957 protein-coding genes, 2 tRNA genes, 2 other RNA genes, 6 pseudogenes, 5 riboswitches and 2 other annotated features (2 of these 974 only partly in view) are annotated in these 922,746 nt (G+C 34.8%); of the genes and pseudogenes, 626 read left to right on the top strand and 341 right to left on the bottom strand.

Translation table 11 applies throughout. From position 1 onward, the window contains the following. Positions 1–19, top strand: partial view of a ComZ family protein gene (locus CDZ92_RS10280; protein ID WP_096155153.1) — the end only. It extends 167 nt beyond the left edge of the window; 19 of the gene's 186 nt are visible here — the last part of the coding sequence; the start codon falls outside the window, past its left edge; its stop codon occupies positions 17–19. Positions 20–51: 32 nt separating this feature from the next. Here the strand turns inward: CDZ92_RS10280 and CDZ92_RS10275 are convergent, their stop codons facing one another. Next, complete coding sequence (locus CDZ92_RS10275; protein ID WP_096155152.1) at positions 52–294, bottom strand: hypothetical protein; 243 nt, start codon at positions 292–294, stop codon at positions 52–54. Between the two features lie 190 nt (positions 295–484). Between CDZ92_RS10275 and CDZ92_RS10270 the strand changes: the two genes are divergently transcribed. The 10 genes from CDZ92_RS10270 (at position 485) to CDZ92_RS10225 (ending at position 11,128) form a co-directional block, all read left to right on the top strand. Beyond that, complete coding sequence (locus tag CDZ92_RS10270) at positions 485–1,417, top strand: beta-ketoacyl-ACP synthase III (protein ID WP_096155151.1); 933 nt, start codon at positions 485–487, stop codon at positions 1,415–1,417. Between the two features lie 31 nt (positions 1,418–1,448). After that, positions 1,449–2,687 carry a beta-ketoacyl-ACP synthase II gene (gene fabF / locus CDZ92_RS10265; protein ID WP_441296493.1) on the top strand — a complete coding sequence of 413 codons (1,239 nt, stop codon included), beginning with the start codon at positions 1,449–1,451 and terminating at the stop codon, positions 2,685–2,687. A gap of 134 nt (positions 2,688–2,821) precedes the next feature. After that, positions 2,822–3,604, top strand: coding sequence for a DUF2268 domain-containing protein (locus tag CDZ92_RS10260; RefSeq protein ID WP_096155150.1), 783 nt, complete (start codon positions 2,822–2,824; stop codon positions 3,602–3,604). A gap of 423 nt (positions 3,605–4,027) precedes the next feature. Next, a complete protein-coding gene (locus tag CDZ92_RS10255) occupies positions 4,028–5,008 on the top strand; it encodes an ABC transporter ATP-binding protein (RefSeq protein ID WP_096155149.1) in 981 nt (326 codons plus the stop codon). Continuing rightward, positions 5,008–6,030: an ABC transporter ATP-binding protein gene (locus CDZ92_RS10250; RefSeq protein WP_096155148.1), complete on the top strand. Its 1,023-nt coding sequence runs from the start codon at positions 5,008–5,010 to the stop codon at positions 6,028–6,030. The genes CDZ92_RS10255 and CDZ92_RS10250 overlap by 1 nt, the downstream gene beginning before the upstream one ends. 120 nt (positions 6,031–6,150) lie before the next feature. Continuing rightward, positions 6,151–7,830, top strand: coding sequence for a peptide-binding protein (locus tag CDZ92_RS10245; protein WP_096155147.1), 1,680 nt, complete (start codon positions 6,151–6,153; stop codon positions 7,828–7,830). A 210-nt stretch (positions 7,831–8,040) separates the two neighbouring features. Continuing rightward, positions 8,041–8,991, top strand: coding sequence for an ABC transporter permease (locus tag CDZ92_RS10240; protein WP_096155146.1), 951 nt, complete (start codon positions 8,041–8,043; stop codon positions 8,989–8,991). Positions 8,992–9,005: 14 nt separating this feature from the next. Continuing rightward, positions 9,006–9,914 (top strand): oligopeptide ABC transporter permease, encoded by a 909-nt coding sequence (gene opp4C, locus CDZ92_RS10235; RefSeq protein ID WP_096155145.1) that lies wholly within the window; start codon positions 9,006–9,008, stop codon positions 9,912–9,914. Between the two features lie 146 nt (positions 9,915–10,060). Continuing rightward, the gene (locus CDZ92_RS10230; RefSeq protein ID WP_096155144.1) at positions 10,061–10,285 is read left to right on the top strand and encodes a hypothetical protein; all 225 of its coding nucleotides are present in this window, start codon (positions 10,061–10,063) and stop codon (positions 10,283–10,285) included. Between the two features lie 93 nt (positions 10,286–10,378). After that, positions 10,379–11,128, top strand: a complete 750-nt coding sequence (locus tag CDZ92_RS10225) for a YjbA family protein (RefSeq protein WP_096155143.1) — start codon at positions 10,379–10,381, stop codon at positions 11,126–11,128. Between the two features lie 287 nt (positions 11,129–11,415). On the opposite strand, the gene trpS is transcribed toward CDZ92_RS10225, so the two are convergent. Continuing rightward, positions 11,416–12,405 carry a tryptophan--tRNA ligase gene (trpS, locus tag CDZ92_RS10220; protein WP_096155142.1) on the bottom strand — a complete coding sequence of 330 codons (990 nt, stop codon included), beginning with the start codon at positions 12,403–12,405 and terminating at the stop codon, positions 11,416–11,418. Between the two features lie 55 nt (positions 12,406–12,460). After that, positions 12,461–12,671: a binding site (T-box leader), on the bottom strand. A gap of 40 nt (positions 12,672–12,711) precedes the next feature. After that, positions 12,712–13,077, bottom strand: coding sequence for a DUF3899 domain-containing protein (locus CDZ92_RS10215; RefSeq protein ID WP_157842746.1), 366 nt, complete (start codon positions 13,075–13,077; stop codon positions 12,712–12,714). Positions 13,078–13,415: 338 nt separating this feature from the next. Between CDZ92_RS10215 and CDZ92_RS10210 the strand changes: the two genes are divergently transcribed. The 6 genes from CDZ92_RS10210 (at position 13,416) to CDZ92_RS10185 (ending at position 20,680) form a co-directional block, all read left to right on the top strand. Beyond that, positions 13,416–15,104: a peptide ABC transporter substrate-binding protein gene (locus CDZ92_RS10210; protein ID WP_096155140.1), complete on the top strand. Its 1,689-nt coding sequence runs from the start codon at positions 13,416–13,418 to the stop codon at positions 15,102–15,104. A 176-nt stretch (positions 15,105–15,280) separates the two neighbouring features. Then, positions 15,281–16,210: an oligopeptide ABC transporter permease gene (gene opp3b / locus CDZ92_RS10205; RefSeq protein WP_096155139.1), complete on the top strand. Its 930-nt coding sequence runs from the start codon at positions 15,281–15,283 to the stop codon at positions 16,208–16,210. After that, positions 16,210–17,217 carry an oligopeptide ABC transporter permease gene (gene opp3C / locus CDZ92_RS10200; RefSeq protein ID WP_096155138.1) on the top strand — a complete coding sequence of 336 codons (1,008 nt, stop codon included), beginning with the start codon at positions 16,210–16,212 and terminating at the stop codon, positions 17,215–17,217. The genes opp3b and opp3C overlap by 1 nt, the downstream gene beginning before the upstream one ends. A 16-nt stretch (positions 17,218–17,233) precedes the next feature. Beyond that, positions 17,234–18,307, top strand: a complete 1,074-nt coding sequence (locus tag CDZ92_RS10195; protein WP_096155137.1) for an ABC transporter ATP-binding protein — start codon at positions 17,234–17,236, stop codon at positions 18,305–18,307. Continuing rightward, positions 18,300–19,241 (top strand): ABC transporter ATP-binding protein, encoded by a 942-nt coding sequence (locus CDZ92_RS10190; RefSeq protein ID WP_096155136.1) that lies wholly within the window; start codon positions 18,300–18,302, stop codon positions 19,239–19,241. The genes CDZ92_RS10195 and CDZ92_RS10190 overlap by 8 nt, the downstream gene beginning before the upstream one ends. Positions 19,242–19,477: 236 nt before the next feature. Beyond that, positions 19,478–20,680, top strand: a complete 1,203-nt coding sequence (locus CDZ92_RS10185; protein ID WP_096155135.1) for a putative glycoside hydrolase — start codon at positions 19,478–19,480, stop codon at positions 20,678–20,680. A gap of 45 nt (positions 20,681–20,725) precedes the next feature. On the opposite strand, the gene CDZ92_RS10180 is transcribed toward CDZ92_RS10185, so the two are convergent. Beyond that, on the bottom strand, positions 20,726–20,911 hold the full coding sequence (locus tag CDZ92_RS10180; RefSeq protein ID WP_096155134.1) for a hypothetical protein: 186 nt from the start codon (positions 20,909–20,911) through the stop codon (positions 20,726–20,728). 153 nt (positions 20,912–21,064) lie between these two features. Between CDZ92_RS10180 and CDZ92_RS10175 the strand changes: the two genes are divergently transcribed. After that, positions 21,065–21,643, top strand: a complete 579-nt coding sequence (locus CDZ92_RS10175; RefSeq protein WP_096155133.1) for a GNAT family N-acetyltransferase — start codon at positions 21,065–21,067, stop codon at positions 21,641–21,643. Between the two features lie 1,074 nt (positions 21,644–22,717). Here the strand turns inward: CDZ92_RS10175 and CDZ92_RS10170 are convergent. The 3 genes from CDZ92_RS10170 to CDZ92_RS10160 all read right to left on the bottom strand — a co-directional run bounded on the left by CDZ92_RS10170 (position 22,718) and on the right by CDZ92_RS10160 (position 27,823). After that, positions 22,718–23,455: an SGNH/GDSL hydrolase family protein gene (locus tag CDZ92_RS10170; RefSeq protein WP_096155132.1), complete on the bottom strand. Its 738-nt coding sequence runs from the start codon at positions 23,453–23,455 to the stop codon at positions 22,718–22,720. Between the two features lie 70 nt (positions 23,456–23,525). Further along, entirely contained in the window at positions 23,526–26,594 is a 3,069-nt protein-coding gene (locus CDZ92_RS10165) for an efflux RND transporter permease subunit (RefSeq protein WP_096155131.1), read from the bottom strand. Further along, positions 26,594–27,823, bottom strand: a complete 1,230-nt coding sequence (locus tag CDZ92_RS10160) for an efflux RND transporter periplasmic adaptor subunit (protein WP_096155130.1) — start codon at positions 27,821–27,823, stop codon at positions 26,594–26,596. Before CDZ92_RS10160 ends, CDZ92_RS10165 begins: the two co-directional genes overlap by 1 nt. A gap of 529 nt (positions 27,824–28,352) precedes the next feature. On the opposite strand from CDZ92_RS10160, the gene spxA reads away from it, so the two are divergent. Then, positions 28,353–28,751, top strand: a complete 399-nt coding sequence (gene spxA, locus CDZ92_RS10155) for a transcriptional regulator SpxA (RefSeq protein ID WP_096155129.1) — start codon at positions 28,353–28,355, stop codon at positions 28,749–28,751. A gap of 388 nt (positions 28,752–29,139) precedes the next feature. On the opposite strand, the gene CDZ92_RS10150 is transcribed toward spxA, so the two are convergent. After that, entirely contained in the window at positions 29,140–29,811 is a 672-nt protein-coding gene (locus CDZ92_RS10150) for a TerC family protein (RefSeq protein WP_096155128.1), read from the bottom strand. Positions 29,812–30,688: 877 nt separating this feature from the next. Between CDZ92_RS10150 and mecA the strand changes: the two genes are divergently transcribed. The 4 genes from mecA (at position 30,689) to pepF (ending at position 36,275) form a co-directional block, all read left to right on the top strand. Further along, on the top strand, positions 30,689–31,375 hold the full coding sequence (mecA, locus tag CDZ92_RS10145; RefSeq protein WP_096156966.1) for an adaptor protein MecA: 687 nt from the start codon (positions 30,689–30,691) through the stop codon (positions 31,373–31,375). A 145-nt stretch (positions 31,376–31,520) separates the two neighbouring features. Further along, positions 31,521–33,032, top strand: a complete 1,512-nt coding sequence (gene cls, locus CDZ92_RS10140; protein ID WP_096155127.1) for a cardiolipin synthase — start codon at positions 31,521–31,523, stop codon at positions 33,030–33,032. Between the two features lie 84 nt (positions 33,033–33,116). Next, the gene (locus CDZ92_RS10135; RefSeq protein WP_096155126.1) at positions 33,117–34,283 is read left to right on the top strand and encodes a competence protein CoiA; all 1,167 of its coding nucleotides are present in this window, start codon (positions 33,117–33,119) and stop codon (positions 34,281–34,283) included. Between the two features lie 180 nt (positions 34,284–34,463). Beyond that, positions 34,464–36,275 carry an oligoendopeptidase F gene (gene pepF, locus CDZ92_RS10130; RefSeq protein ID WP_096155125.1) on the top strand — a complete coding sequence of 604 codons (1,812 nt, stop codon included), beginning with the start codon at positions 34,464–34,466 and terminating at the stop codon, positions 36,273–36,275. A gap of 38 nt (positions 36,276–36,313) precedes the next feature. Here the strand turns inward: pepF and CDZ92_RS10125 are convergent, their stop codons facing one another. From CDZ92_RS10125 to CDZ92_RS10105, 5 genes are all read right to left on the bottom strand, one after another. Further along, on the bottom strand, positions 36,314–36,499 hold the full coding sequence (locus CDZ92_RS10125; RefSeq protein WP_096155124.1) for a hypothetical protein: 186 nt from the start codon (positions 36,497–36,499) through the stop codon (positions 36,314–36,316). 670 nt (positions 36,500–37,169) lie between these two features. After that, on the bottom strand, positions 37,170–38,042 hold the full coding sequence (locus CDZ92_RS10120) for a ClpXP adapter SpxH family protein (protein ID WP_096155123.1): 873 nt from the start codon (positions 38,040–38,042) through the stop codon (positions 37,170–37,172). Further along, positions 38,032–38,448 carry a globin domain-containing protein gene (locus CDZ92_RS10115; RefSeq protein WP_096155122.1) on the bottom strand — a complete coding sequence of 139 codons (417 nt, stop codon included), beginning with the start codon at positions 38,446–38,448 and terminating at the stop codon, positions 38,032–38,034. The genes CDZ92_RS10120 and CDZ92_RS10115 overlap by 11 nt, the downstream gene beginning before the upstream one ends. Before the next feature lie 369 nt (positions 38,449–38,817). Beyond that, positions 38,818–39,471, bottom strand: a complete 654-nt coding sequence (locus CDZ92_RS10110) for a lytic transglycosylase domain-containing protein (protein ID WP_096155121.1) — start codon at positions 39,469–39,471, stop codon at positions 38,818–38,820. Between the two features lie 21 nt (positions 39,472–39,492). Then, complete coding sequence (locus CDZ92_RS10105; protein ID WP_096155120.1) at positions 39,493–40,074, bottom strand: CYTH domain-containing protein; 582 nt, start codon at positions 40,072–40,074, stop codon at positions 39,493–39,495. 181 nt (positions 40,075–40,255) lie between these two features. Here CDZ92_RS10105 and CDZ92_RS10100 point away from each other — a divergent pair, with 181 nt between their 5' ends. From CDZ92_RS10100 to CDZ92_RS10085, 4 genes are all read left to right on the top strand, one after another. Next, the gene (locus CDZ92_RS10100) at positions 40,256–40,630 is read left to right on the top strand and encodes a hypothetical protein (RefSeq protein ID WP_096155119.1); all 375 of its coding nucleotides are present in this window, start codon (positions 40,256–40,258) and stop codon (positions 40,628–40,630) included. Between the two features lie 74 nt (positions 40,631–40,704). Next, a complete protein-coding gene (locus CDZ92_RS10095) occupies positions 40,705–41,340 on the top strand; it encodes a GTP pyrophosphokinase (protein ID WP_096155118.1) in 636 nt (211 codons plus the stop codon). Positions 41,341–41,355: 15 nt separating this feature from the next. Continuing rightward, a complete protein-coding gene (locus CDZ92_RS10090) occupies positions 41,356–42,150 on the top strand; it encodes an NAD kinase (RefSeq protein WP_096155117.1) in 795 nt (264 codons plus the stop codon). A 9-nt stretch (positions 42,151–42,159) separates the two neighbouring features. After that, entirely contained in the window at positions 42,160–43,074 is a 915-nt protein-coding gene (locus CDZ92_RS10085; protein WP_096155116.1) for an RluA family pseudouridine synthase, read from the top strand. A gap of 19 nt (positions 43,075–43,093) precedes the next feature. Here the strand turns inward: CDZ92_RS10085 and prpE are convergent, their stop codons facing one another. Together prpE and CDZ92_RS10075 are read right to left on the bottom strand one after the other, a co-directional pair. Then, the gene (gene prpE / locus CDZ92_RS10080) at positions 43,094–43,834 is read right to left on the bottom strand and encodes a bis(5'-nucleosyl)-tetraphosphatase PrpE (protein ID WP_255249805.1); all 741 of its coding nucleotides are present in this window, start codon (positions 43,832–43,834) and stop codon (positions 43,094–43,096) included. A 15-nt stretch (positions 43,835–43,849) separates the two neighbouring features. Then, entirely contained in the window at positions 43,850–45,037 is a 1,188-nt protein-coding gene (locus CDZ92_RS10075; RefSeq protein WP_096155115.1) for an FtsW/RodA/SpoVE family cell cycle protein, read from the bottom strand. A 150-nt stretch (positions 45,038–45,187) separates the two neighbouring features. Here CDZ92_RS10075 and CDZ92_RS10070 point away from each other — a divergent pair, with 150 nt between their 5' ends. Beyond that, positions 45,188–47,251 (top strand): cation:proton antiporter domain-containing protein, encoded by a 2,064-nt coding sequence (locus CDZ92_RS10070; RefSeq protein ID WP_176483749.1) that lies wholly within the window; start codon positions 45,188–45,190, stop codon positions 47,249–47,251. A gap of 536 nt (positions 47,252–47,787) precedes the next feature. Next, positions 47,788–48,804, top strand: a pseudogene (locus CDZ92_RS10055) (NERD domain-containing protein). On the opposite strand, the gene CDZ92_RS20495 reads toward CDZ92_RS10055, so the two are convergent. Beyond that, positions 48,766–49,026, bottom strand: coding sequence for a deaminase (locus tag CDZ92_RS20495; RefSeq protein WP_096155111.1), 261 nt, complete (start codon positions 49,024–49,026; stop codon positions 48,766–48,768). The pseudogene CDZ92_RS10055 and the gene CDZ92_RS20495 sit on opposite strands and share 39 nt — an antisense overlap. Before the next feature lie 60 nt (positions 49,027–49,086). Here CDZ92_RS20495 and fabI point away from each other — a divergent pair, with 60 nt between their 5' ends. The 3 genes from fabI to CDZ92_RS10035 all read left to right on the top strand — a co-directional run bounded on the left by fabI (position 49,087) and on the right by CDZ92_RS10035 (position 51,797). Then, positions 49,087–49,857 carry an enoyl-ACP reductase FabI gene (gene fabI / locus CDZ92_RS10045; RefSeq protein ID WP_096155110.1) on the top strand — a complete coding sequence of 257 codons (771 nt, stop codon included), beginning with the start codon at positions 49,087–49,089 and terminating at the stop codon, positions 49,855–49,857. Between the two features lie 131 nt (positions 49,858–49,988). Continuing rightward, entirely contained in the window at positions 49,989–50,474 is a 486-nt protein-coding gene (locus tag CDZ92_RS10040) for a CotO family spore coat protein (protein WP_096155109.1), read from the top strand. Positions 50,475–51,311: 837 nt separating this feature from the next. After that, entirely contained in the window at positions 51,312–51,797 is a 486-nt protein-coding gene (locus CDZ92_RS10035) for a hypothetical protein (RefSeq protein WP_096155108.1), read from the top strand. A gap of 2 nt (positions 51,798–51,799) precedes the next feature. On the opposite strand, the gene CDZ92_RS10030 is transcribed toward CDZ92_RS10035, so the two are convergent. Next, positions 51,800–52,201: a CotY/CotZ family spore coat protein gene (locus CDZ92_RS10030; protein WP_096155107.1), complete on the bottom strand. Its 402-nt coding sequence runs from the start codon at positions 52,199–52,201 to the stop codon at positions 51,800–51,802. Between the two features lie 138 nt (positions 52,202–52,339). Then, the gene (locus CDZ92_RS10025; protein ID WP_096155106.1) at positions 52,340–52,849 is read right to left on the bottom strand and encodes a CotY/CotZ family spore coat protein; all 510 of its coding nucleotides are present in this window, start codon (positions 52,847–52,849) and stop codon (positions 52,340–52,342) included. Between the two features lie 298 nt (positions 52,850–53,147). On the opposite strand from CDZ92_RS10025, the gene CDZ92_RS10020 reads away from it, so the two are divergent. The 12 genes and pseudogenes from CDZ92_RS10020 to CDZ92_RS09970 all read left to right on the top strand — a co-directional run bounded on the left by CDZ92_RS10020 (position 53,148) and on the right by CDZ92_RS09970 (position 59,042). Then, on the top strand, positions 53,148–53,522 hold the full coding sequence (locus CDZ92_RS10020; protein WP_096155105.1) for an SET domain-containing protein: 375 nt from the start codon (positions 53,148–53,150) through the stop codon (positions 53,520–53,522). Between the two features lie 282 nt (positions 53,523–53,804). After that, positions 53,805–53,945 carry a hypothetical protein gene (locus CDZ92_RS19980; protein ID WP_157842744.1) on the top strand — a complete coding sequence of 47 codons (141 nt, stop codon included), beginning with the start codon at positions 53,805–53,807 and terminating at the stop codon, positions 53,943–53,945. Positions 53,946–54,007: 62 nt separating this feature from the next. Further along, the gene (locus CDZ92_RS10015) at positions 54,008–54,361 is read left to right on the top strand and encodes a DUF1360 domain-containing protein (protein ID WP_096155104.1); all 354 of its coding nucleotides are present in this window, start codon (positions 54,008–54,010) and stop codon (positions 54,359–54,361) included. A 117-nt stretch (positions 54,362–54,478) separates the two neighbouring features. Then, the gene (locus tag CDZ92_RS10010; protein ID WP_096155103.1) at positions 54,479–54,934 is read left to right on the top strand and encodes a YhcN/YlaJ family sporulation lipoprotein; all 456 of its coding nucleotides are present in this window, start codon (positions 54,479–54,481) and stop codon (positions 54,932–54,934) included. Positions 54,935–54,950: 16 nt separating this feature from the next. Next, positions 54,951–55,427, top strand: coding sequence for a stage V sporulation protein AC (gene spoVAC, locus CDZ92_RS10005; RefSeq protein ID WP_096155102.1), 477 nt, complete (start codon positions 54,951–54,953; stop codon positions 55,425–55,427). After that, on the top strand, positions 55,427–56,434 hold the full coding sequence (gene spoVAD / locus CDZ92_RS10000) for a stage V sporulation protein AD (RefSeq protein ID WP_096155101.1): 1,008 nt from the start codon (positions 55,427–55,429) through the stop codon (positions 56,432–56,434). Before spoVAC ends, spoVAD begins: the two co-directional genes overlap by 1 nt. A 3-nt stretch (positions 56,435–56,437) precedes the next feature. Then, positions 56,438–56,794 carry a stage V sporulation protein AE gene (gene spoVAE / locus CDZ92_RS09995; RefSeq protein ID WP_096155100.1) on the top strand — a complete coding sequence of 119 codons (357 nt, stop codon included), beginning with the start codon at positions 56,438–56,440 and terminating at the stop codon, positions 56,792–56,794. A gap of 3 nt (positions 56,795–56,797) precedes the next feature. Beyond that, positions 56,798–56,974, top strand: a complete 177-nt coding sequence (locus tag CDZ92_RS09990) for a DUF1657 domain-containing protein (protein WP_096155099.1) — start codon at positions 56,798–56,800, stop codon at positions 56,972–56,974. A 40-nt stretch (positions 56,975–57,014) separates the two neighbouring features. Then, a complete protein-coding gene (locus tag CDZ92_RS09985; protein ID WP_096155098.1) occupies positions 57,015–57,872 on the top strand; it encodes a DUF421 domain-containing protein in 858 nt (285 codons plus the stop codon). 77 nt (positions 57,873–57,949) lie between these two features. Beyond that, a complete protein-coding gene (locus tag CDZ92_RS09980) occupies positions 57,950–58,150 on the top strand; it encodes a hypothetical protein (RefSeq protein ID WP_096155097.1) in 201 nt (66 codons plus the stop codon). Between the two features lie 193 nt (positions 58,151–58,343). Beyond that, positions 58,344–58,451, top strand: a pseudogene (locus CDZ92_RS09975) (YjcZ family sporulation protein); the annotation flags it as partial. Between the two features lie 330 nt (positions 58,452–58,781). Continuing rightward, positions 58,782–59,042, top strand: coding sequence for a stage VI sporulation protein F (locus tag CDZ92_RS09970; RefSeq protein WP_096155095.1), 261 nt, complete (start codon positions 58,782–58,784; stop codon positions 59,040–59,042). A gap of 62 nt (positions 59,043–59,104) precedes the next feature. On the opposite strand, the gene sda is transcribed toward CDZ92_RS09970, so the two are convergent. Then, positions 59,105–59,302: a sporulation histidine kinase inhibitor Sda gene (gene sda / locus CDZ92_RS09965; protein ID WP_096155094.1), complete on the bottom strand. Its 198-nt coding sequence runs from the start codon at positions 59,300–59,302 to the stop codon at positions 59,105–59,107. 337 nt (positions 59,303–59,639) lie between these two features. Here sda and CDZ92_RS09960 point away from each other — a divergent pair, with 337 nt between their 5' ends. Together CDZ92_RS09960 and CDZ92_RS09955 are read left to right on the top strand one after the other, a co-directional pair. After that, entirely contained in the window at positions 59,640–61,211 is a 1,572-nt protein-coding gene (locus CDZ92_RS09960; RefSeq protein WP_176483748.1) for an ATP-binding protein, read from the top strand. Positions 61,212–61,453: 242 nt separating this feature from the next. Next, entirely contained in the window at positions 61,454–62,197 is a 744-nt protein-coding gene (locus CDZ92_RS09955) for a LytR/AlgR family response regulator transcription factor (protein ID WP_096155092.1), read from the top strand. Between the two features lie 15 nt (positions 62,198–62,212). On the opposite strand, the gene CDZ92_RS09950 is transcribed toward CDZ92_RS09955, so the two are convergent. Continuing rightward, positions 62,213–62,389: an aspartyl-phosphate phosphatase Spo0E family protein gene (locus CDZ92_RS09950; RefSeq protein ID WP_227521511.1), complete on the bottom strand. Its 177-nt coding sequence runs from the start codon at positions 62,387–62,389 to the stop codon at positions 62,213–62,215. Between the two features lie 243 nt (positions 62,390–62,632). Between CDZ92_RS09950 and CDZ92_RS09945 the strand changes: the two genes are divergently transcribed. The 4 genes from CDZ92_RS09945 (at position 62,633) to CDZ92_RS19975 (ending at position 68,504) form a co-directional block, all read left to right on the top strand. After that, positions 62,633–66,061, top strand: a complete 3,429-nt coding sequence (locus tag CDZ92_RS09945; protein WP_096155091.1) for an ATP-binding protein — start codon at positions 62,633–62,635, stop codon at positions 66,059–66,061. A 233-nt stretch (positions 66,062–66,294) separates the two neighbouring features. After that, on the top strand, positions 66,295–67,053 hold the full coding sequence (locus tag CDZ92_RS09940) for an EAL domain-containing protein (protein WP_157842743.1): 759 nt from the start codon (positions 66,295–66,297) through the stop codon (positions 67,051–67,053). Positions 67,054–67,186: 133 nt separating this feature from the next. Beyond that, positions 67,187–67,918: a LytR/AlgR family response regulator transcription factor gene (locus CDZ92_RS09935; RefSeq protein ID WP_096155089.1), complete on the top strand. Its 732-nt coding sequence runs from the start codon at positions 67,187–67,189 to the stop codon at positions 67,916–67,918. Between the two features lie 415 nt (positions 67,919–68,333). Continuing rightward, positions 68,334–68,504 (top strand): hypothetical protein, encoded by a 171-nt coding sequence (locus CDZ92_RS19975; RefSeq protein WP_157842742.1) that lies wholly within the window; start codon positions 68,334–68,336, stop codon positions 68,502–68,504. 204 nt (positions 68,505–68,708) lie between these two features. Here the strand turns inward: CDZ92_RS19975 and CDZ92_RS09930 are convergent, their stop codons facing one another. Further along, complete coding sequence (locus CDZ92_RS09930) at positions 68,709–71,009, bottom strand: ATP-dependent helicase (RefSeq protein WP_096155088.1); 2,301 nt, start codon at positions 71,007–71,009, stop codon at positions 68,709–68,711. Positions 71,010–71,139: 130 nt separating this feature from the next. Between CDZ92_RS09930 and CDZ92_RS09925 the strand changes: the two genes are divergently transcribed. Together CDZ92_RS09925 and CDZ92_RS09920 are read left to right on the top strand one after the other, a co-directional pair. Beyond that, positions 71,140–71,409, top strand: a complete 270-nt coding sequence (locus CDZ92_RS09925; protein WP_096155087.1) for a hypothetical protein — start codon at positions 71,140–71,142, stop codon at positions 71,407–71,409. Between the two features lie 28 nt (positions 71,410–71,437). Further along, positions 71,438–72,349, top strand: coding sequence for an MBL fold metallo-hydrolase (locus CDZ92_RS09920; RefSeq protein WP_096155086.1), 912 nt, complete (start codon positions 71,438–71,440; stop codon positions 72,347–72,349). Here CDZ92_RS09920 and CDZ92_RS09915 read toward each other — a convergent pair. From CDZ92_RS09915 to CDZ92_RS09900, 4 genes are all read right to left on the bottom strand, one after another. Then, positions 72,322–73,020: a DUF421 domain-containing protein gene (locus tag CDZ92_RS09915; protein WP_096155085.1), complete on the bottom strand. Its 699-nt coding sequence runs from the start codon at positions 73,018–73,020 to the stop codon at positions 72,322–72,324. The two genes, CDZ92_RS09920 and CDZ92_RS09915, sit on opposite strands and share 28 nt — an antisense overlap. Before the next feature lie 267 nt (positions 73,021–73,287). After that, positions 73,288–73,749: a GNAT family N-acetyltransferase gene (locus CDZ92_RS09910; RefSeq protein ID WP_096155084.1), complete on the bottom strand. Its 462-nt coding sequence runs from the start codon at positions 73,747–73,749 to the stop codon at positions 73,288–73,290. Beyond that, positions 73,718–74,239, bottom strand: a complete 522-nt coding sequence (locus CDZ92_RS09905) for a YjcG family protein (protein ID WP_096155083.1) — start codon at positions 74,237–74,239, stop codon at positions 73,718–73,720. The genes CDZ92_RS09910 and CDZ92_RS09905 overlap by 32 nt, the downstream gene beginning before the upstream one ends. 184 nt (positions 74,240–74,423) lie before the next feature. Continuing rightward, positions 74,424–75,149 carry an alpha/beta hydrolase gene (locus tag CDZ92_RS09900; RefSeq protein WP_096155082.1) on the bottom strand — a complete coding sequence of 242 codons (726 nt, stop codon included), beginning with the start codon at positions 75,147–75,149 and terminating at the stop codon, positions 74,424–74,426. Positions 75,150–75,621: 472 nt separating this feature from the next. Between CDZ92_RS09900 and CDZ92_RS09895 the strand changes: the two genes are divergently transcribed. The 6 genes from CDZ92_RS09895 to CDZ92_RS09870 all read left to right on the top strand — a co-directional run bounded on the left by CDZ92_RS09895 (position 75,622) and on the right by CDZ92_RS09870 (position 80,221). Next, positions 75,622–76,395 (top strand): ABC transporter ATP-binding protein, encoded by a 774-nt coding sequence (locus tag CDZ92_RS09895; protein WP_096155081.1) that lies wholly within the window; start codon positions 75,622–75,624, stop codon positions 76,393–76,395. Continuing rightward, complete coding sequence (locus tag CDZ92_RS09890; protein ID WP_096155080.1) at positions 76,392–77,147, top strand: ABC transporter permease; 756 nt, start codon at positions 76,392–76,394, stop codon at positions 77,145–77,147. The genes CDZ92_RS09895 and CDZ92_RS09890 overlap by 4 nt, the downstream gene beginning before the upstream one ends. A 21-nt stretch (positions 77,148–77,168) precedes the next feature. Continuing rightward, complete coding sequence (locus tag CDZ92_RS09885) at positions 77,169–78,158, top strand: aliphatic sulfonate ABC transporter substrate-binding protein (protein ID WP_096155079.1); 990 nt, start codon at positions 77,169–77,171, stop codon at positions 78,156–78,158. A gap of 61 nt (positions 78,159–78,219) precedes the next feature. Further along, positions 78,220–78,810, top strand: coding sequence for an SCO family protein (locus CDZ92_RS09880; protein WP_096155078.1), 591 nt, complete (start codon positions 78,220–78,222; stop codon positions 78,808–78,810). Positions 78,811–78,876: 66 nt separating this feature from the next. After that, complete coding sequence (locus tag CDZ92_RS09875; protein ID WP_096155077.1) at positions 78,877–79,341, top strand: DinB family protein; 465 nt, start codon at positions 78,877–78,879, stop codon at positions 79,339–79,341. A gap of 1 nt (position 79,342) precedes the next feature. Then, on the top strand, positions 79,343–80,221 hold the full coding sequence (locus CDZ92_RS09870) for a GNAT family N-acetyltransferase (protein WP_096155076.1): 879 nt from the start codon (positions 79,343–79,345) through the stop codon (positions 80,219–80,221). Between the two features lie 61 nt (positions 80,222–80,282). On the opposite strand, the gene CDZ92_RS09865 is transcribed toward CDZ92_RS09870, so the two are convergent. The 4 genes from CDZ92_RS09865 to CDZ92_RS09850 all read right to left on the bottom strand — a co-directional run bounded on the left by CDZ92_RS09865 (position 80,283) and on the right by CDZ92_RS09850 (position 82,733). Beyond that, entirely contained in the window at positions 80,283–80,831 is a 549-nt protein-coding gene (locus tag CDZ92_RS09865) for an HD domain-containing protein (protein ID WP_096155075.1), read from the bottom strand. Between the two features lie 75 nt (positions 80,832–80,906). Continuing rightward, positions 80,907–81,146, bottom strand: a complete 240-nt coding sequence (locus CDZ92_RS09860; RefSeq protein ID WP_227521510.1) for a hypothetical protein — start codon at positions 81,144–81,146, stop codon at positions 80,907–80,909. A gap of 302 nt (positions 81,147–81,448) precedes the next feature. Next, positions 81,449–82,258 (bottom strand): cytochrome c oxidase assembly protein, encoded by an 810-nt coding sequence (locus CDZ92_RS09855; RefSeq protein ID WP_096155073.1) that lies wholly within the window; start codon positions 82,256–82,258, stop codon positions 81,449–81,451. Continuing rightward, the gene (locus CDZ92_RS09850) at positions 82,248–82,733 is read right to left on the bottom strand and encodes a DUF2243 domain-containing protein (protein WP_096155072.1); all 486 of its coding nucleotides are present in this window, start codon (positions 82,731–82,733) and stop codon (positions 82,248–82,250) included. The genes CDZ92_RS09855 and CDZ92_RS09850 overlap by 11 nt, the downstream gene beginning before the upstream one ends. Before the next feature lie 136 nt (positions 82,734–82,869). Between CDZ92_RS09850 and CDZ92_RS09845 the strand changes: the two genes are divergently transcribed. The 13 genes and pseudogenes from CDZ92_RS09845 (at position 82,870) to CDZ92_RS09785 (ending at position 93,332) form a co-directional block, all read left to right on the top strand. Then, positions 82,870–82,941, top strand: a tRNA-Val gene (locus tag CDZ92_RS09845). Between the two features lie 56 nt (positions 82,942–82,997). Beyond that, positions 82,998–83,122 (top strand): annotated as a pseudogene (locus CDZ92_RS09840) (LUD domain-containing protein); the annotation flags it as partial. Positions 83,123–83,282: 160 nt separating this feature from the next. Further along, entirely contained in the window at positions 83,283–83,558 is a 276-nt protein-coding gene (locus CDZ92_RS09835; RefSeq protein WP_096155071.1) for a hypothetical protein, read from the top strand. Between the two features lie 139 nt (positions 83,559–83,697). Beyond that, positions 83,698–84,222 carry an RNA polymerase sigma factor gene (locus CDZ92_RS09830; RefSeq protein ID WP_096155070.1) on the top strand — a complete coding sequence of 175 codons (525 nt, stop codon included), beginning with the start codon at positions 83,698–83,700 and terminating at the stop codon, positions 84,220–84,222. Next, the gene (locus tag CDZ92_RS09825) at positions 84,212–84,979 is read left to right on the top strand and encodes a hypothetical protein (protein WP_096155069.1); all 768 of its coding nucleotides are present in this window, start codon (positions 84,212–84,214) and stop codon (positions 84,977–84,979) included. The genes CDZ92_RS09830 and CDZ92_RS09825 overlap by 11 nt, the downstream gene beginning before the upstream one ends. 218 nt (positions 84,980–85,197) lie before the next feature. Continuing rightward, entirely contained in the window at positions 85,198–85,554 is a 357-nt protein-coding gene (locus CDZ92_RS09820) for a lmo0954 family membrane protein (RefSeq protein ID WP_096155068.1), read from the top strand. A 208-nt stretch (positions 85,555–85,762) separates the two neighbouring features. Further along, entirely contained in the window at positions 85,763–86,410 is a 648-nt protein-coding gene (locus CDZ92_RS09815; RefSeq protein WP_096155067.1) for a PspA/IM30 family protein, read from the top strand. A gap of 77 nt (positions 86,411–86,487) precedes the next feature. Continuing rightward, the gene (gene liaF / locus CDZ92_RS09810; RefSeq protein WP_096155066.1) at positions 86,488–87,210 is read left to right on the top strand and encodes a cell wall-active antibiotics response protein LiaF; all 723 of its coding nucleotides are present in this window, start codon (positions 86,488–86,490) and stop codon (positions 87,208–87,210) included. Continuing rightward, positions 87,207–88,259, top strand: a complete 1,053-nt coding sequence (locus CDZ92_RS09805) for a sensor histidine kinase (protein ID WP_096155065.1) — start codon at positions 87,207–87,209, stop codon at positions 88,257–88,259. The genes liaF and CDZ92_RS09805 overlap by 4 nt, the downstream gene beginning before the upstream one ends. After that, positions 88,252–88,884 carry a response regulator transcription factor gene (locus CDZ92_RS09800; protein WP_096155064.1) on the top strand — a complete coding sequence of 211 codons (633 nt, stop codon included), beginning with the start codon at positions 88,252–88,254 and terminating at the stop codon, positions 88,882–88,884. Before CDZ92_RS09805 ends, CDZ92_RS09800 begins: the two co-directional genes overlap by 8 nt. A gap of 76 nt (positions 88,885–88,960) precedes the next feature. After that, positions 88,961–89,065: riboswitch (SAM riboswitch) on the top strand. Positions 89,066–89,408: 343 nt separating this feature from the next. Further along, positions 89,409–89,521, top strand: a riboswitch (SAM riboswitch). 66 nt (positions 89,522–89,587) lie between these two features. Continuing rightward, positions 89,588–90,919: an O-acetylhomoserine aminocarboxypropyltransferase/cysteine synthase family protein gene (locus CDZ92_RS09795; RefSeq protein WP_096155063.1), complete on the top strand. Its 1,332-nt coding sequence runs from the start codon at positions 89,588–89,590 to the stop codon at positions 90,917–90,919. Next, complete coding sequence (metX, locus tag CDZ92_RS09790) at positions 90,903–91,967, top strand: homoserine O-acetyltransferase MetX (RefSeq protein WP_096155062.1); 1,065 nt, start codon at positions 90,903–90,905, stop codon at positions 91,965–91,967. The genes CDZ92_RS09795 and metX overlap by 17 nt, the downstream gene beginning before the upstream one ends. A 144-nt stretch (positions 91,968–92,111) precedes the next feature. Then, positions 92,112–93,332 carry a homoserine dehydrogenase gene (locus tag CDZ92_RS09785; RefSeq protein WP_096155061.1) on the top strand — a complete coding sequence of 407 codons (1,221 nt, stop codon included), beginning with the start codon at positions 92,112–92,114 and terminating at the stop codon, positions 93,330–93,332. Between the two features lie 286 nt (positions 93,333–93,618). Here the strand turns inward: CDZ92_RS09785 and CDZ92_RS09780 are convergent, their stop codons facing one another. Next, entirely contained in the window at positions 93,619–94,005 is a 387-nt protein-coding gene (locus CDZ92_RS09780) for a hypothetical protein (RefSeq protein ID WP_096155060.1), read from the bottom strand. 331 nt (positions 94,006–94,336) lie between these two features. Here CDZ92_RS09780 and CDZ92_RS09775 point away from each other — a divergent pair, with 331 nt between their 5' ends. From CDZ92_RS09775 to CDZ92_RS09715, 14 genes are all read left to right on the top strand, one after another. Further along, positions 94,337–95,677, top strand: a complete 1,341-nt coding sequence (locus CDZ92_RS09775; protein WP_096155059.1) for a cytochrome ubiquinol oxidase subunit I — start codon at positions 94,337–94,339, stop codon at positions 95,675–95,677. Continuing rightward, positions 95,674–96,684: a cytochrome d ubiquinol oxidase subunit II gene (locus CDZ92_RS09770; RefSeq protein ID WP_096155058.1), complete on the top strand. Its 1,011-nt coding sequence runs from the start codon at positions 95,674–95,676 to the stop codon at positions 96,682–96,684. The genes CDZ92_RS09775 and CDZ92_RS09770 overlap by 4 nt, the downstream gene beginning before the upstream one ends. Before the next feature lie 19 nt (positions 96,685–96,703). Next, positions 96,704–96,805, top strand: coding sequence for a cytochrome bd oxidase small subunit CydS (cydS, locus tag CDZ92_RS20600; protein WP_406564898.1), 102 nt, complete (start codon positions 96,704–96,706; stop codon positions 96,803–96,805). Between the two features lie 2 nt (positions 96,806–96,807). Further along, the gene (gene cydD / locus CDZ92_RS09765) at positions 96,808–98,502 is read left to right on the top strand and encodes a thiol reductant ABC exporter subunit CydD (protein WP_096155057.1); all 1,695 of its coding nucleotides are present in this window, start codon (positions 96,808–96,810) and stop codon (positions 98,500–98,502) included. A 13-nt stretch (positions 98,503–98,515) separates the two neighbouring features. Then, on the top strand, positions 98,516–100,234 hold the full coding sequence (cydC, locus tag CDZ92_RS09760) for a thiol reductant ABC exporter subunit CydC (protein WP_096155056.1): 1,719 nt from the start codon (positions 98,516–98,518) through the stop codon (positions 100,232–100,234). A gap of 92 nt (positions 100,235–100,326) precedes the next feature. Continuing rightward, positions 100,327–100,947, top strand: a complete 621-nt coding sequence (locus CDZ92_RS09755) for a YitT family protein (RefSeq protein WP_096155055.1) — start codon at positions 100,327–100,329, stop codon at positions 100,945–100,947. A gap of 822 nt (positions 100,948–101,769) precedes the next feature. After that, positions 101,770–102,519 (top strand): DeoR/GlpR family DNA-binding transcription regulator, encoded by a 750-nt coding sequence (locus tag CDZ92_RS09750; RefSeq protein ID WP_096155054.1) that lies wholly within the window; start codon positions 101,770–101,772, stop codon positions 102,517–102,519. Then, the gene (gene pfkB, locus CDZ92_RS09745; protein WP_096155053.1) at positions 102,516–103,427 is read left to right on the top strand and encodes a 1-phosphofructokinase; all 912 of its coding nucleotides are present in this window, start codon (positions 102,516–102,518) and stop codon (positions 103,425–103,427) included. Before CDZ92_RS09750 ends, pfkB begins: the two co-directional genes overlap by 4 nt. A gap of 15 nt (positions 103,428–103,442) precedes the next feature. Continuing rightward, on the top strand, positions 103,443–105,311 hold the full coding sequence (locus CDZ92_RS09740) for a PTS fructose transporter subunit IIABC (RefSeq protein ID WP_096155052.1): 1,869 nt from the start codon (positions 103,443–103,445) through the stop codon (positions 105,309–105,311). Positions 105,312–105,520: 209 nt separating this feature from the next. After that, positions 105,521–106,444 carry a hypothetical protein gene (locus CDZ92_RS09735; protein WP_096155051.1) on the top strand — a complete coding sequence of 308 codons (924 nt, stop codon included), beginning with the start codon at positions 105,521–105,523 and terminating at the stop codon, positions 106,442–106,444. A gap of 133 nt (positions 106,445–106,577) precedes the next feature. Continuing rightward, positions 106,578–107,225 (top strand): DUF4129 domain-containing protein, encoded by a 648-nt coding sequence (locus tag CDZ92_RS09730; RefSeq protein ID WP_096155050.1) that lies wholly within the window; start codon positions 106,578–106,580, stop codon positions 107,223–107,225. Positions 107,226–107,230: 5 nt separating this feature from the next. Continuing rightward, positions 107,231–108,364, top strand: a complete 1,134-nt coding sequence (locus CDZ92_RS09725; RefSeq protein ID WP_096155049.1) for a DUF4350 domain-containing protein — start codon at positions 107,231–107,233, stop codon at positions 108,362–108,364. After that, on the top strand, positions 108,361–109,290 hold the full coding sequence (locus tag CDZ92_RS09720; protein ID WP_096155048.1) for an AAA family ATPase: 930 nt from the start codon (positions 108,361–108,363) through the stop codon (positions 109,288–109,290). Before CDZ92_RS09725 ends, CDZ92_RS09720 begins: the two co-directional genes overlap by 4 nt. Then, a complete protein-coding gene (locus CDZ92_RS09715; RefSeq protein WP_096155047.1) occupies positions 109,241–110,599 on the top strand; it encodes a DUF58 domain-containing protein in 1,359 nt (452 codons plus the stop codon). Before CDZ92_RS09720 ends, CDZ92_RS09715 begins: the two co-directional genes overlap by 50 nt. 257 nt (positions 110,600–110,856) lie before the next feature. On the opposite strand, the gene CDZ92_RS09710 is transcribed toward CDZ92_RS09715, so the two are convergent. Then, complete coding sequence (locus CDZ92_RS09710; protein ID WP_096155046.1) at positions 110,857–111,834, bottom strand: stage II sporulation protein M; 978 nt, start codon at positions 111,832–111,834, stop codon at positions 110,857–110,859. Positions 111,835–111,989: 155 nt separating this feature from the next. Between CDZ92_RS09710 and CDZ92_RS09705 the strand changes: the two genes are divergently transcribed. The 13 genes from CDZ92_RS09705 (at position 111,990) to CDZ92_RS09650 (ending at position 123,252) form a co-directional block, all read left to right on the top strand. Further along, positions 111,990–112,775, top strand: a complete 786-nt coding sequence (locus CDZ92_RS09705) for an RDD family protein (protein WP_096155045.1) — start codon at positions 111,990–111,992, stop codon at positions 112,773–112,775. Positions 112,776–112,905: 130 nt separating this feature from the next. Beyond that, on the top strand, positions 112,906–113,625 hold the full coding sequence (locus tag CDZ92_RS09700) for a YebC/PmpR family DNA-binding transcriptional regulator (RefSeq protein WP_096155044.1): 720 nt from the start codon (positions 112,906–112,908) through the stop codon (positions 113,623–113,625). Positions 113,626–113,930: 305 nt separating this feature from the next. Further along, positions 113,931–116,969, top strand: coding sequence for an efflux RND transporter permease subunit (locus CDZ92_RS09695; RefSeq protein ID WP_096155043.1), 3,039 nt, complete (start codon positions 113,931–113,933; stop codon positions 116,967–116,969). 299 nt (positions 116,970–117,268) lie between these two features. After that, the gene (locus CDZ92_RS09690) at positions 117,269–117,796 is read left to right on the top strand and encodes an RNA polymerase sigma factor (protein WP_255249804.1); all 528 of its coding nucleotides are present in this window, start codon (positions 117,269–117,271) and stop codon (positions 117,794–117,796) included. After that, positions 117,783–119,072 (top strand): hypothetical protein, encoded by a 1,290-nt coding sequence (locus CDZ92_RS09685; protein WP_096155042.1) that lies wholly within the window; start codon positions 117,783–117,785, stop codon positions 119,070–119,072. Before CDZ92_RS09690 ends, CDZ92_RS09685 begins: the two co-directional genes overlap by 14 nt. A 271-nt stretch (positions 119,073–119,343) precedes the next feature. Further along, positions 119,344–119,865 (top strand): type 1 glutamine amidotransferase domain-containing protein, encoded by a 522-nt coding sequence (locus tag CDZ92_RS09680; protein ID WP_096155041.1) that lies wholly within the window; start codon positions 119,344–119,346, stop codon positions 119,863–119,865. Positions 119,866–120,135: 270 nt separating this feature from the next. Further along, positions 120,136–120,420 (top strand): hypothetical protein, encoded by a 285-nt coding sequence (locus CDZ92_RS20170; protein WP_217990660.1) that lies wholly within the window; start codon positions 120,136–120,138, stop codon positions 120,418–120,420. A 77-nt stretch (positions 120,421–120,497) separates the two neighbouring features. Beyond that, positions 120,498–120,746, top strand: coding sequence for a hypothetical protein (locus CDZ92_RS09670; RefSeq protein ID WP_096155040.1), 249 nt, complete (start codon positions 120,498–120,500; stop codon positions 120,744–120,746). A 7-nt stretch (positions 120,747–120,753) separates the two neighbouring features. Next, a complete protein-coding gene (locus CDZ92_RS19970) occupies positions 120,754–120,906 on the top strand; it encodes a hypothetical protein (RefSeq protein WP_157842741.1) in 153 nt (50 codons plus the stop codon). 143 nt (positions 120,907–121,049) lie between these two features. After that, positions 121,050–121,898 (top strand): M55 family metallopeptidase, encoded by an 849-nt coding sequence (locus tag CDZ92_RS09665; RefSeq protein ID WP_096155039.1) that lies wholly within the window; start codon positions 121,050–121,052, stop codon positions 121,896–121,898. Between the two features lie 40 nt (positions 121,899–121,938). Continuing rightward, the gene (locus CDZ92_RS09660) at positions 121,939–122,253 is read left to right on the top strand and encodes an Mpo1-like protein (RefSeq protein WP_096155038.1); all 315 of its coding nucleotides are present in this window, start codon (positions 121,939–121,941) and stop codon (positions 122,251–122,253) included. 61 nt (positions 122,254–122,314) lie between these two features. Then, positions 122,315–122,662: a DUF4260 domain-containing protein gene (locus tag CDZ92_RS09655; protein WP_096155037.1), complete on the top strand. Its 348-nt coding sequence runs from the start codon at positions 122,315–122,317 to the stop codon at positions 122,660–122,662. A 389-nt stretch (positions 122,663–123,051) separates the two neighbouring features. Beyond that, entirely contained in the window at positions 123,052–123,252 is a 201-nt protein-coding gene (locus CDZ92_RS09650; protein ID WP_096155036.1) for a cold-shock protein, read from the top strand. A gap of 33 nt (positions 123,253–123,285) precedes the next feature. On the opposite strand, the gene CDZ92_RS09645 is transcribed toward CDZ92_RS09650, so the two are convergent. The 3 genes from CDZ92_RS09645 to CDZ92_RS09635 form a co-directional block, all read right to left on the bottom strand. Further along, positions 123,286–124,209, bottom strand: a complete 924-nt coding sequence (locus tag CDZ92_RS09645; protein WP_096155035.1) for a S66 peptidase family protein — start codon at positions 124,207–124,209, stop codon at positions 123,286–123,288. Between the two features lie 190 nt (positions 124,210–124,399). Then, a complete protein-coding gene (yfbR, locus tag CDZ92_RS09640; RefSeq protein ID WP_096155034.1) occupies positions 124,400–124,981 on the bottom strand; it encodes a 5'-deoxynucleotidase in 582 nt (193 codons plus the stop codon). Between the two features lie 114 nt (positions 124,982–125,095). Next, positions 125,096–125,947 carry a VOC family protein gene (locus CDZ92_RS09635; protein ID WP_096155033.1) on the bottom strand — a complete coding sequence of 284 codons (852 nt, stop codon included), beginning with the start codon at positions 125,945–125,947 and terminating at the stop codon, positions 125,096–125,098. Positions 125,948–126,068: 121 nt separating this feature from the next. On the opposite strand from CDZ92_RS09635, the gene CDZ92_RS09630 reads away from it, so the two are divergent. Beyond that, positions 126,069–127,436, top strand: coding sequence for an amidohydrolase family protein (locus CDZ92_RS09630; protein ID WP_227521508.1), 1,368 nt, complete (start codon positions 126,069–126,071; stop codon positions 127,434–127,436). Positions 127,437–127,532: 96 nt separating this feature from the next. On the opposite strand, the gene CDZ92_RS09625 is transcribed toward CDZ92_RS09630, so the two are convergent. Continuing rightward, positions 127,533–127,712 (bottom strand): hypothetical protein, encoded by a 180-nt coding sequence (locus tag CDZ92_RS09625; protein ID WP_096155032.1) that lies wholly within the window; start codon positions 127,710–127,712, stop codon positions 127,533–127,535. Positions 127,713–127,724: 12 nt separating this feature from the next. Further along, positions 127,725–128,084 carry a hypothetical protein gene (locus CDZ92_RS09620; protein ID WP_096155031.1) on the bottom strand — a complete coding sequence of 120 codons (360 nt, stop codon included), beginning with the start codon at positions 128,082–128,084 and terminating at the stop codon, positions 127,725–127,727. A gap of 185 nt (positions 128,085–128,269) precedes the next feature. Here CDZ92_RS09620 and CDZ92_RS09615 point away from each other — a divergent pair, with 185 nt between their 5' ends. Together CDZ92_RS09615 and CDZ92_RS09610 are read left to right on the top strand one after the other, a co-directional pair. Next, positions 128,270–128,833, top strand: a complete 564-nt coding sequence (locus CDZ92_RS09615; RefSeq protein WP_096155030.1) for a tyrosine-type recombinase/integrase — start codon at positions 128,270–128,272, stop codon at positions 128,831–128,833. A gap of 52 nt (positions 128,834–128,885) precedes the next feature. Next, entirely contained in the window at positions 128,886–130,409 is a 1,524-nt protein-coding gene (locus tag CDZ92_RS09610) for a potassium/proton antiporter (RefSeq protein ID WP_096155029.1), read from the top strand. A gap of 52 nt (positions 130,410–130,461) precedes the next feature. On the opposite strand, the gene CDZ92_RS09605 is transcribed toward CDZ92_RS09610, so the two are convergent. After that, complete coding sequence (locus tag CDZ92_RS09605; RefSeq protein WP_096155028.1) at positions 130,462–131,025, bottom strand: CBO0543 family protein; 564 nt, start codon at positions 131,023–131,025, stop codon at positions 130,462–130,464. Positions 131,026–131,143: 118 nt separating this feature from the next. After that, the gene (locus CDZ92_RS09600) at positions 131,144–131,899 is read right to left on the bottom strand and encodes an SDR family oxidoreductase (RefSeq protein WP_096155027.1); all 756 of its coding nucleotides are present in this window, start codon (positions 131,897–131,899) and stop codon (positions 131,144–131,146) included. A gap of 185 nt (positions 131,900–132,084) precedes the next feature. Between CDZ92_RS09600 and CDZ92_RS09595 the strand changes: the two genes are divergently transcribed. The 10 genes from CDZ92_RS09595 (at position 132,085) to CDZ92_RS09560 (ending at position 139,549) form a co-directional block, all read left to right on the top strand. After that, a complete protein-coding gene (locus CDZ92_RS09595) occupies positions 132,085–133,050 on the top strand; it encodes an MFS transporter (RefSeq protein ID WP_255249803.1) in 966 nt (321 codons plus the stop codon). Beyond that, positions 133,047–133,268, top strand: a complete 222-nt coding sequence (locus CDZ92_RS20310; RefSeq protein WP_255249802.1) for a hypothetical protein — start codon at positions 133,047–133,049, stop codon at positions 133,266–133,268. The genes CDZ92_RS09595 and CDZ92_RS20310 overlap by 4 nt, the downstream gene beginning before the upstream one ends. A 127-nt stretch (positions 133,269–133,395) precedes the next feature. Beyond that, positions 133,396–134,085, top strand: coding sequence for a response regulator transcription factor (locus CDZ92_RS09590; RefSeq protein ID WP_096155026.1), 690 nt, complete (start codon positions 133,396–133,398; stop codon positions 134,083–134,085). Further along, positions 134,085–135,479 (top strand): HAMP domain-containing sensor histidine kinase, encoded by a 1,395-nt coding sequence (locus CDZ92_RS09585; RefSeq protein ID WP_096155025.1) that lies wholly within the window; start codon positions 134,085–134,087, stop codon positions 135,477–135,479. Before CDZ92_RS09590 ends, CDZ92_RS09585 begins: the two co-directional genes overlap by 1 nt. A 94-nt stretch (positions 135,480–135,573) precedes the next feature. Further along, positions 135,574–137,787, top strand: coding sequence for an MMPL family transporter (locus CDZ92_RS09580; protein WP_096155024.1), 2,214 nt, complete (start codon positions 135,574–135,576; stop codon positions 137,785–137,787). Continuing rightward, positions 137,780–138,181 carry a hypothetical protein gene (locus CDZ92_RS09575; RefSeq protein ID WP_096155023.1) on the top strand — a complete coding sequence of 134 codons (402 nt, stop codon included), beginning with the start codon at positions 137,780–137,782 and terminating at the stop codon, positions 138,179–138,181. The genes CDZ92_RS09580 and CDZ92_RS09575 overlap by 8 nt, the downstream gene beginning before the upstream one ends. A 4-nt stretch (positions 138,182–138,185) precedes the next feature. Next, a complete protein-coding gene (locus tag CDZ92_RS20305) occupies positions 138,186–138,308 on the top strand; it encodes a hypothetical protein (protein ID WP_255249801.1) in 123 nt (40 codons plus the stop codon). Continuing rightward, a complete protein-coding gene (locus CDZ92_RS09570) occupies positions 138,289–138,852 on the top strand; it encodes an energy-converting hydrogenase B subunit EhbP (RefSeq protein ID WP_096155022.1) in 564 nt (187 codons plus the stop codon). The genes CDZ92_RS20305 and CDZ92_RS09570 overlap by 20 nt, the downstream gene beginning before the upstream one ends. Positions 138,853–138,875: 23 nt before the next feature. Next, positions 138,876–139,331, top strand: a complete 456-nt coding sequence (locus tag CDZ92_RS09565) for a GNAT family N-acetyltransferase (RefSeq protein ID WP_096155021.1) — start codon at positions 138,876–138,878, stop codon at positions 139,329–139,331. A 14-nt stretch (positions 139,332–139,345) separates the two neighbouring features. Continuing rightward, positions 139,346–139,549 (top strand): DUF4083 family protein, encoded by a 204-nt coding sequence (locus CDZ92_RS09560; protein ID WP_096155020.1) that lies wholly within the window; start codon positions 139,346–139,348, stop codon positions 139,547–139,549. A 29-nt stretch (positions 139,550–139,578) separates the two neighbouring features. Here CDZ92_RS09560 and CDZ92_RS20300 read toward each other — a convergent pair whose 3' ends face one another. From CDZ92_RS20300 to CDZ92_RS09545, 3 genes are read right to left on the bottom strand one after another with little or no spacing between them, the layout of a single operon-like run. Beyond that, positions 139,579–139,776 (bottom strand): DUF6176 family protein, encoded by a 198-nt coding sequence (locus tag CDZ92_RS20300; protein WP_096155019.1) that lies wholly within the window; start codon positions 139,774–139,776, stop codon positions 139,579–139,581. Further along, positions 139,730–140,053, bottom strand: coding sequence for a hypothetical protein (locus tag CDZ92_RS19965; RefSeq protein WP_176483747.1), 324 nt, complete (start codon positions 140,051–140,053; stop codon positions 139,730–139,732). Before CDZ92_RS19965 ends, CDZ92_RS20300 begins: the two co-directional genes overlap by 47 nt. Positions 140,054–140,108: 55 nt before the next feature. Continuing rightward, complete coding sequence (locus tag CDZ92_RS09545; protein ID WP_096155017.1) at positions 140,109–141,248, bottom strand: glycosyltransferase; 1,140 nt, start codon at positions 141,246–141,248, stop codon at positions 140,109–140,111. 165 nt (positions 141,249–141,413) lie between these two features. Between CDZ92_RS09545 and CDZ92_RS09540 the strand changes: the two genes are divergently transcribed. The 20 genes and pseudogenes from CDZ92_RS09540 to CDZ92_RS09445 all read left to right on the top strand — a co-directional run bounded on the left by CDZ92_RS09540 (position 141,414) and on the right by CDZ92_RS09445 (position 155,942). Beyond that, on the top strand, positions 141,414–141,986 hold the full coding sequence (locus CDZ92_RS09540; protein WP_096155016.1) for a sulfurtransferase TusA family protein: 573 nt from the start codon (positions 141,414–141,416) through the stop codon (positions 141,984–141,986). Between the two features lie 12 nt (positions 141,987–141,998). Further along, on the top strand, positions 141,999–142,388 hold the full coding sequence (locus tag CDZ92_RS09535; RefSeq protein WP_096155015.1) for a DsrE/DsrF/DrsH-like family protein: 390 nt from the start codon (positions 141,999–142,001) through the stop codon (positions 142,386–142,388). Positions 142,389–142,523: 135 nt separating this feature from the next. Then, positions 142,524–143,099 (top strand): annotated as a pseudogene (locus CDZ92_RS09530) (peptide-methionine (S)-S-oxide reductase MsrA); the annotation flags it as partial. Between the two features lie 126 nt (positions 143,100–143,225). After that, on the top strand, positions 143,226–145,520 hold the full coding sequence (locus CDZ92_RS09525) for a helicase C-terminal domain-containing protein (protein ID WP_096155013.1): 2,295 nt from the start codon (positions 143,226–143,228) through the stop codon (positions 145,518–145,520). Between the two features lie 360 nt (positions 145,521–145,880). Next, positions 145,881–147,761: a molecular chaperone HtpG gene (gene htpG / locus CDZ92_RS09520; RefSeq protein WP_096155012.1), complete on the top strand. Its 1,881-nt coding sequence runs from the start codon at positions 145,881–145,883 to the stop codon at positions 147,759–147,761. A 517-nt stretch (positions 147,762–148,278) separates the two neighbouring features. Next, entirely contained in the window at positions 148,279–148,533 is a 255-nt protein-coding gene (gene gvpJ / locus CDZ92_RS09515; protein WP_096155011.1) for a gas vesicle protein GvpJ, read from the top strand. Between the two features lie 32 nt (positions 148,534–148,565). Next, positions 148,566–149,009 carry a GvpT/GvpP family gas vesicle accessory protein gene (gvpT, locus tag CDZ92_RS09510; RefSeq protein ID WP_096155010.1) on the top strand — a complete coding sequence of 148 codons (444 nt, stop codon included), beginning with the start codon at positions 148,566–148,568 and terminating at the stop codon, positions 149,007–149,009. A gap of 32 nt (positions 149,010–149,041) precedes the next feature. Then, the gene (gene gvpQ / locus CDZ92_RS09505; protein ID WP_096155009.1) at positions 149,042–149,485 is read left to right on the top strand and encodes a gas vesicle protein GvpQ; all 444 of its coding nucleotides are present in this window, start codon (positions 149,042–149,044) and stop codon (positions 149,483–149,485) included. A 177-nt stretch (positions 149,486–149,662) separates the two neighbouring features. Beyond that, on the top strand, positions 149,663–149,923 hold the full coding sequence (gvpJ, locus tag CDZ92_RS09500; RefSeq protein ID WP_096155008.1) for a gas vesicle protein GvpJ: 261 nt from the start codon (positions 149,663–149,665) through the stop codon (positions 149,921–149,923). 41 nt (positions 149,924–149,964) lie between these two features. Then, positions 149,965–150,231, top strand: coding sequence for a gas vesicle protein GvpO (gvpO, locus tag CDZ92_RS09495; RefSeq protein WP_096155007.1), 267 nt, complete (start codon positions 149,965–149,967; stop codon positions 150,229–150,231). A gap of 23 nt (positions 150,232–150,254) precedes the next feature. Next, positions 150,255–151,175, top strand: coding sequence for a gas vesicle protein GvpN (gene gvpN / locus CDZ92_RS09490; protein WP_096155006.1), 921 nt, complete (start codon positions 150,255–150,257; stop codon positions 151,173–151,175). A 14-nt stretch (positions 151,176–151,189) separates the two neighbouring features. Beyond that, positions 151,190–151,957, top strand: a complete 768-nt coding sequence (locus CDZ92_RS09485) for a GvpL/GvpF family gas vesicle protein (RefSeq protein ID WP_096155005.1) — start codon at positions 151,190–151,192, stop codon at positions 151,955–151,957. Next, entirely contained in the window at positions 151,958–152,212 is a 255-nt protein-coding gene (locus CDZ92_RS09480) for a gas vesicle protein GvpG (protein ID WP_096155004.1), read from the top strand. A gap of 10 nt (positions 152,213–152,222) precedes the next feature. Beyond that, positions 152,223–153,029: a GvpL/GvpF family gas vesicle protein gene (locus CDZ92_RS09475; RefSeq protein ID WP_096155003.1), complete on the top strand. Its 807-nt coding sequence runs from the start codon at positions 152,223–152,225 to the stop codon at positions 153,027–153,029. A gap of 16 nt (positions 153,030–153,045) precedes the next feature. Continuing rightward, positions 153,046–153,306 (top strand): gas vesicle protein, encoded by a 261-nt coding sequence (locus tag CDZ92_RS09470; RefSeq protein WP_096155002.1) that lies wholly within the window; start codon positions 153,046–153,048, stop codon positions 153,304–153,306. Continuing rightward, the gene (locus CDZ92_RS09465; RefSeq protein ID WP_096155001.1) at positions 153,287–153,556 is read left to right on the top strand and encodes a gas vesicle protein K; all 270 of its coding nucleotides are present in this window, start codon (positions 153,287–153,289) and stop codon (positions 153,554–153,556) included. Before CDZ92_RS09470 ends, CDZ92_RS09465 begins: the two co-directional genes overlap by 20 nt. 20 nt (positions 153,557–153,576) lie before the next feature. Further along, positions 153,577–153,885, top strand: a complete 309-nt coding sequence (gvpJ, locus tag CDZ92_RS09460) for a gas vesicle protein (RefSeq protein WP_096155000.1) — start codon at positions 153,577–153,579, stop codon at positions 153,883–153,885. A gap of 66 nt (positions 153,886–153,951) precedes the next feature. Then, complete coding sequence (gvpT, locus tag CDZ92_RS19960) at positions 153,952–154,794, top strand: YtxH domain-containing protein (RefSeq protein ID WP_157842740.1); 843 nt, start codon at positions 153,952–153,954, stop codon at positions 154,792–154,794. A gap of 102 nt (positions 154,795–154,896) precedes the next feature. Continuing rightward, positions 154,897–155,280, top strand: a complete 384-nt coding sequence (gene gvpU, locus CDZ92_RS09450; RefSeq protein ID WP_096154999.1) for a gas vesicle accessory protein GvpU — start codon at positions 154,897–154,899, stop codon at positions 155,278–155,280. 218 nt (positions 155,281–155,498) lie between these two features. Next, complete coding sequence (locus CDZ92_RS09445; protein WP_096156959.1) at positions 155,499–155,942, top strand: 8-oxo-dGTP diphosphatase; 444 nt, start codon at positions 155,499–155,501, stop codon at positions 155,940–155,942. A 63-nt stretch (positions 155,943–156,005) separates the two neighbouring features. On the opposite strand, the gene CDZ92_RS09440 is transcribed toward CDZ92_RS09445, so the two are convergent. Further along, on the bottom strand, positions 156,006–156,335 hold the full coding sequence (locus CDZ92_RS09440; RefSeq protein WP_096154998.1) for a cyclic-phosphate processing receiver domain-containing protein: 330 nt from the start codon (positions 156,333–156,335) through the stop codon (positions 156,006–156,008). A 240-nt stretch (positions 156,336–156,575) separates the two neighbouring features. On the opposite strand from CDZ92_RS09440, the gene CDZ92_RS09435 reads away from it, so the two are divergent. The 3 genes from CDZ92_RS09435 to CDZ92_RS09425 all read left to right on the top strand — a co-directional run bounded on the left by CDZ92_RS09435 (position 156,576) and on the right by CDZ92_RS09425 (position 159,446). Further along, positions 156,576–157,115, top strand: coding sequence for a histidine phosphatase family protein (locus CDZ92_RS09435; RefSeq protein ID WP_096154997.1), 540 nt, complete (start codon positions 156,576–156,578; stop codon positions 157,113–157,115). 250 nt (positions 157,116–157,365) lie between these two features. Next, on the top strand, positions 157,366–158,598 hold the full coding sequence (locus CDZ92_RS09430; protein WP_096154996.1) for an aminopeptidase: 1,233 nt from the start codon (positions 157,366–157,368) through the stop codon (positions 158,596–158,598). 128 nt (positions 158,599–158,726) lie between these two features. Continuing rightward, the gene (locus CDZ92_RS09425) at positions 158,727–159,446 is read left to right on the top strand and encodes an N-acetylmuramoyl-L-alanine amidase (RefSeq protein ID WP_096154995.1); all 720 of its coding nucleotides are present in this window, start codon (positions 158,727–158,729) and stop codon (positions 159,444–159,446) included. Between the two features lie 260 nt (positions 159,447–159,706). Here the strand turns inward: CDZ92_RS09425 and CDZ92_RS09420 are convergent, their stop codons facing one another. The 3 genes from CDZ92_RS09420 to CDZ92_RS09410 all read right to left on the bottom strand — a co-directional run bounded on the left by CDZ92_RS09420 (position 159,707) and on the right by CDZ92_RS09410 (position 163,339). Next, positions 159,707–160,531, bottom strand: a complete 825-nt coding sequence (locus CDZ92_RS09420) for a DUF2935 domain-containing protein (RefSeq protein ID WP_096154994.1) — start codon at positions 160,529–160,531, stop codon at positions 159,707–159,709. Positions 160,532–160,660: 129 nt separating this feature from the next. After that, positions 160,661–162,217, bottom strand: coding sequence for an alkaline phosphatase family protein (locus CDZ92_RS09415; RefSeq protein ID WP_096154993.1), 1,557 nt, complete (start codon positions 162,215–162,217; stop codon positions 160,661–160,663). A gap of 9 nt (positions 162,218–162,226) precedes the next feature. Next, positions 162,227–163,339 carry an MGDG synthase family glycosyltransferase gene (locus tag CDZ92_RS09410; RefSeq protein ID WP_141395211.1) on the bottom strand — a complete coding sequence of 371 codons (1,113 nt, stop codon included), beginning with the start codon at positions 163,337–163,339 and terminating at the stop codon, positions 162,227–162,229. A 148-nt stretch (positions 163,340–163,487) separates the two neighbouring features. Between CDZ92_RS09410 and CDZ92_RS09405 the strand changes: the two genes are divergently transcribed. After that, entirely contained in the window at positions 163,488–164,495 is a 1,008-nt protein-coding gene (locus CDZ92_RS09405; RefSeq protein ID WP_096154991.1) for a DUF3231 family protein, read from the top strand. A 473-nt stretch (positions 164,496–164,968) separates the two neighbouring features. Here the strand turns inward: CDZ92_RS09405 and CDZ92_RS19625 are convergent, their stop codons facing one another. Then, positions 164,969–165,301 carry a hypothetical protein gene (locus tag CDZ92_RS19625; RefSeq protein WP_141395210.1) on the bottom strand — a complete coding sequence of 111 codons (333 nt, stop codon included), beginning with the start codon at positions 165,299–165,301 and terminating at the stop codon, positions 164,969–164,971. A 303-nt stretch (positions 165,302–165,604) separates the two neighbouring features. Between CDZ92_RS19625 and CDZ92_RS09395 the strand changes: the two genes are divergently transcribed. Next, positions 165,605–165,814, top strand: coding sequence for a hypothetical protein (locus CDZ92_RS09395; RefSeq protein WP_096154989.1), 210 nt, complete (start codon positions 165,605–165,607; stop codon positions 165,812–165,814). A gap of 54 nt (positions 165,815–165,868) precedes the next feature. After that, a complete protein-coding gene (locus CDZ92_RS09390; RefSeq protein WP_096154988.1) occupies positions 165,869–166,213 on the top strand; it encodes an SCP2 sterol-binding domain-containing protein in 345 nt (114 codons plus the stop codon). A 279-nt stretch (positions 166,214–166,492) separates the two neighbouring features. On the opposite strand, the gene CDZ92_RS09385 is transcribed toward CDZ92_RS09390, so the two are convergent. After that, positions 166,493–167,023: a GNAT family N-acetyltransferase gene (locus tag CDZ92_RS09385; protein WP_096154987.1), complete on the bottom strand. Its 531-nt coding sequence runs from the start codon at positions 167,021–167,023 to the stop codon at positions 166,493–166,495. An 898-nt stretch (positions 167,024–167,921) separates the two neighbouring features. On the opposite strand from CDZ92_RS09385, the gene CDZ92_RS09380 reads away from it, so the two are divergent. Together CDZ92_RS09380 and CDZ92_RS09375 are read left to right on the top strand one after the other, a co-directional pair. Further along, complete coding sequence (locus CDZ92_RS09380; RefSeq protein WP_096154986.1) at positions 167,922–168,977, top strand: M42 family metallopeptidase; 1,056 nt, start codon at positions 167,922–167,924, stop codon at positions 168,975–168,977. Positions 168,978–169,192: 215 nt separating this feature from the next. After that, positions 169,193–169,687, top strand: coding sequence for a CBO0543 family protein (locus tag CDZ92_RS09375; RefSeq protein WP_096154985.1), 495 nt, complete (start codon positions 169,193–169,195; stop codon positions 169,685–169,687). A 341-nt stretch (positions 169,688–170,028) separates the two neighbouring features. Here CDZ92_RS09375 and splB read toward each other — a convergent pair whose 3' ends face one another. Beyond that, positions 170,029–171,057: a spore photoproduct lyase gene (gene splB / locus CDZ92_RS09370; RefSeq protein WP_096154984.1), complete on the bottom strand. Its 1,029-nt coding sequence runs from the start codon at positions 171,055–171,057 to the stop codon at positions 170,029–170,031. Positions 171,058–171,072: 15 nt separating this feature from the next. Beyond that, positions 171,073–171,321: a transcriptional regulator SplA domain-containing protein gene (locus CDZ92_RS09365; RefSeq protein WP_096154983.1), complete on the bottom strand. Its 249-nt coding sequence runs from the start codon at positions 171,319–171,321 to the stop codon at positions 171,073–171,075. Positions 171,322–171,489: 168 nt separating this feature from the next. Between CDZ92_RS09365 and CDZ92_RS09360 the strand changes: the two genes are divergently transcribed. The 6 genes from CDZ92_RS09360 to CDZ92_RS09335 all read left to right on the top strand — a co-directional run bounded on the left by CDZ92_RS09360 (position 171,490) and on the right by CDZ92_RS09335 (position 177,489). Continuing rightward, on the top strand, positions 171,490–172,701 hold the full coding sequence (locus tag CDZ92_RS09360) for an NAD(P)/FAD-dependent oxidoreductase (RefSeq protein WP_096154982.1): 1,212 nt from the start codon (positions 171,490–171,492) through the stop codon (positions 172,699–172,701). Between the two features lie 50 nt (positions 172,702–172,751). Beyond that, positions 172,752–173,474, top strand: a complete 723-nt coding sequence (locus tag CDZ92_RS09355; RefSeq protein ID WP_096154981.1) for a hypothetical protein — start codon at positions 172,752–172,754, stop codon at positions 173,472–173,474. Then, a complete protein-coding gene (locus tag CDZ92_RS09350; protein ID WP_096154980.1) occupies positions 173,467–174,213 on the top strand; it encodes a hypothetical protein in 747 nt (248 codons plus the stop codon). The genes CDZ92_RS09355 and CDZ92_RS09350 overlap by 8 nt, the downstream gene beginning before the upstream one ends. Positions 174,214–174,341: 128 nt before the next feature. After that, positions 174,342–175,568 (top strand): MFS transporter, encoded by a 1,227-nt coding sequence (locus tag CDZ92_RS09345; RefSeq protein ID WP_096154979.1) that lies wholly within the window; start codon positions 174,342–174,344, stop codon positions 175,566–175,568. Between the two features lie 277 nt (positions 175,569–175,845). After that, on the top strand, positions 175,846–176,751 hold the full coding sequence (locus tag CDZ92_RS09340; RefSeq protein WP_096154978.1) for a 3D domain-containing protein: 906 nt from the start codon (positions 175,846–175,848) through the stop codon (positions 176,749–176,751). 159 nt (positions 176,752–176,910) lie between these two features. Beyond that, a complete protein-coding gene (locus tag CDZ92_RS09335; protein WP_096154977.1) occupies positions 176,911–177,489 on the top strand; it encodes a hypothetical protein in 579 nt (192 codons plus the stop codon). A gap of 468 nt (positions 177,490–177,957) precedes the next feature. Here CDZ92_RS09335 and CDZ92_RS09330 read toward each other — a convergent pair whose 3' ends face one another. Both CDZ92_RS09330 and CDZ92_RS09325 read right to left on the bottom strand, forming a co-directional pair. Further along, a complete protein-coding gene (locus tag CDZ92_RS09330) occupies positions 177,958–178,434 on the bottom strand; it encodes a spore coat protein (RefSeq protein WP_096154976.1) in 477 nt (158 codons plus the stop codon). Between the two features lie 19 nt (positions 178,435–178,453). After that, entirely contained in the window at positions 178,454–178,666 is a 213-nt protein-coding gene (locus tag CDZ92_RS09325) for a hypothetical protein (RefSeq protein ID WP_096154975.1), read from the bottom strand. A gap of 196 nt (positions 178,667–178,862) precedes the next feature. On the opposite strand from CDZ92_RS09325, the gene CDZ92_RS09320 reads away from it, so the two are divergent. The 5 genes from CDZ92_RS09320 to CDZ92_RS09300 all read left to right on the top strand — a co-directional run bounded on the left by CDZ92_RS09320 (position 178,863) and on the right by CDZ92_RS09300 (position 181,943). Continuing rightward, positions 178,863–179,102, top strand: a complete 240-nt coding sequence (locus CDZ92_RS09320) for a hypothetical protein (protein WP_096154974.1) — start codon at positions 178,863–178,865, stop codon at positions 179,100–179,102. Positions 179,103–179,224: 122 nt separating this feature from the next. Continuing rightward, positions 179,225–179,383 carry a DUF2639 domain-containing protein gene (locus CDZ92_RS09315; RefSeq protein WP_096154973.1) on the top strand — a complete coding sequence of 53 codons (159 nt, stop codon included), beginning with the start codon at positions 179,225–179,227 and terminating at the stop codon, positions 179,381–179,383. Between the two features lie 151 nt (positions 179,384–179,534). Then, positions 179,535–180,806, top strand: coding sequence for a kynureninase (kynU, locus tag CDZ92_RS09310; RefSeq protein ID WP_096154972.1), 1,272 nt, complete (start codon positions 179,535–179,537; stop codon positions 180,804–180,806). Positions 180,807–180,824: 18 nt separating this feature from the next. Continuing rightward, positions 180,825–181,460, top strand: a complete 636-nt coding sequence (kynB, locus tag CDZ92_RS09305) for an arylformamidase (RefSeq protein ID WP_096154971.1) — start codon at positions 180,825–180,827, stop codon at positions 181,458–181,460. A 288-nt stretch (positions 181,461–181,748) separates the two neighbouring features. Then, positions 181,749–181,943 (top strand): stress protein, encoded by a 195-nt coding sequence (locus CDZ92_RS09300; protein ID WP_096154970.1) that lies wholly within the window; start codon positions 181,749–181,751, stop codon positions 181,941–181,943. A gap of 776 nt (positions 181,944–182,719) precedes the next feature. Here the strand turns inward: CDZ92_RS09300 and CDZ92_RS09295 are convergent. Next, on the bottom strand, positions 182,720–183,850 hold the full coding sequence (locus CDZ92_RS09295; RefSeq protein ID WP_096154969.1) for a mechanosensitive ion channel family protein: 1,131 nt from the start codon (positions 183,848–183,850) through the stop codon (positions 182,720–182,722). Positions 183,851–184,264: 414 nt separating this feature from the next. Between CDZ92_RS09295 and CDZ92_RS09290 the strand changes: the two genes are divergently transcribed. The 3 genes from CDZ92_RS09290 to CDZ92_RS09280 all read left to right on the top strand — a co-directional run bounded on the left by CDZ92_RS09290 (position 184,265) and on the right by CDZ92_RS09280 (position 187,282). Further along, on the top strand, positions 184,265–185,182 hold the full coding sequence (locus CDZ92_RS09290) for an ABC transporter permease subunit (protein ID WP_096154968.1): 918 nt from the start codon (positions 184,265–184,267) through the stop codon (positions 185,180–185,182). A 12-nt stretch (positions 185,183–185,194) separates the two neighbouring features. Further along, positions 185,195–186,088, top strand: a complete 894-nt coding sequence (locus tag CDZ92_RS09285) for an ABC transporter permease (RefSeq protein WP_096154967.1) — start codon at positions 185,195–185,197, stop codon at positions 186,086–186,088. A gap of 195 nt (positions 186,089–186,283) precedes the next feature. After that, positions 186,284–187,282 (top strand): YeiH family protein, encoded by a 999-nt coding sequence (locus CDZ92_RS09280; RefSeq protein ID WP_096154966.1) that lies wholly within the window; start codon positions 186,284–186,286, stop codon positions 187,280–187,282. Between the two features lie 240 nt (positions 187,283–187,522). On the opposite strand, the gene CDZ92_RS09275 is transcribed toward CDZ92_RS09280, so the two are convergent. From CDZ92_RS09275 to ku, 3 genes are all read right to left on the bottom strand, one after another. Then, a complete protein-coding gene (locus CDZ92_RS09275) occupies positions 187,523–187,792 on the bottom strand; it encodes a hypothetical protein (RefSeq protein ID WP_096154965.1) in 270 nt (89 codons plus the stop codon). A gap of 54 nt (positions 187,793–187,846) precedes the next feature. Continuing rightward, on the bottom strand, positions 187,847–189,649 hold the full coding sequence (locus CDZ92_RS09270) for a DNA ligase D (protein WP_176483746.1): 1,803 nt from the start codon (positions 189,647–189,649) through the stop codon (positions 187,847–187,849). Positions 189,650–189,721: 72 nt separating this feature from the next. Further along, positions 189,722–190,603, bottom strand: coding sequence for a non-homologous end joining protein Ku (gene ku, locus CDZ92_RS09265; RefSeq protein ID WP_096154964.1), 882 nt, complete (start codon positions 190,601–190,603; stop codon positions 189,722–189,724). A gap of 144 nt (positions 190,604–190,747) precedes the next feature. Between ku and CDZ92_RS09260 the strand changes: the two genes are divergently transcribed. The 4 genes from CDZ92_RS09260 (at position 190,748) to CDZ92_RS09245 (ending at position 195,179) form a co-directional block, all read left to right on the top strand. Then, complete coding sequence (locus tag CDZ92_RS09260; protein ID WP_096154963.1) at positions 190,748–191,827, top strand: SDR family oxidoreductase; 1,080 nt, start codon at positions 190,748–190,750, stop codon at positions 191,825–191,827. A gap of 175 nt (positions 191,828–192,002) precedes the next feature. Further along, positions 192,003–193,160 carry a DUF5667 domain-containing protein gene (locus CDZ92_RS09255; protein WP_096154962.1) on the top strand — a complete coding sequence of 386 codons (1,158 nt, stop codon included), beginning with the start codon at positions 192,003–192,005 and terminating at the stop codon, positions 193,158–193,160. 197 nt (positions 193,161–193,357) lie between these two features. Beyond that, positions 193,358–194,134 carry an RNA polymerase sigma factor SigI gene (sigI, locus tag CDZ92_RS09250; protein ID WP_096154961.1) on the top strand — a complete coding sequence of 259 codons (777 nt, stop codon included), beginning with the start codon at positions 193,358–193,360 and terminating at the stop codon, positions 194,132–194,134. Continuing rightward, positions 194,100–195,179, top strand: coding sequence for an anti-sigma factor domain-containing protein (locus tag CDZ92_RS09245; protein WP_096154960.1), 1,080 nt, complete (start codon positions 194,100–194,102; stop codon positions 195,177–195,179). The genes sigI and CDZ92_RS09245 overlap by 35 nt, the downstream gene beginning before the upstream one ends. 69 nt (positions 195,180–195,248) lie before the next feature. Here CDZ92_RS09245 and CDZ92_RS09240 read toward each other — a convergent pair whose 3' ends face one another. Then, positions 195,249–195,440, bottom strand: a complete 192-nt coding sequence (locus tag CDZ92_RS09240) for an alpha/beta-type small acid-soluble spore protein (RefSeq protein WP_096154959.1) — start codon at positions 195,438–195,440, stop codon at positions 195,249–195,251. A 225-nt stretch (positions 195,441–195,665) separates the two neighbouring features. Between CDZ92_RS09240 and CDZ92_RS09235 the strand changes: the two genes are divergently transcribed. Beyond that, on the top strand, positions 195,666–197,021 hold the full coding sequence (locus CDZ92_RS09235; protein ID WP_406564929.1) for a TrkH family potassium uptake protein: 1,356 nt from the start codon (positions 195,666–195,668) through the stop codon (positions 197,019–197,021). Positions 197,022–197,123: 102 nt separating this feature from the next. Here CDZ92_RS09235 and CDZ92_RS09230 read toward each other — a convergent pair whose 3' ends face one another. Further along, positions 197,124–197,468: a DUF3905 domain-containing protein gene (locus CDZ92_RS09230; protein WP_096154957.1), complete on the bottom strand. Its 345-nt coding sequence runs from the start codon at positions 197,466–197,468 to the stop codon at positions 197,124–197,126. Positions 197,469–197,629: 161 nt separating this feature from the next. Here CDZ92_RS09230 and CDZ92_RS19955 point away from each other — a divergent pair, with 161 nt between their 5' ends. Both CDZ92_RS19955 and CDZ92_RS19950 read left to right on the top strand, forming a co-directional pair. Beyond that, complete coding sequence (locus tag CDZ92_RS19955) at positions 197,630–197,785, top strand: hypothetical protein (RefSeq protein ID WP_096154956.1); 156 nt, start codon at positions 197,630–197,632, stop codon at positions 197,783–197,785. Positions 197,786–197,794: 9 nt separating this feature from the next. Continuing rightward, positions 197,795–197,962 (top strand): hypothetical protein, encoded by a 168-nt coding sequence (locus CDZ92_RS19950; RefSeq protein WP_176483745.1) that lies wholly within the window; start codon positions 197,795–197,797, stop codon positions 197,960–197,962. A 24-nt stretch (positions 197,963–197,986) separates the two neighbouring features. Here the strand turns inward: CDZ92_RS19950 and CDZ92_RS09220 are convergent, their stop codons facing one another. Then, positions 197,987–199,732 (bottom strand): B12-binding domain-containing radical SAM protein, encoded by a 1,746-nt coding sequence (locus tag CDZ92_RS09220; protein ID WP_096154955.1) that lies wholly within the window; start codon positions 199,730–199,732, stop codon positions 197,987–197,989. A gap of 216 nt (positions 199,733–199,948) precedes the next feature. Between CDZ92_RS09220 and CDZ92_RS09215 the strand changes: the two genes are divergently transcribed. The 3 genes from CDZ92_RS09215 (at position 199,949) to CDZ92_RS09205 (ending at position 203,721) form a co-directional block, all read left to right on the top strand. Further along, complete coding sequence (locus CDZ92_RS09215; protein WP_096154954.1) at positions 199,949–201,853, top strand: PAS domain-containing sensor histidine kinase; 1,905 nt, start codon at positions 199,949–199,951, stop codon at positions 201,851–201,853. Positions 201,854–201,857: 4 nt separating this feature from the next. Then, positions 201,858–202,343: a methylated-DNA--[protein]-cysteine S-methyltransferase gene (locus CDZ92_RS09210; protein WP_096154953.1), complete on the top strand. Its 486-nt coding sequence runs from the start codon at positions 201,858–201,860 to the stop codon at positions 202,341–202,343. A 790-nt stretch (positions 202,344–203,133) separates the two neighbouring features. Then, a complete protein-coding gene (locus CDZ92_RS09205) occupies positions 203,134–203,721 on the top strand; it encodes a DUF2087 domain-containing protein (protein ID WP_096154952.1) in 588 nt (195 codons plus the stop codon). Between the two features lie 51 nt (positions 203,722–203,772). On the opposite strand, the gene mtnA is transcribed toward CDZ92_RS09205, so the two are convergent. Together mtnA and mtnK are read right to left on the bottom strand one after the other, a co-directional pair. Further along, positions 203,773–204,819 (bottom strand): S-methyl-5-thioribose-1-phosphate isomerase, encoded by a 1,047-nt coding sequence (gene mtnA, locus CDZ92_RS09200; protein WP_096154951.1) that lies wholly within the window; start codon positions 204,817–204,819, stop codon positions 203,773–203,775. Position 204,820: 1 nt separating this feature from the next. Further along, complete coding sequence (gene mtnK / locus CDZ92_RS09195) at positions 204,821–206,029, bottom strand: S-methyl-5-thioribose kinase (protein WP_096154950.1); 1,209 nt, start codon at positions 206,027–206,029, stop codon at positions 204,821–204,823. 132 nt (positions 206,030–206,161) lie between these two features. Further along, a riboswitch (SAM riboswitch) is annotated at positions 206,162–206,321 on the bottom strand. A gap of 337 nt (positions 206,322–206,658) precedes the next feature. Here mtnK and cspD (CDZ92_RS09190) point away from each other — a divergent pair. After that, positions 206,659–206,856, top strand: a complete 198-nt coding sequence (cspD, locus tag CDZ92_RS09190) for a cold-shock protein CspD (protein WP_096154949.1) — start codon at positions 206,659–206,661, stop codon at positions 206,854–206,856. Positions 206,857–206,914: 58 nt separating this feature from the next. On the opposite strand, the gene CDZ92_RS09185 is transcribed toward cspD (CDZ92_RS09190), so the two are convergent. Next, positions 206,915–207,697: a carbon-nitrogen family hydrolase gene (locus CDZ92_RS09185; protein ID WP_096154948.1), complete on the bottom strand. Its 783-nt coding sequence runs from the start codon at positions 207,695–207,697 to the stop codon at positions 206,915–206,917. Between the two features lie 99 nt (positions 207,698–207,796). Between CDZ92_RS09185 and CDZ92_RS09180 the strand changes: the two genes are divergently transcribed. The 11 genes from CDZ92_RS09180 (at position 207,797) to cbpA (ending at position 219,185) form a co-directional block, all read left to right on the top strand. After that, positions 207,797–208,969, top strand: coding sequence for a pyridoxal phosphate-dependent aminotransferase (locus tag CDZ92_RS09180; RefSeq protein WP_096154947.1), 1,173 nt, complete (start codon positions 207,797–207,799; stop codon positions 208,967–208,969). Positions 208,970–209,063: 94 nt separating this feature from the next. Continuing rightward, positions 209,064–209,170, top strand: a riboswitch (SAM riboswitch). A gap of 440 nt (positions 209,171–209,610) precedes the next feature. Then, on the top strand, positions 209,611–210,846 hold the full coding sequence (gene mtnW, locus CDZ92_RS09175) for a 2,3-diketo-5-methylthiopentyl-1-phosphate enolase (protein WP_096154946.1): 1,236 nt from the start codon (positions 209,611–209,613) through the stop codon (positions 210,844–210,846). Next, the gene (locus CDZ92_RS09170; RefSeq protein WP_096154945.1) at positions 210,843–211,502 is read left to right on the top strand and encodes a 2-hydroxy-3-keto-5-methylthiopentenyl-1-phosphate phosphatase; all 660 of its coding nucleotides are present in this window, start codon (positions 210,843–210,845) and stop codon (positions 211,500–211,502) included. Before mtnW ends, CDZ92_RS09170 begins: the two co-directional genes overlap by 4 nt. After that, positions 211,499–212,131 carry a methylthioribulose 1-phosphate dehydratase gene (locus CDZ92_RS09165; protein ID WP_096154944.1) on the top strand — a complete coding sequence of 211 codons (633 nt, stop codon included), beginning with the start codon at positions 211,499–211,501 and terminating at the stop codon, positions 212,129–212,131. Before CDZ92_RS09170 ends, CDZ92_RS09165 begins: the two co-directional genes overlap by 4 nt. A 13-nt stretch (positions 212,132–212,144) precedes the next feature. Beyond that, positions 212,145–212,687, top strand: a complete 543-nt coding sequence (locus CDZ92_RS09160) for a 1,2-dihydroxy-3-keto-5-methylthiopentene dioxygenase (protein ID WP_096154943.1) — start codon at positions 212,145–212,147, stop codon at positions 212,685–212,687. A gap of 220 nt (positions 212,688–212,907) precedes the next feature. Further along, positions 212,908–214,425: a spore germination protein gene (locus tag CDZ92_RS09155; RefSeq protein ID WP_096154942.1), complete on the top strand. Its 1,518-nt coding sequence runs from the start codon at positions 212,908–212,910 to the stop codon at positions 214,423–214,425. Further along, on the top strand, positions 214,418–215,515 hold the full coding sequence (locus CDZ92_RS09150) for a GerAB/ArcD/ProY family transporter (protein ID WP_096154941.1): 1,098 nt from the start codon (positions 214,418–214,420) through the stop codon (positions 215,513–215,515). Before CDZ92_RS09155 ends, CDZ92_RS09150 begins: the two co-directional genes overlap by 8 nt. Next, positions 215,515–216,726: a Ger(x)C family spore germination protein gene (locus CDZ92_RS09145; RefSeq protein ID WP_157842739.1), complete on the top strand. Its 1,212-nt coding sequence runs from the start codon at positions 215,515–215,517 to the stop codon at positions 216,724–216,726. Before CDZ92_RS09150 ends, CDZ92_RS09145 begins: the two co-directional genes overlap by 1 nt. A gap of 16 nt (positions 216,727–216,742) precedes the next feature. Next, the gene (locus CDZ92_RS19945) at positions 216,743–216,901 is read left to right on the top strand and encodes a hypothetical protein (protein ID WP_176483744.1); all 159 of its coding nucleotides are present in this window, start codon (positions 216,743–216,745) and stop codon (positions 216,899–216,901) included. Positions 216,902–216,995: 94 nt separating this feature from the next. Beyond that, positions 216,996–218,333 (top strand): CoA-disulfide reductase, encoded by a 1,338-nt coding sequence (locus tag CDZ92_RS09140; RefSeq protein WP_096154939.1) that lies wholly within the window; start codon positions 216,996–216,998, stop codon positions 218,331–218,333. 210 nt (positions 218,334–218,543) lie between these two features. Beyond that, positions 218,544–219,185 (top strand): cyclic di-AMP binding protein CbpA, encoded by a 642-nt coding sequence (cbpA, locus tag CDZ92_RS09135; protein ID WP_096154938.1) that lies wholly within the window; start codon positions 218,544–218,546, stop codon positions 219,183–219,185. Between the two features lie 366 nt (positions 219,186–219,551). On the opposite strand, the gene CDZ92_RS09125 is transcribed toward cbpA, so the two are convergent. After that, positions 219,552–220,352, bottom strand: a complete 801-nt coding sequence (locus tag CDZ92_RS09125) for a divergent polysaccharide deacetylase family protein (protein ID WP_096154936.1) — start codon at positions 220,350–220,352, stop codon at positions 219,552–219,554. Continuing rightward, positions 220,342–220,653 (bottom strand): YkvA family protein, encoded by a 312-nt coding sequence (locus CDZ92_RS09120; protein ID WP_096154935.1) that lies wholly within the window; start codon positions 220,651–220,653, stop codon positions 220,342–220,344. The genes CDZ92_RS09125 and CDZ92_RS09120 overlap by 11 nt, the downstream gene beginning before the upstream one ends. Before the next feature lie 156 nt (positions 220,654–220,809). Between CDZ92_RS09120 and CDZ92_RS09115 the strand changes: the two genes are divergently transcribed. Continuing rightward, positions 220,810–221,010: an aspartyl-phosphate phosphatase Spo0E family protein gene (locus tag CDZ92_RS09115; protein WP_096154934.1), complete on the top strand. Its 201-nt coding sequence runs from the start codon at positions 220,810–220,812 to the stop codon at positions 221,008–221,010. Here the strand turns inward: CDZ92_RS09115 and CDZ92_RS09110 are convergent. Together CDZ92_RS09110 and CDZ92_RS09105 are read right to left on the bottom strand one after the other, a co-directional pair. Beyond that, positions 221,007–221,738, bottom strand: coding sequence for a ZIP family metal transporter (locus CDZ92_RS09110; protein WP_096154933.1), 732 nt, complete (start codon positions 221,736–221,738; stop codon positions 221,007–221,009). The genes CDZ92_RS09115 and CDZ92_RS09110 overlap by 4 nt on opposite strands. 33 nt (positions 221,739–221,771) lie before the next feature. Next, entirely contained in the window at positions 221,772–223,271 is a 1,500-nt protein-coding gene (locus CDZ92_RS09105; RefSeq protein ID WP_176483743.1) for an ATP-binding protein, read from the bottom strand. A 224-nt stretch (positions 223,272–223,495) separates the two neighbouring features. Between CDZ92_RS09105 and CDZ92_RS20595 the strand changes: the two are divergent. From CDZ92_RS20595 to CDZ92_RS09055, 11 genes and pseudogenes are all read left to right on the top strand, one after another. Further along, positions 223,496–224,170 (top strand): annotated as a pseudogene (locus tag CDZ92_RS20595) (HAMP domain-containing protein); the annotation flags it as partial. After that, positions 224,168–225,136 (top strand): methyl-accepting chemotaxis protein, encoded by a 969-nt coding sequence (locus CDZ92_RS20590; protein ID WP_441296497.1) that lies wholly within the window; start codon positions 224,168–224,170, stop codon positions 225,134–225,136. The pseudogene CDZ92_RS20595 and the gene CDZ92_RS20590, both read left to right, overlap by 3 nt. A gap of 177 nt (positions 225,137–225,313) precedes the next feature. Next, the gene (gene phnD / locus CDZ92_RS09095; protein ID WP_096154930.1) at positions 225,314–226,264 is read left to right on the top strand and encodes a phosphate/phosphite/phosphonate ABC transporter substrate-binding protein; all 951 of its coding nucleotides are present in this window, start codon (positions 225,314–225,316) and stop codon (positions 226,262–226,264) included. A 105-nt stretch (positions 226,265–226,369) separates the two neighbouring features. Next, positions 226,370–227,140 carry a phosphonate ABC transporter ATP-binding protein gene (gene phnC / locus CDZ92_RS09090; RefSeq protein ID WP_096154929.1) on the top strand — a complete coding sequence of 257 codons (771 nt, stop codon included), beginning with the start codon at positions 226,370–226,372 and terminating at the stop codon, positions 227,138–227,140. Beyond that, the gene (phnE, locus tag CDZ92_RS09085; protein ID WP_096154928.1) at positions 227,140–227,958 is read left to right on the top strand and encodes a phosphonate ABC transporter, permease protein PhnE; all 819 of its coding nucleotides are present in this window, start codon (positions 227,140–227,142) and stop codon (positions 227,956–227,958) included. Before phnC ends, phnE (CDZ92_RS09085) begins: the two co-directional genes overlap by 1 nt. Next, the gene (gene phnE / locus CDZ92_RS09080) at positions 227,958–228,758 is read left to right on the top strand and encodes a phosphonate ABC transporter, permease protein PhnE (RefSeq protein WP_096154927.1); all 801 of its coding nucleotides are present in this window, start codon (positions 227,958–227,960) and stop codon (positions 228,756–228,758) included. The genes phnE (CDZ92_RS09085) and phnE (CDZ92_RS09080) overlap by 1 nt, the downstream gene beginning before the upstream one ends. A 175-nt stretch (positions 228,759–228,933) precedes the next feature. Continuing rightward, entirely contained in the window at positions 228,934–230,508 is a 1,575-nt protein-coding gene (locus CDZ92_RS09075) for a bifunctional metallophosphatase/5'-nucleotidase (protein WP_096154926.1), read from the top strand. A gap of 243 nt (positions 230,509–230,751) precedes the next feature. Then, entirely contained in the window at positions 230,752–231,198 is a 447-nt protein-coding gene (locus CDZ92_RS09070; RefSeq protein ID WP_096154925.1) for a MarR family winged helix-turn-helix transcriptional regulator, read from the top strand. 285 nt (positions 231,199–231,483) lie between these two features. Continuing rightward, positions 231,484–233,178 (top strand): M3 family oligoendopeptidase, encoded by a 1,695-nt coding sequence (locus tag CDZ92_RS09065; protein WP_096154924.1) that lies wholly within the window; start codon positions 231,484–231,486, stop codon positions 233,176–233,178. Positions 233,179–233,279: 101 nt separating this feature from the next. Continuing rightward, positions 233,280–234,074 (top strand): hypothetical protein, encoded by a 795-nt coding sequence (locus CDZ92_RS09060; RefSeq protein WP_096154923.1) that lies wholly within the window; start codon positions 233,280–233,282, stop codon positions 234,072–234,074. Between the two features lie 112 nt (positions 234,075–234,186). Next, positions 234,187–235,218 carry a YkvI family membrane protein gene (locus tag CDZ92_RS09055; protein ID WP_096154922.1) on the top strand — a complete coding sequence of 344 codons (1,032 nt, stop codon included), beginning with the start codon at positions 234,187–234,189 and terminating at the stop codon, positions 235,216–235,218. Between the two features lie 239 nt (positions 235,219–235,457). Here the strand turns inward: CDZ92_RS09055 and CDZ92_RS09050 are convergent, their stop codons facing one another. Then, complete coding sequence (locus CDZ92_RS09050) at positions 235,458–235,859, bottom strand: hypothetical protein (protein WP_096154921.1); 402 nt, start codon at positions 235,857–235,859, stop codon at positions 235,458–235,460. 55 nt (positions 235,860–235,914) lie between these two features. Further along, positions 235,915–236,526: a CPBP family intramembrane glutamic endopeptidase gene (locus CDZ92_RS09045; RefSeq protein WP_096154920.1), complete on the bottom strand. Its 612-nt coding sequence runs from the start codon at positions 236,524–236,526 to the stop codon at positions 235,915–235,917. Positions 236,527–236,597: 71 nt separating this feature from the next. On the opposite strand from CDZ92_RS09045, the gene CDZ92_RS20295 reads away from it, so the two are divergent. The 13 genes from CDZ92_RS20295 to CDZ92_RS08985 all read left to right on the top strand — a co-directional run bounded on the left by CDZ92_RS20295 (position 236,598) and on the right by CDZ92_RS08985 (position 249,255). Continuing rightward, positions 236,598–236,714 (top strand): DUF6254 family protein, encoded by a 117-nt coding sequence (locus CDZ92_RS20295; RefSeq protein WP_227521506.1) that lies wholly within the window; start codon positions 236,598–236,600, stop codon positions 236,712–236,714. Between the two features lie 107 nt (positions 236,715–236,821). Next, on the top strand, positions 236,822–237,583 hold the full coding sequence (locus tag CDZ92_RS09040; protein ID WP_096154919.1) for a hypothetical protein: 762 nt from the start codon (positions 236,822–236,824) through the stop codon (positions 237,581–237,583). 56 nt (positions 237,584–237,639) lie between these two features. Beyond that, positions 237,640–238,053, top strand: coding sequence for a hypothetical protein (locus CDZ92_RS09035; RefSeq protein ID WP_096154918.1), 414 nt, complete (start codon positions 237,640–237,642; stop codon positions 238,051–238,053). A 250-nt stretch (positions 238,054–238,303) separates the two neighbouring features. Further along, the gene (locus CDZ92_RS09030) at positions 238,304–239,581 is read left to right on the top strand and encodes a metallophosphoesterase family protein (RefSeq protein ID WP_096154917.1); all 1,278 of its coding nucleotides are present in this window, start codon (positions 238,304–238,306) and stop codon (positions 239,579–239,581) included. Next, the gene (locus tag CDZ92_RS09025) at positions 239,578–243,096 is read left to right on the top strand and encodes a YhaN family protein (protein ID WP_176483742.1); all 3,519 of its coding nucleotides are present in this window, start codon (positions 239,578–239,580) and stop codon (positions 243,094–243,096) included. The genes CDZ92_RS09030 and CDZ92_RS09025 overlap by 4 nt, the downstream gene beginning before the upstream one ends. A gap of 591 nt (positions 243,097–243,687) precedes the next feature. Next, positions 243,688–244,641 (top strand): PD-(D/E)XK nuclease family protein, encoded by a 954-nt coding sequence (locus CDZ92_RS09020; RefSeq protein ID WP_096154915.1) that lies wholly within the window; start codon positions 243,688–243,690, stop codon positions 244,639–244,641. After that, positions 244,628–245,533: a DMT family transporter gene (locus CDZ92_RS09015; protein ID WP_096154914.1), complete on the top strand. Its 906-nt coding sequence runs from the start codon at positions 244,628–244,630 to the stop codon at positions 245,531–245,533. Before CDZ92_RS09020 ends, CDZ92_RS09015 begins: the two co-directional genes overlap by 14 nt. A 167-nt stretch (positions 245,534–245,700) precedes the next feature. Then, positions 245,701–245,745, top strand: a riboswitch (PreQ1 riboswitch). Between the two features lie 130 nt (positions 245,746–245,875). After that, positions 245,876–246,541, top strand: a complete 666-nt coding sequence (gene queC / locus CDZ92_RS09010) for a 7-cyano-7-deazaguanine synthase QueC (protein WP_096154913.1) — start codon at positions 245,876–245,878, stop codon at positions 246,539–246,541. Further along, positions 246,538–246,981: a 6-carboxytetrahydropterin synthase QueD gene (queD, locus tag CDZ92_RS09005; protein WP_096154912.1), complete on the top strand. Its 444-nt coding sequence runs from the start codon at positions 246,538–246,540 to the stop codon at positions 246,979–246,981. Before queC ends, queD begins: the two co-directional genes overlap by 4 nt. Beyond that, positions 246,971–247,693, top strand: a complete 723-nt coding sequence (queE, locus tag CDZ92_RS09000) for a 7-carboxy-7-deazaguanine synthase QueE (protein WP_096154911.1) — start codon at positions 246,971–246,973, stop codon at positions 247,691–247,693. The genes queD and queE overlap by 11 nt, the downstream gene beginning before the upstream one ends. Positions 247,694–247,707: 14 nt before the next feature. Next, positions 247,708–248,205, top strand: a complete 498-nt coding sequence (queF, locus tag CDZ92_RS08995; protein WP_096154910.1) for a preQ(1) synthase — start codon at positions 247,708–247,710, stop codon at positions 248,203–248,205. 5 nt (positions 248,206–248,210) lie between these two features. Continuing rightward, positions 248,211–248,870 carry an oxidoreductase gene (locus tag CDZ92_RS08990; protein ID WP_096154909.1) on the top strand — a complete coding sequence of 220 codons (660 nt, stop codon included), beginning with the start codon at positions 248,211–248,213 and terminating at the stop codon, positions 248,868–248,870. An 85-nt stretch (positions 248,871–248,955) separates the two neighbouring features. Beyond that, positions 248,956–249,255 carry an AbrB/MazE/SpoVT family DNA-binding domain-containing protein gene (locus CDZ92_RS08985; RefSeq protein ID WP_096154908.1) on the top strand — a complete coding sequence of 100 codons (300 nt, stop codon included), beginning with the start codon at positions 248,956–248,958 and terminating at the stop codon, positions 249,253–249,255. 104 nt (positions 249,256–249,359) lie between these two features. Here CDZ92_RS08985 and CDZ92_RS08980 read toward each other — a convergent pair whose 3' ends face one another. Next, positions 249,360–249,545 carry a YkvS family protein gene (locus CDZ92_RS08980; protein WP_096154907.1) on the bottom strand — a complete coding sequence of 62 codons (186 nt, stop codon included), beginning with the start codon at positions 249,543–249,545 and terminating at the stop codon, positions 249,360–249,362. Positions 249,546–249,794: 249 nt separating this feature from the next. On the opposite strand from CDZ92_RS08980, the gene CDZ92_RS08975 reads away from it, so the two are divergent. The 8 genes from CDZ92_RS08975 (at position 249,795) to CDZ92_RS08940 (ending at position 256,958) form a co-directional block, all read left to right on the top strand. Further along, positions 249,795–249,989, top strand: a complete 195-nt coding sequence (locus CDZ92_RS08975; protein ID WP_096154906.1) for a hypothetical protein — start codon at positions 249,795–249,797, stop codon at positions 249,987–249,989. 128 nt (positions 249,990–250,117) lie between these two features. Further along, entirely contained in the window at positions 250,118–250,450 is a 333-nt protein-coding gene (locus CDZ92_RS08970; protein WP_096154905.1) for a YolD-like family protein, read from the top strand. Positions 250,451–250,737: 287 nt separating this feature from the next. Continuing rightward, positions 250,738–252,249 carry a spore germination protein gene (locus CDZ92_RS08965; protein WP_096154904.1) on the top strand — a complete coding sequence of 504 codons (1,512 nt, stop codon included), beginning with the start codon at positions 250,738–250,740 and terminating at the stop codon, positions 252,247–252,249. A gap of 57 nt (positions 252,250–252,306) precedes the next feature. Further along, entirely contained in the window at positions 252,307–253,413 is a 1,107-nt protein-coding gene (locus CDZ92_RS08960; RefSeq protein ID WP_096154903.1) for a GerAB/ArcD/ProY family transporter, read from the top strand. Beyond that, complete coding sequence (locus CDZ92_RS08955) at positions 253,400–254,479, top strand: Ger(x)C family spore germination protein (protein ID WP_096154902.1); 1,080 nt, start codon at positions 253,400–253,402, stop codon at positions 254,477–254,479. The genes CDZ92_RS08960 and CDZ92_RS08955 overlap by 14 nt, the downstream gene beginning before the upstream one ends. Positions 254,480–254,526: 47 nt before the next feature. Continuing rightward, on the top strand, positions 254,527–255,486 hold the full coding sequence (locus CDZ92_RS08950) for a nucleoside hydrolase (RefSeq protein ID WP_096154901.1): 960 nt from the start codon (positions 254,527–254,529) through the stop codon (positions 255,484–255,486). A gap of 303 nt (positions 255,487–255,789) precedes the next feature. Next, entirely contained in the window at positions 255,790–256,608 is an 819-nt protein-coding gene (locus CDZ92_RS08945; RefSeq protein ID WP_096154900.1) for an aminoglycoside N(3)-acetyltransferase, read from the top strand. 2 nt (positions 256,609–256,610) lie between these two features. Continuing rightward, positions 256,611–256,958, top strand: a complete 348-nt coding sequence (locus CDZ92_RS08940) for a TIGR04104 family putative zinc finger protein (protein WP_096154899.1) — start codon at positions 256,611–256,613, stop codon at positions 256,956–256,958. Positions 256,959–257,014: 56 nt separating this feature from the next. Here CDZ92_RS08940 and CDZ92_RS19940 read toward each other — a convergent pair whose 3' ends face one another. Next, positions 257,015–257,170, bottom strand: coding sequence for a hypothetical protein (locus tag CDZ92_RS19940; protein ID WP_157842737.1), 156 nt, complete (start codon positions 257,168–257,170; stop codon positions 257,015–257,017). A 242-nt stretch (positions 257,171–257,412) separates the two neighbouring features. On the opposite strand from CDZ92_RS19940, the gene CDZ92_RS08935 reads away from it, so the two are divergent. From CDZ92_RS08935 to CDZ92_RS08890, 10 genes are all read left to right on the top strand, one after another. Beyond that, positions 257,413–258,198, top strand: a complete 786-nt coding sequence (locus tag CDZ92_RS08935; protein WP_096154898.1) for a hypothetical protein — start codon at positions 257,413–257,415, stop codon at positions 258,196–258,198. After that, the gene (locus CDZ92_RS08930; RefSeq protein ID WP_096154897.1) at positions 258,195–258,572 is read left to right on the top strand and encodes a GntR family transcriptional regulator; all 378 of its coding nucleotides are present in this window, start codon (positions 258,195–258,197) and stop codon (positions 258,570–258,572) included. Before CDZ92_RS08935 ends, CDZ92_RS08930 begins: the two co-directional genes overlap by 4 nt. Next, positions 258,562–259,257 carry an ABC transporter ATP-binding protein gene (locus CDZ92_RS08925; RefSeq protein WP_255249800.1) on the top strand — a complete coding sequence of 232 codons (696 nt, stop codon included), beginning with the start codon at positions 258,562–258,564 and terminating at the stop codon, positions 259,255–259,257. Before CDZ92_RS08930 ends, CDZ92_RS08925 begins: the two co-directional genes overlap by 11 nt. 12 nt (positions 259,258–259,269) lie before the next feature. Beyond that, a complete protein-coding gene (locus tag CDZ92_RS08920) occupies positions 259,270–260,031 on the top strand; it encodes a hypothetical protein (RefSeq protein WP_096154895.1) in 762 nt (253 codons plus the stop codon). Between the two features lie 14 nt (positions 260,032–260,045). Further along, complete coding sequence (locus CDZ92_RS08915; protein ID WP_406564897.1) at positions 260,046–260,960, top strand: ABC transporter ATP-binding protein; 915 nt, start codon at positions 260,046–260,048, stop codon at positions 260,958–260,960. A 3-nt stretch (positions 260,961–260,963) separates the two neighbouring features. Beyond that, the gene (locus tag CDZ92_RS08910; RefSeq protein WP_096154893.1) at positions 260,964–261,923 is read left to right on the top strand and encodes an ABC transporter permease; all 960 of its coding nucleotides are present in this window, start codon (positions 260,964–260,966) and stop codon (positions 261,921–261,923) included. Between the two features lie 169 nt (positions 261,924–262,092). Continuing rightward, positions 262,093–262,797 carry an ABC transporter ATP-binding protein gene (locus CDZ92_RS08905; protein ID WP_096154892.1) on the top strand — a complete coding sequence of 235 codons (705 nt, stop codon included), beginning with the start codon at positions 262,093–262,095 and terminating at the stop codon, positions 262,795–262,797. Then, the gene (locus CDZ92_RS08900) at positions 262,781–264,124 is read left to right on the top strand and encodes an ABC transporter permease (RefSeq protein WP_096154891.1); all 1,344 of its coding nucleotides are present in this window, start codon (positions 262,781–262,783) and stop codon (positions 264,122–264,124) included. The genes CDZ92_RS08905 and CDZ92_RS08900 overlap by 17 nt, the downstream gene beginning before the upstream one ends. A 93-nt stretch (positions 264,125–264,217) precedes the next feature. Continuing rightward, a complete protein-coding gene (locus tag CDZ92_RS19935) occupies positions 264,218–264,520 on the top strand; it encodes a hypothetical protein (RefSeq protein ID WP_176483741.1) in 303 nt (100 codons plus the stop codon). A gap of 97 nt (positions 264,521–264,617) precedes the next feature. Further along, positions 264,618–265,577 carry a polysaccharide deacetylase family protein gene (locus tag CDZ92_RS08890; protein WP_157842736.1) on the top strand — a complete coding sequence of 320 codons (960 nt, stop codon included), beginning with the start codon at positions 264,618–264,620 and terminating at the stop codon, positions 265,575–265,577. A gap of 249 nt (positions 265,578–265,826) precedes the next feature. On the opposite strand, the gene CDZ92_RS08885 is transcribed toward CDZ92_RS08890, so the two are convergent. Further along, entirely contained in the window at positions 265,827–266,282 is a 456-nt protein-coding gene (locus CDZ92_RS08885; protein ID WP_096154889.1) for a DUF2269 family protein, read from the bottom strand. 258 nt (positions 266,283–266,540) lie between these two features. Between CDZ92_RS08885 and CDZ92_RS08880 the strand changes: the two genes are divergently transcribed. Beyond that, on the top strand, positions 266,541–266,810 hold the full coding sequence (locus tag CDZ92_RS08880; RefSeq protein WP_096154888.1) for a hypothetical protein: 270 nt from the start codon (positions 266,541–266,543) through the stop codon (positions 266,808–266,810). Between the two features lie 170 nt (positions 266,811–266,980). Here the strand turns inward: CDZ92_RS08880 and CDZ92_RS08875 are convergent, their stop codons facing one another. The 3 genes from CDZ92_RS08875 to CDZ92_RS08865 form a co-directional block, all read right to left on the bottom strand. Next, positions 266,981–267,766: an alpha/beta fold hydrolase gene (locus CDZ92_RS08875; RefSeq protein ID WP_096154887.1), complete on the bottom strand. Its 786-nt coding sequence runs from the start codon at positions 267,764–267,766 to the stop codon at positions 266,981–266,983. Between the two features lie 15 nt (positions 267,767–267,781). Continuing rightward, positions 267,782–268,255: a hypothetical protein gene (locus CDZ92_RS08870; RefSeq protein WP_096154886.1), complete on the bottom strand. Its 474-nt coding sequence runs from the start codon at positions 268,253–268,255 to the stop codon at positions 267,782–267,784. A gap of 559 nt (positions 268,256–268,814) precedes the next feature. Beyond that, positions 268,815–268,925: a YjcZ family sporulation protein gene (locus CDZ92_RS08865; protein WP_096154885.1), complete on the bottom strand. Its 111-nt coding sequence runs from the start codon at positions 268,923–268,925 to the stop codon at positions 268,815–268,817. A gap of 481 nt (positions 268,926–269,406) precedes the next feature. Between CDZ92_RS08865 and CDZ92_RS08860 the strand changes: the two genes are divergently transcribed. The 12 genes from CDZ92_RS08860 (at position 269,407) to hutG (ending at position 287,017) form a co-directional block, all read left to right on the top strand. Continuing rightward, positions 269,407–270,303: a manganese catalase family protein gene (locus CDZ92_RS08860; protein WP_096154884.1), complete on the top strand. Its 897-nt coding sequence runs from the start codon at positions 269,407–269,409 to the stop codon at positions 270,301–270,303. A 195-nt stretch (positions 270,304–270,498) separates the two neighbouring features. Beyond that, positions 270,499–271,458 (top strand): C40 family peptidase, encoded by a 960-nt coding sequence (locus CDZ92_RS08855; protein ID WP_096154883.1) that lies wholly within the window; start codon positions 270,499–270,501, stop codon positions 271,456–271,458. 734 nt (positions 271,459–272,192) lie between these two features. Next, positions 272,193–274,289, top strand: coding sequence for a hypothetical protein (locus tag CDZ92_RS08850; protein WP_096154882.1), 2,097 nt, complete (start codon positions 272,193–272,195; stop codon positions 274,287–274,289). A gap of 133 nt (positions 274,290–274,422) precedes the next feature. Beyond that, positions 274,423–276,513, top strand: coding sequence for a hypothetical protein (locus tag CDZ92_RS08845; RefSeq protein ID WP_096154881.1), 2,091 nt, complete (start codon positions 274,423–274,425; stop codon positions 276,511–276,513). A 126-nt stretch (positions 276,514–276,639) separates the two neighbouring features. After that, positions 276,640–278,655 (top strand): DUF4179 domain-containing protein, encoded by a 2,016-nt coding sequence (locus tag CDZ92_RS08840; protein ID WP_096154880.1) that lies wholly within the window; start codon positions 276,640–276,642, stop codon positions 278,653–278,655. 11 nt (positions 278,656–278,666) lie between these two features. Further along, the gene (locus CDZ92_RS08835; protein WP_096154879.1) at positions 278,667–279,287 is read left to right on the top strand and encodes a class I SAM-dependent methyltransferase; all 621 of its coding nucleotides are present in this window, start codon (positions 278,667–278,669) and stop codon (positions 279,285–279,287) included. A 66-nt stretch (positions 279,288–279,353) separates the two neighbouring features. Further along, complete coding sequence (locus CDZ92_RS08830) at positions 279,354–279,971, top strand: hypothetical protein (protein ID WP_096154878.1); 618 nt, start codon at positions 279,354–279,356, stop codon at positions 279,969–279,971. Between the two features lie 311 nt (positions 279,972–280,282). Beyond that, positions 280,283–280,717 carry a hut operon transcriptional regulator HutP gene (gene hutP, locus CDZ92_RS08825; protein ID WP_096154877.1) on the top strand — a complete coding sequence of 145 codons (435 nt, stop codon included), beginning with the start codon at positions 280,283–280,285 and terminating at the stop codon, positions 280,715–280,717. Positions 280,718–280,999: 282 nt separating this feature from the next. After that, positions 281,000–282,508 (top strand): histidine ammonia-lyase, encoded by a 1,509-nt coding sequence (hutH, locus tag CDZ92_RS08820; protein ID WP_096154876.1) that lies wholly within the window; start codon positions 281,000–281,002, stop codon positions 282,506–282,508. Positions 282,509–283,143: 635 nt separating this feature from the next. Then, positions 283,144–284,811 (top strand): urocanate hydratase, encoded by a 1,668-nt coding sequence (gene hutU / locus CDZ92_RS08810; protein WP_096154874.1) that lies wholly within the window; start codon positions 283,144–283,146, stop codon positions 284,809–284,811. After that, a complete protein-coding gene (gene hutI, locus CDZ92_RS08805; protein ID WP_096154873.1) occupies positions 284,812–286,074 on the top strand; it encodes an imidazolonepropionase in 1,263 nt (420 codons plus the stop codon). Further along, positions 286,064–287,017: a formimidoylglutamase gene (gene hutG / locus CDZ92_RS08800; RefSeq protein WP_096154872.1), complete on the top strand. Its 954-nt coding sequence runs from the start codon at positions 286,064–286,066 to the stop codon at positions 287,015–287,017. The genes hutI and hutG overlap by 11 nt, the downstream gene beginning before the upstream one ends. Before the next feature lie 331 nt (positions 287,018–287,348). Here hutG and CDZ92_RS08795 read toward each other — a convergent pair whose 3' ends face one another. Then, positions 287,349–288,218 (bottom strand): NAD(P)-dependent oxidoreductase, encoded by an 870-nt coding sequence (locus CDZ92_RS08795; protein WP_096154871.1) that lies wholly within the window; start codon positions 288,216–288,218, stop codon positions 287,349–287,351. Positions 288,219–288,363: 145 nt separating this feature from the next. On the opposite strand from CDZ92_RS08795, the gene CDZ92_RS19930 reads away from it, so the two are divergent. The 4 genes from CDZ92_RS19930 (at position 288,364) to CDZ92_RS08780 (ending at position 293,841) form a co-directional block, all read left to right on the top strand. Next, positions 288,364–288,540 carry a hypothetical protein gene (locus tag CDZ92_RS19930; RefSeq protein WP_176483740.1) on the top strand — a complete coding sequence of 59 codons (177 nt, stop codon included), beginning with the start codon at positions 288,364–288,366 and terminating at the stop codon, positions 288,538–288,540. Positions 288,541–288,886: 346 nt separating this feature from the next. Beyond that, positions 288,887–290,713 (top strand): ATP-binding protein, encoded by a 1,827-nt coding sequence (locus CDZ92_RS08790; protein WP_096154870.1) that lies wholly within the window; start codon positions 288,887–288,889, stop codon positions 290,711–290,713. A gap of 265 nt (positions 290,714–290,978) precedes the next feature. Beyond that, positions 290,979–292,328, top strand: a complete 1,350-nt coding sequence (locus CDZ92_RS08785) for a sodium-dependent transporter (RefSeq protein WP_096154869.1) — start codon at positions 290,979–290,981, stop codon at positions 292,326–292,328. Positions 292,329–292,722: 394 nt separating this feature from the next. Next, a complete protein-coding gene (locus tag CDZ92_RS08780; protein ID WP_096156957.1) occupies positions 292,723–293,841 on the top strand; it encodes a S8 family peptidase in 1,119 nt (372 codons plus the stop codon). Between the two features lie 54 nt (positions 293,842–293,895). On the opposite strand, the gene CDZ92_RS08775 is transcribed toward CDZ92_RS08780, so the two are convergent. Next, positions 293,896–295,050, bottom strand: coding sequence for an aminotransferase A (locus tag CDZ92_RS08775; protein WP_096154868.1), 1,155 nt, complete (start codon positions 295,048–295,050; stop codon positions 293,896–293,898). 388 nt (positions 295,051–295,438) lie between these two features. Between CDZ92_RS08775 and CDZ92_RS08770 the strand changes: the two genes are divergently transcribed. Next, positions 295,439–295,654: a hypothetical protein gene (locus tag CDZ92_RS08770; protein WP_096154867.1), complete on the top strand. Its 216-nt coding sequence runs from the start codon at positions 295,439–295,441 to the stop codon at positions 295,652–295,654. 70 nt (positions 295,655–295,724) lie between these two features. On the opposite strand, the gene CDZ92_RS08765 is transcribed toward CDZ92_RS08770, so the two are convergent. After that, positions 295,725–295,955, bottom strand: a complete 231-nt coding sequence (locus CDZ92_RS08765; protein WP_096154866.1) for an IDEAL domain-containing protein — start codon at positions 295,953–295,955, stop codon at positions 295,725–295,727. Between the two features lie 273 nt (positions 295,956–296,228). Between CDZ92_RS08765 and CDZ92_RS08760 the strand changes: the two genes are divergently transcribed. Next, on the top strand, positions 296,229–297,527 hold the full coding sequence (locus CDZ92_RS08760) for an NCS2 family permease (protein WP_096154865.1): 1,299 nt from the start codon (positions 296,229–296,231) through the stop codon (positions 297,525–297,527). A 131-nt stretch (positions 297,528–297,658) separates the two neighbouring features. Next, on the top strand, positions 297,659–298,900 hold the full coding sequence (locus CDZ92_RS08755) for a DUF346 domain-containing protein (RefSeq protein WP_096154864.1): 1,242 nt from the start codon (positions 297,659–297,661) through the stop codon (positions 298,898–298,900). A 374-nt stretch (positions 298,901–299,274) separates the two neighbouring features. On the opposite strand, the gene CDZ92_RS08750 is transcribed toward CDZ92_RS08755, so the two are convergent. Further along, on the bottom strand, positions 299,275–299,703 hold the full coding sequence (locus CDZ92_RS08750) for a hypothetical protein (protein ID WP_096154863.1): 429 nt from the start codon (positions 299,701–299,703) through the stop codon (positions 299,275–299,277). 296 nt (positions 299,704–299,999) lie between these two features. Here CDZ92_RS08750 and CDZ92_RS08745 point away from each other — a divergent pair, with 296 nt between their 5' ends. The 3 genes from CDZ92_RS08745 (at position 300,000) to CDZ92_RS08735 (ending at position 302,069) form a co-directional block, all read left to right on the top strand. Beyond that, positions 300,000–300,446, top strand: a complete 447-nt coding sequence (locus CDZ92_RS08745) for a TlpA family protein disulfide reductase (protein WP_096154862.1) — start codon at positions 300,000–300,002, stop codon at positions 300,444–300,446. 210 nt (positions 300,447–300,656) lie between these two features. Beyond that, a complete protein-coding gene (locus CDZ92_RS08740) occupies positions 300,657–300,923 on the top strand; it encodes an HPr family phosphocarrier protein (protein ID WP_096154861.1) in 267 nt (88 codons plus the stop codon). A 168-nt stretch (positions 300,924–301,091) separates the two neighbouring features. Continuing rightward, positions 301,092–302,069 carry an acyltransferase family protein gene (locus CDZ92_RS08735; protein WP_096154860.1) on the top strand — a complete coding sequence of 326 codons (978 nt, stop codon included), beginning with the start codon at positions 301,092–301,094 and terminating at the stop codon, positions 302,067–302,069. A 51-nt stretch (positions 302,070–302,120) separates the two neighbouring features. On the opposite strand, the gene CDZ92_RS08730 is transcribed toward CDZ92_RS08735, so the two are convergent. Beyond that, on the bottom strand, positions 302,121–303,551 hold the full coding sequence (locus CDZ92_RS08730) for a sodium/glutamate symporter (protein ID WP_096154859.1): 1,431 nt from the start codon (positions 303,549–303,551) through the stop codon (positions 302,121–302,123). 123 nt (positions 303,552–303,674) lie between these two features. Between CDZ92_RS08730 and CDZ92_RS08725 the strand changes: the two genes are divergently transcribed. Continuing rightward, complete coding sequence (locus CDZ92_RS08725; RefSeq protein WP_141395209.1) at positions 303,675–304,112, top strand: hypothetical protein; 438 nt, start codon at positions 303,675–303,677, stop codon at positions 304,110–304,112. A gap of 322 nt (positions 304,113–304,434) precedes the next feature. Here CDZ92_RS08725 and CDZ92_RS08720 read toward each other — a convergent pair whose 3' ends face one another. Further along, positions 304,435–304,701 carry a hypothetical protein gene (locus CDZ92_RS08720; RefSeq protein ID WP_096154857.1) on the bottom strand — a complete coding sequence of 89 codons (267 nt, stop codon included), beginning with the start codon at positions 304,699–304,701 and terminating at the stop codon, positions 304,435–304,437. Positions 304,702–305,054: 353 nt separating this feature from the next. Here CDZ92_RS08720 and CDZ92_RS08715 point away from each other — a divergent pair, with 353 nt between their 5' ends. Then, positions 305,055–305,420 (top strand): hypothetical protein, encoded by a 366-nt coding sequence (locus tag CDZ92_RS08715; protein ID WP_096154856.1) that lies wholly within the window; start codon positions 305,055–305,057, stop codon positions 305,418–305,420. Between the two features lie 47 nt (positions 305,421–305,467). Here the strand turns inward: CDZ92_RS08715 and CDZ92_RS08710 are convergent, their stop codons facing one another. Continuing rightward, positions 305,468–306,262 (bottom strand): alpha/beta fold hydrolase, encoded by a 795-nt coding sequence (locus CDZ92_RS08710; RefSeq protein ID WP_157842735.1) that lies wholly within the window; start codon positions 306,260–306,262, stop codon positions 305,468–305,470. 259 nt (positions 306,263–306,521) lie between these two features. Between CDZ92_RS08710 and CDZ92_RS08705 the strand changes: the two genes are divergently transcribed. The 6 genes from CDZ92_RS08705 to mug all read left to right on the top strand — a co-directional run bounded on the left by CDZ92_RS08705 (position 306,522) and on the right by mug (position 310,162). Then, positions 306,522–307,091 carry a hypothetical protein gene (locus tag CDZ92_RS08705; RefSeq protein WP_096154854.1) on the top strand — a complete coding sequence of 190 codons (570 nt, stop codon included), beginning with the start codon at positions 306,522–306,524 and terminating at the stop codon, positions 307,089–307,091. 216 nt (positions 307,092–307,307) lie between these two features. Beyond that, positions 307,308–307,697 (top strand): thiol-disulfide oxidoreductase DCC family protein, encoded by a 390-nt coding sequence (locus CDZ92_RS08700; protein WP_096154853.1) that lies wholly within the window; start codon positions 307,308–307,310, stop codon positions 307,695–307,697. Between the two features lie 25 nt (positions 307,698–307,722). Continuing rightward, positions 307,723–308,460 (top strand): YwaF family protein, encoded by a 738-nt coding sequence (locus tag CDZ92_RS08695; RefSeq protein ID WP_096154852.1) that lies wholly within the window; start codon positions 307,723–307,725, stop codon positions 308,458–308,460. Between the two features lie 531 nt (positions 308,461–308,991). After that, on the top strand, positions 308,992–309,270 hold the full coding sequence (locus CDZ92_RS08690; protein ID WP_096154851.1) for a hypothetical protein: 279 nt from the start codon (positions 308,992–308,994) through the stop codon (positions 309,268–309,270). A 79-nt stretch (positions 309,271–309,349) separates the two neighbouring features. Continuing rightward, entirely contained in the window at positions 309,350–309,631 is a 282-nt protein-coding gene (locus CDZ92_RS08685) for a hypothetical protein (RefSeq protein WP_096154850.1), read from the top strand. 27 nt (positions 309,632–309,658) lie between these two features. Further along, positions 309,659–310,162 carry a G/U mismatch-specific DNA glycosylase gene (gene mug / locus CDZ92_RS08680; protein WP_096154849.1) on the top strand — a complete coding sequence of 168 codons (504 nt, stop codon included), beginning with the start codon at positions 309,659–309,661 and terminating at the stop codon, positions 310,160–310,162. A gap of 38 nt (positions 310,163–310,200) precedes the next feature. On the opposite strand, the gene CDZ92_RS08675 is transcribed toward mug, so the two are convergent. After that, entirely contained in the window at positions 310,201–310,599 is a 399-nt protein-coding gene (locus CDZ92_RS08675; protein WP_096154848.1) for a VOC family protein, read from the bottom strand. Between the two features lie 123 nt (positions 310,600–310,722). On the opposite strand from CDZ92_RS08675, the gene CDZ92_RS08670 reads away from it, so the two are divergent. The 14 genes from CDZ92_RS08670 to CDZ92_RS08605 all read left to right on the top strand — a co-directional run bounded on the left by CDZ92_RS08670 (position 310,723) and on the right by CDZ92_RS08605 (position 324,743). Next, complete coding sequence (locus tag CDZ92_RS08670; protein ID WP_096154847.1) at positions 310,723–311,304, top strand: YdcF family protein; 582 nt, start codon at positions 310,723–310,725, stop codon at positions 311,302–311,304. 64 nt (positions 311,305–311,368) lie between these two features. Continuing rightward, positions 311,369–311,965 carry a hypothetical protein gene (locus tag CDZ92_RS08665; protein ID WP_096154846.1) on the top strand — a complete coding sequence of 199 codons (597 nt, stop codon included), beginning with the start codon at positions 311,369–311,371 and terminating at the stop codon, positions 311,963–311,965. A gap of 186 nt (positions 311,966–312,151) precedes the next feature. Beyond that, the gene (locus CDZ92_RS08660; protein WP_096154845.1) at positions 312,152–312,547 is read left to right on the top strand and encodes a hypothetical protein; all 396 of its coding nucleotides are present in this window, start codon (positions 312,152–312,154) and stop codon (positions 312,545–312,547) included. A gap of 75 nt (positions 312,548–312,622) precedes the next feature. Next, the gene (locus CDZ92_RS08655) at positions 312,623–312,964 is read left to right on the top strand and encodes a hypothetical protein (RefSeq protein ID WP_096154844.1); all 342 of its coding nucleotides are present in this window, start codon (positions 312,623–312,625) and stop codon (positions 312,962–312,964) included. Between the two features lie 4 nt (positions 312,965–312,968). After that, a complete protein-coding gene (locus tag CDZ92_RS08650; protein ID WP_096154843.1) occupies positions 312,969–313,502 on the top strand; it encodes a GNAT family N-acetyltransferase in 534 nt (177 codons plus the stop codon). Between the two features lie 118 nt (positions 313,503–313,620). Further along, positions 313,621–314,373 (top strand): polymer-forming cytoskeletal protein, encoded by a 753-nt coding sequence (locus tag CDZ92_RS08645; protein ID WP_096154842.1) that lies wholly within the window; start codon positions 313,621–313,623, stop codon positions 314,371–314,373. Positions 314,374–314,533: 160 nt separating this feature from the next. Beyond that, a complete protein-coding gene (locus CDZ92_RS08640; protein ID WP_096154841.1) occupies positions 314,534–314,980 on the top strand; it encodes a pyridoxamine 5'-phosphate oxidase family protein in 447 nt (148 codons plus the stop codon). A gap of 197 nt (positions 314,981–315,177) precedes the next feature. Then, on the top strand, positions 315,178–316,380 hold the full coding sequence (locus tag CDZ92_RS08635) for an EAL domain-containing protein (RefSeq protein WP_096154840.1): 1,203 nt from the start codon (positions 315,178–315,180) through the stop codon (positions 316,378–316,380). Positions 316,381–316,564: 184 nt separating this feature from the next. Further along, positions 316,565–318,766 carry an alpha/beta hydrolase family protein gene (locus CDZ92_RS08630; protein ID WP_096154839.1) on the top strand — a complete coding sequence of 734 codons (2,202 nt, stop codon included), beginning with the start codon at positions 316,565–316,567 and terminating at the stop codon, positions 318,764–318,766. Between the two features lie 248 nt (positions 318,767–319,014). After that, a complete protein-coding gene (locus tag CDZ92_RS08625) occupies positions 319,015–319,524 on the top strand; it encodes a PTS sugar transporter subunit IIA (RefSeq protein ID WP_096154838.1) in 510 nt (169 codons plus the stop codon). Between the two features lie 19 nt (positions 319,525–319,543). Next, the gene (treP, locus tag CDZ92_RS08620) at positions 319,544–320,959 is read left to right on the top strand and encodes a PTS system trehalose-specific EIIBC component (protein ID WP_096154837.1); all 1,416 of its coding nucleotides are present in this window, start codon (positions 319,544–319,546) and stop codon (positions 320,957–320,959) included. 267 nt (positions 320,960–321,226) lie between these two features. Further along, on the top strand, positions 321,227–322,927 hold the full coding sequence (gene treC / locus CDZ92_RS08615; RefSeq protein ID WP_096154836.1) for an alpha,alpha-phosphotrehalase: 1,701 nt from the start codon (positions 321,227–321,229) through the stop codon (positions 322,925–322,927). A 55-nt stretch (positions 322,928–322,982) separates the two neighbouring features. Further along, positions 322,983–323,699 (top strand): trehalose operon repressor, encoded by a 717-nt coding sequence (gene treR / locus CDZ92_RS08610; RefSeq protein WP_176483843.1) that lies wholly within the window; start codon positions 322,983–322,985, stop codon positions 323,697–323,699. A 150-nt stretch (positions 323,700–323,849) separates the two neighbouring features. Continuing rightward, on the top strand, positions 323,850–324,743 hold the full coding sequence (locus CDZ92_RS08605; protein WP_096154834.1) for a chemotaxis protein: 894 nt from the start codon (positions 323,850–323,852) through the stop codon (positions 324,741–324,743). Positions 324,744–325,014: 271 nt separating this feature from the next. On the opposite strand, the gene CDZ92_RS08600 is transcribed toward CDZ92_RS08605, so the two are convergent. The 5 genes from CDZ92_RS08600 to CDZ92_RS08585 all read right to left on the bottom strand — a co-directional run bounded on the left by CDZ92_RS08600 (position 325,015) and on the right by CDZ92_RS08585 (position 329,079). After that, entirely contained in the window at positions 325,015–325,497 is a 483-nt protein-coding gene (locus tag CDZ92_RS08600) for a YkyB family protein (protein ID WP_096154833.1), read from the bottom strand. A 77-nt stretch (positions 325,498–325,574) separates the two neighbouring features. Further along, the gene (locus tag CDZ92_RS08595; RefSeq protein WP_096154832.1) at positions 325,575–327,071 is read right to left on the bottom strand and encodes an HD-GYP domain-containing protein; all 1,497 of its coding nucleotides are present in this window, start codon (positions 327,069–327,071) and stop codon (positions 325,575–325,577) included. Between the two features lie 217 nt (positions 327,072–327,288). Next, on the bottom strand, positions 327,289–327,795 hold the full coding sequence (locus CDZ92_RS08590; protein ID WP_406564927.1) for a L,D-transpeptidase family protein: 507 nt from the start codon (positions 327,793–327,795) through the stop codon (positions 327,289–327,291). A gap of 144 nt (positions 327,796–327,939) precedes the next feature. Next, on the bottom strand, positions 327,940–328,113 hold the full coding sequence (locus tag CDZ92_RS19620) for a hypothetical protein (RefSeq protein WP_176483738.1): 174 nt from the start codon (positions 328,111–328,113) through the stop codon (positions 327,940–327,942). 96 nt (positions 328,114–328,209) lie between these two features. Further along, a complete protein-coding gene (locus CDZ92_RS08585; RefSeq protein ID WP_096154830.1) occupies positions 328,210–329,079 on the bottom strand; it encodes a metallophosphoesterase in 870 nt (289 codons plus the stop codon). A gap of 155 nt (positions 329,080–329,234) precedes the next feature. Between CDZ92_RS08585 and fadH the strand changes: the two genes are divergently transcribed. From fadH to CDZ92_RS08560, 5 genes are all read left to right on the top strand, one after another. Continuing rightward, positions 329,235–329,999 carry a 2,4-dienoyl-CoA reductase gene (fadH, locus tag CDZ92_RS08580; protein WP_096154829.1) on the top strand — a complete coding sequence of 255 codons (765 nt, stop codon included), beginning with the start codon at positions 329,235–329,237 and terminating at the stop codon, positions 329,997–329,999. Between the two features lie 90 nt (positions 330,000–330,089). Beyond that, positions 330,090–330,659: a LysM peptidoglycan-binding domain-containing protein gene (locus CDZ92_RS08575; RefSeq protein ID WP_096154828.1), complete on the top strand. Its 570-nt coding sequence runs from the start codon at positions 330,090–330,092 to the stop codon at positions 330,657–330,659. Positions 330,660–330,762: 103 nt separating this feature from the next. Next, complete coding sequence (locus CDZ92_RS08570) at positions 330,763–331,995, top strand: EAL domain-containing protein (RefSeq protein WP_096154827.1); 1,233 nt, start codon at positions 330,763–330,765, stop codon at positions 331,993–331,995. Between the two features lie 90 nt (positions 331,996–332,085). Then, a complete protein-coding gene (locus tag CDZ92_RS08565) occupies positions 332,086–332,325 on the top strand; it encodes a hypothetical protein (RefSeq protein WP_096154826.1) in 240 nt (79 codons plus the stop codon). 188 nt (positions 332,326–332,513) lie between these two features. Beyond that, positions 332,514–333,050, top strand: coding sequence for a DUF3993 domain-containing protein (locus tag CDZ92_RS08560; RefSeq protein WP_157842732.1), 537 nt, complete (start codon positions 332,514–332,516; stop codon positions 333,048–333,050). A 396-nt stretch (positions 333,051–333,446) separates the two neighbouring features. Here CDZ92_RS08560 and CDZ92_RS08550 read toward each other — a convergent pair whose 3' ends face one another. Then, complete coding sequence (locus tag CDZ92_RS08550) at positions 333,447–333,686, bottom strand: glutaredoxin domain-containing protein (protein ID WP_096154823.1); 240 nt, start codon at positions 333,684–333,686, stop codon at positions 333,447–333,449. 369 nt (positions 333,687–334,055) lie between these two features. Here CDZ92_RS08550 and CDZ92_RS08545 point away from each other — a divergent pair, with 369 nt between their 5' ends. The 5 genes from CDZ92_RS08545 (at position 334,056) to CDZ92_RS08520 (ending at position 337,738) form a co-directional block, all read left to right on the top strand. Then, positions 334,056–334,295, top strand: coding sequence for a YkuJ family protein (locus tag CDZ92_RS08545; RefSeq protein ID WP_096154822.1), 240 nt, complete (start codon positions 334,056–334,058; stop codon positions 334,293–334,295). A gap of 29 nt (positions 334,296–334,324) precedes the next feature. Continuing rightward, complete coding sequence (locus CDZ92_RS08540; RefSeq protein WP_096154821.1) at positions 334,325–334,711, top strand: YueI family protein; 387 nt, start codon at positions 334,325–334,327, stop codon at positions 334,709–334,711. Positions 334,712–335,066: 355 nt separating this feature from the next. Next, positions 335,067–335,585, top strand: coding sequence for a ribonuclease H-like YkuK family protein (locus tag CDZ92_RS08530; RefSeq protein ID WP_096154819.1), 519 nt, complete (start codon positions 335,067–335,069; stop codon positions 335,583–335,585). 122 nt (positions 335,586–335,707) lie between these two features. Continuing rightward, entirely contained in the window at positions 335,708–336,151 is a 444-nt protein-coding gene (gene cbpB, locus CDZ92_RS08525) for a cyclic-di-AMP-binding protein CbpB (RefSeq protein WP_096154818.1), read from the top strand. An 84-nt stretch (positions 336,152–336,235) separates the two neighbouring features. Next, positions 336,236–337,738, top strand: coding sequence for an MDR family MFS transporter (locus CDZ92_RS08520; RefSeq protein WP_096154817.1), 1,503 nt, complete (start codon positions 336,236–336,238; stop codon positions 337,736–337,738). 334 nt (positions 337,739–338,072) lie between these two features. Here CDZ92_RS08520 and CDZ92_RS08515 read toward each other — a convergent pair whose 3' ends face one another. Together CDZ92_RS08515 and CDZ92_RS08510 are read right to left on the bottom strand one after the other, a co-directional pair. Then, the gene (locus tag CDZ92_RS08515) at positions 338,073–338,438 is read right to left on the bottom strand and encodes a VOC family protein (RefSeq protein ID WP_096154816.1); all 366 of its coding nucleotides are present in this window, start codon (positions 338,436–338,438) and stop codon (positions 338,073–338,075) included. A gap of 11 nt (positions 338,439–338,449) precedes the next feature. Continuing rightward, positions 338,450–339,175, bottom strand: coding sequence for a sulfite exporter TauE/SafE family protein (locus CDZ92_RS08510; protein WP_157842731.1), 726 nt, complete (start codon positions 339,173–339,175; stop codon positions 338,450–338,452). Between the two features lie 122 nt (positions 339,176–339,297). Here CDZ92_RS08510 and CDZ92_RS08505 point away from each other — a divergent pair, with 122 nt between their 5' ends. From CDZ92_RS08505 to CDZ92_RS08485, 5 genes are all read left to right on the top strand, one after another. Continuing rightward, positions 339,298–340,170: a LysR family transcriptional regulator gene (locus tag CDZ92_RS08505; protein ID WP_096154814.1), complete on the top strand. Its 873-nt coding sequence runs from the start codon at positions 339,298–339,300 to the stop codon at positions 340,168–340,170. Between the two features lie 86 nt (positions 340,171–340,256). Beyond that, positions 340,257–341,078, top strand: coding sequence for a DUF368 domain-containing protein (locus CDZ92_RS08500; protein ID WP_096156956.1), 822 nt, complete (start codon positions 340,257–340,259; stop codon positions 341,076–341,078). A gap of 132 nt (positions 341,079–341,210) precedes the next feature. Next, positions 341,211–341,921, top strand: a complete 711-nt coding sequence (gene dapD / locus CDZ92_RS08495) for a 2,3,4,5-tetrahydropyridine-2,6-dicarboxylate N-acetyltransferase (RefSeq protein WP_096154813.1) — start codon at positions 341,211–341,213, stop codon at positions 341,919–341,921. A gap of 81 nt (positions 341,922–342,002) precedes the next feature. Beyond that, positions 342,003–343,118 carry an N-acetyldiaminopimelate deacetylase gene (locus CDZ92_RS08490; protein ID WP_096154812.1) on the top strand — a complete coding sequence of 372 codons (1,116 nt, stop codon included), beginning with the start codon at positions 342,003–342,005 and terminating at the stop codon, positions 343,116–343,118. Positions 343,119–343,184: 66 nt separating this feature from the next. After that, a complete protein-coding gene (locus tag CDZ92_RS08485; protein ID WP_096154811.1) occupies positions 343,185–343,430 on the top strand; it encodes a YkuS family protein in 246 nt (81 codons plus the stop codon). Between the two features lie 30 nt (positions 343,431–343,460). On the opposite strand, the gene CDZ92_RS08480 is transcribed toward CDZ92_RS08485, so the two are convergent. Continuing rightward, positions 343,461–344,300 carry a mechanosensitive ion channel family protein gene (locus CDZ92_RS08480; RefSeq protein ID WP_096156955.1) on the bottom strand — a complete coding sequence of 280 codons (840 nt, stop codon included), beginning with the start codon at positions 344,298–344,300 and terminating at the stop codon, positions 343,461–343,463. Between the two features lie 417 nt (positions 344,301–344,717). On the opposite strand from CDZ92_RS08480, the gene CDZ92_RS08475 reads away from it, so the two are divergent. From CDZ92_RS08475 to CDZ92_RS08455, 5 genes are all read left to right on the top strand, one after another. Then, complete coding sequence (locus tag CDZ92_RS08475) at positions 344,718–345,260, top strand: peroxiredoxin (protein WP_096154810.1); 543 nt, start codon at positions 344,718–344,720, stop codon at positions 345,258–345,260. 86 nt (positions 345,261–345,346) lie between these two features. Continuing rightward, the gene (locus CDZ92_RS08470; protein ID WP_096154809.1) at positions 345,347–345,796 is read left to right on the top strand and encodes a TlpA family protein disulfide reductase; all 450 of its coding nucleotides are present in this window, start codon (positions 345,347–345,349) and stop codon (positions 345,794–345,796) included. 459 nt (positions 345,797–346,255) lie between these two features. Beyond that, a complete protein-coding gene (locus tag CDZ92_RS08465) occupies positions 346,256–348,010 on the top strand; it encodes an ABC transporter ATP-binding protein (protein ID WP_096154808.1) in 1,755 nt (584 codons plus the stop codon). A 16-nt stretch (positions 348,011–348,026) separates the two neighbouring features. Next, positions 348,027–349,862, top strand: coding sequence for an ABC transporter ATP-binding protein (locus CDZ92_RS08460; protein ID WP_096154807.1), 1,836 nt, complete (start codon positions 348,027–348,029; stop codon positions 349,860–349,862). A gap of 144 nt (positions 349,863–350,006) precedes the next feature. Further along, positions 350,007–350,672, top strand: a complete 666-nt coding sequence (locus CDZ92_RS08455; RefSeq protein WP_096154806.1) for a potassium channel family protein — start codon at positions 350,007–350,009, stop codon at positions 350,670–350,672. A 40-nt stretch (positions 350,673–350,712) separates the two neighbouring features. On the opposite strand, the gene rnjA is transcribed toward CDZ92_RS08455, so the two are convergent. Both rnjA and CDZ92_RS08445 read right to left on the bottom strand, forming a co-directional pair. Then, positions 350,713–352,380, bottom strand: coding sequence for a ribonuclease J1 (rnjA, locus tag CDZ92_RS08450; RefSeq protein WP_096154805.1), 1,668 nt, complete (start codon positions 352,378–352,380; stop codon positions 350,713–350,715). Between the two features lie 3 nt (positions 352,381–352,383). Beyond that, positions 352,384–352,593, bottom strand: a complete 210-nt coding sequence (locus CDZ92_RS08445) for a DNA-dependent RNA polymerase subunit epsilon (protein ID WP_096154804.1) — start codon at positions 352,591–352,593, stop codon at positions 352,384–352,386. A 569-nt stretch (positions 352,594–353,162) separates the two neighbouring features. Between CDZ92_RS08445 and CDZ92_RS08440 the strand changes: the two genes are divergently transcribed. Next, positions 353,163–353,939: a Cof-type HAD-IIB family hydrolase gene (locus CDZ92_RS08440; protein ID WP_096154803.1), complete on the top strand. Its 777-nt coding sequence runs from the start codon at positions 353,163–353,165 to the stop codon at positions 353,937–353,939. Between the two features lie 325 nt (positions 353,940–354,264). Here the strand turns inward: CDZ92_RS08440 and def (CDZ92_RS08435) are convergent, their stop codons facing one another. Beyond that, on the bottom strand, positions 354,265–354,819 hold the full coding sequence (gene def / locus CDZ92_RS08435) for a peptide deformylase (protein ID WP_096154802.1): 555 nt from the start codon (positions 354,817–354,819) through the stop codon (positions 354,265–354,267). 218 nt (positions 354,820–355,037) lie between these two features. On the opposite strand from def (CDZ92_RS08435), the gene CDZ92_RS08430 reads away from it, so the two are divergent. From CDZ92_RS08430 to lpdA (CDZ92_RS08410), 5 genes are all read left to right on the top strand, one after another. Beyond that, a complete protein-coding gene (locus CDZ92_RS08430) occupies positions 355,038–355,706 on the top strand; it encodes a YkyA family protein (RefSeq protein ID WP_096154801.1) in 669 nt (222 codons plus the stop codon). A 483-nt stretch (positions 355,707–356,189) separates the two neighbouring features. Then, positions 356,190–357,305: a pyruvate dehydrogenase (acetyl-transferring) E1 component subunit alpha gene (pdhA, locus tag CDZ92_RS08425; protein WP_096154800.1), complete on the top strand. Its 1,116-nt coding sequence runs from the start codon at positions 356,190–356,192 to the stop codon at positions 357,303–357,305. Positions 357,306–357,308: 3 nt separating this feature from the next. Continuing rightward, on the top strand, positions 357,309–358,286 hold the full coding sequence (locus CDZ92_RS08420) for an alpha-ketoacid dehydrogenase subunit beta (RefSeq protein ID WP_096154799.1): 978 nt from the start codon (positions 357,309–357,311) through the stop codon (positions 358,284–358,286). Positions 358,287–358,374: 88 nt separating this feature from the next. Further along, positions 358,375–359,724: a dihydrolipoamide acetyltransferase family protein gene (locus tag CDZ92_RS08415; protein WP_096154798.1), complete on the top strand. Its 1,350-nt coding sequence runs from the start codon at positions 358,375–358,377 to the stop codon at positions 359,722–359,724. 5 nt (positions 359,725–359,729) lie between these two features. After that, complete coding sequence (gene lpdA, locus CDZ92_RS08410; RefSeq protein ID WP_096154797.1) at positions 359,730–361,142, top strand: dihydrolipoyl dehydrogenase; 1,413 nt, start codon at positions 359,730–359,732, stop codon at positions 361,140–361,142. Positions 361,143–361,181: 39 nt separating this feature from the next. Here lpdA (CDZ92_RS08410) and CDZ92_RS08405 read toward each other — a convergent pair whose 3' ends face one another. Then, positions 361,182–361,580, bottom strand: a complete 399-nt coding sequence (locus CDZ92_RS08405) for a hypothetical protein (RefSeq protein WP_096154796.1) — start codon at positions 361,578–361,580, stop codon at positions 361,182–361,184. 392 nt (positions 361,581–361,972) lie between these two features. Here CDZ92_RS08405 and CDZ92_RS08400 point away from each other — a divergent pair, with 392 nt between their 5' ends. Beyond that, positions 361,973–362,851 carry a polysaccharide deacetylase family protein gene (locus tag CDZ92_RS08400; protein WP_096154795.1) on the top strand — a complete coding sequence of 293 codons (879 nt, stop codon included), beginning with the start codon at positions 361,973–361,975 and terminating at the stop codon, positions 362,849–362,851. A gap of 28 nt (positions 362,852–362,879) precedes the next feature. Here the strand turns inward: CDZ92_RS08400 and CDZ92_RS08395 are convergent, their stop codons facing one another. Further along, entirely contained in the window at positions 362,880–363,305 is a 426-nt protein-coding gene (locus CDZ92_RS08395) for a DUF1885 family protein (protein ID WP_096154794.1), read from the bottom strand. 149 nt (positions 363,306–363,454) lie between these two features. Here CDZ92_RS08395 and CDZ92_RS08390 point away from each other — a divergent pair, with 149 nt between their 5' ends. Continuing rightward, positions 363,455–363,754 carry a DUF3055 domain-containing protein gene (locus CDZ92_RS08390; RefSeq protein ID WP_096154793.1) on the top strand — a complete coding sequence of 100 codons (300 nt, stop codon included), beginning with the start codon at positions 363,455–363,457 and terminating at the stop codon, positions 363,752–363,754. Between the two features lie 239 nt (positions 363,755–363,993). Continuing rightward, complete coding sequence (locus CDZ92_RS08385) at positions 363,994–364,113, top strand: GapA-binding peptide SR1P (protein ID WP_096154792.1); 120 nt, start codon at positions 363,994–363,996, stop codon at positions 364,111–364,113. 82 nt (positions 364,114–364,195) lie between these two features. Here the strand turns inward: CDZ92_RS08385 and CDZ92_RS08380 are convergent, their stop codons facing one another. Further along, complete coding sequence (locus CDZ92_RS08380) at positions 364,196–365,677, bottom strand: aminotransferase class I/II-fold pyridoxal phosphate-dependent enzyme (protein ID WP_096154791.1); 1,482 nt, start codon at positions 365,675–365,677, stop codon at positions 364,196–364,198. Positions 365,678–365,878: 201 nt separating this feature from the next. Here CDZ92_RS08380 and CDZ92_RS08375 point away from each other — a divergent pair, with 201 nt between their 5' ends. Then, positions 365,879–366,835, top strand: a complete 957-nt coding sequence (locus tag CDZ92_RS08375) for an NAD(P)H-dependent flavin oxidoreductase (protein ID WP_096154790.1) — start codon at positions 365,879–365,881, stop codon at positions 366,833–366,835. Positions 366,836–366,887: 52 nt separating this feature from the next. Continuing rightward, a complete protein-coding gene (locus tag CDZ92_RS08370; RefSeq protein WP_096154789.1) occupies positions 366,888–367,169 on the top strand; it encodes a UPF0223 family protein in 282 nt (93 codons plus the stop codon). 28 nt (positions 367,170–367,197) lie between these two features. Here the strand turns inward: CDZ92_RS08370 and CDZ92_RS08365 are convergent, their stop codons facing one another. Continuing rightward, a complete protein-coding gene (locus tag CDZ92_RS08365; RefSeq protein ID WP_096154788.1) occupies positions 367,198–367,836 on the bottom strand; it encodes a YktB family protein in 639 nt (212 codons plus the stop codon). Between the two features lie 232 nt (positions 367,837–368,068). On the opposite strand from CDZ92_RS08365, the gene CDZ92_RS08360 reads away from it, so the two are divergent. After that, the gene (locus CDZ92_RS08360; RefSeq protein ID WP_096154787.1) at positions 368,069–368,257 is read left to right on the top strand and encodes a hypothetical protein; all 189 of its coding nucleotides are present in this window, start codon (positions 368,069–368,071) and stop codon (positions 368,255–368,257) included. A 135-nt stretch (positions 368,258–368,392) separates the two neighbouring features. After that, on the top strand, positions 368,393–369,199 hold the full coding sequence (locus CDZ92_RS08355; protein WP_096154786.1) for an inositol monophosphatase family protein: 807 nt from the start codon (positions 368,393–368,395) through the stop codon (positions 369,197–369,199). A 30-nt stretch (positions 369,200–369,229) separates the two neighbouring features. Here the strand turns inward: CDZ92_RS08355 and CDZ92_RS20490 are convergent, their stop codons facing one another. After that, a complete protein-coding gene (locus tag CDZ92_RS20490) occupies positions 369,230–369,403 on the bottom strand; it encodes a DUF5325 family protein (RefSeq protein WP_406564896.1) in 174 nt (57 codons plus the stop codon). A 168-nt stretch (positions 369,404–369,571) separates the two neighbouring features. Between CDZ92_RS20490 and typA the strand changes: the two genes are divergently transcribed. The 3 genes from typA (at position 369,572) to CDZ92_RS08335 (ending at position 372,132) form a co-directional block, all read left to right on the top strand. Further along, positions 369,572–371,413 carry a translational GTPase TypA gene (gene typA, locus CDZ92_RS08345; protein WP_096154785.1) on the top strand — a complete coding sequence of 614 codons (1,842 nt, stop codon included), beginning with the start codon at positions 369,572–369,574 and terminating at the stop codon, positions 371,411–371,413. Positions 371,414–371,515: 102 nt separating this feature from the next. After that, positions 371,516–371,833 carry a YlaH-like family protein gene (locus CDZ92_RS08340; RefSeq protein WP_176483737.1) on the top strand — a complete coding sequence of 106 codons (318 nt, stop codon included), beginning with the start codon at positions 371,516–371,518 and terminating at the stop codon, positions 371,831–371,833. Positions 371,834–371,835: 2 nt separating this feature from the next. Further along, entirely contained in the window at positions 371,836–372,132 is a 297-nt protein-coding gene (locus tag CDZ92_RS08335) for a hypothetical protein (RefSeq protein ID WP_096154784.1), read from the top strand. 45 nt (positions 372,133–372,177) lie between these two features. Here the strand turns inward: CDZ92_RS08335 and CDZ92_RS08330 are convergent, their stop codons facing one another. Both CDZ92_RS08330 and CDZ92_RS08325 read right to left on the bottom strand, forming a co-directional pair. Next, complete coding sequence (locus tag CDZ92_RS08330) at positions 372,178–372,606, bottom strand: hypothetical protein (RefSeq protein ID WP_096154783.1); 429 nt, start codon at positions 372,604–372,606, stop codon at positions 372,178–372,180. Then, complete coding sequence (locus CDZ92_RS08325; protein ID WP_096154782.1) at positions 372,600–372,800, bottom strand: YlaI family protein; 201 nt, start codon at positions 372,798–372,800, stop codon at positions 372,600–372,602. The genes CDZ92_RS08330 and CDZ92_RS08325 overlap by 7 nt, the downstream gene beginning before the upstream one ends. A 100-nt stretch (positions 372,801–372,900) precedes the next feature. Between CDZ92_RS08325 and CDZ92_RS08320 the strand changes: the two genes are divergently transcribed. Then, positions 372,901–373,359, top strand: coding sequence for a pyridoxamine 5'-phosphate oxidase family protein (locus CDZ92_RS08320; protein ID WP_096154781.1), 459 nt, complete (start codon positions 372,901–372,903; stop codon positions 373,357–373,359). 370 nt (positions 373,360–373,729) lie between these two features. Here CDZ92_RS08320 and CDZ92_RS08315 read toward each other — a convergent pair whose 3' ends face one another. Further along, positions 373,730–374,356 carry a YhcN/YlaJ family sporulation lipoprotein gene (locus CDZ92_RS08315; RefSeq protein WP_096154780.1) on the bottom strand — a complete coding sequence of 209 codons (627 nt, stop codon included), beginning with the start codon at positions 374,354–374,356 and terminating at the stop codon, positions 373,730–373,732. Between the two features lie 206 nt (positions 374,357–374,562). On the opposite strand from CDZ92_RS08315, the gene CDZ92_RS08310 reads away from it, so the two are divergent. Continuing rightward, the gene (locus CDZ92_RS08310; protein ID WP_096154779.1) at positions 374,563–375,891 is read left to right on the top strand and encodes a PhoH family protein; all 1,329 of its coding nucleotides are present in this window, start codon (positions 374,563–374,565) and stop codon (positions 375,889–375,891) included. Positions 375,892–375,982: 91 nt separating this feature from the next. Here CDZ92_RS08310 and CDZ92_RS08305 read toward each other — a convergent pair whose 3' ends face one another. Then, entirely contained in the window at positions 375,983–376,483 is a 501-nt protein-coding gene (locus CDZ92_RS08305) for a hypothetical protein (RefSeq protein WP_096154778.1), read from the bottom strand. Positions 376,484–376,655: 172 nt separating this feature from the next. On the opposite strand from CDZ92_RS08305, the gene glsA reads away from it, so the two are divergent. From glsA to pyc, 3 genes are all read left to right on the top strand, one after another. Then, complete coding sequence (gene glsA / locus CDZ92_RS08300) at positions 376,656–377,585, top strand: glutaminase A (RefSeq protein WP_096154777.1); 930 nt, start codon at positions 376,656–376,658, stop codon at positions 377,583–377,585. 105 nt (positions 377,586–377,690) lie between these two features. Beyond that, positions 377,691–377,972: a YlaN family protein gene (locus CDZ92_RS08295; RefSeq protein WP_096154776.1), complete on the top strand. Its 282-nt coding sequence runs from the start codon at positions 377,691–377,693 to the stop codon at positions 377,970–377,972. Between the two features lie 869 nt (positions 377,973–378,841). Then, positions 378,842–382,279, top strand: coding sequence for a pyruvate carboxylase (gene pyc / locus CDZ92_RS08290; protein WP_096154775.1), 3,438 nt, complete (start codon positions 378,842–378,844; stop codon positions 382,277–382,279). 58 nt (positions 382,280–382,337) lie between these two features. Here the strand turns inward: pyc and CDZ92_RS08285 are convergent, their stop codons facing one another. Further along, complete coding sequence (locus tag CDZ92_RS08285; protein ID WP_141395208.1) at positions 382,338–383,276, bottom strand: COX15/CtaA family protein; 939 nt, start codon at positions 383,274–383,276, stop codon at positions 382,338–382,340. A gap of 541 nt (positions 383,277–383,817) precedes the next feature. Here CDZ92_RS08285 and cyoE point away from each other — a divergent pair. From cyoE to CDZ92_RS08250, 7 genes are all read left to right on the top strand, one after another. Beyond that, entirely contained in the window at positions 383,818–384,756 is a 939-nt protein-coding gene (gene cyoE, locus CDZ92_RS08280) for a heme o synthase (protein ID WP_096154773.1), read from the top strand. A 170-nt stretch (positions 384,757–384,926) separates the two neighbouring features. Beyond that, positions 384,927–385,973 (top strand): cytochrome c oxidase subunit II, encoded by a 1,047-nt coding sequence (coxB, locus tag CDZ92_RS08275; RefSeq protein WP_096154772.1) that lies wholly within the window; start codon positions 384,927–384,929, stop codon positions 385,971–385,973. A 23-nt stretch (positions 385,974–385,996) separates the two neighbouring features. Next, positions 385,997–387,868: a cytochrome c oxidase subunit I gene (ctaD, locus tag CDZ92_RS08270; RefSeq protein ID WP_176483840.1), complete on the top strand. Its 1,872-nt coding sequence runs from the start codon at positions 385,997–385,999 to the stop codon at positions 387,866–387,868. Next, positions 387,868–388,488: a cytochrome (ubi)quinol oxidase subunit III gene (locus CDZ92_RS08265; protein WP_096154770.1), complete on the top strand. Its 621-nt coding sequence runs from the start codon at positions 387,868–387,870 to the stop codon at positions 388,486–388,488. Before ctaD ends, CDZ92_RS08265 begins: the two co-directional genes overlap by 1 nt. Before the next feature lie 4 nt (positions 388,489–388,492). Next, positions 388,493–388,825 carry a cytochrome c oxidase subunit IVB gene (gene ctaF / locus CDZ92_RS08260; protein WP_096154769.1) on the top strand — a complete coding sequence of 111 codons (333 nt, stop codon included), beginning with the start codon at positions 388,493–388,495 and terminating at the stop codon, positions 388,823–388,825. A 178-nt stretch (positions 388,826–389,003) separates the two neighbouring features. After that, a complete protein-coding gene (gene ctaG / locus CDZ92_RS08255; protein ID WP_096154768.1) occupies positions 389,004–389,912 on the top strand; it encodes a cytochrome c oxidase assembly factor CtaG in 909 nt (302 codons plus the stop codon). A 312-nt stretch (positions 389,913–390,224) separates the two neighbouring features. Beyond that, positions 390,225–390,695, top strand: a complete 471-nt coding sequence (locus tag CDZ92_RS08250; RefSeq protein ID WP_096154767.1) for a DUF420 domain-containing protein — start codon at positions 390,225–390,227, stop codon at positions 390,693–390,695. 40 nt (positions 390,696–390,735) lie between these two features. On the opposite strand, the gene ytvI is transcribed toward CDZ92_RS08250, so the two are convergent. Further along, the gene (gene ytvI / locus CDZ92_RS08245; protein ID WP_096154766.1) at positions 390,736–391,794 is read right to left on the bottom strand and encodes a sporulation integral membrane protein YtvI; all 1,059 of its coding nucleotides are present in this window, start codon (positions 391,792–391,794) and stop codon (positions 390,736–390,738) included. A 287-nt stretch (positions 391,795–392,081) separates the two neighbouring features. Here ytvI and CDZ92_RS08240 point away from each other — a divergent pair, with 287 nt between their 5' ends. Continuing rightward, entirely contained in the window at positions 392,082–392,429 is a 348-nt protein-coding gene (locus tag CDZ92_RS08240; protein WP_096154765.1) for an Asp23/Gls24 family envelope stress response protein, read from the top strand. Between the two features lie 19 nt (positions 392,430–392,448). On the opposite strand, the gene CDZ92_RS08235 is transcribed toward CDZ92_RS08240, so the two are convergent. Beyond that, positions 392,449–392,805 (bottom strand): YugN family protein, encoded by a 357-nt coding sequence (locus CDZ92_RS08235; protein ID WP_096154764.1) that lies wholly within the window; start codon positions 392,803–392,805, stop codon positions 392,449–392,451. 233 nt (positions 392,806–393,038) lie between these two features. On the opposite strand from CDZ92_RS08235, the gene safA reads away from it, so the two are divergent. The 3 genes from safA (at position 393,039) to CDZ92_RS08220 (ending at position 395,497) form a co-directional block, all read left to right on the top strand. Further along, entirely contained in the window at positions 393,039–393,659 is a 621-nt protein-coding gene (gene safA / locus CDZ92_RS08230) for a SafA/ExsA family spore coat assembly protein (protein WP_100333754.1), read from the top strand. Positions 393,660–393,671: 12 nt separating this feature from the next. Then, positions 393,672–394,088, top strand: coding sequence for a CBS domain-containing protein (locus tag CDZ92_RS08225; protein ID WP_096154762.1), 417 nt, complete (start codon positions 393,672–393,674; stop codon positions 394,086–394,088). A gap of 350 nt (positions 394,089–394,438) precedes the next feature. Then, entirely contained in the window at positions 394,439–395,497 is a 1,059-nt protein-coding gene (locus tag CDZ92_RS08220; protein ID WP_096154761.1) for a CAP domain-containing protein, read from the top strand. A gap of 22 nt (positions 395,498–395,519) precedes the next feature. Here CDZ92_RS08220 and CDZ92_RS08215 read toward each other — a convergent pair whose 3' ends face one another. Both CDZ92_RS08215 and CDZ92_RS08210 read right to left on the bottom strand, forming a co-directional pair. Continuing rightward, complete coding sequence (locus CDZ92_RS08215) at positions 395,520–395,879, bottom strand: hypothetical protein (protein ID WP_096154760.1); 360 nt, start codon at positions 395,877–395,879, stop codon at positions 395,520–395,522. A 41-nt stretch (positions 395,880–395,920) separates the two neighbouring features. Next, positions 395,921–396,409, bottom strand: coding sequence for a PaaI family thioesterase (locus tag CDZ92_RS08210; RefSeq protein ID WP_096154759.1), 489 nt, complete (start codon positions 396,407–396,409; stop codon positions 395,921–395,923). A 135-nt stretch (positions 396,410–396,544) separates the two neighbouring features. Between CDZ92_RS08210 and CDZ92_RS08205 the strand changes: the two genes are divergently transcribed. The 4 genes from CDZ92_RS08205 (at position 396,545) to CDZ92_RS08190 (ending at position 398,280) form a co-directional block, all read left to right on the top strand. After that, on the top strand, positions 396,545–396,958 hold the full coding sequence (locus CDZ92_RS08205; RefSeq protein ID WP_096154758.1) for a YlbD family protein: 414 nt from the start codon (positions 396,545–396,547) through the stop codon (positions 396,956–396,958). A 16-nt stretch (positions 396,959–396,974) separates the two neighbouring features. Further along, entirely contained in the window at positions 396,975–397,214 is a 240-nt protein-coding gene (locus CDZ92_RS08200) for a YlbE-like family protein (protein ID WP_096154757.1), read from the top strand. Between the two features lie 94 nt (positions 397,215–397,308). Next, on the top strand, positions 397,309–397,746 hold the full coding sequence (locus tag CDZ92_RS08195; RefSeq protein WP_096154756.1) for a hypothetical protein: 438 nt from the start codon (positions 397,309–397,311) through the stop codon (positions 397,744–397,746). Positions 397,747–397,836: 90 nt separating this feature from the next. Further along, positions 397,837–398,280: a YlbF family regulator gene (locus CDZ92_RS08190; RefSeq protein ID WP_096154755.1), complete on the top strand. Its 444-nt coding sequence runs from the start codon at positions 397,837–397,839 to the stop codon at positions 398,278–398,280. 40 nt (positions 398,281–398,320) lie between these two features. On the opposite strand, the gene CDZ92_RS08185 is transcribed toward CDZ92_RS08190, so the two are convergent. After that, a complete protein-coding gene (locus tag CDZ92_RS08185; RefSeq protein ID WP_096154754.1) occupies positions 398,321–398,653 on the bottom strand; it encodes a hypothetical protein in 333 nt (110 codons plus the stop codon). Positions 398,654–398,914: 261 nt separating this feature from the next. On the opposite strand from CDZ92_RS08185, the gene CDZ92_RS08180 reads away from it, so the two are divergent. Further along, entirely contained in the window at positions 398,915–399,190 is a 276-nt protein-coding gene (locus tag CDZ92_RS08180) for a YlbG family protein (protein WP_096154753.1), read from the top strand. A gap of 47 nt (positions 399,191–399,237) precedes the next feature. On the opposite strand, the gene CDZ92_RS08175 is transcribed toward CDZ92_RS08180, so the two are convergent. Further along, complete coding sequence (locus tag CDZ92_RS08175) at positions 399,238–399,627, bottom strand: DUF7147 family protein (RefSeq protein ID WP_096154752.1); 390 nt, start codon at positions 399,625–399,627, stop codon at positions 399,238–399,240. Positions 399,628–400,152: 525 nt separating this feature from the next. Here CDZ92_RS08175 and rsmD point away from each other — a divergent pair. Then, positions 400,153–400,707, top strand: coding sequence for a 16S rRNA (guanine(966)-N(2))-methyltransferase RsmD (gene rsmD, locus CDZ92_RS08170; protein WP_096154751.1), 555 nt, complete (start codon positions 400,153–400,155; stop codon positions 400,705–400,707). 19 nt (positions 400,708–400,726) lie between these two features. Then, a complete protein-coding gene (coaD, locus tag CDZ92_RS08165; RefSeq protein WP_096154750.1) occupies positions 400,727–401,209 on the top strand; it encodes a pantetheine-phosphate adenylyltransferase in 483 nt (160 codons plus the stop codon). A 22-nt stretch (positions 401,210–401,231) separates the two neighbouring features. On the opposite strand, the gene ylbJ is transcribed toward coaD, so the two are convergent. Next, positions 401,232–402,476, bottom strand: coding sequence for a sporulation integral membrane protein YlbJ (ylbJ, locus tag CDZ92_RS08160; RefSeq protein WP_096154749.1), 1,245 nt, complete (start codon positions 402,474–402,476; stop codon positions 401,232–401,234). 384 nt (positions 402,477–402,860) lie between these two features. Here ylbJ and CDZ92_RS08155 point away from each other — a divergent pair, with 384 nt between their 5' ends. After that, complete coding sequence (locus CDZ92_RS08155) at positions 402,861–403,658, top strand: patatin-like phospholipase family protein (RefSeq protein WP_096154748.1); 798 nt, start codon at positions 402,861–402,863, stop codon at positions 403,656–403,658. Continuing rightward, positions 403,648–404,667, top strand: coding sequence for a SepM family pheromone-processing serine protease (locus tag CDZ92_RS08150; RefSeq protein WP_096154747.1), 1,020 nt, complete (start codon positions 403,648–403,650; stop codon positions 404,665–404,667). Before CDZ92_RS08155 ends, CDZ92_RS08150 begins: the two co-directional genes overlap by 11 nt. Positions 404,668–404,969: 302 nt before the next feature. Here CDZ92_RS08150 and CDZ92_RS08145 read toward each other — a convergent pair whose 3' ends face one another. Then, positions 404,970–406,208, bottom strand: coding sequence for a nucleotidyltransferase (locus CDZ92_RS08145; protein WP_096154746.1), 1,239 nt, complete (start codon positions 406,206–406,208; stop codon positions 404,970–404,972). Between the two features lie 212 nt (positions 406,209–406,420). Here CDZ92_RS08145 and CDZ92_RS08140 point away from each other — a divergent pair, with 212 nt between their 5' ends. From CDZ92_RS08140 to CDZ92_RS08125, 4 genes are all read left to right on the top strand, one after another. Continuing rightward, complete coding sequence (locus tag CDZ92_RS08140; protein ID WP_096154745.1) at positions 406,421–406,945, top strand: YceD family protein; 525 nt, start codon at positions 406,421–406,423, stop codon at positions 406,943–406,945. A 59-nt stretch (positions 406,946–407,004) separates the two neighbouring features. After that, a complete protein-coding gene (gene rpmF, locus CDZ92_RS08135) occupies positions 407,005–407,178 on the top strand; it encodes a 50S ribosomal protein L32 (RefSeq protein WP_096154744.1) in 174 nt (57 codons plus the stop codon). 494 nt (positions 407,179–407,672) lie between these two features. Beyond that, positions 407,673–408,446 (top strand): enoyl-CoA hydratase/isomerase family protein, encoded by a 774-nt coding sequence (locus CDZ92_RS08130; RefSeq protein WP_096154743.1) that lies wholly within the window; start codon positions 407,673–407,675, stop codon positions 408,444–408,446. A gap of 95 nt (positions 408,447–408,541) precedes the next feature. Continuing rightward, complete coding sequence (locus CDZ92_RS08125; RefSeq protein WP_096154742.1) at positions 408,542–409,150, top strand: RsfA family transcriptional regulator; 609 nt, start codon at positions 408,542–408,544, stop codon at positions 409,148–409,150. Positions 409,151–409,205: 55 nt separating this feature from the next. Here CDZ92_RS08125 and CDZ92_RS08120 read toward each other — a convergent pair whose 3' ends face one another. Continuing rightward, entirely contained in the window at positions 409,206–409,667 is a 462-nt protein-coding gene (locus tag CDZ92_RS08120; RefSeq protein ID WP_176483736.1) for an N-acetyltransferase, read from the bottom strand. A 496-nt stretch (positions 409,668–410,163) separates the two neighbouring features. Here CDZ92_RS08120 and CDZ92_RS08115 point away from each other — a divergent pair, with 496 nt between their 5' ends. The 46 genes from CDZ92_RS08115 to CDZ92_RS07890 all read left to right on the top strand — a co-directional run bounded on the left by CDZ92_RS08115 (position 410,164) and on the right by CDZ92_RS07890 (position 461,046). Next, positions 410,164–411,504 carry an acetyl-CoA carboxylase biotin carboxylase subunit gene (locus CDZ92_RS08115; RefSeq protein ID WP_096154740.1) on the top strand — a complete coding sequence of 447 codons (1,341 nt, stop codon included), beginning with the start codon at positions 410,164–410,166 and terminating at the stop codon, positions 411,502–411,504. 37 nt (positions 411,505–411,541) lie between these two features. Then, positions 411,542–411,754, top strand: coding sequence for a biotin/lipoyl-containing protein (locus CDZ92_RS08110; protein ID WP_096154739.1), 213 nt, complete (start codon positions 411,542–411,544; stop codon positions 411,752–411,754). A gap of 287 nt (positions 411,755–412,041) precedes the next feature. Beyond that, positions 412,042–413,583 (top strand): acyl-CoA carboxylase subunit beta, encoded by a 1,542-nt coding sequence (locus CDZ92_RS08105; RefSeq protein WP_096154738.1) that lies wholly within the window; start codon positions 412,042–412,044, stop codon positions 413,581–413,583. A 351-nt stretch (positions 413,584–413,934) separates the two neighbouring features. Further along, on the top strand, positions 413,935–414,825 hold the full coding sequence (locus CDZ92_RS08100; protein WP_096154737.1) for a 2-dehydropantoate 2-reductase: 891 nt from the start codon (positions 413,935–413,937) through the stop codon (positions 414,823–414,825). Positions 414,826–414,855: 30 nt separating this feature from the next. Continuing rightward, complete coding sequence (locus CDZ92_RS08095; protein WP_096154736.1) at positions 414,856–415,248, top strand: DUF3397 domain-containing protein; 393 nt, start codon at positions 414,856–414,858, stop codon at positions 415,246–415,248. Between the two features lie 104 nt (positions 415,249–415,352). Continuing rightward, complete coding sequence (gene bshC, locus CDZ92_RS08090) at positions 415,353–416,981, top strand: bacillithiol biosynthesis cysteine-adding enzyme BshC (protein WP_096154735.1); 1,629 nt, start codon at positions 415,353–415,355, stop codon at positions 416,979–416,981. Positions 416,982–417,292: 311 nt separating this feature from the next. After that, entirely contained in the window at positions 417,293–417,724 is a 432-nt protein-coding gene (mraZ, locus tag CDZ92_RS08085; protein ID WP_096154734.1) for a division/cell wall cluster transcriptional repressor MraZ, read from the top strand. A gap of 83 nt (positions 417,725–417,807) precedes the next feature. Beyond that, positions 417,808–418,749, top strand: coding sequence for a 16S rRNA (cytosine(1402)-N(4))-methyltransferase RsmH (gene rsmH / locus CDZ92_RS08080; protein ID WP_096154733.1), 942 nt, complete (start codon positions 417,808–417,810; stop codon positions 418,747–418,749). A gap of 26 nt (positions 418,750–418,775) precedes the next feature. Next, positions 418,776–419,135 carry a cell division protein FtsL gene (gene ftsL / locus CDZ92_RS08075; protein ID WP_096154732.1) on the top strand — a complete coding sequence of 120 codons (360 nt, stop codon included), beginning with the start codon at positions 418,776–418,778 and terminating at the stop codon, positions 419,133–419,135. Positions 419,136–419,140: 5 nt separating this feature from the next. After that, positions 419,141–421,351, top strand: coding sequence for a penicillin-binding protein (locus CDZ92_RS08070; protein ID WP_096154731.1), 2,211 nt, complete (start codon positions 419,141–419,143; stop codon positions 421,349–421,351). Between the two features lie 637 nt (positions 421,352–421,988). Then, positions 421,989–423,923, top strand: coding sequence for a stage V sporulation protein D (locus CDZ92_RS08065; protein WP_096154730.1), 1,935 nt, complete (start codon positions 421,989–421,991; stop codon positions 423,921–423,923). Positions 423,924–424,196: 273 nt separating this feature from the next. Then, complete coding sequence (locus CDZ92_RS08060; protein WP_096154729.1) at positions 424,197–425,669, top strand: UDP-N-acetylmuramoyl-L-alanyl-D-glutamate--2,6-diaminopimelate ligase; 1,473 nt, start codon at positions 424,197–424,199, stop codon at positions 425,667–425,669. A 157-nt stretch (positions 425,670–425,826) separates the two neighbouring features. Beyond that, positions 425,827–426,801: a phospho-N-acetylmuramoyl-pentapeptide-transferase gene (gene mraY / locus CDZ92_RS08055; protein ID WP_096154728.1), complete on the top strand. Its 975-nt coding sequence runs from the start codon at positions 425,827–425,829 to the stop codon at positions 426,799–426,801. A gap of 1 nt (position 426,802) precedes the next feature. Continuing rightward, positions 426,803–428,155 (top strand): UDP-N-acetylmuramoyl-L-alanine--D-glutamate ligase, encoded by a 1,353-nt coding sequence (gene murD / locus CDZ92_RS08050; protein WP_096154727.1) that lies wholly within the window; start codon positions 426,803–426,805, stop codon positions 428,153–428,155. Positions 428,156–428,298: 143 nt separating this feature from the next. Then, complete coding sequence (gene spoVE, locus CDZ92_RS08045; RefSeq protein WP_096154726.1) at positions 428,299–429,399, top strand: stage V sporulation protein E; 1,101 nt, start codon at positions 428,299–428,301, stop codon at positions 429,397–429,399. Positions 429,400–429,759: 360 nt separating this feature from the next. Next, positions 429,760–430,668: a UDP-N-acetylmuramate dehydrogenase gene (gene murB, locus CDZ92_RS08040; protein WP_096154725.1), complete on the top strand. Its 909-nt coding sequence runs from the start codon at positions 429,760–429,762 to the stop codon at positions 430,666–430,668. A 124-nt stretch (positions 430,669–430,792) separates the two neighbouring features. Next, positions 430,793–431,596 (top strand): cell division protein FtsQ/DivIB, encoded by an 804-nt coding sequence (locus tag CDZ92_RS08035; RefSeq protein WP_096154724.1) that lies wholly within the window; start codon positions 430,793–430,795, stop codon positions 431,594–431,596. Next, entirely contained in the window at positions 431,580–432,272 is a 693-nt protein-coding gene (locus CDZ92_RS08030) for a DUF881 domain-containing protein (protein ID WP_096154723.1), read from the top strand. Before CDZ92_RS08035 ends, CDZ92_RS08030 begins: the two co-directional genes overlap by 17 nt. Before the next feature lie 11 nt (positions 432,273–432,283). Beyond that, positions 432,284–433,000, top strand: coding sequence for a DUF881 domain-containing protein (locus CDZ92_RS08025; RefSeq protein WP_176483735.1), 717 nt, complete (start codon positions 432,284–432,286; stop codon positions 432,998–433,000). 1 nt (position 433,001) lies between these two features. Then, the gene (locus CDZ92_RS08020; protein ID WP_096154722.1) at positions 433,002–433,352 is read left to right on the top strand and encodes a small basic family protein; all 351 of its coding nucleotides are present in this window, start codon (positions 433,002–433,004) and stop codon (positions 433,350–433,352) included. 125 nt (positions 433,353–433,477) lie between these two features. Next, complete coding sequence (gene ftsA, locus CDZ92_RS08015) at positions 433,478–434,764, top strand: cell division protein FtsA (RefSeq protein WP_096154721.1); 1,287 nt, start codon at positions 433,478–433,480, stop codon at positions 434,762–434,764. A gap of 44 nt (positions 434,765–434,808) precedes the next feature. Beyond that, positions 434,809–435,954 (top strand): cell division protein FtsZ, encoded by a 1,146-nt coding sequence (ftsZ, locus tag CDZ92_RS08010; RefSeq protein WP_096154720.1) that lies wholly within the window; start codon positions 434,809–434,811, stop codon positions 435,952–435,954. 529 nt (positions 435,955–436,483) lie between these two features. Beyond that, positions 436,484–437,413 (top strand): sigma-E processing peptidase SpoIIGA, encoded by a 930-nt coding sequence (spoIIGA, locus tag CDZ92_RS08005; protein WP_096154719.1) that lies wholly within the window; start codon positions 436,484–436,486, stop codon positions 437,411–437,413. Positions 437,414–437,477: 64 nt separating this feature from the next. Further along, complete coding sequence (sigE, locus tag CDZ92_RS08000; protein ID WP_096154718.1) at positions 437,478–438,197, top strand: RNA polymerase sporulation sigma factor SigE; 720 nt, start codon at positions 437,478–437,480, stop codon at positions 438,195–438,197. Positions 438,198–438,341: 144 nt separating this feature from the next. Further along, the gene (gene sigG / locus CDZ92_RS07995) at positions 438,342–439,121 is read left to right on the top strand and encodes an RNA polymerase sporulation sigma factor SigG (protein WP_096154717.1); all 780 of its coding nucleotides are present in this window, start codon (positions 438,342–438,344) and stop codon (positions 439,119–439,121) included. Positions 439,122–439,432: 311 nt separating this feature from the next. Beyond that, on the top strand, positions 439,433–439,696 hold the full coding sequence (locus CDZ92_RS07990; RefSeq protein WP_096154716.1) for a YlmC/YmxH family sporulation protein: 264 nt from the start codon (positions 439,433–439,435) through the stop codon (positions 439,694–439,696). A gap of 114 nt (positions 439,697–439,810) precedes the next feature. After that, a complete protein-coding gene (gene pgeF / locus CDZ92_RS07985) occupies positions 439,811–440,626 on the top strand; it encodes a peptidoglycan editing factor PgeF (protein WP_096154715.1) in 816 nt (271 codons plus the stop codon). 23 nt (positions 440,627–440,649) lie between these two features. Then, complete coding sequence (locus CDZ92_RS07980; RefSeq protein WP_096154714.1) at positions 440,650–441,324, top strand: YggS family pyridoxal phosphate-dependent enzyme; 675 nt, start codon at positions 440,650–440,652, stop codon at positions 441,322–441,324. A gap of 22 nt (positions 441,325–441,346) precedes the next feature. After that, entirely contained in the window at positions 441,347–441,814 is a 468-nt protein-coding gene (locus CDZ92_RS07975; protein WP_096154713.1) for a cell division protein SepF, read from the top strand. Positions 441,815–441,819: 5 nt separating this feature from the next. Beyond that, positions 441,820–442,092 carry a YggT family protein gene (locus CDZ92_RS07970; protein WP_096154712.1) on the top strand — a complete coding sequence of 91 codons (273 nt, stop codon included), beginning with the start codon at positions 441,820–441,822 and terminating at the stop codon, positions 442,090–442,092. Positions 442,093–442,094: 2 nt separating this feature from the next. Beyond that, positions 442,095–442,868 (top strand): YlmH family RNA-binding protein, encoded by a 774-nt coding sequence (locus CDZ92_RS07965; protein WP_096154711.1) that lies wholly within the window; start codon positions 442,095–442,097, stop codon positions 442,866–442,868. 82 nt (positions 442,869–442,950) lie between these two features. Continuing rightward, positions 442,951–443,451 carry a DivIVA domain-containing protein gene (locus CDZ92_RS07960; RefSeq protein ID WP_096154710.1) on the top strand — a complete coding sequence of 167 codons (501 nt, stop codon included), beginning with the start codon at positions 442,951–442,953 and terminating at the stop codon, positions 443,449–443,451. A gap of 64 nt (positions 443,452–443,515) precedes the next feature. Beyond that, positions 443,516–443,741, top strand: a binding site (T-box leader). A gap of 340 nt (positions 443,742–444,081) precedes the next feature. Then, on the top strand, positions 444,082–446,853 hold the full coding sequence (ileS, locus tag CDZ92_RS07955; protein ID WP_096154709.1) for an isoleucine--tRNA ligase: 2,772 nt from the start codon (positions 444,082–444,084) through the stop codon (positions 446,851–446,853). 100 nt (positions 446,854–446,953) lie between these two features. After that, complete coding sequence (gene lspA / locus CDZ92_RS07950) at positions 446,954–447,460, top strand: signal peptidase II (RefSeq protein WP_406564895.1); 507 nt, start codon at positions 446,954–446,956, stop codon at positions 447,458–447,460. After that, positions 447,460–448,374 carry an RluA family pseudouridine synthase gene (locus CDZ92_RS07945; protein WP_096154707.1) on the top strand — a complete coding sequence of 305 codons (915 nt, stop codon included), beginning with the start codon at positions 447,460–447,462 and terminating at the stop codon, positions 448,372–448,374. The genes lspA and CDZ92_RS07945 overlap by 1 nt, the downstream gene beginning before the upstream one ends. A 194-nt stretch (positions 448,375–448,568) precedes the next feature. Beyond that, complete coding sequence (gene pyrR / locus CDZ92_RS07940) at positions 448,569–449,123, top strand: bifunctional pyr operon transcriptional regulator/uracil phosphoribosyltransferase PyrR (protein WP_255249799.1); 555 nt, start codon at positions 448,569–448,571, stop codon at positions 449,121–449,123. A 133-nt stretch (positions 449,124–449,256) separates the two neighbouring features. Beyond that, positions 449,257–450,564, top strand: coding sequence for a solute carrier family 23 protein (locus tag CDZ92_RS07935; protein WP_096154705.1), 1,308 nt, complete (start codon positions 449,257–449,259; stop codon positions 450,562–450,564). 277 nt (positions 450,565–450,841) lie between these two features. Continuing rightward, entirely contained in the window at positions 450,842–451,717 is an 876-nt protein-coding gene (locus CDZ92_RS07930; RefSeq protein ID WP_141395207.1) for an aspartate carbamoyltransferase catalytic subunit, read from the top strand. A gap of 12 nt (positions 451,718–451,729) precedes the next feature. Then, positions 451,730–453,019 (top strand): dihydroorotase, encoded by a 1,290-nt coding sequence (locus tag CDZ92_RS07925; RefSeq protein ID WP_096154703.1) that lies wholly within the window; start codon positions 451,730–451,732, stop codon positions 453,017–453,019. Beyond that, positions 453,016–454,116: a carbamoyl phosphate synthase small subunit gene (locus CDZ92_RS07920; protein WP_096154702.1), complete on the top strand. Its 1,101-nt coding sequence runs from the start codon at positions 453,016–453,018 to the stop codon at positions 454,114–454,116. Before CDZ92_RS07925 ends, CDZ92_RS07920 begins: the two co-directional genes overlap by 4 nt. Beyond that, positions 454,101–457,316 (top strand): carbamoyl-phosphate synthase large subunit, encoded by a 3,216-nt coding sequence (gene carB / locus CDZ92_RS07915; RefSeq protein WP_096154701.1) that lies wholly within the window; start codon positions 454,101–454,103, stop codon positions 457,314–457,316. Before CDZ92_RS07920 ends, carB begins: the two co-directional genes overlap by 16 nt. Continuing rightward, entirely contained in the window at positions 457,313–458,089 is a 777-nt protein-coding gene (locus CDZ92_RS07910) for a dihydroorotate dehydrogenase electron transfer subunit (RefSeq protein WP_096154700.1), read from the top strand. Before carB ends, CDZ92_RS07910 begins: the two co-directional genes overlap by 4 nt. Further along, complete coding sequence (locus CDZ92_RS07905) at positions 458,086–459,027, top strand: dihydroorotate dehydrogenase (protein WP_096154699.1); 942 nt, start codon at positions 458,086–458,088, stop codon at positions 459,025–459,027. Before CDZ92_RS07910 ends, CDZ92_RS07905 begins: the two co-directional genes overlap by 4 nt. Continuing rightward, positions 458,999–459,715, top strand: coding sequence for an orotidine-5'-phosphate decarboxylase (gene pyrF / locus CDZ92_RS07900; RefSeq protein WP_096154698.1), 717 nt, complete (start codon positions 458,999–459,001; stop codon positions 459,713–459,715). The genes CDZ92_RS07905 and pyrF overlap by 29 nt, the downstream gene beginning before the upstream one ends. Next, positions 459,712–460,344 (top strand): orotate phosphoribosyltransferase, encoded by a 633-nt coding sequence (gene pyrE, locus CDZ92_RS07895; protein ID WP_096154697.1) that lies wholly within the window; start codon positions 459,712–459,714, stop codon positions 460,342–460,344. Before pyrF ends, pyrE begins: the two co-directional genes overlap by 4 nt. Before the next feature lie 432 nt (positions 460,345–460,776). Further along, on the top strand, positions 460,777–461,046 hold the full coding sequence (locus CDZ92_RS07890; RefSeq protein ID WP_096154696.1) for a hypothetical protein: 270 nt from the start codon (positions 460,777–460,779) through the stop codon (positions 461,044–461,046). Positions 461,047–461,093: 47 nt separating this feature from the next. Here CDZ92_RS07890 and CDZ92_RS07885 read toward each other — a convergent pair whose 3' ends face one another. Continuing rightward, positions 461,094–462,803, bottom strand: coding sequence for an Rqc2 family fibronectin-binding protein (locus CDZ92_RS07885; RefSeq protein ID WP_096154695.1), 1,710 nt, complete (start codon positions 462,801–462,803; stop codon positions 461,094–461,096). Positions 462,804–462,958: 155 nt separating this feature from the next. Between CDZ92_RS07885 and CDZ92_RS07880 the strand changes: the two genes are divergently transcribed. The 17 genes from CDZ92_RS07880 (at position 462,959) to spoVM (ending at position 480,854) form a co-directional block, all read left to right on the top strand. After that, complete coding sequence (locus CDZ92_RS07880; protein WP_096154694.1) at positions 462,959–465,643, top strand: calcium-translocating P-type ATPase, SERCA-type; 2,685 nt, start codon at positions 462,959–462,961, stop codon at positions 465,641–465,643. Positions 465,644–465,781: 138 nt separating this feature from the next. Beyond that, positions 465,782–466,663 carry a YicC/YloC family endoribonuclease gene (locus tag CDZ92_RS07875; protein WP_096154693.1) on the top strand — a complete coding sequence of 294 codons (882 nt, stop codon included), beginning with the start codon at positions 465,782–465,784 and terminating at the stop codon, positions 466,661–466,663. A gap of 58 nt (positions 466,664–466,721) precedes the next feature. Continuing rightward, the gene (remA, locus tag CDZ92_RS07870) at positions 466,722–466,985 is read left to right on the top strand and encodes an extracellular matrix/biofilm regulator RemA (protein ID WP_096154692.1); all 264 of its coding nucleotides are present in this window, start codon (positions 466,722–466,724) and stop codon (positions 466,983–466,985) included. Positions 466,986–466,999: 14 nt separating this feature from the next. Continuing rightward, a complete protein-coding gene (gmk, locus tag CDZ92_RS07865; protein WP_096154691.1) occupies positions 467,000–467,614 on the top strand; it encodes a guanylate kinase in 615 nt (204 codons plus the stop codon). Beyond that, entirely contained in the window at positions 467,615–467,848 is a 234-nt protein-coding gene (rpoZ, locus tag CDZ92_RS07860) for a DNA-directed RNA polymerase subunit omega (RefSeq protein ID WP_096154690.1), read from the top strand. It abuts the gene before it with no gap. Positions 467,849–467,979: 131 nt separating this feature from the next. Beyond that, positions 467,980–469,176 carry a bifunctional phosphopantothenoylcysteine decarboxylase/phosphopantothenate--cysteine ligase CoaBC gene (gene coaBC / locus CDZ92_RS07855; protein WP_096154689.1) on the top strand — a complete coding sequence of 399 codons (1,197 nt, stop codon included), beginning with the start codon at positions 467,980–467,982 and terminating at the stop codon, positions 469,174–469,176. Between the two features lie 11 nt (positions 469,177–469,187). After that, complete coding sequence (priA, locus tag CDZ92_RS07850) at positions 469,188–471,596, top strand: primosomal protein N' (protein WP_096154688.1); 2,409 nt, start codon at positions 469,188–469,190, stop codon at positions 471,594–471,596. Positions 471,597–471,614: 18 nt separating this feature from the next. After that, positions 471,615–472,088 carry a peptide deformylase gene (gene def, locus CDZ92_RS07845; RefSeq protein ID WP_096154687.1) on the top strand — a complete coding sequence of 158 codons (474 nt, stop codon included), beginning with the start codon at positions 471,615–471,617 and terminating at the stop codon, positions 472,086–472,088. A 5-nt stretch (positions 472,089–472,093) separates the two neighbouring features. Continuing rightward, positions 472,094–473,038, top strand: coding sequence for a methionyl-tRNA formyltransferase (fmt, locus tag CDZ92_RS07840; protein WP_096154686.1), 945 nt, complete (start codon positions 472,094–472,096; stop codon positions 473,036–473,038). 1 nt (position 473,039) lies between these two features. After that, a complete protein-coding gene (gene rsmB, locus CDZ92_RS07835) occupies positions 473,040–474,377 on the top strand; it encodes a 16S rRNA (cytosine(967)-C(5))-methyltransferase RsmB (RefSeq protein WP_096154685.1) in 1,338 nt (445 codons plus the stop codon). A 3-nt stretch (positions 474,378–474,380) separates the two neighbouring features. Next, positions 474,381–475,472 carry a 23S rRNA (adenine(2503)-C(2))-methyltransferase RlmN gene (rlmN, locus tag CDZ92_RS07830; protein WP_096154684.1) on the top strand — a complete coding sequence of 364 codons (1,092 nt, stop codon included), beginning with the start codon at positions 474,381–474,383 and terminating at the stop codon, positions 475,470–475,472. Between the two features lie 5 nt (positions 475,473–475,477). Then, positions 475,478–476,233 (top strand): Stp1/IreP family PP2C-type Ser/Thr phosphatase, encoded by a 756-nt coding sequence (locus CDZ92_RS07825; protein ID WP_096154683.1) that lies wholly within the window; start codon positions 475,478–475,480, stop codon positions 476,231–476,233. Between the two features lie 4 nt (positions 476,234–476,237). Beyond that, positions 476,238–478,199 (top strand): Stk1 family PASTA domain-containing Ser/Thr kinase, encoded by a 1,962-nt coding sequence (gene pknB / locus CDZ92_RS07820; RefSeq protein WP_096154682.1) that lies wholly within the window; start codon positions 476,238–476,240, stop codon positions 478,197–478,199. A gap of 20 nt (positions 478,200–478,219) precedes the next feature. Further along, entirely contained in the window at positions 478,220–479,098 is an 879-nt protein-coding gene (gene rsgA / locus CDZ92_RS07815; protein WP_096154681.1) for a ribosome small subunit-dependent GTPase A, read from the top strand. Positions 479,099–479,102: 4 nt separating this feature from the next. Continuing rightward, positions 479,103–479,756, top strand: a complete 654-nt coding sequence (rpe, locus tag CDZ92_RS07810) for a ribulose-phosphate 3-epimerase (RefSeq protein ID WP_096154680.1) — start codon at positions 479,103–479,105, stop codon at positions 479,754–479,756. Between the two features lie 305 nt (positions 479,757–480,061). After that, positions 480,062–480,721, top strand: coding sequence for a thiamine diphosphokinase (locus CDZ92_RS07805; protein ID WP_096154679.1), 660 nt, complete (start codon positions 480,062–480,064; stop codon positions 480,719–480,721). A 52-nt stretch (positions 480,722–480,773) separates the two neighbouring features. Continuing rightward, a complete protein-coding gene (gene spoVM / locus CDZ92_RS07800) occupies positions 480,774–480,854 on the top strand; it encodes a stage V sporulation protein SpoVM (protein ID WP_096154678.1) in 81 nt (26 codons plus the stop codon). Between the two features lie 313 nt (positions 480,855–481,167). Here the strand turns inward: spoVM and rpmB are convergent, their stop codons facing one another. Next, a complete protein-coding gene (gene rpmB / locus CDZ92_RS07795) occupies positions 481,168–481,356 on the bottom strand; it encodes a 50S ribosomal protein L28 (protein WP_096154677.1) in 189 nt (62 codons plus the stop codon). A gap of 338 nt (positions 481,357–481,694) precedes the next feature. Here rpmB and CDZ92_RS07790 point away from each other — a divergent pair, with 338 nt between their 5' ends. The 124 genes from CDZ92_RS07790 (at position 481,695) to spoVK (ending at position 611,756) form a co-directional block, all read left to right on the top strand. Then, positions 481,695–482,057, top strand: coding sequence for an Asp23/Gls24 family envelope stress response protein (locus CDZ92_RS07790; RefSeq protein ID WP_096154676.1), 363 nt, complete (start codon positions 481,695–481,697; stop codon positions 482,055–482,057). 16 nt (positions 482,058–482,073) lie between these two features. Beyond that, on the top strand, positions 482,074–483,747 hold the full coding sequence (locus CDZ92_RS07785) for a DAK2 domain-containing protein (protein WP_096154675.1): 1,674 nt from the start codon (positions 482,074–482,076) through the stop codon (positions 483,745–483,747). 134 nt (positions 483,748–483,881) lie between these two features. Further along, positions 483,882–484,544, top strand: a complete 663-nt coding sequence (sdaAB, locus tag CDZ92_RS07780) for an L-serine ammonia-lyase, iron-sulfur-dependent subunit beta (protein ID WP_096154674.1) — start codon at positions 483,882–483,884, stop codon at positions 484,542–484,544. 61 nt (positions 484,545–484,605) lie between these two features. After that, complete coding sequence (sdaAA, locus tag CDZ92_RS07775) at positions 484,606–485,490, top strand: L-serine ammonia-lyase, iron-sulfur-dependent, subunit alpha (protein ID WP_096154673.1); 885 nt, start codon at positions 484,606–484,608, stop codon at positions 485,488–485,490. Next, positions 485,483–487,531: an ATP-dependent DNA helicase RecG gene (recG, locus tag CDZ92_RS07770; protein ID WP_096156952.1), complete on the top strand. Its 2,049-nt coding sequence runs from the start codon at positions 485,483–485,485 to the stop codon at positions 487,529–487,531. The genes sdaAA and recG overlap by 8 nt, the downstream gene beginning before the upstream one ends. A gap of 268 nt (positions 487,532–487,799) precedes the next feature. Next, the gene (gene fapR / locus CDZ92_RS07765) at positions 487,800–488,366 is read left to right on the top strand and encodes a transcription factor FapR (RefSeq protein WP_096154672.1); all 567 of its coding nucleotides are present in this window, start codon (positions 487,800–487,802) and stop codon (positions 488,364–488,366) included. Between the two features lie 17 nt (positions 488,367–488,383). Further along, positions 488,384–489,397 carry a phosphate acyltransferase PlsX gene (gene plsX, locus CDZ92_RS07760; protein ID WP_096154671.1) on the top strand — a complete coding sequence of 338 codons (1,014 nt, stop codon included), beginning with the start codon at positions 488,384–488,386 and terminating at the stop codon, positions 489,395–489,397. Beyond that, on the top strand, positions 489,397–490,344 hold the full coding sequence (fabD, locus tag CDZ92_RS07755; RefSeq protein WP_096154670.1) for an ACP S-malonyltransferase: 948 nt from the start codon (positions 489,397–489,399) through the stop codon (positions 490,342–490,344). The genes plsX and fabD overlap by 1 nt, the downstream gene beginning before the upstream one ends. Continuing rightward, complete coding sequence (gene fabG / locus CDZ92_RS07750) at positions 490,345–491,085, top strand: 3-oxoacyl-[acyl-carrier-protein] reductase (protein WP_096154669.1); 741 nt, start codon at positions 490,345–490,347, stop codon at positions 491,083–491,085. Positions 491,086–491,222: 137 nt separating this feature from the next. Continuing rightward, positions 491,223–491,456: an acyl carrier protein gene (gene acpP, locus CDZ92_RS07745; RefSeq protein ID WP_096154668.1), complete on the top strand. Its 234-nt coding sequence runs from the start codon at positions 491,223–491,225 to the stop codon at positions 491,454–491,456. A gap of 168 nt (positions 491,457–491,624) precedes the next feature. Beyond that, positions 491,625–492,362: a ribonuclease III gene (gene rnc, locus CDZ92_RS07740; RefSeq protein WP_096154667.1), complete on the top strand. Its 738-nt coding sequence runs from the start codon at positions 491,625–491,627 to the stop codon at positions 492,360–492,362. Between the two features lie 205 nt (positions 492,363–492,567). Then, positions 492,568–496,134: a chromosome segregation protein SMC gene (gene smc, locus CDZ92_RS07735; protein ID WP_096154666.1), complete on the top strand. Its 3,567-nt coding sequence runs from the start codon at positions 492,568–492,570 to the stop codon at positions 496,132–496,134. Between the two features lie 14 nt (positions 496,135–496,148). Further along, positions 496,149–497,147 carry a signal recognition particle-docking protein FtsY gene (ftsY, locus tag CDZ92_RS07730; RefSeq protein WP_096154665.1) on the top strand — a complete coding sequence of 333 codons (999 nt, stop codon included), beginning with the start codon at positions 496,149–496,151 and terminating at the stop codon, positions 497,145–497,147. A 370-nt stretch (positions 497,148–497,517) separates the two neighbouring features. Beyond that, on the top strand, positions 497,518–497,853 hold the full coding sequence (locus CDZ92_RS07725) for a putative DNA-binding protein (protein WP_096154664.1): 336 nt from the start codon (positions 497,518–497,520) through the stop codon (positions 497,851–497,853). 12 nt (positions 497,854–497,865) lie between these two features. Continuing rightward, positions 497,866–499,212 (top strand): signal recognition particle protein, encoded by a 1,347-nt coding sequence (gene ffh / locus CDZ92_RS07720; protein ID WP_096154663.1) that lies wholly within the window; start codon positions 497,866–497,868, stop codon positions 499,210–499,212. A 131-nt stretch (positions 499,213–499,343) separates the two neighbouring features. Then, entirely contained in the window at positions 499,344–499,616 is a 273-nt protein-coding gene (gene rpsP, locus CDZ92_RS07715) for a 30S ribosomal protein S16 (RefSeq protein ID WP_096154662.1), read from the top strand. A gap of 14 nt (positions 499,617–499,630) precedes the next feature. Further along, positions 499,631–499,861 (top strand): KH domain-containing protein, encoded by a 231-nt coding sequence (locus CDZ92_RS07710; protein ID WP_096154661.1) that lies wholly within the window; start codon positions 499,631–499,633, stop codon positions 499,859–499,861. 439 nt (positions 499,862–500,300) lie between these two features. After that, positions 500,301–500,819 carry a ribosome maturation factor RimM gene (rimM, locus tag CDZ92_RS07700; protein WP_096154659.1) on the top strand — a complete coding sequence of 173 codons (519 nt, stop codon included), beginning with the start codon at positions 500,301–500,303 and terminating at the stop codon, positions 500,817–500,819. Between the two features lies 1 nt (position 500,820). Continuing rightward, positions 500,821–501,552, top strand: coding sequence for a tRNA (guanosine(37)-N1)-methyltransferase TrmD (trmD, locus tag CDZ92_RS07695; RefSeq protein ID WP_096154658.1), 732 nt, complete (start codon positions 500,821–500,823; stop codon positions 501,550–501,552). Positions 501,553–501,676: 124 nt separating this feature from the next. Then, on the top strand, positions 501,677–502,021 hold the full coding sequence (gene rplS / locus CDZ92_RS07690) for a 50S ribosomal protein L19 (RefSeq protein ID WP_096154657.1): 345 nt from the start codon (positions 501,677–501,679) through the stop codon (positions 502,019–502,021). A gap of 537 nt (positions 502,022–502,558) precedes the next feature. Beyond that, positions 502,559–503,110, top strand: a complete 552-nt coding sequence (lepB, locus tag CDZ92_RS07685) for a signal peptidase I (protein ID WP_096154656.1) — start codon at positions 502,559–502,561, stop codon at positions 503,108–503,110. Between the two features lie 32 nt (positions 503,111–503,142). Next, positions 503,143–504,000, top strand: coding sequence for a ribosome biogenesis GTPase YlqF (ylqF, locus tag CDZ92_RS07680; protein ID WP_096154655.1), 858 nt, complete (start codon positions 503,143–503,145; stop codon positions 503,998–504,000). Between the two features lie 170 nt (positions 504,001–504,170). Beyond that, a complete protein-coding gene (locus tag CDZ92_RS07675; RefSeq protein ID WP_096154654.1) occupies positions 504,171–504,941 on the top strand; it encodes a ribonuclease HII in 771 nt (256 codons plus the stop codon). 10 nt (positions 504,942–504,951) lie between these two features. Beyond that, positions 504,952–506,256 carry a hypothetical protein gene (locus CDZ92_RS07670; protein ID WP_096154653.1) on the top strand — a complete coding sequence of 435 codons (1,305 nt, stop codon included), beginning with the start codon at positions 504,952–504,954 and terminating at the stop codon, positions 506,254–506,256. Further along, positions 506,256–506,540 (top strand): EscU/YscU/HrcU family type III secretion system export apparatus switch protein, encoded by a 285-nt coding sequence (locus tag CDZ92_RS07665; RefSeq protein WP_406564926.1) that lies wholly within the window; start codon positions 506,256–506,258, stop codon positions 506,538–506,540. The genes CDZ92_RS07670 and CDZ92_RS07665 overlap by 1 nt, the downstream gene beginning before the upstream one ends. A 213-nt stretch (positions 506,541–506,753) precedes the next feature. Next, positions 506,754–507,917 (top strand): ADP-forming succinate--CoA ligase subunit beta, encoded by a 1,164-nt coding sequence (gene sucC / locus CDZ92_RS07660; RefSeq protein WP_096154651.1) that lies wholly within the window; start codon positions 506,754–506,756, stop codon positions 507,915–507,917. Between the two features lie 19 nt (positions 507,918–507,936). Further along, positions 507,937–508,839: a succinate--CoA ligase subunit alpha gene (gene sucD / locus CDZ92_RS07655; RefSeq protein ID WP_096154650.1), complete on the top strand. Its 903-nt coding sequence runs from the start codon at positions 507,937–507,939 to the stop codon at positions 508,837–508,839. A gap of 92 nt (positions 508,840–508,931) precedes the next feature. After that, the gene (dprA, locus tag CDZ92_RS07650) at positions 508,932–509,798 is read left to right on the top strand and encodes a DNA-processing protein DprA (RefSeq protein WP_096154649.1); all 867 of its coding nucleotides are present in this window, start codon (positions 508,932–508,934) and stop codon (positions 509,796–509,798) included. A 482-nt stretch (positions 509,799–510,280) separates the two neighbouring features. Then, the gene (gene topA, locus CDZ92_RS07645) at positions 510,281–512,359 is read left to right on the top strand and encodes a type I DNA topoisomerase (protein ID WP_096154648.1); all 2,079 of its coding nucleotides are present in this window, start codon (positions 510,281–510,283) and stop codon (positions 512,357–512,359) included. A gap of 255 nt (positions 512,360–512,614) precedes the next feature. Continuing rightward, positions 512,615–513,922 (top strand): FADH(2)-oxidizing methylenetetrahydrofolate--tRNA-(uracil(54)-C(5))-methyltransferase TrmFO, encoded by a 1,308-nt coding sequence (trmFO, locus tag CDZ92_RS07640; protein ID WP_096154647.1) that lies wholly within the window; start codon positions 512,615–512,617, stop codon positions 513,920–513,922. A 60-nt stretch (positions 513,923–513,982) separates the two neighbouring features. Continuing rightward, entirely contained in the window at positions 513,983–514,897 is a 915-nt protein-coding gene (xerC, locus tag CDZ92_RS07635) for a tyrosine recombinase XerC (protein WP_096154646.1), read from the top strand. A gap of 19 nt (positions 514,898–514,916) precedes the next feature. Beyond that, entirely contained in the window at positions 514,917–515,459 is a 543-nt protein-coding gene (gene hslV / locus CDZ92_RS07630; RefSeq protein WP_096154645.1) for an ATP-dependent protease subunit HslV, read from the top strand. A gap of 15 nt (positions 515,460–515,474) precedes the next feature. Continuing rightward, a complete protein-coding gene (gene hslU / locus CDZ92_RS07625) occupies positions 515,475–516,881 on the top strand; it encodes an HslU--HslV peptidase ATPase subunit (RefSeq protein WP_096154644.1) in 1,407 nt (468 codons plus the stop codon). 27 nt (positions 516,882–516,908) lie between these two features. Next, positions 516,909–517,688 (top strand): GTP-sensing pleiotropic transcriptional regulator CodY, encoded by a 780-nt coding sequence (gene codY, locus CDZ92_RS07620; protein ID WP_096154643.1) that lies wholly within the window; start codon positions 516,909–516,911, stop codon positions 517,686–517,688. 210 nt (positions 517,689–517,898) lie between these two features. Further along, positions 517,899–518,291 (top strand): flagellar basal body rod protein FlgB, encoded by a 393-nt coding sequence (gene flgB / locus CDZ92_RS07615; RefSeq protein ID WP_096154642.1) that lies wholly within the window; start codon positions 517,899–517,901, stop codon positions 518,289–518,291. Further along, the gene (flgC, locus tag CDZ92_RS07610) at positions 518,291–518,749 is read left to right on the top strand and encodes a flagellar basal body rod protein FlgC (RefSeq protein WP_406564893.1); all 459 of its coding nucleotides are present in this window, start codon (positions 518,291–518,293) and stop codon (positions 518,747–518,749) included. Before flgB ends, flgC begins: the two co-directional genes overlap by 1 nt. A gap of 15 nt (positions 518,750–518,764) precedes the next feature. Beyond that, on the top strand, positions 518,765–519,061 hold the full coding sequence (gene fliE, locus CDZ92_RS07605; protein ID WP_096154641.1) for a flagellar hook-basal body complex protein FliE: 297 nt from the start codon (positions 518,765–518,767) through the stop codon (positions 519,059–519,061). 62 nt (positions 519,062–519,123) lie between these two features. Continuing rightward, entirely contained in the window at positions 519,124–520,701 is a 1,578-nt protein-coding gene (gene fliF / locus CDZ92_RS07600; protein ID WP_096154640.1) for a flagellar basal-body MS-ring/collar protein FliF, read from the top strand. Between the two features lie 11 nt (positions 520,702–520,712). Further along, the gene (fliG, locus tag CDZ92_RS07595; RefSeq protein WP_096154639.1) at positions 520,713–521,729 is read left to right on the top strand and encodes a flagellar motor switch protein FliG; all 1,017 of its coding nucleotides are present in this window, start codon (positions 520,713–520,715) and stop codon (positions 521,727–521,729) included. After that, on the top strand, positions 521,722–522,486 hold the full coding sequence (fliH, locus tag CDZ92_RS07590) for a flagellar assembly protein FliH (protein WP_157842729.1): 765 nt from the start codon (positions 521,722–521,724) through the stop codon (positions 522,484–522,486). The genes fliG and fliH overlap by 8 nt, the downstream gene beginning before the upstream one ends. A gap of 7 nt (positions 522,487–522,493) precedes the next feature. After that, positions 522,494–523,807, top strand: coding sequence for a flagellar protein export ATPase FliI (fliI, locus tag CDZ92_RS07585; RefSeq protein ID WP_096154637.1), 1,314 nt, complete (start codon positions 522,494–522,496; stop codon positions 523,805–523,807). Positions 523,808–523,820: 13 nt separating this feature from the next. Continuing rightward, positions 523,821–524,267, top strand: a complete 447-nt coding sequence (gene fliJ, locus CDZ92_RS07580; RefSeq protein WP_096154636.1) for a flagellar export protein FliJ — start codon at positions 523,821–523,823, stop codon at positions 524,265–524,267. Positions 524,268–524,272: 5 nt separating this feature from the next. Continuing rightward, entirely contained in the window at positions 524,273–524,854 is a 582-nt protein-coding gene (locus CDZ92_RS07575; RefSeq protein ID WP_096154635.1) for a MotE family protein, read from the top strand. 21 nt (positions 524,855–524,875) lie between these two features. Further along, positions 524,876–525,997: a flagellar hook-length control protein FliK gene (locus tag CDZ92_RS07570; RefSeq protein WP_096154634.1), complete on the top strand. Its 1,122-nt coding sequence runs from the start codon at positions 524,876–524,878 to the stop codon at positions 525,995–525,997. 7 nt (positions 525,998–526,004) lie between these two features. Further along, on the top strand, positions 526,005–526,649 hold the full coding sequence (flgD, locus tag CDZ92_RS07565) for a flagellar hook assembly protein FlgD (protein WP_096154633.1): 645 nt from the start codon (positions 526,005–526,007) through the stop codon (positions 526,647–526,649). Positions 526,650–526,667: 18 nt separating this feature from the next. Then, positions 526,668–528,146, top strand: coding sequence for a flagellar hook-basal body complex protein (locus tag CDZ92_RS07560; RefSeq protein WP_096154632.1), 1,479 nt, complete (start codon positions 526,668–526,670; stop codon positions 528,144–528,146). Positions 528,147–528,175: 29 nt separating this feature from the next. Next, entirely contained in the window at positions 528,176–528,382 is a 207-nt protein-coding gene (locus CDZ92_RS07555; protein ID WP_406564892.1) for a flagellar FlbD family protein, read from the top strand. Further along, positions 528,383–528,817: a flagellar basal body-associated protein FliL gene (fliL, locus tag CDZ92_RS07550; RefSeq protein ID WP_096154630.1), complete on the top strand. Its 435-nt coding sequence runs from the start codon at positions 528,383–528,385 to the stop codon at positions 528,815–528,817. A 30-nt stretch (positions 528,818–528,847) separates the two neighbouring features. Continuing rightward, positions 528,848–529,846: a flagellar motor switch protein FliM gene (gene fliM / locus CDZ92_RS07545; RefSeq protein WP_096154629.1), complete on the top strand. Its 999-nt coding sequence runs from the start codon at positions 528,848–528,850 to the stop codon at positions 529,844–529,846. After that, positions 529,836–531,035, top strand: a complete 1,200-nt coding sequence (gene fliY / locus CDZ92_RS07540; RefSeq protein WP_096154628.1) for a flagellar motor switch phosphatase FliY — start codon at positions 529,836–529,838, stop codon at positions 531,033–531,035. Before fliM ends, fliY begins: the two co-directional genes overlap by 11 nt. A 16-nt stretch (positions 531,036–531,051) precedes the next feature. Continuing rightward, positions 531,052–531,414 (top strand): response regulator, encoded by a 363-nt coding sequence (locus tag CDZ92_RS07535; RefSeq protein ID WP_096154627.1) that lies wholly within the window; start codon positions 531,052–531,054, stop codon positions 531,412–531,414. Between the two features lie 11 nt (positions 531,415–531,425). Beyond that, positions 531,426–532,055 (top strand): flagellar biosynthetic protein FliO, encoded by a 630-nt coding sequence (locus tag CDZ92_RS07530; RefSeq protein WP_096154626.1) that lies wholly within the window; start codon positions 531,426–531,428, stop codon positions 532,053–532,055. Between the two features lie 2 nt (positions 532,056–532,057). Further along, entirely contained in the window at positions 532,058–532,723 is a 666-nt protein-coding gene (fliP, locus tag CDZ92_RS07525; protein WP_096154625.1) for a flagellar type III secretion system pore protein FliP, read from the top strand. A 14-nt stretch (positions 532,724–532,737) separates the two neighbouring features. Continuing rightward, positions 532,738–533,007, top strand: a complete 270-nt coding sequence (gene fliQ / locus CDZ92_RS07520; protein ID WP_096154624.1) for a flagellar biosynthesis protein FliQ — start codon at positions 532,738–532,740, stop codon at positions 533,005–533,007. Between the two features lie 4 nt (positions 533,008–533,011). After that, positions 533,012–533,794, top strand: coding sequence for a flagellar biosynthetic protein FliR (fliR, locus tag CDZ92_RS07515; protein WP_096154623.1), 783 nt, complete (start codon positions 533,012–533,014; stop codon positions 533,792–533,794). Further along, positions 533,795–534,883 carry a flagellar biosynthesis protein FlhB gene (gene flhB / locus CDZ92_RS07510; protein WP_096154622.1) on the top strand — a complete coding sequence of 363 codons (1,089 nt, stop codon included), beginning with the start codon at positions 533,795–533,797 and terminating at the stop codon, positions 534,881–534,883. Between the two features lie 27 nt (positions 534,884–534,910). Beyond that, positions 534,911–536,950, top strand: a complete 2,040-nt coding sequence (gene flhA / locus CDZ92_RS07505) for a flagellar biosynthesis protein FlhA (protein WP_096154621.1) — start codon at positions 534,911–534,913, stop codon at positions 536,948–536,950. Continuing rightward, positions 536,947–538,089 carry a flagellar biosynthesis protein FlhF gene (flhF, locus tag CDZ92_RS07500; protein WP_096154620.1) on the top strand — a complete coding sequence of 381 codons (1,143 nt, stop codon included), beginning with the start codon at positions 536,947–536,949 and terminating at the stop codon, positions 538,087–538,089. The genes flhA and flhF overlap by 4 nt, the downstream gene beginning before the upstream one ends. Continuing rightward, the gene (locus CDZ92_RS07495) at positions 538,089–538,970 is read left to right on the top strand and encodes a MinD/ParA family protein (protein WP_227521502.1); all 882 of its coding nucleotides are present in this window, start codon (positions 538,089–538,091) and stop codon (positions 538,968–538,970) included. The genes flhF and CDZ92_RS07495 overlap by 1 nt, the downstream gene beginning before the upstream one ends. A 3-nt stretch (positions 538,971–538,973) precedes the next feature. Continuing rightward, the gene (locus CDZ92_RS07490) at positions 538,974–540,068 is read left to right on the top strand and encodes a protein-glutamate methylesterase/protein-glutamine glutaminase (protein WP_096154619.1); all 1,095 of its coding nucleotides are present in this window, start codon (positions 538,974–538,976) and stop codon (positions 540,066–540,068) included. 13 nt (positions 540,069–540,081) lie between these two features. Next, positions 540,082–542,109 carry a chemotaxis protein CheA gene (locus CDZ92_RS07485; protein ID WP_096154618.1) on the top strand — a complete coding sequence of 676 codons (2,028 nt, stop codon included), beginning with the start codon at positions 540,082–540,084 and terminating at the stop codon, positions 542,107–542,109. 17 nt (positions 542,110–542,126) lie between these two features. Beyond that, the gene (locus CDZ92_RS07480; protein ID WP_096154617.1) at positions 542,127–542,585 is read left to right on the top strand and encodes a chemotaxis protein CheW; all 459 of its coding nucleotides are present in this window, start codon (positions 542,127–542,129) and stop codon (positions 542,583–542,585) included. A gap of 3 nt (positions 542,586–542,588) precedes the next feature. Then, positions 542,589–543,218 carry a chemotaxis protein CheC gene (locus tag CDZ92_RS07475; protein WP_096154616.1) on the top strand — a complete coding sequence of 210 codons (630 nt, stop codon included), beginning with the start codon at positions 542,589–542,591 and terminating at the stop codon, positions 543,216–543,218. After that, complete coding sequence (locus CDZ92_RS07470; protein ID WP_096154615.1) at positions 543,219–543,716, top strand: chemotaxis protein CheD; 498 nt, start codon at positions 543,219–543,221, stop codon at positions 543,714–543,716. A gap of 54 nt (positions 543,717–543,770) precedes the next feature. Then, positions 543,771–544,532 carry a FliA/WhiG family RNA polymerase sigma factor gene (locus CDZ92_RS07465; RefSeq protein WP_096154614.1) on the top strand — a complete coding sequence of 254 codons (762 nt, stop codon included), beginning with the start codon at positions 543,771–543,773 and terminating at the stop codon, positions 544,530–544,532. Between the two features lie 210 nt (positions 544,533–544,742). Beyond that, positions 544,743–545,015, top strand: a complete 273-nt coding sequence (locus CDZ92_RS07460; protein ID WP_096154613.1) for a hypothetical protein — start codon at positions 544,743–544,745, stop codon at positions 545,013–545,015. Between the two features lie 6 nt (positions 545,016–545,021). Further along, positions 545,022–545,513 carry a DUF2802 domain-containing protein gene (locus tag CDZ92_RS19615; RefSeq protein WP_141395206.1) on the top strand — a complete coding sequence of 164 codons (492 nt, stop codon included), beginning with the start codon at positions 545,022–545,024 and terminating at the stop codon, positions 545,511–545,513. A gap of 161 nt (positions 545,514–545,674) precedes the next feature. Then, positions 545,675–546,382, top strand: a complete 708-nt coding sequence (gene rpsB, locus CDZ92_RS07450) for a 30S ribosomal protein S2 (protein WP_096154612.1) — start codon at positions 545,675–545,677, stop codon at positions 546,380–546,382. A 111-nt stretch (positions 546,383–546,493) separates the two neighbouring features. Next, a complete protein-coding gene (tsf, locus tag CDZ92_RS07445; RefSeq protein WP_096154611.1) occupies positions 546,494–547,375 on the top strand; it encodes a translation elongation factor Ts in 882 nt (293 codons plus the stop codon). A gap of 115 nt (positions 547,376–547,490) precedes the next feature. Next, positions 547,491–548,213: a UMP kinase gene (gene pyrH, locus CDZ92_RS07440; protein WP_096154610.1), complete on the top strand. Its 723-nt coding sequence runs from the start codon at positions 547,491–547,493 to the stop codon at positions 548,211–548,213. 38 nt (positions 548,214–548,251) lie between these two features. Beyond that, complete coding sequence (frr, locus tag CDZ92_RS07435; protein WP_406564925.1) at positions 548,252–548,773, top strand: ribosome recycling factor; 522 nt, start codon at positions 548,252–548,254, stop codon at positions 548,771–548,773. 120 nt (positions 548,774–548,893) lie between these two features. Then, positions 548,894–549,667, top strand: a complete 774-nt coding sequence (locus tag CDZ92_RS07430) for an isoprenyl transferase (RefSeq protein ID WP_096154608.1) — start codon at positions 548,894–548,896, stop codon at positions 549,665–549,667. 18 nt (positions 549,668–549,685) lie between these two features. Beyond that, positions 549,686–550,477 carry a phosphatidate cytidylyltransferase gene (locus tag CDZ92_RS07425; RefSeq protein WP_096154607.1) on the top strand — a complete coding sequence of 264 codons (792 nt, stop codon included), beginning with the start codon at positions 549,686–549,688 and terminating at the stop codon, positions 550,475–550,477. A 37-nt stretch (positions 550,478–550,514) separates the two neighbouring features. After that, on the top strand, positions 550,515–551,672 hold the full coding sequence (gene dxr, locus CDZ92_RS07420) for a 1-deoxy-D-xylulose-5-phosphate reductoisomerase (RefSeq protein ID WP_096154606.1): 1,158 nt from the start codon (positions 550,515–550,517) through the stop codon (positions 551,670–551,672). A gap of 4 nt (positions 551,673–551,676) precedes the next feature. Then, entirely contained in the window at positions 551,677–552,939 is a 1,263-nt protein-coding gene (rseP, locus tag CDZ92_RS07415; protein WP_096154605.1) for an RIP metalloprotease RseP, read from the top strand. 84 nt (positions 552,940–553,023) lie between these two features. Beyond that, a complete protein-coding gene (locus CDZ92_RS07410) occupies positions 553,024–554,721 on the top strand; it encodes a proline--tRNA ligase (protein ID WP_096154604.1) in 1,698 nt (565 codons plus the stop codon). 153 nt (positions 554,722–554,874) lie between these two features. Further along, positions 554,875–559,179, top strand: coding sequence for a PolC-type DNA polymerase III (locus tag CDZ92_RS07405; protein WP_096154603.1), 4,305 nt, complete (start codon positions 554,875–554,877; stop codon positions 559,177–559,179). Between the two features lie 453 nt (positions 559,180–559,632). Beyond that, complete coding sequence (rimP, locus tag CDZ92_RS07400) at positions 559,633–560,106, top strand: ribosome maturation factor RimP (RefSeq protein ID WP_096154602.1); 474 nt, start codon at positions 559,633–559,635, stop codon at positions 560,104–560,106. A gap of 66 nt (positions 560,107–560,172) precedes the next feature. After that, on the top strand, positions 560,173–561,285 hold the full coding sequence (nusA, locus tag CDZ92_RS07395; RefSeq protein WP_096154601.1) for a transcription termination factor NusA: 1,113 nt from the start codon (positions 560,173–560,175) through the stop codon (positions 561,283–561,285). Positions 561,286–561,322: 37 nt separating this feature from the next. Next, positions 561,323–561,595 carry an RNase P modulator RnpM gene (gene rnpM, locus CDZ92_RS07390; protein ID WP_096154600.1) on the top strand — a complete coding sequence of 91 codons (273 nt, stop codon included), beginning with the start codon at positions 561,323–561,325 and terminating at the stop codon, positions 561,593–561,595. Positions 561,596–561,604: 9 nt separating this feature from the next. Next, positions 561,605–561,904 carry a YlxQ family RNA-binding protein gene (locus tag CDZ92_RS07385; RefSeq protein ID WP_096156949.1) on the top strand — a complete coding sequence of 100 codons (300 nt, stop codon included), beginning with the start codon at positions 561,605–561,607 and terminating at the stop codon, positions 561,902–561,904. Between the two features lie 20 nt (positions 561,905–561,924). Then, positions 561,925–564,120, top strand: coding sequence for a translation initiation factor IF-2 (infB, locus tag CDZ92_RS07380; protein WP_096154599.1), 2,196 nt, complete (start codon positions 561,925–561,927; stop codon positions 564,118–564,120). Continuing rightward, complete coding sequence (locus tag CDZ92_RS07375) at positions 564,117–564,395, top strand: DUF503 domain-containing protein (protein ID WP_096154598.1); 279 nt, start codon at positions 564,117–564,119, stop codon at positions 564,393–564,395. Before infB ends, CDZ92_RS07375 begins: the two co-directional genes overlap by 4 nt. 16 nt (positions 564,396–564,411) lie before the next feature. Then, positions 564,412–564,777, top strand: coding sequence for a 30S ribosome-binding factor RbfA (gene rbfA / locus CDZ92_RS07370; RefSeq protein WP_096154597.1), 366 nt, complete (start codon positions 564,412–564,414; stop codon positions 564,775–564,777). Between the two features lie 56 nt (positions 564,778–564,833). Then, positions 564,834–565,736, top strand: a complete 903-nt coding sequence (gene truB, locus CDZ92_RS07365; RefSeq protein ID WP_096154596.1) for a tRNA pseudouridine(55) synthase TruB — start codon at positions 564,834–564,836, stop codon at positions 565,734–565,736. A gap of 54 nt (positions 565,737–565,790) precedes the next feature. Then, positions 565,791–566,744, top strand: coding sequence for a bifunctional riboflavin kinase/FAD synthetase (gene ribF, locus CDZ92_RS07360; RefSeq protein ID WP_096154595.1), 954 nt, complete (start codon positions 565,791–565,793; stop codon positions 566,742–566,744). A gap of 128 nt (positions 566,745–566,872) precedes the next feature. Further along, a complete protein-coding gene (gene rpsO, locus CDZ92_RS07355; protein WP_096154594.1) occupies positions 566,873–567,142 on the top strand; it encodes a 30S ribosomal protein S15 in 270 nt (89 codons plus the stop codon). A gap of 224 nt (positions 567,143–567,366) precedes the next feature. Beyond that, positions 567,367–569,484: a polyribonucleotide nucleotidyltransferase gene (pnp, locus tag CDZ92_RS07350; protein ID WP_096154593.1), complete on the top strand. Its 2,118-nt coding sequence runs from the start codon at positions 567,367–567,369 to the stop codon at positions 569,482–569,484. A gap of 113 nt (positions 569,485–569,597) precedes the next feature. Then, the gene (locus tag CDZ92_RS07345) at positions 569,598–570,554 is read left to right on the top strand and encodes a polysaccharide deacetylase family protein (protein ID WP_096154592.1); all 957 of its coding nucleotides are present in this window, start codon (positions 569,598–569,600) and stop codon (positions 570,552–570,554) included. 34 nt (positions 570,555–570,588) lie between these two features. Further along, positions 570,589–571,827, top strand: a complete 1,239-nt coding sequence (locus CDZ92_RS07340) for a M16 family metallopeptidase (RefSeq protein WP_096154591.1) — start codon at positions 570,589–570,591, stop codon at positions 571,825–571,827. Positions 571,828–572,181: 354 nt separating this feature from the next. Further along, positions 572,182–572,430 (top strand): YlmC/YmxH family sporulation protein, encoded by a 249-nt coding sequence (locus CDZ92_RS07335; protein WP_096154590.1) that lies wholly within the window; start codon positions 572,182–572,184, stop codon positions 572,428–572,430. A 287-nt stretch (positions 572,431–572,717) separates the two neighbouring features. Next, positions 572,718–573,611 carry a dipicolinic acid synthetase subunit A gene (gene dpaA, locus CDZ92_RS07330; protein ID WP_096154589.1) on the top strand — a complete coding sequence of 298 codons (894 nt, stop codon included), beginning with the start codon at positions 572,718–572,720 and terminating at the stop codon, positions 573,609–573,611. Then, a complete protein-coding gene (dpaB, locus tag CDZ92_RS07325) occupies positions 573,611–574,213 on the top strand; it encodes a dipicolinate synthase subunit B (RefSeq protein ID WP_176483839.1) in 603 nt (200 codons plus the stop codon). The genes dpaA and dpaB overlap by 1 nt, the downstream gene beginning before the upstream one ends. A 179-nt stretch (positions 574,214–574,392) precedes the next feature. Next, positions 574,393–575,433 (top strand): aspartate-semialdehyde dehydrogenase, encoded by a 1,041-nt coding sequence (gene asd, locus CDZ92_RS07320; protein WP_096154587.1) that lies wholly within the window; start codon positions 574,393–574,395, stop codon positions 575,431–575,433. A gap of 84 nt (positions 575,434–575,517) precedes the next feature. After that, positions 575,518–576,783 carry an aspartate kinase gene (gene dapG / locus CDZ92_RS07315; RefSeq protein ID WP_096154586.1) on the top strand — a complete coding sequence of 422 codons (1,266 nt, stop codon included), beginning with the start codon at positions 575,518–575,520 and terminating at the stop codon, positions 576,781–576,783. After that, the gene (dapA, locus tag CDZ92_RS07310) at positions 576,780–577,646 is read left to right on the top strand and encodes a 4-hydroxy-tetrahydrodipicolinate synthase (protein WP_096154585.1); all 867 of its coding nucleotides are present in this window, start codon (positions 576,780–576,782) and stop codon (positions 577,644–577,646) included. The genes dapG and dapA overlap by 4 nt, the downstream gene beginning before the upstream one ends. 433 nt (positions 577,647–578,079) lie before the next feature. After that, on the top strand, positions 578,080–579,753 hold the full coding sequence (locus CDZ92_RS07305) for a ribonuclease J (protein ID WP_406564891.1): 1,674 nt from the start codon (positions 578,080–578,082) through the stop codon (positions 579,751–579,753). A 187-nt stretch (positions 579,754–579,940) separates the two neighbouring features. Beyond that, the gene (locus tag CDZ92_RS07300; RefSeq protein WP_096154584.1) at positions 579,941–580,690 is read left to right on the top strand and encodes a ClpP family protease; all 750 of its coding nucleotides are present in this window, start codon (positions 579,941–579,943) and stop codon (positions 580,688–580,690) included. After that, complete coding sequence (locus CDZ92_RS07295; protein ID WP_096154583.1) at positions 580,687–580,902, top strand: YlzJ-like family protein; 216 nt, start codon at positions 580,687–580,689, stop codon at positions 580,900–580,902. The genes CDZ92_RS07300 and CDZ92_RS07295 overlap by 4 nt, the downstream gene beginning before the upstream one ends. 155 nt (positions 580,903–581,057) lie before the next feature. Next, a complete protein-coding gene (locus tag CDZ92_RS07290; RefSeq protein WP_096154582.1) occupies positions 581,058–583,397 on the top strand; it encodes a DNA translocase FtsK in 2,340 nt (779 codons plus the stop codon). A gap of 193 nt (positions 583,398–583,590) precedes the next feature. Continuing rightward, a complete protein-coding gene (locus CDZ92_RS07285) occupies positions 583,591–584,316 on the top strand; it encodes a GntR family transcriptional regulator (RefSeq protein WP_096154581.1) in 726 nt (241 codons plus the stop codon). A gap of 201 nt (positions 584,317–584,517) precedes the next feature. Then, positions 584,518–585,795 carry an EF-P 5-aminopentanol modification-associated protein YfmF gene (yfmF, locus tag CDZ92_RS07280; RefSeq protein ID WP_096154580.1) on the top strand — a complete coding sequence of 426 codons (1,278 nt, stop codon included), beginning with the start codon at positions 584,518–584,520 and terminating at the stop codon, positions 585,793–585,795. Positions 585,796–585,797: 2 nt separating this feature from the next. After that, positions 585,798–587,081 carry an EF-P 5-aminopentanol modification-associated protein YfmH gene (gene yfmH / locus CDZ92_RS07275; RefSeq protein ID WP_096154579.1) on the top strand — a complete coding sequence of 428 codons (1,284 nt, stop codon included), beginning with the start codon at positions 585,798–585,800 and terminating at the stop codon, positions 587,079–587,081. A 61-nt stretch (positions 587,082–587,142) separates the two neighbouring features. Further along, complete coding sequence (gene ymfI / locus CDZ92_RS07270; protein WP_096154578.1) at positions 587,143–587,859, top strand: elongation factor P 5-aminopentanone reductase; 717 nt, start codon at positions 587,143–587,145, stop codon at positions 587,857–587,859. Positions 587,860–587,922: 63 nt separating this feature from the next. Beyond that, the gene (locus tag CDZ92_RS07265) at positions 587,923–588,180 is read left to right on the top strand and encodes a DUF3243 domain-containing protein (RefSeq protein WP_096154577.1); all 258 of its coding nucleotides are present in this window, start codon (positions 587,923–587,925) and stop codon (positions 588,178–588,180) included. A 137-nt stretch (positions 588,181–588,317) separates the two neighbouring features. Next, positions 588,318–589,109, top strand: a complete 792-nt coding sequence (locus tag CDZ92_RS07260) for a DUF3388 domain-containing protein (protein ID WP_096154576.1) — start codon at positions 588,318–588,320, stop codon at positions 589,107–589,109. A gap of 74 nt (positions 589,110–589,183) precedes the next feature. Continuing rightward, complete coding sequence (locus CDZ92_RS07255; protein ID WP_157842728.1) at positions 589,184–590,050, top strand: helix-turn-helix domain-containing protein; 867 nt, start codon at positions 589,184–589,186, stop codon at positions 590,048–590,050. A gap of 337 nt (positions 590,051–590,387) precedes the next feature. Then, entirely contained in the window at positions 590,388–590,966 is a 579-nt protein-coding gene (gene pgsA / locus CDZ92_RS07250) for a CDP-diacylglycerol--glycerol-3-phosphate 3-phosphatidyltransferase (protein ID WP_096154574.1), read from the top strand. 59 nt (positions 590,967–591,025) lie between these two features. After that, complete coding sequence (locus CDZ92_RS07245; RefSeq protein WP_096156947.1) at positions 591,026–592,264, top strand: competence/damage-inducible protein A; 1,239 nt, start codon at positions 591,026–591,028, stop codon at positions 592,262–592,264. Positions 592,265–592,496: 232 nt separating this feature from the next. Beyond that, entirely contained in the window at positions 592,497–593,534 is a 1,038-nt protein-coding gene (gene recA / locus CDZ92_RS07240; RefSeq protein WP_096154573.1) for a recombinase RecA, read from the top strand. A gap of 407 nt (positions 593,535–593,941) precedes the next feature. After that, positions 593,942–595,504 carry a ribonuclease Y gene (gene rny / locus CDZ92_RS07235; protein WP_096154572.1) on the top strand — a complete coding sequence of 521 codons (1,563 nt, stop codon included), beginning with the start codon at positions 593,942–593,944 and terminating at the stop codon, positions 595,502–595,504. A 436-nt stretch (positions 595,505–595,940) separates the two neighbouring features. Next, positions 595,941–596,735: a TIGR00282 family metallophosphoesterase gene (locus CDZ92_RS07230; protein WP_096154571.1), complete on the top strand. Its 795-nt coding sequence runs from the start codon at positions 595,941–595,943 to the stop codon at positions 596,733–596,735. Between the two features lie 153 nt (positions 596,736–596,888). Next, positions 596,889–597,149 carry a stage V sporulation protein SpoVS gene (spoVS, locus tag CDZ92_RS07225; RefSeq protein ID WP_029281188.1) on the top strand — a complete coding sequence of 87 codons (261 nt, stop codon included), beginning with the start codon at positions 596,889–596,891 and terminating at the stop codon, positions 597,147–597,149. 127 nt (positions 597,150–597,276) lie between these two features. After that, the gene (locus CDZ92_RS07220) at positions 597,277–598,200 is read left to right on the top strand and encodes a dipeptidase (RefSeq protein WP_096154570.1); all 924 of its coding nucleotides are present in this window, start codon (positions 597,277–597,279) and stop codon (positions 598,198–598,200) included. 261 nt (positions 598,201–598,461) lie between these two features. Continuing rightward, the gene (locus CDZ92_RS07215; RefSeq protein WP_096154569.1) at positions 598,462–600,198 is read left to right on the top strand and encodes a 2-oxoacid:acceptor oxidoreductase subunit alpha; all 1,737 of its coding nucleotides are present in this window, start codon (positions 598,462–598,464) and stop codon (positions 600,196–600,198) included. 1 nt (position 600,199) lies between these two features. Then, entirely contained in the window at positions 600,200–601,066 is an 867-nt protein-coding gene (locus CDZ92_RS07210; RefSeq protein WP_096154568.1) for a 2-oxoacid:ferredoxin oxidoreductase subunit beta, read from the top strand. Between the two features lie 435 nt (positions 601,067–601,501). Then, positions 601,502–603,040 carry a tRNA (N6-isopentenyl adenosine(37)-C2)-methylthiotransferase MiaB gene (miaB, locus tag CDZ92_RS07205; protein ID WP_096154567.1) on the top strand — a complete coding sequence of 513 codons (1,539 nt, stop codon included), beginning with the start codon at positions 601,502–601,504 and terminating at the stop codon, positions 603,038–603,040. A 1-nt stretch (position 603,041) separates the two neighbouring features. Beyond that, positions 603,042–603,479: a RicAFT regulatory complex protein RicA family protein gene (locus CDZ92_RS07200; protein WP_096154566.1), complete on the top strand. Its 438-nt coding sequence runs from the start codon at positions 603,042–603,044 to the stop codon at positions 603,477–603,479. Between the two features lie 345 nt (positions 603,480–603,824). Beyond that, positions 603,825–604,364, top strand: a complete 540-nt coding sequence (locus tag CDZ92_RS07195) for an outer spore coat protein CotE (RefSeq protein ID WP_096154565.1) — start codon at positions 603,825–603,827, stop codon at positions 604,362–604,364. Positions 604,365–604,470: 106 nt separating this feature from the next. After that, positions 604,471–607,086: a DNA mismatch repair protein MutS gene (gene mutS, locus CDZ92_RS07190; protein WP_096154564.1), complete on the top strand. Its 2,616-nt coding sequence runs from the start codon at positions 604,471–604,473 to the stop codon at positions 607,084–607,086. 13 nt (positions 607,087–607,099) lie between these two features. Then, complete coding sequence (gene mutL / locus CDZ92_RS07185) at positions 607,100–608,980, top strand: DNA mismatch repair endonuclease MutL (protein WP_096154563.1); 1,881 nt, start codon at positions 607,100–607,102, stop codon at positions 608,978–608,980. 120 nt (positions 608,981–609,100) lie between these two features. Continuing rightward, the gene (miaA, locus tag CDZ92_RS07180) at positions 609,101–610,093 is read left to right on the top strand and encodes a tRNA (adenosine(37)-N6)-dimethylallyltransferase MiaA (RefSeq protein WP_096154562.1); all 993 of its coding nucleotides are present in this window, start codon (positions 609,101–609,103) and stop codon (positions 610,091–610,093) included. Then, positions 610,077–610,304: an RNA chaperone Hfq gene (hfq, locus tag CDZ92_RS07175; protein ID WP_096154561.1), complete on the top strand. Its 228-nt coding sequence runs from the start codon at positions 610,077–610,079 to the stop codon at positions 610,302–610,304. Before miaA ends, hfq begins: the two co-directional genes overlap by 17 nt. Positions 610,305–610,805: 501 nt before the next feature. Beyond that, positions 610,806–611,756 (top strand): stage V sporulation protein K, encoded by a 951-nt coding sequence (gene spoVK, locus CDZ92_RS07170; protein WP_406564890.1) that lies wholly within the window; start codon positions 610,806–610,808, stop codon positions 611,754–611,756. A 55-nt stretch (positions 611,757–611,811) separates the two neighbouring features. On the opposite strand, the gene CDZ92_RS07165 is transcribed toward spoVK, so the two are convergent. Further along, positions 611,812–613,317, bottom strand: coding sequence for a phytoene desaturase family protein (locus CDZ92_RS07165; protein WP_096154560.1), 1,506 nt, complete (start codon positions 613,315–613,317; stop codon positions 611,812–611,814). 184 nt (positions 613,318–613,501) lie between these two features. Here CDZ92_RS07165 and CDZ92_RS07160 point away from each other — a divergent pair, with 184 nt between their 5' ends. Together CDZ92_RS07160 and CDZ92_RS07155 are read left to right on the top strand one after the other, a co-directional pair. Continuing rightward, positions 613,502–614,602 carry a glycosyltransferase family 2 protein gene (locus CDZ92_RS07160; protein WP_096154559.1) on the top strand — a complete coding sequence of 367 codons (1,101 nt, stop codon included), beginning with the start codon at positions 613,502–613,504 and terminating at the stop codon, positions 614,600–614,602. Then, positions 614,599–615,132, top strand: a complete 534-nt coding sequence (locus tag CDZ92_RS07155) for a glycosyl-4,4'-diaponeurosporenoate acyltransferase (protein WP_096154558.1) — start codon at positions 614,599–614,601, stop codon at positions 615,130–615,132. The genes CDZ92_RS07160 and CDZ92_RS07155 overlap by 4 nt, the downstream gene beginning before the upstream one ends. Positions 615,133–615,279: 147 nt before the next feature. On the opposite strand, the gene CDZ92_RS07150 is transcribed toward CDZ92_RS07155, so the two are convergent. Further along, entirely contained in the window at positions 615,280–615,888 is a 609-nt protein-coding gene (locus CDZ92_RS07150) for a trimeric intracellular cation channel family protein (RefSeq protein WP_096154557.1), read from the bottom strand. Positions 615,889–616,112: 224 nt separating this feature from the next. Here CDZ92_RS07150 and hflX point away from each other — a divergent pair, with 224 nt between their 5' ends. The 6 genes from hflX to CDZ92_RS07120 all read left to right on the top strand — a co-directional run bounded on the left by hflX (position 616,113) and on the right by CDZ92_RS07120 (position 622,500). Further along, positions 616,113–617,381: a GTPase HflX gene (gene hflX, locus CDZ92_RS07145; RefSeq protein ID WP_227521501.1), complete on the top strand. Its 1,269-nt coding sequence runs from the start codon at positions 616,113–616,115 to the stop codon at positions 617,379–617,381. An 80-nt stretch (positions 617,382–617,461) separates the two neighbouring features. Then, positions 617,462–618,730, top strand: a complete 1,269-nt coding sequence (locus CDZ92_RS07140; RefSeq protein WP_096154556.1) for a methionine gamma-lyase family protein — start codon at positions 617,462–617,464, stop codon at positions 618,728–618,730. A gap of 480 nt (positions 618,731–619,210) precedes the next feature. Continuing rightward, positions 619,211–619,618, top strand: coding sequence for a MerR family transcriptional regulator (locus CDZ92_RS07135; RefSeq protein WP_096154555.1), 408 nt, complete (start codon positions 619,211–619,213; stop codon positions 619,616–619,618). A gap of 62 nt (positions 619,619–619,680) precedes the next feature. Further along, positions 619,681–621,015: a type I glutamate--ammonia ligase gene (gene glnA / locus CDZ92_RS07130; protein WP_096154554.1), complete on the top strand. Its 1,335-nt coding sequence runs from the start codon at positions 619,681–619,683 to the stop codon at positions 621,013–621,015. 480 nt (positions 621,016–621,495) lie between these two features. Beyond that, positions 621,496–622,122 (top strand): hypothetical protein, encoded by a 627-nt coding sequence (locus CDZ92_RS07125; protein ID WP_096154553.1) that lies wholly within the window; start codon positions 621,496–621,498, stop codon positions 622,120–622,122. 108 nt (positions 622,123–622,230) lie between these two features. Next, positions 622,231–622,500 (top strand): hypothetical protein, encoded by a 270-nt coding sequence (locus CDZ92_RS07120; RefSeq protein WP_096154552.1) that lies wholly within the window; start codon positions 622,231–622,233, stop codon positions 622,498–622,500. Positions 622,501–622,580: 80 nt separating this feature from the next. Here the strand turns inward: CDZ92_RS07120 and lexA are convergent, their stop codons facing one another. Next, positions 622,581–623,195 carry a transcriptional repressor LexA gene (lexA, locus tag CDZ92_RS07115; protein WP_096154551.1) on the bottom strand — a complete coding sequence of 205 codons (615 nt, stop codon included), beginning with the start codon at positions 623,193–623,195 and terminating at the stop codon, positions 622,581–622,583. A gap of 144 nt (positions 623,196–623,339) precedes the next feature. Here lexA and CDZ92_RS07110 point away from each other — a divergent pair, with 144 nt between their 5' ends. From CDZ92_RS07110 to CDZ92_RS07080, 7 genes are all read left to right on the top strand, one after another. After that, the gene (locus tag CDZ92_RS07110) at positions 623,340–624,011 is read left to right on the top strand and encodes a YneB family resolvase-like protein (protein ID WP_096154550.1); all 672 of its coding nucleotides are present in this window, start codon (positions 623,340–623,342) and stop codon (positions 624,009–624,011) included. Positions 624,012–624,052: 41 nt separating this feature from the next. Continuing rightward, the gene (locus CDZ92_RS07105) at positions 624,053–624,283 is read left to right on the top strand and encodes a DUF896 domain-containing protein (RefSeq protein ID WP_096154549.1); all 231 of its coding nucleotides are present in this window, start codon (positions 624,053–624,055) and stop codon (positions 624,281–624,283) included. Between the two features lie 67 nt (positions 624,284–624,350). Further along, positions 624,351–626,351 carry a transketolase gene (gene tkt / locus CDZ92_RS07100; protein ID WP_096154548.1) on the top strand — a complete coding sequence of 667 codons (2,001 nt, stop codon included), beginning with the start codon at positions 624,351–624,353 and terminating at the stop codon, positions 626,349–626,351. A gap of 162 nt (positions 626,352–626,513) precedes the next feature. After that, complete coding sequence (gene sirA / locus CDZ92_RS07095) at positions 626,514–626,951, top strand: sporulation inhibitor of replication protein SirA (protein WP_096154547.1); 438 nt, start codon at positions 626,514–626,516, stop codon at positions 626,949–626,951. A gap of 92 nt (positions 626,952–627,043) precedes the next feature. After that, entirely contained in the window at positions 627,044–627,262 is a 219-nt protein-coding gene (locus CDZ92_RS07090; RefSeq protein ID WP_096154546.1) for a YneF family protein, read from the top strand. A gap of 169 nt (positions 627,263–627,431) precedes the next feature. Then, on the top strand, positions 627,432–629,180 hold the full coding sequence (locus tag CDZ92_RS07085) for an ABC transporter transmembrane domain-containing protein (RefSeq protein WP_096154545.1): 1,749 nt from the start codon (positions 627,432–627,434) through the stop codon (positions 629,178–629,180). 4 nt (positions 629,181–629,184) lie between these two features. Beyond that, the gene (locus CDZ92_RS07080) at positions 629,185–630,987 is read left to right on the top strand and encodes an ABC transporter ATP-binding protein (protein ID WP_096154544.1); all 1,803 of its coding nucleotides are present in this window, start codon (positions 629,185–629,187) and stop codon (positions 630,985–630,987) included. Positions 630,988–631,296: 309 nt separating this feature from the next. Here the strand turns inward: CDZ92_RS07080 and CDZ92_RS07075 are convergent, their stop codons facing one another. Then, positions 631,297–631,464, bottom strand: a complete 168-nt coding sequence (locus CDZ92_RS07075; RefSeq protein ID WP_406564889.1) for an aspartyl-phosphate phosphatase Spo0E family protein — start codon at positions 631,462–631,464, stop codon at positions 631,297–631,299. A gap of 222 nt (positions 631,465–631,686) precedes the next feature. Here CDZ92_RS07075 and CDZ92_RS07070 point away from each other — a divergent pair, with 222 nt between their 5' ends. From CDZ92_RS07070 to CDZ92_RS07060, 3 genes are all read left to right on the top strand, one after another. After that, a complete protein-coding gene (locus CDZ92_RS07070; RefSeq protein WP_096154543.1) occupies positions 631,687–632,409 on the top strand; it encodes a cytochrome c biogenesis CcdA family protein in 723 nt (240 codons plus the stop codon). 102 nt (positions 632,410–632,511) lie between these two features. Then, positions 632,512–632,871: a response regulator gene (locus CDZ92_RS07065; RefSeq protein WP_096154542.1), complete on the top strand. Its 360-nt coding sequence runs from the start codon at positions 632,512–632,514 to the stop codon at positions 632,869–632,871. 98 nt (positions 632,872–632,969) lie between these two features. Further along, entirely contained in the window at positions 632,970–633,473 is a 504-nt protein-coding gene (locus CDZ92_RS07060; RefSeq protein ID WP_406564924.1) for a CcdC family protein, read from the top strand. A 42-nt stretch (positions 633,474–633,515) separates the two neighbouring features. Here the strand turns inward: CDZ92_RS07060 and CDZ92_RS07055 are convergent, their stop codons facing one another. Continuing rightward, on the bottom strand, positions 633,516–633,941 hold the full coding sequence (locus CDZ92_RS07055; protein ID WP_096156942.1) for a DUF2621 family protein: 426 nt from the start codon (positions 633,939–633,941) through the stop codon (positions 633,516–633,518). 192 nt (positions 633,942–634,133) lie between these two features. Between CDZ92_RS07055 and CDZ92_RS07050 the strand changes: the two genes are divergently transcribed. Further along, positions 634,134–634,928, top strand: coding sequence for an ATP-binding protein (locus tag CDZ92_RS07050; protein WP_096154541.1), 795 nt, complete (start codon positions 634,134–634,136; stop codon positions 634,926–634,928). Between the two features lie 51 nt (positions 634,929–634,979). On the opposite strand, the gene CDZ92_RS19925 is transcribed toward CDZ92_RS07050, so the two are convergent. Then, a tRNA-Sec gene (locus CDZ92_RS19925) sits at positions 634,980–635,076 on the bottom strand. A gap of 117 nt (positions 635,077–635,193) precedes the next feature. Here CDZ92_RS19925 and CDZ92_RS07045 point away from each other — a divergent pair. The 3 genes from CDZ92_RS07045 to selB all read left to right on the top strand — a co-directional run bounded on the left by CDZ92_RS07045 (position 635,194) and on the right by selB (position 637,879). After that, complete coding sequence (locus CDZ92_RS07045; protein WP_096154540.1) at positions 635,194–635,679, top strand: hypothetical protein; 486 nt, start codon at positions 635,194–635,196, stop codon at positions 635,677–635,679. Between the two features lie 69 nt (positions 635,680–635,748). Further along, positions 635,749–635,985 carry a spore germination protein gene (locus tag CDZ92_RS07040; protein ID WP_096154539.1) on the top strand — a complete coding sequence of 79 codons (237 nt, stop codon included), beginning with the start codon at positions 635,749–635,751 and terminating at the stop codon, positions 635,983–635,985. After that, positions 635,978–637,879: a selenocysteine-specific translation elongation factor gene (selB, locus tag CDZ92_RS07035; protein WP_176483734.1), complete on the top strand. Its 1,902-nt coding sequence runs from the start codon at positions 635,978–635,980 to the stop codon at positions 637,877–637,879. Before CDZ92_RS07040 ends, selB begins: the two co-directional genes overlap by 8 nt. Positions 637,880–638,034: 155 nt before the next feature. On the opposite strand, the gene selD is transcribed toward selB, so the two are convergent. Then, complete coding sequence (gene selD, locus CDZ92_RS07030) at positions 638,035–639,102, bottom strand: selenide, water dikinase SelD (RefSeq protein WP_096154537.1); 1,068 nt, start codon at positions 639,100–639,102, stop codon at positions 638,035–638,037. 172 nt (positions 639,103–639,274) lie between these two features. Here selD and CDZ92_RS20485 point away from each other — a divergent pair, with 172 nt between their 5' ends. Together CDZ92_RS20485 and selA are read left to right on the top strand one after the other, a co-directional pair. Next, positions 639,275–639,514, top strand: a complete 240-nt coding sequence (locus CDZ92_RS20485; protein WP_369679945.1) for an Rdx family protein — start codon at positions 639,275–639,277, stop codon at positions 639,512–639,514. Between the two features lie 81 nt (positions 639,515–639,595). Then, positions 639,596–640,999: an L-seryl-tRNA(Sec) selenium transferase gene (selA, locus tag CDZ92_RS07020; RefSeq protein ID WP_096154535.1), complete on the top strand. Its 1,404-nt coding sequence runs from the start codon at positions 639,596–639,598 to the stop codon at positions 640,997–640,999. Between the two features lie 29 nt (positions 641,000–641,028). Here selA and CDZ92_RS07015 read toward each other — a convergent pair whose 3' ends face one another. Further along, entirely contained in the window at positions 641,029–641,172 is a 144-nt protein-coding gene (locus CDZ92_RS07015) for a small acid-soluble spore protein P (RefSeq protein WP_096154534.1), read from the bottom strand. 131 nt (positions 641,173–641,303) lie between these two features. On the opposite strand from CDZ92_RS07015, the gene CDZ92_RS07010 reads away from it, so the two are divergent. Next, entirely contained in the window at positions 641,304–641,570 is a 267-nt protein-coding gene (locus CDZ92_RS07010) for a hypothetical protein (RefSeq protein WP_096154533.1), read from the top strand. A gap of 48 nt (positions 641,571–641,618) precedes the next feature. Here CDZ92_RS07010 and sspO read toward each other — a convergent pair whose 3' ends face one another. Beyond that, positions 641,619–641,768: a small acid-soluble spore protein O gene (sspO, locus tag CDZ92_RS07005; protein ID WP_096154532.1), complete on the bottom strand. Its 150-nt coding sequence runs from the start codon at positions 641,766–641,768 to the stop codon at positions 641,619–641,621. A 536-nt stretch (positions 641,769–642,304) separates the two neighbouring features. Between sspO and acnA the strand changes: the two genes are divergently transcribed. The 8 genes from acnA to CDZ92_RS06965 all read left to right on the top strand — a co-directional run bounded on the left by acnA (position 642,305) and on the right by CDZ92_RS06965 (position 648,643). Beyond that, on the top strand, positions 642,305–645,010 hold the full coding sequence (acnA, locus tag CDZ92_RS07000) for an aconitate hydratase AcnA (protein WP_096154531.1): 2,706 nt from the start codon (positions 642,305–642,307) through the stop codon (positions 645,008–645,010). 370 nt (positions 645,011–645,380) lie between these two features. Further along, complete coding sequence (locus tag CDZ92_RS06995; protein WP_096154530.1) at positions 645,381–645,788, top strand: hypothetical protein; 408 nt, start codon at positions 645,381–645,383, stop codon at positions 645,786–645,788. 6 nt (positions 645,789–645,794) lie between these two features. Then, entirely contained in the window at positions 645,795–646,316 is a 522-nt protein-coding gene (locus CDZ92_RS06990) for a TlpA disulfide reductase family protein (protein ID WP_406564888.1), read from the top strand. 406 nt (positions 646,317–646,722) lie between these two features. Continuing rightward, on the top strand, positions 646,723–646,854 hold the full coding sequence (locus CDZ92_RS06985) for an FbpB family small basic protein (protein WP_096154528.1): 132 nt from the start codon (positions 646,723–646,725) through the stop codon (positions 646,852–646,854). Positions 646,855–646,924: 70 nt separating this feature from the next. Beyond that, the gene (locus tag CDZ92_RS06980) at positions 646,925–647,068 is read left to right on the top strand and encodes an acid-soluble spore protein N (protein ID WP_096154527.1); all 144 of its coding nucleotides are present in this window, start codon (positions 646,925–646,927) and stop codon (positions 647,066–647,068) included. A gap of 142 nt (positions 647,069–647,210) precedes the next feature. Further along, positions 647,211–647,450, top strand: coding sequence for a small acid-soluble spore protein Tlp (tlp, locus tag CDZ92_RS06975; protein ID WP_096154526.1), 240 nt, complete (start codon positions 647,211–647,213; stop codon positions 647,448–647,450). Between the two features lie 460 nt (positions 647,451–647,910). Next, positions 647,911–648,336: an acyl-CoA thioesterase gene (locus tag CDZ92_RS06970; protein ID WP_096154525.1), complete on the top strand. Its 426-nt coding sequence runs from the start codon at positions 647,911–647,913 to the stop codon at positions 648,334–648,336. Position 648,337: 1 nt separating this feature from the next. Then, on the top strand, positions 648,338–648,643 hold the full coding sequence (locus tag CDZ92_RS06965) for a hypothetical protein (protein ID WP_096154524.1): 306 nt from the start codon (positions 648,338–648,340) through the stop codon (positions 648,641–648,643). Positions 648,644–648,659: 16 nt separating this feature from the next. Here CDZ92_RS06965 and CDZ92_RS06960 read toward each other — a convergent pair whose 3' ends face one another. Then, complete coding sequence (locus CDZ92_RS06960; RefSeq protein WP_096154523.1) at positions 648,660–648,947, bottom strand: HesB/YadR/YfhF family protein; 288 nt, start codon at positions 648,945–648,947, stop codon at positions 648,660–648,662. Positions 648,948–649,036: 89 nt separating this feature from the next. Here CDZ92_RS06960 and CDZ92_RS06955 point away from each other — a divergent pair, with 89 nt between their 5' ends. Further along, positions 649,037–649,531 carry an NUDIX hydrolase gene (locus tag CDZ92_RS06955; RefSeq protein WP_096154522.1) on the top strand — a complete coding sequence of 165 codons (495 nt, stop codon included), beginning with the start codon at positions 649,037–649,039 and terminating at the stop codon, positions 649,529–649,531. Positions 649,532–649,570: 39 nt separating this feature from the next. Here the strand turns inward: CDZ92_RS06955 and CDZ92_RS06950 are convergent, their stop codons facing one another. Beyond that, complete coding sequence (locus CDZ92_RS06950) at positions 649,571–650,746, bottom strand: CapA family protein (RefSeq protein ID WP_096154521.1); 1,176 nt, start codon at positions 650,744–650,746, stop codon at positions 649,571–649,573. Between the two features lie 169 nt (positions 650,747–650,915). Here CDZ92_RS06950 and CDZ92_RS06945 point away from each other — a divergent pair, with 169 nt between their 5' ends. Then, complete coding sequence (locus CDZ92_RS06945; protein WP_096154520.1) at positions 650,916–652,703, top strand: S9 family peptidase; 1,788 nt, start codon at positions 650,916–650,918, stop codon at positions 652,701–652,703. 279 nt (positions 652,704–652,982) lie between these two features. On the opposite strand, the gene plsY is transcribed toward CDZ92_RS06945, so the two are convergent. Then, on the bottom strand, positions 652,983–653,582 hold the full coding sequence (plsY, locus tag CDZ92_RS06940; RefSeq protein ID WP_096154519.1) for a glycerol-3-phosphate 1-O-acyltransferase PlsY: 600 nt from the start codon (positions 653,580–653,582) through the stop codon (positions 652,983–652,985). A 141-nt stretch (positions 653,583–653,723) separates the two neighbouring features. On the opposite strand from plsY, the gene CDZ92_RS06935 reads away from it, so the two are divergent. The 7 genes from CDZ92_RS06935 (at position 653,724) to CDZ92_RS06910 (ending at position 662,939) form a co-directional block, all read left to right on the top strand. Next, on the top strand, positions 653,724–655,283 hold the full coding sequence (locus tag CDZ92_RS06935) for a glycosyl hydrolase family 18 protein (protein ID WP_255249798.1): 1,560 nt from the start codon (positions 653,724–653,726) through the stop codon (positions 655,281–655,283). A gap of 63 nt (positions 655,284–655,346) precedes the next feature. After that, on the top strand, positions 655,347–655,478 hold the full coding sequence (locus CDZ92_RS20285; protein ID WP_255249797.1) for a hypothetical protein: 132 nt from the start codon (positions 655,347–655,349) through the stop codon (positions 655,476–655,478). Positions 655,479–655,549: 71 nt separating this feature from the next. Beyond that, positions 655,550–655,963, top strand: a complete 414-nt coding sequence (locus tag CDZ92_RS06930) for a CoA-binding protein (protein ID WP_096154518.1) — start codon at positions 655,550–655,552, stop codon at positions 655,961–655,963. Between the two features lie 502 nt (positions 655,964–656,465). After that, positions 656,466–658,430 (top strand): DNA topoisomerase IV subunit B, encoded by a 1,965-nt coding sequence (gene parE, locus CDZ92_RS06925; protein ID WP_096154517.1) that lies wholly within the window; start codon positions 656,466–656,468, stop codon positions 658,428–658,430. A 3-nt stretch (positions 658,431–658,433) separates the two neighbouring features. After that, positions 658,434–660,869: a DNA topoisomerase IV subunit A gene (parC, locus tag CDZ92_RS06920; RefSeq protein ID WP_096154516.1), complete on the top strand. Its 2,436-nt coding sequence runs from the start codon at positions 658,434–658,436 to the stop codon at positions 660,867–660,869. 1,285 nt (positions 660,870–662,154) lie between these two features. Next, positions 662,155–662,493: a hypothetical protein gene (locus CDZ92_RS06915; RefSeq protein ID WP_096154515.1), complete on the top strand. Its 339-nt coding sequence runs from the start codon at positions 662,155–662,157 to the stop codon at positions 662,491–662,493. Beyond that, positions 662,439–662,939: a hypothetical protein gene (locus CDZ92_RS06910; protein ID WP_096154514.1), complete on the top strand. Its 501-nt coding sequence runs from the start codon at positions 662,439–662,441 to the stop codon at positions 662,937–662,939. The genes CDZ92_RS06915 and CDZ92_RS06910 overlap by 55 nt, the downstream gene beginning before the upstream one ends. A gap of 342 nt (positions 662,940–663,281) precedes the next feature. Here the strand turns inward: CDZ92_RS06910 and CDZ92_RS06900 are convergent, their stop codons facing one another. The 6 genes from CDZ92_RS06900 to CDZ92_RS20280 all read right to left on the bottom strand — a co-directional run bounded on the left by CDZ92_RS06900 (position 663,282) and on the right by CDZ92_RS20280 (position 666,169). Continuing rightward, positions 663,282–663,686, bottom strand: coding sequence for a hypothetical protein (locus CDZ92_RS06900; protein ID WP_096154512.1), 405 nt, complete (start codon positions 663,684–663,686; stop codon positions 663,282–663,284). Positions 663,687–663,695: 9 nt separating this feature from the next. Beyond that, on the bottom strand, positions 663,696–664,115 hold the full coding sequence (locus tag CDZ92_RS06895; protein WP_255249796.1) for a tyrosine-type recombinase/integrase: 420 nt from the start codon (positions 664,113–664,115) through the stop codon (positions 663,696–663,698). A gap of 52 nt (positions 664,116–664,167) precedes the next feature. Next, positions 664,168–664,458: a site-specific integrase gene (locus tag CDZ92_RS06890; protein WP_096154510.1), complete on the bottom strand. Its 291-nt coding sequence runs from the start codon at positions 664,456–664,458 to the stop codon at positions 664,168–664,170. A gap of 297 nt (positions 664,459–664,755) precedes the next feature. Beyond that, positions 664,756–665,127 (bottom strand): rRNA methyltransferase, encoded by a 372-nt coding sequence (locus tag CDZ92_RS06885; protein ID WP_096154509.1) that lies wholly within the window; start codon positions 665,125–665,127, stop codon positions 664,756–664,758. Between the two features lie 15 nt (positions 665,128–665,142). Beyond that, on the bottom strand, positions 665,143–665,925 hold the full coding sequence (locus CDZ92_RS06880; RefSeq protein ID WP_096154508.1) for an LAGLIDADG family homing endonuclease: 783 nt from the start codon (positions 665,923–665,925) through the stop codon (positions 665,143–665,145). Between the two features lie 112 nt (positions 665,926–666,037). Further along, the gene (locus CDZ92_RS20280; protein ID WP_255249795.1) at positions 666,038–666,169 is read right to left on the bottom strand and encodes a hypothetical protein; all 132 of its coding nucleotides are present in this window, start codon (positions 666,167–666,169) and stop codon (positions 666,038–666,040) included. Between the two features lie 159 nt (positions 666,170–666,328). On the opposite strand from CDZ92_RS20280, the gene CDZ92_RS06875 reads away from it, so the two are divergent. Beyond that, complete coding sequence (locus CDZ92_RS06875; protein WP_096154507.1) at positions 666,329–666,673, top strand: YckD family protein; 345 nt, start codon at positions 666,329–666,331, stop codon at positions 666,671–666,673. 50 nt (positions 666,674–666,723) lie between these two features. Here the strand turns inward: CDZ92_RS06875 and CDZ92_RS06870 are convergent, their stop codons facing one another. Beyond that, the gene (locus CDZ92_RS06870) at positions 666,724–668,565 is read right to left on the bottom strand and encodes an SLC13 family permease (protein WP_255249853.1); all 1,842 of its coding nucleotides are present in this window, start codon (positions 668,563–668,565) and stop codon (positions 666,724–666,726) included. 182 nt (positions 668,566–668,747) lie between these two features. Here CDZ92_RS06870 and CDZ92_RS06865 point away from each other — a divergent pair, with 182 nt between their 5' ends. Continuing rightward, positions 668,748–669,680, top strand: coding sequence for a DMT family transporter (locus CDZ92_RS06865; protein WP_096154505.1), 933 nt, complete (start codon positions 668,748–668,750; stop codon positions 669,678–669,680). A gap of 17 nt (positions 669,681–669,697) precedes the next feature. Here CDZ92_RS06865 and CDZ92_RS06860 read toward each other — a convergent pair whose 3' ends face one another. Both CDZ92_RS06860 and CDZ92_RS06855 read right to left on the bottom strand, forming a co-directional pair. After that, positions 669,698–670,288: a branched-chain amino acid aminotransferase gene (locus CDZ92_RS06860; RefSeq protein ID WP_096154504.1), complete on the bottom strand. Its 591-nt coding sequence runs from the start codon at positions 670,286–670,288 to the stop codon at positions 669,698–669,700. A gap of 48 nt (positions 670,289–670,336) precedes the next feature. Beyond that, a complete protein-coding gene (locus tag CDZ92_RS06855; protein ID WP_096154503.1) occupies positions 670,337–670,612 on the bottom strand; it encodes a DUF1292 domain-containing protein in 276 nt (91 codons plus the stop codon). A 177-nt stretch (positions 670,613–670,789) separates the two neighbouring features. Between CDZ92_RS06855 and ssrS the strand changes: the two genes are divergently transcribed. Both ssrS and CDZ92_RS06845 read left to right on the top strand, forming a co-directional pair. Beyond that, a non-coding RNA gene (gene ssrS / locus CDZ92_RS06850) (6S RNA) lies at positions 670,790–670,987 on the top strand. Between the two features lie 158 nt (positions 670,988–671,145). Then, the gene (locus CDZ92_RS06845; RefSeq protein WP_096154502.1) at positions 671,146–672,348 is read left to right on the top strand and encodes an MFS transporter; all 1,203 of its coding nucleotides are present in this window, start codon (positions 671,146–671,148) and stop codon (positions 672,346–672,348) included. Between the two features lie 195 nt (positions 672,349–672,543). Here the strand turns inward: CDZ92_RS06845 and CDZ92_RS06840 are convergent, their stop codons facing one another. The 3 genes from CDZ92_RS06840 to CDZ92_RS06830 form a co-directional block, all read right to left on the bottom strand. Next, entirely contained in the window at positions 672,544–675,123 is a 2,580-nt protein-coding gene (locus CDZ92_RS06840) for a helicase-related protein (protein ID WP_096154501.1), read from the bottom strand. 436 nt (positions 675,124–675,559) lie between these two features. Further along, complete coding sequence (locus CDZ92_RS06835) at positions 675,560–676,429, bottom strand: polysaccharide deacetylase family protein (protein WP_096154500.1); 870 nt, start codon at positions 676,427–676,429, stop codon at positions 675,560–675,562. A 56-nt stretch (positions 676,430–676,485) separates the two neighbouring features. Then, a complete protein-coding gene (locus CDZ92_RS06830) occupies positions 676,486–677,394 on the bottom strand; it encodes a CBASS cGAMP-activated phospholipase (protein ID WP_096154499.1) in 909 nt (302 codons plus the stop codon). Between the two features lie 173 nt (positions 677,395–677,567). Between CDZ92_RS06830 and CDZ92_RS06825 the strand changes: the two genes are divergently transcribed. Further along, a complete protein-coding gene (locus tag CDZ92_RS06825) occupies positions 677,568–678,242 on the top strand; it encodes a hypothetical protein (RefSeq protein WP_096154498.1) in 675 nt (224 codons plus the stop codon). Positions 678,243–678,294: 52 nt separating this feature from the next. Here the strand turns inward: CDZ92_RS06825 and CDZ92_RS06820 are convergent, their stop codons facing one another. Both CDZ92_RS06820 and CDZ92_RS06815 read right to left on the bottom strand, forming a co-directional pair. Continuing rightward, positions 678,295–678,957, bottom strand: a complete 663-nt coding sequence (locus tag CDZ92_RS06820; protein WP_096154497.1) for a GNAT family N-acetyltransferase — start codon at positions 678,955–678,957, stop codon at positions 678,295–678,297. Positions 678,958–678,990: 33 nt separating this feature from the next. Then, entirely contained in the window at positions 678,991–679,944 is a 954-nt protein-coding gene (locus tag CDZ92_RS06815) for a DUF899 family protein (protein ID WP_255249794.1), read from the bottom strand. A 210-nt stretch (positions 679,945–680,154) separates the two neighbouring features. Between CDZ92_RS06815 and CDZ92_RS06810 the strand changes: the two genes are divergently transcribed. Continuing rightward, a complete protein-coding gene (locus tag CDZ92_RS06810; RefSeq protein ID WP_096154496.1) occupies positions 680,155–680,493 on the top strand; it encodes a hypothetical protein in 339 nt (112 codons plus the stop codon). 425 nt (positions 680,494–680,918) lie between these two features. On the opposite strand, the gene CDZ92_RS06805 is transcribed toward CDZ92_RS06810, so the two are convergent. The 6 genes from CDZ92_RS06805 to CDZ92_RS06780 form a co-directional block, all read right to left on the bottom strand. Next, complete coding sequence (locus CDZ92_RS06805; protein ID WP_096154495.1) at positions 680,919–681,233, bottom strand: ferredoxin family protein; 315 nt, start codon at positions 681,231–681,233, stop codon at positions 680,919–680,921. Then, entirely contained in the window at positions 681,215–682,510 is a 1,296-nt protein-coding gene (locus tag CDZ92_RS06800) for an FAD-dependent oxidoreductase (protein ID WP_096154494.1), read from the bottom strand. Before CDZ92_RS06800 ends, CDZ92_RS06805 begins: the two co-directional genes overlap by 19 nt. Then, on the bottom strand, positions 682,503–683,531 hold the full coding sequence (locus CDZ92_RS06795) for an electron transfer flavoprotein subunit alpha/FixB family protein (RefSeq protein ID WP_096154493.1): 1,029 nt from the start codon (positions 683,529–683,531) through the stop codon (positions 682,503–682,505). Before CDZ92_RS06795 ends, CDZ92_RS06800 begins: the two co-directional genes overlap by 8 nt. Then, complete coding sequence (locus CDZ92_RS06790) at positions 683,528–684,358, bottom strand: electron transfer flavoprotein subunit beta/FixA family protein (RefSeq protein ID WP_096154492.1); 831 nt, start codon at positions 684,356–684,358, stop codon at positions 683,528–683,530. Before CDZ92_RS06790 ends, CDZ92_RS06795 begins: the two co-directional genes overlap by 4 nt. Positions 684,359–684,600: 242 nt before the next feature. Then, entirely contained in the window at positions 684,601–685,416 is an 816-nt protein-coding gene (speD, locus tag CDZ92_RS06785) for an adenosylmethionine decarboxylase (RefSeq protein WP_096154491.1), read from the bottom strand. 266 nt (positions 685,417–685,682) lie between these two features. Further along, on the bottom strand, positions 685,683–686,573 hold the full coding sequence (locus tag CDZ92_RS06780) for a diacylglycerol/lipid kinase family protein (protein ID WP_157842725.1): 891 nt from the start codon (positions 686,571–686,573) through the stop codon (positions 685,683–685,685). A gap of 323 nt (positions 686,574–686,896) precedes the next feature. Between CDZ92_RS06780 and CDZ92_RS06775 the strand changes: the two genes are divergently transcribed. Further along, the gene (locus CDZ92_RS06775; protein ID WP_096154489.1) at positions 686,897–687,427 is read left to right on the top strand and encodes a YceI family protein; all 531 of its coding nucleotides are present in this window, start codon (positions 686,897–686,899) and stop codon (positions 687,425–687,427) included. Positions 687,428–687,528: 101 nt separating this feature from the next. Here CDZ92_RS06775 and CDZ92_RS06770 read toward each other — a convergent pair whose 3' ends face one another. The 16 genes from CDZ92_RS06770 to CDZ92_RS20275 form a co-directional block, all read right to left on the bottom strand. Next, positions 687,529–687,975 (bottom strand): VOC family protein, encoded by a 447-nt coding sequence (locus CDZ92_RS06770; RefSeq protein ID WP_096154488.1) that lies wholly within the window; start codon positions 687,973–687,975, stop codon positions 687,529–687,531. Between the two features lie 162 nt (positions 687,976–688,137). Beyond that, the gene (locus CDZ92_RS06765; RefSeq protein ID WP_096154487.1) at positions 688,138–688,854 is read right to left on the bottom strand and encodes a DsbA family oxidoreductase; all 717 of its coding nucleotides are present in this window, start codon (positions 688,852–688,854) and stop codon (positions 688,138–688,140) included. A gap of 73 nt (positions 688,855–688,927) precedes the next feature. Beyond that, a complete protein-coding gene (locus CDZ92_RS06760) occupies positions 688,928–689,599 on the bottom strand; it encodes an SOS response-associated peptidase (RefSeq protein ID WP_096154486.1) in 672 nt (223 codons plus the stop codon). Between the two features lie 21 nt (positions 689,600–689,620). Further along, positions 689,621–690,463, bottom strand: a complete 843-nt coding sequence (gene dat / locus CDZ92_RS06755) for a D-amino-acid transaminase (RefSeq protein ID WP_096154485.1) — start codon at positions 690,461–690,463, stop codon at positions 689,621–689,623. A 146-nt stretch (positions 690,464–690,609) separates the two neighbouring features. Then, positions 690,610–692,304 (bottom strand): M3 family oligoendopeptidase, encoded by a 1,695-nt coding sequence (locus tag CDZ92_RS06750; protein ID WP_096154484.1) that lies wholly within the window; start codon positions 692,302–692,304, stop codon positions 690,610–690,612. Positions 692,305–692,422: 118 nt separating this feature from the next. Then, positions 692,423–693,409, bottom strand: coding sequence for an LLM class flavin-dependent oxidoreductase (locus CDZ92_RS06745; RefSeq protein WP_096154483.1), 987 nt, complete (start codon positions 693,407–693,409; stop codon positions 692,423–692,425). 104 nt (positions 693,410–693,513) lie between these two features. Beyond that, on the bottom strand, positions 693,514–694,710 hold the full coding sequence (locus CDZ92_RS06740) for an alanyl-tRNA editing protein (protein ID WP_096154482.1): 1,197 nt from the start codon (positions 694,708–694,710) through the stop codon (positions 693,514–693,516). Between the two features lie 7 nt (positions 694,711–694,717). Next, complete coding sequence (locus CDZ92_RS06735; RefSeq protein WP_096154481.1) at positions 694,718–695,890, bottom strand: M20 family metallopeptidase; 1,173 nt, start codon at positions 695,888–695,890, stop codon at positions 694,718–694,720. A gap of 470 nt (positions 695,891–696,360) precedes the next feature. Further along, the gene (locus CDZ92_RS06730) at positions 696,361–696,813 is read right to left on the bottom strand and encodes a CoxG family protein (protein WP_096154480.1); all 453 of its coding nucleotides are present in this window, start codon (positions 696,811–696,813) and stop codon (positions 696,361–696,363) included. A 111-nt stretch (positions 696,814–696,924) separates the two neighbouring features. Then, positions 696,925–698,679, bottom strand: coding sequence for an SEC-C domain-containing protein (locus tag CDZ92_RS06725; RefSeq protein WP_217990659.1), 1,755 nt, complete (start codon positions 698,677–698,679; stop codon positions 696,925–696,927). 32 nt (positions 698,680–698,711) lie between these two features. Next, positions 698,712–700,949 carry an AAA domain-containing protein gene (locus tag CDZ92_RS06720; protein WP_096154478.1) on the bottom strand — a complete coding sequence of 746 codons (2,238 nt, stop codon included), beginning with the start codon at positions 700,947–700,949 and terminating at the stop codon, positions 698,712–698,714. Positions 700,950–701,081: 132 nt separating this feature from the next. After that, positions 701,082–702,143: a CAP domain-containing protein gene (locus tag CDZ92_RS06715; protein WP_227521498.1), complete on the bottom strand. Its 1,062-nt coding sequence runs from the start codon at positions 702,141–702,143 to the stop codon at positions 701,082–701,084. A gap of 134 nt (positions 702,144–702,277) precedes the next feature. Further along, a complete protein-coding gene (locus tag CDZ92_RS06710; protein ID WP_096154477.1) occupies positions 702,278–703,234 on the bottom strand; it encodes a Gfo/Idh/MocA family protein in 957 nt (318 codons plus the stop codon). Positions 703,235–703,330: 96 nt separating this feature from the next. Then, positions 703,331–703,516, bottom strand: a complete 186-nt coding sequence (locus CDZ92_RS06705) for a YozQ family protein (RefSeq protein WP_096154476.1) — start codon at positions 703,514–703,516, stop codon at positions 703,331–703,333. 70 nt (positions 703,517–703,586) lie between these two features. Next, positions 703,587–705,011 (bottom strand): phospholipase D-like domain-containing protein, encoded by a 1,425-nt coding sequence (locus CDZ92_RS06700; RefSeq protein WP_227521497.1) that lies wholly within the window; start codon positions 705,009–705,011, stop codon positions 703,587–703,589. Positions 705,012–705,097: 86 nt separating this feature from the next. Next, positions 705,098–705,223: a hypothetical protein gene (locus CDZ92_RS20275; protein ID WP_255249793.1), complete on the bottom strand. Its 126-nt coding sequence runs from the start codon at positions 705,221–705,223 to the stop codon at positions 705,098–705,100. Between the two features lie 36 nt (positions 705,224–705,259). Between CDZ92_RS20275 and CDZ92_RS06695 the strand changes: the two genes are divergently transcribed. From CDZ92_RS06695 to CDZ92_RS06690, 3 genes are all read left to right on the top strand, one after another. Beyond that, the gene (locus tag CDZ92_RS06695) at positions 705,260–705,979 is read left to right on the top strand and encodes a hypothetical protein (RefSeq protein WP_096154474.1); all 720 of its coding nucleotides are present in this window, start codon (positions 705,260–705,262) and stop codon (positions 705,977–705,979) included. Positions 705,980–706,069: 90 nt separating this feature from the next. Continuing rightward, on the top strand, positions 706,070–706,192 hold the full coding sequence (locus CDZ92_RS20270) for a hypothetical protein (RefSeq protein WP_255249792.1): 123 nt from the start codon (positions 706,070–706,072) through the stop codon (positions 706,190–706,192). A 94-nt stretch (positions 706,193–706,286) separates the two neighbouring features. After that, positions 706,287–706,778 (top strand): YqeG family HAD IIIA-type phosphatase, encoded by a 492-nt coding sequence (locus tag CDZ92_RS06690; protein WP_255249791.1) that lies wholly within the window; start codon positions 706,287–706,289, stop codon positions 706,776–706,778. Positions 706,779–707,012: 234 nt separating this feature from the next. Here the strand turns inward: CDZ92_RS06690 and CDZ92_RS06680 are convergent, their stop codons facing one another. Together CDZ92_RS06680 and msrA (CDZ92_RS06675) are read right to left on the bottom strand one after the other, a co-directional pair. Continuing rightward, positions 707,013–708,218 (bottom strand): DHH family phosphoesterase, encoded by a 1,206-nt coding sequence (locus tag CDZ92_RS06680; RefSeq protein ID WP_096154472.1) that lies wholly within the window; start codon positions 708,216–708,218, stop codon positions 707,013–707,015. A 102-nt stretch (positions 708,219–708,320) separates the two neighbouring features. Beyond that, complete coding sequence (gene msrA / locus CDZ92_RS06675; protein WP_096156938.1) at positions 708,321–708,863, bottom strand: peptide-methionine (S)-S-oxide reductase MsrA; 543 nt, start codon at positions 708,861–708,863, stop codon at positions 708,321–708,323. A gap of 414 nt (positions 708,864–709,277) precedes the next feature. Here msrA (CDZ92_RS06675) and CDZ92_RS06670 point away from each other — a divergent pair, with 414 nt between their 5' ends. Further along, positions 709,278–710,816, top strand: coding sequence for a hypothetical protein (locus tag CDZ92_RS06670; protein WP_096154471.1), 1,539 nt, complete (start codon positions 709,278–709,280; stop codon positions 710,814–710,816). Between the two features lie 21 nt (positions 710,817–710,837). On the opposite strand, the gene recQ is transcribed toward CDZ92_RS06670, so the two are convergent. The 7 genes from recQ to CDZ92_RS06640 all read right to left on the bottom strand — a co-directional run bounded on the left by recQ (position 710,838) and on the right by CDZ92_RS06640 (position 717,296). Next, positions 710,838–713,003, bottom strand: a complete 2,166-nt coding sequence (gene recQ / locus CDZ92_RS06665) for a DNA helicase RecQ (protein WP_319830041.1) — start codon at positions 713,001–713,003, stop codon at positions 710,838–710,840. A 127-nt stretch (positions 713,004–713,130) separates the two neighbouring features. Then, the gene (locus CDZ92_RS06660) at positions 713,131–713,670 is read right to left on the bottom strand and encodes a hypothetical protein (protein ID WP_096154469.1); all 540 of its coding nucleotides are present in this window, start codon (positions 713,668–713,670) and stop codon (positions 713,131–713,133) included. Positions 713,671–713,715: 45 nt separating this feature from the next. Then, positions 713,716–713,877 (bottom strand): hypothetical protein, encoded by a 162-nt coding sequence (locus CDZ92_RS19920; protein ID WP_176483733.1) that lies wholly within the window; start codon positions 713,875–713,877, stop codon positions 713,716–713,718. Positions 713,878–714,076: 199 nt separating this feature from the next. Further along, positions 714,077–715,471: an L-cystine transporter gene (locus CDZ92_RS06655; RefSeq protein ID WP_096154468.1), complete on the bottom strand. Its 1,395-nt coding sequence runs from the start codon at positions 715,469–715,471 to the stop codon at positions 714,077–714,079. A 141-nt stretch (positions 715,472–715,612) separates the two neighbouring features. Then, a complete protein-coding gene (locus CDZ92_RS06650; RefSeq protein WP_227521495.1) occupies positions 715,613–716,413 on the bottom strand; it encodes a DUF2935 domain-containing protein in 801 nt (266 codons plus the stop codon). A gap of 130 nt (positions 716,414–716,543) precedes the next feature. Further along, on the bottom strand, positions 716,544–716,936 hold the full coding sequence (locus tag CDZ92_RS06645; protein WP_096154467.1) for a rhodanese-like domain-containing protein: 393 nt from the start codon (positions 716,934–716,936) through the stop codon (positions 716,544–716,546). 12 nt (positions 716,937–716,948) lie between these two features. Next, positions 716,949–717,296, bottom strand: a complete 348-nt coding sequence (locus tag CDZ92_RS06640) for a rhodanese-like domain-containing protein (RefSeq protein WP_096154466.1) — start codon at positions 717,294–717,296, stop codon at positions 716,949–716,951. A gap of 313 nt (positions 717,297–717,609) precedes the next feature. Here CDZ92_RS06640 and CDZ92_RS06635 point away from each other — a divergent pair, with 313 nt between their 5' ends. The 4 genes from CDZ92_RS06635 (at position 717,610) to trhA (ending at position 722,208) form a co-directional block, all read left to right on the top strand. Further along, positions 717,610–718,053: a cupredoxin domain-containing protein gene (locus CDZ92_RS06635; protein ID WP_096154465.1), complete on the top strand. Its 444-nt coding sequence runs from the start codon at positions 717,610–717,612 to the stop codon at positions 718,051–718,053. 180 nt (positions 718,054–718,233) lie between these two features. Next, entirely contained in the window at positions 718,234–719,856 is a 1,623-nt protein-coding gene (locus tag CDZ92_RS06630) for an ABC-F family ATP-binding cassette domain-containing protein (protein ID WP_096154464.1), read from the top strand. A gap of 136 nt (positions 719,857–719,992) precedes the next feature. Further along, on the top strand, positions 719,993–721,093 hold the full coding sequence (locus CDZ92_RS06625; RefSeq protein ID WP_096154463.1) for an AI-2E family transporter: 1,101 nt from the start codon (positions 719,993–719,995) through the stop codon (positions 721,091–721,093). A gap of 467 nt (positions 721,094–721,560) precedes the next feature. Continuing rightward, positions 721,561–722,208, top strand: coding sequence for a PAQR family membrane homeostasis protein TrhA (trhA, locus tag CDZ92_RS06620; protein ID WP_096154462.1), 648 nt, complete (start codon positions 721,561–721,563; stop codon positions 722,206–722,208). A 29-nt stretch (positions 722,209–722,237) separates the two neighbouring features. On the opposite strand, the gene CDZ92_RS06615 is transcribed toward trhA, so the two are convergent. Beyond that, positions 722,238–723,020 carry a hypothetical protein gene (locus CDZ92_RS06615; protein ID WP_096154461.1) on the bottom strand — a complete coding sequence of 261 codons (783 nt, stop codon included), beginning with the start codon at positions 723,018–723,020 and terminating at the stop codon, positions 722,238–722,240. A gap of 384 nt (positions 723,021–723,404) precedes the next feature. Then, entirely contained in the window at positions 723,405–723,608 is a 204-nt protein-coding gene (locus tag CDZ92_RS06610; protein WP_096154460.1) for a DUF6501 family protein, read from the bottom strand. Positions 723,609–723,735: 127 nt separating this feature from the next. Between CDZ92_RS06610 and CDZ92_RS06605 the strand changes: the two genes are divergently transcribed. Continuing rightward, positions 723,736–724,434: a class I SAM-dependent methyltransferase gene (locus tag CDZ92_RS06605; protein WP_096154459.1), complete on the top strand. Its 699-nt coding sequence runs from the start codon at positions 723,736–723,738 to the stop codon at positions 724,432–724,434. 241 nt (positions 724,435–724,675) lie between these two features. Continuing rightward, entirely contained in the window at positions 724,676–725,260 is a 585-nt protein-coding gene (locus CDZ92_RS06600; protein ID WP_096154458.1) for a cell wall hydrolase, read from the top strand. 39 nt (positions 725,261–725,299) lie between these two features. Here the strand turns inward: CDZ92_RS06600 and CDZ92_RS06595 are convergent, their stop codons facing one another. After that, on the bottom strand, positions 725,300–725,533 hold the full coding sequence (locus tag CDZ92_RS06595) for a DUF2187 family protein (RefSeq protein WP_096154457.1): 234 nt from the start codon (positions 725,531–725,533) through the stop codon (positions 725,300–725,302). Positions 725,534–725,790: 257 nt separating this feature from the next. Between CDZ92_RS06595 and CDZ92_RS06590 the strand changes: the two genes are divergently transcribed. Next, positions 725,791–726,498: a YhcN/YlaJ family sporulation lipoprotein gene (locus CDZ92_RS06590; RefSeq protein WP_096154456.1), complete on the top strand. Its 708-nt coding sequence runs from the start codon at positions 725,791–725,793 to the stop codon at positions 726,496–726,498. A 42-nt stretch (positions 726,499–726,540) separates the two neighbouring features. On the opposite strand, the gene CDZ92_RS19915 is transcribed toward CDZ92_RS06590, so the two are convergent. The 9 genes from CDZ92_RS19915 to CDZ92_RS06545 form a co-directional block, all read right to left on the bottom strand. Continuing rightward, complete coding sequence (locus CDZ92_RS19915; protein WP_176483732.1) at positions 726,541–726,705, bottom strand: hypothetical protein; 165 nt, start codon at positions 726,703–726,705, stop codon at positions 726,541–726,543. Between the two features lie 78 nt (positions 726,706–726,783). Then, positions 726,784–727,989, bottom strand: coding sequence for a toxic anion resistance protein (locus CDZ92_RS06585; protein WP_096154455.1), 1,206 nt, complete (start codon positions 727,987–727,989; stop codon positions 726,784–726,786). Positions 727,990–728,004: 15 nt separating this feature from the next. Then, positions 728,005–728,646 carry a 5-bromo-4-chloroindolyl phosphate hydrolysis family protein gene (locus CDZ92_RS06580; RefSeq protein WP_096154454.1) on the bottom strand — a complete coding sequence of 214 codons (642 nt, stop codon included), beginning with the start codon at positions 728,644–728,646 and terminating at the stop codon, positions 728,005–728,007. Between the two features lie 143 nt (positions 728,647–728,789). Further along, the gene (locus CDZ92_RS06575; protein WP_096154453.1) at positions 728,790–730,001 is read right to left on the bottom strand and encodes an MFS transporter; all 1,212 of its coding nucleotides are present in this window, start codon (positions 729,999–730,001) and stop codon (positions 728,790–728,792) included. Positions 730,002–730,161: 160 nt separating this feature from the next. Beyond that, positions 730,162–730,692, bottom strand: a complete 531-nt coding sequence (locus CDZ92_RS06570; protein WP_176483731.1) for a YusW family protein — start codon at positions 730,690–730,692, stop codon at positions 730,162–730,164. A 758-nt stretch (positions 730,693–731,450) separates the two neighbouring features. Further along, entirely contained in the window at positions 731,451–733,373 is a 1,923-nt protein-coding gene (locus CDZ92_RS06565; protein WP_096154451.1) for a vWA domain-containing protein, read from the bottom strand. Between the two features lie 10 nt (positions 733,374–733,383). Continuing rightward, positions 733,384–734,265, bottom strand: a complete 882-nt coding sequence (locus CDZ92_RS06560; RefSeq protein ID WP_096154450.1) for an ATP-binding protein — start codon at positions 734,263–734,265, stop codon at positions 733,384–733,386. A 522-nt stretch (positions 734,266–734,787) separates the two neighbouring features. Then, positions 734,788–735,573: a TerC family protein gene (locus tag CDZ92_RS06550; protein WP_096154448.1), complete on the bottom strand. Its 786-nt coding sequence runs from the start codon at positions 735,571–735,573 to the stop codon at positions 734,788–734,790. 282 nt (positions 735,574–735,855) lie between these two features. Further along, entirely contained in the window at positions 735,856–736,782 is a 927-nt protein-coding gene (locus CDZ92_RS06545) for a YncE family protein (protein ID WP_096154447.1), read from the bottom strand. Between the two features lie 160 nt (positions 736,783–736,942). Between CDZ92_RS06545 and CDZ92_RS06540 the strand changes: the two genes are divergently transcribed. Beyond that, the gene (locus CDZ92_RS06540; RefSeq protein ID WP_096154446.1) at positions 736,943–738,298 is read left to right on the top strand and encodes an MATE family efflux transporter; all 1,356 of its coding nucleotides are present in this window, start codon (positions 736,943–736,945) and stop codon (positions 738,296–738,298) included. A gap of 41 nt (positions 738,299–738,339) precedes the next feature. On the opposite strand, the gene CDZ92_RS19910 is transcribed toward CDZ92_RS06540, so the two are convergent. The 18 genes from CDZ92_RS19910 to CDZ92_RS06455 all read right to left on the bottom strand — a co-directional run bounded on the left by CDZ92_RS19910 (position 738,340) and on the right by CDZ92_RS06455 (position 757,276). Further along, positions 738,340–738,498: a hypothetical protein gene (locus CDZ92_RS19910; protein ID WP_157842721.1), complete on the bottom strand. Its 159-nt coding sequence runs from the start codon at positions 738,496–738,498 to the stop codon at positions 738,340–738,342. 24 nt (positions 738,499–738,522) lie between these two features. Next, entirely contained in the window at positions 738,523–739,443 is a 921-nt protein-coding gene (locus CDZ92_RS06535; protein ID WP_176483730.1) for an aminoglycoside phosphotransferase family protein, read from the bottom strand. A 147-nt stretch (positions 739,444–739,590) separates the two neighbouring features. Next, positions 739,591–740,412, bottom strand: a complete 822-nt coding sequence (locus tag CDZ92_RS06530; protein WP_096154444.1) for a CAP domain-containing protein — start codon at positions 740,410–740,412, stop codon at positions 739,591–739,593. 462 nt (positions 740,413–740,874) lie between these two features. Further along, positions 740,875–742,032 carry a homogentisate 1,2-dioxygenase gene (locus CDZ92_RS06525; RefSeq protein WP_096154443.1) on the bottom strand — a complete coding sequence of 386 codons (1,158 nt, stop codon included), beginning with the start codon at positions 742,030–742,032 and terminating at the stop codon, positions 740,875–740,877. Positions 742,033–742,043: 11 nt separating this feature from the next. Then, positions 742,044–742,958: a fumarylacetoacetate hydrolase family protein gene (locus tag CDZ92_RS06520; RefSeq protein ID WP_096154442.1), complete on the bottom strand. Its 915-nt coding sequence runs from the start codon at positions 742,956–742,958 to the stop codon at positions 742,044–742,046. A 4-nt stretch (positions 742,959–742,962) separates the two neighbouring features. Then, entirely contained in the window at positions 742,963–743,583 is a 621-nt protein-coding gene (locus CDZ92_RS06515) for a flavin reductase family protein (protein ID WP_096154441.1), read from the bottom strand. Positions 743,584–743,585: 2 nt separating this feature from the next. Beyond that, on the bottom strand, positions 743,586–744,692 hold the full coding sequence (gene hisC / locus CDZ92_RS06510; RefSeq protein WP_096154440.1) for a histidinol-phosphate transaminase: 1,107 nt from the start codon (positions 744,690–744,692) through the stop codon (positions 743,586–743,588). A 70-nt stretch (positions 744,693–744,762) separates the two neighbouring features. After that, a complete protein-coding gene (gene hppD / locus CDZ92_RS06505; protein WP_096154439.1) occupies positions 744,763–745,881 on the bottom strand; it encodes a 4-hydroxyphenylpyruvate dioxygenase in 1,119 nt (372 codons plus the stop codon). Between the two features lie 369 nt (positions 745,882–746,250). Further along, entirely contained in the window at positions 746,251–747,693 is a 1,443-nt protein-coding gene (lpdA, locus tag CDZ92_RS06500; RefSeq protein WP_096154438.1) for a dihydrolipoyl dehydrogenase, read from the bottom strand. Continuing rightward, positions 747,694–748,929: a dihydrolipoamide acetyltransferase family protein gene (locus tag CDZ92_RS06495; protein WP_096154437.1), complete on the bottom strand. Its 1,236-nt coding sequence runs from the start codon at positions 748,927–748,929 to the stop codon at positions 747,694–747,696. Between the two features lie 19 nt (positions 748,930–748,948). After that, on the bottom strand, positions 748,949–749,944 hold the full coding sequence (locus CDZ92_RS06490; RefSeq protein ID WP_096154436.1) for an alpha-ketoacid dehydrogenase subunit beta: 996 nt from the start codon (positions 749,942–749,944) through the stop codon (positions 748,949–748,951). Continuing rightward, positions 749,944–751,011 (bottom strand): pyruvate dehydrogenase (acetyl-transferring) E1 component subunit alpha, encoded by a 1,068-nt coding sequence (gene pdhA, locus CDZ92_RS06485; protein WP_096154435.1) that lies wholly within the window; start codon positions 751,009–751,011, stop codon positions 749,944–749,946. The genes CDZ92_RS06490 and pdhA (CDZ92_RS06485) overlap by 1 nt, the downstream gene beginning before the upstream one ends. 14 nt (positions 751,012–751,025) lie before the next feature. Beyond that, positions 751,026–752,132 carry a Leu/Phe/Val dehydrogenase gene (locus tag CDZ92_RS06480; RefSeq protein ID WP_096156936.1) on the bottom strand — a complete coding sequence of 369 codons (1,107 nt, stop codon included), beginning with the start codon at positions 752,130–752,132 and terminating at the stop codon, positions 751,026–751,028. Positions 752,133–752,211: 79 nt separating this feature from the next. Beyond that, positions 752,212–752,598, bottom strand: coding sequence for a thioesterase family protein (locus tag CDZ92_RS06475; RefSeq protein WP_227521494.1), 387 nt, complete (start codon positions 752,596–752,598; stop codon positions 752,212–752,214). 556 nt (positions 752,599–753,154) lie between these two features. Then, positions 753,155–753,949 carry an ABC transporter ATP-binding protein gene (locus tag CDZ92_RS06470; RefSeq protein WP_096154434.1) on the bottom strand — a complete coding sequence of 265 codons (795 nt, stop codon included), beginning with the start codon at positions 753,947–753,949 and terminating at the stop codon, positions 753,155–753,157. After that, on the bottom strand, positions 753,927–754,946 hold the full coding sequence (locus CDZ92_RS06465) for an ABC transporter permease (RefSeq protein WP_096154433.1): 1,020 nt from the start codon (positions 754,944–754,946) through the stop codon (positions 753,927–753,929). The genes CDZ92_RS06470 and CDZ92_RS06465 overlap by 23 nt, the downstream gene beginning before the upstream one ends. Positions 754,947–755,037: 91 nt before the next feature. Further along, the gene (locus CDZ92_RS06460; RefSeq protein WP_096154432.1) at positions 755,038–756,045 is read right to left on the bottom strand and encodes an ABC transporter substrate-binding protein; all 1,008 of its coding nucleotides are present in this window, start codon (positions 756,043–756,045) and stop codon (positions 755,038–755,040) included. 283 nt (positions 756,046–756,328) lie between these two features. Continuing rightward, positions 756,329–757,276: an NAD(P)H-dependent flavin oxidoreductase gene (locus CDZ92_RS06455; protein ID WP_096154431.1), complete on the bottom strand. Its 948-nt coding sequence runs from the start codon at positions 757,274–757,276 to the stop codon at positions 756,329–756,331. 73 nt (positions 757,277–757,349) lie between these two features. On the opposite strand from CDZ92_RS06455, the gene CDZ92_RS06450 reads away from it, so the two are divergent. After that, positions 757,350–757,862 carry a gamma carbonic anhydrase family protein gene (locus CDZ92_RS06450; protein WP_096154430.1) on the top strand — a complete coding sequence of 171 codons (513 nt, stop codon included), beginning with the start codon at positions 757,350–757,352 and terminating at the stop codon, positions 757,860–757,862. Between the two features lie 28 nt (positions 757,863–757,890). Here CDZ92_RS06450 and paaX read toward each other — a convergent pair whose 3' ends face one another. The 17 genes from paaX to CDZ92_RS06365 all read right to left on the bottom strand — a co-directional run bounded on the left by paaX (position 757,891) and on the right by CDZ92_RS06365 (position 772,451). Beyond that, positions 757,891–758,766 (bottom strand): phenylacetic acid degradation operon negative regulatory protein PaaX, encoded by an 876-nt coding sequence (gene paaX, locus CDZ92_RS06445; protein ID WP_096154429.1) that lies wholly within the window; start codon positions 758,764–758,766, stop codon positions 757,891–757,893. 117 nt (positions 758,767–758,883) lie between these two features. Further along, complete coding sequence (locus CDZ92_RS06440) at positions 758,884–760,092, bottom strand: thiolase family protein (RefSeq protein ID WP_096154428.1); 1,209 nt, start codon at positions 760,090–760,092, stop codon at positions 758,884–758,886. 26 nt (positions 760,093–760,118) lie between these two features. Further along, positions 760,119–760,976: a 3-hydroxyacyl-CoA dehydrogenase gene (locus tag CDZ92_RS06435; protein WP_096154427.1), complete on the bottom strand. Its 858-nt coding sequence runs from the start codon at positions 760,974–760,976 to the stop codon at positions 760,119–760,121. A 487-nt stretch (positions 760,977–761,463) separates the two neighbouring features. Continuing rightward, complete coding sequence (locus CDZ92_RS06430; RefSeq protein ID WP_096154426.1) at positions 761,464–762,981, bottom strand: aldehyde dehydrogenase family protein; 1,518 nt, start codon at positions 762,979–762,981, stop codon at positions 761,464–761,466. Between the two features lie 233 nt (positions 762,982–763,214). After that, positions 763,215–763,988: an enoyl-CoA hydratase-related protein gene (locus CDZ92_RS06425; protein WP_096154425.1), complete on the bottom strand. Its 774-nt coding sequence runs from the start codon at positions 763,986–763,988 to the stop codon at positions 763,215–763,217. Positions 763,989–764,000: 12 nt separating this feature from the next. Continuing rightward, positions 764,001–764,780 carry an enoyl-CoA hydratase/isomerase family protein gene (locus CDZ92_RS06420; protein WP_096154424.1) on the bottom strand — a complete coding sequence of 260 codons (780 nt, stop codon included), beginning with the start codon at positions 764,778–764,780 and terminating at the stop codon, positions 764,001–764,003. Next, complete coding sequence (locus tag CDZ92_RS06415) at positions 764,773–765,081, bottom strand: EthD family reductase (RefSeq protein WP_096154423.1); 309 nt, start codon at positions 765,079–765,081, stop codon at positions 764,773–764,775. The genes CDZ92_RS06420 and CDZ92_RS06415 overlap by 8 nt, the downstream gene beginning before the upstream one ends. Positions 765,082–765,140: 59 nt before the next feature. Next, a complete protein-coding gene (gene paaD, locus CDZ92_RS06410; RefSeq protein ID WP_096154422.1) occupies positions 765,141–765,632 on the bottom strand; it encodes a 1,2-phenylacetyl-CoA epoxidase subunit PaaD in 492 nt (163 codons plus the stop codon). Positions 765,633–765,703: 71 nt separating this feature from the next. Then, positions 765,704–766,531 (bottom strand): 1,2-phenylacetyl-CoA epoxidase subunit PaaC, encoded by an 828-nt coding sequence (paaC, locus tag CDZ92_RS06405; RefSeq protein ID WP_096154421.1) that lies wholly within the window; start codon positions 766,529–766,531, stop codon positions 765,704–765,706. Then, positions 766,528–766,875 carry a 1,2-phenylacetyl-CoA epoxidase subunit PaaB gene (paaB, locus tag CDZ92_RS06400; protein WP_096154420.1) on the bottom strand — a complete coding sequence of 116 codons (348 nt, stop codon included), beginning with the start codon at positions 766,873–766,875 and terminating at the stop codon, positions 766,528–766,530. Before paaB ends, paaC begins: the two co-directional genes overlap by 4 nt. Positions 766,876–766,898: 23 nt before the next feature. Then, entirely contained in the window at positions 766,899–767,858 is a 960-nt protein-coding gene (gene paaA / locus CDZ92_RS06395) for a 1,2-phenylacetyl-CoA epoxidase subunit PaaA (protein WP_096154419.1), read from the bottom strand. A gap of 226 nt (positions 767,859–768,084) precedes the next feature. Further along, positions 768,085–768,639, bottom strand: a complete 555-nt coding sequence (locus tag CDZ92_RS06390; RefSeq protein WP_096154418.1) for a GNAT family N-acetyltransferase — start codon at positions 768,637–768,639, stop codon at positions 768,085–768,087. Positions 768,640–768,806: 167 nt separating this feature from the next. After that, positions 768,807–769,094, bottom strand: coding sequence for a hypothetical protein (locus CDZ92_RS06385; protein ID WP_141395202.1), 288 nt, complete (start codon positions 769,092–769,094; stop codon positions 768,807–768,809). A 483-nt stretch (positions 769,095–769,577) separates the two neighbouring features. After that, positions 769,578–770,243, bottom strand: a complete 666-nt coding sequence (gene bshB2, locus CDZ92_RS06380; protein WP_096154416.1) for a bacillithiol biosynthesis deacetylase BshB2 — start codon at positions 770,241–770,243, stop codon at positions 769,578–769,580. Between the two features lie 12 nt (positions 770,244–770,255). Next, on the bottom strand, positions 770,256–770,597 hold the full coding sequence (locus tag CDZ92_RS06375; protein ID WP_096154415.1) for a YojF family protein: 342 nt from the start codon (positions 770,595–770,597) through the stop codon (positions 770,256–770,258). A gap of 129 nt (positions 770,598–770,726) precedes the next feature. Next, the gene (locus tag CDZ92_RS06370) at positions 770,727–771,329 is read right to left on the bottom strand and encodes an alpha/beta hydrolase (RefSeq protein ID WP_096154414.1); all 603 of its coding nucleotides are present in this window, start codon (positions 771,327–771,329) and stop codon (positions 770,727–770,729) included. A gap of 78 nt (positions 771,330–771,407) precedes the next feature. Continuing rightward, a complete protein-coding gene (locus tag CDZ92_RS06365; RefSeq protein ID WP_157842719.1) occupies positions 771,408–772,451 on the bottom strand; it encodes an LCP family protein in 1,044 nt (347 codons plus the stop codon). A gap of 109 nt (positions 772,452–772,560) precedes the next feature. On the opposite strand from CDZ92_RS06365, the gene CDZ92_RS06360 reads away from it, so the two are divergent. After that, positions 772,561–773,073, top strand: coding sequence for a spore coat protein (locus CDZ92_RS06360; protein WP_096154412.1), 513 nt, complete (start codon positions 772,561–772,563; stop codon positions 773,071–773,073). A gap of 82 nt (positions 773,074–773,155) precedes the next feature. On the opposite strand, the gene CDZ92_RS06355 is transcribed toward CDZ92_RS06360, so the two are convergent. The 3 genes from CDZ92_RS06355 to deoD form a co-directional block, all read right to left on the bottom strand. After that, a complete protein-coding gene (locus CDZ92_RS06355; protein WP_096154411.1) occupies positions 773,156–774,280 on the bottom strand; it encodes a hypothetical protein in 1,125 nt (374 codons plus the stop codon). A gap of 116 nt (positions 774,281–774,396) precedes the next feature. Next, positions 774,397–775,212 (bottom strand): M15 family metallopeptidase, encoded by an 816-nt coding sequence (locus CDZ92_RS06350; protein WP_096154410.1) that lies wholly within the window; start codon positions 775,210–775,212, stop codon positions 774,397–774,399. Between the two features lie 134 nt (positions 775,213–775,346). Beyond that, positions 775,347–776,048, bottom strand: coding sequence for a purine-nucleoside phosphorylase (gene deoD / locus CDZ92_RS06345; RefSeq protein ID WP_096154409.1), 702 nt, complete (start codon positions 776,046–776,048; stop codon positions 775,347–775,349). 312 nt (positions 776,049–776,360) lie between these two features. Between deoD and CDZ92_RS19905 the strand changes: the two genes are divergently transcribed. Beyond that, positions 776,361–776,504, top strand: a complete 144-nt coding sequence (locus CDZ92_RS19905) for a hypothetical protein (RefSeq protein ID WP_176483728.1) — start codon at positions 776,361–776,363, stop codon at positions 776,502–776,504. Positions 776,505–776,828: 324 nt separating this feature from the next. On the opposite strand, the gene CDZ92_RS06340 is transcribed toward CDZ92_RS19905, so the two are convergent. Then, positions 776,829–777,143: a YodL domain-containing protein gene (locus tag CDZ92_RS06340; RefSeq protein WP_096154408.1), complete on the bottom strand. Its 315-nt coding sequence runs from the start codon at positions 777,141–777,143 to the stop codon at positions 776,829–776,831. A gap of 211 nt (positions 777,144–777,354) precedes the next feature. Next, the gene (locus CDZ92_RS19900; RefSeq protein WP_157842718.1) at positions 777,355–777,507 is read right to left on the bottom strand and encodes a hypothetical protein; all 153 of its coding nucleotides are present in this window, start codon (positions 777,505–777,507) and stop codon (positions 777,355–777,357) included. A 117-nt stretch (positions 777,508–777,624) separates the two neighbouring features. On the opposite strand from CDZ92_RS19900, the gene CDZ92_RS06335 reads away from it, so the two are divergent. After that, the gene (locus tag CDZ92_RS06335; protein ID WP_096154407.1) at positions 777,625–778,701 is read left to right on the top strand and encodes a DUF2515 family protein; all 1,077 of its coding nucleotides are present in this window, start codon (positions 777,625–777,627) and stop codon (positions 778,699–778,701) included. Positions 778,702–778,992: 291 nt separating this feature from the next. On the opposite strand, the gene CDZ92_RS06330 is transcribed toward CDZ92_RS06335, so the two are convergent. Further along, positions 778,993–779,160 (bottom strand): YozD family protein, encoded by a 168-nt coding sequence (locus CDZ92_RS06330; RefSeq protein ID WP_096154406.1) that lies wholly within the window; start codon positions 779,158–779,160, stop codon positions 778,993–778,995. Positions 779,161–779,386: 226 nt separating this feature from the next. On the opposite strand from CDZ92_RS06330, the gene CDZ92_RS19895 reads away from it, so the two are divergent. Further along, positions 779,387–779,548: a hypothetical protein gene (locus CDZ92_RS19895; RefSeq protein WP_157842717.1), complete on the top strand. Its 162-nt coding sequence runs from the start codon at positions 779,387–779,389 to the stop codon at positions 779,546–779,548. Here the strand turns inward: CDZ92_RS19895 and CDZ92_RS06325 are convergent. The 16 genes and pseudogenes from CDZ92_RS06325 to msrA (CDZ92_RS20575) all read right to left on the bottom strand — a co-directional run. Then, the gene (locus CDZ92_RS06325; RefSeq protein ID WP_096154405.1) at positions 779,534–780,244 is read right to left on the bottom strand and encodes a hypothetical protein; all 711 of its coding nucleotides are present in this window, start codon (positions 780,242–780,244) and stop codon (positions 779,534–779,536) included. The two genes, CDZ92_RS19895 and CDZ92_RS06325, sit on opposite strands and share 15 nt — an antisense overlap. Positions 780,245–780,467: 223 nt before the next feature. Beyond that, entirely contained in the window at positions 780,468–780,689 is a 222-nt protein-coding gene (locus tag CDZ92_RS06320; protein ID WP_406564886.1) for a YozE family protein, read from the bottom strand. Between the two features lie 61 nt (positions 780,690–780,750). Next, positions 780,751–781,023 (bottom strand): YokU family protein, encoded by a 273-nt coding sequence (locus tag CDZ92_RS06315; RefSeq protein ID WP_096154403.1) that lies wholly within the window; start codon positions 781,021–781,023, stop codon positions 780,751–780,753. Beyond that, a complete protein-coding gene (gene ablA, locus CDZ92_RS06310; protein WP_096154402.1) occupies positions 781,020–782,441 on the bottom strand; it encodes a lysine 2,3-aminomutase in 1,422 nt (473 codons plus the stop codon). Before ablA ends, CDZ92_RS06315 begins: the two co-directional genes overlap by 4 nt. Positions 782,442–782,563: 122 nt before the next feature. After that, the gene (locus CDZ92_RS06305; protein ID WP_096154401.1) at positions 782,564–783,958 is read right to left on the bottom strand and encodes a sigma-54 interaction domain-containing protein; all 1,395 of its coding nucleotides are present in this window, start codon (positions 783,956–783,958) and stop codon (positions 782,564–782,566) included. A gap of 13 nt (positions 783,959–783,971) precedes the next feature. After that, positions 783,972–784,850, bottom strand: a complete 879-nt coding sequence (gene ablB, locus CDZ92_RS06300) for a putative beta-lysine N-acetyltransferase (protein WP_096154400.1) — start codon at positions 784,848–784,850, stop codon at positions 783,972–783,974. 329 nt (positions 784,851–785,179) lie between these two features. Then, entirely contained in the window at positions 785,180–786,451 is a 1,272-nt protein-coding gene (locus tag CDZ92_RS06295) for a peptidase (protein ID WP_096154399.1), read from the bottom strand. A gap of 34 nt (positions 786,452–786,485) precedes the next feature. Then, on the bottom strand, positions 786,486–787,139 hold the full coding sequence (locus CDZ92_RS06290; protein WP_096154398.1) for a 3-oxoacid CoA-transferase subunit B: 654 nt from the start codon (positions 787,137–787,139) through the stop codon (positions 786,486–786,488). After that, on the bottom strand, positions 787,106–787,819 hold the full coding sequence (locus CDZ92_RS06285) for a CoA transferase subunit A (protein ID WP_096154397.1): 714 nt from the start codon (positions 787,817–787,819) through the stop codon (positions 787,106–787,108). Before CDZ92_RS06285 ends, CDZ92_RS06290 begins: the two co-directional genes overlap by 34 nt. After that, on the bottom strand, positions 787,812–789,167 hold the full coding sequence (locus tag CDZ92_RS06280; protein WP_096154396.1) for an aspartate aminotransferase family protein: 1,356 nt from the start codon (positions 789,165–789,167) through the stop codon (positions 787,812–787,814). The genes CDZ92_RS06285 and CDZ92_RS06280 overlap by 8 nt, the downstream gene beginning before the upstream one ends. A 145-nt stretch (positions 789,168–789,312) precedes the next feature. Further along, entirely contained in the window at positions 789,313–789,441 is a 129-nt protein-coding gene (locus CDZ92_RS20265) for a hypothetical protein (protein WP_255249790.1), read from the bottom strand. 53 nt (positions 789,442–789,494) lie between these two features. Beyond that, on the bottom strand, positions 789,495–790,964 hold the full coding sequence (locus CDZ92_RS06275) for an NAD(P)/FAD-dependent oxidoreductase (RefSeq protein ID WP_096154395.1): 1,470 nt from the start codon (positions 790,962–790,964) through the stop codon (positions 789,495–789,497). Positions 790,965–791,222: 258 nt separating this feature from the next. After that, entirely contained in the window at positions 791,223–791,363 is a 141-nt protein-coding gene (locus tag CDZ92_RS06270; RefSeq protein WP_096154394.1) for a YjcZ family sporulation protein, read from the bottom strand. A gap of 153 nt (positions 791,364–791,516) precedes the next feature. Beyond that, a complete protein-coding gene (locus CDZ92_RS20585) occupies positions 791,517–792,131 on the bottom strand; it encodes a methyl-accepting chemotaxis protein (protein WP_406564923.1) in 615 nt (204 codons plus the stop codon). A 1,018-nt stretch (positions 792,132–793,149) separates the two neighbouring features. Then, the gene (gene msrB, locus CDZ92_RS20580; protein ID WP_406564922.1) at positions 793,150–793,602 is read right to left on the bottom strand and encodes a peptide-methionine (R)-S-oxide reductase MsrB; all 453 of its coding nucleotides are present in this window, start codon (positions 793,600–793,602) and stop codon (positions 793,150–793,152) included. Then, a pseudogene (gene msrA / locus CDZ92_RS20575) lies at positions 793,588–794,109 on the bottom strand (peptide-methionine (S)-S-oxide reductase MsrA); the annotation flags it as partial. The pseudogene msrA (CDZ92_RS20575) and the gene msrB, both read right to left, overlap by 15 nt. 153 nt (positions 794,110–794,262) lie before the next feature. Between msrA (CDZ92_RS20575) and CDZ92_RS06255 the strand changes: the two are divergent. The 4 genes from CDZ92_RS06255 to CDZ92_RS06235 all read left to right on the top strand — a co-directional run bounded on the left by CDZ92_RS06255 (position 794,263) and on the right by CDZ92_RS06235 (position 797,131). Then, the gene (locus CDZ92_RS06255; protein WP_096154391.1) at positions 794,263–795,198 is read left to right on the top strand and encodes a CobW family GTP-binding protein; all 936 of its coding nucleotides are present in this window, start codon (positions 794,263–794,265) and stop codon (positions 795,196–795,198) included. A 437-nt stretch (positions 795,199–795,635) separates the two neighbouring features. Continuing rightward, positions 795,636–795,968: a MerR family transcriptional regulator gene (locus CDZ92_RS06245; RefSeq protein ID WP_096154389.1), complete on the top strand. Its 333-nt coding sequence runs from the start codon at positions 795,636–795,638 to the stop codon at positions 795,966–795,968. Positions 795,969–796,030: 62 nt separating this feature from the next. Further along, complete coding sequence (locus CDZ92_RS06240; protein WP_096154388.1) at positions 796,031–796,279, top strand: DNA alkylation repair protein; 249 nt, start codon at positions 796,031–796,033, stop codon at positions 796,277–796,279. A gap of 123 nt (positions 796,280–796,402) precedes the next feature. Next, positions 796,403–797,131 (top strand): DUF4397 domain-containing protein, encoded by a 729-nt coding sequence (locus tag CDZ92_RS06235; RefSeq protein ID WP_096154387.1) that lies wholly within the window; start codon positions 796,403–796,405, stop codon positions 797,129–797,131. Positions 797,132–797,176: 45 nt separating this feature from the next. Here the strand turns inward: CDZ92_RS06235 and CDZ92_RS06230 are convergent, their stop codons facing one another. The 4 genes from CDZ92_RS06230 to CDZ92_RS06215 form a co-directional block, all read right to left on the bottom strand. Beyond that, complete coding sequence (locus CDZ92_RS06230; protein WP_096154386.1) at positions 797,177–797,308, bottom strand: YjcZ family sporulation protein; 132 nt, start codon at positions 797,306–797,308, stop codon at positions 797,177–797,179. A gap of 112 nt (positions 797,309–797,420) precedes the next feature. After that, positions 797,421–797,510: a YjcZ family sporulation protein gene (locus CDZ92_RS06225; protein ID WP_096154385.1), complete on the bottom strand. Its 90-nt coding sequence runs from the start codon at positions 797,508–797,510 to the stop codon at positions 797,421–797,423. 162 nt (positions 797,511–797,672) lie between these two features. Further along, complete coding sequence (locus CDZ92_RS06220) at positions 797,673–798,257, bottom strand: YpmS family protein (RefSeq protein ID WP_096154384.1); 585 nt, start codon at positions 798,255–798,257, stop codon at positions 797,673–797,675. 5 nt (positions 798,258–798,262) lie between these two features. Next, positions 798,263–799,183 carry an SGNH/GDSL hydrolase family protein gene (locus CDZ92_RS06215; protein ID WP_096154383.1) on the bottom strand — a complete coding sequence of 307 codons (921 nt, stop codon included), beginning with the start codon at positions 799,181–799,183 and terminating at the stop codon, positions 798,263–798,265. 158 nt (positions 799,184–799,341) lie between these two features. Between CDZ92_RS06215 and CDZ92_RS19890 the strand changes: the two genes are divergently transcribed. Continuing rightward, entirely contained in the window at positions 799,342–799,491 is a 150-nt protein-coding gene (locus CDZ92_RS19890) for a hypothetical protein (RefSeq protein ID WP_157842716.1), read from the top strand. 81 nt (positions 799,492–799,572) lie between these two features. Here CDZ92_RS19890 and CDZ92_RS06210 read toward each other — a convergent pair whose 3' ends face one another. Beyond that, positions 799,573–800,154 (bottom strand): SCO family protein, encoded by a 582-nt coding sequence (locus CDZ92_RS06210; protein WP_255249789.1) that lies wholly within the window; start codon positions 800,152–800,154, stop codon positions 799,573–799,575. A gap of 519 nt (positions 800,155–800,673) precedes the next feature. Between CDZ92_RS06210 and CDZ92_RS06205 the strand changes: the two genes are divergently transcribed. After that, the gene (locus CDZ92_RS06205; protein ID WP_096154382.1) at positions 800,674–801,894 is read left to right on the top strand and encodes an MFS transporter; all 1,221 of its coding nucleotides are present in this window, start codon (positions 800,674–800,676) and stop codon (positions 801,892–801,894) included. Between the two features lie 184 nt (positions 801,895–802,078). On the opposite strand, the gene CDZ92_RS06200 is transcribed toward CDZ92_RS06205, so the two are convergent. The 7 genes from CDZ92_RS06200 to CDZ92_RS06170 all read right to left on the bottom strand — a co-directional run bounded on the left by CDZ92_RS06200 (position 802,079) and on the right by CDZ92_RS06170 (position 811,205). Next, positions 802,079–802,921, bottom strand: a complete 843-nt coding sequence (locus CDZ92_RS06200) for an ABC transporter permease (RefSeq protein ID WP_096154381.1) — start codon at positions 802,919–802,921, stop codon at positions 802,079–802,081. Beyond that, entirely contained in the window at positions 802,918–803,847 is a 930-nt protein-coding gene (locus CDZ92_RS06195; RefSeq protein ID WP_096154380.1) for an ABC transporter ATP-binding protein, read from the bottom strand. Before CDZ92_RS06195 ends, CDZ92_RS06200 begins: the two co-directional genes overlap by 4 nt. Continuing rightward, positions 803,840–806,236: a hypothetical protein gene (locus tag CDZ92_RS06190; protein WP_096154379.1), complete on the bottom strand. Its 2,397-nt coding sequence runs from the start codon at positions 806,234–806,236 to the stop codon at positions 803,840–803,842. Before CDZ92_RS06190 ends, CDZ92_RS06195 begins: the two co-directional genes overlap by 8 nt. Positions 806,237–806,385: 149 nt before the next feature. After that, entirely contained in the window at positions 806,386–807,525 is a 1,140-nt protein-coding gene (locus tag CDZ92_RS06185; protein WP_157842715.1) for a Ger(x)C family spore germination protein, read from the bottom strand. Then, positions 807,515–808,630: a GerAB/ArcD/ProY family transporter gene (locus CDZ92_RS06180; RefSeq protein ID WP_096154377.1), complete on the bottom strand. Its 1,116-nt coding sequence runs from the start codon at positions 808,628–808,630 to the stop codon at positions 807,515–807,517. Before CDZ92_RS06180 ends, CDZ92_RS06185 begins: the two co-directional genes overlap by 11 nt. A 12-nt stretch (positions 808,631–808,642) precedes the next feature. Further along, positions 808,643–810,130: a spore germination protein gene (locus tag CDZ92_RS06175; RefSeq protein WP_096154376.1), complete on the bottom strand. Its 1,488-nt coding sequence runs from the start codon at positions 810,128–810,130 to the stop codon at positions 808,643–808,645. Between the two features lie 91 nt (positions 810,131–810,221). Continuing rightward, positions 810,222–811,205: a nucleoside hydrolase gene (locus CDZ92_RS06170; RefSeq protein WP_096154375.1), complete on the bottom strand. Its 984-nt coding sequence runs from the start codon at positions 811,203–811,205 to the stop codon at positions 810,222–810,224. A gap of 202 nt (positions 811,206–811,407) precedes the next feature. On the opposite strand from CDZ92_RS06170, the gene CDZ92_RS06165 reads away from it, so the two are divergent. Together CDZ92_RS06165 and CDZ92_RS06160 are read left to right on the top strand one after the other, a co-directional pair. Beyond that, positions 811,408–811,665, top strand: coding sequence for a hypothetical protein (locus CDZ92_RS06165; protein ID WP_096154374.1), 258 nt, complete (start codon positions 811,408–811,410; stop codon positions 811,663–811,665). 108 nt (positions 811,666–811,773) lie between these two features. Further along, positions 811,774–812,277, top strand: coding sequence for a PCYCGC motif-containing (lipo)protein (locus tag CDZ92_RS06160; protein WP_096154373.1), 504 nt, complete (start codon positions 811,774–811,776; stop codon positions 812,275–812,277). 54 nt (positions 812,278–812,331) lie between these two features. Here the strand turns inward: CDZ92_RS06160 and CDZ92_RS06155 are convergent, their stop codons facing one another. Together CDZ92_RS06155 and CDZ92_RS06150 are read right to left on the bottom strand one after the other, a co-directional pair. After that, positions 812,332–813,174 (bottom strand): DegV family protein, encoded by an 843-nt coding sequence (locus CDZ92_RS06155; RefSeq protein WP_096154372.1) that lies wholly within the window; start codon positions 813,172–813,174, stop codon positions 812,332–812,334. Between the two features lie 217 nt (positions 813,175–813,391). Beyond that, complete coding sequence (locus CDZ92_RS06150) at positions 813,392–813,643, bottom strand: DUF2535 family protein (protein WP_096154371.1); 252 nt, start codon at positions 813,641–813,643, stop codon at positions 813,392–813,394. Positions 813,644–813,897: 254 nt separating this feature from the next. Between CDZ92_RS06150 and CDZ92_RS06145 the strand changes: the two genes are divergently transcribed. Then, on the top strand, positions 813,898–814,125 hold the full coding sequence (locus CDZ92_RS06145; RefSeq protein ID WP_096154370.1) for a hypothetical protein: 228 nt from the start codon (positions 813,898–813,900) through the stop codon (positions 814,123–814,125). A 14-nt stretch (positions 814,126–814,139) separates the two neighbouring features. On the opposite strand, the gene CDZ92_RS06140 is transcribed toward CDZ92_RS06145, so the two are convergent. The 11 genes from CDZ92_RS06140 to CDZ92_RS06090 form a co-directional block, all read right to left on the bottom strand. Next, the gene (locus CDZ92_RS06140) at positions 814,140–814,868 is read right to left on the bottom strand and encodes a lysophospholipid acyltransferase family protein (RefSeq protein WP_096154369.1); all 729 of its coding nucleotides are present in this window, start codon (positions 814,866–814,868) and stop codon (positions 814,140–814,142) included. A 226-nt stretch (positions 814,869–815,094) separates the two neighbouring features. Next, positions 815,095–815,586: a dihydrofolate reductase gene (locus CDZ92_RS06135; protein ID WP_096154368.1), complete on the bottom strand. Its 492-nt coding sequence runs from the start codon at positions 815,584–815,586 to the stop codon at positions 815,095–815,097. After that, the gene (locus CDZ92_RS06130) at positions 815,583–816,377 is read right to left on the bottom strand and encodes a thymidylate synthase (protein ID WP_096154367.1); all 795 of its coding nucleotides are present in this window, start codon (positions 816,375–816,377) and stop codon (positions 815,583–815,585) included. The genes CDZ92_RS06135 and CDZ92_RS06130 overlap by 4 nt, the downstream gene beginning before the upstream one ends. A gap of 114 nt (positions 816,378–816,491) precedes the next feature. Then, positions 816,492–817,250 carry an anthrax toxin lethal factor-related metalloendopeptidase gene (locus CDZ92_RS06125; protein WP_096154366.1) on the bottom strand — a complete coding sequence of 253 codons (759 nt, stop codon included), beginning with the start codon at positions 817,248–817,250 and terminating at the stop codon, positions 816,492–816,494. Positions 817,251–817,456: 206 nt separating this feature from the next. Then, complete coding sequence (locus CDZ92_RS06120) at positions 817,457–818,035, bottom strand: YpjP family protein (RefSeq protein ID WP_176483726.1); 579 nt, start codon at positions 818,033–818,035, stop codon at positions 817,457–817,459. A 347-nt stretch (positions 818,036–818,382) separates the two neighbouring features. Further along, positions 818,383–818,520: a YuzL family protein gene (locus CDZ92_RS06115; RefSeq protein ID WP_406564885.1), complete on the bottom strand. Its 138-nt coding sequence runs from the start codon at positions 818,518–818,520 to the stop codon at positions 818,383–818,385. Positions 818,521–818,556: 36 nt separating this feature from the next. Continuing rightward, positions 818,557–819,333, bottom strand: coding sequence for a class I SAM-dependent methyltransferase (locus tag CDZ92_RS06110; RefSeq protein ID WP_096154364.1), 777 nt, complete (start codon positions 819,331–819,333; stop codon positions 818,557–818,559). 275 nt (positions 819,334–819,608) lie between these two features. Beyond that, positions 819,609–820,043 (bottom strand): BrxA/BrxB family bacilliredoxin, encoded by a 435-nt coding sequence (locus tag CDZ92_RS06105; protein ID WP_096154363.1) that lies wholly within the window; start codon positions 820,041–820,043, stop codon positions 819,609–819,611. A 19-nt stretch (positions 820,044–820,062) separates the two neighbouring features. Further along, positions 820,063–821,181 (bottom strand): conserved virulence factor C family protein, encoded by a 1,119-nt coding sequence (locus tag CDZ92_RS06100; RefSeq protein WP_096154362.1) that lies wholly within the window; start codon positions 821,179–821,181, stop codon positions 820,063–820,065. Positions 821,182–821,446: 265 nt separating this feature from the next. Then, a complete protein-coding gene (locus tag CDZ92_RS06095) occupies positions 821,447–823,360 on the bottom strand; it encodes an ABC-F family ATP-binding cassette domain-containing protein (RefSeq protein ID WP_096154361.1) in 1,914 nt (637 codons plus the stop codon). Continuing rightward, positions 823,361–823,987, bottom strand: a complete 627-nt coding sequence (locus CDZ92_RS06090; RefSeq protein WP_406564884.1) for an HD domain-containing protein — start codon at positions 823,985–823,987, stop codon at positions 823,361–823,363. A gap of 160 nt (positions 823,988–824,147) precedes the next feature. Between CDZ92_RS06090 and CDZ92_RS06085 the strand changes: the two genes are divergently transcribed. Continuing rightward, positions 824,148–824,402, top strand: coding sequence for a hypothetical protein (locus tag CDZ92_RS06085; protein ID WP_096154359.1), 255 nt, complete (start codon positions 824,148–824,150; stop codon positions 824,400–824,402). Positions 824,403–824,681: 279 nt separating this feature from the next. On the opposite strand, the gene CDZ92_RS06080 is transcribed toward CDZ92_RS06085, so the two are convergent. From CDZ92_RS06080 to CDZ92_RS06060, 6 genes are all read right to left on the bottom strand, one after another. Then, complete coding sequence (locus tag CDZ92_RS06080) at positions 824,682–825,524, bottom strand: DegV family protein (RefSeq protein WP_096154358.1); 843 nt, start codon at positions 825,522–825,524, stop codon at positions 824,682–824,684. 42 nt (positions 825,525–825,566) lie between these two features. Next, the gene (locus CDZ92_RS06075; protein ID WP_096154357.1) at positions 825,567–826,424 is read right to left on the bottom strand and encodes an amidohydrolase family protein; all 858 of its coding nucleotides are present in this window, start codon (positions 826,422–826,424) and stop codon (positions 825,567–825,569) included. Between the two features lie 279 nt (positions 826,425–826,703). Then, on the bottom strand, positions 826,704–827,183 hold the full coding sequence (locus CDZ92_RS06070) for a glutathione peroxidase (protein WP_096154356.1): 480 nt from the start codon (positions 827,181–827,183) through the stop codon (positions 826,704–826,706). 79 nt (positions 827,184–827,262) lie between these two features. Beyond that, entirely contained in the window at positions 827,263–827,424 is a 162-nt protein-coding gene (locus CDZ92_RS19885; RefSeq protein WP_176483725.1) for a hypothetical protein, read from the bottom strand. A gap of 230 nt (positions 827,425–827,654) precedes the next feature. Then, complete coding sequence (locus CDZ92_RS06065) at positions 827,655–828,140, bottom strand: hypothetical protein (RefSeq protein ID WP_096154355.1); 486 nt, start codon at positions 828,138–828,140, stop codon at positions 827,655–827,657. Between the two features lies 1 nt (position 828,141). After that, positions 828,142–829,833 carry a formate--tetrahydrofolate ligase gene (locus CDZ92_RS06060; protein ID WP_096154354.1) on the bottom strand — a complete coding sequence of 564 codons (1,692 nt, stop codon included), beginning with the start codon at positions 829,831–829,833 and terminating at the stop codon, positions 828,142–828,144. 222 nt (positions 829,834–830,055) lie between these two features. On the opposite strand from CDZ92_RS06060, the gene CDZ92_RS06055 reads away from it, so the two are divergent. Next, on the top strand, positions 830,056–831,204 hold the full coding sequence (locus tag CDZ92_RS06055; protein ID WP_096154353.1) for a diglucosyl diacylglycerol synthase: 1,149 nt from the start codon (positions 830,056–830,058) through the stop codon (positions 831,202–831,204). A 14-nt stretch (positions 831,205–831,218) separates the two neighbouring features. Further along, entirely contained in the window at positions 831,219–832,202 is a 984-nt protein-coding gene (locus CDZ92_RS06050) for a metal-dependent hydrolase (protein ID WP_096154352.1), read from the top strand. Positions 832,203–832,261: 59 nt separating this feature from the next. Here the strand turns inward: CDZ92_RS06050 and CDZ92_RS06045 are convergent, their stop codons facing one another. Both CDZ92_RS06045 and CDZ92_RS06040 read right to left on the bottom strand, forming a co-directional pair. Further along, on the bottom strand, positions 832,262–832,954 hold the full coding sequence (locus CDZ92_RS06045) for an AIM24 family protein (protein WP_096154351.1): 693 nt from the start codon (positions 832,952–832,954) through the stop codon (positions 832,262–832,264). Beyond that, entirely contained in the window at positions 832,955–833,605 is a 651-nt protein-coding gene (locus tag CDZ92_RS06040; protein ID WP_406564921.1) for a class I SAM-dependent methyltransferase, read from the bottom strand. A 144-nt stretch (positions 833,606–833,749) separates the two neighbouring features. On the opposite strand from CDZ92_RS06040, the gene CDZ92_RS06035 reads away from it, so the two are divergent. From CDZ92_RS06035 to CDZ92_RS06030, 3 genes are read left to right on the top strand one after another with little or no spacing between them, the layout of a single operon-like run. Further along, complete coding sequence (locus tag CDZ92_RS06035; RefSeq protein ID WP_227521492.1) at positions 833,750–833,974, top strand: DUF3892 domain-containing protein; 225 nt, start codon at positions 833,750–833,752, stop codon at positions 833,972–833,974. 17 nt (positions 833,975–833,991) lie between these two features. Further along, the gene (locus CDZ92_RS19880; RefSeq protein ID WP_176483724.1) at positions 833,992–834,141 is read left to right on the top strand and encodes a hypothetical protein; all 150 of its coding nucleotides are present in this window, start codon (positions 833,992–833,994) and stop codon (positions 834,139–834,141) included. Positions 834,142–834,192: 51 nt separating this feature from the next. Then, a complete protein-coding gene (locus CDZ92_RS06030) occupies positions 834,193–834,525 on the top strand; it encodes a YqzG/YhdC family protein (RefSeq protein WP_227521491.1) in 333 nt (110 codons plus the stop codon). 60 nt (positions 834,526–834,585) lie between these two features. Here CDZ92_RS06030 and CDZ92_RS06025 read toward each other — a convergent pair whose 3' ends face one another. From CDZ92_RS06025 to CDZ92_RS06015, 3 genes are read right to left on the bottom strand one after another with little or no spacing between them, the layout of a single operon-like run. After that, entirely contained in the window at positions 834,586–835,161 is a 576-nt protein-coding gene (locus tag CDZ92_RS06025) for an MFS transporter (RefSeq protein WP_096154348.1), read from the bottom strand. Then, entirely contained in the window at positions 835,158–836,642 is a 1,485-nt protein-coding gene (locus CDZ92_RS06020) for an FAD-binding oxidoreductase (protein ID WP_096154347.1), read from the bottom strand. The genes CDZ92_RS06025 and CDZ92_RS06020 overlap by 4 nt, the downstream gene beginning before the upstream one ends. 20 nt (positions 836,643–836,662) lie before the next feature. Beyond that, positions 836,663–837,118 (bottom strand): helix-turn-helix transcriptional regulator, encoded by a 456-nt coding sequence (locus tag CDZ92_RS06015; protein ID WP_096154346.1) that lies wholly within the window; start codon positions 837,116–837,118, stop codon positions 836,663–836,665. Between the two features lie 182 nt (positions 837,119–837,300). On the opposite strand from CDZ92_RS06015, the gene CDZ92_RS06010 reads away from it, so the two are divergent. After that, positions 837,301–837,519 (top strand): hypothetical protein, encoded by a 219-nt coding sequence (locus CDZ92_RS06010; protein WP_096154345.1) that lies wholly within the window; start codon positions 837,301–837,303, stop codon positions 837,517–837,519. A gap of 236 nt (positions 837,520–837,755) precedes the next feature. On the opposite strand, the gene CDZ92_RS06005 is transcribed toward CDZ92_RS06010, so the two are convergent. The 5 genes from CDZ92_RS06005 to CDZ92_RS05985 all read right to left on the bottom strand — a co-directional run bounded on the left by CDZ92_RS06005 (position 837,756) and on the right by CDZ92_RS05985 (position 842,667). Beyond that, positions 837,756–839,924 (bottom strand): DNA topoisomerase III, encoded by a 2,169-nt coding sequence (locus tag CDZ92_RS06005; protein ID WP_096154344.1) that lies wholly within the window; start codon positions 839,922–839,924, stop codon positions 837,756–837,758. Between the two features lie 205 nt (positions 839,925–840,129). Further along, positions 840,130–840,414, bottom strand: a complete 285-nt coding sequence (locus CDZ92_RS06000; protein WP_096156931.1) for a DUF6509 family protein — start codon at positions 840,412–840,414, stop codon at positions 840,130–840,132. A 180-nt stretch (positions 840,415–840,594) separates the two neighbouring features. Then, positions 840,595–841,194 carry a response regulator transcription factor gene (locus CDZ92_RS05995; RefSeq protein ID WP_096154343.1) on the bottom strand — a complete coding sequence of 200 codons (600 nt, stop codon included), beginning with the start codon at positions 841,192–841,194 and terminating at the stop codon, positions 840,595–840,597. Continuing rightward, on the bottom strand, positions 841,191–842,321 hold the full coding sequence (locus tag CDZ92_RS05990) for a sensor histidine kinase (RefSeq protein WP_096154342.1): 1,131 nt from the start codon (positions 842,319–842,321) through the stop codon (positions 841,191–841,193). Before CDZ92_RS05990 ends, CDZ92_RS05995 begins: the two co-directional genes overlap by 4 nt. A 100-nt stretch (positions 842,322–842,421) precedes the next feature. Next, positions 842,422–842,667 carry a hypothetical protein gene (locus tag CDZ92_RS05985; RefSeq protein ID WP_096154341.1) on the bottom strand — a complete coding sequence of 82 codons (246 nt, stop codon included), beginning with the start codon at positions 842,665–842,667 and terminating at the stop codon, positions 842,422–842,424. A 164-nt stretch (positions 842,668–842,831) separates the two neighbouring features. On the opposite strand from CDZ92_RS05985, the gene cspD (CDZ92_RS05980) reads away from it, so the two are divergent. Together cspD (CDZ92_RS05980) and CDZ92_RS05975 are read left to right on the top strand one after the other, a co-directional pair. Further along, a complete protein-coding gene (gene cspD / locus CDZ92_RS05980) occupies positions 842,832–843,032 on the top strand; it encodes a cold-shock protein CspD (protein ID WP_096154340.1) in 201 nt (66 codons plus the stop codon). 310 nt (positions 843,033–843,342) lie between these two features. Continuing rightward, positions 843,343–843,615, top strand: a complete 273-nt coding sequence (locus CDZ92_RS05975) for a DUF2564 family protein (protein WP_096154339.1) — start codon at positions 843,343–843,345, stop codon at positions 843,613–843,615. 29 nt (positions 843,616–843,644) lie between these two features. Here the strand turns inward: CDZ92_RS05975 and CDZ92_RS05970 are convergent, their stop codons facing one another. Together CDZ92_RS05970 and CDZ92_RS05965 are read right to left on the bottom strand one after the other, a co-directional pair. Beyond that, complete coding sequence (locus tag CDZ92_RS05970) at positions 843,645–843,827, bottom strand: zinc-finger domain-containing protein (protein WP_096154338.1); 183 nt, start codon at positions 843,825–843,827, stop codon at positions 843,645–843,647. Positions 843,828–843,834: 7 nt separating this feature from the next. Continuing rightward, positions 843,835–844,503 (bottom strand): ribonuclease H family protein, encoded by a 669-nt coding sequence (locus tag CDZ92_RS05965; protein WP_319830040.1) that lies wholly within the window; start codon positions 844,501–844,503, stop codon positions 843,835–843,837. Positions 844,504–844,642: 139 nt separating this feature from the next. Here CDZ92_RS05965 and CDZ92_RS05960 point away from each other — a divergent pair, with 139 nt between their 5' ends. Beyond that, a complete protein-coding gene (locus CDZ92_RS05960; protein WP_096154336.1) occupies positions 844,643–845,044 on the top strand; it encodes a reverse transcriptase-like protein in 402 nt (133 codons plus the stop codon). Further along, positions 845,044–845,946 carry a DMT family transporter gene (locus tag CDZ92_RS05955; protein ID WP_096154335.1) on the top strand — a complete coding sequence of 301 codons (903 nt, stop codon included), beginning with the start codon at positions 845,044–845,046 and terminating at the stop codon, positions 845,944–845,946. The genes CDZ92_RS05960 and CDZ92_RS05955 overlap by 1 nt, the downstream gene beginning before the upstream one ends. Positions 845,947–845,984: 38 nt before the next feature. Here the strand turns inward: CDZ92_RS05955 and CDZ92_RS05950 are convergent, their stop codons facing one another. Both CDZ92_RS05950 and CDZ92_RS05945 read right to left on the bottom strand, forming a co-directional pair. Continuing rightward, entirely contained in the window at positions 845,985–846,257 is a 273-nt protein-coding gene (locus CDZ92_RS05950) for a DUF6123 family protein (protein ID WP_096154334.1), read from the bottom strand. 84 nt (positions 846,258–846,341) lie between these two features. Continuing rightward, complete coding sequence (locus tag CDZ92_RS05945) at positions 846,342–846,839, bottom strand: divergent PAP2 family protein (RefSeq protein WP_096154333.1); 498 nt, start codon at positions 846,837–846,839, stop codon at positions 846,342–846,344. 108 nt (positions 846,840–846,947) lie between these two features. On the opposite strand from CDZ92_RS05945, the gene sspL reads away from it, so the two are divergent. Next, positions 846,948–847,082, top strand: a complete 135-nt coding sequence (gene sspL, locus CDZ92_RS05940) for a small, acid-soluble spore protein L (RefSeq protein WP_096154332.1) — start codon at positions 846,948–846,950, stop codon at positions 847,080–847,082. Positions 847,083–847,169: 87 nt separating this feature from the next. Here sspL and CDZ92_RS05935 read toward each other — a convergent pair whose 3' ends face one another. From CDZ92_RS05935 to CDZ92_RS05890, 10 genes are all read right to left on the bottom strand, one after another. Beyond that, complete coding sequence (locus tag CDZ92_RS05935) at positions 847,170–848,042, bottom strand: 5'-3' exonuclease (RefSeq protein WP_176483723.1); 873 nt, start codon at positions 848,040–848,042, stop codon at positions 847,170–847,172. A gap of 100 nt (positions 848,043–848,142) precedes the next feature. Continuing rightward, positions 848,143–848,283, bottom strand: coding sequence for a hypothetical protein (locus tag CDZ92_RS19875; protein ID WP_096154331.1), 141 nt, complete (start codon positions 848,281–848,283; stop codon positions 848,143–848,145). 78 nt (positions 848,284–848,361) lie between these two features. Next, the gene (locus CDZ92_RS05925) at positions 848,362–849,144 is read right to left on the bottom strand and encodes a sulfurtransferase (RefSeq protein WP_096156929.1); all 783 of its coding nucleotides are present in this window, start codon (positions 849,142–849,144) and stop codon (positions 848,362–848,364) included. Positions 849,145–849,215: 71 nt separating this feature from the next. Continuing rightward, positions 849,216–849,473, bottom strand: coding sequence for a DUF2533 family protein (locus CDZ92_RS05920; protein ID WP_096154330.1), 258 nt, complete (start codon positions 849,471–849,473; stop codon positions 849,216–849,218). Further along, positions 849,470–849,667 (bottom strand): hypothetical protein, encoded by a 198-nt coding sequence (locus CDZ92_RS20260; protein ID WP_096154329.1) that lies wholly within the window; start codon positions 849,665–849,667, stop codon positions 849,470–849,472. The genes CDZ92_RS05920 and CDZ92_RS20260 overlap by 4 nt, the downstream gene beginning before the upstream one ends. A gap of 8 nt (positions 849,668–849,675) precedes the next feature. Next, positions 849,676–850,407 carry a nucleotidyltransferase domain-containing protein gene (locus CDZ92_RS05910; protein WP_096154328.1) on the bottom strand — a complete coding sequence of 244 codons (732 nt, stop codon included), beginning with the start codon at positions 850,405–850,407 and terminating at the stop codon, positions 849,676–849,678. 1 nt (position 850,408) lies between these two features. Continuing rightward, positions 850,409–854,068, bottom strand: coding sequence for a dynamin family protein (locus CDZ92_RS05905; protein WP_096154327.1), 3,660 nt, complete (start codon positions 854,066–854,068; stop codon positions 850,409–850,411). Between the two features lie 437 nt (positions 854,069–854,505). Further along, positions 854,506–855,075 (bottom strand): isoprenylcysteine carboxyl methyltransferase family protein, encoded by a 570-nt coding sequence (locus tag CDZ92_RS05900; protein WP_096154326.1) that lies wholly within the window; start codon positions 855,073–855,075, stop codon positions 854,506–854,508. A 4-nt stretch (positions 855,076–855,079) separates the two neighbouring features. Next, positions 855,080–856,162 carry a type III polyketide synthase gene (locus CDZ92_RS05895; protein WP_096154325.1) on the bottom strand — a complete coding sequence of 361 codons (1,083 nt, stop codon included), beginning with the start codon at positions 856,160–856,162 and terminating at the stop codon, positions 855,080–855,082. Between the two features lie 436 nt (positions 856,163–856,598). Beyond that, positions 856,599–857,165 (bottom strand): GNAT family N-acetyltransferase, encoded by a 567-nt coding sequence (locus CDZ92_RS05890; protein WP_096154324.1) that lies wholly within the window; start codon positions 857,163–857,165, stop codon positions 856,599–856,601. A gap of 64 nt (positions 857,166–857,229) precedes the next feature. On the opposite strand from CDZ92_RS05890, the gene CDZ92_RS05885 reads away from it, so the two are divergent. The 4 genes from CDZ92_RS05885 (at position 857,230) to CDZ92_RS05870 (ending at position 860,275) form a co-directional block, all read left to right on the top strand. Further along, a complete protein-coding gene (locus CDZ92_RS05885) occupies positions 857,230–857,718 on the top strand; it encodes a chemotaxis protein CheX (protein ID WP_096154323.1) in 489 nt (162 codons plus the stop codon). A 276-nt stretch (positions 857,719–857,994) separates the two neighbouring features. After that, a complete protein-coding gene (locus tag CDZ92_RS05880) occupies positions 857,995–858,144 on the top strand; it encodes a cytochrome c oxidase subunit 2A (RefSeq protein WP_096154322.1) in 150 nt (49 codons plus the stop codon). Between the two features lie 18 nt (positions 858,145–858,162). After that, positions 858,163–858,642, top strand: a complete 480-nt coding sequence (locus CDZ92_RS05875; RefSeq protein WP_096154321.1) for a cytochrome c oxidase subunit II — start codon at positions 858,163–858,165, stop codon at positions 858,640–858,642. Continuing rightward, positions 858,632–860,275: a b(o/a)3-type cytochrome-c oxidase subunit 1 gene (locus tag CDZ92_RS05870; protein ID WP_096154320.1), complete on the top strand. Its 1,644-nt coding sequence runs from the start codon at positions 858,632–858,634 to the stop codon at positions 860,273–860,275. The genes CDZ92_RS05875 and CDZ92_RS05870 overlap by 11 nt, the downstream gene beginning before the upstream one ends. 60 nt (positions 860,276–860,335) lie before the next feature. Here the strand turns inward: CDZ92_RS05870 and CDZ92_RS05865 are convergent, their stop codons facing one another. The 12 genes from CDZ92_RS05865 to CDZ92_RS05810 form a co-directional block, all read right to left on the bottom strand. Continuing rightward, positions 860,336–861,847: a carboxypeptidase M32 gene (locus tag CDZ92_RS05865; RefSeq protein ID WP_096154319.1), complete on the bottom strand. Its 1,512-nt coding sequence runs from the start codon at positions 861,845–861,847 to the stop codon at positions 860,336–860,338. A 309-nt stretch (positions 861,848–862,156) separates the two neighbouring features. Beyond that, positions 862,157–864,070, bottom strand: a complete 1,914-nt coding sequence (locus CDZ92_RS05860) for an ATP-dependent DNA helicase (protein WP_096156928.1) — start codon at positions 864,068–864,070, stop codon at positions 862,157–862,159. A 127-nt stretch (positions 864,071–864,197) separates the two neighbouring features. Next, the gene (locus CDZ92_RS05855; RefSeq protein WP_096154318.1) at positions 864,198–864,380 is read right to left on the bottom strand and encodes a hypothetical protein; all 183 of its coding nucleotides are present in this window, start codon (positions 864,378–864,380) and stop codon (positions 864,198–864,200) included. Between the two features lie 286 nt (positions 864,381–864,666). Further along, on the bottom strand, positions 864,667–865,809 hold the full coding sequence (locus CDZ92_RS05850) for a THUMP domain-containing class I SAM-dependent RNA methyltransferase (protein ID WP_096154317.1): 1,143 nt from the start codon (positions 865,807–865,809) through the stop codon (positions 864,667–864,669). A gap of 376 nt (positions 865,810–866,185) precedes the next feature. Next, positions 866,186–866,572, bottom strand: an RNA gene (gene rnpB, locus CDZ92_RS05845) — RNase P RNA component class B. A 70-nt stretch (positions 866,573–866,642) separates the two neighbouring features. Next, positions 866,643–866,945: a cell division regulator GpsB gene (gene gpsB, locus CDZ92_RS05840; protein ID WP_096154316.1), complete on the bottom strand. Its 303-nt coding sequence runs from the start codon at positions 866,943–866,945 to the stop codon at positions 866,643–866,645. A gap of 177 nt (positions 866,946–867,122) precedes the next feature. Then, positions 867,123–867,692 (bottom strand): SLOG family protein, encoded by a 570-nt coding sequence (locus CDZ92_RS05835; protein ID WP_096154315.1) that lies wholly within the window; start codon positions 867,690–867,692, stop codon positions 867,123–867,125. Positions 867,693–867,789: 97 nt separating this feature from the next. Continuing rightward, a complete protein-coding gene (locus CDZ92_RS05830; RefSeq protein ID WP_303621590.1) occupies positions 867,790–868,224 on the bottom strand; it encodes a spore coat protein in 435 nt (144 codons plus the stop codon). Positions 868,225–868,548: 324 nt separating this feature from the next. Next, the gene (locus CDZ92_RS05825; RefSeq protein ID WP_096154314.1) at positions 868,549–869,799 is read right to left on the bottom strand and encodes a ribonuclease H-like domain-containing protein; all 1,251 of its coding nucleotides are present in this window, start codon (positions 869,797–869,799) and stop codon (positions 868,549–868,551) included. Further along, a complete protein-coding gene (locus CDZ92_RS05820; protein WP_096154313.1) occupies positions 869,799–872,087 on the bottom strand; it encodes a DEAD/DEAH box helicase in 2,289 nt (762 codons plus the stop codon). Before CDZ92_RS05820 ends, CDZ92_RS05825 begins: the two co-directional genes overlap by 1 nt. 146 nt (positions 872,088–872,233) lie before the next feature. After that, on the bottom strand, positions 872,234–873,487 hold the full coding sequence (locus CDZ92_RS05815) for a diguanylate cyclase domain-containing protein (RefSeq protein ID WP_096154312.1): 1,254 nt from the start codon (positions 873,485–873,487) through the stop codon (positions 872,234–872,236). 87 nt (positions 873,488–873,574) lie between these two features. Beyond that, entirely contained in the window at positions 873,575–875,440 is a 1,866-nt protein-coding gene (locus CDZ92_RS05810) for a lysylphosphatidylglycerol synthase domain-containing protein (RefSeq protein ID WP_096154311.1), read from the bottom strand. Between the two features lie 378 nt (positions 875,441–875,818). Between CDZ92_RS05810 and CDZ92_RS05805 the strand changes: the two genes are divergently transcribed. Beyond that, positions 875,819–876,289, top strand: coding sequence for an Hsp20/alpha crystallin family protein (locus CDZ92_RS05805; protein ID WP_096154310.1), 471 nt, complete (start codon positions 875,819–875,821; stop codon positions 876,287–876,289). 44 nt (positions 876,290–876,333) lie between these two features. On the opposite strand, the gene CDZ92_RS19870 is transcribed toward CDZ92_RS05805, so the two are convergent. Next, a complete protein-coding gene (locus CDZ92_RS19870) occupies positions 876,334–876,480 on the bottom strand; it encodes a hypothetical protein (RefSeq protein ID WP_176483722.1) in 147 nt (48 codons plus the stop codon). A 523-nt stretch (positions 876,481–877,003) separates the two neighbouring features. Here CDZ92_RS19870 and CDZ92_RS05800 point away from each other — a divergent pair. The 3 genes from CDZ92_RS05800 to CDZ92_RS05790 are packed head-to-tail and all read left to right on the top strand — an operon-like array spanning position 877,004 to position 877,705. Next, positions 877,004–877,201 (top strand): hypothetical protein, encoded by a 198-nt coding sequence (locus CDZ92_RS05800; RefSeq protein ID WP_176483721.1) that lies wholly within the window; start codon positions 877,004–877,006, stop codon positions 877,199–877,201. Then, entirely contained in the window at positions 877,194–877,442 is a 249-nt protein-coding gene (locus CDZ92_RS05795) for a sporulation protein (RefSeq protein ID WP_096154308.1), read from the top strand. Before CDZ92_RS05800 ends, CDZ92_RS05795 begins: the two co-directional genes overlap by 8 nt. Before the next feature lie 14 nt (positions 877,443–877,456). Further along, entirely contained in the window at positions 877,457–877,705 is a 249-nt protein-coding gene (locus tag CDZ92_RS05790) for a hypothetical protein (RefSeq protein ID WP_096154307.1), read from the top strand. Between the two features lie 43 nt (positions 877,706–877,748). Here the strand turns inward: CDZ92_RS05790 and CDZ92_RS05785 are convergent, their stop codons facing one another. Continuing rightward, complete coding sequence (locus CDZ92_RS05785; protein ID WP_096154306.1) at positions 877,749–878,285, bottom strand: YppG family protein; 537 nt, start codon at positions 878,283–878,285, stop codon at positions 877,749–877,751. Between the two features lie 177 nt (positions 878,286–878,462). Between CDZ92_RS05785 and yppF the strand changes: the two genes are divergently transcribed. Both yppF and CDZ92_RS19865 read left to right on the top strand, forming a co-directional pair. Continuing rightward, positions 878,463–878,654, top strand: coding sequence for a YppF family protein (gene yppF, locus CDZ92_RS05780; RefSeq protein ID WP_096154305.1), 192 nt, complete (start codon positions 878,463–878,465; stop codon positions 878,652–878,654). A 285-nt stretch (positions 878,655–878,939) separates the two neighbouring features. After that, the gene (locus CDZ92_RS19865) at positions 878,940–879,101 is read left to right on the top strand and encodes a hypothetical protein (protein WP_176483720.1); all 162 of its coding nucleotides are present in this window, start codon (positions 878,940–878,942) and stop codon (positions 879,099–879,101) included. A 23-nt stretch (positions 879,102–879,124) separates the two neighbouring features. On the opposite strand, the gene CDZ92_RS05775 is transcribed toward CDZ92_RS19865, so the two are convergent. The 3 genes from CDZ92_RS05775 to CDZ92_RS05765 form a co-directional block, all read right to left on the bottom strand. After that, positions 879,125–879,490 (bottom strand): YppE family protein, encoded by a 366-nt coding sequence (locus CDZ92_RS05775; RefSeq protein ID WP_176483719.1) that lies wholly within the window; start codon positions 879,488–879,490, stop codon positions 879,125–879,127. 45 nt (positions 879,491–879,535) lie between these two features. Next, positions 879,536–879,784, bottom strand: a complete 249-nt coding sequence (locus CDZ92_RS05770; protein WP_096154303.1) for a hypothetical protein — start codon at positions 879,782–879,784, stop codon at positions 879,536–879,538. A 579-nt stretch (positions 879,785–880,363) separates the two neighbouring features. Continuing rightward, positions 880,364–881,398 (bottom strand): DUF2515 family protein, encoded by a 1,035-nt coding sequence (locus tag CDZ92_RS05765; protein ID WP_441296492.1) that lies wholly within the window; start codon positions 881,396–881,398, stop codon positions 880,364–880,366. Positions 881,399–881,475: 77 nt separating this feature from the next. On the opposite strand from CDZ92_RS05765, the gene recU reads away from it, so the two are divergent. Both recU and CDZ92_RS05755 read left to right on the top strand, forming a co-directional pair. Further along, positions 881,476–882,075: a Holliday junction resolvase RecU gene (gene recU, locus CDZ92_RS05760; RefSeq protein WP_096154302.1), complete on the top strand. Its 600-nt coding sequence runs from the start codon at positions 881,476–881,478 to the stop codon at positions 882,073–882,075. A gap of 41 nt (positions 882,076–882,116) precedes the next feature. Continuing rightward, on the top strand, positions 882,117–884,690 hold the full coding sequence (locus CDZ92_RS05755) for a transglycosylase domain-containing protein (protein WP_096154301.1): 2,574 nt from the start codon (positions 882,117–882,119) through the stop codon (positions 884,688–884,690). A gap of 70 nt (positions 884,691–884,760) precedes the next feature. On the opposite strand, the gene CDZ92_RS05750 is transcribed toward CDZ92_RS05755, so the two are convergent. From CDZ92_RS05750 to CDZ92_RS05695, 12 genes are all read right to left on the bottom strand, one after another. Beyond that, complete coding sequence (locus CDZ92_RS05750; RefSeq protein WP_096154300.1) at positions 884,761–885,513, bottom strand: threonine/serine exporter family protein; 753 nt, start codon at positions 885,511–885,513, stop codon at positions 884,761–884,763. After that, the gene (locus CDZ92_RS05745; RefSeq protein ID WP_096154299.1) at positions 885,514–885,984 is read right to left on the bottom strand and encodes a threonine/serine exporter family protein; all 471 of its coding nucleotides are present in this window, start codon (positions 885,982–885,984) and stop codon (positions 885,514–885,516) included. An 80-nt stretch (positions 885,985–886,064) separates the two neighbouring features. Beyond that, positions 886,065–886,733, bottom strand: coding sequence for a hypothetical protein (locus CDZ92_RS05740; protein ID WP_096154298.1), 669 nt, complete (start codon positions 886,731–886,733; stop codon positions 886,065–886,067). A 225-nt stretch (positions 886,734–886,958) separates the two neighbouring features. Beyond that, the gene (locus CDZ92_RS05735; RefSeq protein ID WP_096154297.1) at positions 886,959–887,141 is read right to left on the bottom strand and encodes a hypothetical protein; all 183 of its coding nucleotides are present in this window, start codon (positions 887,139–887,141) and stop codon (positions 886,959–886,961) included. A 5-nt stretch (positions 887,142–887,146) separates the two neighbouring features. After that, complete coding sequence (locus tag CDZ92_RS05730) at positions 887,147–888,283, bottom strand: DUF2812 domain-containing protein (protein WP_096154296.1); 1,137 nt, start codon at positions 888,281–888,283, stop codon at positions 887,147–887,149. Continuing rightward, the gene (locus tag CDZ92_RS05725) at positions 888,268–888,597 is read right to left on the bottom strand and encodes a PadR family transcriptional regulator (RefSeq protein ID WP_227521488.1); all 330 of its coding nucleotides are present in this window, start codon (positions 888,595–888,597) and stop codon (positions 888,268–888,270) included. The genes CDZ92_RS05730 and CDZ92_RS05725 overlap by 16 nt, the downstream gene beginning before the upstream one ends. Positions 888,598–888,782: 185 nt before the next feature. Beyond that, entirely contained in the window at positions 888,783–889,757 is a 975-nt protein-coding gene (dapF, locus tag CDZ92_RS05720) for a diaminopimelate epimerase (RefSeq protein ID WP_096154294.1), read from the bottom strand. A 552-nt stretch (positions 889,758–890,309) separates the two neighbouring features. Next, the gene (locus CDZ92_RS05715) at positions 890,310–891,380 is read right to left on the bottom strand and encodes a Ger(x)C family spore germination protein (protein WP_096154293.1); all 1,071 of its coding nucleotides are present in this window, start codon (positions 891,378–891,380) and stop codon (positions 890,310–890,312) included. Then, the gene (locus tag CDZ92_RS05710; RefSeq protein WP_096154292.1) at positions 891,377–892,468 is read right to left on the bottom strand and encodes a GerAB/ArcD/ProY family transporter; all 1,092 of its coding nucleotides are present in this window, start codon (positions 892,466–892,468) and stop codon (positions 891,377–891,379) included. Before CDZ92_RS05710 ends, CDZ92_RS05715 begins: the two co-directional genes overlap by 4 nt. Positions 892,469–892,480: 12 nt before the next feature. Next, the gene (locus CDZ92_RS05705; protein ID WP_227521487.1) at positions 892,481–894,010 is read right to left on the bottom strand and encodes a spore germination protein; all 1,530 of its coding nucleotides are present in this window, start codon (positions 894,008–894,010) and stop codon (positions 892,481–892,483) included. Between the two features lie 180 nt (positions 894,011–894,190). After that, positions 894,191–895,279 carry a PQQ-dependent sugar dehydrogenase gene (locus CDZ92_RS05700; protein WP_096154290.1) on the bottom strand — a complete coding sequence of 363 codons (1,089 nt, stop codon included), beginning with the start codon at positions 895,277–895,279 and terminating at the stop codon, positions 894,191–894,193. Between the two features lie 184 nt (positions 895,280–895,463). Next, the gene (locus CDZ92_RS05695; protein WP_096154289.1) at positions 895,464–896,957 is read right to left on the bottom strand and encodes an amidase; all 1,494 of its coding nucleotides are present in this window, start codon (positions 896,955–896,957) and stop codon (positions 895,464–895,466) included. A gap of 187 nt (positions 896,958–897,144) precedes the next feature. On the opposite strand from CDZ92_RS05695, the gene CDZ92_RS05690 reads away from it, so the two are divergent. Then, on the top strand, positions 897,145–898,119 hold the full coding sequence (locus CDZ92_RS05690) for a DMT family transporter (protein WP_096154288.1): 975 nt from the start codon (positions 897,145–897,147) through the stop codon (positions 898,117–898,119). Positions 898,120–898,123: 4 nt separating this feature from the next. Here CDZ92_RS05690 and CDZ92_RS05685 read toward each other — a convergent pair whose 3' ends face one another. Next, positions 898,124–899,131 carry a helix-turn-helix transcriptional regulator gene (locus CDZ92_RS05685; protein WP_096154287.1) on the bottom strand — a complete coding sequence of 336 codons (1,008 nt, stop codon included), beginning with the start codon at positions 899,129–899,131 and terminating at the stop codon, positions 898,124–898,126. Positions 899,132–899,473: 342 nt separating this feature from the next. On the opposite strand from CDZ92_RS05685, the gene CDZ92_RS05680 reads away from it, so the two are divergent. From CDZ92_RS05680 to CDZ92_RS05670, 3 genes are all read left to right on the top strand, one after another. Beyond that, positions 899,474–900,346 carry a transporter substrate-binding domain-containing protein gene (locus tag CDZ92_RS05680; RefSeq protein ID WP_096154286.1) on the top strand — a complete coding sequence of 291 codons (873 nt, stop codon included), beginning with the start codon at positions 899,474–899,476 and terminating at the stop codon, positions 900,344–900,346. An 82-nt stretch (positions 900,347–900,428) separates the two neighbouring features. Continuing rightward, on the top strand, positions 900,429–901,136 hold the full coding sequence (locus CDZ92_RS05675; protein ID WP_096154285.1) for an amino acid ABC transporter permease: 708 nt from the start codon (positions 900,429–900,431) through the stop codon (positions 901,134–901,136). 14 nt (positions 901,137–901,150) lie between these two features. Then, a complete protein-coding gene (locus CDZ92_RS05670) occupies positions 901,151–901,891 on the top strand; it encodes an amino acid ABC transporter ATP-binding protein (protein ID WP_096154284.1) in 741 nt (246 codons plus the stop codon). 357 nt (positions 901,892–902,248) lie between these two features. On the opposite strand, the gene CDZ92_RS05660 is transcribed toward CDZ92_RS05670, so the two are convergent. The 6 genes from CDZ92_RS05660 to CDZ92_RS05635 form a co-directional block, all read right to left on the bottom strand. Beyond that, positions 902,249–902,521, bottom strand: a complete 273-nt coding sequence (locus CDZ92_RS05660) for a hypothetical protein (RefSeq protein ID WP_096154282.1) — start codon at positions 902,519–902,521, stop codon at positions 902,249–902,251. 32 nt (positions 902,522–902,553) lie between these two features. Further along, complete coding sequence (locus CDZ92_RS05655) at positions 902,554–903,381, bottom strand: protein phosphatase 2C domain-containing protein (protein WP_096154281.1); 828 nt, start codon at positions 903,379–903,381, stop codon at positions 902,554–902,556. After that, a complete protein-coding gene (locus tag CDZ92_RS05650; protein WP_096154280.1) occupies positions 903,374–903,826 on the bottom strand; it encodes an HIT family protein in 453 nt (150 codons plus the stop codon). The genes CDZ92_RS05655 and CDZ92_RS05650 overlap by 8 nt, the downstream gene beginning before the upstream one ends. A gap of 123 nt (positions 903,827–903,949) precedes the next feature. Further along, on the bottom strand, positions 903,950–904,813 hold the full coding sequence (locus CDZ92_RS05645) for a pirin family protein (RefSeq protein WP_096154279.1): 864 nt from the start codon (positions 904,811–904,813) through the stop codon (positions 903,950–903,952). A gap of 267 nt (positions 904,814–905,080) precedes the next feature. After that, positions 905,081–905,587, bottom strand: coding sequence for a GNAT family N-acetyltransferase (locus CDZ92_RS05640; protein WP_096154278.1), 507 nt, complete (start codon positions 905,585–905,587; stop codon positions 905,081–905,083). A 14-nt stretch (positions 905,588–905,601) separates the two neighbouring features. Next, entirely contained in the window at positions 905,602–906,501 is a 900-nt protein-coding gene (locus tag CDZ92_RS05635) for an acetamidase/formamidase family protein (protein ID WP_096154277.1), read from the bottom strand. 182 nt (positions 906,502–906,683) lie between these two features. Here CDZ92_RS05635 and CDZ92_RS05630 point away from each other — a divergent pair, with 182 nt between their 5' ends. Next, positions 906,684–908,108: a hypothetical protein gene (locus tag CDZ92_RS05630; protein ID WP_096154275.1), complete on the top strand. Its 1,425-nt coding sequence runs from the start codon at positions 906,684–906,686 to the stop codon at positions 908,106–908,108. Positions 908,109–908,250: 142 nt separating this feature from the next. Then, positions 908,251–908,415 carry a hypothetical protein gene (locus CDZ92_RS19860; protein WP_157842712.1) on the top strand — a complete coding sequence of 55 codons (165 nt, stop codon included), beginning with the start codon at positions 908,251–908,253 and terminating at the stop codon, positions 908,413–908,415. A gap of 409 nt (positions 908,416–908,824) precedes the next feature. On the opposite strand, the gene CDZ92_RS05625 is transcribed toward CDZ92_RS19860, so the two are convergent. After that, entirely contained in the window at positions 908,825–909,817 is a 993-nt protein-coding gene (locus CDZ92_RS05625) for a DoxX family membrane protein (RefSeq protein ID WP_096154274.1), read from the bottom strand. A 337-nt stretch (positions 909,818–910,154) separates the two neighbouring features. Here CDZ92_RS05625 and CDZ92_RS05620 point away from each other — a divergent pair, with 337 nt between their 5' ends. From CDZ92_RS05620 to CDZ92_RS05605, 4 genes are all read left to right on the top strand, one after another. Next, positions 910,155–911,096 (top strand): hypothetical protein, encoded by a 942-nt coding sequence (locus CDZ92_RS05620; RefSeq protein ID WP_096154272.1) that lies wholly within the window; start codon positions 910,155–910,157, stop codon positions 911,094–911,096. Then, positions 911,093–911,644: a hypothetical protein gene (locus CDZ92_RS05615; protein WP_096154270.1), complete on the top strand. Its 552-nt coding sequence runs from the start codon at positions 911,093–911,095 to the stop codon at positions 911,642–911,644. The genes CDZ92_RS05620 and CDZ92_RS05615 overlap by 4 nt, the downstream gene beginning before the upstream one ends. Positions 911,645–911,772: 128 nt before the next feature. After that, positions 911,773–912,081, top strand: coding sequence for a hypothetical protein (locus CDZ92_RS05610; RefSeq protein ID WP_096154268.1), 309 nt, complete (start codon positions 911,773–911,775; stop codon positions 912,079–912,081). A gap of 209 nt (positions 912,082–912,290) precedes the next feature. Then, positions 912,291–912,593: a hypothetical protein gene (locus CDZ92_RS05605; RefSeq protein WP_096154266.1), complete on the top strand. Its 303-nt coding sequence runs from the start codon at positions 912,291–912,293 to the stop codon at positions 912,591–912,593. A gap of 133 nt (positions 912,594–912,726) precedes the next feature. On the opposite strand, the gene CDZ92_RS05600 is transcribed toward CDZ92_RS05605, so the two are convergent. From CDZ92_RS05600 to CDZ92_RS05580, 5 genes are all read right to left on the bottom strand, one after another. Then, positions 912,727–912,912, bottom strand: a complete 186-nt coding sequence (locus CDZ92_RS05600; RefSeq protein ID WP_096154264.1) for a hypothetical protein — start codon at positions 912,910–912,912, stop codon at positions 912,727–912,729. Between the two features lie 221 nt (positions 912,913–913,133). Next, on the bottom strand, positions 913,134–913,652 hold the full coding sequence (locus CDZ92_RS05595) for a hypothetical protein (RefSeq protein ID WP_096154262.1): 519 nt from the start codon (positions 913,650–913,652) through the stop codon (positions 913,134–913,136). 247 nt (positions 913,653–913,899) lie between these two features. Continuing rightward, positions 913,900–914,907, bottom strand: a complete 1,008-nt coding sequence (locus tag CDZ92_RS05590) for a sodium-dependent bicarbonate transport family permease (RefSeq protein WP_096154260.1) — start codon at positions 914,905–914,907, stop codon at positions 913,900–913,902. 106 nt (positions 914,908–915,013) lie between these two features. Continuing rightward, entirely contained in the window at positions 915,014–915,376 is a 363-nt protein-coding gene (locus CDZ92_RS05585; RefSeq protein WP_096154258.1) for a DUF2294 domain-containing protein, read from the bottom strand. 130 nt (positions 915,377–915,506) lie between these two features. After that, complete coding sequence (locus CDZ92_RS05580) at positions 915,507–916,670, bottom strand: iron-containing alcohol dehydrogenase (protein ID WP_096154257.1); 1,164 nt, start codon at positions 916,668–916,670, stop codon at positions 915,507–915,509. 201 nt (positions 916,671–916,871) lie between these two features. Here CDZ92_RS05580 and CDZ92_RS05575 point away from each other — a divergent pair, with 201 nt between their 5' ends. Further along, positions 916,872–918,533, top strand: coding sequence for a DUF2339 domain-containing protein (locus CDZ92_RS05575; RefSeq protein WP_096154255.1), 1,662 nt, complete (start codon positions 916,872–916,874; stop codon positions 918,531–918,533). Positions 918,534–918,804: 271 nt separating this feature from the next. Here the strand turns inward: CDZ92_RS05575 and CDZ92_RS05570 are convergent, their stop codons facing one another. Next, positions 918,805–919,110, bottom strand: coding sequence for a hypothetical protein (locus CDZ92_RS05570; RefSeq protein WP_096154253.1), 306 nt, complete (start codon positions 919,108–919,110; stop codon positions 918,805–918,807). A 519-nt stretch (positions 919,111–919,629) separates the two neighbouring features. Between CDZ92_RS05570 and CDZ92_RS05565 the strand changes: the two genes are divergently transcribed. Then, positions 919,630–921,069 carry an LVIVD repeat-containing protein gene (locus CDZ92_RS05565; protein ID WP_096154251.1) on the top strand — a complete coding sequence of 480 codons (1,440 nt, stop codon included), beginning with the start codon at positions 919,630–919,632 and terminating at the stop codon, positions 921,067–921,069. Positions 921,070–921,295: 226 nt separating this feature from the next. On the opposite strand, the gene CDZ92_RS05560 is transcribed toward CDZ92_RS05565, so the two are convergent. From CDZ92_RS05560 to CDZ92_RS05550, 3 genes are all read right to left on the bottom strand, one after another. Next, positions 921,296–921,958, bottom strand: a complete 663-nt coding sequence (locus tag CDZ92_RS05560) for a hypothetical protein (protein WP_096154250.1) — start codon at positions 921,956–921,958, stop codon at positions 921,296–921,298. 87 nt (positions 921,959–922,045) lie between these two features. Beyond that, positions 922,046–922,507 carry a GNAT family N-acetyltransferase gene (locus CDZ92_RS05555; protein WP_096154248.1) on the bottom strand — a complete coding sequence of 154 codons (462 nt, stop codon included), beginning with the start codon at positions 922,505–922,507 and terminating at the stop codon, positions 922,046–922,048. Positions 922,508–922,661: 154 nt separating this feature from the next. Beyond that, a protein-coding gene (locus tag CDZ92_RS05550; RefSeq protein ID WP_096154246.1) for a GNAT family N-acetyltransferase crosses the window boundary here: on the bottom strand, positions 922,662–922,746 show its 3' end. The gene runs 437 nt beyond the window's last position; only the last 85 of its 522 coding nucleotides appear in the window; its start codon lies beyond the right edge, outside the window; its stop codon occupies positions 922,662–922,664.

The raw sequence follows: 922,746 nt of genomic DNA, 5'->3' as shown, positions 1-922,746 counted from the left end.
GCAAGAAGGACAGAAGTAAATAATACAAAAAAAGGACAAAGTGAAATTCACCTAGTCCTTTTTCTTTTTTAAGAAATCTAATAATGGGGATAATTCATTTACTAACGGTTTTAACTTATTCACAGACTCCATTATGGAATCAACTTTCTCAAATAACTCCGTATAATTATAATTAGATACATTCAATTGAGTCATATCGAGAGGCTTTTTCTCTTCAGGTTGTTGTTGTTCTCGTTCCCCAAACATTAAGCGAGAAAATGGGTCACTATTAACTTCATGTTCTTTCTCATCCAAAATATCTCCACCTTTCCAAAGACTTCACTGTATCCTATGCATTACTAGTCAAACGTGCATAGGCAGAAGTCTAATTTTAATACTTAACTTTACATGTGCGGGGTTAACTATTGTAATATGTGACATTTTATTATAAAATTAGTACCAAGTCATAATATTTGATAATAAATTAGAGAGTTAGGTGTTGTGAATGAATGCGGGGATTATTGGTATTGGTCGATATTTACCTGAAAAAATAATGACAAACCTAGATATGGAAAAGATTGTAGATACATCGGATGAATGGATTAGAACGAGAACGGGGATTGAAGAACGAAGATTAGCAGAGGATAATATAGATACTTCAGATATGGCTTACTTTGCAGCGCAAAAAGCGTTGGAAGATGCAGGGGTAACGGCAGAAGATTTAGATATGATTATAGTTGCGACAGTGACACCAGACCGTCCATTTCCATCTGTTGCTTGTATGATTCAAGAACGCCTTGGAGCAAAAAAGGCTTGTGCATATGACTTAAGTGCTGCTTGCGCAGGTTTTATGTATGGAATCATTAACGGAAAACAATTTATTGAAAATGGTGATTATAAAAACGTATTAGTTGTCGGTGTAGAAAAGCTATCAAAAATTACGGATTGGAATGATCGAAATACAGCTGTACTTTTTGGTGATGGTGCAGGGGCTGTAGTACTTGGTCCAGTTTCTGAAAATAAGGGAATACTATCTTTTGAATTAGGAGCAGACGGTACAGGAGCAAAACACTTATTTCAAGATGAATACATTATAATGAATGGGCGAGAAGTTTTTAAATTTGCGGTTAGACAGATGGGAGAATCTGCTGTAAATGTCATTGAAAAAGCCGGTCTATCTAAGGAAGATGTAGACTTTTTAGTTCCTCATCAAGCAAATATTAGAATTATGGAAGCAGCAAGAGAAAGACTTGAATTACCAATTGAGAAAATGTCTATGACAATAAATAAATATGGAAATACATCTGCAGCATCTATCCCTATTTCTATTGTAGAAGAGGTAGAAAATGGTAGAATTAAAGATGGTGATGTAGTAGTAATGGTAGGTTTCGGAGGCGGGCTAACATGGGGAGCAATTGCCATCCGTTGGGGAAAATAAAACTTGGATGTCAGTTGAAAGGAGAATGAACATGAAAAAAAGAGTAGTAGTAACTGGAATAGGGGCAGTAACACCAATAGGTAACGATGCAAATACAACGTGGGAAAGCGCTATTAATGGGGTTTCAGGAGTTGGAGCTTTAACGAGGGTAGACTCCGGACAATTCCCAACAAAGGTAGCAGCAGAGTTAAAAGATTTTAATCCGGAAAATTTTATGGATAAAAAAGAGGCTCGTCGCATGGACCGTTTTACTCAATATGCGATGGCAGCTTCACTCATGGCAGTAAAAGATGCTAATCTTGATATAAACGAATCAAATGCACCACGTGTTGGTGTATGGATTGGTTCAGGTATTGGTGGAATGGAAACATTTGAAAACCAATATAAAACATTTTTGGAAAAAGGACCTCGTCGTGTAAGTCCGTTTTTCGTGCCAATGATGATACCGGATATGGCAACTGGACAAGTATCGATTGCTCTAGGCGCTAAAGGCGTAAACTCATGTACAGTAACTGCTTGTGCAACAGGTACAAACTGTATTGGTGATGCATTTAAAGTAATTCAACGTGGGGATGCGGATGTGATGGTTACTGGGGGGACTGAAGCACCGTTAACAGACATTTCGTTTGCTGGTTTTAGTTCAGCGAAGGCTTTGTCAACTAATCCCGATCCTAAAACAGCTAGTCGTCCGTTTGATGCAAACCGTGATGGATTCGTTATGGGTGAAGGATCTGGAATATTAATTTTAGAAGAACTGGAGTATGCTTTAGCACGCGGTGCGAAAATTTATGCAGAAATAGTTGGTTACGGATCTACAGGAGATGCTCATCATATCACGGCACCAGCACCAGCTGGAGAAGGTGGAGCACGAGCAATGAAAATGGCTATCGATGACGCTGGCCTTTCTCCAAATGAAATGGACTATGTTAATGCACATGGAACAAGTACAGAGTACAACGATAAGTACGAAACAATGGCAATTAAAGAAGTTTTAGGAGACCATGCATATAATGTTTCTATAAGTTCAACTAAATCAATGACAGGTCATTTACTTGGTGCAGCTGGTGGTGTGGAAGCGATTTTTACAATAAAAGCAATTGAAACAGGAATCATCCCACCAACAATCAACTTAGTAACTCCAGACCCAGAATGTGATTTAGATTATGTACCTAATATAGCAAAGACAAAAGAAGTACGCGTTGCAATGAGTAACTCACTAGGTTTTGGTGGTCACAATGCAACAATCGTGTTTAAGCGATTTGAACAATAATGGAATTAATGCACTCGATCCTCTTGGTCGGGTGTTTTTATTTTCTCCTCACGATGCCCAAAATAAAGGCTGACAAACACAAAATCATATCTCGAACATAGCATGACAAAAAGACAAAAAGGGATGTATAAAAGATGAGTGTTATACAAACCGATAGATGGTTAAGCAAAAATTACGATGAACCAGTAAAAGTATGTGAAAACCTCCTTCCTTACTTTGAAGACATTACACCGAGAGAATTATATGACTACCTTGGTAGTCACGGAATGTATCGACCAACAAAAAACGGTAAAGAAACTGTAACAATATTACAAAATAAAAATATTTGGAAAATTGTCCAGCTAGAATGGAAAATATTAAAAAGAATATGGGCCGGACCTGATATCCCCATCTTTATTTTTCCATCTGATGAAAATAATGTACAAATAGCAAGAGATTTTAATGGGAAATCTGGAGTAGCTTTCAAAGACAAATTGTTTATATTTCTACCTAAAAATATCGGGACAAACGAATTAAAAGCGCTTTTAACTCATGAATATAATCATATTTGCGTTTTAGCAAAAGAGAAACGAAAAGAAGAAGAAATGACATTACTAGATTCGATTACTATTGAAGGGCTGGCTGAAAGTGCTGTAAAAGAGCAAATTGGAAAAGAGTGGACAGCGAGTTGGGCCAACTACTATACGCAGGAACAATTAGAAGGCTTTTATAAAAAGATCATTTCTCCCCATAAAAACATAAAAAGAATAGAACGAGAACATAATAATATTTTATTTGGTAAAGGATACTATCCGAAAATGGTTGGTTACTGCGTTGGATATTATCTAGTACAAAAAGCTATGCAAAACAAGAACATAACGTATAAAGAATTATTTAATATGAGTTTAGAAGATATAAAACTAGCAATAACAATATAATTCTTGTAAGAATAAATAAAAAATTTTGAAAACTAGCGAAAAAAGGCTAGTATTTTTTTTGATTTTTTACTATAATCAGTCATTGTAGAAGGTTTTAAATAGTTCAAATCGAAAAAGTTTTAAGTTTATTTCAAAAATTCACTTGTATTTGTAAACGTTTTGTAATATTATACATACAGACGATAATTATTTTCGGATAATTTAGTAAATAAAGAATCCGAAGAAAATCAACACTGTAATATTGTTATAAATTATTAGAAAAATCTAAATCTACCTAAGAAATAGTTTACTAGTTTTATATTTTTGTAATAATTCCGTAAAGAATTGTTAAAATATTTATAACAATGAAAATTCACGTTACAAATGGACTACTTACACATCAAATTAGAACTAGCATCGAATGAGTAAAGGAAGGTGAAGCTCATGTCAGCTTTATTAGAAGTAAAAAACTTACAAACTCACTTTTTTAAGAAAAAGCAAGCTATTCCAGCAGTTGATGGGGTAGACATTTCAATTAAAAAAGGTGAAACTGTTGCATTAGTTGGAGAGTCCGGTTCAGGTAAATCCATTACGTCACTTTCCATCATGGGATTAATACCAAAACCAGGTGGAGCGATCGTGGGTGGAGAAATTAATTTCGAAGGTAGAGATTTAACGAAACTATCGGAGAACGAACTTTGTAAAGTCCGTGGTAATGACATTTCAATGATTTTCCAAGAACCAATGACATCTTTAAATCCAGTATTAACTATTGGAGAACAGATTACAGAAGTTTTAACATTACATCAAAAGATGACAAGATCACAAGCAATTAAAAAAGCAATTGAAATGTTAGAAGTTGTAGGATTCTCACGCGCAGATGAAATCATTAATGATTATCCTCACCGATTATCAGGTGGTATGAGACAAAGGGTAATGATAGCAATGGCAATGAGTTGTAACCCGAAGCTATTAATAGCTGACGAACCTACAACAGCGTTAGACGTTACAATCCAAGCGCAAATTTTAGACCTAATGAAAGATTTAAGCCATAAATTTGATACTTCCATACTTTTAATCACACATGACCTAGGCGTCGTATCAGAAGTAGCTGATAGAGTAGTAGTTATGTATTGTGGTCAAGTAGTTGAGGAAGCATCCGTGGAAGACTTATTTGAAGAGCCACTTCATCCTTATACAGAAGGGCTAATGGGTTCTATTCCTAACATTGAAAGTGACATTTCTAGATTAGAATCAATCCAAGGGAATGTACCACCACCAACGAACTTACCTGCAGGGTGTCGCTTTGCCCCTCGTTGTCCAAAAGCATTTGACCGTTGCTTAAGCGAAATTCCAACTTTACAAAAGAAAGAAGGCAACCGCTCGGTAAGATGCTTCTTATATGAAGGGGAGGAGGCAAAATAATGAACGCAACAGATACAAACTTAAAAGGTCAACAACAAGAAAACTCAACTGATAACCTCCTTGAAGTAAGAGGACTTAAAAAGTACTTCCCAATCAAGGCAGGCTTATTACAAAGAACGGTTGGGAATGTAAAAGCTGTTGACGACATTAACTTATTTGTCAAAAAAGGTGAAACTCTAGGTCTAGTTGGAGAATCTGGATGTGGTAAGTCAACTACTGGTAGAACGCTTATCCGACTGTATGAACCGACTGAAGGAGAAATAATCTTTAAAGGTCGTGACATTGCGAAGATGAGTGAGAGTGAGCTTAGAAACACAGTTCGCCGCGACATTCAAATGGTCTTCCAAGATCCATTCGCAACGTTAAATCCAAGGAAAACATTACGCTCTATTCTTGCAGAACCATTTAAAACTCATAATCTTTACCACGGTAAAGAGCGTGAAGATAAAATTCAAGAATTATTAGCAACAGTTGGATTAGATCCTTCATACATTGAACGTTACCCTCATGAATTTTCAGGTGGACAACGTCAACGTATTGGAATAGCAAGAGCTCTAGCGCTTAACCCTGATTTAATCATTGCCGATGAGGCAGTTTCAGCGCTAGATGTTTCGATACAAGCCCAAATCATTAACTTAATGCAAGACTTACAACGCGAAATGGGAATGGCATACATTTTCATCTCCCACGATTTAAGTGTTGTTCGTCACATTAGTGACAGAGTCGGGGTTATGTATTTAGGAAGAATGATGGAACTTGCTAACAAGCATGATTTATATAATGATCCATTACACCCTTATACGCAAGCATTGCTATCAGCAGTACCAACACCTCGTCGCAAAGGCCAAACAGCCAAGCGGGAGAGAATCGTATTAAAAGGTGAACTGCCAAGTGCAGCGAACCCACCAAAAGGCTGTGTATTCCATACACGTTGTCCTTTGGCGACTGACATTTGTAGAGAAGCAATTCCTGAATTCAAGGAAGTTAAACCTGATCATTTTGTTGCTTGTCATCTAGTTTAATCTAGATGATAAGCACGATGATATATATCCTGATTTGAAGGGTCTTAGGTAAAGTAAGAAACTTACGATATTTTTACCTTTCATTTTCAGAACATTTAAAATTTTAAGGGGGAAAAAGACGTGAAGCTAAAACAAAAAGGCTTACTGTTAATCGCATTATCACTAGTTTTAACGTTATTTTTAGCAGCGTGTGGCAGCAACAACACAACAACACCAACAACGCCAACAACACCTGGTAATAATAACAACAATAACACAGGTACTGAAGAGGCACCTGAAGAAGAAGGTCCACAAGTTGGTGGTAACTTAGTAATTGGTGCTTCTGGAAGCCCAACATTATTCAATGGTTACTATTCTGCAGATACTGCTTCTTCTGCAATCGAAGGATTTATCTTTGATGCATTAGTTGGAAGTGACACTTCTTTTGACACAACTTTATCTATGGCTGAAAGCTGGGATGCTTCAGAAGACAACATGGAGCACACGTTCAAATTACGTGAAGGCTTAAAGTTCCATGATGGTGAGCCTGTAACAGCTGATGACGTAGTATTCTCTTTAAGCATTCCTTTACATGAAGACTATGACGGTCCTCGTCGTGGTTACTTTGAAAGAATCGCTTCTGTTGAAAAAGTTGACGAGTTAACTGTAAAAATCACTTTAAGCGATATCGATCCAACTATCCATATTGCTTTTGGTTTCCCTATCTTACCTAAGCACATCTTAGGTGAAGTTGCAATCGCTGACTTAGGTGAATATACTGAGTTCAACGTAAAAAACCCAATCGGTTCAGGTCCATTCAAGTTTGACGTTTGGGAAGATGGTCAATATGTACGCGTAGTTGCAAACGATGATTATTGGGAAGGTCGTCCTTTCCTTGATTCTTTAACTTACCGTATTATTCCTGATGCTGATGCATTATTAACTGCTTTAGCAGCTGGAGACATTGATTATTACACAGTTCCTGCTTCTGATTACCAAACTGCTTTAGAGTGGGAAGAGCAAGGTAAACTTAAAATCGAATCTGGTTTAGCATTATCTTACACTTACTTAGGTTACAACCTACGTAACCCATTATTCGAAGACAAGACTGTTCGTCAAGCAATTACTCACGCTTTAGACCGTGAAACAATGGTTGCGACAATTTTAAATAACGATGGAGAAGTAGCTCACGTACCTGAGTCTCCATTAAGCTGGGCTTATAGCGAAGATGTTCCTAAATTCGAGTACAATGTAGAAAAAGCAAAAGCTATGTTAGAGGAAGCTGGTTGGACTCCAGGTGCTGACGGCACATTAGAGAAAGACGGCCAAAAATTCGAATTCACTTTAAAAACGAACCAAGGTAACAAAATCCGTGAAGACTTAGCGGTAGTAATTCAAGATCAATTAGCTGGTCTTGGTATCAAAGTTACTCCAGATATCATGGAATGGTCTGCATTCTTAGCGGATGTTAACCCTCCAGCATGGAACTTTGATGCAATCATCTTAGGATGGGCATTATCAACTGATCCAAATCCAAGTGGTATCTTCCACTCTAAAGAAATTGAAGAAGGTTTAAACTTTGTTGGGTTCTCTAATGAAGAAGCTGACAAATATATGGACTTAAACATGAGTACTATGGACCGCGAAGAGCGTGCTGAGTACATCCAAGCAGCAAACAGAATCATTGCTGAAGAACAACCATATACTTTCTTATACTATCCAAATGCACACCGTGCAATGCCTGCTAACTTAGAAGGCTTTGAGTTCCATGCAAGAGCGGAATTCTACAACATTCACAAATGGTGGTTAAAGCAAGACTAATCACTAAATGAATAGATAAAGGGGAAGGGACTCTCCCTTCCCCTTTTATCTTTCAAATTGATGGGAAAAATTAGATTTTTCATCGTAGATGTACAACTACTTATTGAACACACTACTGTATTTTGGAATTCAGTATTAAAATAAACGTTTTTAGTAAGCGTATTACGATTGGACCTCTTTCAAAGTAAAGACAGAAAAGGAGAATCAGCTATGATCTCATATATCATTAGACGTACACTAATGGCGATTCCATTATTATTCGGGATAACCATTCTTTCTTTTGCGATCATGCAGATGGCACCGGGTGGACCAAGTTCCTTAATGATGGACCCTAATATTAGTCAAAAAGATTTAGAGAAATTTAACGATCGTTACGGTTTAAATGACCCAGTTCATATTCAATATTATCGATGGGTTAGTAACATGGCAAAAGGTGACTTTGGTACATCTTTAATTCGCCGTGGTGTACCTGTAAGTGAAATGATTTGGAACCGACTACCTAACACGTTATTACTAATGGTTTCTTCAACTATTTTAGCTGTAATAATATCTATTCCGTTTGGAGTAATATCAGCAAGGAAGCAATACACATTAACGGACTATTCCGTTACAATTACATCATTCATTGGTTTAGCAACGCCAAACTTCTGGATTGGTTTAGTATTAATTATGTTCTTCTCTGTACATTTAGGTTGGTTCCCTACTGGTGGAATTAAAACGTTAAATACTGATTTTAGTTTACTAGATAGACTACACCATTTAATTTTACCTGCAATCGTTTTAGCAACAGCTGATATGGCTGGATTAACGCGTTATACACGTTCAAGTATGTTAGACGTATTAAAACAAGATTACATGCGTACAGCTCGTGCAAAAGGATTAAAAGAAAACAAAGTAGTTTACAAACACGGATTACGAAACGGTTTAATCCCAGTAATTACAATCTTTGGATTAATGTTACCTGGATTTATTGGTGGATCTGTAGTTGTAGAAAAAATCTTCGCTTGGCCAGGAATCGGATTACTATTCATTGATTCAGCGTTCCAACGTGATTATCCAGTTATTATGGCATTAACAGTAATTTCTGCGGTCTTTGTTGTAATCGGCAACTTAATTGCTGATATTTTATATGCAATTTTTGATCCGCGGATTGAATTCTAGAAGGGGGAACATCGATGCAAACTCAAACATCACCTGAAACTAATAGTGCGTTAAACCCCAATGCAATTGGAAAACATGAATCGATGACAAAGATAGTTGTTCGAAAGTTTTTTAAGAACAAACTTGCCGTTATTGGGGCAACATTATTAACGATTATCATATTAGCAGCAATTTTCGCACCAGTATTAACGCAACATTCATATAGTGACCAAAACTTAATGAACAGATTACAGTCACCTAGCTCTGAACATTGGTTAGGAACTGACAGATATGGTCGTGACGTGTTTGCTCGTATTTTATTCGGAGCAAGAGTTTCTCTAATGGTTGGATTTGTCTCTATCGCAGGATCTATTACAATTGGAACAATAGTTGGAGCAGTAGCTGGATACTTCGGTGGAAGAATTGACGCTTTCTTAATGCGTATAGTAGACGTAATTATCTCTATTCCAAGTATTTTCTTATTAATCACGTTAGTTACAATCTTCACACCTGGTGTGGACAAACTAATTTTAATCTTTGCATTACTAGGTTGGACTACAACTGCTCGTCTTGTTCGTGGAGAATTTTTATCACTTCGTACTCGTGAATTCGTTTTAGCATCTAAAACGATTGGAACACGTAGTCATACTATTATTTTCTCGCACATTTTACCGAATGCAATCGGTCCAATCATCGTAGCTGCTACTCTTGGAGTAGGGGGAGTAATCTTAGCTGAGTCTACATTAAGTTACTTAGGTTTAGGTATACAACCGCCAATTCCGAGTTGGGGTAACATGTTACAAGACGCTCAAAACTTTACAATTATGTTAAAACACCCTTGGTATCCAATGATTCCAGGAGTAATGATTTTAATAACAGTATTATCTTTCAACTTTGTTGGTGACGGACTTCGTGACGCACTAGATCCAAAGATGAACGATTAGAAAAGCCAAGATGCCATTCTTGGCTTTTCTCTTTTTTTTAAGCCCAATTTTTTTATTAATAGTCATTATTGAAATGCATTTTCATACTATATAGTAAGAAGGTGTGGACAAGTAGGCTATATTTAATGGGTGGTAGGTGATAATAGATGGTACGAGCTTTTTTATTTTTAGTTGGCTTTGGTATGGCAGTATCTGGTGGGGTAAGTTTGCTTGCGTACTTGAATTTAATACCTACTGGGGTAAATTTAATAGAATTTTTTGTTTTTATTAGTACAAGACCCGAATGTTATCTTCTTCCGATTGGAATTCTCCTAATTACCGCATCATTAACAATCCAAACTCCTGAAGTAACAATACGAAAAAAAGATTAAAGAAATTACAAAGAAATAGATAAAATGGAATAAATTTGTACATGCCTGCCTATACTGATTCTTAAATAGAGTTGATGAAGTGAGGGGTAATGTATGTTATATCTTCATGACGTATGGGTAAATTGGTTTGAAGGAGAAGAAAATGGCTATAACGTTTGTCATTTTCATGAATGGAGGAAAGATGATAGTGTGGAGCTATTAGATCAGGCGCCATTACTATATGTTGATACCATTTTATACAATTATATTGAAAATGATTTACAAGAATTACCTGCTTCTTTATTAGAAGAAGTATACCAAAAGAGTTATATAAGAAAGAATCATGAGCGTATACAACTAGAGTACTGTTTTGTCGTAACAGATGGGAAAGGTATTTTAGCCGTAGATACAATTGGTTATTCCATTCCTATTAGAAAAAGTCGTCTTATTCCGAGGCAAGAGCAGCTTGTATTTGATATGGTTGAAAATCATGATAGAACGAAATACCATTTTGATACTTTTAGTAAATCGCAGGGTGACTATCATATCTTATCCCCGTCACCTGATAGTATGAGAGGTTTGACTAGAAAAGAGCGACAACTTAAGCAACTATTGTTTATGGCACTTGACCAATTAAAAACTACTAATAACACCGCAGAAATTAGATATTGGTATACAGAATGGAATCCTATTTTTTATAATATGATTCAAGATAAGCCATTTGAAGAAGTATGGAATTTACTATTCGAAGATATACAAGTTGGATGGACAAGCAAACATGAAATATTTTGTGAGAATTTAATAAAAGGACAACCATTTTTCGAGAAACTATGGGAAATGGAGCAACAACCGAAAGTTAACTAAAATTATTTCCTATAAAATAAAAGGTGTAAAAAAGCTATATTTAGTAATATAAATAATAGTGCCGGTGATGTGGCCGACTCCTCGAAAATGCTTCCGAATTTTCTTAAGAAGGATGCATCGCTGCCGCAGCCTTCCTTGTCCTGCGGGAGAGTGTAGGCTGGTGAGACCCCACAGAGCCTAATGGATCGAGGAGGCTCACCGCCTCCCCCGCGGAATACCGGCACGGTTTTTATAACCAACATAGGGTATGTCCAGTAAGTAGTATTTTATGGACATACCCTTTATTTTTATCTTCTTTTTCTACCAAGACCCATAGCATTTTCAACTTTTTTCAACGTTTTCATCGCCATTTTATTAGCTTTTTCTGCACCTTCATCAAGAATACGGTCTAATTCATCAGAATTAACTAGCTCATTATAACGTTCTTGAATCGGAGTGAAGAAATCAACGACTACATCCGCTAAATCTTGCTTAAGTTGACCATAGCCGACACCTTCATACTTTTCTTCTAAGTCTTTTATAGTAACCTCACCTAAAATAGAATAAATGGATAATAGATTAGATACACCAGGTTTATTTTCCTTATCGTATTTTACAATTCCTTCACTATCCGTTACTGCACTTTTGATTTTTTTCTCCATCACTTTTGGATCGTCCAGTAAAGATAAAAATGCTTTTTGGTTCGCATCAGATTTGCTCATTTTCTTCGTTGGATCAGCTAATGACATAATACGAGCACCAACTTCAGCAATCTTTACCTCTGGAACAGTAAATACCTCACGATATTTCTTATTAAATCTTTCTGCTAAATCTCTTGTTAATTCTAAATGTTGTTTTTGGTCTTCACCGACTGGAACGACATCTGTTTTATATAATAAAATATCTGCTGCCATTAACGGTGGATAGGTTAAAAGCCCAGCTGATACAGCTTCTTTACCAGTGGATTTATCTTTAAATTGAGTCATTCTTTCTAATTCTCCGATATAAGAAACACATTGCATCATCCAGCCTAGTTGTGCGTGAGCTGGTACTTCAGATTGAATGAACAAAGTAACTTTCTTCGGATCTAATCCGATTGCTACATATAGTGCAGCTAAATTTCTAATAGCTTTTCTTAGTTGTTGTGGGTCTTGGTAAACCGTGATAGCATGTTGGTCAACAATACAGAAATAACAATTATAGTCATTTTGTAATTCTACAAATTGTTTCATTGCCCCGATATAGTTTCCTAACGTAACTGTCCCACTCGGTTGAATACCTGAAAAGATCGTTTTCATTTACAGCACACTCCTCTAAATTTTAGCATACAAAAAGGCCCATTCATCCCTTATAGAAAGGGACGAATGGACCGTGGTACCACCCTTATTATCTCAAAAATGAGATCACTTAAACCTTGTAACGTAAGGTGACGTTTAAGCATACTTTTAACATTTCAACTTAAAGCTCTAAAGTCCATTCCTAATAATTCGTTGTTTGTTTCCACCACCCACAAACTCTCTTGAAAACGAAACTTATTAGTACTACTCTTTATCAACGCTATTTTAATTTAATTATTTCTATATTACATCATTTAGTAAGAATTATCAAAGATAAAACATAAAAACTCCAATTAACATAAGCACAAAAAGTAGAAGGGAGCTATACATAACATTGGCTGCTTGAATTGGAGCGACCAACTCCGATGGAGGCCTTAATGTTGATATATCCCTTTCTAAATCTTTATCTGCTTGACTAGTGGCAAATATCTTCCTAAAGCCGTAACTAATGCCATCAAAAAAACCTTTTTGTGTTACAAACAGAAGCAAAGTTGTAAAAATAATAACACTAGAAAGAACGAAAGACGTGTTAATTAACGTAAGCAATGAAATCTCTTTATAATACAGCAAACTAATAAGTATAGTAAGTAACAATAAGATGAGAAACTGGATAATGATTTTTTTTACATTCACAATAACTACCTACCTCTTCAAAAAATTTTACTAAATGTATTGTAAAGAAATGTATAGAATAAGACAAATATTACATCCTAAAGGAAAGAAAGTAATTCGTTTTGAGGAGCGATTAAAAAGTAAAATCAATCCAGTAAATAGAAAAATTTTCAATAAAATGAGCTTAGTACCACATAGGTACAAAGTGCTATTTTTTAAGCTGTCATTATTGTAATATAAGGATTTCAAAAAAGTGTAAAGAATAAACGCTATGCACAATGTTTTGAAAACTTGTATAATAAACCTCGTTACCTCAAAACACAACAAAAATCGACATAATTTTCAAGGGGGTTAAGTAAATGAAAAAGTCAAAATTTTTACTACTTTTAGCTTTTTCTCTTGTACTAAGTGCATTTTTAGCTGCATGTGGTGCTGGTGGAAACACGAACAACGCACAACAAGGACAAGAAGATCAGCCACCTGCTGGTAGCGGTGAGCCATCAGGAGAACAAATACTTAATATTTTAGAATCTGCAGAGATTCCAACAATGGATTCCGTTTTAGGTACGGATGCAGTAGCTTTCAACGTTATGAACAACGTATTCGAAGGTTTATATCGTTTAGGAGAAAATGATGAAGTTGTTGAAGGTGTAGCAACTGGTCATGAAGTAAGTGAAGACGGATTAACTTATACTTTCGAACTTCGCGAAGATGCTGTATGGTCGAACGGTACGCCAGTAACTGCAAACGATTTCGTTTTTGCTTGGCAACGTGCTGTTAACCCAGAAACAGGATCTGAATACGGTCCTTACATGATGAGTGGTAAAATCGCTAATGCTTCTGAAGTTGCAAACGGGGAACTTCCTTTAGAAGAACTTGGTGTAAAAGCACTTGACGATTACACTCTTGAGGTAACATTAGAAGAACCAGTAGCATATTTTGAGTCTTTAATGACTTTCCCAACGTTCTTCCCACAAAACCAAGAGTTTGTTGAAGAACAAGGTAACAAATATGCTTTAGAACCAGAACACTTAATTTACAATGGTCCTTTCGTAATGGAAGACTGGCAACATGAAGTTAGTTGGAAACTTGTGAAAAACACAGATTACTGGGATGCTGACACAGTAGTATTGGAAGAAATTAATGTAGACGTAGTTAAAGAAGTATCTACAGGAATTAACCTTTACCAAGCTGGACAGATTGATATTTCTCCTGGTCTTACTTCGGAGTTTGTAACTAGATATCAAGATGATCCAAACTTAATTAGCTATTTACAACCAGTATTATTCTACTTTAAGTTTAATCAAACAAAAAATGAAGCATTAGCAAACGTTAATATCCGCAGAGCTCTTGCAAAAGGTTTTAATAAAGAAGCTATTACTTCTGTTATTTTAAACAACGGTTCTCTTCCAGCGAACTACTTAATTCCAGTTAACTTTGTTGAACATCCTGAAACTGGTGAAGATTTCCGTGCAACACATGGTAATTTCAACGAGTTTAATGTGGAAGAAGCACAAGAATTATTCGCAAAAGGTTTAGAAGAGCTAGGTCAAGAATCTATCACTGTTGAGCTTTTAGGTGGAGACACTGAAACATCTAGAAGAATGCATGAGTTTTTACAAGCTGAGTTAGCTAAGAACTTACCTGGATTAACGATCCGCGTTAAGGAAGTTCCATTTGCTCAACGTTTACAATTAGATGATAATCTTGATTACGACATGCAATTATCTGGTTGGGGACCTGACTATTTAGATGCTATTTCATTCGCTAACCTGTGGGTTACGGATGGTGGAAACAACAAAATGGGCTACTCTAATCCAGAATATGATCGACTAATCAATGATGTTATGACTACTTTAGCTAATAATCCAGCTGAACGTTTTGAGGCAATGCAAGAAGCTGAGAGAATCTTACTTGAAGAAGATGCAGCGATTGCACCAATTTACCAACGTGGTATGACACGTTTATGGCAGCCTTATGTACAAAACGTACACATGCACAACTTTGGACCTGACTTTAGCTATAAGTGGGCATACATTAGCAAATAATTTTCAATAGAATAACTTTTCGAAATTATTCTAATATAAGAATTAACCTTTAAATATTTAGAAAGAGAGAGTATATTAGTTGTATATACTCTCTCTTTCCCTGTAAAGGAATTGTCTAACTTTAATGAATTTTGAGAATGAATGCGTTCTCATTACATCTTACAGGAGGTGCAAATATGGCTAAGTATTTGTTACAACGTTTTATCTATATGTTTATCACACTATTTCTAATTGCTTCGCTTACTTTCTTCTTAATGAAACTTATGCCTGGTACTCCTTTTACGATGCAAGATAAGCTTACGGAAGCACAACGAACTATTCTTTTACAGAAGTATGGATTAGATGATCCAGTACCTGTTCAATATGCAAAGTACATGCTTAACCTTGCAAAAGGAGACTTAGGAATTTCCTTTCAATATGACAACCGAAGCGTGACGGAAATAATAAAAGCACGTATCGGCCCATCTGCTCAACTTGGTTTTCAAGCTATGTTAGTAGGTACAATAATAGGAATATTGCTCGGAATTGTCGCAGCACTAAATAAAAATACTTGGATAGATTATGGTGCAACCGTTATTGCTGTACTTGGTAAATCTATTCCATCATTCGTGTTTGCAGGGTTGTTGCAATATTACATTGCAGTTCAGTTAGGATGGTTTCCGGTTGCATTTTGGAGAGGGCCAGAGTATACCGTTTTACCAACCGTTGCATTAGCAATTTTTCCAATTGCGATTGCAGCGAGATTTATGAGAACAGAAATGATTGAAGTTTTAGGGTCTGATTACATTACACTTGCTAAAGCAAAAGGTGCTACGAAATTCGATATTGCCTTTAAGCATGCAACGAGAAATGCACTAATTCCGGTTGTAACCGTTTTAGGTCCATTAGCTGTAAGCTTAATGACAGGAACACTTGTGATAGAGAAGATATTCTCTGTACCAGGATTAGGGGAACAGTTCGTACGTTCTATTCAGGTAAATGATTACCCTGTTATTATGGGAACAACACTTTTGTTTGCAGCATTATTTATCTTTATCGTATTAGTAGTTGATATTCTATATGGAATTATTGACCCTCGTATTCGTTTAGCAGGAGGTAAGAAATAATGAAAAACAATTATGAAAAAATCAACAAAGACTTATTTCAACCAGCTGCTATCGATCCGAATAATAGTGAAAAAATATCTAAACCAAGCTTAACTTATTGGCAAACGGCATGGTTGCGTTTAAAGAAAAATATCGCCGCGATAACAGGTTTAATTATTATTGCTATCATTTTCTTACTAGCAATCTTTGGTCCATTTATGAATAGTTATGGATTTAATGACCAAGATGTTATGCGGGCAAATATGCCTCCTAAAATTCCTGTAATAGAGAATATGGGGATACTTGATGGGTCTAGAAACGGTGTAGATGTATATGAACAAAGAGGAGAAGAAGGTTACTTCTGGTTTGGTACAGATGGACTTGGACGTGATATTTGGACACGTGTTTGGACTGGTACTAGAATATCCCTTTACATCGCATTTTTAGCAGCTATTATTGATATGATTATTGGTGTTGCATATGGTGGAATTTCTGCTTACTATGGCGGAAGAGTGGATAACGTCATGCAACGTATTATTGAAGTATTAGTAGGTATACCAAACCTTGTTATTATCATCCTAATGTTACTGGTGATGGAACCCGGTATACTTGCCATAACCATAGCCCTTACGATAACCGGTTGGGTTGGTATGGCTCGTGTTGTACGTGGACAAACATTGAAACTGAAAAATCAAGAATTCGTACTTGCATCTAAAACTTTAGGTTCAGCCGATAGCAAAATTATTACAAAACATTTAATTCCAAATGTTGCTGGTGTTGTAATTATCAATACGATGTTTACTATTCCAAGTGCTATATTCTTTGAAGCATTTTTAAGTTTCATTGGTTTAGGATTACAAGCACCTCAAGTTTCTTTAGGTACACTAATTGAAGATGGATTCCAGTCGTTACAGATATTCCCGCACATTATGATTTTCCCAGCCATCATTATCAGTTTATTGATGATTGCGTTTAACTTATTAGCTGATGGAATGCGTGATGCACTAGATCCAAAAATGAAAGACTAAAGGTAGGTGAGAGAGTATGGAAAACATTTTAGAAGTTAAAAACTTGCATGTTTCTTTTGACACATTTGGTGGAGAAGTAAATGCAATTCGAGGAGTAAACTTTGAATTGCAAAAAGGTGAAACACTTGCCATTGTAGGAGAATCTGGTTCCGGAAAATCCGTAACGACGAAAACAATCATGAGGTTATTACCTGAAAACACTTCTAACATTAAAGAAGGTCAAATCTTATTCGATGGGAAAGATTTAGCTAAATTACCAGAATCACAAATGCAAAAGATACGTGGAAAAGATATATCAATGATCTTCCAAGATCCGATGACATCGTTAAATCCAACGATGACAGCGGGAAAGCAAATTATGGAAGGTATAATAAAACATCAAAATGCAAGTAAGTCTGCAGCAAAAGAAAAAGCAATCGACCTGCTTCGACTTGTTGGAATTCCAATGCCTGAGCAACGTTTCAAGCAATACCCTCATCAATTCTCTGGTGGAATGAGACAAAGGGTAGTTATCGCAATCGCTTTAGCATGTAACCCAAAAGTGTTAATTGCAGATGAACCAACAACTGCATTAGATGTGACAATTCAAGCTCAGATCTTAGATTTAATGAAAGATCTGCAGAAAAAAATTGAAACATCTATTATATTCATCACACATGATTTAGGTGTTGTAGCAAACGTTGCAGATCGTGTGGCTGTTATGTACGGTGGACAAATCATTGAAATGGGTACAGTGGACGAAATTTTCTATGACCCTCGTCACCCATATACATGGGGACTATTAAGTTCAATGCCGGATTTGGAACTAGCAGAAACGGAACTTTACGCAATTCCAGGTACACCACCTGATTTAACAAACCCACCAAAAGGAGATGCCTTCGCTCCACGTAACCAATTTGCAATGCAAATTGATTTAGAAATGGAGCCACCTATGTTCCAAGTTTCTAACACGCATTTTGCAAAAACGTGGTTACTACATGAAGATGCTCCTAAAGTGGAACCGCCGCTTGCAGTGCAAAAACGTCAAAGAAACATGCCTAATAACTTTGATAAGCCTGTGATGGTGAAGGACGGTGTTGTTAATGGCTAACCAAGAAAAGTTGTTAGAAATTCGCGATTTAAAGCAATATTTTAATGAGGGTAAACCAAATATGGTGAAAGCGGTTGATGGTCTTAACTTTGATATTTATCGTGGAGAAACATTAGGATTAGTTGGTGAATCTGGTTGTGGAAAATCAACAACCGGTAGAACAATTATCCGCCTTTATGACGCTACAGATGGCGAAGTGCTATATGAAGGTGAAAATGTTCATGGTAGAAAATCTAAAAAAGAATTGTTGAAATTCAACCGTAAAATGCAAATGATTTTCCAAGACCCTTATGCATCATTAAATCCTAGAATGTCTGTAACGGATATTATTGCTGAAGGTATCGACATTCATGGCTTAGCAAAAAATAAGCAAGAAAGACTACAAAGAGTTTATGACCTATTAGAGACAGTAGGTCTAAATAAAGAGCATGCTAATCGCTATCCACATGAATTTAGTGGTGGACAAAGGCAGCGTATTGGTATTGCACGTGCTCTAGCAGTTGAACCGGATTTCATTATTGCAGACGAGCCAATCTCTGCATTAGATGTTTCAATTCAAGCTCAAGTTGTTAACTTAATGAAAAAGTTACAAAAAGAAAAAGGTTTAACATACTTGTTTATCGCCCATGATCTCTCTATGGTTAAATACATTAGCGATCGAATCGGTGTTATGTATTTCGGTAAATTGGTGGAATTAACGACAAGTGAAGAGTTGTACAACAATCCAATACACCCGTACACTCAATCTTTATTATCAGCTATTCCACAACCAGATCCTGATACGGAAAGAAAGCGTAAACGTATTTCTTACGATCCGAATAGTCATGGTTACAGTAAAGACGATGCGGTGGAATTAAGAGAAGTGAAACCTGGACATTTTGTACTTTGTTCAGAAAGAGAATTCGAACTATACAAAGAGAAGTATACTAAATAATACATGACGATCTCATTTTATGGGGTCGTATTTTTTTTTGTAATATAATAATTATTTTACAATAAAATAGGAATATATACTATTATTAATTTAATATTAATTCTGAAAAGTAAATATATTAATTTACACTAATTGGTCATAAGATTTTTTGAAGAAATTTGATGAATTACATAAAATAATATCGAAATATGATTTATAATGAACATAAAGACAAGAATGGAATTGGGGGAAAAGAAATGAAAAAATGGTTATGGCTACTTGTGACGTCCTTATTAATTGCATCTTTCTTTAGTTCATCCGTTATGGCTAATGAAAAGAAGGAGATTGGAATACATTCAGTAAAAAAAGCATCTACAGTTCAAAAGGTACTACCAACAACTATCCCACGCTTTACATTCGAATCAGGATACAGTTTCGAATATCCAGATGCAGTAAGAGGAATATACGTAACAGGTCATTCAGCAGGTGGAGAAAGGTTTCAAACATTACTTCAATTGCTCGAAACTACTTCGTTAAATGCAATGGTAATTGATATTAAAGATGACCACGGCTATTTAACATATATACCAGATAGTGATTCCCCTTATATGGATATATCTAAACCATATATAAGAAATATCGAATCCATGATGAAAACGTTAGAGGAAAAACAAATCTATCCAATTGCACGTATTGTTGTATTTAAAGATACTGTATTAGCAAATAAAAGACCAGAACTCTCTTTTTTAGATAATGGAGAAGTATGGTTAAACAATAGAAAAGAAGCATTTGTTAGTCCATTTATGAAAGAAGTATGGGATTATAATATTGATATAGCAATCAAAGCCGCAAAATTAGGATTTCAGGAAATTCAATTTGACTATGTAAGGTTCCCAGAGGGCTTTGAAAGACGTGACGAACAACTTCAGTTCAGTTATGGAGATTACGAAAATTTAGATATGAATAACATTCAAAAAAGAGTGGAGTCTGTTACTAACTTTGTAGAGTACGCAAATCAAAGATTGGAGCCGTATGGTGTAGATGTATCTGTAGATATATTTGGCTATACTGCAACGTTACCAGAAGCACCTGGAATAGGACAAAACTTTACGAGAATCTCTGAACATGTAGATGTTATTTCTTCTATGATCTATCCTAGTCATTGGACTGCTTACTTCGGTATACCTAAACCGGATTTAGAACCGTATAGGCTTGTGGCTGAATATGCAAAATTCGAAAATCAGCGTCTCGATGAACTAGAAAACAGGCCAATCTCAAGGCCGTGGATTCAAGACTTTACAGCATCATGGTTAGGAAAAGGAAATTATATTCCATACGGTAAGAACGAAGTAGAAGCACAAATTCGAGCGTTAAATGAAAATGGTATCAATGAATTCTTATTATGGAATGCAGGTAACCGATACACAGAAGGTGTAAACTATAAGCCATTAGGTGATTAATTTTAAAAAGAGGTTGGCCAAATTTTAACGGCCAACCTCTTTTCATTATTTAGTTTTTCCACCAACACTGTTCCAGCCTTTTTGCATGTTAGCAGATTTATCAAAGCTTAATGTACGCGTTTTTCCGCCAAAAAACTTTTCTCCAATTCCGTTCGTTAAAACACCCATAAAAGCTGTTATTCCTATAATAAGTAATGCTACGATTGTAAAATCAATAAAATATTCAACCATTGGAACATCCCCTTTTCCTATGTAAAAGAAATTTCGTTACTTCTATTGTATGCTATGTTAAACAGAAAGGAAAGAGGGGATATTAACGATAAGTTTAGTACTTTTTTGTTATACTATTCATATACATATTGCGGAAAGGGTGTTGTACAAAAAATGAATTGGTATGAGAAACTAAATCAATATTTCCCTATTGAGGAAATGAAGTCAAAAGAACATATGGAATTGCTGCTAAAAGAAAAGGGTGAGATTTACCACAAAGATGAAGGTGAATATCATGTTCTTATGTATGCAGAATTAAATAATTTAATTTTTATCGATTACCTATTTGTCTCAAAAGATGCAAGAGGGCAAGGGCTAGGTCGCAAACTTATTGAAAAGCTAAAGAAAAAAGGTAAGCCGATTATATTGGAAGTGGAACCTGTTGATTATGAAGACACGGACACAGAGAAACGTTTGAAGTTTTATAAACGTGAGGGCTTTAAACATGCTTCTTCTATCGGTTACCAACGCCGCTCTCTAGCCACGAACGAAGTGAATCAAATGGAAATTCTTTATTGGTCACCAAACGATGAAGAGGAAGAAGTAATATATGAAGGTATGCGTAAAATGTACGAGCACATTCACACTTATAAAGATGTTGAGCTTTATGGCGAGCAGTATGATGATGTAGAGCAAGTGCTTTCCTTTGATGACTCGGAAAACAGTGGAGACAACATTTTAAAGAACATTTAAGAAGTGGCTATTTGCCTATACCATAAAGCCTTATCGTGATGGAAGGCGACTATTACAAATATAAAATAAGAAATAAGGAAATACTTTCATAGTCTTTATGAATGGGAATTTGGTCAGTATCTTTTATAGCCTCGATGAACGGTACTTTAATTAAAAAGCTAGTCAAAAGTACCTTTCGTTGACACGATGAACGTCACTTTGGTCAAGAAGTTAGTCAAAAGAACCTTTCATTGACACGATGAACGGCACTTTGGTCAAGAAGTTAGTCAAAAGAACCTTTCATTGACACGATGAACAGAACTTTGGTCAAGAAGTCTGCTAAAAGTACCTTTCATTGACACGATGAACGGCACTTTGGTCAAGAAGTTCGCTAAAAGTGCCTTTCATTTACATGATGAACGGCACTTTGGTCAAAAAGTTAGTCAAGAGTACCTTTCATAGCCTCGATGAACGGCACTTTGGTCAAGAAGTCTGCTAAAAGTACCTTTCATTTACACGATGAACGGCACTTTGGTCAAAAAGTTAGTCAAAAGAACCTTTCATTGACACTTTGAACGTCACTTTGGTCAAAAAGTTAGTCAAAAGAACCTTTCATAGCCTCGATGAACGTCACTTTGGTCAAAAAGTTAGTCAAAAGAACCTTTCATAGCCTCGATGAACGGCACTTTGGTCAAAAAGTTAGTCAAAAGAACCTTTCATAGCCTCGATGAACGGCACTTTGATCAAAAAGTTAGTCAAGAGTACCTTTCATTGACACGATGAACGGCACTTTGGTCAAAAAGTTAGTCAAGAGTACCTTTCATAGCCTCGATGAACGGCACTTTGGTCAAGAAGTCTGCTAAAAGAACCTTTCATTTTACATGATGAACGGCACTTTGGTCAGAAAGTTAGTCAAGAGTACCTTTCATAGCCACAATGAACGGCACTTTGGGAAAAGTGACTTTTAAAAGAATATTCATTTATCTTTAAATTGCATGATGAAAACACTTTGTATAGAAAAAATCACTTCATATAGTTATATGAAGTGATTTTTTCTTCAAATTCATTGAATTTATTGGAATTAAACGCTATTTCTTAATTATTTTTTAAGTACTCTTCATACTGTTCCACTAACAAGTTATGAATAACTAAGTACCCCTCATCATTCGGGTGAATATCGTCATCTGCAATGTGTGTTAGCTTTTTTTCTTTACCATTAAACCACTCATAAGGATTAACGATTATCGTATTTGAGTTAGCAAAAGTATTAATAAATTCATTAAACATAGGTGCAAACTTTTCGCCACTAGCTTTTAAATCGTGATTATCATAGTAAGGATTATACAAACCTAGTAAAATAACAACCGCATCACTATTTAATTCTTTTATTCTATTCATAATAGAACGATAGTTTTCCTCTAATAGAGACATTCTCAACGACAAAGCAACATCTCCAATGGTTGGATTCGCCCTTACCGTATTTATAAAGTCATTGCCGCCTATAGACATTGTAATAATATCAGCGTTTCTAATTCTGTTTTGTAGACCAATATCTGTCTCCAACATAAGTTGTAAACCAGCGGAAGACAATCCTGGAACACTATGATTTTCAACGTGAACCAATTGATCTTCTCGTAAATATTGCACAAACCTAGGCACAAAACCATGGATTCGTAAAAAGTTTATTTCAGAAGAACCATACCCTGCAGATAGAGAATCACCTAAAGCGATATATGTTACTGTAGTAGGTGTTTCAGCTTTTGCGGAAGGAAATAATAGAAAACTAGATAATATAAAAAAACAAATAACCATCCAATTTATGACTAATTTCATTGATAGAAGACCTCCCCTCGTCTCTTATAGAGAGGAAAACAAGCCTAACTGTTGCTTGTCTTCCTCGGTTCTAAATGGACGCATCCTCATGGTGTTTTGCTTTTCTTTTTTCTCTCCAGCTATCAAATAAGAAATAAACAACTGGTATAAATATTAATGTGATAACAGTAGCAAAACTTAAGCCAAACACGATAACTATTGCCATTGGTTGTTGAATTTCCATTCCTTCTCCAAACCCAAGAGTCAGTGGGATAAGCCCTAAAATTGTAGTTAAAGCGGTCATAAATATAGGTCTGATACGTGTTGGACCTGCAATTAAAATAGCTTCTAATGTGGATTTACCATCACGTTTTAATATATTTACATAATCTACAAAGACGATGGCATTATTAACGACTATCCCGGTTAGTATGAGCATTCCGACCAGTGATCCGACCCCTAACGGCTGTTGCGTAATTAATAACCCAGCCATAATGCCAATCACGGTTAGTGGAACAGCAAACATGATGATGAGTGGGTAAAAGTAAGATTCAAATTGTCCAGCCATAACCATATATACTAAAACAACCGCTAAAGCTAAAGCACCGCCAAGTTTGAAAAATGCATCGTTCATTTGCTCATCTTGACCGCCAAAAGAAATTTTATATTGGTTATTTGGTAAGTAAATGTTTTCACGAAGAGCCAGTTCAATATCATCAACGACGCTTCCTAAATCTCTCCCTACTATATCTGCATTTACCGTTATTTCACGTAAACGATTTGTACGAGTTATCTGTGTAGGACCTTGGCTTCTTTCAATGACAGCAACCGCTTTTAACGGTATGTTCTCACCAGTTGGTGTGCTAATTAATAAGTTCTCTAGTTGTTGAATAGAAGTGGTATACGTATCCTCTATCGCTAAACGGATATTTAATTCTTCACCATCACGCGCCATTCTACTTGCTACAATTCCACGAGTCGCATTAGAAACAGTAGAGGCAACTTGCGCCGTTCCAACACCAAATTGACTAGCCTTTACGCGATCAATTTGTACTGTGATTTCTGGATTACCTTCCGTAAAGTTGCTAGAAGGTTCCCGTACACCTTCTACTTCAGAAATTATTTCTATCGTATGGTCTGCTATATCCTTTAATGTAGTTAAATCCGGACCTGTAATACTTAATGAGACAGGGTTTTGTGAAAATCCACTATCACCAGAAGATATTCGGATCTCTGCACCAGGAATATTCGCTAGACGTTGTCTTATATCATCTGCAACTTGTGCATCTGACCGATTTCTATCATTAATAGGTACTAATAATATACTGTAATTAGCTCTGTTCGTTTGTGTACCAGCAGCAACAGAGAAGTTATCTGCACCACCAACAGTAACAAACGCTAAATCAATTTCAGCAATATCTCGAATGCGTTCGTCTATATCTTCCATTACACCATATGTTGCATCAACGGAACTGCCCTCTGGTAACCTAGCTGTTATAGATAAAAAGCTTTGGTCTTGTTGTGGCAAAAATTCTTTCCCAAGAAGCGGATAGCCGAGTAAGGAGATAGCAAAAAGTAATAACACTAAAGATGCTGTTTTCTTCGGATGTCTTAATACGCGTTCCAATACTCCCCGATACCATGAAGTAAAAACTCCAAACCTTTCTTCAAAACGCGAAGATTTATCATTTACTTTTAATAGTAAAGAAGAAAATAAAGGTACAATAATTAATGCTGTAAACAGTGAAGCAAATAATGAAAAGGATATTACTAATGCAAGTGGTTTAAACAATTGAGCAGCTAAACCATCAACAAAAACAATAGGTAAAAATACGATAATAGTTGTCAATGTCGATGCTACAATTGCAGGGCCAACTTCAGCTGTTCCTTTTATTGCCGCATCTTTTAGGGATTCCCCTTTTTGCCTTAGTCGGTAAATATTTTCTAAAATTACAATTGCATTATCGACCATCATACCAATTCCAAGTGCGAGACCACCAAGTGTTAACAAGTTTAACGTTTGCCCACTAAAATACATGAAAATGAATGTAGTAACGATGGAAATTGGAATGGAGAATCCAATAATTAATGTACTGCGGAAATTTCTTAAAAATAAATAAAGAACAAGAGCTGCAAGTATACTACCAACAATCATATTAGTCGTAACAGCTCGAATGGACTTTTCAATAAAGTCACTTTGATCAAAAATTGTTTTAATTTCTACCCCATCAGGGAGTGTCTTTTTAATTTCTTCTATTTTTCGATCAATATTGTTAGCAACCGTTACAGTATTACTACCAGACTGCTTTAAAATAGACATCCCAACAGCTGGCTCGCCATTTAAATAACTAAGCTGTGTTGTAGGTTCTAATGTTTCCCTAACATCTCCTAGTTGCTCTAAAGGCACAACACCGTTACGCGTTGGAATTGGTAAGCTTCTAATATCAAAGATAGATTCATATTCACCTGTGATTCGGATAGGTAGATTTTGATTCCTGTCCGTTAACGAACCGCCTGGTAAATTTAAATTTTCAGATGCGATAATTTGCTGAAGCTGATCTAACGAAATGCCATAAGAATTCAACGTTTTTGGGTCTAACGTAATTCTAATTTCATTCTCAGCGCCACCTTCAACTGTTATCGAAGCGATTCCATCTACACTATTTAATTGAGGTTGAATTTCTTGTTCTGCAAGTTGCTTCGCTTTTGTCATTTCTCCGGATGGATCTGTTATAGCTAATTGTACAATTGGTAAGTCGCTTGGATTAAAGCGTAATACTCTTGGCATATTAGCTCCTGGTGGTAAAAAATCTCTCACAGAATCTATCCGATCTCGAATATCAAGTGATGCAAAGTCCATGTTCGTACCCCATGTAAATGCGACAAGAACGAGGGAACCACCTGTTCTAGAAATAGAAGTAACGGATTCAACATTTGGCAAAGTTCCCATTGCATTTTCAATAGGACCTGAAATTAAATTTTCAATTTCTTCTGGACCAGCTCCCTCATATGTTGTCGTAACTGCAACAATAGGGAAGGTTAATTCAGGGAATAAATCTACGGGCATACCCCGCATACTTACAGCTCCAAGAATAAGCATCAATACGATAACCATTGACATAGCAATGGGACGTAATACAGATAATTTAGCGATATTCATTAGTCTCGATCACTTTCTTGAATTAATATTTCAACACCATCTTTTAATCTTTCTTTTCCATTCAAAGCTACAGTGTCATTTATAGATAAACCTTCAAGTACTTGAACTACTTCATCATCTCTAAAACCTAATAGTACGTTTTGGCGTACTGCTTTTTCACCTTCAATGAGAAATACATAAGGATCATTTTCTTCATATAAAATAGCTTCTACAGGAACGACTGTTTCCGATTCAAGCTCATCAATGTTTACAAAAGCTGTTGCTCTCATTCCGCCAAGTATATCCCTATCGGTATTGCTAATACGAATAGTAACGGTAAACATATTAGTTTGCATATCTACAGTTGGTGAAACAATATCAATTTCGGAAGAGAAAGGTTCACTTATACCTTCAAAAATTACAGTAGCTTTTTGGCCACTTTTTACTTTACTAACTTGATAACTATTCACAGCAAAAGTTGCATCAATCGTATTTAGTTGAATTATGGTCGCAACAGGTAATTGTGGTGTAGCAATCCCATCTTCTACTACATTTAAATCAGCAACAACTCCATCAATTGGACTCGTTATTTTTGTCAGATCTGCTAACTGTTCCGCTTGTTTTAATCCATTCCTTGCTTGTTGTAATTGTACTTCTAGTTCAGCTGTATTAAAGGAAGGGATTTGTTGCAGTTGGCTAGCGGCAGTTGCAAGTTGCGCTTGTTTTATCATGACATCGACAGTGCTTTGGATTAAATCTAAAGAAGTAACAGCACCTGTTTCGACACCTTCTAATAAACTTTGTGATTTTTGTAAAGAAAGGTTTAATTCCTCTTGTAATTTGGGTATATCAGCAATAGAAGCTTGATTTTGTGCCGCTTTTTCTACTTCTTTCATTTTAGAAAGAGCATTTTCTAACTCGTTTATTGCGTTTTTTGCTTGTTTCACTTGTTCGTCTGCAGCTTGTGAATCAAGCGTAACGATTAATTGACCTTTTGAAACAGTGTCGCCAATTCTTACATGGACTTTTTCTACGGTGAGGGGGGAAGTTGTAACAAGTGGTACTTGAACGCTAGGTAGAGCTGTACCAGTAAGCTCAATCGTATTACTTATCGTTTTTTCAGAAACAGTTGCTACTGTTATTGGAATTTTGTTATTTTCCGTACTTTGGCTTGTTATTTCTTTCTGAGAACAAGCAGTAAAAAACATAAGAATTATAAATAGGAGTGCAAGTTGCCAATACTTATTCAAAAAAATCACCTCTTCATTATCATGTCTAAATATTAAGCTATCATGTATTGATTATCGGTACAAATAGGAACTAGTTAAGAAGGTTCAAATTGTTACTAAATTGTGAACTTTTTATATGGATGAAACTTTTTTTGTAACAATTCGTCTATATGTATATGGAAGAGGCAATGGGTGTTAAGTGAGTTCAGATTGTTACGTATATCTTTAGTATTAAATTACTACTTAAACATAGGGTCTTAACTAGCTTGTAACAATGTTGACACATGTCTAACTTCTAAAATCCTATATTCAAGATGTTTATTTTCGTGTATAATAATTATAGGAATTACTTCTTTATAGTAATTTCAAACTGAAAGCCATTCACCATTAGATTAGTGGACAGCTAACAGCTAACAGCTGACAAAAGCAAATGGAACTGATTATTATTAAATTATAAATATAATATAACGATGTATGGCGAGCAGCCATCCTACATTCGAGTCACACCATTGCTTAAACATTTATACTAGTTAAAGGAGAGGAAAAGTTCATGGTAACGGTATATACATCTCCAAGTTGTACTTCATGTCGTAAGGCGAAAAATTGGTTAGAGGAAAATGATATTCCATACGTGGAAAGAAATATTTTCTCAGAGTCACTATCTATAGATGAAATTAAGGAAATCTTAAGAATGACAGAAGAGGGGACAGATGAGATTATCTCTACCCGATCAAAGATTTTCCAAAAATTAAATATTAATGTAGAGTCAATGCCTTTGCAAGAGCTTTACAAAGTGATAAAAGAACATCCTGGTTTATTAAGAAGACCAATTATTATAGACGAAAAAAGATTACAAGTTGGATACAACGAAGACGAAATCCGTCGCTTCTTACCAAGAAAAGTACGTACGTATCAACTACGTCAAGCACAGAAGTTAGTAAACGGATAATAATTTAATAGGTCAATTTCCATAGAGGCTAGTAGCTACTAGCCTAAGGAAATTGACCTGTTTTTGTTTTCTATCTATTAGCTGTGTTAATGGTTAGTGTTGATTTATAAACACTTTCCTGTTGATTTCCGTGCAAGGCTGAGACTCCTGCGGGAAAAGCGTGGAACGGGAGACCCCACAGGCGCTTGCGCCGAGGAGGCTCCCTGCGCCACGAAAAGTGATAGCGGCTCGTTCAGCTCCGATAGGTATAAGACAGGGACAGCTTGAGGGTGTTTTTGCCCTCGAGATGGCCATGACTTATACTCGAGGAGCTACTTGACCTAGACACGCCCACGGAAAGCGAAGACTTGCACGGAAATCAACGGTGATCTTTAACACAACCTATCTATTAAACCGATGAACTGGTTTTCGGACCCGAAAATTTTTGGACTAAAACAAACGATAATACGAATAGGATAGTCAAAAACGGAAATAGTTCTTTTAAACTAGGTAAGAATACAACATGTTGTATCATTGGCTCATTCATCATCATTTTCCCAGCAGTAAAAGCCAAAATGGCTGCACCAATATAAACAATAATAGGATACCTTTCCATTAAATAAAGGATGATTTTACTACCCCAAACGATAATCGGGATAGAAAATAGAAGACCAATCACAACTAATTTAAATTGACCGTGAGCAGCACCAGCAACCGCCATTACATTATCAACACCCATTATAATATCTGCAATGACAACTGTTTTAATTGCCGCCAATAGAGAAGTACTTCCTCTTATTTCTACGGAATCGGACTGTTTTTTTATCAACCCTATAGCAATATAAATTAGTAAAACTCCACCAACAAACTGTAAGAAAGGAATAGAAAGTAAATATACTGCGACTACAGTTAATAGGACGCGACAAACTACAGCCAGTAGCGTTCCTATAATAATCGCCTTATTTCGGTGCTTATCGGGTAAATTACGACAAGCCATGGCGATTAGTATTGCGTTATCCCCACCAAGAACAATATCAATGCCAATTATTATTAATATAGATGTAATTAATTCAAATTCCACACAATCGCTCCCTCTTGTCCCATTCTTAACTAAATATAGTGAGGGCTGTTCAATATTATGACTAGATTTTTATCAATAATAAAGAATTGGTACTAAGAAAATAAATTTATATTACTAATCGTTGTTGTTAGCACGAGGCGTGAGACTCCTCGAAAATGCTACCGCATTTCCTTCGTGCGATGATTCGCTGCCGAAGCCTTCCTTGTCCTGCGGGAGAAGTGTGTCAAGGGAGACCCCAAAGGCGCCACGCGCCGAGGATGCTCCCGAGAGCCAAGAAATGTGGAAGCGGCTCGTACATCTCCGACAAGCATAAGTCAGTGGTAGCTTGAGGGCGCTATTTGCCCTCTAGATGGCCATGGCTTATAACTCGAGGAGTTAGAGCGGCTAGAACTAGACAAACCCGCGGAAAGCGAGCGCCTCGTGCTGACAACAACAGTTAGAACTTTATAAAACACTTTCAGGTGAGGTTTATCATAAGAGTAAAAAAGATAAATACAATTTGTTAAAGTTTCAGTCATATTATGCTATAATAATAAATTAAACCAGTTTAAAACAAGCTGTATAAAGGGTAATTTTTAAGGTATAGTAGGCGAATGAGGTTTTTTTAAAAAATGAGTTTTTTTATTTCCATTCTTCTATCCTTTATCATAAAATAAGAGTACAAGGTTAGCTTCTGTGCATATGTTATAGGTTTATAGCGTTTGCTAATTGGATACATTGATAAGCATATATTTAATTAAATGGAGGTCCCTTCCTAAACAATAAATATGGAAATGAGAAGCAGTTAATTAGGAAGCAATAACGGCTTACTTACAAAACCTTAGGGGAACGCAACGCTAATCATTTACCTAATAAATATAGAAGGGAGTTGTTAATGATGGAGATAGAACGTATTAATGATCATACTGTAAAATTTTACATTTCGTATGGCGATATAGAAGAGCGTGGATTTGACCGGGAAGAAATTTGGTATAACCGGGAAAGAAGTGAAGAATTGTTTTGGGAAATGATGGATGAAGCTCATGATGAGGAGGATTTTACCATTGATGGGCCGCTTTGGATTCAAGTGCAAGCGTTAGATAAAGGGTTAGAAATAATCGTTACGCTCGCTCAACTTTCTAAAGATGGTAAAAACTTTGAGGTTCCAGTTTCAGACGATAAAAAAATTGATATACCAGTAGATGAAAGAATTGAATCTCTATTAGACCAGCATTTTAACCCTTCCAAGAATTCTTCACCTAAAGAAGAGACAGTCGAAACGGAAGAAGATATGCTTCAGTTTATGATTAAGTTCAAAGATTTAGAGGATGTTATTTCTGTTTCCCATCTTTTAAAAGCAAGAGAAAATATAACAAACTCACTCTATTTCTTCGAAAAAAAATATTACCTCTATGTTGATTTCTCTTCTGAACATTATTCAGATGAAGATATTGATAATGTGTTAAGCATATTATTAGAGCACGGGGAAGAAACGCAAATGACAATTCATCGTCTAGCTGAATATGGTGCGGCTGTAAGTGAAGATAACGCGATGGCAGAAATAGCTAGTCATTTCTCTTTATAATGACATATTCACGAATAATATGTCCTAAATGGTAAAGCCGATTTCATACTGGTGAAATCGGCTTTTATTTCGATTGTGCTTGTCATACTTATGCATCTCGTACTTATGGACCGTAATTTAAGATGTTTTAGGAGTTGAACTTCGTTTGAAAAATACAATACGCGTAGCCATGTTCTTATTAATACTATTAATTATTATCTATGTTACGAAAAGTTTTTGGGAAGGATGGATACTTGGTGTTGTATCCATGTTATTTACTCTTTCGGTCTTGTTTATTGCTTTTTTGATTTTTATGGAAAATCGACACCCAACAAGAACATTAACATGGCTTGTTGTTTTAGGTAGTTTTCCTGTCCTAGGGTTTATTTTTTATATGTTATTCGGGCGCAATGTACGGAAAAGACGTCTATTTTATAAAAAGGCTTTAATGGATAGACAAACGGCACAAAAAATTGAAGGTGAACGAAGCTACACAGAAGAAGAAATGCTGTCGTTAGGTGATGGGCATCGAACGATGTTTCAACTAGCAACAAATATTGGTAGAAGTCCAATCTCTTTTTCGACAGATACGGAAGTTTTGACAGATGGAGAAGAGACCTTCAGTAAAATTTTAGAAGAACTAGAAAAAGCGACTCATCATATACATCTCGTATACTACATCGTAAGACATGATGAAATTGGTACGAAGATAAAGGATGTATTAATAGAAAAAGCGAAGAGCGGGGTAAATGTAAGGTTTTTGTATGATGCTGTGGGAAGTTGGACCCTTTCTAAAAAATATATAAGAGATTTAAGGGATGCTGGTGTAGAAACTATACCTTTTTCTCCAGTTAGACTACCTTTTTTCAATAATAAAATAAACTTTCGTAATCACCGGAAAATTATTGTTATAGACGGTACAGTTGGTTTTGTTGGTGGGTTAAACGTCGGGGACGAGTATTTAGGTAAAAATGAGTATTTTGGATTTTGGAGGGACACCCACCTTTTAGTAAAGGGAGAGGCAGTAAGGACACTTCAGTTAATCTTTTTACAAGATTGGTATTACATGACAGAGCAATCGCTGTTAACACAAAGCTACTTATCCCCTAACTTATCTGAACATAGAAATTACGGCGGAGTACAGATGATTGCAGGTGGACCAGATCAAGAATGGGAAGTTATAAAAAGTTTATTTTTCTCAATGATTACATCTGCTCGTAAGTCTATTTGGATTGCTTCTCCATACTTTGTACCCGATGATGATATTTTTACTGCCTTAAAAGTGGCTGCCTTAAGCGGTGTCGACGTAAAAGTACTTATTCCTAACAGACCAGATAAAAAAATAGTATTTTACGCTTCCAGGTCTTACTTTCCAGAAATGTTAGCGGCAGGTGTGAAAATTTTTGAATATGAAAAAGGATTTTTACATGCAAAAATCGTAATAGTAGATGAAGAAGTGGCTTCGATTGGAACAGCTAACATGGATATGAGAAGTTTCCATTTGAACTTTGAAGTAAATGCGTTTCTTTACCATACAGAAAGTTTAAAGAAACTAGTATCAGACTATGAAAATGACTTGCTTACTTCCAAACCGTTAGTGAAGGAAGTTTTTGAAAACAGACCGTTTCACCATAAAGTGTTTGAGTCATTATCAAGACTACTTTCCCCTTTACTTTAGAAATTCCCCCTTTTTACATTATTAAATAATTCTAATGTAGAAAGGGGTTTTTCCTATATATTTAAAGCATGAAAGGAGATTGCTATGTTTGTAGCAAAAAGAAAGAATGGAGAGTTTGTTACATTGCTTTACGGAAAAAAAGAAGATGTTATGGAGTTAAAAAAAGTAGAAAGGTTCTATTGTCCAGCTTGCAACAGCGAAGTTATTCCGAAGCTTGGTGAGATAGTGAGATATCATTTTGCACATGTTCGCAAAGAATGTTCCACATCTTCAGAAAGTGAATCACTGTATCATTTAGAAGGAAAAAGAAAGTTGTACGAACTGTTACAAAATACTGGTGAGGTCTCCATTGAACATTACATAAAAGAAACGAATCAGCGAGTGGACCTATTGTTTAAAAAAGAGGAGAAAACATTTGCGATAGAATTTCAATGCTCTAACCTATCAATTGCTGACCTTCAGAAAAGAACATTATTATATGAATCCCAAAATTTAATTCCAGTATGGATACTCTCAAAAAAACGTTTTCGCTCTCTGTATACACTATCCTCGATTAATACTACAAATTGGCTTTTTCTACAAAAGAATAACTATCTAAAATTTCCTTATATTATTTGTTTTTGTCCAGTAGAAACTGTATTTTATTACCTTTTTCCTTTTTACCCGTTTTCGAGTCAAAAAACCTTTATTACTATTTATAAAAGTAAACAGTTGATTGTAGATAATTTCTCTAATACGCCTTCGTTACCAGATTGGAAAACAAAATGGCTACAATATAAAAGAAATTGGCGTTATGAATATTGTTTGTATCGTAATCTCATTCATTTGAAGAATTTTTGTTACGGAAAATATGGTGTCCCACTTTCTGAAATTCCGGCGGTCATTGGCATACCTGTAAGAGAACAGTATGTAATAGAAACCCCATTAATAGAATGGCAAACATATATATATTTTAGTTGCATTCATAGAACACCAGTAGGCTCTACGGTATCATTTACATCGATTTATAATCATTTCTTAAAGCTAATTCACTTCAAGAAAGTCAAGCTTCGATCCCTTCCATTAATAAAAGAGATGAACATATCAAACCCAATTAAAAGTTATTTGAATACTTTATGTGGTTTAGGAATTTTAGAGGAAGTAAGTACTGGTATTTACGAAAAGAAAGAAAACCCTATTACTCCTAGAACAATTGATCAAGCGATCAAAGAAGATAAAATGGTTTTAAGCAGAATAACACTCTCGTTTTAAAGCAAGTAAATTCATGATGGAAAAGAAAAAGGATATAATAGGTTTGTGACGAATAGAGTATAGTATGTTTTCTGTACTTAGGGACTTTCTGTTTCCCTAAGTACAATTCAAGTTCGTTCAATTTTTACTTTTAAGTAATTTAAGTTGAACGAAAAATGAAAATTTAATGGAGGGATCAACATGGCAGAAACAGCTGTAAAAAAACTACAAGAACGAAAAGATATTGCAGTAGATGATACATGGAGATTAGAAGATATTTTTTCATCTGACCAAGAGTGGGAAAAAGAATTTGAAGATGTAAAAAATATGATTGGAAAAATAAACGAATTCCAAGGAAAACTTTCTTCTTCAGCAAACGATTTATTTGAGGCATTACAATATCAAGATAGCATTTCGAGTCGCCTTGGAAAGTTATATACATATGCTCATATGCGCTACGATCAAGACACAACAAATTCCTTTTATCAAGGATTAAATGACAGAGCTTCTAACCTTTATACACAAGTGGCTAGTGCTTTATCATTTATCGTTCCTGAAATTCTTTCTATGGAAGAAGAAAAACTGTCTAGTTTTTTACAAGAAAAAGAAGAATTACAATTATACAAACATGCACTTGAAGAAATTAACTTGCAACGTCCACACGTTCTTTCTGCAAAAGAAGAAGCGTTATTAGCACAAGCATCAGAAGTGATGGCAGCTCCTTCTACGACATTTGGAATGTTAAACAATGCTGACTTAACATTCCCATCTGTTAAAGATGAGAATGGAGAGGAAACAGAAATTACGCACGGTCGTTACATTCGCTTTTTAGAAAGTGAAAATGGACAGGTAAGAGAAGATGCATTTAAAGCTGTATATGAAACATATGGTAAGTACAAAAATACTTTCTCTAGTACGCTTGGTGGTGCAGTGAAGAAAGATAATTTCAATGCAAAAGTTCGTAATTACAACTCTGCTCGCCATGCTGCATTAAGCAACAACAACATCCCTGAGTCTGTATATGACAACTTAGTAGAAACGGTAAATAAAAATTTACACTTGCTTCACCGTTATATAGATTTACGTAAAAAAGTTCTAGGCGTTGATGAGTTACACATGTATGACCTTTATACTCCACTGGTTAAAGATGCGAACATGAAAGTTTCCTATGAACAAGCTCAAGAATATTTATTAAAAGGGCTAGCACCACTTGGTCAAGAATATTTAGATATCGTAAAAGAAGGTTTCGACAATCGTTGGGTTGACGTGCATGAAAACAAAGGAAAACGTTCAGGTGCCTATTCATCTGGAACATTTGGAACAAATCCATATATCTTAATGAACTGGCAAGATAATGTAAATAATTTATTTACGTTAGCACATGAGTTTGGACACTCAGTACACAGTTACTATACGAGAAAAACTCAGCCATATCCTTACGGAAACTACTCTATTTTTGTAGCAGAAGTTGCGTCCACTTGTAATGAAGCGTTATTAAACGATTACTTATTAAAAACAATTGATGATGAGAAAAAACAACTATACTTGCTAAACCATTACTTAGAAGGTTTCCGAGGTACAGTATTCCGTCAAACAATGTTTGCTGAATTTGAACATAAGATTCACATGTTAGCTCAAGAAGGTCAAGCGTTGACAGCAGATTTATTAACGGAAACGTATTATGAGTTGAATAAAAAATACTTCGGTGAGAATATTCATATTGATAAAGAAATTGGTTTAGAGTGGGCAAGAATTCCTCATTTCTATTACAATTACTACGTATATCAATATGCAACAGGATATAGTGCAGCAACTGCATTAAGTAAGCAAATTCTTGAAGAAGGTACACCTGCAGTTGAAAGGTATTTAGAATTCTTAAAAGCAGGAAGCTCTGACTATCCAATCGAAGTATTGAAAAAAGCTGGAGTAGATATGACACAAAGTACACCGATTGAAGAAGCATGTAAAGTATTCGAAGAAAAACTAATCGAAATGGAAAACCTACTTTCATAAACAAACAAGAAGCTGGCTACATATGTAGTCAGCTTTTCTTATTTAAACCCCCTAAATTGCTGGCGGTAGTTCATATGGGCAATTAGAAGAAACAAGGAGATAAATAGTAAGGGAGACGTAAGGACCAATGGATAAACTTTCATTAGCCCTAAAATATTTACAATAAAAGATAAAATAATAAATCCAATAATGCTAGGGAAAATCCAGCTTCTCAAGTTATTCATTTTCACCTACTCCTTCATAAATCATGCTCTATTCTAAATTTATGCAAGTTGTCCTTATAACATTATAAAATCTTTTAATAGGAACTTTTTTGTGACAAAGTTGTGAAATGAAGAAAAAACCACTTGTCAAAGTTCGACAAAATCTGATATATTAATAACGTGAAACGATTCACATACAAACATATACCCCTTTGTTTGACCGTGAAAAATTTCTCCCATCCCCTTTGTTGTCTATAAGACAATAGAAAAAGCCTTAGGTCTATGACCTAAGGCTTTTTTAATTGTTTGGCTATGTTAAGTACCCTGTTGTTTTCCCGCGAGAAATAAGCCGCGGTCATCGATAAAGTTCATATCGGTTAAGGAAAAAGAAGAAAATGAACTTGATAAGGTAGATGAAGTTCATTTTGGTTAAGGAAAAAGAAGAAAATAAACTTGATAAGACTAATGAAGTGCATTTCTGTTAAAGAAAAGAAGAAAATGAACTCGATAAGGTCGATGAAGTTCATTTTGGTTAAGGAAAAAGAAGAAAATAAACTTGATAAGGCTAATGAAGTGCATTTCTGTTAAGGAAAAAGAAGAAAATAAACTTGATAAGGCTGATGAAGTTCATTTCGGTTAAGGAAAAGAAGAAAATGAACTTGATAAGGTCAATGAAGTTCAATTTCTTCTTTTAATTTCCAATATAACGCCAGAACGTACCATACTTTACTGGAACTTTTTCTACTTTTTGTTGAATTAATAATTTCTTCATTTCTTTTTCTACGATAGGTTCCGTTGTGTTGTATACAACAGCAATTTCTTTCGTAGCAACAAACGAAAATTGCATTAAAAACTCCTCAAGAGAAGGAAGGTCAGCTGGATTTAGTGAAGCACCTATCATATCTTGCAAAATTTCAACATACACGTCATAGGAATGATAGCCAGAAACTTTTATACCTTCCGCTTCAATATTTTCGTTAAAGAAAACTAAAGAAGGTATTTCACTAACATCCATTTCTTTTGTAATTTTCATATCACATTGCAACGCTTTTGTTGCACTTTCCGATTTAAGGTCTCTTGAAAATTCCTTTATATCTAATTTCACAGATTTCGCACACTCTTTAAGAACACTCACATTTGTAATGTCTTGTTTTTCTAAAAATAAAACTTCCTGCAGTTTTCGTAAATACTTTATCCCTGCACGTCTTCCTTGCAACTCTGCCGCTTTAATAGCTACAGAGGCAATATAAGGAGAAGCTATCGGATTTTCTATCCAAATAGTGCCATCACAAGACATTCCTGAACGGTTTGCGGTTGTTTCCCAAACTTTTGCCATGGAAGCCGCATGATGTTTTTTTGTTAAATTAATATTTGCGAGGCAACCACTTACAACATGTTTAATAGTAAAATATTGCCCGTACTCCATCTGTAATTTCTTTAAAGCAGGTTCTAATGCCCAACATTCTGGACATAACGGATCAATGAATAAGTAAATTTCAATCGGCTTATTTGTTGTATGCCTAATTGCATTTAAGTAAAAGAGTTGCTTATCATTACAATTCACGTTGATCTTCCTTTTCTTCTGGTTGATCCGGTGTATTTATCATATGCTGAGCAGTTAATACTAACCTCGCAAAAAATTCTTCGCGATGTGGCCCAGATAAATCTATTTCATCCATCGCTTCGTTCATACACTTTATCCAAGCCTGGGCTCTCTTCGGTGTAATGTCAAAAGGCATATGTCTTGCGCGTAACATTGGATGTCCATGCTCCGAAGTATATAGGCTTGGCCCACCTAAATATTGAGTAAGAAACTGCTTTTGTTTTCTAGCTGTTTCCGTCAAATCATCTGGGAAAATCGGAGCTAAATCAGGATGCTGACTAACTTTTGTGTAAAAAGCATCAACTAACTTATGAATAACGGGTTCTCCACCAATTGCGTCAAAAGGTGACGTTATATTATTGACCATAGTAAGAACTCCTTTAACAGAAAATATATTAGCACCATGAAAATGAATGCTGTCTAAACTTATCTAAACTTTATTTTATAATGACTATGTTTCTTATATTGTAGCAATGACGTTATTATATCTCAAATGATACGATTTAAACTTGGTTTCGTGGCACCATTTCCAAAATAAAAAGGCTGTCCAGATATACCTTCTGTACAAGCCCATTGTTGGTAAAAAAAGCGATGCCGGTGGTATGTTACGCTTAGCGAGACATCGCACGAAGAAAATGTGGAAGCATTTTCGAGGAGTCGTCCATACCACCGGCACTTTAAATCCGGTTTTTATAACTTTCAGTATTAGAAAATACTACTCAACTACTTTAACCAATTAGCTATAGTAACTTCCCATGACTTTTTGGACATAGTTAGTTGTTTCTTTAAAAGGAGGTATTCCATTATACTTGTCGACATTACCTGGCCCTGCATTATAAGCTGCCAGTGCCAGCGTGATGTTTCCGTCATAACGATTTAGCATTTGCTTAATATATTTAGTTCCACCCATAATGTTTTGCCACGGATCATATGCGTCTGTTACACCAAGACCTTTAGCTGTTCTCGGCATTAACTGCATTAACCCCATTGCACCAGCATGACTTGTTGCATTTTCTTTGAAGCTAGACTCATGTTGTATGATAGAACGGATAAGTTTTGCATCAACACCATATTTCATAGAAGCTTCCTCAATAATTTGATCAAAACTTGAACTAGTTAAAGGTTTTGTCGTTTGAGGAGAAGAAAGAACTTCAATATTTGTAAGAAAATTTGATGACATACTTGCAGAGTTCAAGGGAAAAGAATTCATTGATAATGGCAAACTATTATTTAATCCTTTTTGCTGAATAGTAGAGCCATTTCCGTCTAATACTTGTTGTAAAATAGTTGCAAAGGATGAGAATGGACTAGTCATACTCGACGAAGGTTGCTTTTGAAAGCTCTGCAAAGCTTGAATCTCCATCATAGTTCGGAGTTGGTCTGTCTTCATATTTCGTTCATCCTTCCATCACTAATTTTTTTTATCATAAAATCGAACAATTTTATTTTTTGTTTCTCGAGTCGGGATTTTTTGCTGTTCTAATAATTGCTTAAACTGACCTTGTCCAATTTCGTAATTAGAAACTTCGAACTCTAATTCATAATCCACAACATTTAAATACTCAGATTTGTCCAAAACTAACAATCCACTCTGATAATCTGTTTCAAATCGATGTGTCGTTAAGGAGCCAAAATATGTTATGGAGCTTCCGTTCACTTGCAGTTCATCTTTTAAAATAGAACTAATATACCCAACAGGAATACTATGGCCATTTATAACCGCTGTCATTTGCTCTGTGTTTATTTTTTGATGTGTTTCTAATAGGCCGTCACCTTTAGGCTGCTTTAGTGTTAATGTATACGCTCCCTTTTTTTCACGAATACGTAAGGCACATCCATGTGATTTTAACTGAAAATCGTCTGTATCTAAATAATGGTTTATTTGCTTAACAGGAGCTTCTTCATGTAAGTTAAAAGTGTGAAGTAACCGCTCATATTCTTCTTTGTTTAATAAATTTTTGAACTCTATTTCTATTTCTTGATTTCTCTCCATCAATACAATACCTCTTTCTAACTTAATACATGATTGTATTACTAGTTGTACACGATAAGTATAATTCTATTATTACTATATTTCTTTAAGATATCAATGGATTTTGAAAGGGAAATTTTTATGAGGTTGCTGTATATTATGTTAAAATAAAACTGGAATGAAAGGTTGGAAGGAGATACATATGCAAAAGAAAATTAATATTACACATACATCATGGAATGAACATCAACTATTGTTACATGCTGATCCTGTTACTTTTTCGTTAAAAGAAGTAGAAGCGAGCAACCAAATGCTTGTCGACTCCGATCATCTAGCGTTTATCTATAAGTTAGAAACTCCAACAGAATTTATTCATGTTAGCATTGGAGCAGATCACTGGACTGATTTGAAGAAAGCGTTGGATGAAAAAAAAGCAATCGTATTAGTTATTGAAAACATAGCATTACTATTAACAAACGTAGAAGAGGAACTCGGATATTTAATAGAGAATATTAAAGATAATGCCAACTATGGAGAAGAGATGGAGAAAAAAGTTACAGAAGTATTTGTCAATTAACAGTTATCCACCATTCCGAACAAATGTAGATAGAAAAAAGGATAGCTATAATACTTTAAGGGGTATGGACCAATATGATACAACATTGGGATTTATTTTTAGCGCCATATAAACAAGCAGTGAATGAAATGAAAGTTAAGTTAAAGGGAGTACGTTCACAATTTGAACAACAGTCTGAACACTCGCCAATTGAGTTTGTAACAGGGAGGGTTAAACCGATAGCAAGTATCTTGGACAAAGCAACGCGTAAAGGAATTTCTCTTGAGCGATTAGACGTAGAAATGCAAGATATTGCAGGTATGAGAATGATGTGCCAGTTTGTGGATGATATTCATACAGTGGTTGACCTTTTAAGAAAACGAAATGATATGAAGATTGTTGAAGAGAGAGACTACATTTCAGAAAAAAAGAATAGTGGATATCGTTCTTATCATGTTGTAGTAGAATATCCTGTTCAAACGATTGAAGGGGAAAAGGTTATTTTAGTAGAAATTCAAATAAGAACGCTTGCGATGAATTTTTGGGCAACCATTGAACACTCACTAAATTATAAATATAGTGGTCAATTTCCAGAAGAAATTCAGGAAAGGCTAGTTCGTGCCGCAGAAGCAGCATATTTATTAGATGAGGAAATGTCAAAAATTCGTGGGGAAATACAAGAAGCACAAGCTTTCTTTTTACGAAAAAAGGAAAGCAAAGATAACTTATAAAGCGGGTGAGAGAGAATGAAGTTTGCAGTCACTTCTAAAGGGGATCATAAATCCAATACATTAATGCAACGAATTAAAACATATTTGCAAGATTTTGACCTTACATATGATGAAGATCAACCAGACCTAGTCATCTCAGTAGGTGGTGACGGAACTCTTCTTTATGCTTTTCATAAATATAGAAGTAGGTTAGATAAAACTGCTTTCATAGGTGTTCATACAGGACATCTAGGTTTTTATGCAGACTGGGTACCTGAGGAAATTGAAAAGTTGGTCATTGCAGTCGCAAAAACTCCTTACCAAGTCATTGAGTATCCTTTGCTCGAAGTAATAATACGTTACAATAATGGATCACGTGAATCTACCAACTTAGCGCTAAATGAATGTACGGTAAAAAGTGTAGAAGGTACGTTAGTAATGGACGTAGAAATTAAAGGACAACTTTTTGAAACGTTTAGAGGAGACGGACTTTGTATTTCCACGCCTTCAGGGAGTACAGCTTACAACAAAGCACTTGGAGGAGCTATTTTGCATCCTTCCTTACCTGCAATTCAAATTGCAGAAATGGCTTCCATTAACAATCGAGTATTTCGTACGATTGGCTCGCCATTAGTGTTGCCGGACCATCATACTGCTTTATTAAAGCCAGTAAATGATGTCGATTTTCAAATAACCATTGACCATTTAACCCTTTTACATAAAGATGTAAAATCGATTCAATGTCGTGTGGCAAAAGAAAAAATTCGATTTGCTAGATTTAGACCTTTCCCATTTTGGAAAAGAGTGCGTGACTCGTTTATTTCCGGCTAAGCCAAGAGGATGAAATTCTTGAAAAATTATCAACTAACATTTCAAGCAACAACCGATGACGATGGTATGATCCTTCGAGAATACTTAAGAAAACAACATATTTCCAAAGCGGCCCTTACCGACATTAAATTTGGCGGTGGGGCTATCCGTGTGAATAGTGAAGAAGTAACGGTGCGCTATCGGTTGGAAAAAGACGACATAGTACAAGTTTTATTTCCAGAAGAATTACCGAGTGAAGAGATGGTAGCTGAAGATATACAACTTACGATACTTTATGAGGATGAAGAAGTCCTTTTAATCAATAAGCCTAGTCATATGAACTCCATACCATCACGTGAACATCCAACAGGCTCTGTTGCCAATGCACTTTTACACTATTATAAAAAGAATGGCATTCCTGCAACTGTTCATATTGTTACTCGTTTAGATCGTGATACTTCCGGTGTAATGCTTATTGCAAAAAATAGGTTTGTCCATCATTTGTTTTCTTTACAGCAGACGCAACATGAAATTAACAGGTCTTACTTTGCTATAGCTCATCGTCTTACCCAAGGAGATGCGGGTACAATTGATGCTCCAATCGGTAGAAAGCCTGATAGTATCATTGAAAGGGAAGTTAGGTCAGATGGACAGCTTGCGGTAACTCACTATGAAGTAATTAGTAAGAGTAGGGATTATACCGTTCTTCGACTACAACTTGAAACGGGAAGAACCCACCAAATTCGTGTGCACTTAGCTTTCTTAGGACACCCTTTAGTGGGGGATGATTTATACGGTGGGAAAAGAGACATTATAAATCGTCAAGCATTACATAGCGAGAAGATAACATTCTTTCATCCGATTTTGAAGAAAGAAATGACTTTTATGGCAGATTTGCCAGAGGATATGAAGGAACTAATAAAACAGCTTGGAGGCCACTATTAAAAGTTGGCCTCCAAGCTGTTTAATCAAACGATCTAAACTTTTCTTCTACAAAAGGCATGGAAGAAGCAACAGACACAACTTCCATTTCTGGGTATCGAATCGCACTTAAATGTCCGCCAAATACAGCCCCAGTATCAATGTTTACTGTTTTATTAATAGTCCTTACATCTTTAACAGGTGTGTGACCGTAAACAACCCAAGCCTCCCCGTCATAGTGACGAGCCCAATCACGTCGAACTGGCATGCCGCTTTCTTCAAATTCGCCAGTAATATCCCCATATAAAACAAATGTTTTCACTTTTTTAGATGCTGATCCGATATACTCTTTTTTAATTCCTGCATGACAAACAACAAGTTTTCCGCTATCTAATACTTCATATAAAGAGGCATTTTCATACAATTTCATAAACATTTCAGCTATGTTCTTTCGTTCATGAGGAGTCAAAAGCTCTAATTCCGCAACCGTTGTTTCTAATCCATGTGTTACTTGCACTTTATTTCCTAGAAGATAACGATATAGTTTATTGCAATGGTTTCCAGGTACGTAATGTGCTAAATCGTGTTGAACAAGCGAATAAACAAATGAAATGACCTTTAATGAATGTGGACCACGATCTGTTAAATCCCCAACAAACGCTAACTTCCGCCCTTTTGGATGAATGGCTTTTTGACCATCTATCCCATATCCAAGCTTTATAATAAGCTGTTTCATTTCATCGTAACACCCGTGAACATCGCCGATAATATCAAACTTTGTCACTTCTTTCTCTCTCCTTTATTTAAACATATAGTTTTTCGTCCGTGCGAATACGTTTAATACTAACCCAATACATATCATATAAGATACGAGAGAAGACCCTCCATAACTAACAAATGGCAATGGTAATCCTGTAATAGGAAGTAATCCAACAGTCATTCCTATATTTTGGAAAACCTGAAAACTTATCATACCAACAATTCCTGCACAAATGTAACTCCCAAAGTAATCATGACATTGCAAAGAAATAGAAACAATTCTAAAGATCAAGAAGAAAAATAGTGCAATAACAATACTTGCACCAATAAATCCGAACTGTTCGGCTATCATTGCAAAAATAAAGTCTGTATGTGCTTCTGGCAGGGAAACTTCCACATGACCTAACCCAGTCCCATATAATGTTCCAGCACCTATGGCTTTTAATGACTGAACTAATTGGAATCCATAAGCATCTTGATGTTGATACGGGTCTAACCAACCCCAAACTCTTCCTAGTTGATACTCATGGATGATGTATTTATTAAAAAAAGCAGGAAAGCGAAGATAGCTAAAAACTAAACTTGAAAAAGTCACAATTCCAACACCGAATATAGTTAGTAATATACTCCAGCGAACTTCTGAAATAAGTAAATAGGTTAAAAAAATAGCTCCGTACACCATTGTCATTCCTAAGTCAGGTTGTCTAATTAACAATAGTGTTGGCAGTATAAATAGTAAAGCCAATTGACCTAACAATATCCATTCGCTTCTTAATAACGCTTCTCCTTCTAGTTCTTTCTCCATAAGTTTCTTTTTATTTTTAGATAGTAAAATGCTACAAGCAATAATATAAGCCACTTTCATAAATTCAGAAGGTTGAATATTTCCGATGCCAGGTAGCCGATACCAACTTGTAGCTCCGTTTAAAGTTTGAACATAGGATGACAAAGGTAATTCTAACCCAATTAATAAAACTAATCCAAAACCATACAAGTACATACCAATCATTTGAAATCGATCATAATCGATAAATAAACATGCTCCACCTGCGAAAATACCTACTGAATACCAAAAAAATTGTTTATGTACGAAAGAAATGGGTTGAAGTTTAGTTGGAAGAGTAGGTTGTATGGAAAGTAACATAATAAAACTTATGATGGCTAACAGAAAGATTGTAAAAAGTAACGTATAATCAATCTTCCAACTTACGACAGAATCTTGTTCCATTTCTTCACCCTCTTTTTTTTCCATTTATTAAAATTTTTTTTCTAACGAGCAGTTGTTCATGGTATACTTTTTCATTAGTAAAGTATTTAACATACTAATTGTTTATACATAAAAGAATGTCTATTAGTAGAATAGATAGGAGGATTTTACTTGTTTGACTTACCAATCAAAGAACCTGTTCTAATCTTTGGTATCGCTATGATTATCTTTTTTATCTTTCCCTATTTGATGAAATTATTACGAATACCGGGTTTAATTGGGCCCATCCTAGCTGGAGTAATAATCGGGCCAAATGGCCTTGGAATTTTAGAAAGAACACAAACGATAGAATTATTAGGAACAGTAGGTTTATTATTTATTATTTTCATTGCTGGACTTGAAATGGATTTAGATGGATTTAAGAAATATCGGAGCAGAAGTATTGTGTACGGTTTTCTTTCTTTCTTTATTCCACTTGCTCTAGGAACAATAGTTACTTTGTTGTTAGGCTATAGTCTAGCCGCAGCTATATTAATAGGATCCATTTTAGGCTCCCATACTCTACTAGGCTATCCAATCGCAAGCCGACTTGGTATTGGCAAAAATAAAGCTGTTACAACTGCTGTCGGTGGAAGTATTTTAACAGACACTTTTGCCTTGTTGGTTCTAGCTGTAATAACTGGTGCAGCGGCAGGTCAGCTTGACATGTACTTTGGGGTTAAATTGACGATTTCACTCATTGTATTTGTAGCAATTATCTTTATTGGCACACCTTTTGTCTCGAGATGGTTTTTCCGAAATGTCACGACAGAAGGGCCGGTCGAATTCACGTTTGTTATGGTAATGTTATTTTTGGCTGGGTCACTTGCTCTTCTGGCAGGTCTTCAACCAATCATCGGAGCATTCTTAGTCGGCTTAGCACTAAATCGCTTTATTTTCGACCAAGGTGCTTTAATGAACAGAATTAGATTTACTGGAAATGCTCTATTCATTCCATTCTTTTTATTAAGTGTTGGAATGTTAATGGACCTAAGGGTGTTGTTTGGGAACCCAAAAGCTTGGATTTTAACGGGCTTAATTGTTGTAAGTATATTAACAGGTAAGTATGTAGCTTCCTTCATTACTTCCAAGTTATATAATTACACACCAACGGAAAGAATTGTTGTGTTCGGATTAACGACACCGCAAGCTGCCGCTACATTAGCGGCAACATTAGTAGGATTCAATGTTGGTTTACTGGACCAAGCTACAGTTAATGGTGTAATTATTATGATTTTAATTACATGTATAGTTGGCCCTTATATTGTAGAAAAATTTGGACGAAAACTTGCGCTATTAGAAGCACAAGAGCCATTTAAAAAATCGGATGCACCAGAGAGAATTTTAATTCCCGTTGCAAATCCAAACACAATGAATTCATTATTAGATTTAGCTTTCTTAATCCGAAAATCAAAAACGCAGGAAAACCCACTCTATGCCTTAAGTGTAGTACAACGTGACATGTTTTCAGCTGAAGGTGATGTAGCGAAGGCTGAAAAAATGTTAGAAAATGCTGTTTCCTACTCAAGTGGTGCGGACGTTCCGATGAGGGTGACAACTCGTGTTGATCGAAATATTGCAATTGGAATAAACAGAGCAATAGCGGAAGAGCGAATCACGACGCTAGTAGCAGGTTGGAACGGGGAAAGAACAACTCCTCAAAAGATTTTTGGTGGAGTTATAGACCAAGTGTTAGATCAAACAACTATTTCTGTATTGATATCTAAACTAGGTCATCCATTAAATACGACGAAACGAGTTGTCCTTATATTACCGATGGGAATAGACCATAAAACAGGATATTGGGATGCACTTTCTACAGTGAAGAATATTGCTGCTACATTAGGAGCAACGATGCATTGCTACGTGATTAAAGATTTTCCTGATACATATAAAGCACACATGAAGGAAGTAAAGCCTAATCCGCCAACTGTTGTAGAGTGGGTAGAAGGCTGGACAGCTTTATATGAAACGAAGTTAGATACATTTATGTCAGATGATTTAGTAGTGGTGTTAAGTGCGAGGAAAGGTACTGTAGCATGGCACCCTCAGCTAGAACGAGTACCAAATAAATTAGCAAAAATTAATCCAGAAAGCTTTATTATCCTTTATCCTGCAGAAGGTAAAGAAGACTTAAGAGGTACTCGCGGCACAGAGGTACCGAAAGAAGTAATGTTGTCGAAGGATTACGATTAATGAAATATTTTGACCCACGTTCGTTACTTTGAACGTGGGCTTCTTATATATTTGATTAAAATTAAGGCAATATAGTAATAGTAAAAGTGACCGAAGCGAGGTGTGAAGTGACCGAAGTGAGGTGCAAAGTGACCAAAGTAAGGTGCAAAGTGACCGAAGCGAGGTGCAAAGTGACCGAAGCAAGGTGCAAAGTGACCGAAGTAAAGTGCGAATGGACCGAAGCGAGGTGCAAAGTGACCGAAGTGAGGTGCGATGTGACCGAAGCGAGGCTCGAATTGACCGAAGCGAGGTGCAAAGTGACCGAAGCAAGGTGCAAAGTGACCGAAGTAAGTACAAAGTGACCGAAGTGAGGCTCAAATTGACCGAAGCGAGGCTCGAAATGACCGAAGCAAGTTACAAAATGACCCAAAAGTAAGAATAAAAAAACTCAAAATATATATCTTACAACAAATTAAATCTAGTACTTTTTAATAGAAAAATACAGAAAGAAAATATATAATATAATTGTAAAAACCAATTGGAAAAGGAGGTTGCCTATGATCTTAAAAGACGCAACAGTTACAACTTATCATGAGAGACTAATTGTTGGTGATAGGAGAATTTCTGACAAATGCAAGGCTAAATCGCAATTAACATCTGAGCTTGGTAAGAAAAATGCAGGCTTAAAAGGGGAGAAATCTCTAAATTACTATCTATCATTTCTTCCAAAAAACGAACATATAGTACTTCATAATTTAAGACTTCAAAACGAATCAGGATACTTCTACCAAATAGATGCTTTAGTTTTTTAAAAAAGCTACTTCATAATGGTTGATGCCAAACATCATACAGGGAAGATAATCTACGATGCAAATTTTAAGCAGCTTTTTCAAGAAAAAAATAGTTTAAGTGAAGTAATTAATGAACCTCTCCAACAAATAGACCGGCAATTAATGCAGTTAAAAATATTTTTAAACAAACAAATAAAAAATTCGCCTAAGATTTACCCATTTGTTGTATTTACCAATCCCTCTGTACAACTCGCAATGACTCCAGAACAAGCTACTAAACCTTCAAATCTTATCAGACTAGAAAGTTTACCATCTACATTAAAAAAACTAGAAATGCAATCTCAAAAAGAATTATTTACGATTAATGAATTAAAGCAATTAGCGAAAACATTAATTAAAAAAGACACTCCTTACGATGCTGATATTATTACTAAATTTAATATAACAAGACATGATATTTTAACAGGTGTACATTGCCCGGAATGTATGAGTTTAAAAATGAAAAGAGTTGTTTTTAAGGCTGTTTGGATATGTCCTTTTTGTCAACACCCTAGTAAAAACGCACACATGCAATCTTTAAGAGACTACTCCCTTTTATTTGGTTCAAAAATCACTAATAAAGAAGCTAGATGGTTCTTAGAGATTCAATCAGATACAGTAGTCAAAAAGATTTTAAAATCAGTTTGTAAAGAAAAAACAGGGAAAGGCAGTGCAACAGTTTATTACTTAGAGTTCAACAAAATTTCAAATGCTAAGAACGACAAAGAAGTCTTTAAAAATTAATATAATCAAAATCATACGTGATTGCACAATAGCCCTTGCGAATATTGGACAAGACTCTAATGTTACGTATAAAGTAGTATCCTCTTGTCGCCTGGAACCAATATCTTCACAAGCTTCCTCTATTGCCAAATCTTCATTATGCATTATAGAACGTTGGCTAGTTTCCCTTCTATTAAATCCGGTGTCGAAAGTATTACTAAAAAAATGATTTTTAATCTTCATTCTCTTATGCTATAATTAGCACTAGGTACTAATAACTTATATAAATAGGAGGATATAAAAGTGAATTTATCCTTAGATGGTAAAACATACGTAGTAATGGGTGTAGCAAACAAAAGAAGTATTGCTTGGGGAATTGCACGTTCTTTGCATGATGCAGGGGCACGTTTAGTTTTCACATATGCTGGCGAGCGTTTAGAAAAAAATGTACGTGAGCTTGCTGAATCATTAGATCGTAACGATTCTATCGTACTACCTTGTGATGTTACAAATGACGAAGAGGTACACACATGCTTCCAACAAATTAAAGAGCAAGTGGGTTCTATCCATGGTATCGCTCACTGTATCGCTTTTGCTAATAAAGAAGAGCTTCAAGGCGATTACATGAACACAACTCGCGAAGGATTCCTTTTAGCGCACAACATTAGTTCTTACTCTTTAACAGCTGTTGCTAAAGAAGCAAAAGATTTAATGACAGAAGGCGGAAGTATTGTAACGCTTACTTACCTTGGTGGAGAAAAAGTGGTGCCAAACTATAACGTAATGGGTGTGGCAAAAGCAAGCCTTGATGCGAGCGTAAAATATTTAGCAAACGACCTTGGAAAGCATGGAATTCGAGTTAACTCCATTTCAGCTGGACCAATCCGTACACTTTCTGCAAAAGGTGTTAGTGATTTTAACTCGATTCTTAAAGAAATCGAAGAAAACGCACCTCTTCGCCGTGTAACAACACAAGAGGAAGTTGGAGATACAGCTTTATTCTTAATGAGCAATCTATCACGTGGTATTACAGGGGAAAACATCCACGTTGATTCTGGATATCATATTTTATAAAAAAATGAAGGACTATATTTGTAGTCCTTTTTTTCATGAACAAAAACCACTATTTTTTGAAAAAATCCAACAATATAGGCACAAACCTAGTCACACTTTCATAAGATTGATTAGAGAAGGGAGATGGTATATTGAAAGAGAGTAAACATGTAACAACAAATCCTGTTATGTATATTGCTCAACCGAATTTAAATATTCCAAGTCCAAAAATGCAAAATAACTTTATTAGTGAAAAAATGAGTACAGATAAGCCAAAACCTGTATTAGTTGATGAAGATTTTGTAGAGTATAATCAAGAAAATGCTACGGATAAAGAGCAGGAAGAAGTGGTATTAGATAAAGGAAAACAGCTAATTGAAGGAAGTGAATCTAAAAAAAAAGTTGCTACAAAACCTTTAAAAGAAATGACAATTGATGAAAAAGTAATATACTTAACAAATTTGCCTAAATATATCACCCATATTCCTTGCTTAATTGTTGTAGAAAACGAAAACATAGTTGGGTATATAAAAGAAAGAGTGAACGACACTATACTTGTTGACTTATCAACGGATTTATCTCTTGCAGTTATTGATATTAAAGACATTAAAGAAATTCACCTATATGTAAGAAAATAAAGGAGAGTATACCTCCTTTATTTTCTTTTAACGAGATTAGTTGGAATTTGCTGCTGTCAAGCTAACAATTACACCTTTGAAGATTCATTTGCTTAGTAGCGGTTATAGTTTACAACACAGTATTTAGATTTAGCTTTCAATAATAAGACATGGTCCATGTTAGAAAGGGAGCTTATTCATTCTAACACCAAGGATAAGTATCTAGTAACAACAGATGCTCTTGAAACGCCTCATGTTGACATCATCAGAGATAATTGTGTCACTGTAACTAAAGAAAAGGAACAACAGTAATACCATTCCTTCCTAAAGAAGGCGAGCAAAGTCTTATCGTACAAATAAGAGTAAATAAAATATGTCTAGCTACATCTTTCAAAGATAACTAGCTAGTACATACTAGCATTTCATTTGCAATGTTAATTAGTAGCTAAACGAAATACTCTGTTGGACTATTACAATGTTTCCTATTAAAGTTTATTGTTAAACGACCTGTGCTAAAACCTGATAATTATTTCTAATTCTAATTCTTCTCCTTTTAAGAGTTTCATAAAGTGATTTGTTTATATTCTTTATAACTTGTTCAAAACTAGTTTTATTATGATTGTTTGCTAGATTAAAAAATTCTAACTAAAGAGTTTAGGGGTTCAAGTACCTCTAAAATCATTATTTAATGGTACATTCCGATTGTGTGGAATGTGTCTTTTTTTTATCTATAAATTAATACAGTAAAGGCCATTGAATGTGTGATAACGACTATGGGAAACAGAAGTGAATGGAAAAGTAGGTACCAAAGAGTAAGTCGTGCATAAATATAATGTAGTAATCATAGGAGGGATCTCTTTGATAAAAAAACAACAACAGATTAATCATGCACCATTAATGTACATTGTAAGTCAACCAATAGAAGTCACTTCAAGGAAAATGCAGGAGGAATACCGTTTCAAAGTAAAAGGGAAAAAGAAAGGAGAAGCGGGAACTTCGGAAGAGTCGAACATGCAAAATAGAGAAGCACATATCGTAAAGGCGGAAGGGGATATATCGATAGAAGAGACAACATACAAACCTTACAGAATCTACAAAAAAGAAATGACTTCTCAGGAATTTTATGATTATTCTATTGAAGAAAGGATAGAATATTTGTCATCCCTACCGCCTTATTTAAAACATATTGTACTGGAGTTTAAAATAAACAAACGTATCGTTATCGGCAAAATATATACCTATCAAAGGGAAGAAAAAACTTTAATGATTTTAAATACGAATAATTTAAATCTACTGCCAATTAAGATCGAGGATATTCAGTACTTGAAAATAATTAGTTTATAATTCTATTCCACTAAATCTGGGTTTAGTGTTTGTATTCCTCCCAGTATAGTAATGTCAACATCAATAAATTGGTTAGTTTTGCGCAGACTAGCAACTTCACAGATTTCTTTCGAACTATATGATTCTGAATATTCTGGCTTTAGGAGCTTAAGAACAACATAATCATTTTGTATATGGTCAACACGAAAAAAGGATGTAGTAAAAAATTCTTCGTTCCCTTTTGAGATATTTCCAAATACTGTAAAAGGTTGGCCGGTTTTTAAATACAGTAGAAGAGGAATCGTATCTTTAACCGGTTTAACTAGAAATAGCTTACTAAACCAAGCAGGTTCTTGTATATTTTTCTGTATAAAGAGAATCTGTTGAAGTTTAGATGTAAAATAACTTTCCTTGCCATGTTTCATGGTTCTCACCTCGTTTAAGAGAGTAATAACGTATTATATGTAAAAAAAACTAACTTATGAACAAAAAACCAGGCGCAGCAGATACTGTACCTGGTTTTTTGCTCATATCATTTTTTGGGAAATGTCCACATTGTTTTATTATGCTCTTGGTATGTTTACTGCTGGTAAGCAAACGATACCGCAGAAGCAAGTGCAGTCGATAGTGATGCAAATTCCTGTTCTTTCGAAGTCTTCTATATCGATCGTGTCTGATGAAGGGCAACCTTTTCCTTTTCCTTTAGGATTTTCTACGCCGCATAGTAATTCTAAGACAGCACAGCCGTTGTTATCAACAGATTTAACTCTGAAGAAAGTAGAAGTAGCAGATTCTAGTAGGGTTGCACTTCTGCGTCTATAACCTGTTGCCTGGAATACAGTTCCACATGTATCTTGGGCAGATGCACCTGGTCTTGTATTAGCAGTAGTACAGATTAACTGAACTGGAATTGTATTAAATCCATTTGTACGAGCCCCACCTACTAATTCTCTAAGAGATCTTTCACAGCTAGACTCACAACAATCACCTACATTATCGCTTTGTTCTGCTGCAATAGCTGCAAGAATATCACATACGCAACTGCCTGTGTTGAAATCCTTTCCACAACTCATTTATTTTTCCTCCTTATTAATGATCTTTGACCTTTCGTCTTTAACAGAATATGCATCGAAGAATGTTTAGTGAGGGTGTTCACCCATTATAGAAAAGAAAAAATAATTGTTTAAGATAGTAGTTTTAACAAATTGAAACTATAATTACCATTAAAAATCAGCATCGGAAGGCACCCATTTCAATACTTGACTCTAATGAGTCGGTAACATCATTTGCCGCCTGGAATATGATATTATATGCTGCGGAAAGTGGTTGTTTTAAGTTGTTTTCATTTGTTTAAAGTTAGGAGAGAATTGTATGCTCGAGGTAAAAAATAGTCCTGGAAAAGGAAGAGGCGTTTTTGCAACTTTACCGATTGAGGAAGGTGTATGTTTTGAAAGTTCACCAGTTTTAGAAATACCACAAGATCAAAAAAGACTAGTAAAAAAATCAGTAATAGCAGAATACTATTTCATTTGGGGTCCCAATGGCAAAGATAGGGCACTCGCTTTAGGGTTTGGTTCTCTATTTAACCATTCTTACCAGCCTAATGCATTTTTTGAATTAAATCATGAAAGCAACACGATTGACTTTTATGCATTACGACCAATTTCAATTGGAGAGGAAATTACTATAAATTATAATGGAGTACCGGATAGTACCGCTCCAGTATGGTTTACTATAGTAGATTAAAGAAAATCTAATTCTACTACTGCTTCCTATAACCAGTAATAAATGGATTAACCTCACAAATACAGTTTAGTAATCGTGATGGAGCCCTTTGCACAAATTATTATTCGCCATAAATAAATCAACTTACACTAAAGTATATAGCATGTATGATTACTTGGTGTATACAATACGTCCCTTTTCTTTAGAATAGGCGGTTGAAATAGGCAAAAATCTAAAACCTTTTTTATATTTAGAATATATTAAAATATCTTTATTTTAAAATATAGAGAGGGGGAAATGTCGATGTTTAAGCCCTTTAAGAAACATAAAATAAGAGGAGAGCAAATTCACCAAGAAGAATCGAAAGAAACCACACCACTACAAAGGAGAAAGCCTAAAGTGAGTGGGTGTGGTTGCGGTAAAAGAAAGAAACGTAATTATTGAAGGTAATATCAAGCGGTTTCGGCTGTTTTTCTTTTGTGTGAAAAATAACGGGAGAGTGGAAAATGGACTTTAATACATTTTGGTTTATATTACTGGTATTAGCGGTCTTTCGATTAACTCGTCTAATTGTTTACGATAAAATTAATAATTTCATCAGACGTCCTTTTCACGATGTGGTAGAAGAAGTAAATGAGGATGGGGAAGCAGAAGAATATATAGTGATCAAAGGTAAGGGAGTTCAATCTTTCATTGGAGAATTATTAAGTTGCCATTGGTGTGTAGGTGTATGGATTGCTATTCTGCTATTCATAGCTTTCACATACTTTCCTTTTATCGGAAAACCAATTCTTATAGTTTTCGGTGCGGCAGGTGTAGCTGGACTAATAGAAAGCCTTAATTTAAAACTGATGGATTAAAGGGGTAGATGTACTACTCCTTTTTTGTATTTTCCTAATGATTACGAAATTACGTACATAATTTCATACATCTGTTAAATATTAAAAGATAGAGAATGGTAAAGTGTGGTGTGAAAAATGAATAAGTTGTTTATTTCGGTTACTTGTTTGTGTACATTCCTTATAACCGGATGTGGATATAATCAGGCAGAAAGTGAACGAACGAATATGGAAGTTACAGCCACATCAAATACTTCTCAAACCCAACAGCAAAAAGAAGAAAAGGCAGAAAATATTGCTCTTCAATTTCCTGAAATGAAGCAAGCCAAAGCAATCTCCTCAAACGGGGAAATGATTGTAGCAATTCAAGTAAAACAAATGCAAAAATTTTTCACTGAATCTATAGAAAAAAAAGTTAAAGAGCAGTTGAAAAAAGAGTTTCCTGAAAAAGAGAAAATCTACGTTTCCCACGATTTGAAAATATGGTTTGAAGTACAAAAGTTAGACCGAGCTCGCCAAGAGAATAATCTTGATTCAAAAGAAATAGAAAAGAGATTTAAAAAGCTAAACAAATTGAGAAAAGAAAAAACATAAAGGAGTATTGTTTCTCATGGCTAGTAAACAAAGTAAAACAACACCAGAACAACAAGCATATCAACAATTTGAACAGCAGAGAGAAACAAAACGGCCAGTTTTACAAAACTGTATTCGAGCATTTTTGATTGGCGGGCTTTTTTGTATTGTAGGACAGGCTATTCAATTAAGTTACATATACTTTTTTGGCTTTACCGAACAAACAGCAGGAAATCCGACTGTTGCAACGATGATCTTCATCTCCATGTTGTTAACAGGTTTCGGAGTTTACGATCGCATTGCCCAAGTTGCTGGAGCAGGGAGTGCGGTACCAGTAACAGGTTTCGGAAATGCAGTTGTTTCTGCTTGTATCGAACATAAAACAGAAGGATTTGTATTAGGAGTTGGAGCTAATATGTTTAAATTAGCTGGCTCAGTAATTTTATTTGGTGTGTTTTCGGCATTTGTCGTTGGCTTGATTAAAACAATGCTTATTCAATGGGGCGGTTTGTAATGTTAAAAGGAAAACAATCATGGGAGTTTGCCAATAAGCCATATATCGTGTCTACGGGAACGGTAGGAGGACCATTTGAAGCAAATGGAAAGATTGCAGATGATTTCGATATTCTACATGAAGATTTATGGCTACAAGAAGATTCATACGAAAAAGCACATCGAAAACTTCTAGAAGAAGCAAGTGATCTTGCCATTAAAAAAGCCGGAATACAAAAGGGTAACGTACAATTCTTACTAGCTGGTGACCTCATTAATCAGATGACTCCTACCAACTTTGCTGCGGAAAAATTGTCCATTCCTTATTTAGGTTTATTTGGAGCCTGTTCAACTTCCATTGAAGGGTTAGCTTTAGCAAGTTTTTTAGTGAATTACGGTGGAGCAAAGCATGTACTAACAGGTGCATCTAGTCATAATGCAGCAGTTGAAAAACAATTTAGATATCCAACGGAATATGGCGGACAAAAACCACCCACTGCCCAGTGGACAGTAACAGGTGCTGGCGTAGCTTTAATTAGTAATGATGGCGTTGGCCCTCAAGTAACTTCTGCCACAATAGGAAAAGTAATCAATATGGGCCTTTCCGACCCATTCAACATGGGTGGTGCTATGGCACCTGCAGCAGTAGATACAATCAAAATGCACTTCCGAGATTTAAACCGAGAGCCTTCTTACTACGACCTTATTGTAACAGGGGATTTGGGGGAGGTTGGTAGAATGGTTTGTATGGATATGTTAAAAGAACAAGGTTTCTCTGTAACTCCTTCACAGTATCAAGATTGTGGTCTACTTATTTATAAAGAAAATCAACCCGTACTATCAGGAGGAAGTGGAGCCGGTTGTTCAGCAACTGTGTTTTACGGTCATTTGCTCAATCGAATGAAAAAAGGAGAATTTAAAAGGATATTGGTCGTTGCTACAGGTGCTTTACTCTCTCCGCTTTCCTTTCAACAAAAAGAATCTATTCCGTGTATTGCACATGCTGTTTCTGTAGAATTTGGAGGTTGACATATGTTTGAATCTTTTTTTTGGGCGTTTATTGTAGGTGGCACAATTTGTGTCATTGGCCAAATTATGTTTGATGTTTTTAAACTTACACCAGCTCATACGTTAAGTACGCTTGTAGTTGCTGGAGCTATTTTGGACGGATTTGGATTGTACGAACCACTCATTTCATTTGCTGGTGCAGGTGCTACCATTCCGATAACAAGCTTTGGAAATGCACTTGTGCACGGAGCATTAGAAGAAGGGCAAAAACATGGTGTAGTCGGAGTACTAACTGGAATGTTTGAAGTTACGAGCTCAGGTATTTCTGCTGCGATTGTGTTTGGATTTATTGGGGCTCTTCTTTTTAAACCAAAAGGTTAGCCTATGGAGGAAAAACAATTTCTACTACAAAATTTAGCAACACTTAAGATGATTCATGCTAACCTAGAATCATTTATAATGGAGACTTCCAATGTAGATGCACAAAAAGAATACCATGAAGCCATAATGAGTTTAGATAATACCATTAAAAGTACGGAACAAGTTTTGAAAGAGATGTAATTTTTTCTGAATTTTTTGCCTCTTCAAGGAGCTGTTAATAATGCCACAATGGATAGAGATAGTAATAAGATCATTCTCCATTATTATCGGTCTATTTCTCATTACTAAATTGTTAGGCAAAAAACAGCTATCCAAACTCTCCTTCTTTGAATACATTGTTGGAATTACAATCGGTGATATTGCAGGTACGTTGTCAATGGACCCAGATTTACAAATAAAAAATGGGGTAACGAGTATATTAATTTGGTCGTTATTTCCGCTTGTTACGTCGAGAATTGCTTTAAAAAGTAAGATGTTTCGTAATTGGATCGAAGGCAATCCGACCGTATTTGTGCAAGATGGTAAAATATTAGAAGACAATTTGCGTAAAGAAAAATATACAACTGATGAATTACTAGAACAATTTCGCAAGAAGAATGTATTTCATGTGGAACATGTACAATATGCAACGTTAGAAAGTAATGGGGAATTAAATATATTGTTAAAAAAAGAGCATCAGCCCGTTACGTATTGTGACTTATTTTCTCACTCTCTACAGTATCGAGAACCTCAAACGGTCATAATGGATGGAAATATTCTAAATGACCCGTTAGCCAAGATAGGTTTAAGTAAAAGTTGGTTAAAAGCGGAATTAGAAAAAAAGAATGTATTGCCTAAAAACGTTTTTCTAGCCCAAGTAGACTCGCTTGGGAAATTGTGGATTGATCTTTATGATGATGAAATGAAAGATACAATAATGGATGAAAAACAATTGATTTTAGCTGCACTGAATAAAAGTAAAGCGAACTTTGACTATTTAACAGTTTTAACGAATAACGTTGAAAGAAAAAATACATATATACAAATCTCAAAAGAACTTCAATATCTACAAAAGAAACTGGAACCACTATTAAAGTGAAAATCTTTAAAAGTGGTTTTTTATGTGGCTGAATCAATCGTCCATTCATAGTGTAAATGAAGGTGGTGGTCATTTATATGAGTAAATTCGACATAGGAGAAGAGCATATACGTTATATTTTTGAAAAGTTTAAAATGAATCAACTAACTTCAAATGCAGAACAATCGGAAAAGACGGTATTTCAGCAGTCGGAAGAGGTAATGGAATCTGTGGAACATTTAGAAAAAAAGTTAAACAATTATATGAAGCGATTGGAAAAGAGGATGGGGGAAAATTAGAAATAGTGCGAGCGACTGCTAAAGTAAAAGGTTAGTGCTAAGTATCTTTTGGCACTAACCTTTTTTTATGAAGAGCATATTTCCGCTTTTACCCAGGGCAAGTGCCTATACCTAACAGACATTCGTACATATAGTAATAGGGAATCTTAAATAGGAGGTGCTATATATGGGTTATTGTGGTGGAGGCTATCCTTATGGAGTGGCAGGTGCTGGTTATTCTGGTGGCTACGGTAATACATTCGTGTTAATCGTAGTATTGTTCATTCTTTTAATTATTGTTGGTTGTGCATGTAAATTTTAATTAAAAGAGATCTAACAGCGGCAAATACAGAAAAGTACGGGACTACACCGTACTTTTCTGCTTGAAGGTTGAAATGTATTGTAATGTTTTTTTACAAATCTAGCTGTTAATTGGAGCGCATGTCGAAGGTTCCTGCGGGAGAAGCCGGAAGTGGGAGACCCCAAAGGCGAAGCCGAGGCTCCCTCCCCGCCCGCGGAAAGAGGAGATATGCGCGAAAATTAACAGCGGTGTTTAACGAATCATATGATAAAAGGAGAATTTCACGCTGGAACCACTATGGGCGTTTACACATACAATACTATATATCTAATCTAAAAAGGAGGATGTTCGATGGAAAACCATTTCTTTAAGAACATTGAAAAAAAGACTGGTGTTAACATGAAAGATGTTTTTCAATTAGCTAACTCCATGCAAAATGCAAACTTTAAGGATGAAACAACAGTAAGAAATCTCGTCAAGCAAGTTTCTATGTTAGCTAACAAAAATGTACCGAAAGAATTAGAAGATAAAATAGTTAAAACGTTAGTGAGCGGAGACAAACCAGTGGATATGGGGACAATTTCAAAAATGATTAACGAAAAGAAGAAATAAACTCTATGCAATCCCCGTTTCTATTATTGAGAAACCGGGATTGTTTTATTGATACAAGTAAATTAATTTCGAGATGAACAGGTTTGATTAATATATTTTTCCCCATACAAATTTCGCTTTTTAATTTCATCTTCTAAAAGTTGAATAAATTCTTTATCTAGTTTTTTTTCCATAGCTTTATTATAAGAAGTGATCAATGAATTGTTGGATAAACTTTTTAACGAGGAATAATTGTTAATGTGTAAGATGTTTCGCATCATGCCATCTCCCCCCCCCTTTTTCTTATAAAATTAGTATTCAATTCCCAATTTATATAAGATGCAAACCTTGAAAATGTGAAAATAATCCCGTTTTCCTATTTTACAAATTTTTCATCTTTATAAAAACTACGTAAATGTTATACAATTGAGTAAGTTTCATAATGTACAATTACTAAATGAAAAACGAACAGTAAACCTATTCTTTAAAATAATTAACGTTTAAAATCGAACGTTATTTAATTAGAATAAAGAGAACATTCGTTTTTCACTAAACGAACAGTAATTATGAAATTGATTTAATTAATAGAGATTAACTATAAAGATGGGGGAAACATCAGTGAATACTATAAATTCTTCAGAAGCTCTGTTACCTTCTATTATAGATGGTATCTCAGATGGTGTTATGGAATTAAACGGTGATGGGAAAATAACATATACTAATAATTCTTTAATAGATATGTTTGACCTAAATAATATAAATTGTAAAGATAAATATATAGAAGAAGTTTTGCCATATAGGGTTAGTACAGTTATTAGAGATAGAATAAAAGAAGAAAACATACAAAAAGATAAGTCGGAATTTGTAACAACTCTATCTTCTGATTCGTCTAATAAACTGCTTGAAATAACCATATATCCCTCTAATGATACTAGTACCTTTATACTTGTTAAAGAAAAGGATTCTACTAATCTTTTAAAAGAACATAAGAAATTACAACTATTAACGGATGTAGCCAACCATATGATCGAATATGATGATTCTGGAAAGGTTATAGATGTATTGTTTCACGAGCTATCAGAGCTATTGAATCTTGATATATGTATTAATTATCGGTTTTCTAGTAAAACGAATAAATTGAAGTTATCACACTACATTGGAATTTCGCAAGAAGAAGCGGAAGATCTGCAATCTTTAAACTTAGGTGAAGCAGTTTGTGGATATGTTGCTCAACAAAAGGAAAAACATGTTGCAGAAAATATCCAAAAATCAACAAATTCAAAAGTGTATTTACTACAAAGCTTAGGTATGAAAGCGTACGTATGTTGTCCGCTTATTGCATACGGCAAATTAATTGGTACGCTATCTTTTGGCTCAAAAGAAAGAGAAAACTTTACAGAAAAAGAAATTGAATTAATAAGTAAACTATGTGAACGAATTTCTTTAATATTAGATCGTTCCTATTTATTAAAAGACCTGAAAGATCAACAAGTTCAACTGGAAGAACTAAATAGAGTAAAAATAGAATTTTTGAATATGATTAGTCATGAATTACGTACCCCTTTGAATTCTATTTTAGGCTACGCTCAAATTTTAGAGGAACAATTACAGTCTGAAAAAGAAGAACCTTTAGAAAAAATACAAAAAATCACTGCTGCTGGTACTTACTTATTACAAATGATAAATGATATAATATGTACTGTGAAAAATGATTCGGTTAGAGGTTTAGTTACTCAAGAAGAATTTGTGAACTTACATGAACTAATGTCACAAATTATTACGTTGTTATCTCCACAAGCAGAAAGGAAAAGTATCTTATTTGTAAATTATATAAATGACGATATAAATGTCTTTGGATATGAATTAAAACTAAAACAAATATTTATTAATCTACTAACAAACGCTATAAAATTTTCTCCCAAACAATCTGTTATTGTCACAAAAAGTATTAACTTAGAAACAGAGGTAGTTATACAAATAATAGATAATGGAATAGGAATTAGCGATGAGGAGAAACCGAAAATATTTGAACCTTTTTATCGTGTCTATAACATAGAGAATAATATAGAAGGTTCAGGTTTAGGACTTACAATCGCTAAAACTCTTGTTGAAGAATTGGCTGGTTCTATCGAAGTGGAAAGTCAACTTGAAAAAGGAAGTACTTTTTCAGTGTCATTTCCAAAAATTTAAAGTAATTGAGTAAGTTTCATAAAGTGAATCAATTTCATAATTACTGTTCGTTTAGTGAAAAACGAATGTTCAGTTTGTTATAATTAAATACTGTTCAATAATAAACGTTAATTATATTAAAGAATAGGTTTAATATTCGTTTTCGTTTAGTAATTGTACATTATGAAACTAACTCAAATAAATTAACGTTGATATTCTATCAACCTTTATCTTATAGTAACAAACAAAGGGGTTATAAATATATGAGTTTAAAAGTGTTAATTGTGGAAGATAACACTGATGCAGTAGAAATATTACAATATTTTCTAGATCAAATTGAAGATGTTGAGCTTTTAGGTGTGTGTGAAAATGGAGAATCTTTAGTAAACGAAGTTATCGTTCAAAAACCAAATTTAATATTAGCTGATATTAATATGCCTATAAAGAATGGAATAGAAGCGATAAAAGAATGTTTGTCCATCTATCCAGATTTAAAATTTATTTTTATTACTGGTTATGATGAATATGCAATCGAGGCTTTCCAACTATCAGCGATAGATTATATTGTAAAGCCGTTACAAAAAGAACGATTAACGAAGGCAATAAATAAAGCTAAGACTTTGATTGCTTACGAACAAAATGATTTTTCAAAAGATGTTAAAGAAAGGAAAATCAATAATATATCCATCAAAGATCAAACATCTACTATATACATCCCGTTACAGGACATTTGTTTTATCGAGAAACTAGGGAAAAAATGTATCATATACACGAAAGATGAAGCATTCGAAACAACAGAAACGATCGGGAGTGTTATGGAAAGGTTAGATGATTCCTTTATTTTGGCACATCGTTCTTTTATTATAAATACAAATAAAGTATCACAAATCGTACCTCAAGCGGAAACGTTTATCGCTTATTTTCATGACGTAAATAAACAGGCTAGCATTTCAAAATTAAAAATTAATGATGTGAAAGAAAGAATATCATTTGTTTTAAAAGAATAACTTAGTTGCTACAGTTTAAGGCTGTAGTTTTTTTATGGATAAATATTTTGTGTCTTTTAATAGATTTAAGAGATAATCTAAATGTTGGCTACATTTTACTGTTTTATCTGACGTGAAACCGTGAGTTTGAGCTAGCTTAACCATTTCTTTTCGATACTTTTCGATTTCATTCTCTAAGATAAATTGTCCCAATTTAACCCCTCCAACTATTTTTAACTTTATTTTACAGTATTTTTCTACAAAATATATGTAATTGTCGCAAAATGCCTTTTTTTATGTTTGAAATGCCATAAATGAAATCTAATATGTCGAAAGTCACAACTAATCAGGTAACAATTCCAGAATTTAGAGGTAAAAGTACGGAATACTACATTGCACCAGTACAAGAAGTAAGTTTAAATAGGTAGTAGAAAGTCATTATTAGGAGTGTAATAGATGTTCGTCATTTTTGATTATAACGTAAAACTCTTTATCTTATCCTTTGTCGTTTTGTTTCTAGCAAGTTTTGCATCTATAGATATATACACTAGATTTAAAAGAGGCCATAAAAATGTAATTTCATATATTTTTGCTTCCGGTGTAGTATTAGGTACAGGTATTTGGACGTTACATTTTCTTGGTATGCTTGCATATACTCATCATCGAATATTAACATTTGAAATTTTACCTACTTTATTATCTTTTACTATAGCAACAGTCGCTGCTTCGATCTTGTTTTTTGCCATTTCAAAAAATGATGGAATATTGAGAGTTAACTATATTACTACATTTGTTGTTGCAAGTGGTATTACTGGTCTTCATTATATTGGTATGGCTTCTATGTTAATAGAAAAAACAATGACATACGAGTTAGCTTTTATATTTTTAACTTTATTGATTTGTAATGTCGTTATCTATTCATTCGGTTACTTTTTTAAACGATTTGAAAGCAATCCTTTTCAATTAAAGCATAGGTTAATTTTGTCTGCCATATTCAGTTTGGGTATAGGTTTTATGCATTATATAGCCATGATCGGTACAAAAATGGACACATCTAACTTAACGAGTATGTTGATCATGGATACAAATAAAGGAATTCTTAGCAGAGATGAAATAGGATACATGATTGGGATTTCTACCATATTATTATTTACAATAGTAATTTTACTAGCACAAGAAGGTAGAGATCGTGCAGAAAAAATGCAAGAAAGTTTAGGAGTTCATTTTCAAGCGTTAATTGATAATAACCCATTTCCTATATTCCTATTAAATGAACATGCAAAAATAATAAAAGTAAATCCTAAAGCTGAAAGTAGTTTTAGATTTAACGATGAGGAATTGATAGATAGCTTGTTTCTTTCGTTGTTCTCAAAAGAAAATCAGCCTATCATAGAGGAGCACATACAAACTGGTCTACAAGGAAAGACAAGTGAAGTGCAAGTAAGTCTGTTAGATGGAAAACAGTCTACTTTGCATTACTCGTTAACGTTTGTACCTATCATACTTAGTAACAAATTCTCTGGTCTTTATGTTATAGCCTCGGACTTGACGGCCTTATCTATATCGACTCAAGAGAAAGAAAAAGCCCAGAAAGATCTTGTAGAGACAATAAAAAAACAACAAGGAATGACGGTTAAGTTTATAAAAAAGGAAGGTAAGTTCATCCATACAATGGCAGATGGAGAATTACTTTATAAAATGGGATTCACTTCAGAAATGGTCGTGAACTCATCGCTTAAAGAGGTAGTCCCAGAAGAAATATATACTATGAAGGAACAAGCATATGAAGAAGCATGGAATGGAAATGCTACAGGATACTATGGAGAAGTAAATGGGATACATTACACGGTACGTCTTAGCCCTATAATGGAGGATGGAAAAGTAGTAGAAGTGATCGGTTCCGGAGTAGAAATTACAGAAGCTGTTATGGCTAAGAAAAAGTTAGAGGAAGAAAGAAATTTATATAAAAACATCCTCCGTACAATGTCAGAAGCAATTATTATTTATGAAGAGGACGGAAATCAAGTAGATTTAAATGATAACGCGTACAAATTTGTCGGCTTAACGGATGAACAAATTAAGAATATTAAGGAATATGAAGGTCTATATTCTTTTATTAAGGAAGACGGAACGCTTTACGAACAACATGAATTTCCAATTACGCACACGTTTAAAACCGGTGATCCTACGTTTGATAATGTGATTGGTATAAAAAGAGATAAAAATATTACTTGGACTTCCGTGAATACTGTCTTACTAAATAATGAGAATGAACAAGAGAAAAAAAGAGTTTTAGTAACAGCTTCTAATATTACAACCCAGAAAAACCAAGAATTAAAACTAAAAGAGGCCTATAGTTTAAATAGAACAGTATTAAACAATTTACCAATTGGAATTATGATGGTAGATGATCAACGAGATATATTCTTCAGCAATAGTTATTTCTGTTCTATGTTTTCGTTGATTAATGAAACACCAACATCTCTTTTCGGCAAGAGTGCTATTCATTATCATCCAGTGTTGTTTAAAGAACAAGAAAAAGCGGAAGAAAGAATTAAAAATATTTTAAGAGATAAACAGATTATTGTGGAAGAGTTGGAAACAAAGGAAGGTTTAATGATTAAACGTACTTATATTCCTTTTTATATGGAAAATAATTTTAAAGGTCATCTTTGGATGTTTGAAGATATAACAGACCGTAAGAAAATGGAACAGAAAGCTTCCGAAGCAAAAGAAGAAGCAATAAAGGCAAGTATTGCTAAATCGGAATTTTTATCAAAGATGAGTCATGAACTAAGAACACCGTTAAATGGTGTGTTAGGGTTTTCGCAATTATTAGAATTAGACGATTCACTTACAATGCAACAAAAAGATTTTGTCCAGGAAATACTAAAAGGTGGAAGGCACTTGTTAAATCTAATTAATGAAGTGTTAGATTTATCCCGTATTGAATCTGGAAAGTTACAGTTTTCAGAAGAGCCGGTTGACATAGTATCTGTTACGAAAGATTGTATGAAAATGGTCGAACCGATTGCAGTTAAGAAAAACATCCACATGCAATATGTAATCCATACAAAAGAAACGAATGCTTTAAAAGTAATCGTATATACGGACCAATTAAGACTAAGACAAGTAATTTTAAACTTATTAGATAATGCAATAAAGTACAATAATGCTAATGGAAAAGTTCAAATTGTCATCTTGTTAGAGGAGAATCATGTTGAGTTTAAAGTGCTAGATAATGGTTATGGCATAAAAGAAGAAGAACAAGAGAAAATATTTGAACCGTTCTATAGAATAAAAGAATACAATGTAGAAGGTACTGGTATCGGTCTCTCATTAGTAAAACAATTAGTAACGATGATGAATGGAACTTATGGGGTAATAAGTAAGTATGGTCAAGGTAGTGAGTTTTACTTCACTATACCGTACGGACAAAATACTAGAAACTACTCTTCACCATTTGAAAAAATCAACATAAACTTATTAGATACAGAACAACAATATGAAGTACTATATATCGAAGATAATGAAGCAAACAAGCAATTAGTAGAACATATCTTCAGCAATTTAAATGGAATAAAATTAACAACTACTATGACTGGCAAAGACGGATTACATCTAGCGAATAAAAGTGTTTATGATTTAGTATTAGTGGATCTTAACTTACCAGACATATCAGGAATAGAAATTATCCAAGAATTAAAGAAAGAGGAAAGGTATATAAATGTGCCGTTAATTGTCGTTAGTGCAGATGCACTTACGGAACAGATGAACAGAGTTAAGGAACTTGGTGTAGAAGTTTACGTGACAAAGCCTATTAATATAGCGCACTTTACAAAAGTTATTTATACTAGTTTAAAAAATACAAAAACCACTCCTTAAAAAAAGAGAGTGGTTTTTTGTTCTTTTTAGTTCTAAAGTCACGAATTGATATACGATTTTGTAAAAAAAAGTTGCAAAAAGTAACGAATTATAATCGAAATGTCGAATTATCTAACTGATATGCGCGATATAATGTCTATTGTGCGTTTTGGGCATTAGACAATTAATGAGACTAAAGTTACATTATAAATACAATAATACAAGAAAAAAATTATAGTTAGGGGGGAATGGATATGGAAAGAAATTTAAAAAAATGGGTAAAGAAAAATTCATTTGAACACGTTTACCAACCTATTTGGAATATGGATAAATGGCAAATTATTGGCTACGAATCATTTATTCGATTTGATAACTACGAAGTAGGGTCCATAGAAAGAGTTTTTAGTGAAGCTAGAAAGCAAGACTTATTATTCGATCTCGACACCATTTCCATATTAGGTGCAATAAATAATTTTCCGACTCATTTACTAAATAACACTTTTCTTTTTGTAAACATTTATCCTTCTACTATTTTGCATCCGTTTTTTGAAACATTTTTGAAAAAACTAGTAAGAAGCAAGCAGGTAATTCAAGGGAAAGTCATATTCGAAATTAACGAAACAATGGAAGAAGCTAGTGTTTGGAGTAGCATGGGGTTTAAAAATAAATTGTCTATATTTAAAAAGTATAATGTGTTCTTTGCACTCGATGATGTAGGAAAAGGTGTAGCAACGATTGAAAAAATAAAAGAATTTCAACCTGATTACGTAAAATTATATCGAGAAATAGCAAATGACTTAAGCGTGTCCATTGAAAAGCAAAAATTTGTAAGTACATTAGAAGAGTATTGTAAAAAACAAAAGATTGGATTTGTAATGGAAGGTCTAGAGAAAGAAACAGACTTAGCATTTGCCAAACTTTTAAAGATTTCACTTGGACAAGGATTCTTAATTGGAAAGCCACAAATTTTAAGTGAAGAGACTATTATTCTAAATGATCGAGCATTAGTTTAACACCACAGGCATTTGGGTAAAAAACAGCATATCGTTTATAATAATATAGAACATAAAAACCACTAGATAAATCTGGTGGTACCTTTATTTTTTACTTTAACTTTTCATATAGATAGAAAAAGGAGTAGGATGAATGGAGAATTATAAAATCGTTATTGCAGATGATGACGATCTATCTAGGAAGATATTACATCATTTCGTATCCCTTTTTCCGAACTATGAAATCGTTGCAGAAGCTGAGCGTGGGGATCAACTAGTAGAACTAGTAAAAAAACAAAAGCCAGACATCATACTAGTTGATATAAATATGCCAGTAATGGACGGTGTAGAGGCTGTCAAAGAGTGTAGAAAGTTTGCAACAAACGTACAAGTAATATTTACGACGGGATATGATGAATTTGCAGTTGAGGCTTTTAATATTTCTGTAGCTGATTATTTGGTAAAGCCGATTGAGCGAATCCGTTTATATAAAGCACTTGAAAAAGCGAAAATCTCATTAACTGTACACGAAAGCATTCAACAAATAAAAAACAGAACACCTGTAGACAAGCTAACAATAAAATCTCAAAACTCTATAGCTTACGTACCTGTGGATGAAATATTATTCATTGAAAAGGTAGCAAGGAAGACGATTATTCATCTTAGGGAAAGTTCTCTGGAAACAACGGATTCGTTACAAGATTTAGAACAAAAGCTCCCGGAATACTTTTATAAGACACATCGTTCTTATATTGTTAATTTAAGGAAGATAATCCGAATCGAATCTTTAGGAGAAACTTTTGTCGCTAATTTCACTTCTTCAAAGAAAGTAGCTTATATTTCTAAGTTGAAAATAACAGAAGTGCAATCTTTAATATCTAATTGAGTGAGTTTCATCATGTATGATTGCAATACGAAAAACGGATAAGCACATTGTACTTGGCATTAAAAACACCTTAATAAACGAACATATTATTCAATTTTTTAAAAAATATGAGTTTTTCAATAAACCAACTATAATATAAATTTGACACATGAGTGAGTTTCATAATGTACAATTACTAAACGAAAAACGAATATTAAACCTATTCCTTAATATAATTTACGTTTTATATCGAACGTTATTTAATTATAACAAACGGAACATTCGTTTTTCACTAAACGAACGAACAGAAATTATGAAATTGATTCACATAAAAAAATATTCAAACTTTAGAGGATATTTCCAAATTAAGTTGAATAATAATGTTGTGCTTACTATATAAGTCTTTACATACTAAATTTATTAAGAGGTGTTCAAGTTGAAGTTAGCCAATCGGTATATGGAGTTGATTTTTCACTTGCAAACGAAATACGACCGTGACCTTAATTTAGAAGAAATTGAGAAAGTTAAATGTGTTGTAGCAAAAGAAATGCAAGAGAATAAAGAAGTATCGGAAGAGCAACTAGGGAGCATTTTATCAACTACATGAGTCCGTTTCATAATGTATGAATACAATATGAAAAACGAATGATAAATCGTATTCTGTATTTATACACCTAAATAAACGAACATTTTTTTTTGTGTTTTTCTAAGATATTCGTTTTTCATTAAACGAACCGTAATTATGCAATTGAGATACATATTAAATTCTTTATTATAAGAAGGCAGTGCTGTTTCTAGCGCTGCCTTTTCTTTATACAAACATTTTGCTATCTTTTAGAAATCTCGAAACATATACTTGCTTCCCGCGACGAGTGTCTAGTATGGATAAATACAACCCTACTTTTGCGCGAGTTACCGCTACATATAATAGTCTGCGCTCCTCCTCAAGTGGAGAAAGTTCGCCATTTCGAAATGACTCTAGAGCATAGTCATGAGGAAGCCCACCATCTACAACTCCTAGAAGGTATACGTAATTATACTCTAATCCCTTTGTCCGATGAATAGTAGATAACTGTATAGAGTTTTCATAATGCTTGCTTAATCTTTTCATTTCATCTGTCTTTGCAAGCATATCATCCACATGTTCAAGGAATGCATTTACCGTAGAAAATTTTTTAGCAACCACTTTTAAATCACTAATATCATCCGAACCTTTTTCCATCATATTTCCTTCACTGCCACGCTTTTTTACATAATCCGAAAATCCCATATCCTTTTCTATAATCTCTAGTGCAACTGTAGGTGAACAATTGCTCAATGAAAGGAATAATGGAACGATTTTTTTTATTTTTTTCACTTGAAACGGTTGTAAGTTTGGAAGTTTAGATAAAGTTTCAACCAAAGAACAATCTTCTAAAATGGAAGTTGCTTTTGCATCTTGCAAAGCAGACTGTTTTAAGAAAAGCGCTGGAAAAATGTTTGCAAACGCCTTGACGTCATTTGGATCTGTACTTAACTTAAGAAAAGCAATCATGCTTTTTACAATTCTACGATTATAAAAACTTTCATAGTCTTGATCAATCGAAAAAGGAAGCCCTGATTGTGATAGCCGTTCAAAAACTGCTCTAGCCATACTATGTGTACGATATAGGATTGCAAAATCATTTGGTGATGCACCTTGTTCAATTTTTTCCTTTAAGTCATGCACAATCATCGTTGCTTCTTCCTCTTCATTGAATGGAAAGAAATAGTGAGGAGAAGTTGTGTTATCAAACTGCGCTCCCATTCTCTTTGCTTTACGCTGCTTATTTTGCTCAATAATTTTATTAGCGAATGCAACAATAGTATGGGTGGAACGATAATTTTCCGATAGTGTTACAACATTTGTGTTTTTAAAATCATGATGAAAATTTAATATGAAAGACGGGTCACTCCCTCGAAAAGCATATATGGACTGATCATCATCTCCAACTACACAAATGTTCTTTTCTACAGCTAATAACTTCATCGTTTCGTATTGAACTTTATTTATGTCTTGAAACTCATCAATTAAAAAATAACGGAACCGGTTTTGATATTTTTTTAGTAGTGCTTCATTATTCTTTAGGAGTTCATAACAACCAATTAACATGTCATCAAAATCAAAATGATGACTATTCGCTTTCCACTGTTCATATTCTTTATATAAAGTAAGGATTTGTTCTTCTAACTTAGAAGTAGGGGTTATTGCTTCTGGTTGCTTCATACTATTTTTCCATAGGCCAATTAATTGAATGGCTTGATCAAAAGGAAAATCTTTTTCATCTAGGTCATACTTCCTGCCAGCTTGTTTTAAAAATTGCTCCTTTTGCCAATCCCATTTTAATAGATTGTTACTATTCCATCTAGCTGGATCCTGATGAGATAGTATTCGATAAAAAATGCTATGAAAAGTACCAGTAACAAAGGAATTTAATAAAGAAGATTGATACTTGAATATTTTTTTAAGTCTTTCTTTCATTTCTTGTGCAGCTTTTGCTGTAAAAGTAACGAGCATAATAGAACGTGGATCAATATTTTTTTCTTCAATCATATATGCTACTCGACTAGTCAATACTCGTGTTTTTCCACTACCCGCTCCAGCTAAAACTAATAGAGGGCCATCCACTGTTCGAACTGCCTCTTGCTGAGATATGTCTAAATGAATATTTTGCTTGGAAAGCTTTTCAAAGTACCCTTCCATTTTGTCCTTGTTATTCGAATATTCTTTTAAAAAGATAGGCAAGGAAGATACAGGTTTAGATAATTTCCAGTCGTTGCTGTCATGATCATTGTTATCGTGGATTGCTCTACTTTTAGGTATTTTAAATCCATCTCTGGCTGTATAAGTTGTGCTTTCTATGTTTTCGCGAGTTTCTCCCGTTGTAATAGCTAGCTCGTTACACTCGTCATCGATTTTATTAGCATGGTAAAAATATGGTGCTTTTTGTATTCCTAAATATAGCTTTACTTGTTTACTACATTTACCACAGGCTAATTCATTTCGAACGCCAGCGTCATATAAATGTTGATAGCGGTCACGTGCACTATTCTCAAGTGACACAAGTTTACCATTCCAAATTGCATTTTTCATTTATGTATACCCCTTTAAAACAGTCAATCTAACTCATCTTAACACATATACTAAAAGGAATATACTAACTCTGTATAAGTTTTTCTTTAGTAAAAATAGGGAACAATAATAAAAAGAGGAGGCGATTTATATGGGTTATGTATTACCTATTCAAATGGACACGTATCGTCAATATGCAAACAGAACGACGCTTCATGAAAAGGAAACGATTACACTAGATCCGGTCATGAAACCAGTTTTTCATCGCGTAGACTCCCAATACACATGGCAAGAAATGCAACGAAATAATATGTACGTACCGAAAAAAAGAAAACAAAATCAAAAAGAAAATCATACATGGGACGATAGTTTATTAGCTGAAATAACAGGAAAAGGAAGGCTGTTCAACGAATCTATTTAATAAGATTCTATTTGTGAGGAGTGCTTTTATGGAATGGATTAATGTAACCGGAAAAGTTGGATACTTTAAGGGCTCTGTTAACATCGGATATGCGAGAATATCTGATAAAACAGGGCTTATTTTCGATGCTGGCCTTGATGACCAAACGATGAAAAAAGTGATAAAACAATTGGAAAGTCTAGGAGCTCCTATTACCCATTTGTTTATTTCTCATGCACACGCAGATCATTACGGTGGAGCGGCACATTTGCAAAAAAAATACGATGTTTATACATATGCTCCAGTTTTTGAAGAAGCAATATTGCGTAATCCTATGCTTGAGCCACTGTACTTATTTCACGGTACATACCCAATGAATGAGTGGCGTAACAAGTTTATTGAGGGAAAACCTATTCGAGTAGATGAAGTTGTTTCCTTGGAGGGGGATGGAGTCCTTCAGATTGATGAAATTCCAGTTCAAGTACTTAGTTTACCAGGACATAGTTATAATCAATATGGGCTTATTTTTGATGGAATTTTTTTTGCATCAGATAGTTATTTTAGTGAAGAGACTTTAGAAAAACATAATATCCCTTACATAGTAGATGGAGGAGCAACGTTAGCAACTTTACATAAACTTCTTACCATAGAATGTGCTGGTGCTTTCCCAGGACATGGAGAATACGAAGAGAATTTTAATAAAACTGTAAAGGCTAATATACATTTCCATGAAAAGGTACTAGAAGAAATAACAGATATTATTTTTGGAAACAAGGTAGGAATGACATTAGAGAACCTTGTAGAAAATGCTTGTAAGTACCGAAAGATTGAAATTAAGTCTGTTCCATCTTTTATGTTGTTTAGAACTGCGATTACAGCATATGTAACCTTGTTAATTTCAAAGGATAGAGTGGAGTTAATCGTGAAAAATAATCAACTCTTCGTTTCTCCTTTAGCATAAGGCATCAAAAATATAGGCTCTCCTTCTTGCCATTCTGCATAAACAATGTCAGATGGGGTATGAAAGCCTTGTTTTTTTAATTCTAGCAGCAGCCATTGCTCTGTTAAATGAAATTCTTGAAGATTATCAACTAGAATTTCACCATCAGAAATAATAGAAACTGGTAGCCTAGTCTTTTTAGGAGCTATCTTTAACTCTTCGTTTGTAGGAGAAGCATAAGGTTGTTTCTTTAATACACTAACAGAGCCGTCCGTTTCAAGTATGGCGTATTCTACTTCTTTCATAGAAAAGGCCCCTTTTGAACGCAATAAATGTTGCAATTGATAAATGTCTAATTTTGATTTTTTTAACTCTTTCATATTTATGTTTCCTTTATGTATAACAATAGATGGCCTTCCCTCTAAAAAGCTTCGAGTGCTTTTCCACTTTTGAGTTATTGTTTCCATGACGAATATTAAAATACCCCATAAAGTAAGGGAAAAAACGATTTTATCTACTCCAACTTCTTGATCATATAAGGCATTCCCAACTAACTCGCCTAAAACGAGAGCAGATATGAAGTCGAAGGGAGTGATTTGGGTAATTTGTGTTTTACCTAACAATTGTGTCATTGCAAATAATGCTACAAATCCTATGAAGAGTTCGGTCGCAATTCGCACAAAGTCCATCATGATAAAACAGCCTACTTTCAAAGAGTTCTATCTAATTAGGATGTGCAATAAGCTCTTATTTATGAAAGTATCTGTTAAATACTACTGTTGGTTCTCTCGCAAGTCTTCGCTTCCCGCTTCTCCCGTAGTAGTCTTTGCCTTGCACGGAAATCAAGCTAGAAAGGTATACGAAATCAGATTTATAACACATCTTTATTAAAAAGAAGTCTTTAATCTCATGTAAAAAGAGACAAAGCCATTTTGACCTTGTCCCATTTTAGTAATATTTCAAACTTCTTTTACCATCGTTACGTGTGGGATGCCTGCATCCATGAATATATCTGATACCGTCTCATACCCTAGTTTAGCGTAAAACCCTTCGGCATGTGTCTGTGCATTAAGCTTTAATTTCTTCACACCTTGGTCCACAGCAAAATTCTCAATGGCACTCATAATTAGCCTTCCAGATCCTCGACTTGTTCGGTGAGTAGGAAGAACGCAAATCCGCTCCACTTTTCCATAACCATCAACAACGCGAAACCTTCCTGCTCCAACCGGTTCCTCACCATCATATAATACGAAGTGAGTAGCCGTATTTTCAAACTCATCAATTTCCTCTTCTAAAGGGACCTCTTGTTCTTCCACAAATACAATTTTCCTAACTTTATATGCATCTTCTAACTGCTCTTCGGTTGAAACTAATTGTACATTCAATGTATTAGCAGTCCTTTCCAAAGCGGAAAGTCTCATAAACTGTCCACATTCCGTCTTCTAATTGGTATAGAAGGTGAACTCTGTCTACCGTTTCTTCATGCTGAATATCTGACATTTTTAATGCACCTAATACATCGGAATGTTCATCATCTGATAACTTTTGGCCAATTGTAATGTGTGGAACGAACGCATACTCACGGTTGTCTGTGAAATACCCTTCACCCTCATGCAATTTTTCATGTAATTCTAACAACTCTACATGAGGCTCTACTTTTAAATAGATAACATTGTTTACCGGTGAAAAAGAACTAACTTTCGAGATAGACAAAGTAAATGGTGCAATATTCTTCGTAATAGCATGAAGTTGTTCCGTAACAGACTTCATGTCATCCTCCGCAATTTCAAACGTATTTTTAACCGTTACATGTGGTGGTATTAAAGCAAAATGAGGGTCATATCGCTTTCTGTATGAGTTGGCAAAATCTTGTAATTTTTTTGATGGAAAAATAGCGATTCCATATTTCATGTGTATCCCTCCTGATAATAAACTTAGTATTTGTTTTTCGTATTGTAATCGTACATTATGAAACTTGCTCTTTTAATAATTCGAAGGAAATAATTAATTTCCTACCTATTTAATATTATTTTAGCTTAATTAATGAAAAAAAGGTAGCGAAGATATCAGAACATTCGAAAATGATGCAGAGTAATCAGCGATATATTACTTTAAGTGCTTTACGCAAGTCAGGTTGCCAATATGTCCATGTATGGTCACCTTCAAATTCCTCATAGGATACTGTAAAGTTCTTTTCCTTCATTAACTTATGTAAATCTCTATTTGGAATGACAAAATCTTTCGTCTTTCCATCCGTGGTCTTAACGTCTGTTTCTTCTGTACCAATAACATGGTACATCGTTAAAAGATGTGTTTCGTTAAATTCCCCCACTTTATCTAACACGTAGTTATTCACGTAAGGCGATTGTAAAATGACATTTCCAAATGTATTAGGGTAGTGCAGTGCAGCTAATAAAGAAACAGTACCTGCTAAAGAGTCTCCAATTAAACCGCGTCCCATTCCCATTTGATAAGTAGGAAATTCTTTGTCTAAATAGGAAGTTAACTCATGACCTAAAAATCGTAAATATCCTTTATGTTTAGAGCCTTTAGGATGATACTTTTCTTTGCGGTCTTGCACATCTTTATAAGGAACGCCAATGATAATAATATTTTGTATTTCTTTATTTCCTAATAACTCATCAGCTAAACTTGCAATTCGCCCCATTGAAAAATAATCTTGGCCATCTTGAGCAATTAATACATGATATTTATATAAGGGTGAGTAGTTAGCTGGCTTATAGATCATTAAAGTCATGTCTTCTTTTAATGCATCGCTATATAAAATTCTTTCTTCGATTTGTCCTTTTATATTTTCCACTTTTTATTTCCTCCTAGCTGAAAAGTTAACTTTGGCAGCGCTTTACTGCTATCATATCATAATTAATTTCAAAATGAAGAGTAGGCGATTTTGTAAGAATATTAAGCAAATTTCTATGGGATTTAATTCTATTGTTAATAGTTGATGTTCACTGCAGATACTAGCTTTCTGAGGGCGGTTTCGTGCGTGCCTATGACAGTTTTACTTTGTGTATTAGGTGAGAAGGGTCTTGGCGGTATTGCTCAAGACCCTTTACCATTGAAATTGAGGGGAAGAGGGTCATGGGAAACGTTCTCAAGACCGTTTTCCTACTAAAAACTGAGGTGAAAAGGTCTTGGTGGCCTGTATCAAACTGAAAGAAAAAATAATCTGATTAATTGTCAATATATTGACGTATGCGACATATCGTATATAATATAATTTATAATTCCGATTAAACATATATGAATTAAATGAAGGGTGGGTGTTCCAGTTGTTTTTACAACTTTCTAATATAACGAAGCAATTTGAAAATCAAGGAAAAATACAAACCGTTCTTTCTCCGATTGATGTAACAATAGAAGAAGGGGAGTTTGTCTCTATATTAGGTCCTTCAGGATGTGGTAAATCAACGTTACTTTCTATAGTAGCAGGATTAACAAAACCAACTACTGGAGAAATCCGATTACAAGACTCGGTTATAACGAAACCAGGAAAAGATCGTGGAATGGTTTTCCAACAAGCAGCACTTTTCCCTTGGATGTCTGTAGAAGAAAACGTACTATTCGCTGTTCGAGATAGCAAAAACAAAGAGGAGAAAGTGGAGAGAGCACACCACTTTTTAAAAATGGTCCAGCTTAGCTCAAACTTAAATCAGTACCCTCATGAATTATCAGGAGGTATGCAACAAAGGGTATCAATTGCAAGAGCATTAGCAATGGACCCAACCGTCTTATTAATGGATGAACCTTTTGGAGCATTAGATGAACAAACAAGATTGCGAATGCAACAGGAATTAGAAACAATTTGGTTAGAAACGAAAAAAACAATTTTGTTTGTTACACATAGTATTTATGAATCTATTAAGCTATCCGATCGAATTTTAGTAATGGGTACTAGACCAGGTTCCATCATTGCAAATATTAAAGTAGATATAGATCGCCCACGCTTACGAACAAACGAACGTGTCGTGAATTTAGAAGGCGAGATTAGTAGTTTATTACAAAAAGAAATCGAAAAGGTTGTTCAAGAGGAGTTAAAAATATGAAAACATGGATGAAACGAGTCATTTTTTTCGTCTCGTTATTCGTAGTATGGGAAATCGCCGTGTTAATGATTGGTTGGCCACCTTACATTATGCCTAAGCCAACAGATGTTTTTCCTGCTATTTATATAGGTTTTAGAGACATGACATTAGTTCACGCTTTAGCAGCAAGTTTCCAACGGCTATTAATTGGATTGGGCCTTTCCATTTTGATTGGTACCGTTCTTGGTATTTGGTTTGCAAAGTCCAAAACGGCTGATGAAACAGTTGGTTCACTTGTTCTTGCCTTACAAAGTGTTCCGAGTATTGTTTGGTTACCACTTGCAATTACATGGTTTGGTTTTAGCGAAACAGCAATCACGTTTATCGTTACACTTGGTGGTACTTTAGTAATGACGATTAATATGAGAACAGGAATTAAAAACGTTCCTCCTCTCTATATAAAAGCAGCTTCGACAATGGGAGTATCTAGCTTTGAAATGTTTTGGAAAGTAATTTTACCTGCATCTGTCCCTTATGCAGTAACAGGTATTAGACTTGCTTGGGCATTTGCATGGCGTGCGTTAATGGCCGCTGAATTATTAAGTATGGGTCCTGGATTAGGGTATTCCCTTAAATATGCAGCTGAGTTTTCAAAAATGGACTTAGTATTCGGTATTATTATTATCATTTGTGTTATTGGTACAATTGTTGACTTTTTATTTTTCCAACGAATCGAGAAAAATGTTGCTCGTCGTTGGGGCTTAGACCAATAGAGTAGAAAAGGAGAATAAGAGATGAGAAAAAGGTTGATTCAGCTTAGTATTGTATTGTTAATTTCACTTGGGGTTTTAGCTGGTTGTGGCTCTAGTGGAGATGGAAAAGAAAAAATTATCATTGGGTACTTTCCTAATATAGATCACGTACCTGCAATGGTAGCAAAAGAAAAAGAAATGTATGAAAAGGCATTGGGGGAAGATGTAATTGTTGAATACAAAACATTCCCTGACGGTGGAGCATTTATGTCAGCGTTAAAAACTGGCGAAATTCATGGTGGATTAGTAGGACCAGGACCAGCGATGAACAACTATGCAAGTGGAGCAGACGTAAAAGTAATTGCAGGTGCTTCATCAGGTGGTACTGTTATAATTGCAAGTAAAGAAAGTGGAATTACTTCTATTGAAGGTTTAGATGGAGCTACATTTATTACACCTGGAATTGGGTGTACACATGATGTTCAGATGGAAACTTTCTTAAAAGATTTCGGCCTAACTTCTTCTCGTATTGGTGGTTCGATGCAACATGTAACTGGGAACCCTGCTCAATACGGTGGAATGTTTGAAACTGGTCGTGTTCAAGCAGCAGCGGTCCCTGAGCCATGGGCGTCTGTATTATCCATTGAATTTGGAGCTAACATCATTGTAGATAGTAATGAAATCTCTTACGGTGAAACATTACCGAACACGATTTTTGTTACAAGCGGAAAATTAATTAATGAAAAACAACATCTTGTAGAAAAGTTAATGGAAGCACATCTTCAATCTGTAAAATTCATTGAAGAAAATCCAGAAGAAGCAAAAGAAATTGCAATTAAATCTATTAAAGAAACGACAAATCATGAATTATCACGTGAAATCGTTGATAGTGCATGGGAACGTATTCGTTTCACATATGAAGTAGATGCAGAGGTTGTTCAAGAATTTGCAAACTCTTCATTCGACCTTAAGTTCTTAACAGAAAAACCAGATTTCGCAAACTTTATTGATACTAGTTTTGTGAATCGTTAACACAACAAAAAGGTGTCAGGCTATAATAGCCTTTGACACCTCTTTTGTGGGAGGATATGTAATGAAGAAAAAATGGGGACTATTTCTTTTACTAGTATTGTTAACAGCTTGCCAACAAAAAGAAGATATAAACTTAGATGATATTTTTAATATGAAGTTTGAAGTAAGAGAGCTTGAAGGTGTAAATGAACAGGGGACTACATTTCAAACAGGTGAACTTAAAGGGGAGGTTTGGTTAGCAAACTTTATCTTTACAAACTGTGATACGGTTTGTCCTCCGATGACTGCTAATATGGCACGAGTGCAACGTCATCTGAAAGAAGTTGGTTTGGAAGATGTGAGAATAGTATCTTTTAGTATTGATCCTGAGTATGATACGCCTGATAAGCTTATAGAGTATGGTAATTTATTTGATGCCGACTTTTCAAATTGGGATTTTGTTACTGGCTATACGCAACAAGAAATTGAACGATTTGCTAACATTTCTTTTTTAGTTCCAGCTGCAAAGATTGAAGGTAGTAATCAATTTACACATACTACCGCAATGTATCTTATAGACAAGGATGGATTTGCGCGAGAAAGTTATAGTGGAACTGATTTGGAAGTGGAGTTAATTGAAGAAGGTATTAAGAGAATAAAGGGAAACAAATAGAAGGAATATTATATTATTTGTAGAAACACTCATATTATTGAGTGTTTTTTATTTGGGGGAGAATTTATGGTAAGCGAAAAGGTATTATTTAATCAGCTAGTTTCATTTAGAGAAGATTTATTATTTGTATTAGAAGATGTAACAGAGGAAGAATCGGAATTAATACCAAAAGGATTTAGAAATAATATCCATTGGAATATGGGACATATTTTATTAGATCAATATATGTGGATATATTTCCAGTTAGAAGAAGAGATGCCTTACGATTACTTAGAGAAATATTTTGGCTATGGAACTACTCCTGATCACTTTTCAAATGAAACACCAACGTATTCTGAATTATTATCCTTATTAAAAGAACAGACAAACAAGATAAGAGAAACATTTTCAAATAGATTAAGTGAAAAACTTTTGAAGGTTACAGAGCTTGAAATGAGTACAGTAGGAGAAGTATTACCAAGAACTATGTATCATGAAGGATTACATATTGGAACTATTATCACAATGAAAAAGCTTATTAGAGGTATGTAACTTGAATATTCTATTTGAACAAACTCACAACTTAAATAATGAACAATTTAAAGATGTTATTCATTTACTCGAGCGATGTGAAAGCTTCGACAAAGTGGAGATTGCATCAAGTATAAACGTTTCGATGTTGGAAAATGCAGAAGAAAAACATTTATATTTTATTTTAGGATATGAGAATTTAAGATTGGTAAGTTTTCTAGGTTTGTACTCTTTTATTGATAGTGAAAAAATTGAAATCGCAGGAATGGTGCACCCTGATTTCAGACAAAAAAAGATTTTTTCAACCATGTTAAATTCAGGGCTAACTATTTGTAAAGAAAGAAACGCTAAAGAAATCTTATTTGTATGTCCTAGTAGATCAAATGCTGCAAAAGGGTTAATGAAAAAACTAGATGCACCTTACAGTTTTTCCGAATACACGATGGAACTAAAAGAATATGTTCCTATACTTGGAGAGTCTGAAATAACATTGTTGAAAGCTGAAGCGGAAGATATTGATATTGTCACGTCCTTATTGCTAGATGGCTTCGATTTTGGTGGGGACCCTGAAAGTGTAAAACCGTTAATAAGGCGTAACTTAAATAAAAGCGGATACGATTTATTTGTTGTTAAAGATGAAGAAAATGAAGTTTATGCAACTTTGACCGTTTCAGATGAAAAACAATCGTACTATATTAGTGCATTTACTGTGGCGAAGTCCAAAAGGGGACAAGGATTAGGGAGAAAAATATTACGAGAAACAGTAGAGCATATTAGAATGAGAAATAGTAAGTTAATCCGATTAGATGTAGATGTGAAAAATGAAAATGCGCTTGGTTTATATGAAGGTGTTGGATTTAGGAAAGTTAGTGGGTATGATTATTATAGTTATAAAATATAATCGTAAGCGATTTCATAAGTATGTAAATGAAAGAGGTTAATAGGACCTCTTTTATTTATGTTTAGAAAGATGATAAGTTTTGGGAATTTGCTTCTCGTGTTGGAAGATAAACATCAATGAGTTGATCTAATTTTTGAAGTTTTTCAAGGGCAGTAGATTTGTCCATCTTTTTATAGTGATGCATTCCGCCTTTTTGCTCATCAGCTTCATCAGCATGCTTCACTACTTTTTGTAATGGAGTTCGTTTAATTTGTGCTTCAGGCAAATACGAATCTGTATGCAAAAGTATGGCAACTGATATTTCTTTTGCTGCTTGTGAGTTTTCACCTAAGCGAATGAGCAATTTATGTGCACGCTCTGCACCTTTAATCGCATGAATATCATTTTCACGATATAAATCATAATCCCACTTCCCGTTACGATACCATTCATAATGACCGATATCATGTAAAAGAGCTGCTTTTGTTGCCAAATCTATATTTACGTTATATTTGAATGCTAAATGAAAGGCTTCCTCGGTCACTGCAACAGCATGTGCAATTCCTGAACGTTGCAAGTATTTTTGGGTAATTCCATGTAAAAAAATATCCGATAAAGTTACGTTTCTCACTTCAATCCCTCCTATGATGTAGTGTCATGTTCAAAAGTGTTTCTTTACAGGTTAACATATTGGAGAGGGATTTGGCTATAGGCAAAAGTTGTTATTACATAACGTGAAACTTTTTTCTTTCAAGCGTTGACAAGATAAAATATTTTCTATCTTAAATGTCCGTTTTGTTTTTCTTAGATAACAAAAGCCAATAAGGTGTGTGTCTCCAATATGAATAATACGTACTGCTCTTTGAGTTAATTCCCCATTACGAGCTTCGTAAATCATTTCAATAGGAATATTGTGATAAAAATATTTTTCTAATAACTTTTTCACGATCATCACCTCCTGCTATTATTATATGCGAACACGCGTTCTTTATGCAAGTGTCGAAAAATAAAATTATTGTCGAAAATATTAGAATATTGTTGAATTTGTGGATACATATAGAATATGATAAGTAAGTAAGGGATGACACAGATAATTTTGGAGGGAAATATGTCTGTTTTTTTATCAATGCTCCTTTTTTGGAAAAAAGGGAAAAAGCAATGCCTCTATTGCGGACAAACAACTACACATAAGCACATTTGTAAACCGTGTTCAGATAATAGGAAAGAAAAGCTAGGGTTTTAATGTAGTTAAACTCCTAGCTTATTATTTTGTATAATCGACCTTGGTCGTGTTGAATTGTACCATTGAAGACAGAGAATAAATATAATCATTGCATCAATAAGGTCACCTAAATAATACATAAGTATGGCACCGTTTTCTGTTTGAATTTGCGCTACGCCAACTGGTGGATGTGCATATATATGCTTGGATAAAATGCCATGACCAGCAAGAGCGAAAATGAACACAAGTGATCGATAATAAAATGATCTTCTATGCATAATCGGATCTATGTAAATCATGGATATGGTAAATAAATATCCAGCTAAAAATACGTGCAAATGGATTGCTACGTAAAGTACTACACTTTGATGCATCATGTAAAACAAATCTGTCGTGTAAAGGAACCATAGACCACCAACATTCAAAATACTCGTCACCACAGGGTCTGTATAAAACTTACAAATCCTACTTTTTAAGAAAGATGTGAGTTTTCGGGCCTTATCGACAGAAAGTGTTCGTAGCAACAGCTTTATTGGTGTAGAAAGAGCGATTAATAATGGTGCCAGCATACCTAGTAATAAGTGCCCGACCATGTGGTAGACAAAATCGGAGTGACTTCGTTGCGAGACTGGTCCAACAACTGCAACTAGAGCACTCAGAGATCCAAGAACAAAAAAAGTAAGTCGTTTGTAAGGCCACCGTTTATGTTTTGAATTAGAAATGATTACGGCAAGAAAATAGCCTATGAAAGCTAAGAAAAATGGAATAGCCAATATTACTTGAGTATAAGTCGTAAAAGTGTGATCTAAATGATGCAGATGTAAGTTACTGTTCATTGGCTATATTCTCACTATTTTTGTTGTAATTTGTACGATAAATAAGGATAGCACCAACGATTATCATAGCAATGGCGATTACATTCCATACGATATCGTATATAATTACGTTTTCTACGTATCGAATTTGATGGATGCGCATTATTTTATGTTGAATGATACCATCGTAAAGCTGGAATGCACCCGTTCCAAATATTACGGCACCCCACCAACGCTTTTTCCTAAAAGCATTTCTCCTTTTTAAGTCTGCGAGCATAAACAATCCCCCAATGGTGGCAAAAAAGCTAAATGCATGAAATAAGCCATCCGAAACTAATCCAATCTCCCGTGTGGATTTATCATAAAAGTGGTGCCAGTGTAGCAGTTGGTGGAATAATGTTTCATCAATAAATGCAACTAATCCTAATCCGAACAAAATTCCAGATATTACGTTACGTTTACTGTAAAGTAAGAGTGTATCGTGATTGTTTGTCATCTAAAATCTCCTTTCATATCCTTGTAAGTTTAGTTTTGCCAAAGTTTCACAAAAATAAAGGTAATGGATTAAATGACAGAATGTTGCTAATATGAGAAGTGTTGTACTATAATGAAGTTATAGTTAACAATATTGCGACTTGATAGTTCAGTGGGAGAACACTACCTTGACAGGGTAGGGGTCGGGGGTTCGAATCCCTCTCAGGTCATACCGAAACCAAGCTGTTTATAACTTGCTTGGTTTTTTAAAATTAAATAGAAAATTAAAGAAATTGCATTATGTATTAACTTTATTACGGTCCGAGTAATTCTGCAGATATTGAATTAAATTTAGTCGTAGGAGTTCATGGACCAATAAAAGCGACTTACAAAGTGGTAGATGAAATGTAAAAAATTAACTTCCTTGGTTATTTTGCCAAGATGTGGTATACTATAAAGAGAAAAAACTGACATTACTAAAGAGGACTATTTTCAAATGTGGAAAGTAGTACTCTTTTTTATTACTTATCCCTAAGCCTCTGGAAAAAAGAAGTACAGGAGGAAACACATCATGCTTGCAAAAATCAAAAAAGTTAAGCTCAGTAAGGAAGGAAAGAATCCTATCTACAAAGCGGTGTTAGAGTGCCCGGAAGGTCATCAACTCTATGTACATTTTGACTATACTCGCTCCACAAACAAGTTCTGGCCGTTAGAAGTAAATTATAATGGTGAGAACAAAGGAGTAAAACTTGCTTGGTATACAAGAAAAGTAGAAAAAACAACAGTTGAAGCTTTCTTAGAGGGCATCGCAAAGAAAATAAATAAAAAATATGCATATGATATGTAAATAGGAAAGAGAAGAGATGAAATGTCTCTTCTCTTTTTTTGCTGTTCAGGTAAAAAATTAATTAAATTATATAAAATGTGCGATAAAGGCAAGTGTTGTTCGTCTAAGTATATAAGGGAAAACGAAAGTGGTGGTTAAGATGTCTAACGAACAACAAATTTCAGATTGGTTTCAAGAATACAGTGACGACATCTATCAATTTTTATTATATAGATTAAGTTCAACAGACGTAGAAGATCATGTGCAAGAAGTTTTTATAAAAGCTTTTAGAGGAATTAAGCGATTTAAAGGAGATTCAAGCCCGAAAACGTGGCTATATTCTATAGCAAGAAATGTAGCCATCGATGAGTTAAGAAAGAAAAAACGAGAAAAGTGGAAGTATATGATTTTATTTGAGAGTAAAAGTAATGAGAAACAAAGTAGTACTGATTTAACCCCTGAGAAGCATTACTTTTTATCTGAGGAGCACAAAGAGGTAATTGCAGCAATACATACATTAAATGATGCCTATCAAGAAGTACTAATAATGAGAGGAGTGAAAGAGCTTTCGGTAGAAGAAACCGCCGAGGTATTAGGTTGGTCCGCTGCAAAAGTTCGCTCCACTCATTTTCGTGCCAAACAGGCTTTATTAGTAAGGTTAGGAGGAATTGAAGATGGAGAATAAGTTTAAAAAGTTAGATGAAAAATTAAAATCAATCCCTAAACCTACTATAAACAAAAAAAGAAAACAAAAAATGTATGAGAAAATAATTAGTACGAAAGAAGTAGTGACGGATAAAATATTAGTATTCTTGTTGTCAATTCTTTTCATCTATTTAGGGTTTAAACTGGTGAGCGGTACGTTTGATGGATATATTTTCTATCCATTGGGATTAATTTTATCTAAATTCGAGGGTCTATATACAATTTTGACTATTTTTATTTCCATACTAGCAATCATTGCTATTTTCGTCATATCCTATGTATTCGCTTATAAAGTGAGTGACTATCTATCAACTAAGAATAAAAGTTTTTCTATTAAAATAGTCTTAACTTTTCTCATTATGTTTTTTATAGCTCACAACCTAATGGCACCATATTTTTATACAGAAAATTTTTTGAAAAATCGTGCGGTACAACTTATTGAAATGCAACATGAATTGCATGATGAAGAGTTGACCGAAGAAGAATTTGAAAAAATAACCAAAAATGTATATGGTGAAAACAGATATACTAGCAAAAATAACTTAGAATTATTAGAAATAAAAGAAATCAAATTCGAGCGTCGCTATAGTAGGTTCATTTATACAGCCGAAATTACAGTAAAAGAAACACGTGACGGCCAAGAAAATATAGAAAAGTATACCTATAACTATGAGTTCTACTCAAAAAGAGGAAAGTTTTACATGAGTGGGTGGTTATATAAGGTATATAACGATTAAAAGTATGAAGCTGTTCAATCCAGATTGAAGAATTGAATAGCTTTTTTACGTTTGTGCTATAAAGACTTACCCTCCATAAGCCCCAAGTCCTATCATAAAATATAGCTCAGGCTCATTATTCCAATCATTTATAAAGGATAAGATAGAGACATGAAAAGGAAATGAAATAATCGTTTCCTTCACCCAACCCCAGAAAATAAATGAAAGGAGCAATAAAAATGAAAAAAATAGGTTTGTTTTTAATCGGCCTTATCGCCTTCTTTGTACTACTAGGAAACGTTGGTCCACTTATCGGTTTAGCAATTAGCTTAATTGTTGCGTACTACGCAGTAAAGGAATTCCTAAAAACAGAATCAACAGGCAGCAAAATAGCATGGGGAATCATCGCCTTTATCGCCATCGCCTTCACCATTTCAAACGTCCCAGCAGTGATCGCCTTAGTTGCAGCTTATGTCCTATACCTAGTCTACAAAAAGTGGAACCAAACAAAAGAAGAAACAAATCCCCCAAGTACAAAAGAAACTAGTGATCCATTCACAAACTTTGAAAAACAATGGAATTTAATGAATAAGTAGGTTTGATTTTGAGAATTGATGTTTTTTTACCTATCCAGCTGTTGATTTCCGTGCAAGGCGGAGACTCCTGCGGGAAAAGCGGGAGACGGGAGACCCCACAGACGCGAAGCGTCGAGGAGGCTCCCGACCCGCCCGCGGAAAGCGATGCCTTGCACGGAAATCAACAGCGGTCTATCACCTTACAAAAAAATAAAAGGAGAGAACACACATGACAACTTTATTTACAAGAATAAAAAACACAATAGCAGCTGATTTTCACGATGCACTGGATAAAAAGGAACAAAAAAATCCAATCGCCCTTTTAAATCAATACCTACGCGATTGCGAAAAAGAAGTAGAAAAAGTTCAAAAACTAGTCGAACGTCAACAAGTATTAAAAGATGAATTTCATAAAGAATTAAAAGAAGCAAACCACTTTGCGGAAAAAAGAAGCCATCAGGCGATGGTTGCTGAAAATGCCGGAGAAAGCGAACTAGCCGAATTTGCTACAAGGGAAAGCCTGCAATATAAAGACCGTGCTCTACAACTAGAACAATCATTACAAAATATAAAGAAAGATCTATCAGACTTAGAGCAAAAGTACGAAATGATGAAACATAAATTAAAAGATATGTACATTAAACGTATGGAGCTAATGGGCAGAGAAAACGTAGCTCGAGCAAATTACAAAATGAATAAAGTAGTAGAGTCAAATGATATAAACAGTGCGGATGCTCAATTTGACGATATGGATAACTATATGACAAGACTTGAGCACCAAGTCAACACATCTTATCTACAAAATACAATTGATGCGCGTATTGCTCAACTAGAAAAAGAACAAAAGCTAGTCAAAACAGATTCTCAAATTTCCTAAAAACTGCTATTCTAATAATAGACTATGGGGTGCTCCTGCCCCTTTTTTCGCATTTATAAAGTAAAGGAGGGGACATTATGCTGAATCGAGCAATTACAGATTACTTAAGTTACATCATTATCATCGGAGTTTTCCTATTTGTACTAGAAATTGCTTTCTTTGACAGCGGTCTTATTTTCACCCTTCTTTTTTCAGCAGCATTTATATACTTCGGTCGAATAAAATGGCACTGGTTAATCGGAAAAGTCATATTTATTATCGGTCTTATTTCTCTTATTTTAGCTATTGCTGGAATGATGACATTTAAGTTCTTAATTCTAGCTACTATTATTTATTTTATTTTTAAACTAGCACAATCTAAACAAGCACCAACGATTATTACACCGAATGTAGAAACATCAAAAGAGCAAATAGTGGAAGGTAAATTGAATCTTTTCCGTAACAAGTGGTTTGGAACCCAAAAGACACCAGATCATAGCTATACGTGGGAAGATATTAATATTCAATGTGGAGTTGGAGATACAACAATAGATTTAAGTAATACGGTATTCCCAAAGGGCGAAGCGGTCATTATTATTCGTAACATCGTAGGAAATGTCCAAGTCTCCCTTCCATATGATGTAGAAGTTAGTATTCAACACTCATCGATTGTTGGTACAACTACTATCTTTAACGAAGAAAAAAAGAGTCTGGTGAACGTTACAGCAAAATATCAAACCGAAAACTATCAAGTTGCAACAAGTAAAGTGAAAATTTTCACCTCCCTATATGTCGGAAATCTTGAGGTGAAACGTTCATGACCGTGTTGCAACGTCACATCTTTTTAGGCGCTCTTATTGCTTTTGATACGTTTATCATATTTGGTCTCATCTTTATTTTTGCATTTCCATCAATAGATTGGAGATCGTTATGGAATGTGAAAGTATTTGATCTTCCATTTATTCTATTTTCCTTATCAATTAGTATTTTACTAGGTCTTTTAGTTGGTTTAATTTCTGGTTTTTTTTGGAAAAAGCAGTTTGCAAATATACTAGAGCCTTTAACAGCATTTTCTAAAGGAAATACGTTGGAATTTAAAAAGGAGGATAGCGTTGTACAAGAAGTAGTAGCGATTCAATCCGCCCTGGAAACTGTACAAAAACAAATGAAAGAGCAAACAAAGCTATCGCAAAAATTAGCGAACGAAAAAGCAGTTGACTTTGAAAATAGAGTGCAAGAAATAGTATCACAAGAACGGAACAGACTAGCACGTGAATTACATGACTCAGTTAGTCAGCAATTATTCGGTGCATCCATGCTAATGTCTGCTATTACCGAATCAAAAGGAGAAACCAACGATAGAGAGGCAAAGCAATTAAAGTTAGTAGAGGAAATGATTCAACATTCACAACTTGAAATGCGTGCACTATTGTTACATCTTCGACCAGTTGCATTAAAAGGAAAAACACTTCAAGAAGGTACAGAAGAGTTACTGCTTGAATTAATGCAAAAAGTACCGATGAATATCACTAAAAAAATTGAAGATTTCAAAATTGATAAAGGGGTAGAAGATCACTTATTCCGTATATTACAAGAATCTTTATCCAATACTCTACGTCACTCTAAAGCTCAATCAGTAGAAGTTTTACTAATTCAACGAGATGATTGGATTATTCTTCGGGTAGTTGATGATGGTGTTGGATTTGATGTGGATACAACAAACGCAGGGTCATACGGACTTCAAAATATGCATGAACGCGCAGTGGAGATAGGCGGCACCATGAAAATAGTTAGTGTAAAAGGAAACGGTACTCGCTTGGAAGTAAAAGTACCAATGCTTGATTTAAAGGGGGAAGATGTTGGTGATTAAAGTTCTTTTTGTTGATGACCATGAAATGGTTCGAATCGGGGTATCCGCTTATTTATCAGCTCAGCAAGATATTGAAGTGATTGCAGAAGCAGACGACGGAACGGTAGCTGTAGATTTAGCACTCCAACATAAACCAGATATCATATTAATGGACCTTGTCATGAAAGAAATGGACGGCATCGAAGCGACACGTAGAATTATCGAAGCTTGGCCCGAAGCAAAAATAATCATAGTGACTAGTTTCATAGATGATGAAAAGGTGTATCCAGCCCTTGAAGCTGGTGCAACAAGCTATATGTTAAAAACGTCAAAAGCAAGTGAAATTGCCGAAGCAGTTCGCAAAACATATCACGGTCAGTCTATTCTAGAGCCTGAAGTAGCGGGAAAAATGATGAAAAAAATGCGTTCAAAGCAAGAGCACCATCCACACGAAGAACTAACAAATCGTGAAATGGAAATATTGCTACTAATGGCACAAGGAAAAACAAATCAAGAAATGGCCGACGAACTATTCATCGCCTTAAAAACAGTGAAAGTTCATGTTAGTAATATATTAGCTAAACTGCAAGTACAAGACCGTACCCAAGCTGTTATTTATGCTTTTAAGCATAAGATAGTAGAATGAATTTAGACTTTTCAGAAAATACAGTTGACATAAGTAGATTAACTTGTTAATATGAATCTTAATTTAATAGCCAAACTTCTTATTAAGAGCGGTGGAGGGACAGACCCTATGAAACCCGGCAACCTTCAGTATTGAAAAGGTGCTAAATTCTGCAGATGTATTTTCATCTGAAAGATAAGAAGAGGAAACGGTAACGTTAATCTAAACCTCTTCTTATTGAAGTGGTTTTTTGTTTTTAAGGAAAAAAATAGCGTAGTGTAGCATAAATTCGAGGAGGTGTAGCAAAAAAGTAGAGAAGTGTATCATAAGTCTGTGTAGGTGTAGCAAAAAAGTGCAAGGTGTAGCATAAGTTCGAGCAGCTGAAGCAAAAAAACTATGAAGTGTAGCATAAAATCGTATAGGTGTAGCAAAAAAGCAACAAAGTGTAGCATAAATATATTATCCAATTAGTTCTAAAACACAACAACCTTCCATACGCTATATTATTACAATCTAAAGCATTAACGAATTAAACAACTAAATAACTCTTATCAAGAGTGACGGAGGGATCAGGCCCGATGATGTCCGGCAACCTTCAAGTTATCTTTAACTTGAAAGGTGCTAATTCCTGCAGGCAATTGCGCCTGGAAGATAAGAGGAGGAAGCCCACAAACCTCTTCTTATGAAGCGGTTTTTTTATTTTATTTCTCAAGGAGGATAACTAATGACAAAAAATAATCAACCATTATCAAAAGAAACTTTATTATTACACGGAGGGCAACAACCTGATTCAACTACAGGTTCTCGTGCAGTACCTATCTACCAAACTACTTCTTATGTCTTTAACAATACAGAGCATGCACAAAACTTATTTGCTTTAAAAGAGTTCGGAAATATATACACCCGTATCGGCAATCCAACAGTAGATGTGTTAGAACAAAGGGTTGCTTTATTAGAAGGTGGAGTTGCAGCTGTAGCAACTAGTTCTGGAATGTCAGCCATTGCTTTTTCTATACTAAATATCGCACAAGCAGGAGACGAAATTATTGCCGATACAAACCTTTACGGAGGTACATATAATTTATTTGCCGTTACGCTTCCTAAATACGGAATTAACGTAAAATTTGTTGATGCAACAAATCCAGAAAACTTCCGAAGCGCTATTACGCCAAAAACGAAAGCCTTATTTGGAGAAATAATTGGGAATCCGAGCTTGAACGTTTTAGATGTAGAAGCGGTTGCAAAAATTGCTCATGAGAACAACATTCCACTCATTGTAGATAATACATTTGCGTCCCCATACAATTGTAATCCGATAAAACATGGAGCGGATATAGTTGTACACTCTGCAACAAAATGGATTGGTGGCCATGGAACAACAATTGGAGGCATTGTAGTGGATGGAGGAACATTTGATTGGAACAATTCGAAGTTTCCAGGTTTCACTGAGCCAGATGATAGTTATAACGGAATATGTTATGCCGAAACTTTTGGGAACGTAGCTTATGCAGTAAAACTGAGAGTGCAGTTACTTAGAGACATCGGTGCATGTTTAAGTCCACAAAACGCATTCTTATTATTACAAGGTCTTGAAACACTTCACTTAAGAGTGGAACGACATAATGAAAATGCAGAAAAACTAGCAAAATTTTTGAGTAGCCATTCTGGAGTTACTTGGGTCTCTTATCCGGGAATACAAAATCATCCATCACACCATTTAGCAAAAAAATACTTAACGAACGGCTATGGCTCCATTGTTATTTTTGGAATAAAAGGAGGACGTGAAGCGGGTCAAAAGCTAATTGATTCTATTAAACTATGGTCACATGTTGCAAACGTTGGGGACGCAAAGTCGTTAATTATTCATCCAGCATCCACCACACACCAACAGCTTAGCCAAGAAGATTTAAAGAAAACCGGAGTAACAGAAGACTTAATTCGTCTTTCTGTTGGAATTGAAGGAATTCACGATTTGGAAAATGATTTAGATCAAGCGCTTTTTGTTGCGACTAGTGAAACAGCGAGAGGAGCGGTTTCAGGTGACGTTACCGTATGAAAAACACTATGAAGTTAGTAAAGTCTCCATTGGAGATTTACAACTTGATTGCGGTGATATTTTGTCAAACGTCGAAGTTGCATACGAGCACGTTGGGAACTTAGAGGGAGAAGTTATTATTGTTTGCCATGCTTTATCAGGAAACCATTTATCAGTTGGATCAGAGAAAAAGCCTGGTTGGTGGAGTGGCTTTATTGGTGAAAACCTATATATCGATACAAATGAGTTTCAAATAATTACGATGAATGTCATTGGAGGTTGTGCTGGTTCTACTGGCCCAACTTCCATCAACTTAACTACGGGTGAAAAATTCAGAGCCACTTTCCCCAAAATTACGATTCGAGATATCGTTCGATCTCAATACAAGGCACTACAAAGGTTAGGTGTTTATAAAGTAAAAGCAATTGTAGGGGGCTCCCTCGGTGGAATGCAAGTTTTAGAATGGGGAATTTTGTATCCATATTTTGCTGAAAAACTTGTTCCAATGGCTGTTACTCCATTTTTTTCTGATTATGCTATTGCTTACAATCAAATTGCCCAAAAGACAATTAAGCTAGATCCTGCCTGGAAAAACGGAGAATATGAGGAAGAAGAAAGGTTACAAGGCTTAGAGATTGCAAGAATGGTTGGTCTTGTTACTTACCGTTCGGATGTTCTCTTTAATGAGCGATTTAGACGAGAGAAGAAAGAAAATACTCAATTCCAAGTAGATTCTTATTTGTCCTACCAAGGGAAAAAGTTTACGAGTAGGTTTGACGCAAACAGTTACTTAAGATTACTTGAAGTGATGAACGAGTTTGATATTGGAGAAGGAAGAAATGGCTGGAAAAATGCACTAAAAGAAATCAAATCGGAAGTATGCTTCGTTGCCTTTACAAACGACTTACTGTATACAAGTTCTGTGATAGAAGAGGCTGTAAATGAGGTTGAAAAAGGTCAATACACCTTAGTACAGACTACCTTTGGACACGATGGATTCTTAGTTGAATTCGAAAAATGGGCTGAGAAAATTAAAGAATTTGTGATAGAAAGATGCTATAAAGCTTAGTGATGAATTTTATTACAATTTTCTACTTTTTAGCTGTTGGTTGCCGTGCAAGACGGAGACTTTCGGCCCGCCCGCGGAAAGCGAAGACTTGCACGGCAATCAACAGCGGTCTATTACACAGCCAATAGGAAAGGAAGTGTTACATTGTCCACAATAAACGTGGCGTTACTCGGATTTGGAACAGTTGGAAAAGGTGTGTATAACACAATCGAGACACATCAGGTAAGGTTGCATCAAATTTATGGGAAACCAGTTAAAGTGGTTGCAATATTAGTAAAACATTTAAATAAGCATGTTTGTCCTTCTTCAGAAATCCTGCTAACTGACAATTTTAGTGAGATAGAACAAATCGATGACCTTCATATTGTAGTAGATGCAATCGTAGGAACAGAACCTGCTTTTTCGTATTGCAAAAGAGCTATTGAAAAAGGCTGCCATCTTGTTACTGCAAACAAAGAAATGTTTTCGCATTTCGGAGAAGAGTTAGTAAGACTTGCGACAAGTAAAAATGTTTCCGTTGGATTTGAAGCAACTGTTGCTGGGGGAGTTCCTGTCATTGGTGTCCTACGTCAACTATATCAAGTAAACAAGGTTGAACGGATTGAGGGTATATTAAATGGCACAACCAATTATATTTTGACAAAGATGAGAAAGGATAAAATATCTTTTGAGGAAGCTTTGAGGTTAGCGCAAGAAAAAGGATATGCAGAAGCAGATCCAACAAATGATGTGGAAGGCTATGATGCTTTTTATAAAGGAAAAATATTAAGTCAGCTAGTCTTTCATAAGAATCCTACAACGGTTGTTAGAAAAGGAATTTCTTCTATCACCTCGACTCAAATAGATATTGCAACTTCATTAAACTTGCGATTTAAACATGTTGTAACTTTGTTCCAAGAAAACAGTGAAGTTACACTTCTCGTAGAACCCATCTTAGTATCAGAATCGCACCCTTTTTATGCGACAGAAGGTGTACAAAATATAGTATCAATAGAATCAGATGTAACAGGGAAAGTACAATTTCAAGGACCGGGAGCTGGAATGTACCCTACAGCAAGTGCGGTTGTGGAAGATATAGCGAATATTAATAACGGGAAGTTTCAAACAATAAATACGTCTTTAATAGAAGAGACTAATTTTATAGAAGAGCGTTTTAGTTGGCTTGTTTTTTTCAATAAGAAGCCGAAAAATGTTCTTAATTTTGTAAATTATGTTCATCCTAATGCTCTATTAATAGAAGGGAATGAAGATGAAATAAAGTTGGCTTTTGGGAATCAAGAAGTTGTTTATTATAAGGCTGATGTGAAAGGATATGACAAAATTAAATTATTTAGTGGTGGAACGTTTAATAGTATTGTAGGGTGAAACTGCAGTAAAACCTAATATATTTCAATCTTTCCAAATAAATAAAGGAATTTGAGGATATATTACGTTTTATCAAGATATCTCAAAGATTTCACGGATATTTCAAAAAATTTCCTGATAACGTAAAGAAATCAGCTCAATAAATTCACTACCAACCATTTTTCCTCGTATATTTACACATTCCCTTGGCAACAATAGTAATACGACCATCTGACCCAAGATGAGGTAAGAGCAATCCCTAGTGCCAACCGTACTGATGACGGTAGCGGGATTGCTCTTTTCCTTTTTAATGAAGATTTAAGCGTATCGTAACTCCATAAAGTCCCTCGCTATTGTAATCCAAATACCTTCCAGATAACCCAATATTCATCACTTCTAAATAGTAACCAAGTTCATACAATTTAGTTTCTTGTTGAAAAAATAATAACTTATATTCTGGTGCAGCGATGTTCCGAGTAGCAATAGATAGTGTTTCTGCACTATCCAGTTCTCTGATAAGCTTTCTAATTAAGGCAAGATCATCCAAATACGCAACATGTTCCATAGTGTCCCATTTTACAATCTCAATCAATGTTACATCTGTTTCTGGAGAAATCAAACAAACTTGTTGTTGACATGCTACTAATGGAACAAAGAAAAGTAACAACAATAAACGTCTTGCCCATCTACGCATAAACTGACCTCCATTATATCTTCTCTATAGCATAAGTATATGACACAACTTCTGATTCTTTTCCTTAGAGACTTAGTAAATTAAGTTGGTTTTTTTATGTGTTTATTAAGGTATATGTATTAAGACGTTTCAACCATGAATTTGTTGCAGAAAGATTACTTTTTTCTAAAAATTCCATGAGAAATAGCACCTTTGTGCATTTATTCACAAAACCTTCACTTTTTTGTAACAGAATTGTTTTAAATGTGATGATTTTCACAAGCGAATAAGTTATACACTGTACATATAGTATTTTCATATGACTAAATGAGAAAGTATTGAGGTGGATTGAATGGAATCATCAGTTGAATTTAGCCGGTATTTAACAATGTTAACCCTCTCGGTACACGTGTTGTTTGCAACAGTTGGAGTAGGTGTGCCGATTTTGATCATGATTGCACATTGGCTCGGTTTAAAAAGAGATGATGAACATTATTTATTGATGGCAAAACGATGGGCGCGTGGATATGTCATAACTGTAGCGGTAGGGGTTGTAACTGGTACTGCTATAGCATTACAACTAGCGCTATTATGGCCACGTTTTATGGAATTTGCCGGTCAATTAGTTGCTCTACCATTATTTATGGAGACTTTTGCATTTTTCTTTGAAGCTATTTTCTTAGGAATTTATTTATACACATGGAACAGATTTAAAAACCCGAAGTATCACTTTTTCTTATTAGCTCCTGTTGTTTTAGGGGCAGCAATGTCAGCTCTGTTTATTACATCTGTAAATGCATTTATGAACACTCCGCAAGGATTTGTACTTGCTAATGGTGAGTTAACGAATATACAACCATTAGTGGCGATGTTTAATCCAGCAATGCCAACAAAGGTAGCGCACGTCTTAACGTCTGCGTATATGACATCCGCATTTGTCCTTGCTTCTATCGCAGCGTTCCACCTGTTACGTGGGAATAAACATGAGTACCACAGAAAAGGTCTTTCTCTTACGATGAAAGTGGGATTAATCTTTTGTATTGCGACAGCTTTAATTGGAGATTTGTCTGGAAAGTTTCTAGCAGAATATCAACCTGAAAAATTAGCAGCTGCAGAATGGCATTTTGAAACAGATGGAGAGGCACCGCTTGTTCTTTTTGGGATATTAACAGAAACAAATGAAGTAAAATATGCGATTAAAATCCCTTATGCATTAAGCTTCCTAGTACACAACAACTTTACTGGGGAAGTTATCGGGTTAAATGATATCCCTGAAGAATATCATCCACCATACGTTATCCATTATTTGTTTGATTTGATGGTATCGATAGGAATTGGGTTAACGCTTCTTTCCCTTTTATATGTAGTAGGTCTTAAACGTAATTGGAACCTGATAAAGTCGAAAGTATTTCGTATTATGTTAGTCGCATCAGGTCCATTGTCCATGTTAGCAATTCAAGCTGGTTGGTGGTTTACAGAAGTAGGTCGTCAACCGTGGATTATGAGAGGCTTTATGACAACGGCAGAAGGAGCAACAGACTCCCCATATGTTTGGGTAATGTTTATTGCCTTTGCCCTATTGTACTTTATTTTGTTGGTAGGTACAGCAGTTGTATTAACACGTATGTTTAGAAAAAATCCAGTGGAATTAGAGTTAGAAAAAGTACGTGAGAAAAGGAGTGTAGCCGTATGACAATTGAGATTCTAGGTATTTCCGTTTTATGGCTCTTTCTTTTCGGTTACGTTATCGTTGCATCAATTGATTTTGGAGCAGGCTTCTTTAATGCATCGACAATTGTAACGAAAAAAAATCATCTCGTTAACTCTGTTATTCAGCGTTACTTATCACCAGTTTGGGAGATTACGAATGTTTTTCTCGTGTTCTTTTTTGTGGGGATGATCGGATTTTTCCCAAAAACTGCTTATTACTTCGGTACAGTTTTATTAATACCGATTAGTATTTCTATCATACTTTTAGCGTTAAGAGGTAGCTATTATGCATTTGGCACGTATGGTACGAAGGGACATAAAGGATACACCCTTATGTATGGTGTGACTGGGGTTCTTATTCCGGCATCTTTAACAACTGCTTTAATTGTTTCACAAGGTGGATTTATCCGCGAAACAAGCTGGGGTGGGATTGAACTAGATTACGTCGCACTGTTCACAAGTCCGTTTGCCTGGTCTATTATTTTACTAAGTTTAGTAAGCGTCTTGTTTATTTCTGCAAGTTTCCTAGCTTACTATTCTTCCGTTGCAGAAGACGAAGGAGCACTTAAACTATTTAGAAAATACACATGGATATGGAGTTTCCCTACCATTATCACGGCATTAGGAATTATCATTGAGATGAGATGGCATAACTATTCACACTTTGAAGGCTTGCTTTCTTTATGGTGGGTATTTGCCTTATCGTTTGTATGTTTTGTCGCAAGTTTATGGTTATTGAAAAAAGCGTACTACGGAAGGTCGTTTATTTTCGTCGTATTGCAGTTTGCGTTTGCATTTTATGCGTATGGGGCTTCTCGCTACCCATATTTACTATATCCGTATTTAACAATCTATGATAGTTTTACAAACGAAACGATGGCGATGGCGCTAATAGTCGTCTTTATTTTAGGGCTTATGTTATTAATTCCTTCTTTGTATCTCGTATTTAAACTATTTATTATGAACAAACCTTATATTAAAAAAGGTTAAATTAAGGAGGAGAAGCACTATGCATAACTTTTTACTGTTTTATGCACCACTTCTTATTGTCGTGCTCGCGATGGCTCTTTCCTTTTTTGTCGCTACGAAAAGCACGAAGATTGAGGAATAGAAATGAAAAGATTACAAAGCTTGGCCCGTGCACAGAAGGGACTCTATTATAGTCTATTTGGCCTTGCCGTTGTTTTAGGAATAGTTATCATCACGCAAAGTTATTTCATTGTTTCCATTGTGGATGATCTATTTTTAAATAAGCTTAGCTTTCAGCATGTTACCCCATTGTTAATTGCTTTGCTTATCGTACTGCTTTTAAGAGCTGTCATTTCTTACTTTATCGGACGTATCGGTAATGTGATGGCAGCGTTAGTAAAAGCTTCTTATCGAAAAAAGTTGTTAGAAGCATATTCTAATCAGACAATTTTAACTTCTTATAAAGGTCAATCAGGAAAAAAGGTTAGTGTGATGCTGGATGCTGTAGATGAATTGGATGGTTTTTTCAGTAAATATATACCGCAACAAATGATTACTACGATTGTATCCGTCATTATATTAGTTGCGGTTTTTTCTCAGCATGTATATTCAGGACTCATCATTTTATTTACAGCCCCATTTATTCCGTTATTTATGATAATTATTGGAAAAGCCACACAGCAAAAGTCAGAAGAAAAACTAGATAGTTTGTCTTCTTTTTCAGGTAGATTTTTAGATACAATTCAAGGGTTAGTGAGTTTAAAGCTGTATGGGCGAACAAAGCACTATCGAGATGTTATTCAATCTAGTAGCATTCATTTTCGCGATTCTACAATGGGAATACTAAAAGTTGCCTTTACTTCTTCCTTAATGCTTGAGTTCATCTCGATGTTAAGTGTTGGGTTAGTAGCACTAGAACTTGGTTTGCGTCTAGTGGTCTTTAACTCTATCAATTTCTTCACTGCATTCTTTATTCTTCTATTAGTTCCTGAGTTTTTTCATTTATTAAAAGAACTTGGTAGTGCGTTTCACGCCGGTAGAAGTAGTAATGGAGCGGCTAATAAAATAGAAGAATCATTAGCAGAAGAAGATACTCGGGTTAGGTGGGGAGAAGAAAAGTTAGAAAAAGGGCCAATGTCTATTGAATTAGATAATGTTTCCTTTTCATACGAAAGTGAAAAATTCTCTTTACAACATATACAAGCAACTCTTCCAACTACTGGTCTTGTAACAATAGTAGGAAAGAGTGGTTCTGGAAAAACGACTTTGCTACATTGTTTAGCTGGGTTGCTAGACTGCCGAGAAGGAAGAGTTCTTCTAAATGGTGTAGATAGAAGTCTTTACAATGAAAAAGATTGGTTTGCTAATGTAAGTTACATTACACAGTCTCCATTTCTATTCTCTGGAACGGTAGCCGAAAATATCACACTAGGTCTGCAAGCAACAGGAGAAGAATTAGAAGAGGCTGCTAGGAAAGCGAATATATTAAACTTCATTCAATCCATGCCGAATGGATTTGAAACATATATTGGTGAAGGCGGAAGAGGATTATCTGGTGGGGAAAAACAAAGAATTGCTCTAGCACGTGCGTTCTTAAAGAAACCATCCATTGTTTTATTTGATGAGCCAACTTCAGGACTTGATTTAAAAACAGAGAAGATCTTACAAAAGGCGATAGAGGAGTTAGCTCAAAAAGCAATCGTTATTGCAGTTGCACATCGATTACCGACTATAGTTGAGGCAGATCACGTCTTGTTTTTAGAAAAAGGAGTTATACAAGGTCAAGGTAAACATGAAGAATTACTTCATTCATCCAAACCTTATCAGTTACTTTATTAGGAGGTGAAGTGTTTTGAAAGATTTAGGTAGTGTAGTAAAGGTAATGGTTAAAGAGAAAAGGGATATATATTTATCTATTGTCTTTGGTTTTTTAGCAGGAATAACTGCGGTAGGACTATTTGCGGCGAACGGCTACTTAATCTCCCAAGCAGCGCTTCAGCCTCCTTTATACGTATTAATTGCAATGGTTGCTGTCGTGAAGATAGGAAGCATCGTTAGAGCAACAAGTAGATATGCAGAACGATACTATTCCCATCGTGCAACATTCACTATGTTAAGTGACTTAAGAGTTTTCTTTTATGAAAAATTGGAGAAATTGCCACCAGCAGTTTTAGGAAAATATAGAAGTGGAGACCTATTAGCGCGTATAGTTGGTGACGTAGAAAACTTACAAAATTTTTTCTTGCGTGTAGTTTATCCACCAATCTTAATGGTCTTAGTGTTTTTTAGTACGATGTTATTTGTTAGCTTTTATTCTTGGCACGTCGTAGTTTTATTATTTGTAGGATTATTGTTAACTGGCTTTCTTATTCCAATCCTATTTGCTAGAAAGCAACGGACTATTAGTAATCATATTTTAGAAGAGAGAGCGAAGTTTTCTACAGAAGTAACGGAATGGTTTCAAGGGTTTAGGGAATTAACGATTCACCAAAACATAGAGATTAAAGGTGAAAAATTAACGGACCAATATAAAGGCTATATAAATGAGCAAAGAAAATCGAATGACCAAGCCAATCTAAACCATTCCATTAATTTAGCTACATCTTTTATTATATTTTGGGCTGTATTAGGATTAGGAGGATACTTGGTAGCAACTAGTCAACTTGACGGAGTCCTTTTAGCAATGATTGTCATGATTAGTTTAACGGTATTTGACCATTCGACTCCGATGGCTACTTTTCCTATATATTATGAAGAAAGTGAACGTGCTGCAGGACGATTACATTCCGTGATAAGTGAAGCTAAAGTAACTGGAGATGTTGTGGGGGAAAAACTTTCTTTCTTTAATAGTGCACCTTCTATTGAGTGGAAGAATGTGAGTGTACAATTTCCTGAACAATTTCGTGAAGTAGTGTCGGAAGTTAGTTTAACAATACGAGAGGGCACTAAAACAGCTATCGTTGGAGCGAGTGGTTCGGGGAAATCTACACTACTTCATGTGCTTTTAAAGCTACAGGAAACGAAAAGTGGCGAAGTTTGTATAGATGGAGTTCCCATTGCTGAGAAAGGTAATGATTTTATCTGGTCTAACAGTAGAGTAGTTTTGCAGGAAAACCATTTCTTTTATGGAACAATAAAGGAAAACTTGTTGTTAAAAGAAGATCTCTCAGATGATGAAGTTCAACGTGTATTAAAGGAAGTAGAATTACATCATTTCACTCCAAATGATATTGTCTTAGAAAAAGGAGAAAACTTATCTGGAGGAGAAAAGCAAAGGTTAGCTGGTGCGAGGGCTATTCTTAAACAAGGGAGACTTTGGTTATTAGATGAACCAACTTCCTCTTTAGATAGCTGGACGGAGCAGAAGTTGTATGATGCTTTATTACAATATGCTAAGGAAGATACGGTAGTGATAGTTAGCCATCGCTTAACAGGTCTCGAGAAAATGGATCAAATTGTTGTGATGGAAGAAGGAAAAGTAATCGAAGTGGGAACTTTTAAAGAACTAATGGACAAAAAAGGTTATTTTTATGAACTAAAGATGCTAGAAATGAATGTGCTAGAAATGTAAGAAAAAAGAGAAGGTAAGTTTGACTACCTTCTCTTTTTGATGTCTGTTATGCTATTTAATAGAAAATAGCTTGAATACTAGGAGATTCATGAATGAAAAAACTACATAAATTAATTATATTAACAATAGGAAGTACCGTTCAAGGCTTAGCGATGGCTTTCTTTTTGTTTCCTCATTTTATTCCATCTGGCGGTGCAGCAGGTTTTGCTGTTATCTTCAACCATGTATGGGAAGTTCCTTTTGCATGGACAATATGGTGTCTAAATGCAATTCTATTATTAATGGCAATAAAATGGTTAGGACTTGGAAGTGCGTCCTGGACAATGTTTTGTGTCTCTGTTACAGCAATCACAATTAACGTGGTTTCAATTGAAACTCTAAGTCCATTAAACTATGTGATAGTTGACCTAATTTTAGGTGCAGTATTCTTTGGAATAGGGCTAGGGATTTTATTTAGATTTGGGGCTTCTTCTGGTGGAATGGATATTTTAGCTTTAATTATATGCAAAATAAGAAATTCAAAGCCAGGTAAAACACTATTTTATATAAATGGTACAATCCTTCTAGCGACGGGGCTACTGATGGATTGGAAAATTATTTTATATGCGATTATTAGTCAATTTATAGCTACGAGAGTAGTAGATATCGTAGTACAATTTCGGTTCAAACTATATAACCGTGTTTTAGCTAAAAGGGTTGGGGCAAAAACCTAATGAAGTTCATCTAGTTTCAAAAATCTATCGAAGTTGAACTTCATAAGGTTGATAAAGTTCATCTGGCTTCAAAAATTTATCATAATTGAACTTCATAAGGTCGATGAAGTTCATCTGGCCTCAAAAATCTATCATAGTTGAACTTCATAAGGCCGATGAAGTTCATCTGGCATAAAAAATCTAACGTAGTTGAACTTCATAAGGCCGATGAAGTTCATCAGGCATAAAAAAATTATCGTAGTTGAACTTCATAAGGCCGATGAAGTTCATCTGGCATAAAAAAATTATCGTAGTTGAACTTCATAAGGTCGATGAAGTTCATCAGGCATAAAAAAATTATCGTAGTTGAACTTCATAAGGCCAATGAAGTTCATGTAGCCTCAAAAAATTATCGAGGTTGAACTTCATAAGGCTGATGAAGTTCAGCATGCCAAAAAAATTTGTTGAAGAAGTTACACTTCATCAACATTTAGTGAGTGTAAAGATTAAAAAGCTTTGAAACGTCCGGTTGTTTTAAATGGAAGAGGCCACTAGATCAATATTATTGATCTAGTGGCCTCTTTTTAGTTATTTTTCGTTTGTTTTTTCTTCATTGAACATTCTCCACTCAAACCAATTTTCAACTATGTAGAAATTCCAAGCAAAGTCTTCGTGTTATAACCTAAAAGTTACAAATAATCACTAAAAGTAAGAGTGATTAATGATAGTTTGTGATTGTTTTTGATTGAAAATGAAATATATTGATTGATTTTGATTGATTTTTGTAAAGGTTTACATTACAATAAAAGTAAGCACTACAAAACAATACAAAAAGGTGATTATATGCTAACGCCAGAAAGACAAAAAAAGATATTAGATTTAATTCAACATAAAAATGTTGTAAAAATACAAGAATTAACAGAAGAAACAGGCGCTTCTGAATCTACGATTAGAAGAGATCTAAGTCAATTAGAAGAAGAAAATAAACTAAAACGTGTTCATGGTGGTGCGGCGAAGCTTCATCAAAAAGGTGAAGAACCGACACTATTAGAAAAATCATCCCGGAATTTAGAGGCGAAACAACTTATTGCCAAAAAAGCGGCAGAGTTTGTAAGCGAAGGAGATTGTATTTTTCTTGACGCTGGATCCACGACATATCATATCATCCCACATTTAACACAAAAAAATATCACGGTTGTAACGAATGGGTATGACCATATTCAGTTATTAATGGATAAAGGTATCCCTACTTATATTGTCGGCGGTTTTATGAAAAATAAAACTGGAGCAATTATTGGAAGTAAAGCTAGTCAAAGTTTACAGCTGTACAATTTTGATAAGGCTTTCATCGGAGCAAATGGTGTGCATTTAAAGGCAGGGTACACAACCCCAGACCCAGAAGAAGCTCATTTGAAAAACTTAGCCATTAAATTGGCGCAACAGTCTTTCGTAGTGGCAGACGAAACGAAAATAAATGAAGTTACATTTGCTAAGATCATTAATTTGGAAGAAGCCACATTAATTACTAGCAATATAGAAGATGAAGTTTACAAAGCATTTTCAGAAAAAACAACATTGGTGGTGGCAACATGATATATACAGTAACGTTAAATCCATCCATTGACTATGTGATGAAGGTAGATTTATTTCAAGAGGGTACAGTGAACAGAGCACAAGAAGTAATGTACTATCCAGGTGGAAAAGGTATCAATGTATCTCGCGTATTAACACGTCTAGGTGTACCAAATACAGCATTAGGATTTACCGCTGGTTTTACAGGTGAATTTATTAAAGAAAAAATGATTGAAGAAGATATTAAAGAACGATTTGTAGAAGTGGCTGGCAAAACTCGCATTAACGTGAAGTTAAAAGCAGAAAGCGAAACAGAGATAAATGGAGCTGGTCCGATAGTAAATGAAGAAGGAATGGAACTGTTCCTACGTCAGTTTGCTAGGATTACAGAAGGTGATGTAGTTGTTTTAGCAGGTAGCATTCCTGAAACAATGAAATCCACAATGTATGTAGACTTAATAAAGAAGTGCGCATTAAAAAACGTAAAAGTTGTCGTTGATACTGGTGGAAAAACGCTAAAAAATATATTAGCTTATAAACCATTTTTAATTAAGCCAAACCATCATGAATTAGGAGATTTGTTTGGAGTAGAAATTAAAGATAGGAAAGAAGCAATAATGTACGCGGCGAAGATTCATGAGCAAGGTGTCGAGAACATTATCGTTTCCTTAGCTGGAGATGGTGCACTACTTTATTCAAGTGAAGGAGTGTACGTAGCAAAAGCACCAAAAGGAGAAGTGAAGAACTCTGTTGGCGCAGGTGATTCGTTAGTAGCAGGATTTTTAGCAGGATATTCTATTAGTGGAAATGTTAAAGAAGCATTACAGTATGGAGTTGCTGCAGGAAGCGCTACTGCTTTTTCAAATGATTTATGCCAAAAATTCCAAGTGCAAAGTTTACTAGAAAAAATAAATATAGAAGTTGTATAAAAAGGAGGATTATCAATGAAAATCACTGATTTATTAACAGAACAAACGGTCAAATTAGAACTAAGTTCAATTTCAAAAAGTAATGTGATTCAAGAGTTAGTGAATACGTTAGATTCTGCTGGGAAATTAGAAGATAAGCGAAAATTTGAAGAAGCAATTTTGGCTCGTGAGGCTCAAAGTACTACTGGTATTGGAGAAGGTATAGCTATTCCGCATGCTAAAACAAACGCTGTTAAAACTCCGGCAATTGCTTTTGGACGCTCCAAGCAGGGAGTAGACTATGAAGCGTTAGATGGCCAACCAAGTCACTTATTTTTTATGATAGCAGCGAGTGAAGGAGCTAATAATGCTCATTTAGAGACACTATCTAGACTATCATCTATGTTAATGGATGTAGATTTTCGCAACAAGTTAGTAAGAGCTACTTCTAAAAGCGAGATTATTAATTTAATAGATTATAAGGAAAAAGAATTATTCCAAGAAGAAGTTGTAGAGGTAAATGTAACCTCAACTGGAATAATCTTAGCTGTTACTGCTTGTCCTACAGGTATCGCTCATACTTATATGGCTGCAGATGCTCTGAAAAATAAAGCAAAAGAATTAGGATTTACTGTTAAGGTGGAAACAAATGGTTCAAGTGGTGTGAAAAATGAATTAACAGCAGAAGACATAGACTCAGCTGTAGGAATTATTGTGGCAGCAGATAAACATGTCGATATGGAACGTTTTCATGGAAAGAGAATTATTCAAGTTCCAGTAGCACAAGCCATTAGAAAACCAGAAGAACTTTTAGTCAAGGCTAGCAAGGGAGATGGTACAGTTTATACTGGTACTGATAAATCATCTGCAAAAACAGAAGGGGTAAAAGAACGTTCAGGATTTTATAAACATCTGATGAATGGTGTTTCGAACATGCTTCCATTTGTTGTTGGTGGAGGAATATTAATCGCGATATCTTTTATGTTTGGAATTGAAGCATTTGATCCAAGTCATCCTGATTATCATTGGTTTGCTGAAGCGTTAATGACCATTGGTGGTGGAAATGCGTTTGGGCTAATGATACCTGTGTTAGCAGGATTTATCGCTTTGAGTATTGCCGATCGCCCAGGACTTGCAGCAGGTATGGTTGGTGGATTAATTGCGGCAACTGGTGAAGCAGGATTTTTAGGTGGTATTATTGCTGGTTTCTTAGCAGGATATATTGTTCTTGGTTTGAAATATGCTTTAAAAGGACTTCCAGCATCATTAGAAGGAATAAAGCCCGTATTACTATATCCTTTATTTGGCATTTTTATTACAGGAATGATGATGCTATGGCTTGTTACACCATTAAAAGCATTTAATAATGGATTAACATCTTGGTTAGGTGGACTTGGTTCTGGTAACTTAGTGTTTTTAGGATTGCTTTTAGGAGCGATGATGGCAATTGATATGGGTGGACCAATTAATAAAGCAGCATTTACATTCGGAATCGCGATGATTGATGCAGGAAACTTCGCTCCACATGCAGCGATTATGGCAGCAGGTATGGTTCCACCACTAGGGTTAGCATTAGCAACGACATTATTTAAGAAGAAATTCAATAAACAAGAGCGTGAAGCAGGTAAAACATGTTACGTAATGGGGGCAACGTTTATAACAGAAGGTGCGATTCCGTTTGCAGCTGCAGATCCATTACGTGTTATACCTTCCCTTGTTGTAGGGTCAGCTGTTTCAGGTGCACTAGTTATGTTATTCGGTATTGGATTACCAGCACCTCACGGAGGAATATTCGTTATTCCAATCGTTACTGGTAGCATAGCACTATACGTGTTAGCAATCGCAATCGGTACAGTAATTACAGCATTATTGGTAGGTTTACTAAAAAAACAAGCAACAGCATAAACATCTTGGAGAAGAGTCTCTCACTTTGACTCTTCTCCTTTTTGTATTTCAATCATATTACAAGTGCCAGGCACCTGAAATGAATTTGTAATAATTTGAAAGTTTATGAAATTTTTACACTACTTTTTTCTATTTGATGGTACAATAATAGGATATTAATATAGCAATATATTACATATTTGAATTATGTGAAAAGGGGACGGTATATTGTGATTAGTAAGTTAAATAGGCCGAAGCGATTTGGTGAAATTTTGGATGTAACTTTTAAGTTAAGTAAAAGCCATTTTAAAGTATTTTTCTTTGTTTCTTTACTGTTCTTCGGACCATTCTTCTTGATTAAAGCTTTAGCAAGATTGTCTACTGGAACAAGCTTCATACGTGAAGTTGGTGTAGGGGAAGGTTGGCTAGACCGTATTTTATCTTCATTTGGAGAAAATATGATGTCGGATGAAGTAGTTCCGTTAACTGGAGCTGACGTATTAATAGGATTCGTTGATTTTATTTCATTAATCATTTATCCATTATTATATGCAGCTATACTTTTAGGAATAAATCACCTTCGTAAAAATGAGAACTTTACAATTGGAACAGTAGTAAAAGGAGCATTTTCACGCTTTTGGGCAATTCTTGGGAGTAGTATTCTTTATGGTCTTATAACAGGGGGGCTCATAACAGTTGCTGTTATTGGAATTTTTATGATTACATTCTCTGCATTTATGATGGGGCCAGTAGCTAGCATCATTTTTACATTTATTATTTTTCTAGCTGCAGCAATCCCAATCTTCTATCTATTAACTAGATGGAGTTTCTATATCGGATCCGTTGTTATTGATTATGAATCTCCTGGTTTAACGAGAAGCTGGAACTTAACTAGAGGTAGAGTTTGGAATATTATTGGTCTGTATATTATCTTTACCTTAATCATTCTTGCCATTGGATTTGCAGTAGAGATAGCGTTTGGCGCATTACTTGGTAACAGTGTGTTATTTACATTAATTCAAGATGTTCTAACTGCGTTTACGACGATGATATTCGGTATTGGATTTGCAGTAGTCTTCTTCGATTTAAAGATTCGTCATGATGGCGATGATTTAAAAGATATGATCGAAGAATATAATAGTAAAACTGTTTAAATTTCATCAAAACTAAGATCTTATTGAATGAAATAACATAAAAGCGGGCCCCTTCCAATAAGAAGGAAAGCCCGCTTCATTCCGTTAATTAACTAAGCAAAAAACAGTCCTACATAAAGTTAGGTGATATGAAATGAAACAAACAAATGAAGTGCGAAATGAACTAGAAAAAATAGTAAGCGAACAAGAATATCAAGCATACTATAACCAAACATTTCTTGAAAAAATGTGGGCGAGAATTCAAGAGTGGATAAATGAAATGCTAGCCTCTGTTTTTGGAAATATGGGGGCAACAGGTCTCTCCTCAACACTATTTATCTACTTCCTTATTATTATATTAATAATAGTAGCAATCATTGTGTTAGTTTATATGAATCCATCCTTTAGTAGAAGAAGTAAGGCAGGAAAAAATGCTCCAGTTTACTCTTCACACGAATTAGAATGGACGTCAGAAATGCATTTAGCAGAAGCAAAACGTCAAGAAGAAAATATGGACTATACAAAAGCGACTCGTCATTCCTTTTTAGCTATTCTATTATTTTTCCATGAGCAAGAATGGCTCAAGGCGAAAATTTGGAAAACAAACTGGGAGTATTATGAGGAGTTATTAAAAGTTAACCGTGATGCTGCGACATTTTTTAAGGAAATGGTCCTTCTGTTTGATGAAGCAACATACGGTGAACGAAGAATTAAGCCAGAAGAATATGAACCTTTTGCAAAAGAAGTGGCAAGTTGGCTAGAAAAAAATATGCACAATAAAGAAGACGGAAAGGAGTCATAACACTGATGCAAAAAAGAATCTTGAAACAATCATGGCTATGGCTCCTGCTACTTTTATTACTGTTTCTCTTCATTAGTTTTATGACATCCCCAACTAGTCGGGAACAATATCCACCATATGTATCGAACTCTCCATCACCTACAGGGGTAAAGGCCATTTATACATATTTGGAGAAAGAGTTTGAAGTGACAACCTGGAACCATTCACCAGAATTACTTCCTACCTCAGCTGGTAATCTATTAATAATGGTGGAACCGTTTTTCATGCCTAGTTCTGAAGAGTTCGTAAAATACGAACAATTTTTAGCCAATGGCAATTCTATTTTATTATTACAAAATAATCCAAAGGACATGTTTGATTTGTCAACAAAGATTATTCCAGGAGATATGAGTGAGGAAATGTTCACAACGGTAACCGACAATGATGGAAAAGAATTTATGGCGGATATTTATTCATTTGTAAGGTTAATGCCAGCAAATACAGATAAAGTCCTACTGAATGATCAAGTAGGAGTAATTGCCATTAAGCGACATGTTGGAAACGGTACGTTGATTATAGCAAATACTCCTCAATGGATGACGAACAAGTTGATTTTAAAAGACGACCATTTGCCTTTACTTCTATCTTTATTTAATGAACTTACTTTTGACAAGGTTTTGTTTGATGAGTACATTCATCAATCAAAGGGCTTTATGAACTACGTCCGTGCTTATCCACTTTGGTTTACTTTTCTGTTAATTCAAGGGATTTTACTAACTTCCTTTATATTGTGGAAAAGAGGTAAAAGGTTCGGTCCAATATTAGTGGCTAGAGAAGAATCAGTACGATTTAGTGACGAAAGCATTAAAGCATTATCCGCATGGAATTTACAGGGGCGTAGCTACCATGAATCATTACATGTACAAGTAGAATACGTGAAATTATTGCTACAAGAAAAATGGGGTATTCCTTTTTCTCAAAGTTGGAAAGATACAGAAGACCAACTTGAGCGAAAGTGTAAACGAATGACAAAAGAAGAACAACGTAATTTTATAAATGGAATGGAGAAAGTTTTAGACGATACTCATTTAAGTAAAAAAGATTATTTAAGCTGGTCTAAAAGAATAGATAATTTAAGAAAAGAGGTTGAAGGGGAATGAATCCGAAATTAGCATTGCTACTAGAAAGATATGAACATAGAATACTTGGACAAAGTACGAATATTAAACTATTGTTGTCTGCTGTTCTAGCGGGAGGACATGTTTTGTTAGAGGGTGTTCCCGGTACTGGGAAAACACAAATGGTGCGTACACTTGCTAGATTACTAGGCGGAGATTTCAAACGAATTCAATTTACGCCTGACTTGCTTCCTAGTGATATTACCGGAAGTGCTATCTACAACTTGAAGGATAATAATTTTGAAACGTTAAAAGGTCCAGTTTTTACAAACATTCTGTTAGCGGATGAAATCAACCGTACTCCAGCAAAAACACAAGCTGCTCTCCTAGAAGCGATGGAAGAAAAACAAGTAACCATTCAAGGCGAGACATATCCATTACCAGAAATTTTCTTTGTTGTTGCCACACAAAACCCGATTGAGTACGAAGGTACATATCCGTTACCAGAAGCTCAACAAGACCGTTTTTTATTCAAGTTGAAAATTAATTTTCCATCTTTTGAAGAAGAAAAGAATGTGCTAAAACAAGTGATGGAAAATAGAATGCAATTACATGAGGTAGAACAAACACTCGACTTAGAAACTTTCTTAACTATTAGAAAAGAGATTGAAAACGTTACGCTAAATGATAGTGTACTAGATTATATCATGCAAATTGTTCGTAAAACACGTGAAACTGAAATGATTACGGTTGGAGCTAGTACAAGGGCAGGAATTGCGATTGGCAAAGCTGCTCAATCTTGGGCGTATCTCTCAGGTCGTGATTACGTCACACCGGATGATGTGAAAATGGTGACACGACCAAGTTTAAGACACCGTATCCAATTATCTCCACATGTAGAATTGGAGGGGACGACTGTTGATCAAATTATGGAAGAACTTGTCGGGTCGATTCCTGTTCCGCGATAAAGGCATAGTTCCAACGAAGAAACTAGTAGTTTTGTATGGAATACTTTCGTCCATACTATTTCTTCTTACCTTTTTTGGGATAGGGTGGCTTGAGATTTTTATCTTAAATGTGTTGTTTATTTCTTTAACTTTAATTGATTTGCTACTGTCTCCCAAAAAAGAGAAATTAAAGTTTAAACGAGAAATGACTAGCGAACTTGAGCGTGGTATAAAGTATGACGTCCATATTTCCATACAAAATTTTTCGAATCATACAATAAAGTTTGAAATGTTTGACGATCTTCCACAATCATTTCAACGTCCATTTCCACTCAAAGGGATAGCAGAGAGGGAGAAAAGCACATCTTTAATCTATGAAACGCTTGCGACTATTCGCGGAAACTATTCTCTATCGAAACTGTATGTTCGATATTTTAGTAAGCTAGGCCTTTGGAAAAAGCAAACGGCAGTACAATTAGAGGGGAACATCAAAGTTATACCAGATCTAACAGAATCAAAAAGTTACTTAGAAAATGCGCAGAAATACTTACTTCATGAAGGTGCTAAAATTAGGAAACAAGTAAGTAATGGTGGTGAGTTTTCTAAAATAAGAACATATGCCATCGGTGATGATCCGCGGAAAATAAACTGGCGCCAAACAGCCAAGTTACGTGAAGTGATGACAAATGAATACGAACCTGAACATGGAAAAAACATTACGATATTAATAGATTGTGGACGAATGATGGGTGCTGAACTTAATACGGGTAACCGTTTGGAAAAGTCGTTAGAAGCGGCGGTAACAGTAGCGACAGCAGCATTGCGAAATGGGGATTATGTAAGTGTACTAGCATTTTCAAAAGAAGTAAAAGTATATGTTCCGCCTGCAAAAGGGATGCCACACCTACAAACGATTTTGAAGTCTATTTATCATTTAGAAGTGGATGCATATGAATCCAATTATGGTGCAGTCCTAAACTATTTACAAACTGTACAAAAAAAGAGAAGCCTTTTGTTACTATTTAGTGATGTGCGTACTTTTTTATTTGAAGAAAGCACTATGTACTACTTAGTTCGTCTAAGAAAAAGGCACTTATTTTTCATGGTAGGTGTAGAAGACGAAATGCTCGCAGCGAAATCTAAGGAAGAACCAGACACACTGCAAAAAGCGATGGAAAAAAGCATGGCTCAAAAGCAGTTGCTACGTAAAAAAAGAGAAAAGCTTCGATGGGAAAAACAAGGCTTACCAATGATAGAAACAAAAGAAGAAAACCTAGCCACCGTCGCCGTCTCTCACTACATCGACATGCTGAATAGAGGGTTGTTATAATGCTTAGTGTTGATATTTAAATATTATTACCTTGTTAATTTCCGTGCAAGGCTGAGACTCCACGGCGCCACGAAAAATGAAAGCGGCTCGTTCAGCTCCGACTAGCATAAGACAGGGGGAGCTTGAGGGCGTTCTTTGTCCTCGAGATGACCATGGCTTATGACTCGAGGAGCTAGCCGCTAGACCTAGACACGCCCGCAGAAAGCGAAGCCTTGCGCGGAAATCAACAGTAGTGTTTAAATTCATAAAAAACCGGCTCATTCCTCAGCCGGTTTCCATTTGTTTTTTCTTTTATTCAAATGCAATCCAATAACAGCATAAAGAATCAAACCAATAACCGTAACAAAAGCAACTAAATACTTAGCCTCAAATGATAGCTTTGCAGGCGTAATAAATCCTTCTATTATTCCTGCAATAATAAACAATGGAATAGTACCTATCAGCAATTGAACGGACCTTTTAGCTTGTACCTTTAATTGATAGCCTCTAGAATAGCGTCCAGGTACAAACAATTTGTATCCCATTAACAAGCCTGCACCACCAGCAATGAAAATAGCAGTTAGTTCAATCATCCCATGTGGAACAATGTAAGCCCAAAATTCATAAGTCATACCAGCGTGCCAAAAAATTGCAGCAATTGCACCAACAAGGACGCCGTTAAAGATAAGAATATAAGCTGTTAACAAACCAAATGTAACTCCGCCTGCAAAAGCAATAAATGCAACTTGGATATTATTCGTCATAATAGAGGCAGAGAAGAGGGAGGCTTCTACTGTTCCTTCTTTATCGGTAAGGCTACTAGGTTCAATGCTTTGTATCATATTGGCAGGTAATAACGTATAGGCAGTAAGTGGGTCATGCCAAACAGCAAAAAAACCTCCAATCCCACCTAACGTTAATAGAACCATGGCGATAAAAACAAACTTCCACTGCTCCGCTAACAAGCGAACAAATGTCGTACTAAAGAACTCTCTCACTTGCTTAAAACTAGAAACTTGATCTTTGTATAATAGATTATGAGCTTTAGAAACTAACTCATTCAAATATCTAGTGATGTCTTCATTAGGAAAAAAAGTTTGACTATAAGAAAGATGTTGTGCAGCTTTTTCGTACTGGCGATGGAACTGGTCAATGTCGTTAGCCGAATTTCGACGGTTTTTAGAAATAAGATTTATGGAGTTCTCTAAAAGACTCCATTCGTTTCTATGTTGCTTAATAAACTGATTAAGATTCATAAATGCACCTTCTAATTGTAGTATAGAATTAATATTGTTATTCCTTTTCGATTAATAGTTTTACATGATGAAACGCTCTCTATTATTATACTATTTCCATTATAGTAATTTTTTAGAAAAATAGAAACAGTAGCATCGAGAAAAGAGGTTAAAAAATGCATGAAGAGAATGTAAATATAAAAACCCCTGAGTTTGTGTCCATTCAGTTTGAGCCAGCTGGGCTAGGGAGTAGGGCATCAGCATTTATTTTAGATCAATTATTAATAATCATTGTATACTTACTTTTGTTTTTTGGCGTATTCATGATGATTTTAGGTTTTGACATTTCTAATTTTTCAGGAACATTTGTTGCGATAGTTATTGTCATTACTTTTGCCATTCAATGGGGCTACTTTTTTGCTTTTGAATACTTTACAGGTGGAAGAACAATTGGCAAAAAGATAGTAGGAATAAGAGTTATTCAAGAAAATGGCCATAGTATTACGTTGCTAGCAAGTGCCGTACGAAATTTATTAAGAATTATTGATAGTTTACCAGCTAATTATTTTCTTGGCATCATTATGATCTTTTTCCATTCTAAACATAAGAGAATTGGAGATATCGTTGCAGGAACAATTGTTGTTCATGAGCGTCCGGGGAAAAAAAGAAAGACGAAGATGGATGGAATATTAGAAGACCGTCGTATCACGAAAGAAAGCTTAATTTTAGACGATTGGACGATAAAAAGCTTTAAACAAAAAGATTGGAATTTGTTGAAAACGTATTACGAACGTTTTCTGTTTTTACCAGAATTAGAACGTGATAGAATGACTAGGAAAATTGCAGAGATATTGCTTCCTAAAGCTGGAATAGACCATTCCACAAAAAGGTATATGCAAATGGAAAATGATTTGTTGGCGTTGTATTTAATATTGAAGGAAGAATGGGAGTTTGAATTATAGAAAATTGGATAGGACTTAACAAACAACTACAAACAGGTATATAATAAGAAATAGTTGAGACTATCTCATCTAATATAAATTTAATTTTACTTTATTCATTTTTATAGAGTTTGAAAGAGAGTGGAACAGTATGGGTCGTAAATGGAACAATATTAAAGAAAAGAAAGCTGCAAAAGATACAAATACGAGTAGAGTGTATTCTAAGTTTGCGCTTGAAATATATGTAGCAGCAAAGCAAGGTGTGCCTGATCCAGAATCAAACCAAGCACTTAAATTTGTACTTGAACGTGCAAAAACATACAACGTACCTCGAAATATTATTGATCGTGCCATTGATAAAGCTAAAGGGTCATCTGATGAAAGATACGATGAGCTTCGTTATGAAGGGTTCGGACCAAATGGATCTATGATTATCGTCGATACATTAACTAACAACGTAAACCGCACTGCTTCTGAAGTTCGAGCTGCATTTGGTAAAAACGGTGGAAACATGGGTGTAAGTGGATCTGTAGCTTATATGTTTGATGCTACAGCTGTTATTGCAGTTGAAGGGAAAACGGCAGATGAAGTTTTAGAGCTTCTAATGGAAGCGGACGTTGATGCTCGCGATATTTTAGAAGAAGATGAAATGGTAATTGTTTATGGAGAGCCAGACCAATTCCACGCAATGCAAGAAGCTTTCAAGAACACTGGAATTACAGACTTCAAAGTTGCCGAATTAACTATGTTAGCTCAAAACGATGTAACAATACCAGAAGATGGTCAAGCACAATTTGAGAAGTTAATTGATGCATTAGAAGATTTAGATGATGTACAACGTGTGTACCATAACGTTGACTTAAGTGAATAAATATTAATGAACAAGACGCTAGGCTCGAATCATTCGACCTGGTGTCTTTTTATTTCAAGAATTTTACAGGTGCCTGGCGCCTGTAACCTCTTTGAAATATTTTCGTCTAAGTCTTTGGTCGGATATGAGGTTACGTCTCTGTTTGTATTTTTTGTAAAGGTACTATTTTTTTTAGGATTAACGTCATATAATCAATGTGGGGTTGGAAAAAATACTTAATTTTGGTAATTGAGTTAATTTCATATTTAAGGATCGATGAGTAGCCATACATTATGAAACGGACTCAAATGAGGGGAGAAACGAAGATGTCGATATTGGAGTTTATTTTAAAGAGAAAGATTGCAGTTGGACTTATGGTTATTTTTGTTTTGATGATTGGTCTTTATTCTATGAACAAGTTAGATCAAGAATTAATGCCGCCTATTTCGTTTGACATGACGATTGTGCAAGTGGACGCAGGTGAAATGGCAGTTCTTGATGTAGAGGATAAGATAACGAAGCCGATTGAACAAATATTAAGTGGTATAGAAGGAGTAGAATCACACTCCTCTCAATCACATATTGGAAGTTCTTCCATTACAGTTATGGTGGAAGAAGGTAGAGGGGATGAGATTCATAAAAATATTGAAGCAGCAATACTCCCTCTCAAAAATCAAATCCAAGGTATTCAAAACATCGGAACGTTCCAAATATCTATGAATCAACCTTTTGAGTTTTTTATGGAACTATCTAACGGAAATATGGATGAGATAACAAGCTTCTCTAAAAATGTTGTAAAACCTAGATTAGAAGCTTTACCAGAAGTTAGAGAAGTAAGATTCGATGGATTAGAAGAAAACGAAATTATTATTCAACTAAAAAGCGATGAATTACAAAAATACGGAGTAGACGCACAACAAATTATTGGAACAATTCAGCAGTCTAACTTAATCACTTCGCTCGGAGAATTAAAAGAAGAAACAAATGAACCTACTATCCGTTGGATTACTTCGTTACAATCCCTTAATGACATAAAAAATATATTAATACCAACAATGGACGGAGTTAAAACGTTAGAAGAACTTGCTACTATTAACTTACAAGTAAGAGAAATTTCTTCTGGTGTGTGGAAAAATGGTAGTAAAGAAGTTGTACTTGTTCAAATAGGTCGTGTAAATGGAGCAACACAGATTGAAATGGCAGAGGCTATACGTGCGGAAGTACAAAAGATTAAGGATGAGGGGCTTGTTACCGGTTTTCAATTTAATGAAATTGTAGCCCAAGCTGATTATGTAAAAGATGCAGTAGATGGAGTGACTAGTAATATTTTAATTGGTGGTTTATTGGCGATAGTCATACTCTTCTTGTTTTTAAGAAATATAAGAGCAACGATTATTATAGGAATTTCCATACCTCTATCTATTTTATTAACATTCTCTTGCATGTGGTTCCTAGGCTACAGTATCAACATGCTTAGTCTAATTGCATTAGGACTTGGAATAGGTATGATGGTCGATGCTTCTATCGTAATTTTAGAGTCGATTTATCGTAAAAAGGAACAAGGAATCCCAAATAAAGAAGCAGTACTTAAAGGTGTAAGTGAAGTTGCTTCTGCTGTTATAGCATCGATGTTAACGACGATAGTCGTATTTTTACCAATCGGATTACTAGGTGGAGAAGCAGGTAAGTTTATGATGATCTTATCTGTTGTCGTTATTGTAACACTAGTAAGTTCAGTAGTCGTTTCCTTTACGCTTATACCAACTTTATCCGAAAATTTCTTGAAACTTACGAAACGTCAACAGCAAAAGAAAGAAAGCCGGATCATTCAATCATATGGAAATATCATCACGTGGATGTCGGGTAAGAAGCGCCGTCGTTTAGGAGTAATTTTCGCCTTTTTCCTTATGTTCATCGGTTCTTTAGCATTAATTACGAAAGTTCCAATGACCATTATGCCTGATATGTACAATCGATATTCAGAAGTAATGATAACGCTTGAAAGTGGAATATCACCTCAAGAAAAAGATGAACTTGCTAAAGAAATTAATGTGCAATTAAATGACGTACCAGATCTAACAAGCCACTTTGTATTGGATCAGATCGAATTTATGTTTATTTTAATTAACATGACACCAGAAGAAGAGGCAACGTTAGGCCAAGACGAAATAAATGAAAGAATTATGTCCTCACTTCGTAGTCTAGAAGAGAATTTCCCAGTTGTAGGAGTAACTTCCGCAATGGGAATGGGAGCAAGTTATCCAGTTCAGCTTGAAGTAACAGGCGATAGTTTAGAAGAATTGGAGAAAATTTCATCTGAATTAGCGAACGAAATAAGTAAAGTTTATGGAATTGTTGGTACAACAACTTCCATGGACAAAATGTTAGAAGAACAATTAATCGTTCTAAAAGAAGATGAGATGAAAAAAGATGGTATTACACCATTACAACTATTTGGTCAATTAAATGCATTGTCTTCCACAATGCCAATTGGTTTACTACAAGATGAAAATTCTACACCAATTTTAATTGCACCAGACAAAACGATAACAAAGAAATCTGATTTGTTAAATGAAGAAATACTAACGCCTACAGGTAATCAAAAACTTTCAAAATATATTGAGTTAGAAACTGTTCAAGCACCAACACAAATTGATCGTAAAGAAGGAAAGCGTGTCGTGAAAATATTAGCAGATATAGAAGGGCGCGACCTCGGTTCCATCAATCGTGACGTTCAAAGTGTGGTGGATTCTTTTGAAACAACTGCTGGATACACAGTATCAGTAAGTGGAAATTTAGAAGAACAACAAGAGGCAATTCAAGATATGCTAGTCATTTTATCTATTGCTATCTTCTTAGTGTACGTTGTAATGGCTGTTCAGTTTAATCATCTATTACACCCAATCATTGTTATGACAATTATTCCAATGACAATTACAGGTGTTATCCTAGGGCTATTACTAACTCAACGTGAATTAAGTATTATGTCAGGTATGGGTGTTATCATGTTGATTGGGATTGTTTTAAATAATGCTATTCTTTTGATAGACCGTGCAAAGCAGTTAAGAGTGGAAGAAAAATCAGTTCACGAAGCAATTGTAGAGGCAGGTATGAATCGCATGCGTCCAATTTTTATGACAACCTTAACAACAATTGGTGGAATGCTTCCTCTTGCATTATCAGGAGGAGCTGCAAGCAGTTACCAAGCTCCATTAGCAACGGTTGTTATATCAGGGCTGCTGTTTGCTACACTTATTACGCTAGTATTAATTCCAGCAGTATATATGCTATTTCATGACTTAGGAAGAGGCGTAAGAAGACTGGTTAAAAGAAAACAACGCAATGAAAAGTCAATAGAAGCATAAAAAGATTAAAGAGTAGAACCCTCTGTTAAGGTAAAATGATACCTAGCAGAGGGTTTTATTATATGAAATTGATATTAATTATTGTTATATCCGTAGAAATTGGAGAATATCTGTAAATCTCCTTATATATCAGTAAAAAAGTAAATATATCCAGAAATCTATACATATATCCATAAATTTGAAAATACATCCACATTTATCATAATGCTAAAATATTATATAAGAAATGTAACCTTTTCCCTCTTCATCCGTCTTTAAGCCGACAACAAACTATACAAGCAAATGAGGTGCCATAACAATTGGATGATTCGTACCGTAAACAAAAAGTGAAAGAATGGTACCACGAGTACAGTGATGACATATACCGATTCATTCTGTACTTAACTGGTGACAATGAGCAAGCGAAAGATTTAATGCACGATACATTCTTAAAAGCGTATCAACACGCTTCAAGCTTTCAAGGGAAAACAAGCGTGAAAAATTGGCTGTATCGTATTGCTAGGAACGTAACGTTCGATTATATGAGAAAAATGAAGCCGATAAAATATATGTTAAACTCATTTGCTATTTTTCCATCGAATGATAAATGTCCAGCGCAAATATCTCAACTTGGAGAAAATGAAGAACAACTATACAAATCTATCAAAAAACTTAAATCACATTATCAAGAAGTAATTATATTAAGGAAAATTAAAGAGCTCTCGGTTCAAGAAACAGCAGAGATTTTAAATTGGTCGGAAAGTAAAGTGAAAACGACTTTGCACCGTGCACTCCAGTCTTTAAAAGAGGAAATGAAAAAGGAGGGATACACTCATGATGCAATCTGATAAAAGAAATGATTGGGATAAGAACTTTGCTCGACTTAAGGAAGTGGATTTAAAAGAGAGCGACAAAACGGAAGTATATGGCCAGTTATTGCACAGCATTGAACAACCTAAAGGGTTTATTCAATCAGTCAACAAGCTAGTACCAACTGTTTCCGTTATCGTTTTACTATTCATTGGAGGATTCATAGCAACATTATTCTATATAGAAGATCAGAATGGTAAAGGGACACATACGAAAAAGGAGTATGTTTTTCATGAGGCAGAATTTCCTACATTAATAAAGAATGAATTGAAAATAGAGAAAAACGAAGAGTCTTGGTACATCCAAAATAAATTCGGCTCTTCAGTAGGTAGCTTCATGGTTACACATTCAACTGAGGAATTTGCTAGAAGAAAAGCAATAGGTGCCATTCTCGAAACGAAAGAGATGACGTATGAACACTTTGATACGTTATTTTTGCGTGAACATATTAAACAACCTAATTTAGTTCAAAAACTTCATTACTACTTTTCCTACGGTGACGACCATTTTCACCTTCAAATACATCTAGGTTCTATCGGCTCAGTAATGGAACACGATGCACCTTTAATTCTTGAAGAATTTCAGAATCAAATCTTACTACAAAAAGAAACTATAGATAGTGGAGTTAACCCGAGCTTTCAAGCCATTCTCTCTTCACAATTAAAAGGTGATAATATGTACCTTGCAATCGTAAACGATAATAGAACGAATGAGTTGCAAATACCAAGTGAATGGGAAGCGTATAGGCTACAAATACAAGAGGAAACAGAGATCATCGATGAGAATGGAAATGAAAGTTCTCTAAATGATGTTAATTTATATGAATTTTATTTAAATGTGTGGACAAAAGAACCATTTATTTCGGAGTGGACGAAACTCGAAGTTAATCAACAAGATAGAGGGTATGAAAATCATCCATTATACACCGCTAAGAAAATACAAGTAGTAGAAATACCTAATGAAGATTATCTAGAAAGGTTATATGCGAAAGAAGAAGGAAAGTATGCACTTTACATTTATATAGGGGAAGATCTCGGAGGGGAGAAAGGTATTGAGATTCAAAAGGAAATTAACACTCTCCTTCATAAAGAAAAAAATAACATGTACATCGTTTCTTTCATAAGCGTCCCACCAGATCAAGAAAAACAACTTTTTAACATTGAACATTACCCAGCGTATGTGATACTTGATCATGAAAAAGTGTTAGTAAATACAGTTGAACTAGAAGATATTCTGCCATATCTGAATGAATAACATAAAAAAGACACCTGTAAACAGGTGTCTTTTTGCGTATTGCGGCGAGACATCAGCACTCCACATAGTGCCTTGCCAAAAAGGCGTGATGTTCGACTTATGCAACTCAGCTCATCGCTCTATAACTATAGCACGATAGAACAATAAGTACAATAGAGAATATTTTGGTAAGAGTATATTAAATACAATATGGGTATTAAATAGAGGAATACTTGCTATTAACAGTGGATAATGTCACGATAAAACCATACATATTAAAGGAGGAAGAAAAATGAAACTAGCTGGAAAAAAAGTTATTCAAATTGTAAGCAATGACTTTGAAGATCTAGAACTGTGGTATCCGGTTTTACGCCTTCGTGAAGAAGGAGCAACGGTTGACATCGTAGGGGAAAAAGCACAAGAAAAATATATGGGAAAATATGGAGTCCCAATCATGTCGGACTATGCATTTAAAGACGTAAACCCAAATGACTATGACGCTTTGCTAGTACCAGGAGGATGGTCTCCTGATCTATTAAGAAGGTTTGATGAAGTGTTAAACATGGTTCGAGTAATGGACGAACATCAAAAACCTATCGGGCAAATTTGCCATGCTGGTTGGGTTCTTATTTCTGCGAAGATACTTCAAGGAAAAAAGGTAACAAGCACTCCAGGGATTAAAGACGATATGATGAACGCAGGTGCTACATGGGTGGATGAGCCAGTAGTCGTAGATGGACATATCATCTCAAGTCGCCGCCCACCGGACTTACCTGATTATATGAGAGAGTTTATTAAGGTGTTGGAAAATTAAAAAATAGGGATTACGGTACAATTCCGTATCCCTTTTTTAGTGCGAAAGAACAAATATACTATTAGAACTTTCTAATCTGTTAATTATTACTATTACATAAAAATTATTTTAACCCTTATAAAGGATTTATCTTATTTTAGTATCTTAAAAAGGCTAAATTGCCCCTTCGACATTTTTCTTGTAATTTCTCGGGAAATATTTATTTGTAACTAGGTATTTATAGAGGGAATCCTCAGTATATGTAGAATAATGGTAAAAGGGGGGATAGTCATGGACCATCAGCACTACAACGTTCCTGTTAAAAATGATTCAAACTACAATAATTATGATAGGGATTATGACCGTAGCAGATATGTAGATAATGAAGTTGTCTCTATTGGAGTTTGGATTGTTGTTATTATTGTCTTAGCAATTCCGATTATCAATATAATTGCGTTGTTTGTTTTAGCATTTGGCAATCATAATAAAAATTTAAAGAATTTTGCCAAGGCAAGTCTTATCCTCGGAGGAATTGGCTTGTTGTTTGCAATACTGGTTAGTGGTTGTAGTTACTAATTTTTGTAAAAAATATGTATGCAAATCTCTTCCAACAGAAAGAATAGAACTAACAACCTTGTAAGGGAGAATGATGCATGCAAATCGAAAGTGGAACAGTCTTTGAAATTAATAATGGAAGTAATGGTTTTTTTAATTCATCCAAAAAATTAACGGTGTTACGCCATAGTGGTGAAACAGTGCAGTTTACACTAGGAAAAGGTAAAGGTCATGGCTCTATGCCAGTAAAACATTTACAATACCTACTAAGAAAAAATGAATTAACTCCATTAAACCCTAAAAGAGCACTGCTTAATGATAATGAAGAAGAGCAACTCTTGGGGTAATATGTAAATGTCAAGGAAGAAACATTTTTATCAAAAGTGGTGGTTTTGGACGATAGTACTATTCATTGGACTGAATTTACTCATTAATAATGTAATGCAAAATGATGAACCTAACGATGACCGTAATCAGCTTATTGAAAGTAAAATCCAAACCCATTAAAAATCCGCGAGTGCATATGTAACTCGCGGATTTATTTTTTTGAAAAGCCTATACCTTGTGTGTTGCCTCATAAGAAAAATAATTATATTATAAAAATAAAGAAAATTTTAAATAGTCATACAGAAAGAGGGTCCATACATAATATGAAAATATTTATTTCAGCTGACATTGAAGGTGTTTCAGGTGTTGCAACAAATCAACAATTAAAAACACCATCTGAGTATCAACGTTTTCGAAAGTTAATGACACAAGATGTAAATGCTGCGATTGAAGGAGCTTTTAAAGGTGGAGCAACAGAGGTTGTAGTTGCTGATGGACATGGTAACATGTCTAATATTTTTATAGAAGAGTTAGATTCAAGAGCAACTCTCGTACAAGGAAGCAATCGTGTTATGTGTCAATTAGAAGGATTAGACGAAACGTTTGATGCGATTATGTTCGTCGGACATCATGGGCGTGAGGGTGGTTCAGAAAGAGCCATTATTAGTCATACACTAGCTGGTATTTGTGTGAATGAAATGAAGATAAATGGAAAGGTAGTCGGGGAAACGGAAATGAATGCAATGGTAGCTGGTTCATTCGATGTACCAACTATATTTATTTCTGGCGATGATGCTTATGTAGCAGAAGTAAAAGAAACATTGCCAAACGTGGAAGCGGCGATTGTGAAAAGAGGAATTGATCGCTTTGCTTCTGAGCTCATTCATCCTGAAAAAGCACAGCAGATCATTCGAGAAAAAGCAGAACTAGCTACAAAAAACATAGCAAACTATAAACCTTTAAAAACAGAAGGGCCAGTAACATTTGAAATTGAATTTAAAGGGTCTAACCAAGCTCTTATGACAACAACGTTACCTACAGTAGAATTAATCAGTCCAAAGCGAATTACCTTTACTTGTGATGATATGGTAACAGCGTATAAACATATGTGGGGTTGCGTTATTATCGCTATCACAGCAACGAACGGTGTTCTAGGAAATGTAAACGTCTAAAGAAGAACTTTTAGAAAAACTTGTGAAAAGAGAGAAAACCATGTGGAGTAGAATCCAAAGAGATCTAGTAAATTATCAAAAAGCTCATAAACATAAAGCAAATCAAGTGCTTCATTATTTTGCTTTTTTGTTTGCCTTTTTAGGATGGATATTTTTATTTATTAATATATATGTAACAATTATATTAGCACTATTGCATTATACCTTTTCGTGGATTGGTCACTTTTACTATGAGAAAAACAAACCAGCTTCTTTTAAATATCCACTGTTAGGTTTCTATGCGGGCTTTTTATGGTTTTTTCTTTTGACGTTTCAACTATTATTTTCTAAAAGAGTCCTTCCTCCATTAGATTAAAATAATATATAGTTTAGCAATCAGCTGCAGGAAAGTTAATATAAAGGATGGTGAGTATAGAATGACTAAATTGCTATTACATTTAGAGGGATCTTTTGTACTTTTAGCTAGTATTTATTTTTATGCCCATGGTTCATATAGTTGGCTATTATTTTTCATTTTATTATTTACCCCAGACATTTCAATGGTAGGATATATAGTCAATAATAAGATAGGTGCACTATCGTATAATTTGTTTCATACTTATTTAGTTCCTATTATGTTAGTAATAATTGGAGTGATTTTCAAAAGTGAAATATTGATAGCTTTAAGTTTAATATGGTTTGCACATATTGGAATGGATAGAATGTTAGGATATGGTTTGAAATATCCAACGCATTTTAAAGATACTCATCTAAGTCGAGTATAATTGAAAAGGTACTTACCAATAATCGAAGGAAAGTAAGATAAAAGAAGGTTGAATTATGAATGAACAAATAAAAATCGATCTTTCTTTATCTAGATTCAGAGAATAAAAGTCTTTATGACTTAACTAGATGAGAAATTTTTTTAATAAATACACCACAGTATGGAAAGATGCCCAACTTAAGATAGTTTTAATACAAAAAATTAAAGATAATGTATGATTTTTTTAAAAAAATTTGCTTTTCTAGATATCTTATGTTATATTTAAGAAGAATTATTTTTGTTCGCTAGGTCAACATCAGAGATTAAGTTTTAAACTTTTCGCCTTTGATATCTAAATGAGCAATAATAGTAATAAACAGTGGGTTATCCACATATTGGGAGGCAACAAATATGCAACAAGGTACAGTAAAATGGTTTAACGCAGAAAAAGGATTCGGTTTCATCGAAGTAGAAGGTGGAGATGATGTATTCGTACATTTCTCAGCTATCCAAGGCGAAGGATTTAAATCTTTAGATGAAGGCCAAAAAGTTTCATTTGACACTGAGCAAGGTCAACGTGGACTTCAAGCTACAAACGTTACAAAAATGTAATGTTGGAAAGGACTCTTTTATAGAGTCCTTTTTTTATGTTTGCACGGTTGCTTCCAATACTGTTAATCTATTTTCATTCGTGTTTAAATTAACCTCCGCTCCTATCGGAATACTAGACTTATAATACCCATGCCCCGTTGCCACGTTAACCATAAGAGGTTTACCGAGTGGCACTATCCATTCATTTATTAACATTTCAAGCGTAGTTCCGTAAGATACAGGACAATTCGTACATTCTCCAATTATTATTCCTATACAATCATTGAATTTCCCTGACATAGATAACTGAGTGAAATAACGATAGATCATGTTAGTCGGTGTCTTTATATCTTCTAAAAATAAAATCTTTCCTTTTGTATCAATTTCATAAGGAGTAGCTAGTGTATTAATGATGGATGTTATGTTCCCTCCCACAATAGATCCAGTAACATTTCCACGTACTAAACTAACTTGCAACATGTTAGGTGGATTTAAAATAACTCTTGGTTGTGTAAGTGTGGAGACTGATTCAAAAAACTGATTGAAATTGTAAGTTGGTGTATCAGGCCTGAAATCCGGAAGCATTAAACTATGAAAGGTCGTTAAGTCACTTAATTGATATAGAGCATTTAGTAGTACAGTGATGTCACTATAACCTGTAATGATCTTTGGGTTTTGTTTAATAATATTGTAGTCTAAAAAAGGAAGTAAACTTTGGACACCTGTTCCTCCTCGACTTGGTAAAATCATTTTTACACCAGGGCTAGAAAACATAAACATTAAATCCTCCGCTCTTCTTTCTGGAGTAGTTGCTGTGATGCCGTCAAAAGAGTAAAGATACTTTCCGAAGATAATATTAAAACCCATGTTTCGAAGTGTTTCTATTCGAGCATTAATTATGTTTGCATCAAGAGGACTTCCTGGTGAAACTAGACCAATAGAGTCTCCGCTTTGTAGCATAGGTGGTTTTGTGGCCATGGACCTCACTTCCTTTGTAAAAAATTTCTTTTTACAATATATGAAAGTTAAGGTGTAATATAAGTGAAGTTTAGAATTAATGAAATAAATAAGGTGGTTTCATACTACTAATAAGAAAAAACAGTAAAGAAAGTGGTAATGGGATTGAAGAAGAAGGGATAACATTATCTATTTGGTATCCCTCGTTTTTTTACTCGGAAATTTCATCTAAAGTCTTTTCGAAACTTGGTGCTAAATGTTGTAAGAAATATTCGACCTCAGGCATACATAATGAATGTATTTTCTGTTCTATTTGATTTTTAGCTACCGCAAATTCCCGGTTGCCAGCAGCAAGCTCTGTCACACATTTTAAATATGCATCTAAAAGATCTGCAGCTTTTACATATTGATAAAGATCTTTTTCATTTTTTTCAGAAATGATACTTTTGTAAATATGCTTTAGTTCGTCTGGAGCTTGGTTTACTAATCGTTCTGCCGCTAAATCCTCTAGATCTCTAAAGTTCTTTAATATATCTTTGTTATGATGCTTTACGGGTGTTGGTATATCTCCAGTGAAAACTTCTGTCACATCATGAAACAAGGATAGAGTAACGGCACGATCTGTATTAATTTCCTTGTTATATACTTCATTCGCAATCGAACAAAGGCAATGAGTAAGTAACGAAACATGAAATGAATGTTCCGCAACGTTTTCTTTCATCGTATTCCGCATTAAACTCCAACGCTCAATATATTTCAAGCGATATAAATTAGCTAATAAATGACTTTCCATCGTTACACATCCCTATATATTAATACTGGATAAATAGTATCTCATTAGAAGAATAGCTGGCAAGTGGCAGGAGCTAAAAAGCACCTCTTTCAAGTGAGGTGCAAAGCAATTATCTTATATTGTTAATAAAAGTTTGTTCCCTGATGGATCTATTACTGTGTAGTTATCATCTTCAGTTTCAACTGATGCCCCTAACTTATGCAATCTCTCTATACTAGCCTGCCTATTTTCTTCACTTGGAAAACTAATAGTAAAATGTTCCAAACCAACACTATTATGGCTTGGAGGAGGTGCACCGACGCCGTTCCATGTATTTAACCCAATATGATGATGATAACCATTTGAAGAAACGAAAAGGGCTTGTGTTCCATAGCAACACACTACTTCAAAACCTAAACCGTTACAATAGAACGTTTCGGATTCCTTTAAATCCGAAACGTGTAAGTGAATATGCCCCATTACAGTGCCATTGGAAAGGCCAGACCATTCTTCTCCATTCCGTTCAGAGAGAATATCTTCTATATCTAAACGGTCCGTTGCCATTAACACTTCCCCGTGAGACCATTTCCATTCAGATGCTGATCGATCACAGTAAACTTCAACCCCATTTCCATCAGGATCTACTAAATACAGAGCTTCACTAACAATATGATCGGAAGCACCTTGTAGAGTATAGCGAGTATTCATTAAATGATGAATAAACTTAGCTAATTCTTTTCGACTCGGAAGTAGTATGGCAAAGTGATATAGTCCAGTTGTTCTTAATTGCTTTGGTTCTACTTCATCTAATTGTTCTATCGTTAAAATCGAAGTCTTACCGTTAGCCGATAGGTGAGCTATTTTCTTATCTTGTCTAATAACGTTAAAACCTACAATGTTTTTATAAAATTCTATAGATTTAGATAAGTTTGAAACTTTCAATTGTATATCACGTACATACATAGTAGGGTGAGTATGAAAATGCATGAAGGAATCCTCCTAACATAGATTAGATATATTATTTCCAACTTTAGCATATTCTTTTTAACTTATCTCTTTTTTTGCTTAACCGAAACATTAAACAGTTCTTAACTAGAGGTGATTTTTTTTGAAAGAAAAAACAATCTTACTGAAAAATGGATACGTTGTTGATGTTGAGTCTGGTAGTGTAAGAGAACAGGATATCTTAATGAAGCATGGAAAAATAGCTGCACTGTTGCCGGTTGGAACAACAATAGATAATTTTTCTGATATGAAAATATTTGATATTAGTGGAAAATGGATTATTCCAGGTTTGATTGACATGCATGTACATATTAAGGATGCTTTTGCTCCTATATTTACAGCAGCAGGGATTACAACTGTTCGAAACACTGGCGGTAACGTATTAGAGTTGAGGAGCTTAATAGAAGCACCTCGGGATGCTCCAACTCCAAAAATAGTTTCCGCGGATCGAATTATGGACGGCCCTCCAGGCTTATGGGGGGAAACAAGTCCGTGGAGTATTAACATTGATACAAAAGAAGAAGCCATAAAAGAAGTCAAACGACAAGTTGAGGCTGGGGCAGAATTTGTGAAAGTGTATGGTTGGTTAAGTAGAGAAGTGATGGAAGCTACTGTAGAAGAGGCGAAGAAACATGGGAAAGAAGTGAGCTGTGACTTGCTCTACTCCACAGATGTAAATGCAGTAGATGCTGCGAAGATTGGAGTAAAGTGGAATGAGCATGTATCTGGCGTGGTTCAAGCAATGTACCCAAGCTGGAACATGAGAGCAGAACAATCAGACTGGGATGAGATTAATTGGGAAAAACCAGATGAAGAATTAATTCGAAATATATGTTTAGAGCTTTTAAAATACGATGTCATTCTGTGCCCAACGATGATTTTATTTGACCAACAAGGTAGAGTCCCAGATGTATGGAAGCCTGACAATGAAGTAATAGAAAAAATACAGAAAAACGAAGGCTTAATCCAACAATGGTCTATGATCTCGCAATATGTGGATGCTTTAAAAAAGAATGCGTTATTAGGCACTATAAATAAACGGTTTGCAAAAACCTATGCTGAATTAGGAGGCAGAGTAGTTGCAGGCACAGATACCCCAGCAGGAGTGTGGACATATCCAGGAATGGCGTTACATCGAGAGTTAGAACTTTTTGTTAAAGCTGGATTTACGAAATTAGAAGCACTTAGAGCAGCAACAAGTATGGCAGCGGCAAGCTTGAATAAACCTGAATTAGGAATTATTCAAAAAGGAGCTATTGCAGATCTAGTAGTGCTTAATGCAAATCCTTTAGAGAATATTGAAAACACAAAAGAAATTAACCTAATCATAAAAGGTGGTAAAGTTTATACACAACTAGAACTATTAAATGCAGTGCCATCAGAAGAAGAAGTAAACAAAAAAGAAGAAGAGTTCCTAGCAGAGTTCAACGTAAAAGTTTTAAAAAAATACACTAACATAACGAAAGTGTAACAAGTGCCAGGTAACTGAAAGTCCCTTGTAATATAAGAAAAAGGTGCCTTTAATAGGCACCTTTTTTGATTGAAAAACCTTAGCAAATATAGATGTTTATTTAAAAATTTCATCGAATGTATTTATCATTTCCCATGAAAATTTCGGGAGCATAGATAGGACACTGTGGTTAGTAAGTTCTGCTGAAAAGATAATGGTAGTGAAGAATATGATAGAAAGCAGTGAAATAACTAAATAGCATTTTAGTGAGTCCTTTAGTTCTGAATTGTTTTTCATGATTACTCTCCTTTAATTTTTACTAGTAATTATATTAAAAGTTAAGGAGAGGTATCCACCTTCATAGTATATAGGAGTTAAACACATTCGATATAGCAGGTTATGTTCAACATTTTCAGTAATAATAAATGTAACAGGAGAAAATAAAACATAAAAGGAATGTACAGCATTTTTTACTTTAATACCTTCTTTTTTCTTTTGTTGTATTAAATTTAAACTATTAATCGGACTTTCCATGCTAATAACATAGTCAAAGTCGTATAAGTGGTTATATACTTTTTTGGTATTAACTCCAATATTAATATTACTAGTTTGAAAAATTAAAGAAAAAGAACTAAAAGTAAGGATGAGAATAAATGATATCTTTTTCATATCAATCCTCTTTTCACCATTTCAATAAATGATATTTCCTCCATATTAATTCAAGTTTTTATATTATTCAACAATCTAACAACTGTAATAGTTTAAAATGTTTTTTGAACTAGTTATTAACATTTATTATGTTACACAAATACATGATATAATTAAGTTATGTTACATAAGGAAGGTGATAATGGTTGGAATGTGTAGAGGCTATTAAAGAGTCAAAGCATATCACATTAATGAAAGAACATTTAAAAAAGCAGTCTTTAAGAGACTATTTATTTTTTGTTATGGGGATTAACACAGGAATTAGAATTAATGAATTGTTACATATAAAAGTTAGCGAAGTTATAGAAGATAACGGATGTGTAAAAGAGTTTTATATATCTATAGTAGACGAGCAGTCCATTTATATAAATAATATTGTTCAAAATGCAATTACTATATATGTTCAATCAGAAAAACTTGAATCGAGTGATTATCTTTTTAAATCACGAAAATGTGAAAAACCGATTTCTAGGCAACAAGCATATCGTATTGTCAATAATGCAGCAAACAATGTAGGTCTTTATGGGAAGATTGGGACTCATACGTTAAGAAAGACGTTTGGCTATCATGCATATAAAAAAGGTATAGCTGTTTCCATTTTACAAAGTTTATTTAATCATAATACACCATCCGAAACTTACCGCTATATCGGAATAAATAAAGATGACAAAAATGACAATAACACTTTAAAGATTGATGTTAATTTATAGTTTATTGAAATAAAAAATAGAGATCACATCGTACGGAGGGGAGGAAAATACTATGTTTAATAGTGGGTTTAATGTAGATTCAATTATTTTATTAGGCGCAATGCTATTGATAGTTGGTGTTATTACAACGAAATTTTCAAATAGATTAGGCGTACCAGCACTTGTACTTTTTATTATTGTTGGTATGTTATTTGGTAGTGACGGGCTAGGATTTATTTATTTTGACAATGCAAAATATGCGCAACTAATTGGAATATTTGCGCTTGTAATTATACTCTTTGAAGGTGGTCTTCAAACAAAATGGCCAACAGTAAGGTCTGTACTAATGCCGTCCTTATCTTTAGCCACTATCGGAGTTATCTTAACTTCAACCATTGTAGCATTCGCTGCAAAGCTAATTTTGGATGTCACCTGGCTAGAAGCTTTCTTATTTGGAGCGATTGTAGGTTCAACCGATGCTGCCGCTGTTTTTGCAGTACTGAAAGGTCAAAATATTAAAGCGAGAATGGGTGCGACATTAGAAGCAGAGTCTGGAACAAATGATCCGATGGCGGTATTTCTAACTTTATCCTTTATTCAATTGATTATTGCGTCTGATCCGAATTATTTCACACTAATCATAAATTTCGCTTGGCAAATGTCTACAGGTTTAATTTTAGGTCTTATACTAGGTAAACTCGGATCTATTTCTATTAACAAAATTAACTTGGATTCGAGTGGGTTGTACCCTGTGTTCGCACTAGCCTTCGCTCTATTGACATACAGTATAACAGCATTAATTGGCGGAAGTGGACTCCTTGCAGTATATACAGCCGCATTAATTATAGGGAATTCTGAATTGACTTATCGCCAGTCAATCTTCCGATTTAATGAAGGATTTGCTTGGATGATGCAAATCTTAATGTTTACTATACTTGGCTTATTAGTTTTTCCAGGACAACTTTTTCAATGGGATATTATTTGGAAAGGGCTAGTTTTATCTTTAGTTCTAATGGTTGTTGCTAGACCTATTGCAGTCTTCTTATCTACAATCGGGATGAAGTATAAATTTAATGAAAAAGTCTTTTTATCTTGGGCAGGTCTTCGTGGAGCTGTGCCAATTGTATTAGCTACTTTCCCTATGATTGCTGGGTTGCCAAATAGCCAATTATTCTTCAATGTAGTGTTCTTCGTAGTTCTTACATCTACATTAATACAAGGTTCAACTATTACGCTCCTTGCTGAAAAATTAAAATTAGTTGGAGTGAAAAAGGTGAGTTCTCCTCATTCGTTAGAGTTAGTATCGATAGGAAAAGCGAATGCGGAAATAATTGAATTTGAAGTAAATTCAGATGCAGAAATAGTAGGGAGAAAACTTGTAGATATAGATTTCCCTAAAGGTACATTAATAAATGCAATTATTCGGGAAGATAGATTAGTAACTCCTTCTGGAGATTCAACTATTAAAGAACAAGATATTCTTTACGTTTTAACTGATAGAAAAAGTAAAAAGCAATTAGAAAGTCTATTAAATGAAAAAAGAGAAGAAGAAAATAGAGAAATTAGCAAGGAACCTGTTACATCATCAAATAAGTAAACGAAACAAAATATTACAAGAGTGTAACCGTACCTGTTACACTCTTGTAATATTATAATTTTCCTTTTTGAAAACCATGGAATATTTTAACAACTGCGATCGAGGACGCAATTGCTGCAACATAGTACAAGGATAGATATAAGAATGTAAATCCTTCTCCCATATAGAAAAGACCGTGGGATTTTAATATCGGTTTTATAATAAAGGAAAATGCACATATTCCAATCAAAGTAACTAAATAGAAACGCTTTTTATTATGATATGTATATTGATAAATAAGCATAAAACTTATCGGAATAAGAGAAGCATCCAGAGCGATATTAGCGGCTACATAAGTTGAAATTTGATAAGGATATCCCCAAAACCCCATTCTTATCCCATAAATATCTAAGTAAGATGCAATAGTATGAACTGCAAAACCATAAAAGCCAATCTCAAATGCTTTTTTACGATCAAGTACTTTATACAGAATAAAGATTGGGAAAAGAAGCATAAAGACATTCGTCCAAAATTGCCAAGTATGGAAACTAGAATATTGTTCCCAGTATTTATCCATAAACTCATACAACTCCACACGCGTCTCCACAATTTTAAGAAACATTTCTTTTTGCTTCAATACCTCACCTCATTTCACTAATACTTACAGGTATTTTTGCCTATTTTGTAATTATTATTAGTGAAATCAATGAGATTTGAAAAGAGCTCGAAACTTATAATCTCAATAGGTTGTTATATTAACTTCTTAAAAATCCACCTTCCGAATGAATTATCTGACCCGTAATCCAACCACCTTCTTCATTCACCAGAAAATTTATTAAGTTCGCTACATCCTCTGGTTTTCCAATTCGTCCTAAGCCAAATTTTGGCCTTAAATAGTCTCTAATTTCATCATTCATCCAAGTAGAATCAGTTGGTCCAGGATTTATAGCGTTAACTGTAATACCAATAGGAGCCAATTCAGCAGAAAGAGATTTCGTAAATGCGGAAATAGCTCCTTTTGTTGCAACATAGGCCAGCTCTCCAGGCATAGGAGAAATATCTTGCCCAGAAGTCATATTGATAATTCTGCCAGAACTTAGATTACTCACTTTATATCTTTTAGCAAATTCGGTACAAAGTAAAAACGTAGTTCTCATGTTAACGGCATAATGAATATCAAGGGTTTCAGCATCTAACAATTCGTACCCATCATTTGTGGAATGCGCTGCATTATTGACTAAAATAGATGGAATCCCTAAGCTGCTTTCCACTGCTTTCATAACGTTACTGGCTGCATCTTTAGTGGAAAAGTCAATTTCAGCACAGTCAGTTTTGACTCCAAGAGCTTTAAGTTCATTTATAAATTGTTCTAGCCATCCAATTTCAGCTTTCCAATGAGTAAAAAATACATCCACACCATTGCTAGCCAGTTTCCTACAAATTGAGGTACCCATATCTACTTCACTACTAGCGCCAGTTACGACCGCAATTTTTCTATCTAATTTCTGCAATTTCTAATCCTCCTAATGTGAAAATAAAATCTTACCCCCAATTTTTATTTACTTATTCTATAATACATTTTTCTGAAAAAGATTGTATAATTTTTCTTTTTTTGAAATAATTTATATATTTTGTTCTAAAATACTTTGCAATTTTAAAAAAGGTATTCAATTATTTTTATTTGGGGGAATACTTTTTGTCTACACAAAAAAGGGTGGTAGGAATTGCTTTAGTAACAGCAGTAGCAGTTCTAGGGGAAGCATTGCTATTTATCGTTTTACCTTTATATTGGAGAGAGTTTGGATTAACTGCTATTTGGCAAATTGGTATTCTACTATCGATAAACCGTTTTGTGCGATTACCTATAAATCCACTAGTTGGATTGTTCTATAAACATTTTCAATTAAGAACTGGTGTATTTATAGCCTTATCACTTGCCGTAATTACAACCTTCTCTTACGGAACGATACAAAGCTTCTGGGTGTTAGTTTTTATGAGAGCGTTATGGGGAGTTGCCTGGTCCTTGCTGAGATTAGGTGGCTTTCTAACTGTAATAGATGTTACGAATGATCATAATCGCGGGAAATTTGTTGGACTTTATAATGGAATTTGGGGATTAGGGGGGTTAATAGGAATGCTTGCAGGAGGATTCCTTGTTGATCAAACTTCCATTTTCTTTGTCACAACAATATATGCGGATCTGGGATTAATTGCCATTCCTGCTGTAATTCTACTAGTTCCAGTTTCAAAAAGAACAAATCAAACAGAAAATTCACCTAAAGTTAAGAAAAAATGGTTAACCCCGTACGTAAGCATGGTATTTGTTACAGGAGCGACAATGGGCTTTATAGTTTTTGGGCTATTTGCTTCTACATTAAGCCCTTTAATTGAAATAGCATACTTAGAACATTGGACAGTAGCTCAATTTACTATTGGGGTTGCTAGTCTTGCAGGTATTTTACAAGCTATAAGATGGGGATGGGACCCATTTGTAGCACCGTGGATCGGAAAACAACTATATTCAAAACAAAGGATGTTAAAAGTATTACTCATTCCACTATTTTTTGGTGGCGCTATGTTAATTTTCCTAGGGATTATTCAATCCATTTATATACTTATTAGTGGATTATTGATTTTTCAGCACTTTCAACTATCTTTGTGACTACTACTGATACCATTGCAACGAATGCTGCCGCACACTTGGATAAAGTAAAAGTAATGACTGTTCACACAGTTGTAGTCGATATAGGTGCAGCGTTAGGGCCATTCGTAACATTTTCCTTACTTGGCATAATCGGATTATCATCTGTTTACATAGTTGCTGGTCTAATACTAATTATGTTAGGTTCGACGTGGGTGTTATTTTTAAAAAAATTCTAATTACTGGTTAAAGCAATACACCTACTCTTAAGGTCGTATTGCTTTTTTCGTTCATTTTCTGTTCATAATAATATGCTATTGTAAACAGTGACAAGTTAATTAAACAAGTGTTATTGAGGTGAAAATATTGAAAGAGCAGATAAAAGTATTAATAGTAGAAGATGATCCAAATATATGTGACCTCATTCAGTTATATATGGACAAACAAGGATACAACTCAAACATTGCTTTAGATGGCGAAGTAGGTTTAGCTAAATTTTACGATGAAAAACCGGATTTCGTTTTGCTAGACATCATGCTACCTGAAATGAATGGTTGGGAAGTATGTAAGATGATTCGTTTAGAAAATAAGCATATACCTATTATCATGCTAACTGGTAAAGGTGAAAGCTATGATAAAATACGCGGATTAGAATTAGGGGCAGATGACTATATTGTAAAACCATTTGACCCAAATGAATTAGTTGCGCGTATGAAAGCTGTTTTAAGAAGAAGTTCTAGAAAAGAAGAACGGAAAGAAAACATTAAGCTAGGTTCTATATTTATTGATGTGAATCAATTTAAAGTATTTCTTCGTGATACTGAAGTCTCCCTGCCTAAAAAAGAGCTAGAACTCATTTATTTTCTAGCCTCCAATCCTAATCAAGTTTTTACTAGACAACAACTATTAGATAGAATTTGGGGAGATAGTTTTGAAGGTGATTCGAGAACGGTGGATGTTCATATTAAGAGGTTGCGAGAAAAACTAAAAGAAAAAAACTTGTTGATTCAAACGATTAGAGGAATAGGATATAAACTAGAAATAGGTGAAAAATAATGATTAAAACTAGTATATTTCGAAAACTTTTTATTACCTATTCCTTTATCGTAATGTTTTCTTTCCTATTATTTAATTCTATCTTTCTTTATCTATTTCATATTCAACTTTATAGTAATTACGAAGATACGTACAATTTTCACCACGAGCAAATTAAAGAACAACTGGATCAATCCGAGATTAAAAAATGGGATGACTCTATCTTGAATTCATCCCTTCAAAGTAGTTTACAACAAAAAAACAGTAGTATTTTTCTTTTTGATAAAGAAGGGAAACTAGTGTACGAGCCAACAAGTAGTAAGATTACGTCCTATAAAATAGAAGAAAAAGTGAATGAAATGCTAACGTCTGGAGAGAAGTTAGCTGGTGGAATGAAAATTGAACAGGATTTTATTTATATATACTCAGATCAATCTCCATTAGATGAAAATGGTTTTTTCATGGTGATTGTCTATCATGATTTGTTACACGAATATGAACAAGTAATATGGATGGTATTATTCACTTTAATCATCACCATTTGTGTTGCTGGAATCATCCTTTGGTTTATTTCTAGGAAAATTACAACTCCGCTAAGGGAAATGAATAAGATTGCATTAAAAATGGCTAAAGGGGATTTCTCCGAAGAAGTGATTATCGCTACAAAAGATGAAATTGGCCAACTCGGAGAGAGCTTTAATTATATGGCAACGGAATTAGAAAGTTTAGAAGAGATGCGAAGAGAATTTTTAGCAAATGTGTCTCATGATTTACGTTCCCCACTAACATCTATCAAAGGTTTTCTAATCGCATTATTAGATGGAACAATACCTAATGAAAGAAAAAAACATTATTACTTACTTATGAAAGAAGAAACAGAACGATTAATAAAGTTGGTGAATGATTTATTAGAAGTGTCGCAGTTAGAGTCAGGTCAATTAAAACTCTATCCGAAAAACTACAACTTAACTGAACAATTACGTGTTATAACTGCAAAATTGGAACCACAATTAAAGGGGGCGAAAATGGATATTAAGTTTCAAACACCAAAAGAGGATCTATATGTATTCGCTGACCAAGATAGAATGGAACAAGTTTTTATCAATTTAATTGGCAATGCAATTCACTTTTCTCCTGCTCATAGCTCCACCTATTTGAAACTAGAAAAAGAAAAAGACAAAGTAAAGATAATAGTGCGTGACGAAGGAATAGGAATAAAAGAAGAGGAACTTCCTTTTATATGGGATAGATTTTATAAATCAGACAAAGCACGCTCGAAAAAAATTGGTACGGGGATTGGACTTTCCATTGTGAAATCTATTATTTTACTGCATGAATCAGATATAAAGGTAAAAAGTGAAGTAGGAATTGGAACTGAATTTACATTCTCTTTACAGATATCAAACAATCGATAAAAAATGTTTGTTCATATTCCATTCATATTCATAGGTTAATATAGATTTTGTTAATGACGAATAAATAGACAAGAATGTCAGAAATGAGGAAAAGATGATAAGGTTAGCTGAATTAACATCGAAAAGAAAATGGGTTTGGCTTATTGTTGGTATTTGGATAATACTTGCAGGTGCTTTAAGTGCTGCACCATCTGCCAATGACTATAAAGTAAACACGGGAGAAAATGATTTACCTAAAGATACCCAGTCAGTTGTAGCTAGCGAGAAGCTTGAAAACTATTTTCCTGATGACAGCGGATTACTAGGGTTGTTAGTTTTTTATAATGAAAAAGGTTGGAATAAAGATAACTATCAACAAATAGACAAAGTGAGTGAATGGATAACAGATAAAACGGACGAGTTTGCAATTGAATCCTCTGTTCCATTTCACCTCTTTCCAAATGAAACAAAAGAAGCGTTCCTATCAGAAAGTGGTACAACACTCGTTTTACCTCTTATGATGAAAGATAGTGTAGAGATGGCTGACATTAATACTGCAGTCAATGCTATTCAACAATTTGCAGATGAGTTATTAGTAGCGGGCTCTTTAAAAATTACAGGTCCTGCTGGAATTGCATCTGACACAATTGCTATTTTCTCTAATGCTGACTTAGTTTTACTATTTTCTACAATTGCACTAGTACTTGTATTATTAATCGTTATTTATCGCTCTCCGTTACTAGCAATTATTCCGTTAGTAGCAGTAGCAATTGTGTATCAAGTAGTAGATAGAGTGTTAGGAATGTTTGCTGCAAATGAAGTGTTTGCCATTGAAGCACAATCTTTATCGATTGTGATGATTTTGCTATTTGGGGCAACAACGGATTACTGTTTATTTGTTTTCTCTCGTTATCGTGAGGAACTACGTAAAACGGAAAATAAGTATGAAGCAATGCGTGAAGCTGTGAAAGAAGTGGCTGAGCCAATATTCTTTAGCGGTGGTACGGTATTTGCTGCTATGTTAGTTTTATTATTAGCAACCTACGGACCGTATCAAAATTTCGGCCCTGTTTTTGCGATTACAATCGTTATCGTATTATTAGCTGGTTTAACGCTAGTACCTGCATTGTTTACGATTTGTGGTCGTCGTGCGTTTTGGCCAGCGATCCCAAAGGTTGGAGAAAAAACGTTACAAAAAAACCGCTTTTGGAGTCGAATCGGTTCTTTTGTAACAAAGAAGCCATTTGTTGCTGGAGGAATTGTATTAGTATTTTTAATGATTAATGGATTAAACGCTTTATCCATCCAATATTCTTTTAATCTTATTAAATCTTTTCCAGAAGATATGAACTCAAGAGTTGGCTTTGAGCAATTAGAAGCAGAGTTTCCTGCTGGCGAACTCGCTCCGGTGACAGTTCTATTAGAAAAGAAATCAACCTATACATTTGATAATGAAGAACTAAGGGCATTAGAAAATTTAAGTGAGAACCTTTTATCATTAGAAGGAGTGCTTTCTACCACTTTTCCCGATATGGATGTGATTGAGACTGGTGGACGAATAGGTAGTCGTTGGTTGGATGATCAAGAAAAAGCATTAAAATTTGATATTGTTTTAGATATGAATCCATATGACAAAGAAGCACTAGACGCTCTGACTCAATGGAGCGAGCAAAAAGATGACCTATTAGTGGAAAGTGGGTTATCATTGGATGAGTATGCCATTCATTTTACTGGTCAAACTGCTAAACAAGCAGATATACGTGCAATAAATGATAGAGATACATTAATCGTAATTATCGTGGTTACATTGGTTATTTTTGGGATGTTAATATTCCATAGTCGTTCTCTTATTGCGCCTATTTATATGATGGCTACGATTTTACTTTCTTACGCTTCAGCATTAGGGTTAAGTTGGTTTATATTTGAAAACTTCTTCGGTTATGAAGGAATGAGCTATCGCATACCACTATATTCCTTTGTTTTCCTTGTGGCGCTTGGTGTAGACTATAATATAATGTTAATCTCTCGAATAAAAGAAGAGAATAGAAGATTCAGCATGCAAGAATCTGTCCGCCGTGGTGTTGCTTTAACAGGTGGAGTTATTTCTTCTGCAGGATTAATACTTGCTGCAACGTTCGGTGTATTAATGACTCAACCGATTTTAGAGTTATTCATGTTCGGCTTTATTGTAAGTATTGGTATTTTAATGGATGCTTTCTTAGTTCGCGGAATGCTCGTACCTGCGATTGTGTCAATACTTGGTCATTGGAATTGGTGGCCGTCAAAAATAAAAAAAGATTCAGGAGAAAAGGAGTTTACAAATGAATAGAACAAAAATGTTATTACGTTTTTCTGCAATATATGCAGCAATTGGTGTGTTTATCGGTTCACATATGGCTGGAGCGGGCTCACACCTTTTCCGAGCAATTCATGCTCATATTTTATTAGTTGGCTGGCTTTCACTTTTTGCCTTTGCAGTATTTTATGCTCTTTTTAAAATACCAAAACAATCTAAACTTGCGTCACTACACGTTTGGACAGCGATCATTGGTAGCTTTGGTTTAACGTTCGGGATGTATATGCAATACTTCCGACCAGAATGGGCACCAGAAACGTTTACATTAGTTTTCTATATAGTTGGTGGAACAATTTTAATGGTCAGTTTTTTCGTCTTTCTAGCAATGACTTTTGTTTTTGGAAACTTGTTTAAAGAAAAAGAATAATAGTATGATAGATAAAGAACCTATTCCAAATTCTGGAGTAGGTTCTTTTTTAAAAACGAAACCAGTTCCAACTTCTAAACGTCAAATTAAAAAGGGGGGCGGAAAAATTGAAAAAAATTTTAATTAAGCTAAAAGTTAGTTTGTTAACTTTACTTTTGTTGCTGTTGCTACCTTCAACTTTGGTATTAGCTGCATCTTATGACTTGCTCAAACCAGAAGAAGTAGAAAAAAGAGCACATTTCATTGTTAGAGGAACATATGATTTCAAAGCCGATAGTATCTCAGGTGGACATATGTATAGAGGATTTGAGTTTATGGTAAAAGAAGTTATTTATGGAGATGTTGAAACTGGAAGAATGATTATTGGTTTACAAGTTTATGATGATGGTTGGGTTAAAGAACACCAAGAACAAGGCGGGGAGTTTTTACTTTTTGCTGAAAAACATGATTTAAACGAATTTTATGTTCCTGTTCTTGGGACAAATGGACTTATTCCTATTTTAGATGGTAAGGTTTTGGATGAAGATAAGAAAAGAGCTACCTATTTTGAAAAATTCATGGATGGAAATAAAGGAGAAAATACACAATTATATGTTATTGTTGCTACGATAATAGTTTTTGTTCTTATTGTAGTAGTTAAAAAAAGGAAACCGCACCTTTCTAGAGAATAAGATAATCTGGGAGGTATGTTGAAATGTATCAATATTATAATGGATTTGTCATAAGAGAAGGTACGGAAGGTGTACCTTCTGAAAGTGTTGAGGAGCTATTTCAAGATGCTGGTTGGGCGAGAGAAACTCCGGAATGGCAAAAAGAAAAATACACGTTAATTTTTCAAAACTCAACCTGGGCTTTTACGATTTGGGACAGAGATCAGATGGTGGGTATGATAAGGGTTATTTCTGATAAGATAATGGCAGCAAATATTATGGACTTAGTAGTACACTCTAGATATAGGGGCCAAGGGCTAGGGCAGAAATTAGTTTCCTTATGTGTGCAAAAGCTTCCACATGGTGATTGGTTTGCACATACATCTGCTGACAACTTTTCGTTTTATAAAAAGTGTGGGTTTGAAGTGAAAGACTTAAAGAAAAATGGGACATGCGCGTATTATGGCTTTAGTCAAGCAAGAAAAGATGGACATCGGTAAGAGAGGAGAAAGAAATGAACTTAGTTATTGCAACAAGCGGGGGATTATCCATTTTAGATTCAGTAATTCAATTGATTGTGTTTCTAATTATAATAGCAATACCTATAATTATCATCGTAAGATTAACTAGGAAGAAGCATGATCGATTAAAGGGTGTTGAGAATAAACTGGACAAAGTAATTCAATTATTAGAAAAAGAAAAAAATAATTCAAAGTAATGCAGGAAGGGGAACAATCCCTTCCATTATTATTTCATATGTTGTTTAATATTTTCAGGTATCATGACAACCGTTGTCTCTAAATCTACTGGTTGGAAAATCGGATCAATACATTCATTCCAATATCTTAGGTGAATTTTATCAATTTCATGTGTAGAATCATTTACTTCGATTCCACGATTACCCTGAACAGAATACCAATATAAATACTCTTCTCCATTTAACACTTCTCGAAAAACCTAAGCCAGATGCAAAGTGACCGAAGCGAGAGGCGAAGTGACCGAAGCCAGATGCAAAGTGACCGAAGCGAGAGGCGAAGTGACCGAAGCCAGATGCAAAGTGACCGAAGCGAGAGGTGAATTGACCGAAGCGAGAGGTGAATTGACCGAAGGAAGAGGCGAAGTGACCGAAGCGAGAGGCAAAGTGACCGAAGCGAGATACAAATTGACTCAAACAACGTGCAAAGTGACCGAGGCAACGGGCAAAGAATGCCAATGTTAACAATTAAATAATTTCTAGTAGTACCCCTTAGCAATAAAAACTCTGCTAAAGGGGCAACTTATACTTTTCTTTTTAAGTCTTTAATCGAATAAAATGTACCTCTCCAAACGATACCACCTCTAATGGTAGTTAGGATAGTCGCCCTAATAATACTGTACATAAAAATAAGAGCCGTTATGGGAAATACAAAGAAATACTTATTCGCCCCTTTTGTCATTAAATTGGCAGTTTGATGATACGTGAAAAAAATGATCAAAATACTAATGATAAATAAATATCGAGTGATTCCTTCTGTAAAAAACATTGCCATAAATGGCCAAACTTGCGAAATAAATACACCGCATAAGGCGAAAGCTACCATTAAATAACTATAGAAAAGACCAGCAAATGTATTTTTCTCAAGTCCAATCAATGCTGACCTAAGTGATGGATACCACTCGACTTCTAATAAATTCTGCGCGAGAAGTAAATTCTGTCTTTTTCCTGCATTTTTAACTTTTAAACCTAACATCAGATCATCGTCTGGACGCATGCTAATTTCCTGATGTGTCCCGATTGCCTCGTATACATCACGTCTTAACAAATTAAAGGCACCTATTCCAATTGCAGCTTTACTTTTTTCATCGTTAGCCTTCCATGGCCTTTTAAAATAAGAGAACCCGAACAAAAAGAAAGAAATAAAAGCATTAGTCCAAAAGCTTCTACCTTTTAAGTTAGGTGCAACGGTTAAATGATCTAATTCTTTTTGTTGAAAATACGTAACAGCTCTTGAAATCATCGTTTTTTCATACATAATATCTGCATCTGTAAAAAGAAGATAATCGCCATTACTTTCTTTGTAACCTTTAAATAATGCATAATTCTTCCCAAGCCAAAATTCTGGAAGTTCTTGAATATGGATTGTTTTTATGCGAGGGTCATAATTAGATAGCTTATCTATAATATCTCCAGTTTTATCATCAGATCTATCATTTACAATTATCCATTCTACATTTTCATATGTTTGGTTTAGTTGAGAAAGGATGCTCTCTTTAATATCTTTTTCTTCATCCTTAGCGGCTACTATAATAGATACTAGTGGTCCTTTTGTGATATCAGGCTGAACAGATTCCAGTTTTATAATTTTCCTCATACCAATCTTGGCATCAACAAGTACAACCAACCAAAAGGAGCATGTAATTATAGCCAATATAAACATAAACATTCCTCCTGTTCTTAACATGATAGCAGAAGGGGAATATTATGCACGAATGTAAATGTGTAAAAGAGCTTAGAAACGTCACTAAGCTCTTTTTAATGTAGAAAAATAGGCATGAAATAGTTGTATTAACTTCATAATAAAAGTGTTAAAGGAGGAAGTGGCATGAATGTAACATCTAATAAAGTTTTAGACGCAAAAGATTTGGCTTGTCCAATGCCGATTGTGAAAACAAAGAAAGAAATGAATGCTTTAGAACCTGGTCAAGTGTTAGAAATCCAAGCTACTGATAAAGGGTCGACTGCTGATATTAAAGCATGGGCATCAACGACAGGAAATCAATATTTAGGTACTGTCGAAGAAGGGGATGTTTTAAAACACTATCTTCGAAAAGCAAGTGAATCAGAAGAAAAAAGCGAAACAAAACACCCAAACGTAACACGTTTAGATGAATTATTAAAAAAAATCGAAGGAAATGAAAAAGTTACGGTGCTCGATGTAAGAGAAACTGCAGAATATGCTTTTGGTCATATTCCAGGTGCCATTCATATTCCATTAGGGGAGTTGGAAGAAAGATTTTCTGAGCTCCAAACAGATGATGAAATTCATGTCATTTGTAGATCTGGGTCTCGAAGTGATATAGCTGCTCAAAAGTTATCCGAAAAAGGGTTTTCAAATGTGAAAAATGTAACTTCTGGAATGAGAGATTGGACAGGTTCTCTGGACAAAAAACTATAGGGAGTGAATCTAATGAAAGTAGCAATTATTGCAGCGAACGGTGGCATGTTTGATGCGTATAAAGTGTTTAATATCGCAACAGTAACAGCTGCATCAGAAGGGGAAGTTGGCATCTTTTTTACTTTTGAAGGCTTGAACTTAATTCATAAAGACGCACATAAAAACTTGTCCTTACCACCAGGTAAAGAGAGTATGCAACAAGGATTCCAACAAGCTAATGTACCATCCATACCAGAACTAGTGTCAATGGCTCAAGAAATGGGAGTTAAAATGATTGCCTGTCAAATGACAATGGATGTTATGCAGTTAGAAAAAGACCAGTTCGTTGATGGAATCGATGTTGGTGGAGCGGCAACTTTCTTAAGTTATGCAAAAGAAGCCGATATAACTTTGACCTTTTAAATGGAAGAGTCGTTTACTTGGATGGTGTCTGAGTAAACGGCTCTTTTTGATATAATAGAAATGAAAGGGTGAGAGAAGATGCGTACTAATGATTTACAAACCATTGTATTAGGCATGGGTTGATTCTGGGGAACAGACGCCCAGTTTGGGAGTTTAAAAGGTGTAATGCAGACGAGAGTTGGTTATGCAGGTGGTACTACGAACAATCCAACATACCGACAAATGGGAGATCATAGTGAATGTGTAGAAATTGTATTTGATCCTAAAATCATCTCGTTAGAAAAAATAGTTCATCATTTCTGGACCATTCATAAACCGAACCGATCAAATTACAAAGGTAGGCAATATTTGTCCATCATATTATGTGAAGACTCTAGCCAACTTCAATTAGTAAAAAAAATAAAGAATGAACTTGAAGTAAAATTAGGCGAACCAATCCAAACTGAAATTGCATCACTTAATAAATTTTCACTTGCTGAAGAAAAACATCAAAAATACTACTTAAAACGATATTCAAAAGCATTAGAATCACTTTTGGACTATTATAGTTCACATGACTCCTTCATGAATTCCACACTTGTCGCAAGATTAAATGGTTTTGTCAAAGGATATTGCTCGCTTTCTGACATCAAGAATGAAATAACTAGTTCCACGATGGCTGAAGAAAAAAAGGCTAAATTAACAAGCCTAATAAATTCTTTAAAATGGTAGTAATAATCATACATTTATAAGGCACTGAACACTTAACTAGGTGTAAGTGCTTTTTTCTTTTGTTAAAATGAAAGTACAAGTTTGAAATAGCACCGGTCAAGGTGAAAATAGAACGGATGAGCATGAATGGAAAAACAAATATCGGTATCAGTTCGGAAATTAGTAGAGTTCTCTATGATGAGTGGAAGTATTCACATTGGTTCTGTTTTTGGGAATGTTTTAGAGGAAGGTACTAAAACGCATCAACGTCTACAGGAGAACCGGGGAGATAACTATGAAAAAGAAGTATACGTTAGTTATACTTCTACCTTCCAAGAACTTGAATATAAAGTAGATGGCAGATGTGATGGAATCATTCGTGAGGAAAATCTAGTAATCGTAGAAGAAATAAAGTCAACAGGGCGTACAGTAAGTGAACTTTTAGAAACGGATTATCCTACATATTGGGCACAAGCAAAAGTATATGCTTATATCATTGGAAAGCAAGAAGGTCTAGAAGAAATCGGAGTACATCTAGTATATGCTAATAGAAAAAGTTTTGAGAAAAGATCTTTTCAAAAGATATTTTCTATAAACGAGCTTGAAACGTTTTATGAAGAAGTGATAGATACATATATAACATTTCACCTCATGATAACCCAACAACAACAATTGACCAAAGCTAGTATAGAAAAACTGGATTTTCCATTTCAAACATTTAGAAAAGGTCAACGTTCTTTAATGAACGCAACCTATAAAAGCATCTCAGAAAATAAGCGTCTGTTCGCAAAAGCATCTACAGGAATTGGAAAAACAATTTCAACGATTTTTCCTACACTAAAACAAATAAGCGTTGGTAAAGCAAAACGTATAATGTATGTAACAGCAAAAAATAGTACTAGAAAAGTAGCTGAAGATACATTTCACCTATTAATAAACAAAGGTTTAAGAGCAAAGGTTATCACCATAACAGCAAAAGAAAAAGTTTGTTTCCAAGAGGAAGTTAGATGTCAAAAAGATTATTGTCCGTTCGCTAATGGCTATTATGACCGGTTACAAGAGGGATTAATAGATATTTTAACAAATGAAAACTTAATGAATACTAATACGATAGAATTTTACGCTAGAAAACATCAATTATGTCCATTTGAATTTTCATTAGATGTTGCCCTTTACGCAGATGTTATAATTTGTGACTATAATTATTTCTTTAATCCTAAAGTGAAACTACAAAGATGGACTGAATATGAGAAAGAAACGGTGCTGTTAATAGATGAAGCACATAATTTAGTAGATAGAGCACGTAACATGTATTCTTCATCCATTCAGAAATCAAGCTTTTTGTCACTAAGTAGAGAGTTGAAAAATAAAAACAAAGAACTATACCAAGTTGCTAAATTAGTAAATAATGAATTACTGAAGTGGAAAAAAGAAATGTTGAATCAGAATGTTTCCACGCATAATGAAGTACCAGAGTCTCTTGTAGAAGTATTACAAAACTTTTATAACGAAGCGGAAATATATTTACAACAGTATGGAAAAGCTCAAGAATTTGAGTCAGTAAAAGAGGTATATTTTATGACCAACGCTTTCTTAAAAGCGACAGGCTGGTATAACGATCATTTCAAAACACTTACATCTATTTATAAAAGCGAAGTGGAAGTCAAAATACTATGTTTAGATCCATCGCTTATATTAAATAAAATGACCAAAAAACTTGTATCTTCTATTTTCTTTTCGGCCACACTCATGCCACTTGGATACTTTACAAAAGTATTAGGCGGAACGGATGATGATTATCACCTTTCATTGTCGTCACCATTTCCGATTGAAAATGTTGAGGTTAGTGTCGCACCGATTTCTACAAAGTATAAGGACCGTTCCGATTCAGTAAGTAAGATAGTAAATGTAATCTGTAGTGAGCTACATAAAAAAAATGGGAACTACTTAGTATTTTTTCCTTCTTATGAATACATGTCACAAGTATTGGAAGTTTACGAAAACTATCAAGTGGATGGAGTAAAAGTAATCATACAATCTCATGATATGACAGAGGAAGAAAGAAGTAAGTTTTTAAATGAATTTGAACCTAATGACCAAACAACGCTAATCGGGTTTTCCGTATTAGGAGGAGTGTTTGCAGAAGGTATTGATTTGGTTGGTGAAAAACTAAATGGTGTCATGATAATCGGAGTAGGGCTTCCGAGAATAAGCGATGAACAAAATATTATGAAAGATTACTATCAAAAACAAGGTGTTAATGGCTTTGATTTCGCGTATGTATATCCAGGGATGAATAAAGTTCACCAAGCGGGTGGCCGCTTAATACGGTCCGAAACGGATACAGGATTCATTTGGCTTGTTGACGACAGATTCTTAACTAACAAATACCTTTCCTTACTACCAGAAGAATGGCGCAACTTTAAAATATTAAAATACTAGATTATTTGGTGTTTTTTGTTTTGCTCTTTTCGTTAAGATTGTTGCTGTACGCAATATTTACATTCTAGAGTGGATTGGAGCGAAAGGAACCTGACTCCAGCGGGACATAGAGCGAAGCGTGAGACCCCACAGGCGGATCGCCGAGGAGTAGGTTTTTTCAAGATAGTGAAAATAACCTTCTCCTCCGATCCCCGCGGAAAGGAACAGGCAAAATATAAAAGATAAAATATTTTATTTTAAAAGTAAACCTATTGACAGTATTTATCCAAATATGATAATTAAATAGTGGAACTAGCACTCCCACGGATAGAGTGCTAAACTATAAACTTACATAAAAAATATCGGAAGGGGTTTTTACAAATGGAAAAGAAACAATTCCAAGCAGAATCAAAACGATTACTGGAAATGATGATCAATTCTATTTATTCACAAAGAGAAGTATTCTTACGTGAGTTAATCTCTAATGCAAGTGACGCAATTGACAAAATCTATTATAAAGCACTAACAGACGACTCTTTACAGTTTGATAAAGATAGCTATTATATCAAAGTAACACCAAATAAAGAGGCAAGAACTTTAACTATTACGGATACAGGAATTGGTATGACGAAAGAAGAACTAGAAACAAACCTTGGTGTGATAGCTAAAAGTGGATCTTTAGCATTCAAAAAAGAAAATGAATTGAAAGATGGTCACGACATTATAGGCCAATTTGGTGTAGGTTTCTATGCAGCATTTATGGTAGCTGATATTGTTACTGTAACAAGTAAAGCGCTAGGAAGTGACCAAGCATATAAGTGGGAATCTGAAGGTGCTGACGGATACACAATCGTCCCTGATGATAAAGCAGAAGTTGGAACTACTATTACTCTGCAATTAAAAGATAATACAGAAGATGATAATTACGATGAGTTTGTAGAAGAATATCAGTTAAAATCTATCATCAAAAAATACTCAGACTTTATACGCTATCCAATCAAAATGGATGTGAAAACGACAAAGCCTAGTGATGAAGAGGAAAAAGAACTACAAGAAGTAACAGAAGAGCAAACAATTAATAGTATGGTGCCAATTTGGCGTAAAAATAAAAACGAGTTAACAACAGAGGACTATGAAAACTTCTATGCAGAAAAACATTACGGTTTTGATAAGCCAGTAAAACACTTACACATTAGTGTAGATGGAACAATCCGTTACAATTCTATTCTTTACATCCCTGAGAGCATTCCATTTGATTATTACTCTAAGGAATTTGAAAAAGGACTTGAGCTATACTCAAGTGGCGTATTAATCATGAACAAGTGCTCTGATTTACTTCCAGACCACTTTAGTTTCGTAAAAGGCTTAGTCGACTCTGAAGATTTATCGTTAAATATTTCCCGTGAAATGTTACAACAAGATCGTCAATTAAAATTTATTGCGAAAAATTTATCTAAGAAGATTAAAAGCGCACTTCAAAGTATGTTAAAAGATGAAAGAGAAAATTACGAGAAGTTTTTCCAAGCATTTGGACGCCAACTAAAGTACGGTGTATATGCTGATTTCGGAGCAAACAAAGAAACGCTTCAAGACTTATTGCTATTCCACACATCGAAAGAGAAAAAGTTAGTTTCGCTAGATGAGTATATTTCCAATATGCCTGAGGACCAAAAGTATATCTACTATGCAACTGGTGAATCGATTGAACGTATTGAAAAACTACCACAAACAGAGGTAGTTTTAGATAAGGGATATGAAATTTTATATTTCACAGACGAAATTGATGAGTTTGCGATTAAAATGTTAATGTCTTATAAAGAAAAAGAGTTCAAATCTGTGTCAAGCGGTGACTTAGGTATTGAAGCAGATGAAAACGAAAAGAGTACCGAAAAAGAACAAGAAGAAAATAAAGATCTTTTCGAATCGATGAGTGGAATTTTAGGTGGAAAAGTAACAACTGTTAAAGTTTCCAAACGTTTAAGAACACACCCTGTATGTTTATCAACAGAAGGTGAAATTACAATTGAGATGGAAAAGGTGTTAAGTCAAATGCCAGATAATCAAGGAATTAAGGCTAATAAAGTGTTAGAAATTAACACAAACCATGAAGTGTTCCAATCTCTAAAAAATGCTCATGCTAATGATAAAGAAAAATTGTCCTTGTATACAAACTTATTGTATAACCAAGCATTATTAATCGAAGGATTATCCGTACAAGATCCAGTTGAATTTACAAATGATATTTGTAAAATAATGGTATGACGCCACTGCACCCCTGAAGAAAATTCAGGGGTGTTTTTTTGTACAATGTTTTATATATAGCAACAATGGAATGGATGTAGATACTAGATATTTCGTTTTTCAATTTTAAAAAATAGATAGAGATTGGATGGTAGTAGGAAAAGGGGCAATAGATAAAATAGGAGAATAAGAGTGTAGTTGGAATTAGATTAATCTGATGATATTACTAGAAATAAACATAAATTGGTAAAGAGAGAGGACAAGGTGGAATGTCCTCTCTTTTTTATTGGTGTAATATTTTTGTAATATAATTTTCAAAAAAATTACTGAAAATCATCCTAATCATTGAAAGCAAGGCTTTTGTTTTATTACAATTTCCAGCCGAATTGAAATAATGAAAGAATTATTTGGAATTTACTATCGCATTAGGTCTTAAGGGCTTGTTTTACAGTCAATTGAATCGGTTATATACCTATTAACTTTACATTATGTTGAGAAATTCAACGTAAATTTTCCCTTTGAAAGGAGCATAAGGAATATGAGTATTCAGAAAAGTACCGATAGTTCCAGTCTTGCAGAAGTTATTGATCGAATCCTTGATAAAGGAATTGTCATTGATGCTTTCGTAAGAGTTTCGTTAGTAGGGATTGAAATTATTACGGTTGAAGCTAGAGTAGTTATTGCTAGTGTGGATACTTGGCTACGTTATGCTGAAGCGGTTGGTTTATTAACAGATGAAGTCCAAGAAGATGGCCTTTCTAGTAGAGGAGAAAATGCACAGTTTAGTTTTTAAAGTGAAACAAATTAAAAAGTGAGGTTGATAGCATGACTGTCAAAGAAAAAGAAGAACAGAACGAGGATAAAAACAATAAAGATGATATGAATCAATCGTATAACTTAGCCATTATTGGAGGAGTAGTCGGTGCTGGAATTGGGTTACTATCTAGTCCCAATACGAGTAAAAAAGTATGGAAAAGCTTAAGTGAATCTGAAGTGATGAAAGTCTTCGGTAACCAATTAAAAAGATCAGCACAAGAGATTCTGGCAGAGCAGGCTCAAAAAAGCATCAAGCAATTTGCTTCTGGGTATGTAAGTAAAAACGTAAGTGAGTTATTAAATCCATCTAAAAAGGAAGAGAAAGACGAGTCAGATGACAAAAATGAATCATCTGAAATTCAAGAAATGAAGCAAGATAATGAAAAATTAAATGAACGTTTAGATAAGATTGAAAGCATGCTTAATAAGTTAGTAGATTCGAATAGTAAATAGTTCACTTTTCATGTCCCAGAGGGGGGATTCTAATGGGCAATACTGTGAAAGAAACAGTAAAAAAAGTTGCGAAAAAGGCAATAGAATCCACACCTGACTCGATTAAAGAAAATATTAAAGAAACAGTAAAAGAAAAGACAAAAAAAAATCTAGAAAGCAATGTAAGAGATATAGCGGATGAAACCAAAGAAGGTATAAAGGAAAAAACGGATGAAAAGGCAGATCAATTTCAAGATAAGGTAGAAAAAGGAAAAGAGAAAGCACAGGATGTATTACTGTCAGTACGTGAGAAGATCGGGCAAGTTGTGGAAGCTGGAGAAGAATTTCAAGAAAAGATGACATCTAATAATGAAGACTCACGAAAAATTAAAGGTGTTAAAAACCTGAAGAGCTATTCAAAAGTAAAAGGCGCAACAGATATAAAAAAATCTGAGCATATAAAGTCATCGAATAGTATTAAAACCATTGGATCTTAATTGAATCAATTTCATAATTACGGTTCGCTTAATGAAAAACGAATATTATGGTGATATACAATATGATATGTTCGTTTATTAAGGTGTATTAATACAGAATACGATGCTATTATTCGTTTTATTATAGTAGTCATACATTATTATGAAACGGACTCAATTAGAAAGGAGAAATGTAAAATGGCAATTCAAAAAAGTACAGATAGTTCTAGTTTAGCAGAAGTAATTGACCGTATTTTAGATAAAGGTATTGTAATTGATGCATTTGTAAGAGTGTCAGTTGTCGGAATTGAGATTCTTACTGTAGAAGCGAGAGTAGTAATTGCAAGTGTAGATACGTGGTTACGTTATGCAGAGGCAGTTGGATTACTAAGCGATGAAGTAGAAGAAAATGGACTTCCAAACCAAGAAAACGAACGAGGTGCCGCTTTTAGCATCTAAAAGTAATTATATTTTGAAGGTTTTTTAAACAGGAGGTCTATATGGAAATTAATAAAATAATGGGAAATGTTGCGAAATTCTTTAACGAATTTGTAGCACCCCTTCATAAGATTACTTCTGTTGAAGAAGGGGCAGATGAAGGTTGGAAGCTCACAGTAGAAGTTATCGAGGAAAAAGAATACATGAAAAAGTATGCGAAAGATGAAATGCTTGGAGTTTATGACGTGTACCTCAATAAAGAGAAAGAAGTTGTTTCATATAAGAGACGAGATATTCGATACCGAAGCTCTATCAAATATGAAGCTTAGGTTGGAGTGTAGGAGGGAAGACATTGACGGTAATAAAAGAAATGAGGAAACAGAACTCTAGAGCCATTGTACAAGATTCAGCTACAAAAGACATACTGTCTAGATCCTTACAATACTTGAAGGCAGGTTATCCTATTCATTTTACGGGGCCTTCAGGAGTAGGAAAAACATCATTAGCCTTAGCTCTAGCTAAAAAAAGAAAAAAACCCGTCATGCTCATACACGGAAACCATGAATTAAATAATAAAGATTTAATCGGTGACTTTACTGGGTACACAAGTCAAAAAGTAATAGATAATTATGTCCGGTCCGTATATAAAAAAGATGAAACCGTATCAGAAGTTTGGAAAGACGGCCGCTTATTAGAAGCAGTTAGAAAAGGATACACCCTTATCTATGATGAGTTTACTCGATCACAACCAACAACAAATAATATTTTCCTATCTATTCTAGAAGAAGGAATACTACCGCTCTATGGATCTAAGCAAACAGAACCATTTGTTAAGGTGCACCCGGATTTTTCTGTCATATTTACTAGCAATCCAATGGAATACGCAGGTGTATTTGATACACAAGATGCATTGTTGGATAGATTGATTACAATTCCTATTCGTTATAAAGAATTGGATCAAGAGGTAACAATCTTGTCGGAGAAATCAAATATGGAAAAGAAGAACGCAGTTGCTATTACAGAACTTGTTACCAATTTAAGAAAGTCGTGTACAAAGAATAACGGGCCTAGTCTTCGTGCCTCTTTAATGATTGCAAAAGTCGCTCTTGAGGAAGATATACCAATTGATGGTGAAAATGATGAATTTAAAAATTTATGTATGGATATTTTATTACATCCAATAAGCCGTTGCATAGAAGCTGAGGAACCCTTGAAAACAGCCGAAGAGTTACTTTTGAAAGCATTAAAAAAAGTGAAGGTAAGTGAGGAATAAAGGAGAGTCAATAAATGAATCACGAAGAACAAACAGGTGTTTATATTTTCTGTGGGATCCAAACAGAAGATCAAAAAGAATTTGGAGAAATTGAAATGAACGGCGAGGTAAGAAAGCTGTATCCAATTACTTATAAGGACGCCGCTTTCATCGCCACGGAAGTGCCAATGAAAATCTATCATCCTAATAAAGAAAATTTAATGATGCATCAGCAGGCTATTTCATTAGTGATGAAACAAAGTGATACGGCAATTCCAGTTAGCTTTGGAAATGTATTTCACTCAAAGGAAGATGTAAGAATGTTATTAGAAAAGTTATATCCACAGTTTCAACAACTCTTTCCAGTGATAAAAGGCAAAATAGAAGTAGGTTTAAAGCTAGTTGGAAAAAAGGCGTACTTAGATAAAAAGGTAAAGGAAAGTACGAGAATCGGAAATATGGCAGCAGCTACCAAAGGGAAATCAAAGGCGGCTGGCTATTACGAAAGAATAGAATTAGGTGGAGCAGTACAAAAATTATTTGCAAATCTTCAGCATGAAATGAAACAAGAAATATATGACCCTTTAACAGAGTTAGCGGAAGCTGCAAAGGCAAATGATCCAATTAGCGAAAAAATGCTCCTTAATGGATCGTTTTTAATTGAACGGGACAAGGAAAAAGCATTTGATCAAAAAGTAAATGAATTGCATGAGAAATGGAAGGATAAGCTTGAATTTCATTATAGTGGTCCATGGCCAGCTTATAATTTTGTCAATATAAGACTAAAAGTAGAGGAAGGTTAAATGATTCATAAACTAATAACTGCTCCTATTAATCTACTAATTAAAATTGGAGAGAAAGTAAAGGAAGAGTCAGATAAAGAGTTATATGACCTTCCTACCATTCAGAAGAAACTAATTCAGTTGCAAATGATGTATGAACTAGGTGATATTCCTGAACAATCTTATAAAGAAAAAGAAGAAGAGTTATTACATCGATATGAGGTTGCCAAACAACTAGAATTGGAGCAGTTAGAACAAATGATAAATAAAAAGTGAGGCTAAGAAGATGGGGGATTTGATTTACTTATATGGCTTAATCCCAACACAAGAAGTAATAACAAAAGAACTGCCACCTAAGATAGCATTTGATGGGATAGGAGATATATACACAATTCCTATTGAAAAGACGACAGCCGTGGTTTGTAAGCTTTCCTCTAAACAGTACACGGAAGAGAACATGAAAGAAAAAATCCACCACGATATAGACTGGCTACAAGAAAAGGCTTTTCATCATCATGAAACAGTAATGGAATTATCAAAAATGTACACTGTCATTCCTTTGAAATTTTGTACACTATATAAAAATGAAGAGAGTTTATTACAAACGGTTAAATCAAATGAAGAGAAAATGGAAAGAGTGTTCAGATTACTAAAAGGGAATGAGGAGTGGAATTTGAAGATTTTCTGCGATGATCATTTACTAAGAAATGTAGTGAACCAAAACAATTCTGCAATAGAAGAAAAAAAAGAAGAAATTAGCCATCTTTCTAAAGGAAAACAATTTTTTGAAAAAAAGAAATTAGATAGGTTAATAGATCAAGAAATGGAAGCGGAGAAGCAAAGGATTAGCGAGTTGATTCATTCACAATTAGAAGAATTTGTTATACATGGAAGTGTAAAACGGAATTGGAATAAAGATGTGACTGGAAGAAAAGAGAATATGAATTGGAATAGTGTTTACTTAATTTCCGCAGACAAAGTAGAAGCATTCTTAGAAAAAATTCAAAAATATGAAAAAGAAATGAGTAAGATGGGATGGCAGTTTGAGACAACAGGTCCATGGCCAGCTTACCATTTTTCTAGCTTTTCATAAGCGAGGAATACAATCTATGTCATTAAGAGAATCAATAGAAAATAAGGATATTGCTTTAATTGACATTTTAGATGTCATTCTAGATAAAGGTGTTGCAATAAAAGCGGACTTAGTTATTTCCATAGCTGGGGTAGATTTAGTGTATTTAGACTTACGTGTGTTAATAGCATCCGTTGAATCACTAGTTCAAGCTCAGCAAGAAAATAGTAGTATTCTATCTTCCGACAATTTTAATAAGCAAAAGGAGGAGTTAGTAGATGCAACCAGGCAGAATTAACTTAGACCCTGAAAAGGCGGAACATGGTTTGGCACAGCTTGTACTAACAGTGATAGAACTGTTAAGGCAAATTGTCGAAAGACATGCAATGAGACGTGTGGAAGGGGGTACATTGACAGATGAACAAATTGAAGACTTAGGTGAAGCATTAATGAACTTAGAAGAAAAAATGGAGGAGTTAAAAGATATATTCGGTCTTGATGCAGAAGACCTAAATATTGATCTTGGTCCTTTGGGTAACTTACTCTAAATAACCCTAGGAGGATTAAAATGGCAGTTCAACACAATATGCAATCTAATACGATTGTTGATGTTCTCGAAAAAGTTCTAGATAAAGGTGTAGTTATTGCTGGTGACATCACAGTCGGCATTGCAGATGTAGAACTATTAACAATTAAAATTAGACTTATCGTAGCATCTGTGGACAAAGCAAAAGAGATTGGAATGGATTGGTGGGAACATGATCCATACTTATCTTCGAAAGCAGCAAACAATCATTCAAAATCGCTAGAAGAAGAGAATAAAAAATTACTAGAACGATTGGAATCCTTGGAACAGAAGCTGGAAGCCAATCGCTAACGCAACATTTATAACATGAAACAATGAAAAAAGTTATCTAATCTTATATCAATGGAGGTTTTAAAAGTGGCGGAAACAAAAAAAGTAGACAATCAAACAGAAGATAAAGATACTAAAAATGTAAATGAATCTGTAGGAAGTCCAATCAAACGCTCTATCGCAGGAGGTCTTATAGGAGCAACTGTAGGATATTTAGCGACTCCTGAAAACGGAAAAAAATTATTGCAAAGTATTGATACGGAAATGTTGAAAAGCAAAGGTTCTGACTTAGGGGAAACAGCTAAGGAGAAATCAAAACAAGCATTAGACAAGCTAAAAGATTCAACAAAAAATATGTTTGGTAAAAATGACGAAGAATCAAAGGAAGAGGAATCGGATGACCAGGAACAAACAACAACTCAAGAAAGTAGTAATGAAAACAATATAGATGATGAAGAGTCATCTGAAGATTACGAGTCACTAAAAGAAGAAAATAAAACTCTTAGTGATCGTTTAGGACGTTTGGAAGAAATGTTAACAAAGCTAACACAAAATGACGATAATAAAGAAAATGATGATGAAGGTAATGAAGATGACGATACGGAGGAAGAGACAGAAGAAAAAGATGAGGAAGAAACAGAAGAAAAAGATGATTCTAAAGAGGAAGAGTCAGATGATGTAGAGGAAGAAAACGAAGAAGAAGATGAAGAAAACGAAGAAGAAGATGAAGAAAATGATGAAGATAAAGAAAATGGTGAAAATGAAAACAAAAGTAAGAAAAGTGGAAAGAATACTGGTAAAACAACAAAAAAGAAACAAGCACAATCTAAAAACACTTCTAAAACAAAAAAGTCAAAAAAGGAAGATAAGGATGATGACGATAAGGGGAAAGAAACAACTCTATCGAATGATGACGACACAAGTGCATAAAAATTACGTATGTTCAGTTGGAAATGGATCTGTCCGATATGTAATGCTAAAAACATGAGTAGATTATGTAGATAAATTAGCTTGCAGAAAGGAGGTTCAAAAATGAGTATGAATGCAACGAAGGACAGTATTTTAGAGTTCTTTGTTCGAGCCTCAAATAAGCACGAGTTCTCACTAGATATTACCTTAAATGTCAAAGGAGCTCTTATTACGGGAACTTTAGTATCCGCCAAAGAATATTTTGATACCCTTAGTGAAACCTTTGAAGAAGGTAATGAGATTGCACAAAAGGTAAGTAAGTTACTTGATAAGACTGGAAAAAAAGTTGAAAAAACGGATGGATCAGATGCCCATTTTATCCATTTGAAAAATACGAAGGTTTATTGTGGTGATAGTAAACCAACCCCTTCAAAGGGGAAGGTACTATGGAGAGGAAAGTTAAATGAAGTAGATGGTTTCTTTCTTGGAAGAATTTCTGAAAAGTAAACTTGATTCTAATAAAAAGGTTACACTTTATTCCAACATTATAGGAATGAAGTGTAACCTTTTTGGTTGTTTTTGGCCACCCTGAAAATAGAATGTAGGCGGTTCTTTTCTTTAGTTTTGTCTCAATAGCATTCAGAAAAAAGGAATTATTTTCTAAGTTATGTTTGATATAATAATAAGAAAGGAGGTTCTATATTTTGAAAGTAGATTTATATACAATGTGTCTTGTACTAGATGGGGACAAAGTGTTGTTATTAAATAGACCAAAAAGCAAAGGCTTTCCTGGTTACATTGGGCCAGGTGGTAAAGTGGATTTTCCTGAAAGCTTAACAGAAGCAGCGGTACGTGAAGTGTATGAAGAAACAGGACTGGTTGCTAATGAACTGATTTTTAAAGGAATCGATGAATTTGTAGAACCGAAAGAGAATTACCGATACATGGTCTTTAATTATTTAGCAACATCTTTTGTAGGAGAATTACATGAAAACCCACCTGAAGGAGAATTAAAGTGGGTTTCTATCTCTGAAGCTATGGATTTACCAATGCAACCCTGGTTTAAAAGAAGACTCCCAATGTTTTTTGAAGAAGGAACTTTTGAAATACATGTAGTATGGGATGGAGAAAACAAAGAGGTACTGAAAGAAACGATAAAAAGTCTTTAGGAGAAGACTTGAAGATGACGTATTAAGTAATGTTCTCCCTTGTAGAACGGGAGATTTCAAAGTTCAATAAATGATAGGTAAGGGACGAAGAATTACTTTTATGTTTTTAGGCATTATATCATCCTTTTGTGCTTGGAGTAAGTAATGGTACATAGCCTTTCCGCCAACTGAGTTTGCAGAATGAATCGTTATACGATTTGCAAAGAGCTTGTGTTTTACCATATGTTTCACTAATACATATCCGGTTCGGAATTTGCTCACTAGGTCATGATCTAAAGATAGATGATCCACATCATTATTGGATAAAAGGTCAATACATTCGTCGATGTTAAGTGCTAATACATAACCAGTGGGACATGTTCGATAATCGTCTAAGAAAACGCTAATCTCCATCTAAATCCCTCCATGTGTTATAGGATTATAGATAGTGTAACACAAAATAACATAGAGAGATTTAAATAATGTAAAAAACTGGCGCTTGAAAAAGCTTATATACAGGCTATCTAAACCGTATTTATAGGAATATCTTATCATTTTTATAACATAGTCATTATACTATTACCATTTATATTAAAATATGGAAATTGAAGAAAAATATAACAAAACCATACAAAAAAAGATAAGGAGGAAAGGATGAAAAAAGTAATCTATGTTGTTAGACATTGTAAAGCAGAAGGTCAGCCTGCTGAATCCGCACTAACTCCTGAAGGCCATCAACAAGCAATTCATTTAGTTGAACTTTTTAAAGGCTTAAAGATTGATAGAATTATTTCTAGTCCATTTAAAAGAGCGGTTCAATCCATTGAGCCTTTGAGTAAACAAAAACAGCTAGAGATAGAATTGGATACAAGGTTAGAAGAAAGGATTTTATGCTTATATGATATGCCAGATTGGTTAGAAGCATTAAAAGCTACATATAACGATATGGATTTAAAGTTTTTTGGTGGTGAATCTAGCAGAGAAGCTATGGAGAGAGTGATCAGTGTGATAAATGCTATTAAACAAGGTGAGAATGTTGTAATAGTTAGTCATGGGAATCTTATTTCATTGCTACTAAAAAGCTTCGATGATAACGTTGGCTATAATGAATGGTTACAATTGAGCAATCCAGATGTGTTTCAATTAAAGATAAGCAACAATTATTGTAAAATACAACGCTTATGGTCAAGTTAATAAGCCTGCCTGCTGAAAGAAAAGCCCTCCACGAAAATCAACAATAACTTTAACACAGCCTTTTTACTACACGTAGAATAAAAACTTTTGCAAAGTTCAAACTATCCCTTAACTTTGGTCCCTTGTTTTTGATACAATGTACCTTAGAGTGTAAATGTTTTCATAAATTGGGTTGAAACTTTGCATGATTTTTTACGTCTATCTAAATGATAAGGTAGTAAGTGTACAGTAAACATAAAGGAGAATACATATGACATCATTTCAAGAGAAATTAGAAAAATACGCTGCATTAGCAGTTGAAGTCGGAGTTAACGTACAACAAGGTCAAACACTAGTTATTTCTGCTCCTATCTCAGCTGCAGAGCTAGTACGTTTAATAGCAAAAAAAGCATACGAAGTTGGAGCGAGACATGTAACAGTAGATTGGTCGGATGATGAACTAACTCGCATGAGGTTTGAAAAAGCACCTGAAGATTCGTTCGGAGAATTTCCATATTGGATGACAAAAGGTAAAAATGAGCTAGCGGAAGAAGGAGCTGCTTTTTTACATATTGATTCTAAAAATCCTGACTTATTAAAAGGAATTAAGCAAGAGCGTATTCAAGAAGCTACTAAAGCTGCTTCTCAAGCGTTTAAGCCATACCGTAATCGCATGATGAGTGACAAAAATAGTTGGTCCATCATTGCGATGCCTACACACGCATGGGCAGATAAAGTGTTCCCTGAATTAGAAGAATCTAAGAGAATGGATGCACTATGGGATGCTATTTTCCAAGCGACTAGAATTAATACTGAAAACCCTGTAAAAGAGTGGAAAAACCATACAAATACGTTAGATACAAAGGCATCTCATTTAAATGAAAGAAAATATAAAGCCCTTCATTACACAGCCCAAGGTACTGACTTAACAGTTGAACTAGCGAAAGATCACATCTGGGTAAGTGCTGGTAGCGAAAATGAAAATGGTGCTATTTTTATTGCGAATATGCCGACAGAAGAAGTGTTCACAGCGAATGCGAAAACAGGAGTTAACGGGGTAGTAACAAGTACTAAGCCTCTTAGCTACTCTGGTAACCTTATTGAAAACTTTACGTTAACATTTAAAGACGGGAAAATTGTTGACTTAAAGGCAGAAAAAGGGGAAGAAACTCTTCGTAAGTTAATTGAAACAGACGAAGGTTCTGCGTACTTAGGTGAAGTAGCGTTAGTGCCACACGAATCACCAATTTCAAATACAAACTTAATCTTCTTCAACACGTTATTTGATGAAAATGCTTCCAACCACTTTGCAATTGGAAAGGCATATCCTTTCTGTGTAGAGGGCGGCAAAAATATGAACGAAGAACAAGTGATTGCTCATGGATTAAATGACAGTTTAACACATGTTGATTTCATGGTTGGTTCAAGCGACATGAACATTGACGGAATTACAGAAGACGGTAAAAGAGAACCAATTTTCCGCAATGGAAATTGGGCGTTTTAATGATAATTGGAAAGTGCTTACTCATGTTGAGTAGGCGCTTTTTTGTTTATTAACATCAACACTTAATGTATACATCTAAAGAATTATGTATTATTCTAATTATTAAGAAAAATTTTAAGGGGTATAAGATGTATAAAAGAAGTGTTGTTTTTGTTTGTATTCTATTAGTGCTAATTGGGTGTTCTAGAGTTGAAGAAGTATTTGAAGATATTAGTAGTGTAGAAGATGCTGATTTAGATAATAATAGAGAGGTTTCAGTTTTATTTACTCCTTCGTTTGAACCTTCTGATTTGTTACAAGTACAAGAAATGTTACTTCCTAAAGAAAACTCAAGAATGCGAACCGCAACAATTAGTCATGTAATGTTACACTTTACAAGTAATGTGCTAAATAACCATATAGAACCATATAAAATCGAAGATATTTATAACATTTTTGAGAAGTATAAAGTATCTGCTCATTACGTCATTGATAGAGAAGGTGCAATTTTTCAGTTCGTTGGAGAAAATCGAGTAGCCTATCATGCTGGGAAAGGGAATAACATAAGCGAATTTTTGCCCGTAGTTAGTATGAATGATAAATCAATTGGGATAGAACTGTTAGCGATAGGAACAAAAGAAGAAATGGTGCCATTAATTACGGAAGAAACGTATAATAGTTTAGACCCTTCCCTAATCGGTTATACAGATGAGCAATATAAATCACTGAATGAGTTACTAAATGACATATTAACAAGGCATAAAACAATTAATAGAGATCGAGAGCATATTATTGGTCATGATGAGTATGCGCCAGTTAGAAAGCCGGACCCAGGCAAGCTGTTTGATTGGTCTAAGGTACGATTTTAATTATAGGCTGTGTTAAAGGTTAGTGTTGATATTAAATACCTTTCGAGCTGTTGGTTTCCGAGCATATCAGAGACTCCTGCGGGAGAAGCGGGGAGCGTGAGACCCCGCAGGCAAAGCCGAGGAGGCTCACGGCCCACCCGCGGAAAGCGAAGATATGCTCGGAAATCAACAGCGGTCTTTAACAGAGCCTAATTATTAAAACCAGATTGCTAATATACTAGTAATCTGGTTTTTATTTGAAAATTATTTTGTGATCAAAATTAACAATCGTTCGGTATATCAAGATTACAACGAGGGTCTACTGCTATATCTTGAGCATAGAAATATAACTTGTGTAAAAAGTAACACGCTTCTGGGAAATGATGTTCTAGAAAAGTTAAAGTAGTGGAGTTAAATACTTCATTGTCCTTATACAATGTTACAACGTGCTCGACAAATTCGTTAAACCTTAGAACAGAAGCGGAGACTTCTCTAGCGAAAGCTAATTGAGCTGGAAAATTGGGAGGTATGCTACGTAAGTACCCTTTAATTGCCTCATTCTTAAGTAAGTGTGCTTGGAACAATTGCTTAATTGTATCTGCTTCTCTAAGTAAAAGAAGTTCTACTCCATCCAAACTCCTCACTAATAGCGCAGCATGACCAACTTGATCTGTTAACCATAAATCCAGTAAGTCGACTAATGGAAGTGGAGGGGCATCCTGGCCATTCACATAATGCTGTAGTAGCCGTAAATATTCACCATTTTCATCTAACGTACCGTTAAAATAAGAAGGAGGAATATTTATGTTTATACTATTTTGTATTCTAAGTGCTTGAATCTGACTTTCAAAATGATAATATCCTTGGGCGAATGGATACACTTCTCTTGAAAGATGGACCATTTCGGAAGATTCTACAGTTGAGTCTTTCCTTACCGTTTGAAGTTTTTCTCTTAACTTTGCAAAGCTATCCATATATTTTTGAGCGTTTTCTTGCCACTCTCTTTCCGTTGGTGATAAATAGTCTCTTACAAACAGTGCATGTTCTTCTAAAATACTTAGCCAAAAACAATGTTCTTCATGCGGGGTCATCTTTCGATAAACCAAAAACTCACCTCCAAACAAAACTATACTCTCTAATACATATGAAAAAAGTGCTCAAAGAATAGCATAAATCTAAAACAAAATATTAAAGGACTGTTAAAAGTGCCTCGCACCTGTAACAGTCCTTTAATGTTAGTTTTCGTTTAGGAGGTCTAGGATGTATGATTTTAGGTCTACGATACGTATAGAATCAGGCATTTTTTCTGTGCCTGCGATGATGAGACTAGCGTGTGTGTCGTTTTTGTGTAAGCCACCATGTTCTCCACCTCCGTTGTGAACAGGGGCTGTTTCGGAAAACACGACGTATCCGGGCTTTCCAGTGACTACAACTGAGTTTGGTTGGCTTTTTAATGCACTCATTAACTGATTGAAAGCGTCAGGATAATCCGTAAACTGAACTGTTTTTTCCTTAGCATTTTCTTTTACTTTCAAAAGATCGAAACTTCCTTTTACATCCCACTGCTGCCCATAGGAATCTGTCCAATCGTTACCTTGTCGGAACAATAAATTTTCATTATGGTCTGGACTCCATACTTTTACCCAATCATCTTCTAAGTAAGCGGTTAGAGCAATACGTTCATCTTCTATACCAGTTCTCGCTATATCGACTTTTGTAATACCATTTTTAAGGGGTTCAATATAAGCCATCCGATGATTATTGGAAATGACAATGTCACCTGAAGAAGGTTTCTCGGTAAATTTGGCAATTTTATAATCACCATACAATGAATGTAAATCAATTTTTGCTAATGTTTCATCTTCTGCAAGAGCATCTTGTCCGTGATCACCAAAGAGAATAAAAATGTTATCCTCTAGAGCATCATTCCAGTCTTCATACACATCCAATATACGTTTAATATGTTGTTCTACTTCCTTAAAACCATTTACATAAGGTGGTCCATTTCTATGTGTTTTCTTATCCATTTCTGGAAAGAATGCTAGCAAAAAATCTGGCTGTTTGCTATGTTGCATTAACTCTGTAATAACTTCTGCTGCATAGTTATCTGTAAAGCCAGCCCGTAAAATTAAAGCATCGGACAGTAATTCATTTTGAAGAATACTAGGACGATGAAAGGAGCCGTATGAAAATATGTCAGGACCATAAGTCTCTATCTTATCGTCTAAGCCAATCGTTTTTTCTAGAATAAAGGGTGCTTCGAGTTCATGTTTTGTTCTCCCACGGTGTACTAATAAATTTATTGATCCAGACGACTGATTATTATCATGCAATTCCTCAAAAATAGTCTTACTATCTTTGTTCAAGTGGCTGTTGTTTAAATGGTAAAATGCATCTTCTAAAGATTCTTTTACACCTAGTTTTCTTAATGTTTCAATGGATGTACCGTAATCAATAATTCTATCTTCTTTTGCATCGTACCAAGTTAAGCCAGGTACTTTATGTTCGTTTGGCATTTGACCAGTAATTAATGTCGCTTCAATGGTTACAGACATAGAAGGAAAGGGTGCAACTAAATTATCGTAAACTTGTCCATTTTCCATTAAAAAGCGCAAAGCTGGAAAAACACCTTCTTGTAAACTAATTTGTAGCAATTCATCCGTCATCGAATCAACCATTATCATGATTATCTTTTTGGAAGAAGAATTAGTTGGACTTGTAAATTGATCGGATTGACAACTTGTATTGAAAAGTAAAATTAGTATACAAATGATTAAGACTTTACGCATCATTCCCACTTCCTAATTCGTTTTTAGTAACTTAACAATATGTTTAGCACTCGCTAAAGGGTCAATACTTTGATTAAATTTAGTAATGCTTCTTAAAGCTTTTTTCTTCGATTTTTTAATGAATAACATTTCTTTTACAACTGGTACTAAGTCTGTTAGCTCTTCAATGTGTATAGCTAAATCATTGTTTGTTAAAAAAGAGCAATTTTGTTCTTCGTGACCTGAGATTGGATTCGTAATGATCATCGGTAAGCCTTTTACTAATGCTTCAAAACATGTTGACCCTCCTGGTTTTGTAATAAGCAAGTCAGACGCATCCATCCAATCATGTATAGAAGATTCATAACCTAAAATTTTTATATGTGGATGTCCTGATGAAATCATTTCTAGACCTTTCTTTAATTCAATGTTGTTACCTGTACATATAATTATTTGTATCTCTTCCTTTAAAGAAAACAACTCTATTGCAACCTTTTCCATTCCACCTAGTCCAAGACCTCCGCCCATAATGAGCACGGTCGGAATGTTTTTTAGTTTTAACTTAGCTCTTGCATTTCCTTTATCTTGTCTGTTCCAGAAACCTTTCCTTGTAGGTAACCCAGTTACTCGAATTCTTTCATTTTCTGTACCAAACTTTTGTAAGTCTTCGTTCATTTTGTCAGAGGAGACAAAATAAAAATCGATTTCAGGGTTTACCCAACATCCGTGTAAATGTAATTCAGTCACCAGAGTACATAAAATAAAAGTGCTGTTATTTTTGAATTTAGAGGCAAGCGTATTGGAAAAAGGATGAGTACATATGATGATATCTGGTTGATATTCTGTTAATAAGCTATGCATTTTTTTATAAAAGAATAGGTACAATACAAAACTATACCATCTAGAACAAAGTTTATTTTGGCTGGATGTGTATAAAAATCTCCAAAGGTTTGGGTAGTCATTAATTAGAGTTAGATACATTTTGTTAACAATTATGGATGTAAAGGGAAGATAGTTCTTACCTACTTCTACTACTCGAACATCAATGGTAGGATCAATATTCAAAATTCCTTCTTTTAGGGAATGCGCTGCAGTAGTATGACCAGCTCCATATGCTTCAGAAAGAATTAATACGCGTTTTTCCACTAGCCAACCTCCTACACTACATGAATTCGTCAAATGTAATATGATTAGTATTTATTTAACAGAATTAATTATGTGTTTGTTTTACTAGTGAATAAAATTATATATTCATTCAAATAATAGCAAGAAAAGATGCGAGTAGGTGTTTTACTTGAAGGACAAAACGAATATTCAATTAACAGTGGCGGAGATGTCGAGTTTGTGGACTCAATATATTAACGATACTGCATCTATTTGTGTACTTACATATTTCTTAGAAAAGGTAGAAGACGAAGAAATACGCCCTATTATAAAGGAAGGAGTTGTTAGGGCAAGAAAACATATAAAGTTGGCAAAAGATATATTTACAAAGATGGACTTTCCTATTCCAATTGGTTTTGGAAATAACGACGTAAATATTGGTGCACCTAGATTATTTTCTGATAGTTTTATGTTGATGTATATCAGACATATGTCCATTTTAGGAATTGGTGCTGGTAGCGTTGGGTTAGGTTTAGTTACTAGGCCAGATATTGTTGTTTTTCAAAAGCAATTAATTAAAGATTCCATTTTTCTGCAAGATACAACTAGGGAATTAATGTTGGCTCAAGGTACCTATGTTCGCCCACCTTTTATATCTACTCCTGATAGAGTGGACTTTGTTGAAAAACAGTCATTCTTAACCGGTTTTATCGGAACCCAAAGACCACTTACAACTATTGAAATTACTCATTTATTTATGAACATCCAGACAAATTCTATTGGTAAGGCACTTATTTTGGGATTTGCGCAATGTGCGAAAAGTGAAGAAATTACGGAATATTTTTTAAGAGGAAAAAAGATAGCACAAAAGCACATGGATTTATTTAGTGATATATTGAAAAAACAAGATATACCTGACCCTATGAGTTGGGACACATCTGTAACGGACTCAACAACATCACCTTTTTCAGATAAGCTAATGTTATTCCATATAGCAGCGATGATTGCAGCAGGAATCGGAAACTACGGTGCGGCTATGGCAGCTAGTCCGAGAAAAGACATTGGATTAAAATATGGATCACTAATACCTGAAATTGCACTATATGCTGAAGATGGTGCAAATTTAATGATAAACAGAGGGTGGTTAGAAGAACCTCCGCAAAACGATAACAGAGAAAAATTAGCAAAAGGAACATAATTGAGTCCGTTTCATAATGTATTTATACTATACGAAAAACGGATTTTTTTACACAGCACTTAGTATTAAAAACACCTTTTTAAACGCCAGATTATTCTTTGTTATAGCGAAATATTCGTTTTTCATTAAACGAACCGTTATAATAAAATTGGGTCAAATATCTTGTAATGTTTTATTGAAAAAAAGAAATAATATAAAGTAAAGGGGGCGTTAACATGGATAAGTTAATCGAAATAGTAAAGTACCTGCTTATTCCGATCATAAGACAAATTCTCGTGCGAATGCGTCATCCAGAAAAAGTCACCTTTGTACAACGATTAATATTTGCAATGTAACAAAAAGCTTACAGGTGCCATTGGCACCTGTAAGCTTTTTGTTACATTAATCTTTTACTTTTACTAAATCTGTTAAAACTCCATCTCTAAGCCTAACAACATGGTGATCGTTTTCGTTTGGAATAACAAAAAAGCCGTTTAGAAAATCTGTTGAAGTTTCTTTGAAAAACAGACAGCTACTTCTTTTTCGTTGTGCGTATCAAATGTTAATTCATAATCAGTTCCTTTAGGAGCAAGATGTGCATGAATACCTCGGTCATATGAAGATACTTGGTTAAAAATATCACGTGAGACTTCAACTAGATGAATATCAATTCCATCTAATTGCTGAAACAACTCATTAATCATGGAGTGACGTACCATTAACTCAAGTTTTGTTGTACACATTGACCTAAAATGATTGGGGTTACTTTCTTTTCGTTTGCAATCCGAGCTATGACCACAGATATCTTCTTTCCATCGCATATTCAAAGAATGTCTCAACTTTATATTTTTGTGCTAAAGCTTTAAATAACATCTTTGTTTGAATTTCATTAAATTCTAAGTCTTCTTGCTTTGTTTTATATACATATCAAACAAAACACTTCCCCCAAAATGTATCAGCAATCATTTTACCTCTTTGAATCAGTCTCTCTGCATGAGAAGGATTACTAACTGCTTCAGTGAAAAGGACTTAATATTGTCCAAAGTTAGAAAAATTATGATTAACAGTTGAATGAAACGTAATAAAACTGTAACGTAAGGATATAGTCAAAGTAAGTGGAGGTGAAACAATTGAATAAATATAAAGTTTTAGTTATTGCTGATGCGATACTAGCATTAGTAGTATTGGGAGTACTTGCATATTACGTTTCAACAGAAGGTATTGAATTAAGATTCTGGGTAACGTTAGCAATTTTTGCTTATGCGATTAGCTTACTAGTAAAAAATTGGAACAAGTATAAAGAGGAAAAACAAAAAACAGATACTAATGGGCAGGAATAAGATAAGTAAAACAGAATGAATATGTGTACACCTCAAAAGGGGGATGGGAAACATATGTCAGTAAAACAGCATTTAGTGGACTTACAAAAAAAGATGAACGCGAATCCTGAAGGAATAGAGCGATTAAATTCAGTTTATCAGTTTGATTTGACTGGAGATGTAGATGAGCAATATCAAGTGAAATTTGAAAACGGTAAAGCAGAATTAATAGAAACAACTCAATTAGAACCAGATTGTACACTACAACTTTCAGGAGAAAATTTGTTGAAATTGTTAAGAGGAAATTTTAATACAACAATGGCATTTATGACAGGTAAATTAAAGGTTAAAGGGGATATTACACTAGCTCTGAAATTACAAGCAGCTCTAGAAAAATATTCATTATACATAGTGTACTAATAAAAAGTGTGGGGCTGGAACAAAAAGTTTGATGAATTCGAATACCTCCCACATTCATTTTCACAAAAGAAAAACACAAAAATGAACATGGAGAGGTCTCCCGCATTCATTTTCACAAAAGAAAAACACAAAAATGAACATGGAGAGGTCTCCCGCATTCATTTTCACAAAAGAAAAACACAAAAATGAACATGGAGAGATCTCCCACATTCATTTTTACAAAAAAAAACACAAAAATGAACATGGAGAGGTCTCCCGCAAAAGAGAATCCTAACGTAATTAAGATTCTTCAAAAGGTCTACAAACAATCTCTCCACATTTATTATCTTTATCTAATTCCACTTCAAAATTATGCTTCTCATAAAAGTGAACTAATCGATCGACATGATTCCAATCTCTTTCGGCGATATCTCCAGTAATATATTGTATGTTTTGTTCTTTTGCTACTTCTTTTAAGTAGTTCATACAAATGGAGCCGTATCCCATATTTTGAGTTCCTTTAATATCCCCGATAAAGATGGTGTTGTTTTCTTCGTATTTCGCATGTATAGAGAAGTCCCAAGAGCCACGGTATGCCGATTGGCAATCATTTAGCATAATCTTACACGAGTGTTCATCTTGATCAGTATATACAATAACCCAATTATCGTCTTTTGTTTGGTCAATACCAATTACGTGCCATTGTTTGGCAATTTCTTTCATATTATCTTGCATTCTAAAAAGTTGAAATTCTGTTCTCTCTAAATCCTGTTTCAACTCTTCTTTATCTCTCGTCTCTTCCTCTGCTTCAAATACGCTTATGAAGGACATCAAACTCCCCCTTATTTAAATCAATCTATATTTTATTAATATATTTTTACATGTTCAAAAACAAACCGCCTACAATTATACTGACAATATGAAGATAATACAAGTGAATTTTAGGTCGTTCCTAGGGTGGTGCCAGGCACCACCCGAATTTTCTTGTTTCACAAATTGTTACACAAGAGGATTTTGTCGGAAAATAATGGAAAAGAGGATGAGCTACGTTCGCTCATCCTCTTATATAAGTGGCTATTATAAGCCATATGATTAGTAATTAGTAACTATAAGTCACATGAGTCGGTTTCATAATGTTTGACTACTAGTCGAAAAACGAACTATTTTTTGCAATCAAAGTGAAAGTACGTCTATAGATACGAACACTCCACATTAAAATAAAAATAATTACAAGGAATCGTTTTTCAATAAACGAAACGTAATTATGACATTAACTCACATAAATGAAAATTTAAATGTTTGCCGCGGTTAAAATTCCATGGTAGTTTTTATTTGAATAAATTTCACAATACCGGTTCCTTTAAAGAAAAACGGTGTTTTTCGTATAGTATTTATACTTTGTGAAACTTACTCACTTAAACAACGTATACCCTACCTCTAATACGTCCTTGCGGCTCCTAGTCCGCGCCAGTGTGATTAAGCTTTCGTGAAAAAACTAGATGGAACGCCAGTGCATCTATGTGACTGCAACTTGTTTACAAAAGATGTCATAACGTTCTTCCTTTCCAATTTAAAGTTACTAATTCGTTTTACTACAAAAGAAAATTGCAGTGAATCACTTATTATACTATAAATAAAAAATAAGTCAACTATGTGTCACATGCAGGCATCTTTTTCGTTTATTTGATAATATAAACATTAGAGTATATAGAAGAAAGTAGGGGTATTGATGGCATTTGAACCTAACACAAAAAGTACAATCGAAATTATTAAACAACTTGTATCCATTCCAAGTCCTTCTGGAAACACAACAAAAGTAATTGAATTTGTAGAAGACTTCCTGAAAGATTTTGATGTGGAAATGAAGCGAAATCGAAAAGGTGGTTTACTAGTAACATTACAAGGTGCAAGCAATTATGAACACCGCATGCTAACTGCTCACGTAGACACATTAGGTGCGATGGTAAAAGAAGTAAAATCTAACGGCCGCCTAAAACTGTCGATGATTGGTGGATTTCGATGGAACTCTGTAGAAGGTGAATATTGTGAAATAGAAACTTCTACTGGGAAAAAGTACACGGGTACCATCTTAATGCACCAAACTTCCGTACACGTATATATAAATGCAGGAGACGCGCCTAGAAATGAAAATAATATCGAAGTGCGGATTGATGAGAAAGTAACCTCTGCGGATGAAGTACGTGCTTTAGGAATTGAAGTAGGAGACTTTATATCATTCGACCCACGAGTACAAGTAACAGAAAGTGGCTACTTAAAATCACGTCATTTAGATGATAAAGCAAGCGTCGGCATTATACTTAACCTTATTGCTACAATTAAAAATGAAGGAATTACATTGCCATATACAACACATTTCCTTATTTCAAACAATGAAGAAATTGGATACGGCGGTAACTCCAACATCTCACCAGAAACGATTGAATATTTAGCAGTAGACATGGGAGCTTTAGGAGATGGACAGTCATCAGATGAATATACAGTCTCTATTTGTGTGAAAGACTCAAGTGGACCTTATCACTACGGTTTAAGAAAACATCTCGTACAAATTGCAGAAGAAAACGGTGTAGAATACAAACTAGATATTTATCCGTTTTACGGTTCAGATGCTTCTGCAGCAATCCGCTCAGGACACGATATCGTTCACGGATTGATTGGGCCTGGAATCGAATCATCGCACGCTTTCGAACGTACACATGAAACATCAATTGCTAACACAGAAAAACTACTATGGTATTACGTACAATCACCATTAGTAAGTTATTGATTATAAAAAGCAGTTCTCTAAATTGATGAGAACTGCTTTTTATATGATAATATTAGAATTTGTAGCTTCCGCATAAAAATCTTCAATATAATCTTTGGTATACCAAACCCATTTTGTCCAAATTTGATATCGAAGGAATTTCCCCTATTATTTTGTATTGTATCGGCTAGATTGAGCAAAATATGTAAAAAGCCAAAATAGATGGGGCGATTAGGTTGAAAAGTAGAAAACCTCTTTGGATGCTAACGGTGCTCGGTTTGTTATTAGTGATTGTCTCCTTTACGCTTGGTAGGAAGCGATTAAAAGACTGGTTGCTTGTCTATTTATTTATCTCCGTCACAGCAAGTCTAATTGGGAGTGCGGTGGCGGGTAAAAAATTAATTATTTATCCAGTTCGTCTTTTAAGCGAATTCTTTAAAAGTAGTGTTCTATTCGATTATTTACTATTACCAATCACTTGTGTTATTTACAACCAAATTACAAGTTATAAAGGTTTTTCACCATCTTTAATATTTGCTTTTATCTTTACTATTCCGATGTCGGCATTGGAGCTCTATATAGAAAGGAAGACAAAATATGTTGAATATATAAGGTGGAATATCTTTTATACTTTTACTTCTATGACCATAACATTTTGGATGTCTAAGTTTTTCACAATGATACTGAATCGCTTAAAAAATAACGATGCAATCGAAAAAACCACGCTTTGATTGTCAGGCGTGGTTTTTTATTTCTGTTAAAGGTTAATGTGATTTATGATACCTTTTTAGCGGTTGATTTCCGCGCAAGTCGGAGACTCCTCGAAAATGCCACCGGCATTTTCTTCGTGCGATGTACCGCTGCCGTAGCCCCCCTTGTCCTGCGGGAGAAGCGAGGGCGGCCGGGAGACACCACAGGCTCATATGCGCCGAGGAGTAGGTTTTTTCACGGTAGTGAAAATAACCTTCCTTTTTAACGCCCGCAAAAAGCGGAGACTTGCACGGAAATCAACAGCGGTGTTTAACAGAGCTTGTCTGAAAAAAGAAATAGTGTTAAACATTTTGAAGTGGACTTAAGTAAAATATTCAATTTTTGCTTGTGGAAAATAAGCATTTATATATTCTGATAACGTTTCTTTTATTTCTGTAGCTTCATCTTTTTGATAAACATACTTTCCAATTCCGTATTTCCCCCATTTATATTGCCTTTTAGCTTCGTCTAGTTCTAATTTTGTCATCGGATAATTTTGTTGGATAACACGCTTAGCGGGTTTTGTAAATCGATGCTGAATCAATTCAAAAGTTAAATTTTCTGTAGCTTTTTTAGGCAATTTTTCATATAGCTTTTGAAAAAGTACCTTATAACCTTCTTGCCATCCTTCATGAATATAAATAGGAGCTACTATAAACCCTAATGGATAGTCGGCATTTGCCACCTTCGCAGCTGCTTCGATGCGCAAATCTAAAGGCGAAGTACCAGGTTCGAAGTTTTTTATTACGTAATCTGCATTTATGCTAAAACGAAAACGTGTTTTTCCTTGATGATCCGCATCTAATAAATGATCAACATGATGGAATTTTGTTACAAAGCGAAGCAAACCATGATCCTTTGTACCAAAAAATTCAATAGCCCGTTTAAGAGTATGAGTTAAATGATCAATTCCAACAATATCGGATGTACAAGATGCTTCAAATCGTGTAATTTCAGGAGCTCGTTCTGCCATGTATTTATCTGCTTGATCAAATATATCCTCAACATTTACATACGTCCGAATATAGGGCTTGCTGCCCATAGTAGTTTGTAAATAGCAATAATGACAATGACCCATACAACCAGTAGCGAACGGAATGGCATATTCAGCTGAAGGTTTAGAAGTATCAAACTTTAACGTTTTTCTTATTCCTACTACAAGGGTAGATTTTGCGATACGATATTTTTGGAAATCATTATCCCCTGGTAAGTTTCGAATTTGATTATGGGAAGTTGTTTCTCGTATTTCTAGCCCCATCGTTTCAAATTTCTTTTTTAGTTCAGCCCCTAAAGGATACTCTAAAGCCTTAGGTTCAAAAAATACTAATTGGGGAACAAATGGTTTTATCATATAGTGTGGTTCCTCCTAACCATAAGTCGGCCCGAAATATTCATTATACAAACTTTCGGCCTCTTCTTCCGTCTTAAAAAGGACAAATTCATTCGATAAAGGATAATAAGTATCATATAAGAATAAAGCGAGCTCTCCATCATTATGTGGGTCATCCACTACTTGAGCTTGTTGGATAGACGCTACATTTTGAGTGTGTGGGTTTCGATAAAACAAATACACAACTTCACCAGCGCTATACGATGTACTTTCTGAATAATCCATTATTAAATCACCTGCTTTTTCGTAATTGTTGCTATGCTTATTCTTTTATTTTGAAAGTGAAATATTCTTTTTATTCACCTGAAAATATTTCTAGGGAATGATTTACTAATTTAATGGAAAAATACACGTTATGAGAGTATTGAGTATTGAAAAGGAGGGTAAAGTTATATGAATTTACAATCGGGGAAGCTTTACTGGAGTGAAACAGTTGAAAACACTCCAACCTATCCAAAGCTAGAAGAAAACATTGTGTGTGATGTGTTAATTATCGGTGCAGGAAGCTCAGGGGCTCAAGTTGCTTTTATGCTAAAAGATAGCGGATTAAACATTGTCGTAGTGGATAAAAGAAAAGTGGGTACTGGAAGCACTAGTACGAATACTTCTTTAATTCAATATTTAGGCGATAAAACCGTTACACAACTCGTAAATACGTTTGGAGAAAAGAAAACATTTCGCCATTTCAAGCTATGTGAACAAGCAATCCAGGATATCGAATCTATTTCAAACACATTGCCAATAAACCCTGACTATATTAGAAGAGACAGCTTATATTATGCAAGTTACGAAGAGGATATAAATGGATTAAAAAGTGATTATAATTATTTAAAAAAACATGATTTTAAAGTGGATTGGTTAGATGAGAATGATATTGCAGAAAAATATCCTTTTAAAAAACGTGCAGCAATATATTCATACAATGACGGAGAAATGAATCCTTTAAAATATGTGTATGGCTTACTAGAAGCTTGTAAAGAGAGTGGAGTTCGTGTATATGAACAAACAGTAATAAACAGCCGTTCTATTAAAAAGGAAGGTGCTGTTCTATATACAGAGGGGCATCATGAAATTCAAACTAAACATGTTGTATTTGCATGTGGTTATGAAAGCATAGATTTTAAGAAACAAAAAAATGCCGTTATCGAAAGCTCTTACGCAATGATTACGACACCAATATCGGATTTTTCAAGTTGGTACAACAAAACATTAATTTGGGAAACAGCTAGACCTTACATATATATGAGGACAACGCCAGATAACCGTGTCATTATTGGAGGGTTAGATGAATCAACAGACGATGCAGAGAAACGTGACAGTAAGATTATTCATAAACGAGATAAGCTTTTAAAGGAATTTAACAAGCTGTTTCCAGATTTTAATGTAGAAGCAGATTATTATTTGGGTGCATACTACGGCGGAACGCATGATGGGTTACCCATTATAGGAATACATCATGAAAATCCAAACTGTTACTACATTTACGGATATGGAGATAACGGAACGGTATACAATTATGTACTTGGAAAAATTGTAGTGGACTTAATAAAATATGGAAAAAGTGAAAATCTTGATTTATACTTACAATCAAGACAACAAAATTAAAATGCCTAATAATTTAGGCATTTTTTAATGTTTTTTAAGGGGATGGGATAATGGGGGATTATTTAACAATAAACGTAATTGATACAATTTTTACCATATTAACATGGGCAATTATTATTATTTTATTTTATAAAATTTTTTCCAAACAATTAGAAGAAAGACCAAAAATTTGGTTTGCTATTCTTGCCACATGGTTTGGGTTATTCTCTTTTTCTATCAATATCGAACTTTTAAGAATGCCTCTCAAGTTAGCAGTTTTACCATTAGGCGTTTGGATTATGTATTGGATATTAAAAAGAAAAGGTAGATGGGATGTTTACAAAAAATATGCATGGTTAGGATTTGGTGCGAATTTTCTTTTTATTGCTACAGTATTAACTTCTGCACTATTACATGACTATATTTATCCGAAAGATGATGTTACCACTTTTATAAGTAACATATCAGAAGATGTTGAAATTATAGTTATCCATCCTTCAGGAGAAATGCCGAGCTTAAACATAAAACAGTTCACATCAAACTTACAGTCTATGAAAAAAACGGAAATGTACAGTGAGAGATGGTATAGATCGACTTATATAAATGATGAAAAGATGGAAAGGTTTCCATACTTGTTAACTGGCACGCTAGCAAAATCAGGTAGTGGATTAACTCCTTTAATTTTTTTAGATGCGGACGGAAAAGGTTTATTAATTTCATATGGAACAGAGCAAGTTTATTTTCAGTCGAAAGAGCCAATCGCACTAGTGAAGGCGAGGGAAAACAATGATTAAACACCAAGTGAACAAAATTATCCCGTTTGTTACGGTAATTCTCGTTTTATCAGTAGTAATATATTATGTTTACTCTAACATTGCCCCTGCAAAGTCATTTTTTGAGGGTCAAGAGTTAACCGTGCAATTGAACAAAATATCGACGGAACGTTCAGTGAAAGAAATTTTAGAGGTTATATATCTTGATGACATAAGAGTATACATCCCATTTGTTACGAACAAGGATGAGTATGGAGCAAGTCTATGGGAATGGAAGAAAAATAAATGGAATGCAATTGGACATTACAATCATTCCACTCCGTTCGTTTGGAGTAATGAAAATGGAGAAGAAACCTATTTTGTATGGAATATTGACCCAAAAGATGAGATTCAATCTATGAATTTTTTCCTTATTAGAGACAGAGGGTATTATATTACCGACAATGGAAAAGAAAAAATCGAAAGGTATGATCCGAAAATTCAACTTTCTTATGAAGTTTCTGATATGAAACATACATATGGTGTGGTGCCAGTTCCGAAAGAATGGGAAACTATTAGTGAATATTATCGTAACACTGCCGATGGAGAAGGTTCATTGTTTTCTTACCCAACCAGTAAATACTTGAAATTTGGATGGATCCCATACGATGAAAGTGGTGAAGAAGCCTATGCCTTTCACTCCTCACACGGTGGCGGTTTCCGCTACGATAGTTACTATCTCCATTTTATGGAATACGTTTCAGAGTACGATATTGAATAAATTATGGAAATTAAAGTCTATTTTATAGGCTTTATTTTTTTTCAGCAATTAGAAAATTTCGTATTGCGAAATAGTTTGATTCTGATTACAATTAGTTCAGCAGATGAAAACGTAAGGGAGAACAAAAAATGAATAAGAAAGTTTTTTTATACTCAAAAGCCCTGTCTGACTTCGGTTCATTTATGGACTTACTTGTTTTAAATGTACTCGTATTAGTTGCAACAGGAAGTCCCGTTTGGCTTGCAGCAACAATGGCAGCAAGAACGATAGGTGGAGTAGTTGGGAGCTTAATGTCAGGGATTGTAGCCGATCGATACAATCGAAGAAAAGTTATGATAGTCACAGACTTTTTAAGAGCTGGAATAATCCTACTATTAATACCTTTTCATGATCCAATCATGATATTAATAGCTTCATTTTCCATAGGGTTAATAAGTAGTTTCTTTATGGTGAGCTTTAGTTCCGAAATTCCTCAAATTTTTGGTCAAAATAAAATAATTGAAACAAACTCCTTAATTTCTAGGTTAACTTCTATTAGTTTAGTACTTGGCTTTATCGGAGCTGGTGTAATATCAGAATTACTTGGATACAAGTTAACACTCGCTATTGATGCGGCCACATATGCGATTTCAGGTGTTGTATTAATGATGATGAAATGGGATACACAAACGACTACAAATACTGTAAATGCTGCAAAAGGTGTTGTGGAGAAAATACACTCGGTATTCGTTGATATGAAAGAAGTATATAAATATTTAAAAGTTGCACCGATGTTATTTATGGTAAATATCGTTTTTTTAATTGGTGCTTTTGCTGGAAGTTCTCATAATTTAGGGATTCCATTACTTGCTGAATCTTTGAATGAGGAAAGACAAACTTTTTATTATGGGATGATATGGGGAGTTTGGGGAATTGGTTCTGTACTTGCAACTTACACTCTCCCTAAGTTGACGATCGTACGTGACGATAGGATATTCTTTGTTTGCTTTATCTCAGCCATACTTATGTCAGTAGGATTTATCTCCTTTCTATCAACGACAATTATAGCAATTGTGTTCATATTTGCTTTCATCACAGGTGTGTTTGATGCTAGTTTTACAACACTTCATACAAGTATTTTACAAAAGGCAGATAATCATATAAGAGGTCGAGTGTTTGCTGTAGGAATGTTATTAAAATCACTTGGGTTTGCATCTGGTTTTATTGTAGCACCTATTGTTTTGAAAGAGCTAACAATGCCACAAATGGTGTGGATATTTCACGGTACACTAATTTCAGTAACACTTGTAATTTTTCTCATTTCTTACCGTTGGAATAAGCAAAATAGTTTATCGTTATCTACTAAAAGTGCATAATTTTTGTCTAGATATAATTTTTTCAAGTTTTGATAAAGGAATGAAGCTTGCAACTTATTCATATGCACTTCAAAATAATAGATTAATTAACATGTAACCTCCTATTATGGGAGGTTCTTCTTTTTTCTCTCATATTAAGGAAAAATCGTTACAAGACTATAAAACTACTGTTACTTCTGTAATGAAATTGTTATCCGACTGACCTTTAACAGCTATCGATTCGTGTTATGATATAAACCACTCGAGGCTAATACATAATGAAAAAACGGAGGTAATTATGAAAAAATCTATCTTATCATTCGTAACAGCAGCCGCTCTTAGTGGAACATTTGCTATTGGCGCAAGTGCATCTTCAGAGGAAGTAACAGTCAAAAAAGGAGATACTCTATGGGATATTTCCCAAAAACATAATATATCTGTAAATGACTTAAAAGAATGGAACAACTTATCTAGTAATCTTATACGACCAGATGAAAGAGTAAAAGTTGCATTAACGGAGCAATATCACATTCAAAAAGGCGACACTTTGTCAGAAATTGCCTTGGATATTAAAGGTATATCTTGGAAGACGCTGCAACAATGGAACAACATTGAAAATGCAGATTTAATTTATGCAGGAGATGTGTTAACAGTTTATTTAAAAGGTGTTCCAAATAACAACTCTACTTCAACTGTAGAAACAGAAAAGAAGGAAGAGAAGAAAGAAGTAGTAGAAAAAATAAAAACAGAAGAGAAAGAAGAACAATCAACTTCTGATCAAACAAAAAAGGAACAGCCCTCAAGTGAAAAAGAAGAAGTAGTGGAAGAAAAAAAGGCGGAAGAAAGTAATTCTGAGGAGAAAAATTCAGAACAAAGTAGTTCAGATACTGCCACGGCACCTGATAAAGAAGTAGCACAAGAATTAACGATGACTGCAACGGCTTATACAGCAACTTGTGAAGGTTGTTCTGGTATTACTTCAACAGGAATCAACTTACTAGAAAATCCAGACATGAAAGTAGTTTCGGTCGATCCGTCTGTTATTCCTCTTGGCTCTAAAGTATATGTAGAAGGATATGGAGAAGCAATTGCTGGAGACACTGGTGGTGCTATCATTGGCAACAAGATTGATATTTTTATTCCAAATTTAGAAGGTGCCATTAACTGGGGAGTAAAAGAAGTTAAGGTAAAAGTATATAAATAACCTAAAAAACCATCTTCAATCATGAAGGTGGTTTTTTAGTTAACCTTCTATTAGACTAAAAAAAATTAGAAATAATATTTCATTTTTTGTTCCTCAACATATTATAGAAAATGACGAAATATAGTATATATAACCTTTTTTATAAAGGGGGTAGTACTATTGCTAAAAGTACTAAAAATAATTTCTTTCAACATGTTGTTTATTAGTTTAATCGGTATTTTGGCTATTCATTTTTTGGATTATATAGAAGAGGGCCGTATATTTTCAACCACAATATTAGCTTCAAATGATGATATCGAACACCATTTGTATGAAGAGCCTATTGTTTTTGTTTCAGAACATGAAGAAAATGCGTTACAAATAATAAGTAATCAACATCAATTTTTAAACAATGTTACTGGTTGGGGTGGAGTAGAAGCTGTTAATTTAAGAAATTTAATTACATCTGATAATTGGATGGAATTAAAAAGTGCAGTAATCTGGTTGAAAAAAGAAGCATTTTTACCTTCAAGTGTGCTGAATGACATGGAAAATGCAAGAGTGTTAATCGTTATTACAGAAAGAGATGGTGATAAAACTGCACTCAGATATTTACACCGAATTTTTCATGATTTAGATTTGCATTTGAATGAAGTTACAGAAGAGGAGAGGGACTCTACTTTATGGGGAGTGACTCATTCTTTTGGGAATACTAGAGAAATTAGAAGGGTGAATAACTACGTTTTCCAAAACTATTAGTAACATCTATTTTATTGAAAGACTGAGTTAATGGTTATTGTTGTTTTTGATCCTTATCTAGCGGTTGATTTGCGCGTAAGTCGGAGACTCTTGCGAAAGTAGCGGGGAACAGGAGACCCCGCAGGCGAAGCCGAGGAGGCTCCAGCCACTACGAAAAGTTAAAGCGGCTCGCACAGCTCCGAGAAGGATAAGACAGGGGCAGCTTGAGGGCGGTTTTTGCCCTCAGGATGGCCATGGCTTATCATCGAGGAGCTAGTTGCTTGACCTAGACACGCCCGCGGAAAGCGAAGACTTGCGGGCAAATCAACCGCGGTCTTTAACAGAGCAAATGAAAAAACGGAAATGCAGCGGCTCATTTCCGTTTTTATAACTAGTATATTTGAAAAGAGGTGTACTCATGGGTCAGTGTAGTAAAAGGAGGTGACTTCTACTATCTAGAATACTGGTAGGCTTCAGTATCTTCTAGTATTACAAAATGTCTAGTCTAGCAATTAAAGCAACTAAAATTTGAATTAACAGTTGGATGTTTACTACTAAGTCAGTGTCAGTAGTGGTCACTCTTACACCACGAGAGTTTTCGATATACGTTTGTTGGCGGTTTACTTGAACTGTTTTGGAAGACTGAACTAATTCTTGAGCGATTCTTTCTGCGCGCGAGCTATCAGCGATAGAGATACTTAATACTAATACGATAGCTGCTTGGATTGCGGCTTGTAAAGAAACTGCTGCTTTCGTATCAGTTGTTACAACCTCAACGTCAGCAGAATCTTTAATAATAATTTGCTCGTAAGACTCTTGTATCACCTTATTAATTTGATCTGCCTCTTGTTTAACATCTTCGTTTGATAATGGGTGATAAGACTTAGGGTCTAAAGCACTCCATCTATTACCTTGACTTCCACATCGACGGTCACATCTGTTACCAAATAACCATGTGTCATTCATTCTAAATTCCTCCTAATTATTATTTTTTGTCGGCGTCATTATAATGACGTTGAATCTTCGAAAAAGCTTGTTGAACATCATTTACTAACTTTTTAAGTTCTTTCTTTTGAGCCGCAGTGATTTTCGACTTGTCTAAGGAAACGTTGTGTTTTCTTAAGATGTTGTCTACCATCATTTTTGTGCTAGACTCAGAGATTTTATTTAACTCATTTTGTAAATCTTTTTTGAACATTTGATCGTCACCTCCATTTACTAGTTATGTTAGTATCATATGTCGTTTCGCCTTAATGGTATGGACAAATCTACTGAATAAAATAACTATTTTTATAGTTTTATTAAAAAAAATAGAAAAATAGGTAAAAACAAGGAAAAGTTATAAATATGTCGAAAGGTTAGTAGAAGAAATCTTTTAAAGGGAGGTTTCATCTATGAAAATGACTGAATACATGGGGAACAAAGTATGTACGTTTCAAACGGTATTAGTAGGGCATAAGGTAACAATTGAGTTTATGTTTCTGAAAGATACGAAGGAAGTAGTAGATTATAGTATTCGAATTGATGGCAATCCTACCTTAGAAATTAGAAATAATATTAACAAGTTGGCAGAAGTAAAGATGTATGAAGTGTTAAAGGAATTTAATAGTACAAATTCAATTTCACAAAACTAAGTTATATTTGGAGTGAGGGTAATACCTTCACTCTATTTTTTATTTCTACTAGTCATATTCTTCTTTAATTCTAAATATATTGATAGAGATGTTAATAGTTTTAGAAAAGGAGAGAATGAAAAATGGCTTATTACGGTTCGAAGGGTTGGTTTGTGCAACAATTAAAGCAACAAGGAATTACCTATCATCCAGTAGATAAAAGAAAATTAGAGAAGTATAGAGCTTCTACACTTCGTCAATTGTATTGGAAGTTAGTAGAGGAAAAGTCAGTACAACAGTAATAATATTTATCTTAGTTTATAAATCATAAGAAGAAGCGCGCCAACATAACGGCGTGCTTCTCTTTTATTACAGGAATGTTTCAGGTGCCTGGCACCTTGTACTTTTCGTATTGACTGAAAAGTGAGATAATAGGGAGGGAGGGGATTTCAGATGAATGTAACAGTAAATAATTTAAAAGAGTTAGATAAGAAAGATGTATTTTCTACATATCGTAATGAATTTTATATAAATGAAGGAACAATCTATTTAGATGGCAATTCTTTAGGGCTAATGTCTAAAAGAGCGGAGAATTCACTATTAAAATTAATTGAATCATGGAAAACACTAGGCATTGAAGGATGGACGACAGGTGAGAATCCGTGGTTTTACTTTGCTGAAAATTTAGGTGAGCTTAGTTCAAACTTAGTTGGAGCAAAAAAAGAAGAAGTAATAATAACCGGATCTACTACAAGTAACCTACACCAATTGTTAGCAACTTTTTACAAACCAAATGGCAAAAAAACAAAGATATTAGCCGATGAATTGAATTTTCCTTCTGATATCTATGCCATTCAAAGTATTTTAAATTTAAAAGGTTATGACCCAGCAGAGCATTTAGTACAAGTGAAAAGTAAAGATGGAAGATTTATTAGAGAAGAAGATATTATAGCTGGGATGACTGACGATATTGCTTTGATCATTTTACCAACCGTATTATACAGAAGTGGTCAACTTTTCAATATGGAAAAAATCACAGCGGAAGCACATAAGCGAGGTATTGTTATCGGATGGGATGGTTGCCATTCTGTTGGTGCAATACCGCATAAATTCCATGAGTGGAAAGTAGATTTTGCCTATTGGTGTAATTATAAGTACTTAAATGGAGGGCCAGGAAGTATTGGTGCTTTATTTGTACATGAGAATCATTTTGGAAAAACACCTGGTCTAACAGGATGGTTCGGCTCTGATAAAAACAAACAATTCGATATGGAACATACTTTTACACAAGCCAACCATGCAGGAGCCTACCAAATCGGAACACCACCAATATTAAGTATGGCTCCATTACTAGGATCCTTACAAATGTATGAAGAAGTTGGTATAGACAAGGTTCGTGAAAAGTCATTGCATCAAACAAAGATCCTAATGGACTTAATTGAAAAAGAATTACAAGATTACGAATTTACAATTGGCAATCCTACAGATACTTTAGAAAGAGGAGGTCATGTGAGCCTTGAGCATGAAGATGCCGCTCGAATATGTAAAGCATTAAAGGAATTCGGAATTGTTCCTGATTTTCGCAAACCAAATATAATCCGACTAGCTCCAGTTGCCTGGTATACCTCTTATGAAGATTTAGGAAATGCAATTTCTAAACTAAAAATAATTATGGAAGACAAAGTATATGAAAAATATTCTAACGAGCGCGGAGTAGTCGCTTAAAGAAGAGAAGGTGAGTAGATGAAAATTCTAGATATATCAAGATCACTTCATGCAAAAACACCAACATGGCCAGGAGATACACCATTCCAATTCAATGTAAATTGGACAAAAGAAGAAACCGGCTCTGTAAATATCGGGAGTGTCACAATGAGTGTTCATACGGGCACTCATGTTGATTCACCATTTCATTTTGACTCAAATGGCCAAAAGGTTTCTGACATGAATCTAGTATCGTTTGTTGGTCCTGCATACGTAATAGATGTACAAAATATACAAAAAATTAAATTAGTTGACGTGAAAGAAAAGTTGGCTACTCATTCGAATAAACGTATACTATTTAAAACAAATGCTTGGTTAGAAGATGATACTTTTCCAACTAGCATACCAACGTTAAAATTAGAAGTAATAGAGTATTTACATCAATTACATGTACCACTTATCGGTCTAGATTTGCCAAGTGTAGACGAATTAGATAGTAAAGAGTTACCGATTCATAACAAATTACACGAATGTAACATTATGATATTAGAAGGATTAGACTTAAGCAGTATTTATGAGGGAGAATACGAACTAATTGCACTTCCGTTAAAATTAGACGGGGCAGATGGAAGTCCAGTAAGAGCAATATTGAAGAAGGAAAAGGATGTCGACTAAGACATCCTTTTTTCTATGTATAGATCCTCTGAATTCACAAAATGATTACGTAGTATTCGAGAATACTCTATTTAAAATATTTGAAAGAACTTTGGAAACACGCATTTAGCTTAGAAACCTCGTTTACCTTTCGTCATTACTTTCTATCTTCTTTATATTGGGTAATTATTCAAATAAAGGATTTCAGCCATATAGATTCATAAAAAAATTACAATTCCTTTAAATGCTCTCAATAATATTTTTTTATTATAATAATATGAAATTCTTTAGTAGGGTAGGGTGATGGGAATGTTTCAAAATAAATTAAGAAAAGCATTAGAAGAGCAGCGTGCCTATTATACAAAGCAACTTTTATCAATAGGCGTTTATGATAATTTGATTTTAAATAGAATGACAACAGCGGAGTTAAAAGAAGAATACACGTACTTTTATAGAGACACACCGAGCTTAAAAAAAGGAGAATTACGAAAACAGTCAAGTTGATTATTAAAAAAATAATAATATAAGAGTCTGGGACAAAAAGGCCAATAAAGTTCAACTGGCATTAAAAATTTGTTGTGGTTGAACTTGATAAGGCTGATGAAGTTCATCTGGCATAAAGAATTGGTTGGATTTGAACTTCATAAGGCTGATGAAGTTCATCTGGCCTTAAAAATTGGTTGTAGTTGAACTTCATAAGGCCGATGAAGTTCATCTGTCATAAAAAATTGGTTGTGGTTGAACTTCATAAGGCAGATGAAGTTCAACCGGCCTTAAAAATTGGTTGTAGTTGAACTTCATAAGGCCGATGAAGTTCATCTGGCCTTAAAAATTGGTTGTGTTTGAACTTCATAAGGCTGATGAAGTTCATCTGGCCTTAAAAATTGGTTGTAGTTGAACTTCATAAGGCTGATGAAGTTCTTTTGTAGAGAGTGCTTCAAGGACTTTCTTTCGTACCGTATAATACCTTAGTTGTATCAAAAAGTAGAGGCCCGCAAGAACAAAAAATGTTCTTACAGGCCTCATCCATATTATTCACTGGAGTTTGTCCTAGGCTTTTTTAAAAGGCTGTGTTAAAGTTCGTTGTTGATTTGCGTGCAAGGCTTCGCTTTCCGCGGGCGGTAATTCACTGTCGTGAAAAAACCTACTCCTCGGCGCATGCGCCTGTGGGGTCTCCCGCTCCCCGCTTCTCCCGCAGGAGTCTCAGCCTTGCACGCAAATCAACAGGTATTAGTATTAAATTATCAACACTAAGCTTTAACATAGCTTTTTTAAAAAAATTAGTTAGAGGACGAGAGTAGTCTCTTTCTTTCATCTTCAGGCATTGATTCAATATGAAGTGTTCGAGTAGGGAAGGCAACACTCACGCCTTCTTCTTCTAAAATCTCCATAATTTTAAAGTTAATATCTTCTTTTACCCTTAAAAACTCCGCCCACATAATCGTATTCGTAAAGAAATATAAGAAAATATTTAAACTGCTATCTCCAAAATTATCGAATCTTACCATTATAGTTTCGTTGTGAATTTCTTCGTGTTCATGTAACATCGATTCAATTCGTCTTACTACACGTTCTAATGATCTTTTTTTCGTATCATATTGAACACCAAGTTGGAATGTAATTTGACGTTTACCCATTTTAGACCAGTTGATAATAGGTTCATTTGCAAGAGTAGAGTTTGGAACAGTTACGACTGCTTGAGCAAATGTTCTTATTTTCGTGCTTCTAAAGGAAATATCCTCAACAACACCTTCAACACTTGGAGTTTTTACCCACTCGCCAATAGAAAATGGTCTTTCTGTAATTATAATAAACCCACCAAGTAAGTTTTTGAGTGACTCTTGAGCAGCAAGTGCAAATGCAAGCCCTCCAAGACCGAGACCAGCCACGAGTCCACTTACATTATATTCCCACTCTTCTAATACGATACTAATCGCCAATGCTACTACGATAAAGCGCAACACTTTTGTAAAAAAAGGCAGGATAATTTGATCAACTTCCAAATCAAGGCGATTACTTAATGTAGAAAATAGCCTTAATGAGTACGGAACAAAATTGAATAATCCCCATCCTATAAAGAAGATGACAAAAGACCTGAAAATTGATTTCACCGTTTCTTCACCTATTAATGTGAAAGGTGCTAAGTCTAAAGCAAAATAAATACCTATCACAACGAAAAACATTCTAAGAGGCTTCTCAAATGATAATACGATATAAGTAAATAAATCGGTAGGAGTACGTTTGGAAATTGCTAGAATGAGCTTAAAAACGTACTTTGTGAAGATATTTCTCCAAAGTAAAAATAATAATAATACCCCAATGGCTATACCTAACTGCTTTAGAAATTCATAGTCTGTCCAAAATGCATATGTAGGAGTGTTTGTGTAACTATTAATAATAAAATCCAACATGTTTTTTCAATACCTCCCCTTTTTATGCGAGAAGACGCAATAAAAGGATTTCGTTAATATATTTGAATTAGTTTCATAACTACGTTTCGTTTAATGATAAACGAATACTTTTCTATAATCTATTAAATATTTTCGTTTTCTAATGTGAAATTAATATCTAATACTGTGTGTTTATTCGTTTTTCGTTTTGTAGTTATACATTATGAAACTTACTCATTTATAGCTTATTATATTACATGGCATGTCCAAATATTTCAACGATTTATTGTTACAAAATATTTCAGAACATTAACAAAATTGTTGCAAATCTAATTTAACAAGTGGTAGAATTTTACCATCTATATCTTTCGAGTTTAGAAATAAATGAGTCCGTTTTAGTCTTAAGTTTATGAAGAAGTGGGGGTTTTTCAGTGTATGAACTTATTATGGAGTATTAGTAAATCTTTCTTGTTTTTTTGTTTAGTTGCATTACTACTAGTCTTAGCAGTACTTATTCCACGTACTCCAGACATTGCTGTTCAAGGTAGAGCCATGACAGTGGATTATACATATGAGTTTTCGGTGCAAGCATATAAACATAATATTTCTATGTTTATTAAGAGCGTTACAGAAGATAAGACGTTAGGTACAACAAGGTATAACAAAAATGCAGAAGAAGAAATAGTCCTGCATTTTTCTAGAAGTTTAAAAGTCATCGTGGCTGGATTTACCTTAACATTACTTTTTGGAATTTTAAAAGGTATATACGATTTTTATGACAAAGGTAGGAGGTTTAAACCTTTTGGGAAGGGATTTACATGGGTTATACAGTCGATACCGGACTTTTTCTTAATACTATTCTTGCAATATATCATTATATTTTATTTACCTATTATAAGAGTATTAGGTCACGAACATGATTATAGTTTCGTATTGCCTGCTATATTAGTTTCTCTTTATCCAATGATGTTTGTCGCTAGGATTACATCTACTTCTCTAGCAAACGAAGAAGGTAAAGCATATATACAAGTAGCAAGGTCAAAAGGGCTATCAAAAAGTAGAGTGTTACTAAAGCATATGTTTCGAAACAGTATCATTCCGATTTTCTCTAATTTACCGTCAATGATGATGTATTTATTATCGAACTTATTAATTGTTGAATTTTTACTAGACTATCGTGGAGCTGCATATAGGTTGTTCTATGCATTTGATGTGAAAACGTCTCTATCTGGTGGGTTAAATTACATTGATGAATCTGGATTAATTATTGGAATCGGATTATGTTTCATGGCAATTGTTTTATGCTCACAAATTATTTCACAGATTGTTATTAAAAAAGCAGAACCAAGATAGGGGGAGATTTCGTTGAATAGAAACTGGCCATTATGGATAGGATCTTTCCTTTTCATCTTATTATTAATTGTTACATTTATTGGACCGTATTTACCGATGATTGATAAAGAACTAACAGCAAACCGTGTTGTCATTACAGAGGAAGGATTTGATACGGCTCCACATAAGCCATCACTTGAGAGACCATTCGGATCAGACCGTGACGGAAGAGATATGCTAAGTATAGTTGTTATGGGAGCAAAAGAAACACTAGTATTAATCTTTACGATTACGGTGGTTCGTTATTTAATTGCTACAGTATTAGCATTATTGGCTGCAAATCGAAGGGGGCCAGCTAATATTATACTTCAAGGTTGGAACAATATTTTTGCTGCATTGCCTGTTATTTTTTCTGCTATTATTTTACTTAACATGCCTATCTTAGTCTTTAATGATCAGAGAACGTTATGGGCTGTACTAATAATTGCTCTTATAGAAGTAGGAAGAGTGGGGACGGTACTTCAACATCATTTCCACTCCATTAGTAAAACTCCATACGTAGAAGCAGGTATCACGGTTGGGATTTCACCGATTACCCTTTTTACAAGCTACTATATTCCGAATGCTTTGCCAGAGATGGCTGTTCAATTTTTCTTAGACTTAGGAAGAACTACATTGTTAATTGGACAACTAGGTATTTTCAGCATTTTCCTCTCTCAAGAATTTTTACAGTTGACTTGGGGAGCAGGAGAAATAGTAAACACTAGTGGAAATTGGGCTACGCTACTAGGTCAAGCCCGTGGAGATATAATTAGAAAAATATTTTGGATTCCATTTTTCCCAGCTTTGGCCATTGCATTTACAGTCCTTACGTTTAACGTTTTAGGAGAAGGTTTGAGAAAACATTTCCATCGATTGCAAGCATAGTGATAGGAGTGGTAAGTTGTTAGTGATTAGTGGTTAGGAGAGAATGAATTTTTAGTAGGAAGGTATCCATTGTCAACTTTGATAATTGGGTACTTTTTTTATACTATAAGTTTTTGTTGCCTATTTCCAAAATTCCATTAAAATAGAAAAGTACGTTTAATCACTAGTCACTAAAAGCTTCTCAAGGAGAATAAGATGAATTTTATTAATCGTTTTTATCAAGTGAATCCAGCTATCCCTGGAATTGGCCTAAGTTTTTTAATTGCGATAGTCGCATACTTTATAGGAATTGCTTTACCTGCAGTAGGTGGAGTTATTATAGCATTGTTAATAGGTATAATTGTTCGAAATACTGTTAGACTACCAAGTTCTTTTGAAACAGGAATATTATTTGTTGTTAAAATCTTATTAAAAGTAGCAATCATCTTACTAGGAGCGACTTTAAGTATTTCTAGTATGATTCAAGCTGGTACACAATCTATTATTCCAATCTTACTAGTAGTCGTTGGTGGTACTGTAATAGCTATTTTAATTGGAAAAATCTTTCGAATAAACAACACGTTAAGTTTATTAATTGGAGTTGGAACTAGTATTTGTGGTGCAACAGCAATTTCGGTTGTGAAAAGTGTTGTCCAAGCGAAAGAAGCAATTATTGCTTATGCTATTACAACCATTTTCTTATTTAATATTATCGCTACTATAACATATCCATTAATTGGTCAATGGTTGCAACTTTCAGCTGTTGAATTTGGTATTTGGATTGGTACATCCATACATGATACTTCTTCCGTTGTGGCAGTTGGATATTTAATTGGAGATGAAGTGGGGGAGGTCGCAACTACGGTGAAATTAGTGCGTACTCTTTTTATTCTGCCCCTTGTACTAATTCTCTCCATCATTTTTACTAGGAAAACTACAGCGCAAAAGTTTTCTTTTAAGCAAGCTTTTCCTATATTTATCGTTGGATTCCTGGTAATGAGCTTTTTATATTCTTTCGAAATTATCCCTGAACATGTCTCTATTACATTAGGGATGATTGCAAAATTCATTATTGTTATGGTTATGGCAGCAGTAGGCTTACAAGTAAATTGGAGTAAATTCAAAAGTTTAGGGGTAAAACCAATCCTTGTAGGGCTAATAGCAAGTGTTTTTGTGGCTTCGGTGAGCTTATGGTATGTATTAGTATTTATATAAAAGGCTCTGTTAAACACCGCTGTTGATTTCCGCGCATATCTTCGCTTTCCGCGGGCGGGCCGGGAGCCTCCTCGTCGTTAGCGCTCCTGCGGGGTCTCCCGTTTCCCGCTTTTCCCGCAGGAGTCTTCGATATACGCGGAAATCAACCGCTAGATTGACAATAATTCAACAACAAACTTTAACACAGCCATATAAAAAAGAAACAGCCACACCATCTGTTTAGGTGCGGCTGTTGTATTTTCATCCTAGTTTTTCTTCTGACGTAACTGGTAATTTTGCAAGTAGATCATTTTTTAAGGCGGCTAAATAAAATGGCGATAACATGGAAGTTATTTCTTGCCAAAGGTTTACGGTTGGTCTGTAAATAATAAGTTTTTGTACTTCCTTCGAATTTCTATCCAACGTTAGGCGTAATTTTCTACTTTCGATTGGCTCATGAGGATCGATGAATTCGATGATTAGTTCGTTTTCAGTTTCTATTACAGGATGAACAATAGTGAAGGCTTCCATCTACTCATCTCCTTCAATTTATCTATTGTCCATCTTTTCCTATTTTGGATACAGTTATACTTTATTTAGAAATTGTAATACTGGTTCAAATGGCTGTTTTTCTTTTTTTAGAAAAAAATCAGAAAAAGGACCTCCTTTGCTTACTAACCTCTCATGTATGTTATATAAAGTAAATTGGTCAGGTTGTAAGGAATCGTTTACCTCATTCCAGTAGAGTGGAGTGGCAACTCCTGCAAAGTCAGTTCCACGTGGTGAGTAAGGTGCGATGATGGTTTTTCCTTCCCAGTGCTGTAAATAGTCTATATATAATCTGTTTCCTCTATTTTTCTTTAACCTCTCCACAGTAAATAAGCTTGGTTCTTTAGAAATTAAGTATTCAGCAATAAATTGCGTGAATTTACGAGTCATTTCATAAGTGAATGTTCCATCTGGTAAAGGAATATACACTTGAAGCCCTTTTCGTCCTGAAGTTTTTAAGAAAGATTGAAGCTTTAGTTGATCGAATATTTCTTTCATCATTAATGCAGCTTGAATAGCTAATGAAAAATATTCGATGGAAGGAGGATCTAAGTCAAACACTATCTCACTCGGATGATCGTAATGAATAGATTGAAACGGAATGTGAAATTCAATTGCCAGCTGATTTCCTAACCAACATAGAGTATCAATATTATTACAAAGGATAAAATCGGTATCATTCTGCCTAGCTGTATGAACAAAAGTAGGAGCATAATCTGGGCAGTTTTTCTGATAAAAACTTTCTCCAGACATACCGTGCGGATAGCGAATAACTGTTAATAATCTGTCTTTTAAAAACGGTAACATGTATGGTGCAACAGTAACTAAGTATTGTAAATAATCTGCTTTCGAAATTCTCGGGTTATCCCATAATGGTTTATCCGGATTTGTTATAGTAACAGTTGCTGGAATCTCACTATTTTTTTTTGTTAGTTTTTCTAGGGTGCAATCTTCAGGCGCAAGGTCAAAACGAAACTGATGAAATTCAGGGTGTCGTAGTTGTCTGTCGTATAATTCCAAATAAAATATGTCTACACAAATGTTAGGTGGTACTTCAATAAAGTGTGTATCCTCCCTAGTCTTATTTTCTTTTATAACATGAAGTAGGGCGGTACGTTCCTCAGAATCTAACCCATGAGAGAAAAGTCCAACTGGTACTATACTGTTGTTTGAAAATACTCCTAAATGAAAATAGCCATTACTTTTTTCGTAACGGGTAATAAAACAACTAGCTGATTTAAAATTCTTTGTTTTAATCCAATTCGTCGTCCGTTTTCCATCCTCCCACTTACTGTTTTTTTTCTTCGCGATAATACCTTCACCATCTGCACTTTTTACTAAGTTCCAAATTTCTGTTAAGTTTTCGTAAGAAGGTACATAAATCATTTTTGCTGAACTAAAATCGGATAGTAGCTTATGTAAAGTAGTTTTTCGTTCCATATAAGGCTTGTTTTTGTAATCAACATGATCATATTCAAGTAAATCAAATACACACAAACTAGCTGGTAACTTCGTTAATAGCTTTGTGATTGTTTCTTTTGTTTTTGTTCTTCCTCTTTTTTGTATAGAAGAAAAATCTGCCTTTACTTCTGAAGAAAGAATAGATAGTTCAGCATCCAATTTTATCGGTAATTTGTTTTTGTATTTTTCTCTAAAAGAGAGTAGTTCGTCTACTATATCGGGAAATTGTTGATTCAACTCATTTCCGGCTCGACTTTGTAGTGTTATCTTATCTCCAATAATTACAATACAACGAAAGCCGTCGTATTTTACTTCATATACCCATTCATCGCCCTCTGGTGGGTCTTTAAATAGAGTTGGCAACATCGGTTTAATCATGTTAAACTCCCCCCTTTAAAAGTTTGTATTTATTATCATTTACAAAAAACAATAGAAAAAAGCGACAGTCTGTTAACTTGTCGCTTTTTTTCGAGTGGTACGCTTTTTTGGCTCTGTTTTTCCAACTGTTTTAAGTGGCTCTGTTTCTTTAGATGGTTTAGCAACTTTTTTTGGTTCCTCTTTCTTTGTCCGTTCTATACTAGCTTGAAGTGCACTCATTAAGTCGACTACGTTATTCTTTTCCCCCTCTTTTGGAGTGGTTGTCCCTTGTTCGTTCGTTATTTTAGATTCAATCAACGTTAAAATTGCTTCACGATAATCATCTTCATATTTGTCTGGTTCAAATTCTGTTGTTAATTGATCGATAAGCATAATGGCTGTCTTTAACTCTTGCTCATTAACATCGGTTTTTTCTGGGACGCTTGGAACATCTTTCACATTTCTAACTTCATCAGGATAATGGATGGTTTCCATGATTAAACAATCTTTGTAAACACGTACAACTGCTAATTGTTGTTTAGAGCGGATAGTAATTTCAGCAACCCCGATTTTACCTGAAGTTTGTAATGCTTCTCTTAATAAGGAGTATGCTTTACTACCATTTTCCCCAGGACCTAAGAAGTATGACCGATTAAAATAAATAGGGTCAATGTCATCTAGTTTAACGAAGTCAATGATCTTTACATTTTTATCTTCATGTTCTTTTTTTAACTGTTCTAACTCTTCATCTTCTAAAATGACGAATTTTCCTTTTACATATTCATATCCTTTAACAAGGTCTTCATTTTCCACTTCTTTTTCACAGTTAGGGCAAACTTTTTCGTACTTTATCGGGGTATGGCATTCCTTGTGTAGAGTACGCAGTTTCACATCTTTATCTTCAGTGGCTGAGAACATCTTTATAGGTATATTTACTAAACCAAAACTGATAGAACCTTTCCACATCGTATGCATGTTTATCACCATTTCGTTTGAAGTTTAATTTCATTTAATAAAGATTTTTAGAAGGATATTGTTTCTGTTACGCCTAATTACTTATTAATAGTTTGTACAAAAATTTATAAGAAAAATTAGTATAATGATGGAAGGAGAAAAGAGATGAAAACATATTTATTTACTGGATTTCCTGGTTTTTTATGTAATGAATTAGTAAAAGAATTATTATCCACCAGAACTGACATTGGAGAAATGATTTTCTTAGTTTTACCTTCCATGAAAGATAAAGCCTTACATGATCTTGAAAAATATAAAAAATTCTATCCTAATATTAACTACAGCGTAGTGGTAGGGGATATCACAAACTCATATCAGCAATGGGGAGATTTGAAAAACAAAAAAGACATTCAATTCGTTTTTCATTTAGCTGCCATTTACGATTTAGCAGTAAAAGAAAAAATAGCCTATTCTGTAAATGTTAATGGTACTAAAAACATCTTAGAATGGTTAAAAACATTACCCTCACTAGAAAGGTTTGTATACTTTAGTACTGCGTATGTTGCAGGTGAACGCGAAGGAATAATTTACGAACATGAGTTAAATAAAGAACAAACATTTAAAAATCATTATGAAAAAACAAAATATTTAGCTGAAGTAGCTGTTAAAGATTCTATGAGTGAAATTCCACAAACAATTATTCGTCCGGGAATAGTAATTGGTCACAGTGAAACTGGAGAGACAGCTAAATTTGATGGCCCATATATGATTCTAAATTGCTTCCATTCTTTAAGATATTTACCTTTCATTCCATATTTAGGGAAAGGTGATGCAGAACTAAATGTTGTACCTGTTGATTACGTTATAAAGGCAACAGCACACTTAGCACATGCAGAAAGTGGACTAAATAAAACGTTTCATCTAACTCATCCACAACCAATTTTAATTAAAGAGGCTTACGAGCTTCTGTTATACCAAACACTAAAGAAACGGCCAAAAGGGACGTTGCCATTAAGTATGGCGAAAGCTTGTCTATCTATTCCATTATTAAGAAAGTGGCTAAGAGTTGAAAAAGAATCATTAGACTATTTTACATGTAAAACCAGTTTCGATTGTTCAGAAACTCAAAAAGCTTTAAGTGATACAAACATTAAATGCAGGACATTTAAAACTACCGTTACAACTATGGTAGATTATTATATAGAAAATGAACATGACAAATCAAAACATATTGTCATAAATTAAGTATAGGTGGTATGAGCTGACTAGCTCATACTTCTTTTATTTTCCATAAGATAGTTGTTTCTTCCTTGTTTTTTTAGGTAAATTGTTACAATTATAAATTTATTTGTTTCCACCCCGTAAAATATTGAAACATTCTCGTAACATTATGGTGAACTAAAAAAAGGGGGAAACAAAGTTGAAAAAAACAGTAGTAAGTTGTTCATTAGTAGCATTATTAGTCACTGCTTCTCCATTGGCAGCAACCGTTACATACGGACAAGGTGTAGAGGGAGAGAAAAAAGAGGTAACAACTATTCAAGTTGAACAAAATCAAAAAGAATTAGAGCGTATAACATTAGATACAGTAGTATCAGCAGATGAAAACGCAGAAGAAGTAGAACAGCCATCATTACTTCCAGGAAATTTCTTTTACTTTGTAAAAACATTCTTTGAAAAACTACAATTAACTTTAGCGAATGGCGATATGGAAAAAGCAGAAAAGTTACTTGAAATTGCTCAAGAAAGATTATTAGAAGCTGAAGTTCTATTCACAGCAGGGAAAGATCAAAAAGCAGAAGAAACATTACAACGCGCATTAGAGGCTATTGAAAAGTTCCAAGACGTAATCGAAGAAGATACTGATGTAGAAGAAAACGAAGAAACGAACGAAGAGTCCGACGTTGTAGAAGAAGAGTTCGTTGAAGAGACTGATACTGCGGAAGAAGAAGTATTAGAAGAGGAAAATGAACTTGTAGAAGAGGACGAAAAGTTCGAACTAGAAGTAAAACTTACGCAAAATATGTATTCTTTAAGTAAGGCTCTAAATAAAGTTTCTAATCCTGTTGCAAAAGCTGCGTTAACTAGAAATATTGAAAGAGCGTATGATAGATTAGTTAATAAATATCCTGAACACGAGGAACAACTAGCTCAATTATTAGCAGAATTATTAAATAATGAGGAAGTTGTGGAGGAAACAGTTGAACCAATCGAAGAAACCGAAGTAGTTGAAGAGGGTACACAAGAAGTTGTAGAAGAAAATGCAACGGATGAAGTGAATGAAGAAGAAGACGTTTCAACAGAAGATGAAGTAGAAGAGGTAAAAGAAGAAGAAAAAGAAGAGAAAAATAAAGTAACAAAAGAAAAGAAAAATAAAGTAACAAAAGAAAAGAAAAACTATGAGCAAGAAAAGAAAAAAGAAGTAAAACAAAATCTACAAGCTAAAAAAGATAGCGTAAAAGCGAAACAACAAGAAAAGAAAGCACAAGTAAAAGAAAAAGTGCAAAAAAAACGTCAAAATGCCACAAAACAAAGTAATGGAAATGCAAAAGCGGAAGGTAAAGGTAAAAATAACTAATCCTATCTAAATCAACGTTTAGCATGTTTTTACATTGACATTTACACCGGAAAAAGTCACCTTTATAGGGAAGGTGACTTTTTCTAAGCAAAAAAAATGCTTATATAGGTAAAAAGTCTCCTGAAAATTATACGGAGTACCCCCATAATATACAAAGTGGTACGAAATATATAGATAGGGAGAGAGGTGAAGCCACAATGCTGAGCCTATTGTTTAAATTCGGCAGAAAAAAGAAATTATCTTTAGAAGATGAAGTATTAGAAATCCATAATGGGAATACAGAGCTTCACAATGAACTTATAAATAAATATAAACCATTTATCGCAAAATCGGTTTCAACCGTGTGTAAAAGGTATATTAGTGAATCTGATGACGAATTTAGTATCGGTTTAATAGCCTTTAACGAAGCAATAGAAAAATACTCTACTGACAAAGGGAGTTCATTGCTGTCGTTTGCTGACTTAATTATTAAACGAAGAGTAATTGATTTTATTAGAAAAGAAAGTAAAAACTTAACCGTTTCTTTATCGGATCAGGATACGAACAATGAAGAAGCAATACCTAATCTTATCGAAGCTTCTTTATCTGTAGTGGAATACGAAAAGCAATTAGATCAACAACAACGTAGAGAAGAAATTTTCTATTATCAAACAGTACTCAAAGATTTTGGACTATCATTTAATGACCTATTAGAATGTTCACCAAAGCATGTGGACGCCAGAGAAAGTGCGATTAATGTTGCCAATATCTTAGTAGAAAAAGAAGAGTTAAAAAAACATCTGTTTGATAAAAAAACATTGCCAATGAAACATTTAGAGGGTCTAGTGGATGTAAGTCGCAAAACGTTAGAGAGAAATAGAAAATACATTATAGCGATATCCATCATTTTAGCGGGGGATTATATATATTTAAAAGAATATTTAAAAGGGGCGATTACGAATGAGAAAAGGGATTGTGTTAGAAATTCATCGTGACTACATCACAATGATGACCCCTGATGGAGAATTTTTGAAGTCAAACAAACAACAAGATATGAAATACGACATCGGTGAAGAAGTGGCTTTTTTTCCCATTCAGGACGTTGCTACTAATAAAAAGTTTGGGTTTTCACTTTCTAAATTAAACATAGCTACAGCTGTTAGTGTACTAACTGCAATTATATTAGTATTATCCATTTATCCAAGAATGTTTACTAATCAAGTACATGCCTATGTTTCATTTGACGTGAATCCTAGCGTTGAGATTGCAGTAAATAAAGACTTAAAAGTTATTTCGTTAGAAGGATTAAATGCTGATGGTGAAAAAATAGTCACGGAGCTGAAAAACTGGAAACACGAAGACTTACAAGCGGTCTCCAGTAAACTTCTAATAATAGTAAAAGAACAAGGTTACATGTTAGAGGGAAAAACAGTCTTGATTGCTTCCGTATTAACGGACCTCGATAATCTAGCATTCAAATCTAAAATGGAAATTGAAATGATAGAGATTACAAAAGAAATTCAACAAGAAGAAGTAACAGTAACTGTTCTTGAAACAAACATGAAAAAAAGAGAAAATGCACGTCAAAAGGGAATCTCAGCAGGAGCTTTAGTTCAACAAGAACAAAAAGCGATTGCTGTAGAAGACGATATTGTAGAAGATGAAAACGAAGACGAAGTAAAAGGGACTTCTTCGGAAGATGTAGATAGCAAAGAAGAAAAAGTAGAGAATAAAAACGATAGTAGAAAAGAAGAAAAACGTGAGTCAAAAGAAGAAAAAAGAGAAGCGCAACAAGAAAGAAAACAAGAAAAGTTGAATAATCATGGTCAACAGCAAAAACAATTACGCCAACAGCAAAACAATGAACGCAAAATAGAAAGACATTCCCAAAAAAATAATGTGAAAAATAACAAACATTTAAACAAGGGCAACAACGGAAATAAACAAAACCAAGGTAACAAGAACAACGGAAATAAAGGCAATAGAGGTAATGGTAACAACGGAAATAAAGGCAATAACGGCAATAAAAAGAACAATTAATGTATACATTTTGTAAAAAAACAACCCAGAGTGTCGTAACTCTGGGTTTTTGCCATGTATATAAAAGTTTTAGTGACCCTTTAATTGAGATTGAGCTTGTTTCACAAGACGTTTTGTAATTTCGCCACCAACAGATCCGTTAGCACGTGCTACTGTATCAGAACCAAGCGTAACACCGAATTCTTGTGCGATTTCATATTTGATTTGATCTAAAGCTTGCTCAATACCAGGTACAAGAAGTTTGTTACTATTTCTTGCCATTTGTATCACTCCTTTGTATAATTTTACTTTTCAGGATATGAATCTGAAAAGTGTATATTTAGTATTAGAGTAACTTTCTCTTTCATGTGTGGAACTTTTTGTGAAAATAAGAAACTTTTTTGTATTGGGAAGCGTATTAATAGTGAAACCACTTTTAAAATGTACAGGCTTCAACTAGAATAGATATTAACTGAAGTAACAAAAGAAAGGATACATATGAAAAAGATTAACTTAAATTTTCGGCAAAAAATACACAGATTATCGCCGGCTCAACTTATTGTTAGTTTTTATTTAATCGCAGTATTAATAGCCGTTATTTTGCTTAGCTTACCTATTGCTAGAAATCCTGGAGTCGATTGGACATTTATTAATGCCCTATTTACAGCAGTGAGTGCCGTTAGTGTTACGGGACTAACAGTTGTTAATACAGCAGAAACATTCACAATTCCTGGCGTATTTATACTAGCATTTCTCCTTCAATTTGGTGGAGTAGGTGTAATGGCTCTAGGTACTTTTATATGGTTAATTCTTGGTAGGAAAATTGGTCTAAGAGAAAGAAAGCTTATGATGGTTGATCAAAACCAATCAAATCTTTCTGGGATTGTAAAGCTTATAAAGCAAATTCTAGTTCTTATATTAACAATTGAGTTTATTGGAGCAGTAATCCTTGGTACTTATTATTTAAATTACTTCGGTACGTGGCAAGAGGCATATTTACATGGTTTTTTCGCATCAGTTAGTGCTACTACAAACGGTGGATTCGATATTACTGGTGAATCACTCGTACCTTTCGCTGGCGATTACTTCGTACAGTTCATTACGATGTTACTCATTACAACTGGAGCAATCGGCTTTCCAGTGTTAATCGAAATTAAAGAATTTGTGATGAATAAAAAAGGGCGTTTTCGTTTTTCTTTGTTCACCAAAATTACGACCGTTATTTTTGGTATACTTGTGCTTTTTGGGACCGTAATGACTTTATTATTAGAATTTAATAACTTTTTCAAAGGAATGGCCTGGCACGAAGCTTTCTTTTATGCATTGTTTCAATCTGTCACAACGAGAAGTGGTGGTTTATCAACAATGGATGTAAGTGAGTTTACGATGCCTACTTTATTAGTAATGTGTGCCTTAATGTTTATCGGTGCATCACCAAGCTCAGTTGGTGGTGGAATACGTACAACGACATTCGCACTTAACTGCTTATTCTTATACCACTTTGCAAGAGGGAATAAAAATATTAAGGTGTTCAGACGAGAAATTCACGAGGAAGATATAATTAAATCGTTAGTTGTCCTATTTCTTGCCATCATTTTATGGTTCAGTTCTGTTACCTTTTTGACGTTTACTGAAAACGGTAAATTCGAACTCATTGAAATAATGTTCGAAGTAAGTTCTGCTTTCGGTACAACAGGCTTATCGATGGGCATTACGCCTGAATTATCTACTTTAGGAAAATCATTAATTATTTGTTTAATGTTTATAGGACGAGTAGGTCTTTTAACTTTCTTATTTATGATGGAAAGTAAAAGAAAACCTCCGAAATACCATTATCCTGTTGAACGAATTATTATAGGTTAATTATTTAGTGAAAACAAAAAAGAACTATCAAAAAGTCGTTAGACTTCTTGATAGTTCTTTTTGTTATCCTTAATGACTTCTTGATAGTTCTTTTTGTTATCCTTAATCCCTTCCATAACCCACGTCCTTATCAGGATGCATAAAGGGCACTCCCTCAGGCTTTTTCTGCTTCTCAATAAGTTCTCTATTCTCTGAAGAGTTCCATCCTATATCATTTGTAGGGTGAATCCATTCATCACCAGCCATTATTGCAGGATCAATATCATCAGACCAATTGTTTAACGGGGAATCAGGTGAATTGTATTTGCTGTCTCCAATTACAATACCGTGTTCATTTACAAATGGTTGTTGCATTTTCATATCCGTACCTTTAAAAGAAGGAGCACTAATTTGATGTGGCATCGTTTCATCAATAAAAGGGGTTTCTATATCTTTATCTTTTGTCATTTCCTTACCTCCTAAGCTGTTTCATATTTGCTTACTAATATCGTTTGTAACTAGACGATAACTATGTATTGTAAATTGAACTTCTATAGTTTTAAGGATAAAAAAACCTCAATTGCAAAAACTATTGTTGCAATAAAATTTACATCATGAGGTGACCCAAGATGGCGAAGCGAAAAGTTGCGTTTGATGCTGCTAATAACAACAATAAAACACCAAAAGAAAGCTTACCTGACACAGAATTCTCAGTGGAATACGAGGGAGAAGACAAAATAAAAGGTGCGAACAGAAATTCCAAAAAAGGTAGACAAGGGAAGTAGGGAACCAATATGCACAAAAAAGCGAAAGAAAGAAAACAAAAGCAAGCCCATAAACCTCAACACGGAGTACCTGAAAATATATTAAAAGAAGAGTTTGGTCCAGAGCTTGGAGATATGAATGCTGCAAAAGCTTTTGAAGGTGCTATCGCTTCAAAAAAGAATAAAAAAAAATGCTAACGCAATCGCGTTAGCATTTTTCGCTTAAATAGAGAAATTAAATAGCTCAGAACGGTTTTCAACTTGATTAAAGTATACTAATAAATATGAATCATTCTGTTTCAATTCATTTGTAGCTACATATTGTTGTAAGTCAAATGAAAAACTTTCAATCATCGTATGTTTATATAGTTCCTTCTCATTTAATTGTAAGCTTGCGAAATTTTCACCTAATAAGGACGGATTTGCAATTATCTTTTTGTAAATAGTACTTCTACTTTCTTTTGTTAGACGATCTTCCCACCAAGGTTTACGTGGCTTGAACTTTTGATTAGATAAATAATCATATTTCATAAAACTCTCTAATATTTTTAACTCATCTTCTTCTTTGATATTTTCTAAGAATTGGTACAAACGACGGAATAAATCTTCTAGTTGGTGACCAATTCTTGCCCATCCTTGTTCATCCCAGAATGAACCGAACTGTTGGAAAAAGTCAAACGGAGAGTCAAATACATTTGAAACTAAATATTCTACCGTTTCATCCATACGGTGATCGTTCCAATATTTCTCCAAAACATCTTCTACTTGTTTAATCCTTATAATGTCATTAAAAGGCAATACGTTATTTCCTAAGATTTCATATGGTGAATGATCCATATATACATAGTTATGTTCTTGGGCACGTAATCGTAATCCAGTCCCACGAAGCATCTTTAAGAACCCTAATTGCAGCTCTTCAGGTCTTAGGGCAAACACATCATTAAAAGTTTGTCTAAAGCTGTTGTAATCTTCTTCAGGCAATCCAGCGATTAAGTCTAAATGTTGATCAATTTTTTGCCCTTCTTTTACCATGGAAACCGTTCTTGTTAACTTAGCAAAGTTTTGTTTGCGCATAACAAGTTCGTTTGTCGCGTCATTTGTAGATTGAACGCCTATTTCGAATCGGAATAAACCACGAGGAGCATGGTCATTTAAAAATTGGATAACTTCAGGACGCATGATGTCTGCAGTAATTTCAAATTGAAAAACAGTACCAGGTTTATGTTCATCAATTAAGAACTGAAACATTTCCATGGCATAACTTCTACTGATATTAAATGTTCGGTCGACGAACTTAATTGTTTTTGCTCCATGATCCATTAAATATCGAATATCATCTTTAACCTTTTCGCGGTCAAAGTAACGGACTCCAACCTCTATGGATGAAAGACAAAATTGACAACTAAATGGACAACCTCGACTAGTTTCTATATACGTTACCCTTTTAGAAAAATGCGGAATATCTTCTTCAAAACGGAATGGCGACGGTAATTCTTTTAAGTCTACTTTATTCCGTTGCGGAACGATGAAGTTTTCTTCTCCTTTACGGAAAGCTAGACCAGGTATAGAAGAAAAATCTTTTGCACCATGTAATTGATGTAATAACTGCTTAAATGTAATTTCGCCTTCTCCAATTACAATAAAATCCACATTTGTCAGTCTTTCTATCCAGTAAGAAACATCATAAGTAACTTCAGGGCCACCTAAAACAATTATTAGTTCAGGATTGATTTTCTTTAACATGTTTATTACTTTAATCGTTTCTTCAATATTCCATATATAACAACTAAATCCGATAATGTCTGGATTACGTTGTATAAGGTCGGAAACGATATTCATTGCAGGGTCTTTAATAGTGTATTCTACAATTTCTACATCATATTCTGGTTTGGCATATGCCTTTAAATATCTTATAGCAATATTAGTATGGATGTATTTTGCATTTAATGTTGAAACGATTGTTTTCATTATTTAACTACTCCTACTTTTGAAGATTAACCTATATATTTTAACATATTTAATGATATATAAGAAAAAAACATATTCCCATTTCAACAGGTGTACCTAAAAAAATACAATAAACTAGTAAAAATATATCAAATTTTAGTTTATTAAAGGAATTTTTGTAATATTGAAGAATTTAATGTAGTAGGAGACCTAAAGTGAAGTGGGTGAAAAGGTAAAATGGTTCAGCAACTTTTTAAAGAGGATATGATACAATTACAAAATAGATTAGAAGTACTTGAAAAAGAGTTGGAAAAATCAAAACAGGAAAACATCATGCTAAAAAATGTGATTGATCATGCAAAATCAAAGCACATGTACCAAGATGTTTTCTATCGTGCCGTAGATTCCATCGCTGTTTTTGATCGAGACGGTAAATTTATTGATATGAATCCAGCATTTTGTTCTAGCTTTTCTTTAAATAAGCAAGATTTTCAAAAATATGAATTGGAGCAATTTGTAGAAGAGCAATACTTATATAAAATTGAAAAGATGTGGAAACTTCTTGATAGTAATGGAAAAGTAAGAGGAGAATTGCCAGTTTTATTGCAAAACGGAAATAGGAAAAGATTTGAGTTTACCATTACTGCGAATGTATATGATGATTATTATTTAGCTATTTTAAGAGACGTGACAGAAAAACGTTCAATGGAAAATCAATTGCAAAAAAGCGAAGAAAGGTTCCGTGCAATGTTTGAACATGCTCTTGATGCAATTGTATTAATAGATAATAAGTGTAATATTGTTCGAGCGAATCCTGCAGCTAGCAGAACGTTTGAACTACCGCTAAATTATCTTATTGAGGGAAACCTTAAAGGTTTTGTGCAACAAACATACGAGCAAAAAGTAAACAATATAATAGCAGAGTTTAAAAATAGAGGAGAAATTAGAGACGAGTTAGAGTTTTTAATGCCAAATGGTCAAAAGAAATTATTAGAGTTTACGGCAAACAAAGGAATTATTGATGGATACAATATGGTCATCTTCCGTAATGTTAGTGAACGTAGAAAAATGGAGAAAGATTTACGCGAAAAAGAGCAGAAATTCAGAAGAATATTTGATAACGCATTAGATGGGATCGTGTTGTGGGATAAAAATGCTAATATTATTGATGCTAACCCGAATGCAAGCAAAATAATCGGATTAACCAAAAAAGAAATTACGGAACTAAAATTAACAGACTATATTCCTATTGAACAACAACAAGAGATGAAAGAACAATGGGTGCAGAGTGGGAAATATGGAGCTTTAAGTGGAGAATTTATTTGTGAAAACGCACATGGAACTAGATTACTTGAATTTTCGGCAAAGAAAAATGTAATAGATGGACTAAACATGACATTTTTCCGTGATATTACGGATAAAAAAGAAATGGAAGAGCAGCTAAAGAAATCCGATACATTAACTGTAGTTGGAGAGTTAGCTGCTGGAATTGCCCATGAAATACGAAATCCAATGACAGCTTTAAAAGGGTTTATTCAATTGCTTCAAAGTAGCACTAAAGACGAAACGAATGCCATGTACTTTGATGTAATTACATCTGAGTTAAAGCGAATTGAATCTATCATTACGGAATTTTTAGTGTTGGCAAAACCACAAGCGACATCTTATCAAAGAAAAAATGTGGCAGTAATCATGAAAGAAACGTTAGATTTAATGAGTGCTCAAGCTACTTTAGAAGATGTCCAGTTTGCAACATACTATGAGGAAAACCTGCAAGAACTATATTGTGAGCCGAAACAATTAAAGCAAGTGTTTATTAATATATTAAAAAATGCTTTTGAAGTAATGCCAAAAGGCGGAACAATAACTGTAAATGTAGAAAGTAAAGATAACGAACATGTAGTTGTTTCGATTGAAGATCAAGGTATCGGAATACCTGAAGACAAAATTAAGAAATTAGGCGAGCCTTTTTATACGACAAAAGACCGAGGTACTGGACTTGGATTAATGGTTAGTTATAAAATTGTTGAAGAACATGAAGGTGCGATCGAGGTAACGAGCGAAGTTGGAAAAGGAACCATCTTCTACATTACGTTACCGATAAATCAGAAACTCATGAAAAATAAACAGCTGGAAGGTTAACATAATGTATTATCATCAAATGAAAGCCCCAATTTTTGAAAGATTATTTATTGTAATTGATGAAAATTCTTTGATGAGTATTCATTTTGATAAAGAAGAAATGTTAAATGAGTACGATAACGTAGTGGAAAATCCAGAACATAACTTAATAAAACAAGTGGAACGACAACTATTAGAATACTTCTCTGGAGTAAGAAAAGAATTTACTGTACCATTAACATTTAATGGTACAGAGTTTCAAGTTAATGTTTGGAAGGCATTAACACAAATTAACTACGGCGAAACAAAATCTTATAAAGATATTGCCGATGCTATTCAAAATCCTAAGGCAGTTAGAGCAGTAGGACAAGCAAACCGCCGAAATAAAATCCCGATTATCATTCCTTGCCATCGAGTGATCGGACAAAACAAAGCATTAATAGGTTACGCTGGTAGTCAGACGCATTTTAAAGAAAAGCTATTAAAGTTAGAAGGAATAGAGTTAGTGTAGGTGTGCGATATTGCATGCCTTTTTTTTATGCTTAAATTATGATACGCATGCGAGTATCGATTTTGATCTTTGATGCGTAGCATAAAGATTGCACGTAATTTTATTGAAGCACAGTATTGAAAAACAATTAGGGTAGATTGAAAAACAAGTAGGGAAAATCGTAACTGAAAAGATTGAAAAAAATTATAATGCTTTAGGATTGAAACACAAATAGAGAAATTGTAACACAACCTGATAAGATTGAAATACAAATAGGGCAAAATGAAACAGAAAAGATTGAAAGAATTATAATGCTCTAGGATTGAAACACAAATAGAGAAATTGTAACACAACCTGATAAGATAGAAATACAAATAGGGCAAAATGAAACAGAAAAGATTGAAAGAATTATAATGCTCTAGGATTGAAACACAAATAGAGAAATTGAATCACAAATTGGCATAAACAAAGTAGATGTACCAAAAAAATTAATAATGTATTGGCTTCTATCTTTTTTTATTGGACAAGTTTAATCTCTGAATATCCATCATATAATTTACTTAGAGAAAAAAAGTTGCCTTAAGGAAACAAAGCCTCAATATCAACATGATTACTATAAGAACGGAGGGGAATACGATGAGACGTGGAAAATTGGTCACCTTTTATGCTTCTATCTTTGCGAAAATTAATATCATAAACGAGCAAGAAAAAGCTGAAATTTTGAGGAAAATGAAAAGAAACTATTGAATTGTTCAAGTGATTAGATTATCATCTAATTAAATAGTTATCTAATTAGTTGGAGGTGTAAAAAGTGCAATTAGACAGAATGGTGAACTTTTATAAAACGATTGGGGACAAAACAAGAATCAAGCTATTAATCATGTTAGCAGCAAACAGAACTATGTCTGGTCAACAACTTGCAGAAAAATTAGGTGTGACACCACCGACTGTGTCGCATCATATAAGCAAGTTAAAGGAGTCTAGCTTAATTAGAGAGCGTCGAGATAAAAATACAATCTATTATTTCATTAATGAGAAAAGCTTGCTTCAATATAATGATGCATTGTTAAATGTGTTGAAAAGAAGTAAAGGGGAGGAAGAAGAAATGGCTAAAAAGAATGATAACGAACAAATCTTACAAAACTTCATATTACCAAATGGTAAGCTAAAGACAATACCTGCACAAAGGAAGAAAAAACTAATAATCTTTGAACATATTTTAGAAGAATTACAACTGGGGATTAAGTACACAGAAATTCAAATAAATGAACATATTAAGAAGTTTCATGATGACTATGCAACCATTCGTCGTGAGTTCATTATTAATCATTACATGAACCGTGAAAGTGGTATTTACGAATTAAATCCTAAAGAGATGTGGGCAAAAATTGAATCGTAAAATAGAGCTTCCAATATAGTCCAACTTGGAAGCTCCTTTACATATAAATGTTTATTTAATGAACTTTGGTATTTCCTCCATATAATCTCCAGAGATGATTCCGTTCTCCGTTATGATAGCAGTAATCAGTCCATTTGGCGTTACGTCAAATGCTGGGTTAAAGACGGGGATTCCTTCTGGAGCGATTTGAACATTTCCGACAAAGGTTACTTCGCGACTATCTCTCTCTTCGATAGGAATAAGTTCGCCTGATTTTTTAGACAAATCAAAAGTAGAGCTTGGAGCAGCCACGTAAAATGGAATGTCAAAAGCTTTGGCCAACAAGGCAAGGCCATATGTACCTATTTTGTTCGCAGTATCTCCATTAGCTGTAATACGATCTGCTCCGACAATAACAGCGTTTATCTTTTTCGTCTTAATTGTATGGGCAGCCATACTATCCGTAATTAATGTAACGTCAACACCGGCTTGTTGCAATTCCCAAGTAGTTAAACGAGCTCCTTGAAGCACTGGTCTTGTTTCACAAGCAAAAACACTTAATGGGAGATCTCTTTCCTTTGCAAGATAAAATGGAGCTAACGCTGTACCATAACGAGCTGTAGCGATAGTACCGGCATTACAAATGGTTAGTATTCGATCTCCTTTTTGGAAAAGCGACAAGCCATATTCACCTATTTGACGACAAACGGCTTCATCTTCTAGTTGAATGTTAATGGCTTCGTGTATTAGTTTCGTTTTTGCTTCATTTACAGAGACAGTATGTTTGATAGATTGTGATAAACGGTTAAGAGCCCAAGTTAGATTAACTGCAGTCGGACGGGAACTTGCTAAAAATTCACTGTTTTTTTCGACCTCAAGAAAAAAATCTGAGAGACTTTCTGTTTCTACTGTTTGGGCAGCTAAAGCTAATCCATATGCTGCTGTAATACCTATAGCTGGTGCACCTCGAACTTTCAGTGAAAAGATAGCCTCCCAAACATCTTGAATTGTAACTAGCTCTAAATACTCAGTTTCTAGCGGTAGTTTTTGCTGGTTTAATAAACGGATGTGATCTTCTTTCCACTCAACTGAAAGAGGGATTGCTGTAATACTACTCATACTATATTACTCCTTTGTGATGTGAATCTATATTTAAATAATGTGCAACTAGTTGCTCAATTGAGTTAATATTATTTCTATTTGTTACAAGAGACCTACCAACATAAATTGCAACTTTTTTTGCTGTAATTCGATTGTGTACGTTCTCTATTCCATCTAAATCAGCTACATGAGCTAATCCAATCGTTCTTCGAATTATTTCACAGCCGGCAAATCCGATAGAGTCAGTGAAAATTTGGTTTAAAACATGTTGGAAATAGCCTTCTGTTTTAGTGAAATGTTCGACACTATTCGTTATCCAAAGTTCTTCAAACGTTTTACAAAAAACATTCCAAGTTGTCTCGATATCGCGAAGTAACACTTGCTTATTTTCTAAATTTTGTTTTGATAGTGCATTTAAAAGTAAGTTTGCGAAAAACTGTCCAATATCAAAACCAAAAGGACCGAAAAATGCGAACTCAGGGTCAATTACTTTCGTTTCACTTGCACTAGCAAAGATACTGCCTGTATGTAAGTCACCATGAAGTAAACATTCTGTTCGAGTTAAGAAAATGTATTTTAACTTTGCAACCTCCAGTTGTAATGTTGTGTCACTCCAAAGACTTTCTACATCTTCCCTCAGGTCAATTTCAAAGTTGTTTGTTTCAGAAGGGAAAAATGGATCTGTTAACACTAGGTCTTCAGTAATTTTACAAAGCTCCGGGTTTACAAATTGTTTTTGCAATTCTTTTTTCTCTTGTTGATTCATTCCAAAATCAGAGGAGAAAAATAACGTTTTTGCTAAATATTCACCGATATGTTCGGCTAATAATGGAAAGCGGTCACCATGTATTAGTCCAGACCGAACAATTCTTAAATGGGACAAGTCCTCCATTACGGTAATTGCTAAATCTTCATCCGAATAAAAAACTTTGGGAACAAATTCGGAACAAACTTGAGCACTTTGATGTAGTGCATTTTTTTCAATTGTTGCTCGTTTAAGCGTTAATGGCCAACTTTCCCCAACAACTTTTGCGTATGGAAGTGCTTGTTTTATAATAATCCCTTTACCATGTTGATTTGTCACACGAAAAACTAAATTTAAATTGCCATCTCCAATCTCTCTGCATTGAAGTACTGATCCTTCAGGAAAAACACGCAGTTTAATCGCGAGTGTTACGGCACTACTTTCTGTTAATGGTTCATAGTTTTCTTTTGTTAAAATGGTCATAATATTTCCTCCTACACGTGTCTCTGTGTAAAGAAGAGGTTTACTTATAAAGTGAAATATCTACTTTCCCTTTACAAAAAATAAAACCTCTTTCCATTACGAAAAGAGGTTAGAAGAACAGAATCTTCACACCTCTTATCTTTCAAAATGCCAAATAAACATTTTGCTGGAAGTAGCACCGTGTCTTATGGAACATAAAGTTCCGGCGTGAAAACGCCCTATCTCACAATAGTATTACGATCGGTTGCTGGGTTTCATCGGGCCAATTCCCTCCACCTGCTCTTGATAAGAGACATATTCATATTTTTTAGTTTTTTGAAAATTAAAATTGCAACTGAGAAAATACTATCAAGTAGCTAAGTTAATTGTCAATATATTTTTTTGGAATTGAAATTAAAATATTTTAGTTATAGAAAGCTGATAGAAAAATAGAGAAATAAACTAATATTCTTTCTGTTCTAATCCTTGAATTTTTTAACTATTTCTGTTATTATTAATTTAATTATTTTTGTTCGGTTATAGATATATGGAAAGTCAAAAACACGGTTTTTCGTCTTGAAATGTTAGCATGAACGAGCAAGAATAGTAATACTTTATTCGTGGCAACAAAGCCGCAAGGAGGAACAAACATGTTACAAGGTAAAGTTAAATGGTTTAACGCAGAAAAAGGTTTCGGTTTCATCGAAGTTGAAGGTCAAGACGATGTATTCGTACACTTCTCCGCTATTCAAGGCGAAGGTTTCAAAAGTTTAGAAGAAGGTCAAGAAGTTTCTTTCGAAATCGTTGATGGAGCTCGTGGACCTCAAGCTGCTAACGTAACTAAATAATTAATGATCTAATCATAAAAAAGGACTCCTTTAAAGGAGTCCTTTTGCTTTATATAGATTAATAGTGAGTAGGTTTTCTATCTTCAAAAATTGGAATTTGAGCCCGTACTTCATCTACTTTTCTTAAGTCTATAGAACTGTAAATAATACCTTCTTCTTCCGTTCCTTCTGAAAGTATCTCTCCCCAAGGATCAATAATCATAGAATGGCCAGCAAAAACATTGTTAGGATCAGACCCAACACGATTACATGCGACTACATAACATTGATTTTCAATAGCACGAGCTAATAATAAAGTCCGCCAATGATGCAACCTTGCTAATGGCCATTGAGCTGAGACGAACAGAACTTTTGCACCTTTCAGTGTATGGGACCTAATCCATTCAGGAAATCTAATATCATAGCAGATCATACCTGCACAAAGTTCACTATCTAATTCGAATAACCCATCTGACTCTCCAGGTTGTAAAAATAAATGTTCATCCATCAATTTAAATAAGTGTAATTTACTATATTCTCCTACAAATTCTCCGTTTTCTTCAAAAATAAACATCGTGTTATAAACACCTTTTGTTGATCTTCTCGCTACAGAACCTCCAACAATCTTCACATGATATTGTTTTGCTAACTCTGACAAGAAACGTTTGCTTTCTATACCATCCTCGTCTGAAATATCATCAAGCCTAATCAAGTCGTAGGCAGTATTCCATAGTTCAGGTAAAACAATGATATCAGGTGTGAGTTTCGTAACGGCTTCTTTCACTTTTACTCTTATATTTTGCATATTTTGCTCTGGGCTTCCAAAAACAATATCAGTTTGAATACATGCGATTTTCCACAAAACATTTCATGCTCCTTTCAAAAAACACTTTACTTTTTGTTATTAACCTTATATTATTTGTGACTAGTATTTCAAGAATTTTTTAAGTAGGTGTGCAAAATGAAAAATTTCGAACAGTCAAAACTGTTGCAGGAACTTCCAAAGCAATTTTTTGCATCTTTAGTTCAAAAGGTAGGAAAAGTTGTTGAAGAAGGGCATGATGTTATTAATCTAGGACAAGGTAATCCTGATCAACCGACACCAAGTCATATAGTAAAATCGTTACAAAGCGCTACTGAAAATGTAAACTACCATAAATATTCCCCATTTCGTGGCCAAGCGTTTTTTAAAGAGGCAGTTGCTAAATTTTACAAAAGGGAATATAACGTGGATTTAGATCCTGAAAAAGAAGTAGCTATATTATTCGGCGGAAAAGCTGGACTGGTGGAAATTCCATCTTGTTTATTAAATGATGGGGATACTGTTATAGTCCCAGATCCAGGTTACCCTGACTATTGGTCAGGTGTGGCAATAGCGCGTGCAAAAATGGAATATATGCCGTTACTTGAAAAAAACAACTTTTTACCAGATTACTCTATTGTTAGTAAAGACGTACTACAAAAGGCAAAGCTAATGTTTTTAAACTATCCGAATAACCCGACAGGTGCTATTGCGACTCAAGAATTCTTTGATGAAACTGTCGCTTTAGCGAACGAGCATGATATTTGCGTTGTGCACGATTTCGCTTATGGTGCGATTGGCTTTGATGGGAAAAGACCGATAAGTTTTTTACAAACAAAAGGTGCAAAAGAGGTTGGGATTGAAATTTACACACTCTCTAAAACATTTAATATGGCAGGTTGGAGAGTTGGTTTTGCTGTTGGAAATCAAAGTGTCATTGAATCTATTAACTTATTACAAGACCATTTATACGTTAGTTTATTTAGTGCTATTCAAGAGGCTGCAACAACGGCCCTCTTAGAATCTCAACAATGTGTTGTAGATTTAGTGGATGTATATGAGACTCGTAGAAATGTTTTAGTAAGTGGGCTGACTGAAATCGGTTGGGAAGTTCGTTCACCTGAGGGTTCTTTTTTTGCGTGGTTAAAAGTACCTGACGGATATACTTCGCAACAATTTTCAGACCTTTTACTAGAAAAAGCACATGTCGTAGTGGCACCAGGAGTCGGCTTTGGTACGTATGGTGAAGGATACGTACGGGTTGGATTATTGACTGATGTTGAAAGATTGGAAGAGGCTGTTCAACGAATTAAAGCGTTAAATATTTTTTAAACAAAACTATTGACTATTAGAAAAAATGATGTAATAATCACATGTAGATTTTATAAATTCTGAATAATTAAATTGCACAATATATATTCATATTTTCTTATCAAGAGCAGGTGGAGGGACTAGCCCGATGAAACCCGGCAACCGACTTAATTCATTTTAAGCACGGTGCTAAATCTTGCAGCAGTAGCTGACAGATAAGAGGATGTTAGTTCCCTAACCTCTTCTTGTCCAGAAGAGGTTTTTTATATTTAAGTTGTGTTAAAGCTTTGTGTTGATATTTAAAAACTAATCTGTTGATTTCCGTGCAAGGCTGAGACGCCTCGAAAATGCATACGCATTTTCTTACGAAGGATGCACCGCTCAGGAGCCTTCCTTGTCCTGTGGGAGAAGCGAGGACCGGGAGACCCCACAGGCGCTTGCGCCGAGGAGGCTCCCGGCGCCAAGAAAAGTGATTGCGGCTCGTTCAGCTCCGACAAGCGTAAGACTGGGCCATCTTGAGGGAGCTCTTTGCCCTCGAGATGGCCAAGGCTAGACTTGCGGAGCTAGCCGCTAGACCTAGACACGCCCGCGGAAAGCGAAGACTTGCACGGAAATCAACAGTGGCCTTTAACATAGCCATTTAAAAAAAAGAGGTGTTTAACATGAGTTCAGTAGTTGCTACATATCTCATACATGATCATAAAGGTAATTTAGAGAAAAAAGCTGAATCCATCGCCCTTGGATTAACAGTTGGTTCTTGGACAAATCTACCACTAATTGAACAAGAACAATTAAAAAGACATAAAGGGAATGTTGTTGGCGTTGAATATTTACCTACAAGTGAATTAGTAGATAACTATTTTCAAAAAAAAATAACAAAGGGTATTGTGAAGATTGAATATCCAGCAGCTAATTTTAGCCCTGATCTCCCAGCGATACTAACAACAGTTTTTGGAAAACTTTCTCTGGATGGAGAAATTAAGCTGCTAGACTTAGAGTTTAGTAAGGGATTAAAAAAGTACTTTCCTGGTCCTAAATTCGGAGCAGATGGACTAAGAGAAATCACGGGAGTTTATAATAGACCATTTATCATGAGCATCTTCAAAGGAGTATTAGGAAAAGATTTAACTTTTGTCGCAAACCAACTAAGAGAACAAGCGTTAGGTGGGGTTGATTTCATTAAAGATGACGAAATTTTGTTTGAAAATGAGTTAACTCCATTTGTAAAACGAATTTCAGTCGGAAAAGAAGTGGTACAGCAAGTCTTCGAGGAGACAGGTCACCGAGCGCGTTATGCAGTAAATTTAACAGGAAGAACATTTGAGTTAAAAGAAAAAGCAAAAAGAGCAGCAGAAGACGGAGCAGATATTTTATTATTTAACGTATTTTCATATGGATTAGATGTATTACAAAGCTTAGCAGAAGATAAGGAAATCGGTATTCCAATAATGGCTCATCCAGCTGTTAGTGGTGCAGTAACACCATCAGAATTTTATGGGATATCAAATTCCTTACTATTAGGAAAATTACTTCGCTACGCAGGTGCTGATTTCTCTTTATTCCCATCACCGTATGGAAGTGTTGCATTAAAAAGAGAGGAAGCTCTTGGTATCTATGAATCATTGACAAATAGCGATATGTGGAAGAAAACAATTCCGGTACCTTCAGCAGGAATACATCCAGGTTTAGTACCAGTTTTAATGCAAGATTTCGGAATAGATTGTGTTATTAATGCAGGTGGTGGAGTTCACGGCCATCCAGATGGTGCCATAGGAGGAGGAAAGGCATTTCGTCAAGCTGTTGAAGCTGTTCAAAATGGTTTATCACTTCAACAAGCAGCTAAAGAAAACGAAGAATTACAGAAAGCGTTGCATCTTTGGGGGGAAGTAACAGTATGAGAAAGCCAGTCATTTTCTGTGACTTCGATGGCACGATAACGAGAAGCGATAATATTATCTCCATCATGAAACAATTTGCCCCACCTGAGTGGGAACAGGTAAAGGATAAAATATTAAGCCAACAAGTTTCTATTAAGGAAGGAGTAACTACATTATTCTCCCTTCTTCCTTCGAGTAAGAGAAACGAAATAACTGATTTTATATTACAAAATGCTGAAATACGTGAAGGTTTTGCTGAGTTTGTTGCTTATGTAAAAGAAGTTGGAATGGAGCTTTACATTGTTTCAGGTGGAATAGACTTTTTTGTCATACCTCTTCTAAATGGGTTCATAGAAGAGGACACGATCTATTGCAACGAATCAGACTTTACTGGTGAAAATATTAAGATTATTTGGCCGCATAGTTGTGATAATGCTTGTGGAAATAACTGTGGCTGTTGTAAACCGTCATTGATTCGTCGTTTAGCATCAGATGATAATGAAACAATTGTTATTGGGGATTCCATAACAGATTTACAAGCAGCTAAAATAGCAGATAAAGTGATTGCCCGTGACTTCTTGGTTGATAAATGTAAAGAATTAAATATACATTACGACTCATTTGAAACATTTTTTGATGTAATAAACATTTTAAAAGGATTTGAGGTGAAAGTATGAGCACTTACATTAAGAAATGGCATGAACTTGCAGATGTTAAAGATGAATTGGCCGCGAGAGATTGGTTTTTCGGAACGAGCGGTAACTTATCCATTAAAGTATCAAAAGCACCTTTAACCTTTTTAGTAACTGCAAGCGGTAAAGATAAGCGAAAACGTACATTGGATGACTTTTTACTAGTCGATCAACATGGACAAAAAATAGAAGATACGGATTTGAAACCGTCAGCTGAAACACTTCTTCATACCTATATATACCAAAAAACAAAAGCGGGATGTGTTCTGCACGTTCATACGGTCGATAATAATGTTGTTTCAGAGCTCTATAAGCAAACTGGGAAGGCGAGTTTTAAGGGGCAAGAAATTATTAAGGCGCTAGGTATCTGGGAAGAGAATGCGGAAGTTTCTATACCGATTATACGTAACCATGCTCATATCCCAACGTTAGCTAATGAATTTTCATCTTTTGTTAAGGATGACGCTGGAGCAGTATTAATTGAAAACCACGGAATAACTGCTTGGGGAAAAGACGCTGCAGAAGCAAAAAGGATCTTGGAAGCGTGGGAATTTTTATTTTCTTATCATTTGAGAGTTATAAAATTAAACCACCCTATAGCAGTATCTATATAAGGAGGATATGATAATGGCGAAAATTAGATTACATGAGACAAGTGAAAGACTAGAAGTATTAGAAGAAGTAGTGAAGTTTTTAGATGAGAACGAAGTAATTTATGAGAAATGGGATATTCAAAAGCTACCTGAAAATTTACAAGAAAACTTTGCTCTAACAGATGAAGATAAAAAACAAATTTTAGAGGTGTTCTCCAATGAGATCACAGACATTTCTTCAAGAAGAGGTTATCAAGCTAGTGATGTCATTTCTTTATCAGATGCGACGCCAAACTTAGAGCAACTACTGAAAAACTTTCAACAAGAGCATCACCATACAGACGATGAAGTTCGCTTTATCGTAAGCGGACACGGTATCTTTGTAATTCAAGGAAAAGATGGATCTTTCTTTGATGTAGAACTTGAGCCAGGAGATTTAATTTCAGTTCCAGAAAATGTTCGACACTACTTTACTTTAATGGAAGATAGAAAAGTTGTAGCCGTTCGTATCTTTGTAACAACAGAAGGATGGGTACCGATTTATGAGCAAGAGGTCGACTTAGTTGAAGGTAAATGAAAGTTGGACTGAAAATTGAAGCAAGCCGTTAGCACATATTATGTGTGGATGGCTTGCTTTTTTGTATCCTAAAAAATAAGGTCAAAAGCTCCTGGATATATAATTTAATACCCCGATAAATCTTCAATTTTTATTCAAAATATCACCATGAAAGAATATTTCCACCAATTAGGTGGAAAATAAGAAAAACTTTTAGCCGGGATGAAATAGAGGTGAGAATATGGAAAAGTCCAATCATACTGAAACAGTTACTAAGCTAACAGATGTTTTCGAGGAAAATGTATTCCTTATTAATAAATATTTCTTAGGTAATAAGAATGCAGATTTCGTTATGGAACATATTTATATTCCTTTTTTAGACAGGGATGCCGTCCTGTTTTATATTCGTGGCATGGCAAATGAGCAACAGATTTTTGAAAAAGTAATTCCAGCCTTTAATAGGGCTGTAACGTATACATTATATAGCCATACAACATTAGGTAAGTTAAAAGAGTTGGCTCCGGTGACTATTAGAAAAGAACTACACTCATTTCAAGAAATGGAGATTTGCTTAAATGGTGGACAATCTCTCCTTTTAATAGAAGGAGAACCTGTTATTTATCCAATTGATACGAAATCAATTGAAAGTCGATCTGTAGGAAACGCTGAAATTGAAACGGTACTTAAAGGACCAAAAGAAGCATTTGTAGAGTCTGAAATTATCAATACGTCTCTCATTAGAAAGCAACTTAGAACGTCACAACTTGTGAAAGAACATGTAAAAGTAGGTTACGGTCAAGAAAATACGGTTGCTCTCTTATATTTAAATGATGTAGCAAATGAAGAATTGGTGGAAAAAGTAAGAGAGAGAATAGCACAAATTGAAGTAGAAAATGTTCAAAATTTACCGATGCTAGAACAACATATTGAGGAAAGACCATATTCGTTAGTGCCTTCTATTTTAACAACAGAGAGACCTGATAGAGCTGCTGCTTTTCTCAAAGAAGGTCATGTTGTTTTATTAATGGATTCTTCTCCAGATTGTTTAGTAATGCCGGTAACTTTTTGGTCTTTTTTTCATACGGCAGAAGACTATTATCAAAGATGGGCATATGGGAATTTAATGCGTATTGTTAGATTATTAGCATTTTTTGCTGCACTTTTGGCACCGGCTACCTTTATTGCTGTAACAAATTATCATGTTGAAGCATTGCCGACAGATATGTTATTGACAGTATCGGCAACTAGAGATTTAGTTCCTTTTCCGGCGATATTTGAAATTATTCTTGTCGAAATAACCTTTGATATCATTCGGGAAGCAGGGACACGGTTTCCTTCTAAAAATGGTCCAATTGTTGCTCTTCTCGGGGCATTAATTATTAGTATTGCAGCGATTGAAGCAGGAATCATTAGCCCGATTGTAGTAACGGTGGTTGGGTTTTCAAGTTTAGCATCTTATACAATCGCAACGAATAGTTTCGTTTTTGCTGTTAGGATAGCTAGATTTGCCTTTATTGCTTTAGCAAGTTTTATCGGCTTTTTCGGGATAGCTATAGGTGTACAAGCTTGTGTGGCATACCTTGCATCTTTAAAATCGTTTGATGTTCCTTTTGTTTCACCGATGGCTCCACATTATCCTTCATCAAAAGATTTGATTGTTAGGCCACCTCTTTGGAAAATGTGGTTACGACCATTACACGTTTATCCTTTGAAAGAGGTAAGAGGCAAAAAGCCTGAAGGTGGTGGGGTAAATGATTAAGCATTCAGATGGGAAAATAGGCACGAGGGAGTTTGCTGCATTGATCCTTATTACCATCGGGTTAAAACAAACGGATATTACACCGTCGATTCTTTTCCCTGTTGGTAAAACAGCAACATGGCTGATGCCCATTATTTCTGGATTAATGATTACTTTCATTGTTTTAGTGTTAATAGCATTGTTGAAAAAGTATAAAGATAAAAATCTAATTGAAGTCTCCTACATCGTTACAGGGAAATTTTTTGGATTCTTAATTGGAGTTTGTTTATTTATTTTTATTCTTATGACTACTGTTATTTATTTTCGAAGTCATGCTGATATTATGGGAACACTATACTTTCCAAAAACACCAACACCTTTCCTTTTGTTTCTTTTCTTGCTAATTAGTTGGTTTATTGCAAATCGAGGCATAGAGGCCATTGGACGAACATCTTGGTTAACCGTACCATACATAAAACTTGCCTTTGCGGGGCTCATTTTATTAGTGTTCACTAGTTTACAATGGAGAAACATATTCCCTCTGGCGGGACCAGGGTTTTACCCATTAATGTTTAAGAGTACTAAATACAGTTATTTATTTGCAGAAGTAATCTTTTTTACCATTTTATACCCTTTCGTTCGAAGTCATAAAGAATTTAAGTTGGCAAGTTTGATTGGTATTGGAATTGCAACTGCAGAGTTAGTTGTTTTTTACATCGTATATTTAATGTTATATGACTTTCCTTCTATTGAATACATTGCCTTCCCTTTTCAACAACTTGCTCGAATTGTTGATTTAGGTCCTATTTTCGGAAATACAGAAGCCTTCTTTATTGGATTCTGGGCAATAGCAGCTATTACAAGATTAGCTATTTACTTATTTTTAACTACCGTTACGTTTACATCTACACTACGAATTAAAGAATTTGAGCCATTAATTTTGCCTTTTGCTGGAGTTGTATTCTTTCTTGCATTACTTCCGGTTGCCAATAGTGATTCTGTTTTGTTTTTGCAAAATAACGTCTTGTATCACTCGAATTGGCTATTACTATTAGGATTACCTCTTATATTATGGGTGGTAGATCAAGTGAAAAGCGGAGGAGAAGGTTAATGAAATTACTTAAAATAATCGTCGCTTTCCTATTTGTAATACCGATAGCAGGATGCTGGGACCGTGGAGAAGTAACAGAATTTGCATTTCCAATTTCCATAGGTTTGGATAGAGGGAAAAAAGGATTGTTAGAGGTTACGTTAGAAATGGCTAATGTGAGAGAAGGGTCTCCTATGACAATGGGTAAAGATGATGACTCAGCTGAAGTTATTACGTTAACAGCGCCAGATATATTAATAGCTAGAGAATTAGCGAATGTATCCGTAACAAAAGATATTCAGTATTCCCACTTAAAAGATATTATTATTAGCGAAGATTTAGCAAGAACGAAAGAATTCGAACATATATTAGAAGCATTTTTAAGAGACAGACAAGTAAGAAGAGATTTAAACATAATCGTCACGAGAGAAAAGGCTTCTGATTTTATTAAGTCAAACGATCCTAAATTAGAGCCAAGAACACATAAGTTTTATGAGAGAATGGTAAAACGATGGGAACAAACAGGATTAATGCCTGAAGCTACATTGAATAGATATTTACAATCTTCCGAAGGTGAAGGAGGATTGTTTTTATCCATTTATGCGACTTCCACGGTTTTTGAGCCAAAGCAAAAAGTTAGTGCAAATTATATTGCTGGTGAAGTAGAAAAAGAGGGTGGCAATCCAACACAAATGATAGGTTCTGCGATATTTCATCAGGGACATATGGTTGGTGTATTAGATGGTGAGGAAACAAGAATAGCCTTATTATTAAGGCCGTATGCTAAAGTGGATACAATGTTATCTAGTTTTCGAGACCCTCTAGCACCCTCGCACCAAGTAACAGTTCGAATCCTGAAAACAAAATCGCCTAAAGTTGAGCTTAACAAGGATTCAAAAGAATTGAACGTTGTTGTCCCACTAACGGTACAAGTATTACATATTCCAAGTGGGAAAAACTATGTAGAGAAAAAAGAGTATCAAAGAAAGCTAGTAGCTTCATTTGAAAATGAATTAGAATCCTCTACAAAGAAGTTAATTACAAAAACCCAACAAGCATATCAAGCAGAACCATTTTTGTGGGCGGCCATTGCAAGACAAAAATTTTGGACTTGGGATGAATATGAAAAACAAGACTGGTCAAAACTTTATAGCGAGTCAAATGTAAATGTGAAGTATGATGTTACGATTGATCGTTTCGGTAAACATTTAAACTCCGTTCATAATGAATAAAAAGTAGGTGATAAAGATGTTTTGGATGTCACTAATTGCTATTCTATTAATTGTCTATACATTTTTCTACAGTAGAAGAATCTGGAAAGAAGGATATAAATTTGCAAGTGTATGTATAGTAATGTTAATATGTGGGAGCTTAGCGGTTCTTCCATTTTATATCGAATGGAGATAAATGGTGCCTTCTAAAGGCACCATTTTTTTCGAACACCTATGCTTTTCTTGAAATTCGGGTATGGATATTCAATGAGATTACTGGAGGGGATTATTTGGAGCATGTTGTCATAATAGGTGGAGTAGCAGGTGGAATGAGTGCAGCATCCAAACTTAGAAGACTAAACGAAGACTTGAAAATAACTGTATTTGAAAAAGATGAACATGTTTCATATGGTGCGTGTGGATTACCATACTACATATCTGGTGTGACAGAAACACATGAGGAATTGTTAGCACGTTCAGTTGAAGATTTTGAAAAAAGAAATATACATGTACATTTGCACACAGAAGTAATTGAGGTTAATGCAGAACAAAAAAGCGTAACGGTCAAGAATTTAAAGACAATTGAAACAGAAAATATTCAGTACGATAAACTACTTATTGCGACAGGATCCAAGCCAGTCGTACCTCCGTTCGTACCAAAAGATGCGAACAATGTTTTTACATTAAAAACGTTACGTGATGGAATAAATATGAGAAAGTTTTTTCAACAAGAGAGTATCAAAAAAGTATTAATTATTGGCGTTGGCTATATAGGCATGGAGCTTTTAGAGACAATGGTTGAATTAAAAAAAGATGTTATCATGGTGGGATTAAATAATCAAGTTTTAGGAAACTTCGATTCTGAATTGGCGAATATAATAGAAAAGGGTGTTTCAGATGTAGCATCTTTTGCTCTAGGTGAAGAAGTAAGAGAACTAGTTTGCCTGGAAAATGCAGTAAAGAAAGTAATCACAAATAAAAGTGAGTATGAAGTAGATGCAGTAATCGTTAATATTGGCAATAAACCGAATACCGAATTTCTTAAAAATACTGGAATAGATATGCTTGATAATGGGGCAATTATAGTAAATAAACACCAAGAATCGAGCATTAAGGATATATTTGCTGCAGGTGATTGTGCTACAAGCAATCATCTAATTTTACAAAAACCAGTAAACATAGGTTTAGGTACAACTGCGAATAAACATGGAAGAATTGCAGCATATAATATTAATGGTATGAAAACAGAGTTTAACGGTATTTTAGGAACAAATGTATTGAAAATATTAGACTGGACTGCTGCGATGACAGGGATAACAGAGAAAGTAGCAAAAGAAGAGAACATTGATTTCGGAACAATTACAGTAGAGACAAATGGTCATGCTAGTTATTATCCGAATGCGGAAAAAATTCATGTAAAGTTATTGTGGGAGAAAAAGACGAAACGAGTTATTGGAGCACAATTGGTTGGTAAAGATAAAGGGATTGCAAAAAGAATAGACGTACTAGCTACTGCAATTACTTGTAAATTAACAACGGACGAAATTGGCATGCTAGATTTAAGTTATGCTCCGCCATATGCTACAGTTTGGGATGCAGTACAAGTTGCAGCAAATGCAGCAAAATAAATTTTTCATAAATATTTAACAATTGTTCACTATTTCACAAAGGAAATATACTATAATTAAATTGTACAAAAAGTATTACGTAACAAAAGTACAAATATTATGAATTTTCTTTACCTTTATGGATATTTATGATAATTTTAAAATAGGATTCATATTTTTTTTCATAATAAATATATTAACTATGCAGCATAATTTAGGGGAGTGAAAGCAATGAAAATTCGCTACAATTTCGTGCCAAAACACGATGTTAAGCATTGCGAACCAACATTTACAGTAAAACAAGCATACGACACAATTAAAGACACAGGCTATCGTTGTATACCGGTCTTATCAGACAACGGAAGAAAATTTGAAGGCTTTGTTTATAAAGTTCATTTATTAGACTATTTATATGAAAAGAAAGGAACGGAACAAGACTCCGTTTCGAGCTTAGTTATAAACAATGATGCATATATATATGAAGAAGATTCCTTCTTTAAAGCTTTTTTCACGATTAAACGTCTACCATTCATAGCAGTATTAAATGAAAATGAAGAGTTTATCGGAATTTTAACACACGCAAACGTAATGGACGTACTTGCCGACTCTTTCGGAATGAAAACAGGAGGCTATACATTAACAGTTGCGACGATCGAACATAAAGGTGCTATTAAAGATTTAGTATCTTTACTAAAAGATGTGAATATTGATGGAATGTTAACGTTAGATAACGGTGAAAAATACTTACGCCGTATTATTATTAACTTACCTGAAGAATTAACCGAAGAAAAAGTGAAGAATATTGTGAAGAAGTTAGAAGATAAAGGCGAATTTAGAGTAACGCATATCGATGAGATTGATCCACAGCAATAAAACAAAGATCTTGGTAGATAATTTGATTGTATTAAACAAGATTTTATTAAAGAGTATTATCTAATATACAAATACTTGGGTGAGTTTCATAATGTACAATTACTAAACGAAAAACGAATATTCAACCTATTATTTAATATAATTTACGTTTTATATCGAAACGTTATTTAATTATAATAAAATGAACATTCGTTTTTCACTAAACGAACCGTAATTATGAAATTGATTAAATTACTAAAAATAAGTGCCGGTTGTGTGGACGACTCCTGCGGGAGAGGGCAGGCTGGTGAGACCCCACAGAGCCCTTCGGCTTGAGGAGGCTCACCGCCTCCCCCGCGGAAAGCGTCCAAACAACCGGCACGGTTTTTAATTAGTTTTTTTATTGTGTGTAATTTCAAATATTGGCTCCATTTTATCAAGTAATAAATCGGACAATGGCACGGTTTTTGCTTTTCTTTTTAAAGTAGGAATGTATTGTTTTAACACGCTTGCCGTCTTTTCTCCAGCAACTCCGACATGCCCAATGGCGATAATGGAATCTTTTTCATCCATTCTTTTAAGCAATTGATTTGCTTGTCTTACAATATGTTTAGTTGTATATACTTCATCAAAAAACAGTTCATTTTCTAAATATGGTACACCTAATTCAGTGGCTATCTTTGCAACAACGCTTTTTCCACTAGTTTTACTATCTAAATAATATAAACCACGCTCTTTACATATTTGTAACACTATCCTCATTACTCGTTCATCTGAAGTGGCTTTCGAACCCATGTGATTATTAATTCCAACGATATGTGGTACCTCGTCCATTGCAGCGTTTACTCTTTTATGTATTTCTTCATCAGAAAGATCTGTCGTAATAGCCCCGGGCCCTAACCAACTTTTTTTTCCTTTCCTAGGTTCCATCGGCAAATGTAAAATTACTTCATGTCCCAGTTTATGTGCAAGTTCGGCATCTTCTTTTGTTGTTGATAAAAAGGGCATTACGGCAATGGTTAAGGTTGCAGGTAACGAAAGAATCTCATCCGTTCCTTTCATATTATTTCCAAAGTCATCAATAACGATAGCGACTTTCTTTTCAACTGTTGAGGCAAAAGTGTAACAAGGAACAAATACTAAAACTGAGAAGAGTAATATCAACAAAATATAAAGTTTATTTTTCATGTACATCCCTCTGACTATGTGTATTTTTCCAAGAGCGGTAACGCTTTATTTCATTTCTTAATAAATAAAAAATAAAACTAATAATGATAATGTCATCAAGAAATCCAATCCCTATCAAAAAATCAGGTATTATATCGAATGGCATGAAAAAGTAACCAGCTGCAACAAAAATAATAAAAATAGTGAAACGGGAAGCAGATGGATAATTTCCAGTTTTCCAATCTTTCGCTAATTGAAGTAATTCCTTCAATTCTCTCCAAATTACTCTCATAGACGGTAAGGAGTTAGTTTTATCAATCAATAGTAACACGCCTCTTTTTTCATTTTATTTTTACATTTTTCACCTTCGGGACAAAATTAATGCATGCAATAAATGTCTATTTTTGCGAATCTGTTTACAAATTTAGTATTTTTTGTAATAATTCGATAGTAAGTGTTTTAGAAGGAGAGGAGAAAATTGTCTCACGAACAGTACATGAAGTGTTTAATGAATAAAATTAGTAAAAAACGAGAATGTATGGTGACCATAGCAAACCGTTCTGGAATACAAAGTGAAGATACATTGAAAATTAGTCAAGACTTAGATAAGCTAATTGTTGAATACCAAAATCTCTTATATAAAAAGAAAAACCACCACATGACAAGTGGCGGAATTTAAAAAAGATCGATAATAAAAATCATAAACAGAACGCCAAAAATAAAAGAATAAGTAGCTACTCGTTCGTTACCGTCTCCATGGCTTTCTGGAATTAGTTCTTTGTAAATAATAAACAACATTGCTCCTGCAGCGAAAGCTAACCCGACTGGGACTAACCATGATACTAATGAAGTTAAATAAAACCCTAAAAATGCCATCGGAATTTCTACTATACCTGTCAAAGTTGCGACAAAAAAAGCTTTCCATCTACTAATTTTTTGATTAATTAAAAAAAGTGCTACTAGTAATCCTTCTGGTGCATTTTGTAGTCCAATTGCCACCGCAATCATATTACCTGTTTCTTGAGATTCAGAAGCATAACTAACGCCAACTGCCAATCCTTCTGGTATATTATGTAACGTAATAGCTGCAACAATTAATATTGCCTTTTGATCAAACGATATTCCAGATCGTTTATGTTCTAAATCGATATGAGGTATTCTTTTTTCAAGCTGATTTAAAGCAAGAACACCTAATAAAAGGCCAACTGCAAGCGGTGTGAAGCCACCGTACTCTAATGACTCAGGTATTAAGCCCATCATGGTAGCTGCCATCATAATACCTGCTGAAAAAGCTAGTAAAGTGTCTCTAGTTCTATGGCTTATTTTTTTATTTAAAAATAATATTACAAGTGCACCTAGTCCTGTCGACATTGCTGCTAAAGTGCTTCCGATAAAAACTTCTAACATTTCATTCCTCTCCGCTCATTTCTTATTATACGACTAATTAGCCAAAGGCAAACTAATCGTAACGAATGTACCTTGACCTTCTTTACTATCAATGGTTATCGTACCATTATGATATTCAACAATTCGCTTACAGATTACTAATCCGAGACCAGTTCCCATTTCTTTATTTGTAAAAAAGGGATCAAACACTTTCTTCAATGCCACATCTGAAATTCCAACACCATTATCTTTGAAAATTAGTAAGGCTTCTTTTTTTTGCTTCAAAACATCTATATGTAAGGTACCTTGAGTTTGCATCGCTTCAAAAGAATTTCTGCATAAATTCAATATAATTTGTTTTAATTGATCTTTAACGCAGAATAGATGAATTACATCCTGTGTAATATTTACATTTAGTTGAGCATTATGAAGATGGGCCTCCGATTCTATTAATGGTTTTAGTTCTAATACTATTTCGGAGAGGTTATGTAACTCATGCTTATCAGCAGTTGGCTTTCCTAAAACAAGAAACTCACTAACAATTAAATTAATCCTCGTAATTTCATCTTGAATAATAGAAAAATAATATTGATCTTCTTTGTCAAAATGCTTCTCACTTAATAATGTTACAAGCCCTTTTATTCCCGTAAGTGGATTTCTAATTTCATGAGCAGTACTTGCAGCTAGTTGTCCAATTAGTTGTAGCTTTTGTTTTTCTTGTTTTCTTTTTTCTTGTATAGATTTTCTACGGAGAAAAAAAGAAAGGAATGCAAGATAGATGACATGACTTAAGATAAAGGTAGCAAACATAGCTGGTAAAGAAGAATAAATTACGTCACTAGTGGAGGCAGGTAAACTATGTGCCTCAATGGTCCAATCAACATTTTGTAAAGAAGAAGATATCATTACTGAATCAACTGGAGAATCAACACTCGTCAAAAATACTATTTGGTCTTTATGATCTTTAACAATGATTAGTTGCTCTGATACAAGTTCGGATAAGCTTTGACCCATGTAGTACAAGTTCAATCCTGCCAAAATATATCCAACAACTTCATCACTTGTAGGATCTAACACAGGAGTACAAATAGTTACGATATACAACCCTGTTAATCTACCTTTAAAGCCAGAAGAAAATGTAGTAGTTTTGGTTTCCTTTGCTTTTTGGAAATAATCGCGCTCCGCAATACTAATCGTTTCAAATGGAGGAGAGGATGAATATTCAAGAATACCATCTGTGTTTACCCAGTATAAACCAGAAAACCGTGCATCCTTTTCTTCCATTTGAATAAGGACTTCTTGTATTTCATATTGTTCTTCTCTCTTAGTATTAATAACCATGCCAATTGCGTCAAGTGTTGTGACTGTATCATGGATAAAAGAGTCAATTCTACTTTTATGAAGGGATAAGTGTTCGTTTGCCTCTTTAATGTTGTTTCCTTTCACAATATGTAAATTTTGCTGAATGATGAAAACGGCTATTAAAATTGCAGGAATTAGTGCGATAAATAAGTATAGGAAGAATGGCGTCGTTTTTACATTAAATCTATTCAATATCAAAACTCCTTGTTGTAGCTAATTATTATCATAATATTATTTTTACCTAATTCTCGAAAATAAGTATAACTTAAAATTTACAAATAATTAATATGTCATTTGTTTATAAATACGATAAAGTTTAACTATAAAAGCTAGTCTTGGAGGTAAAAATAGTGATTTTTAATAAAGTAAACAAGAAAAAGAATACATGGACCTTTCAGCAAAAGCTACTGATTTTAATGGTAAGTATCACAGTCGTCCCACTTTTGCTAATAGGTTTAATCAGTACAATTATTTCTAACAAAAGTATGGAAGATATGACGAAGAAAAACTTATCTTACATTGTTTATCTAAAAGCTCAAGAACTTGAACCGTATACACAATCAATCATTTTATCGAAAGAACAATTCGTAGAAGTGGAAGCGCGAGTGAGAGATATTGAAGAAAGATACTATGTTCCAAACGGAATGGAAGGATATGGTTTTATTATTGATCGATTTGGGATAGTGAGATATCACCATGACGAAAGTAAGATTGAAGAAAACTGGTCTATCTATCCGTTTATTAGACAAATGAAAAAGGAAGAACGTGGCCAATTTGAATACGAATTTGACGGAGAGTTAAGACTAGTTGCTTTTGATTCACTTCCAAACGGCTGGAAAATAGCAGTTGGCAGTTCCATAAGTGATATTATGCAACCAGCAAAAACGATGACATTTTGGATAATGGGTTCCATTATACTTAGCCTCTTTTTTGTATTTTTTACATCTATTTTAGTTACAAAGTTATTAAGTAGACCGTTGGCACAATTAGTACAAGGGATTAAAAGATTTAAAGATGGAGACTTGACCTCTAGGATAGAAGTTAAGTCAAAAGATGAAATAGGAGAAGTTCAAGAAACTTTTAATGAGATGAGTGACCAATTTCAATCTTTAGTTGTTTCTATTAATAATTCAAGTTTACATATTAATGATACAGTAAACTATTTAAGAGAAATGATGATAGAAACAAATGAAGCAACAGAGCAAATATCTTCCTCCATTCAAGAAATTGCCTCTGGTTCAGAGCAACAAAGTAGTACCATACACGACTATGTTTTAAACGTTAAACAAATAGAAAATAAATTAAATGATATACAATTATCAGTTCAAAACATTCAGTCTCGATCAAATGTAGCGAGAGGTCAAGCTGTAGAAGGAGAACAATCTCTAAAAATACTTCAAGAAGAAATGGCTTCTATTATTGATCTAGTAGAATTAACCAATGATCGAATTAAAGGCTTGGCTACTCAATCAGAGAAGATAGCGTCTATAGTAATTTCTATCCAAAAGATAAGTGAGCAAACAAATCTTTTAGCCCTAAATGCGGCAATAGAAGCTGCCAGAGCAGGGGAACATGGAAAAGGTTTTGCAGTAGTAGCTAGTGAAGTAAGAAAATTAGCTGATGAATCAAAGGGATTATCAGTTCGTGTACAAACGGAATTAATGCAAATTATTAATAGTGTTGAATCATCAAATAAAAGTATCGCAAGTACATTGGAAAAAGCGCAAGATGGGAAAGACGTCCTTCGTCAATCGTCTAACCTTTTCTTAAAGCTAGCAGAGTTTGTTAATTCGTTAGATGAAATGGTAAAAGAAGTGGCAAACTCTACAATAGAAGTATCGGTGAAGTCAAATGATATAACAAAAGGTATGGAGAAAGTCTTATCGATTGCAACACAAAATAGTGCAGACACTGAAGAAGTAGCAGCAACTCATGAACAATTTTCTTCAACAGTAAGCATATTAAACAATAAAGCTGAGGATTTAGAACAGTTATCTCAAAAGCTTAAAAAGGAAATTTCAAATATGAAAATACAGGATAAATACGAACAATTGTAAATATAGTGTTAACACAATGTAAAGATAATCGACATAAAAGCCTATTTAAGTGTAATGAATCGTCTTAATTTTAAATTAAATGTAAAAAAACCGAAAAAAGTGTAGCATATTTAATCAATTACAGGTTATAATTTTAATCGTTGAGAAAACAAAATAAATTCTTAGGGGGATTTAAACATGAAAAAGTTTTTATCGATCATGTTAGTTGCTATTTTAGCTGTAGCTTTAGTAGCATGTGGAACTGGAAACAATGCTGCTAACACAGGAAACACAGGAAACAACGATACAACTGGTGGAGACGACACTGCTACAGTTGAAAAACCATCTAAAGTTGTAATGGGCTTCGTACCATCAACTGAGTCTGATAAAATTGCTGACACAGTAGCTCCTTTAGCTGAAAAATTATCTGAAATCTTAGGTGTTGAAGTAGAAGGTATTACAATGACTAACTACACTGCATTAGTAGAGGCTATGGGTAGTGGAAAAGTTCACATTGGTTTCGTACCAACGTTCGCTTACATACAAGCGAACGAGCGTTACAACATCGAAGTTATTTTAAAATCTATCCGTCACGGAAGCTCTACTTACAAAGCTCAATACGTAGTACGTGCTGACTCTGGAATTGAGACTTTCGCTGATTTAAAAGGTAAAGTTTGGGCAATGGCTGATGTAACTTCTACATCTGGTTTCTTATTCCCAGCTGCACAGTTAATGACTGAGTTTGACATCGCAACAACTGATGCTCTACAAACTGATTTCTTTTCAAACGTAGTATCTGTAGGTTCACATGACAACGCTTTATTAACTGTTCTTGACGGTGATGCAGACGTTGCAACTACATTTGACGATGCTCGTACTATATTAGAAGGCGACTACCCAACAATTATGGAAGACTTAAAAATCTTAGGTTACACAGACCCAATCCCTAACGATACTATTTCTGTAATTCCATCTTTAGACCCTGCATTTGTTGAAGAAATTAAAGCTGCTTTCTTAAGCTTTAACGATGACGAAGCAATGCTACAAATCATGAACGACGTTTACCGTTGGACTGCTATCGACGAAGCTAACGATGCTGAGTATGATATCGTTCGTGAAACTGCTAAATTAACTGGTTACGAAGGGTAAAATTTTACCTTAAAAAAATAAAATGGGGGGAAGCTTGCTTCTCCCTTTTTTTCAACTTATTAAATAAAAATTGGCAATTTTTCCAATATGGAGGGGCAAATCTACATGATTGAGTTTAAAGATGTTTCCCTTGTATACCCAAATGGTACTCAAGGTTTAAAAAATATTAACTTAACTATTAAAGAAGGCGAATTCGTTGTAATTGTAGGTCTTTCTGGTGCTGGTAAGTCTACATTTATCCGTAGTATTAACCGACTAGTTACTCCAACAGATGGAGAGCTTCTAGTTGATAACGATGACATCTTAAAATATAAAGCTGGAGATTTAAGAAAGCTTCGCACAAAAGTGGGGATGATCTTCCAAAACTACAACCTTGTAAAACGTTCTTCTGTTATGAAAAATGTTGTAGCTGGACGTTTAGGACATACTGGTACTTTAAGAAGTATTTTAAATCTTTACAAAAAAGATGATTTAGCTCTTGCTTACGAAAGTTTAAAGCGTGTTAATATTGAAGAAAAAATTTATAGCCGTGCTGACGAGCTAAGTGGTGGACAACAACAACGTGTAAGTATTGCTCGTGTTTTAACTCAAAAGCCGAAATATATTTTAGCGGATGAGCCGGTTTCAAGTCTTGACCCACCAACAGCTCAGCAAGTAATGAACTACTTGAAGCAAATTAATAAAGAAGACAAAATCACTACAATAGTTAACCTGCATTTCATTGACATGGCGATGGAATTTGCAGATCGTATTATCGGAATGAGAGCTGGAGAAGTAGTTTTTGATGGTCCAGCATCTACTGTAACGGAAAAAACGTTTGAAGAAATTTACGGTCGTGCAATTCGTGAAGATGATCTGGTGGGAGGTCAAGATTAATGAGTGCACAAGGTAAAACTAAGACACAGGAGAAAATTGTCCCTAAAGGCGTCGTCTCTCCTGAGCTAAAGAGAAAATCAACAATGATTTTCATTGCTGTAGCTGCGCTTTACTTTTGGAGTACTTATGAGACCGGTTCGACTCTTGGACAATTTTTTAGAAGTTTTCCAAATATGATTAACATGTTTGGTAATTTCTTTCCTCCAAATCTAGAATATGTTTCACGTGTTATTCCAGCTTTATTAGAAACGTTCTATATGGCAGTTATTGCGTCGACAATTTCAACTATATTAACAATTCCATTCTGTTTACTTGCAGCTAGAAACATTAGTACAAACAAGTACATATATCAATTTGTACGATTCTTTCTAAACATTATCCGTACAATTCCTGATATTATTTTAGCAGTAGTATTCGTTGGTATTTTTGGTATAGGTGCATTTCCTGGTATTGTAGCGTTAATTATTTTCTCTTTAGGTATTTTAGCAAAATTATTAAGTGATACCCTAGAAACAATTGATATGCAACCGTTGGATGCAATGCGTGCATCTGGTGCAAATTCTTTACAAACAATCTGGTATGGTGTTGTACCACAGATTTTACCGCAGTTTGTATCGTTCTCACTTTATGTATTTGAGATAAATATTCGTGCATCTGTTGTTTTAGGTTTAGTTGGTGCAGGTGGGATCGGTTTACTATTAGATCAACAAATTAAGTTCTTCCGTTACGATAATGCAATGATGTTAATTATTGTCGTATTTATTGCAGTTGTTATTATCGAATACATTAGTACGAAGATTAGGGAGGCGATTGTATAATGAAATATGAATTACCTCCAAAAAGAAAGATGCCTGTAATAAAAAAAGTTAGAAATATAGCTATTGCGATTGCATTATTAGCTATTTATGTTATTACATTTACTCAAATTAATGTTAACTGGACACGTGTTTTTAGTGAAAGAACAATAAATAACTTTAACCGTGTGATTCCACAATTACTTTCACCAGATTGGTCTAAGTTTGGAAAAGTAATTGAAAAGATGATTGAAACAGTTTTTATCGCTTACGCTGGTTCATTAATGGCAGCCCTTATCGCTGTACCACTAGCGTTTTTTGCAGCAAATAATATGAGTCGATTTCGTGCTGTTAGTACATTTGGTAAGTGGATTTTAGATGGTATTCGTGCTTTTCCAGAGCTTGTTTTCGCGATAATATTCGTTGCGACGGTTGGACCTGGTCCTTTTGCAGGGGTACTTGCTATTGCCATTAACTCAACAGGTATGTTAGGTAAACTTTACTCAGAAGTAATTGAGTCCATTGATATGAAAGTTGTAGAAGCAATGGAAGCAAATGGTGCCAATAAAATTCAAATTCTATTTTATGGTATTATTCCACAAGTAATTCCGGAGTTTTTATCATACGCTATCTATCGTTTCGAAATAGATGTACGTTCATCTTCCGTGTTGGGTATCGTTGGAGCGGGTGGTATCGGTTTATTAATCGTTATAGCCGTTGCTAACCGAAACTGGGATGAAGTTGGAATGATCTTACTTGTTATTATAGTAGTTGTTACAATAATTGATTATATTTCTTCTTACATTAGACGTAAAATCGTTTAATAAAGGTTCTTTGTTGGTTAATGTTGTAAAAAGAAGTCTGATGTGTGACGTGATATGGAAAAAGCACCAACACAAGCATATAATTATAGGTAACGAAGCGTAGGGAGCCTTTTCTCTACGCTTTCTGTTTAGTTATAATAAAGGTGGAATTTTAAATAGAAGAAGGTGTTGCTGAATGAATAAGCTAACTTTGACGATTTTAGAAACAAGTGATATACACGGTAGCGTTATGCCGATTAACTATGGTAACAATGAATATGCACATGTTGGTCTTGCTAAAGTAAGCACTCTTGTCGCTCGTGAAAGGAAGAATAATAAACATGTAGTGTTAATAGACAATGGAGATGTTATTCAAGGTACTCCTCTTACATATCATTATGCTAAAACTTCTGTTACAAAGTTAAATCCGATGATAAAAGTTTTAAATGAACTAAACTTCGATGCTGCTATTATTGGAAATCATGAATTTAATTATGGAATGGATTTATTAAATAATGCAGTGAAACAATCGAAATTTCCGTGGCTATCTTCCAATATTTTAGACGAAGTTAATGAAAAGCCTTATTTCGGAAAACCTTATTTGCTGAAAGATTACGATGGAGTTAAAGTGGCTATCCTTGGTGTAACAACACATTACATTCCAAACTGGGAAAACCCAAATAATATAGTTGGTCTTACTTTTGAAGATGCTCTTCAATCTACAAAGCAATGGGTAGAAAAAATCCGATTAGAAGAAGCACCGGATGTATTAATAGTTAGTTATCACGGTGGTTTTGAACGACATTTATCTACTGGTGAGCCAACAGAAGTTTTAACAGGTGAAAATCAAGCTTATGAACTGTGCCAACTAATTGAAGGAATTGACGTTCTATTAACTGGTCATCAACATCGAACAATTGCAGAGACAACTGTAAATGATGTCTTAGTTCTACAACCAGGAGTAAATGGTCAATTTTTAGGTAAAGCAACCATATCATTCGAAAAAGTAGAAGGCGCTTGGAAAATTTTATCGAAAAACGCAGAACTATTATCGATAGAGGGTGTACAAGAGGACCCAGCTGTCTTAGAAAGTGTGAAAGATTATGAACAAGCAACCCAAAGTTGGCTAGACCAACCAATGGGTACTATAAAAGGAAATATGTTAGTAAATGACGCCATGGAAATTAGAACGAAAGATAATCCGTTAATTGAATTTATTAATAAAGTTCAGATGGATATATCAGATACTACTATTTCTAATACTGCCCTATTCCATAACGGTTCACCTGGGTTCCCAGAAAACGTAACAATGCGTGATATTGTATCTAATTATATTTATCCAAATACACTTAAAGTGATTGAGATTACTGGACAAGAAATGAAAGACGCTTTAGAGCGTTGTGCATCCTATTTTCTTGTCGAAGGGAATGGAGAATTAACAGTGAACCCAGCATTTACTACTCCAAAGCCTCAACATTATAATTACGATATGTGGGAAGGCATTGAATATACGTTAGATATTAGAAAACCAATAGGTAGTAGAGTTGTTCAATTAGAAAAAGATGGTGCACCATTAAAGTTAAATGAAACGTTCCACGTAGTAATGAATAATTACCGAGCCGGTGGTGGTGGAGACTACCATATGTATAAAGGTAAAAAAGTTGTAAAAGACATAACGTTAGATATGTCAGAGTTAATCGCTAATTATATCTTAAAACATAAAGAGATAGAAGCAACAACGAATAACAATTGGATGGTTATTTGGAAGTAGAGATTTCTCGTATCTTAGTAGTGAAAAGAAGGTAAAACATTGACCAAAACACTTGTTTTTAATAAAATTAGTTTTAATTCGAAATATTTTAGTTTAAGCTATGTTAAAGTGTGTTGTTTTTATAAATACATTACTAGCGTTTGATTTCCGTGTATGGCGTAGACGCCCGCGGAAAGCGAAGACTTGCACGGAAATCAACAGCGGTGTCTAATAAAGCCAAAGTTTTAGAAAGTAGGTGTGAAAATGTCCAGAGAGGACCTTGATTTATCGCTAAAACTTTTTGTCGTATTGTCCCGTGCACATCGGACTATTACAGATAAAGCAAATCAATCTATTCAACGTTTTGGATTAAATCCTACAGAATTCGCTGTATTGGAACTTCTTTATCACAAAGGAACACAACCACTACAGCAAATTGGCGGAAAAATTCTACTTGCTAGTGGGAGTATAACGTATGTAGTGGATAAACTGGAAGGAAAAGGATTACTTGCTCGTAAAGCATGTGAAAAAGATAGAAGAGTAACGTATGCAGAACTAACCGATAGTGGCAAAGAACTACTAAACGAAATCTTTCCTCAGCATGAACAACGTATAGATGAATTGGTAGCTGGGTTAACGAAAGAAGAGAAACAAACTGCAATTGATTTATTGAAAAAGCTCGGATTATATACCTCTGAATTAACGTCTTAATTTTGATTAAGGCGTTTTTTTATATGGTTCTTTAAAAAAGATTGTTTCTTTTTTGAATTATAAATATACCAAGAGTGGATTGGAGCGGAAGACACTGGACAACCCGCGGAAAGTCAGTGTCTGCAGCGGAAAGGAACGGCAAGGTTTTATTGGTAAATATATTTAATAAAACAAAGAATGCAGTTAAACATCTATTTAGAGCAGGAGTCTATTACTCTCGTGTAGAATATAGTAACAGCGTACTATGCTTATTTTTCATACAATATAGAAAAGAGGTCAATCACTTTGAAATTTGAACAATTCACATATGTCCGTCCAAATATTGAAGAAATTAAAGTGAAATTCAACGAACAACTTACTGCATTTAGTAATGCTACTTCATCAACAGAACAAGAATCCGTAATGAAAGAAATAAACACTATTAGAAATGATGTTAGTACTATGTTTAATCTTGTTAGTATTCGTCATTCCATAGACACAAATGATGAGTTTTACAAGCAAGAACAAGATTACTTAGATGTATTAGAACCATTAGTAAAAGAACTAGAAACTAAATTTTATAAAGAGCTTGTTCAATCAAACTATAGACAAGAACTTGAATCTAAATTTGGAACACAGCTTTTTGCTTTAGCAGAGTGTGAACTAAAAACGTTTGATCCATCTATAATTGAAGACTTACAACAAGAAAATAAACTTTCCACAAAATACTCTAAGTTAATTGCTTCTGCAAAGATTCTATTTGAAGGAGAAGAAAGAACCCTAGCACAATTAGATCCTTTCACAGAGTCTACGGATAGAGAAATTCGTAAACAAGCAAGCGAGGCTAAGTTTACCTTTTTCAACGAAAACAAAGCTGAGTTCGATGCAATTTACGATGAGTTAGTAAAAGTTCGGGACAAAATGGCGAAAAAACTTGGATATATAAACTTTGTGGAATTAGGCTATGCTCGCATGGTGCGTACTGATTACAATGCAGAAATGGTAGCAACATTCCGTGACCAAGTTAAAGAATTAATCGTACCACTTGTTTCAAAATTAAAAGAGCGTCAACAAGAAAGAATTGGTTTAGATTCATTAAAGTTCTACGATGAAGGTTTCAAATTTTTATCTGGAAATGCAAAGCCAAAAGGTGATCCTGATTGGATTATTGATAATGGTAAGAAAATGTACGAAGAACTTTCAAAAGAAACGAATGAATTTTTCCAATTTATGATTGATAACAACTTAATGGATTTAGTAGCGAAAAAAGGGAAAGAAGCTGGTGGGTATTGTACATTTATCCCTAACTATAAATCTCCGTATATCTTCTCTAACTTTAACGGGACTAGTGGGGACATAGATGTCTTAACTCATGAAGCAGGACATGCTTTCCAAGTGTATATGAGTAGAGATTTTGATGTACCTGAATACAATTGGCCGACGTATGAAGCTTGTGAAATTCATTCCATGAGCATGGAATTTTTCACTTGGCCATGGATGGAATTATTTTTCCAAGAAGACACAGATAAATACAAATATGCTCATTTAAGCGGTGCGATTTCCTTCTTACCATATGGAGTGGCAGTCGACGAATTCCAACATTTTGTATATGAGAATCCTAATTGTACTCCGAAAGAAAGAAATGAAGCATGGTCTGCAATTGAGAAAAAATATTTGCCTGAAAGGGATTATGATGGATTAAGTTACTTAGAAGAAGGTGGTTTTTGGCAAAGACAAGGCCATATTTACCAATCACCATTTTATTATATCGACTATACATTAGCTCAAATTTGTGCACTGCAGTTTTGGAAGTTAGCTCAGGAAAACAAAGAGTCTGCATGGGCTGATTATTTAAACTTATGTAAACAGGGTGGAAGTAAATCGTTTACGAAGTTAGTAGAAGTAGCAAAATTACGTTCTCCGTTTGAAGAAGGCTGTGTTCAATCCGTTGTCGGTGAAATCGAGGATTATTTATTTAATATTGATGATAAGGCGTTATAATTTCACTCGAACATTTCAACTTTGTTACGTTTAAGTTACATTGGAATATTTTACACATATAGAATAGATAATTGGTGACGATAGGATATGGAGGTGTCGGTGTGAATCGATTTTTTCATATCCTATTTTGTATCGTCTTATCTTTTAATATTTTCACCTGTCAACTGAAAACAAAAATGCAAAAATTAAATGACAATGTTACAAAACCTGTATTTAGCGAACCTTTAACTCGTCCAATACGAGTGAATATAGACATGAACGAGAAACAACCCGAATCTATTCAGACGGAAACTGAATTAAGAAATTATTTAACGGATACATATCATTTACCTATTAATTGGGACAAACAAATATCTTTAGTGAGGGTGAAAATGGATAAAGAAGATCAAGTTATCGCCCTTGTTTTAACAGAGAATGAAAAGAAAGATATGTATGAAGAAGAAAAAGTGGTTTATTTAAAAAAGCAAGCAAAACATCCTTATTTGCTTGAAAGTATGTATAAGTTACCTGAGAAGAATGGTTCTGTATTACAACTGGTACATAAAAATAATAATCAAGACAAACTTAAGATGGTCGAAAAAAGCGTTAATAAAAAAATTGACGATTTAATTTTTCAACAAAAGAAGATAGAGAAAGTACAAAGTGATTCTGTTATTGTTAAAAATGAAGTTATTTTTAAAGAATTTGAAAAAAGTAAGGAGGAAGGTATGTCAAGTGCGTCACGTGAAGCTAATATTGAAAAACGCTTAAGAGATGTACTTCTACATGCCAAATCAGGTACGGTTGTTATTTTGCACATAAATCAACTGATAGGAAAGAAACCGAAACCATTAAAAGTGAAAATTCCTGAATTTAAAAGTAGAGGGTTTCGCTTTACCCGCACCATTTTAAATTAATTCACTAGTTCATTAATATCCATAATTCTAGTCTTTAATTAAAGCCTGTCTCATATAATGGACAAAGGCTTTTTTTGTTTTAGAAAGTGTACTTAGGTGGTGTGGTGGAGTAATGAAGCGGAGTTGGTTTAGCGCCATACAGGTGGCGGCAGTATATGTTGGAACCATTGTAGGAGCTGGTTTTGCTACTGGAAAAGAAATCGTTCAATTTTTCACACAATATGGATGGATTGGTTTTGTCACTATTTTAATAAGTGGTTGGCTTTTTATACATTTTGGAACAAAAATGATGTTAATCGCAAAAAATATTCAAGCTTCATCTTATAAAGAATTCAACGAGCACTTATTTGGTAAAAAAATAGGTACAATCGTGAATTTATTTATGCTAATCATTTTAATTTTCGTAGCTGCAGTTATGTTATCTGGGGCAGGTGCAGTATTTGAGGAACAATTAGGCTGGTCTTATCAATTCGGCTTATTGTTAACTATGGTGTTAGCTGTTGCTATTGTAATAGTCGGAATGAAAGGGCTTGTAGCTGTAAATATTGTAGTTGTGCCTGTAATGATTATTTTTAGCTTTTTGATTGCAAGTAATGCACTTAGTGAGAATGGCTTGGCTTTTTTATCGCTTACTTATGAAGGGGAGTATAGTTGGAAAGGCTGGATAGCGCCAATTTTATACGTAAGCTTCAATCTAGCGCTTGCCCAGCCAGTTCTAGTACCTTTAGCATCAGAAGTTAAGGATGAGTGGGTAATTAAAAGAGGAGGGATGTTAGGAGGACTTTTATTATGTTTTATTCTACTTACATGTCATATCTCCTTAGCCTCTTTACCCAATTTCGCTACATATGAGATACCGATGGCAGAAGTAGTAAAGTTTTCTTTAGCATCCTTTTTTGGAATTTATGTATTTGTCATTTACGGTGAAATATTCACTTCTGTTGTTAGTGATATTTTTGGATTACAGCGCCAATTAGAAAGAATGTTTCCGATACCTAAGCAGTATATTACTTTCTGTATGTTAGCTGTTATTTACCTAATAAGCCAAATCGGTTACGGTTCATTGATCGAGCACTTATACCCATTGTTTGGATACATTAGCTTATCATTACTTTTCTTACTTGCATTTAAAAAAGTGAAGTAAAAAGGGAACTTCAATGAGGATGGGTCAAAAAGCAAATGAAGTTCATCTGGCATAAGAAAGTGGTTGTAGATGAACTTCATAAGGCCAATGAAGTTCTTTTGTAGAGATCTCCAAGGACTTTCTTTCGTATCGGATAATACCTTTGTTCCATCAATAAGTAGAGACCCGCAAGAACAAAAATATTTTCTTAGGGGCCTCTCCAATAAATTCACTGGGTTTTGTCCCGGCCTTATTTACATTTACCTTATTAAAATCGCAACAATTGCAACAATCGGGAGTGCTGCCATTAAAGCTAAACCAATAAAGAATAAATTGTTAAGTGCACTCTGCACTTTCGGTTCATGAGATAATAATTCATTCTTTTTACTAAACAATAAAATAAAATTAACAAAAAGGCTTAATAAAACAACACCTAACGGTAAAATGGCATTAGCAGTTGAATTTTGAAGGTGCATAAAGCCAACAATAATTAGTAAAATAGGTATTGCTTCAATAGCAAATACTTGAATAAACAAACGTGTCTGAAATTCTTGTAACTTGCTTGGCTCAGCTACAAATTTATCCATAGATGAGCGAACCGCTATCGTAATTCCAAGACTTGCAATAAGTGCAGCTAAAACAAAATAAAAAATAGCATCCAAAACTTTTTCCTCCAATATGTTCGTATGAAATAATTGTACATTACTTACTCCAAGTTTAAAATGTTAATGGAAGTAAAAATAATAAAAATAGATTAAATGTGTAGTGCGATAGGATAACAACTCCGATATTATTATTCCATATGTACAAGCTTCCCCAAAACATCCCACCAATAAGAGCAGCAGCAATTAACATAGGATTTGCTGTCCAAATATGTGCAAACCCATAAATAACACTAGCAAAGAACACTCTACTCCAATCAGATTTCACATACATAGAAAGTTTATTCTGGACATATCCTCTCCAAAATAATTCTTCTCCCGGAATAATGATAGTAATAAGTAAAACATATTGCCAAAGCTGTGTTGGTCCGACTAATTTGTATAAATCGATAACGTAAGGAATAAAGAGTGGAAACCATTTTTTTATCATTAGGTAAGAAACAAAGAACACAATGTATAGGATTAAACCAGATAGAAATCCTATAAATATTTCTCTTATTGTAAATGGAGGACTGCTTTTTATTACATGCCAATTTTTTATTGCAATAAAAGATAGTACTGCCATCGTCAATGGAAAAAACATCCAAAAATAATGAGTTAAAAAGAAGCTAATACTAATTAAGCAATGAGCTAAAAGCAAAATGATTAGGAACTTGCTTTTGTTCAAATTAATTTCCCCCTAATTTTTCCTAATGTATATGATATAACATTTTAAGTCATCAAGAAAGGGTGTAGTACATGACACAATCTAAGAGCCAACAAGAACGCCAATGGAAAGTACGAAAACAATCTCAAAATGCTCATGGCAAAGTAAAGAGCTTTGACGAGTTAACACAAGAAGAAAAGAAAAAATAAAACAAATAGGAGGATTACTGTTCTACGCAGTATTCCTCTTTATTTTGTATATACTTCCAATTTTCATCACATACTAGGATAAGAAATTATAGAGATAGGTGTGGCCTATGGACCCAAGTTCAAAAGAACGCTTTGTTGCGATGATCAGCCCTTATACAACTAGCTTATTACATTATCGTAAGCCATCTGTTGTTGCTTGGTGGTCTGCTGCATTTCCAGGTTTTGGACATTTTATGTTATCCAAATACGTTACTGCATTAATTTTAATTGCTTGGGAAGTTGTCATAAATACATTAGCTCATTTGAACCATGCCATTTTTTTAAGTATGACAGGCCGTTTTAATGAAGCGATCGAAGTGTTGGACCCAAATTGGATTTTTATATATATTAGTATGTACATATTTTCAATATGGGATAGTTACCGACTTACAATAGAGATGAATAAACACTACACAATGGCATATAGAGACGACTACCCATCTCTTATAACGAATAGTTCCTCGATTGAAGTGAATTTAATTGATAAGAAAAACCCTGTATTAGCTGCATTTTGGTCTGCTGTCATACCTGGTTTAGGAAGTTTATATATGACTAGACTACTTTCAACTGTTTTATTAATGACATGGTGGTTATTCATTACATATCAAGCAAATGTTTATGAAGCGATACTATTAACATTTCTCGGAAGGTTTTCAGATGCAACAGAAATATTAGTGCCACATTGGTTGTTATTTATTCCGTCCATTTACTGCTTTTCTATCTATGACTCGTATGTTAACTCTGTACAGATTAACAGTTATATCGATAAATTTATTAGTAGAAAATTAAAAAAAGATTATCAAGATCCTTCTTTCAAAATGCCGCTATAGAAAGAGTGAGTTTTTTGTATATTTTTGCCACCTTTAAATATTCAATGGAGATTGAGATGACGTTACGTGATTTAGATGACCTTGGCTTATCAAAGGAACAAATTCTAGCAGTGCCACTTGACCAAGTGAATACAAACGCACAACTAATTGACTCACTCCACCGTTCAGACGGGAGAAGTTTAGTAGACCTAGCGGCTATTTTCGGTATAATATTTATGTTATTAGGTGTTATTTACGGTTACATTTTCTATTTAGGACCTGTCATATGGGGGGGAATAGGTCTTATATCTGGACTTTTACTAGGATTTATTATTGACTATTTACTTAGTAAAAAAAAGGATAAGAATAATAAGAAAAACAAAGACGACGCCGATTTTATTCTTATGATTAATTGCCCAGCTGACAAACAAGAGAAAGTAGAGGCTGTATTATGGAATAACATGGTCTTGGGTGTCGGAATCATAAAGTAATATTATAAATGCTATTATAAACATAAAAACAAAGTAATCTAACAAACTCCTCTCGAGAGTGAGTGAAAGGATTGCTTTTTTTATTTGTAAAAGATTATCATTTCCTATGACCTTGTCCGAAAATGGTATACCATATTGTATATAATAGTAACAAGCGGTCGAAACAACGGAGAAAAAGAAGGAAAGACTATGCATTTGTAGAATTATGGAAATGTATAAGAAGATAAAAATGCTATGAGGAGGGATTTCAATGGAGTTTACGTTTATCCATGCTGCAGACATCCATTTAGATAGTCCGTTAAGAGGGTTGGAAAAATATGAAGGAGCACCAATTGAAAAAATCCGAAATGCAACAAGGGAAGCATTCAAAAACTTAATCGACCTTACAATCGAGAAGAAAGTCGCTTTTCTCATTCTTGCGGGTGACTTATACGACGGTGATTGGAAAGATTATAATACAGGGTTGTTCTTTATAAACCAAATGGCCCGCTTGAGTAAAGAAAACATTAACGTTTACATTATCCGTGGTAACCATGATGCGGCCAACCTAATAACAAAAGAATTAAAACTACCTGATAATGTATTGGAGTTCTCAGTCGAAGAACCGAGTACATTTATTATAGAAAATTTACAAGTAGCACTACATGGACAAGGATTCGCATCAAGGGCTGTAACAGAAAATATCGTAAAATCATATCCAACGAAAAAAGAAGGATATGTAAATATCGGCCTATTACATACTAGCTTAACTGGCCGTGAAGGGCATGAAAATTACGCACCATGCTCGCTAGATGACTTAAAAGAAAAGGGTTACGACTATTGGGCATTAGGACATATCCATCTTAGAGAAGTGTTACATGAAAAAAATCCAGTTGTTCTTTTCCCAGGTAATATTCAAGGTCGACATGTGAAAGAAACTGGCAATAAAGGTTGTACGATAGTTTCCGTAAAGCAAGGTGAAATTGAAAAATACGAACATCATTCTCTTGATGTATTAAGATGGGGAGTTTGTGAAGTAAACGTATCAGAGTGTGAATCCGTACAAGAAGTAATTGAAACAGCACGTATACATTTAGAAAAACTTTATGAACTAGCAGAAGGGAAATTTTTAGCAGTTCGCTTTAAAATAATTGGTGTTACAAATGTGCACCAACAACTTGTAGTTGAAAAAGAACATGTGTTGAATAATTTGCGTTCAATGGCACTTGAAGTAGGATACGGAGACGTATGGATAGAAAAACTCAAGTTCGAAACAGCACGAAAGATAGATATAGAAGAATGGAAAGAAAAGAGCACTCCCATTGCGAGCATATTAGAATATATGGAGCAGCTTAGTAATAATGACGAAACCTTTTCATTATTAATAGATGAATTTAAAGATTTGCAATCAGCATTGCCACATGAACTAAAAAGCGGAGAAGAAGGTTTTGATTTTACAGATTCAGCGATTCTTGCTAATAGAATGAAAGAAGTAGAAGACTTAGTATTACATTATTTAACTACGAAAGTTGGGGAGGAAACGTCGTGAGAATAAATAATTTGCATTTGAAAGCGTTCGGACACTTTACTGATTTTCCTTTGAAGTTTGCTAATAACAAAAACTTCCATTTATTATACGGACCTAATGAAGCGGGTAAAAGTACGATTCTTCGCTCGGTAACCAATTATTTGTACGGTTTTCCTCAAACAACACAAGATGCTTTTTTACACAAGTATAGCCAGTTGCGAATTGAAGGAGAGTTGGAGAATCATACTGGGGAAAAGCTGAAATTTGGCCGTAGAAAAGGAAGAAGCAAAACAGCTTTAGACGAAAATAACAATCCAATAGATGAAAAGAAAATCCTTACCTTTCTAAACGGTCTTTCAGAAAGCCAATTTACTAATATGTTTGCACTAGATCATGTTCGTTTACGTACAGGTGGAGAGAGTTTAATTCAAAGTGAAGGAAATGTTGGTCAAAGTTTGTTTTCCGCTGCTTCAGGTATAAATGTACTCCGAGATGTATTAGGTGAATTAGATTCAAGGGCAAGTAATCTATATCAAAAAAATCGTAAAAACTCAAAATTAAATGTGGAATTAAAAGCGGAAAAAGAAATCTCCAAAACGATTGCAGATAATCAAATGAAAATCCAAGATTGGAAAGATATTGAAAGAAATTATAATGACGGAAAAAACGCAATAAATGAAATGAAGGAAAATATTAGTAATTTAAGATTGCAACAATTAAAATTGGAACGGTTAAAACAAACGTTACCGAAAATTGCTGTAAGAAATGAATTAATAGAAAAGTGTAATGAGTTCGCTAATGTTCCAGACTTGCCAGAGCAAGCAGAAGATCTTCGAAAAGAAACAGAACACAAAATTAACAGTGAAATAACGAAAAAGAAAGAAGCGGAAGAAGAGATTAATGAGATAAATAATCAATTAGAAAGAATAGTTATTCCTAATGGCATAATGGAACAAGCTTCTCTCATTGAAGATTTATATCGAAACATAGCTAGTTATCAACAACATGTTGAACAGGTACCTCAATTACAAGCAAAGTACGAACAACTCGAATATACAATTTCTACAATATTGAAAGAACTCGGCGGAGAGATTGATCAACTAGATGAAGTAGAAAAATATCGTATTACGGCGGAGAAAAAGAATACAATAAATGAGCTTTCAGAACTAAAACGTACGCTTGAACTAGACCTTAAAAATGTAAACAATGAAATTAATGTAATAACTAGAGAATTAGATAGATTAAACATAGAGCTTAAAAAATATACTGAAATTATGGATGCAGACAGATTAGAATCAGTAATTGATAAAGTTAAATCCGAAGGGAAAGTAGAAAGTGTATTAAGGGAAAAACAAAACGAGCTGGAACAAATAGAAAAACAATTGACTTCTGTACTCCATAGTATTCCACTATTCAATGGTACAAGTGAAGAGTTGTTAAGTATTAAAGTGCCGACCTTAAAAGAAACGATTAAGAAGTTTGATAAAGAATATCATCTTATCACCCATGCTATCCAAAGAATAAAGGAAAATATAGATGGTGAGAAGAATATGATTCAGGAAAATGAGAGAAAAATTCGAGAATTAGAATCATTGGCTGACATACCAACTATTACAGATTTGGAAAACTCACGTAAACATCGTGAGAAAGGTTGGTTAGTTATTCGAAAAAAGCTAACAACTGGTGACTATGATGATAATGAAGTTTCTACTTTTGCCGCTAGTTTGCCGATGGAGATGGCTTTTGAGAAAAGTATAAGTGAGTCTGATGCAATTTCAGATAAAATGAGAATGGAGGCAGAAAAAGTAGGAACGAAAAACAAGTTGCTTGCTGATATGGAATCTAGTAAACGAGCGATTGCAAGTTTTGAAATAGAACTAAAAGCAACAACGGAAAAGTTAGATAAGTGGGATGTGGAATGGAAAAGCCATTGGAAGCTGGCAAACATAAATCCACTATCACCAGAGGAAATGTTGGAATGGCTTGATAAATATGAATCATTTTTAGATCTTAATGAACAAAAAAATAAGGTATTATCACAAATGCAAATTCAAACTAATAGTGTCGATCATCTTAAAGCATTACTAATAGATACATTACGTACATTTGGACAAGTTACACTAGGTTCTACCTTAGAAGATTTATTGCAACAAGCAGAAGCTTTACGGAAAAATCTTTTAGATAAAAATAACAAGTTTACAAACTTTACAGAAGCAAAACAAAGATTAGAAGAAAAACTACGAGATTTAATTATTGAGCAAAAAGAATTGGATAAATCATTAAATGAATGGCAAGAGAATTGGCAGGAAGTGTTACAGGCGTTTACTATTTCTAATTTAACATCTCCAAATGTAGTCAAAGCTTTATTAGAGAAATATGAACTATGTGTAAATAGTTATGATGAATGGAAGGCAACAAAAAAGCAGTGGAGTATGGTGAAAGATCGTATTACTAACTTTGAAGAAAGCGTAAGAAGTATGGAGCAACATGTTGTAATAAATTTCGTTCCGAATGCATATGATCTTGCTGTTACAGAGCTATATCAAGTTCTAAAGCAAGCAAACAAAGATCAAGGAACAACAATCACATTACAAACTCAATTAGTACAAGCAAAAGAAAAAGTAAAAAAGGCTGAAAAGGAAATGGAGGAAGCTACTACTTCTCTATATCAATTGCTAAAGCAAGCGTGCTGTGAATCGTTAGAGGAATTACAAAAAGTGGAGTCGGACTATAAGCAAAAGTGTAATTTAACAACTAAAATCACAGCGCTTGAGGAACAGATTATTGAACTTGGTAACGGTCGTACGCTTGAAGAGTTATTAATAGAAGCAGAAGAAGCGGACAAAGATACACTAGATATTGAATTAGAGCAATTAAAGGATCAAATGGATCAGCTTGATTCCGAACGTTCGACTATGGAACAAGGTTATGGTGTAGTAAAAAATGATTATTTAGAAAAGATTAAAGGGACAAGTGACATATCAGTCAAAGCTACCGAAGAAAAACAAAGTAAATTGGCATCGATTGTGAATTATACGGACGAGTATATTACGTATAAATTAGCCTCTTTAATACTGCAAAAAGGGATTGAACATTATCGAGAAAACAATCAAAGTCCTATAATGAATCGGGCTAGTGAAATTTTTCACCAGTTAACGTTAGGAAAGTATGATAAATTAACAATCGAATATGATGAAAAAGACGAAGCGAAAATTATGGGAGTTCGTAATAAAGATGAACTTGTAGATGTATCAGGAATGAGTGATGGCACAACAGATCAGTTATTTTTATCGTTAAGAATAGCGGCGATCGAAAAGTACGCAAAAGAAAACGAGCCAATACCATTCATCGTCGATGATATTTTAGTTCATTTTGATGATGAGCGCTCAAAAGAAACGTTAAAGGTATTACTAGAACTGTCAAAGAAAACACAAATCATTTTCTTTACACACCACTATCGAATTGTAGAGTTGATGAAGCAAATCACATCAGATGTGACTTATGATTTGATTGAATTAAATACGGTGAGTGTGTAGGAGAACATCAGAAAAAGAGGTCGGGACAAAACTATATTGAACGAAGAAGAATCCGAACATTATCCCAATATATAGGGATAAGTCGGATTTTTCTCGCCTCTATAGCAGATGATTGGAGTGTAAGCCGAAGACTCCTGCGGGAAAGCGTGTTAAGTGAGACCCCACAGGCGCTTGCGCCGAGGAGTAGGTTTTTTCACGGCAGTGAAAATAACCTTCCTCTTTACCGCCCGCGGAAAGCGAAGGTTTGCACTCCAATCATCTGCGGTATGATAACCAGACACTAATTATTCGACTTTTAAGAAAAAAATTAGTTCTGTCCCAGCCTCTTTGTTTGAGGTATGTTTTCTAACCTTTTTTGTATAAGGTGTGTTTGCCTAGTATGAATGATAGGTGTTCTATTTTTTCTACTAATTTTTTTGTTCGATGTTTACGTAATCCTCGTGTTTTTTCTTTGTTTTTCTGGATGTTAAGAAAGAGAAAATTTGATATATTAACAGAAGTGAATGATAGAATGTAAAAAAGTTTGATAGAGAGTAATTTTTGTTTCGAAAGCTATTTTTCTGATTGGTTTATAAATAAGGGAGGAACAACATGTATATTGAGCGTGAGTACCCGAGTTTTTCTTGGTCTAATAGTAGACATAAGACACTATTAGATTGCAAGAGAAAATATTACTATCACTATTATGAATCTCATAATGGATGGTCATATGATGCACTAGAAGAGAATAAATCTTCTTACAGATTAAAGAATTTAACTAACCTCCCAATTATTTTAGGAGAAGAACTGCATAATGCAATCGACTACCAAATCAAAAGATTTATAGCAGGTAAAAGTTTGATTTCAAAAGAAGAGATGATTGAAAAGGTATCACGAGGTTTAAATAAGGCTTATATTGACTCTACTAAACATAAACAATATTGGTTTAACAGACCCAAACGTTATAAAATGTTGCATGAAATCTACTATGAACAAGGGATTAGTTCTGAAGAGATTGCGGTAACGAAAGAAAAGCTATATAAATGTGTGCAACATTTTTTCGAAAGTGAGACGTATCAAGGTATTTTAAACAACTTAGAATTGCAAGTGTTGGAATCAGAAGAATTTAAAATTTTTGAAGTAAATGGTGTAGATGTATATGTAGTGCTAGACTTCGTATACAAAGATGTGCATCAAGGTAAGTGGGTAGTAATTGATTGGAAAACTGGTAAAGAATCAGAAGAGGACAAAAAGCAGTTAGCATTTTATGCTCTATATTTATCGCAAGAGCATAACATAACAATTGAGGATATTGTTATTCGTAATGAGTATTTGCAGACAGGGATTAGTAGGGAGTACAAATTAACCCAACAAGACATCAATCATGCGGAACAAACGATGAATAATAGTATCTATTATATGTTGCAGCTCTTAGAAGACAAAGGGACAAATAAACCGTTAAGTATGGATTATTTTGAAATGAACCTATCACGTAGATGTGAGATGTGTAACTTCAAAGAAAAATGTCATAGCAAGGAATTAGGGGCTACAAATGAAATTATATAGCGCTTTAATAGGGTTAAGTTTAATATGGGGCCTATCGTTTGTATTTGTAGAAACGATAATAGGAACGGCTGGTGTATGGGGGACTGTATTTTTACGATGCGTCGCGGGAGCATCTATTTTGTTTCCACTTTTATTAATAAAGATTAAAAATAAAGAAATAAGAAAAAATCTACCGTGGAAAGCATTATTAATTGCTGGTGTTTTTAACGCTGGCTTACCTTGGGCATTAATAGCTCTAAGTCAGACACAAATAACGAGTAATACGGCAGCTGTATTAAATGCGTTAACCCCAATACTAACCGGTTTAATTGGATTTATTGCCTTTTCCATTTTTCTTAATAAACAACAATGGGGCGGGATCATCCTAGGGTTTCTTGGAATATTAATCTTGATGAATTTCAATATTAGTGAGCTGTTTTCGAATAGTTTCATAGGGATAGGCACGATGATTTTAGCGACAACTTGTTATGGTTTTGCAACACATTTCACAAAACGATATTTAAGTAGGGTGAACGTAGTCATTCTATCCTTTATTACACTTGTAGTTGGGGCTGCTATAGCAGGAATCGGTGTTATTTTTACAGAACCTATGGCATTAGTAAATGTGATGCAATCTAATGACTGGAAACTATTTGTATCTATTATCGGTTTAGGATGTGTTGGATCAGGTATTGCATACTTGTTGTACTATTATCTAATAAACACTGGCGGTGCAGCTTTTGCAAGTACAGTCACCTATATTATCCCGTTAACTGCCTTGTTCTGGGGAAATATACTACTTGGTGAGCCAGTTACAAAAAATTTACTATTTGGCTTAATCACTATATTCTTAGGGGTCTATTTTGCGAACAGAAAATCAAGAGTTACTAATAGACTAAAAGCAGCTGCGTAAATTTTATTAACGTAATATCGCCTCTTCTTACAAATTTGAAAAGAGGCGATTATATACTATTGACCTATAAATAAACCTTATGCTATATTTACATAGTTAATTCAATAAGGCATGATTACGTTTCGTTTAGTGACGTACTCAATCAAATATTAATTCTGTTCAAAGAAACAGGAGAGGTTCTAGCTAAACCCTCTATAAAAAACTAAGGACATGAAACTATATCCTATGGTATAGATTTTTTTGTTTATACGTTTTTTACATGACGCGCTAGCCCTCTAACTACAGAAGGCTAGCTCTTTTTTTGATAGAAAAAAAGAAAACTTCCTAATGGGGGATTATATAATGAAGAAGTTAGAAAAAGCGATGGTTGTTTTTAGCGGCGGTCAAGACAGCACAACTTGTCTGTTATGGGCTCAAAAACAATTCGACGAAGTAGAAGCTGTGACATTCAACTACGGACAACGTCATGAATTAGAAATAGACTGTGCAAAACAAATAGCCAAAGACTTAAACGTAAAACACCATATACTAGATATGTCCTTACTTGGCCAATTAACACCGAATGCGCTAACAAGATCAGATATTGAAATTGAAGAAAAAGAAGGCGAATTACCAAGTACATTTGTAGATGGAAGAAACCTTTTATTTCTTTCATTCGCAGCAGTTGCAGCAAAACAAATTGGAGCAAGACATATCGTGACAGGGGTTTGTGAAACAGACTTTAGTGGTTATCCAGATTGTCGAGATGTTTTTGTAAAGTCATTAAACGTAACGTTAAATCTTTCAATGGATTACCAATTTGTCATTCATACACCATTAATGTGGTTAAATAAAGCACAAACATGGGAGTTAGCGGACGAGTTGGAAGCATTAGATTACGTTCGGAATAAAACATTAACATGCTATAACGGAATCATTGCGGACGGATGTGGAGAATGTCCGGCATGTAAGTTAAGAAGCAATGGACTAAATGAATATTTATCACAAAAAGAAGGTGAACAACAGTGATTCAACAAATATATCCGCAAATTGCACATACCTATCAATATGAATTAAGTAAAGACATGCATATAGCAGCAGCACATTTTGTTCCAACTGAAAGTGCCGGAAAATGTCAGCAAATGCATGGTCATACGTACTTTGTTAATGTGACGGTTGCTGGTGATGATTTAGACGAAGCTGGTTTTTTAGTAAACTTCCAAGTGTTAAAATCGCTGATTCATAAGCGATTCGATCACACTGTTATGAATGATCATACTTCTCTTTTTAATGATTCGGACCCAAATTATTTTCCAACAACAGAAGTGGTAGCTCGAGTGATGTGGGAGCTTGTAGAAAATCATCTACAAACATTGCCAAACAAACCGACATGCCTTCAACTTTTTGTTAGAGAAACACCTACTAGCTATGTAGTGTACCGACCGAAGAGGGATAGGGATGGAAAATAAAACGATTCCCGTATTAGAAGTTTTTGGACCGACCATTCAAGGAGAAGGAATGGTAATCGGTCAAAAAACAATGTTTGTTCGAACTGCTGGTTGCGACTATCGTTGTAGTTGGTGCGACTCTGCTTTTACATGGGACGGATCTGCAAAAGATCAAATTCAGCATCTAACAGCAGAACAAATTATTAGAAGGCTCATAGAAATCGGAGAAGATAAATTTCAACATGTAACGATATCAGGTGGAAATCCTGCTCTTTTAAAAAATATTCATTTTTTAGTAGAAGAACTTCATAAGAGAAACATACGAGTTGCAATAGAAACACAAGGTAGTAAATGGCAAGAGTGGTTAAAGGATATTGATGATTTAACTATTTCTCCAAAACCACCAAGCTCAAAGATGGAAACAGATTTTGAGATGCTTGCAACAATTATTCAGAACGTTGCACTTAGTAACGTATCATTAAAAATTGTAGTTTTTGACAAAGAGGATTTGCAATATGCTAAAAAAATACATAGCATGTTTCCAAACGTACCATTTTATTTGCAAGTAGGGAATGCGGATGTACAAACAGCATCTATTCAAGATCTAAGACAAGAACTATTAAAAAAATACGAATGGTTAATTAACGAAGTAATGCAAGACAAAGAACTAAACAACGCAAGAGTCCTACCTCAACTACACACACTATTATGGGGAAATGCCCGCGGAGTATAGAAGGAGTGTTTCAAATGACAGGAAGAAAAGACGAAGAATTACAAGGCGTTACATTACTAGGAAATCAAGGTACAGGCTATTTATTTCATTATTCACCAAGCGTACTAGAATCATTCGATAATAAACATCCAAACCGAGACTACTTTGTAAAATTCAACTGCCCTGAATTTACAAGCTTATGCCCAAAAACAAACCAGCCAGATTTCGCTACTATTTACATTAGCTACATTCCAAATGAAAAAATGGTAGAAAGTAAATCTTTAAAACTGTACTTATTCAGCTTCCGTAACCATGGAGATTTCCACGAAGATTGCATGAACATCATCATGAATGATCTAATTGAACTAATGGACCCACGCTACATTGAAGTATGGGGTAAATTCACACCACGTGGTGGAATTTCCATTGACCCTTATACGAACTATGGAAAACCTGGCACGAAATATGAAGAAATGGCACAATACCGTTTAATGAACCACGACCTATATCCTGAAAAAGTAGACAACCGTTAATAGAGATGATGAGAAAAGCATTAGTTATCGGTGCTACTGGTTTAATTGGTAAAAGTGTCACCCAACAACTGTTACAACATAAACAATATGAATCTGCAACGGTGTTAGTTAGAAGACCTCTAAGTACATCAAGTGAAAAGCTATTTCAAATTAAAGTTGACTTTGACCGACTTACAGATTATGGTGCGAACTTTGAGGTGGACGACCTATATATCTGTTTAGGAACGACTATTAAAAAGGCAGGATCGAAAGAGCAGTTTGAAAAAGTTGATTTTCACTATGTTGTAAATGCAGTCAAGCTCGCAACATCTAAAGGTGTAAAGCGTATTGCGATAGTTTCAGCACTAGGTGCAAACAGCCGTTCTAACGTTTTTTACAATATGGTAAAAGGAGAAATGGAGGAAGCCGTTCAACAAGAGAACGTGGAATCCCTCTATATCATTAGACCTTCCTTGCTACTTGGAGAACGAGATGAATTCCGTTTTGGCGAAAAAGCAGCTGAAAAAATAAGCTTTTTATTAACTCCTTTCTTAAAAGGGAAATTAGCAAAATATCGCCCTGTACATGGAGAAGATGTTGCTCTTACCATGATAGAAAATATTATAAAAGGAGAAAAAGGGGTTCACATAATCGAATCAAACCTTATCTCTAGAAGCAAAAGGTAGCGTGTATAGCGTTACCTTTTTATAATGTGTGTTTATCAAATATTCATAAAGGGAATGAAATGAAAAAGCTGGAGGTGATGTTATCATGATCAGTTTAGCCGAACATCGAAGGATGAGAAAATCTGGACATGTAACTATTCCTAGTATTTTTCGAAAAGAACTGAACATAAAAGATGGTGACGTTTTAATGATAAAAGAAAGCCCGAAAGGTATTGTCATGAAACGAGCAGTCGATGAACATCCCTACAATGAATCTATTGTTTCCAATAATGGTAAAGTTAACATACCAGTAGAAATAAGGAGAAATTTAAAAATAGGAGAATCAACGGACTTTAAAATTAAAATTAGCAAAGAGAAAAAAGAAGTAATTTTTACGAAGTATTAATAGGGAGGAAACTATATAAATGAATATGTTAAAAAGTAAACAAAAAAGCATGGAAGAGTAAAAAATACTTTTCCATGCTTATGTTTGTCATATCTAATACTAATCTAACTACTTAAAGAGACAATTTTATAATTTTTATGATTAACTACAGTACGTTGTTCTAACTCTAAGTCACGGTAATTATCCATATAAGTTAAATCAACTATAACCGAGTTCTCGTTCACTTTTTCTACGATTCCTTTTAAGCCCTCTTTAAACTCAATTACATTTCCTACTTCTGCAATTTTCATTAATCTAACTCTCCCCTATCTTATCTTATCTAATAGCAATTCTATATATTTATATTTATTAAGTGAAGAATTGTTTAAATATTTTGTTAAAATAGTATAATTTTTATTTTGCCTTATTTTTGGTAAAAGGTAAATAGTTTAGGAGGATTTTTTATAAAAGTTTTGTATTATCGATTATTGGAACTTTTAATATGCTTACAAAATAGGATGAATTCATGTATTATATACAATAGTAGGATGGTGATTGACATGAATGAAAACTTAATTATGGAAATACTAGATAAATTAAAAAACGGTGAATTAAATGAATACACAGTCACAAACGATGTGTTTATGGAATTTAGAAAAGTATTAGTTGCTAGAGAAGATTTCAAACATTTTAGAGGAATAGCAAAGCATAACGGTGTTGTTATTTATAAATATACAGAATCTGCGAGAAGTTAGTTTTTAGATAAATACCTAAGGATTAGTTCCTAGGTATTTTTATTTTGTATCTGAATATGTATAATAAGAAATAGATTAATTGTTGAGTAACTTATCAATAACACTATCTGTGTTTTGGAGGGGTGGACATGGAATACAAAAAAGAGGAAAACCAATTAGTAAGCCAAGATATGTTTATTTGGAAAAATGAAGAGAAACGCACTGTACAAGGTTTTCTTTTATTTCCAGAAAACATTCCTGATATTAAATTTGTAAAAGACTTACTAATGTTAGTGTATAAGAATAAAGAAGTAATTAAACTGACCGTTTGGTATGAAGGTGAAATCGTTCAACTTGTCGGTAGGATATATAGTTTCAGATATTCAGCAAGTAAAATCACATTTAAAGATAAGTCAAAGCATACATATCATATTTCGATTTTAGATATTGTAGAAGTAGTGCGAAAAGTAGGAAACAACTAAATATTATTATGTAGACCGCTAAATTTTTGGCGGTTTTTTTTGTCCTTCTTTCTGCTTCCCTATAGAAAATCTTGTATATTCACAACATATATTGGAAAACTAATAAAAGTAATTTTGTTGAGTTCGTTTTATAAGGTACGACTACTAACCGAAAAACGAATTATTACTTTTACCGGTTTGGAACTTCTATTCAATAGAAAATATCTTGCATCATATCACTTACAGAAAATCGTTTTTCAATAAACGAAACGTAAATATGAAATAAAAAGGATGTAAGGGGTGAGGGAATGAAAAAGCTTCTTCGAAAGATTTTTGGACAAGATAAAAGTGAACAACAAGAAAAGATTACTGTTCCAGAATTATTGCAACAAATGAAGAAGTCAATGGATTTCCTAAGCTTTGAAAATAAAACAGCAGATGGAAGTAAGAAGTTTTGGGTGAACTACTACTATACTCTTTGTGACACTAACTATATTCACCGAGATATTTTACATTGCATTTCCACCAGACCATGGGAAACACTTAAAGATTTAGAAAATATCTTACCTATTGAAGCATTAGAAATTACTTCAGATGCAAAAACCGTTAAAGATAAAATGCTTTCTGGATTTTTATTTATCCAATTACACGAACAAGATTATAGTGGAATTTTAGTTCGGTCTGAATTTGTTCACTCACGTAATGTATCCTTACCTGAGGTTGAATTTAGTGTTGTAGGTCCAAAAGAGTCTTTTGTGGAGAATATAGATGCGAATATTAATATGATTCGAAGAAGATTAGGTTCTCCAATGTTAACAATTGAACAAATTGAACTTGGAACTATTTCAAGCACTAAGGTAGCAGTTATGTATTTAGATGATATTGTAAATGAAGATAATAAAAATACCGTTTTACAACGACTAAAAGAAGTAGATTTCGATCATATAAATGATAGTTCCTATGTAGCACAATTAATATCAGACAATGAAACATCCCCTTTTCCATTATTATTAGATACGGAAAGGCCTGATAGGGTAGCTGCAGGATTAACCGAAGGGAAAGTTATCATTATGGTAGATGGCTCTCCACATGCTTTAAGTGGTCCAACGACGTTAATTGAATTTTTCTCTTCTTTTGAAGATTACTATTTAAATTTTTATTTAGCTTCGTTTTTCCGTTTAGTACGTTTATTTTCGGTAGCATTCTCTATTTTAGTTACACCGCTTTATGTGGCAGTACTTACATATCATTATGAACTCATTCCAAAAGACTTATTGAGTACGTTAGTTGCGTCACGAAGAGAAGTGCCGTTACCACCTATATTAGAAGCTGTTTTTCTCGAGTTAACAATTGAATTATTAAGAGAGGCTGGAGCCAGACTACCGACAAAAGTAGGTCAGACAATCGGTATCGTAGGTGGGATTGTTATTGGAACAGCTTCTGTTGAAGCGGGTTTAACGAGCAACGTTTTGTTAATTATTGTGGCACTTGCTGCACTTGCCTCCTTTACAACACCTGTTTATAAAATGGGTAACACGATTCGTATTTTGCGCTTTCCTTTTTTATTTTTTGCAGAATTATGGGGATTGCTCGGAATTGTATTTTGTTTTTGTATTTTAGCTACTCACCTACTAAGGTTAACCTCACTTGGAAGACCTTATATGGAGCCTATATACCCACCTCGATTAACAGATATGAAGGACGCCCTATTACGATTACCTTTTTCGTTTCAAAGTAAAAGGCCAGAACAGTTAAGACCGAAAAATCCTTACCGCTTTGCCAAGAAAAAAAGTAAACGAAAGAAAGATATCGATGAATAGATAAAATTCTTTTCTATCCAGTTGATTTAGTTTCACATAGTGGAGGAGTGCTTTCCATTGCAAAAAATACCTGAACGGTTTCAAATATCGCCATTTTTAGTCTTTTTTTTACTACACGCTGCCCAGTTCGGGGTAGGTGTATTAGGATATCAGCGTATTATCGCAATGTCTGCTGGCCATGATGCGTGGATGGGGATCATCATAATAGGCATATATATACATATTATTGTTTGGTTAATCTATAGTTTGTTAGAAAAATCAGGAGGGGGGGACCTCGTTCAAGCACACCAATTTGCCTTTGGTAAGTGGTTTGGAAATGCACTCTCCCTCTTATTCGCTCTCTACTTTGTCGCGACAACTATTACTGTGCTAAGAACATACATCGAAGTTGTTCAGATTTGGCTATTCCCAGATATTAAGACTTGGTTATTCGTTTTATTATTTTTGTTTTTAGTCTATTATATCGTTTCCGGTGGTTTCCGAATTGTAACAGGTATTGCGTTTTTTGGAACTATCCTACCTTCTTATTTATTAATAACCTTCGTATTACCAGGTGAGTTCATGGAATTTAGAAATTTGCTTCCAATATACGATACTACTGTAAAAGATCTATTGTTATCAGCTAAAGATATGTCTTTGACTGTTATTGGTTTTGAAGCATTACTTGTATATTATCCATATCTTAAAGATCCAGGTAAGTCAAAAAGATGGGCACACCTATCAATTTTAACTACAAATGCAATTTATTTATTTATTGCTATCATTACGTTTGCTTATTTTAGTGAGAAAATGTTAGAAAAACAAATATGGGCAACATTAACCATTTGGAAAATTATCGAATTACCATTTGTTGAGCGTGTAGAGTATATCGGAATAGCCAACTGGTGCTTAATTATTTTACCGAATGTATGTATCTTCATTTGGGCTGGTAGTAGAGTAGCAAAACGAGTTGCTAATGTGAAACACCGCCTGACCTTAATAGTTTTGGTGCTATTAATATTTGGTATTAGTTTATTGTTTGAAGATAGAAAAAATATTCATATTTTAAATGATTATGTAGGTAAAGTAGGTTTTTATTTAGTATTTGCTTACATACCTTTTCTCTTTTTAGTAGTTAGTTTTGTCAAGTGGAGAAAGGAGAAGAAAAAGAATGTATCTTCATAAAATAATCGTTTGGATATGCATTTTGCTACTTTTAACAGGCTGTTTAGAAAAAAGAATATTGGATGATATAAATATTCAAACATTACAAGCTTTTGATGTGGGCGAGAAGGATGGAGATCTATTAGTAACAGCGGTAGTCCCAATTTATCAGGCGGATAAAACTATATCGAATGAAGCTTTTTCAGCTTATGCACAGTTAAATAAAGATGCTGTCCGTGAATTGCAAAAAAAATCTTCTGATCCAATCGTTACAGGTAGTCTAGAATTTGTCCTGTATTCAGAAGAAATTGCGAGGCAAGGTATAAAAGATTTGTTTGATGCACTACAACGTGATGCAAGCATTGGTACAGGATTGTATTTGGCAGTAAATGAAGGAAGAGCTCTTGATATGGTTAAGTTGGATTTTGGAAATAGAGGTACAGGCGCGTATTTTTACAACTTAGTCGAACATAATGTAGAGCAAAGAGATCTTCCTATAACGAATCTACATGTTTTTTTGAATGATTATTATAAAGATGGTAAGGATCCGACTCTGCCTTTATTAATGCATGAAGGAAACAAAATATTAATAAAAGGAGTAGCTATCTTTGATGGAGATAAAATGGTTTCCATGATACCGAGTGAGAAACTATTTTACTTAAAAATCTTAGTCGATGAATACGTAAATGGGATATATAGTACGTTGTTGCCAGGTGGTGAATATGTATCCATTTACAGCGTTAATTCAAATCGTACGTTTAGAGTTACCTGGGAAGGTGATACCCCCACTATTAATATTCATTTGGCTGTTGATGGAGTTCTAAAAGAGTATGGTGGTGAAGATATAGCTGATGATGAAAGAGCAAAAGAAATACAAGAGAACATTTCCGATAAATTGATAAGTGAATCAATGAATTTAATTAAGCAATTTCAAGAAATTGGTGTTGATCCACTTGGCTTAGGATATGAAGTTAAGACAAGAAAAAGAGGCTTTGATATAAAAAAATGGGAAGATCAAACTTATCCAAACGTAGAAGTAAATGTAACATCAAATGTAAGAATTATTGGAACAGGAATCGTTGAGTAATTTCTTAATATATATAATGTATTAATGTATTAGGGAGTTGGAGAAACGTGAAAAAAAATATTCTGTTATTTTGTGATCCTGGTATTGATGATTCACTTGCGATAATGTACGCACTGCTGAATCCAAAGTTAAATGTTGTAGGGTTAGTTACCGGTTATGGTAATATCGATCAAGAACAAGCAACTCAAAATGCAGCATATTTGTTGTCGTTAGCAGGTAGAGAAGATGTTGTATTGATTGGTGGAGCTAAAGGCCCTTTATCGGGCGAGTTTGTTCCATACTACCCAGAAATACATGGAGAGGAAGGGCTTGGTCCAATACAACCCCCTGATACAATTGTTGGAGAGTTGTTAAATTATGATTCGGTTTTCAAACTCATAGAACAGTATGAGGGTGACTTGATAATTGTAGATGTTGGGCGAGTAACTTCGCTTGCTGTCGGATTTATTTTAGGTGGCAATGAAGTAATGAATAGCGTAGAACAATTTTATCTAATGGGTGGAGCATTTTTTGTTCCTGGAAACGTAACACCTGCAGCTGAAGCGAATTTCTATGGAGATCCGATTGCCGCGGATTTAGTTTTAGAAAAAGCAACAGATATTGTCTTAGTTCCACTAAATGTATCAACTAAGGCAATAATAACTCCAGAAGTAATTAATACAATTGCAGAAACAGAAAATAATCCATTTCAACCATTAATGAAAGCTATCTTTGATTATTATAATAAAGCTTATAAAAAACTTGTCCCTTCCATACCTGGTAGTCCATTACATGACGTTTTAACTCTGTACGCTGTAGCTAATCCAGATAAGTTCGGATATACTAAACGTAGAGTAAGAGTAGAAACTGCTGACGGGCCATTAAAAGGTGCAACGATTGCGGATTTTAGACCAAAACCAGAAGAAGAGTTAGAAGAGAAAGAAGAATACATTGCATTAGAGTTTGATTATGAAGACTTTGTTCAAGATTTTATTAATGTTATGACTCGAAAGCTTCCAGGAGATTAGGTGAAAAATAATATAGTTAAATCAATTTCATAATTATGGTTCGTTTAGTGAAAAACGAATGTTAAGTTTATTATAATTAAATAACGTTCGAGATAAAACGTTAATTATATTAAAGAATAGGTTAAATATTCGTTTTTCGTTTAGTAATTGTACTTATGAAACTCACTCAATTAATAGAGTATAGATAGTATTCAATAAACAAGTTTTGAATGGAACAGGTGATAAGAGAAAGCTCTTAGTCACCTAGTTCCTTTTTTCTGTTAAAATAAAATTAGATTTGAATAAAGAAGCAGGTGTGGAATTATGAGTGAAGGAAATGTAATAAAAGAAAAGAACTTGTTAGTTACGAAATCGACTCTCATACAGGAATTTAGGAATTTAGGTGTTAAAGAAGGAATGACCTTAATTGTTCATTCTTCGCTAAGTTTAATTGGTTGGGTATGTGGTGGCGCACCGACTGTAATTATGGCATTGCAAGAAGTTTTAACAGAAGAAGGAACTTTAGTTATGCCGACTCACACTGGTAATAATAGTGATCCAGCTGATTGGGGGAATCCTCCAGTACCAAAAGAATGGTGGCAACCAATTAGAGATGAAATGCCAGGTTTTATGCCTGAAGTGACACCAACATTTTTCATGGGGGCAATTCCTGAAAGCTTTAGAAAATTTCCGAATGTATTAAGAAGCCATCATCCAACTGTTTCTTTCGCAGCATGGGGGAAATATGCAAACTACATAACAGAAAAGCACCCTTTAACAAAAGAGCTAGGGTACGAATCGCCGCTCGGAAAAATATATAGATTAGACGGGCATGTACTCCTTTTAGGTGTTGGATATGATAGCAATACATCTATGCATCTAGCTGAAGAAGGAATCGAAAACTATCCTACAAAACAATCAGGAAGTGCTATAATAAAAGACGGAAAAAGAAAATGGGTCACGTATACTAGTCTTGCTTATCAAGAAGAATTGTTCGAAGCTATTGGGGAAGAATTTGAGGCGAGTTGCCATGAAGACATTATAAATGGGAACATCGGAAAAGCACCAAGTAAACTTATGAGACAAATCCCATTAGTAGACTTCACCCAGCAATACTTATTAAACAATAAAGGAGATTTATAAATATGTCATTTCAACATTGTGTAGACTGCAAAGAGCCAGTAACATTTAAAACAAAATTTAAATCCGTATTTTTCGGGTACAAGCCAATAACATGCCCAAAATGCGGAACCGTCCATGAAGTGGATGAAAGATATCGTTTTCTATTCTCCTTATATACGGTAGTTATTCCTATCATGCTTGTATACTTCGTTAGTGCTGCGTGGATGATTGAATCAAGATTCCAACAAGTTTTATTAGTATTAATGTTTGGTATAGTCGGTGTGTTATTTGCAGCAAAAAAAATAAAATTTCATAAAGCAAAATTCCAACCAAAAGAACTAGAAGAATTAGAAAAGAAAAATAAAAAGTAAATACAAAAACCGTGAAGTGATTGCACTCCACGGTTTTTGTGTTTTTATGTATTGATTTACACTTGATTTAATGCCCATATTAAAAAGCCTGCAATAATAATTAACGAGAGGGCATGAAGAAATAATGTACCTAAAAAATCTTTTGCTTTTTCAAACATACTTAAACTTGACTCATATTTTACTCGGTGTAATCTTCTTCCTCTTGAATCCATTTTCTTCACTCCTAAAACGAACAAAAGGTTTATATGTTTATTATACAAAATATTCTAAAAAATAACAGGTCGAATTTTGCAAAATAGGCGTATATTTCATATATCGGATAATTTTACTTATTCTTTAATAAAATTTCAAAGAAAAAACTAGTCAATAGTTTATTGACTTTTTATTTTGTCTAGGTGTACTATTTAACTAGAACACTAAAACACTAATGTTAGAAATAGAGGTGTAAGTCACTATGTCATCTTTTCTTGGTTTAATGAAAAAAGAATGGATCTTACAAAGAAACTGGTTATTATACGGTTTACTTAGCATCATTGGAGTATTCATAGCAAGTTCATCAATAGCATTCTTCATGGGAAACGAAAATATCGCTATGGCACCAGTAGTTATCGTTTTATCATTTCTGATATTTTACAGCCCTCTTTTTTTACTAATTAGTTTGAACATGGAGGGGAAAAGCAATTTATGGCTTCATACGCCACAATCAAGCTTTAAACTATTAAGTAGCAAATTGGTTACGGCTTTTTATATGCATATTGCTTTAACACTTGTTGTTGGAACTATTTTATTTCTAATCAATAACTCATTACAGGATTCAGTAGGCAACGTTGCATCAAGTAATTTATTGTTAATGGATATTGCTATATTTGTGTTGGTTGTTATTTTCATATCGTTTTATTTCGGATTATATGTCGTTCTGTATTGGACATTAAATGCTAGCCTAAAAAGCATAAAGAAAATACAAAAATTTAGAGTACCGTTAATGCTCGTAATCATTATCGGAGTGAATACGTTGCTAAGTGCGTTTAAAAATGTGCCACTTTATCAAAAAATAATGAATTTTGGAGTGATTAAACATACTCCTGATGGTATGGGGAATTTGCAGTTTGATGGAGGGGATACTCAAGTTTATTTAGGAGGAGATTTCATTTCTTTAGGAGGTATCTTTTTGATACTTCTCTTTATAACCTCTGTGTTATTGGTATCATCTTGGCTACTAGAAAAGGTGGTGGAAGCGTGACAAAATATGAAGCGGATAAACCAATATACTTACAAATCATTGATAAATTAGCAAAACAAATTGTACGTGGAGAAATAAAACCAGGCGATAAATTACCTTCTGTACGCGAAATGGCCATTAAATCAGGAGTAAATCCAAATACGATTCAGCGCACGTATAGTGAGATGGAAAGGATGGATATGGTGGAAACAAAGAGGGGGCAAGGAACATTTGTAGTAGAAAGAGAATCGGTTGTAGAACAATTGAAAAGTAGTATGAAAGAAAAAGTAGTAGAAACATTTATTAAGAATATGCGTGAAATTGGAATAGATGACGAGCAAGTAGTAAAGAGTGTACAAAAATATTTGCAAGAAGGGGGACGATTTGATGATTAGTTTAGAGCATGTCACGAAGCAATACGGAAAAGGTTATGCAGTAAAAGATGGCAACATTAGATTCGAAACGGGAAAAATAACCGGTTTACTAGGACCTAATGGAAGCGGTAAGTCTACTACTTTAAAGATGATCGCTGGCTTAGTAAGACCGGATAAAGGAATGATTACCGTTAATGGAGAAAAAGCAACACGAAAGATTGCATCAGACGTTGCTTATTTGTCAGAGCTCGATTTTTACTATGATACATTTACCGTAAAAGACATGATTGAATTTTATGAATCACAGTTTCCGGACTTTCGGCTAGAAAAGGCAAGTGAATTGTTACAGTTTATGAAGTTAGAGCCTGAGAAGAAACTTAAACACCTTTCGAAAGGAAACCGCGGCAGGTTAAAGTTAGTTTTAGCTTTAGCGCGCGAAGCAAAATACATTTTGTTAGATGAGCCTTTTTCGGGTTTAGATCCGATGGTGCGAAATTCTATTGTAGAGAGCTTATTAGCTTATATAGATTTTGGAAAACAAACGGTCGTCATTGCAACACATGAAATTGATGAAATTGAATCACTATTAGATGACGTTGTCTTGATAAAAGATGGAGTTTACTTTGATAAACAAAATGTTGAACAGCTTCGTGAAGAGCAAGGTATTTCTGTGAAAGAGTGGATGATTCGTAAATTAGCAGACTAAGGGGGAAGAAATGTGCTAATAGGTCTTTTGCAAAAAGAATGGAAAATGTCTAAACCGAAGTTATATCAAGCCCTTATGATAGTGATCGGGCTCTGGATAATTAGTATAGGAATAGCGAAATACTTTAATGAAGTAGAGATAACGTTTGCTGTTCTATCTTTAATAATTGGTGCTCATTTTGTCATAATGTCTGTACATTTAATCAACAATTTAGTTACAGAGTCCAAATCTCATTTGTGGTTGCATAATCCGAGTTCCATGTACCTTTTACTTGGAAGTAAATTTATCTTGGGGTTATTCTTTACTTTAATAACAATCGTATGTACTTCGGTTCTTTTTTTAATAAACTTCCAAATATTTGGTGATGATCTTCAAAGTAGTGTGTTGGATTTTATGAAATTTATTGGGGGCATCGTATTAAATTCCGTTTATTTTAGTGTTTGGGCTGTTTTTGTATGGGCGTGTATTCAATGTTTAACACGAAGAGGGCTAGAATCTTTACGAAATAATATTGGTTTTGCGTTTTTAATTGTTGGCTTACTTTTTTCACATATTTATATAAGTACAACGGCATTTTTTCAAGACTACTTAGCTTCTTTTATCCCTAGTCCATTTACAACGTTTCATGTTTTTTATAGTAATGATGAAGAGGGTATTCTTTTTCAAACTGGGACAATGAGTATGTCTTTAGGTATTATTTTATTTTTCGGGTTTGTATGTGTAGTAGTTTTTTATGCAACGTGTTGGATGTTAGAAAATAAACGAAATGGTTAGAGAGGATGGAGGACGTGGAGAAAACAGCAGTTAAATTAGTAAACGTATGTAAAGTGATTAACGGAAAAGAAATCATAAGTAATGTTTCATATGAAGTTTACGAAGGGGAAGTATTCGGGTTTTTAGGTCCAAATGGGGCAGGTAAAACGACAACCATCCGTATGATCGTAGGTCTAATAAGTATTACATCAGGAGATATTTTTATCGATGGAACAAGCGTTAAAAGTAATTATGAAAAGGCGATACGACAAGTTGGAGCGATAGTAGAAAATCCTGAGATGTATAAGTTTTTAACTGGCTACCAAAATTTAATGCAATATAAACGAATGATACCTGGTGTAACGCATGAAAGATTGAATGAGGTTATTGAATTAGTTGGCTTGACTGATAGAATTCACGAAAAAGTGAACACGTATTCGTTAGGGATGAGACAAAGATTAGGAATTGCGCAAGCGTTACTTCATAAGCCGAAAGTACTTATACTAGATGAGCCGACGAACGGTCTTGATCCAGCAGGTATTCGTGAAATAAGAGATTATTTGCGTAACTTAGCTCAGAATGAACAAATGGCCATTATTGTTTCTAGTCATCTATTGTCTGAGATGGAATTAATGTGTGATCGCGTTGGGATTATTCAAAAGGGTGAGTTAATTGATATTCAAAGTATTCATGATTTTGTAAAAGAGGAGCAGTCAACTTTTCACATAAAGGTTAATCCTTTGGAAGTTGCATCAGAGGTTTTAAAGGAATTAGCAATAGAATGTACAGAAAAAGATGGTTTATTACACGTTTTAGTAGAAAAAGAGGACGTACCATCTCTTATTCGAAAACTTTTAGAGAAAGATGTACTCATCTATGAAGTGAAAGAAGTAGCCAAGACACTGGAAGATAAGTTTTTAGAAAAAACGGCATTTGTGAAAGGGGTGTAAGAGTTGTTGCTTAATTTAGTACAAAACGAAGTAATTAAATGGATAAAAAGAACAAGTTTTTACGTCATGTCAGGAATATTAGTATTATTGTCAGTTGTGAGCATTATTTTTATATTTATGATGGATAATGGCACACCTCAAGAACGTAATGGCTGGGCAACAAGTGATTGGCGTCAAGCATTAGAAAAGGAAAATGAGTCTTTAAGAGAAACTCTGTCAGCTGATATGCAATTTGGGCATGTGAATTATATGGAAAAACAACTAGCGCTTAATGAATATAGACTAGCAAATGACCTTGAGCCAAATAATGAAAATTCCGTTTGGACTTATATGGATTCAAATATTGGGTTAACGAGCGTTGTTACATTGTTTGTCATTATTATTGCAGGTGGTATTGTTGCGAGTGAATTTACGTGGGGGACAATTAAACTATTGATGATTCGCCCCATAAGTAGAGGGAAGATTTTACTCTCGAAGTATATGACTGTGTTAATATTTGGTTTGATTTTTTACGTTTTATTATTTGGTACTTCCTATATTGTAGGAGCAATAGGATTTGGATTTGCCAATCATCCAGAATTACTATATATAAATGGAACGGTCTATGCACTTTCATCATTCGTCTCCATTTTGTTTAAAATTTTGCTAAGTAGTTTTTCTGTCTTAATGTTTGCAACGTTTGCCTTTATGATCTCGACCGTATTCCGTAACAATTCTTTAGCTATTGGACTTTCCTTGTTTTTACTATTTACAGGAACACAAATTACACAGTTAGTAGGAACGAAATATGAATGGGCTAAATTTTCACCTTTCGCAAACATTCATTTTGATGCTTACTTTCATAGCTTCCCGATAGTAGAAGGTACAACACTAACATTCTCCATCATCATGTTTCTTTTATACTTCGGCGTGTTTATGTTTATCAGCTTCCTAACATTCAAAAAACGAGACATAGCGGCATAATATAAAAGAATTATTTCGTAAATATTGTGCTTTAGGCGTTTTAAAAAGTTACAATTAAGGAATTTTCCTTGGTTGTAACTTTTTTTCGTGAAAAATTAAACCTTTTTCATAGCAACATCGTTTTTACAATGTGTCGATACAAATCAAGATAAAAAGGTGAGATGAAAAGATGATTCGAATAAAAGGACTTTCTCATGAATTTGTTATTGGGAAACGAAACAATAAACAAACGGTTCCTGTTTTACATAATATTAATCTTTCTATTTATGAAGGAGAAATTGTGTCTGTTGTCGGAAAAAGTGGATCAGGAAAATCTACTTTATTAAACTTAATTAGCGGATTTATGAAACCGACAGAAGGAACAATCGAAATTGCCGGAACTGATGTTACTAGTTTTTCTGAGGCGAAATGGGCGAACTTTCGTTTAGAAAATATCGGTTTTATCTTTCAAAGCTTTCAACTTATCCCAAGTATGACCGCATTTCAAAATGTCGAATTACCTTTAAAATTAAAAGGGATGGAAGAAAAATTACGTAAGAAAAATGTTGAAGAAGTGTTAGAGAAGGTTGGTTTGTTAGATCACCAAGATTTCTATCCTAGTGAACTATCAGGTGGACAACAACAGCGTGTTGGTATCGCAAGAGCTCTAATAACAAAACCAAATCTAATTTTAGCAGATGAGCCCACAGGGAGTTTAGACAGTGATACGGAACAAGAATTTCTTTCCTTTATAAGAGAATTAAATAAAGAAGAAGGAATAACGTTTGTCATCATTACACATGACCATGATGTAGCTAAAGTGGCACATCGTACAATTGAAATTCAAAAAGGAACACTTGTAGAAAGAGGAGAACTTTATGAAGTTAAAAGATAAGTTTATATTTGTTCGTGATAATATGAAAAAAAATCGAAGTCGTGTATTTATGACCATTTTGGCGACGGCGATGGGTTGTGCTTTTTTAATGGTGCTAGCTTCTGTTGGATTTGGTTTACAAAAGACAATTGTTCAAGATATTACCGAAAGTAGAGTTGTAACAGAAGTAGAAGTGTACGGAAAGGACAAAGAATTACACCTAGATAAATCGAGCGAACTAACAGATAAAGATGTAGAGTATTTCGAGTCGTTGGAAAATGTTAAGACGGTTGTTAGAAGAAAGAGCTTAGAAAACTACGAATCTTATTACCGTTTTGGAGACTATCGTGGTCATGCAGGTACGAGAGTAGTACATTATCCATCCGAAATTACATCCGATTTTTCGTTGTCGGAAGGGCGGATGCCTGAAGCCCCAAATGAGGTAGTGGTGGGCTTTCATACAGGGATGAATTTTTGGTTAGATGGTGATGCTGCAACAGGTGATTCAGAAAAAGATCAATATAAAGGCAACTTATTAAATGAAGAAATTACAATTTTTGTAGCGCAAAATTTTGATGGTGAAAGAAAAGAGAAAGAATTTACGTTAAAAGTGGTTGGAATTGCTGAAGCTCCGTCTAAAGAGTGGATGACGGAAGGCTTCGTAAATATTTCGGATGAAATGCTATCCGAAATAGAAGCATTTACAGGTACTGCGCTTGGAAGATATATTGACGAAGGATTGCCAAAAGATTTACAGAATGAGATCAAAAATGCCTCTTCCAGTTATACGTACATTGGAGTCTTTACCCAAAATATGGAGCAAGTTCAAGGTGTTTTGGATGTGTTAAAAGACAAAGGCTATTATGTATGGTCCCCGATTCAGGAGTTGAAAGAAATTAATTTAGTTTTTTCCATTATGAAAATCGGTTTGCTGTTTGTGGGAACGATAGCGGTACTGATTGCTTCGATCGGAATTTTTAATACGATGTCTATGGCTGTTACGGAACGTACGCAAGATATTGGGATTATAAAAGCAATTGGAGGAAATCCGAGTACAATTAAAAGCTTATTTTTAATGGAAAGTGCCTATATTGGAATTATTGGTGCTTTTATTGGAACTGTTGCTGCGTATGTGATTAGTTTTTCTGTTAACTTAGCGGTTCCTTTTGTACTACAAGGATTTTTTGGTGAAGAGATTCATCGAGAAATTAAACTTTCCTATATTCCTTGGACACTTACGCTAATTAGTGTAAGCATAAGTACAATTGTTGCTATTTTATCAGGATTAAAACCAGCAAGTAAAGCTACAAAAATTGATGTATTAAAAGCTTTAAGAAGAGATATTTAACTGAATTGACGAAATGCTACTTTCTTAATATTAGAAAGTAGCATTTTTTTTGGTTGAATATACCAGGTTGCCTTTCTTCCAAAAGACAATATAATGGAAGTTGGTGATGATATGAAACTATTAAATATATCGTATAAAAAACGCGGACGAATAGTAGGATATTTTGATAAATTTCCAAACTCTCCAGTTCTTTTTGCTCCAATTAAAGACTATCATTTTACATATAGAGTAAACTGGGACAGTCAAGACCCAATAGTAGAAAAAGTCGACTTGGTTAAAATGGAGCTACTATTAAATCAATACTTAGAACAAGAACACGAATACATCACAAGAGAATCTCAAAAACAAATTCGACAAAACTCGGGCGGTGCCTGTAACTATTTTGTAACAAAATAGGGTGTTTTTTTATTGAAACGAAATGATACACTTATCGTCTAAGATAGTGTTTAGTGTTTATAGAGATAGAGAATATTGCAACTAGGGGATGACGTTATTGAATAAAGAAGTGGATGGAAGGTTAATTAAGCAAAAGGTAGCAATCTTATCACTATTAACAATAATAATGTTAGCGTTGCTAGCGTTGAATAATAATATGACGTTTGCGCTAATGAAAAATGAAGTGTTTAAACCTCTTATTGTGCAAGCGAAAACTAAATTAGGTCATCAAGAAAATGTAAAAATAGCATTACCTGATGAAATAGATGTTGAGAAACCTATACAAACGGAAGAACCTATAAATAAGGTGCAAACACCAATTAAAGAACAAGAAAAACCAGAAACTAGTGGAGAAAAAGAGAAAAGTGAAGAGGAAAAGGAAAAGACACCTCCTCCAATAAAGAAAGAAACACCACAGGATGGTGTGGTGGTATATTTAACATTTGATGATGGCCCAACGAAAGCAACAGATCATTTAATTACGATTTTAGCAGATTACAATGCTATTGCTACGTTCTTTATGTTAGAACCACAAGTTCAAGAATTTCCACAAGTTGTTCAAAGAATGACAGAAGAAGGTCACGCTCTTGCTTTACACGGTGTTACACATAGTAGACAACTATTCTATGCATCTTCTAATTCTGTTGTTGGAGAAATGAGAAAAACGCAAGATGCCGTTGAACACTATACGGGTATTCGTACAAACTTAATTCGCACACCATTTGGTTCTGCCCCTCATATGACACCAGCCTACAAAAAAGCTGTAGTTGAAGCAGGTTTTTTAATGTGGGATTGGAATGTAGATAGTAGAGATTGGGCTTTCCGAGGACCAGAATACATTGCTTATACATTGCAACAAGTAGACGAAGTAATTGCAAAGGGAGAAAACCCAGTCATTTTATTACATGACTTTGAATCAACCGTACAACATATCACTATTCTGCTAGACGAATTAGTAAAAAGAGGCGTAGATTTTCAACCGCTGACGGAAGAAATGACACCTATTCACCTTAAGTGATAAATACTTGAGTCCGTTTCATAAATTGTATGACTACTAAACGAAAAACGAATAATTGCATCGTATTCTGTATTTATACACTTAATAAACAAACATATTATTTTGTATATAACTAAAATATTCGTTTCTCATTAAACGAACCGTAATTTACCGTAATTTATGAAATTGGTTCACTTGTTAAAAAATGCTGACCGATTATGTATATTACCAGTTTCATAACTGGAATATCCACATAATTGGCCAGCATTTTTATGTTGGTTTTAAAATCATTAATACAAAAATAATAATGGCTAAAACAGATGTAATCATAAAAAGGTTACTTGCTATTTTTAACTGTACTAATTGTTTAGGTGGTAGTTGCGTTGTAGCTCGGTTGCTTGGATGGAAAAGCCAATGTTGAAGTCTATTTACAGTTGGAGAAATGAATCCTATAACTAAAATAATAATTGAGATATACAGTAGAAGGGAGCAAATTAACCAAATTTGCAAAATAGATCCGTAGCTGCCAAATAGTACGAGTAAAATTCCTGTAATAACGGACAAAGTTCCTCCTATTTTAGGGAACAACTCCAGTTTATGTAACAAAATTACATTATGGCGTAAATCGGATAATGTTTGTTGTTTTCTTAATAAAATATTCCCAAAAAGAAAAGGTCCTAATCCAAAAATCGAAAAGAGTACATGTGCTAATATTAGCCATTCCAAACACTATCCCTCCTATTCTTTTTTTCAATATATGTAAGTAAAATCGCAATCATGTGTAAATAACGAATAAAAAACGTACAAAAAACTCCAAACAAGAATGGAGTTTCTGATTAGATACAATAATTTTACAAAAAAAGAAAATAATGAAGTATTTTAGCGAATGATTCATAAAGGTAGTAGACAAATGAAATAGAATTATTAGATTAAGAATGGAAATTTGAATATCCTCATATTATAAAAAGTCGGGAGGGATGATCGATGACAAAACAGGAAGATCAATATGGAAAGATGAATAAGTATGCGAATGAAATTGTTCAGCTGCTCGTAAAGGATGGAAAAGCAATGGATGAGAAAGTTTTAGCCATGACATTAGAAAACATAGCTAGAGCGATGGTGGATATTACAAACGCGCAACTTAAAAACAAAGTAGCAGACGGCCCAACGACACAAGCGGCACTTAGTAAAATGAAAATTGCACACAACTGTCTAAACAAAATAAAAGAACAAAAAGAAGAAATGAAAGTTTAAATAGAGGAGCCAGGCTAACTATAATGCCTGGCTCTCCCTTTATTTCTTTATTTCTTTTTCATTTTTGTTCCTTCCGTTTCTTGAGCAAATACAGCATCTTGCTTTGACACTGTTGGATTGGCAATTTCTTTGCTCACCTTGTTTTGTTTTCCTTTTTTAGCCATGAACAATCAACCTCCTTTCATTAACTTACTCTCAATAAAAGAAGCGCAAATTGCATTAAACTCTTTTGCAAACTTTGTTGGCACTTGATGCTTTGCTTTGGATACGTACACAACATCTGTATCGTTGTGTAACGCCTTAAATTCTTTTTGATAATGATGAACATAGTAATCCTTTTGACCGTAAACAAGTAAGATTGAAACATTAATATTTCTTAGCTTGCTTGTACAGTCGTATTTTACCCCTTCGTTATACATTTGATGTAAAGTGGAAGCCTTCGTTTTCTTTATGTATTGTTCTAGTTCTCGTCCAAATTCTTTACTGTGTGCATGAGCATTTCCGATTACTTTAGCAATTAAAGAAATGCCGTTTAATTTTGTGGCAACAATTCCTAACATAAATTCAGCAAACAATAAAACCGAATTGACTTTTGGAAATGCACCTACTAATATTAGACCAACTGTTCTGTTTGGATAGTTATGTGCAAATTCTAAAGCGATAGAACCACCATTAGAATATCCACACAAAACAGCACTATCAATTTTTAAACCATCTAACACATCTGCTAAATCTTGTGCTAGTAAAGAAAAGCTTATCGGTTTACTATCTAAACCACTTTTCCCATTTCCTCTTAAATCAACTAATAAAATTCTAAATTTTTTTGAAAGATCTATTTGTTGCTTAAAAGTCACTAAACCCATACCAGGTGGATGAATAAACAACAGTGTAACAGGACCACTTCCATACATATGATAATGAATCGGAATGCTGTCCCTTGTTCTTACATATGGCACAAGTAACACCTCATTTTAAGTAGTATTACTGTTTCTACTTCCTACATAAAGAATTATTCTTCTCATAATTAGCCCAGCAACTATTCCTGGAATGACAAAAATCATCGGAGTGAAAATGGGCCCAACATTCAAACCGAATATCTTTACTTTAGCTGATAACATTAGGCCTACTGTTACAAAATAGGCGCAGCTAACAAAAGGTAAAAACTGATAAGAGTCGTGATTACCTCCTGCATCCTTGTACGCATCCCACATCGCGAAGAAATACAAACAAGGGTAAAACATAAGCCATAAGTAATTTATGGAATTGAACGCTGCTTGTATTTCTCCATTAAAGCTTAGTAAAATTGCCGTATTAAAATTAGCTTGTACATTAATTAAAATCTCCAAAATGATAAACGTAATCCCTTTAATATATTCCCTGTTTAACAACTGTCCGAATCCGGGTAAGGCAATGCTCCATAAAAGCCTTTCCATCGGTTTATTCATCATACCACCAACCATAAAGGTTCCTTACAAACAGAGGAATGTTATAAAGGTATTCTTTCGAACTAAGAATAATTAGGGAATTGTTTTTATAATAATAACAGGGCTTTAAATAGTTCACTGTATACTCCTCCAACACTTATCTACTGTTAGATTGACCTACTTGTACATAAAATATGACAAACAAAGTTAGAAATAAGTTAAGTTCGTTTCATAATGTATGATTACTTAACGAAAAACGATTTATTATTTCGAATTTAAAAATTTAATAACAACTCAATATTCGAAAATTCAATGTAATTTTATAAAGAAATAATCGTTTTTCACTAAGCGAACCAACTTATTAATTTGATTCTTAACATTTCAAGAATTAATAATAGCTTGTCCATAAAAAGCAATATTCGAAAGCATACTATAAATAATAGTTCTACTTAATTAGGAAAAAAATTCACAACTTGTGTTTTTAGAGATATTGTGCTGATTCGAATTATTCATTTGTGAAAAAGGATACAAAGAGGTGCCTTAGCTTGTTTGGGCCAGACACCTATTAACTAATAATGGTTTAGTATAAGAATGCGGAGCCGATGATTACTAACAAAATAAATAAAATAATGTAAAGTGTGTATCCTGTTGATGGACAATCAGGTGTTGGTGTTGGATGATGTTTACTCATGCTCGCAGCTCCTTTCAAAGATAAGATACTAATACAATATGTGTATTTCACCTAACTGGTATAGGCAATAGCCTATAAAAAGTGAATATATACTAGTTTGTTTTAATTAAAAAGCTATTAAAGGTTAGTGTTGATAATTAAATACTATCACCTGTTGATTTCCGTGCAAGGCTGAGACTTTTGCGGGAGAAGCGGGGAGCGGGAGACCCCACAGGCGCTAGCGACGAGAAGTAGGTTTTTTCACGACAGTGAAAATAACCTTCCTATTTACCGCCCGCGGAAAGCGAAGCCTTGCACGGAAATCAACAGCCAACTTTAACGCAGTAAATTAAAAAGTAATGAAAACTAGAGGAAAGCTTATCATTGCTACAAAGCTTCGATAAATTCTCTCCTTTATGTCATAGGACAATTCTTACGTTTCATACAACGTAATAGTGACGATTTTTATAACGAAGATTTATAAAAGGAGGGAGTACGTCCTATGATTAAACGAATAAATAAATTGCAAATTGATCTTCCAAGACCAAAAAATCCTGATCCAAATGGTGCAGCGGCTGTTCAAGAACTGTTAGGCGGGAAATTCGGGGAAATGTCTACATTGAACAATTACATGTTTCAATCATTCAACTTCCGTAATAAAAGAAAGTTGAAGCCTTTTTACGATTTAGTAGCAAGCATTACAGCTGAAGAATTTGGGCATGTTGAACTAGTGTCCAACACAATAAACTTAATGTTAGAAGGAACAACAAGGTATGCTCCGCCAGACGCTACACCACTCGGAAATACAAAGGATTTACGAAATTCATACCATTATATTGTGAATGCCCAAACATCACTACCTGGTGATTCAATGGGAAGACCGTGGACAGGAGATAATGTATTCAATAGTGGTAACTTAATATTAGATCTTCTTCACAACTTTTTCTTAGAATGTGGTGCACGAACACACAAAATGCGTGTTTATGAAATGACGGACAATCCAGTAGCCAGAGAATTGATTGGCTACCTGTTAGTGCGTGGTGGAGTTCACGTTGTTGCGTATGCGAAAGCTTTAGAAATCGCAACCGGTGCAGATGTGACAAAAATGGTGCCGATTCCGAATTTAGCTAATAGTGCTTTTGAAACAACTAGAAAGTTTGAAGCTGAAGGAGTACATCGTAAACTATATACATTTAGTGAAAATGATTATAAAGACGTAGCGTTAATTTGGAAAGGTAGTCATCCAGAAGATGGAGGGAAGTTAGAAGTTATTCAAGGTACTCCACAAGGAGGGCCAATTCCAGACTTAGAAGACTTACCGGAAGAGTTTGCACCAGGTATCTCACGTGAAGACTTCTTAGAAATTGCTAAAAGGTTACAAAGACAAGCGGGAATTTAAAATGTATAAAAACGGGAGTCAGCCCAATTGCTGGCTCTTTTTCTATTTATAGGTTTTATACCCATTATTTCACCAATTATTTATGGAGTTGAAAGTGCTATCATTAACTTGTAAGTTAATTGTCAGTCAACGTATAAAATACCAAAGTAGTAGATAGATTGAAAAATCTGCTCAACAAAGGGGAATTCCTAACATATGAAAAAAACCATTATTGCAGGTACATTTGTCGCAACGTTATTGTTCTCATCACATGCAATGGCAGCAGATTATACAGTTAAATCAGGTGATTCTCTATGGAAAATTGCGAATGACAACCAAGTGACAGTAAATGATATTAGAAACTGGAACAACTTAACGAACGATATAATATTTCCTGGGCAAACTTTAAAAGTAAGTGCTCAAGCTTCTACAACAACATACCGCGTTGTTTCAGGCGATTCTTTGTCGGTTATTGCAAGAAAGTATAATACTACTACCCAAAACTTATTAAACATAAACCCTACCATTCAAAATGCTAATCAAATTTTCGTAGGACAAGTGTTGAATGTACCTTCTACAGGTTCAAACACTGTAAGTACTCCAACTGCGACTACCACATATACAATTCGTAGTGGTGATTCACTATCAGTAGTTGCTCAAAGACATGGTGTAACATATACAGCATTATTAGCTGCAAACTCATCTATAACAGATCCAAATCGCATTTTTGTAGGACAAGTTATTAATATACCATCAGGTGGTGGACAAGTTGCTCCTGTTGTTGCAACACCTACTTGGGAGCAAAGAGCAGATGCTGTTATTAATGCAGGGAGAAAATATCTAGGTGCAACGTATTTATACGGTGCAGCAACGACGAGAACAGATGCTTTTGATTGCTCTTCGTATACAGTAAGAGTTTTTAGTGAGATTGGTATAAATTTACCAAGAACATCTGGCCAACAAGCGAATGTTGGAACAGAAATTCCTCTTTCACAAGTAAGAAAAGGTGACTTAGTGTTCTTTGACACGAGTGGAAACGGAGTAATTAATCACGTATCTATTATCGTAGATCAGAATACTTTATTACACTCTGCATCATCTACAGGAGTTGCATTTGCAAACTATAACACGTATTGGAAACCACGTGCAGTAAAAGCTGTCCGCGTTATTCAATAAGTTTTAACAAAAAGTTAATACTTTCTTTATAATAGCCTTACAATTACGATGTATTATGTGATTGTAAGGCTATTTTGTTATCTTACCCCCTTTAACAAATAGTATAAATATATGTAAACCTAAGCAGACAGCGTATTTTAAGCTGTCTGCATTTTTAGTTTTCCGTCTTAAGTATGAGTATCTTTCGAGTAAAAGTAGGAAATAAATGGAGGTGTAAGATGTAGAAAAGTTACTACTTCAAGCGGTTAAAGAAAAAAGGAGAAAATCGTACACTTACATTGTAAGCAAAACAAATAAGCCAAACTTAAAATAGATGGAGGGATGAACATGTTAGCCATTTTCTTCAAGAGAAAGTCATCCAAACAACAACCAAAACGTATGGAAGCCTCAATGGATGAAGTAAGAAGAGAAATATATCTAAAATACTTTTACACAAATAAGTTTTAATGAATTCACTTATATATGTAAAACAGAATTTAGTGAATTTAAAGCCTTGTCGGATATGTAGCCGCTTTCCGCGGGGGAGGCTCACCAGCCTGCCCACTCCCACAGGAGTCGGCTACATATCCGACACTTTTTTTGATTTATATAAATTTTAATATCACTAATAATCTTCTGACAACTCTTATTATCTAAACTTAATTTCCGCTAATCTCTTACAATTTTTTGAAATAAAATGGTATAATACGTTAAGATAATGAAATGAAAAAGATGAGCCATATGAGGTGAATAAGTTGTTAGATAACATCGAAGTACAAAAGGTCTTATTAGGTGAAAAGCAATTATTTTCTAAAGTTGTGGAAACATTTGAGCAAGATATATATATGTTTGTAAAGGCATTTAACATAGAAGAAGAAATTGTCATTTCTTTAGTAAAAGATAGTTTCATATATACATATAATCATCTGCATTTTTATAAAGAAACAGAAGTCTTTTCTGAATGGTTTGCAACTACAATATTTTCTTATTTATTTAAAGAATTAGAAAGACATTTCACTGACAAAGAGGCACCAATACAAAATGCTACATACAAGGAAACATTCGTCTTCTTATTACACGATTTACTCCAGGTTGGAATATACACAATTAGTAAGGTGTTAAATAATTCGGTACAGGATGTAGAAAAAGAATTAGTTCATGCACACAAACATTTTTTCAAAGAAGAATTAGAAGAAAGAATGGAAAAAGAAGGATGTTTGTCAGCTCTAGAACTATTTCAATATGTCAAAAACACAATAGAGGGTTCATCAAAAATAAAAGTGGAAGACCACTTGGAATTTTGTCCAAGCTGTAGAGAGTCTGTCTTTTCAATGAAATCGTTAAAAGCAACAAAGTTAAAAATCTGGCGACATCAGCAGTTAGAGGCAGATATTTCTCAAATCATTATAGACGAACTTATACCATACAAAAAGAAGAAACGATCATGGAAATATCAATATTTAGCAGCCGCTTCCGTTGTTGCACTCTTCTCCATCTTTATGTTTGTCGTACCAAACGTTGTCACGTGGGTATCAGCGGCTTCCAATTATGTTAAGTATGGGCAATTTTATAATGTTTGGGGATCTGGTACGTATGCAGTAGAAGACAGAAATATTAAATTGGAAGTGTTACATGTAGAAGTTTCTCCAAAATTTCTGTATGTACATTACGATGTTGATAATGAAACAAAAGAAAAATTTTTTGAACAAGAAAATTATTTTGGTTCCCTTATACAACCTTGGGGAAATAGTACTTTTCAAATGAAAACAAAAGATAATAAAACATATAATTTAGGCGTCTCGGATATGCCACCATTAAAAGATGGAGAAAATGTTATAATTCTATCTTTTAATTCTACAGATGTAATCCCAGATTCTTTTGATTTAAAACTAAATGTTCGAGAAATTGCTCATACTCAAGGAAATTGGGAACTAATCATTCCAATACAATATGCGCCTTTTAAGAATGACATTGAAATAGTTGATATTAACTTAAAAGAAACCTTTGCAGATAGTACTGAGTTATCGATTGAACAGATAATTAAAACACCTCTTGGAAGTGTCATAGAGTACAAGGTGAACTTAACTGATGAAGAAGTTAATAGAATTATGGATTCATTGTCTGAAGAGGCAAAAAGTAATGGTTATGATTCTAGTTATTTGAAAAATGATGTTAATCCGATGTTAACGATTGAAAGTGCCGACAACTTTCATCTAATTCCTATACATATTTATGACAACTACAGACATAATAACCCGGCACTTGAAACAACAACACAAAAAGCAGCATATAGCCAATTCTATTACGATCCAGATGAGTTACAAGCTTTATATGAGAAGGGCGAATATAATCCAAGAGATTCAATTGTGAAGGGAAGACTTACTAAAGAAGATACAATGTATATGGTATTAAGTGGTTTTCAATACCATGTCCCAATAGAATTTTCCATTCCAATTAAATTAGAAGAAGTAGATAATATGCCTTTGAATTTAGAAGTAAACGGCGACGTTTTTGAAACGATTACTATTAAGAAAATAACGTTAGAAAACGACCACCACAATCCAGAACGCTTTGAAATTACAATGAAAGGTTCTAGCCATAATAAACAAGTGAAAAATATTTATCATTGGGGTATCCATGAAGCTGATGATAACTCTTATGAACAAAGATATATCAATTATGAGTACGGAAACGAATATAATAACCCATACGAAGATGATGAGGTTGGTTTTCAGTTCTTAGTCTATATTGATGACAACACGCCAGAAGAAGCTGTTGTAAGAACTCACGGAGCCACAAGGATCATTCGCCTAGAAGAACCGTTACGAATACCGTTACATATTAACGAGTAAAATGAAACTAAAGGTGTCCTATTCACAAGTAGGACACTTTTTAATTTTCTGTTATTACTTACAATATTTTGAAAGAAAATGGTATGATAAATGAAAGAATTAATAGTAAGATGAAGTATTAGAGGTGAAATAATTGTTAGATAACATCGAAGTACAAAAAATCTTATTAGGTGAAAAGCAATTGTTTTCTAAAGTTGCTGAAGCATTTGAACAAGACTTATATGTATTTGTAAAGACATTTCACATAAACGAAGAAACAGCTATTACTTTAGTGAAAGATAGTTTCATATATACATATAATCAGTTACATAACTATAAAGAATCGGAAATATTTTCGGAGTGGTTTGCTACAACAAAGTTTGCTTACTTATTCAAAGTATTAGAGCAAAATATTAAAATGGAAGAAGCACCATTACTAAACGCTTCCTACAAAGAAACGTTCATATTCTTATTACACGAATTACTGCATGTTGGTAAATCAACTATTAGTAAAGCGTTAAACATTTCTAATCAAGATGTAGAATTAGCTTTAACTAACGCTAACAAATATTTTTATGTGGATGAGTTGACAGAAGGATTGCTGGCAGATGGTTGTTTATCAAGTGAAGAGTTACTTCAATACGTGGAGAAAATAAATGATGAGAAAATTAAATCAAAAGTAGAAGATCACTTAGAGTTTTGTCCAAGCTGTAGAGAATCAATCTTTTCTATGAAATCATTAAAAAAGGTAAAATTAAAAGCTTGGCGAAACCAGCATTTAGATGTAGAGATTGCAGAAACTATAATGGAAGAACTAATTCCATATAAAAAGAAGAAACAATCATGGAGATATCAATATTTAGCAGCACTTTCCGTTGTTGCACTTTTCTCCATCTTTATGTTCGTCGTACCAAACGTTGTCACGTGGGTATCAGCTGCTTCCAACTATGTGAAGTATGGCCAATTTTATAATGTTTGGGGATCTGGTACGTATGCGGTAGAGGATAGTAATGTTAAATTTGAAGTTTTGCATGTAGAAGTCTCCCCTTTATTTTTGTATGTTCATTATGATGTAGATAAGGAAACGAAAGATAGATTTTATAGAAATGAAAATAACTATTATGTAAACCTTGTGCAACCATGGGGAGATAGTGTCTTCAGAATGAAAACAGAAGATGATATCAGGTACGACTTAGCAATTTCTAATATACCCATGTTAAATGATGGTGAAAATGTTCTAATTTTTTCTCTTGATTCTATTGAAAAAATTCCAGATGAATTTGAATTAGAAATAACAATTAGAGAAATAGCTCATAGACGAGGGTTATGGGATCTAACCATTCCTATAAAGTTTTCTCCATTTAAAGATAATATTGAAATTGTTAATATGGATGTAAAAGAAACATTTGCTAACAGTATAGAATTTTCCATTGAGCAATTTTTGAAAACCTCTCTTGGAAATATTATAGAATATAAAGTGAGCTTAACGGACGAAGAAGTAGATCGAATCACGGCATCCACAAGTGAAGAATCAAAACAACAATATGGTTTTGACTCAAATTATTTAAAATACAATGTGTATCCAATGGTATCCATACAAAGTAGTAATGATTTACATTTAATCCCTATTGATATAATAGAATACAACCGGAATTGGGTATATGGCCAACCTCAAAAGTCAGCTTTTAGCGATTATTATTATGATATGGAAGAATTGCGTGCATTATATGAGAATGGTGAGCATAATCGGCGAGAGTCTATTGTAAAGGGAAGATTAGATACAGATGAAACAACGTATATGGTACTACAAGGCTTTCAATACCATATACCTGTAGACATCTCCATTCCAATAAAGTTAGAAGAAGTGGAAGATTATCCACTAAACATTGAAGTGAATGGCGACGTTTTTGAAACTATTACGATTAAAAAAATTACAGTAGATAAAGAAGAATATAATCCCGAACGCTTTGATATTGTGATGAAAGGATCCAAACAAAGTAAATACGTTAAAAACATATATCATTGGAACATTATGGAGGTAGAAATAAGAGATGGTTGGCAGCAATATGTTAACTATACATATGGAGAGAATAATCATTCTTATGAATCAGAAACAGTTGGCTTCCATCTTCAAGTATTTATTGATGAAAATACACCAGAAGAAGTGGAAATAAAGTCAACTGGAATGCAACGTATAATCCACTTAGAAGAGCCATTAAAAATCTCACTTGGCAAAAAAGAATAAGTATTTAGTGTAAGTGTCCTATGTATTTTAGGGCACATTTATTTATTGTGAAATATAAATATTTCGAAAACATATATTGGAAGAGTGATATAATAAAAGTAAAGCTTTTCAAAAGAGGTGAAATGTATGATTTCTGAACCAGAAGTTCAAAAGATATTGGCTGGGGACAAAGAATTATTTATTAAACTAATAGCCCCTTACATAGAAAAAGCTTATTTTATAACAAAAGCCTGCCCACTAAACACTGAAAAAGTGGATGAAATAATATTATTAACCTTTACGAATACATATAACAGTTTGTCTGAAAAAAAGAACATAGTGAGCCTTGTTTTTAAGGAACATTTTAGATTACTGTCGAACAGCATCCAAACTAATTCCCCGCTGTTTCCGAATTTTTTAGAAACGTATATTTTTCTTCTATCTGAAATCCAACACTTTAGTACAGAAGAGATATCTCATATTGTTGGTATTACTAAGGACGAAGTGGATAGCAACTATCAATCCGCTTTAATGAATATTTGCGGGGAAGTATTACAAAATATAAAGACTACAGAATCCTGTATTCCAATCGATAGATTACTAGCATTTTCCGGTAACAATAATGATGAAACTATCGAAGACCATCTCGAATTTTGCCCTAACTGCCGTGAAAAGGTTAAGAAAATCAAAAGTATGAAGAAGAAGTATGTTGCAGCAATGAACGAAAGGGTAATAGAAGATAATTTCGTATCAAAATTAATGAATCAGTTGCCATCTCAAACGAATAAAAAACGATCTTGGAAAAAACAAGCCATTTTAGCTAGTATTGTCGTAGCTGTGTTTGCTTCCTTTATTTTTTTGTTACCAAACTTATCAAACTGGAAAACAGCGGTCACAAACTATGTAAAATACGGTGAATTCTATAATGCATGGGGAGAAGATACGTTTTCCGTTTCGGATGCTGGTTTTACATTTACCGTTAACAAAGTAGATGTATCGCCAGAATATCTTATTGTTCATTATTCTTTACTAGATGAATTAGGGGAAGAAAGAGAAGTAAGGGGTAACTTAGATCGGAAACCACAATATTGGGGGAAGATAATAGATGGCGAAAAAGAGCATTTCCTCGGTGCTGTTAATATACCTTATTTAGACAAATCAGAGAAAGTTCTTGTTTATTCATTAACAAAAGTGGAAGATATACCTCAAGCTTTTGACTTGCAGGTTGCAATTAGGGAAATAGAAAATGTTATTGGTAATTGGGATGTTACGGTTCCCGTATCGTACGCTCCTTTTAAAGATAATAGAGAGGTAGTCTTAATAGACGAGACATACAACGTTTTAGATATAGTCGAACTAAAGTTGAATGAACTAGTTTATACGCCAACTGGCATTTTGTTAGACTTAGAAATGGATATTACAGATAGTGAAGTAAAAAGGTTATTGGGAGAGAAAATAGAAAATGGGGAAGATTTACGAGAATCCGTTATCCGCAGAAACTTAGTGCTTCAATCATTTATTTCAATGGTAGATTACAATGGACGCGGATTACTGCCGGTTTATATGACAGAACAGGGCAATATAAACAGTACACAAAAACGCTTTACCTTTAGCCCATTTTTAGCGGACATTAGTGGAATTAATTTAAACTTCTGGGGATTTGAAGAAGCTAGTTCAGGCGTGACTATAGAGGATAAAATTAACAAAGATTCGGAGCTAAATATTCAAATAAACGAGATATACTATTCCACTCAACTAATTAAATCGCTTGAAATACCATTACGAGAAGTGGAAGACTTGGCGCTATATAAAACGATGTATGGTGAAACGTTAGAGACGTTAACTGTTCGCAAGTTGGAACCGAACGGTAATCACTCTAGAGGGAGTTATGAAATTATTGTTAAAGATGCAGGAGTAGATGAAAATGTTTTTTCTGCTTATACTAATTGGACCGTTACAAATAACGAAATGAATAGATGGTTTCATAGTACTAACAAGCTAGATTTTGATCCACTAAAAAATGACCCTGGAATATTTTTGCACATCGAGTTAATTATTGAAGAAAATATGCCAGAAGAAATCGTACTAACAAATGCCAATATAACAAGGGTAATTCATTTAAAAGAACCAATAAAAGTACCATTAAAAAATTACGGGTTTTAGGAGAGAGTAGTTTGAGTGATTCATATAAAGACAGTCTTTTAGAAGCTTACAATAATAAAGCCAGTGAACGTAACACAACTGAAGTCGAGGGATGGAAAGCTATCGAGCGAAATGAGTTTTTAGCCAAACTTAATAAAAAGGGAAAGCTACTTGAGATTGGAGCGGGACCTGGGCATGATGGCAAATTTTTTCTTGAACAAGGGCTAGAAGTTACATGTATTGATCTATCTCCTGAGATGGTTCAAAAGTGTACAGAAAAAGGGTTAAATGCAAAAGTAATGTCTTTTGATGAAATGAGCTTTGAAGATAATAGCTTTGATTATGTGTGGGCCTTAAACTGCTTACTCCACGTTCCGAAAAACGAATTAGATAAAGTGTTGAAAGAGATTAAGCGCGTTTTAAAACCAGGTGGATTATTGTACTACGGAGTATACGGTGGTAAAAATTCCGAGGGTGTTTGGGAAAATGACTTTTACGAACCAAAGAGATTTTTCTCGTTTTTTGGAAATGAAGAAATAGTGGAGTTTGTTGGAGAATACTTTGAACTTGTCTCGTTTAAGGGTATTCCAAAAGAAGTAATTGGAAATAGTGATTTAAACTTTCAATCTATGGTTTGGAAGAAGAAATACTAGTGTTTTCAATTTGCTTATAGTTTGTTAAAGTAAAGGAAAGTGATTATTTGAATTGAGGTAGATGCTATGAACTTTCAAAAGCTAACAGCAATCATCATCGGTGGCTTTCTAATAGGAATTTTTCTTGGAATTATTAACGTACAATTTAGTTTTTGGTACTTTGTATTTTTGCTGATCATTGCGTTTATTCTTTTTTCTTATAAAGACATTCAGTACATGTTTTTATCAAAGGATGTAAAAAAAATTGAGAAGTACTTAGAAAAGAAAAAGAAAGAGCCTTATTATGACTTTGTTTTAAAGCTAGCAAACAAAGATATGAAAGGCGCAAAAATAGCATTGGAAAACATCGAAGCTAAGTGGAAAAATAAAAAGAAAACAGCCGTATTCATTGCTAACTATTACTTACTTATGAAAAACTTTTATAGAGTAAAAGATGAGTTAGAGTATATTAGTCAACCTGAGTTTCGTCATTATTTCTTAACAGCAATTGCCATTCATGAAAAAGATCAAGAAGCATATGAAGACAACAAAAAGCATCTGAAGAAAGAGTGGATGATTTATAGCTTAGAAGCTGAGTATGCGAAAAAGCAAAAGAATCATCAATTAGCTGAAGACCTTCAACAAAAAGCGTTAGATTCGGTGAAAGGGTTGCAATATTACATCCTTTCTAAAGAGTATGAATAAGTATTTTATTAAATAGTAATAAGAATTTAACTTGTTTGCTAACATTAAAAGTTCCAGTGGGTGTTGTCGACTCCTGCGGGAGAGGGCAGACTGGTGAAACCCCACAGAGCCTATGGGCTCAAGGAGGCTCACCGCCTCCCCCGCGGAAAGCGACAACACCACGGGAACGTATTTAGAAACAAAATAATCGGTTGTCTAGAACTTACTTTCTAGACAACCCTTTTTAATTCTTGACATAGTAGCATAACCACCTTTACACTTAAGTTAGACAATAGTTATTAGAAAATTTTTATTTTTTTGGAGAGTTTAAAATGCTGACTGTAGACAATAGAATTGGCAAACATGCGATTATGTTAGCCTTAACAACAGATGAAAACGAAATGGTTCAAATTCCGAACAACTGGAAACGGTGCGTTGGGAAAGTAGGATCCATGGATTCACAAAAAGTAGTAGCAGCAATCGAAACAGCGGCAAAACGAGAAGGTATCATTCGGGCAGAAGGGTACCGAGAAACGCATGCTTTATATCATGCCATTATGGATGCATTAAGTGGCGTAACGAGAGGGCAAGTGCAACTCGGATCACTTATGCGTACAGTAGGTTTAAGGTTTTCTGTAGTGAGGGGTAATCCCTATGATGATGAGCAAGAAGGAGATTGGATTGCTGTAGCACTATACGGAACAATTGGTGCACCAGTAAGGGGATCTGAACATGAAACAATCGGTTTAGGAATTAATCACATTTGAGTGCCTGTCATAATATATGATTACTAGACGAAAAACGAACTATAAAACATAATACTTATTAAATTACCTTTTAACATAATTGCAAAAGAGTAATTAAGTTTATTCATAAAAGGTCGTTTATCAATAAACTAATTGTATCATAGTAACAACCAAATTAATAAGTAAACGCCCATAGTAGCTGATAAATAGGGGGCTGTACTTTTGAAAGACGAACCATTTTCGTCTTCTTAAAGTATGGCCTCCTTTTGTTTGCTCTTTAGTCGGATGAGAGGGGAAAGAAACATGATTACGTTAAACGGTAGTAATTTAACGTTAGAAATGTTAGGGAAAATTATTTTTCAGGAAGAAAAGGTAATGGCATGTAAAGAAGCACTACAAAGAGTAGCTGCAAGCCGAAATGCAGTCGAACAAATTGTAGAACAAGGAAAAATCGTTTATGGCATTAATACAGGTTTCGGTAAATTTAGTGATGTAAAAATTGATAAAAGTGAAACGGAAGTATTACAAAAACATCTAATTTACTCTCATGCATGTGGTGTAGGCGAACCATTTTCACCTCACATTAGCAAAGCAATGTTAGTTCTACGCGCAAATGCATTGTTAAAAGGTTTTTCAGGCATTAGGCCAGTTGTTGTAGAACGGTTACTACAATATGTGAACGAAGGGATAATACCAGTTGTTCCACAACAAGGGTCACTTGGCGCAAGCGGTGATTTGGCACCATTATCTCATTTAGTATTACCGCTTCTTGGTGATGGAGAAGTTTTTTACAAAGGAAAACGCCGTGCATCAGCTGTAGTGTTACAAGAGTGTGGAATTACACCAATCGAGTTAAAGGCAAAAGAAGGGTTAGCATTAATAAATGGGACACAAGCAATGACCGCAACTGGTGCTATCGCTTATTTAGAAGCGGAAAGATTAGCGTATCAAGCTGACTATGTTGCTGCGTTAACGATGGAAGGACTTCAAGGAATTACAGATGCATTTGATGAAAGCATTCATACAGCAAGAGGATATAACGAGCAAGTGGATGTAGCTAGTAGATTAAGAGGTTTGTTAGATGGTAGTAAATTAGTGACAAAACAAGGTCAGTTGCGAGTTCAAGATGCATATTCGTTACGTTGTATTCCACAAGTACATGGTGCATCGTGGCAAGTGTTAGTATATGTAAAAGAAAAGCTACAAATTGAGATGAATGCAGCAACGGATAATCCACTTGTGTTCGATGATGGAGGGAAAATCATTTCTGGCGGTAATTTCCACGGTCAACCGATTGCTTTTGCAATGGACTTTTTGAAAATAGGAATGGCGGAACTGGCCAATATTTCTGAGCGTCGAGTGGAGAGATTAGTTAATCCACAGCTAAACGACTTACCACCATTTTTAAGTGCTAAGCCAGGATTGCAATCAGGTGCAATGATTATGCAGTATTGTGCTGCTTCGTTAGTTTCAGAAAATAAGACGTTAGCTCATCCAGCAAGTGTGGATTCTATCCCATCTTCAGCAAACCAAGAAGACCATGTAAGCATGGGAACAATTGGGGCAAGACATGCATACCAAATCATTGAAAACGTAAGAAGGGTTTTAGCGATTGAATGGATTTGTGGAATGCAAGCCTTAGAATATCGTGGGGTAAAGCTCGCATCACCTAAAATGCAAGAATGGTACCAAAAAGGTAGGTCAATCGTACCCAGCATTACCGAAGATAGAGTGTTCTCAACCGACATCGAAGCATTGGCTAAATGGATGAAAGAAGAGTACGGTACTGAACTTTTACATGCGAAAACTTAGAGCGAAAAATATATGAAGGATTAAGAGAAACAATAGTTGGGAAAGAGAGGGCTCTAGTATAAGCGACACCCTTTATGAAAAAGATTTCAAGGTCGGTACATCAAAAACAAGCGAAACCGTTCATGGGAAACGAACTCAAGGCCGGTACGCGGCAAAAAACAAGTGAAACCGTCCATGGGAAGTGAACTCAAGGCCAGTTCGCCCCAAAAAACAAGCGAAACCGTCAATGGGAAGCGAACTCAAAGCCGGTACGCGGCAAAAAACAAGCGAAACCGTCCATGGGAAGTGAACTCAAAGCCGGTACGCGCCAAAAAACAAGCGAAACCGTCAATGGGAAGCGAACTCAAAGCCGGTTCGCCCCAAAAAACAAACGAAACCGTCAATGGGAAGTGAACTCAAGGCCAGTTCGCCCCAAAAAACAAGCGAAACCGTCCATGGGAAGTGAACTCAAGGCCGGTACGCGCCAAAAAACAAGCGAAACCGTCCATGGAATGTTCTCTCAAAACCAAATTTACTATTATCAAAGAATAGTACACATAAGCAATAACATCTTAGACTTTTCTTTGTACTTAAACATAAACAACCTATCATATTTACATCAAAAATATAATTTTATAGAAAGAGAGTGACTAATTATGACAGAAAATCGAGTAATCCGTGCACCACGCGGTAGCGAACTTAATACAAAAGGATGGGTGCAAGAAGCAGCCCTTCGTATGTTAATGAACAATCTAGATCCAGAAGTAGCGGAGTACCCAGAAGACCTAGTTGTATATGGTGGAATTGGTAAGGCAGCTCGTAACTGGGAAAGCTTCGATGCTATTGTATCAACACTAAAGAATTTAGAAGAAGACGAAACACTACTCGTTCAATCAGGTAAACCTGTTGCAGTGTTTAAAAGCCATTCTGACGCACCAAGAGTGTTACTAGCAAACTCTAATCTAGTACCGAAGTGGGCAACTTGGGAACACTTTCATGAATTAGATAAAAAAGGACTTATGATGTATGGACAAATGACAGCAGGTAGCTGGATTTATATCGGCACACAAGGGATTTTACAAGGAACATATGAAACATTTGCAGAAGCGGCTAAACAACATTTTAACAACACGTTAAAAGGAACGATTACATTAACAGCTGGACTTGGTGGAATGGGGGGAGCTCAACCACTTGCTGTGACGATGAACGGTGGAGTTGTGATCGGTATTGATGTAGATGAAGAGCGTATTAAACGTCGTTTAGATACAAGGTATTGTGATTGTATCATTCATGATTTAGACGAAGCATTAACAAAAGCAGAAGAATATAAGGCAAAAGGTGAGCCGCTTGCAATAGGTCTTGTTGGCAATGCTGCAGAAATTTTACCATTGCTTGTCGAGCGAGGATTTACACCTGATCTATTAACAGACCAAACTTCTGCTCATGACCCATTAAACGGTTATGTGCCAGTTGGTTTAACGATAGAAAAAGCTAACCAATTAAGGAAAGAAAATCCAGAAGAATATGTAAAACTTTCTAAACAAAGTATGGCAATTCACGTACAAGCGATGTTAGATATGCAAGCAAAAGGTGCCATTACATTTGATTATGGAAATAACATTCGTCAAGTAGCTTTTGACGAAGGAGTGAAAGACGCGTTTAACTTCCCAGGCTTTGTACCAGCATTCATTCGTCCACAATTTTGCGAAGGAAAAGGACCTTTCCGCTGGGTAGCTTTGTCTGGAGATCCTGAAGATATTTACAAAACAGATGAAGTGATTTTAAGAGAATTTTCTTATAATACCCATTTATGTAATTGGATTAAAATGGCGCGTGAAAAAGTAGCATTTCAAGGATTGCCATCTCGAATTTGTTGGTTAGGATACGGTGAGCGTGCGCGTTTTGGAAAAATCATTAATGAAATGGTAGCAAAAGGTGAATTAAAAGCGCCAATCGTAATCGGACGTGATCACCTTGATTGTGGTTCGGTTGCTTCCCCTAACCGTGAAACAGAAGGAATGTTAGACGGTAGTGATGCTGTAGCCGACTGGCCAATTTTAAATGCATTAATCAACGGGGTAAACGGTGCAAGTTGGGTATCTGTTCACCATGGCGGTGGCGTAGGAATGGGTTACTCCTTACATGCAGGCATGGTAATTGTTGCAGATGGAACGGAAGCTGCCGCAAGAAGATTAGAGCGAGTGTTAACATCTGACCCTGGTATGGGTGTAGTACGCCACGCAGATGCAGGATATAAATTAGCGCAAGAAGTAGCGAAAGAAAAAGGAGTACACATTCCGATGCAAAAGGACGGTGTAGAATAAATGGAATTAGATGTATTACTTATAAACTGTAACGAACTTTTGACGATGGACCATGAGGAAGGTGTTTTAAAAGGGGAAGCGATGAACCAGCTTCCTCTAATCAAAAACGGAGCAGTTGGTTGGAAAGATGGGGTCATTCAATTTGTTGGTTCAACGGAAGAAGCAGAAGGATTCACTAGTACTCAAACGATTGATTGCACAGGGAAGATTGTTTCGCCAGGTTTAGTAGACCCACATACTCATTTAGTATTTGGCGGATCACGCGAACACGAAATTGCACTTAAACAACAAGGTGTACCATACTTAGATATTCTAAAACAAGGTGGCGGAATACACTCCACGGTAAGAGCGACAAGAGAATCTTCAGAAGAAGTCCTTTATGAAAAAGCAAAGTTCCATTTGCAACGTATTCTATCTTACGGAACGACAACGGTAGAAGCAAAAAGCGGGTATGGACTTCACGAGGAAGCAGAGTTAAAGCAATTACAAGTTGCTAAAAAGTTAGGCGAAGATACAAATATAGACATCGTTTCTACATTTTTAGGTGCCCATGCAATTCCAGAAGAATACAAAAGTAAACCAGAAGATTTCTTAGAAACAATGAAACATTTATTTAAAAAGATTAAAAAAGAGAATTTGTCCGAATTTGTGGATATTTTTTGCGAGGAAGGCGTGTTCTCCATTGAACAATCTAGAGAATATTTAAAAGCGGCAAAAGAAGCTGGCTTTGATGTGAAAATCCATGCGGATGAAATTATTACTCTAGGTGGAACGGAGTTAGCGATAGAGTTAGAAGCTACCTCTGCAGACCATTTAATTGCAGCGTCGGATGAAGCGGTAAACGAATTGGGTAGTTCGAACACGATTGCAGTATTATTACCAGGAACTACTTTTTATTTAAATAAAGATAGTTACGCTCGTGGGAGAGAAATGATTAATAATGGAGCAGCTGTAGCCCTTGCAACTGATTTTAACCCAGGTAGCTCTCCAACTGAAAACATCCAATTTATTATGAATCTTGCCATGTTAAAGTTAAAAATGACATGCGAAGAAATTTGGAATGCTGTAACCGTAAATTCTGCTTATGCTATTAATCGTGGAGATGTTGCAGGAAAACTCAAAGTAGGAAGAAAAGCAAATGTCGTAATTTGGAATGCCCCAAACTATCAGTATGTTCCATATCATTACGGAGTGAACCATACGAACAAAGTATACGTAAATGGAAAGTTAGTATCGGAAGGAGGGGCCTTAGGTGAAATCTAATTTTCTCCAAAAGGCAGGTAGCCCTTTGTTTACCGATCGCTACTTTCCAAAAGCTACAACTTTGTTTACAGATTGGAATGGTGAAGAAAGTGTTAGTGGTCCTGCACTAATTGGAGTGCCACTTTCTAAGCCATCCATTAGTCATTCTGGTGCTTGTTTTACTCCAGGAACGGTAAGGAAGCTGTTTCAGTCGTATTCCACTTATGTAATCGAAGAAGATGTTGATTTAAGTGAATCAAGCTACGTCGATTTTGGGGATATAGAGATGCATGTAACGGATGTGAACGAAAGTTATTTGCGTATAGAAGAAAGCCTATCAGACGTTGTAGGTAAACATCCAAAAAGTAAGCCAGTCATTATTGGTGGTGACCATTCCATCACCTACTCTACTTTAAAAGGAATTTCAGCTGCTAAGCCTGGAAAGTACGGTGTTATTCAGTTTGATGCACATCATGACTTAAGAAATGTGGAAGATGGTGGACCGACGAATGGAACGCCATTTAGAAGATTAATCGAACAAGGTGTCATTTCTGGTGAAAACATTGTCCAAATTGGTATTAGAAATTACTCTAATAGTAAATATTATTATGATTACGCCAAAGAACAAGGGATTACCGTGTTTACAATGGAAGATGTTCGTCAGTTAGGAATGGAAAATGTTATTTTTCAAGCGATAAATATTTTACAAGAAAATGTGGACTACATTTATATATCAGTAGATATGGATGTGTTAGATCAAGCATACGCACCTGGGTGTCCTGCCATTGGGCCAGGAGGATTAACCTCTGAACAACTACTTCAAGCTGTTCACATGCTAAGTGGTTTAGAAAATGTGCAAGCTATAGATATAGTGGAAATCGACCCTACAATCGATTTTAGAGATATGACCAGCCGAGTAGCAGTTCATGTTATCTTAGAGTTTTTACGAGGAATAAAAAAATAAAACCAAAAAGAGGCTGGGACAGAACTTTATTGAACGAAGAATAATCCTAACATTATCCCTGATTTATAAGGGTAAGTCGGATTTTTTTACACCTTTTTAGCAGATGATTGGAGTGCAAACCGAAGACTCCTGTGGGAAAGCGTGTTAAGTGAGACCCCACAGGCGCTTGCGCCGAGGAGTAGGTTTTTTCACGATAGTGAAAATAACCTTCCTTTTTACCGCCCGCGGAAAGTGAAGGTTTGCACTCCAATCATCTGCGGTATAAAATCCTGACACTAATAGTTCGGCTTTAAAGATTAATATTTAGTTATTTTCCAGCCTCATAAAAAAATCACCACAATTTATAAAGTGCTTGTGTACCACTATCTTCTTCTCCGAGTACAATTAGTTTTTCATACAGTTCTTTTGCTAATTGCAATCCAGGTACAGGTATGTCCATTTTTTCTGCTTCATCAATAGCTATTTTCATATCTTTTACAAAATGTTTAATATAAAAACCAGGCTCAAAGTTTCCGTTAATCATACGTGGTGCAAGGTTGCTTAATGACCAACTACCCGCAGCTCCTGCAGAAATACTTTTCAAAACGTTTTCTGGATTCAATCCTGCTGCTTTTGCATAGGCTAGTGCTTCACATACCCCAATCATATTTGTTGCAATAGCAATTTGGTTACACATCTTCGTATGTTGGCCACTTCCAGCAGGACCTTGATACACAATGTTAGTACCTAAATGCTTTAATAAAGATTCAACAGCATGAAAATCTCCTTCATCTCCGCCAGCCATAATTGTTAACTTCGCATCACGAGCACCGATATCACCACCAGAAACAGGAGCATCTAAACTTCTTAACCCTCTCTCTTTCGCCTTTTCAAAAATTTCCTTTGCCAAAGTAGGGGTGGAAGTAGTCATATCAATTAAAAAAGTATCTGTGTTTGCATGTTGAACAATTCCATCTTGTCCTAAGTATACTTGTTCAACATCAGATGGATAACCAACCATCGTAATAACTACATCAGCCTCTTGTACGGCTTCTTTCGGTGAATGAAACCATTTTGCACCTTTAAGAATTAAATTATTGGCTTTTTCTTTTGTGCGTGTATATATATGAACATTATACCCTGCAAGAAGTAAATGACTTGCCATGCTATTACCCATAACACCAGTTCCAATAAAGGTAATAGTGGAAAATACTTTATTCATTTTGAAATTCATCCCCTTAATTTTCATAATGGTTCTTTATCAATTATAGCTATGTTTCATTTAACTGTATATGTTCAACGATAGAGTATATGGATACATTTTTGTGAAAAACTATCTTAGACTACATTGTAAAGGAGGAATTCAAATGGTGAAAAAAGCACAAAAGAAAGATGCTGATCAAAAGAATAAAAAAGGTTTTGATTCAAGTGTAATGGACTCTGAGTTTTCCCATGAGTTTGGTAGTGCAAACGCTAATCAAAAGCATAAGGAAAAAGCCAAAAAAGAAAAAGCAGCAAAAAATAACGGGCAATTTAAAGGATAACGATAAAAAGCTCTCTCATCAAAAATGAGATGAGCTTTAATAAAAGAAATTTAATATTCTACTATTCTTATAGATTTTACAAAATATTTAGAAAAAACAACCAAATTCATGTATAATTAATTATAACTAGTTGAGTGAGTTTCATAATGTACAATTACTAAACGAAAAACGAATATTAAACCTATTCTTTATTCTAATTAACGTTTTATATTGAACGTTATTTAATTATAATAAACGGAACATTCGTTTTTCACTAAACGAACAGAAAATGAGAAATTGATTCAGTTAAATAGAAAAATAACCATCTAATGAATTACCACCTAATGATAGGAGGGGAGTAGAAGCAGTGGAAAACTATTTCGTGCAAACAAAAGATCGACAATTAGCAAATATGGTCAAACAATTAAATATTGTATTAGTTTTATCAAGAAACGGTAGTATCCAATATATTAGTTCTACTTCTGAAGCAATCCTAGGTTATAAAGTGAATGAAATAATCGGTTATCAGATTGAAAAGTTTATCCATCAAGAAGATTTATTTTTAATAGAAAGTTTAATTTATCAATCTTCACTTCAATCACAATGTTCTTTTCGTTTTAAAATAAAGAATCATCAATACATATGGTTAGACGCTGAAATAAAGAGTGTACATTCTCCTAAAGACAACCATTCAAAGGAAGTATTACTCCACTTAACTTTACCTACATATGAAAATGAAGTATCAGAAAAATTGCTAATAGGTGAAGACATTGAAATAGAAGAAACGAATGAAGACATTTTCTCACCATCTGTTTTGTTAGATACTTTACCTAATGGTGTACTAATAACGGTAGATGGTTGTATTAAATACATTAATGATACAGGAGTAAAGCTATTAGGTAGTACAAGCAAGTCAAAGGTATTAGGGCACTCTGTATTGCAATTTATCGATCGAAACTATCATGATATAGTTCAGCAACGTATACGCTCTATTCAAAATGGTAATAAGGTTGGTTTAATGGAGCAAAAATGGCATCGTTTTGATGGGAAATCAATCGATTTAGAAGTTGTCGCTAATCCTACAACTTTTCATGGGAAAGCTGCCTCATTTGTAGTATTAATTGACATTTCACACAGGAAAAATTTCCACCAAATCTTACAAAGAAGTAGAGAAAGATTCCGTACAATCGTACAAAACTCAATTGATACGATCGGAGTAATTTGTGAAGATGGATGGGTATTTATGAATGACTCTGGGTTAGAAATGTTTGAAGCAGACAATTATGGTGATATTGTTGGCAAAACAGTTTATAACAACATAGACATGGAGCAATTTTTAAACATATGGGTAAGTGCGAAAGACCAAACCCCCACCATAAAATTACCAGTTTTTGAACAAATTTGGAATACAAATAAAAGGAATATACTCCATACAGAGATGGTTGCAATTCCTACTACATATTTAGGAAAAAAGGCACTTCAAGTAATTATTCGTGATATATCAGAACGTAAAAAAGCAGAAGAGCTTGTTCTACAATCAGAGAAGCTTACTGTCGCTGGACAACTTGCTGCAGGAATAGCTCATGAAATTAGAAATCCGTTAACAGCAATTAAAGGGTTCTTTCAATTATTAGAGAAAGAAGCAGAAACTCAAAAAGAATATTATCCTATCATTGACTCTGAGCTTAATAGAATTGAACTAATTTTAAGTGAGCTTTTGTTATTAGCAAAACCTAATGCAGTAAAGTTTGAAGAAGTTTCTATTGAATCCATTTTAAAAGATGTAACAACACTATTAGAAACTCAATCTATATTAAGTAATATTTGGTTTGAGCTAGTAGTAGATGATGCTAGTAAATTAGCAAAAATCAAAGCCGATCCAAATCAATTAAAACAAGTGTTTATAAACCTTTTGAAAAATGGTATCGAAGCAATGGATAACGGTGGAATAATAAAAATAACTTCAAAGCTAGAAAATGAATGTATACTTGTTTCTGTAGTAGATCAAGGTGAAGGTATCCCAGAAGAAATGATTAATAGACTAGGAGAACCTTTTTTTACAACTAAAAATACCGGAACGGGTCTTGGGTTAATGATTACGTATAATATTATTAAAAACCATGGAGGTTCTGTGTCCGTTTCAAGTGAAAAAGGGATAGGGACCAAGTTTGATATTCACTTACCTATTAATTAAGTAAGAACTACATTACTTTAACACTTGAGTCCGTTTCATTAATGTACGACTACTAAACGAAAAACGAATAATAGCATCGTATTCTGTATTTATACACCTTAATAAACAAACATATTATTTTATATCACTAAACTATTCGTTTTTCATTAGACGAACCGTAATTATGAAATTGATTCACTTGCAAAAGATTTCCGCTGTACATTTGATAGATTAATAGGTAGAATGAAAAATTAAATATTCTAAAAAGATATAGGTGGGTATGTAGATGTCACAACAAGAGCAATGGACCTCAAAACTTGGATTTATTTTAGCTGCAGCAGGATCAGCTATTGGTTTAGGTGCAATATGGAAATTTCCATACATGGCTGGAACAAATGGAGGAGGTTTATTTCTTTTAATCTTTTTATTTTTCACCGTTGTTATAGGTGCCCCTATGCTATTAGCTGAGTTTATCATTGGTAGATCTTCGCAAAAAGATGCTGTATCGAGTTACAAGCAATTAACGAATAATAGAGGACACTGGCAATATATAGGTATTTTAGGAGTAGTAGCATCTTTTATTTTACTCTCTTTCTATAGTGTTGTTGGTGGGTGGATCATTACTTACTTAAGTAAAAGCGTTCAAGGTCACATGTCTAACTTAACGATGGAACAATACGGGAATTTATTTGATAATACAATTTCTAATCCGATAGAAGCGGTTGTGGCACAAGGGATTTTCTTGCTAATAACGATTTTAGTTGTTCAGCTAGGTGTTAAAAGCGGAATTGAGAAAGCAAGTAAAGTATTAATGCCATTATTATTCGTTTTATTTGTCATACTATTGTTTAGATCGTTAACATTAGAAGGAGCGTGGGAAGGGATTGTTTTCTTCTTGCATCCTGACTTCTCGGAAATAACATCCAATACAATATTAATGGCATTAGGGCAGTCTTTATTTGCTCTTAGTGTTGGTATTTCTACAATGGTTACATATAGTTCTTACTTATCGAAAAAAGAAGACTTAATTAAATCGACATCTTCTGTCGTTAGTTTGAATATTTTTATCTCTATATTAGCAGGATTAGTGATATTTCCATCTGTTTTTGCCCTAGGGCTTCAACCGGATGAAGGTCCAGGATTAGTGTTTGTTGTCTTGCCTGCAGTTTTTAATGAATTACCTTTTGGAGGGTTTTTCTTAGTTTTATTTTTAATCTTGTTACTTTTTGCAACTCTAACTTCTGCATTTTCCATATTAGAAATAATAGTTGCTGCTCTTATTAAAGGTAATAAAGAAAAAAGGAAAAGACTTTCATGGGTTAGTGGTTTTATCATATTTATAATAGGTATTCCATCTGCTTTATCTTTTGGTTTACTTTCAGATACAACGATATTAGGTTTAACGATTTTTGACCTTGCAGACTTTTTTGTAAGTAATATCGCGCTACCACTAGGGGCATTTCTTATTTCTATCTTTGTAGGCTTCAGGGTACCGAAAAACATTTTAGAAAATGAATTTTTTCAAGGATCTAATGCGAAAAAATCGTTATTTACTATCTGGTATATAACAATTAGATATATCGTACCAGTTGGTATATTAATAGTATTTATATATTCATTAAGGATAAATTCTTAACAAAAACACTGAAGCGCATTTGGCTTCAGTGTTTTTAAGTTTTTGTTATTTACGCATCGATTTGTTTTTATTCGTTCCATTCCGCGGGAGGAAGGTGAGCCTCCTCTTCGTACCGTCTAGGGGTCTCACTCCTTCCTCTATGTACCGCAAGGAGTCCAGTGCCTTCCGCTCCAATACACTCTTGGTTCTAAAGAGAAAATTCACTAATTTTTTCTTAATATTACATTATCTTCTATTGGGAAAGTGCAAGTCAAAAAGTGAAATGTTTACGCAATTTTTGACCTTACTTTCCCAATAGGTGAAATAGGTTTTCTATGTTAATATCTTGGGTAATAGTTCTAATGTTAAGAATTATTAAAAAATTTCAAGGAGTGGTGTAGTGTTGAAGAAGTGGATGAAAGTATTATCGGTAGTTTGTATCACAATTTTAGCTTTATCATTAGCAATCGGATCTGTTGAAGCTAGTGGGAAGAATGGTGTAACTAAGAAAGATTACTTAGTTGGTTTTAAAACGGAAGTAACGAATCAATCTAAAAATCTAGTAAACTCACTAGGTGGTAGTGTACATCATGAATATCAATATATGAACGTTTTGCATGTGTCACTGCCAGAAAAAGCAGCAGAAGCTTTAAAAAACAATCCGAACATTGAATTTGTAGATGAGGATAAACAAGTTCAAGCTTATGCACAAACTACTCCTTGGGGTATTACACATATTAATGCACATAAAGCACACAGTTCCAACATTACTGGCTCTGGTGTGAAAGTTGCAGTTCTTGATACTGGAATTGATGCTACTCACCCAGACTTAAATGTAAAAGGCGGAGCAAGTTTTGTATCTGGAGAGCCAAATGCACTTGTTGATACGAATGGCCATGGTACACATGTAGCTGGGACTGTAGCTGCACTAAACAATACAATCGGGGTTGTAGGAGTCGCATATAATGCGGATTTATATGCAGTTAAAGTATTAAGTGCTTCAGGAAGTGGAACGTTAAGTGGAATAGCACAAGGTGTTGAATGGGCAATTGCTAACAACATGGATGTTATTAATATGAGCCTTGGAGGTAGTTCTGGTTCTACAGCATTACAACAAGCGGTTGATAATGCTTATGCTAGCGGAATTGTTGTAGTTGCAGCTGCAGGTAATAGTGGAACGAGAGGAAGACAGAATACAATGGGCTACCCTGCAAGATATAGTTCAGTAATAGCTGTTGGTGCAGTAGATTCTAACAACAACCGTGCATCATTCTCTAGCGTAGGTGCTGAACTAGAAGTAATGGCTCCTGGTGTAAGTGTTTTAAGTACAGTACCAGGTGGAGGTTATGCTTCATATAATGGTACATCAATGGCATCTCCACATGTAGCAGGTGCCGCAGCGTTAATTAAAGCTAAATATCCGAACCTTTCTGCATCACAGATTCGTGATAGATTAAAAAACACAGCTACTTACTTAGGTGATCCATTCTATTACGGTAACGGTGTTATAAACGTAGAGAAAGCATTACAATAATAATAGTAAATGCCATGATTTTTTTAAAAAGAAAATCATGGCATTTTCGTTTGTTTATAGTTGCTTTATAAAGTTTTCCATTCTGTCCATTGCTGCTTCTAGAAGATCCATATGATAAGCGTAGGACAATCTTACATAACCTTCTCCGAATGAAGAGAAAGCACTTCCTGGAACGACCGCAACTTTTGCTTCTTCCACCATCTTTAACGCAAAATCAAAAGAACTCAATTCGTACTTTTCAATGTTAGGGAATAAATAAAATGCACCACTCGGCTTTATCACGTCGATTCCCATGTTTACTAGACGATTATAAACATACTCCATTCTTTCTTCATACACTTTTTTCATTGCATCCGCATCATTTATACCTACCGTAAGTGCTTCGATAGCAGCATACTGAGAAATAGAAGATGTACAAGAAACATTATATTGATGAACTTTTAACATTTGTTCCATTAAATATTCTGGACCTAAAACAAAACCAATTCTCCAACCAGTCATGGAGTGAGACTTAGAAACACCATTTATAATAATGGTTTTATTTCTCATGGAAGCGTAATTTGCAATTGAACAATGAGTTCCGTTAAATACTAGTTCGCTATAAATTTCGTCTGACAAAACAAATATATCTTTGTCCTCGAGTAATTGTATTATCTTTTCTAACTCTTCTTTCGGCAATGTTACTCCTGTAGGGTTAGAAGGATATGGAAGTACGATGCAACGAGTTTTTTCAGTTATGTATGACTTTAGTAGGGATGCTGTTAAAAGAAAATTTGTTTCTGTTGTATCTACATGAACGGGAGAGGCTCCGCATAATCGAATTAACGGCTCATAGCCAGGGTATACAGGTCCAGGTAAAATAACTTCCGTACCAGGCTCTAATATTGTTCGAAAGGTAATGTCAATTCCTTGGCTAGCCCCAACTGTCACAATAACTTCTTTGTTTGGATTGTATTTTTGTCTATATTTTTTTTGAACAAATGCAGAAATTGCTTCACGCAATTCAATAATTCCTGCGTTATGAGTATAAGTAGTTTTATTGGAATCAATTGCGTTTTTTGCTGCGTCTTTTACATGTTCAGGTGTATGAAAATCAGGTTGACCAATTGTAAGAGAAAGTACATCTTCATATTGGGAAACCAAATTGAAAAATTTTCGAATTCCAGAAATTTCAATGTTTTTAACATGGTGATTTAGTAAATGCTCCATAAGCTACTACTCCTTTAGTAAATTCAATCTATTACAGCGTCTAATCTAATAAATAAAAGTATAGATTAGTTTTTTTTAGATGTCCAAAGGATTCTGTTATTTTTATTTAGAGGTACGGCAACAGTAGAGTAATATAAACAGGTAGCCTGAGGGAATACAAATTACCTATTGCAGACGTATGTTCGATGAATTAATGAAAACTTACTATGTTAGTCCTATGAAAAATATGATACAAGTTGGATAGGAAAAATATTACAAGTGGTGTATGATAGAAATTAAATACAGAATATTCTAACTATTAAATGTAGCTCTTCGATTTAGAACTCCTTTCAACATGGGTATACAGTTGCTGTCTGTTGGAATCCGTTTTATGAAGGGGGAAGAGAAAATGGAGTTAATATTTGAAATTTGGATTCGCCTCTTTGAACATTACGCAGAAGATCTTATTTTACAAGACGGTGGAATTGTATCGTTCTTAGTCATAGGTGTACTTGCTTATCTAGTAAGAACAGATTTAAGTAAAAAGAAAAAGTGTGAATGTTGTTTGTATAGAGAGAGGGAATGGAAGGAACGCGAGCAGGAAAATGTTACTGATTCAGAATGAGTGTGTTTGGATTAGGGGGGAAATATTACACAAACAAAGAAGCGGGTATACAAACCGCTTCTTTGTTTTTTTACAGATGAGCATATTTTTCCGTTAATTCGTTATATTGCTTTGAAAGTTCAAGGAATATTGGTTTATTACCTTCAGTTAGGGCGTTATCAATTTCCTTCATTAGTCTAGCTTTGTGGAATGAAAATATGGATTGATCCACAACTAATTGGGCTGCCCTTTCTTCCTTCGTCATGTCAATGTCGTTATGAGTTGTTGTTTGCTCACGATAGAATGAAAAATGTTTATGCATTTGATTTGCCCCCTTTAAAGGTTATTTTTTTCTTACTCCTATTATCGTATAATAAAGCTTCTTTGTGAAGTGTTATTTTTAGAATATTTAGATTTTTCTAAAATAAGTACGAATTATTGTTTGTTTTCTGATATTTATTAATACCCGAAATAAAAAAAATAAAACTTAATGGATTAAAGAAGTTTTTTTACATATTCTATTGAATAATGCATAAAAAACGAATATTATAGATTGTGTTTGGTTTTTATATTCGGATTTTGGGGGATGTCATCATTGATAGAAAAATATTTTGATTTAAAAGGAAACGGAACGAACGTTAAGACAGAGATAATAGCCGGCTTCACTACCTTTTTGACTATGGTATATATCGTTATAGTAAATCCTGCTATTCTTTCAGCTGCAGGAGTTCCATTTGAGCAAGTATTTGTAGCAACAATCATCGCTGCTGCAATTGGAACATTAATGATGGGTCTTTTCGCAAAGTATCCGATAGCTATTGCACCTGGTATGGGTTTAAATGCTTATTTTACTAGTGTTGTAATTACGCAAGGTTTAACATATGAAGCAGTATTTGGTACAGTGTTTTTAGCTGGTATTATTATCATTATTTTAAGTCTAACGAAATTGAGAAGACTTTTAATTGAAGCAATACCAGATCCGCTAAAATACGGTATTACGGCTGGGATAGGGTTATTTATTGCATTTATTGGTTTGCAGATGGCTGGTATTGTACAACCTAGTACCGAAACATTAGTGACACTTGGAGACCTTACTAATCCAATTGCTGCATTGTCAATTGCTGGTTTATTAATTACGCTAGTGTTAATGGTTAAAAAAGTAACTGGTGCATTATTTTTAGGGATGTTAACAACTGCTATTATTGGCTTTGCATTTAATATGTTACAATTTGACGGTGTGTTTTCTTTACCCCCATCTTTAGAGTTTATCCCTATTGGAGTTGCAGTTGAAGGGGTTATTGCAAATGGATTGTATGCAGTAGTTTTTGCGTTTGTTCTTGTTACGATATTTGATTCGACGGGTACATTAGTTGGAGTATCCGAACAAGCTGGATTAATGAAAGATGGGAAACTTACTCGTACAAAACAAGCAACTTTATCGGATGCCGTAGCAACAACAGTTGGAGCGTCACTAGGGACAAGCCCATCTTGTGCGTACATTGAATCTTCTTCTGGTGTAGCAGCTGGAGGAAGAACAGGACTAACTTCTGTTGTCGTAGGGCTTTTATTTTTAGTGGCACTTTTCTTCTCACCTGCTATTATGGCTATTTCTTCTTTACCAGCAATTACTGCGCCAATTTTAATTATAGTAGGATGTTTTATGATGGAAGGTTTAGCGAAAATTAATTGGAAAAACTTTGACGAGTCGTTTCCTGCATTTGCAGTCATTTTAGCAATGCCATTAACGTACAGTATCGCTACAGGAATTGCTATCGGATTTATTACGTATCCAATCTTAAAAGTAGTGAATGGGAAAGGAAAAGAAGTACATCCGTTAATTTACGTATTCGGAGTAATCTTCCTAATTCAAATGATCTTTTTTCCTGCACATTAATAAATAAAACGAAGCCGTATGAGATAAATTCTCATGCGGTTTTTTAAATTCATTCATTTTTTGTTTATTCATATACATATGTTAATAGTGGAGAAGTTTAATTATTTATTAAAAAGAGGAGGGAAGTTGGGATGTATTATTATTATCCGTATTATCATTCCCCTCAATATTATCAGCAATATCCTACCAACCATAGAAATCAAAGTAGTTCGAATGCTGAACATGTACATTTTTACAGACAGTTTCAACCAGTTTTTCAAAAGGTGTGGGGAGTAATACAAGATGAACTAGAGCCAATTTATGCAAAGTTAATGGAATATAATATGATTCGATTAACTGCTAGAACAATCATTCAACAGATGGTCTTATTTACAGTAGTAAATGCAAAGAGTGTATCTGGATCAACCAATCAAAAAGTTAATCAGTTATGGGATAAATTTAAAAATCAAAATTCGTGGGTAGTTCAATTATTAGAATCTTATCGTGTACCAAGTACTGAAGTTGAACAAATAACAAAACGTGGGTTTAGATTAACATTAGAAAACTTAGACTATTCACCTGAGAAAGAATGGAACGATTGGGAGAGTTTAGGGGGACAGCTAACCTCAGGACCATCTGCAAGTTCATGGGAAGCAAATCGACTGGATGTATTTGCTCGTGGAACGAATAGAGAACTTATTCACAAGTGGTGGGATGGAGCGCAGTGGAACGACTGGGAAGTATTAGGTGGGCCAGTCACTTCTTCTCCTGCTGCAGTGTCTTGGGGGCCAAATCGAATAGATGTGTTTGCAAGAGGGGAGAATCAAGCTCTCCTTCATAAATGGTGGGATGGCGAAAAGTGGAATGATTGGGAAACACTTGGAGGTGTACTCACTTCATCCCCTGCTGTTAGTTCTTGGTCTACTAATAGATTAGATGTCTTTGGGAGAGGAACAGATCGAACGTTGTACCATAAATATTGGAACGGAACAAGATGGAGTGATTGGGAAAGTCTGGGTGGCACTTTAACTTCTGCTCCCGGCGCTGTATCATGGGGGCCAAATAGAATAGATGTATTTGCAAGAGGAAGTAATCAAAATTTAATTCATAGATCTTGGGACGGAAGCAGTTGGAGCGACTGGGAGAACCTTGGAGGTACTTTAAGCTCCAGTCCTAGTGTTGCTTCAAAAGGTGTAAATAGTTTAGATGTGTTTGCTCGTGGAGAAAACTTTGAGTTGATTTATAAAAATTGGAATGGAAAGCGTTGGAGTGAGTGGGAGCAAATAGGTGGCCAACTTTCCTCTGAGCCAACTGCCGTCTCCTGGGGCCAAAGTCGCTTAGATGTATTTGCTCGAGGAGAGAACAATGAACTTTTACACTTATGGAAAGACTAAGTTTCAAAAAATGATAAAAATTTCACCATATTCTGCATGCACAAGATAGTAAAAATGTAGTTGTCTTGACCTGAGCACAGTTCAAGTAGGTGAGTCCGTTTCATAATGTATGACTACTATACGAAAAACGAATGATAGCATCGAATTCTGTATTTATACACTTTAATAAACGAACATATTATTTTGTATTTCACTAAAATATTCGTTTTTCATTAAACGAACCGTAATTATGGACTTGATTGAGGTACTAATGTTTTTATTACACTACCGATAAAAAGAAAGCGGGAGAGTTAGAAATACATACTCTCCCGTTTGTTATGTGAGCAATTTTTATAAATGCGTTTGTTTAGTACTCATATATAAGGAAATGGAACTTACTCATTTCGATAATGTATTTTTACTTCTCCTTTATTTGGATTTACCGTATACCAACCTCTTGTAAGTTTATTTGTTTCATTGTTTATTGTAATCTCATCGTATACGTGGTAAACATAAAGTTTTCCATCCAAACCTTCAAATGTAATTTTAGAATCAGTTGTTGGTTGTAAATTAATATGTTTTCTAACAAGTTCTTTTCCTTCCTCTTTAGTATAAAAACTTTTAGGGTTTATTTTGTCTTCAAGATCAATTTTGGCATGATTTTTAGCTCCAATTATTACTTCATTATTAGTTGGTCTTTGACCATCATACATCGTATTCGTTACCGCATCTGGTCCCCCCCTATCTGCTCGAGGTGAACAGGAAGTGCTTATAATTAACATAAGTAAAATGCTAATGGTCATCATTAGTTTTTTTTCATTCATAATAAACATCCCTTTCGGTTCTATATATGGTTAGTATGAAATGACATATCGTCTTTCATACGAAAGAAATGTAGAATGTTTATTTTAATTATCAATAAGAATATTACGGAATGTTTTAGATGAAACTTTTAGTGAACCATGAATTCGTTCATGAGCATATTATTTTTATTATTTATTTAAAATTATTATAATCTAGTTGACAAGGAAGAAGGATGGATTTATAATAAAATCTATATTAAATAATAATTATTCTAATTTATAGGTGAACTAATAATTGTTGTAAGGAGATGTATGTAATGAAATTAAGAGAAGAAATGCCAGAATTAAATGCTGCTACAGAATGGATAAATGATGAGGTGACAAAGGACGAGCTATTGGGGAAAGCTACATTAATTCATTTTTGGTCGGTAAGCTGTTATATGTGTAAAGAAGCTATGCCAGAAATCAATGAACTACGTGATGACTATGACGATGAATTAAATGTGGTTGCTGTTCACATGCCAAGATCAGAAGATGATTTAAACATTGAAGTAATTCGTTCAATGGCTTTAGGACACGATATTACACAACCAATCTTTGTTGATAGTGAACATAAATTAACAGATGCTTTTGAAAATAAATACGTTCCAGCTTATTATGTATTTGATGAAGAAGGAAAACTTCGTCACTTCCAAGCTGGTGGAACAGGAATGCAAATGCTAAAGAAACGCTTAAACAGAGTATTAGGCAAAGAAGAAAAATAAACAAATATGCAACAAGGGAGAAAAAGCTAACTAGCTGCTTCTCCCTTTTTTATTACAGGAGTGTTAAAGGTGCCTGGCACCTTTAACACTCCTGTAATATTTCTGTTTTGTTTGTAATGATACTGTTTCCGCCCATTTTATTATTATTTGTTAAACAGTTGTCACAAATAACATACGATATAATAATTTAGAATGAAGGCGGAGAGGCGAATGGTATCTAAACAAATTACTATCACTTTGAATCAAGATTTGTTTCCAAACGTTGCTAATTTTTTTGTACAACAAGCTAGTAAGTTTCAATCAGACATAAAAGTCGTCAGGCATACTGCTACGATAGATGCAAAAAGTATTATGGGTTTGCTTTCCCTAGGTATTTCAAACGGTCATGTAATAACGATAAAAGCAGAAGGATTAGATGAAAAAGAAGCGGTAGAAGTTCTTTCATCTTTATTGAAAAATGAAATAAGTTTAAGTTAATAAAAAATCGGTTAAGGAAGAGAGGGGCATTTTGCTCCTCTTTTCCTTTTTTTCGTATATCGTTATTGTGGAATTTTCCAGTTACAATACAGTCATCTTTAATTACATCTCTTCGAATAGTTTTTCGTACTAGAATGGAACACACCTATTAAAAAGGGGAGGAAAAAGATGGTTAACAACCGAAACGCTTTTTTTGATAATGCAAAGTTTATCCTCATTTTCCTAGTTGTATTAGGACACGTAATATCCCCGTATCGAGGGAATGAGGAATGGTTAGGAGCTATTTATCATTTTATTTATATATTTCACATGCCAGCTTTTATTTTATTAGCTGGTTACTTTAGCCAAAACTTTCAAAAGAAAAAGTACTATACCAAAATAGTTACTCAATTACTTTTTCCGTATTTAATATTACAAACGGTTTACACAGTTTACTATAACAACTTGTATTCGAATACTGATTTTACTTTACAATATTTTACTCCACGATGGGCAATGTGGTTTTTACTTAGTATGATTGCATGGAAATTACTTTTACCTCTTTTCACTAAATTACGACCTGCATACGCAATAACACTCTCCATTATTATTGGTATTTCTGCAGGGTTTATCGAGGTACCTGACAGGTTCTTAAGCTTAGACCGAACGTTCAATTTTTTTCCGTTCTTTTTAATAGGTTATTATTTGTTTAATACTTCTGCTTTCGAGGAAATAAAAAAGAAGAAATGGTTAGTACCTGCAGTAGGAACATTAATTATTTCTTTTACTGTGGTGTATTTTATACTGGGTAATATAGTTGGAGCATCCATTCTATATGGCACATATACTTCAAGTTCGATGATCGATATCGTAATTCGGTTAGTTATGTATACAATTAGTTTACTTATAACTTTTTCTTTCTTTACAGTCGTGCCGATAAAAGAGAGGTTTTACACTGCTATCGGACAACGTTCGTTTTATGTTTATATACTACATGGATTTATCATTAAATGGGTTTTTGAAACGAACTTTGGCCAATCCATTCAGTCCGTTTTTGATTACCTTCTACTTTTCTTATTGAGTATTTTTGTTACTTGGTTTACAGGGAATAAGCTAATCGTATTTCTAGTTTCTAAACCATTTCAAGCACTAAGAAAATCGATGTGATTATAATAAAAGGGATGACGCCTAGTCATCCCTTTTACCATTCATAACACACTAGCCTTTATTTTGTACTGGCTTGCCTCCACCAAAGTAAAACAAACCGACTAGTAAGAAAATTGTCATAACGATTGTTGCGAAAATTAGAATGGCCACTGGTCCGAATTGATAAATTAGCGGCAATGATGCAGCGGTAAACAGCCCTCCGCCGACAAACGGCTCAAACAAAAGTTGTTTATATCCGAACCCTTCTAATGCAGGAGACTTATTTTCAGGATCGGCAATTTTCATTAATAATAGTCCAGTAGCTGTCATTCCCATCGCCTGCCCTAGGTCTCCAATTCCACGTTCGAACCAATATTGAGGAATCATTCGTGGAGCTAGCACAACAAAAGCGAAAACATTCCAAATAATTGCCGCAGTTGCTAAAATGAGAAACGGAGCAAGATTATCTCCTATTACGGCTAACGAAAGGGAAGCAAGAGCACTAACGATTAAAACATCTAATGAAAATCCAGAAATTCGATTAACAATTTCTCGATTAATGTAGCTTGCCTTACCAGTCTTATCTAAGTAAATCTGAATGAGCATTCCGCCAAACATTGCAAGTGGGAAAAGTGGGACGTACGGAAAGAGGTATGTTCCTGTCCAAGCTCCCCATGTTACTCTCTCTAATAATATTAATAGTTCAAGCAACACATATCCTAGAGCGATAGCAACACCAACTATTCCTAAATGAAAAGCTAGCGGTTCAATCGATTCGGTCCTTTTCGTTTCTTTTGCTGCCATTTCCCGCTCTTCTAGTTCAACTATTGCTTCTTGTTTTTCTTCTGAAAGAGAATCAGCATTTTTTACAAATTTAGCTCTACCAGTTCTTGCCCCCCAGTTAATTAAGATAATGCCAATAATGACACCAGAAATAATACCGATAGTAGCTAAACCTACCGCAAGATCAGCACCTTCTGCATAGCCTAAATCTTGAAAAGTCCCTGATAACCCTGCTGCTGTTCCATGCCCGCCCACGAAGCTAATTTCAATGAGAGCCCCAGCTAGCGGATTGACCCCGAAAAAAGGTGTTAAAACTAAAATTACTAATAGTAACCCTACAACGTATTGTCCCCAAGAAACGGTTTGTCCCATAATAACTTGAGGTCCAGCTATTAACCATATTTTCTTCAAATTAGGTACAACTTTCCCTAAGAAAAGTGCAGCAAAAACAATATTGATAAATAAACCAGGTAAAGTCCGCCATACATCTAAAATGAATAAAGGAAAAACGCCATCATAAAAAAACGAACTTTCATCAATAAAAGGATTTATTATTCTTCCTAAAACTTCTGGTCCAACTAGCAAAGCTACTATACCTGCAATAATAGAGCTAGGTAAAAATAATCTTTGCAAAAGTGGTGTTTTTACACGAATGATCTTTCCTAAAACTAATAATATTCCTAAAACGACAAAACTAAAACCGATCATATTTGCACTCAAAAAAATCCTCCTTTAAATATTTTTTTCTATGTATAATTCAGTTTTTCCATTCCCTCTCAAAACTTCTTTAAACATAAATACAATGGTAAAAGTGTGCATATGTTGTTATGAAAGGAAGGGATTATGATGACAAATAAAAAAATTACAACTGTTGGATATGTACTATATGCTTTCATGACATTTTTTGTATTATGGTTAGCTGTCAAGCTACAAAGAGACGTGTCTTTATATAGTATATCAAATTTTTCCTATTATCCTTATATTGTCTTTACTGTTATTTGTTCCTACGTATTAGGAATGTATTTTTCTATACCTCATCTATTAAAAGAAGTGTTATGGAAAGAGGGAGAGTGGTGTTTTAATCGAATGAAATTTCTCAGTTGGTCGTTACCATTATTGCTTCTATCTATCTTACCTCTAATCACATTTCGAAACTCTAATGCTTTAGAGTTAGTATTAACACAATCTAAAATGTTAATCTACTATGAAATGAATGGGTTGTTAATTGGTATTTTAGCTATTTATACATTTTTTACATGTATAAATAGAAGGCTATGTTAAAGTTCGTTGTTGATTTCCGTGCAAGGCTTCGCTTTCCGCGGGCGGTAAAAAGGAAGGTTATTTTCACTGTCGTGAAAAAACCTACTCCTCGGCACAAGCGCCTGTGGGTCTCCCGCTCCACGCTTTTCCCGCAGCACAAGGAAGGTTGCGAAGCGACACATCCTTCGTAAGAAAATGCGTATTCATTTTCGAGGAGTCTCAGCCTTGCACGGAAATCAACAGGATTAGTATTTAATTATCAACCATAAGCTTTATATAGCTAAAAAGAAAAGAAGAGTCCCCGTAAGAGGATGGCTCTTCTGATTAGAGAATCTGCACCTTTTCATCCTTGCTTCGTATCTTTTTTAGAAAGTGTTAGTTTATGAAAAGACCATTGACCAATAATGACAACTAAAGTAGCCATTGAAATAAGAGTAGGTAATATATGTGTTAATTTTGCTAATACACTAAAGAGTATCGTTAACGTAGCTGAAAAAAGAAGTAGTGTGAGGAAAGATACTTTTTGAAAGAGATGAGTTAAACAATAGCTTCCAAAAAAAATGAGGAAAGTTAAAAGTAGAAAAAACAGTACCGTTGAAAGAAAACCCATTCTTACATGCCTCCGTATTCTTCTAAAGTAAAAATAATGTTTTATTATTTTACACAATAATCGAGAGAGATATGTATGAAATCATAAAAAAACTTAGGATAGATTACTCCATCCTAAGTCAAAAAAAGGGATTAAAACATGACTTTGCATAAAGTGGAGGGGCAAACCTCGTGTGTCAAAAAAATGCAAAGTCTTTTAAGACATCCTCATTATAATTGGAATTTCTTACTATGACAAGTAATTGTATCTATATGACACAATTTTTTCGAAATTAAAATAATTTATTAATCTTCTTCAATATTTTGTAACTTTTTGTAAGTTCCTTCGTCTAATATTATGGGGGGACTGGTATAATGAAAAAATACATATTTTCTTTTGCATTTATCGTATTAATAGTAATTTCACTAAGTAGTTATAGTAAACAAGCTAATTCAGAAGCAAGAGATATTTTACGACTTTTTCCCGAAGCAAATATATTAATGTGGGAAGAAAAAATATATATTACGGATGTGGAATGGTTAGAAAACATTGATCTTGAGCAAGGTGAAAAGATTGGAAAAGTGACCAAACAAACAAAAAGAGCTAGGAACTTTAAAAATGGAACTTCTACTCACCTTCCCGTTGGCACTGAAATTTATCGTGCAGAAGGAAGAGATAGTTTTATCATTGTAATAGAGGGAGAGTCCAAAAAGAAATATGTGAATTTGCTAGATGGCTAGTTTACTATAGTTACTGAGGCAATCAAAAAAAGCAGCCATAGCATTAGCTAGACTGCTTTACTCGTCTCATTTAATTGAACCTTCTTTAAAAAGTTTAGACAAAGTTCATTAAAGACATCGCTTTGTTCAATGTTACAAACGTGTCCGCAATTAGGGATTATCTCCATAATGGAATTATCTTCATTTGCTACATAATTTACGGTATTATCTAAAAACATATGATCTTCCGAGCCAGAGATATAAATCTTTGGAATCGTATTTTTCGTTTTCATTAATTGTTCATAGGTCTTAAAGCATTTCAATCCTGAATGAATCCAACTGATATAAGCTTCTTTTGAAAGTTTATATGCTTCTTTCACAAATGCTTTTCGAGAATTAGAGTGATTTTTTTTAGGTAAAAGAACTCTAGCAAATACTTTATAAGGCACCATATGAGGTAAAATAGTTCGTACAGGATAAAGCATAGAAAGCTTAACGAGAACCTCTCCCCATTTTTTTAGCTTTGGTGTTGCACCACCAAGTATCATCGATTTAATTCTTTCCGGTGCAAGTATAGCTACCTCTTGCATGATAATTGTTCCTAAAGATATGCCGATAAAATGGGCAGACTTTATTTTAAGTTGATCCATCACTTTAACGGTTTGCTCTGAAGCATATTCAAATAGATTAGCACCGTCTATAAATGGTGATTTTCCATGCCCAGGTAAATCAAGTAATAATAAATTATAAGATTCTCTTAGTGGTTTTAATTGTTTATAAAAAATGGAGGCGTTTCCGCCGAAACCGTGTAAAAAGATAATCCATTCTTTTGAAGTTGCATGTTTTATTGTTTTATAGTGCATAGCGAACCTCACTGTCATTAAGTTTATATAAACGATATTTAATACCCTTACTGATAATTTTAAAACATTTAGTATACAGTATACACAAAATTGTATAGGTTTCTCAACCTATCATACTAGGAAAATATGAATATTTTCTTACAATCTATGAAAAAGAAACCACTTCTTACTAAATAATAGAAAAATAACTAAATATATACAAAAAGTTGTTGTGTTAATATTTGTTTTGGAAAAATCGTAAAATTTTGGAGGATTTAGCATGAAGAATTGGAAAAATATTGCCATCATTATATTGTCTTTAAGTGTTATTTTTTTGACCTTTAAACAATACGAAACAAATCAGTGGGAAAAAAGACAATTAAGCCTATATGTTAACCATTTGTACTATTCGATTGATGGTTTGCTATATTCAATAGAGCAAATAGTAAATGATCCAACTAATGAGTTAACAGAACAAAATGTTAAAATTATAGATCAGAAAGCTAGAGAGCTAGAACATATAACTAGGTCAGGTGTCTATGTTAATGAGGATCTATATAGAGGTTATGGGGCTAGTTATATTATACTCTTCGTTTTATACGGGGGGATAATTAATTCTAATGAGGTAGATGGCATTTGGAAAGATGGAAAGTATAACGAAGAAATGGGAGTAATGCTAGAGTATTTATATGAGGATATAAAGACTGTACATGCTATGTTATATTCAGAACAGACACGTCAAGAAAAAGAAAATGCTACAATAGATGATGTTAATAAAGTAGCAAAATATTTATCTTCAATAGAATCATTTCAATATTTATCAAAATATAAAAGACAACAAAATAGATAAGGTAGTTTTTATTATTAATACATTTCAAGCGGTTGATTTCCGCGCAAGTCGTAGACTCCTGCGGGAGTAGCGGGGGACTGGAGACCCCACAGGCGAAGCCGAGGAGGCTTGCGCGGAAATCAACAGCGTGTTTAAAAGAACCTACTTTGAAAAATTTGTACCAAATGGGATAAGATAAATTATAGAGAATATTATTAAAACAAGGGAAGTGGCAAAATGCCTTCGATTGTACTTTTTGATGGTGTTTGTAATATGTGTAATGGTGTTGTTAAATTTATTTTTAAAAGGGATAAAGATAGAGAGTTTTATTTTGCTTCTTTACAGAGTGATAGAGGACAACGAATACTTAAAGAACATCATGGAAAACAGGTGGATAGTGTTGTTTTACTTCGTGATGGCCAGCTGTATTATTTTTCAGATGCTGCCCTGCATATAGCTAAAAAGCTGGACGGTGGATGGAAGTTGTTTTTTATTTTTATCGTCATTCCAAGAAAACTTCGCGATTTAATTTATAAATTTATAGCCAGGAATAGATACAAATGGTTCGGAAAGAAGGAAGAATGTATGCTTCCAACGAAAGAAATGAGAGAGCGTTTTCTAGAATAGAATTTGTAAAAGTGGGGAGATAAAAATGAATCCTTTTTTTGATCCGAGTAATGCCTCTAATAGTTCTATCTTTTTTTCAACTTCACATATTGTTGTACTTGGTGTTATGTGCATACTTATCTCATTATTGTATATCTTTAGAAAACAAAAGTGGATGAAGTCGAAAATAAGGTGGGCGATTTTACTATTACTTATTATCACGGAGCTTGGATTGAATATTTGGTATTTCTCAACAGATTATTGGAACGTTATGTATACATTACCGTTTCAATTATGTTCCATTAGTATTTATTTATGCGTATGGATGCTCCTGTTCAAACAGAAACTTATTTTTGAAATGGTTTATTTTCTAGGGTTAGGTGGAGCAACTCAAGCGTTACTTACTCCAGAACTATTTTTTGACTTTCCTCATTTTAGATTTTTACATTTTTTTATTGCTCATATTTGTATTATTTTAGCAGTGTTATATATGGTTTGGGTGGAAAAGTATAAAATAACTTTTTCTTCCTTGTGGAAAGCGTTCTTATGTTTACAAATAGTCGCTGCCTTTGTATTTTTAATCAATAAGTGGACATTAGGAAACTACATGTTTTTAGCAAGAAAACCCGAAAACCCTAGTTTAATTGATTTGTTAGGTCCATACCCGTGGTATATCTTATCCTTACAAGCAGTTGTACTAGTAGTATTCTTCTTACTATATCTCCCTTTTTCCCCCATTTGGAAAAAGAGTATAAATGTTAAGAAACAACAAGAAAGCAACTAAAGAAAGGTGCCGGCAAGTTTAATTTGCCATCACCTTTCTTTTTTATTTGGCTATGTTAAAGGTTGCTGTTGATTTCCGTGCAAGGCTTCGCTTTCCGCGGGCGGTAAAAAGGAAGGTTATTTTCACTGTCGTGAAAAAACCTACTCCTCGGCGCAAGCGCCTGTGGGGTCTCCCGCTTCTCCCGCAGGAGTCTCAGCCTTGCACGGAAATCAACAGGTAAGTATATAAATATCAACACTAAGCTTTAACACAACCTTTTATTTAATAAGCTTACTCTTAATGAATTTATACGCTCCGAAAAAGATAAAGGCGAACGCTGTTACTATTACAATATCAATTAAAATTTGCATGTTTTCTTGTCCCTTCGGTTATATTCACTAACTCTTATTTTACTAATGAAACATAATAGAAACAAGGTTAAGTAAGTATTATGTTGTAATAATTGAAATATTTCTGTAAATATTTCGTAAAATATTCTGTCAAATGATCTCCTTCATACATAACTTGTATTAAGGAAGGAGGAGTTAATAAGTGGAAGAAATTCGTCATATGCTTTTGTTACTTTCGTTCATATTATTGTTTTTCTATGGACTATTAGCTGGTTTAACGTACACAAGTATCCAGACTCAAATAGATAAAATGGAAGTGTTAGAGGAACAGTATATCCAACTTGAAGAGTCTGGAAATACTCCATACGTTTTTAAGCAAAGCTATATAAGAGAATTTACAACGTACGAGAGATTGCAGTCAAGGATGCAATCGTTCTGGATGAAATGGATTTTCGATTTTCCTGATTTTAAAAGTCCATAATCAAATACCACCATTTCGGTGGTTTTCTATTTTTCTTTTCTTTATAATAAATATAATAAAAAGGTTGAGGGTGAAGGACTTGGAAACTTTTATACATGTAGTTTTATATGCAATTTTATTTGTAAGTATCATTTCTTCCATATACGGTTGGTTTAAGGTGAAAGTGTTTTTTTATAACAAAATTTATATAGTACCCTTTTTGTTTTTTCAAATTGGAACGTTTTTACTGACAATCGCAGTTTTCATTATTAGAGGATGGACTGGGTTAGATGTTGGAATTATTGGCTTTCTCTTTATGGGTATTGGACTCATTTCAGGTACATCTATATACATTATAAAAAAACTAAAAGGAAACATGTAAATAAATACGGTTAGTAGGAGGAACAAAATGTTTGATGAAATTCAAGACCATTTAAAACATAATTTGAATATCCTTTTTGTTGGATTCAACCCTAGCATTCGGTCAGGCGAAACAGGTCATCATTTCGCAAATCCAACTAATCGTTTTTGGAAAGTTTTATACAGGGCTAATATTACGCCAATCTTATTAGAAGGTGAAGAAGACTATAAGCTGCTCGAGTTTGAATGTGGGCTTACAAACATTGTGGCTAGGCCAACCAAAGCAGCAACTGACATTACGAAAGAAGAGTATGAGGTAGGAAGAGTTATCCTAAAGGAGAAAATAGAAAAGTACAAGCCGAAAGTAGTTTGTTTCGTTGGAAAAGGTGTTTATGAGCAATTTGCGCAAAAAAAATCTGTTCCATGGGGAAGACAAGATGTTTCCATCGTAAAAGGGACGATTGATTTTGTAGCACCTTCTTCAAGCGGATTAGTTAGAATGAGTATAGATGAGATTACCGATATATATAAGCAAATTCATAATTTATTCTAGTAAAGGGATGAATCTGCTAAATAGATTCATCCTTTGAGCTATTGAGAATCCTTTGGTGCCACTAACTCTACTTTCATTCGATCAGGGTCTTCAAAGAATACAGCATAATAATTTGGTCCACCAGCATATGGGTGCTTCTCTTTATATAGAACGGTGTAGCCTTTCATTTCCAATTTAGTTGTTAGCTCGTCAACCTGTTGTTTTGATTGTGCGTGAAAAGCAAGGTGATTTAATCCAACACGGCATCGGTGATATGGAATTCCTAAATGTTTTGCTTCAGCTTGAACAAACACAATATATGTTTCATTCTTCTTCCAACTAACACCTAATTCCCATTCTTGATATTTATCGTAGTTTAGTTCTTCTCCTAACAACCAATCCCAAAACAGTCGACTCTTTTTTAAGTCAGATACGTATATTTCAATATGATGAATCATGATCCTGCACTCCTTTTAAAAAAGAATATCATATTTTTGCATATTTTAGTAAGTTGATACATTACAGATTATGGGAACGTGATATATACTAGAATAGTAGAACGGTAGAGAAGAGGAGAACCATTGAAAAAGAAGTTATTAAAACTTATTAAAGTAATAGGAATCCCACTCGTAATCTTTTGTAGTATATATGTATTAACGATTCATTTAGTTATTAGCAACACAGCAAAAAAACAACCGCCAGAGGATTTAGATTACATCGTTGTGCTTGGTGCGAGGTTACATGGCGAAATAATGTCGCTTGCCTTGCTATATAGAGTAGAAGCAGCTTTGAAATATTTACAAGAAAATCCAAATACGTATGTCATTGCATCTGGTGGACAAGGTCCTGGCGAAACCATTACGGAAGCGGAAGCGATGAAAAGATATTTTGTGAAAAATGGGATAGCAGAAGAAAGAATAATAGAGGAGAAAAAATCTACTACCACCTTAGAAAATCTTTCGTACTCTAATGAATTTATAAGTGAAGGATCTTCAGTTGGTATTGTAAGTAATGATTTTCATCTATTTAGAGCAAGCTTTATTGCTAAACGGTTAGGTATACATCCATACACCATTCCAGCCAAAACCCCAACTGTCGCTAAACCTAAATCATGGAGTAGAGAATACATAGCTGTTATTAAATCATACCTTTATGATAGATAAACAATAGAAATGTAATTCACATTCCTGTAAACTATTAATAGAGAAATGAAAGGGAGTTATACATATGTTATTAAGGAAACTAATCATCTTAACTTTCATTACTTTATTACTTTCTGCTTGTGCAGAAATAAGTATGGAAGAGGAAGACAAAATTATTGTGGATGCTTTTCAAATCATGGACTATATAAAGGGCAGTAAATGGGAAGAGCTATCAGAGCATGTACATGAAGACGTAGGTTTACTTTTCTCTTTATATGCAAAAGTAGATGAAAACGACGTTGTCTTTTCAAAAGAGCAAGTAGCACATATTGAAAAAGACACTGAAGTATACAATTTCGGTCATCACTTTGCTACAGATCATACGTATGAAATGACCGCAAAAGAATTTATTCAAGAAGTATTATTACGTCATGAGTTTGGATTAAACAAAGGACAGGAAATTGAATACAGTGACACCGCCTTTAACACTTCTCAAGTGAAAAGTGCAGGCGTTATTAATAATATTCATGAAGTGTACCCTGAAGCTTTCTACGTTGAATTTTATAGTCCTTCAACAGGAGAAATGGTTGAAGAAGATTGGCAGGCCCTTCGGTTTGTATTCCAAAAAGAGCGAAGACATTGGTATTTAGTTGCTATCGTGAGAGATCTTCATTCTCCTTAATCTAGGAAAAATTTAAGCAAACTATCATTTTTTCTATGAATCACTGCATATAATGTAGTGATTCTTTTTATTTTTGGACAACTTGTTGAAAAAATAAGTTTAAATATGTGCGTTGTTTAAAAATCCCATTTATAAACAATTCAACTACTATTCTTACTAAGTAACTATTCTAGGGGGAAAAAATACATGATTAATGAGAAACCTACTATTTGGGACCATCCCATATGTCTTTTTGGAATACCGACTCTTATTATGACAGGTGGAGTATTTTTATTAGTGATGACAAATGCACGGAACGGAGCATTGCAGTTTATTCCTGCGATTTTTATTTTACTCGGTTTGGCTGAATTAGTTCGTTCTGTTGCTAGAATGCAATATGTGCTTACAAGAAGGCAACAAACGGAGATAAACCAAAAAAGTGGCTATGGAACTTACATATTAAGTTTTATCACGACTATTATTTCTATCCTGTTTTTTGTTATGGGAAAGATGACACTAGAAGCGGTTTTATATATTCAATTAAGTATCGCCATATTAATTTATCCTATCTTACAACTAGTATTTATTGTAAGAGACAGCTAAGTTGTAACGAGCAATCTACTTTAATAGTGTATCAAAGATAGACTAATAGAAAACATCATTAGGAGTGAATAGAAAATGAGAGGGAAATCTATTATTTTTACATTTATTGGTGTAATATTAGTAGCAAGTTTTCTGCTTTTATGGAACCCTCATGTTCGAGGTGTTGTTAAGATACACGCTACGAATTCTTCTTATGCATTACTTACGGATTCAGGTAATAAGGAAACATTAATGAGTAAATGGGATGATGGGGAAGGACTATTTACTATACTAAACGAATTAGAAACAAATGGGTGGCAATTAGAAGAGCAAACGGGCAATTTATTTTTATATGTTAAGTTAGAAGAAGTAAAAATAGTTACCATTAAAAAATGGACAAACCACTATGTAGTTGCAGAAATAGTCACAGGGGGATAAGAGGATGAAACAAACGCCAACTCTCGAGTCAGATAGATTGCTTTTAAGAAAATTGAAAATGAATGATGCTACAACAATATTTCGTTATTTCTCAAATCCGGAAATGACGAAATATTATGGAATGGAACCTTTTGTAACAATTATTGAAGCAGAAAAATTCATTAAAGACTTTTTAGATGAATATACGCTTATTTTAAGATGGGGAATAGTGGAGAAAAGCACAAATAAGTTAGTTGGAACATGTGGATACCATGCTATTTCAGAAAAACATATGCGTGCAGAAATTGGTTATGAAATTGACATAGCTAGTTGGGGGAATGGGTACGCAACAGAAGCTATTACAAAGTTAGTTGAATACGGGTTAAACGAAATGAAATTACATAGAATCGGTGCAAACGTGTTTCCAGAAAATAAGTCATCAAGAAGGGTATTAGAGAAAATAGGCTTTAAACATGAAGGGCTGCTCCGTAATTATTTATTCCAAGGTAGTAAATCTCACGATGCAAATGTCTTTTCTATCATTAACACTTCTTCTTAACTATAATCTCATTCTTCAGACGGATAAATATTCATTCTTGTATACGAAGAATTAATTCCAACGCTGTATTAAACTATACTTAATGTGTATTAGACGAGAATGAGGGAGGAAAAACATAATGCAAACTGAGCAAAAATATGATGATTTACGAATAAACGGTAGTATGGTTGTAACAGGTGGGACATTTAACACTGTAGCTGTAAATGGTAGTGCTACTTTGAACGGAGATATTCATTGTAAAGAATTTAAGATAAATGGTACATGTGAAGTAAAAGGAAGCCTTAAAACGGAAAAGGGTACTGTTCGTGGTAACGCTGAAATTAAAGAAGATTTGTATGTTGGCGATTTTAATATTTACGGAAACGCTTCCATGAAAGGGAATATGTTCGCCTCTAGTTTTAACGTGAAAGGGGCTTGTGATGTCGGAGAATCATTATCTGCTGAACATATTCCAACATATGGTAGGTTAAGAGTTGGAGAGAATTGCCAAGCAGAAGATTTTTATTCAGAAGGTTATTTTGAAATTGGTGATACTTTAAAAGCTAACTCAGTGGAATTAATTATTCGTAATCATTCAAAAAGTTCTGTAGAAAAAATATTTGCCGAGAAAGTACGTGTTAAAATGCAAGAGGACAACACGTTAGTAAAAGTGTTGAAATCAATATTTTCAAGTAGCACTTCTCGTGGAAGGTTAAAAATTGAAGAAATTCACGGTGAAACCATCACATTAGAAAATACTAAGGCAGAACTGGTAAAAGGTAACAATGTTACACTAGGAAAAAATTGTATAGTAGAACTAGTAGAATATAGTGACACGTTAAACATAGTAGCTAATGCAATAGTCAAAGAATCACGTAAGATCGAAAAATGAATTTTTAGAAGCGTAAGCATAGTTTATTGCTTTCTCTTTTTTTTATGGTATAAGGTTTTTTACGTTAGAAAAGGGTAAAATAAAGTAGTATATTTTGGATTAACAAGAAAAGGTTGTATATAATGTACCTATAGTACATGAAATAAAGGAGGAATTAGTTTTGCCTAAAGCTGAAGAAAAATTAAATCAATCATTAATAGACCTTTTACAAGGTGAGAAAATTGTTTCATTAATTACAACAGATAGTAAGTCAAATAAGCCAAACTTAAGTATCGTATCATGGTTAGTAGCTCATCAAGACGGAAAGACAATTAAATTTGCACTTGGCCATAAAGCAGAAAGCGCATTTAATATTGAGAAAAACCCTGACCTAATACTAGGTGTAATTGGGGCAGGGAGCTGCTACTCTATAAATGGTAAAGGAACGGTATCGGATACCATTGATAAAACGATGAAATACAAAATTGTAACCGTTGAAGTAGAATCAGTAGAAGATGTTATTTTTTATGGTGGAAAAATCACATCAGAACCAAACTATGAAAAAACATATGATGCAGAATTAGCGAAAAAACTCGATGATGAAGTTTATGAAATGTTAAAAAACTAATACTTTTGTGCGAGCCTTTACATAGAGGCTCGTTTTTTATATACACTATATAATCTTTATAAATAGTATTAAAGTAGTAATTATTTGAAAATTTCTTTGTTTTTTCTTTATATATTTTTTTTCTTTGATAAAATGAAAGGAGAAATGTCGAAAAAAGGCGAATTGATACATGGTATTTGTTTGTAGGAGTGATTATAGTGAGTAACTGTAATGGAGAAAAAATAGAGAAATCCATATCAAATTTAATTCAAAATCTAGGACAACTTTATGAGAATTGGTTTACGTTAAAATTTGTCCCACCAAATGAATTTATCGTCATGGAGAAAAAAGTAGGAATTGGTACATTTACAGAATGGTCTCCAACGGTAGGTAATGAAATTGTGGTAGAAAGTATATTTCCAAAGTTACAAAAAAAGCTACGAAATGTGATGTTTTCGTTACAAACATCTACATATCGTGAATCGATCATAAGTAATCAAAAATCACTCGTGATAGATATAAACATCGTTCCATTTCAAATAGAAAAAGAGTTTTTATTTGTTTTATTATGTAAGGATGTAACAAAAAAGGTTCAACAAGAGGCGGAAAACAAAGAAGGATTAAAAAGGTTACAACGCGCTTTACTTCTTGAGTATGAAATGAAAACAGCTATCCGCAAAAAAGAATTTGAAGTATATTACCAACCTAAGTTACATATGAAGGCCAATAAAGTAAACTTTGAAGCGTTAATTCGTTGGTTTAATCCGAGAATAGGGGAGATTGAGCCGTCAGAATTTATCCCATTAGCAGAGAAATATAAATTAATTGAACCAATTACTAGTTATGTTTTTGAAAGAATTGTATCTGAATATGCTGTATTATCAGGAACTTTCCCTAATGCAGTAGTAGCGATAAACCTTTCTCCAGATTTGTTAACAAAGAAAGAGTGGATAAACAGCCTTCCTTCCCTGCTAAATAATTTTGGAGTGCAACCTTCTTCTTTTGAATTAGAAATAACAGAAAAATTTGTACATGCTAATGAAAGTATAAAAGAAGGTATGGAAACGTTAATATCATATGGATTCACCATTACATTGGATGATTTTGGATCAAAATACTCTTCTTTACAATACTTACAAGAAATTCAGTGTCATAAAGTAAAAATAGATAAAGTGTTCACTAGAAATATGCAAACTGTCATAGAAGAAAGGAAAATATTTAGAAAAATAATTGATTTTTCTCATAGTTTAAATCTAGAGGTAGTAGCAGAAGGAATGGAAAGCGAACAACAATTTGATACGTTGTTTTCATATGGATGTGACGAATTGCAAGGCTTTTGGATTGATAAACCGATGGCCTTAACGTCTTTGTTAAAGAAGGCGACAAAATATTCAACGTTAATAGAACAAAGAAAAAAATGAACATTAAGAAACGCTAAGTGAGCCAATGACTTAGTGTTTTTGCTTTGTATACGAAATTTTATGATGATTAGAAAAGGAAGAACATTCTTTTTGACGAATTAGTAAAGAACGGGATACCATAGGTTGTAGTTAATAGTAGCAAACCTTGTATATAGACATAATCTGAAAAAAACGAGTGGTGTATATGAATTTTAATGAATTATCACAAAGATGGCACAATCGATTGCTTAGTAGAAAAAACAATATTAGAGCAATTATTCTCTTTTATATTTTCTTCTTTATTACGTTTATGAGTTTTTATTTAACAATAGGAGTAGGAAAGTGGTTTGATGTATTATTTATCGTTTTAACCGCATTACTTACAACCTTTGTTGCCTACTATGGATTTTATTTTATTATTTGGATATTTAAAAGCTTTCCCAATTACTTCTTAGCTTTACTAGCTGCAGTTACTCTAACTTCTTATGTAGTTAGCCTATTCTTAGGTCCGTTTTTTGCCTATATTGCATATGGAATTATAGGTATAAGTGGATTGACTGCAGTCATTTTCTATCTCTTAAGAAATATTCAATTGAACATTTTTGTCAAATGTGCTATTGGATTATTCGTTTTTTCCATTCACATATTAGGCATTTGGATCGTTGCCAACCCTGGTACAGAAGGACAATGGAACAATACAAACATAAAAGAAAAGGGAGAATATAATCAATTACTGGACAGTGGTCCATACAATGTACAGGCATTTACATATGGTAGTGGTGATGATAAACAGCGAAGCGAATATCAGGATGGTATTACATATCAGTCAGATAAAGTAAATATACGTTCTTTTACTGTTCAACCGAAAGGATTGAATAAAAAATTTCGAGAATGGTTTTGGGGTTTTGACTTTTCTAAAGTTCCGTTAAACGGACGAGTTTGGATGCCAGAATCACAAATCGAACGATTACCACTAGTGCTAATCGTTCATGGAAATCATAACATGGTGAAGTTTTCAGATGAAGGGTACCAATATCTTGCTGAACATTTAGCTAGCAATGGCTATATAGCAGTAAGTGTGGATGAAAATTTTTTAAATTCGAGTAAACTTGGCCATGTTGGTTGGGATAATGCTGCAAGAGCATTAGTGTTATTAAAGCATTTAGAACAGTGGGAAAAATGGAATAATGACAAGGACCATGAGCTGTATAATAAAGTGGACTTTGAAAAAATTGCGCTAATCGGGCATTCAAGAGGTGGGGAAGCTGTTAGCCTTGCTGCCTTGTTTAATGAATTAACTCTCTTTCCTAACAATGCAAGAGTATCGTTAGACTTTAACTTTAATATAAAGTCTATCATAGGCTTATCCCCTGGTGATAGACGATTTCAACCAGGAGGAAAGCCAACCGAACTACAGAATATAAATTACTTAACGTTGCAAGGATCAAATGATACAGACCATACAACGTTTAACGGGATGAGGCAATACGAGAAAGTAAGTTTTTCGGATGACTTTGACGGGTTTAAAAGTAGCATATATATATATGGTGGAAATCATGGACAGTTTAATACAAGTTGGGAAACAGACCGGACGGCTCCGTACTCATGGATAGTGAATAGAACAGAAGTAATTGACCCTAATATGCAAAGAAGAATTACACAATTTTATATACTTTCTTTTTTAGAAGCAACGTTAAATGATAAACAAGAGTTCCGGGGATATTTCTCTAATAAACAAAGTGCGTTATCAAACATTCCAACAGATATTTTACGTATACGCTATGAAGATAGTACGTTCCTACCTATTGCTACGTTTGAGGAAGATGTTGATGTTACAACGACAACTATCGATGGTGGGGAGATTATTGGAACAGGTATGCGTGTATGGAGAGAGGCTGCTATTTTACTGCGAAATAGTGAACCGCAAGAAAATCAAGCAGTGAAATTAGGATGGCAACAGTCCAATGCCAGGTATGTTGTAAAGCTTCCAATAGAAGCATTAGTAAATGCAAATAGCGATACTGTTTTACGTTTTGATGCCATTCAATTACATGAAGAGAAGTATAGACAGTTCGGGGTGCCATTGAAAGAAGAAGTGAAAAATGAAGCTATACCAATTACAGTTGCGTTAAGACCTTCTGGTGTTCAAAGACATGATAGTAGAATTGCTACAAATATATGGATTGAACCAACCTATTCATCCAACCTTTATAAATGGAACTGGTGGAATAACTTGTTAGGCAATAAGTATGAACATGTATTACAAACTTATGAAATACCTCTTTCGACGATAATAGACTCTTTTAAGTCTAAAAATTACGATGACATTGTAGAAATTGAGTTTCAGTTTAATCATGGAAATAATGGATTAATTTATCTTGATCAAATTGGTTTTTCGCAAAAATAATATACACATTAGCTCCCGAAAAAGTATGTTATAACATCATGCTTTTTCTGGGAGTTTTTTTGTGTGAGTTAGAAACTATCTTACATAGGGTATGGAATTTAGTATTTATTACAAACTATTATAGAAACAAAAGAGTTGACTATCTTGTATATACAAGATAATATTTATTTTGAGTTGTATATACAAGTTTCGTGTTTTTATTGTTGTAAATGTAAGCGGTTATTTACAAACTACTGGAGGTTTTATATATGTTTAAAAAACTATTCGGACTAAAAGAAGAAACAACACAAGTAAAAGAAGAAGGGATTTTTGCCCCGTTGTCTGGAAAGGTTGTGGAATTAGAAAATGTTCCTGACCCAACTTTTTCTCAAAAAATGATGGGCGACGGACTTGCCATTGAACCTACAGAAGGTAAGGTAGTTTCGCCGGTTGATGGTGTAATTGTTCAATTCTTTCATACAAAACATGCTATTGGAGTTAAATCAAGAGCGGGTGCTGAGATTTTAATTCATGTTGGTTTAGAAACAGTAGCTATGAATGGAGAAGGATTTAAAGGCCATGTGAAAGAAGGAGACAAAGTTAAGGTGGGAGATCTACTAATAACTTTTGATTTAGCCTTGATTAAAGAAAAAGCAGCAAGTACCATTACTCCAATCGTAATTACTAATGGAGAAATAATTGACCAAATGGAAAAGAAAACAACAAATGATGCAATAAAAGGTGAAACAGAAATAATTCATTTTTCTGTAAAGGGATAAATTACAGGGGGAGCTATTAATGGATATTAGAAAATCAACAGAGCAAATTATTGAAGCAATCGGAGGAAAGGAAAACATTAGCGCTGCAACACACTGTGTAACTAGACTTCGATTAGCTTTACATGATGAAGGTAAAGTAGATCAAGATGCATTAGAAAAAATTGATGTTGTAAAAGGTTCTTTTTCCACTAATGGACAATATCAAATTGTTATTGGTAATGGAACAGTTAATAAAGTTTACAAAGAAATGGTAACCCTTACTGGGATTGGTGAAGTTTCAAAAGATGAAGTGAAAAAGGCTGCTGAGAAAAATTTAAATCCAATACAGCGCGCAATAAAAGTATTGGCAGATATCTTTATTCCAATTTTGCCAGCAATCGTTACAGCTGGTCTATTAATGGGGATAAACAATTTATTAACGAATGCAGGTATTTTTTATGATAATGCTTCTGTGATACAAATGCATCCACAGTGGGCAGACTTAGCTAACATTATCGATCTCATTGCAAATACAGCATTCGTATTCTTACCAGGGCTAATAGGTTGGTCAGCTGCAAAACGATTTGGCGGAAGTGAGTTACTTGGTATCGTTTTAGGGCTAATGCTAGTTCATCCAGGTTTATTAAATGCTTGGGGTTACGCAGAAGCACAACTTGAAGGTGAGATGGAAGTTTGGAACTTGTTTGGATTCGAAATTGATAAGGTTGGTTATCAAGGACAAGTTTTACCCGTTTTATTTGCAGCCTTTGTATTGGCGAAAGTAGAAAGGTTTTTAGCTAAACGTGTGCCAGATAGTTTTCACTTGTTAGTTGTACCACCAATTACTTTATTGTTTACTGGATTTTTAACATTTATAGCAATCGGTCCTATTACGTTTACAGTTGGTAATTTCTTAACAGGAGGATTCGTTTCCTTATTCGAAGCTGTGCCGTTTTTAGGTGGTTTAATTTATGGAGGCTTTTATGCACCATTAGTAATTACAGGTATGCATCATACTTTCTTAGCAGTTGATTTCCAATTAATTGCAACGATTGGCGGAACTTTCTTATGGCCAATGGTAGCTTTGTCTAACATTGCGCAAGGATCTGCAGCATTTGCAATGATGTTTGCGACGAAAGACGAAAAGCTTAAAGGTTTAGCTTTAACATCTTCTATATCTGCATGGCTTGGAATAACAGAACCTGCTATGTTCGGAGTAAACTTGCGATATCGTTATCCGTTTATTGCAGCAATGATTGGTTCAGCAACAGCAGGTATTATCATTACAATTGCCGGTGTATTAGCACCAACAATCGGAGTAGGTGGACTACCAGCATTCTTCTCCATCCCGAATGAATTTTGGCCAATCTTCTTCTTAGGAATGGGGATTGTACTAGTAGTACCATTCACACTTACATTTATCATTGCAAAATTCAAAAAAGAAAAAGGCAGTTAAATTTGGCTATGTTATTGCTTAAGGTATATTTTAATTAATTATAAGCTGTTGATTTCCGGGCAGGCTGAGACTCCTGCGGGAGAAGCGGGAATCGGGAGACCCCACAGGCGCTTGCGCGCCGAGGAGGCTTCCGGCCCGCCCGCGGAAAGCGAAGTCTTGCCCGGAAATCAAAAGCGATCTTTAACCCAACATTAAAATAAAAAAACCAGACCCCTTGTGTACACATCGCGAGGGGTCTACTTCCTAAATTTAACTTGAGGTGAAAAAATGAACTTACAAAATAAACATAATCCATGGTGGAAAAAATCGGTCGTTTATCAAATTTATCCGAAAAGTTTCAACGACACATCCGGAAATGGTGTAGGAGATATTCAAGGCATTATAGAAAAATTAGACTATTTAAAAGAGCTCGGCGTAGATGTGATCTGGCTTACACCAGTCTATAAATCACCACAACGTGATAATGGATATGATATTAGTGACTATTTCTCGATTCACGAAGAGTACGGAACAATGGATGACTTTGAACAGTTATTACATGAAGCTCACAATCGTGAAATAAAAGTCATTATGGATATCGTAGTTAATCATACTTCTACTGAACACGAATGGTTTCAGCAAGCAAAGCAATCTCATGATAGCCCTTATAGAAATTACTACATATGGAAAGACAGTAAGACAGATGGAAGCGAGCCAACAAATTGGGAGTCAAAGTTTGGTGGAAATGCATGGGAATATGACGAAAAAACAGGTCAATGGTACTTGCACTTATTCGATGTAACACAAGCTGATTTAAATTGGGAAAACGAAGAACTGAGAGAAAAACTATATGAAATGATGACCTATTGGTTTGAAAAAGGGGTCGATGGGTTCCGATTGGATGTAATAAATTTAATCTCAAAGGACCAAAGCTTTCCTGATGATGACGGTTCCGTTCCACCAGGTGATGGAAGAAAGTTTTATACAGATGGACCACGTGTACACGAGTTTATGCAAGAAATGAACAAAAAGGTTTTCTCTAAATATGATAGTATGACTGTTGGGGAAATGAGTTCTACAACGATTGACCATTGTATTAAGTATACTAGACCTGACCGAAATGAGTTAAGTATGACGTTCAATTTCCACCATTTAAAAGTAGACTATCCAGGCGGAGATAAATGGACAGTGGCAGACTTTGATTTTCTACAGCTAAAAGATATATTATCAACCTGGCAGGAAGAAATGTACAAAGGAGACGGTTGGAATGCACTTTTTTGGTGTAATCATGATCAACCGAGAATTGTCTCAAGGTATGGAGATGATAAAAAGTACCATAACGAATCAGCTAAAATGCTTGCAACAAGTATGCACTTAATGAGAGGAACTCCTTATATTTATCAAGGTGAAGAGTTTGGGATGACAAATCCTGGTTATGTAAAACTCTCTGACTATCGCGATGTTGAATCATTAAATATTTTTAAAATGAAAACTGAAGCAGGTATGAGCGAAGAAGAAGTTTTAGAAATCCTTCGTCATAAATCAAGGGACAACTCACGTACGCCTGTACAATGGAATGGAGAAAAACATGCAGGGTTTACAACGCATGAACCATGGATTCCTGTTGCGTCTAATTATAAGGAGATTAATGCAGAAGAAGCATTAAAAAATCACGACTCCATCTTTTATCACTACAAAGAACTAATTAGGTTGAGGAAAGAGTACGATATTATTACGACAGGTGATTTCGAATTAATTTTAAAAGATCACCGAGAAATATTTGCTTATATTCGTAATGGAGAAAATGAAAAACTTATTGTCATAAACAATTACTACGGTAAAGAAACACAATTTACTTTGCCTAGTAATGTTGAAATAGGGTCCCATAAAGTAAACGTTTTACTTTCTAATTATAATGATAGCACTACGAACATAAACCAATTTACCTTACGACCTTACGAATCTGTTGTTTATCATTTAACGATGTAATGATAAGATACATTCAGATGCATCAATTATTATGATACGAACACAGGTGATTAAAATAATGAATAATAAGTACAGTTCCATTTATGAATATTTTGTAGATGAAATAGAAAATAAAAATTTGAAACCTGGTTTTAAACTGCCATCAGAACATAAGTTAATGGAGCAGTTTGATACATCAAGAGAAACAGTAAGAAAAGCATTAAGCTTATTAGCTCAAAATGGTTATATACAAAAAATACGTGGTAAAGGGTCAGTTGTATTAGAACTTAATAAATACAACTTTCCGATTTCAGGTTTAGTTAGTTTTAAAGAGCTTTCCTCTAAAATGGGTAGGAAGTGGGTAACAGAAGTTCATGCATTGGATATTATCCAATCAAACAACGTGTTACAAACCAATTTACAATGTAAAGAAAATGAAAAAGTATGGGGTGTTATAAGAACTAGAAGTGTGGATGGGGAAAAAATAATACTAGACAAAGATTTTTTCTTACAAACACACGTGGAACAGCTTACAAAAGAAATTTGTGAGACTTCTATTTATGAATATTTAGAAGAGGATCTGCAATTACAAATAAGCTTTGCGAAGAAAGAAGTTACAATTGAAGAAGTAACGGAAGAGGATAAACGTCTATTAGATTTAAATGGTCATACACATATCGTAGTCGTGAAAAATTTTGTTTATTTAGACGACGCTACACTTTTTCAGTATACAGAATCAAGGCATCGACTAGATAAATTTAAATTTGTAGACTTTGCAAGAAGAGTGAAGTGAAATAACAGCTCTACATCCCATTTGGTTGGATGTAGAGTTGTTTTTGTGTGAAAAGATATAATTATACTAAATAGTTTTCAAAACTTGAAAAATGACTATGTAAACCGATATATAATAAAGATAAACATCGAATGGGGAAGGGCGTACAGTATGAATAATAAACGAGAAATTTTATTAGATACAGGGACAAACGAAGTAGAATTTTTAGAATTTTATTTAGAGAATTCTAGCTTTGGTATAAATGTGTTAAAGGTAAGAGAGATAATTCAACCGATAGCTGTAACGAAAATTCCACATGCACATCCTTTTATAGAAGGAATTGTAGAATTACGAGGGGAAGTTCTTCCTGTAATTAAACTACGAACAGCATTAAATCTTCCTGATAATAGTGATGCAAAAAATGACAAATATATTATTACAGAATTTAACCAGATGAAAATTGTCTTGAGAGTAGATCACGTCACACAGATTCATCGTTTAACATGGGAGAAGATGGAGAAGCCAACAACAATTAATAGTGGTCTAAATCATTATGTTACTGGTGTTGTAAAATTAGAAGATAAGATGATGCTATTATTAGATGTAGAACAAGTAATGTATGAAATTTATCCTAATTTAACAAAAGTGAATATGACGAATGAACATAAACAAAAAAGAAATACTAAAAAAGTTGCACTAGCAGAAGACTCTCCTATGTTACGTCAGCTTTTGTTAGACACGTTGCAAGAAGCGGGGTATACACACGTTAAGTTATTTGAAAATGGTGCGGAGGCATGGCATTATTTCGAGGAAAAAGTGAAAGAGGGTAAAGAGAAATTGGATATCCTAATAACAGATATTGAAATGCCTCAGATGGATGGTCATAATTTAACAAGAAGAATAAAAGAAGATCAGGAATTAAAAGCAACTCCTGTGATTATTTTCTCTTCATTAATAAGTGAACAGCTTCGACATAAAGGTAATTATGTTGGTGCAGATGCACAAATAAGTAAACCAGAAGTTAGTTCATTAATACAGGTTATGGATGAAATATTAAAAATATAGCTTTGTTAAGTTTAGTATTGATAATTAAATACTAATACCTGTTGATTTCCGTCCAAGGCTGAGACTCCTGCGGGAGAAGCGGGGAATGCGAGACCCCACAGACGCTTGCGCCGAGGAGTAGGTTTTTTCACGACAGTGAAAATAACCTTCCTTTTTACCGCCCGCGGAAAGCGAAGCCTTGGACGGAAATCAACAGCGAACTTTAACACAGCCAAAAATATAAAAAAACTACCCCATTTCATTTGTTTACGAAATGGGGTAGTTTTTGTTTTTAACGATAACTTTCTCCTAAGCGTTTGAAGACAGGTTTTTGATAAGTAGTACGCTTATGGTTAGAAGCAAGATTATTGGTTTCGCTAGGTGGTGATATGCTTACATAGGATTGTAATAATTTTTTTGCTGTGGAAAGTGACATGGATGTCTTTGGGTTTCGATATTGTTCATCCAGCTCCCCTAGATGAGGTAATTCGGCGAAGTCATTTTTTGTAGAAGGAATGTGGAAAAAATAATCTCCTGCTTGAATTAATACATCTGATTGTTGATGACTTTTTTTCGGATTTCTTGAATAATGTAGTCCTTTTTTAATTGCTTTTCCTTCTAATAACAACTTTTCAATCGCTTTTCTTTTTAATAAGTATAAAAAAGAAGGGTCTGGCGCAGTTTTCGCATGTTTATTAACCGTAAATATCGCGCGAGAGAGGTTTTCAACAGAAGGTTGTATGGAGGAATCAGCCTTTTGGAAACTATTTGGCATAAAAGTGTTTGCTCCTTTCATTTTTGTAATTTATTATACTACTTTTGGCATGAAAAAGAAAGAAGCTTAAACCGTCACTAAAGTTTGCGTCCAAGCTCCTCGTTACAAATCACTTTCAAAAAGGCATTTACAAACTGTGGATCCCATTGAGAACCTTTTCCTTCAATAAGGATCGATAATGCTTTTTCCTTACTCATTCCTTTTCGATATGGTCGGTCTGAAGTCATGGCATCAAAAGCATCTGCTACTGCAATAATCCTACCGAAAAGAGGAATCTCATCACCAATTAATTTATCAGGGTATCCTTTTCCATCTAACCGTTCGTGGTGACTCCTTACCCCAGGGATTAATGGTGCCATTGCATCTTTCGGCATAACTTGTTCTAAAATTTTTGCACCTAATACAGGATGTCGTTTTATTTCGTTAAATTCTTCTTCTGTTAGTTTCCCATCTTTTAATAATATTTGATCTTTTACACCGATTTTGCCAATATCGTGTAGTAGGGCGGAAGTTTTTAGTTGCTTTAACGTTTCTTCATTTAACCCGATTTCTTGTCCTATTAATTCAGATAGTTTACTAACTCTTAAAGAATGCCCCGCCGTATACGGATCTCTTGCATCAAGAGTAGTAGTTAAAGTTTGATAAAAACTTTCAATAAGTAATTGATTGGTTTCATTTTGCTCTTTCAGACCTTCTACCATTGAATTAAAGCCGGAAATCACTCGAGAAAATTCGTCACCATATAGATCGGTAGAACGAGTAAGTTCTCCTTGCTTTACATTCTCCATACCTTCAATTAACTGGTTAATAGGCTGAATGATGTCTCTGAATAAAATATATGCACCCAAAAAAGAAAAGAATATGGCCATTATTAAAATAATGATTGCCCAGTCCCAAAAGTTTGCGTCAATCAGCATCATGTCAAATCTAACCTGAGTAGCTAAACTAAACAACATCAAAGGGAAAATAGCGATAAATAGTGTACTGAACAAAAATTTATTTTTTATTGAAACAAGTACTTCCCCTTCTAGTGAAAGGGACATATTATAATGTTTTTTTGATAAATCTTTAAAATGTAATAGTACAGTCTGAATAGCTTTTGTCGTCAAGAAAAACTCAATAAAAGCATGCATTCCTGCAATTAACATTGCTCCAGTAGTTGCAAGTAAAACATATCTGTAAGGCATCTCAAGCCATCCTATGTGAATAAATAAAACAGCTAAAATTATCGCTGGTAAGGTAATACCTAGAAAGTGCGGTCCTAAAATACGTTTAACTGTTAAGGTTGGAAATTGATGCGTATAGATAAATTTCTCCTTTAACTCTGAATAAGAAGGTAATTCAGATGTAAAGACGCTTTTTATCGGCTGAAGGTGTTTTTTAAACATTATTAGTTCTGCAATACACATGACAGAAAATGAAATAACTAGAATAAATGCCATAATATTAATTTCTATAAATGATAGATCTAACGTAGTAAAAATCATAACTCCACCAATGCCGATAACTGCAATGGATGAGCCGAATATATAGTTAAAGATTAATTGCTTAACGAATCGATTGTACGTTGCCATTTTCCCCTCTTTTCAAACTAATTAGGTACCCAAGATAATTTGTTTCTTGGTCACTACCAAAAAACAAGCAATTGTGATATTTCATCAGTTACGTTTTTAATATATTTATGATGATTATTATAATATTAATTGATACAAAGTGGGAGATTTTTGTGTTACTAATTTACTAGTAAAAATGTGATATTTAACAGTTTCGTAACATTATTATGATTTTTTGTTATGGACGTATATATACAGCAGTCCCGTTTGGAACAATCGAAGATAGTTTTAAAACATCTTCGTTATACATTCGGACGCAACCTCTTGAAACGGCTTTTCCGATCGAAGAAGGGTCATTCGTTCCGTGAATTCCATAAGATAGTTTCGAAAGAGATAACCACATAGCTCCAAAAGGTCCTCCAGGATTTGGGGCGCGATTAACGATTACGTAATCTCCTACGGGAGTATTAAATAACATTCTTCCGACTGCAATCGGAAAAGTTTGAATGACTCCACCGTCTTTTTTCAAAGTTAGTTTTCTACCATTTATGGAAACTTCGATAGAATATGGAATAGATTCTTTTGGTGGTAAATTTGGAATGATAATTTGTTGACCCGGATATATAAGATTTGGATTGGGAAGTGGATTAGCTTGTAGTAGCTGTTGGAAGGTTCTACGATAGTCTAGAGCGATTGAATTCAATGTCTCACCTGGTCTTACGATATGAATGGCCAAGAAGCTCATCTCCTTATGGAATAAATTAATCTTTAATAGATCGGGCTTGATTAGCAAGAAATCTGCTCACCTCAATACTTAGTAAACAGCCAAGTACAAGAAAAAATATAAAGAAACCGAAAGATGGATTAGCCATGCTTTCGGTACTATCTCCTATCTATAATAAAACGGATATGGCCGGTAATATGGATATGGCGGATAATAGTAAGGGAACGGTGGGTAGTAATATCTAGGTCTGAATAACAAAGGACTAACTGCTAATCCTGCCACAAATGGCAATAATGGGAAATAGCGCTGGTCGCTAGCCTGATAATTACGGTAATGCATAGACATACGCCTCCTTTTATATTTTCTATTTATCATATGGAGGTTTGTTGGGATTTGCGCATGTCTATGTGTATAACTATATAACAAAGAGAATGTCTAATTATCCAATGATTCTAACGTAAATACAGTTAATTCTGGTGGTGCAAAAAATCGATACGGCTCTCTAGTAGTACCTAACCCTCGATTCACGTAAAGAGTTAAATCGTTTAGTTCATAAAAACCTTCCACATATTTACTCCCAAGCGGAGGAGTTATAATGGGGCCAAAAAAAGGTATTTGAACTTGCCCAGCATGCGAGTGGCCAGATAGTTGTAAATTAACCGAAAATTCTTCTGATATTTCGTACGCTACATCTGGTTCATGCACTAATAAAATGGTGTATGCACCTTCTGGTATATTCTTTAAAGACTGCTTGAAATCTGGTCTACCTAACATTAAATCATCTACACCAGCAATAAAAATCTTGCTATTGTCTATCATTTCAATTGTTGTATTTTCGTTTTTTAGCAATGTAAAACCCGCCTCATTCATAACTTCCACATAAGTCTCTGTTCCGTATCCACCATGATCATGGTTTCCGAAAATCGAAAACTTTCCAAATGGAGCATCAATCGCCTTTAATATCGGTATCAATTTTTCAGCTTTTTCGAATTCAAGTGGGTCATCCATTAAATCTCCTGTAAAAAAAACTACATCAGGTTTTTCTTTATTAATTTTCTCTACAACGTTTTTTAAATCATTTATTTCAAATGTGTGCCCAACATGAGTATCAGAAAACTGTACAATTTTTAAGCCGTCAAAGCTGGTTGGGATATGCTTATTTTTTATGGAATAATGGTTTGTTGTAATCATCTTCGGTTCCAAATAGCGCGCGTAATAATATCCTAATCCAGTCGTAATGATACCTGTAAGGGATAAGCTGAAAATATATTTTAAAAAACTTCTACGAGTTAATTTATTTGTCATAATACCAAACCCAATCTTTTAAAATTCATCATGATTATATCATTACTAAGAGTTGTTTGCTCGCATATAAATAGAATAATAATCTTTATATTCGAAATAGTTTTATTTTTTATGTAAAATAAAAGATGCAATGAATTTGGTTAGGAGATGAGCTATTGGAAAAGAAGGTTGTTATCATAACTGGTGGATCAAGTGGTATGGGGTTGTTTATGGCAAAAAAATTCGCACATGAAAATTATCATGTCGTTATTACGGGTAGAAATTTAGAAAGACTTTTAGAAGCAAAGGAAGAAATAGAGACGGAAAGTAATTCAGTTTTAACTATTCAAATGGACGTAAGGTTACCAGAAGATGTAAACCTGATGGTAAAACAAACAAGTGAAAAGTTTGGGCGAATAGACGTGTTAATCAATAATGCAGCAGGGAATTTTATTTGCCCTGCGGAAAAATTGTCGGTAAACGGATGGAAGTCGGTTATAGATATCGTATTAAATGGAACATTTTATTGTTCATCAGAAGTTGGCAAGTTTTGGATGGAAAATGGTCATAAAGGAAGCATTATTAATATGGTTGCTACTTACGCTTGGAACGCTGGTGCTGGAGTGGCACATTCCGCAGCAGCTAAAGCTGGAGTTCTTTCTCTAACTAGAACATTGGCAGTTGAATGGGGAACTAAATATGGTATCCGTGTAAATGCAATTGCACCAGGGCCAATTGAAAGGACTGGTGGAGTGGCAAAGCTTCTTCAATCAGAAGAAGAAGCGAAGAAAATTGTCGAGAGTGTACCGCTAAAAAGGTTCGGAAAACCGGAAGAAATAGCAGAGTTAGCCTACTTTCTTAGTTCAGAAAAGGCGGCATATATAAATGGTGAATGTATTACAATGGACGGTGGGCAATGGCTCCAACCGTTTCCTTTTTAACATGTCTAGGAGATTTTCCACAAGTATAAGAATATATTTGCTTAAATTAATCAAATACTAACGGAAAATGCCGTTAGTGAGGTAGTGTAAATGAGCTTGTTTTACAAACATGAATGGGACGAAGAAAATAAAGAATTAACATTATTTATTAACCAAACTTTTGCATTTTATGAACTTGCCTCGGACTTAATACAAAATAAGAAAAATGAGTCACCTGTCAAACAAAATTTACTTGAAGCAGCAAGGGAATATGTTAATTCCCAGTTCGTTGATAAGAAAAAAGTAAAAACGTATCGAATTAAAATGCAAAATTTTTTAGTAAGTGTCTTTCAAGCAAAAGAATATGACGAAGGTCCGCTAGTAGATAATGATGTTACATATTACAAAACAAATAAAACAGTAAAAGTAAATGAGCTTGCGGAAGAATTATGTATTAATTGTAAAACATTACAATCAATAAACGATTTAACAGAGTCATTTGTTCCGAGTGGTACAAAACTTAAAATACCTATATACCATCATACTGTAGTCACGGCCGATAGCCTTAGAAGAATTGCTCAAAAATATGATGTAACAATGGAGTCGATAAGAGAAATCAATCAGTTGCAAACAGACTGTTTAAAAGCTGGTCAACATTTAGTCATTCCAAAACCTTGCTAATCTTTTTAGAACGTATCTAGGGATGCGTTCTTTTCCTATTTTTCAAAAGTTTTACCAAGTGATATACTTTTAGCATGAAGTGAGTGTGAAGGAGAATTATCAGATGTTAGATCCATTAGATATTATGTCAAATATTGAAGAGGTAGTTCCACATTTTCAGGCTATATTTAGTGCGGATGCCCATGCAGTGATTGGATATGAAGTGTTAGGACGCATTACATTAAAGGATGAAGTAAAAAGTCTAGGTTCTTTTTTTACTGATAAAAATGTTCCTGAAGAATATCAAATTGAGGTGGACCACCTTATTATTTACAAAGCCATTCAAAAGCTGATTTTGGACGATAGTACGGATGTGAAATTATTTATTAATCAAAACGCCTCGCTCTTATTGAAAGACCAAGGGGAACGACTGTTAGAGTTATTTTTGGAATATGAAAAAGCTGGATTAAACCTTTCAAGACTTGTCATAGAAATTGACGTGCCTAACTCTAATGATGACTTAGAGCTTTTACAACATTTAATACAATACTATAAAACATATGGTATACAAATAGCTCTTTCCCATATTGGCCATTCTAGTATGAATATGGACAAATTCTCTTTATTATCTCCAAGTATTTTAAAAATTGACTTAAAAATGTTGCGTAATTCTTATGATATTCAGACGCACCAAGACTTTTTACATTCTATTTCTATTTTTGCAAGGAAAATGGGGACAACGTTGTTATATGAAAACGTTGAAGCTTCTTTTCAATTACAATATGCATGGAGAAACGGTGGTAGGTATTATCAAGGGTACTACTTACATAAACCTGAACCGAACTTTATCAATTGTTATTATGGTAAAGAACTATTGACAGAGAAGTTTCAACATTTTGTCAGATATGAAAAAAGAAAATTGGAAGCTATTTTTCAGCTTGCCAACGAAATACAAGAGAAAGTGCAGCAATTTGCTTTGAAAAATAAATTGCCAGAAACTCGTGAATTAGTTGATCAGTGGTTACTGGAACTAGCAATCCCTTTGACTCCATACAGCTTTCGAATGTATCTATGTGATGAAAACGGCTACCAACAATCATCGAACATCAGTAGAAATGATGATGGAAAATGGACAATTCAAGAGAAGTATTATCTCAAAAATTGGAGCTGGAGACCTTACTTTTTAGAAAATGTAATGAAAATGAGAACAGGTAAAAAAGGGATACTGACTGACATTTATAGTGACATAGAAACACAAGAAACAATCCGGACGTTTTCTTACTCCATAAATCATTCTATTTTTTTATATGTTGATATTAGTTACAGTTACTTATATGAACATAATGATCTTTTGTAACGGTACCATTATTTGTATTCGACGTATTGGAATAGTTCCCCTGTCATTGTGAGAAGGTAATAATATATTGAAACAATGGGGTGAGCATGAATGGGACCGTTCGACTTAACTCTAGCTTTTTTAGCTTTAGCCTTAGTTGGAGTTGCGATAGTATATACGTACATGGTTGGAAGAAGAACAGACACGCAGCCTAGCGAGCGTGATTCGGAAATTAGTGAAGAAGTTCAAAAACATTATGTTCTACGTAATCCTGTATTTATCGCAATGTTCGTCGGAACAGTTTTAGTTTTGCTTTATATAGCTTATGCAGGTATGACAACTAGATGGTAATACTTAGAGTCCTTGAAAATGGGCTCTTTTTTGTGGAAATAAAAAGTTTGTCTTTTTTAAAAGAGGGAAAATGGTAAATACAAGCTTAATTTGTCAAAACAGACATTAATTTTACGAACGATTTGTAAACTTTTTAATGAATGAAGTTGTTACAATGGAAATATACAAGCAGGGGAGGAAAACAATTCATGAAAAACTTCAAAAGTTTGGCTTTAATTGCTTCTATATTTTGTCTATTCTTTTTAGGTAATATATATACAGTCGCTGATAATCAGTCTTCTAATGCGAATGAACCTACCCGCGAAGAAATTTTGGACATGCTTCAAGAAGCGTTTCATGCACAGTATATGCTAAGTGAAAAATACAGAGATTTGAATGAAATAGAAGAATTACTAAGTACTTATTTTACTACAGAATATATTAAAAAGTTTTCCACAGAACATTTATTTAAAGAAGAACAAGGCTACATAACTTATGGAACTGATTTTGCAATATTTTATGTCCCGTTTTATTCCTATGATGACAAAACAAAGGTAAAATTTGATGAAAAGAATAATGTGTATCATATATATGAGTTTTTCCGAAAAGAAACGGCTAGACCAAGTTTGTTCCCAGACCACTATCAATGGGTTTCTATAAAGAAAGGTCCAGAAGGCTGGCTAATTTATGATTACGGAATGCAACAAGAAACTCCTTCTTTTTTAAATGAATACGAAGAGTCTTAATAAAATGAATGCTTAATAAAACGAAAGAGAAGGAAACAGTTATTCTTGTTTCCTTCTCTTTTGTTGTGAAAGGCTATTATAAAGCTTAATGTAGAAAATTCAATATTAAAACCTGTTGATTTCCGTGCAAGGCTGAGACTCCTGCGGGAGAAGCGGGGAGCGGGAGACCCCCACAGGCGCTTGCGCCGAGGAGGCTCCGGCGCCTTGAAAAGTGAAAGCGGCTCGTTCAGCTCCGACAAGCATAAGAGAGGGGCAGCTTGAGGGCACACTTTGCCCTCGAGATTACCATGCTAGACTTGCGGAGCTACCCGCTAGACCTAGACACGCCCGCGGAAAGCGAAGCCTTGCGCGGAAATCAACAGCTACTTTAACACAGCATGGAAAAGAGTAGGGCTTTTATTCCTCAATATTTAAAATTTGAGCTAATGTTCTAATATCAAATCCTTTAATAACATCTTTTCCTACTACAACAGTAGGAGTAGAATAGGATTGTAAATCATTCATTAAATATTTTTTTGCATTTGTATCTTTTGAAATATCTATTTCTTTAAAAGAAATTTGATGGTAGGATAGAAATTCCTTCACAATTTTACAAGGTGGACAATCTGGTTGTGAATAAACAGTGACGTTCATAATAACCCCTTTCTAACGATAACTATGTAAAGTTTGAGCAATTACTTTATTTTTAGATTAAATTAGAATAAAATGATATAGTTGAGTTAACTTCATAAATATGGTTCGTTTATTGAAAAACGAATTATTATATTGTTATAATTTTGATGTGTTCGTTACTTTCGAGTAATTTACTTTTTATTATTACTTGTTATCATTCGTTTTTCGGTTAGTTGCAAAACATTATGAAACGAACTCAGTTAAATCGTAACTCAGCTATATTGAATTGGCAATAAAATTAAAAAAGTTAATGAGATTCTATTTCTTATAATACGAATAAGTGATTAACTATAAGGAATTATAAGGATAGGATGGAATAAAGGAGTGTTTTAAATGTCAGTACTTTCAGGAATTATTAAAAGACTAAACGATTTAAAAGAAACAGCAGTAGAAGGTCAAGAGCCGTCTCAACGTTTTTTTGAAGTGAACGGACACAGAGTTTGTAGCGTAAAGTATTTCCACAAAACAGAAATGTACGAATTAGAAGTTTATGGAGAAGGTAAAGGCACAGATACATACCAATTTGACAATATTGATATGATTGCGATTGAAATTTTTGATTTAATTTCTTAATGCTTATCTAATATAAGGAGAGAGAAACCTTGGGCAAAAACATCGATGATTATATAGACAGAGGGTTAAAAGGTGCTCCAGAACTTAAAGCAAGTGAAAGAAGAGAATATTTAACTCAGTTTAAAGAGAGAATTCTGCTTGCTTTAACTGATGGGCAGGTTATTAAGCCAAAAGTATATAAACCAATTGAAACATTGATGAAGCAAAATCGTAATTCTCATCTTTATTTAGATGGTAGGTTAAATTATCAATATTTATCTAAGTATATTCGATTAGCAAATGCTAATTCTATTCCTTTTACGATGATAGATGATTTAACTTCTACAACAAATATTGGTTTAGTACTTGCAAATCCTACGTATGTAGGAAAAGAAGACATTTTTGTTTCGAATGAAGAATTTATGAAGAATCTTTAATAGTATTTCAGGTATGACAAGTAACTTTACTCTTAAATAAAAAATGGAAAGAGTGGTTGATAAGATTTGTTTCCGTTAGTACATTGTCCTCAATGTAATAAAAAAGAGAAATTGGAATCTGTTTTAACAGCTCAATCTAATCAGAATGTTATATATAAGTGCCCTAACTGCTCTTATGTTCAACGTAACATTCAGACAAGTAAAGGTTAAAAATAAAAAACAAGCAGCGTAATCGTTGCTTGTTTTTTTGTGTTAAATGCTTTTATTCTATGAAGTTCTTCTAACGTGATAATCTATTAATTTCCTTGAACCCGCTCACATATAATGTAGTAGGATGTTACAAAGGGTGTGGGTTATGGGGAATCCTGATAAGTTTTATAACATTGTTTCAGGTTCGATTACATTTGAAGAAGTTTTTGAGAAAATTCACCATTTTATTTCACGTGATGTTAATGCGTCATATATTCTTTCCATTGGAACAGACTCACATGTTCATAACAAAGAAACAAGGTTTATAACAGCAATACACCTTCATCGAGTAGGTAAAGGCGCATGGGGGTGCATAAAATCACATGTAGTGAAACGGAAAATAAGTAATTTACACGAAAAGATCTCATTAGAAACAGCATTAAGTCAAGAAACAGCCTTTTTGTTTACTGCAGAGAAGCTTGAAAAGTTGCAAGAGTTACTATTACCAAACTTAGATGCTGGGGCTGATTTTCAATTTGAAATTCACATTGATATTGGTACAAAAGGTAAAACAAAAGATTATATTCAAGAAATGACAGGAAGAATTCAAGCAATGGGCATTGAGGCAAAAATAAAGCCAGACTCATATGCAGCATTCGGGTATGCGAACCGCTATACGAAATAAAAGTAGCTTGTTTGGAATGGGTAATAAAAGATAAAATAATAAATTTGTGCTACAATGGATATGGTCAAATTTATGTGAATGCATAATATGTTAGAGAGAAAACGTAGAGAGGAAGAACAACGATGATCAGCCTCCATAGTGGTGAATTTTTAGAAACAACAATGAAAGACCTTATTATCTCTGCTGAACGAGTAGCTCACGTACAATATAAAAACAACTTGGAACATGCATTGCTAGTACTTACAAAAACAGGCTATACTGCCGTGCCTGTATTAGACCCAACATATAAACTTAAGGGATTAATTAGTACTACTCAAATAATGGACGCAATATTGGGTCTTGAAAGAATAGAATTTGAACGATTAGATCAAATGGTTGTAGAAGATATCATGAGTAAAGATATCCCATTCTTAAATATAAATGATAAAGTGACGAAAGGATTGGAGTTAGTTGTAGACCATCCTTTTATATGCGTTGTAAACGATGATCATATATTAGAGGGGATATTAACGCGCAGAGCAATATTACTACGTTTAAACAGTCACATTAGACGTTTGAATAAGTAAACGGTAAACGAGGACCTTTCCTAAAGGTCTTCCTTTTTTAGGTTTAAAAACGTTTTTGTACATAGAGAGAGAGGAAGTAGAGAAATGGGACAAGCAGTCGAAGGGCAAAAGGGGAAGCCTGCAGTTAAAAAAACAAAGAAACCTCTCGTGCTAGCAGCTGTTATGTTAGCGATGTTTATGGCAGCAGTAGAGGCTACAATTATCTCAACAGCGATGCCAGCAATAGCAGCAGATCTTGGTGGGTTTTCTTATTATAGCTGGGTTTTTTCATCCTATTTATTAATGAACGCTGTTACTGTACTTATATATGGAAAGCTCTCCGATATTTTTGGCCGTAAGCCAATTATCACATTTGGAATTATCATATTTTTAATTGGTTCAGCTCTTTGTGGAGCGGCCACCTCGATAGAGATGCTTATTTTTTTTCGTTTTATTCAAGGATTTGGTGCAGGTGCAGTTATGCCTATAGCTTCAACAATTGTCGGAGATATGTATACGAAAGAAGAAAGAGCAAAAATCCAAGGGTATTTATCAAGTGTATGGGGTATTTCTGCTGTAATGGGCCCGGCAATTGGCGGATTACTTGTACAATTTGCCACTTGGAGGTATGTATTCTGGATTAACATTCCCCTTGGTATACTTTGTATTATCGTTTTATGGCTTTATTTACACGAAGAAGTAGAAAAGAAAAAGCCGTCTATAGATTATGGAGGAGCACTTCTACTTTTCGTTTCAGTTTGTACACTAATGTTTGTTCTTGTTGAAGGTGGAGTGAGCTTCGCGTGGAATTCAGCAATGATTATTGGCTTAATTTTATTATCTATTATTTCTTTTACGCTATTTATCATTCAAGAGAATCGTGCGAAAGATCCAATGATGCCATTTTCGATATGGAAAGAGCGGTCTATCTTAGTGGCAAATGTTGTATCGTTAACGACTGGGGTTATGTTAATAGGGATTTCTAGTTTTCTTCCTGCGTTTGTTCAAGGTGTTATGGAACGGCCACCAATTGTGGCAGGGTTCACATTAACAACGATGTCTATTGGCTGGCCGATTGCCGCCACTGTTGCAGGTCGCTTATTGTTGAGAATTGGCTTCAGAACAACTTCTATTATTGGTGGAGTAGCATTAATCGCAGGGAGTATTGTCTTTATGACTCTTTCTCCAGAAGACGGACCGCTATGGGCTGCGTTTGGTTCTTTCCTAATTGGAATAGGTATGGGCTTCTCTACTACAGCATTTATCGTTTCGATTCAGTCAACGGTTGAATGGAGCCAAAGAGGAGTAGCTACAGCCTCTAATATGTTTATGCGCACACTAGGTAGTACGATAGGTGCAGCGTTGTTAGGTGGTATTTTAAACTCTAGGCTTCAACAGCATTTATCAGAGAATGGTGTTGCTGATGAACTATCGATAGACTCTACGACTCTATTACTAGACGAAGAGCGACGTTCACAACTTTCCGATAGTCTTATTTCTATTTTACAAGCGGGATTAACCACTTCCTTACAAACTGTATATGCGGTAGTAGGTATATTCGCGGTAATTAGTTTCTTATTAATACTCTTGTTGCCGAAAAAAGAGTAGTAATGGAAAAAAGAGATTTGAAAAGTATTAGTAAATGAATCAATATCATAATTACGGTTCGTTTAATGAAAAACGAATAATTTAGTGTAATGCAAAATAATATGTTCGCGATGCTACCATTCGTTTTTCGTATGTAATCATACATTATGAAACGGACTCAAATAAACAAAAATTGTATTTAATTAAAACATAGTGCCGGTTGTGTAGACGACTCCTGCGAGAGCGGAAAGGCTGGTGAGACCCCGCAGAGCCTTTGGGTTCGAGGCACCGCCTCCCCCGTGGAAAGCGGCCACACAATCGGCACGACTTTTTACTGTTATTATAGTAGTAAAAGTTACTGCATTTCTAGAAACTCTATTCTATTTCCAAATGGATCTCTAAAGCTAAAACGGTCCATATTTGGGATTGGTTTTTCTTCGTTGATCTTAATACCTTTTTCTATAAAATAGTTTTTAATCTGTTTGAGATTTTGAACTTCAAATGCAGGATGCCTTTTACTCTCTGTTTTATTAGATTCTGTACCGATATGAAGCTCAATGTCACCAACTTTATACCATAAGCCACCGTTTGCTATTAAAGAATCAGGTTTCGCAATTTCTTTCATTTGAAGTATATCTGTGTAAAATTCTCTTGCTTTATCCTCTAATCCGTGATCAATACAAATTTGTACATGGTGAATTCTTTTATAATGAATATTCATTTCTATCTCTCCTATAGCTTGAAAATTAGATATACGACTATACAAATAGAACAAAACGTTAGTATATGTTTCCATGGTAAGTTTGATAGTTTTGGAGCTACTAAGACTGCTGTTAGTGCCCCTATGAAAGAACCTATTGCCAATGCCCCACCAACTCTCCAATCAAAATAACCAAAGGAAAAGTAAACAAGAAAGGACATAATGCAACTTGCGAATGTTTGAAGACGTGATAAACCGATAGAGGTAACATATGAATAGCCAGAAGATAAGAAGCTATGCATTAACATAATTGCTTGCCCTGGACCAAAAAAACCGTCATAAGCACCAATCATAAAATAAGTAGGGGAAAATAACTTCTTTTGCTTTCTAGAAATGAAACGGAACATATCTTTAGCGTTATTCAAGAAAATAGAAAAAATAAGTAAAAATAGCGCGATATATAAAAGAGTATGTTCTTCTAAAATGGATGCACCTATCGCACCTATGACACCTCCAGCCATTGTAAATGGTAATAAGGAAAAAGCTAGTTTTGCATTTACTTCTTTCTTTCTCCATAAGGCAAAAAAGCTACTAAATGAACTAAAAGTATTGGAGAATTTATTAGCGGCAATCGCACTATGAATAGGTACTCCTAAAAACAACATTGCGGGTAAACTTATAAGACCACCACCACCACCGAGCGTTCCAATAAATGTTGCTACAAAACCAATTAACGTAATGAAAAGGTACTGTTCCATTAATATCATCCTTTTCTCTCGACTTCTCTTTTATTTTATGTGTTATTAAGTCATAATGAAATTATAAAATAATTAACAAATAACATAAGATTTACTTATTGCGTATGAGGGAGGAGATAGTAATGAATACATCTGAATTTGAAATTTTGACCGTTCTAGCGAAAGAGAAAAATATGCGTAAAGCAGCAGAAAGGCTTTTTGTTTCTCAACCCGCTTTGTCCCAACGACTCCAATCTATTGAGAAAGGTTGGGGGACTAAAATTTTTATCAGAACTCAAAAAGGTTTATTAATTACACCTGCAGGGGAAAGGATTGTACAGTTTGCTGATGAAGTGTTACAAAGAGAAGGTAAAGTAAGAGAAGAAATTAATTCTTTGGATGATGAGAAAGTAAATGGAACGTTAAAGATTGCAGTAGCTACTATTATTGGGCAATATTGGTTGCCAAAAGTACTAAAAAGATTTATTAAACAATATCCACAAGCAAAAGTCTCACTTGTAACTGGATGGAGTAGTGATATATTAAAAAGTTTATATGAAGATGAAGTTCATGTCGGAATAATTCGAGGAAATCCTGAGTGGAAGGGTGTTAAGAAACATGTGTTGAGTGATACACTCTATTTAGTCGATACCGACATAACTACGATAGACGAGTTGGCTCATACAGAAAGACCTTTTATTCAGTTTAAAAGTGATTCAACATACTATCAAGAGATTCAAGTATGGTGGCGTCGACATTTTCCGAATGCACCAAAGCGAACAATCGTAGTAGATCAAATTGAAACGTGTAAGCAAATGGCATTGAACGGAATAGGTTATGCAATATTACCCTCCGTTACAATACAAGACAATGATACTCATATAAACAAAATACCCTTAGGAAACAATGAAACGGATGTATTAAAAAGGGATACTTGGTTAATTGGATACGAGTCAACTTTTCAATTAAAGCAAGTAGAAGCTTTCATGGATATATTAGAAGAATTCGCAGAATAGTTTTGGTAGATTAATCACAAGAAAAGTAGTAACATTATGAAATGTATAATTTAGATTAAGTGTAAGGGTGAGCATAGCATATGAAAATGGAATGGAAAAACCTCTATCGTGGGGTTATTATGGGAATCAGCGACTTAGTTCCGGGTGTAAGTGGGGGAACGATGGCGTTTATTTTAGGTATATATGAACAATTAATTAACTCTATCAACCGATTTTTTAGCCGAGATTGGTACAAACAAATACCTTTCTTACTACCTTTAGGTATTGGAATGGTAGCTGCAATATTTGCTTTTAGTAACCTAATGGAATTCTTAATGGAAAACTTTATTCAACCAACATCATTTTTGTTTATAGGTCTTATTTTTGGAATAATACCGATGTTAGTAAAAACAGCGGATATAAAGAATAACTTTACCAAGAGACATTTCGGTTTACTTTTTATTGCATTTCTATTAGTCGCCGCCATGGCACCATTTAAAAATAGTACAGAGGCAGTGATTATTAATGAATTAACATTTTCAACTTTTTTCCTTTTCTTTTTTTCTGGTTGGATAGCTAGTATGGCTCTATTATTACCTGGAATAAGTGGCTCTTTAGTGTTGTTAGTTATTGGCACGTACGCATCAGCTATTTCAGCTATTAGTAATTTCAACTTTCCAATAATATTTACATTTGCTGCAGGAATTATAATAGGTTTTATTCTTTGTAGCAAAATAGTTAGGTATTTGCTAAATCATTTTGCCGTTGGGACGTTTGCAGTCATTATAGGGTTAGTGCTGGGTTCTGCTGTTGTTGTATTTCCAGGAATATCATCAAACATAATAATGAATATTATTAGTATTCTTACTTTCATAATTGGATTTTTTATTGTTCGAATTATTGGAAGAAAGAATGATATGAAAATTTAAAATCTCAAAAAGAACTTAGAGTGTAAATTACTTGTCACACTATTTTTTGTTTGGTAGAGTAAAGGAATAATGAGCTTTCATAGTTAGTGAAAGCTCCTTCATTATGCAATACATACATAGGAGGACACAAAAATGAAAATGATGGATGCAAACGAAATTATCTCTTTTATTCAAAATAGTAAAAAATCTACACCTGTAAAAGTTTATGTACAAGGTGAATTAGAAGGAATTAACTTCGGCGAAGCTTCTAAAGTATTCGTCACTGGAAATACAGGAGTTGTATTCGGTGAATGGGCAGAGATCCAAGAAGTTTTACAACAAAACGAAGCAAAAATTGAAGATTATGTTGTAGAAAATGACCGCCGCAATTCGGCTATTCCTTTATTAGATATGAAGGGTATTAAAGCTCGTATCGAACCAGGTGCAATCATTCGCGACCAAGTTGAAATTGGTGACAATGCTGTTATTATGATGGGTGCGTCAATAAATATTGGAGCTGTTATCGGCGAAGGTACTATGATTGATATGAATGTAGTATTAGGTGGTCGTGCTACTGTTGGGAAGAACTGTCACATCGGAGCGGGAACTGTTCTTGCGGGTGTTATTGAGCCGCCGTCAGCTAAGCCCGTAGTAGTAGAAGACGATGTAGTAATTGGGGCAAATGCTGTAGTTTTAGAAGGTGTAACAGTTGGAAAAGGTGCAGTTGTTGCTGCTGGAGCGATTGTTATTGATGATGTAGCACCATATACAGTAGTCGCTGGTACTCCAGCAAGAAAAATTAAAGATATTGATGAAAAAACAAAGTCAAAAACAGAAATTAAACAAGAACTTCGTCAATTATAAAAAATAGGCAAAAGGCGTGGAGAAATTTCCGCGCCTTTGTTGTATGTGTATTTTGGATATGTAAGATGAGGAGAGAGAAGTATGACTGAAAAATCGTATGTTGAAATTAGGCGTGACCTTCACCTAATTCCTGAAAAAGGATTTGAAGAATATAAAACACAAAGCTATTTATTGAACTACCTATCACGATTACCAAATGATAATCTTGAAATAGAAACATGGAGAACTGGTATATTCGTATTTATAAAAGGATCTATTGGTAATAAAACGGTCGGTTATCGGGCGGATATGGACGGACTACCAATAACAGAAGAGACAGATTTACCTTTTATGTCAAAGCATGAAGGAATGATGCATGCCTGTGGACATGATTTCCATATGTCCATTGCATTAGGCATATTAACTCATTTCGCTCATAACCAGCCAAACGATCATATATTGTTCCTATTCCAACCTGCAGAAGAGGGGCCTGGTGGGGCTTTACCGATGATTCAAGCAGAATCTTTTCATAAGTGGAAACCTGATAACATTATAGCTCTTCATATTGCACCTGAATATCCAGTTGGGACAATTGCAACAAAGCAAGGATTACTTTTTGCAAATACATCTGAACTATTTATTGATTTACTCGGTAAAGGAGGACATGCTGCATTTCCTCATCATACAAATGATATGGTTGTGGCAGCAAGCTACCTTGTTACGCAGTTACAATCAATAGTAGCAAGAAATGTTAATCCATTAGATAGTGCAGTTATTACAGTCGGAAAAATAACTGGAGGAACAGTTCAAAATATTATAGCAGAGAAAGCAAGGCTAGAAGGAACCATTCGTACGCTGTCTGCTACATCTATGAAAAGCGTAAAAGACCGTATTGAATCGGTAGTGAAAGGAATTGAAGTTGGTTTTAATTGTCAAGCTACTATCGATTATGGTTGCATGTACCACCAAGTGTATAATGATCATACATTAACGGAAGAATTTATGAACTTTGTTCAAGATGAGACGGATATTAAGTTAATCGAATGTCAAGAAGCTATGACTGGTGAAGATTATGGATACATGATTGAAAACATACCTGGTTTTATGTTTTGGTTGGGTGTAGGTTCCCCGTTTGGGTTACACCATTCCAAACTTAACCCTAATGAAGATGCTATAGAAAAAGCAATTGCTCTCATTACGAAGTACATGTCACGATAAATCACCAAATTATTTTTGCATAAATTTTACTCTATGAGAGAAATTATCTTTGAGGAGGTGGAATTTATGCCAAAAGTTGGTGTAGAACAATCGTTAACAGCAGTACAAGAAGCGCTTCAACAAAAAGGGTACGATGTCGTACAACTTACAAATGAAGATGACGCAAAAGGCTGTGACTGCTGCGTTATTACTGGTATTGATAATAATGTAATGGGGATTACGAATAGTGTAACTGCAGGGTCCGTAATCGAAGCAAGTGGCCTTTCTGCAGATGAAGTTTGTCAGCAAGTGGAAAGTAAATTAAATCATTAAAAAAAAAGAGCGAAATCTCGCTCTTCTTTTTTAGTTCTTCTTTTCAATAAATACTTGATGTGGGAAAGGTATTTCAATTCCGTTCGCATCAAGCGCTTCTTTCATCGCTTTTCGTAGTTTACGCTCTACTGCCCATTGTTCCATATTTTCTGTTCTTGCAACAATTCGAATAACTACATCAGAATCCCCTAATGTTTGAACTCCCACAACATTTGGTCCTTCTTTTATAGCGGGTTCTTCTACGGCGAATTTATCGCATACATCTTGAAGTACCTTCATTGCTTTATCAATGTCATCGTCATAAGAAATACTCATATCAACAAGCGCACGCATAGTACCGCGAGAATGATTACTCATACTAGCTATTTCTCTGTTAGGGATAAAATGTAATGTACCGTCAAAATCGCGCAACTTTGTTGTGCGTAATCCAACTTCTTCTACTATACCTGACATGCCAGCTGTTGTAACAAAATCACCAACATCCAGTTGTTTTTCAAGCAAAAGAAAAAATCCTGTTACAACGTCACTTACAAGACCTTGTGCACCAAAACCAACCGCTAATCCTACAATACCAGCACCAGCTAAAATAGGAGTGGCGCGAATATTAAAAACGTTCTCCAAGACTAGGATGAATAGAAAGAAAATCAACGCATATGTAAAAATATTTACCGTGAGTTTTTCCAACGTCATTGCTCGTCCTCTTGTTAAGCCTTGGCGATCTTGTGCACGTTGAAATAGTTTGGAAATTAATTTATTGCCTAATGATTTAATAACTGAGTATGCAATTAATATCACGCAAAGTCTAATAAAAATAATTCCAAGCGCTGTTAGTACAGCATAGATATCAAAATTTGTAAGGTCAATATTCATCATTTATGTCCTTTCTACATGAAGTTACTTTTATTAATACTAAATATAGTAATGAATTATAACGAATTATTAATGGAAAACCAAACAAATTGACTTTTTTCGATAAATAATGCTAAATATTTTATTCCCGAATCAAACAATGTTACACTAGAATAGGAATACCATTATTGCCCACTTCGTTTTTCATGTAGTAGTCATACTTTATGAAACGTACTCAATTGACTAAAGTAATTTAAATGTGGGAATAACAAGTAATGGTGAAAAAATAGTTCATTATTATATAACCTAGATTAAATTTATTATTATTTAATATTGACTCAAAAATAGGTCTACTATATAATAATAACTGTTGATAAAATAATAAATGAGAATGTACAAGCTATTTTCTCGTGTAATTAATAATTGGAGGGATTTTAAATGGCAGAACGTATGGTAGGTAAACAAGCTCCTCGTTTTGAGATGGACGCTGTTATGCCAAACAAAGAATTTGGAAAAGTTAGTTTAGAAGAGAATATGAAAAATGGTAAATGGACAGTATTGTTCTTCTATCCAATGGACTTCACATTCGTTTGTCCAACTGAAATCACTGCAATGTCTGATCGTTACGATGAGTTCGAAGACTTAGATGCAGAAATCATTGGAGTATCAACGGATACAATTCACACTCACTTAGCGTGGATTAACACAGATCGTAAGGAAAATGGTCTTGGTGAGCTAAAATATCCATTAGCAGCTGATACAAACCATGTTGTATCTCGTGACTATGGAGTATTAATTGAAGACGAAGGTATTGCTTTACGCGGTCTTTACATTGTAAGCCCAGAAGGTGAATTACAATACCAAACTGTATTCCACAACAACATCGGTCGTGATGTAGAGGAAACTTTACGTGTTCTTCAAGCATTACAAACTGGTGGTCTTTGCCCAGCTAACTGGAAGCCAGGACAAGCTACTCTATAATTAATTAAATGTTCTATACGAAAGGTCTAACTATGATTGTTAGGCCTTTTCGTTTATTTAAATCAATCATAGTGGGGGGTTTTTGTATGAAATTACGTTCACCAATGCCTGAACTAACAGGTGCAACGGAATGGTTAAATGGAGAAGTGACAAAGTCAGAATTAGTAGGAGAAAAACCTACTCTATTCCATTTTTGGTCTATAAGCTGTCATTTATGTAAAGAAGCAATGCCTCAAGTTAACGAATTCCGTGATCAATTCAAAGATAAATTAAATGTCGTTGCGATACACATGCCACGATCTGAAGATGACTTGAATATGGAAGAAATTAAAAAAGTAGCAGCTGAACATGACATTACCCAGCCAATTTTCATAGACAATGAACATAAATTAACAGATGCATTCGAAAATCAATATGTACCAGCATATTACGTCTTTGACGCAGAAGGAAACTTACGTCACTTCCAAGCAGGCGGAAGTGGAATGAAAATGCTAGAAAAACGTGTAAACCGTGTATTAGGCGAAATGGAAAAATAATATATCTAAAAAAGAGGTGTGACTTGTAAAAAGTCCACCTCTTTTTATTGGTACTTAACGAAAATTTATCTAAAATAGGCGAGAAAACTCCCTCTTCAAGCGTGTGTATGGCGTAGCCTAATCCATAACTAATCGTTAGTTTGGTGTTCTTAGGAATCCCCCACTTCAAGCAGCCCCTAAGGGTGGTAAGTGGAGGGTAGTTCAAATTCAGTCTAAAGTTGTAAAAAAGAGTCATACTTCCTACTCGTTACTAATATGAATGTTCAGTTTAGAATAAAAATATAAAATATTTTAATTTTTTCAACAAAAAGCTGGAAAATTATTTCGAAACCCGATATATTAGTAACTATGTTAATAAAAAGAAGGTGAAATACTAAAAGGATTATTAACAGTTTCAACCAACTTGAAACTATTGAATGGTATTCGTTTCCAGCATCATGAATAAAGGGAGGGAAATGTATGGAAACTTTTAAGAAATTAAAAGAGTTTTACTGGCCTTATAGAAAGAATTTTTATTTGTCATTAATATTCCTAGTATTAGTTACAGGAATAACAGTTGTATATCCAATTATTCTACAAGTTACAATTGATGAAGTATTTTATGGGGGAAGTTACCACTTCGTACCTTACATTGCAGTAGGGTTTTTAATTCTCATGTCATTCAAAGGTCTATTTACGTATTATAATCAATACTTAGGTGACTTGTTCGGAATTAAATCTGTTTACCGTTTAAGAAATGAGCTTTATAAAAAGCTACAACTTTTACCTTATCGATATTATGATAATGCAAAAACAGGAGACTTAATGTCTCGTCTTACAGCTGATGTAGAAGGTTTCCGATTCTTTTTATCATTCGGTTTTGCCGAATTAATTCGTTTTACATTATTAGTCAGCATTAGTTTAGTGGTTATGTTTTATTACTCTGTACCATTAACATTAGTGACGTTAGCTGCATTACCATTTTTAGCTTTCGTAACGTACAAATTTGATAAAGAGGTTCATCCTGCATTTAGAGGAATTAGAAAATCTTTTGGAAAGCTAAATACGAACGTTCAAGAAAATATTAGTGGCATTAATACTGTTAAATCTTTATCTAGAGAAGACTATCAAACTGGTAAGTTTAATAACTCTAATGGAGATTATCGCCAAAAGTATATCGATACTTCTAATATTTGGGCAAAATACTTTCCGTTAATGGAATTTATCGGGAATGCGTGTGTAGTTGGATTATTAGGTTTCGGTGGATATTTAGTTATTAATGGAGATCTTAGCGCTGGTAAGCTAGTAGCATTCTTCAGTTTAATTTGGTATATTGTATGGCCAATTGCAAACTTAGGATTCGTAATCAATCAGTTCTCTCAAGCTAAAGCTTCTGGAGAACGTTTGTTAGAAATTTTAGAGGCAGAAGAAGATATTACAGATTTTCCGCATGCAACTGATATAAAAGATATGAAAGGTCATGTAACGTTTAAGGATGTGACATTTAAATATCCAAATGAAGATAAGTATGCCCTGCAAAATGTGTCTTTTGATGCACCACAAGGGAAGTTAATTGGACTTATTGGAGCGACTGGTTCTGGAAAAACGAGTATTACTCAGTTAATCACACGTTTTTATGAACCTCAAGAAGGAACAATCTTAGTTGATGGCAAAGAAGTGAAAGATTACACTTTATATTCACTTCGTAATCAGATTGGATTTGTACCACAAGAATCATTCTTATTTTCTACAACCATAAAATCTAACATCGCTTATGGTCGACCGGAAGCTACTATGGAAGAGATCATAAAAGCTGCGAAAATGGCTCAAGCACATGAATTCATTATGGAACTACCGAAGGGATACGACACGTTACTAGGTGAGCGTGGTATGGGATTATCTGGGGGACAAAAACAGCGTATTGCTATTGCACGGGCTTTGATATTAAATCCCGGTGTATTAATTTTAGACGATGCAACAAGTGCGGTTGATATGCAAACAGAATCGCAAATTCAACATGAGTTAAAATCGGCGCTACATGGAAGAACAACATTTATCATTGCTCACAGAATATCCTCACTGAAACATGCAGATGAAATTCTTGTATTAGAAGAAGGAAAAGTAGTAGAAAGAGGTACGCATGAACAGTTAATTGAAATCACTGGTACGTACAAACGGATTTATGATATTCAATATAAAGATCAAAAAATATTACTAGAAGCGCATGCGCGTTAAAAGGTAGGTGAAAAATGTGACTCCACAATCAAAAAAGTTACAATTAAACGAAAATGTTAGAAAACGATTCTTTTATTCGACAGATCAAGCAATTGAGAAGCCATTTAACTGGAAACAAATGTGGCGACTATTCTCATACATGACTCCATACGCTAAAACATTGCTACCACTTGCGATTATCACTATGTTAATTGCTACAGCTGTTAAGTTAGTGGTACCTATTTTAATCGGTGTTTATTTACTAGACCATGCAATTGCTCAAAAAGATTTCGATCTAGTCAAAGTACTAGTTGCTATTATTGCCGGGTTATATATAATTTCCTATATAGCAAATGCTTTAAGGATTAGATGGATGAACATGTTAGGGCAAAATGTCATCTATGATTTAAGGAAGCATTTGTTTACACATGTACAGGGGTTATCACATCGATTTTTTGACCAACGTTCTGCTGGCTCTATCTTGGTTCGAATAATGAATGATATAAACTCTTTACAAGAACTGTTTACGAACGGAGTAATTAACTTATTAATGGACTTTGTTCTTTTATTAGGAATAGTTATCATACTGTTTGCGCTTAGTCCTGAACTTGCTACTGCTATACTTATTATCTTGCCAATCATGTTCTTTATTTCTACAAGTCTTCGAAGAAAGATTAGAAGAGCTTGGCAAGATGTTCGTATTAAGCAATCAAAGTTGAACTCTCATTTAAATGAAAGTATACAAGGGATCCGCGTTACTCAATCATTCACACAAGAAAGAGAAAATATGTCTTTCTTTGATGGAATCAATACGGAAAACTACGAATCATGGAGAAATGCAACGCAACAAAATGCTATTTTCCGACCTTTCGTTGAAATGACAAATGCAGTTGGTACAGTTATCTTAATATGGTTAGGTGCCTATTTAATCCAATCTTCATCAAGTGGATTAACGATTGGTATATTTGTTTCTTTTGCATTTTATCTCGGAATGTTCTGGGAGCCTATTTCAAGACTTGGTCAATTATACAATCAATTACTTGTAGGTATGGCTTCCTCCGAACGAATTTTTGAATTTTTAGATGAAAAACCGATGGTGGATGAAAAAGAAAATTCAATTGAATTATCAGATATTCGTGGTGAAGTGGTATTTGAAAACGTTGAATTTTCTTATGATACTACTCGTAAAGCGTTAAACTCTATTTCTCTTAAAATGGAAGCGGGAACAACGGTAGCTTTAGTAGGTCATACTGGTTCAGGAAAAACAACCATCGCCAACTTAATCTCCCGTTTTTATGACGCTACTGGCGGTGTTGTAAAAATCGACGGACATAACATTAGAGATGTATCAGTTAAAAGCTTGCGATCTCAAATTAGTGTTGTGTTACAAGATACCTTTATCTTTTCTGGTACCATCATGGATAATATTCGATTTGGTCGTCCTGATGCAACCGATGAAGAAGTGAAAGTTGCTGCACGAGCAGTAGGAGCAGACCAATTTATTAGTAAATTGAAAAATGGATATGAAACGGAAGTAGAAGAACGCGGAAATGTTTTATCTGTTGGAGAAAGACAACTTATTTCTTTCGCAAGGTCACTACTTGCAGACCCTCGCATCATCATTTTAGATGAAGCAACAGCGAGCATAGACACAGAGACAGAAGTGCAAATCCAACATGCTTTAAAAACACTTTTAAAAGATCGTACGGCTGTCATCATTGCTCACCGTTTATCTACTATTAGAGAATCTGACAACATTATTGTTTTAGATCATGGAAACATAATGGAGCAGGGTAATCACGACGCCCTAATGAAACATGAAGGGATTTACTATAACTTAGTAAAAGCCCAGTTCAATATGATGGAAAAATAGAACGGAGAAGAGGCCATTGTGCGCCTCTTTTTCTTTTTTTATGATATAACTTTCTAAAAATATGCTAAAATAGCATTATGATATTTAAGATTATCCATTCATCAAAAATAGATATTTTAAATTGCTTTTTATGGAGGAATTTTCGTGAAGAGAAAAGAATTCGCAGTCATCGGTTTAGGGCGTTTCGGAGGGAGCATTTGTAAAGCGTTAAGTGAAGAAGGAGTAGAAGTTTTAGCAATTGATACTGATGAAGATAAAGTAAATGAATTTGCAAACATAGCCTCTCACGCTGTAGTCGGCGATGCAACAGATGAGTCGGTTCTTAAAGCTTTAGGAATTAGAAACTTTGACCATGTAATTGTAGCGATTGGAGATAACATACAAGCAAGTATATTAACTACATTAATACTAAAAGAACTTGGGGTTCAACATATTACAGTAAAAGCGACAAATGATTACCATGAAAAAGTATTAAGTCGTATTGGTGCTGATCAAATTGTTCATCCAGAGCGTGATATGGGTAAAAGAATTGCTCATAATATAGTTTCCAACAACGTATTAGATTACTTAGAGTTATCAGATGAGCATAGTATTGTGGAGATTGTTGCAAGTAGAAGGTTAGATGGTAATTCATTAATCGACTTAGATATTCGAGCAAAGTATGGCATAAATATCGTTGCTTTCAAACGTGGAAGAGATATAATTGTCTCTCCTCAGGCTACAGAAATAATAAAGCAAGGGGATATTTTAATCGTCATTGGTGCAGATACAGATATAAGCAGGTTTGAAAAAAACTTAGTGGAAGAATAAAAAGAGGAACATGCATGATGCATGTTCCTCTTTTCCTATTTTAAACTTCCATAATAATCGGTAAAATCATTGGACGACGCTTCGTTTTTTCATATAGGAAAGGAGAAAGCGTATCTGTAATTTCATTTTTAATTTCTGACCATTGAGTTGTACGACGTTCCATCGTTTTGTTTAAATGTTTAGCAATTAGTGATTGTGCATCATTAATTAAATCGCCGGACTCTCTCATATAGACGAATCCACGAGAAATAATATCTGGACCAGATGCAACCTTAAAGTCCTTCATATTGATACTTACGACAACAACTACTAATCCTTCTTCTGATAGGATTCTTCTATCACGAAGAACGATGTTTCCGATGTCACCAATACCGCTTCCATCAATATATACGTTGCCTGATGGAATCTTTCCAGCGACAGATGCTTCATCTTCACTTAAAGCTAAAACCTCTCCATTGTCCATAAGGAAACAATTTTCTTTTGGAACTCCACAGTCAACAGCTAAGTCTGTATGTGTTTTTTGCATTCGGAATTCACCGTGAATTGGCATGAAGTATTTTGGCTTTATTAGTCTTAACATTAACATTTGCTCTTGTTGTCCACCATGACCAGAAGTATGAATGTCACTTAATGATCCATGAATTACGTCAGCACCTGCTCTGAAAAGCAAATTAATTGTTCTATTTACACTTAACGTGTTTCCGGGAATCGGTGAAGATGAAAATACGACAGTATCTCCAGGAATGATAGATATTTGTCTATGAGTACCGTTAGCAATTCTAGATAAAGCTGCCATCGGCTCTCCTTGACTACCTGTGCAAAGAATGGTTATTTTGTTAGCTGGCATGCGGTTTATTTGGTTCGTTTCAATAAAAGTGTCTTTTGGACATCTAATATACCCTAACTCTTGACCGATATTAATAGCAGATTCCATACTACGACCGAAAACAGCAACTTTTCTCCCGTTTGCAACAGCTGCTTCAACAACTTGTTGTAGACGATGAATATTGGAAGCGAAAGTAGCGAAAATAAGACGGCCGTCTACTTTACGGAAAATATCGTGTATACTTTCTCCGACTTTTCTTTCTGACATTGTAAATTCAGGATTTTCACTGTTTGTACTATCTGAAAGTAAGCAGAGAACTCCTTCTTTACCGATTTCAGCCATTTTTGTTAAGTTTGCTGGTTCACCTACAGGCGTAAAGTCAAACTTGAAATCTCCAGTATGTACAATGTTACCTGGAGGTGTTTTCACTACAATACCATATGAATCAGGAATACTGTGTGTTGTACGGAAGAAAGAAACAGATGTCTTTCTGAATTTAATAACCTCATCTTCGCTAATTTCAATCATGGTTGTTTTGCGAAGTAGCCCGTGCTCTTCTAATTTATTACGAATTAAACCTAATGCAAGTTTTCCACCATATACTGGTACATTTATTTGACGTAATAAATAAGGAATACCACCAATATGGTCTTCATGTCCATGTGTTACGAATAATCCCTTTATTTTATCTTCGTTTTTTACTAAATAGGTGTAATCAGGAATAACGTAATCAATTCCTAATAGCTCGTCCTCTGGGAATTTAATACCTGCATCGATTAGTATAATTTCATCTTGAAATTGAACAGCATATGTATTTTTGCCAATCTCACCAAGTCCACCGAGGGCAAATACTGCTGCTTGATTATTTTTTACAAATTTCATTTATCATATCTCCAATACTTTGAAATGTTCTGATTGTTGTTCATACTGTAAATGTTCTTGACTAACAGGTAAAATGATTTCGATGTTGTAATGGAAATCCTTTAACTTTTGACGTACATCACGAACTAACTCAGCTTCAACAAAAACCGATTTTGTGTTTTCTCTTACTGGTGCTTGCTTACTATCCTCTTGAAAATAAACCTTATAAATCATTGTGTTACCTCTCCTTATCTATAATCTATTTATGACTATTTTTTCATTTATTCATACTTCTAAGGGAAGTATAAGTAAAAATGAAAATTAGTAGCGTATTAAAATAAAAACCCGACCTGACTTAATTATATTGCAGTTAATCTTAACCGAACATTGAATATCGTGCCATAGTTTTCTATATTATATCTAATTTTGAACAATAATGCATGTTTTGCTAACGTATTATGGAAAAATATTTGCTAAAAGATTATTTTTCTTGATTAATCAGAGTTAATCCATCTCAAGATTTCTTTATTAAAAACAATTTTTTCCATAAATACGTAACTACGCTATAGTTCTTCTTTTTAACAAATCATTCCATCTCCGAAGTAATTCTTTACGCAATCGTTTTAACATCGCAACCACCCTTGTAAAATATTACATATTGTTACCGTTAGTATGTGTATTATTAATTGAATTGTTGCAAGTTATTTAGTGGAAAAAAGAGGAGAGTGGTTGCTTTTTATTTTCTTTAATTTAAAGCTAGTGTATAATTTAGCACAATTGACTATTAAAAGTAGGTGGATATATTGGATAAAAAAGTGGTGTTTTTTGATATAGATGGGACGTTGCTAGATCATAATAAGGAACTGCCAAGTTCGACTAAAGAAAGTATAAAGCAATTACAAGAAAGTGGAGTTTACGTTGCAATAGCTACAGGTAGAGCACCTTTCATGTACGAAGATTTAAGGAAAGAGTTAGGTATTGAAACTTTTGTAAGTTTTAATGGTCAGTATGTAGTTTTTGAAGGAGAGGTTATTTATACCAATCCTCTAAGTAAAGAAAGGTTAATACACCTTACGGACTTTTCACGTAAAAAAGAACATCCATTAATATTTATGAATGAAGAGACAATGAAAGCGAATGTAAATGATCATTCCTATATACACGAAAGTTTAGGTAGTTTGAAATTTGTTCATCCTGAACAACATCCTCATTTTTACAATGAAAGTGAAATTTATCAAACTTTGCTGTTTTGTGAGGAACCACACGAAAATATATATCAAGAAAACTATAAAGAATTTCATTTCATTCGCTGGCATGAATATTCAACTGATATTTTACCTTTTGGTGGATCAAAAGCAATAGGGATTCAGCGTATGATGGAAAAGATGAATATACCAAAAGAACATGTTTATGCGTTTGGCGATGGTTTAAATGACTTGGAGATGTTAAGTTTTGTTGGTACTGGAGTTGCTATGGGGAATTCTCATCAAGAGTTAAAAAAAGTTGCAAACATCATAACAAAAGATGTTTCTGATAATGGAATTCAACATGGTTTAGAGCTTGTTGGACTAATTAAATAAAAAACTTTAAACAGAGATTGGAACATAAAGCCAATGAGGTTTAACTTGCCTTAGAAATTAGGTGAAGTTGAACTTCATGAAACAGATGAAGTTCATTTAGCCTTAAAGATTTATCGTAGTTGAACTTCATAAGGTTGATGAAGTTCATTTAGCGTTAAAAATTTAACATAGATGAACTTCACAAGACTGACTGAAGTTCACCTGGTCTCAGAAATTTATCGAACAAGATACATTTCTTCAACATTTAGTATGAAAAGGAGAGGCCCCAAAGGTCAATAATTTCGATCTAATGGCCTCTTCCATTTTAAATTTGTCCAGCTCTTCATTATCTTTCAATTGGAATAGCACCAGTAGGGGGAGTGAAAGGGTCTTCCTTGTTAATGTGGTCATAAAACATAATTCCATTTAAATGGTCAATTTCATGTTGGAAAACGATAGAAAGTAACCCTTTTACTCTTAGCTTTACTTCTTCTCCCTCTATATTTACTCCCTTAACAGTAATCCTTGCATATCTAGGAACTAGACCAGGGACTTCTCGTTCAACAGATAAACAGCCTTCTCCTGTAGTTAAATAACTTTTTTCAACAGAATGGCTAATAATTTTTGGATTTATTAAAGCGTAACTATGCAATTTATCCTGCTCGTCTCTCACATGAACGACTAACATTCTTTTTGTTACATTAATTTGAGGTGCAGCTAAACCAATCCCCGGTCTTAAGTTATACTTAGAAGCAAATTCATGATCTTGACTATTTTGTATATAATCTAACATGTAAATTAATATTTTCTTATTTTCTTCAGATAATGGCAATGATACTTCTTCGGCAACTTGACGAAGAGAAGGATGACCTTCTTTTATAATATCTTTATATGTTAACATCTTTTCACACTTCCTTATCTTGTTCCTTTTCTTAATTTTATCAAGAAACTTATAAAAAGTTAATAAAAATAAAAATAGCAGTCATTAAATTGGACAAGCTTAAGTATTATATTAATAGAAAAATTTCATCCTCAAATTTTCCAATTTATCTAAAAATGTTGTAATAAGTCGAAATAATATTTATAGTAAAAGATGTGATAACGATAGGGGGATTTATTGTGGTCAATTGGAAAAAAACAATTACTTTAATTTTATTTGTTTCATCCATATTACTAGTAGGGTGTACATCTAACAAAGAACAACCAGAACAAGTCATTTTTAATACATTAGAAAATGTGGTAGAACTCGAAGTTAGTTTTGAACAACAACAAGAGCCTTTGTTAGTGTTAGAACAAAAGGAACAAGAACTATATGAACAAATTATTCAATTAGGGATGAAAGAGTACGAACAAATTGTCGTTTTAGCAAAAGAGGCTCAGGAAGTAGTGAATGGGCGGAAAAACCACATAGTTGCTGAGCGTGAAAGTATCGAGAGTGCTAGAGAACAATTTTCGAGTGTGAAAGAGGTAATGGACCAGTTAGAAAATGAAGACTTGAAAAAAGAGGCTCTAGATTTATATTCAGTTATGGACAATAGATATAATGTTTATGATGAATTATACAATTATTATATGGAAGCAGTAGAATTAGACTTACAACTGTATGACCTTTTTCAACAGGAAGATTTAACAATAGAGCAATTAGAAACTCAAATCACACAAATTAATGAAACGTACAACAATGTAAAAGAACTAAACGATAAATTTAATGAATACACAGAACAATATAATGATAAAAAATTTGCGTTTTATCAAAACGCCGGTTTAGATGTAGAATATAGAAACTAAAACCTTGTTAAACGTCAGCTGTCTCAGCTGGCGTTTTTTTTTATAAAAATTATTATAATATAACATGTGTCTCTTATAATACAGGTTGTTACATTGTATTAATACAGGTTTTAAAATATTGTGTTTCATCATACATAAAACACTTTATGAAACAAAGTAATTGACTATTTCTATGCAAGTATTATACACTTGAAATTGTTGAAAAAGTGTATTAATATTACCGGTATAGTTATTAATACAGATTAATGATAGGGGATTGGTATTGTTAATATACTTTGTATAAAGGGAACTTTATTCTCGTATATCCATTCTTTATCGCTACTCTATTCAATTCCGATTCGTAAAATAGATTTAAGCGAGCAAATACTTTGTGGAGCTCATTTTTAGAAAAATGTCTTTTATACATCGTTTTTGGGTAATCTATTTTGTGTGTAATCAATTATTCAAATGAATTTCTCTAATAGAAAGGAAGAGGTGACGAACATGGCTGCAAAAACAAAAAATGCAAAGTTTGATCCACAGCAGCAGTTTAAAAAAGTGGAAGAACAATTCCAAACGTTCCAAATCTTAAATGAAGAAGGCGAAGTAGTAAATGAAGCTGCAATGCCAAATCTTTCAGACGAAAAATTACAAGAATTAATGCGTCGTATGGTTTATACACGTGTTTTAGATCAACGTTCCATTAGTTTAAATAGACAAGGTAGATTAGGTTTCTATGCTCCTACTGCTGGTCAAGAAGCATCTCAGTTAGCGTCACAATTTGCACTTGAAGCAGAAGATTTTATCTTACCAGGGTACCGTGATGTTCCTCAAATGATCTGGCACGGATTACCATTATACCAAGCATTCTTATTCTCTCGTGGACATTTCCATGGTAACCAAATGCCTGAAGGGGTAAACCTATTACCACCTCAAATCATCATCGGAGCTCAGATTATTCAAGCAGCTGGTGTTGCACTAGGGCTTAAGAAAAAAGGTAAAAAAGCTGTAGCTATTACATATACAGGAGACGGAGGAGCTTCTCAAGGTGACTTCTACGAAGGTATCAACTTCGCAGGTGCTTACAAAGCTCCAGCTATTTTCGTTGTTCAAAACAACCGTTTTGCAATCTCTACACCTGTTGAAAAGCAATCTGCAGCTGGAACGATTGCACAAAAAGCAGTAGCAGCTGGTATTCCAGGTGTTCAAGTAGACGGGATGGATCCATTAGCAGTTTATGTTGCTGTAAGTGAAGCTCGTGAACGTGCTATTAACGGTGAAGGGCCTACATTAATTGAAACGTTATGTTATCGTTATGGTCCACATACAATGGCTGGTGATGACCCGACTCGTTACCGTACTTCTGAATTGGACGATGAATGGGAAAAGAAAGATCCGATCGTTCGTTACCGTAAATTCTTAGAAGCAAAAGGTTTATGGAATGAAGCAATGGAAAACGAAGTAATGGATCAAGCCAAAGAAGAAATTAAAGAAGCGATTCAAAAAGCAGATAATCAACCAAAGCAAAAAGTAACGGACTTAATCTCCTTCATGTATGAGGAACTTCCGTACAACTTAAAAGAACAGAACGAAATCTACAAAGCGAAGGAGTCGAAATAAGCTATGGCGCAAATGACAATGATTCAAGCGATCACTGATGCGTTACGCACAGAATTAAAAAACGACGAAAACGTATTGCTTTTCGGAGAAGACGTAGGTAATAACGGAGGCGTATTCCGTGCTACTGAAGGTCTACAAGCTGAATTTGGAGAAGATAGAGTTTTTGATACACCTCTAGCAGAGTCTGGTATTGGTGGTCTTGCAGTAGGTTTAGGTGTAACTGGTTTCCGTCCAGTTATGGAAATCCAATTCTTCGGTTTCGTATACGAAGTAATGGACTCGGTAAGTGGACAGTTAGCGCGTATGCGTTACCGTACTGGCGGTCGTTGGACTTCTCCAGTTACAATCCGTTCTCCATTTGGTGGTGGAGTTCACACACCTGAGCTACACGCAGATAGTTTAGAAGGTCTTGTTGCTCAACAACCTGGTTTGAAAGTTGTTATTCCAGCAACTCCTTATGATGCAAAAGGTTTATTAATTGCGGCGATTCGTGATAATGACCCTGTTATATTCTTAGAGCATATGAAATTATATCGCTCATTCCGTCAAGAAGTACCGGAAGAAGAGTACACGATTGAAATTGGTAAAGCAGATGTAAAACGTGAAGGTACTGACATTACAATGGTAACTTACGGAGCGATGGTACATGAGTGCTTAAAAGCAGCTGACGAGTTAGAAAAAGAAGGAATTTCTGCTGAAGTAGTTGATCTTCGTACAGTTAGTCCTTTAGATATTGATACAATTATTGCTTCTGTTGAAAAAACAGGACGTGCAATTGTTGTACAAGAAGCTCAAAAACAAGCAGGTGTAGGTGCAAACGTAGTTGCAGAGATTAACGATCGTGCAATCCTTAGCCTTGAAGCTCCAGTATTACGTGTAGCTGCACCTGATACTGTGTTCCCATTCTCTCAAGCAGAGAGTGTATGGTTACCTAACTACAAGGATGTAATTGAAACTGCTAAAAAAGTTATTGAATTTTAATAATATATAGGGCCCTCTTTTTAAAGGGGTCCTACCATTGTTATAAAGAATCGAAAGATAATTCTTATATTGTAGGAGGCTGAGTACGGTGGCATTTGAATTTAAATTGCCTGATATCGGTGAAGGTATCCACGAAGGTGAAATTGTAAAGTGGTTCGTAAAACCTGGTGACGAAGTAAACGAAGACGACGTGTTAATGGAAGTACAAAATGATAAAGCGGTTGTTGAAATTCCTTCTCCTGTTAAAGGGAAAGTACTAGAACTAAAAGTAGAAGAAGGTACAGTAACAACTGTTGGACAAACTATCATTACATTTGATGCTCCAGGCTATGAAAACCTTAAGTTTAAAGGTGACCATGGAGATGAAGCGCCAAAAGAAGAAGCGCAAGTACAAGCAACTGCTGAAGCTGGTCAAGAAATAAAGAAAGAAGAAACACCAAAAGAAGAACCGAAAGCAGAAACAGGTGCAGCTGCTGTAGCTCAAGCTGAAGTTGACCCTAACCGTCGCGTTATAGCTATGCCGTCTGTACGTAAGTATGCTCGTGAAAAAGGTGTAGATATTAGACAAGTAGCGGGTTCTGCTAAAAATGGTCGTGTTGTAAAAGATGATATTGATGCATCTTTAGCTGGTCCAACAACTACTGAGGCACCTGTAGCACAAGAAACAACTACAACTACAGAAGCTGTAAAACAAGAAGAAAAACAACCTGCAAAACAACCTATCCCTGCAGGACAATATCCAGAAACTCGTGAGAAAATGAGCGGTATTCGTAAAGCTATTGCAAAAGCAATGGTTAACTCTAAACATACAGCACCTCACGTTACATTAATGGATGAAGTCGATGTAACAGAATTAGTTGCACACCGCAAAAAGTTCAAAAATGTTGCAGCAGATAAAGGTATTAAATTAACTTACTTACCATATGTAGTTAAAGCACTAACTTCTGCATTACGTGAGTTCCCAGCTTTAAACACATCTTTAGATGACGCTACGGATGAAATTATCCACAAGCATTATTACAACATCGGTATTGCAGCTGATACGGATAAAGGATTATTAGTTCCGGTAGTAAAAGATGCTGACCGTAAGTCTATCTTCACCATTTCTAATGAAATTAACGAATTAGCTGGAAAAGCTCGTGATGGGAAATTAGCTGGTGATGATATGAAAGGTGCATCTTGCACAATTACAAACATCGGTTCAGCTGGTGGACAATGGTTTACGCCTGTTATTAATCATCCTGAAGTAGCTATTTTAGGTATTGGTCGTATTGCTGAGAAACCAGTAGTTAAAAACGGTGAGATTGTAGTAGCTCCGGTATTAGCTTTATCATTAAGCTTTGATCATCGTATGATCGATGGTGCTACAGCACAAAATGCGCTTAACCATATTAAGCGTCTATTGAACGATCCACAATTATTATTAATGGAGGCGTAATATAAATGGTAGTAGGAGATTTTGCAATTGATGTAGATACGCTTGTCATTGGTGCAGGACCTGGTGGATATGTTGCGGCGATTCGAGCTGCACAACTAGGCCAAAAAGTAACGATTGTAGAAAGAGGAAACTTAGGTGGCGTATGTTTAAACGTAGGATGTATTCCTTCTAAAGCTCTAATCTCTGCAGGTCACCGTTACGAAACTGCATTACATTCTGAAGATATGGGAATCAAAGCAGAAAAAGTTTCTGTTGATTTCACAAAGGTTCAAGAGTGGAAGTCAAGTGTAGTAAATAAATTAACTGGTGGAGTAGAAGGTCTTCTAAAAGGAAATAAAGTTGACATCGTTAGTGGTGAGGCTTACTTCGTTGACTCTAATACAGTCCGTATTATGGATGACAACTCTGCACAAACATATAAGTTTAACAACTGTATTATTGCAACAGGTTCTCGTCCAATCGAGATTCCAACATTTAAATATACAAAGCGTGTAATTGATTCTACTGGTGCATTAGCTTTAGAAGAGATTCCTAAGAAGCTAATTGTTATAGGTGGAGGATACATTGGGACAGAGTTAGGTACTGCATATGCTAACTTTGGAACAGAAGTTACAATCGTAGAAGCAGCTGACGAAATCCTTTCAGGCTTTGAGAAACAAATGAGCTCCATTGTAAAACGTAACTTAAAGAAAAAAGGTAACGTTGAAATTTTCACTAAAGCGATGGCTAAAGGTGTAGAAGAAACTGCTGAAGGTGTAAAAGTTACAATTGAAGTAAAAGGTGAAGAAAAAGTAATCGAAGCAGATTATGTTTTAGTAACAGTTGGTCGTCGTCCAAACACGGATGAAATGGGTCTAGAGCAAGTTGGGGTGGAAATGACTGACCGTGGTGTTATTAAAATTGATAAGCAGTGTCGTACTAATATTTCTAACATCTATGCAATTGGTGATATTGTAGAAGGACCTCCACTTGCACATAAAGCTTCTTACGAAGGTAAAATTGCAGCTGAAGCAATTGCTGGACACCCAGCAGAGATTGATTATCATGGAATTCCGGCGGTAGTATTCTCTGAACCTGAATTAGCTTCTGTAGGGTATACAGAGGCTGAGGCAAAAGCAGAAGGAATCGAAATACTTGCTTCTAAGTTCCCATTCGCTGCAAACGGGCGTGCATTAGCATTAAACAACACAGATGGTTTCTTGAAATTAATAACACGTAAAGAAGATGGATTAATAATTGGTGCACAAATTGCGGGAGCAAGTGCATCAGATATGATCGCAGAACTTGGATTAGCAATTGAAGCTGGTATGACAGCTGAAGACATTGCAATGACAATTCATGCTCATCCAACTCTTGGAGAAATTACAATGGAAGCTGCAGAAGTAGCTATGGGAAATCCTATTCACATTGTAAAGTAAAGTATAAAAAATAAACCTCAGCCTTATTTTAGCTGAGGTTTATTCTTCGTTATTTGATACAACGGTTGAGTTTCCTAGTGCTTGCTGAATCGGTGTTATGATATCATCTTTATTTTTAACACCTTCAACAGAGGTTATTACTTCATTATGCTCTACTACAATTAACGAAGGTACCGATTTTATATTAAACTGTTTATATAATAGTCGTTCATCTGTTACTTTTATTACTTTTAAATTGGAAACTTCTGTAGGATGTGTTTTCTTTAAATCTAGTAATGCATCGTAGTAACTACTTTCATCCTGTATGTTTGATTCGTCAGAAAAAAAGACTAATGTTTTCGTATCTTCAGGAAATGGAACGTTACTTGTGGTATCTTTAGTTTCGCAAGATGACAATAAGAAAAAAGAAAAAGTCACCCATAATAAAGTTCCTTTCATTAACAATCCTCCGATTCCATTCTATAAGTAATCTATATTTAGTATGTAATGTTACGGTGTAATTTTATCATGAACACTTTTAAAAAAGTGACTTGTCATCTAAATGTTACATAAATGAAAAATAGAGATAAATAATTCATTTTGCCTGTGTTGATTCAATTAGTGTAGTATAATTAGTAATTTGTAATCAATAGTTTTGTGTGTTTTGTCGTGTTTTTTATGAAAAATATGAGAGTGTTATAGTTGTTTATGCCTATCTCGTTTTGTGATAATAAAAAGTATAAAAACATCAATTCCTAAAAAATCCGTTGCTTTTATCGTTAGCGTGCTTGTATCATAAATATATTGCTAGGAAAACCAAATTACTTAAAAACAAATATGGGGGAAAAACCATGCGAAAATGGATGCTGTCACTTCTTTTGCTCATCCTCCTTGCCGCTTGTTCTACAAATAATCTAGAAGATAATGTACAAGCTAATGAGAATGAAAATAATTTAGAAGAAAAAAAGGAAGAAGTAGATAAAGAGCCAAAAGAAGAAAATGTTAAAGAAGAAGATAGAAATGTTAAAGAAGAAGAAAGAAATGTTAAAGAAGAAGATAGAGTTATTAAAGATGAACCTATAGTCGAAATAGAGCCAGAATATTATCTAGACAAAGATTGGGGGCTTAAACCAATTGGAGATGCTAATCCAGATGTGGTTCTCCTAACGATTGATGATGCACCAGATCGCTATGCGCTCGAAATGGCAAACACATTAAAACAATTAAATGTGAAGGCTATTTTCTTTGTGAATGGTCACTTTATCGATACGGTAGAAGAACAACAAGTATTAAAGGAAATTTTTAATATGGGTTTTGAAATTGGTAATCATACAATGACACATAAATCATTACGTAATCTATCGGAGGAAGAACAATATACCGAGATAATAGGGCTTAATGATTTAATTGAAGAAGTATTAGGAGAAAGACCAAAATTCTTTCGTGCTCCTTTTGGACAGAACACGGAATATGCATCTCGGTTAGTGGAAGAAGAGGGCATGTTGTTAATGAATTGGACATATGGTTATGATTGGGAGATTGATTATAAAACTAAGGACACGTTAACGGATATCATGGTAAATACGCCATTGCTAACTAGTGGAGCAAACCTGTTAATGCATGACAGAGAATGGACATATGAAGCTCTAGAGGGTATTGTTATCGGTTTGCAAGAAAAAGGATATGAAATACTTGATCCAAAGTTAATTAGAATTTATGGAAACAATTAAAAAAGCGGCTATCATTAGCCGCTTTTTCTTATCTTTTATAAAAATACATAACACTGCCAGTGAATAGCTTGAGTTCAGCTTCTAGCTTCTTGGCAAGATACTTGCTAAACTCATTCGCCTTACCTTTGTCACCATGAGTAGATTGGTCATGTAGAGTAACTTGTATGTAAGAAAGTGATTCTTCTTCCTCATTCACCTTGTCTTGCGTTCCAACACCAACTAAAATCATCTTATATCGATCTTCTGTTCCTTTTAAATAAAACCAAGTGCCTTTTCCTTCAGGAGTTTCCTTTAATTCATATGGAAAAGCAGTTTCGGCATATTCCCAAGATAGTTGCTCACCAGTTTTTGACGTAATTTCTTTATAATAGTTAAATAATTCTTTTACATCTTCAATTGTAATCGTTTTCTTTGTAGACTTTTCAACTAAGTTAATATAAGCACTGCTAGCCATTTTATTCACTCCTAATTTCAATCCAATAATATTATCATTCTAGCATTTGTAAGAAGAATTTGACAATATATTAGTTGAATTAGTTGCTTTTTACAAGTTGTTTGAGTTATAATAATATTCTGAAAATATAAATTTAAAGGAGGCCTACTATGAATTTATTTGACAAATTGTATGATGAGTCAGAAAATGTGAATGTGCGTTTTGTTGGTTTCACGACGGAAGAAGTAAGGTATGATTTTGGAATAGTTTATACTAATTTATTTTTTGGTAAACCACTCGTTATTTGTATGCAAACTGGCCGCTCCACTCTCCTCGATCCAAAAGACATTAGTGATTTAGACCACTTACAGCAAGCATTCCGTATAGAATCTAAAGAAGAAGCAGAAGACTTAGCAGAGTTTTTCTTAAGTGCCATTCCTGCAGTACCGTTTCAAGAACAATATGAGTAAGGTAGATGGTAGAAGTAGCACTCAACTTTGAGTGCTACTTTTTTCGAGTTGTTCTTATTGAAAATGTAGTACATATAGTAAAATATGAACACGAAAAATGTAAATGTGTTATACAATTTAGTTATTGACATAACACATTTAATGTATTATTATTTAGTTAACAAAGGAAGCGCTTACAAAAATGTAGTCTTCTTAAATTAACAATCACTAATTTTACTTCAGAAAAGGGGAAATGAAGTATGGGAACAATTATTTGTCAAACTTGTAACAGCATGATTGGTCACTTCGAAGATGAGAAAGTAACGACACTTTACTCCAAATGTACAGACTGTGATTGTCCGAAATGTGAGGAAGAATAAGGGGTATATTTTAAATATAAAAAGAATGAACAAATAATAGAAGCAGCTATCTAATGGGGATGAGATAGCTGCTTTTTTTGTATTATTTTATAGCTCTATGTTCTTTAATAACACGAAGTGATTTAAGTTCGTGATCTTCTGGCCCTTGAACAGGAAGGCCAACTTCAATATTTTTCTTGATATAAGCTAAATTATCTTCTGAAATAATTTCACCAGGAGTGAAAATTGGAATTCCTGGTGGGTAAACCATAACAAATTCTGCAATAATTCGTCCAGCAGATTTTTCAAATGGTACTACCTCAGTTTCTGAGTAAAACGCTTCACGTGGAGCTAAAGCTAATACTGGAATATCAGGTAAAAGAACTTTAGCATCTAAATTATATTCTGTATTATTAATTAAGTTTTCTGTAGCTAATTCTTGTAAAGCTTTTACTAGTAAGTTCGTTTCCTTTTCTGTATCTCCAGGTGTAATAATACATAAAATATTGTATAAATCAGAGAGTTCAACTTCTATATTATATTTTTCACGTAGCCATTTTTCTACATCATAGCCAGTGATTCCTAACTTTTTAATACTAATAATAAGTTTTGTTGGGTCATAATCAAACGCTGCTTTTTGATCTAAGATTTCTTCTCCAACACAATAAAGTTCAGGTATGTTGTTTAATGCTTCGCGTGTTTTATTAGCAAGATCGATTGCTTTACCAATTAAATCATGCCCTTGTGTTGCCAAGCGTTTTCTAGCGACATCTAATGATGATAATAACAAATAAGATGTTGATGTAGTCGTTAACATACTTAAAATACCTTGAATTCTATGAACGTTTACAAGGCCCTCACGTACGTTTAGAACGGAGCTTTGAGTCATGGAACCCCCTAGTTTATGAACACTTGTAGCAGCCATGTCAGCGCCTGCTTGCATGGCGGATAAAGGTAGTTCTTCATGAAAATGTATATGAACACCATGTGCTTCATCCACTAATACTGGAACTTCGAATGAATGAGCGATCTCTACAATCTTACTTAAATCGGCAGAAACTCCAAAGTATGTTGGGTTAATAACCAAAACACCTTTTGCATCAGGGTGTTGATTTAATGCGCGTTCAACAGCTTCGGCAGTGATACCATGAGAAATACCTAATTCTCGGTCAATTTCTGGATGAATGAAAATAGGAACTGCTCCTGAGAACACAATAGCCGACATAACAGACTTGTGAACATTTCTCGGCACTATAATCTTTTCTCCAGGTCCACATACCGCCATAACCATTGTCATAATAGCTCCGCTAGTTCCTTGAACAGAGAAAAATGTATGATCAGCTCCAAAAGCTTTTGCAGCTAAGTCTTGTGCATCTTTAATTATTCCTTTAGGTTGATGAAGATCATCAAGCGGTCCAATATTTATTAAATCAATGGAAAATGCATTGTCTCCAATAAATTCTCTAAATTCTGGGTCCATTCCAGCACCTTTTTTATGACCAGGAATATGAAACTGTACTGGATTCTTTTTAGCATGTTTTAAAAGTCCTGTAAATAGGGGAGTGTCGTTTTGAGTATATTTCAATTATGTTAACACCTCTTTAGTTAGATTCCGTATTAATCGTAAGTATCTATATATTTTCTCATAAAACAAAAAGGATTATAGCATTTATCTATCTTTTTGCAAAGATATTTTTTCATACCCTTTGATGAGTGATAAAAACAGGAATTACTCGATAAAAATAGAACCATAATGGATAAGAGATTTTTTGTGGAGGTTTTGGAATTGAAATGGGAAACGAGAGTCACAAAATTATTAAATATTCAATATCCAATTATTCAAGGGGGGTTAGCTTATTTGGCTTATGCTGATTTGGCAGCTGCTGTCTCCAATGCTGGAGGGTTAGGACAAATAACTGCCATGAGTTTACAAACTCCAGAAGAGTTGAGAGAGGAGATTAGAAAAGTTAAGAGTTTTACTAATAAACCTTTTGGTGTGAATTATGCCATCGGACAACATGGAAGGCCATTTGAGTATATGTTGGAAGTAGCTATAGAAGAAAAAGTACCTGTCATTTCGATGACTGGTGGAAACCCAGCACCTATTTTTAAACGATTGGAAGGACAAGATATAAAAAAATTGGTTCTAGTAGCTGCAAATAGACAAGCTGAAAAAGCAGAACAGCTTGGGGCGGACGCTGTGATGGTAGTTGGACAAGAAGGGGGAGGGCATTTAGGCAAACAAGATCTCGGTACAATGGTGTTAATACCAAAAGTTGTTGACTCTGTAAAAATTCCAGTCATCGCTTCAGGTGGCATCGGTGATGGAAGAGGGTTAATGGCTGCCATGGCACTTGGGGCAGAAGGGATTGAAATGGGTACAAGGTTTATTGCAACAAAAGAATGTATTCATGCACACCATTTGTATAAAAAACTACTAGTAGAAGGAACAGAGAATGATACAGTTATCATAAAGAAAAGCATTGGTGCTCCTGCAAGAGCAATACGTAATGAACTAACGGAGCGCATATTAAAAATAGAGAAAGACGGCGGTGGATTTGAGGAACTGAAAGAATATATTAGCGGTAACACGAATAAGAAGTTTATTTATGATGGAAATGTAACAGAAGGGTTTGCTTGGGCAGGACAAGTTATGGGTTTAATAAAAGACTCACCTACAGTAAATGATTTAATAGAAAGAATGATAAAGGAAGCTGAAGACATTAGAGGAAATTGGATATAAGCATATACAAATGATATAATACGTTCGTTAAACGAATGTTGAGGTGATTAATATGGATTTTTCCTATCCGATTTCGCACGATTGGAGTACAGATGAAATTGTAGATGTTATAAAGTTTTATGAAATGATTGAACTTACATATGAAAAAGGAATAGATCGTGATGCTTTGCTAAGTCAATATCGTAGGTTTAAAGAAATTGTTCCTGGTAAGGCAGAAGAAAGAAAATTAACAGATGAATACGAAGAGTTGTCTGGTTTCTCTACATTTAAAGTAATAAAAAAAGCAAAAGACTTATCTTCTGGAGATAAAGTGAAAATGGAAAAAGCAAGGTAGTAACTGCTACACTTGCTTTTTTCTTTTTTTAAACTGCTTGATGAGCTAATGAATACAGAGGAGATAATTGTTTAAATGCTTGTTCCATTTTTTCAATCGTCTCTTTCCCTGAAAGAGTTACGGCTTCTTCTTTTGGTATTTGAATGCCACAGAGAATTTCCGCTTTTTTCACAGTAATTAATCTAGTAAACAGTTGATTCATATCTTCTTTATTTAAATCACCGTGTGTTAACACTTCTGGCTTCGTATGATCTTTTGACCACACAAAGTTTGTTGGTGTTTCCTTATATATTTTGTCCATGTTATTTAATAAAACCTCACCATATGCTTCTTTTATAGGTGATTCATATATTACTGCAAACCACACAAAAACATGCGTTTCCCAAAGACCTATTTGGAAGTGTGGCATCATTTTATAACCACGTTTATTATTGGCAAAAGCAACCCAAGAATCTTTAGGTGGATTAACGGTTCGGCGTGCATGTTTGGCTATATGTGTAAACATCTCATCACCTGTTTGTACACTTAACATCGGTTCAAAATGGTTGCTTAATTGTTCGAATTTAGGTCTAACGATTTGGGACAATGCTTCCATTCGTTCGTCTAGCCCATCTATAGTAAATACGTTAAAATCTTCCTCTTTAAAACCATTGAATTCTTTACTCATAATTCTCTTCCCCCCTATTGCCATTTATGAACGGTATTTTAGCATATAACGCTTATAAAACCAATTAAAGTGTTTTTAATAAAATGTGGTTCACCAATAGTTTAAGTAGATATCTCTTTTATAGTCATTTGCACATTTTTAGTTACCTTCTTTCCATATTTTCATATGATATATCAACTTACAAATTGTAAATGTAGTTCAGGAAATATAAATGGAAAAGGAGGTACGGAACATGAACCAAGTAGTAAAACCGTGGAAAAAGCGAACAAATGAAAATAGAAAAAAAGTATTAAAGTTAGAAATTGATTACGAACTAGTTACACTCTATGATGCCATTATTGCAAAAGATATAAAAATAATTGAAGAAACGAAAGTAAGATTAGAAAAACTTCGTAGTGAGATGCTAAGTTTAGAGGTTTAGTGGCTATTGCTACAAAACGAACCTTAAAATGGTTCGTTTTTCTGTGCGGGCAATTTGCTTGATTTTGTAGGAATGATTAAGTAAGCTAATAACCATACATATTACTGAAAGTTTATAGTGAAAGGTTGGAAGTAAATGAATTGGTCTGAAATTGATAAAGACGCTAAACAGTGGACACGTGAAGCTGGCGATAGAATTAAAGCATCCTTACATAAAGAATTAATGATTGAAACAAAAACATCTAGAGATGATTTAGTTACAAATATGGACAAAGAAACCGAAGAATTCTTCATCAAAAAAATTAATGAGAAATATCCTGAACATCAAATTTTAGGAGAAGAAGGATTTGGTAATACAGTTAAAGAATTAAAAGGTACTGTTTGGATTATCGATCCTATTGATGGAACAATGAACTTTGTTCATCAAAAACGAAACTTCGCTATCTCTGTTGCAGTGTATGAGGACGGAATTGGGAAGATAGGTTTAATTTATGATGTGATTAGAGATGAGTTATATCATGCATTTGAAGGACAGGGAGCATTTTTCAATGAAGACCCTATACCGGCCTTAAATGAGGTAAAAGTGGAAGATGCGGTAATAGGGATGAACGCAACATGGGTGACGGAAAATAAGCGAATTGATCCAACTATATTGGCCCCACTCGTAAAAGATGTAAGGGGTACTAGATCATACGGATCGGCAGCTCTAGAGTTTGCATACGTAGCTACAGGTAGAATTGATGCCTATATTACATTAAGACTTTCTCCATGGGATTTTGCGGCAGGCCTAATCATAATTAATGAGTTAGGTGGAAAAGTTACCACACTGTACGGTGAACCATTAAATTTATTAGAACAAAACAGCGTTTTTGTATGTAAACCAGGATTACACGAAGAAATTATGGAAAATTACTTATATAAGTTAAAGCAAAAAGAAGACTGAGTGTTAATACTCCGTCTTCTTTTCTGTCTTTTATTGTTCTAACCTTTTTGCTCTAAAGCCTAATCCCATTACAATAATCACTAAGATTGTGGATAGAATAATACCTGTTAAACTTCTGTATGCAACAGCAACACCAATTAGTCCCATAGAGAAGGCTGTAGCAATAGCAAAAGCGATAAACTTCCATTGAATATTTTTCATCATTCATACTCCCTTTTTTAAACAAAAGAATAATTTAACTTTTCAGAAAATAATCTTATATTTACATAATTTTTTATTCATTATTATTTTACATAAACAGAATCGTTTTTTCTACTATGTTTGTGGTATAATACTATTTGGTTTGATTTTTGACATTAGGGAGATGAAATTTTGAAAATTCGTAATGATATTCGAAATATAGCAATTATAGCTCACGTTGACCATGGTAAAACAACGTTAGTAGATAAATTATTACATCAAGCAGGAACGTTCCGTACAAATGAAACGGTTCAAGAACGTGCGATGGATTCAAATGATTTAGAAAGAGAACGTGGAATTACAATTTTAGCTAAGAATACAGCTATTAATTATAAAGACACAAGAATTAACATTATGGATACACCAGGACATGCTGACTTCGGTGGAGAAGTAGAGCGTATCATGAAAATGGTTGATGGTGTTCTTTTAGTTGTTGATGCATATGAAGGTTGTATGCCACAAACACGTTTCGTTTTAAAGAAAGCATTAGAGCAAAACTTAACGCCAATAGTAGTTGTAAATAAAATTGACCGTGATTTTGCACGTCCTTCTGAAGTAGTAGATGAAGTTATCGATTTGTTTATTGAACTTGATGCTTCTGAAGAACAATTAGAATTCCCAGTAGTCTATGCATCTGCAATTAATGGAACTGCTAGTACAGATCCAGAAAAGCAAGATGAAAACATGGAAGCAATTTATGAAGCGATTATTAAACATATTCCTGCTCCTTTCGATAACAGTGACGAACCATTACAATTCCAAGTATCTTTACTTGACTACAATGACTATGTAGGAAGAATTGGTATTGGTCGTATTTTCCGCGGTACGATGAAAGTTGGTCAACAAGTTTCTTTAATGAAACTAGATGGAAAAGTGAAACAATTCCGTGTTTCTAAGCTATTCGGTTTCATTGGCTTAAAGCGAGTAGAAATTGAAGAAGCAAAAGCTGGTGACCTCGTAGCTGTTTCAGGAATGGAAGATATTAACGTAGGAGAAACAGTTTGTCCTACGGAACACCAAGAAGCTCTTCCTATATTACGTATTGATGAGCCGACATTACAAATGACTTTCTTAGTAAATAACTCACCTTTTGCTGGTAAAGAAGGTAAGTTTGTAACTTCTCGTAAAATTGAAGAGCGTTTAACTGCTCAATTAGAAACAGATGTAAGTTTACGTGTAGACCCTACAGATTCACCAGATGCTTGGGTTATTTCAGGTCGTGGAGAATTACACTTATCTATCTTAATTGAAAACATGCGTCGTGAAGGATTTGAATTACAAGTGTCTAAACCAGAAGTCATCATTCGCACAGTTGATGGTGTAAAATGCGAACCAGTAGAGCGTGTACAAATTGATGTGCCTGAAGAGCATACTGGTGGGGTTATGGAATCAATCGGAGCACGTAAAGGTGAAATGGTTGATATGATTAACAATGGTAATGGACAAGTTCGCTTAATCTTTATGGTCCCTTCTCGTGGATTAATTGGTTACTCTACTGAGTTCCTATCATTAACACGTGGTTTCGGAATCATCAACCACACATTCGATAGTTACCAACCTATGGCTCAAGGGCAAGTTGGTGGACGTCGTCAAGGTGTACTAGTCTCAATGGAATCTGGTAAAGCTTCTTCTTACGGTATTATGGGAATTGAGGATCGTGGAGTAATCTTCGTTGAGCCTGGTACAGAAGTTTATGAAGGAATGATCGTAGGAGAGCATAACCGTGACAACGACTTAGTTGTAAACGTATGTAAAATGAAACAAGCGACAAACATTCGTTCAGCTAACAAAGACCAAACAGTTGGTATGAAAAAACCGCGTATTATGACGCTTGAAGAATCTCTAGAATATTTAAATGATGATGAGTACTGTGAAATCACACCTCAATCCATTCGTTTACGTAAAAAGGTTCTAGATAAAAATGAGCGTGAAAGAACAGCGAAGAAGAAAAAGCTTGCAGCGGCAGAAAAGTAAAAATTAAAACTGGAGTTGCTCGCAATACGGATATCTTAATTTAATTTAAGGTAAAAATATTGCGAGCTTCTTTAGAATTTTAACTATAAGGGGGAGTAGACAATGGTGGATGTTTCTGAGAGACTTTCTTTCTTTGCAAAATTATATCGAGTTGACGAAAACCCTGAATTAGGAATGTGGTTGTTATTTTTAACAATCTTTGCTTTATCCGTCCTAGTATATAAATTAGGCTTTGCGTTAAAGCTTCCAATTTTAAAGTCAGCAGTCATTTATTTATTTTTATTTTTTGGAACTTCTGTTCTAACGTTTTTAGGAGCGTTTCTACCGGTAGCGGAAGGGTTAGTTGTTGCAGCGTTAATTTTAATCATATATAAAATACGCTTACACAACTCGAATAAAATGGAACAAAAGGAGTCGTAACGATGCGCTCTTTACAAGATACAATTTATAATTGGTTAACAATTAAAGTAGTAGCAGATGTACGTAAAGATGATAGTGCAGCTCAAGAGACTGAGACTCTTTTTAAAAGTATGTTGATGGAAGATCATGAAATTACTTCCATTGAATTTGTAAAAGAAGAGCCAATGTACTATGTATCATATGAACAACATGGTGAAATGAAAAAAACACGATTCCCTATCGAGCTTATTGATGTCATGATAAATCAAATAAGTGAGGAGCCGGAGCGTTATAAAAATTATGAAAACGAAGAAGCCTAAATAGATTACTATTTAGGCTTCTTCTAGTTTTTATGCTTTTTCATCTTATATTCTATAGAAAATAGGTAGTAATAGCGCAAAGAACAGGTGTGCTACTGTCCATAAGGTTAATGCAAAGACATCGTTCATAGCTGGTGTTTCTTTCATCGCAAGAAAGGTCAATGGAAAATATAAAAATATAGTAGGGAACGTTAATATAATAGAAAGTAAAAATTGAGCTCTTTTTTTAACTAAATGATATTTTTGCACAATTAGAGAAAATAAAACACCTATACCTAATGCTATTATTAAATGGAATATAAATTCAACCGTTTCGCTAAAGCTAAAAGAACCTAAATAAGGTATAAAATCAATGTTTAATAAAAGAGTATAAACATCTTTTTGGAAAAATGTTTGAAACAATTTCATTAACAGCCCCATTAAAATCCCACTTACTAAGCCCGTCAATGCACCATTCCAAATGTTTTTTACCATTCATCTTGATCTCTTTTTGGTTCGTACAATCGAAAATTTCCAGTTGCAAATCTTTCATTTGTTCTCTTTTCAATTCTTTCGCTACATTCGTTACACATATATGTATGAATAGGTCTATTTCGTAGACGTTTTGCTATTAACAATTCATCGTCAATCGATTCAATTTTGTCACATAACACACATTTTACTCTCATATGTCCACCTCTTATGGTAAATATGGTATAAGTATAGCATAATATAGAAAAAACCGTTAAATCTAAAATGTATTTATTTTTCAATGTGGAGGGGTCAAGTATGCCAAATATAACGGAACCAGAATTGATTGAGCCTTTACTTAAAGCATTGCAAGAGGATAGACTTGTATCATTATGTACGATAGATTTTGAATCTAAAGGCCCTAGTGTTAGTGCTTTATCTTGGATTTACGCTGAGAATAGTACAACAATATTGTTAGCAGTAGATTTTTCATCAAGGATTATTAAAAACATACTACATAATGACAAAGTAGTTGTTACGGTACATGCTAACGAATCAGTATACTCCGTTCATGCTACAGCAAAGATTCAGAATGAATTAATTGAAAATGTACCTTTAAAGCTCTCGCTTGTTGAGTTAAAAGTGACAGCTGTTAGAGATGTTATGTTTTATGGTGCAAAGTTGAGTGTAGAACCACAGTATGAAAAAACTTACGATAAAAACGCAGCACAAAAACTAGATGAACAAATCTACACCGCTCTGATAAAATTCAAATAACAGTAATGTATTTCAAACGAAAAAAAGAGTCTGGGACAAAAAGTATGAAGTATATCTAGGCTTAAAAAATTGTTGTAGTTGAACTTCATATGGCCTATGAAGTTCATCTAGGCTTAAAAAATTGTTGTAGTTGAACTTCATAAGGTCTATGAAGTTGGTTTGTGGAAAGTGCTTTCGGACTTTCTTTCGCATTGGCATATTATTTTGTTCCACCAATAAGGAGAGGCCCTCAAGAACCAAAAATTGTTCTTGCGGGCCTCTTCAATATTATTAACCGCCTTTTATCCTAGTCTCTTTTCTTTTGCTTAAAATTAGTTAAATCAATATCATAACTAGGGTTCGTAAAGTAGTAAGTCATTATGAACAGTACTCAGTTTCCTACATTTTTATATCGTTCTTCTTTTTTATAATGATTGGATTGTTCTTGTTGTTTTTCTTCTAATTCTCTCGCTTCATTTTCAGGCATTTGAGGATTGTTCTGTTCTGTAGGGTTAGGTTCAGCTGGTTCTTTTAAGTCTATTGGTATTTCAGGCATTACTCTACCTACAATTTCAGCAAGCTCTTCTAATATGCCAGCAACTGGGCGACCTCTTTGGATATCTCTCCCCATTTCTTGTAGACGAACATACGTATCAGCATCCGCAATGATAATAGCATTGGCTCCATACGGATCTTTTTTTAAACTTTCTGCAACAGAATACTTTATGGTACTTACTCGAGAACGATCTAGTTTAGAATTCACATCAATTCCAACAACCGCATAAGGGCCAATTACAACAGCAGTTGCATCATTTACGTTTGGGATACGAAGGGCAATTTCTACTAAATGGCGAGATACTTCTTGTCCTGTTTTGTTATCAACTTGTTGGTTTGCAGAGTCCTTAACGTGAATAATTCGATTATCTTCTTCATTTCTAGCTACGTTATCAGGTTGATTCATACAACCAGTTAGTAACAAAATTATTAATAAAAGTGTAATGGTTATTTGTTTTTTCATGTTGTTTCACTCCTTTATTGAACAAATAGATAGTTCAATTTTTCTATTATTGTTTATTTGTTCTTCTATCTTTATTCATTTGGACATATATTTTATCAACGGTCCGTCCTTTCCCCTTTACAAGTCATCCATGTAAAGGATGGACGCCTTGTGACACTCCGAAATAGAGAAAAAATGAAAAAAGTGTAGAAGCAGGAGGCGGAAGGTTGAAAAAAATTTATGTATTAGACACAAATGTCTTATTACAAGACCCACATTCCATTTATCAATTTGGTGACAATGAAATTGTCATTCCAGCAGTTGTGTTAGAAGAGGTGGATTCTAAGAAACGTTATATGGATGAGATAGGTCGTAATGCAAGACAAGTTTCTAAAATAATCGATTCATTAAGGCAAACGGGAAAATTACACGAAAAAATACCAATCCATACTGGTGGTTCTATACGAATTGAACTAAATCACCGCAGTTTTCATGAGTTACAAGAAATCTTTGTTGAAAAAACAAATGATAATAGAATACTCGCAGTTGCAAAAAACTTATTTCTAGAAGAACAAACAAAAGAAGATGGAAAACCTGTTATTTTGGTTAGTAAAGATGCGTTGGTTCGGGTAAAAGCGGATGCAATTGGACTAACTTCTCAAGATTTTTTAAATGATCGTGTGGTGGAAATGGACCACATTTATAAGGGATTTTTAGAAATGTATGTTTCAACAGAGGTTTTAAGTTTGTTTTATGAACGTGGAGAAATTTCCGTATCGGAATTAGTTAATCATCCATTTTATCCTAATCAATTTATCATCATGAAAGATGCATTAGGGAGTTCTGCATCAGCCATTGGAGTTGCAGATTTAACAGGTAATAAAGTGAAAAAACTCATCTTTGACTTCGATCATATATGGGGTATACGCCCTAGGAATGCTCAACAAACGATGGCGTTGGAATTGTTGCTAAGAGATGATATACCTTTAATAACATTAACAGGTAAAGCAGGAACAGGTAAAACGCTAATTGCCCTTGCAGCGGGTTTAATGCAAACAGAAGACCTTAATAAGTTTAAAAAGCTATTAGTAGCAAGACCAATAGTGCCAGTTGGAAAAGACATAGGTTATTTACCAGGAGAAAAACAAGAGAAATTAAGACCTTGGATGCAGCCCATTTATGATAATTTAGAATATTTATTTAACACTAAAAAACCTGGAGAACTTGATGCGATCCTAGCAGGAATCGGATCAATTGAAGTAGAAGCGTTAACTTATATACGTGGTAGAAGCATTCCGGAGCAATTTATTATAATTGATGAGGCTCAAAACTTAACAAAACATGAAGTGAAAACGATTTTAACAAGAGTAGGGGAGCGCAGTAAAATTGTTTTAATGGGAGACCCTGAACAAATTGACCATCCGTACCTGGATGAATTTAATAATGGATTAACATACGTAGTGGAAAAGTTTAAAGATCAAGGGGTGGCAGGACATATAAGATTAGTAAAAGGTGAACGTTCCAAATTAGCTAAACTAGCTGCGGATATTTTATAAGGTTAAACTTAATAAAATATGTTGAACGGGAAAAAGATAGGGATGTGTCTATATTGGTAAAGACCATTATAGTAACACATCCCTATTAGTGTTAGGAGATTATTATTTTGTGCACGCCCTTTATCGGATTATCCAAATTAGAGCCATTATTATAAATAATATGTACGGGTCCGTCACTTTTTAAAGGTTTCCCTTTGTTTGAAAACTTCATAATCATTTCTTTTGCTTCTTTAATTGAAAAACATTGTTCATTATTATTGCTAACAAAAGTAACTGTACTAGAGTTCTCAAACGGCTCGGCATTTTCAATAAATGGTGCCAATTTAATTCCAAAAGTACTGGTTAATACTTTTTCTTTTTCAAACTTTTTTTCTGTTTTTAAAGTTGGAGGATGAATAGCTCCTTCTGTGATCTCTCTATCCCAATGTTTTGAAATATTTTTTGTGTATTTTTCAATTGCAGAGATTTCCTCTTCTTTTTCTTCCGTAAAATAACTTTCTAAGTCAATACGACGGTCGTCAAAAATCCATACACCTGGATCTAAAGTGATGGTAAACTTAACTTTACCTTCTATATGAATGATGTTCTCCATGTTGTCCCCCTGTTACATTTTTTCTTATTATATCGAAATTTCCATAACATTTCTATTATGACACAATAACCTTTTCATAATGACGTTTTAGAACGAAAAAAAAGGTTATTCTAACAATACATAACATTTCTACTCATGGATGTGAATATAAGAAGAATAGGAGAATAAATACATGCCTTGCAGGTCAAGTGAAGAACTTCAAGTATTAATAGATGAATCTAAAAAGGTAGCAATAGAAGGTAAAGTTGCGAACTATATCCCAGCTTTACAAAGAGAAAATCCAGAAGATCTTTCATGTGCTATTGTATTCCCAAATAAACCTTGTGTTTCAGCAGGGAATATTGAAAAGACATTTACTTTACAAAGTATATCTAAAATTATTTCTTTAGCTTTAGTATTAATGGATTATGGACCTGAGCATGTTTTTCATAAAGTTGGGAAGGAGCCAACTGGAGACCCTTTTAATTCAATCATTAAACTAGAAACAACATCAAAGTCTAAACCACTTAATCCGATGATTAATGCAGGAGCGTTAGTAGTAACATCGATGATTAAAGGGGATACGATAGATGATAGAGTAAATTATTTATTAGAATTTGTAAGGAAATTATGTGGATCTAAATCAGTCACATATTCGCAGGAAGTAGCTATTTCAGAATTTAACACGTCATTCCTTAATCGTTCCCTTTGTTTTTATATGAAAAATGGTGGTAGCATTTTAGGTGATGTTGAAGAAATTTTGGAAGTATATACGAAACAGTGCGCAATAAAAATGAACTGTTTAGATTTAGCGAAAATCGGTTCAATATTTGCTTTTGATGGAAAGAACATTGAAACAGGAGAGCAGATAATTCCGAAAGATGTTGCAAGAATATGTAAAACATTTATGGTTACATGTGGCATGTACAATGCATCAGGTGAGTTTGCTATTAAAATTGGAATACCCGCAAAAAGTGGTGTTTCTGGAGGGATAATGGGATCCGTACCAAAAAGATTCGGAATAGGGATTTTCGGTCCAGCATTAAACGAGATAGGGAATAGCCACACTGGACTAAAGCTATTGGAGCTCTTGAATGAACGATATGACCTTAGCATGTTTTGAAAATGTAATAAAATAAACAAATATATTGAGCCTAATCTTGCAATTTTGAGAAAAGAACGATAAAATTTAAGGATAGATATATGTTCTTAAACGGAGGGATCGATTTTGACATCCGAAATTATTGTCGATCATCGTGAAAAAGCGGTTACGCTATTGAAAGCTGATGCCGATAAAATATTAAAACTCATTCAAGTGCAAATGGATAACTTAACAATGCCTCAATGTCCTTTATATGAAGAAGTATTGGACACGCAAATGTTTGGATTGTCACGGGAAATCGATTTTGCAGTAAGATTAGGTCTTCTTTCAGGTAAAGAAGGTAAAGATATTCTCGGTAAATTAGAACGTGAATTATCTGCCTTACATGAAGCTTGGGAAAAAAAATAATAAAAAAATTCATCCATACATATGGATGAATTTTTTTTATTTATATGGCTCTTTTCGTAAACTTTGTTGTTTTTAATAGATTTCTCTATAGAAAAATGTTATCCGTTCATTTACATTGCAAAAGGTAAAGGTTTCTATCAAATGGCGGAAGTATCTATTATAAGGTGAATGAACTAAACTTTCGCTAAGGAAACAGAGAAAAGTATGCGTCATAAGGCAAATGGAAGGAACTTTCGCTAGGGAAACAGGAAAAAAGTAGGCTCATAAGGTGGATGAACGAAACTTTCTCTAGGAAAAAAGGGAAAATGTATCCATCATAAGGCGGATGAACGAAACTTTCGCTAAGAAAACAGGAAAAAGTATGCATGATAAGGCGAATGAACGAAACTTTCGCTAAGGAAACAGAAAAAAGTATCTATGATAAGTCTAGTGAAATAAATCCAATAACCATTTTTTTAAAACAACCTTGATAGTCTTGTTCGTTAGTATAAATAATTCAGTGGCCTCGCGTTTTGCCTGTGGGGTCTCACGCCGAGGGACAGGAAGGCACGGGATCCATGTGCATCGTGCGCTAGCATTTTCGAGGATTCCAGTGCCTGCAGCGAAGATACACCTTATTTCTAAAATAAAGATAAAAGCAACAATCCTTTACGAATAGAGCTATTTTTATAGAATATAACCGAAGGTATATGCAACATACTTGCCATATCACTAAATATTAGTTTAATATAATGATTATTATTTGAAAATTCCAATTTATTCACTTAACTTAGAAAAAAACGTTAAATTTAGCAGGAAATTAGTAAAGCGAATCGAATCATGTATTAAAGGTATACTTTAAGTGTAAATCAGCTAAGGGGGAAACAGGCGTGAAAAAGATAAACAAGGTGTTAGTTGCCAATCGTGGCGAAATCGCAATAAGAGTTTTTCGAGCGTGTACAGAATTAAATATTCGAACAGTAGCGATCTATTCTAAAGAAGATATGGGATCCTATCATAGATATAAGGCAGATGAAGCTTATTTAGTAGGCGAAGGTAAAAAACCGATAGACGCTTATTTAGACATTGAAGGAATCATTACTATTGCCAAAAACAACGCTGTAGATGCCATTCATCCTGGATACGGGTTCTTATCTGAAAATATTCAGTTTGCTAAAAGATGTGAAGAAGAAGGAATAATATTTATTGGTCCAACTTCTGAGCACTTGAACATGTTCGGTGATAAAGTAAAAGCTAGAACTCAAGCGCAACTTGCAGGAATACCAGTTATACCTGGAAGTGATGGTCCTGTTCATTCTTTAGAAGACATTATGGATTTTGCTAGTACATATGGTTATCCGCTAATGATTAAAGCTTCACTCGGTGGTGGCGGTAGAGGGATGCGTGTTGTCCGAACAAAATCTGAGTTAAAAGAAGCGTATGAACGTGCCAAATCAGAAGCTAAAGCAGCATTCGGTAACGATGAAATATATGTAGAAAAGCTTATTGAAAAGCCGAAACATATTGAAGTACAAATATTAGGTGATGATAGTGGCAATATTGTTCATTTGTATGAAAGAGATTGTTCGATTCAACGTCGTCATCAAAAAGTGGTTGAAATTGCTCCAAGTGTTTCATTATCAGAACAACTTAGAGATGATATTTGTCAAGCAGCCGTTAACTTGATGGAGAATGTAAACTATGTAAATGCTGGTACAGTAGAATTTTTAGTTTCAAATGGAAAATTCTACTTTATTGAAGTAAACCCTAGAATTCAAGTAGAGCACACTATTACAGAAATGATCACAGGTGTAGATATCGTACAATCCCAAATAATGATTGCCCAAGGGCATTGTTTATTTAGTGATGAAATAGGAATTCCATCACAAGATGAGATAGTAATAAACGGATTTGCTATTCAATCACGAGTTACAACAGAAGATCCATTAAATGGGTTTATGCCGGATACGGGCAAAATTAATGTTTATCGCTCAGGCGGAGGTTTTGGTGTTAGATTAGATGCCGGTAACGGTTATCAAGGAGCTGTTGTTACCCCTTACTATGATTCATTGTTAGTAAAGTTATCAACATGGGCTCTAACTTTTGAAAAGGCAGCATCAAAAATGGAAAGAAATCTAAAAGAATTCCGAATTCGTGGAATAAAAACCAATATTCCTTTCCTAGAAAACGTTGTTAAACATCCGAAGTTTATGAATGGAGAATATGACACTTCTTTTATTGATACAACTCCTGAATTATTTGTATTTCCTAAAAGGAAAGACCGTGGAACGAAAATGCTATCCTATATCGGCACAGTAACTGTAAATGGTTTTCCTGGTGTGGAAAAGAAGAAAAAACCAGTATTTGATGAACCTAGATTGCCAAATGTAGAAACAATCCCCAACTTTGCGAACGGAACAAAACAAATACTTGATGAGCAAGGGGCAGATGGACTTGTTAAATGGATAAAAGATCAAAAAGAAGTTCTTCTAACCGATACAACATTTAGAGATGCACACCAATCTTTATTAGCAACACGTATGCGTACTAATGATTTAATGAGAATAGCAGAACCAACTGCAAAGTTAGTGCCAAACCTATTTTCTATGGAAATGTGGGGTGGAGCAACTTATGATGTAGCGTACCGCTTTTTAAGTGAAGACCCATGGGAAAGATTATTAACATTACGTGAAAAAAGTCCGAATATTTTATTCCAAATGTTATTACGCGCTTCAAACGCGGTAGGATATAAAAACTATCCAGACAACTTAATTAAAGAATTTGTAGAAAAATCCGCGCATGCAGGAATCGATGTATTTAGAATTTTTGATAGTTTAAACTGGGTTAAAGGAATGACATTAGCAATTGATGCTGTAAGAGATTCTGGGAAAATCGCAGAAGCCTCTATTTGTTATACTGGTGATATTAACGATCCAACTCGTTCTAAATATGATTTAACATATTATAAAGATTTAGCTAAAGAGTTAGAACAATCTGGTGCACACATTTTAGCTATTAAAGATATGGCTGGATTATTAAAACCACAAGCTGCCTATAAGTTAATATCAACATTAAAAGACTCTATTGATATTCCAATTCATCTTCATACCCACGATACTAGTGGAAATGGAATTTATATGTATGCGAAAGCTATTGAAGCTGGTGTAGATATTGTCGACGTAGCAGCAAGCTCTATGTCTGGACTTACTTCGCAACCTAGCGCATCAACGTTATTTTATGCGTTAGAAGAAAATGAACGTCAGCCAAGGATTGATGTAGAGTCCTTAGAGAAAATTTCACAATACTGGGAAGATGTCAGGAAATATTATAAAGATTTTGAAAGTGGAATGATGAGTCCACACACAGAAATTTATCAACACGAAATGCCAGGAGGGCAATATAGCAACTTACAGCAGCAAGCAAAAGCAGTTGGACTCGGCGAGCGTTGGGAAGAAGTTAAAAACATGTATCGCACTGTTAATGACATGTTTGGTGATATTGTAAAAGTTACTCCTTCTTCTAAAGTAGTTGGTGATATGGCATTATTTATGGTTCAAAACGAATTAAAAGAGCATGATGTGTTAGAAAAGGGAGAAACATTAGATTTCCCTGATTCTGTTATTGAATTATTCGAAGGTTTTTTAGGTCAACCACACGGAGGGTTCCCAGAAAGATTACAGAAAGTAATTTTAAAAGGAAAAGTACCAATCTCGGTTAGACCTGGAGAATTATTAGATGATGTTAATTTTGAAGAAGTGAAAGAAAAACTATTTAACACACTTAACAGACAAGTAACAAGTCATGAAATGATTTCTTATGCTCTATATCCAAAAGTTTTCCTCGAATATCAAGAAAAGTATGATATGTTTGGAAATATTTCCGTTTTAGATACTCCAACTTTCTTGTATGGGATGCGATTTGGAGAAGAGATAGAGATAGAGATTGAAAAAGGGAAAACGTTAATTGTGAAATTAGTTTCAATCGGTCAAGCACAAGAGGATGGAACGAGAGTAGTTTACTTCGAGTTAAATGGTCAACCACGTGAAGTGATCATCAAAGACGAGAATGTAAAATCAATGGTTACAACAAAGCAAAAAATTGATCGTAATAATACAGGACATATAGGAGCAACAATGCCAGGTACTGTTATTAAAGTTTTAGTAGAAAAAGGAGAAAAAGTTACAAAAGGTGACCACTTAATGATTACCGAAGCTATGAAAATGGAAACGACTGTTCAAGCACCATATACAGGCACAGTTCAGGAAATTTTCGCTAACTCAGGTGACGCCATTTCTACTGGAGACTTATTAATAGAGTTAAGAAAATAAATAATGGCTTTAACTTAAAAGATAAGCGCGTAACCTGTTGATTGGTTACGCGCTTATCTTACATTTCTATACTTTTGTTATTATTTGCTTTCGTTCGATTCGACTTATTTCTAGATACAAGCATTAATAAATAACTTAGAACTCCAAATAAAAGAGAAATAATTAATGCATGTAATAAAGAAACAAAAAGATTTAACTTAGTGAAAATAATGATAGCTCCGCTTATTACTTGAAGAGAAACAAGAACCAAAGATATAATCCATCCCCACTTTATAACACTTTGGTGAGAATATTGTTTTATTGCAAGTACTGCAACATACAAAATCCAAATAAATATTAATCCTGCTGCGGCTCTGTGCCCCATTTGTATCCATTCATGCATTTGTGTAGGGATTCCAAGTCCGTTTCTTGTACACAGTGGCCAAGATGGACAAGCAAGACTTGCACCAACGTGACGCACTAATGCACCAGAATAGACGACGATATAACTATACGTAATGATACCAATGATATGAAAAGTCATTCTGCGATCAACAATGATAGACTCAGCGTTAAACTTTTTATCGGCTTCAAAAATCAAAAGCGTTAATAGAAAGACAGAAGCATAGGATACTAATGATATCCCGAAATGAAGAGCGAGAACAAATGATGACTGGCCCCACATAACTGCAGCTGCCCCAATTAAAGCTTGAATAATTAAGAAAATAAACGATAAAATGGCAAGAAACTTTGTTTCTCTTTTTTCTCCGATTGCTCTCCATGACCAAACCGCTAAGACTAATACCATTATAGCAGCCAAACCAGAAACAACACGGTGACTCAATTCAATCACTAATGCTAAATCTATTTCACTTGGTATTAGTTCACCGTGGCATAATGGCCAGGAATCTCCACAACCAGCTCCTGAATCTGTTTTTGTTACTAATGCTCCCCCGATTAAAACAAATAGCATGACAATTGACGTACAAACGGCGAACCATTTCAATTTACGATGCAATAGTTTCACCTCTTAAAAGTAATTTAAATCCTTTATACTAAAATAGCTGAAAAAATGTTAAAATAATAAACGTCCAACACAATACTACACAAAAACCTAATTAATGACAACATAATAAGTTGCGGCTTTATTATTATAATAAAAAAGGTTGATTGTTTGGAAGGAGTTTGCTAGAAATATATAAGGGACTTGTTGGTAATACTGTAAATTTATTATCCATCTTTACATATACGTGACTGTTAACTATTATACATCGAGTAGGCTTTTTCGAAACGGTTTTTACACTACGTGACACAAATTAGTCATATTTTCTACAAATAATTTTCACAAACTAAAACGTAAATATGATTTAATATACAGAGAGTAGGAAATAAAAACACTCTGCCTGATTTTCTAACAATTATTTGTAGTAAAGTAGTGGAAACGAATACAATTTAAAGAGATTAAGGCTCTTCGTGATATACTATTAAACAGGTGCACACCTTATATTCGCTACTATTAGAATTTAAGTAGTGAAGGTTAGGTTAAAGGAGGAATATAAATGGCTAATTTGAGGACAATGGAACATGCGGCAGATCAAATGACAGATGACCGTCCTCAAGATGAATTGCTAACAACTTCTGCTTGGAAAGATTTCTTAGCATTAATAAAGATTGGAATTGTTAATTCAAATTTCATTACTACATTTACTGGTCTTTGGCTAGCACTTCACTTTACGAATAAAGGTTTTTTAGACAATATACCTTTAATGTTATTAACAATGATTGGTTCATCATTAGTTGTGGCTGGTTCTTGTAGTTTAAATAACTACATTGATCGTGACATAGATCATTTAATGGAAAGAACGAAGAACCGACCTACTGTTACAGGTAGAATGAAGGTTAATAGGGCGTTATATTTAGGATTAATACTAACTGTAGTAGGTACAATCCTCTTAGCAATGACAACTATTACTGCAGCTGTAATCGGCCTTATTGGAGCTTTTACTTATGTTGTTTTATATAGCATGTGGTCTAAAAGAAAAAATACGTTAAATACAGTTATCGGTAGTGTGTCAGGTGCTGTTCCACCATTAATTGGTTGGGCTGCAGTGGACCCAAGTTTATCACTTGTAGCATGGATTTTATTCTTAATATTATTTGTTTGGCAAATCCCACACTTCTTAGCAATTGCTATTAGAAGGTGTGAAGAATATAGAAACGCAGGTATACCAATGTTACCTGTTGTTCATGGGTTTGAAGTTACTAGAAGGCAGATGGTAGTTTGGGTTTTATGTTTACTTCCTTTACCATTCTACTTATTTGATTTAGGGACTGTATTTCTAGTATTAGCTACACTCTTAAATGTTGGATGGGTAGCGCTAAGCTTCGCAGGTTTTAAAATGAAAGATAATAGAAAATGGGCAACATTAATGTTTGTTTATTCCTTAAACTATTTAACGATACTCTATGTATCCATGATAGTTGTAACAATCTTTTAATTTTTAAAATACCTTTTTACATTTTAACGATGGAATACTACAATGATATAAGTAGTAGTTCTATCATTTATTTATTTTGTGATTAGATTCTTTCTCATGAGATTAAGAAGGAATTTATCAATACATTACTACTTCACTCACTATACAAGAAAGAGGGGTTTGATTAGGCTATGAAGAAATGGTTACCAAATTGGCGTATATTTACACTGTTCAGTGTGTTAGCGCTATTTTTAGCAGGCTGTGGTGAACCATATTTATCTGCACTTAAGCCAGTTGGTGAAGTAGCAGATATGCAACTGTCACTAATTGTACTAAGTACAGTAATTATGACGTTGGTTGTTATAGTGGTTACAATCATCTTCATTTACGTTGTTGTGAAATTCCGTCAACGTGAAGGCGATGAAGAATTTATTCCTAAACAAGTAGAAGGAAGCCACAAATTAGAGATTATTTGGACTGTTATCCCTATTTTACTATTATTAATTTTGACAGTTCCAACAGTTTCCTACACCTTTAAATTAGCGGATGTAACACCAATGGAAGATGAAGAGCAAGATGCGTTAGTAGTTAACGTTACAGCTCATTTATACTGGTGGGAATTTGAATATCCAGACTATGGTGTAGTAACTGCTCAAGACTTAGTAGTACCAACAGATGAAAGAGTTTACTTCAACTTGAAAGCAAATGATGTTAAACACTCATTCTGGATTCCAGCAGCTGGTGGAAAAATGGACACAAACACAGATAACGTGAACCAAATGTGGTTATCATTTGACTCTGAACGTTCTGCTAATGCAGGAAACTTATTATATGGTAAGTGTGCAGAGCTTTGTGGACCATCACACGCATTAATGGACTTTAAAGTTCAAACAATGTCACGTACTGAGTTTGATCAATGGATTGAAAGAATGCAAAACGTTGAACACACAGCTACAACTGAATTAGCACAAGCTGGTGAAGAAATTTATGCACAAAGCTGTATAGGATGTCATGCAATTTCTGGTACTCAAGGTAGTATCGGACCTAACTTAGCTAACTTTGGAGAACGTTCTCGTATTGCAGGTGTGCTTGATCACACAGAAGAAGACTTATATAACTGGTTAGATGATCCAGAAACATATAAGCCTGCAAACAAAATGACGGATAAGTATCCAAAGTTAAATCCAAATGAATTAGACGCTCTTGTTGAGTATTTAATGGGATTAAAAACAGAATAGAATTACGGTAAAAAGGAGGTTACATTGTGAGTACGGTAGCTCAGAAAAAAGGTTTTGGCGCAACTGTATGGGATTACTTAACAACAGTAGACCATAAGAAGATTGCGATTATGTACTTAATTGCCGGTGGCTTCTTTTTCATCGTCGGTGGTTTGGAAGCGATGTTTATTCGTATTCAGTTAGCTAAACCTAACGGCGACTTCTTAAGTGCAGGTCTTTATAATGAAATATTAACAATGCACGGAACAACAATGATTTTCTTAGCGGCGATGCCACTATTATTTGCATTTATGAATGCAGTTGTACCTTTACAAATTGGTGCTCGTGACGTAGCATTCCCGTTCATTAATGCATTAGGTTTTTGGTTATTCTTATTTGGCGGGATTTTCTTAAACTTAAGTTGGTTTTTAGGCGGCGCACCTGATGCAGGTTGGACTTCTTATGCATCCTTATCCTTAGCATCAGAAACACATGGTATTGACTTTTACGCCCTCGGGCTTCAGATTTCCGGTATCGGTACATTAATTGGGGGTATTAACTTCCTTGTAACAATCATTAACATGCGTGCACCTGGTATGACTTACATGAGAATGCCTTTATTCACATGGTCAACATTTGTTGCATCTGCATTAATCTTATTTGCTTTCCCTCCATTAACAGTTGGATTAGCTTTACTAATGTTTGACCGTTTATTCGGTTCAGCATTCTTCGACCCAGCTCTTGGTGGAAACACAATTATTTGGGAACACTTATTCTGGATCTTCGGACACCCAGAAGTATACATTCTAATATTACCAGCATTTGGTGTTTTTTCAGAAGTATTCGCTACATTCTCTAAGAAACGTCTATTCGGATATTCTTCTATGGTATTCGCAACAGTATTAATCGGTTTCTTAGGATTCATGGTTTGGGCTCACCACATGTTTACAACTGGTCTTGGGCCAATCGCGAACTCCATTTTCGCAGTTGCAACAATGGCAATCGCGGTACCAACTGGTATTAAAATCTTTAACTGGTTATTTACAATGTGGGGCGGTCAGATTAAGATGACTGCAGCAATGTTATGGTCTGTAGCATTCATTCCAACATTTGTTATGGGTGGAGTTACAGGGATTATGTTAGCGGCAGCAGCGGCTGACTATCAATATCATGATACTTACTTTGTAGTAGCTCACTTCCACTACGTAATCGTAGGTGGGGTAGTATTTGGTCTATTTGCTGGTGCTCATTACTGGTGGCCGAAAATATTTGGTAAGATTTTAGATGAAACATTAGGAAAAATCACGTTTTGGTTATTCTTTATTGGATTCCATTTAACATTCTTAATCCAACATTTCTTAGGGTTAATGGGTATGCCACGTCGTATTTACACGTTCTTACCTGGACAAGGGTTAGATTTAGGTAACTTAATTAGTTCAGTTGGAGCATTCTTCATGGCTATTGCAACAATTGTATTACTTTGGAACATAATTAAAACAGCTATGAGCAAACAAAAAGTACTTGGCGATGCATGGGGTACTGGACGTACACTTGAGTGGGCAACAGCTTCACCGCCAGTAGAGTACAATTTTAAACAAACTCCACTTGTACGTGGGTTAGATCCATTATGGATTGAAAAAATGGATGGTAAAAAAGGTATGACTCCAGCTGAGCCAGTAGGGGATATTCATATGCCTAACGGTTCTATATTACCGTTTATTATTTCATTTGGGTTATTTATTTCAGCATTCGGTATTCTTTACAAAAATGACTATGGTTGGGGTATCCCAGTAATGATATTAGGACTTGTTGTTACATTCGGTGCAATGTTCTTCCGTTCTATTATTGAAGATCATGGTTACCATATTCATAAAGAAGACATTATGGATGATGACGATAAGGGGGTTAATCTATAATGCATGCAGAAGAAAAATTAACTGCTGAAACTTTTCCAGCTTCGCCTGAGAAAGCAACCCTCGAAGGAAAAAATAAGTTCCTAGGATTTTGGCTCTTCCTTGGAGGAGAAACTGTACTATTCGCATCATTATTTGCAACATATTTAGCACTTAAGGATTCAGTTGCTGGTACTAAGACTGGAGCGGAAATTTTCGACCTTGGACTAGTTTTCATAGCAACTATGATTCTTTTAACAAGTTCTTTAACAAGTGTATACGCTATGTACCATATGAAAAACTTCAACTTCGAAAAAATGAAGTTATGGATGTGGATCACTTGGTTCCTAGGATTATCTTTCTTAATCTTAGAAATTTACGAGTTTATGCACTATATAAATTATGGACACACTTTCACAAGTAGTGCATTCGGTTCAGCATTCTATACGCTTGTTGGAACACACGGAGCTCACGTTCTATTTGGTTTATTATGGATTGGTACTTTATTAATCCGTTACTCTAAGACTGGTCTTAACCTTTACAATGCACCGAAGTTCTATTTAGCTTCTTTATACTGGCACTTCATTGACGTTGTATGGTTATTTATCTTTACAGTCGTATATCTAATGGGAATGGTGGGATAATCTGATGGCGAATCAAACATCAAATTCAGGTAACCCGAAGGTAGATTTAGCTTATCGTCGTAAAAAGAGCGCAGAAGAAATGAAATACCAAGTAGTTTCTTTTGTACTAATGATCTTTTTAACAGTACTTGCCTTCGTTGCAGTAGGCACGGATATGTCTTCATACTTTGTAGTACCATTTATCATTTTACTTGCGGTAGTACAATGTATTTTCCAACTATATTACTTTATGCACATGAACCATAAAGGACATGAAGTACCTGCTTTATTCTTATATTCAGGTTTATTAGTTGGTTTAGTCACAGTATTAGCATTTGTAACAATTGTCTGGTGGTAATAAATCTAAACGCGATGGTCAATTTCTGTTGGCCGTCGCGTTTTTTTGTGCTAATCTATGTCGAATTTATGACAAATTTCGATAGGTACAAATAGGAAGTGATTGCTTCATTGAATAGGCTGTACACCGTGTAGTATAATGATTTTATGTTCCTAAAGTAGGATTAAGAGGTGATAGCATGTATAGCAACATAGAAATCTTTGGATTTCGAGCTTTATGGAGTCCATTGTTCTTCCTTTCCATATTAATTATCTCTGCTCTCTATATTTATTTTACTGGTAGGGGCAGGCATAAGATTAAAGACTCAGAACCTGTATCAACAAAGCAAAAAACTTTCTTTATTATCACTATGGTTTTATTATACTTAGTTAAAGGAAGCCCATTAGATTTATTAGGACACTTAATGTTAAGTGCACATATGACACAGATGGCTTTTTTATATTTAGTTATACCTCCACTATTAATATTAGGTATACCTAATTGGATGATTCGTAAGGTTGTATATGCACCTTTCTTAAAAGGCATTATTGGATTCTTAACGAAACCATTAATTGCTCTTATAACATTTAATGCCTTATTCTCGCTTTACCATATTCCAGTTGTATTTGACATTATTAAACAGGATATGATGATGCATTCTATATTCACAACTATTTTGTTTTTAGCGTCTATGATGATGTGGTTCCCTTTAATTGATCCACTTCCAGAACAAAAAGGTATGTCTGGAATAAAGAAACTTGGTTATATAATGGCTGATGGAGTATTACTAACCCCTGCATGTGCGCTTATCATCTTTGCAGAAACACCATTGTACTCAACGTATTCGGATATGACTGCATGGTTAAATGCACTTGCCTTATGTGTGCCAGCTGGTACGTTGGCAGGCTTAGATTTAGGTGGCCCAGAGATGTTTAGTATGATGCCGCTGTTGGAGGATCAACAACTCGGTGGAATTATTATGAAGATTATACAAGAGGTAATGTACGGAAGTATACTCGCTTTTGTTTTCTTTAAATGGGCTAGAAGAGAAAGAGAAAAAGATGAAGTAGATATTAACGATTTAATGCAGCCGAGAGTTGTTAAATAAGGCACCAACTAAATGGTGCTTTTTTTCTATGAATCAACAATTTTATGAACAAATCATAAAAACCATTGAATTATATCGCTACGTTGCCTACAATATTAATGTACTAAAATGTGATAAAGTTAATTGATTTTATGATTGAATTAATTTCATAATTACGGTTCGTATAATGAAAAACGAATGTTTTACTATAATACGAAATAATTTAGTCCATTTTAAAGTTTCTTTTTAAAAAAATATGCTGTAATTATTCGTTTTTCGTATAGTAGTAATACATTTGAAACGTACTTAAATACAAGAAAGGAGATTCATCTCTTGGATACTTACTCAATTCCAGTTTTACCAACTATCAGTACCTTTTTTATCGTATTAAGTGCTATTTTTGTTGCAATAGGTTGGTACTTAATTGCAAAGAGAAAAATTGAAGCTCATAAAAAGACAATGTACTTAGCTGCTATTTTTGCAATTATTTTCTTTATTATCTATTTATCTAGAACTGTCTTTATTGGAAACACAAGTTTTGGTGGACCAGACGATATAAAGACTTACTACACAATATTTTTACTCTTCCATATTGTATTAGCAACTGTTGGAGCGGTACTAGGTCTCACTACGTTATGGACAGGTTATAAAAATAAGTTAGAGCGTCATCGGAAACTTGGACCTATAACATCATTAGTTTGGTTTACTACAGCTATTACAGGTGTGGCTGTGTTTCTTTTACTATATGTTATTTATCAAGGCGGAGAGACAACTTCTGTTTTTAGAGCAATTTTAGGTTATTAAAATGAAAAACGTGTTAAGGAATTGACCTTAACACGTTTTTTTATATTTTGAAATTTGTTTTAATGATGCCTGCTTCTCTTGCAGAGTTAAATGCGATTAAGATCAGTGGGCCTACGATGAACCCAAGGATACCTAATAACTTTAAACCGATGTACATGGCAATCAGTGTGGCAAGTGGAGATAAGCCTATGTGAGAACCCATTACTTTAGGTTCAACAGTTCTTCTAATAATTAATAGGACCACAGCAAGGACGGCTAATTGTGTACCTAGACCAATATCTCCTGTAATTAGATGGAATAAAGCCCATGGCCCTAAAATAACGATCGAACCAATTATTGGAATAAAGTCTATAATCCAAATAACAAAAGCCATAATTAATGCCACTTCTGGAGCGATGAATAACAATCCAATAAACGTAACAACAAATATAATAATACTTACTAAAAATTGTGCTTTGAAAAACCCAAATACAACATACGAAAGTCTTGAACTCATAAACTTCACTTTATCAGCTGTAGATTCTTTTAGGTGGGAATAAAATCCTTCTTTTAATTTAGGCATATCAATTAAAAACAAAAATAATGCAATTAAGTAGACAATAAAGCTAACTAAATAATTAGGTATATTCGTAAAAATGTGTTTTATGTTTTGGATGTTTACCAAGTCGGTTAAGTATATGCGTAAATCATATAGGAATTTGTCTATTTGATCACTAATTTCAATAACAACCTCAGGTGGTAAATCTTCATATTGTTTATGTAAATCTGTTTCGAAGTCACGCCAAACTCTATTTACTTCGTTTATATAAGATGGTGCATTTTCCACTAAACTAATTACTTGAGTAATAACTTTAGTAGTTATAAAATATCCACCTACACCTATAGAAACAAGGAATAGTAAAAATACAATCAAAACAGATAAACTTCTTTTAATATTTACCCTTGTATATAAAAGGCGAACAATTGGTTCTAAAAATAAAGCAGTAATAAAAGCAATAATAATCGGTATAGATACAGGTAAAATAAATAAACCAATCGCAACAATCGCGGCAATTATAAGGACAGTAAAGACAGTGCGTTTTGTTAAAAATGTAGCCAATAGAGTGCTCCTTTCTAAAACCATACTTCTATACTATAGATTATAGTATGCTTTTTCACTAATGAACAGTATTGTAGAAGGAAAATAGTAAAAAAGTATTTTTTCTTTTCACCATTTTGCAGGAAGTGAATATACTAACCACGATATTGAAGTTACTATTTTCTCCACTTATTGTTTTTATAGATATTTCCATAAACCATTCGTTTATCAATTAGAACACATATTTTATGAAACGAACTAATTCATTACTTCTTCGAAAGAAATCTTCTTGAAAAGGAGTTTTTAACATGAGAAATAAACAAATTGGTCAAGTCGATACCATTATTTTGGATACAATCACTTCTGTTCGTTTATCAGAAATTGACGGTATTGAAGAAATGAAAAAAAGTGGACTTCAGAAACTGTTAGACATTTTAATAAGGAAATGTAATGACAATCAAAAGTATGAAAAACATCAAAATGTAATTAGTATTTCGATATGTGTAGAAGTAATGTTTGGTGAGAATATTATTGAAAAATGTTATTACTTGCAAAGATTTTTGAAAGAAGATGTAGAATCCCTTACCGGATTTAAAGTAGAAAGTATAAACGTTTATATAAGAAAAGTATTGTATAAAAAAGAAAAAAACGCATGAAAAACATGCGTTTAAAAGGTTACTTAATTTTCTCTATCTGTTCTTTAGCTTGCGCTAACAAAGATTTAGAAGTTGAAACAATATTGTTAGGGAATGTCTCACCCTCACCATATTCTACACCGTGTGGGTAGTAGTGTTTACCTAATAGTGGAGGAAGTAGTTGAATAACCGCGTGTTTTCCACCAATATCGCCTTCTTGAGCATAACCTTGAACACGTAAATAGAAAGTGTCGTCTTTACTTTCGAATTTTCTATCGAATGTTACGCGTTCATAATCCCACTGTCCTGCAAGAACAAATCCTAAATCCTCCATAATGACAATAAGACGATCTAATTCTAAAGATTCGTTTTCAATCCCTGTATTTTCTAATCTCATGTATGTAGACTCCTTTCAAAACTATACAGTAAAATAGATGTTCCTAATTAATAATAGTACGAATGGAGACAACTTTCAATGTTTGTCTTAAACTAATCTTCAATTCTCTATTCTTTTTTAAAAAATTGTCATGATTTTATCAATTATGGTGAAACTAAACAAGAAAAGCAGAAGGCATTTGCCTTGCTTCGAGTTTGATGTTGAGAATTTATATAAAGGAAAGGAGGGGTAGGTTGAAAAGGATTCTTTCCATTATTCTTATTGCTCTGGGAGTTTGTTGTGCTCTGCCAAATACATCAAGTGCGCAAAGTACAGATACATATACAGTAAGAACAGGAGATTCTCTGTGGAAAATTGCAGTCAAATATCAGGTTGGTATATCTGAAATAATAAGTGCTAACCCTCAGTTTTCTAATCCTAATCTTATTTATCCTGGACAAAGAGTAACAATACCATTAATTGATGAAGTAAAAGCGGTTGAACGAGAAGTTATTAGACTTACAAATGCCGAAAGAGCAAAACATGGCTTACCTGCGTTGAAAGAAGACTGGGAGCTTTCTCGTGTAGCAAGGTATAAATCTCAAGATATGAGAGATAGTAACTATTTTGCACACAATTCACCGAATTATGGTTCACCTTTTACGATGATGAGAAACTTCGGTATTAATTACCGTACAGCAGCTGAGAATATCGCTGCTGGGCAAAGGAGTGCACAGGAGGTAGTTCAACAATGGATGAACTCTCCAGGCCATAGAGCAAACATATTGAAAAATGACGTCACTCATATTGGTGTCGGGTATGTAGAAGGCGGTTCCTATCGAACATATTGGACACAAATGTTTATTTCAAAATAAGAAGGTGGAATAATGCGTTCTGTAAGAGAAGTAATGTCAACTAATGTGGATGTTTGTACACCACTAGATAATGTTTTTGAAGTAGCTACAAAAATGAAAGATTTAAATGTTGGGGCAATTCCAATTGTAGAAAACAACCAAATAATTGGAATGATTACAGACCGAGACTTAGTTGTAAGAGGAATAGCAGAAAAGCATCCTGGCTCTAATCCAGTAACTAACGTTATGAGTGAAAACTTAGTTACTATTTCTGCTGATGCTTCTTTAGATGAAGCTAGTAACTTAATGGCAGAGCACCAAATTAGAAGATTACCGGTTGTGGAAAATGGCCAATTAGTAGGAATTGTTTCATTAGGGGACTTAGCTACAAATCAATATTCAGACGATAGTGCTGGAGATGCTTTAAGTGAAATATCTGAAAATCATTAATAAATAGAACGTTAAAGGACTGCCTTTCTTGGCAGTCTTTTTGGATTATTCTTGATAAGATAGTGAATTTTTAGGTTTGTATGGTAAAGAAGTGGGTAAAAATTATATGGAGTAATTCTTGTTAATCGAGTCCGTTTCATAATGTATGACTGCTATACGAAAAACGAATGATAGCACCGTTTTTTGTATGTATACACCTTAATAAACCAACATATTATTATGCATTACACTAAAATATTCGTTTTTCAATAAACGAACCAAATATGAAATTGATTCAATCTATTAAATTTTTGAAAAATAGAATAAAAACAAATCTAGTAAATATAGTATTTATATAGGAGGGAGCAAATTTGAGAGGGGTATTATTTTTATTAACACTATCATTTGTCGCTATCATTTTTATTCAATATCAACCGAATATAACAGATGAAAATGTCCTAACAGATACTGAGATAGTGGAGGAACTTGTAGTTGTAAAAAAAGAAATAGATACTAATGAATCCGAAGTAAAAGATACTATAGAGTTAAATGGAATAGGACTATGGATTGGTAAAAGTGTATACGAGTTAAAGGAACATTTTGGGGAACCAAACAGGATTGATTTATCAGCGTACGACTATGATTGGTATATTTATAATGAAGATTTACATAAATACGTACAGTTTGGAATACAAAATGAAGAAATTGTCACTATTTTTGTAGTAGGCGATCAAATTAATAATCAGCCATTTATTATTGGAGAACAATATGAAGCCTTAAACGTAACACTCAACTTTGAGGAACAATTGCAACTAAGTTATGAGAGTGGTTCGTATAGATTTCAACTAAGTGAAGAGGAATTACAAGTAAGACCAATAATTGAACTTGAAAACATTTATGTTCAATTATACTTTGATTCTTTTGAAGGTACATTATCAAGTGTTAGATATTTAAATGCGGAGACTTTATTAAAACAGAGACCTTATGAGCTTGTTTATCGTGGTTCACTTATTGATGCTAAATCATTATCGCCAAAAGAATGGGAGCTCGTTGAGAAAGGGGCTAATGAACAAATATTAGATTTTACAAATATTATAAGGGAACGATTTAATCTTACTACAGTTCAATGGGACGAAGAAACAGCGAAAGTTGCATATAATCACAGTAAGGATATGAGTGTTAACGAGTATTTTTCACATACTTCGCCAACTACTGGTGGGTTATCAGAACGACTTACAGAAAGCCAAATCCTGTATAGGTTAGCTGGAGAGAATATTGCAGCAAAGTATGTCGATGGATTAGCGGCGGTTGAAGGCTGGTTAAATAGTGAAGGGCATAGAAATACATTGCTAAATGAACGTTTTACACATTTAGGGGTAGGTGTTTATGAAAAGTACTACACTCAAAACTTTATTCAATCGTGGCGATAGGAAAGCATTTTTTGCTTTCCTATTACTTTTTTATATGTTCCCATCTAGAGACAATAAAAACATTTTCATGCCACAATCCTATCAACCTTAACTGGTCGCCTACTTTTAAAGTAGGTTGTTGCCAATCTGGTGTATCTGGCATTTTTATTTGGGTGGATACGATTTTATTTTGGTGTGAAAGTTTTATTTCTGTAATCTTGATAAAGTAATGGTAATAAAATCTTTCTCTTTTATTGGAAATTCCTTTTATAACCCCATCTAAGATTGATTCCTCTTTCACCTCAGAAACAGATAACCATCTCTTCTTTTGCTTTTTTATTTCTTTTACGGATATCCACCAAAAGTAGATAATTAAAATTGGAATGACTACAGCAGTAACCATAAAATCACCTTTTCAATAACTTATTAGTACTAAAAGCAAAATTACTTTTTATCAATAACAAAAAAACTACCTGTAGCATGCGCAACGATTTTGTTTGCTTCGTTTGTCATTTTACCTTCTACAACAATTAGCTTGGATCCTTGATGAATAACATTGGCGGTACAAGTAAAATCTTTTGCAACTCCAGGTCTCAAGAAGTTAACTTTTATTTCCGACGTAACAGTTGTTTTCCCTTCTGGACAAATTTTTGATGCTAGTGTGCCCATAGCGGTATCAAGAAATGTTGCACTAAATCCTCCATGTAAAATGGACAAGGAATTATCTAACAAAGTACTGTTGGTCATTGTCATTTCTAATGTTTTCTTTTCTGAACAAAAGTTTATAGTTGTAAAGTTTAATAAAGCTGAAACAAAGGTACTGTGCTTTTTATTTCTTCTCGCCTCTAGCGCTTCTAAAATTAATGAAGCTTCTTCTCGTTCCGTCTCTGATGCTGTATGTAAAAACTGTTCCCATTTAGTTTGGTAATCCATTCTTAATTTTCCCTTCTTTCCATATTCTCTTCCTTATCTTATCAATCATCATTCATTGTGAAAAGAAAATAGGCGCACTATTTTCTTTATTCGTAATAAAATAAAATAGGCAAATGTAGTGAAAGAGGTGAGAGGATGGCTACTTCAAAACAAAAACATCCAAGTATTGAGAAATTCAAAGATTTTGTAAAAAGACATCCAAAACTAAGAGATCAAGTAAAAAGCGAGCAAAAAACATGGCAGGAATTATTTGAAGAATGGTATTTATTAGGGGAAGAAGATGAAATGTGGGTAAGTTTCCGCGATAAAACAGAGCCAACAATTAGTAGCGATAGTAATAAAAGCTCTGAAGATAAAACGGATATCATCCCACAAGTATTAAGTGCTCTAAAAAAAATGGATACAAATCAAATACAATATTATTTAACAAATGCTAATCATGCAATTGGTAATATCCAACAGCTAATTCAACAGTTTATTCCAACAAACAGTAAAGGCAACTCTACTTCACAAGGACCTAGAAATCCGTTTTCATTTAGAAAGGATTAAGAATGGATGAGTGATGATGCGTAAAGAAGTATTTGATTATATTCAAAAAAAGAAAACGTTACAAAATTTTATAAGAGAACAACCAATTTGGTATCGTAAGTTAAGTAGGAATCCAGAAATTCTTCAAGATTTTGAACTAGCATCAATGTATCATTACAAACAAACAATTCCACATAAAGTACAAAAATTCCAAGATTCTGTTCAAATGGCATCAATGATGGTGCATATGTTTCACACAATGAAGAATATGGATTGATGAATTTACCCGTATTTCATTGATAATAATTGAATAGAAAAGTAACTCTCTTCCAACAATAAGGGTAGAAGTAGTAGGAAGGGAGTTTACATAGATGAATAAAAAGTGTTTATTAGCTTTATTGAGTATTCAATTAATAATGCTAACAGGGTGTAGAGATAATCCAGAACCACCAGAAGCGGAAGTTTCTGCAATGTTACCTAGTACATTTACAGATATTAACATGAAAACAACTAAAAAGGAAAAAGCAGAATTAGGAATGTCAGTGCATCACTTTATAAAAAACGAAAAAATATATGTGGAGTGTATAGTAGAACCAAATTTTGAATTTTCATCTAAAACCGGAACAAACCAAGAAGGAAAAGGTTATATAGAATTACAAGTTGATGGTAAAAAAATGGATGAGTTTACTCAAGGAGCCTTTATTATTAAAAACTTGAGCAAAGGAAAACATACTATTACTTTAAAGTTAAAAAGGTTAGATGGAACAGAGTACGGTATCTCAAATAATTTCACAGTAACTTTACCTTAAACAGTTTATATAATTCCAGGGGCGGTATTGCTACTGCCTTTTACTTTTCTCTTATACATGATATGATACGTTTTGGAGGTGTGTTTTACTATGATAGCCACTCTTGAAAGACTACAATTAGTAGAAGGTGCAGAACAATTGGCAAAAATGGTGCTTCAATCTGATATTTATGAAGACTATTTACGCTGTTTATATAATTTACGAACAAATAAAGAAGCTATGGAAATAGTCTCTAAATTTGTTGCTATAAAAGAAAAACACGAAGAGGTACAACGATTTGGCAAGTACCACCCAGACTACCGTCTAATTACAAAAGAAACTCGTGATATAAAGAGAACATTAGATTTAAATGAAACAGTAGCAACTTTTAAAGAAGCGGAAAACGCTATCCAGAAATTATTGGATGAAATTAGCGTACTACTTGGAAGAGCTGTTTCAGAGCATATTAAAGTTCCAACTGGAAATCCATTCTTTGACTCGATGTCAAGTTGTGGTGGAGGATGTGGATCAGGAGGAAGTTGTGGTTGCGGTTAAAAGTAAGGACTGACATTTTGTCAGTCTTTTTTAGTATCATTCAATGTTTATTTCTTTTTAAAATACAATCTTCACAAAAGTTTCCGCAACAAAACATTTTTTCTTGTGGTACATAAAATCTATGTCTAAAAACACAAGTACCATCTTGTTTTCTAACGAATTTTGTTCTACTAGTAATTCTTTTTTTGTACATCGCTATTTTTGCACACTTTTCAATGATCGATAAAATATCCATACAATTTACATTCGGGTTTGTTTCAACATAAAGAAAAGGTATTCCAGTAATATCTTTTCGATAACAATGAACAATGGAGTTTTCATGTTCATGTTTTAACTCTCTTAAAAATATAGCCCACACTTCATGTAATGCCATAAGAGTTCTCCTTTATCGCTTAATTCTATTAGATTTACTTGCAGATTTTATGGAACATGCTAAAATTAAAATAATTGAATTAATTTTAAAATTTCGGTTCGTCTATCGAAAAACGATTTTTCTTTATGATACCGTATTAAGTGTTACATTAAAAATGTCACTATTATTAAATAGGGTATAATCATTCGTTTTTCGTTTAGTTGTCATGCATGATGAAGCGGACTCAACTAGTAACTTTTTCTATTCAAAGGGGATAAACTTATGTTGACTGGAAGACAAGGTGTCTTCGTTTGGTTGTATACATTAAAACAAGCGAAACAACTTAGAAGATATGGTAATGTTTTATATATATCAAAAAAATTAAAGTACGTTCATTTATATTGTAATATGGATGAAGCAGAGGGAATAGTAGAAAAACTACAAAAACTATCATTTGTAAAACGCGTGGATGTATCATATCGCCCTTTTCTTAAAACAGAATTCGAAAACTCACGTCCAGATAAAGCGAAAGAGTATGATTATAAAATGGGATTGTAAAAAGCAAAGCAGTCGATGTTAGAATCGATTACTTTGCTTTTTTGTTTTTATTGTAATGGTGGAATGAATCTGTTCATTCTTAATATTCCAATTAAGTATTGGAAAAATAGTGCTTTCTCTGCGAAGAAATTAGATGGTTTTACGTCAAATTCAATAATGTGTTTCCCTAATTCTTCTCCTAAGCTTGCGAAAAGTTCATGACGTTTATTCGGTAGATGATTAGGGTTAGGTATACCTTCTAAACAAATGTACATTGCTTGAAAGTCACCTGGTTTTGTAGGTTTCATAATGACGGAAAAAGAAGTAACTTCCTTTCCGTCTTTTTTTGTATGTAACATAAATAAATGTTCAACACGATTTTTATTATGACGAGCTAATTCAAACAGTTCGTATATGTCAGAATAACCTTCACCTAATTCAATAAAACGTTGGATCATAAATATCACCTCTAAAAAAATTTACCTTCCTTACTTTATCATTTTCTATGTACGTGAATCAATTTCAAATTTCGGTTCGTTTAATGAAAAACGATTATTTTAGTGTAGCACATATAAATATATGTTCGTTTATTAAGGTGTATAAACACAGAATACGATGCTATCATTCGTTTTTCGTATAGTAGTCATACATTTTGAACGGACTCACGTAATAAAGAAAAAAAAACCCTGCACTAAAAATAGTAGCAGGGTCCTTCTATCACTTAATTCACATTAAGTTTAGAAGGCAAAGGGAGAGGAGAAACCGGAGGAAGAACTTATGGGGAAACGTAAGTCTTCTCCGCGGTTGGCAACAACATCACACAAAGGATGTTGTTACCCTAAGTATGAACCAAAAGATGGAAGTATATACCCAAGAGGCTTTTTTTATTTATTAATATGAAATTCTTTTGAAAAGTTGTCGAATATGGTAGGATATTGGTGACTTAATTTAACAAACTAATAGAAAAATATGCGGTGATGATAATGAGAGTAATTTCAGGAGTATATAAAGGTAGACAGTTGAAAGCGGTTCCGGGGATGAACACTCGTCCAACAACAGATAAAGTGAAGGAATCCATCTTTAATATGATTGGACCATATTTTGAAGGTGGAATAGCACTGGATCTTTTTGGTGGCAGTGGAGGCTTAGGAATTGAGGCACTAAGTAGAGGTATAGACAAAGTAGTTTTTGTAGATAAAGACGGCAAAGCTATTCAAACAATAAAGAAAAATGTAGAAGAGCTAAAGTTAAACGATTCGGTAGAGATTTATAGAAATGATGCGATAAGAGCTCTAAATGCCATTAATAAAAGAGAAGATATACGTTTTGATTTAATATTATTAGATCCTCCCTATAAGCGTCATCAATTAGAATTACTACTTGAAACCATTGAGGAATATAAGCTTCTAAAACAAGATGGTATTATAATGGCTGAGCATAGTAATGAAGTAAAATTGCCAGACATCATCGGTTCATTACATATTAGTAAAAAAGAAACATACGGAACAACAGTAATCTCAGTGTATAAACAACAATAGGAATAAGGGGGTAGGGGAAATGACTAGCATTGCAGTTTGTCCAGGAAGCTTTGATCCAGTTACATTAGGACATTTAGATATTATTAAAAGGTCTGCAAAAGTTTTTGATACGGTGTATGTTTGTGTTTTAAATAATTCTTCTAAAAACTCGTTATTTTCAACAGAAGAAAGAGTAGACTTATTAAGAGAAGTAACGAAAGAATTGCCAAATATTAAGATTGATTCATTTTCTGGCTTATTGATCGATTATGCTAGAAGTAAAAAAGCAACATCTATTGTTAGAGGATTAAGAGCAGTTTCTGATTTTGAATATGAGATGCAAATAACTTCTGTAAATAGGGTGTTAGATGACAACATCGAAACGTTGTTTATGATGACAAACAATCAATATTCTTTTTTAAGTTCTAGCATCGTAAAAGAAGTTGCGAAGTATAATGGGGACGTTTCAGAGTTGGTTCCACCATTTGTGGAGCAGGCGCTAATTAATAAATATAAATCTTAGATGAAAAAGAAGAAGGGCTTTGTCACATACGAGTCCTTCTTCTTTTTTGGTCTGTAAATGTAATGAGAATATAAATCGTTAAAAACAGAAGAGTAAGTGGCGGTCCAATAGTAGCTAACGTATCCATAGTCTTTTCTATAAATCCCTTTTCTATAAAAGGGGAGAATACCGGAACGTCAACACTCGAATCGTGAAAGCCGCTAAGCTTTTTGTTTAAAGGCTCCCAAAGTATATAAGCTAACGTTGCAGCAAAAAAAGCGTGTAAAATACGGGCCAAGAAAAATGGGGTGAATCTTATATCCGTTTCAGCAAGTATGCTAGCCACTTGCGCCTGTACGCTAAACCCACAGAAAGCTAAGAAAAAGCTTGTAACGATAACCTGCTCCTTTAATCCTACTCCTGTTACTTCACTTGTTAATTTTGCTCCTAATGTTATTTCAAAGATCCCAGAAATAAGCGGTAAGCTAAAGTCCTTAGATAGATGAAAAATACTCAATAAGACACTAACTAAACCTGCGATAAGAGCTGTAACATTCACTAACGTAAGAATATTATTTAATACCGAAAATAAAATAATAAATCCGCCAATCATGAGTAATGTTTGTACAGAAGAAGAAACAGCATCCCCTAATAATTTACCGAATGGCTTATTATTTTTTATTCTCGTTCGGTGTAGTTGTCTAAACGCTTCTTTTAAAGAAGATTTAACTTGTTTTGACGATTTTCCTTCTTGTTGAAGACTTTCTTTTTCTTTCCCACCATGAAACCTCATTGCTACTCCAACAAGTATGTTACCTAAATAGTGTGCCATTGCTAAAATGATTCCTATTTTGGGATTATGGAAAAAACCAATGGAAATAGCCCCAAATATAAATAGAGGATTAGATGAATTTGTAAAAGAAACTAGTCGTTCTGCTTCTATCTTTGTTATTTGTTTTTCTTGTCTTAATCGAGCGGTTAGTTTAGCTCCTGACGGATAGCCAGATGCCATCCCCATTGCTAGAACAAAACCACCTACTCCTGGAACACGGAATATCGGTCTCATTAAAGGTTCGAATAATACTCCTATAAAAGCTACGACACCAAAAGCTATTAGCAATTCACTAATAATGAAAAAAGGAAGTAAAGAAGGAAAAACTACTTCCCACCACATCTTTAATCCACGAATCGATGCTTCTAATGCTACTTTGGGAAAGAGAATTAATGATACGGTTAAAAAAGTAATGATGAATGCAAAGATTATGGTCCTAAGTTTTGATAAATCCAATGGTTCTTCCTCCCAATCAACAAACTGAAAATAATTTTTGTGTTTTTTCACTTGACTAAGTTTTAGAACGCTGTTGATTGTAACACGAGTCTCCGCTCCCCGCTTCTCCCCCGCAGGAGTATCCAACTTGTGCTACAATCAACAGCTAGAATGTAAAAAAACGCAAAATCAGCCTTTATCTCAGCATTTTTCTAAAGTTCAAAAATTGATATTTCCTTTATTTGAGTTTATTTGTTCAAGAATGAACGGGTTTTTGTTAGAATAGTAATTATTAACTGTTAAAAATGGTAATTGTAAAAATAGTTGTCCATCTACATTTCAATATACGAGCATAGCTATCTTATTTAGAACAAATAATTCGAACTTCCTTTGGGGGTAATAAGGTTGAGTAAACCAAAAATTGCAATTGCACTAGGTTCTGGTGGAGCTAGAGGATTTGCCCATTTAGGTGTTTTGAAAGTATTAGAAGAAGAAAATATACAGGTAGACTATATTGCTGGAAGTAGTATGGGAGCGTTGATAGGTAGTTTTTATGCAACAGGTCATGACATGGATCGAATGTATAAGATAGCTACTGCCTTCCAACGTAAATATTATTTAGATTTTACCGTCCCGAAAATGGGTTTTGTAAGTGGAGATAGAGTGAAACAACTAATTTCCATGTTCACCCACGGGAAGAATATTGAAGACTTAAAGATTCCATTCGCCATCGTTGCAACTGATATTGAAAAGGCCGAAAAAGTAGTATTTACGAAGGGGTCAGTTGCTGAAGCAGTTAGAGCTAGTATTTCCATTCCGGGTATCTTTGTTCCGGTGCGAGTAGATGGCCGTCTATTGGTAGATGGTGGAGTCTTAGATAGAGTGCCTGCATCAGTTGCAAAAGAAATGGGAGCTGACATAGTCATAGCGGTTGATGTATCACAAGTAAAAAGTAATGACGGAATACACTCTATTTTTGATGTTATATTACAAACCATTGATATTATGCAAAATGAACTAGTAAAAAGAAGTGAATTAGAAGCGGATGTTATGATTCGTCCCCCTGTTGCTCATTTTAGCTCGAGGGCCTTCACAAATATCGATGAAATAATCCGTATTGGGGAAGAAGAGGCAAGAAAACAATTGCCTGTCATTAAAAAAGTTTTGCAAGACTGGAAGGAGCGGCACGAGGGTGAAGAATAGATTTTTAGTAAGGTCATTAGTATTAGGTATTATATTAGCACTCCTATTAAATTTTATAACGTTACCTTACTATGTAACGAGACCAGGATTTGCTCAAGACTTACAACCTATTGTGGTAGTTGAGGACGGGTATGATCATGATGGTAAATTTATGTTAACGACCGTTAAAATGGGTAAGGCGAACATTTTTACTTATTTGTATTCTAAATGGAACGATTATTATCTTACTTATCCAATAAAAGATATTTTGCAAGAAGGAGAAACGGACCAAGAATATACAAACCGTCAATTATATTACATGGAAAACTCTAAAGAAACAGCAATTAAGATTGCTTATGAAAAAGCCGAGAAAGAAGTAACGGTCGACTCACGTGGAGTTTATGTACTTCGAATTGTAGCAGGTATGCCTGCGGAGGACGTCCTGCAATTTGGAGATAAAATAATTTCAGTTAATGGAGTAGAAACAGCAACAGCAGAAGCTTTCATGGATCTAGTAGCCCAAAAGAGTGTGGGAGATACAATTAGCATAACTTTAGTTCGTGATGGTAATGAAGAAGGTGTTTCCGTTACATTACAGCCATTTCCTGATGATAAGGAAAGAGCTGGGGTTGGTATTCAGTTAGTAACAGACTTTGACGTAAAAACGAATCCTTCTATTGAGATTGACTCTGCCAAGATTGGTGGGCCATCCGCAGGTTTAATGTTTTCACTTGAAATTTATAATCAATTAACAGAAGAAGATGTTGCGAAAGGTTATAAAATTGCAGGTACTGGTACGATAAATGAAAACGGAACAGTAGGACGTATAGGTGGGATTTCACAGAAAATTGTGGCAGCTCATAAGTCAGGCGTCGACTTTTTCTTTGCACCAAACGAAAATGGAGCGAGCAATTCAAACTACTTAGAAGCAGTAGCAGTTGCGAAAGATATTGGCACCCCGATGCAAGTTGTACCGGTGGACACATTTGATGAGGCAATTAACTTTTTAAAAGACCAGCAACCAAAATAACGAAGAGGCCGGGACAAATCTGAATTCTTATCTTTAAAAACCGAATAATTAAAATTAGACTTTTAAGCCGCAGATGATTGGAGTGCAAGCCTTCGCTTTCCGCGGGCGGTCTCGTGAGCCTCCTCGGCGCAAGCGCCTGTGGGGTCTCACTTAACACGCTTTCCCGCAGGAGTCTTCGGCTTGCACTCCAATCATCGGCTAGAAAAGTTAAAAATCCGAACGTAATCCCTTTGATTTTTGGGGAATCATTCGGATTTTTCTTCAATTCAATATAGTTGTGTCCCAGCCTCTTTTTAGAATTATTATAAAAAGGTTTGGCTTTCCTCATCGAAGCGAATTGGTGGTTGAGAAAATTCTTTGTTTATAAAATTACTTCTTACAGGCTCAATTAAACTCATGGAATATGCAACGGTCGCTCGTTTATCAAGCTCTAACATATGGTCAGCATTGCGTCCAATCTTCGTTACTAGTGGCACTGTTAACTCCTTCTTTATAGAGTTTAAATAATCTTGTCCTGCTTTAGACATGCCTAATAATCGAATATAGTTACTTCTATTATCTTTAGAAACCATCTTCATTTCTTGTTTTTTTGTATTTGTTAGTATATGTGTACACATCCGTTGAAGCCTTGTCCATGTATACCTCTTTGTTTTTAATTTAGTCATAAATTCATGGTATGTAGTACTATTTTTAATTATTTCTTGTATTCTGTTTTCTAGACCTTCTTCTACCTCATAAATGTCTGCAAGTTCGGAAATACTACTACTTAATACCTTATATTTTAATAAGGAAAAATAGTCTTCCCAACGATGATAGGTAGAGTGGTGTTTCTTGTACTCTAATAGTTGCTCATATGTTTTGATGGGAACATAGTTTTTTATTTCTTCAATCGTATTCGTCTCAAATAGATGCTTTCTTATACTAGTTGCACTTGCAATAGGTGAGGAATGAAAATGTTCGTCATGGTAGCCAGCTACTGTTCTTTCTATAGTTGAGGGCACTACCTTGCTATTTTGTTCTTTAATAGCTTTCACATAATGAAATCCAAGTATATTGTTAGGTTTTGTTAAATCAAGTGGTACTTTTTCATTCGTAAATTGTAAAAATGCTAAATTAGAGGCTTTAGGAAAACTATTACCTTCCTTAACAAATTTTTGAACAAGTCTATCATATGTTTCTTTCTCACTCTTAAGAAGTTCATATGTAATCTCAAAATCTTGAATATTTCCTTGTTCACTTCCAAAGCAAACAAAATCACATTTTAAACTAGAAAGAATGGAAATGGCCCCATTTGCAAACATTTCTGCTTTTTGTGTAGCAAATGCATATGGTAGTTCTATGACGATATCAATTCCATTAAGTAGAGCCATTTTTGTTCTTGTCCATTTAGAAACGAGGGCTGGCTCGCCTCTTTGTAAAAATTGGCCACTCATAACAGCAATTACTATATCCGCATCAGTTTGTTTTTTTGATTGTTGCAAATGAAACAAATGCCCATTGTGAAATGGATTATACTCTACTATGACACCTAAAGTTTTCATAAGCACATCCCCTAATAAAATATTTTCATTATTATCTATTCATCATGTTGTAAATACATTATAATGTACTAGTTGTAAAAGTTTCGCTTTCCTTTAATAAGAAAAGCATATTTTGACAATAATTATACAGTAAACAAGTGTAAAGAAAAAATATTGACAAATATAACTATGAAAGCTATAATTACTTTTGTTGCCTTGAGGTGATTTGTTTGTTGAAATGGACATTATTCCAGTTAAATCAGTTACAACATAGAGGATTACTTATTGATGAAACAATAGATGTTACTGAAGAAGCAAGATCTATTGAAAAAAATATTCGATCTGTAAGACCTGTTCATGTGACTGGTCGAGCTGATTTAAGTTCTAAAAAAGCTACTTTTCATTTAAAAATTGAAGGTAGCATGATATTACCGTGTTCACGTACATTAGTGGATGTGGACTATCCAATTAATATTAATACTACTGAAACTTTTTTATTTGAGCCTGTTAGTTACGAAGGAGAAAACGAGGAATTGCATTACATTGAGGGTGATGTTGTTAACCTAATTCCGATTATTGCGGAAAGCATTGCACTTGAAGTACCTTTGCAAGTCTATAGTGAAAATCCTGATTCTTCTGAAGCAGCTCCACAATCAGGCAATGGTTGGGGTGTTATTACAGAAGAAGATCAATCTGAAAAAATTGATCCTCGTTTAGCAGGCTTAGCTAAATTCTTTGATAAAAACAAAGAAGAATAGTTTTACTGGTAGGAAAAAGCAGTAATGAAACTGCGACTCTCTTTAAGGAGGTGGGAAAAATGGCTGTACCTTTTAGAAGAACATCTAAAACTGCAAAAAGAAAACGCCGTACACATTTTAAACTACAAGTTCCTGGTATGGTAGAATGCCCAAGCTGCGGTGAAATGAAATTAGCTCACCGTGTGTGCCCAGCATGTGGAACATACAAAGGGAAAGAAGTAGTAAATAAATAGTAAATAAAGTGATCACTTTATTTAATAGACCAAAAGCCTGGTATCATATGATATCAGGCTTTTGGTTTTTTTCTGGAATAAATTTTTATATTCCCTATTTGTGTTAAAGCTTATTGATTACAATTTAATACAAATACCTGTTGATTTCCGTGCAATGCTTAGACTCCTGCGGGAGAAGCGGGGGGCGGGAGACCCCACAGGCGCTTACGCCGAGAAGTAGGTTTTTTCACGACAGTGAAAATAACCTTCCTTTTTACCGACCGAGGAAAGCGAAGCCTTGCGCGGAAATCAACAGTTTCCTGTTATACCGCCATTTCGTTATAGCGTAGATTTGTAAAAATATAATTTTATCTGGAAATTTGGGTTTAAATCCAAAAGAAAGAAATTTATCCATAATTTAAAGATATATCTCGAAAAAACATTATATATCCGTATTTCCATCTTGTAATCCTAATCTGATTTCCTTAAAGTCATAATAAAGGGGGAATTACAAAATGCAGCACCAATCAAACAAAACAATCAAAATAATAGATAATCAAAATATAATGTGGTTTACAATCAATAGACCTGAAAAACGTAATGCGATAGACTTCGATGTAATGGATTCTTTGAAAAATGCACTATTAGAAGTGAAGGGAAATAAAAAAATTAGAGGATTTGTGATTACAGGTAGTGGAGATAGAGCCTTTTGTTCAGGAGGGGATTTGTCTGTATTCCATTCATTACGTACTAAAGAGCAAGCCTACGATATGCTAAGTAAGATGGGTAGTATTTTATATGATTTAATGGTATTACCAGTACCTACATTTGCGTATCTTAACGGAACAGCTGTAGGAGGGGGCTGTGAAATTGCTAGTGCTTGTGACTTCCGTATTGCCAAACAAAATGTAAAGGTAGGTTTTATTCAAGGAAAGTTAGGTATTACAACTGGGTGGGGAGGAAGTAGCATGCTTCTTGAGAGAGTAAACTATCCGGAAGCTATGCAAATGCTGTACTCTAGTAAACTTTACGAAGCAACAGAAGCTAAAGAAATAGGGTTTATTCAACATGTTGTTACAAAAAATTCTTATGGAGAACTAATGGGAAAAATACATAGTCAAATTGCTCCATCTGCTAATGTGTTAAGAAGCTATAAGATGGTCGCTATTCAAAAGTGGGAAGCTTCAAATTTAAAACAAAGAATGTTAGATGAAATAGAACAATGTTCCATACTATGGGAGAAAGACGAACATCATGATGCGGTTGATCAATTTTTAATGAAAGAATAAAGTGTTGTCCTACATACTTTTGCTAGTATTATTAGTCTATCTTTTTTCCAATTCGCATATGTATAGGATAAAAGCGTGTTTGGAGGGAGAATGGTATGTCGACTATTCGTCAAGATGCTTGGTCACAAGATGAAGACTTATTACTGGCAGAAGTAGTGTTGAGGTATATTAGAGAAGGTGGAACACAACTTGCAGCATTTGAAGAAGTAGGAAAAAAACTATCTAGAACTTCTGCTGCGTGTGGATTTAGATGGAATTCGTTTGTTCGTAAACAATATAAATCTGGTATTGAGCTAGCAAAAAAGCAAAGAAAAGAGTCAAAAAAAGGTGTAACTCCTAATGTGAGCTACGAGACAAATGAAGTTCAATCTGTGCTTACAGAAGAACAAACGGATACTTTGTCCATTTCAAACATTATCACATTTTTAGGTCAACTGGAGGAAATGGAAGCCAGCTATGTAAAATTACAAACGGAGAATCAATACTTAAAACAAAAAATTATAAAGTTAGAAAATGATATCAATTTCCTCACAGAAAAAAAGCGCGAGCTAGAAAGATCAATGAACTTAGTAGAAGAAGATTATAAAGCACTAATAGAAATAATGGAAAGAGCACGAAAAATGGTTGTGTTACAAGAAGAAGAAAAAAGTAAAGTGAAGTTTCAGATGGATAGAAACGGGAATTTAGAAAGAGTTCAAAAATAAATAAAAAATAACAGCTACCGATATCGGTAGCTGTTATTTCGTGAATATAGTTATTTTATTGGGCACTTACACCTTCGGGATACCAAACTAAAGGATTTTCACCTAAGTCACGTTCTACATCATACGTCACAGGGGTGAAGCCCATTTTAGTCCAGAATTCTGCTGATTTAACTTTTGGATTTGTTTTAATTGGTAAGTCAAAGCTTTTTGCAAAATTTACTAACTCTTTTCCGAAACCTTTATTTTGGTAGTTTTGTAGCACTTCTAATTTCCAGAGCTCTAAATAGTCCTGTTTTGGATCGAAGTATTTATCAAACTTTTTGTCAACGCGATATAAACTCATACGAGCTACTAGTTTTTCCCCATAATAAATACCGTAAAAAGGGGATTCACTATCATTTTCAATCATGTTATCTTGTAAATCTTCTAACATAGATAACTCTTGCATACCGTATTCTCTAAATTGTTTAAACTCTTCTAATGTTTTGTAGTTAATATTTAGTTTCTTAACTCCCATTGCAATTCCCCCTTTTTTCTACATTGCCATGAAATTGGATGCTTGGTGTTAATTACATCTCAATTGTATTCTTTATTATCATATCAAATGATAATTGTAGAATGAATAATTCTGAAACAATTACTATCATTATATAACAAAATAACAAATAATTCTGCATTATTTTCGTAAGCGTTTGCAATTTGTAGAAGGAAAAACAATTTTTTTGTAGAACTTACATAGAGGTAGATGTCTTATTCTTAGGCTATGTTAAAGTTTGTTGTTGAATTATAGTCAATCTAGCGGTTGATTTCCGCGCATATCGAAGACTCCTGCGTGAAAAGCGGGAAACGGGAGACCCGCAGGAGCGCTAGCGACGAGGAGGCTCCCGGCCCGCCCGCGGAAAGCGAAGATATGCGCGGAAATCAACAGCGGTGTTTAACAGAGCCTATATCTTAAAAGAATTACAATTTTTAGAACCTTGCACACGCATTTCAGACAGAAAGGGGAAAACTCATTGCATAAAATTTTAATTGCTAATAGAGGGGAAATAGCGGAAAGAATTATTCGCACATGTGAGAAATTAGGAATAGAAACTGTAGCAATCTTTTCGGAAAGTGATAAAGATATGCCATATGTTCATCTAGCTACTAAGGCAAGGTATGTAGGAGAAGCACATCCGCAAAAATCTTATTTAAATGTAAGTAATATATTAAATATAGCAAAAGAAGAAAATGTGGATGCAATTCATCCAGGTTATGGTTTTTTATCTGAAAATGCTCCATTTGCGAATCTTGTGAGAGAAGCTGGAATAAAATTTATCGGTCCATCAAGCGAAATTATTCAACTTATGGGAGATAAATTACAAGCGAGAAAAGAAATGAGAGTTGCAGGTGTACCTGTTGTACCTGGAACAGACGAAGCGATAGCAACGGTTGAAGAAGCATGTGCTATCGCAGATGATATCGGCTATCCTGTCATGCTTAAAGCAAGTGGCGGTGGCGGTGGTATTGGTATGCAACGTTGCGAAAATAAAGAAGACATTTTGAAAGCTTTTGACCAAACAAGAACAAGAGCGAAGGCTTATTTTCAAAATGATGAAGTGTTCGTTGAAAAGTGTATCGACAATGCGAGGCATATAGAAGTACAAGTTTTCGGAGACAGCCACGGAAATGTAGTTCATCTTTTTGAACGAAATTGTTCCGTGCAAAGAAGAAATCAAAAAGTTGTAGAAGAAGCTGTTAGTCCGTGTATGCCTGAAGATATTCGTCAAAAGATATGCCAAGCAGCTGTATTAGCTGCTAAACATGTTAACTATGAAAATGCAGGTACCGTCGAGTTTATCATGGGTGAAAATGGAGAGTTTTACTTTTTAGAAATGAATACAAGACTGCAAGTGGAGCACCCAGTAACAGAATCGATAACTGGCTTAGACCTCGTTGAATGGCAGCTTAAAGTTACTTCGGGTTATCCACTTCCATTGAAACAAGAGGAAATTCAACAAAATGGTCACTCGATCGAATATCGTATTTATGCAGAAGACCCTAAAACGTTTTATCCATCACCTGGATTAATTAATGAATGGTCATTACCTGAAGAAGAAGGAATACGAATTGATAGTGGTTATGGACCTGGCCTAAAAGTCACTCCATTTTATGACCCGATGATTGCAAAATTAATTATTACAGCTCCATCGAGAGAAGAAGCTATTCAGTTATCAGCTACTTATTTTGAGAAAGTTGAAATTACAGGTATAAAGACCAATATACCTTTACTAAAAGAGGTTGTTCAAAACGATTCTTTTAAAGAAGGGTCTTATAACACTAGCTTTTTACAAAAAGCTTTTGTTGCCAAATAAAAATTGACATCACGAAAGAAATTAGGAGGAAATGAAAATGAAGAAAATCGAAGCCGCAATGGCAGGTACAATTTTAAATGTATTAGTACAACAAGGTGAGGAAGTTTCTGCTGGTCAAACAGTAATGGTACTTGAATCAATGAAAATGGAGATTCCTGTAGAAGCGTCAGTTGAAGGGAAAGTAGCTAGTGTTACAGTTTCAATTGGTGACTTCGTAAACGAAGGTGACACTTTACTAGAGTTAGAATAAGACTGATTTATAATAAATTTGCTGTGTTAAAGGTTAGTGTTGACAAATAAATACTTTCCTGTTGATTTCCGTGCAAGGCTGAGACTCCTGCGGGAGAAGCGGTAAACGGGAGACCCCACAGGCGCTTGCGCCGAGGAGTAGGTTTTTTCACGACAGTGAAAATAACCTTCCTTTTTACCGCCCGCGGAAAGCGAAGTCTTGCACGGAAATCAGCAGCGGTCTTTTACACAGGCATTAAATTACACATAATTCATAATCTACTCGAAATTGCAACAAGGGGGATAAGAATGATTAAAACGAATGAATTAGAACAAAGACTACAAGAAACAGTAGATAAAATTAAACAAGGCGGTCATGAAAAATATCATGCTAAGCTAAAAGAACAAAATAAAATGTTTGTTCGAGATCGTTTAGCTCTATTATTTGATAATGGTCAATATGAGGAAGATGGTTTTTTTGCTAACAACCAAGCAGAAGGATTACCAGCTGATGGCGTTGTAACGGCAATTGGAAAAATACATGGCCAAACAGTTTGTGTAATGGCAAATGATTCTACTGTTAAAGCTGGTTCATGGGGTGCACGCACAGTTGAAAAAATCATCCGTATTCAAGAAACTGCTGAAAAATTAAAAGTTCCAATCCTTTACTTAGTAGATTCAGCAGGGGCAAGAATTACAGATCAATTAGATATGTTCCCGAATCGTCGTGGTGCGGGGAAGATTTTCTACAACCAAGTAAAATTATCTGGCGTTGTACCTCAAGTATGTATTTTATTTGGACCATCTGCAGCTGGTGGAGCATACATCCCAGCTTTTTGTGATATCGTTATTATGGTGGACGGGAATGCATCAATGTACTTAGGCTCTCCTCGTATGGCTGAAAAAGTCATTGGCGAAAAAGTAACATTAGAAGAGATGGGCGGGGCAAAAATGCACTGTTCCATTAGCGGATGCGGTGATATGTTAGCTGCAAACGAAGAGGAAGCAATAGCTGAGGCCCGAAAATATTTAACTTATTTCCCAGCAAACTTTGAACATGTTACGGCGCCTGTAGAGGCAGTTAGCCCGAGAGAAGGAAGAAGTTTAGCGGAAATTATTCCTGAAAATCAAAATGCACCTTTTGATATGTATGAAGCGATCGATCAACTAATTGATGATGGTAGTTTCTTTGAGATGAAAAAGCTATTCGCATCAGAGTTAATTACTGGTTTTGCAAGAATGGATGGCAAGGTAGTAGGTATTATCGCTAATCAGCCGAAAGTAAAAGGCGGCGTCCTTTTTGTAGATTCAGCCGATAAAGCAGCAAAGTTTATTACATTATGTGATGCATTCCATATTCCATTATTATTCTTAGCAGATGTGCCGGGCTTTATGATTGGTACGAAAGTAGAAAGAGCTGGAATTATTCGCCATGGTGCTAAGTTAATTGCTGCAATGAGTTCTGCTACCGTTCCAAAAATTTCTGTTGTTGTAAGAAAAGCATATGGAGCTGGTTTATATGCGATGGCTGGTCCGGCATTTGAGCCAGACTGTTGTATTGCATTACCAACAGCACAAATAGCAGTTATGGGTCCAGAAGCAGCGGTTAACGCAGTGTATTCTAATAAAATTAATGAAATTACAGACCCGAAAGAACGTTTTGCATATGTGCAACAAAAACATCAAGAATATAAAGAAACGATCGATATATATAAATTAGCATCAGAACTTATTGTAGACGAAATTGTTTCTCCGTCTGATTTAAGAAAAGTATTAATCCAACGTTTTGCTTATTACTCTACAAAAAATGTAATATTCAGCACAAGAAAACACCCAGTTTATCCAGTGTAAAATTAAAGCACCTCGTCTAGGGGTGCTTTTTAATATAAGTTAATAAAGAACATCAATAGGGGTTTACAAGAGATATTTATGTAATATATTTTTAACCATTAAAAATAAAGAATTGAATTTTAAAAGTAATATAGTTGATTTCAGTTGCAGGTGCGAGACTCCTGCGGGAGTGCGTTTTAAGTGAGACCCCCGCAAAAGCGAACGCCTGCAGCTGAAATCAACTGTTATAACCTATATTTACATTTTTAATGTAGCTTTTTTATAAGTAAATTGTATACACAAGTTCCATATTGTGGACATTCTTGTTACAATATAAACTAGAAAATAGGTAGAAAGAATGAGGAGGTTATTATGAGAGTAGGAATCATTGGCGCTGGGGCAGTCGGTATGCTTTTTGCTCATTACTTATCTACTACATTTAAAGTTTCATTATATGTTAGAAGACATGAACAAGCATTGCTTTTAAAAAATGGATTATGTATTTTACAACAAGACGAATTCGTCCACATAAATAAATCTATTGAAATAAAAGTTTTCGGTGAATGTCCGTTAGAAGAAAATGTACAAGTTGTAACGGTAAAGCAGTATTCACTAGAACCTATTATTGAAATATTTCAAAACTCTAAAAATGTAGATACGGTTATCTTTTTACAAAATGGAATGGGCCATATTGAACAGTTACAAAAATTAGAAAAAGAAATTTGGCTAGGTGTAGTTGAACATGGCGTTCGAAAAGAATCAGATAACACAATCACCCTTACAGGAATGGGTGAAACGAAGCTAGCACCTTTTAATCATCAAAATTATTCGAATCCATTTATTCATGAATGGGAAAGAAATAGAAATGACGCCTTTAAAGTTACTATTAAAGATAACTGGAATGAAGTTCTTACAACAAAGTTGATAGTTAATGCAGTAATTAATCCACTTACTGCATTGTTTCAAGTGAAAAATGGAGAATTGCTAAATAATAAAAATTATAAAAAGACAATGAGGTTACTTTTTGAAGAAGTTTACTCCATTGTTCCTGTTTCGAACAAGCAAAAGTTATGGGAACATATTGTACAAATTTGTTTGAAAACAAAAGAAAATTACTCATCTATGTATCGGGATGTAGAAAAGCGACAAAAAACAGAAATTGATGCTATTTTGGGATATATCCTTAGGAGGAGTCAAGAACAAAAACAGAATGCTCCACTAACACAATTCCTGTTTGAGTGTATAAAGGGGAAAACAGAGTAAAAATCATGAAAGGAAGAAGGAGAAGGATAGATGTCTACTATTTTTGCAGGATTATTTGCTACATTAGTCACGTTGCCTTTATTAACAATGTTTGTTATTTATTTTATTTCAAGAAAAATCACAAGAAGTAACAAAAAGTCATTTCATTATGCGATTGATCTATCAACGGTTTTTTTTATTCTTGCTGTTCATTACTTAATAGTAACTATATGGGGAAAGTCATTATTCTTAATTCTTACTTCAATTCTTTTGTTAATAGGTATTCTGATAGTTATCGTACAGTATAAAATTAGGGAAGAACTAGATTTTTCGAGGGTAGCGAAAGGGTTTTGGAGATTGAACTTCTTATTGTTCTTTGTTACATACTTTTGTTTGTCTTTATATGGAATCATCAAAAGAACGATGGAGACATTTGCAGCTTAGAGCATTATTTTTTGAGATTAATCGTAAGAATGCTATACTTCAGATAGATATCACTAACAATAATTAATAAATGACCTAGCATCAACTTAGAAAGGAAGCAAAGTATGGACGTTTTAGATTTATCTCTTCCTCCCATCTATCCATTTGCATCAGATTATATGAAGGAAAAAAAAGAATTGTTAGATTTCTTTTCATATAATCCATTTTCTCCTAATGTTTACAGAGAAAGGTTTGAAGAATTATTAAATAGACAGTACAACAATCGTATGGAACTATCAACGTATTTACATAAATGGAACTCGAAATATAATGCGAGTTTAGAAACGTTACGCAATGTTGAGAGATTAAATGATGAACAATCGGTTGTAGTAATAGGTGGTCAACAAGCCGGACTACTAACAGGTCCATTTTACACGATTTCCAAAATTATAAGTATTATTCAACTAGCGAAAGAACAAGAGGAGAGCTTGCAGGTTCCGGTTATTCCAGTATTCTGGATTGCTGGCGAAGACCATGACTTTCAGGAAATAAATCATCTTTTCGTATCAGATCATCATAAGATAAGAAAAGCATCTTTTAAAGATAAAACTGCAGGTAAAAAAATGATTTCAGAATTATCCATAAACAAGGATGAACTTAATAATTGGGTGAGAGAAATCTTCGCTTATTATCAGGAAACAGAGCATACAAATGACTTATTAAAAATGGTAGAGAGAGCAGTTGAACAATCGAATACATATGTTGATTTTTTTGCCTATTTAATAACCGCTTTATTTGCAAATGAAGGACTAGTTCTTCTTAATGCAGCGGACCCTGAATTACGAGAATTGGAGAAGAAGCATTTTCATTTGTTGTTAGAAAATCATCAAAATATAACGAATGAAGTGTTACATGTTCAAGAAAAGCTTTTTGCTCTTTCATATAAACCGATGTTAGAAGTTCAAGGAGATTCCACTAACCTGTTCTTCCACGATAATGGAGAGCGTAACCTTTTGTACTGGAATGATGAGGATCGTAACTTCTTCACCGCTGACGGGAAAATATTTGAAGAGCAAGAGTTAAAGGGACTATTAGAACAATCATCTGCATTATTTTCTAACAATGTAGTAACAAGACCTTTAATGCAAGATTTACTTTTTCCAACCTTAGCTTTTATTGCAGGGCCTGGAGAAGTGGCGTATTGGGGTGAATTAAAAGGGGCATTCTCTTCGCTAGCTCTTACTATGCCACCTGTAGTTCCACGCTTGCATTTTACAATATTAGAAAGAAGTGTGCATTCAACTTTAAATGAGTTGGAGGTAAGTTTGCAAGAAGCGTTAGAACATGGTGTTAAAGAGAAGCAAAAAGCAATTTTAAATGAATTAGAACTTAAAGAAATGGAAAATCAATTACAGGAATTCTATTCTAAATATAAATTATTACATAAAGAGTTAGGTGAATTTGGTAGTAACTTCACTCCTAATTTACAATCTAGTTTTCATAAAAATTGGGCATATATAGATAAACAATTTAATTATATGACTAGGTTAATGGAAAAATCAGCGTACGAAAAACATGAGAATTTAATGAAAAAATATGAGCGAGTTCAAAATGCATTAAGACCAAATGGTACACCACAAGAACGTACGTGGAACGTATTTTACTTTTTGAACATATATGGGTTGGATTTTTTAAATGCAATTTGTTCTTTAACATTAAAACATGATGGAATGCATAAAGTTTTAAAACCGTAAATCAAATTTGAAAAGCAGCAGAGGCCTAATCAATAGGCTATCTGCTGTTTTTGTTTTGACAAAATTAGTGAGTAAAATGGAGAAAATCATCTATTTGTAATAGAAGTTACCTTTTGTAAGTCTAGCTGGAGCAGAAAGCTACAATTTATCTATCAATTCGATAGAATGTCAAAAAATGTTGTAAAAAGATGAAAAACGAAAAAATTTTACGTATAAAGGATTTCTTTTTTGGGTAGAGAATAGTACAATAAAGTAAGTGGTGAGAAGTGGGGGATTGTGGTACATAGTAGAGGGAAAGTGGGGGAAACGACATGTTCATGGGAGAATATCATCATACAGTAGATGCAAAAGGTAGAATGATAATCCCTGCTAAGTTTCGTGAAAACTTAGGTGAATCGTTCGTTATAACCCGTGGACTTGACCAATGTTTGTTTGGTTATCCGATGTCAGAATGGAAAACCGTTGAAGAAAAGTTAAAACAACTTCCACTTACGAAAAAAGATGCCCGTGCTTTTACTCGATTTTTCTTTTCTGGTGCAACAGAGTGTGAATTAGATAAACAAGGAAGAGTTAATATTTCATCTCCGTTGTTACAATATGCACAACTTGATAAAGAATGTGTTGTCATAGGAGTTTCAAATCGTATAGAAATATGGAGTAAAGACAAATGGGAAAGTTTTGTGGAAGATTCTGAAGAGTCTTTTGCAGAGATTGCAGAAAATTTAGTTGATTTTGATCTATAAAAGCTCCTTCATTTAAGGATAAAAGGAATTGTTCTTTGAAAAGATATATACAAAGAACGAACTAATGAAAGGCTGTGGAAATTTTGTTTCACCACGTTACTGTTTTATTGAATGAATCTGTAGAAGGTTTAAATATAAAAGAAGATGGAGTCTATGTTGATTGTACCCTTGGTGGAGCAGGACATAGTTCTGAAATAGTAAAAAAGCTTTCTAGCAAAGGTAAATTAATTGCTTTTGATCAAGATGACGTTGCCTTAAACAATGCGAAAAAAGTGTTAGAACCATACTTAGATCGAGTTATTCTAGTGAAAAGTAATTTTAAATATTTAAAAGAAAAGCTTCATGAACTTGGGTTTCAAAAAGTAGATGGAGTCCTATTTGATTTAGGAGTCTCTTCTCCTCAATTAGATACTCCTGAAAGAGGGTTTAGTTATCACCACGATGCACCACTTGATATGAGAATGGATCAATCAAGTGATGTAACAGCTTATCAGGTCGTAAATGAATGGCCATATGAAAAGTTAGTACGAATCTTCTTTCAATACGGAGAGGAAAAGTTTTCGAAGTCTATTGCTAGAAGAATTGAAGAAAATCGAAAAATAAAGAATATTGAAACAACCTCTGAACTTGTAGAAGTGATAAAGGAAGGGATTCCAGCTGCTGCTAGGAGAACTGGTGGTCATCCAGCAAAACGTGTATTCCAAGCAATCCGCATTGCAGTTAACGACGAGCTTGGAGTCTTTGAAGAAGCGATACACCAGGCGATAGATGTAATTAGACCTGGAGGAAGAGTGTGTGTCATCACTTTCCATTCGTTAGAAGATCGTATATGTAAAGTAGCGTTTAAAGAAAAAAGTGAACTTCCACCATTACCACCAGGTTTACCAATCATACCGGAAGAGTTTCAGCCAATGTTAAAGTTAGTAAAACGAAAGCCAATTACACCGTCCGAAGAAGAACTTGAAGTGAATAATAGAGCTAGAAGTGCGAAGTTGAGAATTGCAGAGAAAATAAAAGAAAAATAAATAATGTGAAATAAGGAGGAGAGGAAATGAGTAATTTAGCACATAAACTACAACAGGAACAACAACAAAGGCAGCAACAATCAAGTAAACAACAAGTTTTAGTTAAAAAGAAGGCAAAAATAACTTTAGGGGAGAAGTTATTATGTGTTATGTTTATTGGGATGGTAGCATTTGGAGCGATACATTTAATTTCAAGTCATGTTACACTTTATGAAGTAAATCGTGAAATTCATGCTCTTGAATTTGATTTACAAAAGCAAACAAACGCTAACCGTGACTTAGAATTAAAAGTTGCGGAGCTAAACAACTATGAGCATTTATTAAAAAAGGCAAACGAATTAGGGCTTTCTTTAAACACAAATAATGTGAGAAATGTACGGGACTGATTTAGATGAAAGTATTTATACACAAAAAAAGAATACATTACGGAGCAGCAATTCTTTCAGGATTATTCACGTTGCTCTTTTTTGTTTTTATCGGCAGATTTTTTGTTTTACAAGTAACTGGAGAAGTGAGAGGGGAAAACTTATCTGATTATGCAGAAGGTAAGTACAATGTTACATATAATATTAATGCAGAACGTGGATCAATCTTAGATCGTAACGGTAATCCAATTGCCGAAGATATGCGATCATTTAAAATGGTAGCTGTCCTAGATGAATCGTTGTCCAAAAATCAAAAAAAGTTAAGACATGTTGCTGACCCAATTACAACTGCCCAAAAGTTAGCGCCATTATTAAATGTAGAAGAGTCTGAACTTATTGAAAGACTATCTAGAGAAGGTGCCAAACAAGTAGAATTTGGTGCATACGGTCGGGATATCCCTATCTTAGTAAAAGAAGAAATTGAGGAATTAGATCTTCCTGGCATCAGTTTTATAGAAGGATCTAAACGATTTTATGCAAACGGGATATTTGCCAGCCATGTTATCGGCTTTGCTAGAGAAAGTGATTCCGGAGAAGTTTCGGGAGTATTAGGGATTGAGAAAATGTTAGAAGATCATTTAAAGGAAGAGAATGGGAAGTTAACGCAAAAAAGAGATATGTCTAGGTTAAGACTACCTTTCGTAAAAGACTCAGATACTGCATTTACTCCTAAAAAAGATGGTCAGGATGTATATTTAACGATAGATAAAACCATTCAAACATTCTTAGAAGAAGCGATGAGTAAAGTTCAAGATGCATATACGCCGGAAAGGATAATCGGTATCGTCGCAGAACCGAAAACTGGAAAAATATTAGCGATGAGTACAAGGCCAACCTTTGATTTGAATACAAGGGAAGGGCTTAATACGAATTGGAATAACGATGCAATATCTTATCGATTTGAACCAGGTTCTACCATGAAGGTGTTTTCGCTTGCAGCAGCTATTGAAGAAGGTGTTTACAATGGATCTGAACTTTTTAAATCAGGTTCATTCCCTATACCGTCTGCACCACCTATTTATGATCATAATCGTGCTGGTTGGGGGGAAATTACGTTTGATGAAGGTGTACAAAGATCATCTAACGTTGCCTTTGCACTTTTAACAGATAAAATGGGTACAGATACACTAATGAGTTATTTGTCATCATTTGGTTTAGATGCACCAACTGGGATTGACTTACCTGATGAAACTTCGAGTATATTAAATTTTCAATGGTATCGTGATAGAATATCAACTGCATTTGGACAAGGTTCAGCCTTTACACCCATACAATTAGTGCAAGCAGCAACTGCGATTGCAAATGATGGGAAAATGATGCAACCTTATATTATTGATAGAATTGTAGATGTCAATAACGGGGAGGTTGTATTAGATAATGTACCAAAAGTGAAAGGGGAACCTATTTCTGAACAGACTGCTAAAAAGGTTAGGGGAATTTTAGAAACGGTTGTTACATCAGATGTCGGAACAGGACGACCTTATCGTTTAGAAGGCTATAATATTGCGATGAAAACGGGTACTGCTCAAATTTCTTCCTCTACAGGTGGTTGGTTAACAGGTCATGGTGAACATATCTATTCAGCTTTAGGGATGGCACCAACAGAAAATCCTGAAATTATTGTTTATGTAGCTGTAGAACGTCCAACAATTGCAGAATATGAAAGTGGAGCTGTTCCAGTATCATCTATATTTAATGCTGTTATGTTGCGTAGTTTGCAATATTTAAGTATTAAAAGAACGGATGAAACCCCATCCGAAACTAGTATTAAAAACAATATCGGTTTTGAAACGGACGACTATATTGGCAAAAATATATCAGAAATCGAGAACAATGAAAATGGTAAACAGACGGAAATAGTTGTAATTGGAAATGGAAATCAAGTTATGAAGCAAGTACCATATCCAGGGAAACAAATTATTCAAGGTGAAAAAGTATTCTTATTAACAGAAGAAGATACAACGATGCTTGATATGACTGGATGGTCGTTGAGAGATGTTTTAAAATATGCAAGTTTAATTGGAGTTTCTCCTAGGGTTATTGGTAATGGATATGTTACTAGTCAAAGTGTAGAACCAGGAAAGAAATTCAAAAGTGGTACGCAGCTTGTGATTGAATTTTCATCTAACAGACCAATCCCACCATTAAATGAAGAAGAAAATAGCGGAGTGAACTAAAGAAAAGGCTGGAACAAAACTATATAGAACGAAGAAAAATCCGAACATTATCCCTAATTTATTAGGATAAGTCGGATTTTTTTTATACCTTTCTAGCAGATGGTTGGAGTGCAAATCGAAGACTCCTCGAAAATGCTACCGCATTTCCTTACGAAGGATGTATCGCTCCGTAGTCTTCCTTGTCCTGCGGGAAAGCGTTTTAAGTGAGACCCCACAGGCGCTTGCGCCAAGGAGTAGGTTTTTTCACGACAGTGAAAAAAACCTTCCTTTTTACCGCCCGCAGAAAGCGAAGGTTTGCACTCCAATCATTTGCGATATAAAAGTATGACACTAATTGTTCATCTTTGGCAATAAATATTTAGTTATGTCCCAGCCTCTTCTTTTTTTTGTTAGTTACTTCCTAACCCCCTATACGTTTTGGACAGGTTCTATTAAGAAGTGTACGAGCATATACTTTGAACGACCTATGTCGCATGAAACGATAGCAATATCGAAAACTATTAACATTTATCGTGTGCTTAAGTAATGGCTGTGTTAAAACGTAGTGTGGATTTTTATATACTAACTAGTTGTTGATTTGCGCGGAAATCAACAGCATATTTTAACAAAGCCTAAAGGATAAAGGGGGCAATGTTTAATGCGAGTTTCGCACGTAACAGTACGGAGAAGGTTAACGGTTGTTTTATTAGTCGGTATTTTATTGTTTAGTATTATCGACCTAAGATTAGGCTATGTTCAATTTGCACTTGGAGATGTATTGACAGATAGAGCAAAAGACTCTTGGAGTAGAAACATAACATTTGAACCAGGCAGAGGAGAAATCCTTGATCGAAATGGAGTACCGCTTGCAACGAACATGAGTGCTCCAACTGTCATGGTTGTACCAAGACAAATTGTAGATCCTAACGTAGTCTCTGAAGAGCTAGCAAAAGTTTTAAACGCTTCCAAACAAAACATTTATACACAAATAACACAAAATACATCGATGGTAAGGCTAAAAGAAGGTAGGAAGATTACTCATGACAAAGCAAAAGACATTCGTGGTCTTGATTTAAAAGGAGTCTATATTGCGGAAGATTCAAAGAGACATTATCCATTTGGTAGTTATTTATCACACGTATTAGGATTTGCGGGTATTGATAATCAAGGATTAATGGGTCTTGAATTATATTATGATAAAGAATTAAAAGGACAAAAAGGTTATGTGCAATTCTACTCTGACGCAAAAGGTAGAAGGATGCCTGATATTGCGGATGACTATGTTCCACCAGTAGATGGCCATGATTTAGTGTTAACAATTGATTCAAAAGTGCAAACTATTATGGAAAATTACTTAGATTTGGCTTATGAAACATATAATCCAGATGGAATTATTGCCATTGCAATGAATCCTAAAAATGGAGAAATTTTAGCTATGTCTAGTAGACCTGATTTTGATCCAGCTAATTTTCAAAATGTAGCACCAGAAATATATAATCGTAACTTGCCAGTATGGAGTACGTATGAACCAGGCTCTACGTTTAAGATTATTACGCTAGCCGCAGCGCTAGAAGAAAATAAAGTAAACTTAATGAAAGATACGTTTAATGATGATGGTGCGGCAGAAGTAGCTGGGGCAAGACTTAGATGTTGGAAAAAAGGTGGACATGGACACCAAACCTTTTTAGAAGTAGTACAAAACTCTTGTAACCCAGGATTCGTAGAACTAGGACAAAGATTAGGGACAGATAAATTATTTGAGTATATTAAAAGTTTTGGTTTTGGCGAGAAAACTGGAATAGATCTACAAGGTGAAGGGAAAGGGATACTATTTAAACCAGAAAGAGTTGGACCTGTAGAACTTGCTACAACAGCATTTGGTCAAGGTGTTTCCGTAACACCTATACAGCAAGTAGCAGCAGTGGCTGCCGCTGTTAATGGCGGGATATTATATCAACCATTCATCGCAAAAGAATTTGTAGATCCATTAACAGGTAAAGTAGTTTCTCGAACAAATCCGGTACAAAAGAGAAGAGTTATCTCAGAGGAAACATCTAAACAAGTACGATATGCTCTTGAAAGTGTCGTTGCACAAGGCACTGGTAAAAATGCTTTTGTAGATGGTTACCGTGTTGGTGGAAAGACTGGTACCGCTCAGAAAGCGAAAGATGGTCGTTATTTAGAAAATAACCATATCGTATCATTTATCGGATTTGCACCAGCAGATGACCCTCAAATCGTTGTTTATTTAGCTGTAGATAACCCAAAAGGAACAGTTCAATTCGGTGGTGTAGTTGCTGCGCCTATCGTAGGGAATATAATGGACGATAGTTTACGAGCGATGGGTGTGGAGAAAAGAAAAGGACAAATTGAGAAAGAATTGGCTTGGCCGGATGTTCCTTTAGTAGAAGTACCTAACTTGTTAGGGATGACGAAGAGAGAACTACAACAACAACTCGTCTTGTTACAACTTGATATTAGTGGAGATGGAGATACGGTTGTGCAACAATCTCCTGCTCCAGGGGAAAAAGTAAAAGAGGGATCTAAAATAAGGGTTTATATGTCAGGTAAAAAAGATGATAAAAAGAATTAGTAAAATATATATGAACCGATAGAAAAGCAAAGCTTTTTTCGAAATAATATAATTCAGTGATGAGATGGCTTCAGGTTTTCCTGAAGCCTATCTATTTCTTTTTCTAAATTTGAGGATTATTCCTAACCTAAATAGGGAAATTAAGATAAAAAGAAAAATAATTTTTAGAGTAAATTAGAAGTAATTTTGGTATTATTAGAGAAGGTGTGAAGAGATAGATAGTGTGTTATACATATGGCATAATATGTTTTTCAGCGAGGAAGGAGAAGTAAGATGAACTTACATGAATTAACTAAACATATACATAATGTTAGTATCTCAAACATAAACGATAATCCTAGTATTACATCAATAGAAATGGATTCTAGAAAAGTCAGCCAAGGATGCTTATTTATATGTATTAAAGGTTATACGGTGGATGGACATGATTTTGTAATTCAAGCGATTAAAAACGGTGCAGTGGCTATTCTCTCAGAGAAGGAACTAGATGTAGAAGTACCAGTTGTACTGGTTAAAGACACAAAAAGGGCAATGGCGATTTTAGCAGATGTATTCTATCAGCAGCCTTCTCAACAACTTCATTTAATTGGTGTTACAGGTACTAATGGAAAAACGACTACAACACATCTTATTGAGTCAGTATTCTATAAACACGAAGTTAATACAGGGATGATTGGAACAATAAATATGAAAATTAACGGTAAAACATATCCAACTTCCAATACAACTCCTGAAATTATTGTATTGCAACAAATGTTTAAAAAGATGTTAGAAGAAAATGTAAAAGCAGTTGTGATGGAAGTATCTTCACACGCTCTAGACTTAGGTAGAGTAAGAGGGTGTGATTTTGATGTGGCGGTTTTCACTAACTTGACACAAGACCATTTAGATTATCACAGTTCCATGGAAGAATATAAATTTGTCAAAGGAACGTTATTTTCTAGTCTTGGCAACTCATACAATTTATCAAAACCTAAATTTGCAGTCTTAAACGAAGATGACAATGCGAGTTCCCTTTATAAGAAATTAACAGCAGGGCAAGTTGTCACATACGGAATAGATAAGGAAAGTGACTATCAAGCGAAAAATATACAAATGTCCCCAAAGGGTACTACATTTGAACTACACTATAACGGTAATAAGGAAATTGTTCGAATTAAGTTAGTTGGTAAATTTAGTGTTTACAATGTATTGGCATGCATCGCAGCTTGTCATGTTTCTAATATTCCAATGGATACTATTTTAGAAGCAATGGGAGAAATTGCTGGTGTATCTGGTAGGTATGAATTAGTGAATGAAGGACAAGATTTTTCCGTTATTGTTGATTATGCACATACTCCTGATAGTTTAGAAAATGTACTAACTACTTCTAAGCAACTAGTGGAAGGTAAGTTGTTTTGTTTAATTGGTTGTGGGGGAGACAGGGACCGTACGAAAAGACCTTTGATGGCACAAGCGGCGGTAAAATATTCAGACATACCTATTTTTACATCTGACAACCCACGCACGGAAGATCCAGAACAAATTTTTTCTGATATGGAAAAGGGAGTAGAAGGGGAACAGTATTCCGTTATAAAAGAGAGGAAAGAAGCAATTGAATATGCAGTAAGTAAAGCAAAGACTGGTGACGTAATTATTATTGCGGGAAAAGGTCACGAAACATATCAACAAATAGGTAAAGAAACTTTACCATTCGATGATCGAGAAGTAGCTAGAAATGCGATAAAAATGTTGCTTAATAAGTAATTTCAAGCAACTCTAACAGATTTATTCTAACTGTAACTTCTTTTTCGATTAGTATTGAAATAATTTTAAAAGTATAAGTTAATTTTATGTATTTATATTTATCTAAAATCGTCTAATATGACGTACTTTACTAGCTTATAGGGAGGAGGGAATAACGATGCTAGAGCAAGTTATATTATTCACCATCGTTATGTCTTTTTTAATTACAGTATTATTATCACCATTATTCATTCCCTTCCTGCGAAGATTGAAATTCGGTCAAAGCATTCGAGAGGAAGGCCCTAAGTCACACCAAAAGAAAACCGGTACACCAACAATGGGAGGAATTATGATTCTTCTTTCCGTTGCTATTACAACACTTGTGATGACGGGTAAATTTACAGAACCTTCCGTTGAAACATATTTATTATTATTTGTATTAATTGGATATGGATTATTAGGTTTCCTAGATGATTTTATAAAAGTAGTATTAAAACGAAATCTTGGGTTAACTTCAAAACAAAAATTAGTAGGTCAAATATTGATCGCAGTAATATTTTATTTTGTGTTTAAACAATCTGATTTTTCGACAGTTGTTTCTATTCCAGGAACAGACTTTAGTTTTGATTTTGGATTTTTCTACATATTCCTTATTATTTTTTGGTTGGTAGGATTTTCAAATGCAGTTAACTTAACAGATGGTTTAGATGGATTGGTTTCTGGAACAGGTGCGATTGCTTTTGGAGCTTTTGCAGTTATTGCATGGAGTCAATCTCAATATGAAGTTTCATTGTTTTCTGTTGCAGTTGCAGGTGCATTATTGGGCTTCTTAGTTTTTAATGCTCATCCTGCAAAAGTGTTTATGGGCGATACTGGGTCACTTGCTCTTGGTGGTGCCATTGCAACAGTCGCGATTTTATTAAAGTTAGAAATATTATTGATTATAATTGGTGGTGTTTTTGTTATCGAAACACTCTCAGTTATAATTCAAGTTATATCTTTTAAAAGTACTGGAAGAAGAGTATTCAAGATGAGTCCATTGCATCACCATTATGAATTAGTCGGTTGGTCTGAATGGAGAGTTGTAGTAACATTCTGGTCAGTAGGTTTATTGTTTGCTATTCTAGGAATTTATTTAGAGGTGTGGATGTAAGTTGAAATCTATAAAAAAATATGAAAATAAAAATATTCTAGTTCTAGGTTTAGCTAAAAGTGGTACTTCAACGGCAAAACTTTTACATGAATTAAAAGCGAAAGTAATTGTAAATGATATGAAGCCTTTTGAAGAAAATGAATATGCTCAACAGTTAAGCGAGTTAGGAATGAAGGTTGTTTGTGGTGAACATCCGCTTAGTCTTTTTGACAACAACATTGATTATGTGTTTAAAAACCCTGGTATTCCATATTCCAATCTAATCGTAGAGGAAGCAAAGAAGCGTGGCATTCCTGTATTAACAGAAGTGGAGTTAGCTTATGAAATCTCTGAAGCTCCGTTTATAGGAATTACAGGATCGAATGGAAAAACTACAACAACAACATTGATTTTTAACATGCTACAAAATGATGATAAAAAGCCTTTAATTGCAGGGAATATCGGTGAAGTTGCGGTAGAAGTAGCTCAACGGGCAGTGAAAGATAATGTGATGGTAACAGAACTATCTTCCTTTCAATTAATGGGGATTAACACATTTAAACCGAAAGTATCAGTCCTATTAAATATTTTTGAAGCACACTTAGATTACCATGGTACAAAAGAAGAATATGTAAATGCAAAAGCTATGTTGTTGAAAAATCAAACGACTAGTGAATATTGCGTCTATAATGCAGATGATCCTATTGTAATCTCGATGATAGAAGATTCAAATGCTACAAAAGTTCCTTTTTCAACGAAGCGAAAAGTTGAAGATGGAACATATATTGAAGACAGTGCAGTATGGTTCAAAGGTGAAAAAATTATCGATATAAATGATATAGTTTTACCAGGTAAACATAACTTAGAAAATATTTTGGCATCCATTGCTGCGTGCAAACTGTTTCATGTTGAAAACAAAGCAATCGTAAATATACTTACAACATTTACAGGAGTTAAGCATAGATTACAATTTGTAGATACGATCAACGGAAGAAGATTTTATAATGATTCGAAAGCTACCAATATATTATCTACAGAAGCAGCGATTAATGCATTTGATCAAAATGTTATACTTTTGGCAGGTGGTCTTGACCGCGGAAATGAATTTCATGAACTTATTCCTTCACTAGGAAGAGTAAAATCCATGGTAGTTTTTGGTCAGACGGCAGGTAAGTTAGAACAAACGGCGAAAGAAGCAGGAATAAATAGCGTGATACGTGTCGATAATGTTGAAAAAGCCGTTACGGCTGCTTATGAAATGTCGGAAAGTGGTGATGTCATCTTGCTTTCACCAGCATGTGCTAGTTGGGATCAATATAAAACATTTGAACAACGTGGAGACATTTTTATAAACGCCGTGCATATGCTTAAATAAGGGCTTGGCCACGGATAAGGAGGCTATGTTCAACCAGTTTTGTCTAATTGTAGTCAAACAGTAGAACATAGTCTCTTTTTTCCTGAAGAGATTACTTCTCAAATGTAAACCTTGCCTTAATTTTAGTGCAGAGGTGTTTCGAATTGTCAACAAAGCGCTCTACTCCCGATATTATATTAATATTCACAACATTGACTCTATTAGCAGTAGGACTAATAATGGTATATAGTGCTAGTGCAGTCTGGGCGGACTATAAGTTTAATGATACGTTTTTCTTTGCCAAAAGGCAGTTGCTCTTTGCTGTCATTGGAGTAATTGCGATGTTTTTTATTATGAATGTTGATTATTGGACATGGCGTACTTGGGCAAAGGTAATCATTATCGTTTGTTTTGTACTATTAGTATTGGTGCTTATACCTGGAATTGGTATATGGAGAAATGGTTCTCGTAGTTGGATAGGTGTAGGTGCTTTTTCTATTCAGCCTTCTGAATTTATGAAAATAGCAATGATCTTTTTCTTAGCTAAATACTTGAGTGAAAATCAGAAAAAAATTACTTCGTTTAAAAAGGGATTACTTCCTAGCTTATCGTTAGTTTTTTTAGCTTTTGGAATGATTATGTTACAACCTGATTTAGGAACAGGTACGGTTATGGTAGGAACTTGTATTGTTATGATTTTTGTTGCTGGAGCGAGGATTAGTCATTTTGTTGGTTTAGGATTACTTGGCTTAGGTGGTTTTGTTGCGCTAGTTTTATCTGCTCCATATCGAATCAAGAGAATCACTTCCTTTTTAGACCCATGGGAAGACCCACTTGGAAGTGGATTTCAAATTATACAGTCTCTATATGCAATTGGGCCAGGAGGATTATTTGGATTAGGGCTAGGACAAAGCAGACAGAAATTCTTTTACTTGCCAGAACCTCAAACAGATTTTATTTTCGCTATCCTTTCAGAAGAACTTGGTTTTATAGGAGGTTCGTTCGTAGTATTACTCTTTGCACTTTTACTTTGGAGAGGAGTTCGAATTGCTCTAGGAGCTCCAGATTTATATGGTAGCTTTTTGGCAATTGGAATAATATCTATGATAGCGATTCAAGTTTTTATTAATATCGGAGTTGTTACAGGATTAATGCCTGTTACAGGAATAACGTTACCGTTTTTAAGTTACGGTGGTTCATCGTTGACACTAATGTTGGTGGCAGTAGGTGTATTATTAAATGTGAGTAGGTATTCAAGATATTGATTTAATAACAATACCAGCAACTTAACAATGAAGAGTGTTCTTCACTGTTAAGTGTTGCTGGTATTTTTTGTGGGATATTATTTTTTTAAGATAACAAATACATGTACATCTTATTACAATTTCAGTGTGGATATTGCGTAATTATTAAGTTACATATACTATAAGTAAAGGAGTAGTTTACCAATAAATATAGAAGCAACTTTTTAAACAAATGTGTTTCAAAAATAATGAAATAGGGTACTATTTTTAAGATTATAATTACATAATTGAATAGGCGAATCACCATATAAACATTGTTTCGCATATAATATTAATAAAAAACAATATCGTGTAAATATAGTTTTGTTTTGGGAGGTAAATATGGATAAAATCGCAAAGGAATTATTAGACAGTGAAGTAGGGAAAGTACTTCAAAACGAACCGCTAGCTAATCATACAACGATGAAAATTGGTGGTCCAGCAGACTTATTAGTAGAACCGACAAGTATGGATAAGTTACAAGAACTAATGAACATAATAAACAAATATAATTTAAAATGGACGGTTATTGGTAGGGGTTCTAACTTATTAGTTTCTGATAAAGGAATAGAAGGAATAGTTATTAAGTTAGGAGCAGGACTAGACCATATGGAACTTGATGGTGAAAAGTTAACAGTAGGAGGAGGCTTTTCATTAATTAAGTTAGTAACGTTAATTAGTAAACAAGGTCTTTCCGGTTTAGAATTTGCAGGAGGAATCCCTGGATCTGTCGGTGGTGCAGTTTTTATGAATGCCGGTGCACATGGATCAGACATTTCAAATGTGTTAATAAAGGCGAGAGTCTTATTCGAAGATGGGAAAATGGAATGGTTATCAAAAGATGACTTCCAATTTTCTTACAGAACTTCTATTTTACAAAAAGAAAGACCAGGAATTGTTTTGGAAGCGATTTTTCAATTATCACAAGGTGAGAGAGAAAAAGTAGTCGCTCAACTTCAAAAAAATAAAGATTATCGTAGAGACACACAACCGTGGAGTCACCCTTGTGCAGGGAGTATATTTAGAAATCCACTACCTAACTATGCAGGTCAATTAATAGAAGAATCAGGTTTGAAAGGTTTCTCTGTAGGTGGAGCGAAAATTTCAGAAATGCATGGAAACTTTATCGTGAATGCTAATAATGCAAAAGCACAAGATGTATTAGATTTAATACAACATGTTAAAGATACAATTAAAGAAAAATATGATATCACGATGGAAACGGAAGTAGAAATAATAGGAAGAAAATAGGTTATAAAATCACATTTTTCACTACTTATATGTTATAATTAACTGAATTTATTTGTTGAAAACGGCATAAATTTTTTATGTGCCGTTTCTTCCATTTATAACATTAAAGGGTGAATAGTAATAAATGACGAAAAATAAAGTGGTTACATTAGAAGACAGAATTCCGAAGTTAAAAGAACAAAGAAAACAAAAAGCTAACCGCCGACTTATTATTTATTTATCTTTTTTCTTTATCCTTATTATTTTTATTATTTATTTTCAGTCTCCATTGAGTAAAGTATCTGCTATTCAGGTTATTGGAAATGAACGTGTGTCGGAAGAAGAAGTAATAGAGCTTAGTACGATTGATAATAGTACAAGCTATTGGAGAGTTAATGAAAAGGAAGTTAGTGTTGCGATAAAGAGTCACCCTGAGATTAAAGGTGTGATATTAAAGAAGAAATTACCTAACACCGTGGAGATTATTGTTGAGGAACATTTAAGAATCGCTTACATATTTGATGATGGAGATTATCGACCAGTACTCGATAATGGAAAAATATTAATCCCGCAACCTGATAGTACCATACCGCATGATGCACCTATTATGTTTTATTGGAAAAAACATGAATTATTAGTTTCTTTTATAGATGAATTATTAAAGTTACCTGAATCCGTTATTTACGCAATTTCGGAAATTCATCATACGCCTGTAGAAAACAACAACCATTTGCTTACGTTGTACATGAATGATGGATTTGAAGTAAGAGCGAACATACGTGATTTCTCAAATAAATTAAAATCTTACCCGTCGATAGTATCACAGCTTGATCCATCGCAAAAAGGTGTCATAAATTTGGAAGTTGGAGCATTTTTTAAGCCTTATGAAACAATTGGATCTGAAGATGAAGAAGATGGAGTTGAACTAGACGATGAAAGTGAAGGGTAAACATGTTGTACTATCTTTTGTCTGTTTAGTGCTCGGTTTTATGGTCTCATTTTCTTACCAGCTAACAAAAGCTGAAGAAAAAAACATATCCGATAGACAATGGCAAAGAGATAATAATATTAGAAATACATTATTACAAACAGAGGAAAGAAATAGGCAACTTCAGCAAGAACTGTTTGAAAAACAAGACAAGCTTAGACGTTTTGAAGAAGAAATTGCCACAGGGGAACAAGTGCTATTCAACTTAGTTGAGGATGTTGAAAAATTAAGGATGTTTACAGGCAAAGTGAAAGTAAAAGGGCCAGGAGTAGAAGTTGCTCTTGCTGATGCGTCCTATGTTCCGTCTGAAGAAAATATTAATAATTATATTGTTCATGAAAGTCATGTTTTTAGAGTGTTAAACGAACTGCTAATTTCTGGAGCGGATGCAGTAAGTATAAATGGACAAAGAGTAACGAAAAACTCATATATTGTATGTAACGGTCCGGTGATAACGATTGATGGAAATCAATATCCTGCTCCTTTTGTTATTAGTGCAATTGGAGACCCAGATGTTCTTATACCAGCTTTAAATATAGTTGGAGGAGTAAAAGACCAACTTTTATATGATAATATTAACGTCAAAATCTCGAAAAAAGATGAAATTGTTTTAGATCCAGTTATGCGAAAAGGGTAAGGTGTATTTTATTGGCAAGTCAAAAATTTAGCTTTTCCATTATAACGATTATTATTGGTTTTATGATAGCTGTACAATTTCAATCTGTAAAAGAGCCAGTCGTAAGAGATACTCGTGATACTTGGCAATTACGGAGTGACTTGAAAAAGGAACAAGAAATTCAATCGCAAATTATTACAGAGATTAGAAAATATGAAGAACAAATTCGTTTATATGAAGAAGAGAAAAGTCAGAGTAAAGAGACAATCTTACGAAAAACGCTAGAAGAGTTAAAAAAAGAAGCTGGATTAACCATTCTAGGGGGTCCAGGAATTAAAATGACGATAAATCTACTTTTTGATGATGAAACATATGGGTTTATTGATGATAATGTTTCTGCTGAGCTTTTAAGAAGGTTTATTAACGAATTAAACTCATACGATGTGGAAGAAATTTCGATTGCTGGCCAAAGAATTGTTAATTCGACTGTACTTAGAGAAGTGAATGGTCGGACTAAAATTAATAATACATGGTTACCAAGTCCTCCATTCGATATTGTAGTTGTAACGGAAGACCCGTCAAGGTTATACAATAGGTTACAAGTTTCAAGAGCAATGGACGAATTTGCTATCGAGAATTTTCTCTTAGAAATATCCACCCCAATTAATTACGTTTCAGTTCCGGCTTATGAAGAGCAAATAAGATTGAAAAACTTAGAAACAGTAAAATTAGAAACGGAGGGGAATTAGTATGTGGCTCCCACTCCTAGCGTTAGTTGTTGGTGTTGTTTTAGGACTTTCCTCTGAGATAAAAATACCAGATGAATATTCTAATTATTTATCTATTGCAGTGCTTGCTGCTCTGGACACTTTGTTTGGTGGTATTAGAGCTCATCTGCAAAATAACTATGATGAAAAAGTATTTGTATCAGGTTTTTTCTTTAATATTATTTTAGCAGCAAGTTTAGCTTTTCTTGGTGTACATCTTGGTGTAGACTTATATTTAGCAGCAGTTTTTGCATTTGGAGTAAGGTTGTTCCAAAATATCGCTGTTATTAGGCGTATAATTATATCTAAATGGAATTTATCAAAAGAAAATTGAGAATTAAGTAAAATTTATAAAGGGAATTATTAATAGGTGTTGAATACATTCTAGTATAATATTTTTTTAGTTTGAGTTGTTGTTCCATAGAATTTTTTTTAGTCGTTTGAAGGAGGTGCCACAGAATGAACAGCAATGCTATTTACGTAAGTTTGGACATCGGTACATCTAGTGTGAAAGTGATCATTTCAGAAATGTTAAATGACTCACTAAACATAATTGGAGTCGGTAATGTTAAATCAACTGGTATTAGAAAAGGTTCTATAGTAGATATAGATGAGACAGTTCATTCCATTAAAAAAGCTGTAGAACAGGCAGAAAGAATGATAGGTATGCCTGTAAAAAGAGTGGTTGTCGGAGTAACTGGTAATCATGTTCAGCTACAACGTTGTCACGGTGTTGTAGCAGTATCAAGTGAAAATCGAGAAATTAGTAATGAAGATGTTTCACGAGTTATTGAAGCCGCACAAGTTTTTTCTGTACCACCTGAAAGAGAAATTATTGATTGTATACCAAAACAATTTATAGTGGATGATTTAGATGAAATTAATGACCCAAGAGGAATGATTGGTGTTCGACTTGAAATGGAAGGAACACTTATCACAGGCTCCAAAACAGTGTTACATAATTTATTAAGATGTGTGGAGAGAGCCGGGCTTGAAATAACGGACATATGTTTACAACCTTTAGCCCTTGGTACCATTGCTTTATCGAAGGATGAAAAAAACTTAGGTGTTTCGATAATCGATATAGGTGGAGGCTCGACTACTTTAGCTGTGTTTGAAAATGGAAACCTGACTTCTACAACAGTTATTCCAATTGGTGGAGATCACATCACTAAAGACTTATCTATTGGCCTCCGCACTTCTACGGAAGATGCTGAAAAGATAAAGTTAAAACATGGGCATGCCTATTATGACCTTGCATCTGAAGAAGAAGTTTTTAGCGTCCCTATTATCGGAAGCGATCAACATCAACAGTTTAACCAACTAGAAATCTCTGATATTATAGAAGCTAGAATGGAAGAGATTTTTGATATTGTACAAGAAGAGTTGAGAAGATTAGGAGTTAGAGAGTTGCCAGGTGGATTCGTTCTAACTGGTGGTGTTGCTACAATGCCAGGAGTTTTAGAACTAGCTCAAGTTATCTTGAAGAACAATGTGAGAAAAGCTGTCCCTGATTATATTGGGGTCCGTGAACCACAATATACAACGGCTGTTGGCTTAATTCAGTTTGCATATAAAAATGCAAAATTGCAGGGCAGAAAAATTGAAGCAATCCCTCCTACTGAACAAGTGGAAGCGAGAGCACCTCAAAAAAAGAAACAAAGCCAAATGCAACAACAAACAAAAGGTGAACAACAAAAAGCAGGTTCAAAAGTAAAGAAATTCTTTGGCCTCTTCTTTGAATAAACAAAAAACTTGCCACAACTTTTGGAAAATTAGGAGGATCAATCATGTTGGAGTTTGATACAAGTATCGATCAATTAGCTACCATAAAAGTAATCGGTGTAGGTGGAGGCGGAAATAACGCTGTAAACCGAATGATAGAGCATGGTGTACAAGGTGTAGAATTTATTGCTGTTAATACGGACGCACAAGCGCTTAACTTATCAAAAGCAGAAGTGAAAATGCAAATCGGTGGAAAATTGACAAGAGGATTAGGTGCAGGTGCTAACCCTGAAGTAGGTAAAAAAGCAGCAGAAGAAAGTAAAGAGCAATTAGAAGAAGTGTTAAAAGGGGCAGATATGGTTTTCGTCACTGCTGGAATGGGTGGAGGTACTGGTACTGGTGCCGCTCCGGTTATTGCACAAATTGCTCGTGACTTAGGTGCTTTAACAGTTGGTGTTGTTACGCGACCATTTTCATTTGAAGGAAAAAAGCGTTCTGGACAAGCAGCTGGTGGAATTCAAGCGATGAAAGAAGGCGTGGATACGCTAATTGTTATTCCTAATGACAGACTTCTAGAAATCGTAGATAAAAACACACCAATGCTAGAAGCATTCCGTGAAGCGGATAACGTTTTAAGACAAGGTGTACAAGGTATATCTGACTTAATTGCAACACCTGGATTAATCAACCTAGATTTTGCAGATGTTAAAACAATTATGTCGAATAAAGGTTCTGCATTAATGGGAATCGGTGTTGCTACTGGTGAAAATAGAGCAGCTGAAGCAGCTAAGAAGGCAGTTTCATCCCCACTACTTGAAACCTCTATTGATGGAGCTCAAGGTGTTCTTATGAACATTACAGGAGGAACAAACTTAAGTCTTTACGAAGTTCAAGAAGCTGCAGATATCGTTGCGTCAGCATCCGACCAAGAAGTAAATATGATTTTTGGTTCTGTTATTAATGATAACTTAAAAGAAGAAATCGTTGTAACAGTTATTGCAACTGGATTTAGTGAAAAAGAATTAAATAATGCAAAGCATGTTGCTCGACCAGTATTTGGGGCCCAGAAGCAACCTGTTCAAAAACGTGAAGTTCCAAGAGAAGAGCCTGTTCAAGAAACACGTCCTCCTCAACAAAGTCAAACTCAATACCAAACAGAAGATACACTTGATATCCCTGCATTCTTACGTAATAGAAACCGCAGAAGGTAATAAAATATAGATATGTTAAAGCTTAGTGTTGATAATTAAATACTAATACCTGTTGATTTTTGTGCAAGGCTGAGACTCTTCGAAAATGCATCCGCATTTTCTTACGAAGGATGTACCGCTCCGGAGCCTTCCTTGTCCTGCGGGAAAAGCGGGGAGCGGGAGACTCCACAGGCGCTTGCGCTGAGGAGTAGGTTTTTTCACGACAGTGAAAATAACCTTCCTTTTTACCGCCCGCTGAAAGCGAAGCCTTGCACGGAAATCAACAGCGAACTTTAACACAGCCAAAATTATTAAAAGCCAAAAAGGATGATTCAACTACTTAGTTGAATCATCCTTTTTTTATGTATAAAAAAGAATAGAATTAGTATTTTTCCTAAGGTTGACAAAATCCGTATAAAATCTCCAAAAAATGTTTTCTACTAACGTCAGAAACTGACAGACTTCCTAATAAGATGTACTATATACTAGTTTCAAATAGAAAAAATAAGACTATTCAAAATTAACTATACTATGTAAATGAGGGAATTTGTTGACATTATACTTAGATGTTATTTGGATACTGAACTTAGTATTTGATTTTTTACTATTAACGATTACTGGACTTGTATTAAAAAGAAAAAGTGCGACTTGGAGAAGGTGGACGGGTGCATTCATCGGATCATTAATTGTCGTTTTAATGTTTACTCCGTTAGAAAAGTTTGTAACTCATACGATAGTAAAATTATTATTTTCTGTTGCGATGGTTTATGTTAGTTTCGGATTTTTCCGTCTTCGTACTTTCATAGAAAACATTCTCGTTTTTTATATGATTACTTTCGGAGTAGGTGGCGGAATAATTGCAATGCATTTTTTCTTGCAAGTAGATAATTCCTTCATCAGAGAATCATTATTTCAAGCAACTTCAGGATTTGGTGACCCGATATCATGGATTTTTGTTATCATTGGCTTTCCATGTATTCTTTATTTATCTAAAAAGCAGTTTGCTAGTCTGCAAGATAGAAAATTTAAATATGAACAATTAGCAGACATTACAATTCATATAGGTGATGTTGAAATTACAACGAGAGGGTTAATAGATAGTGGAAATCAATTGCAAGACCCTATTACGAAAACACCAGTTATGATTTTGCAAACTAGTGCTTTTGTCCAAAAAATACCTGAGGAAGTTTTACTTGCACAAAAACAAATACAGAGTACACAAGGATGGCCAACTTTTTCAGATGAAAATACTTGGGCTCAAAGGATAAGAATAGTACCTTATCGAGCAGTAGGTAAAGAAACTACATTAATGCTAGCGATAAAAGCAGATAAAGCAATTATTGTTCATGGTAATGACCATTTTGAGTGTAACAAGTTTTTGATTGGTTTAACTGATACGGAGTTATCATCGGAAGGAGAGTACTACAGTATTATCCATCCGAAAATGATTACTGATGGCCAAGTGAAGTCGGCTTCTTGAAGTAACTACAATTTATATATATTCTATTATGATTTATTACAGAATAAAAAGGAGGAAAAGTGACTTGAAAAATCTTAAAATTAAATTTACATATTTGTGGTACAAATTATTAATAAAACTAAAGCTAAAAACAGACGAAGTTTTTTATATAGGAGGTAGTGAAGCTTTACCTCCACCATTATCAAAAGAAGAAGAAGCGCACTTACTTGTAAAACTTCCAAATGGTGATCAAGCTGCGAGATCTATCTTAATAGAACGCAACTTACGTCTTGTAGTATATATCGCAAGAAAATTTGAAAATACAGGAATTAATATAGAAGATTTAATCAGTATCGGAACAATTGGTCTTATTAAAGCAGTAAATACGTTTAACCCTGAAAAGAAAATTAAACTAGCAACATATGCCTCAAGATGTATTGAAAATGAAATTCTAATGTATTTAAGAAGAAATAATAAAATCCGTTCAGAAGTTTCGTTTGATGAACCGCTTAATATCGATTGGGATGGAAATGAATTATTGTTATCCGATGTTTTAGGTACAGAGGAAGATATAATTACAAAAGATTTAGAAGCAAACGTTGATCGTAAACTATTACTTAAAGCTCTAGACCAATTAAACGACCGTGAAAAACAAATCATGGAATTACGTTTTGGCTTAATTGGAGGAGAAGAAAAAACGCAAAAAGATGTGGCGGATATGCTTGGTATATCACAATCATATATTTCACGTTTAGAAAAAAGGATAATAAAACGACTTAGAAAAGAATTTAATAAAATGGTATAGAAAAAATATTTTTTTAACTAAAAACGTTAGTATATAAAGGTTTACAAAATATGTAAAAATGTTCCGAATTTTCGAAGTGCATAAATTTCCCTCTGAAGGAGATACTTAACTCTGAAGCAGCAACTCCTGTTAGGAGGGGAAAGAATGACACGTAATAAAGTTGAAATTTGCGGAGTAGACACATCTAAACTTCCTGTGTTAAAAAATGAAGAAATGCGAAAACTTTTTCGTGAAATGCAAGGCGGTGAAATATCAGCGAGAGAGAAGCTTGTAAATGGAAACTTACGGCTTGTTTTAAGTGTTATTCAACGTTTTAATAATCGCGGAGAGTTTGTAGATGATCTATTCCAAGTAGGTTGTATAGGTTTAATGAAGTCCATTGATAACTTTGATTTAGGGCAAAATGTGCGTTTTTCAACATATGCTGTCCCTATGATTATTGGTGAGATTAGACGCTATTTAAGAGATAATAATCCTATTCGGGTTTCAAGGTCTCTTCGTGATATTGCTTACAAAGCTTTGCAAGTAAGAGAGCGACTAATGAGCGAAACATCGAAAGAGCCTACAGCGGAGGAAATAGCAAAAGTACTAGAGGTACCACATGAAGAAATTGTTTTTGCATTAGATGCTATTCAAGATCCAGTATCTTTATTTGAGCCAATTTACAATGATGGTGGAGACCCTATTTTTGTAATGGACCAGTTAAGTGATGAGAAAAACAAAGATATTCAATGGATAGAAGAACTAGCACTAAAAGAAGGTATGAGAAGATTAAATGACAGAGAGAAGCTTATATTGAGAAAACGATTTTTCCAAGGAAAAACACAAATGGAAGTTGCTGAAGAAATTGGAATCTCCCAAGCTCAAGTGTCGCGTTTAGAAAAAGCAGCAATAAAGCAAATGAACAAAAATATTCAAAGTTAATCGCTGAGTAAGTTTCAAATTGTAAGAATACAATACGAAAACGAATAATTAAATTAAATTTCCTAATTGTAATACAAAATAAAAAGAACATATTATTATTGTTAACAAAAATGTTCGTTTTCATTAAACGAACCGTGTTTATGGAATTGAATCCGCACTAAAAAATAAAAACACCTTTCGGACAAGCGTCCGAAAGGTGTTTTTCATGTTTTAAAAATACATAGTTTTAAATAATTCTATGTTTTCTTTCATGAACATTCCTATCCTCGTCATATAATGAATTATTAGGGTGAGAATAGGAGGTAATCGTTATGGTAAAAATATCAGACTTTCAATTAAAAGATGTTGTTAGTGTTTCGGAAGGAAGAAAATTAGGTAACATAGGGGATATAGATATAAATTTAGCAACGGGAAAAATCGAAGCAATAATAATTACAGGTGGAGGAAAAATGTTAGGCTTCTTCGGTAAAGATGAAGAGGTTGTCATTCCTTGGAGAAATATTGTAAAGATTGGGTCCGATGTTATTCTAGTAAGGTATCAATCAAAAATAGAAACAAATTTTGAAGAAATGTAATAATTGAAGATAAAAACATGAATTTTGATGTCGAAATTATCATTAAAACTCTAATAAATAGAAAAAATATGGTACAATATGAAGTAATATGAAGCATGAAAAGTAGGTGTAAAAGTGACTGAACCATTTCAATTAATAAATGAGAGCTTTCTCACAATCTCAGAATGGCAAAACCAACAGCCTAATTTAACTGTAGGGTTTACAACTAAAAATGGTGGGGTTAGTCACGGCAATTTTTCTTCCTTGAATTTAGGTTTACACGTAAACGATGATGAACTGAGTGTACAGCAAAATAAAAAGTACTTAGCAAACCTTTTATCTTTATCTACTAACAAATGGGTAGGATGTAATCAAGTTCATGACAATAAGATCATGAAGGTAGAAAAGAAACATGCAGGTGCTGGTGTAATGGATGAAGAAACTTCTATTCAAAAAACGGATGGCATCTATACAAAAGAGAAAGACATTTTATTAACGTTATGTTTTGCTGACTGTGTTCCACTCTATTTCTGGACAGAAAATATGGTTGGATTAGCACACGCTGGATGGCAAGGCACTGTGAAACTAATTGGTCCAGAAATGATTAATAAGTTAGTGCGTGAGGAAGAAATAGACCCTAAAGAAGTGAAAGTTGCTATAGGTCCGTCTATTTCTTCTGAACACTATATTGTTGATGATAAAGTAATCAATGCAGTTACCCCATTAATACATAAAGAAGAAAAACATCTAGTTTATAAAGAAATTAGTGAAGGGCAATATTCATTGGATCTAAAGTTATTAAACAAACTTTTACTTCTAAAAGTTGGAGTAAAAGTAGAAAATATTTTAGTATCTAACTTTTGTACGAGTGAAAATAGTGACCTTTTCTTTTCTCATAGGAGAGATAAAGGAAAATCAGGAAGAATGATAAGTTTTATTGGAATGAAATAACGGTAAAGTAGGAGGCTTATGTCTTGTCGGTAAAACAGAACTTTGCTCATATTAAAGAGAATATTAAAAGAGCATCCATAAGCATTAGTCGTAATGCTGAAGAAATTCACATCATTGCTGTTACTAAGTATGTCTCTATTCAAAGGGCAAAAGAAGCAGTGGATGCTGGAGTACAACATTTAGGTGAAAACAGAGACGAAGGGTTTCTCCAAAAATGGGACGAGCTGAAAGACACTGTTTCCTGGCACTATATCGGTACGTTACAATCAAGAAAAGTGAAGAATGTTGTAGATAAGATAGATTACTTACATTCATTAGATAGAGTTAGCCTAGCCGAAGAAATTGAAAAGCGTGCCAACAAGGTAATTAATTGCTTTATCCAAGTGAACACTTCTGAAGAAAAAAGTAAGCATGGAATTCAACGTAGTGAAGTATTGCCTTTTATTAAACAACTCGAACAGTTTAAAAAGATTAAAGTAGTTGGGCTAATGACTATGGCTCCTTTTACGGATAATGAAGAAATAGTGCGGGATTGTTTTAGGGAACTTAGGAATCTACAGCAAAAAGTACAATCTTTACATCTAGAACATGCACCATGTAAGGAACTATCAATGGGAATGTCAAATGACTATATAATTGCAGTTGAAGAAGGCGCTACGTTTATTAGAATTGGTTCTGCACTTGTAGGTAACGAATAATAATTAGGAGGGTAGAAGAAAAATGAGTATTAGAACTAAAATAAAGAGCTTATTTGCATTAGAGGATGAATACGAATATAAAGAACAAGAGACTTTTGAAGAAGAAGTTGTTCAAGAACCTAAGAAAACTCGTTCCTCCTTTCATCAAACTCAACCAACAAAGAATACACAAAATGTTGTAAGTTTACAGAGTGTCCAAAAGTCTGCCAAACTAATATTAATGGAACCAAGAAGTTATTCTGAAGCACAAGAAGTAGCAGACCATTTGAAGAGCAGAAGAGCGGTTATTGTAAATTTACAACGTATTCAACCTAGTGAGGCAAGAAAGATTGTCGATTATTTAGGAGGAACGGTATACGCAATAGATGGCCGTCTTGAACCAATTGGAAAAGATATTATTATTTGTACTCCAGATAATGTTGATATTGCTGGATCTATCTCTGAATTTATGCAACATGAAGAAGACTATAATAGTAGTAAAAGGTGGTAGTTAACTTGGTATTTATATTGAATTTAATCCTACAACTAGTTGGAATATATACCATATTGTTAGTAATATATGTTTTAATGTCATGGTTTCCTAATGCAAGGGAATCTTCTATTGGGCGTATGATAGGAAAAGTTTGCGAGCCTTATTTAGATATGTTTCGAAAAATCATACCGCCACTTGGTATGATTGATATCTCGCCTATTGTTGCAATTTTGGCTTTACGTTTTGCATCAGATGGTTTACTTTATTTATTTAGAATCCTAGGCCTTTATCCTTAAAAATGTCCATATATCAGCATTTCAGGAAAGAGGAACATGAATTTATTGATAAGATAGTTAGTTGGAAAGAATATGTACAACGTGTATATACTTCTAAACTTACAGATTTCTTAGATCCAAGAGAACAAGAAATATTATCATCCATCATTGGTCAAAACGGCGAAGTGCAATTTATTTTAAACGGCGGGCATCCTAATGCTGAAAGAAAGAGAGCTTTTATTTTTCCACATTATATTGTTCCAAACGAAGAAGATTTTCAACTGAAAGCATTTGAAATTCAATATGCTCAAAAATTTGTAAAGATTGACCATAGACATGTTTTAGGAGCATTAATGAACATTGGTTTGAAAAGAAGTAAATATGGTGATATTTCCATAGCTGGAAAAGATGTTTTTATTGTTGTATCCACTGAAATAGCTGACTTTGTAAAAATGGAGTTAAATGAAGTAGGTAAAGCAACTGTTACCCTTAAAGATATTCCTACTAAGCAAGTAAAGCTGGATGTGGAGAAATGGGAAGAGGCTAGTACAACTGCTTCTTCTTTGCGAATTGATACGATCATCGCATCCGTATATAATATCTCTCGTCAAAAGGCTCAAATACTTATCGAAGGTCAAAAAGTAAAAGTGAATTGGAAGTTAATCGACCAAACATCTTTTGATTGTGAAGAAGGAGATGTTATATCTGTTAGAGGATTTGGTCGTAGTAAGCTTGTTTCTGTAGATGGTAAAACTAAAAAAGATAAATATCGAATTATTGTAGGAAAACAAAAATAATCGCAAAATAAGCAGGATTTATAATTTTTTTGTCGAAAATACTTATAACATCAGTAATGAGATCTTATTGGAGGTGGCCTAGATGCCGTTAACACCACTTGATATTCACAATAAAGAATTTAGTAAAGGATTTCGCGGATACGACGAAGACGAAGTGAATGAATTTCTAGATCAAGTAATCAAAGATTACGAAATGGTCATCCGTGAGAAGAAAGAATTAGAGGAAAAATCAAAAGACCTTAACGAACGCCTTTCTCATTTTAGTTCAATAGAGCAAACGCTTAATAAATCTATTTTAGTTGCACAAGAAACAGCTGAAGATGTGAAAAGGAATGCTCAAAAAGAAGCAAAACTTATCATTAAAGAAGCAGAGAAGAATGCAGACCGCATTATAAATGAATCATTAATCAAATCAAGAAAAATACAAGTTGAAATTGAAGAGTTGAAAAAAACGTCAAAAGTTTTCCGCAATCGTTTTAAAATGTTAATTGAAGCTCAATTAGATATGATTAGCAGTGACGATTGGGAGCATTTAATGGAGTATGAAAACAAAGAAGAAAAAACGGAAGAAAATCGAGTATAACCTTGATATCTTTTCTTGTTTTTTGTATAATACGTACACAATAACTGTTTAACTTTAATATTATATTAAAACGTTGATAGGGACAGTAATTTCTACATATTGTTTATTTAAGCGAGTCGAGGGTGGTGAAAGCTCGACAAAACAAGTGGAAATGAATATCACCCTAGAGTGCCAAGCTGAAATAACAGTAAGCTTCGCCGGTTTATTCACGTTACGAATACTAAGTGGGTAAAGATTTTTTAACCTTTACCAAACTAGGGTGGTACCACGGGAGTTCTCTCGTCCCTTTTAGGGATGAGAGAACTCTTTTTATTTATTTTTATCTTGATACAAGATTAATTATTTTATTTTTCTTGGGAATGCACATAATGCACCATGAAGTATAATTAGTTTAGCATTCTAAATACTAACCTAACCTAAGTTGTTGTTAGCACGAGTTGCGAGACGCCTGCGGGAGTGTGTGTCAAGGGAGACCCCGCAGGCGTAAGCGCCGAGGAGTAGGTTTTTTCACGATAGTGAAAATAACCTTCCTTTTTACCACCCGCGGAAAGCGAGCAAATCGTGTAACAACAACAATTAGTATCCAACGAATAACTTTTCATGGTAGCAATAGAAAATGGAGGAATTATCATGGAGTACAAAGACACATTACTTATGCCAAAAACAGATTTCCCAATGAGAGGAAACCTACCTAATAGAGAACCTCAAATGCAAGAAAAATGGTCCGAAATGGACATCTATAAAAAAGTACAAGAAAGAACAAAAGGCAGACCTTTCTTCATCCTACACGACGGACCACCATACGCAAATGGTGACATCCACATGGGTCACGCATTAAATAAAGTTTTAAAGGACTTCATCGTTCGTTATAAATCAATGAGTGGTTATCACTCTCCGTATGTGCCTGGTTGGGATACACATGGTTTACCAATCGAAACAGCATTAACGAAGAATAAAAAAGTAAACAGAAAAGAAATGTCAGTAGCTGAATTCCGTAAACTTTGTGAAGAATATGCATATGATCAAGTCGATAGGCAACGTGATCAGTTCATGCGTTTAGGAGTAACTGGTGATTGGTTCAACCCATACATCACATTAAAACCAGAATATGAAGCGCAACAAATTAAAGTATTTGGTGATATGGCAAGAAACGGTTTAATCTATAAAGGCTTAAAGCCTGTATATTGGTCTCCATCAAGTGAGTCAGCACTTGCTGAAGCGGAGATTGAATACCAAGATAAACGATCTGCTTCCATTTATGTTGCCTTCTCAGTAGTCGATGGCAAAGGCGTTTTAGAAGGAGACGAAAGTTTCATTATCTGGACAACAACTCCATGGACAATTCCTGCTAACTTAGGTATTTCTGTACACCCTGAATTAGATTACAGCATTGTAAAAGTAGAAGATAAGAAGTTTGTTATTGCAACTGAACTATTAGAAGCAGTAACTAAAGAACTTGAATGGGAAACTGCAGAAGTAGTGAAGACAGTAAAAGGAAAAGAATTAGAGCATGTTCTTGCTAAACATCCATTATACGATCGCACTTCACTTGTTATGTTAGGTGAACACGTTACAACTGACGCTGGTACTGGGTGTGTCCATACTGCACCAGGACATGGAGAAGATGACTTTGTAGTTGGTCAAAAATACGGCTTAGACGTTTTGTGTCCAGTTGATAGTCGTGGATATATGACAAATGAAGCAGCTGGATTTGAGGGGCTTTTCTATGATGAGGCAAACAAACCAATTACTGAAAAACTAACAGAAGTTGGTGCCCTGCTAAAACTAAGTTTTATCACACACTCTTACCCACACGACTGGAGAACGAAAAAACCTACAATTTTCCGTGCAACAGCTCAATGGTTTGCTTCCATTGATAAAATCCGTGACCAATTACTAGAAGCGGTTGCAGAAACAAAATGGGTTCCAGCATGGGGTGAAACACGTCTGCACAATATGGTTCGTGACCGTGGAGATTGGTGTATTTCTCGTCAACGTGCATGGGGTGTTCCAATTCCAGTATTTTATGCGGAAAATGGGGAAGCAATTATTACGGATGAAACGATTAACCATGTTTCAGCACTATTTAGAGAGCACGGTTCAAATATATGGTTTGAAAAAGAAGCGAAAGACTTATTACCTGAAGGATTTACTCATCTAGGAAGTCCAAACGGTCACTTCTCTAAAGAAACAGATATTATGGATGTTTGGTTTGACTCTGGATCTTCCCATCAATCTGTATTAGAAGAAAGATATGACCTACAACGTCCAGCCGATCTTTATTTAGAAGGTTCTGACCAATATCGTGGTTGGTTTAACTCTTCTTTAACAACTGGTGTGGCAGTAACTGGAAAAGCTCCTTATAAAGGAATTTTAAGCCACGGTTTTGCACTAGATGGACAAGGAAGAAAAATGAGTAAATCATTAGGAAATGTAGTACTTCCATCAAAAGTCATGAACCAACTAGGTGCTGATATTTTACGTTTATGGGTAGCTTCCGTTGACTATCAAGCGGATGTAAGAGTTTCCGATGATATTTTAAAACAAGTTGCTGAAGTTTATCGTAAAATAAGAAACACATTCCGTTTCTTATTAGGAAATCTTGCGGACTTTGATCCAAATCAGCATGCTGTTAATGTAGAAAACCTAAGAGATGTAGATAAATATATGTTAGTGAAATTAAATAATTTAATGTCAAAAGTGAAAAAGGGTTATGATGAGTATGAGTTTGCAACAATCTATCATGCTGTACACAACTTCTGTGCAATTGAATTAAGTTCATTCTATTTAGACTTTGCGAAAGATATTTTATATATTGAAGCAACGGATAATAGTGAAAGACGTGCCATTCAAACAGTGTTATATGAAACATTATTAGCATTAACAAAATTAGTAGCACCTATTTTGCCTCACACGGCAGATGAAGTGTGGTCTCACATTTCATTTGTACAAGAGGAAAGTGTTCAACTAGTAGATATGCCTGAAGCTTTATCTATTTCCAATTCCGATGAAATTGAAAAGAAATGGGATGCATTTATGGAGTTACGTGATGATGTATTAAAAGCATTAGAAGTTGCTCGTAACGAAAAAGTTATTGGAAAATCATTAACGGCGCACGTTACTTTGTATCCAAATGTATCAACAAAAGAGCTACTAGATTCAATTGAAGAAAATGTTCAACAATTATTTATCGTTTCCGGACTGACAGTTGAAACTTCGAAAGAAACTGCACCTGAAAATGCACACGTATTTGAGAACGTAGCCATTACGATTGAAAATGCAAAAGGCGAAACTTGTGAACGTTGCTGGGTTGTAACACCGACAGTTGGAGAAGATACAGATCACCCAACGCTTTGCCCACGTTGTGCATCTGTTGTGAAAAATAACTATACGACAAATTAACATATGAAAAGGGTGCTCGAAAAGGGTTGATTACCTTTATTCGGGCACTCTTTTTAAATGGATAATAATAAATTGTACGTTAGGATTTCATTTTGCTATAATGAAAGGTAGGAAATTTTCGAATCGTGGAGGAATTGTTGTGAGATACTATCTTATCGCACTTATTGTTATCTTATTAGACCAAGTCACAAAATGGCTAGTAGTACAGTATATGGAAATTGGTCAACATATTAAGATCATAGATAACTTCTTATATCTATCATCCCACCGAAATGCTGGAGCAGCGTGGGGAATTTTAGAAGGACAAATGTGGTTCTTTTACATCATTACAGTAGCAGTAGTTATTGGATTAATAATTTATATGCAAAAATTACCGTCAGACCAAAATTGGATGAAGTTAGCCTTAGCGTTAATGTTAGGTGGAGCAATAGGAAACTTTATTGATCGCTTATTCCGTAAAGAGGTTGTAGACTTTGTTAATACGTATATTTTCACTTACGACTTTCCTATTTTTAACGTTGCAGATTCTGCATTAGTTGTAGGAGTAGGTATCATATTAGTATTAACGATATTAGAAGGTAAAAAGGAAAAGGAGCAAATTAATTAATGAATGAAACTTTACAACATCATGTAGAAGAAATAGAAAAAGGGGACCGTATTGATAAAGTTATTTCTTCCCTTAATGAAGAATGGTCAAGAAATCAAGTTCAACAATGGATTAAAGATGGAAATGTATTAGTAAATGAACAAAAAACAAAACCTAACTACAAATGTAGTATCGGTGATAAATTAACAATTATGATTCCAGAACCAGAAGAATTAAATGTTACTCCAGAAGAAATGAATTTAGATGTCTACTACGAAGATGCGGACGTTATTGTAGTAAACAAACCAAAAGGAATGGTTGTACATCCAGCTGTAGGACATGCAAGTGGAACATTAGTAAACGGCTTAATGGCACACTGTAAAGACCTTTCTGGAATTAATGGTGTCCTTCGTCCAGGTATTGTGCATCGAATCGATAAAGATACATCTGGTTTATTAATGGTAGCAAAAAATGATTTTGCGCATGAAAAGCTAGTAAATCAACTAGTAGCAAAAACAGTAACAAGAAAATATCAAGCAATCGTACACGGAGTAATTAAACATGATGTTGGTACAATTGATGCTCCAATTGGTCGTGATAAAAAAGAACGTCAAAGTATGTCAGTTACAGATGAAAATAGTAAGCATGCAGTAACACATTTCCGTGTTATAGAAAGATTTAATGATTTTACACATGTAGAATGCCGCTTAGAAACGGGTAGAACACACCAAATCCGCGTGCATATGAAATATATTGGTTATCCTCTAGTTGGTGATCCAAAATATGGCCCAAGGAAAACATTACCAATTGAAGGTCAAGCATTACACGCTGGCGTATTAGGATTTGTGCACCCAAGGACAGAAGAATATTTAGAATTCTCAGCACCAATTCCAACAGAATTCGAAGAACTATTAAAATCGTTAAAAAGTGATTGACAGCTCGACATTATTCTGCGATAATCATTTTAACAAGATAGACCTTTAACAGGCAGTCCCGTGAGGCTGAGAAGGTAACGGATACAGTAGGAGAAATTGTAGGGATAAATGTATCTCTATGTTTCCTCATACTACCTAAACCTCTCATCCATATAGGGTGAGAGGTTTTTTCGTTACGTAAAACGAAAAAAGAGGTGAATAAAATGACGCAAAAAGCAATTGTACTAGACGAGCAAGCAATAAGAAGAGCATTAACAAGAATCGCACACGAAATAATTGAGAAAAATAAAGGAGTAGAAAACACAGTACTTGTAGGTATCAAAACTAGAGGAATCTACATCGCAAAGAGACTTGCGGAAAGAATTCATCAGATAGAAAATAAAGAAATCGCAGTAGGCGAAATCGATATAACTCTTTACCGAGACGACTTAACTACTAAAACAAGTGACAATGAACCGTTAGTAAAAGGCTCAAACTTGCCTGTAGACATAACAAACAAAAAAGTAATCTTAGTAGACGATGTGCTATTTACTGGTAGAACTGTTCGAGCAGGTTTAGATGCTTTAATGGATAACGGAAGACCATCTCAAATTCAACTAGCAGTATTAGTGGATAGAGGTCATCGTGAACTACCAATACGAGCTGATTATGTAGGAAAAAACATTCCAACTGCTAGCTCTGAAAAAATTGTCGTAGAACTCTCTGAAGTGGATGTATTAGATCAAGTTAGTATACATGAAAAAGAATAAGACCCTTTAATGAAGTCCAGAGAGGCTTGCAAAGGGGGAACAAGGAGCATACGTATGTATACGTCTACCTCCTTATGACCTCTTTGCGAAATTCGTAAAGAGTTTTTTTATGCAAATTATAGGAGGAACACATATGAATGAAAAACCAGTATTAGACGTACATGAAAGACCAGCATTGCCAACCTGGGTAATGTTAAGTTTACAACATTTATTTGCCATGTTTGGGGCAACTATTTTAGTACCAATGATTGTGGGACTTAGTCCTGCAGTAGCATTAGTATCAAGTGGTCTTGGTACTTTAGCATATCTACTAATAACTAGAGGACAAATTCCTGCTTACTTAGGGTCATCCTTTGCTTTCATTGCACCAATTTTAGCAGCAACAGCATTCGGTGGACCAGAAGCAGCCATGTTAGGAAGCTTTTTTGCAGGTATCGTATATGGCTTAGTAGCTTTACTAATAAAAAAACTTGGTCACGGTTGGATTATGAATGTGTTACCACCTGTAGTAGTAGGTCCAATCATTGTTGTAATCGGATTAGGATTATCTGGAGTAGCGATTAACAACTCTATGTATGTTAACCCAGGTGCAGAAGTGCTTGAATATAGTGGAGTACACTTTACAGTAGCGCTTCTAACGTTAGCATTAACAGTAGTTTGTGCAGTTTTCTTAAAAGGATTTTTCGGAGTAATTCCAATTTTAATAGGTGTAGTTGGTGGTTATACAATCGCTTACTTCTTTGGTCTAGTAGACTTTACTCCAATCCAAACAGCAGCTTGGCTACAAGCACCACAATTTTTAGTACCATTCGTAACGTACACACCAGACTTTAAATGGGCTATATTGTTGATTATGGTTCCAGTAGCAGTAGTAACAATTGCAGAACATATCGGAGATCAAATGGTATTAGGTAAAATTACAGGAAGAAACTTTGTAGAAAAACCAGGATTACACCGCTCAATTTTAGGAGACGGAGTTGCAACAATTATTGCTTCTTTCATCGGTGGACCCCCAAATACTACTTATGGCGAAAACATCGGTGTGTTAGCGATCACGAGAGTATTTAGTGTGTTCGTAGTAGGTGGAGCTGCAGTACTTGCTATACTGTTAGGGTTTGTTGGAAAGGTTGCGGCCTTTATTACAACGATTCCAACACCGGTAATGGGTGGAGTATCCATCCTACTTTTCGGAATAATCGCTTCAAGTGGATTCCGTGTACTAATTGATAATAAAGTAGACTTCGGAGTTAAAAGAAACTTAATCATTGCATCAGTAATCGGAGTAATCGGTGTAGGTGGAGCATTCATCCAAGTTGGTGAAAACATCAACATTCCTGCTATGGCATTAGCAGCTATCATTGGAGTAGTACTAAACCTAGTTTTACCTGGTAAAGATTCATATACACCAGAAGACGAAAAACAAAATAGTCAAGCAGGTTAAACCTTTTAAAGCTAGTCCAGAGAGACTAATAAGGGTGTGCAACTGCTAGTTTAATAGAGTTTATACGAAGGATATGCTAATACATGCTCCTTCCAATAAGCTTCTTTAAAACATGCTTTTAAACACCCTATTCAAGATGAATAGGGTGTTTTTTATAAGGATTCATTAGTAATACTACTTGATATATAAAACTTAGAGTGCAGCGGAAAGGAACAAACAAGTTATTGTATCTAAAAAAAGTATGAGAAAAGAGACTTAAAAAACAGGAGGGATGAACGTGAAGCATCTACGAACGATGAGTGACCTTACAGTCGATGAGATCTATGTATTAATTAAAGAAGCAATCCAATTCAAGAATGGCGAAACTTGGAATGTAGACGAACAAATTTTCGTATGCAACTTATTTCACGAGGCAAGTACAAGAACAAAAAGTAGCTTTGAAGTAGCCCAAAGAAGTTTAGGGATGGAAGTTATACCTTTTGAAGTATCTACATCAAGTGTACAAAAAGGCGAAACATTATACGACACCGTAAAAACACTTGAGATGATCGGAGTAAATGTATTCGTTATTCGCCATAGTGAAGAAAACTACTTTCATCAACTAGAAGGAATACAAGGAGCTATCATCAACGGTGGAGATGGTTGTGGAAATCATCCAACTCAATCATTACTTGATTTAATGACAATTTTTGAAGAATACGGAAAGTTTGAAGGCTTAAATATTACGATTTGCGGAGATATTTTACACAGTCGTGTTGCTAAGTCAAACGCGGAAATATTACAAAAGCTTGGCGCAAACGTTACATTTGTTGCACCAGAAAAATGGCAAGATCCAACTTATAACACAGAACAATATATATCAATAGATGAAGCAGTGAAAAATGCAGATGTCCTCATGTTGCTAAGAATTCAACATGAACGCCATACAGACCAAAATAATGAGGCAACAAATTATCATAAGGAATATGGGTTAACGATTGAAAGAGAATTAGTAATGAAAGAAGGAAGTATCATTATGCATCCTGCTCCAGTTAACAGGGGAGTTGAAATAGATAGCAGCTTAGTAGAATGTGAGCGTTCTAGAATTTTTGAACAAATGAGAAATGGAATGTTTATGAGAATGGCAGTTTTAAAAAGAGCGATGGAACAATAAGGGGGAAAAAACATGGCAATCTTAATTAAAAACGGCGCAATGGTAACAAACAATGGAGAATTGACAAAAGTAGATGTAAGAATAGAAGGCAACATTATTTCAGAAATAGGCATTAACTTACAGGTGAAGGAAGATAGTCAAGTAATAGACGCTATGAACAAACTAGTCGCTCCAGGTTTTATCGATGTACATGTTCATTTAAGAGAGCCGGGTGGAGAGAAAAAAGAAACAATTGAAACAGGAACATTGGCTGCTGCTCGTGGAGGTTTTACTACAATTGCTGCAATGCCAAACACTAGACCAACTCCTGATACGAAAGAACAATTAGAGTGGCTACATAAAAGGATAGAAGAAACGGCTCATGTCCGAGTTTTACCGTATGCTTCTATTACAACAAGACAGTTAGGGCAAGAACTTACGAATTTTGAAGAGTTAAAGAATGCAGGAGCATTTGCGTTTACAGATGATGGGGTAGGAGTACAAAGTGCTGCAATGATGCTTGAAGCGATGAAAAAAGCAGCAAAACTAAATATGGCAGTAGTAGCACATTGTGAAGAAAACACGTTAATAAACAAAGGTGCAGTTCACGAAGGTACTTTTTCTGAAAAATATAATTTAAACGGTATTCCATCCGTATGCGAATCTGTTCATATCGCAAGAGACGTATTATTAGCAGAAGCTGCCAACTGTCACTATCATGTTTGTCACATAAGTACAAAGGAGTCTGTTCGAGTAGTTAGGGATGCAAAAAGGGCTGGTATTCAAGTTACAGCGGAAGTTACACCACATCACCTTCTACTATGCGAGGATGACATCCCTGGTCTTGACACTAACTACAAAATGAACCCTCCTCTAAGGGGAAAAGAAGATAGAGATGCGTTAATTGAGGGGTTGTTAGATGGAACGATAGACTTCATCGCAACGGATCATGCACCACATACTGCAGAAGAAAAAGCGGAAAAGATAGAGTTAGCACCATTTGGAATTGTTGGATTAGAAACTGCATTTCCATTACTTTACACAAACTTTGTTCAAAAAGAAATTTTTACATTAAAACAGCTTATTGATTGGATAACGGTAAAACCTGCATCAACGTTCCGATTACCATATGGTTCAATAGAAGTTGGGAAATTTGCAGATATTACCATCTTGGATCTAAACCATAAGGAAAACATCGACACAGAAAATTTCTTATCAAAAGGAAAAAATACTCCGTTTGGAAACTGGAATTGCCAAGGATGGCCAGTTGTAACAATAGTAGATGGAAAAGTAGTGTGGGAGAAAGGGAGTGTTCTAGCGTGAATAGACAACTAGTATTAGAAGATGGAACTTTTTTCGTAGGAAAAGCATTCGGAAGTTTGGAAGACAGTATTGGTGAAGTAGTTTTTAATACAGGGATGACAGGTTATCAAGAAATATTGTCCGACCCATCGTATTGTGGTCAGATTGTAACACTGACTTATCCACTAGTAGGAAACTACGGAATAAACCGTGATGACTTTGAATCTATCCATCCTGCGATTAAAGGTTTTGTTGTAAAAGAAGTGTGTGATTACCCATCAAACTTCCGCAACCAGTGGACATTAGACGAGTTTTTTAAAGCAAAAAAAATACCAGGAATATCTGGGATTGATACAAGAAAATTAACTCGAATTATTCGCCAACATGGAACTTTAAAAGGTGCTTTTGTTTCGAGTAATGCGAATAGACAAGAGGTTATAGAAAAATTAAAGTCAATTCCATTACCTACTAACCAGGTGGAGCAAGTTTCTACAAAGACAGCATATCCTAGCCCAGGCCGAGGGTACCGAGTAGTACTAGTTGACTTTGGAATGAAGCACGGAATTTTAAGAGAATTAAATAAACGTGGTTGTGATGTAGTAGTTGTACCGTACAACATAACTGCGGAAGAAGTAATGCAATTAAGTCCAGATGGAATTATGCTTTCAAACGGACCTGGTGACCCAAAAGATGTACCGAAAGCGATTCAAATGATTAAAGAATTAATTGGTCAAGTGCCAATCTTCGGTATTTGCTTAGGGCATCAGTTATTTGCACTAGCATCTGGAGCAAACACAGAGAGACTAAAGTTCGGTCATCGCGGATCAAACCATCCTGTTAAAGATCTAAAATCAGGAAAAGTAGCAATAACTTCTCAAAACCATGGATATACAGTGGAAAAAGATTCGATAGAGAATACACGTTTAGAAGTGACCCATATCGCTTTAAATGACGATACAGTAGAAGGATTACGTCACAAAGATTATCCTGTGTTTACGGTACAATATCATCCAGAAGCAAGTCCTGGACCAGAAGATGCTAACTACTTATTCGATCAATTCATGGAATTAATTACTGAAACGAAGAAAGAAGGGGAACTTCTATGCCAAAACGTCTAGACATTCAAACAATCTTAGTAATTGGGTCAGGTCCAATTGTAATTGGGCAAGCAGCTGAGTTTGACTATGCTGGAACACAAGCATGTTTAGCCTTGAAAGAAGAAGGATATCGAGTGATTTTAGTTAACTCTAATCCAGCTACTATCATGACGGATACAGAGATTGCAGATAAAGTGTATATGGAACCTTTAACAGTTGATTTTTTAAGCAGAATTATCAGAAAAGAAAGACCAGATGCATTAGTTCCGACTTTAGGTGGCCAAACAGGCTTAAACTTAGCAGTAGAGTTAGCAGATTCAGGTGTTTTAGATGAGTGTAACGTGGAGATATTAGGTACAAAACTCTCCGCTATTAAAAAAGCCGAAGACAGAGAGCTTTTCCGTAATTTAATGAATGAATTAGGAGAACCGGTTCCTGAAAGTGAAATCATTCACTCTTTAGAGGAAGCACATGTGTTTGTTGAACAAGTTGGGTTACCAGTTATTGTTCGACCTGCTTACACATTAGGTGGAACGGGTGGAGGTATTTGTACAACAGAAGAGGAGCTTGTAGAAATTGTTACTAGCGGCATAAAGAATAGTCCTGTCAGTCAGTGCTTATTAGAAAAAAGTATAGCTGGGTTTAAAGAAATCGAATATGAAGTAATGCGAGACTCCAACGATAATGCAATCGTAGTTTGTAACATGGAAAACATTGATCCAGTTGGTATTCACACAGGTGACTCCATTGTTGTTGCACCAAGTCAAACATTAAGCGATCGAGAGTACCAGCTTTTACGTAATGTATCGTTGAAAATTATTCGCGCTTTAGGAATAGAAGGTGGTTGTAACGTCCAATTAGCGTTAGACCCTGATAGCTTTAACTATTATATTATCGAAGTTAATCCACGTGTAAGTCGCTCTTCAGCACTCGCATCAAAAGCAACAGGCTACCCTATTGCTAAATTAGCAGCGAAGATTGCAGTGGGACTTACTTTAGATGAAGTGAAAAACCCTGTGACAGGTAAAACGTATGCTTGCTTTGAGCCAGCACTTGATTATATCGTTACAAAAATCCCACGCTTCCCATTTGATAAGTTCGAATCAGCAAACCGTCGTTTAGGTACGCAAATGAAAGCAACAGGTGAAGTAATGGCAATTGGACGTACTTTTGAGGAGTCCATCTTAAAAGCAGTGCGCTCTTTAGAAGCTAATGTCTATCACTTGGACTTAGAAGGTGTATCAGATTTCACAGATGAAATGGTAGAAAAACGAATAAGAAAAGCTGGTGATGAGCGTTTATTCTATGTTGCAGAGGCAATGAGAAGAGGCGTGACTAATGAAACGATTCATGATTGGAGTAAAATAGATTTATTTTTCCTACAGAAAATAAAAAACATTTTAAACTTTGAAGTAGAAATAAAGGAAAATCCTTTTAACATAGCAACTTTATACGCAGCAAAACAAATGGGCTTTAGTGATATTGCAATCTCAAACTTATGGGATACAACAGAAAGAGATATTTATGAATTAAGAAAACAAGAAAACATCCAACCTGTTTATAAAATGGTAGATACGTGTGCAGCGGAGTTTGAATCTGAAACACCATACTTTTATGGGACATATGAAGAAGAAAATGAATCCATTGTTACGGAGAAAGAAAGTATTGTTGTATTAGGTTCAGGGCCAATTCGTATCGGCCAAGGAGTAGAATTTGACTATGCAACGGTGCACTCCGTATGGGCAATTAAAGAAGCGGGTTATGAAGCAATTATTATTAACAACAACCCAGAAACAGTGTCTACTGACTTTAGTATTTCCGATAAGCTATACTTCGAACCGCTAACAGTAGAAGACGTGATGAACATTATTGATCTTGAAAAACCCAAAGGTGTTGTTGTTCAGTTTGGTGGTCAAACAGCCATAAATCTTGCGAGCGAACTAGCCGCAAGAGGGGTAAAAATACTTGGAACTTCTCTTGAAGACTTAGATCGAGCAGAAAATAGAGATAAATTTGAACATACGATTACGACGCTTGGAATTCCACAACCTAAAGGTAAAACTGCCACTTCCATAGAAGAAGCTTTGTTAATTGCAGAAGATATCGGATATCCTGCACTAGTTAGACCTTCATACGTTCTAGGTGGAAGAGCAATGCAAATTGTATATAACACAGAAGATTTACTTTATTACATGAAGAGTGCTGTAAAAGTGAATCCAGAACACCCGGTATTAATTGATAAATACATGATTGGAAAAGAGATTGAAGTTGATGCCATTTCAGACGGTAAAGATGTATTTATTCCTGGAATCATGGAACATATAGAAAGAGCAGGAGTTCACTCTGGAGACTCCATAGCCGTGTATCCGCCACAAACATTATCTGATGAGATAAAAAATGAAATCATTGATTATACAATTAGACTTGCTAAAGGTTTAAACATTATCGGTCTATTAAACATTCAATTCATTATCTTTAAAGAAAAAGTATATGTAATCGAAGTTAATCCTAGGTCAAGTAGAACAGTACCGTTTTTAAGTAAAATTACAGACGTTCCAATGGCGAATATTGCAACTCGTGCCATTCTTGGAGAAAGCTTGGAAAGTCAAGGGTATTACACTGGTATACAGTCTGAAACGAAAGGTGTATTTGTAAAGGTTCCGGTTTTCTCCTTTGCAAAATTACGTAACGTGGACATTACGCTAGGCCCTGAAATGAAATCAACCGGTGAAGTAATGGGGAAAGACGTTACCCTCGAAAAAGCGTTATACAAAGGTTTAGTAGCTTCAGGAATGAATATTAAAACATATGGATCTGTATTGTTCACGGTAGCTGATAAAGACAAAGAAGAAGCATTAGTACTAGCGAAGCGATTCCATAAAATTGGTTATAAAATTTTAGGTACAGAAGGAACTGCTAGTCACTTCCAAGCAGCAAATATTCCTGTAACGGTTGTAAATAAAATTGGAGGAGAATCACCAAACTTAATAGACATTATTCGTAACGGTGAAGCGCAATTTGTTATTAATACATTAACAAAAGGAAAGCAACCAGCTAGAGATGGATTTAGAATTCGTCGTGAGTCAGTTGAGAATGGAATTCCATGTCTTACTTCATTAGATACTACAGACGCAATTTTACGAGTTTTAGAGTCAATGACATTCACAATTGATTCCATTGATACATTAGAAATTCCTAGCAAGAAGGTGGCTTTAACATGAAAAAAGCTTGGATGACGGTAGTTGGTCAAAAAAATATTGCAAAGAATATTTATGAAATGACTTTAGAAGGGGAACTTGTTTCTTTCATGAAACAACCTGGACAATTTGTTCATATTAAGGTCGGAGAAGGGATTGACCCTCTTCTCCGTCGTCCAATAAGCATTGCTAAGATAAATAAAGAGAATAGTAGATTTACGATAACGTATCGAGTAGAAGGTAAAGGAACAAAGGTCTTATCTAAGAAAGTAGTTGGGGATAGAGTAGACGTGTTAGGTCCACTTGGGAATGGATTTGATATCCATTCCATTCCAACTGGTGAAACAGCCCTTATTGTAGGTGGCGGCATTGGTGTACCACCACTATTAGAACTATCCAATCAGTTGAATACTCGTGGTGTCAAAACTATTCATGTTCTAGGATTTCAATCTGAAACTGATATTTTTTATGAACAAGAATTTCTTAACTTGGGAGAAACATATATAGCTACTGTCGATGGAACATTCGGTACGAAAGGGTTTGTGACTAATGTGTTGGAGGAGTTAAATCCAACGTTCCACACGCTACTATCTTGTGGTCCTACACCGATGTTAAAAGCATTAGAGATGAAATATGAAGATAGAAATGTATACTTGTCCCTTGAAGAACGAATGGGATGTGGTATTGGAGCGTGCTTTGCTTGTGTTTGTCACACACAGGAAGATCCAACTGGTTTCTCTTACAAAAAAGTATGTACGGATGGACCAGTATTTAAAGCAGGGGAGGTAGTTCTATGAATCGATTAAACATCCATTTACCAGGCTTGAACCTAAAAAATCCAATTATGCCTGCATCAGGTTGCTTTGGATTTGGTCGCGAGTATGCAAAATTATACGACTTAAGTAAACTTGGTGCGATTATGATTAAAGCTACGACAGAGTTACCGCGTTTTGGTAACCCAACTCCAAGAGTAGCAGAGACACCAGGTGGGATGTTAAATGCGATCGGACTTCAAAATCCTGGCTTACAAAAAGTAATGGAAGAAGAATTATCATTTTTAGAACAATTTGATGTTCCAATCATTGCGAATGTTGCTGGTTCCCAACTGGAAGATTATGTAGAAGTGGCTAAAACTATTTCAAAAGCTCGTAACGTACATGCATTAGAATTAAATATTTCTTGCCCGAACGTTAAAGAAGGTGGAATTGCTTTTGGTACTCAACCTGAAGTTGCTTATGCCGTAACAAAAGCAGTAAAGGAAGTTTCTGATGTTCCTGTTTACGTTAAACTTTCTCCTAACGTTACAAATATCGTGGAGATTGCAATGGCAATTGAGCGAGCAGGTGCAGATGGCTTAACGATGATTAACACATTACTAGGAATGAGACTAGACTTAAAGACAGGAAAGCCAATCTTAGCAAATGGAACTGGTGGATTATCCGGACCAGCGATAAAACCTGTAGCTATTCGAATGATTTACGAAGTAAGTCAAAAAGTAAACATTCCAATTATCGGTATGGGCGGAGTGGACTCGGTCGAAGATGTGTTGGAATTTTTCTATGCAGGTGCGAGTGCAGTGGCAATAGGAACAGCAAACTTTGTTGACCCATATATATGTCCTACTATCATTGAAGAACTACCTAACGCTCTTGACGAATTAGGAGTAAATCATATATCTGAATTAATCGGAAGGAGCTGGAAAACAGATGAACAAAGAACTTATAGTCGCGCTTGATTTCGCTTCCAAAGAAGAAGTAATGGAATTTCTAGAGTATTTCAAAGAAGAGAAGTTGTTTGTAAAAGTAGGAATGGAACTTTTTTATCAAGAAGGACCCACCATTATTAAAGATATTAAAGCGAAAGGTCATGCCATATTTTTAGATCTAAAACTACATGATATTCCTCACACTGTTTATAAAGCGATGAGAGGCATAGCTAAATTAGGTGTGGATTTAACAAATGTTCATGCTTCTGGTGGGAGCGACATGATGAAAGCAGCTCTTAAAGGGTTAGAAGAAGGATCTGTTAATGGAAAAAGGCCAGCTCTAATTGCTGTTACACAATTAACGAGTATGACAGAAGAACGTATGAAACAAGAACTATTAATTAATTCATCATTAGATGCTACAGTACTAGCCTATGCAAAAAATGCGAAAGAAAGCGGACTGGATGGAGTAGTCTGTTCCGCCAAAGAGGCTCCTCTTTTAGGAGAAGAACTAGGTGAAGGATTTTTGAAGGTTACACCTGGGATTAGATTAGCGGAAAACAATAATGACGATCAAGCAAGGGTTGTGACACCTATTCAAGCAAGTAAGCTTGGATCTACAGCAATAGTGGTTGGTAGAACGATTACGAAGGCAAATGACCCTAAAACTGCTTATGAAGAAGTATTAAGGCAATGGAGAGGGGTAGGAGTAAGATGAAAGAAATAGTGGCAGAACAATTATTGACGATCCGGGCAGTTTTCCTTCAACCAAATGATCCATTCACATGGTCATCTGGGATTAAATCACCAATATATTGTGATAACAGACTTACACTTTCCTACCCTGAAGTTCGTCAAACAATAGCTGACGGTTTAGCTCAACTTATAAAAGAGAATTACCATGATGTTGAAGTAATTGCTGGGACAGCTACTGCTGGTATACCACATGCAGCCTTTATCAGTGACCGTTTAAACATACCGATGTGCTACGTTAGAAGTAAAGCGAAAGAACACGGAAAAGGCAAACAAATTGAAGGTCTTGTACAACCTGGACAAAAAGTGGTCGTAGTAGAAGATCTAATATCTACTGGGGGAAGTGCAATCACTGCTGTAAAAGCGTTGAGAGAAGCTGGAGCTGAGGTACTAGGAGTGGTTTCGATTTTTACATACAACCTCCCAATAGGAAATGAAAACTTCCAGAAAAACGAAATAAAGTCTGTATCACTTTGTAATTTCGAAACACTTGTAAAAGTAGCAATTCAAAAAGGATATATTGAAGAAAGCGATAAAGAAAAATTAAACTTATGGGTACAAAATCCTTCTGATGAATCTTGGATAAATAATTAATTTTACAAAATGTTAAATATTTCTAATGGAATACGTTATACAATAAACTAAAAGTTAGCAATAGTCCTTGAGTTTATAAAACTAAGTAAGTTGATGATAGCACGAGGCGAGAGACTCCTCGAAAATGCTTCCGCATTTTCTTCGTGCGATGTAACACTCCGGAGCCTTCCTTGTTCTGCGGGAGAAGCGGATAAAGGGAGACCCCACAGGCGCCGTGCGCCGAGGAGGCTCCCGATACGCCGGCGGAAAGCGAGTGCCTCGTGCTATCATCAAAAGTTAGTACCTTTAAAACATGTAACCCATTTTTTCAATAAAGTAATTTTTTCACAAAAAGGCTGAAACATTCTTATGTCATTTTCGTCTTCTAGATTGGATATATTTAATATGTCGTAAATTATAATCGATGAAAAATAAGAATTGAGGTGATTCTTTATGTGGGAAATACCACTTTATTTAATAGTCCTGCCATTACTAACTATTTCATTTTCACTATTATGTGCAATCAAATATAGAAGATATTTTGTAGCACCTAGTATACTTTTTATTTCCTTTAACATTCCAACAATTATTATGCCTTTCATTACAAATGTAGGTTGGGCAGGTATTTTTGGCTGGGCAGTATTTTATACAGTCGTTTCATTATTAATTTCTTTAGTAATATGGAGCGTAAGAAAAACACAATATTCTCCTAATGTAGCTTAATATTTAAAGTGAAAAACCGCTCGTAATGAGAGAGCGGTTTTTTTGAATTATTTTTTCAGTCTAATAATTAATTCCTCATCAGGCGTTACATAAATGGTTTGTTGGTTGTCATATGTTACAAAACCTGGTTTTGATCCACTAGGTTTTTTTACATTTCTTATTTTTGTATAGTCTACAGGAACACTGCTTGATTGACGAGCTTTACTAAAGTAAGCGGCAATGGTTGCAGCCTCCATAATTGTTTTTTCACTAGGTTCTAAGTCTCGAATTACAACGTGTGAACCTGGAATATCTTTCGTATGAAACCATAGTTCATCACGGCGAGCAACCTTGTTTGTTAAATAGTCATTTTGTTTATTGTTTTTTCCTACTAAAATCTCCATACCATCGGTTGATTGATATTGTTCTAAAGTAGGCTTTTGAACTTTGTTCTTTTTGTTCCCCTTTTTTTGCTTTATCTTCAAGTACCCTTCTTCCATCAATTCTTCTCGGATTTCTTGAATGTCTTTTGGAGAGGAAGTTTCTAGTTGTTGACTTAATAATTCAAAGTAGTTTATCTCTTCTTTCGCTTTTTCTATTTGTACTATTACAATAGAAAGAGAGTTTTTTGCCTTTTGGTATTTTTGATAAAGTTTTTGTGCATTTTCAGAAGGAGTCAACCTTGGAGACAGCTCAATCGTAACAGTAGTTCCATTCTCATCATAATAATTAACTACTTCAACTTGTTTATCTCCACGTTTTACATTATGTAGATTCGCAGTAAGTAATTCACCTTGTCGTTGGTATTTATCTGCTTTTTTTGCATCCTCTAAAGTTTGTTCAAGCTTATTAATTTTTTTCTTGTTTTTTTGTATTTCATTTTGAACATATCGTTCAAGGTCATTTGCTTGTTGTTTAACTCTGTCTCTGGAGGCTTTACCAAAATAAAATCTGTCTAACAACTCACTTAATGAAGAAAATAATTTTGTTTCTCCTTTTAAATGCTTTAAATCTATTAAGTAAAATGTTTCTTTATCATCTTTTGTAATAATTTGAGGTGATATTTCCCCATTGTTGATGGAGCTCATTAACGAGATAAAACTTTTCGGTAAGGAATCTCGATTGGCAATACCTGCTCTATGAACTGCTTCTTTTGCGAGTAATGGCGAAATACCAGCAAACTGACTAACAAGTTGTTTGTCTAATTTACCTCCGAAAAAATCCAGTCTCTGTTGCACTAATTCTTCCGTCGCTTCAAAAGGATGTAACTTTTCTTGCTCTGGAGGTAGTGTATATGTTTGTCCTGGGGTGATGCTTCGATAACGATTAACTGCCATCGGCACATGTTTAATACTCTCTAGAATCATGTTACGTTCTTTATCAACGAAGATAATGTTAGAATGTCTCCCCATAATTTCCACGAATAATTGTTTATAGGAAATATCGCCTATTTCATTTCTTGTTTTAAATTCCAACACAATAATTCGATCCATTCCTATTTGTTTAATAGAAGTTATAATACTTCCTTCTAGATGTTTTCTCAAAAGCATGCAAAACATTGGTGGTTCACTAGGATTTTCGTATGCTTCTTCTGTTATGTGCATTCTTGCATAGCTTGGATGGGCGGAGATTAATAATTTTTGATTTTTTCCGTTTGCCCGAATTGTAAGAAGTAACTCATTTTTATAAGGTTGATATACTTTCGCTACTCTTCCGGTTTCTAGCTTTTCTTGTAACTCTTTTGTCATTCTATTTGTAAAAATTCCATCAAAGGACATCGATAAACTTCCTCTCTCATTGTACGGTAAGTAAATATTTATGTATTGTGATTGTCGTGGCAGAACGAGCCGCCTCTACTTTTTAATATTATATCATTTTTTTGGACGAGTCTGAATAAGCTTTGGTAGGTGGATTTTGTGAGGTGGGGGAGAATATGAAGTGGTATGAGTTAAAGGTAGATGAAGTAGAAGAAAGAATGAGCTCCAATGTCAAGGGTGGATTGAGTGAAAAAGAAGCAAAATCGAGACTAAAGCAATATGGACCGAACGAGCTTCAAGAAGCAGAAAAACAAAATGCGTTTCTTTTATTTTTAGAGCAGTTTAAAGATTTCATGGTTGTTGTTTTATTAGCAGCAACATTGATATCTGGACTTCTTGGTGAGTACATAGATGCCATTGCTATTATGGCGATTGTTTTAATTAATGGGTTTTTAGGTTTTTTTCAAGAACGAAAAGCGGAAAAATCACTCCAAGCATTAAAAGAACTTTCTGCGCCACAAGTAATAGTGCTCAGAGAAAGTGAATGGAGAAAAGTACCTTCAAAAGAGATTGTAGTTGGTGATATTGTAAAGTTTACAAGTGGAGACAGAATAGGTGCTGATATTCGAATTATTCAATCAAGCTCCCTGGAGATTGAAGAAAGTGCCCTAACTGGAGAATCTTTACCTGTAGTCAAAAAAGAAAATGCTATAAGTGGGGAAGATGTATCCATAGGCGATCAAGAAAATATGGCCTTTATGGGTACGCTTGTTACTCGTGGTAGTGGGGTAGGTATGGTCGTTGCAACAGGTATGCATACGGCAATGGGCCAAATTGCTGACCTAATTCAATCAGCTGAAACGATGATAACGCCATTACAAAGAAGATTAGAGCAATTAGGGAAAATTTTAATAACGGTTGCATTGCTTTTAACGTTATTAGTTGTTGTTGTAGGGGTTATTCAAGGTCAAGATTTATATGAAATGTTTTTAGCTGGTGTTTCATTGGCGGTAGCTGCTATTCCAGAAGGTTTACCTGCAATTGTAACTGTTGCACTATCTTTAGGTGTTACGAGAATGATAAAACAAAAATCCATCGTTCGAAAGTTACCAGCAGTGGAGACATTAGGATGCGCCTCTGTAATCTGTTCTGATAAGACTGGAACACTAACGCAAAATAAAATGAGTGTCACTAACATTTGGTCTGGTGGAAAAGCATGGACTGTATCAGGAATCGGTTATAATCCAGAAGGATCTTTTTGGATAAAAGATGATACGGTTGATGTGAAGAAAGAGAAAGAATTACAGCAACTGTTAACGTTCGGTATACTTTGTAATAATGCTAATATCGTAGAAAGAAATAATCAATACGTTCTAGATGGAGATCCGACGGAAGGAGCTCTAGTCGTTGCTGCAATGAAAGCAGGAATCACGAGACGAGTTATTGCCGACCAATTTGAGATCATAAAAGAGTTTCCTTTTGATTCTGACAGAAAAATGATGAGTGTAATCGTTAAAGATAAAGAGGGGAAATTGTTTGCGATAACTAAAGGTGCTCCTGACGTTGTCGCAAATATTAGTGAATCTATTTTATGGGAAGGAAGAAAAACATTTTTATCAGGAAAATATGAACAACTAGTAAAAGATGCTGTATATAATTTAGCGTCTGATGCATTAAGAAATATCGCCATCGCTTTCAAACCTTTACAACAATACAATGAAAATATTTCAGAGTTGGAAATAGAAAGAAATTTAACATTCATTGGAATACAAGGAATGATTGATCCACCTCGCCCTGAAGTATTTGATGCAGTTAAGGAGTGTAAAGAAGCTGGTATTAAGACGGTTATGATTACAGGAGACCACCTTGTTACAGCGAAGGCAATTGCTACCCAACTTGGTATTTTACCGATAGGTGGGAAAGTGTTAGATGGAAAATCGTTAACACAAATGACACAAGAAGAACTAGAAGAAGTGGTAGATGATGTGTATGTTTATGCGAGGGTATCTCCTCAACATAAATTGAAAATTGTGAAGGCTCTTCAGAAAAAAGGTCATATTGTAGCAATGACAGGTGATGGAGTTAATGATGCTCCTGCAATAAAAGCATCCGATATTGGAATTGCAATGGGTATTACAGGTACGGATGTAGCGAAAGAAGCATCTTCGTTAGTTCTTTTAGATGATAACTTTGCTACAATTAAATCTGCTATAAAAGAAGGCAGAAATATTTACGAAAATATTAGAAAGTTTATCCGATATTTATTAGCTTCTAATGTTGGGGAAATTTTAGTTATGTTATTTGCTATGTTGTTAGCACTTCCTTTACCATTAGTCCCTATTCAGATTTTATGGGTGAATTTAGTAACGGATGGACTTCCAGCGATGGCACTAGGGTTAGACCAACCGGAAGACGATGTAATGAAACGAAAACCTAGAAACCCAAAAGAGGGGGTTTTCGCTAGAGGTTTATGGTGGAAAGTTCTCAGTCGAGGCTTTTTAATAGGGTTAGTTACATTATTTGCCTTTATGATTTCTTACAGCCAAAATCCGGATAATTTACCGTACGCACAGACTGTAGCTTTTGCAACACTCGTTATGGCTCAACTTATCCATGTTTTTGATTGCCGAAGTGAAAAGTCGATTTTCCATCGTAATCCATTCCAAAATATATATTTAGTTTGGGCAGTAATCTCTTCAATTATCTTAATGTTAATTGTTATTTACTTCCCGCCGTTGCAGTCTATATTCCATACAGTATCTATTGATCCGAAAGAATGGTTATTAATTATGGGGATGGCATCTATTCCAACTTTCTTGTTAGTGGGTGCACTTTTCACGAAGAAAAATAAGATGAACTAAACAGGTTGTGTTATAATAAGAAAAGGTAGTAGAGTGGACTCTAGTGCCTTTTCTTTTTTGCTTTTAAAAAAAGGAAAACAATGCTATTATTAGGGTTGCTTTTAAAGTAGAATGATCGTTGGAAACGGATGTGAGTCTATGGTGAAAAGTATGACTGGATATGGTAGGGCTGTACACCGCAAAGATGAATACTTTGTGTCAGTAGAAATGAAGTCAGTAAACTCGCGTTTCTGTGAAGTTAGTTTAAAGATGCCTAAACAATTACTTTCAATGGAAGAAAAAATAAAAAAAGTAATTTATAATGATGTACATAGAGGAAGATTAGAAGTTTATATTACGTTAGAAGGACAACATATTACAGGTAAAGACCTTGAGGTTGATTGGGACTTACTAGATAAATACTTTCAAACGTTGCACAACGTTCAGTCAAAATATGGGTTGAACAATTCTATTGAAATATCGGACTTGTTACAAATAGAAGGTGTGTTTCAAGCTAAAGAAGTGGAAAAGATGGACGAACAAATAGAAAAACAGCTGTTAGATATGGTACATAAAGCAACTTATGAACTAGTCTCCATGAGAGAACAAGAAGGGTTACAACTTTCTAGAGATATAATGGCACAATTAAATGAAATGGAAAATTGCCTAATAGAAATCAAAAATCAAGCACCAATTGTTATTCAATCTTATCGTGAAAGACTAGAAAAGAAGCTTAAAGATTTTCTCGGTGATGATTATACGATAGAAGAGCAACGACTTTTAACAGAAGTAGCTATAATTACCGATAAAGCAGATATTAACGAAGAAGTGACAAGAATAAATAGTCATGTTCAACAAGTGAAAGAAACGTTAAATGCTGAGGGACCTGTTGGTAGGAAATTAGATTTCTTAGTGCAAGAATTAAATAGAGAAATAAATACTATTGGTTCTAAAGGGAACGACGCCATTATTTCTTCAAAAGTTGTAGAAATGAAAGCTTTACTAGAAAAAATGAAAGAACAAGTACAAAACATAGAATAATGTTGATTATCTTCGTTAATAAAGGATAGAATAGAGTTTGTGACTGAGGTGGGGGAAAATGAGTATTAAATTAATTAATATTGGGTTTGGAAATATCGTTTCAGCAAATAGAATTATTTCCATCGTTAGCCCAGAGTCTGCACCAATAAAAAGAATTATTCAAGATGCAAGAGACCAAGGGATGCTAATTGACGCTACATACGGCAGACGTACTAGGGCTGTTGTTATAATGGATAGTGACCATGTTATTTTATCCGCTGTACAACCAGAAACGGTTGCACAAAGGTTAGTAAATAAAGATGATATGAATGATGAAGGGTAGGTAGCAAAACTACTATGAGTGATCGCGGATTATTAATCGTCCTTTCTGGCCCATCAGGAGTAGGTAAAGGAACAGTAAGAAAAGCAATTTTTTCCCAAGATGATGTTCAATTTGAATACTCGATTTCAATGACTACACGTTCTCCGCGTGAAGGGGAAGTGGATGGTGTTGACTATTTCTTCCGTTCAAGAGAAGAATTCGAAAACTTGATTGAAGAAGATAAGTTTATTGAGTGGGCAGAGTACGTAGGTAACTTATATGGTACACCAGTCGATTACGTTGAAAAATGCCTTTCAGAAGGTAATGATGTGTTTTTAGAAATTGAAGTACAAGGCGCAATTCAAGTGAAGCGTAAGTTCCCTGAAGGTGTATTTATTTTCTTAATGCCACCGAGCTTGTCTGAGTTAAAGAACAGGATTGTAACTAGAGGTACTGAAACAGAAGATTTAATCAATAATCGAATGACCGTTGCAAAAGAAGAAATTGTCATGATGGATGAATACGACTATGTGGTAGAAAACGACCAAGTGGAACTTGCTTGTGAGCGTATCCAAGCGATTGTGAAAGCAGAACATTGTAAGCGTGAGCGATTAAGTGTGAAATATAAGAAAATGTTGGAGGCGAATTAAATGTTATACCCATCAATTGATTCATTAATGCAAAAGCTTGATTCTAAATATACACTAGTAACTGTGTCAGCAAAACGTGCGCGTCAAATGCAAATAGATAACGACCAAATGATTGCTAAAACGGTTTCATATAAGCCGGTAGGTAAAGCGTTAGAGGAAATAGATGCAAAATTATTAAAAGTTACTGCGGTGAAATCAACAGAGCGTAGCGAAGGAATCTTACACAACAAGTAAAATAACAACCTATTTTAGGTTGTTATTTTTTTCATAATTCAGTTGAAACAAAAAAGTAAAAAAGTAGCGTTTGTTCTAGATTGCGATTAAAATAATACATAGAAAATCATTATGGAAGATGGGGGATTAACATGTTGCAACATAAAAAAGTCCTTCTTTGTGTAACAGGAGGAATCGCAGTTTATAAGGCGGTTGATTTAACGAGTAAACTTGTTCAAGCAGGTGCAAGTGTTAAAGTTATCATGACACCATCTGCCCAAAAATTTGTAACTCCTTTAGCATTTCAGGCCCTTTCAAGAAATGACGTTTATATAGATACCTTCGATGAAAAAGATCCATCCGTTATTTCTCATATCGATTTAGCAGACTGGGCAGACGTAATCGTAGTTGCTCCAGCAACAGCAAATGTAATTGCAAAACTAGCGAACGGAATTGCAGATGACATGGTGACGACAACTTTGTTGGCTACCACTGCTCCTGTTTATATTGCACCTGCTATGAATGTACATATGTACGAACACGCAGCAGTACAGGCAAATATGAAAAAATTAATGACCTTTCATTACCAGTTTATCGAGCCAAATGAAGGATTTTTAGCTTGTGGATATGTTGGAAAAGGTAGATTAGAAGAACCGTTAACAATTGTAGAGAAGTTGAAAGAACATTTCTTAGATAAAGAAAAGTTATCTTCATTACAAGGGAAACTAGTATTAGTTACGGCAGGTCCGACAGTTGAAAAAATAGACCCAGTTCGTTTTTTAACGAATCACTCAACAGGTAAAATGGGTTATGCTGTTGCAGAGGCTGCGGCAAATTTCGGGGCGGAAGTAATACTAGTATCAGGCCCGACAACGCTACCTTTCCCAACTAATGTTAAAACAATACAAGTGCAGTCAGCTGAGGAAATGTATAAGGTCGTTCTATCTCATTACGACCGAGCAGACATAGTTATTAAATCTGCAGCGGTTGCTGATTATCGACCTAAAATAGTTCATTCACAGAAAGTGAAAAAGCAAAAAGGTGATATATCCATTGAAATGGAAAGAACAAAAGACATTTTAAAGACTCTTGGCGAAAACAAGCAACATCAAATATTAGTTGGATTTGCAGCAGAGACAAATGACCTTGAGACATATGCAAGACAAAAATTAACGAAGAAAAACCTAGACTTTATTGTTGCTAATAATGTCACGGAAAAAGGCGCAGGTTTTGGAGCAGACACTAATGTTGTGACCATTTTATCCAAAGATGGGGACGTAAAAAAACTTCCAATGTTAAGTAAAAAGGAAGTCGCTATAGAGATATTAAAAAGAATTACCGAAAAGTAGAGGGGATGTCTATGAGTTTTGCTAGTGTCATAGTGGATGTACCAACAAAACAAACGGACAGAACATTTGACTATGAAATTCCAGAAAAATGGGTAGATATTTTGCAGCCAGGAATGAGGGTTGTTGTTCCGTTTGGACCAAGATATGTACAAGGATTTGTTGTGCAAATTAAAGCGGAAACCTCTATCGATAAAACGAAGCCATTAAATGATGTGATTGACTTAAAGCCAGTTTTGACAAGGGAATTAATGCAGTTGGCTTTTTGGCTTAAAGATCAAACATTATGTTTTACAATAAGTGCCTTTCAAGTAATGCTTCCTGCAGCAATGAAAGCGAAATATGAAAAGTTATTATTAGCGAAAGATATTACGTTACTACCAATTGACATTCAGACAATATTTGAAAAGAAAAAGAGAATACCTTTTGATGAGTTGGAAAAAGAAATAGGCTTTTCGCTGTTAAAAAGTTTAGTGAAGGAAGATACACTAGAAGTTTATTATGGAGTAAAAGATAAAATATCCAAAAAAACGCAAAAAATTATTAGGGTTAATGTAGATAAAGAGGAGCTTAAACTTTTTATACAAACACTTTCTACTCAAGCGAAAGCTCAGCTAAAGTTAGTGTCCTTCCTTATCGAACAAGATAAAAGAGAATATTTGTTGAAAGAACTACTTCAAGATGCAAACGTGAATACACAAACTGTAAAAACGTTAGTTAATAAGGAACTATTATTAGAAGTAGACGAAGAAGTGTACCGAGATCCATATAAACATAAAACGTTTGAAAAATCGAACCCACTACCACTTACTGCTCAACAAGAAGATTCGATTAAGCCAATTTTGTCCTCTATAGAATCGGAACAGTATGCAAGTTATGTCATGTTTGGTGTAACTGGAAGTGGAAAAACTGAAGTATATATGCAATCGGTTGACGCAGTATTAAAAAAAGGGAAAGAAGCAATTATTTTAGTTCCAGAGATTTCATTAACTCCACAAATGGTTAATCGATTTAAATCCCGCTTTGGGAATGATGTAGCCGTTTTACATAGTGGATTAGGTACCGGTGAGAAGTATGATGAATGGAGAAAAATTCATCGAAAAGAAGTTAAAGTAGTAGTAGGAGCTCGCTCTGCTATCTTTGCACCTTTTGAAAATTTAGGCATTATTATTATAGATGAAGAACATGAAACGAGCTACAAACAAGAAGAAATGCCAAGGTATCATGCGAAAGACGTTGCTATGCGTCGTGGAGAGTATCATAACTGCCCAGTTGTGTTAGGAAGTGCTACACCTACATTAGAAACGTTTGCAAGAGCGAAAAAAGGTGTCTACCAATTACTCTCTATGGATAGAAGAATGAGTAATAAAGGGATGCCTGCAGTTGATATTGTTGATATGCGTGAGGAACTTAGGGAAGGAAATCGCTCTATGTTTTCACGAGCACTGTTAGAAAAACTTCAAGAGAGGCTAGACAGAAAAGAACAATCTGTCCTATTTCTAAATAAACGTGGCTATTCCTCCTTTGTTATGTGCCGTGAATGTGGGTATGTGGTGGAATGTCCACACTGTGATATTTCTTTAACGTACCACCGTAGTTCTAACCAGTTAAAATGTCATTACTGTGCTTACGAACAACCGGTTGTCTCCACCTGTCCTTCTTGTGAAAGTGATCATTTTCGGTTCTTTGGTACAGGCACACAAAAAGTAGAAGAAGAAATAAACAAATTATTACCTGAAGCAAGAGTTATTAGAATGGATGTTGATACAACTTCTAGAAAAGGTTCACATGAAAAGTTACTAGATAAGTTCGGAAATAAACAGGCAGATATATTACTTGGAACACAAATGATTGCAAAAGGATTAGATTTCCCTGACGTCACATTAGTAGGTGTGTTAACTGCAGATACAATGTTAAATCTCCCAGACTTTCGCGCCTCAGAGAAGACGTTTCAATTATTAACACAAGTAAGTGGTCGAGCTGGACGTCATGAATTACCAGGTGAAGTAATTATACAAACATACACACCAGAGCATTATGCTGTTCAATTAGCTAGTAATCATGATTATCTTTCTTTTTATATGAAAGAAATGATGATGAGAAAATTGCATCAATATCCTCCTTTCTATTTCACTGCCCTTGTTACGGTTTCTCATGAACAATTAACGAAAGTTGTTACAATAACGGAAAGAATAACGAATTATTTACAATTAAATTTATCTAGCAATGCCATTATTTTAGGACCTGTAGCCTCACCAATTTCAAGGATAAAAGATAAGTACAGGTATCAATGTATTATTAAATATAAAAAAGAACCAATGCTACAACAAACATTAAAAGGTATCTTAGAGAAATACCAACAACAAATGGGACAGGACAAACTTTCCATACAGATCGACCTTAACCCATATATGTTAATGTAAATAGAAAGAAGGAGAAAAATGATCCTGAAAATAGTTGAATATCCAAATGAAGTACTAGAAACAAAATGCGAACAAGTAGATGTGTTTGATAAAAAATTAAGTAAGCTCTTGGATAATATGTACGAAACGATGTTAGAAGCAGACGGAGTTGGACTAGCTGCCCCCCAAATTGGTATTACAAAACAAATTGCTATTGTAGACATAGACGATCACAACGGGAGAATGGACTTAATTAATCCTATTATCGTGTCAGCAGAAGGAGAACAAATAGGACCGGAAGGATGTCTAAGTTTTCCCGGATTATACGGTGAAGTAAAAAGAGCAGACTATGTAAAAGTAAAAGCTCAAAATAAGAAAGGTAAATTGTTTGAAATAGAAGCAAAAGGCTTTTTAGCTAGAGCAATTTTGCATGAAATTGATCACTTAAATGGCGTGCTTTTTACGAGTAAAGTGACAAAGTATTATGAAAAAGATGAATTACAAGAAGGGTGATCACAATGAAAAACATCGTTTTTATGGGAACGCCAGATTTTGCCGTACCAGTATTACAACAACTGTTGAAAGACAACTATAATGTTATTGCAGTCGTAACCCAACCAGATCGACCAAAAGGAAGAAAAAAAGAGTTAACACCTCCACCAGTTAAAGTAGAGGCGTTGAAGCAGGATATTCCGGTTTATCAACCTGAAAAAATTAGATTAGAAGAAGAGTATTCTAAAATTATTGATTTACAACCAGATTTAATTGTAACAGCAGCATTTGGGCAAATTTTACCAAAAGCTCTATTAGAAGCACCTAAATACGGTTGTATTAATGTACATGCATCCCTTTTACCGAAACTGCGTGGTGGTGCACCTATTCATTATTCTATTATTCAAGGTGAAAAGAAAACAGGCGTTACTATTATGTATATGGTAGAAAAATTGGACGCTGGTGATATTTTAACTCAAGTAGAAGTAGATATATTAGAAAAAGACCATGTAGGGACACTTCATGACAAATTAAGCGTCGTAGGTTCTCAATTATTATCAGAAACTCTTCCTAAACTATTCGCAGGAGAGTTAACGCCAATCAAGCAGGACGAATCAAAGGTAACATTTGCATATAACATAAAAAGAGAAGAAGAAAAAATTGACTGGTCCAATACGGGTGAGGAAATCTATAATCATATAAGAGGAATGCATCCTTGGCCTGTCGCTTACACATTACAGGATGAACAAGTCATGAAGATTTGGTGGGGCGAAAAAGTTCACTATGATAGCAAATTAGCTCCAGGTACAATTATCCAAATAGAAAATGATGGCTTTATCGTTAAAACTGGTAATAATATTGCTATTAAAGTTACCGAACTACAGCCTTCAGGGAAAAAACGTATGTCCGCTGAGCAATATTTAAATGGTGCAGGAGCATCACTTAAAGAGGGGACACAATTAGGAGAGTAAAATGAAAAACGTTAGAGAATTAGCATTAGAAGCACTTCTAAGTGTGGAAAAGAATCAAGCATATAGTAATCTACTGTTAAACAATTATCTCGATAAAAAGCAAATGTCAAAAAAAGATGCTGGGCTTTTTACTGAAATCGTTTATGGAACAATCCAACGAAAGTTAACGTTAGATTATTATTTACAACCATTTATTGAAAAACAAAAGAAAATGCAAGACTGGGTAAAAGTATTGTTACGGCTTTCCCTATACCAGATGCTTTATTTAGACAGAGTGCCTGAACGTGCGATTATTCATGAAGCGGTAGAAATTGCAAAATCCAGAGGGCATAAAGGAATTGCTGGAGTTGTAAATGGGGTATTACGTTCCATCCAACGAAATGGAGTAGCAAGTTTAGCAGAAATTACAGATCCGATAGAACGAATATCCATTTCTTCCAGTCACCCAAAGTGGCTTGTTGAAAAATGGGTGACCCAATATGGCGTTGAAAAAACGGAAGCAATGTGTTTATCCAATTTACAATCGCCATATCAAACTGCAAGGGTAAATGAAGTCAAAGGTACTGTTGATGAAGTTATCGTCAAATTAGAATCTGAAGGTTTTGAAGTTAGACGTGGTGACCTTTCTCCATTTTCAATTCTTTGTCTAAAGGGAAATTTAGCTCATTCAATCCTATTTAAAGAAGGTTATTTTACGATTCAAGACGAAAGTTCGATGTTAGTAGCTCCAACTTTAAATGTTTCTGAAAATGATTTTGTTTACGACAGTTGTGCAGCACCTGGAGGAAAGTCCACACATATTGCCGAATTATTAAAAGGTACAGGGAAAGTGATCGCTTCTGACCTTCATAAACATAAAATCGAGTTAATTAAAGAACAAACATTACGTCTTTCCTTAAACAATATTGAAACGAAAGTTTTAGATAGTAGAAAAGCTACTGAAAATTTCAAAGAAGAAAGTTTTGACAAAGTGTTAATTGATGCCCCATGTTCTGGTTTTGGAGTAATAAGAAGAAAACCAGACTTGAAATATACGAAGACGATGCAAGACGTGAACCAATTAGCGAAAATTCAACTAGATATATTATCCGAAGTTGCTCCATTAGTAAAAAAAGGTGGAACGTTAGTATATAGTACATGTACAATTGATAAAGAAGAAAACGAAGAAGTTGTACATGCGTTTTTAAAATTAAGAGAAGACTTTACGTTGGATGAAGATTTAAAACAATACATTCCACAAAAAGCTAAGGAATATGTAAACAATGGAATGTTGCAATTATTGCCACATTATTTCAATACAGATGGTTTCTTTATAGCTAGACTTAAAAGGCAGGTGTAAAAGATGGAACAAAATACAACAAGTGAAAAAACAAATGTAGAACTAAAGAAAAACCCGTCCATCTACTCTTTACAATTACACGAATTAGAAGAGTGGTTAGTCTCTCAAGGAGAGAAAAAATTTAGAGGTAAGCAAATTTTTGAATGGCTATATCAAAAACGTGTTACAACGTTTGAAGACATGACGAATTTATCTAAAACTTTACGTGATAAGCTAGCAGATCACTTTGTTTTAACAACATTAAAAACGATTATTCAACAAACTTCAGCTGATGGCACGATTAAATTTCTATTTGAGCTTCACGATGGGTATTCGATTGAAACGGTGCTAATGAGGCATGAATACGGCAATTCTGTTTGTGTAACGACTCAAGTCGGCTGTAGAATTGGTTGTACTTTCTGTGCTTCCACTCTTGGAGGACTAAAACGGAACTTAGAAGCAGGAGAAATTGTTGCTCAAGTTGTAAAAGTTCAACAAGCAGTAGACGAAATGAATGAACGTGTAAGTCATGTTGTTATTATGGGTATTGGTGAACCATTTGATAACTATGACGAAATGCTTAGCTTCTTGAAAATTATTAACCATGATGATGCTTTAAACATTGGTGCTCGTCATATTACTGTATCTACAAGCGGAATTATTCCGAAAATTTATAAGTTCGCAGATGAAAATATGCAAATTAACTTTGCAATTTCTTTACATGCGCCTAATAATGAAATTCGTTCAAGATTAATGCCTATTAACAAAGCGTATAAACTTCCTGAATTGATGGAAGCTGTACGATATTATATTAATAAAACAGGTCGTAGAATTAGTTTTGAATATGGTTTGTTCGGTGGAGTTAATGATCAAGTGGAACATGCAGAAGAACTGGCAAGACTTGTTAAAGGTGTAAAATGTCATATCAACTTAATTCCAGTTAACTATGTACCAGAGCGAGACTATGTAAGAACACCGAAAGAGCAAATTTTTGATTTCGAAAAGACATTAAAAAAATATGGTGTAAACGTAACGATTCGTCGTGAGCAAGGTCATGACATTGATGCTGCTTGTGGTCAGCTAAGGGCGAAGGAGCGTAAAGAAGAAACGAGGTGATCTAGATGAATAGTGTCTTTTTAACAGATATAGGGAGAATTCGTTCACACAATGAAGATAATGGGGGAATCTTTGTTAATAAAGACAATGAAGTGTTAGCAGTAGTATGTGATGGGATGGGGGGCCATCAAGCTGGTGATATTGCTAGTGCAAAGGCTGTAGAGCAAATAAAAACACTTTGGGAAGAAACATCCAACATCTCTTCACCAGATCATGCTGAAGTCTGGTTGACAGAAACAATTAGTCAAGTTAATAGTGAAATAAATTTATATGCCAATAAAAACGGTGACTGTTATGGAATGGGTACCACGGTTGTAGCGGCAGTTTGCGGAGATTCCTTTTTATCTATTGCTCATGTTGGAGATAGTAGAGGGTATATAACGATGAATGAAAACCTTAAACAGTTAACAGATGACCACTCTTTCGTATACGAACTTGTAAAGAGTGGTCAAATTACAAAAGAAGATGCAGAATTTCATCCTCGAAAAAATGTGTTATTACAAGCTTTAGGTACGGATAGTCATGTTAAAGTTGATGTCAAAACAATTGCAGTAGACGAAGATAGCACTCTGTTATTATGTTCGGATGGATTAACGAACAAGTTGAATGATAGGACAATATTTGAGGTCCTCCAGCATGCGGAAATGACATTAGGAGAAAAAGCAGAGAAATTAATTTCTATAGCAAATGAAAATGGTGGAGAGGACAACATTACTGTTGCAATTGTAGAACTATCTGTCACCGAAATAGAAAGAGGGTGATATTATGTTAATTGGAAAAAGATTGAACGGTCGCTATAAAATATTGGAAGTTATTGGTGGCGGTGGAATGGCCACGGTTTATTTAGCTCACGATATGATTTTAGCTAGAGACGTTGCTGTTAAAGTGTTAAGGTTAGATTTTGCTAATGATGATGAATTTATTCGTCGTTTTCGACGTGAAGCTCAGTCTGCTACAAGTCTTGATCATCCAAATATTGTTAGTATTTACGATATTGGAGAAGAAGATGACATTTATTATATTGTCATGGAGCATGTTTCAGGAAAAACATTAAAACAATACATACAACAACACCCAGTTATATCAATGGAAAAAATTGTTTCTATTATGAAGCAATTAACTTCAGCGATTGCGCATGCCCATGAGAACGGTATTATTCATAGAGATATTAAACCGCAAAATATATTGCTCGATCATTATGGGAATATTAAAGTAACAGACTTTGGTATTGCCATGGCTTTGAGTTCAACTACCATTACCCAAACGAATTCTTTACTTGGTTCTGTTCATTATCTATCTCCTGAACAGGCAAGAGGTGGACTAGCTACTAAAAAATCAGATGTATATGCACTAGGTATTGTTTTGTTCGAGTTGTTAACAGGAACATTACCATTCTCAGGAGAATCAGCCGTCTCGATTGCCCTGAAACATTTACAATCTGATACACCTTCACCGAGAAAATGGAACCGTGATATTCCGCAAAGCTTAGAAAATGTTGTTTTAAAGTCTATGGCAAAAGATGCCTTCCACCGTTATGATTCAGTGGAAGAAATGCATGAAGATATTACGACAGCATTAAATCCAGAACGATTTAATGAACCGAAGTTTGTAGTACCTATGGATGACGGTGAAGCAACAAAAGCAATTCCTATTTTAAAGGGGATTGGTGAAGTAGCACTAACAGAAAATACAATAACGAAAGTAACTCCTGCTCCAGTACAAAAAGCAGAGAAGGAACAGAACCCGAAGAAAAAAAAGGCTAAAAAATTCTTCATTATTTTAAGCACTATATTGATATTATTAGTTGCTGGTACCATTGCAGCATTTGCTTTTTTACCATCTTTACTATTACCAAAAGACGTTGAAATTCCTGACGTAGCGACACTGGAATATGAAGAAGCGGTTGAAGCTTTAAAAGATCATGGATTTATTATCGATGAAACGATAGATGAGCCTAATGACGAAATCGAAGAAAATCATGTAATTCGAACGAGACCTAGAGCTGGCCAATTAGTTAAAGAAGGTACTCCAGTAACTATCTTTAGAAGTGTTGGAAAAGAAAAAGCGGAAATGGAAGACTATAGAACATATTCCGAAGATGATGCGAGAAGGAGACTTGCATTAAGAGGTCTTACTCAGATTGAAGTGGATAGTGTATTTTCTGAAGATGTATCCGAAGGAATTGTTATGAATCAAGATCCATTACCAGGAACATTAATCATTCCAGATGACACCATTGTAACATTAACAATATCAAAGGGTTCCAGTCCAATTACGTTAAATAATTACGAAGGATCCACAATTGTTTTTGCCCAAAATCATTTAGCTGAATTGGATTTAGCTTTACATGTTAACGAAGAGTTTAGCGATGAATTTCCAGTTGGGAATATAATAAAACAAGACCCAGCTCCTAACTCACAAGTTAAAAAAGGCGATCTTATCACATTAACTGTTTCAAAAGGACCGGAAATGTTAGATAAGACGACTACTATTGATTTAGTTATTCCTTATGAAGCTGATGAAGAAGGCGTAGAGCAAACTGTACAGATTTTCATAGATGACTTAAACCATAATTCAGATCGTCCTTTTGAAACGTTTAAGATTACTGAAAATACTCCTCATACTATTTCTATTACAGTTGCTTACAAAGGATCGGCTAGGTATGCAGTATTAGTAGATGATAAAGAAGTAGATAAAGGTATAATTGAGTACGATGATTTGGAGTAAATTTATTAAGGAGGCTACTTATGCCTGAAGGCAAGATTGTCAAAGCTTTAAGTGGTTTTTATTATGTTTTAACTAGTGATGGAGAAGTTACACAATGCCGAGGAAGAGGGATTTTTCGTAAAAATAAAGTAACTCCTCTTGTGGGCGACATTGTGCGATTTCAAGCAGAAAATCAAAAAGAAGGCTACATCTTAGAAGTATCAGATCGGAAAAATGAACTTGTTAGACCTCCTATTGCTAATATAGATCAAGCGATTTTAGTGTTTTCAGCGGTAGAACCAAGTTTTAGTACAGTACTGTTGGATAGATTTTTAGTGTTAATTGAATCAAAAGGAATTGAGCCAATCATTTGTATTTCTAAAATGGACTTAATTGAAGACGAGGAAGAAATTTCGAAATTTGCAAAGTATTATAGAGAAATTGGATACAATGTAATTCTTACTTCCATTAAAGAACCAAATGAATTGGAAATAATACTACCATATTTAACAGACAGAGTTTCCGTTATTGCCGGTCAATCAGGTGTTGGAAAATCGTCACTACTAAACAGTCTTCGACCAGATTTAGACTTAAAAACAGATGATATTTCTACACACTTAGGTAGGGGAAAACATACAACAAGGCATGTAGAGCTACTAAAGATAAATAATGGATATGTTGCGGATACTCCAGGTTTTAGTTCTTTAGAATTTCAAGAAATCGAAGCGGAAGAACTAAAAGATTATTTTCCAGAGTTTGTAAAATTAAGTGATGATTGTAAGTTTAGAGGCTGTACACATATAAAAGAACCAAAGTGTGCCGTGAAAAATGCTTTGGAAAATGGTGAAATAGCAACCTTTAGATATGATCATTATGTAAGTTTTTTAGAAGAAATTAAAGATAGAAAGCCGAGGTACTGAAAACATGATAAAAATCGCACCTTCCATTCTCTCTGCTAATTTTGCTACATTAGGTGAAGAAATAAAAGATGTAGAATTAGGGGGAGCGGATTACATTCATGTTGATGTGATGGATGGGCATTTTGTTCCTAATATTACAATCGGCCCGTTAATTGTAGACGCAATAAAGCCAATAACTAACTTGCCGTTAGATGTGCATCTTATGATCGATAACCCGGATCAATTTATCCCAGCTTTCGCCAAAGCTGGGGCAGATATTATTTCTGTTCATGTAGAGGCATGTCGTCATCTTCATCGTACTATTCAACTAATAAAATCTCATGGAGTAAAAGCAGGAGTTGTACTGAACCCTGCAACACCTGTCTCTATGATAAAACATATTATTCATGAAGTGGATTTAGTTTTATTAATGACTGTAAATCCTGGGTTTGGTGGCCAAGCGTTTATTCCAGAAGTATTACCAAAAATTAAAGAAGTAGCTACATTAGTAAAAGAAAACGGTTTATCTGTTGAAATAGAAGTAGACGGTGGAGTGAACGAAGAAACGGGTAAGCTTTGTGTGGAAGCGGGAGCGAATGTATTAGTAGCAGGCTCAGCCGTTTACAATAAACAAGATCGTAAGGCTGCAATAGAAGCCATTAGACACTCTTCTTTATAGTCTGCAAACCAACGTAACATAGTGTTTTTCAAAGCTATCCAACTAGGATAGCTTTTTTTCTTCACTTTTGATAAAGTTACAGGATAAAAATGAAATAGTAAAATCAATTTCATAATTACGGTTCGTTTAATGAAAAACGAATATTTTAGTGGTATACAAAATAATATGTTCGTATATTAAGGTGTATAAATACAGATTACGATGATATTACTCGTTTCGTTTAGTAGTCATACATTGTGAAACGGACTCAGGTAAAAGTGGAAACAATTTATTGATATTACATAGATTAGTAAAGGGGAAACATAATGATTATCCATTTAGTTGCAGGAGGACCTACTGAATATATCCCAAATTTGAAGCAGTGGAAAGATGAAGAAAGTGTAACATGGGTTGGTATTGATAAAGGTGTACAATTTTTACTAGAGGCAGGTATAATTCCGAAAAAAGCTTTTGGTGATTTTGACTCTGTCACAAAAAAGGAATTAGCTCAATTGTCAAAAGAACTACCTGATCTTTCTATATTTCCTAGTGAAAAAAATGAAATTGACTCTGAGTTAGGGATGAATTGGGCATTAGAGCAAGGGCCAACGAAAATAAGGATGTTTGGTGTTACAGGGGGAAGGTTAGATCACTTCTTTGGAAATGTTCAACTACTTATTAATAGCTTAGAAAAGTTTCAATGCAAAGTAGAGATTATTGATAAACAAAATATCATTTATTTAGAGAGTCCGGGTACTTATCACATTTCTAAATTAGAGGCTTTTAGATACGTTTCATTTGTCCCAATAACGAAGGAAGTAAAAAAACTTACTTTAAAAGGATTCAAGTATGAATTATTAGAAAGAGATATCTCATGGGGGGAAACTCTTTGTATTAGTAATGAACTCATTTTGAATTCTAGTACTTTTTCCTTTATAGAAGGCATATTAATGGTGATAAGAAGTAGTGATAATAAACTGAATTAACGTAAAGTTAGAGTTAAATTATAGTAGGAAAATGTCATGAGGAGGGAAAGTAATGAAATTTTACACGATTAAACTTCCGAGGTTTCTAGGTGGACTAATAAAAGTAATGATTGGTTCGTTCAAGAAAGATTAAAGCACCTAGTAAAGGTGCTTTTTTAAATATTGGCTGTGATAAAGTAAAGTTCACTGTTGATTTCCGTGCTAGACTTCGCTTTTCCCGCAGGACAAGGAAGCATCCGGAGCGATACATCCTTCGTAAGAAAATGCGGATGCATTTTCGAGGAGTCTCAGCCTTGCATGGAAATCAACAGGTATTCGTATTTAATGATTAACACTGAGATTTACCATAGCTAAAACATTATTAATATTATTATATAAGCCATTGAAAATAATTAAAAGCGACAGATAACTGTCGCTTTTAATTATTCATATAAGTAGGAGCTATATTATACGCGCTCAACTTTACCTGATTTTAATGCTCTAGCAGATACATAAACACGTTTTGGTTTACCATCAACTAAGATGCGTACTTTTTGAAGGTTAGCACCCCAAGTACGTTTAGTAGCGTTCATCGCGTGAGAACGTGCATTACCAGAACTAGTTTTCTTTCCTGTGATTACACATTTGCGTGCCATAGTCATTTCCCTCCTTACTACCCATTAAAACATTCAGTTATTTTCATGTCGATTAAGAAAAGAATTTCTTAATTTTTGTAAGGAAAAAAGTCATGAATATGTTTGTAACATTTTCATACGCTTTTCCTTTTATACACTGATTGAAAATACTTATATAATTTAACATACAACCCTTGATAATGCAATAGTTCAATGATAAGCTTTCAAGAAAAAAACCTTGACATACATGTTTCTTCCATTCAGTATTATAATAGTATTAAGAAGATAGCATTCCTATCTTTTAAAAATAAGTTGATTCATGTAAAATAGTATGTAATCTTACTAAAGGGGGAACCTTTATGTCCATCGAACTAAAAACATCTTATGGTCAAATAGATATTTCGAATGATGTTATTGCTACAATTGCTGGAGGAGCTGCTGTTGATTGTTACGGTATTGTAGGGATGGCTTCAAAAAGTCAAATTAAAGATGGTTTATCTGAGATTTTACGAAAAGAGAATTTCACAAAAGGAGTAATCGTTCGACAAGAGGAAGATCACTTACATATTGATATGTACATTATAGTTAGCTATGGAACGAAAATTTCTGAAATTGCTCACAATGTACAAACAAAGGTCAAGTATACACTAAACCAAACACTTGGTTTATCTGTGGATTCACTAAACATTTATGTTCAAGGTGTTCGTGTAACGAACCCGTAATAAGGAGGAAAATTTAGTGTCAATTAAAGTTTTAGATGGGAAACGTTTTTCCCAGATGATTCTTCAAGGTGCAAATCAATTATCCAATAACGCAAAGCTTGTAGATTCGTTAAATGTATTCCCTGTACCGGATGGTGATACAGGTACGAATATGAACTTATCCATTACTTCTGGTGCGAAAGAAGTAAGAAATAACGTTTCAGAACATATTGGAAAAGTTGGTACTGCTCTTGCGAAAGGATTATTAATGGGTGCTAGAGGAAATTCTGGCGTAATTCTATCTCAGTTGTTCCGAGGCTTTTCTAAACATATCGAAGCGAAATCAACTATTAACTCTTTAGAATTCGCTCAAGCACTTGAAGCTGGTGTAGAAACTGCATACAAAGCAGTTATGAAGCCAGTTGAAGGTACAATTTTAACAGTTGCGAAAGACGCAGCGAAAAAAGCAGTACTAGTTGCAAAAGAAGAAGATGATATTATTCTTCTTATGCAAGCTGTATTAAAAGAAGCAAATGCATCCTTAAAAAGAACTCCAGATCTGTTACCAGTCTTAAAAGAGGTTGGTGTTGTAGATAGTGGAGGACAAGGATTAGTTTTCATTTATGAAGGATTTTTAGCGGAATTAACAGGAGAAGCACTTCCTGTATTCCAGGCAACATCTTCTATGAATGAATTAGTTAATGCAGAACATCATAAAGGTGTTCAAGCACATATGAATACAGAAGATATCGTTTTTGGATATTGTACAGAGTTTATGGTGCGCTTTGAAGAGTCGAAAACAAAAGATAACCCATTTAGTGAAGAGAAATTCAGAAATGATTTAGCACAATATGGTGATTCTTTATTAGTTATTGCTGATGAGGATGTAGTTAAAGTACATATTCACTCAGAACAACCTGGTAATTGTTTATCTTATGGACAAAACTATGGTAGTTTAATCAATATGAAGATTGAAAATATGCGTGAACAGCATAGTAACTTGTTATTTGAGGAAAATGAATACCCTGTAAGTACTCCTCCTGTTGCGAAAAAAGAAGAATTCGGTATCATTACTGTTGCAATGGGTGAGGGAGTGGCTGAACTTTTCAAGAGTGTCGGAGCTAAGTTTGTCATAGAAGGTGGACAAACAATGAATCCAAGTACAGAGGATATTGTGAGAGCTATTGAAGAAGTAAATGCAGAGAAAATCATTATTCTTCCGAACAATAGCAACATTATCATGGCTGCAAAACAAGCAGCTGAAGTGGTTGGAGATCGTGTAGTAGTTGTTCCTTCTAAAACAGTTCCACAAGGTATGGCAGCTATTTTAGCATTTAATCCTACAGCTGACTTAGTGGAAAATGCTGAGACAATGACTGATTCACTTCAATATGTGAAAACTGGTCAAGTAACTTATGCTGTACGTGATACAAGTATTGATGGAATTGAAATTCAAAAAGATGATTTCATGGGTATCGCGGAAAGCAAAATTGTTACAACAGGTAAGGATAAAACAACAGCAGCAAAACAATTACTAGAAGCCACATTAGATGAGGACTCAGAAATCTTAACTATCATTTATGGTGAAGATGTAACAGAAGAAGAATTAAATGCAGTAGTTTCTTTCGTAGAAGAACAATTTGAAGATGTAGAAATAGAAGTGCATAACGGAAAACAACCGTTATATTCCTTTATTTTCTCTATTGAATAAATTAGCAAACAAAAAAGGGAGATTAATTCTCCCTTTTTTGTTTTTTTAAAAGTTAAATTGTGATATGTTTATGATGGATTAGTTATGTTCAATTCAAAAGAACATTTTAGATACGGCAAAGGAGTGAACCTACTATGAAATATAGAAGTGTTTTTGATATTATTGGTCCCGTAATGATAGGGCCATCTAGTTCCCATACGGCAGGTGCAGCTAGAATTGGTAGGGTTGCTCGAAGCCTATTTGGCAAACAACCTTCATGGGCGCGAGTACATCTATATGGGTCTTTTGCAAAAACGTATAAAGGCCACGGAACAGATGTGGCGATTGTTGGAGGTATACTTGATTATGATACTTTTGATGAAAGAATAAAAACGTCATTGCAAATTGCAAAAGAGCAAGGGTTAGAGGTAACTTTTATCGAGGAAGAATCAATAACAGATCACCCAAATACAGCCAAAGTAATAATTGGTGACGAAGACAATGAGATGGAATTAGTAGGAATCTCAATTGGCGGTGGGAAGATAGAGATTACAGAATTAAACGGCTTTGAACTCAAATTATCAGGTAATCATCCAGCTATTCTAGTTGTTCATAATGATCGATTTGGAGCAATTGCTGGAGTTGCTAATGTTCTAGCAAAGTATGCAATAAATATAGGGCATATGGAAGTGTCAAGAAAAGAAAAAGGTAAACAAGCATTAATGACTATTGAAGTGGACCAAAATATAGATGAATCAGTTATAGAAGAACTATCTTCATTACCAAACATTATTCAAGTGACAAAAATCGTTGATTAAATGATTTAATGAAAATGTGAACGCTTACATCACCTAGAGAACGACCAAAGGGGGAATAATAATGTTTCGAAATGTTGCGGAACTAGTTGAACTTGCTGAAAGTAGAGGGGTTAAAATTTCTCAACTAATGATCGAGCAAGAGATTGAATTCACAGGTAAGTCCCGTGAGCAAATCATTGAACAAATGGAAAAGAACTTAGATATAATGGAACAAGCTGTAGAAAGAGGCTTAAAAGGTGTTAAATCTGTTACAGGTCTAACAGGTGGTGATGCTGTGCTTCTTCAAGAATACATGAAAAAAGGCAAAACACTTTCAGGAAACCTGCTGCTTGATGCAGTTAGTAAAGCAGTTGCAACTAATGAAGTGAATGCAGCCATGGGTACGATTTGTGCAACTCCAACTGCAGGTTCTGCTGGTGTAGTACCTGGAACATTATTTGCTGTTCAAAATATTTTAAACCCAACTCGCGAAGAAAAATTAAATTTCTTGTTTACATCTGGAGCTTTTGGTTTCGTTGTAGCAAATAATGCTTCTATATCGGGTGCAGCAGGTGGATGCCAAGCTGAGGTTGGTTCTGCTTCTGGAATGGCTGCTGCTGCAATCGTTGAAATGGCTGGTGGTACGCCATCTCAATGTGCGGAAGCGATGGCAATTACACTGAAAAATATGCTAGGATTAGTATGTGATCCAGTGGCAGGACTAGTAGAAGTTCCGTGTGTAAAGCGAAATGCAATGGGAGCTGCGAATGCAATGGTAGCAGCGGATATGGCTCTAGCGGGGATTACAAGTAGAATCCCGTGTGATGAAGTAATTGACGCAATGTATCGTATCGGACTAACAATGCCAACTGCGCTAAAAGAAACAGCACAAGGAGGATTAGCGGCTACGCCTACAGGACGCGAACTTGAAGCGAAAATATTTGGCGTATCGTTACAAAATGACTAATTTATCACATACACCAGTAACAATGATAAAAGGGATCGGGGAGGAAACAGCACAATCTCTACAGATGATGGGAATAACATCTGTCCATGATTTGCTATTGTATTTTCCTTACCGTTATGAAGATAATCGACTTCGAGATATTACGGAAGTGAAGCATGAAGAGAAAATAACTGTCGAAGGGAAGGTTCATGGAGAACCTTCTCTTATGTATTATGCCCGCAAAAAAAACCGACTTACTTTTCGTTTTTTTGTCGGACCAATATTAGTGAAAGCAGTTTGTTTTAATCGCCCTTATTACAAAGACAAACTCCACATAAACCAGACGGTAACAATTACTGGTAAATGGGATCAGCATCGTCAAACAATTACTGTTCAACATATACACTTTGGACCATTTAGTAGTGACAATGAAGTAGAGCCAGTCTATTCAGTTAAAGGTAACGTTAGTGTAAAACAAATGAGGAAGTTTATCGCAAATGCAATTTCTACATACATGGAACAAATGGAGGATTATATTCCTCGGCATCTCTCACAAAAATATAAATTACCTACAAAAGGAGATGCAGTCCAAATACTACACTTCCCAGAGACACATGAGCAGTTAAAAAATGCAAGGCGATATTTTGTGTATGAGGAGTTTCTCCTGTTCCAGCTTAAGATACAAGCATTAAGGAAATACACGCGTGAAAACTCAATAGGAATTGCACATAAACTTGATAAAGAAGAGATAAAAAGTTTTGTCGACTCTTTGCCGTTTCCTTTAACAGGGGCACAAAATAGAGTGATAAAAGAAATTATGAACGACTTAACTTCCCCATACAGAATGAATCGTCTTCTACAAGGGGATGTAGGTTCAGGTAAAACTGTAGTTGCTGCAATCGCCCTTTTTGCGGTTATTCAATCAGGATATCAAGGTGCATTAATGGTTCCTACTGAAATTTTAGCGGAACAACATGCCGAATCATTAGGAAAGCTTTTTGAAAAATCAGGTGTAAAAGTGAAATTACTAACAAGTTCCGTAAAAGGAAAAAAGAGAAAAGAACTACTAGAGGACCTGCGTAATGGAGAAATAGATGCTTTAGTAGGTACACATGCCTTAATTCAAGAAGAAGTTCAATTTCATAAACTAGGGCTCGTCATTACCGATGAGCAACATAGATTTGGAGTTCAGCAAAGAAGAATTTTACGAGAAAAAGGGGAAAGTCCGGATGTATTGTTTATGACGGCAACTCCAATCCCTAGAACTCTAGCTATTACAGCTTTTGGTGAAATGGATGTGTCTATTATTAATGAAATGCCAGCAGGTAGAAAAGTGATTGAAACTTATACTGCTAATCACCATATGATTGATAGAGTATTAAACTTTGTGGAAAAAGAGTTAAGTAAGGGTAGACAAGCTTATGTCATTTGTCCATTAATCGAGGAATCAGAAAAGATAGATGTACAGAACGCAATTGATGTGCACCAAATGCTTACTCACTATTATAGAGGGAAATGGAATATTGGACTTATGCATGGAAGACTCTCTTCAGATGAAAAAGATGAAGTGATGAAGGCCTTTAGTTTGAATGAGATACAAGTGCTAGTTTCCACGACAGTAGTAGAAGTCGGTGTGAATGTTCCAAACGCTACAATGATGGTTATTTACGATGCAGAAAGATTTGGATTGTCGCAACTACATCAGTTACGTGGGCGAGTTGGTCGTGGTTCAGAACAATCGTATTGTATTCTTTTGGCAGAACCGAAAACAGAAGAAGGCAAAGAAAGAATGCGTATTATGACAGAAACAAATGATGGATTTGTTCTCTCGGAAAAGGATCTTGAATTACGTGGACCTGGCGACTTTTTTGGTAAAAAACAAAGTGGTGTCCCTGAATTTAAAGTTGCTGATATGGTTCACGATTACAGAGCATTAGAAGTAGCAAGACAGGATGCATACGAGATGCTACATTCTGAAGAATTCTGGTCTAACGAAGAATACACAACACTAAGAAACTATATAAACGATACAGGTGTACTTGGGGGAGAGAAATTAGATTAGGAAAAATGTATAGCAGTTAATTGGATCGCAAGTTGTATGCTCCAGACTCACAGAAAAGTTATGGAGGCTCGTTCAGCTCGATGCGCTAGCCGCAAGACCTAGATAAGCCCGCGGAAAGCGAAGACTAGCGCTATAATCAACTGCGGTATTTAAAATAGTCTCTAAAAAGGCAGATTCTCTAAGACAATTTTGTCTTGCAATCTGCTTTTTTGTTATATATACTACTATTAGTACCTAGTCATAATAGTTCGGATGGAGTTAGATACATATGAAAAGAACAAAAAAAGAGCGGCAATCATTACTAAAAGAAAAAATCTTAGAGAATCCTTTTATTACAGACGAGGATTTAGCGGATTTTTTTAGTGTGAGTATACAAACAATAAGACTAGATAGATTAGAGTTAAGTATTCCAGAACTTCGCGAAAGAATAAAAAATGTAGCGGAACAAACGCTTGAAAAAGAAGTCAAATCTCTACCTATCGAAGAAGTTATAGGCGAAATAATAGATATTGAATTAGATAAAAGTGCTATATCCATCTTAGATGTGAAGGAAGAGCATGTTTTTAGTCGAAATAATATAACACGAGGACACCATTTGTTTGCACAAGCAAATTCGTTAGCGGTTGCTGTAATAAACGATGACCTAGCTTTAACAGCTAAGGCAACTATCAGGTTTACAAGGCCTGTTAAACTAGGAGAGCGCATAATTGCAAAAGCTTTGGTAACAAAGGTTGAACTTGAAAAAGGTCGAACTTCAGTGGAAGTGAAAAGCACAGTTGGCAACGAAACAGTTTTCCATGGAGAATTTGAAATGTTCCGTTCAACGAGCTTGTAAACAGAAAGGAGCATAACATGAGAATAGCAATAGACGCAATGGGCGGAGATCATGCACCTAAATCCATTATTGAAGGTGTTATGAAAGCAGTTGAATCCTTTACAGACGTAGAGTTTACTCTAGTTGGAAATGAAGAAGAAATTAAAAAATATTTACATAATGATAAAAACATAACGATATTGCATACGGATGAATATATATCAGGTGATGAAGAGCCTGTAAGAGCGGTAAGAAGAAAGAAGAATTCATCCTTAGTCTTAATGGCAAAAGAAGTAAAAGAAGGAAGAGCTGACGCGTGTATTTCTGCAGGAAACACAGGTGCACTAATGACGGCAGGCTTACTAGTGGTAGGACGAATTAAAGGGATTGAACGACCTGCACTTGCGCCAACATTCCCTACAATTGGTGGAGAAGGCTTTTTAATGCTAGATGTTGGGGCAAATGTGGACGCAAAACCAGAACACCTTCACAATTATGCTGTGATGGGTTCTATTTATGCTGAAAAAGTTAGAGGTATTTCTAACCCTAAAGTTGGCTTACTAAACGTTGGTACAGAAGAAAATAAAGGGAATGAATTAACAAAAGCTGCATTCGAATTAATTAAATCAACTCCTTCTATAAACTTTGTCGGTAATGTTGAAGCTAGAGACTTGTTAACAGGAGTATGTGACGTTGTTGTTACCGATGGATTTACAGGAAATATTGCTTTAAAAGCAATTGAGGGGACAGCTCTAAGTGTTTTTACGATGTTAAAAGATGCGCTAACAAGTGATTTGAAAAGCAAGTTAGCAGCGGCAGTTTTAAAACCAAAATTCAAATCTATTAAAAATAAAATGGATTATTCTGAGTATGGTGGGGCGGCTCTGTTTGGTTTGAAAGCACCAGTAGTAAAGGCTCATGGATCTTCTGATGCAAATGCGATATTTAATGCTATCAGACAAACACGATTTATGGTTCAATCAGAAATGGTATCCAACATACAAGAACAAATAGAAAAGATGGAGTTACATGTTGAGAACGGAGGAGAATAATGGGGAAGATTGCATTTGTTTTTCCAGGACAAGGTTCCCAAGCTGTAGGAATGGGACAAGAGTTAGCTAATATGCATGAAGAAGTATTGCAGTATTTTCAAACCGCGGACAAAACACTAGGTTACTCTTTGACTAATTATATGTTTGAAGGCCCACAAGAAACATTAACAGCTACTTACAATGCTCAACCTGCACTTTTAACTGCGAGCATTGCCATTTTACAGTTGTTAAAAAAAGAAGAAATTGTTCCTGATTATGTTGCAGGACACAGTTTAGGTGAATATTCAGCACTAGTTGCTGCGAACGCTATGAGTTTTGAAGAAGGAGTTCATACCGTTCATATGAGAGGGAAACTAATGGAAGAAGCAGTGCCTTCTGGAAAAGGTACCATGGCAGCTGTGTTAGGTTTAGAAGCACCAGAACTTGAATCTGTTACAAAAAAGGCTTCAGAAGAAGTTGGATCAGTTCAATTAGCGAATATTAATTGCCCTGGTCAAATTGTTATTTCAGGATCTGTTGAAGGTGTTTTGGCGGCGAGTGAAGGTGCAAAATCTGCAGGGGCAAAAAGAGTAATACCGTTAGTTGTAAGTGGTCCGTTTCATTCGGAGTTAATGAAACCAGCAGCTGAAAAGTTCCAAACAGTACTGGAGAACATTACAGTGCAAGAGCCTACTGTACCTGTTATTGGAAATGTGGATGCAAATGAATTAAAAGTGGAATCCATTAAACAAAAGCTTGTAGAACAACTATATTCACCTGTACGTTGGCAACAATCGGTAGAATACATGATTGAACAAGGTGTAGATACGTTTGTGGAAATTGGACCAGGTAAGGTTTTATCTGGATTAGTAAAGAAAATAAATCGAAAAGTAAATGTATTGTCTGTATATGATTCTGAGTCATTAGAAAATGCATTACAATTTTTCAAAGAGGCGGAGGAGAAGTAAATGCTACAAGGTAAAACGGCTGTAGTTACAGGTGCCTCTAGAGGTATCGGACGTGCTATTGCATTAGAGTTAGCTTCTAAAGGTGCGAATATTGTTGTAAATTACGCTGGAAGCGAAGGGAAAGCGCAAGAAGTGGTAGAAGAAATTCAACAATTAGGTGGAAATGCAATAGCTGTAAGAGCGAATGTAGGCAACATGGAAGATGTACAAGCTATGATGAAAGTAGCTATTGCGCAATTCGAAACGATTGATATTTTAGTAAATAACGCAGGAGTTACGAGAGATAATTTACTGATGCGTATGAAAGAAGAAGAATGGGATGAAGTTATAAACATCAATTTAAAAGGTGTGTTTAACTGTACAAAGGCAGTAACTCGTCAAATGATGAAGCAACGTTCTGGAAAAATCATTAATATTTCCTCCATCGTTGGAGTAAGTGGAAATCCTGGACAAGCAAACTATGTTGCAGCAAAAGCAGGCGTAATAGGTTTAACAAAATCTACTGCTCGTGAATTAGCTACTAGAAACATTAATGTAAACGCTGTTGCACCAGGTTTCATTACGACAGATATGACTGACAAATTACCAGAAGAGGTTAAAGGAGAAATGTTGAAACAAATTCCTTTAGCTAAATTTGGAGAAGCAAAGAATATCGCAACTGTTGTTTCTTTCTTAGCATCAGAACAAAGCGTCTATATGACTGGTCAAACACTACATGTTGACGGTGGAATGGTAATGTAATTAATAAACTAAGTCTTTATCATAATGAATGACAACTTAGGATGAAATTAACGGAAGCTATATAAAGATATAGACACTAGAACATTTTGAAAGTAAAATAAGTACGAGTTATCACTCTTTGAGGGGAGGTGAAAGTTATGGCAGAAGTTTTAGAGCGTGTAACGAAAATCATTGTTGATCGTTTAGGTGTTGATGAGGCTGAAGTAAAGTTAGAGTCTAAATTCAAAGATGATTTAGGTGCTGATTCTCTAGATGTAGTTGAATTAGTAATGGAACTTGAAGATGAGTTCGATATGGAAATCTCTGATGAAGATGCACAAAATATTGCAACGGTTGGCGATGCAGTGAACTACATACAGTCCAACAAGTAATTGATTCTATTTTAAAATCCCGCCTTCAGAGCGGGATTTTTCCTATTATTAGAATTATATTTAAATATAGCTATTTGTATCTACTAAATAATTTGTTAAAATAGATATGTTATACATAATATCATTGTCACATTCTTATAGTGATTGAGGTAATGTCGGAGGCTACCCATGTACAAAAATAGAAACAAAAGTACAGATAAACGCAATGAGCTTATACGGATTAAATTTCAACAATTGCAACAACAAATAGGTATAACGTTCGAAAATGAAAAAACGTTATATAAAGCATTTACACATTCATCATATGTGAATGAGCATCGTAAAAAAATGTACGAAGATAATGAGCGCCTGGAGTTTTTAGGAGATGCAGTATTAGAATTAACAATCTCTAAGTTTCTTTATGAAAAGTACCCATTAATGAGTGAGGGTCAATTAACGAAGCTACGTGCTTCTATCGTATGTGAACCTTCACTTGTAGCCTTTGCTAACGAGCTATCATTCGGTAATTATGTTTTACTAGGTAAAGGTGAAGAATTAACAGGGGGTAGAGAACGACCTGCTTTACTTGCAGATGTATTTGAAGCTTTTATCGGTGCGCTTTATCTAGACCAAGGGTTATCATCCGTAATTTCCTTTTTAGAAAAGTACGTTTACCCAAAAATTAACGATGGTGCTTTTTCTCATGTGATGGATTTTAAAAGCCAACTACAAGAGTTAGTGCAAAGAGATGCTTTAGGGCAAATTGAATATAAAGTATTACAAGAAAAAGGCCCTGCTCATAGTAGAGAGTTTGTTTCACAAGTGCTGTTAAACAGCGAAGAACTTGGAGTAGGTATTGGTAAGTCTAAAAAAGAAGCAGAACAACACGCAGCACAATATGCTCTAACGAAACTAAAGCAACATTAATTTTATTTATTACAACATTATATCCCCCTATCATAGGGGGATACTTCTTATTTAAAGACTGAGTTAAAGAATATAATTGTTTTAAAAAATATCTAGCTGTTGATTGGACCGCAAGTCGTAGACTCCTTCGAAAATAGCAGAGGTTTTTAACAGAGTGAATAGAAAAAAGGGATTAACTATGATAAACACAATGAGGTGAGGAAGAATGTACCTCAAACGATTAGAAGTTTTAGGTTTTAAGTCGTTTGCAGAAAGAATTAAAGTAGACTTCGTGCCTGGTGTTACAGCTGTTGTAGGACCTAACGGAAGTGGAAAAAGTAATATTACCGATTCCATTCGCTGGGTTTTAGGCGAGCAGTCAGCTAAATCACTACGTGGTACTAAAATGGAAGATATTATTTTTGCTGGTAGTGAATCGCGTAAACCATTAAATATTGCTGAAGTAACCTTAACATTAGATAATAGCAACCGTATTTTACCCATTGATTATATGGAAGTAAGCGTCACAAGAAGAGTATATCGATCTGGTGAGAGTGATTTTTTAATAAATAATCAGTCTTGTCGTTTAAAAGATATTGTAGATTTATTTATGGATTCTGGCTTAGGAAAAGAAGCTTTTTCAATTATCAGCCAAGGTAAAGTAGAAGAGATCTTAAGTAGTAAGGCGGAAGAACGAAGAAGTATATTTGAAGAAGCGGCTGGCGTACTAAAATACAAGACTAGAAAGAAAAAAGCGGAACATAAGCTTTTTGAAACACAAGAGAATTTGAATCGTGTTTCCGATATTTTACATGAATTAGAATCTCAAGTAGAACCGTTACAAATTCAAGCTTCTATCGCTAAAGACTTTTTAGAAAAAAAAGAAGAACTAGAAAAAATAGAAGTAGGCGTGACAGTATTTGAAATTGAAGAATTACACACTAAATGGGAACAACTTTCTGATCGTGTCAAAACGAATACGGAAAAGGAAGTAGACCTCTCTTCTTCCATACAACATAAAGAAGCCGATTTGGAAAAGTTGAAAAACAATGTACAAGCTTTAGATGAATCTATTAACTATTTACAAGATGCCCTTTTGATTGCTAGTTCTGAATTAGAAAAATTAGAAGGTAGAAAAGAAGTATTAAAAGAAAGAAAAAAGAATGCATCACAAAATAGAGCACAATTAGAAAAATCTGTTGTGGAATTAGACAATATAATTGCAGATTTAAAAGAGAATCTTACAAAAGATAGTTCAATATTAAAAGATTGGCAACAAACATTGAAAGTACTAGAGTTGGATCTAACAAGTAAACTCGAATTGCATGATACGTTCAATCAAAACATGGAAGAAACCATTGAACAACTAAAAAGTGATTATATTGAGCTTTTAAACAAACAAGCATCCATTCGAAATGAGTTAACGTATTTAAATCAACAAACGAAACAAGAAGAGGTAAAGACAAAGCGTCTAGAAGAAGTAAATGAAAAATATATTATAGAACGCCAGTCGCTCTCAAAGAAAAAAAGCGAAACATTAAAACAAAATATGGAACTTGAAACGAAAATTAATAGTACCGTTGATAGCTATCGAAAAAGCGTATCTCAATTACACACCTTACAAAACACGCTTCAAAAGAAAGAAAAATTATTGTATGATGCGTTTAAATTTTTACAACAAACAAAATCTCGTAAAGAAATGCTTGAAGCGATGCAAGGAGACTTTGCAGGCTTTTTCCAAGGAGTTAAAGAGATTTTAAAGGCTAGAGACGAACAAAGGCTTTTTGGTATTAAAGGAGCCGTTGTTGAGATAATTCAAGTGAAACAAGACTATGAAACAGCGATTGAAATTGCTCTCGGTAGTTCTACGCAACATATTGTTGTTTCAGAAGAACAGGATGCTAGAAATGCGATTCATTACTTAAAGAAAAATGGTTTTGGTAGGGCAACTTTTTTACCAATGACTGTAATGAAAGAACGTTCCATTCCTGATTATCATCATAAACAATTACAAGGGGATGATGCATTTGTAGGAATGGCATCAGAGTTAGTTCATTTTGATCAAAACTATCAAAATATCATTCTATATCTTCTAGGGAATGTAATTGTTGCAAAAGACTTAAAAGGTGCGAATAGGTTAGCGTCTATTGTTCAGCATCGTTACCGAATCGTAACGTTAGATGGTGATGTTGTTAATCCAGGAGGTTCCATGACTGGTGGAGCTGTGAAACAAAAAAATAATTCATTGTTAAGTCGCACAAGAGAATTAGAATTCGCTACAATTAAATTAGCAGAAATTGAAGAGCAAGCATCTTTAATGGAAGAGCAAGTAAAAGTGCTGAAAAGTAAATTGAAAGATGAAGAAATGGAAGTTGCTGCAATTAAAGAGCAAGGGGAAACATTACGCTATGAGGAACAGCAAGTTAGAGCGCTACTAAAAGAAATTGAACTAGAAGAGAAAAATATTAATGAACACCTTTCACTCTATGACTATGAAAAAGAGCAGTTTACAACAGCTAAAGCAAGTAATATTGCACGTGAAAGCGAATTGAATAAGCAATTAGCTGAGTTAACGATCGAGATAGAAGGGTTAGATAAAGAAATCCTTCATCTCACAAATCAAAAGAAAGAACAGCATGTAACGAAGGAAACGTTACAATCAGAGATTACTAACCTTAAAGTTGATGCAGCTAGCCATAAAGAACGAATTCAGAACCAAAAACATAAAGTACTTCAACAAAAGCAACAATTAGAAGAAGCAGAAAATAAATTTATTGAGATTCAAGAAGATTTATCTCTGTTAAATAGTGAAATGACGGATAGTTATTCTGGAGAAAAGCAATTAGAGTTTGCTGCACAAGAAAAATTACAAGATAAAAATGAAACAATTCAACTTATTTCTTCTAGAAGAGAAGAGAGGTTAAGACTACACGAAAAACTAGAAGCACAAGAGCTGGAATTAAAAGAACTAAAAAGACAATATAAGACTCTAACGCAAATCTTAAAAGATGAAGAAGTCCAATTGAATCGCCTAGATGTTGAACTTGATAATAGACTAATGCATTTAAGGGAAGAATATATGTTAACGTTTGAAGCGGCTAAAGAGCAATTTCCGCTACTAGATGACATCGAAATATCAAGAAAAAGACTAAAGCTAATCAAAATGGCGATGGAGGAACTCGGTACAGTAAACATAGCAGCAATTGATGAATATGAGCGTGTTTCGGAGCGTTATTATTTCCTAAAAGAGCAAAAAGAAGACTTACTTGAAGCCAAAGATACGTTATATCAAGTTATCAGTGAAATGGATGAAGAAATGACGAAGAGATTTGAAATAACCTTTACGAACATTCGATCTCACTTTAATGATGTGTTCCACTCCTTGTTTGGAGGAGGACGAGCTGACTTAGTATTAACGAACCCTGAAGATATGCTAAACACCGGGGTAGAAATTGTAGCACAACCACCTGGGAAGAAACTTCAAAATTTAGGGTTATTATCAGGTGGAGAAAGAGCTCTAACAGCAATTGCTCTATTGTTTAGTATCCTAAAAGTTAGACCAGTACCATTCTGTATATTAGATGAAGTGGAAGCTGCTTTGGATGAGGCGAATGTTCATCGTTTTGCAAACTATTTAAAGCACTATAGTAAAGAAACACAGTTTATTGTCATAACACATCGTAAAGGTACAATGGAACAATGTGATGTACTATATGGTGTAACGATGCAAGAATCTGGAGTTTCTAAACTTGTATCTGTTAGACTGGAAGAAACGAAAGAACTAGTAACATAGGAAGGAAGAGCGAGATGAGCTTTTTAAAAAAATTAAAAGAGAAAATTACAACACAAACAGAATCTGTAACAGAAAAGTTTAAAGAAGGTTTAACAAAAACAAGGGAATCGTTTTCTGGTAAAGTAAACGACTTAGTAGCAAGGTACCGTAAAGTAGATGAGGATTTCTTTGAAGAATTAGAAGAAATATTAATTGGTGCCGACGTTGGCGTAAATACAGTTATGGAATTAATTGATGAGTTAAAGATGGAAGTAAAGCGTCGTAATATCCAGGATACAAAAGACGTGCAAAGTGTTATCTCTGAAAAATTAGTAGAAATTTATGAATCTGCTGGTGAAACGAATCCGAGCCTTAACATCCAATCAGAAGGTTTAACAGTTATTCTTGTTGTTGGTGTAAATGGAGTAGGGAAAACGACTTCGATTGGAAAACTTGCTAATCGTTTAAAACAAGAAGGTAAAGAGGTACTATTAGCAGCTGGAGACACGTTCCGTGCAGGAGCAATCGAGCAATTAGAGGTGTGGGGAGAACGTGTCGGTGTCGACGTTATTAAACAATCTTCAGGCTCTGATCCAGCTGCAGTTATGTATGACGCAATTCAAGCAGCTAAAGCAAGAAAAGTCGACGTATTATTATGTGATACTGCAGGAAGATTACAAAATAAAGTCAACTTAATGAAAGAGCTAGAAAAAGTAAAAAAAGTAATTGAACGAGAAGTACCAGGGGCTCCACATGAAGTTTTATTAGTGTTAGATGGAACAACTGGCCAAAATGCGCTTAGCCAAGCTAAAATTTTCTCTGAGGCAACAAACGTAACTGGTATCGTCTTAACGAAATTAGACGGAACGGCAAAAGGTGGAATTGTCTTAGCGATTCGTAACGATTTACGAATCCCTGTTAAATTCGTAGGCCTAGGTGAAAAGGTAGACGATCTACAAGCCTTCGACGCAAACCAATACGTCTACGGCTTATTCGCTGGCTTAGTAGAAAAAGAAGAAGCAGAAGAAGTGTAAATACTGAATTTTGAAACAGGTTGTGAATAGTCACAACCTGTTTTTTAAATATTAAATTTCCAAATTATTTGATATAGTTAGAAATTGATAATTGTAATTTCAACCCAACATTAAGGAGTTGTTTGTGACAGTCAAGAGACTCCTCGAAAATGCATACGCATTTTCTTCGTGCGAAGCTTTGCTGCCGAGACCACACGCGGAAAGCGATTGACTGTCACGAACAACTAAAGTAAGTAATTATATTTTATTACGGATGTACTAACCTGTAGTATTGAAAAGTGGTCAAGAAGAAAACTTGACATACTTTGAACTTAATTGTAAACTAATTCAATGTAAAGGCATTTCACTTAACAAGGGAGAGTGAACAAACATGCTGGAAAAAACGACGAGAATGAACTATCTTTATGATTTTTATCAATCGTTGTTAACTCCAAAACAAAGAAACTATATGTCTTTGTATTATTTGGATGATTACTCCCTTGGTGAAATAGCAGAGGAATACAACATAAGTCGTCAAGCTGTTTACGACAACATTAAACGTACGGAACTAATGCTTGAAGAATATGAACTAAAACTTTTGTTATTTCAAAAGTTTCAAGAGCGTCAGCAACTTTTGTCAAAGATGAAACAATTAATGATGGAAAAAGAAAATGCTCCTACTAATGATATAGTACTGTTAGTAGAGGCGCTTGAGAAATTAGATTAGGGGGCGGCGTACATGGCATTTGAAGGTTTAGCCGACCGTTTGCAAAACACCATTCAAAAAATTCGCGGTAAAGGTAAAGTAACAGAACAAGACGTAAAAGAAATGATGCGTGAAGTTCGATTAGCTTTACTAGAAGCAGATGTTAACTTTAAAGTCGTAAAAGACTTCGTAAAACGAGTTAGTGAACGTGCTGTTGGACAAGAAGTAATGAAAAGCTTAACTCCAGGTCAGCAAGTAATTAAAGTCGTAAAAGAAGAACTAACGAACTTAATGGGTGGAGAGCAAAGTAAAATTGCTGTAAGTAACCGACCACCAACGGTCATAATGATGGTTGGTTTACAAGGCGCTGGTAAAACAACGACGACAGGTAAGCTTGCTAATTTATTGCGAAAAAAGAACAATAAAAAGCCTATGCTTGTTGCTGCTGATATTTATCGTCCTGCAGCAATTAAACAGCTTGAAACATTAGGTAAACAGTTAAACATGCCTGTTTTTTCACTTGGTGATCAAGTTAGTCCTGTTGAAATTGCTAAAAAAGCAATTGAAAAGGCAAAAGAAGAGCACCATGACTATGTTTTAATTGATACTGCGGGTCGATTACATGTTGACGAAGCATTAATGGATGAATTGAAACAAGTTAAAGAGATCTCCAAACCTGATGAAATCTTTCTAGTTGTTGATGCAATGACTGGACAAGATGCAGTTAATGTTGCTGAGAGCTTTAACGAACAACTTGGCTTAACAGGGGTTGTCTTAACAAAATTAGACGGAGATACTCGAGGTGGAGCTGCTTTATCTGTAAAAGCAGTAACAAACACACCAATCAAATTTGTAGGTTTAGGAGAAAAGCTTGATGCAATAGAGCCGTTTCATCCTGAACGTATGGCGTCAAGAATCCTTGGTATGGGCGATGTTTTAACTCTTATTGAAAAAGCGCAAGACAATGTAGATGAAGAAAAAGCAAAAGAGTTAGAACAAAAACTTCGTACAGCGAGCTTTACATTTGATGACTTTTTGGAGCAACTAGGACAAGTACGAAAAATGGGTCCTTTGGACGAAATTTTAGGCATGATACCTGGTGCAAACAAAATGAAAGGCTTAAAAAACGTTCAAGTCGATGATAAACAAATCGGTCATGTCGAAGCTATCATTCGATCTATGACGAAAAAAGAAAAAGAACAGCCTGATATCATTAATGCGAGCCGTAAAAAAAGGATAGCAAAAGGTAGCGGTCGACCAATTCAAGAAGTAAACCGTTTACTAAAGCAATTTGAAGAAATGAAAAAAATGATGAAACAAATGACAAGTATGACAAAAGGTAAAGGGAAGAAAGGTGGATTTAAACTTCCTTTTATGTAAGTCCGATTATCATAAGTTTTATACATTTTTCTCTATAAATTTTAAAGTGACAAGAAAAAACACTTTACAAACAATTAACTACTTGTTATCATACTATCTTGTGTGAAATATTTTCGGAGGTGCTATTAAAAATGGCAGTTAAAATTCGTTTAAAACGTATGGGTAGCAGAAAATCCCCATTCTATCGTATTGTTGTAGCAGATTCTCGTTCTCCTCGTGATGGACGTTTCATTGAAACAGTTGGAACTTACAATCCTGTAACTCAACCAGCTGAAGTAAAAATCAATGAAGAGTTAGCATTAAAATGGTTACAAGATGGAGCAAAACCATCTGACACAGTTCGTAACCTTTTCTCGAACGAAGGCATTATGGAAAAATTCCACAACGCTAAATTCAGCAAGTAATTGGTTAACTAACCATGACAAAACTAGTTGAAACGATTGTAACGGCGTTAGTAGATCATCCAGAACAAGTTGTTGTTACAGAAGTAGAAGCAAATAATGTAACTACGTATCAACTAACTGTGCACCCAGATGATTTAGGAAAAGTGATTGGTAAGCAAGGGAGAATCGCTAAAGCAATTAGAACGGTTCTTTTCGCAGCTGCCTCACACGATAATAAACGTGTACAACTAGAAATTAAGGAGTAGGGAGGCTTTCGAGCTTCCCTTTTTCTTATTCTTGAGCTGAGTTGAAAAATAGTGTTGATTTTTCACAACTATCTAGCTGTTGATTGTAGCGCAAGTCTGAGACTCCTCGAAAATGCTACCGCATTTTCTTCGTGCGATGAATCGATTCCGTAGCCTTCCTTGTCCTGGGGGAGACCCCGGAGGCTCCCGGCGCCACGAAAAGTTTGAAGCTACTCGTTCAGCCCCGAAAAGCATAAGACAGGGGCAACTAGAGGGTGCTTTTTCCCTCAAGATGACCATGGCTAGACTTGCGGAGCTTGCCGCTGAAACTAGACACGCCCTCGGAAAGCGAAGACTTGCGCTACAATCAACAGCGGTATATAACCGAGCTTTTTATGAGATATGAAAATAATTAGGTAATACTACTAAAATAAAATGATTATTTAGAGGTGAAAATAAAATGACAGAATGGTTTAACGTTGGAAAGATTGTAAACACGCACGGTATTAAAGGGGAAGTCCGAATTGTATCTAGAACTGATTTTGCTGATGAGCGATATAAGCCAGGCAATACACTTTTCCTTTTCATGAATGAAAACGATCAGCCAATTCCACTAGAAGTAGAATCAAGAAGAGTACATAAAACATTTGATTTACTTAAGTTTGTTGGTAAGGATAATGTTAACGAAGTCGAACAATATAAAGGGGCAATTGTGAAAGTCCCAGCAACTCAATTAGAAGACCTAAATGAAGGAGAATTTTACTTTCATGAAATAATCGGATGTAAAGTCATCAATTTAGAAACGAATGACGATATAGGTGTTATAAAAGAAATATTAACACCAGGTGCAAACGATGTATGGGTTATAAAAGGGAGTAAAGGAAAAGAAATTTTAATTCCTTATATAGATCAAATTGTAAAAGAAGTAAACATTGCAGATAAAGTTATATACATCGAGCCGATGGAAGGACTTCTATAAAATGAAAATAGACGTATTAACTCTTTTTCCTGAAATGTTTACGGGAGTATTAAATACTTCCATATTAAAAAAAGCAGCTGAGAAAGAAGTTGTCACTTATCGCGTCGAAAATTTTAGGGATTATTCTACAAATAAACATAGTAATGTTGATGATTATCCTTATGGTGGAGGTGCTGGTATGGTTTTAACTCCACAACCAATCTTTGACGCTGTAGATAAGCTTACAAGTGAGTCAAAGCCTCGAGTAATCTTAATGTGCCCGCAAGGAGAAAGATTCAACCAGCGTAAAGCAGAGGAGCTCTCGCGGGAAAAACATTTATTGTTTATTTGTGGACATTACGAAGGGTACGATGAAAGAATTAGAGAATCACTAGTTACAGATGAAATCTCAATTGGAGATTTTGTACTAACTGGTGGAGAACTTGCATCTATGGTAGTAATTGATAGTGTTGTGAGACTACTACCAGGAGTTCTAGGAAAAGAAGCCTCTCATGAGCAAGATTCTTTTAGTACTGGCCTTCTTGAGCATCCTCACTACACAAGACCGGCTGAATTTCGTGGAATGAAAGTGCCTGATGTATTGTTATCTGGTAATCATGAGAAAATAAAACATTGGCGCAGGAAAGAAACTCTAAGAAGAACGTGGAGTAGAAGACCGGATTTATTACAAGAATACGAATTAACGGATCAAGAAAAACAATGGTTACTAGAAATACAAAATGGCGAGAAGTAATATTGCCTTTTAATCTTAAATATGTTACTATACTAGTTGTGACTTAGCACAGCTATGTCGAAAAAACGGTGTTCCGCTGCATGAAATACATGGAATGAGCATCTGTGGAAAAGGAGAAAAGAACATGCAAAAATTAATCCAAGAGATTACACAAGCACAACTTAAATCAGACCTTCCTACATTTAAAGCTGGTGACACTGTACGTGTACACGTTAAGGTTGTAGAGGGTACGCGTGAGCGTATTCAGTTATTCGAAGGTGTAGTAATTAAACGTCGTGGTGGCGGAATTAGCGAAACTTTCACAGTTCGTAAGATTTCTTACGGTGTTGGTGTTGAGCGTGCATTCCCTGTACATTCACCAAAAATCGAACAAATCGATGTTATCCGTCGCGGTAAAGTACGTCGTGCGAAACTTTACTACTTACGTGCATTACGCGGTAAGAAAGCTCGTATTAAAGAAATTCGATAATCAAAAAGTAGCATAAACATCAATAGAATGTAATGTGTTCTATTTCGATGTGTAAGCTAAGTAGAAAGGAGCTTGCTAAAACAAGCTCCTTTTTTTCGCACTTTAATTAATAGCTATGTTAAAGCTTAGTGTTGATAATTTAGTACTAATACCTGTTGATTTGCGTGCAAGGCTGAGACTCCTGCGGGAGAAGCGGGGAGTGGGAGACCCCACAGGCGCATGCGCCGAGGAGTAGGTTTTTTCACGACAGTGAAAATAACACCTTCCTTTTTACCGCCCGCGGAAAGCGAAGCCTTGCACGCAAATCAACAACGAACTTTAACACAGCCTAATTAATAAATACACCTAAGTTTTTAAACTGATAAAAAAAGGTATATAATAATGATATTTACATACTAATAGGTCTGTTTAATCTAGAAAGAGATATATATAGGTAAGTTAAGTTGATAAATTACATTCCCATATTGAAAAACGAACTAAGTTTTTCAGATAGTAGTAATATATGATGAAACTTACTCAGGTAGTGGAGGAACAAAGATGACAAAATCTAAAAACGAGCTCTTTGAATGGATAAAGGCATTAGCGATTGCAATTGTATTAGCAGCTGTCATTCGTTATTTCTTTTTTGCCCCTATAGTTGTAGACGGAGATTCCATGATGCCGACATTACACAATCAAGATAGAATGATTGTAAATAAAATTGGCTATATGATAGGTAAACCTGATAGATTTGACATCGTTGTTTTCCATGCAACAGTAGATAAAGATTATATTAAACGTGTAATCGGTCTTCCAGGGGATGAAGTGGAATATAAAAATGACGTCTTATATATTAATGGTGATCCATACGAAGAGCCATACTTAGATGAATTTAAAGCTGAAATACCTAATGGTCCTTTAACAGAAAACTTTACGTTAGAGGATATAATTGGCCAAAAAACGGTGCCAGAAGGACATATTTTTGTATTAGGTGACAATAGAAGATTCAGCAGAGACGGAAGACACATTGGAACAGTCGCAATGGACCAAGTGCTTGGCAAAACAAAAGTAGTTTATTGGCCTCCATCTGATATGAGAATTGTCCATTAAAAAAGGACAAAAATAGAAAGGCGTGTAAGTTTATGACTATTCAATGGTTTCCTGGTCATATGGCGAAAGCTCGTAGGGAAGTTACTGAAAAATTAAAGCTAATTGACATCGTTTATGAACTTGTAGATGCTAGATTACCTATTTCTTCAAGGAACCCAATGATTGATGAAATCATTAAGCAAAAACCTCGAATTATTTTATTAAATAAAGCTGATCTGGCAGATCCAGCTGATACACAAAAATGGATTCAATATTTTCAAGAAACTACTGAAAATACTAGAGCTATAGCAATTGATTCTTTTCAAGGAAAAGGAATTAATAAAATACAATCATTATCAAAAGAATTGTTACAGGAAAAGTTCGATAAAATGATAGCCAGAGGGATTCGTCCTAGAGCTATTAGAGCTTTAATTGTCGGAATTCCAAATGTTGGTAAATCCACTTTAATTAATAGATTAGCGAAAAAGAATATTGCTAAAACTGGAGATCGACCTGGTGTAACGAAAGCACAACAGTGGGTTAAAGTTGGTAAAGAACTAGAATTGTTAGACACTCCAGGTATTTTATGGCCGAAATTTGAAGATCAAGAAGTAGGATTGAAACTTGCTACAACTGGAGCCATTAAAGACACAATTATCAACCTTCAAGAGGTAACTGTATTTGCCTTAAGGTTTTTAGGAACCTATTATCCTGAACGTTTAAAAGAAAGATATGGACTATCTGAAATTCACGAAGACGTTGTAGAACTTTTTGATACTATAGGTGAAAAAAGAGGTTGCAAAATGGCTGGTGGCTATATCGATTATGATAAAGTAGCAGAATTAGTAATTAGAGAAATAAGACAAGAAAAGTTAGGTAGAATAACGTTTGATAAAGACTTTTCAGCATAATTTCAAGCAAAAGAGGCAAGTTGTGAAATTTCACTTCCTGCCTTTTTTTAGTGGTTAGTTACTAGTGGATAGTGATTAGGCGGTGTGATCAACACTATTTAAAACTACTACTACAAAACACTTGAACCTAACAATTAATAGGTCGATAAAAAAGTAAGAGGTGAGAAAACATGGGAAATTTAACAATAAAAGAAATACAAGCCCTACTACAAAACGCAAAAGATGAATCAGATCCAACACTAACGACAATAAAAATAGATCCCCGAAAAGGTGTACAACAACTTTATAAAAAATGGGAAAAAGAAAAACTACGAGCAGAAGAGCTACATACGCAGTTTGAAAATATGCTGGCTTATGAAAAAGAACTGAGAAGAAATGGTATTAAATATATTGCTGGAATTGATGAAGTAGGCCGTGGTCCATTAGCTGGTCCTGTAGTAGCTGCTGCAGTTATTTTAAAAGAAGATTTTTATTTGCCAGGACTTACAGATTCAAAAAAATTATCTCCAGCTAAAAGAGAAACGTTCTATGAATATATTATAGATAATGCGCTTGCTTATGGTATAGGGGTAGTACCAGCGAAAGAAATCGACACTGTAAATATATACGAGGCAACTAAAATAGCAATGATTAAAGCGATAAAAGAACTTCCAATAGAGCCAGAACATTTGTTAATAGATGCGATGAAATTACCAATAGGTATTTCTCAAACTTCCATCATTAAAGGAGACGCAACGAGTATATCAATTGCTGCTAGCTCTGTGCTTGCTAAAGAAACAAGAGACCGCTATATGAAGAATCTTGGAGAAACGCACCCTTCATACGGTTTTGAAAATCATATGGGATATGGTACGAAAGAGCATCTTGAAGCGATAGAAACACACGGAATCATATCAGAACATAGAAAATCTTTTGCTCCAATCAAAAGCTATGTAAGTTAGGAGGAAAGCTATGGATGGTGACATCACTTTTTCAACTAGTCTATTAAACTCGCATAGAACTAGCACAAGCTTGAACTTGCCAAAAGTGTTCCAGGCAAGAGTTCTGGAAGAACTCCAAGAAAATGTCTCGTTAATTAGGATAGGTACAAGAGAAGTAGTTGTTAAAATAAATGAAAAAGTAATGATAGGTAATGAGTATTTATTCCGTTTTAATGGAAATTCAGAAAAATCACTTCCATTAGTAGAAGTTACAAAATTAGCTGATGTTGCTACACCTAAAGCAATCCAGACGGTGAATACTACTCACACGGCGTCGAATGAAACGATAGCTAATTTGAAGATTAATACTACCACTCAGCAGCAAATAGTAATGTCCCTGTATCAAAAAGTAGATAAGAGTGCTTATGACTCCATTTTAAAATGGGTAAACGAAAGCAATGGAATGACAAAAGAAACAAAATTTTTGTTCATTCAACATGTAATGACGAAAAATTACCCTATTCCACTTGAAAAGGCGATAATGAATGTGCAAGAGGCAATTAATAGGGAAAACAATATAGGACAGCTAGTCAAGGAATTAATATCGGAGGTAAAAAACTTACCTTTGAAAACTCATCCTGAACAGAAGTTAGAAGAGTTACTTAGAAACGTTACTTTGCAGGCAAATTTGTTACAAACTAGTAGTCAAGTAAAGAATGTTGTCGTTCAATCACTTGCTCAATTGGGATTTCAATATGAGAAGAATATTCTAACTTCCCATTTTTCACAAGTCCAAACGAAGAGTAAACTTGAGGCAGAATTAAAACCAATTCTTATTGCTTTACAACAACAACTTCCTACTGCAGAAATGAATAGGAAAATAGAAAAGATGGTCCAAATGCTGAATGGATTTCAGCTTCAATCTCGAGAAGATGGTCTTTTTCAACCGTTATTTTTCGCCATTCCTTATCTTAATAATGAACAATATAAAAATTGGTATATTCATATTCAAGCCCGAAATACAGAGAAAGAAAAGGTTGATCCATCTCATTGTCGTATTCTCTTTTTGCTTGACTTACCAGTACTATCAGAAACGATGGTTGATATATTAATTCAGGAAAAAGTGATATCCGTTTCTATTACTAACAACTTTACAAAACTTGATGAAATCGTTCAAAAATATAAGTCGATATTAATGAAAAAGCTCGAAGAAGATGGTTATATGCTTTTATCGTTGAAAGTAATAAAAAACGAAGACAAGCATCAAGATGTTTATAACGTCTTTTTACAAGAAGTGTTAAAGCCTCCTAACAAGGGAGTGGACATTAAATTATGATGAAGAAAGATCCAAAATTCACTCAAAAAAAAGCAGTAGCACTATATTATGACCAACAAAAAGACTATGCCCCAATTGTAACAGCAAAAGGCAAAGGTCTCATTGCAGAAAATATAATCCAAACAGCAAAAGACAATGGAGTTCCTATTCAAGAGGATGAAGCTTTAGTTCAACTATTATCTGAAATTGAACTACACGACAAAATTCCGGAATCTTTATATGAAGTAGTGGCAGAAATACTTTCTTTTGTGTATATTTTAAACGAAGAGGCAAAGAAAGAGTAAAAATGTTTTACTCCTATAGTTTATTGAAAATTCAGTAAAATAGGCTAGGTGGTTGATATGATAGGCATTTCATTAAATTTAAAGAATTGCTAATAATTAATTTTTTGAAAATAGTATAATATTTTTACAGAAAGGTAGACAAAGGGTGTCTCATTTTATAAAATGAAAGCGCAGTCTATTTTTATTGTGATACATAAGATTGGAGGATGGGAAATGAATATCCATGAATATCAAGGAAAAGAGATCCTCAGAAAATACGGGGTAGCTGTTCCGAATGGTCGCGTAGCATTCACTGTGGAAGAAGCAGTTGAAGCAGCAAAAGAATTAGGAACAGAAGTATGTGTGGTAAAAGCACAAATTCACGCAGGTGGTCGTGGAAAAGCTGGTGGCGTTAAAGTTGCTACAAAAGGCTTAGAACAAGTTCGTGAGTATGCGAGTGAAATTTTAGGTAAAACGTTAGTAACACATCAAACAGGTCCTGAAGGTAAAGAAGTTAAACGCTTACTTATCGAAGAGGGTTGCGATATTAAAAAAGAATACTACATCGGTTTAGTATTAGACCGTGATTCTTCAAAAGTTGTTTTAATGGCTTCTGAAGAAGGTGGAACGGAAATCGAAGAAGTTGCAGAAGCAACTCCAGAAAAAATCTTTAAAGAGTATATCGATCCTGTAGTAGGTTTAACAGGATTCCAAGCTCGTCGTATTGCTTTTAATATTAACATTCCAAAAGAGTTAGTAGGACAAGCTGTTAAGTTCATGATGAGCTTATACACTGCATTCGTAGAAAAAGATTGCTCTATCGCTGAAATTAACCCGTTAGTAGTTACTGGTGACGGAAAAGTAATGGCATTAGATGCAAAATTAAACTTTGATGCAAACGCATTATATCGTCATAAAGACATTTTAGAGTACCGTGATCTTGACGAAGAAGATGCAAAAGAAATTGAAGCTTCTAAGTACGACTTAAGTTATATCTCACTTAATGGAAACATCGGGTGTATGGTAAATGGTGCTGGTCTTGCTATGGCAACAATGGATATTATAAAACATTATGGTGGAGACCCTGCAAACTTCCTTGATGTTGGGGGCGGTGCTACTGCTGAGAAAGTAACAGAAGCATTCAAAATCATCCTTTCTGATGAAAATGTAAAAGGTATTTTTGTAAACATTTTCGGTGGAATTATGAAGTGTGACATTATTGCAACAGGTGTTGTAGAAGCTGCTAAACAAGTAGAGTTAAAAGTACCTTTAGTAGTACGTCTTGAAGGAACTAACGTTGAGTTAGGGAAGCAAATCCTTAAAGATTCTGGTCTAAACATCGTTGCTGCAGAATCTATGGCTGATGGCGCACAAAAAATCGTAGCACAAGTAGGATAAGAAAGGCAGGGGAACATACATGAGCGTATTTATTAATAAAGACACAAAAGTTATCGTACAAGGTATTACAGGTTCAACTGCTTTGTTCCATACAAAACAAATGCTTGAGTATGGTACAAACATCGTTGGTGGAGTTACGCCTGGTAAAGGTGGTACAGAAGTAGAAGGTGTTCCGGTATTCAACACAGTTGATGAGGCTGTTAAAGCTACTGGTGCAAATGCATCTGTTATCTACGTTCCAGCACCATTCGCAGCAGATGCAATTTTAGAAGCAGTTGATGCTGAACTTGACCTAGCAATCTGTATTACAGAACATATTCCAGTAATGGATATGGTAAAAGTAAAACGTTACATGGAAGGCAAAAAGACTCGTTTAGTTGGTCCTAACTGCCCAGGTGTAATTACTCCAGGTGAATGTAAAATTGGTATCATGCCAGGATATATTCATACAAAAGGTCATGTAGGAGTTGTTTCTCGTTCTGGAACACTTACATATGAAGCTGTACACCAACTATCAGAAGCTGGTATTGGCCAAACTACAGCTGTAGGTATCGGTGGAGACCCAGTTAACGGTACAGACTTCATTGACGTTTTAAAAGCATTTAATGAAGACCCTGAGACTTATGCAGTAATCATGATTGGTGAAATCGGTGGAACTGCAGAAGAAGAAGCGGCTCTTTGGGTAAAAGAAAACATGACTAAGCCTGTTGTAGGATTTATCGGCGGACGTACAGCCCCTCCAGGAAAGCGCATGGGCCATGCTGGTGCGATTATTTCTGGTGGTAAAGGTACAGCTGATGAGAAGATTCGTGTGATGAACGAGTGTGGTATCGAAGTAGCAGATACTCCATCTGTTATGGGAGAGACACTAATTAAAGTTATCACAGAGCAAGGCATACTAGAAAAGTGTAAAACTCACTAATCTAACTTCTAAAATATGCAGAGGTAGTAGAATGACTACCTCTGTGTATTTGTTATAAAATTTCAAATAATTTCATAGGAGCGAATGAATACATGGATAAATGGAAACAACGTTTACTACATTTACATCATTGTTCATCCATCACAAGAAATATCCTTTTTAAAATTCTTCGGTTTGACCCCGATTTAAAAAACATTTTTAATTTTTCTACCAACGATCTCACTCACCATTTACGAATAACAAAGTCATCTGCAGAAAAAATATACTCTCAAATAAGAACTGTAAATATAGAAAAGTTTTTATGTAACTATAATCTAGAACAAATAATTCCAATTACATTTAAAGACCCTCTGTATCCACTACTCCTTAAAGAAATATATGATCCACCTCTTGTTTTGTATTGTAAAGGTGATATCTCGCTATTTCATTCGAAAAAAGTTAGTATAGTTGGTACTAGAAACCCGACCATGTATGCAAATAAAGCACTAGAATTAATCCTCCCATCATTAATAAAAGAAGGGTTTACGATTGTTAGTGGTTTGGCTACTGGAGTAGATACTAATGCACATAAATTAACGATAGAAAATAACGGAAAAACGATAGCTATTCTTGGTAGTGGTTTATTTAACGTTTATCCAAAAGAAAACATAGCTTTGGCAAATACAATCGCTCGGGAACATCTACTTGTCTCAGAATATACTCCATACACCCCTCCACAGAGATGGCAGTTTCCTTTTAGAAATAGAATAATTAGCGGACTTTCAAGTGGTACAGTTATTGTGGAAGCAAAAGAAAGAAGTGGCTCATTGATTACTGCAGAACAAGCTTTAGAACAAGGAAGAGATGTGTTTGCTATACCAGGATCAATCTTTTCCCCGACGTCAATTGGAACAAACTTATTAATTCAACAAGGAGCTAAGCTTGTAATGAAAGCTGAAGACATTCTGGAGGAAATTTAAAAAAATAAATTGTTAAAAAAAATTCATAAATTGAATTTTAGTATGTATTAATTTACAAAAAAAATAGTTTCTATAGTATTATAATGGCGACAACAAAAAGTTGTCGCTTTCCTTAAGATAATATTTATAAAAGTTTATAAAGGAAACGTATAGAGTTGACTAGAATTTTTATACCATTACCTCCAGAATGTGTTTTAATATAAAAATTAGTGGAATAATTTCAAATAAAACGGGCTATCAATATAATTAAATAGATGCGTTTTTAAAAAATTCCGAAAACTTTTACACTTTCCTGTTTGACAAACAGGAAAAAAATATTTAATAATAATGAAGATTTAAAGAATCGTTTTAATATATACATAAATGTTTCAATTAAAACTTCATATCCTATTAGTTTAACTTAACTTATTATTAAAGGTGTATCCTTTTAAATAAAGTTTTAACTACATACAGGAAATTTACCCTCTAAGGAGGACATAGGAATGTCAGATTATTTAGTTATAGTAGAGTCGCCTGCAAAAGCAAAAACAATTGAAAAATATTTAGGGAAAAAATATAAAGTGAAAGCTTCAATGGGACATATACGTGATCTTCCTAAAAGTCAGATGGGAGTCGACGTTACAAACAATTTCGACCCGAAGTATATTACAATCCGTGGGAAAGGCCCAGTGTTGAAAGAATTAAAAACAGCTGCCAAAAAAGCTAAAAAAATCTATCTAGCGGCCGATCCGGATCGTGAAGGGGAAGCAATTGCATGGCATTTAGCTCATAGTTTAGGAATTGATACAGCATCCGATTGTCGTGTAGTGTTTAACGAAATTACAAAAGATGCTATAAAAGAATCTTTCAAACATCCAAGACCAATAGATATGGACGTTGTAGATGCTCAGCAAGCTCGCCGAGTACTTGATAGACTTGTTGGTTACAACATCAGTCCATTATTATGGAAAAAAGTAAAAAAAGGTTTAAGTGCGGGGCGTGTTCAATCAGTAGCTGTTAGGCTTGTAATTGAAAGAGAAAAAGAAATAAATGCTTTTATTCCGGAAGAATATTGGACAATAAAAGGATCATTCCTTACAAAAGATAAAAAAGAATTAGATGCAAGCTTTTATGGTTTGAACGGTAAGAGAGTGGAATTAAAATCAGAAGAAGAAGTTAATTCCATCATAAATAAATTAAATGACAATTCTTTCGAAATTAATAGCGTGACGAAAAAAGAAAGAAAACGTAATCCTGCACTACCATTCATCACATCTTCTTTACAGCAAGAAGCAGCTCGGAAATTAAATTTCCGAGCAAAAAAGACGATGATGTTAGCACAGCAATTATATGAAGGAATTGAGCTTGGAAAGCAAGGAACAGTTGGTTTAATTACTTATATGAGAACAGATTCTACTAGGATATCGGATACTGCTAAATTAGAAGCAGCACAATATATTGAAGATACGTATGGGAAAGAGTACTTAAGTAATGCACCAAAAAAAGAAACTAAAAATGCAAAAGCACAAGATGCTCATGAAGCAATTCGACCAACTGCAACCATGAATGATCCTCAATCGTTAAAGCAATTCCTAAGTAGAGATCAATTCCGTTTATATAAATTAATTTGGGAACGATTTGTTGCTAGTCAAATGGCACCTGCTATTTTAGATACAGTAAGTATCGATTTAAGTCACGATGATGTTGTTTTCCGAGCAACTGGTTCTACTGTTAAGTTTCAAGGATTTATGAAAGTATATGTGGAAGGAAGCGACGATGCAACAGATGAAAAAGAGAAAATTCTTCCTCCTTTAGAAAAAGGGGATAATGTTTTCTCAAAAGATATCGACCCTAAACAACATTTCACTCAACCACCTCCGAGATATACGGAAGCGAGACTAGTGAGAGAATTAGAAGAATTAGGAATTGGTAGACCTTCTACATATGCGCCAACTCTCGATACAATCCAAAAGAGAGGGTATGTAGCATTAGATAATAAGCGTTTCATTCCAACGGAACTTGGGGGAATTGTGTTTGAATTAGTTATGGAGTTCTTTCCAGAAATCATCGATGTAGAGTTTACGGCGAATCTAGAAACAAATCTAGATAATGTAGAAGAAGGAATAGTAAACTGGATTGACATAATTGATGGATTTTATCATGAGTTTGAAAAGAGATTAGAAAAAGCGGAACAAGAAATGAAAGAAGTAGAAATAAAAGATGAACCAGCTGGAGAAGATTGTGAGTTATGCGGAAATGAAATGGTATTCAAAATGGGTCGATACGGCAAATTTATGGCTTGTTCCAATTTCCCAGACTGCCGAAATACAAAAGCAATAGTAAAAGATATTGGCGTTAACTGTCCGAAGTGTGAAGAAGGAAATGTTGTAGAAAGAAAAAGTAAAAAGAAACGTATTTTTTACGGTTGCGATCATTTCCCTACTTGTGATTTCTTATCATGGGATAAACCTCTCGCTCGTAAATGTCCAAAGTGTGAAGCATTATTGGTAGAAAAGAAGTTGAAAAAAGGAATGCAAGTTCAGTGCGTAGAATGTGATTATAAAGAAGAAGTGCAGCAATAATTCATTCTTTGAAATGTCGAATTGAATCAAATAATGCAAAAATGTTGCACTTTATCTACTTTTCATGTATTTTATATAGTAATAGAGCTATAACTTGAACGTTAAATACCAACTAGGGGACTGACGATAAGCTACTTTGTCAGTTCCCTTTTCGTTCGACAAAGTATTATTCGCCTTTGTGAAAAGATAAATATTTTGATTATCGTACATAATTTTGGCAATAGTAAGGATAGATACTATTTGGAGGATAAGAAAATGACTGAAAAAGTTGTAAGTGTAATAGGGGCGGGTCTTGCTGGTAGTGAAGCAGCTTGGCAACTTGCAAGCCGTGGAATAAAGGTTAACTTATTTGAAATGCGTCCAGTAAAACAAACTCCTGCCCATCATACGGATAAGTTTGCAGAGTTAGTATGTTCTAACTCCTTAAGAGCAAATACATTAACAAATGCTGTTGGTGTTTTAAAAGAAGAAATGAGAATGTTAAATTCAGTAATTATAAAATCTGCAGATGAGTCTTCGGTACCAGCAGGAGGAGCATTAGCAGTTGATCGCCATGAATTTGCTGGATTAGTAACACAGCTAGTGAAAGAACATCCGAATGTTACAGTTTTCACAGAAGAAGTGGAATCCATACCAGAAGGACCCACTATTATTGCAACAGGACCTTTAACATCGAAAGCACTAGCAGATGATCTACGTTCATTAACAGGTGAAGAATATTTGTACTTTTATGATGCTGCAGCACCAATCATTGAAAAAGAAAGTATAAACATGGATATTGTTTATTTAAAGTCAAGGTATGATAAAGGGGAAGCTGCATACTTAAATTGTCCAATGACAGAGGAACAGTTTGATAAATTTTACGAGGCCCTTATTGCTGCTGAAACCGTTCCATTAAAAGACTTTGAGAAGGAGATCTTCTTTGAAGGATGCATGCCTATTGAAGTAATGGGTAGTAGAGGTAAAAGAACGATGCTGTTTGGTCCTTTAAAGCCAGTAGGACTAGAGGACCCAAGAACAGGAAAGCGTCCATACGCCGTTGTGCAGTTACGACAAGATGATGCGGCTGGAACACTTTATAATATTGTTGGATTCCAGACACATTTAAAGTGGGGGCCACAAAAAGAAGTAATTCAGTTAATTCCAGGTTTAGAAAATGCAGAAATTGTACGTTATGGAGTTATGCATCGAAATACTTTTATAAATTCACCTAATTTATTAAAAGCAACATATCAATATAAAGATAGGGAAAATTTATTTTTTGCAGGACAGATGACAGGCGTAGAAGGCTATGTGGAGTCAGCTGCTTCTGGACTAGTTGCTGGTATAAATGCTGCGCGTTACGTATTAGGTGAAGAGCCAGTGGAATTTCCACATGAAACAGCTATAGGTAGTATGGCAAGATATATTACTACAACGAACGCTAAAAACTTCCAACCTATGAATGCTAATTTTGGATTATTCCCGGACTTACCGAAGAAAATTAAAAGTAAACAAGAAAGAAATGAAGCACACGCTAATCGAGCACTAGAAACAATTCAGAATTTTGTAAAAAGTTTGTAAAGTCAATTGCAAGGGCTACTAAATTGTGATAAGATTTAGTAGCCTTTGTGAGGTGAAATGATGGAAACTTTGTCAAACGCATTACTTTCTTTTCTTGAATATTTAAAAATTGAACGAAACTATTCACCCAATACGATTGAACATTATGAAAGAGACATCCATAGCTTTTTTCTTTTTATGAAAGAAGAGGGTGTTACATCTTTAGAATCGATTACTTTTATTGAAGCTAGAGCATATTTAACGAAGCTCCATAAATTTAAATATGCAAGAAGAACTGTTGCAAGAAAAATTTCTAGTCTAAGAAGTTTCTTTAAGTTTTTACAAAAAGAAAATAAAATTGTAGAAGATCCTTTTAGTCTAATTTCCATCCCGAAACAAACAAAACAACTTCCTAGATTTCTTTATCAGGAAGAGATGGAAAAGCTATTTTTAGTATCCGATACTAGTACACCACTCGGACAACGGAATCAAGCGATATTAGAGTTATTATATGCAACAGGAATACGTGTTAGCGAGTGTTGTGATAGTAAGCTAGAGGATGTAGATTTTCACTTAGAAACAATTCTAGTTACAGGTAAGGGTAGAAAACAACGTTATGTTCCTTTTGGTAGTTTTGCCTCTGATGCTTTAAAATTATATATTGAAAAAGGTAGAGATGAGTTGCTGAAAAAAAAGTCTGAACCAAACAGTATTAGACATCTCTTTTTGAACTTCCGTGGGCAACCTTTATCAACGCGAGGTGTGCGAAATATTTTGAACTCAATAGTGAAAGAAGTCAGCTCTACGATGAAAATTACCCCACACATGTTACGTCATACTTTTGCAACACACATGTTGAATGAAGGTGCGGATTTAAGGGTTGTACAAGAACTTTTAGGTCACGCAAGCTTGTCTTCTACTCAAGTATATACACATGTTACGAAAGATCATCTTCGAAATACATATTTGCAATATCATCCTCGCTCTAAAGGGTGATGGTTAAGGAGGAGATATAATGGGTTCTTTTCATGCTACTACCATCTTTGCCGTTAAACATAATGGTGAGTCTGCGATGTCTGGTGATGGTCAAGTTACTTTTGGCAATGCAGTAGTAATGAAACATACTGCGAAAAAAGTCCGTAAGCTGTTTAATGGTAAAGTAATTGCTGGATTTGCCGGTTCTGTTGCAGATGCATTTACTCTATTCGAAATGTTTGAGGGAAAACTTGAGGAGTATAACGGTAATTTAAGTAGGGCTGCTGTTGAGCTTGCGAAAGAGTGGCGAAGTGACAAGGTTTTAAGAAGGCTAGAAGCGATGCTAATCGTTATGGATAGTGAGACATTGTTACTTGTCTCTGGTACTGGAGAAGTAATCGAACCTGATGATGGAATATTAGCCATCGGTTCAGGAGGTAATTATGCTCTTGCTGCTGGACGTGCATTAAAACGATTTGCAGGAGAACATATGACAGCAAAAGAAATTGCCCATGCAGCATTAACGATGGCTGGAGAAATATGTGTATATACAAACGACCACATTATTGTGGAAGAACTATAACAAAGGGTGGGTTTTATGAATACAAACTTAACTCCTAGACAAATAGTAGAGAAATTAGATCAATATATAATTGGTCAAACGAACGCAAAGAAGGCAGTTGCTGTAGCACTTCGAAATAGATATCGTAGAAGTTTACTTCCAGACAATTTACGTGACGAAGTTGTTCCTAAAAACATCTTAATGATCGGTCCTACAGGTGTAGGTAAAACAGAAATAGCAAGAAGAATTGCTAAATTAGTTGGTGCACCTTTTATTAAAGTTGAGGCAACAAAGTTTACAGAGGTGGGCTACGTAGGTCGTGATGTAGAGTCAATGGTTCGTGATTTAGTAGAAACCTCCGTTCGCTTAGTAAAAGAAGAAAAGATGTCAAAAGTAAAAGATAAAGCGGAAGAAAATGCTAACGCTAGGATTGTGGAACTTTTAGTACCTGGAAAACAAAAAGCTACATCTTATAAGAACCCGTTTGAAATGATTTTCGGTGGAAATAACCAGTCTGCTCAACCAAACAATGAGCAAGAAAATCAAGAAGAAATGAACATCCAAAGCGAGAGACGAAGAACGGCACATAAATTAGCTTTAGGTGAATTAGAAGACCATTATGTTAACGTAGAAATTGAAGAGCAGCAAGCTTCTATGTTTGACATGCTTCAAGGGTCGGGTATGGAACAAATGGGCATGAATATGCAAGATGCTTTCAGTAATTTAATGCCAAAGAAAAAGAAAAAACGAAAATTAACTGTAAGAGAAGCTAGAAAAGTATTAACCAATGAAGAAGCTCAAAAACTTATCGACATGGATGAGGTAACACAAGAAGCAATCAATCGAGCAGAACAAGCAGGAATTATATTTGTTGATGAAATAGATAAGATTGCTAAGAAAAGCGGAGCTAATACTTCAGCTGACGTATCAAGAGAAGGGGTACAACGTGATATTTTACCTATCGTAGAAGGGTCTACAGTTGTTACCAAATATGGTCAAGTAAAAACGGACCACGTATTATTTATAGCTGCTGGGGCGTTTCATATGGCTAAACCTTCTGATTTAATCCCTGAGCTACAAGGTCGTTTTCCGATTCGTGTAGAGTTAACGAAACTTTCTGTGGAAGACTTCGTCAATATTTTAGTGGAACCAGATAACGCATTAATTAAACAATATATAGCTTTAATGGAAACAGAAGGTATACAAGTTGAATTTTCTGACGATGCTATTCGTAAGATTGCAGAAGTAGCATTTGAAGTGAACCAAGAGACAGATAATATTGGTGCAAGGCGTCTACATACTATATTAGAACGTCTACTAGAGGATTTATCTTTTGAGGCACCAGATATTAATTTAGAGAAAATTATTATTACACCGCAATACGTAGAAGGAAAATTAGGTTCTATTGTTAAAAACAAAGACTTAAGCCAATATATACTATAAAACGAAGCAATGTAGGAGGAAATATTAATGCCATTATTACAAAAAACCAGAACAATTAACGCAATGCTACAAAAATTTGCAGGAAAGCCCGTAAACTTTAAAGAGATGTCTGAAACACTTCGTGACGTGATTGAATGTAACGTATTTATCGTTAGTCGTCGTGGGAAATTATTAGGTTTTGCAATTAACCAACAAATTGAAAATGAGCGTATGAAGAAAATGTTAGAAGACCGCCAATTCCCAGAAGGCTACACAAAAAGCTTATTTAATATTATGGAAACGTCTTCTAATTTAGATATTAACAGTGAATATACTGCATTCCCTGTTGAAAACAGAGATTTCTTCCAAAGTGGGTTAACGACTATTGTACCAATTATTGGTGGGGGAGAAAGATTAGGGACTTTAATCTTATCTCGCCTACAGGAACAATTTTTAGATGATGATTTAATTTTAGCTGAGTATGGTGCTACTGTAGTAGGCATGGAAATATTACGTGAGAAAGCAGAAGAAATTGAAGATGAAGCTAGAAGTAAAGCTGTTGTTCAAATGGCTATTAGCTCCTTATCTTACAGTGAACTGGAAGCTATTGAACATATTTTTGAAGAGTTAGATGGTAAAGAAGGACTATTAGTTGCAAGTAAAATTGCTGATCGTGTAGGAATCACACGTTCTGTTATCGTAAATGCACTGCGTAAATTAGAAAGTGCTGGTGTAATTGAATCAAGATCATTAGGAATGAAAGGTACGTATATTAAAGTATTAAACGACAAGTTCCTGAATGAACTAGAGAAATTAAAATCAAATTAAGTTGAATGACCCTAAAAGCCCACAAATGTGGGCTTTTTATTTTACACAAAATAGTCGAATTTACCTATAAATAAAATAAGTATTTATGACGAGGAAATTTAACATATATTACATAGACATTACGTTTCTTCTACTTTACAATAAGTGTATAAACAAATTTCGACATATACTTATATAATTCGTTTAAAAAAATATTTTCAGGGGGTAAAGATGAAACTTTTTTCGACATCTATTCACTCTTTAGAAAAAGGCTTACATTTTTCTACAGCTAAACATAAAGCAATTTCAAACAATATTTCGAATGTGGATACGCCTAATTTTAAAAGACAGGATGTAAAGCCGCCATTTCAACAAATATATCAGCAACAGCTACTAGCGAATAAAACAGATGCGAGACATGTGGAATTTACTAAAAAACAACCTAACATGCCTTATAAATTAGTATCTAGTAATAATTCTTATTCTCACAATGGAAATAGTGTAGATATTGATAAGGAAATGTCTGAACTCGCTCAAAACCAAATTTATTATTACACTTTAATTGATCAATTAAGTGGAAAATTCCAATCGATACAAAATGTAGTTAAAGGAGGTAGAGGATAATGTCCATGTTTAATAGTATGAATATTTCTGCTTCAGCATTAACTGCTCAAAGATTACGAATGGATGTAATATCATCTAATATGGCGAACGTTGACTCTACAAGAGGAAGGTATGTTGATGGACAGTGGGAGCCTTACAAAAGGAAAATGGTTTATTTAGAGCCAAATAACAATAACTCTTTTAAATCTTTTTTAAACAAAGCTACTAACGGAAATGGACTATCTAATCAACAAGGGGTAAAAGTTTCTAGAATTATAGAAGATAATTCTCCTTTTCGACTAGTTTATAACCCTGATCATCCTGATGCAAGTGACGAAGGATTTGTCCAGTTACCAAATGTTGATCCTTTAAAAGAAATGGTAGATTTAATGAGTGCAACTAGATCATATGAATCCAATGTAACGGTGTTTAATGCCTCTAAAGGAATCATGATGAAAACATTAGAACTAGGAAAATAAGTGAGGTAACCACAAATGAATAAAATAACAAATAATGCCCAAGTTTGGCTGCCGAATATTAATAAAAATAGTCCGACCCCGAAAGAAGCTCATGCACAATTCTCTTCATACTTAAATAACGCTTTAAGTGAAGTGAATAAAGCTCAACATCAATCAAATGAGGCTACTATAAGACTAGTAAACAATGATGGAATAGAACTTCATGAAGTTTTGATAACACAACAAAAAGCAAGTGTAATGCTACAAACAACTTTGGAAGTGCGTAACAAAGCGATTGAAGCATACCAAGAAGTAATGAGAATGCAAGTATAAGTTAGGTATGGTTATTAACTGCATTAATAGCCTGCTAGATAATAACCGGGGGAAATGACAAGATGAAAGAGAAATTTTTATTAATAAAAGGGAAATTTACAGACTGGTGGGGCAAAAGGTCTTCTGTAGAAAAAACAGCTATTACTAGTTCAATTGTAGTTGGAATTATTGCACTAGTTGCAATTTTTTATTTTTCCACAAAAACGAACATGGCTCCATTGTATTCCAATTTAAGTCCTCAAGAAACGGGACAGATTAAAGAAGTTCTTGACACAAGGGGGATTACCTCAGAAATCACCCAAAATGGAACAGCGATTCTTGTACCGGATAATTTAGTTGATTCGATAAAAGTGGATTTAGCTGCAGAAGGTATTCCGAAAAGCGGTAGTATTGATTATTCTTTTTTTGGAGAACGATCTGGATTCGGAATGACTGATAATGAGTTTCAAATATTAAAGCTTGATGCAACTCAAACGGAGTTATCCAATTTAATTAAAAGTATAGATGGAATAAATGATGCAAAAGTGATGATTTCTATGCCACAGGCAGGAATTTTTGTTCGGGATTCTGTTCAAGAAGCGTCGGCATCTATTGTGTTACATACGAAGCCGGGTTATCAATTTGAACAACATCAAATTAATACGTTGTATCATCTTGTATCTAAAAGTGTACCTAATTTACCTACTGATAATATTGTCATCATGAATCAGTTTTTTGAGTACTTTGATGTAAATAATACTCAAAATGTTAATAATGGTTTTAATATTGCTTCTCAATTGCAATTAAAACGAGAAATCGAGCGGGATATACAGCGACAAGTACAACAAATGCTTGGCGTGTTAATGGGACCAGAGAAAGTTGTCGTTTCTGTAACGACAGACATTGACTTTACTCAAGAAAATCGAGAAGAAAATATCGTAACACCTGTTGACCCTGATAATACAGAAGGAATAGCCATTAGCGTGGAGAGAATAACAGAAACTTATTCAGGTAATGATGATGGTGCTGGAGGAGTTCCTGTAGGACCAGAGGACATTCCAGGATACGTAGCTGGTGGGGCAACTGGTAGTGGTGATTACGAACGCATAGAAGAAAGAATAAATAATGAAGTAAATAGAATTCGTAAAGAAATTGTAGAAAGTCCTTACAAAATTAGAGACTTAGGGATTCAAGTCATGGTGGAGCCGCCTGCAAACCAAGATCCATTATTACAAGAAAACACTGTAAATGATATAAAACAAATCCTTTCCACAATTGTAAGAACATCTATTGATAAAACTTCCATCGGCGCAAATCCAACGGAAGAAGAAATTGAAAGTAGAATAGTTGTCTCCGTTCAAGAATTTAATGGAGTAATGGACTTTAATGCAGACACAACCTCGACAATTCCAACTTGGATTTATGCTGTTGCTGGAGTACTAGTCGCTACTATTTTACTATTAATCTTCTTATTATTTAGAAAACGTAAAGTAGAAGAGGAAGAAGAAGTGGAAGAAATAGAAGAGGCTTCCATTAACATTCCAGACATCAATATCGAAAAAGAATCAGAAGGAACTGCAAAAAGAAAACAATTAGAAAGAATGGCAAAAGAAAAACCAGACGAATTTGCGAAACTGTTAAGATCATGGTTATCAGAGTAGGAGGAGTGTAAATGGCAAGTACAAATAGTAAATCGTTTACAGGAAAACAAAAGGCAGCCATTCTATTAATCTCACTCGGCCCTGATGTATCAGCTTCCGTATATAAACATTTATCTGAAGAAGAAATAGAAAAATTAACCTTAGAGATCTCAAGTGTACGTACGGTTGATTCACATGTGAAAGAGAATGTGTTAGAAGAATTCCATCAAATAGCTCAAGCTCAAGATTATATCTCTCAAGGTGGTATTGCATACGCAAAAACAGTTCTGGAAAAAGCATTAGGAGCGGACCAAGCAGCAGCAATTATTAATAGATTAACATCGTCATTACAAGTAAAACCGTTTGACTTCGCTAGAAAAGCGGATGCTTCACAAATATTAAATTTTATTCAGAATGAACATCCGCAAACAATAGCTTTAATTTTATCGTACTTAGACGCAACTAAATCAGGTCAAATATTATCTGAGCTCCCACAAGAACTTCAAGCGGATATTGCGAAAAGAATCGCTATTATGGACAGTACCTCTCCTGAAATTATTAGTGAGGTAGAACAGATATTAGAAAGAAAATTATCCGCAACTGTCACAAGAGATTACACCAACACAGGTGGTGTCGATGCAGTTGTTCAAGTACTAAATCAAGTAGATAGAAGTACAGAAAGAACGATCTTAGATGCTTTAGAAATACAAGATCCGGAATTGGCAGAAGAAATTAAGAAAAGAATGTTTGTATTTGAAGATATTGTTACGCTTGATAATATGGCGATTCAACGAGTTATTCGAGATGCTGAGAACGAAGATTTACTGTTAGCATTAAAAGTAGCTAGTGAGGAAGTAAAAGATATTGTATTCAAAAATATGTCTAAGAGAATGATGGAAACAATGAAAGATGATATGGAATACATGGGACCAGTACGTTTAAAAGATGTGGAAGATGCCCAGTCAAGAATTGTTGGGACGATTCGAAAGCTAGAAGAAGCTGGAGAAATTGTCATTGCTCGTGGTGGAGGAGACGATATTATTGTCTAAATTAATTAAGTCAACACAATTGAGTGGCAATCCGTCAACTTCTGTTTCCATTAAAGTAGCTCCAGTTTTTAAGCAAAATGAAGGAATAGACTATAAAGATTATGCGTCTTTTACCATTGATGAAATTAATAAAAAGGTAATAGAAGCAGAACAACATGCTAAAAAAATAGTACAAGATGCACAAGTAGAAAAAGAAAGAGCACTAGAACAAATAGAAATAGAAAAAGAGAATTGGGTTGTAGAAAAAGAAGAACTGAGGAAACAAGCATTTATAGAAGGTAGAAAAGAAGGCTACGAACTAGGTAAAGCAGAAGGTAGAGAAACATATCAACAATTAATAGAAGAGGTAAATAAAACTATATTGCTTGCAAAAAAAGAATACAACGAAAAATTACAATCAACTGAAACAACAGTTCTTGAGTTAAGCATATTCGTAGCAGAAAAAATTATTGGCCTGAAATTAGAGAATGATCCAACAACTTTTATTGACTTAGTTAAAAATGCTATTAAAGAAGTAAAAGAAAAAACAGAAATTAAAATATTTGTTCACCCTACTAACTACCCATTATTAATAGAGAATAAACATCTGTTGCAAACTCTTACAAACAATAACCAAGATTTACTTATTTTTATGGATAGTGATTTATCGGAAGAGGCTTGTTGGATTGATTCTAGTGCAGGTCGTTTAGATGCCTCCATTGAAACACAACTTACGGAAATAAAAGAAAAGCTTTTACAATTGTCTATAGAGAGGTAATTCTACTATGTTTACAATCGAAGATATAAAAAAAGAGATTGAAAGTATTCATTCTTATAAGCTTTATGGAAAAGTGAACAGGGTTATCGGTCTAATGATTGAATCTAAAGGTCCTGAATCTTCGATAGGTGATTTGTGCAATATTATTATTGAAAAACCTCGCAGGATAGTTGTACAAGCAGAGGTAGTTGGTTTCAGGGATGGTTATGTAATCTTAATGCCTTTTTCTGATATACAACATATTGGACCAGGTGCCATTGTTGAATCGACCAACAATCCACTACAAGTATTTATCGGTGAAGAACTTAAAGGAATGGTACTCGACTCTTTAGGAAAACCTTTAAGTCCTAATGAAAAACTTCCAATTGGATTAGCGAAATACCCTACAGAACAATCACCACCAAACCCGATGACTAGACCTCCCGTTAGCGAAACACTTGAAGTAGGTGTAAAGGTAATTGATGGATTGTTAACAGTAGGTAAAGGCCAAAGGATTGGGATTTTCGCAGGAAGCGGTGTTGGTAAAAGTACGTTACTAGGAATGATTGCAAGAAATACATTCGCAGATATAAATGTAATAGCACTTATTGGGGAACGTGGACGCGAAGTTCGAGAGTTTATCGAAAGAGATTTAGGACCAGTTGGTTTAAAAAAGTCCATTGTCGTAGTAGCTACATCTGATTCTCCTGCACTAATGAGGATAAAAGGTGCTTACACTGCAACAGCTATAGCAGAGTACTTTAGAGACAAAGGAAATAATGTAATGTTAATGATGGATTCGGTAACACGAGTGGCAATGGCTCAGCGTGAAATAGGATTAGCTATTGGTGAACCACCAACTACGAAAGGTTATACTCCATCAGTATTTTCGATATTACCTAAGTTGTTAGAAAGAACAGGAACTAATGAATTTGGTAGTATTACTGCATTTTACACTGTATTGGTTGACGGTGATGATATGAATGAACCTATCGCAGATACAGTACGTGGAATATTGGATGGACATTTTGTTTTAGATAGAGATCTAGCTAATAAAGGACAATATCCTGCGATTAATGTCTTAAAAAGTGTAAGTAGGATAATGAATAATATCGTGAGTGATGAACATAGACAAGCTGCAGATACAATTAGAGAAAAACTATCAAAATACTATCAAACAGAAGACTTAATTAATATTGGCGCATATAAACGAGGTACTTCAAGGGAAGTAGATGAAGCGATAAAAGCTTACCCTGAAATCATTCGCTTTTTAAAACAAGATGTAACGAATAAGTATACATTCCAACAAACATTAGATGAATTACTTAACCTTTTGAGATAGGAGTAAACCAATAATGCAAACTCGGGGAAGGTTAAAAAAAATATTAGTAGTTAAAGAGGCAGAAAAAAACTTTGCCAAAAATGAATATGACCATGCTTTAAATGAATTTGAACAAGAAGGACAAGAGCTCTACGAATTGTTAAAGAAAAAAGAACATTTAGAAGGTAGCTTACGTTCGTCTCTCCAACATGGTATTTCTGTCGATTATATTAAACAACAACAATATTTTGTAAATAATTTAGAAAAGTCTTTACTAGTTCAGCAACGTAAGGTTAGTCATGCGAGAGCTTTTATGAATGTTAAAGCGGAAAAATTGAAAGAACATTCTATTGAATGTAAAAAATATGAACGGTTAGACGAGAAAGAACAGAAACTATTTCAACAAATAGAAACCAAACTAGAATCGAAGTTTATTGATGAGTTATCCATCCTGCAATATTCTCATCAAACATATAGGTGAAGCTTATGAAAAAAAATAAGTTAAATAAGAACGAAATGGAAGTTGAAGAGAAAGAATATACGTTTTTTGAAAAACTTACGTATTTATTCATTATTCCGGTTTTAGTTATTTTTACGATAGCGTTAGGAATATTAACTTATTTTGGAATAAATATTTTCGAACTTGCCAAAGAAATGCGGCCTAAAGTAGAAACAGTTACTTCTCACGAGGAGGAAAAGTTAGACAGCTCAAATGATGAGAAAAAAACTGATCAAAACAATGCTAATCAAACTATAGTTCAACTTGAAAGAGAACTACAAGATAAACAAAATGAAATACTCAAACTTCAAGAACAACTAAAAAATGCCACGCTAAAGATTGACGAGTTAGAAATGGAGTCAGTAGAAATTAGTAAGTCTATTAAAGAATTATCTAACATGTACGAGCGTATGCCAACTAGAAAAGCAGCACAGATTATGGTGGAGTTAGAAGAAGATTTGGCATTGAAAATATTAGCTAATTTAAGTGCCAATAAAGTTTCGGCGGTTTTAGCGCAACTAGAACCTGCTGTTGCAGCTAAGTTTACGAAAAAATTAGCAGATGAATAATGGTGGAGAGGAGATGTAAATGTGAACTTCTTACAAATAGAGTTTTCTAATAAGAAATTAGATAGTAATTTAATTTCAAGTAAAGCTGTTAGTAAAGAAGGCAGTGAGAGTTTTCATAAGTTTCTCCAACCACTAATGAATGTGGAAAACTTTAATGATGAAATGCTAATGCCAGCACTTGAGGGTAACTCACAGGAGGAAATGATATCAGCTATAACTGAAGTTGCTTTTGAACAACTTACTATATTAAATGATATCCCTGAAGAATTAAAAGACGACCGATACTATGAAGCAGTAAACTACTTGTTAGGTTTAATAGAAAAAGTTGGTCAATCCTCACAAAAAAATATAGATTTATCAACATTTAAAACATTTAAAAATACAACAGAATCTCCAACCACCTTTTTATCGAAAGAAATAGAACAACTAAATAAAATTATGGCATTACTTAAAGATAAGTTAAGTGTAGAAGAATTCTTTGGAATTAAAAAAGAAAACACAATCGAAAAAATATTAAAAATAGTGGAATCGAAATTAGATTGGGTTACTAGTGCACAAAAAAATCTTGATATACAAAAAAACATTGGCTTAAATGATTCAAACACTCAAAAGATAAATAATGAACACTTTGCTCCAACAAGTATCAAAGCAGAACATCTACATGTACCTAAACAAGTCATAGCACAACTTACGATAAATACAGCATCTGAACAAACAGCGAAATCTCAATTGCTAGAAAAAATGGAACAATTATTATTAAGAAGTAGAGTACAAACTGTAAGTGGAAAACAAAATATCATGATTCGTTTAACTCCCGAACATTTAGGTACCGTACATATTAAATTACAACAAATTGACGGTAGTTTAAATGCTAGGATCATAGCTCACTCTGCTACAGCTGCTAAACTATTAGAAGGTAGTTTATTTTCATTAAAAGCTAATCTACAAGCTTCAAATATTCAAATAGATAAAATTGAAATAGTTTTCCAAGATACAACTAAGACACTCCAACAAGAAAAAAACCACAGTAATCCAGAACAACAGCAACCAAATAAGCAGCAACAAAAAAAGGAAGATGATTCAAAAGAGTCGTCGTTTCATGAATTATTAGAAATTGAGATGGAAACAAGCGAAGTAGGGTGATGAACACATGACAAAGATTACAAGTGATTTATATATTGAAAATCGGCCAGCTCCTGAAAAAAACAATAATATTTTAGGGAAAGATGATTTTTTGAGGTTATTAATTGCACAATTACAAAATCAAGACCCTTTAAACCCAATGGAAGATAAAGAGTTTATTTCTCAAATGGCTAATTTCTCTACACTAGAGCAGATGACAAATTTAAACAAAACGATGGAGAAATTTTTAGATAATCAAACGAGGCAAAGTGCTTTATCCATGCAACAGTATTTAGGAGCACAAATTGAGTGGCAAGAGTTAGTAGAAACGGAAAATGGCTCAACAGTAAATTACCATAAAGATTTTGTAATTGCAGTGACAATGATTGATGGAAATTCTAAGCTTTCTTTGGCTTCTGGTAACGAAATTACAACAGATCAAATACGTAGTGTTGAACTGCCGTCTGATCCAACTTACACTAGCTATTCATTGATGAATGCAAGTGGCCTGATAGGGAAAAAGGTGTCAATTGTATGGGAAGATATAGAATATAACGATATGACAGTCTCTTCTGTAGGATCAAAAAACGGAATAACTTATATTACTTTTTCTGAAGGACCATTAGCAAACGAAAAAGTTCCATTGGATTATATTACAAAAATATCAAATTAAGAAACTGGAGGGGATTTTATGCTTAGATCCATGTATTCGAGTATTGGTGCTTTAAAGAACTTTCAAACGAAACTAGATGTTATTGGGAATAATATAGCGAATGTGAACACATTTGGTTTTAAAAAGGGACGGACAACTTTTCAGGAAATGATGTTGCAACAAGTATCAGGTGCAAGTGGACCTGCTGCTGGGCGTGGTGGTATAAACCCTATACAAGTTGGTCTAGGTTCAAGATTAGCATCTATCGACAGTATACAAACACAAGGCTCTTTGCAAACGACTGCTAGACCACTAGATTTAGCTTTATCAGGTGATGGGTTTTTTGTAGTTGGAAGTATTGCAGATATTACTAGGGTTAATGTAGATTCAGCCACTGTACCAGGTGATAATCGAATTTTAGGTGGAGCAATTGATAATTCTGTTTCATTGAATTATACTAGAGCAGGAAATTTCTACTTGGATAATAATGGATACATTGTAAATTCTAACGGTATGTATTTAATTGGAGAAACAGGAGAAAAACGCATTCCGTCTCAAGTAGAAGTTAATGCTGCAAATCTAGCTTTAAACGAGGCGACTCTTTTCTTTGATGTATTCACTGATTTTAGAAGTGATTCTACAAATCTACAACGTTTAGCTTCAAATTGGTTAGAAGCGCAAAGAACGTTTGAGGATGCAACGAAAGCTAGTGTAGATTCTGGTGGAACGGATCCAATATTAAATGCGGCTGCAACAGCAGCAGGAAATGCAAGAGACAAAGCTAGAGACGAATTCTTAAATGTATATAACAGCACATTTAATAATCCTAATGGAAGGATCGACCAATTAAACGAAGCAGGTGTAGAACTGAACACATCTATCGGTGACTTTATTAACGATACTGGGCAATTAGTGTATGAGTTATCCAATCCAATTGTAACTAGGTTTGCAGATGATCCAACAGACGATATTAATGTATTATCGAGACTAGTTTATCATTTCCAAACGATGAGAGATTCTGTTAATAACGCTTTTAATGCTTTTGAGAACTTTGTTGCTAATGCAGAGATGGTAAAGTTACCATCGTGGTCTGATCAGTTAAGTGGTAACCCTGGCTTAATTCAAATTCCACCTACTGCAAGAAGTTTTAGTATTTCTGGAGACGGAAAAGTTTCGTTTATCGATCAATTTGGTTCTCTTAAAGTTGCAGGACAATTAATGCTAGCAAAATTCCCTAACGCTGCAGGTTTGGAAAGGGTTGGTGAAAATTTATTTCAACAATCTACAAACTCTGGTAGCTTAGATAAAAATGGTGATGGGATTCAATTAGCTGAGATGTTTAGACCAGGTGCTAATGGATCAGGAACGATAGTCGCAGGTACGCTAGAAATGTCGAACGTAGATTTATCAGAAGAGTTTACAGAAATGATCACTGCTCAACGTGGATTCCAAGCGAATACTCGTATAATTACTACTTCAGATGAAATTTTACAAGAGCTTGTTAACTTAAAACGATAGGAGGTAGAGGCTACTTCTAGCCTCTTATAATGATGATAAAGTTAACTAAAACGAATGGAACAGTTTTTACAGTGAATGCTTGGATTATTGAACAAGTAGAAGAAGTACCAGATACCGTAATTACATTAACAAATGGAAAAAAGCTGTTTGTAAAAGAATCAATGGAGGAAGTAACTAAACAAAGTTTACAGTTCTTTCATCATATTTATAATGCAAGGGACATGGGGGAGAAATAAATGTTCCAAAATAAATTAGTTAATACGATGCTTATCATTCTATTATTTATTTTCTTATTAGGAATTGTCGTATTAGTAACAGTTAACATCTTTTACGGAGATTCTAATGGAACGAAAGAACCTTCAATTGATGAAGTGTTAAAGTACTCGGTCGATTTTAACGAAATAACAACGAACTTGCAGAGTGGTGGCTATGTTCGAGTGCAATATAAAATCCAAACAGATAGTAATAAAGCAAGGAACGAATTAGAAAAAAGAAATTTTCAATTAGAAAACATCGTTATTCATACGATTGCTAATAAAGTTGCAAGCGACTTTTCAGGTGGAGAAGGTATTGTAGAACTTGAAGAGGAAATTAGGTTCCAATTAAATTCGATTATGCAGGACGGGAAAGTTGTTCAAGTTTATACAACACGCTTTCTCCTTCAAAAATAATAAATTTTAATTTGGAGGAGGTGAGGGAAAATGTCTACAGATATTATGTCTCAAAGTGAAATTGATGCTTTGTTATCAGCACTATCTACAGGCGAAATGGACGCTGATATTTTAAAAAATGAGTCAAAAGAGAAGAAAGTGAAAGTTTATGATTTTAAAAGAGCACTTAGATTCTCTAAAGATCAAATTAGAAATTTATCACGCATCCATGAAAATTATGCGAGGCTCTTAACTACTTACTTCTCCGCACAACTAAGGACATACATTCAAATAAATGTTGCATCCGTAGATCAAGTACCATACGAGGAGTTCATACGTTCTATCCCAAAAATGACATTTTTAAATGTTATTGAATTCCCCCCTCTTGATGGTCGAGTGTTAATGGAATTTAACCCTAATATTGCTTATGCGATGTTAGATAGACAATTAGGTGGAAGAGGAACTAGCTTTAATAAAATTGATAGTTTAACAGAGATTGAAACGAAATTAATGACAAATTTATTCGAAGGTGCTGTTGAGAATTTTGGAGAGGCATGGGAAACTGTTGCACAAATTGAACCGTTCCTAGCTGATTTAGAAATTAATCCGCAATTTTTACAAATGGTTTCTCCGAATGAAACGGTAATTGTCATCTCTTTTAACATTACAATAGGAGAAATTAGTGGAATGATTAATGTTTGCATTCCACATGTAGTATTAGAGCCAATAATTCCTAAGTTATCGGTTCATTATTGGATGGAAGAAAAGAGCAAGCAAAGACAGCCACATGAAGAACAAGCATTAAAAAGAGCAATCAAAGGAACGTTTTTAACATTAACAGCAGAACTTGGTGAAACAGAGATAAGTTTTTCCGATTTACTTGATTTAGCTGTAGGTGATGTTATTCCAATTCATAAAAGTATTACAGATCCTATAAAGGTCAAAGTAGACGAAAAACCAACCTTTTTAGGACAAATAGGCAAAGCAAAAAATTATTTAGCTGTACAAATTTTGAGTGAACTCAAGGAGGGAGAGGAAGATGATGAATGACGGAATGTTATCACAAGATGAAATTGACGCACTATTGCGCGGCACTTCAACTGACAACAACGATTCATCCCTCTTTGCTGAACCAAGTGTGGAACATTCGTTAACGGAAATCGAAGAAGATACATTAGGGGAAGTAGGGAATATATCATTTGGGAGCTCGGCAACTGCGCTATCAACCTTACTTAACCAAAAGGTTGAAATTACTACTCCTAAAGTGACGGTAGTAGAAAAAAATAAAGTCGAAAGTGAGTTTCCTGAACCTTATGTAGCAATTAGTGTTAATTATACAGAAGGTTTTACGGGTTCAAATGTTTTAGTAATTGAACAAAAAGATGCCGCCATTATTGCTGATTTAATGTTAGGTGGAGATGGTCATACTCAATCTACTATTTTAGATGAAATTCAATTAAGCGCTGTTCAAGAAGCTATGAATCAAATGATGGGTTCAGCTGCAACTAGTATGTCAACGATATTTCAAAAAAAGATTGATATTTCTCCTCCTGCTGTAGTTTTGTTAGATTTAAAAGAAGGCGAAGGAAAAGATTATATAGCATCCGAAGAAAAGATTGTAAAAGTTGCTTTTAATATTAAAATCGGGGATTTAATCGATTCTCAAATAATGCAAGTTTTACCAATGGATTTTGCACTTACTCTAGTAAGCGAGTTGCACGGAGAAAGTAATAATAACGAAGTTAATATAGAAGAAGTTTATGAAACGACAAGTTCTACTAATAATGAAAATATTTATGGTTTAGACTTTAATGCAGAAAGTGAACAATCTTCTCATTACGCTTCTTCTATTGAAACAACTCAACAGAAGAATTATTCCAGTGGCTCTACAAGTACGAAAGTTATTGGGCAACCTACAGTTAACGTGCAACCAGCGGTCTTTTCATCGTTTGAAGAGGTACCAGCTATGGAACCTGAACAAAGAAATCTTAATATGTTATTAGATATTCCATTGCAAGTAACGGTAGAATTAGGAAGAACGAGAAAAACAGTAAAAGACATTTTAGATTTATCATCAGGTTCAATTATAGAGCTTGATAAGCTAGCTGGGGAACCAGTAGACATCTTAGTGAATAACAAACTAATTGCTCAAGGGGAAGTAGTTGTAATCGACGAAAGCTTTGGAGTAAGAGTAACAGATATTATTAGTCAAACGGATAGATTAAAAAGGTTAAAGTGATTTAGGGGGAATAATTATGAGTAACAAAATATTAATAGTTGATGATGCGGCATTTATGAGAATGATGATTAAAGATATATTAACGAAAAATGGTTATGATGTTGTTGCAGAGGCGGCGGATGGAGTACAAGCAATAGATAAATATAAAGAATTCCATCCAGACCTTGTAACAATGGATATTACAATGCCTGAAATGGATGGTATAACAGCTTTAAAAGAGATAAAAAAAATAAACCCGAATGCTAAAGTAATCATGTGTTCAGCGATGGGACAACAAGCGATGGTAATTGATGCGATTCAAGCTGGTGCGAAAGACTTTATTGTAAAACCATTCCAAGCTGACCGAGTTATCGAAGCTATTCATAAAACACTATCTTAGAGGTGTCTTCTTTGTATGTAAATATATCTCGATTATTCATTGTTCTATTTTTACTTATCACATTTTCCCCTACAGACATAAGTGCTGGAGGGGGAGTCCCTAACAATGCGAAAGAGTGTATGGAAAGCCCGCAACTTTGTAATGACAATGAGCAAAGCGTACCTAATTTTTCTGAACGAGAAAATGCGATCTCAGGATGGGACTTCATCAAGATGTTTTTAGCTCTAGGTTTTGTTTTATTTTTAATATACGGAGCTATGAAACTTGTAAACAAGAAGAATCAACTATTTGACACCCAGAAAACAATCTTAAATGTTGGTGGTACTACTTTAGGGAATAACAAATCTTTGCAAATAGTGAAGGTTGGTAATTCTATCCTTGTATTAGGGGTTAGTGACTCTATCCAATTATTGAAAGAAGTGTCAGATGAAGAGGAAAAAGAAGTAATTTTAAAGGCTTATCAAGATAGAATTGAAAGTTCCATAAACTCAGAACAAATTATTGGATTAATAGGTAAATGGAAAGAGAAAAAAGCAGTGAAGTCTAGTAATACGTTTTCGTCATTGTTAAAGGACCAATTAAATAACCTTTCAAATGAACGAAAAAATAAGCTAGAAAGAATAAAAAAGGAAGAGTTGTAGTTATGACAGAATTTTTACAATCATTTAATGGAAATGATCCATCTACAGTAACAACTTCCGTTCAACTTTTACTTTTGCTAACAGTACTTTCCATCGCTCCAGCAATTTTAATATTAATGACAAGCTTTACGAGAATTATTATTGTACTTTCTTTTGTTAGAACATCTCTAGCAACACAACAAATGCCTCCTAACCAAGTATTGATTGGGCTTGCACTATTTTTAACCTTTTTTATAATGGCTCCAACGTTTGCTGAGATTAATGAACAAGCATTAACGCCGTTATTTAATGAAGAAATATCATTAGATGAAGCTTATGACTTAGCATCGATGCCTTTAAAAGAGTTTATGAGTAAACATACTAGACAAAAAGATTTAGCTCTATTCTTAGATTATGCTGGTATGGATCGGCCAGAAACAATTCAAGATATTCCGCTTACAGTATTAGTTCCAGCCTTTGCAATTAGTGAATTGAAAACAGCATTCCAAATTGGATTTATGATATTTATCCCTTTTTTAGTCATTGATATGGTAGTAGCAAGTGTTTTAATGTCGATGGGGATGATGATGTTACCACCAGTAATGATTTCATTACCATTTAAAATACTTCTATTTGTTTTAGTTGATGGATGGTACTTAATAGTGAAATCTTTGTTGCAATCATTTTAAAGTAGGTGAGCCAAATGACTCCTGAATTCGTCATCTCCTTAGCTGAACGAGGGGTTTATACAATTCTTTTAATAAGTGCACCATTATTGTTGCTTGCCTTAATCGTCGGTTTAGCAGTTAGTATATTTCAAGCAACAACTCAAATACAAGAACAAACTTTAGCATTTATTCCGAAAATTGTTGCAGTGTTAATTGGTCTAATTGTTTTTGGGCCGTGGATGTTAACAAATATGTTAGCTTTCGCTATGGAGATTTTTGGTAATATTAATCGGTTTGTGAGTTAAAATAATGGAATTACTCAATCTAGTCAACTATTTTCCAGCATTTCTACTCATTTTCATTAGAGTTTCAGCTTTTTTTGTAACGTTGCCTCTCTTTTCTTATCGGAGTGTACCTGCACAATTTAAAGTAGGTTTTGCATTTTTTTTAGCAATAATTATGTCGATTAATTTTGACTTACCTATTTTGACTATTGATGGTACGTATATCTTGCTGATTTTAAAAGAAATGATGGTCGGGTTATTAATTGGATTAATAGCATATATGGTACTGGCCGCTATTCAAATTGCTGGTGGATTTATTGATTTTCAGATGGGGTTTGCGATGGCGAACGTAATCGATCCTCAAACTGGAGCTCAAAGTCCAATTGTTGGACAATTCTTTTATACATTTGCCTTATTATTGCTTTTAGCGGTAAACGGACATCATTTAATGTTAGACGGTATTTTTTATAGTTATCAATTAATCTCTCTAAATCAAATTTGGATTCCGCTAGCAGATGAAAATGTTTTAGAGTTTGTAGTAAAGACGATTAATATGATGTTCTTAGTAGCACTTCAACTATCCATTCCAATTGTTGGTACTTTGTTTTTAGTGGATGTTGCACTAGGAATTGTCGCAAGAACGGTTCCGCAATTAAATGTATTTGTGGTTGGATTGCCACTTAAAATTGGAGTGAGCTTTATTGCAATTTTATTATCTTTAACAATACTTTTCTCTCTTTTTTATAAGCTGTTTGAAATGATGCTTTATACGATGAGAGGATTAATGGATTTACTTGGAGGAATGTAAATGGCTCCCCAATTAACCCTTGATTTACAGTTTTTTGCGGGTGAAAAAACAGAAAAAGCCACTCCAAAGAAAAGGCAAGAAACAAGGAAAAAAGGACAAGTTGCCAAAAGTTCAGATGTGAATACTGCGTTTGTATTAATCGGAGTTTTTTTATGTTTCTTTGCCATTGGACCGTGGATGAAACAACATATTATGAACTTGTTTAAACAAACATTTCAAATTTATATGTTACAGGAATTAACTGCAGATAGTATTCACCTTATCTTTATCGATATATTATTACAATTAGTGCTAGTAGTTGGACCTATTATGTTAGTTGCTATGTTAAGTGCGTTTATTGCAAATTTTATGCAAGTTGGACCTTTGCTTTCACCTGAAGCAATAAAGATAAAGTTAAATAAATTAGATCCAATACAAGGTTTTAAAAGAATCTATTCTATTAGAGCAATTGTTGAATTAGTAAAATCCATGTTAAAGATTATATTTGTTGGGTTAATTACTTTTACCATACTATGGTTAAGCATGGATGAATTATTAGTTCTATCACAAAAAGATGTACACGCTGCTTTATCTTTTCTAGGTGGTTTGACTGTGAAAATGGGTTTAATTGCCGGTGCCGCCCTTTTGTTTCTTTCCGTTTTTGACTATATGTATCAACGGTATGATTATGAAAAGAATATTCGAATGTCTAAAAACGACGTAAAAGATGAATATAAAAAAACAGAAGGTGACCCACTTATTAAGTCGAAAATTAAACAAAAACAAAGAGAAATGGCGATGCAACGTATGATGTCAGATGTTCCAAATGCGGATGTTATTATTACAAATCCAACTCACTTTGCAGTAGCTTTAAAGTATGATGAAAATAAAATGGATGCGCCATACGTTGTAGCTAAGGGTGTTGATTTTGTTGCCTTAAAAATAAGAGGAGTTGCAAAAGAACACGAAATAGCTACGGTAGAAAACAGGCCATTAGCTAGAGCTTTATACTCGCAAGCAGAAATAGGTGATGCGGTTCCTGAAGAATTTTTTGCAGCTGTTGCAGAAATATTAGCTTATGTGTACCAATTGAAAAATAAAGTGAATTGATTGATAGATTGAGGGTGAAGTAGAAGTATGTCAGCAAGAGATTTGTCCGTATTACTTAGTGTTATATTAATAGTTGCGATGTTAATCGTACCATTTCCACCATGGATGCTAAGTATATTAATTATCGTAAATATTTCCCTTGCCTTAATAGTGTTATTAACGACAATGAATGTAAATGAGCCTTTACAGTTCTCTATCTTTCCGTCGTTACTATTGCTTCTTACCCTTTACCGTTTAGGACTAAACGTTTCTACTACAAGGTCCATTTTAAGTGAAGGGGATGCGGGTAGTGTAGTAGAAACGTTTGGAACGTTTGTTGTCAGTGGAAACGTAGTAGTTGGTTTAGTTGTTTTTATTATTTTAGTAGTTATCCAGTTTGTTGTTATAACAAAAGGTTCTGAACGTGTTTCGGAAGTTGCAGCAAGGTTTACATTAGATGCGATGCCTGGTAAACAAATGGCTATTGATGCAGATCTAAATGCTGGGTTAATCTCAGAAACACAGGCAAGAGAACGACGTGAGAAAATTTCGAAAGAAGCAGACTTTTACGGAGCAATGGATGGAGCTAGTAAATTTGTAAAAGGTGATGCCATAGCAGGGATCATCATTGTGTTAATAAACATGATTTTTGGAATAGTCGTAGGTATGGCACAACAAGGCTTAACAATTGCTGAATCGGCTCAAAAATTCACCTTATTAACAGTAGGGGATGGAATTGTTTCTCAAATCCCCGCTTTATTAATTGCAACTGCGACAGGTATAGTGGTAACAAGAGCAGCGTCAGAGGGTAACCTTGGTTCTGATATAACAGCACAACTTTTTGCTTATCCTAAAATGCTTTATGTAGCTGGTGGAGCAATTCTTTTATTAGGTATTGCAACCCCAATAGATTGGATGCTTACTACTCCAATAGCTGGTGTACTTATTGTTGGTGGATACTTTATTTCTAAAAATCATGAAAAAGAAGAAGTGATTTTGGAGGAAACGGAAGAAGAAGTTGTCACGGACGAATTAAAAAGTCCGGAAAGTGTTGTCAACTTATTATCCGTTGACCCCATTGAATTTGAGTTTGGATATGGACTAATACCGTTAGCAGACTCAAAGCAAGGTGGAGACCTCTTAGATAGAATTGTAATGATTAGGAGACAGTTAGCATTAGAACTTGGAATAGTGATTCCAGTTGTGCGTATAAGAGACAACATTCAGCTTCAACCTAATGAATACCGATTGAAAATTAAAGGTAGTGAAGTCGCAAAGGGTGAAATATTGTTAGATCATTATTTAGCAATGAGCCCAGGCGTGGAAGAAGGGTCGATAGAAGGTATAGATACTATTGAACCATCATTTGGATTACCAGCTAAGTGGATTTCAGAAACCGTTAAAGATGAAGCGGAAATGTACGGTTATACAGTAGTTGATCCTCCATCCGTAGTGTCCACTCATATTACGGAAAAAATTAAACAACATGCATATGAATTATTAGGTAGACAAGAAACAAAGCAACTAATAGAACATCTAAAAGAGTCCGCTCCTATTTTAGTAGAAGAGGTTACGCCAAACCCTCTTTCCATCGGAGACGTACAAAAAGTATTATCTAAGTTATTGAAAGAAAATGTTTCCATAAGAAACCTTCCAATCATCTTCGAAACGTTAGCGGATTATGGAAAACTATCATCTGATACTGACTTGTTAACAGAATATGTGAGACAAGCTTTAAACAAGCAAATTACTAATCAATATGCTGTTCCAAACGAAAGCTTTAAAGTTGTCACACTCTCAGGAAGAGTAGAAAAACTTTTTGCAGACCATATACAACAAACGGAACACGGAAACTATTTAGCGTTAGATCCTGATACGTCTATGCAAATTGTTCAAGCGCTTGCAGCACAACTAGAACAATTTTCATTATATGAACAAACGCCTATCGTATTATGTTCTCCTGCAATAAGAATGTATGTTAGACAATTAATTGAACGATATTTACCTCATGTTCCAGTATTATCTTACAATGAATTAGAAGCAAACGTAGAAGTACAAAGTATTGGGGTGGTGAATGTTGAATCATGAAAGTGAAGAAATATACCGCTGACACGATGAATGAAGCTATGAAGTTAGTACGAACGGAATTAGGCGAAGAAGCCGTCATTCTCAATTCAAAAGCTGTTTATTCTACTAAGTTTTTTGGTTTTATAAAAAAGAGACAAGTAGAAGTAATAGCAGCGATAGATGAATTAGAGAACGTGAAACAAGAAGAGTATAAAAGTAAGAACAACTATATAGAAAATAGGCCTAAACATTTTGATTATGATAAAGTACCCCCGATTAGTGATATAAACGAAAATGTTGACATTGCTAATAGCTTAAAAGAAATGAAAAGCCTAATACAAAAACTTGAACTAGACAAGCAAAAAAGTAACTGGTCAACTGAAATGGTTCAAATAGAAAAGAAATTATTACAATTTGATATTCCAGATGAGATGGTTACAGAAGCGATGGGGTATGTTTTAGAAGTAAGTTCATTAGATCAATTAAATAATAAGAATGTTATTAAAGAAAAAGTTATCGAACATTTTAATGCTTTAACGGTGAAGCTTGAATTTAGTGGGAAAAAGCTTCAAAAGAAATATATTAGTTTAGTCGGTCCTACAGGAGTAGGTAAGACTACAACATTAGCAAAACTTGCTGCACATGTATCATTAAAGGAAGGTAAAAAAATAGGTTTTATTACGACAGATACGTATCGAATTGCAGCGATTGACCAATTAAAAACGTATGCTAATATACTTGATGCACCATTAGAAGTGTGTTACAACGCCGAAGATTTTATAAAAGCAAAAAAAAGGTTAGAAAATGTTGATTTAATATTTATTGACACTGCTGGTCGAAACTACTTAGATGCTAAATATGTACAAGACTTAAAAAATATTATTAATTTTAATGACGATGTGGAAACATATTTAGTATTATCCTTAACCTCTAAACTGACGGATATGAAAAAAATTGCAAACCAATTTTCACACGTGAATTTTGAACAATTTATTTTCACAAAATTAGATGAGACATCAAGTAGTGGAGCAATGTTTGCCATGATGAAAGAATTTAATAAAGGTGTGGCATTTATTACAACCGGCCAAGGTGTACCAGAAGATATTCAACCAATGTCACAGTCAAAAGTAATGAATTTAATTGAAGAAGGTTTAAAATAATGAAAGACCAGGCGTTCTTATTAAGAGAAAATATGAACAAAAAGAAAAAAGAGAAAAAAGAAGATAGACTTCCTCATACAATTGCAGTTATAAGTGGAAAAGGTGGGGTCGGGAAGTCAAATGTTTCTTTAAACTTCGCCTTAACAATGCAAAAATACGGAAAATCTGTTTTACTTATTGATTTAGATATTGGCATGGCTAATATTGACGTCCTTCTAGGTTCTACTCAGAAGCTATCTATTGTGGATTTTTTTCTTCATAATTATGAACTAAAGCATTTGATTCAAAAAGGACCTCATAACTTATCTTTTATCGCTGGTGGCTCAGGGTTAACGAACGTTTTTCAAGTTGAAAAAGATAAAGTAATTTCATTTTTACTTCAATTACAAACTCTTACAAATCAATATGATTATATTATTTTTGATATGGGAGCCGGAATAACAGAAGAAAACTTGCAACTGTTACTATCAATGAATGAAATATTCTTAGTCACTACTGGTGAACCAACTTCTCTAACGGATGCATATTCAGCATTAAAAATAATTGCTGCACAAAGCATTAATGTTCCATTTCAAGTAATTATAAATAGAGCACTTAATGAAAAGAATGCTGTTCAAACTTTTCAACGTTTAAGCACGGTTTCCAAGCGTTTTATAAAAAAAGACTTAACCTTATTAGGGTTCGTACCTGATGATAAGTATGTCATGAGTGCTGTAATGGAACAAAAACCATTTACTATTATTTATCCATCATGTATTGCATCAAAAGCTATAAATGATATTACAAAAAGATATTTACAGTTAGTAGTTAGCTCGTCACAAAAAAACAATACAAATTTTGTCTCTAAGTTGTTTCAATTTTTCTTAGAGAGGAAGGCTTAATACATGCAACAAAAAATAAAAGTGTTAGTTACGGATGACTCATTTTTCATGAGAAAGTTAATTTCAGATATGCTAAATGATCATCCTTTAATAGAAGTCATTACTACAGCTAACAATGGAATGGACTTATTAGAAAAACTAACACAATACTCACCAGATGTAATTACATTAGATATAGAAATGCCAGTAATGGACGGACTAACGGCTCTAGAAAAAATGATAAGTAACTACCCTATTCCAACAATTATGCTTTCAAGTACAACAAAAGAAGGTGCTCACAATACAATTAAGGCGATGGAATTAGGGGCAATTGACTTTGTTCCAAAGCCTTCTGGAGCTATTTCATTAGATTTATATAAAGTAAAAGAGGAACTTATTTCAAAAATAATCCATGCTTCTAAAGTTTCTATGAAAAATAGAAAACTTCTAACATTGAAAACAAAAGCTTTTGACAGTATAGAAAAACAAAATTTGGAAAAGAAGCAAGAAATACAACAACCATTAAAACAGAAGCATGAAAATCATGAAAAAACCATTATTGCAATTGGAACTTCAACAGGAGGTCCAAGAGCTTTACAGCAAGTCTTAACTAGTTTACCAGGAAACATCAATGCCCCTATTTTTATTGTTCAGCATATGCCTCCTGGATTTACTAAATCATTATCAGATAGATTAAATACTCTTAGTAAACTAACTGTGGTAGAAGCGGAACACAATATGTATGTTTTGCAAAATACAGCTTACATTGCTCCTGGTGGATACCATATGGAAGTAGTAAAGGATAACGTAGATAAACTAATCATTCAGTTAAATCAATCCCCACCAATAAGGGGACATAGGCCTGCAGTAGATGTATTGTTTCAATCTATAAGTTTACTAGAAGAATGGAGAAAGGTAGTTACTGTTTTGACAGGAATGGGAAACGATGGAACTCTCGGTATTCAAGCAATTAAACAGAAAGATAATGCATATATTATTGCGGAGTCAGAAGTATCATCCATTGTTTATGGTATGCCCAAATCTGCAAAAGAAACAGGTTTAGTAGATGAAGTTGCCGAATTAAACGACATTGCTAATGTAATTTTGAATAATATATAGGGGTGCAAATTATATGGATCTTAACCAATATCTTGATATTTTTATCGAAGAAAGTAAAGAGCACTTACAAATAATAAATGACCAACTTCTAGTATTAGAGCGCAATCCTAATGAAACTTCTATTATTAATGAAATCTTCCGTTCAGCCCATACACTTAAAGGTATGTCAGCTACAATGGGGTATGAAGACTTAGCAAACTTAACACATCAAATGGAAAACGTTTTAGACGGAATTCGTAACGACAAGATAAGTGTTACTACCGAAATATTAGATATTTTATTGCAATCTGTTGAATATTTAGAGGAAATCGTTTTTTCGATTGCTGATGGTGGAGACGGTAAAAAAGACGTAACTTCCATAGTGAATTTATTAAACAAAGTCGAAGCAGGTGAACTTGACCTGTTGCAATCATATTCAGAATCTTCTGAGGTCCATATTGAGTCGTCCATTGATTATGATCAATATGAAGTTACAGTTTTAGAGCAGTCAGAGGAACAAGGATATACGCCATGTGAGTTAAGGGTTAAACTACGAAAAGATTGTCTACTTAAATCTGTACGAGTATATATGGTTTTTGAGACTATTGAAAAAATGGCTGAAGTAATTAAAGCCACTCCATCGGTGGAGATTTTAGAAGAGGAAAAGTTTGATGAGACTTTTACTGTAACAATTTTAACGAAAGAAGAGATAGAGTTTGTAAAGGAATCTATTCTTAAAGTTTCTGAAGTGGAAGAAGTGCAAATTGTTAAATTAGATGTTACGAAACTTAAGAGTGATGAACAAGCTACGGAAGCAGAACAAGTACAGAATTTGAACGAAGTGAAAAAAGAAGTTGCCGCTACTAAACAAGTTGTAGAAAATGAAGTAATACAACCGAAAACAAATCAACCTTCGAATAAAACGATTCGCGTTAACATAGATAGACTAGATGTTTTAATGAATTTGTTTGAAGAATTAGTTATAGATAGAGGAAGGTTAGAACAAATTTCGAATGAGTTAAACCATAACGAACTACATGAAACTGTGGAGAAAATGTCGAGAATCTCGAATGATTTACAAAACATCATTTTGAATATGCGAATGGTTCCGATTGATACAGTATTTAACCGTTTTCCGAGGATGGTTAGACAACTTGCGAAAGATTTAGGTAAACATGTAGAGCTGCAAATAATTGGTGCAGACACGGAGTTAGATAGAACGGTAATCGATGAAATTGGTGATCCTCTTGTACATTTAATTAGAAATGCCATTGATCACGGAATCGAAACACCTGGCGTTCGTACTGAACAAGGGAAAATAGAAGAAGGTATAATTACACTAAAGGCGTACCATAGTGGAAACCACGTATTTATCGAGATAGCAGATAACGGAGCAGGTATAAGTAAAGACAGAGTATTAAATAAAGCAATAGAAAGAGGAGTTATCTCCAAAGATGAATCGCTATCTCTTTCGGATAAAGAAGTGTATGAATTAATTTTATCATCTGGTTTTTCGACTGCAGAAACTATCTCTGATATTTCCGGCCGTGGTGTTGGACTAGATGTTGTGAAAAACACAATAGAATCTTTAGGAGGTTCCATCTCAATAGATTCCATAGAAGGTTCTGGTACTACATTCTCCATTCAATTACCGCTAACACTATCAATTATTTCTGTTCTATTAACAGAGATAGGGAACGAGAAGTATGCTATACCTTTATCCTCTATAATTGAGACGGCGATTATTAAGAGAGAAGATATTTTATCGCTTCATGGACAACAAGTAATAAATTTTAGAGATAAAATTGTCCCACTTGTGTTCTTAGAACGACTTTTTGAGATTCCGAAAGAAAGTATGTCAGAGAACTTATGCTCACTAGTATTAGTTAAAAAAGGCGAAAAGCTTGCAGGACTTGTAGTAGATTCATTTATTGGTCAACAAGAAGTCGTATTAAAATCACTTGGAAACTATTTAAGTTCTACATTTGCAATTTCAGGAGCAACAATTCTAGGTGATGGTCAAGTTGCATTAATTGTAGATTGTAACGCACTAATTAAATAGAAAAGAGGACAAGTGAAATGATAGAAGAAAAATATATCAAAATAATAGCCTTTGAGTTAAATAGCGAAGAATACGCAATACCTGTTGAACAAGTACGTTCTATCGAAAAACTACAACCAATAACTAGAGTCCCTAAAACACCTTCCTATGTTAAAGGAGTTATTAATTTACGAGGTGTGATCACTCCAATTATCGATTTACGCATACGATTTAATCTTGAAAAATTAGACTATAGTAGTTCTACTAGAATCTTAATGACTACAATTGATGATATGGAAGTAGGGTTTATCGTCGATGGTGCAAATGATGTTATTGATGTGAAAAATGAACAAATTGAAAACACACCAGAAGTCATTGATTCAGTAGAAAATAAATACGTTAATGGTGTGGTAAAAATTGACACTAGAATTTTAGTTTACTTAGATTTGAATAATATTCTTACCTCTGATAAAGAAATATCAAAGGTGTTGGCATAAAGTATGGATAATTGTAACAAGTCAATTAATCAGTTAGATATATTAAAAGAACTTGGTAACATAGGTGCTGGTATGGCCGCTACAGCCCTTTCGAAATTGGTAAATAAGAAAATAAATATGAGTGTCCCTTCAGCAAAACTAGTTAATATAAATGAAATGATGGATTTAGTTGGAGGGCCAGAACTTCCAGTCGCTGCTGTTTTTTTAAAAGTGGAAGGTGAATTAAGTGGTAGTTTATTTTTTGTTCTTTCTTTAAAAGATGGAACAAGCTTAGTAAAGCAACTTACACATGATATTAATACAAATTTTGAAACATATGAATTTGACGAATTAGCAATATCTGCTTTACAAGAATTAGGAAACATTATTTGTGCGCATTATTTAACTGCGCTATCTAATTTTACAAATTTACATGTTACACCTTCTGTTCCACAAGTAGGGATCGATATGGTTGGGGCAATTGTAACAGAAGGTATTTTAGAAATTTCTCAGGAGAGCGACAATGTCCTTTTTATTGATACTCAACTCGAACACTCAACACAATCAGAAATTCAAAAAGTAAAGGGGCATTTTTTCTTTATTCCACATCCTGAATCATTAAAAAAAATATCAAATTCTTTAGGTGTATTATAGATGATTACGTTAGAAAAGATTATTAAAGTAGGTATTGCTGAAGCAAATATTGTAACCCCACCTAAGATTATAAGAACGTCAGGATTAGGTTCGTGTGTTGGCTTAGTATTATTCGATATAAAAAAACAAGTTGCTGGAATGGTCCATGTAATGCTGCCAGAATCTAGTTTAGCTAGAACTGAAGGAATAAATAAATGTAAATATGCAGACACCGGAGTCGAGTTTTTATTAGAAACTTTACTAATGAATGGTGCAAGTAGAAGGAATCTCCAAGCAAAAATGGCAGGTGGAGCAGAAATGTTCCGTTTTTCCTCCACCAATGACACGTTGAGGATTGGTCCTAGAAATGTACAAGCTGTAAAAGAAAGGTTAAGATCCTTTCAAATTCCACTAGTTTCGGAAGATTGTGGAGGAAATAGTGGCCGTACTATTGAGTTCGACCCTAGTACAGGAAAACTTATGATAAAAACAGTGAATAAAGGAATTCATTATATATAATTTGTTTTATTATTTTGATGCCCACTCGTAATTTGGCATAGTAGGAGGTATAACATGGCGAGCATAACTTCAAGCAAAGATCAGCATAATTGGCATCTTTGGAAAACAAAAAGGGACCCTGAAGCTGGAAATTACTTAGTCAGAAAATATATGCCATTAGTCCAATACCATGTTCAACGAGTAGCGGTAGGACTACCAAAGAGTGTAAGTGCGGACGAGTTGAAAAGCCTAGCACTTTTTGGTCTTTACGATGCTATTGAAAAGTTTGATCAATCAAGAGAATTAAAGTTTGATACGTATGCTTCCTTTCGTATTCGTGGTTCCATTATAGATGGACTAAGAAAAGAAGACTGGTTACCACGTAGTGTGAGAGAAAAAGCAAAAAAAGTGGAAGCTGTAATAGAGGAAATAGAACAAACAGAGTATCGAAATGCTTCTTCAGAAGAAATAGCTATTAAATTGAACTTACCAGAAGATGAGGTCATCTCTATAATGAATGAAGCGTTTTTAGCAAATGTTCTATCAATAGATGAGCTGCCAAATGATCAAGACGATACACTGTCCAGCTTCTCATTAAGAGATAGTAAAACTCATACTCCTGAAGAAGAACTTTTAAAGGTAGAATCTCTAAAAGCTTTGGAAGAAAAAATATTACTTCTTAACGAAAATGAACAATTAGTAATTAGTCTTTTCTATCAGGATGAACTAACGTTAACAGAAATAGGACATGTATTAGGACTTACAACCTCAAGAATCTCGCAAATTCATTCTAAAGCAATTTTCAAATTAAAGAAGGAATTAACGAAGTTTATATAGTATTGTTTTAATAGAGCTAGTTTGTCGCTAGCTAAATAATTATTTTGATACGGGTCAGCTTTTCGTTGCTGTACTAGTAAAGGTAGATTGAAAAGGAAGTATTAGTGTTATAACGATTTATAGCTGATATCAACTTTTTTTAACCTAGTCAAAGAGTTTCATGATAGCCAATATCGAAAATATTAATACAATACTAAAGGTGTGAAGGGCATGAGTCTTAAGTTAATCGAACTTCAAATAGCTATACCTAGAACAGTAGATTTAGGTAAAATGCAAGAACAGTTCAATAATAAAGCTATGCTTTCTCAAGCGCAAATTGCCGAACAAGAGTTAAAAAAGGAAGAGTTAAAACGAAAGAAAGTAGCGAAAATAGAAAAGGAAGATAAAGAAACTATATTAGCTCATCACGAATCTCAACAAGAATCAAAAAGACAAACGGAAAAACACCCTTATAAAGGGAAAAATTTTGATATTACAGGGTAGTGGCTTATGTATTTTTTTCTTACAATTAACTTACTGTTAAGTTTGCTAGCGATATTTTTATTTCTAATTATGTATAAAAAGATTTCAAAAATACAGCAATTAGAAGAAGAATATAAGGCGTTATTAAAAGAAGCTGAAGATACAATTTCTAGTTATGTTTATGAATTAAAAGAAGAAAATGAACATTTCATAAAAGAATTTGAAAGAAGAAAACGAAGTGGAGACAGTATACCTAACGTTTCTTCTCAAAGTATTAACATAGTAGAAGAACCACTAGTAAAAGAAGATGTTAATGAACTTCTAAATGAACAGGAAGATATTAATGAACTTATTAGTGATCATAATGAAGAAGTCGTCCCAAATCTTGCTCAGGTAGAAAAGAGTCCATATGAACTAGCGTTAGTATTGCACGAAAGTGGTGTATCAACCGAACAGATAGCACAAAGGTTGAATTTAGGAAAAACGGAAGTGGAGTTATTATTGAAATTTCGACAATGAAATTCATTTTCGACTTGATTGTATAAACTCATTATGATATATTAGTTTTTGGTGTTATGAATACACACGTTTACTGATTTAAGCATTGGTGCTAGCTTTATGTTAGTTTTGCTTAGAAATGATGTGAACGGAGGATAAAAAACCATTAGGAGGAAAATAATATGTCAGTAATTTCTATGAAACAGCTTTTAGAAGCTGGTGTTCACTTCGGACATCAAACTCGCCGTTGGAACCCAAAAATGAAGAAATATATCTTCACGGAGCGTAACGGTATTTACATCATCGACCTACAAAAAACAGTTAAAAAGGTTGAAGAAGCTTACAACTTTGTTAAAGAGTTAGCTGGAAACGGCGGAACTGTTTTATTCGTTGGTACGAAAAAACAAGCACAAGATTCTGTTAAGGAAGAAGCAGAACGTGTTGGAATGTACTACATTAACCAACGCTGGTTAGGTGGTACTTTAACAAACTTCGAAACAATTCAAAAACGTATCACTCGTTTAAAAGATATCGAAAGAATGTCTGAAGACGGTACTTTTGAAGTACTTCCTAAAAAAGAAGTTGTAATGTTAAACAAAGAGTTAGACCGTCTTGAAAAGTTCTTAGGTGGAATTAAAGACATGAAAGAACTTCCTGATGCATTATTTATTATTGACCCACGTAAAGAGCGCATAGCTGTTGCAGAAGCGAAAAAATTAAACATTCCTATCGTTGGTATCGTTGATACAAACTGTGATCCAGACGAAATTGATGTTGTTATCCCTGCAAACGATGACGCAATTCGCGCTGTTAAATTATTAACTGCTAAAATGGCTGACGCTATTATAGAAGGTAGACAAGGCGAAGAGACTGCTACAACTACTGCTTAATTATTAAGCAAAAGGTGATAAGAGGGGATAGCCTTTTATCACCTTTTTTTGGAAAGAGAAAATCGAGGAAGACTTTGTCTCCTCTATACATATTTTAAGGAGGATTTTAAAATGGCTGTTACTGCACAAATGGTTAAAGAACTTCGTGAAAAAACTGGCGCTGGTATGATGGATTGTAAAAAAGCGTTAACTGAAACAAACGGTGATATGGACAAAGCAATCGATTACTTACGTGAAAAAGGTATCGCAAAAGCTGCTAAAAAAGCTGATCGTATTGCTGCTGAAGGTTCAACTGCTATCTTCACAAAAGGAAATGAAGCGGTTCTTTTAGAAGTTAACTCAGAAACAGATTTCGTTGCGAAAAACGAAGGTTTCAAAACATTAGTAAGTGAACTAGGTGAATTTTTACTTACAAACAAACCTGCAACTATTGAAGAAGCTTTAGCTGCTACAATGGATAACGGTTCAACTGTTGAGACTTATATAAACAGTGCTATTGCTAAAATTGGTGAAAAATTAACTCTACGTCGCTACACTATTGTAACAAAATCAGATGCAGATGCTTTCGGTGCATACTTACACATGGGTGGACGTATTGGAGTACTAACTTTATTAGAAGGCACGACTGAAGAGGCTGCTGCTAAAGATGTGGCAATGCATATCGCTGCTATTAACCCTAAATATATTTCTCGTGACGAAGTTTCTGCAGATGAAGCTGAGCGTGAGCGTGAAATCTTAACTCAACAAGCGTTAAACGAAGGTAAGCCTGAAAATATCGTTGCGAAAATGGTAGAAGGTCGCTTAACTAAGTACTTCCAAGACATCTGCTTACTTGATCAATCTTTTGTTAAAAACCCTGATCAAAAAGTACGTGACTTCGTTGCTAGCAAAGGCGCAACAGTTAAATCTTTCGTTCGTTATGAAGTAGGAGAAGGAATTGAAAAGCGTCAAGACAACTTCGCAGAAGAAGTAATGAGCCAAGTTAAAAAATAAGAGTAACAACTTTGCATATAGGGAGCACTTCATTGTGTTCCCTTTTTTAAAAGTTTTCTCAACATACAAAATTTAACTTTAAATAAAAAATATCCAATGATACATGGAGGTTATTATGGCTCAAGCGAAATATAAACGTGTAGTATTAAAATTAAGTGGCGAAGCATTAGCTGGAGAACAAGGATTTGGGATTAACCCGTCCGTTATTAACTCTGTAGCTAAGCAAGTAAAAGAACTTGCTGAACTAGGTGTGGAAGTGGCAGTAGTTGTAGGTGGAGGAAATATTTGGAGAGGTAAAATCGGTAGCGAAATGGGTATGGACCGTGCAACTGCTGATTACATGGGAATGTTAGCAACTGTAATGAATTCTCTTGCACTTCAAGATAGCCTTGAAACTTCTGGCGTGGAAACTCGAGTTCAAACTTCTATTGAAATGAGACAAGTCGCAGAACCTTATATTAGAAGAAAAGCAATACGTCATTTAGAAAAGAAACGTGTCGTTATTTTTGCTGCAGGTACTGGTAACCCATACTTCTCAACTGACACAACAGCAGCATTACGAGCTGCTGAAATTGAAGCAGATGTTATTTTAATGGCTAAAAATAATGTGGATGGAGTATATAGTGCAGATCCAACGAAAGATGCTTCTGCTACAAAGTACGACACATTATCATACTTAGACGTTTTACGTGAAGGTTTAGCTGTAATGGATTCTACCGCTTCTTCTTTATGTATGGATAATGACATCCCGATTATCGTCTTCTCTGTAATGGAAGAAGGTAATATTAAACGTGTAGTATTAGGTGAAAATATCGGAACAATTGTAAGGGGGAAATAACATTGAGTAAACAAGTAGTTTCTGCAACTCGTGAAAAGATGGATAAAGCAGTACAAGCTTACACTAGAGAGCTATCAACAGTTAGAGCTGGTAGAGCAAGTGCTAGTCTTTTAGATAAAATTACAGTAGATTATTACGGTGCTCCTACACCTGTTAATCAGTTAGCATCTATTAGTGTGCCGGAAGCTAGACTTTTAGTCATTCAACCTTATGACAAGACATCTTTAGGTGAAATTGAAAGAGCAATTATTAAGTCTGATTTAGGAATTAACCCTACTAACGATGGATCAGTAATTCGAATTGCGATTCCAGCATTAACAGAAGAGCGTCGTAAAGAGCTTGTTAAAGTAGTGAAAAAATATTCTGAAGAAGCAAAAGTAGCTATTCGTAACATTCGTCGTGACGGTAACGATGACTTGAAAAAGTTAGAAAAGAAGGGCGAAATTACAGAAGACGAATTACGTGGATTTACAGATGATATCCAAAAGGAAACGGATAGTCATATTGTTAAAATCGATCAAGTTACAAAAGAAAAAGAAAAAGAAATCATGGAAGTATAATCATTTTCCATGTAAAATAAGATGAAAAGACCCTCTTATGATTACAGGGGGTTTTTTTGTTAATACTGTAAATGTAAATAGAAAATGAATTTCTATTTATTTTTTCACTGGAGGATTTGTATGTTTAAAAAAATACAAAGATGGAGAGGGAAAGACAGCTCCGATAACCGTGATATAAAGGGAGAGATTTTACAACATTCGATTCCCAAACATATTGCTATCATTATGGACGGAAATGGAAGATGGGCGAAAAAACGAGCAATGCCTAGAATTGCAGGACATCATGAAGGTATGAAAACAGTAAGGAAAATTACTAAAGCTGCTAATTCTTTAGGTGTGGAAGCTCTTACTTTATATGCTTTTTCAACGGAAAATTGGAAACGCCCTAAGTTAGAAGTAGAATACTTAATGAAACTTCCTGAAGAGTTTTTATCAACTTTTCTACCAGAGTTAAAACAAGAGAATGTAAAAGTAATGATAATGGGCAATAAAGAAGAATTACCAAAGCATACTTTAGCAGCTGTAGAAAAAGCAATGGAAGAAACAAAAAATAACACTGGACTTATTCTTAATTTTGCATTGAATTATGGAAGTAGAGATGAAATTGTTCGTGCCGTTAAAAATATTGTAAACGATGTGCATTCAAATGATCTTGCAGACAGTAATATAACAGAGGAAACAGTTAATAAGTACTTGTTTAGTCATTCTTTACCAGATCCAGATCTTTTAATTCGTACAAGTGGAGAAATAAGATTGAGCAATTTTATGTTATGGCAACTAGCATATGCTGAGTTTTATTTTACAGATGTATTGTGGCCAGATTTTTCAGAAGAACATTTATATGAGGCTATTGCTACTTTCCAGGGACGAGGAAGAAGATTTGGTGGTATATAAGAAGGTGTGTGACATAAAATGAAACAACGGATAATAACAGCAGTTATAGCAGCAGCATTTTTTTTACCGATCGTTATTTATGGTAATTTACCATTTATTTCATTAGTGTATATATTAGGGTCTGTTGGATTATTTGAAGCGTTAAGAATGAAGCGAATTTCTATATTTAGTACTCCTGGAGTTATTGGCTTATTACTTTTATGGGCTATATTGTTGCCTAGTGAAGTAACAAAAGATTACTCTATTTTCCTTACAAAAGTGGAACTAGTATTAGTAGCCGTATTGTTATTTTTAACATATACAGTTGTAACTAAAAATAAATTTACATTCGATGATGTAGGCTTTATGTTAATATCCATTTTATATGTAGGTATGGGTTTTTATTATTTTATTGAAATTCGTGAAGCAGGACTTGCTTACATTTTCTTTGCTTTATTTGTTATTTGGTCAACAGATTCTGGTGCTTATTTTATCGGTCGATCTTTCGGAAAGAACAAGTTATGGCCTGAAATTAGTCCAAACAAAACGATTGAAGGCTCTTTAGGTGGCGTTCTTTGTGCAATTGTTGTAGGTTTAGCTTTTCATGTTTTAGTAGGCTTAGAATATGGTGTGTTATGGACTATAATCATTGCTATTTTACTTTCTATTTTTGGACAAATTGGTGACCTTGTTGAATCAGCGCTAAAACGTCATTACGAAATAAAGGATTCAGGTCAAATTTTACCTGGACACGGTGGTATTTTAGATAGATTTGATAGTTTACTTTTTGTATTGCCAATTTTGCATTTTATACATCTTTTTATCTTATAGAAAATAGTGCGATGAGCTTTATATGGGGAGTGACAGAATGAAACGTATTAGTCTATTAGGTGCTTCTGGCTCTATCGGCACCCAAACTCTCGATGTGATAAGGCAACATAGAGAACAGTTTCAACTAGTTGCTTTTAGTGTCGGGAAAAACATTCAATTTGCAGAAGAAGTTATTGGGGAGTTTAGTCCCAAACTAGTTTCTGTACAATCAAAAGAGGATATGGAAAGTTTAAAATCAACCGTATCCAATATAAATATACATTTTACATACGGTGAAGAAGGTAATATTGAAGTAGCAACATATAGTGAATCGGATACACTTGTTAACGCAGTTAGCGGAAGTGTTGGTTTGATACCAACTTTACAAGCAATTGAATGTGGGAAAACTATTGCATTAGCAAATAAAGAAACGCTTGTAACTGCAGGGCATTTAGTTATGGAGGCTGCCGAAAAACATGGAGTATCAATTATTCCTGTTGATAGTGAACATTCGGCTATTTATCAATGCCTACAAGGAGAAAATGATAAAAATATCGAATCTATTATCATTACTGCTTCAGGAGGTAGCTTTAGAGATAAAACACGCGATGAATTAAAGAATGTTACGGTAAAAGAAGCTTTAAACCATCCTAACTGGTCAATGGGAGCAACCATTACCATTGACTCTGCAACAATGATGAATAAAGGTTTAGAAGTAATTGAAGCACATTGGCTATTTCAATTACCTTATGAAAAGATAGAAGTTGTACTACATAGGGAAAGTATTATCCACTCTATGGTTGAATTTCAAGATACAAGTGTAATGGCTCAATTAGGAACTCCTGATATGAGAGTACCTATACAATATGCTTTAACTTTTCCAGACCGACTTCCACATAAAGGCGGAAAAAGATTAAACTTAGTTGAACTAGGTAAATTACATTTCGAAAAAGCAGATTTTGAAAGGTATCGTTCTTTACAGTTTGCATACGAAGCTGGTAAAGTTGGTGGAACGCTTACAACGGTATTAAATGCTGCTAATGAAGTGGCAAGGGTTGCATTTTTGCAAGGAGAAATCTCTTTTCTAATGATTGAGGATCTGATAGAACAAGCATTAGAAAAGCATAGTTCCATTAGTCACCCCAATTTAGATGTGATAAAAACTGTTGATTCAGAAACAAGACAATTTGTACGCTCATTAATTGAAAAGAGGTGAAAATATGGAAACAGCCATTTCTTTTATTATTATTTTTGGTGTTTTAGTATTTGTACACGAACTCGGCCATTTAGTTTTTGCAAAAAGAGCAGGTATTATGTGTCGTGAATTCGCTATTGGCTTTGGCCCAAAAGTATTTTCTTTTAAAAAGGAAGAAACAGTTTACACAATAAGACTATTGCCAATTGGAGGTTTCGTTCGAATGGCTGGTGAAGACCCAGAAATGATAGATGTAAAACCTGGGTATCACGTTGGCCTTTTATTTAATAAAGAAGGCTTAGTTGAAAAAGTAATAATGAACAACAAAGAGAAATTTCCAAATGCTAAAGTAATAGAAGTAGAAAAAGCAGATTTAGAACATGAAATGTTTATTAAAGGTTATGAACTAAATGATGAAGACGAATCATTAGTAGAATTCAAAGTTAGTGAGGAGTCTTATTTTGTTATAGACGGTCAAGATGTACAGATTGCGCCATTTAATCGTCAGTTCGCATCTAAAACATTGAGACAAAGAACGATGGCTATCTTTGCCGGACCGATGATGAACTTTATTTTGGCTTTTGTTATTTTCGCATTCTTAGGTGTAGCTCACGGTTATCCAGTGAATAAAGCTGAATTAGGTGAACTTACGCCTGACGGCGCAGCTATAACTGCAGGGCTCGAAAAAGGGGACAAAGTCGTTGCTATTAACAATGACTCCGTCACAACTTGGGAAGAAATCGTAGACATTATAAAAGTAAATGCAAACGAAGAATTGCTTTTCTTAGTAGAAAGAAATGGTCAGTCTATTAACATACCAGTAACACCAAAAGAAGATACGATTGAAGGGGTGTCTAGAGGTGTAATTGGGGTTTATATGCCAATGGAAAAATCAATTGTTTCCGCAATACCGAATGCAGCTAAGGAAACTTACGGATGGACTCGTGATATTATTATTGGCTTAGGAAAATTAATAACTGGTCAATTTTCCATTGATATGTTATCAGGACCAGTAGGGATTTATAAGTCAACGGAAGTTGTTGCTGAATCAGGTGTGTTTCTATTAATGAGATGGGCTGCTGTACTTAGCATTAACTTAGGTATCATAAACTTACTACCTATTCCCGCCCTTGATGGTGGACGTTTAATGTTCTTTGCAGTAGAAGCTGTAAGAGGAAAGCCAGTAGATCGCCATAAAGAAGGACTAGTTCACTTTATCGGATTCGCTCTATTAATGCTTTTAATGCTAGTAGTAACATGGAATGACATCCAACGATTCTTCTTGTAATCATAATAAAGTACTTGCATCTCATAGAGTTGCAAGTGCTATTTTTTACATAAAATACGTATTTAGAAAATAGAGGTGTTCTAGATGAAGCAAAGTATGACGTTAATTCCTACATTACGTGAAGTACCATCAGATGCTGAAGTGAAAAGCCACCAACTTCTACTTCGAGCAGGGTACATTCGCCAAAACACAAGTGGAATTTATAGCTTTTTACCTTTAGGAAAAAAGGTATTAAAGAAAATAGAAGATATCGTGCGCGAAGAAATGGATAATGCAGGTGCAGTGGAATTACTAATGCCTGCCATGCAAGCTGCGGAATTATGGCAAGAATCAGGTAGATGGTATTCATACGGTCCTGAATTAATGAGACTAAAAGATCGTCACGATCGTGAATTCGCATTAGGTGCTACACATGAAGAAGTTATTACAACGTTAGTTCGAGATGAAATAAAGTCTTATAAAAAACTTCCGTTAACTTTGTATCAAATTCAAACAAAATTCCGTGATGAAAAGCGTCCAAGATTTGGCTTATTACGTGGTCGTGAGTTCTTAATGAAAGACGCGTATTCTTTTCACTCTAATTCAGAAAGCTTAGACGAAGTGTACAACAAGATGTATGAAGCTTATTCAAACATTTTCACACGCTTAGGACTAAATTTCCGGGCGGTTATCGCAGATAGTGGTGCAATGGGTGGGAAAGATACGCATGAATTTATGGTACTATCTGAAATTGGTGAAGATACAATTGCTTATTCTGATAGCTCTAATTTTGCTGCAAACATTGAAATGGCTCCAGTTGCAGTGGAATACGCTAAAAGTAATGAAGCAATCATTGATATAGAAAAGATAGAAACACCAAATCAAAAAACAATTGCAGAAGTATCTTCGTTTTTACACGTTGAAGAACAAAAATGTATTAAGTCTTTGCTGTTTAAAGTCGATGAGAAATTTGTACTTGTGTTAGTTCGTGGTGATCACGAAGTCAACGATGTAAAAGTGAAAAACTTAATGGAAGCAACAGTTGTAGAATTAGCGACTGAAGCAGAAGTGAAAAAACTCTTTAATTGTTCTGTTGGTTCTGTAGGACCAGTTAACGTTCCAGACGCAATTGAAGTTATTGCGGATCATGCAGTAGCAGCAGTAGTTAATGGTGTTTGTGGTGCAAATGAAGAGGGCTATCATTATCGAAATGTGAACATAGAGAAAGACTTTAACGTTCAGTCGATTGCAGACCTTCGTTTTATTAAAGAAGGAGACACATCTCCGGATGGACAAGGTGTCATTAAGTTTGCAAAAGGTATTGAAGTTGGCCATATTTTTAAATTAGGTACTCGTTACAGTGAAGCTATGAGTGCCACGTACTTAGATGAAAATGGACGCACTAAACCTATGATCATGGGTTGTTATGGTATTGGAGTTTCTCGAGTACTAGCTGCAATGGTAGAACAAAATCATGATGAGAATGGAATTTTATGGCCAAGCGCTGTAACTCCATTTGATGTTCATGTAATTCCTGTAAATGTGAAAAATGATACACAAAGAGAACTTGCTGATAAAATTTATTCCATGTGTAAAGACGCAAGATTAGATACTTTGTTAGATGATCGTCAAGAGCGCCCTGGTGTAAAATTTGCTGACTCTGAACTAATTGGACTTCCTGTAAGAGTGACGGTTGGAAAAAGATCTGATGAAGGTATTGTCGAAGTAAAGTGGAGACATAACGGTGAATCAGTTGAAGTTTCCGTAGAAGAGCTACTATCAGTGATTCAAAAATCTGTCTAATCGTAGTATAATATGTAACATGGTGATTCGCGCTATAAACAAAAATGATGACTCACATAAAGTATGTCTTTCCGTAAAGTTTGGAGGATGACACTCTTGAGTCATCTTTTTTTTAGGTGCAAAGAAGCTAGTGTGAAAGGAGGACATGTCTTCATGCAGTCAGTAGATAGAAAAGAGAAATTCCGCCTACTTCTGCAACAATTGTCGTTAACAGATGATAATATAATGCCATATTTTCAGGAAGCTGGTATTAATAAACTTGTTGTAGAAAAAGGTAATAAACGTTGGCATTTTCATTTTACAATGACAAAAATATTGCCTGCAAATGTGTTCGATGTATTCTCTTCCAAAATTAGAAGTAGTTTCTCACACATTGCAGACGTATCGTTTCAAATAGAAGTTAACCAACCTGAATACGACAGTGAATTAGTTGGAGATTATTGGCCTTTTTGTATACAAGAAATAGATGGCTGCTCACCACCACTCATTTCTTTATTGCAAAGTCAAACACCTACTATTTCTGGGCAAAAGTTAACAATAACTGCTAGAAATGAAGCGGAGGCAATTGCTGTTAAACGGAAACTTGGTCCTACGATAACTAATAGCTATCTGAGTTATGGTTTTCCATCTTTTGCATTTGATACTACACTTTCTTTTTCAGAACAAGAATATAAACTGTTTGTAGAGCAAAAAGAATCCGAAGATAAAGAGCGAGCTTTCGCTGCTGTATCTGAAATGCAAAAGAAAGAAGAAGCTGATACTAGTGAAGAAATTACAGGTCCTATCGTTATCGGATATGAAATTAAAAATGATGTAGAAATTAAACTATTAGAAGAAATAATAGAAGAAGAACGAAAAGTTGCTATTCAAGGATATGTGTTTGACGCAGAAACGAAAGAATTAAAAAGCGGTCGAACTTTATTAACGTTTAAAATCACGGACTATACTAACTCAATTATGGTAAAGATGTTTTCTCGTGGGAAAGAAGATATTCCATTGCTACAAGGAATTAAAAAAGGCATGTGGTTAAGAGTTAGAGGTAATGTTCAAGTTGATACTTTTGTACGTGACCTTGTGATGATGGCAAATGACGTGAATGAAATTAGCGGTAAAGTACGTAAAGATACAGCTCCAGAAGATGAGAAAAGAGTAGAGTTACATTTACACACTCCAATGAGTCAAATGGATGCTGTTACGAGTGTTTCTAAACTTGTAGCTCAAGCAAAGAAATGGGGTCATCCTGCTATAGCCGTCACAGACCATGGTGTTGGACAATCTTTCCCAGAAGCATATTCTGCAGGTAAGAAAAATGATATAAAAATATTATATGGCCTTGAAGCAAACCTTGTGGATGATCGAGTGCCTATTGCTTATAATGAGACACATCGATTACTAGCCGAGGAAACGTATATCGTATTTGACGTTGAAACAACCGGCTTGTCAGCGATGTACGACACAATCATTGAACTTGCGGCTGTAAAAGTAAAAGAAGGGGAAATAATAGATCGATTTGAGTCTTTTGCAAATCCTCATCACCCGCTTTCAGCAACTACCATCGATTTAACAGGTATAACCGACGATATGGTAGAAAATGCACCAGAATTAGAAGATGTACTTAAGAAATTTCATGATTGGATTGAAAATGATACTTTAGTAGCTCATAATGCTAGCTTTGATATGGGCTTTCTTAACATCGGTTATCAAAGAATCGGTTTAGGTAAAGCGAAAAACCCTGTTATCGACACGTTAGAGTTAGGGAGATTTTTATATCCTGATTTAAAAAACCATCGTTTAAATACTCTCTGTAAAAAGTTTGATATTGAGTTAACTCAACACCATAGAGCTATCTATGATGCAGAAGCAACAGGCTATTTATTAGTAAAGATGATTAAAGAAACGATTGAAAAAGAAATTCTGTATCATGACGATTTAAATGAAAATGCTGGTAAATCTAATGCATACCAACGCGCACGTCCTTCTCACATCACCTTGTTGGCTCAAAATGACATTGGATTAAAGAACTTATTTAAACTTATTTCTATTTCTCATATGGAATATTTTTTCCGTGTACCACGAATTCCTAGGTCGGTACTTCAAAAATATCGAGAGGGTTTACTTGTTGGTACAGCTTGTGACAAAGGAGAAGTGTTCGAAGGAATGATGCAAAAGACACCTGATGAAGTGGAGTCTATTGCTGAGTTTTACGATTATATAGAAGTTCAGCCGCCAAGCAATTATCAACATTTAATTGAGCTTGAATTAGTTCGAAATGAAGTAAAGTTAAAAGAAATCATATCTAATATTGTCCAATTAGGAGAAAAATTAGAGATACCAGTAGTGGCTACAGGTAACGTACACTATTTGAATAAAGAGGATAAGGTTCATCGTGAAATCTTAGTGCGTTCACAAGGTGGAGCAAACCCGTTAAATAGACATACCCTACCAGATGTGCATTTTAAATCAACAGATGAAATGTTAGAGGCTTTTGCTTTCTTACCTAAAGAGAAAGCAAAAGAGATAGTTGTATTTAATACTCAAAAAATAGCCAATATGATAGATGTAATTAAACCTATTAAAGATGATCTGTATACACCAAAAATTGAAGGTGCAGATGATGAAATACGAAATATGAGTTATTCCATGGCTCGTCACATATATGGAGATGACTTGCCAGAAATTGTTGAAGCGCGTATTGAGAAAGAATTAAAAAGTATTATTGGACACGGTTTTGCAGTAATCTATTTAATCTCACACAAACTTGTAAAGAAATCATTAGATGATGGTTATCTAGTTGGTTCGCGTGGATCTGTAGGATCATCATTTGTGGCAACATTAACAGAAATAACAGAAGTTAACCCATTGGCACCACATTATGTTTGCCCAGAATGTAAACATTCAGAATTCTTTAATGATGGATCAGTAGGTTCTGGATTTGACTTGCCAGATAAAGATTGTGTCGATTGTGGTGCTCCTTATAGAAAAGATGGGCATGACATCCCATTTGAAACTTTCTTAGGATTCAAAGGAGATAAAGTGCCTGACATCGATTTAAACTTTTCCGGAGAATATCAACCTGTAGCCCACAATTATACGAAAGTATTGTTCGGAGAGGAATATGTCTATCGGGCAGGAACAATTGGTACAGTAGCGGACAAAACGGCTTACGGATATGTAAAAGGTTATGCTAACGATAATAATCTAATTTTACGTGGTGCAGAAATAGATAGGCTGTCAAGTGGATGTACAGGCGTAAAACGTACAACGGGACAACATCCAGGTGGAATTATTGTAGTTCCGGACTATATGGATATTTATGACTTTTCACCAATACAGTTCCCTGCAGACGATAAAACATCCGAATGGAAAACTACTCACTTTGATTTCCATTCTATACACGATAATCTATTAAAGCTTGATATATTAGGTCACGATGACCCTACCGTCATTCGTATGTTACAAGATTTAAGTGGAATAGATCCTAAAACGATTCCAACAGATGACCCTGAAGTAATGAAAATTTTCAGTGGGACTGAATCATTAGGTGTAACATCAGAACAAATAATGTGTAAAACAGGTACATTAGGAATTCCCGAGTTTGGTACAAGGTTTGTTCGTCAAATGTTAGAAGACACAAAACCTTCTACTTTTTCAGAGCTTGTCCAAATTTCTGGACTTTCACATGGGACAGACGTTTGGCTTGGAAATGCACAGGAATTGATTCATAACAAAACGTGTACATTAAGTGAAGTTATCGGATGTCGTGATGACATCATGGTTTATTTGATATACAAAGGATTAGATCCTTCCTTAGCATTTAAGATTATGGAATCTGTTCGTAAAGGTAAAGGGCTGACAGAAGAGTTCAAAGAGGAAATGGTCAAGAACAAAGTGCCTAAATGGTACATTGATTCTTGCTTGAAAATAAAATATATGTTCCCTAAAGCTCATGCTGCTGCCTATGTTTTAATGGCAGTAAGGATTGCTTACTTCAAAGTTCATTTTCCTCTTCTTTATTATGCAGCATACTTTACAGTTAGAGCAGATGACTTTGATATTGATACGATGGTAAAAGGATCAAACTCCATCAAGAGTAGAATTGAAGAGATAAATGCAAAAGGGTTAGAAGTCTCACCGAAGGAAAAGTCGTTATTAACCGTACTAGAACTTTCACTAGAAATGTGTGAAAGAGGTTTTTCTTTCAGTAAAGTAGATTTGTACAAATCAAGTGCAAGTGATTTTCTTATTGAAGGAAACTCTTTAATTCCACCGTTCAACTCTATTCCTGGACTTGGTACAAACGCAGCAATTAATATTGTTAAAGCAAGAGCAGAAGGTGAGTTTTTGTCTAAAGAAGATCTACAACAGCGTGGTCGTGTAAGTAAAACGCTAATTGAGTACTTAGATAAACACGGCTGTTTAGAATCATTACCTGATCAAAATCAACTTTCGCTTTTCTAGGGCTGACCGAGCCACCTACGCTTTTCTAATTATCTAGCTCTGGCGTCTAGCCCCTCGAGACATAAGCCATTGCCATCTCGAGGAAAAAAAGCGTCCTCGTGCTGGCCTTGTCTTATGCTTGTCGGGTCAACCAAGCCGCCTGCGCTTTTCTAATTTGCATTAAACATTAGCATATGTTATATTAGTATTGGAAATGCTATATACAGGTAATTGACGAAAGAGTGGGGAAACCCGCTCTTTCGTTATTATATGCGAGTAAAATGCCTTCATTTTACCAATGTGCTTAAATGGTTATACATAATATGGATTTATATCCTAAACTTACACAGAATATAAGCGGAGTGTTTTGTTTAACATCATTAAATGCAAAATAAGTTACCTTGTAATCGTTTTAGCGAGTAGTGTTAGACCTACTACAAATTTTTTTCCCGCTGAGTGGGAAGGAGGAATAAAATGAGTCAAAAGGTTACGGAAATAGTTGAACAGTTAGTGTCCCCAATAGTACAAGAAATGAATTTAGAACTAGTAGACATTGAGTATGTTAAAGAAGGTGCTTCATGGTTTTTACGTGTTTATGTTGACAAGTCTGAAGGAATAGACATTGAAGATTGTGGACTTGTTAGTGAAAAACTTAGCGAAAAGCTAGATGAAGTTGACCCTATTACACATAACTATTTCCTTGAAGTATCATCACCAGGTGCAGAACGCCCCTTAAAGAAAAAAGAAGACGTAGAAAAAGCAATTGGTAAACTAGTTAATGTTAAAACTTACGAGCCAATAGATGGTGTAAAAACATTTGAAGGAGAACTAGTCTCTTTTGAAGACGACATTTTAACCATTTCAGTAATGATTAAAACACGTAAAAAAGAAGTGGCTATTCCATACGGAAAGATAGCAAAAGCTAGACTTGCGGTTAGCTTCAGTTAAAAAATATAAAGCTTTTTAAAAAATGTATCTACAAAAAGATTATGTAATTAAGGGGGACAAAGTAAGATGAGCAGTGAGTTATTTGATGCCTTAACCATTATGGCGAAAGAAAAGGGCATTAGCCAAGACGTTATTATTGACGCAATTGAGGCTGCACTGATTTCCGCTTATAAAAGAAATTTTAACCAAGCACAAAACGTTCGAGTAGATTTAAATACGTCTAACGGTTCATTCCGAGTATTCGCTAGAAAAGATGTAGTACAAGAAGTGTTTGACCCAAGACTTGAAATTTCTATTGATGAAGCACGCCAAATGAATCCGAACTATCAAGAAAATGATGTGTTAGAAATTGAAGTTACTCCTAAGGATTTCGGTCGGATTGCTGCTCAAACAGCGAAACAAGTAGTAACTCAACGTGTGAGAGAAGCGGAACGTGGCGTTATTTATTCAGAATACATTGAGCGTGAAGAAGATATCATGACAGGAATCGTTCAACGTGTAGATTCAAAATTCATTTACGTTAGCTTAGGTAAAATTGAAGCGATATTACCAGCTGCAGAGCAAATGCCTAACGAACGTTATAAACCACATGATAGAATTAAAGTATTCTTAACAAAAGTGGAAAAAACAACTAAAGGGCCACAAATCTTTGTATCTCGTACTCACCCAGGCTTACTGAAAAGATTATTCGAGTTAGAAGTACCTGAAATCTATGATGGTACAGTTGAAATTAAATCTGTTGCACGAGAAGCAGGTGACCGTTCAAAGATTTCCGTACACTGTGATAACCCGGAAGTAGATCCAGTAGGTTCATGCGTTGGACCAAAAGGACAAAGAGTTCAAGCTATTGTGAATGAATTAAAAGGTGAGAAAATTGATATTGTAAAATGGTCTAATGATCCAGTTGAATTCGTTGCAAATGCATTAAGTCCTTCTAAAGTTTTAGAAGTTCAAGTAAGCGAAGAGGAAAAAGCGACAACTGTAGTTGTACCAGATTATCAATTATCACTTGCTATTGGAAAAAGAGGTCAAAATGCTCGTTTAGCAGCTAAACTTTCAGGATGGAAGATAGACATCAAAAGTGAATCGGAAGCCGAAGAACTTGGTATCTACCCTAGCCTTACTTTTAGTAATGATGTAATCGATGAAGATGATAATCTAGATGACACAAATGAATAATATGTAAAGTTTTATTCATAGAGAGAGGTGAACCTAGATGAATAATCGCAAAAAAATTCCAATGAGAAAATGTATTGCAACTCAGGAATTAAAACCGAAAAAAGAACTCATCCGCATCGTTCGTTCTAAAGAAGGAGAAGTTTCGATAGACATAACAGGTAAAAAGTCAGGACGAGGTGCATATCTGGCAAATAACCGTGAAGCAATTCTACTTGCTAAGAAAAAAAATATATTAGCTAGACATCTTGAAGTTGCTATCGATGAATCAATTTACGAACAACTCCTTGAGTTAATAGATAAGGGGAATTAAGTGAGAAACATGAAAAATAATTGGCTATCCACTCTAGGTTTGGCTGCTAAGGCTCGTAAATTAATATCAGGTGAAGAGTTGGTAATAAAAGAAGTACGGAACCAAAAGGCAAAAGTAGTATTACTAGCAAACGATGCATCTGCAAACACGAACAAAAAAGTTCATGATAAATGTTCGTTTTATAATGTACCAGTTAAAGTAGTATGTGATCGGTACGAATTAGGTCGAGCAATTGGAAAAGAATCGAGAGTTGTAGTAGCTATTCTTGATGCAGGATTTGCTAAAAAGATTTTATCAATGCTCGATTAAATCTTTGGGGGTGAATGTAAATGACGAAACTACGTGTTTATGAATACGCGAAACAAAATAATGTTTCAAGTAAAGATGTCATTACAAAATTAAAGCAAATGAATATTGAAGTATCTAATCATATGGCAACATTAGATGAAGATATGATTCAAAAGTTAGATGGTAAAAAGAATAAGAGTAATACTAATTCTCCAAAACCTTCTAACAATAAAAATGAAAATTCTACAAAAGATAAAGATGTAAAAACCGGAGTAGAAAAGAAAAATAACGCTCCAAAAAATAATGATGGTCGTAAAACAACATCAGAACCTCAGAAGCAGGAGAAAAAAGTGTTCAATAACAATAATAATAACAACCATAAAAATAAAAACAATAACCATAACAACAAAAAGAAGCAAGGCAATAACAAAAATTATAATAGCAATCCACAACCGACTCCTCAGCCTAAACAGCAAAAAGAGTTACCTTCTAAAATTACTTTTACAGGTTCGTTAACGGTTGCAGAATTAGCTAAAAAGTTACACAAAGAGCCGTCTGAAATTATTAAAAAGCTATTTATGCTTGGTGTTATGGCTACAATCAACCAAGACTTAGATAAAGATGCAATCGAACTTATTGCAGGCGAGTATGGAGTAGAAGTAGAAGAAGAAATTCTGTTTGAAGTAACAGACTTTGCTGGATATGATTCAGAAGATGAAGAAACAGATTTAAAAGAACGTCCACCAGTTGTTACGATTATGGGTCACGTTGACCATGGTAAGACAACATTACTTGATTCCATTCGGAACACGAAGGTAACAGCAGGCGAAGCTGGAGGGATTACTCAACATATCGGTGCATACCAAGTTACCGTTAATGAGAAAAAGATTACTTTCCTTGATACACCAGGACATGCTGCGTTCACAACTATGCGTGCACGTGGAGCAAAAGTAACGGATATTACTATTTTAGTTGTTGCTGCGGATGATGGAGTAATGCCACAAACAGTAGAAGCAATTAACCATGCGAAAGCTGCAGAAGTACCAATTATCGTAGCAGTGAACAAAATGGATAAGCCAACAGCTAACCCAGACCGTGTAATGCAAGAATTAACAGAACACGGATTAGTTCCTGAGGATTGGGGCGGAGATACTATTTTCGTACCACTATCTGCTCTAACTGGAGAAGGAATTGATACGCTACTTGAAATGATTTTACTTGTTTCAGAAGTGGAAGAATACAAAGCAAATGATACACGTGCTGCTGTTGGAACAGTTATTGAAGCGCAATTAGATAAGGGTAAAGGTTCTGTTGCAACATTGTTAGTACAAAAGGGTACATTACGAGTAGGAGATCCAATTGTTGTTGGTAATACATTCGGACGTGTACGTGCAATGGTAAATGACCTAGGTCGACGTGTTAAGGAAGTAGGACCATCTACTCCAGTAGAAATTACAGGTTTAAATGATGTTCCTCATGCTGGAGACAACTTTATGGTGTTCGGGGATGAGAAAACAGCTCGTCAAGTAGGCGAGGCTCGTGCTCAAAAGCAACTTCAAGAACAACGAAGTGAAAAAACGCGTGTAACATTAGATGATCTGTTTGAACAAATTAAGCAAGGTGAAGTGAAAGATATTAACTTAATTGTTAAAGCGGATGTTCAAGGTTCTGTTGAAGCTTTAGCGGCATCTCTTTATAAAATTGATGTAGAAGGTGTAAAAGTTAAAATAATTCACACTGGAGTAGGTGCTATTACAGAAAGTGATATCATTTTAGCTTCTGCTTCTAATGCGATTGTGATAGGATTTAATGTTCGTCCAGATGTAGGAGCAAAGCGTACAGCTGATGTGGAAAAAGTTGACATTCGTCTTCACCGTATTATTTACAAAGTAATCGAAGAAATCGAATCAGCGATGCAAGGTATGTTAGACCCTGAATTCGAAGAAAAAGTAATCGGTCAAGCAGAAGTTCGTACAACTTTCAAAGTATCTAAAATCGGAACAATTGCAGGTTCTTATATTACGGATGGTAAAATTACACGTGACAGTGGAGTTCGACTAATACGAAATGGCATTGTAATCTTCGAAGGTCAACTTGACGCTCTTAAACGTTTTAAAGATGACGTAAAAGAAGTTAGCCAAGGGTACGAGTGTGGTATAACACTTAAAAATTACAATGACCTTAAAGAAGGCGACGTAATTGAAGCTTACGTTATGGAAGAAATCATAAGAAAATGATTTGCTATGTAGAGTGTGAATGCATAATTTATGATGCTCAATCGTTGAAGGATAAACGCGCTGTCCTTCAACGAATTCTTACTCGCTTAAAGCAAAGATTTAACATCTCGATTGCGGAAGTGGACTATCAAGATGTATGGCAACGAACAAAAATAGCTATTGTTACAATTTCATCAAGCAAGCATATTTCAGAGAAAGAAATGCAAAAAGTTTTAGAATATCTGGATTCTTTCCCTGAAATCGAAAGAGCCTTGACAAATTTGGAATGGCTATAAGTACGAGGTGAAAAGTATGACAGTTAGGTCAACCCGTGTTGGAGAGCAAATGAAAAAAGAGCTTTCTGATATTATCGGTAGAAAAATAAAAGATCCACGTGTTGGTTTTGTTACGGTAACAGACGTTGAGGTTACAGGTGACTTACAACAAGCAAAAGTCTTTATTTCTGTTTTAGGTGACGAAGAAAAACGTCAAGATACATTAATGGGATTAGCAAAAGCAAAAGGTTTTATTCGAAGTGAAATCGGTAAGCGTATTCGCTTAAGAAAAACACCAGAGCTTTTCTTCGAATTTGATGAATCTGTTGATTATGGAAACAGAATTGAAAATTTACTCCAAGAAATAAATAAACAATCTTCTTCTGAAGATTCTAATGAATAAAAAGGATAGGCGTAAAAGTCTATCCTTTTCTAATGGTAGAGAAAGGATTGACTGACATGAACGGAGTTTTAGTGCTTAATAAACCTAAAGGATTAACATCCCATGATTGTGTTTTTAAAATAAGAAAGATTTTAAAAACAAAAAAAGTCGGTCATACCGGTACATTAGACCCTGAGGTAACTGGGGTGTTACCTATCTGTATAGGTAATGCAACGAAGCTAGTTGAATTTTTAACTGCAGAGAAAAAAACATATATAGCTGATATTACAATTGGTTTTTCCACCACAACGGAGGACCAAACTGGAGAAACTGTGGAGAAAAATGAAATATCTGAAGTGATAAAAGTGGCTAATATCCAAGATGTCCTTACAAAGCTAACAGGTGAAATCAAACAAACTCCACCAATGTACTCAGCGGTAAAAGTAAATGGGAAAAAGCTTTACGAATATGCAAGAGCTGGTGTCGAGGTAGAAAGACCGACAAGAACTGTAACAATACATGAAATAAAGTTACTACAAGCGGAAGAACTATATGAACCTCAAGATACCATCACTTTTACAATCCAAGTTACATGTAGTAAAGGTACTTACGTTCGAACTTTGGCAGTAGCTATTGGGGAATTGTTAGGGTATCCTGCTCATATGTCTAAGTTACAAAGAACAGCATCTGGAAAGTTTTCTCTTGAAGAATCTATAACATTGGAAAAACTACAACAATTATCGGAAGAAAATAGAGTGAATGAAATTCTTATTCCGATGGAAAATGCGTTAAGTGGATTGCCTACACTTGAAATTAATGATACATTAGCAGAGAAAGTGTTGAACGGTGCATTACTTCCACTACCCGAAATTCCTTTTGATGAATTATTAGCAGTAATGCATAATCACAAATGCATTGCTATTTATATGAAGCACCCTACTAAAAAAGGATTAATGAAACCGAAAAAAGTATTCAATTAAACTCTCTTGAATGATCTATAAATACAGTTGGTATATCGATATAAGGTGAAAAAAATGAAAACAGTTTATTTAGAACACCCACATCATTTATTAAAAACAGATTGTCCAAGTACTGTAATGGCACTTGGTTTCTTTGATGGCATCCATTTAGGTCATCAAAAAGTCATTAAAACAGCTATTAACCATGCGAATAAGACAAATAGAAAAAGTGCGGTTTTAACATTAGACCCACACCCTTCCGTTGTCTTAGGGCGTGACATCCAACACATTCGTTATATTACGCCTATTTCTGAAAAAAAACGTATATTAGAACAACTTGGTGTTGATATTTTGTATATTGTTAATTTTTCTCATCAATTTGCAAGTCTTGAACCACAACAATTTGTGGATCAATATATTATAGACTTACATGTTGAACATGTAGTGGCAGGTTTTGATTTTTCTTATGGTCGCCTTGGAAAAGGAACGATGCAAACATTGCCATTTCATTCTAGGCAAGTATTTTCTCAAACAATAGTGGATAAATTAGCTAATGGTGAAGAAAAAGTTAGTTCAACACTAGTTAGGAAGCAACTAATGGATGGAAAAGTGGATGAATTAACAGAAACATTAGGAAGAAATTATTCCATAAGTGGTACTGTCTCTCATGGTGATAAGCGTGGAAGGAAAATTGGGTTTCCTACAGCAAATGTTCAACTGAACGATGAATTTTTGTTACCGAAAACGGGTGTTTATGCTGTGAAATTAACCGTTTCTGGCTTAACATATAATGGTGTTTGTAATGTTGGCTACAAACCGACCTTTTATGAAAATCAACAAATCACACTCCCTTCTATTGAAGTAAATTTGTTTGAATTTCATCAAGAAATTTATGGAGAAACTGTCACGGTTGAATTTTTTCAGCGCATTCGAAATGAACAGAAATTTAATTCTATCGAAGAACTAATAAATCAAATCCAGCAAGATAAAGAAAAAGCAATTCACTTTTTTACTACAGAAAGAAATTAAAAGGTACACATACTTGCATTTTTTTGTTTAAAAGTGTATGATTATATTCGTAATCAACCATTGCTTGGCAATTCGAATCACCAACGATTGCTCGGTAATTGGGGTTTAACATAAGGAGGTGAACTAGGATGGCAATTACACAAGAACGTAAACAAGCGCTAATCAATGAGTACAAAACTCACGAATCTGACACTGGATCTCCAGAAGTACAGATCGCTGTCCTAACAGAGCAAATCAACAATCTTAACGATCACTTACGTACGCACAAGAAAGACCATCATTCACGTCGTGGATTATTAAAGATGGTTGGTAAGCGTCGTAACTTACTAACGTACTTACGTAACAAAGACGTAACTCGTTACCGTGAACTAATCACAAAATTAGGCTTACGTCGATAATGCTACCAAAGAAAGCGGGAGAACTCCCGCTTTTTTCTTAATGTTTGGAATTGGAAAAAACAACTAATATTAGTTTTACTTTCTATTTCACTTCCTTTCCTAGTATATTTACGATACAGAACATTACCATTACTTGTAATAAGAAATACTATTTGATATGTCGAGAGTATTTCGTTCATACTATACATATTAAAAGTTTAAGTTAGAGAGGGGTTACACGTTTCATGGGACAAGATAAACAAATCTTTTCTATTGATTGGGCAGGACGTCCTTTATCAGTAGAGGTTGGACAATTAGCGAAACAGGCTAATGGCGCTGTGTTAATTCGTTACGGCGATACGGCTGTTCTTAGTACAGCAACAGCTTCAAAGGAACCTAAAAATTTAGATTTCTTTCCATTAACTGTGAACTATGAAGAAAGACTATATGCAGTAGGTAAAATTCCTGGAGGTTTCATTAAACGTGAAGGCCGTCCGAGTGAAAAAGCAATTTTGGCTAGCCGATTAATTGATAGACCTATTCGTCCACTATTTGCTGATGGCTTTAGAAATGAAGTTCAAGTGATTAGTATTGTAATGAGTGTCGATCAAAATTGCTCTTCAGAAATGGCCGCTATGTTTGGATCTTCATTAGCACTTTCTGTTTCGGACATCCCGTTTGATGGACCGATTGCTGGTGTAACAGTTGGAAGAATTAATGATGAATTTATTGTTAACCCAACAGTTGAGCAACAAGAAAAAAGTGATATTCACTTAGTTGTAGCTGGAACAAAAGACGCAATCAACATGGTAGAAGCTGGGGCAGAGGAAGTTCCAGAAGAAACAATGTTAGAAGCTATTATGTTTGGTCATGAACAAATTAAGCAATTAATTCATTTCCAAGAAGAAATTGTACAAGCTGTTGGAAAAGAAAAACTAGAAATCAAACTTTATGAAGTAGATGCAGAATTAGAAGCGACTATTCGACAAATGGCTGAAAAAGATCTAACTTCAGCGGTTCAAGTTGTGGAAAAACATGCAAGAGAAGCTGCTATTAACGAAGTGAAAGCTACAGTAATCGCTCATTATGAAGGTCAAGAAGCAGATGCTGATACTTTAAAACAAGTAAAAGAAATATTATATAAACTTGTTAAAGAAGAAGTACGCCGTTTAATTACGGAAGAAAAAGTAAGACCTGACGGAAGAAAAATCGATGAAATTCGTTCATTGTCTTCTGAAACTGGAATTTTACCAAGAACACACGGATCTGGATTATTTACACGTGGACAAACACAAGCTTTAAGTATATGTACGCTTGGTGCACTTGGAGATGTTCAAATTCTTGACGGTCTAGGTATTGAGGAAGAGAAACGATTTATGCACCATTATAACTTCCCTCAATTTAGTGTTGGAGAAACTGGACCAATTAGAGGTCCTGGTCGTCGTGAAATTGGTCACGGAGCACTAGGAGAACGCGCCCTTGAGCCTGTTATTCCAAATGAGAAGGACTTCCCATATACTGTACGTCTAGTTTCAGAAGTTCTTGAGTCAAATGGTTCCACTTCACAAGCTAGTATTTGTGCTAGTACATTAGCGATGATGGATGCTGGGGTTCCAATTAAAGCACCAGTAGCTGGTATTGCGATGGGTCTTGTGAAAAAAGGGGAACATTATTCTGTTCTTTCGGACATTCAAGGAATGGAAGATCATCTAGGAGATATGGACTTTAAAGTTGCAGGGACTGCAAAAGGTGTAACTGCTCTTCAAATGGACATAAAGATTGATGGTCTTTCTAAAGAGATTTTAGAAGAAGCATTACAACAAGCTAAAATTGGTCGTATGCACATTCTAAACTCTATGTTAGAAGCAATTAGTGAACCACGTAAACAACTATCCGCTTATGCGCCGAAAATCCTAACAATGTCAATCAACCCTGATAAAATTAGAGATGTTATCGGACCGAGTGGTAAACAAATCAATAAGATCATCGAAGAAACAGGAGTTAAAATTGACATCGAACAAGATGGAACTGTATTTATCTCCTCTATCCATGAAGAAATGAACGCGAAAGCTAGAAAAATCATTGAAGATATCGTTCGCGAAGTAGAAGTTGGACAAATTTACTTAGGAAAAGTAAAGCGAATTGAAAAATTCGGTGCTTTCTTAGAAATCTTTAACGGTAAAGATGGTCTTGTTCACATTTCTGAACTTGCAGAAGAGCGAGTAAACAAAGTGGAAGATGTTCTGAAAATGGGTGAAGAAGTGTTAGTCAAAGTAACTGAAATTGACAAACAAGGTCGCGTTAACTTATCTAGAAAAGCAATTTTAAAAGAACAAAAAGAAAAAAACGAACAAATGTCATAATATGATGAAGGAGCCTTGATAATTGTATCAGGCTTCTTTTCACATACTTCATGTAAAAAGTTCTACCTTGTCCACTCTATACATAAATTGTTGTATAAAGGGGGAAGGATAGAATGAAAAGGACTACTGCGCACCTATTGGCATTTATTATAGTAGCATTCATTACATACAATAGTTTTCCTAATCCATTACAAGAGGAATATAGAGTTTTGTTTAACGATTCAGCTATCGAGGTAGTTAAAAAGCAAGATGCATTATATGCAGAAATCGAAAAACAAGCGCACCTTTACGAAAAACCACCTCAAGATGCCAAAATCGATAAAGTGTGGAAAGCGATTCCTGGGTTAAATGGTAAGAAAGTAAATACTGAAAAATCATATAATAACATGAAAAAAGATGGCCTATTTAACGAAAAGAAATTAATTTATGATGAGATTCCGCCAACATTGCATTTAGAAGACTTGCAAGCGTCGCCTATTTATCGTGGTCATCCAGATAAAAAAATGGTATCGTTTTTAATAAATGTTGCTTGGGGTAACGAATATATACCAGACATGCTGGAAACACTTGAAAAAAATAATGTACGAGCAACATTTTTTCTTGAAGGAAGATGGGTTAAAGAAAACCCTTCTATAGCAAAAATGATTTTTGATGCTGGACATGAACTAGGTAACCATTCTTATACACACCCTAACATGAAGACGTTAGGTAGTAATGCTGTTCGAGATCAGCTAATAAAAACTAGTGACGTAATTGAAGCTACTACAGGAATAAAACCAACATGGTTTGGTCCACCTAGCGGAAGCTATCGACAAGAAGTTGTCGAAATTGCGAAAGAACTAAATATGGGTACTATCATGTGGAGTGTAGATACGATTGACTGGCAAAGACCAGAACCGCATGTCATTGTGAACCGCGTAACAGAAAAAGTCCATCCAGGTGCATTAATATTAATGCATCCAACAGAACCTACATCTAAAGCGTTAGAAACAATGATAATATCCATTAAAGAAAAAGATCTAGAAATAGGCACAGTATCATCTTTATTAAGTGAAGAACGGCGAGATTAATCACTGTTTTACCGTTTGAATAGGAGGAACTTCTTTGTTAACAAAACATACGTGCAAAAATGGTGTAAGAGTTGTACTTGAGCATATTCCAACAGTTAGATCTGTTGCTATAGGAGTTTGGATAGGTACAGGGTCTAGGAATGAAACTAGTGAGAATAATGGAGTCTCGCATTTTTTAGAACATATGTTTTTTAAAGGAACAAAATCGAGAACGGCAAGAGAGATTGCCGAAAGTTTTGATGCTATAGGTGGTCAAGTAAATGCATTTACATCAAAAGAATACACTTGCTATTATGCAAAAGTATTAGATGAGCATGGAACATACGCCTTAGATGTGCTAGCAGATATGTTCTTTCACTCCATTTTTGATGAAGAAGAATTAAAAAAAGAAAAGAAAGTTGTGTATGAAGAAATAAAAATGTATGAAGATGCTCCAGATGACATTGTACATGATGTGTTAGCTAGAGCTTCTTACGGTGATCATGCATTAGGTTATCCAATTCTTGGTACAGAAGCAACATTATCTAAATTTAACCGTGATACATTAACACAATATATGAATGAGACATACACGCCGGATAATGTCGTAATCTCTATTGCAGGAAACATTCACGATAACTTTATTCAAGAAGTAGAAGAACTTTTCGGATCGTATGATACTGGACATTCTAAACGTGAATATGAAAAACCAAGTTTCTTTCATGAACATTTAACAAAGAAAAAGAGTACAGAGCAGGCCCATTTATGTATTGGTTACAATGGCCTACCTGTTGGGGATAAAGATATTTATAGCCTAATTGTACTTAACAACGTTCTTGGAGGAAGCATGAGTAGTCGCCTATTTCAGGATGTAAGGGAAGAAAAGGGATTAGCTTATTCCATCTATAGTTATCATTCTTCCTTTAAAGATAATGGAATGCTAACTATTTATGGAGGTACAGGAAGCAATCAATTAAATGAACTATTTGATACTATACAAAAAACGTTAGATCACTTCAAAGATAAAGGTATTACAGAGAAAGAATTAAAGAATAGTAAGGAGCAAATAAAAGGAAGCTTAATGTTAGGCTTAGAGAGTACAAATAGCAGAATGAGCCGTAACGGGAAAAACGAACTATTATTAGGAAAACATCGCTCCCTAGATGAAATTCTAGAAAACATTAACGAAATTTCAGAGGAATCTGTAAACAACCTAGCAACTAAATTATTCACAGAAGAGTTCTCTGTTGCTTTAATTAGCCCAGATGGAGAATTACCTAAGTCTATTAGTTAATAAGTTTTTCCATTCTAAATGCTTGTTAATGTAGGTTGCAGTGTTAGTGACTATCTAGCTGTTGATTGAAGCGAGAGTTGTAGCCTCTTTGAAAATACATACGTATTTTCTTCGTGCGATGCATCGCACCGTAGCCTTCCTTATCCTGTGGGAGAAGCGGGAAACGTGAGACCCCCCACAAGTGCGGATGCGCCGAAGAGGCTCACGACCCCGCCCGTGGAAAGCGGAGGCTTACGCGCGGAATTCAACAGCGGTGTTAAACATAAAAAATGCCTTGCAAGGATAACTTGCAGGCATTTTTTATTTGTTCAAGCTTATATATAGTAGTAGAAATAATAGATTGGAGGGGAAGACATGCGATTAAGTGAACTAAGCGGGAAAGAAATTGTAGATGTAAAAAGAGCAGAAAGACTAGGAGTCCTAGGCCAAACTGATTTAGAAATAAACGAAACGACTGGAGAAATACGCTCATTAATTATACCAAATGTAAAGTGGTTCGGTTTGAAGCGGGAAGGTGGCGATATTAGAGTACCTTGGAGCCATATCCAAAAAGTTGGTAACGACATGATTATTATAGACGTGCCAGATGAAATAAATGAATAATAAAACGATAACCAGGTAGATTAATCTATCTGGTTATTTTTATTTGGGGATAAATTTTTATTTTTCTGGAAATTTTTTGAAGATATATTTGCATAATTACAGATAATTCACTTTTTACGTATATAAGAAAATTCTCAGCTAACAAGTTGGCTAAATATATATTCCTTATGTTCTGTCGATTTAATTTTCGTATTCACATGTTCATTTGTCCATACATAGTATGTGGAAGTAAGTAATCAGTGGAGCATTACAAGAAATATAGTCAGAAATAAAGAAGGTGACAAAGTATGCTGACCGGTTTGCACATAGCTGTAATTGGCGGTGACGCAAGGCAGCTAGAAGTAATTCGAAAGTTAATTGAATTGGATGCAAAGCTGTCACTAATTGGCTTTGATCAATTAGACCATGGATTTACTGGAGCATCTAAAGAGCAAATTGATGGTGTTGACTTTTCAACAATAGATGCGATTATTTTACCAGTAGCTGGTACTAATTTGGAAGGTCAAGTAGATACAATCTTTTCTAATGAGAAAATCGTATTAACAGAAGAAATTCTGCAAGTGACACCAAAACATTGTACTATCTATTCAGGAATTTCCAATTCATATTTAGATAAAATTGTTACAAACACAAACCGTAAACTTGTGCAACTTTTTGAACGTGATGACGTTGCTATTTATAATGCAATACCAACAGTTGAAGGCACAATTATGATGGTAATTCAACATACAGATATAACTATTCATAATTCTAAAGTAGCTGTTCTCGGGTTCGGAAGAGTTGGATTAACAGTTGCTAGAACGTTTGCAGCACTTGGTGCCCATGTAAGTGTTGGAGCAAGAAGATCAGAACATATTGCTAGAATATTTGAACTCGGATTAAAACCGTTTCATTTGAATGAATTGGATAAAAACGTATCTGATATCGATGTATGTATTAATACAATTCCTCATCCCATTGTTACAGCAAATGTTATTTCCAAAATGCCTGCTCACACTTTAATTATAGATTTAGCATCTAAACCCGGTGGAACCGATTTCCGTTACGCAGAAAAAAGAGGGATAAAAGCTCTCCTTGCACCAGGACTTCCAGGAATAGTTGCTCCGAAAACTGCTGGGCAAATTGTAGCTCAAGTATTATGCCAATTGTTATTAGATGATTTAAAAGCGAGAGGAGAATGATGATGAGGTTAAAAGGAAAGCGAATCGGCTTCGGATTAACGGGATCACATTGTACGTATGAAGCGGTAGTACCTAAAATAGAACAATTAGTGAAAGAAGGAGCAGAGGTATTACCAGTAGTTACGTTTACTGTACAAAATACGACAACTAGGTTTGGTGAAGGGTTAGAATGGATAAAGAAAATAGAGGACATAACTGGTAAAAAAGTTATAGACTCTATTGTCAAAGCAGAGCCGTTAGGACCAAAAATACCTTTAGACTGTATGGTTATTGCACCATTAACTGGTAATTCTATGAGCAAACTAGCGAATGCATTAACAGATTCACCCGTATTAATGGCTGCAAAAGCAACTCTTCGAAATCATAAACCTGTAGTTTTAGGAATATCAACAAATGACGCATTAGGATTAAACGGTGTTAATCTTATGAGATTAATGGCTACTAAAAACATTTATTTTATTCCGTTTGGTCAAGATGCACCAGAAAAGAAGCCAAACTCTATGGTGGCAAGGATGGAACTGTTACTCCCAACAGTAGTTGATGCATTAGAGCATAAACAATTACAGCCTGTCGTAGTGGAAAGATTTAGATATGAGGAATAGTAGAAGCAAGTTCATGTAACTTGTTACTAGACAAACAGAGACTATTAAACTTATACTTTCTTTACAAATAAGAAATTAGAGAAGAAAATATCAATTTCTTCTCTTCTTTATTTGACCACTATGATAAAATATATCATTAGAATACAATTTTTATTTTAGGTATAGGGAGGACATTTTAAATGACAGGATTTCATGTAGCTGTTGTAGGTGCAACTGGTGCAGTTGGACAACAAATGCTTCAAACATTAGAACAAAGGAATTTTCCTATAAATAAATTAACACTATTATCTTCTGCTCGTTCAGCAGGTACAAAAATATCTTTTAAAGGTGAAGAGTTTGTTGTGCAAGAAGCTCAACCCTCAAGTTTTGAAGGAGTAGATATTGCTCTGTTCAGTGCTGGTGGATCTGTTTCTGAACTTTTGGCACCTGAAGCAGTAAAACGTGGTGCAATCGTTGTGGACAACACTAGTGCATTCCGAATGGACCCAAATGTTCCGCTTGTTGTTCCTGAAGTAAACGAAAACGATATTTTAGAACATAATGGAATCATTGCAAACCCAAACTGCTCTACTATTCAAATGGTTGTAGCATTAGAACCTATTAGAGAAAAGTACGGATTATCCAAAATTATTGTTTCTACTTATCAAGCAGTTTCTGGTGCAGGAGCAGCTGCAATAGATGAATTGCATAATCAAACCCAAGCTATTTTGGCTGGGGAAGAATTCACACCAGAAATTTTACCAGTAAAAGGTGATAAAAAGCATTATCAAATAGCTTTTAATGCTATTCCACAAATTGATAAATTTACAGAGAATGGTTTCACATATGAAGAAATGAAAATGATCAATGAAACGAAAAAAATAATGCATATGCCATCGTTACATGTTGCTGCTACTTGTGTACGCTTACCAGTTGTAACAGGACATTCTGAGAGCGTATATATTGAAGTAGAAAGAGAAGACGTAACAGTTAAGGAAATTCAGCAGTTATTAGCAGCTGCTCCTGGAGTTGTTTTACAAGATAATTTAGATGAGCAATTATATCCTATGCCCGCGGATTGTGTTGGAAAGAATGATGTGTTTGTAGGAAGAATCCGACAAGACATCGATAATAAGAAAGGATTTCATTTATGGATTGTTTCAGACAACTTATTAAAAGGTGCTGCTTGGAATTCTGTACAAATTGCGGAAAGTTTAATGAAATTAGAGGTTGTAAAATAATTTTGTTAATTAGCTGAATCATGAATACAACATATTAAAAGGCAACAAGAAACCAATTATGATTCAAAAATGAGGTGCCATACCATGAAAATTGTTGTGCAAAAGTTCGGAGGTACTTCCGTTAGAGATAGCGAGTCACGAGAACATGCATTAAGGCATATAAACAAAGCTGTAAAAAACGGATATAAAGTAGTCGTTGTCGTTTCTGCGATAGGCAGAAAAGGTGAGCCATATGCAACAGATTCGTTAATTAGCTTAATTGAACCAGCTAAATCTGTAACAAAGCGTGAAGTAGATATGCTAATGTCGTGTGGAGAAATAATCTCTTCGGTTGTCTTTAGTAACATGCTAAATAGCAACGGATTACACGCTTCTGCGTTGAATGGAGCTCAAGCAGGTTTTAAAACAAATAATGACCATACAAATGCCAAAATATTAGAAATGAAATGTGATCGATTATTAGAAGAACTAGAATCACACGACGTTGTAGTTGTAGCTGGATTCCAAGGAGTTTCTAAAACTGGAGATATAACTACGATAGGTAGAGGTGGAAGTGATACTTCTGCAGCTGCAATTGGAGCAGCATTAAGAGCAGAATGGATTGAGATTTTTACTGATGTGGATGGTGTAATGACAGCTGACCCAAGAATCGTTAAAGATGCGAAGTCACTGTCAGTAGTCACCTATAATGAGATTTGCAACATGGCTTACCAAGGAGCAAAAGTTATCCACCCTAGAGCTGTTGAAATAGCAATGAATGCAGGCATACCACTAAAGGTAAGGTCAACGTACAGTGATTCACCTGGGACACTTGTTACAAGTTTAGATAAAATGAATCGAAAAGTGGATGTAAAAGAAAGATTAATAACTGGAATCGCACATGTGTCAAACGTGACACAAATTAGAGTGTTTGCAAAAGAAGGGCAATATAACTTACAAACAGAAGTATTTAGAGCAATGGCGAATGAACAAATTAGCGTGGACTTTTTCAATATTTCACCTACTAGCGTTGTATATACGGTTGCAAATGATATGACGGAGAAAGCGATTTCCGTTTTAGAAAACCTTGGATATTCACCAAAAGTGACTCGCCACTGTGCGAAGGTTGCTACAGTAGGTGCGGGGATGACTGGTGTCCCTGGAGTTACTTCAAAAATTGTTACTGCATTATCAGAACTTGGTATTCAGATCTTACAATCTGCGGATAGCCATACTACGATCTGGGTACTAGTGAAAGAGGAAGATTTGAATAACGCTGTAAATGCACTGCATCAGGCTTTTAATCTAGGCAGTGATCATTCTACTAATTCCAATAAACCAATGCACGAAGGAGAGGTACCAAGCAAATGATTAACTTCGGAAAAGTAGCAACGGCGATGGTAACGCCGTTCGATAATAAAGGCAACATAGATTTTGAAAAAACAACACAACTAATTAATTATTTAATTGAAAATGGAACGGATTCGTTAGTTATTGCTGGTACAACAGGAGAATCACCAACACTAACAAAAGAAGAAAAGCTGGCACTATTTCGTCATGCTGTAGAAGTAGTTGGTGGTAGAGTGCCTGTAGTTGCAGGTACAGGAAGTAATAATACAAAAGAGTCTATCGCTCTTACGAAACAAGCAGAAGCTGCCGGTGTAGACGCGGTAATGCTTGTTACGCCTTATTACAATAAACCTTCACAAGAAGGTTTATTTCAGCACTTTAAAGCTATAGCAGAGGAAACGAAGCTACCAGTTATGCTGTATACAGTCCCTGGAAGAGCTGTAGTGAATATGACTGCCGAAACAGTGGTGCGTTTGTCTCATATTGAAAACATCGTCGCAGTTAAAGAAGCAAGCGGAAACTTAGATCAAATGACAGAAATAATCGCTAATACTAACGATGACTTTGCTTTATATAGTGGAGATGATGGCTTAACGATACCTGTGTTGGCAATTGGAGGTAATGGTATTGTTTCTGTTGCATCACATGTTGTAGGAAATGAAATGCAAGAGATGATACATGCTTTTGAAAACAGTGAGCTTCAAAAAGCAGCAAAGCTACATCAAAAGCTTTTACCATTAATGAATGGACTATTTAGCGCTCCAAGTCCAACACCTGTTAAAACGGCACTACAGATAAAAGGAATGGACGTTGGCGGTGTAAGACTACCACTTGTACCATTAACAGAATCAGAAAGAAACTTCGTAGCATCGTTATTAAAATAGTTATGTTAAAGCTTAGTGTTAATAATTAAATACTAATACCTGTTGATTTCCGTGAAAGGCTGAGACTCCTGCGGGATAAGCGGGGAACGGGAGACCCCACAGCCGCTAGACCTAGACCCGCCCGCGGAAAGCGAAGCCTTGCACGGAAATCAACAGCAAACTTTAACACAACCATTAAATTAAAATATTGTTTAAAGGTGTTGTACATTCGTACAACACCTTTCTTCATACATAATCTTAATAAGTTTTAATAGGTTAATTTTCTGTTTAACATTAAATTTCTTGTATTCCAATTCTTGCATAAGATATAATATGAACAAGTGACTGGAGCGGATTAATAAAAAAATATTTAACTTCTATTAATATGGTTATCGGTGTTTCTTTCACTACGGTAATTTATTTGTGTTGGGATTTTTTGTAGATTCAGGAGGAAATGAATATGATGATGAGTACACAAGAGAAAATAAAAGTTTTTTCCCTAGGCGGAGTTGGCGAAGTAGGGAAAAATATGTATGTACTAGAAGTAGGAGACAACATATATGTTGTAGACTCAGGAGTAATGATTCCAGAAGATAGTATGTTAGGTATTGATATGGTTATTCCTGATATATCTTATTTAGAAGACCATAAAGAAAAAGTGAAGGCAATCTTCTTAACACATGGTCACGAGGACCATATTGGTGGGTTAGGATATGTTTTAAGAAAAATACAAGCACCGGTTTATGGGACGAAATTAACAATAGCCCTTGCTAAAGAAGTTGTAAAACAGAGTGGTACAAGCTTAGGTAGCATTAAATTTATGGAAGTAAATCAAGATAGCCACTTATCTTTCAAAAATATAGAAGTTTCATTTTTTAGAACGAATCATAGTATCCCAGATTCAGTGGGAATATGTTTCCATACTAGTCAAGGCGCAATTGTACATACTGGTGATTTTAAATTTGATCAATCACAAGTTAGACACGCATCTGATTTAGGTACTATTGCAAACATCGGAAATAAGGGAGTTCTATGTTTATTATGCGATAGCACGAATGCAGAAAAGCCAGGGAATAATATTTCTGAATCAATTGTGAAACAAGAGATAGCGGATGTATTATATAATACAAAATCTCGCGTATTTGTAGCTTGCTTAGCAACAAATATTCAACGTATTCAACAAGTCGTTGAATCTACTGTACTAACAAATCGCAAGTTAGTTATTTTAAATCATCCTTCAAGCAAAATGTTAGACATCGCTATTGACTTAGGTTATTTAGATATTCCAGAAGAGGTAATAGTACCAATTCAACAAATTAATAAAATGAATGACGATGAAATTGTTGTTTTAACAGTTGGAACACATACTCAAATGTTAATGTCGTTACAAAAGATGGCAAGAGGCACACATAAATATGTTGAAATTAAAGAAAATGATACAGTAATGCTTGCGGCTTCTCCAATTCCTGGTACGGAACTGACAGTATCTAAAGTGGTAGATCAACTAGGGCGTGTTGGTGCAACAATTATTGGTAAGCATAAAAAAATACACGTATCTGGACATGCATACCAAGAAGAATTAAAATTAATGCTAAATTTAATAAAGCCAAAGTACCTTTTACCTATTCAAGGTGAATTTAAAATGCAAATCGCCCTATCAAAGCTTGCCGAAACTACTGGCATACAGGATGATGACATCTTCCTTGTTGATAAAGGTGATGTAATTGAATTTTCTAATGGTTTGGCTAAGTTTGGACCGAAAATTTATGCAGGAAATGTTTTAATTGATGGTCTTGGTGTTGGCGATGTAGGAAACATTGTGTTAAGAGATAGAAGATTATTATCTCAAGACGGCATCTTAATCGTTGTTGTGACAATTAGCAAAGCTCAAAAAGCAATCGTCGCAGGACCGGAAATTATTTCAAGAGGCTTTGTTTATGTAAGAGAATCGGAACAATTAATCGAAAAAGCGAATGAAATTGTTACAGATATAGTAGGAAAAAGTGTAACAGAAAAAGTAATTGAATGGTCTTCAATGAAATTAAGTATTAGAGAATCATTAAACCAGTACTTTTACGAAAAAACAAAACGCCGTCCGATGATTTTACCTATCATCATGGAAGTCTAATATGTTAAGAGGTTATCTTAAAGACATTAGTATTTAAGATAACCTCTTTTTTCTATTTTCTTAAGTTGAATTAATCTCATATTAGTCATACATGATGAAACTTACTCAGTTATAGAATGATTTTATTTAAGTGGTGGATAATAAAAAGAGCATGTAAAAGTAAAAGGCGAAAGGGGTTCATATAATTATGAGTAACGAACATACATACTCTTCCAATCAACCACAAGCAGAACCAAATAAACAAGACGCAGGTAAAGACTCAATTGTAAATAAAATTCAACAACTTGGACAAACAAATGTTGCATCATTACCTCAAGACTCAAAAATACACTGTTTAACGATTGTAGGCCAAATCGAAGGACATGTTCAATTACCTCCACAAAATAAAACAACAAAATATGAACATGTCATTCCACAAATTGTTGCGATTGAACAAAACCCTAAAATTGAAGGGCTTCTTGTTATTTTAAATACTGTGGGAGGAGATGTAGAGGCTGGATTAGCAATATCTGAGATGTTAGCGTCCTTATCAAAACCTACCGTTTCATTAGTATTAGGTGGGGGTCACTCCATCGGCGTCCCGATAGCGGTTTCTTGCGATTATTCCATTATTGCTGAATCAGCAACCATGACCATACACCCTGTTAGATTAACAGGACTTGTAATTGGCGTACCTCAAACATTTGAATATTTAGATAAAATGCAAGAAAGGGTAATAAATTTCGTCACGAAAAACTCTAATATAACAGAAGAAAAATTTAAAGAACTAATGTTATCAAAAGGAAACTTAACTCGCGATATAGGTACGAATGTAGTCGGAGCTGATGCAGTAGAATATGGATTAATTGATCATGTTGGTGGAGTGGGAGACGCTATTAGGAAATTAAATGAGATGATAGACGAAAGACAAGTACAAGAGGAGCAGATGATACAATGATACTTTATACAACAATGCCTCAAGAAATTGTTTTTCCAACAGATGAATCAGCGTTCGGTAAGCATATGGTAATTGACTATAATGGATGTTCGATGCTTGTTCAACAATCAGAAAGAAACAGTTATCAAATAGTTAGAAATATGAGTACAAATCCTTATCACTATTTACAAGAAGAATACTCTCCTGGACAAACGATTAACTATCAGGAATAGATAGGAAGAATAATTATAGTGTACCTTATCTCCATAAGTTAACATGTGCTATAATGAATAAAAGTAATACATGGGTGACCGCATGAGTCACCCTTCTTTATTCCTTAATAGGAGAGGTAAGTATTGCAAATTTCATGTTAGTTTAGGTGAGGAATATGTCAAAAAGAAAAAGAAGACAAAAGAAAAACCAAAGTGAATGGAAACGAACCGTTTCGTTTGAAGTAATCGGTTTATTAATATTAGCGTTCTCGATTATTGCAATTGCAAAACTTGGGATGGTTGGGAATACAATTGTACTCTTTTTCCGTTTTTTTAGTGGCGAATGGTACATGCTTTTATTACTTGGGATGGTCATTTTATCAGGATATATCATTTGGAAGAGGGACCTACCTCCTTTTTTTACTCGTCAATTAGTTGGTACATATATTATTGTGTTATCTATATTACTATTAACACACGTTTCCTTATTTAATTTACTTTCTAGAGGGGATGACTTTGTTAATCCTTCCGTTATTATTAATACTTGGGAATTATTTTGGTTCGATGTAAGAGGTGAAACAAGTACATCAGATTTAGGCGGGGGAATGATAGGCGCTATTCTATTTTCTATTTTCCACTTATTATTTGATGCAAAAGGAACTCGTTGGATTGCAACTATCTTTATTGTTATTGGTGTTATTTTAGTTACTGGTAGATCGTTGAATGATACAGTAATTAAAGTATTAAGTGCTCTGTTTAGCTTTGTCAAAGTTCAATGGATTGCTTTTATGGAAGATATGAAAACGTGGAAAGATGAAAGTAAAAAGAAAAAGAAACAAAAAGATTCCGAAACAAGAAAAGAAAAAGAGAAACAAAAAGAGAAAGAAAAAAATCAATCAGAAGTGATAGAGAATCCGGTTCAAATTGTTGAATTGGATGAGACACCACCACCTATTATTTCTTCTTTTACAGATAGAGCAGAAAGTAAGGAACAAACGGAAGTGAATGTGGTTGCAGCTGAAGAAAAAATCAATGCACCACAAGAAGATATTATTCAGACTCCTATGGCTTTTACAGAAGTTGAAAATAAAGACTATGCACTTCCATCTTTTGATTTATTAAATGATCCAAAACCGAATACGCAATCAACAGAGCATGAAAACATTTACGAAAATGCTCGTAAGTTAGAAAAAACATTTGCAAGTTTTGGAGTGAAAGCAAAAGTAACAAAGGTTCATCTAGGGCCGGCAGTTACAAAATATGAAGTGTATCCAGACGTTGGTGTAAAGGTTAGTAAAATAGTGAATTTAAGTGATGACTTAGCTTTAGCTTTAGCTGCCAAAGATATACGTATAGAAGCACCTATACCAGGAAAATCTGCAATCGGAATTGAAGTTCCAAATAATGAAGTTGCCATGGTTTCGTTAAGAGAAGTATTGGATACAAAAATTGCAGACAAGCCAGAGGCAAAATTACTTATTGGATTGGGACGAGATATTTCAGGAGAAGCAGTTTTAGCTGAGTTAAATAAAATGCCTCATTTACTTGTTGCTGGTGCGACAGGAAGTGGAAAAAGTGTTTGTATTAACGGTATTATTACGAGTATTTTAATGCGAGCGAAACCTCATGAAGTTAAAATGATGATGATTGACCCTAAAATGGTAGAGTTAAATGTTTATAATGGTGTTCCACATTTGCTTGCACCAGTAGTTACAAACCCTAAAAAAGCTGCTCAGGCTCTTAAGAAAGTGGTAAGTGAAATGGAAAGAAGGTATGAGTTGTTTTCTCATACTGGGACTAGAAATATTGAGGGGTACAATGATTATATAAAACGACATAATACAGATGCGGATTCTATTCAACCTTCTTTACCATATATTGTCGTAATCGTAGATGAGCTTGCAGACCTTATGATGGTTGCATCAAGCGAAGTAGAGGATTGTATCACTAGACTTGCGCAAATGGCACGTGCAGCAGGTATTCACTTAATTATTGCAACACAAAGACCATCTGTTGATGTTATTACCGGTGTCATTAAAGCTAATATTCCTTCACGTATTGCTTTTAGTGTTTCTTCCCAAACAGATTCACGAACTATTTTAGATATGGGTGGAGCAGAAAAGTTACTTGGACGTGGAGATATGTTGTTTTTACCAGTAGGAGCTTCAAAGCCAGTTCGAGTGCAAGGTGCATTTTTATCGGATGAAGAAGTCGAACGAATCGTCGAATTTGTTATTGATCAACAAAAAGCACAATACCAAGAGGAAATGATTCCACAAGATGTATCAGAAGAAATGGAAGAAGTGGAAGATGATCTTTACGATGAAGCAGTACAATTAATTATGGAAATGCAAACAGCATCTGTTTCAATGTTGCAACGTAGATTCAGAATTGGCTATACAAGGGCTGCTCGATTAATTGATGCGATGGAAGCTCGCGGTGTTGTAGGTCCATATGAAGGAAGTAAACCAAGAGCGGTATTAATAAATATGAAAAATGAAGATGTTGGTTCTTGATTGATGGAAAAAGACGTGTTTTCACGTCTTTTTTTGTTAATTCCGAATATTTAGTTATTAAAATTAGCTAAATATTCTTGTTTCGGTTTAAATATAAAGATTTTCTATTCCTTTTCAACTGGAAAAGTGTTATATTATTTTCAACATATAGGAAAACTACATAGTTTTGTAAACGTTTTATGGGGGAAAAGGGATGACTATTAGAGCAGATAGTAGACATTTGTATTTGTTAGTGGTAGATAGATTAAAAAAAGACATTGAAAACGAAGTATTTAAAGAGAAAGAAAAATTGCCTTCAGAATTTGAATTATCACGTCAGCTCGGTGTAAGTAGAGCGACGTTACGAGAAGCACTCAGAGTGTTAGAGGAAGATGGAATTGTTGTACGTAGGCATGGTGTGGGAACGTTTGTTAATCCTAAACCAGTCTTTTCTTCTGGTATAGAACAATTAAATAGTGTGACGGAAATGATTAATCAAGCTGGAATGATTCCTGGAACCGTTCATTTAACTTCTTCCGTTAAAAGTGCTACCGAAGAAGATCAACGGAAGTTCCATGGTTTATCATTTGATGAAGTTCATCAATTTGAACGTGTTCGAACAGCAAACGGTCAACCAGTAGTGTTCTGTATTGACAAAATTCCGACGACAATCGTAAAAGAATATCAATTGAATAAAAATGAGTCCTTACTAAATTTATTAGAAAATGAAGCTGGTAGATATGTATCATATGCTGTAACTCATATTGAACCAATAGGTTATCACGAGAAAATTTCTCCTATTTTAGAGTGTGAGCCAGAATCAGCTTTACTTGTTTTGAAACAAATGCATTATGACCAATTTGATGAACCAATTTTATATTCAATTAATTACTTCAGAGCTGATAAATTTAGCTTTCATGTATTAAGAAAACGATTATAATTGCGTCACTTTACTAATAATATAAGTAACAATAGGGTAACAGTCATTGTTACCCTATTTTATTTACCATAATCATGTTATGTAAACCAAATCGTCAAACTTGAAAAACTTTCATCTTTTTCGTTATATTGGTAATAAGACTAAAGTCAACTACTCTTTGAAATAATAAGCATAGTAACACATAAAAGGAGGAAACGGTCTTTGAAACTAATCACAGAACAAATACATTCGCTTTCTGGATTAAAGTTACATATTGTACAGACAAATAAGTTTAAAACAAACACGATAGTTCTAAAGTTGAAAGCACCTTTAGACGAAGATGATGTAACACTAAGGTCTCTTTTAGCACACGTACTTCAGAACGGCACAGAGAGCTATCCAACATCAACAAAACTACGTTCTCATCTAGATAATCTTTACGGGGCAACTTTAAATGTTGATTTAAGCAAAAAAGGGGAAGACCATATTATTACATTCCGAATGGATGTTGCTAATGAAAAGTATTTAAGTGATAGCACACCATTGTTAAGAGATGCAATTGGATTGTTAGGCGAAATGTTATTAAAACCAGCTTTAGAAGGTAATGCTTTTCAAAAGAATACAGTAGAAAAAGAAAAACGAGCTTTAAAACAAAGAATTCAATCTGTTTTTGACGATAAAATGCGCTATTCAAGTCATAGATTAATTGAAGAAATGTGTAAAGAGGAGCCTTACAGACTCCCTGCTAATGGAATGAAGGAAAAAGTAGATGAGATTACTGCCGAAGCTTTATATAAATTTTATAAAGAAAGCCTCCCTGCCAATAAAATACACTTATACATTGTTGGAGATATAAAAGAAGATGAAGTAGTAGACGCGGTTTCTTCCGTTTTTACGATGGAAAAAAGCGATGCTTCTATGCGAAATGCAAACAAAACCAATAAAGAACTAAAAGAAGAAAATGAAGTTATTGAAAAGCAAGATGTTAAACAAGGAAAGTTAAATATAGGTTTTCGTACGAATATTACATTCAATGACCCTTTGTATTACGCACTGCAAGTAGGTAACGGTATTTTTGGTGGCTTTTCACATTCCAAATTATTTATTAATGTCAGGGAAAAGGAAAGCTTAGCATATTACGCTGCTTCGAGAGTTGAAAGTCATAAAGGATTGTTGCTCGTCATGTCTGGAGTAGATTCGAGTAACTATGAAAAAGCTGTCACTATTATTAAAGAGCAAATGAGTGCTATGCAAAATGGTGTTTTTACAGAGGAGGAAATATCCCAAACAAAAGCTGTAATTAAAAACCAGTTACTTGAAACAATTGATACACCTAGAGGGCTTGTTGAAGTCTTATTTAATAATGATAGCAAAACAGAACATAAAGAATTAGAAGAAGTAATACATGGTATTGAAAAAGTAACTAAAGAAGAAATAGTGGAAGCGTGTAAAAAGTTTCAATTAGATACCATCTACTTCTTAACTGGGAAGGAGGCGTAAAAATGGAAAAACTTCAGTTTAGCCAACTAGCAGAGTCGCTATATTTCGAGAAATTAGATAATGGCCTTCACGTCTACTTATTACCAAAAGAGGGATTCCATAAGACGTATGCAACATTTACAACGAAGTACGGCTCCATTGATAATAAATTTGTACCACTCGGTAAAGATGAGTTTTTGACTGTACCTGATGGGATTGCACACTTTTTAGAACATAAGTTATTTGAAAAAGAACACGGTGATGTATTCCAAGACTTTAGTAAACAAGGTGCATCCGCAAATGCTTTTACTTCGTTTACTAGAACTGCTTATTTGTTTTCTAGTACTTCTAATGTGGATGGAAATTTAGAAACATTATTAAACTTTGTTCAAGAGCCATATTTCACAGAAAAAACGGTAGAAAAAGAAAAAGGAATTATTGGCCAAGAAATTACGATGTATGATGATAATCCTGATTGGAGAGCATATTTTGGTCTAATTGAAAATATGTTCCACGAACACCCAGTGAAAATTGATATTGCAGGTACGAAAGAATCTATAGCAAAAGTAACAGCTGAACTACTTTACACTTGTTATGAAACGTTCTATCATCCAAGTAATATGTTATTGTTTATCGTTGGTCCAATGGATCCAGAAAAAATGATGAAGTTTGTGAAAGGTAATCAAGCGAAGAAAACGTTCAAAACTCCTCAAGAAATAAAGAGAGAATACGGTGATGAGCCAAAGTCTGTTGCCGAAAAGAAAAAAGTGCTTAAAATGAATGTTCATACTTCTAAATGTTTAGTAGGTGTAAAAGAAACGAATGTCGATAAACAAGGCGTTGAGTTATTAAAACACGAACTAACGATTAATGTCATCCTAGACTTTTTGTTCGGAAAAAGCTCCATTCATCATGAGGAATTATATGATGAAGGTTTAATTGATGAAACGTTCTCTTATGATTATACAGGTGAGAATGGTTTTGGGTTTGCAATGCTTGGTGGAGATACATCAAACCCTGATCGGCTACAAGAAAAGCTGGAAAACATTTTACTGAATTTTGATTCTAAAACTTTGACAGAAGAAGACCTTGAAAGAACGAAAAAGAAAAAGATTGGTTCATTTTTAAGGGCATTAAATTCTCCAGAGTTTATTGCAAATCAATTCACTCGCTACGCATTTAATGAAATGGAACTATTTGAAGTAATTCCGCAATTAGAACAAATTTCTTTAAGTGATATTGAGGTAGCTGCGAGCGAGTTCTTTAAAGAAGAAGCTTTAACGGTTTGTCAAGTTGTGCCAAAATAACAGATGGAAAGCACTCGTATTCTTTCGAGTGCTTCTTTTAGGTAAAGGGAAGTGGAAAAAAGTGAAAAATAGAGCGTTAATAATAGGTGCTAGTGGTGGGATTGGAAAAGCAATTTCCGAACAACTCATCCATGATGGATATTTCACCTACTTGCATTACAACAATGACGAAAAAACAGTTAATCAAATGGTAAACCAATATGGACAAGAAAAAGTGCGTCCAGTACAAGCTGACCTCTCATCCTATGACGGTGTCGAAAAGTTAAAAGCACAGATTAACACACCTATTGATACGATTGTTTACAACGCAGGAACAACTTTTTATGGACTCATTACTGATATTAGTAAGGCCGATAGGGACAAAATGATTCAGCTTAACATAACATCATTATACGAAACCATACAAACGTTACTACCCTCTATGATACAAAAAAAATCAGGGAATATAGTTGTAGTCTCTTCTGTATGGGGGCAAGTTGGTGCTTCATGTGAAGTGCTATATTCTATGACAAAAGGTGGACAAATTGCATTTGTTAAAGCATTAGCAAAAGAAGTGGCATTAAGTGGTATACGTGTTAATGCCGTTGCTCCTGGAGCAGTTCATACAAAAATGGTTGAACATTTTACCCAAGAAGAACTATTACAGTTAGCTGAAGACATTCCGTTAGGAAGATTAGCCCAATCGAAGGAAATTGCTGATGCTGTGAGCTTCTTATTGTCAGATAGAGCTAGTTACATTACTGGAGAAATAATGAATGTAAATGGCGGATGGTTTTAATGCATAAATCCTTCCATGTGAATACATACTATTCTTGAAGTTATTTTGGAAGGAGGAACAAAGATGTCTGTATTAGAAAACTGGGAACAGTGGAAAAACTTTTTAGGTGATCGCCTTGATCATGCTCAACATGAAGGTGTGGACCAAAATACAATTAGTCAACTTGCTTACGAAATCGGTGACTACTTAGCAAAAGAAGTAGAAGCAAAAAATGAGCAAGAAAAAGTATTAGCGGATCTTTGGAAAGTAGCTTCTCCAGAAGAACAACATGCGATTGCAAATATGATGGTAAAATTAGTTAGGAACGACGGTACGTACTAAGAGAGGATAATAACCTCTCTTTTTTTTGTTCTTTATGTTTAATTTTTTTAATTAATTTATAATATCACTTTCTTATTCCTATCAATTTAGCTATTATAAAATTAAAGATGTCGGAAAATATAGATTGGAGAGGAAGTATGGAGAAAAAAGAATGGTACTTAGAATATGAAATCCATATAAACAGACCTGGACTACTTGGTGATATAGCTTCTCTACTCGGTATGTTATCTATCAACATTGTAACTATAAATGGTGTTGATGACATGAGACGTGGAATGTTACTATTAAGCGAAACAAATGAGCAGATAGCAAGGCTTGAATCTATTTTAAATACAATGGATAATATAACAGTAAAGAAATTAAGGGAACCGAAGTTAAGAGATCGTTTAGCGGTTCGGCACGGGCGTTATATTCAAAGAGATGCTGACGATAAAAAAACATTCCGATTTGTAAGAGATGAATTAGGTTTACTAGTTGACTTTTTGGCAGAATTATTTAAACAAGATGGTCATAAATTAATTGGAGTCAGAGGCATGCCACGAGTAGGGAAGACGGAATCCATTGTCGCTTCTAGTGTTTGCGCAAATAAACGCTGGTTATTTGTCTCGAGTACATTATTAAAGCAAACCATTAGAAGTCAACTCATTCAAGATGAATATGATGTAAATAATCTATTTATTATTGATGGAATTGTTTCCACAAAACGAGCGAACGAAAAACATTGGCAGTTAGTGAGAGAAATTATGAGACTACCTGCTGTGAAAGTAGTGGAACACCCAGATATTTTTGTTCAAAACACAGAATACAACTTAGAAGACTTCGACTACATAATAGAAATCAGAAACAATCCGGACGAAGAAATTACATTTGAACCTCCACAAGAAAACAAAATGTTTGATGAGAACCCATTCGGGGGATTTGACTTTTAACTGAGTCCGTTTTACTAAACGAACTTAAATTTAAAATATGATAGAGAGCCTAATTAAATGGAAGGTGTTTTATTTTGACTGAATTAGGAAATAAACTGAAAGTGGCTAGAGAAGCGAAAAGCTTGTCTTTAGAAGATTTACAAAGTATTACTAAAATACAAAAGCGATATTTAATCGGGATTGAAGAAGGCGATTATTCCAAAATGCCTGGTGCTTTTTACGCACGTGCTTTTATAAAACAATATGCAGAAGCAGTTGGACTAGATCCAGACATTTTATTTGAAGAACACAAATCAGATATTCCAACAAACTCAAAAAGTGAATTACCTGATCAACTATCTAGAGTAAAAACTAGAAGGCAAGTCCCGAGCGAAGATTCTAAAATTATTCAGCTACTTCCGAAAGTTTTAGGTGTGCTTGTCATCATTGCACTTTTTGTACTAATTTGGCTACTATTTTTGAGTAAAACAGGGGAAAACCCGAATACTCAACAAAATAATAATGAAGCGCCTTTAGATTATGAGGCACCAGCAATCGTAGATGAAGAAACAAATGAACCAGAAGAGCCGGTGGAAGAAGAACCGATAGAGGAAGAGCCAGAGCCTTCTACAGGGACGTTACAACTAATAAGTCAATCAGGTACTAATGCAACGTTTGAACTTACTGGAACGGATGTATTTACGGTAGAAATGTCTTCTACTGGTGGACCTTGGATTGGAGTAGAGAACAATGCCGGTCAGAAGTTTTTCTTCGATACGCTACCGAATGGTGAAACCGAAACCTTTGATTTCTCCAACGAAAGAGAAGTGATCTTTAACATCGGTAATACAATTGATACTATCCTAGTGATTAACGGTGAAACGTTTGAATACCCACTTGATCCGCAAGCTTCTGTTAGACAAGGTATCACGATTATATTCACTCCAGCTTCTGAAGAATAAAGTCATCAAAAGTATTTTGATGGCTTTTTCTCTTATTAATTTAAGGTTGAATTAACTTCATAATTACGGTCGTTTCATTAAAAAAAGATTATTTTATTATGTGAGTGAGTTTCATAATGTACAATTACTAAACGAAAAATTAATATTAAACCTATTCTTTCATATAATTAACGTTTTATATCGAAAGTTATTTAATTATAATAAACTTAACATTCGTTTTTCACTAAACGAACAGTAATTTTGAAATTGATTCATGTAATTGACTCGGCTGAAAATGGACAAAGTTAGTTAAATTTTGTATAGTTTAATGGCGCAACCAGTTATAGGAGGAAAAAAAGTGAATTTACCTAATAAAATTACCGTATCAAGAATATTGTTAATCCCACTGTTCTTATTTTTAATGCTTACAGACTTAAATTGGGGTTCGCTTATTATTAATGACCTTTCTTTACCGTACGCACATCTTATTGGAGCATTAGTATTTATTATTGCTTCCGTAACAGATTGGGTGGATGGCTATTATGCTAGGAAATTAAACCTAGTAACTAATTTAGGGAAATTTTTAGACCCACTTGCTGATAAGTTATTAGTTTCAGCTGCTTTAATTGCTCTTGTTGAGCTTGGTTTGGCACCTGCATGGATTGTAATCATTATTATTAGCCGTGAGTTTGCGGTTACAGGGCTTCGCCTAGTATTAGCTGGTGAAGGGGAAGTAGTGGCAGCAAACATGTTAGGGAAAATTAAAACATGGGCTCAAATTATTGCTGTTTCTGCACTACTATTACATAATGTTCCTTTTGGTTTAATCGGAATACCATTTGATATAATTGCGTTATGGGTAGCAATGATATTTACTGTAATTTCCGGCTGGGATTACTTTTACAAAAACCGTCAAGCTTTTATAAATTCTAAGTAAGCTTTTTACGAATTTACTAGAAATGAAATGCAATGTAAAAGGAGCTTTTTTACATGAAATTGAAGGCAGAAATAATTGCTGTTGGTTCAGAACTTTTGTTAGGGCAAATATGTAATACGAATGCACAGTTTCTGTCTGAACAGCTTGCAGAACTTGGTGTAGATGTTTATTTCCATACAGTAGTGGGAGATAACTCGGAAAGATTGACGAAAGCAATCGACCATGCCAAAACCCGCTCTAATTTTATTATTTTTTCAGGTGGACTTGGCCCTACAAAGGATGACTTAACTAAAGAAACAATTGCAAATTCTTTCAATAAAAAATTGGTGATGGATGAAGAAGCACTTCTTTCAATTGAAGATTATTTTGTTAAAACAAATCGATTAATGACGGAGAACAACAAGAAACAAGCCCTTGTATTAGAAGGTTGTACGGTCTTGAAAAATGATACAGGAATGGCACCTGGAATGGCTCTTTCGGAAAATGGTTATACGTATATGTTATTACCTGGTCCTCCAAAAGAATTAATTCCTATGTTTCTTAACTATGGTCGTGAATATATTACATCTGTACAAGGAGTAAAGGAGCGAATTTTTTCTAGAGTACTTCGCTTCTTTGGTATCGGGGAATCGCAACTAGAAACAGAGATAGAAGAGATTATTGATTCTCAAACAAACCCAACGATAGCTCCGCTTGCTGGTGATCACGAAGTAACTCTTCGCCTTACAGCAAAACACCATTCGGAAACAGAAGCTTCAAAACTATTGGATGATACAGAAAAGAAAATCCAATCAATTGTAGGAGATTTTTTCTACGGTTATGATGAAGATACAATTTTTTCTGTGTTATTTAACAGAATTGAAAAATCACAATACACAATCAGCAGTGCGGAAAGCTTAACAGGAGGGTTATTTAGCGAAAAAATGACTAGTTTTACTGGAGCATCTTCTGTACTCGAAGGTTGTATCGTTAGTTACACAAATGAAGTGAAACAAAATGTTTTACATGTTTCTTCGGAAACATTACAAAATTGTGGTGCTGTAAGTGAAGAGTGTGCAAAAGAGATGGCAGAAGGTGTGAAAGAGCTGTTAAACACTAGTATTGGTATTAGCTTTACAGGTGTTGCTGGACCTGGTACGATGGACGGAAAACCTATCGGTACAGTTTACATCGGTATTGCATTGCCGAGTGGCAAAACGGTTGTACATCACGTGAAACTAGCAGGTACTAGAGATACTATTAGACAAAGAACTGTAAAGTATGGATGTTATTATCTATTAAAAGAACTTAATATGTAGACAAAAACAAACTTGGAGTATATTAATGCTGCAAGTTTGTTTTTTTGAAAATTATTATTTTACGTTGATTTTTTGCAGGAAATTACTAATTTCACTAAGAGAATTATGAATTTACCAGTAGCATTTTAAAAAATAAACCGAATAGATGTTCGTTTTTTAGTTGCTAAATGACAAGAAAAATTGTATAGTAATAGTAGTTGTTAGATTGATAGATATTTAAGGGGGAACACTGATGAGCGATCGTAAGGCTGCATTAGATATGGCATTAAAACAAATAGAAAAGCAATTTGGTAAAGGCTCCATTATGAAACTAGGAGAACAAACGGACCGTAGAGTTTCAACGATACCAAGTGGTTCATTAGCATTAGACGTTGCGTTAGGAGCCGGAGGTTATCCACGCGGAAGGGTGGTAGAAATTTATGGACCGGAATCTTCTGGTAAAACAACAGTTGCTTTACATGCAATTGCAGAAGTGCAAAATCAAGGTGGACAAGCTGCATTTATCGATGCTGAGCATGCATTAGATCCAGTATATGCTCAAAGATTAGGTGTAAACATTGATGAACTATTACTTTCTCAACCAGATACTGGAGAGCAAGCATTAGAAATCGCAGAAGCACTAGTAAGAAGTGGTGCAGTAGACATTATCGTTGTAGACTCAGTAGCTGCACTTGTTCCAAAAGCAGAGATTGAAGGTGAGATGGGAGACTCTCACGTAGGTCTTCAAGCGAGATTAATGTCGCAAGCGATGCGTAAATTATCTGGAGCATTAAGTAAATCTAAAACAATCGCTCTATTCATTAACCAAATTCGTGAAAAAGTTGGAGTAATGTTTGGTAACCCTGAAACTACTCCTGGTGGACGTGCATTAAAGTTTTATAGCTCTGTCCGTCTAGAAGTTCGTCGTGCAGAACAATTAAAGCAAGGCAACGACGTGGTGGGTAACAAGACAAAAATTAAAGTAGTAAAAAATAAAATTGCCCCACCATTTAAAACGGCAGAAGTAGATATAATGTACGGACTAGGAATTTCTAGAGAAGGCGAAATAATTGATATGGGCTCTGATCTAGATATCGTTCAAAAGAGTGGTTCATGGTACTCATACAATGAAGAACGCCTTGGTCAAGGTCGTGAAAATGCGAAACAATTCTTAAAAGAAAACCCTGCACTTTTACAAGAAATCTATGTGAAAATCAGAAATCATTATGGATTAGATGAAGAAGTAGTTGCACCACCAGAATCCGATCAAGATGACTCTAATTTACTATAAATAAAAGCTATTAAAGCTGAGAATAAGGATGCAATTATCTTAAGCATCCTTTTTTCAGTTTTTTATTTAAGCTATTTACGAAAAAAAATTCCTATATAAAACATAAGTAAAAGAGGAAAATTGATGTGATTTTACTGTTTTATAAAAATTAGTAAAAAATATTTTGTAAATTTCGTCATTTTCTAGCTCATATTGACAAAAAACAAGAAATCTACGTACTGACTAGCTTGACAATAAATTTTTCCACATTTACAATTAAATATGTATATTTTATACTTTGTTAGAATTTTAGAGCTATAAAAAAGCTAAAAGCCTTTGAGCAGTATGTTGACAAACTATCATAACAATGTACATGCCGACAAATGAAATCTAGCAATAAAAAATTCATAGCAAGAGGAGGTGGAATAATGGATATTCTACAAATTATCATCTCCGCTTTGCTTGGTCTAGTCGTCGGTGCAGTTGTTGGCTTTTATGTTCGTAAAACCATTGCTGAACAAAGAATCCTTGGGGCTAAAAACGCAGCAGAACAAATAGTGGAAGAAGCTAAGAGAGAAGCTGAGTCTTTAAAGAAAGAAGCCCTTCTAGAAGCTAAGGATGAAATTCACAAACTTCGCACGGATGCTGAAAGAGACATTCGTGACCGTAGAAGCGAACTACAAAAACAAGAAAATCGTTTAATGCAGAAAGAAGAGAACCTTGATCGAAAAGATGACACGTTAGATAAACGTGAAATCTCTTTAGAAAAGCGTGAGGATTCTCTAAACGAGAGACAACAGCATATAGAAGAATTAGAGAGCAAAGCGGATGAGATGGTGCGAAAACAGCAAGAAGAGTTAGAACGTATTTCAGCTTTAACTCGTGATGAAGCGAAATCCATTATCTTAGACCGTGTTGAAAACGAACTATCCCACGACATTGCTCTAATGCTTAAAGAAAGTGAACTAAGAGCTAAAGAGGAAGCGGATAAAAAGGCGAAAGATATTTTATCATTAGCGATTCAACGTTGTGCTGCTGACCACGTTGCTGAGACAACCGTGTCGGTAGTAAACTTACCGAATGATGAAATGAAAGGTCGAATTATCGGTCGTGAAGGAAGAAACATTCGTACGTTAGAAACATTAACAGGTATTGATTTAATTATTGATGATACACCTGAGGCTGTAATTCTTTCTGGCTTTGATCCTATTCGTCGAGAAACAGCTCGTCTAGCGTTAGATAAACTTGTTCAAGATGGAAGGATTCACCCAGCGCGTATTGAAGAAATGGTTGAAAAATCAAGAAGAGAAGTGGATGAATACATTCGTGAAGTTGGAGAACAAACAACTTTTGAAGTAGGAGTTCATGGTTTACATCCTGACTTGATTAAAATCTTAGGACGTTTGAAATTCCGTACAAGCTATGGCCAAAATGTTTTAAAACATTCTATGGAAGTAGCGTTCCTTGCTGGTTTAATGGCATCTGAACTTGGTGAAGATGAAACATTAGCACGCAGAGCGGGCTTGTTACATGATATTGGAAAAGCTGTTGACCATGAAGTAGAAGGTAGCCACGTTGAAATAGGTGTGGAACTTGCTACGAAATATAAAGAGCATCCAGTTGTCATTAACAGTATTGCTTCTCATCACGGAGATAAAGAAGCAACTTCGATTATAGCAGTTCTAGTTGCTGCAGCTGATGCATTATCTGCTGCAAGACCGGGCGCACGTAGTGAAACATTAGAAAACTACATTCGTCGTCTTGAAAAGCTAGAAGAAATTTCAGAGTCTTATGATGGCGTTGAAAAATCTTTTGCTATTCAAGCTGGTAGAGAAGTGAGAATCATCGTTAAGCCTGATTCTATCGATGATTTGGAAGCGCATCGTCTAGCAAGAGATATTCGTAAACGAATTGAAGAAGAGCTTGATTACCCTGGACATATTAAAGTAACAGTAATCAGGGAAACAAGAGCAGTTGAATACGCAAAATAAAGTGGTGATCTCTCACCACTTTATTTTTTTTTTGAGAGCTATATTATTAGCTTAGTGTTGATAATTAAATACTAATACCTGTTGATTTCCGTGCAACGCTGAGACTCCTGCGGGAGAAGCGGGGAACGGGAGACCCCACAGGCGCTTGCGCAAGGGAGGCTCCCGGCGCCACGAAAAGTTTGAAGCGGCTTGTTCAGCTCCGACAAGCATAAGACAGGGAAAAATTGAGGATGCTTTTTGTCCTCAAGGCAATCATGGCTTATGTCTCGAGAAGCTAGCCGCTGAAACTAGACACGACCGCGGAAAGCGAAGCCTTGCACGGAAATCAACATCAAACGTTAACAAAGCCTTTTTGAGAAATAGAAGACTTATTTGAAAAAAAGCTGTTATTATGACAAACTAGTGAGAAAGAAAGAGTAAGAAAGGATTAATACATATGAAAATATTATTTATAGGAGACGTTGTAGGCTCTCCTGGTAGAGATATGGTAAAAGAATACTTACCAAAACTAAAAAGTAAATACAACCCAGCATTAACAATTGTTAATGGAGAAAACGCTGCAGGTGGTAAAGGAATTACAGAGAAGATATATCAAGGATTCCTAGCCGCTGGAGCACAGGTAGTAACATTAGGAAATCACACGTGGGACAATAGGGAAATTTTCGAATTTATAGACAAAGCAAAACAAATGATTCGACCAGCGAATTTTCATAAAGATACACCTGGTAAAGGGATTGTTTATTTTTCTGTAAGTGGTAAAGAAATTGCTGTAATCAACTTACAAGGAAGAACGTTTTTACAACCAATTGACTGTCCGTTTGAAAAAGCATCGGAATTAATAGAAGAAGCGAGAAAAAGAACAAAGATAATTTTTGTTGATTTTCATGCTGAAGCAACAAGTGAAAAACAAGCGATGGGTTGGTATTTAGACGGTAAAGTTTCTGCAGTTGTTGGTACACATACCCACGTGCAAACAAACGATTACCGAATATTACCCGAAGGTACAGCTTATATGACAGATGCCGGTATGACAGGCCCATATGACGGAATACTTGGTGTTGAAAGAGAAGCCGTATTAAAAAGATTTATAACATCATTACCTGTTAGGTTTGAAGTGACAACAGGTAGAGCACAATTAAATGGGGTAATCATTGATATAGATACGAACACTGGAATAGCAAAAACGATTAAACCAATTTTAATTAATGATGACCATCCATTTTTTGATTGATTGATAACTGCGTTTTTTTTAAATATTTAGATAAATAAAATGATACAAGCTGGAATATGTTTAAGTTCTCCTGAATATAGTAGCAGTGATAATAGTATACAGACTACCATCTGTCATTCACCATACACTGTAAACGTTAAGGAGGAACTAGAAATGGAAATATTAAAGGTTTCAGCCAAGTCCAACCCAAACTCTGTAGCAGGAGCGCTAGCAGGAGTGTTAAGAGAAAGAGGTGCAGCAGAAATTCAAGCAATTGGTGCAGGGGCTCTAAATCAGGCTGTAAAAGCTGTAGCGATTGCTAGAGGTTTTGTAGCGCCAAGTGGTGTAGATTTAATTTGTATTCCAGCCTTTACAGACATACTAATTGATGGCGAGGAAAGAACTGCGATTAAACTGATTATCGAACCTAGATGACATTTCATGCATAACTATAATAAAACCTGTATGCATTTTTTAATGCACTACAGGTTTTTTGTATTCAGTCGGTATTCTTAATTTGTATAATAAAACGTAATAATATATACAAAGGGGATGACACACTATGAAAATATTTGATGCGCACAGTGATGTGCTTTATAAAATGTACCTAGATAGAAAAATAAATTTTAAAGATAGTCCTAAACTTCATATTACATATGACCAGTTAAAACATTCAAAAGCCAAAGTTCAATCTTTTGCGCTTTATGTACCAGAAAATGAACTTAATCGAGCGTTTGAAGTAACAATTGAAATGATTGATATATTTTATCAAAAAATATTGAAGAACTTTCCAAAAATGAGATTGGTAACGTCTCAAGAAGATATTCAAAATTTAAAAGATGATGAGATTGGTGCCATGTTATCACTAGAAGGCTGTGAAGCGATTGGTATAAGTTTAGAGAAATTAAGAACCTTTTATAGACTTGGTGTTACATCAATTGGCTTAACATGGAATCATGCCAATCTAGTTGGAGATGGTGTGTTAGAGAAACGTAATGCAGGTTTAACTTCGTTTGGAAAAGAAGTTGTTATCCAAAACAACTTAGCAAATGTATGGACGGATGTATCACACTTATCCGAAACAGGATTTTGGGAGGTAATGGACATTGGTGAGATGGTAATAGCTTCACACTCTAACGTCAAATTATTATGCGATCACCCTCGAAATTTATCGGATGAACAAATAAATGCAATAATTAAAAAAGATGGTGTAATCGGAATTACATTTGTTCCACAGTTTTTAGTGCAACATGGAAAAGCAACTATAACAGATGCTCTTAAACATTTAGAACATATATGTTCATTAGGTGGAGAAAAACATGTTGGTTTTGGTTCGGATTTTGATGGAATCGATGAAACTGTAGTGGGATTAGAAAATTACAGTAAATATAGTGATTTGATTAATATGCTGCAAAAATATTATTCTGAAACACAAGTAAATAATTTTTTATTTAATAATTTTGTTCGGAAATACCATAAACAATAGGATTTTCTGTAAAATAATATCGCTTACATGTTTTACTGAAAAAATTTTTAGAATTTTTCTAAAGAAATTTAATCAAAGGGTTGTATTTTTAAATAAATAGGTCTAAAATGAAAGCGTTTAGTACATATCCAAAATCAATGCAAACTTAATTTTTTGAATTATCCGAGCGTAATTTATAGTTATTTGATTGGAAAAGTGCTACAATATTATTCGACTACAAATTGTGACATTGAGCGCATTTTTTAAAGGGGTGTAAGACACATGATCAATCAACTTTCATGGAAAGTTGGAGGGCAACAAGGAGAAGGTATCGAAAGTACAGGTGAAATTTTCTCCATCGCATTAAACCGTTTAGGATATTACTTATATGGTTACCGCCACTTCTCTTCACGTATTAAAGGTGGTCATACTAACAATAAGATTCGTGTTAGCACTACACAAGTTCGTTCTATTTCTGATGATCTTGATATATTAGTAGCTTTTGACCAAGAAACAATCGATGTAAACTATCATGAACTTCGTCAAGGTGGGGTTGTCATTGCTGACGCTAAATTTAACCCATCTGTACCTGAAGATGGAAAAGCTACTTTGTATGCGGTTCCATTTACAGAAATTGCTACTGAACTAGGAACTTCACTAATGAAAAACATGGTTGCAGTAGGTGCATCAAGTGCGATTTTAGATCTAGATATCGAAGCGTTTCGTGTAGTTGTACAAGAAATCTTCGGTAGAAAAGGTGCACAAATCGTAGAAAAGAACATGGAAGCAATTAAAGCTGGTTTTGATTTTGTAAAAGACAGCGACGAAAATGTACAAACCATGCAATTAGCAAAAGCGGATGGTCAAAATCGTTTATTCATGATTGGTAACGATGCAATCGCTTTCGGTGCTGTTGCTGCGGGTTCTCGTTTTATGCCTGCATACCCAATTACTCCAGCATCTGAAATTATGGAGTACTTAATTAAGAAACTTCCAAAATTCGGTGGGACAGTAATTCAAACAGAAGATGAAATTGCTGCATGTACAATGGCAATTGGTGCGAACTATGCTGGTGTTCGTACGTTAACAGCTTCTGCTGGACCTGGTTTATCTTTAATGATGGAAGCAATCGGTTTATCTGGTATGACGGAAACTCCTCTAGTTGTTGTAGACACTCAACGTGGAGGACCAAGTACTGGTTTACCAACGAAAATTGAGCAATCTGACTTAATGGCTATGATTTACGGTACACATGGTGAGATTCCTAAAGTAGTAATTGCACCAAGTACAGTACAAGAAGCTTTCTATGACACTATTGAAGCTTTTAACATTGCTGAGGAATATCAATGTCCAGTTATTCTTTTAACTGACTTACAATTATCTTTAGGTAAACAAACAGTTGATCCTTTAGATTACTCTAAAATTGAAGTTCGTCGTGGTAAATACAATCCAAATCAAGAGTTACCTGAAATCGAAAACAAAGGCTACTTCAAACGTTATGAAGTAACAGAAGATGGAGTTTCTCCTCGTGTTGTACCTGGTATGAAAAATGGTATCCACCATGTAACAGGAGTTGAACATGAAGAAACAGGTAAACCATCTGAAGCTACTGCTAACCGTCAAGCTCAAATGGATAAGCGTTTACGCAAACTAAATAACATTAAATTTGATACGCCTGTGTATGTTAATGCAAAGCATGAAGATCCAGATGTATTAATCGTTGGATTCAACTCTACAAGAGGTACAATTGAAGAAGCGATGGAAAGACTAGAACTTGATGGTGTGAAAGCAAACCACGCTCAAGTACGTCTAGTTCATCCATTCCCAACGGAAGAAATCCTTCCACATGTAAAAGCGGCTAAAAAAGTATTTGTTGTGGAATATAATGCTACAGGACAGCTTACTAGCATCTTGAAAATGAATGTTGGACATGCTGAAAAAATTAGTAGCATCTTGAAGTATGATGGAGATCCATTCTTACCGAAAGAAATTCACGCAAAGTGCAAGGAGCTGTTATAAGATGGCAACATTTAAAGATTTTAGAAATAATGTAAAACCTAACTGGTGCCCAGGTTGTGGAGATTTCTCAGTACAAGCTGCAATTCAACGTGCTGCCGCTAATGTTGGTTTAGAGCCAGAAAATTTAGCAGTAATCTCAGGAATCGGTTGTTCTGGACGTATTTCTGGTTATATTAACTCATACGGTTTCCATGGTATTCATGGTCGTTCCCTTCCAATTGCCCAAGGAGTGAAAATGGCTAACAAAGATTTAACTGTTATTGCTTCTGGTGGAGATGGAGATGGTTTTGCGATTGGTTTAGGACATACAATCCACGCTATCCGTCGTAATATCGACGTAACATATATTGTTATGGATAACCAAATTTACGGATTAACAAAAGGTCAAACTTCTCCACGTAGTGAACTTGGTTTTAAAACAAAGTCTACTCCGCTAGGTTCTATTGAGTCATCATTAAACGTTATGGAAATGGCGCTTACTGCTGGTGCAACATTCGTTGCGCAAAGTTTCTCAACAGATTTAAAAGACTTAACTTCATTAATCGAGCAAGGTATTAACCATAAAGGTTTCTCTCTAATCAACGTATTTAGTCCATGTGTTACTTACAACAAAGTAAATACGTATGACTGGTTTAAAGAGAACTTAACGAAGCTAAGTGACATTGAAGGTTACGACGCTCACAGTAAAGTGAAAGCAATGCAAACATTAATGGAGCATAACGGTCTAGTTACTGGTTTAATCTACCAAAACAAAGAACAAAAATCTTACCAAGAACTTGTTCCTAGCTATAGCGAATCTCCATTAGCAAAAGCTGATTTAAACTTAACTCAAGAAGACTTCGATCAATTAGTTAAAGAGTTCATGTAATAAATAATAAAGGCTTCTTCCACTATCGGAAGAAGCCTTTGTTTTAGTCCATAGAAAGTAATTTTCTGAATTGGAAACGAACGTATAGGATGTTACCCCTTTTTATAAAGCCTGTGTTAAAACTTAATTTTTATATTTTGTAAGTTCAAGCTATTGAATTCCTTGCAAGGTGGAGGCTCCCACCCCGCCCGTGGAAAGCGAAGCCTTGCACGTAAATCAACAGCGGTCTTTAACATAGCTATTTATAATTAACCTTTTGTATGAGCCAATCACCAGCGGTTATAAATGAATTTGTCCATATTTCTACAACTTTAGCTTATGTATTGTTTAAGATTCAATAAAATTATATACTATGTTAATGTGTAGTATATTATTCATTGGAAATTTATGAATATCTTTGTTTATTTACAAGTGTAATTGAAAGGAGTTTTTATATTGAACGAAAAGCAACGATTAGCATCTCAACAAGTAGTAACTGAAACTCCATCGGACAAAAAATCCGAGAAGGACTTTAGTAGATACTTTGAATCTGTATATGTACCACCTAGTTTAAAAGAAGCAAAGAAACGTGGTAAAGAAGAAGTGAAATATCAAAAAGATTTTGAGATTCCTGAAGAATTTCATGGTTTAGGACAAGGTAAAAAGTTCTATATCCGCACATATGGCTGTCAAATGAATGAGCATGATACAGAAGTTATGGCAGGTATCTTCCTTAACTTAGGTTATGAGCCAACAGATACGGTACAAGATGCAGATGTTATTCTTCTAAACACGTGTGCTATTCGTGAAAACGCTGAGAATAAAGTTTTTGGTGAGTTAGGTCATTTAAAACACCTAAAGAGAGAAAGACCAGACTTATTAATAGGTGTTTGTGGATGTATGTCTCAGGAAGAGTCTGTTGTAAATAAAATTTTAAAAACATACCAACAAGTTGATATGATATTCGGGACGCACAACATTCACCGTCTACCTCACATTTTAAAAGAAGCTTACATGTCCAAAGAAATGGTTGTGGAAGTTTGGTCAAAAGAAGGAGACGTTATTGAAAACCTACCTAAAGTACGTAAAGGTACTATTAAAGGTTGGGTAAACATTATGTACGGTTGCGATAAGTTCTGTACGTATTGCATTGTTCCTTATACTCGTGGTAAAGAGCGTAGCCGACGTCCTGAAGATATTATTCAAGAGGTACGTCAATTAGCTGCACAAGGTTATAAAGAAATCACTCTACTTGGCCAAAATGTAAATGCATATGGTAAAGACTTCGAAGATATGAAGTACGGATTAGGTGATTTAATGGAGGAGATTCGAAAAATCGATATCCCGCGTATCCGTTTCACTACAAGTCACCCACGTGATTTTGATGATAGATTAATTGATGTATTGGCTAAGGGTGGTAACCTTTTAGACCACATCCATTTACCAGTTCAATCTGGTAGTTCTGAAGTATTAAAATTAATGGCACGTAAATATAGCCGTGAGCAATATTTAGAGTTAGTTCGTAAAATTAAGGAAGCAATGCCTAACGCTTCGATGACAACTGATATTATAGTTGGCTTCCCTAATGAAACAGACGAGCAGTTTGAAGAGACAATGTCTCTTTACCGTGAAGTTGAGTTTGATTCTGCTTTTACATTCATTTATTCACCAAGAGAAGGTACACCAGCTGCTAAAATGCAAGACAATGTACCAATGGAAGTAAAGAAACAACGTTTACACAGATTAAATGAGCTTGTTAATGAAACTTCCGCAAAGAAATTAAAAGCTTATGAAGGTCAAGTAGTCGAAGTTCTAGTCGAAGGAGAAAGTAAAAATAACCCTGATGTACTAGCTGGATATACAGCAAAGAGCAAACTTGTTAACTTCAAAGGTCCAAAATCTGCTATTGGTCAAATTGTAAAAGTAAAAGTGACAAAAGCAAAAACATGGACACTTAATGGAGAAATGGTAGAAGAAAAGGTAGAGGTGAACTAAGATGACAACGAAATATACAAAAAAAGATATCATTGACCGTGCACGTGAGTTAGCTAAAATGATTTCTGAATCGGAAGAAGTAGACTTTTTTAAACGTGCTGAAGCTCAAATTAACGAAAATCAAAAAGTTAAAGAAATGGTAGCGAGTGTTAAGAGTCTTCAAAAACAAGCTGTTAACTTCCAAAACTATAATAAGCCTGAAGCACTTAAAAAGACGGAAGAAAAACTAGACAACATTTTACAAGAGCTTGATGAGATTCCGATTGTACAACAGTTTAAAGATTCACAACAAGATGTAAATGACTTACTACAATTAGTAGCTTCTACTATTACAAAAACGGTGACAGATGATATTATTGAAACTACTGGTGGAGACGTCCTACGCGGCGAAACTGGTTCTTATGTAAAAAATAGCCACGGCAGCAGCTGTAGCCACTAATGTAAAAAAGACGAGAGCTATCTCGTCTTTTTTTAGTCTTCAAATCAAGTAAAACATAAATATTTATTAAAAATCTTCTTGAAAAGGAACATCCAGCCCATTCTCCTCATATGATTTATAAGCCTATATTTTACTTAACTGTTATGAATGAACGAAACGGAAACATGTAACTTAACTTACTTGAAAAAATTAGGCACATATTTAGAAATCCATGCATAGAATGAACTATACGTAATTGTGTAAAGAAATTATTTCATTTGTTTATGATTTTAAATTTAAAGCACAATAGTCATTTGACCCGCATAGGATGAAATGAACATTGTAATGAGGAGGGTGTATGCTCGAATGTCTGAATACAGAGAAATAATTACAAGAGGTGTAACAGGGAAGGGCCGTAAGTTCACACAATCAACTCATACGATCAGTCCTACACATCGTCCTACGAGCATTTTAGGTTGTTGGGTAATTAACCACAAATATGATGCTAAAAAAGTAGGCGATACAGTAGAAGTAGTGGGGAAATATGATACGAACATTTGGTTTTCTTACAATGAGAATACGAAAACGCAAGTAGTGACAGAAACAGTTTCTTATACTGATGTTGTAAAGCTGAAGTATAGAGATGAAAACAGTTTCGGTGATGAACATGAAGTAATTGCTCGCGTACTTCAACAACCTAACTGTTTAGAAGCAACAATTGATCCAGATTCTCATAAAATCGCTGTTCAAGTAGAAAGAGAATTTTTATGTGAAGTAATCGGTGAAACAAAAGTATGTGTAGAAGTTCACCCTGATGCTCTTACTGATGAGACGGATTGGGATGTGGATGATGAAGAGTTTGAAGATTTAAACCCAGACTTCATTGTGGATGGCTATGAAGAATAAAGGTTGAACTAGGGAGATGTCTTCCTAGTTTTTTCTTTGTCTAGATAATTTCGATATATGTTATAATAAATTTGTACAAGATTTTTAGAAATGTTGGGGGATTAAGATGGCAACATACACGCCGATGATACAACAATATTTAAGAGTAAAGGCAGATTATTCAGATGCCTTTTTATTTTTTCGTTTAGGCGATTTTTATGAAATGTTTTTTGACGATGCAATTAAAGCTTCACAGGAGCTTGAGATAACATTAACAAGTAGAGATGGTGGAGGTTCAGAAAGAATCCCTATGTGTGGGGTTCCTCATCATTCCGCACCTAATTATATAGAGCAGTTAATAGAAAAAGGATATAAAGTGGCAATTTGTGAACAAGTGGAAGATCCGAAACAGGCGAAAGGTGTAGTGAAGAGGGAAGTTGTGCAACTCATTACACCTGGTACGGTAATGGAAGGAAAAGGTGTATTAGATGAACAAAACAATTTCCTTATTTCTGTTACCGAGTTTGAAGAAGGGTCCTTTGGGCTTGCCTATACGGACTTAACGACGGGAGAAGTATTTACAACATACATCTCCAATGGATCTACTTCTTTAGTGAACGAGTTATATTCTATTGGTGGGAAAGAATTAGTAGTTGCTGATACATTTTCTGAACAATTACTAAAAGAAATTCAAGACCGTATGTCATTAACTATCTCTTTTGAAAATGACGCTACTGCACCTATGAATCTACAATATGTTGTGGACGAGCTAGTACAAGAAAACTTACGCACAACCGTTAGTAGGTTGTTGCAATATTTAACAAAGACACAAAAACGTAGTCTTGATCATATACAGGCAGCTATTTTCTACACTTTAGATGAATATATGAAAATGGACATTTATTCAAAGCGGAATTTAGAGTTGACGGAAACAATTAGAGCGAAAGGGAAGAAAGGTTCTTTACTTTGGTTGTTAGATGAGACGGTTACTGCTATGGGTGCTAGGTTACTAAAGAAATGGATAGATAGGCCATTAATTACTCCATCACATATTGAAAAACGTCATCTGATGGTAGCAACACTTATGAATGAGTTTTTTGCTAGAGAAGATATTCGCATTTCATTAAAAGAAGTTTATGATTTGGAAAGATTAGCTGGAAGAGTCGCATTTGGAAATGTAAATGCAAAAGATTTAGTGCAATTACTAAAATCGATAAAACAAGTACCACAGTTAAAACAACTTGTTATGAATCTTCCTGTTGACACACGTTTTTTACATGAAAGATTGGATGAATGTGAAGAACTAGTCTTATTGCTAAATACCAGTTTATTAGAAAACCCATCTTTATCGATTAAAGAAGGAAATATGATGAAAGATGGATTTAACGAAGAACTTGATAAGTATCGGGATGCAAGAAAGAATGGAAAGACATGGATTGCGGAATTAGAAAAGCGTGAGCGTGTGTTAACTGGCATTAAGTCGTTAAAAATAGGGTACAACCGAATTTTTGGATACTTTATTGAAGTGACAAAGTCTAATATTGCTTCTTTAAAAGAAGGAAGATACGAAAGAAAACAAACATTAGCAAATGCTGAAAGATATATTACGGATGAGTTAAAAGAAAAAGAAACCTTAATTTTAGAAGCAGAAGAAAAAATTGTTCAATTAGAATATGAATTGTTTCTTCAATTGAGAGAGCAAGTAAAACAATATATCCCTAGACTTCAAAGCTTAGCCAAAGCGGTTAGTGAGCTAGATGTGCTTCAATGTTTTGCAACGGTTAGTGAAAAGCGTCAATACGTTCAACCAATCTTTACGAATGACAGAGTAATCTCTATCCGAAATGGTCGTCATCCGGTGGTAGAAAAAGTGTTAAACTCGAATGAATACGTTCCAAATGATTGTTTGATGAACAAAGAAAAAGAAGTTTTGCTTATAACAGGACCGAACATGTCCGGTAAAAGTACGTACATGAGGCAAATAGCATTAACATCCATTCTCGCGCAAATTGGCTGTTTCGTTCCTGCTGATGAAGCTGCCCTACCTATTTTTGATCAAATCTTTACGAGAATTGGTGCAGCGGATGATCTTATTTCTGGTCAAAGTACATTTATGGTTGAAATGTTAGAAGCTAGAAATGCAATTGTAAATGCTACAGAAAATAGTTTAATTCTATTTGATGAGATTGGAAGAGGTACGTCGACCTATGATGGAATGGCACTTGCACAAGCATTAATTGAGTATATTCATACCGAAATTGGAGCGAAAACGTTATTTTCTACACATTATCACGAGTTAACTTCCCTGCAAGAAGAGCTAAGTAAACTTCATAATATTCACGTAAGTGTGGTAGAACAAAATGGAAAAGTTGTTTTTCTTCATAAAATGAAAGAAGGGCCAGCTGATAAAAGTTACGGAATTCATGTGGCAGAGTTGGCAGAACTACCAAAAAAGGTTATAGAAAGAGCTCAATACATTTTAGAACAGTTGGAAAATGAAGGGAAGTCAAAGAAGCAATCGGACAAACTTGCAGCACCTTATCAACAAGCTAATAAAGTCGAAGAGCTTTCGCAACTATCATTCTTTGAAGAGGAACAGAAAGCTGCGAAGAAGGGCAAGCAAGAGTCTGTTTCAGCTGATGCTGTAGAAATTGTGGAACAAATAAAGAAGTTAGATTTATTGGATATGACTCCTATGGATGCAATGAATGTGCTTTATAAAATGCACAAAAAACTTAAGTAAGGAGGTGGAATAGATGGGGAAAATTCTTCAGTTAGACGAGCACTTATCTAATAAAATTGCTGCAGGTGAAGTAGTAGAACGCCCTGCATCCGTTGTAAAAGAGTTAGTGGAAAATGCGGTTGATGCCAATGCATCGATTATTCAAATTGAACTAGAAGAAGCTGGCCTTTCAAAGATACGTGTTCTTGACAATGGAGATGGTATGGACAATGAAGACTGTCTAACTGCTTTTCAACGACATGCAACAAGTAAAATTAAAGACGAGAATGATTTATTCCGAATTCGCACTCTTGGATTTCGTGGTGAAGCACTTCCGAGTATTGCTTCTGTGTCCATATTAGAATTGACTACAAGTACGGGTACAGATGCAGGTATGTATGTGAAATTACAAGGTGGGCATGTAGTGGAACAAAAAGCTTCAAATGCCCGAAAAGGAACGGATATTGTCGTTTCTCAATTGTTTTTTAATACGCCTGCCCGTTTAAAATACTTGAAAACAATCCACACAGAGCTTGGAAATGTAACAGATGTTGTTTATCGTTTAGCACTTGCCCATCCTTCCATCTCGTTTCGACTGAATCATAATGGCAAAACCATTTTCCAATCAAATGGTACAGGAAATAGTTTACATGTACTAGCTGCTATATACGGAATGAACGTAGCTAAAAAAATGATTCCTATACATTTAAATTCTTTAGACTTTAAAGTGACGGGTTATATTGGTCTACCAGAAATAACCAGGGCGTCCAAAAGCTATATATCTACGATTATTAATGGTAGGTTTGTAAAAAACTATACAGTATTACGAGCGATTCAAGCAGGCTATCATACACTATTACCGATAGGAAGATATCCTATAGCTTTTTTACAAGTTGAAATGGACCCTATATTAGTAGATGTAAACGTACATCCGACTAAATTAGAAGTAAGGTTAAGTAAGGAAGATGAACTGTATGATCTTATTACAGAAGGGGTTAAGAATGCTTTTCAGAAGCTTCAATTAATACCGGAAGCAAATGTAACACCTAAACATACAAAACAAACGTATGCGAAAGATGAGCAACAAGTTTTCTCTCTACAAAATCCTTCGACGACTCAAAAACAAGAACAAGCTCCAGTGTTGACTAGGGAGCCTTCTCCTAACTTTTTTGTGAAGGTGGAAGAAGATAATGAAGTAATAGAAGATCAAATCTTGCCTCATGTAGTAAATAATCCGAACGGATTTATAGCTGATGTAGACCATAATTCAGAAAGCATTACTCATGTAGAAGATGAGAGCGCAACGAAATGGAATGTTGCAAAAAGTGAACCAAGAATTCCAACATTATATCCTATTGGTCAAATGCATGGCACATATATTTTAGCTCAAAATGAAAGTGGATTATATTTAATTGACCAACATGCTGCACAGGAAAGAATTAATTACGAATACTTTTTCCAAAAGTTAGGTAATACAGAACGAGAAGTACAAGATTTATTAGTTCCGCTTACAATGGAGTTTTCGCCGGAGGAGTATTTGTTTTTAGAGGGAAATCTGGAAGAGTTTAAAAAGGTTGGTGTATTCCTCGAACCGTTTGGACATCAGACATATATTATTCGTTCACATCCAACTTGGTTTCCTCGTGGGGATGAGCATTCTATTATTGAAGAAATGATGGAGCAAATTACGACTTCTAAGTCGATTAATATTGCTAAGCTTAGAGAAGAAGCAGCAATCATGATGAGTTGTAAAGCTTCCATAAAAGCAAATCATCATTTAAGGCACGATGAAATGGTCTCATTGCTACAGCAGTTGCGCCAAGCAAACAATCCTTTCACATGTCCACATGGAAGGCCAATACTCATTCATTACTCTACGTATGAATTGGAAAAAATGTTTAAAAGAATAATGTAACTGTATTTTCACTAGCTTCTACTTTAAGAAGCTAGTGAAAAATTTTTACTTTACCTTATATTTTCTGCAAAATTGGGTATACTAATATCTTGTTATAGTAAATAGAAAGAGGGCTTTATTTTGGGAGAGAAAAAGAAACTAATTGTCTTAATTGGGCCTACAGCTGTGGGAAAAACAAAATTAAGCATAGAACTCGCTAAAAAAGTGAATGGTGAAATAATTAGTGGCGACTCCATGCAAATATATAAACAACTAGATATAGGTACGGCTAAAATACATAAAAATGAAATGGATGGAATTCCACATTACTTAATTGATATAAAAGAACCAACAGAATCTTTTTCAGTTGCAGATTTTCAGAGAGAAGTTAGAATGTTAATTGATGAGATAACCTCTAGAGGGAAAGTACCGATGATTGTTGGTGGTACAGGGCTTTACATTCAATCTGTATTATATGACTATCAGTTTTCTGAATCGGGTGGAAATGAAGAGATACGCAATCAACTAGAGGGACTTTTAGAAGCAAAAGGCGAAGAGCACTTATTCTCAATGTTACAAAAGGTAGATCAAAAAAGTGCTGAAACTATTCATCCTAACAATGTAAGAAGGGTAATGCGGGCTCTTGAAGTATTTGAATCTACTGGAAAAACCTTTTCTTCCTTTACCGAAAACCAACATAATGAACTTTTATACGAGGTTGCAATGGTAGGCTTAACGATGGACAGAAAGAAATTATACGAACGAATTAATAGAAGAGTCGACATGATGATGGATTCAGGTTTGATTAATGAAGTGAAAACATTGTATGATGGAAATATAAGAAATTGTCAGTCTGTTCAAGCTATCGGCTATAAAGAACTATTTGACTATTTTGAAGGGAAAACATCTTTAGAAACGGCAATCGAATTAATTAAACAAAACTCAAGGCGCTATGCGAAGAGGCAACTAACTTGGTTTCGAAATAAAATGGATGTTACTTGGTTTGATATGACCGAGCCATTAGACGAAAAGTTAGATCAAATATTTGATTTTGTTGCAGGAAAGCTAGAACTTGAGGCGAATAATAACCATTATAGAGATAAGAGGAGGAAGAAAAATGAAACAAACGATTAATATTCAAGATCAATTCCTTAATCAATTGAGAAAAGATAGTACGAGTGTAACAGTTTTTTTATTAAACGGCTTCCAATTACGTGGTTTAATAAAAGGCTTTGATAATTTTACAGTGTTACTTGAATCAGAAGGAAAGCAACAATTAATCTACAAGCATGCAATTTCGACTTTCTCTCCGCAAAAGAATGTACAATTTGATATGGAATCCTAAACCAGCGCTTGCTGGTTTTTTTATTATTCTTTTTCGCTCTAATCGTATGCTTTTTGTTTTATAATAACTAGAAATCAAACCATGCCCGTTCCTTTCCGATACAGGCACTCGCCGAGGAGTAGGTTTTTTCACGACAGTGAAAATAACCTTCCTTTTTACCGCCCGCGGAAAGCGAAGCCTTGCACGGAAATCAACAGCTCACTTTAACACATTATTCTTCTTTTTAAAAAAAGTTAACCTTTGTACATTAATTCTCCTACATATTATCATCCAATCCAAAAAGAATCAGACAAGCTTATCTTACATATAGTAGGTAATAATGGATAAAAATAATTTGAAAATTAAATTATTTCTCGGGAAAGCGCATAAAATGACACTTTCTTTCGTTTTTATTCAAATAATAATGTTTTTTGTAGAAATAAATGAGAATTCCACAAACTTTGTCAAATGTTGTAAAAACGGAAAGTTATTAGTATAACAGTCAAGAGAGGTGACACGTTCTTGGACCCATCCATGACTAATCATAACGGAAAAATTAATATTGTATTAAATAATAATAAGAAAAAACCTCTTAAAGTCACACACGTTAAAGTGGATAATGAACCATTAAGAAGCAGTGCTCCTACCGAGCAACATAAAGTGTTAAATGATATAGAGCGGGAATTAGGGGAGCTTGTAGGTTTAGGCGAGATGAAAAGAATAGTGAAAGAAATATATGCTTGGATATTTGTTAACAAAAAAAGAGAAGAAATAGGGTTGAAAGCGGAAAAACAAGTTCTTCACATGATGTTTAAAGGAAATCCAGGTACGGGTAAAACGACGGTAGCTAGGTTAATTGGAAAACTTTTTTTAGAAATGAACGTATTATCAAAAGGACACTTAATCGAAGCGGAAAGAGCAGACTTAGTTGGAGAATATATCGGACATACTGCGCAAAAAACGAGAGATTTAGTAAAAAAATCGCTCGGGGGAATTCTTTTTGTTGATGAAGCTTACTCTTTGGCACGTGGCGGGGAAAAGGACTTCGGTAAAGAAGCAATAGATACTTTAGTAAAACATATGGAAGATAAACAACATGAGTTTATTTTGATTCTTGCAGGTTACAAAAGGGAAATGGAAGAGTTTCTGAGAACAAATCCGGGTTTAGTTTCGAGGTTTCCTATTATAATTGATTTTCCAGATTACACGGTAGATGAATTGATGGAAATAACATATAGAATGTTGAAAGAAAGGCAATATGTTTTAAGTAAAGAAGCGGAATGGAAACTGCGAGATCATTTGTTACAGATGAAAGGTGTTTTACTTCCATCAGCATTTAGTAATGGTAGGTATGTCAGAAATATAATAGAAAAGTCTATTCGTGCACAAGCTATGAGGTTACTTTTAAGAGAAACATATGAAAGAAGCGATCTTATAACAATCGAAAGTAGAGATTTAATTTTAAAATGGTGAAATAATAGTAATAGCTCGGTAGTATGTTAGTGAAAACATTTCCGAGCTATCTTTATTATCCGATATCTTCACTAACACTAAAATTATTTTCCTTAATAGCATCAGCTGTAAGTTGTCCAGATAGAATTACCATTGGTACTCCTCCACCTGGATGTGTAGAACCTCCTGTAAAGTATAAATTAGATAAAATGTTGCTACGACAAGGAATTTTAAATCCTCCGTTTTTCTTTCTGTCCGTAACAACTCCGTAAATACTACCTCCATTAGAACCATACAAGTTTTGAATATCGTTTGGAGTAAAACGATATTCGAATTCAATAGACTTTTGTAAATCCTTTAATCCCATTCTTTCTAACTTTCTCAATATAATAGATCGATACGTGTCTCTATAGACATCCCAGTTCTCTCTTTCTTTTAAAGGTGGAACATGTGTTAATACGAATAAATTTTCTTTTCCATAAGGCGCTTGTGATGGATCTGATTTTGAAGACACACCAATATAGATTGTAGGATCTTCAGTAGGTTTACCTTCGTTAAAAATTTCATGAAATTCTTTTTCTGGATTTTCAGAGAAAAAGAAGTTATGGTGTGCTAATTGTTTAAATTCTTTGTTTACACCTAGTAATAATACAAGTCCAGATACAGTTGGACTATACTTTTGTAGATTGTTTGTAGACTCATGAGAGCGAGGGTGCTCAGCTAGTAAAGTTCGGTACGTTGGTATTGCCTCCAGGTTAGAAACAATTATATCGCTATGAATGATAGAGCTATCTTGGAGCATTACTCCTTTCGCTTTGTCACCTTCTGTTATTATCTTACTAACTTTGCAATTTAATTGATAATTAATTTCAAGTTCTTCTAACACTTGAGTTAATGCTTCAGCAATTTTGTACATGCCACCTTTTACATAGTAAATTCCTAGACCAAGTTGTACATAAGCAAGTTGCGTAAGGACAGCGGGTGCTTGGTAAGGAGAAGAGCCAATATACATAATGAGAAAATTGAAAAGTTGTTGTACATGTTTATTTTCAAAATGTTTTTTTGTAATTTGGTCCATTGATTTCATCGGATCCATCGTAAATAACTCTCTTATATTATGTAATGCTCTTAAATCATTTAAACCGGACAGACTTTTTTTATAAAAACTTTTTAAGCTATATTCATACATTTTACTGGCAAAATTCATATATTCGAAAAATTGGTTTGCATCTTTATCAGATAACTTTCTAATTTCTGAGAGCATCGTTGGTAATTCACTTGTCATATCTATTTTTGTTCCATCTTCAAAAAAGGTTCTCCATTGCGGTTCGATTTTCTGGATCGTTAAATAGTCATGAACATTTCTATTAACACATTTAAATAGTTGTTCTAGCACCCATGGCATTGTTAAGATGGAAGGCCCTGTATCAAAAGAAAAGCCACTACCAGTACGAATATTTAATTTACCACCTAATCTTTCTCCTTGCTCTAAAACAGTAACATGATAACCGTCTGCTTTTAATCTAATTGCTGCAGACAGACCTCCTAATCCACCACCGATTACAATAACTTTTTTACTCATTTTAAAAACTCCTTATGAAAAATTGTTTTTTTGACTATGATGATAAATACAGTTGAAAAGAAAGTGCATTTCAACTTTTTACCTTCTCAACTTTATAGTTTGTCCGATAAAATTTGTTTCAAACTTTAAAGAAAAACAAAAATGGGAATTTTTCTTGGATCATCACATCAAATGAGGTGAGAAAATGTTTGTTGTTATTGGAGTAGTTACAGTATTATTAGGTTGGTTTTTAATAGCTTCTATACCAACGTTTCAAGATGATAGGAAAAATAATGTTCATACTGCTTCCTTAGAGGAGTTAACCATTATTATTCCAGCTAGAAATGAGGAAACGAATATAAAAGTATTATTAGAATCGTTACTTCCATATAGAAATAAAATACGTGAAATTCTTGTAATGGATGATCATTCTAGCGATGGTACAGCTGAAGTTGCTAAAATGTTTCATGTAGACGTAATTTCTATTCCGCAATTACCTAAAGGATGGTTTGGTAAAGCTTGGGGGTTATGGAATGGAGCACAAGTTGCTAAAGGAAATTACTTCATGTTCTTAGATGCTGATACTTGGGTGCAAAAAGGCGGTTTGGAAAAAATACTAGCCGAATATAAAGGGAGCAAGAGTGTTATTTCTATACAACCTTACCATGTTATGAAATCGAATGTAGAGAAGTTATCTAGCTTCTTCCACCTAGTAATTATGAGTTCGCTTGGGTCATTTCATCTTTTTAGAAAACATGTTAAAACCTCTGGTGCATTTGGACAAGTGATGCTTATCGGAAGGAAAGACTATTTCGTTTTTGGCGGACATGAGAAAGTGAAAAGTGAACTAATGGAAAATTTATCTTTTGCTAAAATTATTCAACAAAGAGGTGGAAAAGTATACTGTTTTAGTGGAAAAGGTGCCATCGAAATGAGAATGTATACGAGCAAAATAGGATCATTAGTTGCTGGTTGGGGTAAAAGTTTTGCAACTGGGGCGGTAAAAACGAACCTGATTTACTTAGCTCTTGTGTCCATTTGGATAAGTGGATTGTTTACAGTTGTCACTAACTTTTCCTTTAACCTTTATATGAAGTTATTCTTTTACTTTATGATTGTTATTCATTTACGGTGGTCGTTGGCGAAGGTTGGTAATTTTGGTTGGGGGACTGCGTTTTTGTATCCAGTTCATTTAATGTTTTTTTTACTAGTATTTCTTTACTCTAGTTTTATTACCTTTGGAAAGAAAAAAGGAAAATGGAAGGGTAGAGAAATTGTTATCGAGGAAAAGGTAGACAAGTTTTGATTATTTCATTAACACCGATAACTGGTACGGCATTAAATATAGTTAGTATACTCTCTATTCATCTTATCGGATCGTGGGTTTGTTTAAGGATACCCAAAAAGTGGTTTTTGAAAAATAATAACTTGTTTTATCATTTTCAGTGGGAGGAAAATACCCAGCTTTACAGTATGCTTAAGATTAAAAGGTGGAAAGAATATTTGCCAGATGGATCAAAATTATTTAAACATGGGTTTCAAAAGAAAAGGCTTAAAGAAAAAAACGAAGCGTATTTTTATTCTTTCATTATGGAAACGAAAAGGGCGGAATTAACACACTTCGTGACGTTTTTCCCTTTATGTTTTTTCTTTATTTGGAACCCTGTTGAAGCTTACTTAGCCATTCTTTTATATGGTGTCCTAGCAAATCTTCCATGCATCTTAGTTCAGAGATACAACAGAATGCGCTTTAATAAAGTACTAGGTCGTTTTATACAAAAAAAGAAGAGATATAGAAATAACTCTCCTACTCGAAATACATCTAATTTTAATTGAGTCCGTTTCATAATGTATGAATACTATACGATAAACGTATGATAGCATCGTGTTCTATAATTATTCATCTTAATAAACTATCATATTATTATGCATTATACTAAAACGTTCGTTTTTCATTAAACGATCCGTAATTATGAAATTGATTCAATTATTAAAGTGAAAAGCTCTATTTGGTAACTGCCATTTATATGTGTAAGATAGCACTCTTAGAGTTACAATTGAAACGAATAACACTAATAACTCAATAGGAGTACTTACTAAACCAAAACCAATTGCAAGTCCGGCAATGATAGCCCATACTGCATAAATTTCTGACCTTAGTACAAGTGGCTTTCTTCCAGCGAGTAAATCACGGATTATTCCACCACCACTTCCAGTTAAGACAGCTGCAACGACGACTGCACTAATTGGGTGTCCCATACTAGTTGCGAAAAGAGCCCCTTGTATTGCAAAAGCGCCAAGTCCAATGGCGTCAAAGAAGTTACCCCATTTTCGCCAATGTTTTAAAAGGTTATTAGGGAATAAAAAAACGGCAGTCATTGCAACTAGTGCAATTTGAAAAAGCATACCTTGTTCCCAAAGGGCTGATACGGGTACCCCAATTAATAAATTTCGGATTGCCCCGCCACCAAAAGCGGTTACAATGCCTAAAATATATACGCCTAAAATATCGTATTCTTCTTCCATTGCAACAATAGCTCCACTGACAGCAAAAGCAATCGTGCCAATAATACTAAAAATTTCCCATGTCATGTTTGTCCCACTCCAAGATGTTATATAAAAAAGTTTATTTATGAGTACAATAATATCAAACCTTACTGATTTTAAAGCTAAAACGAAAATAATGCAATACAATTTTTAAGTAAATTAATAGTAGAAGTAACTATCTTTTGATATAGTATTAGCAAGGTATTAAAGAGCTTAAAATCTAATCTTAATGAATACTTAATATTATTTATGTAAAGGGGTAACCGCTTTTGAATGAAATCGTACATAATGAACGGGAACGAGCTATTGTAGTAGGGTGTCAACTTCCTAGACATACGGATGAACACTTCCACTATTCTTTAGAAGAATTATCATCCTTAACGAAAACGGCTAATGGTGAAGTGGTCATGTCTATCACTCAAAAACGTGATAGAGTTCATCCTGCCACTTATATAGGAAAAGGAAAAATAGAAGAATTAGTTTTATTAGAAGAAGAATATGACCCGGATGTCATTATTTTTAATGATGAGCTTTCGCCAAGTCAACACAGAAACTTAACTAAAATGTTGTCGGCACGTATCATTGACCGTACTCAATTAATTTTAGATATTTTTGCACAGCGAGCACAATCAAAAGAAGGAAAACTACAAGTAGAACTTGCTCAACTGAAATACATGCTCCCTAGACTAACAGGGAAAGGTGTAGAACTTTCTAGGCTTGGTGGCGGAATAGGAACTAGAGGCCCCGGTGAAACGAAACTTGAATCAGACCGACGTCACATTAATAGAAGACTTGTAGAAATTAAAGCGCAGTTACAATCTATTGTAAAACATCGAACACAATATCGTGAAAGAAGAAAGAAAAACTTAGCCTTTCAAATTGCACTTGTTGGTTACACGAATGCAGGTAAATCAACGATATTTAATCGTTTGACGGAAGCTGAAGCATTTGAGGAAAATTTATTATTTGCTACACTCGATCCGACAACAAGACAAATGACATTACCATCGGGCTATAAAGCGTTATTAACAGACACAGTTGGATTTATTCAAGATTTACCAACGAGTTTAATTGCAGCGTTTCGTTCTACATTAGAAGAAGTAGTAGAAGCTGACTTCATTTTACATGTAGTGGATAGTTCAAATGAAGATTACGAAAATCATGAAAAGACCGTAACTAATTTACTTCAAGATTTAGGGGTTAAAGGGATACCGATGTTAACAGTCTATAATAAGAAAGATCAACTAACGTCTACAAAACCTTTTATCTATAAAAAAGAAGCCATATTAATTAGTGCTCTAAATGATTCAGACAGGAAGGAACTTGTCTCTTCTATTGAAGAAATGATGAAAAAAGAGATGAAACCTTATCAGGTGAAAATACAGTCAAGTGAAGGACGATTGTTAAACCAATTAAAACAAGAGACAGTTTTAGAAAAAATTATTTTTGATGAAGATAAAGAAGTATATGATTGTAAAGGATACTTTTTTACCACTGCGAAAATGGCTCATTTTATCGAAGAATTAATGGTCAACTGAGAACATTTCATAAAAATATGATTACTGTACGAAAAACGTAACGTATTTATGGAATTAGTTCAACTAAAGGAGAAACTAGCATGTTTGATTTGTTACAAAATGGGGAAAGTATTAAACCGATCGTAAAGAAAGTAGAAGCCAAAATACAAGATACATTTAAAAAAATAGATGAAAATGCAGAAACAAATCAGTTTTCTGTCTTAAAAAGTTTTCAAGAATTTAGAATTAGTGATAGTCATTTCATTCCGTCGACGGGATATGGCTATGATGATATTGGCAGAGATACGTTAGAAAAAGTGTATGCAAAGGCTTTTGGCGGGGAAAGTGCGTTAGTTAGACCGCAAATAATTTCTGGCACGCATGCCATTTCTATTGCATTGTTTGGTGTGTTAAGACCCGGTGATGACTTATTATATATCACAGGTAAACCTTACGATACGTTAGAAGAAATAGTAGGGATTAGAGGAACTGGTGTTGGATCTTTAAAAGAATACAATATTGGCTATAAATCTATAGAGTTGAAAAACAACAAAGGGATTGACTGGGAAGCTGTCAATAATGCTATAAACGAAAATACAAAAATGATTGGTATCCAACGCTCGAAAGGATATGCTACTAGACCATCCTTTACTATTGAAGAAATAAAGGAAATGATACAATTTGTGAAAGAAATTAAAAGCGATGTTGTAGTTTTTGTAGATAATTGTTACGGTGAATTTGTGGAACTTCAAGAGCCGTGTCATGTTGGAGCAGACTTAATGGCAGGTTCATTAATAAAAAATCCAGGTGGAGGATTAGCTAAAACAGGTGGCTATATTGTTGGAAAGGCACATCTTGTAGAGGCTTGCTCTTATCGTATGACATCTCCTGGTATCGGAGCTGAAGCTGGTGCCTCTCTTTATTCATTACAAGAAATGTATCAAGGATTCTTTTTAGCTCCACATGTAGTTGCTCAAAGTTTAAAAGGAGCGGTGTTTACAGCTGCATTTTTAGAGGAATTAGGAATGAACACATCTCCTTCATGGGATAGTCAAAGAACGGATCTAATTCAATCGGTTCAATTTGACGATAAAGATAAGATGATAGCATTCTGTCAAGCGATTCAGTATGCATCTCCTGTTAATTCTCACGTAACGCCATATCCAAGCTATATGCCTGGATATGAAGATGACGTTATTATGGCAGCAGGAACGTTTATTCAAGGTGCAAGTATAGAACTTACCGCAGACGGTCCGATTAGACCACCTTACGTTGCGTATGTACAAGGTGGCTTGACATATAGCCATGTGAAAATAGCTGTCTGTTCTGCAGTGGACCATTTAATTACAAAAGAGTTAATAAGAATATAAATTTTAGTAGAGCCTGGATCAAAACTATATTGAACTTAGAAAAACCCGAACATTATCCCTAATATATAGGAATAAGTCGGGTTTTTATACCTTTCTAGCAGATGATTGGAGTGCAAACCGAAGACTCCTGCGGGAAAGCGTGTTAAGTGAGACCCCACAGGCGCTTGCGCCGAGGAGTAGGTTTTTTCACGATAGTTAAAATAACCTTCCTTTTTACCGCCCGCGGAAAGCAAAGGTTTGCACTCCAATCATCTGCGGTATGTTACCCTGACACTAATTATTCGACTTTAAGGAAATAGATTTAGTTTTGTTCCAGGCTGGTTCTTTTCTTATGTTTAAAACAGACAATTTAAAGGAAAATATAAAAAGGAAAATCAATATTGATTTCCATGTTAGAAAACCTTACATACGCTTGACATATTTCCTAACATCGAATATATTAGTATTATCTTCAAAAGATGTTAGGAAAGGAGAAATAATATGAATGATAACTTAAGACGTTCGATGCCGTTGTTTTCTATGAATATTGTGATGAAACTAACGGAGTTATCGGCCAGACAAATTCGTTACTACGAAGAAAATGGACTCATATTTCCTGCCCGAACAGAAGGTAATAGAAGATTATTTTCATTCAATGACGTTGATAAACTACTTGAAATTAAAAGTTTATTAGACCAAAAAGTAAATCTTGCAGGCATTAAACAAATATTGGCTGTGAAGGAAGCACATAAGTCAACCGTCATAACGGAAAATACTCGAGAAACAATTGAAAAACGAGACTTAACAAATGATGAACTACGTAAGTTACTGCGTGCCGAAATGATGCAAGCGGGACGATTTAACAAAACAAGTCTTCGTCAAGGAGACATGTCTCGATTTTTCCATTAATTTGTTAGTTAGTAAACTCATATTAAAATGTAAAGTGATAATTAAGAGGAGGAACTATTAAAATGTCAAAGTACAGCAGAGAAGATATTGTTCGCATTGTGGAAGAGGAAAATGTAAAGTATATTCGTTTACAATTTACGGATATTTTAGGAACAATTAAAAATGTTGAAATTCCTGTAAGTCAATTAGAAAAAGCGTTAGATAACAAAATGATGTTTGACGGATCTTCTATAGAAGGTTTCGTACGTATTGAAGAATCAGACATGTATTTATACCCTGACTTAAATACATTTGTAGTGTTCCCTTGGACATCAGAAAAAGGTAAAGTTGCTCGATTCATTTGTGACATCTACAATCCAGATGGAACTCCATTTGATGGAGACCCACGTGCAAACTTAAAACGTATGTTAAAAGAAATGGAAGACTTAGGTTTCACTGATTTCAATTTAGGACCTGAGCCAGAATTCTTCTTATTTAAATTAGACGAAAAAGGCGAACCAACATTAGAGCTAAACGATAAAGGTGGATATTTTGACTTAGCTCCGACTGATTTAGGTGAAAATTGTCGACGTGACATCGTATTAGAGCTTGAAGAAATGGGCTTTGAAATTGAAGCTTCTCACCATGAGGTTGCACCAGGTCAACATGAAATCGACTTTAAATATGCAGATGCTATTACAGCATGTGACTACATCCAAACATTTAAGTTAGTTGTAAAAACAATTGCGCGTAAGCATGGATTACATGCGACATTCATGCCGAAACCACTTTTCGGTGTTAACGGATCAGGTATGCACTGTAACGTTTCATTATTCAAAAATGGCGTAAATGCATTCTATGACGAACAAGCGGATCAAGGTTTAAGTGAAACAGCTCGTCAATTTATTGCTGGAATTATAAAGCACGCTCCAAACTTTACAGCAGTAACAAATCCGACAGTAAACTCATACAAGCGTCTAGTACCAGGTTACGAAGCACCTTGTTATGTTGCTTGGTCTGCTCGTAACCGTAGTCCATTAATTCGTATTCCAGCTTCTCGTGGAGTAAGTACTCGTGTTGAGATTCGTAGTGTAGATCCAGCAGCAAACCCATATTTAGCGATGGCAGTATTACTTGCTGCAGGACTTGATGGAGTGAAAAACGGTTTAACTCCTCCAAAACCAGTAGATCGTAACATTTATGTAATGAACAAAGAAGAGCGTTTAGCAGAAGGTATCGTTGACCTGCCAGCTACACTTGCTCAAGCATTAGACTTATTAAAGCAAGATGAAGTAATTCAAGGTGCATTAGGCGAACATTTACTAGAGCACTTTATTGAAGCAAAAGAAATTGAGTGGGATATGTTCCGCACGCAAGTTCACCCATGGGAGCGCGACCAATATATGACTCAGTACTAATAAATGCAACCCCTCGATACCGATTGGTGTCGAGGGGTTTTCTTTATTGGAACAACAGGTCTAGTTGTTTATGGAATTTCTTCTTTCTCTCTTTTACTCTTTTATTATGAAAATTTATAAGTTTGTCCTGAATTTATTATAAGTGTTATGTTAAATCTTTTTGCTAACATGGGATTTTTCCTATTCAAAATATATTAAAGTTTACTAATGAATATAGAAAATCCTAGCTGTTGCTTTCCGTGCAAGGTGCAGACTCCAGCGGGAGAAGCGGGAGACGGGAGCCTCCACAGACGCTATGCGTCGAGGAGGCTCCCGACCCGCCCGCGGAAAGCGGAGCCTTGCACGGAAAGCAACAGCGGCAATTAAGAGAGTTGATTATTCTACATTAAAATTTCATGTGAATTTCATCTTAATTCTACAAATTATCTCAAAATAATGTATAATCAGATTTATATATACGAAAAAGGGGATTACTTAACTATGAAAAAATGGTTCTTACTATTCATTATTAGTATGTTAGCTGCAATGACAGTTGCATGTTCGAATGACAATAACGAGAAAGCAACAGATAATGAGAAGCCGGATATCTCTGATGAAAACAAAAGTGACACAGAAGAAGAGGATGGTGATTGGGTAACTCCTATAGGTGAGCCAATCATTACAGATGGTGGTACATTTATCATCCATGCAAGAAATGGTAATGTGGAATCTGCTAAGACAGGAGATGTAGAAGTAGAATTTTATCAAGTAGCTGCAATGAGTGGAGAACTTGAAGGCGAATTTGCTGAATATGTAGGCGAAGAAGCAATTGAATATATCCAAGTAGACCTTATCGTTAATAATTTATCTGATGAGAAGCTATTATTTCTAGTAGATAATATGTCGATTGAGACAAGCGATGGACAAGTAATTGAAAACGCAAACCCAATTTTTAGTAATGAGTTTGGTGATACGCTTGACGGAAAAGAAGAGAAGAAAGGTTCTTTGTTTTTCTTCTTAGATACAAGTGCTAGTGAAGTAGAATGGGTAGAAATAAAAATCCCAGCTGTGCAAAATGAAAACAAAGATACAATTGGTGAAGAAATTAGAGTTCGTGCAAACTTTTAATAGAATCTATGTAAAAAGCTGTCCAATTTTAACTGTTGGATAGCTTTTTATGTTTAACATTTTTAGTAGGGGGTATATAGTATAGAAAGGTATAGGGAGGCGACGAATATGAAAATGAAGCCAGTAAAATCAATCATTGCAATAGGAGTCGGATTAGGAGCAACGAGTATTGGTATTTTGTCTAGTGAAAAAGCTAGAACAAGAGTAGCTAACTATACAACTTTCTTAAGAAATAAATTGTTACCATTAAAGTATAAGAAGACAACTTTCCCCTTAAAGAAAGCAGGCAATCCACATCCGGATGACTTTGCTGATAACAACATGGTAAGTGAAGGAGCTATGTACTCCGTTAAATATTACAATAAGAAAATGCAGTAATAAAAGTAGCCTCTAACAACGAGTGTTAGAGGCTTTTCCTTTGTATTAAAGTAAAAAAGCCTGCTATGCAGGCTGATGTATTAATGGACGTTTCTATAAACGCCAATAACTTTTCCTAGAATAGTTACATTTCTAACAATGATAGGTTCTAAAGAAGAATTTTCAGGTTGTAAACGAATATAATCTCGCTCTTTAAAAAAACGTTTTACAGTAGCTTCGTCTTCTTCTGTCATTGCAACCACAATATCACCATTATTTGCCGATTGTTGTTGGCGAACGATTACTAAGTCTCCATCAAGAATTCCTGCTTCGATCATACTGTCGCCCATGACTTCTAACATAAACACTAGTTCGTCAGGTGAAACGTAGCGTTCTGGTAGTGGAAAATAATCTTCTATATTTTCTACAGCAGTAATAGGTTGTCCAGCAGTTACTTTTCCGATTATAGGAACTTGTACTACATTTATTTTTGGAATATCTTGTTCGAAGCTTATAACCTCAATTGCTCTTGGTTTGGTTGGATCACGTCTAATTAACCCTTTGCTTTCAAGTCGAGCTAAATGACCGTGTACAGTTGAACTAGAAGCGAGGCCAACAGCTTCACCGATTTCTCGAACGGAAGGTGGATAGCCTTTTACTTGTACTTCGCTCTTAATGAAATCTAAAATATCTTGCTGTCTTTTTGATAGTTTCATAAGTATGCACCTCGTTTTCTCTCGTATTATTATGAATATTATACCATGTAGAAGAACAAAATACAAACATAAGTTCGAACATCTACTTGACAAGAATATACGTTCTACTCATAATGATTTAATAAAAAGTGGTTGGTGATTATCGTGAGAGGGATTATTTATTGTAGAGTTAGTACAAAAAAAGATACACAAGAAACATCGTTAATTCGTCAAAAGGAAGAATTAACTACATTGGCACAAAATTATAAAATTAACGTAGTTCATGTTATTGAAGAACAAGCAAGTGGGTATGAAATTGATAGAGATGGTATTTTTCAACTAATGGACTTTTTAGCGAAAGAAAAAATAGATGTATTACTTGTACAAGACGAGACACGACTTGGCAGAGGAAAAGCTAAAATAGCATTATTGCATTTACTTAATAAACATAATGTACATATATACTCTATTGTTGATAGTGGAAAATTAACTTTATCTGAATCGGATTCAATGGTATTAGATATTGTATCAATAGTAGAAGAATACCAACGAAAGCTTCACAACTTGAAAATTAAAAGAGGAATGAAAAAAGCAATAAAAGAAGGGTATAATCCTTTGGAGAACTTGAAAAATATTGATAAAAGCCCTGGGCGAGAAAGAACAGAAATACCTGTAGAAGAGATTGTTAGACTTCGAAGCAATAAATTAACGTTTGCTGAAATTGCTGCCACATTAAGGGGTCTTGGATTCAATGTTTCCAAAGCAACTGTTCACAGAAGGTACATAGAATATATGAAGGAAAAGGAGTCTTCACTTGTAAAAAATGATACGCTTTAGTAAGATAAATGCATATTCTTAGTATGAAAAGGAGTACCTCCATGCTTTCAAAAGAAAAAATTGCCCGCATTAATGCCCTATCAAATAAATCCAAGTCGGTAGGTTTAACAGATGCAGAAGCACAAGAACAAAAAAATCTAAGAGAAGAATACATAAAAACATTTCGTTCATCCATGGTAAATACCCTTCATTCTGTTAAAGTGGTTGATCCAAACGGAAATGATGTTACACCGAAAAAACTAAAAGATGAACAAAATAAACGACTACATTAACAACTGTTTTCTTGAAAAATGGAACATACTAAACAGTAGTTCTGAAAATATATAGGAGTTGAAATAAATGACAACAAATATTGATCAATTATCCATTAATACTATACGTAATCTTTCTATTGATGCAATCGAAAAAGCAAATTCAGGACACCCAGGTATGCCGATGGGCGCAGCACCAATGGGATATACGTTATTTACAAAATTTATGAACCACAACCCCAAAAACCCTACTTGGTTTAACCGTGACAGATTTGTTTTATCAGCAGGTCACGGATCTATGCTTTTATATAGCTTATTGCATTTAAGTGGTTATGACTTATCAATGGAAGATATAAAAGACTTCCGCCAATGGGGGAGTAAAACACCAGGTCACCCCGAATTTGGACATACAGCTGGGGTTGATGCGACAACTGGCCCACTTGGTCAAGGTATCGCTATGGCTGTAGGTATGGCAATGGCAGAAAGACATTTAGCAGATACATATAATAAAGATGGATTCAATGTTGTCGATCATTTTACATACAGTATTTGTGGAGATGGAGATTTAATGGAAGGTGTTTCTGCTGAGGCAGCATCATTAGCAGCGCACCTAAAATTAGGTCGTCTTGTTGTACTATATGATTCGAATGACATTTCTTTAGATGGTGACTTAGATCGTTCTTTCTCAGAAAGTGTAGAAGGGAGATTTAAAGCTTACGGATGGCAATACGCTCGTGTAGAAGATGGAAATAACATTGAAGAAATTTCCGCAGCTGTTGCAGAAGCACAGACAGATCTAAATCGCCCTACATTAATTGAAGTAAAGACGGTTATTGGATACGGATCACCAAATATGTCTGGTAAATCAGATGTTCACGGTAAGCCATTAGGAAAAGATGAAATTCATTTAACTAGAGAATACTACAAATGGGCTTATGAAAATGACTTCCATGTACCAGAAGAGGTATATACGAATTTCAAAAAGTCTGTAACGGAAAAAGGTCAACAAGTAGAAGAAAAATGGTCTGCGATGTTCAATGAGTATAAATCAAAATTTCCTGAATTAGGAGAGCAATTACAATTAGCGATGGAAGGGAAATTACCGGAAGGTTGGGATAAAGATATTCCTGTCTATGACGAAGGTAAGAGTCTTGCATCCCGTGCTTCATCTGGAGAAGTTTTAAATGCAATAGCTCAAAATACTCGCCAAATAATTGGTGGATCTGCTGACTTAGCTGGTTCTAACAATACAATGATTAAAGGTGATAAAGACTTCACACCTGAAGATTATAGCGGTCGTAACATATGGTTTGGTGTGCGTGAATTTGCAATGGGTGCAGCAATGAACGGTATGGCTCTTCACGGTGGTGTGAAAGTATTCGGTGGTACATTCTTTGTATTCTCTGATTACTTACGTCCGGCAATTCGTTTAGCAGCACTTCAAAACCTGCCAGTAACATTTGTGTTTACTCATGACAGTATTGCTGTTGGGGAAGATGGGCCAACACATGAGCCAATTGAGCAACTACCATCCTTACGTTGTATGCCCAACTTATGTGTCATACGACCAGCGGATGGTAATGAAACAGCAGCAGCTTGGAAGATAGCAATGCAATCAGAAAAAACACCTACAACATTAGTGTTAACACGCCAAAACTTACCTACTATTAAAGGTACTGCAGAAACTGCATATGAAGGGGTAAATAAAGGAGCGTACGTTATTTCTAAAGGTGAAAAAGAAACACCTGATGCGCTAATTTTAGCTACTGGTTCTGAAGTAGGGTTAGCAGTAGAAGCCCAAAAAGCTTTATCAACAGAAGGTATTGATGTTTCTGTTGTAAGTATGCCTTCATGGGATCGCTTTGAGAAGCAAACGGATGAGTATAAGCAATCCGTTCTACCAAAAACGGTTAAAAAACGTCTTGCTATTGAAATGGCAAATCCATTAGGTTGGGAAAGATATACGGGAGATGAGGGAGACATCATTGGTATTCATACATTTGGTGCTTCTGCTCCTGGTAATAAAATCATGGAAGAATACGGATTTACAGTTGAAAATGTAGTAGCAAAAGTGAAAAAGTTATTATAATAGTAGAAAAACCGTCAATCGATTGAATGGCGGTTTTTTTCATGTTTATATGTAGATTTTCCTATTCGACAAAAATAGAATATATCTTTACCACGAAATGACAAACGTCGTTACTAGATATTTCTATAATAGAAGATAAGAGTTCGTGGTAGGAGGAGTTCTATGCGACATTATCATATCTATTTAATAGAAGAAGAAGTAGCGAAACAATATTACGGAAAAGAAGTTAAGATATATCAACTTTTTCAAGAGTTTGATCAAAATAAAAGACTGAAGCCAATAATAACGAAGCAAATCGACTTTATTACACAAACAATTCCTACTTTTAAGATTCAGAAAGTTATGGAGTCTACTTTAAAAAATAGAAAAGATTATGAAGGACACATGTACAAGCATTCTATTTGGTTGCCGAATAGTAGATCTGCTGCTAGTATTTCTATTTTTGAAAATTTTATAGAGTTAACGGCAACTGGTTCTTTTGAGGCGGAAACGATTTTCTTTGAAATATTAAGAAAAGAAAATCCTTTTTACCTTGCTATTGATTTAAAAGCGGAGAGGTTTGGGTGGCTTTTTCCTATCAAACAAAGGAAATTTGTATAATATTTAGAAGAAAATTAAAAGAGAATGTTGTATAATTACCTTTGGTTTAGTAAACTACATTAGTAGATACGTTTTAAGGAGGAAATAGTAAGATGGAACTATGGCTCGCGATTTCATTAATAGTAGTAGCTCTTCTAGCAGGAGTTGCACTAGGATTTTTCATCGCTCGTAAATACATGATGAGCTACTTAAAGAAAAATCCACCAATTAACGAACAAATGTTAAAAGTGATGATGATGCAAATGGGAATGAAACCTTCTCAGAAAAAAATCACACAAATGATGAAAGCAATGAACAACCAAATGAAATAATAAAGAGACAAGCACTCATTGTTATGGGTGCTTTTTCTATTGTTTAGGAAATTCCAATTAATTTTACTACGCATTCCTTCATTTCAATCATAAAACTCTTCCTAAAAATTAGAAAATTTGCTAAACTGAAAAAGTTAAAAAAAGAAAAGAGACAGCTGGGGGATAGTCAATGAGTATATTTAAAGATCTTTGGTGGTTCTTTAAACAAGAAAAAAAAGCGTACATACCTGGAGTAATCTTACTTGCATTTGTTGCAATGCTTGAATTAGTACCTCCTTTTATTGTAGGAAGAACAGTGGACTATATTGCAAATGGGGAATTAACGAGGGAGTTAATTTTGCAATTGATGGTCGTCTTACTCGTAACTGCAATCATCGTATATATACTGCGCTATTTATGGAGAATCATGATTTTTGGTGCCTCTGTTCGTCTAGGAAGGTTATTAAGAAACCAACTATACGAACATTTCACTAAAATGTCTCCTAGGTTTTATCAGAAGAAAAGAGTCGGGGATTTAATGGCCCATTCTACTAATGATTTGCAGGCAGTTCAACAAACAGCAGGTGCTGGAGTACTAACATTAGTGGACTCCCTAATGACTGGTGGTTTTGTTTTAATTGCAATGGCAACGACAATAAGTTGGAAATTAACGTTAATTTGTTTAATTCCGATGCCATTTATGGCTCTTTCCACAAACTATTATGGGACGTTATTACACAAAACATTCCATAAAGCTCAAGCGGCTTTTTCTTCTTTAAATGATAAAGTTCAAGAAAGTGTTAATGGAATAAAAGTGATTAAAACGTTTGGTCAAGAAAAAGAAGATATTCAAGAATTTGAAAAGCAATCAGAAGATGTTGTGAAGAAAAATGTAACAGTCGCTAAAATTGATTCTTTATTTGACCCTACAATTGGGTTTATTGTTGGTGTTTCATTCTTTCTTGCCGTCTCTTTTGGTGGGTATTATGTTGTACAAGGAGAGCTATCGATAGGTCAGTTAATTGCATTTACTACTTACCTTGGCTTGCTAATTTGGCCAATGCTTGCATTTGGCTGGTTGTTTAATATTGTAGAACGTGGACGTGCATCATATGATCGTGTAACGAACCTTCTAAAAGAAGAAGTAGATATTCAAGACAAGTCAGAAGCTATAGCTACAGTCCCTAGTGGAGATGTAACATATAACATTAAAGAATTTACGTATCCAACAGAAGCTGAAAGTGTTCTAAGAGATATAACTTTCTCCTTACCACAAGGTGGGACACTTGGGGTTGTTGGAAAGACTGGTAGCGGGAAAACAAGTCTATTAAAATTGTTAATTCGTGAATTTGACCTTTCACATGGCTCGATTTCCATAGGACATCGTTCCATTAACGAATATCAAATTGAGTATTTACGAAAAGCAATCGGATACGTTCCTCAAGATCATTTCTTATTTTCAGCGACGATTGCGGACAACATTGCATTCTCATGTCCAGAAGCTTCATTTGAAGATATAGTACATGCTGCAAAACTAGCAAACATTCATGATGATATTATCCAATTCACACACGGGTATGACACCGTTGTTGGTGAAAGAGGAGTTTCATTATCAGGTGGTCAAAAGCAACGAATTTCCATTGCTCGTTCGTTAATTATGGATCCTGAAATATTAATACTAGATGATTCTCTCTCAGCAGTAGATGCGAAGACGGAAGAAAACATATTACATGCCCTAAAAGAAAACCGACAAGGGAAAACAACCATTATTACTTCTCATCGATTAAGTGCTATTCAACATGCCAATATTATCATTGTCATGGAGAGTGGAACAATTGTACAAAAAGGTACACATGAAGAGTTAATGGAAGAAGAAGGCTGGTATAGAGAAATGTATCACCGTCAGCAGCTGGAATCCCTTGTAGAGCATGGAGGGTAAATAGATGAATATTCAAACACAAACAATCACAGCAAAAGAACAAAGAACCGTATTAAAAAGGTTATTATCCTATGCAGGAAAGTATAAAAAAGAATTTATTTTTGCGTTTATTCTACTCATCTTCGCAACAATCGGTGAGATAATTGGCCCATATTTAGTTAAAGTATTTATTGATGATTATTTAACACCTAACTCATTTGAAATGGGACCTATTACAACCCTCGCAGCACTTTATGTAGGGATACTAATCGTAAAAACTATATTAACTTATTTTCAACTTTTAAAGTTTCAAGAGATTTCTTTGAAAATTATTCAAGATTTACGTATTGATGTTTTCTCCAAAGTTCAAAAGCTTGGATTAAAGTTTTTCGATAAAACTCCTGGTGGAAGTATTGTGTCGAGAGTTACGAATGATACTGAAGCAATAAAAGATATGTTTGTAAGTGTTATCTCTACTTTTGTGCAAAATGGTGTCTTCTTAGTCGGTATCTTTATTGCTATGTTCCTTTTAAACGTACAGTTAGCACTATTTTGTTTACTAATTATCCCTATTATCTTTGGGATTATGGCAACATACCGCCACTTTAGCTCTCGTTTTTATGCAGATATGAGGGAAAGATTAAGTCAATTAAATGCTAAGTTAAATGAAAGTTTACAGGGTATGTCGATCATTCAAGTGTTTAGACAGGAACGCCGATTACGAAAAGAATTTAGTGACATTAATGATGCTCACTATAAAGCCGGAATGAAAAATATAAAATTAGATGGATTGTTACTTCGCCCAGCCATCGATCTAGTTTATGTGTTCTCCTTAATACTAGTTTTAAGTTATTTTGGAATAGCTTCTTTAGGTAGTGAAATCGAAATAGGGGTTTTATATGCGTTTGTTAACTATTTAGGAAGATTTTTCGAACCTGTCAATCAAATGATGATGAGACTTTCTATGTACCAACAGGCAATCGTTTCTGCATCTCGTGTGTTTACTTTATTAGATGAAAAAGAGTTAGCGCCGGTTGCTCAAAGTAATAATAGTCATATGGTATCTAAAGGGGAAATTGAATTTAGAAATGTTACATTCTCGTATGATGGATCAAGAGATGTGTTGAAAAATATTTCTTTCACGGCAAAACAAGGAGAAACAATTGCTCTAGTTGGTCATACAGGTAGTGGAAAAAGCTCGATTATTAATTTACTCATGAGGTTTTATGCCATTGAAAAAGGCGATATATTAATAGATGGTGTATCCATTAAAGAGTATAAAGATGATGAACTTCGTAAAAAAATGGGGTTAGTACTTCAAGATCCGTTTCTTTTCTATGGAACAATTAATCATAACATTCGACTGCATAATGAAGAAATTACGGATGAAGAAATTGTGGAAGCAGCGGAGTTTGTTCAAGCAAATCATTTTATTGAGAGATTGCCAGATAAGTATGAACAGTTAGTGGTAGAACGCGGGTCAACTTTCTCGAGTGGGCAAAGACAGCTTGTTGCATTTGCAAGAACAATTGCCACAAAACCGAAAATTCTCGTGCTAGACGAAGCTACTGCAAATATTGATACAGAAACAGAAGAAGCAATTCAAGTTGCGCTAGAAAAAATGAGAAAAGGTAGAACCACAATTGCCATTGCACATCGATTGTCTACAATCCAAGATGCAGACCAAATATTTGTGCTTCATCAAGGAGAAATTGTAGAAAGAGGCACACATCAAGAATTAATAAGTCAAGAAGGCTTGTATCAAAAAATGTATCTACTACAAAACGGAACGGCAAATAAGTTAGAAGATGTTGTAACTAATAATTAAAAGAAAAAGGGCTGTCCAGAAAGAATTTTCTGAACGGCCCCTTTGTTAGTAATATTGTTATTAATAAGCCGTGCCGGTGGTGTGGACGCTTTCCGCAGGGGAGGCAGTGAGCCTCCTCGAGCCCTTTGGCTCTGCGGGGTCTCACCAGCCTACCCTATCCCGCAGGACAAGGAAGGCTACGGGAGCAAAACATCGCACGAAGAAAATGCGGAAGCATTTTCGAGGAGTCGTCCACACCACCGGCACTTTGTATACATTTTGATCTCGTATTCAGTCTTTCAATGTCTTTTCATTTTTAGATTTATTCTATTAATTAGAGAAATTCATTTCATTATATTTGTTCATTAGAGTGTCTAGTTCTTGGCTTATTTGTAACGTTTTGGAGGAGGATAAGCCAGTTTTGGCAACTATTTCTAATAGTTCCGTTCGTTTGTTTTCGATGAGTTTTAGAATGTCTTGTTTTGTAATAGTTGTCAAAGTAAATGCCTCTCTCTCATCAATCATTATGTATGATAATTATACATAGTAATGGTAATTAATTCAAAGGAAAAATGTTGGAAATCACCTTTTTTTATAATGTCATTATTTCGTCATAGTTTTAATAGACTTGTTAGTATGTATCGCACTACTTCTTTTGTTATGATAATAATAGTATAAATATTATATTGAGAAGTATGAATGTAAAGGAGTGGTTTTTGCGTGACTGGAGAGGTTTTTACGGATTTAAATGTTTTCCTTGCGTTTGGTGCAGGATTTTTATCGTTTATTTCGCCTTGTACACTACCAATTTATCCGGCGTTTCTTTCATATATTACGGGAATGTCAGTGGGAGAATTAAAATCTGAAAAAGGAATGATGCAAAGACGAAGTATATTACATACTCTGTTTTTCCTTTTAGGATTCTGTATTATTTTTATTGCAATAGGATTTAGTACTACTTTTATCGGTGGATTTTTTATTAAGTATCAAGATTTATTAAGGCAATTAGGAGCCATACTAATTATCTTTTTTGGATTTGTCATTTTAGGAGTATTTCAGCCGAAGTTTTTAATGCAAGATAAAAAGCTAGCCTTTAAAAATCGTCCTTCTGGATACTTCGGGAGTACAGTGATTGGTTTAGCGTTTGCTGCTGGATGGACACCATGTTCGGGGCCAATTTTAGGTGCAGTTATTGGTCTAGCCGCAACGAATCCTAATTCTGCTATGATCTATATGGTTGCATATGCACTTGGATTCTCTATTCCTTTCTTTATATTAAGTTTCTTTATCGGCAGAATGGGCTGGGTTAAGAGTAACTATGCTAAAATAATGAAGATTGGTGGGTCCTTAATGATTGCTGTAGGAATTCTACTTTTCTTTGATTTAATGACAAAAATCATTGAAGTGTTCTCACGTCTAACGGGCGGATTTACAGGGTTTTAACAAAACTTATACACTTTTTTATTGCTTACTAGTATAAAAAGAGATAAAGTTATGATTAGAAAATATTTCTTTTATTGGAACTATGTGAGGAGGGACTTCTACGTGGCTAACATATTAGTGGTGGATGACGCGAAATTTATGAGAGTTACTTTGTCTAGTATATTTAACAACGCCAACCACAATGTTGTCGGAGAAGGACAAAATGGTAAAGAAGCGATCGAACTTTATCGTGAGTTGGCACCTGATCTTGTTACGATGGATATAACAATGCCAGAAATGAATGGTATTGATGCAGTAAAAGAGATTGTAAAAGAATATCCACATGCAAAAATTATCATGTGTTCGGCAATGGGACAACAAAAATTAATAGTAGAAGCAATAGAAGCTGGTGCAAAAGATTTTATCGTAAAACCTTTTGATGAAAGCAGGGTATTAGAGGCAGTTGAGAGAGTGTTAAATTAAAAATTACATTAAAATACCATTTGAGTCATTTACTTAAATGGTATTTTTAATTTTGCTTAATTTAGGTATAATAATAGGGAGCAAATGAATTGAGGATGATGGTGATGGTAACAACAACTGTATTAAGTACGATAGCAGCGGTCATTATGGCTTTGGCCGTAATTTTTATTAGAATGAAAGCTGCAAAGAAACCTGCAACAGCTAGAAAAATAATACTTCCACCAATCTTTATGAGTACGGGAGCATTGATGTTTTTAGTCCCGCAATTTCAAGTTTCTTGGCTACAAGTAATAGAAGCGTTAGCAGTAGGGGCTATATTTTCTATCTTTTTAGTAAAAACGTCAAAATTTGAAATAAAAGGTCAAGATATTTTTCTAAAGAGATCGAAAGCTTTTGCCTTCATATTGTTAGGTTTATTAGCTATCCGAATCGTATTGAAGCTTGTCCTAAGTACGCATATTGATTTTGGAGAATTAACGGGAATGTTTTGGCTATTAGCATTTGGTATGATTGTGCCGTGGCGAATTGCGATGTATATGCAATATAAAAAATTAGCCACTCATTTATCAGATCCAGATTTTAAAAATACGGTTAAAGTGTAAAAGGTCTATCACATTGGATAGACCTTTTACTTTTACTTATCTTTAAAATAGATGTTGATAGGGTTTCACATCGATTTGTTGTTCTTTTAATTTCTTTAGAAGGAACTTGTGATCCCGCTTTGGTGTAGCAAGAATGTAACCTCTTACTACATGTTCTTTTGTTATTTTTTCCGCTTTTTCGTTGTATGCTAGTTCGCCAATTTTACCTGCTATTTTTTGTCTAGCTATATCTCTAAACAATTCAGGAACAGGATTTACTAGTTCTTCTAGTAAAAGTTTTAACTCTTCAGGCCATAAATGGCGTGTTTTTTGTAAATAAAAATCTTGCCAATCTAGTTCTGACTTCCCATCTTCTTTCGGAAGTCGTTTTAAAAACTTGCGGAACATGAAAAATCCACCGATTGTTAAAAGACCAATCATTGTTACTACCCAAAAAAGGATAAACCACATAAAAAAACCGGATAACATCATACAGAATTACCTCCGAACAAACTTCTTATCTAAAACTACTATGTAGTATGTGAATAGTATAGTATGGTAACTTAAGAAATAGAGACAAGTGTCTTACTTTCTTATTAAACTATTTTACATTATACTATTATACATAAAACTATACGACTTGCACTATTAAATCGATTCATAAAATTTAAGGAGGGATACATGATGAGGAAAATTGGAGCACTTATAGGAAATATGGGAAATATGGAAGTTTTGTCATCACACGTATGCCCAAAATGTAATAGAGAAGTAAGAAGAGTAAAAATGCAAATAATTGGTGGAGAAAATAAAGGACAATGGCAAGTAATGGAGAACGAATGTGATTGCCGTCTTGCAAAAGAGACGATGGAAGCAGAAAAAAGAAGAAAACACCGTTTCTTTGAACAGTTTTGTATTATACCTGAAGAGTTAGGATCCGCTACATTTGAAAACTTTAAAATTGAATACGAAAGTCAAGCAGAAGCGCTTGAAAGAACGATTGATTATATAGATCGTTTTACTGGAAAAGAAAACTTATATTATTTCGGAAGAACTGGTAGAGGAAAAACGCATTTAGCAGTTGGATTATATAAAGTTTTAACAAATAGCGGTTTTACGGTTATGTTTTTTGATGTTCCCAAGTTAATGGATACAATCGTTGCCTCATGGGATAATGATGCAGGATATTCAGAGAGTAAGTTTATGAAAGCTGTATCAGAAGCGGATGTACTTATTCTAGATGATTTAGGTGTAGAAAGGATCAGTGAATGGGTAGACCAAACACTATATTCCATTTTAAACAGAAGACAAGGGAAAAGTGTGATCTTTACTTCTAACATACACCCAGCAGACTTAACGAAAAGATACGGAGAACGTATTGCCGATCGTATAAAAAATAAAATGAAGCAAGATCAACTAATTTCTATTAGTATTCCAGAGAGTTACCGTACACAAGATTTAACAATGTACAAAGAATAAAAAAGCGCCCTATTCTTTTAAAAAGAGTAGGGTGTTTTGTATGTAAAAAGTTGGCGGGACTGCGTGGGAATCGAACCCACCTGAGACGACACGCGCCTCACAAGTAGTTTTGAAGACTAAGACGAGCACCAGCTTCGTAATCAGCCCCAAGTTATCTGAACCTATTTTAAAGTATAATTCATCATACTTCAAGGGATTTGATTTTTATACTAGGTTCTAAATTGGTATAATAGCAATATTAGAATTTATACGGAGTGAAAAATCATTGGATTTATATTGTATTAAACATAAAAAACAATTAGTAGAAAAACTAAACAATAAAAACGAAATAGTGTCTTACTGTGTGTACTGTGATTATGAGAAAGAGTATATAACCCTATCTGATAAATACGACAAAGAAGAAAATATATTAAATATACAAAATAAGAAAAGTAGAAAGCTATTAGGTAAAGTCTCAGCAACAATTTTATTAATCTTTCTCTTAACCCTTGTATTACACTGGTTCTTGTCAATCGTAATAGGATTATTTGTCTTAAATCTCATCCTTTTTCGAAATGTTACAAAGCTTAAAGCCAAGCCTTCAAAAGAACTTATTCAAGCTAAAAAGTTAAACGAAAGTAGTATTTTTGCCAATAATGTGGAACAAAAAAAGCGTCAGTGGAAAAAAGACTATTTGCAAGAAAATAAAGGTGAGAAGCTAAATGTGGAAAAATGGAATAAGCACTTAAGGCAATTTTATAAGCGTGACTAGTGATTCACCTATACAGGCAAACCAAGTTGTACATATCGTATAGAAAGCGATGTGAAGGGGTGAATTACTATGGGATGTTTTATACACAATGTAACAATTGAGAGTGTTTCAGGAGGTATCGTTAATTTCGGAAATATTTTTAACGCGTCACCTGCGTCTGTTGAAAAAGCGATTACAGGTTCTGGTAGTGCTAATAGTGGAGATTACGTGACAACCAATACAAAAGTAAGCAAAGTAAACGTCTGTTGTAAAAAAAGAGGAAGATGGGAGATTCAAAGTTCTGGAGGGGAAGCGAATAGTGGATAAACAATATACGGTTGGTATTGCTGGGCATATCGACCATGGTAAGACAAGCTTAGTGAAAAAATTAACAGGCATTGATACAGATAGATTGAAAGAAGAAAAAGATCGGCAAATCTCAATTGAACTTGGATTTGCTCCATTAGCCCTTAAAGAGCTGGGGACGGTTTCCATTATTGATGTACCTGGACATGAACGTTTTATTAGACAAATGATAGCCGGGGTATCAGGTATTGACTTAGTTATTCTAGTTGTAGCGGCCGACGAAGGAGTTATGCCACAAACGAGAGAACATTTACAAATTTTAAAGTTTTTAGAAGTACCAAAAGGAATTATTGCTATTACTAAAATAGACAAAGTCGAAAAAGAATTCTTGCAGCTAGTAAAAGAAGAAATTTTGGAAGAATTAGAAGGTACAATTTTCCAGCGGGCGAAAGTACATTATGTAAACAATAATAATGGAGAAGGATTGGATGATCTAACAGAAACGATTGCTACTACTCTTCAAAAAATAAAAGAAAAAGATACAAGCGGTAACTTTCGATTGCCAATCGACCAAGTATTTACGTTGAAAGGGCAAGGAACAATTGTAAGAGGAACCATTGTAGAAGGGGCCGTTTCAGAAGGTGATACGATAGAAATACTTCCAGCAAAAATTGAAACGAAAGTTAGACAATTGCAAGTACATAACACTCGGGAAAGTGTTGCCGTTGCCGGACAACGAGTTGCCATAAACTTGCCCAATTTATCAACTGAACTTGTACGAAGAGGCGACGTACTTTCACATAAAGGAGATTACAAGGCATCTACTGTATTAGATGTATCTCTCCAGTTTGTCCCTTCACTAAAATTAGATTTAAAGCAAAGATCACCAATAAGAGTATATATTGGCACTAGAGAAGTAGATGGGAAAATAGTTTTCTTTGATAGGAATACTTTAACAAGAACGAATGATGAAGTAATTTGTCAAGTAAGATTAGAAGAAGAAGTTGTCGCAAAAAGAGGGGACAAGTTAATCATACGTAGGCCGTCTCCTTCCGAAACAATAGGTGGAGGATGGATCATTAATCCTAATGGTGATAAGTATAAATTCGGTAATGAAACTATACATAAACTAGAAAGAATGAAAGAGGGCACAATACCTGAACGTGTAAAAGAAAATATGGGGTCCGAATCAACTATTACATTAGAAAAATTGACACAAAAAGTTGGTCTAGGAGAAGATGAGATTTATCAACAAGTCGTGAGCGGAGATTTAATTAAAATAACTCCAACTATATATACAACAAATGAAATGGTTAACAAAAAAACAATAGAATTAAAGTATGAGTTGTCCAATTTTCATTTGAATAATCCTTTGAAAGAAGGAATTCAAAAAGCGGAATTAACATCTCTGTTTCAAAAAAGTTTATCCCAAGATTTATTTCATTATTTATTCGAGAAGTTATTTACAAACGGTATGATTCAAAAAGTTGGAACAATTATTGCTTTAACTGGATTTCGTCCTAGCTTACCTCCAAAATGGGAAAAACGTTTAATGCAAGTTTATAAAGGGTTAGAAAGAGATGGAATCAGAGTAGACACATATGATTCATATGTAAAAGAAGCTGGAATTCCAGAAAGCATTGCAATGGATTACAAATATTATCTACTTCATCAAAAGATCGGATATGAATTAGATAATAAGCATATTATTTTAAAATTGTCCATCGATAAATCTCTAGATTTACTTATGGATAAAACGGGTGATAATTTCACTGTGAATGAAGCGAAAGCTATCCTAGACCTTTCAAGAAAATATGTTATTCCGTACTTAGAACTTTTAGATAGATTAACATACACAGAGCGAAATGATAGTACACGTACGTGGATAAAAAATAAGCAGCACGGAACAAGTTAATGCTCTGTGCTGTTTTTGTATACATTAATCAATTTCATAATTACGGTTCGTTTAGTGAAAAACAAATTATTTATCTTATATAAGTACATATCGTTCGTATTTTATGTGTTTTCACAAGGGGCATAGAGTCTTATGATTCGTTTTTCGTGTACTAATCATACTTTATGAAACGAACTCACATATATCATTTTTGCAGTAGACTCTTTAACCTCGCCGATTATGGAAGCATACATATTACCTGCTTTTTGAAGTATATCTACATACTCTTTTGCGGCAGTTTTATTCATACTAATTAGTAACCCTCCAGATGTAATGGCATCACATAAGATAAGCTGATCGGTAATGGTTAATGTACTTTCATAGAAAATAAAATCCTGAAGCCATTCCCAATTCGCTTTCGTTCCTCCAGGGATGATTCCTTCGTCAGCTAAAAGTTTAGTTCCACCAAGGATAGGTACTTGATCTATATTAATATGTATACTTACATTGCTACCTTCTGCCATTTCTTTGGTGTGACCAAGTAAACCAAAACCTGTCACATCTGTTACGGCAGATGGAGAATACTCTTTCAAATGTTCGGCAGCAGTTTTGTTAAGAGTAGCCATGATACTTGTAACTTCATTCATCTGGTTTTCGCTCACTTTGTTTCGTTTTATTCCGGTAGTAATAATACCAACCCCAATAGGCTTTGTTAAGACTAAAACATCACCAGGAGCTGCCCCTTTATTTTTCCAAAGCTTAGCTGGATGAGCAAAACCCGTTACACTTAAGCCGAATTTTGGTTCTTGATCATCAATGGAGTGCCCACCGATAATGACGGCTCCTGCTTCTTTCACTTTGTCGTAAGCACCAGCTAATATTTTGTTTAATATTTCAGGTCCTAACTTCTTTATAGGATAGCCAACAATATTTAATGCTGTTTTAGGCTCTCCACCCATTGCATATACATCGCTTAATGCATTTGCAGCAGCGATTTGCCCAAACATATATGGATCATCTACTATAGGTGTAAAATAATCAACTGTTTGGATAATCGCAAGCTCATCAGAGATTCTGTAAACACCTGCATCATCTGACGTTTCATATCCTACTAAAACATTATCATCATGTAAATTGGAAGGTAAACCACGCAAAACTTGCGTGAGGTCACTCGGACCAAGCTTACATCCTCAGCCAGCTTTTGATGATAAAGAAGTTAATTTCACTTTTTCTTGTTCACTCATTGCGCTCACCTCACTTATGCTTATGAATAGTATATAAGAGAGGTACCTTCATTTCCAACTTAAACCCGTGATAAAATTCAAACTTTTGCGAAAAACTACTATTTGTACTAAAATGTGTACAAGCCTTCAAAAGAAAAGGCTAATACGAAAAAAATTTTAGGAGGATATTATTATGACTTCTTATAAAGTTTCTGTTGAATTTTGCATGCAGTGAAACTACGCACCAAAAGCCGCGAGTTTCGCGGAACAGTTGTTTAGTCATTTCAGACACAATATTACTTCACTTGAATTAGTCCCAAGTTCGGGAGGAGCGTTTGAAGTAATCGTTAACGACACAAAGATTTACTCAAAACTTGAAACAGGCGTTTTTCCTAAAGCTGAAGAAATCATTACGCAAATGGAAGTTAAGTAGCAAAGGGAGGAGACTAGTCTCTTCTCTTTTTTGTTATAATGAAAATTATAGATGAAACTCGAGTGGACAAGGTGAGGATAAATGAAGCAAAATTTACGTTTAATTCCTGCTATACATGAATTACAAAAAAATAAACAGTTCAATACATTTATAGAAAAATACTCATTCTCAGAAGAATTATTAACTAATTTACTTAGAAAAGCTGTTAACGAAATAAGACAAGAAATACTATCTACTGAAGAGAAAGCGACTGTCGATTTGGAAAATGAAATTTGGCACCGTCTAGAAACTAAATGCGAGCGAAGAAAAGAATTTTATTTACGAAAAGTAATTAATGGTACTGGTACCATATTACATACCAATTTAGGAAGAGCTCGCCTAAGTGACAAGGCAATAGAACGTGTTTTAGAAGTGGCAAAAGGGTATTCCAATTTGGAGTTTAACAACTCAACAGGAAAAAGAGGGTCCCGTCACGATATTTTAGAAAGTATGCTAACAGAACTAACAGGTTCTGAAGCGGCTATGGTTGTAAATAATAATGCGGCTGCTGTTTACTTAATCTTAAAAGCATTAGCGAAAGAAAAAGAAGTAATTGTATCAAGAGGGCAACTTGTGGAGATTGGCGGTTCGTTTCGCATTTCTTCCATCATGGAAGAAAGCGGAGCAAAACTAGTTGAGGTCGGTACAACAAACAAAACGCATTTATATGATTATGAACATGCACTAAATGAAAATACTGCCATGATTTTAAAAGTGCATACAAGCAATTTTAAAACAATAGGTTTTACTAAAACAGTAGGAACTAATGAGCTCGTAGCTCTAAAGATGATAAAAGAAGATGTAGTCATATACGAAGACCTTGGTAGTGGAGTTTTAGTCGATTTAATGGGCAAAGGAATTGGGGAAGAGCCAGTTGTAAAAGAAGTTACAGCACAAGGTGTAGATCTTGTATCTTTCTCTGGAGATAAGCTATTAGGTGGTCCACAAGCAGGAATAATTGTCGGAAAGAAAAACTACATAGACTTGTTGAAGAAACATCAATTAGCAAGAGTGTTACGGGTAGATAAGATGAGTATTGCTGCTCTAGAAGGGACATTGATGGCTTATTTTACTGATGAAGAAAAAGAAATACCAACGATTCGTGACATTTTACAACCAATTGAACACATACATCAAAAAACAGAATATGCAAAGAATGAATTAGAAAAACTACTTCCAGCGTTTTCATTACAACTTTGTGAAGATGTGTCGTATATAGGTGGGGGAACAATGCCGGAAGTGAATTTACCAACAACGATATTAAAAATAACACCACCCGAAACTATATCTGTAAATAGTGTGGTAGAACGCCTTCGTTTTGGTACCCCTTCTGTTGTTGTAAGACAAAAAGACAATCGGATTATTGTCGATTTTCGTACGATAACAGAAGAGGAAGTGAATGAAGTTTGTTCAGCGTTAATGCATGTATTAGGCGAAGAATTGTAGTGGAAATGACCTCGCCTTACAAATGTAAATTACATATCGTGATTTGATTTTGATTTTTGCCTTGTATGGTTACGGTTTTTCACTTTATGTGAACCACTTAAAGGTTCAGGTTGTCCAGGATTGTTACCTTTAGGAGCATTTTTTCTCATATCTTTTCCGTCATTCTTATTCATATACCACCCTCCTTTTACAATGTTAGTTTGAGGATTTGTTAGGTTAAATATTCTAGATAAAAGAGCATAGTTTTTCCTTTTTTGGTTACGATATGAAGAGCAAATTTTATTACAAAAAAGGAGACATCATCATGCCTTATCATAAAGATAAACAACAAGCTTTCCAAGCGGCGCAACAAGGAACAGAGCAAGCACGAGATGTGTACAGTCAAATTGTAAAAAATGACCCTGATTATGGTCAGCATTTAAAAAGATTGCAAAATGAAGTAGATGAAGCTTTAAATCAAATACAAAATGCGCTTGAAGTTGCTTCTGAGACGCAACGCCCTCAACTTCAACAATTTCAACAAGATTTAACTTCTATGATCCAAAATGCTGATTATGATGTAACTGAATAAACAGCAGAAGGCCAACATCTAAAAGGTGTTGGCCTTCGTTATGATTCCTTACTGGTTCTTTTTACGTTTTTTATTGTTCTGCTTTTGAGCTTCTGTTAAAGGTTCGTTTGAAAATTCTTCGTTATAACCTGTTCCTTTTCCTTGCGCTTTTGCTGCATTCATTCCTTCAATCACGTGGTTTGCTTTTCTTTTACCCATAATATAATGCCTCCCTAAATTCTTTTTTGGCTGTGTGTAACATCGCTGTTGATTTCCGCGCATGTCTCCGCTTTCCGCGGGCGGGCCGGGAGCCTCCTCGGCTTCGCCTGTGGGGTCTTCCCGCTCCCCGCTTCTCCCGCAGGACAAGGAAGGCTTCCAAGCGATGCATCGCACGAAGGAAATGCATATGCATTTTCGAAGAGTCTACGACATGCGCTCCAATCAACAGCTAGACATTTATCAAAATCAACACTTTTTTTAACATAGCCATTACTTCCGACAAATTAACGGAAGTAAGATTAGGATGCGCTTTTTAAGGGGAATGATGTATAAGTTAAATTATCCGAAATATAAGTGTAACTTATGTAATTTAATAACTTTATTGATATTTACTTATGATACATGATGTATTAATATAAACACGTAAGCAATTTAAGGTGGGAGAAGCAATCGGGTATTAGCAATAATTGTATTATTTTGTCATAATAAATATGATGATGCATATTCCTACTAAACTATGAGCAGGGGGTTACATAATGACGAAACAAGACGTTTTTAACGCAAGAGCTTCCTTCGATGTTAATGGTAAAACGTATACGTATTACAGCTTAAAAGCACTTGAAGAAGCAAATATCGGTAACGTATCTCGTTTACCATACTCTATTAAAGTGTTACTTGAATCCGTTTTACGTCAAGTAGACGGGCGTGTTATTACGAAAGAGCACGTTGAAAATTTAGCAAAATGGGGCACAGATGAACAAAAGGACATTGATGTACCTTTCAAACCATCTCGTGTTATTTTACAAGACTTCACAGGAGTTCCAGCTGTAGTTGACTTAGCTTCTTTACGTAAAGCAATGGCAGACTTAGGTGGAAACCCTGACAAAATTAACCCAGAGATTCCAGTTGATTTAGTTATCGACCACTCTGTACAAATTGATAAAGCAGGTACGGCTGATTCTTTAGACTTTAACATGAATTTAGAATTCGAACGTAACGCTGAGCGTTATAATTTCCTAAGCTGGGCTAAGAAATCATTTGATAACTATCGTGCGGTTCCACCAGCAACTGGTATCGTTCACCAAGTTAACTTAGAGTTTTTAGCTAATGTTGTTCATTCTGTTGAACAAGACGGCGAATTAGTTGCTTTCCCAGATACACTTGTAGGTACTGACTCTCATACTACAATGATCAATGGTATCGGTGTTCTTGGTTGGGGTGTAGGTGGTATTGAAGCAGAGGCTGGAATGTTAGGTCAACCTTCTTACTTCCCAGTACCTGAAGTTGTAGGTGTAAAACTTACTGGAACATTACCAAATGGAACAACTGCAACAGACCTTGCATTAAAAGTAACGCAAGTGTTACGTAAGCAAGGTGTTGTAGGTAAATTCGTAGAGTTCTTCGGACCAGGAGTTCCAGAACTTCCGTTAGCAGATCGTGCTACTATTGCTAACATGGCACCAGAGTATGGAGCAACTTGTGGATTCTTCCCTGTAGACGAAGAAGCACTTGACTACTTACGTCTAACTGGCCGTGATGAAGAGCATATTAAAGTGGTAGAAGAATATTGTAAAGCAAATGGATTATTCTTTACAAAAGAAGCTAATCCAATCTACACAAATGTTGTAGAAATAGATTTAGGTGAAATTGAACCTAACCTTTCTGGACCTAAACGTCCTCAAGACCTTGTACCTCTTTCTATGATGAAAGAAACGTTCCACAATGCACTTGTTGCTCCACAAGGAAACCAAGGTTATGGATTAACACCTACTGATATTAATAAAGAAATAGAAGTTACACTAGGTTCAGGCGAAAAAACTACAATGAAAACTGGTTCTATCGCAATCGCTTCGATTACTTCTTGTACAAATACATCTAACCCATACGTTTTAATCGCGGCTGGCTTAGTAGCGAAAAAAGCTGTTGAATTAGGAATTGAGGTTCCTTCATTCGTTAAGACTTCTTTAGCTCCAGGTTCAAAAGTTGTAACAGCTTACTTAAACGATTCTGGTTTACAACCATATTTAGACCAATTAGGTTTTAACATCGTTGGTTACGGTTGTGCAACTTGTATTGGTAACTCAGGTCCATTAGCAGATGAAATCGAAGAAGCAATTGCTGCAAACGATTTATTAGTAACATCTGTACTTTCTGGTAACCGTAACTTCGAAGGGCGTATTCACCCTCTAGTGAAAGGTAACTACTTAGCATCTCCACCGCTAGTTGTTGCTTACGCGTTAGCTGGTACGGTTGATATCGACCTTCAAAGCGATGTAATCGGAAAAGGTAAAGACGGTCAAGACGTTTACTTCAAAGACATCTGGCCAGCTATGGACGATGTTAAGGCACTTGTTAAATCAACTGTTACTCCAGAACTATTCCGTAAAGAGTACGAAACAGTATTTGATGATAACGAGCGTTGGAATGCGATTGAAACTTCTGACGAAGCTTTATATACATGGGATGATGATTCTACTTACATTCAAAACCCTCCATTCTTCGAAGGGTTATCTGCTGAAGCAGGAACAGTTGAACCATTATCTGGATTACGCGTAGTTGGTAAGTTTGCTGATTCAGTAACAACTGACCACATTTCTCCAGCTGGTTCAATTGGTAAAGATACTCCAGCAGGTCGTTACTTACAAGCAAATGGAGTGGAGCCTCGTGACTTCAACTCTTATGGTTCTCGTCGTGGTAACCATGAAGTAATGATGCGTGGTACGTTTGCAAATATTCGTATCCGTAACCAAATTGCTCCAGGTACTGAAGGTGGATTGACTACTTACTGGCCAACAGACGAAGTTATGTCTATTTACGATGCTTGTATGAAGTATAAGCAAGACGGTACTGGTCTAATGGTTATCGCTGGTAAAGATTATGGTATGGGAAGCTCTCGTGACTGGGCTGCTAAAGGTACGAACCTATTAGGTATTAAGACAGTTATCGCAGAAAGCTTTGAGCGTATTCACCGCAGTAACTTAGTACTCATGGGAGTTCTTCCTTTACAGTTTAAAGACGGCGAAAGTGCTGAAATCTTAGGCTTAACAGGTAAAGAATCTTTTGAAGTACACGTTGATGAGTCCGTTAAACCTCGCGACATGATCAAAGTAGTAGCTACTGATGAAGAAGGCAACAAAAAAGAATTCGAAGCACTTGTTCGTTTCGATAGTGAAGTAGAAATCGACTACTACCGTCATGGTGGTATTTTACAAATGGTATTACGTGACAAACTAAAAGCGTAATATTCATATAAAGCAAGCTAACCTTTCTTAAAAAAGTTAGCTTGCTTTTTTTTTGTTAGCTATGTTAAAAATTAGTATTGAAAACTAAATACTATTTTACCTGTTGATTTGCGTGCAAGGCTGAGACTCCTGCGGGAGAAGCGTGGAGCGGGAGACCCCATAGCTCTTGCGCCAAGGAGTAGGTTTTTTCACGACAGTTGAAAATAACCTTCCTTTTTACCGCCCGCGGAAAGCGAAGCCTTGCACGGAAATCAACAGCGAACTTTAACACAGCCTTTTTGTTAAAAAATAGACACAGGCAAAAAGGTGGGATTTAGATGTTGGATATGTTTTAATTACAATATATAAATAAAAGTTTGAGGTAATGTTAATGGATTCTATACATATTGGACCAATTGTTATTCAGAAGTATATGATTGTCCTTCTTTTTGCTATCCTTGTTGCATATTTATATATAACAATAATGCTTTTTAAACAAAAAGAAGTGTTAAAAAAAGTGGAAGATCATTTAGTATCGACATTGCTTTTATGGATATTAGTGTTTAAATTTAGTATCATTCTTTTTAGACCTTCCATTATTTGGACCAATCCTTTAGGGTTAATTTATTTCACTGGTGGAACAAATGGAATGTATTTAGCTAGTATAGTAAGTATCCTGTTCTTTTATATTTTAGCTAGGTATAAATCAAAATTAGATAATAAAACAATAGGTATAATAGTGATACCTACAATAGGTATCACTTATAGTCTGTATTATATTTTAATGAATTTATTTTAATAAAGGGTGAATAGGTTGAAAAAGATAATTGCTATATTGTTTTTAGTCGGACTTGCAGGATTTGCAGTTTTTCAAACGTTAAGCAGTGATCGAAGCGCAGAAGTTGGAGTTGCTGTTGGAGATAAAGCAATGGATTTTGAACTTCCATTATTAGATGGAACGGTTGTTAGGCTCTCGGACTATGAAGGAAAAAAAGTCATTTTAAATTTTTGGGCAACATGGTGCCCACCTTGTAAGGCAGAAATGCCTGAGATGCAAGATTTCCATATAGATAACAAAGATAATGATGTAGTAATACTTGCGGTAAATCTAACAGAACAAGATACAATTGCGAAGGTTAACGAATTCGTAGATGAAGGTGGCTTCACCTTTCCGATTCTTTTAGACGAAAAAGGAACTTGGAGACATTACCAAGTATTAACCATGCCGACCACATACTTCATTGACACAGAAGGTATTATCCGAAACAAACATATTGGAGCCATGACCTACCAAACAATGGAACAACAAATCAAAAGAATGAACTAAACAACCATCTCGGTTGTTTTTTCATTTTCTGAGATAGGTTAAACACTGTATAAATTTGCATGTACAGCGAGCCGAAAAAAGTACCCATAGAAACATTAATAAGTACAGATAGCGGATGTAAAACTATCCATAAGGTGAAAAAAAGTACCGATAGAATTGAAAAGTATTGATAGACAGGGAAAAAGTACCTATAGAACGACTAAAAGTACCCATAGAAACAATAAAAAGTATCAATAGCATATGTAAAACTATCCATAAGAGGAAAGAAGTCCCGAATAAAAAAACAAATTTTCATATAATTTTAATAATTTAACCTAATTCTCATTAATTTGTCAGAAAGTTATCATAATTTTAAAGTTTTTTGGACATTATAACTATTATAATAACTATTAAGAAGGTGATAATAATGAGAAGAATGAGAAAAAGATCTTTTGAAGAACTTGTCCTTGAGAATAAACAAGAACTATTAAAGGACGAAGAGGCTTTAAAACGTATTGAAGACAGACTAGAAGAAAAAATGTTAAATAAAGCGGAATAAGCTTATCCTATATTTGGTTTGTATGAATCCCTTCTACTTTACAAATAGTACAAGTAGGAGGGGATTTTTAATGAGTAATCCAAAAAAACATAGTCAACCTTTCAAACCGAACCATATTGGTACTCAGTCACACTCTGCTGGAGGTAACAAAGGAAAACAAATGCAAGACAAATCCGGTCAACATGCACAAGTAATACAAACTAAAGGTGAGTAAAACTGGTGAACAAAAACTGGATTTCATCAGTTTTTGTTTGTGTTGAAATAATTCAGTAGTACCCAAGTTTTTCAAGAAATGAAAGCTAAAATTATTGTACAAAATAGTAACGTACCGGTATTACTATTTAGGAGGAATAGTCATGACACATAAACATCACCAAGCGAAACCAGACGATCGTAGTGATAATGTAGAAAAATTACAAGATATGGTGCAAAATACAATAGAAAACATCGAGCAAGCGCATGAAACAATGCAGTTTGCAGATGGTGAAGAAAGAGCAAGAATTGAGGCGAAAAATGCTCGTCGTGAGGAAAGCATTCAAGCAATGCGAAGTGAAATTAAAGACGAAGCAGCAGCTAGAGAAAACGGTTATCAATAATTTACTTAAAGAGGCTATGACAAAGCTATATTGAACTAAGAAAAATCCGAACATTATCCCTAATTTATAGGGATAACTCGGATTTTTTTACACCTTTCTAGCAGATGATTGGAGTGCAAACCGAAGACTCCTCGAAAATGCTAACGCATTTCCTTACGAAGGATGTATCGCTCCGTAGCCTTCCTTGTCCTGCGGGAGAGCGAGTTAAGTGAGACCCCACTGGCGCTTGCGCCGAGGAGTAGGTTTTTTCAAGGCAGTTAAAATAACCTTCCTTTTTACCGCCCGCGGAAAGCGAAGGTTTGCACTCCAATCATCTGCGGTATAAAATCCTGACACTAATAGTTCGGCATTAAAGATAAATTTTTAGTTATGTCGCAGTCTCTTTTCCAGGCAAAATACTTTAGGGAGAAAATGCTCTATGGTATGATGTTGAAATAGTAAGTTAATTGGGGGAGTATACATGTTAGTTTCTACGAAAGAGATAGAAGTCCGCTATGCCGAAACAGATCAAATGGGTGTAGTATACCATGCAAATTATTTAGTTTGGATGGAACTTGGAAGAACACAATTAATAAAAGATTTAGGCTTTTCCTATGCTCAAATGGAGATAGATGGTATCATTTCACCGGTGATTGATATTCAGGTTTCTTATAAAAAGCCGTTAAAATACGGAGAAGTTGCAACGATTGGCACTTGGATTGAAAAATATGATGGCTTTCGCTCTGTATACGGATACGAAGTTCTTACACCATCTGGTGAAGTAGCTATTATAGCAACATCATCACATGTTTGTGTGAATAAAGAAACGTTCAGGCCAATTAAGTTTAAAAAAGTTTATCCCGAGTGGCATGAGGCATACGAAAAGGCGAAAAAGCAAGGAGAATAAGATGGCTTTTGGAATTAAAAGAGCTGAGTTAATGAGCTGGAAGAGAAAAGTGGAAAATGGCGATATTGCTTTTATTACTCATTATTGGGTTCATCCGAAGTTTCCGCATATACATACTGTAACAAAAGTGGGCTGTTGTGATATAGAGCACTTAGTAAAGTGGGGAGAGAAGTACGGATTGAAGAGTGAATGGATTCATAACCGTGAGCAGTTTCCACATTTTGATTTGATAGGGGAAAAGCAATTAGAAATATTGGAAATAGAAAATCAATGGGATCAAATTAATAAATTTTTAAAAAGGAAATAGGTAAAATCCTATTTCCTTATTGGTATTCAAACGTTGGTTCATGTAGTGTGGTATTAAAGCCAACATGCAAGTCATGGCCATCAAAATACCAAGCTTCGCTTTCTTCTACGTAAAAGGTTACTCCACCTTTTTCAACAGATGCTACTGGGTTGTCTGGGGCTTGTTTTTCTATCCCAAGAGAGAATCCTTTTTGTACTGTACTACATCCACCGTAGCGTACTTGAAAGCGAATGCTATCTCCATCTTGTAAAAGTAGTTCTTCTTTATACCAGTTTAATGCCTCATCAGAAATGGAAATTTTCATGGTGTTGCTCCTCTCAACTTGTCGGATAGTTATATTATATCTAATGAAATGAATATGAACCAAACGATATACCTTCTAAGGAGAAAAAAATGAAAATTCCGTATACCATTTGTTTTATTATGAAAGAAGACAAAACGTTAATGTTATATCGAAATAAGAAACCAAATCAACATAAGTGGAACGGGGTTGGTGGGAAAATTGAGTCAGGTGAAAATATTTTTAGCTCTATTAAGCGTGAAATTATGGAGGAAACAGGTTTACTAGCATTGGAATTAGATTTCAGCGGAATCGTCACATGGAATGAAGAAAGCGGAATGTACGTTTTCATTTGTAGGAAGTTTGAAGGTGAAGTTCTGGAGGGGCCAGAGGGGAAGTTGGAATGGAAAAGTACCGATTGGGTAATTACAAATAATAAAGTTGTATCCAATATAAAATATTTCCTTCCTCAAATGCTAAAACAGGATCAACCGATAAAAGAACACGCTTTTTACTACAATGGATGTGGAGAAATTGTTGATTATCAAATAAACGAGATGATTCCTTCTATATTTGACGAAGTTACTACTACTACTAAAAAAAGATAAAAAACAACGACAGTGAATTATCAGCTGTCGTTGTTTTCATTACCTATTTCGTGGATTGTTTATCCATTGATACATATGATTCATCATTTCTTCTGTTTTTGCTTGTGCGTTTGGCAAGCCGAATGAAGCAGCGTCTTTTAATGGGACAACGTGAAACTTACTATTAGCTTGTTGTGATACAAACGTTGGGATGAAGTCATCTACTGTTATTTCCAACTTTGACTCTCCAGCCCCTACACTTTTCGAAACTCGCAGTTGTACTACTCCACCAATATCTTTATAATCCCACTTTTGCCCTGAAAGGAAATTTCCTAAAGAGTATATGACAAACATTTTTCCGCCGTCTTTTCTTTCAATAAACTCCATCGGTTGTAAGACGTGAGGGTGATGTCCGATGACAATATCCACACCGATACCGGCTAGAAAGTTAGCAAGCTCTTCTTGCTCTTTATTAGGATATAAAATGTACTCTACTCCCCAGTGCATAGCCACAACGACAACATCCGAATTTTGCTTAGCATGAGCTACATCTTTTTTAATAACTTCTTTATCAATTAAGTTAACTAAATATTCCTTTCCATTTGGAATAGGAATCCCGTTTGTACCGTACGTATAGGATAGAAAAGAAAAGATAAGTCCATTTTTTGTTATCGTTCTTAATGTACTCTGGTCGTCAAAATCTTTATAGCCCCCAACATACTCCATGCCAATTTTTTCATAGTGTTTAATGGCGTTTTGAACGGCTATTTCTCCACGATCAATCGTATGGTTGTTTGCAATACTTACAATGTCTACTCCTGCTTCTAGTAAGGCGTCAGCAACCTCATATGGGGTGTTAAACGTAGGATAAGTGGATAAACCAATTTCTGTTCCACCAACCATTGTTTCCTGATTAGCAATCGAAATGTCTGTTGTTAACAAGAATTCTTTTACTCGAGCTAACATTGGATTAAAATCGTATCCATCATTTGTTTTTGCAGCATTATAGACCGTACTATGAATTAATAAATCACCTACGGCTGAGATAGTTGCTTCGGCATTATAAGATTTTTCGTAAGTATTAACCGTTTTACTACTATGGGTAGAAACATACTGAAGTTCTATTAGGCCATCTACATTGTTGCTATTAAAATTTGCTATTAATAAGGTGAGAAAGATACCTCCTATAGTGACGATTAATAGAATGGGGATGAGTATCGTTTTGTTAAACTTCATAAAGTAGCTCCTTCTTTTCCAATGATTCCAATTATTACTATCTATACTATATAAAAAATCTGTATTCATTGGTAGATTTATTTTTTCGAAAATTGGAATTATTTGCAGGATATTTAATTCGGTTGTCGAAAATTGTTATGGAAGCATATATAAAAGGGGGAAGAGTCTCTTGTTAACTTTTAAAAAACCAGGGGTAGAACAATTTTTTCGTGTAAATTTTATTCAGAATTTTGCAGTAAGTCCAGACGAGAGTCAAATTGTGTTTAGTAGTAACTTCACAGGCCATTATAACTTATGGGCAATGGATTTGCCAAATACGTTTCCATATCAATTAACGTTCCATAATCAAAGTTGCCATAGCTTAACTTACGATAAGAACAATAACTTCTTGTTAACTAGTTTTGATCATGATGGAAATGAATTAGCTCAAATTTATGCTTTACCGACTAAGGGTGGAGACTTAAAGCCAGTTCGTGTGCAGGAAGATGCAAGACATATGCAGCCACAGTTGTCCCATGATGGAAAGAAGTTATATTATACAAGCTCCAAAGGTAATCCTACTTTTTTAAATACATATTGTTACGATCTTGAAACGGAAGAAGAAACGGTAGTATTGGAAGGAGAAGGAGCGGCAACTTATTTAGTAGATGTTTCAAAAAATGAAAAATCTTATATTACGTTAAAACACTTTGCTAATACTTACTCACTAGCCTATCTAGTAGAGAATGGTGAGCAACACTTGTTAACTCCTCCTACTGAAAAGCAACATACAGTAAGTGGAGCAATTTTCGCATCCGAAGGTTCTATTTACTTTTTAACAAACTTTGAAGAGGACATGACGTATTTAGCTCATTTTGATATTCATACGAAAGAGTTCTCCCGTGTACCAACAAAGGAAGGAATTGAATTTAGTGATATTCAATTTGATAAAGAAAATGGATTACTATATTTATGTTCATCTGTTGGAGTCGTAGATGAATTATACACCTTTAACATAAACGAAAACACACTTACTAAAGTAGACTTGCCAGTAGATTCTATTGATAAAGTAGTTGTTGCTAAGAGCGGTAATGTTTATATTTTAGGTCGTTCTGCTGTTATGCCTTTTAATATTTTTAAGAAAGAATTAGGGAGTTCTGAGTGGTTAAAGCTTACTAATTATCAAGTTCCAGGAGTAACGGAAGATGAGTTAAGTGATCCAGAAGTTATTAAATATCCTTCTTATGATGGATTAGAAATTGAAGCGCTCTTTTTCCGTCCGAAAAAAGATGTAGATAATGGGCATGTTATTTTATGGCCACATGGTGGACCACAAGCATCTGAGCGAAAGTTTTTCCGCTCTTACTTCCAGTTTGCTATTCATCAAGGATATAGCATTTTTGCACCTAACTTCCGAGGGTCTTCCAACTATGGGTTAAAATTTATGAAGATGGTGGAAGGAGATTGGGGTCATGGTCCACGTCTTGATAATATTCATGGCTTGGAGTGGCTTATTGAAAATGGTTATGCAAAACGTGATAAAATTTTCTTAATGGGCGGTAGTTACGGTGGTTACATGGCATTATTGCTCCATGGTAGACATCCTGAATATTTTAAAGCAGTTATTGATATTTTCGGTGTAAGTAACTTATTTTCTTTCATTGAATCTGTACCAGAGCACTGGAAACCGGTTATGAAACAGTGGGTTGGAGATCCTGTTGAAAATAAAGAGAAGTTAACGGAAGATACACCAATCACTTATTTAGAGACGATGACAAAGCCAATGCTAATTATTCAAGGGGCAAATGATCCTCGTGTCGTAAAGGCGGAATCAGATCAAATCGTAGAAGCTTTACAAGCAAAAGGTAGAGAAGTGGAATACTTAGTGCTAGATGACGAGGGTCACGGATTCTCGAAAAAAGAAAATGAGGTTAAGGTATATCAAACAATCTTACAATTCTTAAATAAACATTTGTAATTGTAAACAAGAAGGAGGTGGTCCGTTCATCTCCTTTGTTTATATATAACTATGTAAAGCTTAGAGGTGATAATTTAATACTTAAAACCTGTTGATTTTCGTGCAAGGCTGAGACTCCTGCGGAAAAAAGCGTGGAGCGGGTGACCCCACAGGCGCTTGCGCCGAGGAGGCTCCCGGCACGTCCGCGGAAAGCGAGGCATTGCACGAAAATCAACAGCGTTATTTAACAAACAAAATTAAAAAAGCCTGAACCACCAATTAATTGGGTTCAGGCTTTTGTTATAACCACTTTATTTTTGGTTCTGTCTTATTCATAATACGTTTAATGTTTGTTTTATGTTTATAAATAACAAAAACCGTTAGTATTGTAACAATAACAATCAGCGGTATATCACCAGTAAAGAAGCTGTATGTAGAAATCACAAGCCCAGTAATTATGGAAGAAAGAGATACCATTTTCGTTAAATATAAGCCTAAAAAGAAACATGCTAGCATGACAAAAAACAGAATCGGCGCGTAAAATAAAATAACTCCACCAGAGGTTGCTACAGCTTTACCTCCTTTAAACTTCGCGAATACTGGATAAACATGTCCAAAAACAGCAGCAGCTCCGACAATTAACGGATGAAGCAACGTTTCTACCCCGAATAATTGTAAAAATAGAAATGGTAATGCAGTTGCAAGAGTTCCTTTTAATATATCCCCTAGCGTAACAAGCAAACCGGCTTTAACTCCTAATGTACGAAAAGTATTAGTTCCACCTAAGTTACCACTACCGTGTTCTCTAATGTCAATACCGTAACCAATTTTACCTATTAATAATGCAAAGGGAATGGAGCCTAAAAGATAAGCAAGAATAAAAATTATAATTTCAATCATTCTAAAACTCCTTTATATAGTCCTTATACTTAAATATATGTTAAAACGTTTAAAATGCAAAGATAAAATTAAACAATTATTTAATTTGTATTCTTTTTTCTTACTTCCTCCCTTACTATAGACGTAGGGAGGATTGGAGCAATGGATAATTTAGAAGTGATAAAGAAGAAAAAATTACAGAAACCAGTCATTATATTAGGAATTTGTTTTGCCATTTCATTAATATTAACAAGTTTCGTATGGATTATTTATCCTTTACCGTCAAAAGAAAAAGTACTTTTTACACAATTGAATCATCCTATTTTGTTTAAAGGGGAGTTAATGGCAGACGAGGCACTTATACAGGATGATGTTATCTATTTGCCAGTCGCATTTTACTTGAAACATATTGACCCGCAAGCAATGTTAGATGAGGAATCAAATTCTATCATCATTACAACAAAAAATAAAGTAATGCAAATGCCATCCGATTCCTTAACATACTTTGTTAATGAAGAAGAATTCACCATACAATTTCCCACTCTAATGGAAGCACAATCAAACCTTTACGTTGCGATTACACCTTTACTAGAATATTATTCTATTTCGGTAGAATTATTACCTTCAACAGGCATTGTAAAAATAATGGAACATGGAGAAATTATGCTAGAAGGAATCGTCTTAGAAGCAAAAGAACATTTATTAAAAGTAAGAACTGGCCCTTCTTTAGTAGAGCCGTTCTATTCAAACCTATTTGATGGGGAGTCTGTTGCAATTGTAATGGAAGAGCAAGGGTTTTATTATATTCGACAAAATCATGGAATAGCTGGATACGTTCCGAAGGACGTAATTGAGCTAAAACAACCATCTGTAGTGACTTTAAACAAAGAGTATGAACCTGTTACAATGCCTAGGATGGACTGGCCGATCAACTTAACATGGGAAGCTGTATATTCGTACAACCCTGATACAAATAGTTTACCAACAATGGCTGGTATTAACGTTGTTTCACCTACATGGTTCCATATAGCCAATGAAGAGGGTGATATTTCTAATCTAGGTTCCATGGAATATGTTCAATGGGCAAAAGATCGTGGGTATCAAATATGGGCTTTATTTGCGAACGACTTTACCGACTTAGATATGACACATGAAGTGTTTCGTAGCTATGAAACGAGACAGAAAATGATTAGGCAGCTGCTCGCTTATAGTCAAATGTACGAATTAGATGGAATTAACTTCGATATTGAAAACGTAAGGGTGGAAGATGGTCCATATATAACTCAGTTTGTGAAAGAAGCAACACCGCTTTTGCATCAAGCGGGTCTAGTAGTTTCAATGGACGTTACGTTTATTTCGCAAAGCCCTACATGGTCCATGTTTTATGAGCGAGAGAAACTTTCCAATATTGTCGATTACATGATGATAATGGCGTATGACGAACATTGGGGTACTTCCCCTGTTGCAGGAAGTGTAGCTAGTTTGCCGTGGGTGGAAGAAAATTTAAAGAAGATTTTAAAAGAAATTCCTCATGAAAAACTCGTACTTGGTATTCCGCTTTATACTAGACTGTGGAAGGAAGAAGAAACGGAAGCTGGAAACATACAAGTTTCTTCTAGAGCATTAAGTATGACTGCGGTAGAAAATTGGGTAAAAGAGCGAGAACTGACTCCAATATTGGACGAAGATTCAAGGCAAAATTACGTAGAATATTTTGATTAAAAAGAGAATGCTACGTATAAAATTTGGTTAGAGGATGAACACTCATTACAACAAAGAGTGCAGTTGATCCATGACTATCAATTAGCTGGTATTGCAACGTGGAGTCGTTTCTTTGCAAATAACGATGCCTGGGAAGTGATGAACACAAATACGAAACAAGTGGACGTTTTTCGACAAAGAAAAGCAGGAGAATAGTCGCTCTATGTTAAATTAAATAGATAGCGGGTAAACCTATTAGTATAACAACAATAGAAAGGGGTTCTGAAATGAGTGTACAAATCCCAACTCGTCAAGAAATGGGCGAGATTTTAAATAAGAGTAAAACAATAGCGGTAGTTGGCTTATCAGCTAATCCTGAAAAAACATCTTATATGGTGTCAAAAGCAATGCAAGATGCAGGGTTTAAAGTTATTCCAGTCAATCCAACTGTTGAAAAGGTTTTAGGAGAAAAGGCAGTAGCTACCTTAAAAGATATTAAAGGTCACGTCGATATCGTCAATGTATTTAGGCGTTCCGAGCATTTATATGACGTAGCTAAGGAATTTGCAGAAATTGATGCAGATGTGTATTGGGCTCAGCTTGGTTTGATCAATGAGGAAGCATACCATTTTTTAAAAGAAAAAGGTTACACTGTTATTATGGACCGATGTATTAAAGTAGAGCATGCACTAACAAGATAGTAAGGGAAAGTCCTTGTTGTTTTCTTTAAAACAAGGGCTTTACTCGTTCTTCCTAAATCGTGAACAAGCTTATATTTCTACAGTAAATTACAGTTTCTTTAGAAAAGGTGTTGGCTTATTACGATTTACCTTATACAATAAGGCATAGACAGTGTGGAAATGTATGATAAGATAAATACGAATATTTGTTTGTATTTACCTTTCAGCAATAATTGCTGACCAAAAAAGAAAGCTACTCTGTAAAGAGACATTGTTAAGTTTGAATTCATTTAGCTGTTGATTGTAGCGTAAGCCGTAGACTCCTGCGGAAAAGCGGGGAACGGGAGACCCCACAGGCGCCAATGCGCCGAGGAGGCTACCGGCCGGCCCGCGGAAGGTTTACGCTACTATCAACAGCGTTATAAAAAGTCGCTTAATAAAAAAATTAAAAGTAGTTTTCTTTTTTGGAACAGAGATAAAGAGATAGAATTGATTGTTTGAGTAGTGAAAGGGGTATGTTTTTGTGTCAAAAAAGCCAATAGAATACAATGATGATGCCATTCAGGTATTAGAAGGACTCGAAGCAGTTCGAAAACGCCCAGGAATGTATATAGGAAGTACAGACAGCCGAGGACTTCACCACCTAGTATATGAAATTGTAGATAACTCAGTTGATGAAGCTTTAGCAGGTCATGGCGACCATATCATTGTTACGATACATAAAGATAATTCCATTAGTGTTACCGATAAAGGACGTGGTATGCCTACTGGTATGCACAAAATGGGTAAACCAACACCTGAAGTTATCCTAACTATCCTACACGCAGGAGGAAAGTTCGGACAAGGTGGATATAAAACGAGTGGTGGTCTGCACGGTGTAGGTGCATCTGTTGTTAACGCACTTTCAGAATGGTTAGTCGTAACGATTAAACGAGAAGGCTATGTTTACGAACAACGTTTTGAAAATGGAGGGAAGCCTGTTACGACATTAGAAAAAACGGGGACAACTCGCCAGTCAGGAACGACTATTCATTTTAAACCAGACAAATCCATTTTTAGTACGCTTGTTTACAATTATGAGACCTTATGTGAGAGATTACGCGAATCTGCTTTCTTACTTAAAGGTTTAAAAATAGAATTAAATGACTTAAGACACGATCAAAAAGAAGTATTTTATTATGAAAATGGAATAGAAGCGTTTGTCGAATATTTGAATGAAGAAAAGGATTCTTTACATCCTGTTGTTTTCTTTGAAGGGACACAAAATGGAATAGAAGTGGAATTTGCCTTTCAATTTAATGACGGATACTCTGAAACCATTTTATCTTTTGTTAACAATGTTCGTACAAAAGATGGCGGAACGCATGAAGCTGGTGCAAAAACTGCGATGACTAGAGTATTTAACGAGTATGCAAGAAAAGTAAGCTTGCTGAAAGACAAAGATAAAAACTTAGACGGAGCGGACATTCGTGAAGGTTTAAGCTCTATCGTAAGTGTAAGAATTCCAGAAGAGATGCTACAATTTGAAGGACAAACGAAAGGGAAACTAGGAACAAGTGAAGCTCGTTCTTCCGTTGACGCCATGGTGTCAGAGCATTTAGCTTATTTCCTTGAAGAAAATCCTGATACAAGTATGATGCTTGTTAAAAAAGCAATAAAAGCATATCAAGCACGTGAAGCGGCTAGAAAAGCGCGTGAAGATGCACGTAGCGGGAAAAAGCGTAAAAAATCAGATACGGTTTTAAGTGGTAAATTAACACCTGCTCAATCTCGCAATCCTCAAAAAAATGAGATTTATCTAGTGGAGGGTGACTCTGCCGGTGGTTCTGCTAAACAAGGCAGGGACCGCAAGTTTCAAGCTGTACTTCCATTACGAGGGAAAGTTATAAATACAGAGAAAGCAAAATTAGCAGATATTTTTAAAAATGAAGAAATAAACACGATTATCCATGCAATTGGTGGTGGAGTTGGACCTGATTTCACCGTGGAAGATATTAACTACGATAAAGTAGTTATTATGACGGATGCGGATACTGACGGAGCTCACATTCAAGTACTTTTACTAACGTTCTTCTATCGTTATATGAAGCCATTAATCGAGGCTGGTAAAGTGTTTATTGCACTACCACCACTATATAAAGTGAGTAAAGGGACTGGAAAGAAAGAAGTTATCGAATATGCTTGGTCAGAGCAAGAATTACAAGTTGCGATGAAAAAAGTAGGTAAAGGATATATAATCCAACGATATAAAGGTCTTGGAGAGATGAATGCAGACCAGCTTTGGGATACGACAATGAATCCAGAGACGCGTACGCTTATTCGCGTACGCATTGATGATGCTGCAAGAGCGGAAAGACGTGTAACGACGTTAATGGGTGATAAAGTAGAACCTCGTCGTAAATGGATTGAAAGTCATGTGGCGTTTGGCCTCGAAGAAGACCCGAATATTTTAGAAAATGATAATTTATTGGTCGCAGAGGAGGTATAAAGGATGATTACAGAGAAATTTCATGACCTACCTTTAGAAGAGGTTATTGGCGACCGATTTGGACGTTATAGTAAATATATTATTCAAGAGCGTGCCCTACCAGATGCACGTGATGGACTAAAGCCGGTACAAAGACGTATTCTTTATGCGATGCACGTAGAAGGAAATATATTTGATAAGGCGTTTCGTAAATCGGCAAAAACAGTCGGTAACGTAATTGGTAATTATCACCCGCATGGTGATTCATCTGTGTATGAAGCAATGGTACGTATGAGTCAAGACTGGAAAGTACGTAATATGTTAATACAAATGCACGGAAATAACGGAAGCATAGATGGAGATCCACCTGCTGCGATGCGTTATACAGAGGCAAGACTTTCGGCAATTGCTTCTGAGTTACTTCGTGATATTGACAAAAGAACAGTAGAATTTATTCCTAACTTCGATGATACAAGTTCAGAACCAGTCGTTTTACCAGCAATGTATCCTAACTTGCTAGTAAATGGCTCTACTGGTATCTCCGCTGGGTATGCAACAGACATTCCTCCACATCATTTAGGAGAAGTAATTGACGCTACGATTATGCGTATTGATAACCCGACATGTACTTTGGAAGATTTAATGACCGCTGTAAAAGGTCCTGATTTTCCAACAGGTGGAATTATTCAAGGGCTTGAAGGAATTAAAAAGGCTTATGAAACGGGTAAAGGAAAAATTATTATTCGTGGAAAAACGGAAGTGGAGTCTGTTCGTGGTGGTAAACAACAGATTATCATTACGGAGATTCCTTTTGAAGTAAATAAGGCGAACCTTGTTAAAAAGATGGACGAGCTTCGTTTTGATAAAAAAGTAGACGGCATCGCGGAAGTTCGTGATGAAACGGACCGTACTGGATTACGTATTGTTATTGAGTTAAAGAAAGAAGCAGATGCTAACGGCATTTTACATTTCTTATATAAAAACACCGATCTACAAGTGCCATATAACTTTAACATGGTCGCGATTTATAATCGCAGACCGACCTTAATGGGCTTAGCGAATTTCTTAGATGCATATATTGCTCATCAAAAGGAAGTTATCACGAATCGTTCTAAATATGATTTATCTAAGGCGAAAGAACGTCAACATGTTGTTGAAGGTTTAATGAAGGCATTGTCCATATTGGACGAGGTAATTGCGGCAATCCGTGCTTCTAAAGATAAGCGTGATGCGAAGGATAATTTAATTTCTAAGTTTGCGTTTACAGAAGTACAAGCGGAAGCAATTGTTTCTTTGCAGTTATATCGTTTAACTAATACAGATATTACGGCTCTGCAAGCAGAAGCGGAGGAGCTTTTAGCAAAAATTACAGAACTTGAGTCGATTTTAGCTAGTGAATCTAAGTTGCTTTCTGTTATTAAAAAAGACTTAAAGCGTGTGAAAAAGACGTATGAAGATGAGCGTAAATCGAAAATTGAAGAAGAAATTGAAGAGATTAAGATCAATTTAGAAGTTATGATTCCTTCTGAAGATGTAATCGTTACGGTAACGAAAGATGGTTATGTAAAACGTACTAGTATTCGTTCGTATACTGCATCTAATGGGAAAGACTTCGGTATGAAAGAGACCGACCGTATTTTACATAAGCTTGATATAAATACGACGGATACTGTTCTGTTGTTCACTAACAAAGGTAATTATTTATATTTACCTGTTCATGAACTGCCAGACATTCGTTGGAAAGATATGGGGCAACATGTAGCCAATATTGTTCCGATTGATCGAGATGAAAAAATTCTGAAGGCAATTCCAATTAGTAAATTCGAAGAGCCTAAATTCTTATTGTTTATGACGAAAAATGGTATGGTGAAACGTACAGAATTGGCTCATTATAAAGCCCAACGTTATTCCAAACCGTTAGTAGCAATTAATTTAAAAGGGGAAGATGAGGTTATAAATGTTTTCGTTACCGATGGAAAACAAGATATCTTCCTTGCTACTAGAAAAGGTTATGGATTATGGTTTACAGAAGACGAAGTGAATATTGTTGGAGCAAGAGCAGCTGGTGTTAAAGGCATAAACTTGAAAGATAATGATAAAGTAGTAAATGGATTAGTTTTTGCACAAGAGGAAAAGGCATTTTTATTCATTGCAACTCATAGAGGTTCAGTGAAAAAATTAAAGATTACAGAGTTTGATAAAGGCACAAGAGCAAAACGTGGTTTAGTAATGTTGCGAGAAGTGAAAACAAATCCACATGAAATTGCTGCTGTTGAATTGGTAAGAGATAATGTGTTTGTTTATATACAAACAGTAAAAGGCGTTATTGAACAGGTGGATCCAGTTTCATTAAGAAATAATGATCGTTATAGTAACGGTTCATTTGTATTAGATCAGCAAGAAGCTGGGGATGTTGTTTGTAGTTGGGTGGAAATGAAAGAAACTAATAGTGGAAAATAATATGAGGAGAGCGGTGCAAAATAAATTTGCATCGCTTTTTCTTATCAAAATAAGGTTATTTATTGAACGAAATGCAAAATTATAAAACTAAATGAAGTTGTATTTGGCAGTTCTTTACTGAAACATTAAAAGAGAAGTTTGTAATAGAAAGTGAATAGAATTATATAGATTTTTAAATGTACAAATTTATTTAACTTTCGTCTCAATATCAAGAGTATACTCTGGTATTGAGATATTATTTTTGTCTAATTATTAACTTCCGATAATTTATATTAGAAGTTAAACAGAATAGACTTAGTGTTCACTTCTTATAATGTTTGAGTCGGGATAGGAATTTAAAAGTATACGTCCTTAGACATTATGTATACTCTGAGTATGACATAACGCTATTTAGTTTAACCATTTTATCATATACTAAGCATTTACTATTGGATTATATATCAACATCATATCAAAAAAGTCGTATGTTAAATATAGAAGAGTTGGACCATAGAGGTTTACCTAAGATTCTAGAATTTTTGATACACTCGGAATGGTTTGTCGAAAACAAAATTGAAGTTTTGCTAAAAAGAATTATTTGAGAAGGAAGAAGATTTGCAACCACTTATTCGTACAGCAGATCTTGTTGAATGGGTAGAATCAGAATTTCATTAGCTAAAAAGGATGAAAAACAAATGATTCATTTGCAACTCAGTTGACCGTATACTGTGTAGCAAATAACTTCGTTTTCTAAGAGTGTACTTTTACTGTAAAGTGAAGAAGCTTTATTTTATTGGTGGTTGATTTTATACAAACGGTGAAATAAGAAGGTTGGAATTTGCCGTTTGGTGGAAGGAATATAAAAATTTTTGAAGAATAAAATGAAAATATCAAACAAAATCGTAATAACGGAATTAAATTTGTATAGCAAGTAATCTAGATATCAATTTTCTGAACAAGAGTCGAATACAATCTATAATAACGGTGAGCTCACAAGTAAAAGAAATTCATCTGTACAAGTAATATCGTTCGAGCAAAAGACCTTACGTAATTATTTCAGGGATGGTATATGATATTTTAAGGAAGCAAGGAATGTATTTAAAGCACACTAAAAATCTAGAGTTTTTAGTTGTTGCAAACTATTTTGCACAACACCACGAATTCCTAAAATTTCTAAGAAGATTGGTAAATCTTCAGCAATCCTTTTCTTTTCTAACACTATTAGAGATTAACCATACCAAAATGCTACTCTCGTATTTATAGCTTGTGTAACGATTTTAATCGAACGGGGGAATAATATAAAAGCATGGAAAGACGTTGGAAGTATCAATTAATCCAATTAATTAGAGATGAAGATTCAGGAAGAAGAGTTCCTAAATGGCATATAAAAAGTGTTGGATATCATGCAAAAGAATTTCCGGTAATATGTGATCACTCAATGAATTTTACAGGTTCTCCTTTGAATGAAAGAAATGAAGAAGGTATAGATAGAATACCTATTGGTGAGCTTTGTGAGAAGTGCCTTGAAAAAATGCAACTGGAAATTGACGCTTTACATGAAGAGTTAAATTATTATAGGGGAACCACAACATGCGGATCAACAATCGCAATCAGTTTTCAGAAGATGAATTTCAAAAAGTTTTAGCGCAAATAATTGAATCCAATATCCTCATAAGCGATAGTAGTGATTTGGAAGTAAAGGGAAATATATTGGAGTATAGCGTCAGTGACGAAGAATTACTTGCTAATATAGTGGCAGCTGGAATCACCCCGTACCAAAGTGTATCAGAAGACAATGGAGAAATTGGTTTGGAAAGATGGGTGTGGGAAGGTCGAACGTCTGTAAGTTTTCACTGGTGGGGAGTTACTATTTTCTTGAGCAGAACGGCAGTACAAAACCTATTCGGTTTGAAGATTTCTGCTATAGCTTTTATGCTAGGGGTTATGTTGCCACATCCTGTAATATGGGCACTTCTTGTTGTTGCTGCAGAATGGCTCTTTACATTTTTAATTCAGAGGATAGCCCATCCTATATGGCTTAAAGTTCAATTAACTGGGAAAAAAGTTGATTGGGGTCCGCAATTACCATGACACTTAAAAAGGACTGAGGATTATGAGTAAACATAAACAATTTTTGATTGGTCTTCCATTGGTTATCATTATATATCTAGTCATAGTCACTACAACAGAACCTGGTTATCTGCAGTCGGCATTAAAGATGATTAATATATTTGTAGTTCTTTTGTTTGTTACGCGATTTGATAAATGGAAAGCGGCTTTTAATAAAATAAGGGAACGGTGATTAGATTGATAAAAAAAGGGGGAGTGGCATTCTCTCTTTTTTTTTGCTTTAAAAAGGTAATTTTTTACACATTATGATAACGAGGTGAATCAGATGGGTTTCTTAGGTAACGGAGAGTTAAACCTGGTAGGTCATTCTAACGGTTTTATGTATTTAATTGAAAATACAACGGAGCAAATTGTCGCATTTATTACATTAAGGCCAGTGTGGTAATCCTTATGTACAACGAACGTTACCAAATACGGGAAATTTGCAAATTTCTGTTGATGGGAACCGGTTGTACTGAATGCGACTGTTTTCGCATAGAACACTTTGTGGTATTGCAACACTTCTTGAACATCATCACGAAACCAGAACATCGCATTTGTTATCGTGGTTGGGTATTCGTCTGTTAAACTATTTAAATTGGCTTGGCACCAAATCGCTTCAAATTCTGGGGTCATTTTTCCATGTGTTTCTTTCACATACCAAGAACTATCTCCTTTCGCTTTTCCCGCTATGCTAGCTAATGGGTATTTCGGGTGTAATTCCTCCATAATATCGACTTACGATGCAAAGGTATGGCGTAAGTGATGTAGGGTAAAGCGTTGAGGGGGTAGACCTGCATTTTTTAACACGTCTTTAAAGATCATATTCACCCCACGCGGATTAAACGCATTTCCATTCCCGTTACGAAACACAGGTTCTAACGGATGAGTCTGATGTTCTTCTAAGGATGCTTTATACTTCTTTAATAAAGGAAGCATCATCGAATAAAGGGGAAGAAGGCGTTCTTTTTTTCCTTTCCCAAATATCAAAACCGTTTCATTATATAAATCGATTTGTTGCCAGGTTAAATCAACAAGTTCTTGCCGTCTCATGCCTGTTGTCGCCAGCAGTTTAAACAAGGTTTCATTACGAAGCGAGAGGGCGCTATTATCTTTTTCCAAGGAAGAGAACAGCTTTTTCACTTCTTCTAAATTCATATACACCGGTAATTTTGTGTCTGATTTCGGTGATTTAATCCCAGCCACGAAGTTAGAAGTGGTAAAGTTTTCTTTCAAACAAAATTGGCAAAACATATCGTAAGCTCGAAATACGCCGTTGCATGGTGCGTGGACTCACAAACCGTTGCAAGGTTTCCTGCTGAATAAAACGACGAACAAGAGAAGGGGTAATGTCTTGTAAAACGGTCGATCGGTTGTGACGTTGTAAAAAGGCAAGAAATTTCGTTAAGTCACTTTCGTAACTTTCGACGGTGTTTTTTGAATAATTTTGTTCCACTTCCAAATACAGTAAAAAATCGTCTAACGCGGGTTGAAATTCCATGAGTAATGACCTCCAAATTTTTCATTATTTGAACGTACCAACAAATTATATCCCGTACCAGTAAGTTATCGAACCATTCTAGATATTTATCGAGACGGTCCCAAACATTATTGGGAAGTTCAGAATCGCAACTTCTCGATAATGATTATTATGGGAACGGTCCATTATTAGCGAAAAATCAATTTCGTCTCAATAGCTTAAGTATTCTAGGGTTGTGAGACATAATTGGTGGTTCTTGAATTAACTTCCGATAATTTATATTATGTTCGGGGCGTTTCTTTAAGCGTAAGAATAAGACTACTCCGTCCTATTCTTATGGCTTCTATTTTTAACGTTTACGAAATCTATATAAGAAACGCTATATTCAATTATATCGTTAATAAATAAGTTATTCTTCTTTGCGAACTCTTTTACTTCTTTTAGTAATTCCTTATCGTAAGTGGTTTTATATTGGATTCTATCCTTAGGTCTTAAATCTTTATTATATGAAATGACACCCTGGCTTAATACTTCCTTAAGGCCAGTTTCCAGTAGATAATTGGAATAAGTATCGTGTTCTATGGCAAGCTTATTTAAGTGATCAATAATGTTTTTGCTAATATTTGTTCTAAACTTCACTCTACTATTATCTGTAGTTTGTATTAATCTACCGTTAACAAGTTTCCACATTTAAAACACCTCTAATTATAAAGTTAATATGCGCTGCATCATTTTTTGTTTTTTATGAGATTCATATTGAATATCTGTATTATAAATTATCTTTGCTAGTTTACATATATCACTTTTTCCTTTTACCCAAACTCTATAGATTACACTACTATTTTTCGTTGTTTCGGTTATTATTTCCATTCGTAACATCCATGTATTAAATACATGGTACAAACCATTAGCAAATGGCTCACTTTCTGTAGTAATATTCATCACATATCCTCTACCCTGGACCCAGCCATCCCCATCAATTACACCTCTAATAAATGCTGGTATATAAACACTTGGCACATTTGGAAAAGGTACAATCAATGATTTTTTTGGAATTAGTCCTAACTGTATTAAATCATGTTTAATAATTTTTGAGTTTATTATTAATTTAGGAACTGTTCTTGTTGAAGCAATTGGTGCAATAACATAGTCAGCTTTCATATATTCTGCTACTAAACGTAATAGTTCGGTATCTTTTTGAGATAATGTAATTGAATGAGTCTTTTTGCTAATACTGCCATCAGTAATGATTAGCCCTAAAACCCACGCCATTTCATCTGACCATGTTTTGAAGAAATGTTCATTAACTTTATGTTTTCGAGGTTGTCCAGAGTAAGGCTCTCTATTCATTTTAACATCATGTTTGTATAAAATGTTACGAATAGCTCGATCAGATAAACCAGTTTTAGTAGAAATTTGCTTATAAGGAACTCCGCTTTTATACATCACAATAATTTCTTCATCCGTTATGCCAAGTTTTCTAGGCATGATTTATCCTCCTCTCTTCTATATTTCCATCATAAGAACATTTGTTCTGTAAATCAAATAAAAACCTTAGAAATACGATGATTTCTAAGGTTTTATATTAAGTATGTTTACTTTATTGTTTAACAGGTGTTACAACAGCGTATAAGTTCTCTGATGGATCTGTTACATTTACTTCAATTACTTTAAATTCTTGTAAAAGATTTGTTTCGTTTTGATTTTCCGTGATTGTTTGATAATTATTCATGTCGATTACTTCCCTTCATTTATATCTCACACAAGAGTCAATATATGCACCAATTATCGTAAATGTTCCAACCTCTTAGAAAATAATGAATCTATTTTTTGTATAATTTTTCTAAATTCAACACACTCTAAGGTGTAATATTTCTAAAGGAGTGATTGGATGAAAAAATATACTGTAAGTTTATTAGTTGGTATGATGTTTTTTTTAGGAACAGCAACCTTTTCACATGCATTTGGTGGGTCTGATTCTTGGATTAACAAAGATGTACAATTAACAGAAGAACAAAAGCAGGAAATGGCTCAAATGCAAATGGAAGCTCTAGAGCAAAAGAAAAAAATTATTAATAAGTACGTTGAATACGGAGTAATTTCAGAGAAAAAAGCTGAAAAAATAGTCTCCAAATTTGAAAAGCATTACTCAAAAATAGAAGAAAACGGTTTTATCCCTAAATGGGACAAACATGATAAGCATCACAATAAGTGTGACTGTGATAAAGAAGATTAAAAATGAAAAAACGATACCTCCACATTGGTATCGTTTTTTCATTTTTATTATTAGAATGGATAAATGAGAGGGATAAGCAGAATCATGATGATGGATAGGATAATTTGTAGTGGAACCCCTACTTTTACATAATCACTAAACTTGTATCCTCCTGCTGACATGACCATCGCGTTAGTAGGGGATGCTACTGGTGTTGAAAACGCCATACTAGCAGCGACCGCAACGCTCATTAATAATGGATATGGGCTTAACTGTAACGCTTGGGCAGATGTTATCGCTACTGGAGCAAATATGACGGCAGTTGCAGTATTACTTATAAATTGACTGAAGATCATCGTTAAAACGTAAAAGCCAGCTAAAATGGCATATGATCCATTATTACCTAGTAAATCGACAATAAACGAACTAATGTATGTTACTCCACCTGTTTTCTCAAGTGCTGTAGCTAACGGAAGCATCGAAGCTATTAAAACGACAGATTCCCAGTTAATTTTTTGATATGCTTCATTCACAGACCGCAAACATCCAGTTGCAACCATCAAAAACGCTGCTGCCACTACGGCAATGACAGGAGACATCCACTCTGTCGACATCATAATAAGCATAAAAAGCATGATGGAAGCTGCTATCCACGCTTTTCCTGAAGCAGATGCAGTTCCCGCTTCTTCGCTGATCTTTCCTACAACAACAATATTTTGTTGCTCATTATCCATTAACTCAATATCTTTCCATGCACCGTGTACAATTAGTGCATCCCCTACTCGTAATTTCGTGGAAGAAGCATTACTCTGTATGTACTTCCCTCTTCTATTTATCGCTAACACATTGCAGTGATATTTAGATCGGAATTTAATATCTTTAACTGTCTTATTAATAAAAGATGACTGCGGTGTTATGAGTACTTCTGTTAAACCAAAAACATTGGAAAATAATATAGTTTGTAAATCTGCTTCTTCCTTATCTTTCAACAATTCCAACCGATAGTCAGTTTTCAATTGCTCAATCGCTTCCATCTTTCCAAAGATCAACAAAACGTCATTCTCTTTTAACTCTTCCTTTGCTTTCAATAAGTGTGGCGTCCTTGATTGAAATGGTAACTTATCAAGAGCTTTTCTTTTTGTTGTCACAACAGTAAGACGGTAATTTTCAGTAAGTTTTAGCTCAACTAAACTTTTGTTTATCATTGTAGAGTTTTCGGTAATTTTCAACAAATGCAATCTATCATAAATTTTATAAACACCAGCTAATTCAGTTGGCGACAAATGGCTAGCTGCATTAATAGAAAGATCGGATTTGCTTTTTAATATTTTTCTACCAAACAAGACCATATAGCTTGTACCGACAAGCAACGCGACAATCCCTATCGGTGAAAAACCGAAGAAATGAAACGGCGTTAAATTATTATGTACGAGTGTTTCATTGACAACTAAGTTTGGCGGTGTACCAATTAACGTTAAAACGCCACCTAAACTACTAGCAAACGCCAATGGAATTAAATAAACAGCTGGGCTTACTTTCATTTGGATAGCCATACTAATGACAACCGGAATCATAATCGCAACGGTACCAGTATTGCTTATAAACGCGCTGAAAATACCAACTGTTAACATGACAATTATTAATGTTTTCGTTTCATTTTGTCCACCTAATTTAATAAGTTGATTGCCGAGTTTATTAGCAAGTCCAGTATTAAAAATTCCTGCCCCAACGACAAATAGGCCAGTTATCATAATAACGATCGAATTAGAGAAGCCAGCTAACGCTTCTTGAGGTGTTACAATGCCAAGAATGGCTATGGCTAACAAAGCACCAATCGCTACAAAATCAGAACGCCATTTGCCTATAATAAATGCAATTGTTGTTATAATTAAAATGATAAATGTCAACCACATTTCATTCACGAAGCAAACCTCCTCTCCATTCCATCATACCAAAAGTAACGATAGGACTAGATTATAATTTTTGACAATATAATAGATAGTATGTAAAAAAATTATAAATAAATATTTTGAATTACGAAAAAGATGTTACAATACTTTATAAATAAATAGTTCACAAGATGGAAGGGATTTTTATGGAGAAAAGGCTTTGGTTAATTTATGGAATGTTAACTCTCTCAACTGCTATTTGGGGTAGTGCTTTTATAGCAGGAAAATACGCCGTACAAAGTTTTGAACCGGCAACCGTAGCGTTTTTACGATTTTTTGGAGCAGCAATCCTCCTGTTCCCAATCATGTGGATAATGGAGAAAAAAAGAAACAAGCCTACATTAAAGGATTATGGTTTGTTCGCCATTTTAGGGTTAACAGGCATAGCCATTTATAACATTTGTTTTTTCTTAGCGAGTAAACATGCTCCAGTAATTAAAAGCTCCCTATTTATTGCTTCTAACCCTGTATTAATCATTCTATTTTCTGCTTTATTTTTAAGAGAAAAGATTACGAAAAATAATATAGTAGGAATGATAGTCGCTTTAACTGGTGTCGCTTTTATCATTACGGAAGGCCATTTAGAAAAAATAGTTCAACTAGGTTTTGAGCCAATTGACTTTATTTTAGCTGGAGCTGTGCTTAGTTGGGCTTTATATAGTGTGATTGGAAAAGTTGTCTTAAAGAAATATAGCGCGATCGTTTCCACGACATATGCAGTTGCTTTTGGTACTCTCTTTTTATTCCCATTTGCCATTATTGAAACATCCTGGCTAGACGTTCAACTGGCTACCATGGATGCTTGGGTGGCAATTGGACATATGAGTGTGTTTGTTACGGTAGTATCGTTTATTATGTACTATCAAGGAATTAAAGAAGTTGGAGCGGCTAAGTCTTCTATCTTCATCAATGTGATGCCGGTATCAGCAGTCATAATGGCTACTATTTTCTTAGGAGAAAAATTAATAACAGCGCATGTAATAGGTGCACTATTCGTTATCTCTGGGGTATATATAGGTACGAACACAAAGAAGTGGAAACTTTTTAATAAAAAGACATCATTAAAGAAAACTGCCTAACTTTGTTTGGCAGTTTTTTAATGGTAATTAGATTCAATTGTTGATAGTAGTTGAAACATAAAGTGATACATTAGTTGTAAGTTTTCGCTAATGGAGCCACTTTCGTTAAATCCTTCTATATGATTTAATGCAAAGTTCATGTCCCAAACTCCATCTTGTTGATTAAACATAATGGCCATTTTCGGTTGATCGGTGTTGAAAAGTTGTTTCATCGTTTCTTTTAGTGTTGCTTCGTACTTCTTCTGTAATTTTAGACCGAACATAACATCATACGTTGCAAAGATATCATCCAATTCTAAAGAAACGGAGTCAACTCCAATTATTGAGAAGGCTTGGCTTTCTATATATAAAAACTCTTGCTTATGATCTTTTAAATAAGAAATTGGTTTTTCTAAAAAACTTGTGCCCTCTTCACTTAAAGTTTCTTCTGACTCTTTATTACAGCGTTCCACATATACATCGGAAAAACGTTCAACTAGTTGGATGGGTGTTACCGTCACATCTTCTTGAATAAGGTGAGTTGATTCAACGTATTCTTTTTCAAACGATGTTAATGGGACCGTTGGGCTATTCTCTTTTATGTATGCTTCTACATGTTTTTTTAACATGGTACTCTCTCCTTCTTCTATCAGAAAAAAGAGGATTTTTACATCCTCTTATTCTTGATCTTGCTCTTCCATTACCTTTTCAAAAGCAGAAGATACTTTCTCAAACTCGTCATCTGATTCGATGTGAGCAAATTCTTCGTCACTTTCTACTTTTAAGAAGAAAATGTCTACGTCTTCTTCTGTTTCTTCTTGTATATCGTCTACGAATGCAACCGCAACATACTCTGAACCTTCTACTGTCATAACTCCTAATACTTCTACTTCTAAATCTTCGCCATTTTCATCGCTAATTGTGAAAATTTCTCCAACTTCGATTGGTTCCATGTCTCATTCTCCTTTGGTAATAAGATTTGGTCTTTATACTTCCTTATCTTCCCTATGCTAGGTGTTTTCATGCAAGGAAGCCACCATTAATTGTACATGACTTCTTGTCCGAATGGAAATCTTTTCATTAATTAATTTATCCCTTGATTTTGATGAAGCCATCATGTATTATAAGAACACAAGCTGCATTGTACGTAAATATAATAAAGTTTTAACCTTTAAGCTGTATTAGGGAGTTTAACATCGAATCTGAATTGACAAGCCTCTGTCTATATGACAAGGAGGACACGCATGAACGGTTCTGCAAACACCCACTTTGAGGAGTGGTGGTTTAAAACTTTCTTATCAAGACTTTACGGCAAAGGCGGCCCTTATATTGAATCTTCAAACCAGTTTCCTGATGGGGGCTGGTTTTTTATATGTTTGAAATTCTTTTTTTCCAACACATTTTAATTGACCGATATACGAAAACTGATTAAAATGTTTAGGGTGCCTAAATATTACATTAGTCACAGACAGAAAGAGGTGGACATATGGCTCCTGAACAACGAAAAAAAATGTTAATAATTATGATAAATATGTTTATTGCTGTTGGTAGCTTTGGGATTATTATTCCGATCTTACCAGCTTATTTAGATTCTATCGGTGAAGGTGGAATGGCAGCAGGACTAATGATTGCCATATTCGCTGCGGCTCAATTTATTATGTCCCCTATCGCTGGGAAATGGGCTGACCAATACGGTAGAAGAATAATGATTATAATCGGTCTATTTGGCCTCACACTAGCAATGTTTATCTTTTACTTATTTGATTCCGTTTGGATGCTCTATTTTTCACGTGTTATAGGTGGGGTTGGAGCAGCGTTAGTTGTTCCCGCTCTGTTCGCCTATGTAGCGGATATTACAACACTAGAGCAACGTGCAAAAGGAAATAGCTATATATCAGCTTCTATGTCACTTGGAATTGTTATCGGACCTGGTATTGGTGGCTTCCTTGCAGACTTTGGACTAAAGGTACCACTGCTTGTTTCAGCAATAATATCTCTAGTCGCTACCATTTTCTCGATATTAGTGTTAAAAGAAAGTCGTGACATTTCTAAAGAGATGGTAGAACAAGAATCAGTATCCCTATTAACAAAGATGGGAACGTCTGTTTCTAAACCGTATTTTATCCCATTAATTATAACGATGGTGATGAGTTTTGGGTTAATGGCTTATGAATCTGTTTTAGGACTTTACGTTGATAATCAGTACAGTGCAACACCACAACAAATTGCTATACTAATAACCTCCACAGGGATTATTAGTGTTACGGTACAACTATTTGTTGTAGATAAAATTGTGACGAGGTTTGGCGAAGCAGCGATTTTAAATACGTTCCTTGGTTTAGCTACATTTGCCTTTTTTCTGTCTTTATTCGCGAACAGTTACCTATTCTTCTTTGGTGTTACATTATTAATGTTCCTAGCAACGGCTATCTTACGTCCTGTTTTAACGACATTAATCTCTAAATTAGCGGGTAACGAACAAGGGTTCGCAATGGGGATGAACAATGCTTATATGAGTATTGGGAATGTTTTAGGACCAACGCTAGCAGGGCTTTTATACGATGTGAAAATTATTTATCCATTCATCTTAGGTTTAGTTGTCCTTAGCATTACGATGTTTATTTCCCTAACATGGCAGCAGAAACAAAAAGGCAAAATAGCTAAGCTTCAAGCGAATAATGTAATATAACAAAAACGCCTTCTCGACTGAATCAGCGAGAAGGCGTTTTATATTTGAATCAATTTCATAATTACGGTTCGTTCATTGAAAAACGAATATTTTAGTGTAATACACAATAATATATTAGTTTCATAAGGTGTATAAATATAGAATGTGATGCTATCATTCGTTTTTCGTATAGTATTCATACATTTTGAAACGTACTCATTTGTGATAATAATTTTTATGTTTTTTTCGAATGCGTGAGTAGTGACAGCCGTCGCACACTTCGTATTTGTATTTAGCATCTAGTGTTTTTCCGCACTTTTTACACGTTTTTCTCATTACTTTAATGTCTGTTTGTAAGCGTTCATGAACTTCATCGCTAAACGTTTCTCGAATGCGTTCCCAATACAATGCTTCTGTTCGTCTGTCTAATCGATACAGGAATAATAGGTGTAATCCGATTGCTTTATATGATAGTTCGGTTTCTTCTAAGCTGTCTTTTTTCATAAATGGTTCTGGTAGCTCTCTACCTTCTACAACGGCATACAGCGTGTCGCGCCACTGATTGACGAGTACAGGCTCTTTTGTGGAGAAAGGTAAATGTAAAAAGCCGTACAAGTCTTGGATGGATAGCCTCGCTTCAATGGCTGTGTCACGAATAATTTCATACAAGTATTGCTCTTCTCCCAGGCTTGCTTTTTCGGTTCCTTCAGGGCTATCGAACTTTTCCCATAGCTCAAAAAAGTCTCCTAGCTGATGCGAGTATTTTTGGAACCTCTCTAAGATTGAACTAGTTGGAGCAATAGCAAAAGACTGAACGTGTTTGTCCTCTTTTTCAAGCAAAGCGGCCATTCGGTGAATGTTGTCAGTGAACGCCACTTTCCCGATGTTGTAAATTCCTTTTCTTCCTGCTCGTCCGGCAATTTGTTTTACTTCTTGTGAAGTAAGTGTTCTTCGCTTTGTTCCATCGAATTTCTCATTTTCTAAAAAAACGATGCGCCTAATTGGTAGATTTAAGCCCATTCCGATTGCATCGGTAGAGACGATTACTTGCGTCTTTCCTTCGATGAATTGCTGCATCTGCTTTTTACGCGTTTCTGGAGGCATGCTGCCATAGATCATACTAACGGCAAAACCGTTATTTTGTAATGTAGAAGCAGTTTCCAACACTCTTCTTCTTGAGAAACAAACGATAGCATCTCCTTTTTTCGTATGAGAAAGCTGGAACGGTTTAGCTTCTACTTGAAGCGGAATGTCACGATCATATTCGTGTAGTTCCACGTTCGAGTTTCCTAAAAGCTGTAAGATCATCTTTTTAATGTTATAGCTACCGATAATATGAACTTCGTTTGCATTAGCTTTTGTAATAGCTTTATACCAGGAGAAGCCTCTATCTTGATCTGCAAGCATTTGTGCTTCGTCAATGACAACAACGTCATAAAAATCTTTTTCATGGAACATTTCGACTGTACAAGAAACGTGACGTGCACCAGGCATCATCTTCTCTTCCTCACCAGTCTTTAAGGAACATGGTATTCCTTCGAAGTTTAACGTGTCGTATACCTCAAGAGCAAGTAAACGTAGTGGCGCTAAGTAGATGCCGCTCTCGGCTTGCTGCATTCGTTGTAAGGCTTGATAAGTCTTACCTGTGTTAGTTTCACCGATATGCAGAACATATTTTAGTGTTCGTCCTACTTTTGGCTGATATTCTCTACCGAAAATATCTTCTAACATACGTGCTTCTTCTTCTTGTTTTCGCTTTATTTCTGCGAGTGCTTCTGCGATTTTACGCTCTCGTTCTCTTGCGTCGGTCTCGTAGATTGCTTCATGTTTTTGGATATCAAATGGCACGTCTGCAAGCGCTACTAAATCAGAAATGAATTCGTCATTCAATTTTTCTAAATAATCATGTACTAAAACATAAATAATATTGGCAGTTCCTTTTCGAAGCTCTCTTTCGGTAAGAGGTTCTTCACAGGCCTTTTCAAATTGTTGCAACGTTTCTTCTGGGATTTGTTTTAATAAATAGGAAGCAATGAAGGAAAATAAATAGTCCGTCACTTTTCGTTCGTAATCGTAAAAATAGGTTTCATACTCAAACACTTGTTGACCACGATGAAACGTTTGATGTACAGATCCTGTCAGCTCTTCAAAAAAATCGGATAAAGACACATAGTCTTTTTCCTCAAAAATTCCTGCTTCAATAAGGATTTCTTCTAGTCGGTATGTATCTACCGCTTCGTATTTAATATTTTGTTTAAAATCTTGTACTAGTTGTTTGGCAACGAAATGACGGGTGTACAGAAATAAAATTTGCTTGTCTCTTTCTAAAATAGAATGTACTAGTTTATCTATTTCTTTTTGATAATTCTCACGAAGTTCTTGTCGTTTTCTTTCGTGTTCTTTTGCGATATAGTCTTCTCTTGCCTGTACATGCTTTTGCTTCCAATCGTCTTCATTAGAAGCGTATTTTTCGTTAAGCCATGGGATGACAGCAAATGGATGATAGTCGCGCATTTCATTTCGGAACACGTTGTTTATTATTTTTCGGTCGACTCCTTCGACTTCTAATCCGAGTTCAGCTAAAAAGATTTTTTTGTTTTTTCTTGCTACATCGTTTGTTACTTTGTTTAGCCAGACATTAATCCAGATTTGTTGTAAGTAGTGGCCCCTGTCTAGAATGTATTGTTCAAAAGACGGGAGTTGTTCCTTCGTTTCTAGATAGGATGCAATGTCTTCTTCTATTTTCATTTTTGTATGTTCGACTGCGTTTTCATGGATAAGTTCTAATTGAGTCATTTTTTTCACCTACTGTATTTGTATACTTGAATAAAGCTTAGAAAAACGGTTCGTTTAGTGAAAAACGAATTTTTTAGTCCTTAGTTAGTTTATGCTGTTCATTTTATAAAGACTTCTTGTTAAAGTGATTATTTCTATCATACGTTTTTCGTATAGTAATTGTACATTTGAAACTTCTCACTTCTCTTTAATTTTACCAATAAAACGAAAAAAAGCCGATAAATATGGTTTCCCATTATTTATAAGCTTTAAAATAAATTATTTGATTAATATTTAGTCCGTTAATTTCCGCGGGGAGGGATGCGTGCCTCCTCGTTTTTGCCTGTGGGGTCTCGCACTTCTCTCTATGTCCCGCAGGAGTCAAGTGCCTTCCGCTCCAATCAACTCTAGGCTTTAAACTTCTACAAAGAAACCATATTTAAAGTAATTTCTTTCTCTATCTTTGATACGGGATGTTTAGTAGGTCTGGGACAGTTGTGAACTCGAATCCTTGGTCTTTTAGTGTCGGGATGATTGTTCGTAGTGCTTCTACTGTGCCAGTTAAGTCGGATTCCCAGTCGCCGCCGTCGTGCATTAAAATAATGGAGCCAGGTTCAATGTTGCTTAATATGTTGTATGCTGTATCTTCTGGTGGCATCTGTTTCCAGTCAAGTGAATCTACGTTCCAACCAACAACGGTATAATCCATTTCTGCTAGTTTTTCTACTAACTCATTGTATAAAAATCCGTATGGAGCACGGAATAGTCTCGTGCGATATCCGATGATTTCACTAAGCTTTTCTTCTGTTTGATTAATTTCTCTTTCTAACGTTGCGATATCCTCTTGTTTGACGAAGTTTGGGTGCCAATACGAATGATTACCTATAATATGTCCTTCTTCAATAATTCTTTTCGTTAGCTCTGGATACGCATCTGCACGTGAACCCATTAAGAAAAATGTTGCTTTTACATCATACTCTTTTAGTACGTCTAAAACTAATGGTGTAAAACGAGGATCTGGACCATCATCAAATGTTAAGGAAAGTCTATTTTCTGTAAATGGACCACGTAATACAACTGTTTCTGGATAACGTTGCTGTAATACGATGTTAGAAACAGGTGTTCGCACGCGTTCTACTTCTTCCGGTCCACCTTCTGGCTGCGGGAAGTCTGCAGGAACTTGGCGTTGGTTGTTTTTATTTTTGTTCCACCAAACGGCTATTGTACCATCTTCATGGCTATGGGCACTTACATCGGGACTAATTGCCCCTTGTAAAGCAATAATAAATAAAGCTGCGATAGAGAAAATTACGACTGTTTTTTTCATCTTAAACTCCTTATCCAAATAGATTTATATGGTTATTTTCTTTTAAAAATGGATAATTATTCTATGAAGTTTAAGATCTTAGTTTTCTCTTTTTCATAAAGTGCTTTTCCTAATTGAATCAGTTCTTCGATACAAGTTAAGTCATCAAATGGAATTTCTCTTCCAAGCTCTTCGTTTAGTCTTAAATAATTTTCCCCAAGGAGAGTTTGACATTGAAACGTGACCGACTCAGATGAAAGTTGTAAGGCTAAATCAAGTAGTTTTGGCTTTACTTTTAAAGATGGAAGGTGAAACGGTAACCATTTTTTCACTCCCCAATATTTATCATGATCAATAGTAAAATCTATCTTTTGTTGGCCAGTTCCGATAGATAGTATTTTAATATCTTGTATATTTTTTCTGAAAAATTGAAGCCCTTCTGTCAAACAAACAAGTGAAGGGTTATTCGCCCAAAGCCCACCGTCTATCGTTAAATAATCGTTTCGGATGTTGTTTGGAGGGAAGTAAACTGGTGCTGAACAGGAAGATAATACCGCATCCCATACAAGAATAGAGAGATCATCACTGTCTGGATGGCCGTAGTTGGATCGATGTACAAAAGGTTTACCATGCGTTAAATCGACGGTTGGGATAAGTAACGGCTTTTTAACTTCTTTTAACTTAATGTCATGAAATGACTTTCGTAACAGCTTACGTAAATATTTATCACTATACACACTTTTAAACAGTCCAACTTTTGCTTGACGTTGGAAGATCTTCTTTCCGTATTTTTTATAGCTATGTAACAAATGCGCCATTTCTATTTGTAAACATGCAGAAGTAGCGATTATGGAACCAGTAGATGTTCCAGCAATGACGTCAAATTTCTCCTCTATTGGTTGACCTAGCTCTTTCTCTATTGCTTGTAAAATGGCAATCGCAAATACACCTCGTATGCCACCACCGTCAATACAAAGAATTTTCATCGTACAACTCACCTAACAACGTTTTTTAATAGATTCCCCTGAGAAGTTGGTAAATATTAAAAAAGGCACGTAATAGTAGTGATTTTGTTTTCAACATGAGAACATACAGGAATGTTACGTATGGAAAAAGAATATTACATTAATAAATAATTAATCATTCTTTTGGAGGCAGTATGAGAGCAAATCGTATGAAAAATTACGCTAAACAGTTTATTTTAGATAAACTTCATTTATTAAAAATAGACGAGTTAAACTTATCTGAAGAAGCAGTTAATGAGTTTGATGAAATATATAACAAATTTTCACTTACAGCAAATAGGAACTTTATTTCTTACAATAGTGATTATCCGCTATATCAGTTTTTATTTTACCTAATCGAAAACAAAGACGTATTAGTTCATGGTTCTAATAGCTCCATGATTAGTACTTTCGAACCGAAAGAAAGTACACTTTTTAACGGTAAGCCCATTAAAGCTGTGTTTGCAGCAAGTGATAGCGTATGGTCGTTATTTTTTGCAGTGAAAAACCGAAGAGAATATAATGGCTCGTTAAGAAATCTTTGTACAACTGTTCCGACAAGAAAAGGAATAAAGCGATATTATTACTTTTCAATTAATCATGAAGATGTTGAGGATATTTGGACAAATGGCACTATCTATATTCTTCCTAAGGAATCTTTTGGTCGAGGTGGAATTGCGGATGAATGGGTATGTGAACAAAGTGTTAAGCCACTTGCTAAGTTATCAGTAACTCCAAATGACTTTCCCTTTTTAGATAAGGTTAGCACCCATAAAGAATCAGAGTCTATCTTAAAAACGTTGTTAAGAGCATTTTTTCTAAGAAAATAAAGTTAATTCATGTAAAAGAGGCGCGTAATGGCACCTCTTTTTGTGTCGTTATTTATTTGAACGGATTTTTCCATTGCATTAATGTTCCGTAGTTATGTGACTCTTCATCTTCTAAGTAATTCTCCACCACTTTCAAAGGTGTTCTTCCACAACGAAGTAAAAAGGTAATGACGGGGTCCTTTATTTCGCCACCTACTACTTTTTCAATATATTGTTCCGCTGTTATAGTACTTGCGACTTTACGGTACCCAGGCATCCTGCCACCGCCTAGAAGGCGATCTAATTGTAGTTGAATAACGACTTCGTACATCGAGTTCATAAGCCATTTGCCAAGGCCTAGTTTACGGTAGCTAGGACTTACACAAATGTCTACGATGTAAAGAGTGTTTCCGTTCGGATTGTGATTGCGTATGTACCCATTATCGGTTATTTCTTCCCACGTATGTTCGGCATGATCTGGATCAAAGTTAACAAGTAGGCCAGTAATGGAACCTGCAAGTCTCCCTTCTACTTCTATACATAGAGCACCGTGTGGAAATAAGGAAATATGATTTTGTAACTGTTCTTTATTCCACCAAAGTTCGGACGGAAATGGTGGTGGAAAGCTTTCTTGTTGAATTTTAATTAAATTGTCAAAGTCTTTTTCCGTGTAAGAGCGGATGACAGATTTTTTGGGTAAATCATTATCGAAAACGTAAAGTTCTTTTCTATACAATTTTGTAAGTAACTCCTTTCTATTTGAGGACGCCTATTTACTTTCGTATAAGTGAAAGTTTAAGCCGTAAGGATCTTTTATCATGACACTTGTTTCATTATATTCTTTTGTAATTTTGCATCCGTGGAACAATAACTCATCCTTCACTTCATCAAAGTTTGCAACAGCAAATTCAAAGAATACGTGTTTGGAAGAGGGGTCCGTCTGTTTTTCAATAAAAAAGTTTGTTCCGCTAATGGATAACTTCGATTCGTTACTTCCGCTGTTTTCTAGTGTCATTCCGATTGTATTTTTGTAAAAGTTAATGGCATCATCATAATGGTCCACTTGAACTGCGACATTATTCGTTAACTGAAATGGTGAAGCGGGATTTAATTTTTTTAGTGGCTTATAAGTTTCATACCCAGATGGAAGTAGGTCAAACAAAGACCAAACAACGCAAAAATCATCTCCAGGGCCGAACGGTGCTTTCGTATGTTGATATATGTTTCCTTGCTCATCTTTAGTGAAAACAGAAACTCCTGGATAGTAATGGTTGTCTTTTTCAAATCCCATATCTTCTTTAAAAGTAGTACCTTTTGTGGAGATGATTGGGAATTGCCAACCTCTTTCTGACGAAAAATCTTCTTGAACAAACGGGCTGTCTGGACTTGATAGAACAAAAGCAGCCTTTTCGATAATATGAGGATAAACGCTGTTGAAGCCATCCGCCCACATCGTGCAGTAAGGACAGCTTTTGCCCATATTATGAACGACGAAAAGTTCATTTTTATCTTGAAATAATTGAGAAAGACTCACTTTATGCTCGTGGCTACCAATAAATTGATAGTTCTTTACTAGTGTAGGAATTTGTTGTTTTCTTAGAGCTGCTAGTTGCTGCTTCTTATCTATAATATCGAGTTGTAACTGTTCAATTTGTTCGTCAATGGATAAATGGTCCATGTAAACACCTCTTTTTTTGCTTTCTGTTTGTAAATGTTTCGACATTTTTGCTGTATTTCCTTTTTAAGGGTGAGTTTTTTTCTCTAACTCAATCCACGTGAGGCTCTATCTTTTACCTAGTAATTATGTACAAATTTAGAATTTTCCAAAAATATAAAATACTTTCGTATGTAAATTCATATACTACTAATAAGAAAAGCACTCATACTAATGGGAAGTTTTTGCAAAGAATAATGATGTAAAGGGGTGTGGGAGATGAAAGATCAATTAAATTTTGGTGAGTTCTATCCAAAGTCACTCGTTCCGATTAAAGAAAATGATTTATTGCTATTCTTTGAGAAACTATCGGATGATGAAACTGTGGAGAAATGTAGTCACTGGTTAATTGCGTTAGAAGGGAACGAAATGGCTAAAGGGGAAAATTACTACCATTGGCAAGTGGTTGTTTACCCTGCTGAATTAGGTGGAACATTTAACTACAAATATCCATTTTACGTATCTAATTTCTTTACACATATTGATGAAGCGATCGATTTCATTTGTGAAGTGGAAACAATAGCAAACAATGGAGAGCTATTTACAATTGCTGGTTAAGTAGTTTACTTGTTTACCAGATGTTTTTCCTATCGCTCGAATAGAAGAAGTGTATCGTCTTCTTCTTTGTCTATCTTTGTGAAAAACCACACAAACCCCTTCCCTTATTATGACAAATATGTAACAGGTGCCAGGCACTTGTAATAATATTAAAATAAAAGTGAGGGATATCAAGTTTTGATAGCCCTCGCTTTTTTTGTCTCCTAGGAAATTATAAACGTTCAAACCTTTTGGATAACCATAACCATAAAAGGTGTTTGGTCTACGTCTAGCTCCGGGCGCTAGCGGCGTACAAACTTCCCAGCCCGTCCGTGCGATAAGTCAACATCGAATCGCTCCTTGCGTCGCTCTTCGTGTTTCCTTTATCTCCTACCGGACAAGGTCCAGTTTGTACGCCGCTAAACGAGCGCCCTGCGCTTTTGTTTTTATGCTAAGCGGAATACGATGCCGTGTCCGCCTTTTGGGTATTCCCATTTAATGTTTTGATGCGGGCAGCCGATACGACAACTACCGCACTCGTGGCAACCTTCGTAACCAACATGCATTCGGATATCTTCCCATTTGTAGATTTCTGCTGGGCAGAAGATCGTACAAATTTTGTCTGGGCATTTAGTCAAGCAAATGTCTTCATCCATCACGGTAAGATGCGATTTAGTGTCAGCATTGAAACGAACAAGATACTGTTTTTCTTCGATTGTCATCCCTTTTTTTTGTTCACTCATTACTTCACTACCTTCCATGCTCGATACATATCCCGAGCTAGTTTCATTTTCTGTTTTGCACTTCCAATATCTTTCCAAATCTTCTTTTGCTTCTCCCACTTACTGGAGCCATCAACGGTAAACATTTGACTAGCAGCACGGTTCATCATCGGAATATACTGGTCGAAATATTGAGGAAACTTATTGAAATGGTGTGTAGCATCTTTATACTTTTTCATATCCTGACCTACAAAACTATCCATAAGCGTTACGCGGTAATGATCAAGCGTTCTTTCGGAAAAGTCTCCTACTTCCATCGCTTTTAATACTGTTTCAGCTGCCATTCTACCGGAAGTCATCGCAAGGTTAGAACCTTCACGGTGTATCGCATTCACTAGTTGAGCGGCATCACCCACTACGATAACACCGTTCCCCACCACTTTCCCCATTGATTTGTACCCACCTTCTGGGATCAAGTGAGCCAAATACTCTTGTGGCTCGCCACCTTGAATGTAAGGTCGAATCATCGGGTGTTGTTTTACATACTCTAATAACTCGTATGGTTTAATCTTATGTTCGATTAATCCAGATAATAACGTCCCAACTCCAATACTAATGGAATCTTTATTTGTATAGATAAAACCTGTGCCTAATATTCCTTTTGTCGCATCGCCGAACAGTTCAATCGTACATCCTTGATTTTTTTCTAAATTAAAGCGCTCTTCTACTGTTTTACTATCTAACTTAATGACTTCCATTGTCGCTAGTGCTACTTCATCCGGACGGTATTCTTTATGGAAACCTAGTGATTTAGCAAGCAATGAGTTTACCCCATCTGCCAACACGACAACATCCGCATATATATCGCCGTCCGGTCGGTCTGTCTTTACACCTACCACTTTCCCATCTTCTACAATACATTCTAAAACGACCGTTTCATTAACAAGCAAAGCTCCTTGTTCCACCGCTTTACTAGCAAACCATTGGTCAAACTTTGCTCGCAAAACAGTGAAGTTGTTGTAAGGCTCCTGTGCCCACTCCATACCTTTATATCCAACCGTTACAGCAGATTCTTTATCCATCATCATAAAGCGCTGTTCTACAACTGGTCGCTCGAGAGGTGCCTCTTTATGAAAATCAGGTATAATGTCTTCCATCATTTTTCTGTACAAAACGCCACCCATTACATTTTTGCTTCCAGGATATTCTCCCCGCTCTAACAGGAGTACTTTTGCGCCGCCTTTTGCTAATTCAAATGCACAAGAAATTCCAGCTGGCCCAGCCCCTACGACGATACAATCAAATTTTTCAGGCATCTACTTCCACTCCTTCATCGACAAGTGCTTTTTCGAACTCTTCGATCAGTATTGGTAAAATATCAAACGCATCGCCAATAATTCCGTAATGGCATGACTCAAAAATAGCAGCTTCTGGATCTTTATTTATCGCAATAATTAAACTAGAGTTTCGCATTCCGACAACGTGTTGAATCGCACCTGAAATGCCAATAGCAAAATAAATCTTTGGCGTCACAGTCAACCCAGTTTGCCCTACCTGATGATGATGTTCAATCCACCCTGCTTCTACAACATCACGGCTTGCGCCAACCGCCCCACCTAACACATTTGCTAGTTGGTGAACAAGTTGGAAACCCGATTCAGAGCCTAGACCTTTTCCACCAGCAACAACGATATCCGCTTCATCAATGCGCGCTTTTTTCATTGTTTCTCTCACAATCTTTAATACTTTCGTACGAATATCTTCTTCTTTGAGATCGATCTTTTCTTCTATTAAATTACCCTTTCGCCCTTCCTCACGAGGGAGAGCCTTCATCACTTTTGGTCGAACGGTCGCCATTTGCGGTCGATATTTTTTACAAAGAATCGTCGCCATTATGTTTCCTCCGAAAGCTGGGCGACTAGCTAGTAACAAGCCAGTATCTTCTTCGACATCGAGTTCCGTCGTATCTGCCGTTAAACCAGTGGGTAAATCTGTCGCAACAGCACTTGCTAAGTCTTTTCCGGTAGTAGTTGCTCCGTACAAAATAATTTCTGGTTTATGCTTCTCACTACAGTGTAGTAATGCTTTCATGTACGACTCAGTTCGATAATTTTCGAAAATTGGCTGATCATATACATAAACCGTGTCTGCGCCATACTCGTATACTGTCTTAGCGTGATTAGTAACCTCATAGCCAATCATTACACCTGCTAGCTCGCAACCGCGTTTGTCTGCTAACTTTTTACCTGCTCCAAGAAGTTCAAGTGAAACGGGAGCCACTTCCCCGTCTTTTACTTCGATAAAAACCCATACACCACTGTACTCTTCAAAGCTCATCCTTTACCCCTCTTTCCTGCAAACAGTTCTTTCCGTTCTAATACTACTGTTAGTAGTTCTTTTACTTGTTCTTGAGCGGAACCTTCTAATATTTTGCCGCCTTCTGGTTTTGGTGGTGCCCATACACGAGAAACGATTGTCGGAGAACCTTTTAGTCCAAGCTGCTTTCGATCTACTCCTTCTAAGTCTGTAACTGCCCAAATGTGCGGTTCATAGCGAGCTGCTTTTAACATGTTCGGAAAAGAGGAGTATGGAACTTCGTTAATCTCTTTTTCTACGGAAAGTAAGCAAGGTATTTGTGTTTGAACTTCTTCATAGCCATCTTCTAACTTTCGGTGTACAACCATATACTTTTCTTCTTTATTTACTTCCACCACTTTATTAACATTTGTCAGAGGTGGAATATCGAGTCGTCTTGCAATTCCAGGACCAACTTGGCCAGTATCCCCGTCAATGGTCATCTTTCCACAAATAACTAAATCAATCGGTTTAATTTCAGCTATCTTCTCTAATGCTTTTGTTAAAGCGTAACTTGTAGCTAATGTGTCAGCTCCTGCAAAGGCACGGTCGGAAATCATGTAGCCTTCATCGGCGCCTATTTCGATACACTTTCTGATCGCTTTTACAGCAGGTGGAGGTCCCATTGTTAAAACAGAAACGGTGCCACCGTACTTTTGTTTTAATCGAACTGCTTCTTCCACTGCATGTGCGTCATACGGATTTAATATAGCCGGAGCACTTGCTCTGTCCATCGTATTTGTCTTCGGATTCATCTTAATAATCTTCGTATCAGGTACTTGCTTAATACAAGCAACAATATGAAGCATCCTAATCCCTCCCTCACTACGCCGATATAATTGTTACAAACGTGTTAAAAGTGCCTGGCACTTTTAACATTGTTGTAATATTTTTATACGCTACTAGTAATATATTAGGACAACTTGAATATCATGCAGGATTCCTATAATTCTAGTGAAATTCGTTTGGTTTTTGTGACACATAATAGTAAAAAAATAAAAAAGGTACGAGTTCTTCATTAGAAGGTCTCGTACCTTTTTGGGTCCTTTAATTACATAAATCCGTTTATATTTTTTCCGTAGAAGATTTCATCCATTTCTAAAGTTAGCCTTTTGGTGATTTCTTCACTTTCTTCTTCAGTTAGGGAATCTTTCGTAAAACCGAATAAGTAATTGTTTAAATCGAAATTTTTCAGCTTACACTTTGTATGGAATATGTTTTCTTGATAAATGTTTACATCGATCATATCAAATTGCTTTTTCACTTCATCTGGAATGTAGTTTTGAATCGAGTTAATCTCATGGTCAATGAACAATTTATGACCAGTAATATCACGTGTAAAACCACGAACACGGTAGTCCATCGTCATAATATCAGTGTCAAATGAATGAATAAGATAGTTTAATGCTTTTAACGGAGAAATCTCCCCACAGGTAGATACATCGATATCGGCACGGAACGTACTAATTCCTTCATCAGGGTGATATTCAGGATATGTATGCACCGTAATATGACTTTTATCTAAATGCATGACAACATGATCAGGTAGTGGTCCAGGTGATTCGTCGAAATTTTCTTTTGTTGGTACTTCCACTGGCCCTTCTGATACAAGCACCGTAACACTTGCTCCTTGTGGATCATAATCTTGCTTCGCCACGTTTAATACGTGGGCACCAATGATGTCCGAAACATTCGTTAAAATTTTCGTCAAACGATCTGCATTATACTGCTCATCGATGTATTTAATATATTTTTCACGTTCTTCTCTCGTTCTTGTATAACAAATATCGTACATATTAAAACTTAACGACTTCGTTAAATTATTAAACTCATGTAACTGAATACGTTCTTCATGTGAAAGCTTCATAACAAATCCCCTTTACTAAAGTAATTCTTTGACAAAGTAGTAGTAAATATTTTTATCATACCCTGTTTGACTAAGAAAAAAACAACAGAGTGCGTATCATAATGTATTACTACTATCTGAAAAACAGTTGGTTATCGTTTCTACATTTGGGAACTCCAATATGTATACATTTCTCATACAACAATAATGATACTAGTATGCGTTTTTCAATAAACGGAACTCAGTTAAATAATAACAAATAAAAGCGTAAGTTGTTTCATTTTTGCTTATAATATGTTTAGTGCACGAGGAATTATCGTGATTTCTGTTGGGGTCGTGCCAAGGCTTTCGCCATCACCTTGCATGTTCAATGGTTTTCCACACTCAATCTGCACCTTTTTTCCTTTTAACATAGTAACGTTAGGATGGTTACTATGAGCCCCTTTGAACACTTTATAAAATAGCGGAATTAGTTCGAGTCTTGATTTGCCTGATACTAAACAAATATTTAGTTTCCCATCATCATTTTTCGCTGCAGGGCATATTTTTAAACCACCACCGTAATACGGTGAATTGGCTACCGCAACTAGCCAGACATTCTCAATTACTTTTCTTTTATTATCTAATGTTACGGTTACATGCGATGGAGTGTAGGAGAAAAACATTCTTAACGCAACGAGTATATACGATAAGTGACCTAACTTTACTATATTTAAAAGTCTCTTCATTTTAGAGCGATTCGTTTTCTCTGCTACTTCCGCATCAAAGCCAATTCCAACTGCATTCATACACGATCTATCTCCAATAGATAAAATATCAATGCTTGTAGCTTTATTTTTAAAAATGCGCTCTAACGCCTCTTCGTATTTTGTAGGTATCTTCATCGTTCTAGCAAAATCATTACCAGATCCAGCGGGTATGACTCCTATTGGTATACCAATTTCTAATAACCCATGATTGATTGCTAAATGAAGTGTTCCATCGCCACCGATAATAATAATGGTTTTAATTTCATTGTCTTTCTCAAAAGTGGAAAAAATGTCTTCCATGTTATTTTCTTGCTTAGTAAAAGATACTTTGTATTCTTTATTTTTATTATGTAAAATTTTTTTCGTTTTTTCCCAGACTACTTTTCCTTTGCCATTCCCAGCAACAGGATTCACGATGAATTGATACAATGTTGCTTCCCCCAAGTCTATAGCTTACATTTTCACTCTACATAATTCGCCATTTTTCAATAAAAATCCTTCAATTAAATGTTGTCAACATCTTTTGATAATGCTCTTGCCGTATATTTTTTTGTTTTAGATATTTAGCAATCAAATAACAATCCACTCTTGGTTTTAAATTTGTAATAAAAAAAAATTTATTTGAAAAAACCTTATTAAAATAATGGACATTTATGATTGACATTTTATCTTGAATTCAATATAATTACTTTGAAGTTAATTATCTTTAATTTGAGATATTGTATTAAAAGATATATTAGGAGGAGATTTTAATGGCAAAAACAAATTGGGCTTTAGACGCATCTCACAGTGGTGTAGACTTTTCCGTAAAACATATGATGTTCGCAACAGTTAAAGGTGGATTTGAAAAATTTGACGCTACAATCGTAGCTGATCCAACAGACTTAACAACGGCTGAAATTGAATTTACAGTTGACTTAGCAAGCGTAAGCACTCGCAGTGAAGATCGTGATAACCACCTTCGCTCTGCTGACTTCTTTGATGCTGAAAATCATTCAAACATGACATTTGTTGCAACATCTATCGAAAAAACAGATGACAACGAATACGATGTAACTGGAAACTTAACACTTCGCGGTGTTACAAAGCAAGAAACGTTCCAAGTAACATACGAAGGATCTGGCCTTGACCCATGGGGCAACGAAAAAGCAGGATTTGGTGTAGATGGAAAAATCAAACGTAGCGACTACGGATTGGTTTGGAACGCGGCTCTAGAAACAGGCGGAGTACTAGTTGGCGATCAAGTAAAAGTATCCTTACAACTACAAGCTGCAAAAGCGTAATTAGTTGGTTAGCTAGTAGCTGCTAGCCTATAGTGACTAAATTAGTAATAAAAAATAAAAAAAGGAGTTAACACGTTAAATGTGTTGACTCCTTTTCATAATTATTTAGAGTATGGCATCCATTCACTTAAATAAATAATTCTTGTTTTACTCTCTGGCTCACCGTCTAATAATGAAATAAACTCCAATTCATTTCCGTCTATATCCTCAAAATACACACTCGCAGCTGCCATCCATGTATGGACAATTGGTTCGGTTGGTTCTTTGCCAAACGCTTGTATTGGTTCAATGTTCCGGTCTTTTAACCAATGTAGACTTTGCTTTAAAAAGTCTAGCTCGACACCGAAGGCAAAGTGACGTTGGCTCACCTTTTTTCCTGCGGGAACTTCCCAAAGTCCTAGCATTTGTTTGTCTTTCCCGACGTAGAGAAATGCGGCTTTACGTTCCTCTAGCTTTAGCGCTACTTTTAAACCTAGCTTTTCATAAAAAAGAATTGCTTCATTAATATTTAAAACTTCTAAATGTGTTTCGTAAATAGAATTAATCATATAAATGCTCCTATTCAATGAATAATGTAATACTCACTAAATATATGTGCATCAAAATAAAGTTAGGCTCTGTTTTTGTATAAGAGTTTCCCATTATTAAAGTATTAAAAGATTTTCTTTTAACAGTTTTATCAAGTCCGTTTTTTAAGGTTAAATGTATTGTTACTTATCTTCAATTGTACAACTGTCATCCGTACAAACGCCAACATTGTTTGTCGAGAGGTTCATTAACTTTGGCGAAGCATTTTCTTCATCCCATACTTTGTTTAATGAATTTAAAAATACTTCTGTAGGCTGTGCACCAGATATGGCATATTTGTTGTTGATGACAAAGAATGGAACTCCTTGTACACCTATTGTTTTTGCTTCAAATTGATCTTTACGTACTTCTTCTTCAAACGTTGATGAGCTTAATAGCTCAAGTACTTCTCTTTTCTCTAGACCTACACTTTCTGCTAATTCAACAAGTTCTGTTTCCTTACCAATATGCTTACCTTGAACGAAGTAAGCTTCTAAAAGTTTTTCTACGAGTTCTTTATCTTTTCCTTTAGATTCGGCTAGCTTTGCTAATCGGTGAGCATTGAATGTATTGGTAGGAATTAAGGAGTCAAAATCAAATTGTAACCCAACTGATTCTGCTTGCTCCACTACCCCTTCTGACATTTGTTTCGCTCTTTCTAATGTTGTACCGTATTTACCTGCTAAGATTTCATATATGGATTGATTAGTTTCTATTGGAGCATTGGGATCAAGCTCAAAGCTTTTATATCTAACTTCTACTTTTGATTTTTGTTCAAAATTGGATAATGCTTCTTCGAGTCTTCGTTTTCCAATATAACAAAATGGACATGCGTAGTCGGACCAAACTTCTATTTTCATAAATAGCACCTCATTCATCATCATTTAAATTAGATTATCATACGCATGGAAATTAGACATAATGATATGCTCACTATGAACCTGAAATAGATTTTATGCATGTGTGGTCGTCTGTTTTTGGGCTATTGACTGCCGTCGATACTTCTGAAAAGTACATTTGCTCTGCTGGGAATGCTTTTATTAAGCTTTTTACGTTATGGATATCTTCCTCGTTGTTTAACCAGTTGGTTTCGTCTGATTTTTGTAAAATAACGGGCATTCTGTCGTGGATATCAGCCATTATTTCATTTGGTTCCGTTGTAACAACAGTACAGCTGAAGACAGGTTGGTTCGTTTTGGGATGAATCCATTTCTCCCATAATCCTGCTAAACCAAATACTTTTTCTTCTTTTACTTGAATTAGCATAGGTATCTTACCATCCTCTGTTTTCTTCCACTCGTAAAACCCTGTGCAAGGAATGATACAACGTTTAGATTGAAATGCTTTTTTAAAGGATGGTTTCTCATGCAATGTTTCTCCACGTGCATTAATCATCTTGTTTCCAATCGAAGCTTCTTTTGCCCATGGTGGAATAAGACCCCAACGAAGTTTACCAGCTCTTCTTTCTGAACCATCTTGAATAATAGCTAATATTTCTTGTGATGGAGCAATGTTGTACCTTTCTTCCACTGAAAAGCTATTTGTAATGTGAAATGCTTCCATCAATTCTTCGGCAGTAGCAAACATTGTAAAACGACCGCACATTGTAAGACACCTCAATAATAATTAGTTTAACTTTTCTTTAATAACTTCAGTAAATGATTGATGAATTTGTTTCGTAAATCTACCTGGCTTACCGTCTCCTACTACTTTTCCATCTATTGAGACGATTGGTACAACTTCGGTTGTAGTGGAAGTTGTGAAGATTTCAGCTGCTTGAAATAGATCGTCTTTCGTAAATGCTTTCTCTTTATATGTCCAGTTTTTCCCTTTAAATAACGATAAAAGTTCCATGCGAGTTATTCCATTTAATATCAAATTGTTCGCGGGATGTGTGTAGATGACACTGTCTTTAATCATAAAAACATTAGAAGATGTTCCTTCTGTAACTACACCATCTCGAATTAAAATGGTTTCAAAAGCTCCTTGGTCGTAAGCTTTTTGTTTCATCATAATGTTATAGAGTAGATTTAGACTTTTAATATCACAGCGTAGCCAACGTAAGTCCTCACCTGTTATCGCTGTTGCTCCATTTTCATATAGCGAAGTAAGTTCTTTATATGGTAGTGGATAAGCTACAAGCATGGTATGTAAGCTTTTAGCATATTGATGCGTTCTTGGAGCGACCCCTCTTGTTACTTGTAGGTAAACGGAACCCTTTTTCATCTTGTTTTCTTTTTGTAAAAGTAATAAATTCTCTTTCAACTCTTCCAATGTAAAAGGTAGTGCCATTCCTATTTCGTTTGCGCTTCGCTCAAGTCTTTCTAAATGTTCCTCTAGTGTGAAAAATTGTCCATTATACAGGTTGATTACTTCGTATACTCCGTCACCAAATTGATAGCCACGGTCTTCTATGTCTATTTTTATTGTATCGCGTTGAACGATTTTGTCATTTACTAATACTTTCATGTTGGACTCCCACTCCCTATGAGATGATAAATGTCTTATTACTTTGTCGTACATTATACACGAAGAAAATCTAACGATTCAAACATAAGCTAATATTGTATGCCAAAAGGAGCGAATGACGGGTAAGGTCTATTCGCTCCTTTTTATTATAGTTCTTTATCGTTGATAGAATCTAAATATGCTTCGATTTCTGTGATAACGGACTCAACACAGCCGTCTTCAAAAGGAGAAATTAATTTTGCTTCTTCTACTAATTCAGTGAAAGATTTGCTTCCTCCAAGTTGACACAGGTGTAAATATTCTTTCCATGCACCGTCAAAATCTTCTTGTGATTTCTTCCAATATTGTAGGGCGCAAATTTGCGCTAAAGTGTAATCAATATAATAGAATGGCACTTTATAAATGTGTCCTTGTTGTTGCCAGAACCCGCCACTCTCCAAAAATTCATTTCCATCATAATCGATATGAGGTAAATATTTCTTCTCGATCTCTCTCCATGCTTGTTTTCTTTCCTGTGGTGTTGCTTCAGGATTTGCATATATAAAATGTTGGAATTCGTCTACTGCTACACCATAAGGGATAAACTGAACAGCTTCACTTAAATGAGAGAATTTATATTTGTCTGTATCTTCTTTAAAGAAATGCTCCATCCATGGCCATGCAAAAAATTCCATACTCATCGAGTGAATTTCGCATGCTTCAAGTGTTGGGAATCCATACTCTGGCACTTCATAGTGACGGCTAGAGAAAACTTGGAACGCGTGACCTACTTCATGCTTTAATACACGCACATCCCCTTTTGTCCCGTTAAAGTTCGCAAAAATGTATGGTGATTTGTATTTACTAATGTATGTACAATATCCACCGCCAGCTTTTCCATTTTTACTTAGTAGGTCCATTAAGTCACCGTTTAACATAAATTCGTAAAATTCGTTTGTTTCTGGCGACATTTCTTTATACATTACTTTCGCTTGTTCTACAATCCACTCTGCATCCCCTTTAGGGTCAGGGTTTCCTGTTTTAAAGCTAAACGCTTGGTCATAATATTTGAATTCATCTAAGCCAATTCTTTCTTGCTGCTTTTGGCGAAGTTTTGATCCAAGTGGAACGATGTATTCTTTCACTTGGTTACGGAAGTTTTCAACCATGCTAGCATCATAATCAGTGCGTCCTAGTCGAGCATATGCTAACTCTGTAAAAGTTTCGAAGCCAAGCTTCTTCGCTATACGCGTTCTTACTTTTACTAATTTATCATACAACTCATCAAGTTCATGACCGATTGTAGCTAAGTAGTCGTACTTTGCTTCATTAGAAGTTTTACGCACTTCTCTATCTGTAGACTGGTGGTATGGAGCAAGTTGCGCGAATGTTTTCTCTTCCCCATCAAACTCGATTTTTGCGGAAGCTAATAATTGTACGTAAGAGCTTACCAATTTATTTTCTTCTTTTAGGTCTTCTAATACTTCAGGAGAAAATGTTTTTAATTCACTATCAGCTAGTGAAAATAGTTGTTTTCCCCATTTGTTTTCTAATTCTTTTCTGAATTTAGAAGTCGTTAATGCATTATAATATTTCGTAATAAATCCTTTATATTGTGGACCAACTTCGTCAAAGAAGCTTTTTTCTTCTTTATAAAAAGAATCAGTTGTATCCACTGTGTGGCGGATTTGGACAATTTGTCTCATTGATTCTACGCTGCTTCGTAGTTCATTAATTTCTTTCATTATGTTGTTTTGCTCATCTGCAGAAGTTGCTTGTTGAAACTTTTCTAATAAAGCGTTAAAGTTACTTTCCACTTCTGTGATGTTAGGTCGTGTGTAAGGAAATTCATGAAATCCCATTATGTTATCGCTCCAATCTTTTTGTAAGAATTTTCACTCTATCCTCTATTTCGACAAACACATAAAAAAACCTTCCTAAAAACGAAAAGTTTTTTCGGAAGGCGAAATAATTTATCATTTATTGCATCAATAGTTCATAAGATCGTACTCTTGCTTTGTGGTCGAAGACGTGTGTGTTGATGATTAGTTCGTCGGTTTTGGTTTCGGAGATGAATGCATTGAGTTGTTGGCGAACTGTTTCTTTTGTGCCGACAAACGTGTATTTTAATTGCTCCATGACCATTGCTTTTTCGTATGGAGACCAGATTGTTTCCATCGAATCAACTGGTGGTGGCAGTTGTCCTCCTTGGCCTCTTATCATCCGTAAAAAGGCTAATTGCTGGCTAGTGGCTAATTGTTCAGCTTCTTCTTCTGTATCTGCGACGATTACGTTTACTCCAAGCATAGTGTATGGTTTTTGTAACGAGTCAGAAGGCTGGAAATGTGCATAATAAATTTGCAAGGCTTGCATTAAAAAGCCTGGTGCAAAGTGGCTGGCAAACGAGAATGGTAAACCGAGCATTCCTGCTAATTGTGCACTAAATCCACTAGAGCCTAATAGCCAAATCGGAATATTTAATCCTTCTCCAGGTACAGCTCTTACTTTTGCCTGTTCATCCACTTTAAAAAAACTTTGTAATTCTTGAACTTGGTCTGGAAAGTCATCCCCTGCACTTCTAACATCTCTTCGTAAAGCACGTGCTGTTAGTTGATCACTACCAGGAGCTCGGCCTAATCCTAAATCAATTCTCCCGGGATACATCGATTCAAGTGTACCGAACTGTTCTGCAATAACGAGAGGTGCATGGTTCGGTAACATAATACCACCTGAGCCGACTCTAATTTTAGACGTGCCACCTGCAATATAACCTATCACTACACTAGTTGCAGAACTAGATATACCTCTCATATTATGATGTTCTGCTAGCCAGTAGCGGTTGAAGCCTAATTTCTCCACTGTTTGCGCCAATTGTAACGAGCGTTTAAAAGATTCACTTGCATTACTACCTTCTGTAATTGGGGCTAAATCAAGTACAGATAAAGGAATAGAGTTCCAATTATTCATCTATATCTAACCTTTCATTTTTAAAAGTTGTTTGTTACTAGTATACGCCTGTATTGGCTTGAACAAAAATAAAACGCACCCAAAGTAGATGCGTTTAATAAACTTTATAAAATTTGTTTTACTAATTCCTCGACAAAAAGGTCATATGGAATCATTGCTATTCCCCCACCTTGTGCCATTATTTCATTTCCTCCACCTTTTCCGTCAATAAGTGGAAGTATATTTTTTACTAATGTATTTACGTTAACTTCAACGTTACGACCTCTAGTACATACAAATTGAAACTTTTCGTCATTTATAATAACAAGGATGGCTAATACATCATCGTCTTGCTCTACTAGAAATTTTCCTAGTTTTTGAATGTCTTTCATTGTTTTTTGATCATAAAGTGTATGAACAAAATTTATGTTGTTTCTACGGTCCGCATGTCGGAGTAAACTCATGGATTCTAATGATAAAATGGTGTCTTCATATTCTACCAACTTTTTTTCTAGTTGCTTCGTGTTTTCCATAAAGGATGAAGCTGTTTCTACTAAACGATCTTCAGGTGCATTCAATAAGTGTGTAAGTTTTTTTGTGATAATATTTTTACGTTCAAGCTGTTGTAACACCCTTTTCCCAGCTATAAAATGTACCCTTACATTATTCTTCTGTTTTTCCACACTCATTATTTTTAACATGCTTACTTGAGCAGTAGAAGTAGGATGTGTCCCTCCACATGCATTGTAATCAAAGTCTGGAATAATGACTAGACGAATATTTTCATTTACACTTGGAGTTTTTCTTAATGGATAATGTGACAATTCTTCTTCTGTTATCCACTTCGTTTCGATTGGTCGATTTTCTAAAATGATTTCGTTGGACAGTCTTTCTGCTTCCAGTAGTTCCTCTTCACTGATGGAATTTGTCTCTAAATCAATCGTACATGTTTCTTTTCCTAAATGAAAACTGATTGTTTGATAGGAATAAAGGGACGCCAAAGCCGCAGATAGGATGTGTTGGCCACAGTGTTGTTGCATATGGTCGAATCTGCAATCCCAATTGATGGATGCTGTCACCTTTTCACCAACAGTTAATCTGTTTTTTGTAAAATGGCGAATTTCATCGTTTACTTCTTCTACATCGATCACTTCCGCATTGTTTATAAAGCCGGTGTCGTGTGGTTGGCCACCACCTGTTGGATAAAAGTGAGTTTGATCTAACACAGCATAATTATTCCCGTTTTCGTCTATTTCAGATTTTAATATGTTTGCTTGGAAAGTTTTAATGGTTGGGTCTTGATAATATAATTTGTTCGTCATAATTACCTCATTTATTTTCACTTTGAATGAATTCTTCTTTAATTTTGTGCAATAGTTCTTTATTTGTGAGTACATCAAGCCCGGTAATTGCCATTGCTTTTGCTGCTAAAATCATCGCTTCTTGGCCTTTGTCACTTTTTGAAGCATCTCGGAATTCGATTGTATGACCAGAACACGGTGTATCACTTATTTGAACGTAAGGGTGAATAGAGGGACAAACTAAGCTTACATTTCCCATGTCTAATGAGCCGTAGCCTTTGCTTTCTTCTAATATTTCTTCACGTTTTACGCCAAGTTCTACTAATGAATCAGTAAAACTATTAGAAAGTGTTTCGTTTGTTATTAAGTTGTCGTAAGAAAGTTCGTAGTTAGACATTTTCATTTTTGCGCCAGTCATTAAGGCAGCACCTTCTGCTATTGCTTGTACTTTTTCCACAAGCTCGTTAACATAGCTTCTCGTTTTAGCTCGAACATAAAACTGAGCAACAGCATAATCAGGTACGATATTTGCAGCTTTCCCACCTTCAGAAATGATTCCGTGAATTCGTGCGTCACTCGTAACATGCTGTCTCATTGCGTTAATTCCATTGAATGTTTGGATAACGGCATCTAGCGCGTTAATTCCTTTTTCAGGGCTTGCAGCGGCATGTGATGTTTTACCGAAAAATTCGAATTGGATAGCGTCCATCGCAAGGGATGTTCCGCTCTTTTGATAGTTTGATGAAGGATGAACCATCAAGGCTACATCTAGTTCGTCAAAAATACCTTGTTCGGCCATGGTGACTTTTCCGCCTTTTGTTTCTTCAGCTGGTGTGCCGTACACGATTACTTTTCCACCGGTTTGTTCGATCACTTTTGATAGGGCTATTCCAGCACCTAAGCCCATTGTTGCGATTAAATTATGACCACAAGCATGTCCAATTTCAGGTAGTGCATCGTATTCACACATATATCCGATTGTAGGACCTTCTATTCCACTATCATATGTTGCTCGGAAGGCAGTTGGTAAATCACAAATACCTACTTCGACGTTAAAGTTATGTTTTTTTAAGCTGTTTGTTAGTATTTCACATGCTTTGACTTCTTCATGACCAAGTTCTGGGTTGTGCCATATGTATTGGCTAATATGTAATAATTCGTCTTTGATTGCTTCGACGGAATTTATAATTAAGTCTGTCATTCTGGTAATCTCCTTCAGGTTCTATTTTTATCCAAAATTATATAGGATTATTTCGCTTTCGGCTAGTCAAAGTTACTAAAGGAGGCATAGGTGTACAACTGTTGATGTTTACTGTAGGTACTCGCTTTCCGCGGGTGGACTCGGGATCCTCCTCGGCGCATGGCGCCTGTGGGGTCTCCCTTGTCGCACTTTTCCCGCAGGAGTCTCGCTCCTACAGTGAACATCAACTAGTATTGGATACTAATATGAATTACTATTTTTCATGACAAATATATTTGTTTAAGCAAAAAAGGGTGGAAATGAATCCACACTTCTTTATTGAGTCAATTTCATAATGGCTGTTCGTTTAGTGAAAAAAGATTGTTCCGTTTATTATAATTAAATAACGTTCGATATAAAACGTTAATTATAATATAGAATAGGTTTAATATTCGTTTTTCGTTTAGTAATTGTACATTATGAATCTCACTCTAGTAAGTATTTATTTTGTTTTCTATTTCGTTTGCGACAGTGTGAGTAAATTCGTTTGTCATTTCTGGTAGGCTAGATTTTAGTATATTGTTGACCATTTTGCCTAGAGCTCCTTCGGCGGTTATGGATAAAGCTCCTGTCATTATAGTTGTTTCACTTGTTTTACTTTCAGCAGAAAAATAGCCATAACCTGTGAATTTTTCATTGATGCCTGTGAGGGTAAAGGTCACTCTCGAAGGTTCTTCCCAACTTGTAATGTTTACTTTTAAATGTACTTTCTTTTTAAACATTCCTACATCACTTTTAAATTTCCATGTGGACTCACGAGCATTCATAATTTCATGCTCTATATAACCAGGTACTAGTGGAGCCCAATTGTTTATATCACTTACGAACGACCATACCGATTGAATGGGTTTGTATACGACAATGGTGCATGTTTCAGTAGGCATTTTGATTCCTCATTTCTTTTTAGGTTACGTTTCATTCATATTCACTTTCCTAAAAGAAATGACTAGTAAAAAATGAAAGGAGTTGGTATGAATACCAAACTCCTCAAAAGATTATTTTAGCGCATTCATAATATGCTTATAGTTCAATGTATTATGTTTCTCATCCACCCACTTCGCAAAAGCCTTTGTTACACTAATAAAATCCTTTTCCCCTGTTGGACTTACATATTCATATAGATTATAAAACTCTATAGTCATGACGTTTTTCCAAAAGTCTAGATTCATAGTGTCCCATGATGTACATTTAGTTGTTTCAAAGATCTCTCGTAAGTCATGTAAACTGTTTCTATATTTTCTTATCGTTCCTTTTGATTTGCCTTCGGTTTTTTCTTCATAAAAGGCAAGCATATCTTTAGCGAAAAAGCTTTCGGCTGTATACGGAGTAAAACCTAGAACTTGTAAAGATTCTACGGCTTCGTTGTTCACAAAGTTTAATTTTGTAACTGTACTAGTACGGGAAGAATTATCAGTTACATACTTGGATAAAGGTAAACCCATCATTTTACGATAGGTGTTAAAGTCTGGTGTCACAGCAACTTTGCCAAAATGTTTAGCTAGTTGTGCATGAATCTGATACTCTTCTTGTTTTAACCAAGTTTCTAGCTGCTCTAACTTTCCATGATCTTTTAATGCAGATGGCGTTAACGAATCAAACATTAATATTGACTTGTTTTCATACAACATGTATTGCGCTTGAGCGTATAGAGCGAAGTATTCTTTCGCATCTTCTGGAATATGAATAGAGAAGTTTTTAATCTCGACGGTTTCTCTAACGGAATAAGAATTTACTCTCTCATCTGTTTTTGTTAAAACAATTCCTGTTGCCGCTAAGTCTGTCGCTAGTTTAGTAATGAAAGATTGGTTGAAAGAAGTGACTTCCATTACATGATCCTTTATAGAAATCGTTGCCTTTACTTCTGCTATGTGCACTTTTCCTTCTAATTGACTATCCTCGTATTCATGCCAATCTGCTACCCAAGTGAAGTGTTTTACTCCACCTGTGCCGCTTTTAACAAAATGTATGTTTTGGTGGAATTGCTCAATTAAGTTTTCTACATTTTCCGTTTCGTATACGGCGGTAACTTCTTCGATCTTTTTTTCGGCGAAACTTTTCGTTGAGTCATCAAGTAAAATAGCCAAAAGCTCTGGATAATACTCCATAATTACGTTTTCTTCACTCATATTTTCTTCTTTTACTAGTGTTAAGATTTTTTGTTTTGCCTCATATAATCGAAGTGGTTCTACGAATAGTTTTGCTCCATTAAAATAAAAACTCTTGTTAAATTCTTCTAATAATGAAACGGTACCGAACCATGGCAATGAGTGAGCTGCATTTTCTTTTACTCTCGCTACTTTGTACGTTTTTTTAGAGAACATATCTTCAAATGTGATGGTTTCCTCTGTATCCTGAATCGCTTGAACTAGTTGAGGTTTTAACGAAACCCAAGTATTTAATAGTTCCATTTCGTTAATGGGCAGCTTGTCTTTATTATGGTCAGCAAACTCCTCAACAATTCGTTTGCCTTCAGATTTATAGAAGAAAAATAACCAAAATTGAAAAAATCCTTTTTCAAAGTTTTTGTTTATTTTGTTTTCGGTTCTTTTTTGAAAGATAAAGTATAGTTGGTTGTATTCGTTAAAGGAGAGTGTTTCATTTACGTAACGGTTTAGTTTGTTAACTAGGTCGTGTTTTCGTTGTAAAAATCTTTCCTCTTTTATTTTAGCTGTTTCAACTATTGCTGCTTTTTTTAAGCAACATTTTTTGTGTTTTTTTCCACTACCACATGGACATGGATCATTTCTCATCGGTACACCTTCTTTAATAGTTTGGAAATTTTCTATATGTTTTGAAACGAGTTTAGTTGGGATGTTAATTGCTCGATAAAATGGTTTGATTGAACACGGATAGCCACGTATGGTGGTCGTGTATGTTGAATACATTCAACTGGAGCGCCTAACCAAAATATTTCTTCATCAATGATTAATATTGGAAAAGGTATATCTGTTTCTGTTTGGGTATGTTTCGTCAAATTTTCCATGCTGGGAGATGCCATAATTTTGACAATCACGTTGTTTTTAATAGCATTAAGCTCCTTCGTCCATTCTTCCGGGAGTTTGTCGCTATTAGGTATAGAAATAACAACCGACTTTTTTGCCTGTTTTATATCTTGAAAGATGAAATCCGTCTTTCTTGCGTGAAACCACTTCACTTTAGGGTGTTGATTTTTTATCCACTTGCCAATCATTTCGGATGAAACGATTGCTCGTTGCTCTGTCTGGTGTTTCACAAGCTGGCGGATTGTTTTATTCGTACTAGTTGTTTTTGTTATAAAATGTCGGTCGCAAACATGAATGAACTTACCTTTAGAACGGGTAACAGCAACGTTTATAAGACGATCATTGTTTTTTCCGGTTAAAAGCATACCTGGGCGTTCAAAAGGAAAGCTATCGACGGAGTCATAAATCATCACATCTCTTTCGCTACCTTGAAATCGATGAACAGTTGCGGCGGAGATAGTTGCCTGTTCCCTTTCTTTTTTTAAAGTTCCTTCAAGTAATGATTCCATTAATACCGCTTGGGCACGGTACGGAGTGACGTATCCGATGGATGTAGAGCCAGCTTTATATGCTTCGTAAATTAGTTGAAAAGACAATAATAAGTGCCATACATTCATTCGAGAGCCAGACGTTCTTTCTGTTATGCAATTCATTCCCATAAAGGAAGTGTCTAAAAGAGCGGATGCTATTTTAGGGAATGGTTCTATTTCCGCAATACTTTCACGCGCCTGCCCAACGGTTGGATGGTCACCTACTAATGAATGATATATATATTTGTTCGTAAACGACGAAATATGTGGATGCATTCTACGTTGCTCTTTTAATAAAAAAAGATGTGGATGTAAAGTATCGGATGAGACAGATTCCACGATACCTGCCCCATTAAAAACATCTTCCTTTAACCATTTTTCAATAAGTGGATGTCTCCCTGAAGCAATTGGCGGGAGTTGCTTAAAATCTCCACAAATGATGATACGTTTTCCAAGGGAAGCGGCAAATGCTGATTGCGGAATATAGGCCATACTTGCTTCATCTAAAATAACTACATCATAGTCACTTTCGTAAATGTTTTGGTCTCTTGCTGCTTTAGCAAGCGTAGTGCCGATAACTTTTGCTTCTTCTAAAATTTTCAATTCTTTTTGTCTTATTCTTTCTTGAAGGCGGGAAAGCTTACTCTCCACTTCAAGTAACGTATCGTAATCCCGTTTACTAAACGATTGGTTTAAATCGGATTTTAATAGCTTTCTCTGTTCTGTCAAATTTTCGCGGTCACTTGTAAGTTGTGGATCATTTTCTTCTATAAGCTTATTAGTTGTGTCAAAATCCACATGAATTGGCGTTTGGCCATACCTAATAATTTCACCCGTTTTATAAACGTTTTTTCTTTTAGTGAAAGCAGTTAATTCTTGAACTAAGACGTCCACCGCTTGGTTGCTATGCGATAAAAGTAAAATTCGTCGTCCTTTCACATAGTGGTTAGCAGCTACTCTTGCTAACGTATACGTTTTTCCTGTTCCAGGTGGTCCCCACACAAATGTGACAGGGTTGTTTTTGGTTTGAATATATAGTTTTTCAACTGTTGAAGTGCTTTCCTTCGATGTTGGTTTTAATGGATGAGTAGGAAACAATAACTTTTTTACTCTAGAAAGCTTTTTCTTACTTTTCTTTATTTCCCCTACCCTTGTGTAAAGTTCATCTAGCAGTTCCCACGGGTCGTAAAATAACCATGCTTCTGAGATTAGGTCACCAATTGAATTTTCAAAAGATAAAATGACACTTGAACCATCAGAAGAAAGAATAGTTCCTTCATAGGTGGATTTTCCATATTCTAACTTGATTTGAGCACCAATTGGTATAAAAAGCTGGTTTCGGGAAGGAAAATAATATTGATAATTATTTTCGGTTGAGACAAGATGACCATTTTTTAATAAGTATTTATTGCTGCCATACTTTTTTAAATGGTGTATTTCTGCTTGAATGGCTTTTTCCCATTCATTTATGTAAGTTAGAATAGTCATCCCGAATCTTTCCTTTATCGCGAAATTTCAAAAACTTTCAGAAGAATTTGTGCAACTGGAAAAAGCTCAATCTGTTAGGATTGAGCTTTTATGTTTTTCTAATATAACATATTTCCGTTACGTTTTAAATAGTTAACGACCAACAAACATTTGTGTCCAGTAATGGCCATTTTCAACATACCCTACACCAATATGTGTGAAATTAGGGCTTAAGATGTTTTTACGGTGTCCTTCACTATTCATCCATGCTTGAACGACCTCTTCAGGTGTGCGTTGTCCCATCGCAATATTTTCACCAGCTGTATTATAGGAAATACCAAAGTCCCTCATCATATCAAACGGTGATCCGTAAGTAGGGCTTGTATGAGAGAAATAATTGTTTTGTTGCATATCAGCAGATTTTTGTCGTGCTACATTACTAATTTCCTTATCAGCTTTTAAATCAGATAAGCCAGCTTTTCTTCTTTCAGCATTTGTTAACTCAATAACACGCATTTCTGTTTCACTGATACCTTCTTGTGAAGCGCGTTGTTCTGCATTACCTTGTTCTTGTTGTGCTTCTTCTTGTTGTTGTGTTTCAGGTGCAGGTTGAGCAGGTGCTTCTGGTTGCTGTTGCTCTGGAGCAGGTTGGGCAGGTGCTTCTGGTTGCTGTTGCTCTGGAGCAGGTTGGGCAGGTGCCTCAGATTGCTGTTGTTCTTGTTCTGGTGTTGGAGCAGGTTGTCCTTGCTCTGGAGATGCTGCTTGACCACCTTTTCCACCAGGAATACGGAATTCTTTTCTACCTAATTCAAATTTATAAACTGAAAATGGACCATCTTGAATCTTTTGACTATGTGGAAACTTTTCACTTGGAGTGCTTGTGCTATAAGAGTTTGGATCAATGGTTAAGTATCCACCGTTACGAACTTGTTGAACTTCATTCGTTTGAAAATTTACAGAACGGTTGTCACGTTGAGTTACTTGACGTAAAGAACGGTCAGCTTGACTCATTCCTCTATTACCTTGACCCATTAAACGATCGCCAAGACGTTGTCCGCCATCACGAACATCTCCACGATAGTTAACCTGTTGTGTATTTAAATTTTCATCCATTCCAGTGTTTTGATTAGGTGAGTTTTGCGCTCCTTGGTTCATACCACAAGCTGTTAAAGCAAGCAATATTAGAGCAGCAAGAAACAATTTGAAATGATTCAATAGTAAAACCTCCTTTTGAAATTCAGTTTGGTACAATATTATGGTTTCTTTTGTGAGGTCAAACTATTATTGCCAATTATCGATAATATTACAAAAAAATCCCTGTATGTTATTTCACATACAAGGATTCAGGACTATTCTCCACTTTCTAAAATCGATTCAAGTACTTTTTGAACTTTTAATCCTTCTTCAAAATTAATTAAAAATGCCGATTCGTTTTGAATGGCTTTTTTTAGTTCATCGAGTAGTGTTCGGTTTGATTCAAGGTGATCAGTCGGCATATTTTTAAACGCTTCGTTATTGTTTGCTACGCTCACTTCTCGCCAATTGTCGATGGCAAAAGATTGATTTGATCCGTGAACAATAAAAGAGATATGTTCTTGTTCTGCCTGGCCAACTAAACCATCTACCATTACTTTAACTCCGTTTTTTAATGTTAACGTTGCTAAAATTTCTAATTCACTATCTACTCCATTTTCTGGATAGTTGATCGTGCATGTGGTTGTTTGCATCTCTCCATAAAGGTGTACAATCATTTGTAAATAATGTGGCATGATTTCTCTAATAAATCCACCCTGCTCTCGTTTTCCAATCCAAGGTGTTTGCTGCCATGGTCTTGGCCATTCATGAAAATGCATTTTTAAAGTGATTCGTTTAAGCTCACCTATTGTTTCGCTTTGAACAGCATTATGTAGTAATTGAAATGGAATGTCATATGGTAGTGGAAAGTGAATGGCATGTACTACATTCATTTCGTTTGCTTTATGAAGCATTTCTTCGGCTTCCTTTAATGAGTTAGCGAGCGGTTTTTCACATAACACATGTTTTCCATGGTCAAATGCAGCCATAACGACTTCATAATGAAACGCAGGAGGTACAGCAACATATATTAATTGAATTTCTCCGATTTCCAATAACTCTCTGTAGTCAGTGTAGTAAGGTATGTTTCCTAAAGATTCTGAAGTTTTCATGCAAATGGCTTCATTTAGGTCGCAAAGAGCAGCTATTTCAAAGTCTTCATGTTTGAAAATTTGATGAATTAAACGCTGGCCAACAACACCAAGGCCAACTATTCCAACTTTAATGGTCATAAGTTACGGTTCCCCTTTTATTTCGAATATTGAAATATCAGTATTATTTTACACTATTTTCAGGCAAACAAAAAGAAGGCATTTAAGCCTTCTGAATTATTTCTTTTTATTTTCAAATTGTTGTTGAAAGGTTTCGCCAGCCATGTAGGAGTCACTTACTTGTTCATGTGTTTCTGCAAGCCCTGTGGATAATTGGTCTTCGCGTTGGTAGTCTTCCACTTCATATGTTCTGCCTGCAATGGATTCTGATGAAGGTTGTTTTTTATTTGGTTGATTTTTCATTTAATTGGCCTCCTAAAATTTTATATTGCATTTTATTGTTTGGAAAAAGCTGATTTTCATTCGTCGACCGTTAATACGTTGTAAATCGAAAGAACTTTTGTAAGTGGTAGAGTGTTCTCATTAGTAGTGGGCGGTCGTCTGCGTATTCTTCGTAAGGTAAGGTAAAGATGGTTTCTTCGTTTTTCCATAATCGATTGAAATAATCGTCTACTTCCATGATTATATCTGAACTATTTGGTGCATTTATTTTTACATTTGTTTCTAAGTTTAAGTCATCTAAATTTCTCTTTGTGTAATTGGCTGAACCACTAATAAGAACGGATTTGGTTTGTTTTTTGATAAAAAGTGTCTTTGGATGATATTGTTCTTTTAGTGTATTGTACCAGCGAACTTCTAGGTTTTCACTTGTGTTTTCTGTTAGTTCATTAGCAACAGGTCTGTTTGGCAGGCCAATCTTCTCTTGACCAAATGCATTTTCGTTTGGGTCAAGTATGATTCTAACTGTAACTCCTCTTTCTGCTGCATTTTTCAGTTCATTTATTATCGTTCGTTCAGATAAATAAAACATCCCTAACCATATCTCTTCTCCTGAAGAGGTTTCCTTTATCTCTTTTACTACATGTTTTAATATTTTGCCTTCTGTTAGTAGTTGGGCGGTTACATCATCTAAATATTCATTGGAAAGGTTCGGTTTCTTTTCAAATTTAAAAGGTTTATTTGACATGTTCATTGTAGCCAATTCGGATTGAACTACATCTTCAATAATAGGACCTTTTAACTCAATAGCAATATTAGAATGGTTTGCACTTCCTTCATGAGGATTTGCGGATGAAATAATCGCTGATTTTTCTGTTGCTACTAGCTTTCGGTGGTTTGCTTTTATATTTAGTAAAGATAAATAGGATCTAACAGTTACATCTGGGCCTTCTTCATTTAGTGGATTTCTTACCCACCCTTTCCCTTCTTGTCCAAACCATTGAAAAAACACTCTCCAAACACTAGAGTATATTGGATTAGAATCACGTAACGGCCGTAGTTTTGTCTCTACAACTTCAATTCCTTCACTTTTTAATGTTTCTAGCTCAACAACTTTATGGGATTGATAACTTGAGTTCACTTTATCTGTTATAAAGACTATTGGCATGTTTGGTTCTGCTCGTTTTTTCTGAATTAGCCTTTCGACTATATTTTTTATTATCGCATCGTCATTGTTGTTCCTTGAATGTGCATTAAATAAGAAGAAGTCTACAATAATAAAATCCTCCGCTTCCTCTATTATTTCGTAAATACGAGGGAAGATGTTTTGCTCCTGTTCCTTTTCTCCGTCTATTTCGTAAGTTAAGTCATATATGAAAGAAATATCTTCTACTTTCTGTTCTTCCCCTTCAAAAGAAATACCATCGGGTAATGGTTTATAACTATGGTAGACGCCTGTTACTACTAAAATAATTAATAAAAGAATGGTTATGAAAGCTCTCTTTGAAATCTGTCTCAAAATGTGTCCTCTTTTCTGATTTACTCTCAAGTTAATACTTCTTAATAACCTAAAAAAAGAAAAGATAAACTTTAGTAAATTAATTGTCATGTGACAAGCTGACTTGTAATAAATAATGATAAAGCTAGGTTCATGATGGGCGAACCAATTAAAATTAGACTCATATGATACAGTATCTCTGTCCTTTCCGTATAAGTTTTATACTCTGCCATTTATTGTAGAGCCCACCTGAAAAAGGAGTGTTATGAGTGGATATAGGAAATAAAAGTATCATGCCCAAATTATATATTGGTTCAACAGATAGTATTAAACCTAACCAGCAATATCTTCGGAAAAGCTACTTAGCTGAGTTTTTGCAAAAACAGCAAGAAACGAATAGTGCATTAACTAGTTCAATTCAAATGATGTCCGCTGAAATGTTAGATTATAAATCTAATCATTCTATGGCGTTTACTGAAATAGACAGCAAACTAACTTCTCAAGAAAGAATTGCAAACGATCTTGTGAAAGGAGTTCAGAATAGCGAAAAAAACGATTCGGAAATTTTTTCGCGTTTAACACATCTAGAAAAGTTAAGCATGAAGATTGAAGAAATATTAAGTAATGAAAAGTTAATGAATGAAGCTACGATTGAACAGTTAGCCTTTTTAGAACAACTTACAAGTAACGTAAACAAAAAATTAGAAAACTTCCAAACCGTTCAGGAAAACTTACAAGAACAAATAAAACAACAAGATGATCTGGTAATAAAAGTTAGTGAAAAATTGGATATTCAAGATATTTTTCATCAAACAATGATGGAGCGTTTTGATAAACAAGAAATGAATACAAATAAAATTGCAAGACAGTTAGATGAGTTAAAAGAGTCTCTAGTAGAAAGAATTGAAACAACGCTAGAGTCCCTTCTTTTTCAATACAAAAACACAGTAAGTTACATTAAAGAATTGTTTCTTACAAAAAATCGATAAATTAACTTCTCCCTTCGCTCTCCCTATTACGAATAAATAAATCCATTTTTTGGAATGATATTTGTAAATGGACGTAAGGAGAGTGAAAATATGGAGATAATGTCCATTATTCGATATGCTTGCTCTTTTTTAGGGATAGTTTGTTTAGCATTTACGTACAAACATATGTATGGCAAAAAGAAAGAATATGCGCAAAAAGAAGATGAACTGTAACTGAATCCGTTTTACTCTTTCTGCTACCTAGTAATAGGTAGTTTTTTTATATTATTTTCCTTCTAGGACAAAATAGAAAAAAATATAGAATGTGGTGATTAACATACAATATTTTAAACCTGATTTTGAGCTTCACCATTTTTTCGATATAACAGCAGAGTGGCTGCAAACGAATAAAATTAAGACGATTTTTTCTGATTTAGATAGTACGCTTGCTATTCATGATCAACCTGGTGGTGAAGATTTAAAAGTGTGGATTGAGATGTTAAAATCCCAAAATGTACAACTGGTGATTGCTTCTAATAACAGTCAAGGCCGTGTGGAGCGTTTTTGTAAACCGTTTGATATTATTGGTTTTGGTAAATGTGCTAAACCGTTACCGAACGTTTTGCTTAAACATATGAAAGAGTTTGGTGCAACGTCGAACACTTCTATTTTCCTTGGTGATCAGTTGTTTACAGATATTTGGTGTGGAAAATTACTTGATATGAGAACCGTGCTTGTAAAACCGATAGGAATGGAACATGAGCCTATCCAGATTGTATTAAAACGGAAGCTAGAAGCGGTTGTTAGGAAGCGATGGTGATTAAGAATTGGTTGAAAAGACCCGTATATCAGTAAAATGAATAACATAAATCAACAGGTACCTGGCACCAAGTTTCAACACAAAAAGGAGTTTGTGTTAATTTATATTTATAACTGTTTTGCAGGTACTCATTCATCTGCATTAGCAGCTGCTTATCAACAGCTTTGTTTAACAATACCAAAATAAATAGCCCAAATAAGAGTAATTTAAACTCTTTTTGGGCTTTTAACATCTTTACTTACTTGATACTAGTTGCTTATACTTTTGATTATTTTCTAATAAATAGTGCACATAATGTTTATCAGGAACTAACCAAGCTGCATACGTACGCTTCATAAACTGTTCTGCTGCCTCAAATGACTCGTAATCTTCTTCGATTAGTACTTCATTGTTCTCTATTTGCCAATTTCCACTATTGTTTTGATAAATGAAGAATGTTCCATAATGTTTCGAATCATATAGAGAGCCTTTAGGTGACTTTTTAACATTAAACTCGTTCTTGTCGGCATCCATGCGAATTGGTTCCATTTTAAAAGGCTCTACTACAAATAGCGGAAACGCTTCTTCATTTAAATTACAACCAGAAGCTTTTGCATGGCCTCCTCCTTCATACTTAGCGGCTACCTCCGATACATCAACATGTTCGTGTATGGTTCTTAAGCTAATTCTTTTGTTCCCGACGCTTACAATAGCGATGTAATCTAAGTGAGTGTTCTTTTTTCCGAACAGGTTACCGAGCTCAGATATATAATTTTCAGCATGAACAATACCAACACAATGATTATCTATCATTGTTTGATAAATTTCTTTCTGTTTTCTTTTCAAGTAACGCTCCATTTTGTTTTCTTCCATGTCTAAAATTTGTTTTTCAAAATCATCAAAATCAAACTGAGACATGTCATTTTCTAAACGATTAACCATTCTTTCCTCAAATTCATCAATAGATAAAAGGTAAAATAAATCGTTTAGCCGTTTCGCCTTTTGATTGTTGTTTTTATCCCATTCCCAAGTATCGTATTGTCTTACTAGCTCTACAAATTGATCTAGAGACTCATGTTTTACTAGTAGGTCGGAATCAACTAGATAATCATATAACAATGACGTTGCACTAGTTAATCTGCCATCTTCATAAGAAACTGTTACTGCTGCCCAATCATGTTCGTTTAGGTGTAGTGCAGACTTATGATGGTCAATTAACTTACCAGCACCACCGTGTAAAATCCAGTCTGTGATTGCTTTTTCATTATCTTCATGAACAGACAAGTCTGTAATGTACATAAATGTGTGTGTATCATTTTTTTCTAAAAAGTTTTTCACTTGGTAGTTTAAGCTATGTACAGAGTTGTAACGAACTTCTATCTGTTCCTTATAAGCAAGTTTAGCTAAAATACCACAGCCAACTCCATCCAAGTCGTTATGTGTAAATAATATGTAACTCATTTTCTCGCTTCCTTTCGATTCCATCTTTCCTATTCATTATTTGTTAACATAAGCAAAATAAATCAGCCGATTGAAAAATCGACTGATACAATGGATGAAAACTTATTTTGAATAGTCAGATCCCCATGTTTCTTTTATGTAAGCATCTCTTCCAGACTCTACTCTCTCTTGCTTATATTTTTCAGGATTTTTTTTGTAGAAATGTTGGTGATAATCTTCTGCTTCATAAAATGTAGTTGCCGGTAAAATTTCCGTCACAATCTGTTTACTAAAACGGCCGCTGTTTATTAACAGTTGCTTTGAAATTTCTGCATATTGTTTTTGTAAATCGGTATGATAAAAAATAGCGGTACGGTACTGACTTCCTCTGTCAAAAAATTGCCCTCCAGCGTCCGTTGGATCAATTTGTGGCCAGTATAAGTCAAGTAATTTCTCATACGGGAAAAGCTCAGGGTTAAATGTTATTTGAACGGCTTCGTAATGTCCTGTGTCGCCTTTTTTTATTTGTTCATATGTTGGATTTTCAAGGTGTCCACCTGTGTACCCTGAAATAACTTTTATAATTCCAGGCATTTCATCAAATGGTTTTACCATACACCAAAAACATCCACCAGCAAAAGTAGCTTTTTCTAATTTTTGTTCCATTGTTTTTCCTCCAAAAACACCATTTCCTCGAATTGTATCATTTAATGAAAAAGTTGCCAATTAATATTACCTTATTTAAGGAATAGTTAAATAGATAACGTATATAATTTGATTTCAGTTGCAGGTGTGAGACTCCTGCGGGAAAGCGCGTCAGGGGAGATCCACAGGCGCAGTGCGCCGAGGAGGCTCCAGAGACCGCCCGCGGAAAGCGAGCATCTGCAACTGAAATCAACTTTTACAAACCAATATATTAGTAAGCTTCTTTAATAGAAGATTTACATAATATTGTAATAGTCAATCATAAATAATTTTACTATTACAACATTTTCATGTGTGCGTTTTCATTTATTTACGAATAATAAGGAATACTGTACGATAAGATGTCACGAATTTATGTATGATAGGAGTTTCTGAATGGACATATTAGAACAAATTACACATCTTCAATTATTAAATCAATTTTGGCTTATTCTCTTCTTCCTCATCCCAATGGTTCTAATAGCAAGAACAGTTGTGGCAGGATCAAGATATTCACCGATTTTAATTATCGTTATATTTGGATTAACAATGGGTTATGTATTAGTTGCAAGTGGAGTTGCTAGCCCTGGTCTAGTGGAGTTCCCATTTGTTGACTTGATGGCAAGAACAACCATTATCGCCCTTACTGTTTCCTTTTTTGTAGGCGGGCAAGAATTAAGAAAAATACTCGGCAATAAAGATTTAGAAGGTGAAGATATTGTGGTTCCTTCTAACGAAGAAGTTGTATTAGGAACGACTCGTACTCAATTTTTCTTTATTTTAAGATCTTTTTTCTTATTGTTAGGTATGGAAGGATTGTTGCGTTTTATTCTTGATAACAATTCCACAAGTATCTTTAGTAGCTATTACCCTTTAATTGCTTATATTGGCCTAGTAATTTCAGTTATTTTAATTGACAATCGTGCTCAAATTAAGAATAAGCACCTGTACATTCGTAAAGGGTTAGTCGAAATCGCGGCAATTGTCATGATTCTTTTAATTTCTTATTATGTAGCACAAGTAATTGGAGAATTTATTGCATTACCTCAAATCTTTTATGCAATGATGATCTCAGCGGCCTTAGGTGCAATTCTTTACAAATGGTCGTTTGGACCGACTATACGTGCATTATTGTTTGCAGGTATTCCAGTCGTATTAGCTGCTAACTTTATGGTGGGTGGTTCTCGTATTGGAGATGCATTTAATATTTCAGGAATGAACGCTGTCTTAACGTATGGATTCTTCGGTCAATTGCTTTGGATGTTTGGTGGAATTGCTTTAATTATCTTCTTTTCCAAAACAGCGAACACTAGAAACTTAGCTCCTGGTATGGCTGGAGCCTTATCACACTCAGGACTAACTGGTGCTTGTACTGCAGGTGATTTCGGTAAAACAGCTGCACAGCGAGCACCAATTATGATCAATATCCCGTTCTTCGGTCATGTGTTTGTATTCTCTGTACTGGCGATAAGTGCTGAGCGTGGAAGCCTATGGATGGCTCCTGCCCTATTTATTGTAGGTGTAGGTGTTATTTTAACGGTTCTTTCCTTAAGAAACTTACGTTTAGCATCTGGTGAGGATAAAAAGGAAGTAAAAGCGTTAATGCAGTTTTCGTTTGGATGGCAAATCATTGCCGTATTTGGCGGGCTAAGTCTGTTAAGTTTAAGTACTATGTCCATAGAGTACGCAGCAATGGCTCAAACATCTGCTATTTCACATTTTGGTTTGTTTGCTGCTATCCAAGGGGAAATGTTTGGAACGGATGCGGCCCTTTTAATTCCATTTATCTTCTCTATGCCGTTCTTAGTACATCCACTCGTTTTCTTTATGTTTGGAAAAGCAATGGAAAACAACGGAGACATGCCAAAAATGCCTGTATACATTTTAGCTTTAATCGGAGTTTTAGGTGTTCTGTTTTCTATAATTGCATTATAAAAAGAAAGCAACCGAGCATAATCAATATTTGCTCGGTTGCTTTTCTTTTTGTCTCTTAATAATAACTGCTTTTATTGCCATATAATCTACTTCGCTTGGCAGTTCATCTTTAATTGGTTTTAGTTTTTCTGCTCCAATTTTCTCTATTACATTTCTAATTTGTTCTTCCCATTCAATTGGGATAAAATCGTCCCAATTTACTTCTAAGCCGTCTTCTTCACATTTCACCATATGATTTTGGACAGTTGTAATACTCATTCCCCTCTTCTTAGTCACTTCTTGAAGAGAAAGTCCACTGTTGTATAGCTCAAATGTTATTTCATGACTAGGCTTGTCATTTTTTTCTATAGAATCTATTAATGTTCTAGTCACACTAGAAGCTTGTAAAGTACCACTTCTTATTAAGTTGTTTTCTTTTGAAAAACGAACAATTTCTTGTAAAAATATTTCCCCGTATCTCTCCCATTTTTGCATACCAACACCTTTTACGTTTAGCATCTCTTCTTCTGTTTCAGGTAGATACGTACACATCTCTTGTAAAGTGCGGTCTGAAAAAATTAAATATGGAGGAATGCTTTCTTTTTGAGCGAGTTCTTTTCTTAAATCACGTAATTGTTGAAACAAGCCATCGTCTTTTTTCACTATAACAGGAGTTTGTTTTACTTTTAACTTTACTTCTTCTTTTCCCGTCAGCACTTGTACGGAACGACTACCTAATTTGATAATTGGAAACTGCCCTTCTGATAGAAACAAATAACCTTCTGCTATTAATATGTTAATAAGTTCAACAATTTGCTTTTCCGTTAATTCTTTCATCAATCCATATGTTGGTAAGGAAGAAAGCTGAAACTGATGTATTTTCTTATCGTTAGAGCCTTTTAATACTTTTGCAACAAGTGTTGCCCCAAACCTTTCATTCATTCGCTTAATACAAGAAAAAATCTTTTGTGCTTCAACCGTAATGTTTTTTTCCGTAAAGTCGCTTGAACAGTTGCTACATTTCCCGCATTCGGGTTGATTTCGTTCACCGAAATACGACGTAATGAAACATTGTAAGCACTTAGTCGTGAAACAAAAGTCAACCATCATTTGAAGTTTCATGTACTCATTGGACTTTCTATCTGGAGAAAGCAATGTTTGTTCAATCAAAAATTTCTGTAGTTGAATATCTCGGGCATTAAATAATAAAATACATTCACTTTCTACACCATCTCGGCCTGCCCTTCCTGCTTCTTGATAATACGATTCTAGATTTTTAGGCATGTTGTAATGGATAACATATCTTACGTTCGTTTTGTTTATACCCATTCCGAAAGCATTCGTTGCAACCATTACAGTTGTTTTATCATATAAAAAATCTTCCTGTGTGCTTTTTCTTTCTTCTTCTGATAAACCTGCATGGTATTTTCCTACCGAGTAACCACTTTTCGTTAACTGTGCATGTAAACTATCTACTTCTTTTCTAGTAGAAGCGTAAATAATGCCAGGCTCGTCCTTATTTTCTTTCAAATAAGAGGTTAAATACTTTAATTTATCAGTACCTCTAACAACGGAGAAAGATAAATTCTCACGAGCAAAACCAGTTATAACAACGTTCTCATCTTGAATGCCAAGTGTTTCACATATGTCTTCTGTTACTTCTTCTGTTGCGGTTGCTGTGAATGCTGCTAGTAATGGCTTTTCCGGTAGTTGCCTTACAAAATGACCAATATTACGATAACTTGGTCGGAAATCATGGCCCCATTGGGATAAACAGTGAGCTTCGTCCACCGCTACGAAAGATATTTTTTGGTTTTGAATGATAGACATAAAGTATCCAACGTCTAACCTTTCTGGAGCAACGTAAATTAGTTTCACTTTTCCACTTTGAATCTGTGCTACTCTTTCCTCTATCTCTTGGGCTGATAAAGAACTATTAATAAACGTAGCGTTAATTCCAATACTTTGAAGAGAGTCTACTTGATCCTTCATAAGGGAAATTAATGGGGAAATGACAATCGTAATTCCGTCTAGTAATAGAGCTGGTATTTGATAGCAAATTGATTTTCCTCCACCAGTTGGCATAATGCCTAATGAAGGTTTTCCGTTAAGTAGATTTGTAATGATTGTTTGTTGGCCATCTCTAAAATCTGGATAACCATAATATGTTTGTAATAGTTGTCTAGCTTCGTTTAACAAATAAAGCACCTCGCATGTGAAAATATGGTGGAATGATAGAAGAATTATTATGAAGTTTTATAGAAGGTAGTTAATATTTTAACTTACTTTTGCACAAGTTTCCATGGAAAAACCCTCTAAAGAGAGGGTAAATGACTTACTTCGCGACAATTTTTTTTGTAATTCCTGTTATGAGGAAACAAATAGCAAATGCAGTAAAGGATACTACCGTTAAGATTAACATACCGAGAGCAGCCATAAAGATATCATCATTAGGCGAAGTTGGCTCTAGTCTCCAATATTGAAACAAAGTAAATAAGAATAAAATTAAATAAAATGAACTACCAACTAAAGACATAAAAATGCGTTGCGTTTTAATTTTATTAAACCAGACTTGTTTGATTAATATCCAGAACATAATGCTTAACCATGTTCCTAAAAAGATAAGAAATAAATGGGCAAAAGGAATATGGAAAAGCATAATAATAAAATAGGAAATGACAACTGTACTGAAAATGAGGAAGTTCCCTAAAAGTAATGTAATGCCTGCACGAAATGGGGTTTGCACCCAAGTTTTTTTGGAAATCCATTCATATACTTTTCCTTTTGAAGTTCCGTCACTTTTTTCCACGATATACATATAGCCTAGTCCGAATAAAATCCCTAATAAACCGATAAAAACAATCATTAATATCATAAGTTTCTCCTTCTTTGCTGTTTAAAGCTATTGAGCGATTTAAATTTATTTAAATAGTTTTCGTAGCATACGTCCTGTGCCTTTTCCTGCGACACGTCTACCTGCTCTTTTTGCCATTTTTTTTGAGTCACCTGAAGAAACAGCTTGAACATCTCCTAATAGTTTGGCTGTTTTATATAAGATAGACCTAAATTTATGTATTTTCATGAAGTGTTCCCTCCTTACTTTTACTCTTATTTTATCACTAATTGGGGAAAATTAAATATGAATGTTGTTAAAATTAACAGTATAATCCTGGACTTAAATGGTTCCTGTTGTATTACTAGATTTTAATTTATGATAAAAATGAAAAAAGTAGTAGAGGGTTTAATCACCATTCTACTACCTATAATTTATTTAAGGGAATTTAAACATCAAGTTCAAAATCTGTGGATGGTTCACTATTATACACTTCTTTATCTAGCTCATTTGTTACTTTACTTGTAAGAACACCGGCTGTCATACTTCCACTAACATTCACAGCTGTTCTCCCCATATCAATTAAAGGTTCAATGGAGATTAATAAACCAGCTAAAACAATCGGCAAATCTAAAGCAGATAATACAAGAATTGCGGCGAATGTTGCTCCTCCCCCTACTCCTGCTACACCGAATGAACTAATAGCAACAATGACAACTAACATAAACAAAAACGATGGAGTTAGTGGATTTATTCCGACAGTAGGTGCAATCATAACAGCTAGCATTGCCGGATAAATACCCGCACAACCATTTTGGCCTATAGACAATCCAAATGAACCCGCAAAGTTAGCAATTCCACCAGGAACACCTAACTCTTTTGTTTGCGCTTTTATATTCAATGGCAAAGTACCTGCACTTGTTCTGGATGTAAATGCAAAAGTTAATACAGGTAGTGTTTTCTTCACATAAGTTATTGGATTTAAACCAGCAAGAGCAATTAAAAGTAAATGAATTCCAAACATAATTAGTAATGCGACGTAGGAAGCAACGACAAATTTGCCGAGCTTTCCGATTGCGGCATAATCACTTGTAGCGGTGACCCGCGTCATTAACGCAAATACCCCATATGGTGTTAAACGTAAAACTAACGTTACAATTCTCATTATTATAGAATAAAATGTATCAACAATTCGTGCGAAAAAATCAGCATGTTCTTCGTTCTTTCTACGTACTCCTAAATATGCGAAACCGACAAACGCAGCAAAAATAACGACGGCAATGGTTGATGTGGAGCGGGCTCCAGTGAAGTCTAAAAATACGTTAGATGGAATTAAGTCTAACATTTGTTGTGGAAAGCTTTTATTTACAACGTCCCCTGCACGCTGCTCCATTTGCTCTCCTCTAGCCAATTCCCTGTCACCTTGTTCGATTTGAATGGCTTCTAAGTCAAAAGCAACGGTCGTACCAACACCAACAATCGCAGCTATTGCTGTTGTTCCTATTAATATCCCTATAATGAGTACACTAATTTTCCCGATATTCGTTTTTAGTTTAAGCTTTGTAAATGCGGCGATAATACTAATAAAAATTAATGGCATAACGATCATTTGTAACAGACGAACATATCCAACCCCAACAAGGTTATACCATTGAATAGAGTCTGCTAAGACTTCAGAACTCGCACCGTATATAAACTGTAAAATAAGACCAAATACAACCCCTAAACCTAAAGCTGTAAAAACCCTTTTGGAGAAAGATACATGTCTTCTTTGCATGTAAAACAATCCATAAATAAGTAATGCAAAAAATAATATGTTTACTAGTAATAAAACAAAATCCATACTATTCCCCTCCTTTTTACTGGATAAGCGCTACTCCTTACTACTGTATGATTTATATAACCTGTACCATTCTAACTAGAAAGAATTAAAAAATCGCAACTGAATGAATCTAGTTGCGATTTTTTATATTTTGTGCGGGGCCTATTCTTCTACTCTCTTTTTTGTTGGATCACAATTTGGTGTAGTTTGCCCAGTTGATTGTGCTAATTTCATTAAATAATAGCACTCTTCTCTTGCCATATGATCAGCCATTATGGCGGAAAATGTCCCTAATAATTTATCTGACAGTTCTAATTCTTTAATTTCATGTAAGAAGATTTTAAATAATTCTATTTCCACTTTCACTTGATCGTTCATTCTTTCTAATGCTGGGAAACTTTCTACGTTTGCTCGTAAGTAGCCAGCTAATTCAACGGCTTTAATATAAAAATCTTTAAACTTATCGACAAACTCAATCGATTTCCCTTTCACTTTTTGTTCGACCATATCAACACTATCATTTATTCCTTGCGCGTGACCGGCAGCATCTAAAAGCCAGACTAAATGGTGATGTAATTCGTGGAAAACTGGAGGACTTTCCCCTTTTTCTAAGTATTGTAAAACGTTCATATATTCGTCTAGTTCGTTTACCATATGATTAATAAATGTTGGTGGTAAGTGTATGGTAATATCGCTTGTTAGATGTTTTCTAATGATGGATAATTTCAACTCACGAAATTTTTCGGTTAATTCACGTGCAGCTTTAAGATGTTGTTTAACATTACTTGAAGTAATATTGTTACTTCTTTCGTACCATTTATCATATTCTTCCTTAAAGTAATTAGCTTGCTTTAGCTCTTCTTTTTCCTCTGCTGCTAAAGTATCAAGAAAAAAACGAGCATGATCCCCAAAAACTTGCATCCAAAATCGTTGTTCAAATTTCACATCATCCAAATAACTCAAACCATCTCCCCCTACCTATTTCAACTGCACCACTCTAACTATATTCCGATTTATAACAACAATATTACAGGTGCCTGGCACATGTAATATTGTTGTAATAAAAAAGGTTAAAAAAGGAAGTTGCCCTTTTTTAACCTTTTTCTATATCGTATTTCCATTTGAGCATGCCGCCTTGCATGTGGGAGATATTTTTAAATCCGTTAGCAACTAATAGTTCACTAGCTTGAGCTGAACGATTTCCGCTTCGACATACTATTAAATATTTTTCGTTCTTATCTAGTTCCCCTAGTCTACTTTCGAGCTCTTGTAAAGGAATTAAGATGGAACCAGGAATGTGACCTTCATTATATTCTTGTGGAGTTCTTACATCTAATATTACCATCTCTTTGTTTTTATATATTTCATATGCTTCTTCGATCGTTACTTCAGAATATTCTTGTGCATTTTCATTAACATTTGCTGAACAACCAATTATTAAAAAGGAAGACAAACTAATTAAACATAACAAAACGAACTTCTTCACTGGGTATTCCTCCTAACTTCTTTTAGTACATGGGCAATTAGCTAAACTATAACTATTAATTTTAAAGCCTTTTTTTCTTAAGTATCTTATTCCGATATTTTTCTCGAGATGATCATCTGCTACAACGTGAATGGACTTAGTAGGAATAGTTTTATAGTACCTTTGTAAATATCCATATGGAATGTTTATTGCACCTTCTATAGGATTTTTCGTAGCTTCTTGATAATCTCTAATATCTAAAATATAATCTGACTCTAGTTTAGCTCGCACTAGTTCTATACAAGTTGCCTTTAAGACTGGTATATATCGTTTGTAAACATATATAATAATCGCCATTGCTATTAAAATAATAAATAACATACAATCTCCTCATTTCCAAATTAGCTACAATTTAATTATATACCCCTATGCGTATGTAATCAACTAAGAAGAATTTTCATTCTTTTGAGTACCTTTCACAATGTATGACTAATAAACGAAAAATGAATTATATCCTATTTCTAGCGTATGAGTGCTTTTTATTTATGCACATACTTTATGTGGAAATTAACAATTCATTTTTTAATAAACGAACCCAAAAAATTAAATTAATTCTTATTAAAAAATAAGACAACCATTTTCAAGTACAAGCATACATTCTCTATAAGGAATAAAAAACGATAGGGGGATGAACATGAATTTTGTCATTATTAAAGGCAAGTGGTTATTATTAGGGGTTTTAGCATTCGTGATTGCATTCGGTGGCTGGTATGTAGTAAATAAAGGTCCTATACCCACAACAGGTAAACTAGCTCAAACAGATGAATATGTTGTACAAATGATCGTTGGTGAGTTTAAAACAAAAACAGAAGATGGCCGTGAAATAGAGGCATACCGATTTGACCCAGGTACAATTGTTGTTCCGAAAGGTCAAGAAGTAACACTGAAAATCTTCGGTGTAAACGGTGCGGAACATCCATTTGTTATTGAAGGAACAAACATTTCAGGTACTGTAAAAAAAGGCGAAGAAACGGTTATCAAAACAACTTTTACGAAACCAGGAGTATATAGAATTATTTGTACAACTCATTTACACGGTGACCACGTGCCTATGATTGGATATATTCATGTTCATTAAGAAATATAAAATAAAAGCTAGGTGACCTTGTGGTTTCATCTAGCTTTTTACTTTCCATTGTTCTTCAAAATACTCTACTTTGAAAATCATCTACTTTTCTCTTCTTTCTCTTTCTATTCACTTCTACCTTCATTTTATGGTATAATTTCAAATTGACATGTATATTGGAGGAATTAATAAATGATTACAGTAACTAACGTAAGTTTACGCTTTGCTGATAGAAAGCTTTTTGAAGATGTAAATATTAAGTTTACACCAGGAAACTGCTACGGATTAATCGGTGCTAATGGCGCTGGTAAATCTACATTCCTGAAAATATTATCTGGAGAAATTGAATCTCAAACTGGTAATGTTTCTATGAACCCAGGTGAGCGTCTTGCCATATTAAAACAAAACCATTTCGAGTACGAAGAACATGAAGTGTTAAAAACAGTTATTATGGGTCACTCTCGCCTTTATGAAGTAATGCAAGAAAAAGATGCTATTTATATGAAAGAAGATTTTTCAGACGAAGATGGCATGCGTGCTGCGGAACTTGAAGGTGAATTTGCTGAACTTAACGGTTGGGAAGCAGAACCAGAAGCAGCGATTCTATTAAAAGGACTTGGTATTTCGGAAGATTTACACACGAAAAAAATGGCAGACCTTACTGGTGGAGAAAAAGTAAAAGTACTTTTAGCACAAGCTTTATTCGGTAAGCCAGATGTATTACTTCTGGATGAGCCTACCAATCACCTTGATATAAAAGCAATTCAATGGTTAGAAGAGTTCTTAATTAACTTTGAAAACACTGTAATTGTTGTATCCCATGACCGTCACTTCTTAAACAAAGTATGTACACATATTGCGGACTTAGACTTCAGTAAGATTCAGGTTTATGTAGGAAACTATGATTTCTGGTATGAGTCTAGCCAACTTGCATCTAAATTAGCACAAAATGAAAACAACAAAAAAGAAGAGAAAATTAAAGAACTTCAAGCGTTTATTGCGAGATTTAGTGCAAATGCTTCTAAATCAAAGCAAGCAACTTCACGTAAAAAATTACTAGATAAAATTACATTAGATGACATTAGGCCATCTTCACGTAAATACCCTTACGTTCACTTTACACCAGAGCGTGAAATAGGAAATGACCTACTTCGTGTTGAAGGGTTAACGAAAACAATCGACGGAGAAGTTGTTTTAAATAACATTAGCTTTACAATGAACAAAGATGACAAAATTGCATTAGTAGGAAGCAATGAGATTGCTAACTCTACCCTATTAAAAATCTTAATGGGTGAAATGGAAGCAGATAGCGGTTCATTCAGATGGGGTGTAACAACATCTCAAAGCTACTTCCCGAGAGATAATGCTAAGTTCTTTGAAAACTCAGAGTTAAACCTTGTTGATTGGTTACGCCAATACTCTCCACAAGATGAAACAGAAAGCTTCTTACGTGGATTCTTAGGAAGAATGCTTTTCTCTGGTGAAGAAGTTAAGAAAAAATCGAGCGTACTTTCCGGAGGAGAAAAAGTTCGTTGTATGTTATCTAAAATGATGTTAAGTGGAGCAAATGTATTATTATTAGATGATCCTACAAACCACTTAGACCTAGAATCTATTACAGCCCTAAATAATGGACTAATTAATTTTAAAGGTGCTATGATATTTACATCTCATGACCATCAATTCGTTCAAACAATTGCAAACCGAGTGATGGAAATTACGCCAAAAGGTCTTGTAGATAAGCAAATGTCTTATGATGAGTATTTAGAAAATAGTACAGTACAACAACAATTAGCTGAAATGTATGCAAAATAAGTTCCATACCCCTCAAATTTGAGGGGTTTTTTGTTCTAATAGTATTTTTTTACAAAAATATACGCTTTCTGCGTTACAATCTGAGTAGGATAAGCTATTATAAGATTATGACTTTTTATACGTTAGAGGTGAGTTTATGCCACAAACAAAGTGGTTTCGTGTTGGCTATGCTATAATAATCATTTTAGTAATTATCTATTTATCAACGTTAGTGAGCTTTATCTTTACACCGCTTTCTGTAATGATTAAAACATTATTCGCACCGATTGTGTTAGCTGGTGTACTGTACTATCTGCTTCGTCCATTAGTAAACTTAGCATCTAAATACATACCTAGAGGCATTTCCATCCTTTTAATTTACTTAGTATTTATTGGATTTATCACTGGCTTATTGTTCTTGATTGGCCCTCCATTACAAAAGCAGGTAAATAGTTTAGTTGAAAATACCCCTGCTATTGTAAATGAAATCCGTGATATGATGATTGAACTACAACAAAACGAATATGTTGCGAGATTCCAACAAGATGAAAGGTTTTCGATTGAAGAACTCTCCGCTCGTATTGCTGAAAATTTAAATGACTACTTAGCAAAATTAGGCTCAAACATTGTGAATGTTATTGGAGCTATAACAGGATTTGTCATATTGTTAGTATTAATACCGTTTGTTCTTTTTTATATGCTGAAAGACGGAGAACGATTACCAGAACAAGTTATTAGGTATATACCAAGTGCGCATGAAGAAGAAGGTCGAAATGTATTACGCGATATGGATGTTGCATTAAGTTCTTATATTCAAGGACAGATTATTGTAAGTGCCTGTGTTGGTATTCTCATTTACATTGGATTTTTGATTATCGGACTTGAATACTCTCTCGTACTAGCTTTAATCGCTATGTTTACGAATGTTATCCCATTTATTGGGCCTTTTATCGGGACAATTCCAAGTGTTATAGTAGGGTTCTTACACTCCCCTTTAATGGCGCTATGGGTATTACTTGTAGTAGTGATTGTCCAACAAGTAGAAAGTAACTTAATCTCACCACAAGTTATGGGGAAAAAATTGGATGTTCATCCATTAACCATTATCTTGCTTCTTTTAGTAGCAAGTAGATTTGCTGGTTTACTCGGCTTATTATTAGCCGTCCCTACTTACGCAGTATCAAAAGTAATAGTTATTCATACGATTCGCTTTATTAAATTAAGAAAAGTATCAAGAGAAACGAAAATCGAAGTTTAAATGTCTTCTGTATATACTTTTTCAGAAAGTTTTTTATAAAATAAAATGATCATAGTGCCGGTTGAGTGGCCGGCTCCTGCGGGAGAGATCAGGTTGGTGAGACCCCGCAGAGCCTTTGGGCTCGAGGGGAGGCTTCACCGCCTCCCCCGCGGAAAGCGGCTACTCAACCGGCACGATTTTTATATTGTAAATGAGGTACTCAAGAAGGTTCTTGAGAACCCCCTTATTACATTTAATATTGTTTAAATTCCAAAAAAAAGTTATGATTATTTTATTAGTTTAGTCTGCTAAATCAATGATTAATTACGGTGCGTTTAGTGAAAAATGAATTGTTTTTCCGAAAAAAATTTGGTGTTTGTTTAGTGATTTGTTTGTTAGTGGTTACAGTTTAAGGATTCATTTTTCGTTTAGTATTCATACAATATCGTACGGACTTTGCTAAAATGTAAAAGCGAGAGGGTAATTTTATGGCTAAAACACATACGTTTTCTAAAGGAGAAGAAATTGCAAACTCTATCACACATGGGATTGGAATATTACTAAGTATAGCGGCACTTGTATTATTAATTGTATTCTCTGCACTTAATGGCACAACACTTCACTTAATTTCATTTATCGTATATGGTGTGACAATGGTTATGCTTTATACGTCGTCCACCCTTTTGCATGCTCTACCTAAAGGAAAAGCGAAGAATGTTTTTGAAGTGTTAGACCATTCCTCCATATATTTTTTTATTGCTGGAAGTTACACTCCATTAACTTTAATAGTATTAGAAGGTACGTTAGGTTGGGTACTTTTTGGCGTAGTTTGGGGCTTAGCTATTGCGGGTACTGTATTTAAAGCTTTTTTTGTAAAAAGGTTTCTTTTTACATCCACTATCCTATATGTATTAATGGGATGGCTAGCAGTGTTTGGTTGGAACGAATTTACTTCCAAAATAGAGCCAACAGGTATTGCCTTTTTAGTAATAGGTGGAATAGCGTATAGCTTTGGGGCAATTTTTTATATATGGAGAGGATTCAAATACCACCATGCTGTTTGGCATATGTTTGTTTTAGCAGGATCTGTTTTTCATTTCTTCTTCATGCTTTTTTATATCTTACCTTACTCATAAAACAAAGTGGGACAAAAGAGTCCCACTTTTTATTTTTGTCTTAACTCGTAGCCTTTTTGTTCAAAAACGAATTGCATTCCCTGCTTAAATGATTGGAAAGTCTTCACCTTTATTGTTAAGCCTTTCGTAATGAACTGAATGACTATATTTTCTTTTAAACCAACAAATATAGCTTCTGAGCCCATGATTCGAAGTGCAGAAGCAATTTGATCTAAGTGATACACAACCGTATCATCTACTTCTTCCTGAATACCTGTAAAGTCAAAAAGAACATACTCTGCTTGTCTTTTAGCACATTCTACTAAAATGGCATCTTTTGTATGTTGTATTCTATCTTCAGTTACAATTCCTGTTAGTGCAACCAGAATGGCACAGTCCATTGTCGTCTCGATAATCGGTGTATATAAACTTTGTAAGGCTTTCGTATTTCCTTGAATAATATCTTCAAACTCAGTTACATCTTTCCAAGTAAGAATGTATCCGACATGTGTTCCTTCCTTATTTACAATAGCATCGACATAAATGTTGGCAGAAAATCTGTTAAACAATTTAATATGAGCCTCATACGGTAGTTGTCCCTCTTCTAAAATTCGTCGTTGCTTTTCTCCATGAAAACGTGATAAGTTCATTCCGATGAACTTATCTGGATTATGTATATGAACACTAGGACCAACTCTTTTTAATAAATGATGAGCAGATTTATTGAACCAACATATGTTGAAGGCTGTGTCAGCAACAATGATACTTTCTCCTACTGTATTTAAAATTGTGGGAATTTCTATTAAATCAAATACTTCGCATAAATGGTTCAACTGTTTCACATCTCCTTTTATCCGAACAATATTGTTCTATTTTTCTATTTTATCTTACTTTCTCCTTCCTTTATAGCAAAATGTATTTAAATTGTCGAAATAGGAAATAGGACTTAATTTTAATAGAGTTTATTTTAATATAGGTTTTGTTAAAAGTTCGTTGTTGATTTCCATGCAAGGCTTCTCTTTCCGCGGGCGGTAAAAAGTAGGAAGGTTATTTTCACTGTCGTGAAAAAACCTACTCCTCGGCGTGGGGTCTCCCGCTCCCCGCTTCTCCCGCAGGAGTCTACAACATGCGCTCCAATCAACAGCAAGATTGTAGTAAAAATCAACATTAATCTTTAACACAGCCTATATAAAAAACAAGACTTAATAAAGTCTTGTTTAAGCATTTTTGAAGTATTCTTTATAGTAGCCGCCAATCTGACCGAAGTTATCAATAATAAAATAAAATTCTTCTGTTTCGTTTTTCACTTCATATTTCTTGCCTTCTGTTAACACATTACGTACTAAATATTTTTTTGCATTTGTATGTACACAAACTACTTCTTTGACTGTTTTGTTATCTTTCCATGTTTGATGAATCATTGTGTTGCCTCCTAAAATGTTGTTGTATTAATAATAGCCTAATTCACTGTTTCTATCTAGTCTTCCTCTTTAAAATGTATCACTATTTGAACAAACTTACATATTTTAATTGGAGGCGGTGGTTTAGATGAATGAGTACGCAAATCTTTTAGCTTTACTAGGAATTGGTGGAGCACATCCTGGAGGTATAGAATTAACAAAAAGGTTGATTGAGGATTGTAATATTCATATAGAAGACAATATTTTAGAAGTTGGTTGTGGTACTGGCCAAACAACTACTTATTTAATAATGGCTGGTTTTGATGTAACACCAATCGATTATCATCCTTTAATGATAGAAAAAGCAAATAAGCGGTTTAGAGAGCTCAATTTGAAATGCAAAGCAATCCAAAAAGATATTCATGAACCAATTTTACTCGATAAGATGTTTGACGTAATTATAGCTGAGTCTGTTCTTTCTTTCACGAAACTTACGAAATCAATTCCACAACTTAAATGCCTGTTAAAGGAAAAGGGCAAACTGATTGCAGTCGAAATGACGAAAACGAAAAGTTTAAGTGAAGATCTTGAAAAGGAAATAAAATCTTTTTATCAATTGCCTCAACTTTTAACAGAACAAGATTGGAAAGATTCTTTCGAAGCAAACGGATTACAAGTAAAAATAACAGAATTAAATTTAACTGACCTACCTATTAGCGAACCGGAGTTACACCCATCTGAACATATCGAAGAGAGATACTTTCAAATACTCACCAAACACGAAGAACTAGTATACAAAACAAAAAACACCTTAAAAGCCAGCATTATCGTAGCTAATAAAAAGTAATTTCTAGCCTCTTCTAAATAAGAGGCCTTTTAATATTGAGGAGAAATATTCCATTTTCTTGTTACATAGTGTCATTTTATGGTTGAACTTACTAAATAACTGTGATTAATAACCAAAAACTTCAAGTATTAGTCTGTACTGGTAACATTTTAGTAATGAATTAGATGTATATTCTTGTTACGGTTGTTAAAGAGTGTTTCAACAGTTGCTACAACCTACTATTCGAAGGAGGAATTTACTAATGAAAAAACTAATTACAGGAACGATTATTGCAGCATCATTATTTTTAACTACTGCATTTAGTGCGAGTGCATCAACATATACAGTGAAATCTGGAGACTCTTTATGGACAATAGGTAAAACGTACGGTGTATCAGTAAATGATTTGAAAGCTACTAATAATATTAGTAACCACTTAATTTTCCCTGGTGAGACTTTACAATTACCAAAAGCTGTATCTGCCGACGAAAAAGAATTGTTAGCAAGATTAGTACATGCAGAGGCAAAAGGTGAGCCTTATGCTGGTAAAGTGGCTGTGGCAACAGTCGTATTAAATCGCGTTCAACATGAGAACTTCCCTAACTCTATTAAAGGTGTTATTAATGAAACTACTCCTGGTGGCATTTATCAATTTACACCAGTACAAAATGGTCAGATTAATGAAAGTGCTGACCATGAAGCAATGAAAGCTGTTGAAGAAGCTATTGCATTCCAAGGTCAAGGTAGAAATTCTTTATTCTTCTTTAACCCTGCAAAAACGAATGACCAATGGATTCGTACTCGAACAGTAACAACGACAATTGGTAATCATGTATTTGCAAAATAATGCAGTTCAAAAAAGCTGACTCGGATGAGTCAGCTTTTTTTATAATTTTTTATAGTTTTTATGGTTGACTACTGTTCGAATCGGCTCGCCAGTATTGACATTTTTCCCGATTTCCACAATAACAGAACTATCTCTGACGATAAAAACCTTACCCTTAGCACCTTTTTTGCTACCTGTTTTAATTATAATCATATCACCGACATCTGCTGCGTTTGGTGCTTTCTTTTCAATATCTATTTCTGTTTCTTTTTCAATTTCTTTTTCTGTATCCATTCCTACAACTCCTTACAAAATACGCGAATTTGCCTTTCACTATCATATACAATTTTCTTATAAAATATCCACTAATAAGCCTTGCTTTATAAAAAGAAAATTTCTTACACCTTTAACTTAGTGTGTTCACAAGGTGGTGTTTTCCACTTATCAACTAACTTTCTGTATCTTTTCCATTGATTTACTCACTCATTATCGCATAAGTAAGCATGTATTGTTTAAAAATAGAAGTATCTTTGAAGAAAGAGGTGAAGGTAATGAAGATTAAAGGACTATTGGCTTCTGGCTTAGCTTTAGCTACACTTGTAGGATGTGGTAATGTAGGGCAATATGATGCACAACGCGCTAATCCAAATGATGCTTTAGACGTTAATTATAATCAGATGGATCAGTACAACCGTCAAGGTGGTGTTGGTGAAACAACTATTAACGCACCTAGAAGAATGCGTGATACATTCACAAGAGAAACAAGACCTAGACGAGAAGAAGGTTTTTTAGGACGTAATGTAAGAGATCGAAATGAAAGATTTTTTGGCGAACGAAATGTTAGAAACAACACAGGTAACAATGGCATGTTTGGTCAACGAAACGTACGAAATACACAACAACAAGAACCAAGAATGGTTGTTGCCGATAAAGCAACAGACCGCGTAACAGATTTAGCTGAAGTAAGAACTGCTAATGTAATCGTAACGAATCGTAATGCTTATGTTGCTGCTGTATTAGATGATGGTCACTCTGGTCAATTAACACGAGATGTTGAAAATAAAATCGAAAAAGCAGTTAAACAAGCAGACCCAGATATAAATAACGTGTTTGTATCTGTGAATCCTGACTTTGTAGATCGTATGGGGAACTATTCAAACGATATTCAAACAGGTCGACCTGTAACAGGTTTTATGGACGAATTTATGGAAACAGTTCGTCGTGTATTCCCTACAAATGCTACGAATAACCGTCGATAATTCACAAAGAAGACTTGGCTGTATTTAAGCCAAGTCTCTTCTCTATTCTTCATATAAAATTTTATCAGCTATATTTTCAGCAGTATTTGCATGAAAAATTCTCAATTCTTTCAACATTTCATTTGTTACATTTTCTATTTGCTCTTTTGAATAACCTAGTCTCTCCATTGAGATGGTTGTATACGCTAAAGCTTGTCCAGTGTCCATAGAAAATCCCCTTTCCTTTTGTTATCAGTTTTACACAATTTCTGTAATTTTATTGATAGGAAAGGAAAAGTAATCTATTTAGTTCTTTCGGCTAGTCCGATTACGAGCTTCTAAAAGTTTAGATTTTAGTTCATTCTCCATCGTAACAAGTTCTTTTTCCACTTGGAAACGCTTTTCTCTTCCCTCTTCTTGAATCTTTAAAGTTTCTTCTAACGTCTCAATTAAATTTTCCTGCGTCTTTTTCAATGTTTCAACGTCTACAAGTCCACGTTCGTTTTCTTTCGCAGCTGCAATCGTGTTTTGTTTTAACATTTCTGAGTTTCTTAAAAGTAATTCGTTCGTTGTTTCTGACACATTTTTTTGCGTATCTACTGCTTTCTTTTGGTTATAAAGTGAAACTGCAATTACTAATTGATTCTTCCATAATGGAATAGCAGTTAATATAGAAGAATGAATACGCTCTACTAACGTTTGGTTTGTATGTTGGATTAATCGTATTTGTGGAGCCATTTGTAACGTAATTTGTCTACTTATTTTCAAGTCATGGGTCCTTTTTTGTAATCTGTCGGCAAACTGTAACATATCCGCCACAGCTTGAGCATCCATTTGATCATTTGTTTCTTTTGCTTTTTTTTCTAAAGAAGGAATGATCTCCGCGTGTATTTCTTCTAATTTGTGTTCAGCCGCAGCAATATAAATGTTAATTGCCTGAAAATATTCTTTGTTTTTGTCATAAAGTGACTCTAACATAATGTTGTCTCTTTGTAGTACTTTTTTAAAGCTTTCTAGTTGATCGGAGATTTTATCAATTTCAAAACCTATTTTTCGATATTTCGTAAATAGTTGGTTTACTGAATTATTTATATTACCAAAGAACTTCCCTAACAATCCTTTCTTTTTTGATTCTAGCTCCCCAGGTTTTACTTCTTTAATTTTTGTCATCAAGTCGGTAATTACTTCTCCTACTGGGCCAGCATCTTTTGTTTGAATATGAGATAACATAGAGTTAGAAAATGTGGAGAGTTCTGATTGAGCTACAATACCATATTGTGAAATGGCTTGTGTATCTTCTGGATTAATTTGTTTGGCAATTTCTAATGCTTTTCTTTTATATTCTTCTGGTAACGTATCAAACAGCTTTTCAGTTTTTTCAGTTGTTGCTTCTTTCTCTACTTCTTGAATTTCATTCGTTGTAGTTTGTAAAGGATTGGAAAAAGGGTTGCTTAACAAATCATTTAACGTATCTTCTTTTAGTTGTTGCTTTAATTTATTATCATTGGACATCTTATAATCCTCCTATTACTTCTTCAGCATGTCTTTGTTAATAAGATCTAAAGACTTTGTTTGTTTTAGTAAAGTTAGTTCTGTTTTTAAGTTTGTTACATCTCCAGAAACGATATTTAATAATTCCGTTTCCATACTACGCTCTAAATCTTTTAATGCTTGTTCACTTTCTCTTATGGAAGAAGAGATTTCATGATTTCTTACCGGGTGACTGATCAAGTTAACATAGTTCTCTGTAATAATTGTTGCTGTTTCTAATTGGTTTTTCATAAAGTTTTGGGCGTTCTTATACTTTAATGGTTCTTTTTCTACCATTTTAATAACACGGGAAGACATCCGATATATTTTGTTGATCGATTGGAAAACGAAAATGGACCGCACTTTAAAACGTGCACTACTAATTTTTTTGACATTTGCTTTTGCATTTTTTGCTTGTAGTAATATATATTTTTTCTCTTTTCGAGCTATTTTTTCTAATTCGTCATTCGGTAGCAATTTCCTCTTTATTAATAAAAAAGTACCGGTAAATAAAAGTACGGATAAAATGGAAGAAAACATAAATGTTATTTCTGTTGATAAAGTTGTTATGATAAGAAAAATAAATGCTATATTAAAAGCAATAATAAAACTGGCTGCTTTTCGAATCGCTCTTTGCAACGGAAATCACTCTCCTTTCTATATATATACATTCACTAAATTACTAATTAACATAACTTATATTATATACGTATATCTTCATTATAAGTTTCAAAAAAAATGCGGTCAAACGAATTGTTGTTAACATCCGTTTGACCACTTTTTTATGCGCCAGTTTTTGTCTCAGCATGTATGGATACTTGATTTGTATTTTTAAAAAGCTTTACTGCATATATAGCGATTAACGTTAACGATAAAGATCCGAAAAGTAACGCCATCATTTTCAGTCCAATTGTATCTAAAAATAACCCTGTGCCTAATAACACAACTTGGAACAATACACGGTCTAACATATTACGGAAAGAAAAGAATCTTCCATGATACTCTTTTGGAATTTTAGTTTGGAATAATGTAACCGCAATTGGAAAGAAGCAACCTACTGCAAGACCGAACACTCCAAAAGAAATTAATGACATAACCATTATGTCAGCGAAAAATAAAGATAAATGTGCAAATGCAATGATAGTTGCAAAGATAAACATTAATGGAACCATATTCTTATCGTTAGAAATCTTTTTAACAGCCAGTGCTCCTATCATGAAGCATATTCCTTCTACAGTATAAATGAAGCTTTTTATAGATTGACTATCTTGCAATTCACTTATATTAATAACCATTAAATTAAATCCGCCAATAAACAAGAACGGAACTAATGCTAAGATTAACGCAGTTAAAACAAGAGGTGTTTCTTTTAATAAGGGAATGACTTCTTTAAAACTACCACTCTTCTTATCTTTTCCTTTATTAGAAGTATATTCATCCTCAAAATCCAGGAAAAAGGTAAATATTAGTAATAAACCGTAAGCAATAAATGAAGCTAAATATAGTGATTGTAAAGTCATGATAAGTAGCATAGCTCCTGCTAATGCAGTACCGATAATACGAGCAATCGTTGAAATATTCATGTGTATTCCATTCATTTCTAGAAGGTCCTTCTCTGCTACTATTCTAGGAATGACAGATTGTAGTGCAGGGAAATAAAAAGCTGCTGAAATTTGGATAAATATCATAAACAAGATCATGTAGATTATGGATTCAAAATGAATGGCTAAAAACATAAAACAGACACTAAACATTCTTAAAATCCCGGAATAAATCATAATTTTCTTTTTACTATTAGAGTCTATTAATCTTCCAGCTAGTGGGCCGACTAAAACACCTGCTAAAAGGCCAATAAAAAGTATCATTGCTTTAAAGAAATCCGATGGAATTTGCGCTTGCATAAATTCTAGATTCCCAATAATTCCTGTCCATAAGCCAATACCTGCAATGAATTCACCGCTTAATATAATCCAAACGTTCTTATTCTTCCACACGGCTAAAAGCCCCAATCTGTATGTAGTATTAATATATGTTTTAAATATAGCACGGCAGAAACAATTTCGCCACACGAAGCTTTTGTCCACCTAATTTTTATGTAAACTTTTAACGTAAATGAAAAGACTACGCCAATTAGACGTAGTCTTTTGAAAAAAGTTACTGAATTAACTCAATTTCTTTCTTCGTTCCATCTTTTAATGTAAATTCAAGTTCGAACTTAGAGAAATCTCTAGGAATTTTAAATACATTCAAAATTTCTTCCATTATATCTTGATCAGATTGATCAGCATTCAGATTTAATTGTCCCAACAAAGGAGCTAATTCTTCGTATGCCTCATCGCCCTTTAACTTTCTGCCTGAAATATCATCTTCTATTTCAGCTTCACCATTGCCTTCACTTTCATACTCTGCTTCATATTTTACATTTGATTCATACTCTACTTCTAACTCAAATTTAGAAAAGTCATGTTGTTCATCTAAATCTTTATTAATAATACCTCGGTCTGTTGTATCTGGAGTTTCTTCTTCTTCAGTAGCGGGTGGTGCCTCTTCATTTGGTGTTGCGTTTTCATTGCCAGGTTCTGCTGGTGCAGATAGATTGTTGTTATCTGTACCACAGCCTACTAAGAAAATGGACACTAGAAAAATGGAAAGAATAGAAATGACAAATTGTATGCGGATTTTCATGATTTTTCCTCCTAATTGAGTGAGTTTCATAATGTACAATTACTAAACGAAAAACGAATATTAAACCAATTGTTTAATATAAATAACGTTTTATATCGAACGTTATTTAATTATAATAAACTGAGCATTCGTTTTTCACTAAACGAAAAGTAATTATGAAATTGATTCTAAAAGTATTATTACGTTTCCCAACTTTTATTATTTATACCCATTCAATTTAAGTTGAAACTAAAAAAAGGAGTTGAGACAAAAAGCCAATGAAGTTTAACTTGCCGTAGAAAGTAGTTGAAGTTGAACTTCATGTGACCTATGAAGTTCATCTGGCCAAAAATATTTATCGTAGTTGAACTTCATAAGGCCGATGAAGTTCATCTGACCAAAAAAATTACCGTAGTTGAAATTCATAAGGATGATGAAGTTCATCTGGCCAAAAAGTTTTATCGTACCTGAACTTCATGAGGCCAATGAAGTTCATCTGGCCAACAAAATTTATCGTAGTTGAACTTCATAAGGCCGATAAAGTTCATCTGACCAAAAAAAATTTTTGTAGATGAACTTCATAAGGTCGATAAAGTTCATCTGGCTAAAAAAATTGTTGAAGAAGTAAAACTTCATCCACATTTCGTAGGTATAAAGGGCTTGGATAAAACTCGGTTAATTTATATGGAAGAAGCCCCTAGATTAAAATTTTTGATCTTTGGGGCCACTTCTCAACTATTTTTCGCTTTTTCTCTAGTTTTGTTCCAGCCTCTAACGTGCTATAAGCTTTTTAATAGTAATTTTTTCAGTAAAGGAAATAAAACATTTGGAAGTTCCTCGATGTTTGGGACAAGTATACTATATTTACCGTACATGTTTTGAATTGTTTTCAGTTGGCTTTCTTCTATTTCTCCATTTGATAAAAAGACGTTGATTACTTCTATACCGTGTTTTCTTGCTTCCATAACTGCTTCATGTGTATCTACAATACCATTCTGTTCATAGTTCATGGCTGCAGGTTCGCCATCTGAGAAAACGAGTAGGAATTTTTGTTTCTCTGAACGAAGTTGCAATCGTTTAGACATATGTCTAATAGCGTATCCATCTCGATTATCTTCCTCTGGCTCTAACTGCAATATTTCCGGTCCAGTAGAGAGCTTTCGTGCTGATTGAAAATCAATGACCGTTTTAAAATAATTTGGTTGACTAGTTTCTGTCGCATCATTCGTATCTTCCCAAAATCCTACTACTTCATGTGGCACTTGAACAGATTTTAAAGCTTCATGAAACAATGTGATACCGTGTTTCGTTTGCTCCATTTTATCATGCATGGAAGCAGAACAATCGACAAGTAAAGTGAAAACTGCATCTATTTCGATTGTTGGCTCATCTTTTTTATAAAACAATCTTGGTGATTCGTCCGTAAACCAAGGCATCAACTTTTTACTTAGTCGTCCGAAATGTAAATTTCCACGTGGAGCGATTTTTTTATGTTCCAACGTTTTTTGAATTAGCTGTTTTAATTTTTTTTGATAAGGTGCAATCACTTGTTTATATTGTTCGTATTCGATTTTTTCTTCCATCTTTACTTGGTTAGGCTTTTGAAACACAGGAAAAGCATGTTTATTTTCTTTTCCGAAAGCGTTTTCTTTGCCTCCTTTTTGATCAGAATCATTAAACACTTCTAAAACTTCCATTTTGGAAAAGTCATTTCGTTTCGTTGGCTTTGTTTTTCCTTGAACAAAACCAAGCGCCTGATCGCCATCTTCTCCTTCTCTAACACCTTCGCCCATTAAATCTGTTTTAGTCCCTTGCTCTAAATCAAATTGCAAGAAACTTTGGGTGTTTGTTTCTGACTCTCGATGCCAGGTTGGAAGTTTATCTTCGTGCGTATCTTCCTCCCCTTTTTTCGTGTTGTCTTTCACATCATCATTCTTAAGGCCATCTTTTCGTTTTAGGTCATCAAAAGTTAGGCCATCTTTTGTATCAGCCAGTTCTGTAAAATCTGGCAGAAGGAAATATAAATTTAGCATGTCTTTCTCAAGTAGATCTTCTAGTACATCTAAAATATTTTCGCATAGTTTTTTTATTTCTCTCGTGCTTTTTGCTTCATAGGCCTTTTCTGCTTCTTTACGTATATAAGGTAAAGCTAAATCCAAAGGTTTATTTATGCTAATTACTTCCTCTAAAGGATCATTTGTCGTTAATAATATATACAACTGGTTATATAATGCATCTGTATGGATTCCCCGATCCATATTAACTTTAAGTTGGCTTTTAAAATATTTTCGATATTCACGTCTTCTTATTTCAAATGATTCTGTTGTGCCCGGTCGTTCATTTTTTACTAATTCTTCTAGACGAATATCTTCTAGTAAACTAAAAAGTTGACGAGCAAAGCTTGTGTATGGTGCGTTCTTTATAGATTTCAAATATTTATCAATAATAGTAAAGTCCGTATACTTAACACTACCAACACTTCTAAGGTAAACATCGCTCTTTAAACCATGTAATTTCTCTTTGGGAGGATGGTTGTCCCAGAATAAACTGATGAACAATTGTTTTTCATAAGGATTATAGTAAGATTTAAATGCATACTCCACTTGCAACTCTTCTACTTTTGATAAAGAGCATGATAGGTCGGTTAGCTCCATAAATAGAAAGGAATCAATTTTTTTGTCGTTAAAGACAATTGGTCTCATTTGAAATCCCTCAATTAAATAACGTTGTTGCAATATTTACTACAGCAGCACGTTCTCTTTCATCTTCTAGCTTATCTACAATTCCTCGTTGAATCGCACGTAATGGTGGTAGGTATATGGTTAAGTCACATGTATCTAGTAGTGCTCTTATTGATGCGGCTTCTTCTGATAAGGAACCACTTTTTACTAAAGATATTAAGTCGCTAGAAAAGGTAACATATTTACTCACTAGCTTTTCATCGGATAAGCTAGATTGTGTTAATAGAACGTGTTTAAGTGTGTCCCCTTGTATATATGGCACTTCTAAAACAACGAAGCGGTTCTTTAACGCCTCATTTAATGGAACTGTCCCTACATAGCCTTCATTTATTGCAGCAATTACGCCGAAGCCTTCTTTTGCCTTAACTACTTCTCCTGTAAATGGATTCGTGATGGTCTTTCGGTAATCTAAAACACCATTTAAAATAGGTAACGTTTCTGGTTTAGCCATGTTTATCTCATCAATGTATAATAGATGTCCCTTTTTCATGGCTTCTATTACTGGTCCAGAGATAAATTCAATGGTAGCTTTACCATCTACATGTTGGATTGTTTTATACCCAAGCAAGCTCTCCGCATCTAGATCTACCGAACAGTTTACGCTGTGCATTGGTTGGTGATAGATGGCGGATAATGTTTCCGCTAGTTTTGTTTTTCCTGACCCTGTTGGGCCTTTTAGTAGGACATTTTTACCGAGTGATAAAGAGATAATGGAATCGAATAATAATGTATTGTCTTCTGCAGTGTATCCGCCTGTTCCAATAAGTGAAGCGTATGATTCTATTAAGTCTTTTGATTTGTTACTGTTTATTTTATTTTGAACTTCCTGTGGCAGGTTTAATTCTATTGTCATGAGAATACCTCTTTCTAAAGTCTTATTGTAATTAAGTTATGTAAAACAGTAGTTTTTGAAACATAGGGTATAAAAAGTTGATTTCAGCTGCAGGTGTTCGCTTTCCGCGGGCGGTCGCAGGAGCCTCCTCGGCGCTATTGGCGCCTGTGGGGTCTCCTTTGACACGCTTTCCCGCAGGAGTCTCACACCTGCAGCTGAAATCAACTAGAACTTCGTTAAAACACCATTACTATATTTTTAGTGTTCGAGGTATGGACATCTTTGTTAACATCTAGTGTCATTGTTTATAAAGTCTATCCAGCTGTTGATTGTAGCACAAGTCGGAGACTCATGCGTGAGAAGCGTGGAGAGGGAGACCCCAAAGGGGAAGTCGAGGAGACTCCCGGCCCGCCCGTGGAGAGCGAAGGCTTGTGCTACAATCAACAGCGTTATAAAACATATAATGAAAAAAAGCTGCTGACATGTATAGTCAAGCAGCTTTTTATTATAGCAGTAAAAGAGATTTTCTTGAAGTGATAAGGATTACATTTGTTCTGTTTGGACTTGTTCTTTTCTACTTTGTATACCGGATACTATCCATCCACCGATCGCAAGTGTCAATAACACGAACCAGAAAAATCCTTTCCAAATCGGATGTTCTGGTACGTAATGTGGAATAACGTGTATGCTTGGGTGAGCAAGTGTGAAAACGGCTAACTTTACTCCTACCCAACCAACAATTAAATAAGCTACTGTTTCTAATGTGGGTCTTTCGTTTAAAATCTTCACAAATGCAGTTGCTGCAAAACGCATAATGACAACGCCAACGAACCCACCAAAGAAGATAACGAGGAATTGCCCGCCATCTAATCCACCAATCATGGGTAAGTTTGTTTTCGGTAAAGTCATCGCAAGAGCAATTGCTGCTAAAATAGAGTCTACAGCAAAAGCGATATCTGCTAATTCAACTTTTAAAACAGTAACCCAAAAACCTGACTTCTTTCCGCCTTCTCTAGTTGCAGCTGCTTCATCTGCTCGAAACATAATATATTTGCGCCACATGTGGTTTAATGCGATAAATAATAAGTACAATGCACCGATAGCTTGAACTTGCCATACGTTAACTAAGAACGAAATCGCAAATAACGAACCGAGACGGAAAACAAAGGCACCAGCTAATCCGTAAAACAGTGCTCTTTTACGTAAATCTTCTGGTAAATGTTTAACCATGATAGCCATTACTAACGCGTTATCTGCGGCTAAAATTCCTTCTAATACAATTAGGACTAGTAATACCCAACCATATTCTAATAAAATGCCAACTTCCATAATCTATTTCTCTCCTCCTGTTTTTACCCATAAAAAAAACCTTTACCAAGCATTCTCGGTAAAGGTTAAAACATAAAAAAGACCTTCACCTAGAACTCGCTCGTTCAGGCAAAGGTCTTGCTAACAACAGAATTAGTTGCCAATAAAGCCGGTGTCTGCAGTACAGTCACGTCATGACGACTTTATCGTTTTCATAGCTACTCCCCTTTGATTGGGTGTATGTAATTGATAGCTTTATTTTAGTTAGGAATGTGTTTGTTGTCAACACATATTTTGAGATTACTAGATTGTTTTTTTAAGATAGGCAATTCCATCGGGATGAATGCCAACTTCTATCGTGTTCTCTACCTTTAATGTACTCATGTTAATAACTGATATGTCGTTCGTTTTGTTATTTGCTACATATGCAAAGCTCCCTGTTTCATTAAAAACAGTTCCACCTGGCCATACACCTACACGAATTCTTTTCACTTCCCACGGTCTTACGTTGCCTTTTAAATTATGCTCTGTCTCAATAATAGACAAGTCTCCAGATTCACGATTCGGAATTAATGCATATTTTCCATCAGGAGAAAATACTAGTCTTACAGGAACTCGTCCAAGGCGACGTTTATGCTTTAATTCGTAAGTATCAGTATCGATCACAAATAATGTGTCTTCTTCTTGATTTGCTACATATAAGTCTTTTCCATTAGGGTGTACTGCTACGCCTTCTGGACCTTTTCCAACTGGAATGTGTGTAATGATTTCCTCTTTCTTTGTATCGATTATAGTCACGTTATGGCTACCGATATTAGGAACATATACTTTTTCGTTAGTTGGTGAGAAAGAAATCATATGAGAATATTTTTGATGTGTTGGAAAAACACTTTCTATCTCATCTGTTTCGGTATTGATGACAAATATTTTTTCACTATATGTAGATGCCATAAATAATTTATTACCGTCATTTGTAATTCCTAAGCCATGTGGGAATTGAAAATCTGGGTGCTCTAATACTTTGATGATTTCAAACGTACTATTGTCCATAATGTTCATTTTGTTTCCTAAAGAGCATGTTATGTATGTCTTCTTTCCGTCAGGTGTGACGACTAATTCATGTGGATTGTAATCTGTTTCTACCGTTTTCACTATCTTTTCATTTGCTAGGTCAACAATGGATATTGTATCTTCATCTTTATTTAGTACAATTAAAAATTCGTTACTCATTTGAATGAAACATCCTTTCGTTATTCGAAATATATGTTAACTATACCATATTATTAGAATGGTTTGAATTATTAGTTTGTATTATTTTGCTTTTCGAAATTAATATCGGGTGATATAATTCATTAGATTAAATGGCCTTAAAATAAGGGAGATATAAATAATGAAACAAGCACATTCATATAGAGAAAGACTTTCTATTTTTGCAAAGATATTGGTTCCTATTTTAGTGACACAACTTGCCTTATTTTCGATGAGCTTGTTTGATATTATGATGACGGGAAATGTGAGTGCTAGTGACTTGGCTGGAGTGGCGATAGGATCGGGTCTTTGGGTACCTATTTATACAGGTCTTAGCGGTATTTTACTTTCTGTAACTCCGATTGTTGCACAACTGATTGGAGCGAAAAAATCTTCAGAAGTTCCTAACTCCGTTATTCAAGGTGTGTATGTTTCCATAGCGATGGGCTTAGTAGTCTTTATTGTTGGCGCACTTGTACTTAATCCAATATTAAACGGGATGAATATTGAGCAAGAAGTAAGACATGTAGCTAAGTATTATTTAGTCGCTCTTTCATTTGGTATATTTCCTTTGTTTACTTATACTGTTTTTCGTAGTTTTATGGACGCATTAGGACATACAAGAATTACGATGATTATTACTTTACTCTCCTTGCCTATTAATATCATACTTAACTATATTTTAATTTTTGGTAAATTTGGTTTACCTGCTTTTGGTGGTATCGGGGCTGGAATTGCATCAGCGATTACGTATTGGATTATTACACTTTTATCTATTAGAATCATTTTGAAGTATGAGCCGTTTTTACCTTATAAAATTTTTGATAAATGGTATCCATTTATTTGGTCAAAGTGGAAGGAAATTTTATTAATTGGTATTCCTATTGGTCTTTCCATTTTCTTTGAAACGAGTATTTTTTCAGCCGTGACATTACTAATGAGTACCTTTGACACGGTAACGATTGCTTCTCATCAAGTAGCATTAAACTTTGCTTCCCTTTTATATATGGTTCCTTTAAGTATTTCAATGGCATTAACGATTTTAGTTGGCTATGAAGTTGGTGCCAAAAGGTTGTCAGACGCGAAACAATATACAGTTTTAGGTGTTATTTCAGCCGTCATTCTATCTAGTGTATGTGCTATATTTTTGTATTTTTATAAAGAAGAAGTTGCTTCGCTTTATACGAATGACCCAGAAGTACTTGCACTAACAACAGTATTTTTAATATACGCGATCTTCTTCCAACTATCAGATGCGATTGCTGCACCAATTCAAGGGGCACTTCGTGGATATAAAGACGTAAACGTTACGTTTATTATAGCGCTTGTCTCTTACTGGTTTATCGGGTTGCCATTCGGGTACCTATTAGCAAATTATACGAGTTATGGAGCTTTTGGATATTGGATAGGATTAATTAGTGGCTTAGCTGCCGGGGCTATTGGGCTTTCCTTACGCTTACGTTTCTTACAGAAAAAATATGAGAGAAAATTTGCTTAATAAAAAATGAGGACTTTCATTAAAGAGTCCTCTTTTTTTTGCTATTTTTTATCTACAAAAAGCAGTAATAAAGTTGCTAATGGACCTAATAGTAAAGATAATAGAAACCAGTTAAGGCCGCTTCGATTCTTTCCTTGAGCAAGTCCGGCATTTATTAACATTAATGTGCCCCAACCTACGTAAAATCCACTATCTATCATGATTCCATCACTCTCCTCTATAATTTAATATGCTGATTTAAAATCCATATACCATTTTGGAATTGGTGATGAAAACGTTTCTTGGTCATTTATCATGTTCTGCAATCTTATCAACATCTCGTCCACTAATTGAGGTGTTACTTTTACAGACCAGACGATAGACGGAACTATTATCATTGCAATATACAAATTATAAAGTTCCCAAAAATGATTTGGTACATTATTTTCATAGTACCCGTCAATTTGTCCAACAGAAAATGGCACACTCACCTCTCGGCTAAATTGTCCTAACTTATAAAAGTCATGAATAGGATCACCAATATCAAATCGGTTAAAATCGATAACACCGGCATACTTATTGTTTTCTATAATTATATTATTAACTTGAAAATCATCATGCTGTATAGATATGGGTCTTCCTATTATTAATGACAAATTATACATAATAAATGTATGAATCTTATCCATTCCTTCTAATCGTACGTTACTATCTTGGTATTGTGACCAATACCTCTCGTACTTGCTTTTTCGCTCTTCATACCAATTCATTGAATGATTGGGCTTAATAGTATGTATTTTTCTCAATTCTTTTCCTGCTGAATAGCCAATATTATATTGTTCTTCAACGGATAGTCTTGGTAATACTTCTGATGCATCTAACCCTTTTATGTAAGAAAACACGGACAAACAGTAGTCATTGTGTTTACGAAATATAATGGGCTCGTTTGTTTTTACGTTTTGATTAAAGGCTTGAACATGAACATTAAATTCTTTTTCTTTTCTAGTAAACTCCTTTGCATCAGCTAACTTAACAAGAAATTCTCTTTTACTTTTGGTAGTAACAACATATTTTTTATCAGAAGAAAATCCTTTCTTAATTTCGGATACCGATATAATACTTTCATTTGTACTTTCTTTAATAATAGTTTCAAAAAGATTATGCAATGTAAAAACCTCACAAGTTTTAATAGTAGAGTAATAAATATTCTATATAATGATTAATTCTCCTTTTTAAAAAGATATAAAAATGCAGGATAGGAGACGAAACATCCTACCCTGCATATTTGTTAATAGTAATTCAGAAATTCTTAATTATTTTCCAATAAACATTTGTGTCCAGTAGTTACCTTCTACGTGTCCTACTCCAATGTGTGTAAAGTTCCCGTTTAGAATATTTGCTCGGTGACCTTCTGAATTCATCCATGCTGTCACTACTTCTTCTGGGCTTCGTTGGCCCATCGCGATGTTTTCACCTGCTGTACGATAAGAGATTCCAAATTGTCTCATCATGTCAAAAGGTGAGCCGAACGTAGGACTTGTATGAGAGAAATAGTTGTTTTGCTTCATGTCTTTTGATTTTTCACGAGCTACTTTACTTAATTCTGTATCAAGATTTAACGGACTTAAGCCATGTTTTGCACGTTCCGCATTCGTTAGTTCCACCACTTTTTGTTCAAAAGCACTTACAGAATAGCCAGGTTGTTCTTGTTTCGGCTGTTGGGCTGGTGGTTGTGGTGTTGGAGCTGGTTGAACTGGAGCTGCTGGTTGCTCTTGCTTCGGTTGTTCCTTTTGAGAATCTTGTTTTGGTTGTTCCTTTGGAACTTCTTGTTTCGGCTGTTCTTTTTCAACTGGTGCAGGAGTTACTTCTTGTGGCTTTTCTTCCGGCTGTTTTGCTTGTTCTTCTAGTTGGATTTTAACAGCTAGACGCTCTTCTAATTCTTTTATATAAGATTGGAAGAATGCTTGTACATCCTCATTATTTTTAAAGAAAGTAATATTTTTCGTATAATGTAGCTTTGTTTGTACTGGTTGAGCTGCTTCCGCTTTAGATGCAGATATACCAAGTGGAGCTACTGTTACAATAGTAGTTGCTGCAATTACAGATAAGATTGACTTCTTTGAAAACTTGATCATGTTGCTTCCCCCTTAAGGTCATTTCATAGAGTGTGTGTTGCTACAAACTAATCATAGCATGGACTCTTTGTAATATTTGAGGAAGAAACTGGTATTGACTTTATTTTTACAATAATTGTTTTATGTTTTCCTGTTTTTGGAGGAATTGAAGTGCTAATTAACTAATTTTACTTTAAGAATTTTCTATTAATTTTGCATAATACCATTTATTTCATCATAATAATTCTTGACACCCTCGAAAATTGGCATTTTATATTACAAAAGGTCAAATATCGTTACATTTTTTACTGTTATATGATGATTGAACATAGGTGATAGATTATTTCGTTTTATTGATCAGTTACCAAATTAACAATCCTTAGTGGCTCAGCGGAAAGGAACGAATAAGATACTTTAAATAATATATTTATAGAACTAAGAATAAGTAAACAAAAGAGAGACCTTAGATGGTCTCTCTAGAAATTAATTTTCAATCCATGTAAACATGTAGTTTTTATCTTCTACACCGTGAGCTTTCTTAACTATTTTTAATGGTTTGAATGTATCGATCATAACTGCTAGTTCTAACGTTTCTTTCTTTCCGATGCTTGCTTCTGTTGTACCAGGATGTGGACCATGAGGAATACCAGATGGATGTAATGTGATAGACCCTTCTTTAATTCCTTTACGGCTCATGAAGTTTCCTTCTACATAATATAGCAGTTCATCAGAGTTCACGTTACTATGATAGTACGGTGCTGGTATCGCTTCTGGATGATAGTCATATAGACGTGGAACGAACGAACAAACGACAAAATTGTGACCTTCAAACGTTTGGTGAACCGGTGGTGGCTGATGTACTCTTCCTGTAATTGGCTCAAAATCTTCAATGTTGAACACCCACGGATACAAATAACCATCCCACCCTACAACGTCTAATGGATGATGACCTAGGATGTGTGAATGCATATACCCACGAGATTTGGTGATAACTTCGAACTCACCTTTTTCATCATACGTTTCAAGCGTTTCTGGTCCACGGAAGTCTCTTTCACAGAAAGGACTATGTTCTAACATTTGTCCGTACTCGTTACGATATCTTCTTGGAGTGGTAATTTGACTGAACGATTCAATAAATAAGATTTTCGTATCATCGTTCGGAATCACACGATAAATAGTACCGATTGGAATAATAACATAATCTCCAGGGCGATACGTAATCGTACCAAACATTGTCTCTACTTTTCCTGTTCCGAAGTGAATGTATAATACTTCATCTCCATCACCGTTTCGATAATAGCTTTCCATTGGCTCCGTAACGTAGACCGTACCAATTAATAAATCACTGTTACCTAGTAAATACTCCCTTGCTTTTAGGGCATCTCCTTTTGTTTCAATCGCTGTTGTTAAAAGATGACGATGATTTAATGGAGCCTCCGCTTGTTCTTCGTATTCTGGTAGATAGCTTCCTAGTACAGTAGACTTTACTACCTCTGTTGGTAAATAGTGATGATAAAGGATAGATTGTGTACCGGAGAAACCTTTTGTCCCCATTACTTGCTCTCTAAATAAACTTCCATCTTCTTTTTTAAACATCGTATGGCGTTTATGTGGAATTTTTCCTAATTGACGATAAAACATAGGTTCACCTCTTATACTTGTATTGTATTTTTCAACGTACCTAATTCAGTAATCTCTAACTCTACAACATCTCCAGGTTGTAGCCATCTATGAACATCTGTTCCAATTTCAAGAATACAACCAGTTCCAACTGTTCCAGATCCAATAATTTCGCCAGGATATAAAGTGACTCCATCAGAAGCTCGCTCAATCATTTCCGCAAAAGAATAATATATATCTTTAAAGTTTCCTTCTGAAAGTAACTTTCCATTCACCTTTGCAGTCATCGTTAAATCTAAGCCTTTACCAGATTGATAAGTTGCTAGATGCTCTTTCGTCACGATATAAGGACCGAAGCTTGTTGCAAAATCTTTACCCTTCGCAGGACCTAAGCCTACTTTCATTTCTTTTGCTTGAAGGTCTCTAGCACTCCAGTCATTCATAATACAGTAGCCAAAAATGTATTCTTCCGCATTTTCTACTTTAATATTTTTTCCTTCTTTTCCAATCACACATGCAATCTCTAGCTCATAATCTAGCCATTCACAATTTGCAGGACGTTCAATGCTTTCGTTAGGACCTTTAACTGCTAAATGATTCGTAAAATAAAAAACAGGTATCTCGTACCATTCAGGAACTACATCCAATCCTCTTCTGCCTCTCGCTGTTTTAACATGCTTCTCAAAAGCATAAAAGTCACGAATGCTCACGGGTCGCTGAATGGGTGCTAATACTTCTACACTATTTAAATGGTGCATAGACAATTGAGCTGAAGGAGAAAGTAAGCGGTCCACTTCATGTTTATTCTGATCATAGTTTTGAATAAAATCTAATAAATTGTTTGGTAGTTTCCCATTAGAAGATTCGTGCATATCCACGACAAATTCCCCGTCTAGCCAACCAGCAGTAACAAAACCATCTTGTTTTTTAAACGATAATAATTTCATTGAATTAACCCCTAGTTGTTTTTCTAATTAATTCGAACATATCCGTAGTACTTCGAGTATACAGGTTACCTGTCATTCTCCCTACCGGATTAAGTTTTTTTGTATCAATTTTTCCTTCATAATAAATGTCATCATCAATATGAACTATTTCGACTTTACCAATCACTAAGCTACCTGCACCAGGCTTATCACCAAAATGTAACACCTCTTGTAAGGAGCATTCTAATTGAACTTTGCTTTCTTTTACTCGTGGTGGCATGACAACTAAACTCTCTTCTTTTGTGAAGCCTGCTTCCACAAACTCATCAACATGTTGTTCAAAATCGGTTGCGGTGATATTCATTCTTTCGACGATATCTTCACTTACAATGTTTATAACAAATTGCTTTGTTTCTTCTATATTAATTAGTGTATCTTTTTTCGATCCGTCCGAACCTCTTCTCATAGGTGAAAAACATACAAGCAAAGGATCTGCACAAATAGCAGTAAAAAAACTAAAAGGAGCAATATTCGTTATTCCTTCTTGGTCAATAGAGGAAACTAATGCGATAGGACGAGGTAATATCGATCCGACGATTAGTTTGTATGCGTCTTGCCATTCTAATGTGCTAGGATTAACATTCATTGTTATACCTCTCCTTTCTCACTTAGCTGTTTGAACACATTCATAAAGAATGCATTATCTTCTTTTGAGCTAATGGTTACCCTAATAGTATATGGAAACCCAAGTAAGGTACCTGCTCTAACAATAATACCGTGCTTTAACAAAGCTTCCGCAGCTAAGTCCCCACGTTGTTTCGTATGAATCATGACAAAGTTTGCTTCGGAAGGAAAGTAACTGTAGCCAAGAGCGGTTAATTCTCTTTCGAAAAATTGTTTGCCATCGAAATTCTTCTGAACACATTGTTTCATATATTCTTGGTCTTCAAGTGCTAAAATGGCTGCCGATTGTGCAAGTTTATTAACATTGAAAACTTCTTTTACTTTTGTTAATTCTGTCGCAATAATAGGATTCATAATTCCATATCCTACTCTTAATGCAGCAATTCCATATATTTTAGAAAAAGTACGTAAAATAACGAGATTAGAATACTTATTCAATAATGGACGTGATTGTAAGTAAGAGTTACTTGTTGCATATTCATAATATGCTTCATCTAACACTATTAAAATATCGTCTGGAACTTGGGACAGAAAGGAAAGAAGATTTTCTTTTTCTACAATAGTTCCTGTCGGATTATTCGGGTTACACACAAAAATCATTTTTGTATTTTCGCCAATAGCAGAAAGCATACCATTTAAGTCGTGTACACCATCAACTAACGGAACAATAACAGGCTTACCACCCTCAATTAATACATTTGTTTTATAGCGTGGGAACGTAATGTCCGCCATGATTGCTTCTTCGTTTTGATTTAGATAGGCACGAATTAATAGGCGAATGATTTCATCTGACCCATTTCCGATAAATAATTCATTAGGTTGAACAGATAAATAGTTCGCAAGCTTTGTTGTAAGTTCAGTTGCACTTCCATCTGGATATGCATATAAGCTATCTAATTGCTCTACTAACTTCTCTTTTATTAACGGAGAACATCCAAATATATTTTCATTTTCAGCAAGTTTATAAGCTTTTTCAAAGCCATATTGCTTTTGAACATCTGCAAGGCTTTTGTTTAATGGGTATGCTTGAATTGTGTTTAAAATCTCTCTTGTTTTTACTTTGACAGTCATCTTAGTCCCCCAAATAATTGAAAAATTTCTTAAAAAAGAGAGGACTATTGGCCTCTCTTTTCTAAAAAGCTTATAGATTACCTCGTAATTCTTGCTCGCGTTCAATAGATTCAAATAGTGCTTTGAAGTTTCCTTCTCCGAACCCTCTTGCACCTTTACGTTGGATAATCTCAATGAACAATGTAGGACGATCTACAACAGGCTTAGTGAAAATTTGTAACAGATATCCTTCGTCATCACGGTCTACTAAAATGCTTAACTCTTTTAATTTAGCAATCTCTTCATCGATTTCTCCAACACGCTCAGATAACATGTCATAGTACGAATCTGGAGTGTTTAAAAACTCAATACCATTCTCTTTTAACATACCAACTGTATGAACGATGTCTTCTGTTAAAATAGCAAGATGTTGTACGCCTGGACCATTGTAGAAATCTAAGTATTCTTGAATTTGTGATTTGCGTTTGCCTTCTGCTGGCTCATTGATTGGGAACTTAATTCTTCCACCGTTATGCATTACTTTAGACATTAATGCTGAGTATTCTGTTGTAATGTCTTTATCAGAGAAGTGTTTTAACTCTTTAAAGCCCATTACCTTCTCATAATATTCAACCCATTCTTCCATCTGTTCAACGTTACCAACTACATGGTCAATTCCGATAATTCCTGTTTCTTGGCAAGGAACAGTATTTGTATATGCTTTGAATCCAGGTAAGAAAGGACCTGAGTAGTTAGATCTCTCAATTAATGTGTGAATAGTGTCACCATATGTACCGATAACCGCTTTTTTTACAGTTCCGAACTCATCAGAAAGTTCAACTGGTGGCGCAATAGCAATAGCTCCACGGTCAACTGCAGTGTTGTAAGCCTTTTCAACATCAGTTACTAAAAGAGCGATATCTTTTACGCCATCTCCATGTTTTTTTACAAACTCTGCTACTCTAGTATCTTCTTTATAAGATCCAGTGATTACTAGGCGTACATTTTGTTGTTGAAGAACATAGGAAACTGATTCTCTGTTTCCAGTTTCAAGTCCTGAGTAAGCAACTGGTTTAAAGCCGAAAGTTGTTGTGAAGAAGTGGCTAGTTTGTTTTGCGTTACCAGCGTAGATTTCTAAATAGTCTACATCGTTTACTGGGAAAAAGTCTTCTACTTCGTTTAAAGTTGTTACAGCTTGTTGTTCTGTCATTATAATTCCTCCTTGAAATAAAAATTATAGTACTAACTGTTGATGATAGCCCGAGGTACTCGCTTTCCGCGGGCGGTGAAAAGGAAGGTTATTTTCACTACCGTGAAAAACCCTGCTTCTCGGCGCACGGCGCCTGTGGGGTCTCCCGTGTTCCGCTTTTCCCGCAGAAGTCTCGCACCTCGTGCTATCATCAACTTTTATTGGTAAATATCTTATCAACAATAACATTTAACACTCCACTCTTACGGAAAATAATTATCGAAAAAATACAACTTTTCTGAATTAACTATAGTATTTTTTTAAGGTTTTAATCAAGAGTGTCGTTTAAAGCGTAAATGCTTTGACGCGACAAAGAGATTATTAGGTGGTTCAAGCGTTTACCTTTTCTCTTTGTTTGCTTGGTGGTTTATGAATAGCCATTCCAGTTAAGTCTTCTATACTTTCTAACATACTTTCGTTAAAGCTTGGATGTGGATATAGAGGGAAAGCGAGATCCTCTTCTCTTCCTACCATTTCTAAAGAAAGAACGCCAGCTGAAATAAGTTCTACTGAACCAGTGCCGATCATATGAACTCCGAGTAACAGGTCCGTGTCTTCTTCACTTACTATCTTTACAAAACCTTCTTTTTGGTTTGTAATGGTTGCATAGCCATTACTAGCAAGTGGAAATTGGCTAGTTTTTACGTTGTATCCTTTGTTTATCGCTTCTTCTTCCGTAAAGCCAACAGTAGCAATAGGTGGTACGCTGTGTACGACATTTGGAAGAAACGTTAAGTCTACTTCTGATGATTTTCCTGCGATTGTTTCAGCTGCCACTTTTCCTTGTTTAATAGCTTTTACCGCAAGTGCCTCTCCTTTTGTTACATCTCCAATGGCATAAATATCATTTACATTTGTTTGACATTGTTTATTTGTCTCAATGTAAAGACCATTCTCATCTAAAAGGATTCCAGCTCTTTCGATACCTAGATCATCAAGGTTTGGCTTTGCAACTGTCGAAACATAAAGGTGAGAACAAAAAAGTTCTTCTCCCTTTCCGTTTGTATTAAATACAATGTGTGTGGAGCTACTACCTGGTTGCGCTTCGATAATAGTTGTAGATGGATATACTTTCACTTTATTTTTCTTTAGCAGTCTAGTTAACTCTCTGTTAATGGACGAATCAAAGGAAAAATCTGACTTTCCTTCCTCCATCAGAAGCACAACTTTTGAGCCGAAAGAAGAGAACGTGAAAGCAATTTCCAATGCCGTACGATCACTACCATAAACAATTAACTCTGTTGGTATTTCTTCTAGCAAGTAAATGTCAGTTCCAACAACTATTCTATTGGAAGTTAGTAAGTTTTCAATTTTAGGCAGTCTTTTGCTTCCTGTTGCAATGATCGCTTGTTCAAATTTGTACGTATCATATTGATGGCCATTTTCTACCCCAATTTTATTGGAGGCAAGAAACATGGCATCGCCTTTTATAATTTCAACACTATTTGATTTACACAATGCTTCAATGCCTTTTCTTAGTTGATTCATTGTTTGTTGTTTATGTTGTTGTAACCCTAGGATATTAAAACTAGGTTCAGGAATATCGATGCCTAAATTTTTTAATGACGGGATACTTTTAAGTTGTCCTGCTGCATGTGTAAACACTTTAGAAGGAATACACCCTTCGTTTAAACATACTCCTCCTAAAAGGTTTTTCTCGATGATGGTTACTTGTTTTCCTAATTGAGCGGCTCTAATAGCAGCATGATACCCACCGGGACCGCCACCAATAATAACTACTTCTCTTTCTTGTGTAAGTTCACCAACTACCATTTATACCAACTCCAGCATTAGTAGATTAGGCTTCTCTATTAAACTACTAAGTTTATTTGTGAACGCAACGGCAGTGGCACCATCTGCAACTCTATGATCAAAAGACATAGAGATATTCATCATAGAACGGACGACTATTTCATCTTGGTCGTTTACAATTGGTCTCTTCTTTGTTTTATGAAAAGCAACTAGCCCAACTTCTGGGGGGTTAATAATAGGTGTCGCTCCTATACTGCCCCCAAGAGGACCGACATTACTAATGGTAAACGTACTGCCTGTCATTTCTTTTATCGTTAGTTTGTTTTGTTGGGCTTTAGCTGTTAACTCTTTTAACTCTTCATGTATTTGAGTTAATGACTTCTTCTCAACATTTTTAATAACAGGAACAATCAATCCATCTTCTGTATCAGTAGCAATACCTATATGGTGTTCATCGTGTAAGTGGATTAATTCTTCTTTTTCTATCAATGTAGCATTAAAAATAGGATATTCTTTTAAAGCAACCGAAATAGCTTTAATAAAATAAGCTGTCGCGGACACGTTCATATTCACTTGTTTCCAGTCTGTACGCATAGAAAGAAGGTTTGTTACATCAATCTCTTCGTAATGTGTACAGTGTGGGATGGAATATAATGACTGTGCCATTTTTTGTCCTATTTGTTTGCGACGGCCTCGATATGGAATAACATTAGGCTTTATATTTTTTTCTTCCAAACTTGCTGGAGGTTGAGGGGCTTCTATTGGTGCCGTTGCTTCCGTTTGAATTTGGATATCTGGGTTCTTTATTTTTTCATAAGCTGCTTTTACATCTGATTCTGTTATTCTACCGGCAGGGCCTGAACCTGTAATTTCATTTAAATCGACACCAAGTTCTCTTGCGATTTTTCTCGTAAATGGTGCAGCCATTGTACGCTTTTCAGACTTTTCGATATGTAACACTTTATTTTGCATCTTGGTTTCTGAAAGTGCGCTGCTCCCTTCTAGTTTCGCCGGTTGCTTAGATGTAGCTTCTATTGTTAATAGAATACTGCCAACTGGTACGCATTCTCCAGTTTGTACTTTTAATTCTTTCACGGTACCTGCTGTAGGTGCAGGAATTTCGGCAACCATTTTATCTGTTTGTACTTCTACTAAAGGCTGATCAGGTTTAACTTCGTCTCCTGGCTTTACAAAGAAAGATAAAATGTCAGCTTGCGTCATTCCTTCACCAATATCATGAAGAATAACTTCAACCATATAAAATCACCTCCAGAATCTAAAAATTAATCACTTTTTCAATTGCTTTTATAACACGTTCTTTAGTTGGTAAATAATAATCTTCAAAGCCGAAATATGGTACTGGAATATCAAAACCAGCTACAAGTTCTGCCGGTGCTTTTTGATATAAAAAGGACGTTTCGTTAATAGTAGAAAGTATGTCGTTTGCGACACTTGTTGTTGGATGTGCTTCTTGCACGATGACAGTTCTACCAGTTTTTTGAACCGATTCTGCAATGATTTCGGAGTCAATTGGATATAAACTACGTAAATCAATCACATCACAAGATACGCCATGTTTCTTCATTTCTTTAGCTGCTTGCATAGCGACCGATACCATAGCTCCCCAAGCAATAACTGTTACATCGTCCCCTTCAACTAACTTCTTCCCTTTTCCTATTTCTACAACGTATTTTCCTTCTGGTACTTCTTCTCTAACTGAGCGATAGCAACGCATTGGCTCAAGGAATAATACAGGATCTGGATCTTCGATTGCAGCAATAAGTAAACCTTTAGCATCATAAGGGTTGGATGGACAAACTACTTTTATGCCAGGCATATGAGTAAACAGTGCTTCCGTACTATCAGAATGAATTTCTGGTGCTCTTACACCTGCGCCATATGGAGCGCGGATAACCATTGGAGATGAATAATGTCCCATTGTTCTAGCTCGCAGGCGAGATGCATGTGTCATTATTTGCTCGTAAGCAGGGTATATGAACCCTAAAAATTGAATTTCTACTACAGGTCGAAAACCATTTGCTGCCATACCAATTGCAGCACCTAAAAAACCTGCCTCACTTAGTGGTGTATCCATTACTTTTTCTTCCCCGTGCTTCGCTTGAAGTCCATCTGTAGCACGGAAAACACCGCCGTTTACACCAATATCTTCACCCATTAACAATACAGATTCATTCTCCGTAAGCATAACATCTAAACCGTCTGTAATGGCTTGGACCATCGTTAATGTTTTCGTCTTAGTTACAGTTTGCATTAGTTCCCACCTCGCAATACTTGAAGCAATTCATTCTTTTGCTTTTCAATTCCCGGTGTTAGTTTTTCGAAAGTATAGTTAAACATGTCAGCTGGGTCTGCCTTAGGATAAGATTCCATATCAACAATTGCTTGATCGATTTCTTCGGAAGCTTCGTTTTCAAAATGTTTCTTTTCTTCTTCATCAAACCAATTCATGTTTTTCAAAAATCTTTCCAGGCGCAGTATTGGATCTTTCTCCATTCGTCTTTGATCGCTCTCAGATTGATCACGATATTTTGTTGGATCATCTGCTGTTGTATGAGCGCCATATCTCCACGTTACAGCTTCGATTAAAGTTGGGCCGTTTCCACTTCTTGCATTTTCTAATGCTTCGAGCGTATGAAAATAAACAGCAAACACATCGTTTCCATCAAGGCGCATCCCATCAATATCGTATGCCAATGCTTTTTGGGCGATTGTTTTTGTTTTCATTTGCTTTTCTATTGGGACAGAAATTGCGAATTTATTATTTTGATTGAAAAATATTACAGGTGCATTTAGGACAGATGCCATGTTTAAACCTTCGTGGAAGTCTCCTTCTGAAGTAGCACCATCCCCGAAGTATGCGATTGCTGCATTAGTAGTTCCTTTTCTTTTCTCAGCGTATGCAGCACCTACTGCATGCGGCAATTGTGTCGCAATTGGGATACCTGGTGGAAAAACGTTTTTCCCTTCTGGTGGAACACAACCTTCGTTTCTACCATTCCAGAAAAGTAAAATATTTAATAAGGAATGACCAAATGTCATCGTTGCACCGTGGTCACGATAAGACGGGAACATCCAATCGCCACTATGTAGTGCAAGTGCACTTCCAACTTGGGAAGCTTCTTGTCCTTCGTATGGAGCATACGTTCCAATTCGTCCTTGGCGTTGTAAGCTGATCGCTTTTTTATCAAAAGTGCGAATTCTTATTAAGTGTTTATAGAAATGAAGAGCTAATTCTTTTGTGATCTTTTCTTTATAGGCTTCATTAACGATATTGCCGTTTTCATCGACTATTTGTTTGATTGGGAAAGTGTTTTCCACTAATGAACACTCCTTTATACACGTACTGACCATTTAGGTCGTTTAGAATGAGAGAAGAAACTATTTCTTCTACTTCTTGCTTCCATTCTTTGTTCACAGAACGTATTAGCTGCCTCAACTGTTGTTGTACCGCTTCTTTCCGCTTCCAAGTAAACGTTTTGTAATGTTTGATAAATTGCTTTTGTTTTTCTTAATACACGTTCCTTGTTTGGCTCATATAACTCATCGGCTACTTGTATTAGTCCACCAGCATTTACAATATAATCAGGTGCATAAAGAATACCTTTTTGTTGTAGCATTTTCCCATGGTTTAAATGTAAAAGTTGATTGTTTGCAGACCCTACTACGGACTTAACTTTTAGTTGATCGATTGTTTGGTCGTTTATGATTCCGCCTAATGCACACGGTATAAAAACGTCTGCATTTGTAGAGTAAATTTCATTCCCACTTAAAACTTTAATACCTGCTCCCAGCTTTTTTGCTTTTAGAACAAGCGTATCAATTGCTTCTTGGTTAATATCACTAACATATAGGTCAGCACCTGCATGTAGTAACTGTTCTGCAACCTTGGCACCAACTTTTCCTAAACCTTGGATTGCATATGCTTTACCATGAAGGTCTTCAGAGCCCCATAAAGCTAGATTCGTAGCTTGAATACCGTAAATAACACCTTGAGCAGTTGGAACAGATGAATCGCCACTTCCACCATATACTTCATCAACTCCAACGATACAGTTTGTTTCTTTTAAAGAATGAACAAAGTCTTCTGGAGTCGTCCCCATATCTGTTCCTGTATAAAATCTACCATTCAATGAATCTACAAATTGTCCGAATGCACGGAAGAGTTCTGGACTTTTATCTTTTTGGGGATCTCCGATAATTACCGCTTTACCCCCACCAAAGTCTACATCTGCAGCAGCACATTTATAAGTCATTCCTTTAGAGAGGCGTAGAACATCTTCTAGTGCAGCATCAACAGAACTGTATGGTTGCATACGGCAGCCGCCTAATGCTGGGCCAAGTGTTGTGTTATGTATGGCTATAATGGCTTTTAAACCAGTTGCTTCATCGTTACAGAAAACTACTTGTTGATGTTCCGCGATTTTCGTAAACATATCCATTTGATTCCCCCCTAATTCATGAGAAAGCGTTTCCATTTGTTTCATCATTATCACCCTTGTTATCTATTTTTTATTGCTATTAACCGTGAATTAGTTTCTTTATTTTTTCTTTTGGTAAAATAACTTGCTTAACTTCTCCAGAACCTACTAGTTTTGTACCATCAAATATTTCGACAGTAGTTATAACAATATTCCGATTTTTTTCTACAAGTGTAGCCGTTATTTTTAATGTGGATCCAATTTTGGAGGGGGCAATATGTTTCACATTTACTTCTGCTCCCATTCCCTCTTCTTGTTCTTCTAAGAAAGGGAGAATTATTTTTCTAGAGGCCCATTCCATATGGTATACCATCATAACGGTTGAATAGACAGGATGCACAACTACCCCTTCGAATTGTGCTACCATTGATTCGGTTACGTTTACTGTGAGTGTTTCTTTGTATCCTTCTGTTAAACCATCTTTCAAGGTATCACCTACTAAGCAATTTATATGACGCTTATTTAACGTAATGATAACATTTCGTAAAATAACCCGTCAATAAATTGTAACAATTTTATAAATAATCTACCTATTCGGTTATTTACAAAATAATTATGTGAACTTTGTATTCGGTACTAATAGTTGATATTCGCTGTAGGTGTTCGCTTTCCGCGGGTGGTCTCGGAAGCCTCCTCGGCGCGCGGCGCCTATGGGGTCTCCCTTGACGCACTTTTCCCGCAGGAGTCTCACACCTACAGCGAATATCAACTAATTTATGGAATAGATTAATTTTTTCTTTCTTAATATGTTTGATAATCTGCTAAATTTCCTTAAACAAGGCTGTGTTAAAGCTTAGTGTTGATATTTATGTACTTACCTGTTTATTTCCGTGCAAGGCTGAGACTCCTGCGGGAGGAGCTAGCCGCTTGACCTAGACATGCCCGCGGAAAGCAAAGCCTTGCACGGAAATCAACAGCAACCTTTAACATAGCCTTAAACAAAAAAGGTAATTTAGAAATTTTTTCTAAATTACCTTTAAGTATTATGATAATAATGCTCGGTCGCTTGCTAGTTGGGTGCCTCGGATGCGTTGGAATTCTGCTAGGAGACGTTCGATTGTTAATGTTTTCTTTTCTTCTTCATCTACTTGCAATATGATTTGTCCTTTGTCCATCATGATGAGACGATTTCCTAAATCTAGTGCTTGTTGCATGTTGTGAGTAACCATTAAAGTTGTTAATTGGTATTTATCAACAATTTCTTTTGTTAAGTTTGTTATTAATTCTGCTCGTGCGGGATCAAGAGCTGCCGTATGCTCGTCAAGCAATAAAATGGCAGGTTCAGTAAATGTAGCCATTAATAATGATAATGCTTGTCTCTCCCCACCAGATAAAAGGCCAACTTTAGCAGTGAGACGGTTTTCCAAACCTAAATGCAGTGATTCTAGTACTTCTTTAAAAAACTCACGTCTTTGCTTTGATACACCGAACCTTAATGAACGTGTTTTATTGCGAGAATAAGCCATAGCTAAATTTTCCTCAATTGTCATTGTCGGTGCCGTACCTGCCATAGGATCTTGGAAGACACGTCCGATAAGCTTTGCACGTTTATGTTCAGCTGTAAAAGTAACGTTCTTATCCGCAATTACAACGGAGCCTGTATCGGGTGTTAAAGCACCGGATATCATGTTCATTAGTGTGGACTTTCCAGCACCGTTACTCCCAATAATGGTGACAAAATCACCTTTGTTTAGTGTTAAATTAACGTGGTCCAATGCTATTTTTTCATCTAATGTACCTTCATTAAATACTTTATTAATCTGTGTTAAATGTAACATTTTCCTCCTCCTTTCTTTTCGGAGGTAAAGCTTTTAACTGTAACATTTTTTGTTTCTTGCGTTTTCTATCCTTATAGCCATCTATTAATTTAGGGGTTACAAGCGCAAATATTACGATCATAGCTGTAATAAGTTTCATATCCCCTGTTTCTAAAAATTCAACTCTTAATGCAAAAGTTACAACGATACGGTAAATAATTGCCCCACCGATAACGGCAAGTGTCGTACGCGCGATTGTTTTTGTTCCAAACAATGCTTCACCGATAATAACGGAAGCTAACCCGATTATAATCATCCCGATACCCATTCCGACATCGGCAAATCCACTATATTGTGCAATTAGTGCACCAGAGAAAGCAACCATTGCATTAGAAATACCAAGACCTAATATAACTAGTCCATTCGTATTAGCGGAGAAACTACGAATCATTCGTTTGTTGTCCCCAGTTGCTCTAACAGCAAGACCAATTTCTGTTTTTAAGAACAAGTCTAAAATAATTTTTATAGCTAACGTGACAATGAGCATTAAGAAAATGATAGACCATGTTCTAGGTGTAAAAGCGCCTAAGCCAACTGAGGTTAATAAGTTGTTTAAGAACGGATCAATTCCTGTACTTGCCCAAAAACTTCTAATATGGGTAAATAATGTGTCACTATTAAGTAAAGGTACATTGGACCTACCCATAATTCTTAGATTGATAGAATATAAGGCAATCATCATTAAGATACCAGATAATAGCGCATTTATTTTTCCATATGTATGTAATGCACCTGTAATACAACCGGCTAAAAAGCCTATAAACATTGCTACGATTGTAGCATATAAAGGGTTGACACCGTTTACAATCATGGTTGCAGCAACCGCCGCACCTGTTACGAAACTACCATCTACAGTTAAGTCTGGAAAATCAAGGACCCTAAAGGATAAGTACACCCCTAGGGCCATGATTGCGTAGATGATTCCAGCTTCTAAAGATCCAAATATAGCAACTGACATGTAGAATCATCTCCTTTTTTAGTGATTAGTGATCGGTTAGCTGTTAGCTATTAGGTGATTAGCTAACAGCTGTTGGTTTGGCTAATTATTTTTACTCACCATCATAAAAGTCTGCGATGTCACTCCAAGAATCTTTAATTTCAACACCTTGCGCTTTTGCAGCTATTTTATTAATAACTAAAGTGAAACTTTCAGGGTATGCTGCAGGAATGTCAGCAGCTGTTTTTTCACCTTTTAAAATTTTTACTGCCATTAAGCCTGTTTGATAACCAAGGTCAAAATAGCTAAAACCACTAGCAGCAACTGCGCCTTGTTTCATAGAATCAAGTTCCCCAGCAAATAAAGGGATTTTTTCGTCATTAGCTACTGATACAACCGTTTGGAAAGCAGAAACAACCGTGTTATCAGTAGGAACATAAATCGCGTCTACTCTTCCGATTAAGGATTCTGTAGCTTGTTTAACTTCAGCCGAAGTAGAAACAGATGCAGTAACGATTTGGGCTCCATTAGCTTTTGCAACTTTTTCCACTTGTTCTACTTGAACAACAGAGTTTTGTTCCCCAGCATTATAAACAACACCGATACGCTTAATATTTAGTTCTTTTATCATAAATTCAATTGTGTTAGAAATAGATTCTGGGTGATTATCTGAAGTACCTGTAATGTTTGGACCTGGCTTATCAAAAGACTCGATTAACTCAGCACCAACAGGGTCTGTTACTGATGTAAAAACAACTGGGATCTCCGGAGCTTGTCTTGTAGCTTGAAGAGCTGTTTGGGCACTTGGAGTCGAGTTGGCAAAAATCAAGTTTACATTATCAGCCACAAAGTTGTTTGCGATGCTTATACTGTTACTTTGTTCACCTTGAGCAATTTGCACGTCATATGTAACGTTTTCGCCTTCTTTAAAGCCGTTGTCTTCTAGTGCTTTTTTGAATCCATCAAATGCTGCATCTAAAGACGGATGTTCTACGATTTGTGTAACACCGATTGTTACTTTTTCTTTGTTATCTGCACCAGATGGTGAAGTACCACATCCAGCCATTAACATCATGGCAGCAGATAAACCTCCAATTAATTTGACTAGATTTTTTCTCATGCTTATCCCCCTTATTCTTTTGTTCCAAATTGCCTTAAGGCTTTGGAATTATATATTTTACTAGTAGTAGATATATGTAGCATAACTACTAGTTAATACCTTTGGAAAATACTACTAATTGTTACGAAAAAAAGACGATAACCTGTTTAAACGTTATATTAACACTGTATAAATATTATCGTCAATATTTTCTAAAAATTATTTATAATCGGATTATTCTATTAATATTCTACAAAAATATTAACATTCCTCTAAAAAAATAAAAACATGCATGCGCATGTTTTTATAGTAGTTTCGTTGCTCTATTTAATTGTTTACTTGCATCACTTATTATCTGTTCGAATAGTTGTTGCACGGTAGGTATGTTTTTGATTAATGCTGAGACTTGACCACCGTTAATAAAACCATTATCGAGGTCCCCTTTTATTGCTCCTAATATATGTTGGTCTTCCGTTGTTAAATTATTAAAATCATCTAAACTAATTCCCGTTTGTTCTTTTTGTAATAAGGTTTCTGAGTAGGGTGCTTTTAGAACCCTTCTTACTCTACCAACAGATCTTCCTACAATAACAGTAGCAGTATCATTTGCTTCTACTAATTTATCTTTATAAGCTTGGTGAAAAGGAGCCTCTTGTGTTGCTATTAATCTAGTCCCAATTTGAGCACCTGAAGCTCCTAGTGAAAGTACTGCTGCTAATCCTCTACCGTCTCCGATTCCACCTGCAGCGACAACTGGTATTTTTACTGCATCTACAATTTGTGGAATTAATGTTAATGTAGTGATTTCAAGACTTGAATTAATACCTGCCGCTTCATAACCTTCAGCCACTATAATATCTGCTCCTGCTTCTTCTGCTTTTTGTGCTTGTCTAGGAGACGCAACGACACAAATTATTTTTATACCATAGTGTTTTAATTTTGGGATAATAGGTACTGGATTTCCTGCAGAAAGAGAAACAACCGGCACTTTATGCTTAATGACTAATTGCAATACTTCTTTCACATAAGGTGTCACCGTTAGTGCTACATTTATGGCGAACGGTGCTTTCGTTTTATCTTTTGTTTCCAAAATGATTTTTTCTACTTCTTCTGGTGGCATTGTGCCTGCACCGATCGTTCCAAGCCCACCAGCCTCACTTACTGCAGCTGTTAATGGCGCATTACTAATGTTGCCCATCGCCCCTTGTATGATTGGGTATTTAATATGTAATATTTCGATTAATTTGTTCATCTATTATTTCACCCCTCGTAAAAATAATGTTATACTATTTTTAATATTTTAACAATGGAAAGGGAGTTCTTTTATGTTATATAGTTTTCACGATAAAAAACCAAACGTTCACGAAAGTGTTTTTGTTGCACCTGGTGCTCATCTTATCGGAGATGTACATGTTGGTGAAGAGTCTACTGTGTGGTTTAATGCTGTTTTGCGCGGAGACGAAGGGACTATTAAGATTGGTAAAAGATGCAGTGTTCAAGATAATGTAACAGCACATTTATACGAAGGATTTCCTTTATTAGTTGGAGATGAAGTGACAATTGGCCATAATGCCATTTTACATGGTTGTACAATAGAAAACAGATGTATTATAGGTATGGGCTCAACTATTCTTGACGGTGCGGTTATTGGAGAAGAAAGTATTATTGGCGCTAATACACTTATCCCTTCCGGTAAAAAAATTCCTCCACGATCATTAGTTGTTGGTTCTCCAGGGAAAGTAATTAGAGAAATTACGGATAAAGATATAGAACTTATTCAATTATCGATTGATACATATGTTCAAAAAGGAAAAGAGTATAAAGAAGCGCTAAAATAAGGGCATAGCTCTTGTTTTAGCGCTTTATTCATTCTAATATATATGGATGCGTCATAACATCGTACTTTTTATCTTTATTGCTTAGCTCATTACCTTCTTGGAACACTTGTTCAAAGAAACGAGATGCAGGTTCAGCTAATTCTTTATAGTAATCACTAAATAACGAAGCTGCGTGAGCACCTAACCACTGATTTGGTAATAACTCTTCTGGCAAGCCAGGATCAACGAACAAAAACTTTCGATACTCATGAACCAGTTTCGTTCTTTCTACAAAGCATTCTGCATCTGACATGTTACCTTTTTGAATTTTACTTTTTGTAATGATATAAAGTTGGCTATATTCTTGAATAAATGTTTGGTATTTCGCATTAATATCTTCTAAATCCCAACTTTTTTCTACTAAACGGATGTTCTCTTCAGGCCCTTTATATTCTGCTTCAAAAAAGTCTACATAATTAGAAATATTATATTTTTGTATTAGCGTATTCACTTGATTTTCTAATGCGTTAGGAGAAATCCAACAGCTGTTAGATAGAGTGCCAAATCCACTCCAAATGAGTTCTTTTCTTAACTCATCTCTTACTGTTCTAATTTCTTCTGGAATGGAATACATTAAGATCCGCCATTTATTATCCCATTCATCATTTTTCAGTTTGAAGATACGTTTAGCCGCTTCTTCCATACGAGCGACTCCTCGCTCTGTTAAGTAATAGTAGCTCTTATTCCCTTTTTTCTCTGCTTGTACCCAACCTTGTTTATTCATTCTAGAAATAGCGGCACGTACAGCTTGATCGTTGTGTCCAAACTCATTTAATAGGCGGATTAAACTACCTACCCATATTTTGTTTCCGTAATGACGTATATAATCACCATATATCGTAAAAATCATTGATCTTGTATTCATATTCTTTACATCCTTTGTTACAGCTAGATTTATAGAATGGACCATACAATAATATATCACACTTTTCTGCTTTAGTAACAGAAGGTGTGATATATTCTATTTGTTTTAAGTCTGATGTTACTCTTCGATACAATTTTCAACGATGGTAGCGATACCTTGTCCTACGCCAATACACATTGTAGCAAGACCGTATTTAATGTTACGTTTGTTCATTTCATGTACTAATGTCGTTAGTATTCTAGCACCACTTGCTCCAAGCGGATGGCCAAATGCGATGGCTCCGCCGTTTACATTTACTTTTGCTTCATCTAATTCAAGTTGTTTGATACACTCAAGAGATTGTGAAGCAAATGCTTCATTCAATTCCACTAATCCAATATCTTCAGCAGTTAGGTTAGCTCTATTTAATGCTTTTTGTGAAGCGAAAATTGGACCAATTCCCATAATAGATGGTTCAAGTCCAGCAGTTGCAGATGATACATATTTCGCTAAAGGCTTTAATCCAAGTTCCCTACACTTTTCTGCGCTCATTAATAGTAATGCAGATGCCCCATCGTTTACACCAGATGCATTTCCAGCCGTTACCGTTCCACCAGGAAACAATGGCTTTAATGACGAGAGTTTTTCTAATGTGGTAGTTGGTCTAGGGTGTTCATCTACTTCTACAATTATTTCGTTACCTTTTCGATCTTTAAAAGTTACAGGTACGATTTCTTCTTTAAATCGATCCATTTCCATCGCAGCTTTTGCTTTTTGTTGGCTGTTAAAAGCAAACTCGTCTTGTGCTTCTCTAGTAATGTCAAAGCGTTTTGCTACATTTTCCGCTGTCTCTGGCATACTATCCGTTCCGTACATATCTTTTAGTAACTGATTTGTAAAACGCCAACCGATTGTTGTATCAAACATCTCCATGTTTCCACGAGGGTAATCGCTTTCTGGTTTTGCCATAACAAATGGAGCACGAGTCATGCTCTCTGTTCCACCAGCTATAAAAATATCTCCTTCGCCAACCATAATCGCTCGTGCTGCGTAGTTTACGGCATCAAGACCAGAACCACATAATCTATTGATAGTCGTTCCACCTACTTCTACAGGTAAACCTGCAAGTAAGGCTGACATTCTAGCCACATTACGGTTGTCTTCACCCGCTTGATTGGCATTTCCAAAAACTACTTCTTCAATATCTAGTGGATTCACTTTGTCGTTTCTTTCTAATAAGCCTTTAATGACTACAGCACCTAAATCATCTGGTCTTATAGTTTTTAATGCTCCTTTATACCTGCCAATTGGAGTTCTTACTGCGTCAACAATGACAACTTCTCTCATTTTTAGTGCTCCTTTCTAGTAAGCTATTAAGTTCTATCTGAATAATCGTAAACACCTTTACCGGACTTTCTTCCAAGTCTTCCTGCTTTTACATACTTTTCTAGTAATGGTGCAGGACGGTATTTTTCCCCTAGCTTCTCGTGTAAATATTTAAGATTGTTTAACCGTGCATCTAAACCAACTAAATCTCCGAGTTCAAATGGTCCCATTGGATAGTTTAAACCAAGTTTTATAGCTTTATCTATTTCTTCTGGTGTTCCTACGCCCTCTTGTAGCATATAAAATGCTTCATTACCGACTAATGCGCTAATACGGCTAGTTACGAAGCCAGGAAATTCGTTTACAACTACTGTTTCTTTGCCCATTTGTTCTGCAACTTCTTTTATTACAGCAGCAGTTTCATCACTCGTTTCTAATCCTCGAACAATTTCTACTAGTTTCATTTTATGAACTGGATTAAAAAAGTGCATAGCAATTACTTTTTCTGGACGTTTTGTAAAACTACCAATCTCTGTTGGACTCATTGTGGAAGTGTTTGTCGCAAAATAGCACGTTTCTTTTGCAAACTGTTCCATTTGTTCAAAAACAGCTTTTTTAATTTCTACTTTTTCAGGGACGGCTTCAATTATTAAGTCAGCGTTTTTGTATGTATCTTCTATATCAATAGAGTAGCTTAATCTTTGGATTGCGGAGTTCACGTTCTCTTCAGAGAGTTTGCCTCTTTCTACTGCCTTTTGAAATACTTTATTGTTTTCTGTTTTAGCGCTGTTTAGTTGTTCTTCATTTATGTCTACTAGTGTTGTTTGGAAGCCGCCAAGAGCACTTACATAGGCGATTCCACGTCCCATTACACCAGAACCGATGACGACGATATTTTGAATCATTTGTTAATCCCCTTTCCATTTGATTTTGTTAAATAACGCTGTTGATTGTAGCGCAAGTCTCCGCTTTCCGCGGGCGGGCCGGGAGCCTCCTCAGCTTCGCCTGTGGGGTCTCCCGCTCCCCTCTTCTCCCGCAGGAGTCTCCAACTTGCACTACAATCAACAGCTAGAGAGTTAATAAGTTTCTATGTTATATAGAAACTTAAAAACAGAATACTTTGTTTTTAAAGGTTTTATTGTTGAATTACAATTTATTTAAAACCTAGAGTGTATTGGAGCGGAAGGCACTCGACTCCTGCGGGAAGTAGAGCGAAGCGTGAGACCCCACAGGCGGAACGCCGAGGAGGCTCACGTCGCTCCCCGCGGAAAGCGAGTGCCTGCAGCGGAAAGGAACGGACAAGGTTTTATTTAAAATATTCATTAGACAACCTAAGAATAGAAATGAGACGAGCACTCAATGGATAGAGTGCTCGTTACTGGTATTGCTTTATTAGATACCGAACGGGTTTAGTGGACGATTTCCAAAGTAGGAAATCACACTCTTCGTTTCTGAATATAGATCAAGTGTTTCGATACATAGTTCTCGACCGAAGCCAGATTGTTTGTAGCCACCAAACGGTGTACCAGGGAATGCAGAGAATGGGCAGTTAACCATTACGATTCCTGCTTGAATCTTCTTCGCAACACGAGTTGCGCGACCATGGTCTTTTGTCCATACAGCTGAACCTAAGCCATATTCACTATCGTTTGCTAGTTTGATTGCTTCCTTCTCATCTTTAAATGGCATCACTACTACTACTGGTCCGAAGATTTCTTCATTTACTACTTTCATGTCATGATTTACGTTTGTAATAATAGTTGGCTCATACCAATATCCATTTTCATGTCCTTCCACCTTAGCGACCTTACCACCTAATGCGATTGTAGCGCCGTCTTCTTTTGCAGATTGAACATAAGAATCGATAGTTTTTAGCTGATCTTCGTTAATAATCGCTCCAATATGTGTTTCTTTTGCGAATGGATCGCCAAGTTGAAGTTTTTTCGCTTTCTCTACAAATTTCTCTAGGAATTCTTCATAGATATCTTCTTGTACATATAGGCGTGATCTTGCTTCACAAGATTGACCAGTGTTATAGAAAATACCGAATAATGAACCGTCTACTGCAGCATCGATGTCAGCATCGTTAAATACTAGATTCGGAGATTTTCCACCAAGCTCTAAAGTTACACGCTTTAATGTTTTGGAAGCTTTTGCCATAATGTCTTTACCGATAGGTGTAGAACCAGTAAACGCTACTTTATCTACTTGAGGATGTTCTACTAGGTAGTTACCAACTTCTGAACCAGAACCAGGAACGATATTTACTACTCCTTCTGGAACCCCAGCTTCGATACAAATTTCCCCTAAAACGATAGCTGTAAGTGGAGTTAATGTAGCAGGTTTTACTACAACCGAACAACCTACAGCAATGGCAGGAGCTATTTTCCAAGCAGCCATCATTAATGGATAATTCCAAGGAATGATTTGTGCACAAACCCCTACAGGCTCTTTTTCTGCAATATTTTGGAATTGACCAGGAACGTTATTTACTGTTCCGCGGTGACCAACGATTGCACCAGCGTAAAATTCAAAGTCTTCAATTGCTTGCATGACTTGACCTTGAGCTGCTGCTAAAGATTTACCAGTATCTAAAATTTCTAATTCTACTAGTTCATTAAAACGAGAGCGCATAATCGCTGCAATTTTATTGATGATTCTTGAACGTTTATTGATCGGGAAAAGCTTCCATTTACCGTTATCAAACGCATGACGTGCTGCTGCTACTGCTTTTTCAGCGTCTTCTTTCGTTGCTTTTGCAACTGTTGCAACTGCTTCGCCTGTTGCTGGGTTATACGTAGTAAAGGTTTCTCCTGTGGAGCTTTCTACGCGTTGACCGTTTATAATTAATTGGTAAGTATCACGTTTCGTTGAAAGTGTTGCGAATTTTTCTTCTTTAACTGTCGACATTCATTTCATCCCCTTTAAGAATTAGGCTACCCTGAAACGTTTATGTAGGGTGCTAAATGTTGATGTTCGCTGCAGTTGCTCGCTTTCCGAGGGCGGTCCGGAAGCCTCCTCGCCGAAAGCCTCTACTGGGTCTTCTATGTCCCTGCATTCCCGCAGGAGTCTCACAACTACAGCGAACATCAACTAATTTTTATTTATAAGATCAAGACTATTTATAAAAATTAACTACGCATTTATTTACCACTAAACGTAGGTTTTCGTTTTTGCATGAAGGCTTGCACACCTTCGTGATGATCGGTTGTTAAACCAGCAATACGTTGCCCTTGTGCTTCGCGTTCTAAATAGTCTGTAAAAGTTAGTTCATAACTATCTTTTACACTTCTTTTAATAAGTCCAATAGCTTTGGTTGGCATAGTAGCTATTCGAGTAGCAAAATTCGTCACATCATCTATGAACGTTTCTACTGGAAACACGTTTGTTGCTAGATTGATTGCTTTTGCTTGTTCAGCTGAGATTTTCTCCCCTAATACTGCAAGCTCTAATGCTTTCGCTTGGCCCACTAGTCTCGTTAAATAATATAGGTTACCTGAGTCAGGAATTAATCCAACATGAATGAATGCTTGCAAGAAGGTTGCTTTCTCCGATAAAAGTCTAAAATCACATGCCAGTGCAAGGCTCAAACCAGCACCAGCTGCAACACCGTTTACTGCTGCGATAATAGGCTTTTCACAATTAGCAATTTCTTTTATCATTGGGCCGTAGTTGTTACGTAAAACATCCCCATGATCCATTGATTCTGTCACTTCAGATAAATCTTGACCTGAACAAAAAGCTCTACCTTCTCCTATAAAGACAATTGCTCTTACATTTTCATCAACAGTTGATTTTTTTATGGCTAGTTGAATTTCTTTATTCATCTGAGCAATAAAAGCATTAAGAGAATCCGGTCGATTTAATGTTAGCCATGCTACATTGTTTTTGACTTCATACTTAATCGTTTCGTACAAGCTTATACCCCCTTATTTCCCTTTGAAGTTAGGACGGCGTCTTTCTTGGAAAGCTTTCATCCCTTCTTTTTGATCTTCAGAAGAAAATAATAAGTAGAAATTTTTTCGTTCGTGTTGCATTCCTTCGTATAAAGGATAATCAACAGCTTTCAATACGGACTCTTTAATAAGGCGTAAAGATAATGGTGCTTGTTTCGAAATCTTTTTTGCATATTTCATCGTTTCTGCAAGTAATAACTCATCCGAGATTATACGATTGATTACTCCGTAATGTAATGCTTCGTTCGCACTCATTCTTTCACCTGTGAATAGCCATTCCATTGCTTTTGTTTTACCCATAAGTTTTGTTAATCGTTGAGTTCCACCTGCACCAGGCATTACACCTAGATTAATCTCCGGAAATCCGAATTCTGCTTTATGGGATGCAAATAGGATGTCACAACATAGTGCTAATTCGAATCCACCACCTAAAGCAAAACCTTGAACTGCCCCGATTACCGGCTTTTTTATCCAAGATAAACGATCCCAATCAGTGAATTGGTTCGTTAACTCTAAATCCATTGCGGATGCATTTGCCATTTCATCAATATCTGCTCCAGCAGCAAAAGCTCTTCCGTTGCCCGTTAGGACAATAACACGTACATCTTCGTCATTGTCCATGGACTCCATTGCAAAAAGGATTTCAGATACCATCTTTCGATTAATGGCATTTAATACTTTTGGTCGGTTTAACGTAATTTTGCCAATACCATCTTCAATAGAAGTGATAATGTGTTCAAAATTATTATTCATTAACTTCCTCACCAATCATTAATGTTACTAAGTCACCTGCAAACTTCATTAAGTCTTTACCAGAAGCTTTTGCCTCGTCTGTTTTCATTGCAGCTTTCAATGCTTCGTGGCTCTCATAATACATTTCACACATTAAATAGTATTTTCCTTCGCCACCCATGGGGCTACCAACTACTTTTGTTACTTCCATTTTTTGTAGACCAGGAATTTTTTCTGTAATCGGTGCATGTACTTCGAAATAATGCTTGTCAAATGCCTCTTTATTTTCTGGATGTTTGTATAAAGCGATTAATTTTATCATTCTTAAAACTCCCTTGTTATGTATTTAGATTAATATAAATCTATTAATCTATTCATTCCTCACATTAATGTGGATACTGGTTTCATTGCCTCGAATGGATTTTTACATGATTTGCAGTATAAAATACTACGACACGCAGTTGGCCCGAAAATGTTATCGAGTGTTGTATATGTCGAATCACAATACGGACAATTAACGTGCCATTCACTTGTTTCTTCTTTTAATATAGGTGGAGGGGCAATGCCGAATTTTTTTAAGTTTTCTCTACCTACATCTGTTACTCGTTCAGATGTCCATGGAGGATGAAAGATAAAGTGAACCTCTACTTTTTCAACGAATGGTAGTTTCATAACTGCATCTTGAACATTTTTCTTAATAATTTCTAATGCAGGACAACCGACAAACGTTGGTAGCATTTCGATGTCTACGTTCCCTCCATGAATGGAGATAGATTCTACCATTCCTAACTCTAGAATACTGACAGAATCAATTTCAGGATCTTTTACTTGTTGTAACATGGATTCAACTTGTTGTTTTTCTGCGCTACTCATAGTTTAATCACCATCGTTCCATAAGAGATGAACCTTCACCCCTCTTATTATATGTGTATCTATTATTAGTATTACCAGATAGCCGCAGGATCCATATTATACACTTCACCTAGTGTTTTGATTGCATCTTCTAAATCAGAAGTATGTTCTTGCTTTCTACCATTTCCTCGCTTCATCGCAAGATTGTTTAATAGTGTTACGTCTAATTCAGCTTTTTCAAACATTTCCTTCATATGAGAAAGCCATCTAGTTTTTAGCTCTTCCTCAGGCTCAATAATACCGAATTGTTGTAATTCCTCTTTTTTACTACCTAATGAGAGTACTCCATCAAAATCAGCTAATACTCTTTCAATAGCTTGAGTCATTCTTGTTTTCGCATCATCATTTGCTAAACACAATTGTATAAACCATGTTTTCCAGTGAAGCTGGTGGTAATAAAGCTCCATATTCACTTTTACTGCCGCATGTCTTAATGGCTCAAAGCTTGAATTTTTTAACGAATCTAGGCGGATTTTTTTAGCTACCGTATAAAAATAATGCCTTACAACTGCAAAAGCCCAATCATATCTTGGTTCTATTAAATATGTTCCAGAACCGTTTACTTCTTCTAGAATAATAGCGTTATAGCGTTCTTTTGCAGAACGAGCATGCGCTAAGTGGTCCATATTTCCTTCGCCAAGTTGTTCTAACAATTGATAAAACATAGCAGAATGCCCCATTGTATCTTGACTGATAGATGAAAATGCCACGTCTTCTTCGATATGTGGTGCAAGACCAAGCCACTCTGAACCACGATATGCAACAATTAAATCATCATCTGCTAGTTGATAAAGCAAAGAGAGTAAAGCTTCTTTATAGGCAGAATCATTATTTGCTTCTTCCGTTGTATAAAGTTTCATTTTTTCAGCTTTCCTCCCCATGATAAGATTTCTTCTTCATCTAACATTCCTTGTTCATAATGACGCCATTTTTTCTTTAAATAACCGTAGCCTTTTGTAGTGCGGTAATCTTTATTATCTAATCTTGGCAAAGATTGCTTTTCTTCTTGCGTCATTTTGCGAATGTCAGAACGTTTCACAACCCAAATGTCTGCTACAGGTTCTCTTCTCATAAAGTTTTCTTGTGCCATCACTAGCGCAATTTCATGATTTGGTGCAAGCAAACTAAATTGATATTGCATTGGGGCTGTATCGCTTCGCTTACTAAACACTTCAAATTCTTGATAAAATCCTTTACCTGTCAAGTGGCCCTCCCCCAATCTGTACTTTATTTCTCTGTACTTAATGCTAGTCGAACCCATTCGTTATTCTCATAAGAAAGCTTTCGTAAGCGTAAACGTTCTTGTGATTTAGGTCCGTTGTTACGAATGATTTGTAAAAATTTATTCCAATCAGGCTGTTGGTATATCCATTTTTCTTCTGTTTCACTGTAGTGCATTGTTTCATCAGGTATTTTAAGTCCAATGCTTACGATACGAGGAACATATTTTGTAAAAAAGTCTTGTCGTAATTCTTCGTTGTTTTTTGTACGAATTTTATATTTCATCGTAATGTCTTGTTTACTAGTACCAGTTGTCGAAGCATCTCCTGGTCCGAAGAACATTAATAATGCTTCCCACCATCTATTAAGGGAGTCTTGGATCATTTCTTTTTGTTCGTCTGTTCCTTCAGCAAGAGCCATAATAATTGCTTCACCATGTTGAGCATGGAAAACCTCTTCTGCACATATGCGTTTTAACGCTCTAGCGTAAGGTCCATACGATGCATCAAGCATATTTGTTTGGGATATAATTGCTGCCCCATCAACTAACCAACCAATTAAACCTGCATCTCCCCATGTAGGTGCTTCCATGTGGAATACATTATGAAATTTTAAATCTCCACTGAATAAATCTTGCATAATTTCTTCACGAGATTTGCCATAAGGCTCCATTAAGTCCTCTGCAACACGTAATAATAATTGTCCGTGTCCCATTTCGTCTTGAACTTTTGCCATAATACCTAATTTTCTTCGTAATGAAGGAGCTTTAGGTACCCATTCTTTTTCTGGAAGCGCTCCCATTATTTCGCTGATTCCATGCATAGAAATTAGTTTGATTAACGTCTTTCTGTACTCTTCAGGCATCCAATCGTCCGCTTCGATTTTCTCTCCTGCTTCAATACGTTGCATAAAATGATTTTGCTTCTCTTCTTCTGTTAAGCGGTCAAAAGAAATTGATTGTACCATCTTACCGCCTCCTGTTTATAACGTTTATTTAACGACATTATATAATAATGTTATATAACTTTCAACTCTGAAAGTTCAGAAAATAAAACATTTTTAAACTTTTTCATTATGAAAATACGAGAAAATAAAAATAGAGGAAAATCAACCGCTTGAATAACACAGTCTTTTGCATAAAAAATGGCCCAGTCATTAAACTGAGCAAATTCTTATGTGGTAAGTAACGTACTTATATCTGTGACTTATAATCTTGTCTGATCAATGAATACATATAAACATCATTAAATTTCCCGAAGTTGTATTCATAACGCCTTAATAAGCCTTCTTTTCTAAAACCCTGCTTTTCCATTAATTTTTGGGATAATAAATTTGGAGGGTCAACTATAGCCTCAATTCTTTCTAAATTTAAATTCTTATAACCGTAGTGAATAACTGCTTCAACTGCTTCACTAGCTATTCCTTGCCCCCAATATTCTTTGTTTAATTCAAAACCTATTTCCGCTCGATGATGTTTGCGACTCATATTTAGAAAACCACAACTACCTATAACAACATTACTATCTTTTTTAGTAATTACCCACCTAATACCTGTTCCTTCCTCCACAATCGATTTGTACCAATTAATTTCTTCAACTAGGACATCAATTGCTGATTTGTATGGCTCTAGCCCCATACTTGTGACAACTTCTTTATCTGATAAGTATTCAAACATATCAGTAGCATCTTCTGGGGTAACTTCTCTCAATATTAATCTTTCTGTTTCTAAGATTGGAAATTTGTCCATGTATATCCTCCATCAATAGTATTAAGTCTAAATACCTTATAAAGCCCTATCTTATACAGCTACCTCCTTTGAAAATAATAGAGAAATAACACAATAGGATTACGAGTTAAAATAACAGTTAAAGAATTCTCTTGTTTATTCTTTTAACCCACCTGATAGTTTAAAACCTATGATGTGTATGTTTGTTTGTTAACTGCCCAAATTTTGTACAGACCAATTACTAATAACGTAATTGCAATTAGTTCTATTGTTTTAGGTATTAAAGAAAGAAGTGAAACGAACTCTCCGAGCGTCATTTTAGTTGGTTCATAATTGTCTATCATTGAATTCATTATATAAGGAGCTATAAGTCCATATATTTGGTTAATTAGTAAAAGTAAAAAGGAATAGACACCTGCTTTAAATGAATTTTTTTTAGATATTATAACACCAATGATAAATAAACTTATAATCAAAGCATTAACAACTACAATTGCAAAAGTTATTATTTTACTCAACCCTTTCTTAAAGTTCAATATTATTGAAAAAAATTGCCTCGAAATTAATATAGCATCAACTAAAAAGCGTTAACCATTCTTAGATTTACGGTCATATTTTCAACTAAACTGTGTAGTTAAGTTACATCTCTATACAATCGCTTTTCATATTTTAACATAATTATCCAAAGTGTTTTGAAAACTTAAACAGAAAATCAGTAAAATCTTTTTATTGCTGTATTTTTTGTATATAGATTAGTATATATAAATTTGAACATACACTTGTACCCTACAAATTGTTGAGTATTTAAAATATTAAATTGCACTCAAAAAACCTATAAATCTAACTTTATCAACAGAAAATGCCCATCAAAATATATCAATTTGATGGGCGTTTTAGCTTAATAATGTTTGAGGGAAAAACGAAACCTGTTACATATGATTGCTCTTTTTGTATTTTATTTATATTTTTACAGTCCAGAATGTTTCTTTATATAGCCAGTTTTCGATTTCTGGTGAGTTAGCTTTAAGTTTCATTTCCATTTCTTCGACCCATCCGCCTGTTTGGGATAGGTGGGCTTTTATTGCTTTTAGCTTTTCTTCTGCCACTGATTTAATATCTATCATTATGTCAGGTGGACCTATTAATTGTACGCTATTATTTAAGATTGCTTTTCCGTATATTTCAGGTCTAGTCTCTTCTGGTATAGAAGAAACAGCAAGCATTACCGCGTTGCTCATAGCATCATGGTCCGGGTGAACGCCGTGTTCAGGATAAAACGTAATGATTAACGATGGGTTTATTTCTGCAATAACTTCTTTAATCATGTTTGCTATATAGCTTGGTTCCTCGAATTCTAATGTTTTATCGTGTAAACCTAACATTCTTACATCTTTTATTCCTAATATTTCACAAGCATCTAATAATTCTTTTTTACGTACATCCTTTAACGTTTCTCTGTTAGCGAATAATGGATTTCCGAGATTTCGCCCCATTTGGCCGAGTGTTCCGCATAAATATGTAACAGGGACCCCTGCTTGCGTATGTTGAATGATAGTACCTGATGAACTGAATGCCTCATCATCAGGATGAGGAAATACAACAAGAACGTGTTCTTTTTTCTGCATTTTTTTCTCTCCTTAAAAAGGTGTTGGACTTAACTGAAGTGCAACTGCTAATTTTCCTTCATGGTTTAATCCAGCTAATAATAGTCTGTCATGATCGTCTATTTCATAATGGGTAATACCTTCTGCATATACCCAACCATGTTTTAATTTAAGTCCAATTCGAAATGGCCCATTACCAGTGATTTTCCCGTTTTCGTATGTAAGCTCATTATTGCGAATGAAAGCTCCTACTGTTAAGCCTGTTTTGTTATGAGTAGCATATGCGCCATTTGTTGTTTCTAAGTGGAGAAACATTGGTGCATTTGCAAAGTTATTTAAAGCTTCTTGAACAGCTGTTTTATTTATTTCTTGCATGGAAAATACCCTCCGAACCGAAATTTAGCTTCTTTAAACTTATTGTATAGGAATGTTAGAATAAATGGAAATATTGAGACTCTTAAAGAAAATAAAAAGGCAGCTAATACGGCTGCCATGTAAGGTATTTTAATTGAAATTTGAGTCGTACCATTTTTTGGAGGCTTCTACTTCGGACCTCGTTAATTGATGACCTTGGTACTCCCAATAAACTTCAACTTTGCTACCTGCATTTGTTAATAGTTCATTTAAATCTTCTGTTTCCTGTGCTGGACAAATGGGGTCATTTTTTCCTGCACCTATAAATACTGGAACATGAGTTAAATCTGGAAGGTCTATCCCTCTTCTAGGTACCATTGGATGGTATAATATTGCCGATTTCAAACTTTTTTCATAATGGAATAACAAACTACTAGCTATGTTTGCTCCGTTTGAATATCCAACTGCAATAACATTATCGCGATTAAAGCCGTACTGAATACTCGCATCATTAATAAACTCATAAAGCTCTTTTGTACGAAAAATAAGATCTTCTGCATCGAAAATACCTTCACTTAAACGGCGAAAAAATCTAGGCATTCCGTTTTCTAACACATTTCCTCTTATACTTAATACGTTTGCATTTGCATCTATCATATTGGCTAACGGTAATAAGTCTTGCTCTGTACCGCCTGTGCCGTGAAGTAATAATAAGGTGTTGTCATTCGTTCCTTTATTAAATATATGCTTCATGTTTTTCACCTTCCTAAACTTGATTTATCTCGAATTAAAGATAAATTAAGTTTACCTTCGTTTTAAATGTCCGTCAAGTTATAACCCTTTCTCTGCATTACATTCACTTGCAACAATCTCTTCTTTAGGATTTAAAAAATTTAGTATCTCCGTAATGTTTTTTTCATAATTCAATTCTAAAACACGCCCAGCATGTTCATAGTATTGATCCGTGAAGCCATCATTTGTTATTGGAATAGTTAAAGTCTCTAATTCTTCTACAGGATGAAGCATGTATGTAAAGGCCATATTTAGTAAATCTGCTGTAGTAAGATTTGTTTCTACATACTTAGAGCTTTGACGTATTAATTGGGGAAGCTTTATCATTCCTTTAATACTAGAAAATTCATGAATTGCTTCCTTTTTTACTTGTTGAATAAATTGTTGTTGCCTTTTAACTCTTCCGAAATCACTTTCAGGAGTATTACGAAAACGGACAAATTCTAGAAGGTATTTCGCTTGTAATCGTTGAATACCTGAATCGATGTTTAATTCGGCAGCTAGCTCTTCTGGTACATCTACTTCTAATCCGTCTGGTGCTACTAGTGTTACGAGATTTTGAAAGCCATTAAAGTCTACTTGTATGGTTTGATCAATCACAACTGGGAAGTTATTGCTGATGGTTTCCGCTAATAATGGAGCACCTCCGTGCATATACGCAGCGTTAAGTTTGTTTTTTCCGTAACCAGGAATATCAACATAACTATCACGCATAAAAGAGATAAATTTTACACTTTTATTGTTCGGACTATATTGCGCATATATAATAGTATCCGCTCTACCACGATCATCTTCATATCGAGTATCACTTCCTATGAGAAGTAGGTTCTTATTTTTTCCGGTTTCTGTTAACTGGTTCTCTTTTTTCTTTATCAAGCGATGTTGTACTTCAAGTTGTTCATTTTCGGTAGGTTCTGTTATATATAAATCTTTAGTAGGAGTTTTATGAATGCTATATGAATTGTTTTGAATTGATTCATCGGGAGCTTGTAAATACTGCTTAGTTGTTTGAGGTGAATAATATATTTTATATGTGGCAGTTGAAATAACAATAACCAAACATAAAAGTAGCAACCTCTTCACACTTTTCCCTCCTTTTTTAAAAAAGTTTCTTGTTTCTATTCTTAACCAATGTGTTCCTTTTGAATACGATACTAGTGAATTAATATTTTGTATGTCGGTGGTGATGAATATGTTCCCGTGGAATAAGATGTTTCCTTTTCCTAAAGACTACATGAAAGACTCTCCTATTTTTAAACAATCAGATGTAGAAAATATGATGAACAAGGCAATGAAAAATAACTTTCAACCTAATTCTCCATTAATAAATTCTACGGACTTTTTTGAACAATCATTTGAGTTGCTTAATAAGGTGCAAGCTTCTAAGAAGAAGAAAAAAGTTGGCTTTCAACCTAATGTATTTGAAACACATGACGAAGTGTTTGTAAGGTTTCCTATATCAAACGAACAACAACTTCTCTCCCTTAAAACGTATCATACAACCACAACTTGCGTAATTGAAAACATACCTAACAACGGTAACAAACATACAATTAGCCTTCCGTCAGTTGTTAAAGCTACAGGCTCAAGAGCTATTTATAAGAATGGCGTTTTAGAAATTAGAATCCCCAAAGAACAAAATATCCCGATAACGAAAATACCTATAGATTATATAAAACAAAAACGACCAAAAAATAAAAACTAATACCACATACTTCCAAAGTGGTATTAGTTATTTGTTTCAGTTTTATTACAAGTGCCAGGCACTTGTAATAATATTGAAATGTTTAGTCGATTATTTGTTTTAGCGTGTGTTCGAGGTCTAGGTTCCATTGATCAAAGATGGTTTCGCGGTTAAAGCGGAATGTTATTTCTTTTGAGTTAGCTCCACTGCGCTTATGAATATGGACCTTAACAGGGACATTCGCTTCTAGTTTATTGTCAGTATCCATTTGTACTTCATTGCTTAATCTCTTTAAGTGTAGAATGCTCTCTACAACTTTTTCTTTTTGTTTTAGTATTTCCCGGTCTGCTTTTCCAAACAAAGAATGTAAAATAAAAAAGTCATGTTGATTTACAGAAATGATAAATGCATCAACCATTTCCATAGGAGTTAAACTTTTTGTATATCCTAACCATTTTCCTGAAGCTTTTTTTACCATAATGGAATGGGCATAGTCCATTTTCTTTGTTTTGTGTGTTACACTTTCGTTAAAGTGGATACAAAAATGACCTGGGAATCCATTTTGAAGCGCACCAGCACCATGTGGCATTCCATGCATAGATGCTGCATATCTCCCCTTTTCTGTTACAGCGATAATGGCTCTTCTGTCCCAGCTCCAGGTGCCCTTATAGATTTCTTTCATCTTTTTTGTATCATTGATCGTCAAAGGCTGAACATCCGCATGATTTGAACCAGCTCGTCTTTGTACTTGAAATGAATTTCCAGTGTCTAAGTCTAAAACAGTAAAACTGCTATACTTCGGTAGAAGTTGATTGGCTAAGTTCCAACTTATGTCTTCCCCGTAATGTTGTTTTTGTAGATTTTTATATTGCTCCCATAACATCTCCCTAGCTTCAAACGGTAGTTGTTTCATAATTTTTTTACCTTTACTATCAATAATGTATCCTTGTTCACTGACAATTAGCTTTGATTTTATATCTCCATCTCCAACCTCAATAAAAAAATCAGATGCAACTGGTGGATATGGACTATTTGTCCAATTAGCTTTTTCAATAGCCTTCTGAATAACAGGGTGTAAGCTTTCTGCTGTTCGATAAATAGTATGCTCCGAAGTCTGTATGACCATCATGTATTTACTGTCTTCCTTTTTAGAGGCGAAGCTAGTATATGGATTACATGCTACGTTAAAAACTGTAAGGATGATGAAAAAAATCCACAAACGTTTCATATGTTATAAACCTCCAACATCTTTTTTCATTCCTCTATTTTCTCCATCAGGCCTGAAAAATTATGAGAACCAAATTTTTGCAATAAAAAAAGCACCGAATATCGGTACTCTTAAAATTAATTTTTGGTCTCATAGAAAAATTCTTCTAATGTTAGTCCGTTCTCAAAAATATACGTTGCTGCATCTACGCCTACATATCGTAGGTGCCATGGTTCATATTCATACCCAGTAATTTCTTCTTTTCCTTGTAGATATCGAATAATAAAACCGTGTTTGTGGGCATTTTCTTTAATCCAAATACCTTCTTCAACTTCTCCAAAATCTTGCGTTAATTGTAAACCTACACTATGACTCGTTATATCCATCGCTAAGCCTGTTTGGTGTTCGCTATGCCCAGGGACAGCAGAAACAGTATTAGTACGTTCCTCTCCCCATCTTTTAATGTTGTTGGAATAAATAGTGTCTTGTCGCTCATAGGAACGGTAACCAGAAACAGCAAAGACCTCCACTCCATACTTACGTGCGTCATTAAATAACTTTTCAAGATGTATTGCAGCTTCTTTTCGCATGAAATTTCTTTCAAATTCTCCAGTGAAACTAAAACCAACATTAGGAATCACAAGATCACTAGGTACATAATCACTCGGTAAAGATTGTTCTTTATTAACTAAAGCTAAAACATTACTAGGATTTAAAATCATGTTATTTCCATTTAACTCTGTAAAGTCATTTTGACGGAACGCAAAGCCTGTTTGTTCCTCCTCCTCTACTAGTTTTTCATCTTGAATAGTATCTTCTTCTTTCGATAGCCCACTATCCGTAGATTCACTAGTAGAACCTTTTTCCCAAAATTTAATGTTAATGTCATTCATATTAGATGAACAACCTGCTAAAAATAATAGTAAAGCTGCCATAGTGGCTTTTTTTTTCATGTTATCACCTGTCATAAGAATAAATATTATATTAAGTGTAACATCTATAGAAAGTATAGTAAAAAAATAGACGGAAATGTAATCAAAATAAAAAAGTTTAGCCATTATTAGCTAAACTTTTGAAAAAACTGTAATTATTTTATAACTGCTTCTAATGCTACTTCCATCATATCGCTAAATGTTGTTTGACGCTCTTCAGCTGTCGTTTCTTCACCTGTTAAGATATGATCACTTACAGTTAATACAGAAAGTGCGTTTCTTCCATATTTAGCTGCTAAAGTATAAAGTGCAGAAGATTCCATTTCAATTGCTAAAATACCGTATTTAGCCCACTTTTCCCACTCGGCATTGTCGTTGTAAAACATGTCAGCTGTAAAAACATTACCAACTTTAAGGTTTAATCCTTTTTCTACCCCAACATCGTATGCTCTCTTTAATAAATCAAAGTTTGCAGTTGGTGCATAGTCGACACCACCAAAAGTCATACGGTTCATTTGAGAATCAGTGGAAGCACTCATTGCCAAAATAACGTCACGAACTTTCACGTCTTTTTGGATTGCTCCACAAGTACCTACACGAATTAAATTTTGAACATTATATTCTTGCATTAATTCATTTACATAAATTGAAATCGAAGGAACACCCATTCCAGTACCTTGTACAGAAATTCGATGGCCTTTATAAGTACCAGTATATCCTAACATCCCACGAACTTCGTTATAGCATACTGCATCTTCTAAAAATGTTTCTGCGATATATTTAGCTCGTAACGGATCACCTGGTAGTAGAATTGTTTCCGCTATTTCACCTTGTTTTGCTCCGATATGTACACTCATATTTATTTCCTCCTATAACTGTTCAATAGGTTTAACAAGCAATACTATACCATACATTACGTGCAAGACCAAAATAAAACAATAATATATCAAAAATATGGTTTGCATGACTTACCTTTTAATGAAAAAGATAATAGAAGAAGGATGAATCATTCCTTTACTATTTAAAGTTTGGAGGAATTTTCGAGTTAAAAAGAAATTACAACAAGCTGTTCAATATGCTAATGAAACGAATACAACAATGAAGAAAACAGCACACCTTCTTCATCTAAAAATGATAAATTACAAAGTTAATTAATGGAGGTTATACTTATGGGTAAAAAACATCGTAATCGAATTAACGGTCAAAAGAAAAATAACCATGTTGCGCCAGAAGTTATTGAAGCAGAACATATTGCACATGGAAAAGAACATTCTGCAAAAAAGAGAAAAAATGGTCCTGGACATAACGAGTAAATAAAAACATTGAGGTTGGGACAAAACTATATTAAATTAAGAAAAAACCGAACCTTATCGTTATTATACAGGGATAATGTTCGGTTTTTTACACCTATATAGCAGATAATTGGAGTGCAAGCCGAAGACTCCTGCGGGAAAGCGTGTTAAGTGAGACCCCACAGGCGCTTGCGTCGAGGAGTAGGTTTTTTCACGGTAGTGAAAATAACCTTCCTTTTTACCGCCCGCGGAAAGCGAAGGTTTGCACTCCAATCATCTGCGGTATGATAACCAGACACTAATTGTTCGGCTATTAAGAAAAAAATCAGTTCTGTCCCAGTCTCATCATTTAATACACGCGCGGTTTATTTTTACCCATCCTCCAACTTCTAATCGATAATAGGTCATTCCACCTGTTCCTTCGTCTATTAATACAATATCCCCTGTGCTAATATATCTTCCGGTGAAATCTTTTGGCTTTAAATCTGACACATTAAATCGAGAATATACTTTTGAAAGTACTTCTTCGTGGCAATCCCCTATTAACTCTAAACGATAAACGGGCGAATAGCCTTTGTCTTCCCCATATTTAGGGGTTTGCATAATGGTAACATCATAAGTTAGTGGACCTATCTTCATAAATCGCTTAAACGCCAACATCCCCTTCACCCCTTAGACCATTTTCTGTGTAATAGTAACTGAAATTTATTTTTCAATATACAAACCGTAGTCATGAATTAACTTATGTATCTATATTAAACAGAGCATGTGTCGATTCCTTTATCTTTTTTCAACTTCTTTTGTCGAAAGGAAACTTAAACATAAAAAAACGACAACTAGCAAGCAAACTGCTAGTTGTCGTTACGTACGATTATTTTTGTTTATGTTTTTTATGTTCTTTTTTACCTGGTGCTGGCTCGTCTTTTACTTTATGTGGAGCAGTTTCAGCTGCTATTTCCTCTTTATGCTTCTTTTGTAAAAAGCGTGATTTTGGTTCAGCTGTATTTTTATGTTTGTGTGCCATTTAAGCTGGCCCCTTTCATGATTTGATTGCTACATATTTATTATTTGCTTGATTTAACTCTGCATTCTCACTCATTTATTTCCAATCGAGCCATAAAATGAAATGAGGTGATCACATATGAGCAATTCTAATGTGTCTAACAATATTATTTTGACAGGGGTTGAAAGGGACTTTATTGTTGGACATTGGTTCCATTCTTCACAAGAAAAACCGGCCACTAAAAAAGAAGAAACGTTTATTTTACATGCCAAGCAGGAAACAGCCAAACATAATGTAGATAATGTAACTAGAACAAATGCTTATTGGAATTTTTATAAAAAAAATCCAGAAGTTCACTGGGCTTTTTTAGCACATATGGTCTCTAGAAACGGTGGTTGGAACATGACTGACCTAAAAGGAAGTATTGTTCCGAACTTTTTACCATACAATGAAACCTCAGTTTATTTTTCCTTTTTAGAAAAAGCAAACTATCTTATTTTTCATGATGCATATCCTCAACTTTTACTGTATGAACAGTCTAAAATGGAAAACAAAAGTCTTTTTTACTTGCTGCCGATGCTTGGGGTATCTTCTTTTATGGAACCAATATGGAAGTTGTTTTTTCAACAAAAAAATTCGGAAATGTTGACTTATGCATTAATAATAAATGAACAAAATTATATAGAAAAAAGAGTAATTCAAAATCCCTTTTATAGTGAGCACGTTTTAAATACGATCCCGTTTGCTCTTCAAGAAAGATTAGGGTTTACCAAAGTAATATTACCTTTTCAAACTGATAATGCTGTGCGGTTAGCAGGTGTAACCGTTTCACGTTTTCATCATATCACATCTAGAATAAATGTAGGAAAACAACTATATAACATCTTGTTCAAAAATAACATAGTTTTGGATGGTGTAATACTGTTCGCTGAAAACCATATTCATACTGGTTCTAGAACAGATTACTTCCCAAATCTATTTTCCACTTCAAAAACAATAGGGAAAGTATATAGCCCCACTATACCTTCTGCTTGGAAAGTTTACACTCATTCCATCCCGAAAATAGAAGACTGGTTTCAAAAAGATACGGAAACATTAGACTTGTTTAATAGACTTGAACAGAAAGTTGAATATGATATTACAGATTCTTACTTAAAAAACTTATTGAAGTTAACTGGTTTCGGCAAAATAAAAGAATACTTAGAGAAAATATAAAAGTAATTGAATTCGTTAGATAATGTATGTTTACCGTTGTTGAGAGCACGAGGTGCGAGACTCCTGCGGGAAAAGTGTGTCAAGGGAGACCCCCGCAGGCCAATAGGCCGAGGAGTTGGTTTTTTCACGATAGTGAAAATAACCTTCCTTTTTAACACCCCCGGAAAGCGAGTACCTCGTGCTATCAACAACAGTTAGTTCCCTATAATAACATTTTAGTATTCTTATGATAAAAATAAAAACGACGAGTGCAATGATAGGCACTCGTCGCTTTTTATTTTATTCAATCTTTTATTCCATTTCTTCATCAATAATACATTTGTCAATTAAATAATCAAAGGTAATGTCGGCAAGTTCACTAATCTCAGTTTCTGAAGGAACAAAACCTCTTCTTACTAATTCATTGTAAAAGAACTCGGCAATTTCATCAGTATCAATTACTACTTCTATTTCTTTCACAACCCCACCCCTTTAATTTTCTAAAAGTAAGAAAAAGTTTTAACATCCATAGATAGAAAGATATCGTACCGTAATAGTAGAACATCCATTATTGAAAATCTATGTAATATTTTTAAAAATATGTTTTTATTTTGCTTTAAACTTAAATTTTATTTTGGAATATTTTCGTCTCTTCTTCATACAATGAATTAAACCATTGGACAAGCACTGGAAGGGGAAATGTAGAATGAAGCAGTTAGTAGAAAAATTAGAGCACTTTAGTGATGAAGTCTTTTTTACTAGAGTATTAGACAAAGTAAGTGAAGTGTTAGTGAAAATATTATTGTTTGTAGGTATTCCTTTTTTTGTACTAGTATTTATTAGGTTTCTACACTTACTTTCCTCTTAAATATTTTTGTTTTTTTCCATTTAAATATTTTTCTAAGTTTTCTATAACAAGGTCCATTACTTCTTTGTATTCGTTGTCACCAAAAAGGTCATGTAACGTTTTGTAATCGTTATACACATCTAGTAGTCCATCCACGATTTTTGCCTGCTCTTGTGGAAAATCATCTTTTTTAATAAATTTGTTAGATCCATTCATTTGGTTATGCAACTCCAAGCTCGTTTTTTCCTTGTTTAACACATGCATTAAGCCAAACTTTTGAATTAATATTTCTTTATTGTCATGTGGAATGACTAAGGTAACTTCTTCTTCTGCTACTTCTAGCCACTCACCATCTGAAATTCTGGTTAATTCATAGATGGTATCTTCCCACGCATCTTCTTTGTAGCGCCATATTTCCGTTCGAAATCCAATTATTTTAAAAAGCTCCTTACCATATCCTTTTACTTTGACTATATCACCAATAAAATATCGATATTCAATGTTTAACTTTTCGGTTACTAAGACTTTACCTTCATATTCAGATAAGTAGGCTAATGATTCTTCTTGGAATAGTCCTTCGCTATTATTTACTTCATATACAAATTGACCGTCTAACATTTTCATATCTGTTATTTTCCCAACAGTTCCATATAATGTTATGACAACGATGTCACCAACTTTAAATTTTGCATTATTGGATCTTCCTCTTTTAGCCATTTTTTTCACCCCAAACATTATGTTTACATTCTCTACTTGAGTTCTGAATGTGTAGGTTTATTTTTAGTATATGAAAAAAAGAGAAAATTGCTAATACTTTGACCGAATGAATGTGTTCACGAGGTAAGGTTATACTGCAGTGGAAAATAACTACTAAATGTTATTTCAAAATATATTTTAAAGAACAAAGTATGCAAAAAAGTAACTTACTGTAATCGGTAAGTTACTTTTCGTCTAGTTCGTATAAGTCCCATGCAATGTCAAAAGTGGACATGCTTTTTAAATAATGTCCGTTAAACTCTAGATAGTCACTAATCTCATTGTAGTTTGTTGAGTTTTTTGGAAAGCTATGATCATCGTATACGTTGTTAGCGAATTCACTAATTTCATCTTTTTTTAGTGCATGTCGATATTTCAAAATATAATGATAAAAAGATTTTTTCACGGAAACCATCCTATTTTTTCTCTTATTCTACTATAAGACACTTCATTCGTGAAAGGGTTATTTAAAAATCAAAATAATTTCTTTTTAGTAGCCTTGGAAGAGCTAATAATGTTTTGTAGGTTGTTATATTTTCTAGTTGCTTTGTATTAACTAAAAATAATTGGTCTTCTATTTCTTTAATTATTTTTTCGGATTGATATTCTATTCCACACTCTAAACATTGAATAGCTGGAGTATCATTTATCGTGATAGCTCTTGTTCCATCTGGTAATTCCCAATGAACGGTTGTAGTAGTTTCTTTTATTTCTTTACTTTGACACCATTCACAAGTCATTCCATCCCCTCCTTCAATTCAGGAGAGTCCTCACTATACTTTTTCAGTTGCGCTTGGAACTTTTTATCTTTTAACTCATCTCTTTTGGTCCGCTTATCTTTTAAAGAACTGTGTGCAGGGTCTGTTTCATAATTTTTTCTTCTATACAACCTGTTTAAACCTTCCGGGACTAAATTGAATTGTGTATCATTCATTAAACCTGCGATACCTACATTTGAACTCTTTTGACTCATGTCTGGATATATTTTCTCAAAATAGGCTTCCGCTCTTCCAGGAACATAAGATTCTGGTTCAGGGTAGGTTGTGATTACCCCTTCAAAGTTACGTAATACAACTTTGCTCGCACTTTGTGAAATGATGTAATTAGGTTGGACGGCTATCTTCCCCCCCCCACCTGGAGCATCGACCACGAAGGTTGGGACAGCATAGCCTGAAGTGTGTCCTCTAAGTCCTTCAATAATTTCTAAGCCTTTAGAAACGGGAGCGCGGAAATGTCCAATTCCTTCTGATAAATCACACTGATAAATGTAATATGGACGGACCCTTATTTTTACTAAATCATGCATTAGTTTTTTCATAATCGGAACACTGTCATTAATACCTGCCAAAATAACAGCCTGATTTCCGACTGGTACGCCAGCATTTGCTAACATCTCACATGCTTGTTTGGATTCTTCGGTAATTTCTATAGAAGTATTAAAATGAGTATTTAACCAGATCGGATGATATTTTTTTAATATGTTACAAAGATTTTCTGTTATTCTTTGTGGAAAAACAACCGGTGCTCTTGTTCCAATTCGAATGATCTCCACATGTGGAATGGCTCTTAGATTTTTCAAAATGTATTCAAGTATTTGGTCGTTTATTAATAAACCATCTCCACCTGATATTAAAACGTCTCTTACTTCAGGTGTTGCAGCAATGTAGGCAATAGCTGCATCTAGTTGTTTTTTCGGGACACCCATACCAATTTGGCCAGAAAATCTACGTCTAGTACAATATCGGCAGTACATAGAACATTGATTTGTCACTAAAAATAATACTCTATCAGGATAACGGTGAGTTAATCCTGGTACTGGTGAATCTTCATCTTCATATAATGGATCTTCTAAATCGTACTTCGTTTTGTATATTTCTTTTGATATTGGTACTGATTGCATTCGTATTGGACATCTTGCGTCATTTGGATCCATCAAAGAAGCGTAATATGGAGTGATGTTAAGAGGTATTGTTTTCGTAGAAATTTTAACTCCCTCTTCTTCTTCAGGTGTTAAGTTAACAACTTTTTTCAAATCATCTAACGTTCTAATTGTATTAGTAAGTTGCCATAACCAATCATTCCATTTTTCTTCTGTTATATCTTTCCATAATTCTATCTCTTTCCAATGTCTTGTCGGTTGGTAAACATTGTGGATCATGTAAATCTCCTCCCTTTACTTACAATACATGCAATAATCGTGCCAAACATTTTATCGGGCTAATTATTACTTATATATGTAATAGAAAGGGCATCGGTCATTACAATTTAAAAATTGCTATGCTAAGTTTTCGGCACTGTTAAAGAAAACTTAGAAATTTTATATTGCAGAGTTTGTCTAGGTATTTTCAATAACCTTGCTGCTTGAACGATGTTACCGTCTGTTTGTTGAAGGGCTAAATCAATTAATTCCATTTCTTTATTTTCAAGTGTTTCTCTTAAAGAAAAATCAGTAACTCTTTTCTTGTTGTTTTGTGCTGACAAAAACTTTGAAGGAAGGCTTTCAATCGCAATTGTTTTGTTTCCTAGATTAGTCGCTAACAGAAGTTCTATCGTATTTTTTAACTCCCGTACATTACCATGCCACTCATATTGACAAAATATATCCAACGTACTTTCGGGAATATGTGGTGTTTCTTCCCACTTGTTTTTTTCTAAAAAATAATGAATTAATAACGGGATGTCAGTAGGTCTCTTTCTTAATGCGGGAATATGAAGGCTGCATGTACTTAATCGGTAATATAAATCTTTTCGTATTTTTCCTTCTCGAACACAACGTTCCGGATTTTCATTCGAGGCAACGATGATTCTAATATCTACATAGATTGGTTTTGTACTTCCTACTCTTCTAAGGCAACCATCTTCCATTACTCGTAATAACTTTGCTTGAAGTTCGAAAGGCATCGAGTTTAGTTCGTCTAGAAAGAGAGTTCCACCGTCTGCTAATTCTAATAATCCAGGTTTTGTTTCTGCTCCCGTAAAGCTTCCTTTTTCTGTTCCAAATAAAATACTTTCTAACAATGTATTCGGAATAGCAGCACAGTTTTGCGCTATAAATTCATTTCTATTTCTTTGTGAAGCAACATGTATACCTTGTGCGATGATCTCTTTACCTGTACCTGTTTCTCCGTAAATCATGACCGGTAAATTTGTTTTCGAGATTTTTTCCGCTTGTTCTAGCAATCTTTTACATTCCGTATCTTTTGTCATGAAGTCCTGAAGGCTATAGAACTGCTTAAAACTTTTATTTCTACGTTGTCCTTTGGAAGAAAGCTTTGATTGTAAATCTACTAACTTATTGGACATCATTTTAAGCTGACTATAATTCTTTGCGATTTCAGCAGCACCTTCTAACACACCATCTATAAAGATAGGGATGGTTGTGTTTACTGTTTCTATAATCACACCTCGTTTATTTTCAAAGCGTTGATTTTGATGGTAAATGGCTTTTTGTGTACTTAAAACTTGTAGAAGTGTACTAGTCTGTTTCGTTAGAGATGGAAATACTTCTAATACATGTCTACCAATTACATCTTCCACTCTCATATCATCATGTTGGGCTGCATTCTCATTGTAAAAAATCGTTATTCCTTCTTTATCAACGGCATGGATGGCTTCATCAATACCATTTAGTATACTTTTTAACATTTCATTTGAAAGAGCTTCTATTTTTCTCATTAGTTCAACCTGCCTAACCTTTAGCAATTAGTGCCGAAAAATTGGCATTTGAAAGATTTTTTACCCACACATTCATGTCTTCTATCTTGTCAAAAATATAACAATTATTTTTAAGCCTACCTGTATATGAATAATCTAATTGGTGTAAAACGGCATTCATACCAAAAGATAAAGAGCGAGCGATGGAAAACGAACAAAATATTTGATTACGAATTAATTCTTCTTCGATATGTGTTATTATGACTTTCATTACACCGTATTTTCGATATGGTTGTAATGTTGCACAATCTGTAATTTCAGCATTTCGAAAATTTCGGTGAATGTCAGCTGAAGCAGCTGCAACGATTTTCCCTTCCACTTCGAGACAATAAAAAATGGTCCCGCAAATTAACTGTTCTTTTATATATTCAGGATCTATGATTGGGACAGGATATACTTCAAATACATCCTTATAAAGTGATGATAGGTTTTCTGCATCTTCTGCTACAACTTGTCTTACTTTAAAATTTGATGGTAATAGCCTAATTGTATTTGTTTGTTTATTTTTGGCATTCTTTAATATGGAATCTTCTTCTATCCATTTAGTAGAATTATATCTTTCTTGTATGTGGTATTTACAAACGAAGTACGCATCTGTGCCATCAAAATATGTAGGTATTTTTGCTTCTAATATGTATCCGTTTTGTATAAAAGAAAACAATTGATTCTCTTTTACTTTTGCAATTGTTTTTTCTACGTATTCTTCTTTTTGTAATGCTTCTAACGCTTCTAAACAGTATGTAGTGTTACCGGTGAAGGTTTCCATAATTAGTCTTTTGTTAAAGTAGTCTTTTACTCCACTAAGGACTCCGTAGTTGTTTTTGATATCTATTTTTTTCTTTTTATGTGTCATGAATCCAACCCCCTATGTAGTACCTTCTACATGTGTTTGTAAAATACCTTTATATAAAACAATGTCCGTTCCTTTCCGCTACAGGCACTTGCTTTCCGCGGGGAGCGCAGCGGAAGGTTAATTTTCACTACCGTGAAAAAACCTACTCCTCGGCGTCCCGCCTGTGGGGTCTCACGCTTCGCTCTTCTTCCCGCAGGAGTCAAGTGCCTTCCGCTCCAATGCACTCTAGTTTATAAAAAAGTACGATAAATGAGCTTAGCGAAAAAAACATTTAAGAAAACTTCTTCACTTTAAAAGAAATGAACATTATTAAAAAACAATTGAAATTGTTAGGTGTTGTCTATTTCACACCAGTCTAGTAGGGTGAAGGTGATGATTTTGGTGGTTTCCATTATGTTTTGGATGGAGATGTATTCGTTTGGAAAGTGGGCGACTTCTGTAGCGCCAGGTCCGAATACTACGATTGGAATATTTAACAATTGGGTAAACAATCCACCATCTGTACCCCATGGTGAAGCTTCGATGGTTGGTTGTGTTTGTTTCACTATTTCAAAGTTATGAATTAACGTTTGAACAAAAGGATGATCTATTTCTACAGAACCTGGTACCCACCGTGCTCCGAACCATTCCACTTTTATAGGTGCTTTTACAAACCAGGAATCTTTTTTATACAATTGCGAAATTACTTGTTCTAATTCCTCTTTAACTTTCTCAATATCTTCTTCAGGTCCGACACCGATCCTACCTTCTAGTTCAACGGAATCTGGTACAGAAGATGGCCAACTACCTCCGTTTATTTTTCCTATATTAATAGGAAGTGGTATTGGAGTATTTTTATAAAGTGGATCGGTTACGCGTGCGTTCCTTAATTTTTCTAAGTCTAAAAGTCCTTGAACAACAAGCATCGCCTTTTCTATTGCACTAACGCCTTCATATCTAGTTCCACCGTGAGCAGACTTCCCTTTAACAACTAGGCGGAACCAGAGAGATCCTTGTTGTTTAGGGAAAATCTTCATGTTGGTAGGTTCAGGAATTAGTGCTGCATCTGCCTTATATCCCCTTAAAATCGCAGCAAGTGTCCCAGCACCACCACTTTCTTCTTCTATTACACTTTGAAAAATGATATCTCCTTTTATCGGAATATTAAGAGATTGAATGGCTTTAAGAGCCATTAAAAGTGCTACATTTCCACCTTTCATATCTGTTGAGCCACGTCCATACAATTTCCCATCAACTACACTACCGGAGAATGGCTCATCATTCCACTGACTAACGTCACCTTCTGGTACTACATCAATATGACCATTTAATATAATCGATTTCCCGCCGCCAGTGCCTTTTCGAACAGCAACTACATTTGGTGAATTGGAAAAGTTTTTACGTGTTGTTACAAAATAAGGGTGTTTTTTTAATTGTTCACCACCTGGCTCCCATATGTCTAACTGTAAGCCGAGCTCTCTACACGTTTCTACAATGATAGCTTGAGCAGCGCTTTCTACCCCTTGTGTACTAGGTTCTTGTACTAACCGCTGTAATAACTTGATCATTCTTGGTTCGTTATCTAGGAGCCAATTTTCTACTTCTTTTTTTACATCTTTCAATTTTTTTCATCCTTTCTATAAGGATTCACCAGTTCTAGCATAGATTTTTATGAATAATAAATGTAGCTAACGTATTTTCTTTTATTTGATTGATTGTATATCCGTCCATAATTTCCGTTAAGGTTAATTTACCTTCTATAAATTCAAAAACAGCCATTTCTGTAATAATCATGTTTACACAAGAGGGAGTTGTTATTGGTATCGTACATTCTTTTACAATCTTGGATTCTCCATTTTTATTCGTATGGTTCATAACGACAATGACTTTTTGTGCTTTTTGAGATAACTCCATTGCTCCACCCATCCCCGGAACTCTTTTTCCAGGAACAATCCAATTTGCTAAGTCTCCATTCTCACTAACTTGTAAACTACCAAGTATGGTAAGATCTAGCTTTCCGCGTCTAATCATTCCAAAAGCTATACTACTGTCAAAATATGAAGCTCCTTTTATAAGGGTTACGGGGAAACCTGCAGCATTACATAGGTTTTCATCTTCTTCTCCTTCGTATGGAGTAGGTCCCATTCCTAAGATGCCGTTTTCCGCGTGAAACATAACTTTCGATTCTTCTGCTAAAAAATTCGGAACAAGGGATGGTATCCCTATACCTAAATTTACAACCATGCCTGAGGTTATTTCCTTTGCTGCTCTATTCGCTATTTCCTCACGTACGTTTTTTCCCAAACCCATGTCCAGTTCACTCCCTTACTTGGAATGATGTAGTCGACAAATACTCCAGGTGTTACGATCTCTTCTGGATTTAATTCGCCTAATTCTACTATTTCTTCTGCTTCTACGATCGTGATGTCACCGGCCATTGCCACTAATGAGTTCGTGTTTCTTGCACTTTTATCGAAAACCAAGTTTCCGTAACTGTCTGCTTTTTTTGCATATACGATTCCTATATTTGCTGTAAGAGCATTTTCTATTAAATATTCTTTTTCGTTAATGAAAGTTGTAGGTTTATTGTTTCGTACGATTTCACTTTGTAAGCCAACATCAACTAATATACCGCCTAATCCAACTCCACCTGCACGTATTCTTTCAGCTAATGTTCCTTGAGGACTAAATTCTATTTCAAGCTTGCCATCTGTCATTAATTGCCCTGCAATTGGATTGGAGCCAATGTGAGATGTAATTAATTTTTTAGCTCTACCTAAACTAACTAATTTTCCTATTCCGATGGTAGGAAAACCCGCATCGTTACCGATTAGTGTTAAATTATTTATTCCTGTTTCTATTAAAGCATCAATCAATAGTGGAGGGTTTCCAACACCACCAAACCCGCCGAACATAATAGACATGTTGTCGTGAAGTAGATGTGTAATTTCGTTACTATTTACAATTTTTCCGAATGAATTGTTACTCATATTCCTCTTCACCTACTTGAAGTTGTTTACTTACTTGCTCTAACGTTTTTTCTAAAAGAGTTATTAATTCGTCAACTTCATCTATTGTAATCGTTAGTGGTGGTGCAACGATTATTGCATCTCCTCCAATAGGCTCTTCTCCTGCTGCTGCGGGATAAATTAATAATCCGTTCTGTTGTGCAATTTCGACCATCTTCAAGGTAACGGCCTTTTCATTGGCAAAAGGAAATTTACTTACGTTGTTAGCTACTAATTCGATACCTAATAATAGTCCTTTTCCTCTTACGTCACCTATGATAGGATAAGTATCTTTTAGTTTATTTAGTTGTTGTCGTAAATAAGTTCCTTTTTCATTACTGTTCTCTACTAATTGGTTACATTCAATATAGTTTAATACTGCTAACGCAACTGCTGTTGATTGCGGATTAGCACTGTACGTATGACCACTCATAATGACTTTTGATCCTAGTAAGATAGGTTCCATTATTTCTTCGCTTACTAAAGTGGCAGCGATAGGTGTATAGCCAGCACTCATTCCTTTTCCTATACAAATAATATCTGGAGTAACCTCCCAATGTTCAATAGCAAACATCTTGCCGGTTCTTCCTATCCCTGTCATCACTTCGTCAGCAATGAATAAAATATTCTTTTCGTCACAGATGTCTTTTATCCGTTTATAATATCCATCAGGTGGTGTTACTGCTCCAGCTGCAGCACCAACAATTGGTTCCGCAATAAAAGCTGCGATATTTTCTGAACCAACCTCATCAATTGCTCGTTCTAAATCGTTTGCACACTTTAGTTGGCATTCTGGGTATGTCATACTGAACGGGCACCTATAACAATAAGGAGCATGAACGATTGGAGCATTTTCTAATAATGGTTCGAATCTTCTTCTTCTTACTGGATATCCAGAAAGAGAAAGTGCCCCAATTGTAATACCATGGTAACTATTCTTGCGCGAAATGATTTTGGTTTTCGTTGGTTTTCCTTTCTCTTGCCAGTACTGAATAGCTATTTTCATGGCAGTTTCAATGGCTTCTGTTCCGCTATTGACAAAAAACGACCAATTAATGGACCCAGGTGCTATTTCCATTAGTTTAGTCGCCAACTTTTCTGCTGATTCACTAGTAAATTGAGATCGATATACAAAAGAAACTTTACTTGCTTGCTCATGCATTGCATCCATGACAGCCTGTACATGATGACCAATACTTACTGTAACTGCTCCGGAGCAACCATCTAGATACTTTTTGCCATGAATATCAAATAAATAGACACCACGACCATAATCAATCATTGGGTACTGCTTATCGAGTAACGGTTTAATTAAATATGATTGATCCAAACAGCGCCCCCCATTTCATCACGTATTTAGGATAGCAATCTAGAAAAATACCATTCTTACTTATATATATGAGACAAAGAGGAAAATCTTTCATTTAATTTATTTTAGGTGGTTGATAAAAAAATAGCCCTCTAGGATTAGAGAGCTATTTTTTCGAGAATTTTCTTTTTAGTTGAAGTTTTTTACTTAGTTTTGAACGATCTGTTTTGGATTGTTCTCTTTCTGTTCGGTATACTTCATGTAGTAACTTCATTTCGTAGTCGTTATGTTGCATGTTCAAAGCCTCCTGTCATTACTATTATGTAACAGAAAGCCTCTTTTTATGATTTATACTGTTTCTAACGTACGTATAGTTGTTGTTGTACCCATTTTCCTTAACATGTCTCTTGCAACCCAAACACCGCTTGCACTTGCTTGTGCTAATCCACGTGTAATACCTGCTCCGTCACCACCAACATAAAGGCCGGAAATTTCCGTTTCAAATTTATCCGTAAGCTTCGGACGTGCTGAGTAAAACTTTGCCTCTACCCCATAGAATAATGTATGTTCAGATGCTAAACCAGGTGTTACGTGGTCTAGTGCTTCCATCATCTCGATCAAGCTTTTCATTGTATTATACGGTAAAACTAACCCTAAATCTCCAGGAACTGCTTCTTTCATAGATGGCTCTAAAAATCCTTCTTTAATTCTGTTCTCAGTTGAGCGACGCCCTTTTAAAATATCACCGTATTTTTGAACAATGATTCCACCATTCGAAAGACTGTTTGCTAAAGTAGAAACTTCATGTGCGTACTCATTTGGTTTATCAAAAGGATCAGCAAATTTATGTGAAACTAGTAGGGCAAAGTTCGTATTTTCACTACCTAATTTAGGGTCTTTGTATGCATGCCCATTTGCTAACATAATTCCTGAGTGGTTTTCCACGACAACATGACCTGATGGATTGCTACAGAAAGTACGTACTCTTGTACCTACTGAAGTGTTATAAATAAACTTTCCTTCATATAAGTGTTTATTAATTTCTTGCATTACGATATTAGACGTTTCTACGCGAACTCCGATATCAACTTGGTTATTGATCATTTTTAAGCGGCGAGCTTTTAATACTTTTGTTAACCACTTCGAACCGTCTCGTCCTGGTGCAACCATTACGTATGGTGCTGTATAGGTTGTGCCATCTTTTAGCTCAATACCTTTAATACTGTGCTTACCGTCCATTTTCTCTGTAATAATATCTTCTACTTCTACTTTATATTGCATTTCAATTTTAGTTGTTAAATACTCATAAATATCTTTTAAGATTGCTAAGTTTTGCTCTGTACCAAGATGGCGTACTTGCGCTCTTAACAGCTTTAAACCAACTGCATAGCCTCTTCTTTCAATATCTTTTACTTCTTCTGTTAATGGATCCGTTATGGAATCTGTCGCTCCGTGTTTTAAATTAATGGAGTCAACGTATTTAATTAAATCAACAACCGTTGATTCTGGAAGGTAATCTGTCATCCAACCGCCAAACTCACTTGTAATGTTAAACTTACCATCGGAGTATGCTCCTGCTCCTCCAAATCCGTTTGTAATGGAACATGCCGGTAAGCACCCTGCGAATTCTTTTCTACCAGCAGCAGGTGGACATTTCTCAATCTTTTTTTGAAGAATAGGACAATTACGTTTATATATGTTGTGACCTTTATCTATTAATAAAATTTTAGCATTCGGTAATTTTAATGTTAATTCGTAACAAGCAAATATTCCAGCTGGGCCAGCCCCAACAACGATAACATCATAATTTTGGCTCATTGAGTAATCCCCCATTATTCGTGTATGAATTTCAAACCTATGTAAATATAACAAAACCCATCCAACCAGTCAACCGTTTTTACGAATTTAAATTAAGTTTAAGTGTTTATCGTTCGTGTTTTCGTTGTTTTTTAATAATTCCAACTGTTTAAAACGAAAGCGAGTACCTCGTGCTTTCTTCAACAATTAGTTCCCATGCTAAGAGAATAAAAAATAGTGAAGGTTCATAAACCTTCACTACTTCTTATAGCCTATTCATTATTTGCAGTAGCAAGCTCCAACGATAATTAAAAGAATAAATAATACGACGATTAATACGAACGTATTACCTGTGTGCGCTCCAGCTACACCTGTTGGATAACCACATTGACCGTAAGTGTAATAACAGTAATCGTGCATGTTTGATCACTCCTGTATTTAGTTTACACTTTACTTTATGTGATAGGTGGTTGTCTCGTATGTGCATTCGCCTATAGTGGAAAATTAATCATTTGCAAAATTTACCGTTCGTTTAATAATAGTAGTCTTACACATAAATATGGATTCAAATGTTTATTTTTTATTTTCCATGGAATGAAGAATTTCTTCGATGGACTCTAATGAATGACCAATATGCCCATTTTCATCATTTAATTGCTGAATGTTTGCACTCATTTGTTGAAGACCTGCTGAAGCCTCTTCCATCCATGCTGCGAAATCACTTGTATAAGAGTCCGTTTGTTTCGTTTTTTCTTTCACATCAAAAGCAAAACGGGAGTAGTCTGCAACGGTTGATTCTAAAAGTTTTAACGTTTTTTCAATTCGATTAAAATAATCTTCTACATCTTTTGTAGACTGAACATTTTGATTCAATTGGTCCAAGTTGCTTGTTAACTTTTGTAATACAGTGTCTTTAGAGTGATTTAAAGCTAGTAAGTTATCATTAATTTCCACAGTTGTTTGTTCAGTAATATGAGCTAGCTTTCTTATTTCGTTTGCTACAACGGCAAAACCTTTACCCGCTTCGCCAGCACGGGCTGCTTCGATAGAGGCATTTAGAGCTAGTAAGTTTGTTTGTTCCGTAATTTGCTTAATGTTTTTCGTTAATTCATTCGTTTGTTCGATTCGATCTGTCAGTTGTTGAAAGACTTGGGCTACTCCTGTAACATCGTTTGAAAAACCACTCATATGTTGAACTAAACGTTTTGCTTGTAAGCTGCCATTATTGGATAAATGTGAGGATTCTTTCGTTTTTTCCTCTAAAAACGATGATTTTTCTACCATGGAATCCATCAATGTAGCAACATCATTTGAATGTTCAACAATATAACTAATTTGGTCCGCTTGTTTTTGGCTTGTGCTAGAAATCTCTTCTACTGTATCTGAAATTTCTTTTTGGGAAGAAATGTTCACTTTTAATTTACTATGGATGTTTTCCACTTCTTTCATTAAGTTTATCGCATCCGCTTTAAATAATTCTTGCTTCTTTTCTCTCTCATGCTGTTCTTCCGTCATCTTTATAACTAAATGTTCAAATTGTTGGAATAAAGTTTTTCCGATGTGAACTTGTACAAACGTGATAATTAATAAAATAAAAAACAATAAAAACAAATTCCCTATTTGTCCGTCTAATAACATGTTCCCATTCATAAAGGACCACATAGAATAAGAGAATAACATGGTACTACATATTGCTCCTATGATAAAAACAATCCTATTAAAATATAAAGTTGCTATCGTAAATACTAAGAAAGGTAAAACAAATCCAGATAAGGATGCACCTCTGATTACCAAAATAGTAAAAAATACAATAAAAGTAGCAATAACAGCAAAATAAGGTACGACAAAATGGAAAGTATTATTCCATCTTGCTAGGAAAAATAAAATGATACCTAAACACAACGCCGATAATAGTGTATATGTAATAACAGGAGCTACTGGTACTAATATATTTACTATCAAACCAGCTCCGTACGCTAAAAAAACAACAAAAAACATGAGCGAATTTTTTTTATACAGGTCTTCTAATTTTAATTGTTTAATGCTCATAATATCCGACATTGACTTTCCCCTTCCAACCGCTATAAATAATAATATAATTCTAGCATTCTATTCTACAAAAAAATATAAAATCCTTTAAAGTTTGCGGTTTTCGACAAAAACAAAAAGAAGTTCGTTATTGTTAGCAAACGAACTTCTCAGCATTTCATATAAATAGAGATTTGTATTCCCCATATCCTTCTTTTTCAAGGTCATCGACTTTAATAAATCGTAATGCAGCGGAGTTTATACAATAACGTAGTCCACCTTTTTCGCGAGGTCCGTCTTCAAAAACATGACCTAAATGTGAGTCTGCATCTTTGCTTCTAACTTCCGTTCGTACCATGTTATGGGTTACATCCATTTCTTCAACTACTTGCTCTTTTTTTATCGGTCTTGTAAAACTTGGCCACCCGCAACCTGCATCATATTTATCTAACGAGCTAAATAAAGGTTCACCAGAAACGATATCCACATAAATTCCTTCTTCTGTGTGATTCCAAAACTCATTTCTAAACGGAGGTTCTGTTCCATTATTTTGTGTCACTTCGTATTGAATGGCAGTTAAATTCTGTTTTACCTTTTGGTCACGATCAGAATCTTTCCATGCACTTTTAATATATGCCGCACGCCCTGAACCTGTATGATACATCTTATAACGAAACGGATGTTTCTTATAATAATGTTGATGATATTCTTCTGCTTCGTAAAAAATTTGAGCAGGAAGAATACTCGTCACAATAGGTTTTTGAAACTTACCGCTTTTATCTATAATTTCTTTTGATTTTTCTGCGAGTTGTTGTTGTTCATCATTATGATAAAAGATCGCTGTGCGATAACTGTTTCCTCTGTCATTAAATTGTCCTCCTGCGTCAGTTGGATCAATTTGTTGCCAAAAAATTTCTAACAGTTTTTCGTATGGGAAAACAATTGGATCAAATGTAATTTGGACAGCTTCGTAATGACCAGTTGTTTCGGAACAAACTTCTTTATATGTTGGGTTTTCTTTATGTCCTCCTGTATATCCTGAGACGACTTTTTCTATTCCGGGCTGTTTATCAAAAGGTTTTACCATACACCAAAAGCACCCACCGGCAAATGTAGCTTTTTGAAAATTGTTTTGCATAGAATCACTTACCTTTCTCGTATATATGGAAATAATTATAACAACCATTTTCTTAAATTCACAATTTAAGCACTTAAATTCTACTTAATGTATTGCTTATTATGTTAAAATGTAGCAAGAATTCTTTTTCGTACATACTAGGAGGTCACCATTTTGCAAAAAAAAATAGATGTTTACATCCTTTCAGGTTTTTTAGGTAGTGGTAAGACGACATTACTGAAAAAAATGCTGAAATCTGAAACGGAACTAGGTAGAAAAGTCGCGGTTATAATGAACGAATTAGGGAGTGTATCCATAGACTCTGATCAAGTACCGAAAGATTTACCTTTGTCTGAACTTTTTGATGGATGTATTTGTTGCACCATTCAAGAAAAATTGGAGTCTACTGTCCAAGGTTTATTATATGAAAAAGACTTAGACGCTATTTACATTGAGACAACTGGTGCAGCACACCCTATCGAAGTATTGGATACGTTATTGTCCCCTCTGTTTGCAAGTAGGTTAGAGATTGCAAAAGTAGTATCATTACTTGATGTAACAAGGTGGAATGATAGACATACTTTCTCCATACAAATCCAACAATTAATTAGAGAGCAAATCAAGCATGCGGATCTAATTATTTTAAATAAAACAGATTTACTTTCAGAAGAAAAAGTAGCTTCCGTATTATTTGAAATTCAACAAATAAACCCAAAGGCCGCTTGTTTCCTGACATCATTCGCTGATATACCTTTAGATAGTTGGAAAACAATCTCTTCCATCGAAAGAGACAAACATGAAGCGTTGCATGTGAAAAACGAGCTGAATTTACGTACATTTGTTTATGAGTTTAAAAATGAAATCGATTTAGACGAATTCGAAGACTGGTTAAAGAATCTTCCCGATACTATTTATCGAATAAAAGGTTATATAAAATTCAAGAATACGAGCAGTATCTACTTGTTTCAATATTCATACGGCACACCACTCTACTTAAAAGAACCAATTAAAGTACCATTAAATCTCGTAATCATCGGTGAAGAATTACAAAAAGATATACTAACATCCCAATTAAAAAAATTAGAAGAGGCTAGGACAAAACTAAATTGAATTAAGAAAAATCCGTAATATTCCTAATAACTTAGGAATTTTTCGGATTTTTTTATTTTTTTAAAATTGCATTTTACATTCTTAACTTTCCAGCAGATGATTGGAGCTCAAGCCGAAGACTCCTCGAAAATGCTAACGCATTTCCTTACAAAGGATGTATCGCTTGGTAGCCTTCCTTGTCCTGCGTGAAAGCGTGTTAAGTGAGACCCCACAGGCGCCTGTGCCGAGGAGTAGGTTTTTTCACGACAGTGAAAATAACCTACCTTTATACCGCCCGCAAAAAGCGAAGGCTTGCGCTCCAATCATCTGCGGCAAAAAGGAATATTTTTTGGAATATGTAAGGAAACCTTACAAAAAGGAAGTCAATATATTTCATCTGTAATATAATAAATGAAAAGAGTTAGCTTTCTAAAAAAGCTACATTGGGATGTGTTACGATGAAGTTTGATGAAAAATCGTATAAAGAGAAAAAAGTAATTTCTATAGGTACCGTTCGAGAGCTAACTGGATTATCCGAGAGACAAATTCGCTATTATGAAGAACGAAAACTAATTTTCCCTGCAAGAACAGCTTCAGGCATACGTAAATACTCTTTCTTAGACATAGAAAAACTTGTAGAAATAGCTAATCATATCGAAGACGGCGTACAAACGTATGAAATTAGACAACAGTGGAAAAAGAAAGAAAAAGAACAAGAAAACTGGAAAAAGCAAATGTTAAAAGGGCAAATTCAAGCACATTTCAATAAAAACAATACTGGACATTCTTAACTTAGTTAGTATGTATAAAACTTCCTAAAAAACAAATAGTATAACTAGGAGGTGGACATACAATGACTTCACCATATTTATGCCCAAATTGTAAAACGAACCGATCTCGTTTTAATATTATTGAACAAGTACCTAAATCGGTAAAACTTAATCCACAAACGGGCGAAGTTTTAACAGAATTCTCTTCTGAAAACTTAGATGCTTTCCATATTGCTTATAAAGGTCCTTCACATAAAGTGCAATGTGGAACATGTGGGCAAATTGAAGAAGAAAGAACTTTCATTAAACACGCAGAATTAAAAAATACGTGACGCTAGTAGAAAATCTACTGGCGTTTTTTTATGGAATGAAACATACACAATAGTCCAAGTCATCGTGAATATGCTTATACCATATGGTTATTTAGTTATTTATTATAATAGCGAGGTGTAGACATGGACTTTCAAGCAAATAACAGAAATTTCGAGGAAGAAGCAGAAAAATATTGGTTAATGGCTAATTTCTTTCAATATGTAGACCCAATGAAACACTTATACTACTACAAGAAATATATGAACTTATCTTCCCAATCTATTCAAATGAGGAACAACTCAAGTGTTCGTTTTCTCCATGCTTCCCCTGATGCTCCAGCAGTAGACGTATATATAAATGATGAAAGAACATTTACAAATGTTAGGTATAAAAACATTAGTGAATATGTTGAGCTTCCAGGAGGTGTTTATCAAGTAGAAGTTTATCCTACAGGTGAAAAAAATGTAGCAGTTTTAACAGAATCACTAAGTGTGGAACAGAATGAGTTATACACAGTTGGAGCAATTGAAGAAGTTAACAATATTAATTTATTTATTTGGACAGATGATCCTAGTGTGCCAACAAGTGAAACGAAATTTAGATTTATACACGTATCATCTGATACCCCAAATGTAGATATAGCTGTTCAAGGTGGAGATGTTGTTTTTTCAAATGTTGCATTTAAAGAAGTTACAGAATATTTAGGGTTAACACCTATGACAGTTGACCTAGAAGTTAGAGTCGCTGGTACTAAAAATGTTGTGTTAACATTAGACAGAATTAAATTTAGACCTGACATTGGATATACAGTAATTGTCGTGGGGTTTGCAGAGAAAAAGCCAGGTTTAGAAACATTATTTTTGGTGCCGTAACTTAAAAATGCTCAGTCGACTGACTGAGCACCCCTTTTCATAATATTAGCACCATGCAGCACCAACAATGATTAATAGAATGAATAATACTACGATTAACACGAAAGAGTTACCACCAGGATAACCTGCGCCAGCTACTTGAGGGCCGTAACCGTAAGATGGACCACACCAACCCATAATTGTCACCTCCTTATAAGTGATACATTCACCGCTATATAAGGTGCACTTTTCATATTCCAGAAGTAGAGAATTAAGGAGATATATTAAGCACACTCTCCTGAGAACATAATTATCTCAAAATACCTGCACCTACAATGATTAACAAGATGAATAAAACTACTACTAAAGCGAAACCAGATCCATATCCAGTATGACTCATGTTGTACACCTCCCCTTCTTTCCTAGTGATAATTTATGCAGTTACGCCAAAAGTGTAAAGGCGAATGCCCATATCTAGGAAAAATAGGGATTTAACCTGATTAATACGTTTATTTTATAACAAAAAAAAAGACCTGCTTCTATAAGCGGTCTTCTGTTCGTTTTATTCTACAGGTACGTATAATCTAAATACTAAATCGTCTTTTTCTAGGTCAAAATTTACTAACTTAACTTTTGTATCGCCTTGAAGTTTTAGTTCCGTAATTCCTACGTAGATTAATTGTTCGCTTGGAGAAATCGTTACCCACTCAGGTAAAGGATAATTGTCAGCTACGTATTTCAACACCATCGCTACTGGTACTTGTAGTCTACCAATAGACATCGAATCTTGATTAAGAATAACATCTCCATTTTCTTGGACTTCTGGAACAAATGTCATCGTTAATGGGATATTTCGCTCAAAAACTGTTATTTCTCCACGTAACTCTACGCGATCGGTTAGGGTAACATCATAGTTCAATGGCCGCTTCGTTTCTCTTTTTAAATAATAATCAATCAAATCATTCAAGTCTTCTTTATTCGATTGAATGGTAAAGCCAACTCTTTTTCGTTCATCCTCATTTTTATTAAACATTATTTTGTTACCGTTTGGTAAAAAAATAAGGAAAGAAACAGTTAGAGCGATTATGATATTAACTATTAGTAATATGAAAAATGATGATTTCCAAGATTTTATTCGTTGTAACATGGTAACTACTCCTCTACAGGCTCATCGAAAGCTAGTTTTTTATACTGCTGGTCAATAGCCTCTACCACTCGTTCTCCAATTAATGAATAGCCAATTTCATTTGGGTGAAACTGGTCATCATCTAATAAATGTTGAGTAGGATCTAAAAATATATCATCAATAGAAATAAAATGTGTATTTTCATAATTAGCTAAAACAGTTGCACTAACATTATTCCAATTAGTAACGACTTCATTCATTTCGTGTATTTCTTGGAAAAATTGATAAAATGGATTGAAAATTCCGATTACATAAATAGGGCTAACTTCATTGTGCTCTCTAATTGTCCCAAGTACGTCTGTAAACCGCTCTCCATATAGAGTCTGTTCTTTATCAAAAAGAGGAAAAGTTAAAGATAAGAAGTTTTCACGAACTACTTTCATTAAATCATTTCCACCTATTGTTATAAAAATAACATCGGCTTCTGTTAGGGATTGTTTTACTTCATCTGAATTAAGGCGTCGTTGTAAATGGTCTGTTCTGTTTCCTCTAACACCTAAATTTTTAATAGCAACATTGTCGATATATGATTTTTCCTCGTAATAATCCTTTATAAATGGTACATAACCACCACTATTCGTTTGGTCACCAACACCTTGTGTTAAAGAATCTCCAAAGAAAACTAAGTTTAAGGATCGATCAAAAAATTCATTTGGAATTTCCTCTTTTTCGTTTAATGCTAAGTGTTTTAATTGGTTTTCATTAACTACTTCTTCTTTAAATTTATTAAAAAAGCCGTCTTCTGTCGAAAGTTTTTGGTTAATTGTATGTTTTCGTTCTTGTAGTTTGTCTAAAATAACGTTTGAACTGGAGCTGTTTGTAGAACTACAACTAGCTACGAATATTAAAATAAATACGAAAGATAATAAAAGAATTGATTTTTTCATTATGCTCACCCTTTAATGCTGTTACTACTATTATAGCACTTTTATCCCAATGCTGATACTCTTACACATCTTTAATATGTAACGGAAAAAAGCTAATAATGTATACATTACCTTTGATAATCCATATTAAACATAAAGTTCAGTTGGAGGTTTTGTTGATGGATAAAAAAGGAAATGGCGAGAAAGAGATTTTAGCTTGTAATAAGGAAGTGTCGAAAGATTTATTTATGAAGGAGTTATATGCAATTGTGGATGATGGTGCCCGCTCATCTGTTGAAGATGAAGAAAAATCAAATAAGGATGCGTAAGACGCATCCTTATTCTACTAACTTCATTTATTGGCTGTGTTAAAGGCCGCTGTTGATTTCAACAATATTTATTAACATAGCCTATTTATTTAATAATATTTGTGCATGTTCTAATATTTCTTCATATGGAACATCAAGTCCATCGTAGCTTTTCACTACTACACCTTCTTCGTTAACTAAGTACACCCTTGTACCGTGTATAACTTCGGGGTCATTTTTAGGTTTTACAACGATGGCCTTGAAATTTTTCATTGCATATTCTTCGATATATTTTTGAGAGTAGCCAGTAATAAAGCTCCAATTGGAGTAATCTGCATCAAACTTGTTTCCAAAATCTTTAAGAGTGGCGGGGTCATCAATTTCTGGATCTACAGAGAAAGAAAGCAATTGAATATTAATGTCTTGTTCTGCAGCCATTCTTTGTAAACGAGCCATGTTAGCTGTCATTGGAGAACATACAGTAGAACAGTTTGTAAAAATCATATTTACAACTGTTACCTCTCCCTTTACGTCATTAGATAAACTAAAGTCCTCACCATCTTGGTTTATGTGACTAAAATCTTCTAAAGGCCAGTTCGTTTTGTCAGGTATTGTTGCTTCGTTACATGCCGTTAGCACTAGTGAAGCTATGAATAGTAATGCCAAAGAATAAAATTTCTTCAAATTATTTCACCTTCTTCATGAATTCCTCTTCTACTGAGTTTAATTTCTTATAAAGTTCGTTTAATGAAAATCGAACTTTATAAAAGTTTGTATACAAGTTGTACTAATAAAAATACTAAATTTTTAGCTGTGTTAAAGCTTAGTGTAGGTAAAAAAACTAACCTGTTGATTTCCGTGCTAGTCTGAGACTCCTGCGGGAGAAGCAGGTAGCGGGAGACCCCACAGGCGCTTGCACCGAGGAGTAGGTTTTTTCACGACAGTGAAAATAACCTTCCTTTTTACCGCCCGCGGAAAGCGAAGACTGGTACGGAAATCAACAGTGGTCCTTTACACAGCCAAATATTAAATAATAACAAGCTATAACTCGTTTTCGGATAGTAGCTATACATTATGACACGTACTCCATTACAAATACTATCAAAAATCATTGCTATAGAAAAGAAAAGGAACTTGAGTTTGTCAATTAAACGAAAAATGTGAACATAATTGTTCACATTTAGGAAAGCAGGTTATACATTTATGAAGATGGAAAACTTAACAATCTTAGCTATTTCCTCTACTTCATTTGTACTCGTATTAGGAAATTCTCTCTTAATTCCGATCCTCCCTGAAATGAGAACAGATTTATTATTAACCGAGACAGAAGTAAGTCTAATCATAACGATTTTTTCTATTGTTGGGGCCATTACTATTCCTTTTTTAGGTTACTTGTCGGATAATATTTCACGAAAAAAAATAATCTTAGTTTCCTTATTCTTGTATGGTGTTGGTGGCTTAATAGCTGGTGTGGCTAGTTTAAATGTATCTTCTTTTACACTGGAGTGGTTATTGGTTGGTAGAGTGTTACAAGGTATTGGTTCTGCAGGTACTGCTCCTATTGCTCTTGCATTGACTGTAGATGTTTTCAAAAAATCAGAGCAAGTAAAAGTATTAGGGTTAATAGAAGCAACAAATAGTTTTGGTAAAGTCATTTCCCCACTACTTGGAGCGTTGCTTGCCATCTTTATGTGGCCATTAGTGTTTTTTTCTTTTCCGTTGTTTTGTGCCATTATTTTTGTTCTTATTGCCTTTTTTGTAGAGGAAAAGAAAGTGGTTCCAAAAGCAAGGCAAAGTTTCGGAAATTATGTTAGCGGTCTTAAAGGAGTAATGAATCAACAAGGAAAATGGATTCTTGTTAGCTATGTAGCTGGTGGAACGTGCTTATTTCTTATATTTGGAATGCTCTTTTACATAACGGAGTTTTTAGAGGCAAGATATAATACACACGGAGTCATCAATGGACTCTTATTATCTTTTCCATTACTCTTTTTAACGCTCGGTTCCTATTTTATTGGAATGAGAATGGAGAAAATTAAAATCAATAGAGTAGATATTGTGATTTTTAATTTTATTATTTGTTCTCTACTATTTCTAGTTTTACCTTTCATTACGTCATTAGGACTCTTTTTTGCCATAGTGTCCATCATTAGTGGCTCGATCGGTTGTATTCTACCTTGTATTAACGCCATCATTGCTACTAACTCGGATTCATCTTCTCGAGGTTTTGTAACTAGCATATATGGTTCTGTCCGTTTCATTGGTATTGCCCTTGGACCTTTAGTCTTTGCACAATTTATGATTGAACGAAACTTCATACTATTCTTCTCTTTAGCAGTATGGACAGTAATAGTTGCTTTAAGCTCCTATTACTTCATAAAAAAATCTTCGTACGAGAACGAAGAACAACTGCAACCGGAATAAGATGTTGTTAGAATAGTTCTTTATGAGTATTTATCGAATTGAACTGCTGGTGGTGTGGACGACTCCTGTGGGAAAATCAGGCAGCTGAGACCCCGCAGAGCCGACTGGCTCGAGGAGACTCACCGCCTCCCCCGCGGAAAGCGTCCACACCACCGGCACGGAATTATATTTACTTTCTAAATTATTATTGGTACTTCCTCATGTTCGGACGAAGGTTCTTTATACTAACGATTATTGCTCCAAAGGTTAGTAAAATAAAAGCCAATACAAATCCTACGCCGATTGGTAACTGAATACCTGAATAACGACTAATTTCCGCATGTATTTCTGGTGTGAAGTTTGTCGTCATAATGATAAATGGATTAAACATGGCAATAAAATATGGAATTGGATTTGTGGTCCCTTCCCCACCTACACTTCCTATCAGACCAATAGAGAATACGGTTAACAAAGCTGTTCCAGCGGCTAAGAAAAAAACAACTCCGTACGTACAAATCATCGCCACCATTGTTTTTCGTATAAGTGTAGAAAACATTACGCCAATACTACCAAAAGTTATCATTGTTATAAGATAGATCATAAAAGTGTAAAACAATAATTTAGGTGAGATTCCACCAAACAAAAATACAATACTATATAAAGGTAAAGAAGAGATGACAATAAGCAACAGAAAGGATAGAGAAGAAAACAACTTACTCAATATGATACTTGTAGATGTTTGTTGGGTCGTTAACAAAATGTTTAATGTTTGCTTTTCACGTTCACTACTAATAACACTAGCTGTTAAACCTGGAGTCATAAAAAAGATTAATGCTAGCTGAACGAATGCAATTAATGTAAACATCCCTCTACTGTTATCTGGATTAAAAAAGCCTGCACTTTCAAAACTAGTTTGTAGATAAATAAAAAGTAAGGCAATTAAACCGAGTATCGCTAAGTAGAAAAATATTGCTACAAAGCTTTTGAAGCTTCTAAATCTTAGTTTGAATTCTTTGTTTAGCATTGGATTCGTTAAGAGATGTTTCATTCTTCCACCCCTTTCGTAATCTCCATAAAGATATCTTCTAAGTCTGTAGCTTCTTGACTAAAGTTTAATATTTTCAGCCCATGTTGTAGTGCAGCATGGAGCATGTCAACTTGTTCTTCCTCACTACCAGTGAAGCTAAAGATAATCGTGTTTTTTTCTTTTTCTTCCACGTTAGAAATAGTTGATTGTCCGGCAAAAAACTTCAATGCTCCATCTATATCATTCAGCACAGTTACATGAAAGATTTTGTTGGCTTGTAATCTTTTATGAACTTCCTCAACTCTTCCTGTTGCAACAAGTTTCCCACCATTAATAACACCGATTGTGTCACACATTTCAGCTAACTCCGGAAGAATGTGTGAACTAATCATAATGGTCTTGCCCATCTCCTTTAAATTCTTCATGATACCACGCATCTCAATTCTAGCTCGTGGGTCTAAGCCTGATGCTGGTTCATCTAATATTAATACTTCTGGATTGTGTATTAACGCACGAGCCAAACAAAGTCTTTGTTTCATCCCTCGGGAAAGAAGATCAACATAGGAATCTTTTTTGTTGGATAAATGAACTAACTCTAATAGCTCTGGTATTAATTTATCACGCTCACTAGAAGGAATGCCGTAACTGGCACCATAAAAATCTAAATATTCATCTGCTCTTAATTGGTCATAAACCCCAAAAAAATCAGGCATATAGCCAATATGTCTTCTTACTTCATGCGGTTGTTTCGTAACATCGTATCCGTTTATTGTTGCGGTACCACTAGTTGGTGCTAAAAGCGTCGCTAAAATTGAGAAAGTTGTCGATTTCCCAGCTCCGTTATGACCTACATAACCAAAAACAGAACCTTTTTCGATAGACAAATTCAAAGAATCTAAAGCCTTAATGTTACCATATGTTTTTGTTAGATTCACAATGTTAATCATGTTTTAGTTCTCCTTCTAGCTTTATTCTTGGTAGGAACAATTCCCGGTCTTCTTGAGAAGAATTTTCTACGATGATTTCGACTTTATTTGAGCTTCTAATGTAATCCGAAATATCCTTATCGATCGTAACGGATGCAGCTTCTAACTCTACTAATTCATTACTGTTTTGATTGACGATAGAGAACCTAAGCCCTTTATTTCGTTCAGAAACTGTAATGTTTAATAAAGAAAAGTTTGTCGTTTCTTTTTTTATGGCTTCAGGTATTTCATAAGTAATAGAATAGGAGCCTTTTCCTACAAAAGCAGTTTTATCTTCTTCATGTAATCCGTCGTAATAAATAAAGCCATCTTTATTTTCTACGATGTCGATGTTCGTTATAAGTGACTCTTCTGTTAAGGAGAAAGATCCTCCAACTTTATTTGTAATTTGTATTGGAATGGCTATTAGGTGTAAGGCGGATTTCCCAGATTCTTTTCCATTTACTTTTGTATCGTATAAAGGGACCGTCGTATACCCAATGATTACGGGTGAATTAAAATTATGCGTCATACCTTTTCTTACAATCAATAATTCTAACAGTCTATAACGCTTGAAATCTTCTAATTCTGACTTTTGTAACCTTGTGCCATATTCTCTATTTGCAAAATTCGGGAACAAGTTATTCAAAGCACTATAATTAAGTGGTAAAATATGTGAGGCACTTTGATTTCCAATGGAAAAGGAAAGATTTTTCTCTTCACCAGATGCTAGGCTGCCAATTTCGTAAACGTGACGTCCAGTTAATATATACGCATCGTTCATTTTTATCGGTAAATTATTGAGAACAACTCCTTCTAGCTTTCCATCGTTAATTTCTAGTTTGGAAGAAAACGTTCCTAATTGTATTCCAGATACTGGACCAACCGCTGAACGGATTGACCAATATTCTACATCATTAAACTCGACGCTATTTGATTTCCCTCCTACATGTAAGTAAGCATATTTTCTTGCAATGTCACTATCGCCTCGGTACGTTCTACTTACTGGAAACAAGTCTACATGTTTATTTTCAATCTCATATTGCCCGCCACTGTTAGAGAGAAAAGAAACAACGCCATATCCTGAGGCTTTATCTCCATCCAAAAGGAGAATACTAGATTCATTGATTTGAGTGCCTTTTAGTCTATCTTTTGCTCCAACTGTAAAGATAAGTAAACTTGTAACGACCGCAATAGTTGGAACAAGCCACCAAGCATGTTCTCTTTTATTCTTTCTTTTTAAGATAAAATATAGTACCGGGGTAATTAAAAGTAAATATAATGCAAAACCAAAGATTAAGAGAGGAACAGAAATAACATTGCCTGGATAGATGTCTCCAATGTACGACAACGATGACGTAAATTCTTCCTCTATGTTATATCCATATTTTATATCGTTGTTTTTCGAACTAATGTATCTTGTTAAAACTCCTCGGAAATATTCACTTGATTCTTTCCATTCCGTCATTTTATCGTTACTGAAACTTGTTGAAAATTGAATAACTGATCCTCTTCCGAATTGTTTCGTTAATGTAATCGGAATCTCATTCTCACTTGTTATGACACTTACTTTATCGTCTAAAACTGTTCCATTAAAAACTTTCAAGTTGCTTGGCATTTGTTTTGGTGATTTTAATTCGCTTGTGCTACTAGGTGTTAATAGAAGGAAATCCTCCAAGCCTTGCATCGAATTTACAACATTCATGTTCGTATCAAAAAATAATGTTCCACCTTGATATACCCATTCACGAATGGCGTTTCGTTGTTCTTCGGAGAAGCGTTGCAAATCATAATTATTTACAATTATCAAATCTAACATTTCAAGGCCTTTATGGTCATTCGAAAGTTGGGTTTCATCCACTTTAAATAGTTCGATGGATTCACCTTGAAGTCTCATTAATTTAAAATAGTCTACTTTTGTTGCGTCATTACTTAATATACCTGTAATAATCCGTTCAGGTGGAAGCGTACTTGGAGTGGAACCTATGTTACCAGTCAGCTTTATCTCTTTTCCTTTTTTAACGCCACCTTCATAGAAACTGAAGATACTATTATTCAAATTGTGTTCGTACATACCTTTTATTACGATGTCAATTTCCTTCGTTTCACCACTTGAAATGGAAACAGGGATTACATAGCTTCCAGTCATATTGTACGTGGGATTAGAAAATATAACGAAGTCTCCTTTCATCGTTTCATTGCTATGATTTATCAATTGAATGTTGATTGGAAAGGATTTACCAACCTGTACTTTATTTTGAATACCATACTGCACTTTTGCTTCTAATGAATTTTCCGCAAAAGTATTCAACGGAATAATTAACATAGATAATAAAAAAATAATAACCCCATAAAAACCACTTTTTCTCACAATTTATCCCCCTAAAAATTCGCCATACACTAATATATTTTATAGACGAACTTTTAAGAGAAAAAGTTTCGATATTATTGAATTAATTTCACAATGCTCTTCGTATACATACTTAGTGATACAGTCTCAATTAGTGTTTATGATTAATTTTAATCCATTACACCTGTACGAAGAATATTTGAGTCAACTTTAACTGTAAAGATTGCATTCGGGTATAGCTCTCTCCATTGTTCTTTATCAAACTTTTTATAACCTACTCTAGCTCGATAAACGTTACCAAATCCTATTGGATCAGAATTCATTTCCTGAAGTTTATAAATAATTTCTTCTGTATGTTTTGCAATATCTTTGCTAATTTCCTTTTCCAAAAGTTTTACACCTTCTGGTTTTCCGATATCATAGTTTTCTGATATTTCCAGAATACGTGTATCTATTTTTATGGTAACTTCAAAACTAGGAACTGCTTCTTCAACCAATTTTACTTTTACATTACTTCTTAAGTGTTCTAATGATAAGTACATTCTTTCATCATTAGTTTCTTCACCTGGTTTGATGAATTTTTGTAGGTCTTCTTTTGGCATTTCTAATTCAACATTACCTGACTTAAAAGGGTCTTTTATTAGCTTTAGATAAAATAACTCATTTGTCGATATCGATCCTACCACTCTGTCATCTTGAAACAATGCAAGGCCTTTTACGTACATCGTTCCTTGAGAAAAGGAAAGCATTGGTACAGTAGCATCTCTTCCTTCGCTGTAATAACATTGCATAAATTCATGTAAAGTTGGTGAAAGAAGTGATTCTGTTTCTACATTTTGCCTGATGAGTTCATATAAGTATGTTCCTGCGTTTGTTATATCTCTTGATTGTTGAGCGGAAGTGAGTAAATCGTATGCAGATGTTTCACTAACAGCCATATATACCATTGTTCCTATTTCGGCATCTCTTCCTAATGTATCAATATACTGAATCATGCCTTGTTCCGCTAGTTCTTTTCCAAATATAATTGCACGAACTTGTCCTGCCAACAATCTTCTACTTGAAGAAAAGTTTTCTTGCTGTCTAATACCTTTTGCAGTACGAGCAACAGAAGAAACAAGCTTTGTGTTATTTGGATGAAGTGGATCAAATTCGTAATATACAATCGTACCTCTTAATAAATCTTCTTCCTTGTCGTATCCCGCTACTGTTACTAAGCCCAATTCTTCTAAGTTTCTAGACTCTAAACACGCAGTCATTAGAAAACAACAGCCTAATAGTAGAAGAATGCTTTTACATTTATGCCCCATTTTTTTCACCAACTTTTTTTCTAACATTGGAAAGAAAAACAATAATAAAAAGTAATGTTGAATAGCCAAATACTATCCCAAATCCGATTTGACCTACCATATCGATGTATTCATTTATAAATACTCTTTTACGAAAGAACAGGGATATAATGAAAATCATTGCACTGCAAATGACAACAAGGAATTTTTGTTTTACACCAAATGTTTTCTTTAACCCACGTGTTGCTGACCACATGATAATGAGTATATTTGGTAAAATGACAATCAACCAAACAGATACTGTAACAAACTCAAATCTCTCTAAATTCGGAAAGTGAATAATTTTAAACATGGATAAAGTTGCCCATATCGTTAGTTCAAGTTGTTCCCCGCTAAAATATCCTATCGATACAATCATGATCAAAACTAAAAGAAAAGCAGTGAAACCGACTGCAAGATGAGCATAAAAGGGAACTTTTTCTTTGTTTTTTATAAAGGGATAAACGAAAAATAGTGATTCAAACCCCAACACAGTAAACGATGCTTTGTAAGCACCCATCACCAACTCTTTTGGACTAGATTCTAAAATGGGATGAAAAAAGGTAAGATCCATATATTTCATAGGTTCTGTAATAATAAAAACTAACCAAATGGCAAGAAAAAATCCTAAAAAACAAACACCTACAACTGTCCTTATGCCACCGAATACCCCGTAAATGGTTAGTAGTAGTATGATTGAGGCAATCACCCATGAACCCATCTGCGGGAACACCCATGCTTGTACAATTTCTGTATAGGCCAAAATGATGGCCAAAAATCCAGCCAATAAATACGTAATAAAGACAAGATTTATAGCTCCTCCGAACCATTTTCCAAATAAAGCTTTATGAATATCAAATAAATCTTTATCTTTATAACTTTTCAAAATATAACAAATCATAAACATAACGGTATTCATAACGAAATACATAATAAGCAAGGAAATCCAAGCATCCTGTTTAGACTCCATGAAAATGACACGTTGATAACCAGTTACTCCAACTCCCATTTGAGTCGTATGCACAATGAAAAACGTCAAATAGGCAGGAAATAATAAATATTGTTTTTTTATATTGGTAGTGTTCAAATGCACCACAACCTACTCGTCAATATCTTTTGAATAATTTTCTTTAATGGATTTGATAGTGAAAATACTTTTTTTACTTGGATTTTTACTTAACAAATGTCGAGGCAATCTTACAATTGTATTCGCTAGCCCTGAAATTTTTAAAGGATAGGCAGGAAGTAAATATGGCATTCCCACACTTGTTAATCGAATTAAGTGCAGTAATATAAAGGCTAAACCAACTGTTATACCTATGCCACCCCAAAGTCCTGCCAAAATTAAAATAGGGAATCGTATTACACGAATGGCAGTCCCCATTAAATAACTCGGTGCCGTAAATGAACCTAGTGCACTAAGAGCAACAACGATAATTAATATATTACTCGTAAACCCAGCTTCCACAGCAGCCGTTCCTAATACGATACCACCAACAATACCCATTGTTTGTCCGACCTTTGTTGGAAGTCTTGCTCCTGCTTCTCTTAAGAGCTCAATCATTATCTCTAATAGAAACGCTTCAAATATGGGCGAAAAAGGAACTTTGGAACGCGACTCACCTAAGGAAACTAATAGAGCAGAAGGAATCATTTCGTAATGATACGTAATTGTCGCAACATAGGCCGGAGTAAGTAGTACTGACAAAAACATGGTCATATAGCGAAGAATACGAATGAAGCTTCCCATGTTCCATCTCATATATAGATCTTCTGTTGATTCAAAAAAACTAAATAGACTTGCAGGTCCAGTAAGAACCATCGGACTCCGGTCAACAAAAATAGCGATCATTCCACGATTTAAATTATATGTAACTCTATCTGGTAATTCCGTTTGTATAAACTGTGGGAATATGGAATAACTATTATCTTCAATTAATTGAGCTAGTATCGATGTTTCAAAAACGTCATCTACTTCCAAACTGCGAATTTTTTCTTTTAATATGTCAACTGTCTCCGAATCTACTAGCTCTTTTATGTAAACTAGTCTAAGTTCCGTTTCATTCTTCTTGCCTACTCTTTCGTTATCAATACATAAATCGTCTCTCACGATGATTTGCCTGATAATAGTGATGTTTGTACTTAAAGATTCCGTAAAAGATATCTTCGGGCCGAAGACTAATGATTCAGTTTCCGCTTTATCTAGTCCTCGTTCCGCTCTTTTAGAAACATCGATATAAAGTAAAGAATCTTCTTGTTCGATGAAGACGATTGCATGACCAGCAATCAATTCTTTTGTAATATTACTTATGTCACTTTCCATTACTGTATTAATTAAAGGAAGATGTTCTTTTAATTGTTTTATATTCGGTAATAGTTTATCTTCATATTCTAATAATGGTGTAAGCACAAACTGATTTAAATCAGAAGTGTTCACCATCGGATTGTAGTATATTATGACTAGTTTTTTATTGTCTTTAAAAACCATTTTGTGAAATAATAAATCTTCACTATTTTGTAAGTTTTTCTTACAAAGATTAATAAGTTCATCTGAATTTATATTTGATAATGTTACTTGCTGTTCCATCTTCCCTTCACCCTTAAAGTGTAATTACTTGTATGTTTACCAATTCTTTCAAAAATATGAGAAAAACCACTAATTTTAAATGAATTAGTGGTTAGTCGTTTGAGTTTGGATGAAGCATATCGTTTGTTAGCACATGCAGAACTCTAGCGATAAATGTATCATAGTCAAAGTCGATAGCAAAGTTATGATTAGGGTAAGGAGCTAGTTGAATCAATTCTCTTAAGTCCCCTACAGTCTGACCGAAAGCATCTCCTAAACTAACGATTACTTTAACTGGGCGATTCACATATGTGAACGATTCGTTATTAATAGTTGCCCATAAAGCAAGTAAGTCGTGAAGTGGTGCTCCTTTTATTGTTGGTATTTGTGCTTTATAAAATTGATAATAAAAATCCATCATCGGTTTGATGATTTTTCCTATTTTGTTATCTACTTCGTTTGCCGCCTTATCAATTTTATTTACCATTTCAGGTGTTAAAACTGCCCTTTGAGTCACATTTAATGGAATAATCGTTAAATTTTTTGCGTACGTAAATACTACGTTTGACGCATAAGGGTCACCCCAAATATTTGCTTCTGCGACAGGTGTGACATTACCAGGAAAATTAAAGGCTCCTCCCATAATATATATTTCTTTAACTTTTTGCATTGTTTCGGGATATAAAATAAATGAAGTTGCTAGGGAAGTTAATCTTCCAGTATTAACGATAGCTAAATCCCCTTCATACTGCTCAATAATGTCATAAATAACGTGAAAATTTTCAAATAATTCTTCTGGAGATTCACCTTCAAATTGAGGAATAAAACCACCAAATCCTTCAGGTCCATGAATTTCCGGATAAAAGGTTGGGGTTGTTCCTAAACTTGATCGTTCTGCACCACCGACAATGGGAATATCGTCTCTACCAGTTATATCACGCAGATATAATGCATTCCTCATTGCTTGAAATTTTGATACATTTCCGTACTCAGCTACGATGCCTACAGTGTTTATTCCGACTTCATAATAAGCATAAATTAAAGCCATTATGTCATCAATTCCAAAATCACCAAAGAATAAAACATTTTTAGACATTTAAACTCCTCCTAATATTTAGCACCGTTCGGATTATGTTTAATAAATATGTATTCTCTAGAATGGATTAACATACCGATAGCTTCAAATATTAGGAAATTAGTATTGTATAAAAGTAGGTAGACAAACCAAGACAAACATACAAGCAACAATGTTAAAGGAGAATAGGTTATAAGGAATTGAAAATTAAGGAGGAAGGCAAATGTCACACTTTTATAACCAATGTCAAAGATACCACGGTCAAAATGTTACGTTAACATGTCGTGATGGTTCAAGACATACAGGGAGAATTGTAAGAGTTACACCAAGAACTGTATATATTCAGCCGTCTGGTGGTAGACAATTAGGTGGATTCGGTTATGGATTTTATGGTGGGTATTATGGACGTGGATATAGTCCAGTAGCAGTTCCTTTAGCGTTTATTACTGGAATAGTATTAGGTGGATTATTATTTTGGTAAATTAAATGATTTAGACCTCGTTCACAAAACTGTCATTGGCATAAATGATAGTTCTCTATTAGTTTTATGTTATTATAAACTATAGTAAACGGTGAATGAGGTGTTTTTTTGAAAAAGATACTATTTATTTTTGTTTCTGTTTTTCTTTTGATTGGTTGTTCTAATACTAACAATGAAGCAATAAACGATACAGCAGATCAACATAATCATGAAAAACCTTCCTTTATGCAAGGAGATATACGAGAGAAGACTGATTCATTAGCTACTTTACCTAACTTCCTAACAAACCAGTCAGAAAGCATAGTCACTATTTATCAAGCTGCTGCAAATTATGAACATGTTTTAGAGTATATTCCTTGTTACTGTGGCTGTGGAACTTCAGTTGGTCATCGAAACAGTTACGAATGCTTTGTACATGAAAACATTGAAGATGGCTCTGTAGTATGGGATGATCACGGTACTCGTTGTGGAGTCTGCTTAGAAACGGCAGCACTTTCTGTAAGCGAATTTAATAAAGGCACACCTCTTTTAGAAATACGAGAAATGATTGATACAATGTATAAAGAAGGCTATGCAAAACCAACGAATACACCAATGCCTCCATCTAATTAATACTTTTTATATTAAAATAAAAAAACCTGACTTTAAACAAAGTCAGGTTTTTTCTTATTCGCTATAGTACATTAATGCTATAGCACCAGGACCTGTGTGGGTTGCAATTACTGGAGTAGTATCAACAATGCCAATTTCGTTAAATCCTGATACGTTTGTTAAAGAGTCTTTTAGTGTATTTGCTAATTTAGCTGCGTCAGCTTGTGCAATTCCAACGGCCTTAATTACTTTACCGGAAGTATCTTCAGCAAATCGTTTAGTTAAGAATTTTACTAACTGTGAGTGACTTCTCACTTTTGTAACAGGTGTGTATACTCCATCTTCTAGAGAGGCAATTGGCTTAATGTTAAGTAAAGAACCAATTAGTGCTTTACCACGACCAATGCGTCCCCCTTTTACAAGGTTGTCCAACGTATCTACAACGATAAATAACTCAGTATTCGATCTAATTACATCTAATCGAGCTACAATTTCCTCAACAGTCTTTCCTTCTTTTGCCATCTTTGCTGCTTCCACTACTTGAAAAGAAAGGGCAAAAGAGATAAATCGAGAATCAATTACAGTTACATCTGATTCAGAAATTTTTGCAGCACTTTCAGCTGAGCCGACAGTACCACTCATTCCACCAGTCATGTGAATTGAAATAACTTTACTTCCATCTGCTCCTAAGCGATTGTATACTTCTACAAAATCTCCTACTGCAGGTTGAGAGCTTTTTGGTAAGTCTTTTGACTCGCTCATTTTTTTCATAAATTCTGAAGCAGAAATATCTACTCTGTCTAAATAAGAAGTTCCATCAATTGTGATAGATAGTGGTACTACTTCAACGTTTAAATCATCAAGTATAGATCGATCAATGTCTATAGTTGAATCTGTTACTATTTTTACAACCGTCATTTAATCACTTCCCCGAAATAATCACTTTTTTACTAATATACCCTCAAATCATGCTCGTAAAAATAATTTTTCTAAATTATTATGTAAAAAATTTAAATGTCTGTCATGTATGTATTTCAAAGAGCTGAAGTGAGAGGTTTGATAGTTAATACTTAAAAGATCAAAAAAAAGAACAGGGTTAAATTCCCTGTTTTCATAGTAACATAATTCGATAACATTATGCATTATATTTCAATACATCTTCTTTGAAAATAGAGCAATAATCAGGCCACTTTAATACTTCTTTTAAATATTCTTTAAATGAGTAATGTTGTTTCGGTTTAGAATCGGTGTTTACTTTTAGTAAGAATTGTTGTAAGCGCCAATTCAACATAAAGTGATAAGTGCTATCGTCCTCCAATACTGGAATTTCAATGACTTTTACCTTCTGTCCAACTTCATTTGTGAACTCTAGGCTTTTCCATAGCAAAGTATCAATCCTCTTTTTCACCCGTTTGTATTTATTATACTCTAAAGTACTATATTTCGTCTTTATATTTGAGTAGACAAAATAAAACAATTTATTTACTATTCAATTTGCTATGAGTAATTACCGTTGTTGAATTATCAATATTATTCTAAATGAAATACATTTATATTTTGGTCATTTTTAGTAATAATTATGCTAAATGGGAACGCTATAATAATAATTCATTGAAATTAAGAAGAAGGTTGGGTAGTATTATGGAATTTCAGTTTAGGTGTAAGGGTAATGCTATAGGGTGTGAAATTACGTTGGATCATGAAAATAATAAGTTCATGGTTAGAAAAGAGGATACTAGTGGTGAAGTGTTCAATAATGCCGATGAAATGAAGGATTGGGTAGCGGAAAATTGGACAAAAAGCTTTTTTGAAGATGAAAATGATTATGAAAAATTGATGAAGTTTATTTCTAATAATAATGATTCATGAAAAAGTCGTTTCTTTTAAGAAACGACTTTTTCATTTTGTAGTTCAACTATTTTGTTTTGAATTTGTTCAGCTAAAGCTGAGCTATCAATTTTACCTTCTGCTGGAAGAAAAATGGGTTCGCCAAGTTTGACTGAAACATCTGCTTTAGAGAAACCGAATTTGTTTACTTCCATTATTTTATAAGAATCAGAAATACAAACGGGCACTATTGGTACTCTACTATCAATTGCAAGTCGAAGCCCACCTGATTTAAATTCGCCCATTTCCTCTCCCTTACTTCTTGTACCTTCTGGGAAAAGAACTAACGAATGCCCATTTTTTAATAGTTGGGCCCCATCTCGAATGGATTGTATAGCTTTTCTTCTATCACTTCTATCTATAAATACACAATTCATGGCTTCCATCCACCTTGGGATTAATGGAATCTTTTTAACCTCTACTTTTGAAATAAAACCTAAAGGCTTTTCCAAATACCCAATTAAAATTGGAACGTCAAAATTCCCTTGGTGGTTACTTACAAAAAGTACAGCACCGTTTGGGATGTGATGTTGTCCAGTAACAGTCACTGTTGATTTTGTTAATTCAACTAATGCTCTAGCCCATTTTTTAGGCGTATCATGAACAAGCTTATCTCTTTCTTCTACAGGTATATCTTTACTTAAATTATTTACTTTCTTTAGTTTTGGTAAGCTGTAAATTACATAACTAAAGAAGAAAATGAACCACCAAATAGATCTAATCATAATAATTCTCCCTAAATGTTTTTTCTTTTAGGCTGTGTTAAAGGTTGCTGTTGATTTCCGTGGAAGGCTTCGCTTTCCGCGGGCTGTAAAAAGGAAGGTTATTTTCACTGTTGTGAAAAAACCTACTCCTCGGCGCAAGCGCCTGTGGGGTCTCCCGCTCCCCGCTTCTCCCGCAGGAGTCTCAGCCTTCCACGAAAAACAACAGGTAAGTATATAAATATCAACACTAAGCTTTATACAGTCTTCTTTTATATACATTGAAATAATAGTTATATTTATTCTTCTCGTCTATTTCCCCTTTTTTGGAGGATAATAGTTCCCACTCGTCTACGTTCCATTCAGGGAAAAACGCGTCACCTTCAAATTCCTCATCAATATATGTGACATAGAGGAAGTCAGCGTGCTCAATAGCTTGTTTATAAATAGTCGCACCACCAATGATAAAGGTCTCTTGCTCTTTAGCTAGTTGTAGCGCTTCATCAAGTGAAGAAATTAATTCACATCCAGTAGCTTCAAAGTCTAGTTGTGATGTAATCACTACGTTTTTTCGTCTTGGTAATGCTTTGCCGATTGACTGAAACGTTTTTCTTCCCATCACGACTGTTTTACCTAGAGTAGTTTCCTTGAAGTAGCGTAAATCTGCAGGTAAATGCCATGGCATTTTGTTATCTTTTCCTATCACTTTATTTCGTCCATAAGCGACAATTAAACTAATCATACACTTACCACGCCTTTAATATGAGGGTGGGCTTCATAGTCTTCTAACGTAAAGTCTTCAAACTTGAAATCAAAAATAGATGTAATTTCTTTATTTATTTTCATCGTAGGAAGATTTTTTGGATCACGTGTAAGTTGTGTTTGTACTTGTTCCAAGTGATTTGAATAAATATGTGCATCCCCAAGCGTATGGATAAACTCCCCTGGTTCAAGGTCACATACTTGAGCAACCATCATTGTTAATAAAGCATACGACGCGATGTTAAATGGAACACCAAGGAAAACATCTGCTGAACGTTGGTAAAGTTGACATGATAGCTTACCTTCAGCTACGTAAAATTGGAACATCATGTGACATGGAGGAAGTGCCATAGAATCAACGTGTGCAACGTTCCAAGCATTCACAATTAATCTTCTCGAGTCTGGATTATTTTTAATTTGCTCAATAACATTAGACAATTGATCGATACTTTCTCCATTAGAGGTTGGCCATGAACGCCATTGGAATCCGTACACCGGGCCAAGATCTCCATTCTCATCCGCCCACTCATTCCAAATTCTAACTCCATTTTCTTGTAAATACTTCACATTTGTATCTCCACTAATAAACCATAATAGTTCATGGATAATTGATTTTAAGTGTAGTTTTTTTGTAGTTACGAGGGGAAAACCTTCCTGGAGGTTGAATCGCATTTGATAACCGAATGTTGAAATGGTACCAGTACCAGTTCTATCTTCTTTTTTCGTGCCATTGTTTAAAATATGCTCACATAATTGTAAGTATTGTTTCATAAGTCTAACCTCCATATGTATTACTATTTAAAATGAACCTATATTATTTTAACATAAAAGTTTATATTTTTTATGAAAAGGGTATAAAAAAACATACTACACGTGTGTAGTATGTTAGTAAAGCAATGATCTTTTAAATGTGAACTCGGTATGAGCTGGTAAATGATCGAGCGTTTCAAAAAAACTATATGTTTTTGGTGCATGGAGTTGTAGCTTTTCACGAGTTGCGTCATTTAAAAAGTACATAGCAAATGTTTCTGCGAAATATTCTTCAATAAAATGCAAAAAGTAGTTTTGATTTGGAAATAAAATTGGCGCTTCTTCTTTCCAAATAGTTTGGAACATTTCATTGTATCGTATATTCCCATATACGAATCGATCGATGGAATGAGCTAATTCGTGTAGTTCCAAATTAATAGAACTATGACCGTTACCAGGATGACTATGACCTATTTTAGCTAAAACTAACTTGGAGCCCCCGATACCAGGGACGTTATCCCATGTTGGCCCGTTTGATGTATACCCTCTAGGTTGACTACCTCTTAAATGTTCAAACCCTTCCACATCTGTAAGTAATCCATCAAATAAGTATAATTGAACATTTTGTCTTACAAGTGTTCTTAATACAGGTTCAGGTACTAATGATACATTTTGTATCATATAGAAAGCTTCATCTATTGCAAAATCACTTTGTGGTAATAGAATTAATCTGCCTAATAAATCTTGGCTAGGGAGTTCAGAGGTCAATTCTAACATTTCTATAGAAGGGTGATTTTTTAATGATATAGCTTCATTACTAGCAAATACGTTCCAATATACTGGTATAAAACAAATGGATACTAATAATAGTATAGATATAATACGCCTTCTCATATAATCAACTCCACCTAGAAGAAAGTCTTGATGAATTTATTAAAAAATTCATATTATCTGAATATTGTACTATTATTATATCATTTTTATTTTTAAAGAGAATGATAATTTTGTAAACTTTCTGTAATAATAGGTGGTAATTCATGGTACAGTAATCATTTTTTGCAAAAAGAAAGAAGCCTAAAAAGACTTCTTTCTATACGTAGTTAGTTCATCCATTTAGGTGGTGTGTTTTTAGACCAATAAATGCTTCCTAACATATGGTGTTGTTGAAAGTTATCATGCATTGTGTGGTAATGGAAATTGAAATAATAACCTTCTAAAGGTGGACGGTCTTTACGAACGTGAAAACGTACGATATCTTTACCTGTTTCTGTTGAATATATATGAAAGATTTTCTCGCTATTACCACCAGTCGGTTTTTCAGAAATAGCTAAGTAATTCATTTCTGTCTCATCAAATTGTTCTGCTAAGGAAGCAATTACTTCTTCCATTTTCGGTAAAATAACTTCAGTGAATTCATCTTCTATAACTAGCGCTATTTTTGGTCCGAATTTTTCAAAAGATTGCTCTTTTGCCATAAAAGTAGCTAGTTGCAGGAATTCTTCTTTAGAATCTTTTTCAATATTTTCTATTATAGTGGTTTCAATAATTGAATTATCTGTAAAATTAGTGGTTTGTTTTCCATCGTTATTTTCTGCCAGCAAATATGCTGGAGGAGCTACTGTACCAAATGTTAAAGTAGTAATTAGGATAACTAAGGATTTTTTTAACCATTTAGGCATATGTATCTTCCTTTCTAGTAAGAAAAACATAAATCATGAAATCTATGGACCTAGTATAACATAAATTTTGAATATTTAACTAATAAGAAGTATCGATTTTTTGTCATTTTAGAATATAATATATCCTTTCATAAAAAATACAAATTGTTCTTTTATCATTTCAAGTTTTTTTGGTACAATAAGGAGTAGATTTATTTACATATTGGAGGTACAAAAAATGGAAATGACTGATGTTTTATTTATTGTCACTAGTTTCGTTACACTTGGCTATATGATGTACTTATGTATTGCTGATTAATTTTAAGATGGAACAACAAAAAAAGGCTGACTACTTGTCAGCCTTTTTTTTAATGTTTTTTCTGTTTTTTCTTGCTAGAGGATTGTTGATGCCCATCAGTTAATTCGTTTTCAGTAGTACCTTGACCTTCCACTTGAGAAGAATTCAAGCCTATTGTTGCTGGATTTTTCTTATGTTTATTTGCCAAAAGGATCACCTCCATTAATTAAGGTGTCCAATTCTTTTATAATTTCTCCAAAACTCCGTAATGAAACTTGGCTGTTTTTCTTTTCTCAACAGTAAATCCGTATCTTTCAAACTTTCCACTTTTCCAGTGGTCTTTTAAAACGACCCGCTCCTTCGCTACGCGTAGAGCTTCTTTAAAAATGTAATCATGAAAAGATGAATAGGTTGCGATTGATTTTAGTGGAGAAATCCCATTTGATTCTTCGATTTGTAATTCAAACATCGGATCAAAATAGACCACATCAAAACTGTTGGATGGGAGGCTTTCTAAAAAACTTGTATGATCACTATTCACTACCGTTATTCTACGCATAGCATTATTAAAGTCCTCGATGTCTGTGTCCCACTGTTGTAAGCCTGTTTTAACTAAAAAAGATAAGAAAAAATTACTTTCAATCCCAACGACCTTTCCTTTTTCACCTGTAATTATACTGGCAATAATACTGTCAGAGGCTAACCCTAATGTGCAGTCTAGGAATGTCATGGAGCTTGTTAGTTTTGTCGCTTGTAAGAACGGTTCTGTTTCACCCCGTGTAATTCTTTTAGCACGAAAAGCGGAAGAATTCGGGTGAAAAAAGATTGGTTCCTCAGAATGAATGGGGTGCCATTCGAACCGGTCTTTTCCTATAACAATGCAATCGCCTTTCGTTTCTTCTTGTAGTAGTTTAATTGATTTTTTATGACGCTCTATAAATTTCACCTTTAATTCATTTGCTATATTCTTCGCTAGGTGTGTCATTTCGCTATTTGTTCTACCAGCTGTTGTGACTATCATAAGTGTTTTCCTCTTTAAATTTTGGAGTTTTCATATATTTAATATATAAATTCTTAACCGTTCCTTTCCGCTGCAGGCACTACGCGGGGAGCGACGTGAGCCTCGTTGTCCCGCCTGTGGGGCCTCACGCTTCGCTCTTTTTACCGCAGGAGTCGAGTGCCTTCCGCTCCAATCCACTCTATTTTTAATACAATACAAAAGCAAACAATTTTCACTTAATATTTAAAGAAAAAATCGACTATTAATGGAAGTTCATTAATAGCCGAAAGTTTATATTAGCAATGCTCGTTGAAGCTAGCTAAGAGATTTTCCATAATCGTTTCCATATCATTACCTTCAATGTCATGACGATGGATGAAGTGTACCACTTCTTTACCTTTTAATAGCGCCATAGATGGTGAAGATGGTGGAGTGTCTCCAAAGTACTCTCTCATTTTAGCAGTTGCTTCTTTGTCTTGCCCTGCAAAAACGGTAACCAATTTATCTGGAGCTTTTTCAGCTTGTACTATTGCCTGCGTAGCGGCTGGTCTAGCTAGTCCTGCTGCACATCCACAAACAGAATTCACGACAACAAGAGTAGTTCCAGTTGTTTGATCCATATATGCTTCTACATCTTCACTTGTTGTTAATTCTTCAAATCCATTACGAGTTAATTCTGCTCTCATTGGTAAAACCATTTGTTTCATGTATTCTTCATAAGCCATTGACATAGCGTTCACCTCATATTAATTAATTATTACGTTCAGTCATTTGTTTCCAAACAGAACCTTTTGCTTCTTCTCCACCTTCGATTCGTTCGATAGCCATTTTAATTTGCATGCTTACTTCGAATTCGGAATCGTTTTCTGCTTCTTTTAATGCAGGAAGTGCTCTTTCATCTCCTACTTCGTATAAGAACATTGCTGCTCTCCAACGAACTAGTTTATTTTTATCTTTTAGGGATTCCATCATTGCATCCATTGCACTTGGATTTCCAATATCAGATAAACAATCTCCTGCTGTTCGACGTACCGTTACCGTTTTATCTTTTAGAGCTTTATAAAGGTAAGGTAAAACAGATTCTTTTTCTATCATTCCTAAATAAACGGTCGCTAAACGTCTAATGGATGCTTTTTCGTCATCTAGTGCTTTCGCTATGACAGGTAAGTCTTCTTCTGTTGGGTCCATTTGTTCTAATGCTCGATATCGTTCAGACCAATCAGGGTTATCAAACATTTCAAGACTTACTTTCACTTTTTCACGTTTTATAGGTTGGCTAGTTTTTGTTTCCGCATGTAGTAATAAGCGATTTAGTCTGTCTTCTGGATAAGCAGCGGAGATTTCTTCTACTACTTCTAGGCCAACTGATTCTAAATCACCGTAGCGTACTCCTTGTTCTTTCCATTCTCTTTCTAATACAACGTTATCGTTTTGTTGCTGGGCCGTTATAGCAACATTACTGAAACGTTCTGGTAACCCGAATCTTTTTTCTTGTTCACCGTCTGTTAATTTCACTTGCATTGGAATTCCTCGGAACATTTGTACAAGGACTTTCACTTCACCAAAGCCGTTATTGGGATTGTAAGCTTTGCCTGTATTGTTTGGATCAGATTCTTCACCGAATATTGTACGCACGTGTGATAGAATTGGTTTCCAATCAAATTTCGCATTACGTTCTAGTGCTAAAAAGTCAGCAACATGATAAACACCTTTTACTCCTTCTACTTTTAATATTTCTTGAATAAGTTGTGGTGCTTCTGTTGCATTGTCTTTTGTATAGTTGTTTCGTTTACTTGCTGGTAGTTCTTTATCTAATAACACTTTCATCGTATTAGGACTTGGTGTAGGTTCGATCGTTTTTATCTTCAAGACGTATCGCTCCTTTTTTCTTTTTCTGTGTTTATGACCGCTGATGATTTCCGTTCAAGGCTTCGCTTTCCGCGGGCGGGCCGGGAGCCTCCTCGGCGCAGTCTCGCCTGTGGGGTCTCCCGCTCCCCGCTACTCCCGCAGGAGTCTCCGCCTAGTACGGAAATCAACAGCTAATTAGCGTTATATATCAATAGAATATGGTATAACGCAACTTTTTTAAAACACGATCAATCGTTTGTCTTTTATTAATCTTATCATATCTTCGTTATTGATTCGCTTTTTCTGCCTCGATGGTTTCGACTTTTTCAGAAAGTTCTTCCCAGCGTTCCATTAGTTGTTCTAGTTGGGATGTAGCGTTTTTTTGTTTTTCCATCCACTCACTAATTTTACCGTAGTCACTACCTGCGTTTGAAATTTCGGTTTCTATTTGTTCAAGTGATTCCTCTAATGAGCTGATTCGTTCTTCAATTGTGTCCCAATCTTTTTGTTCTTGATACGTTAATCGTAATGCCTTCCCCTTTTGCTTTTTATCAACATTTGCTTCACTTATTACTTGTGCAACTTTTCTATCTATTTCTTTTTGTTGTTGCACTCGAAGCAAATAGTCGGTGTACTCCCCGAATATTCTTTCTACAGAACCTCGTCCGTCTAGTATTAAGAGCTCATCTACAACTTTATCTAGGAAATATCTGTCATGCGATACTGTCACAACTACTCCAGGGAATTCATCCAAGTAAGCTTCTAAAATGGTTAATGTTTCTGTATCTAGATCGTTTGTTGGCTCATCTAGTAAAAGTAAATTCGGTTGAGACATAAGAATTCTTAATAGATAAAGTCTTTTTCTTTCGCCACCGGATAGTTTATATATAGGAGTGCCGTGAGAGTGTGGTGGAAATAGAAATCTCTCTAATAATTGTGCAGCGCTTAAAAATGAGCCATCTGCAGAATGAAGTACTTCCGCTTCTTCTTTTATATACTCGATCATACGTTGGTTTTCGTTCATATCTTGTTGTTCTTGTGTATAATAACCTATCTTTACAGTTGTGCCTCTATCTACTTCACCACTAGTTGGATCTTTTTTATCTGCTATTAAGTTTAATAGTGTAGATTTGCCTGCGCCGTTAGGACCAACAATACCGATACGGTCTTTTTGTTTTAATAACAAGTCAATATGTTTAAGGATGGGCTTTTCACCAAAAATTACGGATACATCTTTTAGCTCAACTACTTTTCTCCCTAGTCTAGCAGATCCTGAAACGATTTCCATTTTCTCATCAGAAGAAGAAGGCATGTTATCTTCTAAGTTTTCAAACCTTTTAATTCTAGCTTTTTGCTTCGTTGTACGAGCTTTTGCTCCTTTTCGCATCCATTCTAACTCTTGACGGTACAAGCTCTTCTGTTTTGCTTCCGCTTTCGCCATTTCTTCGAGCCTAATAGCTTTTGCTTCTAAATAACTCGCATAGTTTCCTTCATATGTATACAGATTCCCGCTTGAAAGTTCAAATATTTTAGTCGTAACTTTATCTAGAAAGTATCGATCGTGTGTGACTAGTAAAACGGAACCATTATAGCGTAGTAAATATTCTTCTAACCATTGAATGGTTTCGAAGTCTAGATGGTTAGTAGGCTCATCTAAAATAAGTAAATCGGATTCTTGCATTAACACTTGAGCCAATGCCACACGCTTTTTTTGGCCACCAGATAGTTGTCCAACTTTTAATGTTACATTTTCAATTCCAAGCTTATGTAACATTGCTTTTGCATTCGAACTTCTATCCCATGCTTGTTTTGCATCCATTTCTTGTTGAAGAACTGTAAAACTAGTTTGAAGGCTCTCGTTTTCAGGATTGTTTTGTAACGCTTGCATACAATTTTCATATTCTTTAATTGTACGGTTTAACTCATTTTCTTCAGCAAATATTTGTTCCAATACCGTGTTCTCTTCATTCAACTCGGGATTTTGTGTCAAAAAAGAAATAGAATAACCAGAAGATGAGACTACTTCCCCTTCATCTGCTGCTTCTAGACCTGCAATGATTTTAAGGAATGTTGATTTACCAGTACCATTAACACCGATTAAACCAACTCTTTCTTTTTCTTGTATACTAAAAGAAACTCTTTTTAATAATTCTTTTTCTACATATGTTTTACTTATGTTTTCTGCTACAATCATTTTCATTTATTTTACTTCCCATTCTTTCATAAATTGATCTAAAAAGTTTTGTAAAAATGTATGTCGTTCGACAGCAATTTCTTTCGCTGTATTTGTATGAAGTGTATCTTTCAATTTTAATAACTTTTCATAAAAGTGGTTAATGGCTGTTGATTTTTCTGTTCTGTATTGCACATAGTCCATCTTATCTCTAACAGGTATGGATGGATCAAACATAGCTTGGTCTTTTGCACCAGAATACATGAATGTTCTTGCTACACCAATAGCACCTAATGCATCTAAACGGTCGGCATCCTGAACAATCTTACTTTCAATCGATGTTAACTCTTCCCCATTCCCACCTTTAAACCCAATTGTTTCTATTATGTAAAATATATTAGTTATTTCATATTCAGTAAGTTGATATTGTTGTAACAGAAGATCAATTTCTTCCTTCGCTTTCTTTTTATCTTTTACTAGTTTATCATCCATAACATCATGTAGAAGAGCCGCAATTTCTACGATCTTTATGTTGGCTTTTTCTTTATGTGCTATTTGAATGGCTACTTTACGGACGCGGTCAATGTGATACCAATCATGCCCAGTTGTATCATTTCCTAATTTGTCTATAACAAATTGTTCTATTTCTCTCAAATGAATTTCCTCCTACTACACGCAGTATTACTGCCTCATGTTTCATTTTATCAAATCTTGTACATTTTTTAAATGTAAGTGTGTTTATAAATGTGTAAAGAACCTTTTTAACCTAGGAAGAATAGTATTCATTAAAGAAAAATGAAAAGGTTGATACAAAATGGTGTACTTTTATCGTGATAATGGTCAGATACCGCAAATTGGTACAGCGTGGTTAGGTACACATGTTGTGACTATTAGGTGTTCGTATACAGAAGATGTTTTTTATTCTTTGACGAGTAGTGATCATGCACCATTGGAGACGGCAAGCTCTTCTTGTGCAGAAACGCTTTCAAGGTATTTTAGTATTGGTTATCAATTAGTTGGTGCGTATCCTTATGGAGGCGAGATTTTGTATGTTTTTATTTATAGATAGGAATATTTGAATATGTAAATTGGGCATGAAAAGTTTATTTCAGCGGCAGGTGCTCGCTTTCCGCGGGCGGTCGCAGGAGCCTCCTCGGCGCTTTAGCGCCTGTGGGGTCTCCTTTGACGCGCTTTCCCGCAGGAGTCTCACACCTGCCGCTGAAATAAACTTAGGAAAGTATTAAAAATTCAATACTAATCAATTAATAATAAATACAAACTTAAGAAATAAATTTAAAAAGTCATGAATCCATTAAAAAACTGGTTCATGACTTTTTTATTTTATTAATTATTCGTGATACCAAGATACGCCTACTGTGTTTACGCCGGCGTGTACGGCGATGGTTGTGGATAGTGGGCATAGTCGTGTTTGTAGGTCTGGATATTTTGCTTCAATTGTACTTTTTATTTCAATTGCCGGATCTATATCTCGGCCGTGTAAAACGAATACTTCTTTAACCGTACCTTTAGCTACAGCAGCATCTAATAAGTCATGTAAACGTTGAACTGCTTTTTTATCTGTACGGACACGGTCTGCTACATCTAATTTTCCTTCTTCAATAGCGATAATTGGTTTAATTTGTAGTAGACTGCCTAAAAACTTTTGTAGTCCGGTCATTCTTCCGCTTCTATGTAGTTGCTCTAAGCTGCCAATTAGTACGTATGTTTCGTTCTTATCAGACATCACGTCTAGTTTTGAAATGATTTCTTCTGCATTATGCCCTTCATCATATAAAGAGATAGCTTTTTTAACCATTGCGGACAACGGGTATGAAAGAACTTTTGAATCTACTGTGTGCACTGGTATTTCTACTAGCTCCGCTGCTTGCGTACTAGAGGAGATTGTCCCACTTAAGTGCTTTGAAAGATGAATTGAGATAATCCTGTCATAATTTTCTGATAGTTTATTATACAGTTCTGCAAATGTACCAACGGATGGTTGTGAAGTTTTTGGTGGTACTTCACTACTTGTTAACTTTGTGTAGAATTCTTCAAAACTAATGTTAATCCCATCTAAATATTCTTCGTTGTCAAAGTATATAATCATTGGTACGCTGTATACATCTGGGTGATTCAATAATTCCTCGTCTAATGTTGCAGTACTATCTGTAACCCATGCAATTCTTTCCATAAAAATTCCCCTCTCATAAGTAGATATAATATGTATATTCTACTATTCTACCAAAAATCCATTTATTTTTGGGAAAACTTTTAAAGCGTTTTCATAAAAAACTTTTTCATGGTGTTGAACTGGTATTATTTCTTTAATAAAACTAATATAGTCAGCCATCGAAATGAGTGGCCAGTCTGTACCAAATAGTAGTTTTTCATAATGATCGCAGTAATCTAATGCCTGTCGTAGATGATTGGTAAAATTAGTTTCCATGTGTCTTTGGACATCCTTTTTTGTCCCTACAATTAAACCAGAAAGGTCTGCATACATATTTCTGTTTTTATAAACAACTTCTGCTCCATCTAACACCCATGGATCGCCAAAGTGAGCCATCACAAACGTTACATCTCTATTAAATACTGCCACTTCATCAAGTGTTAGTGGATGGGAATATTTTAATAATCCTCTTTCGGAGTATGTATCTCCTGTATGAAAAACAACGGGTACTTTATATTTTGCAGCAAGTTCAAAAACAGGTTTATATGTTTCATCGTAAGCATAAAAAGGATAATATCCTAAATAAATTTTGAATCCGACAACATTGGGTAGTTTAATTTTTTCTTCTAGTAGAGATAAATGTTCTCGTTCTAATTTATATGGATTTATTCCTAAGCAATGTACGATTGATTTTGGCGAGTCTAACTCTAAGTCAAGCTCCATCGGTGTTTGTGACTTGTAATCCGGGAATCCATTCGACTCTGTCTCTGTTAATCCCATCGCAATACTAAGAACAACGTTATTTTCAAGCATTTCTCTTTCTAGTCCTTCTCGGGAATAGGAAAGATTGGATAAGTTATTAGCTGTATCATGAAAGCTAGTAATGTTGGAATAATGGATATGAGCGTCTATAATCTTCATTCGTTCTCCTGCCTTTCTAGTACTAATAGGTTACCCAATTGAATAGCAGAAAAAAACGGCTGAATTTAATTTTTTCAGCCGATTCTTTATTTTAAGGCTCTGTTAAAAACCACTGTTGATTTCCGCGCAAGTCTCCGCTTTCCGCGGGCGTGGCTGGAGCCTCCTCGGCTTCGCCTGTGGGGTCTCCAGTCCCCCGCTACTCCCGCAGGAGTCTACGACTTGCACGAAATCAACTGCTTGAAAGGTATCAAAATCAACATTAACCTTTAACATAGCTTATTATAATAGTTCTTCAATATCTTTTCTTAATTTGTTTGGATTCGTTGCAGACGCAAAGCGGGAAACCGGTTTGCCTTCTTTGTTTACGAGAAACTTAGTGAAATTCCACTTAACAGCTTTTGACCCCATTAATCCTGGTGCTTCTTCTTTTAAATACGTAAAGATGGGATGAGCTTCTTCGCCATTCACATCTACTTTTTTAAATAATGGGAAAGATACATTGAACTTTAGGCTACAGAACTCCTGGATTTGTACCTCCGTTCCAGGTTCTTGGTTGCCAAACTGATTACAAGGAAAGCCAAGAACAACGAACCCTTTGTCTTTGTAGTCGTTGTATAGGGATTCTAGTTCATCGTATTGAGGAGTAAATCCACATTTACTTGCTGTATTAACGATTAGGACAACTTGGTCTTTAAATTCTGACATAGACACTACGTTTCCGTTTATGTCTTCTGCTTTAAAATCGTAAAATGAAGTCATGAAAAGTAACCACCTTTGATTAGAAGTTACTTTTATTATGTATATTTCTACCGTTTATGTCTAATTATAAAGCTTTCTATTAGGATATAAGTGTGAATATACCATAAATGATTGCACTTGTTAAAAATAGACAAAACAGCGAAAGTGCGAAAATTTTCGTCTTATCCCACCCATCTTTTTCATCAAAGAAGTAATGTTTTATACTACTAAACAAGTCAATTACTAAACCAATAATCCCCATAGAAGTCCCCTCCTAAGCGTTCGATTTTAAAAAAGTAGTATAGTTATATATTAACATATTTTACTATTTTCTTGTTCGTTAAGTTCAGTCTTTTAAGAGTTTTTTTCATTAAGGGCTTATTAAGATCTTTTACTTTTTCATGTAAAAGTTCTGCGGTTAGGCTTTCTAGGTCAGTTCGCAAATCGAAAGCAGCCGGATTTATTTATCATCGGCTGCTAAAAATAATATATTTATTTCAATGTTTTCACGATGTATGTTATTAAATTTCTCATATCATCTATATTTTCTTCATATATAGGTCGATTGATTTTCATAATAGTTGTTAATGTTTTTTCAATTTCTTGCCCGTGAGTATATTGAATCCTATGGGAATATGGCCATTGAGTACCCCATATACCATTTAATTTTGACTCCCAAGAAGGTATATCAATTAATTTTTGCTTAAACGAAACGGTTACTCTACAGCCTGGCTTATTAAGATCTTTTACTTTTTCATGTAAAAGTTCTGCGGTTAGGCTTTCTAGGTCAGTTCGCAAATCGATGCTGGCGGTAAGAATGTTATCGACTGTCACTTGCATGCGAAACAGACGTGACATATTGGCCAAATCAACGATATCTTCTCTGTTTACAACTCGAACTTCACCATCTAAATCTAAGTCATAAATGTCTCCTTCTATTACAACTTTTAAATTATCAAATACGGTTGGGTCAAACATTTTAAAACAACCCCACTGCCAAACCATCTTTATCTACGTCCATTTTTAAGGCTGCAGGTTCTTTTGGTAATCCAGGCATCGTCATTACGTTTCCTGTAAGGGCAACAATAAAGCCAGCGCCGATGGATGGTTTTAGTTCTCTAATTGTAACGGTAAAGTTTGTTGGTCGTCCAAGTTTCTTTGCGTCATCAGAAAGAGAATATTGTGTTTTGGCCATACAAATTGGTAGGTTCCCCCAACCTTCTCCTTCGTACTGTTGAATTTGTTTTTGCACAGCAGGAGCAAGATCTACGTCTTTTGCCCCGTACACTTTCGTTGCAATGGAGCGTATTTTTTCTTCAATAGAATCTGTAGATTGATATAAAGGAGTAAATTCACACTTTGGTTCATCCATCACTTTTAGTAATGTGTTAGCAAGAACTATTCCGCCTTCTCCGCCTTTTTCCCATACTTGTGTTAACGCAACTGGAATAAGGTTTTCTTCACACCATTCTTTAACGAAAGCAATTTCCGCTTCTGAGTCGGTAATAAATTCATTAATGGCAACAACAAATGGTAATCCGAACTGTTGGATTGTTTCTACATGTTTCTTTAAGTTCGTTATTCCTGTTTGTAAAGCAGTAACGTTTTCTTCTGTTAGCTGTTTTTTGTCGACGCCACCGTGCATTTTTAGAGCACGTATGGTTGCTACAATCACAACTGCTTCTGGTGTGCTACCTAGTGAAGGTGCTTTAATATGTAAAAACTTTTCTGCTCCTAAATCTGCGCCAAAGCCAGCCTCAGTGATCACATAGTCTCCTAGCTTAGCTGCCATTTTCGTAGCTAACACACTATTACAGCCGTGGGCGATGTTTGCAAAAGGTCCACCATGAATGATTGCTGGCGTATGTTCAATCGTTTGCACTAAGTTTGGTTTAAATGAATCTTTTAATAGAAGTGTTAACGCGCCTTCCACCTTTAAATCTGCAACCGTAATTGGTTTTTTACTCGTATCGTATGCAACAACAATTTTAGCAAGTCTCTTCTTTAAATCTGAAATACTATTGGCTAAGCAAAAAATAGCCATAATTTCCGAAGCTACCGTTATATCAAAACCGTCTTCACGAGGTACACCTTGACTCGGACCGCCAAGACCAACGACAACATTTCTTAATGCTCGATCATTTAAGTCTACTACTCGTTTCCAGACAATTCTTCTTGTATCAATATTTAATTGATTTCCTTGATGTATATGATTATCGATAAAGGCAGCAAGTGCATTATTAGTGGTTGTAATGGCATGAATATCGCCCGTAAAGTGAAGGTTTATATCTTCCATCGGTAAAACTTGTGAATATCCCCCACCAGTTGCTCCACCTTTTACTCCCATTGTTGGTCCAAGAGATGGTTCACGCATCGCAATGACAGCATTTTTTCCTATTCTATGAAAAGCTTGACCTAAACCAACTGTAACAGTAGATTTACCTTCTCCAGCAGGTGTTGGGTTAATTGCTGTTACTAAAATAACCTTTCCATCTTGTTTTGTTTCTAATCTTTTTAATAAATCTAAAGAAATTTTAGCTTTATAATGTCCATAGTTTTCTAATTCGTCTTCGTGAATATCTAGGTTAGCTGCAATTTCTTTGATTTTTAACAATTTGCTTTGTTGTGCAATTTCAATGTCAGATAATACTTTTCTTGTTGTATTTTTCACCAGGTTTCCCCCTTCAAATATTCTAAAATTATTGTACCACTAAAATCCAAAAGTACTATGTAAATTGATTAACTTGGACATATATAAAAATTCTAAAATAATATTTACAGAATATTTACACAAGTAGGAAAATTATTACGTAGGTTTTGCATTGTTTTAATAGTACGTACATATTTATGTGTTATTTTTCTTTTATATAGATTATTTAAAGGGGGGATTGCGTTGGAGAGTAAAGTAAAGGTTCTTATTTTAACTGCAACATACGGAAATGGTCACGTACAAGTTGCAAATACGTTAAAACTCGAATGTGAAAAGCGTGGTATGGAGGTTAAAGTTTGTGACCTCTTTGCAGAATCACACCCTAAAGTGACTAAAATGACAAAGAAGTTATATTTGAAAAGCTACTCCGTTGGAAAACAATTGTACCGACTCTTTTATTATGGAGTGGAAAAGGTTTATAACAAAAAACTATTTCGTTGGTATTATACGTTTGGAATGAATCGTTTACTGACATTAGTTCAACAAGAACAACCAGATATATTAATTAATACTTTTCCAATTAATGCAGTACCTGAATATAGAAAAATTACAGGGCATTATATACCAACTTACACAGTTGTGACAGATTTTTGTTTGCATAAGCTCTGGATTCATGAACTGATTGACGGCTATTTTGTAGCAACAAACGATGTTAAAAATAGTATAAGGAAATTTGGAACTCCTTCCTCTTCTATTAATGTTACAGGCATTCCTATTCGTAAAGCATTCTATGAAAAACAAATGAAGACAGAAATAATAAAAAAGTATAAGTTAAACAAAAACAAAAAGTTAATCCTTATTATGGCAGGTGCCCATGGAGTATTAAAAAATTTAACTACAACATGTGAAAGGTTACTTACTAGCTCGGAAGTGGAAGTTGCGGTTGTGTGCGGAAATAACCTTATGCTTAAAAAAGAACTTGAAAACGCCATATCGTCTAATAGATTTCACGTTTATGGATTTGTAGATTCTATTCATGAATTCATGCAGGTTGCCACATGTGTGATAACAAAACCGGGTGGAATTACGTTAAGTGAGGCAACAGCAATTGGTGTTCCATTAATTTTGTATAACCCTGTACCTGGTCAAGAAAGAGAAAACGCCATCTATTTTCAAAAAAAAAGGGCAGCATTTATAGCATACAAAAAAGATGAGCTTATTATCTATGCATATAAAGTTTTAGGTGATGAAGACTTGCAAACAACCATGAGAGATTCTTGCAGAACATTAAATGTACCTTTCTCTGCAGAAAAGATTGTCAATAGCATTATGAAAGAGAGGAAAAAGAAACGAGATTTTGTATTCCCTTCAACGACGAAGAAAAGTTTATAAGGGAGGTTGTTTTAATGGACACTAGTACACATTTTGCGATGGGATTAGGTTTAGGTGCACTAGCTCATCTTTCCCCTTCTGTTCAACAGCATCCAGAATTAGCAACAGCCATTATTTTAAGTACTGTAATTGGTTCAAACGCTCCCGACTTTGACTATATTTTCCGTTTAAAAAGTAACGGAGACTATATTAGACAGCATCGGGGATTATCTCATTCCTTATTTGCCTTACCTCTTTGGTCGTTAGTTATAAGTATTTTTTTATTTATATCTTTTCCTTCCGTCCCGTTCTTCCCTATCTTCTTTTGGACTTTTGTTGCTGTTAGCTTACATGTCGCTTTTGATGTTATGAATTTTTACGGCACACAAGTTATGAGGCCCTTTTCAAAAGAGTGGCTTTCACAAAACTTCATTCCACTATTCGATCCAGTTATTTTTCTACTCTTACTATCAGGTTTTTTCGCTTTTTTAATTGGTGCACGATTAGGTTTTAGCTTTCTTTTCGCTTGGGTTGGTATAGCTTTGCATTGTATCGTACGTTATATTTTGAAAAGACATTATCATTCTTACTTAAAAGATAAGAATCCCTTTTCAACAAGCATTACACTTATGCCTACATGCTACTTTCTTAAGTGGAACTTTATTATTGAAGAAAAAGATCAGTTTGTATTAGGAACCATGCATAAGAAAAAAAAGAAATTATTTGTGAAATTAGATAAGGAAGACTTATCTAATCCGTACATTGAGAAATCCAAAACCGATCTAAACGTCCAACACTTTTTAGCAAGTACTCAATTTGCTTACCCGATAGTTGATGAATCAAAGAAGCTAGTTGAGTGGATAGATTTACGTTATCGTAAATTTGAACAATTCCCATTTAAAGTTAAGGTGTATTTTGATGAAAATGATGTTGTAATTTCTTCTACTATTGGGTACCACCAGGTTAAAAACAGAGACAAAAAGTACCTCCCGATAAAAATACCAAATGAAATAAAGTAAATATGAAAAAGGTCATACAACGCTATGGCCTTTTTTACTCTTGTCATTAAATCACTACTTTATGATTGGTTGTTCATGTACACTTCTTCAAATGGTTGAACGACGACAAATCCGTTTCCGTTAAACTTCATTTGAATGGATTCTCCACTACCTCTTCCGAAAAACGTTTTTAGTTGAATATCGGTTACGAACTCTGGTTCTAGATTGCCAGACCAGGCAACTGTTGCGTTTGGATCTGTGTAAACCGGTTGGCCTGGGTACACCATAAGTGTCAACGGTTCGTAATGGGACGTAAAAGCTACCATCCCTCTTCCTTCCAACTTCACGTTAAAAAGTCCGCCAGCCATCATGCCGGCAATTCTTCTCATCAGCTTAATGTCCCAGTTTAAACCCGGTTCGAAAGCTAGCAAATCGTTCCCATTTATGTAAATACTATTTCCTTCAAGGTCAAGAATGGTAATCTTTTTGCCCTGATCGGCCAAATATAATTTTCCGTTTCCATTTGCTTTCATAAGCTGTGCACCTTCGCCTGTGAAAGTTTTCTTCAGAAGCTTTCCAATGCCATGCTCTAAAATGCCTTCGCGTTCAAATTTTATTTTTCCTTCGTAGGAGATCATGGAACCCATTTTTGCCCAAACTTGGCCATTTAAGTTTACTTCTAGTAATCTTTCTGTTTCTAATTCAAAAAAACCTTGCCCTCTATCTCTTTGTTTCGTTTGTTCAACAAATTGTTGAATAGAGTATTTAGACATTTACTTCTCCCCTTTTTCTAAATGGAACACCCACATAAATGTTAATGCTTGCTTTAAATGTCTTGGTAATCGGTTAACTTCTACTTTCTTTGCTTCCTCTTTATATACGGGCAAGCCTTCTAAAAGTTTCCAACCATTTTCAACAGCTAGTTGCTCGAACTCCCACGGCATCATCGTATTGCATATTACATCTTTTCCGTAAAGACGACTATAACTATTCGCTCTCGGTCCTGCTGTTGGTCCGAGAAGTCCTAAGAAAAGGTGACCGTTTGGCTTTAGTACTCTTTTCATCTCATGTAGAGCAACCAGAGGACTCTCTGTCCATTCTATGGAGTTAATTGCCATAATAGAATCGAAACTAGCGTCTTCAAATGGTAAAGAGGTTAAGTCCCCTTTTATAAAATGAGCATTAGGGTGATTGCGTTCCAATTGAGCTTTTTCTATCATTTTTTCAGCAATATCGACTCCAGTAGCCCTTAATCCAACAGATGCTAACAAAAAGGTACCAAATCCATCCCCACAACCGGCATCCAAAATTGTCGTTTCTTTAGTGACATTTTCTATTATGAATGGGATAATCGTTTTCCTACTACCTTTCAACCACATATTTTCACTATTTTCATTCCAAAAATCCGCTTTTTCGTTCCACATCTGTTCCGTTGTTTCGTTCCATTTGAATGGTTTCAATTATTTACACCTTCTTCTAAATTGGTTGAATTTTCTATCATTAGTATAAACTTATTGTAACAGGTAATAGTAAAAATGAACAAAGGAAAACGAATAGGAGTTGTTAAGATGAAAGAAACATTTGTCGCTGTTCAAAAAAATGGGGATGGAGACATTGTTCAATTCAAAACCTCTTCCGGTAGAGTATTAACCTACGAACAAGCATTAGCAGATGTGAATAATGGTGAAGTGCTTGGTGCAAATGTTTTCAAAGGAAAAGACGGAGAAATGTATATTCGTGGAAATGCCGACGGTGATCCGACGAATAATCTAGACAACTTACCTACTTTTTAATAAGGAGATGTGACGTTATGACAAAAGAACATAACAAAGGTAGTCGTAATCAAAATGGACCTGTAGGTGGATATACAGAAATTTACCGCACCCTTTTTGGTGATGCTGGTGATAATAGCAAAGGTAATAAACGTAATAAGGATCAAAAAGATAAAACAGAACACTAATTCTTTTAAAGGGGTGCATTTAAACACCCTTTTTTTATAGGGAGTGGTTTATTGAGAAAGATTATTTGTTTACTAATGTGCTGTTTTGTAAGTTTCACTAGTACTTCTCTTTTATCAGCCAACACATACAAAGCAGAACACACTCAACCGGCATATGCGAAGTGGGGAAAAATTGCCATGGAGCGTACGCAAGAAAAATACCCAAACGCTAAAATAGTCGATTATCTTTATGTTGGTTCCCAAAAATTGGACGCTTCTACAGCAGAAACATTCAAGCTATGGCTTAATGAGAACGATAGAGAGTTTGGAGTGTTCGTAACGATTAGGTACGATAATAAATCCGAACAAATACAAAACATAAATTTCCGTGAAACAGATAGATAACCGCCAATATTTTCAATTGGCCGTTATCTTTTTTTATGCATTATCAAAGTAGTGTTAGCTCTATAAATTAATTCCTTTTTCTATCTTATTACTTGTTGAACTTCTTTCTTCAATTCTAAGAGTAATCCATCCACTTATAAAAAGAATAATGGAACCTAAATAAAAGATTAAGTCGATGGTTAAGAAATCGATGATAAATCCACTAATAATAACGGCAATCCCTGAGAAAATAGATACCCAGAAATGGTAAGAACCGATCATCTCTCCTCTAGCTCTTCCATCCGTAACGTCAGCAATTATGGCTTTTTCACTTGTTTTTTGCATGGCTCCTATAATACCGAGAATGACTTGCAACGTATAAACTTGCCAAATATTTGTGACGATCGGAAAGAATAAGAATAACAGTGCAGTTCCCCATGCATTAATTATTAGAAAAATACGTCTTCCAAACCTATCTGACATTTTCCCAATCCATTTATGCACAAATGCAGCACTTAACGTAAACAAACCATATGCTATTCCAAACTCAGAAAAGTTTGCTCCTATTTCTTTTAAAAAGAGGATATAAAAAGGAAAAACGATTCCTGTTCCAAATAAGACAACACTTTGTGAAATCATGATCCATTTTAAATTCATCGTTTTGCATACCTTTCATAGAAGTTGTTCATAAAGCGCTCATTAGGGTCATATTTGTTTTTCATTTCAAAGAATGAATCAATTTCAGGGTAGGCTTGTCGAATTTGGTTATCTGTTGGGAATAGTTGATAGACTAAATAATATGTACCATCTAATGTTAATGCGGCATCTACCATCTTTTGAGTTGCCTGCTCCATCTTCTTCACTTCTTCTTCCGTAAACCCTTGATTAAAGTAAAGAACAAGTGCAAATGTATCATGATTTGTATAGCTTAAATATGCTTCATCATTAGCAGGAGTATATCTCACTGTTACATTTAATAAGTTCAATTTGTCTTCAATCACTATTTCTCTTAATTCATCTACAAACTGTGAAAAGTTGTCGACTGGAATAAAGTATTCTTGTAAAATATCTGTATCCTTTGGAGAGTAATAATCTAGAAATTGAATAGGTGGTCTCATTGCGTTATTTCTTGAGATTATTTCCTCTTCTTTTCCCATTGCGTAAAATTTTTGCTGTATCTTCCAAACGAGAGCTTTTCCCCAGTCATAATGACGAGAAAGTCCAAATACAAACTTATCCCTTCTTACGTTTTTCTCATCGTGTAAAGGTAATAATTCAGCTATTTGTTCTTCCGTAAGTGACTTACTTACATCTGATCCAACTTTCTTATAAGTAGTCATATATAATTCTTCCAGCAATAGATTAGTAGGCACAGAAAGTCTAGCAAAATGGAGTCCAACGTCAGGGTTGTTTCTTATATGTTCTACAAAATATGCTGGGTAGTCGTGATAGTCTACTTTCACCGTTTCCGCAATGTACAAATCGTTTGTGGTTAATTCTAACGTCACATCTAAAATGACGCCAAACAAGCCAAATCCTCCTATTACTAAAGGAAATAGTTCTTCATTTTCCGTTCTACTTACATTAAGCACCGTTCCGTTTTCTTTGAGTAATCGGAATGATTGCACTGTTTCTATTAATGGACCAAAATTAGGATCGCGGCCATGTACGTTAGAACTTAACGAACCTCCTATGGAAAAGATATTCGATGACTGCATCACTTTTACGGAAAGATTGTAAGGGTTTATGTACTCTTGTATGTCAGCCCACGTAACACCACTTTGTACGGTGATCGTTTTCTCTTGTTCATTGAAATCTACTATTTTGTTATAGTGGGACATATCAATCCATAAGGAATCTTTGTAAAATGCATGCCCTCCTTGACTGTGTCTCGTTCCAGCAATCGAAATCTTTAAGTTATTCTCACATGCATTTCTTACGGCTTCTTCTATCGATTCTAGTTCTTTACCTTCTACTATTTTCATTACTTTTTCAGGAAAAAGCCTGCTAACATCATGTATAAGCAGCTCATCTTTCAAATCCTTTTGTGTAAAGGAGTAGAATAATAGACTACTATATAGCATTGTTACAATCAGAAAACCGATAATTAGTTTTGATGGCATTGTTTTTATTTTCATAAGGGCACCTCTAGTATAAGTTAAGATGACTTCATAACTTGTTTAAATACACGGTTCGCTTCTTCTTTATCAAAACTGCTGAAAAGACGATAATCATGTTCATTTATTATTCGGAAATGCTGACTAACTACATTTTGTTGAAGTCGATATCCATTTTCAGTTTTGATTTCTTTCCACCATACTTTTCCACCCAACGTTTTATCACGAGGTTCAAAAATGTGCTCATGAGCAACGGTCTCGATCACTTCTAGTGGCGTGGGACCAAGGATGGCATGTAATATTTCACTATTTTTAAATAATGCACATATGGCAATGACTGTTGTCCAATTGGCATCTGTTCGTTCTTTTTCTATTTGCACAAGCGTCTTTTTCGATATTCCTAAAACTTCCGCCATTTCATCTTGCGTGTATCCTCTTTCTGTTCGAATTAACTTGAACTTTGAAGAGATAAGCTCGATTACTTCTTTTTTCTTCATTAGTTAAACCACTCCTTTTACTATTGTTACTATAAGTGTAATTTTACACTTATAGGCTATTTATTACAATATTTTTCCTCTTAAATAAAAATATTTTTTTAGTATATATACAGGTAAAAGTACATATTTTTCTATGAAATGATTTGTTTTGCGACAATCTTATAGAAATTAGGTGAAAGTAAATGTTTGTAGTGAAATATTTTGAAAACAAAAACTTATTGTTAAGTCAGCTAGTTAAAAATTTGCCTACTGAAGGATCAGAGTTGAAAATCAAAGGAAAAAAAGGAAAAATTGAAAGTATTACTTCTGTTGATGAAAAAAATTATCATGTTCAGGTTACACTGGATAAGGTAGTAAAAAGTAAGTTTGTCGTTGATAATTCGAAGAAGAAAAAAAGATAAGGTGTTTTCGGAAAGGTCGAAATAGGCTTAAAAAGGGGGAAATAGATATTAAAGTGCCGGCGGTGTGGCCGACTCCTGCGGGAGAAGGAAGGCTGGTGAGACCCCACAGAGCCCTTGGGCTCGAGGAGGCTCACCGCCTCCCCCGCGGAAAGCGGCCACACCACCGGCACGACTATAATACGGTAAATTTATTGTAGAAATAGTTCTATGTCGAAAGAATTATTATACTAGTTTCCTTAAATATCAAACAAAAATTGTACTTTATCGTCCTTCCATTGAAGTTTAGCATTAAACACTTTTTCTCCTTTTTTAAAGCCTTTAATAACATCCGTAGCTCCTTCATTCAAAATCTTCTTTGCATTCGCTTGAGAGATCGTTTTACCGAGAATTTTCTTAGACATCGTAAAATTACATTTTGTTTTACTGTAATTCGAGCAGCCATAAAAGCTACCTTTATCCACGACATCTCCATCACATTTTTTACAGTTGCCTATTTTTGTTCCTACTGTTTTAAACTTCTTTTTATATTTGCTGTCACGACTAAATTCCGTTAAATCGTAACTTTCAAAATTCCAATTTTCACTTTCCACCTTAGCATCATCAATTAATTTTTCAGTAAGCTTCTTTGCTTGTTCCATAAATTGTTGCGGAGATGCTTTCCCGTCCCCAATTTCACTTAAACGTTGTTCCCATTTCGCCGTCATCTCTGGAGATGCAAGGATGCTTTCGCCCAACGATTGAATTAATAATTTCCCTTTGTTCGTTGCGAACACTTGATTTTTCTTTACGTCTATATATTTTCGGTCCTTCAGTACACCAATAATTCCAGCTCGAGTTGCTTCGGTACCTAGACCTTCTGTACTGTTTAATACTTTACTTAGTTCTCCATCTTCTAAATGCTTACCCGCTGTTTTCATTAGCGTGATAAGTTGTCCTTCTGTATACCTTTTAGGTGGTTGTGTTTTCCCATCTTTTACTTTAACGTCTTGAACAACTCCCTTTTCCCCTTCAGAAAGTGTAGGTAAGTCTTGTTCGTCTTCATCCGTTGCTTCTTTTTTATTCCCATAAATAACTTTTCTCCAGCCTTCTTGTATTTGCTCTTTTCCTTTTGATAGAAAAGTAGCACGATCATCGACTACCGTATTTATGGTTGTATAGTCAAAAATTGCTTTCTCATAATGGGCCGCTATTAATCGCTGTACAATTAGGGAATAAACCTTCGATTCTTCACCAGACATTTTAGAAGGATCTGTTACTTGCTCTGTCGGAATAATGGCATAGTGATCCGTCACTTTTTTCTCATTCACATAGCGCTTATTATTCATAATGGACTTAACTGGCAAAGGAAAAAATGGTTGAAACGCATCTAGCCTACTCAATTTGTTTAACGTATCCGGAAAGCCTGCTGCTTCTTCTTTCGTTACAAAACTAGAGTCAGACCTAGGGTAAGAAATGATCCCTTTTACATACAGTTTTTGTGCAATTTCTAACGTCATTTGTGGAGAAAATTTATACATTCTATTCGCTGTTGCCTGTAAAGAAGATAAATTATGTAACAGTGGTGGTTGGAACTCTTTTCTCTCTTTTTCGGTTGAATGTATTTTCGTATTTTTTCCTTTACAAAATTGCATGACTTTATATGCCATTTCTTCGTTATCGAGTCGTGACTCATTTTCCTTATGCCATTTCCCTTCAAACGTTTTGCCGTCCATATTAAAGGTTGCTAGCACTTCCCAAAAAGGTTTAGATACGAAGTTATCAATCTCCAATTCTCTTTTTACTATAAGGGCTAGTGTCGGAGTTTGGACTCTCCCAGTAGAAAAAACGTCTGATACACCTTTTTGCTGTAAAAGTAATGTGTAAGCTCTAGAGGCATTCATTCCGATTAACCAGTCTGCACAAGCTCTACTTAAAGCCTCGTAATATATGTTTCTTGTATCTTGTTCATCCAATAGGTTTTCAAAGCCTTTAATGACAGATTTAGGTGTTAAAGAAGAAATCCATAACCGTTTCATTGGCTTTTTATTTTTACATTGCGTAAGAATAACACGGATGATGGCTTCCCCTTCACGTTCTGCGTCTCCAGCAATAATGATTTCCTTCACTTCTTGTCTTTGAACGAGCTCTTTTACAATATTAAACTGCTTCCACTTTGATTTTGTCACTTTATGTTTAAAGCGTTCTGGTAAAATTGGTAGAGTTGTTAATGACCATTTTTTCCATTTCATATCGTATTCTTCTGGAGGTACTAGTTCACATAAATGGCCAACTGCCCAAGTTAATAGAGCTCCTTTTGGAAAGTGTTCACATGGACTAATTTCTACATAACCCGTTTTCTTTTTAAAAGTAAACGGTGATGCTAACTTTAACCCTTGGTCAGGTTTTTCGGCAATAATTAATTTCATAAGTGTTTCTCCTTGTTATTGGTGGATTTGTTTTAGAGGTTTTGTTGGAAGTTAAAACTCGAAGATTAATCTATTATACAACAAAAAAAAAGAACTGGATGAAAAATTTGCCCAGTTCACTTTGATCGTTTTAAAATTTGTTTTTAATGAAAATATGCTGTTATTATTCGTTTTTCGTATAGTTATAATACATTATGAAACGGACTCAATTGTTTATTATTGTGGAGCAGTATTTTTGAAGTTCTTCTAGTTCTTCGTCTTCTAAGGAGAATTCTAAGTATTTGTTTGTGTTGCTTTCGAAGACTTGGTATTGGGCAATTCTAGAAGCATTTTCGTCTACAGCAAAAATCAGTTTTATGTATATACCTTCTTCGGAAAATAGCTCATCCTCGGCCTCTACGTCTACTTGAAGGATGATTTCATATCTATCTCCAGCTAAAATTCCAGTTGGATCGTTTATTCGATCTATCGTATGGTTGGTTACATTCATTTTTCGCACTTCCTTTCGATATTGATAATCCATTATAACCATAATATATCCTCTAAGTAAATTTATAGGTAGTATTTTGTTTTCTTAATATCATTTATCCGGAAAATTTGTAATATATCAAGAAACCGTTGTCAAATGTAAAAAAAAGAACCTATCAATACATAGGCTCCTCCCAATCCCTTACTTAAACCAGCCCTTTTCTTTTGACTGAGTTATCGCTTCGATTCTGTTTTTCACTTCTAATTTATCTAATATAGTGGAAATGTAATTTCGTACTGTACCAGATTTAATGCTCAATTCGTCTGCGATTTCTTTCGTGTTTTTTCCATCAGCAACAAGTCCTAGTACAGCTAATTCTCTTTCTGTTAATGGGTTTTCTTCACTATACACATCGTCCATTAGTTCTGGAGCATACATTCTTCGACCTGACATGACACTGCGAATACAATCAGCTAAATCTTCGCTAGGGCTATCTTTAAGCAAATAACCACTAACTCCAGCTTTTAATGCTCGTTGAAAATATCCAGAACGTGCAAAAGTAGTTAATATAATTACTTTACACCCTTGCCCCATTATTTCTTCTGCTGCTTCAAGTCCAGTTTTCTCAGGCATTTCAATATCCATAATACATACGTCTGGTTTGTATTGATGAAAAAGCTCAACCGCTTCTTTTCCGTTACTTGCTTTACCTACCACTTCCAAGTCGTCTTCTAAATCAAGTAAAGATCCTAAGGCTCCTAACATCATACGCTGATCTTCAGCAATAACAATACGAATCATTTAGGCGCCTCCTTTCCTTTTTCTACTATTGGCACGGTTATTGTTATAGTCGTCCCACTTTTACCGGTAATCTCAAAGTTTCCATTTACGAATTCTAATCTTTCTCTCATACCTTGAAGTCCGCTGCCTTTTGAAAAATCAATATCTGTTGCCAATCCTACTCCATAGTCTTTTATAATCATTTTCACTTCATCCTGATCATGCTTTATGGAAATATCACATTGATTTGTTTTACTATGTTTCACCACATTCGTTACCGATTCTTTTAAACACATACTTAATATATTCTCGACAAAAGGCGAAACACCTTTTAATGGTAAATCGTGATTGATCGTTAATTTTATTTCTGCAGCATCTAGTAACTGTTTTACTCTTAGTAATTCTTCTTTTAGGCGAATGCCGCGCATTTGTGACACCATTTTCCGAACTTCATTTAAAGCTGTTCTTGAAGTTTGTTGCACATCTTTAAGCTCAGATTTTGCTTTTTCAGGGTCTTTATAAATTAATTTTCTTGCTAAATCGCTCTTTAAGCCGATAAGTGAAAGTTTTTGACCTAATGTATCATGTAGGTCCCGGGCAATACGTTGTCGTTCTTCATGCTTAATTAGTTCAGCAATACGCTTATTAGCGTCTTCTAATTGCTCCTCTAACTTGTCTTGCTTTCGTTTATTATATAAGTTAAATGGAAGTAAGATGACACTCATCCAAATAATTAAGATAAATGGAATTTGTGTTAAGAATAATTCCTTTTGTAAAACGATATTATAGTTGATGGAAATAGTTGTAGCAATTAAATGAATAATATATAAAGTAAAAAATGCGACTCGATTTTTTATCTTTCCATTATAATAAGCAATATAAAAAGCAAAGTAGACAAACTGGAAAACGATTGTCATTGTAATGGAAATGGCAATTAAGATGCATGTCCACAAATAGACTGGCCATTTTTTAGAAATAAAAGCAAATCGATACGACAAGAAAAAAACGATGGTTAAAACAATACCTATTACAATTTCTAACGTTGATTGCGATTGAAATATAAAGTAGAACGGTAAAATACTAAATACGGTCCAAATATATGGAGAAATTCCGGTGCCTTTTTGGAAAAAAGCTATTTTTGGCTTCATGTGTTTTTCCTCTTTTTCCAGTGCTATTTTCTTGTTATTTTATCATATAAGTTTACCAATATGGTAAATTTTCCATAAAAAAAGAACACAATATAGTGTTCTACTCGTTAATAATATTGGATTTTGGAATGATGCAATCAACCGTAACTGTCGGTGTTAATGTTTCGTCTAATTTTCCTGCGAAAAAATAGTCCTCAAAAAATACGGCAAATACTTTATGTTCCACAATTTGTGGTAAGCTTCGCCCAATCATTTGCAAAATTTCGTGTTCATAAAATGGAATATACTCTATTCTCTCATTGAGTTTAATTATATAGGTTGTTCCTTCAAATTCTGTCCGCATCATCTCCATTCCCCCTCATTTAATTGTATGAAATCATACAAAAAAACAGTCCAAAGATATTACTTGACGAATTATTTTGAATTGTGTATATTTAAGATACATTTAGACTCATAGAAAAAAATGCCTAGATGAATTTTTACGCGTCATGTATTAGGAGGAAAAGAATTATGCAAAACGGTAAAGTAAAATGGTTCAACAATGAAAAAGGTTTCGGTTTCATCGAAGTTGAAGGTGGAGACGATGTATTCGTACACTTCTCAGCTATCCAAGGTGATGGTTTCAAATCTTTAGAAGAAGGTCAAGAAGTTTCTTTCGAAATCGTAGATGGTAACCGCGGACCTCAAGCTGCAAACGTAACTAAACTTTAATCTATAAGAACCGACCATACAAAGAGACGATCTAATCGTCTCTTTTTTATATACTTTTCCATTATAATGTTTGACACTAATGAAAAGTTGATATTAAGACCAATTAGCTAGTTGATTGAGTGGGAATTGCCCATAAAAGTACTATTAAGACCAATTTGACGTGTGATTACTTGGAAAGTGTCCATAAAACGTCTATAATAACCTGCTTCACCTATCCTGTACTAATTCCATTCAATAAAATTCATAAAATAATTCATGCATATCTTCTACAAATAATACCGATTCTAATAGTATGAGGAGGTATTAATACATGGACCAAAACCAAAATGAATTACACACAGGATACAACGACCTAATGCAAGTAGAAGTTTCCATAGAGTCTGCACAAAAAATGGTTGGCTCTGCAACAATGAGTCTAGACCCTGAAGCTTTGAATAACGCAGGAAGAGCTATTGCAAATGCAAGAACAATGCTTAACGAAGCTAACCAACATAGTACTGGGATGGACACAGAATTTTTACAAAAAGCGGAGCAGTCCCTTGCTCAATGTGAACACCAGCTATCTGAAGCTAAAAAGCATTAAAAGAGAGGAATCCCCTCTCTTTTTTCGTTTCACTTATTATCGAGTTGCTCTCCTAGCCTTTTTATGTCTTGACCTACCGTGCATTCCTTAATACAAAAAGACTGCGCATATTTTTTCCCCATTTCTTTTCGTAACGTTTTCTTCACGAGACATTCATGACAGAAAGTGTCTAATATCTCTCCTACTTCCATCAATATCTTTTTTCTACTCAAAATGACTTCACTTCCTTTGTTCCAATTCTATTGTACTTTGAATCGGAGTACCTTCTAACGCTTGGGTAGCAAGTTGATCAGCTTCGGCATTTTGTTTTCTATTAATAGGACTAAATTTCGGCCTAATCTTGAGTGCTTTTACTTTTTGTTCGATTTTATCAAGCCATAGGTTTAATGTATCATCATAGCATGGCCACTCACCTGATAATTGCTGAAGCACGACTTGAGAGTCGCCTCTGAATTCTACTTCAGTGCTCTTAATATCTAACTGCTCTAATTGTTGTATTAAAAAGTAACATGCTGCATACTCTGCTTCATTATTCGTTTCAAGCTCTTCTAACCTGGCATTCATTCTAACTCGGTAGTGCTTTTTATTTTTTGTGTAATAAATAACAATGCCTATACCTGCCAAGTTCGTTTCTACATCAAAGCCGCCATCAAAGTACGCAACAATGTCCATCATTTCTGTATCACTTTGCTTTAACCATCTTTGTAATTCTTTTTTCGTCCATGTTGTTCCTTGATCATCTATAAAAAGTAGCTCTTTTGTTCGCCCGGTCTTCTCTAGGTCATCACTTAAAACTAATACCTCACCTAAAGACATTTCTTCGCTTCTAAAAGTCGTTTCTAGTTTTTTCGGTGTACGATATTGCCACTCTACAGTAAATTTCATCATAACCTCTCCATTTTTTCTTTTATATGAACGCTTTTCCTTCTATAATGAGTGTTAGTATTGTATTTTTATCTTATCACAATTACAGCGTTTTTATGTTAGTACAAATGTTACGGTGAGAGAATATTGGAGGTTTGCTATCATGATTGAAGTATACATAGATGGGGCAAGTGCTGGAGATCCGGGCCCATCAGGAGCAGGGATTTTTATTAAAGGACATGGAAAAGCAGAAAGCTATTCTGTTCCACTAGGAATGATGAATAACCATGAAGCGGAATATCACGCATTGATTCATGCATTAAGAATATGTGTAGAACAAGATTATCGTATTGTTTCCTTTCGAACAGACTCGCAAGCAGTTGAACGTGCAATGGAAAAGCAATTTGCCAAAAATGATAAATATAGTGGGCTTTTAGAAGAAGCAATGAAGCTTGCCAATCAATTAGATTTATTTTTTATAAAATGGATTCCAAGCAAGCAAAACGCTGTCGCCGACGAGTTATCACGAAAAGCAATTCAATTATATAAGTCGGGAGAAAAATAATGAAAAAGACCTTAACAGCAGATTTACTATTATTGTTTGTCGCATTTATATGGGGCTCTACTTTTGTCCTTGTCCAAAATGCTATCGCCATTTTACCACCTTTTACTTTCAATGCAGTTAGATTTCTTTTAGCAGGAATACCTCTACTTGTTTTATTATTACTGGCAAGAAAAAAAGGTAATTGGGTTGTAGAGAAAGAAGTAATGTTACCAGGGGTTATACTCGGTGTATGGTTATTTTTTGGTTACGGCTTACAAACATTAGGCTTAGTTTATACGACCTCATCTAAAGCAGGATTTATTACTGGATTAAGTGTGGTGCTTGTTCCAATCATTTGTTTTTTATGGTTAAAAGAAAAAATACATCAACAAGCTATTGTAGGTGTATCCATTGCAACGTTTGGTTTATATTTATTAACTATGTTCGATTATCTAGCTTTTAATATAGGTGACTTTTTCGTTTTACTATGTGCCGTTTCATTTGCCGTACATATCGTTTTAACAGGAAAATTCACAAAAATTTATACGGCTATAGCGTTAACAACTGTACAAATTTTTACTGTTGCCATTTTAAGTACGTTCAGTGCATTACTATTTGAAAAGCCTTGGTTGTTAGACAGTCAAGATTTGTTCCATTTTGAAGTAGTTTTTGCTCTGTTAATTTGTGCTTTTCTTGCTACAACTGTTGCCTTTTTTATTCAAACACATGTGCAAAAGTTTACATCTCCTACTCGAGTGGCATTAATTTTTGCGATGGAGCCAGTTTTTGCCGCTATTACCGGTTATCTGTGGGCAAATGAAAGACTTTCTACATTCGCTGTAGTTGGCTGTATCTTTATTTTTGTTGGAATGATCTTAGCGGAACTTCCAATAAGGAAGAAAAAAGTTGAAATTTCGGTATAAGAAAAGGACTTCCACTTTGCTGGGAGTCCTTTCTCACATTATATAATATTCTTTTCTTCTGCTAATTTGTAAGCATGTTTTTTTGAGTCTACTTCTTCTTTTTTTAATATTTCCAAAAAAGACACGAAGAAGCTACCGTCAAATTGCTTTTGTGCTTTAAGTGTTATTTCAATTGCAATATTTACTAAGTGGTCTGAGCTGCCTGTATAGTGTTTTCCAAATTCAATAAACCCTAATGCATCTTCTCTAAAAATAAACCCTTTAGCTTTTAGGTTATCTATATATACTTCCGTACTGTCATTCTTCCCCATCTTTTTCCACCCTTGTTGTATATGCTCTATTGTTTATTTTACATGATGGGGTGACAATTTCCTACTATTTTCTACATTTGGCGGTTAATGATCAATGAAGTTTGTTAGTTTGAATTTTTTTCGCTTTCCACCAGAAAAAATGTATCCTAATACGCCAACAGCTATTCCAAACAGGGCACCTGCAACTACTTCTTCTGGTTGGTGGCCAAGCTTTTCTTTCACTCTTCTTTCAATGTTGTCATGGTAGTGTAGGTCAGGTTTATTCTCCAATCTTTCTACCTCTTCGCTTAACTCATTGACCGCAATGGTTAATTCACCTGTTTGTCTTCTTACTCCTTGTGCATCATACATGACGATTAATCCAAATATAGTGGACAGGGCAAAATCTACTGTTGGTATCCCTTTTTTCAACGCTACAAAAGTTGCTAGAGAAGATACACCTGCGGAATGCGAACTTGGCATTCCTCCCGTTTCAAATAACAATCCCCAATTCCATTTTCCCGATCGAATAAATGTGATGGGTATTTTTAAAAACTGTGCTATCGATATAGCAGCTAGAGCAACCTGTATTGCTTTATTCACAGTAATCACCTCAATGATTAGTTTTCATTGAAGTGGGACTGTTTATTCACCGAAGTGAAAAGGATATTCTTTAGTGGATAAGGAAAACTATAGTTGGAGGTGAGGAATATGAGTAAACATTCTGCAAACCGTGGTCAATCAGCACCTGGAGTAAATCCCCAAGGATATGGACAAGACGCAGGAGCTGCATCGCCTAAGTCTAAATTAGAGAACAAAGCCAAGAGGGATAATACAAAAAGATAATGAAACTTGAAAAGAGTCTGTCCAGAAAGAACTTCTGAACAGACTCTTTTTGAATATAAATGGGTTGTATGTCCACTTCTATATCTATTATGAACAATATTTAGAAACAAACGTTTTTAAAGTTGTAAATTCTAATTCATCAAATTTGCTATAAATTTTATCTTGATTAAATGTAATTTCTGCCGTATCAATGGCGCAGGATACGGGTACATCACATTTGATTTCTGCTAGCTCTCTTGACAGGTGCAACAATTCAAGACTCTCTTCAAATTTCTTCTGTTGTGCTTTTGTTAAACTACTTAAATTCTCTAAAATTCCTTCAATCGTACTATGCTCTAACAACAACTTAGTAGCAGTCTTTTCCCCAATCCCCTTAACACCTGGATAATTGTCACTCGGGTCACCCATAATGGCTTTTAGGTCAATAAGTTGAGATGGCGTTAAGCCTTTCTTCTCAAAAAACGAGCTTGGACTGTGGACTTCATAGTTCCCATAGCCATTTTTAATTAATGCTACACTAATTTTGTCATCTAATAATTGAAGAATATCTTGGTCACCTGTTAAGATCATTATTTCTGCATCGTCACGATACATCTTTGCTATCGTTCCGATACAATCGTCTGCTTCGAAACCTACTAATCCGATGTTCGGAATATCAAAAGAATCGACCACTTCTTTCACAAGGTCAAATTGCGGAATTAATTGTTCAGGAGGTGCTGGTCTATTTGCTTTGTAATCATCGAACATTTCTGTACGAAATGTTTTACTTCCCATATCCCAACAACAAACAACATGTGTTGGTTCGAACGTTTCGATGGAAGTTAACATATGTTTAACGAAGCCTTGTACACCATTTGTCGGCATACCTGTAGAAGTATACATAAATCTATTATAAACACTCGTTGCGTAAAATGAACGGAATAATAATGCCATACCATCAATTAGTAATAATCTTTTCAAATGAAATCTCCTCCTTTTAAGCAAGTTTCATTATAACATATAAAGTTATTATTTATACATGAAAAAAGGGTTGAGGGAATAATCTCCTCAACCCAATGTATTATTTCTTGTTGTTTTTACTATTCGTCATTTTAGCTGCTTCCATTTCCGCATATGAAGCAAACTCTGTATCCATCGTTCCTTTTTGTTTCGCATTGTTGTTGCGTTGTGCATTTGCATTTCCTTTTTTCGTTTTACCCATTAAAAACCCCTCCTAAATGTAAAAGAATAAACTTACCTATTTAGTATGAGGAGGAACTTCCTTTTTCATAAAGGAAATTTAAGCCTTTTCGATTGGGTTATCGTTATATGAAATCCAATCACTCCAGCTACCAGCGTAAAGCTTTACGTTCGTAAAACCAGCTGTTTTTAAAGCTAATACATTAGGACAAGCAGTAACACCTGATCCGCAGTAAACAATCGTTTCATTGCTTTTGTCTAAATGTGAAAAATGTTCACCCAATGCACTTACCTCTTTCCAACCGGAATCAGTTGTTGCATATATCCAAAATTCATTAATAGCTCCTGGGATATGACCCGCTATTTTGTCAATTGGCTCCACTTCGCCTTTATATCGAGCGGGTTCACGGGAATCGATTAGTGTGATCGAGCCATTTCTGACATCCAATAATTTATTTTTCACGTCTTCCATAGAGACGAGCATGTCATCACGTACTTGTACGTTTAAGTTACCTTTATAATATTGCGGACTTTCCATACCACTAGCCATTGGTAATTTTTCCTCTTGCCATTTTTGAAAGCCACCATTTAATACGTAAACTTTTTCATGGCCTAAATACGTAAGCAACCACCAAAACCTAGAAGCCATGGCACCTTTTTGACGGTCATATGCGACTACTTTCGTGTCATTACTAATTCCAATGTTTTCGAGCTTGTCTTTTAATCGTTCAAAATCAGGAAGTGGATGACGTCCTCCATGTAAACCGATTTCACCAGATAGGTCTTCGTCAAGATGAAAATAAATAGCTGTAGGTATATGTTCTTTTACGTATTCCTGTTTACCCTTTGTATCTTCTCCTAGATAAAAAGTGCAGTCTACCATAACTATATTATGTAAATCATTTGCTATCTCTGTCGGTTCCACTAAAAATTTCAATCCAATCCCCCACTTTCTTACTTCTTTCTGTTTACAAACTCTCTTATCATATCTTCTGTAACTAGTTTACGTTGCTCTGCTATTCCGCTTTTAGCTAATTCATTAATTCTTTTTGTTACTTCGTTTATTTTTTCTGTTGAGAATGTTTCATTATGTTGACAATGGTATATTGCTTCTTCAATGTATTTTTCTCTTACATTTTCTAGTTGTATAAATTTCATAACGACTTCGTTTTGTTTTTTTGAATGTGCAGAAATTTGCTTATGTACGCTCATGAATTGTCCTCCAATTTTTCTTTATCCATTAATTTTTTTACCTCTTCTTTCGGTGTCCAGCATGTAAATTGGTAATGTGCTTTTGTTTCGTAGCCTAGCCTTTTGCACCGGTCGAACATCTTTTTTTCTATTTTTATTCTTTCAAAGTGAATACAAGTTGCGCATGCATGAAAACGGTTTGTTTGTTTTACCATATTTCCCCTCAATCAACTTCCAAAAGTTCGTGAAAAAGTTTTTCTAAAGCCTTTATATGCGGCTTTGAAGTAATTAAACCTTGTAACTGTGGTGAAGTAGCTTCTATGACTTGAATAATTTTTTGCAATAAGGAGGAAGCAAGTTCATTGCTTACTGCCCCTTGCTGTTTCCATTGCTTCAATAAACAATAATCTGATTCAGAAAAATAGTTACTCTGTTTCGTTAGCTGTGCTAATTGAATGGATGTCACTTTTTGCTCAACAAGCAATTCTAACATTAACGCACATCTAACAGCATGATACAAAAAATTTATTTTTTGTTTCTCTTTAAATTGCGCTACATTCTTGGTTGTTAAGGATAAGTAATGATAAGCTAACACTTTTATAGAAAAACTCGGATACACCTCTTCTAAAAAGTATGAAGAAAACAGATCATCCCGAACATAAGGAATAGATGAAAGCGCCCATTCGAAAAGGCTTGCATTTGATTTATGTGCTAAAAGTAGAGCTTTTCTTATGTCCCAACCTTGGATGTCTAATCCACCTTTTATTAGGGTATACGTTTCTTTAGCGTTTCCTAAAGAAAGGTAACTTTTAATCGGTTGAATATAAATAAACCGTATATCATAATCACTATCCACTTGTGACATACCATAAGCTCTACTACCAGCTTCACATGCAAATAGTATTCGAATATTTTGTTCTTTTTCTATTGTAGAAAGAACATCTAGCACATTCATATTATCCCTCGTTTAAGATCGAAGTTAATTGTTGCTCTGCTTTTTCCCATTCGTCCATTGGTAGTTTTTCTATTAACGCGTTTAAAATGCTACCGTAATATTCTGTTACTTCTTCATCGATTAGGTTTTTACTAAAGCCAAAATATTCACCAAGTGCTGCTTCATAATGCTTATTTAATCTTTCTTTATTATGTTGTAAATATTGATCAATGATAGGACTTAAGTTTTCTTCTAACGAGTTTACCATTTTCACTTTTTCATTTTTCTCGAAAAATGATTTAGCGTTTCTAAAATGTGAGAATGCTTCTTTGATTGCTTTAGCTGAGAGTGATTCTAAACCTGCCTGAATAGATAAAGCATCTATTGATTTTTCTTGGAATGATGGAAACGTGCAAGATACGTCAACTTGAGTAGCTCTCTTTTCCATTTCGACATACCAGTCTTTCATCATGCTATGAATAAATTTCTCCATTCGAACAGTAGTGGCACGCACTTCTTGCGCTATATCAAATTCCATATCTTTCATTAATTCCTTTAAACAATGAGGAAGCTGTTGTTTCGGGTTATTATTGTCTTGTAATACAGCTGGATTAAAGGCATCTTTGAAAAAGTCGGCAAAACGGAAAAATACACGTTGCTTACAATAGAACAACAGCTCACTTACTTCTTTCTCCATACGAGATTGTAAAGGTGTCATCGAATAGGATGTTACCATTTCATGGATTGTCTTTTTATTTGTTTCTATCTTCACTCTCTTTTGTTCTTTCTCTTCAACACTTTCATTTGCTGCAGCTAATATACTGGAAAGTTTACTTGCAGTTCTCTGTAAATCTACTTTCGCAGCGTGAACACTCATTTCTAATAAGTCATTTTTAATAAAATGATAAAAAGATTGTTCAAACGCGCTTATTTGGGAGCTTTGCATGAAGCTAGGTAAAACAACTTCTTCCCCTAACTTTTCTTTTAGAGCTAATAAACTAGATAGTGGGAACAATCTTGGATTTCTTATTCCATATTCTAATAGCTGGCTCTCTACATAGTCAGTAACTAGGTCTAACTCTTCTTTTGTATTAGCCAAATCCGCTGCATTTACAACGAAAAACATTTTATCTAGTGAAAACGCATCTTTCACACGACCTAATTGAATAAGAAACTCTCTATCTGCTTTTGAAAATGCATGTTGATAATACGTTACAAAAAGAATGGCGTCTGAGTTTTTAATGTACTCAAATGAAACTTCTGTATGACGCGCATTAACAGAGTCCGCCCCTGGAGTATCTACAAGTGTGATTCCTTGACGAGTTATATCACAATCATAAAACACTTCCATCCACTCAACAAAACAAGCTTTTGTTTCTTCGGCTACATAGGCAGGAAAATCTTCTAATGAAATAGAAAGCAGTGATCCTAACTTATCCTTCATTTCACTCCAGCCTTGATAGAAAGCAGATAAGAAACTGTAATGTGGCTTACTTTTTGTATCTACTTCTTTTGAATGATTTTCCTTTAGAAGCAATTCCACCTGTTTTAAAACATCATCCATGCTACTCGCATTTTTATTAAAATAAGACAATGCCAATTGAAGATCCTCTAATAAGTCTGCTTCTGATTTTACAGAAACATGAACCGTGCCATGAGGGTTATTTTCCGTAACTGGCGAGATTTTGTTTATAGAAGCAGTTGTAGGGTTTGGAGAGACAGGTAATACTTTATCTCCAAACAATGCATTAGCAAAAGAAGATTTTCCAGCACTAAATGCACCAAATAAGGCAACTGTAAACGTTTGATTGGAAAGCTTATTTGCTTTTTGCTTTAACTCTTCCGCTACTTTTTCAAAACCTTTTAATGGTTGAATAATAGCAATGGATTCGCCTATTTTTTCAATAACCTGTTCAACAGGTGATGATATCGATTCATTCGTCACTTGCACTGCCTTTTCTTTTGGCGTTTTTACTTGCGTAGACTCTAATTCTAATTGATCACCTTTTATTTGTTTTACATTTTCTTTTAAATACTCAACAATTATTTCTTTTGCATGTGGTGAGATTATGTCAATAGATGCGGATAACTGTTCTTTTAAGTAGTCCACTTTATTATTCAAATCATGAATTAATTGTTCATACTGAACGGCTGCTTCCATTGCTTGTTCGGCATGCACTTTCTTTTCTTTTAGTTGTTGTATTTGTTGGTTACTTTCTTCTAATATTTGCACAAATATAGGCTCCATTAGCTTAACAACTTTTTGTTTATAGTCTCTCCTAATAGAACTTGCGATGTCTTTTGTAAAATTAAGAACAGAATCACCAGTTACACCTGCCCCTGGTTTTACATGTTTTTGTAAATAGTACGTATCTATTTCTACAAAGCATGCTTCTAAACGTTCAGACAAATCATTGATAAAAACAGACTTTTCTTTTATGAATTTTAGAATATAATCATCTAAATGTTTTTTCAGTTGCGTCGTTACTCGTTCTTGGATGTCATGAAGAAGCTTTTCTTCGCGTATCTGTTGTTCTTCTTCAGTCTTCTTTTTACTAAACAATAAACCGACTTTAAAGTTCTTTTGACGGGACTCTAAATAGTTTTTAGATAGCTCACGCATTTCAAATGGTGTAATGTGTGCATTCGTAATAATGTTTTCTATACCGTCGTCAAACGTTTTTTGGATAGACACTTGTTGATCTTGCAACTTTTTAATTGTTGCAGTATGTTCTGCTATTTCTTTTTGCAAGTCTTCTTTACTCATAGAAGAAATCATTTTATTTTCTAAAGATGTAAGCTTCTCATCGTTTTGATCAAAAAGCCATTTATTATGTTCTTCAAAAATCGTTTCTATTGCACGAGCAATTGTTTCTTCCATGATAGAAGCTTGATTGTCTGTTAGTGTTTTTACAAGTTGCTTTACGTTGTTTAATTCGTTTAGTTGGTGATTTTGTACTTTTAAACTTGTGTAAAAAATCTCTGGATACTGTATTCCCCAATCTTGGAATGATTGCTCGATTCTACTTTTGTACGTGAAAAAAGGAATTTCATTTTCTTGATGTTTATCTATTTGATTAACGATAAGGTAAACGCGCTTACCTTGTTGCTGTATTTCTTTAATAAATTGTAAGTTAACTTCTGATTGGACATGGTTATAGTCCATGACGTAAAAAATAATGTCGGCTAAATGTAAAGCAGACTCAGTAGAAACTCTATGCGCATCATCTGTTGAATCAATTCCAGGTGTGTCTAATACAACTAACTTATCAGGTAAGTTTTGAAAAGGATATTGATATAAAACAGATTCTACTTTGTCTCCTTCTTTCGCAAACTTCTTCACATGATCAAATTGTATAGGAGGCAATATTTCTAAAGGCTCTCCATCGAAAAAGTAAACACGGGCTTTTTCTTCGCCTTTTTTAATTGTTACGACATTTGCTGATGTTGGTATCGGACTTGCGGGTAGTATTTGCTCTTGCAATAATTCATTAATGAATGAAGATTTTCCAGCTGAAAAGTGGCCACAAAATGCGAGCATCAATTCGTTATTTTCGAGTTTATCAATAAGCTGTGAAACTTTTTTTGCACTTTTATAATCTTGTGTTTCATGTAAAGCTTCTACAATTTTATATAACTTAGCATTCCATTCTTTTGTAATTTCTTTTGTTTGTACTCCCATTTTTGCTTATCCCCTTGAATGTAATTCTTAATCTATGAAGTAATTTTATAATTACAATTCGTTTAGTGAAAAACGAATTACACCGTAAAAAGCATAGTGTGTCCGTTAATCTTTTGATGTGATTTCACTAGTATATTCAGTCTAGAAAATCGCTTTTTGCTTAGTAATAATCATTATTAAACTTACTCTTTTATCATTTTATATGAAAAATGTAAATTTTCCTATTGTTTCGGCTGAAAAAAATAAAAAGCCAAGCAAAGTATGCTTGACTCATAAATTTAAGAAGCTATATTATGTAATACATGTTTTAATACAAAGGAATAGATGGCTACTGTTGTTCCAATTAATACGTATACCATGTTGGACACCTTCTTTTGAGAGTGATAATTATTTTCAATTACATAATAACATGTAAACGCTGTTCATTACAATAGGAATTAGTCTAAATTTTTGCCTATTTTAACGAAAAATCTATTCTTATATTCCATGTATTTATTGTAATCAGCCGTTCCCTCTATTAAAGCTTTCTCCTCTAAAGGAATTCGAATCGACAATATGACCGCATTAAGTATGGTGAAAACAATAGCTGTAAAATATGCTTGAAATAGTAAAGGAATCAGTAGTATTTCTAATCCTACGATTAAGTAATTCGGGTGGCGAATAAATTTATATGGTCCTTTTTTAACAATGTTTGCATTAGGTAAAATAATAATCTTGGTATTCCAAAACTTACCGAGTGATGTGATTGCCCAAACCCTTAGTAATTGAGTGAATCCAAACAGTATTAATAGTCCTGGCCATATCGGACTTACTTCTTTATTAAAAATGATCCCTTCACTAATGAAAGATATTAAAAAACCAATATGTAGTAGTACAATAAATTTATAATGATTTGGAAAGTATTCCTTGGCACCATTTTGAAGCATCCAACTCTCGTTTCGTTTTGCAATGATGAGTTCCGCTAGTCGTTGTGTAATGACAAAGGACAAAAATAGTGTAAAATACATAGGCTCACTCCCATTTCATTAATACTAGCTCCGAACTGAAGCCCGGACCTAAAGCCATTCCCAAACCTACATCACCTTTTTTTGCACTTCCCTCCATGATCTCTTTTAAGACATAGAGAATAGTAGCAGAAGACATGTTTCCGAACTGACTTAATATTTTTCTTGATGTGCTTAACTTTTCTGAGTGTATTCCTAAGCTTTTGACATACGCTTCTAATACTTTCTTTCCACCAGGATGGGCTATAAATAAATCTAAGTCTGTTGAGGTTAAATCATGTTTTTCAAGGAATGTCTCTACATTCGGTTTTAACCAGTTAGTGATCAGTGTTGGAATATCTCTTGAGAAAACAACGTAAAGTCCCTCGTTTTTTATATTCCAACCCATAACATCTTCTGAATCTTTTTTTAATGTAGATTGAGTGTCAAAAATAGTTGGAACAGCTTTTTTAACAAAAGAAAGATCCACTTCATCGCCACATACAACCGCACATGCCACACCATCTGCAAACAAAGAAGTACCAACAAGGTTGCTTTTAGATGTGTCGTTCTTTTGAAAAGTTAAACTACATAATTCCACCGATAAAACGATTACTTTAGATGAAGGAAACGCTTTACAATATTCAAATGCACGAGAAAGTCCAACTGCCCCACCGGCACAACCTAAACCCCATATCGGTATTCGTTTTGTATGAGAAGAAAAAGGCAGCTCATTCATGATTCGAGCATCAATACTTGGAGTAGCCATTCCGGTTGTTGAAATGAAAAATATTGCCTCTACTTCTTCTATTTGAATGGTTTGGTTTAACATAACCTCATTATGTAAACTTTCTTGAACAGCATATTTTCCGTATCTAACGGCTTCTTGTATATACATATCGTTTTTTTCTTCAAAAGTGTGTTCATGACTAAACCAGTCCATATCTTGGGCAAAATGCCGCTTCTCTATTTCCCCATTACCAAAGACGGTTAATAGTCTTTCTATATCTTTAAACGAATCAGAAAATAATTCACGGGCAAATTCAACAGCTGTTTGCTGAGAAATTGTATAATCAGGAGTTGCCAAACCAACGGAAACAACTTTTGGCAAAAGGATGCACCTCACATAATATTAGTAAGGTTAATTTTACCAAATTAACGTTATTTATTCAAAATTTTTGTAGTGTTTCTTAATAAGAGGGTCGATTAAGCGGTTTTATGGACATGTCATATGAAATTTAATTCGTTATTGTCCTTAAAAATTGTATTATGGACAGTTTTGCTTGTATTATAGCTCAAAGTGGTCATAAAAAAATTATAAAGGACACTTCCACAGAAATTAAAGTTGTTGTTGTCCATTAAAAATAATTAATGGACATAAATTAACGTTTATAATCTTAAAATGGTCTTAATGCTACGTATAAACAAAAAAGCTTCCCCAACGATTGTCAGGGAAGTTAACGTTTTAAAGGAGTTGTTGTTGTGCAGTTTTATTATATCGAATAATAAGCCTAATTACACTAACAAAATTTAGAAATTGAACATGTTCATCGTTGTTCTACAGAATTATCTACTTCGTAAAATTTTCCCATCCAAATTTCATCATCATAAACACCATTAATGTATGCTTGGTCAATTTGTACTCCTTCTTTTATAAAACCATATTTTTCATACAGATTATAAGCGACCTCATTGGAAGCAAAAACTGTTAAACAGAGCTTTCTTACATTATTCTCCATACACCACTTGTCTGTATACTCCATAATTTTTTTTCCTATTCCTAATCCCTGCACTTCATCTGTTAACCATGTACGAAACAAGCCCGTATGTTTTTTCATTTTAATTTCACCACGTATCACTCTTGCAAGCCCTACTACTTTCCCGTTCCATTCTACTCCAACGTACATATTTTTCTTTTTCTTCATTTCCATAATAAACGCTTCTTCCTCTTCAACCGTACGAGGTACATCTTTTTGTATGTAAGATCCGGCTTCTACGATAGTCCTCACAGATTCTACCAAATCACTGGCATCTGTCGTTTCTAGCGGTCTAATTTTAACACTTGAATTATCTTTTGCTTCAAATGCCATTACGAATTGCTTCAAATCTATCACCTTTTCTATGAAATTTCTTCAGTTTTTGTAGAATTTTGTTGATAAATATGTGTAGTTGTATGATATGATGAAAAAGTACTATATTATTCAGAAAAAGGATGTTGTTATGGTGAAAAACGATAGAATACACGACCTTTTATTCGGTACAATCGATTCAGTTAAGTCAGTAATTCCATTAACTTTATCCTTCGAAGAACCTACAATCATCGAAAATACAATGACTTCTATTTCTATGGGCGTTTCCATCCAGTTAACTGGTGACCTACAAGCACAACTTTTCATTTTTGGAGAATCTGATGTTTTTCAAAAATTAAGTGAAACAATGTTTGGTATGCAACTAGAAGGAGAAATGCTCCATTCCTTCACAGGTGAACTTGGTAATATGATTGCTGGCAACTTATCTAATTATGTTTCCCAAATTGGCCTGAAAACAGATATTACACCACCTAGTATAATTTTTCAAGAAATTAAAACTCATTCATCGTTACATACAGTATGTGCACCAGTAAAACTACCCGATCATAGTAAATTTTCATTAATGATCGAATTGTAAACAAAGAGTTTCCATCGGAGGCTCTTTTTATTTTTCCCCTTTTCTGTTTCATAACATTAGATGAAACGCAACGGTCCAAATCACACTTCACATTTATTTCACAATTGTTCTTCCTATTTAATAACCTTTTCTATTGTCACTTCGGTTTTTCACTATATACATAGTTTTAAAAGGGTTAATGAACCATTTGTGAACACGCAGAAAACATCTATTCATTTCCAATTTTTTTTGTAACATGAAGATAAGAAAGGCATTTGCAGAAAGGAGTTAGTTACAATGGCAAAAACTGAAATCGGCAAAAAAACAGTTGTTCAAACAAAAACTCCATCGAACTTGCGTGGCACATTAACAGCTGTATTTATTCTAGGTTTCTTTTTAATCTTTACGTGGGTTGGTGTTTTTCTACTATTCTTAAATCGTTTATAAATAAGGGGTGAAATTGAAATGCATATTCATAAGTTTGAAAAAATTTGGTTAATATTCGGTATTACTACATTAATTTTATTTTTAACTACTATCGGTGTTAGTGCTTTTTACATGGGGAATCAACCTCCGAGTTGTGCGGTAACGATTGATCCGGAGAGAGTATATGTTACAGCTCCATTTGATGAGCCGGGATTAAAAAAGATCGGCGACAATGAATATGAGTTAATTATGATTGCATCTGCCTTCCATTATGAGCCAAGTCATGTGGAAATTCCACTAGGTGCTACCGTTCATATTAGCGTGACAACTCCAGATGTTGTACATGGTTTCCAAGTAGCTGGAACAAACATTAACATGATGGTTGAACCAGGTTATGTTAGCACTTATACTCAAACTTTTAATAAAGAAGGCGAATTTTTAGTTTTATGTAACGAGTATTGCGGAGTTGGTCATCATATGATGACTTCTAGATTTGAGGTGAAAAAAGATGTTGAGTAATGTAGTAGACAAACGTGATGGAAAATTGGCAATGGCTCACCTATACGTTGCTTTTATCGCTTTACTATTAGGTGGTCTTGCAGGTTTACTTCAAACATTAGTTCGTTCAGGTGAATATACGTTACCAGCTGGAATTGGTTATTACCAATTGCTTACTGTTCATGGTGTTTTACTTGCACTTGTTCTTACTACATTCTTTATTATCGGATTTCAAATCGCTGCTTTAAGTAAAACATCTGGCACATTTACTCCTGGTGTTCGCAAGGCAGGGTGGGTTGGTTTTTGGTTAATGACAATTGGTACTGCTACAACAGCAACTACTATTCTATTAAACCAAGCAACTGTTCTTTATACATTTTATGCGCCTTTAATGGCCCACCCTGCTTTCTACATCGGATTAGTTTTCGTTGTTGTTGGTAGCTGGGTAAGTGGATTTGCAATGTTTACTCATTACGGGAAATGGAAGAAAGCGAATCCTGGAAAAGTAAGTCCATTATTAAGCTTTATGGTTATTGTTAATATGATTATGTGGTTAGTTGCGACTCTTGGAGTAGCTGCTACTGTATTAGTTCAATTCTTACCATGGTCTTTAGGGTTAGTTGATACAATTGATGTTTTAGTAAGTAGAACATTATTCTGGTATTTTGGCCATCCGTTAGTATATTTCTGGTTATTACCTGCATATATGGCATGGTATGTTATTATTCCAAAAATTATTGGCGGGAAGATTTTCTCTGATTCTTTAGCAAGATTATCTTTCATTCTATTTTTACTTTTCTCTATTCCTGTAGGTTTTCACCATCAGTTAACAGAGCCAGGAATTGATCCGAACTGGAAGTTCTTCCAAGTTATTTTAACATTTATGGTAGTTATTCCTTCTTTAATGACTGCTTTCTCTCTTTTTGCAACATTTGAGCTTTATGGTCGTTCTAAAGGGGCTACAGGGCTATTTGGATGGTTTAAGAAGCTTCCGTGGGGCGATGCGCGATTCTTCTCTTTATTTGTTGGTATGTTATTCTTTATCCCAGCTGGTGCTGGTGGATTAGTAAACGCGAGTCATCAGTTAAACCAAGTAGTTCATAATACTATTTGGGTTACTGGTCACTTTCACTTAACGTTAGCTACATCTGTAATTTTAACTTTCTTTGGTATTATGTATTGGTTAGTTCCACACTTAACTGGTCGTAAATTAACGAAAGCTATGAACCGTCTAGGTATTATTCAAACAATCGTTTGGTCTGTAGGTATGGCAATTATGTCAGGTTCTATGCATATGGCAGGACTTCTTGGTGCACCACGTCGTTCTTCTTTCTCAACTTACGGAAATGCACCGCAAGCATTAGAATGGGTACCTTATCAATTGTTCCAAGCAATTGGTGGATCTATCCTTTTCATCGGTATCATTATTGTTCTAGTGATTTTCGTTAACTTGGCCTTCTTTGCTCCTATTGGCGTGGAAGAATTCCCTGTTGGTGAAGTGGCGGAACAAGCAGAAAGAACACCACTTGTTTTTGAAAACTGGAAGCTATGGATTGGTATTACGGTAGCGTTAATTCTTTTTGCTTACACGATACCATTTATAGATATGATACAAAATGCACCGCCAGGTTCTAAAGGGTTCAAGTTCTGGTAAAACATGTTGCATTTGGTCAAATAAACCCGCAATGACTTTGATGTCATTGCAGGTTTTATTTTATAGCTTATAAAGTGTTTTGTACTTTTCTTCTAGGTAATAAATTAAGTGTGTAACATTTAATTCTTCCCCTGTTACGTCTTTTAGGATTTCTAGTGGTTTTTTCATTTTTCCATGTTTGTGTACTTTTTCTGATAACCACTCTTTTATTTCTTTAAGTTCGCCGTTTTCTAGTTTTTGATCGAAGTTTGGTATGTCTTTCAGCATTGCTTGTTTTAGTTGTGCTGCGTACATATATCCTAATGCGTACGATGGGAAGTAACCGAAACTTCCTCCCGACCAGTGCACGTCTTGTAGTACTCCTTTTGCGTCATTTGGAGGTGTGATTCCTAAATACTGTTCATATTTTGCATTCCATTGAGATGGAAGATCTTCCACAGTAATTTCATCGTTAAATAAAGATTTTTCTAATTCATAGCGAATGATGATGTGCAAACAATACGTTAACTCATCTGCTTCAATACGAATTAAAGAAGGTTTTGCCTCATTAATAGATTCGTAGAAAGAATCTAAGTTCATATCGGAAAACTTGCCATCAGCACATACGTTTAAACGGTTATAATGGCGCTTCCAGAATGAATAATTTCTCCCTACAAAGTTTTCATAGAATAGCGATTGTGATTCATGAATCCCCATAGAAGTCCCACTACATAGTCCAGTTCCAATTAGATCCGTTGAAACATTTTGTTCATATAAAGCATGACCACATTCATGAATTGTTCCAAAAACCGCTGTGCGGAAATCATTTTCATCATATTTCGTTGTAACACGAACGTCTCCAGGGTTTATTCCAACTGCAAAAGGATGAACGGTTTCGTCTAGCCGACCAGCTGAAAAATCATAATCCAACTCTTTCAAAACTTCCAGACTAAATTCTTTCTGCTTATCTTTCGGGAAGTGGAATAAAAGTGAACTTGCATCTATTTTATAATCAGACTCACTAATAGATTTTACTAGTGGTACAATATGTTCTTTTAATTGCCCAAATACTTGATCTAATTTTTCAACTGTCATTCCTGGTTCAAACATGTCTAATAACGTATTGTATTTATTTCCTTCAAAGCCCCAGTATTCAATGAATTTTTTGTTATATGCAACTAACTTTTCCAAATATGGCTGTAACATGGAGAAGTCTGATTTTTCTTTTGCGTCTTCCCAAACAGCTTCCGATTTTGTAGATAGTACAATATAGTCTTGGTATTCTTCTACTGGTATTTTTTTGTTTCTGTCAAAATCCTTTTTACTTTCTAATAAGGATTTTTGCATAATTTCTGAAACTTGATGAAAGTTTTCTTCTTCTAATAATGCATGTAGTACTTCTTCAAACTCTTTAGATGTGGATAGTTTGAAGGCATCAGAAGAAAGCATTCCTATAACTTCAGAGCGTTGTTCTAAGCCTTTTTTCGGTGCTCCTGTTCTCATATCCCAAAACATTAGTGCTATTGCTTCTTCATAACTTGCGATTCTCTTTTTTGTTTCTTCGTATTGTTTTGTTAGCTGTTCTAATGACATCGTGAAACATTCCCCCTTGCTTAATGTATACAAGTAATAGAATACATAATTTTCTGGAAATATGCTATTAATATAAAAAAAGCATAGAATCTCATAGAGACAACATGCTTTTCTTATGGTTTTGAGCAAAATATGCGCTACTAACTGTTGATGATAGCACGAGTCACTCGCTTTCCGCGGGTGGTCTCTGGAGCCTCCTCGGCGCATGGCGCCTGTGGGGTCTCCCTTGACACACTTCTCCCGCAGGAGTCTCGCGCCTCGTGCTATCATCAACTTCACAAGTATTAAAAACAAAAGAAAATACTATTATTAACTTTCCACTTTAGTTGGTAGTATGGAGATTACTTTGTCTACTACTTGTTTTTGTTCTTTGTCAGAGATGAAGATTGTAATTTCACCTTCGTCTTCGGAAGTTCTTATTAGTCTGCCGATACCTTGACGTAATCGTAAAACCATATAAGGTACATCCAGTTCGTTTAAAGCATCATTTAAACCTTTTCTCTTTGCCTCAAAAACTGGATCATTTGGCGGGTATGGCAATGACCAAATAATAACGTTACTTAAAGAAGTACCTGGTATGTCTAACCCTTCCCACAAGTGATAGGCACATAAAACCGTCGCTTCTTCTTGTTGGAAAGTAGATACTAACTGGCTAATCTCTGCTTCACCCTCATATAAGAACTTGTACGACGATAAATTCGAGTTATTTTCTTTAAACCATTGCAGTTCTTCTCGTGATGAAAACAACAGCAATGCTCGTCCTTCCGTTCGCACAATAGCTTTTTTACATGCCTCATATTTTTGTTCGTTACTAGCAGCCGTTTGTATATAGATTTTCATTTTTTCATCATAGTCAAATGGAGATGCTATCGTAAACGACGTGTATTTTTGAATACCTAAGCTTTTTGCTAGGAAATCAAAAGAATTATCTTCCGCTAGAGTTGCAGATGAGAATACAAATGGAATTTCTTTATTAAAAACATTTTCTTTCAATACCGTTTCAACCGTCTTAGGCATAACAACTAACGTAGTGTCTTCTACTGTTTGTTCTGCCCAGAAAATTACATCTTCTTTTGATAGTAAAAGTTTTAATAAAAACTCTATATTATCTAAATACTCTTCCACTATATGAAGTTGATAATGATCAATTGTGTGCAGCTCGCCCTCGTATACTAGCTCTATTCCAATTTGCTCTACTTTTTTAAACAAATAGTTAGCACTTTCTAATACACTTGCTGATAGGCTAAATCTCATACGATTAGACCCGTCAACCTTAGATGTGTTTTTCTCTAACAAACTGAAAAAGGCATCACTTGCTTCAATTGCTTCTTCAACTGTCAGGGAAAATTCCTCGCGAAGGTCGTTTCCTAACAAGCGAGTAAGTAACTCTTCCACTGTACGGTTTTTAATTTTATAAGTTAAAGCTTTTTGTGCTGCATATTCTAATAAATGCCCTTCGTCAAACACAACGCTAGATGCTTCTGGAAGTAACGGCAACTGCCCTTCCCTCTTGCGCTTCTCTTTCGTCCAAACATGCTCCATATAGAAATCATGTGAACAAATAATAATATCTGTTGATTTTCTATAAAAATCTCTTGATAAAGTTTGTCCGCAACGGTGTCGCTTTTCACAAGTAAAACAATCTTGAAAACTATCCCAGCCAATTGTATTCCACTCTTCATCCGTTAAGGATGGATAATCTTTTCGATCGCCATAATGATGAAAAGACTGCATGGCCTCATACTTGCCTACAAAGTCCGGCAATGTATCATACACATTATTTATTTTCTCATTATTTTCAAAGCTCATTGCTTTATCTAATTTGTTTAAGCAAACATATTGATCAGGTGACTTTGCTAATCTCGCATCAATCGTAACATCAAGAACTTTAGAGATCTTGGCGATGTCACCTTCCGCTTTTACTAGCTGTTCAATTAACGACTCGTCCGCACATGCAATAATAGCAGGCTTGCCTATGTAACGCGCATAACAAATAGCATATAACAAGTAAACAATTGTTTTGCCTGTCCCAACACCCGCTTCGGCAAACATAATTGATTTCTCTTTATATGCTCGCTCTAATTGAAACGCCATATAAATTTGTTCATCTCTTAATTCAAAACCAGCTTCAGGTAGAATGTCATAAAAAACATCTCCAATCCACTCGTTTAATTTATCGAAAAAGTTATCCCCTTTTTTCATTGGAAAAGGAAGGCGATTCATCATACATAGACCTCCGAATATTATTTAGACATCTGACCATTATTGAAAAAAAATAGCCATTTGTCAAGTGAATTCGTCCAACTATGTAATTTCGCTATACAGCGCTCGCTTTCCTGCTTCATTCATTTTAATTTCTAACTTTAATTTCTGTTCTAGAAGAAGCATATTTCAACGCGCTTCTATATTGATTTTTTGCTCCTTCTAATACTTTCATTGCATCAGTCTCATTAGAAAATTCCTCTTTCAATCTATTATAGCTATTCTCTAAAGCTTTCGAAATCCTCATTAAATCTTGACCATTTAACCCCATAACTTGCTTTCCTCCTATAAAATGTTCAATTATCTACTTTAAAGATATTGTATGAAGATATGAATTCATTTATACTTCCGAACGCATATCGATGTTCATCGTTAGTTTGGAATGTAAACGTTGTACGTATACATAAAAAAGTATAGTTAAAGGTTGTACAATTAAATAAACAGTAAACGAAAAAAATACATTACATTCCTTATAGTGAAACATATTTAATAAAGAACAAAAATACTAACTAAAAAGCCAAAAAGAACGTAAAAAAAACACCGAAACAAGTTCGGTGTTAGTTCGTTTTAGGCGGTCTTTTGCCCCAGTATTGATAATAATCTGTTTTGATAAAGCCGTTGAATAGCTTTCTTTTTTTCGTTGCTTGTTTTCCGTAAAGTTCTTCGAAGCCTTCATGCGAAGTTAACATGTAAACGGACCATGTATCAAACGGACGGAATGCTTCTCCCATCTCTCTATACATATGCTCCACAGCCGGTTGGTCCCCTAATCGTTCACCATAAGGAGGATTTCCAACGATAACTCCAAATTCTTTTTTCGTTGTAAAATCACGGACTTGCATTTGTTTAAAGTCAATGAGTTCACCTAAACCAGCTTCAAACGCATTGTCTTTAGCAATTTGGATCATTCTATGGTCTATATCATATCCAGCAATGTCTAATTCTTGATCATAATTTGCAACATCTTCTACTTCTTGTCGAGCTTTATCCCATATCTCTTTATTCATCCAAGCCCATTCTTCCGAAGCGAAATCTCGATTAAACCCAGGTGCAATATTTTGCCCAATTAAAGCAGCTTCAATAGGAATAGTACCTGAACCACAAAACGGATCAACAAATGGTTTGTCTGCTCGCCAATTCGTTAATAGAACTAGTGCTGCTGCTAATGTTTCTTTTATAGGTGCTCCACCCTGTCCAACTCGATAACCTCGTTTATGAAGGCCAGACCCACTTGCATCTAATGTAAGAGTAACGACATCTTTTAAAATAGCCACTTCTACTCTATACATCGATCCACTTTCTTCTAACCAAGCTGATTGGATATTGTACGTTTGCTTCATTTTATCTACAATCGCTTTTTTAACGATACCTTGGCAATCAGGTACACTTGCTAACTGAGATTTAACCGACTTACCTATTACAGGAAACTCAGCATCTTTTGGTAGAAAATCTCCCCATCTAATTGCTTTTGTACCTTCAAATAATTGATCGAACGTTGTTGCTTTAAATTGAGCTACTTGAATTTTAATTCGATCTGCAGTACGTAACCAAAGGTTCGCTCTTGCAATAGCAAGCTCGTCTCCTTCAAAAATAACTTTACTGTTGTCAACCGTACAATCATAACCTAAATTTTTCACTTCTTGTCCAACTAGCGACTCTAATCCCATTGCCGCAGTTGCTATAATCTTATATTTACCCATTTAAAAACACCCTAACTTATGTATAGATACTTTTATTGTCGGCTGTGTTAAGGGTTGCTGATGATTTCCGTGCAAGGCCTCGCTTTCCGCGGGCGGGCCGGGAGCCTCCTCGGCGCAAGCGCCTGTGGGGTCTCCCGCTCCCCGCTTCTCCCGCAGGAGTCTCAGCCTTGCACGGAAATCAACAGGTAAGTATTAAATATCAACACTAAGCTTTAACACAACCTTATTATTCCACATATTCCGATTACAATATTACAGGAAAACAATTTGAGAATAAAGGGAAAGAAATATATTTTTAAACGTATGACAAAAGCTCCCCTATAAAAGGAGAGCTCATCATTTGAAAAGATAAAATGTGACATTCCATCCAATAACAGTCTGTAAGCCATGTTCTGTACCGTCGTACTACAAGCGGATTGCACCTCGTACTCCGGTGGTAATCATCTGTCTACAGATTCTAGAGATCTGTTCTTCTCATCGTTCAATTCCTTAGAGAAGATGCCCCTACCATTATTTGGGTTTCTCGCTCGAGGGGTTTACCTCGTTCCACTCCAATCATTTCTGATTGGACTACGTCACTGTGGCACTTTCAAGGTATTAACACCATATCCGATTGGACTTAGGTGCTTTCCCTGCCGTTAGCCTCGTCTAAACCAAGCTACCCTAGCTTATGAATTCGCTAGGCACGAACACTACAGGCATCGCAGCCTGTGCGAGCATGGACTTTCCTCTACGGCGTAAACCGTAGCGATTACCCGACTATTATTGATGTCAACGTTACTTAGTATAATAAAAATTAGTTCAAATTTCAACTGTAAGTTTTTGTAAAAAAATTATTCGTAAAGTTTACTACCGAAAACATGTTTTTCTAAATTAGATAATCTACGTAGAATATCAAAGTTAGTAGAACCAGAATTGGCACTTGCCACTGGTTTTTTTGACGTATCTTCTAATTGTTTCTTTAGTTTTGCATTTTCTTGTTGTAGAATTTCATATTCTTGATGAAACGTTTCATAATCTTTAATAATTTGATCTAAAAATTTATCAACATCTTCTTGTTTATAACCACGCATCGCCGTTTTAAATTCTTGTTCTAAAATTTCTTTTGCAGTTAGTTTAATTTTATCTGAAAGCATCTTCTTCACCTCTATCACTTAACCAATATTTTCTTCTTATATTTTTTCAAAAAATGTTCAACTTGTCAATTTACTTTGACAGTCGAGTGAATTTCATAAAATATGACTATAGTAAGAAAAACGATTAATACAATTAGTTTACTATAAATTAGTAAGGTAAGTGAACCAATTTCAAATTCAATACTGTTGTTTTTGTTCATTTATCTCTTCCATAATTAATTGCAACTCATAAAAATCAATATAAATAATTTGGAAGGTTTGGTTTGTGAAACTTTGCTTTTGTTTAGCTAAATCCACTATGTATTTTGGATTACCCGTCTTCTCTTCGTCGTAAACAACTAGTAAACCATTCGATTTTTGTATAAGAAATTGATTTTTTAGCCGGAACTGGTTTGGATTTTCGTATTTCTTTTTTGTCACAGAATCAACGTAGTCTGCTTGTGAAAGAATAAATTCATAATACTCTTTATTCGTCTCATTCCAACTTTCTTCTTGTTCCAAAAAAGGAGTGATGACAGCTAATTTCAGCTGTGGCCAATCTTCTTGTAAGTCGAATACTACTTCAGCTCCCCAAAGTTCAACGCCAAGTTGGCCACTAATTAATATCCACTCTAATTCTTCATGTTCTTCTAATAAGTTTACCAGCCTTCTTTTTATTGCTAATTTGATCACATCTACTGCTGGATTGTCTTGTTTAAATATTTGAAGTTCTTGTGCTTTATATCCAGTAAGAGTTAAGACTTTCATCGTTATCCCTTCCCATTATATTTTCGTAATGAAAAAAAAAGAACTGGCCTTTTAGACCAGTCCTTTTATCATTACATTTTTTATCGGATTGTGTCAATTATCTGTTACAACCTTTACCCCAACCAGGCATACCTGTTTGAGCGCCTGCTACCATACCTGGCATGTTCGTTTGAGCACCTGCTACCATACCTGGCCCTGGTCCATATCCTGGTCCGCCCATTCCTGGTCCGAATCCTGGTCCGCCCATTCCTGGTCCGAATCCTGGTCCTGACTGAGCACCTGCTACCATTCCTGGTCCCATTCCTTGAGGAAATCCTGGTCCTGCGTTAAAGTGTTGTTGTTGTACGTTGTTTACTACAGAATCAGTGTGTGGGTGATAGTGCTTATGTTGGTACATTTGGTTGTTTACATAAGTTGTGTGTGATGGATGAATGTGAGGAACTTCCGTCACAGAGTATAAGTTTTTCACACAACATTTAGTAGGATGAACGATAGGTGCTGTTACATTAGGTCTACAGTGATGCATATGCATATTTTCTTTCTCCCTTCAAAATTTGTAATTTGTTTTTCTTTACATTAACAAACTATGTTGAAAGGGGTATACATGTACTAATACAAACACCTATTTTTCATATAGATAAACTTTTGCCTACTAAAGAGTTGTGTAAATAGAGTCTTTAATGTTACTTAAAATAAATACTGTTAAGCCAATCATGATGAAAAAAAGACATAAAATCAACCTAGACAACTTTCTTCTCTCCCAAAAATAAAATATCTGTTTTCTTCTCTTTCCAAATATTAATTTTACATTTTTAGAAGAACTGTTGCAACGAACTATTAGTGGAAATTTGTAGTACTATTTACCTTGTTTTTTCTTCAACAGTCGTTGTATTCTCTTTTCTATATCTTTCACAAGTTTCTCTGACTTGAATGGATCGTTAATCTCTTTGCAAAGATCTAAAGATTGATACGAATAATCTAATGCTTTTTCCATGTTTTTATGAGTATGCTCATAGTGTTTTGCAAGCTCAATGCCAGCTTCATATTTTCTGTCATTTAAATTATCATGGAATGCCTGTGTGAAATATGACTCTGCTAGGTCCATTTCTTTGTTTTTTTTCTTTAATAACCCAAGCTTAAAGCATGCTTTCCAAGACTCATCTTTTACTTCTTCATAAACAGATGCTGCCGTTTCTTTATCCCCTAATGAATCAAACCATCTCGCAACTTCGTATTTCTCTTCCTTTGTCATTGTTTCAGCTTCGGTTAATAATAAATTGGACAAGTGAATGTATAGGTTGATAAGAGACAACACATCTATTTCATTATGGATGAGTATTCCTTTTATACCTTCTGGATTTTGTGTTTTTAAAAAATCAAAATAAAGCATCGGAGCTAAAAATCCAGGTGTATCATGTTCCCGATAGATTGCCAATTTTTCTTTTTCCACTATAGATAATCGTACTGCTTCTAGCTCATTTTTCCAAAATCTTCTGGATGCATGCAATAAGTCAAAGTGACCGAATGATGGTAATTTCGGAACATGTTCTTTAATTAGTGTGTGACGAGTTTTTACTTGAGGCCAATCAAAAGCTTTCCCGTTGTAAGTTACGAGCGTTGTGTAGTCTACTTTTTCCAAAAACGATTGATACAAGGCAATTTCATTTCCAGGCTGTGGTAAGAAATGTTGCCTAACTACCACTTTATCCTTCTCTATTTTTGCATAGCCCAAGAGAAATATAGTCGTACCCGCTCCACCACTTAATCCAGTTGTCTCTGTATCAAAGAAAAATAGGTCAGTTGCTAAGTGTCCCTTACTTGATAAAGGATGTTCATTTACTGATTGATTCCATTTTTCTACTATATGAACTAATTCACCTAGCTTGTAGTTCCCATGTTTGTATTCTAACGGATATTCAACTTCTCTTATTAAGCAATGTTGCTCTTCATAGTTATATACTCTTGTTTGAAATTCTTGCCACTGCTCTTTGTAGGGAATATCTATCTGTTCGGGCTGTTTATTTACTTCCTTCACAGTCGATTCTACAGGAACAGACTCATGCTTCATATGAGTTTTTAGTCGGTTTAGTTTGTTTTTTAACTTCATTACTTAACACCCTTTAATTGATATACAACCGATTTTAACAACATTAAACTATCCGTTTTCATATGCATTGTTTCATCTTCTCCACCTACACAAGATGGACAACCAGATTCACAAGGACAAGATTCGATGAGTTCTAAAGATGAAGTAAGTAAACTTTCAAGATCTTCATATGCTTTTTCACTAAGACCTACTCCACCTGGATAACGATCATAAAGGTAGATCACTGGTTTTTCGTCATGAGTGGAGCGTATTTGTGGTACAACATGGACGTCTGATGGATCGCACATTAACCTTAATGGTGCCACATGCTTTAACGCGTGAGAAATTGCTAGTAATACCTTCTCAAGTTCATCACCTGAATACGTTGCAATAAGCTCATCAGAAAATTGCAGCCATGCCCCATTCGTATGGAGTTCTTCCTCTGGTAGATGTATTGGTCCTGATCCGATGTTTTCATGGGTATCGAATTTAATCTTCTTAAAAATGGTTGCCATCGCTCTTACTGAAACGTCTCCATAAGAGAGATTTATTTGTTGAAGTTGCTTGTTTTTATCTACTTCTAAAACATCAAGCTGTACTGCTAAATTTGCATCCGTGAAATAATCAACATTCACTTCTCGTACAAACGCTTTTTTCTCTTCCCAGTCTAGTTTTTCTACTTGAAATTGAGTTCCTTGATGTAAATAAATTGCCTCATCATGTAAAAGTGTCATCGCACTAAAGCGATCCATTTCTCCAATTACTTTATTGGCAGGTGCGTTTGTTTGGTCAATGATGATGACATTTTCTTGCGAAGCGGAGCGCAGGCTAATGTTATGAGCAGGAAATGCGTCATTCATCCAGTACCATTTCCCATTATTTTCATGTAACACACGTTCCTCTGTTAAGTATTCGAGTACATCATCTAACTCTACTCCGTCAAACGTTTCCCCTTGTTTAAATGGGAGCTCGTATGCGGCACATTTTATATGGTCTACTAAAATTATTAAATTGTTTGGATTTATTCTTGCCGTTTCTGGGTTGTTTTTTAAAAAGAAATCTGGGTGCTGGATAACATATTGGTCTAACGGATTTGAGCTTGCTACCATAATGATTACAGCTTCCCCTTGTCTTCTTCCAGCTCGTCCTGCTTGCTGCCAAGCACTAGCAATGGTCCCAGGATACCCTGTCATAATACACACTTGTAATTGACCAATATCGACACCTAGTTCTAAGGCATTCGTACTTACAACTCCGTATATTTCCCCATTACGTAATCCTTTTTCTATTTCTCTTCGCTGCGTAGGCAAATATCCGCCGCGATATCCTCTTATCGATTTAGTGCCAAGATCTTTTTTTACTAGTTCTTGCAAGTAAGTTAATAGAATTTCTACTCTTACTCTACTTTTGGCAAACACTATCGTTTGTATTTTTTGTTTTAAAAATTCACTTGCAAGGTTACGTACTTCTAGAGTAGCACTTCTCCTAATGTTTAACGGCTTATTCACTATTGGTGGGTTATAAAATATGAAATGTTTTGTACTAGAAGGTGCACCGTTTTTATTAATGAGATGGAATGATTCCCCGGTTAGTTGTTCTGCCAGTTCTTTAGGGTTGGCAATCGTTGCAGAAGTACAAATGAACGTGGGATTACTTCCATAAAAATTACATATTCGTTTCAAACGACGTATTACATTTGCCACATGACTTCCAAACACTCCACGGTAAGTATGTAGTTCATCTATTACAACATATTGTAAGTTTTCGAACAGGGAAACCCATTTTGTATGGTGAGGCAAAATACCAGAGTGTAACATGTCTGGATTTGTGATGACGACATGTCCTGCTTTTCTCACTCGTTGACGTATGTTGGGTGATGTATCTCCGTCATATGTATAACTGTTTATGGGAACTCCGAGTTTTTCAATAATTTCATTTATCTCACTTTTTTGATCTTGTGCAAGTGCTTTTGTAGGGAATAAATATAACGCTCTACTTTCTTTTTCTTCTAGTATTTTTTGAAGCACTGGTAAGTTGTAGCATAACGTTTTACCAGAAGCAGTTGGGGTTACTGCAACGAAATGTTTACCGGCTTTAGCCGCTACGAAAGCTTCATGCTGATGTGTATAAAGCGCAGAGATTCCCTTTTGTTCAAAGGCGGATTTTAATCGTTCGTCCATGTTAGTAGGAAACGGCAGAGACTTTGCCTCTTTTGCGGGAATCTTTTCCCACCTTACTATATTCGATGAAATGTTAGGCTCTTGTTTCATCCAGTCCATTATTTGTCTCACTGATTTTTTACCAAACATTGTTTTCGCCACCTCAGGTATTGTTATATTCTATTTTAGCGAATAAACGTTCTGTTCGTAAAGTAATATATAATGGAATAAAATTCTTGAGTTTATAATAGAACAAAAAAAGACACTACATCGGTGTGTAGTATCTTTATAATCCATTATGATTGGAACACATACAGTGTGTTTTTACCTTGTTCTTTTGCTCTGTACAATGCGTTGTCTGCACTTTTTAAGAGAGTTGTTTTATTTTTGCCGTGTTCTGGAGAATATGCGATGCCGATACTTGACGAAATATGAACTTCTTTTCCGCTTAAGTGGAAAGGTTGGATCAGCACATGTAGTATTTTTTTGGCCAATTCAACTGCTTGTTCCCTTTTTTCAAGGTTTTGAATGATAACAACAAACTCATCCCCACTTAACCTTCCAAAAAGACCACACGTTAAAACGATATTTTCCACGCGATCTGTAAATTGGATAAGTAACTGGTCTCCTGCATCATGACCTAATTTATCATTTATTTGTTTAAAGTCATCAATATCTAAAAACAATAAGCCTATCTTTTTAGAATTATTTAAAGATTCTTCTATAAGATTTGTAACAGCTCTGCGATTAGGTAGTCCTGTAAGACTATCTGTATATGCGAGTCTTTCCAATTCTTTTTCTAATTGTTTTTGCTTTGTAATATCCTTATTAATTCCGTATAGGCCGACTATTTTCCCTCTTACTGTTATAGGGATTGTTTTAACTACTAGTTGCACTTCTTGAGTGTCTTTCTTTGTTAAAGTAATCTCGTATTCTTGTGTTTGCCCCGATAATGTAGCATTAAGATGTTCTGCATTTTTTTGAAAATCGTTCTCATCTTTCCAAACGTTCATTTCGCTATAATGAGAGCCAACTATCTCTTCTTCTTTGAAGCCCAGTTGCTTCTCAAGAGCTGGGTTTACACTATTTATAATTCCATCTAAATCAATAGACCAAATTCCATCAGGGTTGTTCATAAATAACGATTTAAACCTTTGTTCACTTTCTTTTAAATCGCTAACATCTTTATAAGTTGCAACAATCACGTTTCTATCTTTATATGTAACTAACTCATATGATGCGAGAACTTCAATTTGTTCACCATTTCTTTTCGTTCTCATACGGTAAACATCTTTAATTGTTCGTTCGCTTTTTATGCGCTCAATAAAATTCCGTTGACTTATTAACGATTTGTCTGGAATAAACGGCGGAATTTGTTCTGTTAATAGCTCAACCTCTGACCATCCAAACAATTTTTCAACAAACGGGTTTGCCTTTATAATCGCTCCATGTTCATTTAAGACAAAAATAGCGTCAGACGTATTTTCCCAAATAAATTCTAATTCTTCTTTTATATCTAATAAATCATGCTGAACTAATCTATTATTCATGTCGTCGCAACCTGTCCACTAAATTTAAAAGTATTCTTATATATAATTTTAAACGATATACAATTTACGGTGCAAATTTTAGCTCTATTAATTCTCCATATTTCTTTCTAACCATACAATGGATAACTTTGCCCAAATAGGTAAAATCATCTTTGGAAAAGCGTATGTGTTTTTTCTATGAATAAAGTAGTAGTCATTATTATTTAGCGTAGTCACTAAATCATTTGAAACATTAACTAATATAGGAATATAACCGAATTGATCCGCTTTTTTCGCAAAAACTATTAATGTTTCTACATCTAGCCTAGACGGTGATAATATTATTACTTTATCCATCCACTTTTGATAATAAATATATCCTTTTTTATCCTTATAGAAATATAATTCTTTCTTTGGAAAAAGCTTTCTTTTCTTTTCGGTAGACACTACAAACAATGGCGCACCAGCTTGTTTTTTTCTCCAAAACAACCCGAAATACACAATGATAATGGAGATGATGATACCTAGTGTCAGGTTATTTAATAGCGCCTGCTGATCTAATGAGAACAAGTCTTGCAGCATTCTTGGTACATATTTTTTAATATATGGTATTTGAATGGTTCCTACAAATACGTAACAAAGTGATATAAAACCTATAATAATGCTATCAATAATCGCTTTTTCCGGTGTATAGACTGTATTTATTCGATAAAATTGACTTCTTGCCGTTATTAGAAGTAGCAATGCTATAAGTAATAAAATAAAGTCTCCTATGTGAAAACCTTTAGATAAACTTAAAAATGCTCCAACAACTAAAACGAAAAGTGTAAAGTAGTATGCTCTTTTCGTTTGATCATAGATGGACCTCGCTAAAAATAATAAAGTAATTCCTATTGCAATAGAAATCTGTAAGGATACTTGCATCATCTGCATCGATAAAATCTCATTTGCCCATCTTAATCGATAGATAATCGTTGGCACTACTGGAAAAAGTAGTAATAGAACCCCTACTATAAGAACGCCAAAAGTCGAAATCCGGTGAGACAAAAAGGACAATGTCTGTTTATTTGGGATAATACGACTCCACATATTTTCTTTTTGTATAAAAAATACGAGTAAAAACGTACTAATAATAAAAGGCACAACATAATAAACTATTCGGTATAAAAGAAGAAGGGCAACAATTTTCTCTTCCGTAACTTGTAACGAAGCTAAACCGAACAATAATATGAAATCGAAAGCTCCTACTCCACCAGGTACCGTACTTAATAACCCTACAACTACCGCAAAGAAATACAGTATAAATAAATAGTAAATGTTCACATCAATCCCAAGCATGTAGGCAACTTGTAGAAAAAGGATAAAGGCTAAGATCCATTCTATAAACGAAACACCAATTAAGTTTAGTTGCTCCCTTATCTTTAACTGAAAGGAGAATGAACCTAAAAACAATACAAACGGCCCATACAAACACATGATTAGTAGTGGTATTTTCATAAACGGGTAACTTTCAATGATGATAGGATTCTTCCACTCACTCCATAAAACGAACCATGCAATAATGGACGGAAATATAATCATATATGGAAGAATTACCGTTACCCATTTTAATAATTTTTTCTTTTCCATTCCTTTTTGATAAAAAAATGATCTTAATCCAACACCAGCAAAGCCTCCGAAGCCTAGGAAATTGGCGTATGTATTAAAGCTAAACGACTTACCAAACAATTGATTAGGCTTTATGGACAATTTTTTTGTAATGTATACATCATAAAAGTACATGGAGGAAACAGCAAAACACCCTAAAAAAAGGATGTAAAAAAAGGAGAAAATTCCAATATCCTGTATTTTAGAGGTAACTAGTTCAAAATCTATATTATAAAATTGTTTTTTTCCTTCAACATATACAAAAACTAGTACAGTTATAGGAAGAATAACCTTTAATACGTTTAACAAATAAGTATTTTTTAACATGTTTAGCTTCCTTTACCATGTAAGCTATATAACTATTCCAAAAATACCATATTTTTCACGTGCTTACCATTGTATTTTTATACATTAAAATATTTATTTCTTACTTGAATCCGTTTCATAATGTACGACTACTAAACGAAAAACGAATAATAGTATCGTATACTGTATTTATACACCTTAATAAACGAACATATTATTTTTGTATATCACTAAAATATTCGTTTTTCATTAAACGAACCGTAATTATGAAATTGATTCACTTTCCTTTATTCCCAAAAAATGAAAACTAGAAACCAAAAAACGTTGTCACATTGCCTAGCCTACCAAACATATACTTATAATGGATGGAGGATTAGGTAAGAAAGCAGGTGTTTATGTATGGATAAAAAGAATGAGATGAAACGAAAAGAACCAACAGATCCAGCTTTTAACAATGTACTGCGCTCTATTGATGACTTTTTTCAACATTCGCCTCTTAAAGGAATTGTGGAACAAGTGGACGGATTTTTCCAAAGTGCAATCGCAAGTACTTCCTTTTCAGTGGAAACGTATGAAACGTCTAATGAGATGTATGTTATTAGTAAGATGCCTGGTGTAGCTAAAGACCAAATTACGATAGAAACATTTGATAAGTATTTAACGATCTCCGTTAAAAATGTGGAACAATCGGAGGGAAGTAACAGCAATCTGAATAGTTCGTTTAAAAGCTTTTCAGCCCAACATTCTACACGTACTATTCCATTGCCACCTTATGTAAAATCCCATTCTTTAAAAGCAACATATAAGGATGGATTATTAGAAATTATCATTCCTAAAAAAGTAAAGAAGCAGTTTAAAATTGAAGATTAAAAAAGGATGTAAAATGGTCTTAGCCATTCACATCCTTTTTTTCTTTAATTTTTATGGTTCTTGGATCCGTATTTCGGGTTTTCTTCTGGAGTAGTGTCTTTTTGTATGTCATATTCTTTCGCAAGTTCTGTGTCTTGGCGATTATTTGGATATTTATTTTTTCTTTCTCTATTATCATTGCGGGTTGTCATGCTTGTCACCTCTTATTGGTTTGGTTTGTTTTTCTTGCGCTCTTTTTTTACTTGTTTGCCTGTAAACTCATTACCAAATTCCATATTCGTCTTTTGCGGCTTATTTTTCTTTTGGCTCATTTCATCTCACCTCGAACTTATTTTTACTTATTGCCTGTTTTTTATGTTTTTAATTTATAGTTACCTTTATTTACATGAGGACATTTCCATAGTTTGACTTCTAGTCGAGGAAAGAATTATAGCTAGAAATTAGTTGATTTCAGCTGTAGGTGTGAGACTCCTGCGGGAAAGCGCGTCAAAAGAGACCCCACAGGCGCCAATAGCGCCGAGGAGTAGGTTTTTTCACGACTGTGAAAATAACCTTCCTTTTTAACGCCCGCGGAAAGCGAACACCTGTAGCTGAAGTCAACTTTTCAGACCATACTTTAATTATTAGTCTTTCATATAAAACAGTGATGAAATTAATTCCCATACATACGAACTGTCTAGATTATGAAAAATAAACATGAGGAGGTGGGACACAATGGACAATAAGAAAAAAGACGATCGCTTATATGTAGAACCATCTAATTCACCAACTTTAGTTATAAAAACAAATCTAGATTCACCTTCAGATGCTAAAGAAAATCCTTACTATACATCTTCTATGAATCATGAAGAAGCAGAGAAGTTTGAAGATTATTTTATGAATGGAAAGCAAAAAGGAGACTATCATGAATAAACCAATAGCCTATTTGCGCGAAATACTTGAACATTATGCAGATAATCAACAAATACCCCGTGAAATAATGTCTAAGCTTGAAAATGAATCTTTTCAGAGAGAACGCGACTTTGTTTTAACATTAAATGAACATGAAATAGAATTTTTAAATAATGTATTACCTAATGAAATAAACCATGCTATGGAAGCGGAAGACTTCCCGCGTGTTCAACAACTAAATGAAGTGTACGAGTTGTTGTAAAGGAGGATTTGTACTTGAGTTCAACGATAGATTATGACCGTTACATTAACATAAAGTTTCAAGAAGGTGCAATTGATAAAGTAGGCGTTAATGGCTGTCAGGTCGAGCATGTTATTGATATTTTAGTGGAGAAGCTAAAAGCGTATCAAGAAAACGAATTTCGAAGTATGGAAAATTCCATTGCCATCAACAACCTACAAAGTGCAAACTTCGCATTACACTGTCGTAGAGAAAGAATGGAAGATAAACATCGTAATGAATAATATAATAAGCGCTAGCTGTCAAAATTCAGCTGGCGCTTATTTTTTATGCTTTAAATGTAGCAGCGATTCCTTTGATCATTCCATTTAATTGATTGACAGTGTTCATCATTTGACCTGCTGTATCCATCATCTTTTTCATATCAATGTTACCATCTTGCCCTTTAAATTGATTTAAAATGGCATTAAACTGCTTCGGCTGTTGCACTTGTTGTTGGTTTTGTGTTGGATATGGGTTCATAAATGGTGACGCAGCGTTCCACATACTCTGTGGTGAGGCCTGTGGTGTTGCCTGTTGATCATAATACTGAAACGGACTTTGCCAATTTCCATTATGCGCTTGGGGCATCGGTTGATTTTGAAACGGGAAACCTCCTTGGAATGGCATGAATTGATTTTGTAAATGTGGTTGGTTCCACCCACTACCCATTCCTTGCATTGGAAATCCCCCCCACTGTTGTTGATTCATATATGGATGTTGATATCCAAACCCACCTGAAAAGTTGTTCATCCACCCTAAAGGGTTATTTGGAAATCGCTCTAATGGCAAATGTCTAGGTGAAATTTGCCTTTTCCTAAACATTTATATCCCTCCTCACTTTTTCTCTATTCTTATTTTATGAGATTCACCTATAATTGGTGCCTATATCAAAAAATGCTAATTATGTCCCCTTTTGTCGGAAGTCTCATTTTTCTAAAATCAAAGAATCTTTTTTATACATGATAAAATAAAGGTAACTTTAATCAGGGGGGATGAAAGTTGCTATTAGATGAATTACGTTTGAAGTTTGTTACTTGTAAGGGGTATGAGCCAATGGAAGAAAATGAACTATTGGACTATGCAAGACAGCTTTATTTAAAAGGAGAGCTTATGCTTTTTCAATATCGACAACTTGTAAAAGGGCTTGAATTAAACGGAGCAACTTTACCACAATTTCTTGAAGTGAATTAATTGTGTCCGTTTCATAATGTATGACTACTATACGAAAAACGAATGATAGCATCGTATTATGTATTTACACTTTTTAATAAACGAACATATTAATTTGTATTACACTAAGATATTCGTTTTTCATTAAACGAACCGTAATTATGAAATTGATTAGAATAACTAGTGCAGGTGGGCTTAGCCACCTGCTTTTATTTTTATTTTTGCCAATAATTTTATAGGTGTTTTACTGTAGATATAGGAAAAATTATAAGAGTAATGTAGAAATTTCTAAGGGGGGGCTTTTAAATGGCTAGAGGGAAAAACTTTCAACATCAGAAAAAAGGACATACACCTACAATTGGTGCGCAACCAGCGGAACGAAAAGTGTTTGAAAAGGTGGAATATGCAATTGAACCTGTAGCAAGTGAAGGAGATCGTCCTGTAACAATTCAAGTGGAAAAAGAATAATCTTCATATAAAAATGGGAAGCATTATTTTGCTTCCCACTTGTTATTTACATCTTCTAATACGTATTTTATAGACTGAATCATCGATTGAAAACGTTTTTTCTTCGTATCTGGATAAAAACATTGAACAGAAACTAATTGTATATTTTCTGCTGTGTTTTCAATTTGACTCTCATGTAAGTACTTTGGTTTATTATCTTTAACCCATTGGGTTGTGGATATTTTCCATTGTTCTGTAAGTGCATGAACCCTATCAGCATATGGTTTTACTTCTAGAAAGAAATCTGGTTGTTCACCCTTTTCTATTTTCCCTTGAAGTATTGATTCCAATTTATTAACTTCCGATAATAATTCATTATTAAGTTTAACTAGTTTTTTTTCCGTGTGCACAAAATTCACCTCTATTACTTATCCTATCATAAGCAATAAAATTTATTAAGAGGATAAAGCAGCTTGTGCATACACTTTTAGTGGCTTTTTTCTTTGTAAAGATTCTTCCTTCATTATACGTTCCATATCATCTATCGTTTCATGTAATTGTTCAATACGTTTTTTTATTTCGTTTTCAATATATTCTTTTTCGTCCTGCACTTTTTTAGCCATCGTTAATTCTAATGTATCTAAAGTATCGAATAATGTATCAATCTGCTTTAAAGTTTCATCACGAGAAATAAGATTGTTCATTTGTTACCTCTCCTCCACTCTTTGTTACCCTACAAATTCAACGAAAAATGGCCACTCCCTTCTCACCTGACAAAACTAGAATTAATTCGTCAAAGAAAGTGCAATTTCTCCTTTTTCTTTATCTATATTCTGCATGTTTCTAACTAATAAGGAAAACTTATTAGTGGAGGTGTGTAAAATGGCTAAGCATAATAATAGTAAACAACAGGAACAGCAGAAGCAGCAAAAGGGTCGTGAAAATGCTCCAGGCTATGAAGATAAAAAGCTAGGCGGTCCAAACAGACCGTCAACTTAATGAACGCTTTATGAGGATCATTTTAGTTGCTATTTTTATGTAAAGTGGTCCTCCTTTCTGCTATGCAGACCAACTTGACTGGTTTTTCCGCTATAGATGGTCCTCATTAACGCTATGATGACCATCTTGGCTGGTTTTTCTGCTAAAGATGGTCCTCAATACTGCTATGACTACCATCTTATTTCGTACTTTGAATAAAAGTGGTCCTCATATTCCAAGTTTGCACAACCGCTTGTTCTCACTATCGGCAATATTCCTCGTTTATCTACTAAAACAAACAGCAACTACCTTTTATCTCTTAACACCCAATTATTTAAAGCAATTAACCCATGTAGCTCGTTTTGCTTATGTAAAAACCAATGTGTAAGCGGATTTGGATGTTTAGCTTTTTCTTCCACAATGGCATTCCAGTTTGATATTTTTTTGTGCTGCTTAAAAACCCAATCTTCTTGGACGACTGGAACATGTTGAACAATATCGTAAGCAACTCTTAAAAATGGCGTTTGTCTTGTAAAGTTTTTGTGTAAATACTTTTCATAGTCGTAACGAGAACCTGTATGGACTGTTTTTTTCGAAAAAGAATAAAACTTCATAAATAACTCAGGATGAAATAGAATGTTAGAAAGCTGCTTTCCTAATAAAATCCGATTATTTATGTTTTTAAAATGGTAAACTGAATGACCATATAATTCACCATCCAACGTTGGAAACACAACACAACTAAAATGTCCTATATCTTGAAGGATAAACGCAAGCGATTGGAATACATCTTTTTGAAGGGATGGATTTTTAATAACAGGATGGTCTATCATGTTTTGTTCATTAATAATGAGGGAAGTAACTAATCGTTCCTCATTTTTGCAAGACCAAAAGACTTCCCACTCTTGTTCCATAAATACTGAAACAGAAAATGCATGTAATAGGTGGAAAAGCGATGTTCCTAATTTTTTTGAGAGTTCATATAATAGAAGCTGTGGATAGGCATCTTGAAAGATGATCCAGTTGGCGCGTTCATATGTGAAAAATAGTCTATCTCGTTGTTGTTCATCTAATGCTAGCGTAAACCATCTTCCTTTTAAATCGGTCATGTTCCATCCTGCATTACGAGAAACCATACTAGCAAGAAACGACCACTTTATTTCCGGATTTGAATAGAAAAAGTTAGCATACGCCTCCGTCCTAGACACATTGTCGACATTAAATTTTACTGTATTTTTTTTAATTTCAGTGATAAACTTATTTTCTTGATGGGAGTATTTATATTTTTTTCGTTTATTTTTAATGTTTTCATAGGCTAAATTAGTATTTCGAAAGAACAAAATGCATCCCAACTCTCCGTATGGTGATAAAATAAGTTGAATAGTAGTGTGTAGTTTTTACTTATAGGGGGAAATTTATGAATATAAGGTATCCTAACGGAAAGCTTTATGAGCAAAAAAATGCTCCTACTAAGCAAGCTCAACAAAAAGTACAATATGGTAACCGAGGCATGTCGTTAGAGGAAGATTTACATGAAACGAATCTGTATTATTTAAACAGACAAATTGCCGTTATACATAAAAAACCGACACCAGTGCAAATTGTACAAGTTGACTACCCACAAAGGAGTGCAGCTGTCATTAAAGAAGCTTATTTCAAATTAGCTTCCACAACCGATTTTAACGGGGTATACAAAGGAAGATATGTTGATTTTGAGGCAAAGGAAACAAAAAATAAAACATCCTTTCCATTACAAAACTTCCATGAGCATCAAATAAGTCATATGAAAGATGTGTTGAAACAAAATGGAATTTGTTTCGTCATATTAATGTTCAGTGTTTTAAACGAAGTGTACTTATTACCTGCAGAAAAGCTTTTAGATTATTGGGATAGAAAAGCATCTGGGGGTAGAAAGTCTATTACTAAAGCGGAAATAGAACAAGATGGCTACCTCTTACCTATTGGCTATCAACCTAGAATTGACTATATTAAAGTTATAGACAAGTTGTACTGCTAACCTTCGTAGCAAGACACTTTTGGAGAAAGGCAGGTATTTTTATGTCAGAAAAAAATAATTCAAGAGAAGCAAGACGGAAAGAGCTCGTAGCTGAAAAAGCTAAAAATGGCGGTTCCAAAAAGAAAAAAGTATCTAGTATTCTAAAAAAGGTAATTTTAATTGGTTTTTTACTCGGTCTTGCTGGTTTACTAGTTGGTGTGGCCACATTTGCCTATTATGTTAAAGATACACCACCACTAGATGAAACACTCTTAAAAGTAGCAGTGCGATCAACAGTTATGGATAAAGATGGGGAATTAGCTGCAGAGCTTGGAAGTCACGAAGCAAGAGAAGTTGTTTCCTTTAATGATATTCCTCAAGAAGTAATAGATGCATTTTTAGCTACAGAAGATGTTCGTTTTTTTGAACATAACGGTGTAGATTATCGTCGTTTAGCTGGCGCTGTAGTCGCGAATATTACAGGTGGGTTTGGAGCACAAGGTGGTAGTACCATTACACAACAACTTGTGAAACTTTCCTTTCTAACAGAAGAAAAAACGTTAAGACGTAAAGCACAGGAATTTTATTTAGCTTATCAATTAGAAGGCCGTTTTTCAAAAGAAGAAATTTTAGAGATGTACTTAAATAAAATCTTCTTTTCTAACCGATCTTATGGTATTCAAACAGCTGCTCAAAATTATTATGGAAAAGAATTAGATGAATTAGAACTGCATGAAATTGCGATGTTAGCTGGTCTTCCGCAGAGTCCTAATCCGTATAACCCGAAACGTAATCCTGAAAATGCAGAACGCAGAAGAAATGTCGTACTGCACTTAATGGTTATGCACGGGAAAATTACAGAAGCTGAGGCAGAAGAAGCAAGAAATGTACCAGTAACAGAAACACTTGTCGAAGGTTCAGAAACAAACCGATATGCTAACCGTTACGATGCATTTATTGATAGAGTTGTGGATGAGATTAGTGAAAAATTAGGTGAACAAATTAATCCTAACACAGATGGTCTTCAAATTTTCACAACCTTAGATCAAAATGCACAGCAACATGTAGAGCTCCTGATATCGGATGAAAGCCCTGTAAAACATAAAGACAACGAAGATTACCAAATTGGTATTACGCTCTTAGATACAAAATCTGGTGCAATCAGAGCTATAGGTGGTGCGCGTAACTATGTTAAAACAGGTACGAACTACGCTACCGATGAACCAATCCAACCAGGTTCTGCTATTAAGCCAATTTTAGATTACGGACCTGCAATAGAACACCTTCAATGGTCAACATATCATCAAATAAATGATGAAGCTCACAATTACACTGAAGGTGAAAAGAACGCTATTCGTAACTGGGATGATAATTTTAAAGGTTGGATGAGTATGAGACAACATATCGTTGAGTCTCGTAACGTTCCAGCTGTAAAAGCTTTACAAGAGGTTGGAAAAGAAAAAGCACGAGATTTTGCGACAAAAATTGGTGTTTCTATTCCTGAAAACTATACAGAAGCGTATTCTCTAGGTGGGTTCTCATCAGGAACAACTACATTAGAACTCGCAGGTGCTTTTGCTAGTTTTGGTAATGAAGGTGTTTACACAGAACCTTATGCGGTAACAAAAGTCGTCTTCCCTGATGGAACGACTGTTAACTTAAACAATCAACCAGAAATAGCAATGAAAGATTCTACTGCGTTCATGATTACGGATATGCTAAAGTCTGCTCTACGTGATCCTGGAAACGTTGCAGGTTCGGCTAATGTTCCTGGCTTAAATGTGGCAGGAAAATCGGGTACAACAAACTTTGATGCCCAAACACGTGAGAGATTGAATCATCCATCAGGAGCTGTACCAAGTGTTATTTTCTCGGGTTATACACCAACATACACAGCTGCAATATGGGCTGGATTTAAACGTATGGGTACTGATAATTATTTACGCTCACAAGAAGAACGTCGTGCAGCGAGAGATTTATTTAAAAATTTAATCTCCCATGTGTCGACAAAAGATGCGGATAAAGCGGACTTCCGAGTACCGAACAGTGTTGTTCGTGTAGCAATAGAGAAAGGCTCGAACCCTCCGCTTCTTGCTAGTGAGTTTACTCCTAAAGATAAGATAACGAATGAGTATTTTATTAGAGGAACAGAACCGACTAAAGTTTCCACGGAATTCGAGCGTTTAGATGCGCCTAGCGGTTTAACTGTTGTATATGATGAAGAAAAAGATGAAGTGTTAGTAAACTGGCAATATGACGGAAGCTTGTTAGATAAAGTTAGCTTTGAAGTCAAAGCTACCGTTAATGATGGCAACGCTCAGATCTTAACTGTAACAAAAGACCTTGGTGTTATTATTGAATCACCTCAACCAGGAAGCAGAATTAAGGTCGAGGTAACCGCCCTTCTAACTGAAGCGGAAGAAAAGCGTAGTGAAACATCTACTCAAACTGTTAACATCCCTGAGTTAGTGGAAGAAGAGGAAGAAATTATTATCGAAATTCCAGACCCTCTCCCCCCTCCTGATGACGACGAGGATGATGATGACGATGACGATGATGACGACGATACGAACGAAGAAAATACAAACCGTAATAACAGAAGAAATAATGACAACGATGATGACGACGACGAATAATCTCTGACCGAGAAAAACCGTACTCTAAAAAGTAGAGTACGGTTTTTTACATGCTATTTTGATAAATGACTTATAAAAACACAACTGCTACACCAGCTCCAATGGCAAACGCTGTTAGAAATGCTTCCGCCCCTTTAGATAGTCCTGATACGAAATGTCCTACCATTAAATCCCGGACGGCATTCGTTATTAATAAACCAGGAACAAGTGGCATAACCGATCCGATAATTATTTTATCTAACTCGTATCCTAAACCAATCTCTACCGTGTAAAAAGCAAGAAATCCAATTATTAAAGACGCCATAAATTCAGCGAAAAACTTCACATTAGAGTAGTGTTGAATGAGAAGCAAGCTACTGTACCCTACTCCACCAATAATAAAAGCAGGTATAAAATCCTGTAATATCCCTTTGAACATAATTAAAAATGCTCCACTAACTAAAGAGGCAGCTAATATTTGAATTGGTATAGAAAATTGCAAATTCGTGTTTTGTAGTGTTTTTAACGCTTCATGGGCCTCTTCTAACGTTAATTCACCGTTCGTAATTTTCCTCGAAATATCATTTACTTTTTCTACTTTTTCTAAGTCAGTTGTTCGATTATTAATTCTTACTAGTTGAGTAGGATTAATATCTTTTAAAGAAACAATAATTCCAGTTGGAGTGACAAATGTGTGTGGATCTTCTACGCCAAAAGCTTTTGCCATTCTTGTCATCGTGTCTTCTACTCGATACGTCTCTGCCCCACTCTCCATCATTATTTTTCCAGCGAGTAAACAGATGGAAACGACTGATTTTACTTCTTCTAATTCTTTTTTCTCCATTTATGACACACCTTGCTTCAAACGATTCTCTTTAGAGTGGACAATAATTCTCATAACAATTTGTACGAACACTTCTGCAAAAACAAGTCCCATTGCAATAGCTCCTGATATCATGAACGCCTTTGCTGCAAGCGGAATAGCGGCAAGATAATCATTTTGTGCGACATGTCGCATCGTATTGTATGCTAGTCCACCAGGTACTAATGGAATAATTCCTGCAACACTATAAATAATCATAGGCTTGCGATATCTTCTCGCAAAAATCAAGCCAATTAACGCAACGACAAATGCCCCAACGAAAGAAGCGATAACGGTATCAATTCCAGCATCGGCTAATGTGATATAAAACATCCACCCTACCATTCCAACAATACCACAGTGAACTAATGCTTTTCGAGGAGCATTAAAAATCACTCCGAATCCGGCAGATGCAATGAAACTAAAAAATAACTGTCCGAAAATATATAACATGGTATCCCTCATTTCAAATCCAATATGCTTTATGTAATATTACTTATTATAACTTGAAATGTTGGAAAATCTAGTAATCGTTATTTGATCGATAATTTGATATATATCTTTTCACTATTCAATTTGCTTTGTGCGCTTTGAATTAGTTCTTTTTCTAGTTTTTCTAATAAGGTTTCATTGATTTCTTCTAAGGAGTATTGAGAAAAGCTTTGTTGTAAACGCTCCTCAAATTGCTCATGTACATTATTATAAAAGTAAGAATGAAGATGAAAGATATTGAATTGCATTTCTTCATCTATATCCCTTCTGTAATCAGAGAAATAAGACCTAAGTTTAGTCGGGTTTCGCTCTTTAAAAGAATAGGTTAAAAAAACTTTTAACGTCTTTTCATCTTGCGTTTGGAGTTCATAATCTAATACAGGATCTTGATAATCTAACATTACCATTAGTATGTCTTTATCTGTAGTAAGTAAATACAATCCGTTTCTTTTAACTTCTATAACCTTATTTTTACTAGTAATGTATATTTCATGATCTTTTTCTGGATAATATGTTTCGTATAAACTAAATATAAAGATACATGCAAGAATTGCAGAAACATAGCTTAATATTTTTGGAATTTCTTTATAACGAATTTTATATTTATGTATGATCCATTCAGACAGTGCAATAAAAGGTGTAATGGCGAGAATAAATATGATTGGATAAAACAAAACGTGATATAACAATGGGTGGATGGTAATTGTCATATTTTAAATATTTCCCCTTCTTTTTTAATTTCAAAAAAACCTTTCCTAATTGAGTTAGTTTCATAATGTACAATCACTAAACAAAAAACGAATATTATACCTATTCTTTCATATAAATAACGTTTTATATCGAACGTTATTTAATTATAATAAACGGTACATTCGTTTTTCACTAAACGAACAGTAATTATGAAATTGATTCAATAATAAGAAAGGCTTCATTCTTTAATTTGGTTCTTCTAGTTTTTTCACTTCTAATTCTAATCTAATTTGTTCTAAGACTACTTTCTCTTTTTCAAGTTCTATTTCTTTTTCTTTCAAACTTGCTTTTAGTTTACTTTGGTACATGCTTTGTCCTACGCCACCAATTATGGCTGTAATGACAATAATAAATATGAACAATTCCAATAAATTCACCTCAAGTGTTGGTAGTTAGTTTTTAGTTTTTGATAAAAAGCCTTTACCATTTCATCCACTGTATTATTACCATTGTAATGAACTAAGTATACTTTTTCATCTTTACGAGCAATAAAAGAACGACTATATGTAGTTTCTTCTATCCATAATTCATCAAACCACTCATGCTCATAAGGTTGAGGATTTCGTGTTTCATAATTATATTCTACTAAAGTAGGAAAAAACCTTTTTGCTAGCCGTTCATTCATCAATTCATATCCATATGAAATATGTGAGTAAGTTTCTCCATTAAAGGTTATATACTCTTTTAATTGATACTGTTTCGGAACAAGTATACTTGAACTTTCTGCATAATAATTTGAATGACCATCATCTATTCTTGAGATATGATTTTCCTGTATTACATCAGACAATTGAAATAGAGGCAAGGTTTCGTTTGGCACTGGTACCCGAGTATGCCAGAATGAAGATTGCATATTATTATATGGTATGGCTAAGTTCAAAGCGCTTATACAAAACACGATTAGTATAATTAGTAAATTACGGTTTTCAATTGATTGATACGGTTTCCTATTTTTGCCTACCTCTTTGTTATGTACGTATTTTAATAGCTTGTTAAGTTTTTGAACTCCTGTGAACATATAAAAGGAAATAGCTGAAAAGCCAAAAATCATTATTAATCCGGATAGAAAATTGTCATCTATATAATTTCCAATAGGATTAATTTGCAGACCAATTAAAGATATAATGATAATAATTATGCTTAAAAAGGCTATTAATATCGTCCTAATAGTTTGTGAACTTTTAAGTTTATTGAGTGCTTCCAAATGCTCTTTCTGATCAGTAAATAATTCCGTGTTATTTTCGCTTCTAAAGAATTGAATATTTGCCCTTGAACCGATGTGATCCCAACCTGCATCACGATAAAAGGTGAATTTTTCGTGGTCTGTTTTTTTGAAAACATCATATCGAAAAGTACAACTTACAGGTTCCGTTTTCTCAAAAACAGAGTAGAAGTTATTAATTTTCATTAGTTTCCAACCTTGTGACGCCATATGTTCATACATTGCCTCGTGCTCTCGTATGTCCCAATAATCGAGTAGGTGTATTTTTCTTTTTATCTTTTTCCCCATCCTCTTTCCCCTTTTTCTAGAATTACTTTCCCGTCCAACACCAAGTTAGAAATTCTATAATACTCTTGTTCTAATGCTTCTTTTCCTTTAAAGGTTATTTCATATACCTTTCTTCTTCCATCGGACTCTTTTAAGTAAATGTAATGTTCCACCTCATGTAATCTCTTTAAAATGCCATACAAAGTTCCTGGCCCTATATCTATTCTACCTTTGGAGAGTTGATTCACTTTTTCTAATACAGCATAACCATGCAACGGCTCATACAAAGATAACAATACGTAATACATTGCCTCTGTTATAGGTTCATGTTTCAATGCAAACTCCCCTCCATATACCATTGTATTATGTCTGACGATATATCGTTTTACATAATAATATAACTTACAACATTTTCCTGTCAATAAGATTACGAGAATAGTAGAGACACTTGTAATGTTCCTGAAATAAAAATAACCAGGCCGGTTTGGTTGGCCTGGTTTAACTGGATTGTTTGGTTGTATTATCCCACTTGTGCTTTTGCAAATTGTACTAACTTATCATATTTATCTATTTCGTCTTGTAAGACTGTTTTTTCTTCTAAAATGAAGTTTTTAGGTTGTGCAAAGTCAATTTGTGCTTTTGCTGTAAATGTATATGTGGCGTTTCCGATTAAATGGATGATATACTCCCCATCATCTTTACTATTTACTACGCACTGTACCATACCACCTTTGTTAAAAACATTGATAATATCGTTTATTTTGTTTATTCCAAGTACACAAGTAACAAGGCTTGAAGCAGACATAGCTGTACCACAAGCGTTCGTAAATCCTACACCTCGTTCGTAAGTTAAAACAAAGATAGAAGAGTTTTCAAGAGGTTTCACAAAACTAACGTTTACCCCTTTTGGAAAAACGTCTTTATTATTATTAGCTTTTTCCGCTACTTCTTTAAAATACATTTCATCGTACTCTTCCACTATCGTAACGATGTGGGGATTTGGTACACTTAGTCCAGTAAAAGTTAAATCAGAAGATATAGCTTCAATCTTCTCATCTGTTAACTCCACTTTATTATTCAACTCCATAGGTAGTGTTTGTAAATGCAATGAAACTGGCGATATTTCTACTTGATACGTATCAATCTCATCATAAATATCATCTACTTTTTTCACTTCTAAAATAGCTTTCATTGTTTCAATTTGCACTACACCTTTCCCAAGTTGATCAATGATAAACCTTGCTGCACATCGTAAACCGTTTCCACACATTTCTGCTTCGGAACCGTCTGGATTAAACATTCGATACTTCGCATCAGCAACTTCACTTTTTGATAAAAAAAGAATGCCATCCGCACCTATTGTACTATTTCTGTTGCAAAAAGACTTAGACAATTCCACTCTCTGCTCTTCTGTAAATCGATAGTTCTTTTTCTTTTCATCAATCATGATAAAATCATTACCTGAACCGTGGCATTTAATAAATTCTATTTGCATTTAGAACCCTACTTTCTAGTTGGATATTGTTATTTATGTGAATTAATTCCATAATTACTGTTCGTTTAGTGAAAAACGAATGTTCTGTTATTATAATTAGGCTGTGTTAAAGTTCGTTGTTGATTTGCGTGCAAGACTTCGCTTTCCGCGGGCGGTAAAAGGAAGGTTATTTTCACTGTCGTGAAAAAACCTACTCCTCGGCGCATGCGCCTGTGGGTCTCCCGCTCCCCGCTTCTCCCGCAGGAGTCTCAGCCTTGCACGGAGGAAATCAACAGGTACTAGTACTAAATTATCAACACTAAGTTTTAACATAGCTTATAATTAAATAACGTTCGATATAAAACCTTAATTATTTAAGAATAGGTTTAATATTCGTTTTTCGTTTAGTAATTGTACATTATGAAACTCACTCATGTATAAAGTACTTTTAAAGAATCTTATCATACGATACAAGTTTATCACAATTAATATACAGCTAACTGATAACTAGATTAATAGATGTCAAAACGGTTAAAGGTGCCAGGCACCTGTAATTTTTTGTAATATTTAAGGTTAGTTTATGACGCCTGTTTCGTTGATGATGACGTCTACTTCTATTTCTACTGAGGCATTTGGGTATAGTTGATTCCACTTTTCTTTGTCCCAATTTCGGTGTTGATGTTTAACTTTATAACCTATACCGAGTGGGTCTATTTCTAGCTTCTGAAAAAAGGCTATCATTTGTTCTGCTTCTAATTTGATTTGTTCTTCCATTTTCTTTTCAATTTCTTTAATTAAATCTTTATCTAATTCACCTCCACTATACTCTCTAATTATGGAATCTGTAGTTACTTTCAATTGAATAATTGGATTTGTAAGAGCATCTTTTATTTTCAACTCTCTTTTTGAAGATACATTTATAACGGAAGTACTGCTACCGTCATTTTCTAGGTCTACTGTAACAACTGTATAATTTACGTTTTTCTCATAAAGCATTTTAAAAATATAATTAAATTCTCCTTGTAACTTTCCAACATATTTATCTTCTTTAAACAACGCGATTCCTTCAATAAAAGCTTTGTTGCTTTGTAACGTAAGAAACGGTAATACTGGATCGCGCCCTTCTGCATAGTATGATTTGGTGAAAATTTGCAAGTTTGTTCTCGGAATAATTCCTAAATCAATGTTATGTTCAATTAAATCGGAAAAAAACATACCATTATCAATATCACTATACTGTTTGTTTAGTTTATTTTCCACGTCACCTTCCACTACTGCTAAATACATTCGCGCTCCTGTAGTGGGATCTCTAATAAATGTATCCAAAATATTGATAATTCCTTGTTTTGCAATAGCTTCACTAAATAGTGCTACTTCTATTTTTCCGCTCACTAAAGGCTTCGGTGACATTCTATCTATTTTGTCACGAATATCTTTACTTAATTTTGCACTTTCCGTTAAAGCGTTATTTTTCACTAATTTATCTGGACTATAACTCGGAAAAACTGCTGTCGCCTCAATTAAACCTTCTTCTGTCAAATCATATCCGACTGCTGTTACTAATTGAACATCATCTAATATTTCTTGATTAATACATCCTGTTAATAGGAAGGAAATAATGAATAATTTACTTATTGTTTTCATTTCTTTTTCCTCCACTTAGTAATAATGATATAAAAAACAAACAATAGTGGAATGTAAATGAAATCACAAAAGATACCTATTTGTGAAGTAACGGTTCCTAATAGTACTACTTCCTTTCTACCTTTAAAATAAAAGCTAGAAGCAAGCACTATTAACAATACGACAATTGTTGTATTTTTTTGTTTCATACCGATAATCTGTTTCAACCCGCGTGATGCTACCCAAAACGCTAAGCATAAGTTAGGTAATATTATTAACGTCCATGATGTAATCCCAATATACTCAAACCTTTCCGCTATTGGCATTTCTGCTATTTTCCAAAGCGTTAAGGTGGCCCATAGTTGCTTTGTTAATTGCTCTTCACTAAAATAACCTAACGAAATGATGGTAATGAAAAAATATGTCATTGTTGTTATGAAAGCACCAATATGTGCCCACTTCTGAGATTTTTTTGCATCTTTCACAAATGGATAAAAGAAAAGTAACGTTGAGAATCCAAGAAAACTGAACGACACTTCTTTAGTTGCTTTTAAAATTTCAATTGGACTATGATTCCAAATTGGGAAAAGAGACTCTATATCAGAATAAGGAATTGGAAATAGAAAAGTTAAAAATAAATAAGCAGGGATTACTACCCCTAAGAAACAAATACCTGCGACCGTTCTAAACCCGCCGAATAATGTATACATGATGAGCGTTAAAAAAGCAATGCTCATCCAAAAAACACTTATATCAGGAAACATCCAAACTCTAATAACTTCAAAATATGAAAAAATAATCGTCATTCCAGACAAAATATAATACACAATCCAAATAATACTTAAGAAATTACCGACTAATTTCCCGAAGATTTTTTTATGAATCTCTATTAAATCCATTTGCGCTCGGTTTAAAAGCATATACATAATCCAAATAACGAGATGGACTGAAACTCCAGCTATTAATACAGCAATCCAACTATCATTTCCGGCATTTTTCACTAAACTTTGTTGAAAGCCTAATATTCCAACGCCGACTTGAACAGAATGGATTAAAAACAAAACAATAAAAGGTGATATTTGGAATGATGCATGTATTTGTTTGTTCATAGACAAACCATCCTAAGTTGAATATTCATCAATATCTTTTAACTTCTTCTTTTCTTTATTTTCAAAACGAATTGTTTCTTCTGATTGTGTTTCGATTGGGCGCTTCGTCTGTAATTGGAACGGTAAACGAATAAACGAATCTTTTAAGTCCGGCAACCTTAATGGATAAACAGGTTCTAAAAACGGTCTGCCTAATGATGTGAGCCTTAACAAATGAATGATTAAGAAACAAAAGCATATGCCTACTCCAAGTAATCCCCAAATGTGAGCAAGTAGTAAAAATGGGAAGCGAATTAAACGTATCGTATTACCCATTTGATAAACTGGAGTCGTAAACGATGCAAGTGCGGATAACGCGACAATAATTAAAAGCACGTTACTTGTCAATCCAGCTTCTACTGATGCAGTACCAATAACAATCCCGCCAACGATACCGATTGTCTGACCAACTTTTGTAGGTAGACGCGCTCCAGCTTCTCTTAATAGCTCAATGGCTAACTCTAATATCATGGCCTCTAAAAAAGGAGGTAATGGTATCGCACTTCTAGAAGTGACAAGCGTGCTTACTAAATCTTTTGGAATTAATTCATAATGATATGTTAGGACAGCCACGTAAATTGGTGTAACTAAAATGGAAAATATAACGGCTAAGAAACGAATAATTCGGAAAAAAGAAGCTAAAATCCAGTTAAGAAAATAGTCTTCAAAAGCCGAAAAAAATTCAATTAATGTTGTTGGGCCAATGAGGCCATGTGGTGCGCCATCTGCAAGTATGACTACCTTTCCCTCTGCAAGAACTGCTGCAATTCGATCTGGTCTTTCCGTATCAATAAACTGAGGAAATGGTGAGTTATTGTTATCTTGAATAAGCTGAGTGATGTACGAACTATCATTTATTTGGTCAAATCGAATATCTTCAATTCGCTGGATTACAGTGTTTACGTTTTCTTGATTGGCAATACCATGTATGGATAATACAGCAACTTTCGTTTTGGATAACTTTCCAACCGTAAATTCTTTTACTTCTAATTCAGGGATAGGTATTCTTTTTCTTACAAGATTTATGTTTGTGTTTAATGATTCTGTAAAAGCTTCTTTCGGTCCAACTACACTAAACTCAACTTCTGGAAGGGAAACGGTTCTCCCTTTTCTTTTTTCAGCCGGAAGTAGTAAGCATTCCTCGTCTTCTTCGTTCAATTGAACTGCCACATGTCCATTTAATAATTGATCTTCTATTTTTGCTTCATTTTTAGTAATAAATGAATTTTCAATTGGAATAGCTTGCATAACTTCTTCTAGAGTTTTATATTCCTTTTCATTTAAATACGTCAAAATATCACGATGGATAATATCTGTATCTATTAAGGAATCTATATAATAGATGTGATAAGGTGTATTTGCAAATTCGTTAAACGAACTAATAAAGTCATTAGACTTTTTTAGCTTATATAAAAAATAACTTGCTACTTTGTCCTGTTCCTTAGCAAGTTTTCGTTTTTCTTCGAAAATGTATTTCTTATGCAACCATCTTCTTTTCATCATCTCACCTAACTCACAAAAAATGCTATTTTCATTTCAATTAGCTTACCCAAACAAAACAAAAGTTACCAAAAATATTTCTATATTATTACAGGTGCCAGGCACATGTAATAATATGGAAAAGACTACCTTTCTTTGTGAAAGATAGTCTTTAAGATAAAGGTGTTTTGAATTGTCTTTCTGTTAGCTTTCGGTTGATTTGACTAACTCTAGGTGGATTAGTTTATCGTCACCTGGTGATAACACGCCACGTCCATCTGTGTTATTTGTAATAATGTACAATCCTTTTTCGGATAAGCGTATATCTCTAATGCGGCCTACACCATTCCAAAGTTCATGGACTGTTTTCTTTTCTAGATCAAATGCATAAACATTATTTCCTCTTAGGCCTGCAACATATAACACACCGTCTCTATAAGCCATTCCCGAAGGAGCCCATGTGTCGCTTCCAGAATGAAAGAGTGGCGACACCATACTTTCTTGTTCTTCATCACCTGTTATAATTGGCCAACCATAATTTTTTCCGGCTTCAATGATATTAATTTCATCACGGCCAGAAGGTCCATGTTCGGAAGCATACATGATATTGTTTGAAACATCCCACGCAAGTCCTTGAGGGTTACGATGTCCATAAGAATAAACATACGATGAAGGAAAAGGGTTATCATTAGGAACAGAACCATCTAAATTCATACGAAGGATACAGCCAGCCAGATCATCTCGTTCTTGAGATAACGAAGTATCGCTAGCATCACCCGTCGTTACATATAATTTATTGTCAGCACCAATCTTCATTCGACCACCGTTATGAATTCTTGCTCCTTTAATATTATCTAACAAAACATTTCTTTCTTGCCATCCGTTTTCTGTCTTTTCTACTAACACGACTCTATTTTTCACATCTTTTTCCGTGCCATATGTATGATAGATAAAAGCTAATTTGTTATTTTCAAAGTCGTGGTGAAGCTCTAATCCTAGTAAACCACCTTCCCCAATTGAAAGTACTGGCTCTGATAAGTTCACGGATTCTCGATCTACTTGTCCATTCGAAACTCTTACGATAGAACCTCCACGTTCTGTTATATAGAAAGTGTCACTTGCTTTAGTAATAGACCAAGGTATTTCAAGGTTCTCTCCCAGGATTTCTTCGTTCAAAACTTGAATATTACTATTTACTGTTTTTTCTGAATCTACATTATCCTGTTCCTGTTGGGCTGAACTACAACCAACAATAATCATTACTATAAATAAAACGGTAATTCTCTTAAGCATCTCTACCTCCTAAAAAACTTGTCTTTACCATCTATCATACAAAATCAGCTCTCACTATGAAAATAATTTACTCTTCACCTAAACATTATGACCAAAATAACTACTAATTGTTACAAAAGCAACAAAAAAATCACAAGAATATTAAATGTGCTAGGCATCATTAATATTCTTGTAATAATTACAATTACATCATTGGATTACCTTTCATGCCAACCCATAGTACGGATTGTTCGATTTGGGCAGCCATTTGGATTAGTAAATGCTCTTTGCCTCTTGCCGCCATGAATTGTACACCAACTGGCAATCCTTCTTTTGATATGTGTACAGGAACTGACATTGCCGGTTGTCCGGTTAAGTTAGCTAGCTGTGTAAATGGTACTCGTTTTAAGCTATCTTCAGCAAGTTGGTCCACTATTCCCATTTTCTTTAGTATTTTAGCTGTACCCATCCTACCTGTGACATTTAACGCTATCTTTTCAACAGTTTTTAAGTCATGCTCCCCTATTTTAGAAGCAGGAAATGCAGTTGTTGGTGTTACATAAAAGTCATATGTTTCGTGGAACGTTTCCATTGCATATGCTGCTTTGTCCCACGCTCGTAAACTTAATACAAACTCTTCTGCTGTCGTTGTTTTCCCTAACAATCCTAATAACCATGTTGCAGGTTCAACATCTTGGAACTTCACCTTACGTCCTAACAACTCTTCTAATGTAGACAGCGTTGCACTTACTTCCCCAAAATATAAAGTCAAGTAACTATTGGCAATTTTTTTACCATCAACAGGCGCTTCTTTTTCCTCTACAACGTGTCCTAACGATTCTAAAAATTGCACGGTTTTCAATACAGCCTCTTTACATGATTCGTCCACCGTAGTCCCGATTGGAGAGTTTGTTGTAAAAGCAATTTTTAGCGGCTTAGCTATCGGCAAAGACATTGCTTCTAAATAGGAGCCTTCATACGCTGGAACATTAAATGCTGCTCCTTTTTCCGCTCCAGCTATTTCATCTAAAACAGCTGCGCTATCACGAACTGTGCGAGTCAATACGTGCTCTAAAGTAGCTCCTTGCCAAAAACGTCCAAGACTTGGCCCAACTGGCGTTCGTCCCCTTGTTGGTTTTAAACCAAACAAACTACAAAAGGATGCAGGTATTCGTATGGAACCACCTCCATCACTTGCCCCTGCTATTGGCAACATTCCTGATGCAACCGCAGCTGCCGCTCCACCACTTGATCCTCCTGGTGTGTGACCTAAATTCCAAGGATTATGACTCGCACCATAATAAGTAGGCTCTGTATAAGCAACTAATCCAAGTTCGGGCACATTCGTTTTTCCTATAAAGTTAAACCCTGCGCGCTTCATTCTAATAGCATACTCTGAATCTACTTTGGAAACATATTTAGAAAATACAAATGAACCTGAAGTTGTTGGCTCTCCTTTTATTTCTTGTGCTATATCTTTTAATAAAAGTGGAATTCCAGCAAATGTCCCGTGGTTCACTTTAGCTGCTTCCACTTTAGCCTTATCATACATTTTATAAACAACAGCGTTTACTTTAGGGTTAATTTCTTCAATTCTATTAAAACATGCATCTAAAACTTCTGTAGGCTTCACTTCTTTTGTCTTCACAAGCTCAGCTAGACCTAAACCATCATACTTAAAATAATTAAAGCCTTTCATTATTATCCCCCCTACTACATAATATTCTTTATAAAACCCTTTTAACCTTTAATTCTTACTCAACAAAACACATTCGACAAAATTCGGGTGGTGCCTGGCACCTCTCGATACTATTTCGACAAATTCCGGGTGGTGCCTGGCACTTAAAAAGGCATCTGAAGAGGTTCATAAAAGGTAGGTTAATAAGATGAGAGAAATTTTGATTGGGATCTTGGCTTCTTTGTTTTTTGCAGTTACTTTTATTTTGAATCGATCGATGGAGCTTTCTGGGGGGAGTTGGTTGTGGAGTGCGTCATTACGATACTTTGCAATGGTACCATTTTTAGTAGCAATCGTTGCTTTTCGTAACAATTTCAAACAATTGATTGAAGAGTTCAAGAAAAAACCATATCAATGGTTGTTATGGAGCTTTGTAGGATTTGGACTATTTTATGCCCCTATCACTTTCGCTGCAGCTTATGGCCCTGGATGGATTGTTGCTGGTACTTGGCAACTAACAATCATTGCAGGTGTTTTAATGAGTCCATTATTCTTCTATAATATTCAAAGGATGAACGGATCAGCCAAAGTACGTCAACGTATTCCAATAACAGCGCTATACATATCCATCTTTATTTTACTTGGCGTTATCCTTATACAATCCAATACAGCAGAAGGCTTAACGATTACATCTACACTATTAGTTGTTTTTCCAGTATTAATAGCTGCATTTGCATACCCGTTAGGAAACCGCAAAATGATGGAAGTATGCGACAATAAGCTAGATACATTTCAACGTGTATTAGGAATGACATTAGCAAGTATGCCTTTATGGATTATTCTTGCAACAATAGGCTATTTTCAAGTCGGTCTACCTTCTATAAATCAAGTAATAAAATCTAGCATCGTTGGTATTAGCTCTGGAGTCATCGCAACAACATTATTCTTCATCGCTACAGACCGAGTTCACCAAAACCAAACAAAGCTTGCCGCAGTAGAAGCAACACAGTCCACTCAAGTTTTATTTGTTATTATAGGTGAAGTACTTCTATTATCAGCCCCTTTACCAAATGGAATTGCAATTGTCGGGATATTATTTATCATGCTAGGAATGATTTTACATAGCGCTTTCTCCAAAACCAAACAAAAGAAACCAATATTATTAAAAAAGAGCAGTACATAACCTGTCAAAGGTCATCTACTGCTCTTTCATATAATTTCATTATTTTCTTCGCTTCCTCTTTCATATAGGAAACGGCTGATTCAGGGGCTATCACTTTTACATCACTTCCCCAGCTGCAAATCCAATTGAAAAATCCAGGGCCGACGATCGCTTTAGTCTTTAAAATAAAAGTTGATTCATCCACTTTTTTAATTTCTGCATCCATTCCAAACTTATCGATAATTGGATTAATTAAAAATGCCTTTCGAAACTCTATTTCTACCCATTCTCCAGATCCAGAGAACATATTAAAATTCGTTTGCATGTACGTTTCAATATCATAATCCAACCGCTTGAAACGTTCGTCAATCACTTCTACATTCCTCATTCTATCTACTCGGTAATTAGATAGTCCGCCTTTGTTATCTTTTTGACCAACAACATAATATTGTCCTTGTTCCCAAATTAGATCGTATGGGTAATAAATATACTCTTTACCTTCCCTTTGTAAAACAAACTCACGATCAAGGTTATATTTCCCGTATTTAAATTTAATGGCATGTCTTTTTTCTATAGCTTGACGAATGGAGTCTATGTATACTTTCGTCATCTTATCGATGTGATTTATTGATTTAACATACTTTAGTGAACTCGGCAAACTTTTTGCAATATGTTCGCTTGTGAGTTTTTTCAATTTATTAATAATTGTCTTTTTTTGCGAATCAGAAATGAATTTAGCGGAAATAACCGCATCTACAAGCATACGTAGCTCATATGTTTCAAACACTCTCACTTGCTGGCTATACACTTTTTTCCCAAACTTCGCAACATCTTCAATTACATCAAAACCACTATCATTTAAAACATCAATGTACCTTTTAATCCTTCTTTTATCGATTGTATCTGTTAAGGATAGCTTTAGTTGTAGCTTTTGGATAAGCTCGCTCGTAGATAATTTATGTTCTTCATCCGATTGTTCCGTGAAAATCTTTTGTAATTCTAACAAAATACGCATATTTTGGATATCAGCCAATTTCTATCTACTCCTTTCGTACAAATACAGTTTTTACTATCATAATTATACCATATTATTACAATCATATATATAAACAGAAAAACCAGCTTCAAGTGCAAGGTAGGTTGTATTAGGGTATAAATAGTGAATGTTTAATATATAAGCTGAGTGTTTTAAAGTAAAAAAGATTTAGAATAGGAATCATTTTATTAAGGGAAAATAATACAAGCAAAATAATTGAAAACTTTTAATTATTCTACTTTAAGCTAATTCATTGACACTTTTTATAGTAAATGATACATTCTATTTATTATTCCGATAGATTAACTATGAATTTAAAACTTAAAAGGATGTGTACATATGAAAAAAGTAAACTTTTTATTCCTTTTCATCATCGTAATGCTAACTTTAGCAGCTTGTGGTACAGCTAACAACAACCAAACTGATACAAATACAAATGAAGATGCCAAAGCACAAGATACTTCTTGGACGGACGTTGAAGAGTCTGGAAAAATAATAGTTGGAACTTCAGGAACGTATTCTCCTATTACGTATGTAGATGAAAGTAATGAGCTTACTGGATTTGATGTAGAGTTAGTTCGCGCTCTTGGTGAAAAACTTGGTGTAGAAGTAGAATTTAAACGTATGGAATTTGACGGTATCTTACCATCTTTGCGTAACGGTCAAATTAATATCGCAGCTAACGATTTTGCTATTACGGAAGAACGTAAAGAAACATTTGATTTTGTAACACCTCATAAATTTTCTTATGGGTCAGCCATTGTACGTGCAGAAGATGCTAACAAGTTCGAAGATGCACTAGCCCTTAAAGACGTAAAAATCGGCTTAGGTTCTATGACAAGTAACTACGCACAATTTGCAAACAATATCGGTGCAGATGCAGTTGCTTATGATGGTGGTGCTCAGGCAATCTTACAAGATGTAGCTAATGGAAATCGGGATGCATACTTAAATGATCGCTTAGTTTTACTTCGTACATTAAAAGATTATAATGATGATCGTTTAGCTCTAGCTGAAAATGTTAAGTTCCATGCAACAGAAAGTGCAATCATCATGTTAAAAGGCAAAACAGCTTTAAAAGAACGTTTAGATCAGGCGATGCAAGAACTTTTAGAAGACGGTACAGTTGCTAGACTTTCTGAAGAATTTTTAGGTGAAGACGTATCTCAACCTATCGGTGATTCAGAAATCATCGGTTTAGACGGAAATTAATAAGCTGTAAGCTTGCAATGATTAAGTAAGAAATACAAGGAATAAAACCCTTGTATTTCTTTTTGTATAGGGGGTAAGAAAAATGCAAGATTGGTTCAACTATAATGAAATTAAATGGGAATATTTATATGATCCGGAGCTTGCTATCCATTCACTTCCACTGCTTATGGAAGGCTTGAAAATAACGATGATCATCGCGATTGCAAGTATGTTCTTCGCTTTGGTTCTCGGTGTAGTAATTGGAATTGCTAGAATGTCAAAATATTGGTTTGTAAGATGGCCTGCTCGTATTTATATTTCGTTTATGCGCGGTACACCGCTTCTTGTCTTTATTTTTATTTTATATTACGGTTTGCCAGTAATCGGCGTTCAATTTAATAGTGCGATCGTTGCGGGTATCGTTGGGATTAGTTTGAATTTTGCTGCTTACAATGCAGAAATAGTTCGTTCTGCTATCATGTCAGTACCCCGTGGACAATGGGAAGCTGCTGCATCGTTACAAATGGGCTATTTTCAAACATTAAGGAAAATCATTATTCCACAAGCAACAAGAATTGCCCTACCTCCTACTTTTAGTATTTTTATGGACATTGTAAAGGGAACATCTTTAGCTTCGGTTATTACCGTTCAAGAGCTTTTATATAGTTCTCGACTTATTGCAGGTAGAACGTTCGATAGTATGACAATGTATATTACAGCTGCTATGATCTATTGGATTGTATGTATCATAATAGGATTCTTCCAAGAAAGATTAGAAAAACGCTATAACCGATATTTAAGTCGCAGGTGAAGGGAGAGAGGAAAATGATTCAAGTATCACAATTGAAAAAGAAATTTGATGAAACTACTGTTTTAGAGTCCATTGACTTTTCTGTAGAAAAAGGCGAAGTTGTCTGTTTGATTGGCCCTTCTGGTTCTGGAAAAACGACGTTATTACGCTGCCTTAATTTGCTGGAACAACCTAATGCTGGTTCTATTACAATAGGAAGTAAAACGTTACGTTTTGATGGCAAGCCTTCCAATAAAAAAGATATTAGGGAACTTCGTAGTTACTCGGGGATGGTTTTTCAAGGATTTCACCTTTTTCCTCACATGACGGTGATGGAAAATATACTAGAAGCTCCCCTATTTGCGAAAAAAGGGAAAAAAGCAGATTTAGTTAGGAAGGCAGAAGAAATTCTTCGAAAAGTAGGTATGTTTGAACATAGTGAAAAATACCCTGATTCGTTGTCGGGAGGTCAGCAGCAACGTACTGCTATAGCCCGTGCGTTAATGATGGAGCCAGAAGTCATGCTTTTTGATGAACCAACTTCTGCGCTTGACCCTCAACTTGTTCGAGAAGTTTTACATGTTATCGAAGAGTTAGCTAAGGAAGGTCAAACGATGGTCATCGTTACCCATGAAATGAACTTTGCACGACGTGTGGCAGATAAAGTTTTGTTTATGGATGGCGGGGTTATTTTTGAAAAAGGTACGGCGGAAGACGTGTTAGAAAAGCCAAAACAAAGCCGTACTAGAGAATTTTTACAGTTGTTGGATGAATAGGTGTTATTTATTTTTCTATCTTGATTGGGTGCCCTTCATTCTATTTATGAAAGGCACTTTTGTTTTTTTCTTTCTTAATCAAGGTTCTTTCTTTAACTTTAATATAGTTATTTATTTCTGTTTTAAAACAAATAATTCTCTAACTAAACCTCCAACTACGGAAGATACTATAATAATAGCTATTAAATTAACAATCCTTACAAATGCATGAGGAGTGTAAATAACTATAATGCTTAGACTAATTACTTGTAATGCAAAAATTATTGACATCCATATTAAAAATCTTGGCGTAGCTTTCCACCTTTTATTCATAGACTCATCCTTTTAAGTTACTAGTTTACTTGATTTATACTACTGTTAGTTTAGAAAACTTCCAAAAAATATAATCAAAGTCAAAAATACAGAGAGACCTATTGAAACAATAATAGTAATTACGCTTCTTGCCAAGCCCTTCCAATCTTGTACACCAGAAAACCCTAAAACTCCTAATACTAAATTTATCATCGTAATAAATAAAATCAGATTTATACTGTGTATCCCAAACAAAGTTGTACTAGGAAAAGGTAAGATAAAAACTAATAAGATACAAATGAATGATAAAATAAATGCACCAATATTAACCATTTTCATTTTTTAGATCTCCTATTACTATTAGCTATTATTTATTTCCTTACGGTAGTTTCACTTGGCCTAGTGGCTTCTTTATAAACAATTATTTTCCACGATATGATAGTTGTGCTATCTCTTACACCATTCTCCTTGATAGTGTCCAACATTGATTGAAGAATGCTTTCATCATTAAAAGAAGAAATGAAAGAGTTATAAATGTTTATCGGATTTGAATACGGTTCATTTGGACATTCAATTAGACCATCAGTAGTAAGGAATAAATGATTTACTCCTTTTCTTAATTCCCTTATTCCAGTACTGTAACAAGGGACTACCTGTTCAAATGTATTAACTTGTCCAATCCATTCAAAAAAGTGTCTTTGGTTCAATTGGTATTGCCCTAGTGCAGTAAGTTCTTTATGAAATAAATAAAGAACGCAATCCCCAACGGAAAACCACCACACATACTTATCTTTTCTAACGACTATTAAACAAGCGGTTTCTCCTGTTATATTTTGGCAAGTTGACAAGAAATCTTCAGATTGAAACATAGTTAATATTTTTTCTTCAACCTTTTTGAAAGTTTGATAGGTTGTAGGTTGCGATAACAGATACTTTATCGGTTTTTTTTCCTTGTTAAATAGCTCTAAAATAATTTCTGCACTCTCTGAACTATTATGTGCGTCTAGAAGAATGGCAAACTCCCAATCTTCCTTTTCATTTTCCCAAACTAAGCAACCATCTTCGTTTTTATATTGGCCTGCATTCGAGTTACCACCATAACGACCAACAAAAACTTGATTCAGTTGATGAATATCTGGAGTATCAACGAAATTTTCTTGGCTCCCTACCCAACAAAAGTTTTTGTTTGATCTACTCATATGAGTTTTCTTCAAGGTGATTTTTTATACGAGTACAAAGTTCGATTACAGCATTTTCGTCGCCCATTGGAGCACATTCCCAATTATATACTGCCATTGGCCCCCAATATTCTTCTGGCGTGTTTGGATATCGTGCTACGAGGTGCATATGTAGGTGTGGTACAGAATTTCCTGAAACAAGTGAATAAACGTGCTCCGCTTTTTCTGATTCCATTAGAGCTTTACTGACCCTGGCCATTATTACGCCAAAAGCTTTTGCTTCTTCTACTGTCATATCACCAAGTGTCGGAGCGTGTCTTTTTAGGTCAATCATTACATGACCTAAATAATTTGGTTTCCCGTTTCCATCAATATGACCTACATACACATATTCGTCTTCGTATATCGTTACTCCTGAAGTTTCAATATTTCCAGCATGTTTCTTACAAATGAAACAATCATTCATGAAATTTTCCCCTTTAATTGTATTTCTAAAAAGTATAATATAATCACTTTCATATTGGTACAATTTTCTAAAAATCCCAAATAAAAAACACCTCCACAAACCGGAAGTGTTCTTTCTACATAATTATTTAGCTTCAGGTCCAAATTTACCATCCTGATAGTCTCGATACGCTTGTTGAATTTCTTCCATGGAGTTCATAACAAATGGACCATACGCAACAACATTCTCTCTGAATGGTTCACCTGAGTAGACTAAAACTTTACAACGTCTACTTTTGGCATTTATCGTAAGTTCACTAACTTTGCTTTTATCACCATTTTCGACGAAAGACAACGTTGCTACACCATTCTTTTGTAACGATACTTCATTTTCTCCAACAGCCATCTCTCCAGATAATACATATAAAAATGCATTATGTGTTTCAGGGATTAAGTGTTTATAAGATACACCTTCATCTAAAGAAATTTCACACATCGTTATTGGTACAAGTGAATGCATTGGACCTTCTATACCAGCTATATTCCCAGCAAATACTTTTACTTTTCCACCATCAAATTTTGACACTGGCGCTTGTTCTGCGTAAACATCTTTATAGAAAGGATCACTGTTCTTTAGATCACTTGGTAAATTGAGCCATAATTGCAGCGTATGAGCAATATCATCTTCTACCCCTTCTTCTGCATGGCGCGCCCCTTTACCAGCGTTCATATACTGCACGTCACCTGGCTCTAAAATCCCTCTTCCCCCTGCGTTGTCAATGTGCTCTAATCTTCCATCTACTACATACGTTATCGTTTGGAAACCTCTATGCGGGTGATCTGAAAAAGCTCCTCGTTTAAACCAATCTTCTGCCATTAATAAAAACGGGTCAAACTTTTCCCATTGTCCTGCTGGAAGGATCCATCCTTTTTGAATAAACGGAAAGCTAGCCTCTTCATAGCGGACATTCCATTGTTCTGTTACCGTTCTTTTATGTAAATTTTGCATATACGTTTTCACTCCAATGTGTGGAAGTTCTATTTTGGTGAAATTATAACATAGGGTTATAGCAAAAAATAAATAATTAGCTTACTGAGTGAGTTTCATAAAGTTTTAACACTATATGAAAAACGAATAATAAAAGAAATGCATATCAATTACTACTATTAAATACCGAACATTATAGAGTTAAACTCCCTATATAATTCGTTTTTTCATTAAACGAACCGTATTTATGAAATCGATTTCTACTAAAAAAAACCGACAGTATGTCGGTTAACTTAAAAATAATACCATCCAATCTTCATCTAAATACTCGCCATCTACCTTCAATGCGTTTCGTTCTAGTCCATATACTTCGAATCCAAGAGATTCATATAGCCTTTTGGCTGATGCATTACCTTGTACGACGGTTAAAAGTAATTGCTCCACTCCTTGACACTCTTTTGCTTTCTTTATTAATTCCTGCATAAGTTGTTTTGCTACACCTTTACCACGAGCTTCTGGTACTACATACATCCCAAAAACATTTGCTTTATGATTTATTTTAAGGCCAATTTCTCGAAAAAAAGTAACTAAACCTACCAATGTTTCTTTTTTATCGAAGGCTCCTAATACAAACTTATCGCTTGAAGGACTAATTCTTTCCTTTACAGTCTCTATAGAAAAAGCTGCTTCTCTTTCATATGTAGAGCTAAATGCTTCTGGATTTGTTATTAAGGCACTCAGACGAACTGCTTGATATGTCTTTGCATCTGCCTCTGTTAAAATACGAATTTTCATCTTACACCTCTAACTTAAATAAAGTTCACATTTAATTTTTCTAATAGCCATTTTGGAACAACAAATCTTGCCGTAATTAATGGATCAACCATTTGGCACACTTCAACTTGACCAACTGCACTCATGAGCATGGTAGCTTCACTAAGGGATAAGTTTGTTTTTGCTACAATTCGGTCTACCATTTGTTCTGTGGCTATTTTTGCTGCTTCATCTAACGTTTTTGCCGAAACAATCGTTGTAACAACCGTTTCGTTTTCTAACAACGGATGCTCTAAATATACGTTTTTTATTATTTCTAATGTTACCGTTACTTTTCCGGGCACTTCAATGCCAGATACACTTATCTCCCCATCACCCATTGCAGCATGAAAGTCTCCTGTCGCAAACAACGCACCTTCGACAAAAACAGGAAAATACAAGGTTGCTCCCTCTTCTACCATTTTATTATCCATGTTGCCACCATGGCGGTCAGGTGTGCCACAAGAAACACCTTCCCCGTCTGGTGCGACACCAATTACACCAATCATAGGGTTTAAAGGCAATTCTAATTCATTAAAAATAGCTTTTCCATTACGGATGGGTATGATTTTTGACTCCATCTTTTCTATTCGATGACCTAACACTCCAAGGTTTGGACCGACACACATTACTCCTTGATTGCCTATTTCAATCTTGTCGATTTTCACCTTTAACACATCCCCTGGCATAGCACCATCGATATAAATAGGACCTGTTGCTGGGTTTACTTGATTCCAGTTAATACCTGTAATCTCCGTCTGTTCGGATTGGATTTGATCTTGAAAGCAATCATATGTTTCAATTTCTACTGTAGCACCAGAAGGAACATGTAACACTGGTTTATGAGTCTTATTGAAATCATATATAATTCCTTTTTCACGTGAAAGACTATACATAATTAAATCCCCCTTATTATTTGGACTATGATACTACTTCCATGTGTAAGGTGGAATTACCTTCAAATACTTATTATAAATATATTTACACTTCTACACCAAAGCCCACTCCTTCGCATAAATTACCTTACAGTATGAAAGTTATCACTTTACCAATTTAGTAGTTTGAAAGGAGTATTTCTATGGATTTAACTCTGGCTCATTGGATGTATTTAGCTGGAACAATCATTATAATCATGACGATGTTGTTTAGACAAAATGTTGTCGTTCCTTCCATATTAGTTACATTTTTAGTTGGATGGATTTTTACAGGTTCCTTTACGGTCGGACTACAAACTATTTTTACCGCTAGCTTAGTAGCTGCAGGAGAGCTATTTAACATTTTCCTCATCATCGCAATAATGACTGCTTTATTACACTCTTTAAAATCTTTAGGTTCAGACGAACAAATGATTACACCGTTTCAGCGGGTAATGAAAAATGGGCATATATCGTTTTGGGTCATCATTTTCGTCACTTATGCCATTTCTTTATTCTTTTGGCCAACGCCAGCAGTTCCACTTGTAGGTGCATTGCTCATTCCAGTTGCGATTCGTGCAGGTTTACCTCCAATAGGGTCTGCCATTGCTATATCATTGGCTGGGCAAGGGATGGCACTTTCATCAGACTATGTAATTCAAATTGCACCGACTTTAACTGCAACCGCTGCAGGTGTAGATGTTGCCTCCGTAGCAGATAAAGGTTTTATTTTATCTATTGTAACAGGACTTGTAGCAATCACTTTAGCTTATCTTTTCCTCAGAAAACATATACAAAAGCCATCGAACGAACATTTAGTAGCATGGGAAAATAGTGAAGGAAATGCCATGGGCTCTGATGACAACACCACGACTGAAACGGGTGGAAGAAGCAAGTATAGCTTATTATTCGCTATTCTTGTTCCGAGTACGTTTTTAGTCATAATTATTTACATGGTATTGGCGAAATTCAGTGAAAGCATTCCTTCTCTCGAGGGTGGTGCTGGAGCCGCATTAATCGGAGGAGCTTCTGTCATTCTCCTTATTGCAGCTTCCTTCTTTAAAAACACTCGAACTTCATTAGCAAATGTTAGTGATAACTTAGTAAAAGGATTTTTATTTGCCTTTAAGGCGATGGGGCCAGTTATCCCGATTGCTGGATTCTTCTTTATTGGTAGTGGAGAATTTTCAGGTAGAATTCTTGGAAGTGAATCCTCCCCTTCCTTCTTGTTCGATCTAATTTTAGCAGGTCAGCAATTCATTCCTGAAAGCGCATTTATTGCTGGGTTTGTTATCCTTTTAATGGGGATGATTACAGGATTAGACGGATCTGGTTTCTCTGGCTTGCCTCTTGTAGGTGCATTGTCTGGTGCATTAGGTGAAACGGTCGGTGTGGATGTTTCCACCTTAGCAGCTATAGGACAAATTGGTTCTATCTGGGTTGGTGGAGGAACACTTATTGCCTGGTCATCCCTTGTAGCCGTTGCTGGCTTTGCTAAAGTTCCAGTGATGGAATTAGTGCGAAAAAGCTTTTTGCCAGTCCTCCTTGGTTTAATCATTGCCACCATTTTTGGCTTAATCATATTTTAAAGGATTAGGGACGGATCGATTCTGTCCCTTTTTTTGTCGAAACTTTATAACAAATTTTATTGATATAACGGTTGCGTTATGAAAATTTTGGTATATACTATAGATATATCAAGAATAATTGATTAATAAAGGGGATAGAAAAATGTTAGATATTATGATGGTTGCAGATGCTAAACAAAAGGAATTAAAAGCTGAGATTAGAAAAGCTAGAAAAGCTGATTGGTTTCGTTCACTTTTTACGAAGCAAGTACAAGTAGAGAAACAAATGAAAAATACGGTGAAGACTGAAATGGTTTGCTGCGCATAAAATTGCGGTTATTAAATCAAAAATAATCGATTATAAAGAAGTCTGCTTGGTAGGTAGACCTATCATTATTAATGAAGTTCATCTACAATAATATTTTCATGCCAAATGAACTTCATTTGCCTTATGAAGTTCAACTACAATAATTTTTTCATGTCAATTGAACTTCATTTGCCTTATGTAGTTCAACTACATCAAATTTTTCATGCCAATTGAACTTCATTTGCCTTATGAAGTTCAACTACATCAAATTTTTCATGCCAATTGAACTTCATCAGCCTTATGATGTTCATCTACCACAAATTTTTCATGCCAAATGAACTTCATTTGTCTTATGAAGTTCATCTACATCAAATTTTTCATGCGAAGATAAACTCCACAGTCTTTTTGTCCAAGCCTCTATACTAAATTCTTAAGCAAATCGATAATACAACAGCAATATAGTCGCTAATGCAAAGATGAAATTCAGAAAAACAAAAACCATTTGATCTAACTTTGATTTATGTATACTAATTGGAGGATCATAGAACGAAACTCCTTCTATAATAAAGATTATTAGGATAATATGAATCATAAAGTGTCCAATTATCTCCGTTACGCCAAACAACATCGTCGTAGATATGAAAATTAACGTTAAAACAAACGCCAAAACTCTATTTAAAATACCTACTACAAGCAAATAACCGACGACAAACTCGATAAATGCTGCGAGTACTACGAACGTTTCTGGTGCAAATCCAAAAGTGGGAACTTGGTGATTTTGTATGATGTCCACACTCATCGAAGGATACACCCATTTTTCCACGGCCACCCAACAAAGAGACAAACCTGTCCCTAAATATAAAAATGGAAATCCCCAATTTTCTAATTTTGTTTTTCCAACTAACAACACAGCTATTATCGCAATATAAAATCCGTAATCTAACATATGAAATAAACCGGCTACAGAAAGTTGATACAGGAATAATCCTAGTAAAAAAAATGCTCCCACTTTCGTTGCTACATGATGTGGTATTAATAAAAATAAGATCGTAACCCATAACAATAACGTTATAAATCCATTTTCGATCAGAAACTCAGGAGCAAATAGCGAACCAGAGATTACTTGTACGATTAATGCAAGGGCTGTACCATACTTTAAAATATGCCTAGAAAGTTTTCGATATCCCCCAAGACTTATGTCTAATTTTTTCATTATGGGTATCTTGTTTACTAGTGGATCTGCTACTTGTGTTAATACCGCTAAGAATATAGCAATGAATATGGCTAAAAACATGAACATTGGAGAAAGAATATTTTCTATGCTCTCTTTTACTGGGTTCATTTCTGTGAACCATTTCACATGTGCAACCGCAACAGTTGGAATCATAAGAGCAATTATGAATGGAATAATATATTTTTTCATCGTTGCCTCCTAGTTTTTTTGGTATTTCAAACTAGTTTTTACAATTTGGCATTTATTATCCTTTACCATTCTATTCTTTCTCCAGGACAGTGTATTTATTACTCTTTTTTCTCACTATTAAATGATAACTAGTAAAGATACAACATTAGTGAAAGGTGTAACATAAAAAAAAATAGATACGCCTTTCGAAGCTCATCGCCGTTACCCAAACCGTCAAAATGGTCAAAGGCTTCGAAATTTCTCCTCAATTATTCTTTTACCATGCAGGGAATTTTCACAATTTACTAGAATAAATTAATGTTAGAAATTAATTTTCCATTTTTAGGAGGACACCAAGTTGAAAGAACGCCTTTTATGGTTAAGTGTTTTCATTATTGTAATAAGTAGTTTAGGCAACTACTTCTACTATAATGACAAACTAATCGATAAACCAATTTTCTTAGAGCATTATATGGTGAAAGAACTATATGAAGAAAACGAAATAATTGAGTTTACTATTTACTACCTTACAAATAAACAGGATCCCCATAAGATTCATAATGTTTTCATTGATGGTGTAAATGCAAATATTTATAGTCAGTCTTCATCAGGTTGGCATTTTGGCACAGAACAAGTTGAGTACATAGACCAATTTAATCACCATTACTTAATGTCTGCCAATATAGCAATTTGGACGGATACACTTAACTTAAATAAAAATGAAGAATTTTCCATAACAGATGTTACGTTCTTTCTATCCAATGGTGAGGAAGTGACAGCTAGTATCGGTGAAATACTAATTACCGCTTCACCTTCTCTGAATGAAAAAGAAGTAATTTTTTCTCCATTTCAAATGACTGGTTCTGATCATTTTACGGAGAGTTTTCATATAGCAAACGAAACATTATTCATTGAAAGTGTAACGATTCCGTTCTCGGAACAAATTGGTGAACAAATTAAATTTCAATATAGTATTGATCAAGAAATTACAAAAGAACTATATGACAGGCATAACAAAGCCGACCGATTTTTCACAATCGATGCATGGAAAGAATTAAATGTGCAACGATTAAACAGTCATTCTTTCCCTATCTCCTTAGAAGAAAATGAAATGATGTGGCTTTTAACACAATTATTGCCAGAAAAACCAATGTATACTTCGCTATCATTTACATGGGAAGGTACAACAGGAGAAGGAAAACCATTTGCATTTAGGACTCATGTCGGTAATTTCCCATATGTGAATCAAGATTACGTTAATCAAATGATTAAAGAGTATAAAGAAGGTGCATCACGATGATACAATTCAAGAAGTTATTCTGGGGATTTTTGTTTGTGTTCTTGGAGATTCATATTTTTATAGATATTTTGCCTGATCCTGTTGGTTATTTTCTTATTTTTTCAGGACTATCTTCACTATTAATTAAGATTCCTGACTCTCGAGTAGGAAAAATGGCTATAAAATGTTCACTAGCTTTAGTTATTCTGTCCATGCCTTCTTTCTTTATTTCTCAAAATGCAATCAACCAGCTTGGAAACATTCCTACTATTTGGGGTTCTTACACGTTTTTTATAGGCTTACTTAATATCGTTTTAATGTTTTATGTTTTTCAATTTATGATTGTATTAGCAAAGAATATTGGAGCGGAACAGATAAGTAACAAAACAAAAATATTCATGAAAGTATACTTAGTTATCTTTTTACTTCTTACATTTGTCGGAACGTTTGCGATAAATATGTACTATTACACTTTTATTGGCGTAATGGTTTTCTCCTTCATAATCTCGCTGATTTTAGAAATTTATTTCCTCGTTTTGTTATGGCGTTTTGCAAAAATTAAATACTAAAAAAATAATTTCACACTTCTACTGCTTTTATTTAATTAAACGCAGTTTTTTCTTCTCTTTTCTCTTTGAACTATTAACCTACCTTGAACATAAAATATACTATACAAATCGTTTAAGGGGGCTACAACATGATTAACTTCTTTGTCGTTTTTATAGGTCTGTTTATGGGAATGTTGGTTATTCGTTTATCGATTTTGGATGTTGTTTATTTTAGTCATTGGAAAGAAAAAATCGTGAACTATATAATCCTTCCTTCCTCCATTAGTTTCGTATATGTCACCTTCATTAGCAATTCGATTATAGAGACAGAATGGAATTTACATTTAGTTTTCGGTTTTATTATCGGTTTTGTCTTACAATTTATTATATTTTTAGTTCGACGTAAGTACCTTCGTTTATTAATTATGGAAAGAATAAAAAGAGAGAAGAGAAAGTAAGTTTATCCTAACTATCATTTCTTTTATTTTAGTTAATAAATCCTCCTACCAATCTACTTTCAACGACAACCGTCTACACACAACTACACAAAAATGTTCGAAATTGTCTTTTCCTGCGCTTTCCCAGGAAACTTTTTATTCCCTAAAACACTATTTAATTTTATAATCCATTATAATAATAGTATCGACATGAAAAGGGAGTTTGAAAATTGGATAAAAAACAAGTAGAACAACAAGTTATTGAAAACTATCAAAAAGATGAAAATATGATGATTTTAGTTTTTGCGCAATGGTGTGTGAACAATGATTTAGATCCTGTTGAACTTTATAAACGAGCATACCCTTCGCAAGACTCTAATGCGGCACTTGCACAAATGGTAGATCTAACTGTAGATAAAGATGAGGCTGGAGAAATTGCAGACGAGACGTTACTTGGAGTGTTATCTTTATTCGGAAATGAGGACTTAGCAATTGTCGTAACGGAAGAGATACAAAAACGGAAAAACTCGTAATCGATTCTTGATTACGAGTTTTTCCATTTTTACTTAAGTGAGCTGCAAAATGTATTTTTACGATTCGAAAAACGAATGATAGCATCATATATTGTATTTATCTAGCTTAATTATGATTATAACCTCTAAGAAGTTATATTACGACCTTCGATGGACATTTTAATTCGTTCATCGCATATACTCCAGGCTTTTCACCGTATACTTCACACACTTTGATTTCTTCATTGTTTTTACAGTCTGCACATTGTGAAAAAGTTATAGTGAAATCTCCGGGTTGCCACTCAAAGCGTTCATCCCTGTGAACTTTCTTATCGGTCATGACTATCACCACCTAAGACACTATCGTTTATTGGGCACCATTAATAATTGTTGAAGAATTGTTATGCAATATATACTTTCCGGTTTTAGAATCACCATTAAACAGACCTAAATTTATATATTCTGGTATTTTCGATGGCACTTCTTCTTTTTGGAATCATTTATTAAATTGTCCTCTCATGAAGCAAGCATGGTTTGTGTTATGGATACCAACCAGTAGGATTATTCATCCGCAACAACTCCGTCGTCGAAGGGAATATATTGAGTTTGTGTTACTCCATTTTTACGATACGTAATTCTTATCGTCGCAATATCATTGTTAGTCTTAGTATTAAAGTATTCAACTCGCAATACTAAGTGAAAGTCTTGGTCTACTTGAAATCCATTAACATTTAATAATTCATTGTCGTAACCTTCTTCTAATACTCTTTCTTCATCTATGGATCCAAATCTCTCTACCGTAGTTACATAGGGCTGAACACGAACGTCGTCATCATTTTCTTCTACTAATCTACCATCCTGCTTCAAAAATTCGATTTTTTTAAGTATTGGGTTTCCTCTCCCTTCCCATCTAAGAAAATAGCCCATATAAATAACTTTTTCTTCTTCAAAAAAGTCTTTTCCCACTGTCCCATGACTCCATTTCGTAAATTCACCGTCACGACTTACATAATTAAAAATCGACCAAGAACTTATACTAAGTATAAGAAGTAAAAGAAGAACGACAATAATTCTCTTCATGATTCACCCCTATTTTCTAAAATATATAGCAGTTTGCTACCTATTTAACTTTAACATAAATAACCATTAATTCGAATATTATGTATTTAATTTTTAACTCTAATAAACACCGCTGTTAATTTTCGTCCATGTATTCAATCATCAACTAGGAATATATGAAAATAAACAATTTTGTTTCAAAACGATTGAAAAAATGGCATCCACTTGCTTTATAACAAAATGGACACCAATCTGTGGTCTGTGGCATTTATTGTATAAGTTGAGCAATTTTATAAATTAACGGTATTCCAATCGCCAAGTTGAATGGAAATGTAATCCCAAGTGCAAGGCCTATATAAATAGAAGGATTTGCTTTAGGAACGGAAGTTTTTAATGCTGCAGGTGCTGCAATATACGAAGCACTTCCAGCTAACACTCCAAAAATAGTCGCCCCACCAACTGATAACCCGATAGCATTTCCTACTAAAACACCTATTGTACCAAATACAACTGGTGCCATTAGAGCAAATACGATTAACTTCGCTCCATACTTTTTCAACTCTGTTAGACGCTCTCCAGCTACCAATCCCATGTAAAGTAAAAATAAAGCTAGCACACTCCCATATAGATCACTAAAAAGTGGCTTTACCATCGTAAACCCTTCATCTTGAATAACATAGCCGATTAGTAAACTTCCTAGGAGTAGTAGAACACTTTTACCGAAAAATGTTTCTTTCCAAATATGCTTATCTAATAATGAAGCTGTTGGTGTTATTCCTAATGTTTGATAAGACATACCACTAGGTGCAACACTAGCTTTCTCTAACATTTTCATTAATAATATAGAAGTAATAATTGCTGGGCTTTCCATAATAACTACCATCGCATGCATGTAACCTTCATACGATATTCCTTGTTTATCAAAAAACGATATCGTTGCCCCGTACGTTACAATACTTACAGATCCGTAAGTTGCTGCTAATCCAATTGAATTATATAAATCTATTTTTAACATTTTTAAAAAAATCATCGCGATAATTGGCAAAGAAGCACCTAGTAAAATCGTTGCAATGGTAGGAACGATAATCGTTGAAAGTGGATATTTGGCTAGCTCCACGCCTCCTTTTAATCCAATGGCAATTAAAAGGTAAATACTTAAACCTTCTGATATTGGTTTAGGTATAGTTAAGTCTGATTTTACAATTGATGCAATAATTCCCAATAGAAAAAATAACACAACAGCTGAAGTAATGTTTTGAATAAATATGTCTAACATTTTTTCTCCTCCTTTAAACGTAAAAAACCGACAATCTTATAAGCAATTTGCTTAATGATTGTCGGTTTATCTTTAACTTCTATATAAAATAGAGCTAAACATCTCCCTATATATGAAACTGGATTTCATTTTCCAGTTTAAACACCATTACTCGTTCTCCTGTTTTTGTGCTTAAATCTGTATGAAAGCTAGTAACTTTTATGTTAACTATTTCGTTTATAATTGTTCTTAATGTTTCTACACCTGACTCTACTAGATTGGACCGAGTGTTTTTAATCATTAATCGTCCTTCCGCTGTAACACACAACTTATATTCTGCTGGTGTTAAAACGCCTTTTAACGTCACGATGATCATGTCGCGGACAATGTCTGCTTTTACCATTACAGAGCCTCGACCTAAGTAATCCTTTTCCCATTGTGTTAATGCTTTACTAATTTCGGACTCTAACATTCCTTTCGATTTGTTCAAAAGTATGTCCTCCACGTAGTCAATTTCGTTTTTTCATTTTGTCTAAGACGTTCGACTTTTACAAAAATGCTAAAACTCTACATTTAAATATAATCTATTGATTTCCGTTTCGTCAATACGTTACGGAAAATTATCTTGCTAATTGATAAATTTCGTAAACATCTTCTTCATGCAACTTTTTAAAATTCCCTAATGGCCAACGTTCAGTTGCTTTCTTTGCCATCTCACGAAAATGCTCGTCCCCTATTTTTGCTTCATTTAAAGTAATTGGCATTCCAATAGATTGGAAAAATTGCTCCGTTCTCTTAATTCCTTCTATAGCTGTATGTTCAAGATTATGTAGATCAACCTCCACATCCCACACTCTGTTCGCATATTGAACAAATCTGTTCAAGTCATGTTTATACACATATTTCATCCATGCCGGGAAAATAATAGCCAAACCTGCCCCATGTGCAATGTCATAGATACCACTTATTTCATGCTCGATATCATGACTTGCCCAGTCACCCGTACGACCTGTGCCAAGAATATCATTATGTGCAATCGTCCCAGCCCACATAATTTCTGCTCTTGCATCATAGTTGATTGGTTCTTCTAATACAATTGGGCCATTTTTAATGATTGACTTTAAAGTGGCTTCACATAGACGATCAGTCAAGTCGACGTTTTTATCTGTTGTAAAATAACGTTCCAATATATGAGACATCATATCTGTTATCCCACATGCTGTTTGGTAAGCCGGAAGTGTGTAAGTAAGTTCAGGATTTAAGATAGCAAACTTTGGTCTCATGGATGGGTGTAAAGCAGAGCGCTTTAGCCAACCTTCTTCATTTGTAATAACTGTACCCGAACTCGTTTCACTTCCAGCAGCTGGAATCGTTAATACAACTCCTAATGGAATACAGTCGGTAACTTCTGCCTCTCCGCTGAAAAAGTCCCATACATCTCCATCGTAGTTTGCTCCTGCTGCTATTGCTTTCGCTGAATCAATGACACTTCCTCCACCAACAGCTAAAATGAAAGCAATATCGTTCTCTTTACAAATAGACACTCCTTCTCTTACAAGACTAACACGTGGGTTCGGTTTTACTCCTCCGAGTTCAAACACTTCTATATTTTGCTCTTGTAACTTCTGAATTACCTTATCGTACAGCCCACTCTTTTTAATACTTCCACCACCGTAATGAAGTAGTACCTTTTTAGAAAATTGACTTGTCTCTATGCCAACTTGATTTTCTGTATTTTTTCCAAATATTATTTTCGTGCTATTTTGAAAAATAAAGTCATTCATATTGTATCCTCCGATGTTATATTTTCTATCTTAATATCATATTTCTACCGTTTGGAAAGTGCAAGTTTTCTATACCATTAATATTTGAGTTGATTAAACTTCATCATTACGGTTCGTTTAGTAATGTTTTACATATTTATCTTTTAATTTTCTTTTAACAAGTATATAAATAAAGTAAGAACCTATAAAGGTGGTGGGAGTATGGATGAGAAAGTGTTAGAGCTTAGTAAGCGGATCTCCAGATTAGAAAATGAACTAGCTGAGGTAAAGAATGAATTACGAACCTACCAAGTTTTAAGAACTGAACAACAAGTTACAACACATGAACCTTTTCCTAAGAAAAAATTAGACAGTGTGGCTGTTCGTAAGCACATTGTAGAAAAAGAGACTAAAAGTTTTGATACGCTAGTATCCGAGTGGTTGCCCAGAATCTTTATCTTTGTTCTTATATTAGGGGTCATTTGGGGATTTGTTGCAGCTGCAGAACGCGGTTGGATTAGTCCTGTCGTTCGCGTACTGTTCGGGTTTGGTTTGACTGGACTTTTGTATTGGTTAGGGAACTTACAGTATAAGAAGAATAAGAATTCATTAAGTATTGTTTTGTTAGCAGGTAGCGTTATAGTTTATGTTATTTCCATCTTTGCAGGTAATGTGCTTTACGATATTATCCCCCATTTTGTAACGGTAGTTTTATTAGGAATAGGTATTGCTGGCGGGGTTTATCTTTCTCGCAAATATCAATCTGAGGTTTTGTTAGCGATTGTCGGTGTAGGAGCTTATGTATATCCATTTTTGTTTGCTGGAGATACTCGAAATGAATACGTTTTTTATGTATATCAAACATTCGTATTCGTCGGCTTAGTTTATGAATCTGTGAAACAGCAATACAAAGTAACTTGGAACATTGCCAACTATGCTTTTATGTTTGCAGTTTTAGTTTTTACTATTATTGGTGTAGGTGGAAGCTCGTATTTTGCCCTAACCATCATAGGCTTACAGCAAGCCGTCATTATTTTCTTAACGTATCAAGCGAAGAATCATACGTCAAAAGGAATGTACATTCCTGCTATTGCAACAAGTGCATTATTTTTATACGGAATGGGTTACAGCTTATTTAATAACTTAAGCCATTTACTGATTGGTTTTTACATTGTCATGAATGTACTATACTTTGCACTTAGTATGCTAAGAACAAATGAACATAAAGAATTGAACAACGTATTTTTCGTTTTTTCTATGTTTTATTTGTTCCTAATCATTACCGAATTAGTAGGCTCAAGAGATATTGCCTACATGACCTTTATCGTGCAAGCTGCGGTCGTTTACTATTTAGCACAAAAGAGAAACAGTATTTTAGGAACCGTTACGAGCTTTGTTATTTTGTTACCAGTTTTAGATTTTCTTCTCGATATTCCAGGTGAATGGTTTACGTTCACTGTTTTTGTCACATGGATTTTATTTATTGGATTCTTTAAATTTATTTATATGCTGAAAGATGTGTCAACTGTATTAAAAGAATACTATATTAAAAATGCTTCTCCATATATACTTTCGTTGTTAGTTGTCATCTTTTTTACAAAGATATCAGCATTCTTCACAAAGGATAGTACGTATATGATGGCAAACATCGGGGTATCTATTTCTTGGATTGTGTTTGTTGCAGTTGCTTATATTTCTTATAGTTACTTTAAACATAAACATTGGAATTATATCGGATTAGCATTTTTATTTATTTCGCTGTCAAAAGTAACCTTATTTGATTTAGCGATGGTAGATATCGTTTGGAGAGCTATTCTATTTATTACACTTGGCGTTATTGGTTTGCTTATATCAAAAGTGTTTTATAATAGTAGAAAAAATTGAACACATAAATCTGTATTGTAAATCTGCGGGTGTTTCACAAACTATCATCCGTCTTTTTATGCAGACTATTGACTCATTTTCAGAACAAAAGCGCTGCTGCGCCCGCTTACGCTTATCGACGTAAAAACTCGACGGCTCCGAAGCGAAATATAGGAAACACAATTTGTGACGTAGGAACAAATCGATGTTAACTTATCGACCGGAGGAACAGGAAGTTTTATAGTCGATTGCGTAAGTCTTTAAAATTTCCTAAAGCAAAAAGAGCTCGAGATTATAATCTCAAAAGCTCTTTTCCATTTATTCTAATAATTATTTCATTGCCAATCTGGCTCAGTTTTTCTTGCTGTTCCACCATACCTTGATGTTTGAATGAACCTTGATTAGTGATATATACTGTCAAAAAGTAAATCAAGCCAAAACAGCTAATGCAAATATGAGTGTAAAGTAACTGTATCGGAGTAAGGAATTTTGCAATTAGTAAAGACACAAACACGAACAAAGACAACAGGCCAATACCTACTAAATATGACTTTAACTCATTATCAGACATTTCCCTTTCTCGGTTTTGCCTATTCATGCATAAACCCTCCTTATTTAATAAATGACAGCGGGCTTACCAATAGAATATGTTGTTCACTTTAGAAAAAGAACAAAATTTGCTGAAACATAGGGACATGTCTCGATTAAAGTCGATGCATGTCCTTTCTAATAAATAAATTTATTTCCACATAAAAGTGTTAGATTTATATATTAAATCAGTACTTCTTCCTTACATCACTTCAAATAATATAGTCTTCTGGCACACATTTTAGGCTTCAAATTTCCTAATAATACCTTAATGTTTAATTTTTTCAATATGAAAAAGTTGAATATAGTTATATAGCTAGATTGTTTCGACATTTCAATATTTCAAAATCCGTAATTTTTTAATGTTTTACCTCACTAAAGTGTTATAAAAAGGTAAAACGTCCTATTCTGTCGACATTTATACAAAGGAAAGGTCGAAAAACGTAGAATTTTTTGAATAGTTTACAAAAAAATTCATTGCTATAATTTGGCTTGTACCAAAAACTATGAAACTCGGGGGTTAGATCTAGTGAAAAAAAGTAAACTACTCGTTAACACGACTTTAGCAGGAGCCATTGTATTTTCTACATTTATCCCAACTGCTTTTGCACATGATGCATTAGACTTTGAAGCAGGTAATAAGGCAGGTTCGGCATTTACACAGGAAGAACTAAATGAGATGCAATTAGGTTTCAGTTCCACTGGAGGTAAAAATGTTCGTTTCTTAACAGAAGCTGCTTCTTTACAAATTGAGCCAATTAATGGTTCCCAAAAGAATATGGCAGATGTGTATGCATATAAAGGTTTTGCTTATACAGGAACTCATACTGCTGGTGGAGGTAATGGCGGCGTTCGCGTTTTTGACTTAAAAGATCCAGCTAACCCTGTAGAAGTAGCGACGTTCGCTAACGACATTCCATTTACTTGGCAGGAAAAAGTTATCGTTAGATCCGTAAACACTCCTCACTTTAAAGGAGACTTAGCGGTAGTAAGTGTACAACAAACTAGCCGTAACAATGCTAATAGACCTGACAGTATTGGTGGGGTGCTCCTATACGATGTAAGTGATCCGTATAACCCTGAACGTCTTGGTTTTTACGAGCTTGATCGTCGTATTACTGGTACTCACGAATTATATTTAACAACACAAGGTAATCGTGCATTACTTTTAACTTCTAGTCCATATGCAGATTTTTACACTGGAGGAGTAGAAAAAGACTTCCAAATTATTGATGTTACAAATCCAACAAGTCCAGAGAAACTGTGGCAGTTTGATCCACGAGTACTTCCTGAAGTGCCAGAAAGCTTTGACGGTTACTTTTGGTTTGTAGAGGAAGAAAATAGAAACCGTCCAGTGTTTAATCATAGTGTAATTACAGATAACAACGGTCATTACGCATATGTATCTATGTGGGATTTAGGAACGGTTATTTTTGACATAAGAAATCCAGAAGAGCCAGTATACTTAGGTAGAACTAGTTTTGAAAGTCACGTAAAAGGCGCCGCTCACTCTGCTGCCCTTGCAAAAGGTGGAACAATCCTTATCGAAACACGTGAAGTGGCGAATCCTGTAGGTGCTGGTTATGAAGATGCGTATGGCTACACTCGTATTTATGATATTAAAGATAAAACGAACCCTGTTCTGTTAAGTCAATTTACGACAGAATTGACGTTTGATGTTCCTGAAAGTCCTGCTGGTCGTTCAACATTTGCAAAAACAGTACACGACCCTAAAGTCCTTGGAAACACACTTTACCTTTCCTACTACTCAGGTGGAGTTGTTCATGTTGACATTACAAACCCAAGCAACCCTGTTGAAATCGGTCGTTACACGCCAGAGCGCTCCAACGTTTGGGGAGTTTTCGTAGACAGAAACTATGTACTTGCTTCTGATATGAACAGTGGTTTGAAAGTTTTACTAAAAAACAATGCTGGTGGCAATAAAGGTGGAAATCAACCTACTGAATAAATAAGAAAAATGCATGGGTTATTGTTTAATCCATGCATTTTTTATGGAAGGTTACTAGTTTCATTTAGCTGTTAAAGTATAATTAATAAATAATCTTTAATCATAGGATTTAGTCCCTCTTGCAATTCTTATAGATTAATTAAATTCAAAAGTAAGGATAGTAATTTAAAACTATACAAAAAGAGCTAAAAGGTTAAATAAATATCCTCTCAGCTCTTTAAATAAATTAACTTGCTAGTTCTTCTAGTTCCATTGCTTCTTTAGAAAGCACCACTTCCACTAAGCCGTATATCGCATCGTATGCTGATTCGCTTAGATTTTCATTGGAATATTCCTTTTCCAAATCAAGTAATAACTTTTCTAATGCACGTAGATAGTTATGATTATGCGCTTGAAGTGCTCGCTCATTTTTTGGTAATTCTAATTTTAATGCGTGATTTTCTACTGTGTTTGTTTGATTAAATATTACGTTGAAAGTACTACGTTTATATAAGTGGTCTTCACTGTTGTAAAGAACTAGCGCCGCTTTAATATCTTGTAGTACAGCTAACTTGGAAACAGGCATTGGACTGTAACCAGCCGAAATAGCATCTTCCTCTGTATGGAAAAACACGCGATATTCTGGCTCAACAGAACGCCATTCAGAAGCTGGTACATAATATTTCGTACGATAATCTCCTACTGGACGTTTTGGTGTAGATCCACCTTCACGAGCACGGAATTCGAATGGATATTCCATCATTGGATCTTCCGGATTCCAAATGGCAAGACCTGCGTCTTTTGCTTCTTTTAACGCTTTACCGTATTTTTCTACTACATCACTTTCAAAGGGCCATATAAAATATGTAACTGCATGACCAGCTAGTACCATTTCATAGTTTGTATTCAAACCGTCTAGTGTGATAACTTTAAAGGGTACGACCTACAAACATGATGAATTCCTCCTAGAATGATGACTATCACTTGACACTCCGATTTATACATATTCCATCGGCTCTGTGCTATGTACATATCCATTTTTCTTATAAAAGTTAATACTGTCTTCACTTGGCCATACAATAATGAATTCGTACTTATTCTCTTTCGTCCACTCATTTACCTTTGAGATTAGCTTACTCCCAATACCCATGCTTCTAAATTCAGGAATCGTATATACATTTGTCATATAGGCAAACGGATACGTTACTCTACCAGGCCGTGGTACTTTATGAATTAGTTCTATGAATATGTGGGAAACAACCTTCTCTTCTACCTCAGCTACCCATATAAACCATTGGTCTCTATTGATAGCGTCTACTAAGAAACTTTTACATTCTTTCTCAAAACTTTCGTATGACGTTTGTGCGATTTTCTTCGTCTCGTCATGTTCAATGGTGAAATCCCATCTCATTTTAATTAAACTCTGTATATCTTTATCTTCAGCTAGCCTTATGATCATTGGAATCCCCTCCTTTCAGTCAACAGATTCAATTTTTCTATAGATACTTTTTTCTGATACAAAAAGGTTAATACAGTAAGCTATTTGTTATGTTGATGGTTTTATGTTCATACTCTTTATTCACACCTACAATCATAATTTTAGAAATGACTCCTCACTGTTTCTTGTATCTTAAAATATTTAAATCTTCCCAGCCATAAACTAGTTCATTAAGCTTCTTTCCAGCGATTTCGACCTCG

The sequence above is a fragment of the Bacillus sp. FJAT-45066 genome (assembly GCF_002335755.1).
Classification (GTDB): Bacteria; Bacillota; Bacilli; order Bacillales; family Bacillaceae_I; genus Bacillus_CD; species Bacillus_CD alkalisoli.
Note: the sequence above shows the minus strand (reverse complement) of the source record. Positions and strands in the feature narration are given on the sequence as shown.

Excerpts from the sequence above, each read along its gene's own strand:
- CDZ92_RS08900 (WP_096154891.1), top strand. The coding sequence starts at position 262,781 with ATGAAGTTAAAAGATAAGTTTATATTTGTTCGTGATAATATGAAAAAA.
- CDZ92_RS08340 (WP_176483737.1), top strand. The coding sequence starts at position 371,516 with ATGGTGGATGTTTCTGAGAGACTTTCTTTCTTTGCAAAATTATATCGA.
- CDZ92_RS07890 (WP_096154696.1), top strand. The coding sequence starts at position 460,777 with ATGTGGGAAATACCACTTTATTTAATAGTCCTGCCATTACTAACTATT.
- CDZ92_RS05630 (WP_096154275.1), top strand. The coding sequence starts at position 906,684 with ATGGATTTAACTCTGGCTCATTGGATGTATTTAGCTGGAACAATCATT.
- CDZ92_RS05835 (WP_096154315.1), bottom strand. The coding sequence starts at position 867,692 with ATGAAAGTCTTAACTCTTACTGGATATAAAGCACAAGAACTTCAAATA.
- mtnW (WP_096154946.1), top strand. The coding sequence starts at position 209,611 with ATGAGTTCAGTAGTTGCTACATATCTCATACATGATCATAAAGGTAAT.
- CDZ92_RS05600 (WP_096154264.1), bottom strand. The coding sequence starts at position 912,912 with ATGACCGATAAGAAAGTTCACAGGGATGAACGCTTTGAGTGGCAACCC.
- rimM (WP_096154659.1), top strand. The coding sequence starts at position 500,301 with ATGACAGAATGGTTTAACGTTGGAAAGATTGTAAACACGCACGGTATT.
- CDZ92_RS08335 (WP_096154784.1), top strand. The coding sequence starts at position 371,836 with ATGCGCTCTTTACAAGATACAATTTATAATTGGTTAACAATTAAAGTA.
- CDZ92_RS05955 (WP_096154335.1), top strand. The coding sequence starts at position 845,044 with ATGAAAAAGACCTTAACAGCAGATTTACTATTATTGTTTGTCGCATTT.
- CDZ92_RS06415 (WP_096154423.1), bottom strand. The coding sequence starts at position 765,081 with ATGATAAAATTAATCGCTTTATACAAACATCCAGAAAATAAAGAGGCA.
- CDZ92_RS10180 (WP_096155134.1), bottom strand. The coding sequence starts at position 20,911 with ATGGTTGAATATTTTATTGATTTTACAATCGTAGCATTACTTATTATA.
- CDZ92_RS08105 (WP_096154738.1), top strand. The coding sequence starts at position 412,042 with ATGATTAAAACGAATGAATTAGAACAAAGACTACAAGAAACAGTAGAT.
- CDZ92_RS06435 (WP_096154427.1), bottom strand. The coding sequence starts at position 760,976 with ATGATTCAAAATATCGTCGTCATCGGTTCTGGTGTAATGGGACGTGGA.
- CDZ92_RS20490 (WP_406564896.1), bottom strand. The coding sequence starts at position 369,403 with ATGATGAAAAATATTCAATGGAAGTTTATCGCTTTTGCTATTGCTACA.
- CDZ92_RS09945 (WP_096155091.1), top strand. The coding sequence starts at position 62,633 with ATGTTCGTCATTTTTGATTATAACGTAAAACTCTTTATCTTATCCTTT.
- flhF (WP_096154620.1), top strand. The coding sequence starts at position 536,947 with ATGAAAGTGAAGAAATATACCGCTGACACGATGAATGAAGCTATGAAG.
- CDZ92_RS07335 (WP_096154590.1), top strand. The coding sequence starts at position 572,182 with ATGCGATTAAGTGAACTAAGCGGGAAAGAAATTGTAGATGTAAAAAGA.
- CDZ92_RS09835 (WP_096155071.1), top strand. The coding sequence starts at position 83,283 with ATGCTTGCAAAAATCAAAAAAGTTAAGCTCAGTAAGGAAGGAAAGAAT.
- CDZ92_RS07135 (WP_096154555.1), top strand. The coding sequence starts at position 619,211 with ATGAATGATAACTTAAGACGTTCGATGCCGTTGTTTTCTATGAATATT.
- CDZ92_RS07300 (WP_096154584.1), top strand. The coding sequence starts at position 579,941 with ATGAGTAACGAACATACATACTCTTCCAATCAACCACAAGCAGAACCA.
- CDZ92_RS09585 (WP_096155025.1), top strand. The coding sequence starts at position 134,085 with ATGATTAAAACTAGTATATTTCGAAAACTTTTTATTACCTATTCCTTT.
- lpdA (WP_096154797.1), top strand. The coding sequence starts at position 359,730 with ATGGTAGTAGGAGATTTTGCAATTGATGTAGATACGCTTGTCATTGGT.
- bshB2 (WP_096154416.1), bottom strand. The coding sequence starts at position 770,243 with ATGCAGAAAAAAGAACACGTTCTTGTTGTATTTCCTCATCCTGATGAT.
- coxB (WP_096154772.1), top strand. The coding sequence starts at position 384,927 with ATGAAGAAATGGTTACCAAATTGGCGTATATTTACACTGTTCAGTGTG.
- CDZ92_RS06420 (WP_096154424.1), bottom strand. The coding sequence starts at position 764,780 with ATGAATAATAATTTTGAACACATTATCACTTCTATTGAAGATGGTATT.
- CDZ92_RS08030 (WP_096154723.1), top strand. The coding sequence starts at position 431,580 with ATGAAAGTGAAGGGTAAACATGTTGTACTATCTTTTGTCTGTTTAGTG.
- CDZ92_RS05960 (WP_096154336.1), top strand. The coding sequence starts at position 844,643 with ATGATTGAAGTATACATAGATGGGGCAAGTGCTGGAGATCCGGGCCCA.
- kynU (WP_096154972.1), top strand. The coding sequence starts at position 179,535 with ATGAATGTAACAGTAAATAATTTAAAAGAGTTAGATAAGAAAGATGTA.
- CDZ92_RS10230 (WP_096155144.1), top strand. The coding sequence starts at position 10,061 with ATGGTACGAGCTTTTTTATTTTTAGTTGGCTTTGGTATGGCAGTATCT.
- CDZ92_RS06955 (WP_096154522.1), top strand. The coding sequence starts at position 649,037 with ATGAAAATTCCGTATACCATTTGTTTTATTATGAAAGAAGACAAAACG.
- CDZ92_RS06795 (WP_096154493.1), bottom strand. The coding sequence starts at position 683,531 with ATGAGCTTTGAAGAGTACAGTGGTGTATGGGTTTTTATCGAAGTAAAA.
- CDZ92_RS05910 (WP_096154328.1), bottom strand. The coding sequence starts at position 850,407 with ATGAATGTGCTAGATGTTCTTTCTACAATAGAAAAAGAACAAAATATT.
- CDZ92_RS06005 (WP_096154344.1), bottom strand. The coding sequence starts at position 839,924 with ATGAAATTAATTATTGCCGAAAAACCTGACCAAGGGTTAAAGTTAGCA.
- CDZ92_RS08575 (WP_096154828.1), top strand. The coding sequence starts at position 330,090 with ATGAGCTTGTTTTACAAACATGAATGGGACGAAGAAAATAAAGAATTA.
- CDZ92_RS09755 (WP_096155055.1), top strand. The coding sequence starts at position 100,327 with ATGAAAAAACTACATAAATTAATTATATTAACAATAGGAAGTACCGTT.
- CDZ92_RS08065 (WP_096154730.1), top strand. The coding sequence starts at position 421,989 with ATGCGAGTTTCGCACGTAACAGTACGGAGAAGGTTAACGGTTGTTTTA.
- CDZ92_RS06000 (WP_096156931.1), bottom strand. The coding sequence starts at position 840,414 with ATGAATGTAACCAACCATACGATAGATCGAATAAACGATCCAACTGGA.
- phnE (WP_096154928.1), top strand. The coding sequence starts at position 227,140 with ATGAGTGCACAAGGTAAAACTAAGACACAGGAGAAAATTGTCCCTAAA.
- CDZ92_RS06145 (WP_096154370.1), top strand. The coding sequence starts at position 813,898 with ATGGAATTTCAGTTTAGGTGTAAGGGTAATGCTATAGGGTGTGAAATT.
- CDZ92_RS08675 (WP_096154848.1), bottom strand. The coding sequence starts at position 310,599 with ATGATTCATCATATTGAAATATACGTATCTGACTTAAAAAAGAGTCGA.
- CDZ92_RS08545 (WP_096154822.1), top strand. The coding sequence starts at position 334,056 with ATGTCAGTACTTTCAGGAATTATTAAAAGACTAAACGATTTAAAAGAA.
- CDZ92_RS09645 (WP_096155035.1), bottom strand. The coding sequence starts at position 124,209 with ATGGCCACAAAACCACCTATGCTACAAAGCGGAGACTCTATTGGTCTA.
- queF (WP_096154910.1), top strand. The coding sequence starts at position 247,708 with ATGACAGGAAGAAAAGACGAAGAATTACAAGGCGTTACATTACTAGGA.
- CDZ92_RS06710 (WP_096154477.1), bottom strand. The coding sequence starts at position 703,234 with ATGACCATTAAAGTTGGAATAGTTGGCCTTGGTGTTGTTGGCCAGCGT.
- CDZ92_RS09815 (WP_096155067.1), top strand. The coding sequence starts at position 85,763 with ATGACAACTTTATTTACAAGAATAAAAAACACAATAGCAGCTGATTTT.
- CDZ92_RS10190 (WP_096155136.1), top strand. The coding sequence starts at position 18,300 with ATGGCTAACCAAGAAAAGTTGTTAGAAATTCGCGATTTAAAGCAATAT.
- CDZ92_RS09770 (WP_096155058.1), top strand. The coding sequence starts at position 95,674 with ATGACAATTGAGATTCTAGGTATTTCCGTTTTATGGCTCTTTCTTTTC.
- ribF (WP_096154595.1), top strand. The coding sequence starts at position 565,791 with ATGAAAACAGTTTATTTAGAACACCCACATCATTTATTAAAAACAGAT.
- CDZ92_RS05750 (WP_096154300.1), bottom strand. The coding sequence starts at position 885,513 with ATGGAGAAAAAAGAATTAGAAGAAGTAAAATCAGTCGTTTCCATCTGT.
- CDZ92_RS08020 (WP_096154722.1), top strand. The coding sequence starts at position 433,002 with ATGTGGCTCCCACTCCTAGCGTTAGTTGTTGGTGTTGTTTTAGGACTT.
- CDZ92_RS19880 (WP_176483724.1), top strand. The coding sequence starts at position 833,992 with ATGACAAAAGAACATAACAAAGGTAGTCGTAATCAAAATGGACCTGTA.
- CDZ92_RS06175 (WP_096154376.1), bottom strand. The coding sequence starts at position 810,130 with ATGGAACAGCAAGTAACATTATCAAATATAAATTCAGATGAACTTATT.
- CDZ92_RS10105 (WP_096155120.1), bottom strand. The coding sequence starts at position 40,074 with ATGGAGAGAAATCAAGAAATAGAAATAGAGTTCAAAAATTTATTAAAC.
- flgD (WP_096154633.1), top strand. The coding sequence starts at position 526,005 with ATGACAAAGATTACAAGTGATTTATATATTGAAAATCGGCCAGCTCCT.
- dapG (WP_096154586.1), top strand. The coding sequence starts at position 575,518 with ATGAAAATTGTTGTGCAAAAGTTCGGAGGTACTTCCGTTAGAGATAGC.
- CDZ92_RS09720 (WP_096155048.1), top strand. The coding sequence starts at position 108,361 with ATGAATCCGAAATTAGCATTGCTACTAGAAAGATATGAACATAGAATA.
- CDZ92_RS06375 (WP_096154415.1), bottom strand. The coding sequence starts at position 770,597 with ATGCAAGAAATAAATAAAACAGCTGTTCAAGAAGCTTTAAATAACTTT.
- rsgA (WP_096154681.1), top strand. The coding sequence starts at position 478,220 with ATGCCTGAAGGCAAGATTGTCAAAGCTTTAAGTGGTTTTTATTATGTT.
- CDZ92_RS19915 (WP_176483732.1), bottom strand. The coding sequence starts at position 726,705 with ATGGACACTGGACAAGCTTTAGCGTATACAACCATCTCAATGGAGAGA.
- CDZ92_RS08475 (WP_096154810.1), top strand. The coding sequence starts at position 344,718 with ATGGCAGAACGTATGGTAGGTAAACAAGCTCCTCGTTTTGAGATGGAC.
- lspA (WP_406564895.1), top strand. The coding sequence starts at position 446,954 with ATGAAAGGTAGGAAATTTTCGAATCGTGGAGGAATTGTTGTGAGATAC.
- CDZ92_RS08795 (WP_096154871.1), bottom strand. The coding sequence starts at position 288,218 with ATGAATAAAGTATTTTCCACTATTACCTTTATTGGAACTGGTGTTATG.
- rplS (WP_096154657.1), top strand. The coding sequence starts at position 501,677 with ATGCAAAAATTAATCCAAGAGATTACACAAGCACAACTTAAATCAGAC.
- CDZ92_RS05855 (WP_096154318.1), bottom strand. The coding sequence starts at position 864,380 with ATGGGGTTAAATGGTCAAGATTTAATGAGGATTTCGAAAGCTTTAGAG.
- CDZ92_RS19980 (WP_157842744.1), top strand. The coding sequence starts at position 53,805 with ATGTTTAAGCCCTTTAAGAAACATAAAATAAGAGGAGAGCAAATTCAC.
- CDZ92_RS06900 (WP_096154512.1), bottom strand. The coding sequence starts at position 663,686 with ATGGAGGAATTACACCCGAAATACCCATTAGCTAGCATAGCGGGAAAA.
- CDZ92_RS06825 (WP_096154498.1), top strand. The coding sequence starts at position 677,568 with ATGAGAGCAAATCGTATGAAAAATTACGCTAAACAGTTTATTTTAGAT.
- rlmN (WP_096154684.1), top strand. The coding sequence starts at position 474,381 with ATGGAACAAAATACAACAAGTGAAAAAACAAATGTAGAACTAAAGAAA.
- CDZ92_RS10025 (WP_096155106.1), bottom strand. The coding sequence starts at position 52,849 with ATGAGTTGTGGAAAGGATTTCAACACAGGCAGTTGCGTATGTGATATT.
- CDZ92_RS05690 (WP_096154288.1), top strand. The coding sequence starts at position 897,145 with ATGAGAGAAATTTTGATTGGGATCTTGGCTTCTTTGTTTTTTGCAGTT.
- rbfA (WP_096154597.1), top strand. The coding sequence starts at position 564,412 with ATGACAGTTAGGTCAACCCGTGTTGGAGAGCAAATGAAAAAAGAGCTT.
- CDZ92_RS07200 (WP_096154566.1), top strand. The coding sequence starts at position 603,042 with ATGACAACGAAATATACAAAAAAAGATATCATTGACCGTGCACGTGAG.
- CDZ92_RS07085 (WP_096154545.1), top strand. The coding sequence starts at position 627,432 with ATGAGTATATTTAAAGATCTTTGGTGGTTCTTTAAACAAGAAAAAAAA.
- CDZ92_RS09985 (WP_096155098.1), top strand. The coding sequence starts at position 57,015 with ATGCCACAATGGATAGAGATAGTAATAAGATCATTCTCCATTATTATC.
- CDZ92_RS08985 (WP_096154908.1), top strand. The coding sequence starts at position 248,956 with ATGATCAGTTTAGCCGAACATCGAAGGATGAGAAAATCTGGACATGTA.
- CDZ92_RS08655 (WP_096154844.1), top strand. The coding sequence starts at position 312,623 with ATGAGAGGGAAATCTATTATTTTTACATTTATTGGTGTAATATTAGTA.
- tlp (WP_096154526.1), top strand. The coding sequence starts at position 647,211 with ATGACACATAAACATCACCAAGCGAAACCAGACGATCGTAGTGATAAT.
- fmt (WP_096154686.1), top strand. The coding sequence starts at position 472,094 with ATGAAAAACATCGTTTTTATGGGAACGCCAGATTTTGCCGTACCAGTA.
- hutI (WP_096154873.1), top strand. The coding sequence starts at position 284,812 with ATGGAATTAGATGTATTACTTATAAACTGTAACGAACTTTTGACGATG.
- CDZ92_RS06085 (WP_096154359.1), top strand. The coding sequence starts at position 824,148 with ATGGTGTACTTTTATCGTGATAATGGTCAGATACCGCAAATTGGTACA.
- CDZ92_RS08120 (WP_176483736.1), bottom strand. The coding sequence starts at position 409,667 with ATGGGAGTTAAGAAACTAAATATTAACTACAAAACATTAGAAGAGTTT.
- def (WP_096154687.1), top strand. The coding sequence starts at position 471,615 with ATGATCCTGAAAATAGTTGAATATCCAAATGAAGTACTAGAAACAAAA.
- CDZ92_RS07425 (WP_096154607.1), top strand. The coding sequence starts at position 549,686 with ATGAAACAACGGATAATAACAGCAGTTATAGCAGCAGCATTTTTTTTA.
- CDZ92_RS06035 (WP_227521492.1), top strand. The coding sequence starts at position 833,750 with ATGAAAGAAACATTTGTCGCTGTTCAAAAAAATGGGGATGGAGACATT.
- CDZ92_RS08060 (WP_096154729.1), top strand. The coding sequence starts at position 424,197 with ATGAACTTACATGAATTAACTAAACATATACATAATGTTAGTATCTCA.
- CDZ92_RS09240 (WP_096154959.1), bottom strand. The coding sequence starts at position 195,440 with ATGGCAAGAAATAGTAACAAACTTCTTGTACCTGGTATTGAGCAAGCT.
- CDZ92_RS08110 (WP_096154739.1), top strand. The coding sequence starts at position 411,542 with ATGAAGAAAATCGAAGCCGCAATGGCAGGTACAATTTTAAATGTATTA.
- gmk (WP_096154691.1), top strand. The coding sequence starts at position 467,000 with ATGAGTGATCGCGGATTATTAATCGTCCTTTCTGGCCCATCAGGAGTA.
- CDZ92_RS05755 (WP_096154301.1), top strand. The coding sequence starts at position 882,117 with ATGTCAGAAAAAAATAATTCAAGAGAAGCAAGACGGAAAGAGCTCGTA.
- CDZ92_RS08740 (WP_096154861.1), top strand. The coding sequence starts at position 300,657 with ATGGTATCTAAACAAATTACTATCACTTTGAATCAAGATTTGTTTCCA.
- htpG (WP_096155012.1), top strand. The coding sequence starts at position 145,881 with ATGGAAAAGAAACAATTCCAAGCAGAATCAAAACGATTACTGGAAATG.
- gvpQ (WP_096155009.1), top strand. The coding sequence starts at position 149,042 with ATGGGCAATACTGTGAAAGAAACAGTAAAAAAAGTTGCGAAAAAGGCA.
- CDZ92_RS07160 (WP_096154559.1), top strand. The coding sequence starts at position 613,502 with ATGTTTGTTGTTATTGGAGTAGTTACAGTATTATTAGGTTGGTTTTTA.
- CDZ92_RS08445 (WP_096154804.1), bottom strand. The coding sequence starts at position 352,593 with ATGATTTATAAGGTTTATTTTCAAGAGGATAGTAAGCAAGCACCAGTA.
- CDZ92_RS08665 (WP_096154846.1), top strand. The coding sequence starts at position 311,369 with ATGTTATTAAGGAAACTAATCATCTTAACTTTCATTACTTTATTACTT.
- cbpA (WP_096154938.1), top strand. The coding sequence starts at position 218,544 with ATGAAAATTCGCTACAATTTCGTGCCAAAACACGATGTTAAGCATTGC.
- CDZ92_RS06050 (WP_096154352.1), top strand. The coding sequence starts at position 831,219 with ATGGACACTAGTACACATTTTGCGATGGGATTAGGTTTAGGTGCACTA.
- CDZ92_RS09665 (WP_096155039.1), top strand. The coding sequence starts at position 121,050 with ATGAAAATATTTATTTCAGCTGACATTGAAGGTGTTTCAGGTGTTGCA.
- CDZ92_RS09365 (WP_096154983.1), bottom strand. The coding sequence starts at position 171,321 with ATGGATTATTCAGAAAGTACATCGTATAGCGCTGGTGAAGTTGTGTAT.
- cbpB (WP_096154818.1), top strand. The coding sequence starts at position 335,708 with ATGATCAGCCTCCATAGTGGTGAATTTTTAGAAACAACAATGAAAGAC.
- trmFO (WP_096154647.1), top strand. The coding sequence starts at position 512,615 with ATGACTGAAAAAGTTGTAAGTGTAATAGGGGCGGGTCTTGCTGGTAGT.
- CDZ92_RS09850 (WP_096155072.1), bottom strand. The coding sequence starts at position 82,733 with ATGACAAACAATCACGATACACTCTTACTTTACAGTAAACGTAACGTA.
- CDZ92_RS08855 (WP_096154883.1), top strand. The coding sequence starts at position 270,499 with ATGAAAAAAACCATTATTGCAGGTACATTTGTCGCAACGTTATTGTTC.
- CDZ92_RS08370 (WP_096154789.1), top strand. The coding sequence starts at position 366,888 with ATGGATTTTTCCTATCCGATTTCGCACGATTGGAGTACAGATGAAATT.
- CDZ92_RS06610 (WP_096154460.1), bottom strand. The coding sequence starts at position 723,608 with ATGATTCATCAAACATGGAAAGATAACAAAACAGTCAAAGAAGTAGTT.
- CDZ92_RS07465 (WP_096154614.1), top strand. The coding sequence starts at position 543,771 with ATGGCGAGCATAACTTCAAGCAAAGATCAGCATAATTGGCATCTTTGG.
- CDZ92_RS09155 (WP_096154942.1), top strand. The coding sequence starts at position 212,908 with ATGGAAAAGTCCAATCATACTGAAACAGTTACTAAGCTAACAGATGTT.
- CDZ92_RS05615 (WP_096154270.1), top strand. The coding sequence starts at position 911,093 with ATGATACAATTCAAGAAGTTATTCTGGGGATTTTTGTTTGTGTTCTTG.
- CDZ92_RS20280 (WP_255249795.1), bottom strand. The coding sequence starts at position 666,169 with ATGAATAATTATCAAACAATCACGGAAAATCAAAACGAAACAAATCTT.
- CDZ92_RS20590 (WP_441296497.1), top strand. The coding sequence starts at position 224,168 with ATGAGTGACCAATTTCAATCTTTAGTTGTTTCTATTAATAATTCAAGT.
- CDZ92_RS08235 (WP_096154764.1), bottom strand. The coding sequence starts at position 392,805 with ATGAGATTAGAAAATACAGGGATTGAAAACGAATCTTTAGAATTAGAT.
- yfbR (WP_096155034.1), bottom strand. The coding sequence starts at position 124,981 with ATGGAAAGTCATTTATTAGCTAATTTATATCGCTTGAAATATATTGAG.
- plsX (WP_096154671.1), top strand. The coding sequence starts at position 488,384 with ATGAGAATAGCAATAGACGCAATGGGCGGAGATCATGCACCTAAATCC.
- CDZ92_RS07345 (WP_096154592.1), top strand. The coding sequence starts at position 569,598 with ATGAAAAGGACTACTGCGCACCTATTGGCATTTATTATAGTAGCATTC.
- CDZ92_RS09245 (WP_096154960.1), top strand. The coding sequence starts at position 194,100 with ATGAGAAAAGGGATTGTGTTAGAAATTCATCGTGACTACATCACAATG.
- infB (WP_096154599.1), top strand. The coding sequence starts at position 561,925 with ATGACGAAACTACGTGTTTATGAATACGCGAAACAAAATAATGTTTCA.
- CDZ92_RS08070 (WP_096154731.1), top strand. The coding sequence starts at position 419,141 with ATGAAAGTATTTATACACAAAAAAAGAATACATTACGGAGCAGCAATT.
- rpoZ (WP_096154690.1), top strand. The coding sequence starts at position 467,615 with ATGTTATACCCATCAATTGATTCATTAATGCAAAAGCTTGATTCTAAA.
- CDZ92_RS06015 (WP_096154346.1), bottom strand. The coding sequence starts at position 837,118 with ATGAAGAAAAAAGAAGTAATCGAGCTTATCTCTTCAAAGTTCAAGTTA.
- CDZ92_RS06985 (WP_096154528.1), top strand. The coding sequence starts at position 646,723 with ATGAGAAGAATGAGAAAAAGATCTTTTGAAGAACTTGTCCTTGAGAAT.
- pfkB (WP_096155053.1), top strand. The coding sequence starts at position 102,516 with ATGATATATACAGTAACGTTAAATCCATCCATTGACTATGTGATGAAG.
- glsA (WP_096154777.1), top strand. The coding sequence starts at position 376,656 with ATGCCTTGCAGGTCAAGTGAAGAACTTCAAGTATTAATAGATGAATCT.
- CDZ92_RS08330 (WP_096154783.1), bottom strand. The coding sequence starts at position 372,606 with ATGGTAAAAAACATTTGGAATGGTGCATTGACGGGCTTAGTAAGTGGG.
- CDZ92_RS20270 (WP_255249792.1), top strand. The coding sequence starts at position 706,070 with ATGGAGATAATGTCCATTATTCGATATGCTTGCTCTTTTTTAGGGATA.
- CDZ92_RS08185 (WP_096154754.1), bottom strand. The coding sequence starts at position 398,653 with ATGGCATTACATGAAGTGTGGGCTATATTTTTAAGAGAGTTAAAACAT.
- hisC (WP_096154440.1), bottom strand. The coding sequence starts at position 744,692 with ATGACTGTCAAAGTAAAAACAAGAGAGATTTTAAACACAATTCAAGCA.
- CDZ92_RS07215 (WP_096154569.1), top strand. The coding sequence starts at position 598,462 with ATGATCAATCAACTTTCATGGAAAGTTGGAGGGCAACAAGGAGAAGGT.
- CDZ92_RS05575 (WP_096154255.1), top strand. The coding sequence starts at position 916,872 with ATGGATGAGAAAGTGTTAGAGCTTAGTAAGCGGATCTCCAGATTAGAA.
- CDZ92_RS05985 (WP_096154341.1), bottom strand. The coding sequence starts at position 842,667 with ATGATGCGGACAGAATTTGAAGGAACAACCTATATAATTAAACTCAAT.
- CDZ92_RS06915 (WP_096154515.1), top strand. The coding sequence starts at position 662,155 with ATGGAAAGACGTTGGAAGTATCAATTAATCCAATTAATTAGAGATGAA.
- CDZ92_RS09625 (WP_096155032.1), bottom strand. The coding sequence starts at position 127,712 with ATGAAAAACAATTCAGAACTAAAGGACTCACTAAAATGCTATTTAGTT.
- recU (WP_096154302.1), top strand. The coding sequence starts at position 881,476 with ATGAATATAAGGTATCCTAACGGAAAGCTTTATGAGCAAAAAAATGCT.
- sdaAB (WP_096154674.1), top strand. The coding sequence starts at position 483,882 with ATGAAATATAGAAGTGTTTTTGATATTATTGGTCCCGTAATGATAGGG.
- CDZ92_RS09940 (WP_157842743.1), top strand. The coding sequence starts at position 66,295 with ATGGAAAGAAATTTAAAAAAATGGGTAAAGAAAAATTCATTTGAACAC.
- CDZ92_RS09935 (WP_096155089.1), top strand. The coding sequence starts at position 67,187 with ATGGAGAATTATAAAATCGTTATTGCAGATGATGACGATCTATCTAGG.
- splB (WP_096154984.1), bottom strand. The coding sequence starts at position 171,057 with ATGATAAAACCATTTGTTCCCCAATTAGTATTTTTTGAACCTAAGGCT.
- rimP (WP_096154602.1), top strand. The coding sequence starts at position 559,633 with ATGAGTCAAAAGGTTACGGAAATAGTTGAACAGTTAGTGTCCCCAATA.
- CDZ92_RS08320 (WP_096154781.1), top strand. The coding sequence starts at position 372,901 with ATGCCAAATATAACGGAACCAGAATTGATTGAGCCTTTACTTAAAGCA.
- CDZ92_RS05650 (WP_096154280.1), bottom strand. The coding sequence starts at position 903,826 with ATGAATGATTGTTTCATTTGTAAGAAACATGCTGGAAATATTGAAACT.
- CDZ92_RS08395 (WP_096154794.1), bottom strand. The coding sequence starts at position 363,305 with ATGGCTAGCAGTGCTTATATTAACTTAGTTGAAAAGTCTACAAAGAAA.
- CDZ92_RS09020 (WP_096154915.1), top strand. The coding sequence starts at position 243,688 with ATGTATATTGAGCGTGAGTACCCGAGTTTTTCTTGGTCTAATAGTAGA.
- CDZ92_RS06080 (WP_096154358.1), bottom strand. The coding sequence starts at position 825,524 with ATGGAAAGAATTGCATGGGTTACAGATAGTACTGCAACATTAGACGAG.
- CDZ92_RS08095 (WP_096154736.1), top strand. The coding sequence starts at position 414,856 with ATGTCTACTATTTTTGCAGGATTATTTGCTACATTAGTCACGTTGCCT.
- CDZ92_RS10085 (WP_096155116.1), top strand. The coding sequence starts at position 42,160 with ATGAAATTCTTGAAAAATTATCAACTAACATTTCAAGCAACAACCGAT.
- CDZ92_RS09775 (WP_096155059.1), top strand. The coding sequence starts at position 94,337 with ATGGAATCATCAGTTGAATTTAGCCGGTATTTAACAATGTTAACCCTC.
- CDZ92_RS10165 (WP_096155131.1), bottom strand. The coding sequence starts at position 26,594 with ATGAATATCGCTAAATTATCTGTATTACGTCCCATTGCTATGTCAATG.
- CDZ92_RS08465 (WP_096154808.1), top strand. The coding sequence starts at position 346,256 with ATGGAAACTTTTAAGAAATTAAAAGAGTTTTACTGGCCTTATAGAAAG.
- mecA (WP_096156966.1), top strand. The coding sequence starts at position 30,689 with ATGGAGATAGAACGTATTAATGATCATACTGTAAAATTTTACATTTCG.
- CDZ92_RS05625 (WP_096154274.1), bottom strand. The coding sequence starts at position 909,817 with ATGAAAAAATATATTATTCCATTCATAATTGCTCTTATGATTCCAACT.
- dxr (WP_096154606.1), top strand. The coding sequence starts at position 550,515 with ATGAAACGTATTAGTCTATTAGGTGCTTCTGGCTCTATCGGCACCCAA.
- CDZ92_RS09270 (WP_176483746.1), bottom strand. The coding sequence starts at position 189,649 with ATGATTAAACCGATGTTGCCAACTCTATTTAAAGACCCACCAGAGGGC.
- CDZ92_RS08720 (WP_096154857.1), bottom strand. The coding sequence starts at position 304,701 with ATGGGTTTTCTTTCAACGGTACTGTTTTTTCTACTTTTAACTTTCCTC.
- CDZ92_RS06230 (WP_096154386.1), bottom strand. The coding sequence starts at position 797,308 with ATGGGTTGGTGTGGTCCATCTTACGGTTACGGCCCTCAAGTAGCTGGC.
- cspD (WP_096154340.1), top strand. The coding sequence starts at position 842,832 with ATGCAAAACGGTAAAGTAAAATGGTTCAACAATGAAAAAGGTTTCGGT.
- CDZ92_RS09610 (WP_096155029.1), top strand. The coding sequence starts at position 128,886 with ATGTTTAATAGTGGGTTTAATGTAGATTCAATTATTTTATTAGGCGCA.
- CDZ92_RS10100 (WP_096155119.1), top strand. The coding sequence starts at position 40,256 with ATGCAAAAGAAAATTAATATTACACATACATCATGGAATGAACATCAA.
- CDZ92_RS05645 (WP_096154279.1), bottom strand. The coding sequence starts at position 904,813 with ATGCAAAATTTACATAAAAGAACGGTAACAGAACAATGGAATGTCCGC.
- CDZ92_RS08360 (WP_096154787.1), top strand. The coding sequence starts at position 368,069 with ATGAACCAAGTAGTAAAACCGTGGAAAAAGCGAACAAATGAAAATAGA.
- CDZ92_RS05570 (WP_096154253.1), bottom strand. The coding sequence starts at position 919,110 with ATGAATAGGCAAAACCGAGAAAGGGAAATGTCTGATAATGAGTTAAAG.
- CDZ92_RS09885 (WP_096155079.1), top strand. The coding sequence starts at position 77,169 with ATGAGAAAAAGGTTGATTCAGCTTAGTATTGTATTGTTAATTTCACTT.
- gvpU (WP_096154999.1), top strand. The coding sequence starts at position 154,897 with ATGAGTATGAATGCAACGAAGGACAGTATTTTAGAGTTCTTTGTTCGA.
- spoVM (WP_096154678.1), top strand. The coding sequence starts at position 480,774 with ATGAAATTTTACACGATTAAACTTCCGAGGTTTCTAGGTGGACTAATA.
- CDZ92_RS06730 (WP_096154480.1), bottom strand. The coding sequence starts at position 696,813 with ATGCCTACTGAAACATGCACCATTGTCGTATACAAACCCATTCAATCG.
- CDZ92_RS06705 (WP_096154476.1), bottom strand. The coding sequence starts at position 703,516 with ATGAAAAATCAACCAAATAAAAAACAACCTTCATCAGAATCCATTGCA.
- def (WP_096154802.1), bottom strand. The coding sequence starts at position 354,819 with ATGTTAACATATAAAGATATTATAAAAGAAGGTCATCCTTCTCTTCGT.
- CDZ92_RS08755 (WP_096154864.1), top strand. The coding sequence starts at position 297,659 with ATGTATTATTATTATCCGTATTATCATTCCCCTCAATATTATCAGCAA.
- CDZ92_RS08735 (WP_096154860.1), top strand. The coding sequence starts at position 301,092 with ATGGTTAACAACCGAAACGCTTTTTTTGATAATGCAAAGTTTATCCTC.
- CDZ92_RS05740 (WP_096154298.1), bottom strand. The coding sequence starts at position 886,733 with ATGACAATTACCATCCACCCATTGTTATATCACGTTTTGTTTTATCCA.
- rpsP (WP_096154662.1), top strand. The coding sequence starts at position 499,344 with ATGGCAGTTAAAATTCGTTTAAAACGTATGGGTAGCAGAAAATCCCCA.
- CDZ92_RS10210 (WP_096155140.1), top strand. The coding sequence starts at position 13,416 with ATGAAAAAGTCAAAATTTTTACTACTTTTAGCTTTTTCTCTTGTACTA.
- CDZ92_RS06245 (WP_096154389.1), top strand. The coding sequence starts at position 795,636 with ATGAAGTTTGATGAAAAATCGTATAAAGAGAAAAAAGTAATTTCTATA.
- pyrH (WP_096154610.1), top strand. The coding sequence starts at position 547,491 with ATGGCTCAAGCGAAATATAAACGTGTAGTATTAAAATTAAGTGGCGAA.
- fliG (WP_096154639.1), top strand. The coding sequence starts at position 520,713 with ATGGCAAGTACAAATAGTAAATCGTTTACAGGAAAACAAAAGGCAGCC.
- flhA (WP_096154621.1), top strand. The coding sequence starts at position 534,911 with ATGTCAGCAAGAGATTTGTCCGTATTACTTAGTGTTATATTAATAGTT.
- CDZ92_RS06980 (WP_096154527.1), top strand. The coding sequence starts at position 646,925 with ATGAGTAATCCAAAAAAACATAGTCAACCTTTCAAACCGAACCATATT.
- CDZ92_RS06065 (WP_096154355.1), bottom strand. The coding sequence starts at position 828,140 with ATGTTTGACCCAACCGTATTTGATAATTTAAAAGTTGTAATAGAAGGA.
- CDZ92_RS08365 (WP_096154788.1), bottom strand. The coding sequence starts at position 367,836 with ATGAGTAAAGAATTCAATGGTTTTAAAGAGGAAGATTTTAACGTATTT.
- CDZ92_RS06075 (WP_096154357.1), bottom strand. The coding sequence starts at position 826,424 with ATGAAGATTATAGACGCTCATATCCATTATTCCAACATTACTAGCTTT.
- CDZ92_RS08710 (WP_157842735.1), bottom strand. The coding sequence starts at position 306,262 with ATGCACTATAAAACAATAAAACATGCAACTTCAAAAGAATGGATTATC.
- sigG (WP_096154717.1), top strand. The coding sequence starts at position 438,342 with ATGACACGTAATAAAGTTGAAATTTGCGGAGTAGACACATCTAAACTT.
- CDZ92_RS06450 (WP_096154430.1), top strand. The coding sequence starts at position 757,350 with ATGTTATATAGTTTTCACGATAAAAAACCAAACGTTCACGAAAGTGTT.
- CDZ92_RS06835 (WP_096154500.1), bottom strand. The coding sequence starts at position 676,429 with ATGAAAAAAACAGTCGTAATTTTCTCTATCGCAGCTTTATTTATTATT.
- CDZ92_RS07430 (WP_096154608.1), top strand. The coding sequence starts at position 548,894 with ATGTTTAAAAAAATACAAAGATGGAGAGGGAAAGACAGCTCCGATAAC.
- cydS (WP_406564898.1), top strand. The coding sequence starts at position 96,704 with ATGCATAACTTTTTACTGTTTTATGCACCACTTCTTATTGTCGTGCTC.
- CDZ92_RS06185 (WP_157842715.1), bottom strand. The coding sequence starts at position 807,525 with ATGGGGCATAAATGTAAAAGCATTCTTCTACTATTAGGCTGTTGTTTT.
- CDZ92_RS09890 (WP_096155080.1), top strand. The coding sequence starts at position 76,392 with ATGAAAACATGGATGAAACGAGTCATTTTTTTCGTCTCGTTATTCGTA.
- CDZ92_RS19950 (WP_176483745.1), top strand. The coding sequence starts at position 197,795 with ATGCACAAAAAAGCGAAAGAAAGAAAACAAAAGCAAGCCCATAAACCT.
- CDZ92_RS09380 (WP_096154986.1), top strand. The coding sequence starts at position 167,922 with ATGGCATTTGAACCTAACACAAAAAGTACAATCGAAATTATTAAACAA.
- CDZ92_RS08970 (WP_096154905.1), top strand. The coding sequence starts at position 250,118 with ATGGAATACAAAAAAGAGGAAAACCAATTAGTAAGCCAAGATATGTTT.
- CDZ92_RS08650 (WP_096154843.1), top strand. The coding sequence starts at position 312,969 with ATGAAACAAACGCCAACTCTCGAGTCAGATAGATTGCTTTTAAGAAAA.
- CDZ92_RS09350 (WP_096154980.1), top strand. The coding sequence starts at position 173,467 with ATGATTAAACACCAAGTGAACAAAATTATCCCGTTTGTTACGGTAATT.
- CDZ92_RS09340 (WP_096154978.1), top strand. The coding sequence starts at position 175,846 with ATGAAAAAATCTATCTTATCATTCGTAACAGCAGCCGCTCTTAGTGGA.
- priA (WP_096154688.1), top strand. The coding sequence starts at position 469,188 with ATGAGTTTTGCTAGTGTCATAGTGGATGTACCAACAAAACAAACGGAC.
- CDZ92_RS10250 (WP_096155148.1), top strand. The coding sequence starts at position 5,008 with ATGAACGCAACAGATACAAACTTAAAAGGTCAACAACAAGAAAACTCA.
- CDZ92_RS08780 (WP_096156957.1), top strand. The coding sequence starts at position 292,723 with ATGAAAGTATTATCGGTAGTTTGTATCACAATTTTAGCTTTATCATTA.
- CDZ92_RS06810 (WP_096154496.1), top strand. The coding sequence starts at position 680,155 with ATGAAAGATCAATTAAATTTTGGTGAGTTCTATCCAAAGTCACTCGTT.
- CDZ92_RS09035 (WP_096154918.1), top strand. The coding sequence starts at position 237,640 with ATGACGTTACGTGATTTAGATGACCTTGGCTTATCAAAGGAACAAATT.
- pnp (WP_096154593.1), top strand. The coding sequence starts at position 567,367 with ATGGGACAAGATAAACAAATCTTTTCTATTGATTGGGCAGGACGTCCT.
- CDZ92_RS06660 (WP_096154469.1), bottom strand. The coding sequence starts at position 713,670 with ATGATATTAATGATTGTTTTTATCGGTTTATTAGGGATTTTATTCGGA.
- CDZ92_RS08840 (WP_096154880.1), top strand. The coding sequence starts at position 276,640 with ATGATTTCTGAACCAGAAGTTCAAAAGATATTGGCTGGGGACAAAGAA.
- spxA (WP_096155129.1), top strand. The coding sequence starts at position 28,353 with ATGGTAACGGTATATACATCTCCAAGTTGTACTTCATGTCGTAAGGCG.
- pknB (WP_096154682.1), top strand. The coding sequence starts at position 476,238 with ATGTTAATTGGAAAAAGATTGAACGGTCGCTATAAAATATTGGAAGTT.
- CDZ92_RS08865 (WP_096154885.1), bottom strand. The coding sequence starts at position 268,925 with ATGAGTAAACATCATCCAACACCAACACCTGATTGTCCATCAACAGGA.
- CDZ92_RS06200 (WP_096154381.1), bottom strand. The coding sequence starts at position 802,921 with ATGAAACATCTCTTAACGAATCCAATGCTAAACAAAGAATTCAAACTA.
- CDZ92_RS07010 (WP_096154533.1), top strand. The coding sequence starts at position 641,304 with ATGCCTTATCATAAAGATAAACAACAAGCTTTCCAAGCGGCGCAACAA.
- CDZ92_RS06430 (WP_096154426.1), bottom strand. The coding sequence starts at position 762,981 with ATGTCGACAGTTAAAGAAGAAAAATTCGCAACACTTTCAACGAAACGT.
- CDZ92_RS19940 (WP_157842737.1), bottom strand. The coding sequence starts at position 257,170 with ATGGATTCAAGAGGAAGAAGATTACACCGAGTAAAATATGAGTCAAGT.
- CDZ92_RS07405 (WP_096154603.1), top strand. The coding sequence starts at position 554,875 with ATGCAGTCAGTAGATAGAAAAGAGAAATTCCGCCTACTTCTGCAACAA.
- CDZ92_RS08905 (WP_096154892.1), top strand. The coding sequence starts at position 262,093 with ATGATTCGAATAAAAGGACTTTCTCATGAATTTGTTATTGGGAAACGA.
- mug (WP_096154849.1), top strand. The coding sequence starts at position 309,659 with ATGTTTGATGAAATTCAAGACCATTTAAAACATAATTTGAATATCCTT.
- CDZ92_RS07975 (WP_096154713.1), top strand. The coding sequence starts at position 441,347 with ATGAGTATTAGAACTAAAATAAAGAGCTTATTTGCATTAGAGGATGAA.
- CDZ92_RS09165 (WP_096154944.1), top strand. The coding sequence starts at position 211,499 with ATGAGCACTTACATTAAGAAATGGCATGAACTTGCAGATGTTAAAGAT.
- recG (WP_096156952.1), top strand. The coding sequence starts at position 485,483 with ATGACTAATTTATCACATACACCAGTAACAATGATAAAAGGGATCGGG.
- CDZ92_RS07535 (WP_096154627.1), top strand. The coding sequence starts at position 531,052 with ATGAGTAACAAAATATTAATAGTTGATGATGCGGCATTTATGAGAATG.
- CDZ92_RS08225 (WP_096154762.1), top strand. The coding sequence starts at position 393,672 with ATGCGTTCTGTAAGAGAAGTAATGTCAACTAATGTGGATGTTTGTACA.
- CDZ92_RS09440 (WP_096154998.1), bottom strand. The coding sequence starts at position 156,335 with ATGGAGATTAGCGTTTTCTTAGACGATTATCGAACATGTCCCACTGGT.
- CDZ92_RS06670 (WP_096154471.1), top strand. The coding sequence starts at position 709,278 with ATGGACATATTAGAACAAATTACACATCTTCAATTATTAAATCAATTT.
- CDZ92_RS08590 (WP_406564927.1), bottom strand. The coding sequence starts at position 327,795 with ATGAGCTTCTTGGCCATTCATATCGTAAGACCAGGTGAGACATTGAAT.
- CDZ92_RS09445 (WP_096156959.1), top strand. The coding sequence starts at position 155,499 with ATGTGTCTTGTACTAGATGGGGACAAAGTGTTGTTATTAAATAGACCA.
- CDZ92_RS08645 (WP_096154842.1), top strand. The coding sequence starts at position 313,621 with ATGCAAACTGAGCAAAAATATGATGATTTACGAATAAACGGTAGTATG.
- rnjA (WP_096154805.1), bottom strand. The coding sequence starts at position 352,380 with ATGAAATTTGTAAAAAATAATCAAGCAGCAGTATTTGCCCTCGGTGGA.
- phnC (WP_096154929.1), top strand. The coding sequence starts at position 226,370 with ATGATTGAGTTTAAAGATGTTTCCCTTGTATACCCAAATGGTACTCAA.
- CDZ92_RS08205 (WP_096154758.1), top strand. The coding sequence starts at position 396,545 with ATGGCTACTTCAAAACAAAAACATCCAAGTATTGAGAAATTCAAAGAT.
- ileS (WP_096154709.1), top strand. The coding sequence starts at position 444,082 with ATGGAGTACAAAGACACATTACTTATGCCAAAAACAGATTTCCCAATG.
- CDZ92_RS06855 (WP_096154503.1), bottom strand. The coding sequence starts at position 670,612 with ATGGAACCAATCGAAGTTGGAGAAATTTTCACAATTAGCGATGAAAAT.
- CDZ92_RS06720 (WP_096154478.1), bottom strand. The coding sequence starts at position 700,949 with ATGACTATTCTAACTTACATAAATGAATGGGAAAAAGCCATTCAAGCA.
- CDZ92_RS05640 (WP_096154278.1), bottom strand. The coding sequence starts at position 905,587 with ATGAAAATTCGTATTTTAACAGAGGCAGATGCAAAGACATATCAAGCA.
- CDZ92_RS19890 (WP_157842716.1), top strand. The coding sequence starts at position 799,342 with ATGGATAAAAAAGGAAATGGCGAGAAAGAGATTTTAGCTTGTAATAAG.
- CDZ92_RS19955 (WP_096154956.1), top strand. The coding sequence starts at position 197,630 with ATGGCGAAGCGAAAAGTTGCGTTTGATGCTGCTAATAACAACAATAAA.
- CDZ92_RS10170 (WP_096155132.1), bottom strand. The coding sequence starts at position 23,455 with ATGAAATTAGTCATAAATTGGATGGTTATTTGTTTTTTTATATTATCT.
- CDZ92_RS09160 (WP_096154943.1), top strand. The coding sequence starts at position 212,145 with ATGGCGAAAATTAGATTACATGAGACAAGTGAAAGACTAGAAGTATTA.
- CDZ92_RS07050 (WP_096154541.1), top strand. The coding sequence starts at position 634,134 with ATGATGAGGAAAATTGGAGCACTTATAGGAAATATGGGAAATATGGAA.
- CDZ92_RS07885 (WP_096154695.1), bottom strand. The coding sequence starts at position 462,803 with ATGTCCTTTGATGGAATTTTTACAAATAGAATGACAAAAGAGTTACAA.
- CDZ92_RS10015 (WP_096155104.1), top strand. The coding sequence starts at position 54,008 with ATGGACTTTAATACATTTTGGTTTATATTACTGGTATTAGCGGTCTTT.
- CDZ92_RS05805 (WP_096154310.1), top strand. The coding sequence starts at position 875,819 with ATGGATAAAAAGAATGAGATGAAACGAAAAGAACCAACAGATCCAGCT.
- CDZ92_RS09055 (WP_096154922.1), top strand. The coding sequence starts at position 234,187 with ATGAAGCGGAGTTGGTTTAGCGCCATACAGGTGGCGGCAGTATATGTT.
- rpsO (WP_096154594.1), top strand. The coding sequence starts at position 566,873 with ATGGCAATTACACAAGAACGTAAACAAGCGCTAATCAATGAGTACAAA.
- CDZ92_RS09170 (WP_096154945.1), top strand. The coding sequence starts at position 210,843 with ATGAGAAAGCCAGTCATTTTCTGTGACTTCGATGGCACGATAACGAGA.
- spoVS (WP_029281188.1), top strand. The coding sequence starts at position 596,889 with ATGGAAATATTAAAGGTTTCAGCCAAGTCCAACCCAAACTCTGTAGCA.
- CDZ92_RS06805 (WP_096154495.1), bottom strand. The coding sequence starts at position 681,233 with ATGGAAGGTAGTGAAGTAATGAGTGAACAAAAAAAAGGGATGACAATC.
- CDZ92_RS06735 (WP_096154481.1), bottom strand. The coding sequence starts at position 695,890 with ATGACAGACTTAATTATAAATTCCGTCGAAGCAATCAAAGACGAATTA.
- queE (WP_096154911.1), top strand. The coding sequence starts at position 246,971 with ATGGAAAATAAAACGATTCCCGTATTAGAAGTTTTTGGACCGACCATT.
- CDZ92_RS06960 (WP_096154523.1), bottom strand. The coding sequence starts at position 648,947 with ATGAAAATTTCCATTTCTGATGAGGCATTAAACTGGTATAAAGAAGAA.
- hutP (WP_096154877.1), top strand. The coding sequence starts at position 280,283 with ATGCTGACTGTAGACAATAGAATTGGCAAACATGCGATTATGTTAGCC.
- CDZ92_RS06340 (WP_096154408.1), bottom strand. The coding sequence starts at position 777,143 with ATGTTGGCGTTTAAGCGATTTATGAAGATAGGTCCACTAACTTATGAT.
- CDZ92_RS06305 (WP_096154401.1), bottom strand. The coding sequence starts at position 783,958 with ATGAGAAAAATAGAAGCTCTTTCAAATGAAATGTTAAAAAGTATACTA.
- CDZ92_RS07120 (WP_096154552.1), top strand. The coding sequence starts at position 622,231 with ATGAAAATGAAGCCAGTAAAATCAATCATTGCAATAGGAGTCGGATTA.
- flhB (WP_096154622.1), top strand. The coding sequence starts at position 533,795 with ATGGCTCCCCAATTAACCCTTGATTTACAGTTTTTTGCGGGTGAAAAA.
- CDZ92_RS05770 (WP_096154303.1), bottom strand. The coding sequence starts at position 879,784 with ATGAACAATCTTATTTCTCGTGATGAAACTTTAAAGCAGATTGATACA.
- CDZ92_RS07480 (WP_096154617.1), top strand. The coding sequence starts at position 542,127 with ATGATAGAAGAAAAATATATCAAAATAATAGCCTTTGAGTTAAATAGC.
- CDZ92_RS07910 (WP_096154700.1), top strand. The coding sequence starts at position 457,313 with ATGAAAAAAGCTTGGATGACGGTAGTTGGTCAAAAAAATATTGCAAAG.
- CDZ92_RS06910 (WP_096154514.1), top strand. The coding sequence starts at position 662,439 with ATGCGGATCAACAATCGCAATCAGTTTTCAGAAGATGAATTTCAAAAA.
- trpS (WP_096155142.1), bottom strand. The coding sequence starts at position 12,405 with ATGAAAACGATCTTTTCAGGTATTCAACCGAGTGGGACAGTTACGTTA.
- CDZ92_RS06350 (WP_096154410.1), bottom strand. The coding sequence starts at position 775,212 with ATGAAAAAAAAAGCCACTATGGCAGCTTTACTATTATTTTTAGCAGGT.
- CDZ92_RS09360 (WP_096154982.1), top strand. The coding sequence starts at position 171,490 with ATGAATTTACAATCGGGGAAGCTTTACTGGAGTGAAACAGTTGAAAAC.
- CDZ92_RS06880 (WP_096154508.1), bottom strand. The coding sequence starts at position 665,925 with ATGCCTAGAAAACTTGGCATAACGGATGAAGAAATTATTGTGATGTAT.
- CDZ92_RS07220 (WP_096154570.1), top strand. The coding sequence starts at position 597,277 with ATGAAAATATTTGATGCGCACAGTGATGTGCTTTATAAAATGTACCTA.
- CDZ92_RS06550 (WP_096154448.1), bottom strand. The coding sequence starts at position 735,573 with ATGGAAGTTGGCATTTTATTAGAATATGGTTGGGTATTACTAGTCCTA.
- CDZ92_RS08530 (WP_096154819.1), top strand. The coding sequence starts at position 335,067 with ATGGGGAATCCTGATAAGTTTTATAACATTGTTTCAGGTTCGATTACA.
- CDZ92_RS05745 (WP_096154299.1), bottom strand. The coding sequence starts at position 885,984 with ATGTTATATATTTTCGGACAGTTATTTTTTAGTTTCATTGCATCTGCC.
- CDZ92_RS07675 (WP_096154654.1), top strand. The coding sequence starts at position 504,171 with ATGGGAAATTTAACAATAAAAGAAATACAAGCCCTACTACAAAACGCA.
- CDZ92_RS19935 (WP_176483741.1), top strand. The coding sequence starts at position 264,218 with ATGGAAGTTGGTGATGATATGAAACTATTAAATATATCGTATAAAAAA.
- CDZ92_RS06745 (WP_096154483.1), bottom strand. The coding sequence starts at position 693,409 with ATGAATAATTGGAACTCTATTCCTTTATCTGTACTTGATTTAGCCCCA.
- CDZ92_RS09110 (WP_096154933.1), bottom strand. The coding sequence starts at position 221,738 with ATGTTAGAAGTTTTTATCGGAAGCACTTTAGCAGCAATGTCGACAGGA.
- CDZ92_RS08400 (WP_096154795.1), top strand. The coding sequence starts at position 361,973 with ATGCGAAAATGGATGCTGTCACTTCTTTTGCTCATCCTCCTTGCCGCT.
- CDZ92_RS06455 (WP_096154431.1), bottom strand. The coding sequence starts at position 757,276 with ATGAACAAATTAATCGAAATATTACATATTAAATACCCAATCATACAA.
- hslU (WP_096154644.1), top strand. The coding sequence starts at position 515,475 with ATGAATACAAACTTAACTCCTAGACAAATAGTAGAGAAATTAGATCAA.
- CDZ92_RS08750 (WP_096154863.1), bottom strand. The coding sequence starts at position 299,703 with ATGAATGAAAAAAAACTAATGATGACCATTAGCATTTTACTTATGTTA.
- CDZ92_RS08515 (WP_096154816.1), bottom strand. The coding sequence starts at position 338,438 with ATGAATATTCATTATAAAAGAATTCACCATGTACAAATTTGTATTGAT.
- CDZ92_RS05700 (WP_096154290.1), bottom strand. The coding sequence starts at position 895,279 with ATGCTTAAGAGAATTACCGTTTTATTTATAGTAATGATTATTGTTGGT.
- recA (WP_096154573.1), top strand. The coding sequence starts at position 592,497 with ATGAGCGATCGTAAGGCTGCATTAGATATGGCATTAAAACAAATAGAA.
- ftsY (WP_096154665.1), top strand. The coding sequence starts at position 496,149 with ATGAGCTTTTTAAAAAAATTAAAAGAGAAAATTACAACACAAACAGAA.
- CDZ92_RS05710 (WP_096154292.1), bottom strand. The coding sequence starts at position 892,468 with ATGAACAAACAAATACATGCATCATTCCAAATATCACCTTTTATTGTT.
- ftsA (WP_096154721.1), top strand. The coding sequence starts at position 433,478 with ATGAACAGCAATGCTATTTACGTAAGTTTGGACATCGGTACATCTAGT.
- CDZ92_RS10125 (WP_096155124.1), bottom strand. The coding sequence starts at position 36,499 with ATGAATAACTTGAGAAGCTGGATTTTCCCTAGCATTATTGGATTTATT.
- hslV (WP_096154645.1), top strand. The coding sequence starts at position 514,917 with ATGGGTTCTTTTCATGCTACTACCATCTTTGCCGTTAAACATAATGGT.
- CDZ92_RS07165 (WP_096154560.1), bottom strand. The coding sequence starts at position 613,317 with ATGAGTAAAAAAGTTATTGTAATCGGTGGTGGATTAGGAGGTCTGTCT.
- CDZ92_RS20170 (WP_217990660.1), top strand. The coding sequence starts at position 120,136 with ATGGACCATCAGCACTACAACGTTCCTGTTAAAAATGATTCAAACTAC.
- CDZ92_RS08215 (WP_096154760.1), bottom strand. The coding sequence starts at position 395,879 with ATGGTTACTGCTGTAGTCATTCCAATTTTAATTATCTACTTTTGGTGG.
- CDZ92_RS07040 (WP_096154539.1), top strand. The coding sequence starts at position 635,749 with ATGGGATGTTTTATACACAATGTAACAATTGAGAGTGTTTCAGGAGGT.
- CDZ92_RS06390 (WP_096154418.1), bottom strand. The coding sequence starts at position 768,639 with ATGGACAAATTTCCAATCTTAGAAACAGAAAGATTAATATTGAGAGAA.
- CDZ92_RS08240 (WP_096154765.1), top strand. The coding sequence starts at position 392,082 with ATGAGAAATAAACAAATTGGTCAAGTCGATACCATTATTTTGGATACA.
- CDZ92_RS19970 (WP_157842741.1), top strand. The coding sequence starts at position 120,754 with ATGTCAAGGAAGAAACATTTTTATCAAAAGTGGTGGTTTTGGACGATA.
- CDZ92_RS06950 (WP_096154521.1), bottom strand. The coding sequence starts at position 650,746 with ATGAAGTTTAACAAAACGATACTCATCCCCATTCTATTAATCGTCACT.
- CDZ92_RS05695 (WP_096154289.1), bottom strand. The coding sequence starts at position 896,957 with ATGAAAGGCTTTAATTATTTTAAGTATGATGGTTTAGGTCTAGCTGAG.
- CDZ92_RS05635 (WP_096154277.1), bottom strand. The coding sequence starts at position 906,501 with ATGTATAGTCTTTCACGTGAAAAAGGAATTATATATGATTTCAATAAG.
- CDZ92_RS08505 (WP_096154814.1), top strand. The coding sequence starts at position 339,298 with ATGAATACATCTGAATTTGAAATTTTGACCGTTCTAGCGAAAGAGAAA.
- acpP (WP_096154668.1), top strand. The coding sequence starts at position 491,223 with ATGGCAGAAGTTTTAGAGCGTGTAACGAAAATCATTGTTGATCGTTTA.
- sda (WP_096155094.1), bottom strand. The coding sequence starts at position 59,302 with ATGATGCGAAACATCTTACACATTAACAATTATTCCTCGTTAAAAAGT.
- CDZ92_RS07875 (WP_096154693.1), top strand. The coding sequence starts at position 465,782 with ATGGTGAAAAGTATGACTGGATATGGTAGGGCTGTACACCGCAAAGAT.
- fliP (WP_096154625.1), top strand. The coding sequence starts at position 532,058 with ATGACAGAATTTTTACAATCATTTAATGGAAATGATCCATCTACAGTA.
- CDZ92_RS07080 (WP_096154544.1), top strand. The coding sequence starts at position 629,185 with ATGAATATTCAAACACAAACAATCACAGCAAAAGAACAAAGAACCGTA.
- CDZ92_RS19895 (WP_157842717.1), top strand. The coding sequence starts at position 779,387 with ATGAAGCAGTTAGTAGAAAAATTAGAGCACTTTAGTGATGAAGTCTTT.
- CDZ92_RS06970 (WP_096154525.1), top strand. The coding sequence starts at position 647,911 with ATGTTAGTTTCTACGAAAGAGATAGAAGTCCGCTATGCCGAAACAGAT.
- CDZ92_RS07670 (WP_096154653.1), top strand. The coding sequence starts at position 504,952 with ATGGATGGTGACATCACTTTTTCAACTAGTCTATTAAACTCGCATAGA.
- CDZ92_RS09710 (WP_096155046.1), bottom strand. The coding sequence starts at position 111,834 with ATGAATCTTAATCAGTTTATTAAGCAACATAGAAACGAATGGAGTCTT.
- CDZ92_RS09545 (WP_096155017.1), bottom strand. The coding sequence starts at position 141,248 with ATGTTTATATTGGCTATAATTACATGCTCCTTTTGGTTGGTTGTACTT.
- CDZ92_RS06440 (WP_096154428.1), bottom strand. The coding sequence starts at position 760,092 with ATGAGAGAAGTTGTCATTGTTGACGCAGTAAGAACTCCAATTGGCAGG.
- CDZ92_RS08100 (WP_096154737.1), top strand. The coding sequence starts at position 413,935 with ATGAGAGTAGGAATCATTGGCGCTGGGGCAGTCGGTATGCTTTTTGCT.
- CDZ92_RS06170 (WP_096154375.1), bottom strand. The coding sequence starts at position 811,205 with ATGTCTAAAAATGTTTTATTCTTTGGTGATTTTGGAATTGATGACATA.
- CDZ92_RS19615 (WP_141395206.1), top strand. The coding sequence starts at position 545,022 with ATGTATTTTTTTCTTACAATTAACTTACTGTTAAGTTTGCTAGCGATA.
- CDZ92_RS09075 (WP_096154926.1), top strand. The coding sequence starts at position 228,934 with ATGAATAAGCTAACTTTGACGATTTTAGAAACAAGTGATATACACGGT.
- CDZ92_RS08595 (WP_096154832.1), bottom strand. The coding sequence starts at position 327,071 with ATGGCAACGTACAATCGATTCGTTAAGCAATTAATCTTTAACTATATA.
- pyrF (WP_096154698.1), top strand. The coding sequence starts at position 458,999 with ATGAACAAAGAACTTATAGTCGCGCTTGATTTCGCTTCCAAAGAAGAA.
- CDZ92_RS05675 (WP_096154285.1), top strand. The coding sequence starts at position 900,429 with ATGCAAGATTGGTTCAACTATAATGAAATTAAATGGGAATATTTATAT.
- fabG (WP_096154669.1), top strand. The coding sequence starts at position 490,345 with ATGCTACAAGGTAAAACGGCTGTAGTTACAGGTGCCTCTAGAGGTATC.
- CDZ92_RS09125 (WP_096154936.1), bottom strand. The coding sequence starts at position 220,352 with ATGAAAAATAAACTTTATATTTTGTTGATATTACTCTTCTCAGTTTTA.
- CDZ92_RS08695 (WP_096154852.1), top strand. The coding sequence starts at position 307,723 with ATGAATCCTTTTTTTGATCCGAGTAATGCCTCTAATAGTTCTATCTTT.
- fliQ (WP_096154624.1), top strand. The coding sequence starts at position 532,738 with ATGACTCCTGAATTCGTCATCTCCTTAGCTGAACGAGGGGTTTATACA.
- CDZ92_RS06135 (WP_096154368.1), bottom strand. The coding sequence starts at position 815,586 with ATGATTAGTTTAATTGTCGCTTATGGACGAAATAAAGTGATAGGAAAA.
- CDZ92_RS06235 (WP_096154387.1), top strand. The coding sequence starts at position 796,403 with ATGGACTTTCAAGCAAATAACAGAAATTTCGAGGAAGAAGCAGAAAAA.
- CDZ92_RS08385 (WP_096154792.1), top strand. The coding sequence starts at position 363,994 with ATGGGAACAATTATTTGTCAAACTTGTAACAGCATGATTGGTCACTTC.
- asd (WP_096154587.1), top strand. The coding sequence starts at position 574,393 with ATGACAGGATTTCATGTAGCTGTTGTAGGTGCAACTGGTGCAGTTGGA.
- fabF (WP_441296493.1), top strand. The coding sequence starts at position 1,449 with ATGAAAAAAAGAGTAGTAGTAACTGGAATAGGGGCAGTAACACCAATA.
- CDZ92_RS05875 (WP_096154321.1), top strand. The coding sequence starts at position 858,163 with ATGCATATTCATAAGTTTGAAAAAATTTGGTTAATATTCGGTATTACT.
- liaF (WP_096155066.1), top strand. The coding sequence starts at position 86,488 with ATGCTGAATCGAGCAATTACAGATTACTTAAGTTACATCATTATCATC.
- codY (WP_096154643.1), top strand. The coding sequence starts at position 516,909 with ATGCCATTATTACAAAAAACCAGAACAATTAACGCAATGCTACAAAAA.
- CDZ92_RS10185 (WP_096155135.1), top strand. The coding sequence starts at position 19,478 with ATGAAAAAATGGTTATGGCTACTTGTGACGTCCTTATTAATTGCATCT.
- rnc (WP_096154667.1), top strand. The coding sequence starts at position 491,625 with ATGTACAAAAATAGAAACAAAAGTACAGATAAACGCAATGAGCTTATA.
- phnD (WP_096154930.1), top strand. The coding sequence starts at position 225,314 with ATGAAAAAGTTTTTATCGATCATGTTAGTTGCTATTTTAGCTGTAGCT.
- CDZ92_RS07055 (WP_096156942.1), bottom strand. The coding sequence starts at position 633,941 with ATGTTATCCGGTTTTTTTATGTGGTTTATCCTTTTTTGGGTAGTAACA.
- CDZ92_RS10240 (WP_096155146.1), top strand. The coding sequence starts at position 8,041 with ATGATCTCATATATCATTAGACGTACACTAATGGCGATTCCATTATTA.
- CDZ92_RS08705 (WP_096154854.1), top strand. The coding sequence starts at position 306,522 with ATGAAGAATTGGAAAAATATTGCCATCATTATATTGTCTTTAAGTGTT.
- CDZ92_RS10030 (WP_096155107.1), bottom strand. The coding sequence starts at position 52,201 with ATGAAACATGGCAAGGAAAGTTATTTTACATCTAAACTTCAACAGATT.
- hutH (WP_096154876.1), top strand. The coding sequence starts at position 281,000 with ATGATTACGTTAAACGGTAGTAATTTAACGTTAGAAATGTTAGGGAAA.
- CDZ92_RS08145 (WP_096154746.1), bottom strand. The coding sequence starts at position 406,208 with ATGAAAACTTTAGGTGTCATAGTAGAGTATAATCCATTTCACAATGGG.
- CDZ92_RS08975 (WP_096154906.1), top strand. The coding sequence starts at position 249,795 with ATGAATGAAAACTTAATTATGGAAATACTAGATAAATTAAAAAACGGT.
- CDZ92_RS06095 (WP_096154361.1), bottom strand. The coding sequence starts at position 823,360 with ATGAAAATGATTGTAGCAGAAAACATAAGTAAAACATATGTAGAAAAA.
- CDZ92_RS06870 (WP_255249853.1), bottom strand. The coding sequence starts at position 668,565 with ATGTGGTTGACATTTATCATTTTAATTATAACAACAATTGCATTTATT.
- CDZ92_RS09725 (WP_096155049.1), top strand. The coding sequence starts at position 107,231 with ATGCAAAAAAGAATCTTGAAACAATCATGGCTATGGCTCCTGCTACTT.
- CDZ92_RS05590 (WP_096154260.1), bottom strand. The coding sequence starts at position 914,907 with ATGTTAGACATATTTATTCAAAACATTACTTCAGCTGTTGTGTTATTT.
- CDZ92_RS07015 (WP_096154534.1), bottom strand. The coding sequence starts at position 641,172 with ATGAATAAGAATGACGGAAAAGATATGAGAAAAAATGCTCCTAAAGGT.
- tkt (WP_096154548.1), top strand. The coding sequence starts at position 624,351 with ATGACAACAAATATTGATCAATTATCCATTAATACTATACGTAATCTT.
- CDZ92_RS09685 (WP_096155042.1), top strand. The coding sequence starts at position 117,783 with ATGATGCAATCTGATAAAAGAAATGATTGGGATAAGAACTTTGCTCGA.
- CDZ92_RS10075 (WP_096155115.1), bottom strand. The coding sequence starts at position 45,037 with ATGGAACAAGATTCTGTCGTAAGTTGGAAGATTGATTATACGTTACTT.
- CDZ92_RS09470 (WP_096155002.1), top strand. The coding sequence starts at position 153,046 with ATGTCATTAAGAGAATCAATAGAAAATAAGGATATTGCTTTAATTGAC.
- fabD (WP_096154670.1), top strand. The coding sequence starts at position 489,397 with ATGGGGAAGATTGCATTTGTTTTTCCAGGACAAGGTTCCCAAGCTGTA.
- CDZ92_RS05825 (WP_096154314.1), bottom strand. The coding sequence starts at position 869,799 with ATGAAGTTAAAAAACAAACTAAACCGACTAAAAACTCATATGAAGCAT.
- CDZ92_RS06845 (WP_096154502.1), top strand. The coding sequence starts at position 671,146 with ATGGCTCCTGAACAACGAAAAAAAATGTTAATAATTATGATAAATATG.
- CDZ92_RS06525 (WP_096154443.1), bottom strand. The coding sequence starts at position 742,032 with ATGTTTTATCGTCAATTAGGAAAAATTCCACATAAACGCCATACGATG.
- lexA (WP_096154551.1), bottom strand. The coding sequence starts at position 623,195 with ATGAAACTATCAAAAAGACAGCAAGATATTTTAGATTTCATTAAGAGC.
- mraZ (WP_096154734.1), top strand. The coding sequence starts at position 417,293 with ATGTTCATGGGAGAATATCATCATACAGTAGATGCAAAAGGTAGAATG.
- rpmF (WP_096154744.1), top strand. The coding sequence starts at position 407,005 with ATGGCTGTACCTTTTAGAAGAACATCTAAAACTGCAAAAAGAAAACGC.
- murB (WP_096154725.1), top strand. The coding sequence starts at position 429,760 with ATGGATAAAATCGCAAAGGAATTATTAGACAGTGAAGTAGGGAAAGTA.
- CDZ92_RS07490 (WP_096154619.1), top strand. The coding sequence starts at position 538,974 with ATGCAACAAAAAATAAAAGTGTTAGTTACGGATGACTCATTTTTCATG.
- CDZ92_RS07710 (WP_096154661.1), top strand. The coding sequence starts at position 499,631 with ATGACAAAACTAGTTGAAACGATTGTAACGGCGTTAGTAGATCATCCA.
- CDZ92_RS08560 (WP_157842732.1), top strand. The coding sequence starts at position 332,514 with ATGAAAAACTTCAAAAGTTTGGCTTTAATTGCTTCTATATTTTGTCTA.
- CDZ92_RS07295 (WP_096154583.1), top strand. The coding sequence starts at position 580,687 with ATGATACTTTATACAACAATGCCTCAAGAAATTGTTTTTCCAACAGAT.
- CDZ92_RS05655 (WP_096154281.1), bottom strand. The coding sequence starts at position 903,381 with ATGAGTAGATCAAACAAAAACTTTTGTTGGGTAGGGAGCCAAGAAAAT.
- CDZ92_RS08770 (WP_096154867.1), top strand. The coding sequence starts at position 295,439 with ATGGAGTTAATATTTGAAATTTGGATTCGCCTCTTTGAACATTACGCA.
- parC (WP_096154516.1), top strand. The coding sequence starts at position 658,434 with ATGATTACAGAGAAATTTCATGACCTACCTTTAGAAGAGGTTATTGGC.
- spoVAD (WP_096155101.1), top strand. The coding sequence starts at position 55,427 with ATGTTAAAAGGAAAACAATCATGGGAGTTTGCCAATAAGCCATATATC.
- CDZ92_RS09560 (WP_096155020.1), top strand. The coding sequence starts at position 139,346 with ATGAACTTAGTTATTGCAACAAGCGGGGGATTATCCATTTTAGATTCA.
- CDZ92_RS07375 (WP_096154598.1), top strand. The coding sequence starts at position 564,117 with ATGATTTGCTATGTAGAGTGTGAATGCATAATTTATGATGCTCAATCG.
- ftsL (WP_096154732.1), top strand. The coding sequence starts at position 418,776 with ATGAGTAATTTAGCACATAAACTACAACAGGAACAACAACAAAGGCAG.
- CDZ92_RS06290 (WP_096154398.1), bottom strand. The coding sequence starts at position 787,139 with ATGGGTTTGGGAAAAAACGTACGTGAGGAAATAGCGAATAGAGCAGCA.
- CDZ92_RS07805 (WP_096154679.1), top strand. The coding sequence starts at position 480,062 with ATGATTATCCATTTAGTTGCAGGAGGACCTACTGAATATATCCCAAAT.
- CDZ92_RS09660 (WP_096155038.1), top strand. The coding sequence starts at position 121,939 with ATGTGGAGTAGAATCCAAAGAGATCTAGTAAATTATCAAAAAGCTCAT.
- deoD (WP_096154409.1), bottom strand. The coding sequence starts at position 776,048 with ATGAGTGTACATATCGGAGCAAAACAAGGTGAAATAGCGGAAACAATT.
- CDZ92_RS06165 (WP_096154374.1), top strand. The coding sequence starts at position 811,408 with ATGTCACACTTTTATAACCAATGTCAAAGATACCACGGTCAAAATGTT.
- CDZ92_RS06335 (WP_096154407.1), top strand. The coding sequence starts at position 777,625 with ATGAGCAATTCTAATGTGTCTAACAATATTATTTTGACAGGGGTTGAA.
- CDZ92_RS08175 (WP_096154752.1), bottom strand. The coding sequence starts at position 399,627 with ATGATCCAACGTTTTATTGAATTAGGTGAAGGTTATTCTGACATATAC.
- CDZ92_RS06725 (WP_217990659.1), bottom strand. The coding sequence starts at position 698,679 with ATGAGAAATGATCCATGTCCATGTGGTAGTGGAAAAAAACACAAAAAA.
- fliE (WP_096154641.1), top strand. The coding sequence starts at position 518,765 with ATGAATAAAATAACAAATAATGCCCAAGTTTGGCTGCCGAATATTAAT.
- CDZ92_RS09070 (WP_096154925.1), top strand. The coding sequence starts at position 230,752 with ATGTCCAGAGAGGACCTTGATTTATCGCTAAAACTTTTTGTCGTATTG.
- CDZ92_RS20295 (WP_227521506.1), top strand. The coding sequence starts at position 236,598 with ATGACACAATCTAAGAGCCAACAAGAACGCCAATGGAAAGTACGAAAA.
- CDZ92_RS09780 (WP_096155060.1), bottom strand. The coding sequence starts at position 94,005 with ATGCGTAGATGGGCAAGACGTTTATTGTTGTTACTTTTCTTTGTTCCA.
- CDZ92_RS07105 (WP_096154549.1), top strand. The coding sequence starts at position 624,053 with ATGCTTTCAAAAGAAAAAATTGCCCGCATTAATGCCCTATCAAATAAA.
- bshC (WP_096154735.1), top strand. The coding sequence starts at position 415,353 with ATGGACGTTTTAGATTTATCTCTTCCTCCCATCTATCCATTTGCATCA.
- nusA (WP_096154601.1), top strand. The coding sequence starts at position 560,173 with ATGAGCAGTGAGTTATTTGATGCCTTAACCATTATGGCGAAAGAAAAG.
- CDZ92_RS08585 (WP_096154830.1), bottom strand. The coding sequence starts at position 329,079 with ATGACAAATAAATTAACTCGTAGAAGTTTTTTAAAATATATTTTCAGC.
- CDZ92_RS07410 (WP_096154604.1), top strand. The coding sequence starts at position 553,024 with ATGAAGCAAAGTATGACGTTAATTCCTACATTACGTGAAGTACCATCA.
- dapD (WP_096154813.1), top strand. The coding sequence starts at position 341,211 with ATGAAAATGATGGATGCAAACGAAATTATCTCTTTTATTCAAAATAGT.
- rpe (WP_096154680.1), top strand. The coding sequence starts at position 479,103 with ATGATAAAAATCGCACCTTCCATTCTCTCTGCTAATTTTGCTACATTA.
- CDZ92_RS19860 (WP_157842712.1), top strand. The coding sequence starts at position 908,251 with ATGTTAGATATTATGATGGTTGCAGATGCTAAACAAAAGGAATTAAAA.
- glnA (WP_096154554.1), top strand. The coding sequence starts at position 619,681 with ATGTCAAAGTACAGCAGAGAAGATATTGTTCGCATTGTGGAAGAGGAA.
- trmD (WP_096154658.1), top strand. The coding sequence starts at position 500,821 with ATGAAAATAGACGTATTAACTCTTTTTCCTGAAATGTTTACGGGAGTA.
- CDZ92_RS19910 (WP_157842721.1), bottom strand. The coding sequence starts at position 738,498 with ATGATAGATAGTGGATTTTACGTAGGTTGGGGCACATTAATGTTAATA.
- CDZ92_RS06545 (WP_096154447.1), bottom strand. The coding sequence starts at position 736,782 with ATGAGTAACGAATTTTTAATTGTACTAAATAAAGATGAAGATACAATA.
- CDZ92_RS05965 (WP_319830040.1), bottom strand. The coding sequence starts at position 844,503 with ATGATGAAATTTACTGTAGAGTGGCAATATCGTACACCGAAAAAACTA.
- CDZ92_RS06240 (WP_096154388.1), top strand. The coding sequence starts at position 796,031 with ATGACTTCACCATATTTATGCCCAAATTGTAAAACGAACCGATCTCGT.
- CDZ92_RS09990 (WP_096155099.1), top strand. The coding sequence starts at position 56,798 with ATGGAGGAAAAACAATTTCTACTACAAAATTTAGCAACACTTAAGATG.
- CDZ92_RS06025 (WP_096154348.1), bottom strand. The coding sequence starts at position 835,161 with ATGAATTTAAAATGGATCATGATTTCACAAAGTGTTGTCTTATTTGGA.
- dpaB (WP_176483839.1), top strand. The coding sequence starts at position 573,611 with ATGATGAGGTTAAAAGGAAAGCGAATCGGCTTCGGATTAACGGGATCA.
- CDZ92_RS10090 (WP_096155117.1), top strand. The coding sequence starts at position 41,356 with ATGAAGTTTGCAGTCACTTCTAAAGGGGATCATAAATCCAATACATTA.
- gvpJ (WP_096155000.1), top strand. The coding sequence starts at position 153,577 with ATGGCAGTTCAACACAATATGCAATCTAATACGATTGTTGATGTTCTC.
- CDZ92_RS06570 (WP_176483731.1), bottom strand. The coding sequence starts at position 730,692 with ATGAAAATCCGCATACAATTTGTCATTTCTATTCTTTCCATTTTTCTA.
- CDZ92_RS09830 (WP_096155070.1), top strand. The coding sequence starts at position 83,698 with ATGTCTAACGAACAACAAATTTCAGATTGGTTTCAAGAATACAGTGAC.
- CDZ92_RS09805 (WP_096155065.1), top strand. The coding sequence starts at position 87,207 with ATGACCGTGTTGCAACGTCACATCTTTTTAGGCGCTCTTATTGCTTTT.
- CDZ92_RS09465 (WP_096155001.1), top strand. The coding sequence starts at position 153,287 with ATGCAACCAGGCAGAATTAACTTAGACCCTGAAAAGGCGGAACATGGT.
- treP (WP_096154837.1), top strand. The coding sequence starts at position 319,544 with ATGGATATTAGAAAATCAACAGAGCAAATTATTGAAGCAATCGGAGGA.
- CDZ92_RS09650 (WP_096155036.1), top strand. The coding sequence starts at position 123,052 with ATGCAACAAGGTACAGTAAAATGGTTTAACGCAGAAAAAGGATTCGGT.
- CDZ92_RS06360 (WP_096154412.1), top strand. The coding sequence starts at position 772,561 with ATGTTCCCGTGGAATAAGATGTTTCCTTTTCCTAAAGACTACATGAAA.
- ablA (WP_096154402.1), bottom strand. The coding sequence starts at position 782,441 with ATGATCCACAATGTTTACCAACCGACAAGACATTGGAAAGAGATAGAA.
- CDZ92_RS05810 (WP_096154311.1), bottom strand. The coding sequence starts at position 875,440 with ATGTTAAAAAATACTTATTTGTTAAACGTATTAAAGGTTATTCTTCCT.
- CDZ92_RS06470 (WP_096154434.1), bottom strand. The coding sequence starts at position 753,949 with ATGTTACATTTAACACAGATTAATAAAGTATTTAATGAAGGTACATTA.
- CDZ92_RS09740 (WP_096155052.1), top strand. The coding sequence starts at position 103,443 with ATGAAAATCACTGATTTATTAACAGAACAAACGGTCAAATTAGAACTA.
- CDZ92_RS09355 (WP_096154981.1), top strand. The coding sequence starts at position 172,752 with ATGGGGGATTATTTAACAATAAACGTAATTGATACAATTTTTACCATA.
- CDZ92_RS09855 (WP_096155073.1), bottom strand. The coding sequence starts at position 82,258 with ATGAACAGTAACTTACATCTGCATCATTTAGATCACACTTTTACGACT.
- CDZ92_RS09325 (WP_096154975.1), bottom strand. The coding sequence starts at position 178,666 with ATGTTCAAAAAAGATTTACAAAATGAGTTAAATAAAATCTCTGAGTCT.
- CDZ92_RS09955 (WP_096155092.1), top strand. The coding sequence starts at position 61,454 with ATGAGTTTAAAAGTGTTAATTGTGGAAGATAACACTGATGCAGTAGAA.
- CDZ92_RS09320 (WP_096154974.1), top strand. The coding sequence starts at position 178,863 with ATGAAAATGACTGAATACATGGGGAACAAAGTATGTACGTTTCAAACG.
- CDZ92_RS06595 (WP_096154457.1), bottom strand. The coding sequence starts at position 725,533 with ATGGATACAGAAAAAGAAATTGAAAAAGAAACAGAAATAGATATTGAA.
- CDZ92_RS08700 (WP_096154853.1), top strand. The coding sequence starts at position 307,308 with ATGCCTTCGATTGTACTTTTTGATGGTGTTTGTAATATGTGTAATGGT.
- opp4C (WP_096155145.1), top strand. The coding sequence starts at position 9,006 with ATGCAAACTCAAACATCACCTGAAACTAATAGTGCGTTAAACCCCAAT.
- dat (WP_096154485.1), bottom strand. The coding sequence starts at position 690,463 with ATGAAAGTATTAGTAAATGACAAAATCGTTCAACGCGATACAATAAAA.
- CDZ92_RS09920 (WP_096155086.1), top strand. The coding sequence starts at position 71,438 with ATGGAATGGATTAATGTAACCGGAAAAGTTGGATACTTTAAGGGCTCT.
- CDZ92_RS09535 (WP_096155015.1), top strand. The coding sequence starts at position 141,999 with ATGAAAGTAGCAATTATTGCAGCGAACGGTGGCATGTTTGATGCGTAT.
- lpdA (WP_096154438.1), bottom strand. The coding sequence starts at position 747,693 with ATGGTAGTTGGTGAACTTACACAAGAAAGAGAAGTAGTTATTATTGGT.
- CDZ92_RS19945 (WP_176483744.1), top strand. The coding sequence starts at position 216,743 with ATGTTTTGGATGTCACTAATTGCTATTCTATTAATTGTCTATACATTT.
- CDZ92_RS09425 (WP_096154995.1), top strand. The coding sequence starts at position 158,727 with ATGTATAAAAGAAGTGTTGTTTTTGTTTGTATTCTATTAGTGCTAATT.
- paaC (WP_096154421.1), bottom strand. The coding sequence starts at position 766,531 with ATGAAACTTTATACAACGGAAGAAGCAAATAATGATTCTGCCTATAAA.
- CDZ92_RS06490 (WP_096154436.1), bottom strand. The coding sequence starts at position 749,944 with ATGCAAACTGTAACTAAGACGAAAACATTAACGATGGTCCAAGCCATT.
- CDZ92_RS10020 (WP_096155105.1), top strand. The coding sequence starts at position 53,148 with ATGCTCGAGGTAAAAAATAGTCCTGGAAAAGGAAGAGGCGTTTTTGCA.
- CDZ92_RS07725 (WP_096154664.1), top strand. The coding sequence starts at position 497,518 with ATGCTGGAAAAAACGACGAGAATGAACTATCTTTATGATTTTTATCAA.
- CDZ92_RS06830 (WP_096154499.1), bottom strand. The coding sequence starts at position 677,394 with ATGAAAATTCTTTGTATTGACGGTGGTGGCATACGAGGTGTATTTGCG.
- CDZ92_RS06865 (WP_096154505.1), top strand. The coding sequence starts at position 668,748 with ATGGAGAAAAGGCTTTGGTTAATTTATGGAATGTTAACTCTCTCAACT.
- coaBC (WP_096154689.1), top strand. The coding sequence starts at position 467,980 with ATGTTGCAACATAAAAAAGTCCTTCTTTGTGTAACAGGAGGAATCGCA.
- CDZ92_RS05990 (WP_096154342.1), bottom strand. The coding sequence starts at position 842,321 with ATGAAGCCAAAAATAGCTTTTTTCCAAAAAGGCACCGGAATTTCTCCA.
- CDZ92_RS05595 (WP_096154262.1), bottom strand. The coding sequence starts at position 913,652 with ATGAAGAGAATTATTGTCGTTCTTCTTTTACTTCTTATACTTAGTATA.
- CDZ92_RS06225 (WP_096154385.1), bottom strand. The coding sequence starts at position 797,510 with ATGAGTCATACTGGATATGGATCTGGTTTCGCTTTAGTAGTAGTTTTA.
- dpaA (WP_096154589.1), top strand. The coding sequence starts at position 572,718 with ATGCTGACCGGTTTGCACATAGCTGTAATTGGCGGTGACGCAAGGCAG.
- CDZ92_RS08935 (WP_096154898.1), top strand. The coding sequence starts at position 257,413 with ATGTCATCTTTTCTTGGTTTAATGAAAAAAGAATGGATCTTACAAAGA.
- opp3b (WP_096155139.1), top strand. The coding sequence starts at position 15,281 with ATGGCTAAGTATTTGTTACAACGTTTTATCTATATGTTTATCACACTA.
- CDZ92_RS06370 (WP_096154414.1), bottom strand. The coding sequence starts at position 771,329 with ATGAAGCATATATTTAATAAAGGAACGAATGACAACACCTTATTATTA.
- CDZ92_RS08600 (WP_096154833.1), bottom strand. The coding sequence starts at position 325,497 with ATGCCAAATAGTTTCCAAAAGGCTGATTCCTCCATACAACCTTCTGTT.
- rsmD (WP_096154751.1), top strand. The coding sequence starts at position 400,153 with ATGAGAGTAATTTCAGGAGTATATAAAGGTAGACAGTTGAAAGCGGTT.
- rpmB (WP_096154677.1), bottom strand. The coding sequence starts at position 481,356 with ATGGCACGCAAATGTGTAATCACAGGAAAGAAAACTAGTTCTGGTAAT.
- CDZ92_RS06120 (WP_176483726.1), bottom strand. The coding sequence starts at position 818,035 with ATGCCTAAATGGTTAAAAAAATCCTTAGTTATCCTAATTACTACTTTA.
- opp3C (WP_096155138.1), top strand. The coding sequence starts at position 16,210 with ATGAAAAACAATTATGAAAAAATCAACAAAGACTTATTTCAACCAGCT.
- gvpJ (WP_096155008.1), top strand. The coding sequence starts at position 149,663 with ATGGCAATTCAAAAAAGTACAGATAGTTCTAGTTTAGCAGAAGTAATT.
- CDZ92_RS09210 (WP_096154953.1), top strand. The coding sequence starts at position 201,858 with ATGTATTATCATCAAATGAAAGCCCCAATTTTTGAAAGATTATTTATT.
- CDZ92_RS19900 (WP_157842718.1), bottom strand. The coding sequence starts at position 777,507 with ATGGCACACAAACATAAAAATACAGCTGAACCAAAATCACGCTTTTTA.
- CDZ92_RS05860 (WP_096156928.1), bottom strand. The coding sequence starts at position 864,070 with ATGAATCGCCTTCCTTTTCCAATGAAAAAAGGGGATAACTTTTTCGAT.
- truB (WP_096154596.1), top strand. The coding sequence starts at position 564,834 with ATGAACGGAGTTTTAGTGCTTAATAAACCTAAAGGATTAACATCCCAT.
- CDZ92_RS08605 (WP_096154834.1), top strand. The coding sequence starts at position 323,850 with ATGAATAATAAACGAGAAATTTTATTAGATACAGGGACAAACGAAGTA.
- yfmH (WP_096154579.1), top strand. The coding sequence starts at position 585,798 with ATGGAAAAACTTCAGTTTAGCCAACTAGCAGAGTCGCTATATTTCGAG.
- fapR (WP_096154672.1), top strand. The coding sequence starts at position 487,800 with ATGAAAAGAACAAAAAAAGAGCGGCAATCATTACTAAAAGAAAAAATC.
- dprA (WP_096154649.1), top strand. The coding sequence starts at position 508,932 with ATGGATAAATGGAAACAACGTTTACTACATTTACATCATTGTTCATCC.
- CDZ92_RS19930 (WP_176483740.1), top strand. The coding sequence starts at position 288,364 with ATGGTGAAAAAAGCACAAAAGAAAGATGCTGATCAAAAGAATAAAAAA.
- CDZ92_RS07575 (WP_096154635.1), top strand. The coding sequence starts at position 524,273 with ATGAAAAAAAATAAGTTAAATAAGAACGAAATGGAAGTTGAAGAGAAA.
- CDZ92_RS06635 (WP_096154465.1), top strand. The coding sequence starts at position 717,610 with ATGAATTTTGTCATTATTAAAGGCAAGTGGTTATTATTAGGGGTTTTA.
- CDZ92_RS09750 (WP_096155054.1), top strand. The coding sequence starts at position 101,770 with ATGCTAACGCCAGAAAGACAAAAAAAGATATTAGATTTAATTCAACAT.
- CDZ92_RS06205 (WP_096154382.1), top strand. The coding sequence starts at position 800,674 with ATGAAGATGGAAAACTTAACAATCTTAGCTATTTCCTCTACTTCATTT.
- CDZ92_RS06220 (WP_096154384.1), bottom strand. The coding sequence starts at position 798,257 with ATGTTACAACGAATAAAATCTTGGAAATCATCATTTTTCATATTACTA.
- CDZ92_RS09730 (WP_096155050.1), top strand. The coding sequence starts at position 106,578 with ATGAAACAAACAAATGAAGTGCGAAATGAACTAGAAAAAATAGTAAGC.
- CDZ92_RS06935 (WP_255249798.1), top strand. The coding sequence starts at position 653,724 with ATGGATAATTTAGAAGTGATAAAGAAGAAAAAATTACAGAAACCAGTC.
- gvpJ (WP_096155011.1), top strand. The coding sequence starts at position 148,279 with ATGAGTATTCAGAAAAGTACCGATAGTTCCAGTCTTGCAGAAGTTATT.
- CDZ92_RS08265 (WP_096154770.1), top strand. The coding sequence starts at position 387,868 with ATGCATGCAGAAGAAAAATTAACTGCTGAAACTTTTCCAGCTTCGCCT.
- CDZ92_RS06465 (WP_096154433.1), bottom strand. The coding sequence starts at position 754,946 with ATGTCAGTTGCTATATTTGGATCTTTAGAAGCTGGAATCATCTACGCA.
- CDZ92_RS06640 (WP_096154466.1), bottom strand. The coding sequence starts at position 717,296 with ATGTTATTTATTATTTTAATAGCAATGGCGATTATTATATATGTTTAC.
- CDZ92_RS10255 (WP_096155149.1), top strand. The coding sequence starts at position 4,028 with ATGTCAGCTTTATTAGAAGTAAAAAACTTACAAACTCACTTTTTTAAG.
- CDZ92_RS09315 (WP_096154973.1), top strand. The coding sequence starts at position 179,225 with ATGGCTTATTACGGTTCGAAGGGTTGGTTTGTGCAACAATTAAAGCAA.
- CDZ92_RS06585 (WP_096154455.1), bottom strand. The coding sequence starts at position 727,989 with ATGTCCAATGATAATAAATTAAAGCAACAACTAAAAGAAGATACGTTA.
- CDZ92_RS06275 (WP_096154395.1), bottom strand. The coding sequence starts at position 790,964 with ATGAGCCAAAATTATGATGTTATCGTTGTTGGGGCTGGCCCAGCTGGA.
- trhA (WP_096154462.1), top strand. The coding sequence starts at position 721,561 with ATGGCTAAAACACATACGTTTTCTAAAGGAGAAGAAATTGCAAACTCT.
- cspD (WP_096154949.1), top strand. The coding sequence starts at position 206,659 with ATGTTACAAGGTAAAGTTAAATGGTTTAACGCAGAAAAAGGTTTCGGT.
- pdhA (WP_096154800.1), top strand. The coding sequence starts at position 356,190 with ATGGCTGCAAAAACAAAAAATGCAAAGTTTGATCCACAGCAGCAGTTT.
- dapF (WP_096154294.1), bottom strand. The coding sequence starts at position 889,757 with ATGCAAATAGAATTTATTAAATGCCACGGTTCAGGTAATGATTTTATC.
- CDZ92_RS10115 (WP_096155122.1), bottom strand. The coding sequence starts at position 38,448 with ATGGTCAATAATATAACGTCACCTTTTGACGCAATTGGTGGAGAACCC.
- CDZ92_RS08625 (WP_096154838.1), top strand. The coding sequence starts at position 319,015 with ATGTTTAAAAAACTATTCGGACTAAAAGAAGAAACAACACAAGTAAAA.
- CDZ92_RS06540 (WP_096154446.1), top strand. The coding sequence starts at position 736,943 with ATGAAACAAGCACATTCATATAGAGAAAGACTTTCTATTTTTGCAAAG.
- pyrE (WP_096154697.1), top strand. The coding sequence starts at position 459,712 with ATGAAAGAAATAGTGGCAGAACAATTATTGACGATCCGGGCAGTTTTC.
- CDZ92_RS07965 (WP_096154711.1), top strand. The coding sequence starts at position 442,095 with ATGTCCATATATCAGCATTTCAGGAAAGAGGAACATGAATTTATTGAT.
- CDZ92_RS07210 (WP_096154568.1), top strand. The coding sequence starts at position 600,200 with ATGGCAACATTTAAAGATTTTAGAAATAATGTAAAACCTAACTGGTGC.
- CDZ92_RS10195 (WP_096155137.1), top strand. The coding sequence starts at position 17,234 with ATGGAAAACATTTTAGAAGTTAAAAACTTGCATGTTTCTTTTGACACA.
- CDZ92_RS09540 (WP_096155016.1), top strand. The coding sequence starts at position 141,414 with ATGAATGTAACATCTAATAAAGTTTTAGACGCAAAAGATTTGGCTTGT.
- CDZ92_RS07305 (WP_406564891.1), top strand. The coding sequence starts at position 578,080 with ATGAATATGATGATGAGTACACAAGAGAAAATAAAAGTTTTTTCCCTA.
- CDZ92_RS19875 (WP_096154331.1), bottom strand. The coding sequence starts at position 848,283 with ATGGGTAAAACGAAAAAAGGAAATGCAAATGCACAACGCAACAACAAT.
- CDZ92_RS06125 (WP_096154366.1), bottom strand. The coding sequence starts at position 817,250 with ATGAGAAGGCGTATTATATCTATACTATTATTAGTATCCATTTGTTTT.
- cydD (WP_096155057.1), top strand. The coding sequence starts at position 96,808 with ATGAAAAGATTACAAAGCTTGGCCCGTGCACAGAAGGGACTCTATTAT.
- CDZ92_RS06140 (WP_096154369.1), bottom strand. The coding sequence starts at position 814,868 with ATGATTAGATCTATTTGGTGGTTCATTTTCTTCTTTAGTTATGTAATT.
- msrA (WP_096156938.1), bottom strand. The coding sequence starts at position 708,863 with ATGGAACAAAAATTAGAAAAAGCTACTTTTGCTGGTGGATGTTTTTGG.
- speD (WP_096154491.1), bottom strand. The coding sequence starts at position 685,416 with ATGAAGCTTTCACATGAAGAACGTATTCAGTTACATGAGTTTAATAAT.
- CDZ92_RS08180 (WP_096154753.1), top strand. The coding sequence starts at position 398,915 with ATGTTGACTGGAAGACAAGGTGTCTTCGTTTGGTTGTATACATTAAAA.
- CDZ92_RS09385 (WP_096154987.1), bottom strand. The coding sequence starts at position 167,023 with ATGTCCTTCATAAGCGTATTTGAAGCAGAGGAAGAGACGAGAGATAAA.
- CDZ92_RS06885 (WP_096154509.1), bottom strand. The coding sequence starts at position 665,127 with ATGTGGAAACTTGTTAACGGTAGATTAATACAAACTACAGATAATAGT.
- CDZ92_RS06010 (WP_096154345.1), top strand. The coding sequence starts at position 837,301 with ATGTTTGTAGTGAAATATTTTGAAAACAAAAACTTATTGTTAAGTCAG.
- carB (WP_096154701.1), top strand. The coding sequence starts at position 454,101 with ATGCCAAAACGTCTAGACATTCAAACAATCTTAGTAATTGGGTCAGGT.
- cyoE (WP_096154773.1), top strand. The coding sequence starts at position 383,818 with ATGGCTAATTTGAGGACAATGGAACATGCGGCAGATCAAATGACAGAT.
- CDZ92_RS07125 (WP_096154553.1), top strand. The coding sequence starts at position 621,496 with ATGAAAAAATGGTTCTTACTATTCATTATTAGTATGTTAGCTGCAATG.
- CDZ92_RS09680 (WP_096155041.1), top strand. The coding sequence starts at position 119,344 with ATGAAACTAGCTGGAAAAAAAGTTATTCAAATTGTAAGCAATGACTTT.
- CDZ92_RS07140 (WP_096154556.1), top strand. The coding sequence starts at position 617,462 with ATGTTTGATTTGTTACAAAATGGGGAAAGTATTAAACCGATCGTAAAG.
- CDZ92_RS08940 (WP_096154899.1), top strand. The coding sequence starts at position 256,611 with ATGTCATTTCAACATTGTGTAGACTGCAAAGAGCCAGTAACATTTAAA.
- CDZ92_RS09480 (WP_096155004.1), top strand. The coding sequence starts at position 151,958 with ATGATTCATAAACTAATAACTGCTCCTATTAATCTACTAATTAAAATT.
- CDZ92_RS10260 (WP_096155150.1), top strand. The coding sequence starts at position 2,822 with ATGAGTGTTATACAAACCGATAGATGGTTAAGCAAAAATTACGATGAA.
- CDZ92_RS05660 (WP_096154282.1), bottom strand. The coding sequence starts at position 902,521 with ATGAAAATGGTTAATATTGGTGCATTTATTTTATCATTCATTTGTATC.
- CDZ92_RS06890 (WP_096154510.1), bottom strand. The coding sequence starts at position 664,458 with ATGGAATTTCAACCCGCGTTAGACGATTTTTTACTGTATTTGGAAGTG.
- CDZ92_RS07935 (WP_096154705.1), top strand. The coding sequence starts at position 449,257 with ATGAATGAAAAACCAGTATTAGACGTACATGAAAGACCAGCATTGCCA.
- CDZ92_RS20585 (WP_406564923.1), bottom strand. The coding sequence starts at position 792,131 with ATGAGTGGTTTTTCAAACGATGTTACAGGAGTAGCCCAAGTCTTTCAA.
- CDZ92_RS06740 (WP_096154482.1), bottom strand. The coding sequence starts at position 694,710 with ATGACGAACAAATTATATTATCAAGACCCAACCATTAAAACTTTCCAA.
- CDZ92_RS09910 (WP_096155084.1), bottom strand. The coding sequence starts at position 73,749 with ATGAGACTTTCCGCTTTGGAAAGGACTGCTAATACATTGAATGTACAA.
- CDZ92_RS08980 (WP_096154907.1), bottom strand. The coding sequence starts at position 249,545 with ATGAAAATTGCAGAAGTAGGAAATGTAATTGAGTTTAAAGAGGGCTTA.
- CDZ92_RS07195 (WP_096154565.1), top strand. The coding sequence starts at position 603,825 with ATGTCTGAATACAGAGAAATAATTACAAGAGGTGTAACAGGGAAGGGC.
- smc (WP_096154666.1), top strand. The coding sequence starts at position 492,568 with ATGTACCTCAAACGATTAGAAGTTTTAGGTTTTAAGTCGTTTGCAGAA.
- mutL (WP_096154563.1), top strand. The coding sequence starts at position 607,100 with ATGGGGAAAATTCTTCAGTTAGACGAGCACTTATCTAATAAAATTGCT.
- CDZ92_RS08480 (WP_096156955.1), bottom strand. The coding sequence starts at position 344,300 with ATGAATATTGACCTTACAAATTTTGATATCTATGCTGTACTAACAGCG.
- CDZ92_RS06285 (WP_096154397.1), bottom strand. The coding sequence starts at position 787,819 with ATGAGTAACAATTCATTCGGAAAAATTGTAAATAGTAACGAAATTACA.
- CDZ92_RS06020 (WP_096154347.1), bottom strand. The coding sequence starts at position 836,642 with ATGAAAATAAAAACAATGCCATCAAAACTAATTATCGGTTTTCTGATT.
- CDZ92_RS09430 (WP_096154996.1), top strand. The coding sequence starts at position 157,366 with ATGACATCATTTCAAGAGAAATTAGAAAAATACGCTGCATTAGCAGTT.
- mtnK (WP_096154950.1), bottom strand. The coding sequence starts at position 206,029 with ATGACCATTTTAACAAAAGAAAACTATGAACCATTAACAGAAAGTAGT.
- CDZ92_RS08630 (WP_096154839.1), top strand. The coding sequence starts at position 316,565 with ATGAATTTTAATGAATTATCACAAAGATGGCACAATCGATTGCTTAGT.
- CDZ92_RS09930 (WP_096155088.1), bottom strand. The coding sequence starts at position 71,009 with ATGAAAAATGCAATTTGGAATGGTAAACTTGTGTCACTTGAGAATAGT.
- CDZ92_RS08830 (WP_096154878.1), top strand. The coding sequence starts at position 279,354 with ATGAACTTTCAAAAGCTAACAGCAATCATCATCGGTGGCTTTCTAATA.
- CDZ92_RS08870 (WP_096154886.1), bottom strand. The coding sequence starts at position 268,255 with ATGAATAAACCGATGGAAAGGCTTTTATGGAGCATTGCCTTACCCGGA.
- CDZ92_RS06045 (WP_096154351.1), bottom strand. The coding sequence starts at position 832,954 with ATGTCTAAATACTCTATTCAACAATTTGTTGAACAAACGAAACAAAGA.
- CDZ92_RS10010 (WP_096155103.1), top strand. The coding sequence starts at position 54,479 with ATGAATAAGTTGTTTATTTCGGTTACTTGTTTGTGTACATTCCTTATA.
- CDZ92_RS09260 (WP_096154963.1), top strand. The coding sequence starts at position 190,748 with ATGAAAACATATTTATTTACTGGATTTCCTGGTTTTTTATGTAATGAA.
- CDZ92_RS09655 (WP_096155037.1), top strand. The coding sequence starts at position 122,315 with ATGACTAAATTGCTATTACATTTAGAGGGATCTTTTGTACTTTTAGCT.
- CDZ92_RS09290 (WP_096154968.1), top strand. The coding sequence starts at position 184,265 with ATGAACTTATTATGGAGTATTAGTAAATCTTTCTTGTTTTTTTGTTTA.
- paaD (WP_096154422.1), bottom strand. The coding sequence starts at position 765,632 with ATGAGTAGCGCAGAAAAACAACAAGTTGAATCCATGTTACAACAAGTA.
- pepF (WP_096155125.1), top strand. The coding sequence starts at position 34,464 with ATGGCAGAAACAGCTGTAAAAAAACTACAAGAACGAAAAGATATTGCA.
- CDZ92_RS06215 (WP_096154383.1), bottom strand. The coding sequence starts at position 799,183 with ATGAAAAAATCAATTCTTTTATTATCTTTCGTATTTATTTTAATATTC.
- CDZ92_RS05995 (WP_096154343.1), bottom strand. The coding sequence starts at position 841,194 with ATGATTCGTATTGTTATTGCTGAAGATCAGCGTATGATGTTAGGAGCC.
- CDZ92_RS06105 (WP_096154363.1), bottom strand. The coding sequence starts at position 820,043 with ATGTCAATGGCTTATGAAGAATACATGAAACAAATGGTTTTACCAATG.
- CDZ92_RS05870 (WP_096154320.1), top strand. The coding sequence starts at position 858,632 with ATGTTGAGTAATGTAGTAGACAAACGTGATGGAAAATTGGCAATGGCT.
- CDZ92_RS08390 (WP_096154793.1), top strand. The coding sequence starts at position 363,455 with ATGAATTTATTTGACAAATTGTATGATGAGTCAGAAAATGTGAATGTG.
- topA (WP_096154648.1), top strand. The coding sequence starts at position 510,281 with ATGTCAGATTATTTAGTTATAGTAGAGTCGCCTGCAAAAGCAAAAACA.
- CDZ92_RS09825 (WP_096155069.1), top strand. The coding sequence starts at position 84,212 with ATGGAGAATAAGTTTAAAAAGTTAGATGAAAAATTAAAATCAATCCCT.
- CDZ92_RS06605 (WP_096154459.1), top strand. The coding sequence starts at position 723,736 with ATGAATGAGTACGCAAATCTTTTAGCTTTACTAGGAATTGGTGGAGCA.
- CDZ92_RS08490 (WP_096154812.1), top strand. The coding sequence starts at position 342,003 with ATGACTGAAAAATCGTATGTTGAAATTAGGCGTGACCTTCACCTAATT.
- CDZ92_RS07495 (WP_227521502.1), top strand. The coding sequence starts at position 538,089 with ATGAAAGACCAGGCGTTCTTATTAAGAGAAAATATGAACAAAAAGAAA.
- CDZ92_RS06130 (WP_096154367.1), bottom strand. The coding sequence starts at position 816,377 with ATGAAACAATACTTACAATTATGTGAGCATATTTTAAACAATGGCACG.
- ablB (WP_096154400.1), bottom strand. The coding sequence starts at position 784,850 with ATGACACATAAAAAGAAAAAAATAGATATCAAAAACAACTACGGAGTC.
- CDZ92_RS05830 (WP_303621590.1), bottom strand. The coding sequence starts at position 868,224 with ATGCATATGCATCACTGTAGACCTAATGTAACAGCACCTATCGTTCAT.
- CDZ92_RS08765 (WP_096154866.1), bottom strand. The coding sequence starts at position 295,955 with ATGCATAAACATTTTTCATTCTATCGTGAGCAAACAACAACTCATAAC.
- selA (WP_096154535.1), top strand. The coding sequence starts at position 639,596 with ATGAAGCAAAATTTACGTTTAATTCCTGCTATACATGAATTACAAAAA.
- remA (WP_096154692.1), top strand. The coding sequence starts at position 466,722 with ATGAGTATTAAATTAATTAATATTGGGTTTGGAAATATCGTTTCAGCA.
- CDZ92_RS06895 (WP_255249796.1), bottom strand. The coding sequence starts at position 664,115 with ATGAATTTAGAAGAAGTGAAAAAGCTGTTCTCTTCCTTGGAAAAAGAT.
- CDZ92_RS06495 (WP_096154437.1), bottom strand. The coding sequence starts at position 748,929 with ATGGTTGAAGTTATTCTTCATGATATTGGTGAAGGAATGACGCAAGCT.
- CDZ92_RS08785 (WP_096154869.1), top strand. The coding sequence starts at position 290,979 with ATGTCACAACAAGAGCAATGGACCTCAAAACTTGGATTTATTTTAGCT.
- sspL (WP_096154332.1), top strand. The coding sequence starts at position 846,948 with ATGAGTAAACATTCTGCAAACCGTGGTCAATCAGCACCTGGAGTAAAT.
- CDZ92_RS10095 (WP_096155118.1), top strand. The coding sequence starts at position 40,705 with ATGATACAACATTGGGATTTATTTTTAGCGCCATATAAACAAGCAGTG.
- ffh (WP_096154663.1), top strand. The coding sequence starts at position 497,866 with ATGGCATTTGAAGGTTTAGCCGACCGTTTGCAAAACACCATTCAAAAA.
- fliF (WP_096154640.1), top strand. The coding sequence starts at position 519,124 with ATGAAAGAGAAATTTTTATTAATAAAAGGGAAATTTACAGACTGGTGG.
- CDZ92_RS05920 (WP_096154330.1), bottom strand. The coding sequence starts at position 849,473 with ATGAGCGTACATAAGCAAATTTCTGCACATTCAAAAAAACAAAACGAA.
- fliM (WP_096154629.1), top strand. The coding sequence starts at position 528,848 with ATGTCTACAGATATTATGTCTCAAAGTGAAATTGATGCTTTGTTATCA.
- CDZ92_RS09415 (WP_096154993.1), bottom strand. The coding sequence starts at position 162,217 with ATGATGCGTAAAGTCTTAATCATTTGTATACTAATTTTACTTTTCAAT.
- CDZ92_RS08195 (WP_096154756.1), top strand. The coding sequence starts at position 397,309 with ATGAATAAAAAGTGTTTATTAGCTTTATTGAGTATTCAATTAATAATG.
- CDZ92_RS07060 (WP_406564924.1), top strand. The coding sequence starts at position 632,970 with ATGGTGATGGTAACAACAACTGTATTAAGTACGATAGCAGCGGTCATT.
- CDZ92_RS08510 (WP_157842731.1), bottom strand. The coding sequence starts at position 339,175 with ATGGAACAGTACCTTTTCATTACGTTAATTGGTTTTGTAGCAACATTT.
- CDZ92_RS09150 (WP_096154941.1), top strand. The coding sequence starts at position 214,418 with ATGATTAAGCATTCAGATGGGAAAATAGGCACGAGGGAGTTTGCTGCA.
- CDZ92_RS09220 (WP_096154955.1), bottom strand. The coding sequence starts at position 199,732 with ATGAAAACAATCGTTTCAACATTAAATGCAAAATACATCCATACTAAT.
- flgC (WP_406564893.1), top strand. The coding sequence starts at position 518,291 with ATGTCCATGTTTAATAGTATGAATATTTCTGCTTCAGCATTAACTGCT.
- rsmB (WP_096154685.1), top strand. The coding sequence starts at position 473,040 with ATGAAAAACGTTAGAGAATTAGCATTAGAAGCACTTCTAAGTGTGGAA.
- CDZ92_RS09620 (WP_096155031.1), bottom strand. The coding sequence starts at position 128,084 with ATGAAAAAGATATCATTTATTCTCATCCTTACTTTTAGTTCTTTTTCT.
- CDZ92_RS08305 (WP_096154778.1), bottom strand. The coding sequence starts at position 376,483 with ATGGAGAACATCATTCATATAGAAGGTAAAGTTAAGTTTACCATCACT.
- CDZ92_RS10135 (WP_096155126.1), top strand. The coding sequence starts at position 33,117 with ATGTTTGTAGCAAAAAGAAAGAATGGAGAGTTTGTTACATTGCTTTAC.
- CDZ92_RS06480 (WP_096156936.1), bottom strand. The coding sequence starts at position 752,132 with ATGGATATGTTTACGAAAATCGCGGAACATCAACAAGTAGTTTTCTGT.
- CDZ92_RS09880 (WP_096155078.1), top strand. The coding sequence starts at position 78,220 with ATGAAGAAAAAATGGGGACTATTTCTTTTACTAGTATTGTTAACAGCT.
- CDZ92_RS08420 (WP_096154799.1), top strand. The coding sequence starts at position 357,309 with ATGGCGCAAATGACAATGATTCAAGCGATCACTGATGCGTTACGCACA.
- CDZ92_RS09295 (WP_096154969.1), bottom strand. The coding sequence starts at position 183,850 with ATGTTGGATTTTATTATTAATAGTTACACAAACACTCCTACATATGCA.
- ctaF (WP_096154769.1), top strand. The coding sequence starts at position 388,493 with ATGGCGAATCAAACATCAAATTCAGGTAACCCGAAGGTAGATTTAGCT.
- CDZ92_RS09575 (WP_096155023.1), top strand. The coding sequence starts at position 137,780 with ATGAATAGAACAAAAATGTTATTACGTTTTTCTGCAATATATGCAGCA.
- CDZ92_RS09040 (WP_096154919.1), top strand. The coding sequence starts at position 236,822 with ATGGACCCAAGTTCAAAAGAACGCTTTGTTGCGATGATCAGCCCTTAT.
- CDZ92_RS09145 (WP_157842739.1), top strand. The coding sequence starts at position 215,515 with ATGAAATTACTTAAAATAATCGTCGCTTTCCTATTTGTAATACCGATA.
- CDZ92_RS05800 (WP_176483721.1), top strand. The coding sequence starts at position 877,004 with ATGGACAATAAGAAAAAAGACGATCGCTTATATGTAGAACCATCTAAT.
- xerC (WP_096154646.1), top strand. The coding sequence starts at position 513,983 with ATGGAAACTTTGTCAAACGCATTACTTTCTTTTCTTGAATATTTAAAA.
- CDZ92_RS08190 (WP_096154755.1), top strand. The coding sequence starts at position 397,837 with ATGATAGCCACTCTTGAAAGACTACAATTAGTAGAAGGTGCAGAACAA.
- CDZ92_RS05905 (WP_096154327.1), bottom strand. The coding sequence starts at position 854,068 with ATGGGAGTACAAACAAAAGAAATTACAAAAGAATGGAATGCTAAGTTA.
- rseP (WP_096154605.1), top strand. The coding sequence starts at position 551,677 with ATGGAAACAGCCATTTCTTTTATTATTATTTTTGGTGTTTTAGTATTT.
- CDZ92_RS09230 (WP_096154957.1), bottom strand. The coding sequence starts at position 197,468 with ATGACAAAAGATAAAGATATAGAAACCCCTTTTATTGATGAAACGATG.
- treC (WP_096154836.1), top strand. The coding sequence starts at position 321,227 with ATGAACTTACAAAATAAACATAATCCATGGTGGAAAAAATCGGTCGTT.
- CDZ92_RS07475 (WP_096154616.1), top strand. The coding sequence starts at position 542,589 with ATGGATAATTGTAACAAGTCAATTAATCAGTTAGATATATTAAAAGAA.
- queC (WP_096154913.1), top strand. The coding sequence starts at position 245,876 with ATGAAGAAGTTAGAAAAAGCGATGGTTGTTTTTAGCGGCGGTCAAGAC.
- CDZ92_RS10270 (WP_096155151.1), top strand. The coding sequence starts at position 485 with ATGAATGCGGGGATTATTGGTATTGGTCGATATTTACCTGAAAAAATA.
- CDZ92_RS08955 (WP_096154902.1), top strand. The coding sequence starts at position 253,400 with ATGTATCTTCATAAAATAATCGTTTGGATATGCATTTTGCTACTTTTA.
- CDZ92_RS06655 (WP_096154468.1), bottom strand. The coding sequence starts at position 715,471 with ATGGATTTTGTTTTATTACTAGTAAACATATTATTTTTTGCATTACTT.
- CDZ92_RS09795 (WP_096155063.1), top strand. The coding sequence starts at position 89,588 with ATGACAAAAAATAATCAACCATTATCAAAAGAAACTTTATTATTACAC.
- phnE (WP_096154927.1), top strand. The coding sequence starts at position 227,958 with ATGAAATATGAATTACCTCCAAAAAGAAAGATGCCTGTAATAAAAAAA.
- CDZ92_RS06565 (WP_096154451.1), bottom strand. The coding sequence starts at position 733,373 with ATGAGACCAATTGTCTTTAACGACAAAAAAATTGATTCCTTTCTATTT.
- CDZ92_RS06995 (WP_096154530.1), top strand. The coding sequence starts at position 645,381 with ATGGATTCTATACATATTGGACCAATTGTTATTCAGAAGTATATGATT.
- CDZ92_RS09330 (WP_096154976.1), bottom strand. The coding sequence starts at position 178,434 with ATGAATGACACATGGTTATTTGGTAACAGATGTGACCGTCGATGTGGA.
- gvpT (WP_096155010.1), top strand. The coding sequence starts at position 148,566 with ATGACTGTCAAAGAAAAAGAAGAACAGAACGAGGATAAAAACAATAAA.
- CDZ92_RS07925 (WP_096154703.1), top strand. The coding sequence starts at position 451,730 with ATGGCAATCTTAATTAAAAACGGCGCAATGGTAACAAACAATGGAGAA.
- CDZ92_RS05715 (WP_096154293.1), bottom strand. The coding sequence starts at position 891,380 with ATGAAAACAATAAGTAAATTATTCATTATTTCCTTCCTATTAACAGGA.
- CDZ92_RS08405 (WP_096154796.1), bottom strand. The coding sequence starts at position 361,580 with ATGAAAGGAACTTTATTATGGGTGACTTTTTCTTTTTTCTTATTGTCA.
- CDZ92_RS06965 (WP_096154524.1), top strand. The coding sequence starts at position 648,338 with ATGGCTTTTGGAATTAAAAGAGCTGAGTTAATGAGCTGGAAGAGAAAA.
- sirA (WP_096154547.1), top strand. The coding sequence starts at position 626,514 with ATGCGACATTATCATATCTATTTAATAGAAGAAGAAGTAGCGAAACAA.
- CDZ92_RS06325 (WP_096154405.1), bottom strand. The coding sequence starts at position 780,244 with ATGGCTAAAAGAGGAAGATCCAATAATGCAAAATTTAAAGTTGGTGAC.
- CDZ92_RS09475 (WP_096155003.1), top strand. The coding sequence starts at position 152,223 with ATGGGGGATTTGATTTACTTATATGGCTTAATCCCAACACAAGAAGTA.
- CDZ92_RS06840 (WP_096154501.1), bottom strand. The coding sequence starts at position 675,123 with ATGACTCAATTAGAACTTATCCATGAAAACGCAGTCGAACATACAAAA.
- CDZ92_RS05885 (WP_096154323.1), top strand. The coding sequence starts at position 857,230 with ATGATGAAAAAGTACTATATTATTCAGAAAAAGGATGTTGTTATGGTG.
- CDZ92_RS09485 (WP_096155005.1), top strand. The coding sequence starts at position 151,190 with ATGAATCACGAAGAACAAACAGGTGTTTATATTTTCTGTGGGATCCAA.
- CDZ92_RS19885 (WP_176483725.1), bottom strand. The coding sequence starts at position 827,424 with ATGGGGATTATTGGTTTAGTAATTGACTTGTTTAGTAGTATAAAACAT.
- CDZ92_RS09820 (WP_096155068.1), top strand. The coding sequence starts at position 85,198 with ATGAAAAAAATAGGTTTGTTTTTAATCGGCCTTATCGCCTTCTTTGTA.
- CDZ92_RS09300 (WP_096154970.1), top strand. The coding sequence starts at position 181,749 with ATGTTTCAAAATAAATTAAGAAAAGCATTAGAAGAGCAGCGTGCCTAT.
- CDZ92_RS09280 (WP_096154966.1), top strand. The coding sequence starts at position 186,284 with ATGAATTTTATTAATCGTTTTTATCAAGTGAATCCAGCTATCCCTGGA.
- acnA (WP_096154531.1), top strand. The coding sequence starts at position 642,305 with ATGACGAAACAAGACGTTTTTAACGCAAGAGCTTCCTTCGATGTTAAT.
- CDZ92_RS05975 (WP_096154339.1), top strand. The coding sequence starts at position 843,343 with ATGGACCAAAACCAAAATGAATTACACACAGGATACAACGACCTAATG.
- sspO (WP_096154532.1), bottom strand. The coding sequence starts at position 641,768 with ATGGGTAAAAGAAAAGCAAACCACGTGATTGAAGGAATGAATGCAGCA.
- CDZ92_RS09695 (WP_096155043.1), top strand. The coding sequence starts at position 113,931 with ATGTCGATATTGGAGTTTATTTTAAAGAGAAAGATTGCAGTTGGACTT.
- CDZ92_RS20495 (WP_096155111.1), bottom strand. The coding sequence starts at position 49,026 with ATGAAGATTAAAAATCATTTTTTTAGTAATACTTTCGACACCGGATTT.
- rny (WP_096154572.1), top strand. The coding sequence starts at position 593,942 with ATGGATATTCTACAAATTATCATCTCCGCTTTGCTTGGTCTAGTCGTC.
- CDZ92_RS06530 (WP_096154444.1), bottom strand. The coding sequence starts at position 740,412 with ATGATCAAGTTTTCAAAGAAGTCAATCTTATCTGTAATTGCAGCAACT.
- frr (WP_406564925.1), top strand. The coding sequence starts at position 548,252 with ATGGATAAAGCAGTACAAGCTTACACTAGAGAGCTATCAACAGTTAGA.
- CDZ92_RS08570 (WP_096154827.1), top strand. The coding sequence starts at position 330,763 with ATGTTAGATCCATTAGATATTATGTCAAATATTGAAGAGGTAGTTCCA.
- CDZ92_RS06625 (WP_096154463.1), top strand. The coding sequence starts at position 719,993 with ATGCCACAAACAAAGTGGTTTCGTGTTGGCTATGCTATAATAATCATT.
- CDZ92_RS08775 (WP_096154868.1), bottom strand. The coding sequence starts at position 295,050 with ATGGAGCATTTACTAAATCACCATGTTAAAAACATTGAAATTTCTGGA.
- CDZ92_RS05705 (WP_227521487.1), bottom strand. The coding sequence starts at position 894,010 with ATGATGAAAAGAAGATGGTTGCATAAGAAATACATTTTCGAAGAAAAA.
- CDZ92_RS08945 (WP_096154900.1), top strand. The coding sequence starts at position 255,790 with ATGAGTGAAGGAAATGTAATAAAAGAAAAGAACTTGTTAGTTACGAAA.
- hfq (WP_096154561.1), top strand. The coding sequence starts at position 610,077 with ATGAAACAAACGATTAATATTCAAGATCAATTCCTTAATCAATTGAGA.
- CDZ92_RS06680 (WP_096154472.1), bottom strand. The coding sequence starts at position 708,218 with ATGAGTTACATATTATTTACACATAACGACTTGGATGGAGTTGGCTGT.
- CDZ92_RS07945 (WP_096154707.1), top strand. The coding sequence starts at position 447,460 with ATGAATGAAACTTTACAACATCATGTAGAAGAAATAGAAAAAGGGGAC.
- CDZ92_RS06770 (WP_096154488.1), bottom strand. The coding sequence starts at position 687,975 with ATGATTAATTCTATTTACGAAACACATTTAGAAGTTTTAAATATTAAT.
- mtnA (WP_096154951.1), bottom strand. The coding sequence starts at position 204,819 with ATGAGTAGTATTACAGCAATCCCTCTTTCAGTTGAGTGGAAAGAAGAT.
- CDZ92_RS06630 (WP_096154464.1), top strand. The coding sequence starts at position 718,234 with ATGATTACAGTAACTAACGTAAGTTTACGCTTTGCTGATAGAAAGCTT.
- CDZ92_RS07560 (WP_096154632.1), top strand. The coding sequence starts at position 526,668 with ATGCTTAGATCCATGTATTCGAGTATTGGTGCTTTAAAGAACTTTCAA.
- CDZ92_RS08210 (WP_096154759.1), bottom strand. The coding sequence starts at position 396,409 with ATGGATTACCAAACTAAATGGGAACAGTTTTTACATACAGCATCAGAG.
- CDZ92_RS08565 (WP_096154826.1), top strand. The coding sequence starts at position 332,086 with ATGGGACCGTTCGACTTAACTCTAGCTTTTTTAGCTTTAGCCTTAGTT.
- CDZ92_RS06800 (WP_096154494.1), bottom strand. The coding sequence starts at position 682,510 with ATGCCTGAAAAATTTGATTGTATCGTCGTAGGGGCTGGGCCAGCTGGA.
- CDZ92_RS09435 (WP_096154997.1), top strand. The coding sequence starts at position 156,576 with ATGAAAAAAGTAATCTATGTTGTTAGACATTGTAAAGCAGAAGGTCAG.
- CDZ92_RS20305 (WP_255249801.1), top strand. The coding sequence starts at position 138,186 with ATGATAGATAAAGAACCTATTCCAAATTCTGGAGTAGGTTCTTTTTTA.
- CDZ92_RS05865 (WP_096154319.1), bottom strand. The coding sequence starts at position 861,847 with ATGTCATTAGAACAGCTAACAAAACAATACGAAGAAACAAAAAAGAGA.
- paaA (WP_096154419.1), bottom strand. The coding sequence starts at position 767,858 with ATGGTACAATCAATTTCTTTTGACCGCTTAACAGAAGAAGAGAAGCAA.
- fliY (WP_096154628.1), top strand. The coding sequence starts at position 529,836 with ATGATGAATGACGGAATGTTATCACAAGATGAAATTGACGCACTATTG.
- gpsB (WP_096154316.1), bottom strand. The coding sequence starts at position 866,945 with ATGCTTTCAGATAAAATTAAACTAACTGCAAAAGAAATTTTAGAACAA.
- CDZ92_RS05610 (WP_096154268.1), top strand. The coding sequence starts at position 911,773 with ATGATTAACTTCTTTGTCGTTTTTATAGGTCTGTTTATGGGAATGTTG.
- CDZ92_RS08500 (WP_096156956.1), top strand. The coding sequence starts at position 340,257 with ATGGAATGGAAAAACCTCTATCGTGGGGTTATTATGGGAATCAGCGAC.
- dapA (WP_096154585.1), top strand. The coding sequence starts at position 576,780 with ATGATTAACTTCGGAAAAGTAGCAACGGCGATGGTAACGCCGTTCGAT.
- CDZ92_RS06750 (WP_096154484.1), bottom strand. The coding sequence starts at position 692,304 with ATGGGATTTCATGAATTTCCTTACACACGACCTAACATCACAGAAGTG.
- spoVAE (WP_096155100.1), top strand. The coding sequence starts at position 56,438 with ATGTTTGAATCTTTTTTTTGGGCGTTTATTGTAGGTGGCACAATTTGT.
- flgB (WP_096154642.1), top strand. The coding sequence starts at position 517,899 with ATGAAACTTTTTTCGACATCTATTCACTCTTTAGAAAAAGGCTTACAT.
- CDZ92_RS09525 (WP_096155013.1), top strand. The coding sequence starts at position 143,226 with ATGGAAAAACAAATATCGGTATCAGTTCGGAAATTAGTAGAGTTCTCT.
- CDZ92_RS06560 (WP_096154450.1), bottom strand. The coding sequence starts at position 734,265 with ATGACAATAGAATTAAACCTGCCACAGGAAGTTCAAAATAAAATAAAC.
- CDZ92_RS06760 (WP_096154486.1), bottom strand. The coding sequence starts at position 689,599 with ATGTGCGGTCGTTTTACAATGTTTGCTACTGCCGAAGAATTGATGGAA.
- CDZ92_RS06110 (WP_096154364.1), bottom strand. The coding sequence starts at position 819,333 with ATGATAGTCACAACAGCTGGTAGAACAAATAGCGAAATGACACACCTA.
- CDZ92_RS05795 (WP_096154308.1), top strand. The coding sequence starts at position 877,194 with ATGAATAAACCAATAGCCTATTTGCGCGAAATACTTGAACATTATGCA.
- CDZ92_RS07825 (WP_096154683.1), top strand. The coding sequence starts at position 475,478 with ATGAATAGTGTCTTTTTAACAGATATAGGGAGAATTCGTTCACACAAT.
- spoVAC (WP_096155102.1), top strand. The coding sequence starts at position 54,951 with ATGGCTAGTAAACAAAGTAAAACAACACCAGAACAACAAGCATATCAA.
- CDZ92_RS06195 (WP_096154380.1), bottom strand. The coding sequence starts at position 803,847 with ATGATTAACATTGTGAATCTAACAAAAACATATGGTAACATTAAGGCT.
- rnpM (WP_096154600.1), top strand. The coding sequence starts at position 561,323 with ATGAATAATCGCAAAAAAATTCCAATGAGAAAATGTATTGCAACTCAG.
- CDZ92_RS08355 (WP_096154786.1), top strand. The coding sequence starts at position 368,393 with ATGAATTGGTCTGAAATTGATAAAGACGCTAAACAGTGGACACGTGAA.
- CDZ92_RS09705 (WP_096155045.1), top strand. The coding sequence starts at position 111,990 with ATGCATGAAGAGAATGTAAATATAAAAACCCCTGAGTTTGTGTCCATT.
- CDZ92_RS06040 (WP_406564921.1), bottom strand. The coding sequence starts at position 833,605 with ATGTGGAACGAAAAAGCGGATTTTTGGAATGAAAATAGTGAAAATATG.
- CDZ92_RS07290 (WP_096154582.1), top strand. The coding sequence starts at position 581,058 with ATGTCAAAAAGAAAAAGAAGACAAAAGAAAAACCAAAGTGAATGGAAA.
- CDZ92_RS06930 (WP_096154518.1), top strand. The coding sequence starts at position 655,550 with ATGAGTGTACAAATCCCAACTCGTCAAGAAATGGGCGAGATTTTAAAT.
- plsY (WP_096154519.1), bottom strand. The coding sequence starts at position 653,582 with ATGATTGAAATTATAATTTTTATTCTTGCTTATCTTTTAGGCTCCATT.
- ku (WP_096154964.1), bottom strand. The coding sequence starts at position 190,603 with ATGCATACGATGTGGAAAGGTTCTATCAGTTTTGGTTTAGTAAATATA.
- CDZ92_RS07555 (WP_406564892.1), top strand. The coding sequence starts at position 528,176 with ATGATGATAAAGTTAACTAAAACGAATGGAACAGTTTTTACAGTGAAT.
- CDZ92_RS19870 (WP_176483722.1), bottom strand. The coding sequence starts at position 876,480 with ATGACAACCCGCAATGATAATAGAGAAAGAAAAAATAAATATCCAAAT.
- fliL (WP_096154630.1), top strand. The coding sequence starts at position 528,383 with ATGTTCCAAAATAAATTAGTTAATACGATGCTTATCATTCTATTATTT.
- CDZ92_RS07880 (WP_096154694.1), top strand. The coding sequence starts at position 462,959 with ATGAAGTGGTATGAGTTAAAGGTAGATGAAGTAGAAGAAAGAATGAGC.
- CDZ92_RS10175 (WP_096155133.1), top strand. The coding sequence starts at position 21,065 with ATGAATTGGTATGAGAAACTAAATCAATATTTCCCTATTGAGGAAATG.
- CDZ92_RS05680 (WP_096154286.1), top strand. The coding sequence starts at position 899,474 with ATGAAAAAAGTAAACTTTTTATTCCTTTTCATCATCGTAATGCTAACT.
- CDZ92_RS09915 (WP_096155085.1), bottom strand. The coding sequence starts at position 73,020 with ATGATGGACTTTGTGCGAATTGCGACCGAACTCTTCATAGGATTTGTA.
- CDZ92_RS07665 (WP_406564926.1), top strand. The coding sequence starts at position 506,256 with ATGAAGAAAGATCCAAAATTCACTCAAAAAAAAGCAGTAGCACTATAT.
- CDZ92_RS06515 (WP_096154441.1), bottom strand. The coding sequence starts at position 743,583 with ATGAATGTTAATCCTAGCACATTAGAATGGCAAGACGCATACAAACTA.
- sucD (WP_096154650.1), top strand. The coding sequence starts at position 507,937 with ATGAGCGTATTTATTAATAAAGACACAAAAGTTATCGTACAAGGTATT.
- CDZ92_RS08315 (WP_096154780.1), bottom strand. The coding sequence starts at position 374,356 with ATGAAAAAACAAATAACCATTACACTTTTATTAATAATTTTGTTACTA.
- sucC (WP_096154651.1), top strand. The coding sequence starts at position 506,754 with ATGAATATCCATGAATATCAAGGAAAAGAGATCCTCAGAAAATACGGG.
- ylqF (WP_096154655.1), top strand. The coding sequence starts at position 503,143 with ATGACTATTCAATGGTTTCCTGGTCATATGGCGAAAGCTCGTAGGGAA.
- CDZ92_RS09390 (WP_096154988.1), top strand. The coding sequence starts at position 165,869 with ATGTCAGTAAAACAGCATTTAGTGGACTTACAAAAAAAGATGAACGCG.
- CDZ92_RS08035 (WP_096154724.1), top strand. The coding sequence starts at position 430,793 with ATGACGAAAAATAAAGTGGTTACATTAGAAGACAGAATTCCGAAGTTA.
- CDZ92_RS05820 (WP_096154313.1), bottom strand. The coding sequence starts at position 872,087 with ATGTTTGGTAAAAAATCAGTGAGACAAATAATGGACTGGATGAAACAA.
- kynB (WP_096154971.1), top strand. The coding sequence starts at position 180,825 with ATGAAAATTCTAGATATATCAAGATCACTTCATGCAAAAACACCAACA.
- CDZ92_RS07790 (WP_096154676.1), top strand. The coding sequence starts at position 481,695 with ATGTCCATCGAACTAAAAACATCTTATGGTCAAATAGATATTTCGAAT.
- CDZ92_RS08990 (WP_096154909.1), top strand. The coding sequence starts at position 248,211 with ATGATGAGAAAAGCATTAGTTATCGGTGCTACTGGTTTAATTGGTAAA.
- CDZ92_RS08125 (WP_096154742.1), top strand. The coding sequence starts at position 408,542 with ATGTCGACTATTCGTCAAGATGCTTGGTCACAAGATGAAGACTTATTA.
- CDZ92_RS06155 (WP_096154372.1), bottom strand. The coding sequence starts at position 813,174 with ATGACGGTTGTAAAAATAGTAACAGATTCAACTATAGACATTGATCGA.
- CDZ92_RS05555 (WP_096154248.1), bottom strand. The coding sequence starts at position 922,507 with ATGATCATAAGGCTAGCTGAAGATAAAGATATACAGAGTTTAATTAAA.
- CDZ92_RS10110 (WP_096155121.1), bottom strand. The coding sequence starts at position 39,471 with ATGAAGACAGACCAACTCCGAACTATGATGGAGATTCAAGCTTTGCAG.
- CDZ92_RS19865 (WP_176483720.1), top strand. The coding sequence starts at position 878,940 with ATGGCTAGAGGGAAAAACTTTCAACATCAGAAAAAAGGACATACACCT.
- CDZ92_RS06315 (WP_096154403.1), bottom strand. The coding sequence starts at position 781,023 with ATGACTTGTGAATGGTGTCAAAGTAAAGAAATAAAAGAAACTACTACA.
- CDZ92_RS09970 (WP_096155095.1), top strand. The coding sequence starts at position 58,782 with ATGGAAAACCATTTCTTTAAGAACATTGAAAAAAAGACTGGTGTTAAC.
- gvpO (WP_096155007.1), top strand. The coding sequence starts at position 149,965 with ATGGAAATTAATAAAATAATGGGAAATGTTGCGAAATTCTTTAACGAA.
- CDZ92_RS06860 (WP_096154504.1), bottom strand. The coding sequence starts at position 670,288 with ATGTTAAAAAAACATGTAGAAGCATACATAAAAGAGAATAGCCCAACG.
- CDZ92_RS05850 (WP_096154317.1), bottom strand. The coding sequence starts at position 865,809 with ATGGGTAAATATAAGATTATAGCAACTGCGGCAATGGGATTAGAGTCG.
- fliI (WP_096154637.1), top strand. The coding sequence starts at position 522,494 with ATGTTTACAATCGAAGATATAAAAAAAGAGATTGAAAGTATTCATTCT.
- CDZ92_RS06600 (WP_096154458.1), top strand. The coding sequence starts at position 724,676 with ATGAAAAAACTAATTACAGGAACGATTATTGCAGCATCATTATTTTTA.
- CDZ92_RS07285 (WP_096154581.1), top strand. The coding sequence starts at position 583,591 with ATGACTATTAGAGCAGATAGTAGACATTTGTATTTGTTAGTGGTAGAT.
- CDZ92_RS09925 (WP_096155087.1), top strand. The coding sequence starts at position 71,140 with ATGGGTTATGTATTACCTATTCAAATGGACACGTATCGTCAATATGCA.
- CDZ92_RS07905 (WP_096154699.1), top strand. The coding sequence starts at position 458,086 with ATGAATCGATTAAACATCCATTTACCAGGCTTGAACCTAAAAAATCCA.
- CDZ92_RS07260 (WP_096154576.1), top strand. The coding sequence starts at position 588,318 with ATGGAGAAAAAAGAATGGTACTTAGAATATGAAATCCATATAAACAGA.
- paaX (WP_096154429.1), bottom strand. The coding sequence starts at position 758,766 with ATGAATACAAGATCAATGATTTTTACGATATATGGTGATTATATACGT.
- CDZ92_RS09215 (WP_096154954.1), top strand. The coding sequence starts at position 199,949 with ATGGTTCAGCAACTTTTTAAAGAGGATATGATACAATTACAAAATAGA.
- CDZ92_RS08130 (WP_096154743.1), top strand. The coding sequence starts at position 407,673 with ATGCAGCACCAATCAAACAAAACAATCAAAATAATAGATAATCAAAAT.
- CDZ92_RS05950 (WP_096154334.1), bottom strand. The coding sequence starts at position 846,257 with ATGGGGAAGAATGACAGTACGGAAGTATATATAGATAACCTAAAAGCT.
- CDZ92_RS05925 (WP_096156929.1), bottom strand. The coding sequence starts at position 849,144 with ATGGTAGACTGCACTTTTTATCTAGGAGAAGATACAAAGGGTAAACAG.
- CDZ92_RS09580 (WP_096155024.1), top strand. The coding sequence starts at position 135,574 with ATGATAAGGTTAGCTGAATTAACATCGAAAAGAAAATGGGTTTGGCTT.
- CDZ92_RS08715 (WP_096154856.1), top strand. The coding sequence starts at position 305,055 with ATGAAAAAATACATATTTTCTTTTGCATTTATCGTATTAATAGTAATT.
- fliR (WP_096154623.1), top strand. The coding sequence starts at position 533,012 with ATGGAATTACTCAATCTAGTCAACTATTTTCCAGCATTTCTACTCATT.
- CDZ92_RS08520 (WP_096154817.1), top strand. The coding sequence starts at position 336,236 with ATGGGACAAGCAGTCGAAGGGCAAAAGGGGAAGCCTGCAGTTAAAAAA.
- CDZ92_RS09980 (WP_096155097.1), top strand. The coding sequence starts at position 57,950 with ATGAGTAAATTCGACATAGGAGAAGAGCATATACGTTATATTTTTGAA.
- CDZ92_RS08470 (WP_096154809.1), top strand. The coding sequence starts at position 345,347 with ATGAAATTACGTTCACCAATGCCTGAACTAACAGGTGCAACGGAATGG.
- CDZ92_RS06590 (WP_096154456.1), top strand. The coding sequence starts at position 725,791 with ATGAAGATTAAAGGACTATTGGCTTCTGGCTTAGCTTTAGCTACACTT.
- CDZ92_RS20275 (WP_255249793.1), bottom strand. The coding sequence starts at position 705,223 with ATGGCAGAGTATAAAACTTATACGGAAAGGACAGAGATACTGTATCAT.
- CDZ92_RS08200 (WP_096154757.1), top strand. The coding sequence starts at position 396,975 with ATGCGTAAAGAAGTATTTGATTATATTCAAAAAAAGAAAACGTTACAA.
- CDZ92_RS07470 (WP_096154615.1), top strand. The coding sequence starts at position 543,219 with ATGATTACGTTAGAAAAGATTATTAAAGTAGGTATTGCTGAAGCAAAT.
- CDZ92_RS07265 (WP_096154577.1), top strand. The coding sequence starts at position 587,923 with ATGTCTGTATTAGAAAACTGGGAACAGTGGAAAAACTTTTTAGGTGAT.
- CDZ92_RS08660 (WP_096154845.1), top strand. The coding sequence starts at position 312,152 with ATGATTAATGAGAAACCTACTATTTGGGACCATCCCATATGTCTTTTT.
- CDZ92_RS09700 (WP_096155044.1), top strand. The coding sequence starts at position 112,906 with ATGGGTCGTAAATGGAACAATATTAAAGAAAAGAAAGCTGCAAAAGAT.
- CDZ92_RS05580 (WP_096154257.1), bottom strand. The coding sequence starts at position 916,670 with ATGAATGACTTTATTTTTCAAAATAGCACGAAAATAATATTTGGAAAA.
- lepB (WP_096154656.1), top strand. The coding sequence starts at position 502,559 with ATGACAAAATCTAAAAACGAGCTCTTTGAATGGATAAAGGCATTAGCG.
- CDZ92_RS09905 (WP_096155083.1), bottom strand. The coding sequence starts at position 74,239 with ATGAAATATGGAATCGCTATTTTTCCATCAAAAAAATTACAAGATTTT.
- CDZ92_RS07385 (WP_096156949.1), top strand. The coding sequence starts at position 561,605 with ATGAAAAATAATTGGCTATCCACTCTAGGTTTGGCTGCTAAGGCTCGT.
- CDZ92_RS08860 (WP_096154884.1), top strand. The coding sequence starts at position 269,407 with ATGATTAAACGAATAAATAAATTGCAAATTGATCTTCCAAGACCAAAA.
- CDZ92_RS05730 (WP_096154296.1), bottom strand. The coding sequence starts at position 888,283 with ATGGGGAAAAAGATAAAAAGAAAAATACACCTACTCGATTATTGGGAC.
- CDZ92_RS08965 (WP_096154904.1), top strand. The coding sequence starts at position 250,738 with ATGAAAAAGCTTCTTCGAAAGATTTTTGGACAAGATAAAAGTGAACAA.
- CDZ92_RS07150 (WP_096154557.1), bottom strand. The coding sequence starts at position 615,888 with ATGACATGGGAAATTTTTAGTATTATTGGCACGATTGCTTTTGCTGTC.
- CDZ92_RS08745 (WP_096154862.1), top strand. The coding sequence starts at position 300,000 with ATGAAATTAAGAGAAGAAATGCCAGAATTAAATGCTGCTACAGAATGG.
- CDZ92_RS19920 (WP_176483733.1), bottom strand. The coding sequence starts at position 713,877 with ATGAAAATACATAAATTTAGGTCTATCTTATATAAAACAGCCAAACTA.
- CDZ92_RS09275 (WP_096154965.1), bottom strand. The coding sequence starts at position 187,792 with ATGGAAGCCTTCACTATTGTTCATCCTGTAATAGAAACTGAAAACGAA.
- CDZ92_RS09635 (WP_096155033.1), bottom strand. The coding sequence starts at position 125,947 with ATGCATTTTCATACTCACCCTACTATGTATGTACGTGATATACAATTG.
- CDZ92_RS06790 (WP_096154492.1), bottom strand. The coding sequence starts at position 684,358 with ATGCTTCATATTGTTGCTTGTATTAAGCAAGTACCTGATACGAAGATT.
- CDZ92_RS09565 (WP_096155021.1), top strand. The coding sequence starts at position 138,876 with ATGTATCAATATTATAATGGATTTGTCATAAGAGAAGGTACGGAAGGT.
- CDZ92_RS08880 (WP_096154888.1), top strand. The coding sequence starts at position 266,541 with ATGACAAAACAGGAAGATCAATATGGAAAGATGAATAAGTATGCGAAT.
- sigI (WP_096154961.1), top strand. The coding sequence starts at position 193,358 with ATGCTGAGCCTATTGTTTAAATTCGGCAGAAAAAAGAAATTATCTTTA.
- CDZ92_RS06765 (WP_096154487.1), bottom strand. The coding sequence starts at position 688,854 with ATGAAAATAGAAGTTTGGTCCGACTACGCATGTCCATTTTGTTATATT.
- CDZ92_RS06815 (WP_255249794.1), bottom strand. The coding sequence starts at position 679,944 with ATGTCGAAACATTTACAAACAGAAAGCAAAAAAAGAGGTGTTTACATG.
- CDZ92_RS07990 (WP_096154716.1), top strand. The coding sequence starts at position 439,433 with ATGGTAAAAATATCAGACTTTCAATTAAAAGATGTTGTTAGTGTTTCG.
- CDZ92_RS06520 (WP_096154442.1), bottom strand. The coding sequence starts at position 742,958 with ATGAAATTATTATCGTTTAAAAAACAAGATGGTTTTGTTACTGCTGGT.
- CDZ92_RS07230 (WP_096154571.1), top strand. The coding sequence starts at position 595,941 with ATGAAAATATTATTTATAGGAGACGTTGTAGGCTCTCCTGGTAGAGAT.
- CDZ92_RS20260 (WP_096154329.1), bottom strand. The coding sequence starts at position 849,667 with ATGGTAAAACAAACAAACCGTTTTCATGCATGCGCAACTTGTATTCAC.
- CDZ92_RS08485 (WP_096154811.1), top strand. The coding sequence starts at position 343,185 with ATGCCAAAAGTTGGTGTAGAACAATCGTTAACAGCAGTACAAGAAGCG.
- CDZ92_RS05900 (WP_096154326.1), bottom strand. The coding sequence starts at position 855,075 with ATGTATTTTACACTATTTTTGTCCTTTGTCATTACACAACGACTAGCG.
- CDZ92_RS19905 (WP_176483728.1), top strand. The coding sequence starts at position 776,361 with ATGGGTAAAAAACATCGTAATCGAATTAACGGTCAAAAGAAAAATAAC.
- CDZ92_RS07460 (WP_096154613.1), top strand. The coding sequence starts at position 544,743 with ATGAGTCTTAAGTTAATCGAACTTCAAATAGCTATACCTAGAACAGTA.
- CDZ92_RS06070 (WP_096154356.1), bottom strand. The coding sequence starts at position 827,183 with ATGACTTCATTTTACGATTTTAAAGCAGAAGACATAAACGGAAACGTA.
- CDZ92_RS09030 (WP_096154917.1), top strand. The coding sequence starts at position 238,304 with ATGGAGTTTACGTTTATCCATGCTGCAGACATCCATTTAGATAGTCCG.
- ctaG (WP_096154768.1), top strand. The coding sequence starts at position 389,004 with ATGTATAGCAACATAGAAATCTTTGGATTTCGAGCTTTATGGAGTCCA.
- hppD (WP_096154439.1), bottom strand. The coding sequence starts at position 745,881 with ATGACAGAACAACAAGCTGTAACAACTTTAAACGAAGTAGAAGACTTT.
- CDZ92_RS06460 (WP_096154432.1), bottom strand. The coding sequence starts at position 756,045 with ATGAGAAAAAATCTAGTCAAATTAATTGGAGGTTTATCTGCTGCCATG.
- CDZ92_RS07960 (WP_096154710.1), top strand. The coding sequence starts at position 442,951 with ATGCCGTTAACACCACTTGATATTCACAATAAAGAATTTAGTAAAGGA.
- CDZ92_RS06775 (WP_096154489.1), top strand. The coding sequence starts at position 686,897 with ATGGCAAAAACAAATTGGGCTTTAGACGCATCTCACAGTGGTGTAGAC.
- mutS (WP_096154564.1), top strand. The coding sequence starts at position 604,471 with ATGGCAACATACACGCCGATGATACAACAATATTTAAGAGTAAAGGCA.
- CDZ92_RS09015 (WP_096154914.1), top strand. The coding sequence starts at position 244,628 with ATGAAATTATATAGCGCTTTAATAGGGTTAAGTTTAATATGGGGCCTA.
- CDZ92_RS09875 (WP_096155077.1), top strand. The coding sequence starts at position 78,877 with ATGGTAAGCGAAAAGGTATTATTTAATCAGCTAGTTTCATTTAGAGAA.
- mraY (WP_096154728.1), top strand. The coding sequence starts at position 425,827 with ATGCTAGAGCAAGTTATATTATTCACCATCGTTATGTCTTTTTTAATT.
- CDZ92_RS05815 (WP_096154312.1), bottom strand. The coding sequence starts at position 873,487 with ATGAATAATAGATTAGTTCAGCATGATTTATTAGATATAAAAGAAGAA.
- CDZ92_RS20265 (WP_255249790.1), bottom strand. The coding sequence starts at position 789,441 with ATGCAACATAACGACTACGAAATGAAGTTACTACATGAAGTATACCGA.
- CDZ92_RS05880 (WP_096154322.1), top strand. The coding sequence starts at position 857,995 with ATGGCAAAAACTGAAATCGGCAAAAAAACAGTTGTTCAAACAAAAACT.
- ftsZ (WP_096154720.1), top strand. The coding sequence starts at position 434,809 with ATGTTGGAGTTTGATACAAGTATCGATCAATTAGCTACCATAAAAGTA.
- rpsB (WP_096154612.1), top strand. The coding sequence starts at position 545,675 with ATGTCAGTAATTTCTATGAAACAGCTTTTAGAAGCTGGTGTTCACTTC.
- CDZ92_RS06270 (WP_096154394.1), bottom strand. The coding sequence starts at position 791,363 with ATGCACGATTACTGTTATTACACTTACGGTCAATGTGGTTATCCAACA.
- CDZ92_RS06875 (WP_096154507.1), top strand. The coding sequence starts at position 666,329 with ATGAAAAAATATACTGTAAGTTTATTAGTTGGTATGATGTTTTTTTTA.
- coaD (WP_096154750.1), top strand. The coding sequence starts at position 400,727 with ATGACTAGCATTGCAGTTTGTCCAGGAAGCTTTGATCCAGTTACATTA.
- CDZ92_RS09670 (WP_096155040.1), top strand. The coding sequence starts at position 120,498 with ATGCAAATCGAAAGTGGAACAGTCTTTGAAATTAATAATGGAAGTAAT.
- sdaAA (WP_096154673.1), top strand. The coding sequence starts at position 484,606 with ATGTTTCGAAATGTTGCGGAACTAGTTGAACTTGCTGAAAGTAGAGGG.
- CDZ92_RS07090 (WP_096154546.1), top strand. The coding sequence starts at position 627,044 with ATGGAACTATGGCTCGCGATTTCATTAATAGTAGTAGCTCTTCTAGCA.
- tsf (WP_096154611.1), top strand. The coding sequence starts at position 546,494 with ATGGCTGTTACTGCACAAATGGTTAAAGAACTTCGTGAAAAAACTGGC.
- CDZ92_RS06355 (WP_096154411.1), bottom strand. The coding sequence starts at position 774,280 with ATGAAACGTTTGTGGATTTTTTTCATCATCCTTACAGTTTTTAACGTA.
- CDZ92_RS07485 (WP_096154618.1), top strand. The coding sequence starts at position 540,082 with ATGGATCTTAACCAATATCTTGATATTTTTATCGAAGAAAGTAAAGAG.
- CDZ92_RS09345 (WP_096154979.1), top strand. The coding sequence starts at position 174,342 with ATGAATAAGAAAGTTTTTTTATACTCAAAAGCCCTGTCTGACTTCGGT.
- CDZ92_RS09180 (WP_096154947.1), top strand. The coding sequence starts at position 207,797 with ATGAAAAATTTCGAACAGTCAAAACTGTTGCAGGAACTTCCAAAGCAA.
- CDZ92_RS05670 (WP_096154284.1), top strand. The coding sequence starts at position 901,151 with ATGATTCAAGTATCACAATTGAAAAAGAAATTTGATGAAACTACTGTT.
- CDZ92_RS05785 (WP_096154306.1), bottom strand. The coding sequence starts at position 878,285 with ATGTTTAGGAAAAGGCAAATTTCACCTAGACATTTGCCATTAGAGCGA.
- CDZ92_RS08325 (WP_096154782.1), bottom strand. The coding sequence starts at position 372,800 with ATGAGAGTAAAATGTGTGTTATGTGACAAAATTGAATCGATTGACGAT.
- CDZ92_RS19620 (WP_176483738.1), bottom strand. The coding sequence starts at position 328,113 with ATGCATTACCGTAATTATCAGGCTAGCGACCAGCGCTATTTCCCATTA.
- CDZ92_RS10225 (WP_096155143.1), top strand. The coding sequence starts at position 10,379 with ATGTTATATCTTCATGACGTATGGGTAAATTGGTTTGAAGGAGAAGAA.
- CDZ92_RS08725 (WP_141395209.1), top strand. The coding sequence starts at position 303,675 with ATGATGACAAATAAAAAAATTACAACTGTTGGATATGTACTATATGCT.
- hutU (WP_096154874.1), top strand. The coding sequence starts at position 283,144 with ATGACAGAAAATCGAGTAATCCGTGCACCACGCGGTAGCGAACTTAAT.
- fliJ (WP_096154636.1), top strand. The coding sequence starts at position 523,821 with ATGCAAACTCGGGGAAGGTTAAAAAAAATATTAGTAGTTAAAGAGGCA.